The 891096-nt window shown below is 66.8% G+C and carries 872 protein-coding genes, 6 tRNA genes, 1 other RNA gene, 7 pseudogenes and 1 riboswitch (2 of these 887 running past the window's edge); of the genes and pseudogenes, 443 read left to right on the top strand and 443 right to left on the bottom strand.

All coding sequences use genetic code 11. From position 1 onward, the window contains the following. The 5 genes from otsA to E5P2_RS04880 form a co-directional block, all read right to left on the bottom strand. Positions 1-528, bottom strand: partial view of an alpha,alpha-trehalose-phosphate synthase (UDP-forming) gene (gene otsA, locus E5P2_RS04860; RefSeq protein WP_162566026.1) — the start only. The gene continues 858 nt to the left of window position 1, outside the view; the window shows 528 of its 1386 coding nt (coding positions 1-528); its start codon is at positions 526-528; its stop codon lies off the left edge, out of view. A gap of 13 nt (positions 529-541) precedes the next feature. Then, positions 542-1297: a trehalose-phosphatase gene (otsB, locus tag E5P2_RS04865; protein ID WP_162566027.1), complete on the bottom strand. Its 756-nt coding sequence runs from the start codon at positions 1295-1297 to the stop codon at positions 542-544. A 154-nt stretch (positions 1298-1451) separates the two neighbouring features. After that, entirely contained in the window at positions 1452-2723 is a 1272-nt protein-coding gene (locus E5P2_RS04870) for a multifunctional CCA addition/repair protein (protein WP_162566028.1), read from the bottom strand. A 29-nt stretch (positions 2724-2752) separates the two neighbouring features. Further along, positions 2753-3436, bottom strand: coding sequence for a glutathione S-transferase family protein (locus tag E5P2_RS04875; protein WP_162566029.1), 684 nt, complete (start codon positions 3434-3436; stop codon positions 2753-2755). A gap of 108 nt (positions 3437-3544) precedes the next feature. Beyond that, positions 3545-5566, bottom strand: coding sequence for a lytic transglycosylase domain-containing protein (locus tag E5P2_RS04880; protein ID WP_162566030.1), 2022 nt, complete (start codon positions 5564-5566; stop codon positions 3545-3547). Between the two features lie 9 nt (positions 5567-5575). Here E5P2_RS04880 and E5P2_RS04885 point away from each other — a divergent pair, with 9 nt between their 5' ends. Further along, a complete protein-coding gene (locus tag E5P2_RS04885; protein ID WP_162566031.1) occupies positions 5576-6193 on the top strand; it encodes a 5-formyltetrahydrofolate cyclo-ligase in 618 nt (205 codons plus the stop codon). Positions 6194-6202: 9 nt separating this feature from the next. Here the strand turns inward: E5P2_RS04885 and E5P2_RS04890 are convergent, their stop codons facing one another. Further along, positions 6203-7186 carry a LysR substrate-binding domain-containing protein gene (locus tag E5P2_RS04890; RefSeq protein WP_162566032.1) on the bottom strand — a complete coding sequence of 328 codons (984 nt, stop codon included), beginning with the start codon at positions 7184-7186 and terminating at the stop codon, positions 6203-6205. 148 nt (positions 7187-7334) lie between these two features. Between E5P2_RS04890 and E5P2_RS04895 the strand changes: the two genes are divergently transcribed. Continuing rightward, on the top strand, positions 7335-7661 hold the full coding sequence (locus tag E5P2_RS04895; protein ID WP_162566033.1) for a DUF2917 domain-containing protein: 327 nt from the start codon (positions 7335-7337) through the stop codon (positions 7659-7661). Positions 7662-7676: 15 nt separating this feature from the next. Here the strand turns inward: E5P2_RS04895 and E5P2_RS04900 are convergent, their stop codons facing one another. After that, complete coding sequence (locus E5P2_RS04900) at positions 7677-8075, bottom strand: BLUF domain-containing protein (protein WP_162566034.1); 399 nt, start codon at positions 8073-8075, stop codon at positions 7677-7679. 88 nt (positions 8076-8163) lie between these two features. On the opposite strand from E5P2_RS04900, the gene E5P2_RS04905 reads away from it, so the two are divergent. Both E5P2_RS04905 and E5P2_RS04910 read left to right on the top strand, forming a co-directional pair. Then, positions 8164-8934 (top strand): Crp/Fnr family transcriptional regulator, encoded by a 771-nt coding sequence (locus tag E5P2_RS04905; protein WP_162566035.1) that lies wholly within the window; start codon positions 8164-8166, stop codon positions 8932-8934. A gap of 103 nt (positions 8935-9037) precedes the next feature. Then, positions 9038-10360, top strand: a complete 1323-nt coding sequence (locus tag E5P2_RS04910; RefSeq protein ID WP_162566036.1) for a hypothetical protein — start codon at positions 9038-9040, stop codon at positions 10358-10360. Here E5P2_RS04910 and E5P2_RS04915 read toward each other — a convergent pair whose 3' ends face one another. Then, positions 10361-11209: a glycosyltransferase family 2 protein gene (locus tag E5P2_RS04915; RefSeq protein WP_162566037.1), complete on the bottom strand. Its 849-nt coding sequence runs from the start codon at positions 11207-11209 to the stop codon at positions 10361-10363. A gap of 11 nt (positions 11210-11220) precedes the next feature. Then, positions 11221-11700 carry an acyltransferase gene (locus E5P2_RS04920; protein WP_162566038.1) on the bottom strand — a complete coding sequence of 160 codons (480 nt, stop codon included), beginning with the start codon at positions 11698-11700 and terminating at the stop codon, positions 11221-11223. 347 nt (positions 11701-12047) lie between these two features. On the opposite strand from E5P2_RS04920, the gene glmU reads away from it, so the two are divergent. Continuing rightward, on the top strand, positions 12048-13484 hold the full coding sequence (gene glmU, locus E5P2_RS04925) for a bifunctional UDP-N-acetylglucosamine diphosphorylase/glucosamine-1-phosphate N-acetyltransferase GlmU (protein ID WP_162566039.1): 1437 nt from the start codon (positions 12048-12050) through the stop codon (positions 13482-13484). 15 nt (positions 13485-13499) lie between these two features. Here glmU and E5P2_RS04930 read toward each other — a convergent pair whose 3' ends face one another. Next, complete coding sequence (locus E5P2_RS04930) at positions 13500-13979, bottom strand: Lrp/AsnC family transcriptional regulator (RefSeq protein WP_162566040.1); 480 nt, start codon at positions 13977-13979, stop codon at positions 13500-13502. A gap of 136 nt (positions 13980-14115) precedes the next feature. Here E5P2_RS04930 and glmS point away from each other — a divergent pair, with 136 nt between their 5' ends. Both glmS and E5P2_RS04940 read left to right on the top strand, forming a co-directional pair. Further along, the gene (gene glmS / locus E5P2_RS04935; RefSeq protein WP_162566041.1) at positions 14116-15996 is read left to right on the top strand and encodes a glutamine--fructose-6-phosphate transaminase (isomerizing); all 1881 of its coding nucleotides are present in this window, start codon (positions 14116-14118) and stop codon (positions 15994-15996) included. Between the two features lie 4 nt (positions 15997-16000). Beyond that, positions 16001-16273 (top strand): acylphosphatase, encoded by a 273-nt coding sequence (locus tag E5P2_RS04940; protein WP_162566042.1) that lies wholly within the window; start codon positions 16001-16003, stop codon positions 16271-16273. An 80-nt stretch (positions 16274-16353) separates the two neighbouring features. On the opposite strand, the gene E5P2_RS04945 is transcribed toward E5P2_RS04940, so the two are convergent. Beyond that, a complete protein-coding gene (locus tag E5P2_RS04945; protein ID WP_162566043.1) occupies positions 16354-16602 on the bottom strand; it encodes a hypothetical protein in 249 nt (82 codons plus the stop codon). A 258-nt stretch (positions 16603-16860) separates the two neighbouring features. Between E5P2_RS04945 and E5P2_RS04950 the strand changes: the two genes are divergently transcribed. Beyond that, positions 16861-17229, top strand: a complete 369-nt coding sequence (locus E5P2_RS04950; RefSeq protein WP_162566044.1) for a putative quinol monooxygenase — start codon at positions 16861-16863, stop codon at positions 17227-17229. Positions 17230-17242: 13 nt separating this feature from the next. Here E5P2_RS04950 and E5P2_RS04955 read toward each other — a convergent pair whose 3' ends face one another. From E5P2_RS04955 to E5P2_RS04985, 7 genes are all read right to left on the bottom strand, one after another. Continuing rightward, positions 17243-17731, bottom strand: coding sequence for a hypothetical protein (locus E5P2_RS04955; protein ID WP_162566045.1), 489 nt, complete (start codon positions 17729-17731; stop codon positions 17243-17245). 43 nt (positions 17732-17774) lie between these two features. Continuing rightward, positions 17775-18155: a DUF3597 domain-containing protein gene (locus tag E5P2_RS04960; protein WP_162566046.1), complete on the bottom strand. Its 381-nt coding sequence runs from the start codon at positions 18153-18155 to the stop codon at positions 17775-17777. Continuing rightward, a complete protein-coding gene (locus tag E5P2_RS04965; RefSeq protein WP_162566047.1) occupies positions 18152-18991 on the bottom strand; it encodes a DUF1266 domain-containing protein in 840 nt (279 codons plus the stop codon). Before E5P2_RS04965 ends, E5P2_RS04960 begins: the two co-directional genes overlap by 4 nt. 163 nt (positions 18992-19154) lie before the next feature. Beyond that, positions 19155-19466, bottom strand: a complete 312-nt coding sequence (locus E5P2_RS04970; protein WP_162566048.1) for an antibiotic biosynthesis monooxygenase family protein — start codon at positions 19464-19466, stop codon at positions 19155-19157. Then, entirely contained in the window at positions 19460-21040 is a 1581-nt protein-coding gene (locus E5P2_RS04975; protein WP_162566049.1) for an AMP-binding protein, read from the bottom strand. Before E5P2_RS04975 ends, E5P2_RS04970 begins: the two co-directional genes overlap by 7 nt. Further along, positions 21037-22245, bottom strand: a complete 1209-nt coding sequence (locus tag E5P2_RS04980) for a thiolase family protein (protein ID WP_162566050.1) — start codon at positions 22243-22245, stop codon at positions 21037-21039. The genes E5P2_RS04975 and E5P2_RS04980 overlap by 4 nt, the downstream gene beginning before the upstream one ends. Beyond that, positions 22242-23396 (bottom strand): ABC transporter substrate-binding protein, encoded by a 1155-nt coding sequence (locus E5P2_RS04985; protein WP_232080580.1) that lies wholly within the window; start codon positions 23394-23396, stop codon positions 22242-22244. The genes E5P2_RS04980 and E5P2_RS04985 overlap by 4 nt, the downstream gene beginning before the upstream one ends. 130 nt (positions 23397-23526) lie before the next feature. Here E5P2_RS04985 and E5P2_RS04990 point away from each other — a divergent pair, with 130 nt between their 5' ends. The 11 genes from E5P2_RS04990 to E5P2_RS05040 all read left to right on the top strand — a co-directional run bounded on the left by E5P2_RS04990 (position 23527) and on the right by E5P2_RS05040 (position 35590). Then, positions 23527-24504: a LysR substrate-binding domain-containing protein gene (locus tag E5P2_RS04990; protein ID WP_162566052.1), complete on the top strand. Its 978-nt coding sequence runs from the start codon at positions 23527-23529 to the stop codon at positions 24502-24504. A 43-nt stretch (positions 24505-24547) separates the two neighbouring features. Then, a complete protein-coding gene (locus E5P2_RS04995) occupies positions 24548-24871 on the top strand; it encodes a DUF1161 domain-containing protein (protein ID WP_162566053.1) in 324 nt (107 codons plus the stop codon). 270 nt (positions 24872-25141) lie between these two features. Then, positions 25142-26962 carry a serine/threonine protein kinase gene (locus E5P2_RS05000; RefSeq protein WP_162566054.1) on the top strand — a complete coding sequence of 607 codons (1821 nt, stop codon included), beginning with the start codon at positions 25142-25144 and terminating at the stop codon, positions 26960-26962. Then, positions 26959-28197, top strand: a complete 1239-nt coding sequence (locus E5P2_RS05005) for an OmpA family protein (protein WP_232080581.1) — start codon at positions 26959-26961, stop codon at positions 28195-28197. The genes E5P2_RS05000 and E5P2_RS05005 overlap by 4 nt, the downstream gene beginning before the upstream one ends. A 130-nt stretch (positions 28198-28327) precedes the next feature. Further along, positions 28328-29356, top strand: coding sequence for an amino acid ABC transporter substrate-binding protein (locus E5P2_RS05010; protein WP_162566056.1), 1029 nt, complete (start codon positions 28328-28330; stop codon positions 29354-29356). Positions 29357-29404: 48 nt separating this feature from the next. Continuing rightward, positions 29405-30577, top strand: coding sequence for an ABC transporter permease subunit (locus E5P2_RS05015; protein ID WP_162566057.1), 1173 nt, complete (start codon positions 29405-29407; stop codon positions 30575-30577). A 1-nt stretch (position 30578) separates the two neighbouring features. Then, a complete protein-coding gene (locus E5P2_RS05020; RefSeq protein WP_162566058.1) occupies positions 30579-31676 on the top strand; it encodes an amino acid ABC transporter permease in 1098 nt (365 codons plus the stop codon). A 16-nt stretch (positions 31677-31692) separates the two neighbouring features. Continuing rightward, positions 31693-32469 carry an amino acid ABC transporter ATP-binding protein gene (locus E5P2_RS05025; RefSeq protein WP_162566059.1) on the top strand — a complete coding sequence of 259 codons (777 nt, stop codon included), beginning with the start codon at positions 31693-31695 and terminating at the stop codon, positions 32467-32469. Positions 32470-32521: 52 nt separating this feature from the next. After that, on the top strand, positions 32522-33502 hold the full coding sequence (locus E5P2_RS05030) for an amidohydrolase family protein (RefSeq protein WP_162566060.1): 981 nt from the start codon (positions 32522-32524) through the stop codon (positions 33500-33502). A gap of 29 nt (positions 33503-33531) precedes the next feature. Continuing rightward, positions 33532-34488, top strand: coding sequence for a Bug family tripartite tricarboxylate transporter substrate binding protein (locus E5P2_RS05035; protein ID WP_232080582.1), 957 nt, complete (start codon positions 33532-33534; stop codon positions 34486-34488). Continuing rightward, on the top strand, positions 34481-35590 hold the full coding sequence (locus E5P2_RS05040; RefSeq protein WP_162566062.1) for an NAD/NADP octopine/nopaline dehydrogenase family protein: 1110 nt from the start codon (positions 34481-34483) through the stop codon (positions 35588-35590). The genes E5P2_RS05035 and E5P2_RS05040 overlap by 8 nt, the downstream gene beginning before the upstream one ends. A 1-nt stretch (position 35591) precedes the next feature. Here the strand turns inward: E5P2_RS05040 and E5P2_RS37640 are convergent, their stop codons facing one another. The 5 genes from E5P2_RS37640 to E5P2_RS05060 all read right to left on the bottom strand — a co-directional run bounded on the left by E5P2_RS37640 (position 35592) and on the right by E5P2_RS05060 (position 39476). Beyond that, complete coding sequence (locus tag E5P2_RS37640; RefSeq protein ID WP_162566063.1) at positions 35592-36176, bottom strand: peroxidase-related enzyme; 585 nt, start codon at positions 36174-36176, stop codon at positions 35592-35594. Further along, positions 36173-36700 carry a CMD domain-containing protein gene (locus E5P2_RS37645; protein WP_162566064.1) on the bottom strand — a complete coding sequence of 176 codons (528 nt, stop codon included), beginning with the start codon at positions 36698-36700 and terminating at the stop codon, positions 36173-36175. Before E5P2_RS37645 ends, E5P2_RS37640 begins: the two co-directional genes overlap by 4 nt. After that, positions 36697-38202, bottom strand: coding sequence for a flavin-containing monooxygenase (locus E5P2_RS05050; protein WP_162566065.1), 1506 nt, complete (start codon positions 38200-38202; stop codon positions 36697-36699). The genes E5P2_RS37645 and E5P2_RS05050 overlap by 4 nt, the downstream gene beginning before the upstream one ends. Positions 38203-38321: 119 nt before the next feature. Continuing rightward, complete coding sequence (locus E5P2_RS05055; RefSeq protein ID WP_162566066.1) at positions 38322-38882, bottom strand: acyloxyacyl hydrolase; 561 nt, start codon at positions 38880-38882, stop codon at positions 38322-38324. 9 nt (positions 38883-38891) lie between these two features. Continuing rightward, positions 38892-39476, bottom strand: coding sequence for a BPSL1445 family SYLF domain-containing lipoprotein (locus E5P2_RS05060; RefSeq protein WP_162566067.1), 585 nt, complete (start codon positions 39474-39476; stop codon positions 38892-38894). A gap of 299 nt (positions 39477-39775) precedes the next feature. Here E5P2_RS05060 and E5P2_RS05065 point away from each other — a divergent pair, with 299 nt between their 5' ends. From E5P2_RS05065 to E5P2_RS05080, 4 genes are all read left to right on the top strand, one after another. Continuing rightward, positions 39776-42421, top strand: coding sequence for a diguanylate cyclase domain-containing protein (locus tag E5P2_RS05065; RefSeq protein ID WP_162566068.1), 2646 nt, complete (start codon positions 39776-39778; stop codon positions 42419-42421). Positions 42422-42558: 137 nt separating this feature from the next. Continuing rightward, entirely contained in the window at positions 42559-42867 is a 309-nt protein-coding gene (locus tag E5P2_RS05070; protein WP_162566069.1) for a hypothetical protein, read from the top strand. Next, positions 42839-44587: an IlvD/Edd family dehydratase gene (locus E5P2_RS05075; RefSeq protein ID WP_162566070.1), complete on the top strand. Its 1749-nt coding sequence runs from the start codon at positions 42839-42841 to the stop codon at positions 44585-44587. Before E5P2_RS05070 ends, E5P2_RS05075 begins: the two co-directional genes overlap by 29 nt. Positions 44588-44727: 140 nt before the next feature. Continuing rightward, positions 44728-45129 carry a hypothetical protein gene (locus E5P2_RS05080; RefSeq protein WP_162566071.1) on the top strand — a complete coding sequence of 134 codons (402 nt, stop codon included), beginning with the start codon at positions 44728-44730 and terminating at the stop codon, positions 45127-45129. 57 nt (positions 45130-45186) lie between these two features. Here the strand turns inward: E5P2_RS05080 and E5P2_RS05085 are convergent, their stop codons facing one another. From E5P2_RS05085 to E5P2_RS05095, 3 genes are all read right to left on the bottom strand, one after another. Continuing rightward, on the bottom strand, positions 45187-45567 hold the full coding sequence (locus E5P2_RS05085) for a helicase SNF2 (protein WP_162566072.1): 381 nt from the start codon (positions 45565-45567) through the stop codon (positions 45187-45189). Between the two features lie 290 nt (positions 45568-45857). Beyond that, complete coding sequence (locus tag E5P2_RS05090; RefSeq protein ID WP_162566073.1) at positions 45858-46778, bottom strand: SMP-30/gluconolactonase/LRE family protein; 921 nt, start codon at positions 46776-46778, stop codon at positions 45858-45860. Positions 46779-46835: 57 nt separating this feature from the next. Next, positions 46836-47795, bottom strand: coding sequence for a LysR family transcriptional regulator (locus tag E5P2_RS05095; protein ID WP_162566074.1), 960 nt, complete (start codon positions 47793-47795; stop codon positions 46836-46838). 88 nt (positions 47796-47883) lie between these two features. Here E5P2_RS05095 and E5P2_RS05100 point away from each other — a divergent pair, with 88 nt between their 5' ends. From E5P2_RS05100 to E5P2_RS05145, 10 genes are all read left to right on the top strand, one after another. Further along, entirely contained in the window at positions 47884-49335 is a 1452-nt protein-coding gene (locus E5P2_RS05100; protein ID WP_162566075.1) for an aldehyde dehydrogenase family protein, read from the top strand. A gap of 48 nt (positions 49336-49383) precedes the next feature. After that, the gene (locus E5P2_RS05105) at positions 49384-50349 is read left to right on the top strand and encodes an ABC transporter substrate-binding protein (RefSeq protein ID WP_162566076.1); all 966 of its coding nucleotides are present in this window, start codon (positions 49384-49386) and stop codon (positions 50347-50349) included. 121 nt (positions 50350-50470) lie between these two features. Next, positions 50471-51541 (top strand): multiple monosaccharide ABC transporter substrate-binding protein, encoded by a 1071-nt coding sequence (chvE, locus tag E5P2_RS05110; RefSeq protein ID WP_162566077.1) that lies wholly within the window; start codon positions 50471-50473, stop codon positions 51539-51541. Between the two features lie 32 nt (positions 51542-51573). Continuing rightward, positions 51574-53097: a multiple monosaccharide ABC transporter ATP-binding protein gene (gene mmsA / locus E5P2_RS05115; RefSeq protein WP_162570341.1), complete on the top strand. Its 1524-nt coding sequence runs from the start codon at positions 51574-51576 to the stop codon at positions 53095-53097. After that, complete coding sequence (gene mmsB, locus E5P2_RS05120) at positions 53087-54319, top strand: multiple monosaccharide ABC transporter permease (RefSeq protein ID WP_162566078.1); 1233 nt, start codon at positions 53087-53089, stop codon at positions 54317-54319. The genes mmsA and mmsB overlap by 11 nt, the downstream gene beginning before the upstream one ends. Beyond that, a complete protein-coding gene (locus E5P2_RS05125) occupies positions 54316-55848 on the top strand; it encodes a sugar ABC transporter ATP-binding protein (RefSeq protein WP_162566079.1) in 1533 nt (510 codons plus the stop codon). Before mmsB ends, E5P2_RS05125 begins: the two co-directional genes overlap by 4 nt. After that, entirely contained in the window at positions 55845-56912 is a 1068-nt protein-coding gene (locus E5P2_RS05130; RefSeq protein ID WP_162566080.1) for an ABC transporter permease, read from the top strand. The genes E5P2_RS05125 and E5P2_RS05130 overlap by 4 nt, the downstream gene beginning before the upstream one ends. Then, the gene (gene yjfF, locus E5P2_RS05135) at positions 56909-57940 is read left to right on the top strand and encodes a galactofuranose ABC transporter, permease protein YjfF (protein ID WP_162566081.1); all 1032 of its coding nucleotides are present in this window, start codon (positions 56909-56911) and stop codon (positions 57938-57940) included. The genes E5P2_RS05130 and yjfF overlap by 4 nt, the downstream gene beginning before the upstream one ends. Positions 57941-57979: 39 nt before the next feature. After that, positions 57980-59719, top strand: a complete 1740-nt coding sequence (locus tag E5P2_RS05140; RefSeq protein WP_162566082.1) for an IlvD/Edd family dehydratase — start codon at positions 57980-57982, stop codon at positions 59717-59719. 22 nt (positions 59720-59741) lie between these two features. After that, a complete protein-coding gene (locus E5P2_RS05145; protein WP_162566083.1) occupies positions 59742-60671 on the top strand; it encodes a dihydrodipicolinate synthase family protein in 930 nt (309 codons plus the stop codon). A gap of 13 nt (positions 60672-60684) precedes the next feature. Here E5P2_RS05145 and E5P2_RS05150 read toward each other — a convergent pair whose 3' ends face one another. The 5 genes from E5P2_RS05150 to E5P2_RS05170 form a co-directional block, all read right to left on the bottom strand. Further along, on the bottom strand, positions 60685-62184 hold the full coding sequence (locus E5P2_RS05150; RefSeq protein ID WP_232080583.1) for a CYTH and CHAD domain-containing protein: 1500 nt from the start codon (positions 62182-62184) through the stop codon (positions 60685-60687). A 31-nt stretch (positions 62185-62215) separates the two neighbouring features. After that, positions 62216-62464 (bottom strand): hypothetical protein, encoded by a 249-nt coding sequence (locus E5P2_RS05155; protein WP_162566084.1) that lies wholly within the window; start codon positions 62462-62464, stop codon positions 62216-62218. 107 nt (positions 62465-62571) lie between these two features. Beyond that, on the bottom strand, positions 62572-63081 hold the full coding sequence (locus E5P2_RS05160; protein WP_162566085.1) for a hypothetical protein: 510 nt from the start codon (positions 63079-63081) through the stop codon (positions 62572-62574). A gap of 219 nt (positions 63082-63300) precedes the next feature. After that, complete coding sequence (gene cphA / locus E5P2_RS05165) at positions 63301-65868, bottom strand: cyanophycin synthetase (protein WP_162566086.1); 2568 nt, start codon at positions 65866-65868, stop codon at positions 63301-63303. Between the two features lie 29 nt (positions 65869-65897). After that, complete coding sequence (locus tag E5P2_RS05170) at positions 65898-68138, bottom strand: cyanophycin synthetase (RefSeq protein WP_232080584.1); 2241 nt, start codon at positions 68136-68138, stop codon at positions 65898-65900. A gap of 127 nt (positions 68139-68265) precedes the next feature. Here E5P2_RS05170 and E5P2_RS05175 point away from each other — a divergent pair, with 127 nt between their 5' ends. From E5P2_RS05175 to queC, 3 genes are all read left to right on the top strand, one after another. Continuing rightward, positions 68266-70545, top strand: coding sequence for a cyanophycin metabolism-associated ABC transporter (locus E5P2_RS05175; RefSeq protein ID WP_162566088.1), 2280 nt, complete (start codon positions 68266-68268; stop codon positions 70543-70545). Beyond that, positions 70542-71006, top strand: coding sequence for a cyanophycin metabolism-associated DUF1854 family protein (locus E5P2_RS05180; RefSeq protein ID WP_162566089.1), 465 nt, complete (start codon positions 70542-70544; stop codon positions 71004-71006). Before E5P2_RS05175 ends, E5P2_RS05180 begins: the two co-directional genes overlap by 4 nt. A gap of 117 nt (positions 71007-71123) precedes the next feature. Next, positions 71124-71825 (top strand): 7-cyano-7-deazaguanine synthase QueC, encoded by a 702-nt coding sequence (gene queC / locus E5P2_RS05185; protein ID WP_162566090.1) that lies wholly within the window; start codon positions 71124-71126, stop codon positions 71823-71825. On the opposite strand, the gene E5P2_RS05190 is transcribed toward queC, so the two are convergent. The 13 genes from E5P2_RS05190 to gspG all read right to left on the bottom strand — a co-directional run bounded on the left by E5P2_RS05190 (position 71804) and on the right by gspG (position 85478). Beyond that, positions 71804-73627: an ABC transporter ATP-binding protein/permease gene (locus E5P2_RS05190; RefSeq protein WP_162566091.1), complete on the bottom strand. Its 1824-nt coding sequence runs from the start codon at positions 73625-73627 to the stop codon at positions 71804-71806. The two genes, queC and E5P2_RS05190, sit on opposite strands and share 22 nt — an antisense overlap. A gap of 123 nt (positions 73628-73750) precedes the next feature. Then, entirely contained in the window at positions 73751-74650 is a 900-nt protein-coding gene (locus tag E5P2_RS05195) for a 5'-nucleotidase (protein WP_162566092.1), read from the bottom strand. Positions 74651-74653: 3 nt separating this feature from the next. Beyond that, positions 74654-75886 (bottom strand): type II secretion system inner membrane protein GspF, encoded by a 1233-nt coding sequence (gspF, locus tag E5P2_RS05200; RefSeq protein WP_162566093.1) that lies wholly within the window; start codon positions 75884-75886, stop codon positions 74654-74656. Positions 75887-76013: 127 nt separating this feature from the next. Beyond that, a complete protein-coding gene (gene gspE, locus E5P2_RS05205; RefSeq protein WP_162566094.1) occupies positions 76014-77432 on the bottom strand; it encodes a type II secretion system ATPase GspE in 1419 nt (472 codons plus the stop codon). Between the two features lie 7 nt (positions 77433-77439). Beyond that, entirely contained in the window at positions 77440-79755 is a 2316-nt protein-coding gene (gene gspD, locus E5P2_RS05210) for a type II secretion system secretin GspD (protein WP_162566095.1), read from the bottom strand. 2 nt (positions 79756-79757) lie between these two features. Further along, positions 79758-80555, bottom strand: a complete 798-nt coding sequence (gene gspN / locus E5P2_RS05215) for a type II secretion system protein N (RefSeq protein ID WP_162566096.1) — start codon at positions 80553-80555, stop codon at positions 79758-79760. A gap of 13 nt (positions 80556-80568) precedes the next feature. Next, a complete protein-coding gene (gene gspM, locus E5P2_RS05220; RefSeq protein WP_162566097.1) occupies positions 80569-81141 on the bottom strand; it encodes a type II secretion system protein GspM in 573 nt (190 codons plus the stop codon). Then, positions 81138-82346 (bottom strand): type II secretion system protein GspL, encoded by a 1209-nt coding sequence (gene gspL / locus E5P2_RS05225; RefSeq protein WP_162566098.1) that lies wholly within the window; start codon positions 82344-82346, stop codon positions 81138-81140. The genes gspM and gspL overlap by 4 nt, the downstream gene beginning before the upstream one ends. A gap of 134 nt (positions 82347-82480) precedes the next feature. Continuing rightward, positions 82481-83545, bottom strand: coding sequence for a type II secretion system minor pseudopilin GspK (gene gspK, locus E5P2_RS05230; protein ID WP_162566099.1), 1065 nt, complete (start codon positions 83543-83545; stop codon positions 82481-82483). After that, a complete protein-coding gene (locus E5P2_RS05235) occupies positions 83542-84189 on the bottom strand; it encodes a PulJ/GspJ family protein (RefSeq protein WP_162566100.1) in 648 nt (215 codons plus the stop codon). Before E5P2_RS05235 ends, gspK begins: the two co-directional genes overlap by 4 nt. Then, positions 84189-84563, bottom strand: coding sequence for a type II secretion system minor pseudopilin GspI (gene gspI / locus E5P2_RS05240; RefSeq protein WP_162566101.1), 375 nt, complete (start codon positions 84561-84563; stop codon positions 84189-84191). The genes E5P2_RS05235 and gspI overlap by 1 nt, the downstream gene beginning before the upstream one ends. After that, positions 84560-85063, bottom strand: coding sequence for a prepilin-type N-terminal cleavage/methylation domain-containing protein (locus E5P2_RS05245; RefSeq protein WP_162566102.1), 504 nt, complete (start codon positions 85061-85063; stop codon positions 84560-84562). The genes gspI and E5P2_RS05245 overlap by 4 nt, the downstream gene beginning before the upstream one ends. Next, the gene (gene gspG, locus E5P2_RS05250) at positions 85038-85478 is read right to left on the bottom strand and encodes a type II secretion system major pseudopilin GspG (protein ID WP_162566103.1); all 441 of its coding nucleotides are present in this window, start codon (positions 85476-85478) and stop codon (positions 85038-85040) included. The genes E5P2_RS05245 and gspG overlap by 26 nt, the downstream gene beginning before the upstream one ends. 64 nt (positions 85479-85542) lie before the next feature. Here gspG and E5P2_RS05255 point away from each other — a divergent pair, with 64 nt between their 5' ends. Then, positions 85543-86040, top strand: a complete 498-nt coding sequence (locus E5P2_RS05255; protein ID WP_162566104.1) for a type II secretion system protein N — start codon at positions 85543-85545, stop codon at positions 86038-86040. 22 nt (positions 86041-86062) lie between these two features. On the opposite strand, the gene ilvA is transcribed toward E5P2_RS05255, so the two are convergent. Further along, positions 86063-87616 carry a threonine ammonia-lyase, biosynthetic gene (ilvA, locus tag E5P2_RS05260; protein WP_162566105.1) on the bottom strand — a complete coding sequence of 518 codons (1554 nt, stop codon included), beginning with the start codon at positions 87614-87616 and terminating at the stop codon, positions 86063-86065. Between the two features lie 249 nt (positions 87617-87865). On the opposite strand from ilvA, the gene E5P2_RS05265 reads away from it, so the two are divergent. Further along, positions 87866-88315, top strand: a complete 450-nt coding sequence (locus E5P2_RS05265; protein WP_162566106.1) for an OsmC family protein — start codon at positions 87866-87868, stop codon at positions 88313-88315. Between the two features lie 18 nt (positions 88316-88333). Here the strand turns inward: E5P2_RS05265 and coq7 are convergent, their stop codons facing one another. Beyond that, positions 88334-88963, bottom strand: coding sequence for a 2-polyprenyl-3-methyl-6-methoxy-1,4-benzoquinone monooxygenase (gene coq7, locus E5P2_RS05270; protein WP_162566107.1), 630 nt, complete (start codon positions 88961-88963; stop codon positions 88334-88336). Positions 88964-89245: 282 nt separating this feature from the next. Here coq7 and E5P2_RS05275 point away from each other — a divergent pair, with 282 nt between their 5' ends. The 7 genes from E5P2_RS05275 (at position 89246) to E5P2_RS05305 (ending at position 97494) form a co-directional block, all read left to right on the top strand. Beyond that, on the top strand, positions 89246-90481 hold the full coding sequence (locus tag E5P2_RS05275; RefSeq protein ID WP_162570343.1) for a porin: 1236 nt from the start codon (positions 89246-89248) through the stop codon (positions 90479-90481). A gap of 189 nt (positions 90482-90670) precedes the next feature. Beyond that, positions 90671-91654 (top strand): ABC transporter permease, encoded by a 984-nt coding sequence (locus E5P2_RS05280; RefSeq protein ID WP_162566108.1) that lies wholly within the window; start codon positions 90671-90673, stop codon positions 91652-91654. A gap of 2 nt (positions 91655-91656) precedes the next feature. Next, the gene (locus tag E5P2_RS05285) at positions 91657-92907 is read left to right on the top strand and encodes a M20 aminoacylase family protein (RefSeq protein ID WP_162566109.1); all 1251 of its coding nucleotides are present in this window, start codon (positions 91657-91659) and stop codon (positions 92905-92907) included. Positions 92908-92937: 30 nt separating this feature from the next. Continuing rightward, positions 92938-94524 carry an ABC transporter substrate-binding protein gene (locus tag E5P2_RS05290; protein WP_174262639.1) on the top strand — a complete coding sequence of 529 codons (1587 nt, stop codon included), beginning with the start codon at positions 92938-92940 and terminating at the stop codon, positions 94522-94524. A 62-nt stretch (positions 94525-94586) separates the two neighbouring features. Further along, a complete protein-coding gene (locus tag E5P2_RS05295; protein WP_162566110.1) occupies positions 94587-95498 on the top strand; it encodes an ABC transporter permease in 912 nt (303 codons plus the stop codon). A 14-nt stretch (positions 95499-95512) separates the two neighbouring features. Continuing rightward, complete coding sequence (locus E5P2_RS05300; RefSeq protein WP_162566111.1) at positions 95513-96505, top strand: ABC transporter ATP-binding protein; 993 nt, start codon at positions 95513-95515, stop codon at positions 96503-96505. After that, a complete protein-coding gene (locus E5P2_RS05305; RefSeq protein WP_162566112.1) occupies positions 96502-97494 on the top strand; it encodes an ABC transporter ATP-binding protein in 993 nt (330 codons plus the stop codon). The genes E5P2_RS05300 and E5P2_RS05305 overlap by 4 nt, the downstream gene beginning before the upstream one ends. A gap of 132 nt (positions 97495-97626) precedes the next feature. Here the strand turns inward: E5P2_RS05305 and zwf are convergent, their stop codons facing one another. Beyond that, positions 97627-99099 carry a glucose-6-phosphate dehydrogenase gene (zwf, locus tag E5P2_RS05310; RefSeq protein ID WP_162566113.1) on the bottom strand — a complete coding sequence of 491 codons (1473 nt, stop codon included), beginning with the start codon at positions 99097-99099 and terminating at the stop codon, positions 97627-97629. 144 nt (positions 99100-99243) lie between these two features. Between zwf and E5P2_RS05315 the strand changes: the two genes are divergently transcribed. Genes E5P2_RS05315 through E5P2_RS05330 form a run of 4 tightly spaced genes read left to right on the top strand, consistent with a single transcriptional unit; the run spans position 99244 to position 104197 of the window. Further along, positions 99244-100254, top strand: coding sequence for an ABC transporter substrate-binding protein (locus E5P2_RS05315; protein ID WP_162566114.1), 1011 nt, complete (start codon positions 99244-99246; stop codon positions 100252-100254). A 1-nt stretch (position 100255) separates the two neighbouring features. Further along, positions 100256-102481, top strand: coding sequence for an ABC transporter permease (locus E5P2_RS05320; RefSeq protein ID WP_162566115.1), 2226 nt, complete (start codon positions 100256-100258; stop codon positions 102479-102481). Positions 102482-102497: 16 nt separating this feature from the next. Then, positions 102498-103568, top strand: coding sequence for an ABC transporter ATP-binding protein (locus E5P2_RS05325; RefSeq protein WP_162566116.1), 1071 nt, complete (start codon positions 102498-102500; stop codon positions 103566-103568). Next, positions 103565-104197: an HAD family hydrolase gene (locus E5P2_RS05330; RefSeq protein WP_162566117.1), complete on the top strand. Its 633-nt coding sequence runs from the start codon at positions 103565-103567 to the stop codon at positions 104195-104197. The genes E5P2_RS05325 and E5P2_RS05330 overlap by 4 nt, the downstream gene beginning before the upstream one ends. Here the strand turns inward: E5P2_RS05330 and E5P2_RS05335 are convergent. Next, complete coding sequence (locus tag E5P2_RS05335) at positions 104173-104844, bottom strand: lipocalin family protein (protein WP_162566118.1); 672 nt, start codon at positions 104842-104844, stop codon at positions 104173-104175. The genes E5P2_RS05330 and E5P2_RS05335 overlap by 25 nt on opposite strands. Positions 104845-104951: 107 nt before the next feature. Here E5P2_RS05335 and tal point away from each other — a divergent pair, with 107 nt between their 5' ends. Both tal and pgi read left to right on the top strand, forming a co-directional pair. After that, positions 104952-105902: a transaldolase gene (tal, locus tag E5P2_RS05340; RefSeq protein WP_162566119.1), complete on the top strand. Its 951-nt coding sequence runs from the start codon at positions 104952-104954 to the stop codon at positions 105900-105902. Beyond that, the gene (gene pgi, locus E5P2_RS05345; RefSeq protein ID WP_162566120.1) at positions 105899-107446 is read left to right on the top strand and encodes a glucose-6-phosphate isomerase; all 1548 of its coding nucleotides are present in this window, start codon (positions 105899-105901) and stop codon (positions 107444-107446) included. The genes tal and pgi overlap by 4 nt, the downstream gene beginning before the upstream one ends. A 57-nt stretch (positions 107447-107503) precedes the next feature. Here pgi and E5P2_RS05350 read toward each other — a convergent pair whose 3' ends face one another. The 6 genes from E5P2_RS05350 to E5P2_RS05375 form a co-directional block, all read right to left on the bottom strand. Beyond that, entirely contained in the window at positions 107504-108880 is a 1377-nt protein-coding gene (locus E5P2_RS05350) for an acetyl-CoA carboxylase biotin carboxylase subunit (RefSeq protein WP_162566121.1), read from the bottom strand. Next, the gene (locus E5P2_RS05355) at positions 108880-110157 is read right to left on the bottom strand and encodes a CaiB/BaiF CoA transferase family protein (protein ID WP_162566122.1); all 1278 of its coding nucleotides are present in this window, start codon (positions 110155-110157) and stop codon (positions 108880-108882) included. Before E5P2_RS05355 ends, E5P2_RS05350 begins: the two co-directional genes overlap by 1 nt. Further along, on the bottom strand, positions 110154-111212 hold the full coding sequence (locus tag E5P2_RS05360; protein WP_162566123.1) for a tripartite tricarboxylate transporter substrate binding protein: 1059 nt from the start codon (positions 111210-111212) through the stop codon (positions 110154-110156). The genes E5P2_RS05355 and E5P2_RS05360 overlap by 4 nt, the downstream gene beginning before the upstream one ends. A 47-nt stretch (positions 111213-111259) precedes the next feature. After that, positions 111260-112828 carry an acyl-CoA carboxylase subunit beta gene (locus E5P2_RS05365; RefSeq protein ID WP_162566124.1) on the bottom strand — a complete coding sequence of 523 codons (1569 nt, stop codon included), beginning with the start codon at positions 112826-112828 and terminating at the stop codon, positions 111260-111262. A 91-nt stretch (positions 112829-112919) separates the two neighbouring features. Continuing rightward, positions 112920-113696 (bottom strand): GntR family transcriptional regulator, encoded by a 777-nt coding sequence (locus E5P2_RS05370; RefSeq protein WP_162566125.1) that lies wholly within the window; start codon positions 113694-113696, stop codon positions 112920-112922. A 28-nt stretch (positions 113697-113724) separates the two neighbouring features. Beyond that, positions 113725-113952: a biotin/lipoyl-binding carrier protein gene (locus E5P2_RS05375; RefSeq protein WP_232080585.1), complete on the bottom strand. Its 228-nt coding sequence runs from the start codon at positions 113950-113952 to the stop codon at positions 113725-113727. Positions 113953-114145: 193 nt separating this feature from the next. On the opposite strand from E5P2_RS05375, the gene E5P2_RS05380 reads away from it, so the two are divergent. Beyond that, entirely contained in the window at positions 114146-114487 is a 342-nt protein-coding gene (locus E5P2_RS05380) for a DUF805 domain-containing protein (RefSeq protein ID WP_162566126.1), read from the top strand. Positions 114488-114517: 30 nt separating this feature from the next. Here the strand turns inward: E5P2_RS05380 and msrA are convergent, their stop codons facing one another. From msrA to E5P2_RS05405, 5 genes and pseudogenes are all read right to left on the bottom strand, one after another. Continuing rightward, the gene (gene msrA, locus E5P2_RS05385) at positions 114518-115270 is read right to left on the bottom strand and encodes a peptide-methionine (S)-S-oxide reductase MsrA (protein WP_443083503.1); all 753 of its coding nucleotides are present in this window, start codon (positions 115268-115270) and stop codon (positions 114518-114520) included. Continuing rightward, positions 115270-116568 (bottom strand): annotated as a pseudogene (locus E5P2_RS05390) (cytochrome c biogenesis protein DipZ); the annotation flags it as partial. The gene msrA and the pseudogene E5P2_RS05390, both read right to left, overlap by 1 nt. A 35-nt stretch (positions 116569-116603) precedes the next feature. Beyond that, complete coding sequence (locus tag E5P2_RS05395) at positions 116604-116861, bottom strand: pentapeptide MXKDX repeat protein (protein WP_162566128.1); 258 nt, start codon at positions 116859-116861, stop codon at positions 116604-116606. Between the two features lie 86 nt (positions 116862-116947). Beyond that, complete coding sequence (locus E5P2_RS05400; RefSeq protein ID WP_162566129.1) at positions 116948-117739, bottom strand: molybdopterin-binding protein; 792 nt, start codon at positions 117737-117739, stop codon at positions 116948-116950. Then, positions 117736-118365 (bottom strand): cytochrome b/b6 domain-containing protein, encoded by a 630-nt coding sequence (locus tag E5P2_RS05405; protein WP_232080586.1) that lies wholly within the window; start codon positions 118363-118365, stop codon positions 117736-117738. Before E5P2_RS05405 ends, E5P2_RS05400 begins: the two co-directional genes overlap by 4 nt. 97 nt (positions 118366-118462) lie before the next feature. Here E5P2_RS05405 and E5P2_RS05410 point away from each other — a divergent pair, with 97 nt between their 5' ends. Both E5P2_RS05410 and E5P2_RS05415 read left to right on the top strand, forming a co-directional pair. Then, entirely contained in the window at positions 118463-119188 is a 726-nt protein-coding gene (locus E5P2_RS05410) for a response regulator transcription factor (RefSeq protein ID WP_162566131.1), read from the top strand. Further along, entirely contained in the window at positions 119185-120651 is a 1467-nt protein-coding gene (locus E5P2_RS05415; RefSeq protein ID WP_162566132.1) for a sensor histidine kinase, read from the top strand. The genes E5P2_RS05410 and E5P2_RS05415 overlap by 4 nt, the downstream gene beginning before the upstream one ends. 165 nt (positions 120652-120816) lie before the next feature. Here E5P2_RS05415 and groL read toward each other — a convergent pair whose 3' ends face one another. After that, positions 120817-122472 carry a chaperonin GroEL gene (groL, locus tag E5P2_RS05420; protein WP_162566133.1) on the bottom strand — a complete coding sequence of 552 codons (1656 nt, stop codon included), beginning with the start codon at positions 122470-122472 and terminating at the stop codon, positions 120817-120819. A 51-nt stretch (positions 122473-122523) separates the two neighbouring features. Next, a complete protein-coding gene (locus E5P2_RS05425) occupies positions 122524-122814 on the bottom strand; it encodes a co-chaperone GroES (protein WP_162566134.1) in 291 nt (96 codons plus the stop codon). Positions 122815-123033: 219 nt separating this feature from the next. On the opposite strand from E5P2_RS05425, the gene E5P2_RS05430 reads away from it, so the two are divergent. Next, positions 123034-123741, top strand: a complete 708-nt coding sequence (locus E5P2_RS05430; protein ID WP_232080587.1) for a FadR/GntR family transcriptional regulator — start codon at positions 123034-123036, stop codon at positions 123739-123741. Beyond that, a complete protein-coding gene (locus tag E5P2_RS05435; protein WP_162566136.1) occupies positions 123738-125027 on the top strand; it encodes a CynX/NimT family MFS transporter in 1290 nt (429 codons plus the stop codon). The genes E5P2_RS05430 and E5P2_RS05435 overlap by 4 nt, the downstream gene beginning before the upstream one ends. An 11-nt stretch (positions 125028-125038) precedes the next feature. Here the strand turns inward: E5P2_RS05435 and E5P2_RS05440 are convergent, their stop codons facing one another. Then, the gene (locus tag E5P2_RS05440) at positions 125039-125776 is read right to left on the bottom strand and encodes a GNAT family N-acetyltransferase (RefSeq protein WP_162566137.1); all 738 of its coding nucleotides are present in this window, start codon (positions 125774-125776) and stop codon (positions 125039-125041) included. Between the two features lie 102 nt (positions 125777-125878). Between E5P2_RS05440 and E5P2_RS05445 the strand changes: the two genes are divergently transcribed. Both E5P2_RS05445 and E5P2_RS05450 read left to right on the top strand, forming a co-directional pair. After that, complete coding sequence (locus tag E5P2_RS05445) at positions 125879-126841, top strand: DUF5996 family protein (protein WP_162566138.1); 963 nt, start codon at positions 125879-125881, stop codon at positions 126839-126841. Next, a complete protein-coding gene (locus tag E5P2_RS05450; protein ID WP_162566139.1) occupies positions 126838-127788 on the top strand; it encodes a Gfo/Idh/MocA family oxidoreductase in 951 nt (316 codons plus the stop codon). The genes E5P2_RS05445 and E5P2_RS05450 overlap by 4 nt, the downstream gene beginning before the upstream one ends. Positions 127789-127801: 13 nt before the next feature. On the opposite strand, the gene E5P2_RS05455 is transcribed toward E5P2_RS05450, so the two are convergent. Genes E5P2_RS05455 through E5P2_RS05470 form a run of 4 tightly spaced genes read right to left on the bottom strand, consistent with a single transcriptional unit; the run spans position 127802 to position 132201 of the window. Continuing rightward, entirely contained in the window at positions 127802-128236 is a 435-nt protein-coding gene (locus E5P2_RS05455; RefSeq protein WP_162566140.1) for a VOC family protein, read from the bottom strand. A 19-nt stretch (positions 128237-128255) separates the two neighbouring features. Continuing rightward, positions 128256-129989, bottom strand: a complete 1734-nt coding sequence (locus E5P2_RS05460) for a phospholipase D family protein (RefSeq protein WP_232080588.1) — start codon at positions 129987-129989, stop codon at positions 128256-128258. After that, positions 129905-131005, bottom strand: coding sequence for a CaiB/BaiF CoA transferase family protein (locus E5P2_RS05465; RefSeq protein WP_162566142.1), 1101 nt, complete (start codon positions 131003-131005; stop codon positions 129905-129907). Before E5P2_RS05465 ends, E5P2_RS05460 begins: the two co-directional genes overlap by 85 nt. Continuing rightward, positions 131002-132201, bottom strand: a complete 1200-nt coding sequence (locus E5P2_RS05470) for an ABC transporter substrate-binding protein (RefSeq protein ID WP_162566143.1) — start codon at positions 132199-132201, stop codon at positions 131002-131004. The genes E5P2_RS05465 and E5P2_RS05470 overlap by 4 nt, the downstream gene beginning before the upstream one ends. Positions 132202-132457: 256 nt before the next feature. On the opposite strand from E5P2_RS05470, the gene E5P2_RS05475 reads away from it, so the two are divergent. From E5P2_RS05475 to E5P2_RS05515, 9 genes are all read left to right on the top strand, one after another. Beyond that, entirely contained in the window at positions 132458-134026 is a 1569-nt protein-coding gene (locus E5P2_RS05475; protein ID WP_162566144.1) for an AMP-binding protein, read from the top strand. Positions 134027-134039: 13 nt separating this feature from the next. Beyond that, on the top strand, positions 134040-134819 hold the full coding sequence (locus tag E5P2_RS05480) for an ABC transporter ATP-binding protein (protein ID WP_162566145.1): 780 nt from the start codon (positions 134040-134042) through the stop codon (positions 134817-134819). Beyond that, on the top strand, positions 134816-135538 hold the full coding sequence (locus E5P2_RS05485; RefSeq protein ID WP_162566146.1) for an ABC transporter ATP-binding protein: 723 nt from the start codon (positions 134816-134818) through the stop codon (positions 135536-135538). Before E5P2_RS05480 ends, E5P2_RS05485 begins: the two co-directional genes overlap by 4 nt. A 41-nt stretch (positions 135539-135579) precedes the next feature. Then, complete coding sequence (locus E5P2_RS05490) at positions 135580-136452, top strand: branched-chain amino acid ABC transporter permease (protein WP_162566147.1); 873 nt, start codon at positions 135580-135582, stop codon at positions 136450-136452. A gap of 2 nt (positions 136453-136454) precedes the next feature. Then, positions 136455-137438, top strand: coding sequence for a branched-chain amino acid ABC transporter permease (locus E5P2_RS05495; protein WP_162566148.1), 984 nt, complete (start codon positions 136455-136457; stop codon positions 137436-137438). A 94-nt stretch (positions 137439-137532) separates the two neighbouring features. Then, positions 137533-138318, top strand: a complete 786-nt coding sequence (locus E5P2_RS05500) for an AraC family transcriptional regulator (protein WP_162566149.1) — start codon at positions 137533-137535, stop codon at positions 138316-138318. Between the two features lie 137 nt (positions 138319-138455). Next, positions 138456-139490, top strand: coding sequence for a glutathione S-transferase N-terminal domain-containing protein (locus E5P2_RS05505; protein WP_162566150.1), 1035 nt, complete (start codon positions 138456-138458; stop codon positions 139488-139490). Next, on the top strand, positions 139487-140218 hold the full coding sequence (locus E5P2_RS05510; protein ID WP_162566151.1) for a glutathione S-transferase N-terminal domain-containing protein: 732 nt from the start codon (positions 139487-139489) through the stop codon (positions 140216-140218). Before E5P2_RS05505 ends, E5P2_RS05510 begins: the two co-directional genes overlap by 4 nt. Next, positions 140215-141633, top strand: coding sequence for a dihydrolipoyl dehydrogenase (locus E5P2_RS05515; RefSeq protein WP_162566152.1), 1419 nt, complete (start codon positions 140215-140217; stop codon positions 141631-141633). Before E5P2_RS05510 ends, E5P2_RS05515 begins: the two co-directional genes overlap by 4 nt. 18 nt (positions 141634-141651) lie before the next feature. On the opposite strand, the gene E5P2_RS05520 is transcribed toward E5P2_RS05515, so the two are convergent. Both E5P2_RS05520 and E5P2_RS05525 read right to left on the bottom strand, forming a co-directional pair. Then, positions 141652-143748 (bottom strand): PQQ-dependent dehydrogenase, methanol/ethanol family, encoded by a 2097-nt coding sequence (locus E5P2_RS05520; RefSeq protein ID WP_197908452.1) that lies wholly within the window; start codon positions 143746-143748, stop codon positions 141652-141654. Positions 143749-143771: 23 nt separating this feature from the next. Next, on the bottom strand, positions 143772-145265 hold the full coding sequence (locus E5P2_RS05525; protein WP_162566153.1) for an aldehyde dehydrogenase family protein: 1494 nt from the start codon (positions 145263-145265) through the stop codon (positions 143772-143774). A 271-nt stretch (positions 145266-145536) separates the two neighbouring features. Here E5P2_RS05525 and E5P2_RS05530 point away from each other — a divergent pair, with 271 nt between their 5' ends. Continuing rightward, positions 145537-147693: a TonB-dependent receptor gene (locus tag E5P2_RS05530; RefSeq protein WP_162566154.1), complete on the top strand. Its 2157-nt coding sequence runs from the start codon at positions 145537-145539 to the stop codon at positions 147691-147693. Further along, positions 147694-148329, top strand: coding sequence for a phosphoribosyltransferase (locus tag E5P2_RS05535; protein ID WP_162566155.1), 636 nt, complete (start codon positions 147694-147696; stop codon positions 148327-148329). It abuts the gene before it with no gap. On the opposite strand, the gene metK is transcribed toward E5P2_RS05535, so the two are convergent. Continuing rightward, the gene (gene metK, locus E5P2_RS05540; RefSeq protein ID WP_162566156.1) at positions 148330-149511 is read right to left on the bottom strand and encodes a methionine adenosyltransferase; all 1182 of its coding nucleotides are present in this window, start codon (positions 149509-149511) and stop codon (positions 148330-148332) included. It lies immediately after the preceding gene. Positions 149512-149696: 185 nt separating this feature from the next. Between metK and E5P2_RS05545 the strand changes: the two genes are divergently transcribed. After that, positions 149697-150575, top strand: coding sequence for a lysophospholipid acyltransferase family protein (locus E5P2_RS05545; RefSeq protein ID WP_162566157.1), 879 nt, complete (start codon positions 149697-149699; stop codon positions 150573-150575). Next, positions 150572-151456 carry a lysophospholipid acyltransferase family protein gene (locus E5P2_RS05550; protein ID WP_162566158.1) on the top strand — a complete coding sequence of 295 codons (885 nt, stop codon included), beginning with the start codon at positions 150572-150574 and terminating at the stop codon, positions 151454-151456. The genes E5P2_RS05545 and E5P2_RS05550 overlap by 4 nt, the downstream gene beginning before the upstream one ends. Here E5P2_RS05550 and E5P2_RS05555 read toward each other — a convergent pair. Beyond that, positions 151450-152364: an alpha/beta fold hydrolase gene (locus E5P2_RS05555; RefSeq protein ID WP_162566159.1), complete on the bottom strand. Its 915-nt coding sequence runs from the start codon at positions 152362-152364 to the stop codon at positions 151450-151452. The two genes, E5P2_RS05550 and E5P2_RS05555, sit on opposite strands and share 7 nt — an antisense overlap. Next, a complete protein-coding gene (gene yihA, locus E5P2_RS05560) occupies positions 152361-153074 on the bottom strand; it encodes a ribosome biogenesis GTP-binding protein YihA/YsxC (protein ID WP_162566160.1) in 714 nt (237 codons plus the stop codon). The genes E5P2_RS05555 and yihA overlap by 4 nt, the downstream gene beginning before the upstream one ends. A 70-nt stretch (positions 153075-153144) precedes the next feature. Here yihA and E5P2_RS05565 point away from each other — a divergent pair, with 70 nt between their 5' ends. The 5 genes from E5P2_RS05565 (at position 153145) to E5P2_RS05585 (ending at position 159146) form a co-directional block, all read left to right on the top strand. Further along, a complete protein-coding gene (locus E5P2_RS05565; RefSeq protein WP_162566161.1) occupies positions 153145-153798 on the top strand; it encodes a c-type cytochrome in 654 nt (217 codons plus the stop codon). 109 nt (positions 153799-153907) lie between these two features. Then, on the top strand, positions 153908-156043 hold the full coding sequence (locus E5P2_RS05570; protein ID WP_162566162.1) for a cytochrome c biogenesis protein ResB: 2136 nt from the start codon (positions 153908-153910) through the stop codon (positions 156041-156043). Beyond that, positions 156040-157356 (top strand): c-type cytochrome biogenesis protein CcsB, encoded by a 1317-nt coding sequence (ccsB, locus tag E5P2_RS05575; protein ID WP_162566163.1) that lies wholly within the window; start codon positions 156040-156042, stop codon positions 157354-157356. The genes E5P2_RS05570 and ccsB overlap by 4 nt, the downstream gene beginning before the upstream one ends. Before the next feature lie 133 nt (positions 157357-157489). Continuing rightward, positions 157490-158488, top strand: coding sequence for a protein-methionine-sulfoxide reductase catalytic subunit MsrP (msrP, locus tag E5P2_RS05580; RefSeq protein ID WP_162566164.1), 999 nt, complete (start codon positions 157490-157492; stop codon positions 158486-158488). A 7-nt stretch (positions 158489-158495) separates the two neighbouring features. Then, the gene (locus E5P2_RS05585; protein ID WP_162566165.1) at positions 158496-159146 is read left to right on the top strand and encodes a sulfite oxidase heme-binding subunit YedZ; all 651 of its coding nucleotides are present in this window, start codon (positions 158496-158498) and stop codon (positions 159144-159146) included. 15 nt (positions 159147-159161) lie between these two features. On the opposite strand, the gene lysA is transcribed toward E5P2_RS05585, so the two are convergent. After that, a complete protein-coding gene (lysA, locus tag E5P2_RS05590; RefSeq protein ID WP_162566166.1) occupies positions 159162-160439 on the bottom strand; it encodes a diaminopimelate decarboxylase in 1278 nt (425 codons plus the stop codon). Further along, complete coding sequence (lptM, locus tag E5P2_RS05595) at positions 160436-160654, bottom strand: LPS translocon maturation chaperone LptM (protein ID WP_443083504.1); 219 nt, start codon at positions 160652-160654, stop codon at positions 160436-160438. The genes lysA and lptM overlap by 4 nt, the downstream gene beginning before the upstream one ends. Positions 160655-160708: 54 nt before the next feature. Here lptM and cyaY point away from each other — a divergent pair, with 54 nt between their 5' ends. Continuing rightward, positions 160709-161041, top strand: a complete 333-nt coding sequence (gene cyaY / locus E5P2_RS05600; RefSeq protein WP_162566168.1) for an iron donor protein CyaY — start codon at positions 160709-160711, stop codon at positions 161039-161041. Here the strand turns inward: cyaY and E5P2_RS05605 are convergent. Continuing rightward, positions 161038-163443: a penicillin-binding protein 1A gene (locus tag E5P2_RS05605; protein ID WP_162566169.1), complete on the bottom strand. Its 2406-nt coding sequence runs from the start codon at positions 163441-163443 to the stop codon at positions 161038-161040. The genes cyaY and E5P2_RS05605 overlap by 4 nt on opposite strands. A gap of 240 nt (positions 163444-163683) precedes the next feature. Between E5P2_RS05605 and E5P2_RS05610 the strand changes: the two genes are divergently transcribed. The 31 genes from E5P2_RS05610 (at position 163684) to hisA (ending at position 194397) form a co-directional block, all read left to right on the top strand. Then, positions 163684-164763: a pilus assembly protein PilM gene (locus E5P2_RS05610; protein WP_162570348.1), complete on the top strand. Its 1080-nt coding sequence runs from the start codon at positions 163684-163686 to the stop codon at positions 164761-164763. Continuing rightward, on the top strand, positions 164760-165377 hold the full coding sequence (locus tag E5P2_RS05615) for a PilN domain-containing protein (RefSeq protein WP_162570349.1): 618 nt from the start codon (positions 164760-164762) through the stop codon (positions 165375-165377). Before E5P2_RS05610 ends, E5P2_RS05615 begins: the two co-directional genes overlap by 4 nt. A gap of 9 nt (positions 165378-165386) precedes the next feature. Then, positions 165387-166058 (top strand): type 4a pilus biogenesis protein PilO, encoded by a 672-nt coding sequence (locus E5P2_RS05620; RefSeq protein WP_162570350.1) that lies wholly within the window; start codon positions 165387-165389, stop codon positions 166056-166058. Further along, positions 166055-166594, top strand: a complete 540-nt coding sequence (locus E5P2_RS05625; protein ID WP_162566170.1) for a pilus assembly protein PilP — start codon at positions 166055-166057, stop codon at positions 166592-166594. The genes E5P2_RS05620 and E5P2_RS05625 overlap by 4 nt, the downstream gene beginning before the upstream one ends. Then, the gene (gene pilQ / locus E5P2_RS05630) at positions 166591-168732 is read left to right on the top strand and encodes a type IV pilus secretin family protein (protein WP_162566171.1); all 2142 of its coding nucleotides are present in this window, start codon (positions 166591-166593) and stop codon (positions 168730-168732) included. Before E5P2_RS05625 ends, pilQ begins: the two co-directional genes overlap by 4 nt. Before the next feature lie 19 nt (positions 168733-168751). Then, positions 168752-169303, top strand: a complete 552-nt coding sequence (locus E5P2_RS05635; RefSeq protein ID WP_162566172.1) for a shikimate kinase — start codon at positions 168752-168754, stop codon at positions 169301-169303. 35 nt (positions 169304-169338) lie between these two features. After that, positions 169339-170439, top strand: a complete 1101-nt coding sequence (gene aroB, locus E5P2_RS05640; protein ID WP_162566173.1) for a 3-dehydroquinate synthase — start codon at positions 169339-169341, stop codon at positions 170437-170439. A gap of 58 nt (positions 170440-170497) precedes the next feature. After that, positions 170498-171628, top strand: coding sequence for a deoxyguanosinetriphosphate triphosphohydrolase (locus E5P2_RS05645; RefSeq protein WP_162566174.1), 1131 nt, complete (start codon positions 170498-170500; stop codon positions 171626-171628). Continuing rightward, positions 171625-172884, top strand: coding sequence for an MFS transporter (locus E5P2_RS05650; RefSeq protein ID WP_162566175.1), 1260 nt, complete (start codon positions 171625-171627; stop codon positions 172882-172884). The genes E5P2_RS05645 and E5P2_RS05650 overlap by 4 nt, the downstream gene beginning before the upstream one ends. Further along, positions 172881-173453 (top strand): DUF1415 domain-containing protein, encoded by a 573-nt coding sequence (locus E5P2_RS05655; protein ID WP_162566176.1) that lies wholly within the window; start codon positions 172881-172883, stop codon positions 173451-173453. Before E5P2_RS05650 ends, E5P2_RS05655 begins: the two co-directional genes overlap by 4 nt. Continuing rightward, entirely contained in the window at positions 173450-174310 is an 861-nt protein-coding gene (locus E5P2_RS05660; RefSeq protein WP_162566177.1) for a class I SAM-dependent methyltransferase, read from the top strand. Before E5P2_RS05655 ends, E5P2_RS05660 begins: the two co-directional genes overlap by 4 nt. Before the next feature lie 22 nt (positions 174311-174332). Next, positions 174333-175034, top strand: a complete 702-nt coding sequence (locus E5P2_RS05665) for a transposase (protein ID WP_162566178.1) — start codon at positions 174333-174335, stop codon at positions 175032-175034. Between the two features lie 174 nt (positions 175035-175208). Continuing rightward, positions 175209-179948 carry a glutamate synthase-related protein gene (locus E5P2_RS05670; RefSeq protein ID WP_162566179.1) on the top strand — a complete coding sequence of 1580 codons (4740 nt, stop codon included), beginning with the start codon at positions 175209-175211 and terminating at the stop codon, positions 179946-179948. Positions 179949-179980: 32 nt separating this feature from the next. Then, complete coding sequence (locus E5P2_RS05675; protein ID WP_162566180.1) at positions 179981-181459, top strand: glutamate synthase subunit beta; 1479 nt, start codon at positions 179981-179983, stop codon at positions 181457-181459. Between the two features lie 149 nt (positions 181460-181608). After that, positions 181609-182430, top strand: a complete 822-nt coding sequence (locus E5P2_RS05680; RefSeq protein WP_162566181.1) for an ABC transporter ATP-binding protein — start codon at positions 181609-181611, stop codon at positions 182428-182430. Between the two features lie 73 nt (positions 182431-182503). Next, entirely contained in the window at positions 182504-183286 is a 783-nt protein-coding gene (gene mlaE, locus E5P2_RS05685; RefSeq protein ID WP_162566182.1) for a lipid asymmetry maintenance ABC transporter permease subunit MlaE, read from the top strand. A 26-nt stretch (positions 183287-183312) separates the two neighbouring features. Continuing rightward, positions 183313-183804 (top strand): outer membrane lipid asymmetry maintenance protein MlaD, encoded by a 492-nt coding sequence (mlaD, locus tag E5P2_RS05690; protein WP_162566183.1) that lies wholly within the window; start codon positions 183313-183315, stop codon positions 183802-183804. Further along, a complete protein-coding gene (locus E5P2_RS05695) occupies positions 183801-184553 on the top strand; it encodes an MlaA family lipoprotein (protein ID WP_162566184.1) in 753 nt (250 codons plus the stop codon). The genes mlaD and E5P2_RS05695 overlap by 4 nt, the downstream gene beginning before the upstream one ends. Positions 184554-184667: 114 nt before the next feature. Next, positions 184668-185321 carry an MlaC/ttg2D family ABC transporter substrate-binding protein gene (locus tag E5P2_RS05700; RefSeq protein ID WP_162566185.1) on the top strand — a complete coding sequence of 218 codons (654 nt, stop codon included), beginning with the start codon at positions 184668-184670 and terminating at the stop codon, positions 185319-185321. Positions 185322-185332: 11 nt separating this feature from the next. Beyond that, positions 185333-185605: an STAS domain-containing protein gene (locus E5P2_RS05705; protein WP_162566186.1), complete on the top strand. Its 273-nt coding sequence runs from the start codon at positions 185333-185335 to the stop codon at positions 185603-185605. A 35-nt stretch (positions 185606-185640) separates the two neighbouring features. Then, positions 185641-186588: an ABC transporter ATP-binding protein gene (locus E5P2_RS05710; protein ID WP_162566187.1), complete on the top strand. Its 948-nt coding sequence runs from the start codon at positions 185641-185643 to the stop codon at positions 186586-186588. Beyond that, entirely contained in the window at positions 186588-187352 is a 765-nt protein-coding gene (locus E5P2_RS05715) for an ABC transporter permease (RefSeq protein ID WP_162570351.1), read from the top strand. Before E5P2_RS05710 ends, E5P2_RS05715 begins: the two co-directional genes overlap by 1 nt. A gap of 4 nt (positions 187353-187356) precedes the next feature. Continuing rightward, positions 187357-187599: a BolA family protein gene (locus E5P2_RS05720; protein ID WP_162566188.1), complete on the top strand. Its 243-nt coding sequence runs from the start codon at positions 187357-187359 to the stop codon at positions 187597-187599. A 19-nt stretch (positions 187600-187618) separates the two neighbouring features. Next, a complete protein-coding gene (gene murA / locus E5P2_RS05725) occupies positions 187619-188905 on the top strand; it encodes a UDP-N-acetylglucosamine 1-carboxyvinyltransferase (protein WP_162566189.1) in 1287 nt (428 codons plus the stop codon). Continuing rightward, positions 188902-189534 (top strand): ATP phosphoribosyltransferase, encoded by a 633-nt coding sequence (gene hisG / locus E5P2_RS05730; protein ID WP_162566190.1) that lies wholly within the window; start codon positions 188902-188904, stop codon positions 189532-189534. Before murA ends, hisG begins: the two co-directional genes overlap by 4 nt. 19 nt (positions 189535-189553) lie before the next feature. Beyond that, entirely contained in the window at positions 189554-190864 is a 1311-nt protein-coding gene (hisD, locus tag E5P2_RS05735) for a histidinol dehydrogenase (RefSeq protein WP_162566191.1), read from the top strand. A 14-nt stretch (positions 190865-190878) separates the two neighbouring features. Further along, positions 190879-191256, top strand: coding sequence for a hypothetical protein (locus E5P2_RS05740; protein ID WP_162566192.1), 378 nt, complete (start codon positions 190879-190881; stop codon positions 191254-191256). A gap of 2 nt (positions 191257-191258) precedes the next feature. Next, a complete protein-coding gene (gene hisC / locus E5P2_RS05745; protein WP_162566193.1) occupies positions 191259-192353 on the top strand; it encodes a histidinol-phosphate transaminase in 1095 nt (364 codons plus the stop codon). Next, entirely contained in the window at positions 192350-192979 is a 630-nt protein-coding gene (gene hisB / locus E5P2_RS05750; protein WP_162566194.1) for an imidazoleglycerol-phosphate dehydratase HisB, read from the top strand. The genes hisC and hisB overlap by 4 nt, the downstream gene beginning before the upstream one ends. Next, positions 192976-193629 carry an imidazole glycerol phosphate synthase subunit HisH gene (gene hisH / locus E5P2_RS05755; protein WP_162570352.1) on the top strand — a complete coding sequence of 218 codons (654 nt, stop codon included), beginning with the start codon at positions 192976-192978 and terminating at the stop codon, positions 193627-193629. The genes hisB and hisH overlap by 4 nt, the downstream gene beginning before the upstream one ends. Before the next feature lie 24 nt (positions 193630-193653). After that, a complete protein-coding gene (hisA, locus tag E5P2_RS05760) occupies positions 193654-194397 on the top strand; it encodes a 1-(5-phosphoribosyl)-5-[(5-phosphoribosylamino)methylideneamino]imidazole-4-carboxamide isomerase (protein ID WP_162566195.1) in 744 nt (247 codons plus the stop codon). Positions 194398-194521: 124 nt separating this feature from the next. On the opposite strand, the gene E5P2_RS05765 is transcribed toward hisA, so the two are convergent. Then, positions 194522-195469 carry an amino acid ABC transporter substrate-binding protein gene (locus E5P2_RS05765; RefSeq protein WP_162566196.1) on the bottom strand — a complete coding sequence of 316 codons (948 nt, stop codon included), beginning with the start codon at positions 195467-195469 and terminating at the stop codon, positions 194522-194524. A gap of 1 nt (position 195470) precedes the next feature. Further along, on the bottom strand, positions 195471-196778 hold the full coding sequence (locus E5P2_RS05770) for a dicarboxylate/amino acid:cation symporter (RefSeq protein WP_162566197.1): 1308 nt from the start codon (positions 196776-196778) through the stop codon (positions 195471-195473). A gap of 180 nt (positions 196779-196958) precedes the next feature. Here E5P2_RS05770 and E5P2_RS05775 point away from each other — a divergent pair, with 180 nt between their 5' ends. From E5P2_RS05775 to tatC, 9 genes are all read left to right on the top strand, one after another. Then, positions 196959-197810: a D-hexose-6-phosphate mutarotase gene (locus tag E5P2_RS05775; protein ID WP_162566198.1), complete on the top strand. Its 852-nt coding sequence runs from the start codon at positions 196959-196961 to the stop codon at positions 197808-197810. A gap of 23 nt (positions 197811-197833) precedes the next feature. Next, positions 197834-198634, top strand: coding sequence for an imidazole glycerol phosphate synthase subunit HisF (gene hisF, locus E5P2_RS05780; protein WP_162566199.1), 801 nt, complete (start codon positions 197834-197836; stop codon positions 198632-198634). 41 nt (positions 198635-198675) lie between these two features. After that, positions 198676-199077, top strand: coding sequence for a phosphoribosyl-AMP cyclohydrolase (hisI, locus tag E5P2_RS05785; protein WP_162566200.1), 402 nt, complete (start codon positions 198676-198678; stop codon positions 199075-199077). Beyond that, a complete protein-coding gene (locus tag E5P2_RS05790) occupies positions 199074-199463 on the top strand; it encodes a phosphoribosyl-ATP diphosphatase (RefSeq protein WP_162566201.1) in 390 nt (129 codons plus the stop codon). The genes hisI and E5P2_RS05790 overlap by 4 nt, the downstream gene beginning before the upstream one ends. Positions 199464-199472: 9 nt before the next feature. Then, on the top strand, positions 199473-199850 hold the full coding sequence (locus E5P2_RS05795) for a DUF4870 family protein (RefSeq protein WP_162566202.1): 378 nt from the start codon (positions 199473-199475) through the stop codon (positions 199848-199850). Next, the gene (locus E5P2_RS05800; protein WP_162566203.1) at positions 199851-200210 is read left to right on the top strand and encodes a histidine triad nucleotide-binding protein; all 360 of its coding nucleotides are present in this window, start codon (positions 199851-199853) and stop codon (positions 200208-200210) included. A 66-nt stretch (positions 200211-200276) separates the two neighbouring features. After that, positions 200277-200513, top strand: a complete 237-nt coding sequence (tatA, locus tag E5P2_RS05805; protein ID WP_162566204.1) for a Sec-independent protein translocase subunit TatA — start codon at positions 200277-200279, stop codon at positions 200511-200513. Between the two features lie 13 nt (positions 200514-200526). After that, positions 200527-200985 carry a Sec-independent protein translocase protein TatB gene (gene tatB, locus E5P2_RS05810; protein ID WP_162566205.1) on the top strand — a complete coding sequence of 153 codons (459 nt, stop codon included), beginning with the start codon at positions 200527-200529 and terminating at the stop codon, positions 200983-200985. Between the two features lie 60 nt (positions 200986-201045). Further along, entirely contained in the window at positions 201046-201849 is an 804-nt protein-coding gene (gene tatC, locus E5P2_RS05815) for a twin-arginine translocase subunit TatC (RefSeq protein ID WP_162566206.1), read from the top strand. Positions 201850-201874: 25 nt separating this feature from the next. Here tatC and E5P2_RS05820 read toward each other — a convergent pair whose 3' ends face one another. Then, on the bottom strand, positions 201875-203050 hold the full coding sequence (locus E5P2_RS05820) for a trypsin-like peptidase domain-containing protein (RefSeq protein ID WP_162566207.1): 1176 nt from the start codon (positions 203048-203050) through the stop codon (positions 201875-201877). A 63-nt stretch (positions 203051-203113) separates the two neighbouring features. Between E5P2_RS05820 and E5P2_RS05825 the strand changes: the two genes are divergently transcribed. Both E5P2_RS05825 and pdxA read left to right on the top strand, forming a co-directional pair. Then, the gene (locus E5P2_RS05825; protein WP_162566208.1) at positions 203114-203887 is read left to right on the top strand and encodes a Nif3-like dinuclear metal center hexameric protein; all 774 of its coding nucleotides are present in this window, start codon (positions 203114-203116) and stop codon (positions 203885-203887) included. After that, positions 203884-204942, top strand: a complete 1059-nt coding sequence (gene pdxA, locus E5P2_RS05830) for a 4-hydroxythreonine-4-phosphate dehydrogenase PdxA (protein WP_162566209.1) — start codon at positions 203884-203886, stop codon at positions 204940-204942. Before E5P2_RS05825 ends, pdxA begins: the two co-directional genes overlap by 4 nt. Before the next feature lie 12 nt (positions 204943-204954). Here pdxA and mscL read toward each other — a convergent pair whose 3' ends face one another. Beyond that, positions 204955-205383, bottom strand: coding sequence for a large conductance mechanosensitive channel protein MscL (gene mscL / locus E5P2_RS05835; protein WP_162566210.1), 429 nt, complete (start codon positions 205381-205383; stop codon positions 204955-204957). Between the two features lie 188 nt (positions 205384-205571). On the opposite strand from mscL, the gene petA reads away from it, so the two are divergent. From petA to E5P2_RS05865, 6 genes are all read left to right on the top strand, one after another. Beyond that, positions 205572-206186 (top strand): ubiquinol-cytochrome c reductase iron-sulfur subunit, encoded by a 615-nt coding sequence (gene petA, locus E5P2_RS05840; RefSeq protein ID WP_162566211.1) that lies wholly within the window; start codon positions 205572-205574, stop codon positions 206184-206186. A gap of 11 nt (positions 206187-206197) precedes the next feature. Continuing rightward, a complete protein-coding gene (locus E5P2_RS05845; protein WP_162566212.1) occupies positions 206198-207634 on the top strand; it encodes a cytochrome b in 1437 nt (478 codons plus the stop codon). Between the two features lie 15 nt (positions 207635-207649). Continuing rightward, a complete protein-coding gene (locus tag E5P2_RS05850) occupies positions 207650-208405 on the top strand; it encodes a cytochrome c1 (protein WP_080696304.1) in 756 nt (251 codons plus the stop codon). Positions 208406-208500: 95 nt separating this feature from the next. Further along, complete coding sequence (locus E5P2_RS05855; RefSeq protein ID WP_162566213.1) at positions 208501-209112, top strand: glutathione S-transferase N-terminal domain-containing protein; 612 nt, start codon at positions 208501-208503, stop codon at positions 209110-209112. Positions 209113-209257: 145 nt separating this feature from the next. Further along, complete coding sequence (locus tag E5P2_RS05860) at positions 209258-209845, top strand: ClpXP protease specificity-enhancing factor (protein WP_036088429.1); 588 nt, start codon at positions 209258-209260, stop codon at positions 209843-209845. A 52-nt stretch (positions 209846-209897) separates the two neighbouring features. Next, positions 209898-209973 (top strand) — tRNA-Thr (locus E5P2_RS05865). Between the two features lie 42 nt (positions 209974-210015). On the opposite strand, the gene E5P2_RS05870 is transcribed toward E5P2_RS05865, so the two are convergent. Both E5P2_RS05870 and E5P2_RS05875 read right to left on the bottom strand, forming a co-directional pair. After that, the gene (locus E5P2_RS05870; protein WP_162566214.1) at positions 210016-210987 is read right to left on the bottom strand and encodes a Bug family tripartite tricarboxylate transporter substrate binding protein; all 972 of its coding nucleotides are present in this window, start codon (positions 210985-210987) and stop codon (positions 210016-210018) included. After that, on the bottom strand, positions 210987-211982 hold the full coding sequence (locus tag E5P2_RS05875; RefSeq protein ID WP_162566215.1) for an isopenicillin N synthase family dioxygenase: 996 nt from the start codon (positions 211980-211982) through the stop codon (positions 210987-210989). Before E5P2_RS05875 ends, E5P2_RS05870 begins: the two co-directional genes overlap by 1 nt. A gap of 83 nt (positions 211983-212065) precedes the next feature. On the opposite strand from E5P2_RS05875, the gene E5P2_RS05880 reads away from it, so the two are divergent. Continuing rightward, entirely contained in the window at positions 212066-212908 is an 843-nt protein-coding gene (locus E5P2_RS05880; RefSeq protein ID WP_232080590.1) for a TetR/AcrR family transcriptional regulator, read from the top strand. Positions 212909-212932: 24 nt separating this feature from the next. On the opposite strand, the gene E5P2_RS05885 is transcribed toward E5P2_RS05880, so the two are convergent. Together E5P2_RS05885 and E5P2_RS38340 are read right to left on the bottom strand one after the other, a co-directional pair. After that, on the bottom strand, positions 212933-213250 hold the full coding sequence (locus E5P2_RS05885; RefSeq protein ID WP_162566216.1) for a high-potential iron-sulfur protein: 318 nt from the start codon (positions 213248-213250) through the stop codon (positions 212933-212935). A gap of 49 nt (positions 213251-213299) precedes the next feature. Beyond that, complete coding sequence (locus E5P2_RS38340) at positions 213300-213782, bottom strand: hypothetical protein (RefSeq protein WP_443083505.1); 483 nt, start codon at positions 213780-213782, stop codon at positions 213300-213302. Positions 213783-213784: 2 nt separating this feature from the next. Between E5P2_RS38340 and secA the strand changes: the two genes are divergently transcribed. The 4 genes and pseudogenes from secA (at position 213785) to E5P2_RS38130 (ending at position 219227) form a co-directional block, all read left to right on the top strand. Then, positions 213785-216574: a preprotein translocase subunit SecA gene (gene secA, locus E5P2_RS05895; RefSeq protein WP_162566218.1), complete on the top strand. Its 2790-nt coding sequence runs from the start codon at positions 213785-213787 to the stop codon at positions 216572-216574. Between the two features lie 117 nt (positions 216575-216691). Beyond that, the gene (argJ, locus tag E5P2_RS05900) at positions 216692-217921 is read left to right on the top strand and encodes a bifunctional glutamate N-acetyltransferase/amino-acid acetyltransferase ArgJ (RefSeq protein ID WP_162566219.1); all 1230 of its coding nucleotides are present in this window, start codon (positions 216692-216694) and stop codon (positions 217919-217921) included. After that, positions 217918-218787, top strand: a complete 870-nt coding sequence (locus E5P2_RS05905) for an ATP-binding protein (RefSeq protein WP_162566220.1) — start codon at positions 217918-217920, stop codon at positions 218785-218787. Before argJ ends, E5P2_RS05905 begins: the two co-directional genes overlap by 4 nt. A gap of 8 nt (positions 218788-218795) precedes the next feature. After that, positions 218796-219227: pseudogene (locus tag E5P2_RS38130) on the top strand (NUDIX domain-containing protein). On the opposite strand, the gene E5P2_RS05915 reads toward E5P2_RS38130, so the two are convergent. The 10 genes from E5P2_RS05915 to E5P2_RS05960 form a co-directional block, all read right to left on the bottom strand. Further along, positions 219221-219430, bottom strand: a complete 210-nt coding sequence (locus E5P2_RS05915; protein WP_162566221.1) for a DNA gyrase inhibitor YacG — start codon at positions 219428-219430, stop codon at positions 219221-219223. The pseudogene E5P2_RS38130 and the gene E5P2_RS05915 sit on opposite strands and share 7 nt — an antisense overlap. 73 nt (positions 219431-219503) lie before the next feature. Next, positions 219504-220259 carry a cell division protein ZapD gene (gene zapD / locus E5P2_RS05920; RefSeq protein WP_162566222.1) on the bottom strand — a complete coding sequence of 252 codons (756 nt, stop codon included), beginning with the start codon at positions 220257-220259 and terminating at the stop codon, positions 219504-219506. Between the two features lie 36 nt (positions 220260-220295). Continuing rightward, positions 220296-221312 (bottom strand): hypothetical protein, encoded by a 1017-nt coding sequence (locus E5P2_RS05925; protein ID WP_162566223.1) that lies wholly within the window; start codon positions 221310-221312, stop codon positions 220296-220298. An 8-nt stretch (positions 221313-221320) separates the two neighbouring features. Next, positions 221321-222817, bottom strand: a complete 1497-nt coding sequence (locus E5P2_RS05930) for an MBOAT family O-acyltransferase (protein ID WP_162566224.1) — start codon at positions 222815-222817, stop codon at positions 221321-221323. Between the two features lie 81 nt (positions 222818-222898). Then, entirely contained in the window at positions 222899-223498 is a 600-nt protein-coding gene (gene coaE, locus E5P2_RS05935; protein ID WP_162566225.1) for a dephospho-CoA kinase, read from the bottom strand. Between the two features lie 13 nt (positions 223499-223511). Further along, positions 223512-224366 (bottom strand): prepilin peptidase, encoded by an 855-nt coding sequence (locus E5P2_RS05940; RefSeq protein WP_162566226.1) that lies wholly within the window; start codon positions 224364-224366, stop codon positions 223512-223514. Beyond that, entirely contained in the window at positions 224366-225589 is a 1224-nt protein-coding gene (locus E5P2_RS05945) for a type II secretion system F family protein (protein WP_162566227.1), read from the bottom strand. The genes E5P2_RS05940 and E5P2_RS05945 overlap by 1 nt, the downstream gene beginning before the upstream one ends. Positions 225590-225609: 20 nt before the next feature. Then, complete coding sequence (gene pilB, locus E5P2_RS05950; protein ID WP_162566228.1) at positions 225610-227343, bottom strand: type IV-A pilus assembly ATPase PilB; 1734 nt, start codon at positions 227341-227343, stop codon at positions 225610-225612. 116 nt (positions 227344-227459) lie between these two features. Next, positions 227460-227536: transfer RNA gene (locus tag E5P2_RS05955), tRNA-Pro, on the bottom strand. Between the two features lie 40 nt (positions 227537-227576). Next, positions 227577-228569 (bottom strand): polyprenyl synthetase family protein, encoded by a 993-nt coding sequence (locus E5P2_RS05960; RefSeq protein ID WP_162566229.1) that lies wholly within the window; start codon positions 228567-228569, stop codon positions 227577-227579. 186 nt (positions 228570-228755) lie between these two features. On the opposite strand from E5P2_RS05960, the gene rplU reads away from it, so the two are divergent. The 4 genes from rplU to proB all read left to right on the top strand — a co-directional run bounded on the left by rplU (position 228756) and on the right by proB (position 231614). Further along, positions 228756-229067: a 50S ribosomal protein L21 gene (rplU, locus tag E5P2_RS05965; protein WP_162566230.1), complete on the top strand. Its 312-nt coding sequence runs from the start codon at positions 228756-228758 to the stop codon at positions 229065-229067. A gap of 12 nt (positions 229068-229079) precedes the next feature. After that, positions 229080-229337 (top strand): 50S ribosomal protein L27, encoded by a 258-nt coding sequence (gene rpmA / locus E5P2_RS05970; protein WP_162566231.1) that lies wholly within the window; start codon positions 229080-229082, stop codon positions 229335-229337. A 68-nt stretch (positions 229338-229405) separates the two neighbouring features. Next, positions 229406-230461 carry an Obg family GTPase CgtA gene (cgtA, locus tag E5P2_RS05975; protein ID WP_162566232.1) on the top strand — a complete coding sequence of 352 codons (1056 nt, stop codon included), beginning with the start codon at positions 229406-229408 and terminating at the stop codon, positions 230459-230461. Between the two features lies 1 nt (position 230462). Next, on the top strand, positions 230463-231614 hold the full coding sequence (gene proB / locus E5P2_RS05980) for a glutamate 5-kinase (RefSeq protein ID WP_162566233.1): 1152 nt from the start codon (positions 230463-230465) through the stop codon (positions 231612-231614). Between the two features lie 4 nt (positions 231615-231618). On the opposite strand, the gene E5P2_RS05985 is transcribed toward proB, so the two are convergent. Both E5P2_RS05985 and E5P2_RS05990 read right to left on the bottom strand, forming a co-directional pair. After that, complete coding sequence (locus E5P2_RS05985) at positions 231619-232200, bottom strand: CNP1-like family protein (RefSeq protein WP_162566234.1); 582 nt, start codon at positions 232198-232200, stop codon at positions 231619-231621. After that, complete coding sequence (locus E5P2_RS05990; protein ID WP_162570354.1) at positions 232157-232813, bottom strand: RNA pyrophosphohydrolase; 657 nt, start codon at positions 232811-232813, stop codon at positions 232157-232159. The genes E5P2_RS05985 and E5P2_RS05990 overlap by 44 nt, the downstream gene beginning before the upstream one ends. Before the next feature lie 124 nt (positions 232814-232937). Here E5P2_RS05990 and E5P2_RS05995 point away from each other — a divergent pair, with 124 nt between their 5' ends. Together E5P2_RS05995 and E5P2_RS06000 are read left to right on the top strand one after the other, a co-directional pair. Continuing rightward, the gene (locus tag E5P2_RS05995; RefSeq protein WP_162566235.1) at positions 232938-234683 is read left to right on the top strand and encodes a proline--tRNA ligase; all 1746 of its coding nucleotides are present in this window, start codon (positions 232938-232940) and stop codon (positions 234681-234683) included. Further along, positions 234680-235339 (top strand): lytic transglycosylase domain-containing protein, encoded by a 660-nt coding sequence (locus tag E5P2_RS06000; RefSeq protein WP_162566236.1) that lies wholly within the window; start codon positions 234680-234682, stop codon positions 235337-235339. The genes E5P2_RS05995 and E5P2_RS06000 overlap by 4 nt, the downstream gene beginning before the upstream one ends. A gap of 14 nt (positions 235340-235353) precedes the next feature. Here E5P2_RS06000 and E5P2_RS06005 read toward each other — a convergent pair whose 3' ends face one another. The 6 genes from E5P2_RS06005 to hemA all read right to left on the bottom strand — a co-directional run bounded on the left by E5P2_RS06005 (position 235354) and on the right by hemA (position 240624). After that, the gene (locus E5P2_RS06005) at positions 235354-236349 is read right to left on the bottom strand and encodes an AAA family ATPase (protein ID WP_162566237.1); all 996 of its coding nucleotides are present in this window, start codon (positions 236347-236349) and stop codon (positions 235354-235356) included. 99 nt (positions 236350-236448) lie between these two features. Continuing rightward, positions 236449-236955 carry a cupin domain-containing protein gene (locus tag E5P2_RS06010; protein WP_162566238.1) on the bottom strand — a complete coding sequence of 169 codons (507 nt, stop codon included), beginning with the start codon at positions 236953-236955 and terminating at the stop codon, positions 236449-236451. An 11-nt stretch (positions 236956-236966) separates the two neighbouring features. After that, positions 236967-237293, bottom strand: a complete 327-nt coding sequence (gene grxD / locus E5P2_RS06015) for a Grx4 family monothiol glutaredoxin (protein WP_162566239.1) — start codon at positions 237291-237293, stop codon at positions 236967-236969. A gap of 30 nt (positions 237294-237323) precedes the next feature. Beyond that, entirely contained in the window at positions 237324-238175 is an 852-nt protein-coding gene (prmC, locus tag E5P2_RS06020; RefSeq protein ID WP_162566240.1) for a peptide chain release factor N(5)-glutamine methyltransferase, read from the bottom strand. Then, positions 238175-239263, bottom strand: coding sequence for a peptide chain release factor 1 (gene prfA, locus E5P2_RS06025; RefSeq protein WP_162566241.1), 1089 nt, complete (start codon positions 239261-239263; stop codon positions 238175-238177). The genes prmC and prfA overlap by 1 nt, the downstream gene beginning before the upstream one ends. Positions 239264-239352: 89 nt before the next feature. Further along, positions 239353-240624 (bottom strand): glutamyl-tRNA reductase, encoded by a 1272-nt coding sequence (gene hemA, locus E5P2_RS06030; RefSeq protein WP_162566242.1) that lies wholly within the window; start codon positions 240622-240624, stop codon positions 239353-239355. Between the two features lie 104 nt (positions 240625-240728). Between hemA and E5P2_RS06035 the strand changes: the two genes are divergently transcribed. Next, positions 240729-241007 carry a hypothetical protein gene (locus tag E5P2_RS06035; RefSeq protein WP_162566243.1) on the top strand — a complete coding sequence of 93 codons (279 nt, stop codon included), beginning with the start codon at positions 240729-240731 and terminating at the stop codon, positions 241005-241007. Here E5P2_RS06035 and E5P2_RS06040 read toward each other — a convergent pair. The 6 genes from E5P2_RS06040 to ugpB form a co-directional block, all read right to left on the bottom strand. Further along, on the bottom strand, positions 241004-243445 hold the full coding sequence (locus E5P2_RS06040; RefSeq protein ID WP_162566244.1) for a DUF3772 domain-containing protein: 2442 nt from the start codon (positions 243443-243445) through the stop codon (positions 241004-241006). The genes E5P2_RS06035 and E5P2_RS06040 overlap by 4 nt on opposite strands. 65 nt (positions 243446-243510) lie before the next feature. Then, on the bottom strand, positions 243511-244251 hold the full coding sequence (gene ugpQ / locus E5P2_RS06045; RefSeq protein WP_162566245.1) for a glycerophosphodiester phosphodiesterase: 741 nt from the start codon (positions 244249-244251) through the stop codon (positions 243511-243513). Continuing rightward, entirely contained in the window at positions 244248-245255 is a 1008-nt protein-coding gene (ugpC, locus tag E5P2_RS06050) for a sn-glycerol-3-phosphate ABC transporter ATP-binding protein UgpC (protein ID WP_162566246.1), read from the bottom strand. The genes ugpQ and ugpC overlap by 4 nt, the downstream gene beginning before the upstream one ends. A gap of 9 nt (positions 245256-245264) precedes the next feature. Further along, entirely contained in the window at positions 245265-246113 is an 849-nt protein-coding gene (gene ugpE / locus E5P2_RS06055; protein ID WP_162566247.1) for a sn-glycerol-3-phosphate ABC transporter permease UgpE, read from the bottom strand. Between the two features lie 33 nt (positions 246114-246146). Then, complete coding sequence (gene ugpA, locus E5P2_RS06060) at positions 246147-247028, bottom strand: sn-glycerol-3-phosphate ABC transporter permease UgpA (protein ID WP_162566248.1); 882 nt, start codon at positions 247026-247028, stop codon at positions 246147-246149. Between the two features lie 100 nt (positions 247029-247128). Further along, a complete protein-coding gene (gene ugpB / locus E5P2_RS06065; protein WP_162566249.1) occupies positions 247129-248442 on the bottom strand; it encodes a sn-glycerol-3-phosphate ABC transporter substrate-binding protein UgpB in 1314 nt (437 codons plus the stop codon). A 224-nt stretch (positions 248443-248666) separates the two neighbouring features. Here ugpB and serA point away from each other — a divergent pair, with 224 nt between their 5' ends. The 15 genes from serA to aspS all read left to right on the top strand — a co-directional run bounded on the left by serA (position 248667) and on the right by aspS (position 265905). Further along, the gene (gene serA, locus E5P2_RS06070; RefSeq protein ID WP_162566250.1) at positions 248667-249896 is read left to right on the top strand and encodes a phosphoglycerate dehydrogenase; all 1230 of its coding nucleotides are present in this window, start codon (positions 248667-248669) and stop codon (positions 249894-249896) included. An 84-nt stretch (positions 249897-249980) separates the two neighbouring features. Next, positions 249981-253868: a DUF3683 domain-containing protein gene (locus E5P2_RS06075; protein WP_162566251.1), complete on the top strand. Its 3888-nt coding sequence runs from the start codon at positions 249981-249983 to the stop codon at positions 253866-253868. A 2-nt stretch (positions 253869-253870) separates the two neighbouring features. Beyond that, on the top strand, positions 253871-254311 hold the full coding sequence (locus tag E5P2_RS06080) for an HIT family protein (RefSeq protein WP_443083546.1): 441 nt from the start codon (positions 253871-253873) through the stop codon (positions 254309-254311). Further along, complete coding sequence (locus E5P2_RS06085; protein WP_162566253.1) at positions 254311-254724, top strand: gamma-butyrobetaine hydroxylase-like domain-containing protein; 414 nt, start codon at positions 254311-254313, stop codon at positions 254722-254724. Before E5P2_RS06080 ends, E5P2_RS06085 begins: the two co-directional genes overlap by 1 nt. A 79-nt stretch (positions 254725-254803) precedes the next feature. Next, complete coding sequence (ubiE, locus tag E5P2_RS06090) at positions 254804-255535, top strand: bifunctional demethylmenaquinone methyltransferase/2-methoxy-6-polyprenyl-1,4-benzoquinol methylase UbiE (protein ID WP_162566254.1); 732 nt, start codon at positions 254804-254806, stop codon at positions 255533-255535. Between the two features lie 34 nt (positions 255536-255569). After that, positions 255570-256622 carry a Tim44 domain-containing protein gene (locus E5P2_RS06095; RefSeq protein WP_162566255.1) on the top strand — a complete coding sequence of 351 codons (1053 nt, stop codon included), beginning with the start codon at positions 255570-255572 and terminating at the stop codon, positions 256620-256622. 157 nt (positions 256623-256779) lie between these two features. Further along, the gene (locus E5P2_RS06100; RefSeq protein WP_162566256.1) at positions 256780-257334 is read left to right on the top strand and encodes a ubiquinone biosynthesis accessory factor UbiJ; all 555 of its coding nucleotides are present in this window, start codon (positions 256780-256782) and stop codon (positions 257332-257334) included. Continuing rightward, positions 257331-258896 (top strand): ubiquinone biosynthesis regulatory protein kinase UbiB, encoded by a 1566-nt coding sequence (gene ubiB / locus E5P2_RS06105; protein WP_162566257.1) that lies wholly within the window; start codon positions 257331-257333, stop codon positions 258894-258896. The genes E5P2_RS06100 and ubiB overlap by 4 nt, the downstream gene beginning before the upstream one ends. Before the next feature lie 74 nt (positions 258897-258970). Beyond that, positions 258971-260095 carry a polyamine ABC transporter substrate-binding protein gene (locus E5P2_RS06110; protein WP_162566258.1) on the top strand — a complete coding sequence of 375 codons (1125 nt, stop codon included), beginning with the start codon at positions 258971-258973 and terminating at the stop codon, positions 260093-260095. A gap of 10 nt (positions 260096-260105) precedes the next feature. Then, positions 260106-261206, top strand: a complete 1101-nt coding sequence (locus E5P2_RS06115) for an ABC transporter ATP-binding protein (RefSeq protein WP_162566259.1) — start codon at positions 260106-260108, stop codon at positions 261204-261206. Beyond that, complete coding sequence (locus E5P2_RS06120; RefSeq protein ID WP_443083506.1) at positions 261106-262170, top strand: ABC transporter permease; 1065 nt, start codon at positions 261106-261108, stop codon at positions 262168-262170. The genes E5P2_RS06115 and E5P2_RS06120 overlap by 101 nt, the downstream gene beginning before the upstream one ends. Further along, on the top strand, positions 262167-263018 hold the full coding sequence (locus tag E5P2_RS06125; RefSeq protein WP_162566261.1) for an ABC transporter permease subunit: 852 nt from the start codon (positions 262167-262169) through the stop codon (positions 263016-263018). Before E5P2_RS06120 ends, E5P2_RS06125 begins: the two co-directional genes overlap by 4 nt. 52 nt (positions 263019-263070) lie before the next feature. After that, positions 263071-263439 (top strand): FmdB family zinc ribbon protein, encoded by a 369-nt coding sequence (locus tag E5P2_RS06130; protein WP_162566262.1) that lies wholly within the window; start codon positions 263071-263073, stop codon positions 263437-263439. Positions 263440-263448: 9 nt separating this feature from the next. After that, the gene (locus E5P2_RS06135; RefSeq protein WP_162566263.1) at positions 263449-264069 is read left to right on the top strand and encodes a DUF502 domain-containing protein; all 621 of its coding nucleotides are present in this window, start codon (positions 263449-263451) and stop codon (positions 264067-264069) included. 33 nt (positions 264070-264102) lie between these two features. Beyond that, positions 264103-265905, top strand: coding sequence for an aspartate--tRNA ligase (gene aspS / locus E5P2_RS06140; RefSeq protein WP_162566264.1), 1803 nt, complete (start codon positions 264103-264105; stop codon positions 265903-265905). A gap of 37 nt (positions 265906-265942) precedes the next feature. Here the strand turns inward: aspS and E5P2_RS06145 are convergent, their stop codons facing one another. Then, the gene (locus E5P2_RS06145; RefSeq protein ID WP_232080592.1) at positions 265943-266677 is read right to left on the bottom strand and encodes an IclR family transcriptional regulator; all 735 of its coding nucleotides are present in this window, start codon (positions 266675-266677) and stop codon (positions 265943-265945) included. Between the two features lie 140 nt (positions 266678-266817). Between E5P2_RS06145 and E5P2_RS06150 the strand changes: the two genes are divergently transcribed. The 9 genes and pseudogenes from E5P2_RS06150 (at position 266818) to E5P2_RS06190 (ending at position 273214) form a co-directional block, all read left to right on the top strand. Further along, complete coding sequence (locus E5P2_RS06150) at positions 266818-267807, top strand: Bug family tripartite tricarboxylate transporter substrate binding protein (protein ID WP_162566266.1); 990 nt, start codon at positions 266818-266820, stop codon at positions 267805-267807. Between the two features lie 13 nt (positions 267808-267820). Beyond that, on the top strand, positions 267821-268657 hold the full coding sequence (locus E5P2_RS06155) for a DUF1295 domain-containing protein (RefSeq protein WP_162566267.1): 837 nt from the start codon (positions 267821-267823) through the stop codon (positions 268655-268657). A 20-nt stretch (positions 268658-268677) separates the two neighbouring features. Next, positions 268678-269145, top strand: a complete 468-nt coding sequence (gene nudB / locus E5P2_RS06160; RefSeq protein ID WP_162566268.1) for a dihydroneopterin triphosphate diphosphatase — start codon at positions 268678-268680, stop codon at positions 269143-269145. A 14-nt stretch (positions 269146-269159) separates the two neighbouring features. Further along, positions 269160-269906: an endonuclease/exonuclease/phosphatase family protein gene (locus E5P2_RS06165; protein ID WP_232080593.1), complete on the top strand. Its 747-nt coding sequence runs from the start codon at positions 269160-269162 to the stop codon at positions 269904-269906. 70 nt (positions 269907-269976) lie between these two features. Next, positions 269977-270708, top strand: a complete 732-nt coding sequence (gene folE / locus E5P2_RS06170) for a GTP cyclohydrolase I (protein ID WP_162566270.1) — start codon at positions 269977-269979, stop codon at positions 270706-270708. Positions 270709-270713: 5 nt separating this feature from the next. Then, positions 270714-271136 carry a BLUF domain-containing protein gene (locus E5P2_RS06175; protein ID WP_162566271.1) on the top strand — a complete coding sequence of 141 codons (423 nt, stop codon included), beginning with the start codon at positions 270714-270716 and terminating at the stop codon, positions 271134-271136. Positions 271137-271169: 33 nt separating this feature from the next. Continuing rightward, complete coding sequence (locus E5P2_RS06180) at positions 271170-272051, top strand: DMT family transporter (RefSeq protein ID WP_162566272.1); 882 nt, start codon at positions 271170-271172, stop codon at positions 272049-272051. Positions 272052-272065: 14 nt separating this feature from the next. Beyond that, positions 272066-272897, top strand: a pseudogene (locus E5P2_RS06185) (DUF429 domain-containing protein). 119 nt (positions 272898-273016) lie between these two features. Further along, positions 273017-273214: a CsbD family protein gene (locus E5P2_RS06190; RefSeq protein ID WP_162566273.1), complete on the top strand. Its 198-nt coding sequence runs from the start codon at positions 273017-273019 to the stop codon at positions 273212-273214. 46 nt (positions 273215-273260) lie between these two features. On the opposite strand, the gene E5P2_RS06195 is transcribed toward E5P2_RS06190, so the two are convergent. From E5P2_RS06195 to E5P2_RS06220, 6 genes are all read right to left on the bottom strand, one after another. Then, positions 273261-273809: a ferritin-like domain-containing protein gene (locus E5P2_RS06195; RefSeq protein ID WP_162566274.1), complete on the bottom strand. Its 549-nt coding sequence runs from the start codon at positions 273807-273809 to the stop codon at positions 273261-273263. Next, complete coding sequence (locus tag E5P2_RS06200; RefSeq protein ID WP_162566275.1) at positions 273806-274252, bottom strand: hypothetical protein; 447 nt, start codon at positions 274250-274252, stop codon at positions 273806-273808. The genes E5P2_RS06195 and E5P2_RS06200 overlap by 4 nt, the downstream gene beginning before the upstream one ends. Further along, the gene (locus E5P2_RS06205) at positions 274239-274619 is read right to left on the bottom strand and encodes a hypothetical protein (RefSeq protein ID WP_162566276.1); all 381 of its coding nucleotides are present in this window, start codon (positions 274617-274619) and stop codon (positions 274239-274241) included. The genes E5P2_RS06200 and E5P2_RS06205 overlap by 14 nt, the downstream gene beginning before the upstream one ends. Before the next feature lie 54 nt (positions 274620-274673). Next, entirely contained in the window at positions 274674-275048 is a 375-nt protein-coding gene (locus E5P2_RS06210; protein WP_162566277.1) for a hypothetical protein, read from the bottom strand. Between the two features lie 51 nt (positions 275049-275099). After that, positions 275100-275264 (bottom strand): DUF1328 domain-containing protein, encoded by a 165-nt coding sequence (locus tag E5P2_RS06215; RefSeq protein ID WP_162566278.1) that lies wholly within the window; start codon positions 275262-275264, stop codon positions 275100-275102. Positions 275265-275433: 169 nt separating this feature from the next. Next, positions 275434-276774, bottom strand: coding sequence for a CHASE3 domain-containing protein (locus E5P2_RS06220; RefSeq protein WP_232080594.1), 1341 nt, complete (start codon positions 276772-276774; stop codon positions 275434-275436). A 108-nt stretch (positions 276775-276882) separates the two neighbouring features. On the opposite strand from E5P2_RS06220, the gene E5P2_RS06225 reads away from it, so the two are divergent. Further along, entirely contained in the window at positions 276883-277515 is a 633-nt protein-coding gene (locus E5P2_RS06225) for a response regulator (RefSeq protein WP_007837167.1), read from the top strand. Between the two features lie 41 nt (positions 277516-277556). Here E5P2_RS06225 and E5P2_RS06230 read toward each other — a convergent pair whose 3' ends face one another. The 4 genes from E5P2_RS06230 to gpmA all read right to left on the bottom strand — a co-directional run bounded on the left by E5P2_RS06230 (position 277557) and on the right by gpmA (position 281289). Next, positions 277557-277961: a response regulator gene (locus tag E5P2_RS06230; RefSeq protein WP_162566279.1), complete on the bottom strand. Its 405-nt coding sequence runs from the start codon at positions 277959-277961 to the stop codon at positions 277557-277559. A gap of 239 nt (positions 277962-278200) precedes the next feature. Next, positions 278201-278959: a HesA/MoeB/ThiF family protein gene (locus E5P2_RS06235; RefSeq protein WP_162570356.1), complete on the bottom strand. Its 759-nt coding sequence runs from the start codon at positions 278957-278959 to the stop codon at positions 278201-278203. A gap of 43 nt (positions 278960-279002) precedes the next feature. After that, on the bottom strand, positions 279003-280445 hold the full coding sequence (locus tag E5P2_RS06240; protein ID WP_162566280.1) for a S41 family peptidase: 1443 nt from the start codon (positions 280443-280445) through the stop codon (positions 279003-279005). A 100-nt stretch (positions 280446-280545) separates the two neighbouring features. Further along, positions 280546-281289, bottom strand: a complete 744-nt coding sequence (gene gpmA, locus E5P2_RS06245; RefSeq protein ID WP_162566281.1) for a 2,3-diphosphoglycerate-dependent phosphoglycerate mutase — start codon at positions 281287-281289, stop codon at positions 280546-280548. 72 nt (positions 281290-281361) lie between these two features. On the opposite strand from gpmA, the gene E5P2_RS06250 reads away from it, so the two are divergent. The 7 genes from E5P2_RS06250 (at position 281362) to pabB (ending at position 287437) form a co-directional block, all read left to right on the top strand. Further along, the gene (locus E5P2_RS06250) at positions 281362-281769 is read left to right on the top strand and encodes a rhodanese-like domain-containing protein (protein WP_162566282.1); all 408 of its coding nucleotides are present in this window, start codon (positions 281362-281364) and stop codon (positions 281767-281769) included. A gap of 20 nt (positions 281770-281789) precedes the next feature. After that, entirely contained in the window at positions 281790-282050 is a 261-nt protein-coding gene (grxC, locus tag E5P2_RS06255) for a glutaredoxin 3 (RefSeq protein WP_162570357.1), read from the top strand. A 93-nt stretch (positions 282051-282143) separates the two neighbouring features. Then, positions 282144-282608, top strand: a complete 465-nt coding sequence (secB, locus tag E5P2_RS06260; RefSeq protein WP_162566283.1) for a protein-export chaperone SecB — start codon at positions 282144-282146, stop codon at positions 282606-282608. Positions 282609-282632: 24 nt separating this feature from the next. Next, positions 282633-283634, top strand: a complete 1002-nt coding sequence (locus tag E5P2_RS06265; RefSeq protein ID WP_162566284.1) for an NAD(P)H-dependent glycerol-3-phosphate dehydrogenase — start codon at positions 282633-282635, stop codon at positions 283632-283634. 20 nt (positions 283635-283654) lie between these two features. After that, positions 283655-284530, top strand: coding sequence for a carboxylating nicotinate-nucleotide diphosphorylase (gene nadC / locus E5P2_RS06270; protein ID WP_162566285.1), 876 nt, complete (start codon positions 283655-283657; stop codon positions 284528-284530). Positions 284531-284534: 4 nt separating this feature from the next. Continuing rightward, complete coding sequence (nadA, locus tag E5P2_RS06275; RefSeq protein WP_162566286.1) at positions 284535-285653, top strand: quinolinate synthase NadA; 1119 nt, start codon at positions 284535-284537, stop codon at positions 285651-285653. Then, positions 285653-287437: an aminodeoxychorismate synthase component I gene (pabB, locus tag E5P2_RS06280; protein WP_162566287.1), complete on the top strand. Its 1785-nt coding sequence runs from the start codon at positions 285653-285655 to the stop codon at positions 287435-287437. Before nadA ends, pabB begins: the two co-directional genes overlap by 1 nt. Before the next feature lie 24 nt (positions 287438-287461). On the opposite strand, the gene panC is transcribed toward pabB, so the two are convergent. From panC to E5P2_RS06310, 6 genes are all read right to left on the bottom strand, one after another. Next, complete coding sequence (gene panC / locus E5P2_RS06285) at positions 287462-288292, bottom strand: pantoate--beta-alanine ligase (protein ID WP_162566288.1); 831 nt, start codon at positions 288290-288292, stop codon at positions 287462-287464. Between the two features lie 38 nt (positions 288293-288330). After that, on the bottom strand, positions 288331-289215 hold the full coding sequence (panB, locus tag E5P2_RS06290; RefSeq protein WP_162566289.1) for a 3-methyl-2-oxobutanoate hydroxymethyltransferase: 885 nt from the start codon (positions 289213-289215) through the stop codon (positions 288331-288333). A gap of 69 nt (positions 289216-289284) precedes the next feature. Then, on the bottom strand, positions 289285-289686 hold the full coding sequence (gene panD, locus E5P2_RS06295) for an aspartate 1-decarboxylase (protein WP_162566290.1): 402 nt from the start codon (positions 289684-289686) through the stop codon (positions 289285-289287). A 48-nt stretch (positions 289687-289734) separates the two neighbouring features. After that, positions 289735-291312 carry an L-aspartate oxidase gene (gene nadB, locus E5P2_RS06300; protein WP_162566291.1) on the bottom strand — a complete coding sequence of 526 codons (1578 nt, stop codon included), beginning with the start codon at positions 291310-291312 and terminating at the stop codon, positions 289735-289737. A gap of 37 nt (positions 291313-291349) precedes the next feature. Continuing rightward, positions 291350-292147, bottom strand: coding sequence for a segregation and condensation protein A (locus tag E5P2_RS06305; protein WP_162594974.1), 798 nt, complete (start codon positions 292145-292147; stop codon positions 291350-291352). A 126-nt stretch (positions 292148-292273) separates the two neighbouring features. Next, complete coding sequence (locus E5P2_RS06310) at positions 292274-292480, bottom strand: DUF3460 family protein (RefSeq protein WP_162566292.1); 207 nt, start codon at positions 292478-292480, stop codon at positions 292274-292276. A 134-nt stretch (positions 292481-292614) separates the two neighbouring features. Here E5P2_RS06310 and E5P2_RS06315 point away from each other — a divergent pair, with 134 nt between their 5' ends. Beyond that, positions 292615-292779 carry a hypothetical protein gene (locus tag E5P2_RS06315; protein WP_162566293.1) on the top strand — a complete coding sequence of 55 codons (165 nt, stop codon included), beginning with the start codon at positions 292615-292617 and terminating at the stop codon, positions 292777-292779. Positions 292780-292927: 148 nt separating this feature from the next. Continuing rightward, complete coding sequence (locus E5P2_RS06320; RefSeq protein ID WP_162566294.1) at positions 292928-293395, top strand: outer membrane protein assembly factor BamE; 468 nt, start codon at positions 292928-292930, stop codon at positions 293393-293395. A 3-nt stretch (positions 293396-293398) separates the two neighbouring features. Here the strand turns inward: E5P2_RS06320 and E5P2_RS06325 are convergent, their stop codons facing one another. Continuing rightward, positions 293399-293611 (bottom strand): hypothetical protein, encoded by a 213-nt coding sequence (locus E5P2_RS06325; RefSeq protein ID WP_162566295.1) that lies wholly within the window; start codon positions 293609-293611, stop codon positions 293399-293401. Between the two features lie 20 nt (positions 293612-293631). Further along, positions 293632-295710 (bottom strand): methionine--tRNA ligase, encoded by a 2079-nt coding sequence (gene metG / locus E5P2_RS06330; protein WP_162566296.1) that lies wholly within the window; start codon positions 295708-295710, stop codon positions 293632-293634. Positions 295711-295838: 128 nt separating this feature from the next. Here metG and E5P2_RS06335 point away from each other — a divergent pair, with 128 nt between their 5' ends. Beyond that, positions 295839-296507 carry a YceH family protein gene (locus E5P2_RS06335; protein ID WP_162566297.1) on the top strand — a complete coding sequence of 223 codons (669 nt, stop codon included), beginning with the start codon at positions 295839-295841 and terminating at the stop codon, positions 296505-296507. A gap of 19 nt (positions 296508-296526) precedes the next feature. After that, positions 296527-296985 (top strand): GNAT family N-acetyltransferase, encoded by a 459-nt coding sequence (locus E5P2_RS06340; RefSeq protein ID WP_162566298.1) that lies wholly within the window; start codon positions 296527-296529, stop codon positions 296983-296985. Here E5P2_RS06340 and E5P2_RS06345 read toward each other — a convergent pair. Beyond that, the gene (locus tag E5P2_RS06345; protein ID WP_174262641.1) at positions 296969-298201 is read right to left on the bottom strand and encodes a patatin-like phospholipase family protein; all 1233 of its coding nucleotides are present in this window, start codon (positions 298199-298201) and stop codon (positions 296969-296971) included. The two genes, E5P2_RS06340 and E5P2_RS06345, sit on opposite strands and share 17 nt — an antisense overlap. A gap of 42 nt (positions 298202-298243) precedes the next feature. On the opposite strand from E5P2_RS06345, the gene apbC reads away from it, so the two are divergent. From apbC to E5P2_RS06370, 5 genes and pseudogenes are all read left to right on the top strand, one after another. Then, positions 298244-299335 (top strand): iron-sulfur cluster carrier protein ApbC, encoded by a 1092-nt coding sequence (gene apbC, locus E5P2_RS06350; protein ID WP_162566300.1) that lies wholly within the window; start codon positions 298244-298246, stop codon positions 299333-299335. A gap of 107 nt (positions 299336-299442) precedes the next feature. Further along, positions 299443-301137, top strand: coding sequence for an OFA family MFS transporter (locus E5P2_RS06355; RefSeq protein WP_162566301.1), 1695 nt, complete (start codon positions 299443-299445; stop codon positions 301135-301137). 124 nt (positions 301138-301261) lie between these two features. Further along, on the top strand, positions 301262-303028 hold the full coding sequence (locus E5P2_RS06360; protein ID WP_162570359.1) for an NADH-ubiquinone oxidoreductase-F iron-sulfur binding region domain-containing protein: 1767 nt from the start codon (positions 301262-301264) through the stop codon (positions 303026-303028). Continuing rightward, positions 303025-305913: a formate dehydrogenase subunit alpha gene (gene fdhF, locus E5P2_RS06365; protein ID WP_162566302.1), complete on the top strand. Its 2889-nt coding sequence runs from the start codon at positions 303025-303027 to the stop codon at positions 305911-305913. Before E5P2_RS06360 ends, fdhF begins: the two co-directional genes overlap by 4 nt. Positions 305914-306127: 214 nt before the next feature. Then, positions 306128-306644: pseudogene (locus E5P2_RS06370) on the top strand (AraC family transcriptional regulator); the annotation flags it as partial. On the opposite strand, the gene E5P2_RS06375 reads toward E5P2_RS06370, so the two are convergent. Next, positions 306598-307524 (bottom strand): alpha/beta fold hydrolase, encoded by a 927-nt coding sequence (locus tag E5P2_RS06375; RefSeq protein WP_162566303.1) that lies wholly within the window; start codon positions 307522-307524, stop codon positions 306598-306600. The pseudogene E5P2_RS06370 and the gene E5P2_RS06375 overlap by 47 nt on opposite strands. Before the next feature lie 163 nt (positions 307525-307687). After that, positions 307688-308179 carry a hypothetical protein gene (locus tag E5P2_RS06380; protein WP_162566304.1) on the bottom strand — a complete coding sequence of 164 codons (492 nt, stop codon included), beginning with the start codon at positions 308177-308179 and terminating at the stop codon, positions 307688-307690. A 183-nt stretch (positions 308180-308362) separates the two neighbouring features. Here E5P2_RS06380 and E5P2_RS06385 point away from each other — a divergent pair, with 183 nt between their 5' ends. From E5P2_RS06385 to E5P2_RS06400, 4 genes are all read left to right on the top strand, one after another. Next, on the top strand, positions 308363-309259 hold the full coding sequence (locus E5P2_RS06385) for a formate dehydrogenase accessory sulfurtransferase FdhD (protein WP_174262642.1): 897 nt from the start codon (positions 308363-308365) through the stop codon (positions 309257-309259). A 45-nt stretch (positions 309260-309304) separates the two neighbouring features. Beyond that, entirely contained in the window at positions 309305-311821 is a 2517-nt protein-coding gene (locus E5P2_RS06390; protein ID WP_162566305.1) for an ABC transporter permease, read from the top strand. Between the two features lie 31 nt (positions 311822-311852). After that, a complete protein-coding gene (locus tag E5P2_RS06395; protein WP_162566306.1) occupies positions 311853-313424 on the top strand; it encodes a phospholipase D-like domain-containing protein in 1572 nt (523 codons plus the stop codon). Positions 313425-313486: 62 nt separating this feature from the next. After that, positions 313487-313906 carry a group II truncated hemoglobin gene (locus E5P2_RS06400; protein ID WP_162566307.1) on the top strand — a complete coding sequence of 140 codons (420 nt, stop codon included), beginning with the start codon at positions 313487-313489 and terminating at the stop codon, positions 313904-313906. A 6-nt stretch (positions 313907-313912) separates the two neighbouring features. Here E5P2_RS06400 and E5P2_RS06405 read toward each other — a convergent pair whose 3' ends face one another. Together E5P2_RS06405 and radC are read right to left on the bottom strand one after the other, a co-directional pair. After that, positions 313913-314569, bottom strand: coding sequence for a Smr/MutS family protein (locus tag E5P2_RS06405; RefSeq protein WP_162566308.1), 657 nt, complete (start codon positions 314567-314569; stop codon positions 313913-313915). 66 nt (positions 314570-314635) lie between these two features. After that, positions 314636-315313, bottom strand: a complete 678-nt coding sequence (gene radC / locus E5P2_RS06410; protein ID WP_162566309.1) for a RadC family protein — start codon at positions 315311-315313, stop codon at positions 314636-314638. Positions 315314-315378: 65 nt separating this feature from the next. On the opposite strand from radC, the gene E5P2_RS06415 reads away from it, so the two are divergent. The 3 genes from E5P2_RS06415 to E5P2_RS06425 all read left to right on the top strand — a co-directional run bounded on the left by E5P2_RS06415 (position 315379) and on the right by E5P2_RS06425 (position 317853). After that, the gene (locus E5P2_RS06415) at positions 315379-315837 is read left to right on the top strand and encodes an FKBP-type peptidyl-prolyl cis-trans isomerase (RefSeq protein ID WP_443083507.1); all 459 of its coding nucleotides are present in this window, start codon (positions 315379-315381) and stop codon (positions 315835-315837) included. An 82-nt stretch (positions 315838-315919) separates the two neighbouring features. Continuing rightward, positions 315920-316885: a 4-hydroxy-3-methylbut-2-enyl diphosphate reductase gene (ispH, locus tag E5P2_RS06420; RefSeq protein ID WP_162566310.1), complete on the top strand. Its 966-nt coding sequence runs from the start codon at positions 315920-315922 to the stop codon at positions 316883-316885. Beyond that, positions 316882-317853, top strand: coding sequence for a threonine/serine dehydratase (locus tag E5P2_RS06425; protein WP_443083508.1), 972 nt, complete (start codon positions 316882-316884; stop codon positions 317851-317853). Before ispH ends, E5P2_RS06425 begins: the two co-directional genes overlap by 4 nt. 4 nt (positions 317854-317857) lie before the next feature. On the opposite strand, the gene E5P2_RS06430 is transcribed toward E5P2_RS06425, so the two are convergent. Further along, positions 317858-318274 carry a VOC family protein gene (locus E5P2_RS06430; RefSeq protein WP_162566311.1) on the bottom strand — a complete coding sequence of 139 codons (417 nt, stop codon included), beginning with the start codon at positions 318272-318274 and terminating at the stop codon, positions 317858-317860. Positions 318275-318338: 64 nt separating this feature from the next. Here E5P2_RS06430 and serS point away from each other — a divergent pair, with 64 nt between their 5' ends. The 3 genes from serS to E5P2_RS06445 all read left to right on the top strand — a co-directional run bounded on the left by serS (position 318339) and on the right by E5P2_RS06445 (position 320506). Next, positions 318339-319670 carry a serine--tRNA ligase gene (gene serS / locus E5P2_RS06435; RefSeq protein ID WP_162566312.1) on the top strand — a complete coding sequence of 444 codons (1332 nt, stop codon included), beginning with the start codon at positions 318339-318341 and terminating at the stop codon, positions 319668-319670. Between the two features lie 51 nt (positions 319671-319721). Then, positions 319722-319811 (top strand) — tRNA-Ser (locus E5P2_RS06440). Between the two features lie 167 nt (positions 319812-319978). Beyond that, positions 319979-320506: a cupin domain-containing protein gene (locus E5P2_RS06445; protein WP_162566313.1), complete on the top strand. Its 528-nt coding sequence runs from the start codon at positions 319979-319981 to the stop codon at positions 320504-320506. Positions 320507-320610: 104 nt separating this feature from the next. Here E5P2_RS06445 and E5P2_RS06450 read toward each other — a convergent pair whose 3' ends face one another. The 5 genes from E5P2_RS06450 to E5P2_RS06470 all read right to left on the bottom strand — a co-directional run bounded on the left by E5P2_RS06450 (position 320611) and on the right by E5P2_RS06470 (position 325485). Beyond that, positions 320611-321546, bottom strand: a complete 936-nt coding sequence (locus E5P2_RS06450) for a 2-hydroxyacid dehydrogenase (RefSeq protein WP_162566314.1) — start codon at positions 321544-321546, stop codon at positions 320611-320613. An 84-nt stretch (positions 321547-321630) separates the two neighbouring features. Then, positions 321631-322209 carry a peptide deformylase gene (locus tag E5P2_RS06455; RefSeq protein WP_162566315.1) on the bottom strand — a complete coding sequence of 193 codons (579 nt, stop codon included), beginning with the start codon at positions 322207-322209 and terminating at the stop codon, positions 321631-321633. A gap of 37 nt (positions 322210-322246) precedes the next feature. Next, entirely contained in the window at positions 322247-323284 is a 1038-nt protein-coding gene (locus tag E5P2_RS06460) for a hypothetical protein (protein WP_162566316.1), read from the bottom strand. Between the two features lie 38 nt (positions 323285-323322). Next, on the bottom strand, positions 323323-324318 hold the full coding sequence (locus tag E5P2_RS06465) for a PDR/VanB family oxidoreductase (RefSeq protein WP_162566317.1): 996 nt from the start codon (positions 324316-324318) through the stop codon (positions 323323-323325). 12 nt (positions 324319-324330) lie between these two features. Then, the gene (locus tag E5P2_RS06470; protein ID WP_162566318.1) at positions 324331-325485 is read right to left on the bottom strand and encodes an aromatic ring-hydroxylating oxygenase subunit alpha; all 1155 of its coding nucleotides are present in this window, start codon (positions 325483-325485) and stop codon (positions 324331-324333) included. Positions 325486-325678: 193 nt separating this feature from the next. On the opposite strand from E5P2_RS06470, the gene E5P2_RS06475 reads away from it, so the two are divergent. Then, complete coding sequence (locus E5P2_RS06475) at positions 325679-326440, top strand: TetR/AcrR family transcriptional regulator (protein ID WP_162566319.1); 762 nt, start codon at positions 325679-325681, stop codon at positions 326438-326440. 5 nt (positions 326441-326445) lie between these two features. Here E5P2_RS06475 and E5P2_RS06480 read toward each other — a convergent pair whose 3' ends face one another. The 7 genes from E5P2_RS06480 to gabT form a co-directional block, all read right to left on the bottom strand. Continuing rightward, the gene (locus E5P2_RS06480; RefSeq protein WP_162566320.1) at positions 326446-327168 is read right to left on the bottom strand and encodes a class II aldolase/adducin family protein; all 723 of its coding nucleotides are present in this window, start codon (positions 327166-327168) and stop codon (positions 326446-326448) included. Further along, positions 327165-328826 (bottom strand): dipeptide ABC transporter ATP-binding protein, encoded by a 1662-nt coding sequence (locus E5P2_RS06485; protein ID WP_162566321.1) that lies wholly within the window; start codon positions 328824-328826, stop codon positions 327165-327167. The genes E5P2_RS06480 and E5P2_RS06485 overlap by 4 nt, the downstream gene beginning before the upstream one ends. Continuing rightward, entirely contained in the window at positions 328823-329653 is an 831-nt protein-coding gene (locus tag E5P2_RS06490; RefSeq protein WP_162566322.1) for an ABC transporter permease, read from the bottom strand. The genes E5P2_RS06485 and E5P2_RS06490 overlap by 4 nt, the downstream gene beginning before the upstream one ends. A 5-nt stretch (positions 329654-329658) precedes the next feature. Then, positions 329659-330648, bottom strand: coding sequence for an ABC transporter permease (locus tag E5P2_RS06495; RefSeq protein ID WP_162566323.1), 990 nt, complete (start codon positions 330646-330648; stop codon positions 329659-329661). A 42-nt stretch (positions 330649-330690) separates the two neighbouring features. Continuing rightward, positions 330691-332280, bottom strand: a complete 1590-nt coding sequence (locus tag E5P2_RS06500; protein WP_162566324.1) for an ABC transporter substrate-binding protein — start codon at positions 332278-332280, stop codon at positions 330691-330693. Positions 332281-332332: 52 nt separating this feature from the next. After that, the gene (locus E5P2_RS06505) at positions 332333-333511 is read right to left on the bottom strand and encodes an alpha/beta hydrolase family protein (RefSeq protein ID WP_162566325.1); all 1179 of its coding nucleotides are present in this window, start codon (positions 333509-333511) and stop codon (positions 332333-332335) included. Positions 333512-333703: 192 nt separating this feature from the next. Continuing rightward, on the bottom strand, positions 333704-334999 hold the full coding sequence (gabT, locus tag E5P2_RS06510; protein WP_162566326.1) for a 4-aminobutyrate--2-oxoglutarate transaminase: 1296 nt from the start codon (positions 334997-334999) through the stop codon (positions 333704-333706). Between the two features lie 91 nt (positions 335000-335090). Here gabT and pdxR point away from each other — a divergent pair, with 91 nt between their 5' ends. The 7 genes from pdxR to E5P2_RS06550 all read left to right on the top strand — a co-directional run bounded on the left by pdxR (position 335091) and on the right by E5P2_RS06550 (position 342484). Next, entirely contained in the window at positions 335091-336581 is a 1491-nt protein-coding gene (gene pdxR / locus E5P2_RS06515) for a MocR-like pyridoxine biosynthesis transcription factor PdxR (protein WP_162566327.1), read from the top strand. Between the two features lie 546 nt (positions 336582-337127). Then, the gene (locus E5P2_RS06520; RefSeq protein ID WP_162566328.1) at positions 337128-337814 is read left to right on the top strand and encodes a response regulator; all 687 of its coding nucleotides are present in this window, start codon (positions 337128-337130) and stop codon (positions 337812-337814) included. 300 nt (positions 337815-338114) lie between these two features. Continuing rightward, a complete protein-coding gene (locus E5P2_RS06525) occupies positions 338115-338543 on the top strand; it encodes a tripartite tricarboxylate transporter TctB family protein (RefSeq protein WP_332107537.1) in 429 nt (142 codons plus the stop codon). Then, positions 338543-340084: a tripartite tricarboxylate transporter permease gene (locus tag E5P2_RS06530; protein ID WP_162566330.1), complete on the top strand. Its 1542-nt coding sequence runs from the start codon at positions 338543-338545 to the stop codon at positions 340082-340084. The genes E5P2_RS06525 and E5P2_RS06530 overlap by 1 nt, the downstream gene beginning before the upstream one ends. Before the next feature lie 639 nt (positions 340085-340723). Beyond that, positions 340724-341011 carry a hypothetical protein gene (locus E5P2_RS37660; RefSeq protein WP_232080595.1) on the top strand — a complete coding sequence of 96 codons (288 nt, stop codon included), beginning with the start codon at positions 340724-340726 and terminating at the stop codon, positions 341009-341011. A 60-nt stretch (positions 341012-341071) separates the two neighbouring features. After that, on the top strand, positions 341072-341791 hold the full coding sequence (locus E5P2_RS06545; protein ID WP_162566333.1) for a sugar transferase: 720 nt from the start codon (positions 341072-341074) through the stop codon (positions 341789-341791). A gap of 81 nt (positions 341792-341872) precedes the next feature. Further along, on the top strand, positions 341873-342484 hold the full coding sequence (locus E5P2_RS06550) for an SOS response-associated peptidase family protein (protein ID WP_232080596.1): 612 nt from the start codon (positions 341873-341875) through the stop codon (positions 342482-342484). A gap of 164 nt (positions 342485-342648) precedes the next feature. Here the strand turns inward: E5P2_RS06550 and E5P2_RS06555 are convergent, their stop codons facing one another. From E5P2_RS06555 to E5P2_RS06565, 3 genes are all read right to left on the bottom strand, one after another. Continuing rightward, complete coding sequence (locus tag E5P2_RS06555; RefSeq protein ID WP_162566335.1) at positions 342649-349167, bottom strand: non-ribosomal peptide synthetase; 6519 nt, start codon at positions 349165-349167, stop codon at positions 342649-342651. Between the two features lie 66 nt (positions 349168-349233). After that, entirely contained in the window at positions 349234-351084 is a 1851-nt protein-coding gene (locus E5P2_RS06560) for a non-ribosomal peptide synthetase (protein ID WP_162566336.1), read from the bottom strand. 310 nt (positions 351085-351394) lie between these two features. Further along, positions 351395-351664 carry a hypothetical protein gene (locus tag E5P2_RS06565; RefSeq protein ID WP_162566337.1) on the bottom strand — a complete coding sequence of 90 codons (270 nt, stop codon included), beginning with the start codon at positions 351662-351664 and terminating at the stop codon, positions 351395-351397. A 791-nt stretch (positions 351665-352455) separates the two neighbouring features. Here E5P2_RS06565 and E5P2_RS06570 point away from each other — a divergent pair. The 13 genes from E5P2_RS06570 (at position 352456) to E5P2_RS06625 (ending at position 366635) form a co-directional block, all read left to right on the top strand. Then, on the top strand, positions 352456-353256 hold the full coding sequence (locus E5P2_RS06570; protein WP_162566338.1) for a hypothetical protein: 801 nt from the start codon (positions 352456-352458) through the stop codon (positions 353254-353256). A gap of 95 nt (positions 353257-353351) precedes the next feature. Next, on the top strand, positions 353352-353741 hold the full coding sequence (locus tag E5P2_RS06575; protein WP_162566339.1) for a hypothetical protein: 390 nt from the start codon (positions 353352-353354) through the stop codon (positions 353739-353741). Positions 353742-353797: 56 nt separating this feature from the next. Next, positions 353798-355834, top strand: coding sequence for an acyltransferase family protein (locus tag E5P2_RS06580; RefSeq protein WP_162566340.1), 2037 nt, complete (start codon positions 353798-353800; stop codon positions 355832-355834). Between the two features lie 10 nt (positions 355835-355844). Beyond that, positions 355845-356231 (top strand): response regulator, encoded by a 387-nt coding sequence (locus E5P2_RS06585; protein WP_162566341.1) that lies wholly within the window; start codon positions 355845-355847, stop codon positions 356229-356231. A gap of 25 nt (positions 356232-356256) precedes the next feature. Then, entirely contained in the window at positions 356257-356604 is a 348-nt protein-coding gene (locus E5P2_RS06590; RefSeq protein WP_162566342.1) for a hypothetical protein, read from the top strand. A gap of 561 nt (positions 356605-357165) precedes the next feature. Then, on the top strand, positions 357166-357417 hold the full coding sequence (locus E5P2_RS37665; RefSeq protein ID WP_232080597.1) for a hypothetical protein: 252 nt from the start codon (positions 357166-357168) through the stop codon (positions 357415-357417). A gap of 822 nt (positions 357418-358239) precedes the next feature. Then, positions 358240-358734: a hypothetical protein gene (locus tag E5P2_RS06595; protein WP_162566343.1), complete on the top strand. Its 495-nt coding sequence runs from the start codon at positions 358240-358242 to the stop codon at positions 358732-358734. 7 nt (positions 358735-358741) lie between these two features. After that, positions 358742-359848: a glycosyltransferase gene (locus tag E5P2_RS06600; protein WP_162566344.1), complete on the top strand. Its 1107-nt coding sequence runs from the start codon at positions 358742-358744 to the stop codon at positions 359846-359848. 656 nt (positions 359849-360504) lie between these two features. Next, positions 360505-361704 carry an IS256 family transposase gene (locus E5P2_RS06605; RefSeq protein WP_162566345.1) on the top strand — a complete coding sequence of 400 codons (1200 nt, stop codon included), beginning with the start codon at positions 360505-360507 and terminating at the stop codon, positions 361702-361704. 315 nt (positions 361705-362019) lie between these two features. Continuing rightward, entirely contained in the window at positions 362020-363489 is a 1470-nt protein-coding gene (locus E5P2_RS06610) for a S53 family peptidase (RefSeq protein WP_162566346.1), read from the top strand. Continuing rightward, positions 363401-365083 carry a S10 family peptidase gene (locus E5P2_RS06615; protein ID WP_232080598.1) on the top strand — a complete coding sequence of 561 codons (1683 nt, stop codon included), beginning with the start codon at positions 363401-363403 and terminating at the stop codon, positions 365081-365083. The genes E5P2_RS06610 and E5P2_RS06615 overlap by 89 nt, the downstream gene beginning before the upstream one ends. Before the next feature lie 77 nt (positions 365084-365160). Next, a complete protein-coding gene (locus tag E5P2_RS06620) occupies positions 365161-365475 on the top strand; it encodes an oxidoreductase C-terminal domain-containing protein (protein ID WP_162566348.1) in 315 nt (104 codons plus the stop codon). Beyond that, positions 365475-366635, top strand: a complete 1161-nt coding sequence (locus E5P2_RS06625) for an acyl-CoA dehydrogenase family protein (RefSeq protein ID WP_162566349.1) — start codon at positions 365475-365477, stop codon at positions 366633-366635. Before E5P2_RS06620 ends, E5P2_RS06625 begins: the two co-directional genes overlap by 1 nt. A gap of 185 nt (positions 366636-366820) precedes the next feature. On the opposite strand, the gene E5P2_RS06630 is transcribed toward E5P2_RS06625, so the two are convergent. Both E5P2_RS06630 and E5P2_RS06635 read right to left on the bottom strand, forming a co-directional pair. Beyond that, positions 366821-367870: an ABC transporter substrate-binding protein gene (locus tag E5P2_RS06630; RefSeq protein WP_162566350.1), complete on the bottom strand. Its 1050-nt coding sequence runs from the start codon at positions 367868-367870 to the stop codon at positions 366821-366823. A 29-nt stretch (positions 367871-367899) separates the two neighbouring features. Next, positions 367900-368289, bottom strand: a complete 390-nt coding sequence (locus E5P2_RS06635) for a RidA family protein (protein WP_162566351.1) — start codon at positions 368287-368289, stop codon at positions 367900-367902. A 207-nt stretch (positions 368290-368496) separates the two neighbouring features. Here E5P2_RS06635 and E5P2_RS06640 point away from each other — a divergent pair, with 207 nt between their 5' ends. From E5P2_RS06640 to E5P2_RS06705, 14 genes are all read left to right on the top strand, one after another. Then, positions 368497-369558: an ABC transporter substrate-binding protein gene (locus E5P2_RS06640; protein ID WP_162566352.1), complete on the top strand. Its 1062-nt coding sequence runs from the start codon at positions 368497-368499 to the stop codon at positions 369556-369558. A gap of 18 nt (positions 369559-369576) precedes the next feature. After that, on the top strand, positions 369577-370446 hold the full coding sequence (locus E5P2_RS06645) for an FAD binding domain-containing protein (protein WP_162566353.1): 870 nt from the start codon (positions 369577-369579) through the stop codon (positions 370444-370446). Positions 370447-370450: 4 nt separating this feature from the next. Beyond that, positions 370451-370936 (top strand): (2Fe-2S)-binding protein, encoded by a 486-nt coding sequence (locus E5P2_RS06650; protein ID WP_162566354.1) that lies wholly within the window; start codon positions 370451-370453, stop codon positions 370934-370936. Positions 370937-370984: 48 nt separating this feature from the next. After that, entirely contained in the window at positions 370985-373333 is a 2349-nt protein-coding gene (locus E5P2_RS06655; protein WP_162566355.1) for a xanthine dehydrogenase family protein molybdopterin-binding subunit, read from the top strand. A 19-nt stretch (positions 373334-373352) separates the two neighbouring features. Continuing rightward, positions 373353-374306 (top strand): PDR/VanB family oxidoreductase, encoded by a 954-nt coding sequence (locus E5P2_RS06660; RefSeq protein WP_162566356.1) that lies wholly within the window; start codon positions 373353-373355, stop codon positions 374304-374306. Positions 374307-374309: 3 nt separating this feature from the next. Then, positions 374310-375038: a GntR family transcriptional regulator gene (locus E5P2_RS06665; protein ID WP_162566357.1), complete on the top strand. Its 729-nt coding sequence runs from the start codon at positions 374310-374312 to the stop codon at positions 375036-375038. A 22-nt stretch (positions 375039-375060) separates the two neighbouring features. After that, a complete protein-coding gene (locus E5P2_RS06670; RefSeq protein ID WP_162566358.1) occupies positions 375061-376068 on the top strand; it encodes a Rieske 2Fe-2S domain-containing protein in 1008 nt (335 codons plus the stop codon). A 59-nt stretch (positions 376069-376127) separates the two neighbouring features. Continuing rightward, entirely contained in the window at positions 376128-376487 is a 360-nt protein-coding gene (locus E5P2_RS06675) for a RidA family protein (protein ID WP_162566359.1), read from the top strand. A gap of 5 nt (positions 376488-376492) precedes the next feature. Beyond that, a complete protein-coding gene (locus E5P2_RS06680; protein ID WP_232080600.1) occupies positions 376493-377278 on the top strand; it encodes an SDR family oxidoreductase in 786 nt (261 codons plus the stop codon). Beyond that, positions 377275-378207, top strand: a complete 933-nt coding sequence (locus E5P2_RS06685; RefSeq protein ID WP_162566361.1) for a 3-keto-5-aminohexanoate cleavage protein — start codon at positions 377275-377277, stop codon at positions 378205-378207. The genes E5P2_RS06680 and E5P2_RS06685 overlap by 4 nt, the downstream gene beginning before the upstream one ends. Before the next feature lie 89 nt (positions 378208-378296). Next, complete coding sequence (locus tag E5P2_RS06690; RefSeq protein WP_162570363.1) at positions 378297-379397, top strand: ABC transporter ATP-binding protein; 1101 nt, start codon at positions 378297-378299, stop codon at positions 379395-379397. A 59-nt stretch (positions 379398-379456) separates the two neighbouring features. Next, positions 379457-380308, top strand: a complete 852-nt coding sequence (locus E5P2_RS06695) for an ABC transporter permease (protein WP_232080602.1) — start codon at positions 379457-379459, stop codon at positions 380306-380308. Position 380309: 1 nt separating this feature from the next. Beyond that, a complete protein-coding gene (locus E5P2_RS06700; protein ID WP_162566363.1) occupies positions 380310-381131 on the top strand; it encodes an ABC transporter permease in 822 nt (273 codons plus the stop codon). Positions 381132-381153: 22 nt separating this feature from the next. Continuing rightward, positions 381154-381747, top strand: coding sequence for a CoxG family protein (locus E5P2_RS06705; protein WP_162566364.1), 594 nt, complete (start codon positions 381154-381156; stop codon positions 381745-381747). A 90-nt stretch (positions 381748-381837) separates the two neighbouring features. Here E5P2_RS06705 and E5P2_RS06710 read toward each other — a convergent pair whose 3' ends face one another. Continuing rightward, on the bottom strand, positions 381838-382404 hold the full coding sequence (locus E5P2_RS06710; protein ID WP_162566365.1) for a hypothetical protein: 567 nt from the start codon (positions 382402-382404) through the stop codon (positions 381838-381840). A 212-nt stretch (positions 382405-382616) separates the two neighbouring features. On the opposite strand from E5P2_RS06710, the gene E5P2_RS06715 reads away from it, so the two are divergent. Then, positions 382617-383183 (top strand): TetR/AcrR family transcriptional regulator, encoded by a 567-nt coding sequence (locus E5P2_RS06715; RefSeq protein ID WP_162566366.1) that lies wholly within the window; start codon positions 382617-382619, stop codon positions 383181-383183. A 264-nt stretch (positions 383184-383447) separates the two neighbouring features. On the opposite strand, the gene E5P2_RS06720 is transcribed toward E5P2_RS06715, so the two are convergent. The 14 genes from E5P2_RS06720 to E5P2_RS06785 form a co-directional block, all read right to left on the bottom strand. After that, positions 383448-384371: an SMP-30/gluconolactonase/LRE family protein gene (locus E5P2_RS06720; RefSeq protein ID WP_162566367.1), complete on the bottom strand. Its 924-nt coding sequence runs from the start codon at positions 384369-384371 to the stop codon at positions 383448-383450. Between the two features lie 21 nt (positions 384372-384392). Beyond that, the gene (locus E5P2_RS06725; protein WP_232080603.1) at positions 384393-385694 is read right to left on the bottom strand and encodes a TRAP transporter large permease; all 1302 of its coding nucleotides are present in this window, start codon (positions 385692-385694) and stop codon (positions 384393-384395) included. Further along, a complete protein-coding gene (locus tag E5P2_RS06730) occupies positions 385691-386245 on the bottom strand; it encodes a TRAP transporter small permease (RefSeq protein ID WP_162566368.1) in 555 nt (184 codons plus the stop codon). The genes E5P2_RS06725 and E5P2_RS06730 overlap by 4 nt, the downstream gene beginning before the upstream one ends. 2 nt (positions 386246-386247) lie before the next feature. Further along, a complete protein-coding gene (dctP, locus tag E5P2_RS06735; RefSeq protein ID WP_197908457.1) occupies positions 386248-387252 on the bottom strand; it encodes a TRAP transporter substrate-binding protein DctP in 1005 nt (334 codons plus the stop codon). Positions 387253-387319: 67 nt separating this feature from the next. Beyond that, positions 387320-388027 (bottom strand): 4-carboxy-4-hydroxy-2-oxoadipate aldolase/oxaloacetate decarboxylase, encoded by a 708-nt coding sequence (locus E5P2_RS06740; protein ID WP_162566369.1) that lies wholly within the window; start codon positions 388025-388027, stop codon positions 387320-387322. Positions 388028-388040: 13 nt separating this feature from the next. Further along, a complete protein-coding gene (locus E5P2_RS06745; RefSeq protein ID WP_162566370.1) occupies positions 388041-388934 on the bottom strand; it encodes a TauD/TfdA dioxygenase family protein in 894 nt (297 codons plus the stop codon). 59 nt (positions 388935-388993) lie between these two features. Further along, positions 388994-389968: a Bug family tripartite tricarboxylate transporter substrate binding protein gene (locus tag E5P2_RS06750; RefSeq protein ID WP_162566371.1), complete on the bottom strand. Its 975-nt coding sequence runs from the start codon at positions 389966-389968 to the stop codon at positions 388994-388996. Further along, a complete protein-coding gene (locus E5P2_RS06755) occupies positions 389965-391158 on the bottom strand; it encodes an alpha-hydroxy acid oxidase (RefSeq protein WP_162566372.1) in 1194 nt (397 codons plus the stop codon). The genes E5P2_RS06750 and E5P2_RS06755 overlap by 4 nt, the downstream gene beginning before the upstream one ends. A 111-nt stretch (positions 391159-391269) precedes the next feature. Further along, positions 391270-392100, bottom strand: coding sequence for an IclR family transcriptional regulator (locus E5P2_RS06760; protein WP_232080604.1), 831 nt, complete (start codon positions 392098-392100; stop codon positions 391270-391272). Between the two features lie 103 nt (positions 392101-392203). Continuing rightward, on the bottom strand, positions 392204-393115 hold the full coding sequence (locus E5P2_RS06765) for an ArgK/MeaB family GTPase (RefSeq protein ID WP_162566373.1): 912 nt from the start codon (positions 393113-393115) through the stop codon (positions 392204-392206). After that, a complete protein-coding gene (locus tag E5P2_RS06770) occupies positions 393112-394239 on the bottom strand; it encodes a CaiB/BaiF CoA transferase family protein (protein ID WP_162566374.1) in 1128 nt (375 codons plus the stop codon). Before E5P2_RS06770 ends, E5P2_RS06765 begins: the two co-directional genes overlap by 4 nt. Beyond that, positions 394236-394655, bottom strand: coding sequence for a cobalamin B12-binding domain-containing protein (locus E5P2_RS06775; protein WP_162566375.1), 420 nt, complete (start codon positions 394653-394655; stop codon positions 394236-394238). Before E5P2_RS06775 ends, E5P2_RS06770 begins: the two co-directional genes overlap by 4 nt. Continuing rightward, positions 394652-396259: an acyl-CoA mutase large subunit family protein gene (locus E5P2_RS06780; protein WP_162566376.1), complete on the bottom strand. Its 1608-nt coding sequence runs from the start codon at positions 396257-396259 to the stop codon at positions 394652-394654. Before E5P2_RS06780 ends, E5P2_RS06775 begins: the two co-directional genes overlap by 4 nt. Beyond that, positions 396256-397035: an enoyl-CoA hydratase/isomerase family protein gene (locus E5P2_RS06785; RefSeq protein ID WP_174262643.1), complete on the bottom strand. Its 780-nt coding sequence runs from the start codon at positions 397033-397035 to the stop codon at positions 396256-396258. The genes E5P2_RS06780 and E5P2_RS06785 overlap by 4 nt, the downstream gene beginning before the upstream one ends. Before the next feature lie 176 nt (positions 397036-397211). Between E5P2_RS06785 and E5P2_RS06790 the strand changes: the two genes are divergently transcribed. From E5P2_RS06790 to E5P2_RS06805, 4 genes are all read left to right on the top strand, one after another. Next, positions 397212-397964, top strand: a complete 753-nt coding sequence (locus E5P2_RS06790) for an IclR family transcriptional regulator (protein WP_162566378.1) — start codon at positions 397212-397214, stop codon at positions 397962-397964. Positions 397965-398083: 119 nt separating this feature from the next. Continuing rightward, entirely contained in the window at positions 398084-398965 is an 882-nt protein-coding gene (locus tag E5P2_RS06795) for an amidohydrolase family protein (protein ID WP_162566379.1), read from the top strand. Further along, positions 398949-399827, top strand: coding sequence for an IclR family transcriptional regulator (locus tag E5P2_RS06800; protein WP_232080605.1), 879 nt, complete (start codon positions 398949-398951; stop codon positions 399825-399827). The genes E5P2_RS06795 and E5P2_RS06800 overlap by 17 nt, the downstream gene beginning before the upstream one ends. A gap of 11 nt (positions 399828-399838) precedes the next feature. After that, the gene (locus E5P2_RS06805) at positions 399839-400891 is read left to right on the top strand and encodes a ketopantoate reductase family protein (protein WP_162566380.1); all 1053 of its coding nucleotides are present in this window, start codon (positions 399839-399841) and stop codon (positions 400889-400891) included. A gap of 51 nt (positions 400892-400942) precedes the next feature. Here the strand turns inward: E5P2_RS06805 and E5P2_RS06810 are convergent, their stop codons facing one another. Next, positions 400943-401929 (bottom strand): Bug family tripartite tricarboxylate transporter substrate binding protein, encoded by a 987-nt coding sequence (locus tag E5P2_RS06810; RefSeq protein ID WP_162566381.1) that lies wholly within the window; start codon positions 401927-401929, stop codon positions 400943-400945. 241 nt (positions 401930-402170) lie between these two features. Here E5P2_RS06810 and E5P2_RS06815 point away from each other — a divergent pair, with 241 nt between their 5' ends. After that, positions 402171-403034, top strand: a complete 864-nt coding sequence (locus tag E5P2_RS06815; RefSeq protein WP_162566382.1) for a zinc ribbon domain-containing protein — start codon at positions 402171-402173, stop codon at positions 403032-403034. Positions 403035-403119: 85 nt separating this feature from the next. Here the strand turns inward: E5P2_RS06815 and E5P2_RS06820 are convergent, their stop codons facing one another. From E5P2_RS06820 to E5P2_RS06845, 6 genes are all read right to left on the bottom strand, one after another. Next, positions 403120-403938: a ferritin-like domain-containing protein gene (locus E5P2_RS06820; RefSeq protein WP_162566383.1), complete on the bottom strand. Its 819-nt coding sequence runs from the start codon at positions 403936-403938 to the stop codon at positions 403120-403122. 87 nt (positions 403939-404025) lie between these two features. Further along, a complete protein-coding gene (locus E5P2_RS06825) occupies positions 404026-404466 on the bottom strand; it encodes a hypothetical protein (protein WP_162566384.1) in 441 nt (146 codons plus the stop codon). A gap of 205 nt (positions 404467-404671) precedes the next feature. Next, a complete protein-coding gene (locus E5P2_RS06830; protein ID WP_232080606.1) occupies positions 404672-404923 on the bottom strand; it encodes a hypothetical protein in 252 nt (83 codons plus the stop codon). 104 nt (positions 404924-405027) lie between these two features. Next, entirely contained in the window at positions 405028-405774 is a 747-nt protein-coding gene (locus E5P2_RS06835) for a PepSY-associated TM helix domain-containing protein (RefSeq protein ID WP_162566386.1), read from the bottom strand. Between the two features lie 11 nt (positions 405775-405785). Beyond that, entirely contained in the window at positions 405786-406472 is a 687-nt protein-coding gene (locus E5P2_RS06840) for a Fe2+-dependent dioxygenase (RefSeq protein WP_162566387.1), read from the bottom strand. 22 nt (positions 406473-406494) lie between these two features. Further along, the gene (locus E5P2_RS06845) at positions 406495-408804 is read right to left on the bottom strand and encodes a TonB-dependent receptor (RefSeq protein WP_174262644.1); all 2310 of its coding nucleotides are present in this window, start codon (positions 408802-408804) and stop codon (positions 406495-406497) included. 404 nt (positions 408805-409208) lie between these two features. On the opposite strand from E5P2_RS06845, the gene shkS reads away from it, so the two are divergent. Next, positions 409209-410645 carry a surface-behavior sensor histidine kinase ShkS gene (gene shkS, locus E5P2_RS06850; RefSeq protein WP_232080607.1) on the top strand — a complete coding sequence of 479 codons (1437 nt, stop codon included), beginning with the start codon at positions 409209-409211 and terminating at the stop codon, positions 410643-410645. A 135-nt stretch (positions 410646-410780) separates the two neighbouring features. Here shkS and E5P2_RS06855 read toward each other — a convergent pair whose 3' ends face one another. The 8 genes from E5P2_RS06855 to E5P2_RS06890 form a co-directional block, all read right to left on the bottom strand. After that, positions 410781-411383: a response regulator transcription factor gene (locus tag E5P2_RS06855; protein WP_162566388.1), complete on the bottom strand. Its 603-nt coding sequence runs from the start codon at positions 411381-411383 to the stop codon at positions 410781-410783. Positions 411384-411446: 63 nt separating this feature from the next. Next, on the bottom strand, positions 411447-412769 hold the full coding sequence (locus tag E5P2_RS06860; RefSeq protein ID WP_162566389.1) for a tryptophan--tRNA ligase: 1323 nt from the start codon (positions 412767-412769) through the stop codon (positions 411447-411449). A 9-nt stretch (positions 412770-412778) separates the two neighbouring features. Next, entirely contained in the window at positions 412779-413450 is a 672-nt protein-coding gene (locus E5P2_RS06865) for a site-2 protease family protein (protein ID WP_162566390.1), read from the bottom strand. A gap of 45 nt (positions 413451-413495) precedes the next feature. Continuing rightward, positions 413496-414131, bottom strand: a complete 636-nt coding sequence (locus E5P2_RS06870) for an L-threonylcarbamoyladenylate synthase (RefSeq protein WP_162566391.1) — start codon at positions 414129-414131, stop codon at positions 413496-413498. Between the two features lie 55 nt (positions 414132-414186). Beyond that, entirely contained in the window at positions 414187-415128 is a 942-nt protein-coding gene (locus E5P2_RS06875; protein ID WP_232080608.1) for a DMT family transporter, read from the bottom strand. Continuing rightward, positions 415125-415979 carry a 3',5'-nucleoside bisphosphate phosphatase gene (locus E5P2_RS06880; protein ID WP_162566393.1) on the bottom strand — a complete coding sequence of 285 codons (855 nt, stop codon included), beginning with the start codon at positions 415977-415979 and terminating at the stop codon, positions 415125-415127. Before E5P2_RS06880 ends, E5P2_RS06875 begins: the two co-directional genes overlap by 4 nt. 26 nt (positions 415980-416005) lie before the next feature. Beyond that, complete coding sequence (locus E5P2_RS06885) at positions 416006-417034, bottom strand: transporter (RefSeq protein WP_174262645.1); 1029 nt, start codon at positions 417032-417034, stop codon at positions 416006-416008. Positions 417035-417062: 28 nt separating this feature from the next. Beyond that, positions 417063-418691, bottom strand: a complete 1629-nt coding sequence (locus tag E5P2_RS06890) for an inorganic phosphate transporter (protein WP_162566394.1) — start codon at positions 418689-418691, stop codon at positions 417063-417065. Positions 418692-418843: 152 nt separating this feature from the next. Here E5P2_RS06890 and ppk2 point away from each other — a divergent pair, with 152 nt between their 5' ends. From ppk2 to E5P2_RS06940, 10 genes are all read left to right on the top strand, one after another. Continuing rightward, positions 418844-419761: a polyphosphate kinase 2 gene (gene ppk2 / locus E5P2_RS06895; protein ID WP_162566395.1), complete on the top strand. Its 918-nt coding sequence runs from the start codon at positions 418844-418846 to the stop codon at positions 419759-419761. A 75-nt stretch (positions 419762-419836) separates the two neighbouring features. Then, the gene (locus tag E5P2_RS06900; RefSeq protein WP_162566396.1) at positions 419837-420880 is read left to right on the top strand and encodes an extracellular catalytic domain type 1 short-chain-length polyhydroxyalkanoate depolymerase; all 1044 of its coding nucleotides are present in this window, start codon (positions 419837-419839) and stop codon (positions 420878-420880) included. Positions 420881-420904: 24 nt separating this feature from the next. Further along, on the top strand, positions 420905-421756 hold the full coding sequence (locus E5P2_RS06905; RefSeq protein ID WP_162566397.1) for a lipase family protein: 852 nt from the start codon (positions 420905-420907) through the stop codon (positions 421754-421756). 87 nt (positions 421757-421843) lie between these two features. Further along, on the top strand, positions 421844-423112 hold the full coding sequence (gene urtA / locus E5P2_RS06910; RefSeq protein WP_162566398.1) for an urea ABC transporter substrate-binding protein: 1269 nt from the start codon (positions 421844-421846) through the stop codon (positions 423110-423112). A 125-nt stretch (positions 423113-423237) separates the two neighbouring features. Next, positions 423238-424818 (top strand): urea ABC transporter permease subunit UrtB, encoded by a 1581-nt coding sequence (urtB, locus tag E5P2_RS06915; RefSeq protein ID WP_174262712.1) that lies wholly within the window; start codon positions 423238-423240, stop codon positions 424816-424818. Next, a complete protein-coding gene (gene urtC / locus E5P2_RS06920; RefSeq protein ID WP_162566399.1) occupies positions 424815-426029 on the top strand; it encodes an urea ABC transporter permease subunit UrtC in 1215 nt (404 codons plus the stop codon). Before urtB ends, urtC begins: the two co-directional genes overlap by 4 nt. Continuing rightward, positions 426026-426901: an urea ABC transporter ATP-binding protein UrtD gene (urtD, locus tag E5P2_RS06925; protein ID WP_162566400.1), complete on the top strand. Its 876-nt coding sequence runs from the start codon at positions 426026-426028 to the stop codon at positions 426899-426901. Before urtC ends, urtD begins: the two co-directional genes overlap by 4 nt. Before the next feature lie 2 nt (positions 426902-426903). Then, on the top strand, positions 426904-427596 hold the full coding sequence (gene urtE / locus E5P2_RS06930) for an urea ABC transporter ATP-binding subunit UrtE (RefSeq protein ID WP_162566401.1): 693 nt from the start codon (positions 426904-426906) through the stop codon (positions 427594-427596). A 90-nt stretch (positions 427597-427686) separates the two neighbouring features. Beyond that, complete coding sequence (locus tag E5P2_RS06935) at positions 427687-429228, top strand: alkaline phosphatase D family protein (protein WP_162566402.1); 1542 nt, start codon at positions 427687-427689, stop codon at positions 429226-429228. 260 nt (positions 429229-429488) lie between these two features. After that, positions 429489-429980, top strand: a complete 492-nt coding sequence (locus E5P2_RS06940) for a hemerythrin domain-containing protein (RefSeq protein WP_162566403.1) — start codon at positions 429489-429491, stop codon at positions 429978-429980. A 6-nt stretch (positions 429981-429986) separates the two neighbouring features. Here the strand turns inward: E5P2_RS06940 and E5P2_RS06945 are convergent, their stop codons facing one another. Both E5P2_RS06945 and E5P2_RS06950 read right to left on the bottom strand, forming a co-directional pair. Beyond that, complete coding sequence (locus E5P2_RS06945; protein WP_162570372.1) at positions 429987-430664, bottom strand: anti-sigma factor family protein; 678 nt, start codon at positions 430662-430664, stop codon at positions 429987-429989. After that, complete coding sequence (locus tag E5P2_RS06950) at positions 430657-431232, bottom strand: sigma-70 family RNA polymerase sigma factor (RefSeq protein ID WP_162566404.1); 576 nt, start codon at positions 431230-431232, stop codon at positions 430657-430659. The genes E5P2_RS06945 and E5P2_RS06950 overlap by 8 nt, the downstream gene beginning before the upstream one ends. Positions 431233-431433: 201 nt before the next feature. Here E5P2_RS06950 and E5P2_RS38135 point away from each other — a divergent pair, with 201 nt between their 5' ends. Further along, entirely contained in the window at positions 431434-431559 is a 126-nt protein-coding gene (locus tag E5P2_RS38135; protein ID WP_269475666.1) for a hypothetical protein, read from the top strand. A 9-nt stretch (positions 431560-431568) separates the two neighbouring features. Here E5P2_RS38135 and E5P2_RS06955 read toward each other — a convergent pair whose 3' ends face one another. The 3 genes from E5P2_RS06955 to E5P2_RS06965 form a co-directional block, all read right to left on the bottom strand. Beyond that, positions 431569-432993: an MFS transporter gene (locus E5P2_RS06955; protein ID WP_162566405.1), complete on the bottom strand. Its 1425-nt coding sequence runs from the start codon at positions 432991-432993 to the stop codon at positions 431569-431571. A gap of 89 nt (positions 432994-433082) precedes the next feature. Then, positions 433083-433913: an urease accessory protein UreD gene (locus E5P2_RS06960; protein ID WP_162566406.1), complete on the bottom strand. Its 831-nt coding sequence runs from the start codon at positions 433911-433913 to the stop codon at positions 433083-433085. Positions 433914-433983: 70 nt separating this feature from the next. Then, on the bottom strand, positions 433984-434361 hold the full coding sequence (locus E5P2_RS06965; protein WP_162566407.1) for a hypothetical protein: 378 nt from the start codon (positions 434359-434361) through the stop codon (positions 433984-433986). A gap of 179 nt (positions 434362-434540) precedes the next feature. Between E5P2_RS06965 and E5P2_RS06970 the strand changes: the two genes are divergently transcribed. Continuing rightward, positions 434541-434996 carry an ester cyclase gene (locus E5P2_RS06970; RefSeq protein ID WP_162566408.1) on the top strand — a complete coding sequence of 152 codons (456 nt, stop codon included), beginning with the start codon at positions 434541-434543 and terminating at the stop codon, positions 434994-434996. Between the two features lie 15 nt (positions 434997-435011). Here the strand turns inward: E5P2_RS06970 and E5P2_RS06975 are convergent, their stop codons facing one another. Next, positions 435012-436202 carry a pyridoxal-phosphate-dependent aminotransferase family protein gene (locus E5P2_RS06975; RefSeq protein ID WP_162566409.1) on the bottom strand — a complete coding sequence of 397 codons (1191 nt, stop codon included), beginning with the start codon at positions 436200-436202 and terminating at the stop codon, positions 435012-435014. Positions 436203-436260: 58 nt separating this feature from the next. Further along, entirely contained in the window at positions 436261-436773 is a 513-nt protein-coding gene (locus E5P2_RS06980; protein ID WP_162566410.1) for a nucleoside deaminase, read from the bottom strand. 135 nt (positions 436774-436908) lie between these two features. Here E5P2_RS06980 and E5P2_RS06985 point away from each other — a divergent pair, with 135 nt between their 5' ends. The 4 genes from E5P2_RS06985 (at position 436909) to E5P2_RS07000 (ending at position 440676) form a co-directional block, all read left to right on the top strand. Next, positions 436909-437307 carry an OsmC family protein gene (locus tag E5P2_RS06985; protein WP_162566411.1) on the top strand — a complete coding sequence of 133 codons (399 nt, stop codon included), beginning with the start codon at positions 436909-436911 and terminating at the stop codon, positions 437305-437307. A gap of 120 nt (positions 437308-437427) precedes the next feature. Then, positions 437428-438360 carry an amidohydrolase family protein gene (locus E5P2_RS06990; RefSeq protein ID WP_162566412.1) on the top strand — a complete coding sequence of 311 codons (933 nt, stop codon included), beginning with the start codon at positions 437428-437430 and terminating at the stop codon, positions 438358-438360. Between the two features lie 15 nt (positions 438361-438375). Next, complete coding sequence (locus tag E5P2_RS06995) at positions 438376-439290, top strand: amidohydrolase family protein (protein ID WP_162566413.1); 915 nt, start codon at positions 438376-438378, stop codon at positions 439288-439290. A gap of 9 nt (positions 439291-439299) precedes the next feature. Further along, positions 439300-440676, top strand: a complete 1377-nt coding sequence (locus tag E5P2_RS07000) for a UbiD family decarboxylase (protein WP_162566414.1) — start codon at positions 439300-439302, stop codon at positions 440674-440676. A gap of 9 nt (positions 440677-440685) precedes the next feature. Here the strand turns inward: E5P2_RS07000 and E5P2_RS07005 are convergent, their stop codons facing one another. Beyond that, a complete protein-coding gene (locus E5P2_RS07005) occupies positions 440686-441000 on the bottom strand; it encodes an EthD family reductase (protein ID WP_162566415.1) in 315 nt (104 codons plus the stop codon). Positions 441001-441092: 92 nt separating this feature from the next. On the opposite strand from E5P2_RS07005, the gene E5P2_RS07010 reads away from it, so the two are divergent. Then, positions 441093-441557, top strand: coding sequence for an EVE domain-containing protein (locus tag E5P2_RS07010; RefSeq protein ID WP_162566416.1), 465 nt, complete (start codon positions 441093-441095; stop codon positions 441555-441557). A 17-nt stretch (positions 441558-441574) separates the two neighbouring features. Here E5P2_RS07010 and E5P2_RS07015 read toward each other — a convergent pair whose 3' ends face one another. The 3 genes from E5P2_RS07015 to E5P2_RS07025 are packed head-to-tail and all read right to left on the bottom strand — an operon-like array spanning position 441575 to position 443625. After that, on the bottom strand, positions 441575-441961 hold the full coding sequence (locus E5P2_RS07015) for a DUF4166 domain-containing protein (RefSeq protein ID WP_232080609.1): 387 nt from the start codon (positions 441959-441961) through the stop codon (positions 441575-441577). Position 441962: 1 nt separating this feature from the next. Next, positions 441963-443177, bottom strand: coding sequence for an FAD-dependent oxidoreductase (locus tag E5P2_RS07020; protein ID WP_162566417.1), 1215 nt, complete (start codon positions 443175-443177; stop codon positions 441963-441965). Positions 443178-443202: 25 nt separating this feature from the next. Continuing rightward, positions 443203-443625, bottom strand: a complete 423-nt coding sequence (locus tag E5P2_RS07025; RefSeq protein WP_162566418.1) for a PaaI family thioesterase — start codon at positions 443623-443625, stop codon at positions 443203-443205. A gap of 150 nt (positions 443626-443775) precedes the next feature. Here E5P2_RS07025 and E5P2_RS07030 point away from each other — a divergent pair, with 150 nt between their 5' ends. The 8 genes from E5P2_RS07030 (at position 443776) to E5P2_RS07065 (ending at position 452100) form a co-directional block, all read left to right on the top strand. Next, positions 443776-444453, top strand: a complete 678-nt coding sequence (locus E5P2_RS07030) for a Vgb family protein (RefSeq protein WP_162566419.1) — start codon at positions 443776-443778, stop codon at positions 444451-444453. A 53-nt stretch (positions 444454-444506) separates the two neighbouring features. Beyond that, positions 444507-445073: a hypothetical protein gene (locus tag E5P2_RS07035; RefSeq protein WP_162566420.1), complete on the top strand. Its 567-nt coding sequence runs from the start codon at positions 444507-444509 to the stop codon at positions 445071-445073. Positions 445074-445295: 222 nt separating this feature from the next. Further along, positions 445296-445919, top strand: coding sequence for a GspH/FimT family pseudopilin (locus tag E5P2_RS07040; protein ID WP_197908459.1), 624 nt, complete (start codon positions 445296-445298; stop codon positions 445917-445919). 16 nt (positions 445920-445935) lie between these two features. Further along, positions 445936-446469: a type IV pilus modification protein PilV gene (gene pilV, locus E5P2_RS07045; protein WP_162566421.1), complete on the top strand. Its 534-nt coding sequence runs from the start codon at positions 445936-445938 to the stop codon at positions 446467-446469. Next, positions 446466-447554: a PilW family protein gene (locus tag E5P2_RS07050; RefSeq protein WP_162566422.1), complete on the top strand. Its 1089-nt coding sequence runs from the start codon at positions 446466-446468 to the stop codon at positions 447552-447554. The genes pilV and E5P2_RS07050 overlap by 4 nt, the downstream gene beginning before the upstream one ends. Continuing rightward, a complete protein-coding gene (locus E5P2_RS07055; protein ID WP_162566423.1) occupies positions 447551-448054 on the top strand; it encodes a pilus assembly PilX family protein in 504 nt (167 codons plus the stop codon). The genes E5P2_RS07050 and E5P2_RS07055 overlap by 4 nt, the downstream gene beginning before the upstream one ends. 13 nt (positions 448055-448067) lie before the next feature. Beyond that, a complete protein-coding gene (locus tag E5P2_RS07060; protein ID WP_232080610.1) occupies positions 448068-451643 on the top strand; it encodes a pilus assembly protein in 3576 nt (1191 codons plus the stop codon). A 7-nt stretch (positions 451644-451650) separates the two neighbouring features. Continuing rightward, positions 451651-452100, top strand: a complete 450-nt coding sequence (locus E5P2_RS07065) for a type IV pilin protein (protein ID WP_162566424.1) — start codon at positions 451651-451653, stop codon at positions 452098-452100. A 10-nt stretch (positions 452101-452110) separates the two neighbouring features. On the opposite strand, the gene E5P2_RS07070 is transcribed toward E5P2_RS07065, so the two are convergent. Genes E5P2_RS07070 through E5P2_RS07090 form a run of 5 tightly spaced genes read right to left on the bottom strand, consistent with a single transcriptional unit; the run spans position 452111 to position 457458 of the window. Continuing rightward, positions 452111-452731 carry a UbiX family flavin prenyltransferase gene (locus tag E5P2_RS07070; RefSeq protein WP_162566425.1) on the bottom strand — a complete coding sequence of 207 codons (621 nt, stop codon included), beginning with the start codon at positions 452729-452731 and terminating at the stop codon, positions 452111-452113. Positions 452732-452748: 17 nt separating this feature from the next. Next, positions 452749-453810 carry a CobW family GTP-binding protein gene (locus tag E5P2_RS07075; RefSeq protein WP_162566426.1) on the bottom strand — a complete coding sequence of 354 codons (1062 nt, stop codon included), beginning with the start codon at positions 453808-453810 and terminating at the stop codon, positions 452749-452751. A 14-nt stretch (positions 453811-453824) separates the two neighbouring features. Then, the gene (locus tag E5P2_RS07080; protein WP_162566427.1) at positions 453825-456119 is read right to left on the bottom strand and encodes a xanthine dehydrogenase family protein molybdopterin-binding subunit; all 2295 of its coding nucleotides are present in this window, start codon (positions 456117-456119) and stop codon (positions 453825-453827) included. Then, positions 456116-456598: a (2Fe-2S)-binding protein gene (locus E5P2_RS07085; RefSeq protein ID WP_162566428.1), complete on the bottom strand. Its 483-nt coding sequence runs from the start codon at positions 456596-456598 to the stop codon at positions 456116-456118. Before E5P2_RS07085 ends, E5P2_RS07080 begins: the two co-directional genes overlap by 4 nt. Then, the gene (locus E5P2_RS07090; RefSeq protein ID WP_162566429.1) at positions 456595-457458 is read right to left on the bottom strand and encodes an FAD binding domain-containing protein; all 864 of its coding nucleotides are present in this window, start codon (positions 457456-457458) and stop codon (positions 456595-456597) included. The genes E5P2_RS07085 and E5P2_RS07090 overlap by 4 nt, the downstream gene beginning before the upstream one ends. A gap of 210 nt (positions 457459-457668) precedes the next feature. Between E5P2_RS07090 and E5P2_RS07095 the strand changes: the two genes are divergently transcribed. Further along, entirely contained in the window at positions 457669-458571 is a 903-nt protein-coding gene (locus E5P2_RS07095) for a LysR family transcriptional regulator (protein ID WP_162566430.1), read from the top strand. Here E5P2_RS07095 and E5P2_RS07100 read toward each other — a convergent pair. The 5 genes from E5P2_RS07100 to gcl form a co-directional block, all read right to left on the bottom strand. Then, positions 458540-459910, bottom strand: a complete 1371-nt coding sequence (locus tag E5P2_RS07100; RefSeq protein WP_162566431.1) for a nucleobase:cation symporter-2 family protein — start codon at positions 459908-459910, stop codon at positions 458540-458542. The two genes, E5P2_RS07095 and E5P2_RS07100, sit on opposite strands and share 32 nt — an antisense overlap. 187 nt (positions 459911-460097) lie before the next feature. Beyond that, positions 460098-462398, bottom strand: coding sequence for an NADP-dependent malic enzyme (locus E5P2_RS07105; RefSeq protein WP_162566432.1), 2301 nt, complete (start codon positions 462396-462398; stop codon positions 460098-460100). 88 nt (positions 462399-462486) lie between these two features. After that, positions 462487-463425: a 2-hydroxy-3-oxopropionate reductase gene (locus tag E5P2_RS07110; RefSeq protein ID WP_332107565.1), complete on the bottom strand. Its 939-nt coding sequence runs from the start codon at positions 463423-463425 to the stop codon at positions 462487-462489. Continuing rightward, on the bottom strand, positions 463422-464201 hold the full coding sequence (hyi, locus tag E5P2_RS07115) for a hydroxypyruvate isomerase (protein WP_162566434.1): 780 nt from the start codon (positions 464199-464201) through the stop codon (positions 463422-463424). Before hyi ends, E5P2_RS07110 begins: the two co-directional genes overlap by 4 nt. Positions 464202-464217: 16 nt before the next feature. Next, complete coding sequence (gcl, locus tag E5P2_RS07120) at positions 464218-466011, bottom strand: glyoxylate carboligase (RefSeq protein ID WP_162566435.1); 1794 nt, start codon at positions 466009-466011, stop codon at positions 464218-464220. A gap of 110 nt (positions 466012-466121) precedes the next feature. Here gcl and E5P2_RS07125 point away from each other — a divergent pair, with 110 nt between their 5' ends. Further along, positions 466122-467051: a LysR family transcriptional regulator gene (locus E5P2_RS07125; protein ID WP_162566436.1), complete on the top strand. Its 930-nt coding sequence runs from the start codon at positions 466122-466124 to the stop codon at positions 467049-467051. Between the two features lie 57 nt (positions 467052-467108). Then, the gene (msrB, locus tag E5P2_RS07130) at positions 467109-467609 is read left to right on the top strand and encodes a peptide-methionine (R)-S-oxide reductase MsrB (RefSeq protein WP_162566437.1); all 501 of its coding nucleotides are present in this window, start codon (positions 467109-467111) and stop codon (positions 467607-467609) included. Between the two features lie 94 nt (positions 467610-467703). On the opposite strand, the gene E5P2_RS07135 is transcribed toward msrB, so the two are convergent. Continuing rightward, the gene (locus E5P2_RS07135) at positions 467704-468567 is read right to left on the bottom strand and encodes an IclR family transcriptional regulator (protein WP_162566438.1); all 864 of its coding nucleotides are present in this window, start codon (positions 468565-468567) and stop codon (positions 467704-467706) included. Further along, positions 468564-469193, bottom strand: coding sequence for a flavin reductase family protein (locus E5P2_RS07140; RefSeq protein ID WP_162566439.1), 630 nt, complete (start codon positions 469191-469193; stop codon positions 468564-468566). The genes E5P2_RS07135 and E5P2_RS07140 overlap by 4 nt, the downstream gene beginning before the upstream one ends. Before the next feature lie 196 nt (positions 469194-469389). Between E5P2_RS07140 and E5P2_RS07145 the strand changes: the two genes are divergently transcribed. The 6 genes from E5P2_RS07145 to E5P2_RS07170 are packed head-to-tail and all read left to right on the top strand — an operon-like array spanning position 469390 to position 474000. Further along, positions 469390-470361, top strand: coding sequence for a Bug family tripartite tricarboxylate transporter substrate binding protein (locus E5P2_RS07145; protein WP_162566440.1), 972 nt, complete (start codon positions 469390-469392; stop codon positions 470359-470361). Further along, the gene (locus E5P2_RS07150; RefSeq protein WP_232080611.1) at positions 470358-470765 is read left to right on the top strand and encodes a RidA family protein; all 408 of its coding nucleotides are present in this window, start codon (positions 470358-470360) and stop codon (positions 470763-470765) included. Before E5P2_RS07145 ends, E5P2_RS07150 begins: the two co-directional genes overlap by 4 nt. Beyond that, on the top strand, positions 470765-471652 hold the full coding sequence (locus tag E5P2_RS07155; protein ID WP_162566442.1) for an amidohydrolase family protein: 888 nt from the start codon (positions 470765-470767) through the stop codon (positions 471650-471652). The genes E5P2_RS07150 and E5P2_RS07155 overlap by 1 nt, the downstream gene beginning before the upstream one ends. Beyond that, positions 471649-472524 (top strand): fumarylacetoacetate hydrolase family protein, encoded by an 876-nt coding sequence (locus E5P2_RS07160; protein ID WP_162566443.1) that lies wholly within the window; start codon positions 471649-471651, stop codon positions 472522-472524. The genes E5P2_RS07155 and E5P2_RS07160 overlap by 4 nt, the downstream gene beginning before the upstream one ends. Continuing rightward, a complete protein-coding gene (hpaH, locus tag E5P2_RS07165; protein WP_162566444.1) occupies positions 472521-473333 on the top strand; it encodes a 2-oxo-hept-4-ene-1,7-dioate hydratase in 813 nt (270 codons plus the stop codon). Before E5P2_RS07160 ends, hpaH begins: the two co-directional genes overlap by 4 nt. Before the next feature lie 25 nt (positions 473334-473358). Further along, positions 473359-474000: an ABC transporter ATP-binding protein gene (locus tag E5P2_RS07170; protein ID WP_162566445.1), complete on the top strand. Its 642-nt coding sequence runs from the start codon at positions 473359-473361 to the stop codon at positions 473998-474000. A 21-nt stretch (positions 474001-474021) separates the two neighbouring features. Here the strand turns inward: E5P2_RS07170 and E5P2_RS07175 are convergent, their stop codons facing one another. Continuing rightward, positions 474022-474612, bottom strand: coding sequence for a TMEM175 family protein (locus E5P2_RS07175; protein ID WP_162566446.1), 591 nt, complete (start codon positions 474610-474612; stop codon positions 474022-474024). 185 nt (positions 474613-474797) lie between these two features. Here E5P2_RS07175 and E5P2_RS07180 point away from each other — a divergent pair, with 185 nt between their 5' ends. The 13 genes from E5P2_RS07180 to E5P2_RS07240 all read left to right on the top strand — a co-directional run bounded on the left by E5P2_RS07180 (position 474798) and on the right by E5P2_RS07240 (position 489057). Continuing rightward, complete coding sequence (locus tag E5P2_RS07180; protein WP_162566447.1) at positions 474798-475151, top strand: hypothetical protein; 354 nt, start codon at positions 474798-474800, stop codon at positions 475149-475151. Between the two features lie 254 nt (positions 475152-475405). Then, on the top strand, positions 475406-476230 hold the full coding sequence (locus E5P2_RS07185) for a TIGR03084 family metal-binding protein (protein WP_162566448.1): 825 nt from the start codon (positions 475406-475408) through the stop codon (positions 476228-476230). Beyond that, positions 476202-477089 (top strand): phosphatidylglycerol lysyltransferase domain-containing protein, encoded by an 888-nt coding sequence (locus tag E5P2_RS07190; RefSeq protein ID WP_162566449.1) that lies wholly within the window; start codon positions 476202-476204, stop codon positions 477087-477089. Before E5P2_RS07185 ends, E5P2_RS07190 begins: the two co-directional genes overlap by 29 nt. An 81-nt stretch (positions 477090-477170) precedes the next feature. Next, positions 477171-478790, top strand: coding sequence for an acyl-CoA carboxylase subunit beta (locus E5P2_RS07195; protein WP_162566450.1), 1620 nt, complete (start codon positions 477171-477173; stop codon positions 478788-478790). Between the two features lie 15 nt (positions 478791-478805). Continuing rightward, positions 478806-480806, top strand: a complete 2001-nt coding sequence (locus tag E5P2_RS07200; RefSeq protein WP_162566451.1) for an acetyl/propionyl/methylcrotonyl-CoA carboxylase subunit alpha — start codon at positions 478806-478808, stop codon at positions 480804-480806. Next, a complete protein-coding gene (locus E5P2_RS07205; protein WP_162566452.1) occupies positions 480803-482128 on the top strand; it encodes an ABC transporter substrate-binding protein in 1326 nt (441 codons plus the stop codon). The genes E5P2_RS07200 and E5P2_RS07205 overlap by 4 nt, the downstream gene beginning before the upstream one ends. A 36-nt stretch (positions 482129-482164) precedes the next feature. Further along, on the top strand, positions 482165-483688 hold the full coding sequence (locus E5P2_RS07210) for an acyl-CoA carboxylase subunit beta (protein ID WP_162566453.1): 1524 nt from the start codon (positions 482165-482167) through the stop codon (positions 483686-483688). Continuing rightward, positions 483682-484548 carry a branched-chain amino acid ABC transporter permease gene (locus E5P2_RS07215; protein WP_162566454.1) on the top strand — a complete coding sequence of 289 codons (867 nt, stop codon included), beginning with the start codon at positions 483682-483684 and terminating at the stop codon, positions 484546-484548. Before E5P2_RS07210 ends, E5P2_RS07215 begins: the two co-directional genes overlap by 7 nt. Beyond that, positions 484545-485597: a branched-chain amino acid ABC transporter permease gene (locus tag E5P2_RS07220; RefSeq protein WP_162566455.1), complete on the top strand. Its 1053-nt coding sequence runs from the start codon at positions 484545-484547 to the stop codon at positions 485595-485597. Before E5P2_RS07215 ends, E5P2_RS07220 begins: the two co-directional genes overlap by 4 nt. Then, positions 485597-486316 carry an ABC transporter ATP-binding protein gene (locus E5P2_RS07225; RefSeq protein ID WP_162570376.1) on the top strand — a complete coding sequence of 240 codons (720 nt, stop codon included), beginning with the start codon at positions 485597-485599 and terminating at the stop codon, positions 486314-486316. Before E5P2_RS07220 ends, E5P2_RS07225 begins: the two co-directional genes overlap by 1 nt. Then, complete coding sequence (locus E5P2_RS07230) at positions 486303-487037, top strand: ABC transporter ATP-binding protein (protein WP_162566456.1); 735 nt, start codon at positions 486303-486305, stop codon at positions 487035-487037. Before E5P2_RS07225 ends, E5P2_RS07230 begins: the two co-directional genes overlap by 14 nt. Next, positions 487034-488560, top strand: coding sequence for an AMP-binding protein (locus tag E5P2_RS07235; protein ID WP_162566457.1), 1527 nt, complete (start codon positions 487034-487036; stop codon positions 488558-488560). Before E5P2_RS07230 ends, E5P2_RS07235 begins: the two co-directional genes overlap by 4 nt. Beyond that, on the top strand, positions 488557-489057 hold the full coding sequence (locus tag E5P2_RS07240; RefSeq protein ID WP_162566458.1) for a flavin reductase family protein: 501 nt from the start codon (positions 488557-488559) through the stop codon (positions 489055-489057). Before E5P2_RS07235 ends, E5P2_RS07240 begins: the two co-directional genes overlap by 4 nt. A gap of 13 nt (positions 489058-489070) precedes the next feature. Here E5P2_RS07240 and E5P2_RS07245 read toward each other — a convergent pair whose 3' ends face one another. Genes E5P2_RS07245 through E5P2_RS07265 form a run of 5 tightly spaced genes read right to left on the bottom strand, consistent with a single transcriptional unit; the run spans position 489071 to position 494143 of the window. Next, a complete protein-coding gene (locus tag E5P2_RS07245) occupies positions 489071-490651 on the bottom strand; it encodes a phenylacetate--CoA ligase family protein (protein WP_162566459.1) in 1581 nt (526 codons plus the stop codon). A gap of 23 nt (positions 490652-490674) precedes the next feature. Next, positions 490675-491520, bottom strand: a complete 846-nt coding sequence (locus E5P2_RS07250; RefSeq protein ID WP_162566460.1) for a hypothetical protein — start codon at positions 491518-491520, stop codon at positions 490675-490677. Next, positions 491495-492691, bottom strand: a complete 1197-nt coding sequence (locus E5P2_RS07255; protein ID WP_162566461.1) for an acyl-CoA dehydrogenase family protein — start codon at positions 492689-492691, stop codon at positions 491495-491497. The genes E5P2_RS07250 and E5P2_RS07255 overlap by 26 nt, the downstream gene beginning before the upstream one ends. A gap of 2 nt (positions 492692-492693) precedes the next feature. Further along, the gene (locus E5P2_RS07260; protein ID WP_162566462.1) at positions 492694-493923 is read right to left on the bottom strand and encodes an acyl-CoA dehydrogenase family protein; all 1230 of its coding nucleotides are present in this window, start codon (positions 493921-493923) and stop codon (positions 492694-492696) included. A gap of 13 nt (positions 493924-493936) precedes the next feature. Then, on the bottom strand, positions 493937-494143 hold the full coding sequence (locus tag E5P2_RS07265; protein ID WP_162566463.1) for a hypothetical protein: 207 nt from the start codon (positions 494141-494143) through the stop codon (positions 493937-493939). On the opposite strand from E5P2_RS07265, the gene E5P2_RS07270 reads away from it, so the two are divergent. After that, positions 494142-495962 carry an acyclic terpene utilization AtuA family protein gene (locus E5P2_RS07270; protein WP_162566464.1) on the top strand — a complete coding sequence of 607 codons (1821 nt, stop codon included), beginning with the start codon at positions 494142-494144 and terminating at the stop codon, positions 495960-495962. The genes E5P2_RS07265 and E5P2_RS07270 overlap by 2 nt on opposite strands. Here the strand turns inward: E5P2_RS07270 and E5P2_RS07275 are convergent. Beyond that, entirely contained in the window at positions 495944-496765 is an 822-nt protein-coding gene (locus E5P2_RS07275; protein ID WP_162566465.1) for an SDR family oxidoreductase, read from the bottom strand. The two genes, E5P2_RS07270 and E5P2_RS07275, sit on opposite strands and share 19 nt — an antisense overlap. A 239-nt stretch (positions 496766-497004) precedes the next feature. On the opposite strand from E5P2_RS07275, the gene E5P2_RS07280 reads away from it, so the two are divergent. After that, positions 497005-497829, top strand: coding sequence for a helix-turn-helix transcriptional regulator (locus E5P2_RS07280; protein WP_232080612.1), 825 nt, complete (start codon positions 497005-497007; stop codon positions 497827-497829). Between the two features lie 43 nt (positions 497830-497872). Then, a pseudogene (locus E5P2_RS07285) lies at positions 497873-498061 on the top strand (IS6 family transposase); the annotation flags it as partial. On the opposite strand, the gene E5P2_RS07290 reads toward E5P2_RS07285, so the two are convergent. Further along, on the bottom strand, positions 498042-498599 hold the full coding sequence (locus E5P2_RS07290; protein ID WP_162565132.1) for a hypothetical protein: 558 nt from the start codon (positions 498597-498599) through the stop codon (positions 498042-498044). The pseudogene E5P2_RS07285 and the gene E5P2_RS07290 overlap by 20 nt on opposite strands. On the opposite strand from E5P2_RS07290, the gene E5P2_RS07295 reads away from it, so the two are divergent. After that, positions 498600-499403 carry a LysR substrate-binding domain-containing protein gene (locus E5P2_RS07295; protein ID WP_232080613.1) on the top strand — a complete coding sequence of 268 codons (804 nt, stop codon included), beginning with the start codon at positions 498600-498602 and terminating at the stop codon, positions 499401-499403. A 384-nt stretch (positions 499404-499787) separates the two neighbouring features. Here E5P2_RS07295 and E5P2_RS07300 read toward each other — a convergent pair whose 3' ends face one another. From E5P2_RS07300 to E5P2_RS07315, 4 genes are read right to left on the bottom strand one after another with little or no spacing between them, the layout of a single operon-like run. After that, positions 499788-500429 carry an N-acetyltransferase gene (locus E5P2_RS07300; protein WP_162570379.1) on the bottom strand — a complete coding sequence of 214 codons (642 nt, stop codon included), beginning with the start codon at positions 500427-500429 and terminating at the stop codon, positions 499788-499790. A 36-nt stretch (positions 500430-500465) separates the two neighbouring features. Beyond that, positions 500466-501044: a hypothetical protein gene (locus E5P2_RS07305; protein WP_162566466.1), complete on the bottom strand. Its 579-nt coding sequence runs from the start codon at positions 501042-501044 to the stop codon at positions 500466-500468. After that, the gene (locus E5P2_RS07310) at positions 501045-501470 is read right to left on the bottom strand and encodes a GreA/GreB family elongation factor (RefSeq protein WP_162566467.1); all 426 of its coding nucleotides are present in this window, start codon (positions 501468-501470) and stop codon (positions 501045-501047) included. Next, positions 501467-502393, bottom strand: a complete 927-nt coding sequence (locus tag E5P2_RS07315; protein WP_232080614.1) for a universal stress protein — start codon at positions 502391-502393, stop codon at positions 501467-501469. The genes E5P2_RS07310 and E5P2_RS07315 overlap by 4 nt, the downstream gene beginning before the upstream one ends. A 983-nt stretch (positions 502394-503376) precedes the next feature. Between E5P2_RS07315 and E5P2_RS07320 the strand changes: the two genes are divergently transcribed. After that, a complete protein-coding gene (locus E5P2_RS07320) occupies positions 503377-503778 on the top strand; it encodes a GreA/GreB family elongation factor (protein ID WP_162566469.1) in 402 nt (133 codons plus the stop codon). Positions 503779-503920: 142 nt separating this feature from the next. Here the strand turns inward: E5P2_RS07320 and E5P2_RS07325 are convergent. The 5 genes and pseudogenes from E5P2_RS07325 to E5P2_RS07345 form a co-directional block, all read right to left on the bottom strand. Beyond that, positions 503921-504172 (bottom strand): annotated as a pseudogene (locus E5P2_RS07325) (integrase core domain-containing protein); the annotation flags it as partial. After that, positions 504173-505936 (bottom strand): chloride channel protein, encoded by a 1764-nt coding sequence (locus E5P2_RS07330; protein ID WP_162566471.1) that lies wholly within the window; start codon positions 505934-505936, stop codon positions 504173-504175. Next, entirely contained in the window at positions 505933-506403 is a 471-nt protein-coding gene (locus E5P2_RS07335) for a MarR family winged helix-turn-helix transcriptional regulator (RefSeq protein ID WP_443083446.1), read from the bottom strand. Before E5P2_RS07335 ends, E5P2_RS07330 begins: the two co-directional genes overlap by 4 nt. Before the next feature lie 100 nt (positions 506404-506503). Then, positions 506504-507055: a hemerythrin domain-containing protein gene (locus tag E5P2_RS07340; protein ID WP_162566472.1), complete on the bottom strand. Its 552-nt coding sequence runs from the start codon at positions 507053-507055 to the stop codon at positions 506504-506506. A 17-nt stretch (positions 507056-507072) separates the two neighbouring features. Beyond that, the gene (locus tag E5P2_RS07345) at positions 507073-507765 is read right to left on the bottom strand and encodes a CBS domain-containing protein (protein ID WP_162566473.1); all 693 of its coding nucleotides are present in this window, start codon (positions 507763-507765) and stop codon (positions 507073-507075) included. A 145-nt stretch (positions 507766-507910) separates the two neighbouring features. On the opposite strand from E5P2_RS07345, the gene E5P2_RS07350 reads away from it, so the two are divergent. Further along, entirely contained in the window at positions 507911-508816 is a 906-nt protein-coding gene (locus E5P2_RS07350) for a LysR family transcriptional regulator (RefSeq protein WP_162566474.1), read from the top strand. Here the strand turns inward: E5P2_RS07350 and E5P2_RS07355 are convergent. From E5P2_RS07355 to E5P2_RS07370, 4 genes are all read right to left on the bottom strand, one after another. Next, a complete protein-coding gene (locus E5P2_RS07355; RefSeq protein WP_162566475.1) occupies positions 508770-510500 on the bottom strand; it encodes a peptidoglycan D,D-transpeptidase FtsI family protein in 1731 nt (576 codons plus the stop codon). The genes E5P2_RS07350 and E5P2_RS07355 overlap by 47 nt on opposite strands. A 112-nt stretch (positions 510501-510612) precedes the next feature. Further along, positions 510613-511686 carry an AI-2E family transporter gene (locus E5P2_RS07360; protein WP_162566476.1) on the bottom strand — a complete coding sequence of 358 codons (1074 nt, stop codon included), beginning with the start codon at positions 511684-511686 and terminating at the stop codon, positions 510613-510615. A 49-nt stretch (positions 511687-511735) separates the two neighbouring features. Next, positions 511736-512431 (bottom strand): GntR family transcriptional regulator, encoded by a 696-nt coding sequence (locus tag E5P2_RS07365; RefSeq protein WP_162566477.1) that lies wholly within the window; start codon positions 512429-512431, stop codon positions 511736-511738. Positions 512432-512437: 6 nt separating this feature from the next. Next, positions 512438-513772, bottom strand: a complete 1335-nt coding sequence (locus E5P2_RS07370) for a C4-dicarboxylate transporter DctA (RefSeq protein ID WP_162566478.1) — start codon at positions 513770-513772, stop codon at positions 512438-512440. A 154-nt stretch (positions 513773-513926) separates the two neighbouring features. Here E5P2_RS07370 and E5P2_RS07375 point away from each other — a divergent pair, with 154 nt between their 5' ends. Next, positions 513927-514655, top strand: coding sequence for an SIR2 family NAD-dependent protein deacylase (locus tag E5P2_RS07375; protein WP_162566479.1), 729 nt, complete (start codon positions 513927-513929; stop codon positions 514653-514655). A gap of 27 nt (positions 514656-514682) precedes the next feature. Here the strand turns inward: E5P2_RS07375 and E5P2_RS07380 are convergent, their stop codons facing one another. The 4 genes from E5P2_RS07380 to E5P2_RS07395 form a co-directional block, all read right to left on the bottom strand. Then, positions 514683-517472, bottom strand: a complete 2790-nt coding sequence (locus E5P2_RS07380; protein WP_162566480.1) for a hypothetical protein — start codon at positions 517470-517472, stop codon at positions 514683-514685. 25 nt (positions 517473-517497) lie between these two features. After that, on the bottom strand, positions 517498-518046 hold the full coding sequence (locus tag E5P2_RS07385) for a CesT family type III secretion system chaperone (RefSeq protein WP_162566481.1): 549 nt from the start codon (positions 518044-518046) through the stop codon (positions 517498-517500). 143 nt (positions 518047-518189) lie between these two features. Further along, entirely contained in the window at positions 518190-520925 is a 2736-nt protein-coding gene (locus E5P2_RS07390; RefSeq protein ID WP_162566482.1) for a hypothetical protein, read from the bottom strand. A 431-nt stretch (positions 520926-521356) separates the two neighbouring features. Continuing rightward, positions 521357-521614, bottom strand: a complete 258-nt coding sequence (locus E5P2_RS07395) for a hypothetical protein (RefSeq protein WP_162566483.1) — start codon at positions 521612-521614, stop codon at positions 521357-521359. A gap of 116 nt (positions 521615-521730) precedes the next feature. On the opposite strand from E5P2_RS07395, the gene E5P2_RS07400 reads away from it, so the two are divergent. Beyond that, the gene (locus tag E5P2_RS07400) at positions 521731-522588 is read left to right on the top strand and encodes an aldo/keto reductase (protein ID WP_162566484.1); all 858 of its coding nucleotides are present in this window, start codon (positions 521731-521733) and stop codon (positions 522586-522588) included. Positions 522589-522600: 12 nt separating this feature from the next. Here E5P2_RS07400 and E5P2_RS07405 read toward each other — a convergent pair whose 3' ends face one another. The 12 genes from E5P2_RS07405 to E5P2_RS07460 all read right to left on the bottom strand — a co-directional run bounded on the left by E5P2_RS07405 (position 522601) and on the right by E5P2_RS07460 (position 536818). After that, the gene (locus tag E5P2_RS07405) at positions 522601-524043 is read right to left on the bottom strand and encodes an NCS1 family nucleobase:cation symporter-1 (protein ID WP_162566485.1); all 1443 of its coding nucleotides are present in this window, start codon (positions 524041-524043) and stop codon (positions 522601-522603) included. A 35-nt stretch (positions 524044-524078) separates the two neighbouring features. Beyond that, complete coding sequence (locus tag E5P2_RS07410) at positions 524079-525575, bottom strand: nucleobase:cation symporter-2 family protein (RefSeq protein WP_162566486.1); 1497 nt, start codon at positions 525573-525575, stop codon at positions 524079-524081. A 133-nt stretch (positions 525576-525708) separates the two neighbouring features. Then, positions 525709-526395, bottom strand: a complete 687-nt coding sequence (locus E5P2_RS07415; RefSeq protein ID WP_162566487.1) for a GntR family transcriptional regulator — start codon at positions 526393-526395, stop codon at positions 525709-525711. 103 nt (positions 526396-526498) lie between these two features. Continuing rightward, positions 526499-527263 carry an aspartate/glutamate racemase family protein gene (locus E5P2_RS07420; RefSeq protein WP_162566488.1) on the bottom strand — a complete coding sequence of 255 codons (765 nt, stop codon included), beginning with the start codon at positions 527261-527263 and terminating at the stop codon, positions 526499-526501. A 13-nt stretch (positions 527264-527276) separates the two neighbouring features. Next, complete coding sequence (locus tag E5P2_RS07425; RefSeq protein WP_162566489.1) at positions 527277-528767, bottom strand: NCS1 family nucleobase:cation symporter-1; 1491 nt, start codon at positions 528765-528767, stop codon at positions 527277-527279. Between the two features lie 203 nt (positions 528768-528970). Beyond that, the gene (locus E5P2_RS07430; RefSeq protein ID WP_162566490.1) at positions 528971-530170 is read right to left on the bottom strand and encodes a DUF2252 domain-containing protein; all 1200 of its coding nucleotides are present in this window, start codon (positions 530168-530170) and stop codon (positions 528971-528973) included. Continuing rightward, complete coding sequence (locus E5P2_RS07435; protein ID WP_162566491.1) at positions 530167-531870, bottom strand: SulP family inorganic anion transporter; 1704 nt, start codon at positions 531868-531870, stop codon at positions 530167-530169. Before E5P2_RS07435 ends, E5P2_RS07430 begins: the two co-directional genes overlap by 4 nt. Further along, entirely contained in the window at positions 531828-532049 is a 222-nt protein-coding gene (locus tag E5P2_RS07440; RefSeq protein WP_162566492.1) for a hypothetical protein, read from the bottom strand. Before E5P2_RS07440 ends, E5P2_RS07435 begins: the two co-directional genes overlap by 43 nt. Positions 532050-532178: 129 nt before the next feature. Further along, positions 532179-533402 (bottom strand): M20 family metallopeptidase, encoded by a 1224-nt coding sequence (locus tag E5P2_RS07445; RefSeq protein ID WP_162566493.1) that lies wholly within the window; start codon positions 533400-533402, stop codon positions 532179-532181. A 4-nt stretch (positions 533403-533406) separates the two neighbouring features. After that, entirely contained in the window at positions 533407-535185 is a 1779-nt protein-coding gene (gene uraD, locus E5P2_RS07450; protein ID WP_162566494.1) for a 2-oxo-4-hydroxy-4-carboxy-5-ureidoimidazoline decarboxylase, read from the bottom strand. Between the two features lies 1 nt (position 535186). Beyond that, positions 535187-536137 carry an allantoinase PuuE gene (gene puuE, locus E5P2_RS07455; protein WP_162566495.1) on the bottom strand — a complete coding sequence of 317 codons (951 nt, stop codon included), beginning with the start codon at positions 536135-536137 and terminating at the stop codon, positions 535187-535189. A 6-nt stretch (positions 536138-536143) separates the two neighbouring features. Further along, entirely contained in the window at positions 536144-536818 is a 675-nt protein-coding gene (locus tag E5P2_RS07460) for a GntR family transcriptional regulator (RefSeq protein WP_162566496.1), read from the bottom strand. 73 nt (positions 536819-536891) lie between these two features. Between E5P2_RS07460 and uraH the strand changes: the two genes are divergently transcribed. Further along, positions 536892-537254 carry a hydroxyisourate hydrolase gene (uraH, locus tag E5P2_RS07465; protein WP_162566497.1) on the top strand — a complete coding sequence of 121 codons (363 nt, stop codon included), beginning with the start codon at positions 536892-536894 and terminating at the stop codon, positions 537252-537254. Here the strand turns inward: uraH and E5P2_RS07470 are convergent. Next, entirely contained in the window at positions 537249-537770 is a 522-nt protein-coding gene (locus E5P2_RS07470) for a hypothetical protein (RefSeq protein ID WP_162566498.1), read from the bottom strand. The two genes, uraH and E5P2_RS07470, sit on opposite strands and share 6 nt — an antisense overlap. A gap of 53 nt (positions 537771-537823) precedes the next feature. On the opposite strand from E5P2_RS07470, the gene xdhC reads away from it, so the two are divergent. From xdhC to E5P2_RS07485, 3 genes are all read left to right on the top strand, one after another. Continuing rightward, entirely contained in the window at positions 537824-538624 is an 801-nt protein-coding gene (gene xdhC, locus E5P2_RS07475) for a xanthine dehydrogenase accessory protein XdhC (RefSeq protein ID WP_162566499.1), read from the top strand. 322 nt (positions 538625-538946) lie between these two features. Then, positions 538947-540152, top strand: a complete 1206-nt coding sequence (locus tag E5P2_RS07480; protein ID WP_162566500.1) for a urate hydroxylase PuuD — start codon at positions 538947-538949, stop codon at positions 540150-540152. A gap of 64 nt (positions 540153-540216) precedes the next feature. Then, positions 540217-541545, top strand: a complete 1329-nt coding sequence (locus tag E5P2_RS07485; protein WP_162566501.1) for a glycerate kinase type-2 family protein — start codon at positions 540217-540219, stop codon at positions 541543-541545. 16 nt (positions 541546-541561) lie between these two features. Here E5P2_RS07485 and E5P2_RS07490 read toward each other — a convergent pair whose 3' ends face one another. The 6 genes from E5P2_RS07490 to E5P2_RS07515 all read right to left on the bottom strand — a co-directional run bounded on the left by E5P2_RS07490 (position 541562) and on the right by E5P2_RS07515 (position 548828). Further along, a complete protein-coding gene (locus tag E5P2_RS07490) occupies positions 541562-541978 on the bottom strand; it encodes an acyl-CoA thioesterase (RefSeq protein ID WP_162566502.1) in 417 nt (138 codons plus the stop codon). Beyond that, positions 541978-543279 carry a TRAP transporter large permease gene (locus E5P2_RS07495; protein ID WP_162566503.1) on the bottom strand — a complete coding sequence of 434 codons (1302 nt, stop codon included), beginning with the start codon at positions 543277-543279 and terminating at the stop codon, positions 541978-541980. The genes E5P2_RS07490 and E5P2_RS07495 overlap by 1 nt, the downstream gene beginning before the upstream one ends. Continuing rightward, positions 543276-543776 (bottom strand): TRAP transporter small permease, encoded by a 501-nt coding sequence (locus tag E5P2_RS07500; RefSeq protein ID WP_162566504.1) that lies wholly within the window; start codon positions 543774-543776, stop codon positions 543276-543278. The genes E5P2_RS07495 and E5P2_RS07500 overlap by 4 nt, the downstream gene beginning before the upstream one ends. A 135-nt stretch (positions 543777-543911) precedes the next feature. Beyond that, positions 543912-544958, bottom strand: a complete 1047-nt coding sequence (locus E5P2_RS07505) for a TRAP transporter substrate-binding protein (RefSeq protein WP_197908463.1) — start codon at positions 544956-544958, stop codon at positions 543912-543914. 94 nt (positions 544959-545052) lie between these two features. Further along, the gene (locus tag E5P2_RS07510; RefSeq protein ID WP_162566505.1) at positions 545053-546669 is read right to left on the bottom strand and encodes an indolepyruvate oxidoreductase subunit beta family protein; all 1617 of its coding nucleotides are present in this window, start codon (positions 546667-546669) and stop codon (positions 545053-545055) included. 5 nt (positions 546670-546674) lie between these two features. After that, entirely contained in the window at positions 546675-548828 is a 2154-nt protein-coding gene (locus E5P2_RS07515; protein WP_162566506.1) for a thiamine pyrophosphate-dependent enzyme, read from the bottom strand. A gap of 113 nt (positions 548829-548941) precedes the next feature. Here E5P2_RS07515 and E5P2_RS07520 point away from each other — a divergent pair, with 113 nt between their 5' ends. Next, on the top strand, positions 548942-549844 hold the full coding sequence (locus E5P2_RS07520) for a LysR family transcriptional regulator (RefSeq protein WP_443083448.1): 903 nt from the start codon (positions 548942-548944) through the stop codon (positions 549842-549844). 382 nt (positions 549845-550226) lie between these two features. Here the strand turns inward: E5P2_RS07520 and E5P2_RS07525 are convergent, their stop codons facing one another. Then, complete coding sequence (locus E5P2_RS07525) at positions 550227-551168, bottom strand: class I SAM-dependent methyltransferase (RefSeq protein WP_162566508.1); 942 nt, start codon at positions 551166-551168, stop codon at positions 550227-550229. 176 nt (positions 551169-551344) lie between these two features. Between E5P2_RS07525 and E5P2_RS07530 the strand changes: the two genes are divergently transcribed. Together E5P2_RS07530 and E5P2_RS07535 are read left to right on the top strand one after the other, a co-directional pair. Continuing rightward, positions 551345-551854 carry a DUF2867 domain-containing protein gene (locus tag E5P2_RS07530; RefSeq protein WP_162570382.1) on the top strand — a complete coding sequence of 170 codons (510 nt, stop codon included), beginning with the start codon at positions 551345-551347 and terminating at the stop codon, positions 551852-551854. Positions 551855-552011: 157 nt separating this feature from the next. Then, complete coding sequence (locus E5P2_RS07535; RefSeq protein WP_232080615.1) at positions 552012-552632, top strand: YdeI/OmpD-associated family protein; 621 nt, start codon at positions 552012-552014, stop codon at positions 552630-552632. A gap of 156 nt (positions 552633-552788) precedes the next feature. On the opposite strand, the gene E5P2_RS07540 is transcribed toward E5P2_RS07535, so the two are convergent. From E5P2_RS07540 to E5P2_RS07560, 5 genes are read right to left on the bottom strand one after another with little or no spacing between them, the layout of a single operon-like run. Further along, a complete protein-coding gene (locus E5P2_RS07540; protein WP_162566509.1) occupies positions 552789-554015 on the bottom strand; it encodes a PQQ-dependent sugar dehydrogenase in 1227 nt (408 codons plus the stop codon). Between the two features lie 51 nt (positions 554016-554066). After that, positions 554067-554939 carry a RibD family protein gene (locus E5P2_RS07545; RefSeq protein WP_162566510.1) on the bottom strand — a complete coding sequence of 291 codons (873 nt, stop codon included), beginning with the start codon at positions 554937-554939 and terminating at the stop codon, positions 554067-554069. Beyond that, on the bottom strand, positions 554936-556909 hold the full coding sequence (locus E5P2_RS07550; protein WP_162566511.1) for an aconitase family protein: 1974 nt from the start codon (positions 556907-556909) through the stop codon (positions 554936-554938). The genes E5P2_RS07545 and E5P2_RS07550 overlap by 4 nt, the downstream gene beginning before the upstream one ends. Then, positions 556906-558561 (bottom strand): (2,3-dihydroxybenzoyl)adenylate synthase, encoded by a 1656-nt coding sequence (locus tag E5P2_RS07555; protein ID WP_197908465.1) that lies wholly within the window; start codon positions 558559-558561, stop codon positions 556906-556908. Before E5P2_RS07555 ends, E5P2_RS07550 begins: the two co-directional genes overlap by 4 nt. A 2-nt stretch (positions 558562-558563) precedes the next feature. Beyond that, a complete protein-coding gene (locus E5P2_RS07560; RefSeq protein WP_162566512.1) occupies positions 558564-559703 on the bottom strand; it encodes an FAD-dependent monooxygenase in 1140 nt (379 codons plus the stop codon). 129 nt (positions 559704-559832) lie between these two features. Here E5P2_RS07560 and E5P2_RS07565 point away from each other — a divergent pair, with 129 nt between their 5' ends. Next, on the top strand, positions 559833-561059 hold the full coding sequence (locus E5P2_RS07565) for an NAD(P)/FAD-dependent oxidoreductase (RefSeq protein ID WP_162566513.1): 1227 nt from the start codon (positions 559833-559835) through the stop codon (positions 561057-561059). 6 nt (positions 561060-561065) lie between these two features. On the opposite strand, the gene E5P2_RS07570 is transcribed toward E5P2_RS07565, so the two are convergent. The 3 genes from E5P2_RS07570 to E5P2_RS07580 form a co-directional block, all read right to left on the bottom strand. Further along, a complete protein-coding gene (locus tag E5P2_RS07570) occupies positions 561066-561284 on the bottom strand; it encodes a hypothetical protein (protein ID WP_162566514.1) in 219 nt (72 codons plus the stop codon). 57 nt (positions 561285-561341) lie between these two features. Next, positions 561342-562802, bottom strand: coding sequence for a DHA2 family efflux MFS transporter permease subunit (locus tag E5P2_RS07575; protein WP_162566515.1), 1461 nt, complete (start codon positions 562800-562802; stop codon positions 561342-561344). Positions 562803-562936: 134 nt separating this feature from the next. Further along, complete coding sequence (locus tag E5P2_RS07580; protein WP_162566516.1) at positions 562937-563245, bottom strand: thrombospondin type 3 repeat-containing protein; 309 nt, start codon at positions 563243-563245, stop codon at positions 562937-562939. A gap of 131 nt (positions 563246-563376) precedes the next feature. Between E5P2_RS07580 and E5P2_RS07585 the strand changes: the two genes are divergently transcribed. Further along, positions 563377-563574, top strand: coding sequence for a hypothetical protein (locus E5P2_RS07585; RefSeq protein ID WP_232080616.1), 198 nt, complete (start codon positions 563377-563379; stop codon positions 563572-563574). A gap of 33 nt (positions 563575-563607) precedes the next feature. Here the strand turns inward: E5P2_RS07585 and mnhG are convergent, their stop codons facing one another. From mnhG to gyrA, 18 genes are all read right to left on the bottom strand, one after another. Further along, the gene (mnhG, locus tag E5P2_RS07590; RefSeq protein ID WP_162566518.1) at positions 563608-563952 is read right to left on the bottom strand and encodes a monovalent cation/H(+) antiporter subunit G; all 345 of its coding nucleotides are present in this window, start codon (positions 563950-563952) and stop codon (positions 563608-563610) included. A gap of 16 nt (positions 563953-563968) precedes the next feature. Continuing rightward, on the bottom strand, positions 563969-564247 hold the full coding sequence (locus E5P2_RS07595) for a K+/H+ antiporter subunit F (protein ID WP_162566519.1): 279 nt from the start codon (positions 564245-564247) through the stop codon (positions 563969-563971). Then, complete coding sequence (locus E5P2_RS07600; protein WP_162566520.1) at positions 564244-564735, bottom strand: Na+/H+ antiporter subunit E; 492 nt, start codon at positions 564733-564735, stop codon at positions 564244-564246. The genes E5P2_RS07595 and E5P2_RS07600 overlap by 4 nt, the downstream gene beginning before the upstream one ends. After that, the gene (locus tag E5P2_RS07605; protein WP_174262647.1) at positions 564735-566435 is read right to left on the bottom strand and encodes a monovalent cation/H+ antiporter subunit D; all 1701 of its coding nucleotides are present in this window, start codon (positions 566433-566435) and stop codon (positions 564735-564737) included. Before E5P2_RS07605 ends, E5P2_RS07600 begins: the two co-directional genes overlap by 1 nt. Further along, entirely contained in the window at positions 566435-566788 is a 354-nt protein-coding gene (locus E5P2_RS07610; RefSeq protein ID WP_162566522.1) for a Na+/H+ antiporter subunit C, read from the bottom strand. Before E5P2_RS07610 ends, E5P2_RS07605 begins: the two co-directional genes overlap by 1 nt. 1 nt (position 566789) lies before the next feature. After that, positions 566790-569687 (bottom strand): monovalent cation/H+ antiporter subunit A, encoded by a 2898-nt coding sequence (locus E5P2_RS07615; RefSeq protein WP_162566523.1) that lies wholly within the window; start codon positions 569685-569687, stop codon positions 566790-566792. Positions 569688-569729: 42 nt separating this feature from the next. Further along, positions 569730-570107: a fluoride efflux transporter CrcB gene (gene crcB / locus E5P2_RS07620; protein WP_162566524.1), complete on the bottom strand. Its 378-nt coding sequence runs from the start codon at positions 570105-570107 to the stop codon at positions 569730-569732. A gap of 125 nt (positions 570108-570232) precedes the next feature. Next, positions 570233-570559, bottom strand: a complete 327-nt coding sequence (locus E5P2_RS07625; RefSeq protein ID WP_162566525.1) for a ComEA family DNA-binding protein — start codon at positions 570557-570559, stop codon at positions 570233-570235. Between the two features lie 114 nt (positions 570560-570673). Then, on the bottom strand, positions 570674-571849 hold the full coding sequence (lapB, locus tag E5P2_RS07630) for a lipopolysaccharide assembly protein LapB (RefSeq protein WP_162566526.1): 1176 nt from the start codon (positions 571847-571849) through the stop codon (positions 570674-570676). Beyond that, positions 571839-572147: a LapA family protein gene (locus E5P2_RS07635; protein WP_162566527.1), complete on the bottom strand. Its 309-nt coding sequence runs from the start codon at positions 572145-572147 to the stop codon at positions 571839-571841. Before E5P2_RS07635 ends, lapB begins: the two co-directional genes overlap by 11 nt. A gap of 74 nt (positions 572148-572221) precedes the next feature. After that, on the bottom strand, positions 572222-572539 hold the full coding sequence (locus tag E5P2_RS07640; RefSeq protein ID WP_162566528.1) for an integration host factor subunit beta: 318 nt from the start codon (positions 572537-572539) through the stop codon (positions 572222-572224). A 48-nt stretch (positions 572540-572587) separates the two neighbouring features. Beyond that, entirely contained in the window at positions 572588-574273 is a 1686-nt protein-coding gene (gene rpsA, locus E5P2_RS07645) for a 30S ribosomal protein S1 (RefSeq protein ID WP_162566529.1), read from the bottom strand. 169 nt (positions 574274-574442) lie between these two features. Then, the gene (locus E5P2_RS07650) at positions 574443-576455 is read right to left on the bottom strand and encodes a bifunctional 3-phosphoshikimate 1-carboxyvinyltransferase/cytidylate kinase (RefSeq protein WP_162566530.1); all 2013 of its coding nucleotides are present in this window, start codon (positions 576453-576455) and stop codon (positions 574443-574445) included. Position 576456: 1 nt separating this feature from the next. Further along, on the bottom strand, positions 576457-577317 hold the full coding sequence (locus E5P2_RS07655; protein ID WP_162566531.1) for a prephenate dehydrogenase: 861 nt from the start codon (positions 577315-577317) through the stop codon (positions 576457-576459). 7 nt (positions 577318-577324) lie between these two features. Then, the gene (pheA, locus tag E5P2_RS07660) at positions 577325-578443 is read right to left on the bottom strand and encodes a prephenate dehydratase (protein WP_162566532.1); all 1119 of its coding nucleotides are present in this window, start codon (positions 578441-578443) and stop codon (positions 577325-577327) included. Positions 578444-578461: 18 nt separating this feature from the next. Beyond that, positions 578462-579580 (bottom strand): 3-phosphoserine/phosphohydroxythreonine transaminase, encoded by a 1119-nt coding sequence (gene serC, locus E5P2_RS07665; RefSeq protein WP_162566533.1) that lies wholly within the window; start codon positions 579578-579580, stop codon positions 578462-578464. Beyond that, entirely contained in the window at positions 579580-580182 is a 603-nt protein-coding gene (locus E5P2_RS07670) for a DUF2059 domain-containing protein (RefSeq protein WP_162566534.1), read from the bottom strand. The genes serC and E5P2_RS07670 overlap by 1 nt, the downstream gene beginning before the upstream one ends. Beyond that, positions 580179-582827: a DNA gyrase subunit A gene (gene gyrA / locus E5P2_RS07675; protein ID WP_162566535.1), complete on the bottom strand. Its 2649-nt coding sequence runs from the start codon at positions 582825-582827 to the stop codon at positions 580179-580181. The genes E5P2_RS07670 and gyrA overlap by 4 nt, the downstream gene beginning before the upstream one ends. Before the next feature lie 224 nt (positions 582828-583051). Between gyrA and ompA the strand changes: the two genes are divergently transcribed. The 4 genes from ompA to ssrA all read left to right on the top strand — a co-directional run bounded on the left by ompA (position 583052) and on the right by ssrA (position 585613). Further along, positions 583052-583699 (top strand): outer membrane protein OmpA, encoded by a 648-nt coding sequence (gene ompA, locus E5P2_RS07680; RefSeq protein ID WP_162566536.1) that lies wholly within the window; start codon positions 583052-583054, stop codon positions 583697-583699. A 126-nt stretch (positions 583700-583825) separates the two neighbouring features. Next, positions 583826-584545 carry a bifunctional 2-polyprenyl-6-hydroxyphenol methylase/3-demethylubiquinol 3-O-methyltransferase UbiG gene (ubiG, locus tag E5P2_RS07685; RefSeq protein ID WP_162566537.1) on the top strand — a complete coding sequence of 240 codons (720 nt, stop codon included), beginning with the start codon at positions 583826-583828 and terminating at the stop codon, positions 584543-584545. After that, entirely contained in the window at positions 584545-585213 is a 669-nt protein-coding gene (gph, locus tag E5P2_RS07690) for a phosphoglycolate phosphatase (RefSeq protein WP_162570385.1), read from the top strand. Before ubiG ends, gph begins: the two co-directional genes overlap by 1 nt. 12 nt (positions 585214-585225) lie before the next feature. Beyond that, positions 585226-585613: a transfer-messenger RNA gene (gene ssrA, locus E5P2_RS07695) on the top strand. Positions 585614-585687: 74 nt separating this feature from the next. Here ssrA and E5P2_RS07700 read toward each other — a convergent pair. Both E5P2_RS07700 and E5P2_RS07705 read right to left on the bottom strand, forming a co-directional pair. After that, on the bottom strand, positions 585688-586776 hold the full coding sequence (locus E5P2_RS07700) for an aldose epimerase family protein (protein ID WP_232080617.1): 1089 nt from the start codon (positions 586774-586776) through the stop codon (positions 585688-585690). Continuing rightward, entirely contained in the window at positions 586773-587534 is a 762-nt protein-coding gene (locus E5P2_RS07705; RefSeq protein ID WP_162566539.1) for an SDR family NAD(P)-dependent oxidoreductase, read from the bottom strand. The genes E5P2_RS07700 and E5P2_RS07705 overlap by 4 nt, the downstream gene beginning before the upstream one ends. A gap of 136 nt (positions 587535-587670) precedes the next feature. Here E5P2_RS07705 and E5P2_RS07710 point away from each other — a divergent pair, with 136 nt between their 5' ends. The 13 genes from E5P2_RS07710 (at position 587671) to ntrC (ending at position 602076) form a co-directional block, all read left to right on the top strand. Beyond that, the gene (locus E5P2_RS07710) at positions 587671-588396 is read left to right on the top strand and encodes a FadR/GntR family transcriptional regulator (RefSeq protein ID WP_162570386.1); all 726 of its coding nucleotides are present in this window, start codon (positions 587671-587673) and stop codon (positions 588394-588396) included. A 139-nt stretch (positions 588397-588535) separates the two neighbouring features. Then, positions 588536-590128: a methyltransferase regulatory domain-containing protein gene (locus E5P2_RS07715; RefSeq protein ID WP_232080618.1), complete on the top strand. Its 1593-nt coding sequence runs from the start codon at positions 588536-588538 to the stop codon at positions 590126-590128. Positions 590129-590271: 143 nt separating this feature from the next. Then, entirely contained in the window at positions 590272-591891 is a 1620-nt protein-coding gene (ggt, locus tag E5P2_RS07720; RefSeq protein WP_162570387.1) for a gamma-glutamyltransferase, read from the top strand. Then, on the top strand, positions 591891-592649 hold the full coding sequence (locus E5P2_RS07725) for a 16S rRNA pseudouridine(516) synthase (protein ID WP_162566541.1): 759 nt from the start codon (positions 591891-591893) through the stop codon (positions 592647-592649). Before ggt ends, E5P2_RS07725 begins: the two co-directional genes overlap by 1 nt. Before the next feature lie 29 nt (positions 592650-592678). Continuing rightward, positions 592679-593665, top strand: a complete 987-nt coding sequence (locus E5P2_RS07730) for a YVTN family beta-propeller repeat protein (RefSeq protein ID WP_162566542.1) — start codon at positions 592679-592681, stop codon at positions 593663-593665. Further along, on the top strand, positions 593652-594449 hold the full coding sequence (locus tag E5P2_RS07735) for a polysaccharide deacetylase family protein (protein WP_162566543.1): 798 nt from the start codon (positions 593652-593654) through the stop codon (positions 594447-594449). The genes E5P2_RS07730 and E5P2_RS07735 overlap by 14 nt, the downstream gene beginning before the upstream one ends. Positions 594450-594479: 30 nt before the next feature. Beyond that, complete coding sequence (locus E5P2_RS07740) at positions 594480-595451, top strand: sterol desaturase family protein (RefSeq protein ID WP_162566544.1); 972 nt, start codon at positions 594480-594482, stop codon at positions 595449-595451. Positions 595452-595507: 56 nt separating this feature from the next. Further along, on the top strand, positions 595508-596380 hold the full coding sequence (locus E5P2_RS07745) for an EI24 domain-containing protein (protein ID WP_162566545.1): 873 nt from the start codon (positions 595508-595510) through the stop codon (positions 596378-596380). Continuing rightward, positions 596377-597177 carry a competence/damage-inducible protein A gene (locus tag E5P2_RS07750; protein ID WP_162566546.1) on the top strand — a complete coding sequence of 267 codons (801 nt, stop codon included), beginning with the start codon at positions 596377-596379 and terminating at the stop codon, positions 597175-597177. Before E5P2_RS07745 ends, E5P2_RS07750 begins: the two co-directional genes overlap by 4 nt. Positions 597178-597324: 147 nt before the next feature. Further along, a complete protein-coding gene (glnA, locus tag E5P2_RS07755; protein ID WP_162566547.1) occupies positions 597325-598740 on the top strand; it encodes a type I glutamate--ammonia ligase in 1416 nt (471 codons plus the stop codon). Between the two features lie 145 nt (positions 598741-598885). After that, entirely contained in the window at positions 598886-599395 is a 510-nt protein-coding gene (locus E5P2_RS07760) for a hypothetical protein (RefSeq protein WP_232080619.1), read from the top strand. A 61-nt stretch (positions 599396-599456) separates the two neighbouring features. Next, positions 599457-600533 carry a nitrogen regulation protein NR(II) gene (glnL, locus tag E5P2_RS07765; protein WP_162566548.1) on the top strand — a complete coding sequence of 359 codons (1077 nt, stop codon included), beginning with the start codon at positions 599457-599459 and terminating at the stop codon, positions 600531-600533. A gap of 22 nt (positions 600534-600555) precedes the next feature. Beyond that, positions 600556-602076, top strand: coding sequence for a nitrogen regulation protein NR(I) (ntrC, locus tag E5P2_RS07770; RefSeq protein WP_162566549.1), 1521 nt, complete (start codon positions 600556-600558; stop codon positions 602074-602076). A gap of 18 nt (positions 602077-602094) precedes the next feature. Here ntrC and E5P2_RS07775 read toward each other — a convergent pair whose 3' ends face one another. The 5 genes and pseudogenes from E5P2_RS07775 to E5P2_RS07795 form a co-directional block, all read right to left on the bottom strand. Next, positions 602095-602604, bottom strand: coding sequence for a hypothetical protein (locus E5P2_RS07775; protein ID WP_162566550.1), 510 nt, complete (start codon positions 602602-602604; stop codon positions 602095-602097). Continuing rightward, positions 602601-603380 (bottom strand): exodeoxyribonuclease III, encoded by a 780-nt coding sequence (gene xth / locus E5P2_RS07780; protein WP_162566551.1) that lies wholly within the window; start codon positions 603378-603380, stop codon positions 602601-602603. The genes E5P2_RS07775 and xth overlap by 4 nt, the downstream gene beginning before the upstream one ends. Positions 603381-603523: 143 nt before the next feature. Then, positions 603524-603973, bottom strand: coding sequence for a GAF domain-containing protein (locus E5P2_RS07785; protein ID WP_162566552.1), 450 nt, complete (start codon positions 603971-603973; stop codon positions 603524-603526). Further along, a pseudogene (locus E5P2_RS38345) lies at positions 603970-604233 on the bottom strand (hypothetical protein); the annotation flags it as partial. The gene E5P2_RS07785 and the pseudogene E5P2_RS38345, both read right to left, overlap by 4 nt. 443 nt (positions 604234-604676) lie before the next feature. Further along, on the bottom strand, positions 604677-605585 hold the full coding sequence (locus tag E5P2_RS07795; RefSeq protein ID WP_162566553.1) for a LysR family transcriptional regulator: 909 nt from the start codon (positions 605583-605585) through the stop codon (positions 604677-604679). 112 nt (positions 605586-605697) lie between these two features. Between E5P2_RS07795 and E5P2_RS07800 the strand changes: the two genes are divergently transcribed. Next, the gene (locus E5P2_RS07800) at positions 605698-605973 is read left to right on the top strand and encodes a hypothetical protein (RefSeq protein ID WP_162566554.1); all 276 of its coding nucleotides are present in this window, start codon (positions 605698-605700) and stop codon (positions 605971-605973) included. 6 nt (positions 605974-605979) lie between these two features. On the opposite strand, the gene E5P2_RS07805 is transcribed toward E5P2_RS07800, so the two are convergent. Genes E5P2_RS07805 through E5P2_RS07830 form a run of 6 tightly spaced genes read right to left on the bottom strand, consistent with a single transcriptional unit; the run spans position 605980 to position 612447 of the window. Continuing rightward, positions 605980-606999, bottom strand: a complete 1020-nt coding sequence (locus E5P2_RS07805) for a TauD/TfdA family dioxygenase (RefSeq protein ID WP_232080620.1) — start codon at positions 606997-606999, stop codon at positions 605980-605982. 11 nt (positions 607000-607010) lie between these two features. Then, a complete protein-coding gene (locus tag E5P2_RS07810) occupies positions 607011-607976 on the bottom strand; it encodes a Bug family tripartite tricarboxylate transporter substrate binding protein (RefSeq protein WP_162566556.1) in 966 nt (321 codons plus the stop codon). Positions 607977-607985: 9 nt separating this feature from the next. Then, on the bottom strand, positions 607986-609944 hold the full coding sequence (locus tag E5P2_RS07815; protein ID WP_162566557.1) for an acetoacetate--CoA ligase: 1959 nt from the start codon (positions 609942-609944) through the stop codon (positions 607986-607988). Between the two features lie 3 nt (positions 609945-609947). Next, positions 609948-610700 carry a CoA-transferase gene (locus E5P2_RS07820; protein ID WP_162566558.1) on the bottom strand — a complete coding sequence of 251 codons (753 nt, stop codon included), beginning with the start codon at positions 610698-610700 and terminating at the stop codon, positions 609948-609950. Next, positions 610697-611530 (bottom strand): CoA transferase subunit A, encoded by an 834-nt coding sequence (locus E5P2_RS07825; protein WP_197908469.1) that lies wholly within the window; start codon positions 611528-611530, stop codon positions 610697-610699. Before E5P2_RS07825 ends, E5P2_RS07820 begins: the two co-directional genes overlap by 4 nt. Positions 611531-611541: 11 nt before the next feature. Continuing rightward, positions 611542-612447, bottom strand: a complete 906-nt coding sequence (locus E5P2_RS07830) for an ABC transporter substrate-binding protein (RefSeq protein WP_162566559.1) — start codon at positions 612445-612447, stop codon at positions 611542-611544. Between the two features lie 183 nt (positions 612448-612630). On the opposite strand from E5P2_RS07830, the gene E5P2_RS07835 reads away from it, so the two are divergent. Beyond that, positions 612631-613401 carry an IclR family transcriptional regulator gene (locus E5P2_RS07835; RefSeq protein ID WP_162566560.1) on the top strand — a complete coding sequence of 257 codons (771 nt, stop codon included), beginning with the start codon at positions 612631-612633 and terminating at the stop codon, positions 613399-613401. Positions 613402-613407: 6 nt separating this feature from the next. On the opposite strand, the gene E5P2_RS07840 is transcribed toward E5P2_RS07835, so the two are convergent. The 5 genes from E5P2_RS07840 to E5P2_RS07860 are packed head-to-tail and all read right to left on the bottom strand — an operon-like array spanning position 613408 to position 616918. Continuing rightward, a complete protein-coding gene (locus E5P2_RS07840) occupies positions 613408-613902 on the bottom strand; it encodes a dihydrofolate reductase (protein WP_162570390.1) in 495 nt (164 codons plus the stop codon). A gap of 5 nt (positions 613903-613907) precedes the next feature. Next, positions 613908-614741 (bottom strand): thymidylate synthase, encoded by an 834-nt coding sequence (locus tag E5P2_RS07845; protein ID WP_162566561.1) that lies wholly within the window; start codon positions 614739-614741, stop codon positions 613908-613910. A 3-nt stretch (positions 614742-614744) separates the two neighbouring features. After that, entirely contained in the window at positions 614745-615044 is a 300-nt protein-coding gene (locus tag E5P2_RS07850; protein WP_162566562.1) for a type II toxin-antitoxin system CcdA family antitoxin, read from the bottom strand. Between the two features lie 54 nt (positions 615045-615098). Next, positions 615099-616517, bottom strand: a complete 1419-nt coding sequence (locus E5P2_RS07855) for an FAD-binding oxidoreductase (protein ID WP_162566563.1) — start codon at positions 616515-616517, stop codon at positions 615099-615101. Next, positions 616514-616918, bottom strand: coding sequence for a DUF2069 domain-containing protein (locus tag E5P2_RS07860; RefSeq protein WP_162566564.1), 405 nt, complete (start codon positions 616916-616918; stop codon positions 616514-616516). Before E5P2_RS07860 ends, E5P2_RS07855 begins: the two co-directional genes overlap by 4 nt. A 97-nt stretch (positions 616919-617015) precedes the next feature. Between E5P2_RS07860 and E5P2_RS07865 the strand changes: the two genes are divergently transcribed. The 3 genes from E5P2_RS07865 to E5P2_RS07875 are packed head-to-tail and all read left to right on the top strand — an operon-like array spanning position 617016 to position 619395. After that, positions 617016-618254 carry a YihY family inner membrane protein gene (locus tag E5P2_RS07865; RefSeq protein ID WP_162566565.1) on the top strand — a complete coding sequence of 413 codons (1239 nt, stop codon included), beginning with the start codon at positions 617016-617018 and terminating at the stop codon, positions 618252-618254. Between the two features lie 47 nt (positions 618255-618301). Next, complete coding sequence (locus tag E5P2_RS07870) at positions 618302-618685, top strand: thioredoxin family protein (protein ID WP_162566566.1); 384 nt, start codon at positions 618302-618304, stop codon at positions 618683-618685. Positions 618686-618708: 23 nt separating this feature from the next. Next, positions 618709-619395, top strand: coding sequence for an NAD(P)H-binding protein (locus E5P2_RS07875; protein WP_162566567.1), 687 nt, complete (start codon positions 618709-618711; stop codon positions 619393-619395). On the opposite strand, the gene E5P2_RS07880 is transcribed toward E5P2_RS07875, so the two are convergent. Then, the gene (locus tag E5P2_RS07880) at positions 619373-620179 is read right to left on the bottom strand and encodes an alpha/beta fold hydrolase (protein ID WP_162566568.1); all 807 of its coding nucleotides are present in this window, start codon (positions 620177-620179) and stop codon (positions 619373-619375) included. The genes E5P2_RS07875 and E5P2_RS07880 overlap by 23 nt on opposite strands. Continuing rightward, positions 620179-621489: an O-acetylhomoserine aminocarboxypropyltransferase gene (locus E5P2_RS07885; RefSeq protein WP_162566569.1), complete on the bottom strand. Its 1311-nt coding sequence runs from the start codon at positions 621487-621489 to the stop codon at positions 620179-620181. Before E5P2_RS07885 ends, E5P2_RS07880 begins: the two co-directional genes overlap by 1 nt. 151 nt (positions 621490-621640) lie before the next feature. On the opposite strand from E5P2_RS07885, the gene E5P2_RS07890 reads away from it, so the two are divergent. Next, entirely contained in the window at positions 621641-622081 is a 441-nt protein-coding gene (locus tag E5P2_RS07890) for a CBS domain-containing protein (RefSeq protein WP_162566570.1), read from the top strand. A gap of 199 nt (positions 622082-622280) precedes the next feature. On the opposite strand, the gene E5P2_RS07895 is transcribed toward E5P2_RS07890, so the two are convergent. Continuing rightward, positions 622281-623507 (bottom strand): polyhydroxyalkanoate depolymerase, encoded by a 1227-nt coding sequence (locus E5P2_RS07895; protein WP_162566571.1) that lies wholly within the window; start codon positions 623505-623507, stop codon positions 622281-622283. A 117-nt stretch (positions 623508-623624) separates the two neighbouring features. Between E5P2_RS07895 and E5P2_RS07900 the strand changes: the two genes are divergently transcribed. Then, positions 623625-624281 (top strand): glutathione S-transferase family protein, encoded by a 657-nt coding sequence (locus E5P2_RS07900; RefSeq protein WP_162566572.1) that lies wholly within the window; start codon positions 623625-623627, stop codon positions 624279-624281. Positions 624282-624291: 10 nt separating this feature from the next. Here the strand turns inward: E5P2_RS07900 and E5P2_RS07905 are convergent, their stop codons facing one another. Next, the gene (locus E5P2_RS07905) at positions 624292-624645 is read right to left on the bottom strand and encodes a DOPA 4,5-dioxygenase family protein (protein WP_162566573.1); all 354 of its coding nucleotides are present in this window, start codon (positions 624643-624645) and stop codon (positions 624292-624294) included. Positions 624646-624743: 98 nt separating this feature from the next. Here E5P2_RS07905 and E5P2_RS07910 point away from each other — a divergent pair, with 98 nt between their 5' ends. Further along, on the top strand, positions 624744-625832 hold the full coding sequence (locus tag E5P2_RS07910; RefSeq protein ID WP_162566574.1) for a PA0069 family radical SAM protein: 1089 nt from the start codon (positions 624744-624746) through the stop codon (positions 625830-625832). On the opposite strand, the gene E5P2_RS07915 is transcribed toward E5P2_RS07910, so the two are convergent. The 4 genes from E5P2_RS07915 to E5P2_RS07930 form a co-directional block, all read right to left on the bottom strand. Next, positions 625783-627264: an efflux transporter outer membrane subunit gene (locus tag E5P2_RS07915; RefSeq protein WP_443083547.1), complete on the bottom strand. Its 1482-nt coding sequence runs from the start codon at positions 627262-627264 to the stop codon at positions 625783-625785. The genes E5P2_RS07910 and E5P2_RS07915 overlap by 50 nt on opposite strands. Before the next feature lie 74 nt (positions 627265-627338). After that, positions 627339-628556 (bottom strand): efflux RND transporter periplasmic adaptor subunit, encoded by a 1218-nt coding sequence (locus E5P2_RS07920; protein WP_162566575.1) that lies wholly within the window; start codon positions 628554-628556, stop codon positions 627339-627341. A 4-nt stretch (positions 628557-628560) separates the two neighbouring features. Next, positions 628561-631782 (bottom strand): efflux RND transporter permease subunit, encoded by a 3222-nt coding sequence (locus E5P2_RS07925; protein ID WP_162566576.1) that lies wholly within the window; start codon positions 631780-631782, stop codon positions 628561-628563. 85 nt (positions 631783-631867) lie between these two features. Then, complete coding sequence (locus tag E5P2_RS07930) at positions 631868-632485, bottom strand: 3'-5' exonuclease (RefSeq protein WP_162566577.1); 618 nt, start codon at positions 632483-632485, stop codon at positions 631868-631870. A gap of 78 nt (positions 632486-632563) precedes the next feature. Here E5P2_RS07930 and E5P2_RS07935 point away from each other — a divergent pair, with 78 nt between their 5' ends. Both E5P2_RS07935 and E5P2_RS07940 read left to right on the top strand, forming a co-directional pair. Continuing rightward, positions 632564-633562, top strand: a complete 999-nt coding sequence (locus E5P2_RS07935) for a Bug family tripartite tricarboxylate transporter substrate binding protein (RefSeq protein WP_162566578.1) — start codon at positions 632564-632566, stop codon at positions 633560-633562. A 22-nt stretch (positions 633563-633584) separates the two neighbouring features. Further along, positions 633585-634802 carry a Rieske 2Fe-2S domain-containing protein gene (locus E5P2_RS07940; protein ID WP_162566579.1) on the top strand — a complete coding sequence of 406 codons (1218 nt, stop codon included), beginning with the start codon at positions 633585-633587 and terminating at the stop codon, positions 634800-634802. Positions 634803-634812: 10 nt separating this feature from the next. Here E5P2_RS07940 and E5P2_RS07945 read toward each other — a convergent pair whose 3' ends face one another. From E5P2_RS07945 to E5P2_RS07960, 4 genes are read right to left on the bottom strand one after another with little or no spacing between them, the layout of a single operon-like run. Continuing rightward, positions 634813-635292: a MarR family winged helix-turn-helix transcriptional regulator gene (locus E5P2_RS07945; RefSeq protein WP_162566580.1), complete on the bottom strand. Its 480-nt coding sequence runs from the start codon at positions 635290-635292 to the stop codon at positions 634813-634815. 7 nt (positions 635293-635299) lie between these two features. Beyond that, entirely contained in the window at positions 635300-636169 is an 870-nt protein-coding gene (gene fghA, locus E5P2_RS07950) for an S-formylglutathione hydrolase (protein ID WP_162566581.1), read from the bottom strand. Continuing rightward, a complete protein-coding gene (locus tag E5P2_RS07955) occupies positions 636166-637071 on the bottom strand; it encodes an alpha/beta fold hydrolase (RefSeq protein WP_162566582.1) in 906 nt (301 codons plus the stop codon). The genes fghA and E5P2_RS07955 overlap by 4 nt, the downstream gene beginning before the upstream one ends. A 26-nt stretch (positions 637072-637097) precedes the next feature. After that, positions 637098-638204, bottom strand: coding sequence for an S-(hydroxymethyl)glutathione dehydrogenase/class III alcohol dehydrogenase (locus E5P2_RS07960; protein ID WP_162566583.1), 1107 nt, complete (start codon positions 638202-638204; stop codon positions 637098-637100). A 63-nt stretch (positions 638205-638267) separates the two neighbouring features. On the opposite strand from E5P2_RS07960, the gene aroQ reads away from it, so the two are divergent. Together aroQ and E5P2_RS07970 are read left to right on the top strand one after the other, a co-directional pair. Then, complete coding sequence (gene aroQ, locus E5P2_RS07965; RefSeq protein ID WP_162566584.1) at positions 638268-638723, top strand: type II 3-dehydroquinate dehydratase; 456 nt, start codon at positions 638268-638270, stop codon at positions 638721-638723. Continuing rightward, positions 638720-639394 (top strand): DNA-3-methyladenine glycosylase I, encoded by a 675-nt coding sequence (locus E5P2_RS07970; RefSeq protein ID WP_162566585.1) that lies wholly within the window; start codon positions 638720-638722, stop codon positions 639392-639394. The genes aroQ and E5P2_RS07970 overlap by 4 nt, the downstream gene beginning before the upstream one ends. Here E5P2_RS07970 and E5P2_RS07975 read toward each other — a convergent pair. From E5P2_RS07975 to E5P2_RS07995, 5 genes are all read right to left on the bottom strand, one after another. Continuing rightward, a complete protein-coding gene (locus E5P2_RS07975; RefSeq protein ID WP_162566586.1) occupies positions 639387-640904 on the bottom strand; it encodes a SpoVR family protein in 1518 nt (505 codons plus the stop codon). The two genes, E5P2_RS07970 and E5P2_RS07975, sit on opposite strands and share 8 nt — an antisense overlap. Beyond that, positions 640901-642187 (bottom strand): YeaH/YhbH family protein, encoded by a 1287-nt coding sequence (locus E5P2_RS07980; protein WP_174262714.1) that lies wholly within the window; start codon positions 642185-642187, stop codon positions 640901-640903. Before E5P2_RS07980 ends, E5P2_RS07975 begins: the two co-directional genes overlap by 4 nt. Positions 642188-642216: 29 nt before the next feature. Then, on the bottom strand, positions 642217-644139 hold the full coding sequence (locus tag E5P2_RS07985) for a PrkA family serine protein kinase (protein WP_162566588.1): 1923 nt from the start codon (positions 644137-644139) through the stop codon (positions 642217-642219). Between the two features lie 168 nt (positions 644140-644307). Beyond that, positions 644308-644487 (bottom strand): hypothetical protein, encoded by a 180-nt coding sequence (locus tag E5P2_RS07990; RefSeq protein WP_162566589.1) that lies wholly within the window; start codon positions 644485-644487, stop codon positions 644308-644310. A 198-nt stretch (positions 644488-644685) separates the two neighbouring features. After that, positions 644686-645555, bottom strand: a complete 870-nt coding sequence (locus E5P2_RS07995; protein WP_162566590.1) for a fumarylacetoacetate hydrolase family protein — start codon at positions 645553-645555, stop codon at positions 644686-644688. Between the two features lie 93 nt (positions 645556-645648). Here E5P2_RS07995 and E5P2_RS08000 point away from each other — a divergent pair, with 93 nt between their 5' ends. The 12 genes from E5P2_RS08000 (at position 645649) to E5P2_RS08055 (ending at position 657841) form a co-directional block, all read left to right on the top strand. Further along, complete coding sequence (locus E5P2_RS08000) at positions 645649-646353, top strand: FadR/GntR family transcriptional regulator (RefSeq protein WP_232080621.1); 705 nt, start codon at positions 645649-645651, stop codon at positions 646351-646353. Positions 646354-646537: 184 nt separating this feature from the next. Beyond that, positions 646538-647479, top strand: coding sequence for a tripartite tricarboxylate transporter substrate binding protein (locus E5P2_RS08005; protein ID WP_162570392.1), 942 nt, complete (start codon positions 646538-646540; stop codon positions 647477-647479). Further along, positions 647476-648171: a molybdate ABC transporter substrate-binding protein gene (locus E5P2_RS08010; RefSeq protein WP_162566592.1), complete on the top strand. Its 696-nt coding sequence runs from the start codon at positions 647476-647478 to the stop codon at positions 648169-648171. The genes E5P2_RS08005 and E5P2_RS08010 overlap by 4 nt, the downstream gene beginning before the upstream one ends. 171 nt (positions 648172-648342) lie before the next feature. Continuing rightward, a complete protein-coding gene (locus tag E5P2_RS08015; RefSeq protein WP_162566593.1) occupies positions 648343-649467 on the top strand; it encodes an amidohydrolase family protein in 1125 nt (374 codons plus the stop codon). 11 nt (positions 649468-649478) lie between these two features. Next, a complete protein-coding gene (locus tag E5P2_RS08020; RefSeq protein ID WP_162566594.1) occupies positions 649479-650456 on the top strand; it encodes a tripartite tricarboxylate transporter substrate binding protein in 978 nt (325 codons plus the stop codon). A 3-nt stretch (positions 650457-650459) separates the two neighbouring features. Further along, positions 650460-651497 (top strand): Gfo/Idh/MocA family protein, encoded by a 1038-nt coding sequence (locus tag E5P2_RS08025; protein ID WP_162566595.1) that lies wholly within the window; start codon positions 650460-650462, stop codon positions 651495-651497. Next, positions 651494-652279 carry an HpcH/HpaI aldolase family protein gene (locus E5P2_RS08030; RefSeq protein ID WP_162566596.1) on the top strand — a complete coding sequence of 262 codons (786 nt, stop codon included), beginning with the start codon at positions 651494-651496 and terminating at the stop codon, positions 652277-652279. The genes E5P2_RS08025 and E5P2_RS08030 overlap by 4 nt, the downstream gene beginning before the upstream one ends. 46 nt (positions 652280-652325) lie before the next feature. After that, entirely contained in the window at positions 652326-653300 is a 975-nt protein-coding gene (locus E5P2_RS08035) for a Bug family tripartite tricarboxylate transporter substrate binding protein (protein ID WP_162566597.1), read from the top strand. Positions 653301-653316: 16 nt separating this feature from the next. Then, positions 653317-654249: a 2-hydroxyacid dehydrogenase gene (locus tag E5P2_RS08040; RefSeq protein ID WP_162566598.1), complete on the top strand. Its 933-nt coding sequence runs from the start codon at positions 653317-653319 to the stop codon at positions 654247-654249. 21 nt (positions 654250-654270) lie between these two features. Continuing rightward, entirely contained in the window at positions 654271-654921 is a 651-nt protein-coding gene (locus tag E5P2_RS08045) for a gluconate 2-dehydrogenase subunit 3 family protein (RefSeq protein WP_162566599.1), read from the top strand. After that, positions 654918-656681 (top strand): GMC family oxidoreductase, encoded by a 1764-nt coding sequence (locus E5P2_RS08050; protein WP_162566600.1) that lies wholly within the window; start codon positions 654918-654920, stop codon positions 656679-656681. Before E5P2_RS08045 ends, E5P2_RS08050 begins: the two co-directional genes overlap by 4 nt. After that, a complete protein-coding gene (locus tag E5P2_RS08055) occupies positions 656681-657841 on the top strand; it encodes an alpha-hydroxy acid oxidase (RefSeq protein ID WP_162566601.1) in 1161 nt (386 codons plus the stop codon). The genes E5P2_RS08050 and E5P2_RS08055 overlap by 1 nt, the downstream gene beginning before the upstream one ends. Positions 657842-657851: 10 nt before the next feature. Here E5P2_RS08055 and E5P2_RS08060 read toward each other — a convergent pair whose 3' ends face one another. The 4 genes from E5P2_RS08060 to E5P2_RS08075 are packed head-to-tail and all read right to left on the bottom strand — an operon-like array spanning position 657852 to position 660249. Next, entirely contained in the window at positions 657852-658268 is a 417-nt protein-coding gene (locus E5P2_RS08060; RefSeq protein ID WP_162566602.1) for a cupin domain-containing protein, read from the bottom strand. 11 nt (positions 658269-658279) lie between these two features. Then, positions 658280-658582 carry a DUF1330 domain-containing protein gene (locus tag E5P2_RS08065; protein ID WP_162566603.1) on the bottom strand — a complete coding sequence of 101 codons (303 nt, stop codon included), beginning with the start codon at positions 658580-658582 and terminating at the stop codon, positions 658280-658282. Between the two features lie 36 nt (positions 658583-658618). Further along, positions 658619-659128 carry a VOC family protein gene (locus tag E5P2_RS08070; RefSeq protein WP_162566604.1) on the bottom strand — a complete coding sequence of 170 codons (510 nt, stop codon included), beginning with the start codon at positions 659126-659128 and terminating at the stop codon, positions 658619-658621. Between the two features lie 14 nt (positions 659129-659142). Continuing rightward, entirely contained in the window at positions 659143-660249 is a 1107-nt protein-coding gene (locus E5P2_RS08075) for an Ldh family oxidoreductase (RefSeq protein ID WP_162566605.1), read from the bottom strand. Between the two features lie 185 nt (positions 660250-660434). On the opposite strand from E5P2_RS08075, the gene E5P2_RS08080 reads away from it, so the two are divergent. Then, positions 660435-661376, top strand: a complete 942-nt coding sequence (locus E5P2_RS08080) for a LysR family transcriptional regulator (RefSeq protein WP_162566606.1) — start codon at positions 660435-660437, stop codon at positions 661374-661376. Between the two features lie 22 nt (positions 661377-661398). Here the strand turns inward: E5P2_RS08080 and dnaJ are convergent, their stop codons facing one another. From dnaJ to E5P2_RS08105, 5 genes are all read right to left on the bottom strand, one after another. After that, a complete protein-coding gene (gene dnaJ / locus E5P2_RS08085; RefSeq protein ID WP_162566607.1) occupies positions 661399-662538 on the bottom strand; it encodes a molecular chaperone DnaJ in 1140 nt (379 codons plus the stop codon). Between the two features lie 90 nt (positions 662539-662628). Next, a complete protein-coding gene (dnaK, locus tag E5P2_RS08090) occupies positions 662629-664566 on the bottom strand; it encodes a molecular chaperone DnaK (protein WP_162566608.1) in 1938 nt (645 codons plus the stop codon). A gap of 104 nt (positions 664567-664670) precedes the next feature. Continuing rightward, entirely contained in the window at positions 664671-665240 is a 570-nt protein-coding gene (grpE, locus tag E5P2_RS08095; RefSeq protein WP_162566609.1) for a nucleotide exchange factor GrpE, read from the bottom strand. 260 nt (positions 665241-665500) lie between these two features. Then, positions 665501-665851, bottom strand: a complete 351-nt coding sequence (locus tag E5P2_RS08100) for an FKBP-type peptidyl-prolyl cis-trans isomerase (RefSeq protein WP_162566610.1) — start codon at positions 665849-665851, stop codon at positions 665501-665503. A 49-nt stretch (positions 665852-665900) separates the two neighbouring features. After that, a complete protein-coding gene (locus E5P2_RS08105; protein WP_162566611.1) occupies positions 665901-666236 on the bottom strand; it encodes a winged helix-turn-helix transcriptional regulator in 336 nt (111 codons plus the stop codon). Here E5P2_RS08105 and E5P2_RS08110 point away from each other — a divergent pair. Continuing rightward, the gene (locus E5P2_RS08110; protein WP_162566612.1) at positions 666226-666366 is read left to right on the top strand and encodes a hypothetical protein; all 141 of its coding nucleotides are present in this window, start codon (positions 666226-666228) and stop codon (positions 666364-666366) included. The two genes, E5P2_RS08105 and E5P2_RS08110, sit on opposite strands and share 11 nt — an antisense overlap. Before the next feature lie 40 nt (positions 666367-666406). Here E5P2_RS08110 and asd read toward each other — a convergent pair whose 3' ends face one another. The 8 genes from asd to E5P2_RS08150 all read right to left on the bottom strand — a co-directional run bounded on the left by asd (position 666407) and on the right by E5P2_RS08150 (position 674758). Continuing rightward, positions 666407-667258 carry an archaetidylserine decarboxylase gene (gene asd, locus E5P2_RS08115; RefSeq protein WP_162566613.1) on the bottom strand — a complete coding sequence of 284 codons (852 nt, stop codon included), beginning with the start codon at positions 667256-667258 and terminating at the stop codon, positions 666407-666409. Between the two features lie 109 nt (positions 667259-667367). Then, complete coding sequence (locus tag E5P2_RS08120) at positions 667368-668360, bottom strand: Bug family tripartite tricarboxylate transporter substrate binding protein (RefSeq protein ID WP_162566614.1); 993 nt, start codon at positions 668358-668360, stop codon at positions 667368-667370. 48 nt (positions 668361-668408) lie between these two features. Continuing rightward, the gene (gene garD / locus E5P2_RS08125; protein WP_162566615.1) at positions 668409-670001 is read right to left on the bottom strand and encodes a galactarate dehydratase; all 1593 of its coding nucleotides are present in this window, start codon (positions 669999-670001) and stop codon (positions 668409-668411) included. A 12-nt stretch (positions 670002-670013) separates the two neighbouring features. After that, the gene (locus tag E5P2_RS08130; RefSeq protein ID WP_162566616.1) at positions 670014-671024 is read right to left on the bottom strand and encodes a lactonase family protein; all 1011 of its coding nucleotides are present in this window, start codon (positions 671022-671024) and stop codon (positions 670014-670016) included. Positions 671025-671027: 3 nt separating this feature from the next. Next, a complete protein-coding gene (locus E5P2_RS08135; RefSeq protein WP_162566617.1) occupies positions 671028-672380 on the bottom strand; it encodes a TRAP transporter large permease in 1353 nt (450 codons plus the stop codon). Beyond that, a complete protein-coding gene (locus tag E5P2_RS08140; RefSeq protein ID WP_162566618.1) occupies positions 672371-672865 on the bottom strand; it encodes a TRAP transporter small permease in 495 nt (164 codons plus the stop codon). Before E5P2_RS08140 ends, E5P2_RS08135 begins: the two co-directional genes overlap by 10 nt. 10 nt (positions 672866-672875) lie before the next feature. Beyond that, positions 672876-673862: a TRAP transporter substrate-binding protein gene (locus tag E5P2_RS08145; protein WP_162566619.1), complete on the bottom strand. Its 987-nt coding sequence runs from the start codon at positions 673860-673862 to the stop codon at positions 672876-672878. A 59-nt stretch (positions 673863-673921) separates the two neighbouring features. Continuing rightward, positions 673922-674758 (bottom strand): NAD-dependent epimerase/dehydratase family protein, encoded by an 837-nt coding sequence (locus E5P2_RS08150; protein WP_162566620.1) that lies wholly within the window; start codon positions 674756-674758, stop codon positions 673922-673924. A gap of 59 nt (positions 674759-674817) precedes the next feature. Here E5P2_RS08150 and E5P2_RS08155 point away from each other — a divergent pair, with 59 nt between their 5' ends. From E5P2_RS08155 to E5P2_RS08170, 4 genes are all read left to right on the top strand, one after another. Continuing rightward, complete coding sequence (locus E5P2_RS08155) at positions 674818-675663, top strand: FadR/GntR family transcriptional regulator (RefSeq protein ID WP_162566621.1); 846 nt, start codon at positions 674818-674820, stop codon at positions 675661-675663. 104 nt (positions 675664-675767) lie between these two features. Next, a complete protein-coding gene (locus E5P2_RS08160) occupies positions 675768-676742 on the top strand; it encodes a Bug family tripartite tricarboxylate transporter substrate binding protein (RefSeq protein ID WP_162566622.1) in 975 nt (324 codons plus the stop codon). A 122-nt stretch (positions 676743-676864) separates the two neighbouring features. Beyond that, entirely contained in the window at positions 676865-677776 is a 912-nt protein-coding gene (kdgD, locus tag E5P2_RS08165; RefSeq protein WP_162566623.1) for a 5-dehydro-4-deoxyglucarate dehydratase, read from the top strand. A gap of 70 nt (positions 677777-677846) precedes the next feature. Continuing rightward, positions 677847-679283 carry an aldehyde dehydrogenase family protein gene (locus E5P2_RS08170; RefSeq protein ID WP_162566624.1) on the top strand — a complete coding sequence of 479 codons (1437 nt, stop codon included), beginning with the start codon at positions 677847-677849 and terminating at the stop codon, positions 679281-679283. Here E5P2_RS08170 and E5P2_RS08175 read toward each other — a convergent pair. After that, positions 679280-680812 carry an ABC transporter permease/substrate-binding protein gene (locus E5P2_RS08175; RefSeq protein ID WP_162566625.1) on the bottom strand — a complete coding sequence of 511 codons (1533 nt, stop codon included), beginning with the start codon at positions 680810-680812 and terminating at the stop codon, positions 679280-679282. The two genes, E5P2_RS08170 and E5P2_RS08175, sit on opposite strands and share 4 nt — an antisense overlap. A 108-nt stretch (positions 680813-680920) precedes the next feature. Here E5P2_RS08175 and E5P2_RS08180 point away from each other — a divergent pair, with 108 nt between their 5' ends. Beyond that, the gene (locus tag E5P2_RS08180) at positions 680921-681730 is read left to right on the top strand and encodes an alpha/beta fold hydrolase (RefSeq protein WP_162566626.1); all 810 of its coding nucleotides are present in this window, start codon (positions 680921-680923) and stop codon (positions 681728-681730) included. 8 nt (positions 681731-681738) lie between these two features. Next, complete coding sequence (locus E5P2_RS08185; protein ID WP_162566627.1) at positions 681739-682797, top strand: ROK family protein; 1059 nt, start codon at positions 681739-681741, stop codon at positions 682795-682797. A gap of 1 nt (position 682798) precedes the next feature. On the opposite strand, the gene E5P2_RS08190 is transcribed toward E5P2_RS08185, so the two are convergent. Beyond that, the gene (locus tag E5P2_RS08190) at positions 682799-684046 is read right to left on the bottom strand and encodes a hypothetical protein (protein ID WP_162566628.1); all 1248 of its coding nucleotides are present in this window, start codon (positions 684044-684046) and stop codon (positions 682799-682801) included. A gap of 88 nt (positions 684047-684134) precedes the next feature. On the opposite strand from E5P2_RS08190, the gene E5P2_RS08195 reads away from it, so the two are divergent. From E5P2_RS08195 to E5P2_RS08245, 11 genes are read left to right on the top strand one after another with little or no spacing between them, the layout of a single operon-like run. Then, a complete protein-coding gene (locus E5P2_RS08195; RefSeq protein WP_162566629.1) occupies positions 684135-684971 on the top strand; it encodes a GntR family transcriptional regulator in 837 nt (278 codons plus the stop codon). A 57-nt stretch (positions 684972-685028) separates the two neighbouring features. After that, entirely contained in the window at positions 685029-686195 is a 1167-nt protein-coding gene (locus E5P2_RS08200) for an ABC transporter substrate-binding protein (RefSeq protein WP_162566630.1), read from the top strand. Positions 686196-686203: 8 nt separating this feature from the next. Continuing rightward, positions 686204-687142 (top strand): ferritin-like domain-containing protein, encoded by a 939-nt coding sequence (locus tag E5P2_RS08205; RefSeq protein ID WP_162566631.1) that lies wholly within the window; start codon positions 686204-686206, stop codon positions 687140-687142. Positions 687143-687144: 2 nt separating this feature from the next. Next, entirely contained in the window at positions 687145-688062 is a 918-nt protein-coding gene (locus E5P2_RS08210) for a hypothetical protein (protein ID WP_162566632.1), read from the top strand. Positions 688063-688068: 6 nt separating this feature from the next. After that, positions 688069-688941, top strand: a complete 873-nt coding sequence (locus E5P2_RS08215; protein WP_162566633.1) for a branched-chain amino acid ABC transporter permease — start codon at positions 688069-688071, stop codon at positions 688939-688941. Continuing rightward, the gene (locus E5P2_RS08220) at positions 688938-689990 is read left to right on the top strand and encodes a branched-chain amino acid ABC transporter permease (RefSeq protein ID WP_232080622.1); all 1053 of its coding nucleotides are present in this window, start codon (positions 688938-688940) and stop codon (positions 689988-689990) included. Before E5P2_RS08215 ends, E5P2_RS08220 begins: the two co-directional genes overlap by 4 nt. Next, entirely contained in the window at positions 689971-690741 is a 771-nt protein-coding gene (locus E5P2_RS08225) for an ABC transporter ATP-binding protein (RefSeq protein ID WP_162566635.1), read from the top strand. The genes E5P2_RS08220 and E5P2_RS08225 overlap by 20 nt, the downstream gene beginning before the upstream one ends. Then, the gene (locus E5P2_RS08230) at positions 690734-691447 is read left to right on the top strand and encodes an ABC transporter ATP-binding protein (RefSeq protein ID WP_162566636.1); all 714 of its coding nucleotides are present in this window, start codon (positions 690734-690736) and stop codon (positions 691445-691447) included. The genes E5P2_RS08225 and E5P2_RS08230 overlap by 8 nt, the downstream gene beginning before the upstream one ends. Next, a complete protein-coding gene (locus tag E5P2_RS08235) occupies positions 691437-692345 on the top strand; it encodes an alpha/beta hydrolase (protein ID WP_162566637.1) in 909 nt (302 codons plus the stop codon). Before E5P2_RS08230 ends, E5P2_RS08235 begins: the two co-directional genes overlap by 11 nt. A gap of 11 nt (positions 692346-692356) precedes the next feature. Then, a complete protein-coding gene (locus E5P2_RS08240) occupies positions 692357-692746 on the top strand; it encodes a RidA family protein (protein WP_162566638.1) in 390 nt (129 codons plus the stop codon). Between the two features lie 9 nt (positions 692747-692755). Beyond that, a complete protein-coding gene (locus tag E5P2_RS08245) occupies positions 692756-693781 on the top strand; it encodes an alpha/beta hydrolase fold domain-containing protein (protein ID WP_162566639.1) in 1026 nt (341 codons plus the stop codon). Here the strand turns inward: E5P2_RS08245 and E5P2_RS08250 are convergent. The 3 genes from E5P2_RS08250 to E5P2_RS08260 form a co-directional block, all read right to left on the bottom strand. Beyond that, positions 693772-695151, bottom strand: a complete 1380-nt coding sequence (locus tag E5P2_RS08250; RefSeq protein ID WP_232077001.1) for a phospholipase D-like domain-containing protein — start codon at positions 695149-695151, stop codon at positions 693772-693774. The genes E5P2_RS08245 and E5P2_RS08250 overlap by 10 nt on opposite strands. Next, on the bottom strand, positions 695148-695816 hold the full coding sequence (locus E5P2_RS08255) for a glutathione S-transferase family protein (protein ID WP_162566640.1): 669 nt from the start codon (positions 695814-695816) through the stop codon (positions 695148-695150). The genes E5P2_RS08250 and E5P2_RS08255 overlap by 4 nt, the downstream gene beginning before the upstream one ends. A gap of 127 nt (positions 695817-695943) precedes the next feature. Further along, positions 695944-697062, bottom strand: a complete 1119-nt coding sequence (locus tag E5P2_RS08260; RefSeq protein ID WP_162566641.1) for a 5-methyltetrahydropteroyltriglutamate--homocysteine S-methyltransferase — start codon at positions 697060-697062, stop codon at positions 695944-695946. A 146-nt stretch (positions 697063-697208) separates the two neighbouring features. Between E5P2_RS08260 and E5P2_RS08265 the strand changes: the two genes are divergently transcribed. The 7 genes from E5P2_RS08265 (at position 697209) to E5P2_RS08295 (ending at position 703175) form a co-directional block, all read left to right on the top strand. Further along, entirely contained in the window at positions 697209-697982 is a 774-nt protein-coding gene (locus E5P2_RS08265; protein ID WP_162566642.1) for a GntR family transcriptional regulator, read from the top strand. A 181-nt stretch (positions 697983-698163) separates the two neighbouring features. Beyond that, positions 698164-699336, top strand: a complete 1173-nt coding sequence (locus E5P2_RS08270) for an ABC transporter substrate-binding protein (RefSeq protein ID WP_162566643.1) — start codon at positions 698164-698166, stop codon at positions 699334-699336. A gap of 113 nt (positions 699337-699449) precedes the next feature. Beyond that, positions 699450-700322, top strand: a complete 873-nt coding sequence (locus E5P2_RS08275; RefSeq protein ID WP_162566644.1) for a branched-chain amino acid ABC transporter permease — start codon at positions 699450-699452, stop codon at positions 700320-700322. Then, positions 700322-701296 carry a branched-chain amino acid ABC transporter permease gene (locus E5P2_RS08280; protein WP_162566645.1) on the top strand — a complete coding sequence of 325 codons (975 nt, stop codon included), beginning with the start codon at positions 700322-700324 and terminating at the stop codon, positions 701294-701296. The genes E5P2_RS08275 and E5P2_RS08280 overlap by 1 nt, the downstream gene beginning before the upstream one ends. Next, positions 701293-702054, top strand: coding sequence for an ABC transporter ATP-binding protein (locus tag E5P2_RS08285; protein WP_162566646.1), 762 nt, complete (start codon positions 701293-701295; stop codon positions 702052-702054). Before E5P2_RS08280 ends, E5P2_RS08285 begins: the two co-directional genes overlap by 4 nt. Continuing rightward, positions 702047-702751: an ABC transporter ATP-binding protein gene (locus tag E5P2_RS08290; RefSeq protein ID WP_162566647.1), complete on the top strand. Its 705-nt coding sequence runs from the start codon at positions 702047-702049 to the stop codon at positions 702749-702751. Before E5P2_RS08285 ends, E5P2_RS08290 begins: the two co-directional genes overlap by 8 nt. 31 nt (positions 702752-702782) lie before the next feature. After that, positions 702783-703175 (top strand): SRPBCC family protein, encoded by a 393-nt coding sequence (locus tag E5P2_RS08295; RefSeq protein ID WP_162566648.1) that lies wholly within the window; start codon positions 702783-702785, stop codon positions 703173-703175. A 44-nt stretch (positions 703176-703219) separates the two neighbouring features. Here the strand turns inward: E5P2_RS08295 and E5P2_RS08300 are convergent, their stop codons facing one another. The 5 genes from E5P2_RS08300 to E5P2_RS08320 all read right to left on the bottom strand — a co-directional run bounded on the left by E5P2_RS08300 (position 703220) and on the right by E5P2_RS08320 (position 707056). Beyond that, positions 703220-703948: a maleate cis-trans isomerase family protein gene (locus E5P2_RS08300; protein ID WP_162566649.1), complete on the bottom strand. Its 729-nt coding sequence runs from the start codon at positions 703946-703948 to the stop codon at positions 703220-703222. A gap of 30 nt (positions 703949-703978) precedes the next feature. After that, positions 703979-704161 carry a hypothetical protein gene (locus tag E5P2_RS08305; protein ID WP_162566650.1) on the bottom strand — a complete coding sequence of 61 codons (183 nt, stop codon included), beginning with the start codon at positions 704159-704161 and terminating at the stop codon, positions 703979-703981. 50 nt (positions 704162-704211) lie between these two features. Further along, positions 704212-704556, bottom strand: a complete 345-nt coding sequence (locus tag E5P2_RS08310; protein WP_162566651.1) for a hypothetical protein — start codon at positions 704554-704556, stop codon at positions 704212-704214. 201 nt (positions 704557-704757) lie between these two features. Beyond that, entirely contained in the window at positions 704758-706386 is a 1629-nt protein-coding gene (locus tag E5P2_RS08315) for an ArnT family glycosyltransferase (RefSeq protein WP_232080623.1), read from the bottom strand. 181 nt (positions 706387-706567) lie between these two features. Then, positions 706568-707056: a GAF domain-containing protein gene (locus E5P2_RS08320; RefSeq protein WP_162566653.1), complete on the bottom strand. Its 489-nt coding sequence runs from the start codon at positions 707054-707056 to the stop codon at positions 706568-706570. Between the two features lie 164 nt (positions 707057-707220). Here E5P2_RS08320 and E5P2_RS08325 point away from each other — a divergent pair, with 164 nt between their 5' ends. Next, entirely contained in the window at positions 707221-708162 is a 942-nt protein-coding gene (locus tag E5P2_RS08325; RefSeq protein WP_162566654.1) for a hypothetical protein, read from the top strand. A 34-nt stretch (positions 708163-708196) separates the two neighbouring features. Here the strand turns inward: E5P2_RS08325 and E5P2_RS08330 are convergent, their stop codons facing one another. The 5 genes from E5P2_RS08330 to dnaG all read right to left on the bottom strand — a co-directional run bounded on the left by E5P2_RS08330 (position 708197) and on the right by dnaG (position 715917). Continuing rightward, the gene (locus E5P2_RS08330) at positions 708197-708814 is read right to left on the bottom strand and encodes an NAD(P)-dependent oxidoreductase (protein ID WP_162566655.1); all 618 of its coding nucleotides are present in this window, start codon (positions 708812-708814) and stop codon (positions 708197-708199) included. Between the two features lie 114 nt (positions 708815-708928). Beyond that, positions 708929-710062 carry an HPP family protein gene (locus E5P2_RS08335; protein WP_162566656.1) on the bottom strand — a complete coding sequence of 378 codons (1134 nt, stop codon included), beginning with the start codon at positions 710060-710062 and terminating at the stop codon, positions 708929-708931. 4 nt (positions 710063-710066) lie between these two features. Then, positions 710067-711305, bottom strand: a complete 1239-nt coding sequence (locus E5P2_RS08340) for a multidrug effflux MFS transporter (protein ID WP_162566657.1) — start codon at positions 711303-711305, stop codon at positions 710067-710069. A 120-nt stretch (positions 711306-711425) separates the two neighbouring features. After that, on the bottom strand, positions 711426-713738 hold the full coding sequence (gene rpoD, locus E5P2_RS08345; RefSeq protein ID WP_162566658.1) for an RNA polymerase sigma factor RpoD: 2313 nt from the start codon (positions 713736-713738) through the stop codon (positions 711426-711428). Positions 713739-714015: 277 nt separating this feature from the next. Beyond that, positions 714016-715917: a DNA primase gene (dnaG, locus tag E5P2_RS08350; protein ID WP_162566659.1), complete on the bottom strand. Its 1902-nt coding sequence runs from the start codon at positions 715915-715917 to the stop codon at positions 714016-714018. A gap of 82 nt (positions 715918-715999) precedes the next feature. On the opposite strand from dnaG, the gene E5P2_RS08355 reads away from it, so the two are divergent. Then, a complete protein-coding gene (locus tag E5P2_RS08355; protein ID WP_162566660.1) occupies positions 716000-716881 on the top strand; it encodes a YihY/virulence factor BrkB family protein in 882 nt (293 codons plus the stop codon). Here E5P2_RS08355 and E5P2_RS08360 read toward each other — a convergent pair. Beyond that, the gene (locus tag E5P2_RS08360; protein ID WP_162570394.1) at positions 716878-717636 is read right to left on the bottom strand and encodes a 3-hydroxyacyl-CoA dehydrogenase; all 759 of its coding nucleotides are present in this window, start codon (positions 717634-717636) and stop codon (positions 716878-716880) included. The genes E5P2_RS08355 and E5P2_RS08360 overlap by 4 nt on opposite strands. A gap of 253 nt (positions 717637-717889) precedes the next feature. Next, on the bottom strand, positions 717890-718447 hold the full coding sequence (locus E5P2_RS08365) for a phasin family protein (protein ID WP_162570395.1): 558 nt from the start codon (positions 718445-718447) through the stop codon (positions 717890-717892). A gap of 209 nt (positions 718448-718656) precedes the next feature. On the opposite strand from E5P2_RS08365, the gene E5P2_RS08370 reads away from it, so the two are divergent. Continuing rightward, the gene (locus tag E5P2_RS08370) at positions 718657-719100 is read left to right on the top strand and encodes an acyl-CoA thioesterase (RefSeq protein ID WP_162566661.1); all 444 of its coding nucleotides are present in this window, start codon (positions 718657-718659) and stop codon (positions 719098-719100) included. A gap of 50 nt (positions 719101-719150) precedes the next feature. On the opposite strand, the gene E5P2_RS08375 is transcribed toward E5P2_RS08370, so the two are convergent. Continuing rightward, entirely contained in the window at positions 719151-719555 is a 405-nt protein-coding gene (locus tag E5P2_RS08375) for a hypothetical protein (protein ID WP_162566662.1), read from the bottom strand. A 56-nt stretch (positions 719556-719611) separates the two neighbouring features. After that, complete coding sequence (locus E5P2_RS08380) at positions 719612-719845, bottom strand: CsbD family protein (RefSeq protein WP_162566663.1); 234 nt, start codon at positions 719843-719845, stop codon at positions 719612-719614. Between the two features lie 184 nt (positions 719846-720029). Here E5P2_RS08380 and pncB point away from each other — a divergent pair, with 184 nt between their 5' ends. The 5 genes from pncB (at position 720030) to E5P2_RS08405 (ending at position 726247) form a co-directional block, all read left to right on the top strand. Next, positions 720030-721241, top strand: coding sequence for a nicotinate phosphoribosyltransferase (pncB, locus tag E5P2_RS08385; RefSeq protein ID WP_162566664.1), 1212 nt, complete (start codon positions 720030-720032; stop codon positions 721239-721241). 71 nt (positions 721242-721312) lie between these two features. Further along, a complete protein-coding gene (locus E5P2_RS08390; RefSeq protein ID WP_162570396.1) occupies positions 721313-722671 on the top strand; it encodes a sodium:proton antiporter in 1359 nt (452 codons plus the stop codon). Further along, complete coding sequence (locus tag E5P2_RS08395; RefSeq protein ID WP_162566665.1) at positions 722668-723654, top strand: 2-hydroxyacid dehydrogenase; 987 nt, start codon at positions 722668-722670, stop codon at positions 723652-723654. Before E5P2_RS08390 ends, E5P2_RS08395 begins: the two co-directional genes overlap by 4 nt. A 15-nt stretch (positions 723655-723669) precedes the next feature. Next, on the top strand, positions 723670-725013 hold the full coding sequence (locus E5P2_RS08400) for a DNA recombination protein RmuC (RefSeq protein WP_162566666.1): 1344 nt from the start codon (positions 723670-723672) through the stop codon (positions 725011-725013). Positions 725014-725062: 49 nt separating this feature from the next. Next, on the top strand, positions 725063-726247 hold the full coding sequence (locus tag E5P2_RS08405) for an MFS transporter (RefSeq protein ID WP_162566667.1): 1185 nt from the start codon (positions 725063-725065) through the stop codon (positions 726245-726247). Here the strand turns inward: E5P2_RS08405 and E5P2_RS08410 are convergent. The 3 genes from E5P2_RS08410 to earP all read right to left on the bottom strand — a co-directional run bounded on the left by E5P2_RS08410 (position 726235) and on the right by earP (position 728968). After that, the gene (locus E5P2_RS08410) at positions 726235-727101 is read right to left on the bottom strand and encodes a TIGR00730 family Rossman fold protein (protein WP_162566668.1); all 867 of its coding nucleotides are present in this window, start codon (positions 727099-727101) and stop codon (positions 726235-726237) included. The genes E5P2_RS08405 and E5P2_RS08410 overlap by 13 nt on opposite strands. A gap of 92 nt (positions 727102-727193) precedes the next feature. After that, entirely contained in the window at positions 727194-727748 is a 555-nt protein-coding gene (gene efp, locus E5P2_RS08415) for an elongation factor P (RefSeq protein ID WP_162566669.1), read from the bottom strand. Positions 727749-727897: 149 nt separating this feature from the next. Beyond that, positions 727898-728968, bottom strand: a complete 1071-nt coding sequence (gene earP / locus E5P2_RS08420) for an elongation factor P maturation arginine rhamnosyltransferase EarP (RefSeq protein WP_162566670.1) — start codon at positions 728966-728968, stop codon at positions 727898-727900. Positions 728969-729008: 40 nt separating this feature from the next. Between earP and uvrC the strand changes: the two genes are divergently transcribed. The 9 genes from uvrC (at position 729009) to E5P2_RS08465 (ending at position 736890) form a co-directional block, all read left to right on the top strand. Next, complete coding sequence (gene uvrC / locus E5P2_RS08425; protein WP_162566671.1) at positions 729009-730964, top strand: excinuclease ABC subunit UvrC; 1956 nt, start codon at positions 729009-729011, stop codon at positions 730962-730964. 135 nt (positions 730965-731099) lie between these two features. Then, the gene (pgsA, locus tag E5P2_RS08430) at positions 731100-731666 is read left to right on the top strand and encodes a CDP-diacylglycerol--glycerol-3-phosphate 3-phosphatidyltransferase (protein ID WP_162566672.1); all 567 of its coding nucleotides are present in this window, start codon (positions 731100-731102) and stop codon (positions 731664-731666) included. 35 nt (positions 731667-731701) lie between these two features. Continuing rightward, positions 731702-732544 (top strand): DMT family transporter, encoded by an 843-nt coding sequence (locus E5P2_RS08435; protein ID WP_443083509.1) that lies wholly within the window; start codon positions 731702-731704, stop codon positions 732542-732544. A 120-nt stretch (positions 732545-732664) separates the two neighbouring features. Beyond that, positions 732665-733750, top strand: coding sequence for a tartrate dehydrogenase (locus tag E5P2_RS08440; protein WP_162566674.1), 1086 nt, complete (start codon positions 732665-732667; stop codon positions 733748-733750). 223 nt (positions 733751-733973) lie between these two features. Then, positions 733974-734246, top strand: coding sequence for an HU family DNA-binding protein (locus E5P2_RS08445; protein ID WP_007830705.1), 273 nt, complete (start codon positions 733974-733976; stop codon positions 734244-734246). 18 nt (positions 734247-734264) lie between these two features. Then, positions 734265-734340: transfer RNA gene (locus tag E5P2_RS08450), tRNA-Val, on the top strand. Between the two features lie 74 nt (positions 734341-734414). Further along, entirely contained in the window at positions 734415-736331 is a 1917-nt protein-coding gene (locus E5P2_RS08455; protein WP_162566675.1) for a SurA N-terminal domain-containing protein, read from the top strand. 30 nt (positions 736332-736361) lie between these two features. After that, a tRNA-His gene (locus E5P2_RS08460) sits at positions 736362-736437 on the top strand. A 114-nt stretch (positions 736438-736551) separates the two neighbouring features. Next, the gene (locus E5P2_RS08465; RefSeq protein WP_162566676.1) at positions 736552-736890 is read left to right on the top strand and encodes an H-NS histone family protein; all 339 of its coding nucleotides are present in this window, start codon (positions 736552-736554) and stop codon (positions 736888-736890) included. Between the two features lie 68 nt (positions 736891-736958). Here E5P2_RS08465 and E5P2_RS08470 read toward each other — a convergent pair whose 3' ends face one another. Beyond that, a complete protein-coding gene (locus tag E5P2_RS08470) occupies positions 736959-737945 on the bottom strand; it encodes an NADPH:quinone oxidoreductase family protein (protein WP_162566677.1) in 987 nt (328 codons plus the stop codon). 129 nt (positions 737946-738074) lie between these two features. On the opposite strand from E5P2_RS08470, the gene surE reads away from it, so the two are divergent. The 5 genes from surE to rlmD are packed head-to-tail and all read left to right on the top strand — an operon-like array spanning position 738075 to position 743041. After that, entirely contained in the window at positions 738075-738839 is a 765-nt protein-coding gene (surE, locus tag E5P2_RS08475) for a 5'/3'-nucleotidase SurE (protein ID WP_162566678.1), read from the top strand. Position 738840: 1 nt separating this feature from the next. After that, positions 738841-739614, top strand: a complete 774-nt coding sequence (locus E5P2_RS08480) for a protein-L-isoaspartate(D-aspartate) O-methyltransferase (RefSeq protein WP_162566679.1) — start codon at positions 738841-738843, stop codon at positions 739612-739614. Positions 739615-739625: 11 nt separating this feature from the next. Then, on the top strand, positions 739626-740528 hold the full coding sequence (locus E5P2_RS08485) for a peptidoglycan DD-metalloendopeptidase family protein (RefSeq protein WP_162566680.1): 903 nt from the start codon (positions 739626-739628) through the stop codon (positions 740526-740528). 4 nt (positions 740529-740532) lie between these two features. Next, positions 740533-741564, top strand: coding sequence for a sigma-70 family RNA polymerase sigma factor (locus tag E5P2_RS08490; protein WP_162566681.1), 1032 nt, complete (start codon positions 740533-740535; stop codon positions 741562-741564). Between the two features lie 43 nt (positions 741565-741607). After that, on the top strand, positions 741608-743041 hold the full coding sequence (gene rlmD, locus E5P2_RS08495; RefSeq protein WP_162566682.1) for a 23S rRNA (uracil(1939)-C(5))-methyltransferase RlmD: 1434 nt from the start codon (positions 741608-741610) through the stop codon (positions 743039-743041). Between the two features lie 42 nt (positions 743042-743083). On the opposite strand, the gene E5P2_RS08500 is transcribed toward rlmD, so the two are convergent. After that, positions 743084-743785 (bottom strand): Bax inhibitor-1/YccA family protein, encoded by a 702-nt coding sequence (locus E5P2_RS08500; protein WP_162566683.1) that lies wholly within the window; start codon positions 743783-743785, stop codon positions 743084-743086. 169 nt (positions 743786-743954) lie between these two features. Here E5P2_RS08500 and E5P2_RS08505 point away from each other — a divergent pair, with 169 nt between their 5' ends. Next, positions 743955-744362, top strand: coding sequence for a GlcG/HbpS family heme-binding protein (locus E5P2_RS08505; protein WP_162570397.1), 408 nt, complete (start codon positions 743955-743957; stop codon positions 744360-744362). Positions 744363-744540: 178 nt separating this feature from the next. On the opposite strand, the gene hemP is transcribed toward E5P2_RS08505, so the two are convergent. From hemP to bfr, 13 genes are all read right to left on the bottom strand, one after another. Then, the gene (gene hemP / locus E5P2_RS08510; RefSeq protein WP_162566684.1) at positions 744541-744753 is read right to left on the bottom strand and encodes a hemin uptake protein HemP; all 213 of its coding nucleotides are present in this window, start codon (positions 744751-744753) and stop codon (positions 744541-744543) included. A gap of 88 nt (positions 744754-744841) precedes the next feature. Further along, a complete protein-coding gene (locus tag E5P2_RS08515) occupies positions 744842-745255 on the bottom strand; it encodes an ExbD/TolR family protein (RefSeq protein ID WP_162566685.1) in 414 nt (137 codons plus the stop codon). Between the two features lie 5 nt (positions 745256-745260). After that, positions 745261-745977, bottom strand: coding sequence for a MotA/TolQ/ExbB proton channel family protein (locus E5P2_RS08520; protein ID WP_162566686.1), 717 nt, complete (start codon positions 745975-745977; stop codon positions 745261-745263). Between the two features lie 14 nt (positions 745978-745991). Then, complete coding sequence (locus tag E5P2_RS08525; RefSeq protein WP_174262648.1) at positions 745992-746702, bottom strand: energy transducer TonB; 711 nt, start codon at positions 746700-746702, stop codon at positions 745992-745994. Positions 746703-746808: 106 nt separating this feature from the next. Next, positions 746809-747081 (bottom strand): (2Fe-2S)-binding protein, encoded by a 273-nt coding sequence (locus E5P2_RS08530; protein WP_162566687.1) that lies wholly within the window; start codon positions 747079-747081, stop codon positions 746809-746811. A 111-nt stretch (positions 747082-747192) separates the two neighbouring features. Then, positions 747193-747873 carry a Fe2+-dependent dioxygenase gene (locus E5P2_RS08535; protein WP_162566688.1) on the bottom strand — a complete coding sequence of 227 codons (681 nt, stop codon included), beginning with the start codon at positions 747871-747873 and terminating at the stop codon, positions 747193-747195. 93 nt (positions 747874-747966) lie between these two features. Continuing rightward, positions 747967-750288, bottom strand: a complete 2322-nt coding sequence (locus E5P2_RS08540) for a catecholate siderophore receptor Fiu (protein ID WP_162566689.1) — start codon at positions 750286-750288, stop codon at positions 747967-747969. Positions 750289-750560: 272 nt separating this feature from the next. Continuing rightward, the gene (locus E5P2_RS08545; RefSeq protein ID WP_162566690.1) at positions 750561-751925 is read right to left on the bottom strand and encodes a sulfite reductase subunit alpha; all 1365 of its coding nucleotides are present in this window, start codon (positions 751923-751925) and stop codon (positions 750561-750563) included. Continuing rightward, the gene (locus E5P2_RS08550; protein WP_174262649.1) at positions 751922-752935 is read right to left on the bottom strand and encodes an FAD:protein FMN transferase; all 1014 of its coding nucleotides are present in this window, start codon (positions 752933-752935) and stop codon (positions 751922-751924) included. The genes E5P2_RS08545 and E5P2_RS08550 overlap by 4 nt, the downstream gene beginning before the upstream one ends. 16 nt (positions 752936-752951) lie before the next feature. Further along, positions 752952-753761, bottom strand: a complete 810-nt coding sequence (locus tag E5P2_RS08555; protein WP_162566691.1) for a DUF4198 domain-containing protein — start codon at positions 753759-753761, stop codon at positions 752952-752954. A 37-nt stretch (positions 753762-753798) separates the two neighbouring features. Continuing rightward, positions 753799-754299, bottom strand: a complete 501-nt coding sequence (locus E5P2_RS08560; protein ID WP_174262715.1) for a DUF2271 domain-containing protein — start codon at positions 754297-754299, stop codon at positions 753799-753801. Between the two features lie 58 nt (positions 754300-754357). After that, positions 754358-755005, bottom strand: a complete 648-nt coding sequence (locus E5P2_RS08565; protein WP_162566693.1) for a PepSY-associated TM helix domain-containing protein — start codon at positions 755003-755005, stop codon at positions 754358-754360. A gap of 134 nt (positions 755006-755139) precedes the next feature. Continuing rightward, the gene (gene bfr, locus E5P2_RS08570) at positions 755140-755616 is read right to left on the bottom strand and encodes a bacterioferritin (RefSeq protein ID WP_162566694.1); all 477 of its coding nucleotides are present in this window, start codon (positions 755614-755616) and stop codon (positions 755140-755142) included. Positions 755617-755860: 244 nt separating this feature from the next. Between bfr and ahpC the strand changes: the two genes are divergently transcribed. Beyond that, entirely contained in the window at positions 755861-756433 is a 573-nt protein-coding gene (gene ahpC / locus E5P2_RS08575; protein WP_162566695.1) for an alkyl hydroperoxide reductase subunit C, read from the top strand. An 82-nt stretch (positions 756434-756515) separates the two neighbouring features. Then, on the top strand, positions 756516-758105 hold the full coding sequence (gene ahpF, locus E5P2_RS08580; RefSeq protein WP_162566696.1) for an alkyl hydroperoxide reductase subunit F: 1590 nt from the start codon (positions 756516-756518) through the stop codon (positions 758103-758105). Between the two features lie 10 nt (positions 758106-758115). Here ahpF and E5P2_RS08585 read toward each other — a convergent pair whose 3' ends face one another. The 3 genes from E5P2_RS08585 to ppsR form a co-directional block, all read right to left on the bottom strand. Further along, on the bottom strand, positions 758116-759105 hold the full coding sequence (locus E5P2_RS08585) for an FUSC family protein (protein WP_232080625.1): 990 nt from the start codon (positions 759103-759105) through the stop codon (positions 758116-758118). Positions 759106-759173: 68 nt separating this feature from the next. Beyond that, positions 759174-759692 carry a MarR family winged helix-turn-helix transcriptional regulator gene (locus E5P2_RS08590; RefSeq protein ID WP_162566698.1) on the bottom strand — a complete coding sequence of 173 codons (519 nt, stop codon included), beginning with the start codon at positions 759690-759692 and terminating at the stop codon, positions 759174-759176. 68 nt (positions 759693-759760) lie between these two features. After that, positions 759761-760582, bottom strand: coding sequence for a posphoenolpyruvate synthetase regulatory kinase/phosphorylase PpsR (ppsR, locus tag E5P2_RS08595; RefSeq protein ID WP_162566699.1), 822 nt, complete (start codon positions 760580-760582; stop codon positions 759761-759763). Positions 760583-760770: 188 nt separating this feature from the next. Here ppsR and ppsA point away from each other — a divergent pair, with 188 nt between their 5' ends. The 7 genes from ppsA to dnaB all read left to right on the top strand — a co-directional run bounded on the left by ppsA (position 760771) and on the right by dnaB (position 767003). Next, positions 760771-763164, top strand: a complete 2394-nt coding sequence (gene ppsA / locus E5P2_RS08600; protein WP_162566700.1) for a phosphoenolpyruvate synthase — start codon at positions 760771-760773, stop codon at positions 763162-763164. A gap of 200 nt (positions 763165-763364) precedes the next feature. Continuing rightward, positions 763365-763859 carry a hypothetical protein gene (locus tag E5P2_RS08605; protein WP_162566701.1) on the top strand — a complete coding sequence of 165 codons (495 nt, stop codon included), beginning with the start codon at positions 763365-763367 and terminating at the stop codon, positions 763857-763859. Positions 763860-763979: 120 nt separating this feature from the next. After that, the gene (gene rpsF, locus E5P2_RS08610) at positions 763980-764354 is read left to right on the top strand and encodes a 30S ribosomal protein S6 (RefSeq protein ID WP_028253450.1); all 375 of its coding nucleotides are present in this window, start codon (positions 763980-763982) and stop codon (positions 764352-764354) included. A 4-nt stretch (positions 764355-764358) separates the two neighbouring features. Continuing rightward, positions 764359-764661: a primosomal replication protein N gene (gene priB, locus E5P2_RS08615; protein WP_232077002.1), complete on the top strand. Its 303-nt coding sequence runs from the start codon at positions 764359-764361 to the stop codon at positions 764659-764661. A gap of 21 nt (positions 764662-764682) precedes the next feature. Beyond that, positions 764683-764964, top strand: coding sequence for a 30S ribosomal protein S18 (rpsR, locus tag E5P2_RS08620; protein WP_007830781.1), 282 nt, complete (start codon positions 764683-764685; stop codon positions 764962-764964). Positions 764965-764977: 13 nt separating this feature from the next. Then, on the top strand, positions 764978-765430 hold the full coding sequence (gene rplI, locus E5P2_RS08625; protein WP_162566702.1) for a 50S ribosomal protein L9: 453 nt from the start codon (positions 764978-764980) through the stop codon (positions 765428-765430). Positions 765431-765599: 169 nt separating this feature from the next. Then, on the top strand, positions 765600-767003 hold the full coding sequence (gene dnaB, locus E5P2_RS08630) for a replicative DNA helicase (RefSeq protein ID WP_162566703.1): 1404 nt from the start codon (positions 765600-765602) through the stop codon (positions 767001-767003). 25 nt (positions 767004-767028) lie between these two features. On the opposite strand, the gene E5P2_RS08635 is transcribed toward dnaB, so the two are convergent. From E5P2_RS08635 to E5P2_RS08660, 6 genes are all read right to left on the bottom strand, one after another. Further along, positions 767029-767736 (bottom strand): helix-turn-helix transcriptional regulator, encoded by a 708-nt coding sequence (locus E5P2_RS08635; RefSeq protein WP_162566704.1) that lies wholly within the window; start codon positions 767734-767736, stop codon positions 767029-767031. A gap of 55 nt (positions 767737-767791) precedes the next feature. Then, entirely contained in the window at positions 767792-768247 is a 456-nt protein-coding gene (locus tag E5P2_RS08640; RefSeq protein ID WP_162566705.1) for a GyrI-like domain-containing protein, read from the bottom strand. Between the two features lie 36 nt (positions 768248-768283). Further along, the gene (locus tag E5P2_RS08645; RefSeq protein WP_162566706.1) at positions 768284-768655 is read right to left on the bottom strand and encodes a VOC family protein; all 372 of its coding nucleotides are present in this window, start codon (positions 768653-768655) and stop codon (positions 768284-768286) included. Positions 768656-768880: 225 nt separating this feature from the next. Continuing rightward, entirely contained in the window at positions 768881-770629 is a 1749-nt protein-coding gene (locus E5P2_RS08650) for a PhoH family protein (RefSeq protein ID WP_162566707.1), read from the bottom strand. A 190-nt stretch (positions 770630-770819) separates the two neighbouring features. Next, a complete protein-coding gene (locus E5P2_RS08655; RefSeq protein ID WP_028253457.1) occupies positions 770820-771296 on the bottom strand; it encodes a peroxiredoxin in 477 nt (158 codons plus the stop codon). 122 nt (positions 771297-771418) lie between these two features. Continuing rightward, positions 771419-771814 carry an Mth938-like domain-containing protein gene (locus E5P2_RS08660; protein ID WP_162566708.1) on the bottom strand — a complete coding sequence of 132 codons (396 nt, stop codon included), beginning with the start codon at positions 771812-771814 and terminating at the stop codon, positions 771419-771421. 66 nt (positions 771815-771880) lie between these two features. On the opposite strand from E5P2_RS08660, the gene E5P2_RS08665 reads away from it, so the two are divergent. The 6 genes from E5P2_RS08665 to E5P2_RS08690 are packed head-to-tail and all read left to right on the top strand — an operon-like array spanning position 771881 to position 777956. Then, positions 771881-773104 carry a pyridoxal phosphate-dependent aminotransferase gene (locus E5P2_RS08665; RefSeq protein WP_162566709.1) on the top strand — a complete coding sequence of 408 codons (1224 nt, stop codon included), beginning with the start codon at positions 771881-771883 and terminating at the stop codon, positions 773102-773104. A gap of 50 nt (positions 773105-773154) precedes the next feature. Next, positions 773155-774477 (top strand): homoserine dehydrogenase, encoded by a 1323-nt coding sequence (locus E5P2_RS08670; RefSeq protein ID WP_162566710.1) that lies wholly within the window; start codon positions 773155-773157, stop codon positions 774475-774477. Then, complete coding sequence (gene thrC, locus E5P2_RS08675) at positions 774477-775895, top strand: threonine synthase (protein WP_162566711.1); 1419 nt, start codon at positions 774477-774479, stop codon at positions 775893-775895. The genes E5P2_RS08670 and thrC overlap by 1 nt, the downstream gene beginning before the upstream one ends. 15 nt (positions 775896-775910) lie before the next feature. Continuing rightward, positions 775911-776456 (top strand): molybdopterin-guanine dinucleotide biosynthesis protein B, encoded by a 546-nt coding sequence (gene mobB, locus E5P2_RS08680; RefSeq protein WP_162566712.1) that lies wholly within the window; start codon positions 775911-775913, stop codon positions 776454-776456. After that, the gene (locus tag E5P2_RS08685) at positions 776449-777702 is read left to right on the top strand and encodes a molybdopterin molybdotransferase MoeA (RefSeq protein ID WP_162566713.1); all 1254 of its coding nucleotides are present in this window, start codon (positions 776449-776451) and stop codon (positions 777700-777702) included. Before mobB ends, E5P2_RS08685 begins: the two co-directional genes overlap by 8 nt. Positions 777703-777704: 2 nt before the next feature. Further along, complete coding sequence (locus E5P2_RS08690; RefSeq protein ID WP_162566714.1) at positions 777705-777956, top strand: MoaD/ThiS family protein; 252 nt, start codon at positions 777705-777707, stop codon at positions 777954-777956. Here E5P2_RS08690 and dapA read toward each other — a convergent pair. Further along, positions 777943-778833, bottom strand: a complete 891-nt coding sequence (dapA, locus tag E5P2_RS08695; protein ID WP_162566715.1) for a 4-hydroxy-tetrahydrodipicolinate synthase — start codon at positions 778831-778833, stop codon at positions 777943-777945. The two genes, E5P2_RS08690 and dapA, sit on opposite strands and share 14 nt — an antisense overlap. Positions 778834-779079: 246 nt before the next feature. Between dapA and E5P2_RS08700 the strand changes: the two genes are divergently transcribed. Then, positions 779080-779556 carry a molybdenum cofactor biosynthesis protein MoaE gene (locus E5P2_RS08700; RefSeq protein ID WP_162566716.1) on the top strand — a complete coding sequence of 159 codons (477 nt, stop codon included), beginning with the start codon at positions 779080-779082 and terminating at the stop codon, positions 779554-779556. 22 nt (positions 779557-779578) lie between these two features. Here the strand turns inward: E5P2_RS08700 and E5P2_RS08705 are convergent, their stop codons facing one another. Continuing rightward, complete coding sequence (locus E5P2_RS08705) at positions 779579-780472, bottom strand: LysR family transcriptional regulator (RefSeq protein ID WP_162566717.1); 894 nt, start codon at positions 780470-780472, stop codon at positions 779579-779581. Positions 780473-780601: 129 nt separating this feature from the next. On the opposite strand from E5P2_RS08705, the gene E5P2_RS08710 reads away from it, so the two are divergent. The 6 genes from E5P2_RS08710 (at position 780602) to arfB (ending at position 786882) form a co-directional block, all read left to right on the top strand. After that, positions 780602-781516: a diiron oxygenase gene (locus tag E5P2_RS08710; RefSeq protein ID WP_162566718.1), complete on the top strand. Its 915-nt coding sequence runs from the start codon at positions 780602-780604 to the stop codon at positions 781514-781516. Between the two features lie 11 nt (positions 781517-781527). Next, positions 781528-782511, top strand: coding sequence for a tripartite tricarboxylate transporter substrate binding protein (locus E5P2_RS08715; protein ID WP_232080626.1), 984 nt, complete (start codon positions 781528-781530; stop codon positions 782509-782511). After that, positions 782498-783430 carry an alpha/beta hydrolase gene (locus E5P2_RS08720; protein WP_232080627.1) on the top strand — a complete coding sequence of 311 codons (933 nt, stop codon included), beginning with the start codon at positions 782498-782500 and terminating at the stop codon, positions 783428-783430. The genes E5P2_RS08715 and E5P2_RS08720 overlap by 14 nt, the downstream gene beginning before the upstream one ends. A 71-nt stretch (positions 783431-783501) precedes the next feature. After that, on the top strand, positions 783502-786123 hold the full coding sequence (gene clpB, locus E5P2_RS08725; protein WP_162566719.1) for an ATP-dependent chaperone ClpB: 2622 nt from the start codon (positions 783502-783504) through the stop codon (positions 786121-786123). 12 nt (positions 786124-786135) lie between these two features. Further along, entirely contained in the window at positions 786136-786462 is a 327-nt protein-coding gene (locus tag E5P2_RS08730) for a hypothetical protein (protein ID WP_443083510.1), read from the top strand. Positions 786463-786474: 12 nt separating this feature from the next. Beyond that, the gene (gene arfB, locus E5P2_RS08735) at positions 786475-786882 is read left to right on the top strand and encodes an alternative ribosome rescue aminoacyl-tRNA hydrolase ArfB (RefSeq protein ID WP_162566721.1); all 408 of its coding nucleotides are present in this window, start codon (positions 786475-786477) and stop codon (positions 786880-786882) included. On the opposite strand, the gene E5P2_RS08740 is transcribed toward arfB, so the two are convergent. Together E5P2_RS08740 and E5P2_RS08745 are read right to left on the bottom strand one after the other, a co-directional pair. Next, entirely contained in the window at positions 786872-787657 is a 786-nt protein-coding gene (locus E5P2_RS08740; protein WP_162566722.1) for a metallophosphoesterase, read from the bottom strand. The genes arfB and E5P2_RS08740 overlap by 11 nt on opposite strands. Beyond that, positions 787654-789330 carry a SulP family inorganic anion transporter gene (locus tag E5P2_RS08745; RefSeq protein ID WP_162566723.1) on the bottom strand — a complete coding sequence of 559 codons (1677 nt, stop codon included), beginning with the start codon at positions 789328-789330 and terminating at the stop codon, positions 787654-787656. Before E5P2_RS08745 ends, E5P2_RS08740 begins: the two co-directional genes overlap by 4 nt. A 90-nt stretch (positions 789331-789420) precedes the next feature. On the opposite strand from E5P2_RS08745, the gene E5P2_RS08750 reads away from it, so the two are divergent. After that, positions 789421-790815, top strand: a complete 1395-nt coding sequence (locus E5P2_RS08750; protein ID WP_162566724.1) for an aldehyde dehydrogenase family protein — start codon at positions 789421-789423, stop codon at positions 790813-790815. 13 nt (positions 790816-790828) lie between these two features. Here the strand turns inward: E5P2_RS08750 and E5P2_RS08755 are convergent, their stop codons facing one another. Continuing rightward, positions 790829-791707 (bottom strand): AraC family transcriptional regulator, encoded by an 879-nt coding sequence (locus E5P2_RS08755; RefSeq protein ID WP_232080628.1) that lies wholly within the window; start codon positions 791705-791707, stop codon positions 790829-790831. 89 nt (positions 791708-791796) lie between these two features. Here E5P2_RS08755 and E5P2_RS08760 point away from each other — a divergent pair, with 89 nt between their 5' ends. Beyond that, positions 791797-793038 carry an MFS transporter gene (locus E5P2_RS08760; RefSeq protein WP_162566725.1) on the top strand — a complete coding sequence of 414 codons (1242 nt, stop codon included), beginning with the start codon at positions 791797-791799 and terminating at the stop codon, positions 793036-793038. A gap of 23 nt (positions 793039-793061) precedes the next feature. Here the strand turns inward: E5P2_RS08760 and arsH are convergent, their stop codons facing one another. Genes arsH through E5P2_RS08780 form a run of 4 tightly spaced genes read right to left on the bottom strand, consistent with a single transcriptional unit; the run spans position 793062 to position 795204 of the window. Further along, a complete protein-coding gene (arsH, locus tag E5P2_RS08765) occupies positions 793062-793784 on the bottom strand; it encodes an arsenical resistance protein ArsH (RefSeq protein ID WP_232080629.1) in 723 nt (240 codons plus the stop codon). Next, the gene (gene arsC, locus E5P2_RS08770; protein WP_162566726.1) at positions 793774-794199 is read right to left on the bottom strand and encodes an arsenate reductase (glutaredoxin); all 426 of its coding nucleotides are present in this window, start codon (positions 794197-794199) and stop codon (positions 793774-793776) included. Before arsC ends, arsH begins: the two co-directional genes overlap by 11 nt. Next, positions 794192-794878 carry an aquaporin gene (locus E5P2_RS08775; protein ID WP_162570405.1) on the bottom strand — a complete coding sequence of 229 codons (687 nt, stop codon included), beginning with the start codon at positions 794876-794878 and terminating at the stop codon, positions 794192-794194. Before E5P2_RS08775 ends, arsC begins: the two co-directional genes overlap by 8 nt. Next, on the bottom strand, positions 794875-795204 hold the full coding sequence (locus E5P2_RS08780) for an ArsR/SmtB family transcription factor (RefSeq protein ID WP_162566727.1): 330 nt from the start codon (positions 795202-795204) through the stop codon (positions 794875-794877). The genes E5P2_RS08775 and E5P2_RS08780 overlap by 4 nt, the downstream gene beginning before the upstream one ends. A gap of 132 nt (positions 795205-795336) precedes the next feature. Here E5P2_RS08780 and E5P2_RS08785 point away from each other — a divergent pair, with 132 nt between their 5' ends. The 3 genes from E5P2_RS08785 to E5P2_RS08795 all read left to right on the top strand — a co-directional run bounded on the left by E5P2_RS08785 (position 795337) and on the right by E5P2_RS08795 (position 797838). After that, positions 795337-795651, top strand: coding sequence for a PadR family transcriptional regulator (locus E5P2_RS08785; RefSeq protein ID WP_332107566.1), 315 nt, complete (start codon positions 795337-795339; stop codon positions 795649-795651). Further along, a complete protein-coding gene (locus E5P2_RS08790) occupies positions 795648-796976 on the top strand; it encodes a GIN domain-containing protein (protein WP_197908471.1) in 1329 nt (442 codons plus the stop codon). Before E5P2_RS08785 ends, E5P2_RS08790 begins: the two co-directional genes overlap by 4 nt. 127 nt (positions 796977-797103) lie before the next feature. Further along, positions 797104-797838: an alpha/beta hydrolase family protein gene (locus E5P2_RS08795; protein WP_162566729.1), complete on the top strand. Its 735-nt coding sequence runs from the start codon at positions 797104-797106 to the stop codon at positions 797836-797838. On the opposite strand, the gene E5P2_RS08800 is transcribed toward E5P2_RS08795, so the two are convergent. The 14 genes from E5P2_RS08800 to E5P2_RS08865 form a co-directional block, all read right to left on the bottom strand. After that, positions 797756-798271 (bottom strand): 6,7-dimethyl-8-ribityllumazine synthase, encoded by a 516-nt coding sequence (locus E5P2_RS08800; protein ID WP_162566730.1) that lies wholly within the window; start codon positions 798269-798271, stop codon positions 797756-797758. The two genes, E5P2_RS08795 and E5P2_RS08800, sit on opposite strands and share 83 nt — an antisense overlap. 85 nt (positions 798272-798356) lie before the next feature. Then, positions 798357-798513, bottom strand: a riboswitch (FMN riboswitch). A gap of 98 nt (positions 798514-798611) precedes the next feature. Further along, positions 798612-799703, bottom strand: coding sequence for a DNA glycosylase AlkZ-like family protein (locus tag E5P2_RS08805; RefSeq protein ID WP_162566731.1), 1092 nt, complete (start codon positions 799701-799703; stop codon positions 798612-798614). Positions 799704-799749: 46 nt separating this feature from the next. Then, positions 799750-800628, bottom strand: a complete 879-nt coding sequence (locus tag E5P2_RS08810) for a sugar phosphate isomerase/epimerase family protein (RefSeq protein ID WP_162566732.1) — start codon at positions 800626-800628, stop codon at positions 799750-799752. Between the two features lie 4 nt (positions 800629-800632). After that, entirely contained in the window at positions 800633-801550 is a 918-nt protein-coding gene (locus tag E5P2_RS08815) for an NAD(P)-dependent oxidoreductase (RefSeq protein WP_162566733.1), read from the bottom strand. Positions 801551-801555: 5 nt separating this feature from the next. Further along, positions 801556-802263, bottom strand: coding sequence for an SDR family NAD(P)-dependent oxidoreductase (locus E5P2_RS08820; RefSeq protein ID WP_162566734.1), 708 nt, complete (start codon positions 802261-802263; stop codon positions 801556-801558). Continuing rightward, positions 802241-803173 (bottom strand): Bug family tripartite tricarboxylate transporter substrate binding protein, encoded by a 933-nt coding sequence (locus E5P2_RS08825; protein ID WP_443083548.1) that lies wholly within the window; start codon positions 803171-803173, stop codon positions 802241-802243. Before E5P2_RS08825 ends, E5P2_RS08820 begins: the two co-directional genes overlap by 23 nt. A 73-nt stretch (positions 803174-803246) precedes the next feature. Continuing rightward, positions 803247-804431, bottom strand: coding sequence for a dihydrodipicolinate synthase family protein (locus E5P2_RS08830; RefSeq protein WP_162566736.1), 1185 nt, complete (start codon positions 804429-804431; stop codon positions 803247-803249). A gap of 10 nt (positions 804432-804441) precedes the next feature. Then, on the bottom strand, positions 804442-805605 hold the full coding sequence (locus E5P2_RS08835) for a Gfo/Idh/MocA family protein (protein WP_162566737.1): 1164 nt from the start codon (positions 805603-805605) through the stop codon (positions 804442-804444). Between the two features lie 35 nt (positions 805606-805640). After that, positions 805641-807071 (bottom strand): enolase C-terminal domain-like protein, encoded by a 1431-nt coding sequence (locus E5P2_RS08840; RefSeq protein WP_162566738.1) that lies wholly within the window; start codon positions 807069-807071, stop codon positions 805641-805643. 35 nt (positions 807072-807106) lie between these two features. Then, positions 807107-807937: a sugar phosphate isomerase/epimerase family protein gene (locus tag E5P2_RS08845; RefSeq protein WP_162566739.1), complete on the bottom strand. Its 831-nt coding sequence runs from the start codon at positions 807935-807937 to the stop codon at positions 807107-807109. After that, entirely contained in the window at positions 807934-809484 is a 1551-nt protein-coding gene (locus E5P2_RS08850) for a tripartite tricarboxylate transporter permease (RefSeq protein ID WP_162566740.1), read from the bottom strand. Before E5P2_RS08850 ends, E5P2_RS08845 begins: the two co-directional genes overlap by 4 nt. Positions 809485-809500: 16 nt before the next feature. Then, a complete protein-coding gene (locus tag E5P2_RS08855; RefSeq protein ID WP_162566741.1) occupies positions 809501-810058 on the bottom strand; it encodes a tripartite tricarboxylate transporter TctB family protein in 558 nt (185 codons plus the stop codon). Positions 810059-810160: 102 nt separating this feature from the next. After that, the gene (locus tag E5P2_RS08860; RefSeq protein WP_232077006.1) at positions 810161-811180 is read right to left on the bottom strand and encodes a Bug family tripartite tricarboxylate transporter substrate binding protein; all 1020 of its coding nucleotides are present in this window, start codon (positions 811178-811180) and stop codon (positions 810161-810163) included. 77 nt (positions 811181-811257) lie between these two features. Further along, on the bottom strand, positions 811258-811899 hold the full coding sequence (locus E5P2_RS08865; RefSeq protein WP_162566742.1) for a TetR/AcrR family transcriptional regulator: 642 nt from the start codon (positions 811897-811899) through the stop codon (positions 811258-811260). Positions 811900-811989: 90 nt separating this feature from the next. Between E5P2_RS08865 and E5P2_RS08870 the strand changes: the two genes are divergently transcribed. Beyond that, complete coding sequence (locus E5P2_RS08870) at positions 811990-813711, top strand: thiamine pyrophosphate-binding protein (protein ID WP_162566743.1); 1722 nt, start codon at positions 811990-811992, stop codon at positions 813709-813711. Positions 813712-813774: 63 nt separating this feature from the next. Here E5P2_RS08870 and E5P2_RS08875 read toward each other — a convergent pair whose 3' ends face one another. Then, complete coding sequence (locus E5P2_RS08875; protein WP_088957604.1) at positions 813775-814194, bottom strand: SWIB/MDM2 domain-containing protein; 420 nt, start codon at positions 814192-814194, stop codon at positions 813775-813777. Positions 814195-814376: 182 nt separating this feature from the next. Beyond that, the gene (locus tag E5P2_RS08880; protein WP_162570408.1) at positions 814377-815243 is read right to left on the bottom strand and encodes a DMT family transporter; all 867 of its coding nucleotides are present in this window, start codon (positions 815241-815243) and stop codon (positions 814377-814379) included. A gap of 447 nt (positions 815244-815690) precedes the next feature. On the opposite strand from E5P2_RS08880, the gene aceA reads away from it, so the two are divergent. From aceA to E5P2_RS08950, 14 genes are all read left to right on the top strand, one after another. Further along, positions 815691-817010 carry an isocitrate lyase gene (aceA, locus tag E5P2_RS08885; RefSeq protein ID WP_162566744.1) on the top strand — a complete coding sequence of 440 codons (1320 nt, stop codon included), beginning with the start codon at positions 815691-815693 and terminating at the stop codon, positions 817008-817010. Positions 817011-817139: 129 nt separating this feature from the next. After that, complete coding sequence (locus E5P2_RS08890) at positions 817140-817532, top strand: GtrA family protein (protein WP_162566745.1); 393 nt, start codon at positions 817140-817142, stop codon at positions 817530-817532. An 85-nt stretch (positions 817533-817617) separates the two neighbouring features. After that, complete coding sequence (locus tag E5P2_RS08895) at positions 817618-819063, top strand: UbiA family prenyltransferase (RefSeq protein WP_232080630.1); 1446 nt, start codon at positions 817618-817620, stop codon at positions 819061-819063. 50 nt (positions 819064-819113) lie between these two features. After that, positions 819114-820931, top strand: a complete 1818-nt coding sequence (locus E5P2_RS08900) for a hypothetical protein (RefSeq protein ID WP_162566746.1) — start codon at positions 819114-819116, stop codon at positions 820929-820931. Positions 820932-821168: 237 nt separating this feature from the next. Further along, positions 821169-823076 carry a threonine--tRNA ligase gene (gene thrS / locus E5P2_RS08905; RefSeq protein WP_162566747.1) on the top strand — a complete coding sequence of 636 codons (1908 nt, stop codon included), beginning with the start codon at positions 821169-821171 and terminating at the stop codon, positions 823074-823076. 105 nt (positions 823077-823181) lie between these two features. Further along, the gene (gene infC, locus E5P2_RS08910) at positions 823182-823790 is read left to right on the top strand and encodes a translation initiation factor IF-3 (RefSeq protein WP_162570410.1); all 609 of its coding nucleotides are present in this window, start codon (positions 823182-823184) and stop codon (positions 823788-823790) included. Positions 823791-823939: 149 nt separating this feature from the next. Beyond that, positions 823940-824143 carry a 50S ribosomal protein L35 gene (gene rpmI, locus E5P2_RS08915; protein WP_028253491.1) on the top strand — a complete coding sequence of 68 codons (204 nt, stop codon included), beginning with the start codon at positions 823940-823942 and terminating at the stop codon, positions 824141-824143. Between the two features lie 23 nt (positions 824144-824166). Beyond that, positions 824167-824526 (top strand): 50S ribosomal protein L20, encoded by a 360-nt coding sequence (gene rplT, locus E5P2_RS08920; RefSeq protein ID WP_028253492.1) that lies wholly within the window; start codon positions 824167-824169, stop codon positions 824524-824526. 132 nt (positions 824527-824658) lie between these two features. Continuing rightward, positions 824659-825735 (top strand): phenylalanine--tRNA ligase subunit alpha, encoded by a 1077-nt coding sequence (gene pheS, locus E5P2_RS08925; protein ID WP_162566748.1) that lies wholly within the window; start codon positions 824659-824661, stop codon positions 825733-825735. Between the two features lie 21 nt (positions 825736-825756). Further along, positions 825757-828195: a phenylalanine--tRNA ligase subunit beta gene (pheT, locus tag E5P2_RS08930; RefSeq protein ID WP_162566749.1), complete on the top strand. Its 2439-nt coding sequence runs from the start codon at positions 825757-825759 to the stop codon at positions 828193-828195. Continuing rightward, positions 828192-828563 carry an integration host factor subunit alpha gene (locus tag E5P2_RS08935; protein WP_162566750.1) on the top strand — a complete coding sequence of 124 codons (372 nt, stop codon included), beginning with the start codon at positions 828192-828194 and terminating at the stop codon, positions 828561-828563. Before pheT ends, E5P2_RS08935 begins: the two co-directional genes overlap by 4 nt. Before the next feature lie 64 nt (positions 828564-828627). Beyond that, on the top strand, positions 828628-829080 hold the full coding sequence (locus E5P2_RS08940; RefSeq protein WP_162566751.1) for a MerR family transcriptional regulator: 453 nt from the start codon (positions 828628-828630) through the stop codon (positions 829078-829080). 26 nt (positions 829081-829106) lie between these two features. Further along, positions 829107-829183, top strand: a tRNA-Pro gene (locus tag E5P2_RS08945). 95 nt (positions 829184-829278) lie between these two features. Then, positions 829279-830352, top strand: coding sequence for a hypothetical protein (locus tag E5P2_RS08950; protein WP_197908473.1), 1074 nt, complete (start codon positions 829279-829281; stop codon positions 830350-830352). A 28-nt stretch (positions 830353-830380) separates the two neighbouring features. Here the strand turns inward: E5P2_RS08950 and E5P2_RS08955 are convergent, their stop codons facing one another. Both E5P2_RS08955 and E5P2_RS08960 read right to left on the bottom strand, forming a co-directional pair. Then, the gene (locus tag E5P2_RS08955; RefSeq protein ID WP_162566752.1) at positions 830381-830854 is read right to left on the bottom strand and encodes a hypothetical protein; all 474 of its coding nucleotides are present in this window, start codon (positions 830852-830854) and stop codon (positions 830381-830383) included. A gap of 81 nt (positions 830855-830935) precedes the next feature. Next, positions 830936-831319, bottom strand: coding sequence for a hypothetical protein (locus E5P2_RS08960; RefSeq protein ID WP_162566753.1), 384 nt, complete (start codon positions 831317-831319; stop codon positions 830936-830938). Between the two features lie 162 nt (positions 831320-831481). On the opposite strand from E5P2_RS08960, the gene E5P2_RS08965 reads away from it, so the two are divergent. Then, the gene (locus E5P2_RS08965; RefSeq protein ID WP_162566754.1) at positions 831482-831652 is read left to right on the top strand and encodes a hypothetical protein; all 171 of its coding nucleotides are present in this window, start codon (positions 831482-831484) and stop codon (positions 831650-831652) included. A gap of 9 nt (positions 831653-831661) precedes the next feature. Here the strand turns inward: E5P2_RS08965 and E5P2_RS08970 are convergent, their stop codons facing one another. The 17 genes from E5P2_RS08970 to E5P2_RS09050 all read right to left on the bottom strand — a co-directional run bounded on the left by E5P2_RS08970 (position 831662) and on the right by E5P2_RS09050 (position 847522). After that, positions 831662-831946: a hypothetical protein gene (locus E5P2_RS08970; RefSeq protein WP_162566755.1), complete on the bottom strand. Its 285-nt coding sequence runs from the start codon at positions 831944-831946 to the stop codon at positions 831662-831664. After that, positions 831943-834855, bottom strand: a complete 2913-nt coding sequence (locus E5P2_RS08975) for a tape measure protein (protein ID WP_162566756.1) — start codon at positions 834853-834855, stop codon at positions 831943-831945. The genes E5P2_RS08970 and E5P2_RS08975 overlap by 4 nt, the downstream gene beginning before the upstream one ends. A gap of 110 nt (positions 834856-834965) precedes the next feature. Then, complete coding sequence (locus tag E5P2_RS08980; protein WP_162566757.1) at positions 834966-835181, bottom strand: hypothetical protein; 216 nt, start codon at positions 835179-835181, stop codon at positions 834966-834968. Next, the gene (locus E5P2_RS08985; protein ID WP_162566758.1) at positions 835178-835501 is read right to left on the bottom strand and encodes a hypothetical protein; all 324 of its coding nucleotides are present in this window, start codon (positions 835499-835501) and stop codon (positions 835178-835180) included. The genes E5P2_RS08980 and E5P2_RS08985 overlap by 4 nt, the downstream gene beginning before the upstream one ends. After that, complete coding sequence (locus E5P2_RS08990) at positions 835498-836091, bottom strand: hypothetical protein (RefSeq protein ID WP_162566759.1); 594 nt, start codon at positions 836089-836091, stop codon at positions 835498-835500. The genes E5P2_RS08985 and E5P2_RS08990 overlap by 4 nt, the downstream gene beginning before the upstream one ends. Beyond that, entirely contained in the window at positions 836088-836300 is a 213-nt protein-coding gene (locus E5P2_RS08995; RefSeq protein WP_162566760.1) for a hypothetical protein, read from the bottom strand. The genes E5P2_RS08990 and E5P2_RS08995 overlap by 4 nt, the downstream gene beginning before the upstream one ends. Then, positions 836297-836851 carry a hypothetical protein gene (locus E5P2_RS09000; RefSeq protein ID WP_162566761.1) on the bottom strand — a complete coding sequence of 185 codons (555 nt, stop codon included), beginning with the start codon at positions 836849-836851 and terminating at the stop codon, positions 836297-836299. The genes E5P2_RS08995 and E5P2_RS09000 overlap by 4 nt, the downstream gene beginning before the upstream one ends. Beyond that, a complete protein-coding gene (locus E5P2_RS09005; protein WP_162566762.1) occupies positions 836848-837249 on the bottom strand; it encodes a hypothetical protein in 402 nt (133 codons plus the stop codon). Before E5P2_RS09005 ends, E5P2_RS09000 begins: the two co-directional genes overlap by 4 nt. Beyond that, positions 837246-838073 (bottom strand): head maturation protease, ClpP-related, encoded by an 828-nt coding sequence (locus E5P2_RS09010; RefSeq protein ID WP_162566763.1) that lies wholly within the window; start codon positions 838071-838073, stop codon positions 837246-837248. Before E5P2_RS09010 ends, E5P2_RS09005 begins: the two co-directional genes overlap by 4 nt. Before the next feature lie 3 nt (positions 838074-838076). Next, positions 838077-838445 (bottom strand): hypothetical protein, encoded by a 369-nt coding sequence (locus E5P2_RS09015; protein WP_162566764.1) that lies wholly within the window; start codon positions 838443-838445, stop codon positions 838077-838079. A gap of 27 nt (positions 838446-838472) precedes the next feature. Continuing rightward, positions 838473-838733, bottom strand: a complete 261-nt coding sequence (locus tag E5P2_RS09020) for a hypothetical protein (RefSeq protein ID WP_162566765.1) — start codon at positions 838731-838733, stop codon at positions 838473-838475. A gap of 352 nt (positions 838734-839085) precedes the next feature. Then, entirely contained in the window at positions 839086-842058 is a 2973-nt protein-coding gene (locus E5P2_RS09025; RefSeq protein ID WP_162566766.1) for a hypothetical protein, read from the bottom strand. Between the two features lie 8 nt (positions 842059-842066). After that, entirely contained in the window at positions 842067-842309 is a 243-nt protein-coding gene (locus tag E5P2_RS09030; protein WP_162566767.1) for a helix-turn-helix transcriptional regulator, read from the bottom strand. Between the two features lie 303 nt (positions 842310-842612). Further along, positions 842613-844052 (bottom strand): tyrosine-type recombinase/integrase, encoded by a 1440-nt coding sequence (locus E5P2_RS09035; RefSeq protein ID WP_162566768.1) that lies wholly within the window; start codon positions 844050-844052, stop codon positions 842613-842615. Positions 844053-844321: 269 nt separating this feature from the next. Next, positions 844322-845890 (bottom strand): Na+/H+ antiporter, encoded by a 1569-nt coding sequence (locus E5P2_RS09040; RefSeq protein ID WP_162566769.1) that lies wholly within the window; start codon positions 845888-845890, stop codon positions 844322-844324. A 125-nt stretch (positions 845891-846015) separates the two neighbouring features. Next, positions 846016-846999 (bottom strand): aldo/keto reductase, encoded by a 984-nt coding sequence (locus E5P2_RS09045; RefSeq protein WP_162566770.1) that lies wholly within the window; start codon positions 846997-846999, stop codon positions 846016-846018. 34 nt (positions 847000-847033) lie between these two features. Further along, a complete protein-coding gene (locus tag E5P2_RS09050) occupies positions 847034-847522 on the bottom strand; it encodes a (R)-mandelonitrile lyase (protein WP_162566771.1) in 489 nt (162 codons plus the stop codon). Positions 847523-847620: 98 nt separating this feature from the next. Here E5P2_RS09050 and E5P2_RS09055 point away from each other — a divergent pair, with 98 nt between their 5' ends. Beyond that, positions 847621-848628 carry a LysR family transcriptional regulator gene (locus tag E5P2_RS09055; protein ID WP_162566772.1) on the top strand — a complete coding sequence of 336 codons (1008 nt, stop codon included), beginning with the start codon at positions 847621-847623 and terminating at the stop codon, positions 848626-848628. Here the strand turns inward: E5P2_RS09055 and E5P2_RS09060 are convergent. The 8 genes from E5P2_RS09060 to E5P2_RS09095 form a co-directional block, all read right to left on the bottom strand. Next, positions 848577-849161 (bottom strand): DUF2889 domain-containing protein, encoded by a 585-nt coding sequence (locus E5P2_RS09060; RefSeq protein WP_162566773.1) that lies wholly within the window; start codon positions 849159-849161, stop codon positions 848577-848579. The two genes, E5P2_RS09055 and E5P2_RS09060, sit on opposite strands and share 52 nt — an antisense overlap. Positions 849162-849174: 13 nt before the next feature. Continuing rightward, on the bottom strand, positions 849175-850434 hold the full coding sequence (locus tag E5P2_RS09065; RefSeq protein WP_162566774.1) for a CaiB/BaiF CoA transferase family protein: 1260 nt from the start codon (positions 850432-850434) through the stop codon (positions 849175-849177). 84 nt (positions 850435-850518) lie between these two features. After that, positions 850519-851394: an HpcH/HpaI aldolase/citrate lyase family protein gene (locus tag E5P2_RS09070; RefSeq protein WP_162566775.1), complete on the bottom strand. Its 876-nt coding sequence runs from the start codon at positions 851392-851394 to the stop codon at positions 850519-850521. Between the two features lie 2 nt (positions 851395-851396). Next, positions 851397-852575, bottom strand: coding sequence for an acyl-CoA dehydrogenase family protein (locus tag E5P2_RS09075; protein WP_162566776.1), 1179 nt, complete (start codon positions 852573-852575; stop codon positions 851397-851399). A 58-nt stretch (positions 852576-852633) separates the two neighbouring features. Next, positions 852634-853416 carry an enoyl-CoA hydratase/isomerase family protein gene (locus E5P2_RS09080; protein ID WP_162566777.1) on the bottom strand — a complete coding sequence of 261 codons (783 nt, stop codon included), beginning with the start codon at positions 853414-853416 and terminating at the stop codon, positions 852634-852636. After that, a complete protein-coding gene (locus tag E5P2_RS09085) occupies positions 853413-854672 on the bottom strand; it encodes an acetyl-CoA hydrolase/transferase family protein (protein ID WP_162566778.1) in 1260 nt (419 codons plus the stop codon). Before E5P2_RS09085 ends, E5P2_RS09080 begins: the two co-directional genes overlap by 4 nt. An 8-nt stretch (positions 854673-854680) precedes the next feature. Beyond that, positions 854681-855661: a tripartite tricarboxylate transporter substrate binding protein gene (locus E5P2_RS09090; protein ID WP_162566779.1), complete on the bottom strand. Its 981-nt coding sequence runs from the start codon at positions 855659-855661 to the stop codon at positions 854681-854683. Positions 855662-855678: 17 nt separating this feature from the next. Then, positions 855679-857157 carry an MmgE/PrpD family protein gene (locus E5P2_RS09095; RefSeq protein ID WP_162566780.1) on the bottom strand — a complete coding sequence of 493 codons (1479 nt, stop codon included), beginning with the start codon at positions 857155-857157 and terminating at the stop codon, positions 855679-855681. 180 nt (positions 857158-857337) lie between these two features. On the opposite strand from E5P2_RS09095, the gene E5P2_RS09100 reads away from it, so the two are divergent. The 3 genes from E5P2_RS09100 (at position 857338) to E5P2_RS09110 (ending at position 859522) form a co-directional block, all read left to right on the top strand. Then, positions 857338-858255, top strand: a complete 918-nt coding sequence (locus E5P2_RS09100; protein ID WP_162566781.1) for a LysR family transcriptional regulator — start codon at positions 857338-857340, stop codon at positions 858253-858255. A 118-nt stretch (positions 858256-858373) separates the two neighbouring features. Next, positions 858374-859228: an undecaprenyl-diphosphate phosphatase gene (locus E5P2_RS09105; RefSeq protein WP_162566782.1), complete on the top strand. Its 855-nt coding sequence runs from the start codon at positions 858374-858376 to the stop codon at positions 859226-859228. A 75-nt stretch (positions 859229-859303) separates the two neighbouring features. Beyond that, entirely contained in the window at positions 859304-859522 is a 219-nt protein-coding gene (locus E5P2_RS09110) for a hypothetical protein (protein ID WP_232080631.1), read from the top strand. Positions 859523-859574: 52 nt separating this feature from the next. On the opposite strand, the gene E5P2_RS09115 is transcribed toward E5P2_RS09110, so the two are convergent. Further along, positions 859575-859868: a hypothetical protein gene (locus E5P2_RS09115; RefSeq protein WP_162566784.1), complete on the bottom strand. Its 294-nt coding sequence runs from the start codon at positions 859866-859868 to the stop codon at positions 859575-859577. Between the two features lie 110 nt (positions 859869-859978). Here E5P2_RS09115 and E5P2_RS09120 point away from each other — a divergent pair, with 110 nt between their 5' ends. Beyond that, positions 859979-860416, top strand: a complete 438-nt coding sequence (locus tag E5P2_RS09120; protein WP_162566785.1) for a DUF1810 domain-containing protein — start codon at positions 859979-859981, stop codon at positions 860414-860416. Here E5P2_RS09120 and E5P2_RS09125 read toward each other — a convergent pair. The 5 genes from E5P2_RS09125 to E5P2_RS09145 all read right to left on the bottom strand — a co-directional run bounded on the left by E5P2_RS09125 (position 860413) and on the right by E5P2_RS09145 (position 864609). After that, positions 860413-860955 (bottom strand): murein hydrolase activator EnvC family protein, encoded by a 543-nt coding sequence (locus E5P2_RS09125; RefSeq protein ID WP_162566786.1) that lies wholly within the window; start codon positions 860953-860955, stop codon positions 860413-860415. The genes E5P2_RS09120 and E5P2_RS09125 overlap by 4 nt on opposite strands. A gap of 62 nt (positions 860956-861017) precedes the next feature. Continuing rightward, on the bottom strand, positions 861018-862802 hold the full coding sequence (locus E5P2_RS09130) for an ABC transporter ATP-binding protein (RefSeq protein ID WP_162566787.1): 1785 nt from the start codon (positions 862800-862802) through the stop codon (positions 861018-861020). 15 nt (positions 862803-862817) lie between these two features. After that, entirely contained in the window at positions 862818-863354 is a 537-nt protein-coding gene (locus tag E5P2_RS09135) for a CreA family protein (RefSeq protein ID WP_443083511.1), read from the bottom strand. Continuing rightward, positions 863351-863902 (bottom strand): NUDIX hydrolase, encoded by a 552-nt coding sequence (locus tag E5P2_RS09140; RefSeq protein ID WP_162566788.1) that lies wholly within the window; start codon positions 863900-863902, stop codon positions 863351-863353. The genes E5P2_RS09135 and E5P2_RS09140 overlap by 4 nt, the downstream gene beginning before the upstream one ends. A gap of 5 nt (positions 863903-863907) precedes the next feature. Further along, a complete protein-coding gene (locus E5P2_RS09145) occupies positions 863908-864609 on the bottom strand; it encodes a fumarylacetoacetate hydrolase family protein (RefSeq protein WP_162566789.1) in 702 nt (233 codons plus the stop codon). A 102-nt stretch (positions 864610-864711) separates the two neighbouring features. Here E5P2_RS09145 and maiA point away from each other — a divergent pair, with 102 nt between their 5' ends. Beyond that, positions 864712-865350 (top strand): maleylacetoacetate isomerase, encoded by a 639-nt coding sequence (gene maiA, locus E5P2_RS09150; RefSeq protein WP_162570412.1) that lies wholly within the window; start codon positions 864712-864714, stop codon positions 865348-865350. A 2-nt stretch (positions 865351-865352) separates the two neighbouring features. Continuing rightward, complete coding sequence (gene pgeF / locus E5P2_RS09155; RefSeq protein ID WP_162566790.1) at positions 865353-866108, top strand: peptidoglycan editing factor PgeF; 756 nt, start codon at positions 865353-865355, stop codon at positions 866106-866108. Here pgeF and E5P2_RS09160 read toward each other — a convergent pair. After that, positions 866040-866339 (bottom strand): hypothetical protein, encoded by a 300-nt coding sequence (locus E5P2_RS09160; protein WP_162566791.1) that lies wholly within the window; start codon positions 866337-866339, stop codon positions 866040-866042. The two genes, pgeF and E5P2_RS09160, sit on opposite strands and share 69 nt — an antisense overlap. 103 nt (positions 866340-866442) lie before the next feature. Between E5P2_RS09160 and phaC the strand changes: the two genes are divergently transcribed. The 7 genes from phaC (at position 866443) to ybaL (ending at position 875707) form a co-directional block, all read left to right on the top strand. Then, a complete protein-coding gene (gene phaC / locus E5P2_RS09165; RefSeq protein ID WP_162566792.1) occupies positions 866443-868167 on the top strand; it encodes a class I poly(R)-hydroxyalkanoic acid synthase in 1725 nt (574 codons plus the stop codon). A 37-nt stretch (positions 868168-868204) separates the two neighbouring features. Continuing rightward, positions 868205-869383, top strand: a complete 1179-nt coding sequence (locus E5P2_RS09170) for an acetyl-CoA C-acetyltransferase (protein WP_162566793.1) — start codon at positions 868205-868207, stop codon at positions 869381-869383. 6 nt (positions 869384-869389) lie between these two features. Next, positions 869390-870073, top strand: coding sequence for an RraA family protein (locus E5P2_RS09175; RefSeq protein WP_162566794.1), 684 nt, complete (start codon positions 869390-869392; stop codon positions 870071-870073). Positions 870074-870119: 46 nt separating this feature from the next. Beyond that, a complete protein-coding gene (locus tag E5P2_RS09180) occupies positions 870120-871595 on the top strand; it encodes an MFS transporter (RefSeq protein ID WP_232080632.1) in 1476 nt (491 codons plus the stop codon). Between the two features lie 177 nt (positions 871596-871772). Beyond that, positions 871773-872510, top strand: a complete 738-nt coding sequence (gene phbB, locus E5P2_RS09185) for an acetoacetyl-CoA reductase (protein ID WP_162566795.1) — start codon at positions 871773-871775, stop codon at positions 872508-872510. Positions 872511-872629: 119 nt separating this feature from the next. Further along, the gene (locus tag E5P2_RS09190) at positions 872630-873973 is read left to right on the top strand and encodes a dicarboxylate/amino acid:cation symporter (protein WP_174262650.1); all 1344 of its coding nucleotides are present in this window, start codon (positions 872630-872632) and stop codon (positions 873971-873973) included. Between the two features lie 39 nt (positions 873974-874012). Continuing rightward, positions 874013-875707: a YbaL family putative K(+) efflux transporter gene (gene ybaL, locus E5P2_RS09195; protein WP_162566796.1), complete on the top strand. Its 1695-nt coding sequence runs from the start codon at positions 874013-874015 to the stop codon at positions 875705-875707. A 5-nt stretch (positions 875708-875712) separates the two neighbouring features. Here the strand turns inward: ybaL and E5P2_RS09200 are convergent, their stop codons facing one another. Continuing rightward, the gene (locus E5P2_RS09200) at positions 875713-876120 is read right to left on the bottom strand and encodes a hypothetical protein (RefSeq protein WP_162566797.1); all 408 of its coding nucleotides are present in this window, start codon (positions 876118-876120) and stop codon (positions 875713-875715) included. 239 nt (positions 876121-876359) lie between these two features. On the opposite strand from E5P2_RS09200, the gene E5P2_RS09205 reads away from it, so the two are divergent. Continuing rightward, positions 876360-876578 carry a hypothetical protein gene (locus tag E5P2_RS09205; RefSeq protein ID WP_162566798.1) on the top strand — a complete coding sequence of 73 codons (219 nt, stop codon included), beginning with the start codon at positions 876360-876362 and terminating at the stop codon, positions 876576-876578. A gap of 17 nt (positions 876579-876595) precedes the next feature. Here E5P2_RS09205 and xylB read toward each other — a convergent pair whose 3' ends face one another. From xylB to E5P2_RS09265, 12 genes are all read right to left on the bottom strand, one after another. After that, positions 876596-878062 (bottom strand): xylulokinase, encoded by a 1467-nt coding sequence (xylB, locus tag E5P2_RS09210; protein WP_162566799.1) that lies wholly within the window; start codon positions 878060-878062, stop codon positions 876596-876598. 141 nt (positions 878063-878203) lie between these two features. Further along, complete coding sequence (locus E5P2_RS09215) at positions 878204-879142, bottom strand: AraC family transcriptional regulator (RefSeq protein ID WP_162566800.1); 939 nt, start codon at positions 879140-879142, stop codon at positions 878204-878206. A gap of 20 nt (positions 879143-879162) precedes the next feature. Then, positions 879163-879951, bottom strand: coding sequence for an L-iditol 2-dehydrogenase (locus E5P2_RS09220; protein WP_162566801.1), 789 nt, complete (start codon positions 879949-879951; stop codon positions 879163-879165). Beyond that, positions 879948-881369: a D-arabinitol 4-dehydrogenase gene (dalD, locus tag E5P2_RS09225; RefSeq protein WP_174262651.1), complete on the bottom strand. Its 1422-nt coding sequence runs from the start codon at positions 881367-881369 to the stop codon at positions 879948-879950. Before dalD ends, E5P2_RS09220 begins: the two co-directional genes overlap by 4 nt. 12 nt (positions 881370-881381) lie before the next feature. Further along, entirely contained in the window at positions 881382-882413 is a 1032-nt protein-coding gene (locus tag E5P2_RS09230) for an ABC transporter ATP-binding protein (protein WP_162566802.1), read from the bottom strand. Positions 882414-882430: 17 nt separating this feature from the next. After that, positions 882431-883252: a carbohydrate ABC transporter permease gene (locus E5P2_RS09235; RefSeq protein WP_162566803.1), complete on the bottom strand. Its 822-nt coding sequence runs from the start codon at positions 883250-883252 to the stop codon at positions 882431-882433. Positions 883253-883261: 9 nt separating this feature from the next. Continuing rightward, positions 883262-884119 (bottom strand): carbohydrate ABC transporter permease, encoded by an 858-nt coding sequence (locus E5P2_RS09240; RefSeq protein WP_162566804.1) that lies wholly within the window; start codon positions 884117-884119, stop codon positions 883262-883264. 123 nt (positions 884120-884242) lie between these two features. Next, positions 884243-885553, bottom strand: a complete 1311-nt coding sequence (locus tag E5P2_RS09245) for an ABC transporter substrate-binding protein (RefSeq protein WP_162566805.1) — start codon at positions 885551-885553, stop codon at positions 884243-884245. Positions 885554-885721: 168 nt separating this feature from the next. Next, complete coding sequence (locus E5P2_RS09250; protein ID WP_162566806.1) at positions 885722-886540, bottom strand: alpha/beta hydrolase; 819 nt, start codon at positions 886538-886540, stop codon at positions 885722-885724. A 4-nt stretch (positions 886541-886544) separates the two neighbouring features. Continuing rightward, positions 886545-887516: a tripartite tricarboxylate transporter substrate binding protein gene (locus tag E5P2_RS09255; RefSeq protein WP_162566807.1), complete on the bottom strand. Its 972-nt coding sequence runs from the start codon at positions 887514-887516 to the stop codon at positions 886545-886547. Next, positions 887516-887977, bottom strand: a complete 462-nt coding sequence (locus E5P2_RS09260; protein ID WP_162566808.1) for a cupin domain-containing protein — start codon at positions 887975-887977, stop codon at positions 887516-887518. Before E5P2_RS09260 ends, E5P2_RS09255 begins: the two co-directional genes overlap by 1 nt. Continuing rightward, on the bottom strand, positions 887974-889671 hold the full coding sequence (locus E5P2_RS09265) for an alkaline phosphatase family protein (protein ID WP_162566809.1): 1698 nt from the start codon (positions 889669-889671) through the stop codon (positions 887974-887976). Before E5P2_RS09265 ends, E5P2_RS09260 begins: the two co-directional genes overlap by 4 nt. Positions 889672-889788: 117 nt before the next feature. Between E5P2_RS09265 and E5P2_RS09270 the strand changes: the two genes are divergently transcribed. After that, positions 889789-890691 (top strand): LysR family transcriptional regulator, encoded by a 903-nt coding sequence (locus E5P2_RS09270; RefSeq protein WP_162566810.1) that lies wholly within the window; start codon positions 889789-889791, stop codon positions 890689-890691. Positions 890692-890731: 40 nt separating this feature from the next. Here E5P2_RS09270 and E5P2_RS09275 read toward each other — a convergent pair whose 3' ends face one another. Then, a protein-coding gene (locus E5P2_RS09275) for a DUF1398 domain-containing protein (protein WP_162566811.1) crosses the window boundary here: on the bottom strand, positions 890732-891096 show its 3' portion. 40 nt of this gene lie beyond the right edge of the window; only the last 365 of its 405 coding nucleotides appear in the window; its start codon lies off the right edge, out of view; it ends in the stop codon at positions 890732-890734.

Genomic DNA, 891096 nt, shown 5'->3' on the forward strand with positions numbered 1-891096 from the left:
CATCAGCCACTCGTGCTGCGGAATGGCGGCCATGATGATGTGCGGCGGCAGCGGAATGTGCAGGAAGAAGCCGATGCGCTGCCGGCAGCCCATCGCGCGCAGCTCGGCCGCGAGCGGGATCAGGTGGTAGTCGTGCACCCAGATGATGTCGTCGGGCTTGAGCAGCGGCAACAGCTTGCGCGCGAACAGCTGGTTCACGCGGCGGTAGCCGCCGATGAAGCCGGCATCGAAGTTCGCGAGGTCGAGCCGGTCGTGGAACACCGGCCACAGCACGTCGTTGCTGTAGCCGAGGTAGTAGCTGTCGTGGTCCTCGCGGCACAGGTCCAGGGTCGCGAGCGCGACCTTGCCGGCCTGCTGCACGTGCAGTTCGCCTTCGCCGGTCGGCCCACCCTCGATGACGGCGCCGCTCCAGCCGAACCACAGGCCGCCGGTCTGCTGCAGGCTCTCGCCGAGCGCGACGGCCAGGCCGCCGGCCGCGGGCTTGCGCGGATCGGCGATGCGATTGGAGATGACGACCAGACGGCTCATGGTGTTGTGGTTCCTAGGTCGCCGAGTCCCGCGGCGCCGGTGCGGCGAACAGATCCCGCGCGGCGACCAGCCATTCGAACACTTCGCGCGGCGAGTCGAGGCGGTGCAGCGCCTGGCTGGGGCCGGGGCCGACCTTGATCGCCACGCCGCCGCGCGGCTGCACGATCGCAAAGCCGTGCTCGTCGGTGGTGTCGTCGCCGGCGAAGACCGGCACCCGGCCGGCGAAGGGCGCCTCGTGCATGAAGGCATCGATCGCGATGCCCTTGTTGATGCCCGCGGGCTTGACCTCGAAGACGAACTTGCCGTGCATCAGCTCCAGCTGCGGCTGGCCGTCGATCACGCGCAGCATGGCGTCGCGGCACACGGCTTCGAGCTGCGGCGCGAGCCGGTAGTGCAGCGCGATCGCCGCGTGCTTGCGTTCGACCAGCAGGCCTTCGTAGACGCGGGCGAGCTCGTTGGCCGCGTCGAGCACCCGCACGAGATCGGGCGCGCGCTGTTCCTGCATATGGCCCTGGGCATCGCGGCGCTGCACGCCGTGCTCGCCGGCCGCCGGCAGCCGCAAGGGCGCGAGAAAACGGTCGATCGCGTCGATCTGGCGGCCCGAGACGACCGCGAGCGCGCCGCCCAGCAGGTCGCGCAGATCGCCGAGCAGCGGCACCATCGCGGCGGGCACCTCGATCGCCTCGGGCGTCTCGGCGATCGCGACCAGCGTGCCGTCGAAGTCGAGGAAGAGCGCGGTGTCGCGCGTCAGGCGAGGGGGCTTTTGCATGAAGAGGAAACCATAGCAGAGCTGCACGGTACGGCACGTCGGCCAAAACCGCGAGTCGTGGCTCGCCCCCAGGCTGCGCGCACTGCGTGTCGCTTCGCCAACCCCCTCCCGGGGGGCAACACCGGCGGCCCGGCTGAGCCGGTTCCGCGGTGTTTCACGAAGGGGCGGCCCCGAGGGCCGCCGCGATGGCAGCCACGCGGGCGTGCGCTATCGCCTCGCCGATCTTCGGACCGATCTGGCCCGCCTGCAGCGCTGCGCGGGCGATGGGTTCGGTCTCGACCGACTGTGCGGCGCGGAGGGCGGCTATCAGTCGTTCGCGCTGCGGGTAGGCGCTGTCCTCGAAGCCCAGGCGCCCGCGCGCGTCGCATTCGCAGGCCAGCAGTGCCTGGCCGAAGCGCTCGGGCTTGCGGATCGCGTCGCAGCGTTCGAGCAGCCGCAGCAAGGCCGCGGCCTTGAGCTCGCCGCTGCGATGGATATTGCCGTGCTCGCGGGCCACCACGTCTGCCAACTCGCGCACCTCGACCGGCACGCGCCAGCGATCGCAGACCACGCGCAGCAGCCTGGCGCTGCGCTGCTCGTGGCCGATGTGGCGCGGCAGCACCTCGGCTGGCGTCGTGCCCTTGCCGAGGTCGTGCACCAGGCAGGCGAAGCGCACGGGCATCGGCGCCTCGAGCCTCGCGGCCATGTCGAGCACCATCATCAGATGCACGCCGGTGTCGACCTCGGGGTGGTACTCCGCGCGTTGCGGCACGCCCCACAGGCGGTCGACCTCGGGCAGCAGCACCGCGAGCGCACCGCATTCGCGCAGCAACTCGAACATGCGCGACGGCTTGGCTTCCATCAGGCCGCGCGCCAGCTCCTGCCACACGCGTTCGGGCACCAGCGCATCGGCTTCGCCGGCGTCGACCATCTCGCGCATCAGCGCCATCGTCTCCGGCGCGACGCTGAAGTCGTCGAAGCGGGCCGCGAATCGTGCGACGCGCAGGATGCGCACCGGGTCTTCGCGGAAGGCATCGGTCACGTGGCGCAACTGCCTGTGCTTCAGGTCGCGCTGGCCGTGGAAAGGATCGATCAGGTCGTCGTGCTGCGGCGCCAGGCCTTCGCCATCGCGGACCTTCTCCGCGGGCAGCGCGATCGCGTTGATCGTGAGGTCGCGCCGCGCGAGGTCCTCCTCGAGCGTGACGTCCGGCGCAGCGTGGATGACGAAGCCGCGGTAGCCCGGCGCGCTCTTGCGTTCGGTGCGCGCGAGCGCGTATTCCTCGCGCGTTTCGGGATGCAGGAACACCGGGAAATCACGTCCCACCGGCAGGAAGCCGCGCGCAGCCATCTGCTCGGGCGTGGCGCCGACCACGACCCAGTCGCGGTCGCTGCCGGGCTGGCCGAGCAGCGCATCGCGGATCGCGCCGCCGACGAGGTAGGTTTGCATGGGGCGGGAGTCTAGCCCCGCGCGGCGCCTCAGCGTCCGAGCCGGTACGGCTCCTCGAAGATGAGGAAGTCCTTCTCGGCGAGTGCGTCGTCGATCCATGCCTTGACGCCGGGCAGCGCCTGCACGCGGTCGATGTAGGCGGAGATCGCGGCCGGCACCGGCAGGCCGTACGTCTTGATGCGGGCGCCGATCGGTGCGTAGTAGGCGTCCGCGATGCCGAACTCGCCGAACAGCATCGGTCCGCCGTGTGCCGCGAGCAGGCCGCTCCACATCTGCACGATGCGGTCGAGGTCGGCGCGCACGCCGGGCTGGTCGCGCAGGATCAGCCGGCCCTGCGCCGAAAGATCGGCTTCGATGTTCATGCCGCAATGGGTACGCATCTCGACGAAGCCGGCATGCATCTCGGCACAGATGCTGCGCGCGTGGGCGCGCTGCGCCTTGTCGTCGGGCCAGAGCTTCTTGCCGGGATGCGTTTCGGCCAGGTACTCGCAGATCGCGAGAGTGTCGTACACGACGATGTCGCCGTCCTTGAGCACCGGTACGCGCCCGGCCGGATTGATCGGCAGGACGGCCCGTTTGAACTGCGAGTCGTCATCGAAGGAGTCGAAGCGCACCATCACCTCCTCGAAGTCGATGCCGGCCTGCTTCATGAGCACCCAGGGTCGCATGGACCAGGACGAGTAGTTCTTGTTGCCGATATAGAGCTGGGTCATCGTTGTCCTCCTGAGTGTTCAAAGGGCTTCGATGCTACCGATGCGGCGCAGCGCGATTGATGCGCAAATGCCGGGTCATTGATGCCCGGCGACGCGCCGGTACCGGAATCAGGGCAGATCCTTGACCGGATCGACCGCGGCTGCGTCGCGCGGCCCGACGACGCCGAGCCGATCCTTGAGCGACTGCGGCCTGCCGCTGATCAGCGCGGCATAGTTGGTGGTGTTGGCAAGCACCTTCTTGACGTAGTCGCGGGTTTCGCTGAAGGGGATGTTCTCGGCCCAGATCGCCGCGTCGAGCACCGGCCCGTTGCGCCAGGCGCGCGGCCGGCCGGGGCCGGCGTTGTAGGCCGCGGCGGCCAGCGCCATCGAGCCGTCGAAATCATCGAGCGCGAGCTTGAGGTAGTTGGTGCCGATCGTGATGTTGGTCTCGCGGTCGTTGAGCTGGCCGGGCGTGAAGTCGGGCAGGCCGATCTTGCGCGCGGTCCAGCGCGCGGTGGCGGGCATCACCTGCATCAGCCCGGAGGCGCCGACACCGGAGCGGGCGTCCATGATGAAGCGGCTTTCCTGGCGGATCAGGCCGTACACGTAGGCCGGATCGAGGCCGATCTCCTGGCTCTTGCGCAGCACCGTGTCGTGGAAGGGCATGGGATAGCGCTGGTCGACGTCGATCACGCCCTTGGTGCGCTCGCTGGTGTTGATGCAGCGGTCCCAGACCTCGCGCTGGCAGGCGAGGTCGGCCGCGGCGAGCAGCTCGCGGTCGCCCATGCCGCCCTTGTCGTGCAGGTTGGTCGTGTAGTTCCATTCGCGCGTGCCTTCGGGACGCAGGCCGATCGAGATCGCATAGAGCGCGCGGTTCAGCGCCGGGTTGTTGCGCGCTGCATCCTTTTCTTCGGCCGTGAGCGGGGCGGGGCGGGTCGGCACAGCGGCACGCTGGCCCAGTTCCTCGAGCGCGAGCAGCTCATAGAACCCGCGCGTGCCGGCGATGCGTTCGTACAGGGCGCGGGCCTGGGCGCGGCGCTCGTCGCCGCCTTGCACGCCGAGGGCGCGCGCCTTCCAGTAGACCCAGGTCGGGTCCTGCTGCGTGGTCTCGCTCATGGCCGTGATGGCGGTGTTCACGTCCTTCCAGTTGCCGCTGCGCAGCGCGGCGCGCGCCTTCCAGCCCAGCATGTCGTCGGAAAGCTCGGTGTTCTTCGTGACGTTCGCGAAGTAGCTGCCGGCCAGCGGCGAGAGCTTGACGGCCGCCTGCCGGCCGATCGCGCCCCAGAGCCAGTTGCGCTCCTCGGGGGCCAGCATCGGGCCCCACTTGCTGTCGAGCTGCGAGGCTGCCATGTCCGGATCGGTGACCGCCATCTTGATGAGCGCGAGCACCACCAGCTCCTTGCGCGACTTGGCGGCGACGAAGGCACGGCCGAGCAGGAACTTGGCGAGGCTGGCGTTCATTTCGTCGAACAGCGGGATGGCATCGGGCGCGACGAGCAGCACCGCGGCGCGCGCGGCCTGCGGACGGTTGGCCTCGATGGCCAGGCGCGCCTTCTTCCAGGCGTCGGTGGGCGACATCAGGCGCGCGCCGATCATGCGGTCGGCCGCGGTGAGGCAGCCATCGTCGAGATCGCGCTGGCCGAACCAGTCGCGCCGCACTTCGTCGGCCTGGGCTTGCGATGCGGTGCCGGTGCGCAGCGAGTCGACCAGGATCGCGTAGCAGCGCACCTGCGGGTCGTCGTTCATGCGAAAGCCGGCATGGAAGGTGGCGAAGGCGTCCCAGTCGCGGCGCTGGCCGACGAGCAGCAGCCAGTCGTTGCGCAGGCGGTCCTCCTGGTAGGTGCCGGCGTAGCGCGTGAGGAAGTCCTGCACCTCCTGCGCACTCGCATCCTGCAGGCGCGCCTTGAGCTCCCAGTAGGCGGCCCAGGGCTCGAGCACGCTGCCGCGCGTGAGCGGCAGCAGGGCGGCGAGGCGCGCCTTGTCGCCGCGCTGGAAGGCCTGCTTCATCTGCAGCAGCGCGTCGTCGTCGGGGTTCTGCGCGCAGGCCGGCTGTAGCAGCGTTGCGGTCGTCAGGACCAATGAAAGGAACAGGGTGGAAAAGGAAGCGCGCGGGCGATTGCGTGCGAGTGCCAAAATGCTTGCGAACTGCATCGGGGGATTATGGACAAGTCAAAGGGTGCCGACACCTCGGCAACTGCCAACTTTCTCAAGGGTCAACTGCGTGCGGCACTGATTGAACAGCGTCTTTCCATGCCCGACCGCCTCGCGCGCGCCGATCTGCTGCAGCGCGTGATGCGCATCTGGCTGGTCGGGCGCCCGGACACCGTGATCGGCGCCTACTGGCCAATCAAGGGTGAGTTCGATCCGCTGCCGGCATTGCATCGCTGGAAGGAAGACGGCGAACTGCTCGACGAGCCGCATCGGCGGCGCATCGGTTTGCCGGTCGTCGACCGGCTGCACAAGACGCTGACCTTCCATTCCTGGTATCCGGGCTGCCCGATGGAGAACGATGCCTACGACATCCCGAAGCCCAAGGACACCGAGCTGATCGTGCCGACGCTGCTGTTCGTGCCCTGTCTGGGCTATAGCGCGGGCGGATACCGGCTCGGCTACGGGGGGGGCTTCTACGATCGAACACTGGCGGCGATGGAGCCACGGCCGTTCACGGTGGGCCTTGGCTTCACGAACGGATTCCTCGACGAATTCGAACCGGAAGCGCACGACATGCCATTGGACGCGATCCTCAACGACAACGGGGTCGTCTGGCCAATCACTTGACTCGCGCAGTCAGTCCAACTGGTCGATGGTGTCGGGGTCGGGAATTTCGCCGATGGTTTCGCGAGTTGTGGCGGCCTGCGCCTGCAGCCATTCGCAGAAGGCCTGGATCTCGGGGCGGGGCGCGCTGCGCGGGCCGACGATGAGCCAGTAGGCCATGGGCGAGTCCATGCGGTGGTGCGGCAGGACTTCGATCAGGTCGCCGTTGGCCAGGCTCTCGGCGATCAGGGAGCTGCGTGCCAGCACCACGCCCTGGCCGGTGAGTGCAGCCTGGACCATCTGGTAGGCGTAGTTGAAATAGAGCCAGCGCCGCGGCTGCGCGCGCTGCAGCTCGTTGACCTCGAACCAGCGGCGCCAGGTGAGCCATTCGAGATGGCTTCGATGGGCATCGCCGGCCTCGATCAGCGTGAAGCGCGCAATGTCCTGCGGCGCCTTGATGGCCGGGTTGCTCTTGATGAGCCAGGGGCTCGCCACCGGCGTGATGGTTTCGCCGAAGAGGCGCAGCGAGCCGGCCGGCATGTTTTCGCGCGGGCCGTAGCGCAGCGCGAGGTCGACGTCGGCCATGCCCATGTCGAGCGCCACGTCGCTGGCATCGATGCGGATATCGATCTCGGGGTTGTCGCGCTGGAAGGCCTCGAGCCGCGGGATCAGCCACATGGATGCGAACGAGGCGAAGGTGGTGAGCGACACGCTCTTGCGTCCCGCGTTCTGTCGGATCTGGCGCACCGCGCCATCGATGCGCGGCAGCGACTGCTGGACGGCAAGCAGCAGCTGTGCGCCAGCGCCCGTGAGTTCGACCGCACGGGTGTGGCGCAGGAACAGGCCGACCCCGACCTCTTCCTCGAGCGCCTGGATCTGCCGGCTGACGGCGGACTGGGTCAGCGCCATCTCTTCCGATGCGGCGCGGAAGTTCAGGTGCCGGGCGACCGCTTCGAAGGCGCGCAGGTGGCCGGCCGAGATCGGCCGGGAGCGCAGATGGGTCTGGGAATGCTGCATGGGCGGTGACTTTCGGATCGGGTGATTGATGCGAAACCGGAATCAGTAGGCTACCGCGTTTTCATTGGACCGCCAACGGCGGAAGGCCGATCATTCATTCCCGAAGCGCGCTATTGCGCTTCGGAGAAACCGCCTCAGGAGTTTGATCATGTCCGCTGCTTACGCCCCCTCTTCGCTTCAGTCCCTGGCTGCCCGCCCCGCGGCCGTGCCACCGGCCGTGCGTCGCGGCGCATGGCAGTTGGCCGCAGGCCATGCCATGAGTCTGAAGGCCTCCAGCGCGAGCATCTTGCGCATTCGCCAGGGCCGGGTCTGGGTCACCCGCGACGCCACCGCGAACTACGGCAGCGAGGACATCGTGCTCGCACCCGGCGAGTCGCTGGCGATTGCGGCCGGTGAACGCATCGTGATGGAGCCATGGGATGGCTACGGCGCGACCTACAGCTGGGATGAGGCATCGGCCGCGGAAGCGGCCTGAGCTGGCGCCCGTCTTTCAGCTGGAGATGTCGAGACCCGAGCGCAGGGCGAGAAAGCGTTCGAGAGCCTCGACACCTTCGAGTTCGTGGATACCGCCCATGTCGTCGCCAATCGTCTCGACTTCCGCGAGGCCCATTTCGAAGCGCTCGTAGCGGCGCTTCGTCAGGGAGCCCTCGTACACCACGCGCAATTGCGTGTGCCGGGGGTCGGCTTGGAGCCGCTCCATCAACAACAGCACCTCCCCGCACGGGCCCTCGAAGTGCTGACAGAAGCGCTGGCCGTCGAACACCAGCAGGCCGGTGATCTGGTCTTGCAGGTTGCGGGCGCGCGCCGCGGTCACGATTTGGCCAACGACGGTGACGGACTGATCGGGCGCAAGCATGCTGCAGTAGAGGATTTCGTGGAGTTCGGCCATAGGTGATGGGTAGGGCGTGCGGAGTGTAGGGGCCCGAAATCCGCCGTGAAATGTGAAAAGACACAGGGCGCGGCCCTATAGTGCTGGCGTGAAGTTCGAGGACTACCCGGCCCCTGTCTCGCCGCCGCGCTGTGCGCATCCGTGCGGCCAGTGCGGACTGCGCCGCAACCCCGCTTTCATTCCCGTCTCCGACGAAGAACTGCGCGTCATCGAGTCGTTTCGCGGCGGCACGCGCGCCGTCGATGCCGGTGGCTCCGTCATCGAAGAGCATCGGCCCTGTCCGATGCTCTTCACGCTGTATTCGGGCTGGGCGTTTCGCTACAAGACGCTGAGCGATGGGCGCCGGCAGATCCTCAGCTTTCTGCTGCCGGGCGATTTCATCGGGTTGCAGGACGAATTCGCCGACGGCCAGACGCATGGCGTCGAAGCGGTGACGGGCGTGACGCTCTGTGCCTTTCCGCGCGAGAAACTCTGGAACCTGTTCCACGCGCAGCCCAAGCTGAGCTACGACATCACCTGGCTCGCAGCGCGCGAGGAAAAGATGGTGGACGACAACCTCGTGACGGCCGGCCGGCGCAACGCCGGCGAGCGTGTCGCGATGCTGTTGATGCATCTGTACCGCCGCGCGGAACGTGTCGGCATGGTGCGCGACGGCTGGGCCGAGTTTCCCATCAACCAGCAGCACATCGCCGATGCGCTGGGCTTGTCGCTGGTGCACACCAACAAGACCCTGCGGCACTTGCAGCGCCTGGGCCTCTACAAGATCGACAGCGGCTGGCTGCGTATCCTCGAGCCGCGCGCGCTCGAGACGCTCGGCGACTATTTCGAGCGGCCAATGCGGCCCGCGCCGCTGCTCTGAGCGCGGGCACCGGTCCATCGCGTATCGTAGAGGCTGTGCCCGGACGTCCTGGCCGCAGCCTCGTCCGGCAGCCGCCGGCCATTCTCATGACCGCCGCCCATCCGTGAATATCCTGTCCCGCCTGCGCCAGATCGCCATCGTCGGCAGTGTCGAATCCCTGGGTGTGGTGCTCGGAGGCATCGCCGGGCTGCTCATCGTCAACGTGCTGCCGAAGGACCAGTACGCGGCCTACACCTTCCTCCTCGCCTGCATGACGCTGGTGCTGGGCGTGACCGATCTGGGCCTCTCCCATTGCTGCCTGCCGGTCGTCGGCCAGCGAAGCCGCGAGGTGCCCTGGGTCGTCGGCGCCTGCCATCAGGTGTTCCGCAAGCGCTGGCTGCTGCTGGGGCTCGGCCTCATGATCGTGGGGCCGTACTGGTTCTACACCTCCAGGGAGCACGGGTGGTTCGGCGGCGGCTATTTCCTGGGCTCGGTGCTGATGCTGTTCGTGGTGCTGCTGGCGCTCAGAGAGCATTACGGCAACACGGTGCTGGTCATCCTTGGCCACATCTCGACGCTGAACCGCATCGGCTTCACGACGAACATCGTGCGGATCTCCTTCGTCGCGGTCGTGCTTCTGCTGCCGATCACGTCGTGGTCGATGGCCGGGATCGTGGCCGCCACCGCGGCGGCGAGCTTTGTCGCCGTGACGCTCTATCGCAGGGCATTCAGGTCACACGAGATCGCCGATTTCAGGCTCGATGCTGCCGATGTGAAGCGCGTGGACGCCCAGGTGATCCAGATCGCGAAGCCGCTGGTGCTGCCCGCCATTTTCTTCCAGGTCCAGGGCGTCATTACGGTGTTCCTGGTGTCATTGCTCGGCACCTCCAACATGCTTGCGGAAGTGGGCGCCTTCGGTCGCCTGGCCATGGTATTGCTGGTGGTGGACCGCATCACCGGCACCTTGCTGTTCCCGGTGCTGGCCCGCTCGCCCGAGGGGCCGGCCCTGGCGTCCACGGTGGTGCGCGTGCACGGCCTGTACCTGCTGGCCATGGCGCTGATGGAGCTCTCGGCAATCATGCTGCCGCAGTACTGGATCATTCTGCTCGGGCGGCAGTACCAGTCCATGGCGCCGTACGTGTGGATCGTGTTTCTGGCCGCCATGCTCAACAATGCCTCGAACCTCGCCTTCAGGACGCTGACGGTGCGTGGGGCCACCTCCAAGCAGGGCTATGGCGTCGGCTTCATCCTTGCCGTGCAGGTGCTGTATCTATGGGTCTTCGGCGTCGCCGACCTGCGCGCCGCACTCGGCTTCAACCTCGCCACCGCGATGGCCCACGCCAGCTACCAGTACCTGTTGCTCACGCTGCGGCTGCCGGAGTGGCGTCGGCAGGTGCCGGCAGACGGGTCCACGGGCCAGGTGAGCGGAGCAGACGGCGACAGGTAGTCAGCCGCGCGATGACTTCGGGGGGCGGCGTAGCAAGAACCTGAGCGATTGGCTGAAAAGCCACGCATCGTGCTCGATTGCGTTTCTCAATCCGCGGCATCGGTATTTGAGCGCCCCCGGAATGGTTATCTTGACCAGCGAACGCAAGCCCAGGTAAGCGTAATACCTTGGAAGCGATGCGGGTGCCAGGTTCTTGTGCTTTTCCCAGAAATAAAATTCGCTCTTTTGCTGCTTGCCCCAGAACGCCATGCCACGTGATCTTCTCCAGGGGTGCGTCACCACCGCATTCGGCACGAAAATTATCTTCGCTCCCTCATCGTCTATCCGTTTCTTCAAATCCATGTCTTCCATGGCTGCAAAAGGAAAATTCTCATCGAAACCGTGCAACGAATCGAAGAGGGATTTTTTTATTGCGAAATTGCATGACCAGAGGTAGCCACCAAAATTGATGGGAGACTCTTCGTCGAGGCGCTCTCTGGGGCGTTCGGCAATTGTTTTTCCCTCCAGCACCGTCGCCTGGTTTGCCATGTCGTGAAGCGAGTGCAGCCATCCCCTGCCTGGCAGGCAATCGTCGTCCGTGAATACCAGCCATTCTCCCTTTGCCTGTGCTGCGCCGTTATTGCGATTCGCAGCCGGGCCTCGACTGGGTCCCTCGAAGTACCGGACCCAGGGAAAATTCGCCGACAGGTATTCCTTCAGCTCATTCTGTTTGGCGTCGTCGGAGACGATCACTTCAACGGTAAAGGGTTGCTCTCCCGATTCCGGGACGGTGAAATATTCCGAGAAGCAACTCAGACATTTGTACAGATCGGAGTGGCGGTTGTAAGTGGGAATGATCACGGAGTACATGTGTCACCTGCTCAATGAGACGAATCGAGATAGCGCATGATTTTGGCCGGGACGCCGGCGCAAATGCAGTTGTCGGGAACATCCTTGGTCACCACGCTGCCGGCCGCGATGATTGAATTCTTTCCGATGGTGACACCCGGCATGACCATGGTGCCGGCGCCCAGCCAACAGTTGCTCTGCAGCTCGACGGGAGAAAAAACAAGCTGATGTCGCTCGGTCGGATCGACCGGATGCGTCACGCTGGTGATGACGCAATTTGCGCCGATCAAGGCGTTGTCATGGATGCGAACGCCACCGGCGGCATAGATGACGGTGTATCCATTGATATCCACGTTGCTCCCAACGTCCATCCGATCCGTTCCCCAGATGAAAACACGGCGATCAATTCGTACCGAGGAGCCGCACGAGCGCAATGTCGACAGGGTCCAGGCACTTTCGGCCTCCTGGATCAATGACCCGAGCTTGAATAATATGCGCTGAATGATGTTCATTTTTCTATCGAATTCCGCCATGGCAGCCAAGTGGCGGCCCCGTGAAATTCATCGTCGCGTATGCGTGTCCTGACCTTGTTGCATTCTCGGGTGGGCTGGTGGGGCGGCGGCTCGGTCCAGGGAAAAGCGTTGCGAACCGGACGCCTCGGTCGATGCCCTCTGTGTAATACATTATGTTGGAAATTGGCAGGTTCCAGATTCGGCCGGCATGGATTTGAACGAGCGGACCGCGAAATTTGAACGGTCTTCGAGGCCGTCCCGAGCATGGTCGGCCAGCCTGAAGCCCTCCGGAGAAGCCGGACACGCCGTCCGCGATAATCCAGCCCCCAACCGAACCGCCGCCGCACATGTCCGATCCGCTTGCCCTGAACGATAGCAACACACCCGCGCTCGATGTGGTGATCTTGGCGGCCGGCAAGGGCACGCGAATGAAAAGCAGCCTGCCCAAGGTACTGCATCGCCTGGCCGGACGCGCGCTGCTGGCGCACGTGCTGGAAACCGCGGCGCGCCTCGGTGCGCGCCATGTGGTGGTGGTGACGGGCCATGGCGCGAACGACGTCGAAACGGCGATCGGCGAGGGCCACGGGCCGGTGTTCGTGCGCCAGGTTCCGCAGCTCGGCACCGGCCATGCCGTGCAGCAGGCAGCGCCGCTGTTGCCGGACGACGGCACGGTGGTGGTTCTCTCGGGCGACGTGCCGCTGATCTCCGAGGCGACCTTGCGCGCGCTGGTCGCGGAAAGCGCGGGTCGGCGGCTCGCGCTGCTCACGATCCAGGTCGACGACCCGACCGGCTATGGCCGCATCGTGCGTGCCGAGGGCGCACAGGGCCTGGACGGCGAAGTGCTGGCCATCGTCGAGGAAAAGGACGCGAGCGAGACCCAGCGCGCGATCCGCGAGATCTATACCGGCGTGATGGCGGTCCCGGCCGTGCTGCTGAAGACCTGGCTCGCGCGCCTGGACAACAAGAACGCGCAGGGCGAGTACTACCTGACCGACGTGGTGAGCTTCGCCACCGTCGATGGCGTGCCGGTGGTCTCGCACCGCACCGAGGACGCGCTGCAGGTGGCCGGCGTCAACAGTCCCGCGCAGCTCGCGGCGCTCGAGCGCGCCTATCAGCTGCGCCAGGCCGACGCGCTGATGGCGCAAGGCATCCGGCTGGCCGATCCGGCGCGCTTCGACCTGCGCGGCACGCTGGCCTGCGAGGCCGATGTCGAGATCGATGTCAACTGCGTGTTCGAAGGCGCCGTGTCGCTGGGTGCAGGCACGCGCGTCGGCGCCAATTGCGTGATCGCGAACGCGCGCATCGAGGCCGGCACGGTGATCCATCCGTTCACGCACATCGACGGCGAGAAGGCCGGCGTGACCGTCGGTGCGGGCTCGCGGATCGGACCCTTCGCCCGCCTGCGCCCGGGCGCCCGGCTGGGCCCCGAGGTGCACATCGGCAACTTCGTCGAAGTCAAGAACTCGACGCTGGGCGCGGGTGCCAAGGCCAACCATCTCGCCTACCTGGGCGATGCGACGGTCGGACAGCGCGTCAACTACGGGGCCGGCGCCATCACCGCCAATTACGACGGCGCCAACAAGCACCGCACAGTGATCGGGGACGACGTGCACGTGGGCAGCAACTGCGTGCTGGTCGCGCCGGTCACCATCGGCGCGGGCGGCACGGTGGGCGGCGGCTCGACGGTCACCAAGAGCACGGAGCCAGGCGCATTGACGATCTCGCGCGCCCGGCAAGCGAGCTTCCCGAACTGGGAGCGCCCGCGCAAGGGGCCGAAGGACTAGAGCCGTATCGCCGATTCAGTTCGCGCCGGGCAGCGGGACACGCGGTTCGAACTTGGCGCGCTTGACGCTGAAGAAGGCCTTCACGTTGCGCACATTGGCATCGCTGGTGAAGAGGCGTTGCGCCAGCGCCTGGTATCCGGCCATGTCGCGCATCGCGACGATCAGCACGAAGTCCGGCCCCGGCGAGACGCGATAGCACTGCTGCACGGCATCTTCCTGCACCACCCGCTGCTCGAAGGCGTCCAGCGAAGCGGCATCCTGCCGATCCAGCGACAGCTCGACCACGGCCGTGAGCAGCGCGCCGACGCGGTCATGACGCAGGATCGCGACCTCCCGTTCGATCCAGCCCGCCTCGCGCAGGCGCCTGATGCGGCGAAGGCAGGTCGGTGCAGAAATGCCGATGCGTTCCGCGAGCGATTGGTTGCTCTCGGAGGCGTCGTGCTGGAGGGCGTCGAGCAGACGGCGGTCGATTTCGTCTGTGGATTCAGATTTCATGAATACGATGATAATGAAATAAATATTGATATCTAGGAAAGCAAGAAATCAAGAATCAGAAATAGAGAGAAATCGTAATTCGATTTCATATTGTTGACCCTACCATCGCTGCCGATCTCATCCAACAGGAGCAGCCATGTGTGGCATCGTCGGCGCCGTTTCCGGTCGCAACATCGTTCCCATCCTCGTGCAGGGGCTTCAGCGCCTCGAATACCGCGGCTACGACTCCTGTGGCGTGGCGATTCATTCGGGTGGCATCCAGCGGGCCCGAACCACCTCCCGCGTCGCCGATCTGCTCGCCCAGGTGCGCAACGACCGCATCGAAGGCGGCACCGGCATCGCCCACACGCGCTGGGCCACGCATGGCGCGCCGGCAGTGCACAACGCCCATCCCCACTTCAGCCACGGCCCCGGCGCGGACGCCGAGTCGGCAAGACCGGGCCGCGTGGCGCTGGTCCACAACGGCATCATCGAGAACCATGAGCCGCTGCGCGCTGCATTGCAGGCCAAGGGCTACGTGTTCGCAAGCCAGACCGACACCGAAGTCATCGCGCACCTGATCGACAGCCACTACGACGGCGACCTGTTCGAGGCCGTCAAGGTGAGCGTGAAGCAATTGCAGGGCGCCTACGCCATCGCCGCGATCTGCCGCGACGAGCCGCACCGTGTGGTCGGCGCGCGCGCGGGCTCGCCCTTGATTCTGGGCGTGGGTCAGGAGGCCGGCGAGAACTTCCTCGCCAGCGACGCGATGGCGCTGGCCGGCGTGACCGACCAGATCGTGTACCTCGAGGAAGGCGACGTGGCCGACATCCAGCCGGGCAAGTACTGGATCGTCGATCGCGACCACAGGCCGGTCACGCGAGCCGTGCGCACCGTCGTCGCGCACAGCGGCGCTGCGGAACTCGGCCCCTACCGGCACTACATGCAGAAGGAAATCTTCGAGCAGCCGAGGGCGATCGCCGACACGCTCGAAGGCATCGAGGGCGTCGTTCCCGAACTGTTCGACGGCGTCGCCGGCGATGGCACGCCGGGCGCGGCCGCATGGCGCGTCTTCAAGGACATCGACAAGGTGCTGATCCTTGCCTGCGGCACCAGCTACTACAGCGGTTGCACCGCCAAGTACTGGCTGGAGGGCATTGCGAAGATCCCGACGCAGGTCGAGATCGCCAGCGAATACCGCTACCGCGACTCCGTGCCCGATCCGAAGACCCTGGTCGTGACCATCAGCCAGTCGGGCGAGACGGCCGATACGCTCGCCGCGCTCAAGCACGCGAGGTCGCTCGGCATGGAACAGACGCTCACCATCTGCAACGTCGCGACCAGCGCGATGGTGCGCGAATGCAAGCTCGCCTACATCACGCGTGCCGGCGTGGAGATCGGCGTTGCGTCCACCAAGGCCTTCACCACCCAGCTGGCGGGACTCTTCCTGCTCACGCTGGCGCTCGCGCAGGCCAAGCATCGCCTGAACGAAGACGACGAAGCGCGCTATCTCAGGGAGATGCGCCACCTGCCGGTCGCGCTGCAGTCGGTGCTCGCGCTGGAGCCGCAGATCATCAGCTGGGCCGAGGACTTTGCGCGCAAGGAACATGCGCTGTTCCTCGGCCGCGGGCTGCACTATCCGATCGCGCTCGAAGGCGCGCTCAAGCTCAAGGAAGTGACCTACATCCACGCCGAGGCCTACGCGGCCGGCGAGCTCAAGCATGGTCCGCTCGCGCTGGTCACCAGCGAGATGCCGGTGGTCACCGTGGCGCCCAACGACGCGCTGCTCGAGAAGCTCAAGAGCAACCTGCAGGAAGTGCGCGCGCGCGGCGGCGTGCTCTATGTGCTGGCCGACAGCGATACCCACATCGAAAACAGCGAAGGCCTTCACGTGATCCGCATGCCCGAGCACTACGGCGCGCTGTCGCCGCTGCTGCACGTGGTGCCGCTGCAGCTGCTGGCCTATCACACGGCCTGTGCGCGCGGCACGGACGTCGACAAGCCGCGCAATCTGGCGAAGAGCGTGACGGTGGAGTAGGGCGGTGGCATCGGCACATCTCATCATCCACGGGCATGTCCAGGGGGTGGGCTTCCGCTGGTCCATGGTCCAGGCCGCCAACCGGCTGGGTGTCAACGGCTGGGTGCGCAATCGCGTGGATGGCAGCGTGGAGGCGCTTGCCTGGGGCGATGCCTCTGCCGTGGATGCGCTGACCGACTGGGCGCGCCGCGGTCCGGCGGGAGCGCGCGTCGATCGAGTGGAAGTGGCGCAAGTGCTCGAACCCGCCGACATGGTGAAAGGATTTGCAGTCCGCTAGCGGCGGTCGAGATCGATCTGATCGCTGCCATCGCATAGAGCGCACAAGGAAACGGCAGAGGGCGCGCTCGTTCGACAGCCTCATGCCCGGGCGCGTTGCGCGCGCTCGACGATATCCGCACCCAGCACCTTCACGTACGCGGCATAGCGCAACCCTGCTTCGTGATGAGCTTCTCGCAATTTTTGCAGTGCATCGACGTGCGCACGATGCGGCGCTGAACCGCCCCCGCACAGATGATCGCCAAGCGCTTCGATCAGATCGGCGCGCGCCTCGACGAGTGCATCCCGGCTTCGCTTCACCATGTCATGCAGCGCGATCAGCCTGTCCATGCACCGAATGTAGAGACGGGGTCGCCTGGCCGCCATCGAATTGACACTTCCTGAGAGTCCAGGCAGATCGTCGGAACTTTCGCACGAGTTGATCGGCGAAACTGTGCGCAGTCCACGGCCGGCGCGGCAAGCGCGACTTCCTTCCTGTCAGGAACAAGTCAACCCGACGCATCATGAGCAAGACGGGCCGGCCAATGGCTCACGGAAGTTGTCCCACCTCGAGCGCTGACGCTCATCCCATCAATCGCAACACTTTCAATGAGCTCAATCCTCCGCGCGTGGACATTCTGGATACTGACGCCACTGCGCGAGGAATGCCGTGAATACCTGGAGCGCACCAAGCTCACCGAATACCGGGCTGTCCCGGGTTGTCAGCGTGCCGCTGCGTTGTTCCGCGACCTCGGTGACGGAAGCACGGAGGTGTCGGTGGTCTCGGTCTGGCATTCGATGGCGCACATCCGCGCGCACGTGGGCGACGATGTCCTGAAGTCCACCATCGATCCGGCAGACCGCGGCAAGCTTCTGGACCGCGAGCCGACCGTGCGCCATTACGACGCAACGGATCGGAGCACCATCGGCTTGATGCCTTCCGAGTGGCGTGTGCTCATTCGACCATCGGCCGAATAGAGATCGCCTCGGTTCAACCCTGGGTCGCGTGCTCTTTCATCTTCGCGAGCGTCACGGCGAGCGCGGCGCCGCCGAGCACCTTGATGAGCCCCGCGTGCTGTGCATAGAACTGGCTCACCTGATCGACCACGCCGGGATGGGCCTGCTCGGCGTGCGCCGCGATCTCGGTGACCTGTGCCGGCGACAGCTGGCTGGCCTGGTCCGGCGTCAGCTGCGTCTGGCCGGGCGGCAGGACGCGCCCCAGCGCACCGCCGGCCGCCGCCGACAGCGCGGCCGGGCCGAGCGTGGCGAGGATCTGGTTCAGCACGCCCGCCTGCTGAGAGGCGGACGACTGGCCGAAGAGATGCCCCACCATCTGGCTGAAGGGCGGCGTCTGGTCGGAACGCATCGCGGCGGCGAGTCCCGCGCCGAGCTGATCGGGCGACGCGTTCTGCGCGACCTCGTCGAAGTGTTTTTCGGCATTGCCGCCGACCACCTGTTGCAGTACATCGAGCAGTCCCATGGTGTTTCTCCTGAATGGAATCGAGTTGAAAGGGTGCCGATGCTCAGTTGCGCAATTCGCTCGGCACCTTGCCGCCATTGGCCGCGAGCCTGGTCATGACCTGGCGGTGCAGCCAGATGTTCATCTTCGCGGTGTCGCTGGTGTCCTCACCATAGCTCAGTTCGGCGGCAAGTTGACGACGCACCTCGAGGCCGCTGTCCAGGCCCAGCAATTTCATGAGGTCGACGATCGACGTGCGCCAGTTCAATGCCTGTGCGCCCGGCATGCCGTCGAGCAATGCCTCCACATCGACCAGCGTGATGGCCGGCGGCGGCGCTGCGACCGTGCTGCCGGCGGCCGGAGCGGGCGCGGTGGGCGTGGCAGGCACTTGCGCCGCGGATGCGGACGGCAGGATCCTGGAAAGAATGCTGGCGAGAATGCTCATGGCTTGCTCCTGATCGGTGAAGAAGGGTTCGGACGGGGCTCATGCTGTTGCGCGCGCTGCGCCCTTGCCGGCCGCGGCGACGCATGCACGAGACGCAGCGAATGGACGGACCTCGGGTCCGCCTGGGAATTCGGCGGTCCCCAAGGGGCCGCGTGCGAGATCGGCGTATGCCGATCCTCGAGCAGCATCTTGTGGCTGCGCGCGATACGCCACCACGTCTCGCTGTCGTACGCGTCGACCTCCCGGCGCAAGCCCATGCCGATGAGGGTCGACAGCGAATAGTCCCGCCACGAGGAATAGTGCATCCGCGCTTCCCTTTGCAGTCCGGCCAGGGTGTTCTCCGCGCGTCCGCGCGACACGAACCCCGCGGCAACGCCGAGCCGCACCAGGTACGCGACCTGCTGAATGTCCCAGGCCATCGCGCAGAGGTGCTGCTCGGAGATTTCCTGCATGCCGACGACGCGGGCGCGCAGCGACAGAAAGATGCAAGTGTCGTGCAGCGCGCCGTAGCACTCCGAATCGACGATCCTTCCGCTGCGCCAGGCCGACAGCGCCTCGTCTTCCGCGGGCGTGGTCAAACCCAGCCATTTGCGTCGCTGCTCGATGACACGCACGCACGCGTGGGACGAACTCACGCGCCAGCGCGTCGCGAGAACATGGCGGATGCGCGCTTGCGAAAGCCCACTCGGCAATTGATTGAAGTTGTCGCGCGCCAGCAGCGCCAGGTTGGCGCTCAGCAGATAGCCGAACAGCTCGTGCGGTGAGACATCCTCGATCGACCTAAAGCGCATGGCGCGCGCCCATCGTGTCGCGACGATCGTTGTCCAGAACCCCATGCTTGGCCTTTCCTTTGCATCGATCTCCAGCGATCGATCCGAGGAGCCGAGCCCTGCGTCCGCCCTGGAGTCTTTGACATGGATGCCGACTCTAGTGTTGCGAACCTCGTGCCGCAATCCAATTGACATTGCTTGAGGATTGCCAGGCGCCATCGGCCAGGGCCTATGCCGGCCGCGTCCACGACTTGTCGTTCACCACCTCTGCAATCTGGATCACGTAGTGCGTGAAGAGTTCTTTCCTGCCGAGCGGGATCGCCTTGCGATGCTCGGCGTTGTGCATCCAGGCGCGCAGCGCCTCGGCGTCGCGCCAATAGGAGAGCGTGACGACCTTGCCCGGGTTGTCGCGGCTCGTGAAGCTTTCCTTCGAGATGAAGCCGTCCAGCTTGCCGGCTTCGACCAGCAGCTCGGTCACGAGATCGCGGTTGCGCTGCTCCATGCCGGGCATGGTTGCGAATTCGATGACGCAGATCAGCACGGGGAATCTCCTGTTGTGGCGGTTTCGGCGGTCGCATCGTTGATCGGTGCGACTTGCAATGCCTTCTTGTCGATCTTGTTGACCGAGGTCTTGGGCAGCCGGTCGACGACGCTGATCTTCGCCGGCAGCTTGTATTTCGCGAGGTTGCGTGCGCAGTGCGCGTCGAGCTCGAACCGGCTCGCCGTCATGCCTTCGCGCAGGGCGATGAAGGCGTGCAGCGTCTCGCCGCGGTAGCCGTCGGCCTCGCCGATCACGGCCGCTTCCAGCACCGCGGGATGCTCGAGCAGCACGTCCTCGATCTCGCGCGGATAGACGTTGTAGCCGCCGACGATGATCAGGTCTTTCTTGCGTCCGCGGATGAAGAGATAGCCGTCGTCGTCGAGCTCGCCGAGGTCGCCGGTGTAGAGCCAGCCGTCGCGCAGGGCCTGCGCCGTTTCGAGCGGCAGGTTGCGATAGCCTTGCATGAGCTGCGGCCCGCGCGCCCGGATCTCTCCGCAGGCGTTGCGGCCCAGGGGCACCCGGCCGGTCTCGATGTCGACGATCTCGATCGAGGTCTGCGGCACAGGCTTGCCGACGGAGCCCGCCTTCACCGGCGCCGACGGCCCGTTGAAGCTGAGCACGGGCCCCGCTTCGGTCTGGCCGTAGCCCTCGAAGATCGGCACCTTGACCGTCTCTTCCCATTGCCGCAGCACCGCGGCCGGCAGCGCCGAGGCGCCCGAGTAGCAGACCTTCACGCTCGACCAGTCGGTGGCGGCGAAGCGCGGATGGGCCATGAGCCCGACGAAGATCGCGGGGCTGCCGGGAAAGACGGTGATGCGCTCGCGCTCCACGGTGGCCAGAAGATCTTCGCGCCGGTAGGCGGACAGGATGACGAGCGCACCGCGGCAACGTGCCGCGAGGTACAGCCCCATCGCCATGCCGTACGAATGGAAGAGCGGCATCGCGCACAGGATGCGTTCGGTGTCGGGCCTTGTCGGCAGCATCGCTTCGCGCTGCTCGACGTTGGCGCGCAGCGCCGCGTGGGTCAGCTCGACGCCTTTGGGGCGCCCCGAGGTGCCCCCGGTGTATTGCAGCAGTGCGAGCTGGCCGGGCTCGAGCGGCGCGAGCGTGCGGCCCGCGGCGTCCGCATCGTGCCCGCTCGTGGCCGCGAACCCGTCGTCGGACCAGACGATCCGCATCGTCGAATCGTGCAGCAAGGCTTCTTCCAGCATCGGGCGCAGCGCGGCATCGGCGATCAGCGCATCGCACTGCGCGTCGTCCAGCTGGAGCTTGAGTTCCCGCGGCGTGTAGGTCGGGTTCAGCGGCAGCAGCTGGGCGCCGCTGGCGAGCACCGCGAAGTGCGCGACGCAGGCATCGATGCCGCTGGGCAGCAGCACCGCGATGCGGGCGCCGCGCGAGCCCGGCACCGCGAGCCTGCGCGCCAGTGCGAGCACGGCATCGGCATACTCGGCATGGCTCAGCACCTTGCCATCGCAGACCAGCGCCTGGCGCGCGGGCGTGTGCGTGGCGGCTTCGAACAGCATCTCGACCACCGTGCCGCGGAACAGCGCGGCGAACGAAGCGTAGTCGCTCATGCGCGGGTGTCCGTGACCTCGACCACCACCGCCATCGCGCTGTCGCCTGCCGCGCAGCCGGTGAACAGGCCGTGCCCGCCGCCGCGCATTTCAAGGGTCTCGATCAGCTCGATGATCGCCCGCAATCCGGTCGGTGCCTGCGGATGGCCCCAGACCAGCGAGCAGCCGAAGCGGTTCATCTCCATCGCGTCGAGGCCGGTCTCGCGGGCCAGCACGATGTCGTTGACGATGAAGGGGTTGTGCGTGGTGACCGCATGCAGTTCGTCGAAGCGCAGCCCGGCGCGCGCCATCGCTTCGCGGGCTGCCGGCACCGGCGCATACGGCATCGCCGCGATGTCGGTGCGCGCCTGGCCCGTCGCGACGATCCGGATCTCGATCTCGGGCCGCCGCGTGAGCTGCCGCGCGCGTTCGCGCGATGCGACCAGCATGCCGGCGCTGCCGTCCGCGGGATGCGTCTGCGCGCCATGGGTGACCGTCCCGCCTTCGATCACGGGCCGCAGGCGCGCGAGGCCTTCGCGTGTGGTGGCATGGATGCCTTCGTCGCCCTGCAGCGTGGCGACGGTCTTGCGGAATGCCACATCGGGCACCGCGAAGGGCAGGCGCATGAAGCGCGCATGGAAGGCGCTGTCGTCCTTCAGCGCCTCACCGTATTGCGCATAGCGTTGCAGCACGAGTTCGTGTTGCGCCTCGGTGCCGATGCCGAAGCGGGCCGCGACGTTCTCCGCGGTCCGAACCATCGGAACGCCGGCCCAGGGGTCGCGCTCGAAATTCGCCATCACCCAGCTTTCGTTCTCGCCCGCCCCACCGGGGCCGCGCGGATCGGGGTAGTAGATCTGCGGCCCGTTCGACACCCGGTCGGCCGTGATGACGAGCGTGCATTGCGAGGCGCCGAATGCGACCTCCTGCGAGGCCAGCGACACGCAGCGCGCCGAGGTCGCACAGGCCTGCGCGATCGTCGGCCCGGCCAGATGCGGCATCCCGGCCAGTGCCGCGACCCAGGGCAGCCCGTAGAAGGCGCCGCGCTGCGGAATCGTCGTGCCCAGCACGCCGCTGTCGATCAGCGCGGCGTCGATGTCGCGTTCCGCGAGGGACTCGCGCGCGAGCCAGGCGCCGAACTCCAGCGCATGAAGATGCGACAGGCCGCCCTGCCAGCGCGCGAAGGGCGAACACCAGTAGCCGCCGTAGGGGACATGAGCCTCGGTCATTCCGCAAGCCGCCAGTCGGCGTGGGATACGCGCACCATCACGCGCGCGCGCTTGTCCAGGCCGTTGTGGTCGGTGGGCGTGATGTTGTAGATGCCGTTGGTGCCCACGAGTCCGGCCGTGTTGTTCTCGAGCGCATCGCGCAGCGCGGCGCGGAACTCGGCCGTGCCCGGCTTCGCCTTCTTCAACGCCACGGCGGAGGCCTTGTCGAGCAGCAGGTAGCTGTCGTAGGCCCAGGTCGCGAAGGCGTTGACCGGCCCCGCGCCGTAGGCCTTGGTGTAGAGCGCGGAGAAGTCCTTCGATACCTTCTTCACCGGGTCGCTGTCGGGCAGATCCTTGAACACCACCACCGGCCCGATCGGCGCCAGCGCGCCTTCGACCCGTGCGCCGCCGACGCGCAGGAAGTCGTCGTTGACCACGCCGTGCGTGTGGTAGATCGGTCCCTTGTAGCCGCGCTCGACCAGCGTCAGGTGCGGCAGCGCTGCCGGCGTGCCGGTGGCGCCGATCAGGATCGCATCGGGCTTGAGCGCCATGGTCTTGACCACCTGCGCCACCACCGAGCTGTCGGTGCGCTCGAAGCGCTCGTCGTTGAGCGGCTGGATGCCGTACTTGCCGCTCAGGGTCGCGAGGCTGTGCTGCACCTGGTCGCCCCAGGGCTGCGAGTAGCCGATGTAGCCGACCGTCTTGATGCCCTTCTTCTTCATGTTCTCGAGCACCGCATCGATCATCAGGTCGGCCGACTGCGGCACCACGAAGACCCACGGATGCTGGTTCGCGGGCACGTCCATCGGTGCCGGCGACACCTGCGGCGTCCTGCTCTCCAGCGCGACCGACGCGAGGGCCAGCGCATTGGGCGTGTTGGAGGAGCCGATCAGCACGTCGACCTGGTCCGAGCTCACGAGCTTGCGCGCGTCCTTGAGTGCCAGGGTCGGGTCGGTGGCATCGTCCAGCACGATGTACTTCACGGGCTCGCCGCCCAGCTTGTCGGGCAGGAGCGCGATCATGTTCTTCTCGGGAATGCCCTGCGAGGACGCGGCGCCGGTCATGCTGAGCACCACGCCCACGGTGATCTCCGCATGGGCCCACGGCGCCAGGAGCAGCAGCGCGCAGGCGGCGCTGCACGTGAAGGGAAGGGGCAGGCGAAGACGTTTCAAGCGGAACCTCGAAGGATGGATGGATCGCCCCAGCATAGGAGCCGCGGCCGCCGCCATCGACGGGCATGTTCAAAATGAATACGCATATAACCCCCGGGAAGGCGCAGGGAGCGTGCTGCAGAATGCGGCGATGACCCGCGAGACGAACGCCGACGCTCTCGACGCCCACGGCCCCTTGCCTTCGCTCGGCCATGTGCGCGCGCGGCTGCGCGTGCGCCACCTGGTGGTGATCGAGGCGCTGGCCCGGCGCAAGAACATCCGCCAGGCTGCCAGCGACCTGTTCGTGACCCAGCCCGCGGCCAGCAAGCTGCTGCAGGAGATCGAGTCCATCTTCGAGGCGCGGCTGTTCGAGCGCACCGCGCACGGCATCGAGATCACGCCCTACGGCGAGGTGCTGCTGCACTGGGCGCGCAAGGGCCTCGCCGACATGGACGCGGCGCATGCCGAGATCGCGGCCCTTCGCAACGGCTGGGAAGGGCGGGTGCGGGTCGGCGTCTTTCCGGTCGCCGGCACGGTGCTGGTGCCCGACGCCGCGACGCTGCTGCGCAAGCTGCGCCCGGGCATTCAGCTGAGCCTGCAGGAAGGGCTGGAAACCAGCCTGCTGCCCTTGCTGGATCAGGGGCAGCTCGATTGCGTGATCGGCCGCGCGACCTCGTCGCCCGGCTCGCGGCCCTTCACCTGCGAAATGCTATTCGAGGAGCCGACGGTGATCGTCTGCGCCATCGGCCATCCGCTGCTGCAGGACACCGACTGGACGCCGGCCCAGCTCGACCGCTTCGACTGGATCCTGCCGGCGCGCACCGGCCAGCTCTACACGCTGGTCGCCAGCGGCCTCGCGGCGCTGAAGGCCGCGGCGCCGCGGGTCGCGGTCGAGACATCGTCGATCCTCACGCTGGTGGAAATCGTGCGGCAGACGCAGATGCTGTCCGCGATTCCGAGCGGCGTGGCGCGGCGCTTCGTGGACATCGGCCAGTTGCAGATCCTGCCGCTGACCCTGTCGGCGACGCTGCATCCGGTGTCCATCATGACCAGCCAGGGATCGCCCCTCCATCCGGCCACGGCGGCGTTCCTGAGCGCCGTGAGGACGGTCGCCGCGACGCGCGGGTGAGGCCGGGCTTGTGCGAAGGCGGGGCAGCGATAGACTGTTCGCCATGAAGACGCCTGTCCGGACGATCGTGATGGTGGCGCTGCTCCTCGCCGGCGCCGCCAGCAGGGCCAGTACCTGCGAGGACATCAGCGCGCAGATCGACGCCAAGATCAAGGCCTCCGGCGTGGTCGGCTACACGCTCGCCACGGTCGACGCGGGCGCGCAGGTCGCAGGCAAGGTCGTCGGTTCGTGCGATCTCGGCACCAGGAAGATCGTGTATGCGCGCAGCGATTCCGCCGCCACGGCGCCGGCGCGCTCGCGCGACGAACCCATGCTGACCGAGTGCAAGGACGGCTCCGTCTCGATGGGCGGCAACTGCAGGAAGTGATCGCGTAGCTTGCGCCTGCGCGGCCTGCGCGGCCTGCGCGATGCAAGCTCTCACTTATTCCAGCGTACAGCCTATGGCCTGCCCTGGCCTTGCCGGCGCCGCGCCGTCTCCGTTCGGCTAGTGCTTCCGGTGAATGTTTTCGCCGGCGCAGCGCCGTAGAGTCAAGGCTCGGACTGGGGGTCTGACCTGATGATCGCAATGTGGGTTCTTGTCGTGGGATGGATGACCTGGCGCAGAGGTGGGCAGCCGGTCCGGTGAGCCCTTGATTCGATGAACCCCGCCTTCGCGCTCGACATACCCACCGTGCCCGGTCCGGCGGCGCAGGTCGACGACTACCTGTCGCTGGCGCTGGATTGGGCCGACAGCGTGCGGGACACCGCGCACACCCTGCCCGAGGGCATGCGGCTGCTCGACTACGAGATCATCGGACCGGTCGGCGAGGGCGGCTTCGGCATCGTCTACCTGGCCTGGGACCATGCGCTCCAGCAGCACGTGGCGATCAAGGAATACCTGCCGGCGGTGCTCGCCTCGCGTGCCAGCGTCTCGTCGGCGGTGGTGGTCAAGTCGCAGCGCCACATGGACAACTTCCGCATCGGCCTGCGCAGCTTCGTCAACGAGGCACGCATCCTGGCGCGCTTCGATCATCCGTCGCTGGTGCGGGTGCTGCACTTCTGGGAAGGCAACGGCACGGCCTACATGGCGATGCCGTATTACGAGGGCCCGACGCTCGCACGCGCGCTGGCCGAACTCGGCCGGCCGCCCGAGGAAGCCGAACTGCTCGAATGGCTGCGCCCGTTGCTGGATGCGCTCGGCGCCATGCATGCGCAGAGTTGTTTTCACCGCGACATCGCGCCCGACAACATCCTGCTCACGGACCATGGTCCGGTGCTGCTGGACTTCGGCGCAGCGCGTCGCGTGATCGACGGCCTGGGAAACTCGCCGACGGTGGTGTTCAAGCCCGGCTTCGCGCCGATCGAGCAGTACGGCGAAGTCGCTTCGATGACGCAGGGCGCATGGACCGACGTGTACGCGCTGGCCGGCGTGGTGTACGCGGCGATCACCGGGCAGCCGCCGACACCGTCGATCGAACGCCTGATGGACGACCGGCTGCAGCCGCTGTCCGAACTCGCGCGCGGCCGCTACAGCGACCATTTTCTGGCGGCTGTCGATGCCGCGCTCTCGCTGCATCCGCGCAACCGGCCTCAAAGCGCGGCCGAGTTCCTGGCGCGGCTGAGCTGTGCGCAGCGGCTCGAGGACCTGGACCTCGTGCGCGCGCTGCGTGGACTCGATGCGCAGGAGCGCGCAGCGCCGCCGGCCGCGACGAACAGCGCGACCATCGAGGCGGCCCAACCCACCGAGACCTGCGAACCTGAGCTGCCTCAGTGTCAGGTCGAGGTGGCCGATGGCCCGATGCCGCAGACCGAGCCGCCGGCGCCGCGTGTCGAGCCCTGGGTGTTCGCCGCCATGACGCGCCGCACGGTGCCGCGCGTGGCGCGGCGGCGCTTCGGCGGCCCGACCAAACTCGCTGTGCTCGCCGTAGCGGCCGTGATGCTGGTGGGTGTTTTCGTCGTCTGGCATCAACGTGCCGGCGCCCCGGTGCTCGCGGCGCCTGCGACGACATCGCTCGCGTCCGTGCCGGTGCCCGCGGCGGCCGTGCCCGTGCCGGAACCGACGCCGCAGCCGGTCGAAGCTGCGCCGGCGCCCGAGACCGCAAGGCTCGAGCCCACCACGCCGCCAGTGCCCGAGCGCCACGAAGCACCGCGACGCCCGATCCTTGAACAGCCATCCCTGCGCTTCGACACACCGGATGCCAGACCGGCCGCCGAGCCCTCGCCCGCGCAGGCCGCCGCGCCAGCAGCCGTCGAGCCGCTTCGAAAGGCCATGCCGCGTGCGCCCGTCGGCGCCGCGCGCGCGACCCGGCGCGAAGTGCGCGCCCCGGCGAGCGAAGCCATCGCGCCGCCGGCCACGGTCCCCGCGGCAGTGCCCGACATCGCGCAGGCCCGCGCCCGCTGTACCGAGATGCTTCAACGCGCTTCGCTCGAAGCCCTGGCGCCCGGCGAAGCCGCTTTCCTGAGAAAGGAGTGCGAATGATGACCACCGCCTTCGCTCGCGGGCTGCATGCCCTGTCCTTGTCCGGCGCCGTGCTGCTCGCGCTCGGTCTGGCCGGCTGCGCCACGCCGCCGGCACCGTCCTCCACGGCCGCGCTGCCCTTCGAGCAGGCCGTCGCGCAGGCCACCGACGAGCTCCTGATGCAGACGCAGAAAGGGCCGGCCCTGCTCGCCAGGCTCGGCGCCCGGCGCGGCGTGGTGCTCGATCCGATGATCGATGCCGACGGCGCGCAGCAGACCGTGGCGACACAACGGCTGCAGGACCAGGTCGGCGAGCGCATCCAGGCAAGGCACGATGCCTTCGAGATGCTGCCGTTCCAGAGCGCGAACCTGGGCAAGGCCCGCTACCTGCTCACCGGCACGATGAAGCGCCTTTCGACCGACGAGCCGCACAGCCCGTTGAAGATCGAGCTGGCACTGACCGAACTGGGCAGCGGCATCGTGGCCGCGCATGCCGCTGCCGTGGCGCGCGACGAGGGACTCGACGCCACGCCGCTGCGCTACGACCAGGACACGCCGGTGCCCAACAGGGATCCGGTGATCGAGAGCTACATACGCACCACCGCCACGCCGACCGGCCAGCACGCCGATCCGTACTACCTGGCCCACATCGCGGCGGCACCCGCGATCCAGGAGGCCACCACGCTCTACAACGCCGGCCGCTACGAGGACGCGCTGGCGCAGTACAGCGGCGCGGGCGAAACGCCGGCCGGCGAACAGCAGCTGCGCGTGCTCAACGGCATCTATCTGAGCTCGACGAAGCTGGGCCGCACGTCCGACGCCGAGCAGGCCTTCGGCAGGATCGTCGCCTACGGCATCGCCAATCAGCAGCTCAAGGTCAAGTTCCTGTTCCGTCCGGGCAGCACCGAGTTCTGGCCCGAGCCGAAGATCAGCGGCCCCTACGCCATGTGGCTGCGCGAGATCGCGAGAAGCAGCACCGAGGCCAGGGTCTGCATGGATGTCGTCGGCCACACCAGCCACACCGGCTCGGTCGCGTACAACGATTCGCTCTCGCTGCAGCGCGCGCGCTACATCCGCCAGCGGCTGGTCGGCGAATCCACCGCGCTGAACGCGCGCATCACGTCGAGCGGCAAGGGCTTCCGCGAGAACATCATCGGCAGCGGCACGGACGATGCCGTCGACGCACTCGATCGCCGCGTCGAGTTCAGGATCGTGGACTGCGCCGAGCGCCCCGGCCGCGTCGCGAACGCCGGGTAAGACCCGGCGCATCGCATGGGAGGACACTGATACACTGCCGCCGCCGAGCGAGCGACGGTAGCCTACTCTCCGAGTTGCGTCAGGGGCGCTTGCAAGCGGTCCCACCACAACGACAAGCCGGAGACAAGCCATGAGCATCCCATCGGTCCTTTCGACACGCAACACCGTCCTCGCACTGGCGGCCTTCACGGCGCTGGCCGGCGCGGCCCGGGCCGACGTGCTCGACGACGTCAAGGCGCACGGCGTCGTCAAGTGCGGCGTGACGCAGGCCGCACCCGGCTTCTCGGCCGAGGACAACACCGGCACCCGCAAGGGCTTCGACATCGACCTGTGCAAGGCCATCGCCGCCTCCACGCTGGGCGACGAGACCAAGATCCAGCTGGTCCCGATGGACCTGAAGACCGCGTTCGCGGGCCTGCCCACCGGTGCGGTCGATGTGCTCACCCACCGCTTCACCTGGACCCAGAGCCGCGACGTCAGCGGCCTGAAGTTCCCGAAGGTGATGTTCTTCGACGGCCAGGGCTTCGCCGTGACCACCAAGTCGAAGGCCAACAAGGTGGCCGACCTCAACAACGCCACCATCTGCACCGCGCAGGGCAGCACGTCGGAACTCATCGTGGCCGACTACTTCCGCGCCCACAAGCTCAAGTACAAGATCGTCACCTTCGCCTCGCAGGAGCAGGCCTGGGATGCGTTCGTGAGCAAGCGCTGCGACGCCGCCATCAACGACCGCTCGGGCCTCGCTGCGCGCCTGGCCGCGCTGCCCAACCGCGACGAGTTCAAGGTGCTGACCGAGACCGTGTCCAACGAACCCATCGGCCCGATCGTGGCCCAGGGCCAGCCGCGCTGGGAAGCCGTGGTGCGCTTCACGCTGAATGCGCTGGTGGCGGCGGAGGAGCTGGGCGTGACGCAGGCCAACGTCGACGAGCAGCGCAGCTCGCCGAGCCCCGACGTGCAGCGCCTGCTCGGCGTCACGGGCGACTTCGGCACCAAGCTCGGCCTCGGCAATGACTGGGCCTACAAGGCGATCAAGGCGGTGGGCAACTACGGCGACGTCTGGGACCGCAACGTCGGCCCCAAGACGCCGCTGCGGCTGGAGCGCGGACGCAATGCGCTGATCGCCCATGGCGGCCTCATGATGTCGATTCCGGTCCGCTGATCGTCCGGGGCCGGCCGCTGCCGCGGTGGCCGCGCCCCTGCTTCCCGCATGACGGCACATCCCCGCCCCAGGCTCTCGCGCGCCGTTCTGCTGGAACGGCTGCCGGGCTATGTCGGGCAGCTCGTGCTGCTCGGGGCCGTGGCCTGGCTGCTGTGGCGCGGCTTCTCCAACTTCCTCGTCAACGCGCACGCGCACGGCGTGTCGATGGGCTATGGCTTCCTGCGCGGCGAGGCGGGCTTCGAGATCGCGCAGGCGATGGTCCCTTTCGGGCCGGCATCGAGCTACTGGGACGCGATCGTCGTCGCCACGCTCAACACGCTGCTGGTGGTCGCGCTCGCCGGCGTGCTCGGCACCCTGATCGCGCTGCTCGTCGCCTTCGGCCGGCTGAGCGCGCATCCGCTGATCCGCGGCGCATCGACGGCCTATGTCGAACTCTTTCGCAACATCCCGCTCTTGCTGCAGATCTTCTTCTGGTACTTCTCCGCCATCGCACTGCTGCCGGGCGTGGGCGACAGCTTCGAGCTCGGCGCCGTGCTGCTGAACAACCGCGGCCTCTTCCTGCCGCGCTTGCTGATGACCGGCACCGCGGTCTGGAGCGTCGTGGCGGCGGTCGTGGTTTTCGCCGTGCTGTTCATTGCGCTGCGGCGCGTGCGCAGGGCGCGCGGGGCGGCCGGTACTGGCACGCTCGCGTTGAGCGCCGTGCTGCTGCTCGCGCTGTGCCTTGCGCCGCTGGCGCTGATGCATGCGCAGTTCGCCCTCGACCGACCGAGCGCCGAAGGCTTCAACGTCAGCGGCGGCTTCGCGCTGCTGCCCGAGCTGATCGCGCTGACGCTCGGCCTGTCGATCTACAACAGCACCTTCCTGGCCGAGATCTTTCGCGCCGGCATCCTGTCGGTGCCGCGCGGCCAGACCGAGGCCGCGGCCACCGTCGGACTGACCGGCGTGCGCGCGGCCGTGCTGGTCGTGCTGCCGCAGGCCCTGCGGCTGGCGCTGCCGCCGGCGGCGGGGCAGTACCAGACGCTGGCCAAGGCGTCCTCGCTGGCGGCCGCCATCGGCTATCCGGACATCATGCAGATCGTCGGCGGCACGGTGCTGAGCCAGACCGGCCAGGCGCTGGAGGCGATGGCACTGGTCGTGCTGCTGTACGCGGCGATCAACCTGGTCATCGCGCTGGTGGTGAACCTGGCGAATCGGCGCCTGCTCCGGTCGCAAGGGCGTTGAGATGACTTCCTTCGTCCGCACCACGCTGATCGATCCCCGGCCCGCGCCCGTCGCCGTGGTGCCCGCGCTCACGCGCTGGCGCCGGACCTGGTTCCCGAGCGCCACGATGGGCCTCCTGTCCTTGCTGCTGCTGGCGCTGCTCGTCGTCGCCGGCTGGCGCTTCTTCGGCTGGGCGCTGGTGCGCGCGCACTGGCTCGGCGTGTCGAGCAGCGCCTGCCCGGGCGACGACGGCGCCTGCTGGGCCTTCATCATCGCGCGCTGGAAGCCCTGGCTGGTCGGCGACTATCCGTCGGACCAGCTGTGGCGCGCGTGGACCTGCTTCGCGGTGTTCGCGCTGTTCTGGGGCTGGGCGGTGCGGCGCGCGCACGGCGCCAGCCAGCAACGCGTGCTGCTGGGCTTCGTGCTGCTGCCGGTGTTCTTCTTCCTGCTGCTGCTCGGCAGCGGCGTGCTGCCCTTCGTGCCGCCGACGCGCTGGGGCGGGCTGCTGCTGACGCTGGTCGCCACGCTCGCTACCTTCGCCACCGCCCTGCCGCTGGGTCTGCTGCTCGCGCTCGGGCGCCGCTCGCGGCTACCGATCGTGCGCTGGCTGTGCACCGCCTTCGTCGAGGGCATGCGCGCGGTGCCGCTCCTGGTCGTGCTCTTCATCGCCGCCACGCTGCTGCCGATGTTCCTGCCGGCCGGCCTGAACGTCGACCTGTTCACGCGCGCGGTCGTGGCCTTCGCGCTCTTCAATGCGGCGATGGCGGCCGAGGTCTTCCGCGGCGGGCTGCAGACCATCGGCCGCGGCCAGCGCGAGGCCGCGACCACCGTCGGCCTGAGCGAACTCGCCGCGCTGGCCCTGGTCGTGCTGCCGCAGGCCGTGACCGCGGTGGTGCCGGCGCTGGTGAACATCATGATCTCGGTGGTCAAGGAGACGACGCTGCTCTCGGTGATCGGCGTCAACGACCTGCTGGGCGCGGTGGAAAGCGGCGCCAAGTCACCGGAGTGGAACGGCGAATCCAATATCCTGACATCCGGCCATGTCTTCCTCGCGCTGGCCTACTTCATCATCTGCTGGGGGCTGTCGCGCTATAGCCGCCGGCTCGAAGCCCGGCGTTGACCCACCTGAATCCCCGATGACAAACCAGATCGCTGCGTCTGCCGATGCCGCCGCCGTGGTGCGGATGAACGGCATCAACAAGTGGTACGACGCCTACCACGCGCTGCGCGACATCGAGCTCGTGGTGGCGCCGGGCGAGCGCATCGTGATCTGCGGCCCCTCGGGCTCGGGCAAGTCGACGCTGGTGCGCACCGTCAATCTGCTGGAGCCTTTCCAGCAGGGGCATCTGCAGGTCTGCGGCGTGGAGGTCGGTGCCGACGCGATCACGCGCGCGGCCCGGCTGGCGGTGAACCGGCGCGTCGGCATGGTGTTCCAGCAGTTCAACCTGTTCCCCCACATGACCGCGCTGCAGAACCTCACGGTCGGGCCGGTGTGGGGCAATGGCGTGAGCCGGCCCGAAGCGCACGAGCGCGCCATGCATTACCTCGAGCGCGTCGGCCTGCTGGCGCATGCGCACAAGCATCCGGCACAGCTCTCGGGCGGCCAGCAGCAGCGCGTGGCGATCGCGCGCACGCTGTGCACGCGGCCGCAGGTGGTGCTGTTCGACGAGCCCACCGCATCGCTCGATCCGGAGATGGTCAACGAGGTGCTCCAGACCATGGAAAGCCTGGCCGGCGAGGGCATGACCATGCTGATCGTCACGCACGAGATGGGCTTCGCGCGCCGCGTCGCCGACCGCGTGATCTTCATGGACCAGGGCCAGATCATCGAGACCGCACCACCTGACGATTTCTTCGAGCGGCCGCAAAGCGCGCGCCTGCGATCCTTCCTCGGCCAGCTGCTGCCGCACTGACCCGCCTCTTTCCCACGGCGAAAGAAACGCCACACCCCAGGAGACCTGATTCATGACCGTGATCGACGTCCACACCCACATGTTCACCACCAAATGGCTCGAACTGCTCAAGGCCGAGGGCGGCATGTACAACATCAAGACGCGCCCCGACGGCCAGCGCGAGATCTTCCGCGGCGACACGCCGGTGGTGCTGCCGCAGGCCGGCCACTTCGACTACGACCTGCGCATCAAGCACATGGACGCGGCCGGCATCGACATCTCGATCGTCTCGCTCACCTGTCCCAACGTGTACTGGGGCGGCGAGGAGGTCAGCTGCCGCGCCGCGCGCGAGTCGAACGACAACATGGCCGAGGCGCAGCGCACGTATCCCGACCGCATCCGCTGGTTCACCTCGCTGCCGTGGGAATACCCGCAGCGCGCGGTCGAGGAACTGGAGCGCACCTGTGCCAACGGCGCGTCCGGCGTCATGGTGCTGGCCAACGTGTCGGGGCGCAGCCTCACCGATCCGTTCTTCGCGCCGATCTGGGCCGAGATCGACAAGCGCAAGCTGCCGGTGCTCGTGCACCCGACCGACCCGCCCGGCGTCGACATGATGGACATGACCAAGTTCGACCTCAGCTGGTCGGTCGGCTTCATGTTCGACACCACGCTGGCCTTCACGCGCATGATCTTCGAGGGCTTCTTCGACAAGTACCCGAACCTGAAGATGATCGCCTCGCACGGCGGCGGCACGCTGCCCTACCTGGTCGGCCGCTTCGAGAAGGGCGACGAGGTGGAACTCGCCGAGCGGCGCCAGATGAAGCGCAAGCCGACCGACTACCTGCGCCACATCTACTTCGACAGCATCACCTACAACCTCGGCGCGCTGCAGTACCTGATCTCGGTGGTGGGCGCCGAGCACGTGATGCTTGGCACCGACTGGCCGCACTGGGTGCACGACACCAAGGGCGCCTTCGCCAACACCGCGCGGCTGCCGCAGGACCAGACCGATGCGGTCCGCTTCGCCAACGCGCGGCGCGTCTTCAATCTCTGAGCCGGCGAGCGAACATGAAACTGCATCTGATGAAAAACATCGCACTGGGCCTCGCGGCCTGCCTCGTCATGGCGCCGCTGTGGGCGCAGACCGACAACAAGCCCCTGCACCTCGTCGTGCCCTTCGCGGCCGGCGGCGCGCAGGACGTGATCGGGCGCTACCTCGGTGCCAAGCTCGGCGAGAAACTCGGCACGACGGTGGTCATCGACAACAAGGCGGGTGCCGGCGGCATCGTCGCAGCGGAGTTCGTGGCCAAGGCGAGCGACGGCGCGACCTTGTTCCTGGCGACCGGCGGCGCCATCACCATCGCACCGCACCTGCAGCCCAAGCTGCCCTACGATCCGGCGCACGACTTCGCGCCGGTGGCGCTGATCGCCGACACGCCGATGACGCTCTCGGTGCGCACCGAGAGCCCGTACAAGTCGGTCGCCGACGTGCTCGCCGACGCGAAGAAGCGGCCGGGCCAGGTGAGCTACGCCTCGACCGGCAACGGCACCGTGTCGCATCTCACCGGCGCGCTGCTCGCGCAGAGCGCCGGCGTGCAGCTGCTGCATGTGCCCTACCGCGGTGCGTCGCCGGCGCTGACCGACCTGGTCGGCGGGCAGGTCTCGATGATCGTCACCAGCTCGGCGTCCATCGATCCGATGGTGGAGAGCGGCAAGGCGCGCGTGCTGGCGACCTTCTCGCGCGCGTCGCTGTCCAACCTTCGCAACGTGCCGACGGTCAGCGACGCGATCGGCGTGCCCGGCATGGAGGTGCCGGTGTGGGTCGGCGTGATGGCGCCGGTGCACATGCCGCAGGAGCGCATCAAGGCGCTCGGCGCGGCACTGGTCGACATCTGCAAGCTGCCGGAAACGCAGCAGTACTTTGCGCGGCTCGGTGCGGTGAACACCTGCGGCGACGGTGCGGCGCTGGGCAAGGTGGTCGCCGAGGACAGCCAGCGCTGGGCCCGGGTCATCAAGGCCGGCGGGATCAAGATTGACTGAGGCGGCCGCGGATTCGTCGTTCGGCGATGCGGCGGCGGCGCGGTATCGGGTCGGCATCGCGGGCGCCGGCGCGATCGCGCTGGCCAGCGCGGCCTGGCTCAGCCGGGCCGGCCACGGCGTGATGCTGTGGTCGCCCGGTGGCGCCGGCGCCGAGGCGCTGCGCACGCGCGCACTGACGGTCGAAGGCCTGCAGCCCTGCGCGGTCGCGGTGGAGGTGGCCGACGACGCGGCCCAGCTGTGCCGCGCATCGGACGTGCTGCTGATCGCGCTGCCGCTCAACGGCCACCGGCGCGTGATGGATGCGTTGCTGCCGTGGCTGCGCGACGGGCAGGTGGTGATCGTGAGCGCGATGGGATCGCTGTCGTCCCTCTATCTGCACGAGCGCGCGCGGCGCGCGGGCAAGGCGCTGACCGTGGCCAGCTTCGGCACCACGGTGCTGACTGCGCGCCGGGAGTCGGATGCGCAGGTCCGGATCATGACGCGGCGCAAGGCCATCGGCGTGTCGGCGCTGCCGAGTGCGCAGACCGCGGCCTGCGTGGCGCTGTGCAGCGCGCTGTTCGGCGGCGGCTTCTTCGCGCAGGCCAATGCGCTGGTCAGTGCGCTCGCGAACGTCAATGCGGAGTCCCATGGCCCGCTCGCGATCTACAACTGGACGCGCATCGAGCGGGCCGAGCACTGGCCGCAGTACCACTGCATGACGCCCGCCGTGGCGCGGGTGATCGAGACGCTGGACGCCGAACGGCGCGCGCTCGCGAGCGCCTTCGGCATCGAGGTCGGCACCATCGAGGACCATTTCGCGAAGTCCTTCGGCACCGCATCGGCGCGCCTGGCGGACATCGCGGCCGAGCTGCATGCGAAGCGCGGCGGGCCGCCGGGGCCGACGCGCACGGACACGCGCTACGTGACGGAGGACATGCCCTTCGGCCTCGCGTTCGTGGAAGCGCTGGGCCGCATCGCCGCCGTGCCGACGCCGGCCACGCGCACCATCGTCGATGCCGCCTCGCTGATCGGCGGCGTCGACTACCGGCTGCAGAACGATCTGCTGGAACCGCTGGGGCTGGCCGGCGAAACGGTCGCCGGCCTGCGCGCGCGGCTGGACTGACTCATGCCGGAAAGACCGGCTCTCCGAGGTTGAGCATCAGCCGGTTGGCCCAGGCGAAGAGCGCCACCGAATGGATCAGGTCGAGGATCTCCAGCTCGGCCAGGCCGGCTTGCCGCAGCGCGCGGATGTCCTCGGCCGCGATCTCGTCGGGCGCCGATCCGAGCCGCACCGAGAAGGCGACGATGGCCTTCTCGCGCGCCGTGGTGCCGGCCGACGAGGGCTCGGTGAACACCTGCTCGATCACATCGCTGCGCTTGGCGAGCTGTTCGAAGCGTTGCGCGTGAACCGAGGCGCAGTAGACGCAGCCGTTGACGCGCGACTCGACGGTGGCGCCGAGTTCGCGCTCGGCGCGCGGCATGCCGCCGGGCGCGAACATGATCGCGTTGAAGGCGATCGACCGCTGCATCAGGATCTCGGGCTGATGGGCCAGCAGCAGGAAGTAGGGCGAGCTTCGGGCCTGCGCGCTCATCTCGTCCATCGCGGCCAGTTGCGCCGGCGTGGCGGTGTCGAGGTTCACCACGTCCAGCCAGGGCTTCCATGCGAGCACCTCGGTGGTGAAGCCGTGGCGGCGGATCGGCTCGCTCATGGCGCCACCTCCGCGGCGGCCATCGCCTGGAGGCCCGCCGCGAGGCGGACCTGATAGGACAGGAAGGCGGTCAACTGACCCAGCGCGACGATGGCCGGCGTCGTGAGGCCGCATGCGGCGAGCGACTGCAATGCGGCGCGATCGCCTTCGATGGGCCGCTGCATGAGCCGGCCCGCGAAGCCCAGCATCGTGCCGAGGCGCGGGTCGGCCAGCGACGACAGCGCGCCGCGCTCGACGGCATCGAGCACCTGCGGCTCGGCGCCTTCGGCCACGAGCCGCTCGCGGTAGTGGCCGGCCAGGCTGTCGGCCTTCGCCACGCGGCAGGCATGCCATGCGACCAGCAGACGTTCGATCACCGAGAGACCTTCGACCGTCGGCGAGAACATCGCCTCCAGGCTGCCCTGCGTGGCGGCGATGACCTTGGGCCGTTGCTGCCGCACGTCCCAGGTGGGCTGGCCCGCGGCGAGCGGCACGATGGCGTCGATCAGGTCGACGGCCGGCGAGGAGGAAGCTGCGGATGTCATGGCGTGTTGTAGCGGGTGCTTTCGGTTCGGGGATCGCGTGCCGGCCCGGGCGGTGCGGCGGGCACCCACTCGTCGCCGAACAGTTCCGGTTCGTCGTAGGCCTCGAGGCGCGCGAAGTGGTGCTCGAAGTCCTCGCGATAGAACAGGCTGGCCATGCCGCCGGCCAGGCGCCGCGCGCCTTCGCTGATCGCGGGGATGTCGCCCGACACCGTGCCGTGCGAGAGCGCGGCCGGATAGCAGAAGCAATGGATGCGGTCGAGCCCGGGGCATGTGCCCGCGCTCTTTTCCTGGAACTCGAAGACCGGTCCCAGGTCGGGCGAGTCGGACAGTTCCTGGTCGTCGTCGCCGGGCGCGGGCGCGAAGCGATCGCCCCATGCGCGCACGTGCGGTGCGATGGCGGAGAGCTCGGGGCGGTTCTGCCAATCGACCTTGAAGCCGGTGGAGACGATCAGGAAGTCGAAGATGAATTCGCCCTTCGGCGTCGATGCGCGCAGCACTTTGCCGTCCCACGCGATCCGCTGGATCGGGCAGCTCATGTTGAAGCGCGCGTTGGGATGGCGCGAGACGCGCAGCGTGCTGCCGTGCGGCGGCGGCGTGTTCGACACGTTGATGTAGTGGCGCACGCGCCATTTGAGTTCGTCGGGCAGGTCGTAGTGTCCCTGCGTCAGCCCCGGCACGCCGGCGCCCTTGCCCTTGTTCACGCGCGGCAGGTCGTCGCGGCGGATCAGCAGGTCGACGCTCTGCGCACCGGCCTCCAGCGCAGTGGCCGCGCTGTCCATCGCCGACGAGCCGGCGCCGACCACGCCCACGCGCAGGCCGGTCAGCTGCGCATAGTCCATCTCGTCGGAAGAATGCGCCCATTTCGCGCGCGGCAGCGCGCCGGTGAAGGCCGGGATCGCGGGGCCGCCAAGACCATCGCGGCCGGTGGCCAGCACGACGCGGCGCGCCAGCACGTGCTCGTTGCCCGCCGGCGTGCGCAGGTCGAGGCGCACCATCGCGTCGGCGCGCGGATGCACGCCGGTGATGGCGATGTCGTTGCGCACGTCGACCGACATCACGCGCCGGTACCAGCGCAGGTAGTCCATCCATTGAAGGCGCGGGATCTTGTCGAGCGCGGCCCAGGCCTCGGCGCCGTATTGCGCTTCGAACCACGCGCGGAAGGTGAGCGCGGGCAGGCCCAGCGCGGGGCCGGTGAGTTCCTTGGGCGATCGCAGCGTCTCCATGCGGGCCGTGGTCGCCCAGGGGCCTTCGCAACCCGCGCTCGAGCGATCGAACACCGCCGCCTGGATGCCCTGCTGCGAAAGAGCCGCCGCCGCGGCCAGGCCGGCCTGCCCGCCGCCGACGATGGCCACGTCCAGCACGCGCTCGCCGTCGTGCCGGCACGCCGGCATCCAGGAACGCGCGGGCCAGCCCAGGCACTCGAGGTCCTTGGCGAGCCGTTGTTCGAGCGCGGCAAGGCCGCCGGGCCGGGGCGGTAGGGCGAAAGCAGGGTCTGTGGTCATCTTGCAAGGGCTTGGGTTCGACCGAGGCGCAGGGCGGCCGCTTTCGCGGCCCGTGCTCGTGGGGTCGATTGTCGCGGATGGAGTTTTCCGGGCCTGCGTCCGCGGCGCAGCGAACGAGTTCAGAAGCGGTACAGGTAGCGCACCCGCAGAAAATTCTCTCCCGGGTTGGGTCGCTTGATGTCCGCGTTCGAGAAATGCTGCAGCCGCAGCGACAGCTCGTGCTGGCCGCGCGCGCCGAAGTTGCGGCCGATGCCGATCTGTTCGGTGAACTGGAAGGCCGTGCTGAACTGACGATGGGGCGTGCGGTAGATGCCGTCGAGCACCGTCGCGCCGATGCCGGCCTCCGCGAACCACGGCGATGCGCCGTCGTCGAGGCGCCAGCGCCAGTTGGCGATGGCGCCGATCTGCGTGTAGCCGTGATGGCCCGGGCCGCTGGCTTGCGGCGCGCGCCATTGGCTCAGGAAGAAGTCCCCGTAGAACGACAGCGGGCCGCCGAGGACCGACGGCCCATAGGCCCACGGCGTCACGAGACCCACTTCCATCGCGTTGGTGCCCGTGTCGCCGTGCGGTGCGCGGCCTGCCTCGACGTAGATGCCGTTGGATTGATCGTCAAACGCTGCAGCGCAGGCGGACAGCGACAGCAGTCCGGTGAACACCAGGGCCCTGGCGCATGTCGACATCGTCCGTGCTCAAGGCTGGACCTCGGTGATCTTGGCGCCTTGCACCGAGACGCCGGCTTCCAGGCCCACGTTGGTCAGCACGAAGCCGACGACGGGCTGCCGGATCGTGTTGGTGTCGATGCTGCCGTTGGCGCCGATGGTCGCGGCGGCCACGGTGGCATCCGCGCCGGCCGTCCAGCCCTTGCTGTTGCGGAACTTGTTCAGCGCCTCCTCGGAATTGAACAGATAGATCACCGCCTTCGATTGCGCACCGGCCTGGAAGCCGATCGAGCCCGCGGTCGTGCTGTAGTAGGCCTGCGTGCGGCCGTTCACGCGCAACGCGCCGCGGCCGTACTCGGCGCCGACGCCCAGGCTGGCACCCACCACCGACGGGAACACCAGCACGCCTCTGGCTCGGGCCACCATGTCGCGCGAGCCCGCCACCGAGTCGTACAGCTTGGACAGCGAGGCATCGACCTGGGCATCGATGGATGTGCGCGAGGAGGTGCTGCTCGCATGGTCGGCCGGGCGCGTGGTGGTGCAACCGACGAAGGCGATGCTGCAGGCGGCCAGTGCGGTGGCGCTAAAGAAAGTTCGGAGACTCGAGGGTTTCATGATGTCCTTCCTTTGACAAAGCAGATGGGAACGGTGAGCCTGGCTGCCGACGAGGCAGCGCGATCAAATGCTAGATCGCTGCGCACGCGGTCGAAGCGACAAGGGAAGACGGCCTACGCAAGCTTGCGGCGCCATGGAAGGCGTCGATGCCTGTCTTCTGCGACGCTGTGCTGACGGCCGATGTCGGCCGCCGCAGAGCGTACATTCGGCTTGCGGGCGCGCCCATGCCCCGCATGGCCGGCTTCGGTGTGTTCGCGCCGGGATGAGGATCGTCGAATGGAAAAACTGGACAAGGGCCGATGCGGTTGACTCTGAGAACCAAGACGGCCTTGCTCACGACCTTCGTCGTTCTCCTGCTGGTTGGCGCAACCGGTGTCTGGCAGTACCGGCGTTTGTCGGACGAGTATGTTGCGCTCATGCGCGCGCAGCAGGACGCATTGACACGGATTGCGGCCGCCGACCTCGACTACAAGCTGAGCATGCACCTGAGCGTGCTCGGCCGCGCGGCCCGGCAGCTCGACGCGCGGAGCTTTGCCGACAGTTCGGCGCAGCAGCGCTTTTTCGCAGGCAGCGGATTGCGTCCGATGTTCGACAGCGCGGCGCTGGTCGCCACGGACGGCGAGGTCGTGGTCAACGATCCGCCCATCGACCGGCCGCTCAACCTCGCGGACCGCGACTATTTCCGTCGGGCGCGGGACACCGCCACTCCGACCATCTCCGCGCCGCTGCTGTCGCGCATCACGCGGCAGCCGGTGATCCTGATGACCGTTCCGGTCAAGGACGACGACGGACGCGTCGCCGGTTTTCTCAGCGCCGCTCTGAGCCTGGATCGCGCCAACGTGCTCGGCGAACTGGCGCACGCCAGCGTCGGCCAGGGCGGCTACTACGCGATCGTGACGCGCGGCGCGAACCCGGTGTTCGTCATGCATCCCGATCCGCGGATGCTGCTGCAGCCTGTTGCGTTGCCGTCGACGCATCTCGGCGACGATGCCTCGCGCGACCTCACGACCAGCGCGCCGATCGACAGCACCGATTGGGAGCTGCGCGTGGTGGTGCCCGCGAAGACGGCCTATGCGCCGCTGCGGGAGGCGCGCCGGGCGCTCGAATTGCAGATGCTCTGGCTCGGCGTGGGCTGCGGCGTGCTGGTGTGGATTGGCACCGCCTGGCTGATGCGCCCGCTGGCGATCCTGTATGCCGCCATCCGCGAGCTGCGGCGGTCTCCCGACAGCGCGGTGAAGCTCGATGTCCGCGCCAACGACGAACGCGGAGACCTCGCGCGGGAGTTCGATGCGCTGATGTCGGAGCTCAGGGACAAGCGAACCGAGATCGCGGCCGTCACCGACGCCTCGCCGCTCGGGCTGTTTCGCAGCGATACCGAGGGACGCATGGTCTACGTCAACGATGCCTACCTGGACATCCAGGGCCTGGTGCGCTCGGAGATGGCCGAAGGATGGTTGAAGCTCGTGCCCGACGCGATCCGCGCCACCGTCCGGGAAGACTGGATGCGCATCGTGCGCAAAGCGCAGCCCTTCCAGACGACGCGCTGGCTTCGGCGCCGCGATGGCACCGAGGTCCTGGTGTCGCTCAGCATGCGCCCGATCATGACGCCCGCAGGCGTCGCCGGCCATGTCGGCACGCTGTCGGACATCACCGAACGCACGCGCGCCGACCAGGCGCTGCGAACCTTGACCGCGATCTTCGAGGCCACCACGGACTACGTGGTGCAGCTCGATGCCAAGGGCCGCCTCACCTACATGAACCCCGCGGCCCGGCGCCGCACCGGCATTGCGCCCGACACGCCCATCGAACACCTGGTGATGGAAGATTTCACGCCGCCCGAATCGCTGGTGCGGATGCACGACGAGATCGTGCCGGCCGCCAGGGCGCATGGCGTCTGGGTCGGCGAGTCGCTCACCTGGGATGCCGAACACAGGCTCTTTCCGGTGAGCCACATGGTGATCGCGCACCGGGACCGGCACGGCAAGGTGGAGCGCTTCTCGGCCATCATGCGCGACATCTCGGCCGCCAAGGAAACCGAGCGCGAGCTGTTGCAAAGCGAAGCCAGGCTCCGCACGGTGGCGGATGCGCTGCCCATGCGGGTCGCCTACATCGACGAGGACCAGCGCTATCGCTTCGTCAACCTCGCGTACGAGGCCGGGTTCGGCCTGCCGCGCGACGCGATACAGGGGCGCAGCGTGCGGGAACTGCTCGGCGACGCGGCCTATCGCACCGTCGAGCCGCACATCCGCGCGGTGCTGTCGGGGCAGCGCGTGACTTTTCAGAGCGAGAGCGCCCAGGCCGACAACGACCTGTGCTTCGAAGCGAACTACATTCCGCAGCTGGCGGCCGGCGGCGATGCCGTCGACGGCTTTCATGCGGTGATCATCGACATCACCGAGCGCAAGCGCGAGGAACGCCGGCTGGTCCGGCTGGCACGCATCGATCCCCTGACCGGCCTGGGCAATCGCGCGGCGTTCGAGGAGCGCCTGGTCGAGGCCATGGACCACAGCCGTCTCGACGGCGCGCTGCTGGCGCTCATGTACCTCGACATCGACCACTTCAAGCGGATCAACGACAGCTGGGGGCATCCCGTCGGCGATGCCTTGCTCAGGGCATTCGCCACGCGCCTGGTCCAGGCCGTTCGCTCGGGCGATTTCGTGGCGCGCCTGGGTGGCGACGAGTTCGTGGTGCTGATGGAGGCATTGCCGCGGCTCGAAGCCGCCGCCCTGGTAGCCGAGCAGATCCTGCAGGCGATGCGCAGCCTGTTCATGTTCGGCGACCGTGCGCTGCAGGTCAGCGCCAGCATCGGTGTCGCCTTTCACCGCGGCGAAGTCACGACGGCCGACGCGCTGGTCCGCCGCGCGGACGAAATGCTCTATCGGGCGAAGGGCGCCGGTCGCGACAACTGCCAGCTGGCAGAGGTTCCCGGCAGTCCGGACATCTGAGGCCGGACCCCTGCGGGCATCGGCCACCTGAGGCAATGCATGGCCTCGGGCAGGGCATTTCTCCTACAGATCGTTGCGCGTGCGGCGTTGATCTTGTTTGACCCAAAAAAAATACTCATTGTTCAAACGAAGACATCATGAGCCGATTTGAGAAACATGCGGAACTGGAAAGACTTCGCAGGATGCTCCACAGCGCGGAGGCGGCCGTGGCCGACTGGCGCGAACGGCTCATCGAATCGCTGGGTGACCGGATGTGCGGCAGCGGGCAGGGACCGGCGCCCGAGGACCTCGCAACCCTTGCAGCGCTGCAGGCCGAGGAACAGCGCGCCAGGGACGTCCATGCGCTGTGCCTGATCTGGGCCGCGGCGCCGTCCGATGTACGCTCGGCGGTCGAACCGACTCCTTCAGGCACGCTCCATGGCCACATCCGCTTTCGAATCCGATGACGATGCCGACGCCTCGGGCATGCGCCGCGGCCTGACCAGCTACGGCGACGCCGGCTTCTCGCTGTTCCTGCGCAAGGCCTTCATCAAGGGCGCGGGCTACACCGACGCCGCGCTCGACCGTCCGGTGGTCGGCATCGCCAGCACCGGCAGCGCGTACAACCCGTGCCACGGCAACGTGCCGCAGCTGATGGAGGCCCTCCGGCGCGGCGTGATGCTGGCCGGCGGCCTGCCGATGGACTTCCCGACCATCTCCGTCCACGAGAGCTTCTCGGCGCCGACCAGCATGTACCTGCGCAACCTCATGTCGATGGACACCGAGGAGATGGTGCGCGCGCAACCGATGGATGCCGTCGTGCTGATCGGCGGCTGCGACAAGACGGTGCCGGCGCAGCTCATGGGCGCGGCCTCCGCGGGCATTCCTTCGATCCAGCTGATCACCGGCTCGATGCTGACCGGCAGCCACCGCGGCGAGCGCGTCGGCGCCTGCACCGATTGCCGGCGCTACTGGGCGAAGTACCGCGCGGGCGACATCGACGCCGATGAAATCGCCGACGTGAACGACCAGCTGGTGGCCAGCGTCGGCACCTGCTCGGTGATGGGCACGGCCAGCACCATGGCCTGCATCGCCGAGGCGCTCGGCATGACGATGCCCGGCGGTGCGTCGCCGCCGGCCGTCACCGCGGACCGCATCCGCATTGCGGAGCAGACAGGTGCGCAGGCGGTGCAGATGGCGCGCGACGGCCTGACCATCGACAAGGTGCTCACGCCCGCCGCGTTCGAGAACGCGATGCGGGTGCTGCTCGCGATCGGCGGCTCGACCAACGGCATCGTGCACCTGACGGCGATCGCGGGCCGCATGGGCCTGGACATCGACCTCGATGCGCTGGACCGCATGGGGCGCGAGACGCCCGTGCTGCTCGATCTCAAGCCCTCGGGCCAGCACTACATGGAGGACTTCCACAAGGCCGGCGGCATGGCGACGCTGCTGCGGGAGCTCAAGCCGCTGCTGAAGCTCGACGCCATGACCGTGACCGGCCGCACGCTGGGCGAAGAGATCGACCGCGCAGGGCCGGGCTTCGCGCAGGACGTGGTGCGACCGATCGCCGATCCGATCTATCCGCAGGGCGGCATCGCCGTGCTGCGCGGCAACCTGGCGCCCGGCGGCGCGATCATCAAGCAGTCCGCGGCGGACGCCGGCCTGATGGAGCACGAGGGCCGCGCCGTGGTCTTCGAGAACGTCGAGGACCTGGCCCTGCGCATCGACCGCGACGATCTGGACGTCACGCGCGACGACATCCTGGTGCTCAAGAACATCGGCCCCAAGGGCGCGCCGGGCATGCCCGAGGCGGGCTACATCCCGATCCCGCGCAAGCTCGCGCGCGCGGGCGTGAAGGACATCGTCCGCATCTCCGACGGCCGCATGAGCGGCACGGCCTTCGGCACCATCGTGCTGCACGTGACGCCCGAATCCGCCATCGGCGGACCGCTCGCCCACGTGCGCAACGGCGACCGCATCCGCTTGAGCGTGGCGAAGCGCGAGATCACGCTGCGCGTGCCCGATGGCGAGCTGGCGCGCCGTGCCGCCGAATCGCCAGTGGCCGAGCCGACGGCCGAACGCGGCTATCGCAAGCTCTTTCTGCAGAGCGTGACGCAGGCCGATCGGGGCGTCGATTTCGATTTCCTGCGTGCGCCGAAGACGCTCGGCAAGGTGCCGCGATAGACAAGGCGCGGCGCTTCTCGCGCAGGCGAAAGACTTGCCTGCAAATCGATGAAAAGCGCACGCCGCGCGGCTGCCGAAAACGCGCCGCAGGCGTACGATGGCACAAGCCGAACACACCATGTTCGATCCGGGCAAAGCTCATGAAGACGCGTTTGGTACTGGGTGCGCATGCAGCGGCAGCCATGATCCTGACCTGCATTCCTGCGAGCGGCCAGAGCATGCAACAGGCCGATTCGCCGATCGCCAGCGAGCAGCTGGAAAGCGACTACCGCGTGATCGCCGCGCGCTGCGGGACACCGGCCTTCGAGAAAGCCTTCACCCGGCGTTCGAAGGCCGCCGTCGCCGCCGGCCTGGTCGTGAAGGGCCGGGATCCCGTCGCCGTCGAGAAGAACATCACCGCCCTGCGGCGCAACCCGATCGTGCTGGTGTCGGCGTCGGCCGATTGCCCCGCCCGCCTGGCCCAGCTGAACGAACTCCTGAAGAGCCGCAACGGCCTGATCAAGGCCGCGCATGGACGAGGTGCCGATCGGGCGTCCCGCTGAAACAAAAAAAACGGGCCATGCTCGGCGCATGGCCCGGTCCTTCGGGTGCCCGGCTGTTTACAGCGAGGCTTGGTTGAAGCCGCGCGCAGCGGCACGGGCCTCGGCGCGAACCGCGGCGCGGTCGATGTTGCTCGCCAGGATCGGCGCCACGCCTGCCGATGCGCCGTCCGCATACGGGTCGGCGCTGTGCGCGGCGGCCACGGCTTGCGAGCGGATCGTTGCGCGGTCGACGTTGCTGGCCAGAACCGGCGCCACGCCAGCCGATGCGCCTTCCGCATACGGGTCGGCGCTGTGCGCCGCGATCACGGCTTGCGAACTCACTTCGGCACGGCTGTTGGCCGAGACGAGGGGATGCACGCCCTCATAGGTTTCGGCTTGCGCGCCGGCCACGGCGAGAAGCGAAAGGGCTGCGGCGGCGATGATCTTCGAGGTCTTCATTTTCAATGTCCTTCAAATGCTTTTGGATGATTCGAACCGGTCTTGGGTGGGTCACCGTCCCTTCGGGGGCGGCCACCTCGCTCGGTGCCCTGTTCACCCAGATCCGCCGTGTGGCGGGTCTGTGGATGAATTGTGCGCCGAGAACTAGGGGAAAACCCTAGGTAAATCGAATCGCGGTGTTCATACGCGGGAAACAATCGACCGAGGGCAAACCCTAGTCTGGGGGTCGATTCTTTGGTGGGAATGAGGAGGCGTGTCGGACAAGGCCGCGTCTTGGCGCGCCTTCGTCCTCAGCCGCCGAAGCGCGGCGCGGGCAAGCCCGTGGCGTCGGTGCGAACGGCGAACAGGCCGCCGGCTTCCGGCTCGGCCTCGCGTTGCGCGGGCGTGAGATCGCTGGTCGCGCTGGTGATGAACAGCGTGCGCAGGTCCGGGCCGCCGAAGGCGCAATTGGTGATGTGGCGGGTGGGCAGCTTCACGCGGCACAGCTCGGCCGCGCTCACCGGGTCGTGGCAGCTCACGCAGGCGCCGCCCCAGTGCGCGATCCAGAGCCGGCCGGCGGCATCGGTGGTCATGCCGTCGGGCAGGCCGTCGCCGCGCGCGAAGCGCAGCCATTCGCGCTTGCCGCTCGGCGTGCCGGTCGCCATGTCGAAGTCGTAGGCGAAGACGCGGCCTCTCACCGTGTCGTTGAAGTACATCGTGCGGCCGTCGGCCGACCAGGTCGGGCCGTTGGTGACGGCGAAGCCGTCGTCGTGCCGGCTGCAGCGGCCGTCCGGATCGAAGCGATAGAGCGCACCGGTCGGCGCCGTGCAGGCGAAGTCCATCGTGCCGCCCCAGAAGCGGCCCTTCGCATCGCACTTGCCGTCGTTGAAGCGGTTGGCTGTGCGCTCCGGTTCAGGCTCGAGCAGATACCGGGGCGGGACCTCGGCCGCGGCAGGATCGAACAGCGCGAAGCCGCGGCGCAGCGTGACGATCAGGCCCGGGCCACCGGCGCGCTCGGCAACCGCCGAGATCTCCTCGTCGAAGTTCCAGCTGGTGCGCATGTCGCTCGCCGGATCGATGCGATGCAGCCGCCGCTCGAGGATGTCGACCCAGTACAGCGCCTGCTCGCGCTGCGACCACAGCGTGCCCTCGCCGAGCGTGGCTGCGGCGGGCCAGATGCAGCGGGGCGCTTCGAGAATCGACGGTGCGGACGACGATGGCGTGGTGTTCATGCGTGTCTCCTGCGGGCGTTCGGCGCTGCGGGTCTTCGGGCGGCGGATCGTATCAGCTCAGTCTGGATCCAAGCGACGCCCATAGGCCTTGAAGCTCTCGGCCTTCAGCGCCTTCATCATCACTTTCGCGGCGGGCGACAGCAGCCGGTCGGTGCGCGTGATGATGCCGAACGCATCCATGTGGCAAGGCATCTCGAGCGGCAGCACGGCGACGATGCCGTGCGACGCGTAGTAGTGGGCCACGTCGGCGGCCAGCACCGCGATCATGTCGCTCTGCTGCAGCATGCGCGTGATGAACAGCAGCGCAGCCGTCTCGATCACGTTGATCGGCGGCTGCACGCCTTCTTCCTGGAACATCAGTTCGAAGCGGTGGCGCAGCACGCTGCCGGCCGGCGGCACGATCCAGCCGGCCGACACCACGTCGCGCAGGCCGAGCCCGCTCGTGCCGAGCAGCGGATGCCCGGGGCGCACCAGCGCGCAGACCGGCTCCTCGGTCAGCGCCTCGTAGCGCAGCTGCGACTTGTCGTGCTCGGCGAAGAGGCGTGCCACCAGGATGTCGAGCTTGCCTTGCTCGAGCCGTTCGAGCAGCACCGGGCTGGTCTCGATCTCGAGCGCGATGCGCAGCGTGGGCTGCTCGCGCTTGACCGCCGCCACCGCCGGCGGCAGCAGCGTGAGTCCGGGCGCGGTGATCGCCCCGACGTTGACCTGGCCGAAGCGCCCGGCCTTGAGCGCCGCGACCTCGTCATGCGCCTGGTTCAGGCTGGCGAGCGCGCCGCGCGCGTGGCGGATCATCGCCTCGCCATACCAGGTCGGCCGCATGCCGCGCGGATGGCGCTCGAACAGCGAGACCTCCAGCACATCCTCCAGGTCTTTGAGCAGTTTCGAGGCCGCCGGCTGCGTCATGTTCAGCACCTGGGCCGCGCGGTGGATGTTGCCTTCCTCGGCCAGCGCCACGAGCAGCAGCAACTGCCGGGTCTTCAGACGCGCACGGATGAACCAGTGCGTGTAGTTGGTCATGGGGTTTTCCTGAATGCGATTTTCGATATCGATTCGATCCAAAGAATGATTGGAAAGATATAGGTGCGATTCCTACACTCGCCGCACCTTGAAGCGCAGTGACCTCCAGCAGAACGCCCGGCAGTACATCAACGGCCGCTGGGAGACCGGCGTGACCACCGGCGTCAGCGAGAACCCCTCCGACACGCGCGAGGTGGTGGCCGAGTACGCACGTGCCGACCGCAGCCAGACCGAGCTTGCGATCCGCGCGGCCGTCGACGCCTTCGCGCACTGGAGCCAGAGCACGCCGCAGCGGCGTGCCGACGTGCTCGATCGCATCGGCAGCGAGATCCTCGCGCGTTGCGACGCGCTGGGCGCACTGCTGGCCCGCGAGGAGGGCAAGACGCTGGCCGAAGCCATCGGCGAAGCCACCCGCGCAGGACAGATCTTCAAGTTCTTCGCCGGCGAGGCCCTGCGCGGCGGCGGCGAAATCCTGGCCTCGGTGCGGCCCGGCGTGCAGGTCGACGTCACGCGCGAACCGGTCGGCGTGGTCGGCCTCATCACGCCCTGGAACTTCCCGCTCGCCATCCCGGCCTGGAAGATCGCGCCGGCCCTCGCGCACGGCAACAGCGTGGTGTTCAAGCCGGCCGAACTGGTCCCGGCTTGCGGCTGGGCGCTGGCCGAGATCATCAGCCGCGCCGGCTTGCCGGCCGGCACCTTCAACCTCGTGATGGGCAGCGGCCGCGAGGTCGGACAGACGATCGCCGACAGCCCGCTGGTCGATGCCATCAGCTTCACCGGCTCGGTCGCCACCGGCGAGCGCATCCTGCAGGCCGCGGCGGCACGGCGCGCCAAGGTGCAGCTCGAGATGGGCGGCAAGAACCCGCTGGTGGTGCTGGCCGATGCCGACCTCGACCGCGCGGTCGATTGCGCGCTGCAGGGCGCGTACTTCTCGACCGGCCAGCGCTGCACCGCATCGAGCCGGCTGATCGTCGAGGCGCCGGTGCACGATGCCTTCGTCGTCCGCCTGCGCCATCGGCTCGCCGCGCTCAAGGTCGGCCATGCGCTGGAGCGCGGCATCGACATCGGCCCGGTGGTCGACCGCCGGCAGCTCGAACAGAACCAGGCCTGGCTCGCGATCGCGAACGACGAAGGCGCCGAGCACGTCCATGGCGGCGAGTTGCTCGAGCGGCCGACGCCCGGCCACTACATGAATCCTGCGCTGTTCCTCGCGCGGCCGGAGCACCGCGTGGCGCGCGAAGAGATCTTCGGCCCGATCGCCTGCGTGCTGCGCGCCGACGACTATGCGCATGCGCTGGCGCTCGCCAACGACACGCCCTTCGGCCTCTGCGCCGGCATCTGCACCAGCTCGCTGGCGCAGGCCACCCACTTCAAGCGCCATGCCCGGGTCGGCATGACGATGGTCAACCTGCCCACCGCCGGCGTCGACTACCACGTGCCCTTCGGCGGGCGCCGCGCATCGAGCTACGGACCGCGCGAGCAGGGCCGCCACGCGGCGGAGTTCTACACCACCGTCAAGACCGGCTACGTGCTGGCCTGAGCGCAGGTGCTGCACCGGAGTTTTTCACCACGCCAACCAGGAGACACCATGAAACTGAACCGTCGCACCCTCACCGTGGCGCTCGCGAGCGCCTCGCTGTCCTCGCTGCTGCCGGCCACGGCCTTCGCGCAGAAGAAGCTGGTCCTGGGTTTTGCCCAGGTCGGCGCCGAAAGCGAATGGCGCACCGCCAACACCGAGTCGATCAAGTCCTCGGCCCAGGACGCGGGCATCGAGCTCAAGTTCTCCGATGCGCAGCAGAAGCAGGAGAACCAGATCAAGGCGATCCGCTCGTACATCGCGCAGAAGGTCGACGTGATCGCGTTCTCGCCGGTGGTCGAATCGGGCTGGGAACCGGTGCTGCGCGAAGCCAAGGCCGCGAAGATTCCCGTGGTGCTGACCGACCGCTCGGTGGACACCAAGGACGACTCGCTCTACGTCACCTTCATGGGCTCCGACTTCATCGAGGAAGGGCGCAAGGCCGGCCGCTGGCTGGTCGAGAAGATGAAGGACCAGAAGGGCGACGTCAACATCGTCGAGCTGCAGGGCACGGTGGGCTCGGCGCCGGCGATCGACCGCAAGAAGGGCTTCGAGGAAATCATCAAGTCCGATCCGAAGTTCAAGATCATCCGCTCGCAGACCGGCGACTTCACGCGCGCCAAGGGCAAGGAGGTGATGGAAGCTTTCTTGAAAGCCGACGGCAAGAAGATCAACGTGCTCTTCGCGCACAACGACGACATGGCGATCGGCGCCATCCAGGCCATCGAGGAAGCGGGCCTGAAGCCGGCCAAGGACATCGTGATCATCTCGATCGACGGCGTGAAGGGCGCGTTCGAGGCCATGATGGCCGGCAAGCTCAATGTCTCGGTCGAATGCAGCCCGCTGCTGGGCCCGCAGCTGATGAGCGCCGTGAAGGACATCAAGGCCGGCAAGACCTTGCCCAAGCGCATCGTGACGGTGGAGAGCATCTTCCCGATGGAAGTCGCCGCGGCGGAATTCCCGAAGCGCAAATATTGAGCACACCCCCAGGCTTGCCCACTTCGTGTGGCCGCCAACCCCCTTGCAGGGGGCAACACCAGCGGACCGGCAAAGCCGGATCCGCGGTGTTCCTGGAACTGAATACAACGGAGACTCTTCAATGAAACGCAACTTCCTCAAGACCCTGCTCGCTGGCGCCGCGTTCGCGCTGATCGGCCTCGCGCCGCCGGCCCAGGCCCAGGACAAGGGTCTCATCGCCATCTCGATGCCGACCAAGTCGTCGGCGCGCTGGATCGCCGACGGCGCCAACATGGTCAAGGACTTCCAGGCCAAGGGCTACAAAACCGACCTGCAGTACGCCGACGACGACATCCCCAACCAACTGGCCCAGATCGAGAACATGGTGACCAAGGGCTCGAAGGTGCTGGTGATCGCCGCCATCGACGGCACCACCCTGTCGGACGTGCTGCAGAAGGCGGCCGACAAGGGCGTCAAGGTGATCGCCTACGACCGGCTGATCAGGGGCTCGAAGAACGTCGACTACTACGCCACCTTCGACAACTTCCAGGTCGGCGTGCTGCAGGCCGGCTACATCGAGAACGCGCTCAAGCTCAAGGAAGGCAAGGGCCCGTTCAACATCGAGCTGTTCGGCGGATCGCCGGACGACAACAACGCCTTCTTCTTCTACAACGGCGCGATGTCGGTGTTGAAGCCCTATCTCGACAGCGGCAAGCTGGTGGTGCGCAGCAAGCAGATGGGCATGGACAAGGTCTCGACCCTGCGCTGGGACGGCGCGGTGGCGCAGGCGCGCATGGACAACCTGCTGTCGGCCTACTACACCAAGGACCACGTCGATGCCGTGCTGTCGCCCTATGACGGGCTGTCGATCGGCATCATCTCGTCGTTGAAAGGCGTAGGCTACGGCTCGCCGCAGCAGCCGATGCCGGTGGTGACCGGGCAGGATGCCGAAGTGCCGTCGATCAAGTCGATCCTGAAGAAGGAGCAGACTTCGACCGTGTTCAAGGACACGCGCGAACTCGCCAAGGTCACGGTGAACATGGTGGACGCGATGCTGGCCGGCAAGCAGCCCGAGGTGAACGACACCAAGACCTACAACAACGGCGTCAAGATCGTGCCCTCGTACCTGCTCAAGCCGGTGAGCGTCGATGCCTCGAACTGGAAGCAGGTGCTGGTCGACAGCGGCTACTACAAGGACAGCCAGTTCAAATAGAAGGAGACAGGGTGCAGGACGTCATTCTGGAGATGCGCGGCATCACCAAGACCTTCCCCGGCGTGAACGCGCTGGACAACGTCAACCTCGCGGTGCGCGCCGGCGAGATCCACGCGGTGGTCGGCGAGAACGGCGCCGGCAAGTCCACGCTGATGAAGGTGCTGAGCGGCGTCTACCCCTGCGACTCCTATGCGGGCGAGATCCATTTCGAGGGCGAGCTGCGCCGCTTCAAGGGCATCGCCGACAGCGAGAAGATCGGCATCATCATCATCCACCAGGAGCTGGCGCTGGTGCCGCTGCTCTCGATCGCCGAGAACATCTTCCTCGGCAACGAGACGGCCAAGGGCGGCGTGATCGACTGGTTCGCCGCCTATGCGAAGACGCGCGCGCTGCTGGCCAAGGTCGGGCTGCGCGAGCCGCCGACGGCGCTGGTCACGCACCTGGGTGTCGGCAAGCAGCAGCTGGTCGAGATCGCGAAAGCACTGTCGAAGGAGGTCAAGCTCCTGATTCTCGACGAGCCGACCGCGAGCCTCAACGAGAGCGACAGCGACGCGCTGCTGGCGCTCTTGCTCGAACTCAAGGCGCAGGGCATCGCCTCGATCCTGATCTCGCACAAGCTCAACGAGATCGCCAAGGTGGCCGACTCGATCACCGTGCTGCGCGACGGCGCGACGGTGGAGACCATGGACTGCCGCGGCGAAGGCGTCAGCGAGGACCGCATCATCCGCGGCATGGTGGGCCGCGACATGGCGCACCGCTATCCGCAGCGCACGCCGAAGATCGGCGAGACCGTGTTCGAGGTGCGCGACTGGCGCGTGCACCATGCGCAGCACGCCGATCGCGAGACGATCAAGGGCGTGAATCTGCATGTGCGGCGCGGCGAGATCGTCGGCATCGCCGGCCTGATGGGCGCCGGCCGCACCGAGTTCGCGATGAGCGTGTTCGGCCGCGCCTGGGGCCAGTGCATCAGCGGCTCGGTGTGGATGCACGGCAAGGAGGTCGACGTCTCGACCATCCGCCGCGCCATCGACCACGGCATCGCCTACGTCACCGAGGACCGCAAGAGCCTGGGCCTGCTGCTGGACGAGGACATCCGCAAGAACGTGACATTGGCCAACCTCGCCGCGGTGTCCGACGGCGGCGTGATCGACGAGGGCCGCGAGTTCAAGGTCGCCCAGGACTACCGGCGCATGCTCAACATCCGTTCCGCCGGCGTGCAGCAGCAGGTGGTCAATCTGTCGGGCGGCAATCAGCAGAAGGTGGTGCTGGGCAAGTGGCTGTTCGCGCGGCCCGAACTGCTCATGCTCGACGAGCCGACGCGCGGCATCGATGTCGGCGCCAAGTACGAGATCTACACGCTCATCGACCAGCTCGCGAGCGAAGGCAAGGGAATTCTCATGATCTCTTCCGAACTGCCCGAACTGCTCGGGATGTGCGACCGCATCTACGTGATGAACGAAGGGCGCTTCGTGGCCGAGTTTCCGGCGGCACAAGCATCGCAGGAAAAGATCATGCGCGTCATCGTCGCCTCGGGGAGTTCTGTCCATGCAGCGTGAACCCGAAGCCGCCGTGAAGCCGGCCCCACCGATCGCAACGCCTGCTGCCGCCGCCGCGGCCGCTGCCGAGCACGCGGGCTTCCTCAAGAACAACCTGCGCGAATACGGCATGCTGATCTCGCTGGTCGCGATCATGGTGCTGTTCCAGGTGCTGACCGACGGCACGCTGATGCGGCCGCTCAATCTCACCAACCTGCTGCTGCAGAACAGCTACATCGTGATCATGGCGCTCGGCATGCTGCTGGTGATCGTGGCCGGCCACATCGACCTGTCGGTGGGCTCGGTGGCCGGGTTCATCGGCGCGCTGGCCGCGGTGCTGATGGTGGAGTACGACTGGAATTTCGTGCCGGCCTGCATCGTCTGCCTGATCGCGGGCGGGCTGGTCGGCGCGGCGCAGGGCTGGTTCGTGGCGTTCTTTCGCATCCCGTCCTTCATCGTCACGCTGGCCGGCATGCTGGTGTTCAAGGGGCTCACGCTGGCCTTGCTGGCAGGGCAGTCGGTCGGGCCGTTCCCCGAGGTGTTCCAGAAGCTGAGTTCGGGCTTCGTGCCCGACGTGCTGGGCGGCGAAAGCCTGCGCACCACCTCGCTGTTGCTGGGCGTGGCGGCCGCCGCAGCGCTGGTCTTCTTCAAGCTGCGCGGCCGCGCCAAGCTCGCGCAGTACGGCATGGCGCAGGAGCCCTATGCCTTCTTCCTCGGCAAGAACCTGTTCTTCGCCGCGATCATCGTGCTGCTCTGCTACCTGCTCGCGACCTACAAGGGCCTGCCCAATGTGCTGATCGTGATGGCGGTGCTGATCGTCGCCTACGACTTCGTCACCAACCGCACCACGGTCGGCCGGCGCATCTACGCGCTCGGCGGCAACGAGAAGGCGGCGCGGCTGTCGGGCATCAAGACGCAGCGGCTGGCCTTCCTTACTTTCGTCAACATGGGCGTGCTGGCCGCGCTGGCGGGCCTGGTGTTCGCGGCGCGGCTCAACACCGCGACACCCAAGGCGGGCCTGGGCTTCGAGCTCGACGTGATCGCGGCCTGCTTCATCGGCGGCGCCTCGGCCTCGGGGGGTGTCGGCAAGGTGATGGGCGCGGTGATCGGCGCCTTCGTGATGGGCGTGATGAACAACGGCATGTCGATCCTCGGCATCGGCATCGACTACCAGCAGGTTATCAAGGGGCTGGTGCTGCTGGCCGCGGTCTTCATCGACGTCTACAACAAAAATAAAACATGACCGAAGCACCCGCTTTTTCGCAGGCGCCGGTGCTGTCGCTGACCGGCATCCACAAGCAGTTCAACGGCGTGCCTGCGCTGCGCGACGTGGCGCTCGCGCTGCGGCCGGGCGAGATCCATGCGCTGATGGGGCAGAACGGCGCGGGCAAGTCGACTTTGATCAAGGTGCTCACCGGCGTCTACACCGCCGACAGCGGCGAGATGCGGCTGGCGGGCCGCGCGATCCGGCCGGCCTCGCCGCTGGAGGCGCAGCGCCTGGGCATCAGCACGGTCTATCAGGAAGTCAACCTGTGCCCGAACCTGTCAGTGGCCGAGAACATCTTCTCGGGCCGCTATCCGCGCTGCGGCCCGGCGCAGGGCTTTCGCATCGACTGGGCGAAGGCGCGCCGCGATGCGCGCGCGCTGCTGGCGCGGCTGGAGGTCGATATCGACGTCACGCAGCTGCTGTCGAGCTATTCGGTGGCAGTGCAGCAGATGGTCGCGATCGCGCGCGCGCTCGGCTTGTCGTCGACGGTGCTGATCCTCGACGAGCCGACCTCGAGCCTGGACGACGACGAGGTCAAGAGTCTGTTCGCCGTGCTGCGCCGGCTGCGCGGCGAAGGCCTCGCGATCCTGTTCGTCACGCATTTCCTGAACCAGGTCTATGCGGTGTCGGACCGCATCACGGTGCTGCGCAATGGCGGCTGGGTCGGCGAATGGGCCGCGGCCGATCTGCCGCCGCAGGCGCTGATCTCGGCCATGGTCGGTCGCGAACTCGCGGCACAGGCCACTGGCCATGCGCAATTGCCCGTCATCGACGAAGCCGCGCGGCCGGTGCTCGAGGCCCAGGCGATCGGGCAGGCCGGCCAGCTGCAGCCGGTCGACCTGCGCGTGCGCCCGGGTGAGGTGGTGGGCCTCGCGGGCCTGCTGGGTTCGGGCCGTACCGAACTCGCGCGCCTGCTGTTCGGCCTGGCCGCGCCCGATTGCGGCAGCCTCAGCGTGGACGGCGTCGCGGTCACGTTCGCGAACCCGGCCGATGCGGTGCGACACGGCTTGGCGCTGTGCCCCGAGGAGCGCAAGACCGACGGCATCGTGGCCGAGCTGTCGCTGCGCGAGAACATCGCGCTGGCGCTGCAGGCGCGGCGCGGCGTGCGCAACACGCTGTCACGCGCCGAGCAGACCGCACTGGCCGAGCGCTTCGTCAAGGCGCTGGGCATCAAGACGGCCAGCGTCGACACGCCCATCGGCCTGCTCTCGGGCGGCAACCAGCAGAAGGCGCTGCTCGCGCGCTGGCTGGCGACCGAGCCGCGCCTGCTGATCCTCGACGAGCCGACGCGCGGCATCGACGTCGCGGCCAAGCAGGAAATCATGGACGAGATCCTGCGCCTGGCGCGCGGCGGCATGGCGGTGCTTTTCATCTCGTCGGAGATGAACGAGGTGGTACGGATCTCGCACCGCATCGCGGTGCTGCGCGAACGGCGCAAGGTGGGCGAGCTGCCGGCGGGTAGCGATGAAGATGCCGTCTACGAACTGATCGCGGCGGAATCATGAACGCATCGCTCATCGAGACCATCGCGCGAATGTTCCGCCACCGGCTTGCATGGCCGATCGTCACGCTGCTTGTGCTGCTGGCGGTCAACGCCGCCTTCAACACGAACTTCCTGCACCTGGAATGGCGCGGCGGCCATCTGTATGGCAGCCTGATCGACATCCTCAACCGCGCGGCGCCGCTGGTGCTGGTGTCGCTCGGCATGACGCTGGTGATCGCGACACGCGGCATCGACATCTCGGTCGGCGCGGTGGTCGCGATCGCGGCGGCGCTCGCGGCCTGGATGATCGGCGGGTCGCTGGTCGTGAGCAACGGCGCCGCGGCCGAGGTCAGCCGCTTCCCGATGTGGATGGCAATCGTCGCGGCGCTCGGAGCGGCCCTGGTCTGCGGCCTGTGGAACGGCCTCCTGGTGGCGCGCGTCGGCATGCAGCCGATCATCGCGACGCTGATCCTGATGGTGGCGGGGCGCGGCATTGCGCAGCTGATCACGGGCGGGCAGATCATCACCATCTACTACAAGCCCTTCTTCTTCATCGGCAGCGGCTATCTGTTCGGGCTGCCGTTCTCGGTCTATGTCGCGGCGCTGGTGTTCGTGCTGCTCTATCTCGCGATCACGCGCAGCGCGCTTGGCCTCTTCATCCAGGCCGTGGGCATCAACCCGAGTGCGGCACACGTGGCCGGCGTGCGGGCGCGCCGCATCATCCTCAGTGCCTACATGTTCTGCGGCTTCTGCGCCGGCGTGGCAGGTCTCCTGATCAGCTCCAACGTCAAGAGCGCCGACGGCAACAACGCGGGGCAGCTGCTGGAACTGGATGCGATCCTCGCGGTCACGCTCGGCGGCACGCTGCTCACGGGCGGGCGCTTCAGCCTGGTCGGCAGCGTGATCGGCGCCCTGATCATCCAGACGCTGACCTACGCGATCTACTCGCTGGGCGTGCCGCCCGAGATCAACCTGGTGGTGAAGGCCGTCGTGGTGTTCGCGGTCATGCTGGTGCAGTCGGCCGAGTTCCGCGCCAGCCTGCGCGTGCTGGTGCAGCGGCCGGTGCGCGGGGCTTTGAAGCCATGAGTGCACTGATCTCGCGTCCCACAGCAACCGCCGCGCCTGCGAGGGCGCCCCGGCCTGCACGCGTGCGCCTCAATCCCAGGCACCTGCCGCTGGCCGCCACCATCTCGCTGTTCGTGCTGATGGGCACGCTGGGCTCGGTGCGCTACGACGGCTTCTTCTCGCTGCAGGTCTTCCTGAACCTGCTGATCGACAACGCCTTTCTGTGCATCGTCGCGGTCGGCATGACCTTCGTGATCCTGTCGGGCGGCATCGATCTGTCGGTGGGTTCGGTGATCGCGCTGACCACGATGGTCTCGGCCGCATTGGTCGAGAAGCAGGGTTGGAGTCCGGCGATCGTGATCCCGCTGGTGCTGGCGATGGGCACGCTGTTCGGCGCCTTCATGGGCGTGCTGATCGAGCGCTTCCGGCTGCAGCCCTTCATCGTGACGCTGGCCGGCATGTTCCTCGCGCGCGGCCTGTGCTATCTGATCAGCATCGATTCGATCAGCATCACCGACGAGACCTACTCGGCGCTCTCGCAGTGGCGGCTGCCGGTGTGGGGCGATGCGTCCATCTCGCTGTCTGCGCTGATCGCACTGGTCGTGGTTGCGCTCGGTGTGTTCATTGCGCATTGCACACCCTTCGGCCGCACCGTCTATGCGATCGGCGGCAGCGAGCAGTCGGCGCTGCTGATGGGACTGCCGGTGCGCAGCACCGTCGTCGGCGTCTACACGCTCTCGGGCTTCTGCTCGGCGCTGGGCGGCGTGGTGTTTACCTTCTACATGCTGTCGGGCTACGGCCTGCACGCGGTCGGCCTCGAGCTCGATGCGATCGCGGCCGTGGTGATCGGCGGCACGCTGCTCAGCGGCGGCGTCGGCTACGTGATCGGCACGCTGTTCGGCGTGCTGATGCTGGGCATCATCCAGACGCTCATCTCTTTCGACGGCACGCTGAGTTCGTGGTGGACGCGCATCGTGGTCGGTGCCTTGCTCTTCGTCTTCTGCCTCTTGCAACGGCTGTTCACCGCGCGCAGCGCGCGGCGCGGCTGAGGTCGGCCGCTCCTCTTCCTTTCACAGAAAAGTCCACGCATGCCCGATACCGCGAAGAAGAAGCTGCGCTCCACCGAATGGTTCGGTGCGGCCGACAAGAACGGCTTCATGTACCGCAGCTGGATGAAGAACCAGGGCGTGCCCGATCACGAGTTCGACGGTCGGCCGATCATCGGCATCTGTAACACCTGGTCGGAGCTCACGCCCTGCAACGCGCACTTTCGCAAGATCGCCGAGCACGTCAAGCGCGGCGTCTCCGAGGCCGGCGGCTTCCCGGTCGAGTTCCCGGTCTTCTCCAACGGCGAATCGAACCTGCGGCCGACCGCGATGCTCACGCGCAACCTCGCGAGCATGGATGTCGAGGAGGCGATCCGCGGCAATCCGATCGACGCCGTGGTGCTGCTCACCGGCTGCGACAAGACCACGCCGGCACTGCTGATGGGCGCCGCGAGCTGCGACGTGCCGACCATCGTCGTCACCGGCGGGCCGATGCTCAACGGCAAGCTCGAAGGCCGCGACATCGGCTCGGGCACGGCCGTGTGGCAGCTGCACGAAGCGATGAAGGCGGGCGAAATCGACGTCCACCAGTTCCTCTCGGCGGAGGCGGGCATGTCGCGTTCGGCGGGCACCTGCAACACCATGGGCACCGCGTCCACCATGGCCTGCATGGCCGAGGCGCTGGGCGCCTCGCTGCCGCACAACGCAGCCATTCCGGCGGTCGATGCGCGGCGCTACGTGCTGGCGCAGATGTCGGGCATGCGCATCGTCGAGATGGCGCGCGAAGGGCTGGTGCTGTCGAAGATCCTCACGCGCGCGGCCTTCGAGAACGCGATCCGAACCAACGCCGCGATCGGCGGCTCGACCAATGCGGTGATCCATCTGAAGGCGATCGCGGGCCGCATCGGCGTGCCGCTCGAACTCGAGGACTGGACCCGCATCGGCCGCGGCACGCCGACGCTGGTCGACCTGATGCCCTCGGGCCGTTTCCTGATGGAGGAGTTCTATTACGCGGGCGGCCTGCCTGCCGTGCTGCGCCGCCTCGGCGAGCATGGCCTGCTGCCGCATCCCGATGCGCTCACGGTCAACGGGCAGTCGCTGTGGGACAACGTGCGCAACGCGCCCAGCCACAACGACGAGGTGATCCGCCAGCTCGACAATCCGCTCATCGAGGACGGCGGCATCTGCATCCTGCGCGGCAATCTCGCGCCGCGCGGCGCGGTGCTCAAGCCCTCGGCCGCGTCGCCCGAATTGCTGCGGCACCGCGGCCGCGCGGTGGTGTTCGAGAACTTCGAGCATTACAAGGAACGCATCGTCGACGAAGCGCTCGAGGTCGACGCCGGCTCCGTGCTGGTGATGAAGAACTGCGGTCCCAAGGGCTATCCCGGCATGGCCGAGGTCGGCAACATGGGCCTGCCGCCGAAGCTGCTGCGCCAGGGCATCAAGGACATGGTGCGCATCTCGGATGCGCGCATGAGCGGCACCGCCTACGGCACGGTGGTGCTGCACGTGGCGCCCGAGGCGGCCGACGGCGGTCCGCTGGCCGCGGTGCGCGACGGCGACTGGATCGAGCTCGATTGCGAGCAGGGCCGCCTGCACCTGGACATCGGCGACGACGAACTGAGGGCGCGGCTGGCTGCGTTGCAGGCCGACATGGCGCCGCTCGGTGGCGGCGGCTATCGGCGCTTGTATGTCGAGCATGTGCTGCAGGCTGACGAAGGCTGCGACTTCGACTTCCTGGTCGGCTGCCGCGGTGCGGCCGTGCCACGCCATTCGCATTGATCCATCGACCCGGACTTTCACGATGACCTCTTCGACCCTGCCCCGCTACCGCGGCATTTTTCCGGTCGCGCCGACCCCCTTCACCGAGCGCGGTGAACTCGACCTCGCCAGCCAGAGGCGCTGCATCGATTTCATGATCGACGCGGGCTCGGACGGCATCTGCATCCTCGCCAACTTCTCCGAGCAGTTCGTGCTGTCGGACGACGAACGCGAGCTGCTGACCCGCACCGTGCTCGAACACGTCGCCGGCCGCGTGCCGGTGATCGTCACCACCACCCACTTCGCAACCCGTGTCTGCATCGAGCGCAGCCTGCGCGCGCAGGCGATGGGCGCGGCCATGCTGATGGTGATGCCGCCCTACCATGGCGCCACCTTCCGCGTGCCCGAGCCGCAGATCTTCGACTTCTATGCACAGCTGTCCGATGCGGTCGACATACCGATCATGGTGCAGGACGCGCCGGCCAGCGGCACCGTGCTGTCGGCGCCCTTCCTCGCGCGGATGGCGCGGGAGATCGAGCACCTGGCGTACTTCAAGATCGAGACTGCCGGCGCGGCCGCGAAGATCCGCGAGCTGATCCGCCTGGGCGGCGACGCGATCGAAGGTCCGTGGGACGGCGAGGAAGCCATCACGCTGATGCCCGACCTCGATGCCGGCGCCACCGGCTCGATGACCGGGGGTGCCTATGCCGATGGCCTCCGGCCGATCCTCATGGACCATCTCGCAGGCCGGCGCGAAGAGGCTTTCGCGCGCTACCAGCAATGGCTGCCGCTGATCAACTACGAGAACCGCCAAGCCGGGCTGCTGGCCTGCAAGGCCTTGATGAAGGAGGGCGGAGTGATCGATTGCGAAGCGCCGCGCCATCCGCTGCCGGCGCTGCATCCGGACACGCGCGCGGGACTGATCGAGACCGCGCGCCGGCTCGATCCGCTGGTGCTGCGCTGGGGCCGCTGAAGGCTTCGCCCGCTCAGTCCTTGCCGGTCCAGAAGCGGTGCGCCTGCGCGATCTTGGCCAGTGCCTCGCCGCAGGCCTGTGCGCTCGCGGGCTGGCGCGCGGCCAGCCAGCCGGCGGCGAACCATGCGCGGCCGTCCTGCGCGGCCGCGTCGCGGTAGGCGGCGATGGCCACGGCGTTGTCGTTGTGATTGCCCAATGCGTCCTGGGCCGGGTGCAGATCCTCGAGGTAGCGCCGTGCCTTGCGCTGTCCGAACAGCGGCGCGACGAACTCACCCAGGTAGCGCAGGCGCTTGAGCCGCTTGCGCACGCGGTGCTGTTCGAGCGCCGAGAGCGCCTCGAAGCGCCGGCCATCGCGCACCACCTGCCGGTGCAGCTTCGAGAGGCGTTCGCGCAGCAGCTTGCGCACCGGACTGCCGTGCTGCGCCGACGGCGCGGCGGGCGGCAAGGCGGCTTCGATCAGGCCCATCAGCGCATTCTGGAAGGGCGCAGCGCGCACCACCTCGCGCGCCTCGAGGGCCATGCCATCGGGTAGCTCGGGCCACGTGATCGAGGGGCCGCCCGCCGCCTCGACCAGCGGTTGCACGATCTGCAGCAGGCGTTCGCGGTCACGCTGCCGGCCGAGCGCACGGAAGGTGTCCGCCAGCACCGGTTCGCACGACGGATCGAGGCCGGGTGCGAACGCGGCCATCTCGCGCAGCGCGGTGCGCAGGCGCCGGATGCCGATGCGCAGTTGGTGCACATGCTCGGCGTCCGGGCTGCCCGCTGCGACCTCGCTGGCGTTGGGAAGAATCTGTGTCAGGCAGCTGTTCAGCACGGCGCGGAACAGTTCCTCGCCACCGGGTTCGCCATCGAATTGCGGTGCGGCGGCGTGAACCGGTTCGCCGTGCGCGGCGCCGCGCGACAGCTGCTGCGCACGCTGCGACTTGGACACCGTGTCGAGCCAGAGCCCGTAGCGGTTGCGCCAGCGCCGCGCGAGTTCGAGCAGCGCCTGCGGACTGCCGCGCTTGAGTTCGATCTCGAGTTCGCGCACCGGATGCGAGCGCTCGCCGGCCTGCACCTCGCCGCGGTCGAAGGCGAGTTCGAGCAGCGCGTCGCCGGTGCGCATCTCGCGCGTGGTACGCCAGACGTCGGTGCCGTAGAGCGGGACCAGTTCGGCATGGGCTGCATCGTGGCCCGCCTTGCGCAAGGCGCGGTCAATGCGGTCGCCGACCGGCGTGCCGGCATGCCGCAGCGCCGACGGCACGGGCTGGTCGCTGGCGCGCTCGGTCGGGATCTCGACGTTGTGCTCGTGGCGCTGCAGCGGGCCGTCCAATGGCGCCTTGGCGGTCTGAACCCAGGTATTGCCTTCGCGCCGCAGCCGCAGGACCACATGCGCGGCCGCCAGCGCGCCGTCCGCCGTGTCGAAATAATGGGCGCGCAGCCGCGTGCGCTGCGAGCGTCCGCGGGCAACCGCCGCTTCGAGCGGCTTGCGGTACCGCGGATCGACCTGGAACTTGAGTTCGAATTCGATCACGGTGCCGTGCGCGCACGTCGCTGCGCGTTCCTCAATCGAGTTCGCTGACCTGCATCGACAGATCGAACAGCTTGGACTTGCTCGCGTAGTAGCGGTCGAGGCGCCACTCCCGCAGGATGTCCATGGCGAGCTGGAAGCTCTTGTAGTCGAGCGTGTACAGCGTGACCAGTTCGAAGCTGCGCTCGGATTCGAGGGCGAGCACGAGCCGGGCGAGAACCTGGGCCGACTCGTTGGTCGGGTCCGTTTCAATGAATCGGCGCGCGACCTTGATGGCATTCATGGGAGCTTTTCCTCGGTTCAGACAGGCCCATGACTATAGCCAGCGCCGCGCCACGCTTTATGACAGGCGCGTGACAAAGTAGGGCATAGGTTTGCCCTGCCGGACACTCACTGCATGGGGCGCATGGGCTGCATGGGCTGCATGGGCTGCGTCGGTTGCATCGGTTGCATCGGTTGCGCCTGCATCGGCATCGGCTGCTGCATCGGTCGTGCCTGCTGCATCGGTGCGGAGATCGGTGTGACGGTCTCGCGGATCAGGCCGCCGCCCATCACGCTGCCTTCGATTTCCGTCCTTCCGGTGCCGCGCACGCGGGCTTCGCAGGCGGCGCGGTCGTCGGCCGTCTGCTGCAGGGTGCATCGCGCCAGGGCGTTCTGTTCGTAGGTCTGCGGCGACGCACTGACGAGCCCGCCGCGCCGTGCGGCCTCGCGAGCCGCGCCGGCTTCGCGCAGGCAGGCGGCGCGGTCCTGCTGGATGCCGTCGCAGACGGCGCGCTCGCGCTGCATGCGGGCGTCGGAACCCGGTCCGCGCAATGGCTCGGCCGCGAAGCCGGGCGCGGCACTGGCGAGGCCGGCCGCGGCGAACAGGACAGCCAGGCTCGAACGAAGGGTTGCTTTCATGGGATCACTCCTTGATGTGCGGCGCCACGCGCCAGGGATGCCGCAGTGTGGCGGCGGCCCGGCCACCCGGGTTGTGGGACATCAGGGGCGCTTGGCTTGGCGTGGAGACGGAGATTCGTGTGGGACATGTCCGTCAGGCTGACAGGAGCTCATCGGGCGCCGGACTGTCGCGCGCGGCATGCCGGCCTTGCCGGACAAGGCCGCGCGCTGCGCAGCAGTTCAGCCCGCGGCGATGCGGCGGGCGAGGTGCGCGAGCGCTTCCTCGACCTGGTCGACCAGGATCAGCGACAGGTCACCCGGCCGCAGCCGGTCGAGCGCGGTGTCGATGGCGATGAACTCGCCGCGGATCTCGTCGATGGCGCGCGTGCGCTGCGCGCCTTCGAGACCTTGCCGAAGCAGCGCCATGACTTCGCCGTCGGCACGGCCGCGCTGCGCCGCGTCCTGGTAGAGGATCACGTCGTCGAAGGCCTGGCCGAGGATGGCGGTCTGGTCGCGGATGTCGCAGTCGCGCCGGTCGCCGGCGCCGCTGATCACCACCGAGCGCTTCTTCGCCGGCATGGTGTCGACCGCGGCCACCAGCGCGCGCATCGCGTCGGTGTTGTGGCCGTAGTCGGCGATCACGGTGGCGCCGCGGTAGTCCATCACGTTGAAGCGGCCGGGCACGCCGGCGGCGTCGTTCATGAAGCTCGCCAGGCCGCTGCGGATGGTGTCCCAGTCGAGGCCCACGGCCCAGGCGGCAGCCACCGAGGCCATCACGTTGTCGACCTGGAAGCCGATGGTGCCGTTGCGCGTGATCTGCGCGTCGCGCAGCGGAATGCGCTCGCGCCACGAGCCTTCGGCCGCGACCAGCGTGTCCTGGTCGACGTACACGGTGCGCTTGCCCTGCGCGCGGTGCGTGGCCATCACCGGATGCTGGCGGTCGGCCGCGAAGAAGATGACGTTGCCGGGACAGCTGACCGCCATCGCGGCCACGTTCGGGTCGGCGGCGTTGAGCACCGCATAGCCGCCGGGCGCCACGTTGCGCACCACCACGCGCTTGAGCACCGCGAGGTCCTCGACGGTGGTGATGTAGTTCAGGCCGAGATGGTCGCCGCTGCCGATGTTGGTCACCACCGCCACCTGGCAGCGGTCGAAGCCGAGGCCCTCGCGCAGCACGCCGCCGCGCGCGACCTCGAACACCGCGGCATCGACGTCCGGATGCAGCAGCACGTTGCGCGCGCTCTTCGGGCCGCTGCAGTCGCCGCTGTCGGTCTGCCGGCCATCGACCCAGACGCCGTCGGTGTTGGTCATGCCGGTGCGCAGGCCGCTGGAGGCGAGCAGGTGGTTGATCAGCCGCGCGGTGGTGGTCTTGCCGTTGGTGCCGGTGACCGCGACCGTCGGGATGCGGCCGTCGTCGCCGTGCGCGAAGAGCGTGTCCATCACCGCTTCGCCGACCGCGCGGCCGCGGCCGAAGGAGGGCGAGATGTGCATGCGCAGCCCGGGCGCGGCGTTGACCTCGACCACGCCGCCGTGCTGCTCTTCGAGCGGGCGCAGCACGTTCTCGCAGACCATGTCGACGCCGCAGATGTGCAGCCCGACCATCTGCGCCGCATCGACCGCGCGCGCCGCGACCTCGGGATGGACCGTGTCGGTCACGTCGGTCGCGGTGCCGCCGGTCGAGAGGTTGGCGTTGTTGCGCAGCACCACGCGCTGGCCGCGCGCAGGCACGCTGTCGGGCGCGAGGCCTTGCGATTCGAGGCGGCCGATCGCGATGTCGTCGAGCCGGATCTTGGTCAGCGAGGTCGCATGGCCTTCGCCGCGCCGCGGGTCCTGGTTGACCGCATCCACCAGTTGGCGCACGCTGTTGCGGCCGTCGCCGATCACCTGCGGCGGGTCGCGGCGCGCGGCGGCGACCAGCCGGTCGCCCACCACCAGCAGGCGGAAGTCGAAGCCGGGCAGGAAGCGCTCGACCATCACCTCGCCATACGCCGCGGCCGAATCGTGGGCCGCGAAGAGCTGTTCGCGCGTCGTGATGTTGACGGTGACGCCCTTGCCCTGGTTGCCGTCCTGCGGCTTCACGACCACCGGCAGGCCGATCTCGAGCGCCGCGGCCCAGCCGTCCTGCGCATCCTTGACCGGACGCCCCAGCGGCACCGGCACGCCGGCCGCGTTGAGCAACTGCTTGGTGAGTTCCTTGTCCTGCGCGATCGCCTCGGCCACGCCGCTGGTGCTGTCGACCTCGGCGGCCTGGATGCGGCGCTGCTTGGAGCCCCAGCCGAACTGCACCAGGCTGCCGCGCGTGAGGCGCCGGTAGGGAATGCCGCGCGCGACGGCGGCGTCGACGATCGAGCCGGTGCTCGGGCCGAGGCGCTCGGACTCGTCGAGTTCGCGCAGTTCGGTGATGGCCGCGGCCGCATCGAAGTCGGTGCCGGCCAGCGCGGCATCGATCAGTTGCTTGCCCAGCTCGACCGCACGCCGGCCGACGGCTTCCTCGCAGTACTGCATCGTGACCTGGTAGACGCCTTCCTCGACCGTGCGCGAGGTATGGCCGAAGCTCGCGGCGCATCCGGCCTGCGACTGCAGCGCGACGACCGCGTTCTCGAGCACGTGCGCGAGCGCGAGCGGCTGGCCCAGCACGATCGGATGCAGCTCGCCGATGGTCGGGAACAGCGCGCGCAGCCGGGCCTCGAAACCGGGCAGCCGCTCGATCGCGTTCTCGTCGCCATGGCAGGCCACGACGGCCTCGATGCAGGTGTGGCGGCTCCAGAGATTGGGGCCGCGCAAGGCGCGAATGCGGGTGACTTCCATGGCGTGGGTGCCGGCGAGCGCTGCGCCGGTCAGTTGAGTTGTTGTTCGGGCGCGAGCAGGGTCTGCGACAGCTGCAGCGAGGCGAGTGCCGCATGCAGGTCGGCTTCGAAGGCTTCGACGCCGGCGCCGATCAGGTTCAGCGGGATGCCGAGTGCCCAGCCTGCCGCGACGGCGGCAAGAAGGCTTTCGAGGCTGACACCGGCGTGCGTCGCGCGCCAGATCGTCAGGCGGCCGAGGCCGGGCAGGAAGGATTCGCTGCTGCCGTTGGCGAGCACCACGCGGTCCTGCCGCACCAGCACGGCCTTGCCGCCCGCGCTTTGATGCTTGCCCACGGCTTCGGCCTGCGGGTCGACGGCATAGAGGATCACGTCGCCATCGCACAGCGGCGCGAGCCCGGCCACGCGCGGGTCGGCGGCGTTGAGCACCGCGGTGCCGTCGGGCAGCACCACGTCGACCTGGGTGCGCAGCACCTTCACCAGCTGGTCGCTTTCGGCGATGTCGAATTCGGCCAGCGCCTCGGCGCCTTCCAGGTCGGTCACGATGCCGACCGCGCAGCGGTCGTAGGCCAGGCCGTCGCGCAGGATGGTTTCGGCGCCGTTCTCGATCACCACCGCCTGCACCGCACGGTTCACCAGCAGGCGATGGCCGGCTTCCCAGCTGGCGCTGTCGCGCGCATCGACGCGGCGGCGTTCGAGGAACAGGCCGTCGCGGCAGGCCAGGCCGGTGTGGCGGCCGCCGAGGCCGATCAGCCATGCGACCAGGCGCGCGAGCACGGCGGTATCGCGCGAGCCGGCCACGCCGACGACCGGAATGCGCCCGGGCGCATCGTCCGGAAAGAGGTGGTCGCAGATCGCGCGGCCCACCGGGCGCGGCGAACCGACGGCCGGCTTCAGGTGCATCAGCAAGCCGGGACCGGCGTTGACTTCGACGATCGCGCCGCCCTGCGGCGCCAGCGGCCGGCCGATGTCCTGCGCCACCAGATCGACGCCCGCGATGTCGAGCCCGACCACGCGCGCCGCCAGCACGGCCGCATGCGCGACCTCGGGGTGGACCTGGTCGGTGCAGTCGATCGCCATGTTGCCGTTGCGCTGGATCGTGACCACGCGGCCGGTGGCAGGCACCGCGGCGGCATCGAGATCCTGTCGCTTGAGTTCGAGCTGCAGCTTGGCGTCGGTCGCGACGTCGATGAAGTCGAGCGGGAATTCCTCTTCGACGCCGCGGCGCGGATCGCTGTTGAGCTGGCTGTCGATCAGCTGCGCCACGGTCGCGCTGCCGTCGCCGGTCACGGTGATGATCTCGCCGCGCGCGGCGGCGACCACCTGGCCGCCGACCACCAGCAGGCGGTGCTCGTGGCCGCGGATGAAGCGCTCGACCATCACGTCGCTGCCTTCGGGTTCGGCGACCGCGAAGGCGGCCAGCACTTCGTCGCGCGTGTGCAGTTCGAGCGAGACGCCGCGGCCGTGGTTGGCGTCCGAGGGCTTGACGGCCACCGGCAGGCCGATGTCCTCGGCGGCGCCCCAGGCTTCCTCGGCGCTGGCCACCACCTGGCCTTCGGGCACCGGCACGCCGCAGCTGGCCAGCAGCGACTTGGTGAGCTCCTTGTCGCTGGCGATCGATTCGCCGATCGCGCTGGTGTAGTCGGTTTCGGCGGTCCAGATGCGTTGCTGGTTGGCGCCGTAGCCGAGCTGGACCAGGTTGCCGCTGTTGAGCCGCATGTGCGGAATGCCGCGGTCGGTGGCCGCGCTCACGATGCAGGCGGTGCTCGGGCCGAGGTAGCAGTCCTCGACCTTGCGCTTGACGGCATCGACGGCGCGCTGGACATCGGTGGCGTCGAAGGGATCGTTGTTGATCGCTGCCATCAAGAGGCGATGGCCCTCGGTGAGCGCGACGCGGGCCACCTGCTCGTCGCGCGCGCGGAACACCATGCGGTAGACGCCCTGCTGGGAGGTACTGCGCGTCTGGCCGAAGCCGGTGGGCATGCCGGCGAGGTTGAGCAGCTCGATCACGACGTGCTCCAGCACGTGGCCCGACCAGGTGCCCTCGGTCAGGCGCTGGATGAAGCCGCCGCGCTCGCCGACGCCGCAGTGGTGCTCGATCAGCGCCGGCAGCAGCGTGGTCAGGCGGTCGGTGAAGCCGTCGATCTTGTTGGAGGGATGGTCTTCGAGCGCGCCCAGATCGAGCCAGACTTCCAGCACGGGGCGGTAGGTCCAGAGATTGGGGCCGCGCAAATAGTTGACGCGCAGGAGTCGGATGTCGTCGAAACGGGACATGGAAACGTTCGATGTGCTTTGGCCGAGCACGGTGTCGCCTTCAAGCGCGCCCATGGTCATCGGTCAGAATCGGCGCCCGAGGAGCGCCATGAAGAGCCCATCGACGGCCCTGAAGTACAGAAACACAATGCAACATCACGATCCAGTCGGCACCCCGGAGGGCGAAGGAGGAGGGGCTTCAGACGCTCTGAAAAGCCGGCTCGTAGCCGCGGAAAACGTTTTGGCGAGCCTGCCGGTTGACCTCGATGGGGAACTTCGGTTTGCATCCGGTCAGTTGGCGTTGACCGATCGTCGCCTGCTGGCGCGCGACGCCGACGGCGCCTGGCGCGAGTGGCCCCTGGGAGATCCGGGCGGGCTGGCGCTGCAGTTCGCCGATCACGCGGGCGTCGGCACGCTCGACTTGGTAGATACCCGCGGTCGGCTGGCCCGCTGGCGCTACACGCTGGCCCATCAGGCCGCCGCACTGCGATTGCAGAAGCTGTTCGACCAGCGCGCGGCCGGCGTCGCCCAGGCGACAGCCGCAGCGGCCGAAGTCGACGACGGCCTGCCGCCCGAACCCGAGATGCAGGCTCCGCCCTCGACCTGGGTGCTGCTGCGCCTGGCGCGCTTCGCCAAGCCCTATCGCAAGCAGTTGATCGCAGGCTTCCTGCTCACGCTGGCCTCCACCGCCGCCACCCTGGTGCCGCCCTATCTCACGATTCCGCTGATGGACGACATCCTGATCCCGTTCCAGAACGGGCAGAAGATCGCGGTCGCCAAGGTGGTGATGTTCCTCGGCGCGCTGCTGGCCGCGGCGCTCACGGGCTGGGCGCTGGGCTGGGCGCGAACCTACCTGCTGGCGCTGGTCTCCGAGCGCATCGGCGCCGACCTGCGCACCACCACTTACGAACACCTGCTCACCTTGCCGCTCGACTACTTCGGTGGCAAGCGCACCGGCGACCTGATGTCGCGCATCGGATCGGAGACGGATCGCATCAACGTTTTCCTTTCGTTGCACGCGCTCGACTTCCTCACCGACGTGCTGATGATCGCGATGACGGCGGTGATCCTGTTCTCGATCAATCCGCTCCTGGCCGTCGTGACGCTGGTGCCGCTGCCCTTCATCGCCTGGATGATCCACGTGGTGCGCGACCGGCTGCGCACCGGCTTCGAGAAGATCGATCGCGTGTGGAGCGAGGTGACCAACGTGCTGGCCGACACCATCCCCGGCATCCGCGTGGTCAAGGCCTTCGCCCAGGAGCAGCGCGAGGCGCGCCGCTTCCATGCCGCCAACGCCTACAACCTGCAGGTCAACGACAAGCTCAACAAGACCTGGTCGCTGTTCACGCCCAGCGTGTCGCTCCTGACCGAGATCGGCCTCCTGGTGGTCTGGGGCTTCGGCATCTGGCAGGTGGCGCGCGGGCGCATCACGGTCGGTGTGCTGACGGCCTTCATCGCCTACATCGGCCGCTTCTACACGCGGCTCGATTCGATGAGCCGCATCGTCTCGGTCACGCAGAAGGCCGCGGCCGGCGCCAAGCGCATCTTCGACATCCTCGACCATGTGAGCAACGTGCCCGAGCCCGCCAACCCGGTGAAGGTCGAGCGCGTGCAGGGCCGCATCGAGATGAGCGATGTGGGCTTTCGCTACGGCAGCCGCGCGGTGATCCGCGACCTCGACCTCGTGATCGAGCCGGGCGAGATGATCGGGCTGGTCGGCCACAGCGGCTCGGGCAAGAGCACGCTGGTCAACCTGATCTGCCGCTTCTACGACGTGACCGACGGTGCCATCAAGGTCGACGGCACCGACATCCGCCGCTTTGCCGTCGCCGACTACCGGCGCCATGTCGGCCTGGTGCTGCAGGAGCCTTTTCTCTTCTTCGGCACCATTGCGCAGAACATCGCCTATGGCAAGCCCGAGGCCACGCGCGAGGAAGTCGTGGCCGCGGCGCGCGCCGCGCATGCGCACGACTTCATCCTGCGTCTCGCGCACGGCTACGACTCGCTGGTCGGCGAGCGCGGCCAGGGCCTGTCGGGCGGCGAGCGGCAGCGCATCAGCATCGCGCGCGCGCTCCTGATCGATCCGCGCATCCTGATCCTCGACGAAGCCACCTCGGCAGTCGACACGGAGACCGAGAAGGAAATCCAGAAGGCGCTCGACAACCTGGTGCAGGGCCGCACCACGATCGCGATCGCGCACCGCCTGTCGACCCTGCGCAAGGCCGACCGGCTGGTGGTGATGGACCGCGGCGAGATCGTCGAGGTCGGGCCGCACGATGCGTTGATGGAAAGGCAGGGCGCCTACTGGCGGCTCTACCAGGCGCAGCTCAGGCAGAACGACGACGAAAGCCCGGGCGCCGCCGACGAGCGTGCTTCCGTGGCGATGGCGCTCGGCGGCCATGCGGCCCATCCGGCGGGGAACGCATGAACGATTTCAACCTGGAGCGCGATGCCTTCGGCCGGCTGGTGCTGATCGATGCCGAGGGCCTGCGCCACGAAGGCGTGGTGCCGGTGCGCGCCTTTCCGCTCACCGCGCCGGCCGACGGCATTTCGCTGGTCGGCGGCGACGGCCGTGAATTGGTATGGATCGACCGCCTCGATGCGTTGCCCGAAACCGCGCGCACGCTGATCGACGAGGACCTCGCCGCACGCGACTTCGCGCCGACGCTGCTGAAGCTGCACAAGGTGTCGAGCTTCGGCGTGCCCAGCACCTGGCACGTGAACACCGACCGCGGCGAGACCCGCTTCGTGCTCAAGGCCGAGGAAGACATCCGGCGGCTGGACGACGGCGCGCTGCTGATCGCGAGCGCAAGTGGCGTGCAGTTCCGCATCCCCGATGCGAAGGCGCTGGACCGCGGGTCGCGCAAGCTGCTGGAGCGCTTCCTCTGATCACGACAAGCGTGGCAGTCCAGGCAACGAGGTGTCTGGTCATCATGCGGCGCATCGTATCGGCGGTTGCGGCAAGCAGTGCCAAACTCGCGTCCTTGTCCGACACGCGTCCGCATCATGCACACCACCGCACTCGTCCTGTTCTCCGGCGGCCAGGATTCCGCCACCTGCCTGGCTGATGCGCTCGAGAAATACGAGCGCGTGGAAACCATCGGCTTCGACTACGGGCAGCGCCATCGCATCGAGCTCGACGTTCGCGCCACGGTGCTTGCCCATCTGCGCGAGCGTTTCCCACGCTGGGCGCCGCGGCTCGGCGATGACCATCTGCTGTCGGTCGACGTGCTGGGCCAGATCAGCGCCTCGTCGCTGACGCAGGACATCGCGTTCGAGATCCAGGCCGACGGCCTGCCCAACACCTTCGTGCCGGGCCGCAACCTGCTGTTTCTCACGCTGGCCGCCGCGCTGGCCTACCGGCGTGGCCTGCAGGTGATCGTCACCGGCGTCTGCGAGACCGATTTCTCGGGCTATCCCGACTGCCGCGACGACACGATGAAGGCGATGCAACTCGCGCTCTCGCTCGGCATGGAACGCCGCTTCCTCATCGAGACCCCGCTGATGTGGATCGACAAGGCTGCGACCTGGGCCATGGCGCATCGATTGGGTGGCGATGCGCTGGTCGAGCTGATCGTCGAGGACACGCACACCTGCTACCTGGGCGACCGCACGCACCGCCACGCCTGGGGCCATGGCTGCGGCACCTGCCCCGCGTGCGAGCTGCGCGCGCGGGGCTGGGAGCGTTACGTCGCGGTGAGCCGGTAGCGTCCCTGCGCGTCCGGCGCATCGGTGCCGCTCGCCTCGATGCGGTAGGCGGCCGTTGCGCCCTCGGCGTTGGGCCGCAGATCCCAGCGGCGCTGGTGGTGCGCGCCGAGCGTCGAGCGATGGGCGATCGAGATGATCGCGCCCTTCGCCTTCGTGACCTGTGCGACCAGGCGCGCATAGAGCGTCGCCTCGGCATCCTCGTCGAGCGCGCTGGTGGCTTCGTCGGCCAGCACCCACGCCGGCTTCTTGAGCAGCACCCGCGCGATCGCCAGCCGCTGCTGCTCGCCGCCGGAGAGCTTCTGGCTCCATGCGTCCTGGCGGTCGAGTTGGTCGGCGAGCTGCGGCAGCAGTGCGTCGCGCAAGGCCTGTCGCAGGGCGTCGTCGCCGTAGCTGTCGGCCGGCTGCGGATAGGCCAGTGCGTCGCGCAGGCGGCCGTCGGGGAAGTAGGGCCGCTGCGGAATGAACATGGTGTCGGCCGGGATCGCCACCTGTCCGCGCGCATGCGGCCAGATGCCTGCGAGGCTGCGGAACAGGCTCGACTTGCCGCTGCCCGAAGGCCCGTGGACCAGCACCGAGTCGCCGGCCGCGACATGCAGGTCGGTACCGGCCAGCAGCATGCGGCCGCCCGGCAATGCAACATCGAGGCCGCGGGCGTCGAGGGTGTCCGGGCTGGCCGACGTGACCAGCTGCGTGTTGTCGGTCGACTGCTGCGTCAGACTCTCCTCGAAGCCGGCCAGCCGGTCCGTCGTGGCCTTCCAGACCGCGATCGACATGTAGTTGTCGACCAGCCAGCTGAGCGAATCCTGCACGCGGCCGAAGGCTGAATTGATCTGCATCAGCTGGCCCAATTGAATGGCGCCGCTGAAGTAGCGCGGCGATGCCACGATCATCGGAAAGATGACCGCGGCCTGGCCGAAGAAACTGCTGAACCAGGTGAGGTTCTTCTGGCTCTTGATCAGCGTGAAGTAGTTGCGCATCACGGCCGCGAAGCCGAGGTCCAGCTGGCGCCGCTCGACCGTCTCGCCGCCGTCGAGCGCGATCGCCTCGCTGTATTCGCGCACGCGCACCATGTGGTGCCGGAAGTTCGCTTCCAGCAATTGCTGCTGGAAGTTGAGCCGGACCTGGGGCCGGCCGATGTAGTGGGTGATCACGCTGCCCACTGCGCAATACAGCACCGCGGCCCAGACCATGTAGCCGCCGATGTGCCATTGGCCGCCGCCCAGGAAGGCCGGCACGCCGAAGTCGAGCGAGCCGCTCAGGGTCCAGAGAATGCCGACGAAGCTCACCAGCGTCACCAGCGCGTTGAACATGCCCATGCTCAGTGTCACCGTGTAGTTGGTGAAGAGGTTCAGGTCTTCCTGGATCCGCTGGTCGGGGTTGTCCGGCGCACCTTCGGCGCCCGGCGTGAAGCGCGACAGCTCGAGCCGGTAGAAGGCCTTGTGCGCGAGCCAGCGCGCGAGGTAGTGGTCGGTCAGCCACACGCGCCAGCGCAGCTGAATGATCTGCGTCACGTAGAACTTGTAGACCGAGATGATGATGAAGATCAGTGCCAGCCAGCTGAACTTGAAGATCTGCTGCCAGAAGACCGTGAGGTTGCGGTTTTGCAGCGCGTCGTAGAACACGCGATACCACTCGTTGAGCTGGACCAGCATGAAGACCGAGCCCAGGTTGAGCAGGATGACCCCGGCCAGCATGGCCCGGGCCTTCCACTTCTGGTCGGAGCGGAAATACGGCAGCGTGAGCGCGGTGACGCGGCGCACCGTCTGGAGGAAGGTCGTCTTGCGTTCGGAGGAGGTGGGCATGAAGAAGCCTTGCGCGGTCGGTGCGCCGTGGGATGGTCGTGATGACGCCATCGTAGCGGGCCCTTTCTTAGACGGGGCTGAAGCGCCTCGCCGAGGGCCGATCGCGACGGGCCGCGAAAAGACTTAGCGTGGATTGCTGATGCCGCTCGACACGTGCCCGGAAGGCACGTGGCGCGCGGCCGCGTCGACATGGCCGGTCTGGTCGTCGAAGAAGAAGTCGGGCTCGAACTCGCGCAGGAACTCGCCCTTGGGCAGGCCGCCGAGGAACATCGCCTCGTCGACCTTGATGTTCCAGTTCATCAGCGTGCGGATCGCGCGCTCGTGCGCCGGTGCGCTGCGCGCGGTAACCAGCGCGGTGCGGATGCGCATCGCCGGGTTGCTGGCCTGCTGCAGCCGGTGCAGCGCCGCCAGCAGCGGCTTGAAGGGGCCTTCGGGCAGGGGCAGCAGCGCCTTGCTGGATTCGTGCTGCTGGAACGCGTCAAGGCCCTCGGCCTGGAACACGCGTTCGGCCTCGTCGCTGAACAGCACGGCATCGCCGTCGAAGGCGATGCGCACTTCGTTCGGATAGGCGTCGCTGGCCTGCACCGATTCGACCAGCACGCGCGCGGCCGGGAAGCCGGCGACGAGCGCTTCGCGCACATCCTCGGCATTGACTGAAAGAAACAGGTGCGCACGCAAGGGCCGCAGATAGCCGAAGGGCGGCCGGCCCTGCGTGAACACGCCCCGTTGCAGCGAGATGCCGTTGGCCACGCCCGAGCGGAACACCCGCATGCCCGAGACCGGATCGTTGCGCGACAGGATCACGACCTCGACGCGCTGATGACCGTCGTCATTGAAGCGCATGAGCTTGCGCACCAGCGAATAGGCGATGCCCGGTTGCGCGGGCACGTCGAGCCGTTCGAGCTGCAGCTTCATGTAGCCCGCGTCGTCGCCCGATTCGAAGATGCGGTTCTCTTCCTCGAGGTTGAACAGCGCTCTCGAAGAGATCGCCACCACCAGCTTGTCATCAAGAGAGACCGCCATGCGCTACTTCACGAACTGGTTCAATTGAATGATCGGCATCAGCACCGCGAGCACGATCAGCATCACGACGCCGCCCATCGCGACGATCAGCAAGGGCTCGAGGATGGTGGCCAGATGCATCGCGCGCCGCTGCACTTCGGCGCCCAGCTGGTTGGCGACGCGTTGCAGCATCAGCGGCAGCGTGCCGGTCTGCTCGCCGAGGCGCGCGAACATCGAGACGATGCCGGGAAAGCGCTTCTTCTGCGCCAGCGCGGAGGCCAGCGGCGCGCCTTCGCGCACCAGCACCAGCGCGTCGAGCGCGTCGGCGCGCATGGCGCGATTGCCCAGGGTTTCGGACGCCGCCTGCAAGGCCCGCAGGATGGGCACGCCGGCGGTCGCCAGCATCGCGAGCGTGCTGGCGAAGCGCGCGGCGTTGTAGCCGCGCGAGAGTTTGCCGACCAGCGGCAGCTGCAGCCAGGCGGCGTCGAATTTCTCGCGGAACGCGGCGCGTGCCAAGGCCATCCGGGCGACGAGGGCCGCGACGATCACGCCGATCAGCATCAGCCATCCGTAGTTGCGCACGAAGGCGCTGAGCGACAGCATCGCCACCGTGAGGAAGGGCAGCGCGCGCTTGGTGCCGGCGAACACGTTGGCCACCTGCGGCACCACGTAGCTGACCAGGAAGATCACGATCACGATGGCGACCAGCGTCACGATGGCGGGATAGAGCGCGGCGCCGACCAGCTTCTGCTGCAGCGCCTGCCGCTGCTCGAGGTCGTCGGCCAGGCGTTCGAGCACCATGCCGAGGTTGCCGGTCTGCTCGCCGGCGCCGATGACGGCGGTGTAGATGGGCGAGAACTCGCGCGGATGCTGTGCCAGCGCGCGGCCGAACTGAGAGCCGGCATTGACCTCGGCGCGCAGCGAGGCGACGAGGTTGCGTTGGGCTTCGCTCTCGGCTTCCTCGGTCAGCGCGGTGAGCGCGCGTTCGAGCGGCAGGCCGGAGGACACCAGGCCGGCGATCTGCCGCGTCCAGACCGCGAGTGTGGTGGCATTGAAGACCCGTCCGCCGCCGAGCACGCGCTGCCAGCCGCGCGGCGCGGGCACGCCGCTTTCGACGCTGCCCACCGCCGTCACCGACAGCGGGATCAGCGCCTGCGCGCGCAGCATGCCGCGGGCATTGCGTGCGGTGTCGGCCTCGAGCACGCCCTTGCGGGGCTGACCCTGCTGGTCGATGGCTTCAAACGAATAAGCGGGCATCAGGCATTCTCCCCCAGGCTTGCTCGCTTCGCGTAGCCGCCAACCCCCTTCCGGGGGCGTTGCCTGCGGGCCGGCTGAGCCGGATCCGCGGCAACCCTGGCGAAGAGCGCTCGCGAGGGGCTTCGCGCTAGTCTCGGGTGACCCTCAGGAGTTCGGCGCGGGAGGTGACACCGGCCTTGACGAGGCGTTCGCCGTCCTCGCGCATCGAGCGCAGGCCGCCGCGTTCGGCGGCGACGAAGATCTGGCTTTCGGGCGCGCGGTTGTGGATCAGCGACTGCACGGCATCGTCGGCCACCAGCAGTTCGAAGATGCCGGTGCGGCCCTGGTAGCCGGTTTGCCCACAGGCCTCGCAGCCCGCCGGCTGCGCCTCGCCGTCGGCCGAATGCACGGCGCAGACGGGGCAGAGCTTTCGCACCAGCCGCTGCGCCAGCACGCCGAGCAGCGAAGAACTCAGCAGGAAGGGCTCGACGCCCATGTCGGTGAGCCGCGTCACCGCGCTCACGGAATCGTTGGTATGCAGCGTGGCCAGCACGAGGTGGCCGGTGAGCGAGGCCTGGATCGCGATCTGCGCGGTCTCGAAGTCGCGGATCTCGCCGATCATGATCACGTCCGGGTCCTGGCGCAGGATCGCGCGCAGCGCCTTGGCGAAGGTGAGCTCGATCTTGGCATTGACCTGGGTCTGGCCGACGCCGGGCAGCTCGTACTCGATCGGGTCCTCGACCGTCATGATGTTGCTGCGGCCGGCGTCGAGCCGGCCGAGCGCGGCGTAGAGGGTGGTGGTCTTGCCCGAGCCGGTCGGCCCGGTCACCAGGATGATGCCGTGCGGCTGTCCGATCAGGTGTTCGAAGCGCGCCAGCGTGTCGCCCTGCATGCCGACGGCTTCGAGCGTGAGCTTGCTTTCGGTCTTGTCGAGCAGGCGCAGCACGGCGCGCTCGCCGTGGGCCGAGGGCAGGGTCGAGACCCGCACGTCGACCGCGCGCGTGCCGATGCGCAGGCTGATGCGGCCGTCCTGCGGCAGCCGCTTCTCGGCGATGTCGAGGTCGGCCATGATCTTCAGGCGCGAGATCAGCGCCGCGTGCAGCGCGCGATGGGGCTGCACCACTTCGCGCAGCGTGCCGTCGATGCGAAAGCGCACCGACGAGGTCCGCTCGTAGGGTTCGATGTGGATGTCGCTGGCGCCGTCGCGCGCGGCCTGCGTGAGCAGTGCGTTGAGCATGCGGATGATCGGCGCGTCGCCGGCCGACTCGAGCAGGTCTTCGACCGCCGGCAGCTCCTGCATCATGCGCGAGAGGTCGGCGTCGCCCTGCACCTCGCTCACGATCGCCGCGGCGTTCGATTCGCCTTGCGCATAGGCGGCGCTGATGCGCTGTGCCAACTGCTCGGGCGCCAGCGTCTCGAAGGTCTTGACCGGGTACTTGCGCACCACTTCGCCGAGCGCGCTGCGCGGCGCGGTCCCGGGCATCCAGAGGGTGAAGGTGCCGTCGTCCGCTTCTTCCAGCAGCAGTTGCTGGCCGCGTGCGAAGGCGTAGGGCAGGGGGTAGCGCATCGTCGGGTCAGGGCAGTTCCTGCCGGGTCGACGGATCCGCGGTCGGCGGCAGCGCGCCCTTGAGCGGCGTGCTGCCCAGCGGTGGCTGCGGCGGCGCGGGCGGCGGGATCAGCCGCGTGCCCTCGATGCGGCGGCTCGAGTCGCCGCTCGGTGCTGGCGCCGGCGCCGGCGGCGCGAAGGGGAACGGCGGCAGCACGGCTGCCGCGTTCACGCCGTTCAACATCGGGTTGTCGGTCCTGGGTTGCAGGTCCTTCTGCATGGCGCGGATCGAGTCGTAGCGTTCGTTGGCCAGCGCCTCGCCCGATGCGTTGTCGCGGATCACGACGGGCCGCAGGAACACCATCAGGTTGGACTTGGTGCGGCTGCGCGTTTCGCTCTTGAAGAGGTTGCCCAGGATCGGCACGTCGCCCAGGCCCGGCACCTTTTCGTCGCTGCGCGAATACTCGTCCTGCAGCAGGCCGCCGAGCACGATGATGCTGCCATCGTCGACGATCACGTTCGATTCGATCGAGCGCTTGCTGGTGGTGGGGCCGTTGGGGTTGTTCGCGGTGGAGGCCACCACGCTCGACACCTCCTGGAAGATCGTCATCTTCACGCTGCCGTCCTCGCTGATCTGCGGGCGCACGCGCAGGGTCAGGCCGACGTCCTTGCGCTCGATGGTCTGGAAGGGATTGACGGTGTTGGTGGTGCTGCCGGTGTTGGTGTACTGGCCGGTCACGAAGGGCACGTTCTGGCCGACCACGATCTTGGCTTCCTCGTTGTCGAGCGTCAGCAGGTTGGGCGTCGACAGGACGTTGCCCTCGTTGTTGCTTTGCAGGAAGCGCGCCAGGAAGCCGAGCACGTACTGCCCGTTGACCTTGTGGCCGATGCCGAAATTGAAGCCGGTCGAGGGGCGCGTGGTCGGGTCGCCGGTTGCGAGGCCGACCGCGAGGTCGACGATGTTGGCGCCGGCCAGGCTCGAATTGGTGCCGATCACGCCGACGTTCCGGTTGCCGGCGCCGCCCAGGGCGCTCTGCCACTGGATGCCGAAGTCGGCCGCCTTGTCGGCATTGACCTCGACGATCAGGCTTTCGATCATCACCTGCGCGCGGCGGCCGTCGAGCTTGTCGATCACGGCCCGAAGCTGCCGGTACTGCGGCTCGGCGGCGGTGATGATCAGCGAGTTGGTCTGCGGGTCGGCCTGGATCTGGCCGCCGGTCGATGGCGGTGCGACGCCGTTGATCGGCGTGCTGGCCGCCGTGCTGGTGCCCTGCGAAGAGCTGCCCATTGCACTATTGGCCTGCGCGGCGGACTGGGTGCCGAGGCCGCTTTGCGGGGTGGCCGCGCCGCCGGCGCTGCTCGCAGCGCTGCTGCCGCCGCGCGCGTCGCTCGCCATCGCGGCGCGCAGCGTGGTGGCCAGGCGCACGGCGTCGGCGTTCTTGAGGTAGACGACGTAGATGTTGCCGGCTGCGCCGTTGCCGTTCTCGATCGGGGGGCGGTCGAGCTTGTCGATCAGCGTGCGCACGAGTTGGACGCGTGCCGGATTGGCCGCGCGCACGATGATCGCGTTGCTGCGCGGCTCGGCCAGCAGCGTGGTGCGGAACGAGGCGTCGGCGTTGCCCGGCGCTGCGACGGCCGGGCCCGTGCCGCTGCCGCCTTCGATCAGCCGCGTGACCAGCGGAACCAGGTCGGTGGCCACCGAGTACTTGAGCGGGATCACCTCGAGATCGGACGCGTTCGGCACGTCGAGCGCGGCGACGATGCGTCCGATGCGGCGCATGTTCTCGGCATAGTCGGTGATCACCAGCGAATTGTTGCCGGGGTTGACGTTGATCGTGTTGTTGGGTGGGATCAGCGGGCGCAGCACCGGCAGCAGGTTGTTGGCCGATTCGTAGTTGAGCTTGAAGACCTGCGTGACGATCTGGCTGCCGCTCACGCTCGCGGTGGCCGGCGTCGAGGTGGTCACCGCGCTGCTCTGCAGCTTGGCGTCGGCTTCCGGCACGATCTTGTAGAGGCCTTCGGACTGCACGATCGCGAAGCCCTGCAGCCGCAGCACGGAGGCGAACTGGTCGAAGGCCGCGGTGGGGGAGATCGGGCGGTCCGTCTGCAAGGTGATGGTGCCCTTCACGCGCGGATCGACCACCACGTCGCGGCCGGTCACCACCGCCATGGTCCGGGCGACGGATTCGATCTCGGCATTGGTGAAGTTCAGCGTGATCGGCTCGCCGCGGCGCGGCGCGGTGGCTTCCTGCGCGAAGGCGGCCGGGATGCAGGCGGTGACCAGCATCTGGGCCGCGAGTGCGACCGTGCCGATGCGTTTCGCGAACGAGGATAGTGGCTTCATGGTCAACCCAGTGTGATGAGCGAGCGTGCGCCTTCGCGCCGCCCGATGATGTTGAGCAGGTTCGACAGCGCATCTTCGCGGCCCGACGCGGCGCTGGCCTCGCCGTCGAAATGCAAGGCGGTGCCGTTCCAGCGGCCGCTGCCGTTGAGCTGCAGGCTGCCTTCGCGGGTGGTGAGGAGCAGCGTCGGCGAGGGGCCGCCTTCGAGCGCGAGGTGGTAGCTGCCCATCGGCCTCAAGGTCGAGAGGCTGGAGGAGATGTCGATCGCGTCCAGCGTGGCGCGGCCCGCGAGCGCCAGCTGCGGGCCGTTCCAGCGCATGACGAAGGCCTGCATCGCGATGTTCAGGACGCCCTCGGGCTTGAGCGTGTTCCATGGCGCGCCGAACCCGCTGAGCATCGCGGCCGGCCAGCGCGACTGGCCGTCCCGCCAGTCGAGTTCGAATCCCTTCGGCCGCGGCAATGCCTTGAACTGCAGCGGCTGCGCCGCGCAGCAGGGAAGGTCGAGCGCGACGGCCATGCCGCCCCAGCGCGGGCGCAGCGTCCAGCCGAGCATCCCGGGCAGCGAGATCGATTCGGCGCCGCCGGCGCCGCTGGAAAACACGACGCCGGCGGTGCCGTTCCAGATCGTGCCGCGGGCGTTGACCAGCTGCAGATGGCCGTTGCTCCATTGCGCGAGCGCGGCCGCGAGCCAGCGCGCCGGCGCGAAGAGCGAGAGGGCTGCCGCGGCGCCGATCAGGATGCCGAGCACCGCCCAGCGCCAGCCGGCGGCAGGCGGGGAGGAGAGGGCGGCCCGGGTCACCATGGAGGTTGGTCGCTCAGCGCGCCGGCAGGCTCATGACCATCGTCCCGTCCCAGCGCACGTGGGAGGTGTCGGCGGCGTTCTGCGCGGGTGCCGGGCGGCCGGGTGGAGAGGACGACGGCGTGTTGCTGCCCTGGGCGGCGCGCGTCAGGTGCGCCTCGCGCGGCACGGCGCGCGCATTGCTGCGGGCCTGCGCAAGCCATTGCGCGAGCGCTTCGGCCGGCGCGCCCCTCATGGCGATCGTCACGCCTTCGCCGGCGTTCGCGGATTGCAGTTGTGCGTTGGGTCCGAAGTTGTCGCGCACCGAGGTCTCGAGCGCACGCAGCGCGTCGCCGCGGTTCGCGCGCGGCTGCGCCTGGAGTGTCTTGGCCTGCATCTGCAGGCTGGTCATCTGCTGCAGCTGTGCATCGAGCCGTGCATGTTCGGCGGCGGCCGACGACAGCGTGCCCAGCGCCGGCGCCAGCGCGAGCCACCAGATCAGCGCCAGCGCGACCAGCGCCGCCGCGATCGCGATCAGCCGCTGCTCGCGCGGCTCGAGCTCGGGCCACCAGGCCTGCCAGCGCGCCTCGAGGGCATCGATCCATGTCATCGCGCGGCCTCCGCCTGGACGAGCAGAAGATCGCCTTCGCTGCGCGCGCCGTAGCCGCGCGAGGACAGCGCGGTCGCAAGGCTGTTCACGTCGCTTTCCTGCAGCCCCAGGCCGCGCAGCCGCAACTGCCCGGCGCTGAAGTCGATGGCGCTCGGGATGCGGCCCTGCGGCAGGCTCGCGGCCAGCGCGGCGAGCATGGGTTCGAGATCCGCCGACGCGACGCCGCCGGTGGCCTGCTGCAGCGCCGCGACCTCGTGCGCCATCTGCACCGGTGCATCGACCACCAGCTTCACCGAAGGGAAGGTCTGGGTCAGGATGCTGCGCACCGCGTTGCGCTTGGCATCGAGGGCATGGCGCTCCTTCCACGCCCAGGCGTTGAGGCCGACGAACTGCGCGAGCACCAGCACCAGCGCGCCCCAGCGCGCGGCACGCCAGCGCGGCGCCAGCCACAGCGCGCGCCAGGTCGCCATCAGCTTCTTGCTGGCGCGGGCGCGGCCGGTGGATGCCAGGTCGAACTGCGCGAGATCCCAGGGCGAGCGGCTGGCCTGCAGCCATCGGGTCGCCGGCTTGACGATCGGGACGGAGCGCCCCAGCAGGCTTTCGGCGGACTCGGCCACTGCGGGTTCGGCCAGCATCGTGGTGTCTTCGGGCAGCGCGCCGGCCAGCGCGATGCCGGCGCTTTCGAGCGGCAGCACCGCGACGCCCTCGCGATCGCAGACCACGAACTGCGCTGCGCCGGGTTCGCCGATCGCGAAAACCATGGCCGGCGAGCCGGCCGGCTGCGGCGCGAATTCGGGGACGATGCGCGTGACACGGCGGCCGGCCCCCTCGAGGGCCTGCACGGCACTGCGCAGCCAGATGCGGTTGCAGGCCGCCACCCACACGGGCGTGCCAGCGCGTGCGCCGGGCTCCAGCGCGAAATGAAGCAGTTCGGGCTCGTCGAGCAGACGATCCTCGAGCAGGCCGTTGAGGACCGAGCGCACGCGCACGGCGCCGCTCATGCTGCCTTGGGGCAGCGTGACCTGATGCCACGACAGCGCGGCCGCCGGCACGCCGAGGATCACCTCTTCGCTGCTCGGCAGCAGCGCCGGCGGTGCACTGCCTTGGGCGCGTAGCTTGCGGCCATCGGTGGACCACAGCGCCCAGCTGTACTCGCCGCCGGCTGGTGCGGGCGCGAGAGGAAGGGTGACGAACAGCAAGGCCATGCGGATGAGGTCGAAAGGGTCGCTATTGTAGGAGCGGGGTGACATGCGACGCTACAGATTTGATAGCGTCTACCATAGATCCTGCGGGCGTTGTACTGATTTTCTATCCGAGTCGTGTGAAGAAGCCCGCAGCTTCAGGGTGTGGGCACGGCGGCCGTGGCGCCGGCACCACGTTCGCGCCACACGATGCGCACGTTGATGCCGTCGCGCTGCAACAACGAGCGCTCTTCGACCCAGGTGCGATCGATGCGCAATCGTCCGTAGACCTCGAAGTAACTGGTCGACACGCTGTAGGACCCGCCGGTCAGCTGGATCGAAGTCCCGGCGAGCAGCGCGGATGCGTCGTCGACGGTGCGAAAGTAACTGTGCGTACGCTGCGCGACGAGCCGCTTGGCGCCGGCCAGGTCGAGTGTCGGGACGCTGGCGAACAGCGCCTCCGCGCTGGCGGTGTTGATGTTGAGCGGCGTGCGCGCCGGCAGGATGGTGACGTAGGGGTCCAGCGCGGCCACCGTGGAGGGTGACAGGCCGAGCCAGACGAGCTGATAGACGTGCTGCGGAAGGAGCGGCCCGGCGGCCGAGCTGTCACCTGTGCTCGTGACGGTGGTGGGCGCCGGGGCAGCGCCGATGACACCCGGCGCTGCCGCCGCGGCTGGCGTGCTCGCATTGCTCGCCGGCAGCGCGCGCTGCAGGTTCGTGGTCAGGATCCCGACCTCCTGCACCGGCAGGTCCAGCAGTTCGAACAACTTGGTGAATGCGGCAACGGCCGTCGCGACCGGTTTTCCGCCATCCACCAGGTTCAGCACATTGAGCTTGGACTGGGCATCGACGATACGGCCAGAAAGAAAGGCCTCGGGCAGGCCCTCGACGGCGTCGCTCGCGACGTTCTTGTCGGCGGACAGGAAGCTCGACAGCTTGGCTTCGGCGAGCGGGACCGCCCACGGCTCGGCCAGATGATCCGCGCCATTGCCGCCGCCCGCGCGCGCGTCCTCGCGCAGGATGAGTCGCGACCAGTCGAGCGCACCGACGAGTACCCAGGCCGATTGCATCCGTGCGCGCTCGGCCGCCTCGACCTCGACCGCGCGCCACTGCTGCCACAGCGCCGCCGCGGCGAAGGTCGCGACCAGCGTCACGGTCAGCATGGCGGTCAGCAGGGCGGCGCCGAGCTGGCGGCCACGGTGGGGGTGGGCGCGGCGCTTCATGACTTGGGCGCCGTCGCGGACGGTCGGACCCAGTCCTTCGTGAGCATGCCGGCGAGCGCGGGGCCGGGCGGCAGACTCAGGACCAGGCGAATGCCGTCGGGCTCTGGCGTGGCCGCCCCGAGTTCGTCGGCACCGACCGCGGGACTCCAGCTGCCGTTGCGGAAGTAATAGAGCTGCCAGGCAGCGACCGGCATCAGGCTCACATCGGCGCCCTGCGCCTGGGCGTTGCCGTCCTGGCCCCACGCGGCGGCCTGGTCCCAGGCCTGCTGCCAATCGGGCCGGCTCGTGATGCCGGGCGACTGCCATCGATGCCAGCGCGCGCCCACCGCGGCGTCGGCGCGCAGGGTCCAGGCGACGACGTAGACCATGGGGGTGGTGTTGTCGGTGCTGCGTCGCGTGAGCCGCAGAACCCGGCCGTCCCAATCGATCGCGCGGACCTGTGCCAGGGCCACCGTGGCGTCGAGGTCGGTGTTCCATTGCGTCAGCGTGGTCTGCAGCGTCAGCACCGCGTCGCCGCGCTCCCGGTTCTGCGCCTGCGCGCGGGCCATTCCGTCGAGGCCGCGCCAGCTCATCAATGCGAGCAGCGCCATGATCGCGATGGCGACCATGAGCTCGATCAGCGTGAAGCCGCGGGACGGACGCATCAGTAGCGCGCCACGACGGTGGACAGCTGCAGGAGCGGCGCGTCGGCGGCATCCCGCACCTGGACGTCGACGCGCCGGAAGTTCGGGTTCAGGGTCGGCGAGGTCGATACCGTCACGCCGAAATCGACGTTGGCCTGGGTGCAGACCGAACCCGCATCGCCGATCGCCGGCATCTGCTGGGCGAGGCGGGCCTTGACGAGCTCGTTCTCGGCGCAGAGCTGGGCCAGCAACATGTCCGACTGGCGCTGCGCGTTGCGCGTGAGCGCCATCGTGGCCTGCGTGCCGGCCATCAGCGCGATGGCGACGATGCCCAGCGCGACCAGAACCTCGATCAAGGTGAAGCCGCGCAGGGCGGACCGGCGCTGCCGCTTCATGGAGAAATCACCGCGAAAGGGCGCAAGCCGTCGGTCCCGATGCGCAGGCTGTGAGGCGGCGTGCCTTCGGCGGTCAGCACCACTTGCTGTGCAGGGATGATCGGATCCGGGCCCAGTTGCAATGCCGCGATGGCCGAACCGTCGGCGGCCAGGGGCTGCGCGCTGATGCCTTCGGCAAGCCACGAGCTGGGCAGCGCACCGGCGGGCAAGCCATCGAAGCTGAAATCGGCGGGTCCTTGCGGCGTGAGGCGCCAGCGAACCACGACGCCGCTGGCGCGCGATTGTGCGCGCGCGGATTCAAGCAACGCGGCGAGCCGCTCGGCTTCGCGGTCGATCCCGGCGCTGCCCGAATCGCGCAATGCGAGCCCGACGCCGGCCGTTGCGAGCGCGATGATGGCGACGACCACCAGCAGTTCGAGCAGCGTGAAGCCGCCGATCCGGCGGCGGATGCGACCGAGCCGACCCCAGCGCCGGCTATTGCCAGCTGCCGATGTCGGCATTCTTGCCTTCGCCGCCGGGCTCCCCGTCGGCGCCGAGCGAAAACACGTCGACCTCGCCCTTGACGCCCGGATTCAGGTACTGATAGGGCCGGCCCCAGGGATCGTTGGGCAGCTTTTCGACGTAGGGCTTCCAGTTGGGCGCAGCGGGCCCGCTGGTGGGACGGGTGAGCAGGGCCTGGAGACCCTGTTCGGTCGTCGGATAGCGCTGGTTGTCGAGCCGGTAGAGCTTGAGCGCCTGCATCAGGTTGTTGACGTCGGTCCTGGCGGCGGTGACGCGGGCATCGTCGGCGCGCTCGATGACGTTCGGCACGATCAGCGCTGCGAGCACGCCGATGATGACGAGCACGACCATGAGTTCGATCAGGGTGAAACCGCGCTGGAGTGCACGTGCGGGAAGGCGATGGGAGAGGGTCATGAAGATGGGGCGAAACGTCGAGGCGGCGGTCGCGCCGCGGTTGGCTGAATGATAATCCGGCCCCATGTCCGTTCCCTATGCACCCGCCCGCTGGCCCGCAGCCACTGCGACGGCCGTCCTGTGGGCCCTGGCGGCCGCGAGCTGCGTGTTCTGGGGATTGCGGTTGACGGCGCCGTCCGATGCGATCGCACCGCCCGCCGTGGTCACGGCGCCGGCCACCGTGGACACGGCGGCGGTCGCGCACCTGCTGGGCGCTACCCCCTCGCAGGTCGTCGCGCCGACTGCGCCCGATGCAGCGAGCCGCTTCGTCCTGCTCGGCGTGGTGGCCGACACCGATCGTCAAGGTGCGGCCCTGATCGCGGTCGACGGCAAGCCGGCACGGCCCTTTCGGGTCGGCGCCAGGATCGGCGAGAGCTACGTGTTGCAGTCGGTGAGCGCGCGCGCCGCGACATTGGGCACAGGACCCGACTCGGCGCCGGCGTTCACCTTGCAGTTGCCGGTTCAGCCGCTCGCGGTGATGACGCCGCCGGCCGCGCCAGTCGTGCCGGCCGCGCAACGCTGACGGCGCCGGTCGCGCCGCGAACTCAGGCCTGCAGAAAGAGCCGATACACCGGATTGCCGGTTTCTTCCACGAACGGATAGTCGAGCGTCCGGAGGAACTCGTCGAAGGCGGCGTGGTCGGCCGACGGTACCTGGAGTCCCACCAGGATGCGTCCGTAGTCGGCGCCCTGGTTGCGATAGTGAAACAGGCTGATGTTCCAGTTCGGCCGCATCAGGTTCAGGAATTTCAACAACGCGCCGGGCCGCTCGGGGAACACGAAGCGCAGGAGCCGTTCGTCCTGCGCCAGGCCGGTTCGCCCGCCGACCATGTGCCGGATGTGTTCCTTGGCGAGTTCGTCATGCGTGAGGTCGATGGCGCCGAAGCCGTGGGCGACGAAGGTCTCGGCGATCGTCCTGGATTCGCCACGCGTCGTCGTGGTCAGGCCGACGAACACGTGCGCTTCCTTGGTATCGCTGATCCGATAGTTGAACTCGGTCACGTTGCGCGACACACCCGGCAACTCGCCCACCAGTTCGCAGAAGCGGCGAAAGCTGCCGCGCTCCTCGGGAATGGTTACCGCGAACAGCGCCTCGCGCTCTTCGCCCACCTCGGCGCGCTCGGCCACGAAGCGAAGCCGATCGAAATTCATGTTGGCGCCGCAGAGGATCGCCGCGTAGGTCTCGCCCCGCGTGCCGTGTGCCTCGACATACTGCTTGATGGCGGCCACGGCGAGTGCGCCCGCAGGTTCGACGATGCTGCGGGTGTCGATGAACACGTCCTTGATGCCGGCGCACACGGCATCGGTGTCGACCGTGACGAACTCGTCCACCAGCTCGCGCGCGATCCGAAAGGTTTCCTCGCCGACGAGCTTGACGGCAGTGCCGTCGGAAAACAGCCCGACATCGCTCAGCGTCACCCGCTCGCGCGCCGAGACGGATTGCAGCATCGCATCCGAATCGTTCATCTGGACGCCGATCACCTTGATCTCCGGCCGCACGGCCTTGATGTAGTTGGCCACGCCCGAGATCAGGCCGCCGCCGCCGATGGCGACGAATACCGCGTCGAGCCGACCCTGGTGCTGGCGGAGAATCTCCATCGCGATGGTGCCCTGACCGGCGATCACGTCGGGGTCGTCGAAGGGATGCACGAAGGTCAGGCCGTGCAGCTTTTGCTGCTCGAGCGCATGTACGTAGGCATCCGAGTAGCTGTCGCCGTGCAATTGCACCTCGCCGCCCAGTGCCCGCACGGCGTCGATCTTGAGCTGAGGCGTGGTCACCGGCATGACCACCACAGCGCGCGTGCCAAGTTTGCGGGCGCCTAGTGCCACGCCCTGGGCGTGATTGCCGGCGGAAGCGCAGATGACGCCGTTGGCGAGTTGTTCGGCGCTCAGATGTGCCATCTTGTTATAGGCGCCACGCAGCTTGAAGCTGAAGACGGGCTGCTGATCCTCGCGCTTGAGAAGCACCGTGTTGCCGAGTCTGGCGCTCAGTGCATGCGCCGGCTCGAGAGCGGATTCCACCGCGACGTCGTACACACGGGCCGTCAGGATCTTCTTCAGGTAGTCGGCAGGGGAGAGCGGCGGGTTCGGCTTGGACATGGAGCAGCGATCATAGGTCCGTCGTCGTGGCGCCCGGCGCGGCAAGAAAAAAGCCCCGGGCCTTGCGGCCCGGGGCTAAATCCACCAATTGGGAGGGTGGAGGAGACAACCGGTGCACACATCGGTGTGCGATGAAATAAAGTATATCGGTTGTTTGTTGCGTTGCAACAAGCATGTGGCGCTTTTCGAACAAAAATTCACGGCAGCGAACTTTTGCTGCCTGTATGCAACCTCCTGGAGTCCGCATCAATGGAATGCACAGTCAGTTGGACCGGCAACACCGGCACGCGATCCGCCATGGGCTTCGTCGCGGAGACCGGAAGCGGCCATGTCATGGTGATGGATGGCGCCCCGGACGCCGCGAAGCCCGAAAACGGCGGGCAGAATCTTGCGCCTCGGCCCATGGAGACCGTTCTGGCCGGTACGGGTGGCTGCACCGCTTACGATGTGGTCATGATCCTGAAGCGTGGCCGGCACCAGGTCGAGCGCTGCAGCGTCAAGCTGACCAGCGAACGTGCCGAGAAAGACCCGAAGGTCTTCACCAAGATCCATATGCACTTCACCGTTGCCGGCAGGCGGATTCCTGCGGCCGCCGTGGAACGGGCCATCGCCCTGAGTCACGAGACTTATTGTTCGGCCAGCATCATGTTGGCCAAGACAGCTGAAATCACGACCAGCTTCGATCTGATCGAAGCCTGAGCGCAGGGCTGCGCCGGTTCAGATGCGGTGCGCGACCGTCGTCATGACGCGCGATGCCCAACGCATCAGCCCTTTCACGGGTGCGGGCAGTTCCGTCGCGCCCGCACTCCATGCCTGCGCTGCGTGGCGTGCCTCGTCCAACTTCATCTGGGTGATCACGGCTCTCGAGGCGGTGTCGCCCGCGGGCAGGCGGCCAAGATGGCCATCCAGATGTGCTTCCACCTGCCGCTCGGTCTCGGCCACGAAACCCAGGCTCAGCGGATCGCCGAGGCGGCCGGCGATCATGCCAAGTCCCAGTGCGCCGGCATACCAGAGCGGATTCAGCAAGGAAGGCCGGGCGCCCAGTTCGTCGAGCCTTTGCTGTGTCCAGGCGAGGTGGTCGGTTTCTTCGCGCGCGGCTGCCGTGAAGTGACTGCGCAGGACCGGGTCCCTGGTGACCGCCGCTTGCCCCGTATACAAGGCTTGTGCGCACACCTCGCCCACATGATTGACGCGCATCAAGGCGCCGGCCTCACGCCGTTCCGCGTCGGTCAACTCGCCAGCTGGAACGGGTGGCAAGGGGGCCGCTCGGGTGGCGTGCGGTTTTGCGAGCAGGGTGCGCAGCGCGGCATCCGTCAGCTCCAGGATGGAATCTAGAGATCGGTTCATGGGCCGATTGGAACCCACGCGGAATGAGGATCCGACGCGGCGGTCTTTTTCACATCGTGGTGCGGCGAAGGCCGTCAAAAATCTGTTGCACCACTGCAACGAAACATTGCGCCCTTCGGAGATTTCGGCGGAATTGCTTTGCCCTGAAGAAGCGCCTCTGGTGCAATAGCGACAACTTCCCAAAAGGAGGTTGGCCCGGGGTCCGGTGGGAGCACAAAGTGCCAGTCACGGTGAGCCCTTCGCGCCGGAGCCCTATGTTTAACCTTGGAGAAACTTGCAATGATGAAAAAATCTCTAGTTGCCTTGGCTGCACTGGCTGTTGTCGGTGTGGCCTCGGCTCAGTCGTCCGTGACGCTGTTCGGCATCGTGGACGCCTCGATCAGCGGCTACACGAACAAGTCGGAAGATCGGAACTTCGCGACCCTTCTGAACCCGTTCTATGTGAACCAAGGTAGCGTGAAGACGAGTCAGACCGTGTTGGCCAATTCGGGCTACAACTCCAGCCGTTTGGGCTTCCGTGGTACGGAAGACCTCGGTGGTGGCCTGGCAGCCAGCTTCTGGCTCGAAGCCCCGATCAGCAACGATGACGGCCAAACCGGCGTCAGCACCTTCGCGCGTCGTTCGACGGTCAGCCTGTCGGGTGGTTTCGGTGAAATCCGCCTGGGTCGTGACTACACCGCGACGTTCTGGAACGACACCGTGTTCGATCCGTTCGGCACCAACGGCGTCGGCACCAGCCTGGTGTTCCGGGCGAACGCTGGCTCCAATGCCTTCCCTGGCTTCGTGAATTCGAACACTGGTGGTGTGACCAACGTGGGCGGTAGCAACTATGTTCGCGCAAGCAACATGATCGGCTACTTCCTGCCGCCGAACCTGGGTGGTTTCTACGGTCAAGTTCAGTACGCCTTCAACGAGAAGACGCACTTTGACTCTGGCATCCCAGCGATCGCCAACACGAACCAAGACACGCGCACGGGCCGTTACGTGGGTGGCCGTTTCGGCTACGCCAACGGTCCTCTGGACGTCGCGGCTTCCTACGGCGAAAGCACGATCGCCAGCGCTTTCGGTCCGGGCACCACCACCAACCTGGACTCGTTCAACCTGGGCGCTTCGTATGACTTCGGTCCTGCCAAGCTGTTCGGCGAATACTCGCGGACGAAGAACAAGGTTGACTACGCGATCGCTCCGCTGGTTCGCGCCAACGACATCAAGGTCGACGGCTACCTGCTCGGCGTGACGGTGCCGGTCGGTCCAGGCTTGATCCGCGCTTCGTACGGTCATGTCAAGTACGACTACAACCTGCCGTTCTCGACGGTGGGTGATCCGAAGGCTGACCAACTGGCTCTTGGCTATGTGCACAACCTGTCGAAGCGCACTGCGCTGTACGCCACGGTTGCCTACATCAAGAACAAGAACGGTGCGAACCTGACCACCGGCGGCCCCGCTTTCTACACCGCTGGCGTCTTCACCCCGAAGAGCTCGATCGGCTACGACTTCGGTATCCGTCACGCTTTCTGATTTGACGCTGGCGTCAGCCAGCTTCGAATGAAAAGCTCAAAAGCCGCCCGACGCGAGTCGGGCGGCTTTTTTTTGCCCGCGTCAATTTGCCCAGGACAAAGAAGCGCTCCGATCTGGTGCGACCCCCGGGGAACCCCCGCATGGGCACGCACATTGCTCTGCTAGCATCGTTGCACACACCCTCTGCTGATGATTGCTTTCGTATTGCGCCGTTTGATTCAGGCCGTGATCGTGATGGTCGCGGTTGCCTTCATCGCCTTCTTGCTGTTTCAGTATGTCGGTGATCCCATCGTGTTCCTGCTGGGCCAGGATGCGTCTCCCGAGCAAATTCGCACATTGCGCGCCGACCTGGGGCTCGATCAGTCCTTCGTCGTGCAGTTCTGGCATTTTCTTGTCCATGCGGCGCAGGGGGAGTTCGGTCTGAGCCTGCGGCAAGGCGCCAAGGTGTCGCGCCTCATCGGAGAGCGCTTTCCGGCCACCCTGGAACTGTCCTTGGTCGCCGCCCTGCTGGCTCTCCTGATCGGCATGCCGATGGGTGTCTACACGGCATTGCGGCGTGGAACGTTCATGAGCCAAGTGTTCATGACCATTTCCCTGCTGGGTGTCTCGCTGCCGACTTTCCTGATCGGCATTCTGTTGATCCTGGTCTTTGCCGTGATGCTGAGTTGGTTTCCCAGTTTCGGACGTGGCGCCACGGTGCAGCTCGGCTGGTGGAGCACTGGCCTGCTCAAGGCTGACGGCTGGTACCACATCGTGCTGCCGGCAGTGACGCTGGCCATCTTCCAACTCACGTTGATCATGCGGCTCGTACGCGCCGAGATGCTCGAGGTATTGCGCACCGATTACATCAAGTTCGCCCGTGCCCGAGGCCTGTCGGATCGCGCCATCCATTTCGGCCATGCGCTCAAGAACACCTTGGTGCCGGTGATCACCATCACCGGCCTTCAGCTGGGAGGGCTCATCGCGTTCGCGATCATCACCGAGTCCGTCTTCCAGTGGCCCGGCATGGGCCTGTTGTTCATTCAGGCAGTGACCTTTGCGGACATTCCGGTCATGGCAGCCTATCTTTGCCTGATCGCCCTGATCTTCGTCGTCATCAACCTGGTGGTCGATCTGCTCTACTTCGCGGTCGATCCTCGGCTTCGCGTCGGCAATGCCGCGGGAGGCCATTGACGATGTCGCAGCCGCGCATTCAGGCCTCGGGACGGGCGTTCTCCCACATCGCGCGCTTCTATCCCGAGATCACCGCTTTCCGCCGAGATCTCCATGCGCATCCCGAACTCGGTTTCGAGGAGGTCTACACGGCCGCACGCGTCCAGGAAGCGCTGAAGGCATGCGGCGTGGACGAGATCCACACCGGCATCGGCAAGACGGGCGTGGTCGGCGTGATCCACGGCCGCGGTACAGCCAGCGGCCGCATGATCGGCCTGCGCGCGGACATGGATGCCTTGCCGATGTGCGAGGACAACGAATTCTCCTGGCGCTCCGCCAAGACCGGATTGATGCACGGCTGCGGCCACGACGGCCATACGGCGATGCTGGTCGGGGCCGCCCGCTACCTTGCCGAGACACGCGACTTCGACGGCACGGCCGTGCTCATTTTTCAACCCGGAGAAGAGGGCTTCGCAGGCGCCCGCGTGATGATCGAAGACGGCCTGTTCGACCGCTTCCCCGTTGAATCCGTCTACGCCATGCACAACTGGCCGGGCCTGCCGGCCGGCACGGTCGGCATCAATCGCGGCGCGATGATGGCCGCGGCCGACCGCATCACGATCGACGTCACCGGCAAGGGCGGTCACGGCGCGCACGCCTATCTGACCGTTGATCCGGTCCTTGTGTCCGCACACATCATCACCGCGGTTCAAAGCATCGTGTCGCGCAACGTGCGCCCCATCGACGCGGCCGTGGTCAGCATCTGCGCCGTCCAGACCGGCGACCTGGGCGCCATGAGCGTGGTGCCGGGGAAGGCCACGTTGGTGGGAACCGTGAGGACCTTCAGCGCCCGCGTGCAGACGCTCGTCGAGCAGCGTCTGGTCGAGTTGTGCAGCGCGGTGGCCGCGGCTTTCGGCGCGACGGCCCAGGTGAAGTTCGAGCACATCTACCCCGCCACCATCAACACCGCGCCCGAGGCTGTGTTTGCCGGCGACGTGGCCCAGTCGCTGGTCGGTGCACACAACGTCGAGCGCAACATGGAGCCGAGCATGGGCGCCGAGGACTTCTCGTTCATGCTGCAGAAGAAGGCAGGCGCCTATCTGCGCATCGGCCAGGACGCCAAGGGCGGCGCCTTCCTGCACAACAGCCGGTACGACTTCAACGATGAAATCCTGCCGCTCGGCGCCGCGCTGCACGCGGGGCTCGTCGAGCAGGGCATGCCGCTGGCCGAGGCCGGCAAATCCAAGAGCAAGCTCGCATCCGCGGCGTCTTGACTCCATCTTCAACCCCGAGGAGTGCTTCCCATGAATCTGAAGAAAAAGAACCTGATCGCCACAACCGCAGGGATGGTGCTGGCTGGCGCGAGCCTGGTGGCGAGCGCGCAGACCATCCGGATCGCGAATCAGGGGGATGCACTCTCGCTCGACCCGCACTCGCTCAACGAGTCGCTGCAATTGAGCGTGGACGCCAACGTCTATGAAACGCTGGTGGGTCGAAACAAGGATCTGAGCCTGGCGCCGCTGCTGGCCACGAGCTGGAAGCAGACCTCGCCGAACGTGTGGCGCTTCGAACTGCGCAAGGGCGTTCAATTTCAGGACGGCACGCCGTTCACCGCCGACGACGTGGTGTTCAGCTTCGCGCGCGCGAAGGGTGACGGCTCGGACATGAAGGCCACGCTGAACGAGGTCAAGGAAGTGCGCAAGGTCAACGACTACGCCGTCGAAATCGAAACCGCGGGGCCGTTCCCGATTCTTCCCGACGTGATCTCGCTGACGATGATCATGAGCAAGAAATGGTGCGAGGCCAATCAGGCCGTCAAGCCCGTCGACAAGCGCAAGGGCATCGAGAACACCGCGTCGTTCAAGGCCAATGGCACAGGGCCTTTCAAGGTGCGCGAACGCCAGCCCGACGTGCGGACGGTCTTCGTTCGCAACCCGAACTACTGGGGAAAGATCGAAGGCAACGCCCAGGAGATCATCTTCACGCCGATCGCCAACCCGGCCACGCGCGTCGCCGCTCTGGTGTCGGGCGAGGTCGACGTGATGGAGCCGGTGCCGGTGCAGGACATCGCCCGCGTCAATGCCAGTCCCAACGCGCGCGTCATCTCGGGCCCGGAATTGCGCACCATCTTCCTGGGCATGGACCAGAAGCGCGACGAGCTGCTGTACTCGAGCGTCAAGGGCAAGAACCCCTTCAAGGACAAGCGCGTGCGTCAGGCCTTCTACCAGGCGATCGACATCGTCGGCATCCAGCGCACCGTGATGCGCGGCGCCTCGCGTCCCACCGCCTTGCTCGTCGGCCCCGGCATCAACGGCTGGACCGCCGAACAGGACAAGCGTCTTCCCTACGACGTCGATGCGGCGAAGAAGCTGCTGACCGAGGCCGGCTATCCGAACGGCTTCGAGGTCACGCTGAACTGCCCCAACGACCGCTACGTCAACGACGGCCAGATCTGCCAGAGCGTGGCGGCCAACCTCGCGAAGATCGGCGTCAAGATCAACCTCGCCGCCGAGACCAAGGGCACCTACTTCCCCAAGGTGCTGCGGCGCGACACCAGCTTCTACATGCTCGGCTGGACGCCCACGACCTACGATGCGCACAACGCGCTCAGTTCGCTGACGCAATGCCCAGACGACAAGGGCGCCGGCCAGTTCAACCTGGGCGCCTATTGCAATCCGAAGCTCGACGAGATCACCAAGAAGATCCAGTCCGAGACCGACAAGACCAAGCGCAACGAGCTGATCAAGGAAGCCTTCAAGATCCATGCGGACGACGTCGGCCATCTGCCGCTGCACCAGCAGTCGCTGGCCTGGGGCGTGAGCAAGAAGGTCGAGCTGACCCAGCTGGCCGACAACTTCATGTACTTCAAGTGGATGAGCATCAAGCCTTGAGCGCTCGATGAAATGACCATCGCGGGGCCCGCGTCTGCGGGCCCCGTTCTGTCTGCCCCACGATGAAAAAAACCCTAGCGCGCTGGCTCGACAGCGACGTCGGCTACAGCTTCCGCAGCTCGCCGGTGGCGATGTCCGCGGCCGTGATCGCCTTCATCTGCATCTTCTGCGCAGTGTTCGCGGGCTGGGTGTCGCCCTACAACCCGTTCGATCTCGCGTCGCTCCAACTGGGCGACGCGCGGCTGCCGCCGGCCTGGAGCGCCGAAGGTTCGGCCAAGTACCTGCTCGGCACCGACGACCAGGGCCGCGACATCCTGTCGGCGGTGATCTACGGCGCGCGCATCTCGCTCGTGGTCGGGTTGGTGTCGGTCGCGCTGTCGGTGCTGGTCGGCGTGCTGTTCGGCCTCTTGGCCGGCTTCTGGGGCGGCTGGCTCGATGCCTTCCTGATGCGCGTGTGCGACGTCATGCTGTCATTCCCGGCCATCCTCGTGGCGCTGCTGATCTCCGGCGTCGGCCGCGCGCTGTTCCCGAATGCGCCGACCTCGGTGGCGTTCGGCGTGCTGATCATTTCCATCACGCTGGGCGGCTGGGTGCAGTACGCCCGCACCGTGCGCGGATCCACTTTGGTCGAGCGCAACAAGGAATACGTGCAGGCCGCGCGCGTGACCGGCGTATCGCCCTGGCGCATCATGGTGCGGCATGTGCTGCCGAATGTGATGGGGCCCGTGCTGGTGCTGGCCACCATCCAGGTCGCGACCGCGATCATCACCGAGGCGACGCTGTCCTTTCTCGGCGTCGGCGTCCCGCCGACCTCGCCTTCGCTGGGTACGCTCATCCGCGTCGGCAACGATTACCTGTTCTCGGGCGAGTGGTGGATCACGGTGTTCCCGGGCGCGATGCTGGTGCTGATCTCGTTGAGCGTGAACCTGCTCGGCGACTGGCTGCGCGATGCCCTCAATCCGCGCTTGCGCTGAAGGCCCGGCACCCCATGAGCCTCCTGCAAGTCAGCAACCTGGTCGTCGAGTTCCCGCATCGGCGCGGCACGCTGCGCGCCATCGACGACATCTCGTTCGAGATCGAGCCCGGCGAGATCCTCGGCGTGGTCGGCGAGTCCGGCGCCGGCAAGTCGCTCACCGGTGCGGCGATCATCGGCCTGCTCGAACCGCCGGGCTGCATCGCGGGCGGTGAGATCCGGCTCGAAGGCCAGCGCATCGACAACCTCGGGCACGAGGCCATGCGCCACATCCGCGGCCGCCGCATCGGTGCGATCTTCCAGGATCCGCTGACCTCGCTCAACCCGCTCTACACCGTCGGCCGGCAGTTGATCGAAACCATCCGCACGCACCTTCCGGTGAGCGAGAGCGAGGCACGGCAACGCGCCATCGGCCTCCTCACGGACACCGGCATTTCGGCCGCCGAGCAGCGCCTCGACCACTTCCCCCACCAGTTCTCCGGCGGCATGCGCCAGCGCGTCGTGATCGCGCTCGCGTTGGCGGCCGAGCCGAAGCTGATCGTGGCCGACGAGCCGACCACCGCGCTCGACGTGTCGATCCAGGCGCAGATCATCGAGCTGCTCAAGTCCATCTGCAAGGAGCGTGGCGCGGCCGTGATGCTGATCACCCACGACATGGGCGTGATCGCCGAAACCTGCGACCGCGTGGCGGTGATGTATGCCGGTCGCGTGGCCGAGATCGGACCCGTGCACGAGGTGATCCATCAGCCTGCGCATCCCTACACCGCCGGGCTGATGGCCTCCATTCCCGACATGGAGGTGGACCGCGACCGCCTCAACCAGATCGACGGCGCGATGCCGCGCCTGAATGCCATTCCGCGCGGCTGCGCCTACAACCCACGCTGCCCGCGCAGCTTCGACCGCTGCATGGTCGAGCGCCCGGACCTCATGAACGCGGGCGCCACCCACGCCGCCTGCTGGCTGCAGGCCACGCCCGGCGCGTCGGCGGCACACGGAGCTGCAGCATGAACGCGCTCGTGCAGGCCCATGACCTGGCCAAGAGCTTCGACGTCTCGCCGCCCTGGCTCAACCGTGTGCTCGAACGCAAGCCGCGCGTGCTGCTGCAGGCGGTCGACGGCGTCAGCTTCTCGATCGAGCGCGGCAAGACGCTCGCGCTCGTGGGTGAATCCGGCTGCGGCAAGAGCACCGTGGCGCGCCTCCTGGTCGGCCTGTACGAGCCCAGCCGCGGCGGCATGCAGTTCGACGGCCAGGATGCCCATGCGGCCTTCAAGACGCCCGAGGGCCGCAAGCTGCGCCGGCGCATCCAGATGATCTTCCAGGATCCGTATGCGAGCCTCAATCCGCGCTGGATCGTCGAGGACATCATCGGCGAGCCCTTGCGCGAGCACGGCATCCTGAAGGAAGGGCCTGCCCTCAAGGCACGCGTCGGCGAGCTGCTGCAATCGGTGGGGCTGAGTCCGCTGGACATGGTGAAGTACCCGCACCAGTTCTCCGGCGGCCAGCGCCAGCGCATCTCGATCGCGCGTGCGCTGGCGACCCAGCCCGAGTTCCTGGTGTGCGACGAACCGACCTCGGCGCTGGACGTGAGCGTGCAGGCGCAGGTGCTCAACATCATGAAGGACCTGCAGCGCGCGCAGGGCCTGACCTACCTCTTCATCTCGCACAACCTGGCCGTGGTGCGCCACGTGGCCGATCAGGTCGGCGTGATGTACCTGGGCCGGCTGGTCGAAGTGGCCGACAAGCACAAGCTCTTCGCGACGCCGCAGCATCCCTACACGCGCATGCTGCTCGATGCGATCCCGAAGATGAAGCACACGGGAGAAAAGCGCACGCCGGTGCAGGGCGAGGTGCCGAATCCGCTGAACCCGCCGACGGGCTGCACCTTCCATCCGCGCTGCCCGCATGCCAACGCGCGCTGCAAGGCCGAGCGGCCTTCGCTTCAGATGCTGCGCGGCGTGCAGGTGGCATGCCACGCAGTGCAAGAAGAACGGATCTAGGCCCGAGTACCCCCGATCGCGGCGCACTCGGTTCGGGAGCCGCCGCGGAACCGGCTTCGCCGGGCCGCAGACGGCGCCCCCTCGAAGGGGGGAGGCGGCTACGCGAAGCGAGCAAGCCTGGGGGTGGGCCTATTACTGTTCTTCTCCCCACGCGAAGCCGTCGCGGGCGATCATCGCGCTCGATGCACTCGGACCCCAGGTGCCCGCCGCGTAAGGACGCGGCACGCCGTCCGAGGCCCAGCTGTCGATCAGCGGCTCGACCCAGCGCCATGCCTCTTCCTGCTCGTCGCTGCGAACGAACAGGTTCAGCCGGCCGTCGATGACATCGAGCAGCAGCCGCTCGTAGGCGCCCACGCGCTCGGCGCCGAAGCGCTTGTCGAAGTCGAGGTCGAGCTGCACCGGCGCCAGCTGCGCCCCCGCGTGCCGGTTGCCGTTGCGCTGCCGGTTGTCCTGCGCCTGCGCGAGCATGTGCAGTTCGAGCCCGTCCTTGGGCTGCAGGTTGATCACCAGCTTGTTGACCGCCCCGCCCGCCGGTGCGCGGTAGATCGGATGCGGCGTCGGCCGGAAGTTGACCTCGATGCGCGCATCGCGCGAGCCCAGGCGCTTGCCGGTGCGGATGTAGAGCGGCACGCCGGCCCAGCGCCAGTTGGCGATCTCGGTGCGCAGCGCAACGAAGGTCTCGGTGCGGCTTTCGGGGTCGACGCCCGGCTCGTCGCGATAGCCCTGCACGCGCTCGCCGTAGGCCGTGCCCGCCGCGTACTGGCCGCGGATCGCATGCAGGCCGATGGCTTCGGGGGTCCACGGCGCGAGGCAGCGCAGCACCTTGAGCTTCTCGTCGCGGATCGCATCGGCATGCGCGTTGATCGGCGGCTCCATGCCGATCGCGCAGACCAGCTGCAGCGCATGGTTCTGCACCATGTCGCGCAGTGCACCGGTCTGGTCGTAGAAGGCGCCGCGCTTTTCCACGCCGAGGTCTTCCGCAATGGTGATCTGGATGTTGGCGATGTACTCGCGGCGCCACATCGGCTCGAACAGCGCATTGCCGAAGCGCATCGCGAACAGGTTCTGCACCGAGGGCTTGCCGAGGTAGTGGTCGATGCGGAACACCTGCTGCTCCGAGAGCACCTTGCGCACCGCTTCGTTGATCGCGCGGTTCGACGCGAGGTCGTGGCCGAGCGGCTTTTCGAGCACGATGCGCGTGTGCGCGCCATTGAGGCCGGCCGCGGCGATCTGCTCGACCACCTGGGTGAAGAGGGCGGGCGCGGTGGCCACGTACATCACCACCGTATCGGCATTGCGCGTCTTCAGCGACTCGGCGAGCCGCGCGTAGTCGGCGGGCTTGGACAAGTCCAGGCGCAGGAAGTACAGCATCGCCGCGAACTTCTTGAACTCCTCGGGCGTCGGCCGCTTGGCGCCTTCGACCGCTTCGAAGCGCGATTGGATCAGCTCGCGGTAGGCATCGTCGGACAGATCGTCGCGCGCCACGCCGATGATGCGGCCGTTGTCCGGCAGGCTGCCATGGCGGAAGGCCTGGAACAGCGCCGGCATCAGCTTGCGCCACGCCAGATCGCCGGTACCGCCGAAAAGGACGAGATCGAAACTCATGGATACATCCGTGTTGTTGAGAGAGATCGCGAAGCAGGATGCTTGCCACCGAATGGTACTTGTACCGATCCCGCGCCGGGCTCGTCGCGCTAAGCTGCATGCTGGCCCGCGGGGCCTTTTTTGTTTCAGGAGCGAGGTCACAACATGAAGAAGCTGTTCGTCCTGGCGGCCCTGGCCGGCCTCTCGGCCGCCGCATCGGCGCAGACCGTCAACGTCATCTGCTCGGTGCAGGCCGACTGGTGCAACATGATCGCCACCGTCTACGCGAAGACCACCGGCGTCAAGCTCAACATCGCGCTGAAGGGTTCGGGCGAGGCGCTCGCGCAGTTGATCGCCGAGAAGGACAACCCCAAGACCGACGTCTGGTTCGGCGGCACCGGCGATCCGCATCTGCAGGCCGCCGAGCTCGGCCTCACGATCGAATACAAGTCGCCCACGCTGACGCAGCTGTACCCGTGGGCGCAGCAGCAGGCGCAGCAGTCGGGCTACAGGACCGTCGGCATCTACTCCGGTCCGCTGGGCTTCGGCTACAACACCGAGTTGATCAAGAAAAAGAAGATGGACATCCCGCGCAGCTGGGCCGACCTGCTCAAGCCCGAATACAAGGGCGACATCCAGGTTGCCAACCCGGCCTCGAGCGGCACGGCCTACACCATGATCGCGACACTGGTGCAGCTGATGGGCGAGGACAAGGCCTTCGACTACCTCAAGGGACTGCACAAGAACGTCAGCCAGTACACGCGCTCGGGCACCGGCCCGATCAAGGCGGTGGCACGCGGTGAGACGGCGGTGTCGATCAGCTTCATCCACGATGCGCCGCAGGAAAAGATGCAGGGCTTTCCGGTCGAGACCACTACTCCCTCCGAGGGCACCGGCGCCGAGATCGGCTCCATGAGCATCGTCAAGGGCGCACGCAATCTCGAGCAGGCCAAGAAGTTCTACGAATGGGCGCTCACGCCGCAGGCCCAGACCTTCGGCGCCGCGTCCAAGCAATACCAGCTGCCGTCGAACAAGGCCACGCCGGTGGACCCGAACGTGCCGGACTTCAAGAAGATCAAGATGATCAACTACGACTACAAGAAGTACGGCGAGAGCAACGAGCGCCGGCGCCTGATCGCGCGCTGGGAGAAGGAAGTCAACTCGCTGCCGCACTAGCGTGCCGATCGCTTCGGGAGGACAACGGCGGCCCAACGCGTCCATCTGGGCGTGCATCGCGGCCGGGCTCGTCGGCTACGTCGCGCTGCCCTGGTATGCGATCCAGGACACCGCCTGGTACGAAGCCCTGCCGCAGGTCTTCGGCCAGGCCGAGGGTGCCGACGGCGTCATGCAGGCGTTGCAGCAGGGGCGCAGCTGGCTCTTCGTCGGCCTGTTCGGCCTCGCGCTGTGCGTGCTCGGCGGCTTGCTGCGCCCGGGACGCGCGCAGGGCCGGTGGCTGTTGGCCGGCGGCGCGATCGGCGCCATCGGCCTCGCGCTCAGCGGCTTCACGATCGGTGCGCGCGGCTGGAGCTTCGCATGGCTCAACAGCGCTTTCGGCGAGCTCGCGGGCAACCAGTTCGGCATCGGCGCGGGCGGCTTCGTCGCGCTCGCGGCGCTGATCCTGCTCGCGGCCTTCGGGCTCGCGCGGCTCGGCTTCTTCAAGGGCGATCTGTTCGTCTCGGCCGCGGTGATCGGCTGCGGCGTACTGATGGCGCTCTTCATCGCCTATCCCGTGAGCAAGGCGCTCGCGGGTGCCTTTCTCAATGAGGACGGGCACGCGTCGCTGAATGCCCTCTGGGCTCGCATCGGCACCGACCGCGTCTGGGGCCTCGAGTGCCTGGCCGGCGGGGTGCGCTGCGGCGTCGCCTGGAACACGCTGGCGCTGGCCCTGATCACGGCCACCGGCACCACCTTCCTCGGCACGCTGATGGCACTGATGGCCGAGCGCGGCGGCAAGCGCTGGCAAGGGCCTCTCAAGGTGCTCGCGCTGCTGCCGATCATCACGCCGCCCTTCGTCGTCGGGCTGGGCCTGATCCTGCTGTTCGGGCGTGCGGGCGTCGTCAACCAGCTGCTCGAAAGCAGCTTCGGCATCGAGCCCACGCGCTGGTTCTACGGCATGCCGGGCATCCTCGTCGCGCAGTTGTTCGCATTCACGCCGATCGCGTTCATGATCATGCGCGGCGTGGTGCAGGGCGTGGCGCCGAGCCTCGAAGAGGCCGCGCAGATGCTGCGTGCCAGCCGCTGGCGCACCTTCGTCACCATCACGCTGCCGCTGCTCAAGCCGGGCCTGGCCAATGCCTTCCTGGTCGGCTTCATCGAAAGCATCGCGGACTTCGGCAATCCCGTGGTGGTGGGCGGCCAGTTCAATGTGCTGTCGACCGACATCTTCTTCGCGATCGTCGGTGCGCAGTACGACCAGGGCCGCGCCGCATCGCTGGCCTGGGTGCTCACGATCTTCGCGCTCGGCGTGTTCGCGCTGCAGCGCTGGGTGCTGGGCAAGCAGAACTACACCACGGTAAGCGGCAAGGGCGATGCCGGCATCGCGATGCCGCTGCCGAACGGCGTGCGCCGCACCATCTACTGCATCGCGCTGCCGTGGGTCGCATTCACGGTGGTGGTGTACCTGTTCGCGTTCGCGGGCGGCTTCGTGCGCACCTGGGGCCGCGACTACACCTTCACGCTCGACCATTTCCACAACGCCTTCGCGCTCGAATGGGGCAAGTTCGGCCTGGTGTGGGCCGGCACGGCATGGAACTCGCTGATCACCACGGTCAAGCTCGCCGCCATCTCGGCGCCGATCACCGCCGGCTTCGGCCTGCTGATCGCGTGGCTGCTGGCGCGCAATGAATTCAAGGGGCAGGGCGCCTTCGAGTTCGCGGCGCTGCTGGCCTTCGCGATTCCGGGCACGGTGCTCGGCGTGAGCTACATCCTGGCCTTCAACGTGCCGCCGCTGGAGCTGACGGGCACCGGCCTGATCATCGTGCTGTGCTTCATGTTCCGCAATCTGCCGGTCGGCGTGCGCGCTGGCACCGCGGCCTTCAAGCAGCTCGACCGCTCGCTCGACGAGGCCTCGCTGATGCTGCGCGCCTCGACCTCGCAGACCTTGTTCAAGGTGGTGCTGCCGCTGCTGAAGCCGGCGCTGGTCGCCGCGCTGATCTACAGCTTCGTGCGCGCGATGACGACCGTCAGCGCCGTGATCTTCCTGGTCACGGCCGAGAACGAACTCGCGACCACCTACATCATCGGCCGCGTCGGCAACGGCGACTACGGCCTGGCGCTGGCCTACTGCACGGTGCTGATGATCCTGATGTCGCTCGCAATCGCGGGGGTGCAATTCGTGGTCGGCGAGCGCAAGCTCGGACGCCGCAAGGCCGCCGGTCCGGCCCTCGTGGTGCCGGCCCACTGAACACAGGGAAGAAACAATGAGCAACGGCATCGAGTTCCGCAACGTCACCAAGCGCTACGGCAGCGACCCGAGCGCACCGCTGGCGGTCAAGGGCATCAGCTTCGAGGTGCCGGCCGGCACGCTGACCACCATCCTCGGCCCCTCGGGCTGCGGCAAGACGACCACGCTGCGCATGATCGCCGGCCTCGAGTCGCCGACATCGGGCTCGATCCTCATGGGCGGGCGCGACGTCACCACGCTGGGCCCGGCCGAGCGCAACGTGAGCATGATGTTCCAGAGCTACGCGCTGTTCCCGCACATGAACGTGATCGAGAACGTGAGCTACGGCCTGCGCATGAGCGGCGAGCGCAAGGACGCGGCCGCGGCGCGGGCGCGCGATGCGCTCAGGGGCGTCGGACTGGTCGGCTTCGACGAGCGCTTGCCGAGCGAGCTCTCCGGCGGCCAGCAGCAGCGCGTGGCCCTGGCGCGCGCACTGGTGCTGGAGCCGGCCGTGCTGCTGTTCGACGAGCCCCTGTCGAACCTCGATGCCCGGCTGCGGCGCGAGATGCGCGAGGAGATCCGCGCGCTGCAGCAGCGCCTGCAGCTCACGGTCGCCTACGTCACGCACGACCAGAGCGAGGCGCTGGCCGTCAGCGACCAGATCATCGTGATGGACCACGGCGTGATCGCGCAGCGCGGCACGCCCGAACAGCTCTACGGCCATCCCGAGAGCGAGTTCGTCGCCGGCTTCATGGGCGAGGCGATGGTGTTCCCCGCGGTGGCGCAGCCCGAGGGCCGCGTCGAGCTCGGCCCGCTCACGCTGCCTGCGCGCTACGACATCGCGCCGGGGCTGGTCAAGGTCGCGGTGCGGCCCGAGGCCTGGCAGATCGGTGCCGCCATCGGCCTGCCGGCCACCTTGCGCAAGGCGGCCTACCTGGGCAGTTTCTACGAGTACGTGTTCGACACGGCACTGGGCGCCGTGTTCGTGGTCTCGGCCGACCTGTCGAGGCCGCTCGCGGCCGGCGCGCAGACGACCCTGTCGCTCGCCAACCATGGCGTGTCGGTGGTGCCGGTCGCGGCGGACGTGCCTGCGGTATCCGGCGCATGAACATCGTCTTCGACCTGGGTGCCGTGCTCCTGACCTGGGAGCCGGTGCCGCTGGTGCAGACGCAGTTCGCGCACCTCGCGCCGACGGCGGAAGCCGCGCACGCGCTGGCACGGCAGATGTTCCACCACGAGGACTGGCTGGGCTTCGACCGCGGCACGCACAGCCTGGACGATGCGATCGGCCGCATGGCGCTGCGCCTTTCGCTGCCGGTCGATCGGCTCGAAGCGGCGCTCGCGCCGATGGGCGAGCGGCTGGAGCCGATCGCCCCCACGCTCGAGTTGCTGGACCAGCTGCGCGCGCGCCGCGACGCGGGCGAGGACCTGCGGCTGTACTACCTGTCGAACATGCCCTCGCCCTACGCGCGCGTGCTCGAAGTGCGCCATGCCTTCTTTCGCTGGTTCGACGGCGGGATCTTCTCGGGCGACGTGAAGATGATCAAGCCGCAGCCCGAGATCTACACGCTGCTGGCCACGCGCTACCGGCTGGCCGCCGGGCAGACCGTCTTCATCGACGACTCGCTGCCCAACGTCATCGCCGCCCGCGAGATGGGATGGCACGCCATCCATTGCGAGACGCCGAGCGCCGTGCCGGCGCAGCTCGCGGCCTACCTGCCGGTGCGCTCGACCTGATCGACGTCGAAACCGAGCGTGCGCGCATAGTCGAGTTCGGCTTCGAGCGCCGCATCGTCGAGGCGCGGCGCGCGCGACAGCACCCACAGGTACCTGCGATTCGGCGTGCCCACCAGCGCCACCTGGTACGCGCGATCGAGCTTCAGAATCCAGTAGTCGCCCCACACCGCCGGCAGCCAGCCCAGCCATTCGGGCGCGAAGCGCACTTCGAGCCGCCCCGCGCCGGGCTGGCCCGCGACCGGCACCACGCGCGCCGAACCGATCGATTCATCGAAGCTGCCGTCCGGCAGGATGCAGCGGTTGCGCACCTCGACCGTGCCGTCCGGCATCGGCGTGTACTCGGCGCTGACCGGACCGGCGCATTGCTTCTGGAAACGGTTCGGCAAGCGTGCCTGTTCATGCCACAGGCCCGCGTAGCGATGGAGGTCGACCGGCGCCACCACCTGCAGCGGCGCGCGCATCAGCGGCGCGCCGTCGGGTGGGCCGCCGATCCGGTCGGCGCGTGCCGTCCGGGCCGTGTGGAGTGCCAGCAGCGTCAACGCGCCGCCGACGCAGAAGGCCGTCGCCAGCGTACCGATCGACGCGCTGTAGGCGCGGTCGTCGAAGGCGTCCGGCGAGGGTGGCGTCCGGTGTTTGCGCAGGGGCATGGGGTTCTCCGAGGGACTGTCAAAGGGCCAACATAGGGCCGCCTCGCCGCGCATTTCGTCAGCCACGGACGACACGCCCTGTAGTGTTGCGGCGGGATAATGGCCGCATGAACCAACTCGACGCCCTCCGCCAATGGACCACCGTGGTGGCCGACACCGGTGATTTCCGCCAGCTCGCCCAGTTCAAGCCGCGAGACGCGACCACCAACCCTTCGCTCATCCTGAAGGCGGTGCAGAAAGCCGACTACCGGCCCCTGCTCGATGACGCCGTCAGGAAATACGAGGGATTGCCCGTCGACGAGCTGATCGACCGGCTGCTGGTGCGCTTCGGCACCGAGATCCTGTCCATCATCCCGGGGCGCGTCTCGACCGAGGTCGATGCGCGGCTGAGCTTCGACACGGCGGCGACGATCCGGCGCGCCGACCGCATCGTGGCGCTGTACCGCGCCGAAGGCATCGACGTCGGCGAGCGCGTGCTGATCAAGGTGGCCTCCACCTGGGAAGGCATCGAGGCCGCGCGCCAGCTCGAACAGAAAGGCATCCACACCAATCTCACGCTGCTGTTCTCGTTCGCGCAGGCGGTGGCTTGCGGTGCCGCGAAGGTGCGGCTGATCTCGCCTTTCGTCGGCCGCATCTACGACTGGTACAAGAAGTCCGCCGGCAGCCAGTGGGACGAGGCCGCCAACGCGGGCGCCAGCGACCCCGGCGTGAAATCGGTGCGCGAGATCTTCGGCTACTACAAGCAGCATGGCATCGCGACCGAGGTCATGGGCGCGAGCTTTCGCAACGTGGGCCAGATCGCGGCCCTGGCCGGTTGCGACCTGCTGACCATCAGCCCCGAATTGCTGGCGCAGCTGGCCGGCAGCGAGGCGCCGCTCGCCCATGCGCTCGATGCCGGCGCCGCGGGCGGGCGCGACATGCCGCTGCAGACGCTCGACGAGGCGGCGTTCCGCTTCGCCCTCAACGAGGATGCGATGGCCACCGAGAAGCTCGCCGAAGGCATTCGCGCCTTCGCGGCCGATGCGGTGAAGCTCGAGAAGCTGATGGAGGCGTCATGACCCGACCCCGCTGCGACCGCACCGCCGCCTGGAAGAAGCTGCAGGCGCACTACGACGCCCAGGGCCGCAGCTTCGATCTGCGGCAGGCCTTCGCGGCGGATGCAAAGCGCTGCGAAACCCTGAGCCAGTCCGCGCCGCACCTCTTTGCCGATCTGTCCAAGAACCTGCTCGATGCGCAGACCGAAGCGCTGCTCTTCGCGCTCGCGCGCGAAACCGAACTCGAGGCGCATCGCGCCGCCATGTTCGCCGGCCGGCACATCAACACCACCGAAGACCGGGCCGTGCTCCACACGCTGCTGCGCTGCCCGGCTTCGGCGCCGGTGCCCGCCGAGCTGGCCGGTGCGCTGCGCGACGTGCACACCACCCTCGATGCGATGCTGGCGTATGCCGAGACGGTGCGCTCCGACCACACGATCACCGACGTGGTCAACATCGGCATCGGCGGCTCCGACCTCGGGCCGCAGATGGCCGTGCTGGCGCTCGATGCGCATGTCGCGCCGGGCAAGCGCTTCCACTTCGTCTCGAATGTCGATGGGCATGAGCTGGCCGGCGTGCTGCGCGGCCTGGCGCCGGAACACACGCTGTTCCTGATCGCCTCGAAGACCTTCACCACCGCCGAAACCATGACCAATGCGCAGTCGGCCAGGCGCTGGTTCGAGCAGTCCGGCGGCGTCGACATCGCGCGCCACTTCGCCGCGCTCACCACCAACGTCGAGGCCGCGCGCGCCTTCGGCATCGAGACCACCTTCGGCTTCTGGGACTGGGTCGGCGGCCGCTATTCGCTGTGGTCGGCGATCGGGCTGCCGATCGCGCTGGCGATCGGCGCCGAAGGCTTTCGCAGCCTGCTCGCCGGCGCGCATGCGATGGACGAGCACTTCCGCACCGCGCCGCTGGAACAGAACCTGCCGGTGCGCCTGGGCCTGCTGGATGTCTGGTATCGCAACTTCCATCGCTTCACGAGCCGCAGCATCGCGCCGTACCACAGCGCGCTCAAGCGGCTTCCGGCCTATCTGCAGCAGCTCGAGATGGAAAGCAACGGCAAGCAGGTCGATGCCGGCGGCGAGCCGCTGTCCTTCGGCACTTCGCCCGTGCTGTGGGGCGAGCCCGGGACCAACGGCCAGCATGCGTATTTCCAGATGCTGCACCAGGGCACGGACGTGGTGCCGCTGGAGTTCATGGCGGTGCGCGATGCGGCGCACGAGCTCGAAGGCCATCATCCCAAGCTGCTGGCCAATGCGATCGCGCAGGCCCAGGCGCTGATGGTGGGCAAGCACGACGACAAGGGCGCGCGGAATTTCCCGGGCAACCGGCCGAGCACTTTCTTCGTGCTCGAGAAACTCACGCCCGAGACGCTGGGCGCCTTCATCGCGCTCTACGAGCACCGCGTGTTCACGAGCGGCGCAGTCTGGGGCATCAACAGCTTCGACCAGTGGGGCGTGGAACTCGGCAAGGTGCTGGCCAAGGACATCGAGCCGCGTCTTGCCTCCGGCGACGTGCAGGGGCTGGACGCATCGACGGCGGGCCTGCTCCGGCGACTGAGCTAGCTGGATCGCGCGGCGTCCTGTTCCGCGATGCGCCGAGGACGCGCGGTGCCCGCGGCGCTACGAAGCCACCGCGGCCGTACGATTTGCCGCCTCGCGAAGAACGTCCGCGGCGATGTCCGTGTGGACCGCGCCCGACCTGAATTGCTCGCTCGCGAGCACTTGGCGAATGAATGGAATGTTCGTCTTGACGCCACGAATCCGACTGCCTTCCAGCGCCGCGTCGAGCCGGGCGATGGCTTCATCCCGATTCCGGCCGCGCGCGATGATCTTCGCGATCATGGGGTCGTAGTGGGGCGTGACGCGGCATCCGGTGGCATAGCCCGTCTCCAGCCGCACACCTTCGGCGCTCGGAAACTCCAGCAGTTCGAGCAGCCCCGGAGAAGGGTAGAAGCGCACGGGATCCTCGGCATAGATGCGCGCCTGCACGGCATGCCCCTGGATCTCCAGGGTGTCGGGCAGGACTTCGCTCAAACGCTCGCCGGCCGCGAGTCGAATCTGCGAGGTCACCAGATCGATGCCCGTGACCTCCTCGGTCACGGCATGCTCCACCTGCAGGCGCGTGTTGACCTCCAGAAAATTGAACTCGCCAGTCTGGGTGTCGTAGAGCGTTTCCACCGTGCCGATCACGTCATAGCGCAGCGACCCCAGCACGGCCGCAATGCGCTCCGCGGCAGCGTCGAGCATGGCGCGCGGGATGTTCGGGGCACAGGCCTCTTCCACGACTTTCTGGTGGCGCCGCTGCACGGAACAGTCACGCTCGAAGAGATGACGCACATGGCCATACCGATCGGCCAGGATCTGGAACTCGATGTGCCGTGGTCGCTGCACCAGCCGCTCCAGGTAGATGTCGACGCTGCCGAAGCTGCGGCTCGACAGGGAGCGTGCACCTTCCAGCGCCTTGGGCAGGTCGGCGGGGCTGTGCGCGGCGATCATGCCAATGCCGCCGCCTCCGCCCGCCGGCTTGATGAGGACCGGGTAGCCCACGCGCTCGGCTTCCTTCAAATTGGCCGCCATGTCCGCGCCAAGGAGCCTCGAGCTGGCGCCCATGGGCAAGCCGTGGCTCGCCATCAATTCGCGGGCGCGGGTCTTGTGGCCCATCGCGGCGAGCCACTTCGGGCTGGGGCCGATGAAGGTGGCACCGGCGGCCTCCACCTTTTCGGCGAAGGCCGCGTTCTCCGAAAGGAAGCCGTATCCCGGGTGCAGGGCATCGGCGCCGGAACGCCGCAGTACGTCGAGCAGACGATCCTGATGGAGATAGCTTTCCGCCGCCGGCGCCGGACCGATCTCATGGCGCTCGTCGGCCGCCGCCAGATAGGGAAGATCACGATCGGCTTCGGAGTAGACCACTGCCGTGCGAATGCCGAGTTTCCGGCACGCGCGCAGCACCCGTGCCGCCACGGCGCCTCGATTGGCCACGAGGATCTTGTTGAACATCAGTCGGTCTCCAGCTTGCTCGCATGGGGCTCATGGCCGGCCGGGTCGCTGGACGCTGCCATGCCGTAGACGATCTTCTGATCGAGCAGGTCGTCGATCTCGCTCTCGCTGAATCCCAATTCGTCGGCCAGGATCGAACGGGTGTCCTGCCCCAGGTCAGGACCGCTCTTCACGATGCGTCCCGGCGTATCCGAAAGGCGCGGCACGATTCCCGGATGCACCAGCTCGCCGAGTTGAGGATGCGGGACGCGCGTCAGCATGCCGCGTGCGGCGAAGTGCGGATCGGCAAAGATATCGGGCATCGTGTAGACACGCGACACGGGCACCTCCGCCGCCAGGAGCATTTTTTCGATATCGGGTCCGTCGTGCTGTCGTGTCCAGGCGGACACGACCTCGTTGCAATACGGAATGTTGTTGCCGCGCGCACGGATGGAGCACAACAGGGGATCGTCCTTGAGCTCGGGCTGTCCCATCGTGAGAATCAGGCGCTCGAAGGTGGCGTCGCTGTTGGCGGCGATGAGCACATAGCCGCCGTCCCGCGTCGGGTAGAGGCTGTTGGGCGCCATGTTCGGCAGATTGGGTCCCACGCGCTGAGGGACGTAGCCGGTCGTCTCGAATGCCGGGACGTAGGCCTCCATCTGCGTGAATGCGGCTTCGTAGAGGGCTGCATCGACGACCTGCCCGCGGCCGGTCTTCTTGCGCGCCAGCAGCGCCGTGACGGCACCGAATGCAGCGAACACCGCCGTGAGGTAGTCGGTGGCGGCCACCGCCACGCGCGCGGGCGGCCGGTCCGGATCGCCGATGAGGTTGCGAACGCCGGCCATGGCCTCGCAGATGGCGCCGTAACCGGGCCGCTGGCTGTACGGTCCGGATTGGCCATATCCGGAGATGCGCACCATCACGAGTCCGGGGTTTTCCTTCGAGAGCTCTTCGTAGCCCAGGCCCAGCCGTTCCATCACGCCGGGCCGGTAGCTGTCGACCAGCAGGTCGCATTTCAATGCAAGCTCGCGAACGAGTTGCCGGCCTTTGGGATGTTTCAGGTCGACGGAGATCGAACGCTTGTTGCGCAGGATCGTTGCGGCGTACAACGATATGTCGCCGGCATGCTTGCCCATGCTGCGCAGCGGATCGCCGCCAGGGGGTTCGACCTTGATCACGTCGGCACCGAAATCCCCCAGCAGCCTGGCGCAGGCGGGGCCGGAGACGGTGGAGCAGAGCTCGAGGACGCGATAGCCCGACAACGGGCCGCTCTTGTCGGGCGGTGCTTGGGTCGTCATGAGATTCCTTTCGCCAGCAGGCCGATCTCGCGCACGGTCGAGAGCATCGATTGGTATTCCTTCTCGTAGTACTCGGTCGCCTGGGCATGTGGAATGAACAGCGACTTGCTCTGATTGAGTTCGACGAGTCGCTTCCACGCGGTGGTCGCCACCATCTGGCGACAGACGTTTTCCCAGAAGGCGATCTGTTCCGGGGCAAGACCCTTGGGGCCGACAATTCCCAGCGCCGAATGGAAGCTCGTATCGACGCCGCTTTCGCGCCAGGTCGGGACGCCTGCGAAGGCGCCGCCCAGGCGAGTGTCCGAACTGACGGCGAGCAATCGGATCCTTCCTGCCTGCATCATGGCCAGCGCGTTGGGTGTCGTTGCGGCCACCATTTCAAGCTGTCCGCCCACGAGGGCCACGATCGAGTCCATCGACGACCTGAAGGGCGCGACGACCAGTTTGGACACATCGACGCCGCCTGCTTTCAGGGCCTTGGCGGTTCCGATGTGGATGTGATTGCCGATGCTGGTGGCCACCGCCAGGCGTTGGCTGGCGGGATCGGCGCGCAGTGCAGCCAGGAGCGCCTGCAGATCCTTGAACGGTGAGTCGGCACGCACCGCGAGGATCAGGAATTCTTCCTGCAGCACCGCGATGGTCTGCAGGTCGCGGTGGGGGAGGATGTCCAGGTTCCCCGTGAGATAGCTGGCGATGTATCCGTGCGTGTTGATCGAAAGATAGTGCGGGTCTCTGGGATGCTGCATCAGCACATCGAAAGCGATCTTGCCGTTGGCGCCCGGCTTGTTGGACACCAGGAAGGGCTTGCCGGGCGCTGCGCCGCTTTGGTCGTAGTACTGCTTCATCGCGCGGCCGACCTGGTCCAGAGCGCCACCGGGGCCCGCAGGCACAACGAACTCCACGCCCGCATCGGGCTTCCAGGGCGCTGCCGCGTGGGCCGGCCATTGCAGGGCGCCCAATGCTGCGACTCCCCATCCACCCAGCGCGCCACAAACGCGCCGGCGGCGCGGGTCGATCGGTGTCGCGGATCCTGCCTTGGCTTCTGAATATTTCATGTCTCGCTCCACAGTGAATAAGTTTGAACAATGCGCCGAGGCTGGCATCAAGGACTGACGCCAGCCCGCAATTTCGGTCCGAGCTGGGTGCGCAGCCGGCTTTGCGCCGCGTCGATGAATTGACACAGGTACGGACGCGTTTCCCGCGGGTCGATCAAGTCCTCCACCGCGAATGCCTCGGCCGTGCGGAAAGGAGAAGACAAGGCGCGCAATTCGGCCTCGATCTCGGCCTCGCGCGCTGCGGGATCGGGTGCGGCCTCGATCTCGCGCCGGTAGGCCGCCTTCACGCCACCTTCGATGGGCAATGAGCCCCAGCTTGCCGAAGGCCATGCGATCTTGAAGTTGAGTCCGGCGCGATCGAACACGCTGCCGCCCGCGACCCCGAAGCACTTGCGCACCAGCACGGTGTAGATGGGAACCGTGGCCTTCGCCAGTGCATAGCGCTGCTGAATGCCGAAACGCATGATGGCTTCGGACTCGGAGTCGACGCCGATGAGCAGGCCAGGCACGTCGACGAAGAAGATCAGCGGAATGTTGAAGGAATCGCAGAGGCTGATGAAATGCGTCTGCTTGCGCGCCGTCTTGACATCCACGATGCCGCCCACCATCGGGTTGTTGGCAACGACGCCGACGACATGGCCATTCATGCGAGCGAGCGAGGTGATGACCGCGCGGCCGAATGTGGGCTGGATCTCGAACGCCGAGTCCTTGTCCACCACCATGCCGACCAGCTTGCGCATGTTGTAGGCCTGCCGCTCGGACCGCGGCACGATGCTCAGCAGCGCTTCTTCGCATCGATCGGGCCGGTCCGTGGGCGCGATCGATGGTGGCAGCTCCCACACGTTCTGCGGCATGTAGGAGAGGAAGGTCCTGATCTGGCGCAGGCAGTCGTCCTCGTTGGCGGCCGCATTGTCGATGGTGCCGGCCGTGTCCACGGCGACCTTCGCGCCGCCCAGGTCGTTCTTGTGCAGCTTGACGCCGAATGCGCGCTCCACCACCGGCGGCCCTGCGGCGAAGATCTGGCTGGTGTCCCGCACCATGATCGACCAGTGGGCCATCAATGCGCGTCCTCCCGGACCCCCGGCCACCGATCCCATGATCGCGCTCACCACGGGAACCTCGCCGAGCAGCGAGGCGGAGCGCTCGAAGCCGTCCATGCCGTAGCCCGGCCATACCGAGTAGCCTTTTCGCTTGACGGTGTTCACGGTACCTCCCGTGCCGTCGACCAGGTTGACCAGCGGGATACGGTACTCGTGCGCCAGGTCTTCGACAAAGCCGCCTTGACCTCCTTTGCGGCGGTCGCTGCCGAAGCCGGTTCCCGCGCGGATGGTGTAGTCCTCGCCGCCGACCGCCACCGGGCGGCCATCGATGGCGCCAAGGCCCATGACATAGGGAGCCGGCTCGAAACTGGCGAGCGTTCCGTCCGCCGCATAGCTTGCTTTCCCGGCCAGCTTGCCCACTTCGCGGAACGACCTCTTGTCGAGCAGACGTTCGATGCGTTCGCGAACCGTCAGCTTTCCGGCGGCGTGGTGCTTTTCCACTGCAGCGGTACCGCCGCAGTCCTCGGCCATTCGGCGACGGCGGTGGATTTCCTCGACTTCAGGTCTCCAGGTCATTTCTTGATCCTTCCATATCCGACAAAAACGAAACGAGCCGGTCCCTGCCGCAACAGGCGTGCTGCGGCAGCCGACAGGGTTCCGGCTGAATTCAGGCCACCGGTGCTGGCGATGCGGCGCGGCGACCGGCCGTCGGGCGGGTGCTCAGAATGCTCACCGCTTCGGCGCCCGACTCTTCGACGCGTTGTCGCTGCAATCGCACGAACTTTTCTGTATCGCCCCTGGCCAGGGCGTTGACGGCGCGCCGCCAGATGGCGGCCGATTGGAGGCGGCGTTCGCGGCTGGCCAGGCCCAGCTTGGAATAGCGAAGGGTTTGCAGACTCAATCCCGCCAGCATCCGGGCCAGACGCTGGTTGCCGCACGAACGCACGCTGAAGATCGTGAGCCTGTAGCCGGTCTCGGCATACTCGCCGCGGTCATCCGGCTTGTTGGCCAGGTATTCGAGTCGGCCGACACCGACCTTGAGCATTTCGAGCAGTCCGGGATCGCGGCGCTCCGCGACCTTGCGCGCCACGATCTCGAGCAGGCCTGCCCGGATCTCGAAGATTTCCCGGATCTCGTCCGCTGTCAGTTCGGTGACGATCGCACCGCGGCGCGCCAGAACGGTCACCAGCCCCTCTCGCTCCAGGACGCGAATGGCATCGCGCACGGGGCCGCGACTCACCTGGAACTTGGCAGACAGCTCGGCCTCGATGATGCGAGAGCCCGGCGGAAGGTCCCCGGAAATGATCTGGTCGCCGACGGCCAGCGCGATTTGTTCGGGCACGGTCAGCGTGAGTTGCTCCGAGTCCGCGAAGAGACGGAATGCCACCGCGCTCTCCCATGTCTTGAAGAATTCTTCCGACTTGTCGATGGCTTCGGGCGTCATGGTCGATCCAGTCTGATGGATGTGCTCATCAGTCGCGTTCGATGACGGCGAGCACGGCGCCTTCGGCAACGGCCTGTCCTTCGGATACCAGCAGCTTCCGAATGGTGCCGGCGAACGGGCATTCGACAGGGATTTCCATCTTCATCGATTCGAGTACGGCGATCGTGTCGCCCTCGGCAAGTCGTTGGCCCTGGGTCGCCAGGACTTTCCATACGGTCCCCGTGACCTCGCTCTGGACTTCGATTTCTTGAGTCAATGATGGCTCCTTTGAGATAGCCATCATTGTGATTGTTAACAATCTGCGTGTCAATTGATCTTGCGAAGGCCGAGGACGAGTCGCACTGGTTTTCCGAGCAACCCCGTCGGGGGCCGCAAGGTCATACAAATCGACACACCTCCCGATATGATGCCCCGGGGTTTTCCCGTGGGACTATCGAGAGGAGTTGTTCATGAACTTTCAACAGGCCGTCCAGACCTGCTTCAGCAAGTACGTCGACTTTTCAGGCCGTGCGTCGAGGTCCGAATATTGGTGGTTCGTGCTGGCCTACGTGGTGCTCGCCATCGTGTCCGGCTTCATTCATCACATCGTCTATGCGCTGGTGATCCTGGCCTTCCTGCTGCCGATGCTGGCGGCCGGCGCGCGCCGGCTGCACGACATCGGCAAGAGCGGGTGGTGGTTGCTGCTGGGACTGATCCCGCTCGTCGGCCTGGTGCTGCTCTACTTCATGGTGCAGCCGAGCCAGCCCGAACCGAACGCCTACGGCGCGCCGCCGGTGCCGACGCCGGTCTGACGGCCGCGCGGCGCAGACCGCGACGGTTGCTCAGGCGCCTGTGCCCACCAGCACCGGCGTGGCGCGATAGCGGTCCGGGAACACGCGCTTCAGGTTGTCGATCTTCGGCAGATCGTTGATCGCGATGTAAGGCTGGTCGGGGTTGTGCGCCAGGTAATCCTGGTGGTAGCCCTCGGCCGGATAGAAGCCCTTGAGCGTTTCGACCGTGGTCGCGATCGGCTGGCCGAAGACTCGGGCCTTGTCGAGTTGCGCGATGTAGCTCCTGGCGATGCGCGCCTGATCGGCGTCGGCCGCGAAGATCGTCGAGCGGTATTGCGTGCCGCTGTCCGGACCCTGCCGGTTGAGTTCGGTCGGGTTGTGGGCGACCGAGAAATAGATCTGCAGCAGTCGGCCGTAGCTGACCTGCGTCGGGTCGTAGGTGATGCGCACGGACTCGGCATGGCCGGTGCGGCCCGAGCCCACCATCTCGTATTTCGCCGTGCCGGCCTCGCCGCCGGCGTAGCCCGACACAGCGCTGCTCACGCCCTTGACGTGCTGGAACACGCCCTGCACGCCCCAGAAGCAGCCGCCCGCGATCACGGCGGTCTGCGACTTCGCGCCGGGCGCTGCCGCCAGGTCTTCGACAGGCGCGGGAATGACCACCGCCGGTTCTGCGGCGAAGGAAGGGATGGCATGCCAGATCGCCGCCGCGCCGAGCAGCGCGAGCGTGGCCAGCATCGGCCGCCGCGCCAGGGTGGCCAGCTGGCCGACGCGTTGCATGGTGGAGTGTTGCGGGGTGTTCATACGGGTTTTGCGTCCTTGTGTGCTTCTTCGAGGAGTTGCTGGATGACTTGCTCCGACTTCTGGTACTCGCCTTCGCCGAAGTGATGAAAACGGATCCGGCCCTTGGCGTCGATGAAATAGTGTGCCGGCCAGTAGTTGTTGTTGAAGGCGCGCCAGATGGTGAAGTTGTTGTCGATCGCCACCGGGAACTGCACGTCGAGATCGCTGACCGCGCGCTTCACATTGTTGATGTTTTTCTCGTACGCGAACTCCGGCGCATGCACGCTGACCACGACGAGCCCCTGGTCTTTGTATTTGCGATTCCATTCGCGAACATGCGGCAATGCGTTCAGGCAGTTGATGCACGAGAAGGTCCAGAAGTCGACCAGCACCACCTTGCCACGCAGCGCCTCGGCGCTGAGCGGCGGCGAGTTGAGCCACTCGATGGCGCCCTCGAGCGGCGGCATCGTTCCTTCCACCGGAAGCGGCGCGAGCGCTGTGTTGAACCGGCTCGCCTGCACCTTCATGAAACCGCCAGGTGCCGGCGATTCCCGGAACGCTGCGGCCGACGCGCGCTCGGCTGGCTGCGGGCGCAGGCGCTCGAACAGGCGCTTTTCGAGCGACGTTCCGCCGCCATCGGCCGAAAGCCGTGCGAGTGCGCCGGTGTCGAGGCCGAGTGCGACGGCCGCCACACCTGCCAGCACGGCGACGCCCAGACCCCGGCGAAGCCATTCGCCGATGCCCAGCGAGCGCTTCATCGCGGCGAAGACGCGCCCGCCGAGCAGCAGCGCGAGGGCCAGCGAAGTGACGGCGCCGGCCGCATAGGTCAGCAGCAGCAGCGAGGTCCGCACGCCGGGGCCTTCCAGTGCGGCGCCGGTCAGGATCAGTCCCAGCACCGGTCCGGCGCAGGGCGCCCACAGAAGACCGGTCGCAACGCCGAGCAAAAGAGAGGGGAGGACCGTATGCCCGGTCGATGCCGAGCGTCGGCTGGCCGTGTTGGAAAGCCGCGCACCAAGACTCACCAGCGGCGCCGTCAGGCGCTGCGCCAGGCGAGGCGCGATCAGCGCGACGCCCATGGCCGCCAGCAGTGCGATCGCCGCCATGCGGCCGTACCCGTTGGCCTCGACGGCCCAGTTCCCGGCGACGGCGGCGAGCGTGCCGACGCCCGCGAAGCTGAGTGCCATGCCCGCCAGCAGCGGCAGCCCGCTGCGGACGAAGGGTTCGCCGACGCGCGCGAACACGAAAGGAAGGACGGGCAGGATGCAGGGCGCAACGATCGTCAGCGCTCCGGCCAGATACGACAGGATGAAATAGATCATGAGAGTCCTCCGACGGAGCCTGTCGTCGACGACGGCTACTTCTTCATCTCGTCCTTGCCCATCGAGTCCTTCGACATGCTGTCTTTCGACATCGAGTCCTTGGCCATCGAGTCTTTCTTCATCATGCTGTTCTTGGACATCGAGTCCTTCGCCATGGAATCCTTCTTCATGCCGTCCTTGCTCATGGAATCCTTGGCCATGCCGTCGTCCTTCTTCATTTCGTCCGCGGCGAAGGCCGAGACGGAGCCGATGGCCATGCAGGTGGCCAGCAGGGTTGCGGTGAGCTTGTTCATTTCAGTGTCCTCAAAGAGTCTTGATTTCAAATGGCCCGTTCGGGAGAACACGGCCGCGAGCGTCAACAGCGCCGAGTCGAATCGACTCAACTGCCGCCGAACCAGTTGTAGCCCTGGTCTTCCCAATAGCCGCCAGGGTAGGTGTTGGTGACGAAGATCGCCTTGATGTGCTTCGGGTTCTTGTAGCCCAGCTTGGTCGGCATGCGCAGCTTCATCGGAAAGCCGTACTTCGGCGGCAGCGGCTGGCTGTCATAGGTCAGCGTGAGCAGCGTCTGCGGGTGCAGCGCCGTGGGCATGTCGATGCTGGTGTAGTAGTCGTCCGCGCACTTGAAGCCGACGTACTTCGCGCTCGTGTCGGCGCCGATGCGGCGCAGGAAATCGGCGAAGCGCACGCCGCCCCATTTGCCGATCGCGCTCCAGCCTTCGACGCAGATATGCCGCGTGACCTGGTCTTCCTGCGGCATCGCGCGCAATTCGGCCAGGGTCCAGCTGCGCTTGTCGGCGACCATGCCCGTGACTTCGAGCTTGTAGCCTGCTTCCTCGATCACGCGGACCTCGTCCTCGCCGTAGTAGGCATTGAACGGAAAGGGGCGCGTGATCATCGAGTCGGGGTAGGTCGGTGCCAGCCGGTTCGGATCGAAGATCCAGCCCTGCACCGTGTCGTTGAGGCGCGAGATGCGCGTGAGCGCCGCGTCGACTGTCTCGTTGTCGGTGATGCTGCAGCCGCTCAGCAACGACAGGCCGCCCATCGTCAGCGAGCGTTGCAGGAAGGCGCGGCGGGCCGGCTGGTCGACGCGGCGCGCGATCAGCTTGCGCGCTTCGGCCAGTGCGGCCTCGCTGTCCACGCCGGTGAGCGCGGGACGCTTGAAGAGCTTCATGCGGTGGTCCTCCCGGCGCGGCCGCTCAGCATCGCGAGCAGGGTGCGCGGCACCAGCGCCACCATGACGAGGTGCACGGCCACGAAGCCGACCAGCGCCGCCATCGCCACGAAGTGGATGCGGCGCGCGAAGTCGTAGCCGCCCAGCAGTTCGCGCAAGAGCGGAAACTGCACCGACTTCCACAGCACCAGGCCCGAAAGCACCAGCAGCGTGATGTCCAGCATCACGAACAGGTAGGCGACACGCTGGACGCTGTTGTAGCGGCGCGGGTCGGCATGCGAGAGCTGGCCCTTCAACGCCGCCATCGCGTCGTGCCAGATGCCGGCGATCGACAGTGGAAAGAACTTGCGCCAGAGTCGCCCGCTCACGATGTTCAGAACCAGGTAGACAACGCCGTTCGCAACCAGCAGCCACATCGCCGCGAAATGCCATTGCAGGGCCCCCCCGAGCCAGCCGCCGAGCGTGATCGAGGCCGGGATCTCGAACGGAAAGAAAGGCGAGGCGTCGTAGATGCGCCAGCCGCTGGTGACCAGCACCAGCACCGCCAGGGCGTTGAGCCAATGGGCGATTCGCATCCAGGCCGGATGGATCGGCGTGAGGTCAGATGGGGTGTCGCTGCGTGTCATGGGGCGCATTGTTGGGCGCATCCGGTGGCCGTTTCATCACGAAGAGTTCAATTAATCGTGATAACTGCGCCGGCGATATCGCGGGACAATCCGTGCCATGGATCCCGTCAAACGCGTTCTGATCGTCGAGGACGATGCCCACATCGCGGAGCTGCTGCGCATGCACCTGCGCGACGAGGGCTACGCCGTCGAGCATGCGGCCGACGGGCATGCGGGCCTGCGCGAACTCGAGCGCGGCAACTGGGATGCGCTGATCCTCGACCTGATGCTGCCCGGCATCGACGGCCTCGAGATCTGCCGCCGCGCGCGCGCAATGACGCGCTACACGCCGATCATCATCACCAGTGCGCGCTCCAGCGAAGTGCACCGCATCCTGGGCCTGGAACTGGGCGCCGACGACTACCTGGCCAAGCCCTTCTCGGTGCTGGAGTTGGTGGCGCGCGTGCGGGCCTTGCTGCGCCGCACCGAGGCGATGGCGCGCAACGCGCGCATGGAGTCGGGCCGGCTCGACCTCGACGCGCTCTGCATCGACCCGGTCGCGCGGGAGGTGCAGGTCGAGGGCAAGCCCGTCGAGCTCACGCCGCGCGAATTCGACCTGCTCTACTTCTTCGCGCGCCATCCCGGCAAGGTGTTCTCGCGGCTCGATCTGCTCAACCAGGTCTGGGGCTACCAGCATGACGGCTACGAGCACACGGTGAACACGCACATCAACCGGCTGCGGCTCAAGGTCGAGACCGATCCGGCCGAGCCGCGCCGCATCCTCACGGTGTGGGGACGCGGCTACAAGCTGGCCGCGCCGGCGGGCAGCGAGGCGAGCCCATGAAGCTGCGCCCGGCTTCGTTGTCGCAACGCCTGTCCGTGGTGTTCGCGGTGCTGTTGCTGGCTTGCTGCGGCGCATCGGCCTGGCTGCAGATGGCGGCCAGCGGCCGGCACGAACAGGAGGTGACGCAGCGCCTGTCCAGCGGCCTCGCGGCCCATATCGCCGGCAATTCGGAGCTCATGCAGCGCGGCGGGCTCAACGAGGCCGCGGTGCGCGACCTGTTCGACAAGCTGATGGCGGTGAACCCCAGCGTCGAGGTGTACCTGCTGGCGCCCGATGGCCGCATCGTGGCGCAGGCCGCGCCGCCCGGCCATCTCAAGCGCGAGCGCGTCGACGTGGCGCCGATACGGCGCCTGCTGGAAGGCGCGCCGCTGCCGATCGTGGGCGACGATCCGCGCGGAGACGGCGTGCGCAAGGTCTTCAGCGCGGCGCCGCTCCAGGTCGACGGGCACGATGCGGGCTATGTGTACGTGGTGCTGTCCGGCGAGGACCGCGACGCCGTGGTCGCGAACGTCGCGGCCGGCAGCGTGCTGCGCGCCACGCTCTGGTCGATCGCGCTGGTCGCGCTGCTGGGCTTGCTGGCGGGGTTGGCGGCCTTCCATCTGATCACGCGGCCCTTGCGTGCGCTGACCGCCGTGGTGCAGCGCTTCGAGAGCGAAGGCGTGGCCGCGCTCGAAGGCGCCGAGCCGGTGCTCGCGCAGGCGAGCCGCGGCGGCGACGAGATCGCCACGCTGGGCCAGGCCTTCGCGCAGATGACGCGGCGCATCGCCGAGCAATGGCGCGAGCTCCGCACGCAGGACCAGCAGCGCAGGGAACTGTTCGCCAACATCTCGCACGACCTGCGCACGCCGCTCACTTCGCTGCACGGCTATCTCGAGACCTTGCTGCTCAAGGCCGATTCGCTCGCCCCCGACGAGCGGCGCCGCTATCTCGAAATCGCGCTGGGCCAGAGCCGCAAGGTCGGGCGGCTCGCGCAGGAGCTGTTCGAACTCGCGCGCCTCGAGTACGGCGTGGTCAAGCCCGAGAAGGAAAGCTTCGCGCTGGCCGATCTCGTGCAGGACGTGTTCCAGAAATTCGAACTGGCGGCCGAAGCCAGGCAGCAGCGGCTGGTCGCCGACATCCCTTCGGGCCTGCCCGTCGTCACTGCCGACCTCGGCATGATCGAGCGCGTGCTGACCAATCTGCTCGACAACGCGATCCGCCACACGCCCGCGGGCGGTGAGATCGTGGTCGCGCTGCGCCAGGACAAGGGCGGCGTCGGCGTCGAGATCAGCGACACCGGCCCCGGCATTCCCGGCGAACTGCGCACCGGCCTTTTCACGCGGCCGGTCTTTTCATCGACCGCCGAGCGCAGCGGCGGTCTCGGCCTCGTCATCGTGCAGAAGATCCTGCAACTCCACGGCAGCCACATCCACCTGCTGCAACGCGCCGACAAAGGCGCCGTCTTCTCCTTCGAGCTGCAATAAAAAAGCCGCCGAAGCGACCCGATCTCCAAAAAGAAAAAGGCCGCCAAGGCGACCTTTTCTGTTCGTGAGGTGCCGCCGATCCGGCTAAGCCGGTCGGCAGGCACCGCCCCCGGTAGGGGGAAGGCGTAGGCGACACGAAGTGCGCCGCAGCCTGGGGGCGAGCAATTACATGCCCATCCCGCCCATGCCACCCATGCCGCCCATGTCGGGCATGCCGCCGCCACCGGCACCGGCTTCGTCCTTCGGCGCATCGGCGACCATGGCTTCGGTCGTCAGCAGCAGCGACGAGACCGAGGCAGCGTTCTGCAGCGCGGTGCGGGTCACCTTGGTCGGGTCCAGGATGCCGAGCTCGAGCATGTCGCCGTAGGTGTCGTTCTGGGCATTGAAGCCGTAGTTGCCCTTGCCGGCGTAGACGGCATTGACCACCACGCTGGCTTCGCCGCCGGCGTTGTTGACGATCTCGCGCAGCGGCGCTTCGATGGCCTTGAGCACCAGCTTGATGCCGGCGTCCTGGTCAGCGTTGTCGCCCTTGAGCTTGTCGCCCACGGCTTGCTTGGCACGCAGCAGCGCCACGCCGCCGCCGGCGACCACGCCTTCTTCCACTGCAGCGCGGGTGGCGTGCAGGGCGTCTTCGACGCGGGCCTTCTTTTCCTTCATTTCGACTTCGGTGGCAGCGCCGACCTTGATCACGGCCACACCGCCGGCCAGCTTGGCCACGCGCTCTTGCAGCTTTTCGCGGTCGTAGTCGCTGGTGGCTTCCTCGATCTGCACGCGCACTTGCTTGACGCGGGCTTCGATGTCGCCAGCGGCGCCGGCGCCGTCGATGATGATGGTGTTTTCCTTGCCCACTTCGATGCGCTTGGCCTGGCCCAGATCGGCCAGCGTCACCTTCTCGAGCGTCAGGCCCACTTCTTCAGCGATGACCTTGCCGCCCGTCAGGATGGCGATGTCTTCCAGCATGGCCTTGCGACGGTCGCCGAAGCCCGGTGCCTTGACGGCCACGACCTTCAGGATGCCGCGGATCGTGTTCACGACCAAAGTAGCAAGGGCTTCGCCTTCGACTTCTTCGGCAACGATCAGCAGCGGACGGCCGGCCTTGGCGACTTGTTCCAGCGTCGGCAGCAGGTCGCGGATGTTGCTGATCTTCTTGTCGAACAGCAGCACGAACGGGTTCTCGAGCAGCGCCGATTGCTTCTCGGGGTTGTTGATGAAGTAGGGCGACAGGTAGCCGCGGTCGAACTGCATGCCTTCGACGACGTCGAGTTCGCTCTCGAGCGACTTGCCGTCTTCGACGGTGATCACGCCTTCCTTGCCGACCTTGTCCATCGCGTCGGCGATGAGCTTGCCGATGGTTTCGTCGCTGTTGGCCGAGATCGAGCCGACTTGCGCGATTTCCTTCGAGGTCGTGGTGGCCTTGGATGCCTTCTTGAGCTGCTCGACCAGGGCGGTGACCGCCTTGTCGATGCCGCGCTTCAGGTCCATCGGGTTCATGCCGGCGGCGACCAGCTTGAAGCCTTCGCGAACGATGGCCTGGGCCAGCACGGTCGCGGTGGTGGTGCCGTCACCGGCGTTGTCCGAAGTCTTGGAAGCCACTTCCTTCACGAGCTGGGCGCCCATGTTCTGCAGCTTGTCCTTGAGTTCGATTTCCTTGGCCACGGACACGCCGTCCTTGGTCACGGTCGGGGCACCGAACGAACGTTCGAGCACCACGTTGCGGCCCTTGGGGCCCAGGGTCACTTTGACTGCGTTGGCGAGGATGTTGACACCCTCGACCATGCGCGCGCGGGCTTCACCGCCGAAGACTACGTCTTTTGCTGCCATGAGATTTCTCCGAAGAATTCAGTTGAGATTGAGTGAGCGGGTGGAAGCGAGTTACTTCTCGACGACCGCGAAGAGGTCTTCTTCCTTCATGACCAGCAGTTCGTCGCCGTCGACCTTGACGGTCTGGCCGCTGTACTTGCCGAACAGGACACGGTCGCCGACCTTGACGCTCATCGCGCCGAGTTCGCCCTTGTCGTTCTTCTTGCCGGGACCGACGGCCAGCACCTCGCCCTGATCGGGCTTCTCGGCGGCGGCGTCGGGGATCACGATGCCCGAGGCGGTCTTGGTTTCACTGTCAACACGCTTGACGATCACGCGATCGGCCAAAGGACGAAGTTTCATTGCATCTCCTGGATAAGAAACTGGTTGGGTTTGGGTGCTGGCGTCACCGCCGGCTTCCGTCGACTGGGCGAAGGTGCTTGTTAGCACTCTGCTTCAGCGAGTGCTAATCATAAGGGTGTTTTGGCGCTTTTCAAGCTCGGCGGAATGCGCGCGATGCGGGCGATGAGACCCTGCGGACCGTCCGGCATTGGATGGGTTCTAAAATCATCCAATGATTCGATGATTGAATCGGGCCGCTCCACATCCATGCTCCAGCACGCTCCCCGCGCTTCGCTTTCCAACGCCGCCGCCGACGGCATTCGCGCCGAGATCGCCAACGGGCGCTGGGCCGTCGGCACCCGCATTCCCATCGAACCCCATCTCGCGCAGATGCTGGGCGTGAGCCGCGGCACGGTGCGCGAAGCGGTCAAGACGCTGGTGTCGGGCGGGCTGCTCGAAGTGCGCCAGGGATCGGGCACCTATGTGCGCTCGGATGTGGACGCGTCGACCAGCCTGCAGAAGCTGCGCCGCGCCAGCCTGCGCGACCAGTTCGAGCTGCGTTGTGCGCTCGAGGCCGAAGCGGCGCGTCTCGCGGCGCTGCGCCATACCGCCGGCGACCTGCAGCAGCTTCGAACCCTGCTCGAGCGGCGCGGCCGGGCCGAGGATGCCGGCGGCGCGGCCGGCTTCGTCGATCGCGATCTGGCTTTTCACCTCGCCATCGTCGACATGTCCGGCAATCTGGCCCTGGTGGAGACCTGCCGCTTCGTCACGGGCTACATCCGCGAAACCATCGCCGCCACCGCGGCCATCGAACTGCCCGAACCCGACGAGGCTGCGCACCAGGCCATCGTCGAAGCCATTGCCAGCCGCGACCCGGAACGGGCTGCCGCCACGGTCCGCGATTTCATGGCGCACATCTCCAAGGCGTTCGCGTCTGCCACCCCATGAACCCCACCCCATTCGCCACGCTCCCTGCCGCCGACCTGCTGATCGACGTCGAAGCCGACAACCTTCCGCCGCCCCGCCCGACGCCCGCCGAGAGCCGAAGCCGCCAGTTGCTGCTGGGCCTGAGCGTCGTGCTGATCGCGTTCAACCTGCGGCCGGTGTTTTCCAGCCTGTCGGTCATGCTGCCCGAGATCATGGCGGCGACCGGGCTGTCGCCGACGGCGGCCAGTTTTCTCACGACGCTGCCGGTGATCTGCCTGGGCCTGTTCGCGCCGCTCGCGCCCTGGCTCGGACGCCGTGTCGGGACGGAGCGCACGCTGCTGGGCTGCATGGTGCTGATCCTGGTCGGCACGCTGCTGCGCGGCGCCGGCAGCATCCCGCTGCTGTTCCTCGCATCGGCGATCGCGGGCACGGGCATTGCGGTCAGCAACGTGCTGCTCTCGGGCCTGGTCAAGCGCGACTTCGCGCGCCACGAAGCGCTCATGATGGGCCTGTACACGATGGCGGTGTGCGGCGGTGCCGCCAGCGCCGCCGGCCTCACGGTGCCGCTGTCGCACGCGCTGGGCGGCGGCTGGACGCATGCGCTGGCGTTGTGGGCGGTGCCGGCGGCGGTCATCACGCTGCTGTGGGCGCCGCAGGCGCTGCCGCTGCGCCCGATGGCCAGCGAATCGGGCTATGCGGTGCGCGGGCTGTGGCGCGATCGGCTGGCCTGGCAGGTGACCTTGTTCATGGGGTTGCAGTCCTCGCTCGCCTATATCGTCATGGGTTGGCTCGCGCCGATCCTGCGCGAACGCGGACTGGCCGGCGACGCGGCCGGCTACGTGGTGTCGCTCTCGGTCATCGTCCAGGTGGTCACCTGCCTCGTGGCGCCGTCGATCGCGGTCCGGTGCCGCAACCAGTCCGGCATGGCGGCCGCCGTCGCCGTGTTCACGGTCGCGGCGATGCTGGGCTGCCTCTTCGCGCCGTTGTCCGGCGTCTGGGGCTGGGCGGTGCTGCTCGGTATCGCCCAGGGCGCTTCGTTCGCGCTGGCGCTCACGCTGATCGTGCTGCGCTCGCCCGATCCGCATGTCGCCGCGCAGCTCTCCGGCATGGCGCAGGGCGTGGGCTATCTGATCGCCGCCTGCGGACCGATGCTGGTGGGCCTCTTGCGCGGCTGGACCGGCAGCTTCGATGCGTCGGGCTTCCTGTTCGTGGGGGTCGGCGCGGCGATGTTGATCAGTGGGCTGGGGGCCGGTCGAGCGCTGCATGTGCGCACGGTCACGGTCGCGAAGAGAGCGGGCGCCCGGTAGGCGCCGCGGAATCACCCGGCGGCGGGTTGGTGGCGCAGCACGGTCAGCCGCAGGGTCGCTCGCAGATCGAAGCCCAGGCTGGCATAGAGCGCGATCGCCGAGTCGTTGTCTTCGAAGGCATGCAGGAAGGGGATCTCGCCGCGCGCAGCGATGCGCGCGGACACGGCCCTCACCAGCGAGCGCGCCAGGCCCCGTCCGCGAACATCCGGATGCGTGCATACCGCGCTGACTTCCGCGTACCCGTCGAGATGCATGCGCTCGCCCGCCATGGCGACAAGGCGGCCGTTCTCTCGCACGCCGAGAAACGCGCCGAGTTCCTGCGTGCGGCTGCTGAACGGGCCCGGCTTCGTCAGCTCGGCCAGCGCTCGCATGTCCGTCGCATCGTCCGGCCCGAGCGGCGCCATCCGAGGGTCTGCGGCCTGATCGCCGGAAGGCTTCGACTGCACCATCTGCACGATGGGTTTCTGCAGGAGGATTTCGAATTCGGCCGTGGGCGTCACGTCGCCGGCAGTGACCAGCGCCACCTGCTCGCCCGGCGTCAGCAGCCCGGCCAACGCATGGAAACCGGCGGCCGATGCATCGGCCATCGCGCCGAAGGGTGCGAACTCCGCCGGATAGCGCCGTGCCGCGCCGTCGCCGAGCGCGAGCGCGGCCTGATGGCGGTGCGTGAGCGCGCTCCAGATGACGTTGTCCAGCGGGTGTGCGGCGGACGTGGGGATGGATGAATCGGAGGATGGTGCGGTCGGCATGAGGCAGTTTAGTGTGGCGCTTTTCCGGATGCGTCCGATGAGATCGGACAATGGCGCCCGGCGGGCTACGTCCACGCCCCTGACTGCATGGAGAATGCCGCGATGCAAAGCACCCACGACAACGCCGCCCGCTGGCCGATGCTGGACTACGCGGCATGGCGCGACACCGCGCTCACCTTCCAGCTCTGGACGCAGATCGTCGGCAAGGTGCGCCTCGCGCTCACGCCCTGGCTCAACCACGGCTGGCATGTGCCGCTGTACGTCAATGCGCACGGCTTCGGCACCTCGCCGATCCATACGGGCGCGGGCCTGATCGAGATCGACTTCGACCTGCTCGCGCAGCGGCTGGTCGTGCGCAGCTCCGAGGGGCCGGACCGCGGCTTTGCGCTCGAACCGATGTCGGTCGCCGCCTTCCATCGCCGCGTCATGGCCGAGCTCGATGCGGTCGGCGTTCGCGTCGCGATCGATGGCCTGCCCAACGAAGTGCCAGCGCCCATCCGTTTCACCGACGACGAGGTGCATGCCGCCTACGACGCCCAGGCGGTGCAGGCGTTCTGGCGTGCGCTCGTGCAGGTGGACCGCGTCTTTCGCCTGTTCCGCACCGCCTTCCTCGGCAAGTCGAGCCCGGTGCATCTGTTCTGGGGCAGCTTCGACCTGGCCGTCACGCGCTTTTCCGGCCGCGCCGCGCCGCTGCATCCGGGCGGCATCGCGGGCCTGCCGGATGCCGTCACCCGTGAAGCCTATTCGCACGAAGTGAGCAGCGCGGGCTTCTGGCCCGGCAACGATGCGTCCCCCAGCGCGGCCTTCTATTCGTATGCGTATCCGACGCCGGAGGGCTTCGATCGCGCGGTGGTCGAGCCGGCCGGTGCGGTCTGGGCGCCGGCGATGGGCGAGTGGCTGCTGCCGTACGACGTGGTTCGCAGCGCGGCCGATCCCGATGCCGCCTTGCTGCGCTTTCTCGAAACGACCTACCGCGCGGCGGCAAGCCTTGCGCAATGGGACCGCGACCTCGAGTGCGGCCTCGGCGTTCCGCGCCGTCCCCGTCCCGTGCGCCAGGGCCCATGAAAACGCTGAGGGTGACGCTGGCCGGCGCGGGCGCCTTCGGCCTCAAGCACCTCGATGCGATCCGCGTGATCGACGGCGTCGAGGTGGTGTCGCTGGTCGGCCGCGAGCTCGGGAAGACGCGCGAAGTCGCACAACGCCACGGCATCGCACATGCAACCACCGAGCTGGCCGACAGCCTCGCGCTGAAGGAGATCGATGCCGTGATCCTCTGCACGCCGACACCGATGCATGCGGCCCAGGCGCAGGCCTGCCTTGCGGCCGGCAAGCATGTGCAGGTCGAAATTCCGCTGGCCGACAGCCTGGCCGATGCCGAGGCGGTCGCGGCCCTTCAGCGGCGCACCGGCCTGGTGGCGATGTGCGGCCACACGCGCCGCTTCAACCCCAGCCACCAGTGGGTGCACCGGCGGATCGCGGCGGGCGAGTTCGCGCTGCAGCAGATGGACGTGCAGACCTACTTCTTTCGCCGCAGCAACATCAATGCGCTGGGCCAGCCGCGCAGCTGGACCGACCACCTGCTGTGGCACCACGCGGCCCACACGGTGGACCTGTTCGCGTGGCAGGCCGGCGGCGAGATCGTCGCGGCCCATGCGCTGCAGGGGCCGGTGCATCCGGTGCTGGGCATCGCGATGGACATGTCGATCCAGCTCAAGAGCAGCAGCGGCGCGCTGTGCACGCTCAGCCTCTCCTTCAACAACGACGGCCCGCTGGGCAGCTTCTTCCGCTACATCGGCGACAGCGGAACTTACCTCGCGCGCTACGACGACCTGTTCGACGGCAAGGAGACGCCGATCGACGTCTCGCGCGTCGACGTGTCGATGAACGGCATCGAATTGCAGGACCGCGAGTTCTTCGCCGCCATTCGGGAAGGCCGCGAACCGAACGCCGGCGTCGCCAGTGTTCTGCCCTGCTACCGTGTGCTCGCCGCGCTGCAGGCGCAGCTGGGTTGACGAAGCCCGCGGCCTATTTCGCGAACAGCGACGCCATGTCGGCGAAGGCCTTGAACTCGAGCGCGTTGCCTGAAGGATCGAGGAAGAACATCGTGGCCTGTTCGCCCACTTCGCCCTGGAACCGGACGTAGGGCTCGATGACGAACTGCGTGCCTGCGGCGCGCAGCTTGTCGGCCATCTCGTGCCATTGCGCGAGCGACAGGATGGCGCCGAAGTGCCGCACCGGCACCTGATGGTCGTCGACCGCGCTGGTGGCCTTGTGGCCGCATTCGCCGGGCGCCAGGTGCGCGACGATCTGGTGGCCGTAGAAATTGAAGTCGACCCACTCGGGGGCGCTGCGGCCTTCCGGACAGCCCAGCAGTTCGCCATAGAAGCGTCGTGCCTCGGCGATGTCGCGGACCGGGAAGGCGAGGTGAAAGGGCGGAAGCGCTGGGGCAGGCGTGGTCATGCGAAGGTGTGGAGTGAAATCAGAGCAGGTCGGTCGGCACGAACCACGAGAACATCAGCAGCTTGAGCCGCACGAACAGGTTGGCGTCGGGTTCGTCGTCGAGGACCGCATTGTCGCCGTCCGTGCTGACCCACTGGACCTGGTCGGTGCCGGGCTTCAATTGGACCTTGTAGACGCTGTCGACGTTGTCGATCTGCATGGCGTCGATGACCTGGTGCGCCACCTCGAAGCTCTGGATGCGCACGCCGACCTCGGTGTTGATGTAGGCCGAGCGCGGGTCGAAGTTGAGCGAGCCGACCAGGATCCATTCGCGGTCGATCATCGCCAGCTTGGCATGCAGGCGGCCGCGCGATTGGCCGAACACCCGGCGCAGGCTCCGGCTGCGACGGATCTGCGTGGAACTGACCTCGTACAGCGTGACGCCCTCCTTGAGCATCGCGACGCGGTAGTTGTTGTAGTTGATGTTGACCAGCGGCTCGTCGGTATCGGCCAGCGAATTGGTGCCGACCGAGATCTGCACGCCACGCGCGCGCAGGCGCCGGATGTGCTCCATGCCGGCGTCGCCCGGAATGAAGTAGGGCGAGACGATCGTGATGTCGGACTTGGCGAGGTCGAACAGGCCGAGCATGCGTTCGGCCAGCGTGGGCGGACGCTGCCGGCCGCCGGCCTCCTGCGCGTCGAGCCCGAGTGCCTTGGTCGGTGCATCGGCCACCGCGTCGGCGCGGGCACGGATCAGCGTCAGCTTGCCGCTCGCGAGCACGGCGCTGAGCGGCGGCTCGCCGAAGACATCCGTTTCCGGCGTCGGATCGGGCGGCGGCGCCACCGCGGGAGACGTCAGCGCATCGAAGCGGGTGCGCAGGGCTTCGGGCGATTCGGTCGGCTGCACGACGGCGTGCAGCGGATAGACCACTTCGCTGTTCCAGTAGGTGTCGAAGATGCCTTCGAGCTCGTTCACCACCGGGCCGGCCAGCAGCATGTCCAGGTCGATGAAATTCGCGTCGCGGCTGCGCAGGAAATACTCGTCGGCGAGGTTGCGCCCGCCCGCGATGGCCAGCGCGCCGTCGACCACGAACAGCTTGTTGTGCATCCGGTGGTTGAGCCGGTGGAAGTCGGCGAAGAAGCCCATCCAGCGCGTGGCCGCGTGATCGCGCCCGGACACGAAGGGATTGAACAGGCGCACCTCCACGTTCGGATAGGCGCTCAGGCCCAGCAGCATCGGGTCGAGCTTGACGGTGTAGAAGTCGTCGAGCAGCAGCCGCACGCGCACGCCGCGCTGGGCCGCATCGCGCAGTTCGCGCAGGATCAGCTTGCCGGTCTTGTCATTGCCCAGCAGGTAGTACTGCAGATCGAGCGAGGTCTGGGCATGGCGGATCAGCGCGAGGCGTGCGTCCAGCGCGAAGGCGGCCTGCGGCATCACGCGCGCGGCGGAGCGGCCGTCGGGCGGGTTCGCATAGGGCACGGTGAGCCGTCCCAGCTCGGTCGCGGGCGATGCAGGGATGGCGGTGACGGCCGGCGCGCTCGCGTGCGGCGGCAGGCCGGCGCAGGCCGACAGCAGGCAGGCCAGAACGATGCCCAGGCAGCGCAGCAAGGCATGGAAGGCTCGGGGATGGAGGGGCATGGATCGTCCGCGCCGGGAAAGTGCGGCGCGAGGCGCATCGTAGCGGCGATTCACGCCGTTGAGGATATCGGCGGTGCCGGTGTCCTCGGGCGGCCCGGTGTGCGCGAGAAGCGCGGCGCCGGTGCCGGCTGGCATTGCCCGTTCACGTCGACGTGGCTGCCGCGTGCGCGCAGCGCCGGCAGCCGTGCCGCTTCATCGCCACGCCAGACCGGCGTGATGCACAGGTCGGTGTCGGCCAGGCGCGTGACCCACGCCTGCCATGGCTGCGCCCGGATCCGCTCGGCGATCGCACGCCGCATCGACGGCCATGCCTGGCGGTCGAACTGCCGGCGTGCGTAGACCGGATCGAGTTCCAGCAGCGCGGTCATCCCCTGGAAGAACTGCGGCTCGACGCAGCCGAGCGCGATGTAGCGTCCGTCCGAGGTCTCGTAGCAGTCGTACCAGGGCGCGCCGCCATCGAGCGCATTGGCGCCGCGATCGTTCGACCACATGCCCGCCGTCCTCAGGCTCTGCACGGTCGACATGAGACAGCCCACGCCGTCCACCATGGCGGCATCGACGACCTGTCCCTGGCCGGAGTGGCGCGCCTCGTACAGCGCCGCCACGATGCCGAGCGCGCCGAACATGCCGCCGCCGCCGAAATCGGCCACGAGGTTCAAGGGCGGCGCAGGCGGCGTGCCCGGGCGCCCGAGTGCCGCCAGTGCGCCCGTCGCGGCGAGAAAGTTGATGTCGTGTCCCGCGAGCCGCGCATTCGGTCCCGTCTGGCCCCAGCCGGTCAGCCGTGCGTAGACCAGCGAAGGGCGCGAGGCCAGCAGGACGTCCGGACCCAGGCCGAGGCGTTCCGCGACGCCGGGACGAAAGCCCTCGATCAGCACGTCCGCATTGGCGGTCAACTGCCGCACGAGCGCAATGCCGTCGGGATCCTTGAGGTCCACGGCCAGGTGCTCGCGGTGGCGCAGCAGGATGTCGTCACGCGGCGCCAGGCCGATCGCCGAGGGCGTGCCGGCGTCCTCGCCGGGGCGCCCGATCCGCAGCACCCGGGCGCCCATGTCGGCCAGCATCATGGCGCAGAAGGGGACCGGCCCCTGGGCTGCGAGTTCGATCACCCGCACCCCGGTCAATGGCCCGGCTTGCTGCGCCTCGCCGTTCACGCGGCGCCGCCCTTGGCGTCGCCGAAGGCCTGCCACGAAGCGCCATCGAAGCGGATCAGGTAGAGCTGGCGGATCGGCACGTGGCGGGTCGGGCTCGTGCTGAGCGTGATGCCCGGCATCAGCATCGGAAGTTCGACGCGCTGCAGCGACTCGGCCGCATGGCGCACGTTCTCGCGGCTGAAATCCTTGCCGCACAGCTTGAGCACCTCGACCAGGGTCTGGGCCGAGAGGTAGCCGTAGACGTTGAAGATGTCGGTCTTGTCGCCCTGCGGGTAGTACTTGTCCATCCAGGCCAGCCATTCGAGGTAGCCCGCATCCTTGCGCCAGCGCGGATCGTTCGGGTCCTTCTGGAACTGTGTCGAGACGATGCCCTTCGATTTGTCGAGCCCGGCCGGCGCCAGCACCGCGGCCACCGAGCTCGAATAGTTGCTCACGATCTGCAGCGGCTTCCAGCCGAGATCGGACGCCCTGCGGATGGCCTGCGCGGCGAACTTGCCGGCCGCGGCATTGAAGAACACATCCGCGCCGGATTCGCGCAGGCTGATCACCTGCGAATCCACCGTGGCGTCGGTGCTCTCGTAGCTCACTTGCTTGACGATCATCCGGTCCGCCGCCGCGCCCAGGCCCTGGCGCAGACCGCGCAGGTTGTCGCGGCCGACGTCGTCGTTCTGGTAGAGGATGCCGATCTTTCCCTGCGGCCGTTCCGCGAGCACGAACTCCGCATAGATGCGCATCTCGGTGTTGTAGTTCGGCTGCCAGCCGAAGGTCCATGGCGCGCCCTTGGGATCGTCCCACTGGTCGGCGCCGCCGGTGGGAAACAGGTGCGGCACCTTCGCGGCGTTGAGGTACTTGCGGATCACCGCATTGGTCGGCGTGCCGAAGGTGCCGAAGATCATCGCCACCTTCTCCTGCTCCACCAGCCGGCGTGTCTGCTCGACCGTCTTCGGCGGGCTGTAGCCGTCGTCCTGCGACAGGAATCGCAGCTTGTGCCCGGCGATGCCGCCCTCGGTATTCACCTTCTCGAAGTAGGCCGCCTCGGCTCGGCCGATGACGCCGTACGACGAGGCGGGACCGCTGTACGGCATGGTCTGGCCGATCAGGATCTCCGAGCTGGCCTGCGCGCGCGCGGGCAGGGCGACGGAAGCGGCCGCCAGCGTGAGCAGCTTGCGGCGCGAGAGGGGAAGAGGCGTGTCCATGGTCCTTGTGTCTCCGGAAGTTTTTTCGACGCTGTCGCAATCCAGTCTAGGCAAGGGGTGCGGCGCGCACTGCGGCGTCTGCGCCGATTCATATCGGGAAATGGCCAGTTCGCCGGTCCGCGGGAGAGGCTGTCCGTTTCGCGGCATTGAACGGCCCGACTTCGACACCGGCCGCGGCGCGGATCCGTATCGTGCGGGACATCAGGACGACCGGCGCGGCACGCCGGCGCGCCGCCCCAGATCCCGAAGGAGACCCATGATCGACCGCCACCTCCACGACAGCGCCACCTACTCGGACCTCGTCGAGCTCGCGCTGCAGCAGAACCCCGACGCGCCCGCGCTGGTCCAGGACGGACGCAGCCTCAGCTACGCGGCGCTGCGCACCGCCGTGCACCAGATGCAGGACCGCCTGCTGAGCGCCGGGCTCGCGCGCACCGATGGCATCGCCCAGCTGTCGAGCAACCGGATCGACGCCGTCATCGTCCAGCTGGCCTCGTTCGCGCTCGGCCTGCGCTACACGCCGCTGCATCCGATGGGCTCGGTCGACGACCATGCCTACATCCTCGAGGACGCGGAAGTGTCGGCGCTGGTGGTCGAGCCGGCGCAGTTCGGAGAGCACGCCCGGCAGTTGCTGTCCCGCGCGACCTCGCTGCGGCATGTGTTCTCGCATGGCGCCTCGGACTTTGCCACCGACATCTTCTCGCTGCCGATGACCGGGGCGCCGGCGAAGTCGAAGGCCAAGTCGCATCCGGAGGATGTGGTGGCGCTGCTCTACACCGGCGGCACCAGCGGACGCTCGAAGGGCGTGACGCTCACCAACCGCTCGATGGTCATGAACGTGCTGCTGACGCTGTCGGGCTGGGAATGGCCCGCGGACATCCGCTTCCTGTGCAGCACGCCGATCACCCACGCGACCGGCTGCATGCTGGTGCCGATCCTGAGCCGCGGCGGCACCATCCATCTGCATGCGGGCTTCGATGCGCGCAAGTTCCTCGCCACGGTGGCGCGCGACCGCATCAACAGCACCTTCCTCGTGCCGACCATGATCTACCTGCTGATCGAGGCGCAGCGCACGGCGCCGGTCGACACCTCCGCGCTCGAGACGGTCATCTACGGCGGCTCGCCGATCTCGCCCGCACGGCTGGCGGAAGCGATCGCGCTGTTCGGGCCGGTGTTCATGCAGATCTACTCGCAGTCCGAGGCGCCCAACTGCGCGACCGTGCTGCGCAAGAAGGAGCACCAGGGCGGCGTGGCCGGACGCCATGCCTCGTGCGGCCGGCCGCTTCCCGGCATCACGGTGGCGCTGCTCGACGACGACCACCATCCGGTCAAGCGCGGTGACATCGGCGAGATCTGCTTTCGCGGTCCGTCGATCATGCAGGGCTACTGGAACAAGCCGGAAGAGACGGCCGAGACGCTGCGCGGCGGCTGGCTGCACACCGGCGACCTCGCGTTCGAGGATGGCGAAGGCTTCCTGCACATCGTCGATCGGCGCAAGGAGATGATCGTCTCGGGCGGCTTCAACGTCTATCCGCGCGAGATCGAGGATGTGATCACCGCGCACCCGGCCATCAGCTCGGCCGCCGTCATCGGCGTGCCCGACGGCAAGTGGGGCGAGGCGGTCAAGGCCATGATCGTGCTGCGCGAGGGCGCGACGGTCACGGCCGGCGAGATCATGCACTGGGTGCGCGAGAAGAAGGGCGCGGTGGCCACGCCCAAGTCGGTCGACTTCCTCGATGCGCTGCCGCTCACCGCGCTCGGCAAGCCGGACAAGAAGACCCTGCGCGCCAGGTACTGGGCCGGCCAGCAGCGCCAGGTCAGCTGAACGGATGCAGGCCATGAACGACGGACGGAACCTGCTGGAAGTGCGCGAGCTCAGCCTGCGCTTCGGCGGCGTGCTGGCGCTGGACGCGGTGTCCTTCGGCGTGCGCGAGAAGCAGATCTGCGGCCTGATCGGACCCAACGGCGCCGGCAAGAGCTCGCTCTTCAATTGCATCAGCCGCCTCTATGCGCCCTCGGCCGGCGAGATCTACTGGCGCAGCCAGCCGCTGTCGCGCCTGCCGCGCCATCGCATCGCCGGGCTGGGCATCGGCCGCACCTTCCAGAACCTCGCGCTGTTCCGTGCCATGTCGGTCATGGACAACGTGCGCGTCGGTACGCACTGCCGCACACGCGCCGGCGTGCTGGCCAGCGTTTTCCGCAGCCGCGCGATGCGGCGCGAGGAAGCGTTCAGCGCGCACAGGGCCGACGAGCTGCTGCGCCTCGTCGGCCTCGAGCGCTGGGCCGACCAGCGCGCCGATGCCTTGCCCTTCGGCCTGCAAAAGCGCATCGAACTGGCACGCGCCCTGGCCAGCGCACCGACCCTGCTGCTGCTGGACGAACCCGCGGCAGGCCTCAACGCCGGCGAACTCGATGCGCTGGCCGAGCTGGTGCGCGACATCCGCCGCCGCCTCGACATCACGGTGCTGGTGGTCGAGCATCACATGCGTTTCCTGATGGGCATCTCGGACCAGGTCGTCGCACTCAACTTCGGCCGCAAGATCGCGCAGGGCAGCCCGGTCCAGGTGCAGAACGATCCCGCGGTGATCGAAGCCTATCTCGGCGCCGCCACGCCATGACGCCCGCCGAACCCATCGTCGCCGTGCAGGGCCTGGCCGCGTACTACGGCCGCACGCAGGTGCTGTTCGACGTCGGCTTCGAGGTCCGCAGCGGCGGCGTGACGGCGCTGCTGGGCGCCAACGGCGCCGGCAAGACGACCACGCTCATGGCGCTGAGCGGCCTGGTGCAGCGCGAGGGCGACATCCGCCTGTGCGGCGTGCAGGGCCGGCGCCTCGCGGCCGAATCGGTCGCGCGGCTCGGCGTGGCCCACGTGCCGGCCGACCGCGGCACCTTCATGCCGCTGAGCGCCGAGGAGAATCTGCTGCTCGGCGCCTACCTGCACCGCAACCGGCAGGAAGTCGCGCGCGACCTCGAGCGCATGTATGCCTACTTCCCGCGGCTCAGGCAGCGCCGCCATCAGCAGGCCGGCACGCTGTCGGGCGGCGAGCAGCAGATGCTGGCGATCGCGCGCGCGCTCATGCTGCGGCCGACGCTGCTGATGCTCGACGAGCCCTCGTTCGGATTGGCCCCGCTGGTGGTGCAGGAGGTCTACCAGATCCTGCACACCATTCGCGAGCAGGAAGGCCTGAGCCTGCTGCTGGTCGAGCAGAACGCGAACCTGGCTTTCGGCATCGCGACACAGGTCTACCTGCTGGAGACCGGGCGCGTCGTCGCGCACGGCACGCCGGACCAGATGCGCTGCAACGACGCCGTCAGGCAGGCCTACCTCGGCCACTGATACGCCTGCGGCATCTCACCACTCACTACCAGGAGCACCGCATGGAAGGCTTGCTGCACCAGATCATTTCGGGCATCGCGATGGGCGGCGTCTACGGCGCGCTCGGGCTGGCGGCGGTCATCGTCTACCAGTCGACCCATCACCTCAACTTCGCGCAGGGCGAGATGGCCATGTTCTCGACCTACATCGCCTGGATGCTGATGCAGGCAGGGCTGCCCGCCTGGGCCGCGCTGGGCCTCACGCTGGTCGCCGCCTTCGCGACTGGCATGCTGATCCAGCGCTTCGTCATCCATCGCGCGCGCTTCGCGCCCGCGCTCACCACCGTGCTGCTCTTCATCGCGCTGCTGGTGATCTTCAACAGCCTCGCCGGCTGGCTCTTCGGCTACAGCGCGCGGATCTTCCCGAGCCCCTTCGGCAGCGGCCGGGCGTTCGACAGCGCGCTCATCTCCGTGCACGAACTGGGATCGATCGCCGTGACGCTGGTGTTGGTGGCGGCGCTCTATCTCTTCTTCAATTTCACGAAGCTTGGCCTCGCGATGCAGGCGACCGCGCACAACCCGATGTCGGCGCGGCTGGTGGGCATCCGCGTCGGCTGGATGCTCGCCTTCGGCTGGGGGCTCGCGGCCGCGATCGGCGCCGTCGCCGGCGTGCTGGTCGCGCCGGTGGTCTACCTCGACCCGAGCATGATGTCCGGCGTGCTGATCTACGGCTTCGCCGCCGCGCTGCTGGGCGGCCTCGACAGCCCCTGGGGCGCGATCGCGGGCGGCGTGATCGTCGGCGTGCTCGAGAACGTGCTCGGCGCTTATGTCATCGGCACGGAGCTCAAGCTGTCCGTGGCGCTGATGCTCATCATCGGCGTGCTGTTGTTCAGGCCCTCCGGCCTGTTCGGCACGCCCGTGGTCACGAGGGTCTGAGCATGACGGACATCACCGTGTCTTCCCCGCTCGTCGCGCGCAAGCCCGGCGCCGCCGCATGGCTGCTGCCGTGCGCGATCGCCGCCGCGGCGCTGGTCCTGCCGCTGGTCGCGCCCGGCTTCTACCTGTTCCAGGCCACGCTGGCGATGATCTATGCGATCGCGCTGCTCGGCCTGAACATGCTGGTCGGCTACTCGGGCCAGATCTCGCTCGGGCACGGCGCCTTTTTCGCCGTCGGCGCGTACACCACCGCGATCCTGGTCGATCACTTCGCGGCGCCCGGCTGGGCCGCGATACCGATGGCCGCGGTGCTGTGCTTCGTCGTCGGCTTCGCCTTCGGCCTGCCCGCGCTGCGGCTCGAAGGCCACTACCTCGCGCTGGCGACCTTCGCGCTGGCGGTGGCGGTGCCGCAGTTGCTCAAGTGGAAGGCGCTCGAAGACTGGACCGGCGGCGTGCAGGGCATCCTGCTGGCCAAGCCCGAAGTGCCCGCGGGCCTGCCGCTGTCGCCGGACCAATGGCTCTACCTGTGCGTGCTGGCGATCACGCTGCTGGCCTTCGTGGCGGCGCGCAACCTGCTGGGCGGGCGCCTCGGCCGCGCGCTGGTCGCGATCCGCGAGCAGCCGATCGCGGCGGCGGCGATGGGCGTGGACGTGTCCGGCATCAAGACGCTGACCTTCGGCATCAGCGCGCTCTACACCGGCGTCGCCGGCGCGCTGAGCGCGATGGTCGTGCAGTTCGTGTCGCCGGACAGCTTCAACTTCTTCTTGTCGATCACGCTCGTCATCGGCGTCGTCATCGGCGGGCTGGGCACGGTGCGGGGCGCGCTCTACGGCGCCGTGTTCATCCAGTTCGTGCCGAACCTGGTGGACCAGGTCTCGAAGTCCGCGACCTGGGCGATCTACGGCGTGCTGCTGATCGTCGTGGTGTTCCTCATGCCCTCGGGCATCGAAGGCGCGGTGCGCCGGCTCGTGCGCGGCCGGCGCTGAACAGGGCCGCGCGCCGCACGGCCGGCTCGCGTGACTCGCGTTTTCCCGCTCGCTGGCTATCATGCGCCGGTGCGCAACTGACGGAGACTCTGCGATGGACCAGTTCGAATTGTCGGCCCACCATATCAGCGAACTCGAGCACGACATGGGCGCCGCGCCGATGGTCGGCCTGTCCATGGAGATACCGGCGGGCACCACGGTCGAGCCGCACGAGCACGGCCGCGGCCAGCTGATGTTCTCGAGCTCGGGCGTGATGGTCATCGAGGGCATGGGCGGTTCGTGGGTGGTGCCGCCGCAGCGCGCGGTCTGGGTGCCGCACCACGTGCGCCACACCTTCCATCCGGCCACCAATCTGAGCCTGCGCAACCTGCTGATCCGCTCCGACGTGGATGTGCCGCTGCCCACCGCCTGCACCTTCGTTCGCGTCACGCCGCTGCTGCGCGAACTGATCCTGCGCGTGGTCGAAGATCCGTCCACCTTCCGTTCGACCGCGCATCACGAGCGCGCGATCGGCCTGCTGTTCGACGAGATCGACGTGTGCCAGGTGGCGCCGCTGCTGCTGCCGCTGCCGCAGGATCCGCGCATCCGCCGCATCTGCATCGCGCTGCGCGAGAACCCGGCCGATCCGCGCACCCTCGAAGATTGGGCGGACATCGCCTGCGCCAGCGGCCGCACGCTGACGCGGCTGTTCCTCAAGGAGACCGGCGTGTCCTTCGCGCATTGGCGGCGGCAGGCGCGGCTGATGGCGGCGATGGTGCGGCTCGGCATGGGCGATTCGGTCACCAGCACCGCGCTGGATGTCGGCTACGAAAGCGCGAGCGCCTTCATCGAGATGTTCCGCCGCACCGTCGGCCAGACGCCGGGCCAGTACTTCAACTGACGGCCCGGGGCGCCGCCGGCGAGCAGCGAAACGTCCGCTGCGCGACACGCGATGGCGCGCAATCATGACAGCGCAGCGGGCTTCGTTCCTAGCATCGAAGCTTCATTCAACGAACCGTTGCCCTGCTGGAGACCGTCATGTCAGATCGCTACCGCCTTTACGGCGTCCTCGCCTCGCCGTACGCGGCCAAGCTGCGCGCCGTGCTGCGCTATCGCCACATCCCCTTCGACTGGATGCCGGCCAGTTTCGACTGGGCGCCCGACTTCCAGCTCGTGCGCCCCGAGCTGGCCGAAGTGAAGCCGCGCATCGTGCCGATCCTCTGGTATCCGCACGACCGTTCCTTCCACACCGACTCGACCTTCATCGCGCTCGATCTGGAGCAGTTGCATCCGGGCCATCGCTCGGTGGTGCCGGCCGATCCGGGGCTGGCGTTCCTGTCGAACCTGATCGACGACTTCGGCGACGAGTGGGGCGTGAAGATCGCGTTCCAGTACCGCTGGGGCAACGAGAGCGACCGCAACGCGACCAACCGGCTCGTGATGGGCGAGCTGCTCGGCGGCGGCGTGGCGCAGGCGACGATCGCGCATGCAGCCGACCAGTTCCGCGACCGCCAGGTGTCGCGCATGCCGCTGGTCGGTGCCACGCCGCAGAACGCGCCGGTCATCGAGGCCACCTATGCGCGCGTGCTCGATGCGATGAGCCGGCTGCGCGAGACGCAGAGCTATCTCTTCGGCTCGCGCCCGTCGCTGGGCGACTTCGGTCTGTTCGGCGCGCTCTTCACCTGCCGCAACGATCCGACGCCGGCCGAGATCATGCGGCGCAGTTCGCCCGGCACGCTGGACTGGATCTACGCGCTCGACGAAGCCTCGGGCGTGCAGGGCGAATGGCTGTCCGATGCCACGGCGCTGCCGGCGGGCGTGATCGATCTGCTGCGCGTCATCGGCGATGCCTACCTGCCGTTCCTGGTCGCCAATGCAGCGGCGGTCGAACGCGGCGAGCCGACGGTGCGCGTCGAGCTGCTCGGACGCAGCTACAGCCAGGGCGCGTTCCGCTACCAGGCCAAGTGCCTGCGCTGGCTGCGCGACGAGTGGCGCGGCCTCGACGGCGCCGCGCGCGAACGCATCGAACCCGTGCTGCGCGCCACCGGCTGCCTCGCCGCGCTGCAGCCATGACGCTCGCGACCGATGCAGAGGCCGCGGCGCCGGACGCCGCGCTCGACCTGCACTACTGGCCCACGCCCAACGGCTGGAAGATCTCGATCCTGCTGGAGGAACTGGGCGTGCCCTACCGGCTCGTCAAGGTCGACATCCGCCGTGGCGATCAGTTCGAGCCGGCCTACCTGCGCATCAATCCCAACAACCGCATCCCCGCGCTGGTCGACCATGCACCGGCCGATGGCGGGCCGCCGCTGGCGCTCTTCGAGTCGGGCGCGATCATGATGTACCTCGCCGACAAGCACGGCCGCTTCTGGTCCACCGAACTGCGTCGGCGGCACGAGACGAGCCAGTGGCTGATGTGGCAGATGTCGGGCCTCGGGCCGACCGCGGGACAGGTGCATCACTTCAACGAGTACGCGGCCGAGCCGGTGCCCTACGCGATCGATCGCTTCAACAACGAGATCCACCGGCTGTACGGCGTGCTGGAGCGCCGGCTGGCCGATCGGCCTTACCTGGCCGGCGACTATTCGATCGCCGACATCGCATGCTGGGTCTGGGTGCGGCTGTGGCGCCATCACCACCTGGACATCGAGAGCTTTCCGGCGCTGGCGCAATGGCTGGCCACGATCGCGGCGCGGCCCGCGGTCAACCGCGGCTTCCGCACGGCCAACGAATGGCGCGAAGGCCGCTCCACCATGACGCCGGAGGCGCGCGCCGTGCTGCTCGGGCAGCGCGCCCGATGACCGCGCCGCCGACCCTGGAGGTCGACGTTGCCGTCGTCGGCGGCGGCTCGGCGGGCATGGCCGCCTACCGCGCGGCCGTCGCGGCGGGTGCGCGCACGGTGCTGATCGAAGGCGGCGACTTCGGCACCACCTGCGCCCGCGTGGGCTGCATGCCGAGCAAGCTGCTGATCGCGGCGGCCGATGCGGCGCATGCGGGCGACACGGCCTCGGACTTCGGCCTGCCGGCGCCCGCGGCACGCGCCGGCGATGCGCTCGCGGGCGTGATGGACCGCGTGCGGCGCGAGCGCGACCGCTTCGTCGGCTTCGTGCTGCGTGAGGTCGATGCCTATCCGGCCACCGACAAGCTCGCCGGTGTCGCGCGCTTCGTCGGCGGCCATGTGCTCGTGGTCACGCACGCGAACGGCGATGCGACGCGCGTGCACGCGGGCCGCATCGTGCTCGCCACCGGCTCCGTGCCGGTCGTGCCGCGCGAACTCGATGCGGTGCGTGCGCTGTGCCTCACCACCGACAGCCTGTTCGAGCTGCCCCATCTGCCGGCCAGCGCGGCCATCGTCGGTACCGGCGTCGTTGCGCTGGAGCTGGGACAGGCCCTGCACCGGCTGGGCGTGCGCGTGCGGCTGTTCGGCCGCGGCGGGCGGCTGGGCGTGCTCACCGACCCCGAAGTGCATCGCCAGGCCTGCGCGGTCTGGGCCGATGCGCTGCCGCTCGACTGCGATGCGCGTGCGGTCTTCCACGCCGATGGCGGCGAGGTGCGGGTCGACTACGTGACGCAGGACGGCAGCCGGGCGAGCGAGCGCTTCGCCTGCGTCATCGCGGCCGCCGGCCGCGCGCCCAGGCTGCCGGCCGGCCTCGAGACCACCTCGTGGGGCGCCGCCGTCGCGGCGGGCGGCTGGCGCTTCGACCGCACCACGATGCAGGTCGGTGCCAGCCCGGTCTTCGTTGCCGGCGATGCGAGCGGCGAGGACAACCTGCTGCACGAAGCGGTCGACGAGGGACGCATCGCCGGCCGCAACGCCGCGAGCTTTCCGCGCGTGCGCGGTGGCGAGCGGCGCGCGCGCCTGTCGATCGCATTCACCGATCCGCAGATGGCGATCGTCGGCGGCGGTTGGGCGCTGGCGCAACGCGCAGGCGATGTCGTCGTCGGCCAGGCCTCCTTCGCCAATCAGGGGCGCAGCCGCGTGATGCTGCGCAACCGCGGGCTGCTGCGCGTCTATGCCGATCGCGCGGGGTTCTTTCTGGGTGCGGAGATGTTCGGCCCGGATGCCGAGCACCTCGGTCATCTGATGGCGTGGGCGCTGCAGGCGCGCATGCGCATCGACCAGATGCTGTCCATGCCCTTCTACCATCCGGTGGTCGAAGAGGGCCTGCGCACCGCGCTGCGCGATGCGCGGCGAAGCGCGCGGACCGAAGCCTGACCGGCCCGCGCGCGGCGCTCACTTGCCGGCGGTCGGCTTGCCGAAGTCCTTCATCTCCTTGTCGAGCAGGTAGGCCCGGATCTCTTCGATCTCCCGCGGCTTCAGGTCGGTGGAAAACGAAGGCATGCCGCGCGGCTCCCGGCCGTCCGTGACGGTGACCCGGAAAGCCTCGGCGCTGAGGATCATCGGCGAACGCCGCAGATCGGGAACGAGCCCGCCGCTTTCGCCGCCCACGCCGTGGCACTTGGCGCAGTAGATGCCGAAGTCCTTGTTGCCGTTCGCGATGACGGCGGCGCTGGCATCGGTACCGGTCGGTACGCGGTGGCTCACCACCTGCGGCGCGAGGGGCGGCAGCTTGTCGCTGCCGCCGAGCTTGAAGACCAGCAAGCGGCTGACGTTGCGCACGCCCGTGAAGTTGTCGGCCTCGCCGCCCACCATCGGCGCGCCGCCTCCCCAGCCGGCGAGCAGGGCCACGTACTGATCGCCATCGATCATGTAGGTGGATGCGCTGGCGATGATGCCGGTCTGCGCATCGAAGTCCCAGAGCGTCTTGCCGGTGTCGGCCGCGTAGGCGACGAACTTGCCGAAGGCATTGCCCTGGAACACGAGGTTGCCATCGGTGACCAGCGCGCCGCCGTTCCAGACCGACTCGTGCGGCACCTTCCACACCACCTTGCGCTGGACCGGATCCCACGCGATCAGCGCGCCGCTGGCGAAACTCTTCGGGAAGGACGTGCCTTCGTAGAAGGCGCTGCCCGTGTTGAAGTTGCTGGGTCGATGGACGAAGTCCGCCCCTTCGTTCCGGTACGCGCCCGCCATCTCCTGGTAAGGGATGTAGACCAGGCCGGTCTTGCGGCTCAGCGCCATCGGCTGCCAGCTGTGCGCGCCATAGGGGCCGGGCCACATGACGATCGGCTTTTTCTCATAGCGCACGCCCGGCTCTTCCACCGGGCGGCCCGTCTTCATGTCGACCTTGCTGGCCCACGTCACCTTGCCGACCTTGTCGGCGGACAGCAGCTCGCCGGTCGCGCGGTCGAGCACGTAGTAGAAGCCGTTCTTCGGCAGCTGCATCAATACCTTGCGCTGCCTGCCCTTGATCTTCAGGTCGGCCAGAACCATGTTCGCGGTGGCCGTGTAGTCCCAGCTTTCGCCGGGCGTCGTCTGGTAGTACCAGACCAGCTTGCCGGTGGCCGGCCGGATGGCGAGGATCGACGACAGGAACAGGTTGTCGCCGCCGCCGGGACTGCGGATCTCGCGATTCCACGGCGAGCCGTTGCCGGTGCCGACATAGAGCAGGTCGAGCTCGGGGTCGTAGTTCATGTTGCCCCACGCGTTGCCGCCGCCGCCGCCGTTCTTCCAGTAGCTGTCGCCCTTCCAGGTCTTGGCGGCCATCGCGAGTTCTTCGTGCTCGTACGGCTTGGACGGATCGCCGGGCACGATGAAGAAGCGCCACAGCTGCTTGCCGCTGTTCACGTCGTAGGCCGTGATGTAGCCACGCGCGCCGAAGTCGGCGCCGCTGTTGCCGATCACCACGATGTTCTTCATGACCAGCGGCTGGCCGGTGATCGTGTAGGGCTTGGTCCGGTCGACGGTCTGCACCTCCCATGCGACCTTGCCGGTGGCGCGGTCGAGCGCGACGAGCCGCCCGTCGATGACGCCCACGAACACCTTGTCGCCCCACAGCGCGACGCCCCGGTTGACCGCATCGCAGCAGATGTCCTTCGACACCTGCTTGACCGCACCGGGGTCGTAGTGCCAGATCTCCTTGCCGGTGCGCGCATCCACGGCCATGACGTGGCCCCAGGGCAGCGAGAAGTACATGACGCCGTCCGCCACCAGCGGCGTGGCCTCGAGGCCCCGATCGGTCGGCAGATCGAGATGCCATGCCAGGCCGAGCTTCGCGACGTTCTTCGCGTTGATCGTCGCGAGCGGGCTCGAGAAGGTGCCGGTGTAGGTGCGCCCGGCAGCGAGCCACTCGTCGCCGCCTTGCTTGGGCCGGGCAAGATCTTCGCCGCCGATCGGTGTGAAGCCGGGCGCGGCCATCGCGTGCTGCGGCGCCGCGGCACCCAAGGCCAGCACGGCGGCCAGTACGAATCCGGGTCTGAATGAAGTCACGTTGAATCTCCTTTTTTGATGAACTAGTAGGCAAGGCACACGGACTTGATGCGCGTGAAGGCTTCCACGCCGGCGCGTCCCATTTCCACGCCCATGCCGGACTGCTTGTCGCCGCCGAAGCTGAAGTTCGGATCGATCACCCCGTGCGTGTTGACGTACACCAGGCCGGCGCGAATCCTCGGAATCAATCGCATCACTTCGCCGACGTCGCGCGACCAGATGCTCGAGGCGAGGCCGTAGCTCGTGCCGTTCGCCTTGGCCACGAGGTCATCGAGGTCGTCGAAAGGCGTGGCCACCAGCACGGGCCCGAAGATCTCCTCCTGCACGACGCGCATGCCGTGCGCTGCGTCCACCAGGATGGTCGGCGGATAGAAGAAGCCGCGCGCGTCGCCGCCGATCCTGCCCGCATAGGCGATGCGCGCACCTTCGGCCACGCCGCCGTCCACGTACTGCGTGACGCGGTCAAGTTGTTTGCGCGAAACCAGCGGCGTCATGCCCGAATCGGGATTCATGCCGGGACCGCACTGCATGGCGCGGGCGTGCTGCGCGACGCCGTCGAGCACCTCGTCGAAGATCGAGCGGTGCACGTACAGCCTGGAGCCGGCCGCACAGACCTGGCCGGCATTGAAGAAGATCGCGCCGGCCGCGCCCGCTGCGGCGAGTGACACGTCCGCATCCTTCAACACCATGAACGGCGACTTGCCGCCCATCTCGAGCGTGAAGCGCGTGACGTTCTCCAGTGCCGAGCGGCCGACGAGCTTGCCGACTTCCGTGGAGCCGGTGAAGGAGATCTTGTCGATGCCTGGATGCATCGCCAGCGCCGCGCCCGCGGTGTGCCCCAGACCCGTGACGACATTGAGGACGCCCGGCGGCAAGCCGGCTTCCGCGCAGAGCTCGGCGAAGCGAAGTGCCGTGAGCGGCGTTTCCTCGGCCGGCTTCAGCACCACCGTGCAGCCGGCCGCGAGGGCCGGTGCGATCTTCATCACGGCCAGCAGCAGCGGGAAGTTCCAGGGCACGATCGCGCCCACCACGCCGAGTGCCTCGCGCACGGTGAAGGCGCGATAGGCCGTGCCCTGCGGAAAGGGGATCGACACGTCCACCGTCTGGCCTTCGAGCTTGGTGGCCCAGCCCGCCATGTAGCGCATGCATTCGGCCGTGTAGGCGATGTCGAGCGCGCGCGCGTAGGTGATGGACTTTCCCTGGTTCAGTGTTTCGATCTGCGCCAGCTCCTCGGCGTTGTCCTCGATCAGCTGCGCGAGCCTGAGCAGCACGCGCTCGCGGTCGGCGGGCCGCATGGCGCGCCACGGACCCTCGAAGGCCCGGCGCGCTGCGGCGACCGCGGCATCGATGTCGGCGGCGCCTCCGGCCGGGACTCGGCACAGGACGTCCCCGGTCGCGGGATCGAACACCGGGAACGATGCGCCTTCCCGGCTGTCGACGCCGATGCCGTCGATGTGGAGTTGGTGGGTCCGGGCGAGAAAGGAGCGGACCGATTCGAGCGTCTCGACTTGTGCCATGTGTTGTCTCTTGAGTTGCGAAAGCGAAGGGTTGGCCGAAGCCAAGCGGACTCTAGATTCCGCCGCGTCGACGGCCGTACAGGGAGCGGGCCAACCGATCCAGAGATCGTGACAATCGACGCCCCGAAGCTTCGACCTCGCTTCGACTTCTGCCTGCGAGGCGCTGCTGTCGTGCCGAGCCATCCGGTGCTGGCAAGTTTTCGATATGGATCGGCGCGAATGCGCCAGCCCGCGCCCGGCTCCATGTCTAGACTGCGGAGCCCACGCCGACATGAACGACACCCACCACTTCCTCCAACGCGCCGTTTGCGTGCTGCTCGTGCTTGCACTGCATCCCCTGGCCGCTGTCGCGCAGGCGCCGCCATCCAGCCAGGACGAGGCGCGCCCGGACACCTTGCCCGCCGTCACCGTCTCGACGCCGCGCGGCGCGGCGCCGCCTTTCGACGTGCCGGGCTCGGTCGACCGCGTGGAGGGCGAGGACATGCGCGACAGCCGGCTGCAGGTGAACCTCTCCGAAAGCCTCGGGGCCGTGCCCGGCCTGTTGATCCAGAACCGGCAGAACTACGCGCAGGACCTGCAGCTGTCGGTGCGCGGCTTCGGCGCCCGCTCGACCTTCGGCGTGCGCGGTGTGCGGCTCTATGTCGACGGCATTCCGGCCACGCTGCCCGACGGCCAGGGGCAGACCTCCAACATCGACATCGGCTCGATCGACCATGTGGAGGTCCTGCGCGGCCCGTTCTCCGCGCTCTACGGCAATTCGTCGGGCGGCGTGCTGCAGGTGTTCACCGAGGACGGCGAGGGCGCGCCGAGGCTGGGCTTTTCGCTGGCCGCCGGCAGCTACGGCACCACGCGGGCCGCGACGCAGCTCGGCGGTTCGTCAGGCGCGATCGATTACCTGCTCAGCGGCAGTCACTTCGAAATCGACGGTGCACGCGAGCACAGCGCCGCGCGGCGCGACATCGCCAACGGCAAGCTCGGCATCCGGCTGGACGACGGCAGCCAGCTCACGCTGATCCTGAACAGCGTGCACCTGCAGGCGCAGGACCCGTTGGGACTGGCGGCCACGGACTATGCACTGAACCCGCATGCGGCCCCGCTCGCGACGCAGTACGACGCGCGCAAGAGCGTGGACCAGACGCAGCTCGGCCTGCTGTACGAACGCCGCATCGATGCCGACAACGCGCTGCGCCTGATGGTCTATGGCGGCGAGCGAAAGACCACGCAGTTCCAGGCGATCCCGCCTTCGGCGCAGCTGAATCCGCTCAGCGCGGGCGCGGTGATCGGCCTCGATCGCGACTACGCCGGCATCGACCTGCGCTGGAGCAGCCACCTGCAGCTGGCCGGCCGGCCTTTCGATCTCGTGGCCGGCCTTGCCTACGACGACCTGCGCGAGCATCGCACCGGCTTCGAGAACTTCATCGGCCCGGCCGCGTCGCCGCTGCTGCTGGGCGTGCAGGGCCGGCTGCGCCGCGACGAGCGCAACGAAGCGAGCAACCTCGATCCCTATGTGCAGGGCACCTGGCAGTTCGCCGATCGCTGGACACTCGAGGCGGGCGTGCGCCGCAGCAGCGTGCGCTTCGACTCGCAGGACCACTACATCGTCGGTGCCAATGGCGATGACAGCGGCCGCGCGCGCTACGGGCAGGCGCTGCCGGTGGCTTCGCTGCGCTATCAGCCGACGCGCGATCTCGCGCTCTACGTGTCGGCGGGCCGCGGCTTCGAGACGCCGACGCTGAACGAGCTTTCCTACCGGCCCGATGGCCTCGGCGGACTCAACTTCGCGCTGCAGCCCGCGGTCAGCGAGAGCGTCGAAGCCGGCGCCAAGGCGCGCCTCGCGGGCGGCCTTCTGACGGCCGCGGTGTTCCAGACACGCACCCGCAACGAGATCGTGACCGACACCAACGTCGGCGGCCGCGCCACCTACCAGAATGCCGGCCGCACGCGACGCGATGGCTTCGAGCTCGCATGGCAGCACGAGACCGCGAAGCACTGGCGCACGCAACTGGCCTACACCTGGCTCGATGCGCGCTACCGCGACGCCTTCTGTTCGCCGTCGCCTTGCGTTGCCGGCAACACGGTGGTCGCCGGGAGCCTCATGCCCGGGATCGCGCGCAATGCGCTGTTCGCTTCTTTCGGCTGGGCGCCGCCCGAGGGTTGGCGCGCCGGCGCCGAGTTGCGCGCGCTCGGCCGCATCCAGGCCAACGACCGCAACACCGCTGCCGCGCCGGGCTATGCGGTGGTGGCTTTGTCGGCCGGCTACGTCCGGCACTGGCAGCATTGGGAGTTCAACGCCTTCGCGCGCGTCGACAACCTCTTCGATCGGCGCTATGCCGGTTCGGTGATCGTCAACGAAGGCAACGCGCGCTACTTCGAGCCCGCACCGGGACGGAACTGGACGATCGGCATGGGTGGGGCGTATCGTTTCTGAATGAGCTTCAAGGATCGACGCGATGCGGGCCGCGCGCTGGCGCAGGCGCTTGTCGCGTGGCGCGGGCAATCCGGTCTGCTGGTGCTCGCGCTGCCGCGCGGCGGCGTGCCGGTGGCCTGGGAGGTGGCGCGCTTCCTGCGCGCGCCGCTCGATGTGCTGGTCGTGCGCAAGCTCGGCTATCCGGGGCAGGAGGAATATGCGATGGGCGCGATCGCCGGCGGTGGCGTGCGCGTGATGGCCGATCCATCCGGTGGCTGGCCCGTTTCGCGCGACGCGCTGGAGGCCGTGGTCGCACGCGAGGAGGCCGAGCTGTCACGGCGCGAGCAGCACTACCGCGGCGATCGCCCCGCGCCCGTGCTGGCCGGCCGCGTGCTGCTGCTGGTCGATGATGGGCTGGCCACTGGCGCCACGATGCGTGCGGCTGTCGCGGTAGCCCGCGCGGGCGGGCCGCAGCGCATCGTGGTGGCGGTGCCGGTGGCTTCGCGCGATGCGGTCCGCAACCTGCAGGCCGTGGCCGACGAGGTCGTGTGCGTCCTCACGCCCGAGGACTTCCACGCGGTCGGCCTCTGGTATGCGGATTTCACGCAGACCAGCGACGAGGAAGTCCGCCGCCTGCTGCGAGACGGCAGCGGCTGATCAGAGCCCGGCGGCCGCGCGCAGCTTGGCCGCGTTGGCCGTGCTTTCCCAGGTGAACTCGGGCTCCTCGCGGCCGAAGTGGCCGTAGGCTGCGGTCTTGCCGTAGATCGGGCGCAGCAGGTCGAGCATCTGGACGATGCCCTTCGGGCGCAGGTCGAAGTGTTCCTGGATCAGCGCGGCGATCTTGTCGTCGGAGATCACGCCCGTGCCTTCGGTGTAGACCGTGACGTTCATCGGCCGCGCCACGCCGATCGCATAGGCGACCTGGATCTGGCACTGGCGCGCAAGGCCGGCGGCGACGATGTTCTTGGCCACGTAGCGCGCGGCATAGGCGGCCGAGCGGTCGACCTTGCTCGGATCCTTGCCAGAGAACGCGCCGCCGCCGTGCGGGCAGGCGCCGCCGTAGGTGTCGACGATGATCTTGCGGCCGGTGAGGCCGCAGTCGCCCTGCGGGCCGCCGGTGACGAAACGGCCGGTCGGGTTGATCAGGTACTTGGTTTCCTTGAGCCACTCCTTGGGCAGCACCGGCTTGATGATCTCCTCGATGATGGCCTCGGTGAACGAGGCCTTCATCCTGGTCGGCGTCTCGCTCTGGTCGGGATGGTGCTGGGTGGAGAGCACGACGGTGTCGATGCTGTGCGGCTTGCCGTCGACGTAGCGCATCGTGACCTGGCTCTTGGCATCGGGGCGCAGGAAGGGCAGCCGGCCGTCCTTGCGCAGCTGGGCCTGGCGTTCGACCAGGCGATGCGCGTAGTAGATCGGCGCGGGCATCAGCTCGGGCGTTTCGTCGCAGGCGTAGCCGAACATCAGGCCCTGGTCACCGGCGCCGGTGTTCAGGTGATCGTCGCTCGCATGATCGACGCCCTGCGCGATGTCGTTGGACTGCTTGTCGTAGCAGACCATGACGGCGCAGCCCTTGTAGTCGATGCCGTAGTCGGTGTTGTCGTAGCCGATGCGCTTGATGGTGTCGCGCGCGACCTGGATGTAGTCGACGTGGGCGTTGGTGGTGATCTCGCCGGCCAGCACCACGAGGCCGGTGTTGGTCAGCGTCTCGGCGGCGACGCGCGAGCGCGGGTCCTGGGCAAAGATCGCATCGAGAATCGCGTCCGAGATCTGGTCGGCGACCTTGTCGGGGTGGCCTTCGGAAACGGATTCGGAAGTGAAGAGAAAGTCGTTCGCCATGTCGATGAAACTCCAAACAGTTGAATTGGCGCGTTGCCAACCCGTCGGGAGCCTTGGCGAACGCTTTAGCAGTGATGTTTAACGTCGCCCTGCAAGTAGTTCCAATAACTCAGCGACAATTTGCATTCTATTCGAGCCGCGCTGTACCCTGCGCGCGCGTCATGGTTTTCACCCCCTCGTTGTCGATGACATCTCTGTTCCGATTGCTCGCCCGTGTGCCGCTGCCCTGGATGCATGCGGTGGGCGGATGGCTGGGATGGCTGGTCTGGTGGACGGCGCCGGACTACCGGCGCCGTTTCCGGGAGAACGCCGAACGCGCCGGCTTCGCGCCCGCGCAGTACCGCCCGGCCATCGCGGCGGCCGGCGCGATGGTGGCCGAACTGCCCTGGCTGTGGATGCGGCCGCAGGGCGAAAGCCTGCTGCCGCACATCGTGCGCTGGGACGGCATCGAGGCCTTCGAGGCGGCGCTGGCCGCGCGCAAGGGCGTGATCCTGGTCTCGCCGCACATCGGCAGCTGGGAGACTTTCGGCCAGGCGGTGGGCGAGCGCTTCTTCGAGGCCTACGGCCCGATCACCGCGCTGTTCCGCCCGGCCCGCAAGAAGTGGATGGCCGAGCTCATGGCCGGTTCGCGCGACCGCCGCGGCCTGCAGACGCTGCCGACCAGCGTGGCCGGGGTTCGCGGGCTGATCCGCACGCTGCGGGCCGGCGGCTACACGGGCATCCTGCCGGACCAGGTGCCGCCGCTCGGACAGGGCGTCTGGGCGCCGTTCCTGGGGCGGCCGGCCTACACCATGACCCTGTTGCTGCGCCTGGCCCGCCAGACCGGCGCGCGCGTGTTCCTCGGTGTGTGCGAGCGCCTGCCGCGCGGTGCGGGCTACGTCATCCGCTTCGAGCCTTTCGACGGCACGGCGCTGAGCGATCCCAAGGCGACGCCCGAGGCTGGCGCGGCCGCGATGAATGAGGGCATCGCTGCGCTCATCCGCCGCCTGCCGGGCCAGTACGTCTGGGACTACGCGCGCTTCAAGGCGCCGCGTGGCGACATCGCTGAGAGGGCCGAGGCATGAGCTTTTCGTCGCGCCTGGGGGTCGGCTTCATGCGCACGCTGGCCCACGTGCCGCTGCCGCTGGTGCGCGGTTTCGGCGCCGTGCTCGGGCGCGTGCTGCACGGCGTCGCGGTGTCGCGCAGGCGCGTGGTCGACACCAATCTGGCCCTGTGCTTTCCGGACAAGTCCGCGCAGGAGCGCCGCCGCATCGCGCGCGAGACCTTCGTCTACGTAGCGCAGTCCTGGCTCGATCGAAGCTGGCTCTGGCATGCGCCGCCGGCGCTGGTGGCGAAGCGGCTCAAGGTGCACGGCGCGGCCGTGGAAATCGACGAGATCGCCAACGGTGACGAGCCGATGATCCTGTTCGCGCCGCATTTCTACGGCCTCGATGCCGCGGCCACGGCGCTGACGATGCACACGGCACGGCCGTCGACCACCATCTACACGACGCAGCGCGACCCGACGGTGGACGAGTGGATCCGCGAGGGCCGCAAGCGCTTCGGCAACGTGATCACCCTGAACCGCGTCGACGGCATCAAGCCGATCGTCGCGGGGCTGCGCAAGGGCGGCCTGCTGTACCTGCTGCCCGACATGGATTTCGGCCGCGACCAGACCGTGTTCGTGCCATTCTTCGGCGTGCTGGCGGCGACGGTGCCGTCGCTCTCGCGCTTTGCGCGGCTGGGCCGCGCGAAGGTCGTGCCGGTGGTGTCGAAACTCACGAAGCAGGGCTACGAGATCGAAGTGCTGCCGGCCTGGCAGAACTTCCCCACCGACGATGCAGTGGCCGACACCGCCCTGATGAACGAGCGGCTGGCCGGCTACATCGACGCGATGCCCTCGCAGTACTACTGGGTGCACCGGCGCTTCAAGACGCGCCCGGAAGGCGAGGCGACGGTTTATTGAGCGCGTTGCAGGAAGGCCTCGATCTCCGCGGCAACGAACTGCGGTTGCTCGTGCACCAGCCAGTGCGTGGCGCCCGGCACCTTGCGGAGCTCGAGCTTCGGCACATAGTCCTCCAGCCCTTCGAGCAATCCGGGCAGGAGGGCCGCATCGTCGAGCGCCCACAGCACGAAGGTCGGTGCGGCGACGGTCAGGCGCTCGCGCGGCAGCGTCGGAATCTCAGGTGCAGGGCCGCCCGGCATCGCCGGCTTCATCGGCGTGACGCGGTAGAGATTGCACGCCCCGGTCAAGCCCGCGTTCCAGACTTCGCGGTACTGGTTCTTGACCGCTTCGGTCAGCCAGCCGAAGCCGTCCGGTCCTGCCTTCATCAGCGTGAAGAAGGGCCACATGCGCTTGAAGTCGTCGGCCGCCAGCAGCGCTTCCGCGCCGGGCTTGGCGAGGAAGTTCATGTAGGCACTGGCGGCCTGCTGTGCCGGGTTGTTCAGCAACTCGCGCGTGAAGATGCCGGGATGCGGCGAGTTGATGATGACCAGCTTGCCGAGCCTGTCGCCATGCTGGTTGGCATAGCCCCAGCCGAAGGCGCCGCCCCAGTCGTGGGCGACCAGCGCCTCGATGCGGCCGTTGGCGCTCTCGCTCTCGGCGAGCTGAGCGATGTCCTGCACCATCAGGTGCGGCCGGTAGGCCGACACCTCGGCGGGCGCGCTCGATTTCTCGAAGCCGCGCAGGTTCGGCGCGATGCAGCGATAGCCGCCATGTGCGGCCTCGGCAAAGTGCTCGAGCAATTCGTCCCAGATGAACGCGGCCTCGGGAAAGCCGTGCAGGAACACCATCAGCGGCCGGCCCGGCGCGCCGGTGGCGCGGCAACTGAGGGTGGTGCCGTTCGGCAGCGTGCGGGCAAAGGTCTCGATCATGGTTCGGTCTCCTCGTCGTGCGGATGCGCCCAGTGCCACAGCAGCTCGGCGGCTTCGTCGACGCCTTGCAGCTTCAATGCGGAGAACAGTCTGACCTCGCCGCCGCCGGCCTGCAGTCGCGCAATCGACAGCGCCTTCGCGCCGTCGGAGCGCGTGAGCTTGTCGGCCTTGGTCAGCAGCACGAGGAACTTGAGCCCTTGTTCGACGCGTGGCCGGATGACGTCGAGCAGGATGTCGTCGAGCTCGGTAAGGCCGTGCCGCGGGTCGCACATCAGGACCACGCCGCGCAGGTTCTCGCGCGTCATCAGGTAGTTGCCCATCACGCGCTGCCAGCGCAGCTTGGCTTCCTTCGGCACGGCCGCATAGCCGTAGCCCGGCAGGTCGGCGAGTACCGCGTCGTCGAGCTTCTGCTTGCCGACGCCGAAGAGATTGATGTGCTGTGTGCGGCCGGGCGTCTTGGACGCGAAGGCCAGACGGGTCTGCTGCGTGAGCGTGTTGATGGCCGTCGATTTGCCGGCGTTGGAGCGGCCGACGAAGGCGATCTCGGGCAGCGTGAAGGGTGGCAGATGCTCGAGCTGCGGCGCGCTCGTGAGGAAGTGCGCGGTGTGCAGCCAGCCGCGCGCGATGCGCACGCGTTCGGCCGTTGCGGCGTCCGTCGCAGGCGCGCTGCGACGGGCATAGGAGGCCGGCTTGCGCGGCGGGGTTGTCATCGATGGGCTTTCGGAGCGGGGCGCCATTGTAGAATCGCGGGGTTTTGCGCCATAAATCCGAGCCCCCGATATGAAGTTGTTTGCCCATTTTCTGCTTGCAGCCCTCGTGGGCGTCGCCGCCAACGCCAGCTTCGCGGCCGACGAGCACCCCGCCGCCCCGGCTGCAGCGGCTGCCAAGCCCAAGCCCGATCTGGCCAAGGGCGAGGCGGCATTCACCGCCAAGGCCTGTGCCTCGTGCCACAACGCCGACGGCAATTCGGCGATCGCCGCCAACCCCAAGCTCGCCGAGCAGCATCCCGAGTACATCCTCAAGCAGTTGGAGGAATTCAAGTCGGGCAAACGCAAGAACGCCGTCATGAGCGGCATGGCGGCCACGCTGACCGACGACGAGATGCGCGACATCGCCTGGTTCGTCGCCTCCAAGAAGGAGAAGCTGGGCTTCGCGAAGGAAAAGGACCTGGTCGCGCTGGGCGAGAAGATCTACCGCGGCGGCATTGCCGACCGTCAGGTCCCGGCCTGTGCCGGCTGCCACAGCCCCAACGGTGCGGGCATTCCGGCGCAGTACCCCCGGCTGGCCGGCCAGCATGCCGAGTACGTCGCCTCGGAGCTCACGCAATTCCGCGACGGCGTGCGCCTGAACAGCATCCAGATGACCGGCGTCGCGGCCAAGCTCAACGACCGCGAGATCAAGGCAGTGGCGGACTACATCGCCGGCTTGCGTTGATTCACGGCCTTTCTGCGTGAACTAACCGCCGATAACAACCCCAAACAAGGCGGGCCGATCCTAACGAGGATGGCCCGCCTTTTCTCTTTCCCAGGCTTCTTTCTTCCCCATGTCAGTTTCCACCCACGGCCTTCGAGTCCGCAGCGGCCCCCCGGTGGCCCGCGCGGCGGTGGAGCTGTTCTCGTCGATGCGCTTCGCAATCGCGCTGCTCACGATCATCTGCATCGCATCGATCATCGGCACCGTGCTCAAGCAGCAGGAACCGATCAACAACTACATCAACCAGTTCGGGCCGTTCTGGGCCGAGTTCTTCCGCGTGGCGCGGCTTGACACGGTCTACAGCGCCTGGTGGTTCCTGATGATCCTGGCGTTCCTCGTGATCAGCACCTCGCTGTGCATCGCGCGCAATACGCCACGCATCTTTGCCGATCTGAAGACCTTCAAGGAAGGCATCCGCGTACAAAGCCTGAAGGCCTTCGGCCAGCGTGCCGAGGCCGTGCTCGGCGAGATACCGGATGCAGCCGCCAACCGCATCGGCCAGCTGCTGACGAGCGGCGGCTGGAAGGTCAAGCTGCAGCATCGTGACGGCGACGGCTGGATGGTGGCCGCGCGCACGGGCGGCGCGCACAAGCTCGGCTACATCGCGGCCCACAGCGCGATCGTGCTGGTGTGCCTGGGCGGCCTGCTCGACGGCGACCTGGTGGTGCGCGCGCAGACCTGGCTCAACGGCAAGAGCGTGTACAGCGGCGGCGGCATGATCGCCGACGTCGCGCCGGAACACCGCCTGTCGCCGAGCAACCCGACCTTCCGCGGCAACATCCTGGTGCCCGAAGGCGGCCAGTCGAGCGTCGCGATCCTCAATCAGTCCGACGGCGTGCTGCTGCAGGAGCTGCCGTTCTCGATCGAGCTCAAGAAATTCATCGTCGACTACTACTCGACCGGCATGCCCAAGCTGTTCGCGAGCGATGTGGTGCTGCACGATCGCGCGACCGGCGAAGCCAAGCCGGTGCGCATCGAGGTCAACCATCCGGCCAGCTACAAGGGTGTCGAGATCTACCAGTCGAGCTTCGACGACGGCGGTTCTCACGTCAAGCTCAAGGCGGTGCCGATGGCGGCTGCGGCCAAGCCCTTCGAGATCGAGGGCACCATCGGCAGCAGTTCTGAAATCACCAACGGCACCGACCGGCTCACGCTCGAGTACACGGCGCTGCGCGTGATCAACGTCGAGAACTTCGGCGAAGGCGACAACGGCCCGATGACCAGCGGCGCCGACGTGCGCAAGGTCGATCTGCGCCACGAGCTCGAAGACCGTCTGGGCGCCGCCAACAAGACCAACAAGCCGAAGACGCTGCGCAACATCGGGCCGAGCATCGGCTACAAGCTGCGCGATGCGTCGGGCCAGGCACGCGAGTTCCAGAACTACATGGTCCCGGTCGACACCGGCGACGGCCAGCCGGTGTTCCTGCTCGGCGTGCGCGACCGTCCCGAGGATGCGTTCCGCTATCTGCGCGTGCCGGCCGACGACCAGGGCTCGATGGACGGCTTCGTGCGCATGCGTGCCGCGCTGGCCGATCCCGACTTGCGTGCGCGTGCGGTTGATCGCTACGTGGTGCGCGTGACCGATCCGAAGCGCAAGGAGCTGGTCGACCAGCTGCGCAGCTCGGCCGCGCGTGCGCTCGCGCTGTTCGCGGGCGCCGAGCGCGCCAAGCCCGACGCCGCGACCACCGGCGGCTGGCAGGCGATCGCCGAATTCATGGAAGCCAACGTGCCGCAGGTCGAGCGCGAGCGCGCCGGTACCGTGCTGGTGCGCATCCTCAACGACGTGCTCTTCGAGGTGCTCAACCTGAGCCGCGAGAAGGCGGGTCTGGCCGATCTGCCGGCCGACGAGAAGTCGCAGGCCTTCCTCACGCAGGCGGTGCTCGCCATCAGCGATGCGCACCTCTACCCGGCACCGGTGGCGATGATGATGACCGACTTCAAGCAGGTACAGGCCAGCGTGTTCCAGGTGGCCCGAGCCCCTGGGAAGAAAGTTGTCTATCTGGGCTGCCTGTTGCTGATCACCGGTATTTTTGCGATGCTGTTCGTGCGTGAACGCAGGCTCTGGGTCTGGCTGGCGAAGGATGGTGCCGGCGGCACGGCGGCCACCATGGCCTTCTCGGTCAATCGCAAGACCATCGACAGCGATCGCGAATTCGAGCATCTCAAGCACAGGCTGCTCGCCATCAGGAAAGACACAGCGTCATGACGACCACCACACTCACACTCAACGACAGCTGGCTCTCGCGCCGCAACACCTTCGATTGGGTGTTCGCTGCGCTGGTGGTGGCCGGCGGCTTCTTCGCCTTCTCGCGTCATGCCGTGACGATGGACTACTACGAGAAGCTCATCCTGGTGGCCGCATTGGTCGCCATGGTCTGTCTGGGCTGGTTCTGGCGGCCGCTGCGGGTGCTGGCGATCGTGGTCGCCTGCGCGGCTCTGCTGGCGATCAGCTCGTACCAGGGCGATCTGGCGCGCGCGGACACGGTGTTCTGGCTCAAGTACTTCCTGTCGAGCCAGTCGGCCATCCTCTGGATGAGCGTGCTCTTCTTCATGAGCACGCTGTTCTACTGGATCGGCTTCTTCGGCGGCAAGCAAGGCGATGCGATGGACCTCATCGGCTCGCGACTCGCCTGGGCGGGCGTGACGATGGCGCTGATCGGCTCGATGGTGCGCTGGTACGAAAGCCACCTGCTCGGCCCCGACATCGGCCATATCCCGGTCAGCAACCTCTACGAGGTGTTCGTTCTCTTCTCCTGGCTGACGGCGGCGTTCTATCTGTACTTCGAATGGCGCTATCGCACGCGCGCGCTCGGCGCCTTCGTGATGCTGGTGGTCAGTGCCGCGGTCGGTTTCCTGCTCTGGTACACGCTGGTGCGCGACGCGCACGAGATCCAGCCGCTGGTGCCGGCGCTCCAGAGCTGGTGGATGAAGCTGCACGTGCCCGCCAACTTCATCGGCTACGGCACCTTCTCGCTGGCGGCGATGGTCGCGTTCGCCTACCTCATCAAGGAGCAGGCGCTGGAGACGCGCTGGTACAAGCTCACGCCGATCTGGCTGCTGGGCGTGGCGATGTGCTTCGTGCCGGTCGCATTCCGCCAGCGTGCGCAGGAGGCGGGCGGCAGCTACTGGGTCGGCTATGCAGCGATTGCGGCGTTGATCGCCGCCGGCATCCTGCTGGGCCGCAAGCGCATCGCGGCGCGGCTGCCAGCCAGCGAGGTGCTCGACGACGTGATGTACAAATCCATCACGGTGGGCTTCGCATTCTTCACCATCGCCACGGTGCTGGGCGCGCTGTGGGCGGCCGACGCGTGGGGCGGCTACTGGAGCTGGGACCCGAAGGAAACCTGGGCGCTGATCGTCTGGCTCAACTATGCGGCATGGCTGCACATGCGGCTGGTCAAGGGGCTGCGAGGCACGGTGGCGGCGTGGTGGGCGCTCGGCGGGCTGGCGGTGACCACCTTCGCCTTCCTCGGCGTCAACATGTTCCTGAGCGGGCTGCACAGCTACGGCACGCTCTAGGGCGGTGCGCGGGCGGCCCGTGGGCTCGGTTCTTCGCGAAGCGTTTGAAACCACCGGAACATCCGCCGCGTAAACGAATCGACATGGCAATGAACTCCTTCGAGTCCACGGCCATCGAGGTGAAAGGCAATTCATGTTGATTCGGTCCCGTGACAACGGCTTCATCCATCCCCGTTCGAGCGACATCACGCCGCGCAGCATCTACGAGGGGCGCCGCGACATGCTGAAGCTGCTGGCCACCGGCGCGGCAGGGGCCGCTATGGCGTCCTGGGCTGCGCGCGACGCCGGCGCGCAGACCCCGGTGCCCGGCAAGCTGGTGCCGCTGCCCGGCGCGAAGTCCGCCGTGGCAGGCGCGCAGACCACGGAAAAGCTGACCGAGTACAAGGACGCGACCAGCTACAACAACTACTACGAGTTCGGCACCGACAAGACCGATCCGGCCAAGAACGCCGGCACGCTGAAGACGCGGCCGTGGACCGTCGAGGTCGAAGGCCTGGTCAAGAAGCCGGGCAAGTACGGCATCGACGACCTGATCAAGCTCAGCGCGCAGGAAGAGCGCATCTATCGCCTGCGCTGCGTGGAAGGCTGGTCGATGGTCATTCCCTGGGTCGGCTACTCGCTGGCCGAGCTCATCAAGAAGGTCGAGCCTCAGCCCGGCGCGAAGTACATCGAGTTCGTCACGCTGGCCGATCCCAAGACCATGCCTTTCGTCGGTTCGCGCGTGCTCGACTGGCCCTACACCGAAGGGCTGCGCATGGACGAGGCGATGCACCCGCTCACCCTGCTGGCCTTCGGCATGTACGGCGAGGTGCTGCCCAACCAGAACGGCGCGCCGGTGCGCGTCGTGGTGCCCTGGAAGTACGGCTTCAAGAGCGGCAAGTCGATCGTCAAGATCCGTTTCGTCGAGAAGGAGCCCGGCACCGCATGGAACAAGGCGGCGGCGAACGAATACGGCTTCTATTCGAACGTGAACCCCAACGTCGACCATCCGCGCTGGAGCCAGGCGACCGAGCGCCGCATCGGCGATGGCGGTGGCCTGTTCGCCAAGCGCAGGAAGACCGAGATGTTCAACGGCTACGAGGCACAGGTGGGCCAGCTCTATGCCGGCATGGACCTGAAGAAGTTCTACTGAGCCGCGCGTGAACAAGCTTCTGATGCATCCGGCCGCGAAGCCGCTGGTCTTCGTGCTGTGCCTGCTGCCTTTCGCGTGGCTGGTCTACGGCGCCTTCACCGATGGCCTGGGTGCCAATCCGGCGGAACACCTGATCCGCTCGAACGGCGACTGGACGCTGCGCTTCATCTGCATCGTGCTCGCCATCACGCCGCTGCGGGTGATCACCCGCTTGAACGCGCTGGCGCGGTTTCGTCGCATGCTGGGCCTGTTCGCGTACTTCTATGTCGTGGTCCATCTGCTGAGCTATAGCTGGTTCGACATGGACCTCGTCGTGGCGGACATTGCCAAGGACATCGGCAAGCGGCCGTTCATCCTGGTGGGCTTCAGCGCCTTCGTGCTGCTCACGCCGCTCGCGGCGACCTCGTTCAACCGCGCGATCAGGGCGATGGGCGTGAAGCGCTGGCAGGCCCTGCACAAGCTGATCTACGTGATTGCCGGGCTGGGCCTGCTGCACTTCTTCTGGATGCGCGCAGGCAAGCACAACTTTGCGGAGGTGTTCGTCTATGTCGCGATCATCGCGGTGCTGCTGGGCTGGCGCGTCTGGTACTTCGCGAGCAAGAGGAGGGCGCTGCCGCCGCAGCGCCCGCTCGCTGCGCGGGCACGAGTGACCGAATAGCGGCTTTGCCGTCGTTCAGTCGCCGAATCGCTCGCTGCGCAGCTGGTCCTCGATGCTTTCGCGACGGCGGATCACGGTGGCACGCTCGCCGCTCACCAGTACTTCGGCCGCGCGTCCGCGGGTGTTGTAGTTGCTGGCCATCGCCATGCAGTAGGCGCCTGCGGAGAGCACGGCCAGCAGGTCGCCGGCCTGCACGTCGAGCGCGCGGTCGCGGCCCAGCCAGTCGCCGCTTTCGCAGATCGGTCCGACGACGTCGTAGGTGATGGTGCGGCCTGGGCCTGCAGTCAGCGGCACGATCTGCTGGAAGGCCTGGTACATCGCCGGCCGCGGAAGATCGTTCATCGCCGCATCGACGATGCAGAAGTTCTTCTCTTCGCCGGGCTTGGTGTAGAGCACCTCGGTGACGCAGACGCCGGCGTTGCCGACCAGCGAGCGGCCGGGCTCGACGATGAGCCGCCGGCGGCCGAAACCCCGCGCATCGAGCCGCTGCAGCAATTGCCGCCAGAGCGCATCGGCCGCGGGCGGCGTGTCGCCGTTGTAGTCGATGCCCAGTCCGCCGCCGAAGTCGAGGTGATGCAGCGCGACGCCTGTTTTCTCGATGGCCTCGACGAGGTCGAGCACGCGTTCCAGCGCCTCCAGGTAAGGCGAGGCTTCGGTGATCTGCGAGCCGATGTGGCAGTCGATGCCGACCACTTGCAGGCCTTTCAGCGACGCGGCATGCTGGTAGATCGCCACGGCGCGGTCGTGCGCCACGCCGAACTTGTTGCCCTTGAGGCCGGTCGAGATGTACGGATGCGTCTTCGGGTCGACGTTGGGGTTGATGCGCACGCTGATCGCGGCGCGGCGGCCTTCTTCGAGCGCCACCGCATTGAGCACGTCGATCTCGGCCTCGCTCTCGACGTTGAAGCATCCGATGCCGGCCGCGAGCGCCTGGCGCATTTCGCTGCGCGTCTTGCCGACACCGGAGAAGATCACTTTGGCGGGGTCCGCGCCGGCCGCGAGCACGCGCGCCAGTTCGCCGCCGGAGACGATGTCGAAGCCGCAGCCGGCCTCGGCGAACACGCGCAGTACGCCCAGCGAGGAGTTCGCCTTGATGGCGTAGCAGACCAGTGCATCGCGGCCTTCGAATCCGCGCTGGTAGGCGGCGAGCGCGTCCAGCATCCATTGCTTCGAATAAACGAAGAGCGGCGTGCCGTGCTCGCGCGCCAGTGTTGTCAACGAAAGTCCTTCGACATGGAGTGCGCCGTCCTTGCGCGCGATATGGGGATGGCCGGGCAGCCGTTCTGCGTTCACTTCGTGCCCTCGCTCGTGACGGGAGCGCTGGCGGCGCCGGCCGGGGCCTTCACGGGCGCGGGCGTATCGGCCGACTCCGGCTTCGTCTCGCCGGCATCGCCGGATCCGGGCTTCAACAGCTCGGGCAGGGTGGCGCGGTTCTTGGCCGCAGGCGTGGTGGGCAGATAGAGCGGGCCTCTCTGGCCGCAAGCGGTCAAAGCGACCCCTGTGAGCACGAGGGCTGCCGCGCTCACTAGAATTTGACGAACATTCAACATGGCGAAATTGTAATGACCGACCCCGAGTACATGGATCGCGCGGAAGCGGCACTGGCCGCCATCGAGCGCGGGTGCGATCGCATCAACGATGCGACCGACGCCGATATCGACAATCAGCGCGTGGGCGGCATGATCACGATCACCTTTCCCAACCGCAGCCAGTTGATCGTCAATCTGCAGAAGCCGCTGCAGGAGATCTGGCTGGCCGCGCGTTCCGGCGGCTATCACTATCGGCACGACGGCCGTGTGTGGGTGGACACCAAGACCGGCGAAGAGCTGTTCGGCAACCTGTCGCGCGAAGCGACTGCGCAGGCCGGGCAGCCGCTCGCGTTCAGGGCTGACTAATTGCGGAACAGGTCGAGGATCTTGCTGCGCTCTTCGGGCGCGGGCGCCGGGCTGATCGGCACGCCGGTGATCGATTCGACCGGCGGTGTCGCCGTCGTGTCGACGCCGAGCGTCGCCACGCCGCGGCCCGGTGCGTAGTCGTCGTAGTACCACTCGCCGCCGACGTTGACGACGCCGGCGGGCACCGGTATCTCGGCCACCGGAACGCCCTTGATCGCGGTCTCCATGTAGGTGATCCAGATTGGCAGGCTCAGGCCGCCGCCGGTCTCGCGGTCACCCAGCTTGCGCGGCGTGTCGTAGCCCATCCATGCGACGGCAGCCATCGTCGGCTGGAAGCCTGCGAACCACGCGTCGAGGGAATCGTTGGTGGTGCCCGTCTTGCCGTAGAGGTCGGTCCGCTTCAGCGTGGCTTGCGCCTTGGCCGCGGTGCCGCCGCTCGCCACCGATTGCAGCAGGCTGTCCATGATGTAGGCGTTGCGCTGCGGGATCACGCGCAGGGCGTCGTTGAGCAGCGGGGGTTGCGGCTCGACCAGGACCTTGTCCTTGTGGTCGGTGATGCGTGTCACGAGATAGGGATTGACGCGGTAGCCGCCGTTGGCGAACACCGAATAGGCCGTCGCCATCTGCATCGGCGTGACGGAGCCGGCGCCCAGCGCCATCGGCAGGTAGGCCGGGTGCTTGTCACGGTCGAAGCCGAAGTTGGTGATCCAGTCCTGCGCGTAGTGCGTTCCGATCGATTGCAGGATGCGGATCGACACCATGTTCTTGGACTTCATCAGCGCGCGGCGCATCGACATCGGCCCGTCGAAGCCGCCGTCGTAGTTCTTCGGCTCCCAGGGCTGGCCGCCGGTCGTGCCTGCATCGAAGAACAGCGGCGCATCGTTGATGACCGTGCTGGGCGTGAAGCCCTTCTCGAGCGCGGCCGAGTAGATGAAGGGCTTGAAGCTCGACCCGGGCTGGCGCCAGGCCTGCGTGACGTGGTTGAACTTGTTCTTGCCGAAATCGAAGCCACCCACCATGGCCTTGACGGCGCCGTCGCGTGGATCGACGGCCACGAATGCGCCTTCGACCTCGGGCAACTGGGTGATCTCCCACGTGTTCTTGGGCGTTTTCGCCACGCGGATCACCGCGCCGCGACGGATCTTGATGTTGGGCGGTGCCTTGTCCGACAGCCCCGACTGCGCCGGGCGGAGACCCTCGCCGACGATCTGCAGCGTGTCGCCGTTGCTGCGAATGGCGGTGATTTCCTTGGCGTTGGCTTTGAGCACCACGGCCGACATCACGTCGCCGTTGTCCGGATGTTCGGCCAGGGCGTCGTCGACCGCTTCGTCGAGCTCCTTCGGATCATTGGGCAGGTCGACGAATTTCTCGGGGCCGCGATAGATCTGGCGCCGCTCGAAATCCATGATGCCCTTGCGCAAGGCGTTGTAAGCCGCCGCCTGATCCGTTGCCACGAGCGTGGTGTAGACCTTGAGGCCGCGCGTGTAGGTGCTGTCGCCGTACTGGGCGTACATCAGCTGGCGAACGGTCTCGGCGACGTACTCGGCGTGCAGGCGCGTCGGGTCCGCTGCGTCGCGAAGGTGGAGTTCTTCCTTCTTGGCTTCGGCTGCCTGCTCGGCGGTGATGAAGCCGGCTTCCTGCATCCGGTCGATCACGTAGAGCTGTCGTCCTCTCGCACGCGTCGGGTTGTTGACGGGATTGTTGGCACCGGGCGCCTTCGGCAGGCCCGCGAGCATCGCTGCCTGCGCGATCGTGATGTCCTGCAGCGGCTTGCCGAAATACGCTTCGGAGGCTGCTGCGAAACCGTAAGCCCGGTTGCCGAGATAGATCTGGTTCAGGTAGATCTCGAAGATCTGGTCCTTGGTGAGCAGATGCTCGAGCTTGAAGGTCAGCAGGACTTCGTAGATCTTGCGCGTCAGTGTCTTCTCGGAACTCAGGTACACGTTGCGCGCGACCTGCATCGTGATGGTCGAGGCCCCCTGGCTCTTCACGCGGTTCAGGTTGGCGAGCCCGGCGCGCAGCATCCCCTTGTAGTCGACGCCGCCGTGGTCGTAGAAGCGCGCGTCCTCGGCTGCCAGCACCGCATCCTTCATGACCTTCGGGATGGTCGCGATCGGCGTGAGGTTGCGTCGCTCCTCGCCGAATTCGCCGATCAGGATGCCTTCGGACGAGAAGACGCGCAGTGGCAGCTTGGGACGGTAGTCGGCGAGTTCGGAGATGTCCGGCAGATTGGGGTAGGCGACCGCCAGTGCGACGGCGATGACGCAGACCAGCGCTACCACGCCGGCCGCGGCGAGCCCCAGTCCCCACAATATGATGCGCAGCAACCATGTCAGCCAGGCGGCGCGCTTTGGAGGGGGAGGTGTCTTGGCTGGCCTGTTGGGGCGAGGGGTTTCTGGCATTGAGGCCCTGAGAGTCAGCGGACATTATAAAAACCCCGCCCCCTTCGCGGCCCGCTCGTAGCATCTAGGCCCCAAGTACGCCAATTTGTGACCTAAGTTGCAGATCGCTACCGTCGCGTCGACTTTTGACAACGAATGCACATCCCAGGAGGTTTCACCGCTTGGTCGGCTCGATACCTTACTGATAGCATGCAACCACACGCAAATTTTTCCAATCGTTACAAACGGACGGGATCGAACTTGGCTGCATTGGGATCGTTGTTTCGCCGGCAGCCCGCGCCATTGCTCGGGCTGGATGTCAGCTCATCCAGCGTCAAGCTGGTCGAGTTGGGCCGCGACGCGAGCGGCAAGCTGGTACTCGAACGCTGCGCGATCGAGCCCCTGGAACGGGGATGGATCACCGACGGCAATGTGGAAAAGTTCGATGAGGTCGCCGAGGCGGTCCGGCGCGTGGTTCGCAAGAGCGGCACGCGCACCAAGAATGCGGCGCTGGCCCTTCCGCCTTCGGCTGTCATCACCAAGAAGATCGTTCTTCCCGGCGGCATGAGCGAGCAGGAACTCGAGATCCAGGTCGAGTCCGAAGCCAATCAATACATCCCCTTCTCGCTCGACGAAGTCAGTCTCGATTTCTGTGTCATCGGACAAAGCGCCAATTCGACTGGCGATGTCGAGGTGCTGATCGCCGCGTCGCGCAAGGAGAAGGTCCAGGATCGCCAGGGGCTGGCCGAGGCCGCGGGTCTGAAGGCGATGATTCTCGATGTCGAGTCCTATGCATCGCGTCTTGCGACGGCGCGGCTCATCGAGCAACTCCCAGGGCAGGGCCGCGATGCGGTGGTCGCGCTGTTCGAGGTGGGTGCGTTCACGACGAGCATGCAGGTCCTGCGCAATCAGGAAGTGCTCTATGACCGTGACCAAGCCTTCGGAGGTGCTCAGCTGACGCAACTGATCGTGCGTCAGTACGGCTTCTCGGCGGAAGAGGCAGAGACCAAGAAGCGCAGCGGTGATCTGCCCGACGACTACGGCTCGGGTGTCCTGAAGCCCTTCGTTGCGAGCATTGCGCAGGAAATCGCAAGGGCCTTGCAATTCTTCTTCACCAGCACGCCGCACAACCGCGTCGACTACGTGTTGCTGGCGGGCGGATCGGCGGCGCTGCCCGGCCTGACGAGCGCTGTCACGCGCCAGACCTCCTTCGCATGCTCGCTCGTGAATCCGTTCGACGGGATGGAAATCGGCAGCGGGATCCGGGAGAAGAAGGTTCGACGAGAGGCCCCGTCCTATCTGACATCGTGCGGTCTGGCGATGCGGAGGTTTCTGCAGTGATTCTGATCAATCTGCTCCCGCATCGGGAGGCCGCGCGCAAACGTCGGCGCGAGACCTTCTATGCCATGCTGGGGATGTCCGCGCTATTGGGTGTCCTGATCGCGGGCGGGACGTATCTCTGGTTCCAGGCGCAGATTTCCAGTCAGCAGGCGAAGAACAGCTTTCTCCAATCCTCGATCACCAAACTCGAGGGCGAGATCAAGGAGATCTCGACGCTGCAGTCCGAAATCGCGGCATTGCGTGCGCGCCAGCAGGCCGTCGAAGACCTGCAGGGCGATCGCAACATGCCCGTGCATCTGCTCAACGAACTCGTTCGCCAGTTGCCCGACGGCGTCTATCTGACCACCATGAAGCAGGACAACCAGACTGTCACGCTCCAGGGCATGGCGCAGTCGAACGAGCGCGTGTCCGAACTGCTGCGGAATCTGGGGAACAACAGCCCATGGCTCGTCAAGCCGGAATTGGTCGAGATCACCTCCGGGACGGTCACCCTGAGCCCGCGTGATCAGCGGCGGGTCGCGAACTTCACGATGCGCATCGGGCTCAAGCGGCCCACGGATGTTCAGAAGGCAGCCGGCCCGGCGGGCGCTGCATCCAGTGCCGTCAAAGGGTAAGTGCTCATCATGGCGACAAGACGCTCTTCCCAAATCGATCTCGCTGCGGCCGTGCGGCGCTTCGGCGATCAGTTCCGCGGCCTGAATCCGAATGACCCGTCCGTATGGCCGCCTGTGCCTCGCTACGCGCTGTGCATCGCCGTCGCCGTGCTGGTGCTGGCGGGACTGTGGTTCATCTGGCTCACCAACTCGAACGACGAACTCGACGCCGCGCGGGCCAAGGAAGTCACATTGCGGGCGGACTATCAGAAGAAGGTGGCGCAGGCCGCCAATCTCGACCTGCTGAAGAAGCAGCGCGAGCAGGTGCAGCAGTACGTGACGCTGCTCGAGAAGCAGTTGCCCAGCAAGGCAGAAATGGATGCGCTGCTCTCGGACATCAATCAAGCGGGGCTCGGGCGCAGCCTGCAATTCGAGTTGTTCCGTCCCGGGCAGATTTCTGTCAAGGACTACTACGCCGAGTTGCCGATCGCCGTGCGGGTGACCGGGCGCTATCACGACATGGGCGCTTTTGCCGCGGACGTCGCCAATCTTTCCCGCATCGTGACGCTGAACAATCTGGCCATCACGCCCCAGAAGGACGGCGCCTTGACCATGGATGCCACCGCGCGGACCTACCGGTATCTGGATGCCGAAGAGCAGGCCATGCAAAAGCGCGCGACAGCCGGAGCGAAGAAGAAATGAGAGCGCTCCAATTCCTGTGCGTCGCTGTCGCCGTGGTCGGCCTGAGCGGCTGTGGCGGATCCGAGCAGGAGGACCTTCAACGCTGGATGGCGGATCAGAGGGCGCAGGTGCGTCCGACGGTGCCGCCGATCACCGAGCCGAAGAAGTTCACGCCTCAGGCCTATACGGAAGCCGGTTCGATCGATCCCTTCAACATGCAGAAGCTCACACAGGCGTTGCGGCGCGACTCGAGCCAGCCGAGCACCTCGGGCCTCATCGCCCCCGAACTGTCACGTCGCAAGGAGGCATTGGAAGCCTTCCCGCTGGACTCGATGGCCATGGTCGGCAGCATGAATCGCAACGGCCAGCCTGTTGCCCTGGTCAGCGTCGACAAGCTGCTGTATCAAGTGCGGGTCGGCAACTACCTGGGACTCAACTACGGGCGCATCACCCGTATCAGCGAAACCGAACTCGCCTTGCGTGAAATCGTGCAGGACGCCGCCGGTGAATGGATCGAACGCGTGGCGACGCTGCAGTTGCAAGAGAGGTCGAAATGAATCAACAAAAATCAAAATTCGCACAGGCATTGCGTGCGCTCGGGATGGCGGCGTTCGCACTCACTACGGCTGCCATCGTGCATGCGCAGAATGCCATCGAATCCGTCACGAGCTCCATGCAGTCCGGCTCGGAAGTCGTCCGGATCGACCTGACGCAACCGCTCGCCGCCGTACCGAACGGCTTTGCCATTCAAACACCGGCCCGCATCGCGCTCGATTTTCCGGGGGTGACCAATGCCATCGGCCGCTCGGCGATCGACATCAACCAGGGCAATCTGCGATCCGTCAATGTCGTGCAGGCCGGTGAGCGCACCCGTCTGGTGTTGAATCTGAAGCAGGCCACCGCCTACAAGACGGAAATCCAAGGCAAGTCGCTCCTGGTGTCGCTGGAGCCCGTGGCCGGCACTGCGCTGGCCAGTTCCACGCCGGCCGCATTTGCCGAGAACCGCAACCGGGATACCCTGCCGCTGCGCGATGTCGACTTCCGACTCGGCTCGGAGAACACGGGGCGGGTGATCGTCGATCTGGCCAACAACCAGGTCGGTGTCGATGTCCGTCAGCAAGGCAAGAGCCTGATCGTGGAGTTCACGAAGTCGACCTTGCCCGAGGGCCTGCGCCGTCGCCTCGACGTCTCGGATTTCGGCACGCCCGTCCAATTGGTGACGACGCAGCAGGCCGGCGATCGCGTCCGGATGACGATCGATGCCAAGGGCGATTGGGAACACAGCGCCTATCAGAGCGAAAACCAGTTCGTGGTCGAAGTCCGCCCGCGCAAGGTCGATCCGACCAAGCTCACGCAGGGTGTCGGCTACACGGGCGAGAAGCTGTCGCTCAACTTCCAGAACATCGAGATCCGGTCGCTGCTCCAGGTGATCGCGGACTTCACGAACTTCAATATCGTGACCTCGGATTCGGTGACCGGCTCGCTCACGTTGCGCCTCAAGGACGTGCCTTGGGACCAGGCGCTCGACATCATCATGCAGGCCAAGAACCTCGGCATGCGCAAGAACGGCAGCGTCCTGTGGATCGCGCCGAAGGACGAGATCAACGCCAAGGAAAAGCTCGAGTTCGAGGCGCAGGCCGCCATCGCCAATCTGGAGCCGCTGCGGACCCAGTCGTTCCAGCTCAACTACACCAAGGCCGTCACGATTGCCCAGGGTCTGACCGGATCGGGGACATCCAGCGGCGGTTCGGGTTCGACGACGCGCATCCTGAGCCCCCGCGGCAGCGTGATCGCCGAGGCGCGTACCAATCAGATCTTCGTTTCGGACATTCCCGCACGTCTGGCCGATGTCGCCGAGCTGATCCGCAAGCTCGACATTCCCGTGCGCCAGGTGCTGATCGAAGCGCGCATCGTCGAGGCATCCGACACCTTCGGCAAATCGCTTGGCGTCAGGCTGGGTGGTGGGATCTCGGGCGGCAGCGTGGGCTCGACCAACGGCCATCAGGTGTTCGGCAACCTCGGCGTGATGCCGACCGTCACGGCGGGAACCGCGACCACGGCGTCGAGCGCGGTCACGAACTTCACCAACTCCAACTTCGTGAACCTGCCCTCCGCGGGCGTGTCGGGGAACGGCAATGCGCCGGGCACCTTCGCGATTTCGCTGTTCAACTCCAGCTTCTCGCGCATGCTGAACCTCGAAATCTCGGCGTTGGAAGCCGATGGCAAGGGCAAGGTGGTTTCAAGTCCGCGCGTGGTGACGGCGGACCAGACCAAGGCGTTGATCGAGCAGGGCACCGAATTGCCTTACCAAGTCGCCACCTCGAGCGGCGCGACCTCGATCGCCTTCCGCAAGGCCAACCTGAAGCTCGAAGTCACGCCGCAGATCACGCCCGAGGGCAACATCATCCTGACGCTCGACGTCAACAAGGACACGGTGGGCCAGGCCACGACGGCAGGCTTTGCGATCGATACCAAGCATGTGCAGACCGAGGTGCTGGTCGAGAACGGCGGCACGGTGGTCATCGGTGGTATCTTCGAACTTACCGAAACCAACAACGAATCGCGGATACCGGTACTCGGCGAAGTGCCCTACCTTGGCGCACTGTTCCGTACCCGTGATCGCTCTCTCAACAAGACAGAAATGCTCGTCTTTATCACCCCGAAGATGATTACCGATCGCAACGCCGCGCACTGACGCGCGGTGTCGTAGCTGTGTGGCTGTAGCACTCGTCGGCTTGCCCGGCGCCGGCAAATCCGCGGTAGGCCGCCGTCTCGGGCAGCGTTTGCGGCTTCCATTTGTCGACAGCGATCACCTGATCGAGGACCGGATCGGCTGCTCGATCCGGGATTACTTCGAGCGTGAGGGCGAAGCGAGCTTCCGTGAGCTCGAAGCATCGGTGATCGCGGACCTGGCCGCCAACGCCGCTTCGCAAGGCGTCGTCGCGACCGGTGGCGGCGCCGTGTTGCGGGAGTCCAACCGCACGCTGCTGCGCCGGCATTTCCACGTGGTCTATTTGCGATCCTCGCCCGAAGACCTGTTTCGGCGCCTGCGCCACGACGTCAAGCGGCCGCTGCTCCAGGTCGCCGACCCGCTGGGTCGCCTGCGGGATCTCTACAGCGCGCGTGATCCGCTGTACCGCGAAACGGCCCATGAGATCGTCGAGACCGGGCGTCCCTCGGTGGCTATGCTGGTGAACATCATCGTGATGCAGCTCGAGCTGGCGGGCATCGCTTCGCCCGAGTCCGACGTCGACCCACCACTCTGAGAGAGAGATGGCGGCATGCGCCTAAACTCGGGGCCATGCGACTGTCCGTCCCTCCTGAAAGCGTCGAGATCCTGCTCGGCGAGCGCAGCTACCCGATCCTGATCGGCAGCGATCTGTTGAGCGAGCCCCGCCATCTGGCGGCCGTGCCGACGGGCAGCGCGGCCTTGATCGTGACCAACACCACGGTCGAGCCGTTGTATGCGGCAACCTTGCGCGAGGCCCTGGCGGCCCGATTTCGCGCTGTCCATGTGCTGAGCCTGCCGGATGGCGAAGCGTACAAGGATTGGCGCACGCTGAACCTGATCTTCGACGCGTTGCTGGGCCATGGCTGCGACCGCAAGACCGTGCTTTTCGCGCTGGGCGGCGGTGTGGTCGGCGACATGACCGGCTTTGCCGCTGCGAGTTACATGCGCGGCGTGCCTTTCGTGCAGGTGCCGACCACCTTGCTCGCCCAGGTCGACTCGTCGGTGGGTGGCAAGACCGCGATCAATCATCCGCTCGGCAAGAACATGATCGGCGCGTTCTATCAGCCGAGGCTCGTTCTCTGCGACCTGTCGACGCTGTCGACCCTGCCGGCGCGCGAACTCAGCGCGGGACTGGCCGAGGTCATCAAGTACGGACCCATCCACGACCTGGACTTCCTCGACTGGATCGAGGCGAACATCGATGCGCTGGTGGCGCGGGACCCGGCCGCGCTGGCGCATGCCGTGCGGCGCAGCTGCGAGATCAAGGCCTTGGTCGTGGGCCAGGACGAACGGGAGACCGGGCTGCGCGCGATCCTCAACTTCGGCCACACCTTCGGCCACGCCATCGAATCGGGCCTCGGCTATGGCAAGTGGCTGCATGGCGAGGCCGTGGGCTGCGGCATGGTGATGGGCGCGCATCTGTCTCGGCGTCTCGGCGGGATCGACGATGCCTTCGTTCGGCGTCTCACCGCATTGATCGAACGCGCGGGGCTGCCCGTGGTCGGGCCTGCGCTGGGTGCGGACCGCTATCTCGAACTCATGCGCGTCGACAAGAAGTCGGAAGCCGGCGAGATCCGTTTCGTCGTGATCGACAAGCCGGGGTCGGCCACCGTGCGCAGCGCACCCGATGCCATGGTGCGCGAGGTGCTGGCGCAATGCTGCGCGGCCTGAATCGAGCGCCGATCGCTGCTTCGATGCCGACGGCAGGAACCGCGGGCCAGACCGCATCATGAGCCTCGCGCGCCATGCCAGCGACCCGGGCTTCTCGCGTGGACGGCGCCACTTCGAAGCACCGGCGCCCACGCGGGATGCGTTCCAGCGCGATCGCGATCGCATCGTGCACTCCACCGCGTTCCGGCGCCTGGTCTACAAGACCCAGGTGTTCCTGAATCACGAAGGGGATCTTTTCCGTACCCGTCTCACCCATTCGCTCGAGGTGGCGCAGCTCGGCCGCTCGATCGCCCGTGCCCTGCAGCTGAACGAGGACCTGGTCGAGGCCATCGCGCTGGCGCATGATCTCGGGCACACGCCTTTCGGCCATGCAGGCCAGGATGCGCTCGATGGCTGCATGCGGGATCACGGCGGCTTCGAGCACAACCTGCAGAGCCTGCGCGTGGTGGATGAACTCGAGCACCGCTATCCGCAATACGACGGCCTCAACCTGAGCTTCGAGACCCGCGAAGGGATTCTCAAGCATTGTTCACGCGCCAACGCGGAACGCATCGAGGCGGTCGAGCCGGGCGGGGTGGCGCGGCGTTTTTGCGATCGCACCCAGCCCAGCCTCGAAGCGCAGCTGTGCAATCTCGCGGACGAGATCGCCTACAACGCGCACGATATCGACGATGGTGTTCGATCAGGCCTGATCGGCATCGAGAGCCTGGGCGAGGTCGGCCTGTTCGATCGCCATCGCCGCGAAGCGCTGGCCGATCATCCGCAGCTCCAGGGGCGGCGCGTTCTCTACGAGACGATTCGGCGGATGCTGAGCGCGCAGGTCTATGACGTGATCGATGCGACGCGTGCGGCGCTCGAGCAGGCCGCCCCCGTGGACGCCGATGCGGTGCGCCGCGCGCCGCCGCTGGTGCTGTTCGGCGAGACGATGCGCGCGCAATCCACCGAACTCAAGCGCTTTCTTTTCGACAATCTGTACCGCCATGCCCGCGTGATGCAGACCGCCGATCAGGCCCAGCGCGTCGTGCGCGGGTTGTTCGCGGCCTATCTCGACGACGCGGCCGAAATGCCGGGCGCCTATGTGCAGCGGACCGATCGGCACCGGGCGGTCGCCGACTACATCGCCGGCATGACCGATCGCTTCGCGATCCGTGAATACGAGCGCCTGACAGGGCAGCGGTGGATCGAATGAGCAGCGCGCCGCGTCCTGGCAGGGCCGGTGTTCCCGCCGCGGCGTTCGCCGTCGTCATGGCTGGCGTCGCGGCCGCCTTGCACCTGGGCAAGTTGCCGCCTGCGGTGCCTGCGCTGCGGGCGACGCTGGGCATCGGGCTGGTGGAGGCGGGCTTCCTGCTTTCGCTGGTGCAGTTGGCGGGCATGACCCTCGGCCTGCTGGTCGGACTCACCGCCGACACGATCGGACTGCGCCGCAGCATGTTGACCGGTTTGACGGTGCTCACGGTCGCCAGCGTGCTCGGCGGTGCCGTCGGGGTTGCGGACCCCGGGGCGCACACGGTCTCTGAGCTGCTTGCCTTGCGCGCGCTCGAAGGCGTCGGCTTTCTCCTGACCGTCATGCCGGGACCCGGCCTGATCCGCGCGCAGTCGGTGCCGCACACGGAAAAGGCGGCGCTGGGTCTCTGGGCTGCCTACATGCCGCTCGGCGTGGCGCTGGCACTGTTGTGCGGGCCTGCGCTGATCGCCTGGCTGGGCTGGCCCGGCTGGTGGTGGGTGCTGTCGGCGGTGTCGGCTGCCGCCGCTGCCTGGGTGGCACTGGCGGTGCCGGCCGACGGCCGCCGTGTGCGGGTTGCCGCCGTATCCCGGGAAGATGGGGTTGCGCGTTTGCGCGCCACGCTCGGCGCGCGTGGGCCGCGCACGCTGGCTCTCGCGTTCGCCGTCTATTCCTCGCAATGGATCGCGGTGATCGGTTTCCTGCCCGCGATCTATGCGGACGCCGACGTCCCGGCCGGCTGGAGCGCGGCGCTGACAGCGCTCGCGGCGGCCCTGAACATCGTCGGCAATGTGACCGGCGGCCGACTTCTGCAGCGAGGCGTGGCGCCCGAGCGCCTGCTTCGATGGGGCTTCGCCATGATGGCGCTCGGCGGCGTCGCCGCCTTCGCCCAGATCGGCCAGAACGCAACGGCGAGCCTTCCACCGGTGTTGCGCTACCTCGCGGTCTGCATGTTCTCGCTCGGCGGCGGCGTCGTTCCCGCCACCTTGTTCATGCTGTCGGTCCGGATCGCGCCAGGGCCTTCGACCGTCTCCGCAACGGTCGGGATGATGCAGCAGGCTTCATCGCTGGGCCAGTTCATCGCGCCGCCGGTCGTTGCCTGGATCGCACATCGCGTAGGCGGCTGGGAGTGGACCTGGATCGTGACGCTGGCCTGTTCGCTCGCAGGTATCGCGCTGGCGACCCGTTTGTCTCCCGCAAGTCCCCACGCCGGCACTGCATGAGCACCGGTGCCACAATTTCAGCGATGCAGGCCAGTGCCGACACGCGGCGCTGGCTCGAAGTGGCGGTGATCGGGCTCAATCTCTGCCCCTTCGCGAAAGCGGTCCACGTCAGGCAGCAGATTCACTACGACGTGTACCTGGCGAGCGATGCAGAGGGGCTGCTCGACGCCTTGCTCGATGCAGCGCAAGAACTTGCGGCCTGCGAGCCGTCCGAACGGGATACCACTCTGTTGATTGCACCGAACACCCTGGCCGATTTTCTGGACTTCAACGACTTCGTCGTCCGCGCCGAACGCGGGCTTGCGCGCGCGGGCTTCGAGGGCCAGCTGCAGCTCGCGAACTTTCATCCGCGCTATCAATTTGCCGGTACTGACATCGATGACGTCACGAACGCGACCAATCGTTCACCGTATCCCACGCTGCACCTGTTGCGCGAGGACAGCGTGAGCCGTGCGGTCGACGCCTTTCCCGATGCCGAAGCGATCTTCGGCCACAACATCCAGACGCTCGAGGCGCTGGGTGCCGCCGGCTGGGAGGCATTGAACGTCGGCCCGGGCAGCGCGCGATGAACAAGACGTCGAAGGCGGCGAAGGCCGAAGCCGAGGTGTCCGATGCCGTGCGGCCGGGCCAGTCGCTCGAACTGCTCAAGGAACTGCACATCCTGACCCGTGAAGGCCGCCTCAACCAGGATTCACGCCGCAAACTCAAGCAGGTCTATCACCTGTTCCAGTTCATCGAGAAGCTGCTGGGTGAATTGCCGGCCGATGGCGCGCAGGCCACGCTCGCGGACCATGGCGCAGGCAAGTCCTACCTCGGCTTCATCATCTACGACCTCTTTTTTCGAGGACGGGCCGATGGCCATGTCTATGGCATCGAGACGCGCGCGGACCTGGTTGAAAAGTCGCGGGCGCTGGCATCGCGGCTGGGATTCGAGCGCATGTCGTTTCTCAATCTCACGGTGGCCGAGTCGGCCGTTGCGGCCGAGTTGCCGGCGCGCATCGACGTGGTGACCGCGCTGCATGCCTGCGACACCGCCACCGACGACGCGATCGCGTTCGGCCTGCACAAGCAGGCGCGCTTCATGGTGCTGGTGCCCTGCTGTCAGGCCGAGATTGCGGCCTGTCTGCGCGAGAGCAAGGCCTTGCAGCTGTCGCGCACGCCATTGGCAGAGCTCTGGCGCCACCCGCTGCACACGCGCGAGATCGGCAGTCAGCTCACCAACGTGCTGCGCTGCCTCTACCTGGAAGCGAACGGCTACCAGGTGACCGTGACGGAACTGGTCGGCTGGGAGCACAGCATGAAGAACGAACTCATCATCGCGCGCCATACCGGTCAGCGCAAAGCCGACGCGGCCGAGCGGCTGCTTGAATTGCTGGCCCAGTTCGGGCTCGAATCCCTGTCGGCGACGCGCTTTCGCCTGCCCTGAGCAGGAGCGCCGGACTTGCGCCATGGCACGCCTGCCTCGCCTGACCCTCGCCGACCAGCCGCACCACGTGATCCAGCGCGGGAACAACCGGCAGGCGATCTTCGTGGACAACGCCGACAGGGAGATGCTGCTCGGCTTGCTGGGCGAGAACGCCCAGCGCCTGGGGATCGCGCTGCACGCGTACGTGTTGATGGACAACCACTTTCATCTGCTCGCCACGCCGTCGACTGCCCACGCATTGCCGCAGTGGATGCAGGCGATCGGCCGTCGCTACGTCCGCTACTTCAACCAGCGCCACGGGCGCACCGGCACGCTCTGGGAAGGGCGCTACCGATCGACGCTGATCCAGGCCGATCGCTATCTGCTCAATTGCATGGCCTACATGGACCAGAACCCGGTGCGCGCCGGCATCGCCGCCGAAGCGGGCGACTATCCATGGTCGAGCCATGCCCACTACGCCGGGCAGCGTCACGACAAACTGCTGACGCCCCATTCGCTCTATTGGACCCTCGGCAATACCCCGTTCGCGCGCGAGGCCGCGTATGCCGAGTTGGTGCGCGCGGGCGTCCCGGCTGCCGAACAAGCCGCGCTGACCGAAGCCACCCTGCATGGTTGGGCCGCGGGCGACCCCGAATTTCTGAACTCGCTGCAGAAGGCGACAGAGCGGCGAGTGCTCAAGGCGCGACCCGGTCGACCCTCCGCGGCCCGCAAATCTTTGCCCTGAAACGCGCCAGCCCGCATCGGGCCTGGCCATTGCGCTATCAATATGATGTGTCCCCTAATTAATTCCGACAAATCCATTCGGTAATTAATAGGAATCTGACCCTTATTAAAAGATTTGGCATTGTTTGTGCAATGCAATATGCTCCCTTTCCCACGAAACTGAAGGAGGGCGCCCATGACGACGGCTGCCGAGATCGAGTATCTCCAACAACACGGTCTGTACTCCGGTGCCGACGAACATGACGCCTGCGGCGTCGGCTTCGTCGCCCACATCAAGGGCGAGAAAAGCCACGCCATCGTTCTCCAGGGCCTGAAGATTCTCGAGAATCTGGACCATCGCGGCGCAGTGGGCGCTGACAAGCTCATGGGCGACGGCGCCGGCATCCTGATCCAGCTGCCCGACCTGCTGTACCGCGAGGAAATGGCCAAGCAGGGCGTGACGCTGCCGCCGCCCGGCGAATACGGTGTCGGCATGATCTTCCTGCCCAAGGAGCACGCGTCCCGCGAGGCCTGCGAGCAGGAAATGGAGCGCGCCATCAAGGCCGAAGGCCAGGTGCTGCTGGGCTGGCGCGACGTCCCGGTCAACCGCGAGATGCCGATGTCGCCGAACGTGCGTGCCAAGGAGCCTCTCCTGCGCCAGGTCTTCATCGGCCGCGGCAACGACGTGATCGTCCAGGACGCACTGGAGCGCAAGCTCTACGTGATCCGCAAGACCGCCAGCGCCAGCATCCAGCGCCTGAAGCTCAAGCACAGCAAGGAATACTATGTTCCGAGCATGTCGAGCCGCACGGTGGTCTACAAGGGGCTGCTGCTGGCCGACCAGGTCGGCACCTACTACCTCGATCTGCAGGACAAGCGCTGCGTCTCGGCGCTGGGCCTGGTGCATCAGCGCTTTTCCACCAACACCTTCCCGGAATGGCCGCTGGCCCATCCCTACCGTTATGTCGCGCACAACGGCGAGATCAACACGGTCAAGGGCAACTACAACTGGATGAAGGCGCGCGAAGGCGTGATGTCGTCGCCGGTGCTCGGCACCGATCTCCAGAAGCTCTATCCGATCAGCTTCCCGGGCCAATCCGACACCGCCACCTTCGACAACTGCCTCGAATTGCTCACCATGGCCGGCTACCCGATCAGCCAGGCGGTGATGATGATGATCCCCGAGCCCTGGGAACAGCACGCGACGATGGACCCGCGCCGCCGTGCCTTCTACGAATACCACGCCGCCATGCTGGAACCGTGGGACGGCCCGGCCTCGATCGTCTTCACCGACGGCCGCCAGATCGGTGCCACGCTCGACCGCAACGGCCTGCGGCCTTCGCGCTACTGCGTGACCGACGATGACCTCGTCATCATGGCTTCGGAATCCGGCGTGCTGCCGGTGCCCGAGCAGAAGATCGTCCGCAAGTGGCGCCTGCAGCCGGGCAGGATGTTCCTGATCGACCTCGAGCAGGGCCGCATGATCGACGATGAGGAGGTCAAGGCCACCCTCGCCAACAGCAAGCCCTACAAGCAGTGGATCGAGAACCTGCGCATCAAGCTCGACAGCGTCGAGGCCGAGGCGATCCAGGCGCCGCTGAGCCAGGTCAGCCTGCTCGATCGCCAGCAGGCCTTCGGCTACACGCAGGAAGACATCAAATTCCTCATGAGCCCGATGGCGCAGGCCGGCGAGGAAGGCATCGGCTCGATGGGCAACGACAGTCCGCTGGCCGTGCTGTCCAACAAGAACAAGCCGCTCTACAACTACTTCAAGCAGCTGTTCGCCCAGGTCACGAACCCGCCGATCGATCCGATCCGCGAGGCGATCGTGATGTCGCTGGTGTCCTTCATCGGCCCGAAGCCGAACCTGCTCGACATCAACCAGGTCAACCCGCCGATGCGGCTCGAAGTGAGCCAGCCGATCCTCGACTTCGCCGACATGGCGAAGCTGCGCGACATCGGCAAGTACACGCAAGGCAAGTTCAAGAGCTATGTGCTCGACATCACTTATCCGCTCGCCTGGGGCGAAGAGGGTGTCGAGGCCAAGCTGGCGTCGCTGTGCGCCGAGGCGGTCGATGCGATCAAGGGCGGTCACAACATCCTGATCGTGAGCGATCGCGCCGTCAGCCCGACGCAGATCGCGATCCCCGCGGCGCTCGCGCTCTCGGCCATCCACCAGTACCTGGTGCGCGAAGGCCTGCGGACCACGGCCGGCCTCGTGGTCGAGACCGGCTCGGCACGCGAGGTGCATCACTTCGGCGTGCTGGCAGGCTACGGCGCGGAAGCCGTGCACCCCTACCTCGCGATGGAAACGCTGGCCGCGATGCACGAGGACCTGCCCGGCGACCTGAGCGCGGACAAGGCGATCTACAACTACGTCAAGGCGGTCGGCAAGGGTCTGTCCAAGATCATGTCGAAGATGGGCGTCAGCACCTACATGAGCTACTGCGGCGCGCAGCTGTTCGAGGCCATCGGCCTCAACAGCGACACGGTCGCCAAGTACTTCACCGGCACCGCGAGCCGGGTCGAGGGCATCGGCGTGTTCGAGATCGCGCAGGAAGCGATCCGCATGCACAAGGCCGCGTTCGGCGACGATCCGGTGCTCGCCCGCATGCTCGATGCCGGCGGCGAATACGCTTGGCGCACGCGCGGTGAAGAGCACATGTGGACGCCCGACGCGATCGCCAAGCTGCAGCACAGCACGCGCGCCAACAACTTCAACACCTACAAGGAATATGCGCAGCTCATCAACGACCAGAACCGCCGCCACCTGACGCTGCGCGGCCTGTTCGAGTTCCGGATCGATCCGGCCAAGGCGATTCCGGTCGACGAGGTCGAACCCGCGGCCGAGATCGTCAAGCGCTTCGCGACCGGTGCGATGTCGCTCGGTTCGATCAGCACCGAGGCGCATTCGACGCTCGCCGTCGCGATGAACCGCATCGGCGGCAAGAGCAACACCGGCGAAGGCGGCGAGGATCCGAACCGCTATCGCAACGAGCTCAAAGGCATCCCGATCAAGGTCGGCGACACGCTCAAGAGCGTGATCGGCGAGGCCAATGTCGAGGTCGACCTGCCGCTCGAGGCCGGTGACTCGCTGCGCTCGCGCATCAAGCAGGTGGCATCGGGGCGCTTCGGCGTCACCGCCGAATACCTGGTGTCGGCCGACCAGCTGCAGATCAAGATGGCGCAGGGCGCCAAGCCCGGCGAAGGCGGCCAGCTGCCGGGCGGCAAGGTGTCCAACTACATCGGCCAGCTGCGTTATTCGGTGCCGGGCGTCGGCCTCATCTCGCCGCCGCCGCACCACGACATCTATTCGATCGAGGATCTGGCGCAACTGATCCATGACCTGAAGAACGTCGCACCGCACGCGAGCGTGAGCGTCAAGCTAGTGAGTGAGGTCGGTGTCGGCACCATCGCGGCCGGCGTGGCCAAGTGCAAGAGCGACCACGTCGTGATCGCGGGCCATGACGGCGGTACGGGCGCATCGCCCTGGTCGTCGATCAAGCATGCCGGCAGCCCCTGGGAAATCGGCCTGGCCGAAACCCAGCAGACGCTGGTGCTCAACCGCCTGCGCGGCCGCATCCGCGTGCAGGCCGACGGCCAGATGAAGACCGGCCGCGACGTCGCGATCGGCGCTCTGCTCGGTGCCGACGAGTTCGGCTTCGCGACCGCGCCGCTGGTGGTCGAGGGCTGCATCATGATGCGCAAGTGCCATCTCAACACCTGCCCGGTCGGCGTCGCCACGCAGGACCCGGTGCTGCGCAAGAAGTTCTCGGGCAAGCCCGAGCACGTGGTGAACTTCTTCTTCTTCGTCGCCGAGGAAGTGCGCCAGATCATGGCGCAACTGGGCGTGCGCAAGTTCGACGACCTGATCGGCCGCGCCGACCTGCTCGACACGCGCCAGGGCATCGAGCACTGGAAGGCGCGCGGCCTCAACTTCAGCCGCCTGTTCGCTCAGCCGAACGTGCCCGCCGACGTGCCGCGCCATCACGTCGAGAACCAGGACCATGGCCTCGAGAAGAGCCTCGACAACAAGCTCATCGAGCGGTCGCGGCCGGCGATCGAGAAGGGCGAGAAGGTCCAGTTCATCGAAGTGGCGCGCAACGTCAACCGCTCGGTGGGGGCCATGCTCTCGGGTGCGCTGACCAAGGTCCATCCGCAGGGCCTGCCGGACGACAGCATCCGCATCCAGCTCGAAGGCACGGGTGGCCAGTCCTTCGGCGCCTTCCTGGCGCGCGGCATCACGCTCTACCTGATCGGCGATGCCAACGACTACACCGGCAAGGGCCTCTCGGGTGGTCGCGTGGTGGTGCGCCCCAGTCTCGACTTCCGCGGCGAGGCGGTGCGCAACACCATCGTCGGCAACACCGCGCTCTATGGTGCGACCACGGGCGAGGCCTACCTCTGCGGCGTGGCGGGCGAGCGCTTCGCGGTGCGCCTGTCGGGCGCCACCGCGGTGGTCGAAGGCACCGGCGACCATGGCTGCGAATACATGACCGGCGGCACGGTCGCCGTGCTCGGCAAGACCGGGCGCAACTTCGCCGCCGGCATGAGCGGCGGTCTTGCTTTCGTCTACGACGAGGACGGCCAGTTCGCGTCGCGCTGCAACCTGGCGATGGTGTCGCTCGACAAGGTGCTGACCTCGGCCGAACAGATCGCGAGCATGCATCGCAAGATCTGGCACGACGGCGAGACCGACGAAGCGCAGCTCAGGAAGCTGCTCGAGGATCATCACCGCTGGACCGGCAGCAAGCGTGCGCGCGAACTGCTCGACAACTGGGCCGTCTCGCGCACGAGGTTCGTGAAGGTCTTCCCCAACGAATACAAGCGGGCGCTGGCCGAGATCCACGATCGCAAGGTCGAACTCACGAGCAGCGGCAACAACGCCCATGTGGGCCTCGAGCCGCACGCAATGGCCAAGCCCGTGGCTGCCTGAAGGCGGCGAGCACACAAGAACAGGACAGCACGATGGGAAAGATCACTGGCTTCATGGAGCACGAGCGTGTCGAAGAGGGCTACAAGCCCGTCGCCGAGCGCGTCAAGCACTACAAGGAATTCGTTGTCGGCCTCGACCCCGCACAGGCCCAGGTGCAGGGCGCACGCTGCATGGATTGCGGCACGCCGTTCTGCAACAGCGGCTGCCCGGTCAACAACATCATTCCGGACTTCAACGACCTCGTCTATCGCGACGACTGGCAGAGCGCCTTCACCGTGCTCGATTCGACCAACAACTTCCCGGAGTTCACCGGCCGCATCTGTCCCGCACCCTGCGAGGCGGCCTGCGTGCTCAACGTGAACGACGACCCCGTCGGCATCAAGTCGATCGAGCACGCGATCATCGACCGCGCCTGGGACGAAGGCTGGGTCGCGGCCCGCCCGCCCAAGCACAAGACCGGCAAGAAGGTCGCCGTGGTCGGTTCCGGGCCGGCCGGCATGGCGGCCGCGCAGCAGCTCGCGCGCGTCGGCCACGATGTCACCCTGTTCGAGAAGAACGATCGCATCGGCGGCCTGCTGCGCTACGGCATTCCCGACTTCAAGATGGAGAAGTCGCACATCGATCGCCGCGTCGAGCAGATGAAGGCCGAAGGCGTGAGCTTTCGCACCGGCGTGATGGTCGGCGCCGCCAAGGATCCGCTGGGCAAGGGCTCCAAGGTCACCAACTGGGCCAAGGAAATCGTCACGCCCGAGCAGCTCGAGCGCGAGTTCGATGCGGTGTTGCTCACCGGCGGTGCCGAGCAATCGCGCGATCTGCCCGTGCCCGGCCGCGACCTCGACGGCATTCACTTCGCGATGGAATTCCTGCCGCAGCAGAACAAGGTCAATGCCGGCGACAAGGTCAAGGGTCAGCTGCGTGCCGACGGCAAGCATGTGATCGTGATCGGCGGCGGCGATACCGGCTCCGACTGCGTGGGCACCAGCAACCGCCACGGTGCGGCGAGCGTGACCCAGTTCGAGCTGATGCCGCAGCCGCCGGAAGAAGAGAACCGTCCGCTGACCTGGCCCTACTGGCCCTACAAGTTGCGCACCAGTTCCAGCCACGAGGAAGGATGCGAGCGCGAGTTCGCGATCTCGACCAAGGAATTCGTCGGCGAGAAGGGCAAGCTGACCGGCCTCAAGACGGTCCGGGTCGAGTGGAAGGACGGCAAGATGGTCGAGGTCGCGGGCAGCGAGCAACTGCTCAAGGCCGATCTCGTTCTGCTGGCGATGGGCTTCGTGAGCCCGGTCGGCAACGTGCTGGATGCCTTCGGTGTCGCGAAGGACGCGCGCGGCAATGCGAAGGCCAGTGTCGACTTCATCGGCGGTTACGCGACCAACGTGCCGAAGGTCTTCGCCGCGGGCGATATTCGTCGCGGCCAGTCGCTGGTGGTCTGGGCGATTCGCGAAGGGCGGCAAGCGGCTCGTTCGGTCGACGAGTTCTTGATGGGTTTTAGCGATTTGCCTCGGTAGACCCCCGGCCCGGCGCAGCCGGTTCCGTGGTGTTTCGGGAACGGTAGCTGACATGGGTGGTCAGGGTCGGGTGAGGGCCCGCGCTTCATTTATCATGGCTGGTCACCGCGAGCCGGGATGCCTGAGGGCGCCCCGGCTTTTCTGTTGCTATGGACCCTTCTGCCACTTCCCTTGTTGAATTTCGCGACGTCGCCTTCGGCTACGGCGCGCGAGCGATCCTCGATGGTGTTTCGTTCGCCGTGCCGCGCGGCAAGGTGACGGCGCTGATGGGCGCATCGGGTGGCGGCAAGACCACGGTGCTGCGGCTGATCGGCGGGCAGCTGCGCGCGCAGCGCGGCGAGGTGCTGATGGATGGGCAGGATGTGGGCAAGCTCGGCAACGACGCGCTCTATGCCGCGCGCCGTCGCATGGGCATGCTGTTTCAGTTCGGCGCGCTCTTCACCGACATGAGCGTGTTCGACAACGTCGCGTTTCCGCTGCGCGAGCACACCCGCCTGCCCGAAGCGCTGATCCGCGACATCGTGCTCATGAAGCTCGATGCGGTCGGATTGCGCGGTGCGCGGCAGTTGATGCCGAGCGAGGTGTCCGGCGGCATGGCACGGCGCGTGGCGCTGGCGCGCGCGATCGCACTCGACCCCGATCTCGTGATGTACGACGAACCCTTCGCCGGGCTCGACCCGATCTCGCTCGGCACCGCAGCGCGCCTGATCCGGCAACTCAACGACGCGCTCGGTCTGACCAGCATCGTGGTGTCGCACGACCTCGAAGAGACTTTCCGCATCGCCGACCACGTGATCATCCTGGCCAACGGCCGCATCGCCGCAGAGGGCAAGCCGGATGAGGTGCGCCGCAGCACCGATGCGCTGGTGCATCAGTTCGTCAATGCGCTGCCGGACGGGCCGGTGCATTTCCACTATCCCGGCGTCAGCGTCGAGGACGATTTCGGGAACGCGCAGGGAGGCCGGACATGAGCGCCGCGCCGGACCGCTCCAAGCAAGCTCGCTCCCGCCCGGCGGGAAGGCGCGAAGCGCCAAGGGTGCACCCATGAGCTGGTACCGGCCTTCGGACGTGGGCTTCGCGGTGCGCAGCAAGCTCGCCGATCTGGGCCTGGGCGCGCGGCTGTTCCTGCGGCTCCTGGTGCAGGGCGCGCGCAGCCTGCGCCGCTTCGGCCTGGTGCGCGACCAGATCCATTTCCTCGGCAACTACTCGCTCGCGATCATCGCCGTCTCGGGCCTGTTCGTCGGCTTCGTGCTCGGGCTGCAGGGCTACTACACGCTGCAGCGCTATGGCTCGTCGGAGGCGCTCGGCCTGCTGGTGGCGTTGAGCCTGGTGCGCGAACTGGGCCCGGTCGTCGCCGCGCTGCTCTTCGCCGGCCGCGCGGGCACCTCGCTGACCGCGGAGATCGGTCTCATGAAAGCCGGCGAGCAATTGAGCGCGATGGAAATGATGGCGGTCGATCCGGTGCAGCGAATCCTCGCGCCGCGCTTCTGGGCCGGCGTGATCACCATGCCGCTCCTGGCCGCCGTGTTCAGCGCGGTCGGGGTGTTCGGCGGCTACGTCGTGGGCGTGCTGATGCTGGGCGTGGACCCGGGTGCGTTCTGGGGCCAGATGCAGGGCGGCGTCGACGTCTGGCGCGATGTGGGCAACGGCGTGGTCAAGAGCATCGTGTTCGGCCTGACCGTGACCTTCGTCGCGCTGCTCGAAGGCTACGACGCGCAGCCCACGCCCGAAGGCGTGTCGCGCGCGACCACGCGGACCGTGGTGGTCGCGTCGCTGGCAGTGCTGGGCCTCGACTTCCTGCTGACGGCCATGATGTTCAGCATCTAGTAAAACTGATCAAAAGAGCGCAACACATGCAACGTTCCAACAAAGACATCTGGGTCGGCCTGTTCGTGCTGATCGGCGCGGCGGCGCTGCTGTTCCTGGCGCTCCAGTCGGCCAATCTGCTGAGCCTCAATTTCCAGAAGACCTACACCGTGACGGCGCGCTTCGACAACATCGGCGGCCTGAAGCCGCAGACGGCCGTGAAGAGCGCCGGCGTGGTGGTGGGACGTGTCGATTCGATCACGTTCGACGACAAGAACTTTCAGGCCAGCGTGACGCTGGCGCTGCAAAGCCGGTACAGTTTTCCGAAGGACAGTTCGCTCAAGATCCTGACCAGCGGCTTGCTCGGCGAGCAGTACATCGGGATCGAGGCGGGTGCCGACGCAAAAAATCTTCAGCCGGGCGATACCATCACCGCCACCCAGTCAGCTGTGGTCCTGGAAAATCTGATCAGCCAGTTCCTCTACAGCAAGGCCGCCGAAGGCAGCAGTCCGCCGCCCGGCAATAGCAACAAGAAATGACAACACGACCTCTTCCGGCCTTGTGGGCCGCCATCCGCGAGGCAGCGCCCCGCTTCCGGCAGACCGGCGCCGCCGCCGTGCTGATCCTGGTGACCGGCTGCGCGACCGGGCCCAACGCCAATCCGCGCGATCCGTTCGAGCCTTTCAATCGCGGTGTCTGGCGCTTCAACGACACGGTCGACAACGCCGTCGTGCGTCCGGTCGCGGTGGCCTACCGCGACGTGCTGCCCTCGCCGGTGCGCACCGGCGTCAACAATTTCTTCGGCAACCTGAGCGACGTGTGGAGTTTCGCCAACAGCGTGCTGCAACTCAAGCTGGAAAGCAGCGCGCAGAACTTCATGCGCGTGAACGTCAACACCTTCTTCGGCCTGGGCGGCCTGCTCGACGTTGCCTCCGAAGCCGGCATCGATCGCCACAACGAGGATTTCGGCCAGACGCTGGGACGCTGGGGCGTGCCGAGCGGCCCCTACCTGGTGCTGCCGGTGCTGGGTCCGTCGACCGTGCGCGACACCGCGGCCTTGCCTGTCGACTGGAAGGGCGATCTTCTGACGCAGATCGACAATGTTCCGGTGCGCAATTCGCTGTATGTGCTGCGCGGCGTCGACATTCGCTCGAACCTGCTGCGTGCCGGCCAGCTGCTGGACGACGCGGCGCTCGACAAGTATTCGTTCACGCGCGATGCGTTCCTGCAGCGCCGCCGCAACGATGTCTATGACGGCAATCCACCGGACGATGACAACGGCAAGTAAGTCGATTGCATCCGGTTGCAGGCCTTCGCGCCCGCTCTGGAACCCTGCCGTCGCGCCGTGTCTCCAACCCGCGACGGCCCTTCGGACCGACATTTGAAACAAGGGATTTATTCGATGAATCAGATTCTCCAACGCCGTTCGCTCGGACGCTTTGCGCTCGCCAGCCTGCTGCTGCTGGGTGCGGCCGTCTTTTTCGTGCAGCCGGCCCGTGCCGCCGACGAAGCCCCCGACGCACTCGTGAAGCGTCTTTCCTCCGACGTGCTCGAAACCATCAAGGCCGACAAGTCGATCAAGGCCGGCGACGTCAACAAGATCATGGCGCTGGTCGACAGCAAGATCATGCCGAACGTGGACTTCCAGCGCATGACCGCATCGGCGGTCGGCCCCGCCTGGCGGCAGGCCACGCCCGAGCAGCAGCAGCAGCTGGAGCAGGAATTCAAGACCCTGCTGGTGCGCACGTATGCCGGTGCGCTCGACCAGGTCAGCGACCAGACGGTGACCGTGCGTCCGTTCCGCGGCTCGACCGACGACAAGGAAGTGCTCGTGCGCACCGAGGTCCGGGGCAGCGGCGATCCCGTGCAGCTGGACTACCGGCTCGAGAAGACGCCGGGCGAAGCCGGCGGCTGGAAGATCTTCAACCTCAACGTGCTCGGCGTCTGGCTGGTCGATACCTACCGCACGCAGTTCTCGCAGCAGATCAACAGCAAGGGCATCGACGGTCTGATCGCTGCACTGGCCGCGCGCAACAAGAGCAACAGCAAGAGCTGAGCGAGAACCCGATGCTGGTCCTGCCACCGAAGCTGACACACGACGAAGCGCCTGCCTGCGTGCACATGCTCCAGCAGGGGCTCGCCGGGCAGGCCGAGACGTCCACGGTGGTGGACGCGAGTGCCTTGACGCAGTTCGATTCGTCGGCGCTTGCCGTGCTGCTCGAATGCCGCCGCGATGCGCGCGCCCGCGACCGCGGTTTCTCGGTCAAGGGCCTGCCTCCGCGCCTGCGCGAGTTGGCCGCGTTGTATGGCGTCGCGGGCCTTTTGCCGGCCGCGCCCTAGAGAACGGCGTCGGCCCCTAAAATGGCGGGTTGCCTATGCCCGCGATCTCTTTCCAATCGGTCTCCAAGACCTACCCCGCCTCGCGACAGCAGCGTGCCCAGGGACACCCTGGGCTTCGAGCCGTCGACAACGTCACGTTCCAGATCGAGGAGGGCGAGTTCTTCGGCCTGCTGGGGCCCAACGGCGCGGGCAAGACGACGCTGATCAGCATGCTGGCGGGCCTGTCGCGCCCGAGTTCGGGGTCCATCCAGGTTCATGGCTTCGACGTGCAGCGCGATTACGCCGAAGCACGCCGGCAGCTCGGCGTGGTGCCGCAGGAACTCGTCTTCGATCCTTTCTTCAACGTCCGCGAGGCGCTGCGCATCCAGTCGGGCTACTTCGGCATCAGGAACAACGACGCCTGGATCGACGAATTGCTGCACAGCCTCGGCCTGGCCGACAAGGCCACGGCCAACATGCGCCAGCTCTCCGGTGGCATGAAGCGCCGTGTGCTGGTCGCGCAGGCGCTGGTGCACAAGCCGCCGGTGATCGTGCTGGACGAACCCACCGCCGGCGTCGATGTCGAACTGCGGCAGACCCTGTGGCAGTTCATCGCCAAGCTCAACAAAGAGGGCAGCACCGTGCTGCTGACCACCCATTACCTCGAAGAGGCCGAGGCGCTGTGCCATCGCATCGCGATGCTCAAGCAGGGCCGCGTGATCGCGCTGGACCGCACCAGCGAGCTGCTGCGCTCGGCCGCCAGCAACGTGCTGCGCTTCAAGACCGACGGCATGCTGCCCTGGGCGATCGCGCAGCACGCGCGCATCACCGGCCGCATCGTGCAACTGCCGGCCCAGAATGCGCTCGAAGTCGAGCAATTGCTGGCCGCCATCCGCGAAGCCGGCCTGGCCGTCGAGGATGTCGAGATGCGCAAGGCCGATCTCGAGGATGTGTTCATCGACCTGATGGCGGGTGAGCAGACGCCGCTGGAGGTAGCGCGATGATGATCAGCGCACTGGGCTGGCGGGCGTTGCTCTACAAGGAGACGCTGCGCTTCTGGAAGGTCGGCTTCCAGACCGTCGGCGCTCCGGTGCTGACCGCCGTGCTCTACCTGCTGGTCTTCGGCCATGCGCTCGAAGACCACGTCAAGGTCTACGGCACGGTGCGCTACACGGCCTTCCTCGTGCCCGGGCTCGTGATGATGAGCGTGCTGCAGAACGCGTTCGCCAACAGCTCCTCGTCGATCATCCAGAGCAAGATCATGGGCAGCCTGGTGTTCGTGCTGCTGACGCCGCTGTCGCACTGGGGCATGTTCCTCGCCTACGTCGGCTCGTCGCTCGTGCGCGGGCTGGCGGTCGGCGTGGGCGTCTTCGTCGTGACGGCTTTCTTCGCGGTGCCCAGCTTCGTTGCGCCGGTGTGGATCCTGGTGTTCGCATTCCTGGGCGCGGCCATGCTGGGCACGCTGGGGCTGATCGCCGGCCTGTGGGCCGAGAAGTTCGATCAGATGGCGATGTTCCAGAATTTCCTGATCATGCCGATGACCTTCCTGTCGGGCGTGTTCTATTCGATCGGTTCGCTGCCGCCCTTCTGGCAGACGGTGAGCCACCTGAATCCGTTCTTCTACATGATCGACGGCTTCCGCTACGGCTTCTTCGGCGTCAGCGACGCCTCGCCGTGGTTGAGCCTCGCCATCGTCGGCGTCGCCTGGCTGGTTGTCAGCGCGATCGCCGTCCATCTTCTGCGCATCGGGTACAAAATCCGGGGCTGAACCCATGACCGCCGAAGAACTTCAATCCATCATCCAGTCCGGCCTGCGCTGCGAGCACATAGCGCTCGAGGGCGACGGCCGCCACTGGTACGCCACCATCGTCTCGCCCGAATTCGAAGGCCAGCGCGCCATCCAGCGACACCAGCGCGTCTACGCGACCCTCGGTGCCAAAATGCACACCGACGAGGTGCATGCGCTGTCGATGAAGACCTACACACCGGCCGAATGGGCCAATCAACCCTCCTAGTTTTCTCGCTGGATCGTTCATGGACAAACTTCTGATTCGCGGCGGGCGCACGCTCCGCGGCGAGGTGCTCATTTCGGGCGCCAAGAATGCCGCGCTGCCCGAACTCTGCGCCGCCCTGCTGACCGACCGGCCCGTCACGCTGCACAACGTGCCGCGGTTGCAGGACGTCGCGACCATGCTCAAGCTGATCCGCAACATGGGTGTGATCGCCGAGCGTGACGACAACGGCACCGTGCGCATCGACGCCGGCCCGCTGCACGCGCCCGAGGCACCCTATGAGCTCGTGAAGACCATGCGCGCCTCCGTGCTCGCGCTCGGGCCGCTGCTGGCGCGCTTCGGCAAGGCCAAGGTGTCGCTGCCGGGCGGCTGCGCCATCGGCTCGCGGCCGGTCGATCAGCACATCAAGGGTCTGCAGGCGATGGGTGCCGACATCGTGGTCGAGCACGGCTACATGGTGGCGAGCCTCGCCGGCGGCCGCAGGCGGCTGCACGGCGCGCGCATCACGACCGACATGGTGACGGTCACCGGCACCGAGAACTTCCTCATGGCCGCCGCGCTGGCCGAAGGCGAGACCCTGCTCGAGAATGCCGCGCAGGAGCCCGAGATCTCCGACCTGGCCGAGATGCTGATCGCGATGGGCGCGCAGATCGAAGGCCACGGCACCAGCCGCATCCGCATCCAGGGTGTGGACCGGCTGCGCAGCTGCACGCACCAGGTGGTGGCCGACCGCATCGAAGCCGGCACCTTCCTCTGCGCCGTGGCCGCGACGGGCGGCGATGCGATCCTGAAACATGGCCGCGCCGACCACCTCGACGCGGTGATCGAAAAACTGCGCGAAGCGGGCGTGCGCGTCACCGCGACGGACGGCGGCATCCACGTGCAGAGCGACGGCCGCCTGCGCGCGCAGAGCTTCCGCACCACCGAGTACCCCGGATTTCCGACCGATATGCAGGCGCAGTTCATGGCGCTCAACGTGATCGCCGAGGGCACCTCGACCGTGACCGAGACGATCTTCGAGAACCGCTTCATGCACGTGGACGAGATGCTGCGCCTGGGCGCCCGCATCCAGACCGACGGCAAGGTCGCCGTGATCGAGGGCGTGCCGCAACTCTCGGGCGCAACCGTGATGGCGACCGACCTGCGCGCCTCGGCCAGCCTCGTCATCGCCGGCCTGGTGGCCGAAGGCGAGACGCTGGTGGACCGCATCTATCACCTCGACCGCGGCTACGACCGCATGGAAAGCAAGCTGCGCGGCCTGGGCGCGGACATCGAGCGCGTGGCCGGGCCGGCGGAGTTCCAGCCATGATCACCCTCGCGCTGTCCAAGGGCCGGATCTTCGAGGAGACGATGCCGCTGCTGGCCGCGGCCGGCATCGAGGTCAGCGAGGATCCCGAGAAATCGCGCAAGCTGATCCTCGGCACCACGCGGCCCGACGTGCGCGTGGTGCTGGTGCGCGCCTCGGACGTGCCGACCTACGTGCAGTACGGCGGCGCCGACCTCGGCGTGGCCGGCCTGGACGTGCTGCTCGAACACGGCAACCAGGGCCTCTACCAGCCGCTCGACCTGCGCATCGCGGCCTGCCGCCTCAGCGTGGCGGTGCGTGCCGACTATGACTACGCCTCGGCCGTCCGGCAGGGCTCGCGCCTCAAAGTCGCGACCAAGTACGTCGGTCTGGCGCGCGAGTTCTTTGCCGGCAAGGGCGTGCACGTCGACCTGATCAAGCTCTACGGCAGCATGGAACTCGCGCCGCTGACCGGGCTGGCCGATGCCATCGTCGACCTGGTGTCCACCGGCAACACGCTCAAGGCGAATCACCTGGTCGAGGTCGAGCGCATCATGGACATCAGCGCGCGGCTGGTGGTCAATCAGGCCGCGCTCAAGCTCAAGCAGGCGCCAATTCGCCACATCATCGACGCCTTCGCGTCGGTTGTATGAAGCTCTCCCCGAGGCTCCCATGAAGGCCACTCCCGCCCGTCTGTCGACCGCTTCGGCCGACTTCGAAACCGAGTTCAAGGCCCGGCTGCACTGGTCCGCCGAAGCGGATGCCGCCATCGAACAGGTGGTGGCGGACATCCTGTCCGACGTCCGGCAGCGCGGCGACGCGGCGGTGCTCGACTACACCCGGCGCTTCGACCGGCTCGACGCCGCCGGCATGGACGCGCTCGAACTGCGCGCCGGCGAACTGCGCGCGGCCTTCGAGGCGTTGCCCACCGTGCAGCGCCAGGCGCTCGAAGCCGCCGCGCAGCGTGTGCGCAGTTACCACGAGGCGCAGAAGAAGGCGAGCGGCGAAAGCTGGAGCTACCGCGATGCCGACGGCACGCTGCTCGGCCAGAAGGTCACGCCGCTCGACCGCGTCGGCATCTACGTGCCGGGCGGCAAGGCGGCCTATCCGTCGAGCGTGCTCATGAACGCGATTCCGGCGCACGTGGCCGGCGTCGGCGAGATCATCATGGTGGTGCCCACGCCCGGCGGGGAGAAGAACCCGCTGGTGCTGGCCGCGGCGCACGTGGCCGGCGTGACGCGCGCCTTCACGATCGGCGGCGCGCAGGCGGTGGCCGCGCTGGCCTACGGCACCGCGACCCTTCCCGCCGTCGACAAGATCACCGGTCCCGGCAATGCCTACGTGGCCGCTGCCAAGCGCCGCGTCTTCGGCACCGTTGGCATCGACATGATCGCCGGCCCGAGCGAGATCCTGGTACTGGCCGACGGCAGCACGCCGGCTGACTGGGTCGCGATGGACCTCTTCAGCCAGGCCGAGCACGACGAACTCGCGCAGAGCATCCTGCTGTGCCCCGACGCCGGCTACATCGATCGCGTGCAGCAGGCGATCGACCGGCTGCTGCCGTCGATGCCGCGCGCCGGCATCATCGCGGCCTCGCTCAACGGCCGCGGCGCGCTGATCCACACGCGCAGCATGGAAGAGGCCTGCGAGATCAGCAACCGCATCGCGCCGGAGCATCTCGAAGTCAGCAGCCGCGATCCGCATCGATGGGAGCCGCTGCTCAAGCATGCCGGCGCGATCTTCCTCGGCGCCTACACCAGCGAGAGCCTGGGCGACTACTGCGCCGGCCCCAACCACGTGCTGCCGACCAGCGGCACGGCGCGCTTCAGCTCGCCGCTGGGCGTCTACGATTTCCAGAAGCGCTCCAGCCTGATCGAAGTGAGCGAAGAGGGCGCCCAGGCGCTGGGGCGCATTGCCGTCACGCTGGCCGAGGGCGAGGGCCTGCAGGCGCATGCCGAGGCGGCGCGCCTGCGCCTGCGTTGAGGGAGCGGACGGCGATGATCTCCTGCGCGAGGATCCCGGCCAGATACTTTCTGCGCTGCCTGGGCATCGTGCTGCTGGCAGGGGCCGCCACGTCCCAGGCGATGACCATCCGCGAGATGCGAACGCTCGAAGCCAAGGAAAAGGACGGCAAGACCTACGCCACCTACTACCTCGTCGGCGTGGTCGAGGGCCTGCGCGAAGCCAGCGACGCCGCGCAGCGCGCCGGCCAGAAGCCGCTGTTCTGCGTCGACGGCCGCCGGCTCGAACCCTCGATGGCGCGCTCCCTCTACCAGACCGAACTGACCCGCAACGCCGACGACTACGAGGCCGACATGCCGGTGCAGCTCGTGGTGTCGGCCGCGCTGCGCAACAGCTATCGTTGCGCCCAATGACCATGACGACTTCCTCCGACACCACCGCCCGCGCCCTCGAGCGTTTCCGCAGCGACGTGAAATCGATGCACGCCTATGCGGTGCAGGACGCGCGCGGCCTGCTCAAGCTCGACGCGATGGAAAACCCCTTCCGCCTGCCGCCCGCCTTGCAGGCGGCGCTGGGCCAGCGGCTCGGCGCGCTGGCGCTCAATCGCTATCCGGGCGAGCGCGGCGCCGACCTTCAGCGTGCGCTGGCCGCGCATGCCGCCATGCCCGAGGGTTTCGCGCTGATGCTCGGCAACGGTTCGGACGAACTGATCTCGCTGCTCGCGCTGGCCTGCGACCTGCCGGGTGCCGCCATCCTCGCGCCCGTGCCCGGCTTCGTGATGTACGCGATGAGCGCGCAGTTGCAGGGCCTGCGCTTCGTCGGCGTGCCGCTGACCGCCGACTTCGAGCTCGACGAGGCCGCCATGCTGGAGGCGATCGCGCGCGAGAAGCCCGCCATCGTCTACCTGGCCTACCCGAACAACCCGACCGCCAACCTGTGGAACGACGCCACGATCGAGAAGATCGTCGAGGCCCAGGGCGCGCAGGGCGGACTGGTCGTCATCGACGAGGCGTACCAGCCCTTCGCCGGCAAGAGCTACATCGACCGCGTCGCGCACCACGGCCACGTGCTGCTGATGCGCACGCTCAGCAAGTTCGGCCTCGCGGGCGTCCGCCTGGGCTACCTGATGGGGCCGGCCGCGCTGGTCGCCGAGGTCGACAAGGTGCGACCGCCCTACAACATCAGCGTGCTCAACTGCGAATGCGCGCTGTTCGCGCTGGAGCACGCCGAGGTGTTTGCCGAGCAGGCGGCGCAGATCCGGGCCGGCCGGGCGCTGATCGCCCGGGCACTGGACCGCCTGCCAGGCGTGAAGCACTGGCCGAGCGACGCCAACATGGTGCTGGTCCGTGTCCCCGATGCCACAAAAACCTTCGAGGGCATGAAGGCGCGTGGGGTGCTGGTCAAGAACGTTTCTAAAATGCATTCCCTGCTCGCGAATTGCCTGCGGCTGACCGTCGGATGCGCCGACGAGAATGCGCAGATGCTCGCAGCGCTCGAAGCATCCCTATGAACACCCCTACGGCACCCGAAGCAGTCGTCGCGACCGGCGCGCGCACGGCCGCCGTCACGCGCAACACCGCCGAGACGAAGATCACCGTCCACGTCGACCTCGACGGCACCGGCCGCTCGAAGCTGTCGACGGGCATCGGCTTCTTCGACCACATGCTCGACCAGATCGCCCGCCACGGCCTGATCGACCTCGACATCGACTGCCAGGGCGACCTGCACATCGACGGCCACCACACGGTGGAAGATGTCGGTATCACGCTGGGCCAGGCGGTCGCGAAGGCGGTCGGCGACAAGAAGGGCATCCGCCGCTACGGCCATGCCTACGTGCCGCTCGACGAGGCGCTGAGCCGCGTCGTGATCGACTTCTCCGGCCGTCCCGGACTGGTGATGGACGTGCCGTTCACCAGCGGCATGATCGGCAGCTTCGACACCCAGCTCACCTACGAATTCTTCCAGGGCTTCGCCAACCACGCCTTCGTCACGCTGCACATCGACAACCTCAAGGGCGTCAATGCGCACCACCAGTGCGAAACCGTGTTCAAGGCCTTCGCGCGCGCCCTGCGTGCCGCGCTCGAACTCGACCCGCGCTCGGCGGGCGTCATTCCTTCGACCAAGGGTTCGCTCTGAGCAAAAGCAACACAGTCGCTGTCGTCGACTACGGGATGGGCAACCTGCGTTCGGTGTCGCAGGCGGTCCGGCACGCGGCCGACCAGGTCGGGGTGGAGGTGTTCGTCACTTCCGATCCGGCGGTGGTGCGGCGCGCCTCGCGCGTCGTGCTGCCGGGCCAGGGCGCGATGCCCGACTGCATGCGCGAGCTGCGCGATTCCGGCTTGCAGGAATCGGTGCTCGAGGCGGCCGCCGGCAAGCCGCTCTTCGGCGTTTGCGTCGGCATGCAGATGCTGCTCACGCACAGCGACGAGGGGCCGACCGATGGCCTCGGCCTGATCCCCGGCGAGGTGCGCAAGTTCGAACTGGCCGGACGCCTGCAGCCCGACGGCAGCCGCTACAAGGTGCCGCAGATGGGCTGGAACCAGGTCCGCCAGGCGCAGCCGCATCCGGTCTGGGCCGGCGTGCCCGACCTGGCGTATTTCTATTTCGTTCACAGCTTCTATGCGAAGCCGGCCGACGCCCGCCATAGCGTGGGCGAAGCCGATTACGGTGCGCCGTTCACAGCCGCCATCGCACGCGATAATATTTTCGCGACCCAGTTCCACCCCGAGAAGAGCGCGGACCATGGGTTGCAGCTTTATCGAAACTTCCTCCACTGGAATCCCTAGACCACCCCTTCGGGTCGCCTTGCCATGCTGTTGATTCCCGCCATCGATCTCAAAGACGGCCATTGCGTTCGCCTGAAACAGGGCGACATGGACCAGTCCACCACCTTCAGCGAAGACCCGGCCGCCATGGCGCGCCGCTGGCTCGAGGCCGGCGCCCGGCGCCTGCATCTGGTCGACTTGAACGGTGCCTTCGCCGGCAAGCCGCAGAACCATGCGGCGATCAAGGCGATCCTGCGCGAAGTCGGCGACGACATCCCGGTGCAACTGGGCGGCGGCATCCGCGACCTGGACACCATCGAGCGCTACATCGACGACGGCCTGCGCTACGTCATCATCGGCACTGCCGCGGTCAAGAATCCCGGCTTCCTGAAGGACGCCTGCAGCGCCTTCGGCGGCCACATCATCGTCGGCCTCGACGCCAAGGACGGCAAGGTCGCCACCGACGGCTGGAGCAAGCTGACCGGGCACGAAGTGGCCGACCTCGGCAAGAAATTCGAGGACTATGGCGTCGAGTCGATCATCTACACCGACATCGGCCGCGACGGCATGCTCTCTGGCATCAACATCGAGGCCACCGTGCGGCTGGCCCAGGCGCTCACGATTCCTGTGATCGCGTCGGGCGGCCTCTCGAACATGGCCGACATCGACAAGCTCTGCGCGGTCGAGTCGGACGGCATCGAGGGCGTGATCTGCGGGCGTGCGATCTATTCGGGCGATCTCGATTTCGCGGCCGCCCAGGCCCGCGCCGACGAACTCGCCGAGCAATAGGCTCGCCCCCAGGCTGCGCGCACTTCGTGTCGCTTCGCCAACCCCCTGCCGGGGGCAACACCGGCGGCCCGGCGAAGCCCGCTCCGCGGTGTTCCTGGCTTGGGCGCCTTGCGCCGCGGCCGTGCTACTCCGCCTTTACGGCCATCGTCTGGATGATGGTTTCTAGCTGCGGGCTCATCGGCAAATCCAGGCTCGTGCCCGAAGGCAGCTTGCGCAGGAACCAGCGCTTGTATTGGCGCTCGATCTCACCCTGCTCGGCGAGGTCATGGAAGGTGTCGTTCACCACCTTGGCCAGCTGCGGATCGTCCTTGCGGTACATCACGCCGTAGGGGTCGTACGAGAGGAAATCTCCGACCACCTGGTAGTCGGAGTTGCCTTGCGCCGTGCTCTTGTCCTGCGCGATGAAGCCGTACAGCAGCACGTCGTCGGTCGCGAAGGCATCGGCCTTGCCGGCCTTCACCAGCGCGAACGAATCGGCATGATCGCGCGACACCACGATGTTCAGGCCCAGCTTGAAGCGCGCCGACAGATCGCGCATCGTCTTCTCGTTGGTGGTGCCGCTGGTCACGGCCACCGTCTTGCCGGCGAGGTCGGTGTACGAGCGCACCGGCGAGCCCTTGCGCACCAGCAGCTTGGTGCCCGAGATGAACATCGTCGGCGAGAAGCTCACCCGCTTCTGCCGCTCGAGGTTGCTGGTGGTCGAGCCGCACTCCAGATCGACCTGCCCCTTGACGACGGCGTCGATGCGCGACTCGGAGGTCACCGGCACCCACTGGATGGCGAGCGTCTTGTGCACCGCATCGCCCATCGCCTCGACCAGCGCCTTGCACAGCTCGATCGAATAGCCGATGGGCTCGTTGCGTGCGGACAGGTAGGAAAAGGGAATCGACGATTCGCGGTAGCCGATGGCGACCGCGCCGGCTTCGCGCACCTTGGCCAGCGTGCCGGTCAGTGCGGCCGGCGCCGCCGGCGTGGCGTCGGTCTGGGCCAGCGCAGACTGCGGCAGGCCGAGCAGCCCCGTCAGCAGCACGGTTGCCATCGACAGCTTGCGGATCAGCCTCATGGCGCGCATCTCAAGCATGTACAGGGTGGGCCAGCGTGGCGGAACTTTCGGCGTCCAGCGTGCGCGCGTTCGCATCGGCATCGCTCTCCGACATCAGCTCGCCCTCCCACTTGGCCACCACCGCCGCGGCGATGGAATTGCCCACCGCGTTGGTCGCCGAGCGGCCCATGTCGAGGAAGGTGTCGACGCCAAGGATCAGCAACAGACCGGCTTCGGGGATGTTGAACTGGTTCAGCGTCGCGGCGATCACCACCAGCGAGGCGCGCGGCACGCCGGCCATGCCCTTGGAGGTGAGCATCAGGATCAGCAGCATCGTGATCTGGGTGCCGATCGGCAGATGGATGTCGTAGGCCTGGGCAATGAAGAGCACCGCGAAGGTGCAGTACATCATCGAGCCGTCCAGGTTGAAGGAATAGCCCATCGGCATCACGAAGCTGGAGATCTTGCGCTTGACGCCGAAGCGGTCGAGCGCGTCGAGGATCTTGGGATAGGCCGCCTCCGAACTCGCGGTCGCGAAGGACAGCAGGAAAGCCTCCTTGATGAGCACCAGCAGCTTGAGCACGCGCGGGCCGAGGAACACGAAGCCCGCGAAGGTCAGAACGCCCCACAGCAGGAACAGGCCGATGTAGAAATCGCCCATGAAGACCGCGAACTTGAGCAGGATGCCCAGGCCGTTCACGGCCACGGTGGCGGCCATCGCGGCCATCACGGCCAGCGGCGCCAGCTTCATGACGTAGCCGGTGATCTTGAGCATCGCGTGCGAGAGTTCATCGATCGCGTTGATCAGCGTGCGGGCCTTTTCCCCGAGCGCGGCCAGCGCGACGCCGAAGAACATCGAGAACACGACGATCTGCAGGATCTCGTTGTTGGCCATGGCCTCGGCGAAGGATTTCGGCACCATGTGGGCGACGAAGTCCTTGAGCGTGAACTTCGAGGTCGCGAGGTTGGCGGAAGCGCCGATGTCCGGCAGCGGCAGGCCCAGGTTGTGGCCTGGCTGCAGCAGGTTGGCCATGATCAGGCCCAGGATCAGCGAGATCAGCGAGGCCGTGACGAACCAGCCGAGCGACTTGCCGAACACCCGGCCGACGGAAGCGGCATCGCCCATGTGCGCGATGCCGACCACCAGCGTCGAGAACACCAGCGGGCCGATCAGCATCTTGATGAGCCGCAGGAAGACGTCCGACATGATCGAGATGTAGCCCGCGATCTCGGTCGCCGTCTTCTTGTCCGGGAAGTTGAGGAAAACCATGTAGCCGAGCACGATGCCGATCACCATCGCGATCAGGATCCATGCCGCTGGCGGCAGTTTCTTTGTCATGAGAGCCCCTTTGTCGAATGAGTTCTGGAGATGTCGTTCCCTCGCCGCCGGCCCGTGCGCGCCGCGGATCCCTGCTGGGGAGTGATTTCATGCCAAATCCGTGCCTGCCGCAATGGCGATCCGGGCTGCGGCCATGCCATGTCGGCCTGGGACCATGCGGCTGAAACCTAGAATCGGGTCATGTCCGTCCAAGCTCTTGTCTTTCGTGGTCAGCCTGCGCTGCAAGTCACCCTGCCTGCGGGCGACAGCTGCACGGTGGCCCTGCATGGCGCCCATGTGCTGTCGTGGGTCACGGCCGATGGCGTCGAGCGCATCTACCTGAGCCCCGAAGCGCTGTTCGATGGCCAGAGCGCGATCCGCGGCGGCGTGCCGGTCTGCTGGCCGCAGTTCAACCAGCGCGGCCCCCTGCCCAAGCACGGCTTCGCGCGCAATGTCGCATGGCAGGCCCATACCCCCGAAGGGCCCGAAGGCGAGGGCGGCGCTGGCACGCTGGCGCTCTCGCTGCACGACAGCGACGCGACGCGCGCCCTTTGGCCGCATGCCTTCCATCTCCGCCTTTCCGTGACCCTGGCGCCGCGCGCGCTGCGCATCGCGCTGGCGGTCGAGAATCCCGGCCCGCTGCCCTGGTCGTTCGCGGCCGCGCTGCACAGCTACCTGCGCGTGGACGATGCGACGGCTGTGCGGCTCGAAGGCCTGCAGGGCGCCAGGCGCTGGGATTCGGTGCGCGACGTGCGGCAGGTCGAGACGACACCGGCGCTGCATTTCGGCGCCGAGTTCGACAGCGTCTATGCGGCGCCCGCCGGGCCGCTGCGGCTGGTGCAGGCGTCCGGCACGCTCGCCATCGCGCACAGCGCGAGCTGCACCGAAACGGTGGTGTGGAATCCCGGCCCCGAACTCAGCGCCAAGCTCGCCGACATGCCCGACGACGGCTGGCGCCACATGCTCTGCGTCGAGGCCGCGCGCGTCGACGAACCCGTGCTGCTCGCGCCGGGCGCTGCCTGGCAGGGCTGGCAACAGCTCACCGTGACCTGACTTTTCGGACCGAAGCCACCATCATGCTTGCCAAACGCATCATCCCCTGCCTCGACGTCACCGGCGGCCGCGTCGTCAAGGGCGTCAATTTCGTCGAGCTGCGCGACGCCGGCGACCCGGTCGAGATCGCGGCGCGCTACAACGCGCAGGGCGCCGACGAGCTCACCTTCCTCGACATCACCGCGACCAGCGACGGACGCGACCTGATCCTGCCGATCATCGAGGCGGTGGCCTCGCAGGTCTTCATTCCGCTGACCGTCGGCGGCGGCGTGCGCACGGTGGAGGACGTGCGCCGGCTGCTCAATGCCGGCGCCGACAAGACCAGCTTCAACTCGGCTGCCATCGCCAATCCTCAGGTGATCGAGGACGCGTCGCGCAAGTACGGCGCGCAATGCATCGTGGTGGCGATCGATGCGAAGCGGCGCAGCACCGAAGAGGCCGAGCGCCTGACACCGGAGGGCGTGCGCGCCGGGCCCGGCTGGGATGTCTACAGCCACGGCGGCCGCAAGAACACCGGCCTCGATGCCGTGCAATGGGCCGTCGAGATGGCACGCCGCGGTGCCGGCGAGATCCTGCTGACCAGCATGGACCGCGACGGCACCAAGAGCGGCTTCGACCTCGCGCTGACGCGTGCGGTGAGCGACGCGGTCGGCGTGCCGGTGATCGCCTCCGGCGGCGTCGGCAACCTCGATCACCTGGCCGACGGCATCCAGACCGGCGGCGCCGATGCGGTGCTGGCGGCGAGCATCTTTCACTACGGCGAATACACGGTGGGCCAGGCCAAGGCCTGCATGGCCGCCCGCGGCATTCCGGTTCGCAGCTGACCCCCGGGTCCTGTCCCGAGCGAATCGCCGACAATGCCCGAATGAACTGGTTGGACGAAGTGAAATGGGACGCGAACGGCCTGGTGCCGGTGATCGCGCAGGAGCAGGGCAGCAACGACGTGCTGATGTTCGCCTGGATGAACCGCGAAGCGCTCGCCAAGACCGCGGAGCTCGGCCGCGCCGTGTACTTCAGCCGTTCGCGCGGCAAGCTCTGGTTCAAGGGCGAGGAGTCCGGCCATGTGCAGACGGTGCACGAGATCCGCATGGACTGCGACAACGACGTGGTGCTGCTCAAGGTCACCCAGCTCGGCCACGAGCCCGGCATCGCCTGCCACACAGGCCGCCACAGCTGCTTCTTCAGCAAGTACGAGAACGGCCAATGGACGGCGGTCGAGCCGGTCTTGAAAGATCCCGCATCGATCTACACCTCGTCACCACGATGAAATCCGACGCCCCCCCACGAAACGCCGAGGACGCGCTGGCGCGCCTGGCCGCCGTCATCGAAAGCCGCCTGCCGGCGCGCGGCGGCGATCCCGAGAAGAGCTACGTCGCCCGGCTGCTGCACAAGGGCCCCGACGCCTTCCTCAAGAAGATCGGCGAAGAGGCCACGGAAGTGGTGATGGCGGCCAAGGATGCGGACCACGGCGGCGAGCGCGCCAAGATCGTCAACGAGGTGGCCGACCTGTGGTTCCACAGCATGATCGCGCTCGCCCATTACGGCCTCGCGCCGCGCGACGTGGTCGCCGAGCTGGAGCGCCGCGAAGGCACCAGCGGCATCGAGGAAAAGGCCCTGCGCAAGGCGCAGGATCGCGAAGCTTCCAACGACTGAGAGGACGCCATGGCCCAGGACATCGTGACCGTCGAACCCAAGGACTCGCTCAAGACCTGGGGCTGGATCAGCTACGTGATGCATCTGGTGGTGGCGGTGGGCGCCGTGCTGCCGGGCGCGCAGGCCTCGATTGCGCTGCTCTTGATCGCGCTGGTGGTCGATCTGGTCAAGCGCGACGACGCGGCCGGCACCTGGCAGGCCTCGCACTTCAGCTGGCGCATCCGCTCGGTGCTGTGGGCCGGCCTGCTGTACCTGCTGACCTCGTGGCTGTGGCTGCTGCTCTTTGTCCCCGGCTGGATTGCCTGGGCCTTGATTTCCCTCTGGTTCCTCTATCGCATCGTCAAGGGGATGGTGCGCATGAATGCGGGCCGACCCATGGAGTCCTGAATGTCGTTTGACCCGAACTGCGTCTTCTGCAAGATCATCGAAGGCAAGATCCCGTCGCGCAAGGTCTACGAGGACGAAGAACTTTTCGTCTTCCACGACATCGCACCGTGGGCGCCGGTGCATTTCATGATCGTGCCGAAGCGGCACATTCCGTCGATGGCGCAGGTCACGGCCGACGATGCGGGCCTGCTGGGACGGATCATGACGCTGGCGCCCAAGTTGGCCGTCGAGCAGGGTTGCCGCCCGTATCCGGAAGGCGGCTTCCGGATCGTCGTCAACACCGGTGCCGAGGGCGGGCAGGAGGTCCACCATCTCCACGTCCACGTCATGGGCGGGCCAAGGCCCTGGCTCAAGGGGTGATATTCGAGCCTGGTGGTCGCGCTTCGGGCGCCGACTAAAATCGCAGACATTCTTCAGGAGTAATCCATGGGTTCACTTTCCATCTGGCACTGGTTGATCGTGCTGCTCGTCGTCGTGATGATCTTCGGCACCAAGAAGCTGCGCAACATGGGGTCCGATCTCGGCGGCGCCGTCAAGGGCTTCAAGGACGGCATGCGCGAAGGCTCGTCCTCCGACGAACCCGGCGCGCCGCCCGCGCAGGTGACGGCCAACCCGGCCGCCGACAAGTCGACGATCGACGTCGAAGCGCGTCAGAAGTCCTGATCGCCGCGCACCCGTGATCGATCTCGGCATCTCGAAACTTGCGCTGATCGGCGCGGTCGCGCTGATCGTCATCGGGCCCGAGAAGCTGCCGCGCGTGGCGCGCACCGTCGGCACGCTGCTCGGCAAGGCGCAGCGCTACGTGAACGACGTGAAGGCCGAGGTCAACCGCTCGATGGACCTCGACGAGCTGCGCAAGATGAAGGACACGGTGCAGGAAGCGGCGCGCGACGTCGAGCACAGCATCCAGTCCGGCGCGAGCGACTTCGAGAAGCAGTTCTCCGAGAGCGGCCAGACCCTGTCGGCCCTGTCCGAGCCGACGCCCTCCTTTCCCGAGTACAAGCACCCCCGCAAGAACTGGCGCCTGAAGCAGGGCGCCACCCCGCAGTGGTACAAGGCGCGCAACGGCGTGCGCACCAAGGCGCTCTCGGGCGCGGCGCGCGTGGCACGCTTTCGCCCTCACAAAATCAACTAGCCGCAACGTCGATCCGGCCGCGCGCAGCGCACCCCGAGATCCCGCCCGCAGCGTCCCCCCATGGCCGAATCCACCGACAAGAACAAAGACAAAGAAGACGAGCTGGCCGGCACCGAGCAGCCCTTCGTCCAGCACCTGATGGAGCTGCGCGATCGGCTGATCTACTGCATCTATGGCCTCGTGGTCGCCGGCATCCTGCTTTCGATCTGGCCCGGTCCGAGCGGGCTGATCGACCTGATCGCGATCCCGATCCGCGCCCACATGCCGCACGACGCGAAGCTGATCGCCATTGGCGTGTTCTCGCCCTTCTTCGTGCCGCTCAAGGTGCTGGCCATGACCTCGGTGCTGCTGGCGCTGCCCTGGCTCATGTACCAGTGCTGGGCCTTCGTGGCGCCCGGGCTCTACAGCCATGAAAAGAAGTTCGCGCTGCCGCTGATCTTCTTCGGCAGCTTCCTGGCTTACTGCGGCATCGCCTTCGTGCAGTTCTTCGTGCTGGACAAGATGTTCAGCTTCATCCAGCGCTTCACGCCGCCGTCGGTGGCGGCCACGCCCGACATCTCGTCCTACGTGGAGGCGATCCTGTCGCTCTACATCGCGTTCGGCGTTGCCTTCCAGGTGCCGATCGTGGTCATGCTGGCGGTGCGCTTCGAGTTGATCACCGTCGAGAAGCTGCGCTCCTACCGCGGCTATTTCGTCGTCGTCGCCTTCGTCGTGGCGGCGGTGCTGACGCCGCCGGACGTGGTGTCGCAGCTCGCGCTGGCGATTCCGATGTGCCTGCTCTATGAGATCGGCATCATCGGTGCGCGCTACTTCTCGAGGTACACCAAGGCGCCCGAAGAGAGCGCCGATTCGGCGCAATCCTGACTGAGCCTCTTTCGGCGCGCGCGGCCTATTCGGTGTCGTTCTGGTTCGGATCCGGCGTGCGCTTGGGGCTGATCCGGGGCCGCAGGCCCGCGGTGACGTCGAGTTCCATCTTGTCTGCGCCGCGCTGCAGCGCAAAGCGCGCCGCGTTGCCGGGCTTGAGTCCTGCCACTGCGGTCAGCAGTTCCTGCACGTTGCCGATCTTCTTGTCGCCCACGCCGGTGATCACGTCGCCCGGTCGGACGCCGGCCTTGGCGGCCGGCCCGTTCTGCAGCACGCCGGTGATGATCACGCCGGCATTGGCCTTGATGCCGAAGGTCTCGGCCAGTTCGGGTGTGAGGTCGTTCGGCTCGACGCCGATCCAGCCGCGGCTGACCTTGCCGTCCTTCACGATGTCCTCGAGGATCTGCTTGGCGGTCGAGACCGGGATCGCGAAGCCGATGCCCATGCTGCCGCCCGAGCGCGAGTAGATCGCGGTGTTGATGCCCTCGAGGTTGCCGTTGATGTCGATCAGCGCACCGCCCGAATTGCCGGGGTTGATGGCCGCATCGGTCTGGATGAAATTCTCGAAGGTGTTGATGCCGAGCTGGTTGCGCCCGAGCGCCGAGACGATGCCGCTGGTCACGGTCTGGCCGACGCCGAAGGGGTTGCCGATGGCGAGCACCTGGTCGCCCACCTGCAGCGCATCGGAGTTGCCCAGCACGATGACGGGCAGCTTGTCGAGCTCGACCTTCAGCACCGCCAGGTCGGTGTCGGGGTCGGTGCCGATCACCTTGCCGCGCGCGTGGCGGCTGTCGTTGAGGGTGACGTCGATCTCGTCGGCGCCTTCCACCACGTGGTTGTTGGTGAGGATGTAACCATCCGTACTCACGATGACGCCGCTGCCGAGGCCGATCTGGGGCTGGTCTGCGCCCTGGTCGCCGAAGAAGAACTTGAACCACGGATCGTCGCTGCGCGGGTTGCGTTGCGCCATCTTGCTGGTGTTGATGCTGACCACTGCGGGCGATGCCTTCTTCGCGGCCGCGCTCAGGCTGCCCGGCGCGGGGATGGCCGGATTCGCGGCCGGCGCCTCGATCACCGACACCACGCCGCCGAGTGAGGTGCTGCGGCGGTTGAGCCACTCGGGCTTGAGGGTGGCGACGACGAAATAAGCCGCCAGCAGGACGGTGACGGCTTGGGCAAACAGCAGCCAGGTGCGTTTCATGAAAGGCCGGGGTGAAGCTAAAACAGCGATTGTCGCGCAGCGCCAGACTGAGACAATCGCCGCATGAGCACGACACGCCACGAACTCCTGCACGCGTTCGATCTCCTGCTCGCGCCCGCGCGCTTCAAGGACTACGGGCCCAACGGCCTGCAGGTCGAGGGCCGCACCACGGTGCGCAAGATCGTCTCGGGCGTGACCGCCAGCCGCGCGCTGATCGAGGCCGCCATCCGCGCCGAGGCCGATGCGATCTTCGTCCACCACGGCCTGTTCTGGCGCGGCCAGGACGGGCGCGTGACCGGCTGGATGAAGCAGCGGCTCGGCCTGCTGCTCGGCGACGACGTCAATCTGTTCGCCTACCATCTGCCGCTCGATGCGCATCCCGAGCTCGGCAACAACGCGCAGCTCGGCCTGAAACTCGGACTGGTCGCGCACGCAGGCGCGGCCGGCCGCTTCGGCGACCAGGAGATCGGCTTCCTGGGCGCGCGCGACAACGGCGAGGACTTCAAGAGCGCGAAGGCGCTGGCCAGCCACGTGGAAAAGGCGCTGGGCAAGCCGGTCACGCTGCTGGACACGGCCCATCGCGCGATCCGCAACATCGCCTGGTGCACGGGCGGCGCGCAAGGCTATTTCGAAGCGGCCATCGCCGCGGGCGCCGACGCCTTTCTCACCGGCGAGATCTCGGAGCCGCAGGCCCACTACGCGCGCGAGATGGGCGTCGCGTTCATCGCCTGCGGGCACCACGCGAGCGAGCGCTACGGCGCGCCGGCCGTGGCGGGCCATGTCGCCGCGCAGCTCGGCCTCGCGCACGAATTCATCGACATCGACAACCCCGCGTGAACAAGGACAAGGCTGGCGCGATCGCGCTCACGCTCGGCGATCCCGCAGGCATCGGGCCCGAGATCATCGTCAAGGCGTTTCGCGACGCGGCCGTCGACATGCGCGACTGCTTCGTGGCCGGCGACGTGAGCATCGTGCGCCGCGCTTCACGGGCGCTCGCTGCCTCCGGCCAGCCGGCGCTGGCCGTCGCGCTGATCGACACGCCCGCCGATGCACACGATGTACCGCCTCGCTGCGTGCCCGTGCTGCAGGTCGTCGCCGCGACCGGGCACGTGATCGCGCAGGGCGAGATCAGCGCCGCTGCGGGCCGCATCGCCGGCGAGTGCGTGGTGTGGGCCGCGCGCGCGGCATTGCGCTCGGAGATCGCGGCGATCGTCACCGCGCCGCTGCACAAGGAGGCGCTCGCCGCCGCGGGATACCCGTTCCCCGGCCACACCGAGCTGCTGCAGGCCGAAGCCGCGGCGCATCAGGGCCGGTCGATCGCCGAGCTGCCGGTGCGCATGATGCTGGCCAACGACGAGCTGCGCACCGTCCTCGTGAGCATCCACATGTCGCTGCGCGATGCGATCGAGGCCGTGAGCTTCGACGGCGTGCTGCAGACGCTGCGCATCGCGCATCGCGCGCTCGGCGCGGTGCTGGGACGGCCGCCGAAGATCGGCGTCGCGGGACTCAATCCGCATGCGGGGGAGGGCGGCCTGTTCGGTTCGGAGGAGCGCGACATCATCGCGCCCGCGATCGCGAGCGCACGCGCCGAAGGCATCGATGCCGACGGGCCGCATGCGCCCGACACGGTCTTCATGCGCGCGCGTGCCAAGGCGCAGGGGCCGGGCGAGTTCGACGTGGTGGTCGCGATGTACCACGACCAGGGCCTGATCCCGGTCAAGTATCTCGGCGTCGACAAGGGCGTCAACGTGACGCTCGGGCTGCCGCTGGTGCGTACCAGCCCCGATCACGGCACTGCCTTCGACATCGCTGGAAAGGGCGTTGCCGACCCCTCGAGCCTGATCGAGGCCGTGCGCATGGCCCGCTCGCTGGTTCGCGGCGCGGGCCCCTGACGGGCTGGTGCCTCAGGCGCGCTTGAGGCTGTCGCGGATCTCGCGCAGCAGCACGACGTCTTCAGGCGGCGCGGCCGGCGCGGGCGCCTCTTCGTTCTTCTTGCGCAGCTTGTTGATCTGCTTGACCATGATGAAGATGATGAAGGCCAGGATCACGAAGTTGACCGCGACCGTGATGAAGTTGCCGTAGGCCAGCACGCCCACGCCGGCCTTCTTGAGATCGGCCAGCGTGTTGGGAACGCCGGCCGGGATCGTCCCCAGCACGATGTACAGGCTGGAGAAGTCGAGCTTGCCGAAGACCAGACCGACGATCGGCATGATGATGTCGGTGACCAGCGAGTCGACGATCTTGCCGAACGCCGCACCGATGATCACGCCGACCGCGAGGTCGACCACATTGCCTTTGACGGCAAATTCACGGAACTCTTTCATGAAGCTCATGCCGGCCACCTCGTTCTTGGTTGTGTTGACGGCGGCCAGTATAGGGGCGGGATCCGCACAACGGTGACATCTGCGCGCGGCGTCTCGCGCGGCCCGTGCGCGCCTGCGTGCCGCGTTGAATTCACTGCTTACGCTCCGCTACAATCGCCGGTTGACCCAAGCCCCTAGCGAGAAGATTGAGGACCCCCATGAGTGACAGCACTGCCGGCCGCCCCCGGATCGACACCAGCAAGCGGACATGGTTGATCGCATCGGGATGTGCAGGCGTAGTGGGTGGCGTGGCCACCGCCGTTCCGTTCGTGAGCAGCTTCGAACCCTCCGAGAAAGCCAAGGCAGCCGGTGCGCCGGTCGAGGCCGACATCAGCGGCCTGCAGGTCGGCCAGAAGATGACGGTCGAATGGCGTGGCAAGCCGGTCTGGATCCTCAAGCGATCGGCAGAGCAGATCGCCGAGCTGCCCAAGCTCGATCCGCAACTCGCCGACCCGGAGTCCAAGCGCCATCCGGACGAATTCACACCCAAGTACGCGCAGAACGAAACCCGCTCGATCAAGCCCGAAGTGCTGGTCGTGGTCGGCATCTGCACCCACCTCGGCTGCTCGCCGGGTGACCGCTTCCAGCCCGGCCCGCAGCCTTCGCTGCCCGATGACTGGGAAGGCGGCTTCCTGTGCCCGTGCCACGGCTCGACCTTCGATCTGGCGGGCCGCGTGTTCAAGAACAAGCCCGCACCCGACAACCTGCCCGTGCCGCCGCACATGTATCTCTCCGATACGCGCCTGCTCATCGGCGAAGACAAGAAGGCCTGAGAGCGACGACCATGGCTGAATTCCACGAAATCTCCCCCAACGCGCCGGCCGGCGAGAAGCTGCTGAACTGGGTCGACAACCGTTTCCCGCTCTCCAAGCTCTGGAACGACCAGTGGGGCAAGTACTACGCGCCCAAGAACTTCAACTTCTGGTACATCTTCGGCTCGCTCGCGATGCTGGTCCTTGTGATCCAGATCGTGACCGGCATCTTCCTCGTGATGCACTACAAGCCCGATGCGACGCAAGCCTTCGCCTCGGTCGAGTACATCATGCGCGATGTGCCCTGGGGCTGGCTGATCCGCTACATCCACTCGACGGGTGCCTCGGCATTCTTCATCGTGGTGTACCTGCACATGTTCCGTGGCCTGATGTACGGCAGCTATCGCAAGCCGCGCGAGCTGATCTGGGTCTTTGGTTGCGCGATCTTCCTGTGCCTCATGGCCGAAGCCTTCATGGGTTATCTGCTGCCCTGGGGCCAGATGAGCTACTGGGGTGCGCAGGTGATCGTGAACCTGTTCTCCGCGATCCCCTTCGTCGGTCCGGACCTCTCGCTGTTGATCCGCGGCGACTACGTGGTGAGCGACGCCACGCTCAACCGCTTCTTCAGTTTCCACGTGATCGCAGTGCCGCTGGTGTTGCTGGGCCTGGTGGTCGCCCACCTGATCGCGCTGCACGAAGTGGGTTCCAACAACCCCGACGGCATCGAGATCAAGGCCAAGCGCGGCGCCGACGGCCATCCGCTCGACGGCATCCCCTCGCATCCCTACTACACGGTGCACGACATCTTCGGCGTGGTGGTGTTCCTCACCATCTTCTCGGCGGTGATCTTCTTCGCGCCCGAGGCTGGCGGCTACTTCCTCGAGTACAACAACTTCATCCCGGCCGATTCGCTCAAGACGCCTCAGCACATCGCACCGGTCTGGTACTTCACGCCGTTCTACTCGATGCTGCGCGCGACCACCGACGACATGGTCAACGTGTTCTCGCTGATCGTCGCGCTCGGTGCCATCGGCGCCTTCATCAAGGGCAAGTTCGGCATGGTGACCAAGGTCGCGATCGTGGTCGTCGCGGTCATCGTGATCTATCTGCTCAAGTCGCTGGATGCCAAGTTCTGGGGCGTGCTGGTGATGGGCGGCTCGGTGATCATCCTGTTCTTCCTGCCCTGGCTCGACCACAGCCCGGTCAAGTCGATCCGCTTCCGTCCGGGCTGGCACAAGACGGTGTACGGCGCCTTCGTCTTCTTCTTCCTGATCCTCGGCTACCTCGGCATCCAGCCGCCCGGCGTCTGGGGCAGCATGGTGATCGGCTCGTTCTCGCTTGATCTCGCGCAGACCGTCTCGCAGATCGGAACGCTGGTCTATTTCGGCTTCTTCCTGCTCATGCCATGGTGGAGCCAGCTTGGTGAATTCAAACCCGTGCCCGATCGCGTGCGTTTCGCAGCGCACTGACGGGAGAGTCTAAGAATGAAGAAACTGATCCTCACGTTGATCGCGGCGCTCGGCCTCCTGGTCGGCGCCCATGCCGAAGAGACGGGCATTCCCTGGGACAAGGCACCGAACAAGACGAACGACCTCGCGGCGCTGCAGAACGGCGCCAAGCTCTTCGTCAACTACTGCCTCAACTGCCACTCGGCGGCGTTCATGCGCTACAACCGGCTGCAGGACATCGGCATCTCGGAGCAGCAGATCAAGGACAACCTTCTGTTCACGACCGACAAGGTCGGCGAAACCATGAAGGCCAATATCGATGCGCGCCAGGCCAAGGAGTGGTTCGGCACTGTTCCGCCCGACCTCACGCTGGTCGCACGCTCGCGTGCCGGTCATGGCGGCACCGGTGCCGATTACCTCTACACGTACCTGCGCACCTTCTACCGCGACGACACCAAGGCCACCGGCTGGAACAACCTCGCGTTCCCGAATGTCGCGATGCCCAACGTGCTCTGGGAACTGCAGGGCGATCGCCGCCCGGTCTACGACAAGGTCGAGGCGCATGGCCACGAGGTCGAGGCCTTCAAGGGCTGGGAGCAGGTCAGGCCCGGCACGATGACCACGCTGCAGTACGACGAAGCCGTGGGCGACCTCGTGAGCTACCTGCAATGGATGGCCGAGCCGGCGCAGAACACCCGTGTGCGCGTGGGTGTCTGGGTGCTGCTGTTCCTCGTCATGGCCGTGGTCTTCACATGGCGATTGAATGCGTCGTACTGGAAAGACGTCAAGTAGTTCGAGTGCCGCCGATCGGGCGCCTCGTGCGCCGGATCCCGCAGAGTGGGTTGCCAACGCGACCCACTCTTTTTGATTTTTAGGAGCCTTTCGCCATGATGGTCTTGTACTCAGGAACGACCTGCCCTTTTTCCCATCGTTGCCGTTTCGTGCTGTTCGAGAAAGGCATGGACTTCGAGATCCGCGATGTCGATCTCTACAACAAGCCCGAAGACATCAGCGTGATGAACCCGTACGGCCAGGTTCCGATCCTGGTCGAGCGCGACCTCATCCTGTACGAGTCGAACATCATCAACGAGTACATCGACGAGCGCTTCCCGCATCCGCAGCTGATGCCCGGCGATCCGGTCGATCGTGCACGCGTGCGGCTGTTCCTGCTCAACTTCGAGAAGGAACTCTTCGTGCATGTGTCCACGCTCGAGAACCGCAGCTCCAAGGGCAACGAGAAGGCGATCGAGAAGGCGCGCTCGCACATCCGTGACCGCCTCACCCAACTCGCCCCGGTGTTCCTCAAGAACAAGTACATGCTGGGCGACAACTTCTCGATGCTCGACGTTGCGATCGCGCCGCTGCTGTGGCGCCTCGACTACTACGGCATCGATCTCAGCAAGAATGCGGCGCCGCTGCTGAAGTACGCAGAGCGCATCTTCTCGCGCCCGGCGTATATCGAAGCGCTGACGCCATCCGAAAAGGTGATGCGGAAATAATGCTCGCCCCCAGGCTTCACGCACTTCGTGTCGTTTCGCCAACCCCCTGCCGGGGGCAACACCAGCGGCCCGGCAGAGCCGGTTCCGCGGTGTTTCGCGCGAAGGCCGCTGCGGTGGCATCTCGGCGGCCTGGTGGAGAACTTTCATGATCAACGCGCTCGAATCGTCTTCGACACGTCCGTACCTGATCCGGGCGCTGTACGAGTGGTGCACCGACAACGGCTTCACGCCCTATGTCGCGGTGCAGGTCGACGATACCGTGCAGGTGCCGCGCGAGTATGTGAAGAACGGCGAGATCGTGTTGAACATCAGCTTCGACGCGACCAGTTCGCTCAAGCTCGGCAACGACTTCATCGAGTTCAAGGCGCGCTTCGCCGGCACGGCGCGCGAGATCAGCGTGCCCGTCGGGCGCGTGCTGGCGATCTATGCGCGGGAGAACGGACAGGGCATGGCCTTTCCGGCGCCTGTGCCGGCCGCCGAAGGCGGCGCCGCCGCGCCCACGACGCCGACGGCAACACTCACGCCATCCGCTGCCTTGCGCCTGCCGTTGCGAGACGCATCGCGCGGCACCGAGGGCGATGCCGGCAAGGTGGTCCATCTGGTCAGCGGCGCAGGTGCCGACGAAGCCGGTGCGATCGGCGAGACGAGCGCGAGCCCGCCCGAGGATCCGAGCGATCCGCCGCGTCCGCCCGCAAGCGGTGGTGCGCGGCCCTCGCTCAAGCGCATCAAGTGAGGCGTGCTTCGCTCGCGCGTGCGACGCACCGCCGTCTAAAATCCAAAGCCCCGCCGCTTTAGCTCAGTTGGTAGAGCACCCGCCTTGTAAGCGGAAGGTCGTCCGTTCGATTCGGACAAGCGGCACCAGGTCTTGATTCGGCAATGTCGTCGGGATGCGATGCCCGCCGGCTATTCGGCCTTCAGGTCGGAAGCCTGGAAGGCCTTCTTCCACGACGCGGCGTCCTGCTCGATCAGCGTGCCGAATTCCTGCGGACTGAGCTTCGTCGGCACGGCGCCGTCGCGCGCCAGCGTCGCGTTGATCGAAGGATCGGAGATCGCGGCATTCACGACGGCGTTGAGCCTGGCGACCACGTCGCGCGGCGTTCCCGCAGGGGCCACGAGTCCGTACCAGATGCTGAGTCCCAGATCCGGCAAGCCCTCTTCGTACACCGTCGGCACGTTGGGCGCTACGGCGGCGCGCTCACGGCTGGTCACCGCCAACCCGCGGAAATCGCCGGACGCGTTCCTGGCGACCGAGGTCGGTATGCCATCGAAATACACCTGGATCTCTCCGCGCATCAATGCCAGCAGCGCTGGCCCGGCACCGTTGTAGGGAACGGCCACCAGCGCGCCATCCGCATGCCTGGACAGCAGTGCGCCCAGCAAATGGTTGGAGCTGCCATTGCCCAGGGTTCCGTAGTTCATGCTGCCCGGGTGCTGGCGTGCATAGCCGACCAGCTCGGCAAGCGATTTGACCGGAAGGCTCTTGTTGACGTCGAGCATGAACGGCAGCGTCAGGATGCTGGCGACCGGAACGAACTGCCTGTTCGTGTAGCCGAGCTGCTTTTGAACCAGCGGCTGGATGCTCAGGGTGGTCGATGTCGCGAGCAGCAGGGTGTAGCCGTCCGCCGGCGCCTTCGCGACCGCGATGGCGCCGATCGCGGTGCCCGCGCCGGGGCGGTTGTCGACGATCACCGGTTGCTGGAGCGCCTCGCGCATCTTCTCGGCGATCAGCCGCACCGCGACGTCCGCGGAGCCGCCCGGCGGATAGGGAACGACGATGCGAACCGGATGCTCGGCCTTCCACTCCGCGGCGCCTGCCTGGGGCAAGGCGAGGCAGCAGCCCCATCCGATGGCGATGATGGCAGCGATTTTCTTCATCACAGCACCTTGCCCGTTTCGAGCGAGAAGGTGACCGTGTACCGCTGCGAAAGAAGCTGGCCGGACTGCATCGGCGGGTATTTGGCGCCGTTGCCGACACAGCTTGGAATGCATTCGATCATCGCGTCGTAGTTCGGTATGCAGAAGTACGGGATCGAGATGCGCGCGGCCCTGGATGCGAGCGCCGGCGGCGGGTTGATCACGCGATGCATCGTCGAGATGAATCTGTCGTTGGTCCAACGCATCAGGATGTCGCCGATGTTGACGATGAAGGCGTTCGGCACCCGGGGAACGCCGACCCAGTTGCCGTTGGGCAGTTGAACCTCCAGGCCGCCTGGCGCGTCGTCGACCTTCAGGATGGTGATGGCCGTGATGTCGGTGTGGGCGCCGGCACGCTCTTCGCCGTCTGTCGGCGCCGTCTTGAGGGCAGGGTAGTGATTGGCGCGAAGGATGCTCGCGTGCCGGTTGACGCGCTCGCGGAAATAGGCGGGCGGAACGTCCAGCGCCAAGGAGAAGATATCGAGGATGTCGTTGGACAGGCGCTCCATCTCCCGGTAGTAGTCGCTGAACGCCGGCTTGAGTTCAGCAGGCCGCTCCGGCCACAGGTTGGGGCCGAAATTCGAGCAGGGATCGCCGGTCACGTCCAGCGGGCCGATCGCAAAGCTCTCGAGCAGCGAGGGCTTGAGCTGGGGATCCCGGTCCTTGCCGACCGTCTTGGCGCCTTGCGGGGTGAATCCCTTCGGATTGGTTCCCGCGGGTTTCTTGACGCGGAGTTTTTCCGCCTCGTCGAGCGCGAAAAACGACTGCGAAGCGCGGTAGAGGCGATCGACGACGCCGTCGCTCACGCCGTGCCCCGTGATGACGAGAAAGCCCACTTGCTCGCACGCCGCGCACACCTGGTCCGCGACCTCGCGCCGATGCGACGGCGAGTCGGAGGCGAAGGGAGAAATGTCGATCACCGGGACGTGATCCAGTACGGTCTGGAGAGCGGTCATGGGCTGTGCGTCGAATTAATGTAGGGGTTGCTACAATAATTAATTGTGACGACGAGCGCAAGCCCGGGCAAGCCGTTTTTTTTTTGGCGGCGAGCGCCGCGGACACTGTGGTGGATAGGATCTGCGACGCGTCTTCGGTAGAGTCGGACGCCCTTCGCTTCAGACCCGGCGGCGCGGGCCCCGCACGCCTGCTTCGCGCCGTTCCAGACCTTTCAATGCCCAAACCGACTGCCAAGACAAGCCCTGTCGTCCTCGAGCCAAAGCGGGGCCGTGGCCGGCCCAAGCTTCCCTCGGATGCTTCCGAGACGCGCGACGCGATTCTCGACGCCGCCCTGCGCGTGTTTTCCCGCGATGGCTATGACGGTGGAAGCGTGGGCAAGATTTCCAAGGCGGCGAAATCCGTCGACCGGATGATCTACTACTACTTCGGCAGCAAGGAGGGGCTCTACAACGCGGTGCTGCAGGAGATGTACCGAAGAATGGGTGCGGCGGAAGAGGCGCTCGACATCGATCTTTCCGATCCCGTATCGGCGATGCGAGCCATCATCGCCTTCGTCTACGCGTACTACCGGGCGAACCCGGACTTCATCGTTCTCCTCAATACGGAGAACATGCACAAGGGCCGCCACCTGACGCAGGCGCTCGGCGAATCGGCGGCGGCCAAGGTGCCCGCCTCGCCGACCATGAAAAGGATCCGCGCGATCCTGCTCGCCGGCCAGCGCATCGGCTGCTTCCGCAAGGACATCAGGCCGCGACAGGTCTACCTGATGATCCTCGCGACGGGCTACTTCTACGTCTCCAACCGCTTCACGCTCTCGCGCTTCCTCGGTGAGGCGCTCGACGACGAGGCGTCACACGCCGACTGGCAGGCATTCATGACCGATGCCGTGCTGCGAACGATCGGTCATGCGCCGCCGCCCGCATGATGGCGGCGCGCCCGATCCTGCGCCTCAAGCCTTCTTGACCCAGGCGCTGCACCATCCCTTGCCCGCGACCAGCTTGCCGCCGAACAGCGTGCATGGCCCGCTCGCGTCGGCGGGCTTGCCCTGGAACAGCTGGCAGCCGCTGCACATCTGGCTGGCCTCGTGCTTCGGAAATTTCGCCTTGTCCACCTTGGTGGTGTCGGCCTTGTAGCCCAGCGCCACCGCCTGCGGGTCGCTTTCGGCCACCGGGACAGCTGCCTGGGCCGCGACTTGCGTGGCGGCCGTGAGGGCCGCGCCGCCCGTCACCACCGACATCACGAAAGCACGTCGACTTGGGTTGCTCATGACTGAATCCTTCGCGGTTCACCATGAGCCGCCTGGCGAGTTTGGCACTTCAGCGCCGCGACTGCACCTTGATGCGGATCGTCTCCACGTCCCAGCCCCGGGCTTTCAGGCGCGACTGCAGCGACGGCGCGAGTTGACGCAGCTTCGCTGCCGCCGCACTGCCGGTGACCAGCACGCACCAGACGTTCCCTTCAGCCGGGCCGGCCTTCAGCGCGGACCGCATCTCGGGCGGGATGAGGTCTTCCACCGCGCGCAGCCGTTCGCTCGCATCGCGCGCCCGGGCGGCCAGGCTCGCCAGCGTGGGCGAGCCCTCGGTGGCCTCGAGCAAAGTGACGGGATGGAAGCGGCGGTTCATGGGTGGCAGGTCGGGCGGTCCGGCAGGCCGGGCAAGGTGGCTAAAATCAACGGTTTGCCGGCATTGCTGCAGGCGGGTCCGCTTGCTTTCATGCAAAGCGCGCCCAAGTTCATTCCTGTCTATCTTAGGGATTTCGATCGATGCGCCCGCGTGCAGCGAGTGTGCGTCGATCTCCACTCATGGCCACCAACTTCCTGACCCAAATTTTCGGCAGTCGCAACGACCGGCTCCTGAAGCAGTATCGCAAGACGGTCGAGCGCATCAACGCGCTGGAGCCCTCTTTCGAGAAGCTCGACGATGCGGCCCTGCGCGCGAAGACCCAGGAGTTCAAGGACCGCGTCGCCAAGGGCGAGTCGCTCGACGACCTGCTGCCCGAGGCCTTCGCGACGGTGCGCGAAGGGTCCAAGCGCGTCATGAAGATGCGCCATTTCGACGTTCAGCTGCTGGGCGGCATGGCGCTGCACAACGGCAAGATCTCCGAGATGCGCACGGGCGAAGGCAAGACGCTGACGGCCACGCTGCCGGTGTACCTGAACGCGCTCACCGGCAAGGGCGTGCATGTGGTCACGGTGAACGACTACCTCGCGAGCCGCGATGCGCAGTGGATGGGGCGCCTCTACAACTTCCTCGGGCTCACGGTCGGCATCAACCTGCCGCAGATGCCGCGCGAGGAAAAGCAGGAGGCCTACGGCAGCGACATCACCTACGGCACCAACAACGAGTACGGCTTCGACTACCTGCGCGACAACATGGTCTACGAGACGCGCGACCGCGTCCAGCGCGGACTGAACTATGCGATCGTCGACGAGGTGGATTCGATCCTGATCGACGAGGCCCGCACGCCGCTGATCATCAGCGGCCAGGCCGAGGACCATACCGAGCTCTATCTCGCGATCAACAAGGTCGTTCCGCTCCTGGTCAAGCAGGAGGGCGAGGCCGACATCCGCACCGGCGAGGGCGTGACCAAGCCGGGCGACTTCACGGTCGACGAGAAGACGCACCAGGTGTTCATGACCGAGGACGGCCACGAGAAGGCCGAGCAGATCCTCGCCGAATTCAAGCTGCTGCCCGAGGGCGCGTCGCTCTACGACCCGGCCAACATCACGCTGATGCACCACCTGAATGCCGCGCTGCGCGCGCGGCACCTGTACCACCGCGACCAGCACTACGTGGTGCAGCAGGGCGAGGTGGTGATCGTCGACGAATTCACCGGTCGCCTGATGACGGGCCGGCGCTGGAGCGACGGCCTGCACCAGGCCGTGGAGGCCAAGGAAGGCGTCGAGATCCAGGCCGAGAACCAGACGCTGGCTTCGATCACCTTCCAGAACTACTTCCGTCTCTACGCCAAGCTCGCCGGCATGACCGGCACGGCCGACACCGAGGCCTATGAGTTCCAGGAGATCTATGGTCTCGAGACCATGATCATCCCGCCCAACCGGAACAGCCGGCGCGAGGACCAGCTCGACCGCGTCTACAAGACCACGCGCGAGAAGTACGACGCAGCCATCGAGGACATCCGCGAATGCTACGAGCGCGGCCAGCCGGTGCTGGTGGGCACCTCGTCGATCGAGAACTCCGAGATCATCGACGGGCTGCTGGTCAAGGCCGGCCTGCCGCACCAGGTGCTCAACGCCAAGCAGCACGCGCGCGAGGCCGACATCGTGGCCCAGGCCGGCCGCACGAAGATGATCACGATCGCCACCAACATGGCCGGCCGCGGCACCGATATCGTGCTCGGCGGCAACGTCGAGAAGGCGATCGAGGCGGTCGAGGCCGACGAGACGCTCGATGACGCCGCCAAGGCGGCCGAGGTCGCGCGACTGCGCACCGAGTGGAACAAGGACCACGAGCTGGTGAAGTCGCTCGGCGGCCTGCGCATCATCGCCACCGAGCGCCACGAGTCGCGCCGCATCGACAACCAGCTGCGCGGGCGCTCCGGCCGTCAGGGCGACCCTGGCTCCTCGCGCTTCTACCTGAGCCTGGACGATCCGCTGATGCGCATCTTTGCGGGCGATCGCGTCAAGGCGATCATGGACCGCCTGAAGATGCCCGACGGCGAGGCCATCGAGGCCGGGATCGTCACGCGCAGCATCGAGAGCGCGCAGCGCAAGGTCGAGGCGCGCAACTTCGACATCCGCAAGCAATTGCTCGAGTACGACGACGTCTCGAACGACCAGCGCAAGGTGATCTACCAGCAGCGCAACGACATCCTTGATGCCGGCGAGCTGACCGCGCAGATCGGTGCGCTGCGCGAGGGCTGCTTCACCGATCTGGTGCGCCAATATGTGCCGCCCGAATCGGTCGAGGAGCAATGGGATCTGGCCACGCTCGAGAAGCTCCTGGCCGACGAATGGGGCATCGACATTCCGTTGCAGAAGGATGTGGAGGCCGCGAGCGCGATGTCCGACGAGGACGTCGTCGAGAAGGTGGTCGCTGCGGCCAACGCGGCCTTCGATGCCAAGGTCGCCTTGATCGGGCAGGAGAATTTCACCCAGTTCGAGCGCATGGTGCTGCTGCAGAGCATCGACACGCACTGGCGCGAACATCTGGCTTCACTCGACTACCTGCGCCAGGGCATCCACCTGCGCGGCTATGCGCAGAAGCAACCCAAGCAGGAATACAAGCGCGAGGCCTTCGAGCTCTTCGGCCAGTTGCTCGACTCCGTCAAGAACGAAGTCACGCGCCAGCTCATGACGGTGCGCGTGCAATCGAGCGAGCAGCTCGAGGAAGCCGCCGAAGCGATGGAGAACCGCGGCGAGAACTTGGCCAACATCACCTATTCGGCGCCCACCGAAACGGGCGAGGTCGAGGTGCGGGTCGACGAAGAGAGCCAGCGCCGGCTGGCCGCCGCGGGCCTGGGCTCGGGTCTGAGCGCCGGCGCCGCGGCCTTCGCGCGCGTCGGACGCAACGACCCGTGCCCCTGCGGCAGCGGCAAGAAGTTCAAGCACTGTCACGGCAAGCTGACGTGAACCCCCAGTCTTCGCGCACTTCGTGTCGCTTCGCCAACCCCCTTGCAGGGGGCAACACCTGCGGCCCGGCGAAGCCGGTTCCGCGGTATTCCTGAAACTCGCATCGAGACATCGCCCATGCCAGTGAACCTTTCCGCTCCCGATCCTGCCGCGCTGCATGCGGTGCCCGGTGTTCGCATCGGCGTGGCCGAAGCGGGCGTGCGCAAGGCCGGTCGCAAGGACCTGACGGTGGTGCTGATCGACGAAGGCGCAGCCGTCGGTGGCGTGTTCACGCAGAACCGCTTCTGCGCCGCGCCGGTTCAGTTGTGCCGCGACCATCTGGCGCGCGGCTTCGGCATCCGCGCCATGCTCATCAATACCGGCAACGCGAATGCCGGAACCGGCGAGGACGGCCTGGCGCGCACGCGCGCGACCTGCATCGCGCTGGCCCGCCACCTGGATCTCGCGCCCGAGCAGATCCTGCCCTTCTCCACCGGCGTGATCATGGAGCCGCTGCCGATCGACCGGATCGAGGCCGGGCTGCCCGCCGCACTGGCCGACGCCGCACCCGATCATTGGGCGCGCGCTGCCGAGGGCATCATGACCACCGACACCGTGCCCAAGGCCTTCAGCCGGCAGGTGCAGATCAGCGGCGCGACCGTCACGATCACCGGCATCAGCAAGGGCGCCGGCATGATCCGGCCGAACATGGCGACCATGCTCGGCTTCATGGCGACCGACGCGAAGATCGATGCTTCGCTGATCCATCCGCTGGCCAAGGCGCTGGCCGACGCCTCGTTCAACCGCGTGACGATCGATGGCGACACCTCGACCAACGATTCCTTCGTGGTCATCGCCACGCAGAAGGCGCAGCACGGCGTGATCACCTCGCTCGATTCGACGGACGGGCGCGCGTTGGTCGAAGCGATGCAGAACGTCGCGCGGCAGCTGGCCCAGGCCATCGTGCGCGATGGCGAGGGCGCGACCAAGTTCATCACGGTTCGCGTCGAAGGCGGACGCGATGCAGCCGAGTGCCGGCAAGTGGCCTATGCGGTGGCGCATTCGCCGCTGGTCAAGACCGCCTTCTATGCGAGCGACCCGAACCTGGGGCGGATCCTGGCGGCGGTCGGCTACGCGGGCATCGCCGATCTCGATCAGACGGGCATCGACCTGCACCTCGACGACGTGCATGTGGCCGTCCAGGGAGGGCGCAATCCCTCCTACCGGGAAGAAGACGGCCAGCGCGTGATGAAGCAGAGCGAAATCACGGTGCGCATCGGCCTCGGCCGCGGCGAGGCCAGCGACACGGTCTGGACCTGCGACCTGAGCCACGACTACGTCTCCATCAATGCCGATTACAGATCGTGAACGAGAAGTTTGAACACCTGCTCGAGCGCGCCGAACAGCTCATCACCCGGATCGAGTCGATCCTGCCTCAACCGCTGTCGTCGCCCGCCGACTGGAATGCCTCGATCGCCTGGCGCTACCGCCGGCGCAGTTCGGGCCATGGCACGCTGGAGCCGGTGCGCCACGTGGCCGCGATGTCGCTCGATGCGCTGAAGGAAATCGATCTGCAGAAGGAAAAGATCGAGCGCAACACGCGGCAGTTCGTCGAAGGCAAGCCGGCCAACAACGTGCTGCTGACCGGCGCCCGCGGCACCGGCAAGTCGTCGTTGATTCGCGCCTGCCTGCACGCCTATGCGGCGCAGGGGCTGCGCCTGATCGAGGTCGACAAGGCCGAACTGACCGACCTGCCGGACATCGTCGAGGTGGTGTCGCAGCGGCCCGAGAAATTCATCGTGTTCAGCGACGACCTGAGCTTCGATGAGGGCGAGCCGGGTTACAAGGCGCTCAAGTCGATTCTCGACGGCTCGATCGCGGCGGCGACGCCCAACGTGCTGATCTATGCGACCAGCAACCGGCGCCACCTGCTGCCCGAGTACATGAAGGACAACCTGAGCTACACCCACACCGAGGACGGCGAGGTCCATCCGGGCGAGGTGATCGAGGAGAAGATCTCGCTGTCGGAGCGCTTCGGCCTCTGGGTCAGCTTCTATCCCTTCAGCCAGAACGAGTACCTTGCGATCGTCGCGCAATGGTTGTCGTCCTTCGGCGCCGATGCCGCGGCGATCGAGGCCGCTCGCCCCGAAGCGCTGGTGTGGGCGCTCGAGCGCGGCTCGCGCAGCGGCCGCGTCGCGTACCAGTTTGCGCGCGACTATGCGGGTCGAGTCTGAGCACCACCATGACGACATCATCGCGCAAACATACGGAGGTCGCGGTCGGCATCCTGATCCGCAGTGACGACGACGCGCTGCTGCTGTCGACGCGGCCGGAGGGCAAGCCCTACGCCGGCTATTGGGAATTTCCGGGCGGCAAGCTCGAGGCTGGCGAGACGGTCGAGCAGGCGCTGCGGCGCGAACTGCACGAGGAACTCGGCATCACCATCGCCGGCGCCTAGGTCTGGAAGATCACCGAGCACGACTATCCCCACGCGCTGGTGCGGCTGCACTGGTGCAAGATCAGGGCATGGGCCGGCGCGTTCGAGATGCGCGAAGGCCAGTCGATGCGCTGGCAGCAGCTGCCGCTCGAGGTGACGCCGGTGCTGCCCGGCGCGCTGCCGGTCCTGGGCTGGCTCGCCGAAGAGCGCGGGCTGGCCGCCACGAAGGACTATTGACGCTTGGGGTCGCCGAAGGGATCGTCGTCGGGCGGTGCGTCCGCGGGCATCCTGAAGTCTTCGCTGGCCCAAGCGCCGAGGTCGATGCCCTTGCAGCGGGCGCTGCAGAAGGGCCGGTACGGGTTGCTGGCCGCATAGACGCTGTCTCCACCGCACGCAGGACAGCGAACGATGCGCTCGCCGATCGAATTCGTGGCGCTCATCGGTGCACCCTTGGTGCTTCGCGCCGTCCCGCCAAGCGGGAGCGAGCTTGCTTGGAGCGGTCCGGCGCGGCGCTCATGCGCAGAGGGTCAGTTCGAACGGCGCCGCATCGGTGCTTTGGTGCAGGCGGTCGTCGGCTTCGTGCCGCATCAGCCGGACCGACACCATGAGCCGGTTGCCGCTGATCTCCGGAATGAGGCCGAGCAGGGGATCGATGCGAAGGCGAAGCAGCTGGAAACTGCGCCCTTGCGGAAGGGTCTGCTGGAACTGGCCGTTGGCTGCGATGACCTTGTACGGCACGTCGGCGTCGCGCAGGAGCTTGAGCAGCAGGTAGATTGACTCGGCCAGGGGCGCGAGCGTCGACGACCAGCGTTCCAGGTCGGCGCGGCGCTCGGTGGCGCGGCGGTTCTGCCACGCGTAGTAGGCCGGCAGGTCGAATTCGCAGGTACCGCCGGGAATGCCCGCGCGGCTGCGGATGCTCATCAGCCACTCGTTCTCGGTCAGCGACTGCCCCGCCTTGCCGGGCACGGTGTTGAGCGTCGCGAAGTTGCGTTCGAGCTGGCCGACGACCTGGTCGAGCACCGACTCGGAAATCGCCGGGTTGCCGCGGTAGCTGTTGAAGACGTTCTTGTGCTTGTCCAGGTCTCGCAGCACATCGGCCTTGAGGTCTGCGCGCGCCGCGACATCCATGATCTCGAAGATGGTGACGAGCGCGTAGTGATGCGAGAGGGCCGAGTCGGCCGGCACCAATTCACCGAGGCGGCGAAACAGATGTTCCAGCCGCAGGTACGTTCGTATGCGCTCGTTGAAGGGGTACTCGTAGAGGATCACGCGGGGGCGGCATTTAGTCCGTGATGAATGATAGCTTCAAGAAGCCTTGCCTGGCGGTGCCGGGAGGATTTTGCGAACGGCCTCGAGCATGCGTGCCCCGAGCACGAGCTGGCCCTGCATGGAGATGTGCGTGTCATTGGGGAGGAAGAAGTCGCGGATTTTTCTTTTCTCGTCCAAGGCAAAGCTGAAGAGGTCGGGGCCGAGCCCGTCCTTCAGCAGCGCTGTCACAAAGTCTTTCGAACGATCCGGGGCGACATAGACCGTCGTCTTGTTGGGGATCACCATCCACATGATCGAGCGGCTCCGATGCGCCTGCGTGATGGAGCGCATCTGCTCGGCGTTCTTCGGGGTGAGTTCGCCGTTGTCGTCGTCCTCGCCGAAGAACAGTGCCTTGTTGCAGAGCCGGTTGCTGAACATCGTGCAGCCATCGGGCACCGAGCGGGCCTTGGTCCAATAGCCCGAGATCGCGTTGTCGTCGTCGGTTGTCTCCGCGCGCCGCGTGTTCCAGAAGGTGTGCCAACCTGAGCTCAGCTTGGCGTTCCAGTTGAGCGCGAAACCCGGCACCTCGGCCGGCGGCTCGATGAAGGGCTTGGTCTTGGCGTCGAAGGGCACTCTCATGTGCGCGCACGTCTGCGTGTTGTCGAGCCGCCCCGCCAACAGCCGCTCGACGCTTTCGAGGATCACCAGCTTGCCGCGAAAGCCTGCGAGGTCGAGCCAGCCGTCGAGGTCGTCGCAGATCCGCTCGTCGAGCTGGCCCCAGAAGATCGTCGTGACGCGATAGCCTTCCTTGGTCAGCACCGACTGCCACCGGTTGGTCATCGAGAAGCTGTCGCCGATCACCAGGATGTCCGCCTGGGTCACCGGCACGGCGCGCAGGTATTCGGGATCGACGTGGGGCGGCGTGGTCTTCCAGCCGAAATCGCGGTCCGACATCAGGCCGATCCGGCTGAGGTCGCCATAGGGCACGGGGGTGGTCAGCGTCACGGCCAGCAGGGCGACGATGACGGCGAAGCCTGCCAGGAAGATCTGCAGCCAGAGTTTTGCGGGCGTCATGTCGGGACTCAGAACTGGAAGTAGAGGAACGGGCTGTACGAGCCCAGCTTCGACACGCAGACGCCGAGCAGGTAGACCGTGCCGAACGCCATGAGCGCGGTGAAGATCCAGGCCAGGCGCGGTCGTCCGGCGAGGGCCTGGGCTTGCGGCACCCAGCGTTCCAGTGAGATGGTGGGCGGCAATGCGAGGCAGATGAAGAGCGCGACCAGGGTCGTCTGGAAGAACTCCGGCTTGCGGTAGGGGATCGCGGTGAATTCGCGGAAGGCACCCAGCGAAGGGCCGCCGTGCATGCCGAGCATGCCCTTGTAGATGTCCATCGCCGCATGCATGCTCTCGGCGCGGAAGACGACCCAGGCGATCATCACGCACAGGAAGGTCACCAGCCAGCCGATCACGCGCGCCAGCCGGCCCGGCGTGGCATTGCGCCGCACCTTGGCATTCCACAGGTGATTGATGGTCAGGAAGGCGCCGTGCAGCGCGCCCCACAGCACGAAGGTCCAGGCGGCGCCGTGCCACAGGCCGCCGAGCAACATCGTGATGAAGAGATTCATGTAGCGGCGCCCCGGCCCCTTGCGATTGCCTCCCAGCGGCACGTAGAGGTAGTCGCGCAGGAAGGTCGACAGCGAGATGTGCCAGCGGCGCCAGAACTCGATGATGTTGGTCGACTTGTAGGGCGAATTGAAGTTGAGCGGCAAGCGCACGCCCAGGCACAGCGACAGGCCGATCGCCATGTCCGAGTAGCCTGAGAAGTCGAAATAGATCTGCAGCGTGTAGGCCAGGACACCGAACCACGAGGTGTAGACCGTCGGCATCACGCCGTTGTGCACGCCGGTGAACATCAGGTCCGCGTACTGGCCCAGGGGATCTGCGATCAGCAGCTTCTTGGCCAGGCCGAAGGTGAAGATGGCGATGCCCAGGGCGACCTTGTTGGCGTCCAGCCGGTAGGTCGAATCGTCCGCGAACTGCGGCATCATCTGCGCGTGATGCAGCACCGGTCCGGCGATCAGATGCGGGAAATAGGTGACGAAGAGCAGGTAGTGCACGAAGCTGCGCTCGTGCACCTTGCCCTGCCAGCAGTCGACCAGGAAGGCGATCTGGGTGAAGGTGTAGAAGGAGATGCCGATCGGCAGCGCGATGTGGAGCAAGGGCAACTGCGCGATGCCGGCGGCGGCCAGTCCGTCGTTGACATTGCCGACGAAGAAGTTCGCATACTTGAAGACGGCCAGCACGCCCAGATTGACCACCAGCGCCAGCACCAGCAGGCGCTTGCGGGTGGCGTCGGTGTGGCCGTGGCCGGGTGTTAGGCGCAGGCCGATCCAGTAGTTGAAGCAGATCGAGACCACGAGCAGCGGTACCGCCTTGATGCTCCACCAGCCGTAGAAGAACAGCGATGCCAGGGCGAGGAAGCCGGCCGCCGCGCGCGCATTCTGTTTTCCGATCAGGAAGAACCCGATGAAGACGATCGGGAAGAAAAAGAAGATGAACGCGTAGGAATTGAAAAGCATCTTGAAGAGGGCAGTGTCGCGAAGCCCATCCGCGCGCCGCCTTGTTGTTATTTCACGGGGACAGCGACGGCAGGTAGGCGATTATCGCGTGCCCTTGCCGGCCCACTGTTTCCACAGAGTCCGGACTTCGGTGGCGAGTTCCGCCAGTGAAATGTTTTCGTTGAAGATCAGGGCATCGGCGGCTGCCCGGCGCAAGGCGCGACGAGCCTGCTGGGCGATCACTGAGCGCACGGCGTCGGGGGTCCAGCCCGAGCGTGCGAGGACGCGCTGCACCTGGGTTTCCTCGGTCGCATCGATCACCAGCACGCGGTCCACGAGGCCGCGCCATCGATTCGATTCGATCAGCAAGGGCACATCGAAAACGATCGGGTGATCCCCGGCCGCCGCAGCCTGGCGATCGCACTCCGCGCCGATCAGGGGATGGAGGATGGCTTCGAGCCGTTTCCTGGCGCTGCTGTCGGCGAACACCAGTTCGCGCATGCGAGCCCTGTCCAGGCCGCCATCCTCGGCCAGGACCGATCGGCCGAATGCGGCCTCGATCGCAGGCATGGCCGCACCTTGCGGCTGCGCCAGCGAGCGCGCGATCGCATCGGTGTCGACCAGTGCCGCGCCGTGCGACGCCAGCATCGACGCGACGGTGCTCTTGCCGCTGCCGATGCCGCCCGTGAGACCGATGCGCATGGCGCGCCGGCCTTCAGAGACCTGCCACGCGAAGGATCGCGTCCGGACCGAAGATCATGGCCGTGAAGCCCGCGCCCGCCAGGAATGGACCGAAGGGCACGTAGCCGCCCTCGCGCAAGCCCTTGCCGAGTTTGAGCGCGATGCCGACGATCACGCCGATCACCGAGGCCATGAGGATGATCGGCACCAGGGCCTGCCATCCGAACCATACGCCGAAGGCGGCAAACAGCTTGAAGTCGCCATAGCCCATGCCTTCCTTGCCGGTGGTCAGCTTGAACAGCCAGTAGATGGCCCACAGCGACCCATAGCCCGCCACTGCACCCCAGACGGCATTGACGAGCGTCACGCCCGTGAAGCCGGCGATGGCGGCCAGCAGGCCGGCCCACAGCAGCGGCAGCGTGATGTCGTCCGGCAGCAGCGTCGTGTCCCAGTCGATCAGCGCCAGCGCAAGAAGCGCCGCAGCGAATCCGCACCAGGCCAGACTGCCGAACTGGCCGGGCATGCGCCACACACACCATGCGAAGAGCGCACCGGTCACCAGTTCGACCACCGGATAGCGCAGGCTGATGGGGGTCTTGCACGCGGAGCATCGGCCGCGCAGGAACAGGTAGCTCAGGACGGGGACGTTCTCGTACCAGCGGATGACATGGCCGCACTGTGGGCAGCGCGAGTGCGGAACCATCAGGTTGAAAGCTTCGGCGTCCTTCGCCGCGGCCCCGGCGTCCGCGCCGTCGGCGCTCGCGCATTCGGCGGCCCATTGCCGCTCCAGCATCTTCGGCAGGCGATGGATCACGACGTTGAGGAAACTGCCGATCAACAACCCGAACACGCCGGCCAGTGCGGCGTCGACCCCCTGCGAAACCAGCATCAGACGACCTGGCCGAGCTTGAAGATGGGCAGGTACATCGAGACCACGATGCCACCGATGATGACCCCGAGGAAAACGATGATGATGGGCTCCATCAGGCTCGAGAGGCCGGCGACCATGTCGTCGACTTCCGCCTCGTAGAAGTCGGCGGCCTTTCCGAGCATGTGGTCGATCGAGCCGGACTCCTCGCCGATCGCGGTCATCTGCAGGACCATCGACGGAAAGAGGTTGGCATTGGTCATGGCCGCCGTGAGGCTGGTGCCGGTGGAGACTTCCTGCTGGATCTTGGTCGTGGCGTCCGCGTACACCGAATTGCCCGATGCACCGCCGACGGAGTCCAGCGCTTCGACCAGCGGGACGCCTGCGGCGAACATCGTGGCCAGCGTGCGGGTCCAGCGCGCGACGCAGGACTTGTCGATCAGCGTGCCGAAGATCGGCACGCGCAGCAACAGACGGTCCATGAACTTCTGCACGCGCTCGTTGCGCTTCCAGGCCTGGAGAAAGAAGTAGATGCCGCCGCCGATCACGCCGAAGATCAGCCACCAGTAGGTGACGAAGTATTCGCTGATCGCCATGACGATCAGCGTCGGCGCGGGCAGGTCGGCGCCGAAGGAGGTGAACACCTGCTTGAAGGCCGGAATCACGAAGATCATGATGACCGCCACCACCACGAAGGCGACCACGATGACCGAGGTCGGATACATCAGCGCCGACTTGATCTTCGACTTGATCGCCTCGGTCTTTTCCATGTAGGTTGCCAGGCGATCGAGCAACTCTTCCAGGATACCTGCGGCTTCGCCGGCCTCGACCAGGTTGCAGTAGAGGTTGTCGAAGTACCTCGGGAACTTGCGGAACGCGGCGGAGAGCGAGGTGCCGGTCTCGACATCGCTGCGGACGTCGTTGAGCAGCTTGGCGACACTCGGGTTGGCATTGCCGCGGCCGACGATGTCGAATGCCTGCAGCAATGGCACGCCGGCTTTCATCATGGTCGCCAGCTGGCGCGTGAAGATGGCGATGTCCTTCGGCTTGATGGACTTGCCGGAGCGCATGCGCCGCTTCTTGATCTTCGTCGTCAGCACGCCCTGGCGCCGCAACGACGCCTGCACCTGGTTCTCGCCCGCTGCCCGCACTTCGCCGCGCACGGCCTTGCCGTTGCGGTCCTTGCCCTCCCACTCGAAGACATACTCCTTGAGCGTTCGGGACGATGCTGCTGCCGTGGCCATGGAATCTCCGCTTCTCCGTGCTACTCGTTGGTGACTGCCAGCACTTCTTCAAGTGAAGTCAGTCCTTGCATGACCTTCTTCAGTCCAGATTGCCGCAGCGAGCGAACGCCCTCGGCCTCGGCCTGCTTGGCGATGTCGAGGGCGCTGCCGTCGCGCAGGATGATCTTCTGGATTTCTTCCGTGATCGGCATCACCTGGTAGATGCCGACACGCCCCTTGTAGCCGCTGTTGCAGGCCGAGCAGCCGACGGGGCGGTAGGGCTTCCAGGAGTTGTCCAGGTCCTGCGTCTTGAAGCCGGCATCGAGCAAGGCCTGCGCGGGCACGTCTGCCGGCACGCGGCAGACCGTGCACAGACGGCGTGCGAGCCGCTGCGCGGTGATCAGGATCACGCTCGACGCGATGTTGAAGGGCGCGATACCCATGTTGCGCATCCGCGTCAGCGTCGTCGGAGCGTCGTTGGTGTGCAGCGTGGAGAGAACCAGGTGGCCCGTCTGCGCGGCTTTGATCGAGATGTCGGCCGTTTCGAGGTCGCGGATTTCGCCGACCATGATGATGTCGGGATCCTGCCGCAGGAACGCGCGCAGCGCGGTGGCGAAGGTCAGTCCCGCCTTTTCGTTGACGTTGACCTGGTTCACGCCGGGAAGGTTGATTTCGGACGGGTCTTCGGCCGTGGCGATGTTGACGCCGGGCTTGTTGAGCAGGTTCAGGCAGGTGTAGAGCGACACCGTCTTGCCGGAACCCGTGGGCCCGGTGACCAGCACCATGCCGTAAGGACGGCCGATCGCGGTGAGCAGGCGCTCCTTTTCGTCCGCGTCGTAGCCCAGCGCATCAATGCCCAGGCGTGCGCTGCTCGGGTCGAGGATACGGATGACGATCTTTTCGCCGAACAGCGTGGGCAGCGTGCTCACGCGAAAATCGATCACACGCTCCGGACCGATCTTGAGCTTCATCCGGCCGTCCTGCGGAATCCGCTTCTCGGAAATATCCAGGCGCGAAATCACCTTGATGCGGGAGGCCAGCTTGTCCTTGATGACCGTGGGCGGGCTTGCGATCTCGCGCAATTCGCCATCGACGCGAAAGCGCACGCGGTATTGATGTTCGTAGGGCTCGAAGTGGATGTCCGACGCGCGCATGCTGAAGGCGTCGAGCAGCATCTTGTGCAGGAAGCGCACGACCGGCGCATCTTCGACTTCGGCCGCCGCGGAATCGTTGGCCTCGCTCGAAGTGTCCGAGGACACCTCGTCGAACTCGAACTCGGCGCCGATGATGTTGTCGATGGTTTCGGCCGCGCTCACGGCGGCCGCTTCGATCATGCGCGAGAGCTTGTCGTACTCGGCAATGACCCAGTCCACGCCCATCTGCGACGCAAACTTGATCTTTTCGGCGGCCTGCTGATCGGACGGGTCAGCTGTTGCGACAATGAGACGGTTGTTGCGCTTGCTGAGGACGACCACCCGGTAGGCCGTGCACAGCTTGGGGTCGAGAAGGTCCTTCGGCAGCCGCTGCGGGTCGATGGCGTCCAGGTCCAGCAAGGGGGCGCCGAAGGCGCTGGACAGCGTGTGAGCCAGGTCGGCGGCCGACACGGCGCCGGTGCCTGTGAGCTCAGCAATGAAGCTGCTGCGGCCGCTGAGCGACTTCTGATAGATGTCCTCGGCGACCTTGGCCGGCAGCTTTCCGGCCGAGATCAACGCACGCGCGAGCCCTGGAAGGGCGATCGGCGAGCTTTCTTTGACAAGGGGTTCGGCAGCGGCCATTCAACAGGTAAGAAACGTGAGGATTTGCTTCACGATCATCGTTGATCACCAACGGGCTGTAAACCGCTGCGCGGGCAGCAGATCGCCAAGCAGTTGGCATTACAGCCCGAAAAGGCTGGTCGGGGTGAGAGGATTCGAACCTCCGGCCTCTACGTCCCGAACGTAGCGCTCTACCAGGCTAAGCTACACCCCGATGGTTGCAATGAAAAGAGAGAACTGTCCTTCGTGGTGACTTAGGCACGTCGCTCGAGCAACTGAGCCGCCAATTGTAGCAAACCGGCCGAGTGCGAATTCGCCGGAAAGTCGCGAAGAGCGTCCATCGCCCGCTGCGCTTCGGCTGCAGCCGCGGCGCGCGTCGCTTCCAGGGCGCCGGTTTCCCGCACGATGGCGACGATCTGCGGAAGTTGCGCCGTGTCACCGGCTTCGATGGCTGCGCGGATCAGATTGCGCGCTTCGGGTTTGCCGCGTTGCATGGCCAGGATCAGGGGCAGGGTGGTCTTGCCTTCGCGCAGGTCGTCCCCGACGTTCTTGCCGGTTTCACTCGCGTCGCCTGCATAGTCGAGCACGTCGTCGATGACCTGGAATGCCGTGCCCAGCGCCTGCCCGTAGGCGGCGCTCGCGGCTTCCACCTCCGGCGGCGTGCCGGCCAGTACGGCGGCGAGTCGCGTGCTGGCCTCGAAGAGCTTGGCGGTTTTCGAGCGGATGACGCGCAGGTAGGCCTCTTCGTCGAGCGAGGCGTCGTGCATGTTCATGAGCTGAAGGACCTCGCCCTCGGCGATCACGTTGGTCGCTTCGGCGAGGATCTGCATGACTCGCACATCGTCGGCGTCCAGCATCATCTGGAAAGCGCGGGAGTACAGGAAGTCGCCGACCAGCACGCTGGCGGGGTTGCCGAAGGCCGCATTGGCGGTCGGACGCCCGCGCCGCAGCGTGGATTCGTCGACCACGTCGTCGTGCAGCAACGTCGCGGTATGAATGAACTCCACCACGGCAGCCAGATTGAAACGCTGGTCGCCCTTGTAGCCCAGTGCGCCTGCCATGAGCAGCAGCAACGCGGGGCGCAGCCGCTTGCCGCCGGCCGAGATGATGTACTTGGAGACTTGGCGCACCAGCGGGACGCCGGTATCCAGGCGGCGGGCGATCACGAGATCGACCTCGGCCATGTCGCCGGCGATCAGGCCGAGAACGGCGGCTGCAGGTGAGGTGTCGGCGACTGGAACTGACAAGGCTGGGGCGCTGGCGCGCTGCGTGATGATGCGACGGCGGCGCAAGGCCGGACGGCGCAGATTATAGAGAGCCGCAGGCAGGGCTCCGGGCCTCGCGCCATGTCGGGCGGCAGCGAATCCAAGCCATGTTAGAATCGAGGGCTCTGCGGAATTCGCCGCGGAGCCATCTTATTCCAAGAGGTCAACATGTACGCGGTCATAAAAACCGGGGGCAAGCAGTATCGCGTTGCTTCCGGCGAGAAAATTAAAGTAGAACAGATTGCTGCGGACGTAGGCCAGGAAATCGTGATCGATCAAGTGCTCGCAGTCGGCGACGGCAGCGAAATCAAGGTCGGCACGCCCCTGGTGTCCGGCGCCTCCGTGACGGCTACCGTGCTGTCGCATGGCAAGCACGATAAGGTTCGCATCTTCAAGATGCGCCGTCGCAAGCACTATCAGAAACGTCAAGGCCATCGCCAGCAGTTCACCGAACTGCAAATCGGTGCGATCGCCGGCTAAGGAGCGAACACCATGGCACAGAAAAAAGGCGGCGGCTCGACGCGAAACGGGCGCGATTCCAAGCCCAAGATGCTCGGCGTGAAGGCATTCGGCGGCGAACTGATCAGCGCCGGCTCCATCATCGTGCGGCAGCGCGGCACCCAGTTCCACCCTGGCGTCAATGTCGGCGTGGGCAAGGATCACACCTTGTTCGCCCTGGTCGAGGGCCATGTGTCCTTCGGCACCAAGGGCGCGCTCAACAAGCATACGGTCAACGTGACCCCGGCGTAAGCCAGTCACTTCGATCCGCTCGAAGCCCCGCTTTGCCGGGGCTTTTTCATTTGTAAACTGGACATCTCATGAAGTTCGTCGACGAAGCTTTCATCGACGTCGCCGCCGGCGATGGCGGAAACGGCTGCGTGTCGTTCCGGCATGAGAAGTACAAGGAATTCGGCGGCCCGAACGGTGGCGACGGCGGCCGCGGAGGCCATGTGTTCGCCGTGGCCGACCCGAATCTCAACACCCTGGTCGATTTCCGCTTTTCGCGCCGCCACGACGCCAAGCGGGGACAGCACGGCATGGGCTCGGACATGTTCGGCGCGGCCGGGGATGACGTCACGCTCAAGATGCCGGTGGGCACCATCATTTCTGATGCCGAAACCGGCGAGGTGCTGTACGAGCTCCTGACGCCCGGCGAGGTCATCACCATTGCCAAGGGCGGAGACGGCGGCTTCGGCAACATGCGCTTCAAGAGCGCCATCAACCGCGCGCCGCGCCAGAAAACCCCCGGCTGGCCCGGCGAGAAGAAGAACCTCAAGCTCGAGCTGAAGGTGCTGGCCGACGTGGGATTGCTGGGCATGCCCAATGCCGGCAAGTCCACCCTCATCAGCGCGATCTCCAACGCGCGCCCGCGCATTGCCGACTATCCCTTCACCACGCTGCATCCCAACCTCGGCGTCGTTCGCGTCGGGCCGGAGCAGAGCTTCGTCGTCGCGGATCTTCCGGGCCTGATCGAGGGTGCCTCCGAAGGTGCCGGACTCGGCCACCTGTTCCTGCGCCATCTTCAACGCACCCGACTGCTGCTGCACGTGATCGATCTTGCGCCCTTCGACGAGGGTGTCGATCCGGTCGTTCAGGCCAGGGCGATCGTCGGCGAGCTGAAGAAGTACGACAAGGCCTTGTACGAAAAGCCGCGTTGGCTGGTGTTGAACAAGCTCGACATGGTGCCCGTCGACGAGCGCGCCGCGCGCGTGAAGGATTTCGTCAGGCGGCTGCGCTTCAAGGGGCCGGTGTTCGAGATCTCCGCGCTCACGCGCGAGGGCTGCGAGCCCCTGGTGCAGGCGATCTACCAGCACGTCAAGGCACAGCAGGTGGCCGAACAGCCACCTACCGACATCGATCCCCGCTTCGGCTGAAATGACCTCCAGCTCCATCTCGGGTTCCGTCGTACTCCGCGATGCGCGCCGCATCGTGGTCAAGGTCGGCTCCAGCCTCGTCACGAACGAAGGCCGAGGCCTGGACGAGATCGCCATCGGCGAATGGTGCCGCCAGCTCGCCACGCTGGTGCGCGACGGCCGAGAGGTGGTGATGGTGTCCAGCGGCGCCATCGCCGAAGGCATGAAGCGGCTCGGCTGGCGCGCGCGTCCGCGCGAGATCAACGAGCTGCAGGCCGCTGCCGCCGTGGGACAGATGGGCCTGGCGCAGATCTACGAGAGCAAATTGCGCGAGAACGGCATGGGCAGCGCGCAGGTGCTGCTGACGCATGCCGACCTGGCCGATCGGGAGCGCTACCTGAATGCGCGCTCGACCCTCGTGACCTTGCTCGCGCTCGGCGTGGTGCCCGTCATCAACGAGAACGACACGGTGGTCAACGACGAGATCAAGTTCGGCGACAACGACACGCTCGGCGCGCTGGTGGCCAACCTGGTGGAAGCCGATGCGCTGGTGATCCTCACCGACCAGAAGGGCCTCTTCACGGCCGACCCGCGCAAGGATCCGGATGCCCGCTTCGTGCATGAGGCCGCCGCAGGCGACCCCGCGCTCGAGGCCATGGCGGGCGGCGCGGGCAGCAGCATCGGCCGCGGCGGCATGATCACCAAGATCCTGGCGGCCAAGCGCGCCGCCGGCTCGGGCGCTTCCACGGTCATCGCCTGGGGCCGCGAACCGGATGCGTTGCTGCGCCTGACGCGCGGCGAACCGATCGGAACGCTGCTGCTGGCGCAGACCGCCAAGCACCAGGCCCGCAAGCGCTGGATGGCCGATCACCTGCAGCTGCGCGGTGCGGTGATGGTCGATCCCGGCGCTGCGGCCAAGGTGCGCGGCGAGGGCAAGAGCCTGCTGCCGATCGGCATGACGAGCGTCGAGGGCGAGTTCTCGCGCGGCGACGTGATCGCCGTGCGCGACGAACACGGCATCGAGCTTGCGCGCGGGCTGGCCAACTACTCGAGCGCCGAAGCGCGGATGTTGTGCCGCAAGCCCTCAGCCGAGTTCGAGCGCCTTCTGGGCTATGCGGCCGAGCCGGAGATGGTGCACCGCGACAACATGGTGTTGATGCCAGGAACCCGCTGACCGCTCACTGCACCTCGCGGATCGGGTTCTTCATCTGGTTGACCATCTCGCTCACCGAGGCGCGTGGCGCGTGGTCACGGCAAACACCCTGCGCGGCGAGCGCCTGGGTGTAGCGCGAGTTCTGGTCGCTGAAGCGCTTCCAGTCGGGATCGGGCACTTCCTCCCATTTGCCGTTGTTGTAGCGCGCGTAGGTTTTCTTTTCATCGGTCGCGCAGCGCACCCCTTCGTAGAACGCATTGAGCGCGTCGCCGCTGCGGTTGCTGGCGACCACCACGTAGCGCACGACGCCATCGCCGGTGATCACGATCGTCGCCGGATCGACGCCGAATTTCAGGCTCATGTAGGGCGGCATCTCGATCGGGATCAACCGCTCCGGCTTGAAGGCGGGCGGCGGGGGAACGTCGGTTTCCTTCCAGTCCCTGTCCGAGGAGGTGATCGTGGGCGGCGGAGGCGATCCGGCCTGCGCCCAATCGGGATTGGAGGTATCCCGCGGGCCTGATGCGCAAGCGGCGAGGAAGAGGCAGGCCGCGACCGGCGCCGTGCTAGCGATGCGGCGGAAAAGAGACGTCTGCGGCAGGAAGGTCATTCGACGCTTTGGCATTGGGATTGGGATCGAAGCTGGCGCCGGGCGGCAGCTCGAAGTGTGGCTCATGGCCTGGGCCGGGCGGATGGCGCTCGAATTCACGGGCGCGCACGTTGCTGCGCAGGAAACGGTTGCGGAAGTCCTGCCGGGGCAGGTAGCGGGCGAGTTCGGTCAGCGCCATTTCATAGACGCCGCGCTTGAACTCGACCACCACGTCCAGCGGGACCCAGTAATCATGCCAGCGCCAGGCGTCGAACTCGGGATGGTCGGTGGCACGCAGGTTGAGATCCCAGTCGTGCCCTGTCAGTTGGAGCAAATACCAGATCTGCTTCTGGCCTTTGTAGTGGCCCCGTGCGTCACGGCGGATGAACCGATCCGGCACCTCGTAGCGCAACCAGTCACGGGTACGGGCCACGATCCGCACATGCTCCGGCTGGAGACCCACTTCCTCGTGCAGTTCCCGGAACATGGCCTGCTCGGGACTCTCGCCGCGATCGATGCCGCCTTGCGGGAACTGCCAGGAGTGGGTGCGGATGCGTTTGCCCCAGAAAACCTGGTTTCTCTGGTTGAGCAAGATGATGCCGACGTTGGGCCTGAAGCCGTCCCGGTCGAGCATAATCAAACCCCAATTTTTTGAACTGAGTCGATTATGCATGCCGGGTTGCACTCGGCAAGCGACCAGTTGCCGGCCGCCTCGCGGCCTGCCTCTTTCTCCAACGACGAACTTCTCTGCGCGACCGATGAAAGCTTCCCGATTCTTTATCTCCACCCTCAAGGAAGCGCCGGCCGATGCCGAGATCGCGAGCCACCGGCTCATGATGCGCGCCGGCATGATCAAGAAGCTCGGCACGGGCATCTACACCTACATGCCGATGGGGCTGCGGGTGATCCGCAAGGTCGAGGCGATCGTGCGCGAGGAAATGGACCGCGCCGGCGCGGTCGAGCTCGCGATGCCGGTGGTTCAACCGGCCGAGTTCTGGCAGGAGAGCGGCCGCTTCCAGAACTTCGGGCCCGAGCTCTTGCGCATCAAGGACCGCCACGAGCGCGACTTCATCGTGCAGCCGACCAGCGAAGAGGTGGTGACCGACATCGCGCGCCAGGACATCCGCAGCTACAAGCAGCTGCCGAAGAATTTCTATCAGATCCAGACCAAGTTCAGGGACGAGCGCCGGCCGCGCTTCGGCCTGATGCGCGGGCGCGAATTCATCATGAAGGACGCCTACAGCTTCGATCGCGACCTCGATGGCGCGAAAGCCAGCTACCAGGTGATGGCGGATGCCTACCGCAAGATCTTCGACCGCTTCGGCTTGCGCTACCGCGCCGTGGCGGCCGACAGCGGTGCGATCGGCGGTGACACGAGCCAGGAGTTTCAGGTCATCGCGGCGACCGGCGAGGATGCGATCGTCTACTGCCCCGACAGCGACTACGCGGCCAACATGGAAAAGGCCGAAGCGCTCGCGCCAGCCGGTCCGCGCGGCCCGGCGACCCGGGCGCTGACCAAGACGCCGACACCGGGCAAGAGCACCTGCGAAGACGTCGCGGCCCTGTTGGGCGTGCCGCTCTCGACCACCGTGAAGTCGCTCGTCCTCGCCACCGAGCTCATCGACGAAGCCGGTGCGGTCAAGGGCTCGCAGGTCTGGCTGCTGCTGGTGCGCGGCGACCATGACATGAACGAGATCAAGGTGAGCAAGGTGCCGGGCCTCGATCAGGGCTTCCGCTTCGCGACCGCCGCCGAGATCGAGGACCACTTCGGCTGCAAGCCCGGCTACCTCGGCCCGTTGAAGCTCAGGCGTCCGCTGAAGATCGTCGCCGACCGCGAGGTGGCGGTGATGGCCGACTGGATCTGCGGCGCCAACGAAGTCGACTTCCACATGACGGGTGTCAACTGGGGCCGCGACCTGCCCGAGCCCGATGCGGTGGCCGACCTGCGCAACGTGGTCGCGGGCGATGCCTCGCCCGACGGCAAGGGCCTCCTCGCGATCGAGCGTGGCATCGAGGTCGGGCACGTGTTCGTGCTCGGCACCAAGTACAGCAAGCCCATGAACGCGACCTTCCTCGACGAGGCCGGCAAGCCGCAGTTCCTCGAGATGGGCTGCTACGGCATCGGCATCACACGGCTGCCGGCGGCGGCGATCGAACAGAACCACGATGAGCGCGGCATCATCTGGCCCGATGCGATCGCGCCTTTCACCGTCGTCGTCTGTCCCATCGGCATGGACCGCAGCTCCGACGTCAAGACCGCTGCCGAGGCGTTGTACGAACAGCTGCTGGCCGCCGGCGTCGACGTGCTGCTCGACGATCGCGGCGAGCGTCCCGGCGCCATGTTCGCCGACTGGGAACTGATCGGCGTCCCGCACCGCGTGGTGATTTCCGACCGCGGCCTGAAGGAAGGCCAGCTCGAATACCAGCATCGGCGCGACGTGGCGGCGACCAAGGTGCCCGCGGGCGGCATCGCGGATTTCATCAGGGGCAGACTGTCCGCATGACCGCTGCGGCGCCGGACGGTGCGCGCCGCCTCTCACGGCGCTGGTGCCTTGGTGGCGTTGCCGCCGCCGCGCTCGGTGCCGCACTGCCGCGGCAGGCCCGCGCCGGCGCGCAGATCGAGGAGCCGCTGATCGATTCGGTGCGCTCCGCGCTCAGTTCGGCGATCCAGAACGGCGCGCCGCCGGTCCCCGAGTTCGGCAGCACCGAGGCGCGTCTCACCTACCTGCGCTGGCTGGGCGAGATGAGCGAACGGCTCAAGAAGAAACTGCCCGACTGGCCCACGCGCAAGGAATTCCTCCAGACCGTCTGGTACGAAAGCAAGCGCTCGGGCCTCGAGATCAGCCTGGTGCTCGGCCTGATCCAGGTCGAGAGCAACTTCCGCAAGTTCGCTGTGTCCAGTGCCGGCGCCCGCGGCTACATGCAGGTGATGCCTTTCTGGACACGCGTGATCGGCGACGGCGATCCGTCCAAGCTGTTCCACATGCAGACCAACCTGCGCTTCGGTTGTGTCATCCTGCGCCACTACCTCAACCAGGAGCAGGGCGACCTGTTCATGACGCTCGGTCGCTACAACGGCAGCCGCGGCAGGGCGCCTTACCCGGATGCGGTTTTCGCGAACCAGCGGCTCTGGGTCTTCAAGGATCGCCGGCCGGACTGACGGCCGGTCTTCGTCTATTGCATGAAGCCGATGCGGCTGCGCGCAGCGCCGGCCCGCGGCAGATCCTCCACCCGCACCTCGTCGCGGCCGGCCAGCCGCGCATTGCCGAAGCCGGTCATCAAGGCGCGGCGCATCTCGCGCGGCGCCAGCGTGGCCAGGTGGTCGAGCACGTCGGCCGAGGGCTCCTGCGCCAGCAGCCGGCCCCAATCGTGCTCGCCGCGGATCGATGCATAGAGCTGGCGCGCGATCTGCCGCGCGGCCTCGGGCGAGGGCGCATCGACCTCGAACACGTTCATGCGGTTCAGGATCGGCTCGGGGATGCCGCGTGCATCGTTCGCGGTCGTGATCCAGATCACCTGGCTGGCATCGATCGGCACTTCGGCGAACTCGTCGATGAAGGCATGCGCCGTGTCGTGCTCGAGCAGGTTGTAGAGCGCGCCGAGTGGGTCGTATTGCGCATCGGCGCCGGCCTTGTCGATCTCATCGATCACCATCACCGGGTTCGCGTACTGCCCGTCGACCAGCGCCTCGAACACCTTGCCCGGCTTGGCGCCCTTCCATTGCGACGACGCACCGGAAAGCAGCCAGCCGGCCGTCATCGAGCTCATCGGCACCAGCGACATGCCGGTGCCCAGCAGTTCGGCCAGCTTCTTCGCGAAGTGCGTCTTGCCGATGCCCGGCGGCCCGAGCAGCAGCATCGGCGTCACTTCGAGCCCGTCGCGACTGTCCTGTGCCAGCGCGACGTGGCGGCGCACGTCGTCCAGCACCTCGGTGAAGTTGGGCAGTTGCGCATAGAGCGCGGCCATTTCGGGCACGCCGCTCGGCTTGACCTGGAAGCGGTCGGGGCCGCGTTCGAGCATGCGCTCGTAAGTGGTGCGCAGGTGCTCGTGATCGCGCTCGGGCAGATGGGCAAGTTTGCGTTCGACGTCGTGGGTGCGGAACACGCTGCGCAGCTGGGCCACCGGCAGCTGGAACGACGAGGATGCGGGAACGAGACTGCGGGAATCCATGGACACCTCCGGCTTCGATCACTGGAACACAGCATAAGCCGTGCCTCGTGTCGGACGGTGTCTATGTTTTCTCGGTTTCGGCGTTTTGTCGCCGCCGGCTTACACGCCGCCGTGCGGATGTGTGGGGTCGACCCACAGCACCGACTCGGGCTTCTCGACCGGCTCGATGTCGAGATTGACCGCCACCGCCTCGCCATCGCTGCGGCACAGCACGCATTCGAGCGCCTCGGTCGCGCTGGCGTTGATCTCCTGGTGCGGCACATAGGGCGGCACGTAGATGAAATCGCCGGGCCCGGCCTCCGCGGTGAACTCCAGGTTGTCGCCCCAGCGCATGCGGGCGCGTCCGCGCACGACGTAGATCACCGATTCGAGCGGCCCATGGTGATGGGCGCCGGTCTTCGCATTGGCATGGATCGTCACCGTCCCGGCCCAGAGCTTCTGCGCGCCGACGCGCGCGAAGTTGATCGCCGCGGCGCGGTTCATGCCCGGCGTCTGGGCCGTGTTGGCGTCGAGCTGGCTGGCGGGAATCACGCGCACGCCATCGTGCTTCCACGCGGCGTCACCGTGGTCGTGCGCGTGGCCGTCATCGGCGTGGTCGTGGCTCATGAGCCCAACGATCAGGCCGGGCTGCCGTTCAGCATTTGTTGCAACTCGCCTGATTCGTACATTTCCATCAGGATGTCCGAGCCGCCGACGAACTCGCCCTTGACGTAGAGCTGCGGGATGGTCGGCCAGTTGCTGTATTCCTTGATGCCCTGGCGGATGCCGTCGTCCTCCAGCACATTGACGGTCTTGAGCGAGCGCGTATCGACGCCGACGGCCTTGAGGATCTGGATCGCGCGGCCCGAGAAACCGCACATCGGGAAGCTGGCGTTGCCCTTCATGAAGAGCACGAGGTCATTGGTTTTGACGAGGTCGTCGATGCGTTGCTGGGCGTCGGGCATGGGGACTCCTTGGAAATGGGCTTCGCGGCATTATTTCACCGAGCGCCGGATTCCGCCGGAACAGCGCGCGATGCCTGCCAGGTCGTTGCGGCTTTGGACTTTGGCGAAACCGTGCAGCGCGAGCAGGTTCCGCACGGCAGCGGCCTGGTCATGGCCGTGTTCGAGCAACAGCCAGCCGCCGTCCTTCAAATGACCGGGCGCCGCCTGCACGATGCGCCGGATGTCGTCCAGCCCGTCGATGCCCGACACCAGGGCCTGTGAGGGTTCGTGCATCAGGGCTGGCAGATGCGCATCTCCCGCCGCGATGTACGGCGGGTTCGAGACGATCAGGTCATACCCGGCATCGGCACCGGCCAGCCAGTTGCCTTCGATGAAGTGAACCGACAGACCGAGCCGCAGCGCATTGGCCCGCGCGACGGCCAGCGCGCCGGCGCTGGCATCGACGGCGCCGATCCGCGCATCGGCGCGCGCCGCGCCGATGGCCAGCGCGACCGCGCCGCTGCCCGTGCCCAGATCGAGCACCGAGGGCGCGGTCAGTCCGTCCAGGCACTGCAGCGCCCAGTCGACCAGCGTCTCGGTGTCGGGTCGGGGCACCAGCACGCGCGCATCGACCTGCAGCCGCAGTCCGTGAAACTCCTTTTCGCCGACCAGGTAGGCCACCGGCTCGCCGGCTGTGCGCCGGGCGCACAGCCGCGAAAAGGCGGGCCACACGGCATCGGACAGCGGATCGGTGTCATGCGCGATCAGCCATGCGCGCTCGTCTGCCGACCGGCCAAGCGCATGCAGCAGCAGCAGCTGGGCATCGAGCCGATCGAGGCCGAGAACGGCGGCCGCCGCCAGCATCTCGGCCGGCGTCGCCGGCGCAGGCGTGCCGGGCGTCATCACGCAGGCAGGCTGGCTTCCAGCTCGGCCAGCTGCTCGGCCTCGCGCGCGGACTGCAGCGCAGCCACCACGTCGCCGAGGTCGCCTTCCATGATCGCCAGCAGCTTGTAGAGCGTGAGGTTGATCCGGTGGTCCGTGAGCCGCCCCTGCGGGAAGTTGTAGGTGCGGATGCGGTCCGAGCGGTCACCGGTGCCGACCAGCCCCTTGCGCGTCGCCGCGTCCTTCGCGGCGCGCTCGCTGCGTTCCTTCTCCTGGATGCGCGCCGTCAGCACCTGCAGCGCCTTGGCCTTGTTGCGGTGCTGGCTGCGGTCGTCCTGGCATTCGGCGACGATGCCGGTCGGGATGTGCGTGATGCGCACCGCCGAATCGGTCTTGTTGATGTGCTGGCCGCCGGCGCCGCTGGCGCGGTAGGTGTCGATGCGCAGGTCGGCCGGATTGATCTGCACCGCCTGCGTTTCGTCGGGCTCGGCCAGCACGGCGACGGTGCAGGCGCTGGTGTGGATACGGCCCTGCGTCTCGGTGGCCGGCACGCGCTGGACCCGGTGGCCGCCCGATTCGAAGCGCAGCTTGCCGAACACCTCGTCGCCGACGATGCGCAGCACCACCTCCTTGTAGCCGCCGAGCTCGCTCGCACTCTCGCTCACGATCTCGCAGCGCCAGCCCGTGCGCTCGGCGTAGCGCGTGTACATGCGCAGCAGGTCGCCGGCGAACAGCGCCGACTCGTCGCCGCCGGTGCCGGCGCGGATCTCGAGGAAGGCATTGCGCGCATTGTCCGGGTCCTTCGGCAGCAGCAGGCGCTGGAGCTCATCCTCGAGCTGCAGCAGCTCGGCCTCGGCGCTCGCGATTTCCTCCTGCGCCATCTCGGCCATCTCGGGCTCGCCGAGCATCTCGCGCGCGCCTGCGAGGTCGCCCTCGCGCTGCACATAACGCGCGTAGCGGCCCGCGATCTGCGTCACCTCCGCATGCTCGCGCGAGATGGTCCGGTACTGCGCCATGTCGGACATGATGTCCTCGCGCGAGAGCAGGAAGTCGAGTTCGCCGAGGCGTTGCGCGTAGCGTTCGAGTTGATGACGAAGAAAAGGCTTCACGTGAAGAGGTGTTCGAGACTGAGACCGGACGCAGAAGCTGCGTCCACCGCATCCGGCAGCGCCGGGCGCCGGATTCGAGGCGAGCGTCGCTAACGCTCTTTGCGCAGGAAGAGGCGTGCGAGCGTCTCGGCCGTCTGCTTGCGCGCATCGGCGTCGCCCGCGTGCAGCTCGGCCATCGCGCCGTGCAGGATCTTCTGCGTCAGCCCGCGCGACAGCGCTTCGAGCACGGTGTCGATCGGCTCGCCCTTGGCAAGCAGCTTGCGCGCACGGGCCATTTCGGCGGCGCGCCATTCGTCGGTCTGGGCGTTGAGCTGCTGGATCAGCGGCACGGCGACGCGCTGGTCGAGCCAGTGCATGAAGCTCTGGACGCCGGCATCGATGATGACCTCGGCCTCGGCCACCGCCGCCTGGCGGCTCGCATGGCCCTGCTGCACGACCTGTGCGAGGTCGTCGACGGTGTAGAGGTAGATGTCCTCCAGCGCCTTCACCTCGGGCTCGATGTCGCGCGGCACCGCGAGGTCGACCATGAACATCGGGCGGTGCTTGCGCAGCTTCAGCGCGCGCTCGACCGCGCCGAGTCCGATCAGCGGCAGCGTGCTCGCCGTGCAGCTGACGACGATGTCGAACTCGGCCAGCCGTGCCGGCAGGTCGGCCAGCCGCATGGCTTCGCCGCCGAAGCGCGAGGCGAGCTTTTCGCCGCGCTCCAGCGTACGGTTGGCGATGACGATGGAGCGCGGCTGACGGGCCGCGAAATGGGTCGCCGCGAGGTCGATCATCTCGCCGGCGCCGATGAACAGCACGCGTGTCTCGCGCAGATCCTCGAACAGCTGGGCCGCGAGCCGCACGGCCGCGGCGGCCATGCTGATGGAATGGGCGCCGATCTCGGTGGCGGTGCGCACTTCCTTGGCGACGGCGAAGGAGCGCTGAAACAGCTGGTTCAGCGTGCTGCCCAGCGCGCCCGCGGTTTCGGCGGCGCGCACGGCATCCTTCATCTGGCCGAGGATCTGCGCTTCGCCCAGCACCATCGAATCGAGACCGCTGGCGACACGGAAGGCATGGCGCGCGGCCTGGTCGTCGTGCAGTGCGTAGGCATGCGAGCGCAGCAGCGCCGGCGTGACGCCGCCGCTCTGGGCCAGCCAGTCCACGGTGTGGTCGAGCGCGAGATGATCGGCGGCGCAGTAGATCTCGGTCCGGTTGCAGGTCGAGATGATCGCGGCCTCCACGGCCGGATGCCGATGGGCGCCGAAGGAATGGCGCAGGCTCTGCAGCGTCGGGGCGATCTGGTCGATGGCGAACGCGAAACGACCGCGCAGATCGAGCGGCGCGGTCGTGTGGTTCAAGCCGAGAGCCCAGACTGACATAACGCGTGATTATAAAATCAGCAGACGCATCCAGTCTTTCCGCGGCCGAATGGCCGTGGCCATGGCGGCGATAACCCTTGGTTGCCCTTTGGGCGACGCGCTCCATGGCCCTCCTGGACCTCATCGATCACCTGCTCAATTTCATCGCCCCGGCCTTCGCGGTCGGCTTCCTGTGCGCGCTGCTCGGCCGGCTCGCGATGCGCAAGGCGGCCGGCACGCCCGCGTGGTGGACGCAGGGCGCCATCAACTTCATCGTCGGGATCGTGGTGCTGGCGGCCGGGCTGATCGTCTTCGGCCATGACGGCAGGATGCTCACTTACGGCGCACTCGTCGCGGCCTGCGGCACCAGCCAGTGGCTCGTGGCCGGCGGCTGGCGGCGCTAGGGGGCGGGGCCCGGCATCACGGGATCGGCGGGCGGCGGCGCAGGCGGTGCGGGCGCCGGGGCCGCGGCATAAGCCGCCAGCGGCAGGTCGGCCGCATGCAGGCCGTCGATCATCGCGAAGAACAGGTCGCTGCGGATGCCCCCGGCGGCGCGCGGGCTCTGCACATAGGCGATCGCCTGGAAGATCAGGAAGCCGCCCTCGATGCCCTCGAGCGTGACCGAGGGCGCGGGCGTGGCCAGCACGCCGTCGTGCCCGGTGCAGGCCGCGAGCATCACCTCGCGCGTGCGGCCGGCGTCGGTGGTCAGCGGCATCGGCAGGCGGATCAGCACCCGGCCCTCGGCATTCGAGAGCGTCATGTTGCGCACGGTCTTGGTGATGAACTCCGAGTTGGGCACGATCAGCGTCGATCGGTCGCCCAGCTGGATTTCCGTGGCGCGTACGTTGATGCGCCGCACGTCGCCCTCGGCATTGCCCAGCACCACCCAGTCGCCGACCTTGACCGGCCGCTCCGCCAGCAGGATCAGCCCGGAGATGAAGTTCTGCACGATCGCCTGCAGGCCGAAGCCGATGCCGACCGAGAGCGCGCTCGCCACCCAGGCGATGCGCTCGATGCCGATGCCCAGCGCCGACAGCGAGACGGCGACCACCAGCACGCCGCCCGCGTAGCCGAGCAGCGTGGTGATCGAGTTGCGCATGCCCGGTTCGAGCGTGGTCTGCGGCAGGTAGCGCGTGTCCAGCCATCTCTTGAAGATCCGCAGCGCCAGCAGGCCGGCCACCAGTACCGCCATCGCGCTGAAGATCGCGCCGGGCACCAGCTCGAATTCGCCCACCTTCACACCCGCGCCGAACTTGCCGCTGCGCTGGAACACCTCGCCCGGGCTGGTGCCCAGCGGCGTCGCCAGCGCGATCACCATGTAGAAGAACAGCGCGAGCCGCGCCACGCCCGACAGCAGCACGGCGGCCTGGTCCAGCGTCTGCGGCGCCAGGCCGAAGCTCTTCTGAAGCCGCTGGCCGAAGCTGCTGCGCGACGAGACGACCGCCATGAACACGTCGTCGGCGAACTTGAACAGCAGGTAGAAGGCCGCGACGACGATGCCGGTCCATGTGAGCTGGCTGGCCAGGAAGCTCGCCAGCGCGACATAGCCGGTGCCCACCAGCACCCAGATCGCGACCAGCATCGCCGCCACAGCGCCCAGCAGCAGGCTCACCCACGTCGGGCGCTCCGGCGGCGGCTGGGCCGCGCCACCGGACGGTGCGGGCGTCGGTGCCGTTTCCGCCGTGGTCGCAGCCGCAGCGGCCCCGCGCGGCGCCCGCAGGCGCAGCAGCATCGCGCCGATCAGCGCGGTCAGCCCGAGCGCCGTGGCCACGTGCGTCGCAACGACGGCCGCGAAGCTGGCTTCGACCACTGCATTGACCTGCGCGGGGGCCCAGACCAGCGCCGCGATCAGCGCCGTCAGCCATGGAAAGGGCGCGAGTCGGGCCGCCATCGCATCGGCGATCGGCGGCAGCCGCCATGAGGGCCGCTGGTTGGACAGCAGCGCGCGGCCGAGGCCGACCACGAAGGCGATGAAGATGCTGGACTGCACCACGGCCTGCGCGAGCTTGCGCGTCTGCGGGCCCCAGACGCCATGCGCATCGAGCACCGCGTGGACGCCCTGCGCCGAGAGCCCGACCAGCACCACGTTGGTGATGACGATCGCGATCACCAGCAGCGAGCGGCGCAGCCGGCCGCCCGGCAGCAGCCGCGCGGCCAGCCCAACCAGCGCGCGTTCGGCCGCCCAGTTGCCGAAGAACGCAATCAGCAGCGCCACCCCGATGCTGGTCACCACGGCCACGCGGTGTGCGGGCTGGCTGGCGATGGCGATGCTCTTCTTCACTTCGGCATCGAGCGCCCGCAGGCGCGTCACGTCGCCGGCCCAGGCGTCGCCGATATCGCTCCAGAATTCCCGCCCCAGCGGCGACGGCGAGCGTTCGGTGAGCCTTGCCTCGAACAGCGCGCGGCGCTGGTCCAGCAGGTCGGCGCTGCGCTGCTGGACATCGACCGTGACCAGGCGTGCCAGCCGGATGTCGGCATCCAGCCCGTTGCGCTCCTTGGTCAGCGCGGCGCGCTGCCGCGTGATGTCCGGGTCTTCGGCCGTCGCGCCGCCGGCCGGCGCATTGCCCAACTCGCCGAGGCGCGCGTTGAGGTCGTTGAGTTCGACCGTGTGCGCGGCGACGAACTTGTCGGCCTGCCCGCCAATGGCCGTGAGTTGGGCGACCAGCGCGCGCACGTCGTCGTCGTTGTCGACGGCCTTCGGGATCTGGTCGAGCTGCGTGCGCAGATCGGCGACCGTCGGCTCGGGTGCGGTCGGGGAATCGGAGGCGCTGTCCTGGGCGAAGGCGGCGCTGCAAAGCACCGCGGCCAGCAGAAGGGCCACGAGACGGGGGAGCCAGCTCATGACTTCATCATAGAAGGCATGGGTGTTACACCATGCAAAGGCTCCTGGGGTGGGCCCGTGACGGCTCAGCCGGCCGGACTGAAGCGGTCGATCCGGTCGGTGATGAGGCCGTCGGTGCCGAGCGCGATCAGCCGCTGCGCGGCCCATTCGTCGTTGACGGTGTAGCTCAGGGTTCGCATGCCGGCCGCATGGACTTGCGCCACGTTGGAGGCATCCCAGAGCGCGTGATTGCAGACGATCGCCACGCAGCCGAGCGCCGCCGCGCTCTCGAGCCAGCCGGGCGTGAGCGTGTCCAGCAGCAGGCCGCGCGGCAGCTCGGGCCGGGCCTCCATCGCGCCGCGCAGCGACTCCGGCTGAAAGGAAGTCAACAGGGGCGGTGGCACTTTTGTCCCCGACCAGAGCCGTGCGCTGAGCTGTGCGACCGCCTCGCCGGTCTGCCGCTCGACGCTGGGCGTGGGCTTGATCTCGATGTTGAGCGCATGGGCGTTGGCCAGGCAGAAGCGGATCAGGCTTTCGAGGCTGGGAAGCCCCTCACCGGCAAAACGCCGCGAATGCCATGCGCCGGCGTCGAGCTGCGCCAGCTCGCCCCAGGAAAGATCGCCTGCCGTGCCGCGGCCATTGCTGGTGCGCTCCAGCGTGCTGTCGTGCAGAAGAAAAGGGATGCCGTCGGCGCTGAGCTTGGCATCGCATTCGAACATGCGATAGCCGTACTCGGCGCCGAGGCGGAAGGCCGCCAGCGTGTTCTCGGGCGCCAGCTTGCCGGCGCCGCGGTGCGCGATCCAGCGCGGATAGGGCCAGGGCGTCACGGATTTCGCTTGCCCGAGCCGGCGTCGAACCAGTGCAGCTTGTCCTGGCGCGCCGCGATCCGGATCGTGTCGCCGGCAGCCGGCGAGGCCTGGCTCTCGTCGGTGCGCATGATCAATTGCTCCTCGCCGATGCGGCCGTAGATCAGGCGCTCCGCGCCCAGCAGTTCGACGTACTCGACCTGCACCGACCAGCCATCGGCATCCAGCACCAGATGCTCGGGCCGGATGCCGAGGATGGCGCCGGGCCGCACGCCGGGCGCATTCCTGAGCAGGTTCATCGGCGGCGAGCCGATGAAGCTCGCGACGAAGGTGGTGGCCGGGCGCGAGTACACCTCCTCGGGCCTGCCGAACTGGTCCATCACGCCGGCGTTCATCACGATGATGCGCTGCGCCAGCGTCATCGCCTCGACCTGGTCGTGCGTGACGAAGAGCGAGGTGATGCCGAGCTCGCGGTGCAGCTTCTGGATCTCCAGGCGCGTCTGCGCGCGCAGCTTGGCGTCGAGGTTGGACAGCGGCTCGTCGAACAGGAACACCTGCGGCTGGCGCACGATCGCGCGGCCCATCGCCACGCGCTGGCGCTGGCCGCCGGAGAGCTCGCGCGGCTTGCGCTCGAGCAGGTGGCCGAGCTCGAGGATCTTGGCCGCCTTGTCGACGCGCGTCTTGATCTCGGGCACCGGCACCTTGGCGATCTTCAGGCCGTAGGCCATGTTGGCGAACACGGTCATGTGCGGATAGAGCGCGTAGTTCTGGAACACCATCGCGATGTCGCGCTCGGCCGGCTCGAGGTTGTTGACCAGCCGGTCCCTGATGTAGATCTCGCCGGCGCTGATTTCCTCCAGGCCGGCCACCATGCGCAGCAGCGTCGACTTGCCGCAGCCCGAGGGCCCGACGATCACGACGAACTCGCCGGTGTTGACCTCGGCGCTGACGCCGTGGATGACCTGGTTCGCCTTCGGCCCCTGGCCGTAGCGCTTGATGACGTTGCGTAGTGAGAGGGCTGCCATAGTCTTCGATTATTTCTCTGTGTCCACGAGGCCCTTGACGAACCACTTCTGCATCAACACGACGACGATCGCGGGCGGCAGCATCGCCATGATCGCCGTCGCCATCACCACGTTCCAGTCGACCGCCGCCTCGCCGTTGCCGATCATCGACTTGATGCCGACCACGATCGGGTACATGTCCTCGCTGGTGGCGGCGATCAGCGGCCACAGGTACTGGTTCCAGCCGTAGATGAACTGGATCACGAACAGCGCCGCGATGCTGGTGATCGACAGCGGCAGCAGGATGTTGAAGAAGAAGCGCATCGGCCCCGCACCATCCACCCGCGCGGCCTCGACCAGCTCGTCGGGCACGGTCAGGAAGAACTGGCGGAACAGAAAGGTGGCCGTGGCAGATGCGATCAGCGGGACCGAGAGGCCGGCGTAGGTGTTGATCATCTTCAGGTCGGCGACCACCTGGTAGGTCGGGCCGATGCGCACTTCCACCGGCAGCATCAGCGTGATGAAGATCAGCCAGAAGCACAGGTTGCGGAACGGAAAGCGGAAATACACGATCGCGAAGGCCGACAGCAGCGAGATGAAGATCTTGCCGAAGGTGATGATGAAGGTGATGACGAAGCTGACCCAGATCATCCGCGCCACCGAGCCGCCGCCGCTGGTGCGGCCGCCGCCGGTCAGCGCTGCGTGGTAGCTGCCCCAGAAGTTGCCGCCTGGCCGCAGCGGCATCGGCACCTGGATGATCTCCTGCGCCGTGTGGGTGGACGCGATGAAGGCGAGGTAGATCGGAAAGGCGATCAGCAGCACGCCGACGATCATCACCGCATGCGCCAGGATGCTGAGGGCGGGGCGGCGCTCAACCATGCAGGCGCTCCGGCACGGGAATGGAAGAAGACATCAGTAGTGGACTTTCTTCTCGACGTAGCGGAACTGGATGACGGTCAGGCCGATGACGATGGCCATCAGCACCACGGACTGCGCGGCGGCGCTGCCGAAATCCATGCCCCGGAAACCGTCGAAATACACGCGGTAGACCAGGATGGCGGTTTCCTTGCCGGGGCCGCCCTGCGTCACGGCGTCGATGATCGCGAAGGTGTCGAAGAAGGCGTACACCATGTTGATCACGAACAGGAAGAAGGTGGTCGGCGACAGGAGCGGCAGCTGGATGCTCCAGAAGCGGCGCAGCGGGCGGGCGCCGTCGATGGCCGCGGCCTCGATCAGCGACTTGGGTATCGACTGCAGTCCCGCGAGGAAGAACAGGAAGTTGTAGGAGATCTGCTTCCAGATCGCGGCCATCACCACCAGTGCCATCGCATCGTTGGCATTCAGCAGATGGTTCCAGCTGATGCCCATCTGGTGCAGCCAGTACGCGACCACGCCCAGCGAGGACGAGAACATGAAGGTGAACAGCACGCCCGTGACCACCGGCGCCACGGCGTACGGCAGGATCAGGATGGTCTTGTAGAAGGTCGCGCCGCGCACGATGCGGTCGGCGAAGATGGCCAGCAGCAGCGCGATGGCCAGCCCGAGCACCGCCACCAGCACCGAGAAGATCAGCGTGGTCTTGAACGAGGCCACGTAGGTCTCGTCGGCGAACAGCGCCTTGAAGTTGTCCAGCCCGACCCAGGTGATCGACGAGCCGAACGCGTCCTGCTGCTGGACCGACTGGATCAACGCCTGCACCGCGGGCCAGAAGAAGAACACGCCGACGACGATCAACTGCGGTGCGATCAGCACCCAGGGCAGCCAGGAGGAGCGGAAGAGAACGCGTTTTTCCATGGGGGAACCGTTTCGGGCGGATATCGGGCTGCCGTGCGTCCGGCCCACCGGCACCGCACCCCGTGCGCGGGATGCGCGCCGGGTGCAAGGTGCCGTCCGATTATTTGTTCGCTGCCTGGAACTTGGCCAGCAGTTCGTTGCCGCGCTTCACGCCGCTGTCCAGCGCTTCCTTGGGCGTCTTCTTGCCGGACCAGATCTGTTCCGTTTCCTCGTCCAGGATGGCGCGGATCTGCGGGAAGTTGCCGAGGCGCACGCCGCGCGACTTGGCCGTGGTCTTGCGGATCATCTGGTTCACGGCGACGTCGGTGCCGGGGTTCTGCTTGTAGAAGCCCGACTTCTCCGTCAGCTCGAAGGCCGCGGTCGTGATCGGCAGGTAGCCGGTGCGCATGTGGCTGTCGGATTGCACTTTCGGATCCGACAGGTACTGGAAGAACTTCGCGACGCCCTTGTAGTGGTCGGCGTTCTTGCCGGTCATGACCCAGAGGCTGGCGCCGCCGACGATGGTGTTCTGCGGGGCACCCTTCACATCAGGGTAGTAGGGCAGGGCGGACTCGGCGAACTGGAACTTGGCGTCCTTCTTGATCGCGGCGTAGCTGCCCGACGAGCCGATGAACATCGCGCATTCACCCGAAGTGAAGGACGAGGTCGGCTTGCTGGCACGGCCTTGATAGACGAAGGTGCCTTCCTTGGACATCTTCGCCAGGTTCTCGAAATGGCGCACGTGCAGCGGCGAGTTGAATTCGAGCCGCGCATCCAGGCCGTCGAAGCCGTTGTTCTTGGTGGCATAGGACACGTTGTGCCAGGTCGAGAAGCTTTCGAGCTGCGCCCAGGTCATCCATGAAGTCGTGAACGGGCACTTGTTGCCCGCGGCCTTGAGCTTGGTCGCATCGGCGAAGACGTCCGGCCAGGTCACGGGCGCCTTCTCGGGATCGAGGCCGGCGGCCTTGAACGCATCCTTGTTGTAGTAGAAGACGGTGGTCGAGCTGTTGAACGGGAACGACATCATCTGGCCGTTCGGTGCCGTGTAGTAGCCGGCCACGGCGGGAATGTAGCTTTTGGGATCGAAGGGAACGCCGGCCTCCTTCATGAGCTCGGCGACGGGCTTGACCACGCCCTTGGAGTACATCATCGTGGCCGTGCCGACCTCGTAGACCTGCAGGATGTCCGGCGCGTTGCCGGCGCGGAAGGCGGCGATGCCGGCGGCCAGCGACTGGTCGTACTCGCCCTTGTACGTGGGAACGACCTTGTATTCCTTCTGGCTCTCGTTGAACCCTTTGGCCAGATCGTTGACCCAGTCGTTGAGCCCGCCGTCCATCGAATGCCACCACTGGATCTCGGTCTGGGCCTGGGCCGGAATGGCCAGCGTGCCGAACAGGGCCACGGCCGAGGCCAGGGCGAGCGTTTTGAATCGCATGAAGACTCCTCAGGGGAAAAGAAAGCGTGAATGCTAGGTCGCACGTATGACACGGCGGCGTCACATTTGTGCATTCTTGGCTTCGGTCGAAGAAGGCTCCAACGGGGGAAACCCTTTTTGTGGGCATCGCCCCACGACCTGCTTGCTGCGTTGCACCATGCTAGCATCGCGCTCCTTTTTTCGGCCTCTGCTCCATGCGTCCGGGCGGGGCTTGCAGGACGCGTATGAGCAAGACTTCTCTCGACAAAAGCAAGATCAGGTTCCTTCTGCTCGAAGGCATTCATCCCTCGGCGGTCGAGGTGCTGAAGGACGCGGGCTACACCCACGTCGAGACCGTGTCGGGCGCGTTGCCCGATGCCGAGCTCAAGGCGCGCATCGCCGACGTGCACTTCATCGGCATCCGCTCGCGCACGCAATTGACCGCCGAGGTGTTCGCCGCCGCGCACAAGCTGGTGGCGGTGGGGTGCTTCTGCATCGGCACCAACCAGGTCGATCTCGATGCGGCGCGCGAGCACGGCGTGGCCGTCTTCAACGCACCCTATTCGAATACGCGGTCCGTGGCCGAGCTGGTGCTGGCCGAGGCGATCCTGCTCCTGCGCGGCGTGCCCGAGAAGAGTGCCGTCGCGCACCGCGGCGGCTGGCTCAAGTCGGCCGACAACGCCTTTGAGATCCGCGGCAAGACGCTCGGCATCGTCGGCTACGGCTCCATCGGCGCGCAGCTGTCGGTGCTGGCCGAGGCGCTCGGCATGCACGTCGCCTTCTTCGACGTCGTGGCCAAGCTGCCGCTGGGCAATGCGCGCCAGGTGCGCCTGCTGCCCGACCTGCTCGCGCAGAGCGACATCGTGAGCCTGCACGTGCCCGAGACCCAGGCCACGCAGTGGATGATCGGCGCGCCCGAGATCGCGGCGATGAAGCCCGGCGCCATCCTGATCAACGCATCGCGCGGCACCGTGGTCGAGATCGAGCCGCTGGCCGAGGCGCTGAAGCAGAAGAAGCTGCTGGGCGCCGCGATCGACGTCTTCCCGACCGAGCCGCGCAGCAACAAGGACGAGTTCCAGTCGCCGCTGCGCGGACTCGACAACGTGATCCTCACGCCGCACATCGGCGGCTCGACCATGGAGGCGCAGGCCAACATCGGGCTCGAGGTAGCCGAGAAGCTGGTGAAGTACAGCGACAACGGCACCTCGACCTCGTCGGTGAATTTCCCCGAGGTCGCATTGCCCTCCCATCCGGGCAAGCACCGCATCCTGCACGTTCATCGCAACGTGCCGGGCGTGCTGTCGGAGATCAACCGGATCTTCTCGGACAACCACATCAACATCGCCTCGCAGTTCCTGCAGACCAACGAGAAGGTGGGCTATGTGGTGACGGACATCGATGCGGCGTCGTCCGACATCGCGCTCGAAAAGCTGGCCCAGGTTCCAGGGACCATCCGCAGTCGGGTCTTGTTCTAGGCAGCGTCGCCATCAGGCAGTGGTGACTTAAAATCCCATCCCCTGGTTCATGGGCGCGCAGCGCCCGACCGAGGCCACTCCCCGATGAATGCACCGACCGCGTTGACGGCGTTGTTGTCGCAGGCCGCAGAGCCCGCGCGATTGCGTGAGATCCCCTACAACTACACCAGCTTCTCCGATCGCGAGATCGTGATCCGCCTGCTCGGCGAACGCGGCTGGGAACTGCTGCAGACCTTGCGCGCGGAGCGCCGCACCGGCCGCTCGGCGCGCATGCTCTACGAGGTGCTGGGCGACATCTGGGTGGTGCAGCGCAATCCCTACCTGGTCGACGACCTGCTCGACAACCCGCGCCGCCGCGGCCAGCTGGTCGATGCGCTCAACCACCGGCTGGGCGAGGTGCAGAAGCGCCGCACGCCCGACAGCGACGCGCAGCGCGACCTGCTGGTCGGCGAGCTGACCACGCGGGTGTCGCAGGCCGTGCTGGCCTTCGACACCATGTTCCGCGACGTCGCAGCGCTGCGGCGCAAGACCACGCGCCAGCTGCGCCGCGTCACGGCCAAGGACAACATCAAGTTCGACGGCCTGTCGCGCGTCTCGCACGTGACGGATGCGACCGACTGGCGCGTCGAATACCCCTTCGTCGTGCTCACGCCCGACACCGAGGCCGAGATGGCCGGGCTGGTCAAGGGCTGCATCGAGCTCGGCCTGACCATCATTCCGCGCGGCGGCGGCACCGGCTACACCGGCGGCGCGATCCCGCTGACCTGGAACAGCGCGGTCATCAACACCGAGAAGCTCGAGGCGATGACCGAGGTCGAGACGATGTCGCTGCCCGGTCTGGATGCGCCGGTGCCCACGATCTGGACGGAAGCCGGCGTGGTCACCCAGCGCGTGGCCGACGCGGCCGAGCGCGCGGGCTTCGTGTTCGCGGTCGACCCGACCTCGGCCGAAGCCTCGTGTGTCGGCGGCAACGTCGCGATGAACGCCGGCGGCAAGAAGGCCGTGCTGTGGGGCACGGCGCTCGACAACCTGGCCTCGTGGCGCATGGTCACGCCGCAGGCCGAATGGCTCGAAGTCACGCGCATCGGCCACAACCTCGGCAAGATCCACGATGCCGAAAGCGCGGTCTTCGAGCTGCAGTATTTCGCCGCCGACGGCCGCACGCGGCTGCGCAGCGAACGCCTCGAGATCCCGGGGCGTACCTTTCGCAAGGAGGGCCTCGGCAAGGACGTCACCGACAAGTTCCTCTCCGGCCTGCCCGGCATCCAGAAGGAAGGCTGCGACGGCCTGATCACCAGCGCGCGCTGGGTGGTGCACCGCATGCCGGCGCACACGCGCACGGTCTGCCTCGAGTTCTTCGGCAATGCGAAGGATGCGGTGCCAAGCATCGTCGAGATCAAGGACTTCATGTTCGCCGAACAGAAACGTTCGGGCGTGTTGCTTGCGGGCCTCGAACATCTCGATGACCGCTATCTGAAAGCCGTCGGCTACGCGACCAAGTCGAAGAAGCACGGCGGCCTGCCGAAGATGGTGCTGTTCGGCGACATCGCGGGCGACGATGCCGACGCGGTGGCGCGCGTGACCTCGGAGGTCGTGCGCATCGCCAACTCGCGCAGCGGCGAAGGCTTCATCGCGATCAGCGCCGACGCGCGCAAGAAGTTCTGGCTCGACCGCAAGCGAACGGCCGCGATCAGCAAGCACACCAACGCCTTCAAGATCAACGAGGACGTGGTGATCCCACTGCCGCGCATGGCCGAATATTCCGACGGCATCGAGCGCATCAACATCGAGCTCTCGCTGGCCAACAAGCTCGCGCTCGCCGACGCGCTCGAAGCCTTCTTCGCGCGCGGCAACCTGCCGCTGGGCAAGAGCGACGATGCGCACGACATTCCCTCGGCCGAGCTGCTGGAGGACCGCGTCGCGCAGGCGATCGCGCTGGTGCGCGAAATGCGCACGCTCTGGGGCGGCTGGCTCGACCAGGTCGAGCCGCTGTTTGCGCAGCTGCAGGACCATTCGCTGCGCGCGAGCTGGAAGACGCAGATCCGCGCGCCGCTTTCGGCCATCTTCAGCGGTGCCGAGTTCGCGCCGATCCTGGCCGAGTGCAATGCGATCCACCAGCGCGTGCTCAAGGGCCGCGTCTGGATCGCGCTGCACATGCACGCAGGCGACGGCAACGTGCACACCAACATCCCGGTCAACAGCGACAACTACGAGATGCTGCAGACCGCGCACGCGGCGGTCGCGCGCATCATGGTGCTGGCGCGCAGCCTCGACGGCGTGATCTCGGGCGAGCACGGCATCGGCATCACCAAGCTCGAATTCCTGAGCGACGAGGAACTGCAGCCCTTCACCGACTACAAGCAGCGCGTCGATCCCGAAGGCCGCTTCAACAAGGGCAAGCTGCTGCGCGGCTCGGAACATGCTTCGCGGGACGGGCGCTCGCTGCACGCCGATCTCACCAACGCCTACACGCCGAGCTTCGGGCTGATGGGCCACGAGTCGATCATCATGCAGCAGAGCGACATCGGCGCCATCGCCGACAGCGTCAAGGACTGCCTGCGCTGCGGCAAGTGCAAGCCGGTGTGCGCGACGCATGTGCCGCGCGCCAACCTGCTCTATTCGCCGCGCAACAAGATCCTCGCGACCTCGCTGCTGGTGGAGGCTTTTCTGTACGAAGAGCAGACCCGGCGCGGCATCAGCATCCGGCACTGGGAGGAGTTCGAGGACGTGGCCGACCACTGCACCGTGTGCCACAAGTGCCTGTCGCCTTGCCCGGTCGACATCGACTTCGGCGACGTCTCGATGAACATGCGCAACCTGCTGCGCAAGATGGGTCAGAAGTCCTTCCGGCCCGGCAATGCGGCAGCGATGTTCTTCCTGAACGCGACCCACCCGCAGACCATCAAGGCCATGCGCGTCGGCATGGTCGGCATCGGCTTCAAGGCGCAGCGCCTGGCCAACGACCTGCTGCGCGGCCTTGCGAAGAAGCAGACCGCGGCGCCGCCGGCCACGCTCGGGCCGGCGCCGGTCAAGGAACAGGTGATTCACTTCATCAACAAGAAGATGCCCGGCGGATTGCCCAAGCAGACGGCGCGCGCGCTGCTCGACATCGAGGATGCCGACTACGTGCCGATCATCCGCAACCCGCGGGCGACCACGCCCGAGACCGAGGCGGTGTTCTACTTTCCCGGCTGCGGATCGGAGCGGCTCTTCTCGCAGGTCGGGCTGGCGACGCAGGCGATGCTCTGGCATGCCGGCGTGCAGACGGTGCTGCCGCCGGGTTATCTGTGCTGCGGCTACCCGCAGCGCGGCAGCGGCCAGTTCGACAAGGCCGAGAAGATGATCACCGACAACCGGGTGCTCTTCCACCGCGTCGCCAACACGCTCAACTACCTGGACATCAAGACCGTCGTGGTGAGCTGCGGCACCTGCTACGACCAACTGCAGGGTTACCAGTTCGACAAGATCTTCCCGGGCTGCCGGATCATCGACATCCACGAGTATTTGCTCGAGAAGGGCATCACGCTCGGCGACATGGGCGGCGGTGGCTATCTCTATCACGATCCCTGCCACACGCCGATGAAGCTGCAGGACCCGATGAAGACCGTCAAGGCGCTGGTCGGCGACAACGTGCTGAAGAACGACCGCTGCTGCGGCGAATCGGGCACGCTCGGCGTGACGCGTCCCGACATCTCGACGCAGATCCGCTTCCGCAAGGAGGAGGAACTGCGCAAGGGCGAAGCCGCCTTGCGCGACGGCGGCCAGCTCGCGCCGACGGACAACGTCAAGATCCTCACCAGCTGCCCGAGCTGCCTGCAGGGCCTGAGCCGCTACGGCAACGACCTGAGCAACGGCCTGCTCGAAGCCGACTACATCGTGGTCGAGATGGCGCGCAAGATCCTCGGCGAGGACTGGATGCCCGAGTACGTCGCTGCGGCCAACCAGGGCGGGATCGAAAGGGTGCTGGTATGAGCATGGTGCGCGTGATCGGCTGTCCGCTGTGCGACGGGACCGGTGGCCGGCTGATCTTCGATGCGCCGAAGTTCCGTGTGATCCACGTGGTCGAGGACGGCTTTCCGGCCTTCTACCGCGTGGTATGGAAGGCCCATGTGGCCGAGTGGTCCGCCCTGGACGCAGAGGACCGCGCGCTGTGCATGGAGGCGGTGGCGATCGTCGAGCAAAGCCAGCGCGATGCGCTCGCGCCGACCAAGATGAACCTCGCCGCGCTCGGCAACATGACACCGCATCTGCATTGGCACGTGATCGCGCGCTTCGATTGGGATCCGCGCTTCCCGGGCTCGGTCTGGGCCGAAGTGCAGCGCGAACGCGACCCCGTGCGCGAAGCGGCCGTCGAGGCCCGGCTGCCGGCCCTGGAAAGCGAGATGGTCCGCCGCCTGGCGGCAAGGAGTTTCTGATGGCAGGTTTGCAAGCGGGCGCACCGACGCCCCAATCGATCACCGTGCACAACAAGTCGCGCGTGCTGGAAGTCGGCTTTTCCGACGGCGCGAGCTTTCGCATCCCCTTCGAGCTGATGCGCATCTATTCGCCCTCGGCCGAAGTCCAGGGCCACGGCCCGGGCCAGGAAGTGCTGCAGACCGGCAAGCGCAACGTCGGCCTGCTGGCGCTGGAGCCGGTCGGCAACTACGCCGTGCAGCCGAGCTTCAGCGACGGCCACGACACCGGCATCTTCTCGTGGGATCTGCTGTACGAACTCGGCGCGAAGCAGGACGAGCTGTGGGCCGCCTACGAGCGCCGGCTCGCGGCCGCCGGCGTCGACCGCGATGCGCCGATGCCCGACAAGGGCGGCCACGCCTGCGGCAGCCACTGAGCGCCGAACGCAAGGAATGACCGGTGTCCCCGCGGGGTCGTCGGTCGAATATGAACGCTTCCGGCCTAACATCGGAAGCATGAGTTCCACCCATTTCGGTTTCGAGTCGGTCGAAGAGAGCGACAAGGCGCGGCGCGTTCGCGGTGTTTTCGATTCGGTCGCGACGCGCTACGACCTCATGAACGACCTGATGTCGATGGGGCTGCACCGCGCCTGGAAGGCCTACACGGTCATGGTCGCCAACGTGGGCGAGGGCTCGAAGGTGCTCGACATCGCGGGCGGCACCGGCGATCTGGCGCTTGCCTTCGCGAAGAAGGTCGGCGCCAGCGGCGAGGTGGTCCACACCGACATCAACGAGGCCATGCTGCGCACCGGCCGCGACCGGCTGCTCGACGCCGGCGTGTCCCTGCCCACGCTGGTGTGCGATGCCGAGAAGCTGCCCTTCGCGAACGAGCGCTTCGATGTCGTGACGGTCGCCTTCGGTCTGCGCAACATGACCCACAAGGACATGGCGCTCAAGGAAATGAACCGCGTGCTCAAGCCGCGCGGCAAGCTGCTGGTGCTCGAATTCTCGAAGGTCGCCAAGCCGCTGCAGAAGGTCTACGACTGGTATTCGTTCAACGTGCTGCCGCGCCTGGGCAAGGCGGTCGCGGGCGACGATGCCAGCTACCGCTACCTGGCCGAATCGATCCGCATGCATCCTGCACAGGAGGAGCTCAAGACCCTCATGAAGGAGGGCGGTTTCGGCCATGTGGACTATCACAACATGACCGGCGGCGTCGTCGCCCTGCATGTTGGAATCAAGTGTTGATATGGAAGTCGCTGGTCATACAAGAGGAGACGTCATGAAGAATCTCGGTTCCGTGTTGCTGGTGTGCGCATTGGCTGTCGTGAGCATCGATGCCGATGCGGCCCGCATGGGCGGAGGCCGATCCTTCGGCAGGCAGTCCGGCAACGTGACGCAGCGCCAGGCGACGCCGCCCGCGCCGGCCGTGGCGCCCGGCGCGCCCGCCCAGAACGCGACGAACAACGCTGCGGCCGCGAAGCCCGCGCCTGCTGCACCCGCACCCGCCGCGGCGCCCAAGCGCCCCTGGGCCGGCATCCTCGGTGGCGTCGCCGCGGGGCTCGGCCTCGCGTGGCTCGCGCATTCGCTCGGACTCGGTGCCGGCTTCGGCAACATCCTGCTGATCGCCTTGCTCGCGCTGGTGGCCATGGCGCTCTGGCGCATGTTCGCCGCGCGCTCGCGACCGAACGGCGCGGCCGGCAACACGCCCTTCGCCTTCCAGGGCGCCGGCAATCCGGCCAACGCGACCGCGCCTGCGCAGTACAGCCCCCACAACGTGGGCAACGATGCGTCGGCCCGGCCCTGGGAGCGCAACACCGCGGTCTTCGACAACAGCCCGGGGCTGCTGACCGACACCAGCGATCGCAGCGGTTCGTCGATGGCCGGTGCTGCCGCGGCGGGCGGCAGCCTGATCGGCTCCGCGCTCGCGGGATCGCAATCGTGGGGCATCCCCGCGGGCTTCGATGCCGACGGCTTCCTCGCCGCCGCCAAGCGCAACTTCGTGACGCTGCAGGACGCCTGGGACCGCGCCGACATCGACATGCTGCGCTCGATGATGACGGACGGCATGGTCGGCGAGATCCGCCAGCAGCTGGCCGAACGCGAGACCCACACCGGCGGCCAGCCGAACAAGACCGAGGTCGTCATGCTCGACGCCCAGCTGCTCGGCATCGAGGAGCTGCCCGACGCCTACATGGCGAGCGTCGAGTTCTCCGGCATGATCCGCGAGGATCTGTCCTCCGGTCCGAGCCCGTTCCGCGAGGTCTGGAACATGACCAAGCCGACGAGTGGCGGCAGCGGCTGGCTGGTCGCGGGCGTTCAGGCATTGCAGTAGGACCACCCCCCAGGCTTGCCCACTTCGCGTGGCCGCCCACCCTCTTGCAGGGGGCGCAGCCGGCGGACCGGCGAAGTCGGATCCACGGCAGCCCACGACGGGGCGCGCTGCGCGCTGCCGGCTGCAAGGGGCCGGAGGCGCGCGTGATAATCGGGCCATGGCCACTCCATCGTCTCCCTTCGCCTTCATCGACGATCTCTTCAACCGCGTCGGCAGCCGCCTGCAGCCACCAGCCTGGGCGGTCCATGAGATCCAGCATCGCGCGGTGCTGTTCCTCAATCACGTGCTGCAGCAGGAGCCCGAAGCCCAGCAGCGACTCACGCGGCAGCAAGGCCGTGTGGTGAAGTTCGAATGGCGTTTCGTGACGATGCAGCTCGTGGCCACGCCGGCCGGGCTGCTCGACCTGGCGCCCGAGGGCGCCGTTTCCGAACTCACGCTGACCGTGACCGAGGAGTCCCCTTTCGGCCTGGCACGCGCCGCATTCCGCGGCGAGAAGCCGGCGGTGCGCATCGAGGGCGATGTGCAGCTCGCGGCCGAAGTCAACTGGCTGGTCGACCACGTGCGCTGGGATGTCGAGGACGATCTCGCGCGCGCCATCGGCGACGTGCCGGCACACACGCTGGCCACCGGCGCGCGACGCGTGGCGGGCGCGCTGCGGCAGTTCGTCGGCGAGCGCAGCGGACGGGCCGGCGGCACCGCAGGCGCCGAATGAGGCGCGTCTTCCGCGGCGCCGTCATCGTCTGGGTCGCGCTGCGCTACGGCCTCGACGAACTGGTCCTCACGAGCTTCCAGAAGCCGTGGCTGCGCGTGGTGGCGCGGATCGTTTCGGTCGGCCGCAACCTCGACGCGCCGCGCGGCCAGCGCCTGCGCGAGGCGCTGGAGCGGCTGGGGCCGATCTTCGTCAAGTTCGGCCAGGTGCTGTCGACCCGGCGCGATCTGCTGCCGCCCGACATCGCCGACGAACTGGCCTGGCTGCAGGACCGGGTGCCGCCCTTCGACTCGAAGATCGCGATCGCGACCATCGAGCGCGCCTTCCGCCGGCCGGTCGGCGACATCTTCGTGCAGTTCGACGAGACGCCCGTGGCCAGTGCGTCGATCGCCCAGGTGCACTTCGCGACCGTGCGAACGAGCGATGGCACGGTGCGCGAAGCGGCCGTGAAGGTGCTGCGGCCGGGCATGCGCGAGGTGATCGAGAAGGACCTCGAGCTGATGGCCATGATGGCCGGCTGGGTCGAAGGCCTCTCGGCCGACGGCAAGCGGCTGAAGCCGCGCGAAGTGGTGGCCGAGTTCGACAAGTACCTGCACGACGAGCTCGATCTCGTGCGCGAGGCCGCCAATGCCGCGCAGCTGCGCCGCAACATGACCCAGCTCGAGCTGGTGCTTATCCCGGAGATGTTCTGGGATTTCTGCCATCCGGAAGTGATCGTGATGGAGCGCATGAAGGGCGTGCCGATCGCGCAGCTCGACCGCCTGCGCGCGGCCGGCGTCGACATCCCGAAGCTGGCGCGCGACGGCGTCACGATCTTCTTCACGCAGGTGTTCCGCGACGGCTTCTTCCATGCCGACATGCATCCCGGCAACATCCAGGTGAGCCTGGATCCGCAGACCTTCGGGCGCTACATCTCGCTCGACTTCGGGATCATCGGCACGCTGACCGAGTCGGACAAGGAGTACCTGGCGCAGAACTTCGTGGCCTTCTTCCGGCGCGACTACAAGCGCGTCGCCGAGCTGCATCTCGAGAGCGGCTGGGTGCCAGAGGGCACGCGCATCGACGAGCTCGAGGGGGCGATCCGAACGGTGTGCGAGCCTTACTTCGACCGCCCGCTCAAGGAGATCTCGCTCGGCATGGTGCTGATGCGGCTGTTCCAGACCTCGCGCCGCTTCCACGTCGAGATCCAGCCGCAGCTGGTGCTGCTGCAGAAGACGCTGCTCAACATCGAAGGGCTCGGGCGCCAGATCGATCCCGAGCTCGACCTCTGGCACACGGCCAAGCCTTTCCTCGAGAAGTGGATGACCGACCAGATCGGCCCGCACAAGCTGTTCGAGCAACTGCGCGCCGAGGCGCCGCGCTACGCGAAGCTGCTGCCGCAGCTGCCGCGCCTCCTGCACGATTTCCTGGAAAATCGCCCCGCCGACCACCGCCGGGAGCTGCTGGAGCTGCTGGCTGCGCAGAAGCGGACCAACCGCCTGCTGCAGACCATCATCTACTGCGGCGTCGGCTTCGTCCTGGGGTTGTTGGCGATGCAATTGCTGGTGCGCGTGCGCTTGTTCTAGAAGGCCTGAACTTTGCGTGCGCGGCCGTGTCTGTCGCTCGCTTCGTTGCTCAATTCTTTCCGGAGGTTCGTTCCATGAAATCGATGTCGCTGCGCCCCGCGCGGATCCTGTGGGCTCTGGCCATGGGCGCTGCCGTGCTGGGCGCTCCCGTCCATGCGGAAGAGGAGAAGGTCCTCAACATCTACAACTGGGGCGACTACATCGCCGACGACACGGTCGCGAACTTCGAGAAGGAAACCGGCATCAAGGTCCGCTACGACCTGTTCGACAGCAACGAGGCGCTGCATGCCAAGCTGGTGGCCGGCATGAGCGGCTACGACATCGTCGTGCCGGGCTCCCACTTCGCCAAGATGCAGATCCAGGCCGGCCTGCTGCAGAAGCTGGACAAGTCGAAGATCCCGAATCTCGCCAATCTCGACCCCGCGATCCAGGCCCAGTTGGCCAAGATGGATCCCGGCAACGACTACATCGTCGACTGGCTCTGGGGCTACACGACGGTGGGCATCAACGCCGACAAGGTGAAGAAGGCGCTGGGCGGCATGCCGATGCCGGACAACGCCTGGGACCTGGTGTTCAAGCCCGAGTACGCATCGAAGCTCAAGGGCTGCGGCGTGTCCTTCCTCGACACCGCGTCGGAGATCTTGCCGATCGCGCTCAAGTACATCGGCAAGGATCCGCGCAGCAAGGACCCGGCCGACTACAAGGCCGCGGGCGACATGCTGAAGGCCGTGCGGCCCGACGTGACGCGCTTCTCCGGCTCCGGCTCCGACTACATCGACCAGATGGCCAAGGGCCAGCTGTGCGCGGTGATCGGCTGGTCGGGCGACATCATGATCGCCAAGGACAAGTCGACCAAGGCGAAGAATCCGCAGAACCTCGAGGTGCTGCTGCCCAAGATGGGCGGCCTGCTGTTCTTCGACACGATGGCGATCCCCAAGGACGCCAAGCATCCGGAGAACGCGTACAAGTGGATCAACTACATCCTGCGCCCGGAGGTGCATGCATCGCTCACCAACAAGGTGTTCTACGCCAACCCCAACAAGGCGGCGATGAAGTTCGTCAACCCGGTGCTGGCCAAGGACAAGGCCGTGTTCCCCGACGCGGCCGCGCTCGCGACGATGATCCCGCCCGACACGCCGGACCAGGCCACGCTGCGGCTGGTGACGCGCACCTTCACCAACTTCAAGGCCAATCGCTGACAGGGTGCGTATGAATGCTTCCGGGGCGCCAGGCGCCTTCCTGCGCATCGAGGCCGTCACCAAGGACTTCGGCGATTTCCGCGCGGTGGACCAGGTCAGCCTGGACGTCGCGCGCGGCGAGATCTTCGCGCTGCTCGGCTCCTCGGGCTGCGGCAAGAGCACGCTGCTGCGGATCCTCGCCGGCTTCGAGGCGCCGTCGTCGGGACGGGTGGTGCTCGACGGCGTCGATCTCGCGGGCCGGCCGCCCTACGAGCGGCCGGTCAACATGATGTTCCAGTCGTACGCGCTGTTTCCGCACCTGACGGTCCGGGACAACATCGCCTTCGGCCTGCGTCGCGACAAGCTGCCGAAGGCCGAGATCGCGGCCCGCGTCGACGAGATGCTGCGCCTGGTGCAGCTCACGGCGCTGGCCGGGCGCAAGCCGCATCAGCTCTCGGGCGGCCAGCAGCAGCGCGTGGCGCTGGCGCGCAGCCTGGCCAAGCGGCCGCAATTGCTGCTGCTCGACGAGCCGCTCGGCGCGCTCGACAAGAAGCTGCGCGAGGCGACGCAGATCGAACTGGTCAACATCATCCGGCAGGTCGGCGTGACCTGCGTGCTGGTGACCCACGACCAGGAGGAGGCCATGACCATGGCCTCGCGCATGGCGGTGATGAGCGAAGGCCGCTTCCTGCAGGTCGGCAGTCCGGCCGACGTCTACGAGACGCCTGCGACGCGCTTCGTCGCCGACTTCATCGGCAACGTCAACCTGATGGATGGCGTGATCGAGACCGACGAGGCCGATCACGTCGACATCCGCTGCGCCGACGTGCTGCACCGCGTCGGCCACGGGATCACCGGCTACCAGGGGCAGACCGTCACCGTCGCGGTGCGGCCCGAGAAGATCCACCTTTGCGCAAGCGAGCCCGAGGACGATCACAACAAGGCCCGCGGCGTGGTCCGGGCCTCGTCGTATTTCGGGGTCTACACGGTCTACCACCTCGAACTGGCCAGCGGTGCCGCGCTCAAGGTCAATGTCGAGAACGAAACCCGGCACCGCGAGGGCGTCCCCGTCGAAGGCGACGCCGTCTGGGCCCATTGGCTGCCGACCTCGCAGGTCGTGCTCACGCAGTAGGACGGGCGGCATGGACAGGTCCGATGCCCTCGGGCGTTCCGCGCAGGCTGACGGCAAGCCCGCCTTCGTGCGGGGCCGCAGCCTCGTGATCGGTGCGCCCATGTTGTGGCTGCTGGTTTTTTTCCTGCTGCCCTTCCTGATCGTGCTGCGCATCAGCTTCGCGGAAATGGACGGCGCCCGGGTGAGCGACCTGCTCAGCTTCGCGAACCAGCAGTTCTCGCTGACGCTGAAGCTGCAGAATTACGCGACGCTGCTGCAGGACGACCTCTACGTGGCGACCTACGGGCATTCGCTGCTCTACGCGGGTGTCACGACGGTGATCTGCCTGCTGATCGGCTACCCCTTCGCCTACTTCATGGCGCGTGCTTCGGCGGCCCTGCAGCCGCTGCTGCTGATGGGCGTGATGCTGCCCTTCTGGACCAGCTTCCTGCTGCGCGTCTACGCGTGGAAAGGCTTGCTGGACGCCGACACCGGCTGGGTCGGCCGTTTCCTTGCGCACATCCATGCCGACAGCCTGCTGCTGCCGCTGGGCCTGATCTCCTCGCCTGGCCAGTTCATGTACAGCCCCTTCTCGCTCGTGCTGGGCATGGTCTACACCTACCTGCCCTTCATGGTGCTGCCGCTCTACGGCACCCTGTCCAAGATGGACCTGCAATTGCTGGAGGCCGCGCAGGACCTGGGCGCGACGGCCTGGCAGGCCTTCTGGCGCGTGACCGTGCCGCTGTCGCGCAGCGGGATCGTTGCCGGCGCGATGCTGGTCTTCATTCCCTGCGTCGGCGAGTACGTCATTCCCGAATTGCTGGGCGGCCCCGAGACGCTGATGATCGGCCGCGTGCTGTGGGACGAGTTCTTCTCCAACAACGACTGGCCGATGGCGTCCAGCGTGGCAGTGGTCATGGTGCTGCTGATCATCGTGCCGCTGGCGCTCTTCAACAACGCCCAGGCCAGGGCGGCGCGCGGATGATCGCGACACCCGCCGCGCGCTGGACCGGCCGCATCTGGCTGCTGCTGGGCTTCGCGTTCCTCTACCTGCCGATCGTCGCGCTGATCGTCTTCAGCTTCACCGATTCGCCGGTGCCCAACGTGTGGGCGGGCTTCAGCCTGCGCTGGTACCACAAGCTGGCCGGCGACGAGGAGATTCGCGACGGCCTGTTCCTCTCGCTGCGCATCGCCGCCGCCACCGCGACCGGCGCCATCGTGCTGGGCACGCTGGCAGCCTTCACGCTGGAGCGCTTTCCGCGCTTCCGGGGCCGCACCATGTTCTCGGGCATGGTCAGTGCGCCGCTCGTGATGCCCGAGGTCATCGTCGGCCTGTCGTTGCTGCTGATGCTGGTCTCGGTCCAGCGCACCTTCGGCTTTCCCGAGCGCGGCCTGGTCACGATCTGGTTCGGCCACCTGCTGGTGGGCATGGCCTATGCCACGGTGGTGATCAGTGCCCGGCTGCGCGACCTCAATCCGCAGTTCGAGGAGGCGGCCCAGGATCTGGGCGCGCGCCCGCTGCAGGTGTTCTGGCTCGTGACCCTGCCGATGATCGCCGAGTCGCTGATGGCGGCCTGGCTCCTGACCTTCACGCTGTCGCTCGACGACGTGGTGATGTCCGCCTTCCTCTCGGGGCCGGGCTCGACGACGCTGCCGCTGGTGATCTTCTCGCGCGCCCGCCTGGGGCTGGACCCGACGGTCAATGCGCTGGCCACCGTCGTGATCGCGCTGGTGGCGGTGTTCGTCGTCGTGTCGAGCTACCTGCTCGCCGCCCGGGAGCGCCGCCGTTACAAGGAAGGGCGGGCCGCGGTCCGGGGGGCTGCGCGCTTATAATCGAGGGCTTTGCGAGCGGCCGCCGGCTGCTCCATACCCACCCCCCGAATCCATGCCCATTTACGCCTACAAGTGCGGCGCCTGCGGCTTTGCCAAGGACGCGCTGCAGAAATTGTCCGACGCGCCGCTCACGGAATGCCCGTCTTGCGGCGCGAGCGCGTTCAGCAAACAGCTCACGGCCGCCGGCTTCCAGCTCAAGGGCTCCGGCTGGTACGTGACCGACTTTCGCGACGGCGGCGGGAAGAAGGGCGGCGAGAAGAACGGCGGCGAGAAGAACGGCGACAAGGGCGCCGAACCCGCAGCCGCACCGGCTGCACCGGCCGACGGCACCGCTGCCAAGCCCGCGGAAACCGCGGCGAAGTCACCTGCACCGGCCCCCGCGCCTGCGCCTGCCGCCGCGCCCGCGGCCAAGAGCGACTGAGTCTGCGCCATGCTCGCCCTGCGCAAATGGCTGCTTTCCGGCTTGCTGGTCATCGTGCCGCTGGTCATCACGCTGGGCGTGCTGAACTGGATCATCGGCACGCTCGACCAGACGCTGTGGCTGCTGCCCGAGGCGTGGCAGCAGTGGCTCAACGACCACAGGGTGCGCGGCCTCGGTGTGCTGCTCACGCTGGCGATCCTGCTGGCGGTCGGCGCGATCGCCAGCAATTTCGTCGGCAAGCGGCTGCTCGGCTGGGGTGATGCGGTGGTGCGGCGCATTCCCGTCGTGCGCTCGATCTATTCCAGCGTCAAACAGGTGTCGGACACGCTGTTCTCCGAGAACGGCAATGCCTTCCGCACCGCCGTGCTGATCCAGTGGCCGCGCGAGAGCGTGTGGACCATCGCCTTCGTGACCGGCACCCCCGGCAGGGACGTGGTCGATCACCTGGGCGGCGGCGACTATCTCGGCGTCTACGTGCCGACCACGCCCAATCCCACGGGCGGCTACTTCGTGATGCTCAAGCGCAGCGACTGCATCGAACTCAAGATGAGCGTGGATGAAGCGCTCAAGTACATCGTCTCGATGGGGGTGGTCGTTCCCGGCGGCCCCGCCACCATCGCACTCAAGTAAAGCAACGCGCCGCTCCGGCGCCGGAATCCAGCTATGGCCATGCGTTCTCACTATTGCGGTCTCGTGACCGAAGCCCTGATGGGCGAAACCGTCACCCTGTGCGGCTGGGTCAATCGCCGGCGCGACCACGGCGGCGTGATCTTCATCGACCTGCGCGACCGCGAAGGCTACGTGCAGGTGGTGTGCGATCCCGACCGCGCCGCGACCTTCGCGACCGCGGAAGGCCTGCGCAACGAGTTCTGCGTGCAGGTCGTCGGCCTGGTGCGCGCGCGTCCCGAGGGCACGGTCAACGAGAACCTGAAGAGCGGCAAGATCGAAGTGCTGTGCCAGGAGATGAAGGTGCTCAACCCGTCGGTCACGCCGCCGTTCCTGCTGGACGACGACAACCTGTCGGAAACCACCCGCCTCACGCACCGCGTGCTGGACCTGCGCCGCCCGGTGATGCAGCGCAACATGATGCTGCGCTACAAGGTCACGATGGAGGTGCGCAAGTTCCTCGATGCCAACGGCTTCATCGACATCGAGACGCCGATGCTCGGCAAGTCCACGCCCGAAGGCGCGCGCGACTACCTGGTGCCCAGCCGCGTGCACGACGGCAGCTTCTTCGCGCTGCCGCAGTCGCCGCAGCTCTTCAAGCAGCTCTTGATGGTGGCCGGCTACGACCGCTACTACCAGATCGTCAAGTGCTTCCGCGACGAAGACCTGCGCGCCGACCGCCAGCCCGAATTCACGCAGATCGACATCGAGACCTCGTTCCTCGCCGAAGAGGAAATCCGCGAGATGTTCGAGGGCATGATCCGCAACGTGTTCCGCAACGCCGCGGGCATCGACCTGCCGATGTTCCCGACCATGAGCTACGGCGACGCGATGTTCAAGTACGGCTCGGACAAGCCCGACCTGCGCGTGAAGCTCGAATTCACCGAACTCACCGAGCTCATGAAGCGCGTGGAGTTCAAGGTGTTCTCGGGCGCCGCCAACATGGTCGGCGGCCGCGTGGTGGCGCTGCGCGTGCCCGGCGGCGGTGCAGAAGGCGGGCTGTCGCGCGGCGAGATCGACGCCTATCAGGAGTTCGTGAAGATCTACGGCGCCAAGGGGCTGGCCTACATCAAGGTCAACGACGTCCAGGCCGGCCGCGAAGGCCTGCAGAGCCCGATCGTCAAGAACCTCGACGACAACGCGCTGGCCGAGATCCTCGCCCGCACCGGCGCGCGCAACGGCGACATCCTGTTCTTCGGTGCCGACAAGGAAAAGGTCGTCAACGATGCGATCGGTGCGCTGCGCGTCAAGATCGGCCACAGCGCCTTCGGCCGCAAGACCGGCCTGTTCGACGACCGCTGGGCGCCGCTCTGGGTGGTCGATTTCCCGATGTTCGAATTCGACGAGGAAGGCCAGCGCTGGTCGGCCGTGCACCATCCGTTCACCGCGCCCAAGGACGGGCACGAGGACCTCATGGACACTGCGCCCGAGAAGTGCATCGCCAAGGCCTACGACATGGTGCTCAACGGCATCGAGATGGGCGGCGGGTCGGTGCGTATCCATCGCGAGGAAGTGCAGAGCAAGGTGTTCCGCGCGCTCAAGATCAGTGCCGAGGATGCGCAGAACAAGTTCGGCTTCCTGCTCGATGCGCTGCAATACGGCGCACCGCCGCACGGCGGCATCGCGATCGGCCTGGACCGTCTCGTCATGCTGATGACCGGTGCCGAGTCGATCCGCGACGTGATCGCCTTCCCCAAGACCCAGCGCGCGCAGGATCTGCTGACGCAGGCGCCGAGCCCGGTCGACGAGAAGCAACTGCGCGAGCTGCACATCAAGTTGCGCAACGTCCAGGCCGTCTGAGGCCGGGCAACACCACGGGCCTGCGGGACGGCCGCGCTCAGTGCGCAGCGTCGTCCGTCTCCATCCATTCGAAAGGCTGCACCTCCGTGCGCAGTTGCGTCCCGAGTTCGGCGCGGCGCCGCGCCGGCATGCGGGCATTGATCGCGGCGATGCTGATGCCCGCGTAGCTGTGGGCCGACAGCTGGAACGCGCAGCCGACGCCCGAGGTCTGCTCGGTGCGCGCATCCACCATTTCGGCATGGCCTGACCGGCGCGCTGCGCGGATCAGGGACATGAGCCTGGCGAGGCTCATGTGGGCGCGTGCATAGTCGGCAGGGTGCCGCGCATGCATGGCGGCGACGTCGGCATCTTCCATGCGGGCCATCCGGTCGACACCCACCGCGCTCAGGCCCAGCAGGCGGCGGCTCCCGGGCTCGACGACGAAGGCCTTGATCGGATAGGAGCCTTCCTCGCGGTGCAGGCAAAGCGCATGGTCGCCGCTCTGCACGATCAGGAACACGGTGTCGCCGGTAAGCCGCGCGATCTTCTGCATCGCCGGGCGAAGCCGCTCGATCACGGGTGCCATGCCGGCCGACACCAGCCCCAGTTGCATGGCTTCCATGCCCAGCCGGTAGTGCTGCGATCCGGGCGGGCGCTCGACGAATTCCTGCTTCACCAGGCAGGCCAGCAGCCGATGCGCCGTCGAGCGGTCGATACCGCTCAATGTGATCAGGTCCTTCAGCCGGATGCCGGTCGCGTGATGGGCACCCACGTGCCTGAGCAAGGTCAGCACGCGGACTGCACTTTGAACGCCACCGGTGGCGCGAGGAGTTCCCATGATGCGAGAGAAAGTTGAAAAAGAGTTTGTACTGCGGGAATCTCTCTTTTCCAATGAATCCCGTCAAGCGCACCGCGCCGATGAAGGAGACACCGATGACACCGCATCCACGCCGAATCTTTCTGACCCAGCTGATGGCGTCCGGCGCCTCGCTCGCAGCCTCGCCCGGCTTCGCGCAGACGCCCGACTACCCGAGCCGGCCCTTGCGCATCGTCGTGCCCTTTGCACCCGGCGGTGGGGGCGACGTGCTCGGCCGGCTGTTCGCCCAGAAGTTTTCCGAATCGATGAAGCAGCCGGTGATCGTGGAGAACAAGCCGGGTGCGAGTTCGGTGATCGCTTCGGATTTCGTCGCCAAGTCGGCACCGGACGGCTACACCCTGCTGCTCAACGTGCCGCTGCTGGTGCAGACGATGAGCCTCTACAGCAAGCTGCCCTATGACGCGCTGGCGGACCTGACGCCGGTGACCGATCTCGCGATTTCGCCGCAGTGGCTGGCGGTGAGCACGGCCAAGGTGAAGGCCACGACCTTCAAGGCCTATGTCGAGGAAGCCCGGCGCAACCCGCAGGACTACAACTACGCCTCGATCGGGCCGGGCTCTTCCGGCCATCTGCTGGGCTACGCGCTCAACGAGGCGAATGGCCTCGGCATGACCCACGTGCCGTACAAGGGCAGCGCGCCGGCCATGATGGCGCTGATGAGCGGCGAGATCGCGGCCGTCTTCCTCGACTTCGTGACGCTCAAGCCGCAGCTCGCGGTCGGCAAGGTACGGCTGCTCGCCGTCACCGGCAGCCAGCGCTCGCCACTGACGCCCGATGTGCCCACGCTCGCCGAGTTGGGCTATCCGGGCTTCGAGGCAGCCGCCTGGGCCGCGCTGTTCGTGCCCGCCAGGACGCCGCCCGAGGTGATGGCGCGGCTCGAAAGCGAGATACGCAAGGTGCTGGCGCAACCCGATGTGCAGGCGCGCGTGCGCGAACTCGGCTACGAGCCGGGCGGCATGCCGCACGCGCAGTTCGTGGCGCAGGTCCGCACGGACGCGGCGCGCTGGGGCGCGCTGATCAAGAAGGCCGGCGTCAAGCTCGACTGAAGGAAAACCATCCATGTGCGCAGATCTCGCTCCCGGGTTGCTGGTCAACCTCCTCATGACTGCCGTGCTGTCCCTCGGCGTGCAGTTCCTGCTCTGGCGCATCAGCGTCAAGACCGGCGACGCCACGCTCGCGGACTGGTGGTGGGGGCTGGGCTACGGCACGATCGCGCTGGTGACCTATGCCCATACGGCGGGCGTCGGCGTGGAGTCGCGCAAGCTGCTGATCACGGCCTGCGCGCTGATCTGGGGCGTGCGCCTGTCAGCCCATCTCGTCATGCGCAGCCGCGCCGACGGTTGGCGCGAGCTCGACCGCTACGAGAACTACCGCAAGCAGGCGGCCGCAGCCGGCATCGACGCCGACTGGTACATCTACCGCAAGGTGTTCGGGATCCAGGGCATCATGATGTGGATCACCTCGCTGCCGCTGCAGGTGGCGCAGTTCTACCTGCAGCCGACCGAGCTCGGCCCGGTCGCGATGATCGGTCTGGCGGTCTGGGCCATCGGCTTCTTCATGGAAGCGCTGTGCGACTGGCAGCTCGGCCGCTTCAAGGCCGATCCGTCGAACAAGGGCAGGGTGCTCGACACGGGCTTCTGGCGCTACACGCGCCACCCCAACTATTTCGGCGAGGCGCTGGTCTGGTGGGGCATCTTCCTGATCGCATGCGACCACTGGGTCGGGCTCTTCACGATCGTCTCGCCCCTGCGCATGCATCACCGCATGGCCTATCGGCAGGGCATCGGTTGGCTCGAAGCCAAGATGAGCAACCTGCGGCCCGAATATGCCGACTACATCCGGCGCACCAATCGTTTCTATCCCTGGTTCCCCAAGCGGCGCGGCACTGCGCGATAGGCGAAAATCGGCGGCATCCGATGTCGCCGAAGCCCTTCAAGATCCCCGAGTCCGTGCTGGTCGTGATCCACACGCCGGCACTCGATGTGCTGCTGATCCGCCGTGCCGATGCCGACGGGTTCTGGCAATCCGTCACCGGCAGCAAGGATCGCGAGGACGAGCCGCTGGCGCTCACAGCCGCACGCGAGGTCGCCGAAGAAACCGGCATCGATTGCGGCGAAGCCAGCGCGCTCGCTCCACAACTGGTGGACTGGCAGCTCGAGAACGTCTACGAGATCTATCCGCGCTGGCGCTCGCGCTACGCAGAGGGCGTCACGCACAACACCGAGCACCTGTTCGGCCTGTGTGTGCCCGAGCGTCTGACGCCACGGCTCGACCCGCGCGAACACACGGCCTGGCGATGGCTGCCCTGGCGCGAAGCCGCCGACGCCTGTTTTTCCCCTTCGAATGCGGAAGCCGTCCTGCTGCTGCCACAATTTGTGCGATGAATCCGCCAGCGAGCATGAATGGTTTCCGGGTGGCCACCTACAACATCCACAAGGGTGTGCAGGGCATCGGGCCGGCGCGGCGGCTCGAGATCCACAACCTCGGCCATGCGATCGAGCAGCTCGACGCTGACATCGTGTGTCTGCAGGAAGTGCGCAAGATGAACCGCCAGGCCGCTGCGCGCTTCAGCCGCTGGCCCGAGCTGCCGCAAGCCGATTTCCTTGCGCCCGAGGGCTATACGGCGGTCTACGAGACCAACGCCATCACCCGCCACGGCGAGCACGGCAACGCGCTGCTGACCCGCTGGCCGGTGCTGCGCAAGACGCACCAGGACATCTCGGACCACCGCTTCGAGCAGCGCGGGCTGCTGCACGTGGCGATCGACGTCGATGGCCTGCTGGTGCATGCGATCGTGGTGCATCTCGGTCTCATCCGGGGCAGCCGCGTGCGGCAGGTTGCGCTGCTGCGCGATTTCATCGAGCGCGAGATCCCGGCCGGCGAGCCGTTGATCGTGGCCGGCGACTTCAACGACTGGGGTGCGCGCATGCGCTACGCGATGAACGCGATGGGCCTGCGCGACGCGAGCGATCTGCGCGGACCGCGCACGCTGACCTATCCCTCGCGCCTGCCCGTTGCGCAGCTCGACTTCATCTACGGCCGGCAGATCGAGGCGGTGGCGAGTTCGGTGCCGCGCGGTCCCATCTGGGCCCGCATGTCCGATCACCTGCCGCTGGTCACGGATTTTCTGCTATCAAAACAGTAGCTTCGCGCCGAGGCGGGTCGCGCCCTGCAGCGGTGGCCGTCCGAAATACATTCGCTGTTAGGATGCACCCATGCTAAGGACCACCGACGCCGCACTGCGCCCCGAGGACGGGGCAGGAGACGAGGGCACGCCCGTGTCCGTGAAGATACGCGAACGCCTGCTCGCCGCGCGCCGGCGCTTCAATGCCAACGACAACATCGCCGAGTTCATCGAGCCCGGCGAACTCGAGCATCTGCTCGACGAGGTCGAGGTCAAGATGAAGGGCGTGCTGCAGAGCCTCGTGATCGATACCGACAACGATCACAACACCGGCAACACCGCGCGGCGCGTCGCCAAGATGTACCTGAACGAGGTGTTCAAGGGCCGCTACGTGGCGCCGCCGCCGCTGACCGAATTCCCGAACGCCGAGCATCTCAACGAGCTCATGATCGTCGGGCCGATCACGGTGCGCAGCGCCTGCTCTCACCATTTCTGCCCGATCATCGGCAAGCTCTGGATCGGCGTCATGCCGAACGAGAAGACCAACGTGATCGGCCTGTCCAAGTACGCGCGCCTGGCCGAGTGGGTCATGGGCCGGCCGCAGATCCAGGAAGAAGCCGTGGTGCAGCTGGCCGACCTGATCCAGGAGAAGACGCAGCCGGACGGCCTCGCGCTGGTGGTCGAGGCCGAGCACTTCTGCATGCAATGGCGCGGCGTCAAGGAAATGGACAGCAAGATGATCAATTCGGTGATGCGCGGCGTGTTCCTGAAGGACCCCAACCTTCGCCGCGAATTCCTTTCCCTGTTGCCGCGCAAGGGCTGAACCTCATGCTCGTACGACTTCTCTACGCCAGCCGCGCCGTCGACAACAGCCCGGCCGCCATCGAGGCGATCCTCGCGCAATCGCGCTCGCACAACACGGCCTGCGGCATCACGGGCATCCTCTGCTACGGCGCCGGCGTCTTCCTGCAAGCCATCGAAGGCGGCCGGATGGCGATCAGCGAGCTGTACGGCCATATCCAGAAAGACCCGCGCCACAAGGACGTCGTACTGCTGCACTACGAAGAGATCTCCGAGCGCCGCTTCGGTGGCTGGACCATGGGGCAGGTCAATCTCTCCCGCCTCAACGCATCGACGCTGCTGAAGTATTCCGAGCGGCCCGAGCTGGATCCGTACTCGGTGTCGGGCAAAGTGTCGCTCGCGCTGCTCGAGGAACTGATGGCCACTGCCGCCATCGTCGGGCGGCACTGAAGCCGACGGATCCGGCATCCGACTGATCCGGGAGTGCCCCTTTCCGCGTTCGCACTGATCCTGCTTGCCGGGGTCATCCACGCCAGCTGGAACATTGCCGCCAAGAAGGCGAACGGCGACGCGCGCTTCGCGTTCCAGACCGGCGTGTTCATGATGGTCGTGTGGGCCCCGCTCGGCATCGCGCTGGGCTGGAACGTGGTGCCGCACTGGGGCGCTGGGCAGTGGAGCCTGGTCGTGGCGAGCGGCGTGCTGCACGTGTTCTATTACGTGATCCTGCTGCGCGGCTATCGCAAGGCCGACCTCACGGTGGTCTATCCGCTGGCGCGCGGCTCCGGCCCGTTGCTGTCGTCGCTGGTGGCGCTTGTCTTTCTCGGCGAACACATCAGCGTGACCGGGGTCGCGGGCATCGCCGGCGTGGTGCTGGGCGTGTTCCTGATCGCGGGCGGACCGCGGCTGTGGCGCGGCACGCACGATGCAGCCCGGCGCCAGCGCGTGCACAAGGGCATCCGCTACGGCGTGGCAACCGGCGCCTTCATCGCGGCCTACACCGTGACCGACAGCTACGCCGTCAAGTTCCTCGCCATGTCGCCGATCCTGGTCGACTACTTCGGCAACATCGTGCGCGTCGTCCTGCTCGCACCCGCGGCACTGCGCGACCGGCCGGCCACGCTGCGGCTCTGGCGCGAGCAATGGAAGTACGCGTTGATCGTCGCGGTGATCAGTCCGGTCTCGTATGTGCTGGTGCTCTATGCGGTGCAGCAGGCACCGATCTCGCACGTGGCGCCCGCACGCGAGGTGTCGATGCTGTTCGCGGCATTGATCGGCGGCCACCTGTTGCGCGAGGGCGATCGCGTGCTGCGGCTGGTCGGCGCACTCTTCATCGCCGCCGGCGTCGTCGCGCTCGCGCTGGGCTGAGCGCGGCGTCGGCGATGCTGCTTTTCGGCTGCGACTTCTCGAGCGCGCCGACCGCGCGCAAGCCGATCGTGATCGCGCTCGGCACCGTGCAGGCGGGCTGCGTCACGCTGACCGGCCTTGAACACTTCGCGTCGCTCGATGCGTGGGGCCAGTGGCTGCACAGCGCGCCGGAATGGATCGGCGCTTTCGATTTTCCGTTCGGGCTGCCGCGTGAACTGGTCGAGCACCTGGGCTGGCCGCTGCAATGGCAGGCGTTGATCGCGCACTACGCGGGCCTTTCGCGCGCCGAGATCCGGGAGCGCTTCGTGGCGTTCTGTGCCGCGCGTCCCGTCGGAGGCAAGTTCGCCCATCGCGCGACGGACGGTCCTGCAGGATCGAGTCCGTCGATGAAGTGGGTGAATCCGCCGGTCGCGTTCATGCTGCATGCCGGCGTCCCGCGGTTGCTGGAGGCAGGCGCTTCGCTGCCGGGCCTGCACATGCCCGTGGAGTGCGGCGCACGCATCGCATTGGAGGCCTATCCGGGCCTGCCTGCGCGCGAGCTGATCGGGCGTCGCAGCTACAAGAGCGACGATGCCGCTTCGCAGACGCCCGCGCGCCGCGCGGCGCGCGGCGCGCGAAGACCTTCTGGCGGCGCTCGAGAAAGGTGCTTCGCGCCTCGGCCTTCGACTGGCGCTCGATGACGCGGCGCGCGCTCATCTGCTGGACGATGCGAAAGGCGACCGCATCGATGCCGTGCTGTGCCTCGTGCAGGCGGCCTGGGGTGCGGCGCGCCGCACGAGCGCCGGGCCGGGCTATGGGCTGCCCGAGGGCATCGATCCGCTCGAGGGATGGATCATCACGGCCTGATATCACCGCGTCCTACACGAGGTCGGGCCAGCGCCGTCGATCGCCGGCTGCAGCCCGTGGCTAGATTGAAATCAGTGGTTCAACCGAATCACGCACATCAACTTGCAAAGGACATCGGTATGAACAAGGATCAAGTGGCAGGACGCGTCGAGGAAGCCAAGGGCAAGATCAAGGAAGCGGCCGGCAAGGTGACGGGCAGCGAGAAGCTCAAGGAGCAAGGCGCTGCGGACCAGGCCAGCGGCAAGGTGCAAGCCACCTACGGCGACACCAAGGAAAAGGTCAAGGACGCCATCAAGAGCGGCGCCGACAAGCTCTGACGAAAAGGCCCGGTCACCCGGGCTTTTTCACGTCTGTGCGGCGGCCTTACTTCGTCAACCAGTCCTTCAGCTCGTCGGCATGTTCTTCCTCGTCGGTGAGGATTTCTTCGAGCATGCGCCGGGTGGTGGGATCCTTGTCGCCGACCAGCATGATCATCTGGCGGTACGACTCGACCGCGATGCGTTCGGCCACGAGATTGGCGCGGACCATGGCTTGCAGGTCCTTGGACTCGTCGTAATCCGCATGGCTGCGCTCGCGCAGTGAATCGGGGTTGAAATCCGGATCGCCGCCCAGTTGGACGATGCGCTCGGCGATCTTGTCCGCATGTGCCGTCTCTTCGTTGGCATGCACGAGGAACTCGTCGGCAATCGCGGGGGAAGAGACGCCGGAGGCGGTGAAATAGTGGCGCTTGTAGCGAAGAATGCAAACCAGTTCGGTGGCGAGCGCATCGTTGAGCAGCTTGACGATGTCGTCGCGCCACGGGCCGGAGCTGGGTGTGACGGCGCCATCGTCGATGCTCTTGGCGGCGGCATCGATGGCCTTCTGGTCCAGCGTCAGGTGCTGGTGTGGGGTTGCGCTGGAGGGCTTGTTCATGGGGGATCCTTTCGTGGGCGTGTGTTTTTCTGCATCAGCGTGGTGACCAGGTCGGCCACGTCCGAGGTTTTCAATACCGCAGCGAGCACCGCCGTGATCGACAGCAACCGCCAGGGCTTGATCAGCACGACCAGGGCGCCGGCGGCCGCGGCGGCCGCGATGAGCTTGGCCGGTTCGTCGCGCGCATAGCGATCGAGAAGAGGGCGCGCCAACTGGCCGACCGCGTTCGCGGGATGCCGGCGCCACCAGCGCTGCGTCACGCCGCGCACCAGCGATGCCCATGCAAACCGGTCTGCGTTCCGTTCGTGCCGCGGTGCGGAGCTTGCATCGTCCGATGCGCGCGCTTGCCGCGGCTCGTCGCCATGCAATTGCGCGACCAGCGCGCGGCGCGACAGCGCGAGGCGCTGCTGAGGGCTCAGTGTCCGGAGCTCAGGCGCCATCATGGTCGCCCGCGAGGTGGAGTGCCCGTACGTCGGCATCGAGCTGCGCACGAAGGTCGGAGAAGCCGTGGAATTCGGTCGGCCGCGCCGCCACGAAGGTTGCGATCAGCGCGATGAGGATGGCGACGCCGGGGACGACCACCAGCACCCAGTGAAAGCGCCCATCGAGCACGCCGAGCATCACGGCAACGCCGATCAGGCCGAGCGCCAGCATGGCGCTGACCGCGGCCAGCATGCCGGCAACGAGCCGCGCGACCAGTACGCGACTCGCCTCGGCGGCTTCTTCCCGGACGAGTGCGCCGTAGTTGGCAACGTGTGTGGCGATCAGCTCCGGATGCCCGAGCACCGTGGAAAAAATGGGATGAAGCATGGGTGCAGTCGAGCGAGAGCGATCGCAGGCGCGCCGATCGATACGGGCGCTGGATCAGTAGTCGTCCCGGCGGCGGCTTGCGAGCACGATCAGCGCGGTGATGGCGGCGCCCGCAGCCGCGGCGATGAGCACCGAACGCACGGGTTGGTCAGAGATGTACTTGCCCGTCACGTCGGCCGCCAGCTCGAGCCGGCGCTGCGCCCGGGCGCTGGTCGTCGATGCGGCATCGAGCCCGCGCTGAACGGCCTGCTGAACACGCGCTGCCAGTTGCTCCACCGCGGGCTCGGCGTCGCGGCGCAGGTCGCGTACCTTCTCGCCGGCCGCGTTCACCGCGTTCTGCGCGTAGGCTCGCGTCGTATCGATCGCGTCGTTGGCAGTCTGGCGAGCGTCGTCGGCCAGTTGCGATGGCGTCTTGGTGGTCGTGTTCATGTGAGAAATCCTTCAGGGAAATGGGTTGCGGGCGTGCTCATCGTAACGACGCTATCTGCGTCGCATCAAGCCCGCGATGAAGCTGGCGAGCGCGAGGACGATGAAGACCAGGAAAATGATCTTCGCGATGCCGACCGCGCCGGCTGCGATGCCGCCGAAGCCGAGCAGTGCGGCAATCAGGGCGATGACCAGAAACACGACTGCGTAATACAACATGCTGAACTCCTTTTCGAGGGCGGTCTCGTCGTTGTGGATGGCGCCTCGTCCGGTACTGGATGGCGTGGGATCCACGTTAAGTGGCGCACCTCGAACACCCTGTCAGCAGCAGGGGTCTGGAGGCGTAGGAGAGGGCCGAATGAGGCTCGACCCCCTGGGAGTCGGCGATTCAGGCGGCCTTGGCAGGCATCACCGCGCTCAGCTTCGTGCCCCGGCCGGGCGTCGACGAGACCGTCAACTTGCCCTTGGCCGTTTCCACGCGGTGCCGCATGCCCGCCAGCCCGTGCGATGAGGGGCGGCTGCGTTGCGTGTCGAAGCCCTCGCCGTTGTCGGTTACTTCCACGACGACGTGGTTGCTGTAGTTCTTCATCACGATGCTGACCTCGCTCGCCTGCGCGTACTTGCCGATGTTGGTCAGGCCTTCCTGCACCATCCGGTAGACCGTGAGCTGGTTCGATTCGTCGAGCGACACCGGTTCCAGCACCATCTCCACTTCCATGCCCGAACGCTCGGCGAATTCCCGTCCCAGGATCTCGAGCGAGGCGATGAGTCCCAGGTTGGACAGCGAGGACGGCCGCAGGTCTTCGATGATGCGCCGCTTCAGCGCGATGCCGCTGTTGAGGAGGTCGTTCAGATGCTGCAGCCGCTGGATGGCGTCCGGTGCCTCCACCAGCCTCGATTTGAGGCGCGCCACGTCGAGCTTGGCCGCGGTCAGCAGCGAGCCGAGTTCGTCGTGCAATTCGCGCGCCAGATAGCCGCGCTCGGTCTCGCGCACTTCCTGCAGGTGGGTGGCGAGTTCGGCCAGCGTTGCGGTGCGTTCGCGCACCTCGTCCTCGAGCGCATTGCGCTCGCGCTGCAAGGCCAGCTGCTGGCGTTCGCCGGCTAGGCGCAAGGCATGGGTCTGCCGCAGGTACAGGAAGAAGGCGAAAAGCCCGGCCAGGGCCACGAGGGCGATGCCGACGCGCGCGAAGCGCAGCGACTTCGCGATCTGCCGCTGCCCCTGCAGCAGGGCCTCGTTGCTGTTGAGGATCAATCCGCTGGCGATGGTCCGGATGGCGTCCATCTCTTCGCGGCCGACATCGGTCGTGATGACGAATTTCCATGCATCGTCGTTGCCTTCACTGCGCAATCGGACGCTCATGTCCATTTCCGCGAGCTTGCGTGCGACATGTCCGGAAAGCTGGGCCAGACGCTCGGTCTCGTTCGGCCTGCCGGCATAGAGCAGGCGCAGCGCGGCCAGGTTGCCCTCCAGCTCTCGGGCCGCGACGTCGTACGGTTCGCGGTAGCGCTTCTCGCCGGTCAGCAGGTAGCCGCGCTGGCCCGTCTCGGCGTCGACCACGTTCTGCATCAGCAGATTGAGCACCAGGCGCACGCGCTGCGCCTCGCTCACCTCGGCGAGTGCCCGGTGGGATTGACGGTAGCCGGCTTCGTTGATGCCCACGAGCGCAAGCGCCGCGAGCGCCGCGAGCGTCAGGCCAAGGGCCATCTTCGGGAAGGCTAACCAGCGCATGAAATCTCCGGTGGATACCCGCCGCTCAAATTCGGGAATAATCAAAGCCGTTCAGGGACCCGGCATGTTGCGACGCGTAAGGTCGCCATGCAACGACGAAGGTAACAGATGATCAAGATCGGAATTGTGGACGACCATGCCATCGTGCGCTCCGGGTTGCGCCAGTTTTTCTCCGAGCATGTGGATCTGCGGGTGGCGGGAGAGGCTGCCAGCGGACGCGAGGCGATCGAACTCGTGCGCACCACAGAACTCGACGTGCTCGTGATGGACCTTTCGATGCCTGGGCAAAGCGGCATCGATGCCCTGGCGATGATCCGCGCCAAGGCGCCCGACGTCGGCATCCTGATCCTCAGCGGCTATCCCGAGGAACACTATGCGATGAACCTGATCCGGCAGGGTGCCAGCGGCTACCTCAACAAGGAATGCGATCCGATCGAGATCGTGAACGCGATCCGCACCATCTCGCTGGGCCGCCGCTACATCACGCCCGCCGTGGCGGAACTGCTCGCACGCCAGCTCGACCGCAAGGACGACGCGGCGCCGCACGAGCAACTGTCGGAACGCGAATTCCAGGTGTTCCTCAAGCTGGCCAAGGGCGAGACGGCGGGCGACATCGCCAAGACGCTCTCGCTGTCCGTCAAGACCGTCAGCACCTACCGCACGCGGCTGATGGAGAAGATGAACCTCTCGTCCAACAGCGACCTCACGTACTACGCGCTGAAGAACAAGCTGATCGATTGATTCGAAGGCTGCCCCGTGCACTGGCGGCACGGGCCGCAGTGTCACTCGCGGCTGGCGGCTTGCTGGAGTTCGGTCGTTTGCCGGATGCAGAAGTCGATCAGCCCATCGATCTCGTTCGACTTGTCGAACACGGCATCGACCCCGAATTGCGCGCACCGCTTGCGGATGTCGGTCGTCGCGTAGTTGCTCAGCACCACCACCTTCTGGTCCGGCCGCCGCGACATGCACGCCTGCAGCACGCCGAGGCCGCTGCCCTGCTTCAGAAACAGATCGACGATCGCCAACTGCCAGCTGTCGCTGTTCTCGGCCAGCCATGCGGTGGCATCGGCCTCGGTCTCGGCGAAGCCGATCGCCGAAATGCAGGTGAGCTCCTCGAGGGTGCCGATCAGATTCTCTCTGATGGTGACGTTGTCTTCGACGATGTAGGTTTTCAATCTTGCGTCCATGGCGAACCTCGCCCTCTGGGATCGAGCTTCGCCGGCTTGCCCGTTGCCAGGAAAAGGACCGTCGAGATGCTTGAAGCGATAGGCATGCATCATGCAGGGTTCGCGTCGCGCCGGCTGTAGGCGTGATCTTACGGAGGCCATGCAGTTCCGGTCTCCGGAGGACGCGGCGGCGGCCGGTGCCGCCAAGGCGAAGAAGCAATAGTCGGCTGGCCGCGCGAGGCGCCCGAGGGGCGGGCGCCTCAGCCGTGCGCGCGGTGCCCGCACACGCTGCAGGCGGGATCGCGCGCGACGCGCAGCGTGTCGAACGTCGTCCGGCGGCCATCGAACATCAGCAGGCTGCCGGCCAGCGAAGGACCGATGCCGGCGAGTAGCTTCAAGGCCTCGCTGGCCTGCAGGGTGCCGATGGTGCCGACCACGGGCGCGAAGACGCCGAGCACTGCGCAGCGCGTTTCCTCGAAAGCGGCGTCGGGCGGAAAGATGCAGGCATAGCAAGGCGACGCCGCGTCGCGCGTGTCGTACACGCTCAGCTGCCCGTCGAAGCGGATGGCCGCGCCGGCCACCAGGGGCCTGGCGTGCGCGACGCAGGCCTGGTTCACCGCGTGGCGTGTGCCGAAGTTGTCGCTGCAATCGATCACCACGTCGGCCGTCGCGACGAGCTGCGCGAGCAGCGCCGTGTCGGCACGCAAGCGGTGGGTGTCGACCACGACCTGCGGATTGATGGCGTGCATCGCCTCGGCCGCGGAATCGACCTTCGCCATGCCGATGCGCGCGCTCGTGTGGGCGATCTGGCGCTGGAGGTTGGTCAGGTCGACCTCGTCGTCGTCGACCAGCGTGACCCGGCCGACGCCGGCTGCAGCCAGGTAGAGCGCCACTGGCGAACCGAGTCCGCCGGCGCCGATCACGAGCGCATGGCCTGCGCTCACCCGCGCCTGGCCGTCGATGCCGAACTCTTCCAGCAGGATATGGCGCGAGTAGCGCAGGAGCTCGGAGTCGTCCATGCGCACCGTGATCGCCGGGGCTTGCGAACAAGCCACGCGGGGATCAGTTGTCCTTCTTCTCTTCCTTGTTGTCGACGATCACCTGCGTCTTGCTGACCAGCACCGGCTGGCCGCGGAGGCGATTCAGGGCCTGCATCAGCGGGAAGTCCTTGTCGGAGCCGAACTCGGGCACCTTGCGGTCCTGCGGCGGCTTCAGGGCTTCTTCCTCGAGGCGCTTGCGGGCATCGTCGCGCGCCTTCTCGCGCTCGGGGTCCTTCGTCTCGGGGCCCTGGCCGCTGGCCAGATGCTTCTCGAGATCGGCCTCGCGCATGCGCAGCGCCGCAAAGGGACTGCCCTCGGCGCTTTCGTCGACCAGCACGTTCGGCACGATGCCCTTGGCCTGGATCGAGGTGCCGCTCGGCGTGTAGTAGCGCGCCGTCGTGATCTTGAGGCCGGTGTCGGGTCCGAGCGGGCGCACGGTCTGCACCGAGCCCTTGCCGAAGGTCTGGCTGCCCATGATGACGCCGCGCTTGTGATCCTGCAGGGCGCCGGCGACGATCTCGCTGGCCGAGGCCGAGCCCTCGTTGACCAGCACCACCAGCGGCACCGTCTTGAGCGCCGCGGGCAGGCTGCGCAACGGGTCGCTGCCGGCACGCCGCTGGTAGAACTCCGGCGCCGCCTTGTAGACCGCCTTGCTTTCGGCGAGCTGGCCGTCGGTCGTGACGACGGTCACGTTCTCGGGCAGGAACGCGCTGGAAATCGCCACCGCGGCGTCCAGCAGGCCGCCCGGATCGTTGCGCAGGTCGAGCACGATGCCCTTGAGGTTCGGATCCTGCTTGTAGAGCTCGTCGACCTTCTTGACGAAGTCGTCGACGGTGCGCTCCTGGAACTGCGACACGCGGATCCAGCCGTAGCCCGGTTCCATGATCTTGCCGCGGACCGATTGTGTGCGGATTTCCTCGCGCGTGATGGTCACGGGGAAGGTGCGGCTCTCGTCCTTGCGGAAGATCGTGAGCGAGACCTTGGTGTTGGCCTCGCCACGCATGCGCTTGACCGCATCGTTGAGCGACAGCCCGCGCACGGCGGTGTCGTCGATCTTGGTGATCAGGTCGTTGGGCTTCAGGCCGGCGCGGAAGGCGGGGGAGCCCTCGATCGGCGACACCACCTTGATCAGCCCGTCTTCCTGCGAGATCTCGATCCCGACCCCGACGAAACGCCCGGTGGTGCCTTCGCGGAATTCCTTGAACGACTTCTTGTCGAAATACTGCGAATGCGGATCGAGCCCCGCGACCATGCCGGCGATCGCATCGGAGATGAGCTTCTTGTCATCGACCGGCTCCACGTAGTCGGTCTTCACCATCCCGAACACGGCGGCGAGCTGCTGCAACTCTTCCAGCGGCAGCGGCGCCAGCGAGCCGCGTGCCATGGTTTGCAGCGAGACGGTGGTCAGCACGCCCGCCATGGCGCCGGCTGCAACCCAGCCGGTGATCTTCAGTTTCTGGCCCATGTGTGAATATTCCTTGTCGCCTGTCAAACCAATATACACAGCTTGGAAGCAAGTTGCCTGCCGGGGTTCCTTGAACCCGTTGCCAGATGTTTGGTTTTCATCAAGTCCTGCCCTGCGCCGCGATGGCGGCGACCGCCTTTTCGGCCGCGGCGGCATCGCCGAGGTAGTAGTGCCGCAAGGGCTTGAGTTCGTCGTCCAGTTCGTAGACGAGCGGAATTCCGTTGGGGATGTTGAGGCCCACGATGTCGTCGTCCGAGATGCCGTCGAGGTATTTCACCAGGGCGCGGATCGAATTGCCATGGGCTGACACCACCAGCCGGCGACCGGTGCGGACCGCCGGGGCCATCGATTCGTTCCAGAACGGCAGCACGCGTGCCACCGTGTCCTTCAGGCACTCGGTCAACGGCACCTGCTCGGGCGGCAGCTTGGCGTAGCGCAGGTCGCTGCGTTCGCTGCGCGGATCGCCGGGCTCGAGGGGCGGCGGCGGCGTGTTGTAACTGCGCCGCCACACCAGCACCTGTTCGTTACCGTACTTCTTGGCCGTCTCGGCCTTGTTCAGGCCCTGCAGGCCGCCGTAGTGGCGCTCGTTGAGGCGCCACGAATGCACCACCGGCAGCCAGGTGCGATCGAGCTCGTCGAGCGTGTGCCAGAGCGTGCGGGTGGCGCGCTTGAGCACGCTGGTGTAGGCCACATCGAAGTCGTAACCCTCGGCCTTGAGCAGCCGGCCGGCCTGCTTGGCCTGCTCGATGCCGGTGTCGGTCAGGTCGACATCGGTCCAGCCGGTGAAGCGGTTTTCGAGATTCCAGGTCGATTCGCCGTGGCGGATCAGTACCAGTTTGTGCATGGAGGAGGCCTTTGGGAATGCTTGCCGAAACCCGACATTCTAAAATCCCGGGTTTGCCACAGAAGGAACACCGTGAAATTCATCGTCGACAACTGGCTGCTGATCGTGATTGCGCTCAGCTCGGGCGGCATGCTCGCATGGCCGATGGTGCGCGGCGCGAATGCCGGATCGCTGTCGGCGCAGGGCGCGGTGCACCTCATCAACCGCGAGCGCGCGGTGGTGGTCGATGTGCGCGAGCCCGACGAATTTGCGGCAGGCCACGTGACCGGCGCCAAGAACGTGCCGCTCGAACAGCTCGAAGCCCGGCTGCCCGCCGCCGTGAAGAACAAGTCGGTTCCGTTGCTTCTCGTGTGTGCCACGGGTGCGCGCGCGCAGCGCGCGGTGGCCACGGCCCGGAAACTCGGCTACGAGCAGGCCCAAGCGGTGGCCGGCGGGCTCAAATCGTGGAAAGCGGCTAATCTGCCGGTTGAAAAGGCCTGAACTTCCACAAGATGAGCACGATGCAAGCCGTCAAGATGTACACCACCGCCGTTTGCCCCTACTGCATTCGCGCCAAGCAGATCCTCAAGTCCAAGGGCGTCGATCGGATCGAGGAGATCCGCATCGACAGCGACCCCCAGGCGCGCGCCACCATGATGGACCTCACGCAGCGGCGCACGGTGCCGCAGATCTTCATCGGCGACATCCACGTCGGCGGCTGCGATGACCTGATCGCGCTCGACGGCCGCGGCGGCCTCGTGCCGCTGCTGCAGGGCGCCTGATCCCCCGGGCGATAATCCCCTTCGCGTCCTCTCTCCGGCCCGCCGCGCACGTCTCGTCGCTGCGGGCGTCGTTTTGACTCTCGAAAGTTCAGCATGGCCGACCAGCAAGCCCAAGATCCCGTGTTCCAGATCCAGCGCGTCTACCTGAAAGACCTGTCGCTCGAACAGCCCAATTCGCCCGCCATCCTGCTGGAGCAGGAACAGCCCACCGTCGACATCCAGCTCGGCGTCGATGCGCAACCGGTGTCCGACGGCATTTTCGAGATCACCGTCTCGGCCACCGTGCAGACCAAGATCCAAGACAAGACCGTGTTTCTGGTCGAGGCCAAGCAGGCCGGCATCTTCGAGATCCGCAACCTGCCGGAGGACCAGATGGGTCCGATCCTCGGCATCGCCTGCCCGCAGATCGTCTACCCCTACCTGCGCGGCAACGTCGCCGACGTGATCCAGCGCGGCGGCTTCCCGCCGGTGCATCTGGCCGAAATCAACTTCCAGGCGATGTTCGAACAGCAGCAGGCCCAGGCGGCGGGGCAACCCTCGCCCATCGTCACGCAGTAAGTCTCGCAACCTGCGTCGACGCCGATGAAGATCTGCGTTCTGGGTGCCGGTGCCTGGGGCACGGCACTGGCGGTGAGCGCGGCCTCGCGCCACGCGGTCACGCTGTGGGCGCGCGATGCAGCCCAGCATGCGGCCATGTCGGCGGCGCGGCAGAACGCGCGCTATCTGGCCGGCGTTTCCCTTCCTCCCTCGCTGCGCCTTGCCACCGGCGAGGCGCTCGCGGCCGTGCGGGGTTCCGAGCTCGTGATCGTGGCGACACCCATGGCCGCGCTGCGCGAGCAGCTCGCGCTGCTGCACGATGCGGCGTGTCCGGTGGCCTGGCTCTGCAAGGGCGTCGAGCCGGCGCGCGCGGGATCGGGCGCCTTCGGCCTTCTCGCCAACGAAATCCAGGCCGGCGTGGCGCCGCGGCTGATGGCCGGTGTGCTCAGCGGTCCCAGCTTTGCGCAGGAGGTGGCGCAGGGACGGCCCACGGCGCTCGTCGCGGCCAGCCGCCATGCGCCGTTGCGCGACGCGCTGGTCGAGGCCTTTCACGGTCCGACGCTGCGCGTCTACGCCAATGACGACATCGTGGGCGTCGAGGTCGGCGGCGCCGTCAAGAATGTGCTGGCCATCGCGACCGGCCTGGCCGATGGGCTCGCCCTCGGCCTCAATGCGCGCGCCGCGCTGATCACGCGCGGCCTGGTCGAAATGACACGCTTCGGCGTCGCCCTGGGCGCGCGGCCGGACACCTTCATGGGCCTGTCCGGGCTCGGCGACCTCGTCCTCACCGCCACCGGCGATCTGTCGCGCAATCGCCAGGTCGGCCTGCTGCTCGCGCAGGGCCGCACGCTGGCACAGGCCGTCGATTCTCTCGGCCACGTGGCCGAAGGCGTCTATTGCGCGCGCACGGTGGTGCAGCGCGCGCGGCATCTGGGCGTCGAGATGCCGATCGCCGAGGGCGTGGTGGCGCTGCTCGACGGCCGCATGCAGCCCGCCGAGGCCGTGGCCGAACTGATGCGCCGCGAGCCCGGCACCGAATCCTCCTGATCGATCCGTTCAACGAACCCATGACAAGCTTCTTCGACTTTTCCGAGGCCAGCGTGCGCGAACTCGCGCTGGACGATGCACGGCGTGCGCTGCGCGAGGATGCCGGCGACGGCGACCTCACTGCCGGATTGGTGACCGCTGGTTCCCGTGCCACGGCGCGCGTGCGGCTGCGCGAAGCGGCGGTGCTGTGCGGCGCGCCCTGGGTAGAGGCGGTCGTGCGGCAGCTCGATCCGCAAGCCCGCGTGACATGGCACTGCAAGGAAGGCGCGCACGGCGCGGCCGACCAGACCGTGCTCGAGCTCTCGGGCGATGCGCGGGCCTTGCTCACGGCCGAGCGCACGGCGCTCAATTTCCTGCAACTGCTCAGCGCCGTGGCGACGCGCACCGCGGCCTATGTCGCGGCGGTGGAAGGCACGCGCGCGCGCATCGTCGACACCCGCAAGACGCTGCCGGGCCTGCGTCTGGCCCAGAAGTACGCCGTGCGCACGGGCGGCGGCACGAACCATCGCATCGGGCTGTACGACGCCGTCCTGATCAAGGAAAACCACATCGCGGCGGCCGGTGGCGTGGGCGCTGCGCTGCGCGCTGCCGCGCGCGTCGCGGCCGAAGCGAAGTTCATCGAGATCGAGGTCGAAACCCTGACCCAGCTCGACGAGGCGCTGGCCCACGGCGCGCGCATGGTGCTGCTGGACAACATGGACCTGGCGACCCTGCACGAAGCCGTGCGGCGCAACGAGTCGGCCGGCGCGGCGCGGGCGGTGCTCGAGATCTCCGGCGGCGTCACGCTCGACAGCATCCGCGCGCTGGCGGAGACGGGCGTCGATCGCATCTCGGTCGGTGCGCTCACGAAAGACATCAAGGCGATAGACTTTTCGATGCGCTTTCAGGAGGCCTGACATCATGTCTTCCGCCCTCATCGACGTCGACTACGAACAGCCCGCCCCGCAGGCCGGCGCCGTCTGCGACACGCGCCGCGCCTGGGCGCGCGTGCCGGTCGAGCCGACGCCCGCCGAGCGCGCCGCCCTGAAGGACCGCATCCGCCGCCTGCTGCGCGAGCGTGACGCGGTGATGGTGTCGCACTACTACGTCCATCCCGACCTGCAGGACCTGGCCGAGGAGACCGGCGGCCTGGTCAGCGATTCGCTCGAGATGGCACGCTTCGGCCGCGACCACGCGGCGCGCACGCTGGTGGTGTCCGGCGTGCGCTTCATGGGCGAGACGGCGAAGATCCTGTCGCCCGGGAAACGCGTGCTGATGCCCGATCTCGATGCCACCTGCTCGCTCGATCTCGGATGCCCCGCCGACGCCTTCAGCGCCTTCTGCGACCAACACCCGGACCGCACCGTGGTCGTCTACGCCAACACCAGCGCCGCGGTCAAGGCGCGCGCCGACTGGCTGGTGACCTCGAGCTGCGCACTCGACGTGGTGCGCGCGCTGGCGGCGCAGGGCCGCAAGATCCTGTGGGCGCCCGACCGCCATCTGGGCGACTACATCCGGCGCGAGACCGGCGCCGACATGGTGAGCTGGGAAGGCGCCTGCATCGTCCACGACGAGTTCAAGGCGCTCGAACTCGAACTCTTGAAGCGCGACCATCCCGGCGCCAAGGTGCTGGTGCATCCCGAGGCGCCGGCCGACGTGATCGCGCTGGCCGATGCGGTGGGATCGACCTCGGGCATCCTGAACGCGGCGCAGCGCATGGACGCCGCCGAGTTCATCGTCGCGACCGACAGCGGCATGCTGCACAAGCTGCGCACGCTGAATCCGGGCAAAACCTTCATCGAGGCGCCCACGGCCGGCAACAGCGCCACCTGCAAGAGCTGTGCGCACTGTCCCTGGATGGCGATGAACGGCCTCGCGGACCTGGCCCGCGTGCTGGAAACCGGTGCCGGCGAAATCCATGTCGACCCGGCGCTGGGCCTGCGCGCGCGCGTGCCGATCGACCGCATGCTGGCCTTCACGGCCGCGCTCAAGAACGGCCTGCCGGCCGGAGGCCTGGTCGCGGGCATCGGCGCGGCCTGATGCGTGCCGTCTCGGCGCTGATCGATTTTTCTTCTCCCGCCGAACCCGAAGCACCGCGGCTGCGATGCGCCTTCGGCGAGCCGCGCGAGATCCTGGTGGCGCGCACGCCGGCCGAGGTGCGGCCGCTGCTCGACAGCGTGCATGCGCAGGCCTTGCAAGGGCGCTGGTGCGTGGGCTATCTGCGCTACGAAGCGGCGCCGGCCTTCGATGCCGCATTGGCGGTGCACGGCGCGGACGGGCCGCTCGCCTGGTTCGGCATTCACGACAGCGCGCAGCCATGGCCTGAAGCCTGCGACAGCGAGGCGCAGACGGGCGCAGTGCAGCTGACGTGGAAGGAGGCGCTGCCGTGGTCCGCCTTCGACCGTGCGGTGGCCCGGATCCAGCGCGCCATCGCGGCCGGCGCGCTCTACCAGGTCAACCACACGGCGCTGCTGCAGGGCATGCTCTCGGGCGCGCCCGATGCCGCGCCGCGCGCCCGGGCGAGGGCCTTGTTCGATGCCCTGCAGCGCGCCCAGCCGGGCGGCTATGCGGCGTTCATCGACAGCGGCGACGAACAGCTGCTGTCGGTCTCACCGGAGCTTTTCTTCGACTGGCGCGAGCGCCGGCTGCTGGCGCGCCCGATGAAAGGCACGGCGGCGCGCGGCGCCACAGCCGAGGCCGATGCAGCGGCGGCCGCCGGGCTGCGCGCGTCGGCCAAGGAGCGGGCCGAGAACGTGATGATCGTCGACCTGCTGCGCAACGACATGTCACGCATCGCCGAGCCCTTCTCGGTGTGCGTGCCGCGCCTGTTCCACACCGAGGCGCTGCCGAGCGTGTGGCAGATGACCTCCGACGTCGAGGCGCGCACCCGGGCGGGCTGCACGCTCGCCGACGTGTTCGCGGCGCTGTTCCCCTGCGGCTCGGTGACCGGCGCACCCAAGGTCGCCGCCATGCGCATGATCCGTGACCTGGAGCCCGGGCCTCGGGGCATCTATTGCGGCGCCGTGGGCCTGGTGCAGCCGGGCGGCGCGGCCACCTTCAATGTGCCGATCCGCACCGTGACGCTGAGCGCAGGCACCGCGCGTTGCGGCGTCGGCAGTGGCATCACGGCGGATGCGCGGGCCGAAAGCGAATGGCAGGAGTGGCGTCACAAGCGCGCCTTCCTCGACCGCGCGAGCCTGCCTTTCGAACTGCTCGAAACCCTGGCACTGGAAGACGGCCGTCTGCGCGACGCGCCGGCGCATCTGGCGCGCATGGCCGAAGCCGCCGCGCATTTCGGCTACCCATGGGATCCCGACGCGGTGATGCGCCAACTCGAGCGTCTTTCGCAAGCGCATCCCCGAGACCGCTGGCGCGTGCGCCTGCTGCTCGACCGGCGGGGCCGCACGCAGGCGCAGGCCCATGCGCAGGAAGCCGCACCGGCGCAGGTGCGGCTGCAACTCGCGGACCGGCGCTTCGACGCGGCCGACAGCGAATTCGTGCGCTTCAAGACCACCCGCCGCGCGCACTACGACGCCTTCGCGCCGACGCGCGCGGGCATCTTCGACACCTTGCTGTGGAACCGCCGCGGCGAGATCACCGAATGCACGCGCGGCAACGTGGCCTTGCGGCTCGATGGCCGCTGGGTGACGCCGCCGCTCGCATGCGGCCTGTTGGGCGGCATCGCGCGCGCCCGCCATCTGCGCGAAGGCCGACTGGCCGAGGCCGTGGTGCGCATGCAGGATCTGCCGCGCGTGCAGGCGCTGGCGTTCGTCAACAGCCTGCGCGGCTGGATCGATGCCGTGCTCGACGACGCAGCGGCCTGAATCGGGCGCGCGCCCTCGGGTTGTTCAGCGATCGATTTCCAGGTTGTCGATCAGGCGCGTGGTGCCCAGCCGGGCCGCGCCGAGCGCGACCAGCGGCTCGGTCCCCTCGGGCGCCTGCAGATCGGTGCGGCGGCGCAGCACCAGGTAGTCGGGCTGCCAGCCGCGCTGTGTGAGCATCTGCATGGCGCGTGCCTCGATCGCTGCCAGGTCGCGATCGCCTTCCCGGATCGCGTCGGCCATCGATTGCAGCGCCTTCGACAGCTGCACCGCCTCGGCGCGTTCGGCCTCGCTCAGGTAGCCGTTGCGGGAGGACAGGGCCAGCCCGTCCTCGGCGCGCTGCGTCTCGCCGCCCACGACGTCGATCGGCAGCGCGAACTGCCGCACCATGTGACGGATCGTCATGAGCTGCTGGTAGTCCTTCTTGCCGAATACCGCCGTGCGCGGCTGCACGCAGGTGAACAGCTTCATCACCACGGTGCACACGCCGATGAAGAAGCCGGGCCGGAAGTGGCCTTCGAGGATGTCGGTCAGCGCGCTGTCCGGATGCACCTTGCAGGTCTGCGGCTCGGGGTACAGGGTTTTCTCATCGGGCGCGAACAGCACGTCGCAGCCCGCGGCTTCGAGCTTCTCGCAGTCGCTGGCCCAGGTGCGCGGGTAGGTGTCGAAATCCTCGTGCGGCAGGAACTGCAGCCGGTTGACGAAGATGCTCGCGACCGTCACGTCGCCCAGCGGGCGGGCCTGCTGCACCAGGCTCAGATGGCCGTCGTGCAGATTGCCCATGGTGGGAACGAAGGCCGGGCGGTGGAAGCGGCCCAGGTGCTCGCGCAGTTCGGGCAGGGTGCGGAAGATGTGCATGGTCGTGTCGTGTCCGGATGGAAGGAAGGGGCGCAGGCCTACCAGGCATGCCGTTCGTCGTCGGGAAAGCTGCCGTCCTTGACGGCGCGCACATAGGCTTCGAGCGCCTGCGCGATGCCGGGCGCATCGGCCATGAAGTTGCGGACGAACTTCGGCATCCGGCCGAGGTTGATGCCCAGCATGTCGTGCAGCACCAGCACCTGGCCCGCCGTGCCGCGGCCGGCACCGATGCCGATGGTGGCGCAGCGCGGCAGTTCGCGCGTGAGTTCGGCGGCCAGCGTCGCGGGCACCATCTCCAGCACCAGCATCGCCGCGCCCGCGTCCTGCAGCGCGTGGGCCTGCTGCCTGAGCAGGGCCGCGGCCTCGCTGCCCTTGCCCTGCACGCGGTAGCCGCCCAGCGCATGCACGGTCTGCGGCGTCAGGCCGAGGTGCGCGCACACCGGGATGCCGCGCTCGACCAGGAAGCGCACGGTCTCGGCCGTCCAGCCGCCGCCTTCGAGCTTGACCATGTGCGCGCCCGCCTGCATCAGCAGCGCCGCGCTGCGCAGGGCCTGCTCGCGCGATTCCTGGTAGCTGCCGAAGGGCAGGTCGGCGATCAGCCACGCGGTGCCCTGTGCGCGATGCAGTCCGCGCGCCACGCTTTCGGTGTGGTAGCGCATGGTGTCGAGCGACACGCCCACGGTGCTGTGCAGACCCTGGCAGACCATGCCCAGCGAGTCGCCCACCAAGAGGCATTCGACCCCGGCCGCATCGACCATGGCGGCGAAGGTGGCGTCGTAGGCGGTCAGCATGGCGATCTTCTCGCCGCGTGCATGCATGTCCGCCAGTCGCGGCAGACTCAGCGGCTTGCGCAAGGCAGGCGGCGAGGCGGGTGGCAGCGTGCCGTAAGGGGTGGCCATGTCGGTACCGGGAACAGATGGCATGGTCGAGCTTTCTCCATGAAGCGGCCGCAGCCGTCGAGAAGGGGAAAAGAGGCGCGATGGCGCCCGGCGTCAGGCCGCGACGGCTTCGCCCGAGGCCGCCTGCACCGGGATGTGGGCGCGTTCTTCCTTGATGCGGTTGGCGCCGTCGACGAACACCAGCTTCGGCCGGTGGCCAGCTACCTGGTCCTCGGGCACCAGTCCGAAGGCGGCGATGATGACCAGATCGCCGACCGAGGCCCTGCGCGCGGCCGAGCCGTTGAGCGAGATGATGCCGCTGCCGCGCTGGCCGCGGATCGCGTAGGTCACGAAGCGCTCGCCGTTGTTGATGTTCCAGATGTGGACCTGCTCGTTCTCGGCCAGGTTGGCGGCATCCAGCAGGTCTTCGTCGATGGCGCAGGAGCCCTCGTAGTGAAGTTCGCAATCGGTGACGGCGGCGCGATGGATCTTGGACTTGAGCAGGGTACGGAACATGGCCAGGGACTCTCTCTGCAAAAAGGTGGATGGACGGGATGCCGGGCGTCAGGCCGCGGGCGGCACCAGGACGGTCGGCACGGCGGGCTCGGCGAGCGAAGGATAGTCGCGGCTGAAATGCAGGCCGCGGCTCTCGTGCCGCGCCTGGGCCGAACGCACTATCAGCCCGGCGACCTGCACCAGGTTGCGCAGTTCGAGCAGGTCGCGCGTGACGTGGAAGTTGGCATAGAACTCTTCGATCTCCGCGCTCAGCAGCGCGATGCGATGGGACGCGCGCGTCAGCCGCTTGTTGGTGCGCACGATGCCGACGTAGTCCCACATGAAGCGGCGCAGCTCGTCCCAGTTGTGCGAGATCACGACGGCCTCGTCGGCATCGGTGACGCGGCTGTCGTCCCAGGGCGGCAGTGAGGCGCCGATGCGCCCCGGCGCGTCGGCGATCGCGCGGGCGGCGGCGCGCGCGAACACCATGCACTCGACCAGCGAATTGCTGGCCAGGCGGTTGGCGCCATGCAGGCCGGTGCATGCGGTCTCGCCGATCGCGTAGAGGCCCGGCACGTCGGTGCGGCCGTCGAGGTCGCAGAGCACGCCGCCGCAGGTGTAGTGCGCGGCGGGCACCACCGGGATGGGTTCGCGCGTGATGTCGATGCCGAGCTCGGCGCAGCGCGCCAGGATGTTGGGGAAGTGCGCCTGCAGGAAAGCCGGGCTCTGGTGCGAGATGTCCAGGTGCACGCAGTCCAGGCCGTGCTTCTTCATCTCGAAGTCGATCGCACGCGCCACCACGTCGCGCGGCGCGAGCTCGGCGCGCGCATCATGCTCGGGCATGAAGCGGGTGCCGTCGGGCAGCAGCAGCCGCCCGCCTTCGCCACGCACCGCTTCCGAGATCAGGAAGGACTTGGCATGCGGGTGGTACAGGCAGGTCGGATGGAACTGGATGAACTCCATGTTCGACACGCGGCAACCCGCGCGCCAGGCCGCGGCGATGCCGTCGCCGGTCGCGGTGTCGGGATTGGTGGTGTAGAGGTAGACCTTGCCGGCGCCGCCCGTGGCCAGGATGGTGTGGGGGGCGCGGAAGGTGAGTACTTCGCCGGTCGTCGCGTCGAGCGCATACAGGCCCCGGCAGGCGGCGTCGGCCAGCCCGAGCCGGCGGCCGGTGATCAGGTCGACCAGCGTGTGCTCTTCGAACAGGCGGATGTTGGGCGTGCGGCGCACGGCGTCGATCAGCGTGTGCTGCACGGCAGCGCCGGTGGCATCGGTCACGTGCGCGATGCGGCGCTGGCTGTGGCCGCCTTCGCGCGTCAGGTGCAGTTCACCGTTCTCGAGCGAGAAAGCGACGCCGAGCGCGCGCAGCCAGCCAATCGCTTCGGGCGCGTGCTCGACCACGAAACGGGTGGCGGCCAGATCGCACAGGCCGGCGCCCGCGATCAGCGTGTCGTCGACATGGGATGCGAGGCTGTCGCCTTCGGCCAGCACGGCCGCGATGCCGCCTTGCGCCCATTGGCTGGCGCCGTCCTGCAGCGCGCGTTTGGTGAGCACCGCCACGCGGTGCGTCGGCGCCAGGTGCAGCGCGGCGCTCAGGCCGGCCAGACCGCTGCCGACGATGAGAACGTCGAAATCGTGCGAAGCCATTGAAGGTGAAGGGGAATCGAAGTCCGGTTGGACGGGTTCAGGCCGGCGAGTAGGCCAGGCGCACGTAGATCGGCGCGAAGGCCTCGGCCTGTGTGATGTCGATCAGCGTCTCCTTCGCGAGCTCGAGCATCGCGATGAAGGTGACGATCAGCACCGGCGTGCCGCGCGTGACGTCGAACAGCTTTTCGAACTCGACGAACTGCCGCCCCTGCAGGTGGCGCAGCACGATGCTCATGTGCTCGCGCACGCTGAGTTCCTCGCGCGAGATCTTGTGGTGCTGCACGAGCTTGGCGCGCTTGAGGATGTCGGCCCAGGCCTCGCGCAGGTCGACCACGTTGACGTCCGGAAAGCGCGGCTTGAGCGACTGCTCGATGTAGACCTGCGCCTTCCAGAAATCGCGGCCAGCCTGCGGCGTGGCGCCGATCGAGGCCGCCTGCAGCTTGGTCTGCTCGTATTCGAGCAGGCGACGGACCAGCTCCGCGCGCGGATCCTCGGCCTCCTCGCCGTCGGCCGTCTTCTTGGGCGGCAGCAGCATGCGCGACTTGATCTCGATCAGCATCGCGGCCATCAGCAGGTATTCCGCGGCCAGTTCGAGGTTGGTCTGGCGGACCTGGTCGACATAGGTCAGGTACTGGCGCGTCAGCCCCGCCATCGGGATGTCGAGGATGTTGAAGTTCTGCTTCCTGATCAGGTAAAGCAGCAGGTCCAGCGGCCCTTCGAAGGCCTCGAGGAACACCTGCAGCGCCTCGGGCGGGATATAGAGGTCGTTGGGCAGCGCGAACAGGGGCTCGCCGTAGAGCCGCGCGAGCGCAACCTGATCGATCACCTCGGGCATCGCGCCGATGAAGGTCGCGCGATCGTCCTCGGCAAGGACGTCGCTCGCCGATCGCTCGTCGGCGCGTGCCGCGGCGGCGTCGCCCTTGCGGCGGCCGCTGGCGTTCGGGACGGCCCGGATGGCCACTTATTTCACGCGCGTCTGGTAGACGTAGGGCTGCTGCGGCACCTTGGCTTCGCTGTATTCGCCGAGCAGGCTGCGGTCGAGGTTCTTGTCCCACAGCAACGCGCGGCCGGCGCGCTGTTCGGCCTCCAGCGTCGGCTTCTTTTCCTTCATCTCCTCGATGAAGTTCGTGATCTCGGACGTGTAGTGGGGGCGGGCGAAGATGGACATGACGTGGAACCTTTGGCGCGGATTTTACCGGCGCCGGCGACTGCTCCCGGCAATGCAGGTGGATTCCGCCTTGAATGCGGTGTCCGCATCGGTTAGCGTGGCGCGTCCTCATCCAACCCGTTCAGGAGCTGACCATGACGCGCCGAACCACGCTGCATCTCGTTTCGCCCGCCGCTGCCGGGGCTGCCGCGCTCACCGCCTGGGCCGGCGGCCCCAGGGCGTCGCAGAACAAGACCAGCTTCTTCCTGACCAGCGTGAATCCCGCCAGCGGCGTTGGCTTGCTCACAGATCGGCGCTGAGGTGCTGCCCAGTTCCTTATCGACGCTCAAAGGCGGGGGTGGGGGCGATCTACGCCAGTCGGTCAAACCCGATGGCCGGAATTCAGGCCCTCCACCCCAATACCCTCACCGTACAAGCCGGGTCCGTGGTATTTCTGGAAAGGCGCTGATGGGATTGCTGGCGATGATATTGGGGCTGACGGCGTGCGATCCGCAGCGCATCAGCGAACTCGAGGAAGGTGTGTCGACCGAGGCCGATGTGCGGGCGCGCTTCGGCGAGCCGGAGAACATCTGGGATGGGCCGGTCGGGCGGGTCTTCGAATACAACCGCCAGCCGCAGGGGCAGAAGAACTACATGATCACCATCGGGCCCGACGGCAAGATGGCGGCGTTGCGCCAGGTGCTCACGCCCGAGAATTTCGCGCGCGTGCAGCCGGGCATGGCGGCCGAATCGCTGCGCCGGCTGCTGGGCAAGCCGGCGCGGCGCACGCCCTATCCGCTGAAGAACGAAACGGAATGGGAGTGGCGCTGGATGCAGCCGCCGAATTCGCCGATGGTGTTCACGGCCGTGCTGAATGCGGATCAGCGCGTCGAGCGATCCGGCTCGTCGCCCGACCGCGGCACGGAGGCGAATTAGCCTTCAGTGGTCGCTGTCGCCGGGCAACACCGCATCGGCCGTCGCGCCGACGGCCTTGCCCGCAATGCGCGCCGTGCCGATCGCCGCATCGGCCGCGAGGCCGACCGCGCCGGCGCCCACGCTCACCGCCGTGCTGGCGACGCTGACCACCGCACAGCCGCCGAGAGGCAGGCCGAGGGCCAGCATCAGGGTCGCGGACAAGAAAAAGCGATGCATGCGTGAAACTCCTGTTCGTGTCAGCGCACGCGCATGCCCGGTGCGGCACCAGGCCAGGGTTCGAGCACGTGGATGCCCGGCTGCGCCTTCTCGTCCGCATGGCTGGCGGCGAGCACCATGCCTTCGGAAAGGCCGAACTTCATCTTGCGCGGCGCGAGGTTGGCGACCAGCACCGTGAGCTTGCCGACCAACTGCTCGGGCTGGTAGGCCGAGGCGATGCCGGAGAACACATTGCGGGTCCTGGCTTCGCCGGCATCGAGCGTGAGGCGCAGCAGCTTGGTCGACCCTTCGACCTTCTCGCAGGCCACGATCTTGGCGATGCGCAGGTCGATCTTCGCGAAGTCGTCGATGGTGATGGTGGGCGCGATCGCCTCGCCGCCGGGCAGTGCGGCTTCGGAGGCAGCTTCGGCGGCCGGCTCGGGCGCCTCGAACAGCGCATCGAGCTGCTTGGCATCGACGCGCTGCATCAGATGCGTGTAGTCGTTGATCGCATGGCCGGCGCCGAGCAGCATGCCGGCATCGGCGAACACCAGCGGCGCGCTGCCGAGAAAGGCCTCGACCTCGGCCGCCAGCGCCGGCAGCACCGGCTTGAGGTAGATCGTGAGCAGGCGGAAGGCCTCGATGCAGGTCGTGCACACATCGTGCAGGCGCGCTTCGCTGCCTTCCTTCTTGGCCAGTTCCCAGGGCTTGTTCTGGTCGACGTATTCGTTGACCTTGTCGGCCAGCAGCATGATCTCGCGCAGCGTGCGCGCGAAGTCGCGGCCGTCGTAGAGCGCCTGCAGATGTGCCGACGCGGCCTGCAGCGCGGCCAGCAGCTGCGATCCGTCGGCCGTCACGGTGCCCAGCTTGCCGCCGAAGCGCTTGGCGACGAAGCCGGCCGCGCGGCTGGCGATGTTGATGTACTTGCCGATCAGGTCGGCATTGACGCGTGCCATGAAGTCGTCGGGATTGAAGTCGACGTCCTCCACCTTGGCATTGAGCTTGGCCGCGATGTAGTAGCGCAGCCATTCGGGGTTCATGCCGATCGACAGGTACTTGAGCGGGTCGATGCCGGTGCCGCGGCTCTTGCTCATCTTCTCGCCCGACACCGTGATGAAGCCGTGCACGTTGACCTGGCTCGGCGTCTTGCGGCCGCTGAACTGCAGCATCGCCGGCCAGAACAGCGTGTGGAAGTAGACGATGTCCTTGCCGATGAAATGCACCTGCTCGACCGCGGGATCGGCGACGAACTCGTCGAAGCTCTGCGTGGTGCGCGATGGCGCATGCCAGTGCTGCGCGGCCTGGCCTTTGTCGAAATGGTTCTTCAGGCTCGCGAGGTAGCCCACCGGCGCGTCCAGCCATACATAGAAGTACTTGCCCGGCGCATCGGGAATCTCGATGCCGAAGTAGGGCGCCTCGCGCGAGATGTCCCAGTCGGCCATGCCGGCCTCGAACCATTCGCTGGCCTTCTTCGCCATTTCCGGCTGCAGCTTGCCGTCCTGCGTCCAGGCCTTGAGGAAGTCGACCACCTTGGGGTCGGAGAGCTTGAAGAAGAAGTGTTCCGAGCTGCGCAGCTCGGGCGTCGCGCCGGTGAGCGTCGAGTAGGGATTGATCAGCTCGGTCGGTGTGTAGACGCTGCTGCACACCTCGCAGGCATCGCCGTACTGGTCCTTCGAATGGCACACCGGACACTCGCCCTTGATGTAGCGGTCGGGCAGGAACATGCCCTTCACGGGATCGTAGAACTGCTCGATGGTGCGCGTGGCGATCATGCCGCCCTGCTTGAGCTTGCGGTAGATGCCTTGCGCGAGCTCGGTGTTCTCGGCGCTGTCGGTCGAGTGCCAGTTGTCGAAGCGGATGTGGAAGCCGTCGAGGTACTGCTTGCGGCCGGCGGCGATCTCGCCGACGAAGGCCTGCGGCGTCTTGCCGGCCTTCTCGGCCGCGATCATGATCGGCGCGCCGTGCGCATCGTCGGCGCCCACGAAGTGCACCATGTGGCCCTGCATGCGCTGGTATCGCACCCAGATGTCGGCCTGGATGTATTCCATGATGTGGCCGACGTGGAACTTGCCATTGGCATACGGCAGGGCGGTGGTGACGAAGAGCTTGCGCTGGGACATCGAGAGGGGCGCTTTCTGGGGATGGACGGACCGGCAGGACCCCCACAGGCCGCCGCGGTCGCGGGACAGACATTTTAGGTGGCAGTGGCGCGAGCGTCCTTACACTGCGACGACAACCTCCTGCTGCCATGACCTCGACCCTGCTCGCCCTGTCTCTGATCGAAACCCGTGTGCTCGGCGTGCTGGCCGAAAAGCAGCGCACCGTGCCCGACAGCTATCCGCTGAGCCTGAACGCGCTGGTCGCCGGCTGCAACCAGAAGACCAGCCGCAATCCGCTGATGGAAGCCTCCGACGCCGATGTGCAGGCCGCGCTCGACAGCCTCAAGGGCTACAGCCTGGTCATGGAAGGCGGCGGCGGGCGCGTCTCGCGCTACGAGCACAACCTCGAGCGTCTGCTGCGCGTGCCCTCGCAATCCGCGATCCTGCTGACCGTGCTGATGCTGCGCGGGCCGCAGACCGCCGGCGAACTGCGGATCGCCTGCGAGCGCATGCACAACTTCGCCGACATTTCCGCGGTCGAAGGCTTTCTCGACGAGTTGGCCGCGCGGCCGGCCGGTGCGCTGGTGCGCAAGCTGTCGCGCCTGCCGGGTGCGCGCGAGAGCCGCTGGGCCCATCTGCTGAGCGGCGAACCACCCGAGGACGCGCCCGGCCTGCGCGCCGCGGGCCAGTCGGAGGTGTCGCTCGGCGAGGTGGCCGCGCTGAAGCTCAACGTCGCGCGGCTCGAGACCGAGGTCGCGGCGCTGCGGGCGCTGACCACGCGGATCTGCTCCGAACTCGGCATTGCCGCCGAGCCCTGAAGCCCTCTCGAGGCGCCGCGTGATCACCGCGTACGACATCACCCTCGCCCGGCCGGCGCACGCGCTGGAGATCGCGCAGTTGTCCCGCGACGCCATCGAGTACGGCCTGCCCTGGCGCTGGACGCAGGGCCGCGTGATGAAGTCGATCCGGGACGCGGCGACCAACGTCGTGGTCGCGCGCCGCGATGGCGAACTGCTCGGCTTCGCCATCATGAAATACGGCGAGGACGAGGCGCATGTCCTGCTGTTCGCAGTGCGCGCCACGCAGCGCCGCGGCGGCCTGGGTTCGGCCTTGCTGGCCTGGCTCGAAGCGACGGCCGGGATCGCGGGCATCCGAACGATCAGGCTCGAGGCGAGGGCGGGGAACGCGGGTGCGCGAGCCTTCTACCTTCGCCACGGCTTCGTCGAATCCGGGCTCAGTCCGGGCTACTACGAGGGCTCGGAGGATGGTGTGCGCATGGTCAAGCATCTGGGCTGACATCCCCCCATCCGAAGAACCGGCGCACCTCGTCCCGCTGCCGCAGTGTATCGGCGCGGCCCAACGCCATCAGTTCCTGCGTGAAGCTCGATTCGAACAGCAGGTAGCTCGCGAAGGCGGCGCCCTTCACGTTGGCCGCGCCGTTGCCGCCCAGGCCGCCGAACAGGCGCCGCACGGCGCCAGGCAGGGCGTCGACGTGGCGGGCCGCGATCACGTCGATGCGTTCCGAGGGCGAGATCACCAGCAGCTCCAGCGGACGCAGCCCGCTCTCCAGCAAGGCTTCGGGCGGAATCAGGGCCAGCGTATGGTTGACGCGCCGCAGGCGTTCGACGTCGACCGCGAGCGAATCGAGAAAGATGCTCGACAACGCATGACCCGCGATCTGCGCGATCGAGGGGTAGCCGGTCAGCGCATTCGGGGCCAGCGTCGCGGTCGGCTCGTTCATGCGGCCGGCACCGACCGCGAGGATGCGATCGGCGCCCAGGTGGATGGCGGCGGCGATCGGTGCCGACTGCCGCATCGAGCCGTCGCCGAAGTATTCGGTGTGTCCCTGCATCGGCAGCGCCGTCGCCTGGAACACGAAAGGAATCGCGGAGGAGGCCAGCAGATGGTCCTGCGTGATGCGGTCGTTCACCGCCAGCCGCTGCGAGCGCACCCAGGGCTTCATCGGCACCGCGGACTCGAAGAACGTGACGTGCTCGCCCGAGCTGTAGCTCGACGCGGTCACCGCCAGCGCCTGCAGGTGGCCGGCGCGCATCAGGGCCGGCAGCCGTTCGAGCGGCACCATGCGCGCGAGCAGCTCGGCCAGCGGCGCGTTGTCGAGCAGCGAGCGCGGATGGATGCGCAGCCACTTGGCGATCAGCTGGCCGACGCCGAGCACCAGTCGCCAGCGCGCGGCGGCGTCGAGCATGGCGAGAGAATCCGCGCGGTAGACCTGTTCGGCGTGGAAGCCGTGCCAGACCTCGGCGATGCGCTGTACCGCGCCGTCGAAGTCGTCCGCGCCGCAGGCCAGCGCGGCCGCATTGATCGCGCCGGCCGAGGTGCCGGTGATGATGGGAAAGGGCGGCGGGCCGGCGCTCGCACCGGCCTCGCGGCGCAGGGCGGCAATGGCTTCGAGCACGCCGACCTGGTAGGCGGCGCGGGCACCGCCGCCGGTCAGCAGCAGGCCGGTGGTGGGCGGGGAAGAAGGCAATGGGGCAGTCGCGAGGGAGGACATGAAGGGCACACTAGACTACTCGCCATTCAGGAGTTTCATCAAATGGCAGCTACACAAGCTGAGCTCACGGACGCCCTCAAGACCGTGCTCGACCCCAACACCGGCAAGGATTTCATCAGCACACGGGCGCTGAAGAACCTGCAGATCCACGAAGGCGAGGTCTCGTTCGATGTCGAACTGGGCTATCCCGCCCAGAGCCAGATACCGGCCTTGCGCCGGGCCCTGGTCGCCGCCGCGAAGACGGTGCCGGGCGTCGAGAACGTCTCGGCCAACATCGCGACCAAGGTGCTGAGCCATGCGGTGCAGCGCGGCGTGCAGCTGATGCCCAACGTCAAGAACATCATCGCCGTCGCCTCCGGCAAGGGCGGCGTGGGCAAGAGCACCACCGCGGCCAACCTGGCGCTGGCGCTCGCGGCCGAGGGCGCCAGCGTCGGCCTGCTCGACGCGGACATCTATGGCCCGAGCCAGCCCATGATGCTGGGCATCCACCGCCGCCCCGAGAGCGGTGACGGCAAGACCATGGAGCCGCTGGAGAATCATGGCGTGCAGGTGATGTCGATCGGCTTCCTGGTCGATCCCGACGAGGCCATGATCTGGCGCGGCCCGATGGCCACCCAGGCGCTGGAGCAGCTGCTGCGCCAGACCAACTGGAAGGAACTCGACTACCTGATCGTCGACATGCCGCCGGGCACCGGCGACATCCAGCTCACGCTCTCGCAGCGCGTGCCGATGACGGGCGCGGTGATCGTCACCACGCCGCAGGACATCGCACTGCTCGACGCCCGCAAGGGCATCAAGATGTTCGAGAAGGTCGGCGTGCCGATCCTCGGCATCGTCGAGAACATGGCTGTGCACGTGTGCTCGAACTGCGGCCATGTCGAGCACATCTTCGGCGCCGACGGCGGCAAGAAGATGGCGGCGCAATACAACGTCGACTACCTCGGCGCGCTGCCGCTCGACATCCAGATCCGCCTGCAGGCCGACAGCGGCACGCCGACCGTGGCGGCCGACCCCGACGGCGAGGTGGCCGGCATCTACAAGGCCGTCGCGCGGCGCGTGGCGGTCGGCATCGCGGAGAAGGCCAAGGACTTCTCGGCCAAGTTCCCGACCATCACGGTCAGCAAGAACACCTGAGGCGGAACCGCTCGATCCACGCCCGGATCGAACTTGACGGGGTCCGAACCGGCCACCACACTGCGCGGGCTTCGACTGACAAACCCATCACGACAAGGAGAAGACAGATGGCAAGTTCGACCGCTGGCGTCCTCGACGGGGACCGCGACACCGATGGCGAGGGGAGGCAGCCCGGATTCCTCGACAAGGAACGCATCATCGCCGGCCCCGGCTTCAGCCGCTGGCTGGTGCCGCCCGCCGCGCTGGCGATTCATCTGTGCATCGGCATGGCATACGGCTTCTCGGTCTTCTGGCTGCCGCTCTCCAAGGCGTTGTCGGTGGCCGGTACCGGCGCGCATGCCTGCGGCAAGGACGTGAGCTTCATCGCCGAACTGTTCGCCACGGGCTGCGACTGGCGCATCGCGACGCTGGGCTGGATGTACACGCTGTTCTTCGTCTTCCTCGGCTGTTCCGCCGCGCTGTGGGGCGGCTGGCTCGAACGCGCCGGCCCGCGCAAGGCCGGCGTGGTGTCGGCCGTGTGCTGGTGCGGCGGCATGCTGATCTCGGCGCTGGGCATCCATCTGCACCAGTTCTGGCTGATGATCCTCGGCTCGGGCGTGATCGGCGGCGTCGGCCTCGGCCTCGGCTACATCTCGCCGGTGAGCACGCTGATCAAATGGTTTCCCGACCGCCGCGGCATGGCGACCGGCATGGCCATCATGGGCTTCGGCGGCGGCGCGATGATCGGCTCGCCGCTGGCGGTCGAACTGATGAAGCGCTTCGCCGGGCCCGCCGACGTCGGCGTGATGGGCACCTTCGTGGTGATGGCGCTGATCTATTTCGTCTTCATGATGGGCGGTGCGCTGGGCTACCGCGTGCCGCCGACCGGCTGGAAGCCGGCAGGCTGGACGCCGCCGGTGGCCCGTGCCGCCAACGCGATGATCACGCAGCGCCACGTGCATGTGAACAAGGTCTGGGGCATTCCGCAGTTCTGGCTGGTCTGGCTGGTGCTGACCATGAACGTGAGCGCGGCGATCGGCGTGATCGGCATGGCCTCGCCGATGCTGCAGGAAGTCTTCGGCGGCGCGCTGATCGATGTGCCGAAGAAGTTCGGCGAACTCGACAAGACGCAGCTGGCGGCCATCGCCGGCGTGGCCGGGGGGTTTGCCGCGCTGCTCTCGCTGTTCAACATCGGCGGCCGCTTCTTCTGGGCCAGCCTGTCGGACAAGCTGGGCCGCAAGCTGACCTACACGGTGTTCTTCATCCTCGGCGGCCTGCTGTATTTCAGCATCCCGTCCTCGGCCGCCGCGGGCAGCAAGCTGCTCTTCGTGGGCGCGTTCTGCATCATCCTGTCGATGTACGGCGGCGGCTTCTCGACCGTGCCGGCCTATCTGGCCGACCTGTTCGGCACGCAGTTCGTCGGTGCGATCCACGGCCGCCTGCTCACGGCCTGGGCCACGGCCGGCATCCTCGGCCCGGTGATCGTCAACTACATGCGCGAGTACCAGCTGGGACTCGGCATTCCGCGCGAACAGGTCTACAACCAGACCATGTACATCCTGGTCGGCATGCTGGTGATCGGCCTCATCGCCAACCTGATGGTGAGGCCGGTCGCGAACAAGTACTTCATGACGCCCGAGGAACTCGCGATCGAGCAGAAGCTCGCCCATGAGAAGGCCGTCGCCGCCGAAGTCGGCGCGGGCTCGGGCCGCCCGGAGACGACCAGCCCGGCGATGGTCTGGCTGGCCTGGGCCGCGGTCGGCATTCCGCTTGCGTGGGGCGTCTACGAGACGCTGGTGAGCGCGGCGAAGTTCTTCAACTGATCAACCGGAGACGGGCGCTGCGGCCCCAGCGGCGCCTCATTCGGAAAGCAAGGCCAAGGCAGTGAACAGCGACCCAGGCATTCTCGACAAGGACCGTTCGATCCCGCTCGCGACCGCGGACGAAATGCGCGATCGGATTCGTCGCAAGAGCAAGCTCAAAGGGCGCCAGCCGGAGGAAAGCGCGCTCGCCGACGTGCAGGCGCTCATCGGGCCGCGGCCCGCGGACGGGCATCCGCGCGACCTGCTCATCGAGCACCTGCACCGCATCAACGACGCGCACGGCTGCCTGCACGACCGCCATCTGGTCGCGCTGGCGCGCGAGATGAACATCCCGATGGCGGAGGTCTACGAGGTCGCGACCTTCTATCACCACTTCGAGGTGGTGCGCGGCGACACGCAGGCACCGGGGCTCACCGTGCGCGTGTGCGACAGCCTGGCCTGCGAACTCGCGGGCGCGGCGGACCTGATGGCGCGGCTGCCCGCGCTGCTGGGCGCGGCGGGCCGCGACGATGTGCGCGTGATTGCCGCGCCCTGCATCGGCCGCTGCGAGCAGGCGCCGGCCGTGGCCGTGCATCAGCGCGCCGTGCCGCTGGCGACGGCGGACAAGGTCTTGCAGATGCTCGATGCGTCGACGGCGCCGGATCCGGTCGACGCGGACCGCGCGAAGGCCTGCTTCGCGCCGGCGGACCTGGCCGGGAAAAGCATCTCGCCCTTGCCCGATGCGATCGAGGCGCGGCCCGCCTTCACCGGCTACGCGAGCTATCGCGCGAACGGCGGCTACGCGCTCGCGGCCACGCTGGCCGGCGGCGGGAAGGACGCCGAAGCCGTGATCAAGGCGATGGAGGATTCGGGCCTGCGCGGACTGGGCGGCGCGGGCTTTCCGGCCGGACGCAAGTGGCGCATCGTGCGCGACCAGCCGGCGCCGAAACTGATGGCGGTCAACATCGACGAGGGCGAACCCGGCACCTTCAAGGACCGCACCTACCTCGAACGCGATCCGCACCGTTTTCTCGAAGGGCTGATCGTGGCCGCGCAGGTGGTCGGCATCGAGCGCTGCTACATCTACCTGCGCGACGAATACCACGACTGCCGCGCGCTGCTGCAGGCCGAGATCGCGAAGCTTCAGGCCGATCCTCCCTGCGCGCTGCCGACGATCGTGCTGCGTCGCGGTGCCGGCGCCTACATCTGCGGCGAAGAGTCCGCGATGATCGAAAGCATCGAGGGCAAGCGCGGCGAACCGCGCATGCGGCCGCCCTACATCGCGCAGGTCGGACTGTTCGGCCGGCCGACGCTGGAGCACAACTTCGAAACGCTCTACTGGGTGCGCGACATCGTCGAAAGAGGCCCGCAATGGTTCAGCGGCTTCGGCCGCCACGGGCGCCGTGGCCTGCGCAGCTTCAGCGTGAGCGGCCGCGTGCGGCATCCCGGCGTCAAGCTTGCGCCGGCGGGCATCACCGTGCAGGAACTCATCGACGAATACTGCGGCGGCATGCTGGAGGGCCACACGCTGCACGCCTACCTGCCGGGCGGCGCGTCGGGCGGCATCCTGCCGGCGCGCATGAACGACATCCCGCTCGATTTCGACACGCTGCAGCCGCACGGCTGCTTCATCGGCTCGGCGGCCGTGATGGTGCTCAGCCAGCACGATCGCGCGCGCGATGCGGCGCTCAATGTGATGCGCTTCTTCGAACATGAAAGCTGCGGCCAGTGCACACCCTGCCGGGTCGGCACCGCCAAGGCCGCGGCGCTGATGCAGGCGGCGGTGTGGGACAACGAAACGCTCGAAGACCTGGCGCAGGTCATGGCCGATGCGTCGATCTGCGGCCTCGGCCAGGCGGCGCCGAATCCGATCCGCAGCATCCGTACCTATTTTCCGCAGGAGATCGCATGAACGCGCCGGCCATGCTCGCCGAACTGCTGCCGCAGACGGTCGACTTCGTGCTCGATGGCCGCGCGGTGCAGGCCTTCGAAGGCGAGACGATCCTGAAGGCGGCGCAACGCCACGGCGTCGACATTCCGCACCTGTGCCACAAGGACGGCCTGCGGCCCGACGGCAATTGCCGCGCCTGCGTGGTCGAGCTGAAGGGCGAGCGCACGCTGGCGCCGAGTTGCTGCCGCAGCGTGACGGCGGGCATGGAGGTGCAGGTCGCGAGCGAGCGTGCGCGCAAGAGCCAGCAGATGGTGGTGGAGATGCTGCTGTCGGACATGCCGGAGGCGGGCTACAAGTGGAACGACCAGGACGGGCATGGAGGCGCGCCCGTCGGCCAGCACGGCGAGCTCAGTCAATGGGCCGAACGCCTCGGGATCCAGGTGCGCCCGCAACTCAAGGCCCTGCGCCGCGAGCAGCCGGCCCCCGACCTTTCCCACCCCGCGATGGCCGTCAACCTCGACGCCTGCATCCAGTGCAACCGCTGCGTGCGCGCCTGCCGCGAGGAGCAGGTCAACGACGTCATCGGCTATGCGATGCGCGGCGAGCATTCGAAGATCGTGTTCGACCTCGACGATCCGATGGGCGACAGCAGCTGCGTGGCCTGCGGCGAATGCGTGCAGGCCTGCCCGACCGGCGCGCTGATGCCCAAGAGCCATATCGGTTCGCAGCAGGTGGATCGCAAGGTCGATTCGGTCTGTCCCTTCTGCGGCGTGGGCTGCCTGATCACCTACAACGTCAAGGACGAGAAGATCGTCAGCGTCGACGGCCGCGACGGCCCGGCGAATCACAGCCGGCTCTGCGTCAAGGGCCGCTTCGGCTTCGACTATGCGCACCATGCGCAGCGCCTGACGCAGCCGCTGATCCGCAGGCCCGGCATGCCGAAGGACATCGGCGATGCGCCGCGGCCCGGCGATTGGCGCAGCACCTTCCGCGAAGCCAGCTGGGAAGAGGCCCTGGCCTTCACGTCGGGCACGTTGAAGGGCCTGCGCGACACGCACGGCCCCAAGACGCTGGCCGGCTTCGGCTCGGCCAAGGGCAGCAACGAAGAGGCCTACCTGTTCCAGAAGCTCGTGCGCACCGGCTTCGGCAGCAACAACGTCGACCATTGCACGCGCCTGTGCCATGCCTCCAGCGTCGCGGCGCTGCTCGAGGGCGTGGGCTCCGGCGCGGTGAGCAACCAGGTCAACGATGTCGAGCATGCCGAGCTGATCCTCATCATCGGCTCCAACCCCACCGCCAACCATCCGGTGGCCGCGACCTGGATGAAGAACGCGGCGCAGCGCGGCGCGAAGATCGTGCTCGCCGATCCGCGCATCACCGACATCGGCCGCCATGCGTGGCGCACGCTGCAGTTCAAGGCCGACACCGACGTTGCGATGCTCAATGCGCTGATCCATGCGGTGATCGACGAAGGCCTGGTCGACGAGGAGTTCGTGCGCAAGCGGGCCAGCAACTACGAAGCGCTGTGCGAGAACGTGAAGGGCTACAGCCCCGAAGCGATGGCGCCCATCTGCGGCGTGCCGGCCGCCACGCTGCGCGAGGTGGCGCGTGCCTTCGCCACCGCCAAGGGCGCGATGGTGCTGTGGGGCATGGGCATCAGCCAGCACGTGCACGGCACCGACAACGCGCGCTGCCTGATCGCGCTGGCCACCGTCACCGGCCAGATCGGCAAGCCCGGCTCGGGGCTGCATCCGCTGCGCGGCCAGAACAACGTGCAGGGCGCCAGCGATGCGGGCCTGATCCCGATGATGTTCCCCAACTACCAGCGCGTCGACGACGCCGGCGCGCATGCGTGGTTCGAGAACTTCTGGGGCATGCCGCTCGACGCGGCGCCCGGCTACACGGTGGTGGAGATCATGCACAAGGCGCTCGCGCCCGACGACGATCCGCACAAGATCCGCGGCATGTACATCATGGGCGAGAACCCGGCCATGAGCGACCCCGACCTCAACCACGCGCGCCACGCGCTGGCGAGCCTGGAGCATCTGGTCGTGCAGGACATCTTCATGACCGAGACCGCGTGGTTGGCCGACGTGGTGCTGCCGGCCAGCGCCTGGCCCGAGAAGACCGGCACGGTGAGCAACACCGACCGCATGGTGCAGCTGGGCAAGCGGGCGCTCGATCCGCCGGGCGATGCCAGGCCCGATCTCTGGATCATCCGGCAGATCGCGCAGCGCATGGGCCTGGCCTGGGACTACCCCGGCGAAGAGGAAGGCGTGGCCGCGGTCTACGAGGAAATGCGCCAGGCGATGCACACCGCCATCGGCGGCATCACCTGGGAGCGGCTGCAGCGCGAATCGAGCGTGACCTATCCCTGCCTGAGCGCTGACGACCCTGGCCAGCCCACCGTGTTCATCGACGATTTCCCGACGCCGGACGGCCGCGTGACACTGGTGCCTGCGGACATCATCCCGGCCGACGAGCGGCCCGATGCCGACTACCCGTTCGTGCTGATCACCGGCCGCCAGCTCGAGCACTGGCACACCGGCAGCATGACGCGCCGCGCCACGGTGCTCGATGCGCTGGAGCCGATGGCCACCGCATCGATGAACCAGCGCGACCTGGAGGCGCTCGGCCTGCAGGCGGGGGAGGTCGTCACGATCCGCTCGCGCCGCGGCGAGGTGGCGATCCATGTGCGCCGCGACGACGGCACGCCGGACGGCGCGGTGTTCGTGCCCTTCGCCTACTACGAGGCGGCGGCCAACCTGATGACCAATGCGGCGCTCGATCCGTTCGGCAAGATTCCGGAGTTCAAGTATTGCGCCGTGCGCGTGCTGCGCGGCGGTACGCCGATGGCGATGGCCGGGTATGGCACGGGCGCGACAGGACATGCCGCCGCCATGTGAACCAACCGTGCTGCCTGCACGTCCAAGCGCTTCCCGCAAGCAGGTCCGGAGCATCCTCATGAGAAGTTTCAAGAGACAGGCGTTTGTGTTGGTGGCCGTCGCTGCGTGCGGTTCGGGCAGCGCGATGGCGCAGCAGGCCGGCGACTGGTAGGTCGGCGCCGGCTGGTTCCATCTCTCGCCGCAGGATTCGAGCAAGCCGCTGACGCTGACCTCGATCTCGGTCGGCACCGAGTTCGGGCAATGGGTGGTGCCTGCGGTCCACGCGGTCTGGATTCCGCCGCACCATGTCCATTCGCTGCGATCGCACGGTTCATTCGCGGGCTGGAGCGTGTACGTCCGCGAAGCGGGCTGCACGGCACTGCCTCGGCGGCCTTTCGCGCTCAAGGTCGCCGGCTTCATGCACGAGATCGTCGAACGCGCGATGGGCTGGCAAGGCGGCCCGCTGGACACGGCGCAGGCCCGCATCGCGACCGTGCTGCTCGACGAGATATCGGCGGCGCCGCTTCACGGCCGAGACCGGCTTCAGCTTCACCGAATGGCGCCAGCGCGCGCGGCTGATGCGGGCGCTCGAACAATTGGCCGCGGGCGAGCCCGTGACGCGCATCGCGCTCGACCTCGGTCACGAGAACGTCAGCGCCTTCATCGCGATGTTCCGCCGCACCTTCGGCGTCACGCCGGCGCGCATCAGTTGCGTGACAGCCCTGGCGCCCTTCGAGCGAGAAAGGGAGTGACCTTCGCGAGCAGCGCGTCGGGCGCTTCCTCGGCGATGTAGTGGCCGCAGGGCAGGGCCTCGCCTTCGACGTCGCGCGCCACGCGGCGCCATTCGTCCAGCGGTTGGAAGCAGCGATGGACCACGCCTTCGCGCCCCCACAGCACCAGCAGCGGTGGCTGCAGCTGGCGGCCGGCGTCGCGGTCGGCGCGGTCATGTTCGAGGTCGACGCCTGCCGCGGCGCGATAGTCCTCGCACAGGCCGTGCGCGGCGCCCGGCAGCGCGATGCAGCGCTGGTACTCGGCCAGGGCGCGCGGATCGAAGGGTGCGAGGCCGGCGCTGCGCCGGCCCATCACGTCGCGGATGTAGGCCGCAGGATCGGCTGCGATCAGCCGTTCGGGCAGCGGCGCGGGCTGGATCAGGAAGAACCAGTGCCAGTAGGCACGCGCGAACGCCTCGGTCGTCTGCTCGTACATCGCGAGCGTCGGCGCGATGTCGAGCAGCACCAGGCGCGCGACGGCGTCGGGATGGTCCATGGCCAGGCGATGCGCCACGCGCGCGCCGCGGTCGTGCGCCAGCAGGTCGAAGCGGTCGAAGCCGAGACGCTGCATCAACGTCACCTGGTCCTGCGCCATCACGCGCTTGGCGTAGTTGCCGTGGTCGGGTGCACCGGCCGGCTTGGACGAATCGCCATAGCCGCGCAGATCGGCGGCCACCACCGTGTGATGCAGCGCGAGCACCGGTGCGACGCGGTGCCAGATCGCGCGTGTCTGCGGATGACCGTGCAGCAACAGCAAGGGCGGCCCCGAGCCGCCGACCACTGCGGCAATGCGGATGCCATCGCCGACCTCGACGCTTCGATGCTCGAAGCCGGGGTACAGCGCAAGGGTCGATGTCGTCATGCTCGAAGTCTCCTCGCCCGCACGTCCGCAGCGTGCCGGTCCAGGAATGTCAGGCGTGGTTCGAGGCGCGGCGAGAGGCCGGAACGGGCCTCTCGCGATGGTAAGCGGGGCAGCGCAGTCGCGCTGCCGTCAGGGCCGATCGCCTGCGTGGTGCGGCGGCGCGTCAGGCCGGCTGGGCCTGCGACGCGGCAGCACGCTGCGTGCGGCGTTCGCCGATCATGCGGGCTGCCAGCTGGGCCGCCATTTCGAGCTTCTTCAGGTCGCGCAGTTCGAGCGCGGCGTCGGGATTGAAGCTGAAGGAGTAGAGCGTTCCGTACAACAGGCCGTCGCTCAGCACCACCGGCGCGCTGACATAGCAGCCGGACGGAACCTTGGCCCGCAGGACCTGCTTGCAGAAGGCCAGTTCGAGGGGTTCGGCCTGCTCGTCGATGAACTGGGCGCGTTCGCTCGGCTCGAGGCGGCGCGAGACGCGCTTGCCGTCGATGACTTCGGCCGCGAAGCCGGCTTCCATCCCGTGCTGCTCGCGCAAGAGCCTGAGAACCTGGTGGACGGCCTGATCGACCGCCGGGTCGCTCGCGTCGGCCGTGGCAATGAGGAGCTCGGACACCCTGACTTCGAGGTCGGCGGCACAGTAGTCGGGTTCGAAAAAGCTCATTGTGGACTCCGGTTGCGATGTATGTATTGGAAAGTATTACAGGCTACTTTTTTCAAAATGAGAACTATGGTTTTCTAAGTCTTGAGATATATGTCACAAAAGTACTACATGAGTACCTATGGGTTACATGATTTCTGCAGCCTCCCGGCTGGCTGCCCTGGCGCCATCGGCTATCGTCCCCCCATGGCCTCGCCCGACATCGCACCCGCAGGCGGCCGCGCGAGCGACCGGATGGCGCTGCCGCGCCTCACGCAGGCGAAGGCGGCGCTCACGCAAGAGGTCGAGGTCGTCGACGAGCATGGGGAGCGCGGCCGGATCTCGATCCCGGCCGAACGTGACCTGACGATCTATGTCGACCGTCGCGAACTGGTCACGCTGATGACGCTCGGCGCCCGGCCCGAACTGCTAGTGCTGGGCTACCTGCTGAACCAGCGGCTGATCGAATCGGCCGCCGACGTCGAGTCGGTCACTGTCGACTGGGAGGTCGGCGCCGCGGCGGTGAAGACTCACGCCGGCATCGACCGCATCGAGGAGCGCACTGCGAAGAAGGTGGTCACCACCGGTTGCGGCCAGGGCAGCGTGTTCGGTGCGCTGATGGGCGGCATCGACCGTCTTCATCTGCCCGGCACGCGCATGACCCAGGCGCAGCTCTACGCACTGGTCAACGCCATCCGCATTCAGGAGAGCACCTACAAGTCGGCCGGTTCGGTGCACGGCTGCGCGCTGTTCACGCTCGGCGGGGGCGATGACGACGTGAGCCTGCTGACCTTCGTCGAGGACGTGGGCCGTCACAACGCGATCGACACCATCGCGGGCTGGATCGCGATGCAGCCCGCGCAACTGCTGACCGGCGGGCGCGTGTTCTACACCACCGGCCGGCTGACCAGCGAGATGGTGATCAAGTCGGCCCAGATGGGCGTGGCCATCGTGGTGTCGCGCAGCGGCATCACGCAGATGGGCCACGAGATCGCCCAGCGGGTCGGCCTGTGCGCGATCGGACGCGCGACGAACCGCCACTTCGTCTGCTACGCAGGCGTCGACCGGCTGGTGCTGCAGCCCGAACTCGCCGGGACCCGGTAAATCCTTCGGCTTGGCTGGCGGTGGCCGCTCGGCTATCGTCGGACCATGAACGCTTCCCTACGCCTTGGTTGGCGCACGCTGTGGCGTGACCTGCGCGCCGGCGAGTTGCGCCTGCTGATCGTGGCCGTGCTGCTCGCGGTGGCGGCGCTCACGGCGGTCGGCTTCTTTGCCGATCGGCTCAAGGGCGGCCTGCAGCGCGACGCACGCCAGCTGCTGGGCGGCGACGCGGTGCTCGCGACCGACAACCCGACGCCGGCCGAGTTCGTGGCGCGCGCCAGGTCGCTCGGCCTGGACAGCGCGAGCACCTACGGCTTTCCGACCATGGCCCGTGCCAGCGACGCGCAGGGCGGCGCCAGCAAGCTGGTCGCCCTCAAGGCCGTGGCGCCGGGCTATCCGTTGCGCGGCAGCCTGCAGGTGGCCGACGGACCCGACGCGCCGGGACAGACCACGCGCGACGTGCCGGCGCCGGGCCAAGCCTGGGTCGACGCGTCGCTGCTCGAGTCGCTCGGCCTGAAGATGGGCGACACGCTGCTGCTGGGCGATGCCGCCCTGCGCATCGCGCGCGTGATCGTGCTCGAGTCCGATCGCGGCGCCGGCTTCATGAGCTTTGCACCGCGCGTGATGCTCAACCAGGCCGATGTGCCGCGCACGGGGCTGGTTCAACCGGCCAGCCGCGTGAGCTACCGTTTTGCGGTCGCGGGCGCGCCGGATGCGGTACAGCGCTTCAACGCCTTCGCCGACGCGACGATCAAGAAGGGCGAAGTGCGCGGCGCACGGCTCGAGTCCTTCGAGAGCGGTCGGCCCGAAATGCGCCAGACGATGGACCGTGCGGAGAAATTCCTCAACCTGGTCGCACTGCTGGCCGCGCTGCTGTCGGCGGTGGCGGTCGCGCTGGCCGCGCGCGGCTTCGCGGCCGGCCATCTGGACGACTGCGCCATGCTGCGCGTGCTGGGCCAGAGCCAGCGCACCATTGCGGGCGCTTATGCCTTTGAGTTCGCGCTGGTCGGGCTTATTGCGAGCGCGCTCGGCGTCGCCATCGGCTTCGGCGTGCACTATGCGTTCGTGCTGCTGCTGGCGGGCCTGGTCGAAAGCGCGCTGCCCGCGCCGACCTTCTGGCCCGTGGCCTTCGGCATGGGCATGGGGTTCACGCTGCTGTTCGCGTTCGGGCTGCCGCCGGTGCTGCAGCTGGCGCAGGTGCCGCCGCTGCGCGTGATCCGCCGCGACGTCGGCAACCTGAAGCCGGCATCGATCGCGGTGCTGGCGCTCGGCATCGCTGGCTTCGCGGCCTTGCTGGTCGCGGCCAGCAGCGACCTCAAGCTGGGGCTGATCGCGGTCGGCGGCTTCGCGGCGGCCGTCGCCGTGTTCGCGCTGCTGAGCTGGCTCGCGGTGCTGCTGCTGCGGCGCAGCGTCAACGAATCGACCGCGCCGCGCTGGCTGGTGCTGGCCACGCGGCAGATCTCGGCACGGCCGGCCTACGCGGTGGTGCAAGTCAGCGCGCTGGCCGTGGGCCTGCTGGCGCTGATCCTGCTGGTGCTGCTGCGCACCGACCTGGTCTCGAGCTGGCGCCAGGCCACGCCACCCGACGCGCCGAACCGCTTCGTGATCAACGTGATGCCCGACCAGAGCGAGGCCTTCCAGAAGACGCTGCGTGATGGCGGCGTGCGCCAGTTCGACTGGTACCCGATGATCCGCGGCCGCCTGGTCGCCATCAACGACAAGCCGGTCACGCCCGACGACTATGCGGACGACCGCGCCAAGCGGCTGGTCGACCGCGAGTTCAATCTCAGCAACAGCGTCGAGGCGCCACCGCACAACATCGTCACCGCGGGCGCATGGACGCCGGGCGCGCCGGGCGAGCTCAGCGTCGAGGAAGGACTGGCCGACACGCTCGGCCTCAAGCTCGGCGACCAGCTGCGCTTCGACATCGGCGGCATCCAGAGCGACGCACGCATCACCTCGCTGCGCAAGGTCGACTGGGGCTCGCTGCATGCCAACTTCTTCGTGATGTACACCGTCGCCGCGTTGGCGGACGTGCCGGTCACCTACATGGGCGCATTCCGTGCGCCCGAGGTCAAGGGCTTCGACAACGCGCTGGTGCGCGCCTTCCCGAACGTGACCAATGTCGATATGAGCGCCACCATCGGCCAGATCCAGCGGGTGCTCGACCAGGTGATCCGCGCCGTCGAGTTCCTGTTCGGCTTCACGCTCGCGGCCGGGCTGGTGGTGTTGTTCGCCGCCGTCACGGCCACGCGCGAGGAGCGGGCGCGCGAGTTCGCGATCATGCGTGCGGTCGGCGCGCGAGCGAGCCTGCTGCGCCAGGTGCAGCGCGCCGAGCTCGCCGGCGTCGGGCTGCTGGCGGGCTTTCTCGCGAGCCTCGTCGCTTCGGTGATCGGCTGGGCGCTGGCGCACTATGTGTTCGACTTCACCTGGACCGCATCGCCGCTGGTGCCGGTGGGCGGCGCGCTGGCCGGCGCGGTGCTGGCGCTGGCCGCCGGCTGGTGGGGCTTGCGCGACGTGCTGCGGCGGCCGGTGGTCGATACGCTGCGCCGTGCGGCCGAATAGGGGTGTTGCCGAAGTGAGCGAATGGCTGTCGATGAAGCTCGGATCGGCGTGGATCCGCCTGTGCGTCTTCGCTGTCGCCGTCGCGCTGGCCGGCTGCGCCAGCCTGCCGCCGCCCGTGGCGCAGACGCCGACGCATGCGCCGACGGATGTCGCGAACACCCGCCTCGCTCGCGTGGCCCGTGCCGGTGCGCCGGCCACCTCGCCTGCATTGTCGGGTTTTCGTCTGCTGCCTGAAGGGGCGACCGCCTTCGATGCCCGCCTTGCCCTGGTGCGCAACGCCGAGCGCTCGATCGACGCGCAGTACTACATCCTGTCGAACGACTCGACCGGACTTCTGTTCCTGCGCGAGCTGAACGATGCTGCGCATCGCGGCGTGCGCGTGCGACTGCTGGTCGACGATCTCTACACGTCAGGCAAGGACGAACTTCTCGCGCTCCTGGCTGCGCAGCCCAACTTCGAGGTGCGGGTCTTCAATCCGCTGCCCGTGCACTTCGGGCCGCTGGCGCTTCGCATCGCACTGTCGCTGCACGACCTGCGGCGCATCGACCGCCGCATGCACAACAAGCTCCTCGTGGCCGACAACAGCCTGGCCATGACGGGCGGGCGCAACATCGCCGACGAATACTTCATGCACAGCGACACCGCCAACTTCATCGACATGGACGTGCTGGCCAGCGGGCCGGTGGTGCGCGAGCTGTCCGATTCCTTCGACGACTACTGGAACAGCCCGCAGGTCTGGCCCATCGGCAGCCTGGTCCCGCGGCCTGTCGGCGATGCCGCGCAAAGGGCAGAGCGCCTGGCCATGCTGCTGCACGGCGCGCTCTCCTCGCTTGCCGAGCCGTCCGTCGACGTGCTGGGCAACACGCCGGTCGGGCAGCAGATCGCCGCCGGCCGGCTCGCGCAGACCTGGGCCGACGCGCGCGTACTGGCGGACATTCCGGAGAAGATCACCTACGACAACCCGGAGGCGCGCTTCGAGGACAGCGTCACGCAGCGCACCGTCGCCATCATGCTCGGGGCGCAGTCGGAGGTGACGATGATCTCGCCGTATTTCATTCCCGGCGACAACGGCATGAAGGTGCTCGAGGACAGCGTGAGACGCGGCGTGCGTGTCGACGTGCTGACCAACGCGCTCGACGCTACCGACGAGTCGCTGGTCTATGCCGGCTATGCACGCTACCGGCTCGCCATGCTCAAGGCGGGCATACACATCTACGAGCTGGGCGGCACGCTGGCGCGGCGCGACCGGCAGCTCGGCGACTTCCGCAGCTCGAGCGGCCGGCTGCATGCCAAGATCGCCGTGGTCGACCATCGCCGGCTGTTCGTCGGCTCGATGAACCTCGATGGGCGCTCGGCCCGCCTCAACACCGAGATCGGCCTCGTGATCGACAGCCCCGACCTCACCGCCCAGTTCTACACGTTGATGCCCGCTCGCGAGCTCGGCGCCTACGAGCTGCGGCTCGACGCGGCGGGCGCGCTCGAATGGGTGGAGCACGACGTGGACGGCAGCGACAAGGTGATTCGCGACGAGCCCGGCGCGAGCCTGTTCCAGCGCGTCACGGACTGGCTGCTGCTGAAGGTGGTTCCCGAGGGCGCGCTGTAGCCGCGCGGCCGAATGGGCCGCGGCGCGCCGGGTGCATTCGCATGTGGCGACAATGGCGCCCGATGCAGATACAAGACAAGGCCCCCTTCGACACGCCCTACGAATGGATCGGCGGCGAAGCCCGCGTCCATGCGCTGGTCGAGCGCTTCTACGACCTCATGGACCTCGAGCCAGGCTACGCGCAATTGCGCGCGGTGCACGGGACGACCCTCGACAACGCGCGCCAGCGCCTGTTCTGGTTCCTGTGCGGCTGGCTCGGCGGCCCGCAGCACTACACCGATCGCTTCGGCCATCCGATGCTGCGCGCCCGGCACATGCCGCAGAGCATCGGCGGCCACACCATCGGCATCAGGGAACGCGATCAGTGGCTGGCCTGCATGGACCAGGCGATGGGGGAGACCGGCGTGCCCGAGGAATTGCGCGAGCGCCTGCGCGGTTCGTTCTTTCAGACCGCCGACTGGATGCGGAACAGAGGCGAGTAGCGAAGCTCAGCGTCGCGTGGGCGCCAGCAACACCACCAACGCACCTGCACCGCCTTCCGACGGCTTGGCCTGCACGAAGGCCAGCGTCTCGGTTTTCTGGATCAGCCAGCGCTGCACCTTGGCCTTGAGCACCGGTTGCCGGCCGGGCGAGCCGATGCCCTTGCCGTGCACCACGCGCACGCAGCGCAGGCCCTGCTTGTGGGCCGTGCGCACGAAGGCGCCGAGCGCCTCGCGCGCTTCGTCACTGCGCATGCCGTGCAGGTCGATCTCGCGCTGGATCGACCATTCGCCGGCGCGCAGCTTGCGCGTCACGTCGGTATGGATGCCGGTGCGGCGAAAGCTCATCGCATCGTCGGCATCGAGCAGCGTGGTGACATCGAACTCGTCGGACAGCGACTCGTGCAGCACGCGCTGCTCGTCGAGCTGATGCTGCACCGGGATCGGCGCCGGCGGTTCGGGCGCGAGCGGCACCGCCGCCTTGCGCCGCAGCGGCTGCGTGGCGCCGATCGCGCGCGTGAACAGGTCCTGCTCGGCCGCGCGCTTCTTCTCGGCCGCTGCGTGCGCCGCGGCCTCGGCCGCTTCGCGCTCGCGCCGTTCGGCGAGCGAGCGCTGCACCTGCTTGAGGTCGGCGAGGCTGCGGAGATGATTCGGCTTGACGGGCATGGGCGTGACAGGCGTTCGCCGCCTTGCCCCCATTGTGCGGGATTGCAGACGCGGGTTGCCGCGGCTTCAGAGCAGCCCGTGCTCGGCCATCGACAGCGTCTCGCCCGGCGTCACGATCATGTGGTCGAGCACGCGCACGTCGACCAGCGCGAGCGCGGCCTTGAGCGTGCGCGTGAGGGATTCGTCGGCGCGCGAGGGCTCCGTGCATCCGCTCGGATGGTTGTGCGCCAGCACCAGGGCCGAGGCCTGGTGATGCAGCGCACGCGTGACCACCTCCCGCGGATACACGCTGGTGTGCGTGAGCGTGCCGCGGAACAGTTCCTCGAGCGCGATCAGCTTGTGCTGCGCGTCGAGGAAGAGCACGGCGAACACCTCGTGCGCCTTGGCGGCGAGATGGAGCTGCAGGTAGTGCTTGACCGCATCCGGCGAGTCGAACACCGTGCGCTGCTTCAGGCGCTCGCCCAGCACGCGGCGCGCCAGCTCGAGCACGGCCGTCAGCTCGGCCCGCTTGGCAGTGCCGCCCAAGCCCTTGATGCGCCGCAGCGCAGGAAGGTCGGCATGCAGCAGGCCGGCGAGGCCGCCGAAGCCGTCGAGCAGCTCCTGTGCGAGCTGCAGCACGTTCTTGCCGGCGACGCCGGTGCGCAACAGCAGCGCCAGCAGTTCGGCATCGCCGAGCGCGCCGGCGCCGCGTGCGATGAGTTTTTCGCGCGGCCGGGCTTCGGCAGGCAAATCCTTGAAAGACATGCTTTGATGAGGGCTCTGGCCCCACTCCCTAAAATACAAGGCCCAGTGTATAGGGACCGCCCATCTTGTCTTTGCCCACATCCGCCGCCGCCGTCACGCCCGGTTCCTTCCTCACGCTGCATTACCGGCTGGCCGGACCTGCGGGCGACATCATCAACACCTTCAACGACAAGCCGGCCACGCTGTCGCTCGGCACGGGCGAGCTTTCGCCCGCGGTCGAGCAGCGGCTGCTCGGGCTGGAAGAGGGGACGCACGCCACTTTCGAGCTGCCGCCCGGCGAGGCCTTCGGCGAGCGCAATCCCGAGATGCAGCAATGGGTGGCACGCACCCTGCTCGCGAAGATGGGCGATCCCGACGAGCACTATGCCGTCGGCGACGTGGTGCAGTTCCCCACGCCCGACGGCACGGGCAGCTACGCCGGCGCGGTGATCGAGTCGAACGAGACCGCCGTGCGCTTCGACTTCAACCATCCGCTCGCAGGCCAGCCGGTGACCTTCGAGCTGCGACTGATCGGCATCCTGTGAGCGCCGCGCCGGGCCGTCCCAAGCAAGCTCGCGCCCCCTCGGGGGGCAGCGAGGACACGAAGTGCCGAGCGTGGGGGCACCCATGAACAGCGTGAAGGAGGTCCTTCTGGCCGAGCCACGCGGCTTCTGCGCTGGCGTCGACCGCGCGATCGAGATCGTCGAGCGCGCGCTGGCGAAGTTCGGCGCGCCGATCTACGTGCGGCACGAGATCGTGCACAACACCTATGTGGTGAACGAGCTCAAGGCCAAGGGCGCGATCTTCATCGAAGATCTGGCCGAAGTGCCGCCCGGTGCGACGCTGGTGTTCAGCGCCCATGGCGTGAGCAAGGCCGTGCAGGCCGAGGCGCGCGCGCGCGGCTTCGAGGTCTTCGACGCCACCTGCCCGCTGGTGACCAAGGTGCACGTCGAGGTCGCCAAGCTCGCGAAGGAGGGCTACGAGTTCATCATGATCGGCCACAAGGGGCATCCCGAGGTCGAGGGCACGATGGGCCAGCTTTCCAGCGGCATCCACCTGGTCGAGGACGTGGCCGACGTGGCCCATGTGTCGCCCGCTCAGACCGCCAGGCTCGCCGTCGTGACGCAGACCACGCTGTCGGTCGACGATGCGGCCGAGATCTCGGCCGCGGTGCGCGCGCGCTTTCCGAGCGTGCGCGAGCCCAAGCAGCAGGACATCTGCTATGCCACGCAGAACCGACAGGATGCGGTGAAGCTGCTGAGCCCGCAGGTCGAGCTGGTGATCGTGGTCGGCAGCCCGACCAGTTCCAACAGCAACCGCCTGCGCGAACTCGCGCAGCGCCTGGGCACCGAGAGCTACATGGTCGACTCCGCCGCCGAGCTGCGGCCCGAATGGTTCGAGGGCAAGCACAGCGTCGGCCTCACGGCCGGTGCGTCCGCACCCGAGGTGCTGGTGCGCGAGGTGATCGATCGCATCAAGGCGCTGGGCGCGGTGTCGGTGCGCAAGATGCAGGGCATCGAGGAGACGCTCAAGTTCCCATTGCCCAAGGGCCTCAAGCTGGACGACATCCCCGCGCCGGGGCACATCTCGTGAGCGCCGCGACGATCGCGACGATCGACTGGCGCCACGACATCGAGGCCGCAGCGCAACGTCTGCACGCGCGAGTGCCGGGCTTTCTGCGCGAGACCCCGCTGTGGAAGCTGAGGGGCGAAGCGCTCGGCCTGAAAGCGCGCGGTGCCGAGGTCTGGCTGAAGCTCGAACATCTGCAGATCAGCGGCAGCTTCAAGGCTCGCGGCATGATGAACCGGCTGCTGGCCAACGACATTCCTGCCAGCGGCGCGATCGTGGCCTCCGGCGGCAACGCGGGCATCGCGACGGCCGCGGCGGCGCAGGCGCTCGGCGTGCCATGCGAGGTGTTCCTGCCGGTCGTGTCGTCCGAGGCCAAGCGCGCCCGGCTGCGCGCGCTCGGCGCACAAGTGGTCGTTGGCGGCGAGGTCTATGGCGATGCGCTCTCGGCCTGCCTCGAGCGGCAGCGCGAGACCGGTGCATTGCTCACCCATGCCTACGATCAGCCCGAAGTGGTGGCCGGCGCAGGCACGCTCGGCCGCGAGATCGAGCAGCAGGGCGGCATGCCGGATGCCGTGCTCGTCAGCGTGGGCGGCGGCGGTCTGATCGCTGGACTCGCCGGCTGGTTCGAAGCGCGCAGCCGCGTGGTGGCGCTGGAGCCTGAGCGCGCACCGACGCTGTTCAACGCGCGCGCGGCGGGCGAGCCGATCGATGTCGACGTCGGCGGCGTCGCGGCCGATTCGCTCGGCGCGCGGCGCATCGGCGCGATCTCGTGGGAGATCACGCAGCGTCACGTGCGTGATGCGCTGCTGCTGTCCGACGAGGCGATCCGTTCGGCGCAGCTGTGGCTGTGGCGCGAACTGAAGCTGGCCGTCGAACCGGCCGCGGCGCTGCCGCTGGCCGCGCTGCAAAGCGGCGCCTATGTGCCGCGCGAGGGCGAGAAGATCTGCCTCATCGTCTGCGGCGCGAACGTCGATCCCGCCACGCTGGCCTGAACGTTCAGCTCTTGGCGGGCATTTCTTCGGTGTTGATCATCCACGGCACGCCGAACTTGTCTTCGAGCACGCCGAAGCCCGTCGACCAGAACTGAGGCCCGAAGGGCATCGTGACCTTGCCGCCTGCGCCGAGCGCCTTGAACAGCGCTTCGCCTTCCTGCACGTTCTTGGCCTGGACCGAGAGCGAGAAACCCTTGTAGCCTTCGAAGGGATATTCGGGCGGCGCATCGGACGCCATGATCTGGTGGCCGCGCGCTTCGAGCGTGGCGTGCATGATCTTGTCCTTGAGCGCGGCGGGCGTGTCCTTGCCCATCGGACTCTCGCCGAAAGTCATGCTGAAGAGGATTTTGCCGTCCAGGCATTTCGCATAGAAGGCGAGTGCTTCGGCCGCATTGCCGTTGAAGGTCAGATAGGCTTGCATGTTGTTTCCCTGGGTTGAACATCAGGCGCACGGGGCACGGAGTCGTGCCCTCTAAAATCACCTGATGCTTGATATTACGTCGCTCCGCAAGGATCTTCCGTCGGTGGTCGCCCGGCTCGAAACGCGCAAGAAGAACCAGACTTTTCTCGACGTCGCCGCGTTCACCGCGCTCGAGGCCGAGCGCAAGACCCTGCAGACCCGCACCGAGGAATTGCAGGCGCGCCGCAACACCCTCAACAAGCAGATCGGGCCGCTGAAGGCCAGGGGCGAATCGGTCGATGCGCTGATGGCCGAGGTCAACGCGCTCAAGGCCGAACAGGAATCCTCGGCCGTCCGGCTCGACGAGATCCAGCCCGAACTGCACGCGCTGCTGATGGCGGTGCCGAACCTGCCGCACGAGAGCGTGCCCGTCGGCGAGGACGAGCAGGCGAACGTCGAGGTCCGCCGTTGGAGCCCGCAGGGCGGCGACGGCGCGGCGGCCCCGGAACTCGGCTTCGCGGCCAAGGACCACGTCGACCTCGGCGCACCGCTGGGCCTCGATTTCGAGATGGGCACCAAGCTCTCGGGCTCGCGCTTCACGGTGATGAAGGGGCCGATCGCTCGCCTGCACCGTGCGCTGTCGCAGTTCATGCTCGACGTGCAGACGCAGCAGCATGGCTATACCGAGTGCTACGTGCCCTATGTCGTCAACGCGGAGACGCTGCGCGGCACCGGCCAGTTGCCCAAGTTCGAGGGCGATCTGTTCGCCGCGAAGAAAGGCGGCCAGGAAGGCGAGCCCGCGCCCGACCACGCGGCGCTCTATCTGATTCCCACCAGCGAGGTGCCGCTCACCAACTTCATGCGCGACGAGATCGTGGCGGAGTCGCAATTGCCGATCAGGCTCACTGCCCACACGCCCTGCTTTCGTTCGGAAGCGGGCAGCGCCGGGCGCGACACGCGCGGCATGATCCGGCAGCATCAGTTCGACAAGGTCGAGATGGTCCAGATCACGCATCCCGACCACAGCTACGAAGCCCTCGAAGCCATGACGAAGCATGCCGAGGCGGTGTTGCAGGCGCTGGCACTGCCGTACCGCGTGGTGCTGCTGTGCACCGGCGACATCGGCTTCGGCGCGGCCAAGACCTACGACCTCGAGGTCTGGCTGCCGGCGCAGAACACCTACCGCGAGATCAGCTCGGTCTCGAACTGCGAGGCCTTCCAGGCGCGCCGCCTGCAGGCCCGCTTCAAGAATGCGAAGGGCAAGAACGAGCTGGTGCACACCCTCAACGGCTCGGGCCTGGCGGTGGGCCGCACGTTGGTCGCGGTGCTCGAGAACCATCAGAACGAGGACGGTTCGATCACCGTGCCGGCGGCGCTGCGGCCGTACCTCGGCGGCATCGAGGTGCTGCGCGCCTGAGAGGGAAATCGCGGCACGGGCTCTGCTAGAATTCCGGGCTCGACAGACACCGGAGAGGTGGCAGAGTGGTCGAATGTACCTGACTCGAAATCAGGCGTCCGTGCGAACGGACCGAGGGTTCGAATCCCTCCCTCTCCTCCAGTGACATTTTTTCAGGCTGTCTCAGGCAGCCTCAAGAAACCCCGAAAACCTGCGTCCAGCATAGGTTTCGGGGTTTTTCTTGTCCAGGCGGTCTCGTCTGTCCTCTTCGCGTCTCGGATTTCTGTCTGTGTGGCGTGTTGATATCAGCGGGTTTTCATTCAGGTGAATTGGCAGAGCAAATCCTGCCGGCGGCCACGCTCTCGCGCATCGAGAACAACAAGATGTCGCCGACCTTCGGGGTGCTGGCACGCGTGATGGTGGGCCTGGGCACCGACTGGGCCGGCCTGCCGGGCGCGCAGCCGCTGCCGTCCGGCGAACGCCTCCTGAGCTTCGCCGATCCGGGCGAAGGCCAGTCCACCGAGATCCGGCAATCCAGCGCGCGGATCCTCCACGCCAGCGACGCGGCGCGCCAACTGCCGCTCCTGGTGGAGGTGCACACGGGCGATCTCGACGAGGTCGGCGGGCTCGCGGCGCATCCCGGCGAGGAGTTCTGCTATGTGCTGTCGGGCACGCTGCTGCTGCACATGCAGGGTCATGCGCCGCGCGTCATGAAGGCGGGCGCGAGCGCACTGTTCGACAGTTCGGTGCCCCATGCCGATGTGGCTGGCGCCAGCGGCAGCGCCAAGGTCCTGATCGTCTCGCAGCGGCCGCCAGGCTACAGCCCGGAGATGGCCGCAGGTACGCCCAGCACTTGAAGAAAGGCCCCTGGGATGTCCGCCGGCTCGCGCGCTTCGTGCTCCGCGCGCGAGGAAAGAGAGCGCCGAACGGGAAGTTCGATGGCCGAAGCGCTACGCTGGCCTCAATAGCCGAGTTCGAGATCGACTCTGCGCACGAGGGCTTCGCCGCGCCGCAATCGGGCGGCGTTCTCCACGACCTGCGCGACCACCGTCTCGGGCCGAGCCATGGTCGCCATGTGCGGCGTGATCAGCACGCCGGGCGTCGACCAGAGCGGGCTGTCCGTGTGCAAAGGTTCCTGTTCGAACACGTCGATCACCGCGCCGCGCAATGGCCCCCGCGCGATCGCTTCGATGAGGTCGCGCTCCACGAGATGTTCGCCGCGGCCGCAATGCACCAGCGCCGCGCCTCGAGGCAGCGCATCCAGGGTCGTGTGCGAGAGGATGCCGCGCGTGGCCTCGGTGAGCGGCAGCAGGCAAACGAGCACGTCCGTGGCCCTGAGGAATGGCAGAAGCCCGGCTTCCCCGCTGAACACATTCACTCCCTGGAATTCGCGCGGCGTGCGCACCCAGCCGTTCACCGTGTAGCCGAGCGACGGCAGGATCGTCGCGACGCGGCTCGCCATTTCGCCCAGCCCCATCAGGCCGACGCGGCACCGGGCCGCCGGCGTCTGCACTGGCCGAGTCCAGGCGTGGCGCGCCCCGCTTCGGAGTGCCTCGTCGAAGCGGCGATGAAAATAAAGCACGGCCCAGAGTACGTACTGCAGCATGCCTTCGGCGAGCAGCGGATCGACGACGCGGCACACCGGGATTGCGTGCAGCGCCTGGCCCGCAATGACGTTGTCCACACCCGCCGCGATGCTGTGCACGAGCCGCAGGCGAGGCATCCTGGCGTAGAGCCCTGGCGGGACTTCCCATCCCGCAATGATCTCGGCGTCGTGGCAGCGCGGATCGGGCCAGACCACGACGTCGAGCCCGGGATCGGCATCTTCGATCATGGGCTTGAAAGCCGAAAGATCGTGGCGCTGGCTGACGAGCGCGAGCACGGTGCGGCAGTTCATCGCATCGGTCGCCTTGCGAGCCCGGCGCTCAGGCGATACCCCTTGCGCTTCGGGTTCGCGCAGCCGCGCCTCGCAGAGCCGCGCTCACGACGCGTCGTCGTCGCCGCCGTCGAATTCGGCGGCCGAGTAGGTGTAGACGCCCCGCGGCCCGCACACCTCGGAGGCGAATGCGAGCGCGCTCGCATCGGGCATCCGCGCGGGATAGAGAACGCCGTCGAGGTGGTCGCACTCGTGCTCCAGCAGCGTTGCGTGGTAGCCGCGACACTCGCGCTCGTTCCATTGGCCGTCGAGCGACTGCCAGCGGATCATGATGTGCGGATGGCGCGGCACCCGGGCGTAGAGTCCCGGCAGCGAGAGGCAGCGCTCCCAGAGATTCACGGTCCTGTCGGTGAGCGGCGTGATCACCGGGTTGATCAGCGGCGTCCACGGCACCGGCTGCGTGCGCGCATGCTCGGGGATGCGCGAGGCCGGCAGGGCGTAGAGCACCACGCGCAGCGGCGTGCCGATCTGCGGCGCGGCAAGGCCGATGCCGGCGACCGAATCGAGCGTCTCGCGCATGTCGTCGATCAACGCGCGGATCCCGGGTGACGAAGGGTCGGCCACCGGCTCGGAGACGACGGTCAGCGCCGGGTTGCCCATCTTGAGAATGCTTCGGACAGCCATGGATCAGGGCTCCTTTCTGAGCAGATGAGTCGGTTCTTCAATCGAGGCGGCGCAGCATCGCGTCGTGCAGCGCGCGCAGCGGCGCGGGTCCGACGAAGCGGCCCTGGTCCACGATCTGCAGGTCGCCGATCCACAGCGACTGGTCGAGCACGATGCCGTCCGGATGGTTCTCGCCGCCGCCGGATTCCCACCACGGCAGGCCCATGCCGATGGCATTGCTGCCCGGAAGGCGGATGTCCTCGACGAACTGGTCTCCGGTGAGCCGCGCGGCCGGATGGAAGCCGTAGGTGAAATGAACGAAGGTGCCGAGCGTGTTCTCGCCGCTCGCGCGGCGCAGCGCGCGTTCGAAGCTCGCCGCGTCCTCGGGTGCCTCGCCGTGGACACGGGTGATGTGGCCGTCGGCCTCGATGACGATGGGCTTGCGCAGGCGCCGGTAGGTCTCGTCGAACAGGGCCTGGATGACGATGCGGCCGCGCACCGAATCCTTCGTCGGGTACAGGCTCTGTGCGCCCGGCACCGTGTCCATGCCCGGCGCGCGCATGCTGCGCGGCCGCTTGAGCTTGACCTTGTCGAGCACGAAGCTCACGTCGGTGCCCGCCGCGCAGGTGAAGCGCGCAGTCTCGCCCGCATGCTCGGAGACGAACTCCATGAAGCCGATGTTGAAGTCGAGCAAGGTGCTGAACTCGACGCCGCCATAGAGCCGCGCGAGGCTGTCCGCGCGCGAGATCGCGATGAGTCCGTAGCGGCAGCGCCGGGCTTCCATCGCCGCGTTGTGGATGCGCGAACCGGCGTGGTAGGGAAAGCAGAAGTCGAGCCAGACATCGGAAGCCACCACCGCGGCCGCGAGCGAATCGCCCACATAGGGATCGGAGAGCCCGCCCTGGAACGGCAGCGAAGGCGCCAGCGCGACCAGCGGCTTGCCCCCTTGCCGCAGCACGGCCTGCACGACCGCGTCGACGAGTTCGCGCTCGACGCTCGAGTCGGCCGTGAGCAGCACGCTTTCGCCTGGAGAGACGCAGAACTGCTCGCGCACGAGGTTGTCGGCGGCACGCACCAGACGGGGATGTGAAAACATGGAGTTCCTTGAAATGATCGAGCGGGGCGATGCGCCGCCTAGAGGTCGACGACGATGCGAGGGCTGCGCGCTCGCGAAACGCACAGCGCCATGCAGCCGTTCTTCGCGCGCACGGCGTCGCTCAGGAAGCGGTCGCGGTGGTCGGGGATGCCCTCGATCACGTCGACGACGCACATCCCGCACTCGCCTTCGCGGCAGGAAAAGGGCGCATCGACGCCGGCCGCCAGGAGCACCGAGAGCGCGCTCTGGCCCGGCGGCACGACGAAGGGGCCTTCACCGCTGGCGATCGCGATCTCGAACGGCGCGTCGCCCTCGGCTGTGGCGGCACTGTCATCGCCGCCGAAGCTTTCCCAGTGGATGCGTTGCACAGGCAGGCGCGCCGCGGCCTGCGTGCGCACCAGCTCGATCAGCGGCGCCGGGCCGCAGACGTAGATGCCTTCGTTGTCGCCGGCCTCGGCCACGATGTCGGCCGTTCGGGCGCGCACGGCGTCGGCATCGAGGCCCGCATGCAAGCGAAGATGCCCTGCGAAGGGCGCCGTGTTCAGTTCGGCCAGGAAGGCCGCATGCCCGGTGTCGCGCACGAAGTAGTGCAGCACGAAGTCATGCCCGCGATGCAGCGCCGCCTGCGCCATGGCATAGAGGGGCGTGATGCCGATGCCGCCTGCGATCAGCAGGTGGCGCGATTCGCGCCAATCGGGCTCGAACCGGTTGATCGGCGCCGACACCCTCACGCGCGCGCCCACCGCGAGCGCGTGTGCGGCCGCGGAGCCGCCGCGCGAACCGGGCTCACGCTTGACCGCGATCACATAGCGCTCTGCGCGCTCGCCGGCATTGCACAGTGAATAGCAGCGCACGAGGCCCGCGCCGAAATCGACGCGCACATGGGCGCCGGCCTCGATGGGCGCCGCTTGCGGGTCGGCTGCGGCCAGCGTGAGTTCGGCCGTGTCTTCGGTGAGGCGGCGGATGCGCTCGACCACCGCCGTGCGCAGACGGTCCTGCGCGGCCGGTGGCGAATCCTGCAGTGCGAAAGCCATCGTGTTCTTCGATCAGGCCTCGGCAGGCCCGAAGATGCGATCGACATAGCTGCCGAGGAAATGATGGATCGGCTTCTCCATCACCGAGAGGCGGCCCGGCTCGTAGTTGGGCAGCGCCATCGCACGCTGCATCGATTCGATCATCGAGCGGTCTTCGTCGTAGATCGCATTCTGGTATTGGCGATACACGTCGATCTTCTGCTGCAGGTTCTCGTGCGCGAAGAACTCGGCGGGGAACATCATGTAGATCGCCACCTCGCAGCTGTCCGGTCCGGTGGGCCAGGCCGTGATGATCTTGACCATGTCGATGCGGCCGAAGAGCGTCATGTTGGGCGGGTAGAACGCCGTGCAGGCGAAGGAGTTCTCCTCGTGCGCCAGCCAGGGCGCCTTGCCGAACAGGCTCACGCCATCCGGTGTGGAAGGCGATGAGAGGTAGCGCATCGTGAGGCCGCCGCCGGGCTTGAGGACGAGGTTCTCGGGCGTCCACGAAAAGCGCTGCCCGAAGGTCTTCGCATGCAGCACGCCGACGTGGTAGTAGTCCATGAGGTTCTCATGGAAGAACTTCCAGTTGCACTTCAGCGTCATGCGCGCGATGTCGGCGAGCCGCACGTTCTCGGTGTGCAGCATCGCGAAGTCGCGCTCGAGGTCGGCCGTGGCTTCGGCGAAAGGCTTGGGCTGCTCGGCGAAATTGATGAAGATGTTGCCGCGCCACACATCGAGGTGGATGCCCGGCAGCCGGCATGTGCCGGGATCGAAGCCCTCGGTGTCCTTCATGTAGGCAGCGCCAACGAGCTGGCCGTCGAGGTCGTAGGTCCAGCCGTGGTAGGGGCACTTGAACGAGCGCGCATTGCCCTCGCCATCGGCCACTTCCACACCGCGGTGGCGGCACATGTTGTGGAAGGCGTGCAGGTCGCCGGCCTTGTTCCGCGCGATCAGCACCGGGCGGCCGAGGATGCGGCGGGCCTGGAAATCCCCGGGCTTGCCGAACTGCTCGACGCGGCCCATGAAGAGCCATTCCTTGAAGAAGTATTCCTCCATTTCGCGTGCGTAGATTTCGGGCGAGGTGTAGATGTCGCCCGACAGATGTCGCGACCGGGGAAGCTCGGTCTTGTTGATGGAGATGTCGCCGCGGGGAACGTAGCGCAGGGGCTGGGAGGGGATGGTCATCGGTGGGCTCCGGATCGTGGGGAGGACATGCGGGCGGCGCAACGCTCGCACGCAGGCAATCGATTCCGGGTTATTCTATACACTCGTATTATAAAAAGCCAGTGCCGATCGCGATGCGGTCGCACGCATGAAGACGCATCTCCGGATCCGATGGATTTCGGGTATCGTCCCTCGACACCCAGGCCTGAAAAGAATGAGCGACGTTGTCTCCGTCCCCGACCGAAAAAGCTTCTCGAAGAAGGCCCCCGATGTGCGGCGGCAGGAGCTCATCGATGCGACCTTCCGATGCCTGTGCGATCGCGGCGTTTTCGAAACTAGCGTGCGCACCATCGCGAGCGAGGCGGGGCTCTCGCTCGGCATGGTGCGGCATCACTTCAACAGCAAGGACGAGTTGCTCGCCGCCACCTATCGCAACATGTCCGAGCGCCTCAAGGAGCAGACCCAGGAATTGCTGGCGCGCACGCCGCCCGATTCCATGAGCCAGCTCGTGGCCTTCATCAACGCGGGCCTGCAACCGCCGCTGCTCGATCGCAACTATGTGCGCATCCGCTTTCTCTTCTTCGAACTCACGCACACCAACAAGGTGGTCAAGCGCGTGCATGAAGAGATCTATGCGCGCTTCGAGCAGCAACTGCTCGCGCTGGTGACGGCGGTCGCGCGCGACCACGGCAGCAAGGCCGATTGCCGCATGGTCACGCGCACCATCACCACTTACCTCAAGGGCATCTGGGCCGAGTGGACGCTCTCGAGCGACGACTTCGAGCCGCGCGAACTGCTCGCGCAGATGATGTCGTTCTGGCTCGGCATGCTCGCGCCCGATGTGGTGCCGGCGCAGATGCCGATCGACCGGCCGGCCGGCGTCGACAAGCGCGTGACGGCCGGGTCGAAGCGCAAGCCGGCCGCGAAGAAAGCCGCCGCGCCGAGCCGCCGCACGCGCACCGCCAGTCCGGCCTGACACCTTCAGACGACGAGCCGGCGCGCCGACGCCCAGAAGAGCTGGCTGTGCCAGTCGCTCTGGTCGGGGTCGAACTGGGCGGCCGTGCGCGCCATCACCTCGGCCGAAGGCATGCGCAGCGGCCCGGTGCCGGCCTGTGCCTTGGTCTGCACCTGGCAGGCGCGTTCGAGAAAATAAATGTTGGCGAAGGCCGCGGCCACCGATCGCCCGATGGCGAGCAAACCGTGGTTGCGCAGGATCATCGCCTCGTTGCGGCCGAGGTCGCGGATCAGGCGTTCCCGCTCGTCGAGGTCGACCGCGATACCTTCGTAGTCGTGGTAGCTCAGCCGACCATGGAACCTGAGCGCATGCTGCGAGATCGGCAGCAGCCCGGCCTCCTGGCACGCCACCGCGATGCCGTCCGCCGTGTGCGTGTGCGCCACGCAGGCCACGTCCTCGCGCGCCATGTGCACAGCCGAGTGGATGACGAAGCCCGCGCGGTTGACGCGCTTGCGGCCCTCGCGCTCGCGGTCGACGATGTCGCCGTTGCGGTCGATCTTCACGAGCTGGTCGGGCCTGATCTCGTGAAAGAGGCAGCCGTATTCGTTGATGAGGAAATGCTCGGTGTGCGGCACGCGCGCGCTGATGTGCGTGTCGATCAGGTCGGTCATGCGGAAATGCGCGATCAGGCGGTAGAGCGTGGCGAGCTCCTCGCGCATCTCGTCCTCGGTATCGATCGGGAGGGTCATGCGCGGGCTCTCAGCGGCGATGCGTCGTCGCCGAGCGTGCCGAGAAAATCCGCACCCGCCACGGCCGCCACGAGCTGGCGCGTGTAGTCGTGCCGGGGCGTGCCCAGCACCTCGTCGGGCGTGCCGACCTCGACCACCTCGCCGCGGCGCATCACCACCACGCGGTCGGCGATCTCGCCCGCGACGCGCAGGTCGTGCGTGATGAACAGCAGCGTCAGATGGAATTCGCGCCGGAGTTCGGCCAGCAGCTGCAGGATCTGCGACTGGATCGACATGTCGAGCGCCGACACCGCCTCGTCGGCAATCAGGAGGCGCGGCTCGAGTGCGATCGCACGCGCGATCGAGATGCGCTGGCGCTGGCCGCCGGAGAACTCGTGCGGAAAGCGATCGGCCGCGCTGGCGCCGAGGCCCACGCGTTCGAGCAGTGCGCGCGCCCGTGCGCGCGCCGCAGCGGGCGCCTCGCCGTGCCGGATCGGACCGCGCGCGATCGCCTCGCCCGCGCGCATGCGCGGATTGAGGGAGGCGAATGGATCCTGGAAGATCATCTGGACATGGCGCCGGAATGACGTGAGCTCGCGGCCGGCCAGGCGCAGGATGTCGCGCCCTTCGAACTCGATCTGCCCGCTGTCGGGCTCGATGAGCCGCATGACCATGCGGCCCAGCGTGGACTTGCCTGAACCCGACTCGCCGACGATCGCCACTGTTTCGCCGGCGAAGATATCGAGGTCGATCGCGCGCGCGGCCGTCACCTCGCGCGCCGGCGCGAAAAGGCCGCCGCCGCTCGCGAAGCGCTTCGACAGCTGCCGGATGCGCAACAGCGTGTCCGTGCGCGTGCCGGCATCGCTGCGCGCGGCAGGCCGGCGGCCCGGCAGCGCATCGATCAGCGCGCGCGTGTAGGCATGCCGGGGCCGCAGCAGCACCTCGTCGCGCGTGCCCGCCTCCACGGCGCAGCCATGGCGCATCACGATCACCCGGTCGGCGATGTCGGCAACCACGCCGATGTCGTGCGTGATGAAGAGCACGCCCATGTGGCGTTCGGCCTGCAGCTGGCGGATCAGGTCGAGGATCTGCTTTTGCGTGGTGACGTCGAGCGCCGTCGTCGGCTCGTCGGCGAGCAGCACGCGCGGCTCGTTGATGAGTGCCATCGCGATCATGACGCGCTGGCGCTGTCCGCCCGAGAGTTCGAAAGGGTAGGCGCGGTAGGTGCGCCCGGGGTCGGGTAGCCCGACGGCGGCGAGCATCGTGATCACGCGCTGGCGCAGCGCGGCCTCGTCGTGCGCCTGGCCATGCAGCACCAGCGCTTCCCGCACCTGAGCGCCGACGCGCTGCAGCGGGTTGAGCGCGCTCATCGGCTCCTGGAACACCATGCCGATGCGGCTGCCGCGAAACGGGCGCATTTCGGCCTCGGACAGGTGCGCGAGATTCGTGCCGTCGCAAACGATCTCGCTCGCCGGGTCGATGCTCACGCGCGGCGGCAGCAGGCCCAGGATGGCATGCGCCGTCATCGACTTGCCGGAGCCCGATTCACCGACGAGGCAGACGATCTCGTTGTCGCGCAGCTCGAAGTCGAGGCCGTCGACGGCCAGCGCGCGGTCGCCGGAACGGGGCAGCGCGATGCGCAGCTTGCGCACCTGCAAAAGGGGGGCGGCAGTGCTCATTGGCGGCTCACGCGGGGATTGAGGACATCATTGAGGGCTTCGCCGACCAGATTGATCGCCAGCACGGTCAGCAGGATGGCCATGCCGGGGAAGAAGCTCATCCACCAGGCCTGCCGGATCATGGTGCGCGCCGTACCCACCATGTAGCCCCAGCTGATCAGGTTGGGGTCGCCCAGGCCCATGAAGCTCAGCGCGCTCTCGATCAGGATCGCGGTTGCGATGGAGAGGGAGCCGGTGACGATGATGGGCGACAGCGCATTGGGCAGGATATGGCGCCAGACGATCGAGACCGGCCCCTCGCCCGCGCAGCGGGCGGCCTGCACGTACTCGCGCTCCTTGATCGAGAGGAACTCCCCGCGCGTGAGCCGCGCCACCTGCGGCCAGCTCACGATCGCGATCGCGACGGTGATGGTCGTGACCGAAGGCGTGAGGATGGCGACGAAGAGGATCGCGAGCACGAAGGCCGGCACTGCCTGGAAGAGTTCCGTGAAGCCCATGAGCGCGCTGGAGACGCGGCCGCCGGCGTAGCCCGCGATCGCACCCACCAGGACGCCGATGACGAGCGCCACGAAGGTCGAGGCGACACCGATCATCAGCGACACCTTCGCGCCGTGCACGATGCCCGCGGCCACGTCGCGACCGAGGCTGTCGCTGCCCATGAGCATGCCTTCGGCGCCCGGCGGCGAGAAGGGCGTGGCCACCGTGTCCCACGGACTGCCCGGATAGAGCCAGGGCGCGAGCAGCGCGGCGCCGAGCACCGTGACCAGGATCACGAGCCCGATGACGCCGGAGGGCCGGCGGATGAATGCGGAAAGGAGGCGCTTCATGGTCCCTAGACGCTGCGGATGCGGGGATCGACCACGCGGTAGAGAAGGTCCGTCACGAGATTGAAGACGGAAACGACGATCGACATCACGAGGAAGATGCCCAGCAGCAGCTGGTAGTCGCGCTGCAGCACCGCCTCGTAGGTGAGGCGGCCCAGGCCCGGCCAGGCGAACACGGTTTCGATCACCACCGAGCCGCCGATCAGCGTGCCGGCCTGCACCCCCGCCATCGTGAGGACGGGCAGCATCGCGTTGCGCAGCATGTGCCGCCAGAGCACGCGATGCCGGCTCGCGCCCTTCGCGCGCGCGGTCTTCACGAAGTCCTGGTGGCTCACCTCGATGATCGAGGCGCGCATGAGCCGCGCGTAGATGGCGAGGTAGAGCAGGCCGAGCGTCGTCGCCGGCATCACGAGGTACTTCGCTCGATCGAGCCAGAGCGCCATGCCATGCAGGCTCGCGCCCACGGTCTGGTAGCCGAAGGCGGGCAGCCACTCGAGGCGTACCGAGAACAGCAGCACGAGGATGATCCCGAGCCAGAACACCGGTGTGGCATAGACCACCAGCGAGACGATGGTGATCAGCGTGTCGGAGAGCTTTCCGGCGCGCACGCCGGCCAGGCTGCCGAGCGCGATGCCGCCGATCAGCGAAAGGAGAAAGGCCGTGCCGGTCAACAGCAGCGTCGGCCCGAGGCGCTCCCCGATCACTTCGGTGACCGGACGCTGCTGGCGGTACGAATAGCCGAGATCGAGCGTGGCCACCTTGCCGAGGTAGCTCGCCAGCTGGGCCGCGATCGGCTTGTCCAGGCCGTACTCCGCGCGGATGCGCGCCATGTAGGCCTCGTCGGTCGAGCCCGACTGACCGGCGATCACCAGCGCGGGATCACCGGGCGCCGCATGCACGAGAAAGAAATTGAAGATGGCCACCGTGACGATGACGGCCGCCATCTTCGCGAAGCGGGCCAGAACCGGGCCCAGGATCGCTGCGGGAGATTGATTCATATCGTTCGAAGCGGATGCGGCACTGGCGCCGCACCCTGGCGATCATCCCTGGAAGTAGACGCCGTCGAAGCTGTCGTGGATGCCGATGCCCGTGGTGACGAGGTCCTGCAATCGCTTGTCGTAGATGGTGGGGAATTCCATTTCGACCAGCCACGCGATCGGCGAATCCTCCACCAGGATCTTCTGCATGCGGCTGTAGAGCGCCTGCCGCTTGCCCTCGTCGATCTCGGCGGCGGCCTGGTCTGCGAGCTTGTCGACCTCGGGGTTGGAGTAGCCGATGGTGTTCGAGAACAGCACCTTGCGGATGTTCGAGCTCACATAGTTGCGCGTGACACCGATCGCCGGGTCGCCGTACTGGAAGGGCCAGGTGAGATTGAGGTCGTAGTCCCAGTTCGCGATCTTCTGAGCCCAGCCCGCGGCGTCCGAGGTTTCCAGCGTCACGGCGATGCCCAGCTTGGAGAGCGCCTGGCGGATGTATTCGCAGGCGCGCGCGGGCATCTCGCCGTAGGGCGCGACCGGCAGCCGAAGGCGCGCGCGCACGCCCTTGTCGTCCGGCTTGAGGCCCATCTCGTCGAGCAGCTTGGTGGCCTTGGCGATCGAGAAATCGAAGCTCGGCACATTGCCGTCGTAGAAGCGCGTCTTGGAGCTGATCGGCCCCGTGGCCACCTTGCCGAAGCCGTAGAGGATCTTGTCGCGCACGAACTCGCGGTCGATCGCGTGCGAGATGGCGTGGCGAAAGCGCTTGTCGTTGAGCGGCGCGCCGCGCACGTTCATCTCGAGGTACATGATGGGCGCGAAGTATTCGTAGCCCTTGGTCGTCATCGTGAACTTGGGGTTCTTCGCGAGGCGCTGCGCATCGAAGAGTTCGAGGTCGGTCCATTGCGTGAGCTGCACCTGGCCTTCCTCGAGCGCCACCGCGCGCGAGGCGCCGTCGGGAATGATGCGGTAGATCACCGCATCGAGGTAAGGCTTGCCGGGCTTGAAGTACTCGTCGTTGCGAACCAGATGGATGTGCGAGCCGCGCACCCACTCCTTGAACTTGTAGGGGCCGCTGCCGATGGGCTTGAGATTGGCAGGATTCTTCTGCACGTCGGTGCCTGCGTAGATGTGCTTGGGCATCACCGGCAGGTTGGAGATGTCGAACGCGCCGATGAAGGCACCGAACGGTTCCTTGAGCTTGAAGACCACGGTGTAGGGATCCGGCGCTGTCACGGATTCGCAGCGCGCGAAGATGGCCTTGGCGCGCGGATGCGTCACGGGCAGGAATTCGGTCACGGTGTAGACCACGTCCTCGGCCGTGAGCGGCTTGCCGTCGTGCCACTTCACGTTGCGTTCGAGCGCGAAGGTGTAGGTCTTGCCGTCGGGCGATATGGTCCAGGCCTTGGCGAGGCTGGGCAGGGGCTTCAGCTTGAAGTCGTAAGTGAGCAGGCTCAGGAAAATCTTGCCCGCGACGGTCTGCGTGGGCGTCTGCTGGTTCACGCCGATGTTGAGCGTGGGAGGCTCGGGCTGCAGCACGGCGTTGAGCGTGCCGCCGCGCGTGGCCCCGTAGGCCCGCGTCAGTCCGAGCGGGATGTCGGCAAGGCCGAGCGCTCCGGCCGTCAGCAGAAGCTTGTTGAACTGTCTCTTTTTCATGGGGGGCACTCCGGAAGATGGGCGGATGGAAAGGGACGGGCGACGCCTGCGATCACGAGAGCAGGCCGCGTTCGGCGAGCCAGCGGCGCGTGAGCATCGCGGCCTCGAGCATCAGTTCGGGCTGGCCCGCGTAGTAGTGCGTGGCGCCGCGGATCACCTGAAACTGCTTGTCCCGGCTGCCGGCCGCGTCGAACAGCATGCGCGCGTGGGGCTGAGGCACGCAGTCGTCGGCTTCGTTCTCGATCACGAGCAGCGGCGCCGAGATCCGGGCGGCACAGGCGAGGCCGTCGACGCGGCTGTCGTCGATCGACCATTGCGAGAGCCACGAGCGCAGCGTGGAGAAGCGGGCCAGTCCCACGGGTCCCGAGTTAACAGTCTCGGGGTTGCCGAGATAGCACCAGCCCGGCCGCCTCGCATTGGGTTCGAGCGCGGCATCGAGGTAGCGCGGATCGGCCAGCGTGCGATGCGTGGTGAAGCCGCGTTCGAGTTCGCCCGAGCCGCGCCGGCGAAGCATGTCGAGCGTTTGCTTCACCTGCGCGGTGATGCGGCGCATGCGCGCGAGCTGGCGCCGGCGGTATTCGGCGACATAGTCCGGTGCGTAGGGCGGCTTGCTCGGGTTGGCCGGGTGGTAGAGGTCGAATTCGATGTCGCGGTCGTCGGGGTCGTTCTCGTTGCGCACGGACGGGTCGATCATGTCGCGCAGCATCACGGCGCGCGACAGGTGTGCTGCCTGGCAGACCACCGCATCGGCGGCAATCAGACCCGCGCCGACGAGGTCCACCGGATCACCGGCCGGCGTGTGCGTGATGTCGGGCCGCTCGGCCTGCGATTGATAGAACAGCGAGAGCGAGCCGCCGCCGCTCCAGCCCGCCAGCACGATCTTCTGGTAACCCAGCACCTCGCGCGCATGGCGGATGTGCGCGCCGAGGTCGATCGCGACTTTCTCCATGATGAGGGCGCTGTCGTTGCGCGGATAGCGGCTCGCGGCGCACAGGACATGCATGCCGAGCGCCGCGAGCTCGCGCGGCACGGGCAGGAGCTGCAAGGTCGAGGCAGGGTGCATGAAGACGATCAGCGTCTTCGAGGCCACGCCTTGTGGGCGCAGAAGAACGCCTTCCAGGTTGACCGCCCCCTGATTGCCCGCAAATCCATAGGTTTCGGCGAAAGCGACGGGCTCCTTGAAGTGGACATGAAGCCACTGGGTGGAGACCTCGAAGCGAGGCTCGGGCATTTTCTTCTCCTGGGGCGAGCGGGGCGGAAGGGGCGAGTGCGAGTAAACTCTATACACTCGTATAATCGAATGATGTCAGAAGGCCAACACCTTGGCAAGGACTTTTGCGGCACGCCAAAAAAGGCGGAGGCCGCCACCTTTCCTGTGGTGCGATGCACCGCCAGCGCCCATGTCTCGGGCGCTGGCGCGCGTTCACGCGGCCTGCATGGGGGCCTGCGCCGCTTGCGCGAGTGCGGCGTCAAGATGGCCGAGCGCTTCCTCGAATTGGGCGTCGTCGATCGTGAGCGGATACAGAAAGCGGATCACGTTGCCGTCCGTGCCGCAGGTCAGCAGCAGCAGACCGCGCGCGAGCGCGGCTTGCTGCACGCGCGCGGCCAACGCGGCCGAAGGCTGGCCCGTTGCGGGATCGGCAAACTCGGCGGCGATCATCGAGCCCAATCCCCGCACGTCCGTCAGCGCCGGGCATTGCGCGCGGCGCGATTCGAGGAATGCCGTCAGCCGCGCGCCCAGCACGTTCGATCGTTCGAGAAGATGCTCCTCGGCGATGATGTCGAGTACCGCGTGCGATGCCGCCACGGCCAGCGGATTGGCCGCGTAGGTGCCGCCGAGGCCGCCGGGCGCCGGTGCATCCATGATCGCGGCCTTGCCGGCCACCGCCGACAGCGGCATGCCGCCGGCAAGGCTCTTGGCCATGGCGATGAGGTCGGGCTGCACGGGGTAGTGCTCCATCGCGAACATCCGGCCTGTGCGGCCGAAGCCGGTCTGCACTTCGTCGGCGATCAGCAGGATCCCGTGGCGATCGCAGCATTCGCGCAGGCCGCTCAGCAACGCCGCGGGGGCGACGTTGAAGCCGCCTTCGCCCTGCACGGGCTCGATCACGATCGCGGCCACGCGCGCAGGGTCGACATCCGACTTGAACAACTGCTCGAGCGCCGCGAGGCTCGCTGCCACCGAAGGGCCCTGCGGACCGGCCGGGAACGGCACGTGATACACCTCGGCCGGAAACGGACCGAAGCCGCTCTTGTATGGAACGACCTTGCCGGTCAGCGCGAGACCCATCAGCGTGCGGCCGTGAAAGCCCGCGCTGAATGCGATCACGGCCGAGCGGCCGGTGTGGGCACGCGCGATCTTCACGGCGTTCTCCACCGCTTCGGCACCCGTGGTGAAGAGCGCCGACTTGACCAGGCCGTCGATCGGCACGAGGGCGTTGAGTCTTTCCATGAGCGACACCGCACTCTCGTAGGGCACGATCTGGTAGGCCGTGTGCGTGAAGCGGTGCAGCTGTCGCTCGATCGCGGCGATCACCTTCGGATGCCGGTGGCCGGTGTTGAGCACGGCGATGCCGCCGGCGAAGTCGATGAAGCGGCGGCCCTCGACATCCCACAGCGTGGCGTTCTCGGCACGCTCGGCAAAGAAATCGCACATCACGCCGACGCCGCGCGAGGCCGCTGCGAGGCGGCGTTGATGAATCTGCTGATTGCTGGACATGGGGAAGGGCTCCGGGGTGTTCGATGGCGACGATTGGACGTGCGATCGACGCATGGGGCCAGCGCCAATCACGTTCGATGGACGGTGCCAATTGCGATCGCTCGTCGGTGATCTCCTGCTGGCGCGGCTTGCGCAGTCGAGCACGGCCCCGGCGCGTGGCGCGCTCAACCGGCGCCTGTGCGAATGCATTCGCGGCGCCATCCACGATGGCAGTCTCGAAGCCGGGTCACGACTGCCGGCCTCCCGCGAACTCGCGCGTGAACTCGGCTTCTCGCGCAATACGGCCACCTTCGTCTACGAGCAGCTGGTTGCCGAGGGCTATCTGCGCGCCGTCGTGGGCAGCGGCACCTACGTGCGGGAACGCATGCCCGATGCGGCGCCGCTCGCGCCCGCGCCCCGGGTCTCCGGCGTGCCGCCGCGACGCTCTGCGCTCTCGCAGCGCGGGTTCGCCGCCATCGATCAGGCCCAGGCGTCGACAAGGCAGTGGGGCGCGTTCATGCCGGGCCTGCCGGACGTCACACGCTTTCCACAGCGCCAGTTCGCGGGCATTGCCTCGCGGTTGGCGAGGACGATGTCGCCGTCGCTCATGACCTATTCCACGGGAGGCGGCCATGCCGCGCTGCGCGAGAGCATCGCGCAGTACCTGCGGCAGGCGCGCTCGGTGGTGTGCGAGCCGCAGCAGATCATCGTGACGGAAGGGGTTCAGCAGGCGCTCGATCTCGTCGTGCGCCTGCTCGGCGATGCGGGCGACGCGGCCTGGGTCGAGGAGCCGGGATACTGGGGAATCCGCAGCGTGCTGGCGATCAACGGCATCCACATGCTGCCAGTGCGGGTCGATGTCGAGGGAATGCAATTGCCGCGTGCGGAAGGCCGCGAGAATGCGCGCTTCGCGTTCGTCACGCCGTCGCATCAATACCCGCTCGGGCCGATCATGAGTATGGCGCGGCGCTTTGATCTGATCGATCACGCCATGCGTCAGGGCATGTGGATCGTCGAGGACGACTACGACAGCGAGTTCCGTTTTACCGGCCGACCCGTGCCGTCGCTTCAGGGACTCGCGCCCGACGGGCCGGTGATCTACGTGGGCACGTTCAGCAAGACACTCTATCCGGGCCTGCGCATCGCCTATGCGGTGGTTCCGTCCGATCTCGGTGAGCGCTTTCACGTGGCGCATTCGGAGTTCTATCGTGGCGGCCACCTGCTCACGCAGGCCGCGCTCGCCGAATTCATGTCGCAGGGCGCTTACGCCGCCCATATTCGCCGCATGCGGCAGATCTATGCTGGGCGGCGTTCGATGCTAGTGAGCCTGGTCGAGCGCTGGCTCGGCCGCGAATGGATCCATCCGCTCGACACCGAGGCGGGGCTGCACGTGGTGCTCACGCTGCCCGACGCGGTGGACGATCTCGCGATCGAGCGTGAGTTGCTCGCAGGCGGCGTGATCGCACGTGCTCTTTCGCGCTACTTCGTGCAAGCGCCGCGCGAGCGCGGCCTGGTGCTCGGCTTCGCGAGCGTGCCGGAAGGCGAGATGCTGCAGCCGTTCGAGCGGCTCGTGCGGGTGCTGCGCGCAAGAATGAGAAAGTAACTTGTCCGCCGGCACTGCGCGACCCGCTTTCGCGGAGTTCGTGCGGTACCCGCGGGCGCTTTGCATTCACCTCATCGATCATTTGACAGGCGCACGGTTCACTCAGTCGAGAGCCGCTCAACTCCAGTTGAGAAACGACCGGATATGGGGGAGACATCACTGGCTTCCTGCCAAATCGACGCCGACGGAGTCCTGGCACCCAACAGTCCATCCGCCATCCGCGAGACAGTTGTAGATCGGTGCGCACTCGGGACTCCAGCTAGCGATCTAAGCGCTCGGCTACATTCATCGATCTTCCCGTATGAAATCGAGAAGACCGTATGGCGTCAATCGTCGGCGAAGTCAGACGAGAACTGGATTCATCGCCAACATTGAACATCGGTCATGACGCAGAAGAATCGCTCCTGCGCTCAAGATAAGTTATCGCGGCGAAATTGGCATGCCTTGATATTGAGATGACGTGATCTTCTCGGGCTGAACCACCTGCGCAGGGAACGAGCAGCTTGTGCAATCGCCCGGACCGGCAATGAATAGAAGGAGTCTTGAATGCGTCTATTGCTTGTGGAAGACGAGGCCGAGATGGCCTTGTGGCTGGTGCGCGCCTTCAAGCAACGCGGCTTCGTGCCCGATCACGCGCCGGATGCAAGAACTGCCGAATCATTGCTGGCCAGCAACGACTATGACGTCGTCGTTCTCGATCTTCAACTGCCCGACAAACACGGTTTGACGTTGCTGGCGGACGTTCGAAAGGCAGGCAATCGGACACCCGTTCTCGTGCTGACGGCACACGGCTCGGTCAAGGATCGGGTGAAAGGCCTGAACGCAGGAGCCGACGACTTCCTGGCCAAACCCTTCGCGGTCGAAGAACTCGAAGCTCGCCTCGCCGCACTGGTCCGGCGCAGCCGGGGGAGGTGGAACGCGGCGCTGCAGTGCGGCTCGTTGTCATGTGCCCCCGACAGCCGAGCCTTCACGCTGGCCGGTCAATTGCTTCAGCTGACGCGCCGCGAAAGCGCGGCACTCTCCGTCCTGCTGGTACGCAGCAATTCGCCCGTCGAGAAATCGCATCTCTCGGGGAAAGTCTTCCCGGTCTCTAGCAATGTCGGCCCCGATGCCATTGAGCAGGTCGTGCACCGACTGCGCCACAAGTTGGCCGGCGGCGACGTTCGCATTGCCACTGTGCGCGGACTCGGCTACATGCTGGAAAGCTTCACGTATCCGCGTTCCGAAGACTGATCGCCGTCGACCCGGACTTCGCGTCCGCGTACGCATTTGCTGTTAGTAAAAACACGTATCCGGTTGTTGGTGATAACGCGTATTTGACTGTTAGTGATAACACGTATTTGGAAGACAGTCGAAAAAATGGCAGGTTTTTGGAAGCATTGATCCTTACCATCCCGTCGAATCCGAACGCCTGAATCACTGCATCGATGCGTGAATCGAAGGTGCGGAAAACAACAAGATGGAGACACGGATGAACCCTGGCCAACCCACAACATGTACAGCCTTCCGGCGGAACTGCGGAGTCGTTGTCGCATGAAGCTCAGCAATCGCAATTTCGTCAGAGGCTTGTTCCTCATGGCGATCGCACTCCTGTTCGGCCTGATTGCAAGGACTTACTCGATCGGCGATTTGAGTCGGTCCGGCCCCGGTCTGTTTCCATTGATGGTGAGCTCATTCCTGTTCGTGATCGGGCTGCTCCAGGTGATCCGCTCGCACTTCGTCGAACCCGTGCCGCTCGACTACAACGTCAAGAACATCGTTCTCATCCTGCTGAGTCTTGTCGGATTCGCGGTCATTTCCGAGCACCTCAACATGATTCTCGGAATCATCTTCCTCGTGTTCTGCTCGACTGTCGCCGGTACTTCGTATTCGGTGGTGCGCAACATCAAGACCTCGTTGGGGCTGATTGCAGTCGCCTTTGCGTTCAAGAACCTCCTCGGCCTCAACTTGCCCCTCTACTGATGGACATCCTGCATAACCTTGCGTTCGGTTTCGAGCACGCACTGACGCTTCAGAATCTTCTGTATTGCGCCCTCGGGTGCACGGTGGGCACGCTCGTCGGACTGCTGCCGGGCCTGGGACCCCTGTCGACCATCAGCCTGTTGCTTCCGCTGACCTATTCGATTCCCACGGGCGGCGCGCTCATCATGCTCGCCGGCATCTACTACGGTGCGCAATACGGGGACAGCGTGAGCGCCATCACGATGAAGATCCCGCATGCGAGCAGCATCGTGGCCTGCATCGACGGCTACCAGATGACGCTCAAGGGCAAGACGGGGTTGGCCTTGTTCACCGCGGGCATCTCCAGCTTCATCGGCGGCACGGTCGCGATCGTCGTGCTGTCGACGATGGCGCCGGCGCTCGGCGAAGTCGGCTTTCTGTTCGGACCGGCCGACTACTGTTCGCTGATGCTGCTCGGGTTCTTCTGCGTCAGCTTCGTGAGCAGTGGCAGCCTGCTGAACGGCCTGGCGATGGCAATGGTGGGTGTTCTTCTGGGCATGGTCGGCACCGACGTCAACAGCGGCGTCGCGCGCTACACCATGAACCTGCCTTTCCTGACGGACGGCATCGGCCTGATCAGCATTGCGCTGGGTTGCTTCGGTATTGCAGAGGTCGTGAAGAACCTCGACATGAAGAACGTGCTGACGCCCTTCAACGGGAAGATCAAGCTCATGCCGACATGGCCCGAGTTCAAGCGCATCATTCCGAGCGCCCTGCGCGGCAGCGTGATCGGCTCGATCCTCGGCATCCTGCCCGGCGGCGGCCCCACGATCGCGCAGTTCGCGGCCTATGCAGCCGACAAGCGCTTCAGCAAGCACAAGCACGAGATCGGCAGCGGCGCGATCGAAGGCGTGGCCGGTCAGGCGGCAGCCGACGAGGCCGCGGCACGCACCAGTTTCATCCCGCTCATGGCCATCGGCATTCCGGAGAACGCCGTCATGGCGCTGATGATGGCGGCCTTCATCGTCAAGGGCATCCAGCCCGGCCCGAACATGATCGCCACCCACCCCGATCTGTTCTGGGGTCTGGTGGCCAGCATGTGGGTCGGCAACTGTTTTCTCGTGCTGCTCAACGTGCCCCTGGTGCGCTACTGGCTGTCGGTGTTCAAGATCCCGTATGTCGTTCTGTTCCCGGCGATCATGTTCTTCTGCTGCATTGGTACCTTCAGCATCAACAACAGCCTGGATGACATCTACACCACGGCCGTCTTCGGCCTGATCGGCTACTTGTTCCTGAGGCTCGACATGGAAGCGGCACCGCTCATGCTGGGCTTCATTCTCGGGCCCATGCTGGAAGAGAACTTTCGCCGTGCCATGCTCCTGAGCCGCGGCAGTTTCAGCGCCTTCGTCAACCGGCCGATCAGCGCGACCCTGCTTTCCGTCATCGGTGCGGTGATCGTGTGGCAAGTCGTGGCGTTTGCGCGGGCCATGCGGAAGAAGAAGGGCGGTCCGGTTCCCACGTTGGCCGAAGGCATGTCGGCAACCTTGCCCGGCACGCTTTGACCTGTTCAGGACGGAGTTGATCGCCATTGCGATCGCACTGGGGTCCGGACCTGATCAGATGATGGCATCGCGCGGCTGATCAATCCCGGCGCGAGTGTGCTCGAGGGGGATGTGATCGTCTTGCCGAGACGACGCATCTCATCGACGTATCACACGCCAGATCGCGGCAACAGGGCCAATCCCAGATGCACTGCGCCTCACGGCATCTGCTTTGTGAAGTTGGTTGCCAAACGTGACGGTCGTAGCTGCCGGTGCCAATCGCCGGCGCCGGCAAGCAAGTCGCAGGCCGTCGACGCCAAGAGGTAGGACACCGCCTTCTCTTTGTTCCCAGTCAGCCGGCTGTAATTGTTCCATTCACAGACTTGTCTTCCGAACATTCAAGGGAAGAATCATGGCTGCGGGCCCGAAGTGCGACGCCGGTTCCGACTCCCGGGTAGATGGCAGCCAGCGTCTGTGCGCCGACGGATTTGGTAACGCACATCGACTGCCAGTTGATGATGATCCGGGCAAGACGCTGGAGGACAAGCAAGCTCTTCAGGTCGAAAGAAGACCAGGAAAGAGCCCGACGGCCTACAAGCCCGCGGCGCATACGGGTCCAACTTGCTTTCTCCGTATTCAATGCATCCAAAGGAAACGACGATGAAAAAGCTATTGATTGTTCTTGCGACTTGCGCCATTTCTTCCGTTGCGACAAGTCAGCCCGTCGATTCGCAGCGAGAAGACCGCGACATGGAGCACCGAGCCTTGGTGCAGCGTGCGCTGGATCAACGCGACAGGGGGCAACGCGAGATGGATCGCCATGAAATGGAGCGTGGCCAAAGAGATCGGAATGGGATGGAAGAGCATTCCCGCAGGCACAAGGTCTGGGTACCCGCCCATCGCGAAGACGATGGCCGCCGTGTGCGCGGCCACTATGACTGGCGCTGAAACCAGTGCATCGGTACGCGCATTCCAATGCGAAGCGCTCATTGTCCATTGGAGCGTTCGATGTTCAGACCCGAATCAGATACCGCCGATGATCCGCAGCGACGGTCGCTCTGGCAGGCCTCGGATGGCAGCACCGCACCGGAAGCTCTCGCGCGATCTCTCACGCGCTCGCAGAAACGCCTCAAGCGCTGCGTCGACATCGTCGGGGCGGCTGCGCTCCTGATCGTGCTCAGTCCGGTGTACCTTGCCTTGTGCGTGGCGGTGCAGGCGAGCATGGGCCGCCCCGTGCATTTCTGGCACAACCGGGTCGGCGAGGGCGGCAAGCGCTTCCGGTTCTACAAGTTCAGGTCGATGTTGCGCAACTCTGAAGGGGTGCTCGAGGAATACCTGAGCCGCAACGACATGGCCCGCACGCAGTGGGACACTTTCCAGAAGCTGGAAGCGGACCCCCGCATCACGTTCCTGGGGCGGCTCATCCGCAAGTCGAGTCTCGACGAACTGCCCCAGCTCTGGAACGTGCTGAAAGGTGACATGAGCCTGGTCGGTCCCCGGCCTTGCATGGAGCGCCAGCGAAGCCTGTACGGGCAGCACTGGGGCCACTACTGTTCGGTCAAACCGGGCATCACCGGTCTGTGGCAGGTGAGCGGGCGCAATCGGCTCTCGTACGCACAACGCGTCGCACTGGACGTCGAATACGTTCGTCGCTGGTCGCTCTGGCTCGACATCAGGATTCTTTTGAGGACGGTCAGAGCCGTGGCCTTCGGCGAGGGGTCGGGTTGACCTTGAACGACGGCCCCATCGCGCTCATCGCTCATGTGTGACAGCTACCACCTGCTGAATCATTGGCGCCACGATGCCGGGATGCGTCGCCTCGGGGTGCCGCAGTCGCCGCCGCCCGAGGGCCCTGCTGCGCGCCTCGACTGCGCGCGCAGCACCTGGGCGTCGATCGTGCGAAACGCCCCTCTCCATGCACTGCAGATCGAAAACAGGCGATGGGGCTTCCATCGCCACTACCCCGGCCGGGACGACCGGGCACAGCCCTTCAAGCGCGAACTGTTCATCGCCGACGCGACGCAAGTCACCCAGCTGCCGAGCTTCAGGGCCGGATTCGCCTGGCGGCGCTGCCTGATTCCGATGTCTTCGTGGAGCGAGCGACAGGATACCGACGGCAAGAAAGCGCTCGTCGAGGTCTCACTGCCCGAGCGGCCCGTGTTCGCGGTCGCCGGGTTGTACGAGACCTCGCAGGACATCCGCACCGGCATGTCCGTCGACACCTTTGTCGTTCTGACGGTGACGCCCGAGTCGTTCCTGCGCGGCGCCAGGCACGCAATGCCGCTGGCGCTCGAAGAGGAAGACTACCTGCCGTGGCTCGATGACCTCGAAGCTGCGCGCCATCTGGTGCGAAGCAAGACCAAGGATGGCGTGGGCCGCACACAGGCCATCAAGTCCCGGAGGGCCCAGCTGTTCGGTTAGCACGTTCGCTCAGCAAGCGTCGTCGATGCTGAAAGAGGCGCGCGGCCTCGAGAGAGGCTGGTGCCCGTTCGCCGCGCTTCCTGCTCAGAGCCAAGGCGTGCCGGCTCGCCCATCGCGATCACCGCCAGCGCTTCGGGGCGCCGCAGGATTCTGCAAGCCCTTCGCTAGGACTTGAACAGGCGCTTGAACCACCCGGGAGTCTCTGGCGCCTGAACCGGTTTTCGCTCGGGCAGCTCGATGTCATGGGCGAGCTGGGCCAGGGATTCAAAGACCATCCGTCGGGCTGCCAGCCGAACGCCGCTGGTCCGCTGAAAGGCGACGACGATCTGGCCGACCTGCAGGGAGTCGCCGCCGAGGTCGAAGAAGTTGTCGAGGCGAGAGATCTCGGCGCTGTCCACCTTCAGCAGCTCGCTCCAGATCCTGGCCAGCGCCATCTCCGCCGGCGTGGCAGGGGCGTGGCCCGCAACCGCATCCGTCCGCTGTTCGATTCTGGGCGCGGGCAACGCATGCCGGTTGATCTTCCCGTTGGGCAGGAGGGGCAGGGCCTCGAGCGCGACGAAGTATTGGGGCAGCATGTAGTCGGGCAAGCTCAGCCTCAGGTGATCCCTGAGGGCCGGCGTGTCGAGCGCGCCGCCGCGCGCCACGACATAGGCCACCAGCCTGGCGTCCCCGGGGCGGTCTTCGCGCGCGATGACCAGGCACTGCAAGATGGTCGGGTGCAATTGCAGGCGCGCTTCGATCTCGCCGAGCTCGATGCGATGACCGCGCACCTTCACCTGGAAGTCGAGTCGCCCCTGGTGCTCGAGCAGGCCGTCGTGGCGCCAGCGCCCGCGGTCGCCGGTTCGGTACAGCCGCGCCTGCGGGTGCGGGCTGAACGGGTCGGGGATGAAGCGCTCGGCGGTCAATTCGGGTTGGCGCAGATAGCCCGACGTGACACCGTCGCCACCGATGAAGATCTCCCCGGACACGCCAGCCGGGCATCGATGGCCCTGCGCATCTAGCACGTGGATGCTGGTGTTGGCGATCGGGCGGCCGATTGAAATGGTCTGCGGCTGCGACGGCACCTTCCAGCAGGTGGACCACACCGTGGTTTCGGTCGGGCCGTACAGGTTCCAGAGTTCGCCGGTTCGCTCCGAGAGCTGCTCGGCCAGGTGAGGGCTGAGGCTCTCGCCACCGACCAGCGCCTTGAACGACGGCGAGCCGGTCCAGCCGGCATCGATCAACATGCGCCAGGTCGCCGGCGTCGCCTGCATCACGGTGGCGTGGGCCTGATCGATCAGGGTCCGGAGCGCGTCGCCGTCGACAGCCTGCTCCCGGGTAGCGAGCACGACGGTGGCGCCGAGAAGCAGCGGCAGCAGCAGTTCCAGCACCGCAATGTCGAAGCTCAGCGTGGTCACGGCCACCAGCACGTCATGCGCCTCGAGCCCGGGCTCGTTTCGCATCGACAGCAGGAAGTTCACCACCGCGCGGTGCGGCACTGCGACGCCCTTGGGTTTGCCGGTGGAGCCGGAGGTGTAGATGACGTACGCGGGATCCTCCGGCCGCGCGTCGAGGCCGCCGTCGGGCGGCAGCGGCGTTTCGGGATGGGCCATCAGCTCGGGCTGCGCCTGGTCCAGCAGCAGCATCGGCAACTCGATCTCCCGCCACAGGCCTGCGAGATCCTGTTCGGTCAGCAGCAGCGCCAGCGCTGCATCCTGGGCCATGTCGTGCAGCCGCTGCAGCGGGTAAGCCGGGTCCAGCGGCACATAGGCGCCTCCCGCGCTCAGGACCGCGAGCTGCGCGACCACCATCGCCGGCGACCGCTCGATGCACAGACCCACCAGGGCGCCTCGTTGCACGCCGCGGGCGCGCAGCGCGTGGGCGAGGCGATGCACGCGCGGCCAGAGCTCGGCATGGCTCAGCGCGGCGCCGGGCATCTGCATGATGGCGATGCCGGCCGATTCGTGCCGTACGCCGAGAAGCTCGTGAACCGTCAGGTGGTGCGGGTATGCGGCGTCGGTCTGGTTCCAGCTCGCCAGCCTTGCCAGTTCCAGGGGGCTGGCCGCCGAATGGTCGTGCAGCGGCCGCTCCGGCTGCTGAATGAACAAGTCCAGCAGATGCATGTAGTTGTCCAGCATCGCCTGCGCGGTCGCGGGCGCGAAGAGCTCGGTCGAGTAGCTCAATGACAACGAGTGCTCGCACTCGGTGTCGATCGTCAGTGCCAGGTCGAACTGCGCCGCGCGCAGGTTCAAGGGCAGGAAGCTGGTGTCGAGGCCTTCGAGCTGCGGCGTCTTGCGGGGCGTGTTCAGTACGTTGAACATCACGCGAACTTCCGGGGCCCTGGCGCCGGGCGCCTGCTTGTGCAGCTGGTCCATCAGGTAGTCGAAGGGAATGTCCTGGTGGGTGAATGCCGACAGGCAGGTTTCCCGGACCTGCTGCGCCAGGTCCATGAAGCTTTGCGCCGGCCGGACGTGGGCGCGCAGCGCCAGCGTGTTCACCAGCGAGCCCACGAGCCGCTCGGACTCGACCCGGGTACGTCCTGCAATGGGAGTCCCCACCACGACGTCTTCCTGCCCGCAATAGCGCGACAGCAAGGCCTGGAACGCGGCCAGCAGGGTCATGAACGGCGTCAGCCCGAGTCCGCTGCCGAAGCGCTTGACGCCGGCGAGCCAGCCTTGCGGAAAGTCCCGTCGAACGCGGTCGCCCTGGCTGGTGAGGCGCTGAGCCGCCGCCGTATCGGAGCTCAGGTTCAAGGGGCTCATGTCGGCGAGTTGCCGCAGCCAGTAGCGCGTCTGGCCGGCGAGCAGGTCGTCGTTGATGTGTCCCCGCTGCCAGCTTGCGTAGTCGATGAAATCGATCGCCCGGGGTTTCGGGGGCGTCGCCAGGCCCCGCAATTCGGCCGCATACAGGTCCTGAAGCTCGCGCAGCAGGATGCCCCACGACCAGTCGTCGCCGATGATGTGGTGCATCACCAGCACGAGGACGTGGTCGTTCTCATCACGCTCGATCAGGACGAATCGATGAAGGGGCGTCGACGCCAGGTCGAAGGGCTCCGAGGCGATGCGTGCAGCCTGTTGTTCGAGCTCGACGTCCCGCTCGGCCTCGGGAACGGCCGACAGCGAGAGGTGGATCAGGTTGGCCGGCTGCGCCGCGCCGACGAAGGCCATCGGTTCGGTGTCGCCGAAGCCGTAGGTCGTGCGAAACGACTCGTGGCGCGCGACCAGTTGATCGAGCGCCCGTTGCAGCGCGACTTTGCCCAGCGGCCCGCGCAGGCGCAGCGAATCGCGCATGTTGTAGGCCGCGCCCTGCGGGTCCATCTGGTTCAGCACCCACATGCGCCGCTGAGAAAACGACACCGGCAACGGCCCGGTCCGCGGCAACGCCACGATGGGCGCCAGCGGCGTGGCGCGGGCGGCACCAGGGTCCGAGGCCAGGCTGCCGATGGTCCGGGCCATCTCCTCGATCGTCGGCTGCTCGAAGATCCCGCGCAGTGGCAGCTCGATCCGAAGCGTCGCACGGACCCGGGACACGATCTGCATGGCGAGCAGCGAATGGCCGCCGAGGTCGAAGAAGTTGTCGCGCACGCCGAAGCCGGATTTGTCCAGCACACCGGTCCAGATGTCGAGCAGCGCGGATTCGATCGGCGATCGCGGCGCGACCAGATCGGCAACCGATGGAGCGGTATCGGGATCGGGAAGCCGGTTGCGGTCGAGCTTGCCGCTGGTCAGGCGCGGCAGCTCGGACAAGAACATGAACACGCTCGGAATCATGTAGTCGGGCAGCCGCGATTTCAGCGCCGAGCGCAGGGAGCCTGCATCGGCCGACCCCGTCCGGACCACGTAGGCGACAAGCTCCTGGCGGCCGGGGGTGGTCTCGCGCAGGAGCACCGCGCTCATCCGCACGCTGTCGCAGGCGGCGAGTGCGGACTCGATCTCGCCGAGTTCGATGCGCAAGCCGCGCAGCTTGACCTGATGGTCGTTGCGCCCGATGAACTCCACCACGCCGTCGTGCAGCCAGCGCGCCAGGTCGCCGGTACGGTACATGGTCTCGCCGGGACGGAACGGATTGGGCACGAAGCGCTCGGCCGTGAGGTCCGGGCGATTGCGGTAGCCGCGTCCCACGCCATGGCCGCCGATGTACAGCTCGCCCGCCACATTGACGGGCTGGGGCTGCTGCTGTGCATCGAGGATGTAGAGCTGCCCGTTGGCAATGGGACGGCCGATTGGCACGAAGAGGCGGTCCGGCGGCTGCTCGCCGACTTCATACCAGGCGCTGTCCACGGTCGCTTCGCTGGGCCCGTAGAAGTTGCCGAGCCTGACGCTCGGCAGGATTCGCCGGAATGACAGCGCGAGCGCGCGATCCATGGCTTCGCCGCCGCTCAGCACATAGCGAAGACTCGGGCACTCCATCCCTTCGAGTTCATTCAGCATCACACGCAACTCGGACGGCACGAACTGGACCACGCTGATGTCGCTCTCACGGATCGCTTCGGCCAGCAAGCGCATGTCCTGATGCACATCGGGCTGCGCGATCACGAGCGTCGCGCCAGAGGAAAGGGTCGAAAAGAATTCCCAGGCCGATGCGTCGAAGCTGACCGCAGTTTTCTGCAGCACGCGATCGCCTGGCGTCAGCCCGAGTGCATCGTTCATCCACTGCACGTGGTTGCTCAAGCCGCGATGCATCAATTGCGCGGCCTTGGGCTTGCCCGTGGAGCCGGAGGTGTAGATCAGGTAGGCCAGGTGGTCCGGTTGCGTGAGATCGGTCAGCGCCGGCAAGGGATCGGGCACCCTCTCTCCGCCGTGGTCCGGCACTTCGATGATCTTCGACGCCTGGGCCGGGTCGAGTTGTCGCAACCGGTCGGCAAGGTGCGACTGTGTGAGCACGAAAGCGGGCGCCGCATCGGCCAGCATGCCTTGCAGCCGCTCGGGCGGATGGTCGGGATCGAGCGGCAGGAAGGCGGCGCCCGACTTGCAGATGGCGAGCAGGCCGACGACCAACCCGAAGCAGCGCTGCATGCAAAGTCCAACGACAACTTCCGGGCCGGCTCCCAGGGTGCGCAGCGCATGCGCGAGCTGCTCCGACAGCGCATCGAGTTCGCGATAGGTCATCCGCATCTGGCCGAAGCGCAACGCGATGGCATCGGGCGTCCGCATCGCCTGGGCGCGAAACAGCGCGTGCACGGGTTGGTCGTGCGGATGGGTGCGCGACTGCGCGTTCCAGTCGACCAGCAGCAGCTGCCGCTCGGCAGCATCCATCAGCGGCAGACGGTCCACCGCGCAGTCCGGATCGGCCACGATGGCCGCCAGGAGATGGCGCAAGTGGGCTGCCATGCGAGCGATGGCCTGTGCCTCGAACAGGTCGGTGCGGTACTCGATCGCGGCGTCGAGATGGTCGCCGGACTCCGTGACGGTCAGCGAGAGGTCGAACTTGGAGGTTTCCGAGCGCACGTCCAGCCGTTCGCTTCGCAGTCCATCGAGATGGAGTGCGCGATCCGCGAAATTCTCCAGTGCGAACGAAACCTGGTACAGCGGGTTTCGGCTGGCGTCGCGTTCCGGATTGAGTTCGACCACCAGGCGATCAAAGGGCATGTCCTGGTGGGTCAGCGCCTCGAGCGTGCTTTGCCTGACCCGCTGCAGCAGCTCGGTGAATCCGGGCCGGCCCTGGAGATCGCCGCGAATGACCACGGTATTGACAAAGTAGCCGACCAGGTCGCGCACTGCCGCATCATCACGGCCCGCCAGCGGGACGCCCACCGCGATATCGGTCTGGCCGCTGTAGCGCGCCAGCAGCACATGGAAGGCTGCCAGCAGGGTCATGAACAGCGTCGATCCCTGCTGCCTTGCGAGCGCCCGCAATGCCGTGGAGAGTTCGGAGTCGATGCCGAAGGGCAGCGTCCGCCCCGCGAAGCCGGCTTGCGAGGGGCGGGCCTTGTCGGTGGGCAGTTCCAGGGTGTGCAGATCGCGCAGCTTCGTACGCCAGTAGTCCAGCTGGGCTTGAATGCCGCCGCGTTCGTAGCGCTGGCGTTGCCGCAGGGCATGGTCGGGAAACTGCAGCGACAGAGCCGGAAGGACGCAAGCATCGCCGCGCAAGGCGTAGAGCTGCGCGAGTTCGCGGTGGATCACGCTCATCGACCAGCCGTCCGCCACGATGTGATGCACCACCAGCACGAGCAGGTGATGATCGGGCGCGATCCGCAGCAGCTCGGCGCGCAGCAGGGGCGCGCGGGACAGATCGAAGGGCTGGGCGATGCAGGCAGCGACATGCTGCGCGAGCACCGCATCCGTGCCGTCGTTGGGCGCCGGCTCCGAGCGGGCAAGGTGGAACCGCTCCTGCGCCTGCGATGCCGGCACGACTTGCTGTACCGGTCCTCGCTCCGTCGCGAGAAAGGCTGTGCGCAGGCTGGCGTGGCGCGCGACGAGCGCTTGCAGGCTGCGTTCCAGGCGCTCGGCATCCAGCGGGCCCTGCAGACGGGTGACCGAATGGATGTTGTAGGCGGCGCCGCCGGTGGCCAACTGATCGAGAAACCATAAGCCTTCCTGCGCGAAAGAAAGGGGCGCGTCGTCGCTCGGCGGGTTCGCCTTGGACATAGATGGATGGGCGCGCTGCTGCTGCAGTTTGCGTGCAAGCAGGCGCCGCCGCGCATCGGGCGTGTCTGTGTCGAGCTGGTCTGAAATGTCGTGATTCGGGATTGGCGAGGTGTTCATGGGAGATCGGTTTCACTGGCTCGGAAAATCGGACACGGTTGTGCTTGCGGCACGAATTCCTGCGCCTCAGGGCCTTTGCAGCAAGCGGGCCACTTCTTCGTCGCTCAGCGCGTCGACCTCGGCTTGCAGGGCATCGCTCAGCGCGTCGGCTTCGTCGATGGCGGCCTGCACGACCGCGGCAAAGCCGCCAACCGTTGGCGCGGCCAGCAGGGCCGATGCAGACGAGTCCACTCCCCAAGCCTGCTGGACCGCTTGCGCCACCCGCACCGCCGACAACGAGTCGCCGCCCAGGGCGAGGAAATTCGCGTCGCACGTGGTCACCGGCCGATTCAGGATGCGGGCAAAGAGCGCGGCGATGCGCGCTTGCAGCGGTGTAAACAGCATGGCCGTGAGAGGTGACACGACGAATTCTTGGATCTGCTCGTGCAAGCAGCGGCGACGCACCTTGCCATTCACCTCGGTGGGAATTTTCTCGAGCACGTGGATGCACGCGGGAATCTTGAAGTCGGCGATGGCCCCGAACAGCGAGGCCCGCAAGGCCTGCGGATCGGCCGCCGTGCCGCCGGCCAGCACCACCGCGGCATGCACGTCCTCGCCCAAGGTCGGGTGCGGCGCGGGATAGGCCACGGCCTCGGCGACATCGGGCAACCGCAACAGGGCGCGCTCGACTTCCAGCGGCGCGATCTTTTCCCCGCCGCGATTGATCAACTCCTTGCTGCGCCCGGTGAGAAACAGGTAGCCGTCCTCGTCGAACCAGCCCAGGTCGCCGGTGAGAAACCAGCCATCGAGGAAGGCCTCGACGTTGGTGTCGGGCGCGTCTTCGTAGCCGGCGAACACGGCGGGTCCGTGCGCGATCACCGCACCGGCCTGCCCCGCCGGGAGTGCATGGCCTTCGTCATCGATCACGCGCAGTGCGGCTCCGACGGGGCGGCCGACGGAGTCGGCCTTTCGCACACCCGGCGGCAACGGATTGCTTGCCAGTTGGGTGGCTGTTTCGGTCATGCCATAGGACTGGATGACGGGCACGCCCCACGCATCCTCCATGCGGCTCAGCAGTTCCGCGGGCAGCGTCGACGAGGCCGAGCGAATCAGCCGCAAGCTGTGTGCCGGCATCGCTGCGCGGTCGCGGGTCAGTTGCTCGACAGCGGCATGGTGGACGGTGGGAGAAGCGGTGTACCAGGTGGGGCGAAATTCGCGGACCCAGCGCAGGAATTCCGAAGCGTCGAAAACCGGCGCGCACACCACGGACGAGCCGGCGGCGAGGGGAGTCAGCAGCCCGCCGACCAGACCATGGCTGTGATAGGCAGGCATCACGCACAAGGCACGATCTTCCGGACGCAGGTCAAGGTGTTGCGCGATGTGGTGCGCGGAACGCACGAGCTGCTGTTGGCTGAGTGGAACGCGCTTGGGCTTTCCGGTCGTGCCCGATGTGAACAGGACGAAAGCCGTATCGCCGGGTTCGGGCCAGGGTGCATCGACATCGGGTAAATCTTTGGAAGGGCCTTCGAGCAACTGTTGTGCGTTGAAAGCCAGAGTGGCCAGTCCAAGCTTCTGGGCGAGCCGCACGGGAAGGGGGTCATCCGGCAGCCCCACGACGGCATCGGCGTTGGCGTCGCCGAGCAGGGCCAGCAGTTCAGGCTCGGTCAGCCCGATGTGCAGCGGAATGCAGACGGCGCCGCAAGCGATGGCCAAGCAGCAGAGGGCCAGCTCCATCCCGGCCGGCATGAGCACGGCGATGCGGGCGGCGGGCGCGATGCTGCGGGACGCCAGCCATGGCCGCGCGCCCTGGACGGTGGCGAGCAATTGCGCGTAGCTGATGGTCTGGAATCCAGGCGCCAGCAGAGCGATCGCCGAAGGCCTCAGGCGAGCATGGAGCGCGAGTTGTTGAGAGAGTGTGGAGACTTCGAGGCCAGGCAATACATTCTCCATCGACCAGAAGTCGATGCCATCAGTGGACTTGTGGATGACCTTATTCGATGCGGTGCATGGCGGGCGCAACTTTCATCGATTGGTATTTGACTTTCGCGCAGGGGCGTGCAGCGCCGGGTCTTCGGGACGGGATCGACTGCGTAGAGAACGGCACCGAGACGTTTTCTCGATGAGGTCAAATACCGATACCTGCGCAACTGGCTGATCAGAAAACGATTCCTCAAGCGTGCCTCCTGACATGTACAAAAAACCTCGTGACACCTGCCAAAGGCCCGATCCTGCCCCTTCATTGCAGCTCTCAAAGAATCTGAAAGCCACTGTCCCCTGTGTGCGGTCTAGATTCATAGTCCCGAAGCCAAGCGCGGAGGCGCTCTGGAACGGCTGAATGGGCCGCGGCGCGAGATCCGAATTGACCGGCCAAGGCAATTCGGCACATCAACTCACCGTCCTTACGAATATCGGCGTGATAGCTGCGCATCTCGCCTGTGCCCGCGATATCTAAGAGTTCAACATCCCAGCCCGGCGTCCAGAAAAGCCGGCTCGCGCCATCGTGCTCGATGGATTCCATGATGAGTGCCCTTGGTTTGCCAAATCGATGCTGCTATGTGCAGCGTGCCGGGGATTGATATCAATTTTCCCGGCCTACGGTGTAGTCCAACCGCGCGTGGCACATGCGAAATTTGCGCACTTGGCGCTACTGCTTGCACGTGGATGCATCGGCTGACGCCTGCTTACGTCTGCAAGGAGCCGAGATGATTCGGACGTTCGCTCTACGCTGACAAACTAAACGAGCGCAGGCGCAGGCGCAGGCGCAGGCGCAGGCGCAGGCGCTGAGAAATGTACTGCTGGCGCGGCGAGTCCTGCGCAGCAGCATGGCACGGCCGAGTCGGCCGGCCCCGCGGTCAGACAGTTTGAGCTTTCGATGCGCGTTGGCCGTTCGGTCGCGATCGCACAGGGGACCGGTGGCGTCGACGTCGCCGTTGCACGGCCGGTACGCCAGCGGCGAGCCTGCCGGTGATCTCGGCGCGGAACTCGGGATTCACCCCGACGGTTCCTTTGATGCATTGGAGGCGCGACAGGAAGCCGAGATCTCGCTTCGCGCAGGCCACCCCAATCACGTCGCTGGCAGTGCTTCCTCACGGCTTCCGATTTGTCCGCTCGGCATCTCAGAGGCTCGGTGGAGGCGCACTGGAGTTCATGACGAATCGCCCATGCACGAAGTCGAGTTGTTGTCTTACAAGCGCCCATCGCGCCATGTACGAAAACAGCATTACATGGGAGTTTGTCACATGCATCGCTCCCATAGATATATCACGGTATTTTTGTTAGAAGGCATCTGGTCGAATTCTTGGGATCAATTTGACAAAATTGGAGATTATTTTGCCCGCCATTTCGATTTCATTTCCATTCTTTGTCGAAAAGCAGATGCCGGCGTACATTCAAATTGGTGATTTGCTGCGGATGCTTTTGTCTGGTCGACCAGAATTGACGACTTGCAATTTCTGTCAAACGGTGAACGATGGAAGCGAAAAATCCTGCGCAGGTTGCGGATGGAAATTGCAAAAATCCTTTGAAAATTCAAGCGCAATCAGTTCATTTTCATCTGGATTTTTAAAAGAAGCAAATCTCTCTGCATTGGCTTCGAATGCGCTCCGAGTCGTACTTGTGCCGCTTCTGATATTTGCGGGATTTGGTTTTTGGTTCTTGTTTCATTCGACTGCGCGCTGGGCGCCTGATCCGTTGATGGTTCCGTCAATGGTACTTCCGAGAGAAATAACGCCAAGTACTGCGCATGAGATCGAGAAGGAAAGCGTTATTGAGTCAGCTGCTTCAAAATATGCAATTCTAGGCGACCGCTCGGACGCAAGGAAAGAGGAGGAAGCAGTAGGTTTGACGGAGGCCAAAGCTGGAATCATAAAAAAATCGATCTCGCATCCGGCCTACAAGTCAAGGCCCGGAAAGCTCACATCCTCTCGCGGTATGTCGCCAGCATATCAAGGCTTTCGAAAGCCATCCCCGGGATGCGGCAGCCTCAATTTCCTTGCGCGTGCGATCTGCATCAATAACCGATGCGCTGAGCCTCACCCTGCTCAGCAGTTGCAATGCCGTGACGCCGTTCGACAGCGTCGGATTGATGAGGCGCGCCGAAATTCACTTTAATAGAGAAATGCCGGGCTTGTCGATGGACCGATCTCGCCATGTTTTTCGAAGCATATCGATTCAGTCATCAAAATTAAGATACGAAAATCAGGAACATGAAAATGAAATCGTCAGCTGAAAAATTTCCTGGATATCGGCGATTTTTCGCCTGGGCATTCATTCTCTCCACGATGTTCCTTATCGGCTTGCTGGGCGCCGAGTTCGCGCTTCTCCCATCATCCTCGCTCGGGCTGGAGATGTCAGTGCCGGTGGTAGCGGAGGACAATATCCTACGGAATGTTCAGCTTTTGAGCACAATCGCCGCATTGGTGATGGCGCTCGTTTCATTTCCCGGTCTGATAGTGTCCGCGGTACTGGTTTGGCTCGCCGAACGGCGTTCCCGCAAGGAGATGGGCTTGGAAAATGCGCTCCGCCATCGCCAGCGTTTCGATCCTCTGCGTGCGCTTCGGAATCACGAGAAACTTGAGAGCAGGGCTTCGCATTAGCACGACGATTTAGGCTTTATTCGTACGGCGCTTAATTCAATTTCTGGAACTGCGCTTTGACTGCGAGTTCTTCAATCCGTTCTGGAAAAGAAGGGCCATTTCGTTTTCGTGGTGACATCAACGGGCTGCGTGCCTGGGCTGTTATTGCGGTAATGCTCTATCACTTCGGCGTTCCGAGAGTCACGGGAGGGTATATCGGCGTCGACGTATTTTTTGTGATCTCGGGTTTCCTGATGACGGGGATCGTGGTCAGAGGTCTCGAAGGTACGGCGGCTGGTGGGTTTTCGCTTTGGCAGTTCTACCTCGCCAGGGCGAACCGCATCCTTCCTGCTTTGATTGCCTTGTGTGTTGTGCTGCTGGCCTCGGGATGGGCGCTGATGACCCCCATCGATTACCGGATGCTGGCGAAGCATGCGGCGTTCTCCATTTCCTTTCTGTCCAACTTCCAGTTTTGGCGAGAAGCCGGCTACTTCGACTCTGCATCGAACGAGAAGTGGTTGCTTCATACCTGGTCTCTCTCGGTCGAGTGGCAGTTCTATTTGATCTTTCCGGTTGTGCTACTTCTGGCATGGAGGATACGACCCAGCCGCAGGTTCCTGGCGGTAGTCCTCTGCGCTCTTTCGTTGGCGTCTCTCTTCGTGGCTTTCAGGCTGGCAGCGCGCGATCCCATCGCAGCGTTTTATTTGCTTCCTGCCCGGGCCTGGGAGCTGTTGGCTGGCGGTCTGGCGTTTCTCGTCGGTCTTGGTTCTCAGTCCAAAGGTCGCAAGGTATTGATGGAGCGCACGGGCCTTGGGTTGATCCTGGCGACTGCCATCTTTTTCTCACCCGAAGCCGCTTCCACTTGGGGGCTTTTGGTTCCTGCTATGGGCGCGGTGCTCGTGCTTCTGGCAGCACGCACCCAGTCCGCTTGGACATGCAACCCTATTGCGCAATGGTTAGGAGCCCGGTCCTATTCGCTTTATTTGTGGCATTGGCCGGTGGTGGTGGGGCTGCTTTATCTGGACTCGCAGCACAGCCCATTGGCGATCGCCGCCGGAATGGCGCTGACACTGGTGCTGGGCGACCTGTCGTACCGCCTGGTCGAGGCGAGAGCTCAGCGGCAACTCAAGAACTTGCCTCGCCGCACGCATGTGGCAGTACTGGCGAGCCTGGCGATCGTGGTCTTGGTCAGTAGCCGGGTCGTTTGGACGAGGGACGGCATGCCGGGGCGGCTCGCTGCCCCGATCGAGGCCGTGGCTGCCGAATCGCGCGACAAGAACCCTCGGCAGTACGAATGTCTGTCGAAGTATGGCGAGGAGCCTGCATCGTGCATCTATGGGGGGTCTCGCGTGCGGGCCATCATCCTCGGCGACAGCCACGCGGATGCGCTGGCCACGGGGCTGGCCGCTGCATTGCCCAGTGCCGCCGAGGGCATCGTGGATTGGAGCTACTCGGGCTGTGCGACCTTGTCTGGCGTCCTTGAGTTGCCGGGCAGCTTTCCGCCTGAAAGCAACTGCGACGGTTTCCTGAGGTGGACTCTCCGGCAACTCGCGCATGTACCGAAGGATGTGCCGCTCGTCTTGGTGAGCCGCACGAGCATCTATGCGATCGGTCGCAATCAGGCCGGAAGGAAAGACACGAACACACCGATGGTCTACTTCACCCACCCCCATCTCCACGCAGATCCTACTTTCCTGCTCGAATTCGGCAAACGCCTGACCGACACAGCCTGCCAGTTGGCCAAGGAGCGTCGCGTGTTTCTGGTTCGTCCGATTCCGGAGATGGGCATCGACGTGCCCAAGTCGATGTCCAGGGCGATGGCGCTCGGGAAAGCCAAGGATATTTTCGTCACCGTCGACGACTATCGCGCTCGCCATGCCGTCGTCTGGGCCGCCCAGGATGCGGCGCGCGAGCATTGTGGCGTCAAGATCCTCGACCCTTTGCCTTATCTGTGTCGGGACGGGCGCTGCGCGGGTGCGCTGCGCGGTCGACCGATCTATTCCGACGACAACCACCTGAACGAGTTCGGCAACAAGCTGCTCGTGCCGATGTTTGCCGATGTCTTCGCCGCGCATTCGAACAATGTCGCGCGAACCTCTCGACCGACACCATGATGCTATTCCAATGCCGCTGATTACCTTTGTTGCCGAAGACAGCGAGATCGTTCTCGACGCGTTGATCCAGGCGCTCGAGCGCCTGGTGCAGGCGCGGGTGATCGGCACTGCCACTACTGCGGCCGATTCGATTGCCTGGCTTGTCGCAAATGCCGAGGAGTGGGATCTCGCCGTCATTGATCTCTATCTCAACCAGGGGACAGGTCTCGAAATACTGACAGCGGTGGCGGAGCGCCTTCCGTGGCAGCGCGTTGCGATCCTGGCAATCGACCCTGCGGATCCGGTGCGTGAGACATGTTTGTCATTGGGTGCGAACGCAGTGTTCGACAAGTCGACTCAACTGGAGTCGTTCATTGAGTTTTGCGGCAGGGCAGGGAAGTCGGCGAGCACGCTGTAGAAAGAACCATCATGGATTTCAAAAAGTGAACGGCTCGGGTGTCACCGTCCAGTACCGGGTCGATCCGCTGCCGCAGGCGGGCCAGGCGAACTCGATCGTGCTGAGCTTCGACGGCATCACCGATCCCGCAGGCGCGACGGTCCAGTTGTACAGCGACGCCGGGCTCAAGCTCGGCACCGCCGCGACAACGCACACGCTGCCGGCCGCGAAGTCTCGAATTGGACCGTCGAGGGCGTGCCTGCGGCCCAGGGCATCGGCTATCTCCATGGTTCACGACACAGAACGGCACGACCAGTTCGATCTCGATTCCCGTGCAGGTGGGCAGGGTGACCCCAACGGCCATGCTTCAACCGACGACAAGCGGCATTGCTAGGCAGGCTCACTCAATGGGTTGCGCCTTGAATTGCCTTTAACTATGGATACTTGGCAACCCAACTTGAGTTGGATCACTGAGCAACTCGCCGTAGGCGGCAGCTTCCCGTTCGAGCGAGCAGGTCACCTTGTGTGCAAACTTCGCATCGAAGCAGTCATCGATCTGCGACCAAAGTTCTGTTCTCGCACGAAGGAATGCAAGTGGAAGCGCGAGATAGTCCACACTGAATTGTTGAAGTTGAATGCATTGACGCAAGCACGCGATGAGAGGCCGCCGGTATCGTTTTCGCGATGAAGGTATCTGCGGCCATTCGCTAGTGAATCATCAATGCCGCCGGGCTGTCTCAGATCGACATCACGGGACAAGGCATGAATGGATGCGCTGCGGCAACGCCAAACCGTCCGGGGCGAGATGCTCGCGCCGCACCCGGATTTGGCTCTGTCGCCGATTTCAAGATGTCACGCCAGACGCTGTGCCAAGGCGTACCCCTTCTGCTGCATCAGGCAGCATATGGTGTTTTCGCCTACGCAAACTACCGCAGGCAAGGCGTAGGTTGGTGGAATGGCAAACACAACATTCGACACACCATACGCCGACCCAAAGGTCCTTGCCGACGCTGAACTGTTGGCCTGGACGAAATACTGGCGCAATCGGCTGGTCGCCGACTCCCTGCACGCTGGCGCAAGGTCGCAAATCGCGGAAGTCGTGATCAAATTCGAGCGTGAACTCAGCGCGAGGTTTGGCGGCACGACTACCATCGCGTCACACCTCGAACCTCCGCCTGTTTCAAAGTCATGGTGGAACCGCCGTTGACAGCCCGTCGCCCATCCGAGCGAAGGCCGTGCCCACCGAGTCGTCGTCGTGCGCCGTCAATACGCGACCAATCGAGAAAATCCGCTCACGAGATCGTTTAAGGCTCGATCAAGCGAGCCGCGAGTCCGAGGGCGAGCCCGCGCGTCGCGGAATAGCCCCAGTTCATCCGAAGTGGCGAGGGCCGGCGCGGCGCGATGCTGTGCCTCGAAGCTGCGCATGTCGCGAGCGAGATCCATCATCCTTTGAGAAGCCCCGGCTTCGCCACGCCGTAAAGATTCCATGCCCCGCCTGTAGGCTTCGGTTAGATCGGCCCACTCGGAAAGCGCGGCCGCCAAGCTCTCGGATCCAGATCGCATCTCGCGGTTCACAGGCTGCTCCATTCCATTGATTTATGAAAATGTATGGGAATTTGTCACACTTTGCAACAGGATCCAACGTCGTCGCCGATTTCGCAGCAACTGCGAGCGTGCCGAGCCAAGTGCGTCACCTGGTGGACCGTGCTATCTCGCATGCCTTGGTGCGGCGCATGGTGTTCGCAACCCTCATCCGGCGTCGCAGCGCGAGTTCCGGGTCGATGCCCGAGGAGGCGCCGGTCACGACCGCGAGAGGACCGGACAAGTCTGTGGGATGCATGACGCGATTCACCCCCCGCGGCCCAAGGCGCTTCTTGATGCGGGGGGCCTTCCAACACGTCGCGTCGTTTCGTCCCTCTTCAGGACATCATGAAAGCACTCACCTACCGCTCGTCGCAAGACGCCCGCGTCGAGCTACCGCGGCAAGATCCCGGACATGAAGAAGGGCGAGACCCTCGGCCCCGAATTCATGGACGCGGGCCTCGGCATCACGCTGTTCAGGAAGGGCGGTCGCGTGGCCGTGCCCGTCACCATCTGCTGCGGCCAGTGCTACTTCTGCGGCAAGTCGATGTTCGCCGCCTGCGAGACCACCGATCCTGAACGCGGCGCCATCCTCGACAAGAAGAACGTGTGCGCCGGCGCCGGCTTGTTCGGCTGCTCGCATCGGTACGGCGGATATGCGGAAGGCCGAGCCGAATTCTTGCGCGTCCCGCAGGCCGACATCGGGCCGACGGTCATCCCCGTGCGGCTTGCCGACGAACAGGTGCGCTTCCTCTCCCGCACCCTGCCCACCGGCTACCAGGACGAGGTCAATGCCGAGATCGGCGCGAGGTCGACCGTCGCGATTCTCGGCGCTGGACAGGTCGGTTTGATGACCGCTTCATGCCGGTTGCTGGGCGCTGAGCGGATCTCGACGATGCGCAGTTCGCCGCAGACATCGCTCGAGATGCGAGTACGCTGGTAACGGCCACGTGGAAATCCTGCTCATCGCTGGCACCCTCTCCGGCCTCGGCGGCATCGAGACCTGTATTCGCGCGCTGGCCCAGGAGGCCGAGGACCGCGGCGATCACGTCCGGATCCTGGCGCTTTGCGCCAGCACGCACGACCCGACCTGGCAGCAAGGCCTGGACTATGCCGAGGTGGCCCATGGATCCACCTCGTTGCGCAAACAACTCTTGCGGGGCCTGCCGGCCATGGTCAAAGCGTGCCGCTCGCGACCAGCCGATGCCGTCATCGCCATCTACAGCTCGACCATCCCCGGCATCCGCCTGGCGTTGTGGCTGGCCGGCAGGCGACGGCCGGTCGTGTCGTGGCTGCACTTCTCGACCGTGCATCGCCAGCGCACGGGCCTGCTTCGCTATGCCGATGCGCACCTGTGCATCAGCAGCGAGATCGCGAGCGAATTGATAACCAACCCAAGGATCGCTGCCAGGGACGTGCATCTGGTATTCAACGGGACGCGTTTCGATGGCGCGCCTCTCATTCCACGCTCGAACGGCGCGCCTGTGCGTTTTCTGCATGTCGGCCGCCTGATGATGGGGCGGCAGAAGAGGTCCGACGACCTTCTGCGCGCACTCGCGCAGGTCGAAGGAGAGTGGCGCCTCGACCTCGTCGGCGCAGGTGATCGCGTGGAGGATCTCCCTGCGTTGAAGGCGCTGGCGGCAGAGCTTGGAATCGAACACAGGCTCACCTGGCACGGACGGCAGCGCGACCCCTGGACTGCGGCAGTAACGGCCGACTTGCTGGTGCTGACCTCCGCCTTCGAGGGATTTCCGATGGTGTTGATCGAAGCAATGGTCCGGGGCGTGCCATGTCTCAGCACCGATTGCTCCTCCGGCCCCGCGGACGTCATCAAGGACGGGCTGAACGGTTGGCTCTTTGCCGTTGGCGACTGCTCGGCCTTGGCCGAGCGGCTTCAAGGCATCGTCCACAACCCCTCGCTGCTACCGCCTGCCAGCGGTGTACGCGCGTCAGCTGAATCTTTTAGCAGCAGGAAGGTCTATCAGCGCATCCGTGCAGCGATGCAACAGGCGATCGCAAAGGTCCGGGGCGCCTCGTTCGCCAGCCCGTGGGAATGAACACGAGTCCAATCTCACAAACGGGCTGCCAGCCGACTTTCCGACTGCGTTCCTGGGGATGCCGATGACATCGCGGCCGTCCAGGGGGAGCGCCTACGCCGAGTTCGTGTGCGAGGGCGAGCGCGCATGGCTTTCCGCGCCCATCCGCGCAGCGGCTTCGGCGCTGCGAGACGACGCATCGTCAAGCCGCGCGCATGCGCCTCGTAGAAGACGGTCCGGCCCCAGGGAACGCGCACCCTGCGGGTCTGCTCCGCTCGAACGAAGAGAAGAGCGCAGTTTGAAGACGCCCTATTGTTTCCAGGGAACGAACACTGCTGTTCCCTTTGTCCTTTCTCAGCCCGGGTAATTTGCCTCAAACTGGCTCTATGCAGAGGCCGCTATGAACACGACATGGAATTTCATCTTGGCCGTCGCGGTGACGCTTGGGTCCGCGGCGGGAATCGTCAGCGGTGAGGCCGCTCAGGGCGAGTTGCGCCTCGCCGGTGATGTCCCAGGAAGTGGTGTAAGTCTTCTTTCACTCGTTGCACGGCAAGGCGCGTAGGGCGTAGCCCGAAGCGGCTTGCCGTGCAACGGCCGCTCTCTTCGGGGGTGGTCATCGTGAAGTCCGGATAAGTTTGAGGTGCGACCCACCAAACCTGTCCACAAAGGAAATCACAATGACCACCGCCACTATGGCATTGGCCGAGCTCGCCGAAAAGGGAGCCGACGTCGACGTCCTGCGCCAGATGGTGCAGTTCATGGCCCAGCGCCTCATGGAGCTCGATGTCGAGGGCCGCTGCGGCGCCGCCTACGACGAGAAGAATCCCGCCGAACGTCTCAACAGCCGCAACGGCTACCGCGAACGGACCTGGGACACTCGTGCCGGCAGCGTCGAGCTGAAGATCCCCAAGCTGCGCCAGGGCAGCTACTTCCCCGAGTTCCTGGAGCCCCGGCGCACCGCCGAGAAGGCGCTCACCGCCGTCATCCAGGAAGCCTACGTGCAAGGCATCTCCACCCGCTCGGTGGACGACCTGGTCAAGTCGCTGGGCATGAGCGGCGTCTCCAAGAGCCAGGTCAGCCGCCTGTGCGGCGAGCTCGACGAGCGCGTCAACGCGTTCCTGGGCCGCCAGATCGAGGGCGACTGGCCCTACCTGTGGATCGACGCCACCTACGTGAAGACCCGCGAGGCTGGGCGCATCGTGAGCGTGGCGGTCATAGTGGCCGTGGGGGTGAACACCGACGGCCAGCGCGAGGTGCTGGGCCTGAAGGTCGGAGCCTCCGAGGCCGAGCCCTTCTGGACCGACTTCCTGCGCAGCCTGAACCGCCGGGGTTTGCGCGGCGTGAAGCTCGTGATCAGCGACAGCCACGAGGGCATCAAGGCGGCGGCTGCGAAGGTGCTGAAGGCCACCTGGCAGCGTTGCCGGGTCCACTTCATGCGCAACGCCCTGGCGCACGCCGGCAAGACGCAACGGCGCATGGTCTCGGCCGCCATCGGCACGGTGTTCGTGCAGGACTCGGCCGATGCAGCGCGAGCGCAATGGCGCTCGGTCGCCGATCAGCTCAGAGACAAGTTCCCCAAGCTTGGCGCCCTGATGGACGACGCGGAGAACGACGTGCTGGCCTTCATGACATTCCCACGAGCGCATTGGACGCAGATCTACAGCACGAACCCTCTGGAGCGCCTGAACGCCGAGATCAAGCGACGCACGAACGTGGTGGGCATCTTCCCCAACGACGCCTCGATCACGCGGCTCGTCGGCGCGATGATGCTCGAGCAGAACGACGAGTGGTCGCTCAATCGGCGCTACATGCAGTTGGAGGGCTTGCAGACCCTGAGCGATACTGCGCCCACTCGGCTGTCCGCAGTGGCTCGCTGAGTACCGTGTATCTCAGCCTTCTCCGGGCTGTGAACCTACACCACGGAATGGGACGCGACCGCCTCGCCGAGGCGGCCACGTCCTTCAGTGGTGATTCCGATGCGTTCGCTTGGGTGACGGGTGGCCCGGCGGCAGTTGCCTCCGCTCGATAAGGGCCGCCATTCGCGACCCGAGCCGTTGCCGGAGCTTGGCTTCCGTTGCTTCGAGCCACCCCATCGCTGACGCCCGCCACATCGGATGGATGACATGGGGCAACTTGCGGCTTCCGCTGACGCGCGGCGGTCGCGGAAAGGGGCGCAAGCAGGAGGCTGTCTCATGCGCAACGCATCCAAGCGAAACGTCGTCGTGGGAAGCGAACGCGAGCCTGTGCCGGGCGCAAAGCCGATGGCCGCCATCCGGGCGGACGAGCGCTTCGAAGTGACTGTGCAAGTCCGGCCGAAGGCACCGCCGGATGTATCGAAGGCCGACGGGTGCCTCGGTGACCTGGCGCCCGCGCGTCGCAAATACCTGAGCCGCGACGAACTTGCCGCCGACCATGGCGCCGACGCGCAGGATCTTTCCAAGGTGGCCGCCTTCGCCAAGGCGCATGGCCTGTCGGTGGTCGAGTCGAGCGTTGCACGCCGCAGCGTCGTCTTGTCCGGGGATGCCAAGTCGATGTGCGCAGCCTTTGGCGTCGCGCTGCATCAATTCGCGCACGGCGGTGGAACCTACCGCGGCCGCACCGGCCCGATCAGCGTGCCGGCAGGCCTGACCCCGATCGTGGAGGGCGTGTTCGGCTTGGACAACCGTCCACAGGCCGAGCCTCACTTCCTGCGCCACGAGCCCCTGCGAGGCATGAGCGCAAAGGCTGCATCCCTGGATGCCTATTTCGGCGGCCTGGGAATCGCCGCACCCACGGTCAAGGCGGTGTCGGTCGACCATGCGCCCAATCACCCCACCAACGCCAACAGCGCCGACGGCGAGGTCATGCTCGACATCGAAGTGGCAGCCGCCATCGCGCCCAAGGCAGTGATTGCCGTCTACTTCGCGCCCAACACCAGCCGTGGCTTCCTGGACGCGCTCACGACCGCCGTCCATGACGACGTCAACAAGCCATCGGTGATCTCGATCAGCTGGGGCTCGGCCGAGCCGAACTGGACGGCCCAGGCGATGACGCAGTTCGATCAGGTCCTTCAGGCTGCCGCCTCGATGGGGGTCACGGTCTGCGTCGCCGCCGGTGACAGCGGCTCCGCGGACGGCGTCCCGGATGGAAAGCCGCATGTCGACTTTCCCGCTTCCAGTCCCCATGCGCTCGCTTGCGGGGGAACGAAGCTGGTGGCCTCCGGCCACACCATCCGTTCCGAGGTGGTCTGGAACGAGGGCGCAGGTGGCGCAACGGGCGGTGGCGTCAGCGGGTTCTTCGCGCTACCCGGCTACCAGAGCGGCGCGCACATCCCGGCGATTGCGGGCACCCGGAAGACAGGGCGGGGCCTGCCAGATGTGGCGGGCGATGCCGATCCTGCAACCGGCTACGAGGTGGCGGTGGACGGCCAGGTCCTGGTGATCGGCGGCACCAGCGCGGTGGCGCCGCTATGGGCCGGCCTGATCGCGTTGATGAACCAGCAGTTGCCGCAACCCGTCGGATTCCTCAACCCGCTCTTGTACGGCTCGCTCGCCGGCAAGAGCCTGTTGCGCGACATCACCTCGGGCAGCAACGGTGCGTACGCCGCGGGTCCGGGCTGGGACGCGTGCTCCGGCTGGGGCTCGGTCAAAGGTTCCGCGCTGCTGGCCGCCTTGGCTGCATGACACAGGAGGCTTCATGACCCAAGACCAGGCTCTCTTCGATCCCGTGGCCTACGGCAACGGGCCCGACGATTCGGTGACCGACACGACCGAAGCCGCTGCAATCACGCACCATTCGGCCGTGATCGATGGTCGCAAGATTGCCTACAGCGCGGCGGTGGGTCATCTGGTGATCGTCGATCCGAGCAGTTCGCAGCCGACGGCGCGGCTGTTCTACGTCGCCTTCACCGAGGACCGCCAGAAGGAGGCGTCGCGCCCGGTCACGTTCTTCTACAACGGCGGGCCGGGTTCTTCATCGGTCTTCGTGCTGCTCGGCTCGTTCGCACCGCGCCGCATCAAGACGTCGATGCCCGGCTTCACGCCGCCGGCGCCCTATGCGATGGAAGACAACCCTGACAGTCTGCTCGACAAGAGTGATCTGGTGTTCATCAACCCGGTTGGCACCGGCTATTCGGCGGCGATCACGCCCAAGACCAACCGGGCCTTCTGGGGCGTCGACGAGGACGCGGATTCGCTCGCGCAGTTCATCAAGCGCTTCCTGACCAAGAACAATCGCTGGAACTCGCCGAAGTTCCTCTATGGCGAATCTTACGGAACGGCGCGCAGCTGCGTGCTCGCTTATCGCCTGCATGAGGACGGCGTGGATCTCAACGGCATCACGCTGCAATCGTCGATTCTCGACTACACGCAGGCCGGCAACCCGGTCGGCGTCCTGCCGACGGCAGCCGCGGATGCGTGGTATCACAAGAAGCTTCGCGTCGTACCGGTGCCGGCCGAACTCGAAGCGTTCGCCGACGAGGTTGCCGCCTTCTCGCGCACGGACTATCTCGCAGCGCTGCGCAAATTGCCCGCGGTGGACCCGGTTGCGCTCGACAAGCTGGCCCGCTACACCGGCATCGAGAAGACGACACTGCAGGCCTGGAACCTCGACATCGCCGCCTACGACAGCCGTGGGAACTCGCTGTTCCTCACGACGCTGATGAAATCCGAGGGACTCGCCCTGGGTGAATACGATGGCCGGGTGACTGGGATCGAGACCGGCATCGCAGGCCGCATCGATCCGAACTCCGGCGGCAACGACCCGACCATGACTGCGGTGAGCGGCGTCTATACGACGATGTGGAACGTGTACCTGAACGAGCAGTTGAAATACACGTCCGCCTCATCCTTCACTGACCTGAACGATCAGGCATTCAAGTACTGGAATTTCAGCCACATCGATCCGACGGGCGCACAAAAGGGCGTCGATGCGAAAGGCAACGTGGTGCTCTACGCGGCCGGCGACCTCGCGGCCGTCATGGCACTCAACGTGGACTTGAAAGTGCTGTCGGTCAATGGCTTCTTCGATTTCGTCACGCCCTTCTATCAGACTGTGCTCGACCTGCAGCAGATGCCGTTGATCAGCCAACAGGTTCGCCAGAATCTTGCAGCGAAGTTCTATCCTTCGGGACATATGGTGTATCTCGATGGCGGTTCGCGCACACGGCTGAAGGCCGATCTGGCGCTGATGTACGCGTCGGCCATGGCAGACTCGACGGCCCTGGGGCGCGTGCGCGCGCTGCAGGTGGCGACGAAGCGGCGCACGTTGTCTGCGTGAGCAAGCGCGGTCGCCGAATGACGCCTGCCTGATGAGGGGCAGTCGTATAGGAATTGCCTGATGAGTCCACTCGGAGCATGGCAGGCTTTGCCACGGTGCACGCCGAAGTGCCTTGGTTCTGGACCGATCAGTACGATTGCAACCTGCAGTTCGCGGGCGCGCCGACGTCCTGGAGCGACTGTGTCATGCGGGGTGACCCCGCTTCCGGGCGTTTTGCGCTCGTGGCCATCGAGGCCGATCGCGTGACGGGCGCCATCACCGTCAACTCCGGGCGGGATATGCGTTTTCTACGCCAGTTCATTGCGCTCGGACTGCCGCCTTCACGCGACAGGCTTGCCGATCCCGCTTGTCGACTGGACACGCTCATTCAGCAATCAAAGGAGATCGCCTGATGGCTGTCGATGCGGATTCTTTTGCCCAAATCCTCGATGCCGTGCGGCGCTTCGTCCTGGATCGTCTGGTGCCAGCCGAGAACGACGTTGAATTCAATGACGACGTGCCTGCAGCCATCGTCGCCGACATGCGCAACCTGGGACTGTTCGGCCTCTCGATTCCAGAGAGCTACGGCGGCATCGGACTGTCCATGGCGCAGGAATGTGAGGTGGCGTTCGAACTCGGCCATACGGCGCTGGCATTCCGTTCGGTGATTGGCACCAACGTGGGCATCGGGTCGCAAGGCATTCTGATGCACGGTACGTCGGAGCAGAAATCGTCGTACCTGCCCCGCATTGCCAGTGGCGAACTCATTATTTCATTTGCGTTGACCGAACCCGATGCAGGATCGGACGTCGGATCGCTCAAGACACGCGGCGAGCGTGATGGAGACGACTACGTGTTGAACGGCACCAAGCGTTTCATTACCAATGCCCCCCGAGCGGGTGCGTTCACCTTGCTCGCCCGCACGGACGGCCCTGGTTCTGGGGGACTCACGGCATTCATCGTGCCGGGCGGCCTGCCAGGCCTGTCGCTGGGGGAGCTCGACCGCAAGATGGGCCAGCGGGGAACAAAAACCTGCGACGTGATTCTGGAGAACGTGCGCGTGCCTGCGGCCAGCATCATTGGGGGTGTGCCCGGCAAAGGGTTTCGCACGGCGATGTCGGTACTGGACCGTGGACGCTTGCACATCTCCGCCCTTGCGTGCGGAATGGCCGAGCGCATCCTGCAGGAAAGCGTTGCTTACGCGCGCGACCGCCACCAATTCGGTCAAGCCATCGGCAATTTCCAGCTGGTTCAAGCCATGCTCGCCGACAGCCGTGCCGAACTCGCCGCCGCGTGGGCGCTCACGCGAGACACGGCTCAGCGATTTGATGCCCATCCCGCTGGCGTGGCCAACTCGGAGCTGACCATGCATGTGTCGTGCACCAAGATGTTTGCGACCGAAATGGTGGGGCGCGTGGCCGACAGGGGTGTGCAAATCCACGGTGGCTCGGGCTACATCAGCGAGTACAAGGTGGAGCGGTTTTATCGCGATGTCCGGCTGTTGCGCTTGTACGAAGGCACAACGCAGATTCAGCAACTCATCATTGGCAAGCACTTGATGGCCGATGCATGAAGCGCTGTCGCCTCCTCAATCCCAGCCTCGATTGCGCGCCGTGGATCGGCGGGTACGAAGCTAGGCGCCATCCCGATTGCTCATGCCTTTGAGTTGTGACTTGCCCCCAGACGAGGACTGCGCGATTGCACACTCTTTGCATTTGACGCAGGCCCATCGGTACGACCCGCAGCCCGCATGCTCTCTCATCTCTGCAGGAATCGCGCAAACCGCTCCATGGCCGCGATGCCCTGCGCCGACGCATACCACTCGGGCGAGGTGAGCAACTGCTTGGACAGGTGCTGGGGCGCGGTCGGGAGCTTCGCCATGCGGGCAGGCGTGATCGCGCCGGTATCGAACGCTTTCAGGTTCGTCGGTCCGTACTCGACGATCATCGCGGCCCGGGCCTGGGCTTGCGGATCGAGCGCCGCGTTGATCAACTGCATCGCCGATGCCGCGTTCGGCGCGCCCTTGGGCACCATGAGGCACTCGATCTCCAGCAGTGCCTGATCGAAGCTGAATCCGACCTTGGCACCATCATCCATGAGTGCGCCCGCGCGGCCGTTGGCCAGCATGATCATGTCGACCTCGCCATCGCGGATCAGCTGCATCGCCTGGCCCGATGAATTCCACCAGACCGCGACATCCGGCTTGATCTCCTCGAGCTTTTTGAACGCGCGGTCCACGCCGGCGGGCGTCGACAGGATGCGATAGACATCGGCGGGCGCCACGCCATCTGCCATGAGCGCAGCCTCGAGCACATAGGGGCCCTGATTGAACAGCGCTCGCTTGCCAGGGAAGCGCTTGACATCCCAGAAGTCCTTCCAGCCGGTGGGCGGCTGGGCGTACTTGCGCGTGTTGTACGCAATGCCATAGCTGAAGCTGAAGACGCCCACGTAGTCCGGCCGCACGTAGTCCGGATTGAGGCCGCCGGCATGGATGACCTTGTAGTCGAGTTTCTCGAGCAGACCGCCGGCGGCGGCTTGCTCGCAGCGCGAGAAACCCATGTCCACGAGATCCCAGGTGGTACGCCCCGAACTGACGTTGGCCTTGAGTCCGGCCAGACCGCCATGACGATCCTGCCGGACCTCGATGTCCATGGCCCGGGAAGCACCAAGGAGTCCCTTGACGACCGCCTCCTGGCTTTCACCACCCCAGCCTGCCACGGTGACCGTCTTCTGCGCATGTGCGGGGAAGACGAAAAGGGCACCCAGCAGGGCTGCGGTCGTACCGATATTCTTCAACGTGATGCGCATGTCGAACTCCTTTGTGAGGGGATCCGTCCTCAGGCCTTTGCCGCGATGACTTCGACTTCCAGCAGGAAGTCGGGCGAGACCAGTGCCGGCACATAGATCATGGTCGACGCCGGCTTGTGGTCGCCCAGATAGCGCTTGCGGATCGCGCCGTAGGCGCGCGCGTCTTGCCCCTGCACGACGAACGCATTCATCTTCACGATATCGGTGACGGACATGCCCGCGCTCTCGAGGATCGCGATCAGGCCTTCCCAGATGAGCTCCGCCTGGCGCTCCAGGCCGGCAACCGGCTTGCCTTCCATGTCGACGCCCACGAGGCCCGCCGTGTGCAGCCATCGGGCGTTGGGGGGCACCTCGATGCCGTTGGAATAGGTCGGAAGCAGTGGGGGGGCGATCGATGTCGGGTTGTGGATCTTCAGCATGTCGGGCTCCTGAGTTGAATGTGGCTGATGGCACGACCTCCACGCACTGACGACGTTTCAGCCGCTGGGGTCGTGGGATGATGTTATATCAAATTTACTTTTTTCTTGGTATTTTTTGGATTTTGTTATATCGTTCATTGCGATGTCGCCGACCGAGTCTCCCCGCTGCGACCCGTTGCATGCACAGCAAACCATGAAAGGAACGAAGTGAACCGCACCCTCTTGCCGCGCTTCTGCGCCATGACCGTCGCCGTCCTTGGGTCGTTGTATTCGGTTGCGTCCGCCGCGCAAGACACCGTGACATTCGCGGGCTGGGGCGGCGTGACGAGCGAAGCCACGCTCAAGGGTCTCTTCTCACCGGCGAAGAACCTGAATCTCAACGTTCGCAGCGAATTGCATGGCGGACTGCCGGGGCTGAATGCGCAAGTCAAGGGTGGCCGAGTCGCCTGGGACGTCGTTCAGTACGGATTCGTGGATTGCGAGCGCGCTGCGCGCGACGGCCTGCTGGAGCCTCTCGACTACGGCAGTGTGGATGTGTCCCAGATCGACAAGCAGAGGTACGCGAAGCCGGACTACGTCGGCGTGTTCGCCTTCAGCTACGGCATTGCGTACAACGCGAAGAAGTTCGGGTCTTCGCCGCCTGCGACCTGGAAGGACTTCTGGGACGTCAAGAAGTACCCCGGCCGACGCGCCCTGTTCAACGCGGGCACCTATGTCCTCGAAGCGGCCTTGCTTGCCGATGGCGTGCAGGACCGCGACGTCTACCCGATGCTGAAGACGCAGGCGGGCGTCGACCGCGCGTTCAAGAAGCTCGAGGAGATCAAGCCCTCCATCGCGGTCTGGTGGAATTCATCGGGTCAGGCGATGCAACTGATCCGCGACGGCGAGGTCGACATGATCATGCTGGCCAATGGCCGCGCCCGGGCGCTCATGCAGGACGGCGCCAACGTCGGATTCGTCTGGAACCAGGCGATGATCGAAGACGAATGCCTCGCGGTGCCCAAAGGTGCCAAGAACAAGGCGGCGGCGATGAAGCTGATCAGCGCTTCGCTGCAAGCGGAACCCCAGGCCCGGTTCGGCGCGCTCATCGACTACGGGCCCGTCAACCAGGCGGCCTATTCGCTGGGCATCATGACGGCGGACCAGGTGAAGCAGATGCCGACCGCGCCGGCCAACCTGTCGAAGCAATTCGTCGTTTCACCGGAGTTCTACTCGTCTCCGGAGGGACGCCAGGCCGTCGAGCGCTTCACCCGATTCATCCAGCGCTGAAGCAGGGAAGCCACGTCAGTGAAACCCCCGGTCTTCAAGTACCACCGGCCCGAGTCGGTCCAGGAGATCCTTGCGCTCATGGCCGAGCATGGCAGCGACGCCCGGCCGCTGGCTGGAGGCCAGAGCCTGGTGCCGCTGCTGAACATGCGGATGATGCAGCCCGCCGTGATCGTCGACATGAACAGGTGCGAGGCGCTCCAGTACATCCGCGAGGAAGCTGACCACCTGCGGATCGGAGCGATGGCGCGCCAGGCGAGAGTCCAGGAATCCCCGGTGGTGCGGGCCGGCTATCCCCTGGTGTCGCTGGCACTCGCCCACATCGGGGGCCTGGCGAACCGCAATCGGGGCACGGTGTGCGGGAGCCTTGCGCACGCGGATCCACTGGCCGAACTGCCTTGCGTTGCAGTTGCGCTCGACGCCAAATTCTCAGTCAACGGTCCCGAGGGCATGCGCCTCGTGGAAGCGGAAGACTTCTTCATTTCCGACCTCACGACTTGCATGGCGCCGACCGAATTGCTCGAGGCGGTGCTCTTTCCGCGGCACGCTCGAACGGTGCGGGCGGGATTCGCTGAAGTGGGCAACCGCCGTCACGGCTTCGCCGTCGCAGGTGTCGCCGCCCAACTGCAGATCGACGAAAGCGGCCGGTGCGTGAGCGCCCGGTTGGCGGCCATGGGCGTGGGGTCGGTTCCGATCCGTCTGTCCGTGGTGGAGAAGGCCCTCACCAGCCAGAAGCTGTCGGAGAGTTTGCTGGTGGCCGCGTCCGCGGCTGCATCGGAGCAATCGGGCATCGAGTCCCGCGCAGACATTCATGCCAGCGCCGACTACCGCCGAAGCGTCCTGCCGGTGCTGGCGCAGCGGGCGCTGCTGCAAGCCATGCAGGGAAAGTGAAAACATGCCACATGACCTGATCCAGGTTCGTCTCCGCGTCAATGGCGAGTGGGTCGAGCGCAGCGTCGAACCCCGTCTCCTGCTCGCGGATTTCCTGCGCCATGAACTCGGCCTGACCGGCACGCACATCGGCTGCGAGCACGGCGTCTGCGGCGCCTGCACCGTGCAGATCGACGGTGAAGCCGCCAGGAGTTGCCTGCACTTCGTCGCGACCGTCGACGGCGCGGCCGTGACGACCGTCGAAGGGCTCGCCGGCGAAAGCCTGCATCCTCTGCAGGCCGCATTCCACAAGCACAACGGCCTTCAGTGCGGCTATTGCACGCCCGGCTTCCTCATGACGGCCGAAGACTATCTGCGCCGCAATCCGCATCCGACCGAGGAGGAGGCCAGGAATGCGATGGCCAACAACCTCTGCCGCTGCACCGGCTACGAAGGCATCGTGAAGGCGGTGCTCGAGGCGTCCATCGACATCTCGCGGTTGAAGGGCTGAGACGTGAACCCTGGAGAAACGACGACTGCGCGCAAAGCCGACGGCCACGTGGGCGAATCGTTGCCGCGCCGCGAGGACGCGTGGCTGCTGCGCGGCGCGGGCCGGTTCGTGGACGACGTCGAGGTACCTCGCAACACGATCCACTTGACCTTCGTGCTGAGCCCGGAGCCGCATGCACGTGTGAAGGCGGTGGATGTCACGGCGGCACGCGCATTGGCAGGCGTCATCGACGTGCTGCCCGGCAGCGAAGTCGCCAAGCTCCTGCAGCCGCTCGAGACGCGGATCGAAGCCGAGGGCTACCGAAGCACCGCCAGGGACGCGGTGGCGGTGGACAGGGTCCGGTTCGTGGGTGAATCGGTGGCCGTCGTCCTCGCGGAAACGCCCTACATTGCCCAGGATGCGGCCGACCTCGTCCTTGTCGACTACGAGGAGCTCCCGAAGGTCTGCACCGCCGAAGAGGCGACCATGGACAACGCGCCGCTCGTCCACGCGTCCACGCCCGACAACGTCCTCTTCGAGGCCCGCTTCGAGACGCCGGACTTTCCGAGCCATGCAGGCGCCGACGACGAACACCTCGAAGAAACCTTCCGCGCCGGCCGGGTGACTGCGGTCTCCATCGAGCCGCGTGGATGCCTGGCCATCCCGGAACGCGGCGACGGTTCCCTGACCTTCTACACGTCCACCCAGGTTCCGCATATCGTCCGGACTGCGATCGCGGAATCGACCGGCCTGTCCGAATCGAAGATCCGCGTCATCACGCCGGATGTCGGTGGCGGCTTCGGGATGAAGGCACATGTCTACCCGGAAGAACATGTGGCCGCGGCGCTCGCATTGAAGTACCGGCGAGCCGTCAAATGGATCCAGGACCGGCGCGAAGATCTGCTCACGAGTGCGCATGCGCGCGACGCGGTGTTCACGCTCAAGGCCGTATTCCGGCGCGACGGGACCATCGTCGCGCTGGAGGTGGATTGCCTGAGCAATGCAGGTGCGTACTCGTCGTATCCGTATGGCTGCCAGCTGGAGCCGCTCGGCAGCGTTCGCATGATGCTGGGGCCCTACGCCATCCCCAACTACAAGTACCGGATCCGCGCGGTGGCGACGAACACCTGTCCGACGGGCGCCTATCGAGGGACGGGGCAGCCGAACGCCTTCTTCGCCATCGAGGGCATGATGGATCGGATCGCCCGAAAGCTCGGCCTCGATCCCGCGGCGGTTCGGCGGTGCAACATGATCCGTGAAGACCAGTTGCCTTTTGAAAATGCCATCGGCATCCGATTCGACGCCGCGAGTTTCACGCGGTCCTTCGATCTCGCGCTCCAGGTTGCCCGCTACGCGGAGTACCGTGCCGCGCAGACGCGCCTGCGTCTCGAGGACGGCAAATACCGCGGCATCGGGATCGCGAACTTCACCGAGGTCTCGGGCATCGGAAGTCGCGGATGGCGGATCCGCGGCGTGAGCCGCGTGCCGGGCTTCGACGCTGCGACCCTCCGGATGGAACCTTCCGGTTCGATCACGGCCTGCATCAGCCAGGCCGCCGCGGGACAAGGCCACCTCACGACCTTCGCCCAGCTGGTGGCCGACTGCACGGGCGCGAGGATCGAAGACATCGCGATCGTCGAAGGCGACACCGGGCTCACGCCCTATGGCAGCGGCGCGATCGCCAGCAGAAGCGCCGTGGCCAGCGGCAGCGCCGTCATCTTGGCAGCCGGCGAACTGACGGCGAAATTGAAGCGGATCGCGGGGGTGATGCTGGAGGTGTCGCCAGACGACATCGTGCTGAAGAACGGCGCTGCCGAAGTGATGGGCGTGCCTGGGCATCGCGTGCCTTTCCGTCGGCTTGCCGAGACGGCCTATTCCATGAATTCGACAGCGTTGCCCGCCGGGACGGACTTCGGCCTGACGGCGACCTCGATCTACGATCCGCCGGCGGCCATGGCCAACGCGGTGCATATCGCATTCGTCTCTGTCGACGCACAGGATGGCTGTGTCGAGATAGAGCGCTATGTCGTCGTCCACGACTGCGGCCGGATCATCAATCCCGCCATCGTGAACGGGCAGATCCGCGGCGGGGTCGCACAGGGTCTCGGACAGGTCCTCATGGAGGGACTGGTTTACGACGGCAATGGACAGCTGTTGAACGCCAACCTGCTGGACTACCTCCTGCCGACCGCGATGGACGTCCCCAACATCGATATCCATCACATCGAGACCCCTGGCCTGGACAGTCCGGGCGGGTTCAAGGGCGTCGGCGAAGGCGGGGTGATCGGCGCGGTGCCGGCCATCGCCAATGCCGTCGCCGATGCACTGGCCGGGGTCGGCGTGAACATCAATGCCTTGCCCCTGCGCCCCTCCCTCGTGCTGGGCCGCTTGCAGTCAGCATCGCAGCCGCGAAGCTGAACCTGTGGAGCTGATTCACATGATCCCGGAAACCCTCCAGGTCCAGGTTCGACGCATCGAATGGAAGTGCGACGGCGTGCTGGAGTTCGTCCTTGTCGATGGCGAAGGCGCGGCGCTGCCTTCGTTCAGCGCAGGCGCACACATCGATGTCCAGGTGCCCGGCATCGGGCTGCGCCAATACTCATTGGTGAACGAAGACACCGAGCGGGGGAAGTACGTGATCGCCGTCAGGTGCGAACAGAAAGGTCGGGGCGGTTCGCGCGCCATGCACGAGCGCGTGCGCGCCGGCGACACGCTCACGATCTCCGCGCCGCGAAACATGTTCGCGCTCGATCCCGGCACCGATCGCTATTGGCTGGTCGCCGGAGGCATCGGCATCACGCCGCTGGTCTCGATGGCAAGGACGCTGTATCGCCAGCGCAAGCCTTTCCGGCTGTTCTACTGCACCCGCAGCGCGAGCGTCACGCCGTACTGCGAGGAGATCCGCGAGTCGCCCTGGCGCGAGAGCGTCACGTTCATCCATGACGATGGTGATCCTCGCGCGGGCCTGGACGTGCGAAGTCTGCTGAGTGACTGGACGCCCGGGACCCAGCTCTACTGTTGCGGGCCTGCGCCGCTCCTCGACGCGGTCCTGACCCACGGCGCCCGCCTTCCGCAGGGCGCGGTCCGCTATGAAAGGTTCAGCGCCGCCGCGGCAGCCGGTCCCGAGTTCACGGTGAGGCTGCGCAGCTCCGGACGCGTGATCGTCGTTCCGCCTGCGAAGTCGATCCTCGAGTGCCTCCGCGGGGCTGGCGTGGACATCGAGAGCTCATGCGAGCAGGGCATCTGCGGGACGTGCCGCGTCGGAGTCATTTCGGGTGTTCCGGAACACCATTGCCACCTGCTCAGCCCGCAGGAACGGGACGCGAACGACCAGATGCTGGTCTGCGTGTCGCGCGCCTGTGCAGGCGAAGAACTCGTATTGGATCTGTGAGCCATGATGAAAACCAATTCCAAGCTCAAATTGCGAGCAGCCAACGGCGACGAGGTTGCCGGGGGTCCCGAGGAAAAGACCCAGCCACCGGGAAACCTGCAGGAGCGGGTCTATCAGCAGATGCGCAGCGCCCTGATCGCCGGGCACTACGTTCCGGGACAATCGTTCACGATACGTTCGCTGGCTGCGCAATTCGACACGAGCGTGATCCCGGTACGCGACGCGCTCAATCGATTGGTCGCCGAGCGAGCGCTCGAGCAGGCTGCATCGAGCCGTTCCATCAGCGTTCCCCGGATGTCGAGGGCCAAGTTCCAGGAAATCCTGAAGATCCGGATTGCCCTCGAGCCGATGATCACGGTCATCGCGGTGCCCCACGTCACCGAGGAGGACATCGATGCGATGAACGCGGCGACCCAGGACATGAGCAGGGAGTTCAAGGCGGCCCAGACGCGCCGCTTCCTTGCGGCGAACCAGGCGTTCCACTTCCGCCTGTACAGGGCTGCCGGGACCACCGTCCTGATGCCGATCATCGAAAGCCTGTGGGTGCAGGCCGGCCCCTACATTCACCAGGTGACCTACTCGGCGCAAGGCGGGGAAGCCGCCGAGTCCCACCACCTCGAAATCCTTCGCTCCCTTCGGCGCGGGGATGCGATCGGCGCTGCCGAAGCCGTCCGGAAGGATCTGGCCGATGCCGCCGACACGATTCTCAAGAACGGCGAATTCGTCGAATAGGACTTGTTTTCAGGAGAACACCATGGACACCACGACTGCAGCGCGACCCATCAATGTCACCCGGAAGAGGGACGTCATTCCCCCGCAGGGCGCGGGCGGCTACGACCTCTGCTGGTACCCCATTGCGCTTTCGACCGAGGTCGAACGCGGACAGGTCATCGGCCGGTCCTTCCTGAGCGGCAAGGTCGTGGTGTTTCGTGGCGAGAACGGCATCGCCAGCGTCCTGAGCGCGTATTGCAGCCACTTCGGTGCCGATCTCTCGGCAGGATGCGTCGAGGGCAACAGCCTGCGCTGCGCCTTCCACCGCTGGCACTACGGCCAGGACGGGAAGTGCAACTTCATTCCTACCGGAGACAGGATCCCTCCGTCTGCCGCGCAGTACGCATTTCCGACCGTCGAACTTGCGGGGATCATCTGGGCATTCAACGGCGAGCAGCCCTTGTACGAGCACCCGCTTCAACACATCTCGGAAGAGACGCATGTCATTCGCGCCGTGAAGATCCGTGACTTCCCGATCGATCCGGCACTCTTCATGTGCAACACCTTCGACTTCCAGCACTTCCGGGTCGTGCACGGACTGCTTCCGGAAGGCGACATGGATCCGGTGCCGGTCATCGAGAGCCATCGCGTGGCGTATCGCATCAACATGACGCCGCCGGAGGGCTACAACCTCGAGTACGAACTGGCGGTGGTCGGGACGAACAAGTTCGTCATCAAGGGCGAGATCGACGGTCGGCAAGTGGCCGGCATCTACGCGGGTTGTCCCACGCCGGGCAACTGCTCGATGAACTTCATGGTGAGCGCGACGCCGAAGGCGTCCTCGGCCGCCGAGGCTGCGCAGGTGGAGGCCTTCCTCGACAAGGTCACGGCATTGCGCGACAAGATCGTCTCCGAGGACTGGCCGATCCTGAGCACCATGCGGCAGCCCCGCTACGGCCTGCTCACGAAGTCGGACACCGCACTCGCGAAATTCATCGGCTATCTCCGAACCTACCCGCGCGCGCATCCCTCGGCGGCATTCATCGAATAGATCGAATTGGAGACACTGACATGAAAGTCGAAAGACAAAATCTGTCCTTCCAATCCCCCATGCACAGCAATTGGGGCGGCAGCCGTGCCGTCAAGGTCGGGGCGACGATCCACGTGGCGGGTCTGATGGGCGTCAAGGACGACGGCACGCTGGTCAGCGACGTCAACCTGGCGAGGCAAGTCGACGCGGTGTACGCGAACCTGAAAGCGGCGCTGGCCGAGTTCGGCGCGTCCCTCTCGAACGTCGTCTCGGAAACGGTCTTTGTCACGGACATCGAGCAGCCGTATGTCATGGAATTGGTCGGGCGCGCCTATGCGCAACAGCCATCCGCACCCGCACGCACCATCTGCCAGGTCGACAAGCTGCTGCTGCCGAACGCGATGATCGCGGTGTCGTGTATCGCGACCCTCGAAGCATGAGCACCATGCCGTCATCGAAGATCGTCGTCGTGACCGGTGCGGCACGCGGCATCGGCGCCGCGGCCGCGCTCGAACTGGCGCGCGCAGGCATCACGCCCGTGTTGTTCGTCCGCTCGCCGGAGGCCGCCCGTCCCGTGCTGGATTCCATCGACCAGCTCGGCGCCAACGCGTCCGTCTGCCAATGCGATGTCTCCAGCCCGACCGAGGTCGAAGCCGCGATGGCGCAGACGCTGGAAAGGCATGGGCGCATCGACGGCATCGTCAACAACGCCGGCCAGATCGATCCCATCGGCCGGCTGGCAGAGACCGATCCCGTGGTGTGGCGCAAGGCATTGGAGGTGAACCTCCTGGGCGCGTATCACGTCGCACGTGCGGCGATCCCTGCGATGGTCGCTGCGAAGCGGGGCCTGGTCCTCAACATCTCGAGCGGGGCGGCTCATCAAGCCCGTCTCGGGTGGAGTGCCTACTGCAGCGCGAAGGCCGGGCTCTTCATGCTGACGCGCGCCATCGCGACCGAATACGCCGAGGAAGGCATCGTGGCCATCGGCTTCCAGCCCGGTGTCGTCGATACGGAGATGCAAAGCCGCATCCGCAGCTCCGGAATCAACGAGATCAGCCGACTCAGGCGCGATGAACTGGCGCCGGCAGACCGGGCGGGCCGCGCGATCGCCTGGCTCTGCAAGGAAGTCCCCAGGCAGTTCAACGGCACGGACACCGTCCTGAAGGATCTGCTGGCCATCGCAGGCGCTTCCGAGTTCATCATGCGGCCGATGCCACTGGAGACGCCATGACGTCAACCCGGAAGGTGATCATCACGTGCGCAGTCACCGGCTCGATTCACACGCCGTCCATGTCGCCGTACATTCCGGTGACACCCGAGGAGATTGCGTCCGCCTCGATCGCCGCGGCGCAGGCGGGCGCCTCGATCATCCACTTGCACGCACGCGACCCGCGCGACGGCAGGCCGACACAGGATCCGCGGGTCTTCAAGGAATTCCTCGCGCATGTCCGCGACAACATCGATGCGGTGTTGAACCTCACGACCGGCGGTGCGCCCTCCATGGATCTGGAGGAGCGGCTCCAGCCTGCGCTGCAATTGAAGCCGGAGATCGCATCGCTGAACATGGGCTCGATGAACTTCGGCCTGTACGAGATGCTCGGCCGCTACAAGGAGTGGCGCTACGACTGGGAGAAGCCCTACCTGGCGGGCAGCGAAGACCGCGTGTTCCGCAACACCTTCAAGGACATCGCCTACATCCTCGAGTCGTGCGCCGGCAACGGCACCCGCTTCGAGCAGGAGTGCTACGACATCGGGCATCTCTACACGGCGGCCCATTTTCTCGATCGCAAGCTGGTCGAGCCGCCCTTGTTCATTCAATCGGTCTTCGGGATTCGCGGCGGGATCGGCTCCCATCCGGAAGATGTGCTGCACATGCGGCGAACGGCAGATCGGCTGTTCGGCGACAGCTACGTGTGGTCGGTCCTGGGCGCGGGCAGCGCGCAGATGAAGGTCGCCTCGCAGTCCGTGGTGATGGGCGGACATGCCCGCGTCGGCCTGGAGGACAGCCTCTGGATCGGCAAGGGCGTCCTGGCCCGGTCCAACATGGAGCAGGTGCAAAAGGTTCGCCGGCTCATCGAAGAAGTCGGCTTCGATATCGCGAGTCCGGCGCAAGCCCGCGCTATGCTGAACCTCAAGGGGCGCGACAAGGTCGCGTTCTGAAAAACGCCCGCCACTGCATCCCCAAGTCCATTTGAGAGAGCACGATGACGCCCGAACTCCTCGCCATGCCTGGCATCACTTCCGCGCAGATGCCGCGGCAATCCTCGACGGCAGTCCCCCACACTGCATCCGTCGGCATCTCGATCGCCAACGTCAGCAAGCGCTATGGTTCCTTCAATGCGCTGGACGACGTTTCGCTGAACGTGGCCTCGGGTGAATTCCTGACGCTTCTCGGGCCGTCGGGATCCGGCAAGACGACCTTGCTGAACATCCTCGCCGGATTCGCCACGCTCGACTCGGGCAGTGTCCGGTTCGGGGATGTCGACGTGTCGACACTGCCGCCGCACAAGCGCGGCATCGGGGTGGTCTTCCAGCACTACGCCCTGTTCCCCCACATGAATGTCCACGACAACGTGGCCTTTCCGCTCGGCATCCGCAATGTGCCGGAAAGGGAGCGCAACGATCGCGTGAGGTGGGCACTGAGCCTCGTTCAGCTGGAAGGTCTCGGCAGCCGCAGGATCAGCGAACTCTCCGGCGGGCAGAAGCAACGCGTGGCCCTCGCGCGCGCGATCGTCTTCGAGCCGAGCATCGTCCTGATGGACGAGCCGCTCTCCGCACTGGACAAGCAATTGCGCGAACGAATGCAGCTCGAGCTGCGCAAGCTGCATGAGAAGCTCCGCTCCACGACCGTGTACGTCACGCACGACCAGCGGGAAGCGCTCACCATGAGCGATCGAATCGCGGTCATGAACAAGGGCCGGATCGTGCAATTGGACGCGCCGCCGACCATCTACGACCATCCCGTCAATTCCTTCGTTGCCGATTTCATCGGCGAATCGACGCTGATGGACGTCGAAAGGATCCATGAAGGCTGTGTCCGCCTGGCCAACATCGATCTCAAACCGGCCCGCCCGGTCCCCGACGCCCGGCGGCATTTCCTTGCACTGCGCTCCGAGAAGCTTGTCTTCGACGATGAGGTCGACGGCGACGTGAACATCCTTCCGGGCACTTTCGAAGACGCCGTGTTCCAGGGAGAAAGCATGCTGTGGATCGTGCGCCTGCCCAATGGGCAACGCATGTCGATGCGCCGGCTGGCGAATTCGAACGGCCATCGCGTGCTTCCCGAGGTCGGCGCGACCGTGCGCCTCGCCATCAAAGTCGGCAACACGGTTGTCGTGCAAGACGAATAGAGAGGCCAAAGGTGACTCACTCCAGAGACATGGCTATCCACGGTGAGCCCGGCGCAGGTTTGTCCTCACGCCGTGGCCGACGCGAGGAGGCGTGGCAATGGGCCATCTCCGCGCCCGCCATCCTCTTCATCGTGTTCCTGCTCGTCCTGCCCCTGATCTGGCTGCTCTGGCTGTCGTTTCGACAGGGCGATGATTTCACCTTGGCGCACTATGCGCGAATCGCGTTCGACCCCGCCTACGCAGAGAGCATGTGGCTGACCCTGAGGCTCGCGCTGGCCGTGACCTTCCTGTGCGTGATCGTCGGCTACCCGCTCTGCTACATGCTGGCGAACACCAAGCCATGGATCTCGAATCTCTGCCTGATCCTGGTGATCGTCCCCTTCTGGACCAGCCTGCTGGTGCGCACCTACGCATGGCTCGTTCTTCTTCAGCGAAGCGGGATCGTCAACAACCTCCTGCTGAAAGCAGAGCTGGTCGAACAGCCCCTGTACCTGATGCACAACGCGACCGGCACGCTGATCGGCATGTTCCACATCATGCTGCCCTTTTTCGTGCTGCCGCTCTATGCATCGCTCAAGCGGATCGACGCTGACCTGCTGAAGGCCGCGGCCAGCGTCGGCGCCTCGCCATGGACGAGTTTCTGGCGCGTGTACTTTCCGCTTTCTTCCTCCGGCCTGGTGGCGGGTGCATTGCTCGTCTTCGTCGTGAGCCTGGGCTTCTACATCACCCCGGCACTGCTCGGCGGGGGGAAGACGATCACCATCTCGATCCTGCTGGAAAGAAATGTGAACCTGTTCATGGAGTGGGGTTCGGCGAGTTCGGTCGCCACGGTGTTCCTGTTGATCATGGGCTTGCTCTTCTGGGTCGCGAATCGCTTCGTTTCCCTGGAGCGGATGTTCGAGGGCGGTTGACATGAGCAACGCATCCCGTCCGGGTCCTTGGAAGATCACCCACCGCGTCTGGCTCTATCTCGCTGCGGCTGTCGCGCTCGTGTTCCTGATTGCGCCGATCTTCATCGTGATACCGATGTCCTTCTCGGCATCGAGATACCTCGACTTTCCGCCGCAGGCCTGGTCCCTGCGCTGGTACGCGGCCTATTTCTCTTCCCTCGAATGGACAGAGGCGACCAAGGTGAGCCTGCAGGTCGCGGTCCTCACGTGCCTGTTGGCGACACCGATCGGGGTGGCCGCCGCCTACGCGATCCACATGAGCGAATCGCCCGCCATCAAGCGGCTGCACTCGGTCCTGCTTCTTCCCTTGATGGTGCCCAACATCATCGTCGCGATCGGCATCTACTTCGTCTACGCACGGCTGAGCCTGGTGGGCACGATCACGGGGCTCGTGCTGGCGCACGTCATGCTCGCGATCCCCTTCGTCGTCATCACGGCGCTCGCCGGACTGCGCCAGTCCGACATGTCGCTCGAGCGCGCCGCTCGCAGCCTGGGATGCAACAGGTTTCAGGCCTTCATGAAGGCCACCCTTCCCAATATCAAGCCCAGTGTGATCTCGGGTGCGCTCTTCGCCTTCATCACGTCGCTGGACGAAGTGCTGATCGCGATCTTCGTCTCGTCCGGCGACAACACGACGCTGACCAAGATCATGTTCACCACGTTGAGAGACGAGATCGATCCGCGCATCGCGGCAGTGAGCACGCTCCTGATCGTCGCGAGTCTTGCGATCGCGCTGACGGCCACGCTCGTGCAGTCGCGCAAGAACACGCGTCCCCAAGTTTGACATCTGAAACCCGGAGGAAGAATTGGAAATCACTGGCGAATACCGTATCGGGGCAGCTCGTGCCCGCGTCTGGGCGGCACTGAACGATCCCGAGATCCTCAGGCAATGCATTCCGGGTTGCAGGTCGCTCGAACAGGAATCTCCCGAATCGCTCCGCGCGACGGTCCAGGCCCAGTTGGGGCCGATCAAGGCGAACCTGCAGGGAACCGTCTTGATGTCGGACCTCGATCCGCCGGCAGGCTACAAGCTGTCGTGGCAAGGGAGCGGAGGCGCGGCCGGATTCGCAAGAGGAAGTGCGGAAGTCTTCCTGAGTGACGCCGGCCATGAAACCATCCTGCGGTACAAGGCGCTTTGCACGGTCGGGGGAAAGCTCGCCCAGATCGGTTCGCGGCTGATCGACACCACGGCGAAGAAGCTGTCCGACGAGTTCTTCGGCCAGTTCGCGAGCTTGCTGGAGGGCGATGCGGGCGCCGGAGAGCCGACGCCGGCCATCGCTGTCGTGGCGGCCGGGCAGGAGACCCTGAACCCTTACTGGGTCACACTCGCGGCAATCGGAGCAGGTGCAGCGGCGGTGGCCTATGCGGGCTACCGTTTCCTGACACCCCTGATCCACTGAAGCATTGAAATCGGCTGTGGATGCTCCATCCAGAGACTTGCCGAAGCGACAAGTCGTCCGGATGGAACCCAAGCGGCGCTGCATCCGTTCCTACTTGCGCGCCAGCGGAATCTGCAGATTGGTAGGACGGTTCTGCTCGCTGTCGAAACCGCGACCGTCCACGTTGCGGGCGCCCCAGAACAGCAGGCCGTGCGACACGTACACCAGGTCGTACTCCATGAAGTTCTTGCCCGCCGCGAGGCCGAAGGGTGCGAAGCTCTTGCCGAAGACGCTCTGCGTCTGGCCGACTTCCCACTTGGCGTAGCCCTGGGCGGCGATCTGGTTGAGCACGTCGGCAAAGCCCTGCAGCAACGGCGTGACCTCGTAGGCCTCGTCGGCCACGAAGTCCACCTTCTGCGCGCCCGCAGCGATGGGGTGCTCGCCTTGCCAGTGCATGTGGCCCTTGATCAGGATCTTCGCCAGCGGTACCTTGCCGTAGGGGTCGGCCGAGTTGGCGATGACCAGCTCGAAGCGATCGTCCGGCAGCGCCTTGAACTCGCGCTTCAGGTAGAAGGGCTTGAGCGCGCCTTCGGGGGTCTTCTGGGCGCTGGGGCGGATTTCCGGGGCGATGCTGATCCAGTCGCCGGCGATGGCCTGCCTGCTTTGCTCAACGGTCATGGGTGAAGCTCCTTGGGTGGATGAAGGTGAAGCGGAAGGCATGACGCCGCAGCCGGCCAGGGCCAGTGGCAGCATCATGGACAGAAGGGCGTGGCGGCGCAATGGCATGGCGATGCTCCTCGGGAGCGTGACTATGATGATTGGCATAGTAGCAGCAACTATGATGATTGTCATAGTTTTTTGAAATCGATTCGAGCAAAGGAGAAGTGGGCATGGCGGGTGAGGTTCGTGATCGCATGGTCGAGGGGGCGATGGCGCTGCTGGCGCAGCGCGGGTTGCAGGCGACGTCGTTTTCCGAGGTGCTGTCGGCCACGGGAGCGCCGCGCGGATCGCTGTATCACCACTTTCCGGGCGGCAAGGACCAGCTCGTGGCCGCCGCCGTCGACGGCGCGGGCGCCGTGTTGATCGACGCGATGGAGCCGGTGGCCGGCGCACCGGCCGAGGCGGTGGTCGAGCGCTTTCTCGCGATCTGGCGTACCGTGCTCACGCGCTCGCAGTGCGGGGCGGGATGTGCCGTGCTGGCCGTGACGGTGGCCACCGACTCGGCCGAACTGCTTTCACACGCCACCGCGGTGTTTCGCGCCTGGCGCGAGCGGCTGAGCGACCTGCTCTGCCAGGGGGGTCTGCCGGCCGCGCAGGCGCGGCGCTTCGCGACCGTGCTGATCGCCTCGGTCGAAGGGGCGGTGGTGCTCAGTCGGGCCGACCAGAGCCTGGAGGCCTTCGAGGCCGTAGCGCAGCAACTGATGGCCCAGGTGCGTCGACCACCCGGCGCCAGCTGAGGCGCCGTCCGAGCAGAGGCCGGCCTGCGGCTGCTGGAATGATCGGGGTCGCCAGGGTAGGGTGCCGGCGGATGTTCCGCGCGGCCGATTGCGCCGTCGGCCTACGGCATCGGCCCCCCTGCTGCGGGTGCATGATGGTGGAGGCCTTTTATGTCCAAGGAGCTTCCATATCCCGCCTTTGCCTGCCCTTGGCCGCTGGCCGCACGGCGTTGCCCACGCCCTTCGCCGACGCGCCGGGTGTCGGAGCCGATGACGTGCGTGCGTCTATGAAGCGCTGCGATGCGAATACATCGGCTGGCCCGCCTCGGGCAGCGTGGCCGTCAGGATCGTGCCGGAGCGCGACTCCACGATATGCAGGCGTTTGCGGTCGGGTCCGCCATAGGCGCAGTTGGTCGTGTAGAGGCCTTCGGGCGAGTCGATCCTGTAGAGCGGCTCACCCCTCGGGCTGAAGATCCAGGTCGCGCCGAAGCCGACGTGGCACACCGCCAACCCGCCCGTGCGGTCCAGTGCAATGCCGTCGGGGCCGCCGCCGCCCGACATCTGGATGTAGACGCCCACCTTGGTGGCCGTGCCGTCGCTCATCATCGGCACGCGCCAGATCGCGTTGTCGCGCGTCACCGCGAGCAGGACCGCGGTCTCGTCCAGGTTGAGCACCAATCCGTTCGGGCTGGGGATGCCGGTCAGCACGCAATCGAGCTGGCCCGAGGTGCGCAGCCTGAACAGCCGGCCGCTGGGATCCTGCAAACCCGTCTGCCCCTGGTCCGTGAAGTACAGGTCGCCGTTCGATGCGAAGAACAGGTCGTTGCAGCCCTTGAAGCATTCCAGCCGCGCCCGCTCCAGGTAGGGCTCGACCTTGCCGCTCACGGGGTCCATCACCATGATGCCGCGCCGGTAGTCCGCGATGAAGGCGCGTCCGTCCGGATGGAACTTGAGGCCGTTCGGTTCGCCGTCGTATTGCGCGACGAGCGTGAAGCTGCCCTGGGGATCGATCCTGAAGATCCGGCCCCAGGGGATGTCGACCACCCACAGATTGCCGTCGCGGTCGAACGACGGTCCCTCCAGGAACACCGGCGCCGGTGCGCCATGCAGCTGCGCATGGGCCCACGCGGACTGGCGGTCGCGGACCATGAATTCCTCCGGCATGCGGGCGAAGACCTCGGCCTGGATTCGAACGGGCGGTGCAAACATCGTGGAGACCTTTGGAGACGATCAGCGGGAAATGCTGCCGGGCAGCCAGAGCGCGATCTCCGGCCAGACGACGAGCATCGCCAGCAGCACGAACATGAGCAGGTGGAACGGCACCGTGCCGAGCACCACGTCGGTCAGGCTGCCGCGCGAGATGCTCTGGATGACGAAGAGGTTGATGCCGATCGGCGGCGTGATCTGGCCCATCTCGATGAACACCACGACGACGATGCCGAACCAGATCGGATCGATGCCGTAGCTGGCGAGCAGCGGATAGAGCAGCGGCACCGTGATGACGATCATCCCGAGGCTCTCGACGAACGCGCCGAGCGCGGTGAAGAGTGCGAGCAGCGCAAGGAAGAACTCGAGCTTGTTGAGATGCAGGCCGACGATGAACCCGGTGATCTGCTCGCCCACGCCGGCAAAGCTCATGGCATAGGAGAACACGAAGGCGGCGTAGGTGATGAACAGGATGTTCGCGACGACCAGCGACGATCGCTTCAGGCAATCGACGAACTCCTGCCACGACAGATGGCCCCAGATGCGCGAGATCACGAGGCTGAAGAGACAGCCGGCGCCCGCTGCTTCCGTCGGCGTGCCGATGCCGCTGTAGATCGTTCCCATGATGGCGGCGATGAGAACGACGAAGGGCACGACGTCGACCAATGCCCTCAGGATCACGCCCGCCGGCAGGGTGCCGGTTTCGCGCGGCGCGATCCCGGGCCGTGCGAGTGCGGCGAACGCGATGTAGACCATGAACAGCAGCGTCAGGATGATGCCCGGCACGACGCCGGCCATGAACAGCTTCGCGACCGAGGTCTCGGTGAAGGTGCCGTAGACGATCATCGCGATGCTCGGCGGCACGAGGATGCCGAGCGTCCCGCCGGCCGCGAGGCTGCCGGTCGCGAAGCGCCGGTCGTAGTTGCGCGCATCGAGCTGCGGCAGCGCGACCTTGCCGATCGCCGCGGCGGTCGCGATGCTCGATCCGCTGACCGCGGCGAACATCGCGCAGCCCACGATGTTGGTCTGCAGCAGCCCGCCCGGGACCTTGCGCACCAGCTTCGACAGTCCGCCGTAGACGCGCAGGCCGATGCCGCTGCCCTGCAGGAACTCGGCCATCAGCACGAACAGCGGGATGGCCGTCAGCGTGTAGCTGTCCATGCTGCCCCAGCTCACCAGGCCGAGTCCGTGCAGCGCGCCGGTGCCGCCCTGCACGTAGAGATAGGCGATGCCGGGCAGCAGGATCGCGAACGGCACGGTCATGCCCGCCGCGAGCAGTCCCAGGAACAGCATGAAGATCAGGACGATCTGGTAGTCCGGGTTCACGCGCCGTCTCCACGCAGGATGGCGCGCAGCCGCCGCCAGTCGCCGACCAGGGTCCGCAGCAGCGTGATCGTCAGGGCCAGCATGCCGATCGGCATTGCCAGGCGCGGAATCCACAGCGGCGTCATCAGGGTGGTCGCGGCCACGTCCCCCGAGGCCCACGTGATCCAGACGAAGCGCACGAACTCGACGAACAGCACGGCCGCGACGATGAGCGTCGCGACATCGAAGACCAGCCGCAGGCCCGCGCGACCGGCGGGCGACAGGCGCGTGTCGAGCAGGTGCACGCGATGGAAGGCGTGGTCGACCTGGCCCGACGCGAGCCCGAGGAAGGTGATGGCCAGCAGCGCGTAGCCGCCGAGCTCGTTGGTGACCTGCAGCGACCAGCCGAAGGCGGAGCGCGCGATCATCTCGATCCCCATCATCACGACCAGGATGACCACGGCCACCTGGGTGGCCCAGCGCGTCACGCGCTCCAGCAGACTTTCGGCGGGGCTGAACGCGTCGGCGTCGATCGGGGCGATGGCGGCGAGGTCTGCTGCAACGGGCTCCATCTTCAGCGCCCGATCACGGGAAGGATCTTCTGCATGGCTTCCTGCGCATTGGCGGGGCGGCTGCCGGCCCAGCTCTTCCAGTACGGCGCCATCTTGGCTTCGGCGGTCGCGATGTCCGCCTTGCTCGGCTCGGTGACGACCATGCCCTCGCTGGCCAGCTTGCGGGTCATCTCGTCTTCCTCGGCGGCCATGGCGTTCGTCATGCGGCGGGTGTGGTCATCGACGATGGCCTGCACCGTCTTGCGGGTGTCCGGTGGCAGCTTGTCCCAGACGCCCTTGTTGACCAGGATCAGCGAATCGATGAAGCTGATGTTGAGGCGATAGCTGTACTTGAGCAGGTCGCGCCACACATAGCCGTAGCCGGAGCTGGCGGTGATGGCGCCGTCGATCACGCCACGATCGAGCGCCGCCGCCACTTCCGCCGTGCCGAGCGTGACGGGAATGCCGCCGAGCATCTTGATGAAGTCCGCCTGTTCCGGCGCGATCACGCGGATCTTCTGGCCGCTGATGTCCGCGAGCGAGGTCAGCTTCTTGCGCGACCAGAGCACGTTGTACGGGAAGATGTAGCGCCCCAGGATCACCACGTCCTTCTTCGCGTAGTCGTCGCGCAGGTAGGGCGCCTCGATGTCCCAGGCTTTCTCGAATTCGCTCATCGAGCGGATCAGGAGCGGCAGGCGGACCACGGCACCGACCGGTGCGCTGCCGACGAAGAAGGCATCGTCGCCCAGCTGCACCACGTTGTCCGCCACGGCCTGCGTGATGTTGGTCGCGGTGATGGGCAGCGTGCCGCCGAGGTTCAGCCGGACCGACAGCTGGCCGCCGGTCTGCTTCTTGATGTCCTCGAACATCGCGTTCAGACCCTTCACGGCGGTGACGGTCGCGACCGCGTTGTAGGTGTAGGCGCGCCAGAAGTCGGCTGCCTGCGCCATGCCGAAGGCCGTGCATCCCAGGATCGCCGCGGTCAGCAGTGCGGCCAGCTTCATGGGGGCTCTGATCGGAAGTCTCATTCTTTTGTCTCCTGCGCTTGTGGACGGAATCGACGGCACGGAAGGTTCGGCGTGCCGCCCGGGGCATTCAACGGTCGTCGAAGGCCGCGTCGATTTCTTCGACCTTCATCGCGGCATAGCTCGCGGCCGCGCCGCTGAGATCCCAGACGGCTTCGCCGCGCTCGACGGCCTTGGCCAGCGCGTCTTCCTTGCGCATGCGTGCGAGGGCCGCCTGCACGGTGGCGGCGGCCTCCTGCTTCGGCACGCAGATCACGCCATCGCCGTCGGCCACGATCAGGTCGCCCGGGTTCACGAGCACGCCGTCGCAGACGACGGGCGTGTTGACGAAGCCGTGGCCGCTCTTGTCGGGATGGATCGAATGGATGTGGGTGGCCCAGACCGCGCAGCCGAGCGACTCCACCGTGTCGGTGTCGCGCACGCAGCCCTGCACGACCACGCCGGCGAGCCCTTTTCGCATCGCGTAGCGCGCCGCCATGTCGCCCCATTGCGCACCCGAAGTCTCGGCATCGCAGACCACCACGAGCACGTCGCCGGGCTGCGCGAGGTAGAGCGCGCGATGCATCATGAGGTTGTCGCCCGGCGCGCAGAAGGCCGTGACCGCGGGGCCGGCGATCTTCGCGCCTTTCTGGATCGGCCGCATGCGGCTGGACATCAGCCCGCCGCGGCCGTGGGACGCCGCGGCCTCGTGGAGATCCGATACCGTGGCCTCGCGCGCCTCGGCGCACAGGGCCGCGTCGACGCGGTTGACGCGCAGGAATACCTTGGAACTGTTCATGATCCGTCCGCCTTCAATGCGGCACGCAGTGCGCGTCCGCCGACAGCCGGAAGGTGGTGCGCTTCATCAGGCGCGGCTGGTCGAGCTGCATCTCGTCGCGGCGGTGCATCGTGCAGCCGTTGTCCCACATCATCAGGTCGCCGTTGTGCACCTTGTGTCGATAGACCAGCTCCGGGCTGCCGCCCGCCTCGAACAGGATCGGCAGCACGCGCGCGTTGTCCGCTTCGCTCAGGCCCTCGATCGCGACCAGCGTGGTCGGGTCGGCGTAGAGCGCCTTCCTGCCGGTGACCGGGTGGGTCAGCACGACCGGGTGGAAGGCATCGGGCAGCTTGGCCATTTCCCTGGCCTGCGGGCTGTCCTTGTCCTTGAGTTCGAGCGTGTTCATGATGGCCATGCGCTTTGCATAGCGGTAGGTGCCGGTGCGTCCGTCCACCAGCTTCTTCACGTCGGCCGGCAGGCGGTCCCAGGCGCCGTACTGGTTGGCCCAGTAGATGTCGCCGCCGCCCTTGGGCACTTCGACGCCGTACAGCATCGCGCCCGTGGCCGGCCGCACCTTGAAGGTCTGGTCGGAGTGCCAGTCCACGTCGTCGCCGCCGGCGAAGCCGCCGACGAAGCGGCCGTCCGCGTAGCGCAGGGTGCTGAAGTAGATGATCTCGTCGCGGTACGGCGACTGGATGTCCTTGCGGTTCGCGCTCTCGCAGCGGCCGAACATCTCCGTGAAGCGCACCTGCTCTTCCTCCTCGAGCGACTGGCGCCGGAAGATGATGAGGGGCGAGGTCTGCCAGAGTTGCCGGATCTGCTCGATCGCCTCGGGATCGGCCAGCAGTTCGTCGATGCGGTCCTCGATCTCGATGGCGAAATCGGAATGCAGCTGGCGGTATTTCAATGAGTGGGCAATGGCGGACATGGAAGAGCTCCTGGATGCTGGATGGGTGGCGGATTTCGGATGGGGCAGGCAGGGCCGTGTCAATCGGCCTTCATGTGGGCGCTGCGGATGATGTCCGCGTCGGTGCGGCGTTCGGAGCGCAGCCATGCCACCAGCTGTTCGTGGTCCATGGCGGGCGCAGGCTCGAAGCCGAGGTCGTGCAGTGCCTTGGTCGTTTCGGGCAGCGCGAGGATCTTGCGCATCTCGGCGGCGAGCCGATCGCGGATCTCGACCGGCGTGCCGCGCGGCGCCATCAGTGCATTCCAGGCGACGACATTGAAGCCATCGAGTCCCTGCTCGGCCACGGACTTGATCTCGGGCAGTGCGGTCATCGGCTTGGCCGAGGTCACGGCGAGCGGCTTGATCTTGCCGAACTGGGACTGCGAAGCGGCCACGGTGTCGATCAGCACCGGCACCTGGTTGCCCAGCAGCGCGGTCATCGCCTCGCCCGAGCCCTTGTACTTGATGGCGAAGAGCGGCACGTTCTGCCGCTTGATCATCTCCAGCACGAGTTGCGCGGTGACGCTGGGCAGCGCGACGTCGATCTTGTCGGGCCGGCTCCTGGCCAGCTGGATCAACTCGGGCAGGGATTTGATGTTCAGCGACGGATTCACCGAGATGACCATCGGAATGAAAGCCGTCGCGATGATCGGCTCGAAGTCCTTCTCCGCATCGAAGCCGGTGTTGTCGTACAGCGCGGGGTTCAGGGCGTGCGTGCCCGAGGCGCCCATAATCAGCGTGTAGCCGTCGGGCGTGGCGCGTGCGGCGTAGGCCGTTCCCATGTTGCCGAAGGCGCCGGGCCGGTTCTCGACCACCACACCCTCGTTCAGCGCGGCAGACAGCTTGGAGGCGAAGTAGCGCGTGGCGATGTCGGTGCTCTGCCCGGGCGGATAGGCAACCACGATCCTGATCGGGTGATTGGGATAGCCCTGTGCGAAGGCACTGCCCGCGATCGCGATCGCGAGCGCCATCGGCACGGCCGCGATCCGGCGGACGAATCTGGCAAGAGAAATCATGTTTGTCTCCTTGGTGTTGGAATGAGCGGCTCCGTGTCGGCCGCCGTGCGCAGGTAGCGTTCGTCCAGCGCGTCGAAAGCGCTGCATCCGATCTGCGCCATGACCACGTCGATCTCGTGGCGCACGATCTGCAGCGCGCGTGCGATGCCGCGCGCGCCGCCGGCCGCGGCGCCGAACAAGGTGGGCCGCCCGAAGAACGCGAATCGCGCACCCAGGCAGCGCGCGATGACGATGTCGGAACCACGCCGCACGCCGCTGTCCACCATCAGCACCACCCGGTCGCCGACGGCCGCGCGGATCGCGGGCAGCATCTCGATGGGCGTGGGCGCGGTATCGAGCTGGCGGCCCCCATGGTTGGAGACCATGAGCGCATCGACGCCGATGGCCGCGGCCTCGCGCGCATCGTCGGGATGCAGCAGTCCCTTGACCACGAGCGGTCCGCTCCAGGCCGCGCGGATGCGTTCCAGCGTCTGCCACTTGATCATCGGGGCCGGCGTGAGCGTGCCGTAGAGATCGGCCACCTCGGCCGCCGAAGCGCCCGCGCGGCCGTACGGCGCCCAGTTGCTCATCATGGGAATGCCGCCCGTGCGCAGGTAGCGCAGCACCCAGGCCGGATGGCCGAGCGCCTCGAGCACCACGGAAGGCGTCATGCGGAACGGACGCGAGAAGCCGTTGCGGCGATTGCGCTCCCGGTTCGAGTTGACCGGGACATCGACCGAGACCACCAGCGTGCGCACGCCGGCATCGCGTGCGCGCTTCACCAGGTCGGTGTTGATGTGTTCTTCGCGCGTGCCGTAGATCTGGAACCAGACGTGTTCGGGCGCGAGCTTCGCGACCTTCTCGAGCGCCGCGTTGCTCGCGCTCGACAGCAGGAAGGGGATGTCGGCGGCCTTGGCCGCCTCGGCAAGAAGCTCATCCGCGCCGGGGTGGAAGAGCCCGGCCAGGCCGGTGGGCGAGATGCCGAACGGGCTGGCATAGCGGCGGCCCAGGAGTTCGGTCGACTGGTCGCGTCGGGACACGTCGACCAGGTAGCGCGGGACCAGCTGAAAGCGCCGGAACGCCGCGCGGTTGCGCCGCATGCAGTCCTCGTCGTCCACGCCGCCGTCGATGAAGTCGAAGGCGATCCGGGGCAGCTTGCGCCGTGCCATCAGGCGCAGGTCCTCGAGGTTGATCGCTGTGTTCACGTTCATCGTTTCTCGTTCCGGAGTTGTCTCTCCATTCGAGAATATCGACCCCTCTTTTCGCTGCCCATAGGGCCCGGAAGCGGAGTTTCACAATTTGAACTTCCAGGCGAATGCGCACTAAGGGAATACGGCCGGGGCCGCCGGCATCATCGAGCCGAGGAACTGGTGCGCATCGCTCTGCACCGCGGCCGCGACTTCGGACAGCGCCTGCCTGATCTCCGGCAGGCGCGCTTCGCCGAACTGTTCCGGCAGCCCGGTCAGGACGACGGCGGCGATGGCGCGTCCATCGCCGCCGCACACCGGAACGGCGAACGCATGAACCCCGGGCACGACGTCGCCGAGATTGACGCCGAAGCCATGGCGCTGCGAACGCTCGCGCATCTTCCGGAGTGCGACAAGGCGGCCGTCGCCGCGCTTGGCGATTTCCTGCTGCGTGTTGTCCGCGAGGATGTTCTCGGCTTCGAGCATGGGCAGCGTCTGCAGGATCGCCACGCCGCCGACCGAGGTGAAGAGCGGCCGCCGGGTGCCGACGTGCACCATCAGGCCGCGCAGCTCGAGGGTGCCCTTGCGCACTGCGCACACGTACTCGTTGCCGCTGCGAAGGATCAGCCAGGCAATGGCCTCGGTCTGGACGGCGTACTTCGCCAGGCGGCGTTCGCAGGCCTGGCGGAAGGTGGCATAGCCGGGAAGCGACAGGCCGAGCTCATAGAGCATCGGCCCGGGAAAGTAGTGCTTGTCTGCGGAACGCTGCTGCACGAAGCGTTCGCGCACGAGGCACGAAAGGATGCGATGAACCGTTCCCTTGTCCACTTCGCAGCGGGTTGCGAGGTCCGACAGCCGCCAGCCGAATTCGCCGCGCGCGGCCAGCTCGCGCAGGATGCGCAGTGCGCGCTCGATGCTCTGCGTTCCGTTGTGTTCGGGGGCTGGTGCGTTGTGCGAGGTTTGCACGTGAACGAGTTCCTTCAGGGACGCTCGGTCATCTCCTGCACGAGCGTGGGTGGCAACGGGTGGATCCTGCGCAGTATCGCGAAGGATCCGCGCCGATCATGCTTCATGGCGATGCGCATGCGCGGGTCCCGCCCGCCAGTTCGAGTGCGCGCCTGAACTGCTGTTCCAGCGGGGCGGCGAAGAAGGCGGCGTCCTGTTCGGCGACGACTTCCGCGGCACGGATCTCCAGCAGGCGCCGCAGCCGGTAGCGTGCGCGCTGATCCTTCAGGCTTTGCCGGAGGTCGCCGGCTGCCAGCCACGACTGGTGGCGATCGATGGCCTGCGAGAGCGCGTCGACGGATGCGGGCTGCGACGCCGATGCGAGCAGCACGGGCGGAACCCAGGCGCCCTGTGCGTGGCGCGTGATCGCCGCGATGCGCTGGATGTCGGTCGCCATCTTCCGTGCGCCCGGAAGATCGGCCTTGTTGACCACGAAGATGTCCGCCATCTCCATGATCCCGGCCTTCATGGCCTGCACCGTGTCGCCGCTTTCCGGCAGCAGCACCAGCACGAGCGTGTCCACCTGCACGCGGGCCGCGTAGTCGGTCTGGCCCACACCCACCGTTTCGAGCATGACTTCGGCGAAGCCGAAGTCGTCCATCGCGTCGAGCATCTCGGGCAGGTTGTCTGCGAGCCCGTCCGAGGTCTTGCGCGAGCCCAGCGAGCGGATATAGAGCTCGGCCGCGCCGGCGAGTTCGTCCATGCGCACCCGGTCGCCCAGGATGGCGCCGCCGGTCTTCGGGCTGCTCGGATCGACGGCCAGCACGCCGAGGCGGCCGCGGGCGGCGCGCGCGAGCGCCAGGTGGCCCAGCAGCGTGCTCTTGCCGGCGCCGGGCGCACCGGTGATGCCGATCCGCCGGGCGCTGCATGCAGCCGCTTCGCGCAGCGGCCGCCTTGCGAGTTCGAGGGCGCTGGCATTCGTCAGCTGCGTGAGCGTGCGGCCGAGCGCCCGGCGATCGAGCGGCTTCGAAGTCACGTCGAGGCCCAGCCCAGCACTTCGCCGCGGTGCTCGTCCAAGAGCGGCGGCAATCCGTACGACGGTGTGAAGCCATCGAAGCGGATCGGGCTCGCGATGGCCCGCAACGGCAGATCGCCGTTGCCGAGCGGCACCACGAGCGACCGGTCCGCGGCGATCTCGCTTCGCAGCGCATCGCTCAGTGTTCCCACTTCCGCCACCACGAGCCCGAGCGGTGCCAGGCGGCTCACCCATTCGCCGGCGCGCGCGCCGGCGAGCACGGCCGCGATCGCCGCGACGACCTCGGCGCGATGCGTGCGCCGGGCCGGCATGGTGGCGAACTTCGGATCGACGGTCCAGTGCGGCCGGCCGATCTCCTCGCAGAACTTCTTCCAGAACTTGTCGTGCGTGATGAAGAGCGTGAGCCATCCCTGCGCCGTCGGAAAGATCTGCGCAGGCACGAGGTACGGATGCGACGAACAGGGCATCCGTTCGATCGTCTCGCCGGCATTGAGATCCGCGCCCGCGAGGTAGTTGAGCTGCGACAGCATCACGTCGTACATCGACACATCGACTTGCCCGCCGCGTCCCTGCACGATCTTGGCGAGCAGGCCGAGCGCGGCCACCAGGCCGGCGGAGTTGTCGACCGCCGAATAGCCGGCCTTCGTCGGCGGCGAAGCGGGGTCGCCGGTCAGCGCCATCACGCCCGTCATCGCCTGGATGACGTAGTCGTAGGCCGGGTTTTCCGAGTACGGCCCTTCGAGGCCATAGCCGGTGAGGGCGACGCAGATCAGGCGCTCGTTCCATGGGCGCAGCGCATCGTAGGTGAGGCCGAGCTTGCGGATGGCCGAGGGGCGCAGGTTGGTCACGAGCGCGTGCGATCGCGCCACGATGCGGCCGAGCGCTTCGCGCCCTCCGTCGTCCGCAAGGTCGAGCACCACGCTTTTCTTGTTGCGGTTCAGGCTCGCGAAATAGGCGTTGTGCGGTCCGATGAAGTGGGGGCTGACGGTGCGGCCGATGTCGCCTTCGCGTGCCTCGATCTTGATGACCTCGGCGCCCATGTCGGCGAGCATCAGTCCGCAATAGGGGCCGGCCAGCATGTGGCCGACCTCCACCACGCGGATCCCTTCGAGCGGTGCGTTCATGCCAGGCGCTCGGCGAGGATGCGCACCACGTCGTCCAGCGGCATGTCGGCCGTGAAGATGGCGGCCGCGCCCAGCTGTCGCAGGTGCGGCTGGTCTTCCGCCGGAATGGTTCCGCCGACGAAGACCTTGACGTCGCCTGCGCCGAGCTCGCGCAGTTGCGCCATCACGTCCCCGACCAGCTCCTTGTGGCTGCCCGACAGGATGCTCAGGCCCACTGCATCGACGCCTTCGTCGACGGCCACCTGCGCGATCTGCTGCGGGCTGCGGCGAAGCCCCGTGTAGATCACCTCGGCGCCCGCGTTGCGCAGCGTCAGCGCGACGATCTTCGCGCCGATGTCGTGGCCGTCGAGGCCGGGCTTGCCGATGAGGATGCGCTTGCCGGCCAGCGCGGGACGGGTCTGGAGGGGCGTGTTCATAGATTCACCGGTTCCTTGAATTCGCCCCATTCCTTCTTGAGGCAAGCGACCATCTCGCCGACCGTGGCGTAGGCATGGCAGCAGTCCACGAGAAAGGGCATCACGTTCTCGCGGTCCCTGGCAGCGGCCGTGGCGAGCCTGGCCAGCGATGCATCGACCGCCGTCTGGCTGCGCGTGTCGAGGACGCGCTGGAATTTCTCGAGCGCGCGCTGCGCCACCGTCGGGTCGAGCGTGAAGACCTCGCCGACCTTGATCTCCTCGTCCGCCTTCCTGAAATGGTTCTGGCCGACGATGACCTGGTGGCCGGCGTCGATGTCGAGCTTGCGTTCGAGCCCGCGCTCGGCCAGGCGCAGCTGGATCCAGCCTTCCTCGATCGCGCGGGTCACGCCGCCGTAAGCCTCGATCTCGTCCATGACCTGCACGATCTTTTCTTCCATGCGGTCGGTGTGTTGCTCCATGAAGTAGCTGCCGCCGAGGGGATCGACGGTGCGGGCGATGCCGCTCTCGTAGGCGATGATCTGCTGCGTGCGGACCGCGAGCTCGGCGGAGAACTCGGTCGGTATCTGGAAGGCTTCGTCGAATGCGCAGGTGAAGATCGATTGCGCACCACCGAGCACCGCAGCCATGGTTTCCACGGCCACGCGCGCGATGTTGTTGTAGGGCTGCGGCGCGACCAGCGAAGACCCGCCGCAGACCACGCCGAAGCGAAAGTGCTGCGCCTTCGGATCCTGCACGCCGTAGCGTTCCTTCATCAGCCGCGCCCAGAGGCGGCGCCCGGCGCGGAACTTCGCGATCTCCTCGAAGAAGTCCATGTGGACGTAGAAGAAGAACGACAGCCGCTTGGCGAATTTCTCCACGTCGCCGCCGCGTTCGCGCAGCTCGTCGACATAGGCCAGTCCGTTCGCCAGCGTGTAGGCCATTTCCTCGGCGGCCGTCGCGCCCGCGTCGCGGACGTGCGCGCCGGCGATGCTGATCGGGTTGAAGCGCGGCGAGACTTCGTTCGAGTACAGGATCGAGTCGGCGATCAGCCGCATCGAGGGCCGCACCGGAAAGATCCAGGTGCCGCGGGCGACGTATTCCTTGAGGATGTCGTTCTGGATCGTGCCCGTGAGTTTGCTGCGCGGCACGTTCTGCTTGTCGGCGACGGCCAGGTACATCGCGTAGACGATGGCCGCGGTTCCGTTGATCGTGAACGAGGTCGAGATCTTCGACAGGTCCAGCCCGTCGAACAGGATCTCGGCCTCGCTCAGGTTGGACAGCGACACGCCGACCTTGCCGATCTCGGGACGGGCCATCGGGTGCGTGGGGTCCAGGCCGCATTGCGTGGGCAGGTCGAGCGCCACCGAGAGACCGGTCTGCCCCTTGGCCAGCAGGAACTTGTAGCGCGCGTTGGATTCCTCCGCGGTTCCGAAGCCCGAGTATTGGCGGATGGTCCAGAGGCGGCCCTGGTAGCCGTCGGGAAAGATGCCGCGCGTGAACGGGTACTCGCCCGGCGCGCCGATCTGCGCCGGGTCGATGGCCGCGGCCGCGATGCGTGCCGGCACTTCGACGCCGCTGCGGTTGACGGGACGAATCTCGGGGTGGACGCTGGGTGTGCCGCTCATTTCTTGGCCTTGGACAACAGTTTTTCGGAGGCGCTCCAGTGGTCGTCGTGGAGCCATGTGTCGAGCAGTTGCCGCTGCTCGACGGCGCGGCAGTCCTCGAACGACGCGCCGCGCCGCCACGCCAGCGTCTGCGCCTTGATGCCGCGCAGCACTTGCGGCGCGCAGGCCAGCATGGGTTCGAGGAAGGCCTGCACGTCGCTGCCCGCGGGGCCGTCGCCGATGACGGCATCGGCCAGTCCCCAGGCCAGTGCCTGCTGCGCATCCACGAGCTCGCAGCGGCTCATCATCCGCATCGCCCGGGCGCCGCCGACGAGCCGGCAAAGGTCCGGCCCGCCACCCCAGGCGGAGGTGATCGCGAGTCGGGCCTGGATGAAGCCGATGCGCGCGTGCGACGACTGCAGGCGCATGTCGCAGGCGAGCGCCAGTTCCGCGCCGCCGCCGATCGCGTCGCCGTTGAGCAGGGCGATGACGGGCACGGGACAGCCGCGGATGACGTCCAGCGCACCGCGCGCCTGGTCCGTCATGGCGCGGGTCGCGGGCTCGTCGCGAACGTCGGCCAGGTCCACCAGGTCGCCGCCGGCTGCGAAGAAGCGCTCGCCGGCGCCGGTCAGGACGATGAGCCGGATCCCGTTCTGCGCACCGGCCTCGCGCACCGCGGCCGAAAGCGCTTCGAGCACCGGACGCGAGAGGGCGTTGTGCTTGTGCGCGCGATCGATCGTGATCCAGCACGCGCCGGATGCGCGCTGGTCGACCGTGATGTCTTGGCTGTTGGGCACTGGCATGTCTCCGGAGGTTTTTTCGAAGCGCGATGCTATAGTTGATTTATTCTGAGACGAGAAACAGTGTTCGATATTTCGAACAAACTGGCACTGATCCCGACACTTGGGACGCGGGGCCTGCGTTTGTTCAGCCCGCAGAATTTCTTGCTTGCCCAGGCCGTGAAGGGAATCGCATGTCAGCAGCCAGCGTCACCGCCGTCGACCGCGTCATCGACATCTTCGAAGCCTTCCAGACGAGCCAGCGGCCGCTGTCCCTCACCGACCTGGCCGAGGCCGTGGACATCCCGAAGAGCACCTGCCATGCGATCGTCGCCACGCTGACCGCGCGCGGCTACCTGTATTCGCTGACCCGGCCGCGCTCGCTGTATCCGACCAAGCGCATGCACGATGTGGCGCGCGACATCCTGGACAAGGATCCGTTCGTCGAGCGGATGACGCCGATGCTCGAACGTCTTCGCGACACTTCGCGCGAGACCATCATCCTGGGCAAGCGGCAGGGCGATTCGGTGGTGTATCTGCAGGTCTCGGAGAGCGAGCACTCGATCCGCTATTCCGCCAAGCCGGGCGACATCAAGCCGATGCATTCGAGCTCGATCGGGAAGGCCCTGCTGGGCTCGATGAAGGAGCCGGACCTGCGCGCGTGGTTCGAACACCGGGCATTGCCCTCCATCACCGCCGCGACGATCACGGATCCGGATGCGCTGATCGCCGACATCCTGCAGAGCCGGCGCGCCGGCTATTTCCAGACGCGCGGCGAGAACGTGAGCGATGTGTGGGCGGTTGCCGCCTTCTTCGCGGTTCACAACGAGACGCTGGCCGTGGCAGTGGCGGGGCCGAGGCACCGCATGGAGACCAGCCTCGCGGAGTGCGCGCAGTTGCTGGTGGCGACCTGCAGCTTCATTTCCCGCCAGTTCTCGGCCAGATGAGGGGCGCCGAAAGTTCAACCCGTGAAATTGCGATGCGGCCCGGGCGTTTCGTTGCGTGACCCAGCGGCTATCGTGGCTGCGACCTGGCCCGATCCACACCGAGGTGATCCGCGTACCGCATGACTGGCTCGACGACGAACCCAACGCTGCCCCCTGGCGCATGTGATTGCCACACGCACGTGTTCCTGGACGAGCACGAATTCCCGCTGTCGCCTTCGCGCCGCTACACGCCGCCGCCCGCATCGATCGATGCGCTGTCGCGGCTGCACGCCGGTCTGGGCATCGAACGCGTCGTCATCGTGCAGCCCAGCGTCTACGGGCTCGACAACGCGGCCACCCTGCATGCGCTGCGGGTGCTCGGCAAGGGCCGCGCAAGGGGCGTCGCCGTCATCGACGCCGAGGTGCCGGAGGCGACGCTCGACGAGATGACGGCGGCCGGCGTTCGCGGCGTTCGCGTCAATCTCGAGATCGATCGCGAAAGCGACTCGGCCAGGTCGGCCGAGCAGATGCGGCGCATCGCCGCACGCGTGGCGCCGAGGGGATGGCACGTGCAGATCTATGCGAGCATGCCCCTGATCGCCGCTTGCAGTGCCGTCATCCGGGAACTGCCGGTGCCGGTGGTGCTGGATCACTACGCCGGCGCGCATGCGAGCCGAGGCATGGATCAGGAAGGCATTGGGGCCGTGCTGGACCTCGTGGCGGCCGGCAAGGCCTACGTCAAGCTCTCCGCGCCCTATCGCTGTTCCGCCAGGGCCGACCACGCAGACCTCGAGTCGCTCGCAAGGCGTTTCATCCAGGCCCATCCGGATCGCATGCTGTGGGGCAGTGACTGGCCGCATCCGCAGCCAGGTGCGAAGCCGCTCGCCACGGATGTCTGCCCACCGTTTGTCGTGGACACCGGCCATGCGCTGCGCCAGTTGCGCCGATGGTCGCCGGATGAGACAACGCTGCACAGGATCCTCGTCGACAACCCGGAGCGCCTCTATGGCTTCGGCGCATGAACTGAACCGGCTGCAGGAGATGCTCACCATGGACATGACTTTTCTCGCGCAATGGGCCCCTGCGGCGACAGCGACAGCGACAGCGACCGGGCCCGAGCGCCCCGGCACGCGCAGCCTTGCGCGCGGCATCAAGCTCCTGCGCGCGATCGCCTCGCGTCCGCAGTTCGGCTGGCGGCTGTCCGACCTGGCCGCCGCGTGCGAGCTGGACCGGGCCACCGTGCATCGCATGCTGGCCTGCCTGATCGAGGAGCGCCTGGTGGCGCAGTGCGCGAGCGATCGCCACTACCTGCCCGGGCCGTTGATGTACGAACTCGGCCTCGCGCTGCCCGATCGTGTCCAGTTCCAGCGCCACGCAGAGGCGGACTTGCAAGCCTTCGCGCGCCGCATGGGTGGCGTCGCGGTGCTGCTGTTGCGCAGCGGCAATGAATACGTCTGCAGCGTGCGCGCCGGGACGCTGCCTGTCACGGGGTCGGTGCTCTATCCGGGCTCGCGCCGGCCCCTGTTCACCTCGGCCGGCGGCGTGGCGATCCTGCAGACCCTGCCTGCAGGCGAGGCGCGTGCAGTCCTGCTCGACAACGTGGCGCAGGAGGTCGCGCGTTGCGGCACCGGCCGGCTGGCAGCGTTGCAGAAGATGCGCGAACGCTCCGATCGCCATGGCTTCGGCGTGAACCTGGGCGATGTCGTGCCGGGCGTGCATGCGTTCGGCATGCCCGTGCGCGGATCCGGCGATGCCGTGTTCGGCTCGCTGTGTCTGCTGGGCACGCCCGAGCGCCATGGCGAAGCGAGGCTCGACATCCTGCGCGACGAACTGGGCACCGCGGCGGCAGCGCTGGGCGAGGCCGCACGCCAATTCAATCTGTGAAAGGACAGGCCATGACGCGGGTATGCATCGTCGGGGCAGGCGCCGTGGGCGGCTACGTGGGGGCGCACATGACCCGGGCCGGGGTCGACACGATCCTGGTGGACGCCTGGCCGGAGCACGTCGAGGCCATGCGCGCGAAGGGCCTCAGCGTCGCCGGCATGAACGGCGCCGGCGCGGTGGACACGCCGGTCAGGGCGCTCCACATCGGCGACGTTCCGCAGCTGTTGCGCGAGGTGCCCATCGATGTCGCCTTCATCGCAGTGAAAGCCTACGACACCGAGTGGGCCACGCAGTTGATCCTGCCGTACCTTGCGCCCACGGCCTGCGTCGTCTCGCTGCAGAACGGCATCAATGAAGAGACCATCGCCGCGATCGCCGGCTGGGGGCGCACGCTGGGCTGTTCCGTGAGTGCGCTGGCGGCCGAACTGGTGGCACCCGGCCGGATCGTTCGCAACTCGCCGCTCGGCGACGAGAAGAAAGCCGGCATGCGCATCGGCGAATTGCACGGACAAGTCACCCCGCGCGCGCAGATGCTCGCCGCGCTGCTGGCGCACGGCGACAGCTGCAAGGTGACGCCGAACCTGTGGGGCGAGCGCTGGTCCAAGCTCACGATCAATGCGATGCGCAACGGCGTCTGCGCCCTGACCGGCCTCACGGGCAAGCAGCGCGACACGAATGACGTGGCGCGCGATCTGACGATCCGGCTCGGCAGCTCGAGCATCCGGGTCGGCCGGGCGCTGGGCCTGGCGCTGGAGCCTGTCGGCGGACTGGACCTCGACCTGCTGGCGCGTGCTGAAAGCGACACTCGCGCTCGCGAGGCGATCACGACGATGATCATGGAAGTGGCCAACTCGCGCAGCGATGGCCAGCGGCCGTCGATGGGTCAGGACATCCGCAAGGGCCGCCGCACCGAAACGGAGTACATCAACGGACTCGTCGCGCGTCGCGGCGAGGAAGTCGGCATCGATGTCACCTGCCACCGGCGCGTCAACGAGATCATCAAGCGCATCGAGAAGGGGGAGTTGATGCCGAGCCCCGACCTGCTGCAAGCCATCGTGGCGTGAAGGCTTTGGGCGAAGGCGCCGCCGGTTTGCCGGCGGCTTCGCATCGCCGCCTTATTCGAGCTGGATCTCGGCTTTCTTGACCACCGCATCCCAGCGGGCTTCATCCTCGGCGATGCGCGCGCCGACCTGGGCCGGCGTGGCAGGGTGCGACATCTCCACGCCGCCCACCGATTTCACGCGCGTGTAGAAGGCCTCGCTCGCGATCACCTTGTTGGCGGCCGTATTCAGCTTGCCGACGACGTCGGGCGGCGTCTGCCTGGGCGCGACCAGGACGAAGCGCACCGTGGCTCTGAAGTTGCGCAGCCCCGCCTCGTCCATGGTGGGAAGTTCCGGATAGGCCGGGTCGCGCTTTGCCGAGGCGAGGCCCAGGCCCTTGAGCTTGCCGGCGCGCACGTAGTCCATCGAACCCGTGGGCAGGAAGGCGTAGGTCACGCGGTCGCTGATCAGGTCCATCTGCACCTGGTTGCCGCCCTTGTAGGGCACGTGCAGGGTCTTGACGCCGATCTCCTTGTTGAACATTTCCGCCATCAGGTGGATGGGCGTCGAGATGCCCGACGAGCCGTAGGAATACTTCGCCGGGTCCGCCTTCAGCAGCGCGACGAATTCCTGGAGGGTGGTGGCCGGCACGCCGGGCGCGGTCACCAGGACGAATCCGATGGTCATGATGTCGGAAACCGGCGCGAAGTCGCGAATGCCCTTGTAGGGCAGGTTGGCCAGGATCGACGGCGGCACGACCGCCGGCAGGTTGGCGAAGAACAGCGTGTAGCCGTCGGGCGCGGCACGCGCCACGTAGGCGCCTGCAATGGTCTGGTTGGCACCGGGCTTGTTGTCGACGATCACCGGCGAGTTCAGTGTCTGGGAGAACTCGGCGGCAAACGCCCGCGCGGCCACGTCGGTCGGGCTGCCGGCGACGAACGGGACCACGATCGTGATGGGCCGGGCAGGGAAGCCCTGCGCCAGCGCGCCGCTGGACCACGCCAGGGATGCGAGCGCGCCGCCGAGGAGGAAGCGCCGCCTGATGTTCAAGGTGAAATCCATGTCGTCTCCAGATGTGCTTTGCATCTCGTGGGTTTTGGGGGGGTCGCCTTTTGAGAATATCGGCCGCCCTGTCCCCTGCACATGGGCCACGAGTTTCGAGTTCCACTCCTTGAACTTTTCGTCCGAGGTCGTCAGTGTCCAGCGAACGACCTCGGTGACAAGTCGAAACGCAAAGTGGGCAACCGCCGACAGCGCGGACGCGCGCTTTGGGGCACAGTGAAGACCTTGTGCGAAGGAGTCGATGTTCATGACGACCGCTTGCGGTGTTTGCGGAGCGTCCAATCGGGAAAATGCGAAGTTTTGCGTGAACTGTGCGGCGCGGCTTGGCGTGGAGCCGATGGGCCAATCCATTTTCGGGACCGATGCGAAAGCCCCGCGTACGCAGCGCGACTCGGGTTTCGACGCGCCGCGTACGGCCTATTCGCATCCGATGAGCCTGCGCGCTGCGTTGATGTCGCGCGAGCCGGCGATCTTCTGGGTCCGCGCGGGGATGACCGGCCTCGTGCTGCTGATCGGATTCATCGGCTGGTGCCTGTACGTCCTGACCGCGAACAAGGTGCCGCCGCAGTCGTCGGTGAGTGAGCGCACGGTGCTTGCAGCGCCGCAGCCACCTGCCGAGCCCAAGCCGGCAACCGCGGAGGCTGATGCGCCAAAGCTGGCGTCGACGCCAGCGGTCCCCGCCACGACGAGCGAGGCGCGGGTGGCCCCCGCATCGGTGCCGGGCACGCAGGCGGCAAGTGCCGAGTCTCGATCCAGGACCGTGGCGGCCACCCCCCCGCGAAACACCGAGACGCGGCGCGCTCGCCCTGCCGCTGCGCCGCGCGTTCGAGCGCCGACGCCATCGGATGAAGACGATGTGTCGCCGAAGTTCACCTGGGTCGAGCCTTCGCGCCCGAACGCGCGCACGTCGATGCCGGATTACCAAGATCCGGGACCGCCGATCGTGCAAGGGCCGGGGCCACGTTACGCCGGATCACCGCCTTCGCCCGTGGTGTCGCCACGCGAATTCGCGGGCCCTGCGCAAGGAGCCGATCTCGGTCCGCCGATCGCTCCCGGGCCGGGGCCGCGCTACGACTTCTCGTCGCCGGGCGCCACGCCGAGATAGGGCGCGGCAACGACGCGTCGATCGACACCTGCCGAGGCGTTGCGCCTGTAGCGCTTTGGAGCGATCGAATCTGCTTCGAGCCCTGCTAGCGCAAGAAGACGTGCTGCATGAACTGCCGGATCGGGTACTGGACCACGGCCTGCATCGTCGCCGGAAGCTCCAGCGGGCGCATCAGCATCTTGAGCGTGGCGCCCGGCTTCAGGTTGCGCCGCACGGTGCCGCTCATGCGCGCGCTCAATTCCCGGACATAGCTCGCATCCGTGGCGCGCTCCGGGGATCGCGCCTTCACCAGATGGCGGATCGCGCAATCGGCGTCTTCGCTCTTCAATTCCAGCGTGCGCTTGCTGATCGTCGCCAGCACACGGGCCCGTCCCACGCCTTCCTGTTCGCGGTAGCGGCGGAAGAAGCCGTAGAAGTGCTTGTAGTGATTGACTTCATCGGTGGCGATGCGGTTGCTCAGATCGCGCAGCACGGGCTCGGTGGTGGCGCGCGCCAGCGCGCGATAGTAGGTGGCGGTGCCGGTTTCGACCACGCAGCGTGCTGCCATCTCGAGGGCGCGCGTCGGGGCCAGGAGCTCGACCTTGCAATAGGTCGCGTATTCCGCGAGGAAGTCCTGGTAGGCCGTGTTCCAATCGAACTCAGGCCATGCGTGATGCACGTACGCACGCAGTGTCCGCCCATGCTGAAGCTCTTCGGGCTCCCACTGATTGCGCAGCCAGGAGACGACTTCGGCGTCGCCGCGAAAGAAGTCGACGAGGTTCTGCGTGTAGAGGTCCGATCCGCTTTCGACGAACGATGCGGAACTTGCCATGTAAAAAAGATTCTCGTCTGCGCGCACCCGATCGAGCGCCATGCGCGAGAAGTCCAGATCCTCGATTGTCCAGCGCGCTTCATAAGCTGCCATGCATGATCCTCAAGCCGAAGCTCATCCGGGATTCTTGAGCGGTCACCGCATCGGCCGTGTAGGTGCGCAACGCATTTTCGAGTGACTTCAGGTTCCGCGTGCGTCGAGCCATTCCTGCACGCATGCCTCGAACAGGGGGATGTTCTCTTCGACTTCGTCATGCAGGAATCGACGCGCGCCGGCCTGGGCCCGCAGGTCGGCCGCGAACCATCTTTCCCTGGCCGCGCCGGCCGCGGGCGGCGGAGAGGCACCCCATACCAGCGCAAAGATCGAAAGGGATTCGTCCGCCGGCAGATCGGCCCAGATCATTCCGATGCGGGACAGAATGCCCCGGCACTCGTTCAACTCGATGCCGGTTCGCACGTGGCCGTCCTCTTCGAGGATCACCGCACTCAGGCCGCCGGCCATCATCACACGCAGCAAGGCATCGGGCTCGGCGCGGCGGATCCATTCGTCCGCGCGTCGAACCAGCTGTGCCGCAATATTGACCTTGTCGAAGCGCATGCGTTTCAGCGCATCGTCGCTCATCGAGTTTCAGGACGATCGATGGCGTGCCAGCAGGTTCGGGTGGGACGTGCTTGCATGATGCGCTTGATGGGGCCGCTTACACGGTGGGAGCGCTGCATTTTGCACGCGGGCAGTCGTTTCGTGCAGTGGTCGAGATGCCGCCGGCATTTGCGAATCCCTCGGCGACGCGCGCTTTGCCTTGGGGGTCAGAAGACCGGCGAGGAAGCTATTCCTTGGGACGCCAAGCGCTGAGAAATTCGGACGTCGGGTCCGGCGCACGCGGTGCCGCTGGCGCATAAGTCACTGTCGTCGATGTCGCGGTCGGCGTGCCGGCACTGCGCACAGGTGCCGTTGCAGCGCCATCTTCGCAGCCAGCCAGGCACATCAGCAGGATCACGCTTGCCAACAAACGCCAGGATTTCTTCACGGCCTTGCCTTGGTTGTTCCATCGGCGCAGCCCCAATGGCTGCGCTATCATGGCCCAATCGTAGCCGAAATTAAATCTAAAGTTCTACTTTTATTTGAAGGCTTGTCAAACCTTTCTTGTGGCCCGTGAAGTGTGCCAGGGGTAGCGCGTCGTGCTCAGAGCCGGCTCAATATCAACCCCAGCGTGAGTGCCGCCGAGGTGCCGAAGATGACCAGGCCGACGACCCGGCGCCGGTGGGTCAGCATCCACAACGCCACACCGGACACCGATAGGAAGATCAGGCTCCCGGCCAGCGTATCGACCAACAGAATCCACGCGACGGGCATGCCGACGCCCTTGTGCAGGTTGGCCAGGGTGGCGACGAAGCCGTTGCTCGTGGTCGTGACGCCGACGGACCGGTTGCCGCGCCAGTAGTCGGCCTGCACGATCGCATCCGGACCACCGAAATTGAAGATCCAGCGTTCGGGCTGCATCAGCGGCTTGGGCGCTGCGGCGTCCGCCGATTCAGACGCGCCGGCATGCCGGCCTTTTTCGGTCCAGGCCACAGGTCGAGAGGGCTCGGTGCGTATCGAGTTGGGTGGCGCATCCATGCCGAGAGCGGTTTGCAGCCAGGCCGCCATTTCCTGTGCGCTGGCTGGTGCGGGATCCGGCAGTGCAAGCTGTGCATTGGCGCGTTGCTGCGACATCGGCAGTTTCAGCACGGCACGGTGGTTCAGCCAGATGCCGGCCGTACCGAAGATCAGTCCCAGGATCGCACCCCAGAGGCCGATCCAGCCGTGTGTCTTGCGGATCCAGCGCACGAGCATCGCGCGGCGATGATGCGGGTGCGGGCGTTCGGCGGCCAGGCCTTGCGTCGGATCGGCGATGGCGGGGCCGATGGCAGTTGTTGAAAGGCTCGTCATGCGGGCGTGACTCAGGTGTCGCTCCATTTGCGAAGAAGGTTGTGGTAGGTGCCGATCAGCGTGCGGCGCGCCGTTTCGTCGGCCCCGCTCTGGTTCAGACGCTGGATGGCGTTGTCCAGGTCGAACAGCAACGCGCGGTCGGCGGCATCGCGCACGAGGCTTTGCACCCAGAAGAAGCATCCCACGCGGGTGCCGCGCGTGATCGGGGTGACCCGGTGCACGCTGCTCGCCGGGTAGATCACCAGGTCGCCGGCCGGCAGCTTGACGCTCTGCATGCCGTGGGTGTCTTCCATCTGCAATTCGCCGCCGTCGTAGCTGTCGGGGTCCGACAGGAACAGCGTGGCCGACAGATCGGTGCGCACCTTGCGGCCGATGTGCGGATGGATGCGGACGCCACCGTCGACATGCAGACCGAAGGTCATGCCTTCGCTGTAGCGGTTGAACATCGGCGGATAGAGGATGTTCGGCAACGCTGCGCTGATGAAGGTCGGATGCCGCTCCAGCGCGCTCGCGATGATGTCCTGGCACTCGCGGGCCACCTGCGAGCGCTCGTCGATCTGCTGGTTGAACTTCACCGCTGCGCCCTGATGGCCGGCCGTCACGCGGCCGTCGACCCAGGCGTCGCCGGCCGCGTCGAGCCGCGCGCGCACCGCGGCCAGCGCCGCGGCGTCGAGAAGCTGGGGAATGCAGACAAGCATGTTCTGGCAGGAAACGGCGGGATCAGAACCGGTAGTTCAGCGTCACCATCGCCGAGCGGCCTGAGCCGGGCACTGCACGGCCGCCGTCGGACGGGATCAGCGCGTCGTAATAGTAGCGATTGAAGAGATTGAACAGGTTCAGGCGGATGTCGTATTTGGGTTGGTGGTACGCGAGCGTGGCGTCGAAGCGCGTGTAGCTGTCGACGCGAACCAGGTCGGTATTGTTCGCGAAACGGCTCCCGCTGTAAGTGACGCCGCCGCCGATTTCCCATTCCGGTGTGATGGCATAGACCGCCCAGATGCTGGCGGCGTCCTTGGGCGTGTTGGCCGGCGTCTTGCCCATCGTGCCGGGCGCGATGCCGTCGACGATCGTCGCATCCAGGTGCGTGTAGGCGCCGAACAGTTGCAGCTGGTCGGTGACGCGGCCGGCCACGCCGGCGCGCGCGCCGTTCACGCGCACTGTGCCGGTCGCAACGTAGGTGCCGTCGGAGTTCTGCGAGCGCGCATTGGTTTGCGTGATCTGGAACGCGGCGGCAGTGAGCGACAGGTCGCCGTTGTGCAGATCCCACTTGCCGCCGAGTTCGTAGGCCTTGTTCTTTTGCGGCGGCAGCGGCTGCGTCGCGCCCGTCGTGGAGGTCAGCTGTTCCAGCGACGGATTGAAGGACGTGCTGTACGACACGTAGTACGACTGCTCGGGCGTTGGCTGCCAGATGCCGCCGCCGCGCACGCTGGTGAAGTTGACCGTCTGATTCATGAACGCCAATGCATTGGCGCTCGTGACCGTGTTGTTGATGCTGGCGCGGTAGTTGTCCTGGCGGACGCCCGCGACGAGCTTGAACTGCGGGCTGAGTTCGATCGTGTCGTTGACGTAGCCGGCGACCGTGGTCGCATTGGCCGTCGCGAGATTGCCCTGCAGGCTGGGCGCCGAGGCGGGCGAGGCGATCTCGATCGGATTGAGCAAGGGCGTGCACGACGCATAGCCGCTGGTGCCGCCGACCGGATTCAGCGCCACGCCGCCGCAGTTTCCGTTGCGGTAGTAGGCTTGGTTGCTGTACGTGTCTCGCCCTAACTCGAAGCCGGCCAGGAAGGTGTGCTTGATGCTGCCGGTGTCGAACTTCGCGTTGTATTCGGTCAGGTTGAAAAACGACTTGTCGTGGATCACGCGGTCATGGCTTTGCTGCCGCACCCAGAGCTGGTCGAGCGGCAGGGCACTGAAGGCAGGCGCCGGTGCCGCCGTGGTCCCGGTGGTGAACGCGGTGAAGCCCTTCGCGCTCAGCGTGCCAAGGGCCTGGGGCGCGGTTTCGCGCGCGTCGGTGGTGACCTCATTGAACTGCGTCTGATTGCGGATCGAGCTGGTCGGCGTGAGCTTGTGCAGGACCGTCGCGCCGAAAGCGCCGATGTCCGAAATGGTCCGGTCATCGCTGAAGCCGTAGGCATTGTTGCGGTCGACCGCGACCGGCTTGCCGTTGAGTGCCTGCACGCCGTAGTCGGCCATGTCGCGGTTGTGCTGCACGAGGGCGGTGAGGGTCACCTGTGTCGGCGTGCCGATGCCGAATTTCAGCGACGGCGCGATGCCGTAGTCCTGCAGCTTGGTCTGATCGCGGGTGGTGACATCGCCGTCCTGGCCCATCGCCGAGATGCGGAAGGCCGAGGTGTCCGACAACGGCTGATTGACGTCGATCGTCGTGCGCGCCAGCCCGGTCGTGCTGGCCGATACCGACACTTCGCCGGCCGGCGTCAGCGAGGGCTTCTTGGTCACCTGGTTGATCACGCCGCCGGTCGAGCCGCGGCCGAACAGCATGGACGATGGGCCCATCAGGACCTCGACCGAATCCAGGGCGAAGGTGTCGCGGAAGTACTGGGCGCGATCGCGTGCGCCATCGAGATACATATCGGTCCGCGCGGAGAATCCATTCAGGTTGATGTTGGTGCCGATCGTGCCGCCCTCGGCCGCGCCGATGGTCAGGCCCGGCACGTTGCGCAATGCGCTCGCAAGCGAGGTCGCGCCTTGCGACTGCATCAGCGCCTGGTTGATGACTGTCACCGATTGAGGAATGTCTTTCAGATCGGCGGGCAGGCGACTGATCGACGAGCCGTTGGCGCCGAAGTTGTTCCTGTCCGCGGTATCCCGAACCTGCACCTCACGCAGGGTGGGCGGCACCGAGGTCCCTGGTGCGGCCGAAGTCGCCGGCGTTGACGCTGATGAATCTGCCTGTCCGGAGGCCGCGGCCGGCGCGGCCTGCTGGGCGAATGCGCCGGGCAGGGAGAACAGACTGAGCAGGGCCAGGGCGACGGGCGTGTGATGGCGCACCGCGGGACGAACGCGTTTCATGAAATCCTCGGTAATGAATGACAGGCAGCGGCGCATACAAGCCATGCCGCCTGGACGCGAGATTTTGACTGCGAATCGTTCTTATTGTTGTTCTTGCAGGGAAAATGTCAGATCTGCGATACAAGTGCAGAAAATTTTGACTTGTTCAGCTTCTGTACAGGTTGATTAAAATCCAAACAGAGACGATGCGAGGCTGCTATCGCGTTGTTGCGGCGCGACGCATCCTTCAGCGATTCCAGGGGACCCGGTCGCGCGCAATTAAGATCGAACGACTCCGCCCGGCCACGCACGGGTGGACGAGAGCGGCACGGAGCCGTCAAATTTTTTGCGCGCCGCAGCGCCGCATCCAGGGGCCCCTCGTGAGGGGCCTTTTTTGTGGCCCGGCTGACAGAGGGCAGTGAGCCATGATGGGTAATTCGTCGTTCGCAGGGCTGGGCAACTCGTCCTTTGCAAGTCTCACGCCGGCGCCCGCGTCGGCGGACGAGGCCGAGCCATGGGTGCGCGGCGAGCTGATCCGCAGCCTGATGCGGGCAGCCCGCGGTTCCTATCTCCTGGCAGCCGCCCTGATGCCGGCCATGGTGGGGTTGAGCTGGGGTCACGTGCCCGTGTGGCAGCTGATGGCCTGGCTGGTCATCGGCATCGTGGCGACCGGGTTCCGCATCTGGGGCGAGCAGCTCTACGCCCGGCACTATGCCGACCGGGACTCGGCCGCCCAGCAACATTTCGTCGAACACTATCGCTATCTCTGGAGCACCAGCGCGTTCGCGTGGGGCCTGTCGATCCTGATATTTTTCGAGCGCACGCCGCTCGTGAACCAGTTCATGAGCTGGCTGATCGTCGCCGGCGTGGCGACCTTCCCGTTGAACGGACTCGCGCTGCATCCGCCGCTGCTCAAGCGCTACGTCAACACGCTGTTCTTCACCATGCTGGCGGCGATCATCGTGCGCATGATCGAGCTCAAGTTCGAGCGCCCGCATTTTCACTACGGCTTTCTCCTGCTTCCCGGTCTTCACTGGTGGCTGCTGCTGCGCGCCGGTCGCCGCATCCACGAGACCGCCCGCAACAGCTTCGAGCTGCTGTTCCACAACCACATCCTGATCAATTCGCTCACGCAGCAACGGCAGGCGGCGGTCTCGGCGGTGGCGATGAAGAATCGCTTCCTCGCCAGCGCCGCGCACGACATGCGCCAGCCGGTGCTGGCGCTCTCGCTCTATGCCGACTGGCTGCGCAACGAGCCGGAACTGGTGGCGGAGATCGCGCCCAAGATCGTGCGCGCCACGCATGCCGTCAACGCGCTGTTCGATTCGCTGTTCGATCTGGCGCGCATCGATTCGGGCCAGGTGAGGCTGCACATCGAGCGGGTCGATGTGGCCCAGCTGCTGCACGATCTCGAACTGCAATACCGGCCGGTCGCCGAGGCCAAGGGATTGACCTTTCGCATGCACGTGGCGTCGGGCACGGTGCTGACCGATCCGATCCGCGTGCGTCGCATGATCGGCAACCTGCTGGCCAATGCGATCAAGTACACCGTCGAGGGAGGCATCCTGCTCGCGTCACGGCAGTCGAGGGACGGCCTTCGCGTGGAGGTCTGGGATACCGGCATCGGCATCGCGCGCGAGCACCTGCGCGACGTGTTCCTCGAGTTCTACAAGGTGGCCGACCATGCCGGCACATCGGACGGATTCGGGCTGGGCCTTGCGATCGTCGCGCGCCTGTCGCATGCGCTCGGCCATCCGGTCAGTGTGCGCTCCCGGCTCGGGCGAGGCAGCGTGTTCCGCGTCGCGCTGCACGATGCCGACGAATCGCAAGCCCAAACCCGCATCTCCGGCGCCGTGGGCTGATCAAGAAAAAAGGGTCCGGCCGAAGGCCAGGACCCTGTTCGTGAGCTGCCGCGGATCCGGCCCCGCCGGGGGCCGCAGGCAGCGCCCCCTGAAAGGGGGTAGGCGAAGCGACACGAAGTGCGCGCAGCCTGGGGGTCAGCTGTTATTCGAAAGCAGCCCGTTGGTCCGGGCGTGGTGGAGCGCCTGGGTCCGGCTCTTGACGCCGAGGCGCCGGAACAGGCGCCAGAGGTGCACCTTCACCGTGTGCTCGCTGATGTCGAGTTCGGTGGCGATGTCGCGGTTGCTCATGCCCTGGTCGAGCATGGCGATCAGCTGGGTCTGGCGCTTGGACAGCTTGCTGCTGGCCGCGGCCACCGGTTCCTCGGCATCGGCGTCGGCCATCAGCAGGCCGCGCAGCACGGCGGTCAGCTCCGCGGAACTGGACGACTTCTCGATGTAGGTGTCGGCGCCGGCCTCGATGCAGGCCTCTTCCATGTCGGCCGCGGGCGAGGCCGAGTAGACCGCGATCGGAACGTCCGGATAGTCCTTCTTCACCTCGACCACGCCCGAGACGCCGTTGGTGTCGGGCAGCTTGAGATCCAGGCAGAACAGATCGGGCGCGCCGTGCTGCTTCACGGCGGAGGGCAGCTTGTCGAGCCGCTCGAGTTCGACGATGGTCTCGGCTGGCCGCAGGCGACGCAGCACCATCACGATCGCGTCACGCATCAGGGGATGGTCGTCGATGACATAAATACTCATGGCTTCTCTCTCATTTTGTGCGCCTGGCCGGCAGCGCCGGCCATTGCTGCGCGAAATCGTTGCTCAGCTGCCGCCGGCCGCTTCAGCAGCCAGCGCCTCGAGTGCGGCCGTGGCCGCGCGAACTCCCTCATTGTCGATCGGTTCCAGCTGCGCGGCGAGCAGACTCAATGCCGACCCGCCTTGCTGCCGAAGTGTGCCGATCATGCGGCCGGCTTCCTGGGGCGATGCGAAACCTACGCTTTGTAACAGCTGTACGCCGTTCGCGTCGAGCAGCTTGAAATAAAAAAGTCCGTCCTTGTCGCGGTATTGCTTGAAACTGGGCCGCACGGTCTTGCCGGCCTTGCGTGCAGCGGCCTTGTCCTGCGCCGCCAGATTGCGCAGGCCGACGGCCTGGCGCAACTCGGCCATGAAGGGGCGCGAGAGCGCGCGGGCCTTGTCGGCGCCGGTGCGAAGGATCTGCTCGATCTGCGCCGGATCGTTCAACAGCGCGTCGTAGTGCTCGCGCATCGGCGCGACCTCGCGGTCGATGCGCTCGAAGAGGATCTGCTTGGCGTCGCCCCAGGCGATGCCGTCGGCGAAGGCCCCGCGCAGCGCCGTCGTCTCGTTGCCGTCCGCGAAGGCCTGGTAGATCTGGAACAGCGCCGAGCCCTCGGTGTCCTTCGGCTCGCCGGGCGCGCGCGAATCCGTCACGATGCCAGCGATCAGCTTCTGCAGCTGCGCACGCGGTGCGAAGAGCGGGATCGTGTTGTCGTAGCTCTTGCTCATCTTGCGGCCATCGAGGCCGGGCAGCGTCGCCACCGCATCGTCGATCTCGGCCTCCGGCAGCGTGAAGTGTTCGCCGTAGAGATGGTTGAAACGCTGCGCCATGTCGCGCGCCATCTCGATGTGCTGCACCTGGTCGCGGCCGACCGGCACCTTGTGCGCATTGAACATCAGGATGTCCGCGCCCATCAGCACCGGGTACATGAACAGGCCGGCGTTCACGTCGGCGTCGGGGTCGTCGCCGCGGGCGATGTTCTTGTCCATCGACGCCTTGTAGGCGTGGGCACGATTGAGCACGCCCTTGGCCGTCACGCAGGTCAGGAACCAGGTCAGCTCGGGAATCTCGGCGATGTCGGATTGCCGGTAGAAGGTGACGCGCTCGGGGTCCAGTCCGCAGGCCAGCCAGGTGGCGGCGATCTCGAGCGTCGAGCGCTGGATGCGCGCGGGCTCGTCGACCTTGATCAGTGCGTGATAGTCCGCGAGGAAATAGAAGCTCTGGACATGCTTCTCGCGGCTGAACCGCACGGAGTGCCGCACCGAGCCGACATAGTTGCCGAGGTGCGGCGTGCCGCTGGTGGTGATGCCGGTCAGGAAGCGGACGGGAGCGGGAGAGGACGAAGCCATGGGAGAGATTCAGTGCAGCAAGGCCAGGATGGGTGTGAGCAGGAGGTTGATCGCCTCGTAGCCCAGGCTCATCAGCGGCCGCAGCCAGTAGTTGCTGACGATGCCGGCGATCACCAGGCCCATCACGATGAAGAAGCCGTACGGCTCGATGCGCGACAGAAAGATCTGGGCACGCCCGTGCGGCAGCAGGCCGGCCAGCACCCGGCCGCCATCGAGCGGCGGCAGCGGGAACAGGTTGAAGGCCCACATCACGAGATTGACCAGCACGCCGCCCTGCGCCATCTTGATGAAGAAGGGCTCGTTGATGCCCCCGGCCGCCAGGCCGACGAAGAACAGCGCCCAGATGATCGCCTGGATGAAATTCGACGCCGGACCGGCGAGCGCGACCCAGACCATGTCGCGCTTCGGATTGCGCAGACGGTTGAAGTTGACCGGCACCGGCTTCGCGTAGCCGAACAGGAAGGCGCCCGAGGTCGCGAAGTAAAGCAGCAGCGGCATCAGAATGGTGCCGACCGGGTCGATATGCTTGAAGGGATTGAGCGTCACGCGGCCGAGCACGTACGCCGTGTTGTCGCCCAGGTACCGCGCCACATAGCCGTGCGCCGCCTCGTGCACCGTGATCGCGAAGACCACGGGCAGGGCGTAGATGAGCACGGTTTGAATCAGGTTTGAAATGTCCACAACCCATTGTCTCAGGAGTCGAGCTCGACCCCCGATGGCCTGGGGCTACAAGCCCAGAACTGCCAGTGCGCCACGTCCCTGCCGCACCAGGATCGGCTCGCCGCCTGTGCCCATCGGTGTGAGGTCGACCACCGTGGTCGGCTCCGACGGACAGGCGCCGGCGTCGATGACGGCGCCGATCTGCTTTTCGAAGCGCTCGCGGATCTGCGCCGCGTCGTTGAGCGCCTGGGTCTCGCCCGGCGGAATCAGCGTCGTGGCCAGCAGCGGCTCGCCATGCAGCATCAGCAGCTCGCACAGCACCTTGTGATCGGGCACGCGCAGGCCGATGGTCTTGCGTTGCGGATGGCTCACCCGTCTGGGCACTTCCTTGGTGGCTTCGAGCAGGAAGGTGTAGGGGCCGGGCGTGGCCGCCTTGAGCAGGCGGTACTGCTTGTTGTCCACCCGCGCATAGTTGGCGAGCTCGCTCAAGTCGCGGCAGATCAGCGTCAGGTGATGCTTCTCGTCGACCTGGCGGATGCGCCGCAGCTGGTCGACCGCGTCCTTGTCGTCGAGATGGCAGGCGAGCGCGTAGCTCGAATCGGTCGGTACGGCGACGATCTCGCCGCGCGCGAGCAGCGCGGCAGCCTGCTTGAGCAGGCGCTGCTGCGGGTTGTCGGGATGAACTTCGAAGAACTGGGCCATGGCGAGCGAGAGGATGCGAAAGCGAAGCGGGACATTCTGCCGCGAGAACGGCGCTTCAGGATTCGGCCGGCTCGATCGGCACGCGCCGCTCGCGCACGGTGAGCCAGGCGCCGGCCGCGCCGCAGATCGCGATCAGCCCCATGCCAATCAGCGACACCCGGTCCGGCATCTGGGCGAACAGCAGCCAGCCGCCCAGCATGGCGAAGCCGATCTGGGCGTAGAGGTAGGGCGTCAGCGTGGAGGCGGGCGCCCGTTGGTACGCCAGGATGAGAAGAAAGTGGCCGATCGTCCCCATGAATCCCATCAGGCACAGCAGCGCCCACCAATGCCACGACGGCAGCGCCGTCCAGGCGAGGGGTACCAGGACCGATGCGACCAGCGTGCCGACCCAGCCGGTGTAGAAATGGATCGTGAGCGGATCTTCGGTCTGCGCCAGCTTGCTGGTCAGTACCTGGAACCACGCGTTGGTGATCACCAGGCCGATCGGCAACAGCACCGCCCAGCCGAAGGCGTCGCCGCCCGGCCGCAGGATCACCAGCGTGCCGACGAAGCCGCCCGCCACCAGCGCCCAGCGCAGCGGCGACACGGACTCCTTGAGCGTGGTGGCCGCCAACAGCGTGATCACCAGCGGCGCGATCAGCACCACCGAGGTGAACTCGGCCACCGGCATGTAGCGCAGGCTGAAGAAGGCCAGCGTGCTCGAAGCCAGCAGCAGGACGCCGCGCAGCAACTGGTACTTGGGATGCCGCGTCCGGAACAGCGCGGCGCCCCGCGTCGGCACCAGCACCGCCGTCGTCGCGATCGCCTGGAACGCATAGCGCACCCAGATGCCCATCAGGATCGGCACGCCGGTGGTCGACAGCTTGGTGGCGCTGTCGAGCGTCGCGAAACAGGCGACGGCGAGCACGACCAAGCCGATGCCCGCGAGGATGCGTTCCGATTCGATGTCGCGCGTGTTCTTCCTTGCGGGAGCGTCCGCGCTGGCCGCCGCCGTCACTGGATGCGGTGCTCCAGCAGTTCCCACACCGGCGTGAGCTTGCCGGGCAGCAAGGGGAGCTTGCCGAGGTCGCAATGGCTTTCGTCGGGGCTGTGGAAGTCGCTGCCGCGCGAGGCGGCAAAGCCGAACTCCAGCGCCTTGTCGGCGTACTCGACGAACTCGGCCGTGGTGTGGCTGCCGGTCACGACCTCGATCGCACGGCCGCCATGGGCCTGGAACTCGACGAACAGCGCGTATTCCTCGTTGGCCGTGAACTTGTAGCGGCCCGGATGCGCGATCACGGCCAGGCCGTGAGCGGCGGTGATCCAACGCACCGCGTCCTTCAGCGCGGCCCAGCGATGCGGCACGTAGCCGGGCTTGCCCTCGGTGAGGAACTTGCGAAACACCTCGGGCGTGTCCCGGCAGTGGCCCTGCTCGACCAGGAAGCGCGCGAAGTGCGTGCGCGAGATCAGTTCGGGATTGCCGACGAACTTGAGCGCGCCTTCATAGGCGCCGTGGATGCCGACCTTGGCGAGCCCCTCGGACATCTCCATCGCGCGCTTGCCGCGGCCGCCGCGCGTGTCGTAGAGGCCTTCGCTCATGGCGGCGTCGTCCGGATCGAAGCCGAGGCCGACGATATGCACCGTCTCGCCGGCGAAAGTCACCGAGATCTCGGTGCCCGTGAGGTACTTCATGCCGTGCGCGCGGGCCGCGGCCGCGGCCCGCTGCTGGCCGCCGATCTCGTCGTGGTCGGTCAGCGCCCAGAGCTCGACGCCGTTGGCCGCAGCGCGCGCCGCCAGCGCTTCGGGCGTCAGCGTGCCGTCCGAGACCACGGAGTGGCAATGCAGGTCGGCGTTGAGGATCGAGGGCACGCCATGAGTTTATTCTTTTCGCTTTTTCAGCGTTTCTTGCGCAACGCGATCCACGCCGCCGCCGCGGTGAAAGTCACGATGATCGACAGCACGACCCAGAAGCCGTGCTTGTGGTCGGCCAGCGGAATGCCGCCCACGTTCATGCCGAACAGGCCGGCGACGATGTTGATCGGGAGCGCCAGCACCGTCACCACCGTCAGCACGAACAGGCTGCGGTTGTTGTCCTCGTTGACGTTGGCCGCGATCTCTTCCTGCAGCAGCTTGATGCGCTCCTGCAGCGCGCCCATGTCGCGCAGCACCACCGAGAATTCCTCGGTCGAGCCGCTCAGCGCCTGTGCATCCGGCTCGGCCATCCAGGCGGGCGGGTTCTGCAGCAGCCGAAACAACGCCGCCGGCTCCGGTGCCAGCAGGCGCTGCAGCCGCACCAGCACCCGGCGCAGCACGCCCAGCCGCGCGCGCTTGTGGTCGAGCCGGCCGGCGAGTTGGTCGTCCTCGATCACGTCGATGCGCGTCGTCACGCCGCGCACGATGTTCACCAGCACGTCGGCCTGCGCGCGCAGCAAATGCTCGAGCAGCTCGGTGCTGGAACGCGGCGCGTCGCCGGCCTTCACCGCCGTGCGCAGCGCGTCGACCGAGCGCAGCGGCTGCGAGCGCGCCGTCACCACCAGCCGCGGCCCGACGCTGATCCACAGCGTCGAGATGTCCGACGGTTCGAAGCTGAACTCGAAGTGGACGTCGTTGATGACCGCGATCAGCGAATCGTCCGCGCGCTCGATGCGGGTCGAATGCAGGCCCTCGTGCAGAGTCTCGAAGAAGACATCGGACAGCCCGGCATGGCGCAGCAACCAGCGCTCCGCCTGCGCGTGACTCAGGTTGAAGTGCAGCCACATGTAGGCGCCGCCCGGCGCTGCATCGGGCGCCGCGGCCAGCCATTCGGCCGCGTAGGCCGAGTCGACGGCGCAGGCCGGCTGCGGCGCGGCCGCATCGAAGAGGTAGCCGCAGATCAGCCCGGCCTCGTCGCTGCCGTAGGCGTTGCCGGCCCGTTCCTGCAGCACTGGCGAAGTCGCGGCGGTCAGGGCGCGCTCAGAAGAGGTGGCTGAACAGCCAGTACAACGAGCCCGACAGCAGGATCGCAGCCGGCATCGTCAGCACCCAGGCCAGCGCGAGGTTGCGCAGCGTCGACATCTGCAGGCCCGAGCGGCTGGCCGCCATCGTGCCTGCCACGCCCGAGGACAGCACGTGGGTGGTCGACACCGGCAGTCCGTACATGTCGGCCGCACCGATGGTCAGCATTGCCACCACCTCGGCGGAGGCGCCCTGGGCGTAGGTCAGATGGGTCTTGCCGATCTTCTCTCCCACCGTGACGACGATGCGCTTCCAGCCGATCATGGTGCCCAGGCCCAGCGCGATCGCGACCACCACCTTGACCCACAGCGGGATGAACTTGGTCGCATCGTCGATCTCGTGACGGAAGGCGCCGACCTTGCCCTTGGTGTCGGCATCCAGCTTCACGGCGCCGCTCTTGTCGAGTACGCGGATCGCTTCGGAAGCCAGGTACATGTCGTTGCGCACGTTGGCCACCGCGTCGGCCGGCACGCCGGCGAGCGAACCATGGTCCTTGACCTGGGTACCGATGCTGCCGGCGAGGGCCGCGATCGCCGGTACCACCGTCGGATTGAATTCCTTCGTCCGCACATAGGTCGCGATCGTCTCGCGCGCCTGCGCCGGCTGCGGGGCGGGCAGGGCAGCAGGGGCGCTGCGCACCAGCGCGTTCTGTGCCACCTCGGCCACGGCGACGAAGCGGATGGTCTCCTCGGCGGGCATGGCGCGGTTCAGCGCATAGGCCAGCGGCACGGTGCCGACCAGGATCAGCATGATCAGGCCCATGCCCTTCTGGCCGTCGTTCGAGCCGTGCGCGAAGGACACGCCGGTGCAGGTCAGCACCAGCAGGCCGCGGATCCACCACGGCGGCGGGGCGTTGGTCTTCGGCTCGTCGTAGAGCTCGCGGTTTTTCACGAGCAGGCGCAGCACCATCAGCACCAGCGCGGAAAACACGAAGCCGACGATCGGCGACAGCAGCAGCGAATAGGCGACATTGAGCGCCTGGCCCCAGTCGACGCCGCTGGTGCCGTCGCGCCCGTGCATCAGTGCATTGGCGACGCCGACGCCGATGATCGAGCCGATCAGCGTGTGCGACGACGAGGCCGGCAGCCCGAGCCACCAGGTGCCCAGGTTCCAGACGATGGCCGCAATCAGCAGCGCGAACACCATCGCGAAGCCGGCGCTCGACCCCACTTGCAGGATCAGTTCGACCGGCAGCAGCGAGATGATGCCGAAGGCCACGGCGCCGCTGGATGCCAGCACGCCCAGGAAGTTGAAGAAGCCGGACCAGATGACCGCGAAGCTCGGAGGCAGCGAGTGTGTGTAGATCACGGTCGCGACCGCGTTCGCGGTGTCGTGGAAACCGTTGACGAATTCGAAGCCCAGGGCAATCAGCAGCGCCACGCCCAGCAGGATGAAGGGCACATAGGTCGTGACCGGCGTGCCGGCGGCGCTCACGTCCTGAACCAGGCTCCAGGCGGTGTACAGAAGGCCGCTCGCCAGCAGGCCGACGAACACGATCAGCGTGACCGGCCCCGGCTTGGCATCCAGCGAGGGGCGCCCCGAAGACGGGGCCTGGGTCGAAAGCGAAGGCGCGGTGATCGAGCTCATGGCAAGGGGCGGGTTGTGGTGCGGCGCCTGATCGTGGGCGCGCCATGTGACAGCCTCGTGACGGCGCCTGGCCCGTGCCGGGCCTCCTTTGTCACGGAACGGTCATGCCGCAGCGGCAGCATCCGGCCTTCCCTCCGCCTTCCGGATCGACCATGACGCTGCGCAGCACTTTCACCGACCACGACGACCTGATGCAGCGCATCGCGCGCGATCTGGTCGACAGCTACGACGAGGAGATCGAACTCGAGCTCGAGGACCGCAATCTCGACGAACTCGAATCGGGCCGGGTGACCGACAAGGCGGGGCGCCAGGCCTATTTCAAGGAACTCTTTCGCCTGCAGGCCGAGCTGGTCAAGCTGCAGGACTGGGTGCAGCACAGCAAGCAGAAGGTCGTCATCCTCTTCGAAGGCCGCGACGCGGCGGGCAAGGGCGGCGTGATCAAGCGCATCACGCAGCGCCTCAACCCGCGCGTGGCCCGCGTGGCTGCGCTGCCGGCGCCCAACGACCGCGAACGCACGCAGTGGTATTTCCAGCGCTATGTGGCGCACCTGCCGGCCGCGGGTGAGATCGTGCTGTTCGACCGCAGCTGGTACAACCGCGCCGGCGTCGAGCGCGTGATGGGCTTTTGCTCCGACGAGGAATACGAAGAGTTCTTCCGCACCGTGCCCGACTTCGAGCGCATGCTCGCGCGCTCGGGCATCAAGCTCATCAAGTACTGGTTCTCGATCACCGACGAAGAGCAGCACATGCGCTTCCTCGGCCGCATCCACGATCCCCTCAAGCAGTGGAAGCTGAGCCCGATGGACCTCGAAAGCCGCCGCCGCTGGGAGGAATACACCAAGGCCAAGGAAACGATGCTGGAACGCACCCACATCCCCGAGGCGCCCTGGTGGGTGGTGCAGGCGGTCGACAAGAAGAAGGCGCGCCTGAACTGCATCAGCCACCTGCTGGGCCAGTTTCCGTACCACGAGGTCGAGCATGCCCCGGTGACCTTGCCCGCGCGCGTGCGCAATGCCGACTACCTGCGCCATCCGGTGCCGGCCAGCATGATCGTGCCCGAACTGTATTGAGATGCGGCCGGCCGGCCGATGGATGCGAGCAGGCGAAGCTGCTACCGTGTGCGGAACACGCTTTCGCGCACACCGATGTCCCGCCGCTCCACCTCTGCGCTCACTCGCGCCTACCAGCGCAACCTGAAGGCGCTCACCCAGGCCACGCTGAAGAGCGGCAAGCGCATCGCGAGCCAGGTGCAGCGCGCGACCGCCAAACAGCTCGAGCCGCCGCCGGGCCGTGGCGACTGGATCGGCGGCATGGCGCTCGGCGCCGGCGGCGCCCGGCGCTATCACCTGTACCGTCCGCCCGACCTGCAGTTGCAGCCGGGCGAAAAGCTGCCGCTCATGGTCATGCTGCACGGCTGCGGCCAGACCGGCCGCGACTTCGCGGCCAGCACGCGCATGAACCGCGTGGCCGCGCGCGAACGCTTCCTCGTGCTCTATCCGGAGCAGGACCGCCTGGCCAACGCGCAGGGTTGCTGGAACTGGTACGAACGCCGCTCGGGCAAGGCGGATGCCGAGGCCGCGACGCTGATGGCGGCGATCGACCAGGTGATCCTGCTCTATCCCGCCGACCGCGAGCGCGTCGCGCTGGCCGGCCTCTCGGCCGGCGCCAGCATGGCGGCCCTGATGGCCACGCGCTATCCCGGGCGCTTCAAGGCGGTGGCGATGCATTCCGGCGTCGCGCCCGGCGCCGCGAAGTCGCCGGCCACCGCGCTCGGCGCCATGCGCGGCCGCCATGTGCCGCCGATGCCCGCCACCGCCGTCGGCAAGGCGATGGGCGCGGCGGCGGCGTTCAGCTCGCTGCCACCGCTGCTGGTGCTGCATGGCGATGCCGATGCCGTGGTGTCGGCCAGCAATGCGGTCAGCAGTGCGGCGGTCTGGGCCATGGCCACCGGCGCACGGCCCGGCAGCCCGCGCACGCTGCAGCGCGGCAAGCGTCATCCGATGCGCGTCACCGACTACACCCGCGGCAACAGAACGCTGGTCACGCTGTGCGAGATCGCCGGCCTCGGCCATGCATGGAGCGGCGGCGCCCCCAGCATGCCGTTCAGCGATGCCGCGGGCCCGGACGCGACCAAACTGGTCTGGGCCTTCGCCGCGCGCCAGTTCAGGTCGGGCGCCGTGCAGCCGTAGTCGGTATCGCCGAGGGACGACCCGATGGCCACCATTCCCTACGACGCGAGCCGTGCAGCGCTCTACGCACCCGAGCATCGCGACACGCTGTTCGCGGCCGGCGAGCGTTACACGCCCACCCAGCGGGCAGTCGAAGCCGCGCGTCTGGCCTACTACCGCGCGGAAACATCCACGACCGAGCATGCGCGCCTGATCGATGCGCTGGCCCGCGCCGGCTTCGATGCGCCGACGCTGTTCGTCGAAGGCGCCACCTTCGCGTTCGGCGCGCTGCATGCGCACGACGGCGGCGCGCTGGTCGCCTTTCGCGGCACGCAGCCCGACGAGATCCGCCATCTCGCGACCAACCTGCAGGCGCAGCAGACCGCATGGGCGCCGACCGGCGGCCGCGTGCACGCGGGCTTCGCGCATGCGGCCCGCGCGGTGCTGCCGCGGATCCAGGACTGGCTCGCGGGCGCGGCCAGCCGGCGCAGCAGCCTCGTGCTGGCCGGCCACAGCCTCGGCGCGGCGCTCGCCACGCTTGCCGCCACGGTGACGCCGCCCACCTTGCTCGTCACGCTCGGCTCGCCGCGCGTGGGCGACGCGGACTTCGTCGCGGTGCTGGCTGGCGCCGAGATCGTGCGCCTCGTCGATGGCTGCGACGTCGTGACCCAGGTACCGCCGGCGCTCTCGTTCTATGCACATGCCGGCGCGCCGACCTACATCACCTGCGACCAGGCCATCTGCGTCATCGACCCGACGCCATCCTTCATCGAGACCGATCGCGCGCAGGGCCGCGCGCGCTACGCGACGGAGCATGCGTGGAAGCCGGGCGCCGTGCTGCTGCGCGACTTGGCGGACCATGCGCCGGTCAATTACGCCAGGGCGTATTTCGGCTGAGCCGCCGTACGCCACCGGGCGTATTTCCGTTGCGCGCCCTCCTGCGCAGACTTCCCTCCATCGTTCAAACCACCGGAGAAGGAAGCCATGCAACGTCGTTTCACCCTCAAGGCGCTCACCGCCGCCGTGGCTCTCGCGAGCCTTTCCGCCGTGCCGGCGTTCGCCCAGGACACCATCAAGGTCGGCATCCTGCATTCGCTGTCGGGCACGATGGCGATCTCCGAGACGGCGCTCAAGGACATGGCGCTGATGACCATCGAGGAGATCAACGCCCACGGCGGCGTGATGGGCAAGAAGCTCGAACCCGTGATCGTCGACCCGGCCTCCAACTGGCCGCTGTTCGCCGAGAAGACCAAGCAGCTGCTCGGCCAGGACAAGGTCGCCGTGATCTTCGGCTGCTGGACCTCGGTGTCGCGCAAGTCGGTGTTGCCGGTGGTCGAGGAAATGAACGGCCTGCTGTTCTATCCGGTGCAGTACGAGGGCGAGGAGCTGTCCAAGAACGTGTTCTACACCGGCGCCGCGCCCAACCAGCAAGCCATTCCCGCGGTCGAGTACCTGATGAGCAAGGAAGGCGGCGGCGCCAAGCGCTTCGTGCTGCTGGGCACCGACTACGTCTACCCGCGCACCACCAACAAGATCCTGCGCGCCTTCCTGCACAGCAAGGGCGTGAAGGATGCCGACATCGACGAGAAGTACACGCCCTTCGGCCACAGCGACTACCAGACCATCGTCGCCGACATCAAGAAGTTCTCGCAGGGCGGCAAGACGGCGGTGATCTCCACCATCAACGGCGATTCCAACGTGCCCTTCTACAAGGAACTCGGCAACGCCGGCCTCAAGGCCAAGGACGTGCCGGTGGTGGCCTTCTCGGTCGGCGAGGAAGAGCTGCGCGGCGTCGACACCAAGCCGCTGGTCGGCCACCTCGCGGCATGGAACTACTTCATGTCGATCAAGAACCCGAGCAATGCGGCCTGGATCAAGGAATGGAGCGACTACGCCAAGGCCAAGAAGCTGCCGGGGCAGGCCGACAAGCCGCTGACCAACGACCCGATGGAAGCCACCTACATCGGCATGCACATGTGGAAGCAGGCCGTCGAGAAGGCCAAGAGCACCGACACCGACAAGGTCATCGCCGCGATGGCGGGCCAGACCTTCAAGGCGCCGGACGGCTTCACCGTCGAGATGGATCCGAAGAACCACCACCTGCACAAGCCGGTGTTCATCGGCGAGATCAAGGCCGATGGCCAGTTCGGTGTGGTGTGGAAGACGCCGGCACCCGTCAAGGCACAGCCGTGGAGCCCGTTCATCGAAGGCAACGACAAAAAGCCCGATTTTCCTGCCGGAAAGTCGATGTAGCTGGCTCGCCCCCAGTCTTCGCGCACTTCGTGTCGCTTCGCCAACCCCCTACCGGGGGCAACACCTGCGGCCCGGCTAAGCCGGTTCCGCGGTGTTTCTGGAATTGAGATCGCGTGCAACTATCTATGCGCTTCATCAACTTCTGCGTGACGGCATTCGTGCTGTTGACGACTCTCTCGGCCCACGCACTGACCGTCGACGAAGCACGGGCCATTGCGATCGGCGACAGCGAAGACCGTATCGCCGCGCTGAACAAGGCAGTGATCGATGCCGACGACAAGACCGCCGCCTTCATCCAGGCCTTGAGTGACGACACCGTCAAGGTGAGCGCCGACAAGGTCTTCGTCATCAGGGACGACAAGGCCTTCGATCCGGTGAGCGGCATCGAGCTCAAGCTGCCCGACGACGCCGACGACGTGGTCAACAACAACCTGATGCGCGGCGCGCTCGATGCCGCGCAGTCCGCGCTCAAGCTCACGAGCAAGGACGATGCGGTGCGCGCCGAAGCCGCGGCCGCGCTGTTCAAGGAACCCGACGAATCGCGCTTGCCGCTGGTCGAGAAGGCGCTGGCGGCCGAGACGAACACCGGCATCAAGGCGAAGCTCGAACTCGTGCGGGATGCCTCGATGCTCACCAGCGCCGACAAGACGCGCCGCCTCGCCGCGGCCAAGGCGCTGGGGCAGAACAAGAACCCCGACACCAAGCTGCTGCTCAACCAGCGCCTGGCCGACGAGACCGAGGCGGATGTCAAGGCCGCGATCCAGGCCTCGATCGCGAGCATCGACGGCGCGCTGGTCTGGGGCGATCGCATCAACGCGATCTTCAGCGGCATCAGCCTCGGCTCGGTGTTGCTGCTGGCCGCGCTGGGCCTCGCGATCACCTATGGCCTGATGGGCGTGATCAACATGGCGCACGGCGAGCTGATGATGATCGGCGCCTATGCGACCTACGTGATGCAGGGCCTGTTCCAGCGCTACCTGCCGGAGTCGGCATTCGGCCTCTATCTCGTGGCGGCGATTCCCGTGTCCTTCCTCGCCTCGGCGCTGGTCGGCGCGGTGCTCGAACGCGGCGTGATCCGCTTCCTCTACGGCCGGCCGCTCGAGACGCTGCTGGCCACCTGGGGCATCAGCCTGATGCTGCAGCAATTGGTGCGTTCCTTCTTCGGCGCGCAGAACGTCGGCGTCGAGAACCCGAACTGGATGAGCGGCGGCTTCGCCATGCTGAGCAACGTGACGCTGCCGTGGAACCGCATCTGCATCATCGTCTTCGCCGGTCTCGTGCTGCTCGCGATGGGCTGGCTCATCGCCCGCACGCGCCTGGGCCTGTTCGTGCGCGGCGTCACGCAGAACCGGCCGATCGCCTCCTGCATGGGCGTGAACACCGCGCGCATCGACACCTACGCCTTCGCGCTCGGCTCCGGCATCGCGGGCCTCGCGGGCTGCGCGCTGTCGCAGATCGGCAATGTCGGCCCGGACCTCGGCCAGAACTACATCGTCGATTCGTTCATGGTGGTCGTGATGGGTGGCGTCGGCCAGCTCGCGGGCACCGTGTACGCGGCGATGGGGCTGGGCATTCTCAACAAGTTCATCGAAGGCTGGGCCGGCGCGGTGCTGGCCAAGATCGCCGTGCTGGTCTTCATCATCATCTTCATCCAGAAGCGCCCCCAAGGCATCTTCGCCGTCAAGGGCCGGAGCGCCGAGGCATGAGCGACGTCAAGCTTCCTTCCAGGGGCCCGCTGCTCAGCGGCAAGGGCTGGACCGGCTTCTTCGTCGCGCTGATCGTCGTCTGCGCGCTGGCGCCGGTGCTCAACATGGTGGTGTCGCCTGACAGCGCCTTCCACATGAGCGACTACGCCGTGGCCCTGGTCGGCAAGATCATGTGCTACGCGATCTGCGCACTGGCCATGGACCTGATCTGGGGCTACACCGGCATCCTTTCGCTGGGTCACGGCGTGTTCTTCGCGCTCGGCGGCTACATGATGGGCATGTATCTCATGCGCCAGATCGGGCGCGACGGCAACTACAAGAGCGACCTGCCGGACTTCATGGTGTTCCTCGACTGGAAGACGCTGCCCTGGCACTGGACTTTCAGCGGCAGCTTCGTCGCCACGCTGATCCTGATCGTCGCCGTACCGGCCGCGGTGGCCTTCGTGTTCGGCTTCTTCGCGTTCCGCTCGCGCATCAAGGGCGTGTACTTCTCGATCATCACGCAGGCCATGACCTTCGCGGCCATGCTGCTGTTCTTCCGCAACGAGACCGGCTTCGGCGGCAACAACGGCTTCACCGACTTCAAGCGCATTCTGGGCATTCCGATCGCGACCCGGGAGATGCGCATGACGCTGTTCGTGCTCACCGGCCTCACGCTGCTCGGCTTCTTCCTGTTCGCCAAATGGCTGATCGGCAGCAAGTTCGGCCGCGTGCTGCAGGCGATTCGCGACGCCGAGTCGCGCGTGATGTTCTCGGGCTACAACCCGCTCGGCTACAAGCTCAGCATCTGGGTCATCTCGGCCGTGATGTGCGGCGTGGCCGGTGCGCTCTATGTGCCGCAGGTGGGCATCATCAACCCCGGCGAGATGAGCGCGGCCAACTCGATCGAGATCGCGATCTGGGCCGCGGTCGGCGGCCGCGCGACGCTGATCGGGCCGATCCTCGGGGCCTTCATCGTCAATGGCGCCAAGAGCTGGCTCACCGTCGCGTATCCGGAATACTGGCTCTACTTCCTGGGGGCCCTGTTCATTGCTGTCACGCTGTTCCTGCCGAACGGCATCGTGGGGCTGGTGAAGAAATGGGCCTCGCGCGAGAGGACGGCGCCGAGCGAGGGCCGGCGCGAAGCGCAGCGCGCGGTGGCGGCGGAGCAGGGCGCCGAACCCGCCGCGCTGACACCGCTCGCGGCCGAACCGAAGGGAGCCCGCGCATGACACCCGACCTGATGGATGCCGGCGCCGAGCGCATCGCGCGCCACGCACACAGCGACTTCGCCAGCCTCACCGAATCGGGCGGCCGCGAGGCGGGCTATGGCCGGCACACGACGGTCGGCGAGGTCGACACCACGCACGGCCGCATCCTCTACCTCGAAGACGTGAGCGTGAGCTTCGACGGCTTCAAGGCGATCAACAAGCTCTCGCTCGACATCGCGCCCGGCGAGCTGCGCTGCATCATCGGCCCCAACGGCGCCGGCAAGACGACGATGATGGACATCATCACCGGCAAGACGCGGCCCGACGCAGGCACCGTGTTCTTCGGCAGCACCATCGACCTGCTGCGCCACAAGGAGGCCGAGATCGCGCAGCTCGGCATCGGCCGCAAGTTCCAGAAGCCGACGGTGTTCGAGCAGCTCACCGTGTTCGAGAACCTCGAGCTCGCGCTCAAGACCAACAAGGGCGTGAAGTCGTCGATGCTGTTCAGGCTCGACTCGGCGCAATGCGACCGGCTCGCGGAAGTGCTGCACACCATTCACCTCGAAGGCAGCGTGCTGCGCCTGGCGGGCAACCTGAGCCATGGCCAGAAGCAGTGGCTGGAGATCGGCATGCTGCTGATGCAGGATCCCAAGCTGCTGCTGCTCGACGAGCCGGTGGCCGGGATGACCGACGAGGAAACCGCGCGCACCGCGGAGCTGTTCCTGTCGCTCAAGGGCAAGCATTCGCTGATGGTGGTCGAGCACGACATGAGCTTCATCCGCGCGATCTCCGAGATCGTGACGGTGCTGTGCGATGGCTCGGTGCTGGCGCAGGGCACGCTCGACGAGGTGCAGGCCGACGAGCGCGTGATCGAGGTGTACCTGGGACGATAGCCATGCTCGAAGTCAAGAACATCCACCAGTACTACGGCGGCTCGCACATCCTGCGCGACGTGAGCTTCACGGCCATGCCGGGCAAGGTCACGGTCCTGCTCGGCCGCAATGGCGTTGGCAAGACGACGCTGCTCAAGTCGCTCATGGGCCTGGTGCCGATCAAGAGCGGCAGCATCGAGTTCGATGGCGCGCCGATCCAGCGGCAGACGCCCTACGAGCGCGCGCGCTCCGGCATGGGTTTCGTGCCGCAGGGCCGCGAGATCTTCGCCCGGCTCACGGTCGAGGAGAACCTGCGCATGGGCCTGGCCTACAAGCCCGGCAGCACGCCGATTCCGCCCGAGCTCTACGAGTTGTTCCCGGTGCTCAGGCAGATGCTGAACCGGCGCGGCGGCGATCTCTCGGGCGGCCAGCAGCAGCAGCTCGCCATCGCGCGCGCGCTGGCGCCGAAACCCAAGCTGCTGATCCTCGACGAGCCGACCGAGGGCATCCAGCCGAGCATCATCAAGGACATCGGCCGCGTGATCCGCATGCTGGCCGACCGCGGCGACATGGCGATCGTGCTGTGCGAGCAGTACTACGATTTCGCGCAGGAACTGGCCGATGACTACCTCGTGATGGAGCGCGGCGAGGTGATCGCGCGCGGGCTCGGCAAGGACATGGAGGCGCAGGGGGTGCGGCAGCTGGTGGCGATCTGACCGAGCCTCGCCGGGATCGTGGCGAGTCACGGTGGAATGCCGGGACAGTCGCGAATTGGGCGATGATGGCATCCACTGCGCGAGGCCATCTTGAACCGATACTTTCTCTCCCGTCGCCGCCTGGTCGGCGGCGCGCTGGCCGCCGCGTCGCTGGGCCATCCCTTCCTGCGCCTGCACGCGCAGCGCTGGCGCGATCGCGATCCGTTCACGCTCGGCGTCGCATCGGGCAGCCCGACGCCCGACGGCGTGGTGCTGTGGACGCGGCTCGCGCCCGATCCGCTGCAGGGCGGCGGCATGGGCAAGGCGCTCGTCGAGGTGGGCTGGGAAGTCGCCGAGGACGAGCGCTTTGCGCGCATCGCCGCGCGCGGCACCGCACGGGCCGTCGCTGCCGAGGCGCACTCGGTGCATGTCGAACTGCACGGCCTCGCGCCGGGCCGGCCTTACTGGTATCGCTTCAGGGCGGGCGATGCGCGCAGCCCCGTCGGCCGCACGCGCACCGCGCCCGCCGACGGCGACACGGCCACGCCCGCGCGGCTGGCCTTCGGCTCGTGCCAGCAGTACGAGCAGGGCTACTACGCGGCCTACCGCGACATGGCGACGCAGCCGATCGACTGCATGATCCATCTCGGCGACTACATCTACGAGACCTCCTGGGGCTCGCGCCACGTGCGGCATCACCAGACCGGCATCCCGACGCAACTGCCCGAGTTCCGCGACCGCTACGCGCTCTACAAGACCGATCCCGATCTGCAGGCCGCGCATGCCGCCTTCCCGTGGCTGGTGATCTGGGACGACCACGAGGTCGCCAACGACTACACCGACGATGTCTCGCCCCACACGGCCGATCCCGCGCAATTCCTCGCCATCCGCGCGGCCGCCTACCAGGCCTGGTACGAGCACATGCCGGTGCCCGCGAGCGCGCGGCCCAGCGGCGCCTCGGCGACCATCTACGGCCGCTATCGCTTCGGCCAGATGCTCGATGTGCTGCTGCTCGACGGCCGGCAGTACCGTTCGCACCACGCCTGCCTGCCGGGCCGCAGCGCCACGCCGCTGGTCGATTGCCCAGAGCGCAGCGCGCCCGCGCGCAGCTTTCTCGGCACCGCGCAGGAGGCATGGTTCGCGCGCGAACTGGTGCGGCCGCCCACGCAGTGGACCGTGATCGCGCAGACCACGCTGATGGCCGAGGCCGATCGCAAGGGGCCACCCGCGCACGGCTACTGGATGGATGGCTGGGACGGCTACGCGGCGGCGCGCACGCGGCTGCTCGATGCGGTGGCGGCGCTCAGGCCGCGCAACCCGCTCGTGATCAGCGGCGACGTGCATGCGTTCTGGGCGGCCGACCTGCGGCGCGAGCCTGGTGCGCCGATCGTGGCGACCGAATTCGTCGGCGGCGCGATCACTTCCGAAGGCCCGAGCGCGGCGGGCGTGGCCAACCTCCTGGCGAAGAATCCGCACCTGCGCTTCGGCCGCGGCGACAAGCGCGGCTACGCGCTGATGTCGCTCGATGCGCGCGGCTGCGCGGTCGAGTACCGTGCCGTGGACGACGAGAAGGTCGCCGGCTCCGCTGTCCGCCGGCTCGCGCGCTTCGCGGTGGAAGACGGCGCACCGGGCGTGCACATCGAATCCGCCTGAGCGGTCGGCGCACAGCGCGCGCATTCGACATCCTCAGGGTTTCCGCGGCCATCGTGACGGATTGCGCAGCGGCGCGCGTCGCCGAGGCCAAGCCCGGAACCGCCGCATGGCCCCGGCCACTCAACGAGGCAATCCTGCATGGCCACCGTGGGAGCCGGACGATCATGTTCACGCATTTCTTCACCTTCTGGCGAAAGCCGCGTCCCGTTCCTCCACCGGCGCCACGCAGCCCGGCCCCCTTGCCCGATGCAGTGGCCCGCATGCCAGCCGTCGCCCGGCTCTCCCGGCCGTCCGCCCGGGGCGACGGGCTTCGGGTCGAATACCACGCGGGACTGGTCGACGAACTGCGCGCGGAGCACGAAGGCCTGCTGGTGCTCTACGACGCGATCGGCCGTGCGATGGGGCAGAACCGGTGGCCCGAGGTCTCGGCGCAGCTGCGCAAGCTGCGCGGCATGCTGACCAGCCACCTGCTGAAGGAGCGCGTCAGCCTCTACTGCTACCTGCAGCGCGTGATCCCGGAGGACGACGACATGCATGCGCTTTTTCTCGGCTTCAAGATCGAGATGGGGGCCATCGGCAAGATCGCCTTCAACTTCGTCGATCGTCATGCCGCGTCCGAGGTGTTCGACGACCCGGCCAGACAGGCGGCCTTCCGTGAGCAGTACGCCTCCATCGGCCAGGTGCTGACCGACCGCATCGTGCGCGAGGAGGCGCAGCTCTATCCGATGTACCAGGCCAGATCGTCCGCCTGAGCGGACTCAGGGGCTGGGATCGGCCGTGGCGAGGCGTTCGCGCAGGCGCTGCGCGAAGGCCGCCAGTTCCTTGGCGTTCAGGTCCGACGCGGCCCAGAACTGCATGCCGGCCTCGGTCCAGTGCACGAGGTTGTAGCCGCGCCGCGCGGCGGACACGGGCACCGTGGGCGTGCCGTCCGGCGCCGGCCAGACGAACAGGTTGACGATGTGCGAGCCCGCGCGGTAGACCAGCGCGGCGACCGGCCGGCCGTCGAGGTAGTCGAGCCGGCCGCCCGTCAGCGGCAGGCCCTCGTCGGCGAGGTCCACCACCGGCGGCGAGAAGTCGAGCTTGCCCGCGAACCAGGGCTTGACGGTGTGGCGGTCCGACGAGGCGACGTCGGCCAGGTGCGAGCCCATGAGCGAGCGCACGTGGCTGTCGGTGACGGCATCGCTCAGCACGTCCTGCGCGGGCAGCACGAGCAGGCTCAGGGCCAGGCCCCAGGCGGTCGCGGCGCCGGCGCCGAACAGCGCGAGGCCGCGCAGCCAGGGCCATGCCGTTTGCCGGCTGCTGCGTCCCGGTGCGGAACGCTGCGCGTCGGCCATCCGCAGCGCGCCCTGGATGCGCCCGGCCAGCGCGGCCGGCGGTGCATGCCGCAGGCCCTCCTGGCGGATCAGCGCGTCGAGCGGGTCGTCTTCTTCAGGCATTGGCATCCCGTTCCCTTTCCTGTTTCGCCGCGGGAGCTTCCTCGCGCAATGCATCGCGCAGCAGGGCGCGGGCGCGCGACAGGCGCGACATCACCGTCCCGGCCGGGATGCCGGCGACGCGCGCGATGTCTTCATACGGCATTCCCTCCAGCTCGCGCAGCACGATCACTTCGCGAAAGGCCGGCGCCAGCGCCTCGATCGCCGCGTTGACGCGCCGGCCGCGGCTGCGCTGCTCCCAAAGCGCGGCAGGATCGCCGCCGTCCTGGGGCAGGGCGCTGATGCCGGCCGTATCGACCTGGCTGTCGCGCAACTCGTCGAACTCGACCTGGTCCGCCAGATGGCGATGCTGCCGCATGCAGTCGTAGCAGGCATTGCGCACGATGCCGAGCAGCCAGGGCCGCACGCTCTCGCCGCGCAGCGCGTCGTAGAAGCGGAAGGCGCGCAGGTACGCCTCCTGCACCGCGTCCTCGGCCTCGCGGTCGTCGCGCAGCAGCCAGCGCGCCAGGTTGTAGGCGGCGGGCAGGTGCGGCAGGGCCGCGGTCTCGAATCGAAGGGTGCGATCGGTCAACGGAGTCCTTCACTGCATGACGCGGCAGGGCGCGGATTTATTCCATGCCTTGCGCCCGCCTTCGATTCTCGTCAACCCGGTGCACCGATGGGTGACACATTCCACACATTGCGCAACGGAAATCGCCGGCGTTGCGGTTTAGCGCCGTGCTTCGTGCCATGCGAGATCTAGCATCACACTGCCATTCGAGAGGAGTTCGTCATGGAAACATCTCACGCAAAGCTGCAACCCCAGGACCCGTTCGCCGCCAAGCTGGGCCTCTACATGTTCTTCACGGGCGTGGTCGCCGCCGCGATCATGGCGGCCGCTTCGATGTTCTGTCCCTGATCCATTCGTTCAGCCGGCGTCCGCACCGAGCGGCGGCGCGATGTCTTCCAGCGCGCGCCGCTCGGCATCGACGCCCCAGCGCAGCGCGATCAGCCCCGCGACGATGACCAGCGCCGCGCCGATCGCATAGCCGACAGCGACCGCGCCGCGGCTGCCGGTTTCGATCAGCGCGCCGAACAGCACCGGCGCGACGAAGCCGCCGGCACCGGTGCCCACCGCGTAGAAGATCGAGATCGCGATCGCGCGCATCTCCAGCGGGAACACCTCGCTCACCGTGAGGTAGGCCGAACTGGCCGCCGCCGAGGCCAGAAAGAACACCGCCGACCAGCACAGCGCCTGGCTGCGCGCATCGAGCCAGCCTTGCATGAAGGCCCAGCCGGTCAGCGCCAGCCCGACGCCCGACAGCACATAGGTCAGCGCGATCATGCGCCGCCGGCCCACGCGGTCGAACAGCGGGCCCAGCACCAGCGGCCCCAGCACGTTGCCGAGCGCAAATGGAAAGATATAGAGCGCAACCCGGCCCTCGGGCACGCCGTGGAAGCGCGTCAACACCAGCGCGTAGGTGAAGAAGATCGCGTTGTAGAAGAAGGCCTGCGAGATCATCAGCGCGAGCGCGACGATGCTGCGCTGCGGATAGCGCTTGAACAGCACGTGCGCCACCTCGCGCCATGCCGGACTCGCGCGGGTGCCGAAGGCTGCGCCGCCGGCGGCGGGCGCGAGCGGCCCGTGCCGCGTGGCGACTTCGGCCTCGATGCCGGCGACGATGCGCTGCGCTTCGTCGGCGCGGCCGTGCGACATCAGCCAGCGCGGGCTCTCGGGCACGTCGCGCCGCACCAGCAGGATCGCCACCGCGAGGAACGCACCGAGGCCGAAGCCCGCACGCCAGCCCCACACCGGGCCGAGCACGCGCGGATCGAGCAGCCACAGGCTCATGCCGGCGCCGAGCGCCGCGCCGATCCAGAAGCTGCCGTTGATGGCCAGGTTCACCCGGCCGCGCACGCGCGCCGGGATCAGCTCGTCGATGGCCGAGTTGATGGCCGCGTATTCGCCGCCGATGCCCAGGCCGGTCATGAAGCGGCACAGCGCGAAGAAGGCGAAGTCCGGCGAGAAGGCGGTGGCCAGCGTCGCCGCGGTGTAGACCGCCAGCGTGACGAGGAACAGTTTCTTGCGCCCCAGCCGATCGGCCAGCCGGCCGAAGACCAGCGCGCCGACCACCGCGCCGCCGATGTAGAGCGAGCCGCTCCAGCCGACCTGTGCGGCGTTCAGCGCCAGCGTGTCGGCGCGCTCGAGCACGCTGCCGATCGAGCCGACCAGCGTGACCTCCAGCCCGTCGAGGACCCAGGCCACGCCCAGCGCGATCACCACCCGCCAGTGCCAGCGCGACCATGGCAGGCGGTCGAGGCGCGCGGGGATGTCGCTGTGCGCGGCCGTCATACGAAGCTCGGGGGTTGCATGGCGCCCCAGTCTAGGCAGTCGCGCGGCGCGCTTTCGTCGGACGAGGGCCTGTTCGCCGCTGGCCGCGCCTAGGTCGCCCAGATCCGCGGCGAGGGTCCGCGCAGGTTCCACAGCTCGGCGCGCCAGGCCTGCCAGATCGTGCGCAGCAGCTGCATCGCAGGCTCCACCAGCGGCGCCAGCACGCGCAGCACGATGACCTCTTCGTGCGGACTGGTCGTGCCGGCGCTCGCGCACAGCACGTGGTCTTCGATGAGCGCCCTTGCGACATCGAGCGCCGCGCCGCGCCGCGCACGCGCGATCGGCGTGCCGGCGACGAAGAACATCGAGGCGAGGCAGCGATGGCCGGCCAGGCCGATCGGGCTTTGCAGCAGGCGCCGGTCAGCGGCGTCGATGCGTCCGCGTTCCAGCCACACGCCCGGTACTTCGACGTGCTGTTGCAGGCGGCCGTGTTCGAAGGGCTTGCCGGCGCCCGGCAGGCCGAGCGCGCTCAGGTCCCAGCCGATCAGCTCGGCGCCGGGCTCGGCCCTGAGCGTGAGCCGGTTCTCCGCGCGGCAGCCGCTGTAGCAGATCGCTTCGAGCGGCAGCCATTCGAGGCGCGCGCCGGCCTCGGCGACCAGCGCGGTGCGTTGCAATGCGAGCTCGCCTTCGGAGCGGTAGAAGCGCGTCGCGCCCGGCGTGGTGATGAGCCCGTGGCTGCCCGCCGCGGCGCACACGCGCAAGTCGAGCGTGTCGCCGCCGACCAGGCCGCCCGGCGGATGCACCAGCACGTTGTGGCAGATCGCGTCGCCCTCGGGATAAAGGCTTTGCAGGATGCGCAGTGGGCCTTCGTGGCGAAAGCGCGCGACGCTGCGCGCGTCTTCAAGCCGATAGTCGAGGTCGAGTTGCGCGTGCCAGGGCATGGGTCGAGTGTAGGGACTCCGCGGGCCGGCTTGCGCGGCGCCCTTGCGTCTCGTCCCGGTCCGCTCGCGATCAGGCCATCGGGAACGGAATGCCCACGATCGTCTTGACGGTGAGCAGGAACACCGGGTCTTCCAGCGGCCGCTGCTTCGGCAACGCGAAGCCGACCTCGAAGTACGGGCTCGTGCCGCACAGGGTGGTGTTCGCGGCCACGAACGCAAAGCACATCAGGAACTCGCTCGCGTGGCGAAGTGCTTCGACGCCGAAGTCGATCGTCAGCAGACGCCAGCTGCCCCGGCCCTTCAGGAACGGTGCGATCAACTGGATCGCCCGCGGCTCCAGGTAGAACCGGCTTTGCACGATCGCGATGGCCTTGTCGATGCCGAGCGGGCTGGGCCCGTTTCCATCGGCTGCCACGACGATCTCCGTGTCGTCGGCGAGTCTCGTCATCCATTGCTCGTGCGGCATCGACGCCGAGAGTCTGCGGATTCGAACGAATTCACCGAGCTTCGTCACGAGGTTTCGAAGCAAGAAACGGAGTGCCATTGTCGGCGTGCGTGCCTAAGGTTCGGGCAAGGAGACGCGATCCTGCTTCTCTTTCAACCCCATCCATTGAAGGAAATATCACCATGTCCAAAGAAGACGACAACAAGGCCGTCGTCGGCCGCTGGTTCACCGATTTCTGGGGCAAGACCTGCAATCTCGACATCGTCGATCAGCTTGCTGCGCCCGATATGCTGCTGCACTACTCGCTGCATGAGCCGCGTCGTGGCCGCGAAGACATCAAGGCCTTCATGACCGATTTTCGCGAGGCGTTTCCCGACCTTCACTTCTGGGGCGCTGCCGACCTCATCGCCGAGGGCGACCACGTGGTGGGCCGCTGGGAAGGCGGCGGTACGCACACCGGGCCGGCCTTCAGCGACTTTCTCATCGGATCGCTGCCGGCCGCGACGGGCAGGAAGATGCACTTCACCGGCACGACCGTGCTGCGGCTCCAGGACGGCAGGATCGTCGAGGAGATCGGCCTGGACGACGGCGTCAAGGCGCTGCAGCAACTCGGACTCCTCCACGCGGAAGCCCGCTGAAAGAGACCCGTTTCCTCAACCCGAAGCCAGCCGCGCGACCGCGCGCTCCAGTCCGCCGCGGCCGTACGGAATGCGCTGCACCGTCATCGCTGCTTCCACGCCGGCCAGGCAGCCGAGGATCATCGCCGCGTTCATGTCGCCCAGATGGCCGATGCGAAAGGCCCGGCCGGCGAGCGGCCCGAGGCCGCCCGCGATCGCGACCTGGAAGCGCTCGCGTGCAACGTTGCGGATCGCTTCGGGATCGATGCCGGGTCCGACCGCGATGGTCGTCACCGACACCGAGCGCGAGGCCGGCACTTGCGCGAAGAAGCGCAGCGCGCCGGCCTCGCTCCAGCATTCGATCGCGGCATGCACCGCGTCGGCAATGAGCCGATGGCGGGCGATCACCTCGGCCACGCCTTCGCGGAAGATCAGCGCGAGCGCCGCTTCCATGCCGGCGAGCAGGCTCTGCGGCGGCGTGCCGCAGAACTTGCGGTACGCGTGCGGGCTCTGTCGCAGCGGCCAGTCCCAGTAGTAGCGCGGCGCGCGGTTGCGGCGCGAGACCTCCATCGCCGCCTCGTTGACCGCGACGAACGCGAGCCCGGGCGGCACCATCAAGCCCTTCTGGCTGGCGCCGAGCGCGACATCGACGCGCAGCGCATCCATCGCGAACGGCGCGGCCGCCAGCGATGCCACGACATCGACCACGAACAGCGCCGGGTGCCCGCTGCGATCGATCGCGGCGCGCAGCGCGGCCAGGTCGTTGGTGACGCCGCTGGCGGTGTCGGTGTGGACGATGAAGACGGCGACGATCTCGTGCGCCGCGTCGGCGCGAAGCACGGCTTCGACGTCGGCCGGATCGACCGGCAGTCCTTCGGTCCATGGCGTGCGGATCACGCGGCCGCCCATCGCCTCGGTCTGCACCGCCCACGATTCCGAGAAGTGGCCGGTGCTGGCCACCAGCACGGCCTGGCCGGGCGCGACCAGGTTCGCGATCACCGCTTCCCAGGCGCCGTGACCATTCGCGGCGTAGAGATAGATGTCGGAGCGCTCGGTCTCGAGCAGACGCTTCAACCCCGTCTCGCAGGCGGCGATGCACAGATTCAGGCGCGGATCGGCCAGGTCCATCGGCTGGCGGCTCATGGCATGCACGACTTCGTCGGGCACGCGGCTCGGCCCCGGGGAATGGAGAAAGCGGTAACCGGGCAGGCGAGGGGCGTCGTTCATGCGGAGGGCTCGTTCGATGCGGTGATCCGTCGATGCTAGCCGGCTTGCAGGAGGCGGCTCAGCCTTCCCAGGCACCCACATGCGCGGCGCTCGCCTCGTCGAGCAGCGCCGGCCCGATGCATTCGACCGCATGCGGCGAGGACTGGAGGATGTCGCGGCACGACAGCACGCCATCGCGCGCGTCGCCGCGAAACGCGCGCAGCCGTGCGCCATCGATGCCGAACACCACGCGGCCGATGTCGGACCAGAAGATCGCGCCCGCGCACATCACGCAGGGTTCGCCGGACGCGTACAGCGTGGCGGCGGCCAGTTCCTCGCTCGGCAGCTTGCGCTCGCTCAGCATGCGAACGACGTTGAGTTCGGCGTGGCCGGTGAGGTCGCCGGTCTCGGCCGTGTTGCAGTAGGCCTCGGCCAGCACCTCGCCGGTGGCCGACACCACCAGCGCGCCGAAGGGTCGGTTGCCGCGCCGCCGTGCCGCATGCGACCAGACGATGGCCTTGCGCAGGTAGCGGCCGTCGCGTTCGTCGAGCTGGACTTCGGCGGGAAAGGTGGGTGGAGGAGGTGAACTCATGCTTTCATGCTACGTGGGCCGCGCGCCGGGGGCGCCGCAGGGTCGAAATGACCGGATCAGGCACTTTGACTTTAGCGCACCGCGCGGATGCGGGCGCGGCTACCATCCGGCCCACTTTCCAACCAGGAGAATTCCATGAGCATCACGATCCGGCGCGACGGCATCCATGGCACGCAGCACACCCTGCGCATTCGCGGCCATCGGATCACGGTCGATGTCGACGACGCGGCGGGCGGGCACGATGCCGGGCCGACGCCGCACGATCTCTACGACGCGTCGCTCGCTGCCTGCAAGGCGCTGACGGTGCTGGTCTATGCCAGGCGCAAGAACATTCCGGTCGAGGACATCGAGGTCGTGGCGGACCGCGATGCCAGCGAGGAGCGCAAGGGCGTCTACCGGCTCAACACCACGCTGCACGTCACCGGCGCGCTCAGCGAGGAGCAGCGGCAGGAGCTGCTGCGCGTGGCGGGCAAGTGCCCGGTGCATCGGCTGATGACCGAGGTCAGGACGGAGATCGAGACGCGCCTGGTCTGAGCCCGCAGCGCTGCAGCCCATTGCAGTCATTGAAAGAGCCGATGAATATATAAAGATTCACCCGTTTACCGATCAAAGGTCCGCTGCGAGCATTCGTTCATCGAACCCGCAGAGGACACCATGATCATCGATACCAGCTGCTATCCCACCAACCTCGTCGACCTTGCGTGGCGCCATGACGGCGAGCCCTTCACCGGCGAGCGCCTGATCCGCATGCTGGACGGGCCCTACACCATCAACGGCAAGCCGCGGCGCATCGACCGCGCCTTCATCCAGCCGCCGCAGGGCAACACCATCTACACCTGGACCGATGGCGAGCAGACCGGCCGCGAGGCGATCGACGCCTACATGGCCTACACGCTCGAGATGGTGCAGAAGTACCCGGAGCGCTTCATCGGCTGCTTCGTCTACAACCCGCGCTGCGGCGTGCAGAACGGCGTCGAGGCGATCGAGCGTTATGCCACCGAGCATGGCTTCAAGATGGTCCAGCTGCAGGCCAACATGCATGCCTACCGGCCCGACCGCGCGCTCGACTGGGTGCGGCCCGCGCTGCAGAAATGCGCCGAGCTCGGCCTGCTGGTCAAGCTGCACATCGGCGACGGGCCCTACAGCATCCCGACCGAATGGGTGCCGATGATCAAGGAGTTCCCGAGCGTCAACTTCATCATGGCGCACTTCGGCGTGCAGACCGGCGGCGTGTACTGCTTCGAGCCTTTCCAGTGGGCGCAGGAACTGCCCAACGTGTATTGCGAATCGGGCTGGTGCCTGCAGTCGCGCATCGTCGAGTTCGCCAAGGTGCTGCCCAAGCACAAGATCCTCTACGGCTCGGACACGCCGCCCAACGAACCCGGCATGTGGCTGCGTCTCTTGGAAGTGCTTTGCCACGAGCCGCCGCAGGGCCTGAACCTCGACGAGGACTCGCTCGAGGACTACCTCGGCAACAACCTGGCGCGAATGATCGGCATCGAACCGAGCCCGCCGCCGCGCAGCTTCGAAGAAGCCCGCGACCGCCTGGCCGATGCGGCCGAGAAGGCCCCCGTCACCACGCGCTGAACCCGGAGACCCGCAATGATCATCGACACCCACCTGCATCCCACCAACCTGGTCGACGAGGCCTGGCGCCACACCGGCACGCCCTTCAACGGCGAGCGCATGCTCAAGCTGATGGATGGCCCCTACATGATCAACGGCAAGCCGCGCCGCATCGACATGGGCTTCATCCAGCCGCCGCCCGGCAACACCGGCTACCGCGACGGAAACCGGCGCGGGCGCGAAGGCATCCGCGACTACATGGCCTACATCGCCGAGCTGACGCAGAAGTACCCGGACCGCTTCATCGGCAACTTCACCTTCAACCCGCGCTGGGGTCCGGAGAACGGCGCCGAGGAACTGGAGTTCCACATCAAGGAGTACGGCTTCAAGATGCTGAAGCTGCACGCCAACATGCACGGCTATCGGCCCGATCGCGCGCTCGACTGGCTGCGCCCCGCGATGAAGGTCTGCGCCAAGTACAACATCGTGGTGCTGATCCATACCGGCGACGGGCCGTACACGATCCCGACCATGTTCTATCCGATCATCCGCGAGTTCCCGATGGTGAATTTCATCATCGGCCACTTCGGCATCCAGACCGGCGGCAACTATTCCTTCGAGGCCTTCTGGATGGCGATGGACACGCCCAACGTGGTGTGCGAGTCGGGCTGGTGCTTCCAGTCGCGCATCGTCGAGTTCGCGAAACAGCTGCCGCGCCACAAGATCGTGTTCGGCACCGACTCGCCGCCCAACGAGCCCGGCATGTGGCTGCGCGAACTCGAGGTGCTGTGCTCGCCCGCGCCGCAGGGCATGGACCTCGACGAGGACGGTCTCGAGGACTACATGGGCAACAACATCGCGCGCCTGTGCGGCATCAAGACCACGCCGCCGCCGAAGGACCTCGACGACGCCAAGCGGCGCCTGACCGACACATACGCCGGTGTGAAGTAGGCCTCTGCCATGACCGCGACGACACCGGCGTCCGCGCAGGACTTCCAGAGCTGGCTGGCGGGCTATCGCGCGGCGCATGCCGACGATGTGCTGGTGATCGATCAGGCCGTGAGCGCCGACCAGGAGGTCACGGCTGTCGTTCAGGCGTTCGCGCGCGAAGGCCTGCATCCGCTGGTGCTGTTCGAGCAGGTCGAGGGGCTGTCGGTGCCGGTAGCGACCAATGTGTTCGCCTCGCGCGAGCGCGTCGCGCGGCTCTTCGGCGTCGAGCCTGTGCAATTGCACCAGGCTTATCAGGCGCGAACGCGCAAGCTGCTGGCGTCGCGCGTGCTCGCCTCGGGCCCGGTGTGCGACGAGGTGAGCGAAGGCGACATCGATCTGCGCACGCTGCCCCTGCTCAAACACTTCGAGACCGACCGCGCGCCCTACATCACCAACGCGGTCCTGATTTCGGAGCATCCCGACACCGGCTGCGGCAACATGAGCTACCACCGCTCGATGCTGCATTCGCCGACCGAGATTGCGACCAGCCTGCATTCGCGCGGCGACCTGTGGCGCCTGTTGCAGATCGCGATCGAGCGCGGCCGTCCGATGCCGGTGGCGATGGTGATCGGTGCCCATCCGCTCTTCATGCTGGCCGCGTCAGCGCGCGTGCCCTTCGACGTCGACGAGCGCGAGGTCGCCGGCGGCCTGCTCGGCGCGCCGCTGGACGTGGTGCGCACGCCGCGTCACGGCATCGCGGTGCCGGCCTCGGCCGAGTTCGTGCTCGAAGGCGTGATCGATCCGACGGCCAAGGTCGACGAAGGTCCGTTCGGCGAATTCACCGGCTACTCGTCGGACCGCTCGACCAACAACCTCTTGCGCGTCGAGACGATCATGCGCCGGCGTGCGCCAATGCTGGTCGACGTGGTCGGCGGCAACTCGGCCGAACACCTGAACCTCGCGCGCATCCCGCGCGAGTCGGAGATGGTCGAGAAGCTGATGCAGCGCTTTCCGAGCGTCACGGCCTTGCACTACCCGAACTCGGGCACCCACTTCCATGCCTACGTGGCGCTGAAGCAGATGCGCGCCGGCGAGGCGCGCCAGGTGATGCTGGGGCTGCTCGGCTGGGACCCGTACCTCAAGACCGTGATTGCGGTCGACCCCGATGTCGACGTGACGCGTGACGAGGAGGTGCTGTGGGCACTGGCCACGCACTTCCAGCCGCACCGCGACCTGGTCGTGATCGATGGCTTGCCGGGCAGCGCGCTCGACCCGTCGGCCTCGGGTGTCGGCACCACCTCGCGCATGGGGCTCGATGCGACGCGCGGCCCGGACTTCCACGGCGTGCGCGCGCAGCTGTCGCCGCAGGCGCTGGAGCGCGCAGCGCAGATCCTGGCGGGCCGGTAGGCGAGGGCCTCAGCCCACCACCACTTCGCTGATCTGCATCACCGGCTTCAGGTCGGTGTAGTTCGCGATGTCGCCCATGATCTCCTTCATGTGCGGGCCGAAGGCGGCCTGAAAGGCCTCGACCGAATCGCAGAAGATGTGGCACATGCCGACATAGACCGGCGGCGAGCCCGGCGCGCCGCCGGCCAGGCCGCGGTCGATCGTGTAGGACTTGCAGGCCTCGCCCATGCGGCTCTTGAGCAGGGGCATGTGCTTGTCGCGGTAGTAGGCGTGGTCGAAACGCGCGCCGTCGGTGTGGGGGTACATCACGCTGACTTTGATCATGACGGGTTCTCGTAGTGACAGGTCTGCGAGCATAGGGGCGCGCACGGCGGGAAACAAGCCGGCTATATTGGCGAAAAACCCGCGAACCTGCCATGACCCAGTACTGGTTGATGAAATCCGAGCCCGACGAATGCTCGATCGACGACGCGCTGGCCGCGCCCCGCGCCACCGTGCCGTGGACCGGCGTGCGCAGCTACCAGGCGCGCAACTTCATGCGCGATGCGATGAAGGTCGGCGACGGCGTGCTGTTCTATCACTCGAGCTGCCCCGAGCCCGGCATCGTCGGCATCGCACGCGTGGCCTCGGGCACGCGGCCCGATCCGACGCAATTCGATCCGAAGTCGCCTTACCACGATGCGGCCTCCAAAGTCGAAGACCCGCGCTGGCTGCTGCTGGACGTGCAGGCGCTGCGCAAGACCCGCCTCTTGGGCCTGCCCGAGCTGCGCGCGACGCCCGCGCTGGCCGACATGCTGGTGCTGCGCAGGGGCAACCGGCTGTCGATCACGCCGGTCGATGCGGCGCACTGGACGTTGATCGTCGGGAAGATGCTGGCCTGAAGCAGCGAAAGCGGCCGTCAGGCCGGTTCCGATTCGGCGACGGTCAGGTGGCCGTGGTAGCTCGTGACGGTGCCGATGAGCGGCAGCGATGCCCGAACCCGGAAGTGCAGCCGGTCGCCGTCGCCCGACTCCTCGGCGATGAGCCGCGGCAGCAGCCAGCGCGGACAAGGCACGCCCAGAAAACGCAAGCCGCTCAGATGCATCTCGAGCTTGCCGCCGGCTTCGCGCAGATCGAAGCACAGGCGTGCTGCGAGCAGGCTTGCCGCGACGGACGACGGTGCCTCGATGTCGACCCAGCCGTGAAGCTCCTGCGAGCCGGCCAGTTGGTGGAAGCGCCGGACCGCGAGCGGCAGGCGATCGAAACTTGCACCCATCGCGCGCTGGTACATGGACGCCGTGCGCATGTCAGCCGAGGCCTGCGGGCCTGCTGGGTTCGGAGGCCTGCGACGCAGTCGCACGCTCGGCCGGAGGCGCGGCCAGGCTGCGCTTCATCAGCCACGGCACGCCCGGCATGCGAAGCCCCATGGCAAAGACGGCGTCGCGCCAGAGGCCGCCGCCGCGGGCCTGGAAACATGGCGTCAATACCCTGCTGAGCGTCTGGACCACCTGCGAGCGTCGCAACCGCTGATCGGAATAGGCCTGCGCTGCTGCTGCCGCCGCTGCACCATGGCGTTCCACGGCCTCGGCCAGTGCGAGCGCGTCCTGCATCGCGAGCGTGGTCCCCAGGCCGAGTTGCGGGCTCATCGCGTGAGCGGCATCGCCCACCACGCAGAGAGGCCCTCGCCCCATCGTGCGTGGCCACGAATGGCGATAGACCGCAAACGACAGATCGTCATGGCGTCGGATCTGCGCGACCACGGGCTCCGCTTCCGGCCACAGCGACAGCAGATGCGAGCGCCATGCGTCGAGATCGCTCGCCTGCCAGTCCGGATGGCGGTCGCGTCGCAGGCTCCAGAAGAAAGAAAGGCGAACCGAGCGGCCCGAGATCTCGGTCGGCAGCAGCCCCATCATTTCCGACGTGCCCCGCAGGCGCTGGCGCAGCACGGCCGGCTCGTCCCACGCAGGAACCCAGAACTGGCCCCACAGTGCACCCCACGGGTAGGCCCTCGCTGCGCCCGCAAGGCCGACGCTTTCCCGCAGGCGCGAAGCGGCGCCGTCGGCAATGGCGAAGAGGTCGAATTCCGCGGTGCCTCGATGCGTGAGCGCGCGCGCGCGGCCATCAACGGCGGTCAGGGATTCGACCTCGCATCCCAGCGAAAAACGCACGCCCGCTGCCCGCGCTTCCTGGTGAAGAACTCGCGACAGCGCTGCGCGGCTGACCGCGCGCGCCGGCGCGTCGCGGTAGTCGATGTCGACCACGCGCCAGCCGCGGTGGCTGGTACCGAGGAGCCGCTCGATGGGAACGCTGACGTGGTCGAACGCGCGCCGCACGCCCAGCGCATCGAGCGCGTGCAGGCCCTGCGGCTGGATGAGGAGCCCGGCGCCGAGTGGCTCGAGCGTGGGATGCTTTTCGAACACCTCGATCCGATGACCGAGGCGGCTCAACGCGATGGCGGTAGCCAGACCGGCCGGCCCAGCGCCGGCAATGCCGATGTTCAGGGTCGTGGGTGGCTGTTGCATGCGGCGATGAATCCGGCCAGCCGCATCACCGCCGGACATTGACGATGGTGGCCTGCATGAGGGCCACCACCTTGTGGGCATCTCCGGCTCCAGAGAAGGCTCGGACTTCGCCCACGCAGACCGTGAGGAGCTTGCCGGAATTCTGCACCCGCCCGATGGCCAGGAAGCGCTCCCCGAGGGCCGGCCGCAGGAAGTTGATCTTGAACTCCGCGGTGACAACCTCGAATTCGGATGGCGCCTTCGTCAACGCGGCATAGCCGCATGCGCTGTCGACGATGCTGGTGATCGCGCCCGCATGCACATAGCCGAGTTGCTGTGAAAGCCCGGCGGCGAACGGCATCTCGATGTGGACCTCGCCATCCGCGACCCGTGCGAGCCTTGCACCAAGGGTCGTCATCAGCCCTTGTGCATCGAAGCTGTCGGTGATTTTTCTCTGTATTTCGTTCATCGGGGTATGGAGTGCATCGGGCTGGATGGTGTTTCGTCGAAGGCCGGCCGTGGACCGGATTCACGACGACATTGTTACTCCCCGCGGCGCTGCCACCTGGTTAGAGTGACTGGACGGCGCCGATCCCTGGTGTGCCGCAAGGAGCCAGCGATGACAGGCAAGACGAGCAGGAACAGACCCCAGCCACCGGTGCATGCGGCCGAGATCGTGCGCGAATACGGCCCCTTCGCCGGCGCCGCCCAGGTCCACGGCGTCAGCCACGACGGCTTCAACGTGTGGGCCGCGACCGGCGCCCAACTGGTCGCCTTCGATCCCGCGAGTGGCGAGCCCACGCGCACGCTGGCCCATGCCGGAGATGCCGGCACCGCCTTCGACGGCACCTACCTCTATCAGATCGCCGAGGCGCGCATCGACAAGATCGATCCGGCCACCGGCGAGGTGTTGGCGTCGATCCCGGCGCCCGGCCACGGCTACGACTCGGGGCTCGCATGGGCCGAGGGCAGCCTGTGGGTGGGCCAGTACCGCGATCGCAAGATCCACCAGATCGATCCGGCGACCGGTGCCGTCGTGCGCACCATCGAGTCCAACCGCTTCGTCACCGGCGTGACCTGGGTCGACGGCGAGCTGTGGCACGGCACATGGGAAGGCGACGAGAGCGAGATCCGCCGCATCGATCCGCAGAGCGGCGCCGTGCTCGATCGGCTGGAGATGCCGCGCGGCACTGGCGTCAGCGGCCTCGAGTCCGATGGGGCGGAGCTCTTCTATTGCGGCGGCGGCGCGAGCGGCAAGGTTCGCGCCGTGCGGCGTCCGAAGCGAGTCGCCTCGTGAGCGCCTGCCACGCGGATGCCCGGCGCCGGGCAGCCTGACATCGGACGCGCATCATGGCAAGCCTCTGGCCCTGGCTCGCGGTCGCAGGGGTCGGCGCTCTGCACGGGCTGAATCCCGCCACCGGCTGGATGGCCGCCGCGGCCTGGGGCGTGCGTTCGCGCGATCGGATGCAGGCGCTGCGGGCGCTGATGCCGATCGCGGCCGGGCATGCCGTCTCGGTCGCGCTGGTGGCCGGTGCGGTGGCGCTCGGCTTGTCGATGGACCGTGTCGTGATGCAGGCGGTGGCGGGCGGGCTGCTGGTCGTCGTGGTGGCGCTTCATCTGTCGGGCCGCAGGGTCCGGCTGCCGGGGGCGCCGGCAGGGCGTGCGGGGCTGGCGCTCTGGTCCTTCATGATGTCCACCGCGCACGGTGCCGGTCTGATGCTGGTGCCGGCGCTGATCCCGCTGTGCATGAGCGGGACGCCGGCCCGCGAGATCACCGCATCGGGCTCGCTGCTGCTGGCGCTCGCGGCGGTCGGTCTTCACACGGCGGCGATGCTCGCCGTCACCGGCGTGATGGCTGCCGCGGCCTGCCGCGGCTTTGACGCGGGCGCTCGCCTGCTTCGACGCCACCGGCGATAGCCGCCAGGCTTTCTCATCCTTGCTGGCGTGGCGCTCCGCCATGGAGCGATTCAGGAAATCGCCCCATTTCCGCCAATTTGTTCCACCACTTTCTCGCCAATTGTCGCGCGCGTCAGGTGCTCGATCCGGGCGATGCCTAAGCTCGCGTCGCCTCATCCAATGAGGCATGAGGTCCGCCCGCACAGAACGAACGACGAACGCTGACTGATCCTTCAATTGCCGATGCCAATGCAGATGTATTCGCTCCATTGCCACACTGCCTGCGCTTCTCGCGCCTTCGGCATCCGTGGGCCGAAGGTCAAGGCCGCGTCGAAAGCCGCGCTCGCGGGCTTCACGTTGATCGAATTGCTGATCACGACCACCATCGTGGTCATTCTTCTGTCTCTCGCGGCACCGGCATTTCAAGTCATGGTGATGAACAATCGTCTCACCGGACTGGCCGACAGTCTCGTCAACGCACTCAACTACGCACGCGGCTCGGCGCTGAAGGCGACCGTTCCGGCGCGCGTCTGCCCTGTCGGAGCACCCGGGTCCACCGCTTGCGGAACCGATTGGAGCGCAGGCTGGATGCTGGTCAGCGATCCGGATGGTTCGCCCTCGCTGCTCCAGCGATCGAGTGCGCCCGTGGCCGGCCCCGCGCTGTCCGCCACGGATGTCAACGGTCATTCGCTGGCCAGCGTGAGCTTCGACTCGCACGGACTGGCCAGCACGGCCGCGCATTTCAAGATCTGCGACGCCCGCGGCGCTGCCTATGCGCGATCGGTGCAGACAGTTGCCACCGGCTTCGTGCAGGTGGGCTCGACACCCGGCCAGGCGGCCTGGGGCGGCGCATTGACCTGCCCTTGAATGAACGGAGATCGCCATGGTTTCCCACCCGCATCAAAAAGGCTTTGCGCTGCTCGAAGTGCTCATCGCACTTCTGGTGTTGTCGTTCGGACTGCTGGGCGTTGCGGGCCTGCTGCTCGTGACGATGAAAGCCAACACGTCGAGCATCATGAAGCAGCAGGCAGTGCAACTGGCCTATGACGCCGTCGACCGTGCCCGTGCAAATCGGCAAGCGGCCCTGACCGGAAACTACGATGTCAACAACCTCGTCACGAGCGGAACGCCGACCTATCCGTCCGCGCCCGCGACGGACTGCGGCAGCGTCAGTTGCACGCCGGAGCAACTGGCGGCGTACGACACGTGGTACTGGCTGAGCAAGGACATCAAGGACATCGCCCGACTGCCCATGGGCAGCGGCTCCATCGTGACCCAGGCCTCGGGAAGCGACACGCTGGTGACGGTCACCGTGCAGTGGGACGACTCGCCGGCCTACCGGAAGCTCGACGCTGCGTCGCCGAACGCGGCGGGGCATCCGAGCATCGCGAACTTCGTGGTCACGACCTTGCTATGAAGAGCGCCTCGCATTCACAAAAGGGTCTCTCGCTCATCGAGCTGATGATCGCCATCAGCCTCGGCATCCTGCTCGTCGGCGTCGTGGTCAGCGCCTACGTCGCGCAGTCGCAGGTCTACAAGGCTTCACAGGGACAAGCCGCCATTCAGGATGCAGACAACGCGATTGCCGGCCTCGTGGGTCCGACCGTGCGCGCGGCAGGATTCGTCGGATGCTCGTCGATCAGCGGCGCAGCCTCCAACCTGGTGCCCGGTGGGTCGCCGCCCTTGGGCAATCTGGCCAACGTATCCACGGGCGTGATGGGCTACGACGCCTCGAACACGGCGGGCGATGGCAGCACCCTGAGCATCGCGACGGACAACGCCAACAACGATGCCGACCCGTCCCACTGGTCGCCCTCGCTGGACGTGCAATTGGCAGGCCATGTGCTGCCGGGCAGCGACGTGCTGGTCGTTCTGGGCGCGGTCGCCGGCAGTGCCCCGACCGCGCTCACCAGCGGCGCCGGAGTTGCCGCAGGTCCGCTGCAGGTCAAGGATGCCAGCGCCATGGCGCCCGGCCAGTTCGCCGCGATATCCGACTGCGGCAAATCGACGATCTTTCTGAACACCGGCGCCACCATCTCCCAGACCACCATCGCGCGCGACGCGGGTGCGGCCGCGTTGACCAACGCGGCTGCGACTTTCCCCGTGAACTATGGAGTGGGGGCACAAGTGATCCCCCTGAGTCAGACCGCCTTCTTCGTTTCGCACACCGACGCGGACCAAAGCGCGTTGATGCGCGCAACGCTCACCACCACCGGCTGGAATATCGAGCAATTGGTACCCGGCGTCGAGAGCATGCAGGTGCTCTACGGAAGCAATGCGAACTTCGTGATTGCGCAATACGTGCCAGCCGGCGCCGTGACCGATTGGACGGCGGTGTCCAGCGTGCGCTTGTCTTTCCTGATCGAAGGAAGGGCCGGCTCGGGGACAGGCGCCGCCGCGTCGCCCTTCATGCTGCTGGGCACTGCCGTCACGCCGCCCGCCGACACGCGGCTTCGCCACGTGTACGAGATGACGATCAATCTGCGCAACGCCACATCATGATGAACGCCACGACGTCATCTTCACAGCGCGGTGCGGTGCTGCTGAGCACCGTGATGTTGCTCGTCATGCTCACCATTCTCGCTCTTGCAGCGTTTTCGCTGAACACGACGCAAACGCGTGTCGCCACGAATTCCGCGGACAGCATGGTGGCATTCCAGACGGCCGAGGGCACGCTCGCCCAGGTCGAGAACGCGTTGATCGGCGGAACCTATTCCGACAGCAGTTTTGCGGCAAACCAGAACGGGCTCTACATCCTCGACCCCACAGCCGATCCGGTTTGGAAGAACCCGGCCATCTGGACATCGACGAGCGCGGTGCTGCAAGGCTTTCAAGGTGGCTCGAATGCACCGTCAGCCTATGTGATCGAGAAGCTGCCGCCCGTGCCCAAGCCGGGCATCAGCACGAAGACAGCGATACGGGTGTACCGCATCACCGTGCGGGCGACCGGCAAGAGCGGAGGGTCTCCCGTGATGCTTCAAAGCACGGTGTCGCTTCAATAGGTGGACCAAGACCATGAAAACAATGCGCCGCGTTCGCTCGTGGGTACCCGGAATCCGCTGGTGGGGCATTCCCCTGGCGGTGCTGCTGTCGATGGGAGGAGGCCTGTTGGAGGCCATGGCTTCCAATCCGACATTGCTCATTTCGCAAGTGCCTCTCGCATTGACGACGCCTGGGCGTCCGCAGGTCGTCTTCGCCCTCGCCAATTCATCGTCGATGGACGGTACCCTGAGCGGCGCGATCATGACCGGATCGGGCATGCGAAGCATCCCGATCTATGCCGACTACGGTCTGGTATTCCCGATCGATGAGCTGGGCAGTTCGAGTTCGCCGGTGAACTATGCGGTACCCGCCGGCTTCACACCACCGCGGCAGCCTGCCGATTCCACCGGCATGGCGCCTTACACGGCCGTCGATGCCCAGGGTTGGCCAGTAGACAACGGGCCGAGCCGGTTGAACGTCGCCAAGGCCGGCATCATGGCGACCTTGCAGAGCTACTTGCAAAACACCGATTTCGGGTTGATGGACTACCAATCCGAGGCCGATGGGGTGTACCTGACATATGCCTACTACATGTCGCCGGACACCGGAGGCTTCGTCTACACCAACACCCAGGAACCAGGGAAGCGATACATCACCAACCCGTGCGCCAACTACAAGAGCAGCGCGACGACGCTGGTCGGCACCACTTGCGATTCCATCGCCAACAGCGGACTGGTGGACTCGGCGACGCTGTCAGGCAGCGCGTACGCGCAAATCGGGGCGTCGAGCGACGACCCGAATATCAACGATGTGTATTACCTGGGAACAGGGCTTGCGCCGGTCTTCTACAAATACGGAGAGCCGACGCCCAAGTCACCCTATCCGCCCTACTTCAAGCTGTCTGATTTCAACGCACGCCGAACCCTGATCAGCTATCCCAACACTGCGCCCGCTGGACAGCCCAATACATCGGTGCCTTCCAACGCAGGCTACGCCGCATACTCGTCGCAAATCCTGTATGCCCAGCGTGGCTTCGGGTTCAGTAAATATGCCTCTCCCGGAGATGGCCACGTCGTCGTTGACATGACCAAGCTCGGCGCCAATCCGGCAGCGACCGACGTCACGGCTGCACTCAACACCTTCTTGCCTTCTCTTCAGTCCGAATCCATGGACATCGACGCTCCGGATATCAAATCGGTAGCCAGCCAGTCCCCGATCGCGGGCCTGCTGACCGGCGTCAAATCGTATTTTGGCCGCGTGGCCCCGAACAGCGTCGGAGGATGTGCGCCTCAGCAATATGTGGTCCTGCTCTCGGACGGTCTTCCGACCATGGATCTGAGCGGTGGTGCATGGCCGCCATTGGGCAGTGCCGCGGCCGCTGGCTTCGGCATCACGGCCAACTTCAATGACGACGGTTCCCTGGCATCCACCAACAATCAGGCGGTGCACGACGCCATTGAAAGCACCAAGGCGCTTCGCAGCGTGGGCATCAAGACCTATGTCGTGGGTCTGGGAGCCGGTGTCGACCCGACGCTCAATCCACAAGCGGCCGCGACGCTGAAGGCGATCGCCGTCGCAGGTGGAACCGCCAACTACTATCCCGCGACCAGCCCTGCTGCTCTTGTCGACGACCTGAACGGCATTCTCGTCGCGGTGCAGAACGCAGCAGCGAGCTTGACCGCCTCTTCCGTGAACTCCAGCCATCTGCAAAGCGGCAGCGTCGAATACCAGGCGAATCTCGTTTCCAGCGATACACCCTACCAGGATTGGACCGGCGATCTGTTCGCCAAGGCATTGGATCCGGCGACCGGCGCGCCGACCGGCGGACCGATCTGGTCGGCCCGGACCTTGCTCGATGCCCAGGCCGCAGGCACCGGCTGGTCTTCATCACGCATGATCGCGACCTGGAACCCGGTGCTCAATGCCGGGGTGCCGTTCGAATGGCCGGGTAGCGCGGCCTCTTCGGGGATCAGTCCGGCCCAGCAGTCGCTGCTGCAGCCTTCCGACACTGCGGGCCAAGGTCGACTGGCCTATCTGCGCGGCGATACCTCCGGCGAAGCTCGCAATGGTGGAACATTCCGCAATCGATCCCACTTGCTGGGCGACATCGTCGACAGCCAGGCCGCGTATGTGGGTGCGCCGAACGGAACCTATTTCTCGACCAGTTATTTCACCTTCCAATCCAGGCATGCCAACCGAGCCCCCATGCTCTATGTCGGCGCCAACGACGGCATGCTGCATGGGATCAATGCGAGCAACGGCAGCGAGCAGTTCGCGTTCGTTCCCAATGGCGTGTTCTCCAATCTCTACCAACTCAGCGCGCCGTTCTACAACCAGAGTCATCTGTTCTTCGTGGACGGGTCGCCGCAATCCGGCGACGTTCAATTCTCCGACGGCAGTTGGCACACGATGCTCGTCGGTGGCGAGAATGGCGGGGGACGCACGGTCTACGCGCTGGATGTGACCGACCCGTCGACGCTGACCAGCGAGACGGCTGTGGCAAACGCCGTGAAGTGGGAATTCAGCGACAGCGACATGGGGCTTTCCTACAGCCAGCCGACCATCGCAGCGATTGCGGCATCGCCCAACTATGCGGTCTTCTTCGGCAATGGCTACAACAGCCCGTCCAATCACGCGATTCTCTTTGCGGTGAATCCGCAGACGGGCGAGACCATCGCCAAGATCGATCTGTGTTCCGCGTCAGGCGTCCCGTCGAATGCGTGCTTGGCGACCGCGCCCGAAGGGCTTTCCACGGTGAGTGTGGCCAACTCGGACGGGCTTCAGTCCGCGGCCATCACGAAGGTCTACGCGGGCGACCTGCAGGGCAATCTGTGGGCCATCGACGTGAGCAGTGCCACGCCCAGCGCATGGTCGGTCAAGCTGCTGTTCCAGGCGCGGGATGCAGCCGGAGCCGCGCAACCTATCACCACCGCGCCTGTCGTCACCTTGAATCCCCAGTATCCACACATCGCCGGGCTTTTCGTGATGTTCGGTACCGGGCAGTTTCTGACGGCCAGCGACCTCTCGGGTACGCAGGTCCAATCCGTCTACGGGATATTGGACAGCCCGACCGGAAGCGGCTACCCCTACCAACGCAGCAATCTTCAATCGCAGACGCTGACCCTGGTCACGGCCGCGCAGTCCGGGCTGCCGCAGGACATTCTCACCGCTACGAATTCGAGAGTGGATTTCAGCAGCAAGGTGGGCTGGTATGACGATCTTCCCACTGCCGGACAGCGAGTCATGACGGACCCGCAATTGCTCAACGGTGCCTTCATCACCACCCTCAATACACCGCCTTCGACCAGTTGCGGAATTCAGGCGGCACCGGTGCTGCTGGAACTCAATTACGCCACTGGCGGCGCGTTCTCGCAGCCGCAGCTGGATGTCAACGGGAATCTCGTCATCGATCTGAACGACGCCTACAACGGTAGCAATCCCGTGGGCGTGGGCTTGGGCACTGCGGGATATGGCAGTTCACCGACGATTCTCGGGCCGAACAAGTCGAATCAGATGGTCAAGAACATCACGCTGTCGAATGGAACGCAGCCATCGATCCTCAACCCGAACAACAACACGCATTCCATCGCGTGGTGGCAGATCCAGTGACGATGCCATGAACGATTCATTTGCTTTCTCGAACACGTGCAAACGCCGAACGGCCATCTCCGGCTTCACGTTGCTGGAACTGATGATCACGCTCGCCATCGTGGCGCTGCTGACCGTCATCGCAATGCCTTCCTATCGCAGCTATGTATTGCGATCGCACCGCTCCGATGCCTACGCGGCCCTGACGCAGGATCAGGCGATTCTCGAACGTTGCTATGCGCAGAACTATTCGTACAGCCAGACATGCGCCGCTTTGCCGGTCTTTCCGCAGACATCAGCGCAGAACTTCTACACCGTGGTGCTGACGCAAAGCGCGACCTCATACCTGCTTACCGCGACCCCGTCGGGATCTCAACTGGCCGATACCGCGTGCGCATCCCTCTCCATCGACCAGACGAACAGCAAGACGGCGCTCGACAGTCAAGGCGTGGCCAGCGCTTCGTGCTGGGGACAATGAAACCCCCGACTCAGGCGTCGCCGTCTTCATTGGCCGGCGGCAACTGCGCATGCCGGCTGCTGCCCGACCAGCGCTTGACGCCCCCGGTGTCGATGTCGAACAGGTCGAGCACGCGGCCGAGCGTGTGGTCGATCATCTGTTCGAGATTCGCCGGGCGCGCATAGAAGGCCGGCACCGGCGGCGCAACGATCGCGCCCATCTCGGTGACGGCCAGCATGTTGCGGATGTGGGCCAGGTTGAGCGGTGTCTCGCGCGCCAGCAGCACCAGGCGCTTGCGCTCCTTCAGCACCACGTCGGCCGCACGCGTGAGCAGCGAGGATGAATTCGCACTCGCGATCTCGGCCAGCGTCCGCATCGAGCAGGGCGCGATCACCATGCCGAGCGTGCGGTACGAGCCGCTGGAAATGCAGGCCGCCATGTCGTCGCTGCGATAGCAGTGGTCGGCGAGATCCGTCACGTCCTTGAGCTTCAGGTCGGTCTCGTAGGCCAGCGTGACCTGCGCCGACTTGCTGACGATCAGGTGGCTTTCGACATCGAGTTCTCGCAGCAGTTCGAGCAGCCGCACGCCGAGGATCGCGCCCGAGGCACCGCTGATGCCGACGATGATCCGACGCGGTGCCGCTTCATGCATGGCGAGTTCGTCGTGCCTCAGGCGGCAACGCTCATGGCATCGGTCTGCAGGCAGGCCTGCAGCACGAGGCGCAGCCGAAGCGGATCGAGCGCGCGTCCGATGAAGACGAACTTGCTCTCGGGCGCGGCCTCGCCCCAGCTCGCGGCCGGCCGCAGGTCGAGCACGCGGTGCACGCCCTGCAGCACATGGCGGCGCGGATGGCCGGCGATGGCGACGATGCCCTTCAGGCGGAAGATGTTCTCGCCATCGGCGTCGAGCAACTCGCGCAGCGCCTCTTCGAGCGCTTCGCGGCGGAAGGGCGCGTCGAACACCAGCGACACCGAGGCCACCGACGGATCGTGTCGATGCCCGCCGAGATCGAGGAAGTCGGCCTCGGTGACCAGCTGCGAAGCCGAGTCGAAACCGCTGATGCCGAGGATCTGCGTCAGGTCGACCTGCGCATGGTTGGAGCGCATCACCTGGCCGCCTTCGTTGAGCGTGCAGAGGCGCCGCTCGACGCGCTGCAGCGTCGCCTCGTCCACCAGGTCGGTCTTGTTGACGATGATGCGGTCGGCCGAGACGATCTGGTCGATCGCCTGGTTGTCGTGGTCGCGCAATTGCGGATCGTCGAGATGGCTCTCGATGTGCAGCGCGTCGACCAGCGTCACGATGCCGTCGAGCCGCACGCGGCGCGCGACCTCGTTGTCCATGAAGAAGGTCGCGGCCACCGGCGTCGGATCGGCCAGGCCGCTGGTCTCGACCAGGATGTGATCGAAGGGCTCGGGCCGTGCGAGCAGCGTCTGCAGGATGCGCACGAGGTCGGTGCGCACATCGACCACGCAGCAGATGCAGCCGTTGGTCATCTGGAAGATCTCTTCCTCCGAGGTCATCACCAGATCGGAATCGACATCGACCTCGCCGAACTCGTTCTCGATCACGGCGATGCGCAGGCCGTGCTTCTCGGTCAGGATGTGGTTGAGCAGCGTGGTCTTGCCGGCGCCGAGGAAGCCGGTGAGGATGGTCACCGGGACGGGTTGCGCGATGTCGACGGGCGGCGTATCGGTCGGCGCGTCGGCGCGTTGGGCATTGGGGAATCGCATGATGGTTTGCTCCTTCACTGCTGGGCCGCGAGGGCCTGCAGCACTTTCTCTGGCGTGATCGGGTAGCAGCGGAAGCGCACGCCGATGGCGTCGTAGATCGCGCTCGCGATCGCCGGGCCGATGGCCACGATCGGATCCTCGCCGACGCCCTTGGCGCCGAAGGGACCACCGGGGTCGGGCGCGGTCTCCAGCATGATGGTGCGGATCGGCGGCATGTCCATCGACAGCGGCATCTTGTAGTCGACCAGGCTCGCGTTCAGCGAACGGCCGGTCGTCGTGTCGACCAGGTAGTCCTCGGTCAGCGTGTGGCCGATGCCCTGCTGGATGCCGCCCTCGATCTGTCCCGATGCAGCGACCGGATGGATCACCTTGCCGAACTCGTGCACCGGCACGACCTGCAGCACGTGCACCTGGCCGGTCTCGATGTCGACCGCGACCTCGACGAAGTGCGCTGCGAAGGAATAGGACTTGGTCGGCATGTAGCTGCCGTGGCCGATGATGTGGGCCGACGGAATGCCGCGCGTCGGCGACACCGCTTCGCGCACCGTCAGGCCGCGCAGCGGATCCTCGCGCAGCACGATGCGGCCGTCGAGCCAGGTCAGCGCATTGGGTTCGGCTTCGAGCCGGATGGCCGCTTGTTGCATCACCTGCTGCCGCACTTCGGCGGCCGCCATCTGCGCGGCCCGGCCCACGAGGTAGGTGGTGTGGCTGGCGAAGGCGCCGATGTCCCAGGGCACGACGTCAGTGTCGCCATGCACCACGCTGACGTCCTCGAAGGGCAGGTGCAATTCCTCGGCGACGATCTGCGCCAGCGCGGTGTGCGCGCCGGTGCCGAGGCCGGCGGCGCCGGTGAGCAGGGCGGCGGTGCCGTCCTCGTTCATCTTGACGATCGCGTTGCCCTGTTCCTTGATGCCGGGGTAGGCGCTGGAGCCGTGCATCTCGCAGCCGATGCCCCAGCCGCGGCGCAGCGGGCCGCTGGTGTCGCGCGGGCGGCGGCGCTGCGCTTCCCAGTCCACCTCGGCCATGCCGCGCACGACGCAGTCGGGCAGGCCGTGGCCGACGACCGGATGGCCCGAGGGCGCGATGTCGCCTTCGCGCACCACGTTCTGCAGCTTGAGTTGGGCCGGGTCCATGCCCAGGCGCGCGGCCGCCTCGTCCATCTGGATGTCGAGCGCGTAGTAGGTCTGCACCACGCCGTAGCCGCGGAAGGCGCCGGCAATCGGGTTGTTGGTGTAGACGCACAGGCCTTCGAGCTCGACGTTGTCGCAGCGGTAGAGCGAGCTCAGCGCGTTGGTGCCGACGGTGGTGACGCCCGGGCCGTGCGAACCGTAGGCGCCCGAGTTGTAGATCACGCGCGCCTTCCGCGCGGTGATGGTGCCGTCGTTCCTGAACCCCTGCTTGAGCCAGATGCTGGCCGGGTGCCGCGAGCGGCCGCCGAGGAAGGTCTCCTTGCGCGTGAATTCCATGCGCACCGGTCGCCGCGTCTCGCGCGCCAGCAGCGCACAGAGGAACTCGTGCTGGAAAAGATCCTGCTTGGCGCCGAAGCCGCCGCCCATGTGATCGACCAGCACGCGCACCCGGTGCAGCGGCACGCCGAGCACCTCGGCCAGCGCGCCGCGCACCATGAAGGCGGTCTGCGTCGACACCCAGCAAGTGAGCTTGTCGTTGCTGTCCCACTGGCAGACGCAGATGTTGGGTTCCATGTACGACGCGGTCGGGCGGCCGAGCTCGAACTCGCCCTCGATCACGAAGTCGGCCTCGGCGAAGCCGCGCTCGATATCGCCGCGCTTGACGATCACCGGCGGCAGTACCAGGTTGCCGCCCGGGCCGACGTCGTGCAGCAGCGGCGCGCCGGGCTGCATCGCGTCCTGCACGGTGAAGACGGCGGGCAGCGGCTCGTACTCGACCTCGATCAGGTCCAGCGCCTCTTCGGCGATCTCTTCGGTGATGGCCGCGACCACCGCGACGCCTTCGCCCCAGTAGCGCACCTTGGTGTCGAAGATGTATTGGTCCTTGGTGCACGAGGCCGAGCGCGGATGCGGCGAGCCATAGTGCAGCACGCGTGGCACGTTCTCGTGCGTCAGCACCGCCTTCACGCCGGGCAGCGCCAGCGCCTTGCTCGCATCGATGCGCACGACGCGTGCATGCGCGATCTTGCTGCGCAGCATCTTGCCGTGCAACATGCCCGGCAGCGTGAGGTCGCCCGCGTACACGGCCTGGCCGGTGACCTTGTCGAGCAGGTCGCGCCGCTTGACGCTGTGGCCGATGACCTTGTGCGCCGGCTCGGCGAGATCGATGTCGCGCTTCATTGCACTTCCTCCTTGTGCGCGCACGCGGTCTGCGAGATCGCCTCGATGATCTTGGTGTAGCCGGTACAGCGGCAGATGTTGCCGGCGAGCGCGAAGCGGATCTCGTCGGTGCTCGGGTTCGGGTTGTGGTCGAGCAGCGACTTGCCCATCATCAGGATGCCGGGCGTGCAGAAGCCGCACTGCGCCGCGCCGCAGCGCATGAAGTTGTCCTGCAGCGCATGCACCTGGTCCGGCGCATGCTGCAGGCCCTCGATGGTCTCGACGCTGCGGCCCGCGACTTCGACGGCCAGCACCAGGCAGGCGTTGACCGGGTTGCCGTCGAGGATCACGGTGCAGGCACCGCAGTCGCCGACGTCGCAGCCTTTCTTGGTGCCGGTCAGCGCGGCCTCGTTGCGCAGCGTGTCGAGCAGGCTGCGGTAGGGCTCGACCACCAGCTCGCGCTCCTCGCCGTTGATGCGGACTTGAATCACTCGCTTCATTGCACGGCCTCCAGGGCCTGTGTCAGGGCCCGATGTGTGAGCACGCCGACCATGCGGCGCCGATAGTCGGCGCTGGCGCGCACGTCGGTGATGGGGCGCGATTCCTCGAGCGCCGCCTGCGCCGCCGCGGCGAACACGGCGTCGTTCGGCTTCTCGCCCATCAGCAATGCTTCGGCGCGCAGTGCGCGCAGCGGTGTCGGCGCGACGGCGCCGAGCACGATGCGCGCATGGCTCACGCGGCCCTCGTGCAGGCTCAGCGTCACGGCCACGCCCACGGTCGCCAGCTCCATCGCCTTGCGCCGGCCGTGCTTCAGGTAGGCCTTGCCGGTGTGCGGCGGCGGCGCGGGGATCTGGAACTCGACCAGGATCTCGTCGCTCTGCAGCAGCGTGCGTCCCGGGCCGGTGAAGAAATCCTCCAGCGCCACGTTGCGCCGGCCCCCGGCGCCTTCGAGCGTGGCGCGCGCGCCGTCGGCCACCAGCGGCGGCAGCGTGTCGGCCGAGGGCGACGCGCGGCAGACATTGCCGCCGAGCGTCGCGCGGTTGCGCACCTGGACCGAGCCGAGCTCGCGCGCCGCGCTCATCAGGCTGCGGTAGTGCTGGCGCACGATGGGCGAGGTTTCGATCCGGCGCACCGTCACCAGCGCGCCGCAGCGCAGGCCGTGTTGCGGATCGAAGGTCAGCCCGTCGAGGCCGGCGATCTTCTTCAGGTCGATCAGATGGGCCGGCCGGCGGATGTGCTCGCGGATCTCGACCAGCAGGTCGGTGCCGCCGGCGAACAGGCTCTTGGCGCCTTCGAGCCGGGCCATCAGCGCGATCGCTTCGGGGATCGTCTGCGGGTCGTTGTATTCGAATCGTCTCATCGTCTTTTGCCCCTGCGTACGTGGGTCGGTGATGACAATGGTGGCGATTGACGGTTCATCGGTAAATATGCTTAAACGGATAAATTCATCGGCATTCACGATGAGCCACTCCGGACTTTCCCGAGTCGATCATTTCGAGGTCGCGTGCGGCCGCAGCTGTGACTACCATCGGCTCAGCCATTCAAACCGGGGCATTGATCGATGAACAAGATGAACGTGACCCTGCGTCAACTGCGCGCCTTCGTCGAGGTCGCGGAAGCCAAGCATTTCACGCGCGCGGCCGACAAGCTGGAGCTGTCGCAGTCCACGGTCAGCTCGCTGGTGCGCGAGCTCGAGGCCAACCTCGACCTGCGGCTGTTCGACCGCCACACGCGCATGCTCAGCCTCACGCAGGCCGGCGCCGAGATCCTGCCGCTGGCGCGCAAGGCGCTGGCCGACCTCGACAGCGTGCTCGGCAGTTCGAGCGACCTGAAGACGCTGGGGCGCGGGCGCGTGTCGATCGCCGCGTCCTCGCTGCAGGCCGCGCTGATGCTGCCGCGCATGATCCGCGAGTTCGGCGTGGTGCATCCGGGCGTCACCGTGGACCTGCACGACGTGGCGCAGCCCGACGTGCCGGAGATGGTGCGCTCGGGCGCGGTGGACTTCGGCATCGGCACCGAGTCCGGCCTGCGCCAGGACGTGGCGTCGCGCCTGCTGACCACCGACACCTACGCGGTGATGATGCCGGCGGGCCATGCGCTGTCGCGCAAGAAGGAGCTCACCTGGCGCGACCTGGAAGGCTATCCGCTGATCGGATCGCCGGCCGGCAATCCGCTGCGCGAGCAGATCGACATGACGCTCGCGCGCCACGGCATCACGCTGACGCGCTCCTACGAGGTGGCGCTGCCGCTCACGATCATCGGCATGGTCGAGGGCGGCCTGGGCATCGCGGTGCTGACGACCACCGCGACGCGGCTCGCGCTGGCGCTGGGGTTGGTCGTCAAGCCGGTGGTGAATCCGGTCATCACGCGCAAGATCGCGCTGCTGTTCCACGCCGACCGCTCGCTCTCGCCGGCGGCGCAGAATTTCAGCGATCTGCTCTTCAAGCGTCGAGCGCAGCTACTGACGGTGTGAGCACCGGCCGGCGGACGTTGAACAGCAGGTTCAGCAAGACCGCGGTGAGCGTGCCGATCAGGATGCCATTCTGGAAGAAGCGCACCGCGAGGTCCGGCAGCTGGGCGAAGAAGCGGTCGGCCACCACCGGGATCAGACCGACACCGACGCCCAGCGCGACGATGTAGAGATTGCGCCGGTCGCCGGTGAAGTCGACCTTGGCCAGGATCTTCACCCCGGTGGCCGCGACCATGCCGAACATCACCAGCGCCGCGCCGCCGAGCACCGCATTCGGGATCGCGGCCACCAGCACCGACAGTTTCGGCAGGCAGCTGAGCACGATCAGGATCACGCTGGCCGCGGCCACCACCCAGCGGCTGCGCACGCCGGTGACCTGCACCAGGCCGACGTTCTGCGCATAGGAGGTGTAAGTGAAGGTGCCGAAGATCCCGCCGATGATGTTGCCGATGCCGTCGGCGCGAAGACCGCGCGCCAGGTCGTTCTGCGTCAGCGGGCGCTCGTTGATTTCCGCGATCGCGAGAAAGAGGCCGGTGGACTCGATCATCATCACGATCATCACCAGGCACAGCGTGATGATCGACAGCGCGTCGAAGGTCGGGAAGCCGAAGTGGAAGGGCAGCACGACGCGCAGCCAGCCGGCCTCCGCGATGCCGCCGAAGTGCACCTGGCCCATCGCGGCCGCGACGACGAATCCGAGCGTCATGCCCAGCAGAACCGCGATGTTCGCCATGAAGCCCTTCAGGAAGGCGGTCAGCAGCAGGATCGTCACCAGCACGAAGGCGGCCAGGCCCAGATTGACGGGCGCGCCGTACTGCGGGTTCGGCACCATGCCGCTCGGCCCATGGATCATCGGCACGCCGCCGGCCGCCCAGTTGATGCCGATCTTCATCAGCGAAACGCCGATCAGCAGCACCACGGTGCCGGTCACCACCGGCGGAAAGAAGCGCACCATGCGGCTCATGTACGGCGCAGCTAAGTAGGTGAAGACGCCCGAGGCGATGACAGCGCCGAAGATCGCCGGCACGCCCAGCCGCGGATCGGAGCCGGTCGCGATGATCGGTGCGACCGCGGTGAAGGCCACACCCATCATGATGGGCAGACGCACGCCCACGTTCCAGAGGCCGACGCACTGGATCAGGCTGACCAGGCCGCAGCACAGCAGGTCGGCGCTGATCAGGAACGCGATCTCCTCGCGCGACATCTTCAGCGCGCCGCCGATGATCAGCGGCACAGCGACCGCGCCTGCGTACATCACCAGCACGTGCTGCAGACCGAGCGTGGCCAGCTTCGGCAGGGGCAGCATTTCGTTGACCGGATCGCTCACTGCATTCGTCGTCATGGATGTCTCCTACGTGGATGTCTTGCGCACGGCGGCTTCTTCGAGCCCTGGCGCATGTTTGCATCGCGGATCCGATCGGTAAATGACGCAGTTGCTATAAATTCATCGGGAACGGTGATGAAAGACCGCCAACAAAAACGCCCCGACGCGGGCATCGCGGCGGGGCGTCATTCAAGGGCTCGAACGCTTACTTCGACGAGGTCGCGTTGGCGACGGCGAGCGCGGTCATGTTGACCACGCGGCGCACGGTCGACGAAGTGGTGAGGATGTGGGCCGAGCCCGCCGCACCCATCAGGATCGGCCCGACCGTCACGCCGTTGCCGCCGGTCATCTTGAGCACGTTGAACAGGATGTTCGCTGCATCGAGGTTGGGGCAGATCAAGAGGTTGGCCTCGCCCCTGAGCGTGGTCTCGGGCATCGCGTTCAGGCGCACCGTCTCCGACAGCGCCGCGTCGCCGTGCATCTCGCCGTCGCACTCGATGTCGGGCGCCATGCGCGCGAACAGGTCGCGCGCCAGCCGCATCTTGCGGGCCGAGCCGCGCTCGGACGAGCCGAAGTTGGAGTGCGACAGGAACGCCACCTTGGGCGGCAGCCCGAAGCGGCGCACTTCCTCGGCCGCCATCAGCGCGATGTTGGCCAGCGTCTCGGCGCTCGGGTCCTCGTGCACGTTGGTGTCCGCGATGAACATCGTGTACTTCTCGAGCGTGAGCGCATTGAGCGTCGCGAAGCCCGGCGCGCCGCGCTTCAGGCCCAGCACGTTGTCCAGGATCTTCAAGTGGCTGTCGAAGCGCCCGACCAGGCCGCACAGCATCGCATCGGCATCGCCCAGGTGCACCATCAGCGCCGCGATGGTGGTGTTGGAGCGCCGCACCATCGCCTTGGAGGCCTCGGGCGAGATGCCGCGGCGGCCCATGAGCTTGTGGTAGGTCTCCCAGTAGGTGCGAAAACGCGGATCGTCCTCGGGGTTGACGCAGTCGACGTCGGTGCCCAGGCGGATGTGCAGTCCGGCCTTCTTGATGCGCGTCTCGATCACCGCGGGACGCCCGATCAGGATCGGCTTGGCCAGGCCTTCGTCGACCGCCAGCTGCGCGGCGCGCAGCACGCGGTCGTCCTCGCCCTCGGCATAGGCCACGCGCTTGGTGGTCGCGAGCTTGGCGGCGCTGAACACCGGCCGCATGAACATGCCGGTCTGGTAGACGAAGCGCGTGAGGTGCTGGCGGTAGGCTTCGAGATCCTCGATCGGCCGCAGCGCCACGCCCGAGGCGGCGGCGGCCTTGGCCACGGCCGGCGCGATGCGCAGGATCAGGCGCGAATCGAAGGGCTTGGGAATGAGGTAGTCGGGGCCGAAGGCGAGCTCCTGGCCCGCGTAGGCGGTGGCGACTTCCTCGCTGATGTCGGCCTTGGTGAGCTCGGCGATCTCGCGCACGCAGGCGAGCTTCATTTCTTCCGTGATCTTGCTGGCGCCGCAGTCGAGCGCGCCGCGGAAGATGTAGGGGAAGCACAGCACGTTGTTGACCTGGTTCGGATAGTCCGAACGGCCGGTGGCGATGATGCAGTCGGGGCGCACTTCCTTGGCCAGCTCGGGCCGGATCTCGGGCTCGGGGTTGGCCAGGGCCAGGATGATGGGCTGGCGGGCCATGCTCTTGACCATGTCCTGCGTGACCACGCCGGGTGCCGAGCAGCCGAGGAAGACGTCGGCGTCTTTCATGACGTCGGCCAGGGTGCGCGCGCCGGTGTCGCGCTGGGCATAGCGCGTCTTCGAATCGTCGAAGCCGCCGGCGCGTCCGATGTAGATCAGGCCCTTGGAGTCGACCGCGAAGATGTTGGCGGGCTTGGCGCCGAGGCCGACCATGACATCGAGACAGGCGATGGCGGCGGCGCCCGCGCCCGAGACGGCGATCTTCACGTCCTCGATCTTCTTGCCGACCAGTTCGAGGCCATTGATGAGCGCGGCCGCGGAGATGATGGCGGTGCCGTGCTGGTCGTCGTGGAAGACCGGGATGTTCATGCGCTCGCGCAGCTTCTTCTCGATGTAGAAGCACTCGGGGGCCTTGATGTCCTCGAGGTTGATGCCGCCGAGCGTGGGCTCGAGCGCGGCGATGATGTCCACCAGCTTGTCGGGGTCGTTCTCGGCCAGTTCGATGTCGAACACGTCGATGCCGGCGAACTTCTTGAACAGGCAGCCCTTGCCTTCCATCACGGGCTTGCTGGCCAGCGGGCCGATGTTGCCCAGGCCGAGCACGGCGGTGCCGTTGGTGACGACGCCCACGAGGTTGCCGCGCGAGGTGTATTCGGCGGCCAGCGAGGGGTCGGCCTGGATGTCCAGGCAGGGGTAGGCGACGCCGGGCGAGTAGGCCAGCGACAGGTCGCGCTGGTTCAGCAGCGGCTTGGTGGGCGAGATCGAGATCTTGCCCTTGACGGGCGAGCGGTGGTATTCGCGCGCTGCGTCGCGCAGGGCTTCTTCGGCGGGGGAAAGCTTGTGTGCCATCGGGTCTCCTTGCTTCTTGGCTCAGGAGAGAGGCTACCCCAAACTGATGTCCGCGGTGGTCGGTGAAAGCACTTGGCGCTGGTTTGTTCTAGACCGCGTCCGGCGCCACCGGATGCTGCGCCAGCGCTTCGAGCGCGCGCACCAGCGCCGAGTGATCGTCCTGCCCATGGCCCAGGGCCGCGCAGGCGTTCATCAGTTGCGCCGCGCCGGCGGTCTGCGGCAACGCGACGCCGATCGAACGCGCGCTCTGCATCGCGAGGTTGAGGTCCTTCTGATGCAGCGCGATGCGAAAGCCCGGCGCGAAAGTGCGCTTGATCATGCGCTCGCCATGCACCTCCAGGATGCGCGATGATGCGAAGCCGCCCATCAAGGCCTGCCGCACCTTGGCCGGATCGGCGCCGGCCTTCGAGGCGAACACCAGCGCCTCGCCCACGGCCGCGATGTTGAGCGCCACGATGATCTGGTTCGCCACCTTGCACACCTGGCCGTCGCCCACGCCGCCGACCAGCGTCACGTTCTTGCCCATCTTCTCGAGCAGCGGCCGCACGCGGCCGAAAGTGCCTTCGTCGCCGCCGCACATGATCGTGAGGCTCGCGGCCTTGGCGCCCACTTCGCCGCCCGAGACCGGCGCGTCGACATAGCCGCAGCCCAGCCCGGCGATCCGCTTGGCGAAGTCCTTGGTCGCGATCGGATCGATGGAGCTGCAGTCCACCACCGTCTTGCCCTTGGCGAGGCCCGCGGCGACACCGCCTTCGCCGAACAGCACCTTCTCCACGTCCGGCGTGTCGGGCACCATGATGAAGACGATGTCGGCCTGTTGTGCGACCTCGGTGCCGGACGCGCACACGTTGGCGCGCGAGGCGAAAGGCTCGGGCGTCTTGCCGCGCGTGTGGACGAAGAGCGTGTGGCCGGCGTCGAGCAGATGCGCCGCCATCGGCGCGCCCATGATGCCGAGGCCGATGAAGCCGATCTTTTGTGCGTTGCTGGACATGAATTCGTTTCCTTGGTCGTCGTGTTCTGTGTTTATTGCGCGAGTGCAGTGCGCCAGCCGAGGCCTTCGACGGTGGTCGCACGCGGCTTGTATTCGCAGCCGATCCAGCCCGCATAGCCGATCGAATCGATGTGCCTGAACAGCCACGGGTAGTTGATCTCGCCCGTGCCGGGCTCGCCGCGGCCGGGGTTGTCGGCCAGCTGGATGTGGCCGATGCGCGCGATGTTCTTCGAGAGCGTGGCGCCGAGTTCACCTTCCATGCGCTGCGCGTGGTAGATGTCGTACTGCAGCAGCAGGTTGGTCGAGCCGACCTCGTCGATCAGCGACAGTGCCTGATCGGTGCGCGTCAGGTAGAAGCCGGGGATGTCGAAGCTGTTGACCGGCTCGATCAGGAGGCGGATGCCCGCAGCCTGCAGTTCCTTCGCGGCGAAGCGCAGGTTGTCGACCACCACCTTGCGGGCGTCGGCCGCGGTCACGCCCTGCGGCAGCCTGCCGAGCAGGCAGTTGAGCTGCGGGCAGCCGAGCGCGCTCGCATAGTCGATCGCGCGGGCCACGCCCTCGCGGAATTCCCCCGTGCGGTCCGGATGGCAGCCGATGCCGCGCTCGCCGGCATCCCAGTCGCCCGCGGGCAGGTTGTGCAGCACCTGCGCCAGGCCGTTGTCGCGCAGCGCGGCGGCCAGCTCCTTCTTGTCGAAGGCATAGGGGAACAGGTATTCCACCGCCTTGAAGTCGGCCTTGGCGGCCGCCTCGAAGCGCTGCATGAAGGGCAGCTCGGTGAAGAGCATCGTGAGGTTGGCTGCGAACTTGGGCATATCTTGTCTCCTCGGATCAATCCAGCATTGCGACGGCGATGGAGGTTGGGGCGTCCTCGACGCTCTCCGCGAGCGGCTCGAATTCGTTGATGGCATCGATCTCGGTGCCCATCGCGATGTTGGTCACGCGCTCGAGCATCACCTCGATCACCACCGGCACGCCGAACTCGGCCATCAGCGCTTCGGCGCGCTGGATCGCCGGCGTCATCTCTTCCTGCTTGCGCACGCGGATCGCCTTGCAGCCCAGGCCTTCGACCACCTTCAGGTGATCGACGCCGTAGCTGCGCTCGACGCCTGCATCCTCGGCCGCATTGATGTTGTCGAAGCCGAGCTGCACGCAGTAGTCCATCTCGAAGCCGCGCTGCGCCTGGCGGATCAGCCCGAGGTAGGAGTTGTTGACCACGATGTGGATGTAGGGCAGCTTGAACTGCGCGCCCACGGCCAGCTCTTCGATCATGAACTGGAAGTCGTAGTCGCCCGAGAGCGCGACGATCTTGCGCGACGGGTCGGCCGCCCGCACGCCGAGCGCGGCGGAAATGGTCCAGCCCAGCGGGCCGGCCTGGCCGCAGTTGATCCAGTGGCGCGGGTTGTAGACGTGCAGGAACTGCGCGGCCGCGATCTGCGACAGGCCGATGGTGCTCACGTAGCAGGTGTCGTGGCTGAAGTTGTTGTTCATGCACTGGTAGACACGCTGCGGCTTCATCGGCACGTCGGCGAAGTTGGTCTTGCGCAGCAGGGTCTTCTTGCGCTCGCGGCACTGGCCGACCCATTCGCCGCGATCGGGCAGCTGGCCCTTGGCCTTCATTTCCTCGGCGACCTGCACGAAGAGTTCGAGCGCCGCCTTGGCATCGGACACGATGCCGAAGTCGGGCGTGAAGACGCGGCCGATCTGCGTCGGCTCGATGTCGACGTGCACGAAGGTTCGGCCCTTGGTGTAGACCTCGACCGAGCCGGTGTGGCGGTTGGCCCAGCGGTTGCCGATGCCGAGCACGAAGTCGGAGGCGAGCATCGTCGCGTTGCCATAGCGGTGGCTGGTCTGCAGGCCGCACATGCCGGCCATCAGCGGATGGTCGTCGGGGATCGCGCCCCAGGCCATCAGCGTCGGGATCACCGGCACGCCGGTGGCTTCGGCGAAGCGCACCAGCAGGTCGGCGGCATCGGCATTGATGATGCCGCCGCCGGCCACGATCAGCGGGCGCTCGGCCGCGTTGAGCATCGCGATCGCCTTCTCGATCTGGGCCCGCGTGGCGGCCGGCTTGTAGGGCGTGAGCGGCTGGTAGGTGTCGATGTCGAACTCGATCTGCGCCATCTGAACGTCGAAGGGCAGGTCGATCAGCACCGGGCCCGGACGGCCCGAACGCATCAGGTGGAAGGCCTGCTGGAACACCTGCGGCACCTGGCCGGGTTCTCGCACCGTGACCGACCACTTGGTGACCGGCTTGGAGATCGACTCGATGTCGACCGCCTGGAAGTCTTCCTTGTACAGGCGCGCACGCGGCGCCTGGCCGGTGATGCAGAGGATCGGGATCGAATCGGCCGAGGCCGAGTACAGGCCGGTGATCATGTCGGTGCCGGCCGGGCCCGAGGTACCGATGCACACGCCGATGTTGCCGGCGACGGCGCGCGTGTAGCCCTCGGCCATGTGCGACGCGCCCTCGACGTGGCGCGCCAGGATGTGGGCGATGCTGCCGTGCTTGCGCAGGGCCGAGTAAAGGGGATTGATGGCGGCACCGGGCACGCCGAAGGCCTGCGTCACGCCTTCCTTTTCCATCACCAGCACAGCGGCCTGGGCCGCGGTCATCTTTGCCATGTCGAGTCTCCTTGGGTTGGCTCGACTGTAGGAATTCCGCGCCTTCGGCAGAAGGTGGCGCAGGACCATAAAGCCTATTCCGTGGCGGAATAACTGGCTACGATCCGGGGATGGACCGATTGCTCGCGATGGAGATGTTCGTTCGCGTGGTGGAGACCGGCAGCTTCTCCAAGGCCGCGCGCGAATTCAACACCACCCAGCCCACCGTGACCAAGCAGGTCGCGGCCACCGAGGCGCGGCTGAAGGCGCGCCTGCTCAACCGCAACACGCGCGGCGTGAGCCTGACCGAATCGGGCGCGCTCTACTACGAGAAATGCAAGGCCATCGTGCGCGATGCCGAGGAGGCCGAGAGCATGGTCAAGCTGCGGCAATCGCAGGCGCAGGGCTTGCTGCGCATCGGCACCTCGACCGCCTTCGGCCGTCGCGTGGTGGTGCCGCTGGCGCTCGAGTTCATGGGGCGGCACCCGCAGGTGCAGGTCGACCTCAGCTTCGAGGACCGCTACGTCGACCTGGTGGCGCAGGGCGTCGACGTCGCGATCCGCATGGGCAAGCTGGCCGATTCGTCGCTCGGCGCGCGCTTCCTCGGCATGAACCCGTGGGTGATGGTGGCTGCGCCGGCCTATCTCAGGAAGCATGGCACGCCGAAGAAGGCGCAGGACCTGAGCGCGCACGTGGCGCTGATCTACAGCAGCGTGGTGGGCGACGACGTCTGGCAGCTGCAGACGCCGAAGGGCGATCCGGTCACGGTACCGGTGTCGGGTCGGCTGCGCTCGAACAACGTGTCGGCGGTGCTGGCCGCTGCGCGCGCCGGGCTCGGCATCGCGCTGATGCCGCGCTACGTGGCCAGCGATTCGCTCGCCACCGGCCACGTGGTGGAAGTGCTGGCCGACCACGCGCTGGCGGCGCAGGAAATCCATGCGGTGTTCCCTTCGCCCAAGCTGGTGCCGGGCAAGGTGTCGAGCTTCATCGCCTTCCTGCAGGGGCGCTTCGGGGAGCGGTGGTGGGCCTCGACAGGCCCGGAAGTTGTCACGAAATCTTGAATCCTGTGGAGGCCCGGCCTGCGTACCATGAAGACGGTATCGAAAGGAGATTCCCGCATGCACCCGCGCAGACGATTCCTCAACACCCTTGCAGCCACCGGGCTCGGCACGCTGTCCGGCCTGCTGCTGAGTCCCGTGGCCCGCGCCGCGAAGGCCTACGAGTTCACGCTGTCCGACGACGAATGGAAGAAGCGCCTGACGCCCGATCAGTACGCCGTGCTGCGGCACGCCGGGACGGAGCGGCCGTTCTCCAGCCCGCTCGACCATGAGAAGCGCGCCGGCGTGTTCGCCTGTGCCGGTTGCCAGCTGCCGCTGTTCACCTCGGCCACCAAGTTCGACAGCGGCACGGGCTGGCCCAGCTTCTGGAAGCCGATGGCCAATGCGGTCGAGAAGGCCTCCGACAAGAGCTTCGGCATGACGCGCGACGAAGTGCTGTGCCGGCGCTGCGGCGGCCATCTGGGCCATGTGTTCGACGACGGGCCGCCGCCGACCGGACTGCGCTACTGCATGAACGGGCTGGCATTGACCTTCACGCCCGGCGCTGCGCCGGCGGCCTGAAGGGAGCATGCAGGTCGGTTCGTCGGCCGAGGCCGGAACCTGTTTTGTCGCCGGGTTGCCGAGAGCTTGAGCGGGCTTGCCGCGCGGCGCGGCTTCAGCTGCGTGAACTCTTGCGCCGCGCGAGTTCCGCGGCCTGCGTGCCGATCAGCGCCGCGCGTTCCTGCATGGTTGCGACGACCGCGGCGACGCGGGCATCGGGCAGCCGTTCCGTGATGGTGGCGATCGCGAGGCCGGCGACGGTGCGGCCGTCGGTGAGCCGCACCGGCACTGCCACTGCACGCGAACCCTGGACCACGCCGACCGGTGCATAGGCATAGCCCCGGGCGCGCGTGAGGCCGGCCTGCGCGATCAAGGTGCCGGGATCGATGTGCAGCGCCTTCAGCCGGGGCCTGTTGCGCCGCACGATGTCGGCCATTTCGTCCACCGGCAGCGAGGCCAGCAGGACCAGGCCGCTCACGCCCACGCCCAGCGGCCGGCGCGCACCGACTTCGATGGACAGCACCTTGACCGGAAAGCTGCCCGGGCGGCGATCGATGCACACCGAGTCGGCGCCGTTGCGGATGGTGAGGAACGCGGTGTCGCCCAGCACCTCGCTGAGGTGGCGCAGGTGCGGCTCGGCGATGGCACGCAGCGGGAAGCGCGAGGAGCGCGCCAGGCCCAGCAGCGACACCTCGCCGCCGATCAGGTAGCGGCGCGTGGCCGGGTCCTGCTCCACCGCGCCTTCCTCGACCAGCACGCGCAGGATGCGGTGCGCGGTCGGCCGGCTCAGGTCCGAATGGCTGGCGACATCGGTCAGGCGCACGCCGCGTTCCTGGCCGGTCGCGACGATGCGCAGCACCGCGAGCGCGCGACGGACGCTTTGCGCGCCGACGGTCTGGCTCGCGTCGCGCTCGGTCACTGGAGTGCCTTCGCGCAGCAGCGCTCCGGTATTCGCCTTCGGAGCGGTCGAGCGGCTCATGGCGGCGAGTCCAGCACCGATTTCGGCGTCTGCTGCATGCCGCGCAGCGTCACGATCCGGCCCAGCGTCGCGTAGTTCGGGCCGCCGATGCGGCAGACCGGGTCGAGCGCGCGGGTGTCGATCTTGCCGTCGCGCATCAGCCCGTCGCGCACGTGGAAGACGATCACCTCGCCGACCACGAATTCGGCACCGGTCTCGCCGAAGGGAATCACGCGTTCCAGCCGGCATTCCATGCTCACCGGCACATCGGCCAGGCGCGGCACGCGCACCATGGTCGAGGGCAGGGTGGCCAGGCCCAGCAGCTCGGCCTCGCTGACCTCCGGCGCATGCTCGGCGCTGCTCTCGTGGATCGCGCTCATCTGCGACGCGCTGCCGATGTTGACGACGAACTCGCCCAGCGCATGGATGTGCGCGCCCGTGTCCTTGCGCCGGCCGGCCTTGCGGCCGATGTTGATGCCGAGCAGCGGCGGCTTGTTCGAGACGAAGGTGAAGCACGAGAAGGGCGCGAGGTTCACCACGCCGGTGTCCGACAGCGTGGTGATCCATGCGATGGGACGGGGCACCACGATGCCGCTCATCAGGCGGTAGGTGGCTTCGGGGCTGAGGGTGCTGGCGATCAGGGACATGGCGGCGTGGAGGAGCTGCGAGGGATGCCGCCATTGTGGACAGCGGCGTGATCCGGACACGGCCAGCATCTCATAAAAGTCCACATGCTGGAACAAATGGGGCTTATTGCTTTGCAGCATTCCGGCCTGTCTCCTTAGAGTGGGCGGATGCGGTCAGGGTGCGTCTTGCGCGCGCTTCCGCTCACCCAGGAGACCTATGTTGAAAGCATTCCGTGTTGCCTGCGCCGTCGTTGCGGTGGCGCTTCCCGTTCTGGCCTGCGCACAGCCGGCATGGCCCACCAAGCCGGTGCGGCTGGTTCTTCCGTACCCGCCCGGCGGCAACGTCGACGGCGCCGCGCGCATCATCAGCGAACGCCTGCAGGCCGAGCTCGGCCAGCCCTTCCTGGTCGACAACCGGCCCGGCGCGGGTGGCCTGATCGCAGGCGAGTTCGTCGCCAGGTCGGCGCCCGACGGCTACACCTTCTTCATGGGGGCCAACGGTCCGATCCTGTTCTCGCCGGTGATCTTCAAGCGCAATGTCTACAACTGGAAGAAGGACTTCACGCCCATCGGCTCGGTCTCGTTCACGCCGCTGGTGCTGCAGGTGCATCCGTCGACGCCCTACAAGACGATCGGCGAGCTGATGGCGGCCGCCAAGAAGCCCGACAACCACCTGACCATGGCGTCCCCCGGCGCCGGCACCACCAACCATCTGGTGAGCGAGTACCTGCAGCGCGAAAGCGGCGGCCACTGGGTCACCGTGCACTACAAGGGCAACGCGCCGGCCACCACCGACCTGCTGGGCGGGCAGGTGCAGTTCAACTTCGATCAGCTGTCGGTGTCGCAGCCCTTCATCCAGCAGGGCAAGACGCGCGCGCTGGCGGTGACCTCCGCCAGGCGCGTGCCGCAGCTGCCGGACGTGCCGACGCTGCAGGAGGCCGGCTTCAAGGGCTTCGAGGCGGAGACCTTCACCGGCATCCTGGCGCCCGTCGGCACGCCCGCGGACATCGTGGCGCGCTTCTCGACCGCGCTGCGAAAGATCCTGGCCGAGAAGACGGTGCAGGACCGGTTCCAGGGCCTGGGCGCCGAAGCACGCGGCATGACGCCCGAGCAGTTCACCCAATACCTCACCAAGGAAGACGCGCGATGGATACCGATCATCAAGCAGGCCAACATCACGGCGGAATGAAGCTCGACCGCAGCGCACCCGCGGCGCGCACCAGCGTGTACGTCGAGGGTTTCAGCCACAAGAACCCGATTCCCGCCGCATGCCGCGTCGGCCCGCTGGTGGAAAGCGGCAGCATCCAGGGCAACGACCCCGCGACCGGCAAGCCGGCCGAGTCGATCGAGGCCCAGTGCCGCCACATGCTGGACAACGTGCGCCGCATCGTCGAGGCGGCCGGCGGCCGGACCACCGACATCGTGAAGCTCACGGTCTGGATGAAGGACCGCACGCAGCGGCCCGCCCTCAACGCGCCGTGGCTCGAGATGTTCCCCGACCCCGCATCGCGCCCGGCCCGCCATTCGATGACGGCGCCCGAGCTCGACATGGGCAAGCTCATCGAATGCAGTTTCACCGCCTGGATCGCCTGATGCCCGACTACCTTCCTTTCGATCCGCGGCCGCGCGCACCCGTGCCGCTGCCGCCGCCGCTGTCCTGCGACAGCCAGTTCCATGTGTTCGGTCCGCGCGAGGTCTACCCGGTGCGGCCCGACGCCGCCTACGAGATGCCGGGCGCCACCTGGCAGGTCGCGCAGAAGCTGCATGCGACGCTCGGCATCCAGCGCGGCGTGATCGTGCAGGCGACCACGTACGGCGCCGACCACACGGTGGTGCTCGATGCGCTCGCGGGCCTGAACGCCGATGGCCCGCGGCGCTACCTCGCCTGTGCCAACGCGGCCGTGCTGACCGAGCGCGACGATGCCTACCTGCACAAGCTGCACGACGCCGGCGTGCGCGGCGCGCGCTTCACGCGCGGCGGCCTGGGCATCAGCTTCTCGCCGGCCGAGCAGGCGCGTGCCTTCGCCCGCGCAAAGGAGCTGGGCTGGTACGTCAAGGTGCAGCCGGAGCCGGGCGGCATGGCCGCGCAGCTCGACACCTTCGAGGCGCTCGACGTGCCGGTGCTGCTCGACCACATGGGCCGCGCCGACCCTGCGCGGGGTGCGGCCGACCCGAGCCTGGTCCGCATCCTCGAGCTGTTCCAGCGCGGCAACTTCTGGGTGATGCTGTCGCTGTCCGAGAAGATCTCGAAGACCGGCGCGCCCTGGAACGACGTCGTGCCGCTCGCACAGCGGCTGATCGAGGCGGCGCCCGAGCGCTGCGTGTGGGGCAGCGACTGGCCGCATCCCGTCTCGGTCAAGCAGCCGCCCAACGAAGGCGAACTGCTCGAACTGCTGTACCGCTTCGCGCCCGACGCCGGCACGCGCCGCAAGATCCTGGTCGACAACCCCGCCCGCTTTTTTGGATTCGAGTCCGCATGAAACTTCTCAGCTATCGCCATGGAGGCACGGTCCATTGGGGTGCGGCCAAAGGCGAGGACGTGGTCGACCTGGGCCGGCGCCTGCCGGACATCGCCTCTGTCCTCGCGCTGCTCGAGGGCGGCGAGCCGGCATTGCAACGCGCCCGCGCCGCGCTCGCCGACGCCGCGCCCGACCATGCGCTCGCCGACGTGCGCCTCGAACTGCCGGTGCCCCAGCCGCGCAAGATCTTCTGCATCGGCGTCAACTACGCGCACCGCAATGCCGAGTACAAGGACGGCAGCGACCTGCCCAAGTACCCGAGCATCTTCATGCGCGTGCCGGACTCCTTCGTCGGCCACGGCGGCGCGCTGCTGCAGCCGCCGGAATCGCAGCAGCTCGACTACGAAGGCGAGATCGGCATCGTGATCGGCCGCGGCGGGCGGCGCATCGCGCGGGAGAAGGCCAGCGCGCACATCGCCGGACTGACCTGCATCAATGAGGGCACGATTCGCGACTGGGTGCATCACGCCAAGTTCAACGTCACGCAGGGCAAGAACTTCCACGCGTCGGGCGCCATCGGCCCGTGGATCGCGACGGCCGACGAGTTTCCCGGCGGCTATGCCGACCTGCGCGTGCGCACGCGCGTCAACGGCGAGCCCCGGCAGGACGACACCACGGCGCACCTGATGTTCGACTTCGCGTATTTGATCTCGTACCTGTCGACCTTCACGACGCTGGAGCCCGGCGACGTGATCGCGACCGGTACGCCGATCGGCGCGGGCATCCGCTTCGACCCGCCGAAGTACCTGCAGCCGGGCGACGTGGTCGAAGTCGAGGTGACGGGCGTCGGCGTGCTGCGCAACGTCGTCGAAGCCGAAGGGCGGCCCGCATGAGCCTTGACATCGCGACCTTGCAGCGCGCGGCCGAGCGTCTCGAAGAAGCCGCGCGCACGCGCACGCCGTGCCGGCAGTTCTCGCTCGACTACCCCGACATGACGATCGAGGATGCGTATGCGATCCAGCATGCGTGGATGCAGCACAAGCAAGCCCAGGGCCGAACCGTCAAGGGCCACAAGATCGGGCTCACGTCCAAGGCCATGCAGCGCGCGGTCCAGATCGCCGAGCCGGATTTCGGCGTGCTGCTCGACGACATGTTCCATCGTGACGGCGCGGTGATTCCCGCCGATCGCTTCCTGCAGCTGAAGATCGAGGCCGAGCTGGCCTTCGTGCTGGCCCGGCCCCTGTCCGGCCCCGACTGCACGCTGTTCGACGTCCTGGACGCGACGGCCTACGTCACGCCCGCGCTGGAGATCCTGGACGCGCGCATCCAGCGCGTGGACCCGGAGACGAAGCGCACGCGGACCGTGCTGGACACCATCGCCGACAACGCCGCGAACGCGGCGCTGGTGCTGGGCGGGCGCCCGTTCCGGCCCGCCACGAGCGATGCCGACATGCGCCGCATCGGCGCCATCGTCAGCCGCAACGGCGAGGTCGAGGAGACCGGGTTGGCCGCGGGCGTGCTCAATCATCCGGGCTATGGCGTGGCCTGGCTGGCCAACCGGCTGCATCGGCATGGCGTCGTGCTGCAGGCCGGCGAGGTCGTGCTGGCGGGCTCCTTCATCCGGCCCATCGATGTCACGAAGGGCGATACCGTGGTGGCGGACTACGGCGAGTTCGGAACTGTCTCGTGCCACTTCGGCTGAGTTGCACTGCGGTAGGCTTGCGCGCATGGACAACAGCCCGCACCGCCCCCGCATCCTGCACATCGAGAACCTGCGCTTTGCGCATCCGGATCAGCCGGCGCTGGCGTCCGGCTGGACCGGATCCATCGAGGCCGGCGTGACCCTTCTGTACGGCGACACCGGCAGCGGGAAGTCGACGCTGCTGCGTGTGATGGCCGGCCTGTTGCCCGGCGGCGGCCGGCTGACGCTGGGCGGCGTTCATCTCGACGAGGACCCCGAGGCCTATCGGCGGGATCTGTTCTTCTGCGACCCGACCGCCGATCAATTCGACCGGATGACGGCACGCGAATGCACGGCATCGCTGCGCGCGGACGACCCTCGTTTCGACGCGGCCGGCTGGCAGGCACTGGTCGACGGCTTCGCGCTGACACCACATCTCGACAAGCAGATGTTCATGCTGTCGACCGGCTCGAAACGCAAGGTCGGGTTGGCTGCGGCATTGGCATCGGGACGCGCGCTGACCTTGCTCGACGAACCGGCGGCGGCCCTCGATGGTGCATCGATCCGGTGTCTGCGCAATGCGCTGGCCGATGCGGCGCGGCGGTCCGAACGGGCGATCGTCGTCGCCAGCTCGGAGCGGCTCGACGGACTGGCGCTCGCCGCGTCGATCGACGTGCCGATGTGTTGACGCAAAGGCCGCCGACTGCGTTCAGCCGCGCGTTTCAAGGCGGCGATACCAGCGCGCCGCCGTGCCCGCGCCGAGATTGAGCGCCAGCGCCCACAACGCCTGCGCAGGAATCAGGAAGCTCAGCGCAATCGTCAGCAGGCACGAGACCAGCAGCACCACGAGCGACACCCGGCGATCCAGCCAGTGCTCGTCCTTCACGGGCGCGGGCAGCAGCGACATCAGCCTGTAGCCGACGCCCGCGCTGAGGCCGATGTTGGCGGCGTAGATCGCGGTCGCCGCCGCGTAGGCGGTGAAGCGTCCCATCACCAGGGTCGAGAACGGCAGCAGGGTCACGAGCAGCAGGTAGAGAAGGCACCACTTCGCATAGGCGGAGCCCACCATCTCGCTGCGCGACTTGACCTTGATCAGCGACAGCCAGCTGATACCGAGCACGTAGAAGGTCAGCAGGTACGGAAGGAATTTCGGCGCCAGCGCGAGCAGGGCCCGGACCAGCGAGGCCTCGTCCGTGGGCCGGCCCGCGTCGTCGGGGATGCGCAGATCCAGAACCAGCAGCGTCATGGCGACGGCGAAGATGCCATCGGTCAGCGCTTCGAGACGGTTCCTGGGATACATCGATGTCCTCCGTTGGGGCGTGCCGGCGGGTTGCGCCCGGATTGTCGATCGCAAGGCCGTGCTGCCAGTGCGCCAATTCCTGCGCGCCGCGACGCTGAAATTCTGTTCAATTGTCGCAATCCTGCCTGATAGGGCGCGCCGCTGGCCATCATTTCGTATTGCTTTTCCGGTGGAGCACGAGCGTCATGAATACCTTCAGGTCAGCATTCAAAACCGTGCCCGTCTGCGGCGCCTCGATGATGATGCTGGCGTGCCTCGTGATGGTCGGCTGTCAGTCCCAGCGTCCGAGGCCGATGTCTCCGAATCTTCCACCGCCGCCGGAATTCGTCGCTGCGCCGGGGGTGTGTATGTCGTCGCGCATCCACTTCGCGCTGAGGCAACGCATCAGCCTGCCGCTCCTGGAGGAAATGCGCATGCGAGCCGGCGCTTACATGGCCCGCGCGGTTCTGCCGGACGATCCGCCGCTGCCTTTCAGGGCCGACCGCCTGCTCGTCGACGTCGAGCCGAACGGGCGGGTGGTGGCCGCGCGCTGCGGATAAGTCCGCTGGACATGGCGGTCGCCTTGCCCGTCATGTCCAGCTTGCTTTGCGCTGCATCTCCGCCATGGTTTTCGGCCGCGACCTGCATGGGTTCGCGGCCCTCGGGTTTTCCTCCGTCGCCTCTCTTCTTGACGCTCCCCTTCAACCCGTCGGGCCGACATAGCCAACGGCCGCAGCAAGTTCGCGCAAGAACAACGGCATGCAAGGCCCTAGCATGGCAGACGATCGAAACACCGGACTCCTCTTCTCTTCACATGAACGACCTCTGCGATGATCTGGCCGCTGAATATGGCGAACTCGCGGAGCGCTGCCACGCACTCGGCGTCAACGACTGGACCCGCGTCACCCCCTTCTACTGCTGGACGCCCAGGGACGAGATCGCGCATCTCCGCTACTTTGAGCAGTGCGCTGCGCAGGCGCTGGCCGATCCGCCAGCCTTCCGCATTGACGAATCTGCGTTGAAGAAGCGCTTGAGCACGGGCGAGGAGATCAGCGCCATCGCACGTGCGCAATACGCCCATCTGGACGATTCGAGCTTGCTGTCTCTCTGGCAACGCCGCTGCGAATCCGTGATTGCGTTGCTCCGGCAAAGGAATTCCAAGGACCGGATTCCCTGGTTCGGACCCGACATGAGCGCGCGCTCCTTCGCGACCGCGCGCCTGATGGAGACTTGGGCGCATGGCCAGGACATCTGGGATGCCCTGTCGGAGCAGCGGCCCGCGTCCGATCGCATTCGCCATATCGCACACCTCGGCGTGACGACGCTGGCCTGGAGTTTCAGCAATCGAGGCATGAAGCCTCCGGCCGAGACGCCGTTTGTGCGACTCGACGCGCCGAGCGGCGCGATCTGGACCTGGGGCGACCCGGCGACGGGCTCGTGGGTGCGCGGGCCCGCCGAAGATTTTTGTCTGGTCGTGACCCAGCGTCGTCACGCCGCAGACACGGCGCTCGAGATCCATGGAGAGCCCGCGACGACTTGGCTCGCGATCGCCCAGTGCTTCGCGGGGCCACCGGCACAGGGCCCGGAGCCAGGTCGCCGCAATGTGAACCATGTGTCCCGCTCCCATCTCGAGCGGTGAGCCCCTCGGACTGCGGCATCAGGCCCGTCTCGACGCGCTGCTGCGGGAGCGTTTCGCAGATAGGGGGGGCTTCTGCCTGTCGGCCCCCTGGTTCGCCAACCTGTACCTATTTCGCGAGGCTCACGCCTACCGATTCGTCGATGGCGCACTGCCCTATGTCAGCGGTCTGACCTACGACGGAGTACAGCATATTCTTCCGCTCTTCGAGCCGGCGACCGCATCGTCCGACGAGCTCGACGCGCTGTTCCACAGCGCGGACTGTCTCTTTCCCTTGAGCCAATCGCAGGTCGACCGGTTGGATCCTCAGCGCTTCGATTGGGCTTCGTCACGAGCGGACGAGGACTATCTCTATCTCGCGCAGGACATTCGCGACTATGGTGGCCGGCTGCGAGCCAAGAAACTCAACCTGGTGCGGCAGCTTCTGGCGGCCCACGAAGTTCAATGCCGGACCTATGGCATCGACGATCTCGGCACGTGTATGTTCATCGTGCAGGAGTGGATGGCTGCCAAGGGCAAGCGCCAAGGCGAAGCGGACGAGCGGGCCTGTCTGGAGGCGCTTGCAATGGCTCCTCAACTGGGGCTGACGGGGTTCGTGTATTTCGTCGGGCATCGACCGGCGGGCTTCGTTCTCCTGCAACTGCTGCGCGACGACTACGCAGTGGTGCGATTCGCCAAGGGCTCGGAAGTCTTCAAGGGAATCTACCAGTACATGTTTCGGCACGCAGCCACTGCATTTCGCTCGGTCAATTGGCTCAACTTCGAGCAGGACATGGGTCTTCCGAATTTCAGGCAGACCAAGATGTCCTATGGGCCGGCAGCCTTGGTTCCGAAGTTCAGGGTGCGCGTGCGTTCGCGCTGACGAGTTGCCGAGGTACAGCCAATTGGCACAAGACCCGCGTGCATGACATCCCTACGCTTCGTCTCATAGCTTCACACTGGCATGGCATCTATCCAAACCACCCTCTCTGCTTCGTCCGAACGCTTCGTGGCAAACCGGGCAGGGATGCTGACGCTTCTGGAACAGGTGCGCGAACACCAGGCCCGCACCGTGCGCAAGTCGGCCGCCGCGAAGGCGCGCTTCGAGGCGCGCGGGCAACTCATGCCGCGCGAACGCCTGTCCCTGCTGCTGGACCCGCAGACTCCCTTTGTCGAGCTCTCCACACTCGCAGGTCTGGGCATGGACAAGCCGGATCTCACCCAAAGCGTGTCGGGCGGCGGCGTGATTGCAGGCATCGGGTTCGTCTCGGGTATCCGCTGCATGGTGAGTGCGTCCGACTCCGGCATCGACGCTGGTGCGCTGCAGCCGATGGGCCTGGACAAGCAGTTGCGCATGCAGGAAATCGCGCTGGAGAACCGCCTGCCCTACGTGCAGCTCGTCGAGAGCGCCGGAGCCAATCTGATGAGCTACCGGGTGGAGGAGTTCGTTCGCGGCGGCCACCTGTTTCGCAACTTGGCGCGCATGTCCGCCGCCGGGCTGCCGGTGCTGACCGTGACGCACGGATCGTCCACCGCCGGCGGCGCCTATCAAACCGGACTCTCGGACTATGTCGTCATGGTCCGGGGAAGATCGCGCGCCTTCCTCGCGGGGCCGCCGCTCCTGATGGCTGCCACCGGCGAGGTGGCGAGCGAGGAAGAACTCGGCGGCGCCGAGATGCATACGACGGTGTCGGGCCTGGGCGACTACCTGGCTGAAGACGACCGCGATGCGATCCGCATCGCGCGCGAGATCCTCGCCCAGATCGACTGGCGCCAGGAGCCCGCCGAGACGCGGCGCGACTTCAGGCCACCGCGCTGCGACCGCGAGGAACTGCTGGGCATCATGCCCATGGACCACAGGCAGCCCGTGGACATGCGGGAGGTCATCGCACGCATTGCCGACGACTCGGACTTTCTCGAGTTCAGCGCCGGCTATGGCAGCGAGACCGTCTGCGGGCACTTCAAGATCGAAGGCTGGCCCATCGGCGTGATCACCAACAACGGGCCGATCGACCCCGCCGGCGCCGCCAAGGCCACGCATTTCATCCAGGCCTGCTGCCAGGCCCGGACACCGCTTCTCTACCTCAACAACACGACCGGATTCATCGTCGGGCGCCGCTACGAAGAGGCCGGCATCATCAAGAGCGGATCCCAGATGATCCAGGCGGTCACCAACGCCACGGTGCCGCAGATCACGCTGTACTGCGGTGCTTCCTTCGGGGCCGGCAACTACGGCATGTGCGGCCGCGGCTTCCATCCGCGTTTCTGCTTTTCATGGCCGAATGCCAAGACCGCCGTCATGGGCGCGGAGCAGGCCGCTCGCACGATGGCGATCGTCACCGAGGGCGCCATGAGACGCAAGACCGGCAATGTGGACCACGCGGCCCTCGACGCGCAGCAGCGGCGGATCGTCGAACTCTTCGAGTCGCAGACGAGCGTATTCACGACCAGCGCCCTCATGCTGGACGACGGGGTCATTGATCCTCGCGATACGCGAGAGCTTCTCGCCATGGTCATGGCGGTGTGCCGCGAGGCCGACGCGAGGACCCCGCGCCCGATGCAGTTCTCGGTGGCCCGGCCCTGACAAGGATTGAATTCGATGAGTTCGCCAACCCCCTTCAGCAAGATCCTGATCGCCAACCGCGGAGAGATCGCCTTGCGCATCATGCGGACCGCGCGGCAGCTCGGCTATCGCTGCGTCGCGGTGTATTCGCATGCCGACGCGGATGCACGCCATGTGCGCGAGGCAGACCAGGCGGTGTGCGTGGGCGATTCGCTGCCCGCTCAGTCCTATCTGAACATCCCCGCCCTGATCGACGCGGCCCGCCTGACCGGCGCGGACGCGGTGCATCCCGGCTACGGCTTCCTGGCCGAGAACGAGGCGTTCGCGCAGGCCTGCGTCGATGCCGGGCTGGTCTTCATCGGCCCGTCTGCCGAGGCGATCCGCGCGATGGGCAGCAAGGCCCGCGCCAAATTGCTGATGGAGCAGGCGGGCGTGCCTTGCATTCCGGGCTACCAGGGAGAGGATCAGAGCGAACGGCAATTGATGGCCGAAGCGCAACGCGTCGGCTTCCCCGTCATGATCAAGGCCAGTGCGGGCGGTGGCGGACGAGGCATGCGGCTGGTGCAGACGCCTGGCGATTTCCCCGAGTTGCTGCGAAGCGCGCAGTCCGAAGCGAAGAATGCCTTCGGCGATGCCCAGGTCATTCTCGAGCGCGCCATCGTGCAGCCGCGCCACATCGAGATTCAGATCCTCGCCGACCGTTTCGGCCACGCCATTCATCTGGGCGAACGCGACTGTTCGGTGCAGCGCCGTCACCAGAAGCTCATCGAGGAAGCGCCTTCGCCCGCGGTCGATGCCGAACTGCGCCAGCACATGGGGGAGGTGGCGGTCAAGGCAGTGCAGGCGATCCGTTACGAAGGCGCGGGCACGCTCGAGTTCCTGCTCGACCCGTCGGGCGCGTTCTACTTCATGGAGATGAACACGCGGCTTCAGGTGGAGCATCCGGTGACCGAGGCCATCACCGGTCTGGACCTGGTCGAACTGCAGCTTCGTATTGCCGCCGGCGAAGCGCTGCCGCTTTCGCAGGCGCAGGTGCAGTTCAAAGGTCACGCGATGGAGGTGCGGATCTGCACCGAGGATCCGTCCCGCGCCTTCATGCCGCAGAGCGGAACGATGTCGCTCTGGGAGCCCACACGGCGTTTGCGCGTCGATCACGCGCTGGCATCCGGATGTGCCGTACCGCCTTTCTACGATTCGATGATCGCCAAGGTGGTCAGCCATGGCATCGACCGCGACGAGGCGCGCCGCAAGCTCGCCACCGGCCTGGAAGATTGCGTCGCACTGGGCGTGCAGACCAACAAGGCTTTTCTCGGCCGCTGTCTGACCCATCCGGTATTCGCGGCCGGGAGGGCGAGCACGGCCTTCATTGCCGAGCATCTGGATGCGCTGCTCGTGTCGACGGACGACGAACTGGCACGGGCGCAGGCGGTGGGTGCACTGCTGATGCTGGAGACCAGCGCCGGCGCCTCGCGACGCGCCGGAACGCGCCAGCTCGGAAGTTCGCTTCCCATCGAGCTCCGCCTGGATTTCGGCGGCCGCGCGGCCGGCGCGCTTTTCCATGCGACAGGCGAGCACGCGTACGAGCTGCAGATCGATGGGCGCTCGCACAAGATGTCGGTCAACGAAATCGAAGAGCATTCGCTGCAGGTGCTCTGCGACGGCATCCTCGAGCGTGTCTTCTTTCATCGCGATGGCGCAAGGCTGCTGTTCGAGTATCGCGGCCAGGCGCACGAAGTGTTGGACGCCACGCGTGCCGCCACGATTCGCAAGGAAGATGAAGCGGGGACCGACGGTGGCTTGCGCGCCTCGATGAACGGGCGCGTGATCGCCGTGCTGGCCCGGGTGGGAGACAAGGTCCGGGCCGGCCAGCCGATCATCACCCTGGAGGCGATGAAGATGGAACACGCGCATGGCGCCCCTGTCGCCGGAACCGTCACGGCAGTGCACGCAGCCGTGGGGGATCATGTCCCGGCCCGGCGGATGCTGGCGGAAATCACCGCCGATGCGCCCGTCGTCTCGGCGAATGGCAGCCCGTGAATGCCTCGCCGCCCGAGTGCTTGCGCCATTCACGGCGCGGCGAAGCCAAGAAGAATAAGCAAGTGCCGAACGCGTCGTTGGTGAATGGTGTGGACTCGCCTACGCTTGTCCGTTTGGCTGGATGCAATGATTCAACACAGAAGGAGACGATGGTGAAGATACTTTCATGGCTCAGGCTTGTCGCGGTGTCCTGTCTCGCGCTCATCTTGGGGGGAGCGGGATTCGCCGCATTCGCTGCGGACGGTGTCATCAAGGTCGGCGGCCTGTTCGGCACCACGGGACCGCAGGCCAATTTCGGTGTTCCCTACAGCGAAGGGCTCAAGCTTGCCGCCAGCGAGATCAATGCCAAGGGCGGCGTGAAGGTGGGCGACAGGACCTACACCATCAGTGTCGTGCTGGCGGACACCAAGTCGGATCCCGCGCAGGCGATCGCAGAGGCGCAGCGCATGGCCGCCGATGGCGTGCGCATCTTCTTCTGCTGCAATCTCAGCGCCGAAGCCGTGCCCGTATTGAATGCCGCGCTGCCCCAGGGGGCCATCATGGTCAGTCCGAACGCGGCCGTCACCAAGCTCCTGGGAACGCCGGGAAAAGATCTGCTTTTCAAGGCCGGCAATATCGAGGTGGGAGATGACGGCTCGACAGCCATGTGGGTGCCCTTCGTCCTGGAGAAGGCCAAGCCGAAGACGGCCGCCATCATGGTGCCGAGCGACGAGGCCGGGCAGATCTATGCCGACGCCTATCGGCAGACACTGGAAGCCAAGGGTGTGAAGGTCGTCGCCGTCGAGCGCTATGACCACGGGGCCACCGATTTCTCGCCCCAGCTGACCAAGATCCGCGAGCGCAAGCCGGACGTGCTCTTCGCCGGCTATTCGGACGAAGTCCGGGGCATCTTCCGCCAGGCCGGCGAACTGGGCGTCGACGCGATGTACGCCGGCACGGTCGGCGTGTCCGGTGCGGCCGGCGAGGGCCTGCCGGCTTTCGCCTATCCGGCATGGACGCGCTTTCTGGACAAGGGTCAATCGGATCGCAGAGTCCTGGCGTACATGGCCGCCTTGGAAAAGTCGGCGGGCAAACTGACGCCGAACAGCTTCTGGTCCATCACGCAGTACGACTGGCTCAACATGATCATCAGCGGCATGCAAAAGGCGGGCACGACCACCGATCTCGGCGCCGTCGCGAAGGTCCTCAAGGGGCAGCGGTACGCAGGCCTGGTGGATTGGAGCGTCGACGACAAGGGACTCGGTCGTCAGAGCATGGAAGGCGTGTATCTCGCTGGTGGCCAGGTCAAGGAAGTCCGTTCCATCAAGCTGCCCGGCCACTGAAACGATCGACGGCCAGCGTACCAACGGGGGAAATTCTTGAGAACCTGGGACGAGCATCTCGAGCGCCTGCGTGCTGCGCGCAGCGAGGCGAGCGCGACGACACCGGCGCAGATGCAGCGCGCGCAGGCGCGCGGCAGGATGCTCTGCCGGCAGCGCATCGGCTGTCTGCTGGATCCGGGTTCCTTCGATGAAGCCGGGCTGCTGACGAACAGCGTTCTTCCCGAGGTGGCCGCGCCCGCCGACGGGCTGGTCTGCGGTGTGGGCACGATCGATGGCCGCATCGTCTGCGTCGCTGCGGACGACGGCAGCGTGTTCGGCGGCGCACGGGGCATGGCGGCGGAGCGCAAGCTCAGGCAGCTGCGCTTGCGGGCGGCGCGCGACGGCCATCCGTTCATCTGGCTGCAGGAGGGCTCGGGCGCGCGCATCCAGGAACAGATGGGCGCGACCTTCGCCGGCGCCTTCGCGGATCCCTTCATCGATCAGGTGCAGAAGATGTCGGGCCGGGTGCCCACGATCGCTGCGCTTCTGGGCAATTGCTTCGGACAGCCCGCCTTCGTGGCCGCGCTCGCCGACTTCGTGGTGATGACGCCGACGGCCTTCGCCGGTGTCTCGGGTCCGCCGATCGTCGCTGCGGCGACCGGCGAGAACGTGTCGCCCGAGGAACTCGGCGGCCATCGCATGCATGCCGAGCAGACCGGGCTGGTGCATCACGTCGCCGCCGATGAACTCGCTGCGCTGGCCGCGATCCGCATCTACCTGTCCTACTTTCCCGATCACTGCCATCAACGTCCGCCGGCGCGCAATGCCGCCGCCGCTGGCGGTGATCAGCGGGACCTGCTGCAGATCGTTCCGAGTGACCTGAAGGCCGCTTACGACATGAGGCAGGTGATCCGAGTCCTGGTCGACCAGGACTCGGTCTTCGAGATCAAGCCCGCCTTCGGGCCTGCCGTGATCACCGCGTACGCGCGCATCGACGGGCTGCCCGTCGGACTGATCGCAAGCCAGCCGCTGCACGCGGGCGGCGCGCTCGATCCGGCGTCCTCGGACAAGATGGCCAGCTTCATCGCCGTGGCCGAATCCTTTCAGATGCCGCTGGTCTTCCTGCAGGACGTGCCGGGATTTCTGGTCGGCTCGGAGGTGGAGCGCCAGGGTCAGGTGGTGCGCGCGACCCACGTGCTTGCGGCGCTGGCGCGCAGCACAACGCCCAAGTTCACGGTGATTCTTCGCAAGGCCTATGGCCTGGCCTACATGGTCATGTGCGGCTATCCAGTCCATCCCCGATCGATCGTCGCATGGCCCACGGCCTCGATCAGCCAGATGGGTCCGGGCCCCGGCGTGAACGTGATCTTCCATCGGCAGATCGCCGCAGCGCAGGATCCGGACGCGACCCGGGCGCAGCTCGGCGAGGAATTCGAGAAATTGCTCGACCCCTATATTGCGGCGCGCCACGGCTACCTGGACGACATCATCGATCCGCGGGAAACCCGGACGCATCTGTCGAACGAGCTGGCGCGTGCCTACAGCGCATGGCGTCCGCGCCCCGGGAGCCGGCCATGCTGATCACGCTGTTCCAGCAACTCGTCAACGGCCTCATGAGCGGCACCCTTTACGCGCTGATGGCCGTCGGCCTGACGATGACCTTCGGCATCATGAACATCACGAACTTCGCCCACGGCGAGTTCCTCATGATCGGCGCATTCGCGACCTTCGCACTGGTCCAGGCCGGGATGCCCTTTGTTCCGGCTGTGCTCGTTGGTGCGCTGGCGGCCGGATTGCTGGGCGTCATCGTCGAGCGGCTGACCTTTCGCTACACGCTCGACGAGCCCATCAACGGCCTGGTGGTCTCGCTCGGCCTGATCGCGATTCTCCAGAACGGCATGGCAAGGGTCGTCGGTACCGAGTCCTACAATCTGGCGCCGCCCTTTGCGGGGACGGTCCAGATCGCCGGTGTCGTGCTGGCCGTCCAGCGCGTATGGACGATCGGCCTGGGCGCCCTGGTCATCTTCGCCGTCTGGCTGCTGCTGAAGAAGTCGAGCCTCGGCCGTTCGTTGCGAGCGCTGGCCGTCGATCGCACGGCGGCATCGCTGATGGGCGTGCGGACCGAGCGGATGTATTCGATCGCCTTCGGCCTGGGGTGTGGACTCGCCGGTGCGGCCGGCGGACTTCTGGCCGCGCTGTTTCCCGTCTCTCCGTTCATGGGCGCGGCACCGGTGGCCAAGGGATTCATCGTCATCGTCCTCGGCGGACTGGGCAGCGTGCCCGGCGCGATTGCCGGCGGGCTGCTGCTCGGCGTCGTCGAAGCCTTGGGCGCGGGCTATATCTCTTCGGCATTCCGCGACGGCTTCGGGTTCGTGATACTGATCCTGGTGCTTCTCATCAGACCCAAGGGGCTCTTCGGCGTGCTGGAGCGGCGCGCATGAGGACACACTTGGCGCAGGGACTGCGATGGGCCCCCTGGCTGCTGCTCGGCGCGCTCGGCGTGTATCTGCTTGTGCAGGGCTCCGACTTCATCCTGCACCTGGGCATCGTCACGGCCATCTATGCAGTGCTCGCGATGTCGTTGAATCTCGCGTTCGGCTATACAGGCCTGTTCTCCATCGCCCATGCGTCGCTCTTCGGCATCGGCGCTTACGGCGCCGGGCTGGCCATGTCGCAGGCAGGCGTTCCTCTGGCCCCGGCGATCCTCTGCGGGGGGCTGGCCGCGGCCATGGTGGGCGCGGCGGTATCTGCCATCTTCTCTCGCCTGGAGGGACCGTATTTCGCGATCGGGACTTTCGCGTTGGGCGAACTCGTGAGGATCGTGCTCAACGAGTGGCGCGGGTTGACCGGCGGTCCGGCGGGATTGATGGTGCCGCGCCCGACCGGCGCGCAGTGGATGACCTTCGGCCTGGACCTGGCGAATCGCCGCAGCTTCTTTGCGTTGGCGCTGCTGCTGATGGGCCTGACGGCGGCAGCGCTCGCATTGCTGCTGCGGTCGCGCCTGGGCGCAAGAATGATGCATGTGCGCGACGATCCCTATCTGGCGGCATCGCTCGGCGTCGGCGTCCTGCGGACCAAGATCGTGGCGTTCTTCATCAGCGGGCTGATCGCGGGTCTGGCGGGTGCCGTCTTCGGCGTCTACCTGCAGTTCATCGCGCCGTCTTCCTTCTCCGGGATGGAATCCGTCCGACTCGTGATGATGCTGGTCATCGGCGGCGCGGGAACCCTGTTCGGCCCGGTCGTTGGCGCTGCCATCATCGTCTTGCTGCCGCAAGCGCTGCGGATCAATCCGACGGACAGCCTGATTCTCACCGGCGTGATCCTCGTTGTCGTCGTCCTGTTCCTGCCCAAGGGCATCGTCGGCGCGCTGTCTCAGCGCGCCGATGCGGGGAGTGCGCGCCGGCGCGCCGAACGGTCGGCGCCGTGCGAACGAGCCACCGGTCCTTCGCCGATCGCGCCATCGAGTGCGAAGAGAGTGGGAGCCGACTGATGGCGGTGCTGCTGGCCATTCGCGCGTTGTCGCAGAGCTTCGGCGGTGTACGGGCGCTCGACGACGTGACGTGGAACATCGAGCAGGGCTCGATCTCCGCGCTGATCGGTCCGAACGGCGCGGGCAAGACGACGCTCTTCAACTGCATCACCGGCTTCCTGAAGCCCTTAGCGGGTTCAGCCGTGCAATACGGCGACGAAGACGTGACGGGTTGGGCGACGCATCGTCTCGCTCGCGCCGGCCTGGTGCGGACCTTCCAACACCCCAAGAGCTTTCTGGGCATGACGGTGCGCGAGAACGTGTTTGCTGCCGCGCGCGTGGCCGGGCGTCCCGATGAAACGGAGCCGGTGCTGGAGGCGGCCGGGCTGCTCGAGTTCGCCGATCGGCGAGCTTCCGAATGTCCTTATGGCGTGATTCGACGGCTCAACCTCGCCATGGCGATGGCGACCGACCCGAAGCTGATCATGCTCGACGAACCGGCTGCCGGCCTCAACGACACCGAGCGGCGCGTGCTGGCGCGCAACATCGCGGCACTGCGGCAGCGGGGGTGCACGGTGGTTCTGGTGGAACACGATATGAACTTCGTCATGTCACTGGCCGACACCGTCACCGTGCTGGACGCGGGCCGCGTGCTGATGCACGGATCGCCGGCCGAAGTGACGGCGAATGAAGACGTGATCCGGATCTATCTGGGGCAGTTCGCCGATGCTGAGCACTGAACGTCTGACCGTCGCCTTCAGCGGCGCCACGGTTCTCGCTTCGCTGAACCTGCACGTGCAGGCGGGCGAGGTCGTCGCCATCATCGGCTCGAACGGTGCCGGCAAGACAACCACGCTGAATGCCATCTCGCGCATCGTGCCGGCCAGTGGCGACATCCTCTTTGGCGGCCGTTCCATCCTCGGGAGCACACCGCGCCAGGTCGTGGAAGCCGGCATCGTGCACGTGCCCGAAGGGCGGCGGATCTTCCCGAACCTGACGGTCCGGGAGAACCTGCTGATGGGCGCCATCACTCGGCCGCGGACGGAGCATGCCGTGTCCATCGCGCGCATGGAGGAATTGTTCCCGGTGCTGGCCAAGTACGCGGATCGGATGGCCGGCGGCCTGTCGGGCGGCGAGCAGCAGATGCTCGCGCTGGGCCGCGCGCTGATGGCCAAGCCGCGCCTGCTCATGCTCGATGAACCCTCGCTCGGTCTGTCGCCCGTCATGGTGCAGCGTGTCGCCGGGCTCATCCAGCGTTTGCGCGGCTCCGAGATGTCGATCCTGCTCGTCGAACAGAACGCGAGCCTCGCGCTCGCGCTGTCGGATCGGGCCTATGTGCTGGAGCGCGGGCGTATCGTGATGAACGGACCTTCGAAAAGCCTGTTGCAGGACGACGCCGTGCGCAAGGTCTATCTCGGCCTGGGGGAGGCGAGCGAGCTGGCCGCCTCGACAGTCCCATGAATCTCTGGCAGGCCCTGGAAGCGAACGCGGAAGGTGCGGACAGGCGCGTCTTCCTCGCGGGGTCGCTGGGCGGCGGCGCGACGCGCGCCGAGCTGCTCGCGATGGCGCGCAGGCTGATCGCGGCCTTTCGCCACTGGGGCGTGACAGCGGGGGATCGCGTGGCGGTCCTGGCCTCCGCTTCGAAGGAGCTGGTGGCCTGCCAATGGGCATTGGCCGGGCTGGGCGCGATCCAGGTGCCCATCAATACCTCGTGGCGAGGGCTCTTGTTGGCCGATCTGCTGCGCGACACCGAGCCGCGGCTGATCGTGGCCAGCGTGGATCAAGCCGAGAAACTCGATGATCCGCACGTTCATGCCGGATGGCGCGCGCCCTTGCTGATGATCGGCGAGGCGGTCGCCGCACCGACGGCGGCACGGTATGCGTGGCAGGAGGCGTTGTCCTTCGCGCCGCAGGAGGCGGCTCCGGTGGCTTCGCATGCGCCCCTGGTCATCCTTTTCACGTCGGGCACCACGGGCCGCTCCAAGGGCGTGGTGCTCAGCCATCGCTGGGGTATCGACTATTCGCTGCGCGCAAACGCGGCGCTGGGGATCGAGCCGGGCGATCGTCATTACGGATTTCTGCCGCTGTTCCACATCGCCGGGCAGTATGCGCACGTGGTGGGCGCAGCGCTGGCCGGCGCTTCGGTGGCGTTGTGCGAACCCTTCCGTGCCAGCAGCTTCTGGCAGGAGGTCGAGACGCATGGCTGCACCGCCGCGGTCCTGATGTCGTCGATGGTCGCTGCCGTACGCGCCTCCTATCCGGCCACAGGGAGCCCGCTGCGCAAGCTGCACCTGATTCCGCTGCCACCGGATTTCGTCGCGCTGGGGAAGAAGTTCGCCTGCCACATTTCCACCAACTACGGGTCCACCGAGGCCAGCATTCCGCTCATGAACCGATCGCCAACAGATGCTCGATCCTGCGGGACGCTGTGCGAGGGCTACGAGGCGCGCATCGTGGACGAATGGGACCAGGCATTGCCCGACGGCACGGCCGGCGAACTGGTCCTGCGGCCCGCGCAGCCCTGGACCGTGATGTCCGAATACTGGGGCCGGCCGGAGGCGACCAGCGCGGCATGGCGCAACGGCTGGTTGCACACCGGCGACATCTTCGTCAGGCGCGCCGATCAGCATTTCGAATTCGTGGACCGTGCCAAGGATGCGATTCGACGCAAGGGAGAGAACATCTCGACCTTCGAACTCGAAATGCTCGCATGCCTCCATCCCGAGGTGGAAGAAGCCGCGGCCGTCGGGATCGACACGGACGCGCAAGACCAGGAGGTCGCACTCTTCTATGTGAGCAAGTCGCCTTCGCCGCTGGCGCCCTCCCGGCTCGTCGAACACCTCGAGGCGGTGGCGCCGCGCTTCATGGTGCCTCGCTATCTCTGTGCGATGGCGTCGCTGCCGAGAACAGACACGGGCAAGGTGCAGAAGGCCCAACTCAGAGGCGTCGGGCCGGCGTCGCTCTGGGATCGGAGAGAGCAATGACCGAATCCACCACATCCATCAGCGCGAAGCTCAAGAACGCCGCCGCCCGATTCGCTTCCGGCGTGACCGTGGTGCTGTCGGGGCGTACCGGCTGCGTGCACGGCGTGACCGTGAGCGCATTCAACTGCGTGTCGCTGGATCCGCCGCTGGTGCTGGTCTGCGTGAACGAGCACAGCAAGATTGCCCGACTGATCGAAGAGACCCGAGCGTTCACTGTCAACGTTCTTTCCGAGGAACAGATCGACTTGAGCCATGGCTTCGCCAAGGCCGGCCGCGAACCGGTGCACGCGTTGGCCGAGCCGCATCAGTTCGGAAGCACCGGGGTGCCGATCCTGGCCGGCGCGGTATCGCATTTCGAATGCGAGGTCAGCTCCTGCCAGCGTGCAGGTGACCATGCGATCTTCCTGGGCCGCGTCGTGGATGCCGGCGCCAGCGATCTGCGGCCGCTGGTGTATTTCAACCGGAGCTACGCGGGACTGGTGCATCCGGCGGCATGAGCCGCGCGCAGGTTCAGGGCTCGCGCCGCCGCTGGTCGACCAGCCACGAGAATTTCAAGCCGCGCCCGAGCAAGTCGTCGAGCGTGACGAGCTCGACGAGCGGCGTCAGTTCGCTGACACGCTTGGTCAATCGGGCGATGCGCCGCAACATCTCTTCGGATCGGACATCGGCATCGGCCGGCGCGCAGCGCACCACCAGTTCATCGGGCGATGCGCTGTCCGACGGATCGCGATGGCGGATCAGCAATTGGACCTCGGCCACGCCCGCATCGCGCAGCAACTGTTCCCGCAGGTCCTCCAGATTCACGGTCGCGCCCCGGATCTTGAATTCCACCGTACCCATGATCGCGCGCTGCGCGGCCAGGTCCGCGACCCGGCCGACGCGCAGCAGCCGCGGGCCTTGTACGCCGCAATGTGGGCAACGCTCGTGCGTCATGACCGCCGAGTCGCCAAGAAGAAAGCCGGCCAGCACGGTACCCGCGCCGTCGAGGGGAAACTGCACGAGCAGGCCTTCCTCGCCATCCGGAAGAAAAGTCCAGTGGCCGTCCTCCTCGACCCGCACGATGCGGCATGCCACCAGATCCGGCGCCGCGGAGTGGTAGCCGCTGCCCTCGACGCACTCGTACCAGAGATGGAAGCGCGATTCGGATGCGCCATAGCCGCCGGTGATCCGCACGTCCTGGGCGCCTGCGTTCAGCAGCAGCGTGCGGATTTCGGTGCGGCAGGCCGGTGTCACCGGCTCGCCACCCAGGGTGATGGCGATTCTGCGCGGCATCGGAAAACGCCCTGCCTGCGCCTGTTCCACCAGCGCGGGCACGAAGCGATTGCGGAAATAGCTCGGGATCCCGGCATAGACATTGACGCCGTATTGCAGCGCGAGCTCCGCCATCCGTTCGGTCGGCAGGATGCCGGCGCCGCTGAGGCCGATGTGCGTGTGGGCAATGGCCTCGAAACCCCAGGTCGTCATCCAGAAGCCCATGTGAGGCGCCTGGGGGTAGAGCGTCGCGGACACCACCGTTTCCTCGCGTGCATGCAGATGGTCCACCATCGCAGCATGCAGGCGCCGGGTGGCGATCTCGAAGAGCTGCCGATCGAGGCGCGTGTGTTTCACGGCGACTGGCACGCCGCTGCTGCCCCCGGACAGGAACACGCCGCTGATGCCGAACACGGCCTGAAAGATTTGCGCGGCCGTCTCCGCCGGCTTGTCGCGGAACACTGCCGGCACGCCTTGTTCGACATGAAGGCGCTGCCATGACCGGATCGGTACGACGGCTGGCAAGGCCCCGATCTGCTCGATGAACTGCCGATAGCTCGCGACCGCGGCGTCAGGTTCTCCGGCCGCCGTACCGAGTTCGAACGCATCGCCATCATCGCGAAAGGCATCCTTGCGAACCAGCGGCAGGCCCAGGCGTTGCCAGCAATCGATGCCCTCGATATCCTCTGCGCGCACGCCATGGCGCTCGAACAGCGCCAGGTAGTAGCGGCTGCGGCGCAGCATCGAACCCGCATACGCACGGAACTTGCGGTCTTGAAAATCATGCAGCGCTTCGCGCGTGCCGTCGCGCAGCTGTTGCGGTGTCAGCAGACGCGGCATGTCGATCGGGCCCGATGCCGCGGCTAGGCGGTCAGCAGTGCCAGCACCGCCGGCTTGCCGCCGATCCGCCCGGACCAGCGCCGGTATTTCTGAAGCCGGGCGCCCAGCACCGAGAGATCCAGCTCGGACGCCAGCGGAAGGTCCGGCGCTGTCGGCGCGTCCAGCCCGAGCGGTGTCAGGTCCGCGCCCAGCTGCGCCCGCACCTGCGCCGGCGTCATGACCCGCACGCCATGGCTTCCGATGTGAATGGCCGCCGTGACCGCCGGGTCGCGCCGCCACCGGGTCGTGGAAGCCACCACCCGTTCGCCGGGCGCCAGGTCGATGGTGGACCACTTCCACCAGTCCAGCTCGGCGGCCACGTCGATGGTGCCGAAATTGGCATCGACATAGACATCGCCCGCCAGCGCAATGCGCGTGGCGCCGGCCTGGAACGCGCCTTGGGCGCTCCCGTGCGGACAAAGAATGACCCAATCGAAGCTCGCGGACCCACTCTCGTAGCGAAGCGGAAAGGGCAGCGTCGGCGGCCGCCATAGAGGCAAGTGCTGATCGATCGAGAGCGTCAGTTCGAACTGGGGCGACTTGACTTCGAGTTGCCAGCCGTTCGGCGTTCGATCGAACACCGCGACGTCGTTGCGAATGCCGTCGAACATCGACCGCTCGGGCAACTGGGCCGCGCCGCCGGAGCTGACCCACATCTGCGGCTTGGCGCCATCCCGATAGTGCCAGACGACCACCGATGCACGACGGGGCAGGGCGAAGCCGTTCGCGCCGTGGATCGCCACGGTGAAGCGCGATCCGTCGTGGACGAGAAGGTCCAGGAAGTACCAGCCGAAGGCCAGCGGGTCAACGATGGGACGGGCTGTGCTCATGCTTTGAAAGACCTTTCAGAATCGGGTTGTCGCCACTGAAGTTGGTGTCCACGCGCAGATCGAGTTGGGCCGCGCCGATGGTGCGCAGGATGCGATCGCGGCTCTCGTGGCGGATGTAGAGATGGATGTCTCGTGCCAGCTTCGGCATGCCGGACGCGGCACTGCCGGCAAAAGTGCCGATGTTATCGAGCGCATTCTCGAGACCGACGCGGACGGCCTGCTCGGCAAAGTAGCGCGCCATGTTGGCGCGCACGGGCGCATCGGGCTCGCCGCGCTGGTATGCCTGCGCGGCGCGCTCGACCAGGCCCCAGGCCGCGTCGAGGTGAAGACGCGAATTGCCGATGCGCGCGATCGCCGACGCGTCATCGGTCAACTTCCTGAAGGCGACCGACGTGCAAGACTCGTGCAGAAGACGGTCGGCGATGCCGACGAAGCTCGCTGCGAACTGGCAGTATGCGCGCGCCTGCAGACCCAGACGCAGATAGTCGCCCGGCTTGCCGAGCGCCGCCGATTCGTCGAGTTCGAGCCGGTCCAGTTGCACCACGTGGCTGCCGGTCGAACGCATGCCCTGGAACTGCTCCCACCAGCCGCGCTGGATGCGCAAGCCCGGGTTGTCGTGCGAGACGCAGAAGACCTGGATCCGATCGGAAGGATCCTCGTCGCCTTCGACCAGGGCCCACACCAGCGCCGCGCCGGCGGCCTCGCAGTTGGTGCAAAAGAATTTCTTGCCATCCAGCACCCAGCCGCCGTCGCGGCGCCGGGCGATGGTGGGCGTGCTGTCCGCCAGCTGCGAGCCGTAGCCGCCGAAGATCACGCCGCGGTCGACCACCGGCTTGAGGAACATCGCGTGCTGCTGCGGTGTGCCCAGGCCGAGGATGATGTCGATCTCGTTGGCATGGACGTGGAAGGACTGGGCGGTGGCGGGGTCGCCGAAGGCAATGGCGCGCGTGACCTTCCAGAGTTCCAGCGGCTTGCCGGCTTCCGGCCCCAGCCCTGCGCCGCCCCATTGGGACGGAACATTCAAACTGAGCAGCCCGGCGGTGCGGAGATCGTCGAAGTTCTGCGTCGGAAAGCTGCCGGCCGCGTCGTGATCGGCGGCACGGCGCCAGAAGTCTTCGGCCAGCGCGCGGGCCAGGATTTCGGGGGCGGGGGTCGTAGATTCGGCGCTCATGGTCATGCGGCGTTGGTGCGTTGCGCATCGGATGCGAGGACATGGCCCATGTCGCCTTCGAGCCCGAGAAGGTCGCGGCCCACCGCCGCCCGCTGCTTGTCGACGACATCGTGCAGCGAGAGAGTGCGGGCGTTGCGCCAGAAGCGGTCGGCGCCGGCACGGCGCGTGGTGGCACGCGCGCCGCAGATCTGGAACAGCCGCGTGCCGACTTCGATCGCGGCGTCGGAGGCCTGGATCTTCGCCTGGAGCACGCGGCGGTGCGCGATGGCGGCAAGCGTCGGATCGCGGTCCGCGTCCGCTACGGCTTGCACCGCGCGCTCGACGATGGCCCGGGTCGCCTCGACCAGAACAGCCATCTCGCCGAGCCTGCCCTGGACATGGGGATCGTGGCCGAGCGTAGGCAGGCCTGCCGGCGCCTTGGTGTGGTTCTTGAGGTAATCGATGGTGAAGTCGAGCCCGCCGCGCGCGATGCCGGTGAGTTCCAGCGCGAAGGTGAGCTGGAAGCTCGAGAGCAGCACAGGGCTGACCTGCGAGAAGGCGCCGGGACGTCCCAGCATGAATTCGTCCGCGACGAAGACTTCCTTCACGTCGACCGCGCCGCTCGAGGTCGCGCGCTGGCCGATGTTGTCCCAGGTGTCGTGCACCTTCACGCCAGGCGCGTCGACGGCGATGATCGGCACGGCCAGGCCTTGCTCACCGTCGGCCTGGGACATGGCGAAAAAAAGGAAGCGCTTCGCGCCCATCGAATTGGTCGAGAAGAATTTCTGGCCGTTGGCGATCCAGCCGCCAGGCGCGCGCCGGACTTCGGCGTCGTAGCCGGGGCGGCCGCCGTCCTTGGTGAAGCGTTGCGTCGGCTCGCTTCCGAAGAAGCCGTAGACCGCGCCTTCCGACACCACCTCTTCGCTCAGTCTGCGGATCTGATCCCGGCTGCCCAGCAGGTTGATGGCGGCGCAGGCGGTGCCATGGACCGCGAGCGCCTGCCCGGTCGAACTGCAGGCCGCCGAGACGTCCTCGATGATGCGCCCGTAGAGGCCGACGTCGCCGCCCGGACCGGCGCCCAGGCCTCCGAACTCCTTGCGCACGCAATAGGCCAGCAGTCCGTTGCGATGAAGAAGCTGCATGTTCTCCGTCGGGAAACGCCCCTCGAGATCGTAGAACTGCGCACGCTTCGCGATCTCGGCAAGCGTCGCCTCGTAGGATTCACCCAGCTCGTTGCGCAGGTCACTCTTCATTCGAAATTGCACCTCAGGGTTGTCGCCGCCGCGCGGCATCGTGGACGATGGCCGGCAGCCAGCGTGTTCGAAGGATGATCGAAAGCGATGCGGGTCGTCTTGCGGCAATTGGCTGTAACCGGCGAGTGCCCCGCGCGTCCTCGACCTCGACCAGTTCGCGCAAGCAATCGGCGGCCGGCCGGCTATCGTGCGAAATCGTTGAAAAGGAATTGCGCGGCATGCAGTCATCGTCCAAGGTCATCCGCATCGGATGCGCGTCCGGCTTCTGGGGCGACAGCGCCGTCGGTGCGCCGCAGCTCGTCCAATCGGGGCAGATCGACTACCTCGTGTTCGACTACCTGGCCGAGACGACGATGGCCATTCTGGCTGCGGCGCGGCTGAAGAAGCCCGACATGGGCTATGCAACCGACTTCGTCGAAATCACGATGCGCTCGGTCATCGCGCAAGTGCTGGAGCGCGGCATCAAGGTCGTCTCGAACGCCGGCGGAATCCATCCGGCAGCTTGCGCGCACGCGCTCGGCAGGATGGCGCAGAGCCTCGGCCTTGCGCCGCGCATCGCGGTGGTCGAAGGCGACGATGTCTCTGGCCAGCTGGCGCAACTCGAAGACATGCGCGACATGTTCTCCGGAGAGCCCGTTCCCGCCTCGATCTTGAGCGCGAATGCCTATCTCGGCGCGTTCCCGATCGCACGCGCATTGGCGGCCGGCGCGGACATCGTGATCACCGGCCGCATCGTCGACAGCGCCGCGACGCTGGGGCCGTTGATCCACGAATTCGGTTGGCAAGAAGACGACTTCGATCGCCTGGCTGCGGGCAGTCTGGCGGGCCACCTCATCGAATGCGGTTGCCAGGCGACCGGCGGCCTTCACACCGACTGGCGCGAGATTCCCGACTGGGCCCACATCGGCTATCCGATCGTCGAATGCGAGGCCGACGGCAGCTTCCGCGTGACCAAGCCCAAGGGCACGGGCGGCCGGATCCTGCGCGCCTGCGTGGCCGAACAGCTGCTTTACGAGATCGGCGATCCGGCCTCCTATCTGCTGCCCGACGTGACCTGCGACTTCAGGGAGGTGCGACTGGTGCAGATCGACGACGACCACGTGGGCATCACCGGTGCCCGCGGTCGCGCGCCGGGGCCCAGCTACAAGGTGTCGGCAACCCGACGCGACGGCTGGCGCTGCACGGGAAGCATGGTCATCGTCGGCCGCGAAGCAGAGGCCAAGGCGCGACGCACGGGCGAAGCCATCATCGAGCGCACGCGTGCCATGTTCCGGGCGGCCGGCCTCGAGGACTACTCGGCAACGCGAATCGACCTCTTCGGTACCGAGTCCCTGTATGGCGCGGCGGCCCGCGGCCAGGATGCGCGTGAGATCATGCTGCGGGTCATCTCGGACCATCCCCAAAGCAAGGCGCTCGAACTGTTCGCGCGCGAGATCGCCGCCAGCGCAACCTCGTGGTCACCGGGCACCACGAGCCCGGGCGGCGGTCGCCCGTCGCCTTCGCCGCTGGTCAAGCCCTTTGCATTCCTGCTCGACAAGCAGCGGGTCCCCGTACGCGTGGTGTTGCCGGACGGCACGTCAGCGCTCATGACGTCGCCTGCGCCCGAATCCATCGCCCCGCCAGCCGTGTCGGGCGTGCAGATGGAGCCGACTGATGCGTGGCCGGGGCACGCGCAGGGACCGCAGATCCTGGTTCCCCTGATACGGCTCGCGTGGGCCCGCAGCGGCGACAAGGGCGACCTCAGCAACATCGGCCTGATTGCCCGAAAGCCCGAGTGGGCCGGTCTTCTCTGGCGGCTGGTCACGCCGGAACGCGTGAAGCAGCATTTCGCCCACCTCGCGAAGGGGGCCGTCGAGCGCTTCTATCTTCCGGGCGTGCAGGCGATCAACTTCGTGCTTCACGAAGCGCTGGACGGCGGTGGTCCTGCGTCGACGCGCATCGATCCGCTGGGCAAGGGCATGGGCCAGATCCTGCTGGACCTGGAGATCGAGGTGCCCGCGGGACTTCTGGATGAGCGCTCTCAGGGATCGATGAAGTAGTCCAGGTGCGGCTCCGCACCCGGCGTGACCGCGTAGCACTCGAATGACGTCACGCCGCTTCGCCGAAGCACGTCCTCATCGACGAAGAAGCACCCGGTGGCGGTCCGGCTCGGCTGGGTCAGGATCCAGTGGGCCGCGTCCGCCATGATCTCCGGGCGGCGGGCCGAGGCGGCCTGGCCCGGCGCTGCCAGATCCAGGGCAGCCGTCGCGATCAGCGTGCGCGGCCACAGCGTATTCGAAGCCAGACCTTGCGCGCTGAACTCCTCGGCCAGTCCGAGCGCGATCATGCTCATGCCGAACTTCGACGTTGTGTAGGCGAGGTGAGGCCTGAACCATTTGGGCTGCAGGTCCAGTGGCGGCGAGAGACTGAGAATGTGCGGATTGGCCGCCTTCAGCAAATGCGGCATGCACGCCTGCGCGCAAACGAAGCTGCCGCGCACGTTGACGTCCATCATCAGGTCATAGCGCTTGATCGGTGTGTCCTGGAGTGGATGCGGATGCACGGCACTGGCGTTGTTCACCAGGATGTCGATGCCGCCGAAGCGTTCGACCGCGCGCGCCACCGCATCCAGCACCTGGCTTTCGTCCCGCACGTCGACGACCACCGCCAGGGCTCGTCCGCCGCGGGCCACGACCTCGGCGGCCGTGTCGTGGATGGTGCCGGCGAGCCGGGGATGCGCCTCGGATGTCTTGGCGGCGATCACGACGTTGGCGCCGTCGGCGGCTGCCCGCAGTGCCAGGGCACGGCCGATTCCGCGGCTGGCGCCTGTGATGAGGAGGGTCTTGTCCTTGAGTGTTTGCATCGGGCAGGGCTGGGTGTGTGCCGACGAGTCTGACCCGAAATCAACGCGCGGTCTTGCGCGGACTCGCTGCGCCGCGAGGTCCGCGGAAAAGGGGTGTCGAATTCGGCGCGTCAAGCGGCGAATAGCCAGCTGACACAAGACCGGCGCCGCCCGAGCGGCTAGGCTGCTGCAAACTACCGCCCGAACGGTCCTGTAATATCCCTTGGGCGCCCGACCGGTCTGGCGGCCGGAGACTCGCCATGCAAGTTGCCAGTAACACTGCCGCTGATCGATTGAAGACCGCGGGTCCCTCGGCCCGGTTGATGTGGATCACGCCCGACCGAATCTTCTACGCCGGCCTGCTCGGCGCGCCGGGTGTGCGGACCATGGGTTCCCTGATGATCTACGTCGCGACCGAGGGGTCGATCCGCATCGCGGTCGGCGGCGGCGAATGGGAAACCGGCGAGATGGCGATCGTTCATCCCTACCAGCCGCATCAATTGCTCTCCGAGGCCATGATGATCAATCTCATCAAGATCGAGGCCGAGACGATGGAGATTCCCAGTCTGCCGCCGCTGCTCGCCCGGTCGGGCATCGTCGATGCGCCGCAGTTCGTCGAGCGCGTGCGCCGCCGGCAACGCGAACTCTGCGAGCTGGGAAGCCTCGACGATCTGAACTCGCTGGATTTCGATCGGTTCTTTTTTGACAGGCCATTGGTGCCGAAGGTCCTCGATCGACGGATTCAGGAGATCGTTGAGATGATCAAGCGGCATCCGTCCGCGCCGTCGAGCGCCGAGGAGTGCGCAGAAGCCGCGCACCTTTCGTTTTCTCGCTTTCTTCATCTGTTCAAGCAGGAGGTCGGTGTGTCATTCCGGACATTCCGCAAATGGAAGCGCGCGCGCAGCGTGCTGCGGCACGTCAACGAAAAGGCCAACCTGGCCCACGTGGCCCTGGACAACGGATACCCCGACTCCACCCATTTCAGCCATTGCATCAAGCAGGTCTATGGGCTGAGGCCGAAGGAGATCTTTGCAGGTTCGCGTCGCCTGGTTGTCTACGCGACAAGCGGCAGCGCGAGGGGCTAGCAAGGCCACCCACGCGGCCTTGGAGGTGCGCCCCGATGGCATGACCAGTGAGCGGGAGCGACGCATGCGAGGATTTCGCCGGCCTGAGCGCACGCCGTCTTTTCTCTCGAGCTTCGGCTCCATCCGCCAGCACTTCGCCATCAAGCGCCATCTGCTGCGCGCATCGCTCTACCGCAAGCAGTTGGCTGTGCGCTTTGATGCATGGCGCCTTTTCACAGGTAGCGCCCGATGACCAGCCCGCCTGGATCAACGCTTTGCTCCAGGCAATTGACGTAGCGGCCGGCGGCGAAGAAGCTTCGCATCCTTTCGTAGGTTTCACGGGCCCAGGCGACACATGCGCCGGTGTCCACTGGCTGCGTCCATTGAGCGAGCACGAAGAAGTTGTAGCCTTCGCGTCGATGCGGGAAGGCCGTGTCGCCCACCTCGATCCGGGCGACCGCGCCATGGAAATGTTCGAGCAGCAACTGGCCCATGGGCGTCGGGCAGCGCGCGAAGCAATCGATCATGGTGTCGATCGCGGCGTCGCTCAGTTCGGTGAGGAAATGGCAAGTGACCAGGGCGGCCACCGGTGTCCCGGAGTCGTCGGGTGCATGCGTCAGCGTGGCGAACAGCGTGTGCTCATCCGGCAGCGAGTGCGTGCTGTCGCGGAAGACATCGAGCAGGGCGCGGGCGCGCTCGATCGAATGAACGATCGGGCCGCCCGTGATGGTGGGCCCGACCGGGTGCAACGCGTACTCGAGCTGCGTGCCTTCGACGCCGCCGCCCGCCACATGAGCTTCAAGAAGGCCGCGCTGGAGCTGTGCGTGTCCCCCACCGCGATCAGTCACCAGATCCGATTGCTGGAGCGGTACTGCGGCTGCGCCCTGTTCCGCCGCAGGCCGCGACCCCTTGCGCTGACCGATGCCGGCGCGCGACTGTTCCCGGCTGTTCGTGGCGGGCTGGAAGCCTTTGCCGCTGCCATCGCGGCCGTCAAACGAGATGGCGAGCAGCAGCCCCTTCGTGTGACGGCCACGAACGCTTTCGCCAGCCGCTGGCGGGTGCCCCGCCTGCCGGCATGGCGGAAATTGCATCCGCACGTGCCGCTGGAGGTGATCGGCACTGACACCGTGCTCGATCTGCAGGCCGGGGATGGCGACGTCGCCATTCGCTATGCGACCCGCCGGGAAATGCCGACGGACGGAATCGTCGATGCACTCGTGAGCGACACCTTTTGGCCCATCTGCAGTCCGCGCCTGCTGCCAGCGGGAGCGCTCAAGCGGCCCGCCGACCTCGCCAGGCATGTCCTGGTCCATGCCTATTGGGGGCCGGCCGACCGCGAGCTGCCCACATGGCAGCGATGGCTGGCCGCGGCTGCGCGCAGGTGGCGCGACGTGCCCGAGTTCAAGGACATGCAGCACCTGACAACTGAGCCTGGCCGGCTATGGCTTCCACGTGATCCGCAGGCCAAGTCACCCGCGCGAGCGCACCATCCGGGCCTTCTCGGAGTGGCTACGCTCGGTGGCTCGAACGTGCTTGCGATCTCCGGGTTGGGGCGACATCGGGCGATCGAGGGGTCCCGTTGCCCACGCGTCTGAGCAGCCGCATCGACGAACTGCTTTCCCACAACTGGGACCCCGCCCGCTGAGCGACTCGGCGCGACCTCGGCGATCCGCGTTTGCCGGTCAAGGGTGGAACGGACAAGAGGCTCCTGCGACGCCAAGGCAAGATCACGATGACTTTGCCAGACACATACGATGGGCCGCCCGTCTCGTGAGCTGACCAATAGCTTCGGCCGCGGCTTCGGTGTCGACAACCTGGAGCTCATGCGGCGCTTCTTCCTGGCGTCTCCACGGTCCGCGATTTCCGAGACAGCGTCTCGGAAATCCGGCGCCGAAGGAACTGGCGACGAATCCGAGGCAGTGTTTCGGAACTTCGCCTCGCGGAGCTGGCGCAGGCGTTCACGCTGCGCCGGTCCGCCCTCAGCCTGAAGCGCGGGCATCCTGCATTTCGGCAGCTTCGCAGAAGCGTTCCAGTGACCACTCTCGTCCGAGCAAGAACATCCGGGTCTGCAGCCGATCGAGCGCCTGAGCAGGAACGGCACGCCCCAGGTAAGTGAGCTTCTTGTTGCGAAGATCGGCGAATCCCGATTCGTACCGCCGCGCCAGGCTGAGCCAGAGGGCGTGTGCGCCTGGCGACTGACGCGCGCCCGTCATCAGACAGATCCCGGTGGCGAGCGCCCAGTCATAGACGGCCGTCGCGATGCCGCGTCGTTGGTATTGCGCCCGGTAGCGCGAGTGGGGAGAGCGCAGATGCCGGTCTGCGCGACGGCCCACCTCGACCAGTCTATTGAAGACGGTACAGCCCGCAAGACATCCGCGACGCACGTCTTCGACATACGCGTAGAACTCGCCGTCGGCCTCTCTGATGCGAATCTTCAGGTCGGGATCGTGAAGATCGAAAGCCGGCAGGCCGTGCAGCCGGTCACCCGGCGAATGGATGCGCTCGTAAGTCGTGGCGAGCGACTCGTCGAATTCCGGGGATAGCGAGCCGACATCGACCCGAAGTTCTGCCGGCCGATGAAACGGAATTCGGAAATGAGGGAAAGGCAATGCAATATTCATGGCGGCCAATGACATCGGTGGAGGAGGGGGCTCGATTCAAGGCGAGCCGTTCGTGCAGGAGGTCGGATCCCAGGTTTCGACGCCCGGCGATGACGCAGCCATCGCTCGCTCGTAGCGGTGCAGCCATATCCAGATCGCGGCAGAGCCGCAGGCAAGCGAACCGATCTTGCGCGTCAGGCCCATAAGATTCGCCAGTCGCCCTTCGGCCCGAACAATCAACTCATACCGTTGCATGTCCTTCTCGAGGATTCGTGCCTCACGACCGCTGAGTTCCGCCAGGATATCTTTCGCATAAGCATGCGGGCTCTTGATGCGCAGGAACATCACGGGCTCGACCAATGCGTCCAGGTCAAGGTCTACATAGGTGTGGATCTCGGGCTTGCGCATGACGACCTTGGCGCCATGCGCGTCCCGTACCATCTGCTGGGCTTCCTCCAGAGCGCATTCATCCGCGGCGTAAATCCGCCCACCCCGGCCTTCGCAGAGGACCAGGTACCGGTCGGGGCGTGACATCCAGTCCACCACGCCACGGTTCGCGAAGATTTGAAGTCCTTTCGCGCCGGCCAGCAGCGATTGCCGAAGCGGATAGCCGGCGAGCCTGTCTTCACTGAACATTCACGTCTCCTTGTCGGCAGAAATAGGTGTGAGTTCCGGGCATGGTCTGAGCGCCACCAATCGTGCGTCGACTGCTTGGCCACCACGAAGGGGCAACCGGACCACCGCGCCGATCGCGTGGCCGATCAGCGCCAAGCCGATGAAGCTGAGCAGAGATACCCGGCCTTGCGTGATGTCGGCAGCTGCGGGAGACACCAGCGTGAACGCAACAGGCGCACTTGCCCCGGGAAATTGCGCGTCGATGGTCCAGTTCAGGCTGGCGATGTCCCGTCGTCGGCAGGCAGCCGGGCGCAGCGTCGCAGCGCGGAGCACCTTCAGAGCCAACTCGCCGAGATTGATCTCCACGTCGCGCAGCCGCAGCCATCGCTCGGCCGCGTCGCTCAAAAGGGTCGCTTCCCCTGTCGTCAAAAAGCGCAGGGTGTTCATGCGGCCCTCCTGCGCTGCCCGACAGCCACTTGTTCGCGTCGAATCGGACGCGCGGACGATGCGGCGACCTCGGTCTTCGGGTCGATCCGGAGATCGTGCGGCACCAGCAGGACGTCACGGCTCGACCACCACAGCACGCGTTGCGCGATGCTTCCGAAAAGGAAGTCCGTGAAAGCCGAACTCCGACGCTTGCCGACGACGAGAAGGTCGGCGTTCGCGTGCTGTTGCTGAACGACCGCCTGGCGCGCCGCATCGCCCTTGCCGATGGCGGCGACGACCCTGTTGCGACGCGCATTCGACGAGTCGCTCAAGGAGAAAATGCGCTCGTGCGCATCGCGCATGCTTTCATGTCGATAGGCCCTGATCGCCTGCTCGGACACATCCGCATAGCGCAGCTTGCCCTCATGCATCGTATTCAATGCATGAAACAGTTCGACCTGGGCGTCGCTGTCGAGTGACCAGGCCAACTTCACCAGCTTCCTGGACTCTGGCGTGAAGTCGACTGCCACCAGGATGCGGCGGTAGCGATGGAATACCTCCAGTCGCGCGAGCAGGATCGGACAAGGAACGACGCGCAGAAGACGCTCGATGGGTTGCCCGCAGAAAAAGGCCCTGGCGGATTTTTCTCGATGCTCGCCGATCACCAGCATGTCGACCCATTGGGCCTCTTCGGCAATCGCCTCCAAACGGCCGCTCGTATCGGATACGTTCTTCACAAGAATGCCGAAGCGCGTGTGGACCTCGGCGGCGAGTCGCCTCACGCCTTCGCCTGCATCGGCGTTCTCGCAAGCAATGAAGTCCTTGGGCGCATAGATGATCTTGAGCAACGCGCGATGCTGCGCCGCGAGCACGGCCGCGCGAAAGACGGTGCGGTTGCCCTGCCCCGAAAGGTCGGTGACGGCGAGAATGGATTGGATGTTCATGGTTGCTCTCCTGAAGACATGGGACTGCGTCGTCATGTCGATGCGCGCCAGGTTGGCACGAAGTTGGGCAGGTCGCAGCGCGGCCGAGGTCCAGTCGGCCCTGCTGAGTCGTGGCTGTCCCGCGCAGTTCTGAAAGCCGAACCGCGTTCTGATGAATGCGGGCTCGACGGACCGCCAGACAGGCTCTAGCGTCGGTGAAAGCGCGAGATGCGGCCGAGGCAGAAGAGGCGAAACACCAAAGGGGAACGTGCGACGTCGTCCGTCAGCAGCGAAGCTCTAGAAGCTTGGGTTGGTGCATGGCTATTCCAGGAACCCGGCTTGCATTTGCAAGTGAGATCGCGACCGCGCGGGACTGGTGCCCGACGGTCAAAGAATTGCGCTAGAAGAGGAGAGGCTGACCGCCGGGCTCAGGAAAGTGCGAGCGTCTGCTGCGACCTTGCCATGGGTCGAGCGAACTCCAAGGCACACGACGTGTGAGTCGCCAACATCGCAAAGCCGACCTGGCCTTGAACTGTGTTGAAAGTATGCGCCTTGATTTGCATGCGCCGAGTCTATGAGACCTTGGCGAAAGCGACAACAGTACCCCCACACCTCCTGCCAGATTGAGGCGACTCAGTCTTGGATCGCAACCCGTGAGTCTTCCAATGTCAGTCCGTGCGAAGGGCACTGAGCCGAGTCATTCTGGCAAGGAAGGTGGGGGCATCGCTTGGCCGCTGCAGCATCACCGCATAGACTCGTGACATGCGATTCCCGCGTTTCCACCGTTGCTGCAGCGCTTCCACGATGCCCTTTGCATTCTTGGCAAGCGTCGGGGCGTTCGCATGGCGCGAAGTTGTCACACTGGGATTGCGACAGCCGGCCGCACATCCCTGAGCCCGGCGATCCACTCCACCTTCAGCGCAACCATTGATCGCCGGGCGCCAGCCCAGCGCGACTGCGGGCCGCCGCTCTTGCGGCGCCTGCGAACTCGAATGGAGTGCGTCATGCATGCAACGATTCACGGCGAGCGCACGCTCACCGACCGGGATTTCTCACGCCTCGCCAAGTTGTTCGGCGGCCAGCTTCCGCCCGATCTGGCGGATCTGCTGTCGGCCACCGAAGTTGTAGCCTCGCGGGACGTCCCGCCGAAGGTCATCACCATGTATTCGCAGGTCGAGTTGGTCGACCCGCACACGCTGCGCCGCCAGAAGCTGACGATCTGCTTTCCGGGCGATGCCAAGCCCGCCGCGGGCTTCATTTCCATCCTTTCCCCGGTGGGGCTGAGTCTGTTGGGGTTGAAGGAAGGCGCCGTCGCCCGATGGCTCATGCCCAGCGGCGAAGAGTGTTCGGCAGAAGTGGCCTCGGTCCTCTTCCAGCCCGAGGCAAGCGGCGACTACACGATGTAGCGCGCTCGAGCGTCGCGGCGCTCGACCTATCTCTTCAACACGCCCGTCCAGACCAGGGAGGGGCGCGTTCATCTCTCGTGCGGGCGATCGCCCGAGGGGGATATCCGTGGAGTGACCCTGCCTCGTTGCCACGTATATCAAGTTATGCAGCCAGGAGGCCGCGCTCTCTTGTGACCGGGGCGAGGTATCCGTTTGCCGAGTGAATGCGCACCCGGTGATAGAAGCCCTCGATCCAGTCCAGGATGTCCAAGCGTGCCTGAGCGCGAGTGTCGTAGCGTACCTGGTAGATGCGCTCGACCTTCAAGGTCTTGAAGAAGCTTTCCATCGCCGCGTTGTCCCCGCAATTGGCCTTCCTGCTCATCGACATCGTGATTCGTATTTCTGCGACAGCACGCTAGGGCTGCTCCGACTGCGACTGCCAGGGCATGCCCCGCATGCGCTCGCGCTTTTCTTCATCGTCGAAGTGCACCAGCGAAGGCTTGATCAGGTCGCTGCGCGCGACGATACCCACCAGCGTCAGCGACTCCGTGTCCTTCACGACCGGCAGCCGCTCCAGCCGATGGCGCGCCAGCCGCGTCGCCACGGTGCGGCAGCTTTCGGCGGCCAGCGCCACCAGCGGCTCGGCGTCGCCGCACGCGTCACCCACCGTCGCGGCCGGCACCCGGGCGCTGTGGGACGCGAGCGCGGTGCGGTCGACCATGCCGATCAGCGCACCGTCGCGCAGCACCGGGAAGGCGCGGTGCAGCTGGCCCGATCCGAAGTAGGTGGCGATCGCCTCGTCCACCGGCATGCCGGCGTCGAGGGTCCGGACCTCGCGCGTCATCACTTCCTCGACGAAGTGGCGCTCCAATGGATCGATGCCGTACTCGCGGTAGATGTGATAGCCGCGGCGCGCGATCTTCTCGGTCAGGATCGAGCGGCGCATGGTCAGCACGGTGAAGCCATAGGCCACGGCCGAGGTGGCGATCAGGGGCAGCAGCGCATTGCTGTCGTTGGTGAGCCCGAAGGCGAAGATGGTCGCCGTCAGCGGCGCACGCATGACGCCGGCCAGGGTGGCGGCCATGCACACCATGGGCCACAGCATCGGATCGTTGCCGGGCAGCACCCGGCTCAGTGCCACGCCGACGCCGGCGCCCATCATCAAGAGCGGCGCCAGCACGCCGCCCGAGGTGCCGGAGCCCAGCGCGATGACCCAGATCACCGCCTTCACCGCCAGCAGCGCCAGCACCACGCCGATGGCCAGGTGGTTGTGCAGCAGGTCGCCGATCACGTCATAGCCGACGCCGAGCGCGCGCGGCTCCAGGTAGCCACCGATGCCCACCGCCACGCCGCCGATGGCCGGCCACCACATCCAGTGCAGCGGCAGCTTGCCGAACAGGTCCTCGACCTTGTAGAGCGAAGCCGACAGCGCCGCCGCCAGCGCGCCGCACAGCAGCCCGGCGATCACGCACGACATCATCGCGAGCGGGCCGGGCACCGCGGTCTGCAGCGGGAACAGCGGCCCCGGCGCCATGAGCAGCGGCCGGCAGAAGCCCGCGACCGCGCAGGCCACGGCAACCGGCAGCAGGCTGCGCGGACGCAGCTCGAAAAGCAGCAGTTCGACCGCCAGCAGCACCGCCGCGACCGGCGTGCCGAAGACCGCCGTCATCCCGGCCGTCGCGCCGGCCACCAGCAGCGCCTTGCGTTCGGCCGAGGTGAGGTGGAAGTACTGCGCGATCAGCGAGCCGATGGCGCCGCCGGTCATGATGATCGGCCCTTCGGCGCCGAACGGGCCGCCGCTGCCGATCACGATGCCCGAGGAGATCGGCTTGAGCAGCGCGACCTTCGGCGACATCTTGCTCTTGCCGAAGAGGATGGCTTCGATCGCCTCGGGAATGCCGTGCCCGCGGATCTTGTCCGAGCCGTAGCGCGCCATCACGCCGACGATCAGGCCGCCGATGACCGGGACCACGATGACCCAGGCGCCGAGCGTGTTGTCGGCCGGCGAGCGGTCGGCGATCGAGAAGGTCTGGAAGAAGAACAGGTTGTTGAAGAAGCGGATGAGGTCCAGCAGCACGTAGGCTGCCGCGGTGCTGAGCGCACCGATCACGGCGGCCATGGCCGTGATGCGCAGCAGGCGTGCATTGAGGGCGAAGTCGCCGCGATGGAGATGCGTCATGGTGATGGGGGATAGTCGATCTGGGGAATCTGGAACACGCCTTTCAGCGATTTGAGTTCGGCGCGGTGCAGGTCGGCCAGCCGGTGCAGCACCTGCTCGCCCTGGTCGAGGAGGTGCACCTCGACCTGCCGGCGATCGATCTCGCTGGGCCGGCGTTCGACGAGGTTCAGCGTCTCGCAGCGCGTGACCAGCGCCACCGCGCCATGCGCCTGCATCTGCAGGCGGTCGGCGAGCTCGCCGACGGTCGCCCACTTGCGGCCGGGAAATCCCTTGATGTGGAGCAGCAGCAGGTATTGCTGCGGCGTGATGCCTTCGCCCTGTGCCGCCCGCTCGGAGAAGCGCTCGAAGCGGCGCATCTGGTAGCGGAATTCGGACAGCGATTCGAAGTCTTTCTTGGCAAGCGTTCGCGCATTCACAGGCAGGCAGGCACAGCAACAGGGGGTTCCGTTTATATCACGACGTGACATAAAAGAAACCCTGGCCGCCTTTCGATGCCGGCACCGAGGCGCGTTGCGCAAGAAGAAGATCCCGAAGCGGGGCGCCCGTGCGGGCGCTGGACTGTGGCGGCTACGGCTCCTCGCGGCGTTCGGCCATCGCGTGCGCGAGGCGCGCCAGTTCAGGATCGCTCAGCAGGCGCTCGGCCATCGGCAGCAGCTCGGCATCCTCGAACGCGGTGTGGCGCTCGCACAGCGATGCCAGCGCGTCGACCTCCGCCGACGGCATCCCGGCATTCCCGCCCTGGGCGACGGCGTCGAGCGCCGCGCGCACCCGATGCCACCGTGCTTCGAGCGCGCGGTGCTCCGCCGTCAGATCGGCCGCCATCTGCCGGATGCAGACCGCGTCCGAGCCGGCCATCGATTCGAGCAGCGCGGGAAAGAGATCGACTTCCTGATCCGAGCGATGCCATTCGAGCGTGGCCTGGAAAGCCTGGCTCAGTGCGTTCAGCGCGGTGCGGATGCTCTCGCGCTCTTGCGCTGCACCGGGTTCGTCCAGACGGTGCGCCAGGCTTCTCAGCGACGCGCACTGCTGCCGGAGCCGGTCCTGGCCAGCGAGGTGCAGCGCCAGCGGCGGTGCCGAGGCGGCGCTCGACCGTGTCGCGCAGGGCGTCCTGGCGTTCATCTGTCCGCGTTCCTGGCTCAGGCCATGGCCTGCCAGTCGGCTGCACGGATGCGGTCGTCCACCACGCCGCGCACGCCGGGCGTGTTCTCGGCGGCCACGCGCGCCGCGTCCCGCTGCGCCTCGTGCTCGATCATGCCGTGGAAGCTCACGATCCCGTCGATGACCGACAGGTGCGACCAATGCGGATTCCACCACTCCTGCTGGTCGAGTTCCGCCGTCAGGCGGGCCTGGATCTCTTCGTCGCAATGCGGGCAGTCCGGCTGCTTCTCGCTGTGAGCGAGCAATGCCGCGACAAGGTCGGCGCTGGTCACGATCCCGACCAGCCGCTTGCCGCGCAGCACCGGCACGCGGCGCAGCTGGCGCGTGGTCAGCAGCAGGGCGATCTGCGCCAGCGGCGTGTCCTCGGTCACCGACACCGTGCCGCAGGTCATGATGTCCGCTGCCCGCGTCCCGTGCGATCGCACATAGCGCAGCGGCGGCGCGCTGCGCTGGATCAGCCGGCTCCACCAAGGCCGGGGCGCGCAGCGATCGGCTTCGGCCTCGTAGCGATGCAGCAGGTCGGATTCGCTCACGATGCCGACCAGCTGGTCCGCATCCAGCACGGGCACGCCGCTGATATGGCGCTCGCGCATCAAGGCCGTGATGTCGTTCACCGGTGTGAGGGGCGAGACGGTGATCACCGGCGATGTCATGATTTCTCTTGCAAACATGGTGCACTCCTTTGTCTTGAGTCCGGTCCATCCGCCAACAGGCGTGGATACATCTTCGAACTTTGGGGTCGGCAAGTAAAACGAATTCAAATGCCATTGAGTGCAATAAGATTGCATTGAAGACCAGAATGCAGCAGAACAACCCATGGACATCAACCTCGCGAAGACCTTTCTGGAGATCGTGTCGAGCGGCTCCTTCCTGCGCGCGGCCGAGCGTCTTCATCTGACGCAGACGGCCATCAGCGCGCGCGTGCGTTCGCTCGAGGAACTGCTGGGCCGCACGCTGTTCGTGCGCAACCGCGCGGGCGCCACGCTGACGCCGGCCGGCGAGCGCTTCCGGCGCTATGCCTTGATCCTGGTGCAGGCCTGGCAACAGGCCCAGCACCAGATGCAGGTGCCGCCCGGCCGGCAGGCCGTGCTCACGGTGGGTTGCGAAGTGAGCCTCTGGGAGCCCTTGCTGCTCAACTGGCTGCTGTGGATGCGCCGCGCCGCGCCGCAACTGGCGCTGCGCACCGAAGTCGGCCTGTCGGAGCAATTGCTGAGCCGGGTCTCGGAAGGCACGCTCGACATCGCCGTGATGTATGCGCCGCACCAGCGGCCCGGCCTGCGGATCGAACTGCTGATCGAGGAGAAGCTCGTGATGGTGACGACCTCTCCCGGCGGCCACGCGCCCAAGGCCGACGACTACGTGTATGTGGACTGGGGCCAGGAATTCGCCGTGCAGCACGACCTGGCCTTTCCCGATCTGTCGGGTGCCGGCGTGTCGGCGAGCCTGGGCCCGCTGGGCCGCGAATACCTGCTGGCGGCCGGCGGCTCGGGCTACTTCCGGCTGGACGTCGTGCGCGGCCACCTCGCATCGGGCCGCCTGCACCGCGTGCCGGGCGCACCCGAGTTCCTGTACCCCGCCTACGCCGTCTATTCGGAGAGCGCCGAGGCCGAGAGCGTCGGCCCCGGGCTGGACGGGCTGCGGCAGGTCGTCAAGCCGCGGCCGGCCGGGCGCCGGCTCAGTGCACCTGCTGCGCGACGGCCAGGTCGGGCAGCACGTCCATGATGCGCAGCGTCTCCTGCACCACCTGGCTGAACACCGGCGCCGCCACCAGGCCGCCGAAGTACTTGCCGGCGCTCGGCTCGTCGATCATCACCGCGACGATGATGCGCGGCTTGTCGATCGGCGACATGCCCGTGTACCAGGCGCGGTACTTGTTGCCGGCGTAGCCCTTGCCTTCCTGCTTGTGCGCGGTGCCGGTCTTGCCGCCGACCGAATAGCCCTCGGTCTGCGCCAGTGGCGCGGTGCCGCCGGGCGACGCCGCCATGTGCATCATCTTGCGGACCTCGCTGGCGACCTCCGGCGAGAAGACCCTCACGCCGATCGGCGGCACGCTAGCCTTCACCAGCGTCACCGGAATGATCTTGCCGTTGTTCGCGAAGGCCGTGTAGGCATGTGCGATCTGGAACAGCGAGGCCGACAGCCCGTAGCCGTAGGACATGGTGGCCTGCTCGATCGGCCGCCACGACTTCCACGGCCGCAGCCGCCCGGTGACCGCGCCGGGGAACACCGTCTGCGGCTTCTGGCCGAAACCCATCGCGGTGAACGAATCCCACATCTCGTGGGCCGTCATGCGCTGCGAGATCTTGGTCGCGCCGACGTTGCTGGACTTCTGGATCACGCCTTCGACCGTCAGCACGCCGAAGTTCTCGTCGTCGTGGATGGTCGCCCCGGACACGGTGATGCGGCCCGGGTTGGTGTCGATGATCGTGGTCGGCTTGACGCGGCCCAGCTCGAGCGCGGTCGCGACCGTGACCGGCTTCATCGTCGAGCCCGGCTCGAACACGTCGGTCATCGCGCGGTTGCGCAGCTGTTCGCCGGTGAGGTTGTGGCGGTCGTTGGGGTCGAAGCTCGGGTAGTTCGCCATCGCCAGCAGTTCGCCGCTGACCGCATCGACCACCACCACGCTGCCGGCCCGGGCCTTGTTGGCGATCACCGCATCGCGCAGCTTCTCGTAGGCCACCGACTGGATCCGATCGTCCAGGCTGAGCTGGATGTCCTTGCCTTCGATCGGCGGCACCTGCTCGCCCGTGTCCTCGACGACGGCGCCGAGCCGGTCCTTGATGACGCGGCGCGAACCGGCCTTGCCGGCGAGTTCCTTGTCGAAGGCGAGTTCGATTCCTTCCTGGCCGGTGTTCTCGACGTTGGTGAAGCCGGCCACGTGCGCCGCGGCTTCGCCCATCGGATAGCGGCGCTTGTATTCCTTGCGCAAGTGGATGCCCTTGATGTCGAGCTCGGCGATCTGCCGCGCCACCGGATCGTCGACCTGCCGCTTGAGCCAGACGAAAGACTTGTCGTCGTCGTCGAGCTTCTGGTCGAGGTCCTTCTGCGGCATGCCCAGCAGCTTGGCGACCTGCCTGAGCTTGGCCTTGACGGCGGGGTCGTCGCGCTCGACGTTCTCGGGTACGGCCCAGATGCTCGGCGACGGGATGTCGGACGCCAGGATCAGGCCATTGCGGTCGAGGATGCGGCCTCGGTCCGCCGGCAGCTCGAGCGTGCGCACGAAGCGCACCTCGCCCTGGTGCTGGAAGAAACTGTTGTCGATCACCTGCACGAAGACCGCGCGGGCCGCCAGCATCAGGAAACCGAACGCGATGCCGGCGACGATCAGCTTGCTGCGCCAGACCGGGGTCTTGCTGGCAAGCAGGGGACTTCTTGCGTACTGGACGCTCTGGCCGCGCTGACTCATTGACTTGTCATTCCCACGTCTCCTGTCGGTGTGGGATGTAGAGGGGAGGAGGCCGGTGAAGTTCCGGGCCGTTCGATCGTGCCTGTGCCAGTCGATGCATGGGCGTCGACGTTCACGGCGAGGGCGGCGCGTTGCCGTCTTCCTCGTTGGAGGAAGCGAACAGGTCCCAGACCGCCATGAACAGTGCCGCGATCACCGGCCCGATCACGAAGCCGTTGATGCCGAAGAGCGCGATGCCGCCGATGGTCGACATCAGCACGACGTAGTCGGGCATCTGGGTGTCCTTGCCGACGAGGAGCGGCCGCAGGATGTTGTCCACCAGGCCGACCACGAAGACGCCAATGAAGATCAGCGTCAACCCTTGCCAGATCGCGCCGGTGGCGAGGAAGTAGATGGCCACCGGCAGCCAGATCAGCGCCGCGCCCACGGCCGGCAGCAGCGAGAGAAAAGCCATCAGCACGCCCCAGAGCAGCGCCCCCTGCACGCCCAGGAACCAGAAGCTCAGCCCGCCGATGATGCCCTGCGCCGCGGCGACCGCGACGTTGCCCTTGATGGTGGCGCGGATGACGGTGGTGAACTTGTTCAGCAGGTAGTGCGTGTGCGGCTTGGCGAGCGGCAGCGAATTGCGGATCGTCTTCGACAGATCGCCGCCGTCGCGCAAGAGGAAGAACAGCAGGTACAGCATGATCGCGAAGCTCACCAGGAAGTCGAAGGTGTTCTGGCCGATGCTGAGCGCGTGCGCGGCAATGGCCTGGCTGCCTTGCGCGGCGCCGGCGGAGATGCGGCTGATGAGGCCTTCGACGTTGCCCAGCCCGAAGCGGTCCAGCAGGTTGAGCGCCCAGTGCGGAATGGCATTGACCACCTGCTGGAAGTAGTTGGCGAAGTTGATGTCGCCCGAGCGGATCTTCTGCGATACCAGCGACACCTCGTCGACCAGCGAGACGGTGATCACGCTCAGCGGGATGACCACCACCACCAGCGCCAGCGACAGCGTGGCGATGGCCGCCAGGTTGCGCCGGTTGCCCATCTTCCTGGCCAGCCGCTTGTAGGCCGGTGTGAACAGGATCGCCAGCGCCATGCCCCACATCACCGCGCCGAAGAAGGGAAACAGGATCCAGCCGAAGGCGATCGTGACCGCGAACAGCAGGAACAGGAAGACGCCGCGTTGAAGCTGGGGGGAATTCATAGGCAGATCGACTGTAGCCGACCTTGGCCCTGCCGCACCCGCGGCGCAGTCAGCGCGCGCGCGGCAGCGCCACCGGCGCCAGCGTCGCGCGCAGGCGCTCGTCGGCGCCGGGGCCGGCCGTGGCCTCGACCTCCAGCGCTTCCTCGACGTTGCCGATGTGGTCGAGCATCAACTGCCGCGCGCGCGCCGTGTCGCCGGCCTCGAGCGCAGCGACGATGGCCGCGTGCTCGGCGCACGATTGCGCCGCCTCGTGCGTCGACTGGAACAGCGTGGCCGCCAGCGTGGTGCGCGCCGTGAGGTCGCGCAGCACGTCGCACAGCAGCCGGTGGCCCATCTGGTCGGCCAGGCAGACATGGAAATCGGCCAGGAGGAAGGCGCGCGTGGCGGCATCGGCGCCGGCGATTGCGCGCTTCTCGTCGGCGATGTGTTCGCGCAGCTTGCGGATCACCTTCGCGAGCGGCCGCCCGGCTTCGGCCAGGATGCCGGCCTCGACGATGCGGCGCGCCGCGAAGGCATCGCGCGCCTCCTCGGCCGAAGGTTCGACCACGTACCAGCCGCGGCGCGACTGCACCTCGACGAAGCCGCGCGCCTGCAGCTGCATCAGCGCCTCGCGCACCATCGTGCGGCTCACACCGAAGTTTTCCGCCAGCGCCTGCTCGCCCAGCCGTTCGCCGGGCGCGAGCTTCTGCGCCAGGATGGCCTCGACGACGCGCTCGGCGATGGTGGTCGGTGTGATGTCGGTCATGGGGCGTCAGTGTGCCAGCGGGATCGCGCCGGGCAGGACGGCCGGCGAACCGGCTTCGGCCAGCGGCTCGTCCTCGGGCGAATGGGTGCCATTGAGCACTGCGTGCGCGCGCTCGCGGTCGATGTCGCCTTCCCAGGCCGCGATCGCGACCGTGGCGACGCAGTTGCCGACCAGGTTGCCCAGGGCGCGCGCGATGCCCATGAACCAGTCGACCGACAGCACCAGCACCAGGCCGATGGCGGGGATCGCCGGGATCGCATGCAGCGTCGCGGCCAGCACCACGATCGCCGAGCCCGGCACGCCGTGCGCACCCTTGGAAGTGACCAGCGCGATCGCCAGGATGGTCAGCAGGTCGGTCATCGAGACCGGCGTGTTGGTGGCCTGGGCGATGAACACCGCGGCCAGCGTGATGTAGATCGAGAAGGCGTCGAGGTTGAATGAATAGCCCGTCGGGATCACCAGGCCCACGGTCGAATCGCGGATGCCCATGTAGCGCAGCTTGGCCATGATCTGCGGCAGCACCGCATCGGAGGAGGTGGTCGCGAAGACGATCGCGAGCTCCTCGCGCAGGTAGCGCAGCAGCTTCATGAGGCTGAAGCCCGACAGGCGCATCACCAGCCCCAGCACCACGAACACGAAGATCAGCACCGAGACGAAATAGAGCGCGACCAGCATGCCGAGTTGCTTCAGCGACCCGATGCCGTACTGGCCCACCGTGAAGGCGATCGCGCCCAGCACGCCCAGCGGTGCCAGCTTGATGATGATGCCCATGATCTTGAACAGCACCAGCGAGAGCGCGTCGACCACCACGGCGACCGGCTTGCCGCGCTCGCCCAGGAGCGTCAGCGCGCAGCCGAACAGTACCGCGAACAGCAGCACCTGCAGCACGTCGCCGGTCGCGAAGGCGTTGACCACGGAGGTCGGGATCAGCTTCATCAGGAAGTCGACCGTGCCGCCGTGGGTGAGCTTGTCGGCGTTCGATGCGTAGCTTGCCATCGCGCTGGGATCGAGCTTGCCCGGGTCGACGTTCATGCCGACGCCGGGCTTGAAGACGAAGGCCAGCACCAGCCCGAGCCCCAGCGCGATGGTGGTCAGCACCTCGAAGTAGACCAGCGCCTTGACGCCGACGCGCCCGACGCGCTTCAGGTCGCCCGCGCCGGCGATGCCGTGCACCACCACGCAGAATACCAGCACCGGAATGATCATCTTGATCAGCTTGATGAAGCCGTCGCCGAGCGGCTGCAGCTTGGCGGCGAAGGCCGGAAAGAACAGGCCCACCGCCACGCCGAGCACCAGCGCGATGACCACCTGACCGAAGAGAGACTTGGCGAAACGGGGCATGGGAGATCTCCGTGATGTTTGCATGCAAGAAGTTATTTATCTTGCATACAAGCAATGTAGGCAAGATTTGGGATTTTGCTGTGCGGGTATTCCCGAGTCGAAAGCCGCCCCGCATGCGAGCGCGGGCGTCGATGCAGAATTCAGGCCAACGCCGATGACCGAGAACCCTGGCCCCCTCGACACCGCCATCGCGCTGCTGCGCTCGGCGCGGCGCATCGCCGTGCTCTCTGGCGCGGGGCTGTCGAAGGCCTCGGGCATTCCGACCTACCGCGAGGCCGACGGCTTGTGGATGCAGCAGGGCGCGCTGAAGTTCTCGCATGCCGACGACCTGCAGCGGGACCCGGCCGGCTTCACCCGCTTCTGGGCCGAGCGCCTCGCGGCGGTGGAGGCGGCCGAGCCCAATCCGGGCCACCTGGCATTGGCGGAGTTGCAGCGCTTGCGTCCGGCGACGCGGCTCATCACGCAGAACGTCGACGGCCTCCTGACCCGCGCCGGCGGCCTGGACGTGCTGGAACTGCACGGTTCGCTGCGCCGCTGGCGCTGCGATCATTGCGGCAACCGGCACGGACCGTGGCCGCTGCACCGATGCCTGCGCTGCGGCTCGCATGCGCGCCCGGATGTCGTGATGTTCGGCGAGATGCTGAACCCCGGCGTGCTGCTCGACGCCCAGATGGCGGCAGAGGAGGCCGACGTTTTCCTGCTGGTCGGCAGCACGGCGATCGTCTACCCCGCGGCCGACCTGCCGCTGGCGTCGCTCGCCAAGGGCGGCCGGCTCATCACGCTCGACGTCGCGCCCCTGCACCTCGACGCTTCGGCGGCCGTGGTACTGCGCGGCGCGGCGGAGCTTCTGCTGCCGCGCTTGCTGGTCGGAATCCGCGACTGAGCGGCGCCGCGGCCGGTCCGACGCGGGTCAATCATCGAAGCGTCGCTTGGTTTTCGGAGTCCTGGGCGTCTTCAGCAACGCTTGCTTCTCTCCTTCCGACTCTCCGGACACGTCGCTCCATGAATTGATGCGTCGATCGATCTTCGGCATTTTCGCCGGGGCCCGGTTGCTCGCCGGGAGGCTCTTTGCGAGGGTGGGGTGCTTTTCGATCTTCTTCATTTCCCTGGCAATGACCGCTGCCCTCGATGATGCCTCCATCTGCGCCTTCGCCTCCGACTCTTTCTTCGACTGCGCCAACTTCCGTCCGGCTTGCTGGATCTCGGGCGCTTTCGCAACGTCGTCCGCGCGGCTCGCTTTTTTGCGCTTGATATCGCCTTCCAGCAGGTCTTGTTCGACGCTTTGCTGATAGTCGCAGAAGCGCTGCAATTCGTTCCAGAGGTTCAAGTCACGGGCGGGGTGCGACATCCCCCAGGTCTTGTGCAGGAATTCGCGTGACCTCTGCATGAAGGCTGCCAACCCCTCTTTCGGGTTGACGTATCGGGCAACCAGTTTCGAGCGTACTGCGGCCAGGAATCTGTCGGAGTGAACAAGCTCCTTGAGCGCCTCGGACTCCAAACCCTCGGCCATCTGGGACGCCGACAGAAGCTTGCTGTCTTCGACGGTCTCCATCCAGGCGGAACCGTAATGTCGAAGAAACACGGACACATGGGGAAGCGCCTGCATCGGGCCTGCCATGCGGAAAGTCATGCCCAGGCAGGTGCGCGCCAGATGGTTCTGGATGAAGTCGCGTTGCGCGATCGAAGGCTCGCCGGATGCCGCCTTGCAAACGGCAAGCCGCATGACCGAATGCATGCCGAGGGCTTCCAGCAGGTCGAGGAACGGAGACGCGTCACCGCGGTCCTCGCCCGTGACGAGGTCGTGAATCTGCAGCACCAGCGCGTGAAGGCCCACGTATTCATTCTCGAGAACGTCGAGTTCGATCAGGCGGACTCCGGCGAAGGTCTGGAATTCCGCGAGATAGTCGCCTTCCCGGATTTCCAGCCGAAACGTCGATCCTCCCGGATGGATGCCGGCCAGCATTTGTTCCAGCACATCACGCGGTGTGTCCAGCGCAATCACCTGGGCTGCGCGCTGGCGCCATTTGGCCTTGTGCTCGACCCGCGCGATGCGGTGGACCTCGTTCGTCAGCACGCCGAGCAGGACCAGGATGGGCACGGTGGCCACCGCCCCCGCGATGCCCCCTGTCAACGCGGTGGCGACGCCGCCGAGCACCAGTCCGGTCGCGACGGTGGCGCCGGTCGTCAGGGGGATGCTGACGGCACCCCTGATCTCGCGGAACTTGCCGAAGGCCTTGCCGGCGCTGGCGTCGCGAAGCAGCCGATCCTGTCCTGCGCTGAGACTGGCGACGATGCCCGCCAGCAGTGCGTGCTTGGGATGTCCGGCATGAGCCGCTACCACGGCGCTCATCGCGGCCTTGCGCAGTTTCGCCAGCCGTATCTGTTCGCGCCGATACTTCTGTTCCTGCTTGCCCTGGTGAATGTCGATGGCGCTGCTCGCAATGCCCAGCGGTGACAGCGCCGCGCCGGCGGCGGCGGTTGCACCGGTGGTCACCGCCATGCCGGCGATCTGCACGCCGGTCGAGGCGAGCGTCATCGGCGGCAACACGACGGCCCTGTTGAGAATGTCGTCCTTCAGGGCAGCCCTGGCTGCGCGCTCTTCCTTGGTCGGTTCGAGCAGTTGTCGGGCCGCCTGGTCGAATTGCAGGTAGTGCTTCGCCTCCTTCGGCGTTGCGGCCCACAGAAAGCGAAGGAATCGCTCGGCATCGTTGAGATGCCGCAGTTGCGCCTCGATGCGGGTGTCGCTGCTGTGCAATTGCACGGCAGCGCGGGCGGCTTGCACGGCGTCGACGCCGCCCGCCACGACGCCCACGAGGGGCAGGGCGTTGGCCGCACCCGGGACGGCGGCGCTCGCGGCGCCGGCGATACCGAAGTCCAATCTCGTTGCGGTCTGCGTGGTCAAGGTACCCAGGACTCCCTGCATCTTCTTGAGGCTCAGCAGCTCGTCCATGGGCTTGTCGCTTGCATAGTTGTTGCCGGTCCTGCGCGGGCTGTGGGTCAGGCTGCGTGCGACGCGCTTCATGCGATTGAAGCCTGTCTGGATCTTCTTCTCCGTCTCGGCATTGTGCTCGAGGAAGCGCTCCGCATAGGTCTTTCCGGACCTGACCCATTGCGTCTCCCTTTGAAGCTGGCCTTCTTCCGAAGGCACCAGCTCCTGTACTTCCACGTAGTTCTTGCGCCCGATCCTGTCGGTCTGATGCTTTCTCGCAAAGTCGTATTTGCGGTCGAAGTCGGATTGCAAGAGGGCGCGTTGCTGCTGAAGCTTTTCGGGATCGAGACCGAAGAGAGGATCCGGCTCGTCGGTCGCACGGCGCGGCGAAACGATGGGCGTGTCGCTCTCGCTGCTCGAGGAAATGCGCGTCATGCCGTCCCCGGATTCATGAAGTCGGTGCGCCATGTCGAGCCTGGGTACGAAGGCCGGACGGCGCGTGCGTCGCGAATCGGAGAGGCTGAGCCGATTCCCGGTCGTGTCAGGCCCCCAGGGCCGCAGCGCTTCGCCAGCCTGTGAGAAAAAGCTGCCGCTCTCGGCGACCTTGATGCGCATGACAGAGCGGCCGCCTTCGCTGCCTGGCGCCGGCGCATTCGGGTCGGGCTTGCGCAAGGTCTTGCGCAGCCGCCTGACATCCCTCACCGTCTCCACCGTCGCATCGCCCGTCGTCCGGGTCCGCTGGATCTTGTTGCGCCTGCCGATGTTGTCCATGAATGACTCCCTTTCATTGATTCGTTCAGACCCGTGCGCCCGCAAGCGGCGCGAGTTCCGCACCTTTCCGTTCTGCGTCGAGCGCTTCATCCACCGCGCTCCTCCATTCGGCGAGCATCGGAACCATGTGTTCCTGAAGCACGAGCGCGAGGTCGAGCTCTTCATCGAGCAATGCCTGCAGCGGCACGTGGTACGCGACGATCGGATGCCGTGTCTCGGGATGCATGCTGAAGGTCGGCAGGCAAAGGCTGGTATTGCCGAGATTGGCCTCCAGCAAGAGCGCGAGCAGCTCGCTTCTTGTGTCGACTTCTGTTTCTCCGAGGTCCATGAGAATGCGGACCTCTTCTCGCGCGTCGAGATATTCGATGCCGATCAGCGTGTCGTCCACCTGCAGAAGGCCGCGATGCAATACCTCGTCGGACTGCTCGATGCCGAGGTCATCGCAAAAGTCTTCCACGAATCGAGCGTAGTCTTCTCTGCTCATGCGTGCTCCTTGAAGCGTGGTGATGAATGAATTCCTCACTCTTCGTAACGCGGTCCCTGCCGCCGTTCCAGTCATGCGCGATTTGCGCAAGTCTTTTCATGCAGACCGAGAAGAGGCCCCATCGAGGGGCGAATGAGTCGCCATCTTGAGGCGTCTTTCATCGACGTTGCCCCATCGAAGGGCGGGTCTGCGTCGATCGACCCTTCGCGCGAATGCCGCGCTCAGGGGTTCGCCTATTCATCGGGGTTTCGGTTCGTCTTCGGCGCTTCGCGCGCCGGCACGATGGGCGTCGGCATCACCTCCGAGTGCGGCGTCGGCGTCCTTGGCGTGCGCGGGCTCCCTGGCGTTCTCAGCGTTCTCGAGGGTGTCTGCGTCCTCGGGCTGCTGCGCGTCCGCAAGGTCCTCGGTGTCCTCGGGGTCGTGGGCGTCCTCGGGCTCGTCGGCGGCGTCTCGTCCTGCCGCGCAGCATCGGATCGTCCGCTCGATGAATCGAGGCTTCGATGAATCGCCGGTATCAGCGGCTTCCTTTCCGTCCCCTTCTTTTCCTTCTCCTCTTGTTTGTGACTGATCAAGGGGCCGTGGCTCCGACTCAGCGTCGGCTCCAATGCGGCAATCGGCGGACCGGCCTTGGCGTTCGCCGACCGCACCGCGCGGGCTGCCAGGTCGTTCCCCGAGACTCGCCATTCGGCCGGGCCGGTCCTCGCGGCGTTCTTGCGTCCGTCTTTCTGCCTCGACTTCATCTCCTCGGTCTTCGTTGGCGCCGCTTGCGCACGCATTTCCTGCACCTGGAGGCAATAGGCGCGAAAGCGCTGCAACTCGTTGTAGAGGTTCAGGTCGTAGGAGGGATGCGGTCCGTCCCGGGTCTTGCTCAGGAACTCGCCCGTTGTCTTGATGAAGGCCGCCATGCCCTCCTTCGGATCGGCATATCGGGCCATCAATTTCCATCGGACTCGGTCGTAGAAATCATCGGTGCCCACGGTCTTGGGCATCTTGTCGTGGACCTTCATCCACGCGAGCCTGAAGGCGTCGAGAAAGACCGACACGTGGGGGAGCGCCTGCGTTGCGCCCTCCATCCGGAACTTCATTCCCAGCAGGGGCGCAAGGTAGTTCTGGATGTAGTCCGCCCGCAATTCTGATGGCTTGGCCGCGGCGGACTTGCACAGGGCCAGCAGATCGACTTCGTTGACGTCGAGCGCATTCAGCAGCGCGGTGAAGGGCGCCGCGGCATCGGCATCGCGGGCCAGGATGAAGTCCTGAACTTGCAGTGCCAGCCCTCGAAGCGCGGCGTACTCGTTGTCGCGAACGTTGAAGTCGATCGGGCGGATGCCGGCAAAGGTCTGGAACTGGGCCAGGTATTCGCCTTCTCCGATATTCACCTGGAAGTTCGAGCCGTCGGGATGCGTGCCGGCCAGCTTTTGCTCCAGCACCTTGCGCGGCATATGGAAGGCCAGGGCGCAAACGCCGCGCTGGCGCCATTTCGACGTGTGCTCGGCCCTGGCCCGGCGACGGGCTCGCACCGTGAGCAAAGCCGCCATGACCAGGGCCGGCACGGCCACCACCGCCGCCACGGCGCCCCCCGTTGCGGCAGTGGCCACGCCGCCGGCGACCAGGGCGGTTGTCACGGCGCCAGCCACACTCAAGGGCATGCTCGTGGCGGATTTGATTTCCCGGGCCTTGGCAAATACGTATTCGACCTTGGCCTGGCGAATCAATCGATCCTGCTGCGCGTTCAGCCCGGCAACGATGCCCGCCAGAAGTGCGTATCGAGGATGCCCGGCACAAGACCTCAGCACCTCGGCCATTGCCTCCTTGCGCTCGATCGCCGACTCGCGCTGTGCCTGTCTGCGCGCCTGCTCCTGCTTGCTCAAATGAATATCGAGGCCTGCGCTGGCTATGGTCAATGGCGCCAACGCCGCACTCGCATAGCCGACGGCGGGAGAGCCGACCACGAGGTTGGCGATCTGGACGGAGGTCGACGCCGCGGTGGACACCGGCTGCACGACCCCACCCTTGGCGGCGTCCGTCTTGACCGCGGCGTGGGTCGCTCGCACTTCCCTGGTTCGACCGAGCAGCTTCTGGGCTGCCTGGCAGAACACCAGATAGTTCTGCGCCTCCTCCGGCGTCGCGTTCTCCAGGTAGAGCATGAATCGACGCGCGTCTTCGCAGTGACGCAGATCCGCCTTGGCCTGGGCCTTGCTGCTGAGCAATCCGGTATAGGTGTCCAGGACGTCCAGGGTGTCGGCGATCGAAGCCGGCACGCTGGCAAAGCCCAGCGCCCCGCCGATCGCCGAGGTATGGACGCCGGCGGCGCCGACAATGGAGGCATCGATCTTTCCCTCGGTGAGCATGCCAGAGGCGAACACGACCGGCTCCAGCTTCCTGTTGTTCAGCAGCCCCTCCGTGCCCTTGTCGCTCGCATAGTTGCTGCCGTACCGGCGGTGGGTACCGGTCAGGTTGCGCATCAAGGCCTTCGCACGGTTCGTGCCCGCCGCTGCTTGTTTTCCCGCCTTGCTGTTGCTTGCCTGGAGGCGCTCGGCCCGGGTCGGTTCGATTCTGAGCAACTGCGTCTCCGTTCCGGTTTCGCCATCCGTCTTCGTGTAGGGCCTTTGCTTCGCCTCGTAGTTCTTGCTGTCGGCCTTCGCGTGCTGCCGGCGCCTGGCATGCTGGTACCAGATCGTGAAGGTGTTCTTCATCGCCGCTCTGGCTTCGGCCAGCTTTTCCGGATCTATCCCGAAGGCGTCCGCCGACGCGTCGTCCGTGAACATCGGGCGCGGAGAAATCGTCCGCTCGTAGTCGCCGTGCGAGGGGTGCAATGGCTCCTCGTCATCGAACTCATCCTGCGACGATGTGCTCCACGCTTCTTCTTCCGAGGACTCGCTTCGCAGCACGAAACTCCCCGGCTCTTCGTCCAGCCAGGCCGGCATCGTTTCCGATGCGCTGTCCAGGGAGACCGAAGAGAGGTTCGACATGTTGTCGTTGATTGCAGAGAAGGCCGAACGCGAGCGCGGCGGCGACAGCGCACCGGGTTCTCCTGCGGCCGCTTCGGAACGTGGGGGCCGCGAAGACCGTGGGGTATGGGCAAAGGAAGCGCCACCTGGAGCGACGCGGAGCTTCAACGGCGCCGGCTTGTTCGTGGTGTCGGGTTCGACAGGGCGTATGGCGCCAGGCGAGTCCCCCGGAACCTTGACAGTGATATGTCTCATGAAAGATCCAGGCTGCGATGCAGCACCTCGTTGAAGAAGAGTGGTGATGAATGAATTCCTCGCTTTTCGTAACGCCGGCTCGAGACGCTGTTCCATAAAAAAACTGAATATGCTTACTCGCCAATGCGGGGCGACGTCGGGTGGATGCGCAGCCGAAGTCGCCGCGGTGCGCGCCGCGATCGAGATGGTGCAGCCGCTCAGAGCACAGGCGTCGCGGGCGCAGCGCTGGCGGGCAGCTGGACGATGCGCCCGTCCCGCTCGGTGAAGCGGCCGCTGATGTACATGGTGAGGTCGTCGCCGGCGGCAGGGAAGGTCAGGGCTTCATCGATCATCTCGGTGACTTCCTGCGGTGCAGGTTCGCGCTCGTACGCGCGTTCGCCGCCGTGGTGCCCGGCGAGATTCAACGCGGCGAACAGCATGAGCGAAGCCACTAGGATGTTGTCGTTGGCGGACATGGCTGCGGGATCCGGTTCTCTCGGGTGCTGTCCATGGTCGGCGATGTACCCGGCCGGCGCCAGTTCCCGGACGGCCTATGAACGAAGGCCTAGCCTCACGCACACAAGGAGCTGCGATGCGATCTCTCGAACTGTCCACGGGCGGCACGATGCCAGTGCTCGGCCTCGGCACCTGGCGGATGGGCGAAACGCCGGGCCGGCGCGCGGCCGAAGTGGCCGCGGTGCGCGCCGCGATCGCGATGGGTTATCGCCTCATCGACACCGCCGAGATGTACGGCGAGGGCGGTGCCGAGAAGGTGGTCGGCCAGGCGGTGGCCGAGGCCTTGCGCGCCGGCGACGTGAAGCGCGAGGAGCTCTTCATCGTCAGCAAGGTCTATCCGCACAACGCCAGCCGCAAGGGCACGCCCGCGGCCTGTGCGCGCAGCCTGGCGCGGCTGGGGCTGGACCGCATCGATCTCTATCTGCTGCACTGGCGCGGCGAGCATCCGCTGGCGCACACCTGCGAAGCGATGCGCGCGCTGGTGGCCGCGGGGCGCATCGGGCACTGGGGCGTCAGCAACTTCGACACCGACGACATGGAAGAACTGGCGGCCGTGTGCGGCGCGACGCCGGATTGCGCCGTGAACCAGGTCTACTACTCGGTGGCCGAACGCGGGCCCGAATTCAGCCTGTTGCCCTGGCAGCGTGCGCGAAGGATGCCGCTGATGGCCTACAGCCCGATCGACCAGGGCGCATTGGCCACCGACAAGGGCATGGCGGCGATGGCCGAAGGATTCGGCGTCACCGCCGCGCAGCTCGCGCTCGCCTGGGCCGTGGCGCAGCCGGGTGTCGTCGCGATTCCGAAGGCGGCGCACGAAGCCCATTTGCGCGAGAACCTCGCCGCGGCCGAACTGACGCTCGGCTCCGAGGCGCTCGCGGCCATCGACCGCCTGCATCCACCGCCGCGCGGCAAGAGGCCGCTGGCGATGATCTGAGTCCGCGCCGCCTCAGGTGCGCTTGGCGCCGCGCATCATCAGCATGTAGATCAGCGCACCGGCCACGGCGCCGATGACCCAGCCGAAGTTGTTCTCGGGCAGTACCTTGAAGAGCTGCGTGGAGAACTCCCAGCCGACCGAGATCACACCGGCCAGGCCGAGCGCGACCAGGCCGACCTTGTTCCAGCCGCCGTCATAGTGGTAGCGGCCGCCGGGCGCCATCGTGTAGAGCTGCTGCACGTCGACCACCTGCTTCTTGAGCAGATAGAAGTCGGCCACCATGACGCCGAACATCGGTGCCAGCACGGCGCCGAAGATGCTCACGAACACGGTGATCGCCTTCGGGCTGTCGACGAAGATCCACGGGCACACGATCACCGCGAGGATGGAGGCGATGAGTCCGCCCTTCTTGAAGTCCACATGGCGCGGGAACAGGTTGGCGATGTCGTAGGCCGGCGAGACGAAGTTGGCCACGATGTTGATGCCCATGGTCGCGATCACGAAGGTCACGCTGCCCAGCACCACGGCCAGCTTGTTGTCGATCTTGCCGACGATCTCGACCGGGTCCATGATCATGTGGCCGAACACCTTGGCGCTGCCGGCGGTGACGACCACCACGATGATCGCGAACAGGATGAAGTTGAGCGGCAGACCCAGGAAGTTGCCGACCTTCATGTCGCGCTCGGTCTTCGCGAAGCGGGAGAAGTCGCCGAAGTTCAGCAACAGCGCCGCGAAGTAGGCCACCACCAGCAGGATCGCGCTGCCCATCGCGATGAAGGATTCCGAGCCCGTCAGCACCTTGTCGCCGAGCGTGAGGTCGAGCGCGTCCCAGCCCGCCTTCCAGAGGATCCAGCCCATCAGAAGGAACATCACCACATAGACCGCCGGGCCGCAGAAGTCGATGAACTTGCGGATCGCTTCCATGCCGCGCTGGAAGATCAGGAGCTGGAAGATCCACATGAACAGGAAGCAGCCCCAGCCCAGCAGGTCCAGCCGCAGGATGCTGGTGGCCTGCAGCGAGGCCGCCGCCGGAAAGAACACCAGCACCAGCGTGGCCACCGCCTTCGATGCGAAGTAGGTCTGCACGCCATACCAGACGATGCCGACCACGCCGCGGATCGTGGCCGCGAAGTTGGCGCCCATCACGCCCAGGCTCACGCGCGCCATCACCGGGAACGGGATCCCGTGCTGCTGGCTCGGCCGGCCGATCCAGTTCATCAGCACGTTCACGATGCCGATGCCGATCACCAGCGCCGCGAACACCTGCCAGCCCGACAGTCCGAGCAGGAACAGGCTGGCCGCGAAGGTGTAGCCGCCGACGCTGTGCACGTCGGACATCCACATGGCGAACACGCTGTACGAAGTCCAGGTTTTCTTTGCACCGGTGACGGGCGCCAGATCCTCGTTGATGAGGCGTGGATCGGCGCCTGGAATGCCGTGGACACTGGCTTGCATGATGATCTCCGGTGGATTCGGGAAAGGGGAAGGACTCAGTGAGCCTCGGCCTGCTTGGCGGCCGTGATGATGGCGGCCTCGTCGTGCTTCGCGCCGTTCAGGAACAGATTGAGCGCCACCGCGGCGACGGACGCAAGCAGGATTCCGGACTCCACCAGCGAGTGGATCGCGTGCGGCATCCATTGCTTGAAGTTGGGCGCGATCAGCGGAATCATGCCGATGCCGATCGACACCGCGACGATCATCGCGTTGTGGCGGTTGGTCCTGAAGTCCACGCCGGCGAGGATGCGGATGCCGGTGGCCGCGACCATGCCGAACATCACCAGCCCGGCGCCGCCCAGCACCACGGTGGGCAGCGACTCGACCAGCGCCGCCATCTTGGGCAGCAGGCCGAGCACGATCAGGATCGCGCCGCCGGCCACGCAGACGTAGCGGCTCTTGATGCCGGTCACCGCCACCAGCCCGACGTTCTGCGAGAAGCTGGTGTAGGGGAAGGTGTTGAAGATGCCGCCGATCAGCGTGCCCAGGCCGTCGGTGCGCAGGCCGCGCGCGAGGTCCTTCTGGTCGATTCGGCGGTCGGTCATCTCGCCGAGCGCGAGGAACATCCCGGTCGATTCGATCATCACCACGATCATGATCAGCGTCATGGTCAGGATCAGGACCGGATCGAACTGCGGCATGCCGAAATGGAAGGGCAGCACGATGTCGATCCAGTCCGCGCGGGCCACCTTCTCGAAGGTCATGAAGCCGAAGGCCGAGGCGACGACGGCGCCGATCACGATGCCGAGCAGCACCGAGATGTTGGCGACGAAGCCCTTGGCGTACTTGACGATGAGCAGGATCGACACCAGCACCAGCGCTGCGATGCCGAGGCCGCCCATGTCGGCGTACTTGGGGTTGGGCACCGAAGGCACGATCGACAGGCCCTTGGGGATCGGCGGCACCGCGGAGCCGGGCGAGGTGACGTCGGCCAGCCACTTGGCATAAACCGGGTCCACCAGCGCCGGCGCGGTCGGGCCCACCGGATTGCCGAAGATCCAGTTGATGCCCACGCGCATCAGGCTGATGCCGATGACCGCGATGATGGTGCCGGTCACCACCGGTGGAAAGAAGCGCAGCATGCGCGAGACCAGCGGCGCGATCAGGATCGACACCACGCCGGCGCCGATGATCGCGCCGAACAGCAGCTGCGCGCCGGCCTGGCCCGGATTGGCGTTGGCGATCGCGACCATCGGCGCGACCGAGGCGAAGGTCACGCCCATCATCACCGGCAGCCGGATGCCGAACCACTGCGTGGCGCCGAGCGCCTGGATCAGCGTCGCGATGCCGCAGCAGAACAGGTCGGCCGAGATCAGCAGCGCGACCTCGTGCGGGCTGAGGTTGAGCGCACGGCCGACGATCAGCGGCACGGCCACGGCGCCGGCGTACATCACGAGCACGTGCTGCAGACCGAGTGCGGCGAGCTTGCCGGCCGGCAGTCGCTGGTCGACCGGATGAACGGACGAAGAGACGGTCACGGAAGAAGCGGTCATTGAGGATCTCCAGGTGCCGTGGCGAACGGCGTTATTTTGTACGCCAAACTGTATACACTTCAGTTCGCAAGCCGTATGGCGGAAAACCCGCACTTCCGGCCCGCGTGACGGACACGCGGAACCCCTGCACGTTTCAGGCCAGCAGCGCCTTGACGAGGTCGAGCTGGCGGTCCGGTGCGCCGGTCTCGAGCTGCAGGTTGGCCTCGATGCGCAGCAGGTGGCCGGTCATGTTGGCGACGGCCGCATCGGCATTGCCGCTGCGGCATACGCGCAGGAATTCCGCGTGCTCGTCCGACGAGCAATGCGGGTCGTTGGAGGAGTGGTAGAGCATCGCGATCAGCGAGCTGCGCGCGACCAGCTCGCGGATCAGCTCGGCCAGCGTGTGGTTGCCGGTGGCCTCGGCCAGCGCGACGTGGAAATCGCCCAGCAGTTTCTCGCGCACCGTGCCGGTGGTCGTGGTGGCGCGCAGCGCGGTGCGCTCGAACTGGATGTGCTGCTCCAGCGCCTTGTAGTCGGCGGGCCGGGCCCGCGCGACGAACAGCCGCACCACCTCGCTCTCGAGCAGCCGCCGCACGCCGAACACCTCGCGCGCCTCCTGCACGCTGGGCTTGCTGACGAAGGCGCCCTTGTCGGGAATCATCTCGATCAGCTTCTCCTTGGACAGCGTCAGCAGGGCCGCGCGTATTTTGGTGCGGCTGACCGCATAGACGCGGCCCAGCGCCTCTTCGCGCAGCCAGGTGCCGGGCGGCAGGCGCTTTTCGACGATGGCCGTGGCGATGTCCTGCGCGATGCCTTCGATGGTGGCGCTCTTGTCGGGCACGGCGGGGCTGGCGCTGCTCGGGGGGTCGGGGGCGTAGGTGCTTTGGCGACGCGTGGCATGGGGCGATTGTGGACGACCGACGGCGTGGGCCGCACGCCCGGCTTCAGGCTGCGCGCTTCAGGGGCGGCGTCCTGGCCGGCACTGTGAAGCCTTCGAGCAGTCCGGTCACCGGCTTGGGCAGCGGATGCGCCAGCTCGCCGCGCTTGCTGGTGCGAAGTCGCAGGCTGACCAGCGATTCGATCAGCTGCGTGCCCGCCGCCACACCGTCGACCACCGGCACCCCGAGCACCTGTCCGATGTGCTCGCAGAGGTCGGCCATGCCGGCGCAGCCGAGCACGATGGTGTCGGAGCCGTCCTCGTCCAGTGCGCGTCGGCATTCGTCGATGATGCGTTCGCGTGCTTTCGAGCCCGGCGCTTCCAGTTCGAGCACCGCGATCTCGCAGGCCCGCACGTTGGCGCACAAGCGCTTCATGCCGTAGGCCTCGGCCAGGTGCCAGGCCTGTCCGACGGTGCGGCCGAGCGTGGTCACCACGCTGAAGCGGCTGCCGATCAGGCTGGCCAGATGCATGGCCGCCTCGGCGATGCCGACCACCGGTCCGCGCGCCAGTTCGCGCGCTGCCTTCAGGCCCGGGTCGCCGAAGCAGGCGATCACGTAGCCGTCGATGCCCTCGCGCTCGCCGGCGGCGATCTCGTGCAGCAGGCCGGGCACGGCGAGCGCCTCGTCGTAGTGGCTCTCGATCGAGGCCGGCCCCATCGAAGGGCTGACCGCCACGATCTCGGTGCCGGGCCGGGCGACGGACCGCGCGCAGGCACCGATCTTCTCGGTCATGCTCCAGGTGGTGTTGGGATTGATGATCTTGATGCGCATGAAGAGTCCTCGCTCAGCGCTTGCGGGCGCTGAGCAGCAGATAGGCCACGAAGCCGAGGCCGGTGCCGATGAACCAGGCGTAGTTGGCCGCGCCGCGCAGGGTGGGCACCATCACGCACAGGATCGGCACCAGCGCCGCCGGGATCAGCGCCCAGATGGCGCGCGGGTTGTAGCCGTTGCGATACCAGTATTCGCCGGCCGGGTTGAGGGTGTAGAGCGCGTCGACGTTCACGCGCTGCCTGCGCACCACGTAGAAGTCGGCGATCAGGATGCCGAACAGCGGGCCGATGAAGGAGCCCAGGATGTCCAGCGTGTAGTGGATCACCTCGGGGTTGTTGTACAGGTTCCAGGGCGTGATGAAGACCGAGCCGACGGCGGCGATCATGCCGCCCGTGCGCCAGCTGATCTTCTGCGGATTGACGTTGGAGAAGTCGAAGGCCGGCGACACGAAGTTGGCCACGATGTTGATGCCGACCGTCGCGATCATGAAGGTCAGCGCGCCGATCACCACGGCCATGGTGCTGTCGATCCGGGCGACGGTGTGCACCGGGTCGGTGATGAGTTCGCCGAACACGGGCAGCGTGGCCGCGGTGGTGATCACCGACAGCAGCGAGAAGAACAGGAAGTTGACCGGCAGGCCCCAGAAGTTGCCTTTCTTCACCGCGTCGAAGCTCTTGGCGTAGCGCGAGAAGTCGCCGAAGTTGAGCATCGGGCCGCTGAAGTAGCTGACCACCAGCGCGATCGCGCTCAGCATCACCGGCAGCGCGTCCCAGCCTTCGAACTTGACGCCGCCCAGGCGCATGTCGATGTGGCTCCAGCCGGCCTTCCAGACCAGCCAGGCGCACAGCATCGCCATCACGACGTACACGGCAGGGCCGGCCCAGTCGATGAAGCGGCGGATGGCTTCCATGCCGTGCCAGAAGACGAAGGCCTGCAGCACCCACATCACCATGAACGAGACCCAGCCCAGCGTCGACAGACCGACGAAGCCGTGCTGGGCAACGTTCGCATACGCACTCAGGCTCGGATAGAAATGCAGCGCCAGCAGCATGAAGGCGCCCGACGCCAGATAGGTCTGGATGCCGTACCACGCCACCGCGATCAGCCCGCGGATCACGGCCGGGATGTTGGCGCCCAGCACGCCGAAGGGCGCGCGGCAGACCACGGGGTAGGGCGTGCCCGTCAGCTGGCTGGGCTTGGCCACGAGGTTGCAGAAGAACTGCACGATGCAGATGCCCACCAGCAGCGACACCAGCACCTGCCAGCTCGACAGGCCGAGCGCGAACAGGCTGCCGGCCGTGATGTAGCCGCCGACACTGTGCACGTCGGACATCCAGAAGGCAAAGATGTTGTATTGGCCCCAGGTCTGTTTCCTGAGCGGCGCAAGATCCTCGTTGGTCAGGCGCGGGTCGTAGCCCGGCTTGATCAGCGCATTCGATTCCGCGGGCGATGCATGGCTGGGAAGGGGCAGCTCGATGGTTCCTTGACTGACGGCTGTGTTCACGGATGGACTCCTCGTCGGTGGGGCGGTTGAAGAGACGTCCGGACCGGATGCCCGGCGTCTCAGATTGCACCCGTTATTTGTATACAAAAAATGAGTGCAATCAAGGGCTGACTGAGATTGAAAATTCAGTGTTTTCCCTTGCTGCGAGGCCCTAGCAACGGACGTGCCACAGACTGGCGGCCGCTCTTTGGGGCGGTGGGCTGTCAGCCCTTGAAAACGCGATCGTCGAAAGCGCTGCTGTAGGTCGCCCAGTCCTTGCGCACTTGTTCGGCGCAGTCCTGCGACAGCGCGAGCAACTCGGCCTGCCATTTCCTGCGCTGCGCGAAGGCGATCAGTTCATCGGCCGTGGCCGAGCCATCGCGGCCGGCGCTGCGCAGCTGGCCCCATGCGACCACGCGGCCCATCACCTGCAGCGCCTGCGCCAGTTCGGTCATCGAGCGCTGCGAGCGGTCCAGCGTCATGCGGTCCTCGGACGGCTGCAGGGCGCGCAGCACGCAGGAACCCCCGCCGAAGAGCACGGGCTGCAGGAAGGCCATCGAGACGGCCTGGACGCGCCGCTGCAATGCGACCACGCGGTGCGCCTCCGATTCCCACGCCGGCTGCGGCACCTTCAGGTACGGCGCCAGCGAGGAAGGCAGCGCCTGCTTGAGGTCGAGCAGGTAGTGGCCGTCCGGCGATCCCTTGCCCTGGACCAGGATCGCGAAGCGGTCCACGCCGAGGCTGCCGGTGCCCGCGATGCGGCGCGCGATGTCGATCACTTCGTAGAAGGCAGGGTCGGACTGCCTGGCGGCGAACGCGGCCATGAATTCGCCGATCGCCGCGCGCTGCGCCGCCGTCGCGGGAAGCGCCTTCTTGCCGTCGACGCGCAGCACGCGCCGGCCGCGCTGGACCGTGGTGCGCGCAGCGAGAAGCCGGGCGCGCGGCCGATGGCGCAGGCCGTCGAGCAGTTCCCGGACCAGGCCATGCGCCGTGTCGCGTTCGACCCAGTACGCCTTTCCCTCGGCCAGGGAAGAGACATAGGCCTGCAGGAAATCCTTGCACAGCGCGCTCGCTTCGCGCGGGCTGATCGACAGGCTGTCGGCGCCGACGCGCAGGCTGGCCAGCAGGCGCACGAGGTCCCAGCTGGCCGGCGCCAGCATCGCTTCGTCGAAGTCGTTGATGTCGAAATAGACGAGGCGGTTGTCGCCCTTGTAGCTGCCGAAGTTCTCCAGGTGCAGATCGCCGCAGGCCCAGACCCGCGGCGCCGTCCTGAACAGGCCGCCGCGCGGCAGGCGCTCGTAGAACAGATGGTCGGTCCCGCGCAGGAACGCGAACGCGCTGGCGCGCATCAGCCGGTACTTGATCTGCAGGCGCTCGGGATCCCGGCCGGCGTTGAAGGCCTGCAGGCGGCGCACGACGTTCATGCCTGTCCTTTCGGTTGCTGCGCGGCGCGCGCGGCCTGCACGGCATCGTCGACGCTCCAGAACATGCCATCCGTGCGGCCGAGGCCGTCGGGGTCCAGGAAATGCAGCAGATCGCGCACCGGCTCCTTGACGCGGGCCAGCACGAGCGAGCGTCCGCTTCCGCGCAGATGCTGGTTCAGTTCGAGCAGGCACTCGGCGGCCGTGCTGTCGAGGTCCGAACTCTCCTCGAGGCTGAGGACCACGACACGCAGATCGTCGCGGCCTTCGAGCTTGTGGAGGATGGTCGAGACGACGCGCTCGGCACAGGCGAAGAACAGGGGCTCCTCCGGCCGCAGGACCAGCAGCCCCGGCACCGCGGCCGCGCCCGAATGGCCATCGAGCGCGACGAAATTGCGCGTCGCGCCGAGCTCGCCGAGCTCGTGTACCACCGGCTGGCTGAAGCGCCGCAGCGCGGCCAGCAGCGACAGCGCGATCGCGATCAACATGCCGTACAGCACGCCGAAGAAGAGCACGGCCGCCACCGCGCCGACGATCAACAGGCGGTCGCGATTCATGCGCCAGGTCGTCAACAGCGGCCGCGCCGACAGCGCATGCCACAGCGCGCTGATCACCGCGACCGCCAGCACCGGGCGCGGCAGCAGATGCACCGCCGGCAGCGCGAAGGCCACCGCCAGGCCGACCGCGACCAGCGCCGCCACGCCAGCCCATCGGCTGCTCGCACCCGCGGCCGCATTGGCCGAGGTCGCCGAGAAGCCGGCGCCCACCGGCATGCCCTGGAACAAGGCGGCGCCGATGTTGCATGCGCCCAGCACCATCAGCTCACGGTTGGCATCCAGCGTGTCGCCGTGGGCCAGTGCCATCGTCCGCATGCTGCCCCACGACTCGGCGAAGATCAGCACGACCAGGCCGACGGCGAGCTCGCCGGCCGTCACCCACTCGGCCCACGGCAGCCGCGGCACGTCGAAATGGAAAGCCGGCGCTTCGATCACGCCGACTTCCGCCACGCCGAGCGCCTTCAGGTCGAGCCCGTACGCGGCCGCGATCGCCAGCGCGATCACCAGCATCGATGCCGGCACCCGGGGCCATCGTTTCAGGCCCGCGATCAGGGCACCCGCGAGCAGCGCGACCGCGACCGTGGGCACATGCCATTCGCGCACGTGGGTGACGGCGAACAGCAGTGCATGGAAGGGGTCTGCGCCGGCCTTCTGCGGCAATTCGAAGCCGAAGGCATCGGGCAGCTGCTTGATCACGATGGTGATCGCGAGTGCGAAGGCGAAGCCGCGCAGCACCGGCCGCGACACGAAGGCGGAGAGCTGCCCCTGTCGCGCCCAGGCCAGCAACACCAGCACCACGCCGGCCATCAGCACCAGGGCCGTGAAGGCGCCGGCATACGCAGCCGGATCCGCCGACGCGCCCGGCGCGGCGATCGACATCGCCGCCGCGGCCGACAGCACCGCCGTCGACGAGGTCGGCGCCACGATGGCGAAGCGGCTGCGCCCGAGCGCGGCGTACAGCGCGAGACCGATCATCGCCGCGGTCAGCGCGTGGACGGCCGGAAGATGGGCGAGGCCTGCGTACGCGACGGCCTCGGGGATCAGCAAGCCCGCGACGCACAGGCCGGCGGCGAGGTCCTGCCAGCGCGATGCGCCGGGCGGGTTCAGCGCCAGCCTCGGTGCCAGCCCTGTTGGGGGTGATGCCATCCCCAACCATAACGCGGGTGATAGGCCCACACGAAACCCGGCCCCGGAATTGCGTAGGTGGGTGCGACATAGGCCACACCCGGCGGCGCTTCATAGCCGGCGTAGGGCACCGCGGGTTGCACCACGCAGCCGGCCAGAAGCGCGGCTGCCAGCGCTGAACTCAGAACGATGAGCCTCATGACGAGATTCTCCCGATGGACGACATGGCATCTCCAACGCCGCATGCGAACGGCCTGTTGACCCTTCGCATGCATCCATCTGTAAAGGCGCGGCAAAAGGGGCGGCGGCCGATGCCGCGCGCCCGTCCGTCAGCCGAGCAGGTCGCCGAGCGTGCGCGCGATCACCTTGGTGGCGCGCCGCAGGTCTTCCAGCAGCACGCGCTCGTCGTTGCGCTTGGCATGCGACTCCAGCACCGTGCGCGGCCCGGCGCCGTAGATCACGCCCGGGATGCCGGCCTCGCCGTACAGCCGCACGTCGGTGTAGAGCGGCGTGCCCATCGCCTTGATCGGCTCGCCGAAGATCTCCTGGCCGTGCTTCTGGATCGCATCGACCAGCGGCTTGTTGCCGGGCAGCGGCTTCATCGAATTGGCGAGCAGCATGCGCCGGATCTCGACCGTGATGCCGCTGCGCTCGGCCGCCGCGTCGGCGATGACCTTGCGGATCGTGGCCTCGACCTGCGCCGGGTTCTCCTCGGGGATCATGCGGCGGTCGAGCTTGAACACGACCTTGCCGGGGATCACGTTGGTGTTGGTGCCGCCGTCGATGCGGCCGACGTTGAGGTACGGGTGCGTGATGCCCTCGACCTTCGACGTCACCTGCCGGTAGAGCACGTTCTGCGCATAGAGCGCGTTGAGGATGTGCACCGCGCCCTGCAGCGCGTCGACCCCGGTGCTCGGAACGGCCGCATGCGCCATCTTGCCGTGCACCGTCACTTCCATCTGCAGGCAGCCGTTGTGGGCCGTGACGACCTCGTAGCTGAAGCCGGCCGCGATCATCAGGTCGGGCTTGGTGAGGCCCTTCTTCAGCAGCCAGCCCGGCCCGAGGATGCCGCCGAATTCCTCGTCGTAGGTGAAGTGCAGTTCGATGCTGCCCTTGGCGGGCCGTGCGACCGCTTCGAGCGCGCGCAGCGCGAAGGTGAAGCTCGCGAAATCGCTCTTGCTGACCGCTGCGGCGCGGCCGTAGAGGCTGCCGCCATCGATCTCGCCCCCATAGGGATCGTGTGCCCAGCCTTCGCCGGGCGGCACCACGTCGCCGTGCGCATTGAGTGCAATGGTGAGGCCTTCGCCGTACTTGCGGCGCACGATCAGGTTGGTGATCGATTCGAGCCCGTAGTCCTTCACTTCCTGCTCGGGCACGGCGTGCTTCTCGGCCTCGAAGCCGAAGTCCTTCAGCAGCTCGGCCGTCCGCTCGGCATGCGGTGCGTTGTTGCCGGGCGGTGTGTCGGTCGGCACGCGCACCAGTTGCTGGAGGAACTGCACTTCCTCGTCGAAGTGGGCATCGATCCAGGCGTCGAGTTTTTGGTAGTCGGTCATGGTGTCAGTGGGCCTGTTCGGAGGCCAGGTTGTCGAGCAGCAGCTGGAACGCTTGCACCCCCAGCTGGATGTCGTCGTTGGTGCTCGATTCGAGCGGGTTGTGGCTGATGCCCGAATTGATGCCGCGCACGAACAGCATGGCCTGCGGCATCACTTCGTGCAGCTTCATCGCATCGTGGCCGGCGCCGCTGGGCATGCGAAAGAGCGGCACGCCGAGCGCATCGACCGCCTTCTCCCAGCGCTGCTGCCATTCGGGCGCGCTCGGCGCGGCGGCGGCACGCATCGATTCCTCGAGCACGTAACGCACGCCGCGGCGATCGCAGATTTCCTTCAGCGCCGCCAGCACGTCGGCCACCATCGCGTCGCGCTGCGGATCGTTCGGCGCACGCAGGTCGAGGCTGAACTTGCAGCGCCCGGGCACCACATTGATCGAGCCGCTCGGCACCTCGAGCATGCCGACGGTGGCGACCGAGTCGCCGTCCTTCGCGGCGCGCTGTTCGGCGAACAGGATCAGCTCGGCCACCGCGGCCGCGGCGTCGTTGCGGCGGCCCATCGGCGTGGTGCCGGCGTGGCTGGCCATGCCGATCACTTCGCCGACGTAGCGCAGGCCGCCGTTGATCGAGGTGACGATGCCCAGCGGCAGATCGAGCTCGGTGAGCACCGGCCCCTGCTCGATGTGCACCTCGACGAAACCGAGGTAGCGCGACGGATCGCGCTCGAGGCCGGCGATCTCCTCGTCCTTCAATCCGGCATGGGCGCGCGCCTCGCGCATCGTGATGCCGTCGGCGTCCTTCTGGTCGAGCCAGGCCGGGTTGAAATGGCCGGTCAGCGCGCCGGAGCCGAGGAAGGTGGCCTTGTAGCGCTGGCCTTCTTCTTCCGCGAAACCCACCACCTCGAAGGCGAAGGGCAGGCGGCGCTTCTGCCGCTGGAGTTCGCGCACGCAGGCCATCGGCGTGAAGATGCCGAGCCGGCCGTCGTACTTGCCGCCGTTGCGCACGGTGTCGTAGTGCGAGCCGGTCAGCAGCGTCTTCGCATCCGGCGTGGCGGCTTCGTAGCGGCCGACCACGTTGCCCACGGCGTCGATCTGCACGCTGTCGAAGCCGGCCTCGCGCATGCCCTCGGCGATCTGCTGCGCGCAGGCGCGGTGCGCGTCGGTCAGGTAGGTCACGGTGAGCTGGCCCTTCTCGGCATAGCCCGGATCGGTGTGCTTCGCGAGCGCTTCGTGCCAGTCCCAGACCTCGTTGCCGAGCACCGGCTCGGCATCGAACTTGTCGTCGAGCCGGATCTCCGCGATGCGGTGGATGTTGCGCAGCGCCTCGCCGAGCTCGAAGGCCGGATGGTGGTGCAGCCGGCGTTCGAAGGTCTCGATGATCTCGCGCTTGGCCGAGCCGGTGCCGCGCGGCCCGCGCACCGCGAGGATGAAGGGAAAGCCGAACTTCGCGTTGTAGTCGGCATTGAGCTGCTGGATCTTTGCGAACTCCTCGGGCGTGCAATCGGTGAGGCCCGCCTTGCTCTGTTCGTTCGTCGATTCGGCCGTGAGGCTCTTGCTCACCATGGCCTTGCCCGCGAGTTCGGGGTGGGCGCGGATCAGGCCGAGTTTGTCAGCTTGCGATGCCGCGGTCACGGCCTGCGCCAGCGCGTACTTGAGGTGCGCGAGCGAACGGAAGGGCCGCGCCGCAAGCGCCTTGGCGGCGATCCACGGCGAATGCTCGTAGACGCCGTCGAGCAGCGCGGCGGCCTGGTCGGGCGAGGCTGCATTCAATTGGTCGAGGGTGAGGGCCATGTCAGTCTCCGTGGGTCGCGACGTAGGGATGCTGTGTCTTCCAGTGCCGCGCGATGTCGAGCCGGCGGCAGACCCAGACGCGGTCGTGCGCGGCGATGTGGTCCAGGAAGCGCTGCAGCGCCGTGATGCGCCCCGGCCGTCCGAGCAGGCGGCAATGCATGCCGATGCTCATCATCTTGGGCGCCTCGTCGCCTTCGGCATAGAGCGCGTCGAAGCTGTCCTTCATGTACTGGAAGAACGGGTCGGCGTGCGAATAGCCCTGCGGCAGCGCGAAGCGCATGTCGTTGCAATCGAGCGTGTAGGGAACGATCAGCTGCGGCACGACCTCGCCATCGGTCTTGCGCACCTTCATCCAGAAGGGCAGGTCGTCGCCGTAGTAGTCGCTGTCGTATTCGAAGCCGCCGTAGTCGGCCACCAGGCGGCGCGTGCGCGGGCTGTCGCGGCCGGTGTACCAGCCGAGGGCGCGTTCGCCGGTGGCGCGTTCGATGGCTTCCATGCCCAGGCGCATGTGCTCGCGTTCGGTGGCCTCGTCGAGGTTCTGGTAGTGGATCCAGCGCCAGCCGTGGCAGGCGATCTCGTGGCCGAGTTCCTTGAAGGCGACCGCGATCTCGGGATAGCGCTCCAGCGCCATGCCGACGCCGAACACCGTCAGCGGCAGGCCGCGCTTCTCGAACTCGCGCAGGATGCGCCAGACGCCCGCGCGCGAGCCGTATTCGTAGATCCCTTCCATGCTGATGTGGCGGTCCGGGAAGCTCGCGGGATTGAACATCTCGGAGAGGAACTGCTCGGAGCCCGCGTCGCCGTGCAGCACGCAGTTCTCGCTGCCTTCCTCGTAGTTGAGAACGAACTGCACCGCGATGCGCGCCCGGCCGGGCCATTGCGCATGCGGCGGGTTGCGGCCGTAGCCGACCAGGTCGCGCGGATAGGACAGGGTGGTGTCGTAGCTGCTCATGGGTATTCAGGCCAGTGCAAGGGAGATGTCGTGGGTCGGGACTTTGCGGTCGAAGGTGAGGTTGGCCTCGACGTTCATCAGGTGATCGGTCATGAGCTTGACGGCGCGCTCCTCGTCGCGGGCGGCGAGCGCCTTCACGATGTCGGCATGCTCGTCGTTCGAATGCTCGGCCGCCGTCGCGCTCTGGTACATCAGGGTGATGAGCGCGCAGCGCGAGATCAGCTCGCCGAGGATCTGGGCCAGCACGGTGTTGCCCATCAGCTCGGCCATGCGCACGTGGAAGTCGCCGAGCAGCTCGGTGCGGCCCGAGATGTCCTCGCCGGACACGGCGGCTTTCTCGAGCGCCACGTGTTCCTTCAGCGCCTTGATCTTGGCCGGCGTCACGCTGCGCACGAAGGCGCGCGTCATCTCGGCCTCCAGCATGCGGCGCACCGCGAACACCTGCCGGGCCTCGTCGACCGCGGGCGCCGCGACGAAGGCGCCGCGCGCGGGTTCGAGCCGGATCAGCTTGTTCTGCGACAGCTGGAAAAGGGCCTGCCGCACCAGGGTGCGGGAGACGCCGAAGTGGTCGGCCAGCTTCTGCTCGGCCAGCTTGCTGCCGGGTTGCAGGCGGTGCTCCACAATGGCTTTGGTCAGCGCGTCGACGATCGCGCGGGTGGTGGTCGAGTCCATGTTTTTCATGATAGACCCAAAGCCTATAACTGTATACACTTTTGTCGACCGTAATTTCCCGAATGCACCGAAGGAGCACTCCATGGGCCTGAGCACCCACGTACTGGACACCATGCACGGCGGCCCGGCCGCTGGCATGGAGGTCGCGCTGTTCACCACCGACGGCACGGATGAAAACGCGCGCGCGACCCTGGTGCGCCGCTTCACGCTGAACGCGGACGGCCGCAGCGACGGGCCGCTCTACGACAACAGCACGCTGAAGGCCGGCACCTACCGGCTGGTGTTCGATGTCGCGGGTTATTTCAAGGCGCGCGGCGTGAAGCTGCCCGAGCCGAACTTCCTCAACCGCGTGGCGCTCGACTTCGGCGTTGCGCACACCGACGAGCACTACCACGTGCCGTTGCTGGTGAGCCCATGGAGCTATTCGACTTACAGGGGCTCATAAGCCCGTTTGCTGGCCTTCGCTGAGCGTATCGAGTTGGAAATGGCCCTCGTCATCCCACAGCCAGGTATCGGTCCACGTGACCTTGCCCAACTGCGTCGCGGCGGGGAAGGGCGAGGCCTGCAGCACCATGCGTTCGGTCTCGGCGATCGCATCGGGCGCATGCGTGGGCGCGCGCAGCCAGTGCATCGAGAGCACCTTGCCGCCGGCATCGAGGTTGACCTGCAGCGTGCCGACCGCATAGAGCAGGGGGGGCAGCTTGCCGGCGTAGATGCGGCTTTTGTTGGCGGCATAGATGTGGCGCGCCGCGTCGCGCCGGTAGTCGCGCGCGGTGGCTGCGCGCGAGGGCGATGGCCGCGGGCCGGACGCTTCGGCGGGATTGGCCGTGGCCTTCGAGAGCTGTCCCGGCACGGTGCCGGCGATCGGTGCGGTGGGATTGCTGCCGCAGGCGGAGAGCCAGAGCGCGGAGAGCAGGGCGCCGGCCCGGGCGAGGCGGCGCGTCATGGGCTTGGAATTCATCGGCGCGGTTATACCGTGCCCGCATCCGGGCCCCGCAACCGGAGGTATCGGCAATGAGCGGCGCGGTCGACGAACTGCTCGCGCGCCTGAAGCGCGAGAGCGGCGTGCTGGTGCGCGTCGAGTCGACCCAGGGCTCCGCGCCGCGTGAGGCCGGCACCTGGATGGCGGTGTGGGCCGACGGGCTCACGGCCACCATCGGTGGCGGCCAGCTCGAATTCCAGGCCACGGATGAAGCGCGCGCCTGGCTCGCCGGTGGGCCGCCCATCGAGGGCGTGCAGCGCTATCCGCTCGGCCCGAGCCTGGGCCAGTGCTGCGGCGGTGTCGTGTTCCTCTCGTTCCGCCGCATCTCGGCCGCGGACGCGAAGGCGCTGCAGACCGAATTGCTGGCGCACCTCGAACCGGTCGCGTTGTTCGGCGGCGGCCACGTGGGCGCGGCGCTCGCGCGGTTGCTGTCGACGCTGCCCTTCTCGGTACGCTGGATCGACAGCCGCGACGGCGTGTTTCCCGACGACCTGCCGGCACAGATCGAGACCGAGCATTCCGATCCCGTGCAGGACGCGGTCGCGCAGCTCGCGACGGGCTCGCGCGTGCTGATCATGAGCTTCAGCCATGCGGAGGATCTCGACATCGTGATCGCCTGCCTGAAGCGCCTGCGCGCCCGCGGCGACCTGCCTTACGTGGGCCTGATCGGCAGCAAGACCAAGTGGGCGACCTTCCGCCATCGGCTGGAGGCACGCGGCTTCACGGCCGAGGAAATGGCCCGCATCACCTGCCCGATCGGCGTGCCGGGCATCACGGGCAAGGAGCCGGAAGTGATCGCCGTCGCCGTGGCGGCACAGCTGTTGCAGCAATGAGCACCCCCCCAGGCTTGCCCACTACGTGTGGCCGCCCACCCCCTTGCAGGGGGCAATACCTGCGACCCCGGCGAAGCCGGTTCCGCGGCATTCCTGGAATGGGGCTTGCATGGATGCAGGGTTTTCCTGCACATCGCATGAAGATAATTCCCTCAATCTTCTGGAAAAAGTGTATACACTTCAGTCCACAACAAGCCGCAGCGGAGCGAGGTCCCCAGCAGGGTCTGCGTTCGCGGCACTTTCTCTGCTTACAGCGCCCGCAGTGGTGAGCAGGCCGGAACCACACCACGGCGCCCTCACGCGCCGACAAGGTTGAGAGCACATGGAAAGCTACTACCTCGACTGGGCCAATCTGCTGCTGCGCTGGGTCCACGTCATCACCGCCGTCGCCTGGATCGGCGCCTCCTTCTACTTCGTGATGCTGGACAACAGCCTGGAGAAGCCCGAGGACCAGGAGTCGCTGGACAAGGGCGTGGGCGGCGAGCAATGGGCCGTGCACGGCGGCGGCTTCTACAACCTGCAGAAGTACGCGCTGTCGCCCAAGAAGCTGCCCGAGCACCTGCACTGGTCGTACTGGGAAAGCTATTCGACCTGGCTCACCGGGTTCGGGCTCTTCACCATGTCGTACCTGTGGAACGCCAGCACCTACCTGATCGACAAGTCGAAGATGGACTGGCAGCCCGGCGCCGCGATCGGCGTGGCGCTCGCCTTCTTCGTCGTGTTCTGGATCGTCTACGACGGCATCTGCCAGATCTTCGGCCAGCGCAAGAACGGCGACACCATCGTCGGCGTGCTGGTCGCCGTCTTCATCGCTTTCGCGGCCTGGCTGGCCTGCCACTGGTTCGCGGGCCGCGCGGCCTTCCTGCTGGTGGGCGCGATGATGGCCACGACCATGAGCGGCAACGTGTTCTTCTGGATCATTCCCGGCCAGCGCAAGAACGTGGCCGCGCTGCGCGAGGGCCTGCCGGTGGATCCGATCCACGGCCAGCGCGGCAAACAGCGCAGCGTGCACAACACCTACTTCACGCTGCCCGTGGTGTTCGCGATGCTGAGCAACCACTACAGCTTCACCTACACCAACCAGTACAACTGGATCGTGCTGCTGCTGATCATGCTCGGCGGCGCGGCCATCCGGCAGTTCTTCGTGGTGCGGCACCGCTTCAAGCTCGGCAATGCGCGCAACCCGATTCCCTATGCGCTGTTCGGCATCGCCGTGCTCGGGCTCACCATCGTCTGGATGAAGCCCGAACCCGCCGCCGAGCCGGCGCCGGGCGCGGCGGCGCAGAAGGTGTCCTATGGCGACGTGCAGAAGATCTTCGAGGCACGCTGCTACATGTGCCACGGCGCGCAGGTGCAGATGAAGAACGTGCGCCTCGATTCGCCCGATCAGGTCGCCGCGCATGCGCAGGCCGTGTACCAGCAGGCGGTCGTCACCAAGATCATGCCGATGAACAATGCGACCGGCATCACCGATGCGGAGCGCGCGATGATCGGCAAATGGTTCGAGGCGGGAGCGCCCACCAAGTAATCGAAGCCCGCTCCCGCATGACTTCTGGGAGAGGGAGCGAAGACAATCGGCAGTGGAGAAGTCAATGAACGCATCACGCACCGCACCCAACCCCCGCACCGCCCCGCGCGAATTTCTCGAACACCTCTACCGCGTCGCCGTCGAGCGCGCGCTGCCTCTGGCCAGCATGGGCCCGCACCTGCCCAAGCCGCCCAAGGGCCGTACGCTGGTGCTCGGCGCCGGCAAGGCCGGCGGCTCGATGGCGCAGGCGCTGGAAGCGCTGTGGCCCGCCGATGCGCCGCTGTCGGGCCTGGTGGTCACGCGCTACGGCCACATCCCGCCGCGGCCCGAAGGCCTGGCGCAGCGCATCGAACTCGTCGAGGCCGCGCATCCGGTGCCCGACGCAGCCGGCGAGAAGGCCGCCGCGCGCATCCTCGCACTGACCGAAGGCCTCACGGCCGACGACCTCGTGCTGTGCCTGATCTCGGGCGGCGGCTCGTCGGTGCTCACGCTGCCGGCCGAGGGCCTGACGCTGGAGGACAAGCAGCGCGTCAACCAGCAACTGCTCGAATCGGGCGCCGGCATCGGCGAGATGAACTGCGTGCGCAAGCACTTGTCGCGCATCAAGGGCGGCCGTCTCGCCGCCGCCTGCGCGCCGGCGCAGGTGGTCACGCTCACCATCAGCGACGTGCCGGGCGACGACCCGGCCATCATCGCGAGCGGCCCCACCGTGCCCGATGCCAGCACCTGTGCCGACGCGCTGGCCATCCTGGGCCGCTACCGCATCGAGGTGCCGGCGGGCGTGCGCGCGCAACTCGAAAGCGGCGCGCTCGAAACGCCGAAGCCGGCCGACGTGGTGTTCAAGGGCCATGCCACGCACCTGATCGCGACGCCGCAGCAATCGCTCGAAGCCGCTGCCGCGGCTGCGCGCGCGGCCGGCCTCGAGGCGCACATCCTGAGCGACGAGATGGAAGGCGAGTCGCGCGAGGTCGGCAAGGTGCATGCCGCGCTCGCGCGTGCCGTGGCGCTGCGCGGCGAGCCTTTCGCGAAGCCCTGCGTGATCCTTTCGGGCGGCGAGACCACGGTCACGATCCGTCCGCGCCAGCCGGGCCAGCCCAAGGGCCGCGGCGGCCGGGCCGGCGAGTTCTGCATGGGCCTGGCGGGCGCGCTGATGGGTCAGCCCGGCGTCTGGGCGTTGGCCGCCGACACCGACGGCATCGACGGCGTCGAGGACAACGCCGGCGCCTTCGTCACGCCCGACACGCTCGCGCGCGCCGAAGCCGCGGGCTGCAAGCTGGCCGCGCACCTCGACCGCAACGATGCCTACGGTTACTTCGATGCGATCGGCGACCTGCTGGTCACCGGGCCGACGCATACCAACGTGAACGACTTCCGGGCGCTGCTGGTTCTTTGAAACGCGCGCGCGGCGCTTATTCGCAAAGCCGCCGGATCTCCTCCGGAATCGCCACCGCCCGGATGCCGCCGCCCTCGCGCTTCGCCGAGAAGATGCGCACCTCCTCGCATTCGAGGATCAGGTCCTCGCCGCGCGTCACGCGGTAGCTTTGCACGAAGCTCTTGCCGCGCCACTCCTTCACGCTCACCGCGAAGTGCAGCGTATCGCCGTAGCTCGCGCTGTTGACGAAGCGGCTGTGCGTGTCGACCAGCGGCGTGCCGTTGACGCCGAGCGTCTGCGCCGTCTCTTCCCAGCGCGGCACGCCGTTCTCCGAGAAGAAATGGCGCGACGCGGCATCGATCCAGCGGAAGAAGTTCGGAAACCAGACGATGCCCGCAGGATCGCAGTCGCCGAACTCGACGCGGACCGTGTAGATGACTTGCTTGCTGCTCATCAGCCCATTTTCGTCGGGAGCCACAGGGCGATGATCGGGAACGCGATCAGGATCACCAGGCGCAGGATGTCCGTGAGGATGAAGGGCAGCACGCCCTTGAAGATGGTGGTGAAGCTCACGTCCTTCACCACGCTCTTGATCACGAACACGTTCATGCCCACCGGTGGATGGATCAGCCCGAGCTCCACCGTCATCACGATGATGACGCCGAACCAGATCGGGTCGAAGCCGAGGTGGACGATCACCGGGTAGATGATCGGCACCGTCAGGATGATCATCGCCATTGCGTCCATCAGGCAGCCGAGCACGAGGTACATCAGCATGATCAGCGCCAGCACGCCGTAGCGGCCGATGCCCAGGCCGGTGAGGAATTCGGTGAGCCGCTGCGGGCTCTGCGTGATGGTCAGGAAATAGCCGAACAGCAGCGCGCCGATCAGCACCGTGAACACCGCCGCCGCCGTGCGCGTGGCCGACAGCAGCGCCTCGCGGATCGTCGGGCCGTCGAGCTTGCGCCGCAGCACGCCGAGGATGAAGGCGCCGCTCGCGCCCACGCCGCCGGCTTCGGTCGGCGTGAAGAAGCCGCCGTAGAGGCCGCCGATCACGAACACGAACAGCACCAGCGGTGCCCATACGTTCTTCAGGTCGGCGAGGCGTTCGCGCCACGGCTTGAGCTCGCCGCGCGGCAGCCACGCGGGCCGCAGGCGCACGATCAGCGCGATGGTCATCACGTACATCGCCATCGCCAGAATGCCGGGCACGATGCCGGCCATGAAGAGCTTGCCGATGTCCTGCTGCGTGAGGATCGCGTAGACCGCGAGCACGGTCGACGGCGGCAGGATCGCGCCCAGCGTGCCGCCCGCGGCGATCACGCCGGTCGAGAACGACTGCGGGTAATTGAAGCGCCGCATCTCCGGATAGGCGACCGCCGAGAAGGTCGCGGCCGTCGCGACCGACGAGCCGCAGATCGCCGCGAAGCCGCCGCAGGCCAGCACGGTCGCGACGCCGAGCCCGCCGCGCAGATGGCCGATCATCGAGTTGGCGGCCTTGAACAGCTCGCGGCTCACGCCCGACACCGACACCAGCGAGCCCATCAGCATGAACATCGGGATCACGCCGAAGGTGTAGTCGGTCACCGTGCGCATCGAGGTCTGGCCGACCAGCTTGAGCGCCGGGCCGGGGCCGACGATCCAGGCATAGCCGGTGACGCCCACCAGGCCCATCGCCATGCCGACCGGCACGCGCAGCAGCATCAATGCGAACAGGACCACGAAGCCGAGGACGGCGATGGCGTCGGTGCTCATTCATCCGCTTTCTGTTCGGGCTTTTCGTCGTGCAGCAATTCGGGGTGAAAGATCAGGCGGTATGTCCTGATCGCGATCAGCACCACGGCCGACACGTCACCGGCCCAGGCCACGGCATAGAAGGGCCAGGTCGGGATGTTCATGTCGTAGGTCAGCACGTGGTCGACGTAGGTGCCGCGCACCTTGTCGAACAGCGTGGCGGTCTGCACCGCGACCACGAACAGCAGCACCAGCGTCGCGAAGACGTCGATCCAGCGCTTCATGCGCGGGCTGGCCGCCGTCCACACGAGATCGACCGTGATGTGCCCGCCGCGGTAGCTGGTGGCCGCGATGCCCCAGAAGATCAGGATGCCCAGCAGCATGCGGCCGAAGTCGTAGGAATCGGGGATCGAGGTGTTGAAGAACTTGCGCAGGACCACCGCGATGAAGATGTTCAACGCGACGATCCCCACGAACATGGCTGCGAGCCATTCGATCGTGTTGATCATCTTGTCCATGACCCCGCGCTTCATTGCTCGCCCCCAGGCTGCGCGCACTTCGTGTCGCTTCGCCAACCCCCTGCCGGGGGCGGGCCGGCCGCTTCGGGCGGCCGTGCGCGGCGGCCCTCTGGCGAAAGCCTCATGCGCGTTGGCTCACAGTGCAGCTTTGTACTTGGCCAGACTGGCCTTCAGGCCATCCATCACGGCCTTCGGATCCTGCCCGACCTTCTTCACGCTGTCGGCCCATTGCGCCTCGACCGGCGCCGTGGCCTTGCGCCAGGCATCGAGCTGTTCGGGCGTGAGCTTGTAGATTTCGTGGCCCGCCTCGGCGCCGATCTTGGCGCGGCCGGCGAATTCGAAGTCGGCCCACGGCGAGGCGACGCGCTCAGCCCATTCGCTGGTGCAGTGGTCGTCGATGACCTTTTTCTGCGCGGCCGACATGCTGTCGTACTTGCTCTGGTTCATCGCCCACACGAAGGGCGTGACGTAGAGCGGCACGTCCATGTGGTACTTGACCACCTTGTCGATGCCGAACAGGCCGATCGAGCCCCACGGGAAGGTGATCGCATCGGCCACGCCGCGCTCCAGCATGTCGCGCGATTCGGGCGCCGAGGCCTGCACGTTGGTGCCGCCGAGCGAGGTGACCATCTGGCCGATGGTGCTGGTGGCGGGGCGGATCTTCATGCCCTGGATGTCGGTGGGCAGCAGGATCTTCTTGCGCGCATGGAAGGTGCCGGGGTCGTGCACGAAGGCGAAGCAGTACTTCACGTCCTTCATTTCCTTGGCCGCGTACTTGCGATACCAGTCGTCGATGGCGGCCGAGCCGCCCTTGCCGTTGGCGAACAGGAAGGGCAGCGAGGCGCCGGCCATGATCGGGAAGCGGCCCGGCTGGTAGCCCGGGTTGATGTAGGCGAAGTCGGCGATGCCGTCGCGCGCCATGTCGTAGTGGTCGAAGGCCTTGCCCAGTTGCTCGGACGGGAACAGCGTGGCCGTGATGGTGCCGTTCGACGCCTTCTTGATGTCATCGGCCCAGGCCTGCAGCGACGGATTGAGCGGATGCTGCGCCGGCACCCAGCTCGACATCTTGAGGTTGACCGGCTTGTCCTGCGCCAGCGCGGGCACCGCGGCCAGCGCGAGCGTGGCCGACAGTGCGAGCACGGCGCGAGCGGTGGCCGAGGTCATGAAGCGGGGGATGGGCATGGAGGTCTCCTTCGGTGTTGTACGGGCAGGGGCGACGCGCGATTCGGTTATTTTTTATAAGAATCGGCCAGAGCGAATCGGCGTTTACCTTGAGTCAGCGCGTCGGCGTCGCGGCGCCGGGCGGACGCTTCATCCAGCGGATCGGCTGCACCGGCACCGGACGCGCCGGCGCGCCATGGCGCAGCAGTGCGGCGTCGAGCGCGGTGCCGGCATCGTCGGCCAGTGCGGCCTCGCGCGCGGCGGCGATCGCGTTCGCACGCGCGGCCGGCGAACCATCGGGCAGCGGGGCGGTCGCCAGATGGTCGATCACGTGCAGCAGGTTGCGCTTGCCGCGTTCGTTGGTGCTGCCATAGCCTTTGATGAGGCGGCCGCACAGCGCGATCTCGTGGCCCAGGCACCAATCGCTGCGCGTGCCCTTGACCACTGCATCGAGCCAGCGGCCGATCAGCGCCTGCTCCTCGGCGAAGCGGCTGCCGCGCTGGCGCAGCCAGCGCAGCGAGGCCAGCACGCGCAGCGAGACCATGCCGAACACCGAGTGGCTGCCGACCTTGAGCGGCAATGCCCATGGGGTCTTGCGCCGGCGGTCCCATGCCGTCACGCGCTGCGCGAGCGAAGCCGGCAGCAGCGCCGCGAACTCGGGCGCGCCGGGCTTGAAGTGGTCGTAGACCTTGACGATGTCGTCATCGCCCGCCTTGACCTCGTCGCGCACGCGCCGCGCGCGGCTCGCGCGGCTCTTGAGCTCGGCCACGCGCACGATGTCGTCGAAGGCCATCCACAGCGCGAGCCAGCGCGCCATCTCGCGCGTGACTGCGAAGCCGTTGGCGCCCGCGGGGTCGGCCGTGCGCTCGGCGTCGAGCACCTGCCTGAGGCGGTCCACGTAGAGCGCGGCGTAGTTGGCGTCCTGGTAGTCGAGGACGCGCGCATGGCCCAGCGTCAGCAGGTCGTGCACGGGCGGCGGAAAGATCCGTGCGACGTCCGCAGGCAATGCACGAGAGACCGGTGCATCGCTCGCCGTAGTCGCCAGCAGGCTCGTCACCATCGCGGCCTGCGCGCGCGGCATGGCCACGGTGTCGAAAGCCTTGGCGAAGCCGCGCAGGCTGGCCGCGGCCATCTTGTCGAGCTTCTCGGGTGCGCGGGTGTCGCCGCCGCGCACCACGCGCTCGTAGGCATCGCGCGGAAACGGAAAGAGGCCGCTGCCCGCGATCGCGCCCAGCATCACGGCGCTCACGATGGTGCCGGCCTCGCGCGCCGCGGCGCCCATGTCGAACACGTGGTGCTCGCGGCTGAAGGCCTTGACCACGTCGAGCAGGCGCTCGGCATCGGCGCGGCCGTCGCCGGGCTGCATGCGCTCGGCCGTGGTGAGCGTGCGGCTCGACGAGCTGATGACCAGCGTGCGCGCTGCAGTGCTCATGCCGTTGCCGATCTGCCGCGCGGTCTCGAGCAGCTCGGACGAGATCAATGCATCCAGCGCGCCCGGCACCGGGCTCAGGCTGAACACCGGCCGTCGCCCCTGGAGTTCCGCGAGCGGCACCGGGAAGACCTCGACGTAGTAAGTGGTGGCGCCGGTGCGCTGCGCCACGCCGGGGATCGAGGTGCTCTGCGCTGCGTAGCCCGCTCGGCGCGCCGTATCGACCAGCCACTCGGTCAGCACGCCGCCGCCTTCGCCGCCGAGCGCGCAGATGAGCAGGGTGATGGGTCGGGTGCGGTTCATCGTCGTCACGCCGGTTGCATCGCACGAACCACTGCCGTTCGCAGGCCGTGCAGCAGCCGTTCGTGCCACCTCGGGTTCTGCACCACCTCGGCACGGTAGAAGCTCGGGCACAGCGTGGCCGCATGCGCGTTCTCGCCGCACAGGCCGCAGCCGACACAGCCGTCGATCACCACCGCGACCGGGTCGACCTTGAGCGGATCGGGGTTGTCCTTGATCGTCAACGTCGGGCAGCCCGAGAGGCGAATGCAGGCATGGTCGCCGTTGCACACGTCCTCATCGACGCCGTACCTCACGCGCACCACGCGCTGGCCTTTCCTGAGCAGGCCGGCGATCCAGGGCTTGATGCGGCGCTGGCGCTCGAGCTGGCACTCGCCCTCGGCAATGATCACCTTGAGGCCGTTGAAGTCGCTCGTGAAGGCGTCGTTGAGCGTCGCGCGCATCTTCTCGACGTGGTAGGTGTGCACGGTGCGCAGCCACTTCACGCCGAGGCCCTTCAGCGTCGCCTCGATGGTCTGGTTCTTGTCGACCAGGCTCTGCTGCTTGTCGACCGCATGCGCCTTGGTGTCTTCGTCGGGCGTCGAGATGATGTCCTGCGTGCCGGTCGCCGAGGTGTAGCCGTTCTTGAAGATCAGCAGCACCGCGTCGTCGCCGTTGAAGAGCGCGCTCTGCACGCCGGTCAGCAGGCCGTTGTGCCAGAAGCCGCCGTCGCCCATGATCGCGAGCGCCCGGCGCTGCATCATCGGCGAGACGCCCGCGCGGCTCGCGAGGCCCATGCCGTAGCCGAGGATCGAATGGCCCATCGAGAAAGGCTCGAAGGTGCCGAAGGCATGGCAGCCGATGTCGGCCGCGATGTGCACCGGCCCGCTGTCCAGCTGCGCGAGCTTGAGCGCGGAGAACACCGGGCGTTCGGGGCAGCCGATGCAGAAGCTCGGCGGCCGGTTGGGCAGCGGTGCATCGAGCTTCGCCGCCACCGCGGCGCGGCGTTCGCGGTTGCCCGTGAGCCAGCCCTGGGCCGAGTCCTGCGCATGCTGCGGCAGGTAGCGCTCGGCAAAGCGGCCGAGGCCGGTGGCCAGCACCTCGACGCCGTATTCGCCCGCGGCCGGCAGCAGGTCGCAACCGTGCAGCGGCGTCTGGATGTCGCGGCGGCGCAGCAGCGTGGCGATCTCCTGCTCGATGTACTCGGGCTGGCCTTCTTCCACCACCAGCACCGCGCGCTTGCCGGCGCAGAAGTCCGCGACTTCTTCCGGCACCAGCGGGTAGGCAACGTTGAGCACCAAGAGCGGAATCTCCGTCGCGCCGAACGCATCGGCCAGGCCCAGCTGCTGCAGGCTGCGGATCAGCGCGTTGTAGAGCCCGCCCTGGACCACGATGCCGAGGTCGGCATGCGTGCCCGGGATCAGCTCGTTGAGTTGGTGTTCGGCGATGTAGCGGCGCGCCGCGGGCAAACGCTCCTCGCCTTTGAGCTTCTCGTGGCGGAAGGTCACGGGCGGATGCGCGAGCCGCATGTAGTCGAAGCCGGCCGGCTCTGCCATCAGCGCGCGGGTCGATATCGCCGGCGGCAGGTTGTTCCTGCATTCGAAGCTGCCGCGCACGTGGCAGGTGCGGATGCGCAGCTCCATCATGCAGGGCATGTTGGAGGCTTCGGAGAGGCGAAAGCCGTGCTCGACCATGTTCACCATCACGCCCAGGTCGGGCCGAGGATCGAGCAGGCACATGCTGGACTTGAGCGCATAGGCATGCGTGCGCTCCTGGATCACCGAGGCGCCTTCGCCGTAGTCCTCGCCGACCACGATCAGCACGCCGCCCCGGACGCCGGGCGACGAGAGGTTGGACAGCGCATCGGCCGCGACGTTGGTGCCGACGATCGACTTCCACGTCACCGCACCGCGCAGCGGATAGTGGATCGAGGCGCCGAGCATCGCGGCAGCCGAGGCCTCGTTGGAACAGGCCTCGACATGCACGCCGAGCTCGTCCATGTAGGGCTTGGCCTGCACCATCACGTCGAGCAGGTGCGACACCGGCGCGCCCTGGTAGCCGCCGACATAGGCGACGCCCGACTGCAGCAGCCCCTTGGTGATGGCCAGGATGCCTTCGCCGTGGAAGGTGTCGCCGGCGCCCAGGCGCAGGGCTTCGATCTCCTTGCTGAATGAGACTTCCAAGGTCTTGGCTCCGTTCTTGTCGTGGTCGCAGGCGCATGGCGCTCCGAAAGGCGAGTGTGCAGGCGCGAGGCCTGCGCTTCAATAGAATCATCGAGCTAAGCAATATGAAGCGCATGCATGTCAACACCATCGACCTGAACCTGCTGCGCCTGTTCGATGCGGTCTACCGGGCGCGCAGCGTGAGCCGTGCGGCGGAGTCGCTGGGGCTCACGCAGCCCGCGGCCAGCCATGGCCTCGGCCGCCTGCGCCTGCTGCTGGAGGACGCGCTCTTCACGCGCGCACCGGGCGGCGTTGCGCCCACGCCGCGTGCCGAGCGGCTGGCCGTCGCGGTGCAGTCGGCGCTCGGCACGCTGGAGGAGGCGCTCAACGAGCCGGACCGCTTCGAGCCTTCGGCCTCGCGCAAGGTCTTTCGCATCCACATGAGCGACATCGGCGAAGGCCGCTTCCTGCCGGCGCTGATGGCGCGCCTGGGCGAGCTGGCGCCGGCCGTGCGCGTCGAGACGCTGCCGCTCCTGCCCGCGGACATCGCGCCCGCGCTCGACAGCGGCCGCATCGATTTCGCCTTCGGCTTCCTGCCGAAGGTGCGCGACACGCAGCGCGCGCACCTGTTGAGCGACCGCTACATCGTGCTGCTGCGCGAAGGCCATCCCTTCGCCCGCGTGCGGCGCAGCGGCCAGGCGATGCTGGCGGCGCTGCAGAAGCTCCAGTACGTCGCGGTGCGCACGCATGCCGAGACGCTGCGCATCCTGCAACTGCTCAACCTCGAGGACCGCGTGCGCCTGACGACCGAGCACTTCATGGTGCTGCCGGCGATCGTGCGCGCCACCGATCTGGCCGTGGTGATGCCGCGCAACATCGCGCGCGGCTTTGCCGAGGAGGGCGGCTACGCGATCGTGGAGCCGCCCTTTCCGCTGCGCGACTTCACCGTGTCGCTGCACTGGAGCAAGCGCTTCGAGGCGGATCCCGCGAACCGCTGGCTGCGGCAGGTGATCCGCGCGCTGTTCGCCGAGGACTGAGCCGATCGCTCAACCTGCCGCGCCGCGCCGGCAAATGTGAGCACAGGCCTTTCGCCGACTGTGCTGCCGGCTAATCTTCATAGCGATCCAGTACCGTGAGCACCGGTTCTGCCATCCACACGTGCTCGGCTTGCGGCTTGCGGCTTGCGGCTTACGCGAAACTCATGAAGGCAACTACAAAAACGGGCCGAGAGGGTGTAGGAAGTGCGGCGCCTTGTTAAACGAAAATAAGACGCGGCAGCGGAAGGAAGTCTGTCGGACGCTTGGGATGAGGCAGCAACGCTTCGCATGCTTGCAGTGTCGACGGGCGTGGTCGGCATCGGCACCGCCCGCAACACGGATGTGCCGGTGACCCTCGAGTTTCTTGAGTCCGAGCCGCGCGCTATCGCCCGCTCCATGCAAGCTGACCAGTGCCGGTCCGCCGCACATGGGCGATATGCGCAGCTGAAGAGGTCCAAAAGGCGTTGAGGCCCGAAGCGTCGTAGCGAGCAGCGGCTTGGTTTCCATCCAGATCCTCGAGCAGTAGCAGCCCGGTCTCGAGCAGCAGATCGTTCATGGTTCGCGGGTCGAACCCAGATAGAAACGCTTCTCCGGCAGCAGCGACGTTGCTCTTGAGTCTGCGAAACTCGTCATCGACTGCATGGTCCGGGTCAAGAATAGCCTCGTCAACATACGTGAAGACCATTTCGCTTCCCGCAGGCGCGCATGTGGCGATTGATCGAAGGGCTCCAAGGTTTGCCTCCCGGGTGAGGTAAGTCGTGACGCCCAACCAGGAAAAAAAGGTGAGACGGTCACCCTGAAACGAAGATCTCGTCAGAGCCGCTCCCAATGCCTCCATCGACAGGTCGGCTTCGACGAATTCGACGGAACTGGAAACGGGAACGCCACAGGCAGCCAAGCGTTCTCGCTTCAGCCGCTGCGTCGCCGGATGATCCACCTCTATGATGGTCACGCCCTCTGCCCAAACAGGGCGCCGGCAGATGAAGCTGTCGAACCCGGCGCCGATGATGACGTATTGAACGATGCCGTTCGCTACGGCCTGCTTGAGCGCGTCTTCCGTGTACCGGGACCGGAGGATCACGCCCGCGTAGGCGGGATTGGATCGAAGAGCGAGGTCGAGACCTTGAACGCCATCCAGTTTCAAACCCGGCTTGGTGGCCCCTACGCGTCCCATCGCACTCTGACGCAAAGCGGCCTGCGCCGATTCCGGGACAAGGCGATCTCCCCACGTATCGCTCAGAAGTGGCATGGGGTCATTGCGCGAATGAACTGCTCGCATGAGCGAGGTTGCAAGCGCGGTGCGGCTGGGTGTCGATGGGTTCAACAGATTCTCCAAGGTTGCTGACTCGACGAGCGAACGGCAGCTTACAACCGAACCGTGAGGCTGAAACGGGCCGATGCTGCGGTCCGCGACAGGCTACAGTCGGCCAGAACCGATCACTCAGCCATCCCCGCCAATTCACAACAAGAGCGAAAGTGGTCTTCCTCGCAAACACTACCTTGACCAAAGCGCGCGCCGTGCCCATGCCTGGCAACAGCGTGCTTGCGCCGCTTTACGCGGGCGCAGACCTTTTGGACGCCTTTGCCATTCGACTGCCGGCGGAGGCCAGCAATGATATAGAGGTGCTGGCACGCGCCGCGTTCGAGCGACAGGCGTGGTGGATTCGTGCGCTCACGTGTGTACGTGACGTGGTGATGGTGACAGTCGGCGTCAGATCGTCGCGCGCCGTCGGTCTTGCAGCAGCGGCGCGGGGGCCGGTCATCGGCTACTTGCCGGTGCTGTCAAAGAGCGCGACAGAGTTGGTGGTGGGCGCGGATGACCGGCACCTCGACTTCCGCGCCACCATCCAACTTCGCGCCGATGCGGAAAATGAGCGCGAACTGGTCACGGGCACGGTGGTGCATTGCCATAACCGACTGGGGCGTGTCTATCTTGCGACGATTGCCCCGTTTCATCGTGTGATTGTGCGGGCGAATTTGGAACGGGCAGTCAGAGCAATGAAGATTTAAGCATGCCGTGGTGGTCGCGATTGGCCGTCGCGACTGTAGCCGCAGGATGAGTCGTCACGATGGACCCATCCGGTTGCTGGTCTTGGGCCCATTCCAACGGCCTTGCCGCCACCCTACGACAAGCGAGTGCTGACAATACGCGGGATAGACTGAACCCATGCTCTTCGCGACGGTCAATGAAATGAGGGATGGCCTGCCGGTTATCGCGTTCGCATCCGCTGAGGATTGGGGAACGTGGCTGACCCATGCCGGAGCTACTTCAAAGGGCCTCTGGCTCAAGCTGGCCAAGAAGAATGCCGAGGCGCGTAGCGTGTCCCGCCACGAAGCCATTGAAGTCGCTCTTTGTCATGGCTGGATTGATGGGCAGTTGGACAAGTACGACGACCAATGGTGGCTGGTTCGATTCACGCCACGCTCGCCGAAAAGCAAATGGTCGCAAACCAATCGCACGACAGCGCTCAAACTCATCGAGGAGGGCCGAATGCTGGGGCCCGGGCTGGAACAAGTACGGGCAGCCCAGGCGGACGGCCGCTGGGAAGCCGCCTATGCATCCCAGGCATCTGCGACCGTCCCCGCAGATTTGCAGGCTGCGCTGGAAGCCGCCCCGGCCGCCAAGCGCCTGTTCGCGGAGTTGAATCGCGCCAATCGCTTTGCAATCCTCTACAGGGTGCACGATGCAAAGACACAGAAGACGCGACTCCAACGCATCCAGAAGTTTGTCGCCATGCTTGAGCGAGGCGAGATGATTCATCCAGCCACGAAGACCATCAAAAAGTAGGTAGAGGGCTACGTCCGGTCGTGGCCGACTGCCGGCGGCTGCAACTGCCGCGGAGACGACCAAGCCGTACCGATCTCGATCACGGCCGCGATGTCAACGCCAGTCCCGGCCCGCAGGCGATGTTCCACGCGTCGAGAGATTACCTCGTCGACCTGATTACTTCGGCGTAAGCCGATACAAGCCGCCCTCGTGCTCGTCCTCGATCAACCACAGCGCGCCATCCGGCGCCTGCGCGACGTCGCGGACGCGAAAGCCGACCGTCCAGTGCTCGGCCGGCGTCGCGGTCGCGCCGTGCACCTCGATCCGGTGCAGGGCGCGGCTGACGAGGCCGGTCGCGAACGCCGAGCCCTTCCACTGCGGAAACATCGCGCCGCTGTAGAACATCAGGCTGCCGGGCGCGAGCACAGGCGTCCAGTAGATCACGGGCTTGGCGAGGTCGGGTCGCGTGTCGGGGCTTGCAATGGGCACGCCGTCGTAATTCACCGCATAGGACACGAGCGGCCAACCGTAGTTCTTGCCCGGCTCGATCAGGTTGAGTTCGTCGCCGCCGCGCGGCCCATGCTCGAGCTCCCACAGGCGGCCATCCGGCGCGAAGGCGAGGCCGTAGGGCGTGCGATGCCCCGAGGTCCATGTCTCGGACGGCGTCAGATTGGGGCCGTCGAACACATAGGTGCCCACGACCGGCGCGGTCTTGGCGGCTTCCGTGTCTCTGGGCGGATCGATCACCGGGACCGAGCGTGCGCCGGTCTTGCCCTCCATCGGGTTGCCGGGCGCGGGCTTGCCGTCCAGGGTCAGTCGCAGGATCTTGCCGGCCGGCTGGTTCGGGTCTTGGGCGGGGGTGAAGCGCTGCCGATCGCCGGCCGTGAGGAAGAGAAATTTCTGGTCCGGCGAAAAGGCCACGGCAGCGCCGACCTGGCCGCCCTTGCCCTTGATCGGGTCGTGCCAGACGACCTTCAGGTCCTCCAGCGAGGCGGTGCCGGCGCCGATCCTGAGCGTCGCGCGGGCGAGCGCCAGGCTCGAGGTGCTCGGGTCCTGTCCGGGCTCCGAATAGGTCAGGTAGATCGCCCCATCGCTCGGATAGGACGGGGCCAGGTAGACGCCGAGCAGGCCGTTCTGATCTTGGTACTGCACCGGCGGCACGCCGGTGACTTCGAGCTTCTGCCCGGACGGGGTGGCGAGGAAGAGCTTGCCGATCTTCTCGGTGATCAGCATGCGTCCGTCCGGCAGGAAGGCGATGCGCCATGGCAGATCGAACTGCGCGACCTTCGTGAGCTTGAACGGAGGCGATGGGGTGGGGGGCAGCGTTCCGGCGTTGATCTGCGCAAGCACGGGCGCTGCACCGAGGAGCAACCAGGGGATGAGTCCGAACTTCGGGAATGGCATGCTTGGCTCGTCAGTGGGGAGTCCGAAGAGTATCGCCCGCAGCGCAAGAACTCACGCGCGCAGGTCCAGATCCCACAGCACATCCCCGCCCATGCGGAACGCGCGGTTCGAGGGCCGCATGCATTCGCGCATCGCATTGCTGCGCGGCAGCTGGAGGCCGGGCCGGCCGCCGCCGATGATCACCGGCGCGACGCTGAGGTGCAGCCGGTCGAGGCAGCCCTGCGCGATGAAGTGCGAGACCGTGATGCCGCCGCCCTCGACGAACAGCACCGCGAGGCCGCGGCGCGCCAACGCGGCCAGCAGGGCGTGCAGATCGATGAGGCCGTCCGCGCCGACCAGCGCCGGCACGCCGAGCACCTGCGCCGCGCCGACGCGCTCGGCCGCCTGCGCGGCGCGCGACGCATCGCAGGCCAGCAGCGTCGGCGCCTGATGGTCCGAGAAGACGCGCAGGCCCGGCGGCAGGCGCAAGGCCGGGTCGAGCACCACGCGCACCGGATGCCGGCCCGCCACGCGGCGCGTGGTGAGCTGCGGGTTGTCGATGGCTGCGGTGCCGGCGCCCACGATGACCGCATCGCACAGCGCGCGCAGCCGGTGCAGATGCAGCAGCACCTCGGGACCGTTGACGAAGTTCGAATCGCCGCCGTGCGTGGCCACGCAGCCGTCGAGGCTCTGGCCCAGCTGGCCGATCGCCCAGGGCTCGGCGCCGGGCGGCCGGTCGAGCAGCGGCTTCAGCAGATCGAAGAGCTCGACGGCGGCCTCGTCCCAGACGCCGCGCAGGCTGAAGCCCTGCGACGCGTCCCAGCCGACGCAGGCCTGCGCGTCCCAGGCCTGCGTCACGGGCTGGCCGCGGCGGCGCGCGGCGATGTCCAGGCACCAGGGCCAGAGCGCATCGATGCCGGGAAGGCGGGAAGGAAGCGCTTTCATGGCAGGGACGACGCATGCCGGCGGCGCAGTTCGTCGAAGGACATCAGCTCGCCCGCGATGGCGCTCGCGGCCACCGTCGGCGGGCTCGCGAGCCAGACCTGTCCCGGGCCGCCGCGCCCGGGGAAGTTGCGGTTGATGGCGCTGACGGTGACCTGCTTCTCGTCGATGGAGCTGCCAGGTCCGCAGTTGCCGCAGGCACCGCACGAGGGTTGCAGCAGGCGCGCACCGACCTTCTCGAAGGCGTCGAGATAACCGCGCTGCGCGCAGTGGTCGCGCACGGCGGTGGTGCCGAACTGCAGGTACAGCGACACGTGCGGCGCGACGCGCAGGCCGTGGTCCGCCGCCCAGCGCAGCACCGCGTGGTAGTGATCGAAGTCCTCGCGCTTGCCGGCGGTGCACGAGCCGCCGTAGGCGATGTCGATGCGCACCGGCTCGCCGATGTCCGCGAGCGGCAGGCCGTTGCCCGGGTCGCCGGGCCGGGCCACCATCGGCGGCACGCGCGCGCAGTCGACGTGGATCGTCTCGGCATAGACGGCGTCTGCGTCGCTGCGCATCCAGGGCTGCAGCACGAAGTCGATGCCGCGCCGCTCGCGCAGGAAGCGCACCGTCTCTTCGTCGGGCGCGACGATGCCGGTGAAGCCGCCGAGCTCGGCCGTCATGTTGGTGAGCGTGGCGCGCTCGTCGGTCGCGAGCTGCGCGATCGCGTCCCCGGTGAACTCGAACACGCGCCCCACGCCACCGCCGGCGCGGATGCGCGGCAGGGCCAGCAGATGCAGCACGATGTCCTTGGCGGTGACGCCCGCGGGCACGCGGCCGTCGAGCACGATCCGCAGCGACTGCGGCACGGTCAGCCGCACCGCGCCGGTCATGAAGGCGTTGGCCATGTCGGTGGTGCCGACGCCGAAGGCCACGCAGCCCAGCGCGCCGCTGTGCGGCGTGTGCGAATCGGTGCCGACCACCACCTGGCCGGGCAGCGCGTAGTGCTCGGCCATCATCGCGTGCGAGATGCCGGCGACGTTGCGGCCGTCGTCGGCGCGCGCCTCGTCTTCGGTCAGCGTGCGATGTGAGCGCAGGCCGTAGTCGGCGGCGAAGCGGCGCTGCGCCTCGCACATCGCGAGCACGTTGGGCACCAGGCCGGCGCGCACATGGGTCGGGCTTTCACTGACGTAGGAGGTGTGGTCCTCGAACACCACGATCGACTGCGGATCGTGCAGCGCGAGGGGCCGGCCGAAGGTCGAGTGCAGCATGTGCGCGGCCATGCCGGTGTAGTACTCGTGGATGAAGCGCCAGTCGGCGCGCACGAAGGCGCCGTCGCCGGGCGCCGGATGCGCTTCGGTCAACTCGGTTGCGAGCGCATGGCGCGCGACGATCTTCTCGAACAGCGTGCGCGGTCGGTCGGGGCCGGTGCCTTCGGCCTCGCGCACCTCGCGCATGAACTGTTGGCCGAAGCGCAGCAGGCCGCCCGCCTTCAGGATCGCCGCGGCCAGCGCATCGCGGCCGGCCACCAGCTCGTCGACGGCGATGGCCTCGCCGGCGCGGATGCGATCGACAAGGCCGAAGTCGGTGGAGGTGAAGAGGCCGATGTTGTCCGCGTTCTGGCGGTAGATGCGCTCGAAGCTTTCGGCGATGACGAGCCGCACGCCCGCGAACTTCTCGGCCGCGGGGCTGTGCTCGCGCGACGAGCCCTTGCCGTAGCGCTTGCCGGCGATCACCACCTCGATGCCGTTCGCGCGGACCGCGTCGATGCCGATCGGCGTGCGGCCGCCGGCCGCGAAGCCGGTGTAGGGATGACGGCCGAGCTGGTCGTCCCAGTGGGTGAGGATCGGCAGCGGCGTGATCTCGTCGGTCGAGACGTCGTCGCGCAGCGGCGCGGCGTCGGCGAGCGTCAGCGCCTCGCCGCACAGGCTGCGCTCGACGATCTCCGGCGTGCTGCAGAGCCAGAGTATCTTCGGCGCGAAGCGAAGCATCATGGCGTGGCCTGCGCGCTCAGCCGGTCGCGCAGCTCGCGCTTGAGGATCTTGCCCACCGGGCTCACCGGAAAGGCGTCCATGATCGCGAGCCGCTCGGGCAGCTTGAAGGACGCGATCTTCTGCGCGCGCAGATACGCGATGAGTTCTTCGAAGCCGAGCGTGGTGCCCGGCTGCAGGATCACGCAGGCGCAGGCCTTCTCGCCGAAGACCGGATCGGGCAGGCCGACCAGCGCCACGACCTTGACCTGGGGCAGGCCGAAGATCAGGTTCTCGATCTCGTCGCAACTGATCTTCTCGCCGCCGCGGTTGATCAGGTCCTTGCGCCGCCCTTCGGTGAACACGTGGCGGCCGCGCTTGCGCACGATGTCGCCCATGCGGTAGAAGCCGTCGGGCGTGAAGGCCTCGGCATTCTTCTCCGGTGCGTTGTAGTAGCCGCGGATGGTGTAGGGGCCGCGCGTCACCAGCTCGCCGGGCTCGCCGTCGGGCACTTCGCGATCGTCGTCGTCCAGCACCTTGATCTCGTCGAACTCGCTCACGGGTGCGCCGGAGCTTTCGAGCAGCAGTTCGTCCGCGTCGTCGAGCCGCGTCATGTTGATCAGGCCCTCGGCGGTGCCGTAGATCTCCTGCGGCGTGCAGCCGAATTGCTCGCGCAGGCGAATGCGCAGCTCGGGTGCGAGCCGGGCGCCGCCGTTCTGCACCACCTTCAATGACGACAGGTCGAAGCGCCGCGGCACCCCGCTGTGGAGCCAGTTGGAAATCAGCGGCACGACCGATGCGATGGCCGTGACGCGTTCGCGCTCGACGGCGGCGAAGACGGCCTCGGTGTCGGTGCCGGTCGCGATCACCACGCTGCCGCCGGCATAGAAGGTGCCGAGCAAACCGGGCGAGGCGAGGTTGTAGTTGTGGCCCAGCGGCAGGATGGCCATGAAGACGGTGCCGCGGTCGAAGCCAGCGGCCTGCGCGCACAGGCGTGCGTTGAGCACGTAGTCGTTGTGCGTGCGCGGAATCAGCTTGGACATCGAGGTGGTGCCGCCGGACAGCAGCATGGTCGATACCTCGTCGGGCGAAGGTCGAACAGCGCGCAGGCGGGCGGCCGAAGCATCGTCCTCGGGTGCGCCGCCGTCGATCAGCGGCTGCAGCGCGCGCTGGCCGGGCGCCGGCTCGCCGGCGACGATCACGTGCCGCAGGAACGGAAATTCGCCCGCCATCTCGGCCGCCATCGGCCGGTAGTCGAAGCTGCCGATCACATCGGGAATGAGATAGGCCGCGGCGCCCGAGGCGCGGATGAAGTGGTGCACCTCGGCATGCCGGTGCGCACGCAGCGCCGTCACCGGGATCGCGCCGATCCAGTTGAGCGCGAGGTAGGCGATCACGAACTCGGGCACGTTCGGCAGCTGCATCACGACGCGCTCGCGCGGCTTCAGGCCGAGCTCGAGCAGCGCGAGCGCGAGGCGCCTGGAACTGCGCACGAGTTCGGCGTAGCTGATGTGCCGGTCACCGAAGACCAGGGCGTCCTTGTCCGGCGCGGCGCGCATCGTGCGCTCGACCATCTCGGCCACGGTGAGGTCTTCCCACAGGCCAAGCGCTCGGTACTTGTGCGCGGCCTCGGCGGGCCAGGGAACGCAGCCTTCGAGCATGTCGGATTCCTCCATCGTCAGAACACGCGTTCGGGATGCAGCTGCTCGTAGGCGTGTGCCAGTTCGGGGTCGCGCTTCTGCACATCGGCATGGTCCACGCGGCCGCTGCGCGTGACGTAGTCGTAGGCGAATGAGATGGGGTCGAGCTGCATCTTGGGGCCGAGGTTCTCGTACCACTCGGTGCTCTTGATGGCGGCCTTCTGCAGCGCGTCGGAGCCGGGCTGGCGGATGCGAACGAACTCTTCCAGCATCGCCGGTACGTCGTTGCCGCATGTCTTGAAGGCATCGAAGAGCGCGATCGAATCCTGCATCGCGAGCCGCGTGCCGGAGCCGACCGAAGGATGGCCGGTGCGCAGCGCATCGCCGATGAGCACGATGTTGCGCCAGTGCCAATGGCGGTTCTTGACGATCGTGTAGCGGAACCAGTTCGACTTGTTGGACAGCAGCCTGTGGCCCTGCAGGTCGTCGGCGAACACCTGCTCGCACCAGGTCAGGCTCTGCGCTTCGCTCATGCGGTCGAGGCCGGCGCGGCGGAAGGTGTCGGGGTCGACCTCGACCAGGAAGGTGCTGTGCGTGCGGCTGTAGCGGTAGGTGTGGGCGATCGCGAGGCCGTCCGCGTTCTGGCGGAAGATCAGCGACAGCGGATCGAAGAGCCGCGTCGTGCCGTACCACGCGAGCAGGTTGGGCCGCTCGTCGAGCGTGGGCTGGAAGTGCTCGGCGTAGCGGGTGCGGATGGCGCTGTGGGCGCCGTCGGCGGCGACGATCAGGTCGGCGTCGGCGAAGGCCGCGACATCGTTCAGGCGGTGCTCGAACTCGATCGGCACGCCGACCTGCCGGCAATGGGCATGCAGCGCCTTGAGCAGGTCGATGCGCGCCATGCGGTGGAAGGTGTTGTGCGCGAGTGTGACCTGCCGGCCCTGGTGCACGACCGCCATCTCGTCGAACACTTCCTGCTCGCGCGTCATCGATTGGTACAGCTCGGGCGCGAGGTCGCGCACGAAGGCGAGGGCCACGTCGGAGAACACCACGCCCCAGCCATAGGTGGCGCTTTCGGGATCGCGCTCGTAGACGCGCACGTCGTGCGCGGGGTCGTCGCGCTTCATCAGGTAGGCGTAGAACAGGCCTGCGGGACCGCCGCCAATGATGCGTATCTTCATCTGGATGTCTCCGTCCTTGCACGACCGCTGCCGTGCGCAACGTACATCCTAAGGGCACACGGACGGGCCTGTGCCGCCGTCTGCACGACAATCTCCCGCGTCAGCAGAAAGCACCAGAGCAAAGGCATCATGAGCAACTCGAACATCGTCATCATCGGCGGCGGCCACGCGGCGGCGCAGCTGTGCGCCGGCCTCGTGGGCGCAGGACAGGGCGCGCGCGTGCACCTGGTCTGCGAGGAAAGCCACCTCCCCTACCATCGGCCGCCGCTTTCCAAGACCTTCCTGAAGATGCCCGACGAGGCGCTGCAGCCGCATCGTGCCGAGGCGTGGTACGGCGAATCCGGCATCACGATGCACCAGGGCGATCCGGCGGTGGCTATCGATCGCGAGGCGCGCACGGTCACGCTGCGTTCCGGTGCGGTGATCGGATGGGAGCGGCTGGTGCTGGCGACCGGCACCCGGGCACGCCGGCTGTCGGCGTTGGCAGGACTGGACAACGTGGCGCTGCTGCGCGCCGCCGATGAGGCCGCTCAATTGCGAACGATGCTTGCTGCGGCGCAGCAGGTCACGGTGCTCGGCGGCGGCTTCATCGGGCTCGAGGTGGCGGCCACGGCGCTCGGTCTCGGCAAGGTGGTGACCGTGCTGGAAAGCGCGCCCCGATTGCTGAGCCGGGCCGTGTCGCCGACTTTGTCGGAACATGTGCTGGCGACGCATCGCGCGGCCGGCATGGATGTCCGGATCGGCGTGCAGACGGGAGCGCTGCAGTGCGAGGGCACGCGGCTCGTCACCATCGAGGTGGACGGCCAGCCGCAGCCGGTCGACCTGCTGCTGCTCGGCATCGGCGCGGTGCCCGAGACGACGCTGGCCCAGGCCGCCGGGCTCGAATGCGCCGACGGCATCGTGGTCGATGCCTACATGCAGACCAGCGACGAGGCGGTGCTGGCCATCGGCGATTGCACGCGCTTCCCCGATCGGCGCGCCGGCGCGGCGCTGCGGCTGGAGTCGGTGCAGAACGCCAACGATCAGGCGCGCACGGCGGTCGCGACGCTCACCGGCGCCCCACGGCCGCACGATGCGGTGCCGTGGTTCTGGTCCGACCAAGGCAGCCTGCGCCTGCAGATGGCGGGACTGGTGCCTGCGCCGGGCACGCCGGGCGCGATCATGGTGCGCCGGCCCGGTGCCAGTGCGGCATCGTTCTCGCTGCTGCACTACGTCGAGGGCCAGCTGCACTGCGTCGAATCGGTCAATGCGCCCGTCGATCACATGATGAGCCGCAAGCTGCTCGACGCGGGGCGCAGTCCCGACCCGGCGGTCGCGGCCGATCCGGCCGTGCCGCTGAAGACGCACCTCGCGTAGCGACGGCTAACCGGTGACGCCGTCGTGATGCGGCGCGAGGCTCCTGCGGATCTCGGCGTCCATCACCCGCGTGCCCGCGGCGAGCGCGGCCTCGTAGGTGTCGGAGCCGTACTCCGCGGTCTTCAGCACCTTGCGCGGCGTGCCGCTGGTGTCGGTTTCGAGCAGCGTCCAGACAAAGGAGCCGGGCACCTGTTCGTCGATGGTGAGCTTGATCGGATTTTTCATGGTTCCATGGTGAACGCCGACGCGGCGATTTTCTGTAGGCCGATGCCGACGTGAAGGTCAGCCGCTTCGCGCGGCCCCGGCCTCGCGGCCGGCCTCTTCCGATTCGCCCGCGTACGCACCGGCACGCAGCAGCGCCGCGCCCAGCAGCGCCGCGGCTGCTGCGAAGAGCGCGCCGACGATGAAGGCCAGCTGGTAGCCGCCGACGAGCGCCGCCGGCACGCTCGCGCCCGCAGCGCGCAGCGCCTCGGTGCGGGCCTCCGCCAGGCTCGCGAGCACCGCCAGGCCGAGCGCGCCGCCCATCATGAAGGCAGTGTTGACCACACCCGATGCCAGGCCCGATTCGCTCGGCGCGACATCGCTCATCGCCACCAGCAGCAAGGGATTGAGCGCGATGCCGGCACCGAGCCCGAGCAGCAGCATGCCGGGCAGCACGTGGCGCGCGAAGCTGCCGTCGACCGGCGCGCCGGCGAACAGTGCGAGGCCCGCCGCGGCCAGCAGCAAGCCGACCGACAGGGGCCGCCGATGGCCGAAGCGCATCACCAGCTTCGCCGACCCGCCGAGCGAGAAGGCCGCCATGATGAGGTTGGCCGGCAGGAAGGCCAGCCCGACCTGCAACGGGCTGTAGCCCAGCACCACTTGCAGGTAGAGCGCGGAGATGAAGAACCACGCGAACATCGCCGCCGACCACAGCACGCCGATTGCATTGGCCGTCGTGAGATTGCGCAAGCGGAACAGGCCGAGCGGCATCAGCGGATGGCGCACGCGCGCCTCGATAAAAAGAAAGAGCATGAAGAGCAGCGCCGCGGCGCCGAGCATGGCCAGTGTCTCGACCGAGGTCCAGCCGACCTGGTTGCCGTTGACGATCGCGTAGACCGCCAGCATCAGCGCGGCCGTCACGGTGAGGGCACCGCCGACGTCGAGGCGCTCGCTGGAGGCCTGGCCGCGCGCCGCCGGCAGCAGCGCCAGGCAGAGCGCGTAGACCGCGATGCCGATCGGCAGGTTGACCAGGAAGATCCAGTGCCAGCTGAGCGCATGGGTGAGCAGGCCGCCGAGCAGCACGCCCACGCTGCCGCCGCCGGCGCACACGAAACCGTAGACGCCCATCGCCTTGGCGCGTTCGCCCGGCTCGGTGAAGAGATTCATGATCAGCGAGAGCGCGACGGCCGAGACCACCGCGCCGCCGAGTCCTTGGATGGCCCGCGCGGTCACCAGCCAGCCTTGCGAATTCGACAGGCCGCAGCCCAGCGAAGCCACCGTGAAGAGCGTGATGCCGAGCAGGAACAGCCGGCGGTGGCCATACAGATCGCCGAGCCGGCCGCCCAGCAGCAGGAAGCCGCCGAAGGTCAGCATGTAGGCGTTCACCACCCAGACCAGCGAGCTTTCGGAGAAGCCGAGGTCTTGCCGGATCGAGGGCAGAGCGACGTTCACGATCGTGGTGTCGAGCACGATCATCAGCACGCCGAGGCAAAGAACGAGAAGTGCCAGCCAGCGCCGCCGGCTGTCCATGGAATGGGTCATCGCGAATTCGGTTCCCGGTTTGTGTACACCATCCACAAACCATAGCAGAGGCAATGGACGGCGTCCACATCTGCGTCTTCGAGAACCCGCGCGCCGCCGCACGTCGGTGATGTGCGGCGGCGCGGCGGAGACGATCAGTAACGGTAGGGGTTGTCCGGGCGGCGATCGAAGCGGTTGGGCACGCCGTCGCCGTCGCGGTCCCGGTCGTAGCGATTGGGCACGCCGTCGCCATCGCGGTCCCAGCGGCCGCGCCGTTCATCCCAGCGTCGCTCATGGTGGCCGCGCCATTGCACGGGCGGCGCAACGTAGGCCGGCGCCACGATGTAGCCGCGCTGCGGCGGTGGCGGCGGATAGAAAGCGCCGGGGTGTGCCTGGGCCGGCACGGTGAATGCGGCCAATGACAGCAGGGCTGCTGCGCCGGCGGCAAAACCAAGTTTTCTCATGGCGACTCCTTGGGAGTGGAAGGAGCCTTGATGCTGCGCGCGGCGTGTCAAGCTGACGTAAGGCTGACGCGAAGTCTTGTAGTCATTTGTTTGTGCCAGTCGCTGGCGCAAAGTTATCTTGAGTAGTTAAAATGTATTACATGAATACGGATCGCGACAATTTCCAAGACTGGGCTCGAGACAAACCGGACACCTCGTTCGCGGCACTCCACCGGGCCGATGGGGTCGACGCGCAAAAGGCGCCCGTCGTCAAATGGGGGCGGCTCGCCATTTTCGCCGTCCTCGGCGTGGCGCTTGTCCTTGCCTTCAAGCTGCTGGCCGGCCTGTGAAGACCCGCTGAAATCGACCCCTTCCGCATCGGCTCAGGCCGGCGGAACATCGCCACCCTTCTGCCGCTCGCGAAAGAGCGCCGCGCGCATCAGGAAGATGGTGGTGACAGGTGCCGTGAGCGCGATGAAGAGCGCGATGAGTGCCGCATGCAGGAACAGGCTGAGGCCCTGCACCGAAAAATAGACGATGGTGGCCAGCGTCATGCACCACACGCCGAGCGTGGCACCGAGCGTCGGTGCGTGGATGCGACGGAAGAAGGTGGGCAGCCGCACCAGGCCGAAGGAACCGATGGCTGCGAATGCAGCGCCGAGCACGGCGAACACCGCCGTCAGGATCTCGGCCCACAGCGGCAGCGGGCCGCCGATGAAGTCGCTCATGGCAGCGCCTCCGTCGTCATTCGATCACCTCGCCACGCAGCAGAAACTTCGCCAGCGCGGTCGAGCCCACGAAGCCGAACAGCGCGATCAGCATCGCCGCCTCGAAGTACACGTTGCTCGCGTAGACGATGCCGAGCACCAGCATCATCAGCATGCCGTTGACGTAGAGGCAGTCGAGTGCCATCACGCGGTCCTGCGCGGTCGGGCCGACGAGCAGGCGCGCGAGCGCGCACAGCATCGCCACGGCGAGCAGCAGCAGCGCGAGCTTGAGGGCCCAGAACAGAATCGGCGTCATGATTCGAAGATCTCCATCAGCGGCCCTTCGTAGCGTTCCTTGACCATGTCGATGAAGGCCTGCACATCGTCCAGATCGAAGACATGGATCAGCAGCATCGAGCGGTCGAAGGCGATCTCGGCCCATGCGGTGCCGGGTGTGAGGCACAGAATCATTGCGAGCACCGCCAACCCGTTGGGATCGCGCAGCACCAGCGGCACCCGGACGAAACGAGGCGCCATGTCGGCGCTGCGCCGAGTGAGCAGCAGGCGCGCAACCGTCAGCGCCGAGCGCACCAGATCGATCGCGATCACGCCGGCGAGCCGCAGCGCGACGCCGGGCCGGCGCATCCGCACGGTGGCTGGCCGCAGGCCTTGCGTCAGCACAGGGACCACGAGCGCAAGAATGGCGGCGAGCAGCAGCGTGGCCGGATGCAGCGACTGGTTCAGCAAAACCCACACGACGAAGAGCGCCAGCGAAAGTGGCGGCGACGGAAGCCAGCGCTTCATCACCGGGTAGCTCCGGGATGGGTCGCCCGGCTCGGCACCTGCCGGGCGCCGAACACGGCCTGGCGATAGGCGTCCGGCGAGTACAGGCTCTCGGCCGTCGCCGCGGTGTGCTGCATCACGGGGCCGGCTGCCAGCGTCAATGCGAGGCAGGTCGCCAGCAAGGCGGCCACCGGCAGCACCTCGAGCGCGCGCAGCGCAGGAATCGTCGCATGCGCCTGGGTCCAGAAATGACGGATGCCGGTGCGGCTCAGCGCGATCAGCGAGAAAAATCCCGACACGATCAGAAGCGCCATGAAGGTCCAGCCGGCCGGCGAGACGCGGCCGGCATCGAGCAGTCCCGAGAGCATCGCGAACTTGCCGATGAAGCCCGACAGCGGCGGCAACCCCGTCAGCAGCAGCGTGCAGCCGACGAAGCTGAGGCCGAGGAAGGCCACGCCCGCCGGAATCGCGCGGCCGTAGAGCGCCTGGGCATCGTCGTCGAGGTTCACGTCGGTCATCGACTGCAGGTCCTCGGCGAGGAAGGGTGCTCGGCCCGCCGCCTCGTGCGGCGCAATGCTCACGCCGGCATTGCGCCAGCGCTCGATCATGTCGATCAGCAGGAAGAAGGCGCTCACCGCGAGTGTCGATGTCAGCAGGTAATAGAGCGCTCCCGCCCAGACCGCCGGCTGGCCGAGTCCGATCGCCGCCAGCAGCGTGCCGGCCGACACCAGCACGCTGTAGCCCGCGAGATTCGACAGCCGCTGCGTGCCGACGATGCCGAGCGCGCCAACGAACAGGGTGGCCAGTCCGATCGCGATCAGGACGTCTTGTCCGAACTGGGCCGAGACGCCCGTGTCGGGCGCGAACAGCAGCGTCCACAGCCGCAGCACGGTGTAGACGCCGAGCTTGGTCAGCAGCGCGAACACCGCCCCCACCGGCGACACGGCGGCGCTGTAGGCCGGCACGAGCCAGAAGTTGAGCGGCCACGCGCCGGCCTTGGCGAAGAAGGCCGTCGCGAGGATGGCAGCGGCCGCGTGCACCAGGCCGCGGTCGGCCGGTCCGAGTTGCGCGATGCGCAGGCCCAGATCGGCCATGTTCAGCGTGCCGGTCACGCCATAGAGCAGCGCCGCGCCGACCAGGAAGAGCGAAGAGGCGGCCAGATTGATCGCCACGTAGTGCAGACCGGCCTGCACGCGCAGCCGTCCCGAGCCGTGCAGCAGCAATCCGTACGAGGCGGCCAGCATCACCTCGAAGAAGACGAAGAGGTTGAACAGATCGCCCGTCAGGAACGCACCGTTGAGCCCCATGAGCTGCAACTGCAGCAGCGGATGGAAATGCACGCCCGCGCGGTCCCAGCGCGAGGTGGAGTAGATCGAGGCGGCGAAGGCGACGACGCCGGTCAGCGCGACCATCATCGTCGACAGCGGGTCGGCCACCAGCACGATGCCGAAGGGCGCGCGCCAGTTGCCCGGCAGGTAGACGCCGATCGAGCCCGGGCCGCCGCCGGTCTCCGGCGCATTGACCCAGCGCAGCAGCGCGAGCGCGGCCAGCAGCCCGATCAGGCCCGAGATCACGCTCAGCGCCGATTTGATGCGGCGGCGTTCTTCGCCCAGCAGCAGCATCAGCGCCGCCGTCAGCATCGGCACCAGGATCGGCACGGCGACCAGGTGCGGCATGCTGAATTCGAGCAGCCGGTCGAGCCAGGCGGACGGCGTGATCATCATCCGCGGCGCTCCGAACGTTCCTCGCCATCGACATGGTCGGTGCCGGTCAGGCCGCGCGAGGCCAGCAGCACGACGAGGAACAGCGCCGTCATCGCGAAGCCGATCACGATCGCGGTGAGCACCAGCGCCTGCGGCATCGGATCGGCCGTGTTGGCGAGCGTCGCGGCGAAGCCCGGCAGCAGCACCGGCTCGCTGTCGACCTTGAGCCGGCCCATGCTGAAGATGAAGAGATTGACCGCGTAAGAGATCAGCGTGAGACCCATGATCACCTGGAAGGTGCGCGGGCGCAGCAGCAGGTAGACGCCCGAGCCGGTGACGACGCCGATGGCGATGGCGAGCACGATTTCCATCTCAGTCGTGCTTCTCTTCTGCCCATCGATGGCTGCGCACGGATTGATGCGCCAGCGCAGTGAGGATCAGCATGGTTGCGCCGAGCACCAGCGCGAACACACCCATGTCGAAGAACAGCGCGCTGGGCACATGGATCTCGCCGAGCAGCGGCAGATGCAGGTGCGCGGTGTGCGTCGTGAGGAACGGAAAGCCCCATGCCACCGCGCCCGAGCCGGTGGCCAGCGCGAGCAGCAGGCCGATCGCGATCCAGCGCCGCGGGTAGATGCGCAGATGCTCTTCCACCCACTCGGTGCCAGAGACGATGAACTGCAGCACCAGCGCGACCGACATCACGAGCCCGGCGACGAAGCCGCCGCCCGGCTGGTTGTGGCCGCGCATGAAGAAATAGACCGAGACCAGCACCGACAGCGGCAGCAGCAGTCGCACCAGCACGGCGGGCACCATCAGGTAGCCGACCGCGGTGTCCTTGGCGCGGCGCGGGTTCAGCAGATCGCTGCTGCCGTTGTCCGCCTGTGCCCGCTGCTGCGCCGGCAGCGCCATCGATTCGATCGCTGGACGAAAGCGCCGCAGCAGCGCATAGACGGTCAGCGCGACCACGCCCAGCACCGTGATCTCGCCGAAAGTGTCGAAGCCCCGGAAGTCGACCAGCATCACGTTGACCACGTTGGTGCCGCCGCCCTCGGACAGCGCGCGTTCGAGGAAGAAGGGCGAGATGCTTTGCGGGAACGGTCTCGTCATCACGGTCCATGCGAGCGCCGCCATGCCGCAGCCGGCGGCGATGGCGATCGCGAGATCGCGCGTGCGGCGTCCCCAGAGCCGCCATCGTGTCTGCGCAGGCTGTGTCGTGGCGGTGCGCATCGGCAGCCAGCGCAGGCCGAGCAGGATCAGCACCGTGGTCACCGTCTCCACCACCAGTTGGGTGAGCGCAAGGTCGGGTGCCGAGAACCAGATGTAGGTGATGCAGCACACCAGGCCCGCGCCCGAGGCCAGCATCAGCGAGGCCAGCCGGTGAAACTTGGCCTGCCAGGCCGCGGCGAGCGCACATGTCGCGCCGAGGAGCCATGTCATCGCGAACATCGGCGAGAAGGGCAGCAGCTCGCGCGTGCCGCGTTCGGCGGGCGCGAGCCAGAGCGACGCTGCCGCGCCGCCCACCGCGACGATCACCAGCAGGAGCAATTGCGCCTGCAGCCGCCGCGTGCCGAACAGGCGCCGGCTGCGACGGCCGGCTTCGCCGAGGCGGGCGAGCAGGTTCTCGAACACCCGCTGGCCGTCGAAACCGTGCAGCAGCGGCGTGTACTCGAGCGCACCGCGCGTGCGGCCGCGCCGCTGCAGCAGGTAGAGTGCCGCACCGCCGGCCAGCGCGATGAAGCTCATCAGGAGCGGCAGGTTGAAACCATGCCACACCGCAAGGCTGTATTCGGGCAGCACGCCGCCGACCACCGGCGTGGCGGCCGTCGCGAGAAAGGCGCCCACCGACCAGGCGGGCGCCACGCCGACCACCAGGCAGGCCAGCACCAGCAGTTCGACCGGCACGCGCATCCAGTGCGGCGGCTCGTGCGGCTGCCTCGGCACGGCGGGTCCGCAGGGCGGGCCGAAGAAGACATCGAACACGAAGCGCGCCGAATAGGCAACGCTGAAGATGCCGCCGAGCGTCGCGACGATGGGCAAGGTCCAGTCGACCCACGGCGTCGCCTGGATGAAGACCGTTTCGGCGAAGAACATTTCCTTCGACAGAAAGCCGTTGAGCAGCGGCACGCCCGCCATCGAGGCACTCGCGATGATCGCGAGCGTGCCGGTGATCGGCATCAGCTTGAGCAGCCCGCTCAGCTTGCGGATATCGCGCGTGCCGCTCTCATGGTCGATGATGCCGGCCGCCATGAACAGCGAAGCCTTGAAGGTCGCGTGGTTCATGATGTGGAACACGGCCGCGACTGCGGCGAGCGGACTGTTGAGGCCGAGCAGCAGTGTCGTGAGACCGAGGTGCGAGATCGTCGAATAAGCCAGCAGCGCCTTGAGGTCGCGCTGGAACATGGCGACATAGCCACCGAGCAGCAGCGTGGCAGCGCCGGCGCTGCTCACCAGCCAGAACCATTCGTCGGTGCCGGAGAGCACTGGCCACAGCCGCGCCATCAGGAACACGCCGAGCTTCACCATCGTGGCCGAATGCAGGTACGCGGACACCGGCGTGGGCGCCGCCATCGCGCGCGGCAGCCAGAAGTGGAACGGGAACTGCGCACTCTTGGTGAAGGCCGCCAGCAGCACCAGCACCAGCGCCACCGGATAGAGCGGATGCGCACGGATCGCGTCGCCCGAGGCCAGCACCACGTCGAGGTCGTAGCTGCCGACGATGCGGCCCAGCACCAGCACGCCGGCCAGCAGGCACAGGCCGCCCGCGCCGGTGACGGTGAGCGCCATGCTGGCGCCGCGCCGCGCATCGCGCCGGTGATGCCAGTAGCCGATCAGGAGGAAGGAGAACAGGCTGGTGAGTTCCCAGAACAGCACCATCTGCACCGTGTTGCCCGAGAGCACCACGCCCATCATCGCGCCCATGAACGCAAGGAAGAAGGAGAAGAAGCGCGGCACCGGATCGGACGCCGACATGTAGTAGCGCGCATAGAGCACCACCAGCGCGCCGATGCCCAGCACCAGCATGCAGAACAGCCATGCGAAGCCGTCCATGCGGAACACCAGATCGAGACCGAGCGCGGGCAGCCACTCGATCTCCTGCCGGATCACGTTGCCGTTGGCGAGATGGGGAAAGAGGAACGCGGTCTGGATCGCGCAGCCCAGCGCCACCATGCCTGCCAGTGTCGACTCCCGATTGCGGGCGTTCGACGGCAGCAGGGCCGCGAGCACGCTGGCAATGAAGGGAAGTGCGACAAGGAAGGCAAGGGGCATTGCGATCGATTCTATCGAGCGCCCCTCGGAGAATTCTCGACTTCAGGCCATGAAGTGCTGCACCGTGCGGAAGCCCAGCCAGGTCAGGCACAGCGAGCCGCCGAGGTGCACGGCGATGGTGCCCAGTGCGAGTCCGGGTCGGCCACCGAGCAGCATGCCGACCACTTCGGCGGAGAAACTGGAGAAGGTGGTGAGTGCGCCCAGGAACCCGGTGATCACCATGAGCCGCCAGGCCGGATCGATGTCCGGCATGCCGTCGAACACCCCGATGGCCGCGCCGATCAGGTAGCCGCCGATCAGGTTCACGGCCAGCGTGCCCCATGGGATCAGACCGCCGGGATTGAGCCACAGGGCAAAGCCCCATCGTAGAAGTGCGCCGGTGCAGGCAGCCGCGCAGATGACGAGGACATTCAACAGCATGCGGCGATTATCCGGGGCCGCCGGGTGGCGCCATGCGCCCTCGGCGTCGAAAAGGACGGGCCATGAAAAAGCCGCCCGAAGGCGGCTTGTCTTTCATCGCCGCCGCCATGCGGCGACGGCACCGTTCAAGGTTTCGCGACGGCCTTCTTCGATTCGGTCTTCGCGACCTTGGCGGGCGCAGCGGCGCCGTTGAAACTCTCGCCGTTGACGGTGAGGCCCTCGGATGACAGCTTGGCGGCCTTCTTTTCCTTCACGCCCTTGACGCGCGTCATGAGGTCGGGCCAGTCCTTGAAGGCTCCTTGCTTGCGTGCCTCGACGATGCGCTTGGTGAGCGAGGGGCCGACGCCCTTGAGTCCGTCCAGTTCCGCGTCGCTGGCCTTGTTGGCATCGACCGCTGCCCACGAGGCGACAGCAAACAACATGGCCGCGATGGCCACGATTTTCTTCAGCATAAAAACTCCCTGCATTGTTGTTTGAGAGACGTTGGAAGGCGTCCCGCCTGACACCGGACGCGCCAGGCGTCAGTTCAACGTCAGCGCGCGCGAAGCGGTTGACGCCGCCGAGACTCAGAGTTCTTCGACGCGCCGCGGCGGGTAGCTGTCCCAGGCCTGGCAACCCGGGCAATGCCAGAAGTACTGATGGGCTTCGAAGCCGCAAGCCGCGCACCGATAGCGCATCAGCGGCCGCGTGGCCTGATCGAGTGCGCGCTGCACCTGCGGATGAAACTGCTCGTGATGAAAGCGTTCACCGGCCAGCCAGCGCGATGCCGCCACGAGGGAAGGCTGCAGCGTCAGGTGGGCGATGTAGCCGTCGCGCGCTTCTCTGGGTTCGGTCTGTTCCTCGTCGGGCAATGCCGGCGCGCCGCCCAGTGCGATGATCGCCTCGAGCACATCGATCGATGGCGACTCGACGTAGCGGCGCTGAAGCAGGACCAACGCCTCGCCGGCGCGCTGCGCAGCGACGGCCGCCTGCTGCAGCATCGCGGCATAGAGGGGCAGTGCGAGGGGCGCGCTTTCGCTGAGCGAAGCGAGCGTCTGGAAAGCCTCGGCGGATTCGCCGTTGCGCAGTTGCAGTGCCGCGGTGTCGATGGCCGGCCGCGGTGCCTGCGGTGCCAGCGCGACAGCCTGTTGCAACAGCTGCGCCGCGCCATCGAGCTCGCCGGCGGCCACCTGTTCGGCCGCCTGCTCGCACAGATGGTGCGCGCGGCGCGTGCTGTAGCTGGCCTGCTCGGATTCGTCGAGCTTCTGCGCCACCGCTGCGGCCTGCGCCCATTCGCGCGACCGCTCGTAGATGGCGAGCAGAGAAAGGCGCGCCTCGTTCTCGTAGCGCGTGCCTTCGAGCTTCTGCAGCGCGGCTTCGGCGCGATCGAGCAGGCCTGCGCGCAGGAAATCCTGTGCGAGCGCATGCTGTGCACGGTCGCGATCGGCACGGGAGAGATCGCCGCGGCCCAACAGGTGTTCGTGCACGCGCACGGCACGCTGGTATTCGCCGCGACGGCGGAACAGGTTGCCGAGCGCGAAGTGCAGTTCCTGAGTGTCGGGATCGTTCTGCACGGCCTCGATGAACGCATCGATCGCCTGGTCCTGCTGCTCGTTCAGAAGAAAGTTGAGACCGCGAAAGTAGGCCTTGGGCGCCTGGCGGTTCTCGATCCGCAACTGCCGCAGGTCGAAGCGGGAAGCAACCCAGCCGAGGATGAACGCGATGGGGAGCCCGAGCAGCAACCAGCTGAGATCAAAGTCCATGTTGGCGCACGGCGGGCAGGTCGGTCGTGGGCGTCGCGGACATCGGCACGGCGGCGGGCGGCATCGGCGCGGGAGGCAGTTGCGCCGCCGCGCTACGGTGCTTCCACCAGCCCGGCAGCATGCCGAGCGCGCCGACCACGAGGCCGCCCGCAAAGGCCGCGAGCACCACCAGCACCAGCGGCGCCCGCCACGAAGTTCCGAAGAAGAAGTACACCGTCGCGTCGTGCTGGTTGTTCAGCGCGAAGGCGAAGAGGGTAAAAAAAATGGCTGCCTTCAGCAGCCACAGGAGGTATTTCATGCACGTCCCCGTTGGCGGGGGAATTCTATGCCGGCCTATCGCGGCATCGGCATCGGGCAAAGGTCGGGGCTGTCTCAACCGTGCTTGCGCTGCTCGGCGTCGAGCTCCGCGGTGCGCGCGTCGACCGCTTCTCGCAGCGCCTTGCCCGGCTTGAAATGCGGAACGCGCTTCTCGGGAATCTGCACGCTCTCGCCCGAACGCGGGTTGCGGCCGATGCGAGGCGGGCGACGATTGACCGTGAAGCTGCCGAAGCCGCGAATCTCGATGCGGTGCCCGCGCACCAGTGCATCGCTCATCGCATCAAGAATGGTCTTGACGGCGTATTCGGCATCGCGGTGCGTCAGTTGCGCGAAGCGCGCCGCCAACTCTTCAACAAGGTCTGAACGAGTCATAAACCACAGAAGGACACGGAGAGCGAAGCCCTCCGTGCTGTCGTCTGCTTATTTCTCGCTGTTGTCCAGCTTGGCGCGGAGCAGGGCGCCCAGGCTCGTCGTGCCTGCGTTTTCGCGGGCCGACTGCTGGCTCAGGCTGGCCATGGCGCCCTGTTCGTCGACCATGTCCTTCTGCTTGATCGACAACTGGATGTTGCGGGTCTTGCGATCCACGTTGACCACCACGGCCGTGACCTCGTCGCCCTCCTTGAGCACGTTGCGTGCATCTTCCACGCGGTCGCGGGAGATTTCGCTGGCGCGCAGGTAGCCGATGATGTCTTCGCCGAGGTCGATCTCGGCGCCGCGCGCGTCGACGGTCTTGACCTTGCCGGTGACGATCTGGCCCTTGTCATTGACGGTGGTGAAGGTCGTGAACGGGTCGCTGTCGAGCTGCTTGATGCCCAGGCTGATGCGTTCGCGGTCGACGTCCACCGCCAGCACGATCGCTTCGACTTCCTGGCCCTTCTTGTAGTTGCGCACGGCGGTTTCGCCGGGTTCGTTCCAGGAGAGGTCGGACAGGTGGACCAGGCCGTCGATGCCGGCAGCCAGACCCACGAACACGCCGAAGTCGGTGATCGACTTGATCGGGCCCTTGACGCGGTCGCCGCGCTTGGTGTTCTGCGCGAACTCCTGCCACGGGTTGGCCTTGCACTGCTTCATGCCGAGGCTGATGCGGCGCTTGTCTTCGTCGATTTCCAGCACCATGACTTCGACTTCGTCGCCGAGCGAGACGATCTTGTTCGGCGCGATGTTCTTGTTGGTCCAGTCCATCTCGGACACGTGCACCAGGCCTTCGATGCCGGGTTCGAGTTCGACGAACGCGCCGTAGTCGGCGATGTTCGTGACCTTGCCGAACAGGCGCGTGCTCTGCGGGTAGCGGCGCGAAACGCCCATCCACGGATCGTCGCCCATTTGCTTCAGACCCAGCGAGACACGGTTCTTCTCGGTGTCGAACTTGAGGATCTTGGCGGTGATTTCCTGGCCGGCCTGCACCACTTCGCTCGGGTGGCGCACGCGGCGCCATGCCATGTCGGTGATGTGCAGCAGACCGTCGATGCCGCCGAGGTCGACGAACGCACCGTATTCGGTGATGTTCTTGACGACGCCGCGCACGACTGCGCCTTCCTTCAGGGTTTCCATCAGCTTGGCGCGTTCCTCGCCCATGCTGGCCTCGACCACGGCGCGGCGCGAGAGCACCACGTTGTTGCGCTTGCGGTCGAGCTTGATGACCTTGAATTCGAGGGTCTTGTTCTCGTAGGGGGTCAGATCCTTGATCGGACGCGTGTCGATCAGCGAACCCGGCAGGAAGGCGCGGATGCCGTTGACCAGGACCGTGAGGCCACCCTTGACCTTGCCGCTGGTGGTGCCGGTGACGAAATCGCCCGATTCGAGCGCCTTCTCGAGCGCGAGCCACGAAGCCAGACGCTTGGCGGTGTCGCGCGAGAGGATGGTGTCGCCGTAGCCGTTCTCGACGCTGCCGATGGCAACGGAAACGAAATCGCCGGCCTGGACTTCGAGTTCACCCTTGTCGTTCTTGAACTCCTCGATCGGCACGTAGGCTTCGGACTTGAGGCCTGCGTTGACCACGACGTGGTTGTGTTCGACACGCACGACTTCGGCGGTGATGACCTCGCCAGTGCGCATCTCGGAACGCTTCAGGGATTCTTCGAAAAGGTCGGCAAAAGATTCAGACATTGTCAGTGTTCCTTCCGTCACGCAGGGTTGGCAGTCGCAATTGCAAGATCGCGGCGACTGGCTGGGGTCTGGAGACGGCGGTTGTGGGCTTGCGGCCCGGTTGAGAGTTGAACAACCAGCACGCCAGTGCGCTGTCGCGCGATGGGGGCCTGCTGGACCGAAACACCCTTCAAGAAGACTCGAAGGGCTGTACTTCCTGCCACCAGTTCAGCACCTGCTCGACCGATTGCTCGATCGAAAGCAGGGAGTTGTCCAGGAGGCGGGCATCAGGCGCCGGCTTCAGCGGCGCGACGCTGCGGGACGAATCCCGCAAGTCACGCGCTTCCAAGTCGGCACGAAGACTGTCAATTGTAGTCGAAATACCCTTTGAAATCAATTGCTTATGGCGCCGTTCGGCACGCCGCGCGGCGCTCGCGGTGAGGTAGACCTTGAGCGGCGCATCGGGAAAGATCACGGTGCCCATGTCGCGGCCATCGGCGACCAGGCCCGGCAATTGCCGGAAGTTCTTCTGCAGCATGAGCAGCGCGTTGCGCACGGCCGGCAACACCGAGACACGGGAGGCGTCCATGCCGGCGGCTTCGGTGCGGATGGCGTCGCTCACGTCTTCGCCGGCCAGGAGAACCTTGCCCTCGGCGAAACTGAGCGGGAGGCTCCCCGCCAGTTCGGCGATGAGGCTTTCCTGCCCGGGCTCGGGTGCCAGACCCTGGCGGCGCATGGCCAGGCCCGTCACACGGTAGAGCGAACCCGAGTCGAGATAGTGGTAGCCGAGCCGTCGCGCCACCTCGACCGCGAGCGTTCCCTTGCCGGACGCAGTCGGTCCGTCGATGCAGATCACGGGCACGCCGACAGGCTCGGTCACCGTGAACAGCGCTTCGAAATAATCCGGAAAGGTCTTGGCGACGCAGTGAGGTTCGAGAATGCGCACCGGCAAGCCGGCCGGATTGAAGGCGGCCAGTGCGAAGCACATCGCCACGCGGTGATCGTCATAGGTGCGGATGCTCGCCGCCTGCCAATCCGATGCCGCCAACGGATGCACGCGGATGAAGTCCGGGCCGTCCTCGACGGTGGCACCCAGCTTGCGCAACTCGTTGGCCATGGCGTCGATGCGGTCGGTTTCCTTCACGCGCCAGCTGGCGATGTTGCGCAGGGTGCTGGGGCCATCGGCATGAAGCGCCATGATCGCGAGCGTCATGGCCGCGTCGGGAATGTGATTCGCGTCCAGATCGATGGCCTTCAGCGGCCAGGCGCTGCGCGAAGCTTCGAGCCAGTTCGGCCCGCTGTCGATGCGCGCACCCATCTGTCGCGCCGCTTCGACGAAGCGGATGTCGCCCTGGATCGAGTCGGCGCCGACCCCTTCGATCCGGACCGGCGCGCCGCCCGGCCGGCCCGCGGCCATGGCGCCGAGCGCGATGAAATAGCTGGCCGAGGAAGCATCGGCCTCGACATGGATTTCGCCGGGCGAGCGGTATCGGCTGCCGGCCGGAATCGTGAAGCGCTGCCAGCCGTCGCGCTGCACGGCGATGCCGAAGCGTGCCAGCAGATTGAGCGTGATCTCGACGTAGGGCTTGGAAATCAGCTCGCCGACCACTTCGATCACGATGTCCTGCCGGGCTGCCGCCAGCGGAAGCGCCAGCAGCAGCGCCGTGAGGAACTGACTCGAGACATCGCCGCGAACGCGGATCGGCGCATCGAGCTGCAGCGAATCGGGCGCGACGGGATGGATGCAGAGCGGCGGAAAGCCCGGATTGCCGAGGTAATCGATGCGGCAGCCGAGCTGGGTCAGCGCATCGACCAGGTCGCCGATCGGCCGCTCGTGCATGCGCGGAACGCCGCGCAGTTCGAATTCGCCGCCGAGCAAGGCGAGTGCCGCGGTCAGCGGCCGCATGGCGGTGCCGGCATTGCCGAGGAAGAGCGAGGCGCGCGGCGTGCGCAACCGGCAGCCCAGCCCTTCGACGCGAACCGTGGTGCCCATGCTTCGCTCGATGCCGCAGCCCAGCGCCGCGAGCGCATCCAGCATCACGCGCGTGTCGTCGGAATCGAGCAGGTCGCGCACGGAGGTCGTGCCGTCCGCCAGCGCCGCCAGCAGAAGCACGCGATTGGAAATGCTCTTGGAACCTGGCAACCGGACGGTGCCGGCCGCCCCGGCGAGCGGGGGAATGTCGAGAAAGGGCGTGGAGAACATGTCAGCCGTTGCGCCATTGGGCGCGTGTGCGGCTCGCCGCAGCGATCGAATTCTCGAGTGCCTGCGCATCGCTCGCAGCGATCAGGGCTTCGAACTGCATCAGACTCTGGCGGAAGGCCTTCGACTGCAACAGCACCTGCTCGCGATTGGCCAGCAGGATGTCGCGCCAGACGGCCGGATCGCTGGCGGCGATGCGTGAAAAATCGCGGAAACCGGACCCGGCCAGCTCCAGGAAGCGCTCGCCCTCAGGGTGGGCGGCAATGGCATTGGTGAAGGCGAAGGCCAGCAGATGAGGCAGATGGCTGACGGCGGCGAGCGCGCTGTCGTGGGCTTCGTGCGTCATCGTCAGCACCTTGCCGCCGACAGCCGACCAGGCCTGCGTGGCACGCTGCACGTTCGAACGCAGCGTCGCCTTGATCGGCGTGAGGACGACATGCCGGCCGACGAACAGATCGGCATCGGCGTGCTCGACGCCTGAAACCTCCTTGCCTGCGATCGGATGCGCCGGGACGAAGTTGCCGAGCTGGTCCTGCAGGCCGCGGCGCGCGGCCTCGATCACATCGCCCTTGGTCGACCCTACGTCCATGATGAGCATCTGTTCCGTGATGCCGTGGCGGATCGCCTTGAAGGTCAGCTCGGAGGCACCCACCGGGACCGCGATCAGCACGATGTCGGCGCCCGAGATGGCGAGCAGCGCGGAAGGAGCTGCTACGTCGATCACGCCGAGCTGCCGGGCGCGTTCGGTGGTCGAAGGGGATTTGCTGTAGCCGACCACGCGCTTGACCAGCCGCGCGCGCTTGAGCGCCAGTGCAAAGGAGCCGCCCATCAGGCCGCAGCCGATCAGACCCAGCTGTTCGAACATGCGCGCCTCAGGCCGTGACGGGGTAGGCGCCGATGACTTTGTAGAACGCACAGAGTTTGCGCAATTCGGCGAGCGCGGCGGCGACGTTGGGCTGCGACGGGTGGCCGTCGAGGTCGATGTAGAAGTAGTACTCCCACTGCCCGGTGCGCGCCGGCCGCGACTCGAAGCGCGTCATGGAGACATTGTTGACCTTGAGCGGGACCAGCAGGTCGTGCACCGCTCCGGGACGATTCGGCACCGAGACGATCAGGCTGGTGCAGTCCTTGCCGGAAGCCGGCGGCATCGCCAGCGTTTGCGGCAGGCAGATGATCGCGAAGCGCGTGCGGTTGTACGAGTCGTCCTGGATGGCGTGCGCGACGATGTGCAGCCCGAAGCGCGTCGCGGCGCGCTCGCTCGCGAGAGCCGCCCATGCCGGATTGGCGGCTGCCAGCCGTGCGCCTTCGGCATTGCTGGACACCGCGCGGCGCTCGGCCCGGGGAAGGTGCTTGGAAAGCCAGGTCTGGCATTGCGCGAGCGCCTGCGGGTGCGCGAGCACGGCCTCGATGTCTTCGAGGCTGTTGCTGGTGCGCAGCAGGTGATGACGCACCAGCAGGCTGACTTCGCCGACCACGTGGGTCGGTGAGTGCAGCAGCAGATCCAGCGATCGCGTGACGACGCCCTCGGTCGAATTCTCGATGCCGACGACGCCGTACTGCGCGCTTCCGGCGGCCGTGGCGTGGAAGACTTCGTCGAAACTGGCGCAATGGATCAGGTCGGCCGCACCGCCGAAGTACTCGATGGCCGCCTGCTCGCAGAAGGTGCCTTCGGGGCCCAGCACGGCGACCCGTTGCGGCGACTCAAGCGCCAGGCAGGCCGACATGATCTCGCGCCAGATGGCAGCCACGTGCAACGCCTTCAGCGGGCCGGCATTGCTCTGCTGCATCTTCTCGATCACCTGTGCCACGCGGTCGGGGCGGAAGTAGGGCGTGCCCTCGCGCTTCTTGATCTCGCCGACCTGTTCGGCGACGTGCGCGCGCCGGTTCAGGAGATCGAGCAGTTGCTGGTCGAGCGAGTCGATCTGCACGCGCAGATCGCCAAGGCTGGAGGAGGTGTCGGGAACAGGGGGCTGTGGGGCGGGTGCGGTCATCGGTCGGGTGCGCACGCTCTATGCATGCGACCGTTCGAATTCTCGCATGTAGTGCACGAGCGCTTGCACGCCGGTCATCGGCATCGCGTTGTAAATGCTGGCGCGCATGCCGCCGACGGACTTGTGCCCCTTCAATTGAAGCAGACCCGCATCGCGGGCGCCGGCCAGAAATGCCTCGTTGCGGCGCTCGTCCCGCAGAAAGAAGGGGACGTTCATGCGCGAGCGGCAATCGACGGCCACCCTGTTCTCGTAGAAATTCGAAGCGTCGATGAAGTCGTACAAAAGCCGCGCCTTGGCGATGTTGCGCTTTTCCATCGCTTCGATGCCCTGGCGTCCGTCTTCGGTCTGCTGCAGCAGCCACTGGAAGGTCAGGCCGGCGACATAGATGCCCCAGGTCGGCGGCGTGTTGAACATCGACTGGTTGTCGGCGACGGTCTTGTAGTTGAAGGCGCTGGGACAGATCTCGAGCGCGCGGCCGAGCAGATCGTCGCGCACGACCACGATCGTGAGGCCTGCCGGGCCCAGGTTCTTCTGCGCGCCACCGAAGGCAAGGCCGACGCGGCGCCAGTCGACGGGCCGGGACGCGACGTGCGAGGAAAAGTCGATGGCGAGCGGCGCATCGCTGCCGAGGGCCGCGAGATCAGGCAGTTCCTGGAACTCGACGCCATGGATCGTCTCGTTGCTGCACAGGTGCACGTACGAGGCGCCCTGCGTGAGCTGCCAGGTTGCCGGATCGGGTAGCCGCGTGTGCTGCGCTTCGGCATTCGTTGCCGCCACGTTCGCTTTGCAGTAGCGCTGCGCCTCCTTCTGCGATTTGGCGCTCCAGCTGCCCGTGATCACGAAGTCGGCGGTGGCGCCGCGCGACAGGTTCATCGGCACGATCGCATTCTCTGCGAGCCCGCCGCCCTGCATGAAGAGGATGTGGAAGTGTTCCGGTACCGACAGGAGCGTTCGGAACGCGGCCTCGGCCGCCGTGCAGATCGCGCCGAACTCCTTGCCGCGGTGGCTCATCTCCATGACGCTCATGCCGCTGCCGTGCCAGTCCAGCATTTCGGAGGCGGCGATTTGCAGCACCGCCTCCGGCATCGCGGCGGGGCCCGCGGAGAAGTTGTAAGGGCGTGCCGCCGCGGGCTGCATCACTTCTTGGCAGGCGCTTTGGGCGCTGCTTTCGCCGGTGCCTGTCCGCCCGAGGAGGATGCTGCCCCGCCGCCATTGGTGGGGGCGCCCAGCGCCCTGGCAACGTTGGCGTCGAGCGTCGTCATCTTGGGCTCGATGCTCGCGCGTGTCTCGGCCACCAGCTTTTCGGTGAGCGCGGTCTGCATCTTCGGGTTGAGCTCCTGGTACTTCTTGGCCAGCGGCGAGCTGATCCACGCCACCAGCTGGCGCAACTCGTCTTCGGTGAAGCCCTGTTCCAGGATCGGGCCGATGGTGGTGGGCGCGAGTTGCACGGCCTTGTCACGCACGATCGGGAAGGATTCGTCGAAGTACTTCTTGAGTTCCGCGTCGGCCGCCTTGGCCGCGGCTTCGCGCTTGTCGGCCGGCACCTGCGTTTGCAGATACTGCGACCCTGCCTGCGCGATCGGCGCACTGGACTGTTCGACCAGTCCGCGCGCAAGCGATTCGATGCCCGGGCGTTGCAGGTCGAGGAACTGCTTGATCAGCGCAGCCTTGTCCTGTGCCATGGCCATCGAGCTGCTGGCGAGCGCAACCGTCAGAAGCGCGAGTTTGATTTTGTTCACTGAGGATTCTCCGTTGAAGATGATGGGGAAGTGTCGTCGGCACCGGGCTCGATCTCGACATTGGCGTCGTTCTCGACGATGCGCTGCAGTCCGCTGAGCTTGGCGCCTTCGTCGAGTCCGATGAGCGTGACACCCTGCGTCGCACGCCCCAGTTCGCGAATTTCGGAGACACGGGTGCGTACGAGCACGCCCTTGTCGGTGATGAGCATGATTTCGTCGTCGGCATGCACGAGAGTTGCCGCCACGACTTTGCCGTTGCGCTCACTTTGTTGAATCGCAATCATGCCTTTGGTTCCGCGTCCATGACGCGTGTACTCGGTAATGCTTGTACGTTTTCCGTAACCATTTTCTGTGGCGGTCAGAACGCTCTGGGCCTCGTCTTCCGCCACCAGCATCGCGATCACGCCCTGGCCGTCCTCGAGTGTCATGCCGCGCACGCCGCGCGCGTTGCGCCCCATCGGCCTCACGTCGTTCTCGTCGAAACGCACGGCCTTGCCGCCGTCGGAGAACAGCATGACATCGTGCGCGCCGTCGGTCAGCGCGGCGCCGATGAGATAGTCGCCGGGGTCGAGGTCCACCGCGATGATGCCGGCCTTGCGCGGATTGCTGAATTCGTCGAGCGTCGTCTTCTTGACGGTGCCCATCGAGGTCGCCATGAAAACGTATTGGTTGGCCGGAAAGGTGCGCTTCTCGCCAGTCAGCGCGAGGACGACGTTGATCTTCTCGCCTTCCTGCAGCGGGAACATGTTGACGATGGGACGCCCGCGGGAGCCGCGCGAACCGGCAGGCACCTCCCACACCTTGAGCCAATAGAGCCGGCCGCGGTTGGAGAAGCACAGGATGTAGTCGTGCGTGTTCGCGATGAAGAGCTGATCGATCCAGTCGTCTTCCTTGGTCGCGGTGGCCTGCTTGCCGCGTCCGCCGCGCTTCTGGGCCCGGTATTCGCCCAGCGGCTGGCTCTTGATATAGCCGCTGTGGGAGAGCGTGACGACCATGTCGGTGGGCGTGATCAGGTCTTCCGTCGAGAGATCGAAGGCACTGTGCTCGACCTGGCTGCGGCGCGCACCGAGCTTGCTTTGCCCGAACTCCTGCTTGATCGTGGTGAGCTCGTCGCCAATGATCACGGATACGCGCTCGGGCTTGGCGAGGATGTCCAGCAGATCGTCGATCTCCGCCATCACTTCCTTGTATTCGGCGACGATCTTGTCCTGCTCGAGGCCGGTCAGGCGCTGCAGGCGCATCTGCAGGATTTCCTGGGCCTGCGTGTCCGACAGGCGGTAGAGCCCGTCCGAACCCATGCCGTAGCCGATCTCGAGGCCATCCGGACGGTAGTCGTCGGCATTGATCACGCCGCCGTCGGCGCGGGTGCGCGTCAGCATCTCTCGCACGAGCTTGCTGTCCCATGCGCGGGTCATCAACTCGGCCTTGGCGACCGGTGGCGTGGGCGCATTGCGGATGATCGCGATGAATTCGTCGATGTTGGCGAGCGCGACGGCAAGGCCCTCGAGGACATGGCCGCGCTCGCGCGCCTTGCGTAGCGTGTAGACCGTGCGCCGCGTGACGACTTCGCGGCGATGCTGCAGGAAGACCTCGATCAGGTCCTTGAGGTTGCACAGCTTCGGCTGGCCGTCGACCAGCGCCACCATGTTGATGCCGAAGGTGTCCTGCAGCTGCGTCTGCTTGTAGAGGTTGTTGAGCACCACTTCGGGCACTTCGCCGCGTTTGAGCTCGATGACCAGCCGCATGCCCGATTTGTCGGACTCGTCCTGGATATGGCTGATGCCCTCGATTTTCTTCTCGTGCACCAGCTCCGCCATGCGCTCCTGCAGCGTCTTCTTATTGACCTGGTAGGGCAGCTCGTCGACGATGATCGCCTGCCGTTGTCCACGATCGATGTCCTCGAAGTGGCACTTGGCGCGCATCACGACCTTGCCGCGGCCGGTGCGATAGCCGTCCTTGATGCCGTTGATGCCATAGATGATGCCGGCCGTGGGGAAGTCGGGGGCCGGCACGATCTCCATCAGGTCGTCGATCCCTGCGTCGGGATGGCGCAACAGATGCAGGCAGGCGTCGACCACCTCATTCAGGTTGTGCGGTGGAATATTGGTCGCCATGCCGACCGCGATACCGCCGGCGCCATTGACCAGCAGATTCGGTAGCTTGCTGGGTAATACCAAAGGCTCTTTTTCGGAGCCGTCGTAATTCGGTCCGAAATCGACGGTTTCCTTGTCGATATCGGCCAGCATTTCGTGCGCGATTTTTGCCAGCCGGATCTCGGTATAGCGCATGGCCGCCGCCAAATCCCCGTCCACCGAGCCGAAATTGCCCTGGCCATCAACCAGCATGTGGCGCATCGAGAAGTTCTGCGCCATCCGCACGATGGTGTCGTACACCGATTGGTCGCCGTGCGGGTGGTACTTGCCGATCACGTCGCCCACGATGCGCGCGGATTTCTTGTACGGCCGGTTCCAGTCGTTGTTCAGCTCGTGCATGGCGAACAACACCCGCCGGTGCACTGGCTTGAGGCCGTCACGTGCGTCAGGAAGCGCCCGCCCGACGATCACGCTCATCGCGTAATCGAGATAGCTGCGGCGCATTTCCTCTTCGAGACTGATGGGTAGTGTTTCTTTGGCGAACGAGGTCATGAGCGGCGGGCGGACAGCAAGGAGCCGAAATTTTACGCTCCGGAGGGTGTCGCACCGCCGCAACACAAGGCCGGTATTCCGCCTCCGTCCTACGTTTCGGGAGCGCCTCGCGGGCTGTTTGCCAAAGACCCTATGGCACAATCGCCTCAACGTTTTGGGTGGTGGTCACTTAAAGCGTCCTTGATTCGCAGCGCGGCTGCGGCTTTTTCCCCAAGAGGAGAACCATGAAGAAACTGAATAAAGTGGCGATGATGTTTGCAGTCGCTGCGCTCGCCACAGCCGCCGGCGCGCAGACCCGTGTCACCGCCGCGAACGGTGGCCCCGTGATTGACAACTGGCAAAACGGCACCGGTGAACTGGTCTGGAAAAACGGCACCAACGAACTCTGCTGGCGTGACGCCAATTGGACGCCGGCAACGGCTGCCGCAGGTTGCGACGGTGCGCTGGTTCCGGCGGCTCCCGCTGCTGCTGCGCCTGCTGCTGCTCCCGCTGCGCCGCAGCCGCCCGCCGTCGCTGCCTCGAAGGTGACCTTCGCTGCCGATGCATTCTTCGATTTCGACAAGTCGGTGCTCAAGCCCGAAGGTCGTGCGAAGCTGGATGACCTCGTGCAGAAGATCAAGCCGATCAACCTCGAAGTGATCATTGCCGTCGGCCATACCGACTCGATCGGTACCGTGGCTTACAACCAGCGCCTGTCGGTTCGCCGCGCTGAAGCCGTCAAGGCCTATCTGGTCTCGAAGGGCATCGAGCGCAACCGTGTCTACACCGAAGGCAAGGGCAAGTCGCAACCGGTGGCTGACAACCGCACCAAGGAAGGTCGCGCCAAGAACCGCCGCGTTGAAATCGAAGTGGTCGGTACCCGCGCTCAGTGATTCGCAAGAATCCTCGATGAAAAGCCCCGCCTCGGCGGGGTTTTTTTATGCCTTTTCCGATTGCAAGGCGTGTCGCGGGCGTTCGCTTGGCGACGTTGGCAATTGGCGGCGTTTCATAATCAGGGCATGACAGATACCGTGAATGCCGATCCGGCCGAACTCGCCAAATTTTCCGAACTTGCGCATCGTTGGTGGGATCAGGAAAGCGAATTCCGCCCGTTGCACGAAATTAATCCGCTGCGCCTCGAATGGATCGACGGCATAGCGCCTATCGCCGGATCCCGGGTGCTGGATGTCGGTTGCGGCGGAGGAATTCTGGCCGACGCGATGGCGCGCAAGGGCAGCGACGTTCTCGGCATCGATCTGGCCGACAAGGCACTGAAGGTCGCGCAGCTGCACGCACTGGAAGCTGCGACCCGCGGTGTGAAATACCGCGAGGTCAGCGTCGAGGCGCTCGCCATGGAACAGTCGGAAAGCTTCGACATCGTGACCTGCATGGAAATGCTGGAGCATGTGCCGGAGCCTGCTTCGGTCGTAAATGCTTGCGCTCAACTTGTCAAGCCCGGCGGCTGGGTGTTCTTTTCGACGATTCATCGGAACCTGAAGTCATTCCTGTTCGCCATCGTCGGCGCCGAATACGTCCTCGGCATGTTGCCGCGCGGAACGCACGAATACCGCAAGCTCATTCGCCCGAGTGAACTCGCGGCCTATTGCCGTACGGCTGCCCTCGACCTGCGCCACACGCGCGGGATGGAATACAACCCGATGACCCGCCGCTACCGCCTGAGCGAAGATACGAGCGTCAACTACATGTTTGCGACTCGCAAGCCGGTGGTGCTTCGATGATGGCGCGGGACGAAACGACGGCCGTCTTGTTCGACCTCGATGGCACGCTGATCGACAGCGCCCCCGATCTCGGAGCTGCGGCCGACCAGATGCGCACGGATCGGGGCATGCCTTCGCTTCCGTTGGATCGCTATCGGCCGATGGCGGGCTCCGGCGCGCGCGGCATGTTGGGCGTGGCGTTCGGCATCGCCCCCGACGCCTCCGAGTTCGAGCGCTTGCGCGAGGAGTTCTTTCGCAACTACGAGGCCCGGATGCTGCGGAATACGCGGGTCTTCGATGGCATATCGGAACTGGTCGATGCGCTGCGCGCACGTGGGCTGCAGTGGGGTGTGGTCACGAACAAGTCCGTTCGATTCACGGGCCCGCTGACGCGTGCTCTGCCGTTGTTCGAAACGGCACGTGCCATCGTCAGCGGCGACACCACCCCCTATGCCAAACCGCATCCCGAACCCTTGTTCGAGGCCGCGCGCCGGCTCGGCGTGTCGCCAGCCTGTTGTATCTACGTGGGCGATGACGAGCGGGACATGATCGCGGGCCGCGCCGCAGGCATGCGGACGGTGGCGGCTGCGTATGGCTACATGGGCGCGGATGCGGACGTCACGCGGTGGGAGGCCGATGCCGCCATCGCTTCGCCTCTGGAACTCTTGCAACTGCTCAAACAGGCCTAAAATAACTCACTTGGGGCTGCACTGGTTTCGACGCGGGTTCGGAATCGCAGCGGGGCATGTCGAGCTGAATGCGCTCGTAAAACAGATTCAAACAAACTAACTGCAAACGACGAACGTTTCGCACTCGCCGCTTAATTGCCGGTGAGCTTTGCAACAGCAGGCCGATGGGCTGGGCAAGGGGGCGCTGGAGCAATCCGACGCCTCCCGGCTGCAAAGATAATCTACATGGGCTGGTCCTGATCCGGGTACCTTGGGTCGGGACGAGAAAATAGGGTGCTGGCGGCCGGTGTAGCGTGCGACTGCGCGACACCGGTGGCGAGACCTAAATCAGATCGCTAAACATGTAGATCTGCGCGACGAAGGCTTGCGGACGGGGGTTCAAATCCCCCCAGCTCCACCATACAACGACATCCGGACCGAGGCCCTCGTGAGCAAGGCCTGCGCGAGGGATCGTACGTCCCCCTGGGACCAGCATCAGTCTCGGATGCCGAACTGGTACAGGGTCGTACTAGAGAAGACTTCGCCCGGCCGCAGTACCGTCGACGGGAAGTCCGGGCGATTCGGCGAGTCCGGATAGTGCTGCGTCTCCAGGCAGAGCCCGTCGCCTTGCCTGTACGCGTTGCCGGCTGCGCCCACCAGACGGCCGTCCAGGAAATTGCCCGAATAGAACTGCAGGCCCGGCTCGGTGGTCTCGACTTCCAGCATGCGGCCGGAACTCGGATCCGTGAGGCGCGCGGCCAGGTGCGGCGCCGCCGTTTCGCCCGCATCCAGCAACCAGTTGTGGTCATAGCCGTGCGCCCTGACCAACTGGACATGCCCGGATCGAATGCGCTCGTCGATCGCTCGATCGTCGCGAAAGTCGAAAGGCGTTCCCGCCACGTCCGCCGTGCCTTCGGGAATCAGGCCCTCGTCGACCGGGCAATAGCGGCTGGCCGGAATGGCAAGGCGGTGATTCAGCGCGCTGCCCGAACCCGCGAGATTGAAATAGCTGTGCTGGGTGAGATTGACGACTGTCGTGCGATCGCAGGTGGCGCGGTAGCCGATGCGCCACTCGTTCGCGGGCGTGACCACGTAATGCACCTCGACCTGCATCCGGCCCGGAAAGCCCTGTTCGCCGTCCTCGCTGAGATAGTCGAGCTTGAGCCCGACGCTGCCGTCGGTGGCGGGCGCGATGGGCACGATGTTCCACCACCGTTTGCCGAAGCCGGCCGATCCACCATGCAAGGTGTGGGTGCCGTCGTTCACGTCCAGCTGAACATGCGCGCCGTCCAGCGAAAAGCGGCCCTCGGCGATCCGGTTGGCGTAGCGTCCGACGATCGTGCCGAAGTGCGGATGGGGTGCTTCGTAATCTGCAAGCGATGCAAAGCCGAGCACGACGTTGTCGATCCGGCCCTCGCGGTCCGGAACCCGGATCGCGGTGACGATGCCACCGAGGTTGATGGCACAGAGCGAAAGTCCCTGGCCATTGTCCAGCGTGTATTCATGCACCGTCCGGCCGTCGGCGAGGCGGCCGAACTCCCGGCGCGCGACGCTGGCGCGGTGCGCATCCGGCGGCCGGCTCACACCCATCCTCCATCCACCACGAAGTCCTGCGCCGTGCACATCGCGCTGTCGTCGGAGGCGAGAAAAAGCGCCATGCGCGCAATGTGCTCCGCCATCAAGGGCCGATTGATGCACTGTCCCCGCGCGATGTCGGCGCGCGCTGCGTCGTCCACCCACAGGCGCACCTGCTTCTCGGTCATGACCCAGCCCGGCACCAGCGTGTTGACGCGGATGTTGAACGCCCCGAGATCGCGTGCAAGGCTGCGCGTCAGACCTTGCACGGCGGCCTTGGCAGTGGTGTAGACCGGCATGCCCCCTTGCTTGAGCATCCAGCTGATGGAGCCGAAATTCACGATCGAGCCGCTGCCGGCCTGGCGCATGTCCGCGGCCACGTTGCGGGCCGCGAAGAATTGATGCTTCAGATTCACCGCGATGCCGGCATCCCAGGCTTGTGCGGTGGTCTCGTCGATGCTGTGGCGGCGATCGTTGGCCGCATTGTTCAGCAGGACGAGAAGCGGGCCGAAGCGCTTGCGCACGGTATCGATGGCGCCTTCCAGCGCGGGGATGTCCGTCAGGTTCGTCTCGACGAAGAGCGGTGCATGGCGTGATCCTGCCAGCGCGTCGGCGAGCGCAGCACCGGCTCGCGCATCGATGTCGATGAAGCCGACCTTTGCGCCCTGGTCCGCGAAATGCTCGACCAGACTGGCGCCGATGCCGGTGGCACCGCCGGTGATGAGCACGGTCCGGTCGGTCAGGCTGGGGTATCGGGCATGGGTCATGGCGGCGTCTCCGGGAGGTCGGTGTTTTAATTAGTCTGACTATATCGTGCCGCATCGACATCCGGCCACCACCCCTTGAGTCCATCGGAGGATCCAGCCCGTGCCCATCGACGAGACGAACGCCCCGCATCGCGATCTGGGCTACCGCGAACCGCCGGACCGCAAGAGCATGCATTCGCAGATCGTGCGCGACGTAGGCATCCGGATCGTCGCCGGCAGCTACAAGCCGGGCGACCTGCTTCCGCCGGAGCCGTCCCTCTGCGCCGCCTATGAAGTGAGCCGCTCGGTCTTGCGAGAAGCGACGCGTGTGCTCGTCGCCAAGGGGCTCGTGATCTCCCGGCAGCGCACGGGCGTCATCGTGCGGCCACGAAGCGACTGGCACCTGCTGGACCCTGACGTGCTGTATTGGTTGATCCAGACGCGGCCGCCGGCGGAGTTCGTCGAGACCCTGCTGACCGTGCGCCGCATCTTCGAGCCGGCCGCAGCGGCGCTGGCCGCCGAGGTCGCCAGCGCACAAGGCGTACAGGCCATCGTCGAAGCCTATGCAGGCATGGAAGCCGCGCAAACACCCGAAGAACTGCTGGAGCCCGATCTCGCGTTCCATCGGCGCATCGCGCAGGCAACCGGCAACGATCTGCTGGCCTACATCGGCAACATGCTCTCGCTGGCACTGCGCGAGTCCATCAAGCTCAGCAGTCGGCATCCCGACACGCATGCCTTGTCGCTGCCGCGTCACAAGGCCATCCTGAAGGCCATCTCGAATCGGAATCCGCGCGCTGCGCGTCGCGCCGCGCTGGTGCAGCTCGAGGCGACGCGCAAGGATCTTTCCGAGATCCTCGATCGCGATGTCGATCCGGCCTAGAAACGGGAATCTCGTTCTTTGGTTCTTGCGCTTTCATTCGCCGGCATGCGAGCTATAGTCGGCGTCGCTGCCGAGCGCAGCTTGCATCTTCATAAAAGAATCGGCGTCCATGCCAGCCGCGTGCAGAGAGAGGACACCCATGGATTCAGTGACCACCGCGCTCACGAGCTACTACGACACCGTGCCGTACGACTCGCACCCATTTCCGCAGGCCAGCGTGGAACATCTGGAGGCGCTCGCCTTTCTCTTCGGCCTGCGCTCGCCGCCGCCCGAGAAAGCCCGGGTGCTCGAGCTCGGCTGTGCCGCCGGCGGCAATCTGATTCCGTTGGCCGCCCGGCATCCGGACCTGCGTGCCACGGGCGTGGACCTGTCGCAAGTCCAGGTCCGGCAGGGGGCGACGGCCATCGCGCAGGCGCGCCTGATGAACATCGAACTGCGCGCCTTCAACATCGCGGACATCGACGCCTCCTTCGGCGAGTTCGACTACATCATCTGCCATGGCGTCTACAGCTGGGTGCCGCAACCGGTGCAGGACGCGATCCTGCGCGTGTGCGCCCAGAATCTCGCGCCCGATGGCGTGGCCTATGTCAGCTACAACGTCTATCCCGGCTGGAAGGCCCGCGAGATCGTGCGCGACGCGATGATCCTGCGCGGGGCGCCGCGCGACGAGCCGGACGAAAAGCTGTCATATGCGCGCGGCATGCTCGAATTCCTCGAGCAGTCGGCGCGGCCCGACAGCGTGCTCAAGAAGACTCTCGAGGAAAACATGCCGCTGGTGCGGTCCGCGAACAAGTCCTATCTGCTGCATGAGTTCCTCGAGCCCTGCAACGCACCCTGTTATTTCAAGGAGTTCGTTGCGCGCGCCGGTGCCCACGGCCTGAGCTATCTGGCCGATGCCGAGCCATCGTCGATGTTCGTCCAGAACTACGGCGACAAGGTGCGCGAACCCCTGTTGCGCGAGTGCGGCGGCAGCCAGATCATGATGGAGCAGTACCTGGACTTCCTGGTCAATCGGACCTTCCGCCAGACGCTGCTCGTCAAGCAGGACCGCGCCACCGACATCCGATATCGGCTCGATCCGGAGCGCATCCGCGCATTGGAATTCGCGGGCACGTTCGCCGCAGTGGATGGCCGGGCGCTGACCCTCGATGCGGTCGAACAGCCCTGCCATGCGATACGCAAGCTCAATGTCACGCTGCGTCTGCCGGTTCACAAGGCCGTGGCGCAGGTACTCGACGAGCGCTACCCGGCGACAGTCTCGATCGATGCGCTGGTCGCCAGCGGCTCGGCCCGCACCGGCGAACCCCGTGCGGCGGTGGAGCCGGTCGTGATGGCCATGCTCGAGCAGCTTCTGATCCTCGGCGCCGTACGCATCCGACGCTCTGCGCCGCAGGTTGCTTCCTATGTGTCGGAGTTCCCGCGTGCGCTCGAGGCCGTGCGCGGCGCGCGCGGCCTCGCGCTGAGCACGGGACCTTCGTCCGAAGTCTGCAACCAGTGGCACGAGCCGGTCGGCTTGTCGATGCTCGAGCGCTGCGTGTTGCCATTGCTCGACGGCAAGCATTCGCATGACGACCTGGCGCAACACCTGGCGGCCGAGGCGCGCGCGGAACGCTTGCGCTTCATCAAGGACGACAAGCCCGTCACCGACGACGAGACGCTGCGCGCATTCACGCAAGAGCAGGTGGCTCTTGCACTCCGGGACCTGCGGCGCAAGGGGCTGCTCGTATCCTGATTCGTCGTTTGAAAAAGGAAAGTGCTCTGAGACACGCTGAATGGATCCCGGGATGGCGCACAGTCATTGCCGCCGCGTTCGTGCTGGTGAGCGCGGCGCAGGTTCAAGCCGCCTCGCGAGCGCCGGTCGCGGCCGAGAACGGCATGGTCGTCACTGCACAGCATCTGGCGACGCAGGCCGGTGTCGATGTGCTCCAGCGTGGAGGCAATGCGATCGATGCCGCGGTCGCGGTCGGCTATACGCTGGCCGTGGTCTATCCCGCGGCCGGAAACCTGGGCGGTGGCGGCTTCATGACGATCCAACTCGCGGATGGCCGCAAGACCTTCCTGGACTTCCGCGAAAAAGCCCCGCTCGCTGCCACCGCCAACATGTACCTCGACAAGGACGGCAACGTCATCAGCGGCCTGAGCACCAAGGGGCATCTGGCGGTCGGCGTGCCGGGCAGCGTTTCCGGCATGGAGTACGCACGCGAGAAGTACGGCACGATGAAACGCAGCGCATTGCTGGCACCCGCCATCCGGTTGGCCGAGCGCGGCTTCACCCTCGATCAAGGCGACGTCGAGATGTTCTCCAGGGCCACGGCCGACCTCAGCGAAGATCCTGCATCGGCCGCCATTTTTCTCGACAAGGGTGAAGCCTTCGTCGCCGGCCAGAGGCTGGTGCAGAAGGACCTGGCGAAGACGCTGCGCAGCATCAGCGCGAAAGGAACGGACGGCTTCTACAAAGGCTCGGTGGGCGCGGCCATCGTCGCATCCAGCCGCGCCGGCAAGGGCCTCATCACGCAGGCCGACCTCGACCAGTACACAACGCGCGAACTGCCGCCGATCGAATGCGATTACCGTGGCTACCACGTCGTCTCGGCACCGCCGCCGAGCTCGGGCGGCGTGATCATCTGCGAGATGCTCAATATCCTCGAAGGCTATCCGCTCAGGGACCTGGGCTTTCATTCGGCGCAGGCCGTGCACTACGAGATCGAAGCGATGCGGCACGCCTACGTGGACCGCAACAGCTATCTGGGTGACCCCGACTTCGTGAGGAACCCGCTGGACCGCCTGCTCGACAAGGGCTACGCAGAGAAGATCCGCGGCGTGATCGATCCCGGGAAGGCCGGCGTCTCGAAAGACATCATGCCCGGCGTTGCGCCGCACGAGGGCACGAACACCACACACTATTCGATCGCCGACCGATGGGGCAATGCCGTGTCCGTGACCTACACGCTCAACGACTGGTTCGGCGCCAGAGTCACGGCCGCCAGGACCGGCGTGCTGTTGAACGACGAGATGGACGACTTCACCTCGAAGATCGGTGTGCCCAATCTCTATGGCCTGGTGCAGGGTGAGGCCAATGCCATCGCACCGGGCAAACGCCCGCTGAGTTCGATGAGTCCGACCATCGTCAGCAGGGACGGCAAGCCGGTGCTCGTCGTCGGCACGCCCGGGGGCAGCCGGATCATCACCACCGTGCTTCAAACCATCCTCAATGTGATCGACCACGACATGGACCTCCAGGAGGCCGTGGATGCGCCGCGCTTTCACCAGCAATGGCAGCCTGACGTGACCGAGTTCGAGCCCTTCGCGCTGTCTGCCGACACGCGAAAGATCCTGCTCGGCATGGGCCACAAGCTTGGCACGGAACAGCCGGCCAATCACGTGGCAGCCATCCTCATTGGAGCGCCATCGTTGAAGGGCGAGCCGGTGGCCGGCGCCCGCTTCTTCGGGGCGAACGATCCGCGCTACAAGACAGGTCTGGCGCTGGGATACTGATGCGTATCGAAGAAATTCTCTACACCCAGGGCTTTGGCACGCGCAGGGTCTGCGCCGGGCTGGTTCAGCAAGGCCTCGTGCGCGTGGCAGGCAAGGTCATGGCGGACGCCAGCGACGATGTCCCGGTCGATGGCTTGCGCTTCACGGTGCAGGGCACCGAGTGGGCGTACCACGAGAAAGCCTACCTGATGCTGCACAAGCCGGCCGGCACCGAGTGCTCGCAGAAGCCGTCGACCTATCCCAGCATCTACACTTTGCTGCCGTCGCCATTGCGCCTGCGGCCGAACAAGGGCGCGGTACAAGGCGTCCAGGCGATCGGCCGGCTCGACCAGGACACCACGGGACTGCTTCTGCTGACGGACGACGGCCAGTTCATCCACCGAATGGGTTCGCCGAAGCACCATGTGCCGAAGGTCTACGAGGTGAGTGCCAAGCATCCGCTCGACGATGCACAAGTGGCGAAGCTGCTGGCCGGCGTCGTGCTCGACGACGACCCGAAGCCGGTGCGCGCGGCGGCATGCGAGATCGTCGGGCCGCTGCATCTGAGGCTCACCCTCACCGAAGGCAAATACCACCAGGTCAAGCGCATGCTGGCGGCCGTCGGCAACCGGGTCGAGGCGCTGCACCGCTCGCGCATCGGCGCGCTCGCACTGCCCGCGGATCTGGTGCCGGGCCAATGGCGCTGGCTCGACGCCCAGCAGGTCGAGGCCCTGCGAAACGCGCGTCCAGGTCAGCCAGCCGAGGGCTTGGATCGTTAAACTCGGAAGCCTTCTTCCGGAACCCTCCCTTGCGCTTCATTTCTTCCCTCACAGGCCGCCTTGCGGCCTTTTTGTTTGTTTGCGCCGCGCTGCCGTCGCATGCCGCCGAGCCACCCCCTATCTTCGTGCTCAATTCGCTCGATGCGAGCGTGAGCGTGATCGACCGGGCCACCTGGACCGAGAGGCTGCGCATCCCGACGGGCAAGGAGCCGCACCATCTCTATCTGACCCCCGACGAGCACTCTCTGATCGTCGCGAACTCGGCCGGCGATTCCCTGACTTTCCTGGATCCCCGCACCGCACAAGTCCAGCGTGTGGTCTACGGCATCATCGATCCGTACCAGCTGCGCTTCTCGCCCGACATGAAATGGTTCGTCACGGCCGGCAACCGGCTGAACCATGTCGACATCTACAGCTGGGACGGCAAGGAGCCCAAGCTCGTCAAGCGCATTCCCTCGGGCAAGACGCCCAGCCACATCTGGATCGACGGCAAGAGCACCACCGCCTACGTCACGATGCAGGACAGCGACGAACTGATCGCGGTCGACCTCGCCACGCAGACCATCCGCTGGCGCGTGGCCACCGGCCCGATGCCGGCGGACATCTTCGGCATCCATGACGGCAAGACGCTGCTGGTCGGCCTGACGGGCGGCGACGGCGTGCAGATCTTCGACGTCGCGGGCGCCGAGCCCAAGCTGGTCGGCAAGCTGTTCACCGGCAAGGGGGCGCATGCCTTCCGCTCGGCCGGCGACGGGCGCAGCGTCTTCATCAGCAACCGCGTGGCCGACACCATCAGCCGCATCGATCTGCAAACGCTTCAGGTGACCGACACCTATCCCGTGCCCGGCGGCCCCGATTGCATGGATGTCTCGGCCGACGGCAAGACACTCTACGTGACCTCGCGCTGGGCCAGGAAGCTCAGCGTCGTCGATCTCGTTGGCCACAAGGTGGCGCAGCAGGTCAAGGTGGGGCGCTCGCCCCATGGTGTCTGGACATTGGATCATGCCAAGTCGTAAGTACGCCGCGGTCGCGCTTCTGGCGACGGCCTGTGTCGCGTCTACGGTGGCCGCCGCCCAGGGCAGTTGTACGAAACCGGTGTACCTGACCTTCGACACCGGCCACATGGCCATCGCGCCCCTCGTGGCCGAGGTGCTCAAGCGGCAGGACGTGCGCGTTACCTTCTTCGCGGCCGCGGAACCGACCAAGAGCGGTGGCGACAGCCTGGACGACCATTGGGCGCCCTGGTGGAAGGCGAGGGCTGCCGAAGGCAACGAGCTCGCGTCCCATACCTACGACCACGCCTACTGGCGCGGCGACGTGCCGGGCGCCGACGTGCGCTTTCGCATCAAGCCATCGGCCGGGCCGGATGCAGGCCATGAGTTCACCTGGGACGCGAAGCAGTATTGCGCCAACATTGCCAAGGCTTCCGAGCGCTTGCAGGCCATCACCGGCAAGAAGCCGCTGCCGCTGTTCCGGGCGCCGGGCGGCAAGACCTCGCCCAAGCTGCTGGCGGCCGCGAAAGCCTGCGGATACGCGTACGTGGGCTGGGCGCCGGCCGGCTTTCTCGGCGACGAATTGCCGAGCGAGAAGTTCAGCAACGAGAAGCTGCTGAAACAGGCGCTGGACACCATCCGGCCAGGGGACATCCTCCTGGCGCATCTGGGCATCTGGTCGCGCAAGGATCCCTGGGCGCCGGCCGATCTCGAGCCGCTCATTGTCGGGCTGAAAGCCAAGGGCTTCTGCTTCGAGACGCTGCGCCAGCACCCGGCGTACCGGGCCTGGATCGCCGCGCATCCCTGAACCTTTTTCGCTGAGCAGGATCGCTCGTTCATGGACTGGTTCACCGATCAATTCGCGTTCATGCAGCAGTGGCTCTTCGAGTCTGCCGTGCAGCCGCTGGTCTATGCCGTCGGCCTCGGCGGCTGGGTCGAGGATGCGTTCGATGCCACCGGCTGGGTGCTCGTCGGCCTGATCCAGATCGCGGTGCTGATCGCCGTGATCGGACCCTTGCAGCGCTGGCGCCCGGCGGAGCCGGTGGTCGACCGCCGCGCGATCCGCACCGACATCCTGTACACGCTGATCCATCGGCTCGGGCTGTTCCGCCTGGCGATGTTCTTTGCGCTGGTGCCGCTGTTCGACCATCTGCTGGGCATCGTGCGCACCGCGGGCTGGGGCAGTCTTCATCTGGACGAACTCTGGCCGGGCGTCACCGACGTGCCCTGGATCGCCTTCGCGATCTACCTGGTGGTCCTCGACCTCGTCGAATACCTGATCCATCGCGGGCAGCACGGCTTTCGATGGTGGTGGGCGCTGCATTCGCTGCATCACTCGCAGCGCCAGATGACCATGTGGAGCGACAATCGCAACCACCTGCTAGACGACGTGATCCACGACACGATCATCGTCGTCGTCGCGCAGCTGATCGGCGTCGCACCGGGGCAGTTCATCGCGATCGTGGCCTTCATGCAGCTTAGCGAGAGCCTGCAGCATGCCAACCTGCGCCTGGGCTTCGGCGCCATCGGCGAAAGGCTCTGGGTCAGTCCGCGTTTTCACCGGCTTCATCACAGCATCGGGATCGGGCACGAATCGCACGGCCCGCGCACGCTGGGCGGCCACAACTTCGGCGTGCTGCTGCCCTGGTGGGACATCCTGTTTCGCACCGGGAATTTCGAGGATCGCTACGAGGCGACCGGCATTCGCGACCAGATCGAACCCGATGCACAGGGCCGCGTGCGCGACTACGGGCGCGGCTTCTGGGCGCAGCAGTGGCTGGGGCTGCGGCGGCTGGTCAATCGGGGCTGAACGGCGCCATCACGCCGACCACTCTGCTTCACACGCAGGCGTTATCCTCGGCGTCGATGCGTCTCCTCCTCGATTCTTTCTGGCGTTCGGTGGCCTACTGCATGCACCCGCGGGTGGTCGTGCTCTCGCTGCTGCCGCTGGCGATCATGGCGATCCTGACGGCGATCTTCGGCTATTTCTATTGGGATGCGGCGGTGAGCTGGACGCGCGGCGCGCTGGATGCGTGGCCCCTGCTGTCGAGCTTCTGGGGCTGGATGGGACGCCTGTTCTCGGGCAACGTGACGGCCGCACTCGCCCCATTGGTGGTGGTGGTCGCGGCCACGCCGGTGCTGGTGGTGGTGGCACTGCTGGTGGTCGCCGGGTTCATGGCGCCGGCCTTGACGCGCCTGGTGGCCGAACGGCGCTTCCCGACCCTGGAACAGAAGCGGGGCGCGTCCTTCATCGGCGCCGTCGCCCGATCGCTCGGCCTCACGGTGCTGGCGCTGCTCGCCCTGGTCGTGTCGATGCCGCTCTGGCTCATCCCGCCGCTGGTGCTGGTCCTTCCGCCACTGATCTGGGGTTGGCTGACCTACCGCGTGATGAGCTTCGATGCGCTGTCCGGCCACGCGAGCCCGGAGGAGCGCGACGTGCTCCTGCGGGTGCATCGGCTGCCGCTGCTGGGCATCGGCGTGCTGTGCGGCTATCTGGGCGCGGCGCCCAGCATCGTCTGGGCGTCGGGGCTGCTGTTCGCCGCGGCTTTCTTCGTCCTCGTGCCGCTCGCGATCTGGATCTACACGCTCGTGTTCGCATTCTCGGCGCTCTGGTTCGGGCACTATTGCCTCGACGCGCTGGCGCAACTGCGGGCGCAGCGCGCGGCCGCAGCCGTTTCAACTTCTGCGGTCGAGCTGGCGGATGCCCGCGCGACCGCCACTCAATGGGGCGCGCCATGACCCGTGCATTCGGTCTGATCGTCGTCGGCGACGAAATCCTCTCCGGCAAGCGTGCCGACAAGCACATGCCCAAGGTGATCGAACTGCTCGCCGCGCGCGGCCTCGAGCTGGCCTGGGCCGAATACGTCGGCGACGTGCCCACACGCATCACGGCCGCGCTGGAGCGGGCCTTCGCGTCGGGCGACATCGTGTTTTCCACCGGTGGCATCGGCGCCACCCCGGACGACCACACCCGCCAGTGCGCCGCCAAGGCGCTGCGGGTTCCGCTGGCCCTGCATCCCGAAGCCGAGCTGCTGATTCGCGAGCGCATGCAGGACACGGCACGCGAGCAAGGCACCGCCTACGAGGCGAACCGTCCGGACAACATCCATCGCCTCAACATGGGCGTGTTTCCGCAGGGCGCGACGATCATCCGCAACCCCTACAACAAGATTCCGGGCTTCAGCGTCGGGCATGTGCATTTCGTGCCGGGCTTTCCGGTCATGGCCTGGCCGATGATCGAATCGGTGCTCGACACGCAGTACACCGAGCTCTTCGCGCGCGGCCTGGCGGTCGAAAAATCCGTGATCGTCTATGGCGCCATGGAGGCGGCGCTGACGCCGCTCATGGAAGCCGTCGAGCATGCGCATCCGGGCATCAAGGTGTTCAGCCTGCCGAGCGTGGACCATGCCGTGCACGGCCGCCACATCGAGCTCGGCGTCAAGGGCCCGGCCGATCGCATCGAGTCCGCCTATGCGGCGCTGATCGAGGGACTGCACGGCTTTAAGGCAAAGCTTGGCCCCGAATTGGTGCGCTAACTTGGTGCGCACCATTTTGGCTGCAAAATGCCGACTGACGGCCGCCCCGGGGGTGCCCAGCGCGTGTTCCGCGCGCGCCCGCAATGGCATAGAAACTGCATTCCCGATTCCGTACTTCCAACCACTATCCAAACCAGGAGAAACCTGATGGCAAAGACCGTCGCCGATGTACTCAAACTCGTGAAGGAAAACGAGGTCAAGTTCGTCGACTTCCGATTCACCGACACCCGCGGCAAGGAGCAGCACGTGACCGTGCCGGTCTCGGCGTTCGACGAAGGCAAGTTCACCGACGGCCATGCCTTCGACGGCTCGTCGATCGCCGGATGGAAGGGCATCGAAGCCTCGGACATGCAGCTCATGCCCGACCCCAACACGGCCAACATCGATCCCTTCTTCGAAGAGACCACGCTGATCCTGACCTGCGACGTGGTCGATCCGTCGGACGGCAAGCCCTACGAGCGCGACCCGCGTTCCCTGGCCAAGCGCGCCGAGGCGTACATGAAGGCATCCGGCCTGGGCGACACCGCGTTCTTCGGTCCGGAGCCCGAATTCTTCGTGTTCGACGGCGTGCGCTGGCAGAACGACATGTCCGGCTGCTTCGTCAAGATCGAATCCGAGGAAGCCTCGTGGAACACCGGCAAGGAGTTCGAGCACGGCAACACCGGTCACCGTCCCGCCACCAAGGGCGGCTACTTCCCGGTGCCGCCGGTCGACAGCTTCCAGGACATGCGCTCCGAGATGTGCCTGGTGCTCGAATCGCTGGGCATCCCGGTCGAAGTGCACCACCACGAAGTGGCCAACGCGGGCCAGATGGAACTCGGCACCAAGTTCAGCACGCTGATCCAGCGCGCCGACTGGATCCAGCTGCAGAAGTACGTGATCCACAACGTGGCCCACGCCTACGGCAAGACTGCGACCTTCATGCCCAAGCCGATCGTCGGCGACAACGGCTCCGGCATGCACGTGCACCAGTCGGTCTGGAAGGACGGCAAGAACCTGTTCGCCGGCGACGGCTACGCGGGCCTGAGCGATTTCGCGCTGCACTACATCGGCGGCATCATCAAGCATGCCCGTGCGCTGAACGCCATCACGAACCCCGGCACCAACAGCTACAAGCGCCTGGTGCCCGGCTTCGAGGCGCCGGTGAAGCTGGCCTACTCGGCCAAGAACCGTTCCGCGTCGATCCGCATTCCGTTCGTCGCGAACCCGAAGGGCCGTCGCGTCGAAGCGCGCTTCCCCGATCCGCTGATGAACCCGTACCTGGGCTTCGCGGCCCTGTTGATGGCCGGTCTCGACGGCGTCGAGAACAAGATCCATCCGGGCGAAGCGGCCAGCAAGGACCTCTACCACCTGCCGCCGGAAGAAGACGCGCTGATCCCGACCGTGTGCCACAGCCTCGACCAGGCGCTGGAGTATCTCGACAAGGACCGTGCCTTCCTGACCAAGGGCGGCGTGTTCACCGATGCTTACATCGATGCCTACATCGATCTCAAGATGCAGGAAGTCACCCGCTTCCGGATGGCGACGCACCCGGTCGAGTTCGACATGTACTACTCCTTGTAACGTTGCTCGCCCCCGGGCTTCGCGCGCGATTGCGTTAAAAAGGACGGCACTGCCGTCCTTTTTCTTTGGTCGGGAACCTCGGCGTGCTTGCTGCTTCGAATTGCAACGAGAATGCCGATTTGCCGTGCTACCCAGATCCATGACCATGAAGACACTTCCCGCTTTCCTGCTGGCCGCCTTCGCGGCAGCCGGCGTGCACGTTCAGGCCCAGGCACAGGAGCGTGTCTGGCGCTGCGGCAACGAATACACCAACAACGCGACCGTCGCCCAGCAGCGCGGCTGCAAGGTGATGGAAGGCGGCAACGTCACCGTGGTGCAGGGCACCCGTCCCGCGGCCGCTGCGGCGTCCGGGGGTGGTACGGTTCGGGCGCCGGCCGGCAGTCCCCGGGTCGACAGCGCCGACCAGCGTGCGCGCGACGGCGAGGCCCGTTCGGTGCTGCAGTCCGAACTCAAGAAGGCGGAAGACCGCCAGGCTCAGCTTCAGAAAGACTACAACAATGGCGAGCCCGAAAAGCAGGGCAGCGAGAGCAAGAACTACCAGAAGTATCTCGACCGCGTGGCCGACATGAAGGCCGAGATCGCGCGCAACGAGAGCGACATCGCGGGCATCCGCCGCGAGCTCGGTCGCCTGCCGCCGCAGCCGTCCAGTCCCTGAATGGCACTGTCTTCTTCGGCATTGCACTTGCCGGCCATTCGCCCGACGGCGGCCTGAGCGCATGGCCTTCGGCAAGCCCGCGGGCGCCGGCAAGCGCTTCCAGTCCTTCGATCTGCTGTCCACGCTGATTGCGGTGGTCCGCATGGACGGCTCCGTGCTGTTCGCCAACTCGGGCCTCGAGGATGCGCTCGGCACCTCCCGCCGAACGCTCGAGGGCTCGCAGTTCGGCGCCTGCTTCCACGAGCCGCACGTGCTGCGCACCGCCATCGAGGGTGCGCGCAGCAACGACTTCGCGACGCTGCGCTACGAAGCGCTGCTGCGCCGCGTCAACCATGACCTGATGCCGGTGCTGGTGACACTCGCGCAGAGCGACCGGCCCGGCGAGCTGATCATCGAGATGTCGGCGCTCGAGCAGCAGGCGCGGCAGGACCGCGAGGAGCGGCTGCTCGATCAGGCGCAAGCCAACAAGGAGCTGATCCGCAACCTCGCGCACGAGATCAAGAATCCGCTCGGCGGCATCCGCGGCGCGGCGCAGCTGCTGCAGATGGAAGTCGAGTCGCGCGACCTCATCGAATACACGCAGGTCATCATCCATGAAGCCGATCGGCTGCAGACTTTGGTCGATCGCCTGCTGGCGCCGCACCGCCGGCCGCATGTCGTCGGTGACGTCAACATCCACGAGGTGTGCGAACGGGTGCGTTCCGTGATCCTCGCGGAGTTTCCGCGCGACCTGCACATCGAGCGCGATTTCGACGTGTCGATTCCCGAGTTTCGCGGCGATCGCGAGCAGCTCATCCAGGCCACGCTCAACATCGTCCACAACGCGGCGCAGGCGCTCGCCGAGCGCCGCGCGGCCGGCGATGCGCAGATCACGTTCAAGACCCGCATCGCGCGCCAGGTGATCTTCAACAAGCAGTGGTATCGACTGGCACTGGAATTGCATGTCATCGACAATGGACCGGGTGTGCCGGACGCGATCAAGGACCGTATCTTCTATCCGCTCGTTTCGGGCAGGGAAGGCGGGACCGGGCTGGGATTGACGCTCGCGCAAACTTTTGTGCAACAGCATCATGGCGTGATCGAGTGCGACAGCGTCCCGGGCCGAACCGATTTCAAGATATTGATACCGCTGCCCTAGCAGCCAGGCAACAAGGAGCTGCATGAAGCCGATCTGGATAGTGGATGACGACCAATCGATCCGCTTCGTGTTGGAAAAGGCGCTGCTGCGCGAAGACATGCCGACCCGCAGCTTCACCAACACCCGGGAGGTGCTTGCCGCCCTCGAGGCCGCGACGGATGACGAGATGCAGGGCCCGCAAGTCCTGGTGAGCGACATCCGCATGCCAGGCGGCTCCGGGCTCGAGCTGCTCGACAAGATCAAGGCCAGGCATCCGGGCCTGCCGGTCATCATCATGACGGCGTTCTCCGACCTCGACAGCGCCGTGTCGGCGTTTCAGGGCGGTGCCTTCGAATACCTTCCCAAGCCCTTCGACCTGCCGCGCGCCGTCGAGCTGATCCGTCGCGCAGTCGACGAGAGTCAACGCGAGGAAGTGGCCGAGGAGCGCATGGCCGAAGCGCCCGAGATGCTGGGCCAGGCGCCCGCGATGCAGGACGTGTTCCGCGCGATCGGCCGGCTTTCGCAAAGCAACGTCACGGTGCTGATCACCGGCGAGTCGGGCTCCGGCAAGGAACTGGTGGCGCGCGCGCTGCACAAGCATTCGTCGCGCGCCAGCGGCCCTTTCGTCGCCATCAACACCGCTGCCATTCCCAAGGACCTGCTCGAAAGCGAGCTCTTCGGCCACGAGCGCGGCGCTTTCACCGGCGCGCAGACGATGCGGCGCGGCCGCTTCGAGCAGGCCGAAGGCGGCACCCTGTTTCTCGACGAGATCGGCGACATGCCCTTCGACCTGCAGACGCGGCTGCTGCGCGTGCTGAGCGACGGGCATTTCTATCGCGTGGGCGGACACAACTCGGTCAAGGCCAACGTGCGCGTGATCGCCGCCACGCACCAGGATCTCGAACAGCGCGTGAAGCTCGGCGGCTTTCGCGAAGACCTGTTCCATCGGCTCAACGTGATCCGGCTGCGGCTGCCGGCGCTGCGCGAGCGCGGCGAGGACATCCCCGCGCTCACGCGCCATTTCCTTCAGCAAAGCGCCAAGCAGCTCGGCGTGGAACCCAAGCGCATCTCGGACGCGGCGCTCGTGCAGCTCGCGACCTTCGGTTTTCCCGGCAATGTGCGGCAGCTCGAGAACATCTGCCACTGGCTGACCGTGATGGCGCCGGCGCAACTGATCGAAGCCAAGGATCTGCCGCCCGAGGTGATGGCGCTGGCGGCCGTCGAGGCGCCCGCGGCCGACGCGTCCGCGGTGCAGGCGGCCGCCATCGAGCGCGAGGCGCCGAGCGCTGCGCAGCAGCACGCTGGCGCGACATCTTCCACGCCGGCCGCGCATGCCGAAACGGCGCAGATCGCCGGATGGGAAAGCGGCCTGGAGCGGGAGGCGCAATCCCTCCTGGCCGCCGGTCGCAACGATGTGTGGGACGCGCTGTCGCGCCGCTTCGAGTCGCGATTGATCCTCACGGCACTGGCCAGCACCCGAGGTCGCCGCATCGAGGCTGCACAACGGCTGGGTATCGGCCGCAACACCATCACGCGCAAGATCCAGGAACTCGGCCTGGAATAGATTCACCGTCGGCGGCGATCAGCGGCTGCGCTGCCCTTCGGTGATCGAGTCGAGCTGGAACTGGCCGCTCTTGTCCCACAACCAGGTATCGACATAGGTGTGCGCGCCGAGCTTGCCAGGGTTCGGTAGCGGCGAGGCCTCGCGAATGAGTTCGGCGATCTTTCCGCTCACCTCCGGCGCATGGCTCGGCGTGCGGCTGAAGTGCACGCCGGTCACGCGGCCCGTGCTGTCGATGTCGGTTTCCGTGACCACCACGGCGTAGACCAGCGGCGGAATGCGGCCCTTGTAGATGCGCTTCGGATAGGTCTTGTAGATGTGCCTGGCGCCGATCTTCCGATAGGCGCGCACGGCTGGCGTTTGCGCCGTGATCAGCCGCACGGTCGGCACTTCGTTTGAAGGCCCTGCGGCTTCGTTCCCGGCCTGCGGCGTGGCGGCGGGCGCGCCTTCGTTCGTGCCCTGTTTGAACAGGCCGCAACCGGAGAGACCGATCGTGACGGCCAGCACCGACAGGACGAGAGAGATTTTCATGCGTCGATCTCGATGGTCACGGGCGCGTGGTCGCTCGGCTTTTCCCATTTGCGCGGTACCCGGTCGATCATGCACGACTTCACCCGCGGCACGAGCGGCGCGCTCACGAGCACGTGGTCGATGCGCAGGCCGCGGTTCTTCTGATAGCCCAGCATGCGGTAGTCCCACCACGAGTAGCTTTTCTCGGGCTGATCGAACAGCCGGAAGCCGTCGGTCAGACCGAGCTGGAGCAGCCCCTTGAAATGGTCGCGCTCCTCGGTCGTGTGGTGGATGGTTTCCGCCAGGCCCACGGGGTCGAAGCTGTCGCGGTCCTCGGGTGCGATGTTGAAGTCGCCGAGCAGCACGAGCTGCGGATGCGCGGCAAGCTCACCCTGCAGCCAGTCGTGCAGCGCACGCAGCCAGTTCATCTTGTAGGCGAACTTGTCGCTGCCCGGTGCCTGGCCGTTGACGAAGTAGCCGTTGACGATACGCAGCGGGCCCGCGGGCGTGTCGAGCGTCGCGCTGATCACGCGCGAATGCTCGTCGGTGAAGCCGCCGATGTTCTTCACCACGTCGCGCACCGGCGTGCGACTCAGGATCGCGACGCCGTTGTAGGTTTTCTGACCGAACACGGCGGCCTCGTAGCCGGCCGACTTCAGCACGTCGAGCGGGAACTTGTCGTCGCTCATCTTGAGTTCCTGCAGGCACAGGACATCGACCGGGTTGGCGATCAGCCAGTCGAGCACGTGCTGCAGGCGGGCGGTGAGGGAGTTGACGTTCCAGGTGGAGATTTTCATGGGTCTTGCAAGCTCTCGATGGATCCCGCCGGCGCAGCCGACTTCCGCGGCGCCACGCAGAGCCCGGAGGTTAACAACAAATAAAGGCGCAGGACGTAGGCTTCGAGCGCATCCGGCACCACGACGCGAGGCGCTTCAAGACGCTAGAAAAGCGGCGCGAGCCGCTCTGCAACCCGCGCCAGGAACGCTTCGTCATCGGCGCCGAACGCGGCCCTGTCGTCCGAGTCGACGTCGATCTGGGCGAGATAGGCGTCGCCGCGAAGAATGGGAAAGACGATCTCGGACTGCGTCTCGAGATTGCAGGCCAGATAGCGCGGATCGCTTCCCACGTCCGTCACGACGACCGGCGCCCGGGTCTGGACGCTGGCGCCGCAGATGCCCTTGCCGGAGGGAATGCGGGTGTGTTCCGTGACGCGCCCATGGAAGGCCTTGAGCACCAGCGTGTCTTCTTCCAGCGCATAGAGATAGACACCGGTGTAGCCGGGCAGCTGCTGCAGGATCCGGCAGGCAGCCGTGAGCTTCTGTGCCGGCGCATCGACGGTCTGCAGCGCGGCTTCCACCGCCTGCAATGCGCGTTCATGATCGGATTTCATCGGCCGAGATTAGCACTCCGACCGCGCACGTGGCCGCCCTGCTTGAGGTAGACCTCGTCCATCGGCGACAGCGGTCCCCAGATCGAGTTGGACACGTTGCCGACGTTCTTTGCGGTCGCCGTGTAGTAGGGCACCTGGTTGATGATGTGGAGCGGCAATTCGTCGGTCACGATCTTCTGGAAGGCCGCGTAGTAGGCCTTGCGCTGCGTCGGGTCGAGGCTGGCGCCGGCCGCGTTGAGCAGCTCGTCGACCTTCGGGTTGAGAGAGCCGCTGTGTGCTTCTCGAAGGCGGTAAAGCTGTTCGCCGACAGCGCGATGTTCTCGCAACTGATGCAGATGAATCCGCCCGGCTGCATCGACGGCCACCATGGCGAATGGCTGATGAGCCCCGCGGTGCTCGCCGAAGGCGTGCGCGTGCACGTGCACGTGAATGGCGACGGCGGCATGGACGCCGTGCTCGCGGCGCAGATCGTGCGGGCCGGCTCGATGGTGCGCCACGCACGGGCTGCGCGTGTCCTTCCATTCCGATTTCATGATGGCGCCGATGGAGCCGCCGCGGCTTACATGGTGCGCCGCGTGGGCGTTATCGCAAACCGGCCTCTGCCGTGTGCTGCGGGCCGGATGGCGACCCCTGCGTGTTCCTGCGCCAGCTCGCGAGTGCCCGTGTGGCAGAAAGGCCGCGCGCCGCCTGAGGCGCAGACCCGTCAGGCATCGGCAAAGTGCTCGAACAGCAGATCCCGCAGCCATCGGTTGCCTGGATCGCGGTGGTAGCGCGTGTGCCAGAACATGTTGATCGCGATCTGCGGCAGGTCGGCCGGATGCGGCCGACAGACCAGGTCGAAAGGTTCGGCGATGCGAAGGGCGAGGCGTTCGGGCACGGTGGCGATCAGCGGCGTGGCGCTGAGGATATGTCCCAGGGCCGTGTAGTGCGGCACGGTGAGCCGGATGCGCCTCGCGATGCTGCGCGCTGCCATCAGCTCGTCGACATGGCCATGGCCGGTCCCGGCGGCATGGACCCGCAGATGCTCCGCGGCGCAGAAGTCGCTCAGGCTCAGCGTCGGCTTGGCGGCCACCGGCAGCTTCGCGCTGAAGACGCAGACATAGCGCTCCTTGAGCAGCAGGCGCTGGAAGATGCCTGCCTTGAGCTGCGGCAGCAGGCCGACTGCGAGGTCGACTTCGCCGGCTTCCATGGACTCGCGCAGCCGGTTGGTGGTGTTGCGCACCGTGCTGATCGACACGCCCGGGGCCGTCTCCAGCAAGGCCTCCATCAGGATCGGCACGAAGGAGATCTCGCCGACGTCGGTGGTTGCCAGCGTGAAGCTGCGCCTGCTGGTGGCCGGGTCGAAGGTCGTGTGCCGGTTCAGCGCGCCGTGCAGCGTGCCCATCGCGAGCGCCACCGGTTCGGCCAGCTGCAACGCGAAAGGCGTCGGCGCCATGCCGTGCGCGGTGCGCAGGAACAGGTCGTCGCCGAGCAGCTTGCGCAAGCGCGCCAGTGCATTGCTGATGGCCGGCTGTGACAGGCCAAGGCCTTCGGCCACCGCCGATACGCGCTTCTCGGTCAGCATGCGGTCGAAGACCAGCAACAAGTTGAGATCGATGTCTCGAAGCTCCATGGGCCCTCCCTTTATTCACCCACGTGATCCGGTGAATTCACGGGATTCTATTGGCCATCGGCACCACGAGGCACATCATCCGGGCACGCCAATCAGCCAAGGGGAGCTCTTCATGAATCACGTGCTCGAACAGGTTCGTCGACTGCAGCCGGCATCGCGCCGCTCGCACTGGCGGCAACACGCGCTGTCCAAGCCGCGGCGGCTTCGCGCCGTTGCGGCAGCGCCGGCGACGCCGGTCGATCCGATGGCCATGCTGGAAAGCGCCGTGCAGGCGCTCTGGCGCGAGGCCGAACACGCGGGGCGCGCGGGGCTCGGCATCGAGGTCTGCGCCGATGCCGGGCAGATGGTCATCAACGTGGATTACACGGAGCCGGACGCGGCCCGCTGAGGCGTCTCAGGCCGCCTTGGGCAGTCCGCCGCCGAAGCGGTCGCACTCGTCGAAGAAGCGCTGGTCCCGGTGCAGCGCCGGCCAATCGGGCGCCATCAGCCACAGGCGCAGCATGTGACGCCGGCGCTCGATCTCGGGGAAGTCGACGTAGTCCGTGCGCGAGTGCAGGACCGTCCGGTTGCTGAGGAATTGTGCGTCGCCGGGCAGCAGGTTCATGTCGCTGAAGACGCCCGGGCGCTTGCTGACCTCGGTGAAGAATTCGAAGGCTTCCATGCCGGTGCCGTCGATCGGCGCCTGCGGTGTCGCGCCGCGTCGGATCGGTCCCGGAATGAAGAAGCAGCCGACGGAACCATCGGCCGCTGGCGCGAACACCGGAACGCGCTGCGCGGTGAGTGCCGGCGTGTCGCCGCGGTCCTCTTCCAGTCGATGGTAGACGTAGCCCTGGTAGAGCCGCTCGAGCAGGTCCGGGCGTTCCGACAGGATGATGTTGTGCAGTTGCCGCGCGCTCGCGATCCGGCTCAGGCCACCCGACGCCGCATGGCGGATGCAGAGCAAGCCGACGATGTCCACGGGATCACGGTGCATGATGAGCTCGCCGCCGTTCTGGAACGGACGACCGCTCGTCTGCTGGTCGGACAGGTCGATGACGTCGCCGAGGTAGTCGCCGCGCCGGTTCTGCGACACGCCGACGCCGAAGCAGGTGCCCAGCGCCCAGAAGAGCGCATCCAGCACCGGGCGCTCCACGCCGACCGGCACCTTGCGCACCAGCACCACGCCGCGGCCGGTGCGCAGCTCCGTGGCGAACTGGCGCAGGTCCTCGCCCAGCGCACCGAGCCCGGCCTCGGCGCTGCCGATCGAACGCAGCGGAAGCGCCATGCGCACCAGCCGACGGCCGATGGCGACGAGCTCGCTGGCCGCCCCCGGCGAGAGGGAGAACACCCAGCGCTCATCCTCGGCCAGCGCCTCGCCGTCCCACACCGAGCGTCCCGTGCAGCCGATGAGTTTCGTGAGTCGATCCTGTTGCACCTGCGCGCCCTTCATTCGATCTTGGTCCCGCTTTCCTGGATCACGCGGCCCCATATCCTCTGGTCGTTCTTCATGGCCGCGGTGACCGCCTCGGGCGAGGAATAGTTGGTCTGCACGCCGAAGCCATTCAGCTTCTTCTTCACCGCCGGATCCGCGAGGATCTTCTTCATCTCCGCGTTGATGCGCCGGACGATGGGCTCGGGCGTCCCCTTGGGTGCGACCATCGCGAGCCAGGACCATGACTCGACGCCGTCGATGCCGAGCTCCTTCAATGTCGGCACCTCGGGCAACAGCTCGAAGCGCTTGTCGGCCGTGACCGCGAGCACGCGCACCTTGTCCGATCCCATGTGCGGCACGATCGAACTGGCGATGATCGCCATCATGCTGATGCGCCCGGCCATCACGTCGACCATGGCCGGCCCGGCGCCCTTGTACGGCACGTGGACCAGGTCGGTGCCGGTCGCCATCTTGAACATTTCCATCGTCAGCTGCGACGCGCTGCCCTGGCCCACCGACGCGAAGGTCAGCTTGCCCGGCTCGGCCTTGGCCAGTGCGATGAGCTCCGCCACCGACTTGGCCGGCACCGTCGAGTTGATGAACAGGACCTGCGGCGAGGTCACGAAGCCCGAGATCGGCTCGAAATCCTTCAGCGGATCGAAGTGCATGTTCGGATAGAGGAGCGAGTTGATCGCCAGCGCGCCGTTGGTGCCGATCATCAGGGTGTAGCCGTCGGGGGCCGCGCGCGCGACCGATTCGGCGCCGATGTTGCCGCCCGCCCCGCCGCGGTTGTCGACCACCACCGGCTGCCCGAGCGCCGCGCCGAGCCGCTCGGCGAAGACGCGCACCGCCGCGTCGCTGCCGCCCGGCGGGAATGGATAGACCAGCGTGATGGGCCGGCTGGGCCAGGTGTCTGCTGCGGCCCAGCCCGGCAGCGAGACGATGAGCGCGGCGAAAGCGGCCAACAGGATGCGTCGCATGAATACCCCCTATGCACAAAGAACCGGGAGATCGCGGAAATGAGCCAGCGACTCGGGATTCGCGATCGCGGCCACGTTCCTGGGAACGCGTCCATGGATCGCATCGCGAATCGCCAGCTCCATGACTTTGCCGACGCCGTTCCTCGGCAGGTCCGGAACGGGAACGATGTGGGCCGGCAGATGGTGCGGCGAGGCCTTGTCGCGCAGGGTCGTGCGAATGGTCTCGCCCAGTTCGCTGCTGTAGCTGCTGCCCGCGCGCAGCTTGACGAACAGGACGATGCGGGAATCGCCGTTCCAGTCCTGCGTCACCGCCGCGCATTCGTCCAGCTCGGGCAAGGCTTCGAGCGGCCGGTAGATCTCGGCCGTTCCGATGCGGATGCCGCGGGCCTTCAGCGTGGCGTCCGACCGGCCATGGATGACATAGCCGCCACGCGGCGTGCGCTCGACCCAGTCGCCGTGGAACCATTTGCCGGGGTAGCGCGTGAAATAGGTATCGAGCAGGCGCTGGCGATCCGCGTCGCCCCAGAAGCCGAGCGGCATCGAGGGAAAGGAAGAGGCGCAGGCCAGCTCGCCGGCGCCGCAGACGACGGGGTGGCCGTCGTCGTCGAGCACCTCGACCGCCATGCCCAGCGTCGCCACGGTGGCTTCGCCGGCGACGACGGCGCCGCCGGGGTCGTTGTTCACGAACGAGGCCAGCAGGTCGGTGCCGCCCGAAGGCGAGGCGAAGTAGAGCTCGGACTTGATGTGGCGGTAGACGTACTCGTAGTTGGCGGCCGACACGCGGGTGCCTCCCGCGAACATCGTGCGCAGCGAACTCAGGTCATGCGTATGCATCGGGCTCAGGCCGGCCTTGGCGTAGATGTCGAGCACCGCCGCGGACGGGCCGAAGAAGGTGACGCGTTCGCGCTCGACCAGGTCGAACAGGCGATCGATGCGGGGCCATGTCGCCGAGCCCTCGTAGAGGATCACGGTGGCACCGATGGCCAGCGCCGCGGTCGACCAGTTCCAGATCATCCAGCCGGTCGCCGACAGCCGCAGCAGGCGGTCGCCGGCGCGCAGGTCGCCGTGCAGCCGCAGTTCCTTGGCGAACTGGATCAACGGGCCACCGACGCCGTGCGTGAGGCACTTGGGCTTGCCGGTCGTGCCGGAGGTGAAGAGGATGAAGCCCGGCGCATGGAAGGCCACGCGCACGAAGCTCGGTTCCGTCTCGCTGCGCGCGGCCAGGGCCGCGGCCCAATCGGTGGCGCCGGCCCACAGCGGCGGCGTTGCCGAGAGATTGCCGACGACGAAAGCAGCGCGCAGCGATGGCAGCGCTCTCGCCACTTCGGCTGCCTTGGCCGAGAGTTCGTGCACGCGGCCTGCGTGGCGTGTGCCATCGGCGGTCACGAAGATCGTCGGCTCCAGCTGCCCCAGCCGATCGAGCACGGCACCGGCCGAGAGTTCGGCGGACACCGTGGCCCAGATGGCGCCGAGCGAGGTCGTCGCGAGCATCGCGACCACGGCCTCCGGCACGTTCGGCAGATAGCCCACGACGCGGTCGCCCGCCACGACGCCCAGGTCGCGGAACACGGCCTGCGCCTGCGCCACCTGGACCGCGAGTTCGCGAAAGCTCAGCGCGCGCCGGGCGCCGTCCTCGGCGCAGAAGACCAGCGCATCGGCATCGTCGCGGCGCCACAGCATGTTCTCGGCGTAGTTGAGGCGTGCGCCCGGAAACCAGCGGTCATCGGCCTTGCATTCGGCACGGTCGAGCACACGATCCTCGTCCCAGTCCCCGAGGATGCGCGCGTGGTGCCACAGCGAGCGCCAGAAGGCGTCGAGGTGGTCGATGGAAAAGGCATGCAGCGCCGCGTAGTCGGGGAGGGCGACCTTCCATTCATGCTCCAGCCTTTCGGCGAAGCGGCGGATGTGGGTCCGTGCGGCGCGCTCGGGCGATGCGCGCCAGACGATGGGATCGGTCGCGGTGTTCATGGCTCAGGCCACTGCGGCGGTCTTGCGCGCGTCCCAGCCGAGGACCTCGCGCGCGAACTGCGGATAGGTGCCCGCCAGCAAGGGCGCGACCTCGTTGCGCAACAGGAAAAGAATCTCGCCGCCGGGGGCCGCGGTGGTGGGCACCTCGCCCGCGGGCAGGTCATAGTCGAAGCCGGTCGCGCGGCGGATGTCGTCGGCCGTCTGGCCCGGATGAACGCTCTCCAGCGTGAAGCGCTTGCGCTCCGGCGCGAAGCTGAACACGCAGCGGCTGGTGACCAGCACCTTGGGGCCACCGGGCCGATAGACATTGGCCTCGTTCGTCCCGGCGGCCGTCACGAAATCCACCTTGCGCGTCAGCACGCGCGGCGTGTGCTCGTCCCTGAACAGGACGACCCGCTTGGCCAGCGCGTACAGATAGGGCGCGCCGTAGGTGCCGCCCCAGCGCACCTTCAGATCCGGATAGTCGCCGGTGCCCATCAGGTTGATGTTGGCCTCGCCGTCGATCTGTCCGCCGCTCAGAAAGAAGGCATCGATGCGTCCGCTCGCCGCGCAGTCGAAGAGCTCCTTGCCGCCGTCGGTGATGAAGACGCTGCGGCCGCCGAGCATCGACACGCGCATGCGGCCGCCCGAGGCCAGATGGGCCAGCCATGCCGCCGCCGCCGGATAGGGACTCGCCGAACCGACGGCGACGTGGCGCGAATCGCCCAGGCCGCGTGCCAGGGCGGCGACGTAGAGTTCCTGCGGGGTGCAGTTCACGACAGCGCCTCCGTGGTCGCGAAGACATGCGCGTCGAGGTACGCGCGCAGGCCTTCCTCGGTCTTTGCGCTTTCCATGTAGTGCCACATCGCCTGTTCGTCCTCGGCGTAGAAATCGCCGAAGCCGTAGGGCGCCGCGCCGTGGGGCACGACGCTCACGGCATCGACGTAGAGGCTCGGCAGCGTCGCGCAGGCCAGTGCGGGGTCTTCCATCAGGTCGCCGTCGTAGAGCTTTTCCACCGTGGCGAGCGTGCCGGTGGACGCATGGGCCATTACCGCGAGTTCGCGCCGCCGGCCGTAGTAGACGTTGCCGTGCCGGTCGGCCATCGGCGCGTGGAACAGCGCCCAGTCCGGGTTGATCGCCGGCAGCAGCAGGATCGGATCGTCGGCGGCGAAGGGGTTGTCGATGACCTTCCAGTCGGTACGCAGTCGGACCACGTCGGAGCCGAGGATGCCGCGCAGCGGGATGAAGGGAATGCGTTTCTCGCCGGCCTGGAAGGCTGCGTGGATCGCCGGACAGGTGGCCTCGATCATGCGAAACGATTGCGCCTTGAAGGCACGCTGGAAGCACGGCGGCACGCCGTATTCGCCCATGAACACCGAACTCGCTTCGAGCGTCGCCACGCAGCCCGCACCGAGCAGCAGGTCGGCCTGCAACCCGGTCGTCGGCAGGCCGACCACGTGAAGGTCGCGCACGCCCCGGCGGATCAGCTCGCGGGTGGCTTCCATCGCGATGCCGGAATAGAAGCCGCTGAAGTCGCTCGGCACGGCGAGCTTCTGGCCATCACGTACATGGGCCGCGAGTTCGCGCAGGCTGACGATGATCGACACGGTGCGGCTCCTTATTGCACCGGGGAGGTGGGATCGGGCGCGAAGCGCAGGTCGCAGATGCCTTCGGCCGTGATGGCGCCCGTGACCGCGCCCAGGCTGCGCTGCAGCTTGATCATCTCGTCCAGGCCCTGCATGTCGACCTGGCCGTCCAGGTGCATGCGCGGCAATTCACGTTCCACCGCGCGGCGCATCACGTCCGGCTTGATCTTGAAGTGATGGGACGCGAGGTCGACCCATTCGTCCACGTGCGCGGCCCCGTAGTGGGCGGAACGCCGCGCCGCGCGCAGGGCCGCCTGAATCAGCGTCGGTTCCTTGTCGATCATCGACGGCTTCGCGACGTGGACGATCCACTGGTATTGCGGCAACGCCGGCTCGTCGTAGACCGCGCCCCATACATCGACCAGTCCGGCAGCTTCGGCCACCGAGGGCGCCGGCTCGACCGCCAGGAAGGCATCGATGCGGCCGCTGCGGAACACGTCGACCACCTTGGCGTATTCCTCCTGCAGTCCCACGTATTCGAAATGGTGGTCGGGGTCCAGGCCGCGCTCGACCAGCATGCCGCGCAGGAACCATTCGGGGCAGCTGCCGCGCGACAGCAGGCCGACGCGCTTGCCCTTCAACTGGTCCCAGTCCTTGATCTTCTTGTCGACGCACAAGTACATGTTGGCTCTGCGTCGCACGGCACCGCCGACGATCTTGAAGTCGTAGCCCTGGTCGATGAACATCACGCCCGGTGGCGAGCCGATCTCGCCGAACTTGAGTTCGCCCGAGTCGTACGCGGCGGCCAGCGGCGGGCCGCCATAGACCGTCTTGACCGACAGGTCGATGCCCTCGTCGCGGAAGAAGCCCTTCTCGATCCCGAGGCGGACGGTGAAGGCGCATTTGTCGGTCGGGGTGCCGTAGTCGAGCTGGTACATGATGTCCTTTTGAATTGTCCGCTGCACGGACAGAGAATGAGGGTGGCCTGGAATCCGGTGGACTCGATGCTATTCATTACTCTGAAGGTGAAATAGAGAGGCTGCCGGCGGCGTCATCCATATTTACCCGAATCATGTCCGTGGAATGGACAAGGCAAACCGGGTCGCGGCGACAATGCGGCCATGAGCCGAACGCAAGCCGCCCCGCAGGACGGTCCTTCCGATTCCGTGCGTTCCGTCGAAAGAGCGATCGACATCCTGTTCGCCTGTGTCGACGGTGGGCGCAGCCTCGATGTCCCCGAGCTTCAGCGGGCCACGCAGTTGCCGCGGCCGACGCTTTACCGGCTGCTCAATGCCCTCGAGGCCAAGGGCATGATCTATTCGTTCGGCGAGCCGAAGCGCTTCCAGCTCGGGCACCGCGTCGGCCTGCTGGCCCAGGCGTGGAAGAACAGCCCGGCCATCCTGGAGCTCTCGCGCGAAGCGCTTGGCGAGCTATGGCGGACCGTGCAGGAAACGGTGTCGTTGATGGTTCCGGTCTCGGCCACGCACCGCATGTGCGTGGCCGAATTGAAGAGCCCGCATGCGCTGTCGTTCAGCCGCGGCACCGGCTACCTGGAGCCGCTTCATCGCGGCGCGAGCGGCAAGGCGCTGCTGGCCTTCATGCAGCGCTATGGACTGCCGCGCAACCTGGCTGAGATCGCCGGCGCGGACCAGGTCGAATCGTTGTCGCGCAGCTTGCTCGAGGTCAAGCGCCGCGGGCATTCCGTCACCTACAGCGAAATCAGTCTGGGCACGGTGGCGGTCGCAGCGCCGGTGCTGGGCCCGGACGGCGTCGCCGTCGCATCGGTGTGCACCTTCGCGCCAGAACTGCACATGAGTGGCGCCTCGCTCGAGCGCTGCATCGAGGCGGTCACGGTCGCCGCCCGATCGATCTCGCTGAAGCTTGCGTCCTGAGGACGGTCAGCGCCGTTCGAGCGTGACGAAGCTGAAAGGCAGGCCGTTGGAGGAGACGTGCGACTCGCGCGCGGTTTCGTGCCATGCCGTGCTGTCGAGCTGCGGTGCGCGAGCGTCGCCGTCGATCTCGCGCGCGATCTCGGTCACCAGCGCGCGCTGCGCGAGGGGCTCGGCCTCGGCATAGATCTGCGCGCCGCCGATCACCCAGGCCTCGGGCACGCGCGCGGCTTCGCACAGCGACAAGGCTTCGCGCAGGCTGGCGGCGCGCTCGGCGCCCTCCGCTTGCCAGCCGGACTGGCGCGTGACCACGATGTTGCGGCGCCCCGGCAAGGGCCTGAAGCGTGGCGCGAGCGAGTCCCAGGTCTTGCGGCCCATGATCACCGGTGCGCCCGCGGTCTGCCGCTTGAAATGCGCCATGTCCTCGGGCAGGTGCCAGGGGATGGTGCCGTCGCGGCCGATCACGCCGTTGGCGGCGCGCGCCAAGATCAGGTTGACGCGCATCGTGCTCACACGGCCACCGGTGCCTTGATGGCCGGATGCGGGTCGTAGCCTTCGAATGCGAAGTCTTCGTACCGGTAGTCGAAGATCGACGCCGGCTTGCGCTGGATGACCAGCGTCGGATAGGGCCGCGGCGTGCGGCTCAACTGCAGCGCCACCTGCTCGGCGTGGTTGCTGTAGATGTGGCAGTCGCCGCCGGTCCAGACGAAGTCGCCGACGTCCAGCTCGCACTGTTGCGCGACCATGTGCGTGAGCAGCGCGTAGCTCGCGATGTTGAAGGGCACGCCGAGGAAGATGTCGGCGCTGCGCTGGTAGAGCTGGCAGCTGAGCCTGCCCCGTTCGCCCGCGGCCTGCGGCGGCGCCACGTAGAACTGGAAGAAGGCATGGCAGGGCATCAGTGCCATCTTCGACAGGTCCGCCACGTTCCATGCGCTCACGATGATGCGGCGCGAATCGGGGTTGGTCCTGAGCGTGTCGATCACCTGCTGGATCTGGTCGATGTGGCCGCCGTCCGGCGTCGGCCAGCTGCGCCACTGCACGCCGTAGACCGGGCCGAGGTTGCCGTCCTCGCGCGCCCATTCGTCCCAGATGGTGACGCCGCGCTCCCTCAGCCAGTTGTTGTCGCTGGAGCCGGTGAGGAACCACAGCAGTTCCTGGATGATGGATTTCAGGTGCACCTTCTTGGTCGTGACCAGCGGAAAGCCCTCGTTCAGATCGAAGCGCATCTGGTAGCCGAACACGCTCTTGGTGCCGGTGCCGGTGCGGTCGCTCTTGTGCACGCCCGTGGTGTCGACGTGGCGCATGAAGTCTTCGTATTGGGAGCGAGTGGGGTGGGTGGTCATGATTCAGTCGCTTTTCTTCTTGTCGTTGCCCTCTTCCGTCACGTGCCCGTCTCCGAGGCTGCGCGCAAAGCTGCAGTATCTGGCCAACGGGAGGCCTTCCTTGGCAATGCGTTCGTTGTAGGCCTTCATGGCCGCCCTGTTTTCCTCGGCCCACTTCTCCCAATAGCGGTGCTTCACCTCTTCGGCAAGCAGGCCGTCCACGGTCTGCGACACGTTCATGCCGAGTTCACGCGCCATTTCCAGCACCTTGCTGTTGAGCGTCAGATGAGTGGCCTTCTTGGGGGCGTCGGCGATGCGGGGCACGAGAAAACTCCGGTCTTGAATGCGCAAATTTTTCACGCGCATGAAATCATGCCATCAGACGCGAATCACCCGTCCCGGATTCAGGATGTTCTGCGGATCCAGCCCGCGCTTGATGGCGCGCATCATGCCCAGCGCGACGGGCGACTTGTGCTTCTCGAGCGTATCGACCTTGAGCGAGCCGACGCCATGCTCGGCCGAGAAGGAGCCGCCGAATTTCGCGACCGCGTCGTAGACCAGGGTGTTGATGCGCTCTTCCTGGTCGCGCAGGAAGGCTTTCATGTCGCCACCCTCGGGCGCCTGCACGTTGTAGTGCAGGTTGCCGTCGCCCAGGTGGCCGAAGTTCACGAGCCGCACGCCGGCGATCTCGCGCGCCAGCAATGCATCGGTCTCGGCCACGAAGGCCGGGATGCGCGACACCGGGATCGAGATGTCGTGCTTGATGTTGAGGCCTTCCTCGGCCTGCGCCAGCGGAATGCTTTCGCGGATGTGCCAGAGCTGACGCGCCTGCGCGATGTTCTCGGCCACCACCGCGTCGCTCACGCAGCCGGCTTCGAACGCGGTTTCCAGCAGCGCCTCGAAGCGCGCGCGGGCATGGTCCTCGGATTCGCTGTCGGAGTTCTCGAGCAGCACGCCGTACGGCGTCGCCTCGTCGTCGATGAAGGGCACGCGCATCGCGGGAAAGTGCTTGGCTACCAGGCCGAGCGCGAAGCGGCCCATGACCTCGAAGCCCGTGAGCCCCGCGCCCAGGTGCTTGTGCGCGAGGCCCAGCAATGTCACCGCATGATCGAGCGAGGGCACTGCGGCCCATGCGGTCAGCTGCGCGGCCGGCAGCGGATAGAGCTTGATCGTCGCCGCCGTGATGATGCCGAGCGTGCCTTCGCTGCCGATCATCAGGTCGCGCAGGTCGTAGCCGGTGTTGTCCTTGCGCAGCCCGCTGGTGCCTTCCCACACCTCGCCGTGCGGCGTGACGACCTCCAGGCCCAGGCACAGCTCGCGCGTGTTGCCGTAGCGCACGACCTGCGTGCCGCCGGCGTTGGTCGCGAGGTTGCCGCCGATCGTGCAACTGCCCTCGGCCGCGAGGCTGAGCGGGAACAGGAAGCCGGCCTTCTCGGCGGCCTCCTGCAGCGACTGCAGCACGCAGCCGGCCTCGACCGTCATCGTGAGGTTCGCGGCATCGGTCGCGCGGATCGCGTTGAGCCGCTGCAGGCTCAGCAGCACCTGCGTGCCGCTCTCGTCCGGGATCGATCCCACCGACAGCCCGGTGTTGCCGCCCTGCGGAACGATCGCCGTGCCGGCGGCCGCGCAGGCCTTGACCACGTCGGCCACCTGCTGCGTGCTGGCCGGGCGGACCACGGCCAGCGCCTTGCCGCGCGCGCGTTTGCGCCAGTCCTGCTCCCAGGCGGTCAGATCGCCCTCGGTCAGCACGTGCGAGACGCCGACGATGGTGCGCAGCCGGTCGACCAGTGCATTCATGGAGCCACTCCTTCCAGGTTCCGGGCCTCGGCCGCGTGGCGCAGGCGAAGCCGCACATGACAGGCGCAGGCGGCGAAGAGCGCGAGGCAGAGCACCACCTCGATCAGCGCGAGCACCTGCCCGACGCGGTTGATATCGCTCCAGGCGCGCACCACGCCCTCGATGAAGTAGAGCCAGACCATCAGGCTGACCCAGCGGTAGGTGTACATGCGGTTCTTGAGCAGTCCCGCGAGCGGCACCACCAGCGGCAGCACCTTGAGCGCCAGCCACGAGCCGCCCGGACGCAGCGGCGCGAGCCACATCTCCCAGGCCAGGCCGAGCACGATCAGCCCGACCAGGCTGCCCACGGCCACCCACTGCGTGGCAGCAACAGAAGAAGAGCGAGGCAAGGTTGTTTTCATTCGAGAGGTACCGCGGAACCGGCTCCGCCGGGCCGCCGGTGCCGTCCCCGGCAGGGGGAGGCGCAGCGACACGAAGTGCGCGACGCCTGGGGGTGAGATGATACCGATCATGAATCGCCAGCAACTCTGGAGGGATCTTTCGCGCTTTCCGTGGGGCAACACCGCCGTGGTGCTCGGCGAGCGCTTTCGCGAGGATCGCCTGGGCCTGACGGCCAGCAGCCTGACCTTCACCACCACCATCGCGATGGTGCCCTTCTTCACCGTGGCGCTGGCGCTGTTCACGGTGTTCCCGATGTTCTCCAAGATGCAGGGCCGGGTGCAGCGCTGGCTGATCGAGAGCCTGATCCCGGACAACATCGCGCGCCAGGTGGTCGGCTATCTCAACCAGTTCGCGAGCAAGGCGAGCGGCCTGGGCGTGGCCGGCCTCGCGGTGCTGCTGGTGACCGCGATCGCGCTGATCCTCACCATGGACAAGACGCTCAACAACATCTGGCGCGTGCGCACGCCGCGGCCCTTCGCGCAGCGGGTGCTGATCTACTGGGCCGCGATCACGCTCGGTCCGCTGGTGCTGGCGGTCAGCCTGAGCACCACCGCCTATGTGTTCTCGGTCTCGCGCGACGTGGTCGGCGGCGCCATCGTGAAGCTGCTGTTCGATACCTTCGAATTCTTCCTGCTCGCGGGCGGCATGGCGTCGCTCTACCACTACGTGCCCAACACGCACGTGAAGTGGGCCCATGCATGGGCCGGCGGCCTGTTCGTCGCCGCCGCGATCGAGATCGCCAAGCGCGGGCTGGCCTACTACCTCAGCCTGGTGCCGACCTATTCCATGGTCTACGGCACCTTCGCGACGGTGCCGATCCTGCTCGTATGGATCTACGTCGCCTGGGTCATCGTGCTGCTGGGTGCGGTGATCGCGGCCTATCTGCCCAGCCTGCTGAGCGGCGTCGAACGCGCCGGCGGCATGGCCGGCTGGCCGCTGCAGTTGGCCATCGAGGCGCTGCAGCATCTGGCGCGCGCCGGTGCCACGCCCGCGCGCGGGCTCGGCGCGGCCGAGCTGGTGGCCCGGATGAGGGTCGATGCGCTGCAGCTCGCGCCGGTGCTCGAGACGCTGGTCGCGCTCGACTGGATCGCGCCGATCGCCGAGGAGCCGGACGACGAGGATCCACGCTTCGTCCTGCTGGCCCGGCCCGACGACACGCTGCTCGAACCGCTGCTGGTCCAACTGCTCATGCCGAGGACGCCGCCGCTCGGCAGCCTCTGGGACAAGGGCCCGTTGCGCACGCTGCGGCTCGGCGACGTGCTCCATGCCCCTCGCGCTGAAGCCAGAGCGGCTTGATTCGATAATGGCGCGGACTCCCGATCCACTCACCTGACTGACTGGCCTTGACCGACTTCTCCACCCAGACGAATCCCGCCGCGCCCGACGACCGCAGCTGGGTCGTCTGCCTGTGCGCCGAATGGTGCGGCGCCTGCCGCGAATACCGGCCGCTGTTCGAGCAGGTGGCGCGCGCGCATGCGCAGTTCCGCTTTGCGTGGGTCGACATCGAGGACCATGCCGAGCTGGCGGACGAATTCGATGTCGAGACCTTTCCGACGCTGTTGATCGCCGGCACCGATGGCACGCGCTTTCTGGGGCCCCTGTTGCCGCACGCCGAAACGCTGGCGCGCCTGCTGGGTGCGCTGCAGCCGGCGCAGCCGTCGGCGCCGGAAGTGGCGACACTGCTCGACGCGCTCGGGCGCGAGCCCGCGGGCTTCTCGGTCGCCTAGCGCGTCACCGTCACGGTCCCACCATGAACATCCTGCTCTTCGGCGCTACCGGCATGGTCGGGCAGGGCGTGCTGCGCGAATGTCTGCTCGACGCCGGCGTGACGCGGGTGCTCGCCGTCGGGCGCAGCCCGACCGGCCAGACCCATCCGAAGCTGCGTGACCTGGTGCTTGCCGATCTGGGTGATTGCAGCAGCGTCGAGGCCGACCTGTCGGGCTTCGACGCCTGCTTCTTCTGCCTCGGCGTTTCCTCCGTCGGCATGAAGGAAGAGGCCTATCGGCGCATCACCTACGATCTCACGCTGACGATCGCGCAGGCGCTGGTGCGGCTCAACTCGCAGATGACCTTCGTCTATGTGTCGGGCGCCGGCACCGACAGCACGGAGCGCGGCCCGCGCATGTGGGCGCGCGTGAAGGGCGCGACCGAGAACGCGCTGATGCGGCTGCCCTTCAAGGCCGTCTACATGTTCCGCCCCGGCTTCATCCAGCCGATGCACCGCGTGCGGTCCAAGACGGCGCTCTACCAGGCGATCTACGTGCTGGCCACGCCGATCTTCGCCCTGCTGAGCCGGCGGATGCCGGACCGCATCACGACCAGCGAGCGCATGGGCCAGGCAATGGTCGCCGTCGCCCGGCACGGCGCCGTGAGGCCGCTGCTCGAGGTCGCGGACATCAACGCGCTGGCGGCCATCAGCCGGCCAGAAAATCCCTGAGCGCGAACAGCACCGCATCGGGCGCCTCGCTCATCAGCGCGTGGCCTGCGTTCACGGTCACCGTTGCGGCATTGCGTGCCTTGGCGGCCAGGGTGCGGGTCGCGCACGGCGGCGTCATCTGGTCGGTGGCGCCGAGCAGGAACAGCGTCGGGCATTGCACCGCGGCCATGGCCTCTTCGCCGTTCGCATAGTCGTTGCAGGCCGTGAAGCCGATGTGGAACACGTTGGCTTCGCGGTTGCTTGCGAGCACGCGGCGCATGAGCGCGCGCGAGCTGCCATGCAGCCAGGTGCCCGGGCCGAGCGAGGAGGGCGGCGGCGCGAGCATCGAATGCGAAAAGGTGTTGACCATCGCGATCGCGCGCTGCGGGTCGTTCAACGCGCCTTCCAGCAGCGCGGGCGACACCGTCATCGGATAGGCCGTGCCGACCATCGCCAGGTGCGTGACGCGCTGCGGCGCCTGCGCCGCGGCCTCGAGCGCGATCAGCGAACCGAAGCTGTGGCCGACCAGCGCCGCCTTCGGCGCGCCGGCCGCGTCGAGCAGCGCGACGACGAAGCGGGCCGCGTCCTCGACGCGCGCGGGCGGCGGGCCTTCGCTGCGGCAATGGCCCGGCAGGTCGATCGCCAGCACGTTCCAGCCGTGGTTGGCGAACCAGCGGCTCTGCAGGATCCACACGCTGTGGTCGTTGAGCACGCCGTGGATGAACACCACCGTCGGCTTCGCGGCATCGAAGGGCTTGCCGCCGGTGTAGGCGTAGGTGCGCTGGCCGTTGACGACGAGCTCCATCACGCACCCGCCTTTTCCGCGGCTTTCAGCGCGCGCTTCAGGTCGTCGATCAGGTCGGCCGGATCCTCCAGGCCGATCGACAGCCGGATCGTGCCCTGCGAGATGCCGGCTTGCGCCAGCGCCTCGTCCGTCATGCGGAAGTGCGTCGTGCTCGCGGGATGGATCACCAGGCTGCGGCAATCGCCGACGTTCGCCAGGTGGCTGAAGAGCTTGAGCGCGTCGATGAACTTCTTGCCCTGCTCGCGGTTGCCCTGGAGGTCGAAGCTGAAGACCGCGCCCGCGCCCTTCGCGCCGTGACGCAGCAGCTTGCCTGCCAGCGCGTGGCTCGGATGCGATTCGAGCAGCGGATGCCCGACGCGCGCGACGAAGGGATGCGCGGCCAGGAACTCGACCACTTTCTGCGTGTTGTCGATGTGGCGCTCCATGCGCAGCGGCAGCGTCTCGATGCCCTGCAGGATCAGCCATGCGGTGTGCGGGCTCATCGAGGCGCCGAAGTCGCGCAGTCCCTCGCGCCGCGCGCGCAAGAGGAAGGCACCGACGGTGCTCTCTTCGCTGAAGACCATGTTGTGGAAGCCGTCGTAGGCTTCGGTGAGCTCGGCGAATTTGCCCGAGCGTTCCCAGTCGAAACTGCCACTGTCGACCACCACGCCGCCAATCACCGTGCCGTGGCCCGACAGGAACTTGGTGGCCGAGTGGTAGACCAGGTCGGCGCCCCAGTCGAAAGGCTTGATCAGATAGGGCGAGGTGAGCGTGGAGTCGACCAGCAGCGGCACGCCGGCCGCGTGCGCGATGTCGGCGACGGCCGGGATGTCGAGTACGTCCAGTCCCGGATTGCCCACGGTCTCGCCGAACAGCAGCTTCGTCTCCGGCCGGATCGCCGCGCGCCAGCCATCCAGGTCGCCGGGCCTCACGAAGGTGGTCGAGATGCCGAAGCGGCGCATCGTGTAGTGCAGCAGGTTCTGCGAGCCGCCGTAGAGCGCGGTGCTGGCGACGATGTGGGAACCTGCGCTCATCAAGGTCGCGATGCACAGATGCAGCGCGGCCTGGCCGCTCGCAGTCGTGATGGCGCCGATGCCGCCTTCGAGTGCGGCCACACGCTGTTCGAGCACCGCGTTGGTCGGATTGCTCAGGCGCGAATACACATGCCCCGCTCGCTCGAGATTGAAGAGCGCCGCCGCATGGTCGCTCGACTCGAAGACGAAGGAGGTGCTCAGGTGGATCGGCACCGCGCGCGCGCCGGTCGCGGGGTCGGGCGCGGCGCCGGCATGCAGTGCCAGCGTGTCGAAGCCGGGGTCGGAATAGCCGGGCATGGAGGTCTTTCGGTTTCGTGTCGGGTGTTTGCAATGCCCGGTTACGCGTGCAATGCCTGCAACGCGCGCGGGGGCCTGTGGATGCGCGGCCATTGTGGGCTATATTCAAATCGGCACGCCGCCGAGCAAGCAGCAAGTGAGGAGCACCACGATGAAAGTCAGCGACATCCTGCGCGTCAAGGGCAACACGCTTTATACGACCGCGCCCGACGAACCACTGGCGGACGCGGTCACCACCATGGCCGACAAGGACATCGGCTCGCTGGTCGTCATGGAGCATGGCGACCTGGTCGGCATGCTGACTTTCCGCGAGGTGATCGTGGCCATCGTCGCCAACGGCGGCCAGGTCGGCGGCACGCTGGTGCGCAAGGCGATGGACGACCATCCCGTCACCTGCACGCTGGAGACCGACCTCGACGAGATCCGCCGCATCATGCTGGAGCGCCATGCGCGCTACATGCCGGTGATGGACAAGCGCATGCTGATGGGCGTGATCAGCTTCTACGACGTCGCCAAGGCCGTGGTCGACAGCCAGAACTTCGAGAACAAGATGCTCAAGGCCTACATTCGGGACTGGCCGACGGAGGAATAGCTCGCCCGGCAGTGGGCTCACCCCCAGGCTGCGCGCACTTCGTGTCGCTTCGCCAACCCCCTGCCGGGGGCAACACTGGCGGACCGGCGAAGCCGGATCCGCGGTGTTTCACGAAAGGGCTTGGCTGTGCCGGCCTCGCTGCGTGGCCCTTGCAGGCTCTGGATTCGACAGCTGTTGCCGCCTGGAGCGGCTTTCTCTCTCAGTACAGCTCGTGGGCGGTATGGATGACTTCGCGCACGCGCGGGTAGATCTGTGTGTTCCACTTGCTGCCGCTGAAGACGCCGTAGTGGCCGACGCCGGCCTGCAGGTGGTGCGTCTTGAGGTAAGGCCGGATGCTCATGCACAGGTCCTGGGCTGCCACGGTCTGGCCCACGGCACAGATGTCGTCGCGTTCGCCTTCGACCGTCAACAGCGCGGTGCGGCGAATCGATGAAGGATCGACCTTGCGGTCGCCGACCGTGAGCGCGCCGCGCGGCAGGTCGTAGGTCTGGAACACACGCTCCACCGTCTGCAGATAGAACTCTGCCGGCAAGTCGTTGACGGCGAGGTACTCGTCGTAGAAATGGCGGATGGTGTCGGCCTGGTCGGTCTCGCCGTCGACCAGGTGTTCGTAGAGCTTGATGAACTGCTGCTTGTGGCGCTCCGGATTCATGCTCATGAAGGCGGCGAGCTGCAGGAAGCCCGGGTACACGCGCCGCATCACGCCGACATGCGGCCACGGCACGCGGCTGATCAGGTTGCGTTCGAACCAGTCGATGGGACGCTCGTTCGCGAGCTTGTTGACCAGGGTCGGGTTGACGCGGCAGTCGACCGGCCCGGCCATCAGCGTGAGGCTGCTCGGTGCAGCCGGATTGTCGTCCTCGGCCATCAGCGCGGTGGCCGCCAGCGCGGCCACGCACGGCTGGCAGACCGCGACCATGTGGGCGCCCGGCCCGATGGTCTCGAGGAACCGGATGAGTTGCCGCGTGTAGTCGTCGAGCCCGAAGCCGCCATGCCACAGCGGCACGTCGCGCGCGTTGTGCCAGTCGGTTACGTAGACGTCATGGTCGTGCAGCAAGGTGCGCACGGTTTCGCGCAGCAGGGTCGCGAAATGGCCCGACAGTGGTGCGGCCAGCAGCACCGGCGGCTGCACTGCCCTGGTGTCCTTGCGAAAGTGCAGCAAGGTGCCGAAGGGCGAGACCAGCGCGGCTTCTTCCGTCACCGCAACCGCTTCGCCGTCGACCTCCACGCGCTCGATGCCGTAGGCGGGGCGGCTGTGCGTGAGGCGCATCCGGGAGTACACCTCCATCGCCGCCGCGAAACTTCGGGCGATGCTGCGTTCGGTGCTCGCCGGCCAGAGCGCGTTGGCCACGTTGCCGAGATGCTGGGCTGCGAGGCGCGACGGCGAGAGCAGGTCGGCGTTGTTTTGGTAGGCCCGGTACAGCATGCGTCTGCCGCAGGCAAGTTATGGGCCAAGGACGCCCGAGTCGCCGTGCAGGCGCACTGTTCTGGCACAGGCCTTGCACGGTTGCCGATGCCGATCCGGCAGCCGAGGAGCACCAGCATGGCCAAACCTGTTCTCACCATCAGCAGCAAGAACTACGGTGCGTGGTCGCTGCGCGGCTGGCTGATGTGTCGCCTGGCAGGCCTGGACTTCAGTGAGAAGGTGATTCCCCCCGACGACCCCGCGATGAAGGCCGAGATGCTGCTGCTTTCGGCCTCGATGCTGGTGCCGTCGCTGCTGCACGGCGGCATCAAGGTGTGGGACACCCTGGCCATCGGCGAATACCTGAACGAGATCAAGCCCAAGGCAGGACTGCTGCCGGCCGATGCCAAGGCCCGCGCCCACTGCCGCGCCATCTGCGGCGAGATGCATTCGGGCTTCAGCGCAATGCGCGGTTCGCTGCCGATGAACGTCAGGGCGAAGTTTCCGAGCTTCAAGATCTGGTCGCGTGCGCAGACCGACATCGACCGCGTGCTCGCTATCTGGCGGGAGTGCCTGAAGGACTACGGCGGCCCCTTTCTCTTCGGCAAGCAGCCGTGCATGGCGGATGCGATGTATGCGCCCGTGGTCACGCGCTTCATGACATACGACGTTGCTCTCGATGGCGCCTGCGCCGCCTACTGCAAGCACGTCATGGCCCTGCCCGCCATGCAGGAATGGATCCACGCCGCGAAGCAGGAACCCGAGGAGATCGACGAGCTCGACGCCGAGTTCTGAGCCGCCGGGCTCAGGTCCGCGGCCGGAACATCCGCAGATCCAGCGTCGATTCGTTGCCCAGCCACATGGCGTGGGCGGTGTGGTCGGCGTAGTCGTCGCCGGTCACGCCGTGCACGAACACGTCGAGGCCGTTGTGGTGGGCGTCGAGCCAGGCAATGACTTCATCGAACTCGGCGGCGTCGAAGGCGATCTGGCAGCTCCAGTGCGGATGCGGCCCCACCAGCCGCTCATGCACGCGGCCGACCACGACCAGCAGGCTGCGTCCGGCTTCTTCGGCCATCGCGCGCGCCTGGGCCACGGTGTCGGGGCCGAAGTAGAGGTGCGCGTGGTATTGCGGATAGAGGTTTTCGGGACGGCGTGGCATGGCGATCTCGCTGGAGGGTGGGGCCGACTCTAACGCGATGTGCACGCGCGGCGAAATGATGGAATACTGGATGTTTATCCAGTATTGAAGGGCGCCTCATGGCCGACGCTTTCATCCCGGTGACCGCGCTCAAGGGCCGCGGCGCAGCCACCCGCATCCCTCACCGTTTCGAGCGCGACGCGCGCGACGCCTTCGACGACGGCTGGGGCACGCTCGAGGAGGGCGCCGCCGATCCGCTGCCGCCGCTCGCGACCGAGGTGCGCTTCGAGGACGTGAAGTCGGTGCTGAGCGAGAACGACTCGCCCGACGTCCCCTTCGACCGCTCGCTCAATCCCTACCGCGGCTGCGAGCACGGCTGCATCTACTGCTTCGCCCGCCCGACGCACAGCTACCTCAACCTGTCGCCGGGGCTCGACTTCGAGACCAAGCTGATCGCCAAGCGCAACATCGCCGAAGTGCTGCGCGCCGAACTCGGCCGGCGCAATTACCGGCCGAGCCATCTCGCGGTCGGCACCGCGACCGATTGCTACCAGCCGATCGAGCGCGAGCTGCGCCTCACGCGCTCGGTGATCGAAGTGCTGAAGGAAACGCGCCATCCCTTCGGCCTCGTCACCAAATCGAGCGCGGTCGAGCACGACCTCGATCTGATCGCGCCGATGGCGGCCGATCACCTGGCCGCGGTCTACGTCACCATCACCACGCTCGACGGCGAGCTCGCCCGCAAGCTGGAGCCGCGCGCCGCCGCGCCGCACCGTCGGCTGCGCACCGTGCGCACGCTGGCCGAGGCCGGCGTTCCCGTCGGTGTCAGCGTCGGGCCGCAGATCCCTTTCGTCACCGAGGACATGGAACAGGTGCTCGAAGCCGCATGGGAGGCCGGCGCGCGCTGCGCGTTCTACACGGTGATCCGCCTGCCCTGGGAAGTCGCGCCGTTGTTCAAGCAATGGCTCGAACTGCACTACCCGCAGCGCGCGGGCCGGATCATGGCGCGCATCCGCGAGATGCGCGGCGGCAAGGACTACGACGCCGACTTCGCGACGCGCATGAAAGGCAGCGGCCTGTGGGCCGAGCTGATCCGCCAGCGCTTCGAGAAAGCGACGCAGCGCATTGGCTTCAATCGCGAGCGCATCGCGCTCGACCTCAGCGCGTTCCGGCCACCTGGCGCAGCGGGGCAGGGCAGCCTGTTCTAGGATCGGCCACGGCACCGGTGCCGCACCAGTCGCCGCCGAGCGCCTTCACCAGGAACACCGCGGTCAGCATGCGCTGGCCGAGCAGTTGCGCGGCCTGGCGCTCCGCGGTCAGCAGGGATTGCTGGGCGGTGATCACGTCGAGGTAGGTCGATGCACCGCCTTCGTAGCGGCTGGTCGCCATGTCGAGCACGCGGCGCGCGGCGCCGACGGCCGTCAAGGCCTGTGACGATGCACGGTCGAGTGCGGCGAGGCCGGTGATGCCGTCCTCGGCCTCCTGCATCGCGTTCAGCACGACGCGACGGTAGCTGGCCACGCTGGCGTCGTAGCCGGCACGCGCGAAGTCGACGTTGGAGCGGATCCGGCCGCCGTCGAACAAGGGCGCCGTGGCCGAGATGCCGAGCGACCACAGCAGACTGGGCGCGTTGAACAGCGCCGACAGCTTGTTGCTGTCCACGCCCGCCACCGGCGCCAGCATGACGCTGGGATAGAAGGCCGCGGTGGCGACGCCGATCTGCGCGTTGGCGGCGGCCATCGCGCGCTCCGCCGAGGCGACATCGGGCCGTCGCTCCAGCGCTTCGGAGGGCACGCCGAGGGGAATGGGCGGCGGCGTGATGGGCCGCAGGTCGGGCGCCAGCGTGAACGAAGGCGCCGGCGTGCCGATCAGCGTCGCGATCGCGTGTTCGTACTGCGAGCGCTGCTTGTTCAACACGTCGACCTGTGTCAGCGTGGCGTCGAGCAATGCCTGCTGCTGCGCCACGTCGAGGCCCGACACCGCGCCGAGTTCGTGCCGCGAATCGATGAGGTCGAGCGCATGGCGCTGCAGTGCGATCGAGCGCGTGACCACATCGAGCTCGATGTCGGTCGAACGCAGGTTGAAATAGGCCGAGGCCAGGTCGGTGGTCAGCAGGAGCCGCGTGTTCTCGAGATCCGCTGCGGACTGCGCGACGGAGGCCGTCGCGCCTTCGACCGAACGCTGCACCCGGCCCGCGAGATCGAGCTCGTAGCTGGCCGTGAGCGACAAGGCGAAGTCGTTCTGCACGGTCTCGGCGTTGGGCGTCGAATAGTTGGTGAGCGGCCGGTTCGCCGAGATCCTCAGCCGCTGCGCCCGCGTGCCGATGCCGAGTTGCGGATAGCGTGCGGCCTGGCTGCCGGACAGCGTGGCGCGCGCCTGCGCGAGGCGTGCGCCGGCCAGGTCCAGCGTGGGGCTGTTGGCCAGCGCCTGCCGTTCCAGCGTGTCGAGCGCCGCGTCGCCGAAGCGCTGCCACCACGGACCCTTGTCGGCCATGTCGCTGGGCGCGCCCTGCTGCCACGGCGCTTCAAGCTTCCAGCTGACGGGAATGTCGACCGCCGGCGCCTTGTAGTCCGGCCCGACGGCGCAGCCGGCGAGCAGCGCCGCGAGCGCCACGGCCGTCGATGCGCGCCGCAGGCTCACGGTGTGCACCCTTGGCGCTTCGCGCCTTCCCGCCAGGCGGGAGCGAGCTTGCCTGGAGCGGTCCGGCGCAGCGCTCACGCGGGCTCCTTGGCGATCGTGACCACGTCGCCCTCGGCCAGCGAGTCGGAGGGGTTCAGCACCATCCGGTCCTTGGCGTCGAGGCCGTCGAGCACCTCCACGGTCTCGCCGTAGTTGCGCCCGAGGCTGACCGCGCGCAGATGGACGTGGCCCGCCGCGTCCACCACAGCGACGCGCGTGCCTTCGGCCCGGAACAGCAGCGCATTGGCCGGAATGGTGAGCGTGCGGCTGGCCGCCAGCGGCAGCGACACCTGGACGTAGGCGCCCGGCAGCAGCGTGCCGTCGCGGTTCGGCAGCGAGACCTCGACCTGCATCATGCGCGTGCTCGCGTCGATGGCACCGGAGGTGCGCGCCACCTCGCCGCGGAAGCTCTGGCCGCGCAGCTCGGCCTGCGTCACCACCACCGGCTGGCCGGCCTTGACGAGTTGCGCATAGGCCTGCGGCACGTTGACGTACACGCGCAGCGGATCGGTCTGCGCGAGCAGGAACAGCGCACGGCCGCCGCCACCGCCGCCGCCATCGATCAGGTCGCCGACATCGACGTTGCGTCGGGTGATCACGCCCGCGAACGGCGCCAGCACGCGCTTGAAGCCCTCGGTCTGCTGCAGCCGCTGCACGTTCGCATCGGCGGCGGCGACGTTGGCCGTGGCCTGCGCCACCGCGCTGCGCCGCTCGTCGAGGTCCTGCTGCGAAACCACGTCCTTCTTGCGCAGGGCCTCCCAGCGCGCGACCGTGCTCCTGGCCAGCTCCAGGCTGGACGCCGCCTGCTGCCGCGCGGCGATGGCCTGCGAGAGCTGCTGGTCGATCTCGGGCGTCTCGATCTCGGCCAGCAGTTCGCCCTTCTGCACGCGGCTGCCGATGTCCTTGGTCCAGCGCTTGAGGTAGCCGCTCGCGCGCGCCGAGATCGGCGATTGCACGAAGCCCTGCAGCGTGCCCGGCAAGGCCAGTGTCTGGCCCTCGCCCGCGGTCTGCGGCCGGGCGGTCTTGACGTACTGCGCGGCGCGCTCGGTGGTGCCGGCTTCGAGTGCGCGCGCGTTGGCGATCCGCACGAAGATCGTGCGCGCGGCGCCGATGGCCAGCAGCACGACCACGATCAGCACCGCGATGCGCGTGCGGCGCACGATCTGCCGGCGCTTCAGCAGCGCGTGGTGCTCGCCATCCTCGTCGAGCTCGATGGGGTGGATGGCCAGGCCCGCGTGGCGTTGCTCGGACATGGTGTCAGGTCTCCTGGGGCGTGGCCCCGAGCGAAGGTGGCGTGGGGGGAGCGGCGCCTTCGGCTTCGCGTGCTGCCTTGCGGTGGGCGCGGCGGTTGTGGATGCCGGCATAGACGGCCGGCACGAAGAACAGCGTCGATACGGTGGCGAAGATCAGGCCGCCGATGACCGCGCGCCCGAGCGGCGCGTTCTGCTCGGCGCCTTCGCCGAGGCCGAGCGCCATCGGGATCATGCCGATGATCATCGCCAGCGCCGTCATCAGCACCGGCCGGATGCGCGTGGCGCCGGCCTCGAGCGCGGCCGACAGCGGCGGCACGCCGGCCGCCAGGCGCTCGCGCGCGAAGGACACCAGCAGGATGCTGTTGGCCGTTGCCACGCCCATCGTCATGATGGCGCCCGTGAGTGCCGGCACGCTCAGCGTGGTGCCGGTGATGAACAGCATCCATGCGATGCCGGCCAGCGCCGCCGGCAATGCGGTGATGATGATGGCGGCATCGATCCACGACTGGAAGGTGACGACGATCAGCAGGTACACCAGCACGATCGCCATCGCCAGCCCGACGCCCAGGCCGATGAAGGACGACTGCATCGTCTGCACCTGTCCGCGCAGCGTCACCTGGCTGCCGCGCGCGAGCTTGGGCCGCACCTCGTCGACCAGCGCGCCGACCTTGGCGGCCACGCTGGCCAGGTCGGTGCCCTGCACGCTCACGTAGACGTCGACCACCGGGATGATGTTGTAGTGCGAGACCACCTGCGGCTGGCGGCTGGGCAGTGCTTCCACCAGATTGCCGAGCAGCTGCTGCGGCGCGCCGGCCGCGGCCGCCGCCGAGCCCGAGGCGCCGACGGGAATGTTGAGCAGCGAGTCGAGCGAATCCACCGTGTACTGCGGCGACTGCACCGCGATGCTGTAGACCACGCCGTTCTGCGGGTTGAGCCAGAAAGCCGGCGCCGTCTGCGAGCTGCCCGACAGCGCGATCAGCACGTTCTGCCCGACGTTGGCCGCCGTCAGGCCGTACTGCTGCAGCCGCGTGCGGTCCATCTGCAGGTTCTGCGCCGGGCCGTCGAGCCGCTGGTGGATATGGGCATCGACCGCGCCCGGGATCTTGCGGATGGCCTTGACCAGCTCGGCCGCATGGGCGGCATTGCCGGCCATGTCGTTGCCGCTGAACTGCACGTCGATCGCCGCCGGCAGGCCGAAGTTCAGGATCTGCGTGACGATGTCCGCCGGCTGGAAGAAGAACTCGATGCCCGGAAAGCGCTTGGGCAGCTCGGCCCGCAGCAGGCTGACGAATTCGTCCGTCGGTCGGTGCCCCTCGCGCAGCGACATCAGGATCTCGCCGTCCAGCGTGCTGATCGTGCCCGCGTTGCTGTACGAGAGGTTGATGCCGCTGTTGGGCACGCCGAGGTTGTCCAGGATGGTCTCGAGCTGGTCCTTGGGCACCAGCTCGCGGATCGCCACTTCCACCTGGTCGGCCAGCCGCGCGGTCTCCTCGATGCGCGTGCCGGTGGGCGCGCGCATGTGCAAGCGGATCTGGCCCGCATCCACGCTCGGGAAGAAGTCGCGTCCCAGCACCGGGTACAACAGGCAGGACAGGAGGCAGAAGCCGAGGAACACTGCGATGAAGCGCCCGCGTCGGGATAGCAGCGCCGACAGCACCAGCGTGTAGGCGCGGCGCACGCGCTCGAACTGGCGGTCGAAGCTGCGGTAGAGCCGCTGCAGCAGGCTCGGCTTGCCCTTTGCCGCGCTGGCGTGCACGCCGCCCATCAGCAGCATCACCAGCGTCGGCACCAGCGTGCGCGACAGCAGGTAGGACGCGATCATGGCGAACACGACCGCCTCGGCCAGCGGCACGAACAGGAAGCGCGCCACGCCCGAAAGAAAGAACATCGGCACGAACACGATGCAGATGCACAGCGTCGAGACGAAGGCCGCGGCGCCGATCTCGCCGGCGCCGACCTCGATGGCCTCGTTCAGCGCGGTGCCCATGTGCAGGTGGCGCTCGATGTTCTCGATCGTCACGATCGCCTGGTCCACCAGGATGCCGACCGAGAGCGCGAGCCCGCCCAGCGTCATGAGATTGAGCGTCTGCCCGAGCGCGAACAGGACCAGGATGGAAGCCAGGATCGACAGCGGGATGGTCAGCCCGATGATCAGCGTGCTGCGCCAGTTGCCGAGGAAGAGCAGCACCATGGCGGCGGTCAGCGCGGCCGCGATGACGGCCTCGGCCACCACGCCCTTGACGGCGGCCTTGACGAACAGCGACTGGTCGAACAGCGGCGTGACCTTGATGTCGGCCGGCATGCCCTGCGCCGCCACCGGCAGCAGCGCCCGCAGGTTGGAGACGATGTCCAGCGTCGAGGCGCCGCCGTTCTTCAGCACCGACAGCAGCACGCCGCGCACGCCGTCCTGGCGCACCACGTTGGTCTGCGGCGAGAAGCCGTCGCGCACGTAGGCGACGTCGCGCAGGTAGGTGGTCGCGCCGTCGACGGTGCGCACCGGCAGGTCGTTGAGCCCGGCGATCTCGTCGGGCGAGCCGTTCATGCGCACCGTGTACTCGGTGGCGCCGAACTTGGCCGTGCCGGAGGGCAGGATCAGGTTCTGCGCGTTGACGGCATTGACCACGTCCGCCGGCGACAGGCCGCGCGCCTGCATCGCCCGGGTGTCGAGGTCGACCGAGATCAGCCGGTTCTTGCCGCCGTAGGGAAAGGGAATCGCCACCCCCGGCACCGTGATGAGCTGCGGGCGCAACTGGTTGATGGCGGCATCGAACAGCGAGTTCTCCGGCCGTGCGTTGCTCGACAGCGCCAGCTGGATGACCGGGATGCTGGAGGCCGAATACTTGATCACCAGCGGCGGCGTGATGCCCGGCGGCAGCTGGCGCACCTGCGTCTGCATCGACGCCACCACCTGGGCAATGGCGGTCTCGATGTTCGCGGTCGGCTGGAAGAAGATCTTGATCACGGCCACGCCCGAGAGCGACTGCGACTCGATGTGCTCGATGTCGCTGACGGTCGTGGTCAGGCTGCGCTCGGTCTGGCCGGTGATGCGCTGGCCCATCTCCAGCGCCGGCAAGCCGTTGTAGTTCCAGATCACGCTGACCACCGGAATGTTGATTTCCGGGAAGATGTCCGTCGCCATGCGCAGCAGGACGAGCGGTGTCGCCAGCACGATCAGCATCGCCATCACGATGAAGGTGTAGGGACGACGCAGTGCAAGCTGGACCATGGACGCTGCTGGGGGTATCGGCGATGCGGAGGAACCGCATCATAAGGAAATGGAATTACATCCCGCGCCGTGGCGCAGGAAGCCCTCAAAAGGCGTTCGGAACCGTCAATTCCAGCGCATCGAAGACGCGCATTGCGGCGTAGGCATCGTTGGCGGCATAGCGGATCTGCGCATCCGTCAGTTGCCGGTTGGCCCAGTTCGAGGTGGTCGCCTTGCGCGACTTGACGAAACGGCGGTTGAACACCAGCGCCACCGCCGTCTTCACGCCGACCGACTTGCGGTAGCCGCGGCGGCGGAACTCGGTGTCGATGTCGAACACGGCGCGCGGGTCAACGCCCAAGCGCTGGCGGATCAGGCTCAGGTCGGTTGACAGGCCGAAGCCGACCTTGGCCAGCGCGGTGGAGGCGAGCAGCGCGGCCAGTGTCTCGCGGCACTCGGTATGGTGCAGCTGGAAGATCCAGGCTTCGCGCAGCGTCGCGAATTGCACCACGTGCGGACCGCCGGACACCTCGTTCTTCGCGAAGGTCGGCTTCGACTCGGTGTCGAAGCCGACCACGCCCGCGGCCAGCAGCGCCGTGGCGGCGGCCTGCGCCTGCTGCAGCGTGGCGACGACGCGGATGTCCCGCAGCCCGAGGCCCTCGAAGGGTTCGAGCAGGGCGATCTGCTCGCGTTCGGGCAGCGGGGGAGGGGCGGCGGGAGTCATGGTCGAAGCCGATTGTCGCTCGTTGACGCTCGCGGATATGGTTGATAGTATCAACAATATAAACCCACGGAGACGGATGTGAAGCAATCGATGTTCTCGGGCGGCCGCAGGGATGCGCTGCGCTTTCTTTCGGCGGCGGCCGCCGCCGGCGCCTGGCCCGCCGCGTGGGGCCAGGAGACCTTCCCGGCCAAGCCGATCCGCGTGATCGTGCCCTTTGCACCCGGCGGCGCGATCGACGTGGCCGTGCGCGCGATGACCGAGAAGGTGTCCCTCGAGATCGGCCAGCCCGTGGTGGTGGATGCCAAGCCCGGCGCAGGCACCATCGTCGGCGCCGATGCCGCGGCCAAGGCGGCGCCCGACGGCTACACCGTGCTCGTGACGACCAGCAGCACCACCATCAACAATGCCGGCGCCTACAAGAAGCTGCCCTACGACCCGGCCACGAGTTTCGCGCCGGTCACGATGGTGTCGCTCGGCAGCGTGATGTTTGCCGGGCCCGCGACAGCGCCCTACGGCAACCTCAAGGAGTTCGCAGCGTGGGCCAAGGCGCAGAACCGCCCGATCACTTTCGGCAGCTGGGGCAAGGGCTCGTCGGGTCATCTGTTCGGCGAGCTGCTGCGCACGCGCTACGGCCTGAACATGCAGCACGTGCCCTACAAGGGCGACGTGCAGGCGCTCACCGACGTGCGCGGCGGCGTGCTCGACACCACCTTCTCGAGCCCGGTCAGCGCGCGCCCGCTGGTGCGCGCCAACTACATCAAGGGCCTGGGCATGACCGGGCCGCGGCGCTCCGGCGGCATGCCCGAGTTGCAGACCTTCGGCGAACAGGGCTTCGCCGGCTTCGAGCTCGCGGGCTATGTCGCCGTCTATGTGCCGGCCGGAACGCCCAAGCCCGTGATCGAACGCCTCAACAAGGCCTTCGTCGCCGCGATCCGCATGCCGGAGGTGTCGCAGCGGCTGGTCGACCAGGGGCAGGACCCGATCGCCAGCACGCCCGAGGAACTGGCCGAGGTCTACAAGCGCGACGCGCCGCAATGGCTGGCGCTGATGAAGGCCGCCGGCGTCGAGCCGGAATAGACACCCGCACAGGACGCATTCCATGAACGCACCGCAAGACCACCGCCACGTCATCCCGATCCGCAGCGCCTACGAGCTGCCCGAACCGATCGTGCGCGACGAGCTCGTGCGCACCGGCCGCGGCACTGCGATGGGCGAGCTGCTGCGCCGCTACTGGCATCCGGTCGGCCTGTCGAGCGACGCCGGCGACACGCCGCGCCAGATCCGCGTGCTCGGCGAGGACCTGATCCTGTTTCGCGCCGGCAACGGCGAGCCCGGCCTGCTGCATCCGCGCTGCGCGCACCGCGGCGCCTCGCTGCTCTACGGCAAGGTCGAGGACGACGGCATCCGCTGCTGCTACCACGGCTGGAAGTTCGACCCGCGCGGCCAGTGCCTGGAGCAGCCCTGCGAGCCCGATGGCGGCACCCGCGTCGGCCGCATGCTGCAACCCGGCTATCCCGTGGCGGAACGCTATGGCATGGTCTGGGCCTACATGGGCCCGCCCGCGAAGCAGCCGGTGCTGCCGCGCTTCGAGCCTTTCGAGCAGCTCGAGGAGGGCGAGTTCATCGAGGCCGACGACCAGAGCATCGGCGGCGGCGGTCCGGTGATCGTCGACTGCAACTGGTTCCAGCATTACGAGAACGTGGTCGACCCGTGGCACGTGATGGTGTTGCACGGCAGCTTCTCGGGCACCCAGTTCACCGATGCGATGCTGCGCGCACCGACGATCCGCTTCGACACCACGCCGATCGGCGTGAAGGTGACTTCGCTGCGCACGCTGGACGACGGCTCCATCTTCCGCCGCGTGACCGAGGCCTGCGTGCCGACCTGGCGCGTGGTGCCGAATCCGCGTGTCGGCCAGTACGCGCGGGTCGAGTCGATCGGCTTCATCCTGCCGATCGACGACACGCACTTTCGCATCTACACCGTGGCGCGCGTGCGCGCGGCAGGCGAGCTCACGGGCTTTCGTTCGCGCCAGGGCGGCAAGCTCTGGCGCGAGCTCACGCCCGAGGAGCATCGCCGCTTCCCCGGCGACTACGAGGCGCAGACCAGCCAGGGCGAGATCACCTGGCATTCGCACGAGAACCTCGCGACCAGCGACCGCGGCATCGCGCTCCTGCGCCGGCTGGTGCAGCAGCAGGTCAAGACGGTGGCCGAGGGCGGCGACCCGGCCGGCGTGCGTTTCGATGCGAAGGACGAGCTGGTGCGCTTCGAGGCCGGCAACTTCCACGATCCGAAGCCTGCGCAGGCCGGCGCCTGAGCGGCCGCTGTCAGGGCTGTTTCTTTTCCTCTTCGGCGACCATTGCCAGCGCCTTGATCTTGAGCTTGGCGAGGATCGTGACCAACTGCGCCGCCTCGTCCTCGCTCAGCACGCTGCGAAAGGCCCGGTCGCGTGCCTGCGCGCTGCGCGACAGGCCCTTGAGGGTCGTGCTGCCGAGGGCCGTGAGTTCGAGCTGCGCCGAGCGCGCATCGGTGCTGTGCGCGTTGCGCGCCACCATGCGGCGCTCGACCAGCGCGCTCACGATGCGGCTGATCTGCGCCTTGTCGGTGCTCGAGTAGTCGGTGAGCACGCGCAGCGTCACCGGCTGCAGGTAGTCGATCAGCGCCAGCGTGCGCCATTCCATCAGGCTGGTGTCGTGCTCGCGCCGAAAGCGCAGCGCGGCACTGCGGCGCAGTGCGTCCGAGGTGCTGTTGACCTCGTAGCTCAACAGCCGGCGAAAGACGGGGGCGGGCGCGCGGTTGGCAGGCATGGCGCGCTCAGCTCCGCAGCAGCCTGCCGTGGTGCGACAGGTGATCGGCGATGAAGCTCTGGATGAAGTAGTAGCCGTGGTCGTAGCCTTCGTGCCGGCGCAGCGCGAGCGGCTGGCCGGCCGCGCGGCAGGCGGCCTCGAAGCGCTGCGGATGCAATTGCTCGGCGAGGAATTTGTCGGCCAGGCCCTGGTCGATCAGGATGCCGGCCGGGTAGGGCGCGGCGGTCTGCGATTGCATCAGCGCGCTGGCATCGTGCGCGAGCCAGGCGCCGCGGTCGGTGCCGAGGTAGCCGCCGAAGGCCTTCTCGCCCCACGGGCATTGCGTCGGCGCGCAGATCGGCGCCAGTGCCGAGAGCGATTGGAAGCGCCCCGGATGCCGCAGCGCCAGCGTGAGCGCGCCGTGGCCGCCCATCGAATGGCCGAAGAGACCGATGCGCCCGGCATCGATGGCAAAGGCCTGCGCGACGAGCGGCAGCAGCTCATGCATGAGCCAGCTTTCCATGCGCCAGTGGCTGCGCCACGGCGCCTCGGTCGCGTCCAGGTAGAAGCCGGCGCCGATGCCGAAGTCCCAGCTCGCCGTCGCGCCCTCGATGCCTTCGGCCTGCGCGCCGCGCGGACTGGTGTCGGGCGCGATGAGCGCCAGGCCGAGTTCGGCAGCCAGGCGCTGGGCGCCGGCCTTGACCATGAAGGTTTCCTCGTTGCAGGTCAGGCCCGCGAGGTACATCAGCGCGGGCACCGGGCCCACTTGCGCTTGCGGCGGCAGGAACACCGAGAAGCGCATCGGCAGACCGATCTCGCGCGAGGCATGTTCATGGAAGCTCTGCACGCCGCCGTAGCAGCGGTGTTCGGACGTCGTCTTCAGGGTGTTGTCGGTCATGGACGTGGAATGAGTTCGAGCACCGCATCGGCGAAGACGCGCGGCGCTTCCTGCGGCATGTTGTGGCCGACGCCGGGCACGATGCGGTGCGAGCGCGGGCCGCTGAAGCGGTGCGCCTGGGCCGATGCGTCGGCGGGCGGGCGCACGCCGTCGTCGGTGCCGTCGAAGGTGATGGTCGGCACGGCGATCGCGGGTTGCGATGTCAGCCTGGCCTCGATGCCGGCATAGGCGGGATCGCCCGGCACCAGGCCGAAGCGGTGGCGGTACGAGTGGATCACCACCTCGACGAAGTCCGGGTGGTCGAAGGCTGCGGCGCTGCGTTCGAAGCTCGCATCGTCGAAGTGCCAGGTCGGCGACCAGAGTTTCCACAGCAGCCGCGCGATGCCGCGCCGATCGGCTTCGAGCCCGGCGCGCCCGCGCTCGCCATGGAAGTAGTACTGGTACCAGAGCCGGTATTCCTTGTCCGCCGACTCGGGCGTCATGGCCCGCGCGATGTCCTGGATGTTGTAGCTGTTGTACGAGACCAGCCCCGCGCAGCGCTCGGGCCAGAGCGCCGCGACCACGCAGGCGGCCCGGCCGCCCCAGTCGTAGCCGGCCAGCACCGCGCGCGGGATGGCGAGCGCATCCAGCAGCGCGAGCAGGTCTGCGCCCAGCGCGGCCTGCTCGCCCGAACGCGGCGTCGCCGCATCGAGGAAGCGGGTGGCGCCGTATCCGCGCAGGTACGGCACGATCACGCGGCATCCCGCCGCGGCCAGCAAGGGCGCGACCTCGGCGTAGGCATGGATGTCGTAGGGGAAACCGTGCATCAGCAGCACGGGCGGCCCGTTCGCCGGGCCTTCTTCGGCATAGGTGATCTCAAGCACGCCGGCCTTGATCGTGCGCAACGCTTGCATGGTCTTCATCGAGACGCCTTCGGGCCGGCCCGGGATCAGTACAGAACCACGCCGCGAATGGATTCACCCCGCTTCATGAGGTCGAAGCCCTTGTTGATGTCTTCCAGCGGCATGGTGTGCGTGATCAGGTCGTCGATGTTGATCTTGCCCTCCATGTACCAGTCCACGATCCTGGGCACATCCGTGCGCCCGCGCGCCCCGCCGAAGGCCGAGCCCTCCCACTTGCGCCCCGTCACCAGCTGGAACGGCCGCGTGCTGATCTCCGCGCCCGCCTCCGCCACCCCGATGATGATGCTGCGCCCCCAGCCCTTGTGCGTGCACTCCAGCGCCTGGCGCATCACCTTCGTGTTGCCGATGCACTCGAAGCTGTAGTCGGCGCCGCCATCGGTCAACTGCACGATCGCGTCCACCACGTTCTCCGTGTCCTTCGGGTTGATGAAGTGCGTCATGCCGAACTTGCGCGCCATCGCCTCGCGTTCGGGGTTCAGGTCCACGCCGATGATCTTGTCCGCGCCCACCATCTTCGCGCCCTGGATCACGTTCAGGCCGATCCCGCCCAGGCCGAAGACGACCACGTTGGCGCCGGCCTCCACCTTGGCCGTGAAGATCACCGCGCCGATGCCGGTGGTGACGCCGCAGCCGATGTAGCAGACCTTGTCGAAAGGCGCGTCCTCGCGGATCTTGGCCAGCGAGATCTCGGGAGCGACCGTGAAGTTGCTGAAAGTCGAGGTGCCCATGTAGTGAAAGAGCGGCTTGCCGTCCAGGCTGAAGCGGCTGGTGCCGTCGGGCATCAGGCCCTTGCCCTGGGTGCTGCGGATGGACTGGCACAGGTTGGTCTTGCGCGACAGGCAGAACTTGCACTGGCGGCATTCGGGCGTGTACAGGGGGATGACGTGGTCGCCCTTCTTCAGGGTGGTGACGCCCGGGCCGACGTCGACGACGATGCCCGCGCCCTCGTGGCCGAGGATGGCGGGGAAGATGCCTTCGGGGTCGGCGCCCGAGAGGGTGTAGTAGTCGGTGTGACAGATGCCCGTGGCCTTGATCTCGACGAGCACTTCGCCGAACCTGGGGCCGGCGAGGTCGACGGTTTCGATGCTCAGGGGCTGGCCGGATTGCCAGGCGATGGCGGCTTTGGTTTTCATGGGTCTTCAGCTTCGATTCGAGGAGCGGGCACTATAAGATGCCCGGCACTGGAGCGTCACGTCATGAAGAAAATCTTTGTCCTCAACGGCCCCAACCTCAACCTGCTCGGCACGCGCGAGCCCGCGCAGTACGGCCACGAAACGCTGGCCGACGTCGAGCGCATGTGTCAGGAGGCGGGCGCGAAGCTCGGCGTCGAGATCGAGTGCCGGCAGTCCAACCACGAGGGCCAGCTGATCGACTGGATCCATGAAGCCGGCCGCGAGGTCGCCGCCGGCCGGATGTTCGGCGTGGTGATGAATCCCGGCGCCTACACGCACACGTCCATCGCGCTGCACGACGCGATCAAGGGCGCCAGCGTGCCGCTGGTCGAGTTGCACATCTCCAACGTGCATGCACGCGAGGAGTTTCGCCATCACTCCTTCATCTCGCCCGCGGCGCGCGGCATCATCGTCGGCTTCGGCGTCAAGGGTTATGCGCTCGCCATCGAGGCGCTGGTGCGCGTGAGCGAGGCGGCTTGAGCACCGCGCCGCGCCCCCCGAAAGAGCGGCCCGGCCTGTTCGCCGCCGAAGACGGCACGCTGCGCTGCCGGTGGTGCGAATCCACCTCGGCCTACCAGCGCTACCACGACCACGAGTGGGGCTTTCCGGTCACGGATGATCGGCGCCTGTTCGAGAAGCTGTGCCTCGAAGGCTTTCAGGCTGGCTTGAGCTGGCTCACCATCCTCAACAAGCGCGAGGCCTTCCGCAACGGCTTTGCGCAGTTCGATGCGGAGCAGGTGGCGCGCTTCGGCCCGAAGGAGGTGGAACGGCTGCTCGGCGATGCGGGCATCGTGCGGCATCGCGGCAAGATCGAGTCGACGATCAACAACGCGCAACGCGTGCTCGAACTGCGGGCGGAGTTCGGTTCGCTGGCGGCCTATGCCTGGGGCTTCGAGCCGCATCCGGCTTCGCGTCCCCAGCGGGTCACGCATGCGGCGCTGCAGACCATGGTCACTTCGCCCGAGTCGATCGCCATGTCCAAGGATCTGAAGAAACGCGGCTGGAGCTTCGTCGGCCCGACGACGGTCTACGCCTTCATGCAGGCCATGGGCCTGGTCAATGACCACGTCGAAGGCTGCCATGCGCGCGAGCTGGCGCTGGAAGCCCGCGCCAAACTCAAGCCGCCGCGCCGGCCCGCTGCCGTTAAGTGATCTGAGGCCGCGCCGACTTGCGCTGGCTCACTCGGCCCTGGGTGTCGACGCTTTCGAGGTGCACCTCGAAGCCCCACAGCCGCGCGACATGCTTCAACACTTCTTGCGCGTCGTCGTGCAGCGGGCGGTTGTTGTGCTGGGTGTGGCGCAGCGTGAGCGAGCGGTCGCCGCGCACGTTGACGCTCCAGACCTGGATGTTGGGCTCGCGGTGGTTGAGGTCGTACTGGCGTGACAGCGATTCGCGCAACTCGCGGTAGCCGCTGTCGTCATGGATCGCGGCCACTTCGAGTTCCGATTCGCTTTCCTGGTCGCGGATGGCGAAGAAGCGGAAGTCGCGCATCAGCTTCGGCGAGAGGAACTGGCCGATGAAGCTCTCGTCCTTGAAATTGCGCATGGCGTTGTGCAGCGAGTCGACCCAGTTGGTGTCCGCCAGTTCGGGGAACCAGCGCCGGTCTTCCTCGGTCGGCTTCTCGCAGATGCGCCGCAAATCGCTGTACATCGCGAAGCCCAGCGCATACGGGTTGATGCCGCTGTAAGCGCGGTGGCCGATCGGCGGCTGGAAGACGACGTTGGTATGCGACTGCAGCCACTCCATCATGAAGCCGTCGGCCAGCAGGCCTTCGTCATAGAGGGTGTTGAGCAGCGTGTAGTGCCAGAAGGTGGCCCAGCCCTCGTTCATCACCTGCGTCTGGCGCTGCGGATAGAAGTACTGCGCCACCTTGCGCACGATGCGCACCACTTCGCGTTGCCAGGGTTCCAGCAAGGGTGCGTTCTTCTCGATGAAGTAGAGCAGGTTTTCCTGCGGCTCGGCGGGAAAGCGCTTGGAGGCGGCCTCCTCCTCGGTGCTGCGGCCGGCGCGGCGGGGCAGCGTGCGCCACAGGTCGTTGACCTGCTGCTGGAGGTGGTGCTCGCGCTCCTCGCGGCGCGCCTGCTCCTGGCTGAGCGAGAGCTTCTGCGGGCGGCGGTAGCGGTCGACGCCGTGGTTCATCAGCGCGTGGCAGGAGTCGAGCAGGTCCTCGACCGCCGACACGCCATGACGCTCCTCGCATTCCGCGATGTAGGTGCGCGCATAGACGAGGTAATCGATGATGGACGAGGCATCCGTCCACATCTTGAACAGGTAGTTGCCCTTGAAGAAGCTGTTGTGACCGTAGGCCGCATGGGCGATCACCAGGGCCTGCATCGCCATGGTGTTCTCTTCCATGAGGTAGGCGATGCACGGATCGGAATTGATCACGATCTCGTAGGCCAGGCCCATGTGGCCACGGCGGTAGTTCTTCTCGGTGGCGATGAACTGCTTGCCGTAAGACCAGTGGCGGTAGATCACCGGCATGCCGACGGAGGCATAGGCATCCATCATCTGCTCGGAGGTGATGATCTCGAGCTGGTTGGCGTAGGTGTCCAGCCCGTAGCCCTTGGCCACGCGGGCGATCTCGGTGTGGTAGCGCTCGATCAGGTCGAATGTCCAGTCCGAGGGGCTGGGCAGCGGCTCCCTCGCTTTCTCGTTCATGCCGATGACCTCTCTTTCTTGAACAGGTCGCGGAACACCGGGTAGATGTCCTGGGCATCGGCGACCTTGCGCATGGCGAAGTTCTTGTGGGATTCGACCAGCTGGCTGTATTCCTCCCACATGTTCTGCTCGGCCTCGGCGACCTGCACGTAGGCGTAGTAGCGCACCAGCGGCAGCAGCTGGTCGCGCAGCAGCTCGCGGCAGCGGCCGCTGTCCTGGTGCCAGTTGTCGCCGTCGCTGGCCTGCGCGCCGTAGATGTTCCATTCGCCGCTCGGGAAGCGCGCGCGGATGATGTCGTTCATCAGCGTGAGCGCGCTGGAGACCACGGTGCCGCCGGTTTCGGTGGCGTGGAAGAACTCTTCCTCGGTCACCTCGGAGGCCTGCGTATGGTGGCGGATGAAGACCAGCTCGATCTTCTCGTAGTGCCGCGTGAGGAACATGTAGAGCAGCATGAAGAAGCGCTTGGACATGTCCTTGCGCGCCTCGTCCATCGAGCCCGACACGTCCATCAGGCAGAACATCACCGCCTTGGCCGACGGCACGGGCACCTTGACCCGGTTGCGGTAGCGCAGGTCGATCGGGTCGAGGTAGGGGATGTGCTTGGCCTTGGCGCGAAGCTCCTCGATCCTGGCTTCGGTGTCGCGGATCTCGCGCTGGACCAGCGCGTCAGCCAGGCGCGGGCTGCGCTTGAGGTGCAGCAGATGGGCCTCGAGCTCGCGCAGTTCGCGCCGCGTATCGCCGCCGAGCGCGATGCGACGCGCCAGTGCGCCGCGCATCGAGCGCACCACATGCAGGTTGGTGGGCATGCCGTCGCTGGTGAAGCCGGCGCGGTGGCTCTTCCATTCGGGCACTTCGGCCAGCTGGGTGCGGATCAGGTGGGGCAGGGCGAGGTCCTCGAAGAAGACCCGCATGAACTCTTCCTTGGTGAGGCGGAAGACGAAATCGTCCTCGCCGCCTTCGCCGTCGCCGGCCTGCGAACCGCTCCCCGCGCCGCCGCCGCCGCCCTGCGGGCGCTCGATGCGGTCGCCCTTGACGTATTCGCGGTTGCCGGGATGCACGTATTCGCGATCACCGCCCTGGCCGTGGCCGAAGACCGGCTCGGAGACGTCGCGCTTGGGCAAGGTGATGTCCTCGCCCTGCTCGAGGTCGCGGATGCTGCGGCCGCTGACGGCGCGCCGCACGGCTTCGCCGATCTGCTCGCGATAACGCCGCAGGAAACGCTCGCGGTTGCCGATGGATTTGTTCTTCCCCGACAACCGGCGGTCGATGATCTGCTGCAGCATCGCCACGGCGATCTCCTTTCCTCAGTCCATCATGAACTCTTGCGCACGCGCAGGTACCACTCGCACAGCAGGCGCACCTGCTTGGCGGTGTAGCCCTTCTGCACCATGCGGTTGACGAAGTCCTCGTGCTTCTTCAGCTCGTCGGCGCTGCTCTTGGCGTTGAAGCTGATGACCGGCAGCAGCTCCTCGGTGTTGGAGAACATCTTCTTCTCGATCACCGTGCGCAGCTTCTCGTAGCTGGTCCACAGCGGGTTCTTGCCGGCATTGCCGGCCCGCGCGCGCAGCACGAAGTTGACGATCTCGTTTCGGAAGTCCTTGGGGTTGCTGATGCCCGCGGGCTTCTCGATCTTCTCGAGCTCGGCGTTCAACGAGCCGCGGTCGAACACCTCGCCGGTGTCCTGGTCGCGGTATTCCTGGTCCTGGATCCAGTAGTCGGCGTAGGTCACGTAGCGGTCGAAGATGTTCTGGCCGTACTCGGAATAGCTCTCGAGGTAGGCGGTCTGGATCTCCTTGCCGATGAACTCCGCGTAGCGCGGCGCCATCAGTTCCTTGATGTAGGACAGGTACTTCTGCTCGGTCTCTGGCGCGAACTGCTCGCGCTCGATCTGCTGCTCCAGCACATACATCAGGTGCACCGGGTTGGCCGCGACCTCCGAGCTGTCGAAGTTGAAGACCTTGGAGATGATCTTGAAGGCGAAGCGCGTCGACACGCCGCTCATGCCCTCGTCGACGCCGGCGTAGTCGCGGTATTCCTGGATCGACTTGGCCTTGGGGTCGGTGTCCTTGAGGTTGTCGCCGTCGTAGACCTGCATCTTGCTGAAGACGCTGGAGTTCTCGGGCTCCTTGAGCCGCGTCAGCACCGAGAACTGCGCCATCATGCGCAGCGTGCCCGGCGCGCAGGGCGCGGCCGACAGCGAGGAGTTGCGCACCAGCTTCTCGTAGATCTTGATCTCTTCGGACACCCGCAGGCAGTAGGGCACCTTGACGATGTAGATGCGGTCGAGGAAGGCCTCGTTGTTCTTGTTGTTGCGGAAGGCCTTCCATTCGCTTTCGTTGCTGTGCGCGAGCACGATGCCGTCGAAGGGGATGGCGCCGAAGCCCTCGGTACCCTTGAAGTTGCCTTCCTGCGTGGCCGTCAGCAGCGGATGCAGCACCTTGATCGGCGCCTTGAACATCTCGACGAATTCGAGCAGGCCCTGGTTGGCCAGGCACAGGCCGCCGGAGTAGGCGTAGGCGTCGGGATCGTCCTGCGCGAAGGTCTCGAGCTTGCGGATGTCGATCTTGCCGACCAGCGAGGAAATGTCCTGGTTGTTCTCGTCGCCCGGCTCGGTCTTGGCCACCGCGATCTGCCGCAGCACCGAGGGATAGCGCTTGACGATCTGGAACTTGCGGATGTCGCCGCCGTACTCCTCGAGCCGCTTCACGGCCCAGGGCGAGAGGATGCGCTGCAGGTAGCGGCGCGGGACGCCGTACTCTTTCTCGAGGATGTCGCCGTCTTCGTCCGCGTTGAAGAGGCCGAGCGGCGATTCGTTCACCGGCGAGCCCTTGATCGCATAGAAGGGCACCTGCTCCATGAGCTGCTTCAGGCGCTCGGCGATCGAGCTCTTGCCGCCGCCGACCGGGCCGAGCAGATAGAGGATCTGCTTGCGCTCCTCCAGCCCCTGCGCGGCATGCCGGAAGTACGACACCACCTGTTCGATGGCGTCCTCCATGCCGTAGAACTCGCGGAACGCCGGATAGATCTTGATGACCTTGTTGGCGAAGATGCGCGACAGGCGCGGGTCGTTGCGCGTGTCCACCAGCTCCGGCTCGCCGATGGCCTGCAGCATGCGCTCGGAGGCCGTGGCGTAGGCCGTGGGCTCACGCTTGCAGATATCGAGGTACTCCTGCAGCGACAGGACCTCCTCGCGTGTGCGCTCGTAGCGAGCTGCGAAGTTGCTGATGACATCCATAGACACCTCCATCGAGTCAGCGGGGCGCTACCCGGAGTTTTCCGTGTTGCCCACGTCGCATCGCTCGCAGAAAGGTGCCGTGTGATGTGGTGAGCACGTTGGGAGAAAACTCCTGAGCAGGTACTGGCTCAAAGCATAAAACAAAGACGCCGTTCGACCTATTTCTTTTCAATTCAGAATCCACACTTTCGTTGAAAGTTCCGACGCAAAAGCGGCAGCACTTCGCAAAAGCGGCGACAGGATTTTCCCAGCGGCACCGCGCGCTATTTGCCGATCATGTCCTACGCGTTCGCCAGCCGGATCGCCCACCGGGATGGTGTTGCCGATCAGCGCATTGATCCTCGTCATTTGTCGCATCCACATCGCTTCAAAGAATATTCCGGCAAAAACGCACACTCCGCATCCGCATCGACCCAATAGCCCCAGTCGCCGATGCCTTTCACGACAACTGTCGCGGGCCCGGTTGCGTTGACCGATCGCGGTTTACCCGCACCCGAATCTGGTACGAACGCACAAGCAAATTGGATGCCGCGATGCGGCGTGCGCTCAGATGAAGCGGTTGCTCAGCTGGCCCAGGCCATCGATCTCGATGCGGACCACGTCGCCGGTCTTCAGGTACTGCGGCGGCACCAGGCCCATGCCGACGCCCGCCGGCGTGCCGGTCGCGATCACGTCGCCAGGGTAGAGCGTGATGCCGCGCGAGCAGGTCTCGATCAGCGTCGGGATGTCGAAGATGAGATCGCTGGTCTGCCCGTCCTGGCGCAGCTCGCCGTTGACCCAGCAACGCACCCGCGTGCGCGCGCCGTCGAGCGCATCGGCGGTGACGATCCACGGGCCCATCGGGCAGAAGGTGTCGAAGGACTTGCCGAGATCCCATTGCTGGTGGCGCATCTGCACGTCGCGCGCCGTGACATCGTTCACGATGATGTAGCCGAACACGTGCGAGAGCGCGTCGGCGCGCGCGATGTTGCGCCCGCCCTTGCCGATCACCATGGCCAGCTCGGCCTCGTAGTCGATCTGCGACGAGACCTCGCCGGGCAGGCGCACCTCGTCCTGCGGGCCCACCACGCACTCGGGAAGCTTGGTGAAGACGATGGGCCAGCCCTCGGGATCGGCGGCATTGTTCTTGAAGACCGAGGCCGACAGTTCCTTCGCATGCGCGCGGTAGTTGCGTCCGACGCAGAAGATGCTGCGCCGCGGCAGCGGCAGCGGGGCTTCCAGCCGCACCTCGGCGAGCGCGATCCGCTCGCCTGCTGGCGGCATGGCCTCCGTGCCGCTGGCCTGGCGCTCGATCAGCGCCAGCGCGCCGCGGCGCGCCTCGGCCTCGTCGAGCGGCAGCAGCGCGATCGAGGCCGCGTCTTCCGACACCAGGCCGACATGGCGTCGGCCTTGGTACTGACAGGTGGCGATTCGCAAGATGATTCCTTCGGATGGTGTTCGAATCAAATGGTACCAATGCGATACCAAGTGCACAATGCCAGGCAGCGCGCCGCCGTTGATACGATCGGCGTGCACCCTCCCAACCATCCGGACTTCGCGATCGTGCACAGCGCCCTGACTCTGCGGGAATCCATCCTCGAGAAACTGACATCGCGCGCCTGGCGGGCGGGACACCGCCTGCCGACGGAGCGCCAGCTGAGCGTCGAATTCGGTCTCGGCCGATCGACGGTGCGCCGCGTGCTGGCGGAGCTCAAGGACAAGGGCTTCATCATCCAGACGGTGGGCAGCGGCACCTATGTCGCCGACGGGGTCGGTCGGGCCCTGTCCGAGATCGCCGCGGCCGCGGCGCCGATGGCGACCAGCCCGGCCGAGCTGATGGGCGCGCGCCTGGTGCTGGAGCCGGCGATCATCGCGCTGGTGATCGGCAACGCGACCGCCGCGGATTTCTCCCGCATGGAGGAGTGCTGCGACAAGGGCGAGTCGGCCTCGACCATCGAGGACTTCGAGGTCTGGGACGGCAGGCTGCACGAGGCGATTGCTGCTGCGGCGCACAACAGCTTCATCGCCGCCGTGTTCCAGCGCATGAACGAAGTGCGCGCGCAGAGCGAATGGGGCATGCTCAAGCGCCGCAGCGCGACGCCCGAGCGCCGCCTCGACTACCAGCGCGAGCATCGCGAACTGGTCGCCGCGCTGCGGGACCGCGACGGCATTCGCGCGACGCAGCTCTGCATCGATCACCTGACGCGCGTGCGGCGCAACATGCTGGGCTATTGAGCGGCATGGCGTGCGGCTCAGGGCAAACCCGGCTGCACATTGACCGGCGCGGCGGCGATCGCTATATTGGTTCGCTGCTGATGGCAAATAAGACCAATAAGGCCCAATTCTGCATTGGAGTCGAACCGTGAATGCTCGATGGATCCGAGGCCGCGGCCTCAAGACCGCACTGCCGCGGCTCGCGATGGCGCTGATCGCCGGCTTCTGTCTTGGCGCCGCCGCCCAGGACTATCCCTCGCATCCCGTGCGCATCGTGGTGCCGTTCGCGGCGGGTGGCCCGGCCGATGTCTATGCACGCTTCATCGCGACCCGGCTGGGCGAAGCCCTGGGCCAGGCCTTCGTGGTCGACGACCGGCCCGGCGCCGGATCGGTGATCGGCACCGACGTGGTGGCCAAGAGCGCACCCGACGGCTACACGCTGCTGCTGATGTCGAACGCGCACACGGTGAACGAGTCGCTCATTCCGAACAAGCCCTTCCAGCTGATGCGCGACTTCGTGCCCATCGCGCCCATCAACGAGTCCGACCTGGTGCTGGTGACGCGCGGTGACCTGCCGGTCGACAACCTGGCCCAGCTCATCGCGCTCGCGAAATCGAAGCCCGGCGCGCTGACCTACGCATCCTCCGGGCCGGGCACGCCGTACCACATGGCCGGCGAGCTCTTCAAGGCGATGGCCGGCGTGTCGATCCTGCACATTCCCTACCGCGGCAGCGCGGGCGCGCGCACCGACGTGCTCGGCGGCCAGGTCGACATGATGTTCGATGCGGTGCCGACCATGGTGGAACACGTGCGCGGCGGGAAGGTGAAGGCGATGGCCACCACCGGCCTCGCACGTTCGCCCGTGATGCCCGACGTGCCCACGGTCGCCGAAGCCGGCGTGCCCAAGTACGAGGCGACGATCTGGCTCGGCCTGATGGCGCCGAAGGGCACACCGCCCGCCGTCGTCGAGCGCCTGAATGCGGAGGTGGCGAAGATCGTCTCGAATCCCGACACCGCGAAAGCCTGGAAGACGCAAGGCGCCACGCCCATGACGATGAGCGTGCCGGCGTTCACGCGCTACATGAACGAGGACATCGCGAAATGGGCGCGCATCGTGAAGATCTCCGGCGCCAGGGCCGACCGATGAAGCTGCTCTGTGCCGGCGCTGCGCAGGGCCTGGTCAAGGCCTTGCAGGATGACTTCCTGGCATCGACCGTCGCGCGCATCGACGCGCGCTTCGGCGCCGTCGGTGCCATGAAGGAAGCGCTGCTGGCGGGCGAGCCCTGCGACGTGATGGTCGTCACCGCGTCCATGATCGCGGCGCTGCAGTCCGAGGGCCGCCTGTTGGCCGGCACCGAGGCCGCGCTCGGGCGCGTGCGCACCGGCGTCGCGGTGCGCGAGGGCGAGCCCCTGCCCGACATCGGGTCGCCCGAAGCCTTGAAGGCGAGCCTGCTCGCAGCATCCGCGATCTACCTTCCCGACACCGAGCGCTCGACGGCCGGCATTCATCTGGCGTCGGTGCTGGCGCGGCTCGGCATCGCGGCATCGGTGGCGCCGCGGCTGCGCACCTACCCGAACGGCGCCACGGCGATGCGCGCGCTGGCGTCCGACGCCGAGGCGGGTGCGATCGGCTGTACCCAGATCACCGAGATCAGGTACACACCCGGCATCGTGCTGGTCGGTGCCTTGCCTGCCGCGTTCGAACTCGCGACGGTCTATGCAGCCGCGGTGAGCGCGACGGCTGCCGAGCCCGAACTCGCACGGCGCTTCGTCGACCTGATCACGGGACCGCAGACACACGCCCTGCGCGCGCAGGGCGGCTTCGAATTCCCGGTCTAGCTTCGACGTGCCCGGCCCGTGCCGGCGCCATGGGCGCAGGGCGCGGCCGCATATCAACATGCTATGGCCGCTGCCGAATTCAGCATTAGACATCGCTGTAACGATTTCCTAAGCTCGATCTCCGAGCCGTGGCACCGCCATGGACCTCGACAGATAAGAACAGGAGACACCGTGACGCGCAGCAGCATCCGCAGAGCTTCCGCAGAGACATTGATTCCCGATCGCCGCCGTTTCCTGCGGGCCGGCGGCGCACTGATGGCCAGCGGGGTCATCGCCCAGCTCGCCGCCTGTGCGCACACGCCCGGCACGCCGGCCGCATCGGCTGCGCCGGCCGCACGCAGGGGCGCGATCGACATGCACGCGCACTGGACACCCGAGCCCTACGCCAAGGCCATGGCCGAGCTCGGCCGCCCGACCTTCGCGAATGGCTCGGCGCTCAACCCGCTCATGTACGACCTGCCCAAGCGCCTCGAGTGGATGGACCAGCGCAACATCCAGACGCACGTGCTGACCTTGTCGGGCAACATGCCCTGGTGGTGGGCGAGCGATGCCGACGCCATGCGGCTCGCGCAGCTCGTCAATGATTCCGCGCTGACTGCGCATGCGACGTACCCGGAGCGCTTCTACATCGGCCTGGCCGTGCCGATCAAGCAACCCGACGCCGCGCTCAGGGAACTGAACCGCATGGCCGGCAAGCCCGGCGTGCATGCGGTCGGCCTGCCGAATTCGATGAACGGGCAGGACTACCTGTTCACCCCGGAGTACCTGCCCTTCCTCGCGCGCTGCGAGGAGCTCAACCTTCCGCTGCTGTTTCATCCGCTGGACTTCCCGCCCAACTACTACGGCGGACCGCAGCGCCTCGCCGGTCCGAGCTTTCTGTACAACACGCTGGGCTTCACCTTCGAGCATGCCAACACGGCGGAGAAGTTCATCTCCTCCGGGTACCTCGACCGCTTTCCCAGGCTGCAGATCCTGCTCGCTCATGCAGGCGGCGCGTTTCCGTTCATTGCCCAGCGGCTGGCCCATGCCGTCGAGAAAGGCGCGTCGAACGTGAAGCTGCAGCATTCGTACCAGGAGTACGTGCGGCGCTTCTACTACGACACGCTGACCTATTCGAAGGGCGGGCTGCGCTACCTGATCGACACCGTCGGCATCGACCGCGTGGTGATCGGCACCGACGTGTTCGCGGCCATGGACGTGCGCGAACCGATGTACCTGGTGGACCAGCTCGACCTGCCGGCGGCCAGCCGCGAGATGATCCTGCGCAGCAACGCGCTGCAGCTGATGCACATGTGAACGGAGCCGCCATGCCTCTGCGCTTGTTCCAACTCCTGTCGGCGTTCTGCATCGCAGCGGCGATGGCTGCCTTGCCTGCACGGGCGGACACCTACCCGTCGCGCGCGGTGCGGGTGATCAGTCCCTTCGCGCCGGGCGGCGGCCTCGACGTCGTGCTGCGGCCCCTGCTGCAGAAGATGGGCGAGAGCATGGGCCAGAGCTTCTTCCTCGACAACCGCTCCGGCGCGAACGGCATGATCGGCATCGAGGCCGGCGTGCGTTCGCCGGCCGATGGCTACACGCTGATCGGCGTCACCTCGGGCGCGGTGACCATCAATCCCAACGTCTACCAGAAGATGTCCTATGACACGGCACGCGACCTGGTGCCGGTGGTCAACGTCGGCAGTGCGCCGTTCGTGATGGTGATCCATCCCTCGCTGCCGGTGCACAACGTCAAGGAATTCATCGCGCTGGCCAAGGCCGACAAGGGCACGCTGCCCTATGGCTCGCCGGGCGTCGGCGGCACCAACCACCTGGGTGCGGAGTATTTCCTGCAGCTGACCGGCACGCAGATGGTCCACGTGCCCTACCGCGGCAGCCAGCCGCTGATGACCGACCTGGTCGGCGGGCAGGTCAAGATGGCCTTCGACTCGGTGATGGCGACGGTGCCCTTCGTTCGCAGCGGCAGGCTGCGCGCGCTCGGCATCGCCTCGGCGAAGCGCTCGCCGGTCGCGCCGGAGATCCCGACGCTGGCCGAGGAGGGCGGCCCGCAGTTCGAGCTCAGCTCCTGGTACGGCATCATGGCGCCGGCCGGCACGCCGCCCGAGATCATCGCCAAACTCAATGCCGAGGCGGTCAAGGCGCTGGCCGATCCGCAGCTGCGCAAGCTCTATGCGGGCCTCGGCATCGAGGTCGTCGGCAACACGCCGGCGCAGTTCGCGCAGCAGATCAAGGAGGACACCGCGCACTGGGGCCAGGTGGCGAAGACGGCTCATGTGCAAGCGGATTGATTCATGAGTCAGAAATGGGGAATCCTCGGCGCCGGCGACATCGCGCAGCGCAACATCGTGCCGGCGCTCGCGCAGGTCGAAGGCGCTGAACTCGTCGCGGTGATGAACCGGCGCCTGGCCAACGCGCAGGCCTTCGCGGAGCGCAACAAGATTGCCGGTGCCTACGATTCGCTGGACGCGTTCCTTGCCCATCCGCAACTCGATGCGGTCTACGTCGCCTCGCCCAACGGTCTGCATGCCGAGCACACGATCGCCGCCGCGCGCGCGGGCAAGCACGTGCTGTGCGACAAGCCGATGGCGCTCACCGAGGCCGAGTGCGAACGCATGATCGAGGCCTGCGAGCGCCACGGCGTGAAGCTCGGCGTGGTGTTCCAGAACCGCTATCACCCCGCGCACATCCAGGCGCGGCGTCAGATCGAGGCCGGCGTGCTCGGCGAGATCCAGTACGCCTCGGCGCAGCTGTGCGTCGGGCGCGCGCGCGGCCACTGGAAGGGCTGGCGGCTCGACCCCTCCGTCGCGGGCTCGGGCGCCATCGTCGGCCAGGCGGTGCATCCGATCGACATCCTGCGTTTCCTGATGGACAGCGAGGTGGTGGAAGTGCAGGCCATGACCGATCAGCAACTGCCCGACCGGCCCGTGGACGACATGGCCTATGCGCTGCTGCGCTTCGCCAATGGCGCCCATGCCACGGTGGTGGCGGGCACCGTGGTGCCGCGCTCCGCCAACGACGTCGTGCTGTACGGCAGCGGCGCGCGGATCGTCTGCACCAGCACGCTCGGAACGCCGCCCGCCGGCGCGCGCCAGAAGCTCAGCGTCGAAGGCGAGGGCTCCGGCCTGAACCTGGACTTCTCCAGCAGCACCTCGCCCCAGCGCTTCGCCGCGATGCTCGACGACTTCGGCCGCTGCATCCGCGAAAAGCGCGAGCCGGCCCTCTCCGGGCGCAACGGCCTGCAGATGGTGAAGATCGCCAACGCGGTGCTCGAATCCAGCCGGCACGGCAAGGCCGTGCGGCTCTCCCCGACGGATCAAGGAACCCGATGACCATTTATCCGAACCACACCAAGCGCCAGCTCGCCGAAGGCAAGATCGCGATCGGCATGGGCCTGCACCAGTCGCGCCTGGTCGACATCGCCGCGATCGGCAAGACCTGCGGCTTCGACTGGCTCTTCATCGACATGGAACACAGCGGGCTCGACCTCGGCGTCGCCACGCAGATCGCCTCGGCGGCGCTGCCGGTGGCCATCACGCCCATCGTGCGGGTGCCGGGCAAGGAGCATCACCACGCTTCGCGCATGCTCGACGGCGGCGCGCAGGGCGTGGTGGTGCCGCACGTCGACACGATCGAGGAAGCCCGGCGCGTGGTCTCGTATTGCAAGTACCCGCCGCTCGGGCATCGCTCGCTGTATGGCCAGCAGCCGCAGTTCGGTTTCCGGAACGTGCCGATCGCCGATGCGATGCAGATGGCGAACGACGAGACCCTGGTGGTCATCATGCTCGAATCGCCCGAGGCGGTCGCGCAGGCCGACGAGATGGCCGCCGTGCCCGGCGTCGACGTGCTGCTGATCGGCACCAACGACTTCTGCGCCGAGTCCGGCATCCCGGGCCAGTACGGCCATGCGAAGGTCGAGGATGCCTACGCCCGCGTCATCGCGGCCTGCCGCAAGCATGGCAAGACGCCCGGCATGGGCGGGGTGGTGGACCACGTGCTGCTCGAGAAATACATCGGCCTGGGCATGCGCTTCATCCTCAGCGGCAACGACATCGGCTTCCTGATGGCGGGCGCGCGGCAGCGCGCGGACTACCTGCACGGCCTGTCGTACTGATGGCATCGGAATGCCCGCCCATCGCGCGCGGGACGAGGACACGATCATGAACAAGCGCATTGTGTGGAGCGCGGCCCTCGGCCTCGCGCTCACGGCCCTGTCGGCAGGGGGGCCGGCGCGTGCCGACGAATTCCCGTCGCATCCCATCCGCGTCATCGTGCCGTATGCGCCGGGCGGCGGCAGCGACATCAGCACGCGGGTGGTGCAGAACCGCGTGACCGAACTGCTGAAGGAATCGCTCGTCGTCGACAACCGCGCCGGCGGCGGCACGCTGATCGGCACGCGCATCGTGGGGGCCGCGCCGCCCGATGGCTACACCGTGGGCGTGATGGACCCGGCCTTCCTCATCACGCCCTCGCTCTTCGCCGAGGCCCACTACGACCCGTTGAAGGATTTCGTGCCGATCTGCCTGATCAGCGTGACGCCGATGATCCTGGCGGTGCCGAGCGCGTTCCCGGTGAAGAACTTCAAGGAGTTCCTCGACTACGCGAAGAAGAATCCCGGCAAGCTGAACTACGGCTCGCCGGGTGCCGGCAGTGCGGGTCATCTCGCGATCGAGCAGGTCCGCAATGCCTTCTCGCTCAAGATGACCCACATCCCTTACAAGGGCTCCGGCCCGGCGATGACGGCCGTGGTGGCGGGCGAGGTCAATGCCTTGATGTCGGGCTCGGCGCTGGTGCCGATGGTGCAGAACGGACAGCTGCGCGGCCTCGCGATCACCGGCGGCCAGCGCCTCGCCGGGCTGCCCGACGTGCCGACCTTCGCCGAGCTCGGTTATCCGCAGATCAACGTGCAGACTTTCGCGGCCGTGGTCGCGCCGGCCGGCACGCCCGCCGCTGCGGTGCATCAACTGCAATCGGCATTTGCCGGCGCGCTCCAGGTGCCCGAGGTGCGGCGCATGCTCGAGGACCGCGGGCAGTTGCCGGTCGGCGGCAGCTCGGAAGACCTCGGCACCTTCTTCAAGGAGAACCTGGCCAATCTGGTCAAGGTCGTGCATGACTCCCACATCAAGATCGACTGAGGCCAGGCCGGCCGTGATGGCCATGCTGCCGCTGTACGCGCCGCTCATGGCGGCGCTCGAAGAAAGCTACGAACTGCTCAAGCCCTGGGAGGCGCGCGACCCGGCCGCCTTCCTGCGCGCGCACGCCGCCCGCGTGCGCGCGGTCGTCACCACCACGAGCCGCGGCTTCGCAGCGCCGGAGTTCGATGCCTTTCCCGCGCTCGAAGCGCTGGCCTGCTACGGTCCCTACGTCACGCTGCTCGATCTGCGGCGCGCCGGCCAGCGCGGCGTGTCGGTGAGCTGCACGCCCGACTCGACCGCCGAGTCCGTTGCCGATCTCGCGATGGGCATGGTCGTCGGCATCATGCGCCGGCTCAGCGAGGCCGATCGCTTCGTGCGTTCCGGGCAGTGGCCGACCCAGGCCTTCGCGTCCGGCCGCGAGGTCCACGGCAAGCGCTGCGGCATCGTCGGCTTCGGCCGCATCGGCCAGGAACTGGCGCGCCGCGCCGCGGCCTTCGACATGCAGGTGAGCTACCACGGCCCGCGCGCCAAGGCCGGCGTGGCGCACCGCTACGTCGACGATCTGCAGGCGCTGGCGCGCGAGTCCGATTGCCTGGTGATCGCCTGTGCGCTCACGCCCGAGACCCGCGGCATGGTGAACGCCGCCGTGCTCGATGCGCTGGGGCCGGACGGCTTCCTGGTCAACGTGGCGCGCGGAGCCATCGTCGATGAGGCGGCCTTGATCGATGCGCTCGCCCAACGGCGCATCGCCGGCGCGGCGCTGGACGTGTTCGCCGACGAACCGCAGGTGCCCGCCGCGCTGCGCGCGATGGAGCAGGTGCTGCTCGCGCCGCACATCGGCACTTCGACGCGCGAGAACCGCGACGAGCGCATGCGCAAGCTGCTGGCCAATCTGCGCGCCCATTTCGCCGGCGAGCGCGCGCCGCATCCCGTGCCGACCGACGCCTGAACGCCGCGCGCCCGACCGACCATGCACCCTCACGCCTACCTGTTCCTGACGCAGCCCGAAGTGCGTTTTCTCGAGGCCGCGGCGGAACGGCTGATCCCCGCCGACGAACTCGGCCCCGGCGCGTGCGATGCGGGCGTGGCCTCTTTCATCGACGGGCAGCTCGCGAGTCCATGGGGCATGCACGGCCGGCAATACCGCACGGGTCCGTGGCACGAGGGCACGCCGCAGCAGGGCTTCCAGTCGCGCCTCGTGCCGCAGGAGATCTACCGGCTCGGCATCCGCGAGATCGACCAGCACTGCGTCGCGGCGCACGGCAAGCGCTTCGATCTGCTGCCCGTGGCCGTGCAGGACGAGTTGCTGCGGGCGATGGAGCGCGATGCCTTGCCGCTCCCGTCCTTGTCCTCGGGACTCTTCTTCACCTTGCTTTTCAGGAACACCATGGAAGGCTTCTTCGCCGATCCGATGTACGGCGGCAATCGCGACAAGGTGGGCTGGCGGCTGATCGGCTTTCCCGGCGTGGCCGCTTCCAACTACGTCGAGCATCTGGCGCAGCACAACGTTCGCTACGAGGTCGAACCGGTCAGCATCCTGGACATCGAAGCGCAGCGCGCGAAGGTCGACAGCCAGGGCTATGCGCGCCATGTGCTGCGGCGCGTGGATCCGGCGCAATGAGCGCGGTCAAGCTTGCCCCGGTCGACGTGGTGGTGGTCGGCGTCGGCGTCGCCGGCTCGATCCTCTGCAAGGAAATGGCCTCGACCGGCCTCAAGGTGGTCGGACTCGAACGCGGCCGCATGATCGATCCGCAGCACGACTTCGCCATGCCCTATGCGCACGACGAACTCAAGTACGACCGCCACAGCGACATCCTGCAGAACCTGTCGCGCGAGACCGTGACCTTCCGCAACACGGTGGCGCAGCGCGCGCTGCCGATGCGCGAGATGGGCTCCTTCAAGCCCGGCGAATGCGTGGGCGGCGCGGGCATGCACTGGGGCGCGCACGCGCGGCGCTTCCTGCCGTGGGATTTCGAGATGCACAGCCGCACCGTCGAACGCTACGGTCATGCCGCTCTGCCGACCGATTGGACCGGACAGGACTGGGGCATCGCCTACGACGAGCTCGAGCCCTACTACGACCAGTTCGAACATCTCTACGGCGTCGGCGGCAAGGCCGGCAACCTCGAAGGCGAGCTGCAGCCCGGCGGCAATCCCTTCGAGGGTGCGCGCTCGCGCGAATTTCCCAACCCGCCGAGCGAGCGCACCCATGCCGGCAGCCTGTTCGCCGAGGCTGCGCAGGGCCTGGGCCTCGCGCCGTTCCAGAACCCGACGGCGGCGATGACCAGCCCCTACACCAATCCCTATCGGTTGATGCTGGGCCAGTGCGTGCGCGGCGGCTTCTGCAACAGCCACGGCTGCGCGATGGGCGCCAAGGCCAGCCCGCTGACGACCGTGATCCCGGCGCTCGCCAGGCACGCCAACTTCGAATTGCGCGCGCATGCCAACGTCACGCGCATCGAGCTCGACTCGGAGCGCAAGCGCGCGGTCGGTGTCCACTACGTCGATGCGAATGGGCGCGAGATATTCCAGCCGGCCGATCTCGTGATCCTGGCTTCCTACACCTTCAACAACACGCGGCTGCTGCTGCTCTCGGGCATCGGCCGGCCCTACGATCCGGCGACGGGCGAGGGCGTGGTGGGCCGCAACTACGCCTACCAGACCGGCAGCAAGGTCGCGCTCTTCTTCGACGACAAGGTCTTCAATCCCTTCATGGGCGGCGGCGCGCTGAGCACTTCGGTCGACGATTTCAACGGCGACAACTTCGACCATGCGGGCCTCGACTTCATCGGCGGCGCCTACCTCGCCGCGCAGAGCAACGGCGCGACGCCGATTCGCTCCATCACGGTGCCGCCCGGCACGCCGCGCTGGGGCGGCGAGTGGAAGCGCGCTGCGGCACGCTACTACAACAGCACTTTCTCGATCCACGCGCATGGCGGCTGCCAGAGCTACCGCACCAACTACCTGGATCTCGATCCCACCTACCGCGATGCACTCGGGCAGCCGTTGCTGCGCATGACCTTCGACTGGCACGACAACGAGCGCCGACTGTCGGCCCATGCCGTCGAGCGCGCGGTGGAGATCGCGCGCGCGATCGGGCCTGCGCGCCACGGCGTGCATGGGCTGTCCGACATCTACAGCATCGTGCCCTACCAGAGCACGCACAACGTCGGCGGCGCGGTGATGGGCGCCGACCCGGCGACGAGCGTGGTCAACAAGTACCTGCAGTCGTGGGACGTGCCCAACGTCTTCGTGGTCGGCGCGAGCGCCTTTCCGCAGAACAGCGCCAACCCGCCGACGCTGACCGTCGGCGCACTGGCCTGCTGGACCGCCGACGCCATCAAGGACGAATACCTGCGCAAGCCCGGCGCGCTGATCTGATGCACTACCGCCATACCTACAACATCGAGGACCTGCATCGCGCCGCGCGGCAGCGCCTGCCGAGGATGTGCTTCGACTGGCTCGAGGGCGGCGCCGAGGACCACGTGACCTGGCTGCGCAACCGCGAGATCTTCGAGCAATACCGCTTCCGGCCGCACGTGATGGTGGATGTCGGCGGCCGTTCGCAGCAGGTCGGGCTCTTCGGCAAGACCTTCGAGGCGCCATTCGGACTCGCGCCGGTCGGCGCGGCCGGGCTTTACAGCCATCGCGCCGATGTCGCGCTCGCGCGCGCGGCACGCGACGCCGGCATTCCGTTCGTTCTCAGCACCGCATCCTTCGATCCGCTGGAAGAAGTCGCGAAGGCGGCCGAGGGCGGCACGCTGTGGTTTCAGCTCTACATGTCGAAGAACCGCGAGACCGCGGGCAAGCTGGTACGGCGCGCCTTCGACGCCGGCTTCGAGGCGCTCGTCGTCACCGGCGACGTGGCCGTGATCGGCAACCGCGAATACAACAAGCACAACCGCTTCAGCGTGCCCTTCAGGATGAACATGCCGACCGTCGTCGACGGCCTGCTGCATCCGCGCTGGCTGTTCGGCGTGTTCCTGAAGACGCTGATGCACTCGGGCGTGCCGCGCTATCACAACGACGAGAGCCCGCCCGGCAGCCAGGCCGTGACCAAGGAGTCGGTGGCCTCGTTCCAGGCGCGGCGCGACGAGATCGACTGGGCCGATGTGCAATGGCTGCGCGATCGCTGGCCGCGCAAGCTCTTCGTCAAGGGCGTGCTGCGCGCCGACGATGCGCTGGCCGCGCAGCGGCACGGGGCCGACGGCGTGTTCGTGTCGAACCACGGCGGCCGCGCGCTCGATGGCGCGGTGTCTTCGCTGGAAGTGCTGGCCGAAATCCGCGCTGCGGTCGGGCCTGCGATGAAGGTGATGATCGACAGCGGGTTCCGTCGCGGCACCGACGTGGTGAAGGCGTTGGCGCTCGGCGCCGACATGGTGTTCGTCGGCCGCGCGACGCTCTATGGCCTCGCGGCCGGCGGCGAGCCCGGCGTGCGCCATGCGATCGCGCTGTTGCGAAGCGAGATCGATCGCACGCTGGCACAGCTGGGCTGTCGCTCGATCGCCGACATCGCGCCTGATATGTTGCGCGGCGCCTGAGTACGGGTGCTCAGCCGCTGTGTTCGGCGGTGACGCGTCGCGTCTCGCCGGTCTCGGTCAGCGTGCGCGTGGCGTGGAGCGAGGCATAGATCCAGAGGATCTTCATCGGCCTGTCGTCGTTGAGGTTGCGAAAGCGATGCGGCAGCCCGGGCGGGATCCAGGTCGTGTCGAGCGGATGCAGGCGATGTTCGCGGCCATCGATGTCGAGCATGGCATCGCCTTCGAGCAGCATCACGCTCTCTTCGCAGTTGTGGCTGTGGAACGCGATCTTCGCGCCCGGCCCGAACTCGGTGATGCCGTTGATGAAGCCGCGCGCGCCGATGCCGGCCGTCACCAGCGGCGTGGTGCTGGCGCCGCCGCCGCGGTCGTAGGATTTCAGCTGGCCGGGACGCAGCACGGCGGGGGAGGGTGTGGTCGCGGCGTTCATCGATGATTCCTTCAGATGCCGGGCATCGCTTCGACGATCACCAGCTCCACTTCACCGGCGCCTTCTTCCTGCCGATGCCGGGATGCCGCCTGGTAGGCGGGCGATTCGTAGCAGGCGCGGGCATGTGCCAGCGAGGGGAATTGGATGACCACGAAGCGCTCGAATTTCTTCGGCCCTTCCAGCACGGCGAACTCGCCGCCGCGCGCGAGGATGCGGCCCTGGTGCGCAGCGATGATGTCGGGCACGAGGTCGGTGTAGCGCTTGTAGCGCACAGGGTCGTTGATCTTCGAGCGGGCGAGCCAGTAGGCACTCATGGAAGTCCTTTCGAGCGCGGCGCGACGCCGCGCAGGTCATCGGGTTTCGGTCGTCGCGGCGCTGTTGTCGCCGGTCGAAGTCCAGCTCGCGACGCGGCCGGCGCGCACGGCCTCCTCGGCGCTGAAGTTGAGCTCGACCTTGATGCCGTTGATCGGCTCGCGCATGAAGAGCTGGTAGAGGTCGGAGTTGTGCGCCTTGCGTTCGTTGAAGACCACGCCGTTGCGCGTCAGGCGCTCGACGAACTCGTCGATGCCCTCGCAGTTGAAGCACACATGGTCGATGCGGCCCGAGCCGGGCGCGCCGGCGGCCGAGTAGTCCTCGCCTTCCTTGTCGGAGGGCGTGCGCAGGTAGGTGTCCTGGTGCGCCGAGTGCCGTGCCTTGCCGATGTGCACCACGTCCTGCTCGCCGATGTAGAGCCAGTGCACCGGGAAGCCGAACTCCGGGTGGTAGCCGCTGCGAAAGCCGAGGTTGGTGCAGAACCAGTCGCGCGTGGCGTCGGGGTCGTGCGTGAGGATGAGGATGTGCTCCATGAACTTCAGTCCCATGGCGTGCTCCGTGTTCAGGGGTTGGGCGCGAGGATCGTACGCGTGTCGGGCTCGGCGCGCATCGTGGCCAGGCGCTCGGCGCCGACGCGGGTCGCCAGCGCGTCCAGGTCGGCCATCAGGCTGGGCGCGATCGGAATGCCATCGCGGGCATAGTCCTGCCGCCGCAGCTGGCTCTGCTCGCCCGGCAGCCAGATGCGCTCGACGCCCGGCAGCCGCTCGCCGTCGCGGATGTCGCGCACCAGCGCATCGATCGCACCGCGGAACACCTGCGTGTCGGCAAAGGCCGCGATGTCGATGACCAGGATCGCCTGGCCGGTGTTGGTGCGGGTGACGTGGTCCTGGTTGAAGTCGACCACCGCCTTGCCCATTGCGGCACCGTTCAGCGTGCCGGCGAGCAGGCCGATGACCAGCGCCAGGCCATAGCCCTTGTGGCCGCCGATGGGCAGCAGAAAGCCTTCGTGGGCGCGCGCGGGATCGCGCAGCGGCCGGCCTGCGCGGTCGATCATCCAGCCCTCGGGCATCATCTCGCCGCGCGCCGCCTTGGCCTTGACCTTGCCGTAGGCCGTGACGGTGGTCGCCATGTCGAGGACCACCGGCGCCTCGTCGCCGGCCGGGATCGCGACGGCGATCGGGTTGGTCGACAGCAGCATCTCCATGCCGCCCCAGGGCGGCAGGTGGTTGGCGTTGCCGACCGCGAAGTAGAGGCCGATCATGCCGTGCGCCACCGGCATGCGCGCGTAGAGCGATGCCGGCCCGGCATGGTTGCTGGCGCGCGAGCCGACCCAGGCGATGCCGGTCTCGCGCGCCTTCGCGATCGCCAGCTCGGCTGCGAAGGACATCACGAGATGGCCCATGCCGTTGTCGCCATCCACCAGGGCGGTGCCTGGCCGTTCCGTCACCACGCGGATGTCGGGCTGCACGTTGATGCCGCCGGCGAGGATTCGTTTGACGTACTGCGGCAGGCGGATCACGCCGTGGCCGTCGGAGCCCTGCAGGTCGGCCTGCGCCATCAGGGCGGCGACCCTGGCCGCATCGGGCGCGGGCAGGCCTGCGCGCTGCAGCACCGTGTCGATGAAACGGTCCAGCGTTTCGAGGTCCACATGTATCGAGTCGTTGGCCATGGGTTGTTTGTCTCGCACGTGCGCACGGGTCTTTGATGGGCCGGAGTCTAGGAGCGGGATGCCGGCAGCGTCCAATACCGAATTTCCTGCTGCCCATATCAGTTCGCTATGCGAGTGGCATCCGTCGCGCGCGATCCGGCCTATCATCCGCAGCGCCGGTGACAGCCGGCGATCCGGGTCTTCTCATGAACCTCCGAACACTGAAGTACTTCGTCGCGATCGTCGATGCCGGCAGCCTGACGGCGGCGGCCGAGGCCATCTCCATCGCGCAGCCGGCATTGAGCCGCCAGATGCACGACCTCGAGCGCGACCTTGGTGCGCAGCTGCTGCTTCGCACGCCGCGCGGCGTGCGCATGACGAAGGCCGGCGCCGCGCTCTACGAATCGGCGCAGCGCATGCTGGCCGAGGCGCAGAAAGTGAGAAAGCACCTGGAAGGACCGCAGCCGGCGGTCGAGAGCAGCGTCGTGCTCGGCGCCTCGCCGACCTTGTCGCGCGTGCTGGTGCCGGGGGTGTTCGAACGCTGCCAGCGTTCGCTGGCCGGCGTGAAGCTCACGGTGCGTGAGGCCTTCACGCCGATGCTGCTCGAATGGCTCGAGAAGGGGTTGATCGACATGGCCATCATCACCAGCAGCGGCATCGGCTCGGGCCGCGGCATCGCGACGCAGCCCCTGCTGGGCGAGCCCTTCGTGCTGGTCACGCAGAAGTCCAGGCAGATGAGCGCGATCGTTCCGGTGACGCGGCTGCCGCGCATTCCGCTTCTGATGACGACCCTGCACCGCAGCATCATCGAGCACGACCTGATGCCGCTGGGCATCCACCTGAACGTGCACTCCGAGATCGACTCGGTGGACACGATCCGCGAACTGGTGATGCAGGGCCACTGGTCGACGCTGATGCCGGTGTCGGTGTTCAAGCCGGCCGATCCACAGGGCCGCATCGTGCTGTCGGAGGTTTCCGGCGTGCAGCTGAACCGGCAGCTGATGATGGCCACGCGCATCGAGCGCAACGAGACTGCAGCGATCTCCGTGCTCAAGGATCTGGTGCAGGCCGAACTCGTGCGGCTGACGCGGCGCGGGATGTTCAGCCTGGGGAACTTCGCGGGCGCCGAGCCTGCGCCGTCACGCTAGCCGGCGCGACGCGGCCGCCGCCTCAGCTGAAGAATTCCTTCGCCTTGTCGAACCACCCCTTGTCGGTCGGGCTGTGCTTGTCGCCGCCCTTCTTGAGCGACTCGTCGAGTTCCTTCAGCAGCTTGCGCTGGTGCTCGGTGAGCTTGACCGGCGTCTCCACGCGCACGTGGCAGTACAGGTCCCCGGGGTAGCTCGATCGCACGCCCTTGATGCCCTTGCCGCGCAGGCGGAACTGCTTGCCGCTTTGCGTGCCGTCGGGGATGTCGATCGCCGCCGCGCCCTTGAGCGTCGGCACGCTGATCTCGCCGCCGAGCGCGGCCGTGCTGATGCTGACCGGCACCACGCAGTGAAGATCGTCGCCGTCGCGCTCGAACAATTCGTGCTTCTTGAGCCGGATCTCGATGTAGAGGTCGCCGGGCGGCCCGCCGTTGGTGCCGGGTTCGCCGTTGCCGGTGCTGCGGATGCGCATGCCGTCGTCGATGCCGGCGGGGATCTTCACTTCCAGCGTCTTGTTGTTCTTGATCTTGCCCTGGCCGTGGCAGGTGGTGCAGGGCTCCGGAATGATCTTGCCGGTGCCGTGGCAGGTCGGGCAGGTCTGCTGCACGCTGAAGAAGCCCTGGCGCATCTGCACCGCGCCCTGGCCGTGGCAGGTGGTGCAGGTGATCGGCTTGGTGCCCGGCTTGGCGCCGCTGCCCTTGCAGGTGCCGCACTCGTCCCAGCTCGGGATGCGGATCTGCGCTTCCTTGCCATCGGCGGCTTCCTCGAGCGTGACTTCCATCGCGTAGCTCAGGTCGCTGCCGCGAAAGACCTGGCGCCCGCCGCCCTGGCGGCCGCCGCGCGCACCGCCGAACACGTCGCCGAAGATGTCGCCGAACGCCTCGGCAAAGCCGCCGAAGCCTTCCGCGCCCGGACCGCCGCGCATGTTGGGGTCGACGCCCGCATGGCCGTACTGGTCGTAGGCGGCCCGCTTCTGCGGGTCCGACAGCATCTCGTACGCCTCCTTGCACTCCTTGAACTTGGCTTCGGCGTCCTTGCCGGTGTCCCCGTGGTTGCGGTCGGGGTGGTGCTTCATCGCGAGCTTGCGATAAGCCTTCTTGATCTCGTCCTCGTTCGCATTCTTGGGGACGCCGAGGGTTTCGTAGTAGTCGCGTTTGGTGGCCATGGTCAGGGGTCGGTGGCAGGGTCGTCAGAAAACGGAAAAAGGCCGGACCACCTTGCCAAGGGGGTCCAGCCTCGTGTCAGGGTCGAGCGATCAACCCTTCTTGACTTCCTTCACTTCAGCGTCGACCACGTTGTCGTCCGCCGGAGCGCTTGCAGCTTCCGGGCCTGCGGCGCCTGCCGCACCACCCGCCGCGCCGGCCGCGGCCTGCGCGTCCGCATACATCTTCTCGCCCAGCTTCTGGCTCGCGCTCATCAGCGTGTTGGTCTTTTCCTCGATCGCTGCCTTGTCCTCGCCCTTCAGCGCTTCCTCGACATCCTTGATGGCAGCTTCGATCTTTTCCTTCTCGCCGGCATCCAGGCTCGCGCCGTGTTCGCCCAGCGACTTCCTGACGCTGTGGACCATCGCCTCGCCCTGGTTGCGGGCCTGGACGAGCTCGACCTTCTTCTTGTCCTCGGCCGCGTTGAGCTCGGCGTCCTTCACCATCTTCTGGATCTCGTCCTCCGACAGGCCCGAGTTCGCCTTGATGGTGATCTTGTTTTCCTTGCCGGTGCCCTTGTCCTTGGCGCCGACGTGCAGGATGCCGTTGGCGTCGATGTCGAAGCTGACCTCGATCTGCGGCGTGCCGCGCGCCGAAGGCGGAATGCCTTCGAGGTTGAACTCGCCCAGCAGCTTGTTGCCCGAGGCGATCTCGCGCTCGCCCTGGAACACCTTGATGGTCACGGCCGGCTGGTTGTCCTCGGCGGTCGAGAAGGTCTGCGCGAACTTGGTCGGGATGGTCGTGTTCTTGGTGATCATCTTCGTCATCACGCCGCCCATCGTCTCGATGCCGAGCGACAGCGGCGTCACGTCGAGCAGCAGCACGTCCTTGCGGTCGCCCGAGAGCACCTGACCCTGGATGGCGGCGCCGACGGCCACGGCCTCGTCGGGGTTCACGTCCTTGCGCGGTTCCTTGCCGAAGAATTCCTTGACCTTGTCCTGCACCTTGGGCATGCGCGTCATGCCGCCGACCAGGATCACGTCGCTGATGTCGTTGACGCTGACGCCCGCATCCTTGATGGCGGTGCGGCAGGGCGCGATGGTGCGCTCGATGAGTTCATCGACCAGCGACTCGAGCTTGGCGCGCGTGAGCTTGATGTTCAGGTGCTTCGGACCCGAGGCATCGGCCGTCACGTAGGGCAGGTTGATGTCGGTCTGGGCGCTGTTGGAGAGCTCGATCTTGGCTTTCTCGGCGGCTTCCTTCAGGCGCTGCAGCGCGAGCACGTCCTTGCCGAGGTCGACGCCTTGCTCTTTCTTGAACTCGGAAATGATGTAGTCGATGATGCGCTGGTCGAAGTCCTCGCCGCCCAGGAAGGTGTCGCCGTTGGTCGACAGCACTTCGAACTGCTTCTCGCCGTCGACGTCCGCGATCTCGATGATCGAGATGTCGAAGGTGCCGCCGCCGAGGTCATAGACGGCGATCTTGCGGTCGCGCTTGTCCTGCTTGTCGAGGCCGAAGGCCAGCGCCGCTGCGGTCGGTTCGTTGATGATGCGCTTGACGTCCAGGCCCGCGATGCGGCCGGCGTCCTTGGTGGCCTGGCGCTGGCTGTCGTTGAAGTAGGCGGGCACGGTGATCACCGCTTCGGTGACCGGCTCGCCGAGATAGTCCTCGGCGGTCTTCTTCATCTTGCGCAGGATCTCGGCGCTGATCTGCTGCGGCGCGAGCTTCTTGCCGCGCACCTCGACCCAGGCATCGCCGTTGTCGGCCTTGGTGATGGTGTAGGGCATCAGGTCGATGTCCTTTTGCACTTCCTTTTCCTCGAACTTGCGGCCGATCAGGCGCTTGACCGCGTAGATCGTGTTCTTGGGGTTCGTGACCGCCTGGCGCTTGGCCGAGGCACCGACCAGCACTTCGCCGTCTTCCTGGTAGGCGACGATCGAGGGCGTGGTGCGCGCGCCTTCCGAGTTCTCGATCACGCGGGTGGTGTTGCCTTCCATGATCGACACGCACGAGTTGGTGGTGCCGAGGTCGATGCCGATGATTTTGGCCATGATGTTGTTGCTCCTGAACGCGAAAAATAGGTTGTTGTGAACTTGTGGATAACCGGGCTCGATTCAAGGGATGGAGCGGGGATTTCCTGTGGGTTGCTTGTGATTCAGTTCGGCGCGCTGACGGTCACGAGCGCGGGGCGCAGCACGCGCTCGGCGATGGTGTAGCCCTTCTGCAGCACGTTGGCGACGGTGTTGGGTTCCTGGCCCGGCGCGGGCACCACCGAGATCGCCTGGTGCTGGTGCGGATCGAACTTGCTGCCGGCGGCCGGCGCGATCTCGATCACCTTGTTGCGTTCCAGCGCGCTCTTGAGCTGGCGCAGGGTCGCTTCGGCGCCCTCGCGGATCTGCTCGGGCGTGGCGTCGGTGACGGCCAGGCCGGCCTCCAGGCTGTCCAGCACCGGCAGCAGGCCTTCGGCGAAGGATTCGATCGCGAACTTGCGGCCCTTGGTCACTTCCTCGTCGGCGCGCCGGCGGGCGTTCTGCACATCGGCCTGCGCGCGCAGGTACTGGTCCGCCAGCTCGGCATTCTTCGCCTTCAGCTCCGCCAGCTCGGCGGTCGCCACTGCCAGCGCGTCGGCCTCGTTGGCGGCCTGCGCGGCCTCCAGCTCTTCGGGGCTCGGTTCGCCCTGCAGGAAGGATTCGGGATTCTGATGTGGGTTTTGCGGGTCAGACATGCTTCAAAAGCCGGCGGCCACGCCGGAAAACAATGAAAAACGAAGGATGCGTGCCACGTGGGGCCGCCCCCGCGCTTTTCAAGACAAAAAAATGCGGCCTTTTCGACCGCAGCGCCGCATGATTCCCCCTTCGCGGGCACCGCCGCCGTGGCAGTGTCTCCCTTCGGGAAACACCGCGGAACCGGCTCAGCCGGGCCGCCGGTGTTGCCCCCGGCAGGGGGTTGGCGGCCACACGAAGTGGGCAAGCCTGGGGGCGAGCGTCAGTGACTATCGAGGAGTTCTACGTCGAACTTGAGGGTCGCGTTCGGCGGGATGACGCCGCCCGCGCCGCGCGCGCCATAGCCCAGCTCTGCCGGAATGATCAGCGTGCGCTTGCCGCCGATCTTCATGCCGGCCACGCCCTCGTCCCAGCCCTTGATGACCTGGCCGGCGCCGAGCGAGAAGGCGAAGGGGTCGTTGCGGTCGCGGCTCGAATCGAACTTGGCGCCCTGCACGCCGTCGTTGTAGAGCCAGCCGGTGTAGTGCACGTGCACGTGGTGGCCGGCCTTGGCCTCGGCGCCGTCGCCGACGGTCGTGTCTTCGTATTGCAGGCCGGAGGGAGTGGTGGGCATGGAGCGCTCCTTGTGTCGGAATGGGAGAAGAAAGAGCCGGGCAGTTTAACTAACGGCCCGGGCCGACCACCGGCGGCGCGGTCTTCTTGATCTGGCTCAGCTGCCACTTGCCGGCGAAGGCCTGCAGGTCGGACAGGCGCTTGAGCAGGTCCTGCCCGCTCGGCGTCAGGCAGTAGCCGTCGCTGGCATGGCTCACCAGCCCGGCCTCGCGCAGTTCCTTGATGCGGGTGTTGAGCGTGTTGGGCGTGATGCCGCCGACGCTGTCCTGCAGCAGGCGGAAGGTTTGCGCATGGCCATCGCGCAGCGCCCAGAGCACACGCAATGCGTAGCGGGCTTCCAGCAACGCGAGCAACTGGCTGACGGCTGCGGTTTCCTTGCTGCTCATCGACATCGTCTCCTCGGCTGGCGGCGCGGTGCCGCTGTCGTGGCCGCGCATTTCTTTTGTGAAAGGTGACGGACCGTTCGGACCGGCCGGCGACTATAGCGCAGAAGCTGGTGTGCTACAAGTTTTATAGCTATGGACGCAGGCCGGCTGCGGCCCGTGGCATCAAGGCCTCAAGCGATCGGGTAGCTGGCCATCGGCTCGCCGAGCCGCACCGGACGTGCCGGCGACCAGTCCGGATCGAAGCACAGGGGCGGCGCGGGAAACAGCATCACCACCGTCGAGCCGAGCAGGAAGCGGCCCATCTCCTCGCCCTGGCGCAGCACGATCTGCTGACCGTCATAGCGCCATTCGCGCACCTCGCCGCCGCGCGGCGGATTCACCACGCCGTGCCACACCGTCGCCATGCTGCCGACGATGGTCGCGCCCACCAGCACCAGCACGAAAGGCCCGCGTGCCGTCTCGAACACGCAGACCACGCGCTCGTTGCGCGCGAACAGGCCGGGCACGCCGCGCGCGGTGATCGGGTTGACCGAGAACAGCTCGCCCGGCACGTAGACCATGCGCACCAGCCGCCCATCGCAAGGCATGTGGATGCGGTGGTAGTCCCTGGGGCTGAGATAGAGCGTGGCGAAGCTGCCGTGCGCGAACTGCGCGGCCAGCGCCGCATCGCCGCCGACCAGGGCGGTCGTGGTGTAGCGGTGGCCCTTGGCCTGGAAGATCTGGTCGCCCTCGATCGGCCCGAACTGGCTGATCGCGCCGTCGACCGGCGACACGAAGTCGGCCTGCGCAATCGGCCGGGCGCCGGGCTTGAGGGCGCGGGTGAAGAATTCGTTGAAGGTCTGGTAGCTGGCGACGTCGCTGGCCAGCGCCTCGCCCATGTCGACGCCGTACTTGGCGACGAAGCGGCGGATGATCCAGGTCGTGACCGCGCCGCGCTCCTTGCCCGCGACCCAGCCGGCGAAGGTGGTCAGCGCCTGCTTGGGGAACAGGTACTGGGGCAGGACGGGGAGGCGGTCGGACAAGGAGGCTTCTCAAAAATGGAAGGCGATTCTATCGAGGCCACGTCCAGGCCGGCGCCGGGCCGCCCCAAGACGGCCTGCGGCCCCCTCGGGGGGCAGCGAGTACACCACATCATTCAGGCTTGATGTTCGCGGCCTTGATCACCTGCGCCCACTTCTCGACCTCGGCCTTCTGGAAGGCCGAGATCTGCGCCGTCGTCATGTCGGCCGGCTCCATGCCGAAGCCCTTGAGCTTTTCCTGCACCTCGGGCTGCGCGAGGATCTTGCGGATCTCGGCGTGCAGCCGGTCCACGATCGGCGCCGGCGTGCCGGCCGGCACGAAGATCGCCTGCCACGAGACGACCTCGAAATCGGCCAGCCCGGGCACGCCCGATTCGGCGATCGTCGGCACGTCGGGCATCGAGGCCAGCCGCTTGGCCGAGGTGACGGCGATCGCGCGCAGCTTGCCGCTCTGGATGTGCGGCCCGGCGACCACCGTGGTGTCGAACATCATGTCGACCTGGCCGCCGATCGCGTCCTGGATCGCCGGGCCGCTGCCCTTGTAGGGAATGTGCGTGAACTTCACGCCCGACTTGTAGGCCATCAGCTCCAGCGCCAGGTGCTGCGAAGTGCCGGTGCCCGCCGACGCCGACGAGAGCCCGCCCGGCTTGGCCTTGCTGGCCGCGAGCACGTCCTTCAGTGTCTTGTAGGGGCTGTCCTTGCTCACCACCAGCACGACCGGGTTGGTGCCGATCAGCGTCACCGGCGCGAAGGACTTGATCGGGTCGTAGCCGATGCGCGGATAGAGGCTCACGTTGATCGCGTGCGAGCTGATGGTGCCGCCCAGCAGCAGGTAGCCGTCGGGCGCGGCGCGCGACGCGACCTCGGAGCCGACGCTGCCGCCGGCGCCGCCCTTGTTGTCCACGATCACGTTGGTGCCCAGCACCGGGCCGAGCTTCTGCGCGATCAGGCGGCCGAGCACGTCGGTCGTGCCGCCGGCGGGGAAGGGCACGAGGTAGGTGATCGTCTTGCCGGTCGGCCAGCCCGAATCCGCGCGTGCGGGCAGCGTGATGAAAGTGCCGGCCAGTGTGGCGGCGGCGGTGGAGAGCAGGGTGCGGCGTTGCATGGGTTGTTGTCTCTTTCTCGGAAATTCGATGAATGTGCGGATGGTGTTTCAGGTCACCGGTGCGGGGTTGAAGAGCACGAGTGCGTTGTGCAGTTTCCAGTGTTCGGCCCAGGTTTTCCTGCGGCCGCTGGCGACGTCGAGCATCAGGCGGAACAGCTCCCAGCCCACGTCCTCGATGGTGGCTTCGCCGTCGGCGATGCGGCCCGCGTTGACGTCCATCAGGTCGTGCCAGCGGCGTGCGAGATCGCTGCGCGTCGCGACCTTGATCACCGGCACCTCGGCCAGGCCGTAGGGCGTGCCGCGGCCGGTGGTGAAGACGTGCAGGTTGATGCCGGCGGCCAGCTGCAGCGTGCCGCAGATGAAATCGCTGGCGGGCGTGGCTGCGTAGATCAGGCCCTTCTGCCGCACCTTCTCGCCGGGCGAGAGAACGCCGGAGATCGGTGCGCTGCCCGACTTGACGATCGATCCCATCGCCTTCTCGACGATGTTCGAAAGCCCGCCCTTCTTGTTGCCCGGCGTGGTGTTGGCGCTGCGGTCGACGCGGCCCTTGTCGAGGTAGGCGTCGTACCAGGCCATCTCGCGGATCATTGCCTCGGCCACCTCGGGCGTGGTCGCGCGCGAGGTCAGCTGATCGATCCCGTCGCGCACCTCGGTCACTTCCGAGAACATCACGGTCGCGCCGGCGCGCACCAGCAGGTCGGTGCAGAACCCGACGGCCGGATTGGCCGTGACGCCCGAGAACGCGTCGCTGCCGCCGCATTGCACGCCGACCACCAGCTCGCTGGCCGGCACGGTTTCGCGGCGGCGCGCGTTCAGGCGTTCCAGGTGCTCTTCAGCCTGCCGCATGATCGAATCGACCATCGACATGAAGCCCACGTGCGCATCGTCCTGCAGACAGACCACGTCGAGCTTCGCGTCCGCGCTGTCGCCGACGTCGGCCACGTTGCGCTCGTCGACCAGCGGGATGGTGCCGGGCGGCATCAGGCGCTCGGGCTGCAGCTTCTCGCAACCCAGGCTGACCAGCATCACTTCGCCGCCGAAGTTCGGGTTGAGGCTGATGTTGCGCAGCGTGCGGATCGGGATGATCGCGTCGGGCGCATCGATGGCCACGCCGCAGCCATAGCTGTGTTCGAGCGCGACCACGTCGTCGACGTTGGGAAACTTCGGCAGCAGCTCGGCCTTGATGCGTTGCACCGCGAATTCGGTCACCCCGGCCACGCACTGCACGGTCTGGGTGATGGCGAGGATGTTGCGCGTGCCGACCGAGCCGTCAGCATTGCGGTAGCCCTCGAAGCCGTAGCCCTCGAGCGGCGGCAGCGCCGGCGGCTGGACGGTCGCGATCGGGAGCCCTTCGAGCGAACGCGCGGCGGGCATTTCCAGCAGGCGCTCGTGCACCCAGCTGCCGGCGGGAACGTCGCGCGTCGTGCGGCCGATCACCACGTTGTAGCGCAGCACCGGCGTGCCGGCCGGCAGGTCGACCAGCGCGACCTTGTGGCCTTGCGGCACCTTGTCGATCAGCGTGAGGCCGGATGGGAACACGGTGCCTGCGGTCAGGCCGCCGTCGTTGGCAACGATCGCGACGTTGTCGCGCTCGTGCATCGTGATGTAGAGCGGTGCGCGGCTCTGGATGGCAGTGGGCATGGCGGATCGTCCTCAGCTGTCGAGCATGATGCTCTCGATCCAGTTCGGTCCGTGGCCTGCCGCGCAATCACCGAGTTGATTCAGCGAACCCGTATCGGCGTCGATCGCGTACAGGCGCACGCGGTGCGAGCGCTGGCCGGCAGCGACCAGGAAGCGGCCATCCGGCGTCACGTTGAAGCCGCGCGGCTGTGCCTCGGTCGGCACATGGCCGATCAGCGCAAGCGTGCCGTCGGCGGCATCGACACGAAATGCCGCGAGCGTGCCGGAGCGCCGCTCGCTGCTGTAGAGAAAACGCCCGTCGGGCGTGAGATGAAGGTCGGCCGCCCACGGTTCGCCCTTGAATCCGGGCGGCAATGAATCGAGCGTCTGCACCGTGCGCAGCGCGCCGCTTCGAGGATCGAGCGCCAGCACGTCGATTGCCGCATCGAGTTCGTTCAGCAGATAGACGAAGCGCGCATCGCGGCTGAAGACGAAGTGCCGAGGACTCGCCTTGGCATGCGGCTGCATCGTGGGCGGCGTGTTCGGCGCCAACTGCCCGGTCGCCGCATCGAAGCGGAATTGCGTCATCACGCCGCCGCCCAGGCTGGTGGCGAAGACGAAGCGGTTCGACGGATCGGCGTGGATCGCGTGCGCGTTCGGCCCGGTCGACAGCACCTGCTGCGCGGCCTGCACGACGCCATCGGCATCGATCGGGCTGACGGCGACCAGGTTGCCGCCATAGGACGCGCTGAAGAGGAAGCGGCCGCTGCGGTCGGTCGCGATCGAGGCCATGCTGTGCGGCAGCGCCGCAGCGCCGAGGACATCGAGCTCGCCGCTCTTCGGATCGATCTCGAAGCTCAGCACTTCGCGCGGCTCGGAACGGCGCACCGCATACAGGCGCCGGTGGTCGGGACTGAGCGCGAGCGGCATCGCTTCGCCGCCGACCTCGACGCGCTGCACCGCCGTCAGCGCGCCGCGCCGCGGGTCCAGATGGAGTACCGAGATGTCGCCGCTCTCGGCGTTGGAAACGTAGACCGCGATCATGGGTCAGAACACCGGATGGCCGGTGATGATGGACGGCAGCCAGGTCGAGAACGAGGGCACGTAGGTCACCAGCGTGATGGCGATGAAGATCGCCAGGTAGTAGGGCCACGCGGTCTTGGTCGCCTCGCCGATCGAGATCTTGCCGATCGCGCAGCCGATGAACTGCACCGTGCCCACCGGCGGATGCACCAGGCCCAGCGCGCAGTTCAAGAGCAGCATCATCCCGAACTGCACCGGACCGACGCCCATCTGGATCGCGAGCGGCAGGAACAGCGGCGTGGTGATCAGGATGTGCGCCGCCATGTCCAGGAAGATGCCCAGGAAGATCTGGATGATGTTGATGTACAGCAGCATCAGCCATGGCGTCGTGGTCGCGGCCAGCAGCGCGGCCTCGATGGTGTCCGGGATCTCGAGGTACGCCATCTGGTAGCGCAGCATGTTGGACACGCCGATCAGCAGCAGGATCACGCCGGTCGTCTTCGAGGCCTTGGCCAGTGACTTCAGCAGGTTCTTGCGCGTCATCGTGCGGTAGGCGACGGTGGTCAGGAGCAGCGAGTAGGTGACCGCGATCGCCGCGGCCTCGGTCGCGGTCGCGATGCCCTTCATCACGCTCACCAGGATGATCACGATCACCATCAGCCCGGGGATTGCCGCGATGAAGGTGCGCAGCACCGTGGGCCATCCCGGAAAGCGTTCGAGCATCGTGCTGCCGTCGGCGCGCTTCGGATAGCCGTACTTCGCGGCCTGCCAGTAGGCCGCGACCAGCATGCAGACCATGATCCAGAACACCGGGATCAACCCCGCGAACATCAGGTCGCCGATCGACACGCCCTTGATCACGTGGCCTGCGATCTCGCCGACCGCCGCCTGCGCCGCGAAGGCGTAGATGATCATGTTGTGCGAGGTCGGCATCAGCGCGCCCGACAGCGAGGCATGCGTCGTCACGTTGACCGCATAGGCCGCGCTGTAGCCCTCGCGCTTCATGATCGGGATCATCACGCCGCCCATGGCCGAGGTGTCGGCCACCGGCGAGCCCGAGACGCCGCCGAACAGCGTCGACGCCATCACGTTCGCCAGGCCCAGGCCGCCCCTCCAATGGCCGACCAGGCTGCGCGCGAACACGACGATCTTGTCGGCAATGCCGCCGTGCAGCATCAGCTCGCCCGAGAAGATGAAGAAGGGGATGGCGAGGAACGAGAACACGTTCATGCCCGACACCATCATCTGGATCGCCGTCTCGAAGGGCAGGCCCTCGGCCGCGAAGGTCAGCAGACAGCTCAGCCCGATCGCGAACGCGACGGGCATCCCGAGCAGGAGGAAGACCAGGAAGCTGACCGACAGCAGTGTCAATGCCATGATGGGACGACCTCATGGCCGGTGAATTGCGCCACCATGTGCTCGAGCGAGAACAGGGTGATGAGTACGCCGGCGATCAGCACCGGCACGTAGCGGACCGCTTCGGAAATGCCGAGCGTGGGGATCGTGTCGCTGCGCGTCGACGTCGCCATCTCCGCGCCGCCGGCGAAGAGGGCGACCGCGAACGCGATGCTCAGCGCGTAGACGATGAACTTGCACCAGAACTGCACCTTCGCCGGCAGCACCTTGACCAGCGAATCCAGGCCGATGTGCCCGGCGTCGCGCACGCCGGCGGAAGCGCCGAACATGGCGACCGAGATCACCAGCAGCAGGGCCACCTGCTCGACGTAGGGCGGCGCGTCGTTGAAGACGTAGCGCAGCACCACGCCGTAAACGACGACCCCGAGCAGGCCGGCCAGGCACACGCAGGCCAGGTACATCGTCCAGCGCGAGAGAAGCGCGTTCAGTCGGGAAAACAAGCTCATCGCGAAGCCGTCACTTGGTGTTGACGATGTCCTGCACCAGCGCCTTCAGTTCGGGCGTGGTGGCGAACTTGTCCCACACCGGCTTCTCGACCTCGACAAAGCCCTTGCGGTCGATGTCGGCGGCGGCGACGATCTTCGCGCCGCCCTTGACGACGGCCGCCTTGGCGTCGGTCTCGCGCTGCTCCCACAGCTTCACGTAGTAGGGCACCGATTCCTTGGCGGCCTTGCGGATCGCGGCCTGTTCTTCCTTCGGCAGCGTGTCCCAGATCTTCTTCGAGAAGACCAGCACCTCGGGCGTCATCACGTGCATCGTCTCGGAGTACACCGGCGCTGCCTCGTAGTGCTTGGTCTCTTCATAGGAGGGATAGTTGTTCTCGGCGGCGTCCAGCAAGCCAGTCTTCAGGCCGGTGTAAACCTCGGCGAATGGCATGGGCGCCGGCGACGCGCCCATTGCGCTCACCAGGCTCACCATCAGGTCGGAGGGCTGCACGCGCAGCTTCAGGCCCTTCATGTCGGCCACCGTCTTGATCGGCTTCCTGGCGTACACCGAGCGCGCGCCGCTTTCGTACATGCACAGGCCGATGAAGCCGGCCTTCTCGAACGAGGCCAGGATCTTGTCGCCGATCGGGCCGTACATGGTCTTGCGGAAATGGTCGATGTCGCGGAACAGGAAGGGCAGCGACGGGATCACCGAGTCGGGCACGATGCCGTGGAAGGATGCGGAGCTCACACGCACCATGTCGAGCGCGCCGATCTTGACCTGCTCGACCGTGTCCTTCTCGGAGCCCAGCGAGCTGTCGGCGAAGATCTTGATCTTGTCCTTGCCGCCGGTCGCGGCCGACAGCTGATCGCTCATGTACTTGACCGCCATGTTGGTCGGGAAGTCCTTGGCGTGGACTTCCGCGGAACGGAAGTCGCGCGCCTGCGCATGCACGGCGGCAAGCGACAGGACGGCGGTGGCGATCAGGCTGAGCAGGTTTTGGTTGGATGTCTTCATGTCTCTTCCTCTGTTTGAATCGATGGTCTGGAAAAAAGCGGGATGACGGGAACTGGGACTTACTCGAACGGGCCTTGCGCGGTGAAGGCGCCGCCCTGGTAGATGGCGTTGGGATCGCTGGTCGCGACCGGCGGCTGCGCCTCGACCTTGGCGCGGAACGGCTCCGAACTGTCCTGGGCGACGAAGCCCAGATGCGTGGCGGCACTGTTGTCCCACCACACATCGCGGTTGGCCGACATGCCGTAGACCACCGTGTGCTTCACGCCGGGCGTGAAGAGCGACTTCTCGATCAGCGTCGTGAGGTCGCGAAAGCTGAGCCAGGTGCTCATCATCCGGCGGTTGAGCGGCTCGGGGAAGGACGAGCCGATGCGGATGCTCACCGTCTCGATGCCCCAGCGATCGAAGTAGAACTGCGCCACGTCCTCGCCGAAGGACTTCGACAGGCCGTAGTAGCCGTCGGGGCGTTTCTGCGCGTGCGCGTCGATGTGCTCGTCCTGCCTGTAGAAGCCGATCACGTGGTTCGAGCTCGCGAAGATCACGCGCTTGATGCCGTGCCGGCGCGCGGCTTCATAGATGTGGAACACGCCCTTGATGTTGGCCTCGAGCACTTCCTCGAACGGCCGCTCGACCGAGACGCCGCCGAGGTGCACGATCGCATCGCAGCCCGCGACCAGCGCATCGACGGCGACCTTGTCGGCCAGGTCGCAGGTCACCACTTCCTCGTGCGCGCCTTGCGCGGGCGCGAGCGCCGCGAGGTCGGACAGCCGCAGCACGTGCGCAAAGGGGCGCAGGCTGTCGCGCAGCACCTTGCCCAGGCCGCCGGCCGCGCCGGTCAGCAAGAGACGCGGGAATCTGCGGTCGCCGGAAGACTTCGAGGGATCGACGGAGGTCGGCATGGTGGGAAAGAGGTTAGTTATATGTTGTCGTACAACGGGTTGCGAATTATGATCGGGGCATGGCGCTGACGGCTGCGGGTAATCCCCAGGTTCAAGAGCCGCCGGCGACAGCTGCCGGCGAGGCCGGCGCAGCCGTGCCCGGGTCCGCCTTCGTCGGGCGGCCGCGCCAGCGGGCGCGCGGGCTGGCGCATGGGCTGGTCGAGGATCTGAGCGTCAAGATCCGCGATGGCGCGCTGCGTGCCGGCGACAAGCTGCCGACCGAGTCCGAGATCATGCGGGCCTTCGGTGTCAGCCGCACCGTGGTGCGCGAGGCGCTGTCCAAGCTGCAGGCTTCGGGGCTGGTCGAGACCCATCATGGCGTCGGCACCTTCGTGCTCCAGCCGCGCGCGGGCGGTGTGTTCCGGCTCGATCCGGGCGACATCGCCACCTCGGTCGACGTGCTCGCGGTGCTCGAGCTGCGCATCAGCCTCGAGACCGAATCCGCCGGCCTGGCCGCGACACGGCGCACCGAAGAGCAATTGCTGGCGATGCGCGAGGCGCTCGACGATTTCGAGCGCAACGTGGCGGTGGCGGGCAACACCGTGGCGCCCGATTTCCGCTTTCATCTGCAGATCGCGCAGGCCACGGGCAATCCGTATTTCGCGGACATCATGAGCCACCTGGGCACGACGATCATCCCGCGCACGCGCATCAACGCGATCCGCAACCACGACCGGCGCGGCGAATACCTGAGCCGCGTGAACCGCGAGCACGAGGAGATCTACGCGGCCATCGCGCGTGGCGATGCCGAGTCGGCGCGCGCGGCGATGCGCATCCATCTCACCAACAGCCGCGAGCGTTTGCGGATCGCGCAGGAGGCCGCAAAGAGCGTGGCCGGGGCTGCGCCTGGCTCGCCATCGACCTGAAAAACGTGTCATTCATTGGACAAAACGCAAACTCAGTTGTACGATGACTGATGACATGACGCCGCAGCGTTCATTCATTTCACACGCATCAGGAGACACAAGACATGCCCTTGAATCGACGTGAGCTCGTGCTCGGCGCCGTGGGCGGCAGCCTGCTGGCCGCCGGCGTGGCACGGGCGGCCGATGCCTGGCCTTCGAAGCCGATCCGCATCGTCGTGCCGTACCCGCCCGGTGGTTCGTCCGACATCATCGCGCGCTCGGTCAGTCAGCCGCTGGCAGAGGCGCTCAGGCAGAACGTGATCGTCGAGAACCGCGCCGGCGCCAACGGCAATCTCGGCGCCGATCTGGTGGCCAAGGCGCCGGGCGACGGCTACACCCTGCTGCTGTGCGACGTGGGCGCGCTCGCGATCAGTCCCTCGGTCTACACCAGGCTGTCCTTCGACCCGTCCAAGGATCTGCGCGGCGTGACCATGCTGGCCTATTCGCCGCACCTGCTGGTGGTGCATCCGTCGGTGCCGGCCAGCAACCTCAGGGAACTGGTCGCACTGTCGAAGAAGTCGGACCTGAACTTCGCCGTCACCGCCACCGGCAGCGCGCCCCACCTCGCGGGCGTCGCACTCGAACGCGCGAGCGGCGCGCACTGGCAGTACGTGCCCTACAAGGGCGGCATCCAGGCGGTGCAGGACACCGTCGGCGGCCAGACCCAGATCCTCATGAACGGCATGCTGGCCACGTTGCCGATGGTGCAGAGCGGCAAGCTCAAGGTGCTCGGCGTGTCCAAGGCGACGCGCATGCCGCTGATCGGTAATGTGCCGACCATCGCCGAACAGGGCGTGCCCGGCTTCGAGTCGGGCACCTGGCAAGGCGTGCTGGTTCCGCGCGGCACGCCCGACGCGGTGGTGCAGCGGCTCAGCAAGGAGCTGGTCACGATCATCCGCTCGGCCGACATTCGCTCGCGCCTGGCCGGGCAGGGCGCCGAAGTGGTGACCATGGCGCCGGCCGAGCAGGAGCAGTTCTTCGAGAAGGAACGCGCGCGCTGGGCCAAGGTCGTCGCGGCCGCGCAGATCAAGCTCGATTAGATGTCGGCCCCCGGCTTGCCACGTCGTGTGCTTCGCCATCCCCCGAGGGGGAGGCGCGGCCCGCGTTGGGGCGGCCCGGCGGCGGCTGCCGTTGACCTTTTTTCAACTGGACGTTTTTTCGCATGAACCCCCAAGAACTCAAATCCATCATGGGCTCCGGCCTGCTGTCCTTTCCGCTCACCGACTTCGATGCGGACGGCAACTTCCACAAGAAGGGCTACATCGAACGCCTCGAATGGCTGGCGCCGTACGGTGCCAGCGCGCTGTTCGCGGCGGGCGGCACGGGCGAGTTCTTCTCGCTGACCGGCGACGAGTACCCCGAGATCATCCAGACGGCCGTCGACACCTGCCGCGGCAAGGTGCCGATCATTGCCGGCGCGGGTGGGCCGACGCGCTTTGCGATCCAGTGCGCGCAGGCCGCGGAGAAGGCGGGCGCGCATGGCGTCCTGTTGTTGCCGCACTATCTGACCGAGGCGGGGCAGGAAGGCCTGGCCGCGCACGTGGAAGCGGTGTGCAAGAGCGTGAAGTTCGGCGTCATCGTCTACAACCGCGGCCAGAGCCGGCTCTATCCGGACGCGCTCGAGAAGCTGGCTGCGCGCTGTCCGAACCTCGTGGGCTTCAAGGACGGCATCGGCGACATCGAGCTCATGAGCGCCATCCACCTGCGCATGGGCGACCGCTTCGCCTATCTGGGCGGGCTGCCGACGGCCGAGGTCTATGCCGCGGCCTACAAGGCGCTCGGCACGCCGGTGTATTCGTCGGCCGTGTTCAACTTCATTCCGAAGACCGCGATGGACTTCTACAAGGCCGTGGCAACGGACGACATCGCGACGCAGCATCGGCTGCTCAAGGACTTCTTCATGCCCTACCTCGAGATCCGCAACCAGGGGCAAGGCTATGCGGTGAGCATCGTCAAGGCCGGCGCGAAGATCGTGGGGCACGACGCGGGCCCGGTGCGCACGCCGCTGACCGATCTCAAGCGCAGCGAGTACGACGCACTGGCCGCCCTGATCGGCAAGCTCGGTCCGCAGTAGGGGCGGCCACACGAGGCGGACAATCGACGCCTCGCCCACGCTTTTTCAGACCGACTTCAAGGACCTTGTCATGCAGAACTTCGACAACCTCATCAACGGCGAATGGCACGCCGGCGCCAGCTACAGCGCCAACACCAACCCGAGCAACCTGGGCGACGTGCTGGGCCACTACACGCAGGGCGACGCCACGCACGTCGAAGCCGCCGTGGCGGCTGCGACGGCCGCCTTCCCCGCCTGGTCCACCGGCGGCATCCAGGCCCGCTCGGACGCCCTGGACAAGATCGGCAACGAAATCCTCGCCCGCCGCGAAGAACTCGGCACCCTGCTCGCGCGCGAAGAAGGCAAGACCCGCGCCGAAGGCATCGGCGAAGCCGCCCGCGCCGGCCAGATCTTCAAGTTCTTCGCCGGCGAATGCCTGCGCCTGTCCGGTGAAGTCATCCCCTCCGTGCGCCCCGGCATCGGCATCGAGATCACCCGCGAGCCCCTCGGCGTCGTCGGCCTCATCACCCCGTGGAACTTCCCCATCGCCATCCCCGCCTGGAAGATCGCCCCGGCCCTGGCCTTCGGCAACTGCATCGTCATGAAGCCCGCCGACCTCGTGCCCGGCTGCGCCTGGGCGCTGGCCGAGATCATCAGCCGCTCGGGCATCGCCCCCGGCGTCTTCAACCTCGTCATGGGCCGCGGCAGCCTCATCGGCGATGCGCTGGTCAACCACCCCGGCATCCACGCCATCAGCTTCACCGGCTCCGTGGGCGTCGGCCGCCACATCGCCATCCAGTGCGCCACGAAGCACAAGAAAGTCCAGCTGGAGATGGGCGGCAAGAACCCGCAGGTCGTGCTCGACGACGCCGACCTGAACCAGGCCGTCGAGCTCAGCGTGCAGAGCGCCTTCTACTCCACCGGCCAGCGCTGCACCGCAGCCAGCCGGCTGATCGTGACCGAAGGCATCTACCCGAAGTTCATCGACGCCATGAAGGCCCGCATGGCGAAGATCCAGGTCGGCGATGCCTTGGCACAGGGCACCGACATCGGCCCGGTCTCCAGCGGCAGCCAGCTGCAGCAGGATCTTGAATACATCGAGATCGGCAGAAAGGAAGGCGCCACGCTGGCCGCGGGCGGCGAGCGCCTGAAGCTCGACACCGAGGGCTTCTACATGTCGCCCGCGCTCTTCAGCGAATCGGTGGCCGGCATGCGCATCAACAAGGAGGAGATCTTCGGTCCGGTGGCCAGCGTGATCCGGGTGAAGAACTACGAGGAGGCGCTGGCGACGGCGAACGACACCGAGTTCGGCCTCTCGGCGGGCATCGCGACGACGAGCCTGAAGTACGCGACGCACTTCAAGCGCCACAGCCAGGCGGGGATGGTGATGGTGAACCTGCCCACGGCAGGGGTGGACTACCACGTGCCCTTCGGCGGGCGCAAGGGCTCGAGCTACGGGCCGCGCGAGCAGGGGCGCTATGCGCAGGAGTTCTTCACGGTGGTCAAGACGGCCTACACGCTGGCCTAGCTTCCGGCCTGACGGCGGCTGCGCCGCAGCGCGTAGTCGATCAACTCGAACACCGCCTCGCTCAGCAGCGCCAGCACCGCGGCCGGCACGGCACCTGCCATCAGCAGTTGCCGATCATTGAGCGCGAGGCCGGTCACGATCCGCTCGCCGAAGCCGCCGGCGCCGATGAAGGCTGCGATGGTCGCGGTGCCGATGGCGATCGTGGTCGCAGTCCTCACGCCGGCCAGCAGCGTGGGCAGGGCCAGCGGCAGCATCACCGTGCGCAGGCTCTGCGCGCCCGTCATGCCCAGCGCGGTGCCGGCCTGGCGCAGGCCGCCCGGCACTTCGGCCAGCCCGGTCACGGTGTTGCGCATGATCGGCAGCAGCGAATAGAGCGTCAGCGCGATGAGCGCAGGCAGTGTCCCGATCGCACCCAGCAGCGAGATCAGCACTGCGAGCAGGGCCAGCGAGGGAATGGTCTGCAAGAGCCCGGTCAGCCCGAGCACCACCGCACGCAGGCGCAGGTTCGGGAACACGAGAATCCCGAGCGGCACCGCGATCAGGATCGCCAGCCCCACCGAGACGGCGACCAGCAGCAGATGCTCGCGCGCCAGCCGGCCGAGGTCCGGCCCGAACAGCTTGGCGACGAAGCCTCGCTCTGCGCTGGCTGCCGGCGCGGCGCCGCCCTTGGCCTGGACGAGGAAGTCGCGCGCGATCACGTCGAAGGCCGCGCCCTGCAATTCGGCGCGCGCGTTCATCGCGATCATCGCGCGCTCGTCGATGCGGCCTTCGAGCTTCGTCAGCGCGGCCCAGGCTTGCGGAAAGCGCTTCGGCACGTCGAGGCGGTACAGCACGACCGCGTCGTAGCGCGGAAAGTAGTGGCGGTCGTCCTCGAGCACGCGCAGGCCGAGATGGTCGATCTTCGCGTCGGTGGTGTAGATGTCGATCACGTCGATCTGCTTGGCAGCGATCGCGTCGTAGGCGAGGCCGTGGTCCAGGCCGGTGGGCGTCTGCTTGAAGCCGTAGCGGCTCGCGAGTCCCTGCCAGCCGTCGGCGCGGCCGATGAATTCGTTCGACAGGCCGAGCTTGAGTTCGGGATGGGCGGCCAGGTCGCTCAGCGTCTTCACGCCGAGACGGTCCGCATCGGCCGCGCGCATGGCGAGCGCATAGCCGTCGTTGAAGCCGAGCGGAATCGCGACGCCCAGTCCGAGCGGCGCCAGTGCCGCGTTCATGGCCTCGCGCGTCATCGACTGCGGGCCCTTCAGGATCTCCTGCGCGATGGTGCCGGTGTACTCGGCGTAGAGGTCGATGCCGCCGGAGCGCAGGGCCTCGTAGACGATGGCCGTGTTGCCCAGCCCCTGCTTCACCACGGGCGGGGAGGGCAGCTGCGGCGCCGCCGTCTGTGCCAGCACTTCGGCGAGGATGTACGACTCGGTGAAGCGCTTGGACCCGATGCGCAGGCTCTCGCCTTGCGCGAGCGCGGGCGCCGCCGCGCAGAGCAGACCCAGGCAGAAAGCGGCGCGGAGCCACGCGCGGTACAAGGAAGGCATCGCGGCAGTGTATCGGCGCCGCGGTTCGCGGCGAATACGCCGGTCTCCTACAGCCGATCGTGCGCACAGCCGATGCGGCTGCGGGCCGGCTGAACTCAAAGTGAACGCGTGCTGATCAACTATGTCCGCCGCGGAGAAGGTAAGACCTTGCTGCTGATCCACGGATTGGGCAGCAGCTGGCGTTCGTGGCAGACGATCATGGCGCCGCTGGCGGCCGAGCGCAGCGTGGTGGCGATCGACCTGCCGGGCTTCGGCAAGAGCCCGCCGCTCGAAGGCGAGGTGTCGATCCGCGCACTCGCCGATGCGGTCACCCGCTTCCTGCACGAACACGAATTGCTCGGCACCGACGTCGTCGGCAGTTCGATGGGCGCGCGCCTGGTGCTCGAGCTCGCGCGCCGCGGCAACGTGGTCGGCGCGGTGGTGTCGCTCGATCCCGGCGGCTTCTGGGCCGGCTGGGAGCGCCATGCCTTTCACGCCTCGATCTGGCTGTCGGTGCGCCTGGCGCGCAGGCTGCAGTTCGCGATGCCGGCGATCACGCAAAGTCCTCGCTGGCGCGCGCTGCTGCTCACGCAACTCTCGGCGCAGGCGGCGGCGCTGGCGCCTTCGCTGGTGCTGGAGGAGATGCGCAGCTATGCAACGGCGCCGTCCTTCGACCGGATGCTGCGGGATCTGGTTCGCGGTGCGGCGCAGGAAGGTGCGGCCAGCGGGAGCCTGGGCAAGCCGCTGGTGATCGGCTGGGGCCGTCTCGATCGGGTCTGTCCGGTGCGGCAGGCGGCGCGTGCCCGGCTGCTGTTCCCCGATGCGCGCCTGCACTGGTTCGAACGCAGCGGGCACTTCCCGCACTGGGATGCGCCGGAGGAGACGGCGCGCCTGATCCTCGAGACGACGGCCGATGGATCGACATCCATCTCCTCATGAAAGACGTCATGTCAACCGACACGCCCGCGCATCCGCTTCCCGACGTCCACGGTGCGAGGGAGCTGCCTTCGGTGGTGGTCGAGGGCTACAGCCTTCAGTTGCGCGACAAGGATGGCTTCGTCGGCGACCAGGCCAGCCAGACCGCGTTCAGGCAGTTGCTGGAACGCTGGCGGCAACGGCGCCGCAGAAAGGGCGAGGATCCGCTGGGCGGCAAGCATTCGAGAGAGCTGACCAAGAAAGTGCTGGACCAGGCGGTGGCCAGCAGGATGGCTTCCGAGGCGGCCGACCTGGTGCACGGCGCGATCGAGGAATTCGCCGAGGAACTGGCCTGGGTGATCGACCGCTTCCTGCGCCAGCCGTCGTGGAAGGGTGTCGAGCGGATCGTGATCGGCGGCGGCTTTCCGGGCAGCGATGTCGGCGAACGGGTGATCCTGCAGGCGGCGGCCGTGCTCGAGGAGATGAACGTGCATGTTCAGCTCGGGCGCATCGGCCACGAGACCGACGATGGCGGCCTGATCGGCTGGGTGCATCTCACGCCCCCGCCGATGCTCCGGCACCACGATGCCATCCTCGCGCTCGACATCGGCGGCACCAACGTGCGTTGCGGCATCGTCAAGACGCGCATCCGGCGGGCGCCGGACCTGTCGAAGGCCAAGGTGGTGCGGCGCGAGAAGTGGCGCCATGCGGACGAGCGCCCGAGCCGCAAGGTGCTGGTCGAGCGGCTGGCCGAGATGCTCGAGGACAAGATCCGCTACAGCCGGAAGAAGCGCCTGGGGCTCGCGCCCTTCATCGGCATCGCCTGCCCGGGACTGATCCGCAAGGACGGCTCGATCGCGCGCGGCGCGCAGAACCTGCCGGGCGACTGGGAGAGCGACAACTTCCACCTGCCGACCGAGCTGTGCAAGCGGCTGCCCTCGATCGGCGGCGAGGCGACCGTGGCGCTGATGCACAACGACGCCGTCGTGCAAGGCCTCAGCGAGCTGCCCTTCATGCAGGACGTGAAGCGCTGGGCCGTGCTGACCATCGGCACCGGACTCGGCAACGCGAGCTATACCAATCGGCGGTGATTCAGTCGCGCGCCGCGCCGCCCGCATGGGCCGCTTCCGCGGCATCCAGCCATCGGCCGACGAAGCCGGCATCGCGTGCGTCGTAGGCCTGTTGCAGGTCGCTGCCGGCAATGAAGGTCAGCGACGGATGCGCGAGGCGCAAGCGCTCGATCTCCTCGCCCGTTTGCGCGATGCCGCGGCGGTTGCCCGCGACGTACAGGGCGATCGGAACGACCGCCACCTTGAGTTCGCGCGACCACGCCTGCGCGCGGCGTCGAACATGGGCTGCGAGGCCTTCGCCGAGTGCGCGCAGCGCATCGTCGACCGCCACCAGCACGCCCGTTCTTCCATCGAGTTCGAACAGGACCGTGTCCGTCCCCGCGCCGCCCTTCTGCGCATAGGCGCCCAGCGCGTGCAGCACCAGGGCCGCGGCATCGAGCGCGCCGACGGCATCGCCATCATGCAATTGCCGCAGGAAGGCCATGTCCGAAAGCTGCCGCGCCAGCTTGTCATGTTCGGCGTCGAGTGCCCGCCGTTGTGCGGCAAGCTCTGCCAGGCGCCGGCGCAACGCCGACTCGCCGGGCATGTCGAACGAGGTCTTCCACGCAGGCGATGACGACGGCGCCGAGCCTTCGAAACGAAGGCGCAAGGCCATGTCGGCGATCGCGCGCACGATGCCGTCGACGGCGCTGGCCGGCACGGACGGCGCGAGTGCGGGAAGGACGATGACGCGGCCAGGGTGGCGGTACTGGTACAGCGCGCAGACGCGCTCGGTTCCCGCGACGGTTGCGATGGGCTGCGCATTCGCGGCGTCGAACTCGGCGGTGGCCGCGAAGCGCTCGCCGACGGCATCGAAGAAGCTGCGAAAGGGCTCGCCGACCGTGCATGCGACGGCGGCCGGCGCGCGTTCGGTTCGGCGCAGGCCGGCATGGTCCGGCAGCGCCTCGATGAAGTCGTAGCCCACCACGTCCTGCACCGTGTGGATACCCAGCGTGCCAGGACCGGGCGCCAGCATCACGAGCGTGCCGCCGCGGCCGATGAAGGCCCGAAACTCGTCGCGCCAGAAACGCGAATCCTTGACGAGCCGCTGCGAGTCGGCGACGCCCAGCACGGGACGCCCCAGGTGCGTGCCCTCCACCCCATACACGCCGGCGATCGCGGCCGGCTGCCACACCAGCACGTCGACCGAATCCAGCGGACCCGGCTGCGGGAAGCTCAAGTGGAGGGCGTGGTCCAGCGAGGCCGGGAGGTCGAGAAGTGCGAGCTGCATGCGGCTTCAAAACGTCGTTGACAGTCAGTATAGCCCTTCATATCATCATGTCCGTACTTGCTGACAACACGAAGCAAAGAACGGATCCATGCCCGAACTCTCCCCGACGGCCCGCGGCGATCGCAACGAAGGCAGTGCCCTGGCGCTGGACCTCGATCGCGCGTCGCCGCTGCCGCTGTATGCGCAGGTCAAGCGCCGCTTGCAGGCCATCATCCGCAGCGGCGTGCTGGGCGATGGCCGCTTCTATTCCGATCAGGAGGTCTGCGCCATGTTCGGCGTCAGCCGCTTCACGGTGCGCCAGGCAATCCAGGAACTGGTGGCGCAGGGCCTGCTGCGGCGGGTGCAGGGGCACGGTACCTTCGTCAACACCGAAAAGTTCGACGAGATCTTCGGTCCCCAGATGGACTTCAAGGACCAGTGGGAGCGCATCGGCCGGCCGTTGACCTTCAGGCTCCACAGGTTCGCCGCGCTGCCCTGTCCCGAAGACATGGCCTTCCACCTGGGCGTGGGCATCGAGCAGACGGTGCTGCACATCGAGCGCGTGCGCCAGAGCGGCGACACGATCGCTTCCTACGATTTCCGCTACATCCATCCCGACTTCGCCGCCTCCATCACGCAGGCGGATGCGCTGCAGCACTCGCTGCTCGATCTGCTGTCGCGCTGCGTGAGCCTGTCCCATGCGCAGAACCGCATGGAGGCCTCGCTGGCGGACGCCGAGGTCGCGCAGCTGCTCGACGTGGCGCCCGATTCGCCGGTGATGGTTCGCGAGCTCGTCTACTTCGGCAAGGATGGCCTGCCGGTGATGGCGGGGCGCTCCTATTCGCCCGGAAGCCTCGTTCGGCACACCTTCACGGTGGCCCTGTCCTCGCCCGAGTCGGCGGCAGGCGCCACCGGTGACACGATGGCCTTCGAGGTCAACGACTGAGCGCTGCGCGCACGCGAATCCTGGTCCCTGTTCATCAACCCTTCCCATCCTATCGCCATGATCCACTCGCTTCTTCGCCATTCGCTCAAGCTGGTTCTCGCATGCGCCGTCGCCGGACCGCTGGTCCCCGCGATGGCACAGGACACCTACAAGATCGGCTCCGTGCTTTCCATGACCGGGCCCGCGGCCTTCCTCGGCGAGGACATGAAGGCCGGCATGGAACTGGCGCTGGACGAGATCAACGCCAAGGGCGGCGTCAACGGCAAGAAGCTCGAATGGTTCTTCTACGACGCCGAGAGCCAGACCCAGAAAGGCCTGACCGCGACGCGGCGCCTGCTCACGCAGGACAAGGTCGAGATGATCGTCGGCGGCGGCAACATGAGCGGCATGGCGATCGCGATGCTGCAGCAGACCGAGAAAGCGGCCGTGCCCTTCATCTCGACCGAAGGCAGCATGCAGATCGTCACGCCCGTGGCGGAGCGCGCATGGACCTTCAAGTCCACGGTCGACGACGATCAGGTGATGGAGCGGCTGGCCGACTACTTCAACAAGAAGTCGATCAAGAAGATCGGCATGCTGGCGGACTCGTCGGGCTTCGGCCAGAGCGCGGTCGAGCAGCTCAAGAAGACCGCCGCGGCGCGCGGGCTCGATGTCGCCTATGAATCCTTCAACCCGACCGACACCGACATGACGCCGCAACTGAGCGCGCTCAAGGCGGCCGGCGTGCAGGCGATCCTGTGCTGGACCGTCACGCCCGCCGGCGTCGTCGCCATGAAGCAGGCCAAGACGCTCGGCCTCGGCGACATTCCCTTCGTTCACAGCTACGGCTTCGTCGACAAGCGCTACATGGACCTGGCCGGCGACGCGGCCAAGGGCGTGCTGCTGGTGAGCGTGAAGTTCCCGGTCGGCGAGGACCTGCCCGACAGCGATCCGGCCAAGCCGCGCATCCTGGCGCTCAACAAGAATTTCGAGGCGCGCTTCAAGCGCCGGCCCAACCAGTTCGCGGCACAGACCTACGACGCCATCTACCTGGCGAAGATGGCGCTCGAAAAGGGCGGCACCGACAAGGAGAAGGTGCGCGATGCGCTGGGCGCCATCCGCAACTACAACGGCGTCGGCGGCACCTTCAACTTTTCGCCCACGCAGCACTCGGGCCTGTCGAAGGCCGACCTCGTGCTGCTGAAGTACGAAGGCGGACGCTTCCGCCTGGCCGATTACCAGTAGGAGATGCCATGGCACCCGCTGCAACGATGACGTCGCGCACGATCCTGGATGCGCCCGAGAACCGCTTCCCGCTGAACCTCGACATCGAGATTCCGCGCATCCGCAATCTCTTCCATGCGGCCACCAGCAACCAGTGGAATCCGAGCCTGGACATCGACTGGCCCGCGCTGGACATCAGCCCCTACAGCGAGAAGCAGCTCTATGCCGCGCGCATGTACTGGAGCCGCCGTGCCTGGGGCGAGTACGGCGCGATCTCCGAATCGCCCGCGCTCCAGATCCGTTTCTGCAAGGAGAACTGCGCGCCCGACATGCGCCTGTTCTTCGCCATCCGCACGCAGGAAGAGTCGCGCCATGCCGAGGTGTGCTTTCGCATGGCCGAGCTGCTGGGCGGCTACATCGAGCAGCCCGATCTCTCCGAGTTCCAGGGCGCGGTCGCCACGCACGGCGTGCGCAAGATGGCGCTCGATCCGGACGTGCCGCTCGAAGGCGTGATCGCGGCGCTGGTCTGCGCGGCCGAAGAGATCGCCTTCGACGTGTTCCGCCACCTGATCGACATCACACCCAACCCGGTCGCCGCGCAGGTCTTGAAAAGCATCATGCGCGACGAGGTCCGGCATTGCGCCTTCGGCTGGGCCTTCATGAACAGCCGCATTCCCCATCTGTCGAAGACGCAGCTCGGCGCGGTGGAAGATGCCGTCATCACCATGATCGAGAAGGTGGAGCTCAACGGTTATCACAGCGCCTGGCTGTCGCCGGAAGGGCCAGCGGCCCGGGCCGAAATCGAAGTCGACCGGCTGACCTGGGAAGCCGGACTGGGCGCCACGGTGGAGGAGTTGGAGAAGCCTGTCTTCATCGCCTCCGTGCAGCGCGTTCGCCGGCAGATGCAGGAGTCCTGGGGCATCAGCCTGCCGATGTTCCGCCACCACAAGATCGACGGCGAGTTCTGACGATGACACTCACTTCTTCTTCGACTGCCTTGCTGGTGGAGCGGCGGTTCCCGCTCGCACTCAAGCGTTCGATCGGCTCGATCCGCGAGCTCTACGAGACCAGCAAGCAAAGCCGCTGGGTGCCTGCCAAGGACATCGCGTGGGAGCGCTTCGACGCCGCCACGTCGTCTGCGGCTGCGCTCGAGGCCGCACGCACGGTCTGGAGCCGGCGCGCCTGGGTCGAATACACCGGCCTCGCCGAGACGCCAGCGCTGCTGATCCGCTTCTGCCTGGAGCTCGACCGCGAGTCGGATCCGAAGTATTTCCTCACGGTACGCAACACCGACGAGGCCTGGCACGTCGAGAGCTTCCATCGCTATGCCCAACTCCTGGGCGGCTACCTTGCGCGACCACGCGACGCGCGTTGGGAGTCCGTGCTGAATCGGACGCTCTACCGCGACGCGCTGGACGCCACGCAATCGCTCGATGCCTATGTCGCCGTGCATTGCGCGGTCGAGGACGGCCTCGAACTCGCGCTGTACCGCCTCTATGCGGCCAATGCCCGCGAACCCGTGGCGGCACAGCTGCTGGAAAAGGTCGTCGCCGCCAAGGAACGCCATGCGTCCTTCGGCTGGCTGTATCTCGGGGAGCGCGCGGCGCAGCTGGATGCGGCCGCGAAGCAGGGCATCGCCGCGCAGATCGAGGCCTGGCTGCGCCACGTCGCCTTCGCGGGCTATCACATCCCGAGCCTGGCGACCGAGATCGATTCGGGCCCCGATGCCGCGGCCGCCACGCTGGCCGCCGAGGCCGGCCTGGGCGCGGCCACGCCGCAGCAGGAAGAGCAGGCCTTCAAGGCCTACCTCGGCGATGCGCGCGGGCGCCTCGCAGCGCTCGGCTTCGCATTGCCGGCGCTGCGGCATCCGCGGCTCGGCGAGGTCTGAGCGTTCATGAATGAGTCAGTGCAACTGCTGTTCGCGGGCCTGAGCACCGGGAGCATCTACGCGCTGGTCGCGCTCGGCTTCAACATCATCTTCAAGAGCACCGGCGCGCTCAACTTCGCGCAGGGCGAATGGGTCATGCTGGGCGGCATGGTGGCCGCGACGCTGTATGCGGCCAAGGTGCCGCTGCTGCTGTCGCTGGTGGCCGCGGTGCTGGTCGCGATGGCCTTCGGCGCGCTGTCCGAGCGCCTCGTGGTGCGGCGCCTGAAGCGGCCGTCGGCGATGTCGATCACCATCGTCACCATCGCGCTGGCGATCTGCACCAAGAGCCTGGTCATGCTGGTGCTCGGCAAGAATCCGGCGGGGCTGCCCTCGTTCTCGGGCAGCGAGGCGGTGCATCTGGCCGGCGCAGTGTTCGAATCGCAGACGCTCTGGATCGTCGGCATCGCCGCCGTCGTGATGGGCGGCGCCGGCTACTTCTTCAACCGCACGCTGCTCGGCAAGGCGATGCGCGCGGCGGCGGCGCAGCCCGAAGCCGCGGCGCTGGTCGGCATCAGCCCGCGCATGACGATGGCGCTGTCCTTCACGCTGGCCGCGGGCATCGGCGCATTGGCGGGCGTGATCGTCACGCCGCTGACGCTGACTTCCTTCGACCACGGCACGATCCTCGGCTTCAAGGCCTTCTGCGCGGCGATGCTGGGCGGCCTCGGCAGCCTGCCGGGTGCGGTGGTCGGCGGCCTCGCGCTCGGGCTGGCCGAGAGCTTCGCGGGCGGGATGCTGTCGTCGCATTTCAAGGACGCCGTGTCCTTCATCGTGCTGCTGCTGGTGCTGGTGCGATGGCCCAACGGCCTGCTCGGCCAGGGCCAGATCGAGAAGGTATGACGGTGGCATCCAGCGACAGCGTGCTCGCCCGCAAGCTGGCGAGAAGCCGGCGCGGCCTGATGGTGATCTGGGCGATCGCGATCGTCTGGCCCTTCGTCGCACCCAACGACTACATGCTGAGCCTGGGCATCTATTTCTTCATCAACCTGATCCTGATCGCGAGCCTCAATCTCATCATGGGATGGACCGGCCAGGTCTCGCTCGCGCACGCGGCCTTCTACGGGCTGGGCGCGTATGCGAGTGGGGTGCTCAATACCAAATACGGCATCTCGCCATGGCTCGGGACGGCCGCGGCCATCGTCATCGTGGGCTGCGTCGCGGCGCTGATCGGGCTGGCCACGCTGCGGCTGCGCGGTCCCTATCTCTCGATGGGCACGCTGGGTTTCAGCGGCATCCTCTCGGTGCTGTTCGTCGAGCTGGTCTCGCTGACCGGCGGGCCGAACGGCCTCGCGGGGATCTCGCCCTACGCGCTGTTCGGCTTCGAGCTGGACAGCCCGATGCGCTTCTACTGGCTCGTGTGGGCGGTCGCCGCGGTGGTGATGTGGATGCTGCTCAATCTCTTCGGCAGCGTGCCGGGCCGCGCCTTGCGCGCGATCGCCGGCAGCGAGATCGGTGCCAACACGCTCGGCGTCGACACCTTCCTCTACAAGGTCATTGCCTTCAGCCTGTCGGCGGGTCTGGCCGGACTGGCCGGTGCGATGTATGCCCACTTCAACCTGTTCGCGTCGCCGGAGACCTTCGGCTTCTTCGCCTCGGTGCTGCTGGTCGTGATGGTCGCACTGGGCGGCACCGGCTTGTACTGGGGGCCGTTCTACGGCGCCGCGATCTTCACCGTGGTGCCCGAACTGCTGAGGCAGTTCCAGGATGTCGAGTTGCTCGTGTTCGGCATCTGCATGGTGGTCGTGCTGCTCTATTTCCCGAGCGGGCTTGCGGGCCTGGCAGGGAGCCTCAAGCGCAAGCCGAAAGCGCCCGCGAGCGTGGCGAGGCCGCCCGAGCAGAGCCTGCGCCCTTCATCCGTGGAGGCCGCCGATGGCTCTGCTGGAAGTTAGGGATCTGCGCGTCACCTTCGGCGGCCTGCATGCCGTCGATGGATTGAGCACGTCGGTGCGCGAAGGACAGATCAAGGGGATCATCGGGCCGAACGGCGCGGGCAAGACGACCTTGTTCAATGCCATCGCCGGCATCCAGAAGCTGAGCGCGGGTGCCATCGAACTGGAGGGCGTGCGCATCGAATCGCTGCGGCCGTTCCAGCGCGCGCGGCTCGGCCTGGCGCGCACCTTCCAGAACCTGCAGATCTTTCCCGAGCTGAGCCTGGTCGAGAACGTGATGATCGGCTGCCACCCCGGCGCGCGCACCGGCTTCTGGACCGCGATGCTGGGCACGGCCGGCGCGCGCCGCGAGGAGCGCCGCATCGAGGCCACGGCCTGCGACAAGCTCGCGATGCTCGGCATGGCCGATCGCGCGATGCTGCCGGCCGGCAACCTGAGCTTCGGCGAATCGAAGCTGCTCGAGATCGCGCGCGCGCTGGCGGCCGAGCCGAAGATCCTCATGCTCGACGAGCCGATCGCCGGCGTTCCCGCGTCCGAGCAGGCGCCGATCGCGAAGATGATCCGCCAGGTCAATGCGCAAGGCGTGACCGTGATCCTGGTCGAGCACAACATGCGCATGGTGATGGGCCTGTGCGACGAGATCCTGGTGCTGCAGAGCGGCCGCTTCCTGGCGGAAGGCACGCCGGCCGAGATTGCGAGCCATCGTGAGGTGATCGGCGCCTACCTCGGCGAGGAGACGGCCGATGCTTGAGCTCGACGAACTGCATGTGTCGTACGGGCAGGGCGATGTGCTGCATGGCGTGTCGCTCGATATCGCGCAGGGCGGATTCACCGCGCTGATCGGCGCCAACGGTGCCGGCAAGTCGACGCTGATGCGAACCGTCAGCGGCCTCATGAAGCCGGTGCGCGGCGCGGTGCGCTTCGAGGGCAAGGACATCGCCGGGCTCGGCGCCGAACGCATCGTGCGCCTGGGCATCTCGCTGGTGCCCGAAGGGCGCAAGGTGTTCGCGCCGCTGTCGGTGGCCGAGAACCTCGAGATGGGCGCCTTCCATTTTCTCGTGCGCGGCGACGCGAGCAGGTACCGCCGCCGGCTCGACTTCGTGCTCGCGCTTTTTCCGAAGCTGGGCGAGCGGCTGGCGCAGGCCGCGGGCACGCTGTCGGGCGGTGAGCAGCAGATGGTCGCGATCGGGCGCGCACTGATGTCCGAGCCGCGGCTGCTCTTGCTCGACGAACCGTCGATGGGGCTCGCGCCGCTGGTGGTCAAGCAGATCTTCCAGGCCCTGTCCGAACTCTGCCGCCAGGGCCTGACGATCTTCGTCTGCGAGCAGAACAGCGAGGTGACCTTGCGCCATGCCGGCAACGGGCACGTGCTGGAAAGCGGGCGCATCGTTCTCTCCGGCCCGTCGTCGTCGCTCTTGACCGACGCGCGCGTGAAGGAAGCCTATCTTGGAGTTTGATACCCCGCGCATCATGGAACTGCTCGAGCGCATGGAGCAGAACTACAGCCTGCGCCCCCGGCATCCCGAGAGGGAAGGCATCTATGCGGACTACCGTGCGCGCAGCGAGCGCCTGCGCGCCTCGATGCCCGATCGCAAGGTGTACGCCTATGCCACGCCGGCGCGCTGCGCCATCGACTGGTTTCCGGCGAGCGCGGCGCATGCGGCGCCCGCGGAGGGCGTGCCGCTGTTCGTCTTCATCCACGGCGGCTTCTGGCGCGCGCTGGACCGCGAGATCTTCAGCTTCATGGCCGAGCACTACGTGAAGGCCGGCGTCGCGGTGGCGATGATCGGCTACGAACTCGCGCCCGCAGTGCGCCTCGGGCGCATCGTCGAGCAGGTGGCCGATGCCTTCGTCTGGCTGAACCGCCGTGCGGGCGAACTCGGCTTCGATCCGCGACGGGTCAGCGTCTCGGGCCACTCCGCCGGCGGGCATCTGGCCGCGATGATCAGCGCGACGCCGCCGACCAGCCTCGAAGGCCATCCGCTGGTCGCGACGATTCCGGTCAGCGGCTTGTTCTCGCTGGCGCCGCTGCTGCTCACCAGCATCAACCACGACGTGCGGATGACACCGCACGAAGCCATGCGCCTGAGCCCGAGCGAGATGCAGCGCTTCTACACCGGCGAGTTCATCGTCGCGGTGGGCGAGGCCGAGACCGAGGGCTTCATCGGCCAGAGCCGCGACTTCGCCGCGGCGGCGAAGGCCGCGGGATCGCGCGCGACGCTGGAGATCGTTCCCCGGCGCACGCACTTCGATGTGCTCGAGGATCTTGCCAGCCCCGAACTCGCCCTGTTCCAGCGCGTGCTCGGCGCGGTGAAGGGCGTGCCGCAGCTTTCCGATTCCCACAGCATTCGATGATGAAAGAACCCATGTCCGAATCCCTGAATCCTTCCACCGTGCCTGCGCCTGCCGGCCCCTATTCGCAGGCGATCGTCGTGACCGGCCCCGGCAAGTGGCTGCACGTGTCGGGCCAGATCGGCGTCGGTGCCGACGGAGCGACGGCCGAAGGCATCGCGCAGCAGACCACGCTGGCCTGGCAGAACCTCGTCGCGGTGCTGGCGGCGGCCGGCATGACGGTCGACCATCTGGTGAAGGTCACCACCTTTCTGGTCGATGCGTCGCATCTCTCCGCCGTCGGCCCGGTTCGCACGCGCTTTCTCGGCAGCGCGCGTCCGGCTTCCACGCTGGTCATCGTCAACGAGCTGGCAAAGAAGGAATGGCTGGTCGAGGTCGAGGCAGTGGCTTTCAGCGCGAGCTGAGTGCGCGGCGTGCCGGACTCCATCTCGGTCGACAGCCCGCCCGGCTTCGCGCCGGAAGCATTCGAGCGCTATGCGTATCCGCGCACGCTCGATCCGCGCATGGTCGAGATCCTCGCGCAACAGCGCGCAGCCGCGGCACCGGTCGATCGCTACGCTTTGCCTTTCGATCAAGCGCGCGCGCTGCTGCTGCAGGAGCGGCGCAAAAGCCAGACCGGCGTGCCGCGCATGCTCGCGATCGAGGATGCCGAACTGCAGGTCAATGGTCGCCGCGTCGGCCTGCGCTGGTATCGCCCGCAGGCATCGCGTGACGCAGTACCCATCGTGTACCTGCACGGCGGCGGCTGGTGCGTCGGCTCGAACGAGACGCACGACACCGTGCTGCGGCACCTCGCCGCGGGCTCGGGCCTGCCGGTGTGCGGTGTCGACTATTCGCTCGCGCCCGAGCATCCTTTCCCGGCGGCGCTGGCCGATGTGGCCGGCGCGGTGGATGCCGTGCTGGCGCAGCATGGGCGCGTCGTGCTCGCGGGCGATTCGGCCGGTGCCAACCTGGCGCTTGTCGAAGCCATGCGCCGCCGCGACGCGCGGCCGGCGGCGGGCGATGCAGATGCGGATGGCATCGCGGGATTGATCCTGTTCTACGGTGTGTTCGGGCCGATGCGCAGCGGCGGCTCCTTCGGCGCCTATGGAAGCGGCGAGTTCGGCCTCAGCTGCGCGGCACAGCAGCGCTACCTCGATGCCTATCTGTCGGGCGCATCGAACACCGACGATCCGCGCGCATTTCCCTTGCTCGGTGAACTCGGCGGTCTGTCGCCCGCGCTGATCCTCGCGGCGGGGCTGGACCTGCTGCTCGACGATTCGGTCCGGATGCACCATGCCATCGTCGCGGCCGGCGGCCGTTCGACGCTCAGCGTCGCGCACGGCGTGCCGCACGGCTTCCTCAATCATGCGAATGCGCTGCCGCGCGCGGCACAGGCCTTGGCAGAGGCGGCTTCGTTCGCGCGCTCGCTGATCGAGCGCCGGCCGGCTCAGAGCTGAAAGGCGATCGTCAGCAGCAACCCTTCGGCCACGTCGCGCAGCAGCCCGGGCCGACGTGCACGGTAGGCCTCGCCGGCCGAAGCCGTGGTCTCGATCCATTGTGCGAACCAGTCGATCTCGCCGCGGTCGTAGAACACCACCGCGGCCTCGTGATTGAGCAGCAGGCTGCGCAGATCGAGGTTGATCGAGCCGCACAGCGCGAGCTCTTCGTCCACCACCACGGCCTTGGCATGCGCCATGAACGGCAGCATGCGGAAGATGACGCCCGCGCGTGCCAGGTCGCGCATCGCTCGCGCCCGCACGAAATCGGCCAGCCGGTGGTTCGACTGCGCCGGGATCGCGATCGTGACCTGCACCCCGCGCCGCGCCGCCAGCCGCAGCGCGTCGCGCAGGCCGTCGCCGGGCACGAAGTAGGGCGTGATCGCGAGCACGCGATGCTCTGCGCGAAAGCAGGCGTCGATCAGCAGCGCGTGCGCCGTGTCTTCCGTCTGGTCGGGGCCGCTCGGCAGGAACTGCGCCAGGCTGCCGCTCGAAGGCTCTTCGTCGGTCCCGATGGCGCGCGGCTTGCGCCCGCGCACCGAGGCCCAGTCGTGATCGAACTGCCGCGCCGCCGCGGCGGCCACGCTGCCGTGGAGATCGAAGGACAGGTCGCGCCACGGCGTGGGGTGCTCGTCGTTGCCCAGAAAATATTCGCCGGCCAGGTTGCGGCCGCCGGACCACAGCCAGCCGTCATCGGCGATCGTGAGCTTGCGGTGGTTGCGCAGGTTGCGCGGGCCCAGTCGGCGCAGGCTGAAGAAGGGCCGGAACACCGCGACCTCGACGCCGGCATCGCGCAGCGTGTCGACATGGTGGCGCGGCAGCGAGAGCGCGCCGAAGCCATCGAGCAGCACCCGCACCTTGATGCCTTCGCGCGCGCGCCGCGACAGGCGCGCGATCACCTCGTGGCCGAGCGCGTCGTCGCCGATGATGAAGGTGCAGACGTCGATGCGCACCTGTGCGCCTTCGATCACCTCCCAAAGCGCATCGCGCGCGGCGGCGCCATCCGAATGCAGGCGCACCGCGCAGTGTCCGGGCGGCGCCAGCCCGAAGCTTTCGATCAGGTCGGCGGCCCAGTGCACCATCGGCAGCGAGCGCGGAGGCCGCGGCGAGCCGGCCGGCCGCAGCTTGCGCTGGCCGAACAGCAGATACATGGGCAGGATCAGGTAAGGCACCAGCACCAGGCCCATCACCCACGCGATCGCGGTGGTCGGCGCGCGCTGCTCGCGCCGGGCGCGCGTGGTCAGCACGTAGACCAGCAGCGCGAAGGTGACAACCAGCAGATGCTGCGACGGCGAAGGCAGCCAGTCGAGCTGTTTGTCGATGTGGTTCACGCGCCAAGCAAGGACTGGAGGTACACGGGCACCGGACGGTTCTGCGATGCCAGGAAGGCCATCATCCGCCCGACCACCTCGCGCACCGGCGGCCGCGCGCCGATGCGCTCGCGCCAGGCCAGCAGGCGTGGCGTGGCAGCGGTCATGCCGGCGCCCTTGCGGTCGGCGAACACGTGCGCCATGTAGAAGGCGATGTCGGCGAAGGAGTAGGCGCCGGCGAGGTAGTCGCCGTGCGCGAGCCGCTCTTCCATTCGTTCGTAAAAACGCGCGCAGCCCGCGCAGGCGGCGATCGCGGCCTCGCTCTGCATGTCGTGCTGCAGGCCCATGAGGCGGATCACGTGCGGGAAGAACACCTCGTCCGACAGGTGCTCCAACTGCCGCGCCAGCGCGCGCTGCGCGGCATTGCCGGGCCAGAGCGGCGGCTCGGGGGCGATGTCTTCCAGGTACTCGAAGATTTGCGTCGAATCGAACAGCTCGACATCGCCGTCGATCAGCACCGGCACCTGGCGCTTCGGATTGATGCGCAGCACCTCGGGATGCTTGGGCTCGTAGCGGTCGTCGCGGTCGAAAGGCACCATCTCGTAGTCGAAGGCGAGGCCCTTTTCGAGTGCTGCGATCTGCACCTTGGCGCCGAACATGCTGAGGGGAGCGGTGTAGAGCTTCATAAGCCCGGAGCCTACTTCACCCGCCCGATTCGGGAAACACCGCGGAACCCGCTTCGCCGGGCCGCCGGTGTTGCCGTCTGCAAAGGGGCCGGGCGCAGCGAGCCGAAGTGCGCGAAAGCTGGGATGCCTAGTCCTTCCAGACTTCCTGGGCGGTCTCGATCACCAGCCGCAGCTTGGCCCGCTGCGCCTCGACCGCGATGTTGTTGCCATGCACCGTGCTCGAGAAGCCGCACTGCGGCGACAGCGCGAGCTGTTCCAGCGGCGCGTACTTGGCGGCGGCCTCGATGCGGCTCTTGAGTTCGTCCTTGTCCTCCATCTCGCCGAACTTGGTGGTCACCAGGCCCAGCACCACGGTCTTGCCCTTGGGCAGGAAGCGCAGCGGACGGAAGTCGCCCGAGCGCGCATCGTCGTACTCGAGGAAATAGGCATCGAGGTCCATCTCCTTCAGCAGCGCCTCGGCCACCGGCTCGTAGTTGCCGGCCGCCGCGTGCGTGCTCTTGAAGTTGCCGCGGCACAGGTGCATCGCGAGCGTCATGCCGGCGGGCTTCTGCGCCACCACCTTGTTGATGAAGGCGGCATAGCGATGCGGCAATTCGTTGGGGTCGTCGCCGCGCTGGCGCGCGGCTTCGCGCATCTTCTCGTCGCACAGGTAGGCGAGATTGGTGTCGTCCATCTGCACGTAGGTAGCGCCCGCGGCGGCCAGCGAGCGCAGTTCGTCACCGTAGGCCTTGGCCACGTCGTCGTAGAACACCGGATCGAGTTCGGGGTATGCCTCCTTGCTGATGCCGGCGCGCCCGCCCCGGAAGTGCAGCATGGTGGGCGAGGGGATCGTGACCTTCGGCGTGCAGCCGGCCGAGACCTGGCTCTTGAGGTACTCGAAGTCGGCCAGCTGGATGTTCTTCGCATGGCGCACCTTGTCGATCACGCGCATCACCGGCGGCGCGAGCTCCTCGGTGCCGTCGGGCCGGCGGATGGTGACGGGAATGTCGGTCTTCACGCCGCCGAGCTGTTCGAGGAAGTCGATGTGGAAATAGGTGCGGCGGAACTCGCCGTCGGTGATGCTCTTGAGCCCGACGTCTTCCTGGAACTTGACGATCTCGGTGATGGCCTTGTCTTCGACCTTGCGAAGCTGCTCGGGCGTGATCTCGCCCTTGGCTTTCTGCTCGCGCGCTTCGAGCAAATACCTGGGGCGCAGGAAGCTGCCGACGTGGTCGTAGCGGGCAGGCAGAGAGGCGTGCTGGGACATGGGTGCTCCGTCAGATGCTGAAATAGAACGGTCGATCGTAAACGCACCGCAAGGGCCTTGGTTGCATACAGGGGGTTGAGTGTTTACCCGAGGTTTTGCGCTGATTTCTTGGATCTGCGCGATTCTTTGTATACATTTCGTATCCCGTGACAGCGCCAAACTCTCCCGTCCTGACTCCCAGCGAGCCGATCGAAGCCAGCAGCTCGCAGGCCGTCAAAGCCCAATTGCGGCTGCGCGAGATGGTGCTCGCGGGCGAACTGGCCGGCGGCGCGCGCATCGCCGAGGTGGCGGTCTCGGAATTGCTCGGCGTCTCGCGCACGCCGGTGCGCAGCGCGCTCATGCGGCTCGAACAGGAGGGCCTGCTCGAGGCCCTTCCCAATGGCGGCTATGCGGTGCGGACCTTTTCCGAGCGCGATGTGTCCGATGCGATCGAACTGCGCGGCACGCTCGAAGGCCTGTCGGCGCGGCTCGCGGCCGAGCGCGGCGCACCGCCGGTGGTGATACGCGAAGCGCGTGCCTGCCTCAGGCGCATCGACGAACTGCTGCGCCAGCCCGCGCTCGACGATGCAGCGTTTTCGCAATACGTCGCCTTCAATGCGCAGTTCCATCGCCTGTTGTCGGAGCTCTCGGGTAGCCCGCTGATCACCCAGCAGCTGGAGCGCGTCGTCAACCTGCCTTTCGCATCGCCCTCCGGCTTCGTCGTGATGCAGGCCAACTCGGCCGCGGCGCGCGACATGCTGCTGATCGCGCAGGACCAGCACGGCCAGGTGCTGGAGGCGATCGAGAACCGCGAGGGCTCGCGCGCCGAGGCGCTGATGCGCGAGCACAGCCGCATCGCGCAGCGCAATCTTCGCGAAGCGCTGCACGGCGCGCAGAGCCATCCGTTGCCGGGCGTGCAACTGATCCGCCGCCGACACTGAGAACCAGACTTCCGAATGACTGTCCTGCCCCGTCCGCGCTCGCGCGATGATCGCGCAATCGATCGACTCATCGCGCAGAAGTTCGAGCGCGGCCCGGCCCGCTAGGTGTTTGCCGCGAAGGCGGCACGCTTTCATTTGTTCACAATATCGCCTGTTTCGGCACTCACCCCAAGGAGACTTCATGCAACGTCGCCACCTCGTCCAGGCCGCGAGCCTGACCGCCCTCGCGCTGGCCTTGCCGCTGGCCAACGCCCAGAGCAACACCTTCAAGATCGGCCTGATCCTGCCGATGACCGGGCAGCAGGCCTCCACCGGCCGCCAGGTCGAGGCCGGGGTGCGGCTCTACATGGCGCAGAACGGCGACACGGTCGCGGGCAAGAAGATCGAGGTCATCGTCAAGGACGACACCGCCACGCCCGACGTCACCAAGCGCCTCGCGCAGGAACTCGTGGTCAACGACAAGGTGAACGTACTGGCCGGCTTCGGCGTCACGCCCGCGGCGCTGGCGGCCGCGCCGATCGCCACGCAATCGAAGACGCCCGAGCTCGTGATGGCCGCGGCCACCTCCAGCATCACCGAGGCTTCGCCCTACATCGTGCGCTCGAGCTTCACGCTGCCGCAGGTCTCGGTGGCGATGGGCGACTGGGCGCCGAAGAACGGCATCAAGACGGTCGTCACGCTGGTCAGCGACTACGGCCCGGGCAACGATGCCGAGAAGTTCTTCAAGGAACGCTTCCAGCTCAATGGCGGCAAGGTGCTCGACTCGCTGCGCGTGCCGCTGCGCAACCCCGACTTCGCGCCCTTCCTGCAGAAGGTGCGCGATGCCAAGCCCGATGCGCTGTTCGTCTTCGTGCCCTCGGGCGCGGGCGCTGCGGTGATGAAGCAGTTCCTGGAGCGCGGCATGGACAAGGCCGGCATCCGGCTGATCGCCACCGGCGACGTGACGGACGACGACCAGCTCAATGACATGGGCGACGGCGCGCTCGGCGTGGTCACCTCGCACCACTACTCGGCCGCGCATCCGTCGGTGATGAACAAGAAATTCGTCGAAGCCTTCGAGAAGGCCAACAAGAACATGCGGCCGAACTTCATGGCGGTCGGCGGCTACGACGGCATGCACATCATCTATGACGCGCTGCGCAAGACCAAGGGGCAGGGCGGCGGCGATGCGCTGCTGGCCGCGATGAAAGGCCAGATCTTCGAAAGCCCGCGCGGCCAGATCCTGATCGACGCACAGACGCGCGACATCGTGCAGGACGTGTACCTGCGCAAGGTCGAGAAGAAGGACGGGCAGCTCTACAACGTCGAGTTCGACGTCATCAAGAGCGTCAAGGATCCCGGAAAAGCTAAATGACCCCCAGGCTTGCCCACTTCGTGTGGCCGCCCACCCCCTTTTCAGGGGGCAACACCTGCGGCCCGGCGGAGCCGGTTTCGCGGTGTTTCTGATCTGAGGCTGCGGATCGACGTATGTTGACGATTCTCTTTGACGGCATCGCCTACGGCATGCTGCTGTTCGTTCTCGCGGTCGGCCTGGCCGTGACGCTGGGGCTGATGAACTTCATCAATCTCGCGCACGGTGCCTTTGCCATGGCAGGCGGCTACCTCACCGTGTTCGCGATGCAGAAGCTGGGCGTGCCTTTTCTCGTCTGCCTGCCGCTCGCGTTCATCGCGGTGGGCGCGCTCGGCGCGCTGCTCGAACGCACGCTTTACCGCCCGATGTACGGCAAGTCGCACCTGGACCAGGTGCTGTTCTCGATCGGGCTCGCCTTCATGGCGGTCGCCGCGGTGGACTATTTCGTCGGCTCCTCGCAGCAGAACATCCAACTGCCCGAATGGCTGCGCGGCCGCACCGAGATCGGCGACGGCGCGCTGCTGCTGGGCATGGGCCATTACCGGCTCTTCATCATCGCGCTGTGCGCGGTGCTGACCGTAGTGCTGCAACTGATCCTCTCGAAGACGCGCTTCGGCAGCCGCTTGCGCGCGGCGGTCGACGATCCGCGCGTGGCGGCCGGGCTGGGCATCAACGTCAACGTGGTGTTCCTGCTGACCTTCGCGGTCGGCTCCGGCCTGGCGGGGCTGGGCGGTGCGCTGGGCGCGGAGATTCTCGGGCTCGATCCGACCTTCCCGCTCAAGTACATGATCTATTTCCTGATCGTGGTCTCGGTCGGCGGCACCTCGTCGATCACCGGGCCGCTGCTGGCCGCGCTGCTGCTCGGCATCGCCGACGTGGGCGGCAAGTATTTCATTCCCAAGATGGGTGCCTTCACCGTCTACCTGCTGATGATCCTGATCCTGATGTGGCGCCCGCAAGGCCTGTTTGCCCGCAAGGGGGGCAAGTGATGCAGGATTTCCAGGCGGCGCTGTTGCGCCGGGCACGCTGGCGGCCGTGGGAGTTCGCGATCTGGATCGTGGCCTTCGCGCTGCCGGCCATCGTGCCCGCGCATGCGCTGATGGTCAACGAGATCGCGATCGTCGCGCTGTTCGCAATGTCGCTCGACCTGATCCTCGGCTACACCGGCATCGTCTCGCTCGGGCACGCGGCCTTCTTCGGCTTTGGCGCGTACACGGCAGCGCTGTTCGCCAAACTGGTGATGCCCGATCCGACCGTCGGCCTGGTGGTCGCGATCGTGCTGTGCGCCGCGCTCGGCGCGGTGGCGAGCATCACCATCCTGCGCGGCACCGATCTCACGCGGCTGATGGTCACGCTGGGCACGGCGCTGCTCCTGCTCGAACTCGCGAACAAGCTCGATTGGCTGACCGGCGGCGCCGACGGCCTGCAGGGCGTGGTGATGGGGCCGGTGCTCGGCCTGTTCGATTTCGATCTCTATGGCCGCACGGCCGCGTGGTATTCGCTTGCCGTGATGCTGCTGCTGTTCCTGCTGATGCGGCGTCTGGTGCATTCGCCCTTCGGCGCCACGCTCAAGGCAGTGCGCGACAACCGGCTGCGCGCGATGGCGATCGGCATCCCGGTCGTCTCGCGGCTGGCGGTGATCTACACCGTGGCCGCCGCGATCGCGGGCGCGGCCGGTGCGCTGCTGGCGCAGACCACCGGCTTCGCCTCGCTCGACGTGCTGGCCTTCGACCGCTCGGCCGACGTGCTGCTGATGCTGGTCATCGGCGGCGTCGGCTGGCTCTACGGCGGCATCACGGGCGCGATCGTCTTCAAGCTGCTGCAGGACACGCTGTCATCCGTCACGCCGCAGTACTGGATGTTCTGGATCGGCCTGATCCTGGTGCTGCTGGTGCTGGTCGGGCGCGACCGGCTGTTCAAGCCCTGGACCTGGTTCGGCGCGCGCAGGAGCGCGAAGTCGTGAACAACGACATCGTCCTCGCGGCCACCGGCCTGGTGAAGCGCTTCGGCGGCATCACGGCCACCCACAACGTCACGCTGAACCTGAAGCGCGGCGCGCGTCACGCACTGATCGGCCCCAACGGCGCCGGCAAGACCACGCTGATCAACCTGCTGACCGGCGTGCTCGCGCCGAACGAGGGCCGCATCGTGCTCGAAGGCGAGGACATCACGCACCTCGCGCCGCACCGCCGCGTGGCGCGCGGCATGGTGCGCACCTTCCAGATCAACCAGCTCTTCGACTCGATGACGCCGCTGGAGACGCTGGCGCTGGTCGTCTCGCAGCACATCGGCCTCGGCGCCAAGTGGTGGAAGCCGCTGGGTTCGTCGAGCGAGGTCGCCGGGCGCGCGGGGCGGCTGCTCGAGCAATTCAGGCTCGGCGATGTCGCGCAGCAGCAGACCCGGCATCTGGCCTATGGCAAGCGGCGCCTGCTCGAGATCGCGATCGCGCTGGCCTGCGAGCCACGCGTGCTGCTGCTCGACGAGCCGGTGGCGGGCGTGCCGGCCGGCGAGCGCGAGGAACTGCTGGAGACGGTGGCCGCATTGCCGGCCGATGTGTCGGTGCTGCTGATCGAGCACGACATGGACCTGGTCTTCAGCTTCGCCGACCGCATGACGGTGCTGGTCAACGGCACGCTGCTGACCGAAGGCGACCCCGACACGATCGCCAACGACCCGAAGGTGAAAGAGGTCTACCTCGGCCAGGGAGCGGTGCATGGCTGAACTGCTGCGCATCGAGAACCTGAGCGCGGGCTACGGCGAGGCCGTGGTGCTGCACGGCATCGGCCTCGCACTCGGCGAAGGCCGCACGCTGGCGCTGCTGGGACGCAACGGCACCGGCAAGACCACGCTCATCAACACGCTCGCCGGCGCGACGCGCCAGCATGGCGGCAGCATCACGCTCGGCGGCGCGGCGCTGCACAAGCTGTCGCCGCACCAGCGCGCGGCCGCCGGCATCGGCTGGGTGCCGCAGGAGCGCAACATCTTCAAGTCGCTCACGGTGGACGAGAACCTCAGCGCGGTGGAGCGGCCGGGCCAGTGGAATCCGCAGCGCGTCTACGAGATGTTCCCGCGCCTGGCCGAACGCAAGCGCAACCTCGGCACGCAGCTGTCGGGCGGCGAGCAGCAGATGCTGGCCGTCGGCCGCGCGCTGGTCGTCAATCCCACGCTGCTGCTGCTCGACGAGCCGCTCGAAGGTCTGGCACCGATCATCGTGGAAGAGCTGCTGCGCGCCATCCGTCGCATCACGCAGGAAGAAGGCCTGGCGGCGATCATCGTCGAACAGCATCCGCAGGCGATCCTCGCGATCTCCGACGAGGCGGTGGTGCTCGATCACGGCACCATCGTGCATGCGGACCGCGCGGCGACGCTGCGCACCCAGCCCGAAGTGCTGGAAAGATTGCTTGGCGTCGCGCGCTGAGCGCAGGTCATCCATTCCGGAGGGTTCGTTCATGGCATCCATCCACCGCGAAATGCAAGTCGCAGCGAGCGCAGAGAAGATCTGGGACGCGGTGCGCGACGTCGGCGAGATCCACAGGCGCCTCGTGCCCGGCTTCGTGACCGACTGCAGGCTCGAAGGCAATGCGAGGACCGTCACCTTCGGCAACGGCATCGTCGCGCGCGAAGTGATCATCGATCTCGACGATGCCGTGCGCCGGCTGGTGTGGTCGGCAAGCGGTGGGCGCTTGTCGCATCACAACGCATCGCTGCAGGTGTTCGCGGAAGATGCCACGCACAGCCGCATCGTCTGGATCGCCGATCTGCTGCCCGACGAGATGGCCGGGCCGATCGGCACCATGATCGACGAGGGCATGAAGGCGATGAAGAGAGCGCTGGAGAGCTAGGGGCATCCCGGGGACGACCGGGTCCGGACCGGTCGAGGATGGTTTCAGGCCTTCGGCCCGAACAGACTGCCCCAGCCCTTGACGCTGCGCATGTCGACGCCGATCACCTTCAGAGCTTTCCACACCACGGTGGCCACCGAGTCGTAGATCGGAATGCCGAGCTCGCGTTCCATCTCCTCGACCAACTGCGCGCCGTGCAGGTTGGTGCACATCACAGTCATCGCGTCCGGCTGCTGCCGCGCCACCTCGCGCAGCATGCGGCGCAGTGTGTCGGGCGCGACCTCGCTGAACGAGAAATTCACCGTCAGATCGAGGTGCCGTTCAGCCACGCAGTCGATGCCGATGCGCGCGTAGTTGGCAATGATGCGTCGTTGCACGTCCTCGACATACGGCGAGATCAGGCCCATGGTGCGAGCGCCTTGCGCGGCCAGCAATTCGTTGAGCGCCAGGACCGAGGTCGTGGCCGGAATGCCGGTCGCCTCGGTGATGCGTGCGCACAGGATCTCGTCCTTCTCGAAACCGAGCCAGCTCGCCGAGGTGCCGCTCCAGCAGATCACGTCCACGCATGCATCGGCCAACAGCCGCGCAGCTTCGAGGATCTTGCTGTCGTCGAACTGATTCATCGAGGCATCGCGCATCGAGATCTCGGTGACGGTGAAGCGCGAGAAGTGCGCGGAAACGCCGGGCACCGCACTGACCATCGCGCTGGTCAGCGGCTCGAGCGCGGTGTTGGAAGACGGCGTCAGCACGCCGATGAGTTTTCGTTGCGTCACGGTGCTCGGAACAGGTTTTTCATGGGCGCATCAACTCTTCAGCCTCCAGAGTGTCGCTCCGATGCGCAGCAGAACCTCATAGTCCGCCTGACCGAGCGTAGGCCGCAAACTCTCCAGCATCTCGGCCAGCGCGGAGATCGCTTCGCCCGTCGTGAGCGAGCAGCCGTCACTCGCCAATCGAGCCATCAGAACGACGAGATCGGCGTCGGCCATATTGCCTGCATATGCCAGGGGACGGGCGCTGAGCGGCTGATGAGTCGAATTCAGTCCCGATCTCCTCGATCGTCGTCATCACGGCGGTGGTGGCGGTGCTCACGCCAACGGTCGCCCCGTTCGTAGTAGGCCGGCGGCGGCCCATAGTATGCAGGTGCCGGACGGTAGTACACCGGCGGCGGCTGGTAGTAAACCGGCGGTGCCGGCCGGTAGTAGACAGGCGGCGGGTCGTAGTACGCAGGGCCAGGTTCGGCAACGCCGATCGCGATACCCGGCACGTCGATGCCCACGGACCAGCTCGGGCCGGCGTCGGCAGACACAGCGGCGAAAAGTGCGCCGACTGCGATGGCGCCAGCGCCAGCCAATTTGAAGAGTGCAGAGCGCTTGAGATTCATGGTCATAGTCCTTCTAAGAGCAAAGGCGAAATCCGCCCCATGAGTCGACAACGCGCGCCCCCTGGGGCGGGTCGACGTCCATTCTGTGAAGATGGTTCCCAAACGTGACGGCCGCAGCGCGCCCCTGTCTCCAGACTGGGGATGACCCATTTGAAGCGCCGTAGGACATGCGTTCCCTTCGCGACGATGGATGGCCAAGGATCACTGCTTGACCACGACCAGACGCCTCGCGTCCTCGAACACGATGCGCATCGGCAGCTCGCGCTGGCGAAGCGCCGCCCACGTCGTCCGGTTCATGTAGGCCGCGGCCTGGGGAAGCGAGCGCCAGCGCTGGGCGAATGCATCCAGGGTCGGGATCGATTTCCAGGGTTCCAGGCGCTGACCCAGGGCGAACTCGTCGGCATAGTCCACCAGCACCACGTCGCGCCGAAGATAGAAGGGCAGTGTCTGGTCGTAGCTGCGGACGGCAAACACGGGCGTGTCCGGTTGCAGGAGCGGGAGCAGCACCGTCGACAAAGCCGCGGAACTCTTGAGCTGTCCGAAGCGGTCGTGGCCTTGCAGCACAAGGGTCGTCGCAACGAAGTGACCCAGCGCCATGCACAGCACGGCCGCGGTCGTCTGCCGGCGCCCGAGGTGCCACCAGGCAGCAGCGGCACCGAGCAGGAACACGACGCACGCGAGTCGCACGGCCATCGCGATGGCCGACAGCGCCTCCGGCGGTGCGCTCGGCGAGACCAGCCGGCCGTACTGCGTCGAGGCGATCAGCGCCGCGAGCCACACCAGGGTCGGCACCCCCAGGTGCCAGCGCAATGTCGACGGGCGTGCATCGCGGATCCGCAGCGCCACCAGCATGGCGAGCGCGGGGAACATCGGGAGAATGTAGGAGGGCAGCTTGGAGCCGGAAGCGCTGAAGAACAGCAGGATGAACAGCGACCAGACGATCAGCACATCGCGCGAATCGATCGGGGGCCCATCGGTTTCGCCATGGCGGCGGTCCGGCTTGAGCGACCACGCCAGACCACCGGTCCATGGCAGCGCGCCGGCGAGCAGGATCGGAAGGTAGTACCACCACGCTCCCTCGCGGCGATGCTCGGTCGTCAGGTAGCGCGTGAAGTGCTCATGGATGAAGAAGAAGTTCGCGAACTCGGGATGCCGCAACGACATCAGGACGAACCACGGCGCCGCGAGCGCCAGGAAGATCACCGCGCCTGAGCCCCAGCGCATGCCACGCAGCAGCGCCATGTCTCGCCGCCACAGGCTGACGGTCAGCAGCACGCCGCCTGGAATCGCAATGCCGATCAATCCCTTGCTCAGCACGGCGCCGGCCATCGCGGCCCAGGCGATCCAGATCCAGCGGCGGCGCGCATCGTGTGCCACGCGCCCCGGGCTCGCGTCGTGCCGCATCGCCAGCAGCACGCTGCAAAGCGTCAGCGTGAGGAACAGTGTCAGGCCCGCATCGAGCGTGAGGAAATGGCTGTTGCCGACGATCCAGGTGGTCGATGCCGCGATCGCCAGCGCCTGCAGACCCACTTCGCGCCCCCACAGGCGCCATGATGTCCATCCGACGATGACCACCGTCAGGAAGCCCGCCAGGCCCGGCCCCAGGCGCGCAGCGAACTCGGTGATCCCCAGACACTTGAAGCTCAGCGCGCCGATCCAGTATTGCAGCGCAGGCTTCTCGAAGTAGAGCAGGCCGTTCAGCCGCGGCGTGATCCAGTCGCCGCTGCGTGCCATCTCGAGCGCCAGGGTGGCGTAGCGGCCTTCATCGGGACTGATGAGCGACCGCGTCCCCAGGCTCGCGAACCAGAGCAAGGTGGCGAGGCCTGCCATCCACGCGAGCCAGCGCAGGGACGGCGTGTCGCGGTGCGAGGTCGGCGCCGGGGCTGTTGTGCTCTCCGGCGGTGCGGCTCCATGCATTTCAGCATGGTCGCAAGCCCTTCCTTACCGCCGACTTATCTGCGTGCGATCCGGTCCGGCGGCAATATTCAGACTGATCGGTAGCGCCAGGTCGCTACGCACTGTCCCGCTTGGGGTACGGCGGCAGATGGCCGCCAAGTGTCAGATAGCTCGCGACGTTGAGCATCAGCTCGATGTCGATCTGCTGGGGATCGCGCGGCACCAGGTCATAGTGGCACAGCGTGCCGAGGATCGTCCCGGCACTGTCCATGAGTGGCACCCCGCAATAGGTCAGGACCTGCGCCCTGGCGGGATGCTGCGCGAGGCGCTCGTCCACCAGCGCGTTCGGGGTCATGAACGGCGCATGGCTGTCTCGCACGAAGCAGCAATAGGTGGCCGTGTCGGGGACCTCCTGCGCCGTGAGGACGTCCGGATTCTCGCGGTCGTAGTGGACGACGGCGTTGGCCTGGCCGTCTTCGAAACGCCAGATGCCGATGAAACGATAGTCCGTCTGCTGCAGCAAAGACGCGAGCGCTTCTCGAAGTCCTTCGGAGCGCATCGTGACTGCGAAACGCGCGAAGACTTCTTTGGCTTGAGTATCCATGGTTCACCGAGGAGGAAAAATGAGATTGTGCCCGCGAGTGCAGACAGCAAAAGACATGGGTGGCACCTGGTGATCCATCGTTGTGCGACCGGCCTGGGTCTCGTCGCATCGGCGCGTGGCTTAAGTCGCTCGTAAGCAGGGATCGCCGAGGATTGGGCCTCGACATGGTCCTCAGCAACACCCGCCTGTTCGAACTCCTCAGCGCTGCGATGCCTGTGAGAGCGCTGCGCTCCATTTCCTGCGTCATGGCCAAGGGCCTCGATCAGCGCGGCGCTGCCGTCGCCGCGCTTGCCGTCGTCATGGCATTGACCGCATCTGCCGCACAGGCGTCGAGCGCTGACGAACTGAGCGGCAAGCTGACCTTGCTGCGGGGCCCATTGGACAGGTCGGCTTTCAACCGCCCCCTGATGCTGAATGCGAGCGACACGGCGAACGGACTCCAGGGCGATGTGTACGCCATCGTCGATCATCCCCTTGCAGCGCTCAGCTCGACGCTGAGCACACCTGATGCATGGTGCCAAGCCATGCTGCTGCATGTCAGCAATCGCCGCTGCACGGTGTCGACGGAAGCCGCAGGCTCGACGCTCGCGTTGAGCGTGGTGCGCAAGTACGACCAGCCTGTCGACAGCGCCTTTCGCCTCGTCTTCGACTTTCGCCTGATCGATGCAACACCGCAGCACCTGCAGGTGCAACTTGGCGCGTCAGCCGGTCCTCTGGGCACCAGCAACTACCGGATCGCGTTCGAGGCCATTCCTGCCGATGCGGCGCACAGCTTCCTGCACTTTTCGTATTCCTACGACGAGAACGCCCTGACCAGTGTCGCCATGCAGGCCTACCTGGCCACCTTCGGCCGTTCCAAGGTCGGCTTTAGCGTGCTTGGGCGAACGGCCGATGGGCAACCCGAGTACATCAGAGGCATGCACGGGCTGGTCGAGCGCAACGCCATGCGCTACTTCCTGGCGGTGGATGCCTACCTCGGCGCCCCCAGGGACGCCAATTCCCGACGGAATGCCTGGTACGCCGCCACAGAACAATATCCGCGGCAGCTGCATGAAATCGACCGCCAGACCTATCTTGAATTGAAGGCTGCCGATGACCACCGCTGAGCGCGCATGCTCAGTTGAAAGCGGCATTCACGCGCTAGTACCCGACCGTGAAGCGCTGGTGCGAATGCGCCGGCTTTTCGAACTCGTCGGCCAGCGCGATCGCGTAGTCCTCCATCGAGATCCAGCTCTTGCCATCGGCGGCGGTCAGCAGGCGATCGCCACCGAGGCGGAACTTGCCGGTGCGCTCGCCCGGCGCGAACAGCGCCGAGGGCGACAGAAAGGTCCAGTCCAGGTCTTGCTCGGCCCGCAGGGCCTCGAGGAACACGCGGCCCGCCAGTGCTTCGGGCTTGTAGGCCTCGGGAAATTGGGGTGTGTCGACCAGCGCCTGGCCCGGTGCGACTTCGAGGCTGCCGGCGCCGCCGACCACCAGCAGGCGCGGCACGCCGGCCTGCCTGGCCGCGGCGATGACCGTCGCGGCATCGCTGCCACCTGCGAAGCGGGTGGCGCTGATCACCGCGTCATGGCCACGCAGCGCCGGCGCCAGCGAATCGACCTGCGTCGCATCGGCCTGCTTGAATGCGAGGCCGGGCCGGGCTTCGGCCTGCGCGATGTTGCGCGCGATGCCGGTGACCGTGTGGCCGCGGCGCAGCAGTTCGGTGGCAATGCGGGAGCCGGCACGGCCGGTGGCTCCGAGGATGGCAACGTGGCTCATGGCCGGACTCCTGTTTTCCTGAAGTCGCTATCGTAGGTTGCACCACTCGAACGACAAAGGGCCAACGGCGAAACTGTGTGTTGCCCGGCAGGCCGTCGCTGCGACAGGGTCAGGTCAGCCCTGTGGGCCGACGACACGGTAGAGGGCGCGCACGAAATCCGATTCGGTGACCATGCCGCGCAGCCGTCGCGCCTCGTCGATGATGGGAATGTGGTGATGGCCGCTCTCGGAGAAGATCGGCACCAGCTCGGCCATCGGCCGGTCTTCGCTGGCCACGCGCACCTGCCGGGTCATGATCTCGCCGACCACCTGGGGCTTGTTCGACAGCGCGCTGCGGGTCGCGCGGATGAAGTCGCGCAGCCGTCCGCCGAATCCTTCGTGGTGGGTCAGGTCGATCTGGCGGAAGAAGTCGGCCTGCGTGACGATGCCGACGACCTGACGCGAGCGGTCGATCACGGGCAGCGCCTTGATGTGCCGCGCGTGCATCAGGGCCCATGCTTCCTGGAGCGGCGTGGCAATGGCCACGGAGACCGGGTCGTGCGACATGATGTCGGCACACCGCACCGTGCCGAGCCGGCGCCGCCAGGCCTCGAGTTCGGTCTCGCGGATCAGCAGTTCGAGGTCGTCGCGGCTGATGTCGAGCACCTGGTTGTAGCGCGCCAGCACGGCGTCGATGTCGGCCGAACTGAAGGGCGCATTGCCGGCTGCCGGGCGCGGCGAGAGCTGCACGTGCGGATAGCGCCGACCCGTCAGGCTGTTGTAGACGACGCCGACCAGCACCAGCAGCAGCGAGTTGGCCAGCACCGGAAACAGCGCAAAGCGGAACTGTGTCGCATGCGCGAGCACCGCGAGCAAGGCCACGGCGCCGCCCGGCGGATGCAGGCAGCGCAAGGCCAGCATGGCTGCGATGGCGAGTGCCGTCGCGAGCGCACCGGCCCAGGCCGGATCCGGAATCCATCGGACGCAGGCAATGCCGATCAAGGCCGCGACCGCGTTGCCGCCGATCACCGACCAGGGCTGCGCGAGTGGGCTGGCCGGCAGTGCGAACACCAGCACGGCGCTGGCGCCCAGCGGTGCAATCAGCCAGGCACTGTCGATCGAAGGCTGCGCCAGCGCGCGGCAGACCAGCGCGGTGAGCAGAAGCCCCAACCCCGCGCCGGCGATGGCACGCAGGCGCTCGCGCGTGTTGATCGCCGTTCGGCCCGGCAGCCAGGCGCGCGCTGCCGCGGGCAGTCTCTCGAGCCGCATGCGCTCAGGTCGCCTCGCCAGCCACGCGCCGGCCGATCTCGGGCCAGCGCCCGTGAAGCCAGACCCACGCGACCAGACCCACGCCCATCATCCCGATCGAGGTCAGGGCCATCGCCAATGTGGAGTGCATGACCAGCGGCGCGACCACGCCCGCCACGATGCCGTTGGCGGTGGAGCCGATCACCGCCTGCAGCGACGAGGCCATGCCGCGGCGCGCGGGATGCAAGTCGAGCACCAGCAGCGTGATCACCGGCACCATCAGCGCCCAGCCGAATGCGAACACGGCCAGCGGGAACAGCGCCCAGGCGGCGTTCGCGGTGAAGAGGGCATTGGCCGCGACGTTGACGACCGAGGTCGCAAGCATGATCACGAAGCCGTGGCGGATCTGCCGCTTGGGCGCGACCTTGCCGGCCATGCGGCCGCTGGCCCAGGCGCCGGCCATGATGCCGCCGATGGTGAGCAGGAAGAACCAGAAGAACTGGGTCGGCGCGAGCGCGAGATGGTCACCCAGGAACGCGGGCGCGGCCAGCACGTAGAGGAACATGCCGTTGAACGGCACTCCGCTGGCGAGCGCCAGCAGCAGGAAGCGTGGGTCCGAGCACAGGTCCCAGTAGCCGCGCATCAGGTGCCGGACCTCGAAAGGCTGGCGGTGGCTTCTGTGCAGCGTCTCGGGCAGCAGCTTGTAGTTGGCGCCGAACAGCACCACGCCGACCGCAACCAGGAACCAGAAGACGCTGTGCCAGCCGAGGTGCACGAACAGGAAGCCGCCCACGATCGGCGCGATCGCGGGTGCGACACCGAAATAGATGGTGATCTGGCTCATCACCTTCTGCGCATCGGCCGGTGCGAACATGTCGCGCACCACCGCGCGCGACACCACGATGCCTGCACCGGTCGACAGGCCTTGCAGCGCACGGAAGAACACCAACTGCCCGATGTTCTGCGACAGCGCACAGCCCAGCGAAGCCGCGGTGAACACCGCCAGGCCCCACAACACGACCGGCCGGCGCCCGAAGCTGTCCGACAGCGCGCCGTGGAACAGGTTCATGAACGCGAAGCCGAACAGATAGGCCGAGAGCGTCTGCTGCATCTCGACCGGCGTGGCGCCGATCGACTGCGCGATGCCCGAGAAGGCCGGGATGTAAGTGTCGATCGAGAACGGGCCGAGCATGCCCAGCACGGCAAGTAAAACAGCCAGCGCCCAGCGCGGCGCCTGCCAGATCTTGTGAGCGTCGGGATTCATGGGGAGGTGGCGATGCCTTGTTCGTGAAATACCGCGGATCCGGCTCGGCCGGTCCGCTGGTATTGCCCCTGGCAGGGGGTGGCGTAGCGACACGAAGTGCGCGCAGGCTGGGGGCGAGCTCTACAACGTATCGATGAAGCTGCGCAGCTTGTCCGATCGCGACGGATGCTTGAGCTTGCGCAGCGCCTTGGCTTCGATCTGGCGGATGCGTTCGCGCGTGACGTCGAACTGCTTGCCGACTTCCTCGAGCGTGTGGTCGGTCGACATCTCGATGCCGAAGCGCATGCGCAGCACCTTGGCCTCGCGCGGCGTCAGGCTGTCGAGGATGTCCTTGACCACGTCGCGCAGGCCGGCCTGCATCGCGGCCTCGATCGGCGCCGTGTTGCTGCTGTCCTCGATGAAATCGCCCAGGTGCGAATCGTCGTCGTCGCCGATGGGGGTTTCCATCGAGATCGGCTCTTTCGCAATCTTCATGATCTTGCGGATCTTGTCTTCCGGGATCTCCATCGTCGCGGCCAGGATGCCGGCATCGGGCTCGAAGCCGAACTCCTGCAGATGCTGCCGGCTGATGCGGTTCATCTTGTTGATGGTCTCGATCATGTGCACCGGGATGCGGATGGTGCGCGCCTGGTCGGCGATCGAGCGGGTGATCGCCTGGCGGATCCACCACGTCGCATAGGTCGAGAACTTGTAGCCGCGGCGGTATTCGAACTTGTCGACCGCCTTCATCAGGCCGATGTTGCCTTCCTGGATCAGGTCGAGGAACTGCAGACCGCGGTTGGTGTACTTCTTGGCGATGGAGATCACGAGGCGCAGGTTGGCCTCGATCATTTCCTTCTTGGCATCGCGCGAAGACGATTCGCCTTCGTTCATGCGCTTGTTGATGTCCTTGAGCTGCGTGAGCGGCACCACCACACGCGACTGGATATCGGCGAGCTTCTGCTGGAGTTCCTGCACCGGCGGGATGTTGCGTGCGAGCACCGTGGACCAGGGCTTGCCCGAAGCGGCCTGCTTCTCGACCCACTTGAGGTTGAGCAGGTTGGACGACACGCGGTTGCCGTTCTTGTCGTAGCCGCTGAAGTCGCGGATGAACTCGTCCTGCGGGAAGCCGCACTTGTCCACGATGATGCGGCGCAGCTCGCGCTCTTTCTTGCGCACGTCGTCGACCTGCGTGCGCACGAGGTCGCACAGCTTCTCGATCGTGCGCGCGGTGAAGCGGATGGTCATCAGCTCTTCGGACAGCGAGTGCTGTGCTTTCTGATAGGCCGGCGTGCCATAGCCTTCCTTGTCGTAGATCTTGTGGACCTTCTCGAACAGCAGCGCGATGCGGTCGAAGCGCTCGAGCGCCTCGCGCTTGAGTTCCTCGAGCTTCTTGGTCAGCGCCTTCGAGCCGCCTTTGCCGTCGTCGTCGTCTTCCTCGTCGAATTCGTCGAAGTCTTCCTCGGCCACGTAGTCGTCGGCCTCGTTCGGGTTCGAGAAGCCGTCGACGATGGTCGAGATGACGACCTTGCCTTCACGGATGTCGTTGCCCAGGCGCAGGATTTCCGCGATGGTCGCGGGCGAAGCCGAGATGGCTTCCATCATCGCCATCAGGCCGCCTTCGATGCGCTTGGCGATCTCGATTTCGCCTTCGCGCGTGAGCAGTTCGACCGTGCCCATCTCGCGCATGTACATGCGCACGGGGTCGGTGGTGCGGCCGAATTCGCTGTCGACGGTCGAGAGGGCAGCCTCGGCTTCTTCCTCGGCTTCCTCGACGGTGGTGGCGGTAGGTGCCGTGTTGTTGAGCAGCAGGGTTTCCGCATCGGGCGTCTGCTCGTACACGGCGACGCCCATGTCGTTGAGCATCGTGACCACGACTTCCATGGTCTCGGCGTCGACCAGCTTGTCGGGCAGGTGATCGGAGATTTCGCCGTGCGTGAGGTAGCCGCGCGTCTTGCCGAGCGTGATCAGCGTCTTGAGGCGCGAACGGCGCTTGGCCAGGTCTTCCTCGGAGAGCACGGTCTCGTCGAGGCCGAATTCCTTCATCAAGGCGCGTTCCTTCGCCTTGCTGATCTTCATGCGCAGCGGCTTGACCTTTTCTTCGGTCGCCGTCGCGACCTCTTCGCCGACCAGTTCGTCTTCGATGTCCGACAGGTCGACATCGCTGGTCGGCGCCTCGTTGCCGGCCTTGGGCTTGCGGCCGCGCTTGGCACCGCCGGCGGCAGCAGGCGCGCCGGCCGCCTTGGGCGGACGGCCGACCTTCTTGGCGAGGGTTTTGACGGTTTCGGCGGCAGTAGGAGTCGATTTCGTAGGCACGGTTTTCACTTTCGTTGCGGCTGTCGCCTTGGAGGCAGCGGCGCCTGTTTTAGTTGCCGGCAAAGCGGCAGCTTTCAACGGCTTTTCTGCAACGGCTTTCTTGGCGGCGGATACGGCAGGCTTCTTTGAACTGGGCATACGACCTCGTACAACAGGATGGACCAAGCGGAATCACAGGCGCCAAGAACCCGACGCAGGCAGGAACACGGACAAGGGAGCGAAGAGGAAGCGAATCCTCAGGCACTCTTCAAAAGACAAGATGTCGGGCGAACATTTGGTGTGCAGTCCTTGCGGTGTATTGACCCGTTTCCCGTTGGGAAGTGCATTGCGCATGGGGCCGGCCCGGAGGTGCTGCTGTCGCTCTTGTCTATTTCGCGAGTAGCGAAGCCTTACATTATAGCGCGTCGCGCGCTTTTCAAGTGCTGTCGGGATTGTCCGGCTTGAGGCGGCGGCGCAATTCCAGACGGCGCGCCTCCAGGGCCTTGTAGCGTTCCAGCGCGCGCGGGTCGCTGCCGACCGCTGCGATCGCCTCGCTTTGCTGGGCCTTGAGCCGGTCGTCCAGCATGTAGTCGAGGACGTTGCGCAGCTCCCTGACGGCATCGGCCGCCTGTTCGCCCTCGAGGTCGGGCACGGGGCCGCCGTCCGGGCCGGTCATGACGCGTTCGGCCAGGGCTTCGAATTCCATGCCGCGCAGGCCCTCGCGCAATGCCGCCCAGGGTTGCATGCCGTGTTCGTGCAACTGGCTGTCGAGCCAGGCGAACAGCCGGCCGTGTTCCCCGGGCAGGTCGCACAACATCGCATGCAGCTCGTGGGAGAGCGCCTCCCATTGCGCCATGTTCGACAGCAGGAGCCGCGCTGCGACATCGGGCCGGCCGGGCGGCAGCACGCGGCCGGCGGCGAGGCGCCGGGGTGTCGGAGCGCCGCCGTGGCGCCGCTCGAATGATCGTGTGTCCCCCATCCGGCGGTCGTCCCCTTGCTGACGGAACGAGGGCGCAGGCCGGGCAGCCGGGGTCGGCGCCCACAGTTCGCCGAGCTCCTGGGGACTGAGCTGCACCAGCTCGGCGAATTCGCCCAGCAGCTGGCGCTTGAGGGCGCCATCAGGCAGTGCGCTCCAGAGCGGTCGTGCGTTGCTGGCCAAGTGGGCCCGGCCCTCGGCGCTGCCGAGATCGCAGCCTTCGCGCGCGGCTTCGATCATGAAGCGGCTGAGCGGGGTCGCTTCGTTGACGAAGCGCGCGAAGGCATCGGCCCCGAATTCGCGGATGAAGCTGTCGGGATCGTGTTCGGCCGGCAGGAACAGGAACTTGATGCTGCGCACGTCGCTCGCGTAGGGCAGTGCGCCATCGAGCGCCTTGCGCGCGGCGCGGCGGCCGGCTGCGTCGCCGTCGAAGCTGAACACCACCGACTCCGTGAAGCGGAACAGTTTCTGCACGTGCTCGGGCGTGCAGGCCGTGCCCAGCGTCGCGACGGCGTTCGGGAATCCGAGCTGCGCGAGCGCCACCACATCCATGTAGCCCTCGGTCACGAGGGCATAGCCGTGCTCCCGAAATGCGGCGCGCGCTTCATAGAGGCCATAGAGCTCGCGGCCCTTGCTGAACACGGGGGTTTCGGGCGAGTTGAGGTACTTGGGTTTCTCGTCGCCCATCACGCGGCCGCCGAAACCGATGCATTCGCCCTTGACGTTGCGGATCGGGAACATGACCCGGTCGCGAAAGCGGTCGTAGCGCTTGCCTTCCCCGTTGTCGGTCTCTTCGCCGACGATCACCAGGCCGCTTTCGGCGAGCAGCGGATCGTCGTATTCGGGAAAGACGCTCGCCAGCGTGCGCCATCCGGCGGGCGCATAGCCGATGCCGAATTGCCGTGCGACTTCTCCCGAGACGCCGCGTCCCTTGAGGTAGTCGATCGCCGAGGGCGATTGCCGCAGGTGCTTTCGGTAGGCGTCGCCGGCCTTCTCGAGCACCTCGGTCAGCGTGGCCTGCTTCTGCCGCTGGCCGGCGGCGCGGGCGCGCTCCTCGGGCGAGGCATCGTCTTCCGGCACTTGCAGGCCGTACTGGCCGGCGAGATCGTGCACGGCCTCCACGAAGCCCATGCCGGCGTGCTCCATCAGGAAGCCGATCGCATTCCCGTGCACGCCGCAGCCGAAGCAGTGATAGAACTGCTTGGTCGGGCTGACCGAGAACGAGGGCGATTTTTCGCCGTGGAACGGGCACAGGCCCATGAAGTTGGCGCCGGCCTTCTTCAGCTGAACGTAACGCCCGACGATTTCCACCACGTCGGCACGTGCGATCAGTTCCTGGATGAATGAGGCGGGGATGGTCATGTAGGCGGAGAGCGGCAAATCATACGCAAGCCCTCGTCTGGCTGCCTGCCGGCTGCATACTGGCTGCTCCGAAATCCGACGCATGATTCGCAGCACCTTCACCCACGCAGCGCCGCTGCTGCGCCATCCGCTGAGGTTCGTCTGGGAGGCGCTGAAGGCCTTCAAGGGCAACCAGGGCCTGTTGCTCGCGGGGGCCGTCGCCTACTACGCGCTGTTGTCCATCGTGCCGCTGCTGATCGTGAGCGTGATCGCGCTGTCGCATTTCATCGAGCAGGCGGAACTGCTCAGCACGGTCGGGCGCTATCTGGAGTGGCTGTTGCCGGGACAGTCGCGTGCGATCGTCGCGGAACTGTCGAACTTCCTGGCGCACAGCGACGTGCTGGGGCCGGTGCTGCTGGTCACGATGATCTTCTTCAGCTCGCTCGCCTTCACGGTGCTCGAGAGCGCGATGGCGGTGATCTTTCATCATCGCAAGGCAGAGCGGTCCCGTCATTTCATGGTGTCGGCCGTCATGCCCTACATCTACATTCTGTGTCTGTGCGTCGGGTTACTGCTGGTCACGCTCGTCTCGGGCGCGTTGCAGCTCATCGGCAAGGAGAGCGTGGATCTCTTCGGTTACAGCTGGTCCTTGTCGGGCGTGTCGGGCCTGCTGCTCTATCTGGTCGGCCTCGGCGGCGAGATCTTCATGCTGACCTCGCTCTATCTCGTGATGCCGGTCGGACGTCTTTCGCTGCGCCATGCGCTGCTCGGCGGCGCGACGGCCGCCTTGCTGTGGGAGGTCACGCGCCGGGTGCTGGTCTGGTATTTCTCGACGCTGTCCCAGGTGAATGTCGTCTATGGCTCGTTGACGACGGCGATCGTCGTGCTGCTCAGCCTCGAGATCGCCGCCACCCTCGTGCTTTTCGGTGCGCAGGTGATCGCCCAGTTCGAGCGCCTGGAACGTGACGCCGGAACCCAGGCTTAGCGAGGCGCGAGGCGGATCGCGCCGTCCAGCCGGATCACCTCGCCGTTGAGCATGTCGTTTTCAATGATGTGCCTGGCGAGCTTCGCATAGTCCTCCGGCGTGCCAAGGCGCGAAGGGAAGGGCACGCTCGCGGCCAGCGCGTCCTGCACTTCCTTGGGCATTCCGAAAAGCATCGGCGTGCCGAAGATGCCGGGGGCGATTGTCATGTTGCGGATGCCGCTGCGCGCCAGGTCGCGTGCGATCGGCAGCGTCATTCCCACCACGCCGCCTTTCGAGGCGCTGTAGGCGGCCTGGCCGATCTGGCCGTCGTAGGCGGCGACCGAAGCGGTCGAGATCAGGACGCCGCGCTCGCCGGTGCTTTCGGGTTCGTTCTTGCTCATGGCATCGGCAGCCAGGCGGATCATGTTGAAAGTGCCGATCAGGTTGACGGTGACGGTCTTGCTGAACACGGCGAGCGCGTGCGGCCCGGTCTTGCCGACGGTCTTCTCGGCCGGCGCGATGCCGGCGCAGTTGACCAGACCCATCAGCTTGCCGAGCTTCTGCGCTGCGGCCACGGCAACCTGGCCGTCGGCCTCCTGGCTGACATCGCACTTGACGAAAACGCCGCCGATTTCCTTGGCGACTGCCTCGCCCTTTTCCACCTGCATGTCGGCAATGACGACCTTGCCGCCATTTGCCGACAGCATCCGCGCCGTGCCCTCGCCCAAACCGGAAGCGCCGCCCGTCACGATAAAAACCTTGCCGTCAATTTGCATCTCGATCTCCAAATGATGTGCCGCCATTATCAAAGACCCGGCACCCGCCCCCGCAAAGGGGCATTCGAGAAACACCGCGGAACCGGCTTTGCCGGGCCGCTGGTGTTGCCCCCGGCAGGGGGAAGGAGAAGCGACACGAAGTGCGCGCAGCCTGGGGGCGAGCAAAAAAAAGCCCCGTCCGAGGACGGGGCTGAATTGGATCCCGAAGGACCCAAGGAGACAATCGGCGCCCGCTTCGAGCGGGCTTGGAAAATCAGCGCTTGCGGGCTGCGGTTTGAGCGGTGCTCTTGGCCGCGTTCACAGCGGTGGTCGACACGGCCTGGAAGTTGGCTTCGGCAACGTCGGACGCTTGCTTGACAGCCTTTTGCACGGATTCGAACGCGTTGTTGGCGGCAGCCACTGCGCTCTTCATCACGGCCACGGCCGTTTCCGAACCGGCGGGAGCATTCTTGGCAGCGCTGTCGACCAGGCCGACGAAGGCTTGCTGGGCTTCGGCCGCCTTGACTTCGAAAGCCTTGGTGAATTCGGCACCGGTGCCTTGGGCGATGTCATACAGATGACGGCTGTAGGCGGCGGTCTTTTCGGCCAGGGGCTGGAACAGGCTGGCTTGCAGTGCGAGCAGTTCTTGCGCGTCCTTGACGCTCAGCAGGGCCTGGGCGGTGCCGGCGGCTTCCGTCAGTGCGGCCTTCGAGGCCGTCACGTTCAGCTCGACGAGCTTTTCGACGCCTTCGAAAGCCTTGGTCGTGAGACCGAAGAGGGTTTCGAGGCTGGCTTTTTGGGAGGCGATGATTTGGTCGGCGGTGAGTGCCATGAGGGAGCTCCAGTTGATTGAAAAAAGTGGATTCACGTCGCTGCTCCTCTTGTTTATGTTGCGGTGCAGCATGGCCTCGAGTATAGATAGCCGCGTGCAACGATCAAGCGTTTTCTGCTGCTTTGCAGCAATTTAGAACAGGCTTTCTAAAACGCCGGTCATGAGGTTGCGCGCTCGATGGCTGGAAGGCGCTGGCAGAATCCCCGGCCATGAGCGACAGACCCACGCCCGATTCCCGCAGCAGCTATCGCGTCTTCCGCAGCATCCAGACGCGCTGGGCCGACAACGACATCTACGGGCACGTCAACAACGTCGTTTACTACGGTTGGTTCGACACGGCGGTCAATGCGCTCCTGATCGAGCGCGGTGCGCTCGACATCCACCTTGGAAAGACTGTCGGCTTCGTGGTCGAGACCCGTTGCAACTACTTTGCCCCGCTTGCGTTTCCGCAGACTGTCGAGGCCGGCATCCGGGTCGCGCAGGCCGGCAGTTCCAGCGTGCGCTACGAGATCGCACTCTTCGCCGAGGGCATCGAGACGGCTGCAGCCCAGGGGCATTTCGTCCATGTCTATGTCGATCGGGTGACGCAGCGGCCGGTCGAGCTACCGCCTGCCTTGAGAGCCGTCGTCGACGAGTTGCGCGCGGCGCCATGAAAAAATGGCGCCCGAAGGCGCCATCCATGGTGTGAGACGGCGTTGGCCGGTCACATCTTCTTCATGGCCTTGATGTCGGCCTTGCCCTTGGCCTGGTCGGCCTTGGCCTGTTTTTCGCACGCGCTCTTCTCGGCGCCCTTCTGGTCGTCGCACTTTTCCTTGGCGACGTCATAGGCAGCATCTACCTTCTCTTCCTCGACCTTGCGGGCGTGGCTGTCGCTGGGCTGGTATTGCTGTTCGAGTTCGGCCTTGGCGACGTTCTCCTTGCCCTTGGCTTCCTTCTGGCAGACATCCTTGGCGTTGTCCTTCATCGTGTCGCACTGGGCCTTGGCCGACTTGTAGTCGGCCTCGATCTTGTCCTTGGCCATCTTGTATTCGTCCTTCGTCATCGCGCTGGCGTGCATGGAGACGAAGCAGGTCGACGCGATGGCGAGCATGAGCAGGTGCTTTTTCATGGGATGTTCCCTCGTGGAGTTGGTAAATCGGTGTGTGAGTGGGGCCGGAGTGCAGGTCAATACTTTTCCATCCAGAGCGCCGACGGCGTGCGGCCGTCGCGGGATTCCCAGTCACTGACCTGCTTTTCGGCTTCGTCCCTGCTGATGCCGTGCCGCTCCTGAATGCGGCCCAGCAGCTGGTCCCGCTTGCCGGCGATGACATCGAAATCGTCGTCGGTGAGCTTGCCCCACTGTTCCTTGATCTTGCCCTTGAGCTGCTTCCAGTTGCCCTCGACGGTGTCTTTGTTCATCACGTATCTCCTTCAGATGGGTTGCTTCGCCGGCCTCGAAAGCTCCGGTGGCCGGCGTGAACACACTGTCGCGTCGGCATTTCGATCGACTGGTAGGACGCTCCGCGAAGGGGCCGTAGGCACATGCCGACGCGGCCCGTGATAATCGACCTGCACGACACACCCGGGATCCGCGCGCCGCATCATGATCATTCAAAGCCTGCTCGACACCGATCTCTACAAGTTCACGATGATGCAAGTGGTGCTTCACCACTTTCCGGGCGCGCGCGTCGAGTACCGTTTCAAGTGCCGCAACCCGGGCGTCGATCTGGCGCAGTTCGCGGGCCAGATCCGGGAGGAAGTCCGGCACCTGTGCTCGCTCGGGTTCAAGGATGCCGAACTCGCGTACCTTCGATCGATGCGCTTCATCAAGAGCGACTTCGTCGATTTTCTCGGCCTGTTCCGGCTCAACGAGAAGTACATCAACATCATCCCTCAGGCCTCGGGTGAACTCGAGATCCGCATCGAGGGGCCGTGGCTCTACACCATCCTGTTCGAAATCCCGGTGCTTGCCATCGTCAACGAGGTCTACTTCCGCAACATGCACAAGCAGCCCGACTACGCGGAAGGCCGGCGCCGGCTCGATGCGAAGCTCGCCCAACTGCACGATGCAGGCCTGTCGGATCTGAAGATCGCCGACTACGGCACGCGCCGCCGCTTCTCCAAGGAATGGCACGAAGAGGTGCTGCGCACGTCGGCCGCGAAGCTCGGCGCAGTGAGCGCCGCGCCGCACGTCGGGGAGCGCCTGCCGCAACTGGCCGGAACCAGCAACGTGCTCTATGCGATGAAGCTTGGCCTGATTCCCCTGGGCACCATGGCGCACGAGTACCTGCAGGCCTGCCAGGCGCTCGGTCCGCGGCTGCGCGACAGCCAGATCTACGGCTTCGAGATGTGGGGCCGCGAATACCGCGGCGATCTCGGCATCGCGTTGTCCGACGTGTACGGGATGACCGCTTTCCTGCGCGACTTCGACCTGTTCTTCTGCAAGCTGTTCGACGGCGCGCGCCACGACAGCGGCGATCCCTTCCACTGGGGCGAGCGCATGCTGGCGCACTACACGGCGAACCGGGTCGACCCGCGCACCAAGACGCTGATCTTCAGCGACGGCCTCACGGTGACACGGATCATCGAGCTCTATCAGCAGTTTCGCGGCCGCTGCCAGCTGGCCTTCGGCATCGGCACCAACCTGACGAACGACCTGGGCTACGAGCCGCTGCAGATCGTGATCAAGATGATCCGCTGCAACGACCAGCCCGTGGCCAAGCTGTCCGACACGCCCTCCAAGAACATGTGCGAAGACGAAAGGTACCTGGCCTATCTGCGGCAGGTTTTCGAGATCGCCCAGCCGGCGGGCTGAGGCGCTTCGACTTGGCCCCGAAGCCCCTGCGCCTTTTCGCGCTCGCCGTGGTGGCGACGACGGTCCCCGCGATGGCGATGGCCGCCGATGTCGACGGCAGCAAGCTGTCGCCGCTGTGGGGCGTGCCGTTCGCCGGCATCCTGCTGTCGATCGCGTTGCTGCCGCTTCTCGCGCCGTCGTTCTGGCACCGCCACTACGGCAAGGTGTCGGCCGGCTGGGCACTGGCCTTCCTGCTTCCGTTCGCGGCCGCGTACGGTGCGTCGAGCGCGGGTGCGCAGCTGCTCCATGCACTGCTCGCCGAATACCTGCCGTTCGTCATCCTGCTGGCTGCGCTTTTCACGGTCGCCGGCGGCATTCATGTCCGCGGCAACCTGCACGGCGCGCCAGGGCTCAACACAGCCATCCTCGCGGCGGGCGCAGTGCTGGCAAGCTGGATGGGCACGACCGGCGCTTCGATGCTGCTGATCCGGCCACTGATCCGCGCCAACGACAACCGTGTGCACAAGGTGCACGTGATCGTGTTCTTCATCTTCATCGTGTCGAACGTGGGCGGTGCGCTCACGCCGCTGGGTGATCCGCCGCTGTTCCTCGGCTTCCTGAAAGGCGTCGACTTCTTCTGGACCGCGAAGCACATCCTTGCCGAGACGCTGTTCCTGCTCGGCCTGCTGCTGGCCGTGTTCTGGGTGATCGACAGGCACTACTACCGCAAGGAGGGCGTCCTCCCCATCGATCCGACGCCCGACACGCAGGCGCTCGGCTTCGACGGCGCCGCCAACTTCGTGTTGCTGGCGGCCATCGTCGGGCTCGTGCTGCTGAGCGGCTTGTGGAAGTCGCCCATCGTGTTCGACGTGCATGGCACGCCGCTCGGCCTGCCCGGCATCGTGCGCGATGTCGGCCTGATCACGATCGCGTTGATCTCGCTGAAGATCACCGCGCCCAGCGTTCATGCCGACAACCAGTTCGACTGGGAGCCGATGCGCGAGGTGGCCAAGCTCTTCGCCGGCATCTTCCTGACCATCATTCCAGTGATCGCGATGCTCAAGGCGGGTATCGACGGACCCTTCGGCGCGGTCGTCTCCGCCGTCACCCGCGCCGACGGACAGCCGGAGCCCGCGATGTATTTCTGGGCCACCGGGCTTCTGAGCTCGTTCCTGGACAACGCGCCGACCTATCTCGTCTTCTTCAACACCGCCGGCGGCGTCCCGCAGACGTTGATGACCACGCATGCCGCCACGCTGGCAGCCATCTCGGCGGGCGCGGTGTTCATGGGTGCCAACACCTACATCGGCAACGCGCCCAACCTGATGGTCAAGGCCATCGCTCAAAGCCGCGGCGTGCGCATGCCGAGCTTCTTCGGCTTCATGATGTGGTCCGGTGCCATCCTGATGCCGCTGTTCATCCTCTCCACCTTCCTCTTTTTCCGACCATGAGCAAACCCAAGATCCTCGTTGCCCGCTCCGTGTTTCCCGAAACGATTGCCCGCCTCGAAAAACACTTCGAGGTCGAGACCAATCCCGGCGACAACAGCTGGACCAAGGCGCAGTTGATCGAAAAACTCAAGGACAAGCAGGGTGCCTTCACCGCCGGCAGCGAGCGCATCGATGCCGAGGTGCTCGATGCCTGCCCGGGTCTGAAGATCTGCGCCAACATGGCGGTCGGCTACAACAACTTCGATGTCGATGCCATGACCGCCCGCGGCGTGCTCGCCACCAACGCACCGGACGTCCTCACCGAGACCACCGCCGACTTCGGCTTCGCGTTGCTGATGGCCACTGCGCGGCGCATCGCCGAGAGCGAGCATTTCCTGCGCGCGGGCAAATGGACCCAGTGGTCTTACGACATGTTCGCCGGCTCCGACATCCATGGCGCCACGCTCGGCATCATCGGCATGGGGCGCATCGGCCAGGGCATCGCGAAACGCGGCGCGCACGGTTTCGGCATGAAGGTCATCTATCACAACCGCTCGCGGCTCGACGCGGCGCTGGAAGCCGACTGCAAGGCCCGCTACGTGAGCAAGGAAGAACTGCTGAAGACCGCCGACCATGTCGTGCTCGTCGTGCCTTACTCGCCGGCGTCGCACCACACCATCGGCGCCGCCGAACTCGCGCTGATGAAGCCGAGCGCCACGCTCGTGAACATCGCGCGCGGCGGCATCGTCGACGATGCGGCGCTGGCCGCAGCGTTGCGCGACAAGCGCATCGCCGCCGCCGGGCTCGACGTGTTCGAGGGCGAACCGAAGGTGCATCCCGACCTGCTCACGGTGCCCAACGTCGTGCTCACGCCGCACATCGCCAGCGCCACGGTGCCGACGCGGCGCGCCATGGCCGATCTGGCTGCCGACAACTTGATCGGCTTCCTCGTGAACGGCAAGCCTGTCACGCCCCTCAATCCCGCGGTTCTCGCGGCCAAGTAGACAGCGAAGCACGTGTTGGAACTCTGGATCCTGCTGGCCCTCGCGGCCCTGAATTTCATCCTCGTGGTCTGGCTGCTGCTGCGCAAGTCGCCGCCGCCCGATCATGCCGCGCTGATCGCCACGCTGGGCGCGGCCAACGAGCGCATCGAGCGCGAACTGCGCCACGAGATCAGCGAATCCTCGCGCGGCGCGCGGCAGGAGACGGCACAGGCCTTCTCGACCTTCCAGCAGGCGCTGGTGCAGCAGGGTGCCGAATCCACGCGCACGCAGAACGCGCAGATCGATGCCTTCGCGCAGCAGCTCACGTTGTTGCAGAAGACGCTCGCGGACACGCTCAGCACGCAGCTCCAGAGCCTGAGCGAATCCAATGCGCGCCGGCTCGCCGAGGTGCGCGCGACGATGGAGACCCAACTCGCGCAGCTCCAGCAGAGCAACACCGCGAAGCTCGACGAGATGCGCAAGACGGTCGACGAGAAGCTCCAGAGCACGCTCGAGGCACGGCTGGGCGAGAGCTTCAAGCAGGTGGCCGACCGGCTCGAGCAGGTGCACAAGGGCCTGGGCGAAATGCAGACGCTGGCCGTCGGCGTCGGCAGCCTGCAGCGCGTGCTGACCAACGTCAAGACGCGCGGCGTGTTCGGCGAAGTGCAGTTGGAGGCCTTGCTCGAACAGGTGCTGACCATCGACCAGTACGCGCAGCAGGTCGAGACCAAGCCGCGCAGCGGCCAGCGCGTCGACTTCGCGATCCGCTTTCCCGGGCGCGGCGGCGATGGGGCACCCGTCTGGCTGCCGATCGATGCCAAGTTTCCGCGCGACGACTACGAGCGCCTGCTCGATGCGCACGAGCGGGCCGATGCGCCGGCTGCCGAGCTCGCGGCCAAGGCACTCGAGGCGCGCATCCGCAGCGAGGCCAGGTCCATCGCCGAGAACTACCTCGCCGCGCCGCACACCACCGATTTCGCGATCCTGTTCCTGCCGGTCGAAAGCCTCTATGCCGAAGTGCTGCGCCGTCCCGGCCTGATGGATGCGATCCAGCGCCAGCACCGCGTGACGCTCGCGGGGCCGACCACGCTGCTCGCCATGCTCAACAGCCTGCACATGGGCTTTCGAACGCTGGCGCTCGAACAGCAGGCCTCCGAGGTGTGGAAGGTGCTCGGCGCGGTCAAGACCGAATTCGAGCGCTATGGCGAATGGGTGGCGCGGATCAAGGAGCAGGTGGCCAAGGCCTCCGACACGCTCGACAAGGCCGATACGCGCGCCAAGCAGATGCGCCTTGCCTTGCGCAAGGTCGAGGCATTGCCCGAAGCGCAGACGCAAGCCCTGCTGCCGCCCGCCGACAGCGAGGACGACAGCACGCCGTGACCGATTCCTGCGCCGGCGATGAGACGATCCGAGCGGAGCACGCGCTTCGATGAATGCAGGCCTGCTTCGATTGATCGCTGCGCAGATCTGTCTGCATGCGGCGATGACGGGGACACGGCTGGCCGCGCCGCTGCTGGCGCTGCGCGACGGCCATAGCGCTGCCGCGGTCGGCGTGCTGCTCTCGCTGTTCGCATTGACGCAGGTGTTCCTGGCCCTGCCGGCCGGCCGCTACACCGACCGGCACGGGCTGCGGCGGCCTTTGCTGATCGCCGTCGTCGCGGCCACGACCGGCGCAGCGATGGCGGCCTTGCTGCCGGTCTTCATCGTGCTCTGCGTGGCGGCGCTGCTGACGGGCGGTGCCACGGGTATCGCCGTGATCGCGCTGCAACGCCACGTCGGCCGCGCGGCGACCGATCCGACCCAGCTCAAGCAGGTGTTCAGCTGGCTGGCGATCGCGCCGGCCGCGGCCAATTTCGTCGGGCCGTTCGCCACCGGCCTCTTGATCGATCATGCGGGACGCAGCGAGGGCGACCTGATGGGCTATCGCGTCGCCTTCGGGATGTGCGCGCTGTTGCCGCTCGCGTGCTGGTGGCTCGCGCGCGGCACGTCGGAGCTGCCGCCGGTGCCGTCAACGGCCAGTGCCGCGCGGCCCCGCGCCTGGGACCTGCTGGCGCAACCGATGTTCAGGCGCCTGCTGTTCGTGAACTGGCTGCAGTCGGCGTCATGGGACGTGCATACCTTCGTGCTGCCGCTCCTCGGGCACGAGCGCGGATTGAGCGCCTCGATGATCGGCGGCATCCTCGGTGCATTCGCGGCGGCCGCTGCGGCGATCCGTGTCGTGTTGCCGGTGGTGGCTTCACGCTTCAGCGAACGCGCCGTGATCACCGCGTCGAACGTCATCACGGCGCTGGTGTTCGCTGCCTATCCGCTGATGACTTCGGCGCTCGGGATGGGCGTCTGCTCGGTGATGCTGGGCGTGGCGCTCGGTGCCGTGCAGCCGATGGTGATGAGCATGCTGCATCAGATCACGCCGCACGCGCGGCACGGCGAGGCGCTGGGCCTGCGCCTGATGACGCTCAATGCCTCCAGCGTCGCGACGCCGATGCTGTTCGGCGCGGGGGGCGCATTGATCGGCGTGGCCGGCATGTTCTGGATCGTCAGCGGCGTGGTGGCGCTCGGCACGCGCTCGGTGTGGGGTCTCCAGGTCCCTGCCGCAGGGCATCAAAGCTTGTAGAAGCGCCTGATCGCGTCCCAGGCGTCCTGCGGCGCGTCCACGTACTCGATCAGCTTCACGTCGCCGGGCGAGATCACGCCTTCCTCCGCCAGGAACTCGAAATTGATCGACTGCTTCCAGTAGTCCGAGCCGAAGAGCACGATCGGCACCGGCTTGGCCTTGCGGGTCTGAACCAGGGTGATCACCTCGAACAGCTCGTCGAGCGTTCCGAAGCCGCCCGGAAACGCGACCAGCGCCTTCGCCCGCATCATGAAGTGCATCTTGCGGATCGCGAAGTAGTGGAACTTGAAGCTGAGCGCCGGCGTGACGTACGGGTTGGCTTCTTCTTCCATCGGCAGCGCGATCGCGAGGCCGACCGACAGGCCGCCGCCTTCATAGGCACCGCGGTTGGCGGCCTGCATGATGCCGGGGCCGCCGCCGGTGCAGACGAAGAGCTTGTCCTGCGGCTCCTTGTCGTTGCTGTATTGCGCAACCATCCGGCCGAAGGCGCGCGCTTTCTCGTAGTAGTGAGAGTTGCGCGCCAGCTTGCGCCAGCGCTCCGCCGCGACGGTGTCGCCGGCCGCTTCGGCCTGGGCGATCAGCGCGCCGGATTCCTCCTCGCTGCGAAAGCGCGCGCTGCCGAACACCACCACCGTGTTCTCGATGCCGTGCTCGCGCATCTCGATGTCCGGCTTCATCAGCTCGAGCTGCATGCGCAGCCCGCGCGTTTCGCGGCGCAGCAGGAACTCGGGATCGGCAAAGGCCAGACGCGAGGGATCCGGGTCGAGCGGCAGCCCCTTTTCGGAATGGGCCCGGAGCGTGGCCCAGGCGTCGGCAAGGCGCTTGTCGTGGAGATCGTGTGAGTTGTTGGGCATGGTGAGGCGATGAACGGTGCTGGATTGTGCGCGCCGCAGCGTGCGCAAAAAAGGCTCCCGCAGGAGCCTCGTGGATCCGCCGGCGACGACGTTCAGACGCGCTTGCGGTACTCGCCGGTGCGGGTGTCGATCTCGATGCGGTCGCCCTGTGCCACGAAGAGCGGCACACCGACCTCGAAGCCGGTCGAGATCTTGGCCGGCTTCATGACCTTGCCCGAGGTGTCGCCCTTGACGGCCGGCTCGGTCCAGGTGATTTCGCGCTCGACGCTGGTCGGCAGCTCGACCGAAATGGCCTTGCCGTCGTAGAACACCACTTCGACCGGCATGCCGTCGTCGAGGTAGTTGAGCGCGTCGCCCATGTTCTCGGCCTCGACCTCGTACTGGTTGTATTCCGAGTCCATGCAGACGTACATCGGGTCGGCGAAGTAGGAATAGGTGCATTCCTTCTTCTCGAGCACGATCTGGTCGATCTTGTCGTCGGCCTTGAAGACCACTTCGGTGTTGAAGTTGGCGATCAGGCTCTTGAGCTTCATGCGCACGGTGGCGGAATTGCGGCCGCCGCGGCTGTATTCGGTCTTGAGGACGACCATCGGGTCCTTGCCGTGCATGATGACGTTGCCGGCGCGGATTTCTTGAGCGATTTTCATGATCAGGGTCTCTGGATGTTGGCCGCTCGGTGCGTCTTCGGGCCTGTTGGAGTTCAGGGCCCTTCGGCGCATTCACCGCGGCGGGTTCAGCGGAAGGTGCGGCCGGAGTCGACACTGACCACCGCCGGAAATCCGCAAAGCCTGCAATTTTAGCTTTTTTGGGCGACGAAGCGCCGCAACCGGGTCAAGAGATCGTCCTGGGCAAGCAGCCGCGCACGCGCTGCGAGGGCCGCGGCGCGCCACGAAGCCAGGGTTGCATCGTCGAGAAAGGGGAGGGTGCCCGCGCCCATGCCGTTCCAGAGATGGTGGAAATCATGCAGCGAGCGGGGTGCCTGCGCCCAGGCCAGAAAGGCGTCGAGCTTCATGTGATGGGCGTCGTCGTCCTGGGGATAGATCTGCCAGACGAAGGGTGCGCCGGCCCAGAGCGCACGGACCAGCGAGTCTTCTCCGCGCACGAAATTCAGGTCGCAGGCCCAGAGCAGGCGGTCGTAATCCGTCTGCGGCAGATGAGGCAGCCATGAGATCGACAGCGCGCCGCGCCGCGCCGGCCCCGGCGGCAAGGCCGCGGCGGCACGTCCCGCGGTCACCAGCAGGCGCGTCGGCGACGCCGATTGCTCGAGTTGGGCGATCAGGTCCGACAGCGCGGCCGGTTCGTAACAGAACAGGGAGGCCAGGCGCTCGCCTTGCCATGCAATGCCTTGCTGTGCGAGCCACGCACCGCGGTCGAAGCGCTCGCGGCATGCGAGCAGGTCGGGTTCGCGCAGCACGCCGCCCGTCGCGGCCGTGAAGCCCGGATAGAAGAAGTGCTTGGTCAGGCCGTCGCCCGGCCCCCGGAAGACCGGCGAAGGCAGGCCGTGAAGTCGTTCCACATAGGGCTCGGCCGACAGGTACTCCAGATTGATCCATCCGCGCTTCGTTGCGCCCCGGCGCGCGCCGGCGGCGTAGCGGGCAATGACCGATGGGGCCGGCTCGCAGCCGAAGGCCTCGATCAGCACATCCGGCGCCGGCTGCGTGTCGGCATGCCGGTCGGCAGCTTCTTGCGTCCATGCGATCACGGTGACGCCTTCGAAACCCCGGGGCGCCATCCATGCCAGTGCCGAAGGATCGTCGATCCACAGCCTGACCGTCTCCCCCTGGGTTGCCAGCCCGCAGGCCAGCCGCCAGCAGACGCCTACATCGCCATGGTTGTCGATCACCTTGCAGAAAATGTCCCAGCGCATCGCGGGATACTCTACAGCCCCCATGGCCACAGACAGGACGATGTCCGAAACGCATTCCGATCAACTGCTCAGCGAAGTCGCGGCACTGCCGCAATTGCCCGGCGTCTACCGCTATTTCGATGCGGCCGGCGCGGTGCTCTACGTGGGCAAGGCGCGCAACCTGCGAAAGCGCGTCGCGAACTATTTCCAGAAGAGCCATGCCGGCACGCGCATCGGCCACATGATCTCGAAGATCGCCCGCATGGAAACCACGGTGGTGCGCTCCGAAGCCGAGGCGCTGCTGCTCGAGAACAACCTGATCAAGTCGCTCAAGCCGCGCTACAACATCCTGTTTCGCGACGACAAGAGCTATCCGTATCTGAAGATCGCCTCGCACACGTTTCCGCGGCTCGCCTACTATCGCGGCGCGGTCGACCGCAAACACCGCTACTTCGGTCCTTACCCGAGCGCCTGGGCGGTGAAGGAATCGATCCAGCTGCTGCAGAAGGTCTTCAAGCTGCGCACGTGCGAGGACACGGTGTACAGCAACCGCACGCGGCCCTGCCTGCTCTACCAGATCAAGCGCTGCACTGCGCCCTGCGTGGACTACATCACGCGCGAGGCCTATGCGCAGGACGTAGCCAACGCGGAGGCCTTCCTGATGGGCGACACGCAGGCCGTGCTGACCCAGCTCGAGGCGCGCATGACAGCCCATGCAGAAAAGCTGGAGTTCGAGCAGGCGGCCGAGCTGCGCAACCAGATGTCGGCGCTGTCGCGCGTGCTCCATCAGCAGTCGATCGAGATCGCATCGGACAAGGACGTCGACATCCTCGCGGTCAAGGTGCAGGGCGGCAAGGCCTGTGTCAACCTGGCGATGGTCCGCGGCGGGCGGCACCTGGGCGACCGCGCCTACTTCCCGGTGCATGTCGAGGACGCCACGCAGATCCAGCAGGGCGAGCACGAGTCGGAGGGCGACGATCCGCTGCCGCTTTCCGATGCGGTCGAGGTGCAGGTGCTCGAGGCTTTCATCGCGCAGCACTACATCGACGTGCCCGTTCCCGCCACGCTGGTGCTGAGCGAGCTGGTGAGCCGCGACCTGATCGCGGCCGTATCGCAGCAGTCCGGTACGCGCATCACGGCCGTGTTCCAGCCGCACGAGCAGCGCCGGCACTGGCTCGAGATGGCGCTCACGAACGCCGGCCTGCAGCTCGCGCGCCTGCTCGCCGAGGAGGGCTCGCAGCAGGCACGCACACGGGCGCTGGTCGATGCGCTCGAACTCGCGCCGGACGACCTGGACAATTTCCGCGTCGAATGCTTCGACATCTCGCACACCGCGGGCGAGGCGACGCAGGCCTCGTGCGTGGTGTTCGAACACCATGCCATGCAGAACCGCGAATACCGACGCTACAACATCGACGGCATCACGCCGGGCGACGACTACGCCGCGATGCGGCAGGTGCTGCATCGCCGCTACGGCAAGCTGGCCGAAGCGATGGCAGCGGAGAGCGACGCCCCGACGGCAGGCGATGGCGGCGGTGCCGACGCGCGCCCGGGCACGCGGGCGGCGCAGATGCCCGACCTGGTGCTGGTCGATGGCGGCAAGGGACAGGTGTCGATGGCGCGCGAGGTGTTCAGCGAGCTGGGCCTGCCGCTGTCGCTGATCGTCGGCGTGGAAAAGGGCGAGGGGCGCAAGGTCGGCCTGGAAGAACTCGTGTTCGCCGATGGCCGCGAAAAAGTCTATCTGGGCCGCGACTCGGCCGCGCTGATGCTGGTCGCCCAGATCCGCGACGAGGCGCATCGCTTCGCGATCACCGGCATGCGCGCGAAACGGGCGAAGGTGCGGGTGGGCGGCAGCCAGCTCGAAGACATCCCGGGCATCGGCCCCAAGCGTCGGGCTCGTTTGCTGCAGCGCTTCGGCGGCATTCGCGGCGTCGCGGCCGCCAGCGTGGAAGACATCGCATCGGTCGAAGGCATCGCCGCAGACCTCGCCGAAGAAATCTACAAGGCCTTGCACTGAAGCGGCCGGCGAAGCCAGGCCCCTTCGTGAAACACCGCGGAACCGGCTCCGCCGGTCTGCCGGTGTTGCCCCCGGTAGGGGGAAGGCGGCTACGCGAAGCGAGCAAGCCTGGGGGCGAGCCATATACTCTTCTGAATGTTCTGGACTCTGCCGACGATCATGACCTGGACGCGCATCGTCGCGATTCCGCTGATCGTGGGCGTTTTCTACCTGCCGCTGTCCGAGCCGACGCGCAACCTCATCGCGACGGTGATGTTCATCGTGTTCGCGATGACCGATTGGCTCGACGGCTTTCTCGCGCGCAAGCTCAACCAGACCTCGGCCTTCGGTGCCTTTCTGGACCCCGTCGCCGACAAGTTCCTGGTGTGCGCGTCGCTGCTGGTTCTGGTGCACCTGAACCGCGCCGACGTGTTCGTGGCGTTGATCATCATCGGCCGCGAGATCGCGATCTCGGCGCTGCGCGAATGGATGGCCCAGATCGGCGCCGGCAAGAGCGTGGCGGTGCACATGCTCGGCAAGGTCAAGACGGTGGTGCAGATGGTCGCGATCCCGTTCCTGCTCTTCAACGGCTTGCTGTTCGGCGTGATCGACACCGGCGCCTGGGGGCGGTGGCTGATCTGGATCTCCGCCGTGCTCACGGTCTGGTCGATGGTCTATTACCTGCAAAAGGCCATCCCCGAAATCCGGGCCCGCGCGAAATGAGGGGAGCGGCCGGCCGGTCGGGCTGGTTGCGTGCGATGCCGGCGGTGTTCGTGTTCATCTGGAGCACGGGCTTCGTGGTGGCGCGTTTCGGCATGCCCTATGCGCCGCCGCTCAAGTTCCTGGCGGTGCGCTACGCGCTGTCGGTGATCTGCTTCCTCGTCTGGGTGCGCGCTGCGCGTGTCGCATGGCCGATCCGGCGCGCGCAGTGGGCGCATCTGGCGGTCACTGGCGTCCTGATGCAGGCGGGTTATCTCGGGGGTGTCTGGGCGGCCGTGCGGGCAGGCATGGGCTCGGGCCTCACGGCGCTGCTGGTCGGAATCCAGCCGGTGCTCACGGCCATCTGGTTGTCGATGCGCGGCGGCTCGATCACGCGCCGGCAGTGGGCCGGCCTGATACTCGGCTTCGCCGGCCTGGTGCTGGTGGTCTTTCGCAAGCTGGGCCAGGGCACGGAGGTCAGCGCGCTGACCATGGGGCTTGCGCTGATGGCCCTTTTCTCCATCACGATCGGCACGCTGTACCAGAAGCGCTTCGTCGCGCCTTGCGATGTTCGCAGCGCCAGCGCGGTTCAGCTCAGCGCGGCGCTGCTCGTCACGCTGCCCTTCGCCGCGCTCGAAACCGACGCCATTCAATGGAACCTGTCCTCAGGCGGCGCGATGGCGTGGTCGGTGCTGGGGTTGTCGCTGGGCGGCAGCTCGCTGCTCTACATCCTCATCCAGCGCGGGACCGCTACCGCGGTCACGAGCCTGCTCTACCTGGTGCCGCCGTGCACCGCGGTCATGGCCTGGGTGCTGTTCGGGGAGCCGATCACCGCCATGACGGTGGCCGGCATCGCGACGACGGCTGTCGGCGTGAGCCTGGTGGTGCGCGGCGAGCGCTGAGGCCGGCGAGCCGTCATCGGTGCACGGGTCACAAGCCGCCGCTATATTCGAGTGAAAGGCGCAGCGCGGGACTTCGGCGCACGCGCCCCTTTCTTCCATGAGACACCAAAGGATCGAGCCATGAGCACCCAGCGCATCGCAGTCATCGCCGGCGACGGCATCGGCAAGGAAACCATGCCCGAAGGCCTGCGGGTCCTCGATGCCGCGGCCCGCAAATTCGGCATCGACCTGAAGTTCGACCACTTCGGTTTTTCGAGCTGGGACTACTGCGAGAAGCACGGCAAGATGCTGCCCGACGACTGGAAAGACCAGATCGGCGGCCACGACGCCATCTACTTCGGCGCCGTCGGCTGGCCCGAGAAGATCGCGGACCACGTGTCGCTCTGGGGCTCGCTGCTGCTGTTTCGCCGCGAGTTCGACCAGTACATCAACCTGCGGCCCGCGCGCCTGATGCCCGGCATCGTGGCGCCGGTAGTGCGGCGCGACGGCACGCCGCGGCAGCCCGGCGAGATCGACATGTACATCGTGCGCGAGAACACCGAGGGCGAATATTCGAGCATCGGCGGGCGCATGTACGAAGGCACCGCGCGCGAGATCGTGGTGCAGGAAACCGTGATGTCCCGCGTGGGCGTCGATCGGGTGCTCAAGTTCGCCTTCGAGCTCGCCCAATCGCGGCCCAAGAAGCATCTGACCAGCGCGACCAAGTCCAACGGCATCTCGATCACCATGCCGTACTGGGACGAGCGCGTGGTGGAAATGGCCAAGCGCTATGCGGGCGTCAGGCTCGACAAGTTCCACATCGACATCCTGACCGCGCACTTCGTGCAGCGGCCCGACTTCTTCGATGTGGTGGTGGCGAGCAACCTGTTCGGCGACATCCTGTCCGATCTGGGGCCCGCCTGCACCGGTACCATCGGCATCGCACCGAGCGCGAATCTCAATCCCGAGCGCACGACGCCTTCGCTGTTCGAGCCGGTGCACGGGTCGGCGCCGGACATCGCGGGCAAGGGCATCGCCAATCCGATCGGCCAGATCTGGTGCGGCGCGATGATGCTGGAGTTCCTCGGCCACAAGGCTGCGCACGATGCAATCCTGGCGGCGATCGAGAAGGTCCTGGCGCCGGGAAGCGGCGCGCCGCGCACGCCGGACATCGGTGGAAGCGCAAGCACGGCCGATCTGGGCCAGGCCATCGCACAGGCGCTCTGAAACACCTGCTGAAAATCGCCCTTAAAATCGCGGTCCCCGCTGCGTCGCGCGCTGAGTGTCGTATTGACACCCCGTAGGCCAGTGGTTGTAATCCTTGTCGGCAGTGCGCTGCCGGCGCGTCAGAACTGCCACCCTTTCTTCCTTCATCACGCCCGTGGCGTCGTCATGGGCTGGCATTGCTTCTGACGAAACCGATCAACAATTTTTCCTGCAAGGGGTCCTTGTGAACAAAACCGAACTGATTGAGCACATCGCAAAAAACGCCGACATCTCCAAAGCCGCTGCCACGCGCGCACTCGAATCGACCATCGGCGCCATTCGTACCACGCTCAAAAAGGGCGGCTCCGTGTCGCTCGTCGGCTTCGGCACTTTCGCAGTGGGCAAACGGGCCGCTCGCACGGGGCGCAATCCGCGCACCGGCGACGCGATTAAAATCAAGGCAGCCAAGATTCCCAAGTTCCGTCCCGGCAAGGCGTTGAAAGACGCGTTGAACTGAGACATCGTTTTCCCGGTGGGGTGCTTAGCTCAGCTGGTAGAGCGGCGCCCTTACAAGGCGTAGGTCGGGGGTTCGAACCCCTCAGCACCCACCATCCGATGCAAAGGCGAACGAAGTGTTCGCCTTTTTTGTTGCTGTCCAGGCATCCGTCACAGAGAGTGTTCAAGCATGTTTGATTCCTTCCGCAAGTACAACAAGATCGTCATGGTGTTCTTGTTCTTGCTGATCATTCCGTCGTTCGTGCTGTTCGGCGTCGATCGGTATCAACAGGGTGGCGGCAGCGGCGAGAAGGTCGCCCGCGTGGCTGGCGACGACATCACGCGGCCGGAATGGGACGCGCAGCACCGCAACGAGGTGGACCGGATTCGGCAGCAGGCACCCAATGTCGACCCGGCCCTGCTCGATTCGGATGCGGCGCGCTACGCGACGCTGGAGCGCATGGTGCGCGACCGCGTTCTCTCGGCCGCGGCCTCGAAATCGAACATGACCGTCTCCGAGGAGCGGCTCTCGCGCTTGTTCGCCGAAGACGCGGGGCTGGCCTCCTTCCGCACGCCCGACGGCAAGTTCGATCGCGAACGCTTCATGCAGGTTACCGGCCGCACGCCCGAGCAGTACGAAGCGTCCGTGCGCGCCGAACTGGCCACGCAGCAGGTGCTGCTCGGCATCTCCGGCACCGCCTTTGCCACGTCCGCGCAGGCGGCCGCCGCACTGAACGCGTTCTACGACCGGCGCGAGGTGCAGGTGGCGCGTTTCAATCCGGCCGACTTCACGGCCAAGGTCAGCGTCAGCGACGCCGACCTCGAGAGCTACTACAAGGCCCACGCCGCGCAGTTCCAGGTGCCCGAGCAAGCCAACATCGAGTACCTGCTGCTGGACCTCGATGCAGCCAAGAAGAACATCGCCGTCAACGAGGCCGATCTCAAGACCTACTACGACCAGAATATGGCCCGCTTCGGCACCAAGGAGGAACGGCGCGCCAGCCACATCCTCATCAGCGCACCCGCCGGGGCGCCGGCCGCCGAGCGCGAGAAGGCGCGCGCGAAGGCGCAACAACTGCTGGCCGAAGTTCGCAAGGCGCCCGATACTTTCGCCGAGGTCGCACGCAAGAACTCGCAGGATCCCGGGTCGGCGGAGAAGGGCGGCGATCTCGATTTCGTGACGCGCGGCGCCATGGTCAAGCCGTTCGAGGACGTCCTGTTCGCGCTCAAGAAGGGCGAGATCAGCGATGTCGTCGAGACCGAGTTCGGCTATCACATCATCCAGCTCAACGACATCAAGCCGGCCGTGGTTCCGCCGTTCGACAAGGTGCGCGCCACCATCGAGAACGAGCTGCGCAGTCAGCAGGCAACACAGGAATTCGCCAAGGCAGCCGAGAGCTTCACCGACATCGTCTATCAGCAGCCCGACAGCCTGAAGCCGGCGGCGGACAAGCTCAAGCTGACCATCCAGACCGCGAGCCAGGTCGGACGTACACCGGCGCCTGGCGCGACGGGCGTGCTGGGGAGCCGCAACTTCCTGAGCGCGCTCTATGCTGCCGATTCGCTCGAACGCAAGCACAACACCGAAGCCATCGAAATCGGGCCGAACCAGCTCGTCTCGGGACGTATCACGAAATACGCGCCCGCGCGCTCGTTGCCGTTCGACGAGGTCAAGGACAAGGTCCGGACCCTGGTGGTCGCTGAACGTGCCGCGGCGCTTGCCAGGACCGAAGGCGAGGCCAGGCTTGCAGCCTGGCGTTCCGATGCCGCCGGCGCCACCTTCGCGGCGCCGATCACCGTGTCGCGTCTGGAGACGCAATCCCAGCCCGCGCCCGTGATCGAAGCCGCCTTGCGTGCCGACATCGCCAAGCTGCCTGCCTTCATCGGCGTCGATCTGGGCGCTCAGGGATATGCTGTCGTGCGCGTCAACAAGTCCGTGCCCCGCACGCCGCCCGCGCCCGAGGAAGCGCACCACGAGAACGAGCAGTTTGCGCAGGCTGTGGCCTCGGCAGAGAACGCGGCCTACTACGACGTGTTGAAGGACAGGTTCAAGGCTCAGATCTTGGTGCCGAGGCCCGCGGATACACCTGCCACTGCGGAACGCTAGTTTTTTGACGCTACAATTGCAAACTCTGCGGTGGCTGTAGCTCAGCTGGTAGAGTCCCAGATTGTGATTCTGGTCGTCGTGGGTTCGAGTCCCATCAGCCACCCCAAATCTTCTTGATAAAAGCGCCGACCGTCTGGTCGGCGCTTTTTTGTTTGCGGCGCTTGCGGCAATTGGGATTTGAATTAGAATTTTGACTTTTCAATTCGGAGGATTTGCATCGATGGCCTCGACCCTTGCAGATATCAATTCCCAGATCAAGAAGCACGACGAGCAGATTGCGCAATTGCGCAAGCAAGCCGAAGAACTGCGCAACCAAGAACGCGCGGGCATCATCGAGGAGCTGCGCAAAAAAGTTGCCGAATACGGATTGACCGCCGCCGATCTGAAGCTCACCCCGCGTGCAGGCAAACGCGGTTCAGGCGCTGCGGCCCCCAAGTCCGCCGCAAAATACCGCTCGCCCAATGGCGAAACCTGGTCGGGCGGGCGTGGGCGCAAACCGCGCTGGATCACCGAGGCACTCGCCGCTGGAAAATCGCTGGCGGACTTCGAGATCAAGTAGTTCCCGCACCGCCGCAATGAAAAAGCCCGCGCGAGCGGGCTTTTTCATTGCGGCTGCTCGCAGGGTCTTCAGTTCACCATGACCAGCTTGCCCTTGACGCCGCGCGAGCCGAGGCGCTCGTAGGCGGCCTTCAGGTCTGCCATGGGCATCGTCAGGTCGATCACGGGCTTGATCTTTCCCTGGCCGTACCATCTTGCCAATTCGGCCATCATCTGCGCATTGGCTTTGGGCTCGCGCTTGGCGAAATCACCCCAGAACACGCCCACCACCGATGCGCCTTTGAGCAGCATCAAATTCAATGGCAGCGATGGAATCGGGCCGGCAGCGAAGCCGACGACGAGATAGCGGCCCCGCCAGCCGATCGAGCGGAACGCGGGCTCGGCGAATTCGCCGCCCACCGGATCGTAGATGACGTCGGGGCCTTTGCCGTTCGTTGCCGACTTGATGGCTTCGCGAAATCCGTTGGGCAACGCGTTCGTGGTGTAGTTGATGGCGAGGTCGGCGCCAATGGATTTGCAGAGCTCGCATTTCTCATCGGTCGACGCTGCGGCAATGACTTTGGCGCCTGCGGCCTTTGCGATCTGAATTGCCGCGGTGCCGACGCCACCTGCCGCGCCGAGTATCAAGACGGTTTCGCCAGACTTGAGTTGCGCCCTGTCCATCAATGCATGCCACGAGGTCCCGTAAATCATGATGAACGCCGCCGCGTCGACATACCCGAAGCCCTCGGGCAGCGGCATGCACAGCGCAGCAGGCGCCAGCGTGTGGGTGGCGAAGCCTCCGGTGCCCGAGAGACAGGCGATGTTCTGTCCGAGGTGCAGGTGGGTGACCCCTTCGCCGACGGCAGCGACCACGCCCGCGTATTCCGATCCGGGCACGAAGGGCAGCGGCGGCTTGATCTGGTATTTGTTCTGGACGATCAGCAGGTCAGGAAAATTCAGGCTCGCAGCCTTGATGTCGATCAACACCTGGCCGGGGCCGGGCACCGGGGTCGGCAGTTCTTTCCAGGTCAGCGCTTCGACGCCGGTCGGGTTCTCGCAGAGCCATGCGTGCATGCTCGTCTCTCCTTTTGAGGTGGGTCTTGAGGACAATAAACAAGGGTCATGATAGGCGGCGGCCCAAGGTGGCTGTTGTCCCTGTCGTGACGCACCCGGCGCCTACAATCGCGCGCACTCAAAGACGACATGAAGATACTTATTTCGAATGACGATGGTTTCCAGGCTCCAGGCATCGTCGCGCTGCACGATGCATTGAAGGAGATCGCGGAAGTCGAGGTGGTCGCTCCCGAGCACAACAACAGCGCGAAGTCGAACGCGCTCACCTTGTCCGCGCCGCTCTATGTCCATACCGCGCACAACGGGTTCCGCTATGTGACCGGCACGCCGGCCGATTGCGTTCACATCGCGCTCAAGGGCCTGCTCGACTACAGGCCCGACCTCGTGGTCTCGGGCATCAACAACGGCGCGAACATGGGCGACGACACGATCTACTCGGGCACCGTTGGCGCCGCCATGGAGGCTTATCTCTTCGGCGTTCCGGCCATCGCTTTCTCGCAGATCGAGAAAGGTTGGGCGCACGTCGATGCGGCAGCGCAGGTCGCGCGCAGGCTGGTCGAGCGCATCGAACGCGAACGCATGCTCGAAGGCTCGCCGTTCCTGCTCAACGTCAACGTGCCGAACCGGCCGTTCGACGAACTCAAGCCCGTCAAGGTCTGCAGACTCGGGCGCCGTCATGCGGCCGAGAAGGTCATCACGCAGGACAGCCCGCGCGGCGAGACGATGTACTGGATCGCTGGCGCGGGTGGCGCAAAGGACAGCGGCGAGGGCACGGATTTCCATGCCACCGCGGCAGGCCATGTCGCGTTGACGCCCTTGCAGATCGACCTGACCGACCATGCGAACCTCGGACAATGGCGCGAGACGATCGCACGTTTTTCCGAGCCGTCCTGACATGGCAAGTCAGCGCCCTGGATTCCCCGTCCGACTGACGCCGACCGCGGCTGCGGCAACGCAGGGTCGCAGACCTGCGGCGCCTGCCAAGCCGATGGTCCACGATGCGCCTTCGATGGCCTCGAACGCCGTGCGCGCTCGGATGGTTCAGCGACTCGCGGCGCAAGGGATCACCGATGGGCGCGTGCTGCGCGCGATGGGCACGGTCGAACGCCACCGTTTCGTCGACAGCGCGCTCGTGAACCAGGCCTATGAAGACACCAGCCTGCCGATCGGACTGGGCCAGACCATTTCCAAGCCGAACGTGGTGGCGCGCATGATCGAGCTGCTGCTCGGAGCGCCGGCGTTGGCGAACAAGCCTGGCGATCGCCTGGGCCGGGTGCTCGAGATCGGCACCGGTTGCGGTTATCAGGCGGCGGTACTGAGCCATGTGGCGACCGAGGTCTACAGCATCGAGCGGCTGCGCGGACTGCACGAAAAGGCGCGGGCCAATCTTCGTGCGTTCCGGCTGGCGACCGTTCACTTGCTGCTGGGCGATGGCATGGTGGGCTATCCGAAGGGCGCGCCCTATGCGGCAATCATCGCCGCGGCAGGCGGCGAGTCCGTGCCGGAAGCGTGGATCGCACAGCTGGCGGTAGGGGGCCGGATCGTGGCGCCGACGCAATCGGCGACGGGTGGACAGGCCTTGGTCGTGATAGACAAAACCGTACGCGGACTGGAGCGCCGCATTCTTGAGGCGGTTCACTTTGTCCCCCTAAAATCGGGAATTGCTTGAAGGACGAACACATGCAGGGTATTGGCAATCGGAGCTGGCTTGCCGGCGTCACGCTGGTTATTTCGCTCGTGATTGCGGGGTGCGCCGCGGACCGCGGCCCCGCACCGGTCGAAGACCGCGGGACCATGACACGCGCACCCGCTGTCAACCTCGGTGCCAATGGGCCGGGCGTTCCGCCCATCACCACGGACGCATCCGGCAAGCCGCTTCCGGGCATCGAGAACTACGGCAAGCCGGGCTACTACGCCGTGCGTCCGGGCGACACCATTCGCCGCATCGGCACGGAAACCAATCAGAACTGGCGCGACATCGCCAAGTGGAACAATCTCGACAACCCCGACCTGATCGAAGTCGGCCAAGTTCTGCGCGTGATTCCGCCGGTCGGCGCCGCCGAAGCAGCCGCCGTCGCAACCCGGCCCGGTACGCCGGCCAGCGCCGCGCCCATCGCAAGTGCGGCTTCTGCGCCGGCAGTGGCCTCGGCCCCTGCAGTGAAGCCGGCCACGCCGCCCGTCAGCACTGCGCCGCCTGCGGCTGCTTCTGGCGACGAGGACGTGGGTTGGATCTGGCCTGCACAAGGCGCGCTGATCGCCGGCTTCGATGAAGCGAAGAACAAGGGCCTGGACATCGGCGGCAAGGCCGGCGACCCCGTACTTGCCGCAGCCGACGGACGGGTCGTCTATGCGGGCGCCGGCCTGCGCGGCTATGGCAACCTGATCATCCTCAAGCACAACAACACCTACCTCACGGCCTATGCGCACAACCGCACGCTGCTGGTGAAGGAAGACCAGTCGGTGCAAAAGGGCCAGAAGATCGCAGAGATGGGCAGCAGCGACGCCGACCGCGTGAAGCTGCATTTCGAGATACGCCGTCAGGGCAAGCCGGTCGATCCGGCGCGCTACCTGCCCGCGCGTTAGCGCCATGACCAACGCTCGCCCTCATCGCACCCCGGTCGTGCGGCGAAAGGCGGGCAACGGCAGCGTGGCGGGCTTCGGGCCTGCCGCTTCGGCCTTTCCTTCCGACCACGTTGCAGATCGGCCGGACGACGAGGTCGCTCGCGAAGATCCTCGCGACGCTGCACTGCAGGACCTGGGCAGCGAGGGCGGCGATTCGTTGACGGTCTATCTGCGCGAGATCCGGCGCACGCAGCTGTTCACGCCCGACCAGGAATATCAAACCGCCTGTGCGGCGCGCAACGGCGATTTCGCAGCGCGTCAATCGATGATCGAGCACAACCTGCGGCTCGTCGTCAACATCGCGAAGGCATATCTTGGCCGGGGCGTACCGCTGCAGGATCTGATCGAGGAAGGCAATCTGGGCCTGATGCATGCGATCAACAAGTTCGAGCCCGAGCGCGGATTCCGCTTCTCGACCTACGCGACGTGGTGGATTCGGCAGTCGATCGAGCGTGCCGCGATGATGCAGGCGCGGGCGATCCGTTTGCCCGTTCACGTGGTGCGCGAACTGCAGCAGGTGATACGGGCGCGTCGATCGCTCGAGGGGGATGCGGAATTCATCGCCCGACGGCCTGACGGCGTGAGGGTCGAGGACGTTGCGGCGCTGTTGGGTCGCGAGGTGCGGGAGGTCGCCGAGCTCATGGCGCTCGCAGAGGCTCCGCGCTCGCTCGACACGGCCAGCGAGCGAGGCGACGACAGCTTCACGCTCGCCGACACCGTGGCCTCGGAGGACGAGGCGGGCGACCCGACCGGTGTGACCCAGACGCACGAAGTCGAAAAACTTCTGAACCAATGGATCCATGCCTTGACCGAGCGTGAGCGCGAAGTGCTCGAAGGCCGCTATGGCTTGCACGATCGCGATCCGGAGACGCTCGAGGTCTTGAGCACACGTCTCGGCCTCACGCGGGAGCGCGTGCGGCAGATCCAGAACGAAGCGCTTGCCAAGATGCGGCGCCAACTCGTGCGCGCGGGCGTACGGCGCGACGCACTCCTTTAGCGCTGGGGTCGGTCAGGGCTTGCCGCCCTGAGACAATCCGTGCATGACGGATTCGACTGAGAAGAAGGAAGCGCAGAGCCTGCGCAATGAATGGCTGCACGTCGAGTCGCTCGATCTCGACGCGCAGGGCGTGGCGCACAAGGCCGACGGCATGGTCGTCTTCATCGAGGGCGCTCTGCCGTTCGAGGACGTGCAGTTCAACGTGCATCGCAAGAAGAACAATTGGGAGCAGGGGACGGTAACTGCGATTGCTCGCGAGTCGTCACAGCGCGTGCGGCCGGGTTGTCCGCATTTCGGCTTGCACACCGGCGCCTGCGGCGGTTGCAAGATGCAGCATCTCGATCCGGCAGCGCAAGTCGCGGTGAAGCAGCGCGCGCTGGAGGACAACCTGTGGCACCTCGGCAAGGTGCGGCCGGAGAACATGATGCGGCCTCTCGAGGGGCCGACCTGGCATTATCGCTATCGCGCGCGCCTGTCGGTGCGCCACGTGGTGAAGAAAGGCACGGTGCTGATCGGGTTTCACGAGAGGAAGAGCCGCTATCTTGCAGACATGAAGGTGTGTCCGGTCTTGCCGGCGCAGGTCAGCGACATGCTCATGCCGCTGCGCGAGCTCATCGGATCGATGGACGCGCGCGATACCTGCCCGCAGATTGAGCTGGCCTGCGGCGATGCGCCGGGCGGCGCGGCGCTCGGGGTGATCGCGTTGGTGTTGCGGCATCTGGCGCCGCTGTCAGTCGCGGACGTGGATCGGCTCAAGGCCTTCGCGGTGCAGCACGTGGGAGTCCAGTGGTGGCTGCAGGCAAAGGGGCCCCAGACGGTCAAGCTGCTCGAACACGGCAAGCCGACGCTTTCCTACGAACTGCCGGAGTTCGGCATCACGATGCCGTTCAAGCCGACCGATTTCACGCAGGTCAATCCGCACATCAATCGTGCGCTGGTGAGCCGTGCGTTGCGCCTGCTCGATGTGCAACCCGACGAGCGGGTCATCGACTGGTTCTGCGGTCTCGGCAATTTCACGCTGCCGCTCGCGAGCCGCGCGCGCGAAGTGCTGGGCATCGAAGGCAGCGACACGCTGGTGACGCGGGCAGCGGACAACTTCGAGCGCAATCGCGCCGCCGCAGCAGGTCGACCTGCGCTGGCTGCGACGAGCTTCGTCGCGCGCAATCTGTTCGAGATGACGCCCGCGATGCTGGTGGCCGATCGGTCAGCCGACAAGTGGCTGGTCGATCCGCCGCGTGAAGGCGCGTTTGCCTTGGCCAAGGCACTCGCCGATTTGCACCAACAGACCGAAGCTCATCCGGGCAATTGGGTGCCACCGAAGCGGATCGTCTATGTGAGCTGCAACCCCTCGACGCTGGCACGCGATGCCGGGCTGCTGGTGCACCAGGCCGGCTATCGATGTACCTTTGCAGGGGTGGTCAACATGTTCCCGCACACGGCGCACGTGGAATCGATCGCGGTATTCGAGCGCGCATGAAAAAGGGCCCGAAGGCCCTTTCCCATCGACGCGCAAAAGCGCTCAGTCCCGTTCGCCGCCAAAGATGCCGAGCAATGCCAGAAGACTCTGGAACACATTGAAGAGGTCCAGATACAAAGCCAGTGTGGCGCTGATGTAGTTGGTCTCGCCGCCGTCCATGATCTGCTTCAGGTCGTAGAGCATGAACGCGGAGAAGATGCCGATCGCCGCGACCGAGATGGCCAGCATGCCTGCGCTCGAGCCGACGAAGATGTTGATGATCGCGCCGAACATCAACACCATTGCGCCGACGAAGAGCCACTTGCCCATGCCGGACAGATCACGCTTGATCACGGTTGCGACGGAGGCCATCACGAAGAACACCCCCGCGGTGCCGCCGAATGCGGTCATGATCAACTCGGGGCCGTTCTTGAAGCCGAGCACCATCGCGATCAGGCGCGACAGCATGACGCCCATGAAGAAGGTGAAGGCAAGCAGGATCGGTACGCCGGCGGCCGAATTCTTCGTCTTCTCGATCGCGAACATGAAACCGAAGGCGCCAACCATGAACACCATGAGCCCGAGTCCCCCGCTCAGCGAGCGAGTGACGCCGGTGGCCACGCCGAACCAGGCGCCCAGCACGGTGGGCAGCAGGCTCAGCGCCAGCAGCCAATAGGTATTGCGCAGAACGCGCTGGCGCTCTGCCTGCGGCAGCGTCTGGCCATAGCCGACGGAGGTGTCGAGGGTGTTGACGCGGTCGTTCATTGCCGAAACTCCTGGTGGTTGCTGCAATGCTGCAGTTGCGGGCATTCTAGGATGCTGCAAGGGCTTGCCGCGACGAAAGACCCGCATTCGCATGTTCCTAAAGACCGTAGGGCTTCATGCGAGACGTGGGCGCTATGCTTGCAGGTTGCGCAACTTTCTGACCAAGACCATGAAGACCAAATCATTCCTCGAACTCGCTGATGTCAAGACGATCGCCGCAGCGGCGGAGGCCGAAGCCCAGAAGAACAATTGGGCAGTGACGATCGCGATCGCCGACGACGCGGGCAACCTGCTGTGGTTGCAGCGGCTGGACGGGGCCGCGGCGCTTTCGTCTCATATCGCCCCTGCCAAGGCCCATACCGCGGCGATGGGTCGGCGTGACAGCAAGGGCTATGAAGACATCATCAACGGCGGCCGCACGGCATTCCTGACGGTGCCCGGCATCGAGGGGCTGCTGGAAGGCGGCGTGCCGATCGTCAAGGACGGCCATGTGATCGGCGCTGTCGGCGTCAGCGGCGTCAAGTCGAACGAAGACGCGCAGATCGCCAAGGCAGGGATCGCCGCGCTCGGTCTCTGATCGCGCGACGTTTCCAACGCAAACGCCGACCCGAGGGTCGGCGTTTTGCTTGACGGGGTTCAAGGTGGAAAAAAAGCTTGGCTAGTCGGCGAACCGTTGGCTAGCAAAAAACGACCCTTTGGAGATGAATCTCCTCGAGTCGCCCCACGATGAAACTTGCGCGGAAGGCGGCTGATGGCTATTTGGTCAGGATCAGCTTGCCGAGTTTGGTGGCCTGAAGACGATAGAGCGAGCCGTTGTGCATGATCCCGACGGTCTTGCTGCCCTTGAGGAGTTCGGCGCTTTCGAGTAGCGGGGCAGGGCGCGCCGCTTCGTTCGCAGCGCGACCGCCAGACGATGCGCCCGGGGCGGGATGGCTCAGAACGGAGAAGGCATTGGGCGTGGCTTGCATCGGAAGGCCTTTTCAAAACAATCATTGAATGATAATTGTTCTCAATAAAAAGTCAATCGTCCGAGCCGATCATTCGCGTTGCGTGCAGCTACTTCGGATCGGGTTCCGTGATGAAGCCGATCTTGCGCAGGCCCGCTTCGCGCGCTGCCGACATGGCTTGCGCGACGCGCTCGTAGCGCACTGCCTTGTCGCCGCGAATATGCAGTTCGGGTTGCGGATCCTTGGCGGCTTCCGTGGCCAATCGCGGCTCCAGGTCGGCATCCGCGATCTTCTGGTCGTTCCAGTAGTAGCTGCCGTCTGCGGTCACCGAGAACAGGATGTTCTGCGGCTTCGCCTGCTCGGGCTCGCTCGTGGCGCGAGGCAGATCGATGTTGACCGCGTGCTTCATGACCGGCACGGTGATGATGAAGATGATCAGGAGAACGAGCATGACGTCCACCAGCGGCGTCATGTTGATCTCGTTCATCACCTCATCGGGTTCGTCCTGGGTTCCGAAGGCCATGGTGTTCAGACTTTCTTGAGCGGCACGACCGTCGCTTCGACGCTGCCGCTCTGCACGCGTGCGCCGGTCACGAAGTAGGCGTGCAGATCATGGGCGAAGCTGTTGAGCTTGGTCAGCACGAATTTGTTGCCGCGCACCAGCGCGTTGTAGCCGAGCACCGCGGGGATCGCGACCGCAAGACCCATTGCCGTCATGATCAGGGCCTCGCCGATGGGGCCGGCCACCTTGTCGATCGTTGCCTGGCCCGCCGTGCTGATGCTCATCAGCGCGTGATAGATGCCCCACACCGTGCCGAAGAGGCCGATGAAGGGCGCGGTCGAACCGACGGAGGCGAGGACGGCGAGGCCCGTTTGCAGACGCGCCGTGAATTCGTCAATGCCATTGCGCAGCGCGCGCGTGATCCAGTCGCTTACGTCGAGCGCGTCGTGTAGATGCGCTTTGGTGTTGCGATGGTGCGCGGCTGCTTCGCGGCCTTCGAGCGCGAGCGCGCGAAAGGGGTTGCTGTCGTCCTTGCCCAGCTTGTTCAGCGCAGTCGCGAAGTCTTCGCTGTGCCAGAAGTCGGCGGAATGCTTGGCGAGTCGCTTGTATTTGATGACATCGAGCGCCTTGATCATGATCACGATCCACGACGCAAGCGACATGCCGACCAGCAGCACGGCGACCGCCTTGGTGACAAGGTCGCCCTGATGCCACAGGTTCATCAGGCCAAATTGGGAATCCATAAATGCTCCAAAAACTACTGGGTGAGTGTGAAATTGAAAGGCGCCTTCAGCAGGTAGACGGTCGCCTCGTTGGCGCCAGGCTGCCTGAAAGGCGTCACCTGATAGGTGAGTGCTGCTTCTCGAGCGGCCTGATCCAGTCGGTCGTAGCCACTGGACTTGAGGATTTCCGCGCGCTTGGGAATGCCTCCGCTGTTGAAGTAGATGCCGACGATCACGACGCCTGCTTCGCCCAGCCGTTTGCTCATCGCGGGGTAGACGACGTGCGGTTCGCGGATGACCTGCGTCTGGCCTTGAGTCACTTCGACTAGCTTGGGCGCAGGCGGAGCCGGTGGTGGCGCTGGCGGTGCGGGAGGTTCCGGAGGGGCGGGAGGTGCGATCAGTGCTGGCGGCGGTGGCTCGATCATGCCTGTGGGTGCATCGGGCGCCGGCGTCGGCTTGGGCTCTCGTATGGCCTGGGGCCGCGGCGGTGGCGGCGTCCTTACGATCTCCCGCTTGGGCGGAGGCGGGGGCGGAGGAGGCGGCGGTTCCGCGGGCTTGGGCGGCTCGATCAACTGGCTCAGGATTTCGACGGGGACGATCACTTCCGCAGCGCGGCGAATCAATCCGGTCTGGAGCGCCCAGAGTGCAGCAATATGGAACAACACCACGCTGCCCGCGATGACGGCATTGCGCGAAAGGCCGAAGGCCGAGGTGGAAGGCGAGAAAAAGCGGTCAGACACGATCAACCATTCGAGTGCGAGCCCTCGGAAAAGGTGCCCGGATGCAGCAGAACCGCGAATTACTGATGGGGCTACTTATGAAAGATCCACCAGGCCGAGCCGGCGACGAAGATCAGGCTACCGCCGAGTGCCGAGAAGAATTCCATGCCTTGCCTTCCGTGATGGAGCTGGCAAGCTGGATCGACCTCGGGGCCTCTTCACGGCTGAGCGCGGCGACTGGGTGTGAAGCGCTGCATTGCGCGACGACATCGCGCGCGCAGCCCTCGCATTGGCCGCATTGGGTTCCCACGCCGAGTTCGAACTGCACTTCGTCGAATGTCATGCCCGCTCGCACGTGACGTGCGATCTCACGGTCTGATACTCGGCGACATACGCAGACGATCATGGTGCGCGACTGGCTGGCTGGTTGATGAAAGAGCTTCGATTATAAATACGAATTCTTCGCATTTGCAATAACTACCATTGCGCCAAGGTCATGCCCCGCGTCGGGTTCTGGCTAGACCTCGGACCACATCCGCAGCAGGTTGTGATAGTGCCCTGTCAGCGCAACCGTTTCGTCGCGCTCGCCGATCGAAGCGCGCAGTTTCAGAATGGTCTGATCCAGCTCGAAGAGCATTCCTCGCCGGCTGTCGTCCCTGACCATGCTCTGCACCCAGAAAAAGGAGCAGATGCGAACGCCGCGGGTCACGGGGCGGACGCGATGGAGGCTGCTGGACGGATAGACGATCAGATCGCCCGCGGGAAGTTTGACTTCATGGGCGCCATAGGTATCGACGACCTCGAGTTCTCCGCCCTCGTAGCTCTCGGGATCGCATAGGAACAGCGTGCACGACAGATCGGTGCGAAGCTGTTGACCGGTGCCGGGCACGGTGCGCACCGAGCCGTCGACATGCAGCCCGTAGTGTTCGCCGCCTTCGTAGCGGTTGAATAGCGGCGGGACGAAGCGCGAGGGAAGCGCAGCCGAGAAAAACAAGGCGTTGCGTGCCAGCGCGCCCAACACAGCCTTGCCGAGCTCGCGCCCGACTGGTGAATGCTCGGGCAACTGGCGGTTGCGCTTGACCTGGGCACCTTGGTCGCCCACGGTTTCGCGGCCGTCGATCCACAGGGTGGCGTCGAGCGTCGCGCGGATCTCGCGCACCTGCTCTGGTGTCAGCACGTCGGGTACATGCAGCATCATTTTTCAGCAACTCCAAAAGGAAAAACCCCGGCGTGGTACCAGGGTTCGAGTGTCGCACCGGTGCCTGCGACGGCAGCGGCGCACGCAAGCGCATCAGAACGCGAAGTTCGCAGTGATCTTGTAGGAACGCGGAATGCCCGGCGTGTAGCGATAGCCGCTCTTGTTGATCGCCGCCACGTAGTCCTTGTCGAAGATGTTGTAGACATTGAATTGGATGTCCACATTCTTGCTGATGCGATAAGACGCCATGGCGTCGAAGACCCAGTACGCATCCACATACGCCGGCGTGCCCACGGCGCCGTCGCTGCCGCGCAGGAGCTTGCCGTTGTAGCGTGCGCCGCCGCCCAGGGTCAGGCCGAACGGCAACTGGTAGGTGGTCCAGAGCGTGAAGGCCTTCTTCGGGGTGTAGGCCAGCGCGGTCGAGCCGTCGGCCAGCACCGAGGGGCCACTCAGAACGCTGGTGTTCATGGTGGTGAAGCCCGAGGTGATGCCCCAGTTTTCGGTCAGCGCGCCGGAGACGCCGAGTTCGATGCCCTGGACGCGCTTCTTGCCGGTTTGGTAGTACAGCTGCGAGACGTTGTCCTGCACGACTTCGTTGCTCACGTCGGTGCGGTACAGGGCCGCGGTCAGCGCCACGCGCTTGTTCAGCACGTCCCATTTGGTGCCTACCTCATAGGTCTTGGCTTTCTGCGGCAGGAAGTCGGTCCGCGCGGCGCTGTTGCCGGTGCCGCCCGCTGCCAGCGCGAAGTTCGAGCCACCCGGAGGTTGCGCAGCGGTGCCGTAGGCCGCGTAGACGCTGCTGTTCTCGGTCGGCTTGTAGACGAGGCCGAGCTTGCCCGATATCAAGTTGTCCGACAGGCTCAGAGTGCTCGGCGTCAGTGCGCCGGTGGTTGCGTTCAGGGTCGACGCGTAGTAGTCGGTCGCGTAGTGATCGAAGCGCAAGCCGCCGGTCAGCTGCCATTTTTCGTTGAACTTGACCGTATCGAAGACGTACGCGCCCACGGTGGTGGTCTTGCCATCGGTGGTGGTGCCGTTCGGAATGCGGTTGTAGCCGTACACGTAGGGATTCGGCGAATAGACGCTGGCCGCAGGGAAGGCGCCGCTGTTTCGAATGCCCGGCACGCCGAAGACGGTGGCATTCTGGGCGTAGTAGCCCAGCGTTTCCTGCTCTTCACGGATGATTTCCAGGCCTGCATTCAGCGAGTGGCCCACGCTGCCGGTGTCGAACTTGGCACTGAGGTTCGTCTGGTTCGTGAAGATCGTGTTGGTCTGGTTCTTGTTGGTCGGCAGGCTGCGCGCCACGGTCCAGCTCGACGGCAGTGCCGCATTCGGCGTCAACAGATTGGCCGTGCTGCTCATGAATGAGTTCAGCATGTAGTCTTCCTTGGTCTTGCCGTAGCGCGTCGTGTTGCGGATCGTGATGCCGGGCGTAAGGTCATGCTCGACCCGCGCGGTGAACATGTCGGCCGTCACGTTGTCGAAATCAGAACTGGTGCCGTAGAAGTTGCGCGAGTCGACGGGCGAGGCGTAGGTGAGGAAGTTGCGTCGGCCGACAAGTGTGGCGGCGTCGGGCGTGGAATAGCCGGGCAGGCCGATCGTGGGCACGCCGCCATCGGGCACGTTGTCCTGCTTGACGTGGAGGTAGTCCAGGAAGATGCGCGTGGGGCTGTTCAGGCCCAGCGCGAGCGACGGTGCGATCGCCGTGCGCTTGTTCTTCACGAGGTCTCGGCCGGGCACGCCGGCATCTTCGTCCACCGCGTTCAGCCGGAAGGCCGCGCCGGTACCGTTTTCGCCGCCGAGCGACTTGTTCCAGTCGATGCTGCCACGCTTGAAGTCGGCACTGCCGAAGCCCAGTGAGCCCGAGAAACTGTCCTCGAGCTTCGGCTTCTTGGTCACGAGGTTGATGTAGCCGGTGGGCGAAGTGCGACCTACGTCGGTGCCCGAGGGGCCTTTCACGATCTCGACCTGATCGATGTTGAAGATGTCGCGCGAGACCGAACCCAGGTCACGGATGCCGTCGACGAAGATGGAGCTCGAGCTGTCGAAGCCGCGCATGTAGACCGAGTCGCCGGTGCTGGTACTGCCGTTCTCACCCAGGAAGAAGGTGCCTACGCCGGGCGTGTTGTGCAGCGCTTCGGTCAGCGTCGTCGCGCCCTGGTCTCGAATGATGTGTTCCTTGATGACCTGGATGGTTTGCGGCGTGTTCAGCAACGGTGCGGTGAACTTCGGATTGGCCGAAGTGTCGGCCTTGTAATCGGCCGCTGCGGCCGAGTCCTGGACGCGGACTTCGGGCAGGGCGGCCGACGACTGTGCGAATGCGGCGGGCGCGGCGATGGCGAGCAGTGTGGCGGCGGCTGCGGCGGAAAACTGAGGAACGCTGTGCGCGGCATGTTTGCGGCTCTTGATGTAGGCCATGAGTGTTCTCCGAAAAGCGGGAAGAAACCGGGAGACCCGGGAGGGACATCAACTCGGCTGGCGATGTCCATGCGGGCTCGCGTTCTCGCTCGGAGAAGCAATCGGGACTGGCTGGTGAGTCGTTTACAAGATCTTTGTAAAGCGTAGTGAATGATAATTGTTCTCAACAACGAAAGCACGATGCACGGAAGCAGAACGCCTGTTTTGTTGTCGATCTACGACAACAAAATTACTGAGCATGAACTGACCGATATGCCGATTGCCGGTAACGTTCAGTAAATATCGCGTCTGTATCTGCCCGAAGCCGTGATGTCATGCCACAGCGCCTCCCCGGCAATCTCGCGCAGGGCGGCATCGACGCCCGTCGCCATGCCTTGCAGGCTGCCGCAGACGTAGACGGCAGCACCGTTCGCGAGCCATGCACGCAGTGATACCGCCGCTTGCAGCAGCCGGTGTTGAACGTAACGGCGCTCGGTTTGGTCGCGCGAGAAAACCATGTCGAGCCGCTGCAGCACCCCCGTGCCGAGCCAGTCTTCGAGTTCTTCGCGATAGAGGAAGTCGAATGCGGCTTGGCGTTCGCCGAACACCAGCCAGTTGTCGTGGCGCCCGACGGCCGCGCGCTGGTGCAGATGAGCGCGCAATCCGGCAAGGCCCGTGCCGTTGCCGATCAGGATCAGCGGCCTTTCTTCATTGCCGTCGAGGCGGAACGCACGGTGCGGCCGCAGCCGCAGGGCGATGCTGTCGCCAATCGACAGCGTCGAGGTGAGGAGGCCCGAGGCAGCGCCGAGCGTGCCGTCGGGATGGCGTTCCTGGCGGACCAACAGTTGCAGCTCGCCATCGCCATGGATCGACGAAATCGAATAATCGCGCGCGCGCCGCGGATCGCTCGCGACGGCGATCTGGACCAGATCGCCCGACTGCCACTCGGGCAGCGCGCCGGTTTCGGGGTGCAGCGCCAGATGGAACACCGGGCCACCGACGCTGCCGGGGTTCAGACGCTCGCGCGTGACCAGGCGCCAGGGCGCAAAGCCATCGTCGGTTTCCGCAATGGCGCCACCGAGGCTGCCCCATTGCGCGTGCCAGGTGGCGAGCGCTGCCGGGTCGCTGTTGTCGACATCGATGCGGTTGGCGTCTCGCTGTGCGCCCGTGGCAAACAGCCACTCGTCGAGCGCACGGCCGAAGGCGCAGAAGTTGGTGTATTGGCGATCGCCAAGCGCCAGCACGGCATAGCGCAGTAACGAAAGATCCGGCGATGCGTTCATCACGTGTTCGACGAACACGCTGGCGCCGTCGGCAGCGTCACCTTCGCCATAGGTGCTGGCCACGAAAAGAGCGCGCCGCGCCGCCGCCAGCGTGACAAAGTCCAGTGCATTGAGCTCGAGCACGCGCACCGGTGTGCCCGAAGCGTGCAGTTGGCGCGCGGTCTGCCGGGCGATCATTTCGGCCTGGCCGGTCTGACTTGCGAACAGGACGAGCGTGACGGGTGCAGAGGCATCGGGGCTGCCTGACAGCGCTGCGGCATCGCGCTCTGCCGTCAGCCGCAAGCGACGATGGCGTGCGTAGGTCGCAACGCACAGCGCCGCGTACGCCGCCACGGTGACGACTGCGCCGAACGCGCGCAACCCGGCTTCGTTCATGCACGAGTCGTGAGCATTTGCCAGGCGTGCGTCGCGCGTGCGCGTGACGCATCGATTGCCGCGCCGTCGCGACTGACGAACAGCGCGGCCAGATCGTGCTGCACGGCAAACGCCAGCCCTTCATCGGGACCGAGCACCGTCAACACCGTGGCCAGCGCATCGGCCTGCATGCACTGCGCATGCAGCACCGTGACGCTGGCCAATGCATGCGCCACCGGCTCGCCGGTGCGTGGGTCGATGGTGTGCGACCAGTGCCGCCCCGCGTGCCCGCGGCGGTGCCAGCGGTCGCCTGACGTGGCGATGGCCATGTCGGCTAGCGGCACGCGCTGCGCAGCATCGGCCTCGATCTGCAACTGCCACGGTGCGCCGCCGGGCCGACGGCCCATGCCGCGCAATTCGCCGCCGATCTCGAAAAGCAGATCGGTCAGCCCGAGCGCGCGCAGCGCATCGACGCCGTGATCGACCGCGAAGCCCTTGGCGATGCCCGAGAGGTCGAGCGTCATGCCGCCGGGCTGCCGAAGCGAGCCATCGTGCGCGTCGAAGCCGAGACGGCGCCAGCCCGTTCGTGCGCGCGCCCGGGCGAGTTCTTCAGACGAAGGCGGCTGCGCGTGCGCGTCGGGCCCGAAGCCCCAGCAGGCGACGAGAGGGCCGACGGTCGGATCGATCGCGTCGCCGCTGGCCTCGGCCCATCGAATGGCACACGCCAGGACCGACGCGAATTCGGCCCGCAGCAGGTGCCGCGATCCGGTCGGCGCGCGGTTGAAGCGAACGATGTCGGAGTCGTGCTCCCAGTGGCTCATCTGCGCGATGACACGCGCCAGCGCGCCTTCGACCGCCGCACGCACATCGACCAGCGGCAGCATGCACGGGTTGATGAAGCGCAGCGACCAGGTCGTGCCCATGGTCTGCCCGTGCAGCTCTTGCAGGCTGGCGGGATCGGCGCGGCGCGGCACGGCCGTGGCCGCGTTGGCGTATCCACCCGCGCGCCAGGTGCTGAACGAAAGACCCAAGGACGTCAGTGAAAAATCAGGGCATTACTTCCAGCGTGGCCGCGTAGCTCACACGGCGCTCCTTGGCTTTCGGCACCGTGGTCTTGCTGTCCCTGGTGCTGGCGTCGAGCCAGTACATGCCGGCGGCCGGCCAGGTCACGCTGAACTGCCCCTTGTCGTCGGTCTTGAGCTTGATCTCTCCAAGCTTGTCGCGGTATTGCGTGTTGCCGGCGGTCACGGTCACGTCGAGGCCCCGAGCGGGCTGGCCATCGAGGTTCAATGTGAAGGTGGTTTTCTCGCCCTTGACCAGGTCGGTCGGGCTGCCAGTGCTGATCAACTCCATCCCCTGGCCGATCGGCTTGAGCGGCGAGGGCTTGCCTACTGTCACGAAGGTCTCGACGCGGCCCATCATCTGCGACACGGCCACTTCCAACGCGTCGGCCGGGATTTCCTTGGCGATGGTCTCGGCCGAGCCGCGCGCGCGCTGGGTCTGGCCGGTGGCCTTGTCCTTCCAGCTCGCGAACGCGCCGGTGTTGACCACGGCGATGCGGTAGGTGCCGGGCTGCGTCATGTTCACGTCGAATACCGTGCGCTGCTTGAGCCCGGCTTCGTTGTCGGCCTTCAGGGCGCTGCCGTCGGGCGCGGTGATCTGCAGGCCGTCGAGGCGCATCGGGGCGTGGTTGGCGACGAACAGGTCGTTCGACACGGCGGCGTCCACGCTGACCGTGTCGGCCTTCGAGAACACGGTGGACGAGGGCAGCAACCAGAGGTTGTGGGCCTGGGCAGCGCCAGCAAGAGCGGCCAGTGCAAAGGCGAAGCCGGCGGCGCGACGGATGGTGCGGGTCATGACAGTTCCTTGAAGAATGGAGGGGCAGTGGCTCGAATCAGGGTTTGAGTTCGAGCTTGATTTCGCCGAGCTCTTCCTTTCCGCTCGCACTGGACTGCGATGCCGTGGTGGGCGGCCACTGGAAGGGGATGCTGACGACTTCACGGCCACCGACTTCGCGCGCAGCCTCGACCACGAATTTGTAGGCGCCAGGCGCCAGCTGCGGCATCGCACCCATGCCTTCGGTGAAGTTCAACTGCTGCTTGCCGGCCGGTTTGGTCGCACCCGTCACACCGTCGACCGGCATCGACAGTTCGCGACCGCCGCGACGCCACCATTGACGCAGGTCCTTGAGCCACTTGGCGCCTTCGCCTTCGGGGTTGTTCGTCCGGGTGCGCACGTCGTACCAGACGGCGAGCGTACCGGCCATGGAGTTGTCGGCGCGCTCGATCCACGCGGCCACGTAGGAGCGGTGGTATTCGGCAACGTTGAGGCGGGGGATCTCGATGCTGGCGCCGAGGCCGGCCGCGAAGGCGGGCGAGGCGAACAGGGCCGACATGGCGATCGGTGCGAGCGGGTAGCGAAGGTGCACAGGGGTCCTCTTGACTTCTCTTGAGCTAATGGATGAACAGCAATGCGAGCAGCACCGGCACGGCCAGGCCCATGCCCACCATCGGCCATGTGAAAGGGCGGTTGCCCGCATGCATCTTCAGAATGAACAGGCCGGTGATCGAAAAGACGAGCGCGGCGCCCGCGAAGAGGTCGATGAACCAGCTCCAAGCGCCGCCGGTGTTGCGCCCCTTATGCAGGTCGTTGAGGTAGGCGAGCCAGCCGCGGTCGGTGCGCTCGTACTCCACCTCGCCGTCGCTCAGGCTCAGGCGCAGCCAGGCGTCGCCGCCGGGACGCGGCAGCGACAGATAGATTTCGTCGTCGGCCCACTCGGCGGTGTGCCCGGTGGTGGAGATGGCCCAGGTCTTTTCCAGCCAGGCTCTGAGTTCGGCGGGCAGCGGCGCCTTCCCCTTTTGCGCCTTGACGGCGGGAAAGTCCTTTTCGAGGCTGGCCCGCAAAGCTTCGTCGACCGTGCCGACGAGATGCGTGACCACCGGCCTGGCCTCGATCAGGCCTGCGTGGTTCAGTGTGAAGCCCGTGACGCTGAACAGGATCATGCCGATCAGGCAGACCGCCGAACTGACCCAGTGCCATTCGTGCAAGGTCTTGAGCCAGTAGGCACGGCGGCGGTGATCGGGGCGGGCGGCGGCAGTCATTGAAGGCGCGGATTGTAGCCTTTGAATGAGAATGAATGCTATTTACAAGTTGTCAAGCTGAGCAAGACAGCCTTGTCCGCCATGAAAAACGGGACCGAAGTCCCGTCCATGTTCCAGTGCCCGAAGGGCCGGATCTATTCGGCCTCGCCCATCTGCGATTGCAGGTAGTTCTGGATGCCGACCTTGTCGACCAGGTCGATCTGGGTTTCGAGAAAATCGATGTGCTCCTCGGTGTCGTCGAGGATCTCCTGAAGCAGATCGCGCGACACATAGTCGCGCACCGTTTCGCAGTGGGCGATGCCGTCCTTGATGGTCGCTTGTGCGCCGGTTTCCGCCTTGAGGTCGCATTGCAGGATTTCCGGCACGTCCTCGCCGACGTTGAGCTTGGCCAGGTCCTGCAGATTCGGCAGGCCGTCCAGCATGAAGATGCGGTCCATCAATTTGTCGGCGTGCTTCATTTCGCCGATCGATTCCTCGTATTCCTTCTTGGCCAGCTTGTCCAAGCCCCAGTGCTTGAGCATGCGGTAGTGCAGGAAGTATTGGTTGATCGCCGTCAGTTCATTCTTGAGTTGCGCCTGGAGGTGGCCGATGACTTGGGGGTCGCCCTTCATGATTGCTTCTTCCTTGTTCTTCAAAGTACCGATTGTGGAAGTGCCTGGCCGCTGTGCGCAAGCAAACCCACGCTTTGCCGGTCTGCATGAGTTTGAGGTTGATAGCGTTTCGTATTGGGCAGGCGAGGTTTTGGCTAGTTCATAGGGGTGCCTGATGCTGATAATAGTTCACAACTATCGAAAATAGAAGATTATTAGTTATAATGAACACTCGTTTTATAGCAGCTACCAAGGAAATCGAAGCATGTCTCTGATCAACACCGAAATCGTCCCCTTCAAGGCCACCGCCTACCAAAACGGCAAGTTCGTGCCTGTAAGCAACGAGAACTTCAAGGGCAAGTGGTCCGTCGTCGTGTTCTATCCGGCCGATTTCACCTTCGTGTGCCCGACCGAGCTTGGCGATCTCGCGGACCATTACGCCGAATTCCAGAAGCTCGGCGTGGAGGTGTATGGCGTGTCGACCGACACCCACTTCACGCACAAGGCCTGGCATGACACGTCCGACACCATTGCCAAGGTGAAGTACCCGCTGATCGGCGACCCTAGCCAGCAGCTCGCACGTGCGTTCCAGGTTCTGATCGAAGACGGCGAAGACGCTGGCCTGGCCTACCGTGGCACTTTCGTGATCGATCCCGAAGGCAAGATCAAGACCATCGAAGTGCACGACAACGGCATCGGTCGCGATGCAGCCGAGCTGCTGCGACGCGTGAAGGCGGCCCAGTATGTGGCGGCGCACCCGGGCGAAGTCTGCCCGGCCAAGTGGACCGAAGGCGCCGAAACGCTCAAGCCTTCGCTCGACCTCGTCGGCAAGATCTAAGCCGACCTTTCGCGCCAGGGCCCGGGGCGCATTCGCTCCCGGGCCTTTTTCATTTCTTCAGCATTCGCAAAGTGAGTTCACCATGCTCGACGCCGGAACCCAATCCCAACTGAAAAGCTACCTTGATCGCATCACGCAGCCGATCGATATCGTTGCGTCGCTCGACGATGGAAAGGCATCGGGCGAATTGCAGTCCTTGCTGAAGGATGTTGCCGATTCGTCCGCGCTGGTGAAGGTCATCGAAAGCCGTGACGACAGTCACCGCAAGCCTTCGTTCTCGATCAATCGTCCCGGCGAAAACCATGGGCCGCGCTTCGCGGGTCTGCCGATGGGTCACGAATTCACCTCTCTCGTGCTGGCGTTGTTGCAGGTCGGTGGCTATCCGCCGAAGGTCGACGATGCCGTGCTACAGCAGATCCGTGCACTCGACGGTGATTTCCAGTTCGAAATCTACATCTCGCTCACCTGCCACAACTGCCCCGATGTCGTTCAGGCGCTCAATCTGATGGCGGTACAGAACCCGCGCATCAAGACCACGATGATCGACGGTGCGCTGTTCCAGGACGAAGTGAAGGAGCGCCGGATCATGGCTGTGCCGACGGTGTTCCTGAACGGCAGCGAGTTCGGCCAGGGCCGCATGAGCCTGGAGGAAATCCTCGCCAAGATCGACACCAGCGGGGTCGAACGCGAAGCGAAGAAGATCGCCGCCAAGGATCCGTTCGACGTGCTCATCGTCGGCGGTGGTCCCGCCGGTGCGGCGGCGGCCGTGTACGCGGCGCGCAAGGGCATCCGCACGGGCGTGGCGTCCGAGCGCTTCGGCGGGCAGGTACTCGACACCATGGGCATCGAGAACTTCATCTCGATCAAGGAAACCGAGGGGCCCCGATTCGCGCTCGCGCTCGAAGAGCACGTGCGCAACTACGAGGTCGACATCATGAATCTGCAGCGCGCTGCCGCGCTGGTCCCGGGCAAGGAATTCATCGAGGTCCAGCTCGAAAGCGGTGCCTCGCTCAAGAGTCGCTCGGTCGTGATCTCGACGGGCGCGCGCTGGCGCAACATCAACGTGCCGGGCGAGCACGAATACAAGAACAAGGGCGTGGCCTACTGTCCGCACTGCGATGGCCCGTTATTCAAGGGCAAGCGCGTCGCCGTGATCGGCGGCGGCAACTCGGGCGTCGAGGCGGCGATCGATCTTGCGGGCCTTGTCGCCCACGTCACGCTCATCGAGTACGACACCCAGTTGCGCGCCGATGCGGTGCTGCAGCGCAAGCTGCAGAGCCTGGCCAATGTCGAGGTCATCGTCAATGCACGGACGACGGAAATCACCGGCGACGGCCAGAAGGTCGATGGTCTGGTCTACAAGGATCGTGCGACCGACGCAAATCGAAAGGTCGCACTCGAGGGCGTGTTCGTGCAGATCGGCCTCGTTCCCAACACGGACTGGCTCAAGGGCACGGTCGAGCTTTCCAGGCATGGCGAGATCGTGGTCGACGCACGGGGCCAGACCTCGGTGCCTGGCGTGTTCGCGGCCGGCGATGCAACGACGGTGCCGTTCAAGCAGATCATCATCGCGGCCGGAGATGGCGCGAAAGCGGCGCTGAGCGCTTTCGATCATTTGATTCGCACCTCGGCGCCGGCGGAAGAAGCTGCGCTCGCGGCGGCAGCCGCCTGACCGGATGCGGCTAAGCCGTTGCGTTGGCTGCGGCGCGCAGGCGCGCAAGACCTGCGAGATCCTCCATCAGCAGGCGTGCGGCGGGTGCTACCCACGGGATCGGCGAACGGGCTGCGGCCGATTGCGCGGTGTCGCCAGGGGCACCTTGCGCACAGAAACGGCGCAGCGCGTTCAGATCGGGCGAGACCTCGGACTCCATGCTGTCCGCGGTAGTTTCCAATGCCCGGCCCGCGGCCAAGGCGAGGGCGCGCCATGCCGCGTCATCACGCGCCAATGGCGCGCTATCGACCAGCCGTGTGAACAGGGCCGCGTCCTGTGCGATGCGGGCTATCAACCGCGCGGTGCGCGCGCATTCGCCGTCGTTGCTGCGCGAGCTGCCTGGGCGCCGTAGCAGCCGTGCTTCGCGATCGGCGCTCACGGCCAGCAGGGCGAGTTCGCGCAATGCAAGCCGCAAGGCCGCCGCCGCGGCTTCTTTCTGCTGCGGCGCCGGAAGTTCGGTTCCGAGGTCGCGCTGCATCTCGCCCGCAATGTGCCGCAGCATCGCCGCACAGGCCGTGTCGAAGCGCGCGCGCGCATGCGAAGCCAGCCCGATCAGCGAGATGGCAAGGCCTGTCGCAACACCGATCGCGATTTCCATCACGCGAAGCAAGGCCACCCGCAGCGCTGGCTGGCCCGCCATGCCTCCGCTCGACAACACGATCAATGCCGTGATCGGCGCGCTGCGCATCGCAGGAAACCGGGCGCTCGAAAGCGCGAGCAGGGCCACGATGCCGAGTGTCGCGAGCGGCGTGGCCACGCCGATATGGTGCAACCAGACGCCGCCCAGTCCGAACAGGGTGCCTGCCAGGGTTCCGCGCATGCGCTCCCAGCCGGCGCCGAGCGTGGACCCGGCGGTCGGGCGCATCACGATCAGTGCGCTCATGACGGCCCACAGGCTTTCGGGCAGGCCGAGCGCGGCGGACGCGAGGTAGGAAACGAGCACCGCAATCGCGAGTTGCACACCATGGCGCCAGTTCGTGGGCCGCGCGTCCGTTTGCACGCGGGGAGAGCCCGCCGTAGCGGTTGCCGTCATTGCCGATCGCCCTTTGTCGAGGCCGCCGCGCTGCGCCCCGAGGGCGACGGCGACTCAGATGGTTGCCGATACGTACCCAGGCCGTCGGCGACGCGATCGATCAGATCGCAGGCAGCCAGCAACTGCGCGCGCTCCGCGCTGCTCAGGCGGACATCGAGAGCGGATGCGAGGGATGCCTCCCGGCGATGCACTTCCGCAGTGAGCAGCCGGGCGCCGGCGGCAGTGAGAGAAAGCACGGTCTGCCGCGCATCGCTGTCATGCCGTCGCCGTGCCACGCTGCCTTCGGCTTCCAGCTCTGCCAGCAATCTCGTCAGGGTCTGCAATTTGACGCGCTCATGCAAGGCGAGCTGCGTAGGCGTCAGCGGACCTCGGCGATAGAGCTGGCCCAGCACGCTGAGCTTGGCCGAGCCCGGAAGATCGCCGGTCGCCTGCACGCGCAGGTGGCGCGTCAGGTCCGAGACGGCCGCGCGAAGCCGGATGGCGACGTGCAGGGTATCGGCGGGCGTCTTTGGCATCGGCAGATCATAAGATTAATCTTAGCAAATGCCACGGCGCGGACATGCAGGCCGAATCGTTTCGCTCGTCAGTAAGTCAGGCGTTCCGGCCGCAGTTCCTGCAGGATCGTGGTGGCGATTTCCTCGATCGACTTGGTCGTCGTCGAGAGCCAGCGGATGCCCGCGCGCCGCATCATGGCTTCGGCCTCGCTGACTTCGTGGCGGCAGTTCGCCAGGCTCGCGTAGCGCGAGTTCGGGCGTCGTTCGTTGCGGATCTCGCTCAGGCGCTCGGGCTGGATCGTGAGCCCGAAGATCTTCTTTCGGTGCGGCAGCAGGGCAGGCGGCAACTGCCGGCGATCGAAGTCCTCGGGGATCAGCGGATAGTTCGCCGCCTTCAGGCCATGCTGCATGGCCAGATACAGCGAGGTGGGCGTCTTGCCGCTGCGGCTGACGCCGACCAGGATCACATCGGCGCTCTCCAGGTCGCGGTTGCTCTGGCCGTCGTCGTGCGCCAGGCTGAAATCGATGGCCTGGATGCGCGCGTTGTACTCCTTGCTCTTGCTCACGTCGCTGAAGCGTCCGATGCGGTGGTTCGACTTCATCGCCAGCTCGATCTCGAGCGGCCGTACGAAGGTGCCGAACATGTCGAGCAGCATGCCCTTGCAGCCGGTCTCGATCACCTCGAGCACGTCCATGTTGGCCAGCGTGGTGAACACGATGGGGCGCAGGCCTTCGAGTTCGCCCGTGTGGTTGATCTGCCGCACCGCCTGGTGCGCCTTGTCGACCGTGTCGGTGAACGGCAGCCGCACGTGGCGCGGCTTCATCTCGAACTGGGCCAGGACGGCATTGCCGAAGGTTTCGGCGGTGATACCGGTTCCGTCGGAAACGAAGAATACGGTGCGGGTGTGCATGGTTTGACGGCCTTGTCCTGCGGCGCACCGAACCGGCTCGCGCCTACAATTCGCCCCATTATCGGGAATGCGATCCGCCATTCCCTCCGAAATCCTTCCATGCATTCCTCGCCTGCGTCCAGAGCAAGAAGAACGATCGCGTCGGGCCGACTGCATGTTGCCTCGGTTTTAACTTCTGGAGCTTTCCCATGTCTGCACTCTTCGAAGCGACCGCCCTGGTCGTTGCGTTTGAAAACCTGAGGATGACCGACGTCGAGTCGGTCGGCGGCAAGAACGCCAGCCTCGGCGAGATGATTTCCCAACTGCCGCAGGGTGTGCGGGTCCCCACCGGGTTCGCGACCACCGCTCACGCGTTCCGCCAGTTCCTCGCGCACGACGGCCTGGCCGACAAGATCAGCGCGAAGCTGGCCAAGCTCGATACGGAAGATGTGCGGGCGTTGGCCGTGGCCGGCGCGGAAATCCGCGCCATGGTCGAAGCGCAGCCGTTCCCGGCCGACCTGAAAAAAGCCATCGAGGACGCCTTCGCCAAGCTGTCGGCCGGCAATCCGGAAGCCAGCTTCGCCGTTCGTTCCTCCGCCACCGCGGAGGATCTGCCGGATGCATCTTTCGCCGGCCAGCAGGAGACCTTCCTGAACGTGGTCGGCATCGACGACGTGCTTCACAAGATGAAGGAGGTCTTCGCTTCCCTCTACAACGACCGAGCGATCAGCTACCGGGTTCACAAGGGCTTCGCCCACGATGTCGTGGCGCTTTCCGCCGGCGTGCAGCGCATGGTGCGCAGCGACCTGGGGGCGGCGGGCGTGATGTTCACGATCGACACCGAATCCGGCTTCCAGGACGTCGTCTTCATCACCTCGAGCTACGGCCTCGGCGAGACCGTGGTACAGGGCGCCGTGAACCCCGACGAGTTCTACGTGCACAAGCCGACGCTCAGGGCCGGCAAGCGCGCGGTCATCCGCCGCAACCTGGGCTCCAAGCTGATCCAGATGGAGTTCGCGAGCGCCGCGGAGAAGGCCGCGAGCGGCAAGCTGGTGAAGACGACCGATGTGCCGACCGAGCAGCGCAACCGCTATTCGCTGACCGATGCCGATGTCGAGCAGCTCGCCAAATACGCGCTGGTGATCGAAGAACACTACGGCCGCCCGATGGACATCGAATGGGGCAAGGACGGCACCGATGGCCAGCTCTACATCCTGCAGGCGCGGCCTGAAACGGTGAAGAGCCAGCAGCAGGGCAAGGCCGAACAGCGCTACAAGCTGCTCGGAAAAGGCGCCGTGCTGGCCGAAGGCCGCGCGATCGGCCAGAAGATCGGCACCGGTCCCGTGCGTCTGGTCCACAACATCAGCGAGATGGACAAGGTGCAGGCTGGCGACGTGCTCGTGACCGACATGACCGACCCGAACTGGGAACCGGTGATGAAACGCGCCGCGGCCATCGTCACCAACCGGGGCGGCCGCACCTGCCATGCCGCGATCATCGCGCGCGAACTCGGCATCCCGGCGGTGGTCGGATGCGGCGACGCGACCGACCTGTTGAAGGAAGGCACGCTGGTCACGGTGAGCTGCGCGGAAGGCGATACCGGCTTCATCTACGACGGCCTGCTCGAGACCGAAGTGACCGAGGTCCGGCGCGGCGAGATGCCCGAGATCGATCTCAAGATCATGATGAACGTCGGCAATCCGCAGCTCGCCTTCGACTTCGCCCAGTTGCCGAACCACGGCGTCGGTCTGGCACGGCTCGAGTTCATCATCAACAACAACATCGGCGTGCACCCCAAGGCAATCCTCGACTATCCGAATGTCGATGCCGACCTCAAAAAGGCCGTCGAATCGGTGGCCCGCGGCCATGCCTCGCCGCGCGCTTTCTATGTCGACAAGGTGGCCGAAGGCATCGCGACCATCGGCGCGGCCTTCTGGCCCAAGCCGGTGATCGTGCGCCTGTCGGACTTCAAGTCCAATGAGTACCGCAAGTTGATCGGCGGCAGCCGCTACGAGCCCGAAGAAGAAAACCCGATGCTCGGCTTCCGCGGTGCCGCGCGCTACCTGAGCGAAGACTTTCGCGAAGCCTTCGAAATGGAGTGCGAGGCGCTCAAGCGCGTGCGCAACGACATGGGGCTCGTCAACGTGCAGATCATGGTGCCCTTCGTTCGCACGCTCGGCCAGGCCGAGCGCGTGACCGGCCTGCTTGGCGACCACGGCCTCAAACGGGGCGAGAACGAACTCAAGCTGATCATGATGTGCGAGGTGCCGAGCAACGCCATCCTGCCCGAGGAGTTCCTGCAGTATTTCGACGGCTTTTCGATCGGCTCGAACGACCTGACGCAGCTCACGCTCGGCCTCGATCGCGATTCGGGCCTGGAACTGCTGGCGGCGGATTTCGACGAGCGCGATCCGGCGGTCAAAGCCCTGCTCAGCCGGGTCATCAAGGCCTGCAAGGCGCAAGGCAAGTACGTCGGCATCTGCGGGCAAGGCCCGAGCGACCACCCCGATTTCGCGTTATGGCTGGCCGAGCAGGGCATCGAGTCGATCTCGCTGAATCCCGACAGCGTGATCGATACCTGGCAGCAGCTCGCACAGCGCTGAGGACCCGGAGCGGCGAGCGCGCCATGCGCTCACCGCCACTTTCATCACGCCTTCGGCTGTAATTTTGATGTCAGCCGCGCGTTGTTGAAACAGAGTGCTTCTTTGGTGTCAGACTGGCATTCGCAGGGCGGAACCTCGGAGCATTTTTCAAGCAGGTCACACAGAAACCTCGCGCCTCCGGTTCTTCGCGTGAGGAAAGCATGATTCTCGTCAAGACCCCGGTCGGACAGCAGGCGTTCAAGGAGCGCTCCGTACGGCTCACGCCGCGCCAGCGTTCTGCATTCATCCTCTTCGACGGCTATCGATCGGTGAACGAAGTGCTCGATGCCGGCGTCGGGGTCGCGCGCGAAGACATCGACCAGCTGATCGAACTCGGACTGCTGGGGCAGGTGGGCAGCTCGGCCGATGCCGCGAACGCCGGTCAGCTGTCCAAGCCGAGTGCCGTGGCAGCAGCGCCGGCGGTGGTTCCTTCTTCATCCGATCCCGTCCCCGCGCGCTCGAACCAGCAGCGTTACAAGGACGCCTATCCGATTGCCACCCGGCTGACCGGGAGCCTCGGCTTGCGCGGATTCCGGCTCAACCTGTCGGTCGAAGGCACCTCGAGCTACGAGGAATTGCTGGCGCTCATGCCCAAGATCCGCGCCGCCATCGGCCCGGAGAAAGCGGCGCCGCTCGAGCACGCGCTGGGCGACTGACGGCCTCCCGGTACTGCCGTCGCGGGCGTTGCCTGCTATAATTTACGGCTTTGCCTTGCCACACCGCGACCGACGCTGCGGGTGGCTTATCCCTTCCACGGAAGATCCATAAGGAGTGCCATGCGTCACTATGAAATCATTTTGCTGATCCATCCGGATCAAAGCGAGCAGGTTCCGGCCATGCTGGAGCGCTACAAGGGCCTGATCACGGCCGGCGGCGGCAAGGTCCACCGCGTCGAAGACTGGGGTCGCCGTCAACTGGCCTACCAGATCAACAAGCTCAACAAGGCGCACTACCTGTGCGTGAACATCGAGGCCGAGCAGGCCGTGATGGCCGAACTCGAGCATGCCTTCAAGTTCAACGACGCCGTTCTGCGCCACCTCACCGTGGTCAAGAAAAAGGCCGACACGGGTCCGTCCTCGATGATGAAGACCGTCGAGCGCGAAGAAGCCCGCAAGGCCCAGCAGGCCGAGTACGCCGCCAACAACAACTGAACATGTGAGCACTGCCGCGGTCAATCAGCTGGTGCTGACTGCCTGCGTCGTCGAACTCGGCTCCTTGCGTTTCACGCCGGCCGGCCTTCCCGCCATCGACCTGCGACTCGAACACGAGTCGACAGTGATCGAAGCGGCGCAGGCCAGGCAGGTCAAGACGGCCCTCAAGGCCGTTGCGTTCGGCGCAGTCGCCGAGCGGCTCGCAAGGCAGGCGCTGGGAAGTCTCTGGTGTTTTCAGGGCTTTCTCGCGACACCGGGTACGGCCAAGCATCCAGTGCTGCATATCCAGGATTTTCAGCAAGATTAATTTTCGACAAGAGGTCCCACCATGGCCACGTTCAAGAAATTCAACAAAGACAAGCGCCCGAAGCGCAACACCCAGTCGCTGCTGTTCAAGCGCAAGCGCTTCTGCCGCTTCACCGTCGCTGGCGTCGAAGAGATCGACTACAAGGACATCGACACGTTGCGCGACTTCATCAGCGAAAACGGCAAGATCATTCCCGCACGCCTGACGGGCACGCGCGCGATCTACCAGCGTCAGCTCAACACCGCGATCAAGCGCGCACGCTTCCTCGCGATGGTGCCGTACAGCGACCAACACCGCGTCTAAGGAGCCCGACACCATGCAAGTCATTCTTCTGGAAAAGGTCGTCAACCTCGGCGTGCTCGGCGAGATTGTCAAGGTCAAGGACGGCTACGCCCGCAATTTCCTGATTCCGTTCGGACGCGCCCGCCGCGCCACAGCGGCCAACAAGGCCGAATTCGAAGCCAAGCGCGTCGAGCTCGAAAAGGCAGCCGCTGCCAAGCTGGCCGAATCGCAAGCCCAGGGCGAAAAGCTCGGCGGCACCGTCGTCAAGCTCACGCAGAAGGCTGGCGTCGACGGCCGCCTGTTCGGCTCGGTCACCAACCACGACATCGCCGAAGAGCTCGGCAAGCAAGGCTACAAGGTCGCGAAGTCGCAGGTGCGCATGCCCAACGGTCCGATCAAGATCGTCGGCGACAGCACTGTCACCGTGGCGCTGCACACGGACGTGCTGGTCGAGATCACTGTCACGGTCTACGGCGAAAGCACCTGATCGTCCGAAGCGCATTGCGCTCACGCCAAGAGCCGCCCGCGGGCGGCTTTTGTTTTTGGCGGCCAGGGTTGTCCCCTGCGCTGCACCGAAAAATCACCGTTTATCCACAGCGTTATCAAGGTGACGCGGCCCGCCCAGCGCCTTAGCATGTGCGGTTGCAAGGAAGTTCATGTCTGCTGTCTTTTCCTATGCCGACAACGACCCGTCGGCCGATCGCCAGATCGCCCAACTGCGCATCCCGCCGCATTCGATCGAGGCCGAGTCGAGCGTGCTCGGCGGCCTCTTGCTCGACAACGGCGCCTGGGACCGCATGGGCGACGTGGTGGTGGACAGCGATTTCTACCGCCATGAACACAAGCTGATCTACGCGGCGATCGGAACGCTGATCAACGCCAGCAAGCCCGCCGACGTCATCACGGTCTACGAGCAACTGCAGAACCTGGGCAAGGCCGAGGAGATCGGCGGCCTGGTCTACCTGAACTCGCTCGCGCAGTACGTGCCGAGCGCGAGCAACATCCGCCGCTATGCCGAGATCGTGCGCGAGCGCTCCATCCTGCGCAAGCTGGTGAGCGCGAGCGACGAGATCGCGACCAATGCCTTCAACACGCAGGGCAAGGCGGTCGACAAGATCCTGGACGAGGCCGAGCAGAAGATCTTCAACATCGGCGAGGAAGGCTCGCGCATGAAGCAGGGCTTCCAGGGCATGGATTCCCTGGTGGTCGAGCTGCTGGACCGCGTGACCGAGATGGCCGACAACCCGAACGACATCACGGGTGTGCCGACCGGCTTCATCGATCTCGATCGCATGACCTCGGGTTTCCAGGCCGGCGACATGATCGTGCTGGCCGCGCGGCCGTCGATGGGCAAGACGGCGCTGGCGATCAACATCGCCGAGCACGTGGCGCTCAACGAAGGCCTGCCGGTGGCGGTGTTCTCGATGGAAATGGGCGCCTCGCAGCTGGCGGTGCGCATCGTCGGTTCGATCGGCCGCATCGATCAGACCCACCTGCGCACCGGCAAGCTGACCGACGAGGAATGGCCGCGCCTCACGGAGGCGATCGAGAAGCTGCGCAACATCTCGCTGCACATCGACGAGACACCGGGCCTGACCACCAGCGAGCTGCGCGCCAATGCACGCCGGCTCGCACGGCAGTGCGGACAGCTCGGCCTGATCGTGGTCGACTACCTGCAGCTCATGAGCGTGTCGACCAGCATGAACGACGAGAACCGCGCAACCGCCGTCGGCGAGATCTCGCGCGGCCTCAAGATGCTGGCCAAGGAACTGAAGTGCCCGGTGATCGCGCTGTCCCAGCTCAGCCGCGGCGTGGAGTCGCGCACCGACAAGCGTCCGATGATGAGCGATTTGCGCGAATCGGGCGCCATCGAACAGGACGCGGACGTGATCATGTTCATCTACCGCGACGACTACTACAACAAGGACAGCAAGGAGCCCGGCGTCGCCGAAGTGATCATCAGCAAGCAGCGCAACGGGCCGACCGGTACCGTCAAGCTGGCCTTCCTGAAGCCGATCACCAAGTTCGAGAGCCTGGCGGGCGGCGGCGCCGATTACTGAGCAAAGGCCCGGGGCGCCAATGGCGCTATGGCTGCAGCGGTACGGGTTTCAGCGGGGTGGCCTGCATGCGCCGGAGCATCTCGGCCAGCGTCTTGCCGGGCTCGTCGCGAAAGCGCTCGGGCAGCACCTCGATGGCGTCGATGCGGTCGAGCCTGAAGTCGCGAAAATCGCTTCGCAGCTCGCACCAGGCCGAAAAGGTCCAGACCTTGCCCCAGTAGAAGCAGCCGAGCGGCCGAACGATGCGCTGGCTCGGGGCGCCGGCCACGTCGCGGTAGTCCATCGACAACTTGTGGTGCGACTGCACGGCTTCGCGCAAGGTCTGCAGCCGCGTGCGCGTGCGTTCGTCGAGCACGAGCGCGGGCGCATACAGCGCGATGCTCTCGGCGGATGCACGCGCCGCCAGCGGCAGCACCGACAGGATCTTGCCGAGCGCAGTTTCCATGTCGCGCGCCATTGCCGAGTCGACCCAGCTCTGCGCGAGCCGTGCCGCCGCCACCAGCGCCGAAGCCTCATCCTGCGTGAACATCAGCGGCGGCAAGTCGAAGCCTGCGCCCAGCCTGTAGCCCACACCGGCCTCGCCTTCGACCGGCACGCCCTGGCGCTGCAGGTCGGCGACGTCGCGATAGACCGTGCGCTCCGAGACTTCGAGACGCTGCGCCAGGAACGCCGCTGTCGTGAGCCGGCGCCCGCGAATGAGCTGGACGATCTGGAACAGGCGGTCGGCGCGGCGCATGCGGTCGAATCATCAGGGCCGCACGAAGTGGGCAAGGCTGGGGGTGGGCTTCATCTCAATTCAGGATCACGCCAATGTAGATCGCAACTTGCTCGGGTCCGCTGTAGGCCTCGAAGTCGCTGCGGTAGCGGCGCCTGACTTCGGGGTGCGCGTCGAAATACTGCCAGATTGCCTCCCAGACCGCGAGCGCCATCTGGGGCATCTGCCCTTCGCCCGTGAAGACGAGGTAGTCCCCGCCATCGATTTGCACGGCCGACGGGCCGCCCGAGACGGCGACACCGGTGGTGACGGCGAAGGCGCCGTGCGCTTCGGATTCGTAGTCCGAATAGACGCCATAGAGCCGCATGTCGTAGGTCCGGTTCGGCACCTTCTGGTAGACGCGTTCGTCGAAGAAGCGGTCCCAGAGCATGCCGATCCGTGCGACCGGAAGATTGCCTTCCGTGCGGTTGTCGGTGCGTGCCGTCAGGCCGGCGACGCGAAAGGGCTCGAGACGTTGGATCTGGGGTTGCATTTCTTTCTCTCTTTCTTCGTCGTCATGGTTGCGACCTCAAGCCAGGGCGTGCAGGCCGACTTCGTTGCCTTCAGTGTCGCGCAGGTGGGCGATGAAACCCATCTCCGCCGGCAGTGCGGATTTCGGCGCGACGATCTGCCCACCCGCTGCGACGACGCGCGACAGCACGGCGTCGATGCTCGGCATGCAGTCCAGATAGATGCGGATGCCGCTGCCCGACTCGGCGGCGCGGTGGCCGCCAGCCATCAGGCAGCCGCCGATGGCTGGCTCGTCGTGCGGAAACACGGCCAGTGCTTCGCCGCCGAAGTCCTCGCGCTTGAGCTTCCGTCCAAGGACCTTTTCATAAAAGGCCTGAGCCCGATCCATATCGGCGACCGGGATTTCGAACCAGTTGATGGCGCTAGTCATGAGGCTTCTCCTTCGGTGAGTGAAGCCCTCATGCTGCGCGACGACTACTGACAACGTGGTGTCAGCAGCCTTCAGCAGGACAAGAACAATGGCCGCGCGCCGCGCCGGCCCCTGCGTGAAACACCAGGGAACCGGCTTCGCCGGTCCCTCGGTGTTGCCCCCGGCAGGGGGTGCAGAGCCACACGAAGTGGGCGAGGCTGGGGGCGAGCGAAAGACCGGGGTGAGCTAAAGCACTTCGCTCGCGAAGTCCGCCAGCCGCGACCGTTCGCCGCGTGCCAGCGTGATGTGCCCGCCATGCGGCCAGCCCTTGAACTTGTCGACCGCGAAGGTGAGCCCCGACGAGCCTTCGGTGAGGTAAGGCGTGTCGATCTGCGCCAGGTTGCCCATGCAGATGATCTTGGTGCCCGGGCCGGCGCGCGTGATCAGCGTCTTCATCTGCTTGGGCGTCAGGTTCTGTGCCTCGTCGATGATCACGTACTTGTTGAGGAAGGTGCGCCCGCGCATGAAGTTCATGCTCTTGATCTTGATGCGGCTGCGGATCAGCTCGTTGGTCGCGGCGCGGCCCCATTCGCCCGCACCACCGCTGTCGCCCTTGGCCAGGAACTCGAGGTTGTCGTCGAGCGCACCCATCCACGGGCCCATCTTTTCTTCCTCGGTGCCCGGCAGGAAGCCGATGTCCTCGCCCACGCTCACGGTGGCGCGCGTCATGATGATCTCGGTGTAGCGCCTGTCGTCGAGCACCTGGGTCAGGCCCGACGCCAGTGCCATCAGCGTCTTGCCGGTGCCGGCGGTGCCGGTCAGCGTGACGAAGTCGACCTCGGGATCCATCAGCAGGTTCATCGCGAAGTTCTGCTCGCGGTTGCGCGTGTTGACGCCCCAGACGGCGTTCTTGGCCGAACCGTAGTCCTTGAGCGTCTTGAGCACCGCGGTCTTGTCGCGGATCTCGGTCACGCGCGCGTACATGCTGGGTTCGCCGGCCGCCTCGAAGTAGACGAACTGGTTGATGTAGAGATTCGGCACGATCGGGCCGCTGATCCGGTAGAAGGTGTTGCTGCCGCTCTGCCAGCTCTCGATCGTCTTGCTCTGGCGCGTCCAGAAATCAGCCGGCAGCGGGAGCGAGCCCGCGTAGAGCAGATCGCCATCCTCGAGGGTCTTGTCGTTCTGGTAATCGTCGGCAGCCAGGCCGAGTGCGCGCGCCTTCACGCGCATGTTGATGTCCTTCGACACCAGCACCACCTCCTGCTTCGGACGGCCGGGTGCGTCCTGCGCGTAGAGGTCGCGCAGCGCCTGGACCACGCCCAGGATCTGGTTGTCGGCCTTGCCCTGCGGCAGGCTGGTCGGCAGCGAATAGTCGAGCGGCGAGGTCTGGAAGAACAGCTTGCCGCCGGCCTCGCGATGGCCGGTCGTGTCGAGCTTGAGCCCCTTGGCGATGTCGGCACCCTGCGCGCCCGCGAGCGCGTCGAGCGTGCGGCTGGTCTGGCGGCCGTTGCGCGCGACTTCGGTCGTCCCCTTCTTGTGGCCGTCGAGTTCTTCCAGCACGATCATCGGCAGGAAGATGTCGTGCTCCTCGAAGCGGAACAGGCACATCGGGTCGTGCAACAGCACGTTGGTGTCGAGCACGAACAATTTGGCCGGGCCGACCTGCTTCGCGCGTTTGGGACGCGGCTGCCCCTGAGGCGCCGCAGCAGGGACCGGGGTGCTGAGGCGGACTTCGGCCCGGTTGTTCTGCGGTGCAGGCTGCGGCGCGGCCGGCGCCTTCAACTGCGCGGGAGGCGGCGCCTCGACGATCCCGCCACCTTCCGTGGCGTGGCGATCGAAGAGCTCGAGCGGCTGCGGTCCGTTCGATCCCGACTCGTCATGTCGTCGATCGGACGAGCGCCGGCCGCTCCTGCCGTGCGAGGAACGGGCGGGCGCGTCGTGCGCGTCCGGCGAAAGCAGTGCGGCGCGCTTCGTGGGTGCGGGAGGCAAGGGCATGGGTAGGTTCGCTCGCAGAAAAGAAGAAGCCAGAAAGCGAAAAAGCCGCCTGAAGACCAGGGCGGCTTTGTTCGGTGGATGCGGTCGCGGAGCTCAACGGCATGAAGCCATTATGCACATCGCGTGTGACACATCGCAGCAGTGTTGCAGATCGCCGACGCGAGCGCGCGAAAGCTCACGAAGGTGGGGATCAGGCCGCTTTCTTGAGCGCCTTCACGGCCTTGAGCACGTCGTCCACGTGACCGGGCACCTTGAGCCCGCGCCATTCGGCCTTGAGCACGCCGTCGGGGCCGATCAGGAAGGTGCTGCGCTCGATGCCCTTGACCTTTTTGCCGTACATGATCTTGTTCTTGACCACGCCGAACATGTGACACATCTTTTCTTCGGTGTCGGCGATCAGTTCGAAGGGAAGCTCGAGCTTGGCCTTGAATTCGTCGTGCGACTTCATGTTGTCGCGCGAAACGCCGAACACGGTGGCGCCAGCCTTCACGAAGTCCTTGTAACGGTCACGGAATTGCATCGCTTCGGTCGTGCAGCCGGGTGTATTGTCCTTGGGGTAGAAGTACATCACCAGCACGTGACCGAGGTGCGAGGTGTTCGAGACCTTGAGGCCGCCGGTGGCGTTGGCGTCGAATTCGGGAATGGGTTTGTTGACAACGATCGCCATGAAACTTGTTTTCTCCGTTTGAGTCCATGCCCGAGCCGTCTCGAAAACATGGAGGATTGGTCGTTGCTAACTGAGGGCGGGCCGCCGGTTTGCAACCCGCGATTTTACCCCGAAAAAGCCAACTACTCCCCCGATTGCCCACTCGGCGGGCTCTCGACCAGCAGGGCGGCGACCACATGCCGGCCTTCGCCCGCGAGGATGTTGTAGGTGCGGCAGGCCGCGGGCGTGTCCATCGTCTCGACGCCCGTACGCTGCGCCATGAGTGGCTGAAGCCACGCCGCCTGGGGAAAGCGGATGCGCGCGCCGCTGCCGAAGATGATCAGTTCGGCGCCCATGGACGCGAGGCGTTCGAAGTGCTCGGGCCCGAGTTCGTCGAAGCTGTTGCAGTCCCAGGCGAAGCGTTCGCCGCGCGAACCGACCACGACGCTGGCCTCGACCCGTTCGTTGTTGATGGCCACCCAGCCGGGGCCATGTGCTGTGAGGGTCTGAACGTCGGATTTGTCGGGCTGAAGCTTCATCGGGAGACCGGGGGAACTGTGGTCAAATTATAGGTTTTCCCCTGCGCAGACCCCCTTGGAGGGACTTTGAAACCGCTCAAGAAATCGGCCAAGCTGGCCAACGTGCTCTACGACATCCGCGGCCCGATCATGGACGCCGCCAAGCAGATGGAGGAAGAGGGCCAGAAGATCATCAAGCTCAACATCGGCAACCTCGCCGTGTTCGGCTTCGATGCGCCGGAAGAGGTCCAGCAGGACATGATCCGCAACCTGCCGGGCTCGGCCGGCTATTCGGACAGCAAGGGCATCTTCGCGGCGCGCAAGGCCGTGATGCACGAAACGCAGAAGCAGGGCATCGCGGGCGTGACGCTCGACGACATCTACCTCGGCAACGGCGCCAGCGAACTCATCGCGATGGCCACCAACGCGCTGCTCAACGACGGCGACGAACTGCTGCTGCCGGCGCCCGACTACCCGCTGTGGACCGCGGTGACCAGCCTGTCGGGCGGCAAGCCCGTGCATTACCTCTGCGACGAGGACGACGGCTGGATGCCGAGCCTCGACGACATCCGCGCCAAGATCACGCCGCGCACCAAGGGCATCGTGGTCATCAACCCTAACAATCCCACGGGGGCGCTGTACTCCGACGACCTGCTCAAGGGCATCGTTTCGATCGCGCGCGAGCACGGGCTGGTGATCCTCGCCGACGAGGTCTACGACAAAGTGCTCTACGACGGCGTCCGGCACACCGCCATCGGCAGCCTGTCCAAGGACGTGCTCACGCTCACCTTCAACTCGCTGTCCAAGAGCTACCGCTCCTGCGGCTACCGCGCCGGCTGGCTCGTGGTGTCGGGCGACAAGAAGGTCGCGCAGGACTACATCGAGGGGCTCAACATGCTCTCGAACATGCGCCTGTGCCCCAACGTGCCGGGCCAGTGGGCGATCCAGACCGCGCTCGGCGGCTACCAGAGCATCAACGACCTGGTGGGCCCGGGCGGGCGCCTGCGCCACCAGCGCGACCTGGCCTACGAGCTGATCACCGCGATCCCCGGCGTGAGCTGCGTCAAGCCCAGTGCCGCGCTCTACATGTTCCCGAAGCTCGATCCGAAGATCTACCCGATCGAGGACGACCGGCAGTTCTTCCTCGACGTGTTGAAGGAGACCAAGGTCATGCTGGTCCAGGGCACCGGCTTCAACTGGGCGACGCCGGATCATTTCCGCATCGTGTTCCTGCCGCATGAGGAAGACCTGCGCGAAGCGGTCGGCCGCATCGCCGGCTTCCTCGAACGCTACCGCACCCGCATGGCCTGACGCCGGCCTGCCACGACTTTCCTGCTCCCCCTGCTCCAGAGACGAATCGAATGAAACCCATCCAAGTTGGCCTGCTCGGCATCGGCACGGTCGGAAGCGGCACCTTCAAGGTGCTCCAGCGCAATCAGGAAGAAATCAAGCGCCGCGCGGGCCGCGGCATCGAGATCACCATGGTCGCCGACCTCGACGAAGCGCGCGCCCGGGCCGTGGTCGGCGAGGGCGTGCAGGTGGTCGGCGATGCGCGCGCCGTGATCGCCGATCCCGACATCGACATCGTGGTCGAGCTGATCGGCGGCTACGGCATCGCCAAGCAACTGGTGCTCGAGGCCATCGCGGCCGGCAAGCACGTGGTCACCGCCAACAAGGCGCTGCTCGCGGTGCACGGCACCGAGATCTTCGCGGCCGCGCATGCCAAGGGCGTGATGGTGGCCTTCGAAGCCGCCGTGGCCGGCGGCATTCCGATCATCAAGGCGCTGCGCGAAGGGCTCACGGCCAACAGCATCCAGTGGATCGCCGGGATCATCAACGGCACCACCAACTTCATCCTGTCCGAGATGCGCGACAAGGGCCTGGACTTCGGCACCGTGCTGAAGGAGGCGCAGCGCCTGGGCTATGCCGAAGCCGACCCGACCTTCGACATCGAAGGCGTCGACGCCGCGCACAAGGTCACGCTGATGAGCGCGATCGCGTTCGGCATCCCGGTGCAGTTCGACAAGGCGCACGTCGAAGGCATCACCAAGCTCGCCGCGCAGGACATCAAGTACGCCGAGCAGCTGGGCTACCGCATCAAGCTGCTCGGCATCACCAAGCGCACGGCGCAGGGCATCGAGTTGCGCGTGCATCCCTCGCTGGTGCCGGCCAAGCGGCTGCTCGCGAATGTCGAGGGTGCGATGAACGCGGTCGTGGTCAACGGCGATGCCGTCGGCACCACGCTCTACTACGGCAAGGGCGCGGGCAGCGAGCCCACCGCCAGCGCAGTGATCGCCGACCTGGTCGACATCACCCGCCTGCACACGGCCGATGCCGCGCACCGCGTGCCGCACCTGGCCTTCCATCCCGACGCGATGAGCGACCTGCAGGTGTTGCCGATGGCCGAGGTCGTCACCAGCTACTACCTGCGCCTGCGCGTGGCCGACCAGGCCGGCGTGCTGGCCAAGGTGACCGGCCTGCTGGCCACGGCGGGCATCAGCATCGACGCCGTGCTGCAGCGCGAAGCCGACGAAGTCGGCGGCGAAGGCTCGACGCAGACCGACCTCATTATCCTCACGCACGACACGCGCGAGGGCACGCTCGACGACGTGCTCGCCGAACTGCAGGCGCTGCCCTCCGTGCTGGCGCCGATCGTGCGGATCCGCAAGGAAGAGCTGTCCTGATGCGCTACCTGTCCACGCGCGGCCATCCCGATCGCCGGCATTTCTGCGAGATCCTGCTGGAAGGGCTCGCACCCGACGGCGGCCTCTACCTGCCCGAGCGCTACCCGGCGGTCGATGCCGCCATGCTGGCCAAGTGGCGCGGCCTGCCTTACGCCGAACTGGCCTTCGAGATCCTCTCGCTCTACATCGACGACATTCCCGCGGCCGACCTCAAGGCGCTGTGCGCGAAGACCTACACCGCCGAGGTGTTCGGTTCGGCCGAGATCGTGCCGCTGCGCGAGCTGGAAGACGGCGTCTACCTCGAAGCCCTGTCCAACGGCCCGACGCTCGCCTTCAAGGACATGGCGATGCAGCTGCTGGGCAACTTGTTCGAGTACGAACTCGCGCGCCGCGGCGAGGCGCTCAACATCCTCGGCGCGACCAGCGGCGACACCGGCAGCGCGGCCGAGTACGCGATGCGCGGCAAGAAGGGCGTGCGCGTCTTCATGACCTCGCCCGACGGCCGCATGAGCCCGTTCCAGCAGGCCCAGATGTTCAGCCTGCAGGACGCGAACATCCACAACCTCGCGATCGCCGGCGTGTTCGACGACTGCCAGGACATCGTCAAGGCGGTGTCGAACGATCTCGGCTTCAAGCGCAAGTACCGCATCGGCACCGTCAATTCGATCAACTGGGCGCGGCTGCTGGCGCAGGTCGTCTACTACTTCGCGGGCTATTTCCAGGCCACGAGCGGCAACGATGCCAAGGCCAGCTTCGCCGTGCCTTCGGGCAACTTCGGCAACGTCTGTGCCGGCCATGTCGCGCGCATGATGGGCCTGCCGATCCACACGCTGGTGGTGGCGACCAACGAGAACGACGTGCTCGACGAGTTCTTCCGCACCGGCGTCTACCGTGTGCGCGCGGCCGCCGACACGCACGAGACCTCCAGCCCGTCGATGGACATCTCCAAGGCCAGCAACTTCGAGCGCTTCGTGTTCGATCTGCTGGGCCGCGACGCCGCGAAGACGCGCGCGCTGTTCGAGGGCGAACTCGGCCGCAGCGCGCGCTTCGATCTCGGCGCCGATCCGCTCTTTGCGCAGGCCGCGACGCGCTTCGGCTTTCGCAGCGGCCGCAGCACGCATGCCGACCGCCTGGCGACGATCCGCGACACCGACCGGCGCTTCGCGACGCTGATCGACACCCACACCGCCGATGGCCTCAAGGCCGCACGCGAGCACCTGACGCCGGGCGTGCCGATGGTCGTGCTCGAGACCGCGCTGCCGATCAAGTTCGCGGCGACCATCGTCGAGGCCCTCGGGCGCGAACCCGAGCGCCCGGCGCGTTTCGAAGGCATCGAAGCGCTGCCCAAGCGCGTCGTCAAGCTGCCGCCGGACGCCGAGGCAGTCAAGGCCTACATCGCACAGCACTGCGACGACTGATCCGGCAGGCCAGGCATGAACGTCATCGGCTTTGCCGGCTTCTCGGGCGCAGGCAAGACGACGCTGGTCGAGCGCCTGATCCCCGTGCTCAGGCGGCACGGCCAGCGCGTCTCGGTGGTCAAGCACGCGCACCACAACTTCGACATCGACCATCCGGGCAAGGACACCTACCGCCATCGCGAGGCCGGCGCCTTCGAGGTGGTCGTCGCCTCGGACCGCCGCCTCGCGCTGATGCGCGAGTTCGAGCAGCCGGCGCAACTCGGCGTGCGCGAGCTCATCGCCGAACTCGACCCTGGCGTCGACTGGGTGCTGGTCGAAGGCTTCAAGCACGCCGACCTGTTCAAGATCGAGGTCTGGCGTCTGCCCGCGGAAGGCGAGGCGCCGCGGCCCGCGCGCTATGGCGAGGATCCGTTCATCGCCGGCATCGCCACCGACACGCCGCAGCATCTGCCCACGCCGACCGCCTTGCCCGTGTTTGACCTCGACGACATCGATGGCATCGCGGCCTGGCTGCTGCTGAACGCCCCGCGTTTCGACTACAAGGTGAAGTCCCATGGCTGACAAGTCTTCTTCTCCCCGTCCTCCCCTGATGCCGCTGGACGAAGCGCTCGCGCGGCTGCTCGCCTTCGCCACGCCGCGCGTCGGCAGCGAGGGCGTCTCCACCTTCGAGGCCGACGGCCGCGTGCTGGCGCAGGACGTGGTATCCGCGCTCACGGTGCCGCCGCGCGACAACAGCGCGATGGATGGCTACGCCGTGCGCACCGCCGATTGCGCCGCGGCCGGCGCGGTGCTGCGCGTGGCGCAGCGCATCCCGGCCGGCAGCGTGGGCACGGTGCTCGCGGCCGGCACGGCGGCGCGCATCTTCACCGGCGCGCCGGTCCCCGAGGGCGCCGATGCGGTCGTGATGCAGGAGGAAACGGCCGCACTGTCCGAGGACGGCAGCCTGGGCCGCGTGCGCATCGAGATCGCGCCGGCGCCCGGCCAATGGATCCGCCGCGCCGGCGAGGACGTGGCAGCAGGCGATGTCGTGCTGTCGCGCGGCGAGCGTCTCACACCGGCCGGACTCGGCCTCGCCGCGAGCGTCGGGCTCGACCGGCTGCAGGTCGCCAAGCGGCCGCGCGTCGCGCTGCTGTCGACCGGCGACGAACTCGTGATGCCCGGCGAGGTGGCGCCCGAGGCGATGAAGCCGGGCTCGATCTACAACTCCAACCGCTTCTTCATGCGGGCGCTGCTCCGGCGCCTGGGCTGCGAGGTCAACGATCTCGGCATCGTGCCGGACCGGCGCGAGGCGACCATCGAGGCGCTGCGCGACGCAGCGCTCGGCAGCGACCTCATCATCACCACGGGTGGCGTCTCGGTCGGCGAGGAAGACCACATCAAGGCCGCCGTCCAGCACCTGGGCCAGCTCGATCTCTGGTCGCTTTCGATGAAGCCGGGCAAGCCCTTCGCGTACGGCCGCATCGGCGATACGCACCTCACGGGGCTGCCGGGCAATCCGGTGTCGAGCTTCCTCACCTTCCTGCTGCTCGTGCGGCCCTTTCTGCTGACGCTGCAAGGCGCCAGCCGCGTGGCGCCGCAGGCGGTCGCGATGCGCGCCGATTTCGACTGGCCGCGCGCCGACCGCCGGCGCGAGTTCCTGCGTGCGCGCCGCAATGCCGCCGGCGGGCTCGAGTTGTTCTCGAACCAGAGCTCCGGCGTGCTGACCTCGATGGTCTGGGGCGACGGCCTGATCGACACGCCGGCGGGCCAGCCCTTCAAGGCGGGCGACATGGTGCAGTTCATCCCGCTCGCTGCGCTGCTCTCGTAGCCATGAAGCTCACCGTGCGCTACTTCGCCTCGGTGCGCGAGGCCCTGGGCACCGGCAGCGAGACGCTGGACACCGCAGCGCCCGACCTGGGCGCGCTGCGCGACGAACTGATTGCGCGCGGCGAGCCGCATGCCAGCGCGCTGGCCCGCGGCCGTGCCGTGCGCATGGCGCTCGACCAGGTGATGAGCAACGAAGCCGCCGCGCTGCGCGAAGGCAGCGAAGTCGCCTTCTTCCCGCCCGTCACCGGCGGCTGAGCGCGGCCTGCATTGGCACAAGCCGCTCGCGCAGCGCGGCCGATGCGCGTGTCATCGGCGCGCGCAGTTCGTCGTGCAGCAGGCCTTCGGCCGCGAGCGCTGCCTTCAACGGCCCGGGGTTCGCTTCGGCGAACAGCGCCTCGATCAGCGGCAGCAACGGCTGCCATTGCGCACGCGCCTCGGCCAGCCGTCCTTCGCGCAGCAGCCGCAGCACCTCGACGAAGCGCGCGGTGTGCAAATGCGCGCTGGCCGCGATGGCGCCGGCACCGCCTTCGGCCACCGTGCCGAACAGCTGGGCATCCTCGCCGGCCAGCACCTGGAGGCGGCCATCGGCAATCAGCGCGCGCGTCTTGGCCGCGTCGCCGCCGCAGTCCTTGATCGCGCGGATGCGCGGATGCGCCGCGAGCGCGCGCAGCGTCTCGCATGCGATCGGGATGCCGGTGCGGTAGGGAATGTCGTAGACCACGATCGGCACCGTGCTGGCTTCGGCGATGGCGTTGAACCAGTCGACCAGTCCTTGCTGCGAAGGCCGGATGTAGTGCGGCGCCGGCACCAGCAGGCCGGCCAGCGGGTATTCGCTCAGCCGCCGGACCCACGCCAGCATCTTGCCGAGGTGGTAGCCCGACATGCCCATGATGCGCGGCAGCGCGGGCGCTGCCTCGGCGACGGTCGCCAGCACCGCGAGCTGCTCGTCGTCGTCGAGCGCGGCCGCTTCGCCGGTCGAGCCGCAGACCACGAAGCCGGCGATGCCCGTCGGGGCGAGCCGCTCGACCAGGCGCGCAAGCGCGGCGTGGTCGACGGCGCCGTCACGGGTGAACGGCGTGACGAGCGGAATCCAGAGGCCAGAGAAATCGATGGAGGATGAAGAGGCAGACACGCAGCTTTCCTTTCAGGAATCGACCGATGGAAGAACCACCGTCGCATGCGCGCGCGCCACTCGCTTCGGCCAGAGCCTTGCAGTTCCGTCGCTCATCCGACGACGGAACCGAAGCTCCGGTCAGACGAGCTCGGGTTTTTTGGCTTTGCCTTCCACGCGCACGCGGCTCGTTCCTTCGGCAGGAGCGAGGAGGAGCGTGGCGCTGCGAGGCATCGGTGAAGTCTAGCGCAGTGCCACAATCCGCGGATGGCTGCCGCCCGCGTTTCGATCCAGACCGAAGACTTCGATCTCCAGCAGGAGATCGCCGCCTTGCGCGCCCAGGACGCGCGCGTCGGCGCGGTCTGCAGTTTCATCGGCACGGTGCGCGACCGCAACGACGGCGCCGCGGTGGCCTCGATGGAACTCGAGCACTACCCCGGCATGACGGAGAAGGCGATCGAGGCCATGATCGACGAGGCCCATCGCCGCTTCCACATCCTCGGCGCGCGCGTGGTCCACCGCGTGGGCCTGCTGCAGCCGCTGGACCAGATCATGATGGTGGCGGTGGTCGCGGCGCACCGCGGCGAAAGCTTCCAGGCCTGCGAGTTCCTGATGGACTACCTCAAGACGCAGGCGCCGTTCTGGAAGAAGGAAGAGACGCCCGAGGGTGCGCGCTGGGTCGATGCGCGCGTGGCCGACGATGCCGCGCTCGCGCGCTGGGGCATCGCGGCCGGCAACGCCTGAGGGCGTCCGCCGGCGCTGCCGTTCACGGCCGGCTCAGCCGGTGCGCCATCGCCACGAAGGCGCCCAGTGCCGGGTTGGCATTCGACGGGCGAAAGGCCAGCCCGAGTGCATAGCGGACCGGCGCATTGCGCCTGCGGACCTGCAGATAGGCCACGTGCTCGGTCTGCACCGCCTGCATGGCCTGCGGCACCAGCGCGATGCCCAGGCCGCTGCCCACCAGCGCCAGGATGGTCTGCATCTGGGCCGCCGCCTGGACGAAGTTCGGTATGAAGCCGCAGTCCTGGCAGGCCGCCATCACCACGCTCTCGAAGCCCGGTCCTTCCTTGAACGGAAAGCCGACGAAGGACTCCGCGGCCAGGTCGCGCAGCTGCACGCGCTGCTGGCCGGCGAGCGGGTGCGATTGCGGCACGGCCAGCATCAGTTCCTGCTCGCAGAAGGGCTCGACCCGGAAGTCCCGCGCATCGTGCAGCGGCGGCACCACGATGCCGACGTCGGTCGCGCCGCTGAGCAGCGCCGCCATCTGCTGCGAGGTGGTGTCGCCGGTCAGCACCAGCTTGACGTCGGGATGGTCCTCGCGAAAGGCGCGCAGCAGCCGCGGCACCACGCCCAGCGCGGCGCTGGGGACGAAGGACAGCCGCAGCGTGCCGAGCTTGCCCGCCGCGGCGCGTTGGGCGATCTCGATCGACAGTTGCGCGTGCGCCAGCGTGCGCCGGGCTTCGTGCAGGAAGGCCTCGCCGGCCACGGTCAGCCGCACATGGTGGCGGGTGCGGTCCAGCAGCGAGACGCCGACATCGGCTTCGAGCCGCTGCACCGCCACGCTCAGCGGCGGTTGCGAGACATGCAGGCGCTCGGCCGCGCGGCGAAAGCTGCGCTCTTCCGCGACCGCGACGAACTGCCGGAGCTGACGAAGGTCCATCGGCGGATTCTAGGGATGGTGATTCGTGCCGACGATCACCAGCCCCTGAAAACGGTATTGGACGCGAAGCGGGCGCTGTCACAGGATGTGACCGAAACGCGCAACCCCTTCCTTTCGAAAGCCCCATCGATGCAGCCATCCCTCCTCGAGGAACTGACCCCCGTTCCCAACCCGTATCCCATCAAGTCCGAGCTCGAATACCCCGACGTCTGGCGCCTGTGCGAGCAGGCGCGCGAGCTGGCGTGGAATCCGGCCACGATCGATTTCTCCGACCTTCGCGAGGCCGATCTGCCCACCGCCGTGCGCGAGGCCGGCGCCGAATGGTGGAGCCTGCGCGCCTGGATGGAGCACGGCGCGATCCCCTATGGTGCGGAGCGGCTGCGCGAGGCGATCTTTGCGCACCAGCCCTTCGAGATCAAGCAGCACATCGTCAATTTCATCGCCGAGGAACTGCGCCATCACGAGGCCTCGTTCCTGGTCGCGCGCGGCCTCGCGGGCTACCAGGACGAGCCGCGCGCCGACTACTTCAAGGCGGTCATCCCGCGCTTCCACGACGAGCGCGACGAGAAGGCGATGTCCTTCTTCGCCGGGCTCGCGGTCAACACGCTGTTCGAACAGCTCTCGGGCGAGCTGCTGCAGGCGCGCTACGAAAACGCGCGCTTCAAGTCGATCCGCACCGCGTGCCAGCTGGTGCTGCGCGACGAGGCGCGGCACATCCAGTTCGGCCGCATCATCATGCGCAGGTTCTTTTCCGAGCTGTCCGCGGACGATCGCCGGCTGATCGGCGAGAAGGTAGCCAAGAAGTTGCGCGGCAGCCTGCTCAATGGCGTCTATGCCGTGGTCAACCTGCCCGACGAGGAACGCGAACGCGCCGGCCGCAACCGGGCGCTGGCGGCCGAACACGGGCTCGGCGCGACCCATCCCGACGAGGAGATCGCGATCATCCGGCGCGGGCTGGAGCAGATCCGTGCCGACGTCGCGCCCTACGGCGTCGAGATCCCGGAAGTGCCCGAGGTCGACCGCGCGCCGGCCGCGGTGCATTGAGGAGCGCCGCGATGAATTCATGGACGATGCGATTCGGCCGCTGGCTTCTGGCCGCAGCCGGCACGGCCGGGCTCGCGCTGGCAGCGCATGCGCAGGGCGCGTATCCGAACCATCCGGTGGTGATGGTGGTGCCCTATCCGGCGGGCGGCTCTGCGGACATCCTCGCGCGCACCGTCGGGCAGAAGCTCGGCGAGCGGCTGGGCCAGCCGGTGGTCATCGAGAACCGCGGCGGCGCCGGCACCGCCATCGGCGCCCGCTATGCGGCGGGCGCGGCGCCCGACGGCTACACGCTGCTGATGGGCACGGTCAGTTCGCAGGCCATCAACCCGGCGATGAACAAGGTCGGCTACGACCCGATCAAGGACTTCACCGCGGTGGCGCCGGTGGCCTCCATTCCCTTCGTGCTGGTGGCGAATCCCTCGCTGGCCGCGAACAGCATCGCCGACGTGATCGCGATGGCCAAAGCCAAGCCCGGTGAACTCAGCTATGCCTCCGCCGGGCCCGGTACGTCGAACCATCTGGCCGGCGAGCTGCTGGCCTCCGCTGCGCAGATCCAGCTGCTTCATGTGCCGTACAAGGGCAGCGCACCCGCGCTCAACGACGTGCTCGCGGGGCAGGTGCCGCTGATGTTCGATCTGCAGGCGACGGCGGCCCCTTTCGTTCGTGCCGGCAAGCTCAAGGCACTGGCCGTGACCGGCAAGACACGCAGCTCGGCCATGCCGAACGTGCCGACCGCGATCGAGAGCGGCTTGCCCGGCTACGAGGTCACGGCCTGGTTCGGCGTGTTCGCGCCGGCCGGCCTGCCGACCGCGATCCGCGACCGGCTCAACGCCGACATCACCGCCGTCATCAAGACGCCCGACATGCAAAAGCGTCTGCACGACCTCGGTGCCGAACCCGACTACGGCAGCGCCGAGGCCTTTGCCGACTTTGGCCGCAGCGAGGTCGTCAAATGGGCGGGCGTCATCAAGAAGGCCGGGCTTGCGCAGCCCTGAGCGCGTGTCGTCCCCGCCCATGGTCGAAGGCCCGCAGGCGCTGCGTGCGCTGATGGCCGAGATCGGCCCGCGCTGGGCGCTCGACCTGCGCGGCAACAGCCAGCGTGTGAAGGACGCCTATGCGCCGCTGCTCGCCAGCGCGCCGAAGGCGGGCATCGCGGTCGCGCGCGATCTGGCCTACGGCACGCATGCGCGGCAGGTGATGGACATCTTCACGCCGCCCGATGCGGCGCGGGCGCCGGTGGTGGTGTTCGTCCATGGCGGTGCCTTCGTGCGAGGCGACAAGCGCGCGAGCGACGAGATCTACGACAACGTCCTCTACTGGTTCGCACGCCAGGGCTGCGTCGGCGTCAACCTCGAATACCGGCTCGCGCCGGAGGCGGCGTACCCCGACGGCACGCGCGACGTGGCGCAGGCGATGGCCTGGCTGAAGATGCATGTGGCGCAGCACGGCGGCGATCCGGCGCGCATGCTGCTGGTGGGCCATTCGGCCGGCGGCACGCATGTGGCGAGCTACGCCTTCGCGCCGATGTGGGCGGAGGGCTGCCATGCGCAGGCGGTCGTACTGGTGTCGGCGCGCCTGCGGGCCGACCAGTTGCCCGGGAACCCCAATGCGGCCGGTGTCAAAGCCTACTTCGGCGACGACGCGTCGCTCTACGAGCAGCGCTCGCCGGTGAACTTCGCAGCCCACGGCACGCTGCCGGCCCTGATCGTGACGGCGGAGTTCGAGAATCCGCTGCTCGACGTCTACGGGCTCGAATTCGCGCACCGGATGGCGGCGGCGCGCGGGCACGCGCCGCGCTACCTGCAGATGAAGGGCCATAACCACATGTCGATCGTGGCCCATTTCAATGGCGGCGAAGAGACGCTGGGCCGGGAAATCATGGACTTCTTTTCGGCGCTTGCGCCAGCCGGCTGAGGAGGATACTTGCGGCACATTGCTTGAATTCCCCGCGGCCAGCCCGACATGCCGGGGTATCGGAGTCATTCATGCGTCAAGACAAACTCACCACCAAATTCCAGGAAGCCCTCGGCGACGCGCAGTCGCTCGCCCTCGGCAACGACAACGCCTACATCGAACCCGTCCATCTGCTGGTCGCCATGCTGCGCCAGAACGAAGGCCCCCGCGCCCTGCTCGAACGCGCCGGTGCCAACGTGCCCGGCCTGCTGCAGGCGGCCGAGGCGGCGATCAAGAAACTGCCGCAGGTGCAGGGCCATGACCAGGTCCAGGTCGGCCCCGAACTCGGCAAACTGCTGCAGGCGACCGAGAAGGAAGCCATCAAGCGCAACGACCAGTTCATCGCCGGCGAGCTGTTCCTGCTCGCCGTGGCCGACAGCAAGGTCGACATCGGCAACCTCGCGCGCAGCCACGGCGTCACGCGCAAATCGGTTGAAGCCGCCATCGAGGCGGTGCGCGGCGGCCAGGGCGTGAACAGCGCCGATGCCGAAGGCCAGCGCGAGTCGCTGAAGAAATACACCATGGACCTGACCGAGCGCGCGCGCCTCGGCAAGCTCGATCCCGTGATCGGCCGCGACGAGGAAATCCGCCGCGCGATCCAGGTGCTGCAGCGCCGCACCAAGAACAACCCGGTGCTGATCGGCGAGCCGGGCGTCGGCAAGACGGCCATCGTCGAAGGCCTGGCGCAGCGCATCGTGGCCGGCGAAGTGCCCGATTCGCTCAAGGGCAAGCGCGTGCTGTCGCTCGACATGGCCGCGCTGCTGGCGGGCGCCAAGTTCCGCGGCGAGTTCGAGGAACGCCTGAAGAGCGTGCTCAACGAACTCGCCAAGGACGAGGGCCAGACCATCGTCTTCATCGACGAGCTGCACACCATGGTCGGCGCCGGCAAGGCCGAGGGCGCGATGGACGCGGGCAACATGCTCAAGCCCGCACTCGCGCGCGGCGAGCTGCATTGCGTCGGCGCGACCACGCTCGACGAATACCGCAAGTACGTCGAGAAGGACGCCGCGCTCGAACGCCGCTTCCAGAAGATCATCGTCGGCGAGCCGAGCGTGGAGGCGACCATCGCGATCCTGCGCGGCTTGCAGGAAAAGTACGAGGTCCACCACGGCGTCGACATCACCGACCCGGCGATCGTCGCCGCGGCCGAGCTGGCCGACCGCTACATCACCGACCGCTTCCTGCCCGACAAGGCGATCGACCTGATCGACGAGGCCGCAGCCCGCATCAAGATCGAAATGGACTCCAAGCCCGAGGTCATGGACCGGCTCGACCGGCGCCTGATCCAGCTGCAGATCGAACGCGAGGCCGTGCGCCGCGAAAAGGACGAAGCCTCGCAGAAGCGCTTCGGCCTGATCGAGGAAGAAATCGCCCGGCTGCAGAAGGAGATCGCCGACTACGACGAGATCTGGCAGGCCGAGAAGGCGCAGGCGCAGGGCAGCGCGCAGATCCGTGAAGAGATCGACAAGATCAAGTTCCAGATCTCCGAATTCACCGCCAAGGGCGACTTCAACAAGGTGGCCGAGCTGCAGTACGGCAAGCTGCCCGGGCTCGAGAAGCGCCTGAAGGAAGCGCAGGACACCGAGTCCAGCAAGGGCAAGTCCAGCGCGCCGACGCTGCTGCGCACCCAGGTCGGCGCCGAGGAGATCGCCGAAGTGGTGGCACGCGCCACCGGCATCCCGGTCGCCAAGCTGATGCAGGGCGAGCGCGACAAGCTCCTGATGATGGAAGACAAGCTGCACGAGCGCGTGGTCGGGCAGGACGAGGCCATCGGCGCGGTCGCCAATGCGATCCGCCGCTCGCGCTCGGGCCTGGCCGACCCGAACCGGCCCACCGGCTCCTTCCTGTTCCTCGGCCCCACGGGCGTCGGCAAGACCGAGCTGTGCAAGGCGCTCGCGGGCTTCCTGTTCGACAGCGAGGACCACCTGATCCGCGTCGACATGAGCGAGTTCATGGAGAAGCATTCGGTCGCGCGCCTGATCGGCGCGCCGCCAGGCTACGTGGGCTACGAGGAGGGCGGCTACCTCACCGAGGCCGTGCGCCGCAAGCCTTACAGCGTGCTCCTGCTCGACGAGGTCGAGAAGGCGCATCCGGACGTCTTCAACGTGCTGCTGCAGGTGCTCGACGATGGCCGCCTGACCGATGGCCAGGGCCGCACCGTGAACTTCAAGAACACGGTGATCGTGATGACCAGCAACATCGGCTCGCCGATCATCCAGTCGATGGTCGGCCGGCCGAACGAGGAGATCAAGGACGCGGTCTGGGACGAGCTCAAGAACTACTTCCGTCCCGAGTTCCTCAACCGCATCGACGAGACCGTGGTGTTCCATGCGCTCGACGCGAAGAACATCGAGGCGATCGCCGCGATCCAGCTCAAGGTGCTGCAGGAGCGGCTCGCGAAGATGGACCTCACGCTCGACGTGTCGCCGCCGGCGCTGGCCGAGATCGCCAAGGTCGGCTTCGACCCGGTGTTCGGTGCCCGGCCGCTGAAGCGCGCGATCCAGCAGCGCATCGAGAATCCGCTATCGAAGCTGCTGCTGGACGGCAGCTTCGGGCCGAAGGACACGATCGAGGTCAGCACCGATCCGATCCGGGCGCCGGGCGAATTCCGCTTTCGCAAGGCGGGGGAACATTCGGCCGCCGCGGTGGCCTAAGGTCGGATGATGATGAACTTTCTTTTTCGCCTGGTTCTCTTCGTCGCCGGCCTGCTGTTCGCGGCCAGCCTCGCCGTCGCGGTGCTGCTGCTGGCGGCGGTCTGGGGCTTGCGCTACGGCTGGGCGCGCCTCACGGGGCAGCCCGTCAGGCCCTGGGTGATGCGCTTCAATCCGCGCGGCGGTTTCGACCGCTTTCGCGCGGCCGGCCGCCCGGCCGAGCCCACGGCCGCCGATGTCGCGAGCGCGCGCGCGCGCGGGCAGGCCACGCGCAGTCCGGTGAGCCTGGGCGATCCGGGCCGCGTGACCGACGTGCAGCCCAAGCCGGCGCGCGGCGAATAGCGCGCCGCGTTCATGCTGCGGCCGCCCGTCGTCGTCGAGCCTTCGGAGATCGAGTTCAGCGCGATCCGCGCGCAGGGCGCGGGCGGACAGAACGTCAACAAGGTTTCGAGCGCGGTGCACCTGCGCTACGACATCCCGGCCAGCTCGCTGCCCGACGATGTCAAGGAGCGTCTGCTTGCACTGCGCGACAGCCGTATCACGCAGGAGGGCGTGCTGGTGCTGAAGGCGCAAAGCCATCGCAGCCAGGACATGAATCGTGCCGATGCGCTGGCGCGTTTGCAGGCGCTGGTCGACAGCGTTGCGACCCCGCCGCGCGTGCGCCGCGCGACGCGTCCGACCTATGGCGCCAAACTGCGCCGCCTCGAAGGTAAGAGCCAGCGCGCGGAGATCAAGAACCTGCGCGGGCCGGTCAAGGACTGAGGCCCGATGCGGCGCCGACCTCGACCGTCAGCAGCGGATCGAACAGCGGGTTCTCGTTGACCTCGTCGCGCAGGTAGCCGCGCGGATTGCACAGCACGCGCGTGCCGTCCACGCGGTAGTCGAAGCTGTCGTGCGTGTGGCCGTGGATCCAGAGATCGACGCGATCGCGACCCATCGAGGCCCTCAGGTCCGACACGAAGGAGGCATTGATGGGCGAACCCTCGAAACGCGGATGGATGCTGCCCGGGGCCGGCGCGTGATGGGTGATGACGACGGTCGGTCCGGCGTGCGGCTCGGCCAGACGTGCATTCAACCAGGCGGCATGGCGTGCGAAGAGGGCTGCTGAATCCGCGGGCGTGAACAGCGCCGGCGACGCATCGTGCAGGCGGATGCGGCTGAAGTCGTACGTCAACTGCGCCGCCTGTTCCATCGCCGCCACGCGCTCGCTGCCGGTGCCGAGCAGGTTGAAGTCGGTCCACAGCGTCGTGCCCAGGAAGCGCACGCCGTCGATCACGATCGCCTCGTCGTCCAGCACCTGGATGCCCGTGCCGGCGCTCAGCGCCTTGAGCTCGCGCAGGGTGCCGTCCACGCTGCCGCCGTAGAACTCGTGGTTGCCGGCGACGTAGAGCACCGGCCGGTCGAAGCCGCGCGCCCAGGCCATCGCTTGCGCCGGGCGCGCGATATCGCCGGCGAGGATCACGAGATCCGCATCGGTCTTCGGATGCGGCAGGCCGCCGCGGCTCAGGTGCAGGTCGGACAGGATGTTGAGTTTCATGCTGCGTCGAAGCCTCCGGTCAGCGCCGCCAGCGCATCGCTGTCGGTGCGGTAGATGAACAGCATCGGCCCGGCTGTCAGCAGGCCGGCGCGTTCCAGCACCTGCTGCGCCGGCAGCTTGAGGCCGCTCAGGTGCAGCCGCACGCCACGCGATTCGATCAGCCGCCGGATCGAGCCGAACACCTCGGCGCCGGTCACGTCGATGCGGTTGATCGGCTGCGCGAACAGGCAGAGGTCGGTGAGATCGGGCCGCTCGGCGAGCACCACCGTGATTGCGCGCTCCAGCGTGCTCGCGGTCGCGAAGTCGAGCTCGGCATCCATCCGCAGCGCATGCAGCCGCGGCGCCAGCGGCGGCAGTTGCCAGACCTGGCGGTCGCGCAGGCTGCCGTCCGGGTGCAGGCCGACTTCGATGATGCGCGGATGCAGGTGCCGGTACATGTAGTGCGCGAGGCTCATCAGGAGACCGGCGAGCACGCCCCAGTAGATCGAGGGCGAGGTCGCGATGGTGAGAACGAAGGTCACGAACGCGACCGCCGCCTCCACGCGCGAGATGCGCCAGAGCGAGACGAACTGACCCGGCCGCACCAGGCCCAGCATCGCGATCACCACGATCGCGGCCAGCACCGCCTGCGGCACGTGGTAGAGCAGCGGCATCGCCCACAGCAGCGCCGCGCCGATCAGCAGCACGCAGCCCACGGTGGCCCAGCCGGTCTGCGCGCCCGCATAGAGGTTGATGGCCGAGCGCGAGAACGACGAGCTGGTGGGGAAGGCACCCGAGAGGCCGGATGCAATCTTCGACAGTCCCTGGCCGATCAGGTCCTGGTTCTCGTTCCATAGCTTGCCGGCGCGCGCGTTGTCGACCTTGGCGCTCGATGCGGTCTCGAGAAAGCTCACCAGCGTCACCATCAGAGCCGGCAGCATCAGCGCGCCGAAGGTATCGATCGGCAGCAGGCCGGGCCAGTAGAACGAAGGCAATCCCGAAGGCAGCGTGCCGACCACGGCGCCGCCGTTCAACGCGTAGTCGATGGCGGCGCTGATGGCCGCGCACGCGCCCACCACCACCATGGCCGCCGGAAAGCGCGACCAGTGCCGCTTGGCGATCCAGAGCGCGGCCAGGCTGCCGAGGCCGAAGGCGATCGCAAGGAAGTCCGGCGCTGCGCCATGCAGCAGCTGACCGAACGAGCGCCCGGTGAAGCCGAACAGCGCCGGCAGCTGCGACAGCACGATCAGCACCGAGGCTGCCTGCGTGAAGCCCATCAGCACCGGCGAGTTGACCAGCCGCAGCACCCAGCCGAAACCGCCGAGGCCGAGCACCAGCTGAATGGCGCCCGCCATCAGCGCCAGCCATACTGCCAGCATCACCCATTCGGCGCTGCCCGGAATGGCCAGGGGGCCGAGCGAAGCCGAGACCAGCAGGCTCGACAGTGCGGTCGGGCCGACCGACAGCCGCGTCGAGGCGCTGAACAGCGCACCGATCAGCGCCGGCAGCAGCGAGGCATAGATGCCGGTGACCAACGGCATGCCGGCCAGCGCCGCATAGGCCACGCCTTGCGGAATGACCATCAGCGCCACGGTGATGCCGGCCATCGCCTCGCCGGCGAGCAGCGCACGGTCGGGACGGGGCCAGCCGAGGAAGGGAAGCCAGCGCACGAGCTGGTCGCGATTCAGGGCCATGCCTGCCGCGCGCGGAATGATTCGGAATGCACCCGCCGATCATACGAAAGCGCTGGGCCCGCCCGTGCGCGTTAGACGTTAGATTGCGCCATGGCCGATCTGCAATCCCTTTTCGATGTCCAGCACCGCGCGAGCCGCGATGCCGAGACGCCGGTCGCGTTGCGCCGCGACCGCGTGCTGCGCGTGCAGCGCCTGCTCGAAGCGCACGGCGCGGCGCTGGCCGCGGCGGTGCAGGCCGATTTCGGCGTGCGCTCCGCCGCGCTGACCGAGGTCGCCGACCTGTTCGTGCTGCGCAATCTGCTGCGTCATCAGCTGCGCCATCTCGCGCGCTGGAGCCGGCCGGTGCAGGTGCGCACGCCGATCTACCTGCGGCCGGCGCGCGGATGGGTGCAGCGCCAGCCGCTCGGCGTGGTCGGCGTCATCTCGCCCTGGAACTATCCGCTGCAGCTGTCGCTGGGCCCCGCGGCCACCGCACTGGCGGCCGGCAACCGCGTGATGCTCAAGCCGAGCGAACTCACGCCGCGCACCTCGGCGCTGCTCGCCGAGCTGATCGCCCAAGTCTTCGCCATCGACGAGTTCACGGTGGTGCTGGGCGATGCGGACGTGGCTGCGCGGTTCTCGGCCTTGCCCTTCGACCATCTGTTCTTCACCGGCTCGACGGCCGTCGGGCGCAAGGTCGCGCAGGCGGCCGCGGCCCGGCTCACGCCGACCACGCTGGAACTCGGCGGCAAGTCGCCGTGCATCGTCGATGCCTCGGCCGATCTCGACGAGGCCGTGCTGCGCATCGCGCACGGCAAGCTGCTCAACGCCGGGCAGACCTGCATCGCGCCCGACTACGTGCTGTTGCCGCGCGGCCGCGAGGACGACTTCGCCGCGGCCTGGCGGCGTGCGGTGGCGCGACTGTTCCCGCGCATCGAGGGCAATCCGGACTACGCGTCCATCCTCGGCGCGCAACACCTGGCGCGCCTGCATGCGCTGCTGCGCGAAGCGCGCGAGCAGGGCGCGCGCATCGAGCAGATCGAAGGCGACGCAGCGATGGCGTCGAGCCAGATGGCGCCCGCACTCGTGTTCGGCGCACAGGCCGGTCTGCGCCTGCTGGACGAGGAAATCTTCGGCCCGATCCTCCCCGTGCTGCCCTGCGACGACAGCGACGAGGCGATCCGCCACATCAACGCGAGGCCGCGCCCGCTTGCGCTCTACTGGTTCGGCCGCGACACCGCCGCGCGCGACCGCGTGCTCGCGCGCACGGTGAGCGGCGCCGTCACGGTCAACGACACGCTGATGCACATCGCGCACGACGGCCTGCCCTTCGGCGGCGTGGGCGAGAGCGGCTGGGGTGCGTACCACGGCGAGACCGGCTTCCTGCGCTTCACGCATCAGAAGGCCGTGCTGGCGCAGCGGCGCTGGGCCACCGGCTCGCTGTTCTATCCGCCCTATGGCGCGAAACTGCAGCGCGTGCTCGGGCTGCTGCGCCGTTTTGGTTGAGCAGGCAGGCGCGCTATGCGCGCTTCTTGTGCTGGAACGCGGTCGGCGATTGCCCGGTCGCCGCCTTGAACATCGCGCAGAAGGCGCTGTCCGTCGCATAGCCGCTGGCGGCGGCCACGCGGCTCACCGCCATGCCGCGCGCGAGCAGCGGCAGCGCATGCGCCATCACGGCCTGCTGGCGCCACTGCTGCCAGCTCATGCCGAGCTGGTCGCGGAACAGGCGCGCCACGGTGCGCTCGCTGGCGCCGATGGTTCTGGCGCGCTCGGCCAGCGTCGCGCGGTCGGCCGGATTGCGCAGCAGCGCCTCGCACAGCTGGCGCAGCCGCTTGTCGGCCGGCAGCGGCACGTCGATGCGGATCTGCGTCGCGCGCTCGAGCTCGTCGATCAGGAGCGGCGCGATCCAGCGCTCGCGCTGCGCCGCATGCGGATCGGCCGGCGGCAGGCCGTCCGGCGTGGTGTCGAGCGCGAGCATCAGCGCACGCAGCAGCGGGCTGATCTCGAGCACCTCGCACTTCTCCCACGCCGGGCCAAGCCAGCTGTGCAGGTACACGGTGCGCAGCTCGGCGTCCTCGATCAGCGAGATGCTGTGCGGCACGTCCGCCGGCACCCAGAGTGCGCGCGAGGGCGGCACGATGTAGCTGCCGTCGCGCGTGCTCAGGCGGATCACGCCGCGCGTCGAGAAGGTCAGCTGCGGCCAGGGATGCGTGTGCAGCTCGACCAGCGTGTCGGCCTGGAGCAGATGCTCCTTGGCGCGCAGCGGGCGCATCGCATCGGGTGCGTAGAGGTGCGGCGTGAGCGGCCCGACGCTTTGCGTGGGCGCGGCCGGTGCGCGTGCGTTGCGCCGGGCAGGCTGATCGACGGGCGCCGACGGTGTCAGGACGGTGGGCGGCATGATTGCGACAAATGTTGTCTCTCTATCGCCATTCTGCCGCGTCGTGCTGGCCTAGCATCGGGGCTCGCCCTTCTTTCTTGTAGCAATTCATGTCTTCTTCCAACGCGGCCGCGGCCGTCCCCACCTTGCGCGCCGACGTCAAGCTGATCGGCCTCGTCGGTCTGGCGCATGCCATCAGCCATTTCAGCCAGTTGATCCTGCCGCCGCTCTTCCCATGGCTGAAGAACGCCTTCGACGTGAGCTACACCGAGCTCGGCGCGGTGCTCACCGTGTTCTTCGTCGTCTCGTGCATGGTGCAGGCGGCCTCGGGCTTCATCGTCGACAAGCTGGGACCGCGGCCGGTGCTGTTCGTGGGGCTGGGCCTGCTCGGCGTGGCGGCCTTCGGCTATGCGATGGCGCAGAGTTACTGGATGCTGCTCGCGTGCGCGGTGATCGCGGGCGTGGGCAACGGGGTCTTCCATCCGGTCGACTACACGCTGTTCAACCGCAAGGTGGCGCCGACGCGGCTGGGGCATGCCTACAGCGTGCACGGCATCACCGGCAGCCTCGGCTGGGCGCTGGCGCCGGCCTTCGTGGTGCCGCTGGCGATGGCCTTCTCGTGGCGCGTGGCGCTGGCCTCGGCGGGTGCGCTCGCGGTGACCGTGCTGCTCGTGCTGTGGTTCAACCGCGGTGCGTTGTCGCTCGACGTCAAGACGGTGCACAAGGCGACCGGATCGGACATGGCCGCCGGCGGCGAATTCGCCTTCCTGAAGATTCCCGCGGTCTGGATGTGCTTCGGCTTTTTCTTCTTCTATGCGATGGCGCTGAGCGTGGTGCAGACCTTCGCGCCGACCGCGGCCGGCCATCTGCATGCGGTGCCGCTGACGCTGGTCGCTGTGTGCCTCACCATCTACATGGTGGCGAGCGCGGCGGGCATGGTGGTGGGCGGTTTTCTGGCGGCCGATTCCTCGCATTGCGAACGCATCGTGGGCGCTGGCTTCGGCCTGGCGGCGATCGTGGCCCTGGTGCTTGCGATGGGCGATTTCGCGCCCGTGCTGGTGCCGGTGATGTTCGGTGCGATGGGCTTCGCCACCGGCATCGCGGGACCGTCGCGCGATCTGCTGGTCAAGCGCTCGACGCCGGCCAACGCGACCGGCCGGGTCTACGGCGTGGTCTATGCCGGGCTGGACATCGGTCAGGCCTTCGCGCCGCTGGTCTTCGGCCGCCTGATGGACCATGGCCAGGACATGGGCGTGATCATCGGCCTGGCCGTGGTGCAGGGCGTGCTGATCGTCAGCGCATTCAATGTGCGGCGGGCGCGGCGCGAGGCGCTGCTGCCTGCCTCGGCCTGAGGTTCGCGCCGGCGCGTCGTTGATCAGATCCGCGGCTGGCTCACGCGTTTCGCCAGCGCCTCGGCGCTTTCCTTGCGTTCGCTGTAGCGATCGACCAGGTAGGGCGCCGCATCGCGCGTGAGCAGCGTGAACTTGATCAGCTCCTCCATCACGTCGACCACGCGGTCGTAGTAGGCCGAGGGTCGCATGCGGCCTGCCTCGTCGAACTCGAGGAAGGCCTTGGCCACGGAGGATTGATTCGGGATCGTGAGCATGCGCATCCAGCGGCCCAGCACGCGCATCTGGTTCACCGCGTTGAAGGACTGCGAGCCGCCGCTGACCTGCATCACCGCCAGTGTCTTGCCCTGCGTGGGCCGCACGGCGCCCAGCGAGAGAGGGATCCAGTCGATCTGGGCCTTGAGGATGCCGGTCATGGCGCCGTGCCGCTCGGGCGACGTCCACACCATGCCTTCGGCCCAGGCCGCGAGTTCGCGCAAGGCCCGTACCTTGGGATGGGTGTCGGGCGCATCGTCGGGCAGAGGCAGGCCGTGCGGATCGAAGATGCGGACCTCGGCGCCCATCGTGCGCAGGAGGCGGCCGGCCTCGAAGCTGAGCAGGCGGCTGAACGAACGCTCACGCAGCGAGCCATAGAGCATCAGGATGCGCGGCGCATGCGAAGCGCGCGCCGCGGGCCACAGCCGCCCGGCGTCGGGTGCGTTGAACGCTGCCGCGTCGAGCGCAGGCAGCGTCGCCGGTTCATCCCACACGGCGGCCGTGCTCGTCGATCACGCGTTCGCCGTCTTCCTTCGTGAAGCTGCCTTGCTGCGGGGACGGCAGGATATCGAGCACCTGTTCCGACGGCCGGCACAGACGCGTGCCGAGCGGCGTGACGACGATGGGCCGGTTCATCAGGATCGGATGCGCGACCATGAAGTCGAGCAGTTGCTCGTCGCTCCACTTCGGATCGCCCAGGCCGAGTTCCTCGTAGGGCGTTCCCTTCTGCCGCAGCAGGTCGCGCACCGTGATGCCCATCGCGGCGACGAGCGCGCGCAGCCGGTCTTTGCCGGGCGGCGTCTTCAGGTACTCGACGATCTCGGGCTCGGCGCCGCTGTTGCGAATCAGGGCCAGCGTGTTGCGCGAGGTGCCGCAGGCCGGGTTGTGGAAGATCGTGATGTCAGTCATGGGACGAAGCGTTCGTTGGACAAGGAGGTGCCCGCTCCATCCAGGTGAAGAGGGCGAAGGCCAGCGCCGCACCGGCCAGCTGGCTCAGGATGAAGCCCGGCGCATCGGTCGGCCGGATGCCGGCGAAGGTGTTGGTGAGCGAACGCGCCAGCGTGACGGCCGGGTTGGCGAACGAGGTGGATGCGGTGAACCAGTAGGCCCCCGCGATATAGCTGCCGACCGCCGCCGGTACGGCCTCGGGCCGATGCTTCGCCACGTTGAGGATCACGGTCAACAGACCGAAGGATGCGACGACCTCGCTCCACCACTGGTGCGGCCCGCTTCGCACATGTGCGGAGGCTGCGAGCCAGGGCAGGTCGAACATGGCATGGGCCACCAGCACGCCGGCCACGGCGCCCGCGAGCTGCGCCAGCAGGTAGAGCATGGCCTTGCGACCGGTGCAGCGGCGCAGCGCCACCTCCGCGAGCGTGACCAGCGGATTGAAGTGCGCGCCCGACACCGCCATGAAACTCGCGATCAGCGCCACCAGCACCGCGCCGGTCGCGATCGCATTGGCCAGCAGCGCGATCGCCACGTTGCCGCCCGAGAGGCGCTCGCCCATGATGCCGGAGCCCACCACGGCGGCAAGCAGCAGCGCCGTGCCGATGAACTCGGCCGCGACGGCGCGCTGCAGCGTCATGCGGTCTTGCTGCATGACATGCCGGTGCCGACGCCACAGTCCTGGCCCTGGCAGCAGTTCTCCGTCAGGTAGGCCAGCAACGCGTTCATGGTCGAGAAGCTGGCCGAATAGATGATGCGGCGGCCGTCGGGACGCTGCACCAGCAAGCCGGAATGGGTCAGGTCCTTGAGATGGAACGAGAGCGCGGACGGCGCGATGTCCAGCATCTCGGCCAGCGTGCCGGCGGGCAAGCCGTCGGGCCCGATCGATACCAGCAGCCGGAACACGGCAAGGCGGGATTCGTTGGCGATCGCGCCCAGGGCGCGGACGGCTTGTGCTGCTTCCATCAATTCATTATTTCATGAAATGATGAAATGTCGATCAAGCATCGTGAAGGGCATCAAACGACATGTACCTTGCATAAACAGGTAGTGTGCTATATGCTCTAGCTGCCATCCCACCCGACCATGACCGAATCGATCCAGGTTCAACTGAAAAAGGGCGCACTCGATCTGTGTGTGCTGGCCCTGTTGGCGCGCGGGGAGAGCTATGGCTACGAGATCGCCAGCACGCTTGCCGGCGCGGTGGGCATGGGCGAGGGAACGATCTACCCGCTGATGCGACGCATGCAGAACGACGGGCTGGTCGCAACCCGTCTGGTCGAGTCGAGCAGCGGGCCTTCGCGCAAATATTTCCGGCTCACGCCAGCGGGCCGTACTGCGCTCGCGGCCCATCGGCGTGACTGGCAAGCCTTCGTGAAAGCGGTCGATCAACTCCTCGGAGATCAGGCATGAACAGCGAAACATTCTTGCGTACCTTGCGAGCTGGTCTCGCGGGCCTGTCGAAGCAGGAGGTCGAGGAGATCGTTGCCGACTACGAGGCTCATTTCGCCGAGGCGCGCGCGTCGGGGCGCAGCGAATCGGAGGTCGCCGACGCGTTGGGCGATCCGGCGCGGCTCGCCCGGGAACTGCGTGCCGAGACTGGCCTGCGACGCTTCGAGGCCCATCGCAGCCTTGCCAATCTGGGCGCCGCCATGCTGGCGCTCGCAGGCCTTGCGGCGGTCGACATCTTCTTTCTGCTGCCGCTGCTGCTCGTCGTGGTCTGCATTGCCGTCGGCCTCGGCATCGGCCTGCTGGCGCTCGGCGTGGCCGGCGTGCACGTGATTTTCAACGCGGTGTTCGCTGCGCATGGCGCTTCGATTCCGGGTGTGCTGGTTCGCATGCTGGTTGGCTTCGGGTTGATCGCCTGCCTTGCCTTCGGCGGCTCGATGCTGTGGCTCGGTCTGGGCACGTGCATGCGGCTGCTCGGGCGCTACGTCCGCTTGCACTACCGCTTGCTGGAGCCGGATCGGGACAAGGTTCGAGACCCAGGCAACGATGTCGTGGCGCAGGCATGGAGCCCGTCCGGAAAGCTCGCCGTCGCTTCGGCCGTCGCATTGATCGTTGCGCTCGTCCTTCTTGGGCTTGGCAGTTCGCTCGGTGGATTGCATCGGATCGGGGGCGCTGCCTCGTTGCGGAACCTGGGGTGGCGTTGTGGGCCCTCGACCCCGGTCAATGCCTCGCCGACCTCGGTGACATTTCCATTCGAGTCGGGCGACCGTCTCGACATCGATCTTCCCGCTTCGGTCAGCTATCAGCCCGGGCCGAAGGCCGAGGCGACCGTGCGCGGCGATTCGTCTGTGATCGGGCATGTGCATATCGTGAATGGCAGGCTGGGTCTCGATGGCGATATCGACTGCGCGCCTGCGACGCAGCTCACGGTTGAACTGACCGGTCCGTCGATCACCCGATGGGGCGCCAACGGCAGCAGCGACCTCGCGCTGTCAGGCATCGATCAGCAGACGCTCGAGCTTCGCATCCGGGGAAGCGGCCATGTCGTTGCGAATGGCTCGGTGCAGCGGCTCGTGCTCAACGTCGCAGGTTCGGGTGCGGCACAGCTGCAAGGCCTTTCGGCGCGCGCTGCGGAGATCGTCGTGCATGGCAGCGGAGAGGTGCAGGTCGCGGCACAGGACAGCGCCGATATCGCCATCGCCGGAAGCGGTCGGGTGAGGCTGCACGGCCATCCGGCCACCTTGCACTCGAAGGTCTCGGGCAGCGGGCGCATCGAGAGCGTGCTGTAGCGAAATCCTGCTCGTCGTCAAAGTGAAAGGAGATACGAATGGCCACCATCACCTTCGTCCGCTTTCTCTCGCGCGCCGCCCTCTGCCTTTGCGCCGGATCTCGCACGGCAGGGGCGGCTCGTCCCTCGTGCACCACGACACCGCGGCTGCGCTGGCCGACGCGGGCTTCGTCGTTGCGGCTATCAGCCATCCGCGCGACAACTTTCAGGACAAGAGCGGCCAGGGCCATCTGTCGATCTATGCGACGCGTCCGGCGGACATCAAGCGACTGGTCGACTACATGCTCGGCACGTGGGTTGGAAAAGCCGCACCGGATCCGAGCAGGGTCGGCCTCTTCGGCTTTTCGATGGGTGGGTACACCGGACTCGTCTCGGTGGGAGCAGTGCCGGACTTCCATTTGATCGATGGCTTGTGCGCACCCGCGGTCGTCGTCGATCCTTTGAGCATTGTCTTCGATGCGGATCATCTGAAGACCATGACGCTCCCCATCCAACTTTGGGCCTCGGCCTTTGGCGGCGACGGCATCGTTGCGCGCGACGTGGAAGCGCTTCACCACGCCTTGCCCGTCGAACCGGAATGGCATCTGGTGCAGAACGCCACGCACTTCGCATTCGTGGCACCCTGCACGCTGCCGATGGCCAATGCGCTACCCGAGATCTGCAACGATCGTCCAGGCTTCGACCGTGTCGCCTTTCATGGCGATTTCAACGCGCAGGTGGTGGCTTTCTTCGGCCAGCATCTAGGGTCGCCCGAGAAGCACCTCTGGGCGCTTCATGGGCTCAGGCTGCAGCAAGCAACGCGTCGACGCGGCGCAGCCCTTCGATGGTCTTCATGCAGGCCTCGGCCGCCTCGACGCCCTTGACGGCGAAGTGGCGGTGGAAGTACTTGCGATGCTCGACATGCTCGTGGAAATGGTGCGGCGTCAGCACGGCCGAGAGGATCGGCACGTTGGTCTCGAGCTGCACCGCCATCAGCGAATTCACCACCGTGCTGGCGACGAATTCGTGGCGGTAGATGCCGCCGTCGACCACCAGCGCGCAGCCGACGATGGCGGCATAGCGGCCCGAGGTGGCGAGGCGCTTGGCATGCAGCGGGATCTCGAAGGCGCCGGGCACGTCGAACACGTCGATGGTGTCGAGAGGCACGCCCTGGCGCTTCATTTCGGCGAGGAAGGCATCACGCGCCTGGTGCACGATGTCCGCATGCCATTGGGCCTGGACGAAGGCGATGCGATGGCCGCGCGGCGCGTCGGACGCGTTGACGGCGGAGAGGGGAAGGTCGTTGATCTGACTCATGGATGGCCTTTGCAGAGGTTGCCTGAATCAGGGCGCACGAACCCCGCACCGGCCACGCGCGCGAACGCGCCTGCCGGCAACGGGGCCGCGCTCTCTTTCATCCGGACTGTGACCGTCGGCCCCGGGATCTCACCAGGTCTGCTGACCCTGCGGCCCATGACGGGCCGCAGGCGCTCGCGGGCTCGTGCGAACGTGTCGCCATCACCGCCGGTGGGGAATTTCGCCCCGCCCTGAGAACGCTTGCTCCGGCCGAAGCCGGAACGCTGCGATTCTAGACAGGGCTGCGCGTGCCCGCTGTCACGCAGGAGCGAAAACCCTGGGGCGCGCCGGGGTGACCTGTTCAGCGGCCGGCGAGGAAGTGCGTCATGCGCTGCAGCTCGTCGTCGAGCGCCGCGCGAAATGCGGCGCCGGCCGGCTTTCGCGCGGCATAGCCGAAGTCGGCCTGCAAGGATCCCTCGCGCACCGAGAGGTTGCCCCAGCCGATCACGCGGTCGTGCTGCAGCAGGGGCAGGGCGTAGTAGCCGAACTGCCGTTTCGGCGCCGGCGTGTAGGCCTCGAACTTGTAGGTCCAGCCCCAGAGCAGCGCGAAGCGGCGCCGGTCCCACACCACGGGATCGAAGGGCGCGAGCAGGCGCACCGCGTCGTCGGATACATGGCGCCGCGAAGCCGGGTTCTCGTCGGCGGGCCAGTACCAGAGGGTGCCGTCGATGCGGCAACTGGCGAGCTGGTCGCGCGCGAGCCGCAGCGCCGCCTGCGTCTGCGCCGACAGATGCGGTGCGCCGTAGCCCAGCAGGCGCACGAGATAGGTCAGGCTCGCGGCCGGCAGCGGCGCGTACTTGCGCACCACCAGGTCGATCAGCGCGGCGGCGCGTTGTGCGCGTGCGGCGGGGCTGTCGTCGGCGGGCCGATGCGTCACCGCTTCATAGATGCGCGTGCCGCCGTCGCGCCGCTTCACGCGCAGCAGGCCGCGGTAGTGCATGTCGTCGAGCAGGCGCGTGGTCGCGTTGCTCGAACCGCCCCAGGCGTTCGCCACGCGCCCGTGGGCGAAATGCTGCTCGACCTCGCGCGGATGCACCGGCCCTCGGGCGCGAACGAAGTCGAGCAGCTCGGCAGCGCGGCGCCGCGTCTGCGCGTCCCACGCGCGCGCGGCCTCGCGCGGATGCATCAGGGCCAGGTGTTCACGCGGCAGGAAGCCGTAGTTGACGAGGCAGTCTTCCTCGACCGCGAGCCGGGTGTAGCGGCTTTCGAGATCGCCGGCACGGTAGTCCTCGACGCGGTGGCGCAGTGTCAGGTCCTGCGCACGCGCCGGTGCGCGGATCGGGTCGGCCTGCACGAAGCCCAGGCGCTGGATGGCGCGGCCCAGCGTGGTCGGCTTGAAGAGCGTGCGCGCCACCGCGTAGCGGCGCAGGTCGTCGAGGGTCGGTTCAGCCATGCGTGAATTGCAGCACAGCCGGCCGCGATGCGCTGGCGCGGCGCGTTCAGACCGCGCTGGAATGGCGCTCGATGCAGGTGTCTAGAACTTCTTCGCCCGAGCGCTGCCACCAGTCCAGCGTCGAGAAGATCTCGACCTCGCTGAAGCCTGCGAAACCCGCGGCTTCGACCCAGCCGCGGATCTTCTTCAGCTCGACCACGCCATCGCCCATCATCCCGCGGTCGGACAGCAGGTCGCGCGTGGGCGTGAGCCAGTCGCAGACGTGGTAGGCCAAGAGGCGCTCTTTGCCGGCGCGTGCAATCTGCTGCTGCAGCTTCGGATCCCACCACACGTGGTAGATATCGACAGCGACGCCCAGCATGCCACTGCGCGATGCATCGAGCTCATCGCAGAGATCGAGCGCATGTTCGAGCGTGTTGACGCAGGCGCGGTCGGCCGCCTGCATCGGATGCAGCGGCTCGATCGCGAGCGGCATGCCGACCTCGCGCGCGTAGGCGAGCGAAGCCGCGATGCCATCGCGCACCTCGCCGCGTGCGCGGGCGAGGTCCTTGTAGAGCGCCTTGCCGTCGAGCGCGCCGGGCAGTGCGCCGACCACCAGCACCACGCACGGCGCACCAAGCGTCTTCGCCTCGTCGATGGCGCGGCGGTTGTCGTCGAGCGCGGCCTTCAGGCCCGCGGCATCGGGCGCCGGATAGAAACCACCGCGGCAGTAGCCGGACAGGCCGATGCCATGGGCGCGCAATTGCTTCGCGATGCGATCCAGGCCGACCGCGGCGACCTGGTCGCGCCACGGGCTGACGGCGCGGATGCCACGCGCGGCGCACTGGTCGATGATGCGGTCGAGCGGCACTTCGGCGCCGCGCTGCTTGCGCACCGTGGCGGTGTTGATCGAAAGCCAGTCGTGGTCGGCGGAGAAGTCGCGCATGTCTTCAGTCTTCGTTCGGTGGGGACGGGGAGGGCGGCAGGGTTTCGCGCCGCAGCTGCCGCAGGATGGCCGCGTTGTCGAGATCGCCGTCGCCTGCCGCGATCGCGGCGCGCATCAGCGCGGCATGGGTTTCGGACAGCGGCAGCCGCTGGCCGGCGCCGCGTGCGCCGTCGAGCATCAGGTCGACATCCTTCAGGTGCTGGCGGATGCGCGACTGCGGCGCGAAGTCGCCCTCGACCATCATGCGGCCCTTGGTCTCGGCGGCCACCGAATGTGCGGGTGTGGCCAGCACCAGCGACAGGAAAGTCGCCGGCGCGATGCCCAGCGTCTCGGCGAAGACCATGCCTTCGGCCAGCGCGGCACGGTTGAGCCCGAGCACGAGGTTGGTGGCGAGCTTGGCCCTGGCGCCCATGCCCGGGCCGCCGACATGGATGCGGCGGCGCGACAGCGCATCGAGCAGCGGCGTGCAGCGCGCGATCGCATCGTCCGCGCCGCCGAGCAGCACGGTCGCCTCGCCGGCCGCGATCTGCTGGCTCGAACCGGACAACGGCGCCTCGATGAAGACCACGCCACGCGCCGCCAGCCGTGCGGCCAGTGCTTCGAGCAGCGACGGCGCGCCGGTCGAGCAGTCGACGAGCGTGCGCACATCGCCGCGCGACAGAAGGCCGTCCGGCCCTTCGACCACTTCGATCACATCGCGTGTTTCGAACACGGCCAGGATGACCGTGCCGGCCGCCGCACCGACTTCGGCGATCGACGCGGCGACGCCGCCGCCGGCGTCGGCGAAAGATGCGCGCGCTTCCTCGCGCACATCGAAGCCCAGGGTGCGGAACCCGGCCGCTTCGAGCCGGCGCGCAATGGCGTTGCCGACCAGGCCGAGACCAACGATGCCGATGGGTGTGCCGTGTGCGTCGCGTGCCATGGCCGTCAGCGCGGCAGCGAGGCGCCGCCGCAGATCCGGATGTCCTGTCCGGTGATCGCGGCCGCCGCCGGCGACAGCAGGTAGCCGACCAGCGATGCCACTTCGCGCGGCTCGATCAGGCGGCCGATCGGCGGCAGCACCGGCGAGGCGGCTGCGCGCGAAGGGTCGCCGAGCATCGGCGTCGCGGTGGCCGCGGGCGAGACCACGTTGACCGTGACGCCCGACGCGACCACCTCCGCAGCCCAGCTGCGCGCGAAGGCGATCAGCGCGGCCTTGCTGGCCGCGTACTGGCTGCGCCCGGGCGAGCCGACGGCGACGCGGCTGCCCAGCAGCACGACGCGCCCGTGGCCGGCCGCGACCATTGCCGGCACCACGCGGTTCGCGAGCCGCGATGCGGCGTCGACGTGCAATTGCCACATGCGCTGGCCGTCCTCGGCGCGCAATGCGCCGAGCGGTGCGACGCGCAGCACGCCCGCCGCATGCACCAGTGCCTGCACCGGGCCGAGCGCCGAGGTCGCCGCATCGATCGCCGCGCCGTCGCTCAGGTCGACCTGCACCGGACTGAAAGACGGGTGGTCGAGCGTCGCCGTGGCGATGTCGAAGCCCGTGACTTCCCAGCCGTCGTCGAGCAGCTGCAGCGCGATGGCCAGGCCGATGCCGGAGCTGGTGCCCGTCACCAGTGCGCGGCGCTTATTCGAGGCGGATGTGGCCATCGGTGACGATCTTCTGCGAGCGGGCCATGTCCTCGCGCTGGAACTTCGCGAAGTCCTCGGCGCTGCCCGGCGTCAGCAGCAGGCCTTGCTGCGCGAGCTTGTCCTTCATGTCGGTCGCGAGCGCCTTGTTGACCTCGGCATTGAGCGACGTCGTCACCGCGGCCGTCAGCTTGGCCGGACCCCAGAGCCCGTACCAGCTGTAGAACTCGTAGCCGGGCACGGTCTCGGCCACCGTCGGCACGTCGGGCAGGTTCGGCGCGCGCGTCTTCGAGGTCACGGCGATCACGCGCAGCAGGCCGCTCTTGTGATATTCCAGCGAGCCGAGGATCGGATCGATGAAGCCGTCGATCTGGCCGCCGATCAGGTCCTGGAACGCGGGCGCCGTGCCCTTGTAGGGAACGATCAGGTAGTCGAGTCCGCCGGCTCGCTTGAGCAGCTCGGTCGACAGGTGGCCGGCCGAGCCGATCGACCCGACCGCGAAGGTCATCTTGCCGGGGTGCGCCTTGGCATAGCCCATCATCGACTTGACGTCGGTGATCGGCAGGTTCTTGTTGATCGCCACCGCGAGCGGCGCCTTGGCCACCAGCGCGATCGGCTCGAAGTTCTTCACCACGTCGTAGGGCACGGACTTCATCGTCATCGGCGCCGAGGTGAAGGTCGATGCATTGAACAGCAGCGTGTAGCCGTCGGGTGCGGCACGTGCCACCAGTTCGGCGCCGATGGTGCCGTTGCCGCCCGGCCGGTTCTCGACGATGAAGGTCTGGCCCATCTGCTCGCCGAGCTTCTGCGCCAGCATGCGCCCGACCGTGTCGAGCGTGCCACCGGGAGGGAAGGGAATGATGACCCGCACCGTGTGCGTCGGATAGCTCTGCGCGCCGGCCGCGAAGGCAATCATCCCCAGGCTTGTCATCAGCAGTCGTCTGAAAAGGCGCTTCATCGTCGGTATCCTCGAAGGGGTGGTGGGGCGAATGGATGTCAGGCGCTCATTCGACGCCGTGCAATGCCAGCAGCGTCTTCATGCGGCGCACGGCGAGCTCGGGCTGCTCCAGCAGATTGGCCGCATCGGCCAGCCGGAACAGCTCGGCGAAGTGCGGCAGCGAGCGCGTGCTCTGCTGGCCGCCGACCATCGTGAAGTGCTTCTGGTGGCCGTTGAGCCAGGCCATGAAGACGACGCCGGTCTTGTAGAAGCGTGTCGGCGCCGCGAAGATGTGGCGCGACAGCGGCACCGTCGGCCCGAGGATCGCGTGGAACTTCTCGACATGGCCCTGCGCGAGTTCGCCGAGGGCCGCGCTCGCGGCCGGCGCGATGGCGTCGAAGATGCCGAGCAGCGCATCGCTCTGGCCGTGCATGGGCTCGCTGCCGTGGCCGTCGCCCGCGATCAGCTCGGCATAGTTGAAGTCGTCGCCGGTGTACATGCGAACGCCCCGGGGCAGGCGGCGGCGCATCGCGATCTCCTTGTCCTTGTCCAGCAGCGAGATCTTGATGCCATCGACCTTGTCCGGATGCGCGGCGATGATGCCGAGCGCGGTGTCCATCGCTCGGTCGATATCGGCCGTGCCCCAGTAGCCGGCGAGCGCCGGATCGAACATGTCGCCCAGCCAGTGCAGCACCACCGGCTGCCTGGCCTGGCGCAGGATGCGGTCGTACACGCGCTCGTAGTCGGCCGGGCTCTTCGCGACGCGGGCCAGCGCGCGGCTCGCCATCACGATCAGCGTGCCGCCGAGCGATTCGATCGCGGCCATCTGCTCCTCGTAGCCGCGGATCACGTCGTCGACGTTCCTGACCGCATCGATGTCGAGGTGGTCGGTGCCGCAGCCGGAGGCGACGCGCGCGCCGGGCACGTCCTTCGCGGCGTCGAGCGAGCGGCGGATCAGTTCGAGCGAGGTCGGCCAGTCGAGGCCCATGCCGCGCTGCGCGGTGTCCATTGCCTCGGCGACGCCGAGACCGAGCGACCACAGGCGGCGGCGGTAGGCGATGGTGGCGTCCCAGTCGACCGCGCATTGCAGCCACGGATCGATGGCCGCCAGCGGATCGGCCACGACGTGCGCGGCCGAGTAGGCGATGCGGTTGAAGGCGACGCCCGCGGCGGGCTTGACCGGCGCCGTGCCGCGCAGCGTGTACGGGGCGAGCGCGCCGCCCGCGGTCGGGAGCGTGAGTGCGATGGCCATCGGCAGGTCCTCAGATCTTCAGCGCCGGCACGTCGACCCAGCGGCGGTCCTTCCAGCTTTCCAGCGCGGCCTCGACCAGCTGCACGCCCTTGGCGCCTTCGGGCAGCGTCCACCGGTAGGGCGCGTTCTCGACCACGTGGCGGATGAAGGCTTCCCACTGGATCTTGAAGCCGTTGTCGTAGACCTGCGAATCCGGAATCTCCTGCCACTGGTCGAAGAAGTTCATGGTCTGCTTCTCGTCCGGGTTCCACACCGGGCGCGGCGTCGCCACGCGCGACTGGGCGCGGCAGGACGACAGGCCGGCGACGGCGGAGCCATCGGTACCGTCCACATGGAAGGTCACGAGGTCGTCGCGGCGCACGCGCGTGACCCAGCTCATGTTGACCTGCGCGACCACCGGCTCGCCGTTGTGGCCCTTGAGCTGACAGGTGGCGTAGGCGGCGTCGTCGGCGGTGGCTTCGTAGGGCTTGCCGTCCTCGTCCCAGCGCTTCGGAATGTGCGTGGTGCCGAGGCACGAGACCGATTGCACTTCGCCGAACAGGTTGTCGAGCACGTAGCGCCAGTGGCACATCATGTCGAGGATCATGCCGCCGCCGTCTTCCTTGCGGTAGTTCCACGAGGGGCGCTGGATCGGCTGCAGGTCGCCTTCGAAGACCCAGTAGCCGAACTCGATGCGCACCGACAGCATGCGGCCGAAGAAGCCGGCGCGGCGCAGCATGTCGAGCTTGCGCAGGCCGGGCAGGAAGAGCTTGTCCTGCACCGCGCCGTGCTTGAGGCCGGAGCCTTCGGCCAGGCGCGCGATCTCGACGGCTTCGTTGAGGTTGGTCGCGATCGGCTTCTCGCAGTAGACGTGCTTGCCGGCGCGGATCGCCTTGGCCAGCAGGGTCGGGCGCATCTGCGTGGTGCCGGCGTCGAAGAAGATCGTGTCGTCCTTGTTGGCGAGCGCGCGGTCGACATCGGTGCCCCAGCGCTGGATGCCGTGGGCCTTGGCCAGCGCCTCGATCTTGTCGGCGTTGCGGCCGATCAGGATCGGGTCGGGCATGACCTTGTCGCCGTTCGAAAGGGTGACGCCGCCCTGCGCGCGGATCGCGACGATGGAGCGGATCAGATGCTGGTTCATGCCCATGCGTCCGGTGACGCCGTGCATGATGATCCCGAGTCGTTGGGTGGCCATGGTGTTTCTCTTTCGTGAGGGTGGGGCGCGCGCGATCAGGCGCTGCGCAGGGGTTGAAGGGTGGTCCAGTCGGGATGGGCGCGGGCAGCGAAGCCGGGCGCGTCGAGCGAGGAGAGGTCGATGCGCCCGCGGTCGACGCGCAGCCGCACGTTGTCGCCCGCGGCTTCGTAGAGGCCCGGCTGGGCCTGCAGGAAAGCTTGGCGTTCGGCCGCGCCCGCACCCTGGCCGGCGAAGCCGTCGACGTAGTGATGGCCGTTGCGCTCGACATGGCCGAGGCCGATCAGGTTGACCAGCGCGAGGTCCTGCTGCACCGCCAGGCCGGCTTGCGTGGTCAGGTCCTCGGCCGACATGAAGTAGGGCGCACCCCGGCCTTCGGCCTCGGCACGCAGGTTGAGCTGACGGCAGCGCGCGGCATTGAGCAGCGAGCGATAGATGCCCTTGCAGTCCTTGCTCGAGACGCCGGTGTAGCCGCAGGCGATGGCCTGCGTGAAGGCGTCGAGCGTGCTGTCGGATTCGTCGATCAGCACCGGCCGCATCGCGGCCAGCGCGCGCACGTCGCTCCGCAGCGCGGTCGCGCGCGGCAGCGGCTGTTCGATGTAGAGCGTGGCGGCGGCCAGGCGCTGCAGCGCTGGCGTGGCCTGCACGCGGTTCCAGAATTGCGCGGCGCTCTCGGCGTCCTTGAACTGCTCGTTGCCGTCCAGCGTGACCACGCAGTCGGGCACGCGCGCGAGCACGCCGGCGATGCGCGTGAGGCGCTCGATGTCCGGCTCGGCGTCGCCGCAGACCTTGAGCTTGAAATGGCGGCAGCCGGTGGCGACGACGACTTCTTCCAGCGTCTCGGGCAGGCCGTCGGCCACGTGCGCCTTGAGGTCGGCGGCCGTGATCGCATCGACCAGGCCGACCGTGTGGCGCAGCGCGATGTCGCGCGAGGGCCTGAGCGTGCCGAGGAAGGCATCGAGGTCGAAGCCGGCCAGGTCGGGCGCGAGGCGCGCATCGATGCCGGGCAGGTTGGCCTGGACGGCCGCGTAGAAGGATTGTCCGAGCGCGCGGCACAGTGCGTCGAGCAGCGCGCGGTCGATCAGCGCCGGGCCGAAGCAGGCGACGAGCGGGTTGAGCTGCCGCGCGGCGCCGGCTTCGATCTGGGATTGGTAGTGCGCCGCGAAATGGCCGAACGCGCTGTGCGCCTCGGACTCGGCGAGATAGGCATCGCGTGCCAGCGCGAGCGAATCGCGCAGCTGGTCGAAGTTGTCCTCGTTGCTGAGTGCGAGGTTCTTGTCGAACCATTTCGGCGCCAGCAACTCGGCCGCGGCGCCCTCGGCTTCGCGGCCGTCCTCGGTGCGGATGCGCACACGAACGAAGGCCTGCGGGCAAGCGGTCAGCGTGACCACGCCGAAGCGGAAGGGCAGGCGCAGCACCACGCCGCGCTCGCAGAGCTGGATGTCGAGGATGCGGAACGGCACGGACATGGAATCGGTCTCGGAGAAAGAGAAAGGCGAAGGACTCAGGCGAGCGCTTCGCGCAGGCCCCGCAGGTAGCCGGCCGCGAAGGCCGCCGCGCCCGGGCCGTCGGGCACGTAGTCGAAGGGCTCGACGGCGATCGTGCCGGCATAGCCGTTGCGCTTCAACGCGGCGAGGATCGGCGCGAAGGCCATCTCGCCCTGGCCGGGTCCGCGCCGGTTCGGGTCGTTGACCTGCACGTGGCCGATCAAGCCGGTCGGCAACCAGCGGTCGATCAGCGCCGGCATCGGCTCGCTTTCACCGAAGCCCGCGGCGCTGCAATCGATCATCGTGCGCAGGTGCGGGTTGTCGATGGCGCGCACGACTTCGGCCGCCTCGGCGACGGTGTTGAGGATCTGCGTCTCGCGCGAGGAGAGCGGCTCGATGCAATAGACCACGCCATGCGACGCGGCCGTCTTCGCGACATGGGCCAGCGCGTCCTGCAGGCGCGCCAGCGCGACGGCATGCGTCTCGCCGTCGGCGATCCGGCGCTGCCCGGGCGAGCCGTGCACGAGCACCGCGCCGCCGAGTTCGGCGCACAGGGCGGTCAGGCGGTCCATCACCTGCAAGGTGCGCGCGCGCAGCGCGGCATCGGGATCGGTGAGCGACAGGCCGGCAGGCTTCACGAGCAGCCAGTGCAGCCCGGTCACGACCAGGCCGAAGGACTCGACCACGCCGCGGATGCGCGCCGCCTCGGTGGCGGAGACCGCGTCGGGCGTGTCGCCGAGCGTGAAGGGCGCGATCTCCAAACCGTCGTAGCCGAGCCCGGCCGCGTACTCGCACTGCTTCTCCAGCGGCATGCCGGCCAGCACTTCGTTGCACAGGCTGATCTTCATGGCGCGATGTCCCGGCTGCGCGAAGGCAGCAGCGACTTGATGCCGCGGCCGACGGCCCCGGTGATGCCTTGCACCAGCGCCTTGAACGGCGGGATGTACAGCAGGATGGTGAAGATGGTGACGGTGGCGAAGCCGATGCAGATCGGCCGCGTGAAGAAGGGCGCCAGGCTGCCGTCGGACAGCACGAGGCCGCGGCGCAGGCTCTTGTCGAGCAGCGGACCCAGCACCAGCCCCAGCACGAAGGGCGCCATCTGGTAGCCACGGCGGCGCAGGAAGAAGGCGCCGATGCCGATCGCGATCATGCAGTAGATGTCGAACAGGCGCGAGGCGCTGGCGAAGGCGCCGACGGTGCACAGCAGGAAGATGATCGGCATCAGCACGGTGCGCTTGATGCGCAGCACCAGCAGCAGCGGCTTCACGAGGAACAGGCCGAAAATCAGGATGCTGATCGACGCCAGCGAGGTCATGGCGACCACGTCGTAGACGAACTGCGGATGCGAGATCATCATCATCGGCCCGGGCTGCACGCCGTGGATGATCATCGCAGCCATCAGCACGGCCGATGGTGCCGAACCCGGAATGCCGAGCGCGAGGCACGGGATGATGTGGCCGGGGATGGAGGACATGTCGCCGGTCTCGGCCGCCATCAGGCCGTCGATCGAGCCCTTGCCGAACAACTCCTTCTCGCGCGTGGTCGCCTTGGCGGCGGCATACGACATCCACGCGCCCGCGTCCTCGCCGACGCCCGGCATCAGGCCGGTGAGCACGCCGATCACGCCCGAGCGCAGCACCGTGCGCCAGTACTGCGCCACCTCGCGAAAGCGTGGCAGCACCGAGTCGCGCAACTCGACCAGCTTCTTTTCCGCGGGATCGGCGAGCGTGGTCAGCACCTCGGCGAAACCGAAGGCACCGACCAGTGCGGGGATCAGCGAGATGCCGCCCGAGAGCTCGCCCCAGCCGAAGGTGAAGCGGTCGTAGGCGTAGAGGCCTTCCTGCCCGATCTGCGCCACGAACAGCCCGAGCGCGCCCATCAGCCAGCCCTTGAGCGGATCGTCGCCGACGATGCTGCCCGACATCGCGACGCCGAAGAGCGCGAGCCAGAAGAATTCGAAGGCGCCGAAGGACAGCGCCACCTCGGCCAGCATCGGTGTGAACGCGGCCAGGCACAGCACGCCGAACAGCGTGCCCATGAAGGCGCCCGAGGTCGCGATGCCGATCGCGCGCCCGGCCTCGCCGCGCTGCGCCAGCGCATAGCCGTCCGCGCACGAGGCCGCGTTGGCGGCGGTGCCCGGGATGTTCAGCAGGATCGCGGTGCGCGAGCCGCCGTACAGCGTGCCGACGTAGGAGCAGATCAGGATCAGGATCGCGTCGTTGGTCGGCAGCTTGATGGTGAGCGTGGTCAGCAGCGCGATGCACAGCGTGGCCGAGAGGCCGGGCATGCAGCCGACCATGATCCCGATCAGCGCGCCGCCGAGGCCGTACGTGATCGAGGTGATATTGAGAAAGCCCAGGTAGGCTTGGCCGAAGAGCTCGAGGCCTTGGAACATGGCAGTCTCCGCGCGCTCAGGGCAGGTGGACCAGGAACAGCTCCTGGAACACCAGCGTGATCATGAGGCCGGCACCCAGGCCGATCGCCAGGGCCTTCGCCACGGTGCGCAGCGTCAGCCCCTGGCCGGCGGCCTTGCGCTGCGAATGCTGCAGGCTGAGGATCGCGACCGTGACGAAGATCCAGGCCGCGGCCCAGAACGGCAGCCCGTGGCCGACCAGCCCGATGCCGAAGACCAGGCACAGCGCGAGCACCAGCAGCACGCGCTTCTTCTCGGCGGCACTGGCCCGCACCATCACCTGCTCGGGGTGCGCCACGCGACGGCGCCAGCTGCGCAGCGCCAGCAGGAAGCCCAGCAGGATCGTCACGATGCCGAGCAGGCCGGGCAGCAGGCCGGGGATGGTGTACGGATTGATGTCCTGCTTTTCCAACCGGTCCATGCGCAACGATGCGATCAGCACGGCGATGCCGAACACCATCCACGCGAAGGCGGCGATCAGGTCCGAGCCCGGACTGACGTGGCTTTCGCCGTGCGCGGGTGCGGGGGTTTCGGGTGGGGCGGCGGGAGGTGTCATGGATGCAGGCGGAAGGCGAATCGATCGAGGCGGGGACGAACGCCAATGCTGCCGATGGACAGGCGCATGTCCGTCGGCAGCCATCGGCGATGCAGGGGCCGGTCAGGGCTTGGGGATACCCACCGTATCGGGCGACACCTTGGCCTTGCCGGCATCGAACAGCATCCAGGCATTGGCCTGGACCGCGGGCATCACCGCCTTCTGTGCGGCATCACCGGAGAGCGGCAGGAACAGGGCGCCGCGGCTGCTGGCGTACTTCTTCAGCGCTTCGCTCTTGGGGATGTTCTCGTCCCAGATCTTCTGCACGGTCTTCACGACCTCGTCGGGCACGCCCTTCGGAATGAAGATGCCGAAATAGTTGGCCGGCGCAGTGAAGCCCGGCAGGCTTTGCGAGAGCGGCGGAATCACGCCATAGCCCTCGAGATCGAGCGGCTTGTCGCTGACGGTGGCCAGGGGGCGCAGCCGCTTGCCGCGGATCATGTCGGCCTGCTCGACGGCCAGCTGCGTCGTGACTTCGGCCTCGCCGGAGACCGTGGCGACCACGGCCGGATTGCCGCCGTCGTACGGGATCTCGCGGTACTTGACGCCGGTGGCCTTCGAGATCAGGTCCATCGCGTTGTGGCCGGCCGAGGTCACGCCAGCGGTCGCGACGGGGATCTTGCCGGGTTGCGCCTTCATGGCGTCGATCAGGTCCTTGGCCGTCTTGTACGGCGTCGACGGGTTGACGCCGATCACCTGGATGTTGGCGACCGTGAGGAAGAGGTTCCAGTCGCTCATGCGGGTCTTGAGCGAGCCGAGCGTTTCGTACGCACCGAGATCCTGTGCCGCGCCGGCGGTCCAGGTGTAGCCGTCCTTGGCCGCATCGAGCGCGCTCTTGGTGCCGATGGCGCCCGAAGCACCGGGCTGATTGATGATGACGACGGTCTGGCCGAGCGCCTTCTCGATTTCCGCGGCCGTGACGCGCGTCACCTGGTCGGTCGATCCGCCCGCGGCCCACGGCACGATCAGGTTGATCGGCCGCGTTGGCTTCCATTGCGCCATGGCGCCGGTCGCGGCGGCGGAAAGCAGGGCCACGACGAAGGCGCGGCGAGCCAGTCTTTGAACGGGATGCAGATGCGTCACGGGATCTCCAGTTGTTTTAATTCACCAGCGAGTGAATTCTAGAAATCGTGTCGGGGAGCGTCAACGCGCGCCGGACATCAGTCCCTCAGGACATACCCTAGGATCACATCGCACATGTGCGAGAGGCGTTCGCTGTGCGCCTTGCGTGTCATCAGGTCGCGCCCGAAGATCGCCGACAGCGTGTGGTTGTTGGAGAGGTAGAAGTAGGCGAGTCCGGCGATCGAGATGTAGAGCTGGACCGGGTCGATGCCGCCGCGGATGACGCCCTGCTTGCGCCCGCGTTCGAGGATGTCGCCGAGCGTCTGGATCAGCGGCGAGTTCATCTCGCGCACTCGCTTCGATTTGGAAAGATGGCGCGCCTGGTGCAGGTTGGCGCTGTTGAGCAGGGTGATGAACTCGGGGTGCTCGAGGTAGTAGTTCCAGGTGAACTCGGTCAGCCGGCGCAGGGCTTCGGCGGGCGGCAGGTCGAGCAGGTGCAAGGCCTGCTCGGCATCGCGGATGTCGGCATAGACGCTCTCGAGCACGGCGAGGAAGAGGTCGTCCTTGCTGCCGAAGTAATAGTAGATCAGGCGCTTGTTGAGCCCCGCGCGCTCGGCGATGCGGTCGACGCGCGCGCCTGCGAGGCCGTGCTGCGCAAACTCGTCGCGGGCGGCGATCAGGATGCCGAGCTGCGAGCGATCAGCGTCCCGCTGGCGCGGTTCGAGGGTCGTGGGCTTCATGCCGCAGTTTTAACTGATTGGTGAATTGATGGCATGCGATCTTTCCCTGAGATACCCGGGGCGGCCGGCGCGGTGCGGATAATCGGGCGCATGGAATATCCAACAGCAGGACACCTGATTGTCCGTTGCCTCATCGAGCAGGGTGTCGAGACCGTGTTCGGCGTGCCCGGCGAAAGCTATCTGGCGGTGCTCGACGGCTTTCACGCGTACCGCGACCGCATCCGCTTCGTCGTCAACCGGCAGGAGGGCGGCGCCGCCTTCATGGCCGAGGCGCACGGCAAGCTCACCGGCCGGCCCGGCGTCTGCTTCGTGACGCGCGGGCCCGGGGCCACCAATGCGTCGATCGGCGTGCACAACGCGTTCCAGGATTCGACGCCGATGGTGCTGTTCGTGGGCGACGTCGGCAGCGACTTCCGCGATCGCGAAGCCTTTCAGGAGGTCGACTACGGCAGCTTCTTCGGTCCGAGCACCAAGGGCTTCGCCAAGCGTGTCGAACGCATCGATGATGCCGACCGCATTCCCGAGTACATCGCACGCGCCTTTGCGACGGCAATGAACGGACGGCCCGGTCCCGTCGTGCTGGTGTTGCCGGAAGACATGCTGCGCACGACCACCGCAGCGCAGCCGCTCGGCCGCGTGGAGGCGGTCGAACCATGGAGCGATCCGGGTGCCCTGCGCAGCCTGCGCGAGCTGTTGTTGAAATCGCAGCGGCCGCTGGTGATCGCCGGTGGCGGCGGCTGGACGCCGCAGGCGGCGCAGGCCTTGCAGCGCTTCGCGGAGAACTGGAAATTGCCGGTGGCGAATGCATTCCGCTTCCAGGACACCTTCGACAACCACCATCCGCTCTATGCCGGCGATGTCGGCATCGCGATCAATCCGAAGCTCGCGGAGCGCGTGAGGCAGAGCGACCTGATCCTTGCCATCGGCCCGCGCCTCGGCGAGATGACCACCGGCGGCTACACCCTGCTCGAAGCGCCCAAGGCGAAGCAGACGCTGGTGCACATCCATGCGAGTGCCGAGGAACTCAACCGTGTCTACCAGGCCGATCTCGCGATCAATGCCGGCATGAGCGCGGCGGCGCGCAGCCTCGAGGTGCTGAGCGCGCCGACGGAGCTGCCCTGGGAGGCGTGGACCGTCGCGGCGAACGCGGACTACCTCGCCAACCTCGAGCCCCAGGCGCTCGCGGGGCTGCCCGCCGAATCGCCGCGCGGCGCGGTCGACATGGTGGCGGTGGTCGCGCTGCTTCAGAAGCACCTGCCGGCGGATGCGGCCATCACCAACGGCGCAGGCAACTTCGCGAGCTGGGTGCACCGGTACTTCCGCTACCACGGCCTCGCGAAGGGTCACAAGACGCAACTCGCGCCGACCAGCGGTGCGATGGGCTACGGCGTGCCTGCGGGCATCGCAGCCAGCCTCACGACGGGACGCATCGCCTTCACCATCGCCGGCGATGGCGATTTCCTGATGAACGGGCAGGAACTCGCCACCGCGTCGCAGCATGGCGGCAAAAGCATCATCGTGCTGCTCAACAACGGCATGTTCGGCACGATCCGCATGCACCAGGAGCGCGAGTACCCGACGAACGTGAGCGGCACGGCGCTGCGCAATCCGGACTTCTGCCTGCTGGCCCGCGCCTACGGCTATGCGGCGGAGCGCGTGACCGAGACCTCGCAGTTCGAGGCTGCGCTGCTGCGCGCGCTGGCGGCCGATACGGGCACGCTGATCGAGATTCCGCTGGACCCCGAGGTGATCAGCACGCGCGGCACGCTGACGTCGATCACGAAGGCTGCTCAGGTGCGTTCGGCGGATTGAGGGCAAAAAAAAGCCGGCGGGGTGCCGGCTTTTCGAGTCGAGCGCGCGGGGCGCTCGAAGGGCTTACTTGACGTGCTTGCCGATCAGCGAGGCCAGTTCGAACATCGACACTTGCGGCTTGCCGAAGATTTCCTTCAGCTTGGCATCGGCGTTGATGTTGCGCTTGTTGGCCTTGTCCTGAAGATTGTTCTTCTTGATGTAGTCCCACAGTTTGCTCACGACGGCGGTGCGCGGCAAAGGGGTCGAACCGACCACGGCAGCCAGTGCGGGGCTGGGGGTCAGCGCTTTCATGAACGCAGCGTTGGGCGTGCGCTTCTTGGCGGGAGCCTTCTTTGCAGCAGCCTTCTTGGCCGGCGCAGCCTTCTTGGCGGGAGCCGCCTTTTTTGCAGGAGCCGCCTTCTTTGCCGGTGCCGCAGCCTTCTTGGCCGGAGCGGCCTTCTTTGCGGGAGCTTTCTTGGCCGGAGCCTTCTTTGCAGTTGCCATGGTTGATTTCCTTTTTTGGTTGGACACTTCACCAATGAAAAGCGGTGTCTCCACTGGCATTGCGGATGCTAAAGGAGAAAAAACGCGTTTCCAAGGGAAAAAGAGATTTTTTCATTGGGAGCTGTTGTTTTTTCAGAGGGGAGAAAGCGCCGATTTCCCTCGAAGCGATGAGCCTCGGTGCTTCAGCGGCGGCGCGCGGGCCAGGTCGCGAGCACCACACCGAGCAGTGCGAACGCAAAAGCGAGCAGCTGTGGCGTGGACAGGCGCTCGCCGAGAACGAGCACGCCGACGAGCGCAGCGCTGACCGGCAGCATCACGGTGAACACGCCCGCCTGCGATGCGGGCACGCCTTTCAGGCCCGTCATCCAGAGCCATACGGTCCAGATGCTGGCCGCCAGCGCATAGGCGACCAGCAGGCCCCACATGCCGAAGGACACGGCGCCAAAATCGAAGTGCAGTGCGAACCAGACGCCCAGCGGCGTCGAGAGCACGAAGCCCCACAGGTTGATCAGCGAGGAGATCCGCTTGGGCCCGAGCCGGCCGGTGAGCGACTTGCCGATCACCGCGTAGGCCGCCTCGCACAGCACGGCGAAGAAGACGAGCAGATCGCCCAGCCATGGCATCGATGCGGAAGCCGCAGCCTGCGGGTTCGCCGACGCGTGCGCGGGTGCGAGCGCAAGCAGGCCGATCCCGAACGCGGCGCATGCGATCGCGAGGCCGATGCGCAGCGTGATGCGCTCGCGCAGGAAGACCCAGCTGCCGAGCGCGACGACTGCCGGGATCGACGCCATGATCACGCCGGCGGACACGGCACTGGTCATGCTCACGCCGAACAGCATGCAGATCGAGAACAGGAAGTTGCCGAGAAACGATTCGAGAAACACCAGGCCGCGTGTGCGCGCCGTCATCGGCGCTTCGTCCGCGGGGCGCCGCAGCCAGTGCGGCATGGCCGCGGCCGCGATGCCGAAGCGCAGCCAGGCGAGCAGCAGCACCGGAAACGCCACGACGAGCGGCTTGGACAGCGCGACATAGCTGCCGACCAGCGACATGCTCAGCGCAAGGCAACCGTATGCGGCGAGTCGGCGCGGTGGGGGGAGGGCGGGGTTCAACAGACTGCGGCGTTGCGAAGATTATTCATTCGATGATGCCCCATCCCGCCGGGCGGATCCGACGCGTGGGCTGCCAGGCATCTTGCGCGGAAGTGACTGCAACGACATCCCACGCTACTGGCCCGCGCCGCTCAACGCGGAGTGATCGCCATCCAGTTTCATGACCGAAGAATTGATTTCGCATCGCGGCATGGGGTCGTGCTGCGTTGCAATATTTTTTCTCAATATAAGAAAATTTATTTCACATGGAGGGAAATTGATCGCAAGTCTATGATTTATATATCAAAAAAATATGTCTTCTATAAGACATAAGAGTCGACGACTCCGCTTAGAGTTAGGCCCATGGACGCAGCCGCGCCCGCCTCTCAATCAACCCTTGGAGTGACCATGCCTCAAACCATCACAGAACAACTGAGCCGCGAACAGCAGATCGCAGCCCTCGAGAAGGAATGGGCGACCAACCCCCGCTGGAAGGGCATCAAGCGTGGCTACAGCGCCGCCGATGTGGTGCGTTTGCGCGGCTCGTTTCCGATCGAGCACACGCTGGCGCGCCGCGGTGCCGAGAAGCTCTGGGACCTCGTGAACACCGAGCCGTACGTCAACTGTCTGGGTGCGCTCACCGGTGGGCAGGCGATGCAGCAGGTGAAGGCCGGTGTGAAGGCGATCTACCTGTCGGGCTGGCAGGTGGCCGCCGACAACAACAGCTATGCCGCGATGTACCCCGACCAATCGCTCTATCCGGTGGACTCCGTGCCGACCGTGGTCGAACGCATCAACAACACCTTCCGCCGCGCCGACGAAATCCAGTGGTCCAAGGGAACGAACCCGGGCGACAAGGGCTATGTCGACTACTTCGCGCCCATCGTGGCCGATGCCGAAGCCGGCTTCGGCGGCGTGCTGAACGGTTTCGAGCTGATGAAGGCGATGATCAAGGCGGGCGCCGGCGGCGTCCATTTCGAAGATCAACTCGCATCGGTCAAGAAGTGCGGCCACATGGGTGGCAAGGTGCTGGTCCCGACGACAGAAGCCGTGCAGAAGCTGATCGCGGCGCGCATGGCCGCCGACGTCTGCGGTACGCCGACGCTCGTCATCGCGCGCACGGATGCCGAAGCCGCTGACCTGCTGACCAGCGACTACGACGCCAACGACAAGCCCTTCCTGACCGGCGAGCGCACGGCCGAAGGCTTCTACAAGACGAAGAAGGGCATTGACCAGGCCATCAGCCGCGCGATCGCCTATGCGCACTATGCCGATCTCGTGTGGTGCGAAACGGGTACGCCCGACCTGGAATTCGCGCGCAAGTTCGCCGAGGCCGTGCACAAGGTGCATCCCGGCAAGATGCTGGCATACAACTGCTCGCCTTCGTTCAACTGGAAGAAGAACCTCGATGACGCGACCATCGCCAAGTTCCAGAAGGAACTCGGCGCGATGGGCTACAAGTACCAGTTCATCACGCTGGCCGGCATCCATTCGATGTGGTTCAACATGTTCGATCTGGCGCAGGACTATGTGAAGCGCGGCATGTCGGCGTATGTCGAGAAGGTGCAGGAGCCCGAGTTCGCGGCGCGGGATCGCGGCTACACCTTCGTGTCGCACCAGCAGGAAGTGGGCACCGGGTACTTCGATGAGGTCACCACCGTGATCCAGGGCGGCAAGTCGAGTGTGACCGCGCTGACGGGCTCGACCGAAGAAGAGCAGTTCCACTGATTCCTGCCAACCGATGAGTCGATCCCCGCGTGAGCGATCCGCGGGGATTTTTCACGATCGGACCCGGGGCTTCGAGTCAATGGCCGGTAACTGAAGGATGCGCGCGTCAACGCTGCGACACTCCCCGCAGTGAACGCGCGCCATTCATTCATCAAATTTCTGATCGTCGGAAGTCTCGCGACCGCGATCCACTATTCCGTCTTCTACGGTCTCTACCGGATCGCAGGCCTGCCGGCCGTGCCGTCGACCTCGGCCGGTTTCGCGGCCAGCGCCGTCTTCAACTTCGCGGCGAACTACCGCTTTACCTTTCGCAGTCGCGCGCGATGGGACATGGCGGCTCTGCGCTACGTGCTGATCGCAGGAATCGGCCTCCTGATCAACGCACTGATTTTTTCAGCTCTGCACGAATGGGCCGGCCTGGGCTCCTCGTATTCGCAGCTTTTGGCGACCGGAGTCGTTCTGGTCTGGAACTACCTGGGCGGCAAACACTTCATCTTCAGGTACAAGGAATTGAAGGCTTAACCATTAATTTGTTACAGTTGGTTTCAGTCCGCCTTGACTTCTCGCCAAACTGGTGGAATGTCTCCATGCGATTGGAATTGAATCCATGGACCTCTCCTGCATTCCCCCGATGGTGACTGCGCCGCCGCTCTATGTCGACCTCGACGGAACGCTCATCGCCAGCGATCTGTTGATCGAGTCGGCGCTGGTTCTGGTGAAGCAGCGTCCGCTCGCTATCTTCGATCTGCTGGGCTGGATCCTGCAGGGCAAAGCGACCTTGAAGACCCGGATCGCGCAGGAGGTCGAACTCGATGTCGCGCACCTTCCCTACGATCACGAGGTCCTGGCATTGATTGCCAGGGCCCGATCCGAAGGGCGAAAGGTGGTCCTGGCCACGGCCAGTCACCGGAAGTACGCCGACGCGGTGGCAGCGCACCTTCGCGTTTTCGACGCGGTGCTGGCGACCGATTCCCAGAAGAATCGCTCTGGGCTCGCCAAACTGGAAGCGATCCAGGCTGACGCAGACGGACCGTTCTGCTACGCCGGAAATTCTGCCGCCGACCTCCCGATCTGGCAGGCGGCGGAAAGTGCGATCGTTGTGACGGCGAGCCCCGCGCTCGTGCGTCGAGCCGCAGCGCGCGCCAGGGTCGACGCGGTGGTTCGCCCGGCGGGTATGGGCATCGCTGCCGTGCTGCGCGCGATGCGGCTTCATCAGTGGGTCAAGAATCTTCTGGTGTTCATGCCGGCGGTGCCTTTGGCCGCGCAGCTGGGATGGCCGGCTGTCTGGACGTTGTTGCTGGCCTTCTTCTGCTTCGGCCTCTGCGCTTCCAGCGTGTACCTCCTGAACGACCTGCTGGACATCGACGCGGACCGACAACATCCAACCAAGTCACGCAGGCCGATTCCTTCCGGCGCCATGCCGCTCGCATGGGCCGTGATGTTGACCCCCATCCTGCTGCTCGCGGCCTTCGGTCTCGCCGCGTGGCGCCTGCCGTGGCTCTTTGCGGTCGTGTTGGTTTTCTACTGGGCGCTCACCATGGCCTATTCGGTGCGCCTCAAACGGATCACCGTGGTGGACGTGTTGCTGCTGGCGGGCCTCTACACCATGCGCATTCTTGCGGGTGCTGCGGTGATCGGGGTCATCCCGTCGTTCTGGATTCTGGCGTTCTCGATGTTCCTGTTCTTCAGCCTCGCCTCGGCCAAGCGCTACATCGAGTTGGCGGACGCCCAGCGACGCCAGAAGATGTCGATGGCAGGGCGGGGCTACAACGTCGCCGATATCCCTGTCGTGTTGACACAGGGGATCGCCGCGGGGCAGATTGCCGTCATGGTGTTCGCCCTCTACATTCAGGATCCCGTGGCGACGCAGCACTTTCGCATGCCTTACTTCCTTTGGGGCGTGGCGCCTCTGCTGCTCTACTGGATCTCGCGCCTCTGGATGAAGGCACTGCGGGCGAAGGTGCATGACGATCCCCTGGTCTTCGCCGTCAAGGATCGCCAGAGCCAGGTCATCGGAACCGTGTGCGCGGGACTGATCTGGGGGGCTTTGTGAGTGCGTCTCGCGATGCCGCCGAGATGGCGGGCCCTGTCGCAGGATCGACGATGAATGCGCGCTGGAAAGCTTTCCTGCCACTGCTCGCATGTCTGCCGCTCGCCTTGATCTCGATGAGCGTCACCGGATTCCAGTTCGGGGTCAACAACAACATCTTTCATATCCCCTACGTCCTCGATCTCGCCAGTTCTCCGGAATTTGCGGGCGATGCCTTTTCGCAGTCACTCGGCAAGTTCACTTCTGCGCTCTGGCCATTGGTGCGCCTGATTGCGAACGAATCGAACGTTCGCGATGTGTTCCTCGTGCTGGCGTCGATCAGCAGGCTCCTGGCGCTGGTTGCGGTCCTGTATCTGGTCAGGCTCAACGGCGTCAAGTCGATCGGTGCCCAGATCGCGTGCCTGAGCGTGGTCGCGGTGACCCCGCTGATGACAGGCTATTCGCCCATCGGATCGGACGGCCTGTTCCTGCCGTACTTCACTCACAGCGAGGTGACGTGGCCTGCGGTTTTCATGTCGCTCGCCCTGATGCAGCGGAGTCGGATCGTTGCGGCGGCGAGTTTCACCGGCATTGCCTTTGCGCTCAACGCATTCGTCGGTATATGGATGGTGTTCGTGAACATCGCGTCCCGGATCTTCGATACCCGCCGCTTGCCGCGCGCCGGCGAGATCCTGAAATACGGCGCGGTGGTCGGGTTGATCGCGTTGCCCATCCTCGTCTGGATTTCATTTGCCGTGCTGGGGGCGAAGCCGGGCGCGCCTTTCAGCTACATCGAGTACGTTCGAGAGTTCTATCCCAACCACTTTCTGATCGAGGCGGCAAGCAAGGATCGCTCGGCCGCGTTGATGGTGATGTTCGTGTGCGGGCTGATCGGCGCGCTCCATACGGCCAATCCGCGGTATTGGGTGGGCGTGCAGTTGTCGGTTCTGGCGCTGCTGGTCGTCGGGTCCTTCTTGCCCTACCTGATCAACAGGCGCTTCATCTTCAACCTTCATCTCTTGCGAGCGGACGGTCTGGAGCAGGCGGTGAGCATCCTCCTCTGCGCGATGGCCGCCGTCAAACTCTGGGTCGGCGGCACATCGGCGCGCCAACGCTGGATGGGCGTCATCGTGCTGGTGGGCCTGCTGAGCTGGCCCAAATCGCTTGCCGGCTTGATGTTGCCAGTGACCGCTTTGGCATTGCTGGCCGGCTTGTCTGATCAGGCGGATGCCATACCCGTCCGTGCCGCAGGCCAGTGGATCCGGCGTCATGAAACGGCGCTGGCGTGGCTGGCGACTGCGGGGTTCGGAGGCCTGTTTCTGTTCGAAGCCGTCAAGCTCGGCGCCGGAGCAGGCCTTGCGGCGCGGCTTGCTTTCGTCGCCGTGGCGCTTTATCTGATTTGGCGACCGAGGTTCGTCGCTTCCTGGACGCCTGTGAAAGCGACGACGACCTGCACCTTGGCGGCACTCCTGGTTTCGGGTTTGGCGATTCAGCAGCGCATGACCAACGACCCGGGTCCGTCGGCATCGTCACAGGATTGGGACGACCTGGTTGCGTGGGTACGCGCCAGCGATATTCACGGTGTCTTTCTCGTGCCGCTGGACGGGTCCGACAATTTTCAGCTGCGGGCGCGCCGTCCCGTGTGGGTTGGCGCGGTGCAAGGTGCCGCCGTGATGTGGGAGCCTTCGTTCTACGCGCAATGGTCGCCGCGTTTCAATGACCTGCTTCCGTTGAAGACCGCGCGCGAGTTCATCGCCTATGCGAGCGCGCACCAGATCCGCCATGTGGTGATCGATACCCAGACCGGCGACTGTGCGGCGCCGGCCGAACTCGTCAAGCGAACCGGGCGCTATGCACTGTGCCGTGTCGGCAACGCGGCTGGAGCGATGTGAAAGAGGGTCGCCTCCACACGCCGAAATCCGCCGCGGATAGAATGACGGACTTCGTCCGAACAAGAGCGAGAAAGGCATCTTGGTTATGACACCGCGAACTACGCCGCAAGCATTCAGCGGTCTTTTCCCTGAAGGAAAAGGCCGGTAGGCCGCGCATCCTGGAAGCATCCAGCACCTGAACCATAGCCAAGCGCGGTCGCAGACCGCGCTTTTTTGTTTTCTCGCCGAGGTTTTTTCATGATCCAGATCACGCTCCCCGACAACTCGCGACGCGAGTTTCCCGGCCCGGTTTCGGTGGCCGACGTTGCCAAGGCCATCGGCCCCGGCCTTGCAAAGATGACCGTTGCCGGCAAGGTCGACGGCCGACTGGTCGATGCGAGCGACCTGATCGATCACGACGCGAAGCTGCAGATCATCACGCCGAAGGACGAGGAAGGCCTGGAGATCATTCGCCACTCGACGGCGCATCTGGTCGGGCATGCGGTGAAGCAGCTCTATCCGACGGCCAAGATGGTCATCGGCCCGGTGATCGACGAAGGCTTCTACTACGACATCTCGTACGAGCGCCCCTTCACGCCCGAGGACATGGCGGCGATCGAGGCGCGCATGCGCGAGCTGATCGCGCAGGACTATGACGTGGTCAAGAAGGTGACGCCGCGCGACGAAGTCATCAGCGTGTTCAAGTCGCGCGGCGAAGACTACAAGCTGCGGCTCGTGGAGGACATGCCCGACGAGAAGGCCATGGGCTTGTACTATCACCAGGAATACGTCGACATGTGCCGCGGCCCCCACGTGCCGAACACGCGTTTTCTCAAGGTGTTCAAGCTCACGAAGCTCGCAGGCGCCTATTGGCGCGGCGATGCCAAGAACGAGCAACTGCAGCGCGTCTACGGGACGGCCTGGGCAGACAAGAAACAGCTCGACGACTACATCCGTCGCATCGAGGAAGCCGAGAAGCGCGACCATCGCCGGCTCGGCAAGGAACTCGACCTGTTCCACATCGACGAGGCTGCACCCGGCGTGGTGTTCTGGCATCCGAAAGGCTGGGCGATGTGGCAGCAGGTCGAGCAGCACATGCGCAAGGTCTATCGCGACACGGGCTACGACGAAGTCAAGGGTCCGCAGATTCTCGACAAGAGCCTCTGGGAAAAGACGGGCCACTGGCAGAACTACCGTGAGAACATGTTCGTCACCGAATCGGAGAAGCGCGAATATGCGCTGAAGCCGATGAACTGCCCTGGGCACGTGCTGATCTTCAAGTCGGACCTGCGCAGCTACCGCGATCTGCCCATCCGATACGGCGAGTTCGGTCAGTGCCATCGCAACGAACCGAGCGGCGCGCTGCACGGCATCATGCGCGTGCGCGGATTCACGCAGGATGACGGGCACATCTTCTGCACCGAAGACCACATCCTCGAGGAGTGCGTCGCCTACACGGCGCAACTGCAGAAGGTCTATGCCGATTTCGGCTTCACGGACATCCTGTACAAGGTCGCGACGCGGCCGGACAACCGCGTCGGCTCGGACGCGCTCTGGGACAAGGCCGAATACGCCGTGATGGAGGCCTTGCGCCGCTCCGGCGTCGACTTCGTGGTCTCGCCGGGCGAAGGCGCCTTCTACGGGCCGAAGATCGAATACACGCTCAAGGACGCGATCGGCCGCCAGTGGCAGTGCGGCACGATGCAGGTCGACTTCAACACGGCCGAGCGCCTGGGAGGCGAGTACGTCACCGAGACGAGCGGCCGCGCGTATCCGGTCATGCTCCATCGCGCGATCGTCGGCAGCCTCGAGCGCTTCATCGGGATGCTGATCGAACATCACGCGGGCGCGATGCCCGCCTGGCTCGCGCCGGTGCATGTCGCGGTGCTCAATATCAGCGAAGGCCAGGCCGACTACGCCAGGCAAGTTGCGAAAACGCTGCAAAATCAAGGGCTTAGGGTTCAGGTCGACCTGCACAACGAAAAGATTACGTATAAAATACGGAAGCATTCGTTGCAGAAGCTTCCGTACATCCTCGTCGTGGGCGACAAGGAGAAGGAAGCAGGTGCCGTCGCAGTGCGCGCCCGGGGTAACCAAGACCTCGGTGCAATGTCCCTTGAGTCGTTCACGCAGCGCCTCGTCCAGGATATTGCCGAGAAGCGTTGATTTGTCCTTGAAACAGCCTTATGTGTTTCCTTGCCAAACATGCCGCTTGCCCGCGAGGACTGCCCGGTGTTCGCTACAGTTTTTGTAGCAATTTGTTGAAGGACCCTGACCATCGCTACTGCATTTCGCGACCGCCGCCACCGCGAGGAACGCCAACACCGCCTGAACCGGGAAATCATGGCCCCGGAAGTCCGCCTGATCGGGCCCGAAAACGAGCCGTTGGGTGTCGTGAGTCTTGCGGAGGCATTGCGCCTCGCCGGTGAGCAAGACGTGGATCTGGTGGAAGTTGTCGCGGCGGCCAATCCGCCCGTCTGCCGCCTGATCGAATACGGCAAGTTCAAGTACCACGAGCAGAAGAAGGCGGCCGAGGCGAAGTCCAAGCAGAAGGTCATCGAAGTCAAGGAAATCAAGTTCCGCCCCGGCACCGACGATGGTGACTACAACATCAAGATGCGCAATATCCGGCGTTTTCTTGAAGAGGGCGACAAATGCAAGATCACGCTGCGCTTTCGCGGTCGCGAGATCACGCACCAGGAACTCGGTCTGGCGCTGTTGCAGCGCATTCGCGACGAGCTCGGCGACCTGATCGTGGTCGAGCAGTTCCCGAAGCTGGAAGGTCGGCAGATGATCATGATGATCGCGCCGGGTCGCAAGAAGACAGGCGCGGCTGCGAAGCCGGCGACGGAGCAGACGCCCGCACCTGCTGCGGCGTAAGAGGTGAGTGAGAAGAAGTATTTGAAGGGATTTCGCTCCTGCCCGCATCTTCGGATGCAGGCAGGAGCGGGATGAAGAAGTGTCTCGGGGCCAACAAGCCCGCGGATCATCCGCGGCGCCTCACGAGCACAAATTAAAGGAGCATTCACATGCCCAAAATGAAGACCAAGAGCAGCGCGAAAAAGCGTTTCCGCGTTCGTCCAGGTGGCACCGTCAAGCGCGGTCAAGCCTTCAAGCGTCACATCCTGACCAAGAAGACCACCAAGAACAAGCGTCACCTGCGTGGTGCAACGGCCGTGCATGAAACCAACATGGTTTCGATGGCCGCCATGTTGCCCGGCAGCGGCATCTAACCCGACGAACAAGGAGTACACACATGCCTCGCGTCAAACGTGGTGTAACGGCTCGCGCCCGCCACAAGAAGGTTCTCGCACTCGCCAAGGGTTTCCGCGGCCGCCGCGGCAATGTCTTCCGCATCGCCAAGCAGGCGGTGATGAAGGCCGGTCAATATGCTTACCGTGACCGCCGCACCAAGAAGCGCGTGTTCCGCCAGCTGTGGATCGCGCGTATCAATGCCGCCTCCCGTGAACTGGGCCTGACCTACAGCCAGTTCGCCAACGGCATCCGCAAGGCCGGTATCGAGATCGACCGCAAGGTTCTCGCCGATATCGCGGTGCACGACAAGGCCGCTTTTGCCGGCATCGTGGAGCAGGTCAAGGCCAAGCTGGCTGCTTGATTCCGCACAGCAGGTCGTCGTCCTCGCGGATCGCGGCCTGCGCCCACGGCACAAGGGCTGGCGCTTGAAAGAGCTCCAGCCCTTTTTCATCGCGGCATCGGCCCGTTTTCTTTCACCTCGAAGATTTTTTCCATGAACGAGCTGGACTCCCTGGTCGACACCGCACGTGCCGCTTTCGCCGCGGCGCCGGCGCCGGCCGAACTCGAAAATGCCAAGGCGCAGTTTCTCGGCAAGGCCGGTCGCATCACCGAGTTGATGAAAGGCATGGCCGCGCTGAGCGTCGACGAGAAGAAGTCGCGCGGTGCCGCGATCAACGTGGCCAAGCAAGCCATCGAGGCCGCGCTCGCCGAGCGCCGCCAGCAGCTCGCCGACGAGGAACTCGCCGCGCAGCTGCGCGCCGAAGCGCTCGACGTCACATTGCCCGGCCGCCAGCGTGCTCATGGCGGATTGCATCCAGTGAGTCGCACGATGGAGCGCATCGAAGCGATCTTCTCGAGCATGGGCTTCGACGTCGCCGACGGCCCCGAGATCGAAAGCGACTGGCACAGCTTCACCTCGCTCAACAACCCGCCGAACCATCCTGCGCGATCGATGCAGGACACCTTCTACGTCGACATCAGCGGCGAGGACGGCGTGCCGTACAACCTGCGCCCGCACACCAGCCCGATGCAGGTGCGCTACGCCCACCAGCACATCAAGAAATACGCGGTGCAGTTCGAAGCTGCGGCCGCCGACACGACCGGCACGGTCAAGGCGCCTGAAATCCGCGTGATCGCGCCGGGCCGCACCTACCGGGTCGACAGCGACGCCACCCATTCGCCGATGTTCCACCAGTGCGAAGGCCTGTGGCTCGGCGAGAACGTGAGCTTCAAGGACCTCAAGGTCGTCTTCACGGATTTCTGCCGCACCTTCTTCGAGAGCGACGACTTGGTGCTGCGCTTCCGCCCGAGCTTCTTCCCCTTCACCGAGCCGAGCGCGGAGATCGACATCCAGTTCCAGAGCGGGCCGCTGGCCCATCGCTGGCTCGAAGTCGCGGGTTCGGGGCAGGTGCACCCGAACGTGGTGCGCAACATGGGCCTGGATCCCGAGCGCTACATCGGCTTCGCCTTCGGCATGGGCCCCGACCGCCTCACGATGCTGCGTTACGGCGTGAACGACCTGCGCCTCTTCTTCGATGGCGACCTGCGCTTCCTGAGCCAGTTCCAGTAAACAGAGAGCGAGAACGACGAGATGCAATTCCCCGAGTCCTGGTTGCGCGAGTTCTGCAACCCGCCGCTCAGCAGCGCCGAACTGGCCGAGACGCTCACCATGGGCGGCCTCGAGGTCGAGGAGCGCCGGCCGGCGGCGCCGCCTTTCACGCAGGTCGTGGTCGGCGAGATCAAGGAAGCCGTCCAGCATCCCAACGCCGACCGGCTGCGTGTGTGCCAGGTCGATGCAGGGCAGGGTGCCCTGCTGAACATCGTGTGCGGTGCGCCCAACGCGCGCGTCGGCATCAAGGTGCCGGTGGCGCTCGTCGGCGCCGAGCTGCCGCCGGGCGACGACGGCAAGCCTTTCGTGATCCGGCTCGGCAAGCTTCGCGGCGTCGAAAGCCAGGGCATGTTGTGCTCGGCGCGCGAACTCAAGCTCAGCGACGACCACGGCGGCCTGCTCGAGATGTCGGCCGATGCGCCCATCGGCGCCAGCGTGCGCGAGGTGCTGAAGCTCGACGACGCCTTGCTCACGCTCAAGCTCACGCCCAATCTCGCGCATGGCCTGAGCGTCTACGGCATCGCACGCGAGCTCGCCGCATTGACGGGCGCGCCGCTCCGGACGCCAGCCATTGCGCCGGTCGCGCCCACGCTGGACGGCCGCTTGCCGGTCAAGGTCGATGCGCCCGAGCTGTGCGGCCGCTTTTCCGGACGCATCGTCCGCGACGTCGACACCCAGGCCGCCACGCCGGCCTGGATGGTCGAGCGCCTCGCGCGCTGCGGCCAGCGCAGCGTCACGGCGCTGGTCGACATCTCGAACTACGTGATGTTCGAGTACGGCCAGCCGACGCACATCTTCGACCTCGACAAGATCCACGGCGGCCTCACGGTGCGCTGGGGCAAGGCCGGCGAGCAGCTCAAGCTGCTCAATGGCAACACCGTCACGGTCGACCCCCAGGTCGGCGTGATTGCCGACGAGCGCGAAGTCGAATCGCTGGCCGGCATCATGGGCGGCGACGCCACGGCGGTGTCCGACGACACCCGCAACATCTACGTCGAAGCAGCGTTCTGGTGGCCCGAGGCCATCCAGGGACGCTCGCGCCGTTTCAATTTCTCGACCGATGCGGGACACCGCTTCGAGCGCGGCGTCGATCCGAGCCGCACCGTGGCGATCATCGAGCGCATCACGCAGCTGATCGGCGAGATCTGCGGCGGCAAGTCGGGTCCGGTCGACGACCAGATCCTGCGCTTGCCCGAATCGAAGCCCGTCACGCTGCGCGTCGCGCGCGCCGCGCGCGTGATCGGCATGCCGCTCGACCAGGCCCGGTGCAGCGCCGCGCTGCGCCGTCTCGGCCTGCCCGTCGAAGAGGGCGATGGCACGCTGATCGTGACGCCGGCGCCCCATCGCTTCGACCTGCGGATCGAAGAAGACCTGATCGAAGAGGTGGCCCGCCTCATCGGCTACAACAATCTGCCGACCACGCCGCCGCTGGCACCCATCACCGCGCGCGTGCGCCCGGAGGCCGAGCGCAGCCGCTTCGCCGTGAGCCGCCGCGTCGCCGCACTCGGCTATCAGGAGACGATCAACTTCAGCTTCGTCGAAGCGCACTGGGAGCATGATCTCGCCGGCAATGCCGATCCGATCAAGTTGCTGAACCCGATCGCCAGCCAGATGAGCGTGATGCGCTCGTCGCTGATCGGCTCGCTGCTGCAGGTGCTCAAGTTCAACCTGGACCGCAAGGCGCCGCGCGTGCGCGTGTTCGAGGTGGGCCGCGTGTTCCTGCGCGACGATGCGGTCGCCACGACCGACAGCACCGTCAAGGGCATCCATCAGCCAATGCGCATCGCCGGGTTGGCCTGGGGCGGTGCCGAAGACGTGCGCTGGGAGGGCAAGGCGCGGCGCGCCGACTTCTTCGACGTCAAGGGCGATGTCGAGGCGCTGCTCGCGCCGCTCGTTGCGCGCTTCGAGCCGACCGAACATCCTGCGCTGCATCCGGGCCGCGCGGCGCGCGTGCTGCTCGGGGGCCGTGCGATCGGCGTGGTGGGCGAGCTCCATCCGCGCTGGCGCCAGAAATGGGATCTTGCGCAAGCGCCCATCCTGTTCGAGCTCGAACTCGATGCCGTGATGGCCCGGCCGGTGCCGACGGCGCAGCCGGTGCCCAAGCACCAGGCCGTCGACCGCGACATCGCCGTCGTCGTCGCGGAGGCGATCACGCACGACACGCTCCTCGGCGCCATTCGCGCCGCGTCGGATGCCAGCCTGTTGCGCGAGGTCGCATTGTTCGACATCTATCGACCGTCAGCAGGACGCGACGGCACTGTCACCGGCCCGGGCCACCTGGCGCAGGGCGAAAAGAGCATGGCCGTGCGCCTCAGTTTCAACAGCGACACCGCAACGCTCACCGACGAACAGGTCGAGGCGGCCGTGCGCACGATCGTCGATCAACTCGCTGCCCGGCTCGGTGCGCGACTGAGGGTATGAACGCCATGGAATTCACGCTCGAAGTCCTCGAAACACCGGCGCTCACCAAGGCGCATCTCGCCGATCTGCTGTTCGAGCAGATCGGGCTGAACAAGCGCGAGTCCAAGGACATGGTCGAGGCCTTTTTCGACCTGGTCGCCAACAGCCTGATCGAAGGCACCGACGTCAAGATCTCGGGCTTCGGCAATTTCCAGATCCGCGTGAAGGCGCCGCGCCCCGGCCGCAACCCGCGCACGGGCGAGGCGATTCCGATCGGCGAGCGCCGCGTCGCGACCTTTCATGCCAGTGCCAAATTGAAGGAGCAGATTCACGGCAGCATCGGCGATGAAGCACCCCGAGAGGTCGAATGGAGCCTTGGCGCCGAATAAGTGCTTGGTGCTGCGCGCGGACGTGGGGTAACCTCGAAGATTCGCTCGCACTGCCCTGATTTCAATGGAGAAAACGCTCCCGCCCATTCCCGTCAAACGCTACTTCACGATCGGTGAAGTGGGCGAGTTGTGCGGGGTCAAGCCGCACGTGCTGCGCTACTGGGAACAAGAGTTCACGCAGCTGCGACCCATGAAGCGGCGCGGCAACCGTCGCTACTACCAGCACCACGAGGTGCTCATGATCCGGCGCATCCGCGATCTGCTCTACGACCAGGGCTTCACCATCAGCGGCGCACGCAACAAGCTGCAGGAACTGGTGCAGGCCGAACGCGACCGGCGCAAGGCCGGCGAGGTGCCGCTCGAAGGCATGGAAGCGGTCGAGATCGACCGGGAAGAATTCGATGCCGCGGTCCAGGACGCTTCCCAGGCGGAAAGCCGCACGGTCGATCTTTCTCAACTGCTCTATCTCCGGCGCGAGCTCAAGGAAATTCGGGCGCTGCTCACCGCGGGGCACTGAAAGCACGCGGCTATAATCGAACGCTTCGGTGTGTGGCGCAGCCTGGTAGCGCACTTGCATGGGGTGCAAGGGGTCGAAGGTTCGAATCCTTTCACACCGACCAGTATTGACAGGGGTTAGCGGCGTAGCAGCTGCTAACCCCTTTGTCATTCAAGAGGCGCCGTGCCCTAGCGGTGCCCTAAAAGAAAGCCAAGCATCATGGTTCAAACAGTGTCGATGGTTCGAGTGATGATCGCATCGCCCGGGGATGTTCCGCAGGAGCGGCATCTTGTTCGATCCGTCATCGACGAGTGGAACGCCGTCCACGCGCTAGACCGTGGCGTAATCCTTCACCCTGTCGGATGGGACACACATGCGTCGCCGGCCATGGGCGAGCGCGCGCAAGCCATCATCACAAAGCAGATATTGCGGGACTGCGATCTCCTAGTTGCGATCTTCTGGACAAGATTGGGGAGCCCCACCGGCGTTGCTGCAAGCGGGACCGTCGAAGAGATTGAAGAGCACCTTGGCGCCGGCCGCCCGGCGATGCTGTACTTCTCATCGGCGCCGGCGCATCCGGATAGTATCGATCCGGTGAACTACGCGGCGTTGAAGGCGTTCAAAGCCCAATGTCGCGATCGAGGGTTGATTCACGAGTACGACGATCTCGCCAAATTCAAGGCCGACTTCGGTCGGCATCTAGCGCAGACCATCATCCGCAATTTCCCGGCTCGGACAGCCGTAGCGCCCGACTCTGAGGACGAGCCACAGTGGCCGGCTGTGGCGACGTTGTCGGTAGACGCCCACATGCTGCTTGATACCGCGGTACGTGAAGACGGCAGCGTGATGAAAATTTCAACGCTAGGGGGCACGCATGTGCAGGCGGGCCGCACAACACTTACCCGTGAAGGCGGCGGCGCACGGGACGAGGCGCGATGGATCGCTGCCGTTACGGAGCTAATCGACAACGATCTGGTCGAGGATCGGGCGGGGAAGGGCGAGGTCTTTTTTGTCACGCATCACGGGTATCGAATTGCCGACGCGCTCGGTTCGAGTGATCCCAAGCGCCCCAACGAGGAGGTTTCACCGAAATTCTTGGCGACACGCTACGCGCCTGGCGATTGCGCTTGGGTGAACAAATTCGACATATTCGAACGCCAAGACGAAGGTTGGACCCACTACCCCGGCCCCCGCACTGGTGGCAATGCATACCGAGAGACGCCCAACGGAGGTCAAACGCTGACCGAATATTTGATGGTCAGGCCAGACGCACGACCGGTGCCGATGAACTGACCAAGTACGGTCAACAATGCGCCTCGGACTAGAGCGGCGCCTTGCACCCCATGCCGTCGCACTTACGTTGTAGCGCGTCGACCTGTGACTGCAGCGCCTGGACCTGCGTGTTGCAACTCGTGGCTCGAGCGGTTGCGGCGCTGGCCTCGGCCTGTGCGCGGAACGAGTTGACCTCGTTGCGCCCCTCAGCGATCGCATCGACCTCTTGCGCGCACCGCCGTTGGAAGTTGGTCAGTGCGGCCTGCTTGTCGCGCAGCGCGTACTCGGCCTCGTGGCGCATGCGCTCCTTCTCGAGGGCGGCGACGTTGTCCTGCACCCGCGGTGCGTCCGGTGCGCTGCCGAGCTTCGGCGCTTCGTACTGGACGTGGACATCCTTCTGAGTGCGCGCATCGGCGCAGGGCTGTTCTTGGAACGACGTGTGCCCCTCGACCGTGCACTTGTAGATGGCCCACGCGGGGGACGACGCGACGACGAGCACGATCGCTAGATATTTGACCTTCACTTCGCATCCTTCTTGGTTGTTGTCGGAAAAGCATATCGCAGGGGCACGAGCGGCCCCGCGCAGGAATGCACAGAACGGCCGTCAGTGCGCCGTCACGGCACCCCGCACCATCGCCTCAGTGACCGGCATCAGGTCGCAGTCCCGCAGTACCCATCGCTCCAGGTTGACCGCGCGGACGCCCGGCGCGCTGTAGAGAGTCCGGCTCGAATTCTTGAAGTGCCATCCCCAGTCGCCGACGCGCTCGGTGACCTCGACGCTGGCGGTGCGGTTCGCGTCCAGGTCGCCGACGATCAGACACGTGTCGCCCGGCTTGCAGCGCATCGCAGGCCGCGGGGCTTCGTCGAACAGGGCTTTGACCGCCCGGCGCTGCGGGAGCGGGAGCGCCAACATGGCGGGGCCTTGTTCGGCGGATGGCATCGACGCGATGGAAAGGAAGGCGATGGCTTGGCTGTCGGTGAAGGTCATTTGTTGGTCCGGTTGTTGAAGCCCCGACTCTAGCGGCAAGCCACGCCTAAGCGAATACGTTTGGAGAATCGCATGCCGTTCTGTGACTTAATGCCGTCTCTTTTTTGCACTTGCGTCTTGACGCAACGTTGCGTCGTAACGTATGCGCATACAGTAGCGGGCATGAAGAAGCGGGGAAAAACACCAGGGTCAGGTCGCAAGGCGTTGGACGAGAGCGGGACCGTCGTCACCACGGTACGCCTGACGGGTGAGCAGCGCGCGACGTTCCAACTGCTCGGCGGGGTCGCATGGCTGCGCGACTATCTGCAGCAGATCATCGAGGGCAAGCGCTGAGTTCTCGAATTAATTTCCGAATTTCCCCGGATATTCGGAAACGAGCGACAGCAGGTCCAGACCCCGTTGGCGCGCCACGGCCAGCGATGCCCATCCGCCAGCGCGGGCCGCCTGCTCGGTCAGCGACTCGTCCAGCAGCAGGCGGGCCACGGCGACGACGACTCGCGGCGCGAGATCCGGCGCCAGATCCAGCATGTGCCGGACCTCGCCGTCCGATGCGAACGCCACGGCCGCGCCGTCGATGTCAGTCACCGTGCGCCGGCGGTCGGGAAATTGGTAAATGCGCGCGGTCACTGGGCTGTTCCTCGTGCGTTCGCCAAGGTCTTGAGCATGCCAACCAACGTCTCGCTGTCCTGCGCGCTTGCCGTGCGAATCGTCTTCGCGCCTGACCCCAGGTCGATCGCCACGGTGTGGTGCGTGCTCTGCGCTGGCGCCGGCGCCGGTGCAGGCGCTGCCGGCGCATCCGCTGCGGCCTTGCGCCGCTCGGCGAGAGACGCGTCTCCCTCTGCCTTCTTCAGCGCGTTCGCGGTGGCCGCCTGCAGCCCTTTGATCGAACTGAAGGCTTCCGGACCGATCGATCCTGCGCCGCCGGACTTGACCATGTTGTCGAGCCATGCCTTGCCTGCGTCGGCCTGTGCCTTCGCGGCCTTCAGGTCGTCGATGCTCATGCCCTTGCCGCCGGTGCGCATCGCCGCGAACGCTTTGTCGAGCGGCGTGAGGTTCGTTTGCCCGAGTTGTCGGCCGGTCTCGGGGTCGACCGGGTTGCCGTTCTTGTCGACCGTGAACCCGTCGCCCGACTTGCTGAAGCCATTCCCGCCGCCGTTGCTGTCGGCGCGTCGCTTTTCAGCGGCTGCCAGGCCGTCGATCTTGTTCGCCAGGATCTCGGCCTTCTGCGCCTCCTGATCCTTCGCGGCTGCTGCTGCTCGAGTCGCGTCGATCTCGGCCTGCTTCGCCGGGGTCAGGCTACCGGTTGCCTTCAGTTCGGTCTCTTGCGCATCAGCGACCGCACGCATGGCCGCTGCCTCACTACTGGCGCCATCCGCTGCAACGCGAGCAGAACGGGCCTGCAGCATGTTCGCTTGCTCATGTGCACGAGCAGCACCAGCTGCGTCGTTGTTGGCCTTCGCGACTTCCCCCATGGCTTGCGCGCGTTCCAGGTCGACGCCGATAGCACCCTGTGCCAGGGTCGCGTTGCGCTGCTCGGCCTGCACCTTGCGCTCGGCCGCAGCGGACGCGTCGCGCAGTGCGTCGCGGTACAGCAGGGTCGCTGCTGCTGCCTTCGCCTCGGCGTCCGCAACTTGGTCCGCGCTGGCCTTGCCGTGCTTCTGCGCGTCGACCAGGCGCTCGACCTCAGCCGCCGCTGCCTGCGCCGCGCCGCGCAGTTCGTAGACGCGGTTGGCGTTGTCCTTATAGGCTTCGGCGTTGGCCTTCGTCGCCTCGGCCTCGATGTTCTTCGAGCGAGCGACGGCCGTTGCCTGATCGGCTTCGGCGCGCTTCACGTCGGCCGCCTGTTGCGCCGCCTTGATCTCTTGCTTCGTCGCCTCGGTCGTGTCGTGCCGGGCTGCAGCTTCTTCCTGCAACTTGAGCAGGTGGGACTTCGCGATGATCGCCTCGTCTTCACGAGCACGCGCGAGACTGCGCAGCGATTGCGCCTGCGTGCCTGCAGCTTGCGCCACAGCTTGCCGCCGCTCGATCTCGCTACCGTACACGTTGACCAGTTGCACGAGCGCGGTGCTCTCGGTCTGTCGCGCTTTGGCGGACGCTTCCAGGACCGTGGTGTACGCGGTGGCCTCGGTGGCGAGCTTGCTGTATCGCGCCTGCACGGCGAGCATGGACTCGGCGTGATGCTCCGTGCTCATGGTCGCGTTGTCGACGGCGCGAACCTGCGCCTGCGTGGCAGCAGCGGCGCCGGTCACTGCCGTGTCGATCAGGCCGGCGGCTTCGGCCGCCTTGCGCAGTTCGGCGTCGTACCTCGCGTTCATCTCGGCGGCGGTGCCGAGTTCGTGGTTTCCGGTCACCAGCTTCGCAATGAATTCGCCCGCAGCGGTGCCGGCGACATCGAACGCGTCGGACGTTCCGCGGACGCCGAGCGTCAACCAGGCCAGCCCCTTCGCGATGCCCTTCGATGCGCCGCCTTCACCGATGGCCACCTCCGTGTCGACGATCGTGTTGTGCAGCCGTGCCCACTCGTTGATGATGCCCTCCGGCGGCTTGGCCCGGCCGTACATGTCGGTCAGGCCCTTGGCGAGCGCCGGCAACACGTCCTGCGCGAGCAGTTCGCCGCTCTCGGACATCGCGGTCAATTGCTGGACCGTGATGCCGGCGCCATTGGCAAGGGCCTGCATGGCACCAGGTAGGTCGGTAGCCAACTCGCGTCGCAACTCGGTCATGTTGACCTTGCCCGTGCTCGCCATCTGCGCAACGGCCTTGAGCGCGCGCTCCGTGTCGAAACTGCTCCGACCAAGCGAGCCCATCGCCTGCGTCACAGCGGTGAACACGTCGCGGGTAGCCTGACCCTCCAGGACGGTGCCACGCGTCGCTGCGGACAGGGCCAGCATCTGATGCTGTAGATCCTGCGCACCGAGGCCAAGCCGGTTCGCCGTGTCGTGCACGAACTTCATCTCTTCGGCCGCACGCTCCGCGCTGCCGTAGACGGCCGTGAAGCCCTTGAGCAGTGACTGTTGCGCCGTGATGGCCTCGATGAACTGGTGGGCACCGAACGCGGCCGCGATGAGCGGGCCGAGATGGGACATCACGCCGGCCGCTTCACCGCCTGCAGCAGACAGGGCCGACACGCTCTCGACGGAGCGCTCGGCCGCTGCGACCTGTTCGGCGCTGGCCTTGGTCGCTGCCGCTGCTGCTGCCTTGTATGTGGCCGCGAGCTTGGCTTCTTCGGCTGCTGCGATGCGTGCGGACGTAGCGGCTTTTTCTTGCGCGGCGGACTGCTCGCGTAGTGCGGGCCGGCTGTCGAGCAGCGCAAGCTGTGCCGCTTTGATGCTGGCCTTATACCCGTCGGTAGAGCGGGTTGCATCATCGGTGCTCAGCCGCAGGCGCGCCAGGGCGTCACGTTGTTCGGCGATGCTGGTCTTTGTGGCCGTGGCCTGCGCGGTGGCAGCGGCTTCTGCGGCGCGCAGTGCCTTCGTCTTGGTGCTGGCCGCATCGAGTTCGGCGCTGAGGCCGGCGAGTTCGGCCTCGCTCAGCATGCCGGCCGCGCCGACATTGCGCAGGTCTTCGGACAGGCCCGGTAGCTGGCTGGCGTCGACGTTGGCCTTGAGATTTAGCGATACGTCGTTTGCGTTCTTTGCCATGGTTTCTAGCTTTCTTGGCGCACATAGCGCAGTCGGTCGTCTTTGAGAGGCTGGACCCGCAGGTCGCGGAAGTCGAGGGTGAACAGGCTGGCCGCCAGGACGTCGATGTCAGCGCCGCGGATGCGCACTGCGCCGGCGCTGCCGACTGGCGTGATTTGCAGGCCGCGCGAGGTGATCGCGTCGACGATCTGCTGTTCGGTGAAAGGGCGTAGGCGGCTCATCTGATGGCCTCGAAACGGCAATTCGGCCCGGCGCCGTTGCGCACTGGCGCGATGCCTTCCAGCGCGGCACCAGCGACCAGGGCGCCGACGCTGACGTAGGTGTGTGCGTGCCGCTCGGCCCTGTGCTTCAAGTGATAGGCGCCACGGCCCGTGATCGTCACGCGTGGGTCCGGTGCAGACCGAATGAACGACCGTGCGGCGTCGACTTGGGCGAGAAAATCGGAGTCGGTGGGCAACGGGAGTTCGAGGCCGAAGCCAAAGCGGCCGAGCGTGGGCAACGCAGCGGCGACCACGGCGATGTCGTCGACGGTCGTGGTCATTCGCTGTCCCCCCGGTAACGTCCGTCGGCGTCGCCAAGCTGAAATGGATCGAGTATTGGCGCCGGCGCGCTGACTACCGTCGACAAGGGATTGTCTTCGCCAAACAACCCCCGTCGCTCGGCCGCTCGGATGAGCGCGTTCGCACCTTTGTCGACAGCGGCGCGGCTGCCGCGCAGGATGCGGTAACAGCGGGTCAGGTGCGCGACAGTCAGCGTACCGTTGCGCTCCGCGGACGCCCGCGCGTCCACGGATTCGCGCCATGAATCACTGGCCATCAGTCGCGCGTGCAACGATGCGGGGTCGACGCCGTGCAGCAGTGCCTCGGCGACGATGCCGCCGAGTGGCACCGTGCAAGCAAGCCGAGTGCGCGGGTGGTGCTTGCCTTGATAGTGACATCGGCCGGCCCATCCAATGCCGTTGTGCCAAATGCTCACGCGGCTTGACACCCCAAAGTGCAGCGCCACGTGCGCATGGCCCATCTCGTGAACGGCGGTATTCCGCAGGGTCCATTGACCGGGCAGATACTCGTGCACTTGCCCCTCCGCGCGTAGACCGATGCCACGGCCTTCGCCGTGAACTTCAGCGGTCATGGCGCTGCAATCCCGCGACCAATGGCCGCAACGACCCTCTGCACGAGGTGGGCCGGCACGCCCGAGCGCTCGGCGATCTCGGCAACGGTCGGGCGTTCGATAAGCACCCCGGAGGCCAAGATGTCCCGCATCTCTTCGAGGACTTTTTCAAATCCGGTCGCCGACTTGCCGCTGGTGATGGCCGCGTGATGTTGTTCTGCGGTCATCATTTGCCCCATCCGACCAGGATGGCCGCCTCGGGCCGCTGGCCTGCACGCGGCACCCACTCGATGCCTTGGTCTTCGAGTTCCAGGATCGCGGCTTCTTCTGCTGCCTCGGCCTGCTGCAGTCGCCGCTTGATGTCGACCAGGCGCTCCGCGCGCGTCTCGGCGTCCGCGCCCGTGGCCATGCCGTCAACCAACAATTGGAGCTTCTGCAGGACGGCGTCCTTACCGAGCAGAAACACCAGCGTGCCCCTTGCGTCGACAGCGTTCTGGTCCGCGATGGTCGATAGCGTCATGCCAGCGTGTTCGGCGTCGAATGAGTAGTTCTGCGCCTCCGGCTGGAGCAAGTCGGTGACGTGCTGGCCCTCTGCCATCGACTGCAGGCTGGCCGACACCAGGCCGACGCCGTGGTCGTGCCACTCATCGACCTGCGCGACCAGAGCGGCGTGCAGTTCAGAAGGCGACTTGCGGGTGTGCTCCGGCGAGGCGAGTTCGGCCTCCAGCGCGCGGATCAACGTGACGGCGGTCTCGCGTTTCTTGAAATGGACTTTGCTCATGATTGGATTCCGTGTTTTTTGGACAAGGTGCGCAGCGATTCGAGATAGGGTTTCCAGAAGCCGGCCTTCCGTGCCAGGGCAGCGCTGCTTTCGCGAAGCCGCTGCACGCGCGCCAGGGCACTGCGGAACGAAGCGATCTGCGTTCGCTTCGCGCCGAGCTTCTCGAGCGTGCCGTCGTCTGCGCTCGCCATGTAGTCGTGCAGTTCGCGCTGTGTCGGCGAGTGCTTCAACACGCCGCTGACGGTCTGCGACACCAGGACGGCGATCGGGCGGCCGATCTGCACCAGATCGCCTTCTTTTTCGGCCAGGTCGTTCCGTGCCGCGGTGGCGCTGCGGAGGACGCTCTCGCCTCGGTCGACCAGGGTGCCAAGACGTTCGGTGTTGATGGTGGTGCTCATTTCTTTCCTCGGTGGCTGTTGCGGGTGCGGTACACGTCCGCGGTGGTGGGACCTGAGACGGTTGAGGTGCTGGCGGTCGCGTTCACGAGCGCCAGCAGCTTGGCGCGTACATCAGCCATCGGCGTTTTGTTGGCGATGAAACCGGCAGCCAGTTGGGGGTGCTTCGCGTACCCGCATAAGGTGGTGACGGTCTGCGCGTTCCACGCCTCGGGTCGAGCCGGCTCCGGCGAGCGTGCGGGTGTTGGAGTGGGGGCCTTGGCCTTGACGCCGGGCGCCTTGGTAGCAAACCCCTTGGCGAGCGCCTCGTCGGGGTCGAGCCATGTCTCGTCGGTCATCATCTTCTCGATGACGGCTTTGGACTGGCAGGTGCGCCGCGCGTAAATGTCGGCGAGGGAACTATTGAACTGTTCCAACTCGTCTGCGGCCTGTCGCAGATCATCCGAATTGCCCGACGAGTTCGTCGACGCGCGATGGACCATCTGGTAGGTGGCGTCCAACATCTCGATCGAGTCGCCAGCCATGGCGATGATCGAAGCGGCCGATGCCGCGACGCCCATCACCTTGACGTTGATCGTCTTGCCAGAGCCGCGCAGCATGTTGAAGATCGCCACGCCGGCGAACAGGTCACCGCCGTAGGAGTTGATCTCGATGTTGAGCACCGGCCCGTCGACTTTGGCGAGTTCGGCTTTGAAGTTGGATGACTCCGTCTCTCCCTCGCCGATCGGACCGAAGACTTCGAGCGTGGGCGCGGCTGTGCCGTTCCGGAATCGCAGCGCCGGCTGAGATGGCGGACGCTCGCGGAAGTTGTAGGGCTTCTTCGCCATGGCTCAGAACGTGCGGACGATCAAGCCGAGCGCTGCCAGGGCGGTTTCGGCCGCGGTGTCCAGGCCGATCAGCTTCGAGTGCACGAGTTCGGCGTCGCGGACGTAGGCGTGCACGGCGATGCTGCCACCGGGTGCGGCGGGCATTGCGCCCGGCCAGTTGCTGGCCCACTGGCCGATCGCTTCGCTGGCGACGCCTGCAGCGGCATGCGTGCCGTCGTACGCGGACCAGGCCCCGGCGTTGTTCATCAGGACGGTACCGGGGAGGATGGTGCTGGCGTTGCCGACGACGTTGATCCGGTCCAGCGAACGCCAGCCTGCGGCCTCGCTGAATGCGATGGCGCCGACGATGGGGAAGTGATTGAAGTGGCTCATTGATTTATTTAAAGTTGCGAGGGTTTTTCAAGTGAACAGGTCGGCACGGTTCGGCACGCTGTGCCCGGCTGCACGTGCGGCGGCGCGCTGCGCGAAGAAGTCGGCGACCGCCGCGAAGGAAACGTACTTTTGAGGTGGGTCGCCGAAGGTGAAAATGTCGACCGCGCCCAGTTGCCCACGCTCTACAGCGCTGCAGAAAAGCTTGGTACTGACGCCGAGAGCTTTGGCGGATTCGGCGACGGGGCAGAGGCGCGGCAATCGCTCGGCTTTAGGGTGTGTATCGGTCATGGGGCCTTCATCTGTCTGTGATGAGGCATGGTCGCTGTGACCGACTGAAAAGGCGCTGCGGCCCAATTTACAGTCTGCTGAAAAACGCGAAATTAGTTATAAAACATAACTTGTTTATTTTTCAAAGTTTGAGATTCCCAGGACTTGCGTTGTGGGCGCCTCTCTGTCCCCGTGGGGGTCAAAAATCGCCACAGGGTCCCCGGCGTTGTTTCCAGGCAACAGGTCGCGACAGCCCCCCTGAATGCCGCGTGCGGCGTGCGCACGGCCCCGTGGTGACGATGGTGACGTTGGTGACCTATATCCCGCCGCCAGGGCCAAACTGTCACGGCGCTGCGGCGTGTTGACGCTTCATCTAGATATCTGACAGTTTTGGCTTAGTAACTAGAAATGGGTCACCATCGTCACCATGGTCACCAGGCGTCGCGCCGCTGCCAGATCGAACGATCTCCCATCGAGAGCCGCCGCCATGTCCTGTGCCGCAGTTGAGCAGGCAGAACGACTCGCCGTCGATGCCGATGGTCACGTTTTTGTTCATGCGCAACCATGACGGCATGCCATCTACACCGCGGCTGACGCCGGCTGCTATCGCATCGCACAGATCGCGCGCCGCGCCTTGCGGATCGTTGTACAGCGCACGTAGGTCGCGCAAGGTCCAACTGCTGCGTGCCATGCAGCGCTCGCGCAACTGCTGCCAGTCGTGCAACGCGCTGAAGACGCCTGTTCGGCCTTGGATTTCGGGATCGTCATCACGCAGCCGATCCTGCGAGCGCACCGGGTTCACAAGGCGAAGCCAAACCAAACAATGCGCAACGCGTCGACTCCACGCTTCGAAACTGCCAAGGGTCTTTTCGCCCATCGACGGATAGCCCGCCATGGCGTGCGCGCGCAGCATCGTGAACACCGCCGAGAGGATGCGCATCCGGTTCTCGGTCGCCCACCCGATGAGATTCGGGATAGCGAAACCGCTGCGCGTCTCTGGCCGCTCCATGCCTGCATCGATGTAGCCGACAACGGTGCGACGGTGCATGTCGCGCTTCGCTGCAAAGTTCTGACCCGTGGCCATCCAGAATGCCGCGGTCGGCGTGGTGATCTGCACGCTTGTGCCGAGTGGCCGAATCGTTGCGATAGGGCTGGTCAGCGCCATGCACAGGTTGTCGCCACCGAGCGGACGAGACAGGTTGTCGATCATCACCACGGGGTCACCAGCGATGATGGTCGCGTCGACGCGTTTCTCGAATTCTTCTTGGCTGTGTCCAGGCGCAACGGTGGTCGGCTTCGTGCCGGTAGCGACCACGGCTGCCAGGGTGGCCTGCAAGCTCTTGCCAGCACCGTACTGCGGTGCGCTGAATGCGTGGAGCGGGGCGCAGTCGAGCGCGGGTCGAATGACGGCCGTCAGCAGCGCACTGAGGGCAACCGACTTCGACTCGGCGTCGGCGTAGGGAAAATCTCTGTATGCCGTATCGAGCAGCCAGGCCAGCGCGCGCAGCGCATCTTCCTGTGTGGGTGTTGCAGGGATGTCGAGCAGCGACCAGTCATCATCTCCGGCAAGGATCAGTTTGGTGCTGGGGTCGTATCCGGCTGCTGCACGCAACGAACCATCTTCGCTCATGACGGGGCAGCGCGTAACGCCGATCACCGGTCGGAATGCGCGTTGCTCTACACCCAGTGCACAAAGCGACAGGGCGACGGCGTCCGGAAGGTCGGCAGGGACCATCTTCTTCGCGCGGGCGTCGAATTTTTCCACCCGAGCGACGCGCGATACGTCGGCCACAATTGCGTGCGATTTTGCTTCGCGCAATACAACGCTGCCGCCCGACCGACGGATGCCCGCGCTGTCTTCGTCGGCGGGCAGCGAGTTTGCTCTTACGAGCATTTCGCCGCGCCGGTAGTAGGGCGCGCGACGGCCAAGGGCTTCAGCAACTTCGGCAACGATGCGCGCCCGCTCGCCGTTGCGGATTGTGATTGTGTGCGACTCGGTCACCGGATGGTCGTCGAATTCGACAGCGTCATCAAACCCGGCGCTCGACACCAGGTCGAACATCCGGCCGCCGTGCATGTGCGAGTGGAGCGCTACGCCGCCGCTGCCGTTGGTCCGCTTGCCGAGGATGACGCCTATGCGCTTGTCGCCCTCGTCGTCGAGCGGATCGTGGCAACGCCTGTCGTGGTACTTCAGCGGGTCCGCGCAGACCTCGTCGACAGTGACACGCGTTCCGTCGCTCAGCGTGATGACGAAGCCGCCGAAAAGTTGGTTGGACGCTGCTCTGTTGGCGATCTCGGCCGACGCTGCTGCAACATCTTCGTCCGTCGCCATCGGCATCGCCTCGCGCGCCTTCTCTGTCGCCCACAAGTGCTTCAGCCGGGCCGACTCCGCGACCACGGCCGGCGCTGCGACCAGGACTTGCTTGATCTGCTCGACGCTGGCCTTCTCGGCATCGGTGAGTGGTGGGATGTCTGCCAGGGAAAGCAGCCGATCGCCCGACACCCGGCTTTCGTGGTCAGTGGCTTCGAACACCTGCCCGGGCGGGATCTCCTGCTCGAGCCCGGCGCCGAGATCCGCGCTGTGGAAGTCGAGGCGCTCCGGCTGCCATACCTTGGAGTCGACCAGTGTGCGGACCAACGGTGTGCCGCTGCGCGCGTGCCGCACGCACCCCTCGCCGGCCAGTATGAGCCGGTCGAAGATGCGCTGTCCGATCTCCGGGATGTCGGCGGCGCGGTCGACGCCCACGTAGCCGTGCAGGCCAGCTACGCCGCGAAGCGGCAAACCGAGTTCGGCGTCGATGACGTGCGATGAACCACTCGATCGGTAGAGGCGGGTGACATTGGCCCATGCAGGCACCGCAAGGCAGATGCGACGATCGATGTCTTCTGCGACTGGATCCGGGTCGGTCGGCGCGAAGTCGGAGTCAGCGAGCAGGAACGCAGGACCGTCAGGCCACGCGAAATGTGCGCCGTCGCGTGCGATGGTGCCCGGCGCGGCGCTGGTGAGCTTCTCCTGCGTGGTGATCGTGCAGACATCGGCGGGGGGCACGCCATGCGTGATCGCCGTCGTGGGCGGGAGGCCTTGGAGCAATGCGTCGAATTCGCGCAGGGAGCCCACGGTATGGCGACGCGCTGTGCTCTCGATGGGCATGCGCAACGGGCCTTTGGCAAGCTTGCCGTCTGACCCGATGGTGATCCGCTTGCCGATGTTGGACCGGCTGCTCAGGACTGTCAGCGAAAACTGTTGCGCAATCGCGATATTTGTGGCACGATCCGGTCCGTGGTTGCTTTCGACGGTGACCTGATTTCCCGGAACGCCGGCCCCTGCCAGGGTCGGCGTTTTCATTTTTGGCTTCAAGCTGCGACCCCTTCCAGATGCCGGCGCAATTCACCGACGTTCCATGCGGTGAGTTGCGCCCCGAGCTTCCGCGGTCGCGGGAACGCAGGGTCAAGGCGCGCACGGCGCCAGATCGTGGCGATGCTCTGCGCGTAGAGGCCGCACAGCACGTCGACGCGCACGTGGGCGGCGTTCGGAAGGTTGTCGAAGTTCTGGAGTGCGGCAGGGATAGCCGGCTTAGCTTTCGCGGGACGGGACATTGAGGTAATTCCAGGCACGGTTTTCCAATCGACCAACCTGCCCGATTGATCGCCGTGCCGGATTTACGACTCCGACCGATTTGCACCTTGCGGTGCGCTCCATCTCGACCTGCTTGCGTGTCAGGCTTACCCTAGCATCGGCTTCATGGGCTACGCCCAGCCACCTCGATATCCCTAGTTAGGGGCCCGCGAGACTGCGGATTCACACACGCCGGTAGCGGGCAGGGCGTGCGATTAGTTGCGCCGAGTATATCCTAAAAACTTCAATTTAATCAACAACTTAGCTGTTGCGTCAATCCTCAGCTATTGCGCAGTTTTGGCGTCACTCAGGATGGCCTCGATCTCCCGGCCCAACACCTCCCACGCGGCGCGCTTTTCGGGTGCGTAGTCATGCTGGAGATAGGAGGGCCGGGCCTTGCTACCGCCCGGTAGGACGTGATTCAGGCAGCGGTCGACGACATCGGGGTTCACGCCGGCCTTCTGCATCATCGTGGCGCCGGTGCGGCGCAGGTCGTGCGGCGTCCATTCGCCGGTGGTGCCCTTGGACAGCACGAGCGTGTCGTCGTTGGTCCGGTTTTTCAGCGGCTTGCTGCGTTCCTTGAACATGGTCTGCCGATCGCCGACCTGCTTCGAGACGCTTTTCACGTCGACGTGCGCGCCTTCGCGGTCCTCGTCGTTCACTGGCCGATTGCGCGACGGGAAGCACCAAGGGCTGTCACTTGTGATCCTGCGCAGTGATTCGAATTGACGCAACGCGAACGGGCTCAGGAAGACGATGTGATCGTCCTGCGCGGCGTTGGTTTGCTTCGTGTTCGCCTCGGGGATGCGCCACACGCCGGTCGCTAGGTCGACATGCTCCCATCGGGCCTGCAGTAGTTCGCCGATCCTGCACATCGTGGACAGGCAGAGCCACAGCGCGGCCTGGCTCATCGGCTGCAGGCCGCGGGCGCCCTGGCGCTTGCGCTTGTTCTCGGCGCCGCCGAAGGCGATCGCCATGGCGCGGAGGATGCCGTCCAGTTCGCGAAGCTCCGCAGGCGAGAGCCGGCGCTTGCGGGTGTCGTCTAGGTTGTAGTCCTTGGAGACGATCGTCTCGATGTTCAGCAGGGCGGCCGGGTTCTGTTCGATCAGCAGCGCGCGCCACGGTTGCCGTTTCTCGGCCCATCCGAACAGCTGCACCAGATCGCGATAGACGCGCACGGCCATACGGTTGCGCTTGCGGTCGACGATTGCCGCCAGCGCGCCGCGCAGGTCCGCATCTGTGATGTGCTTCACCGGCTTGCCGCCGATGGCCGGCAGCACGTCCTTGCCGAACGCGCGGCGGATCTCGTCGTTGCCGTCCTTGCGCTTCACGCCAGCGTCGAGCCACTCGTTGAACATGGCCGTGAAGGGGAGCAGGGCTGCGCGCTCCTTCTCCGCAGCGAGGCGCCTCTGCTCGGCCTCTGCACGGGCCTGCGCTAGGGCTTCGGTGGCCTGCTCTTGGAAGTCGATGCCGGCGCGCGCCAGCGACTGGACGCGCTGGTTCTCGGTCACGGCGTCGGCCAGCGACATCACGCCCGCGCCGTTGGCCCCGTAGGGCTTCGGCAGCCGCGCCTCGCGCTGCTTGCCGTCGAGCACGTACTTGACGACCCACCGCTTCTCGCCGCTGGTCGACACGCGGATGTACAGGCCAGTGTCGACGGTGAGCTTGTACGGCGCAGCCTTCGGCCGCGCGCTCTCGATCGCCTTGACAGTGAGTTTTGCCATGTCGTGCCCTAACTTGCCCTAAAAATCGGGAGCTTAGATTGTAGGGTGTTGACGCGACTTGATACAAAGAAATCCGAATAAGCCGTTGTAAATCAATGAGTTAGGCTTCAATTCTCTGTGTCACTCCGGATCATTTCGGATCATCCGAAATCACTTTTTAAGTGCATGGGGTGCAAGGGGTCGAAGGTTCGAATCCTTTCACACCGACCAATGAAATCAAGGGCTAGCAGCGCAGTCGCTGCTAGCCCTTTCGTGTTTCTTGGGCCTTCCTAGTCGTTCGCCCTGCCGCCACCAGCGCTCAGTTCCGCCCAATCGAGTTCCTGCACCAGCACCCGGTAGGCATCGTCGCCGATCACATCGTCGCGCCGAAGCTCGAACGCACGCTGCCGCGCGACGGCGATCGCGCGCCGCCTGAGCGGTCCGCCCGGCACTTCATCGACCGGCGCGTCCTGCGTCTGGCTGGTGTTCAGTTCGACCACCGCGCCGTATTCCTTGCGCAGCAATTTCGCGGACAGCGTGTCGTCGTCCTTGATCGCCTCCAGCAGCGCGTTGTAGGCGTGCGTGCGGCCGAGCCGGATCTCGCGGCCGACCGGATCGTCGTCGGTCAGGCCCATGGCCCTGATCAGCGGCGCCATCGTGAGGCCCTGCAGCACGAGCGTGCCGAGCACCACCGCGAATGCGCACAGCAGGATCAGGTCGCGATACGGAAACGGTGTGCCGTCGGGCAATGTCTCGGGGATGGCAAAGGCCGCGGCCAGCGTGACGATGCCGCGCATGCCCGCCCACGAGAGCACGATGCCGCCGCCGACCGTCGGCCGCGGGCGCGCTGCATCGCCCGATGCGAGCGTCCGCCGGCGCTTCATGGCCTGGTACGTCATCACCCACGCGAAGCGGGCCAGGATCGTCACGCCCAGCACCACCGTGGCCGTGACGAGCGCATCGGCCTGCGCGCCGCTGGCCGCGAGCCGTGTCCAGATCGGCCGCAGCTGCATGCCGATCAGCACGAAGGCGAACGCATTCAGCACGAAGACCACCGCCTCCCACACCGCGAAGACCGGCACCCGCATGCGCGCGGGCATCCGCGGTCCGATGCCGCGCGCCACCGTCATCGCGTAGGCGACCAGGGTCAGGATGCCGGACAGCCCGATGGCCTCCGCCGCGATCCAGACGCCGAAGGTCAGCGCGAACTGCACGATCAGCGCGATCGGCACGTCGCGCAGCCCGGCCGTCAACGGCCGCAGCACGTAGGCACCGCCCACACCGGCCGCGAGGCTGCCGAAGACGGTCAGCAGGAACACCGGCGCGAAGCTGCCGAAGCCCAGATGCCCGCCCATCATCGCCATGATCGCGAGGCGATAGACGAGCAAGGCGCTGGCGTCGTTCAACAGGCTTTCGCCCTCGAGGATCTTCAGCAGCTTGTGCGGCAGCTTCACCTGGCGCATCACCGCCGTGGCGGCGGCCGCATCGGGCGGCGCGACGATGGCGCCGAGCGCGATCGCGACCGGCCAGGGCATCCCGGGCACGAGCCAGCGTGCCGTGAAGGCGACCGCCAGCACCGTCGTGCCGACCGCTGCGATGACGAGCCCGGCCACCGGCCGCCAGTTCGCGCGCAGGTCGCGCAGCGAGGTGTCGTAGGCGGCATCGAGCAGCACCGGCGCGACGAAGAGCGTCAGCGCGAGCTGCGGGTCGAGTGTCCAGTTGGGGCTTGCGGGCACGAACGCGAGCAGCATGCCGCCCAGCGCAAGGAAGGTCGGGTAGGGCGCGCCGACCCTGCGCGCGAGCGCGGCAAGCAGCGCTGCGCCGAGCAGCAGCGCGATGATCCATTCGAAAGTGGCCATGGTCGGGTTGTCATTCTCGGGCCTCCCGGGCACGAGTCATCTTTTCCGATTGCATCGCCACCGCAGCTCGTGGATGCGGTGGCGTGCCAATCAGCGAGCGCGGCCGACTTCCCGCGCCGGCCTGCTCATCGGCCAACGAGCTTCTGTCGATCCGCCGAGTAGCGCGCACCCTGGACCGGGACGCTCGAGACGGCCGCCTCGATCTCCTCCAGATCTTCCGCAGACAACACGACGGACGCAGCACCGGTGTTCTCTTCGAGACGGTGCAGCCGGGTCGTGCCCGGGATCGGCACGATCCAAGGCTTCCGGGCGAGCAACCACGCAAGCGCAAGCTGGGCCGGGGTGACTTGCTTGCGCGCAGCGATCCCGGCCAGCACGTCGACCAGGGCACGATTCGCGCGGCGTGCCTCCGGCGCGAAGCGCGGCACCGTGTTGCGAAAGTCCGTGGCGCCGAAAGAGGTCTGCGCGTCGATCGCGCCCGTCAGGAAGCCCTTGCCGAGCGGGCTGAATGGCACGAAGCCGATGCCGAGTTCTTCCAGCAGCGGAAGGATCTCTTTCTCCGGTTCGCGCCACCACAAGGAATACTCGCTTTGCAAGGCGGCCACGGGCTGAACGGCGTGCGCGCGGCGGATGCTGTCGACGCCAGCCTCGGAGAGACCGAAGTGCTTCACCTTGCCCTCACGGATCAAGTCCTTCACCGTGCCGGCGACCTCCTCGATGGGCACCTGCGGATCGACGCGATGCTGATAGAACAGGTCGATGCGGTCCGTGCGCAGGCGTTCGAGCGCCTCGTCGGCCACCTGCCGGATGCGTTCCGGTCTGCTGTCGAGCCCCTTGCCGGTCTCGCCATCGCGAAAGCCGAACTTGGTGGCGATCACCACGTGGTCGCGCATCGGCTGCAACGCTTCTCCGACCACGCGTTCGTTGATGAAGGGCCCGTAGGCCTCTGCGGTGTCGAAGAAGGTCACGCCGCGTTCGTAGGCGGCGCGGATGAGCGCGACGGCGTCAGCGGTACCGGTCGCAGGCCCATAGCCGTAGCTCAGGCCCATGCAGCCGAGCCCGAGGGCAGAGACCTCCAAACCACTTTGACCGAGTTGTCGATGTTGCATGTCTTGCTTTCTTTCTTGAAGTGGGTGACGCCGTTCAGCGCTGTTGCATGTATTGGGTGTCGGAGACCTTCTCGAGCCAATCGACCGCCTTGCCGTCCGGCTGCTCGGTGATGGCGATGTGCGTCATCGCGGTGGTCGGCGATGCGCCGTGCCAGTGCTTCTGGCCGGCCGGAATCCAGACCACATCGCCGGGCCGGATCTCCTGCATCGGATCACCCCAGCGCTGCACATGGCCAGCACCTGCCGTGACGATCAGCGTCTGCCCGATCGGGTGCGTGTGCCAGGCCGTGCGCGCGCCCGGCTCGAAGGTCACATAGGCGCCCGTCGCGCGTGCGGCACCTTGCGGCTGGAGGAACAGCGGGTCGACCCGCACTGTCCCGGTGAAGTGGTCGGCCGGCCCTCTGGCGGACGGCTGGGAGCCGTTGCGCGCGATCTGCAAGCCGGCGTCCGCCTGCATGGATGCTGAAGCGGGCAGGGGAGATGGCGCGGAGTGGGCGGCCTCGCCGCGGGTATTGATATCCATGACCGCAACTGTAGGCCTGCGACTCTCATTCGAATAGCGAGCAAAGCCTTGAAGGACTGGCAAGTTGCTGTTGATAATCGAATGACAAGGAGTCCGTCATGCCGATCAACGAATTGCGCTCCATCGAGACCTTCGCGAAGGCCGCCGAGCTCGGCAGCCTGCGCCAGGCCGCCGCCGCTCAGGGCATGACGCCGCAGGCCGCGAGCCAGGCCCTGGCGCAGCTGGAGCAGCACCTGGGCGTGCGCCTGTTTCACCGCACGACGCGCAGCCTGTCGCTCACCGACGAGGGGCGGCAGTTTCTCGAGGCCGCGCAGCCGGCGCTGTTCGGATTGCAGCGCGCCCTTCACATGGCGCGACAGGCCAAGGACGAGATTGCCGGGCCGCTGCGCATCGTCGGTCCGCGCTCGACCTTCGCACCCGTGCTGTGGCCCGTGCTCGACGAGTTCTGCCGCCTCTACCCGGAAGTGCAACCCGACGTGCAGTTGGACGATCGCATCGGCAACTGGGTGGAAGACCGCGTCGACGTGGGCTTTCGCGTCGGGCCTTCGCCGGCGGCAGGCGTCATCGCACGCAAGCTGTTTCCGCTTCAACTCATCATCTGTGCAGCGCCGGCGTACCTGGCCCGCCACGGTGCACCGGACAAGCTCGACGCACTCGCCGCGCACCGCTGCAGCGCCTTTCGCCATCCGGGCACCGGCCGGGTTCTGCCCTGGTACGTCAAGGTCGAAGACAGCATGGTCGAGCATCCCGTGGTTCCCGCGCTGTGCGTCAACGATGAAGCGCTGGAGACCGAAGCCGTGCTGGCCGGGCATGTGCTCGGCCTTCTGACCGGCGTCACCGCCGCGCCGCACATTCGCGCGCGACGCCTGGTGCCGCTGCTGACCCGGCACGTGGCCGACCACTCCAGCACCTTCGTCTATTACGGAAGCCGCACCGCCCAGCCCCGGCGCGTCAGGGCCTTCATCGACCTCGCGGTCAAGCGCCTGGTCGACAACCCGGCCTGCGTGTTGACGGCGAAAGAGCTGCAGGCGGCCGAGGCGAAGGGGCGCAAGGCCTACCCGCGCCAGTCGTCGCGCGCGGCATCGACAGCCTCGTCTCCGTCGTAGTACTGCGGCCATCGCCGGCGCACCACGTCGCGGTGGCTTGCATAGGCATGGCAGCTGTCGATCTTGCGCGGTTTCCCGCTCGCGTCGACCGGTGTCGGCAGGGACTCCCGCACCTGCCACAAGGTCTGGAAGGCGACCGTCGCGAGCGGACCGAGCAGCTCCGCGAGATGCGTGCATCCTTGGCGGCCGCCGAGCCGCTCGCGAACCGCGCCCGACCAGCCGGGGCCGATGCGCAAGCCTCTCAGGGACTGCAGAACGCGGGTCGCTTCGCCGCAGATCGCGAAGGGCGAAGCATCGATGCAGGCCTCGACCTCGATCAGGTCGAGCCGGTCGTTGACCACGAGCCGGATCGACATGTCGTGGATCGGCTCGCCCGGCGCCACGTGGCGCAGGTCCCCGAGGGTCATCGCGCAGGACTTGGTGTCGACCATGCGGGCTTCGATGTCGTAGAGCCCGTCCAGCCGCGCGTAGCCCTGCAACTCGACGCGGCGCTGGTGCAATGCGTGGCGCGGTTCGGCCGCTGGCAAGGGCATGGCGGATGCGCTCTCAGGCGCGGCTTGTCGTCTCTGGCCGGACCGGGCCGATCGCGCCCGCTGCCTCGTACGCGGCCAGCTCCTCCTGCGAATGGCCGAGCCAGGTGCCGAAGACCGCGCCGTTGCACGCGCCCAGCGGCAGGCTCGGCTCGATCGGGCGGCGCACGGTGCCTTCGAAGACGAGGGGCGAGTGCGGCAGCACCACGCTGCCGAGTTCGGGGTGGTCGATCCATTGCAGGCTGCCGCGCGCATGCATGTTCTCGTCGTGCATCACTTCGGCGAGTTGACGCACCGGCGCGCACGGGACTTTCGCGGCCAGCATGCGCTGGGCGACCTCGTTCCTGGCCAGCGAGCGGGTCCAATCCCCGATCAGCGCATCGACCTCGGCGAAGTGCTCGACGCGCGAGGTGCGGGTCAGGAAGCGCGGATCGTCCTTGAGGTCGCCCCGGCCCATGACCTCGAGGATCGCGCGGAAGTGATGATCGCCCGGCGCATTGAGCACCACATAGCCGTCGGTCGTCTCGTAGACGTTGTAGGGCGAGATGCCGAGCCCGCCATGCCGGTTGCCCGTGCGTGCCGGCGCCGCGTCGCCGCGCGCGTGCAGCATGCCCAGGTTGGACGCGAGGGATGCATAGGTCGCGTCCTGCATCGACACTTCGACCACGCGGCCTCGGCCCGTGCGCTCGCGCTCGTAGAGCGCCGTCATGATCGCGCCGTACAGATGGATGCCGGCCATGAAGTCGCAGATGGCCGCGCCGGACTTGACGGGCGGCTGGTCCGCAAAGCCGGTCGAATCGATGACGCCGCACATCGCCTGCATCACGAGGTCCATGGCCGGGTAGTCGCGGTAAGGGCCGGACTTGCCGTAGCCCGAGCTCGAGCCGTAGACCAGCCGCGGGTTGATCTCGTGCAGTTGCGCGGCACCGACGCCCAGGCGGTCCATCACGCCGGGCGCGAAGTTCTCCACCAGCACGTCGGCCTTGGCGACCATCTCGCGCAGCAGTGCGCGGCCCTGCTCCGTCTTCAGGTTGAGCGTGACGGGCTGCTTGTTCGAGTTCAGCATCGCGAAGGGGAGGGCCGCGCCGCCCATATCGCCGCGGCTGCGCAGGTGCTCGCCCTGGAAGGGTTCGACCTTGATGACCTCGGCCCCCGCCATCGCCATCAGGAAGGTGGCGTACGGCCCGTTGTAGACGTGCGAGAGGTCGATGACGGTGAGGCCGGCGAGCGGGTAGTCGGTGCGGGCGTCGTTCGACGTGGATTCAGGTGAGGGCATGGAGCCTCCGCGATTCGCCAGGGCTGGCAATGAATGAAGGATGGATGGATCGAATGAAGGATGGACGGATGGCTTCTCGCGACGTCATCCGCGCTGCGCCGACGCCCCGCGCGCCAGCACCCGCTGCGCCGCGCGATAGTGCGGACGATCGAGCATCCTTCCCTCGACCGCGATCGCGCCGGCTGCGGGCGACGCGTCGAAGGCGGCGACCACGCGCTGCGCCCAGTGCACATCGGCACTCGACGGCGTGAACGCTTCGTGAATGGGGCCGATCTGGTCCGGATGGATTGCCACCTTGGCCGAGAAACCATCGCGCGCCGCCTCGGCCGCTTCGGCCTTCAGGCCCTCGGGATCACGGAAGTTCGTGTAGACGGCATCGATGGCCGGCACCTGCGCGGCCGTGGCGCCGAGCAAGGTCAGCGCGCGTGCGAGCTGATAGGGCGCGGTGTAGCGCCCATCGGGCCCGCGGTTCGCCAGGGCGCCGATGTCGCTCGCCAGATCCTCGCCGCCCCAGAACATTCCGCTGAGCCTGGCGCCGGCCTCGCGTGCGTAGCTCTCCATGCCGAAAAGGCTGGCAGCGGTCTCGGTGACGATGGGCAGGAGGCGCAACGAGCCCGCGGCCACGTCGTACTGGGCTTCGAGTGCCGAGACCTGGGCGTCGAGCAGCGCGACGTCGCGGCCGCCCGTGCATTTGGGCAGCATGAGCCCGTAGGGACGCGCACGCACCACGGCCGCCAGATCGTCCGCGGTGAGGCCGGTCGTCAGTGCGTTGACGCGCACGAACAGAGGCAGGCGCTCGCGATGCGCGCTGACGAACTCGGCGCACATCGCGCGCGCCCGCGGCTTCTCGGCCTCGGGCACCGCGTCCTCCAGGTCGATGATCAGCGCATCCGCGCCGGATTCGAGCCCCCTGGACAGCTTGCGCGCGTCATGCGCCGGCACGAAGAGCAGCGAGCGCATGATCAGAACGTGCCCATCGAGAGGAAGCCGTCCACGGGATCGAAGTCGGCCACCAGCTTCTTGCCGACCAGGTCCTTGAGCGCTTCGGTGGCGCCGCCGCCCAGCGTCCCGTAGCGCACGCCGCGGTAGATGCGCGAGATCGGATAGTCGTCGCAGAAGCCGTAGCCGCCGTGCACCTGCAGCGCCTCGGTCGCGACCCGGATCGCCATCTCGTTGACGAAGATCTTGGCGATCGCGGCGTCGTGCGGATCGGGAAAGGGATTGGCCGTGAGGCAGGCGCGGTACAGCAGGCTGCGGCCGGCCTCGATGTCGCGGTACATCTCGGCGAGCTTCCACTGGATGCCCTGGAACTCGGCCACGGCGTGGCCGCGGATCGTGCGTTCGCGCACGTAGCCGATGGCTTCCTCGAAGGCCGCCTCGGCCAGGCCCAGCGAAACGCTCGGGTTCAGGCAGCGCTGCGTGTTGAAGGCCGACAGCAGCTTCTTGAATCCGCCTTCGCGCAGGACCACGTTCTCGACCGGCACCTCGCAGTTGTTGAACTGGATCTCCGCGAGGTACTCGCCGCCCATGGTGTGGTAGCGCGCCGTGACCTCGAAGCCGGGCGTGTTGCGGTTCACGAGCACGCAGCCGATGCCCTCGCGGCCGGGCGTGCCGTTGATGCGGGTGAAGACGACGAACCATTGCGCCTCGTTGGCGCGGCTGATCAGTGTCTTGACGCCGTTGACCACGGCGCGATCGCCCTTGATCACGGTGTTGGTCTTGTAGTTGGGCACGTCGGTGCCGGCATGCGGCTCCGTCATGCAGACCGCCAGGTGCGCCTCGCCCGAGCAGACCTTGGGCAGGATGTCGCGCTTCATGCTCTCCGGCGCGTAGGTGCTGATGACGCGGACCTGCACGCCGACCATGCCCATGAGTGCCATGGCCGTGCAGTAGCAGTGCTTGGCGACTTCCTCCATGATCAGCGCGGTGTCGAACACCGGCAGGTTCGAGCCGCCGTACTCCTCGGGGATCGACATGCCCAGCACGCCGATCTTCGCCAACGCGTTCAGGTTGTCCCAGGGATAGGTGCCGTCCAGGTATTTGATCGAGTTGCCGCGGAAGTCCATGTCCTTGGCGAGGCTGCGGACGGTGCCCACCAACGAACGTTGCTCTTCGGTGAGTAGAAGTCTCTGGTTGCTCATGATGTGATTCCTTGTCGGGTCGGTGGATTGCAGGGTTCGGTGAAAGGCGCGCTGTAACTCATGCCACGACGCCCGTGAAGCGCGGAGGCCGGCGCTCGGCGAAGGCGGCGAGGCCTTCGGCGTAGTCGGCCGACCCGAGGATGTCCGGCAGCGCCGCGCGCTCGAGCCGAAGCCCGTCGGCGAGCGGCAGCTCGATGCCCTGGTAGACGAGCCGCTTGAGTGCAGCGAGCGCGGGCGCCGAGCGGCCGGCCAGCAGATTCGCGAAGGCCAGCGCGCGCGCGTCGAGGGCGTCGGGCGCGGCGAGCTCGTTGACGAGGCCGATGCCCAGGGCGTATTCACTGGTCACCGGATCGCCGCTGAGCATCAGCTGCAGCGCGCGGCTCACGCCGATCAGGCGCGGCAGCCGTTGCGTGCCGCCTGCGCCGGGGAAGGCGCCGACGCGGCTTTCGGTCAGGCCCAGCGTGATGCCGGCGGCCGCGATGCGCAGGTCGCAGGCGAGCGCCAGTTCGAGTCCGCCGCCGAGCGCCAGGCCGTTCAGGACGGCGATGGTCACGCAGCGCGATGCGGCGAGCGCATGGACGGCCGCGTTGATGCCGGCGTTGTGCGCCATCCGTGCCGCGAGGTCCATGCTCTTGCGTTCCTTGAGGTCGGCACCCGCGCAGAACGCACGGCCGCTGCCGCGGATCAGGAGCACGCGGGCCTGCCTCGCGGCGGCATCCGATATCGCCTGCGACAACGCAGCCACGGTCGCCACCCCGAGCGCATTCATGCGCTCCGGCCGCTCGAGCCGGATCTGGAAGACACCGTTGCCCAGCTCGTCGAGGAACAGATCTTGATTCATGCGTGCTCCTTGCACAGTCCATGCAACAGCGCGTCGCGATGGTCGGGATGTGAAATGGCCGCAAGCCGCCGCGCGCGCTCGCGCAGCGGACAACCCCGCAGATGCGCCGCGCCGTACTCGGTCACGATCACATCGACGTCGCTGCGCGCGGTGGTGACCGGACGGCCTTCGAGCGAGGCGACGATGCGCGAGTGCTTGCCGTCGGGCGTGGTCGAAGGAAAGGCGATGATCGATCGCCCGCCGGGCGAAGCGATGCCGGCGCGCACGAAGTCGACCTGGCCGCCCACCGCGCCGAGATAGCGGCCACCCGCGATCTCGGCATTGGCCTGGCCCGACAGGTCGATCTCGATCACCGAATTGATGGTGTGGAAGCACGAGAGCGAGGACGTGACCGCGAGGTGGTGCGTGTACTCGACGCTGCGCAGATCGACGCTGCCCGAGCGCTCCGCGAAGTCGCGCAGGCGTTGCGTGCCGAAGAGCCCGCCGGTGACGGTGCGGCCCGCATCGCGCCCCTTGTGGGCATTGGTCACCACGCCTTGCTCGATCAGGTCCACCAGCACGTCCGAGACGACGCCGCTGTGCACGCCCAGCTCGCGGTGGCCGGCGAGTGCGTGCGCGACCGCGGCCGGCAGCGTGCCGACGCCGAGCTGGATCGTTGCGCGGTCGGGGATCAGCGCCGCCACCTGCTGTGCCACCAGGGCTTCGACGGAAGAAGGCGCGGGGTCCGGCATGTCGATGAGGCGTTCATCGCTCTCGACGAGCAGGTCGATGTCCGCCGCATCCACCACGGCGTCGCCGGCCAGCAGCGGCAATGCGGGATTGACCAGCGCCACCACCAGCCTCGCTTGCCGGATCAGGGCTTGCGTGAAATCGGCAATGACGCCGAGCGTGAAGCCGCCGGCGGGCAGCGCGCGGACCTGGATCAGCACCACGTCCACGCGCAGGATGCCGCTGCGCAGCAGGGAAGGAATCGAACCGACGTGGCACGGATAGATGTCCGCCATCGCGGTGACGCGCCGGCTGCCGCCCGCACCATTGAGGGCACGGAAGGCGAAGTGATCGGCCAGCTCGGGACGCAGCGTGTCCGACGCCGACAAGCCGAAGAACAATTCGGCCGATGTCAGGCTGGCGCGCTGCGCGACGAGCGCTTCGGTCAGCGCGAGCGGCTCGCCGGGGCCTTGCGGCCAGCCGATGACATCGCGCGGGCGCAGGCAGTCCGCGAAGCGGAGCTGATCGATGGGCAGAGTCTGGGGCATGGCGCGCATCACTCCGCCTGGATGTGGGCGTCCTTGATGAGCTGGCCCCAGCGCGCGTAGTCGTCGGCGATCGTCTTGCCGAACTGCTCGGGCGATCCGGGCTGCGGCGTGGCGGCTTCACGCGCCAGCAACTCGGCGACATCGGGCGCGGCCAGCACCGCGTTGAGCTCATCGTTGAGCCGCTTCACGACCGGCGCCGGCATGTGCGCCGGCCCCGTCAGGCCCCACCACACCGTGAGCTGGAAGCCCGGCACGCCGGCCTCGGCCACCGTCGGCAGCTGCGGCGCCAGCGGCGAGCGCTGCGCGCTCGTCACTGCCAGGCCGCGCATCTGGCCCGCGTTGATGTAGGGCACCGCCGAAGCGAGGCTCGGCAGGAGCATCTGGAGGGTGCCGCCCATGAGGTCGGTGAAGGCCGGACCGATGCCCTTGTATGGGACGTGGACGAGCTCGATCTTGGCCGCGGATGCCAACAGTTCGGTCCCGAGGTGGTTGATGCCGCCGATGCCCGCCGAGCCGTAGCTGATGCTCTTCGGCTTGGCGTGCGCCAGGTCGATGAATTCCTGCAGCGTGCTCGCCTTGACCTTGTTCCCCACCACGACCACGAAGGCGCCCGCACCGATCTCGCCGATCGGCGTCAGGTCCTTGATCGGGTCGTAGCTCAGTTTCTTGATGGCGGGGTTGGTCGTGATGGAACTCGAGACGAACAGCAGCGTGTTGCCGTCGGCCGGTGACTTCACGACGTAGTCGGTGCCGATGGTTCCGCCCGCGCCGCCGCGGTTGTCGACGATGACGCTCTGGCCGAGCCGGGCGCCCAGCTTGGCTGCGATCACGCGCGCGATGTTGTCGTTGCTGCCGCCCGGCGCAAAGGGCACGATCAGCTTGATGGGCCGGTCGGGCCACGCGGCCTGCGCCGTGGCGCAGGCGAAGAGCAAGGCGGCTGCGCAGGCGGCGAACGAGGTCCGCCGCGTGAGTGAGTTCTTGAGGGTCATGGTGTTGTCTCCGGGGTTCACGATTCGGGTTGAAGTGCGCGGGCGAGTGCGCTCACGTCCGCGCAGGTCTCGAGGCTTTCGACGAGCCGGCGAAGGCGTGCTGCGGCGTCGGCATGCAGCGGTCGCGCCGCGGCGCGGAAGCAGTCGATGGCCTTCGCGTCCATCGCCGCGGCCGTCATGGGGCGCTCGGGATGGCCGAGCGGTTGATCCACGCGCAGGCTGTGCGTCGTGCCGTCGTTCATCTCGACGTGCATCAGCGCGGGGGTCACATTGCGTCCCCATTCGCGCTCGATGTCCTCGTCGACATACGGATCGATCCGCTGCGCCAGGGCCAGGAGGTCTTCCCGGCCCAGCGAGGCCTGCTCGAAATGACCCAGCCGCACACCGCCGTCGACGATCGCCGCGGCCACCGTGTACGGAAGGCTGAACTGCGCATGGACCACGGAGCGCGGGGTCTTGCGGACCTCGATCGGCGTGCACACGGCCTCGTGCGCCTGGCGGTTGATGCCGACGCGAATGCGCCGCACCTGTCCGGCGCGAATCGCATGCGCCTCGCGCAGCGCGAGCGCGGCATCGATCGCGCTGTGATTGAGGCGGCAGCAGGGATAGGGCTTGTAGCTCAGCTGCGTGAATTCATAGCGCCCGCCCAGCCCTTCGCGCAAGGCATCGCGATCGCAGCGGTCATGCAGGTAGACGCGCAGGAATCCGTCCTCGCCTTCGAAGGTGGCCTGGGCACCGCGCACCTTGCGCTGCGCGAGCTGGACCGACATCAGCGCGGACTTCGCGGCGAAGCCCGGCTGCATGCGCTTGGTGAGGGCACCGTCGCGCGTGACCTGGTGGTTGCCGGCCACCTGCGAATAGGCGATGCCGAGCGCGTTCACCATCTGCGCCTGATCGAGCCCGAGCACGCGCCCGGCGGCCACGGTCGCCGCGAAATGGCCGAACAGCGAGGTGTACATGTACCCGCTCTCGACGATGCCGATGCGGGTCGCCACGCCCAGGCGGCAGATCGTCTCGAGGCCGGCGGCGACGGCAGCGAGGAAGTCCGCGCCGCCGACCCCGCCGCGCAGTTCGGCCGCAGCCAGCGCGGCCGGCACCACCGAAACGCCCGCATGAAGAACCGCGGCGTCGTGCGTGTCGTCGTAGTCGCGCGCATGCGCCATCGTGCCGTTGACCCAGGCGGCATGGTGCGCCGGCACCTTGTCGCCGAAGATCAGGAGGGAGGCTTGCGCCGCGCCGCCCCATTCGACGGCGAGCTCGCGCGTCTCGGCCACGGCCGCGGCGCTCGAGCCCGCGGCCGCGCAGGCCAGCGTGTCGAGCACGTTCATCCGGGCCGCGGCAATGGCCGGCGCGGGCAGCTTGTCCAGCGAGAGATGGCAGGCGAAGCGGGCCAGGACGACCGCAAAGTCTTCGCCGGCCGTCGCCGCGCTTCGACCGCCGTCAGCGGAATGCGCGGGGTGCATGCCCGCGTCGAGCGGGTCATGAAAAGCTGCCATGGGGGTCTCCGGTATTCGAACCAGCCGAGCGCTGGATGTCTGGGTGCGCAGGCAGTTTAGGAAGCGGCACCCCCCCGGGTCCATGGCTTTTTTCGGGACTCCGCGTGCTCGATTCGCGAACGATTCGTCGCGGGGTAGCATTGGCGCCCCGGAGACAACCGTGGCCCGACTGGAGGCAAGATGCTGATTGATCTGGTGCAGCTGCGCACCTTCGTTGCTGTGGCCGAGGAGCAGCACCTCACGCGCGCGGCCGAGCGATTGCACGTCAGCCAGTCGGCCGCCAGTGCCCACGTGCGAGCGGTCGAGGAAAGCCTGGACACGCAACTGTTCATCCGCACCAATCGAAGCCTGGAACTCACGCGCGCCGGGCAACTCCTGCTGATCAAGGCGAAGGCATTGCTCAACGAGGCGACGCTGTTCACGTCCTTCGCACGCGAGATCCACGGCAAGCTCGAAGGCCATCTGGTTCTCGGATCGACCAGCGATCCGACCTCGAGCCGGATCGGGGACGTGATCGCCGCGTTGCGCGTTGCACATCCGCTCATCACCGTGGATCTGCGCGCGCGGCCGTCGACCGGCGCGCAAGAGGGGCTGAAGACCGGCGAACTCGACATGATCCTGCTGCTGGGCCGGGCCACCAACGCCGCGTTCACGTACTACCGGCTCACGACCATCCCCTTCCGGGTCGCCGGCCCTGCGGCGTGGAAGGAGAAGATCGAAGGCGCGAGCTGGGCCGAGCTGGCAGCCCTTCCGTGGATCTGTCCCACCGACAGCAGCGTGGCCTATTCGACAATGCTGAAGCAGCTCTTCGAGGAGCGCGGCCTCGAACTCAACACCGTCGCGCGCTTCGACAACGCAGCGCTCGGCCGCGCCATGCTGGAGGCCGGTGTGGGCCTGATGCTGATGCGCGAGGAGCATGTCCAGCACGGGCTCGCGCAGGGCGTTCTTGCCACTTCGCCCATTGCTCGCGCTGAATTTCCTCTGTTCGTCGCCCATGTGAGCAGCCGTCTGAATGACCCGCTGGTCCGCGCCTTTCTTTCGGCCGTGATGCAGGTCTGGCCCGGGATGGCGCTCACGCCCTCGCAGGGGTCGTCCTGAAGTCAGGCTCTGCTGGCTTTCGCTGCTATCGTCCCCGCTCCCATCACACGCGCAGCCCGGGTCCGATCTTGCGGACCTCATGCCAACCCACGGCCGGCGAAATGGCCGGCCGCATTCCATGACCCTTCTTCAAATCACCGTTCTCGCCCTCGTCCAGGGCATTGCCGAGCTGCTGCCGGTCTCGAGCTCGGCCCACGTCATCCTGGCCGAGAAGCTGATGCACCTGGACCCGACGGCGCCGGACATGACCTTGCTGCTGGTGATGCTCCACACGGGAACGATGTTCGCGGTCATCGTCTACTTCTGGACCGAATGGAAGGCGACGTACTTCTCATCGGGCCAGGCGTTCCGGCGCAATGCGGGGCTCATCGTCATCGCGACCGCGGCCACCGGGCTGGTCGGACTCGTCCTGCTCAAGCTCATTCCGTACGCGCTGGGCGCCAACCGCGACACCTTCGAGATCGAGCACCTGTTCGGCAACGTGTACGTGATCGCCGGCGGCCTGGCGGCGGCGGGCGTGCTGATTCTTGTCTCCGGCCTGCGGATGCGCACCCATGCGGCGTCGGAGAAGCTCAAGCCTGCGTCCGCGCTGTCGATCGGCGTGGTGCAGGGACTGTGCCTGCCGTTTCGCGGCTTCTCCCGCTCGGGCGCCACCATCTCGACCGGATTGCTGACCGGCGTGTCCCGGCTGCGCGCGGAAGAGTTCAGCTTCGCGCTGGCGGTCGTGCTCACGCCCGCCGTCATCGCGCGCGAGGCCTATCGCCTGTTCAAGTCCTCGGGCGGCCTGGGCGCCGGTCAGTGGCTTCACCTGGCCCTGCCGAGCCTGCTGGGCATGGCGATCAGCTTCGTGGCGGGCATGATCGCGCTGCGCTGGCTGTCACGCTGGCTGGAGAACGGGCGCTGGCACTACTTCGGCATCTACTGCCTGGCGATGTCCGCCGTGGTGCTTTCTGCGCAGGGGCGTGTGCTCTAGAACGCGGGCCTCGAAAGGCGTCGGGAACCACGCCGGCGGATTGCCAGTCCCACCAAGGCAAAGGACTCGATGGACATGCAACACGCGCGCTGGAAACTGCCCGTGCCGGGCTTGGTGCTGTTTGCCGCCGTGATGGTGGCGGCGATCTTCGCTGCCGCCATTGGATTGAACGTCGCGTTCGAGCGCTCCCTGCGCGGGGATGCGCGAGCGCCAGGCGTCGCCAAGTCGGCCGTCCCGGCCTCGGCGGCCTTGGGCGTCAGCGCTGCCAGCGCCCAGCCAGCGACGCCTCGCTGAGCGGCCGGCACTGCGTCTTCCAGGTTCTCCGCCGATCAGCCTGATCCGGTGGTCATGCGCAGAGCGCTTCCACCGCCTGCACGCTCGGCATGCCGAAGTCCGTGATGGCCAGCACGACGGGCCGCGAGGGCGCGCTGCGGTAGCGTTCCACCGCGCGCGCCTCGATCAGGCTGAAATGCAGCTTGCAGGCATCGACCAGGCTGTTGCCGCCGCCGCGCGCGCCGAACAGGTCGCGCAGCGCGTCCTCGCTGATCTCGGCAATGATTCGCGGGCCGTCGAAACCGTCCGGATAGATGGCGAACCGGACCGTCGCGGTGTCGAAGCAGTGAATCGCTTCGCATGTCATGGAGGTCTCCTTTTTTGTGCGCGAGAATTTCACACCCATGCTGCTCCTGCCCGGCGCAGCATGGCGCGCAAGACAATGACAGACATCGCCTACAGGAGGGTTACTCGCGCATGGACGGTCCGTTCGATCTGCAGCGCTTTGTCGATGCACAGCACGCCGTGATCGAGCGCGCCCTCGACGAATTGCGGGCCGGCCGCAAGCGCAGCCACTGGATGTGGTTCGTGTTCCCGCAGATCGCGGGCCTGGGCCGAAGCGAGACCGCGCAGCACTACGCCATCGTGTCGCTGGCCGAGGCGCGCGCCTACCTGGCGCATCCGCTGCTCGGCCCGCGGCTGCACGCGTGCAGCGCAAGCGTGCTGGCGGTGCAGGGGCGTAGCGCCAGCGAGATCTTCGGCGTGCCCGACGATCTGAAGTTCCGTTCGTCGATGACCCTGTTCGCCGAGGCCGATCCCGCGGCGCAGGTCTTTCGCGCCTGCCTCGAAGAATATTTCGGCGGCCAGCCCGATGCCGCTACCCTGTCCCGGCTCGGGAGCGGCCCCGCCAGCTAGCGCAGTTGTCCTGTCAGGTAGGGCTCCGGGTCCACCGCCACGCCTTGCTTGCGGATCTCGAAATGCAGCTTCACGCGGTCGGCGTCGCTGTTGCCCATCTCGGCGATGACCTGGCCCTGGCGCACCACGTCCTTCTCCTTCACCAGGATGCGCTGCGCATGCGCGTAGGCGGAGAGGAAGGTCTCGTTGTGCTTGACGATCACCATGTTGCCGTAGCCGCGCAGCTCGCCGCCGACGTAGACCACGCGGCCGTCGGCCGCCGCGACCACCGGATCGCCCATGTTGCCGGCGATGTCGATGCCCTTGTTGCGCTCGGCGTCGAAACCCGCGATCGTGCGGCCGCTTGCCGGGCGGATGAAGATGGCCTGCGGCTTCGGCGCCGGTGCGCTGGGTGCAGACTGGGAGATCGGCGGCAGGGGTGCGAAGCCGCCGTTGGCGGGTGGCAGAGGCAGACGCGATGGCGGCGTCGTGCAGGCCATCAACGCAGCGGCGGCGACGGCAGCGACGCCGATGCGGAGGAGGTGGGTCTGAACATGCATGGGATTGATTGAACCGAATCGGTGCAAAGGGTTCCGTCGCCATCGCGACCTTGGTGCGCTTTTTAACATGGCGCGGTCGCCATGGCGGGCGCCGCCAGCTTCTGCAGCAGCGGCTGGCGCGCCATCACCTCATCGCGCGGGCCGGCATCCACGATCTTGCCCGCCTCCATCAGCACCACGGTATCGAAACGTTCGAGCAGGCTCAGGCGGTGGATCGACGCGATCACGCAGGCCTCGGGGAAGGCCGCCGCGATGCGCGCCAGCACGCGCCCCTCGGTGGCGGCATCGAGCGCGCTGGTGGGCTCGTCGAGCAGCAGCAGCGAACTGCCTTGCGCGGCCAGCACGCCGCGCGCCAGGCACAGGCGCTGCCGCTGACCGCCCGACAGGTTGAAGCCGCGTTCGGACAGCATCGTGTCGAGATCGCCGTGCGTCGCCTTCAGCACCTCGTCGAAGGTGCTGACGTGCAGCGCCGCACGCAGGGCATCGTCGTCGCAGGGTTGGCCGAAGCCCAGGTTCTCGCGCACGCTGGCTTCGAACACTTCGGTCTCCTGCGGGATCAGCGTCGCGATCGTGCGCAGGCGCGGCCACGCATCGGCTTGCCCGTCGAGCGACAGCGATCCGTCCTGCGGCGCGTAGAGCCCGGCCAGCACGCGCAGCAGCGTGCTCTTGCCGCCGCCGCTCGGCCCGACCAGCGCGATGCGGTCGCCGCGCCGCAGCGCCAGCGACACCGCATGCAGGCCGCTGCGCATTGTCTCGGCGGCAGCCGGCGTGCCGCGCGGCGCGTAGTTCCAGACCAGCCCGTGGACATCGATCGTGTGCCAGCGCGCGTCGCGGTCGATGCGCTCCTGCGTCAGATCGCCCGCGCGCGACGGCGCCTGCCAGATCGGCTCGGCGCTGCTGTAGTCGGTATGCATGCGCGCGAAGAACTGGAAGTTGGCTGCCATCGAGGTCACCACGCTCGCGGCCTGCTGCGCGTACTGGTAGATCATGAACACCGCGCCCAGCATCACCGCCTGGCCCGGCGTGCGCTCCTGCCACACATAGACCACGACCAAGCCCCAGGTCAGCGCCAGCCCCATCAGGTCGACCGCGAACCACTTGCCTTCGTTCAGCACCACGGTGCGCTTGAGCGGCGCCGAGATCGCCTGCATGCGACGGTGCAGCAGGCCGCGCGACGCGGCCGAAAGCCGCAGGCCGATCACCGTCGACGCGTTGCCCAGAAAGTCGAGCAGCGCCGCGACGTAGCGCCGGTCGGCATCGTTCTCGGTGCGTGCCAGGCGCATCAGCGCGCGGTCGAAGCGCACGATGATGACCGCGATCACCACGTAGCCACCGATCGCCATCGCGCCGCTCGCGTGCGAGAGCAGCGTCAGCGCGACCAGCGGCCCGATGAAGTTGACGATGTTGGTGAGGTAGATGAACTGGTTCTGCGCGAAGTCCGACAGCGCGCGGCTCGCCTGGTGCACGCGGTGCTGCAGCTCGCCCGAATGGTGGCCGTCGTGCCACACCAGCGGCGCCGCGGCGATGCGCGCGTACAGCGTGTCGGCCAGCGCCTCGCGCACGCGCAGTCCGACATTGCGCTCGAGGATGCGCCCCGGCCCGTGGATGACCCACGAGACGAGGTAGATGCCCGCCAGCGCCGCGATCCACCGGCCCGAGCGCGCGATGTCGCCGGTCTGCAGCGCATTGATGGCCTGCGCTGCCAGCCAGGGCATCGTGAGACGCAGCAATTGCGAGGCCGTGAGCAGGACCGTCGCGCCGACCAGCTGCGGCCGCGCGCCGCGCGCGTAATGCCAGAGCGCGGCAAAGAGCTCGCGCATCGCATTGCCGGGAGCGACCGCGCGCATCGTGGGCGGACTCCGCTATTTCTGCGGGATCGGCGTCGCGCGATCGATCGGCACCGCGGTGATGCTGTTCTTCGGCGAGCCATCGATCAGCAGGTCGGAATAGGTGAGGTAGACCAGCGTGTTGCGCTTTGCATCGACCATGCGCACCACGCGCAGCCGCTTGAAGAGCACCGACAGCCGCTCGCTGTAGACCTCTTCGCGCCGGGGCAGCGGCTGCGTCACGCTGACCGGGCCGACCTGGCGGCAGGCGATGGAGGCCTCGGCCTTGTCCTCGGCCAGACCGAGCGCGCCGGAGACGCCGCCGGTCTTGGCGCGCGAGACGTAGCAGGTCACGCCCTGCACCTTGGGATCGTCGTAGGCCTCGACCACGATCTTGTGGTCGGGGCCGATCAGCTTGAATGCGGTGTCGACGTCGCCGATGGTCTCGGCCTGCGCGCAGGCGGCCAGGCCGGCCAGCGTCGCGCCGCAGATCGCCGCGTGCAGGCGTCTCGCTGGGGTACCTTTGCGCAACAGCGCTTCGGTATTCGCCTTCGGAGCGGCCGGGCGTCTCATACGATGTCCACCGTGTGAACGCGGTCGAAGCTGCCGCGGCGGCGGTCCTCGAAGTAGCGCTCGAGTGCCGTGCGGACGGTGCGAAAGGCGATTTCTTCCCAGGGGATTTCTTCCTCGGTGAAGAGCCGGGCTTCGATCGTCTCGTGGCCCGGATCGAACTTGTCGCTCAAGAGCTTGGCGCGGTAGAACAGGTGCACCTGGCCCACGCGCACCACGCTCATCACGGCGAACAGGCCTTCCATCTCGTACTCGGCGCCGGCCTCCTCGTCGGTCTCGCGCGCGGCGCCCTCGGCCGTGCTCTCGTTGAGCTCCATGAAGCCGGCCGGCAGCGTCCACTTGCCCCAGCGCGGCTCGATGTTGCGCTTGCACAGCAGCACGCGCTCGCCCAGCACGGGGATGGTGCCCACCACGTTCAGCGGGTTCTCGTAGTGGATGGTGCCGCAGGCCGGGCAGACCGCACGCTCCTTGGTGTCGCCGTCGTCAGGGACGCGGTAGGCCACCGCGGTGCCGCAGTTCTTGCAGTGTTTGATGGGGACGCGCAGGAGCATGTAGATCAGGCGACCTTGACGGTCAGCGTGGGCAGGCCGGTGATTTCGCCCACCATCGTATCGCCCGACACCACGGCCGCCACGCCTTCGGGCGTGCCGGTGAAGATCAGGTCGCCGGGCTGCAATTCCCACGCGGCCGACAGGTGCTCGATGGTTTCGCCGATGCTCCAGATCAGCTTGCTCACGTTGCTGCGCTGGCGGTCGGCGCCGCCGACCTGCACCGAGATTTCCGCCTTCTCGATATCGCCCGCCTTCGCGGCCGGCACGATCGGGCCGATGGGTGCGCTCTGCTCGAAGCTCTTGCCGATGTCCCACGGGCGGCCCTGCTTCTTCATGTCGTTCTGCAGGTCGCGGCGCGTCATGTCGAGGCCGACCGCGTAGCCGAAGATGTGCTTGTGCGCATCGGCCGCCAAGATGTTCTTGCCGCCGGTGCCGATCGCAGCCACGAGTTCGATTTCGTGGTGCAGGTTCTTGGTCAGCGTCGGATAGGCCATGGTGCCGGTGGCGCCGGCATCGACCACCACCACCGCATCGGCCGGCTTCATGAAGAAGAAGGGCGGCTCGCGGCCGGTGAAGCCCATTTCCTTCGCGTGTTCCTCGTAATTGCGGCCCACGCAGTAGATGCGGTGCACGGGAAAACGGGCGGCCTGGCCGACCACGGGGATCGAGACGACGGGAGGCGCAGTGAAGACATGCTCGGTAGCCATGGGGAAACGTCCTTTTCAGCGAAAACGGCAGTGTGCCAGAGGGCCCGGACCGTTGCCCGGGGATTGGCTTCCCACGGGCCCGGCGGCTATGCTTGGCGAATGATGAAGCTCCACAACTACTTCCGGTCCTCGGCCTCGTTCCGCGTGCGCATCGCGCTCAATCTGAAGGGCCTCGACTACGACTACATTCCGGTCCACATCGCGCGCGGCGACCACAAGACGGGTCCGTTTTCCGCGGTCTCGCCGGACCGGCTGGTGCCCCTGCTCGAAGACGACGGCGAGCGGCTGACGCAGTCGATGGCGATCATCGAATACCTCGACGAAACGCACCCCGAGCCGGCGCTGATGCCGCGCGACCCGCTGGGCCGGGCGCGCGTGCGGGCCCTGTCCGAGTCGATTGCCTGCGAGATCCATCCGCTGAACAACCTGCGCGTGCTCAAGTACCTGGTGCGCGAGCTCAAGCTCGACGACGAGGCCAAGAACGCCTGGTACCGCCACTGGGTGCGCGAGGGCATGCTGGCCTTCGAGCGCCAGCTGGCGCTCCTGCCGGACGGCGTCTACTGCTACGGCAACACGCCCACCATGGCCGATTGCTGCCTGGTGCCGCAGATCTTCAACGGCCAGCGCTTCGATTGCGACTTCAGCGGGCTGCCGCGCACCATGGCCGTGTTCGATGCCTGCATGCAGCTCGACGCCTTCCAGCGCGCGCAGCCCTCGCGCTGTCCCGACGCCGAAGCATGACGATGACGCCCGCAGGCTGGCTGCGGCCCGACTGGCCGGCGCCACCGGGCGTGCATGCGCTGTGCACCACGCGACAAGGCGGCGTGTCGGGCGGTCCCTATGAGAGCCTCAACCTCGGCGACCACGTCGGCGACGTGCCAGCCGATGTGGCCGCCAATCGCGCCCGCCTGCGCGAGGCGATCGGTGCGCAGCCGGTCTTTCTCGAGCAGGTGCACGGCACGCAGGTGCTGGTGCTCGATGCGGCCACGCCCAGCGGCAGCCGCGCCGATGCCTGCACCACCGCCGAAGGCCGCGTCGCCTGCACCATCATGGTGGCCGATTGCCTGCCGGTGCTGTTCACCGACGCGTCGGGCCGGCGCGTTGCGGCGGCACATGCCGGCTGGCGCGGGTTGGCGGCCGGCGTGCTGGAGCGCAGCGTCGATGTCTTTCGATCGGCGGGCGAGGCGCAGGGCCTCATGGCGTGGCTCGGCCCGTGCATCGGCCCCGATGCCTTCGAGGTCGGTGCCGAGGTCAAGGCCGCATTCGAGGCCGTCATGCCCGATGCGGCGCCTTGCTTCGCACCCGCGGGCGCGACCGGCAAATGGATGGCCGACCTCGCCGGCCTCGCGCGCCGCCGTCTGCGCCATGCCGGCGTCATGCAGATCCACGGCAACGACAGCAGCGAAGCCTGGTGTACTTCGCACAATCCGTTACTTTTCTTCTCGCACCGGCGCGACCGCGTCAGCGGCCGGCTCGCCGCCTGCATCTGGCGCGATTGACGGGGTGTCCTCGGCGGCACGGATCGCGGCCTCGCGCTCGGCCGCTTCGCGTGCCCTTTGCGCTTTGCGGCGCGCCGGCGTCGCCATCAGGTAAACCACCAGTGCCACCGGCGCCAGTCCGTAAAGTAGAAAGGTGAAGATGGCCCCGAGCACGGTGCCGTTGGTGTTGGTGGCTTCGGCGACGGCCATCATCAGCGCCACATAAAGCCAACCGATGACGACGAGGTGCATGGACGATGATTTCAGGAAGGTATGGGGGGCCGCGCTGGTTTCGCCCTGGTGAATGCAGCATACTCAAATCCCGTCCGTACTCGGTGAGCAAGCAGGAGACTCCATGAAACAACAACCAGCCACGGCGGCAGACAGCTTCGCGCCTTTCCAGCAGGCGCTGGCCCAGGGATGGGGCAAGGCGCTCGAGTCCTTCCAGTCGCTGGGCACGGGCGCCGGTGCGGGCGCCGCGGCGTGGGACGTTCCGCGCTTCTCCATGGGCAGCGAGAAGCTGCAGGCGCTTCAGCAGCAGTATGTCGACGAGGCCACGCAGCTCTGGCAGCAAGGCTTCGCCGCCAAGGCCGGCGCCGACAAGCGGTTCGCGGGCGAGGCCTGGCGCAGCAATCCGGTGTCGGCCTTCTCGGCCGCGATCTACCTGCTCAATGCGCGCACGCTGATGGGCATGGCCGATGCCGTCGAGACCGACGAGAAGACGCGCTCGCGCCTGCGCTTCGCGGTCGAGCAGTGGATGGCGGCCTCGGCGCCGAGCAACTACCTCGCCTTCAACGCCGAGGCGCAGAAGAAGGCGCTCGACACGCAGGGCGAGAGCATCGCCCGCGGCATCCAGAATCTGCTGCACGACGTGAAGCAGGGCCACGTGAGCATGACTGACGAGAGTGCCTTCGAAGTGGGCCGCAACGTCGGCACCACCGAAGGCGCGGTGGTGTTCGAGAACGATCTGTTCCAGCTGCTCGAATACAAGCCCCTCACCGCCAAGGTCCATGAGCGGCCGCTGCTGCTGGTGCCGCCTTGCATCAACAAGTTCTACATCCTCGACCTGCAGCCCGAGAACTCGCTGATCCGCTATGCGGTGGAGCAAGGCCATCGCACCTTCGTCGTGAGCTGGCGCAACCCCGATGCGTCGATGGCCCAGTACACCTGGGACCAATACATCGAGGATGCCGCGATCCGGGCCATCCACGTCGTGCAGGAGATCAGCGGCCAGGACAAGAAGGGCGGCAAGATCGACACGCTCGGCTTCTGCGTCGGCGGCACCATCCTCTCCACCGCGCTGGCCGTGCTGGCGGCGCGCGGCGAGCAGCCGGCCGCTTCGGTGACGCTGCTGACGACCCTGCTCGATTTCACCGACACCGGCGTGCTGGACATCTTCATCGACGAGAGCTTCGTGCAGTTGCGCGAGATGCAGATGGCCAAGGGCGGGATGCTGCAGGGCAACGAGCTCGCATCGACCTTCAGCTTCCTCCGACCCAACGACCTGGTGTGGAACTACGTGGTCGGCAACTACCTGAAGGGCGAGTCGCCGCCACCCTTCGACCTGCTCTACTGGAACAGCGACGCCACCAACCTGCCGGGCCCGATGTACTGCTGGTACCTGCGCAACACCTACCACGAGAACAAGCTCGCCGAGCCCGGCGCGCTGACCGTGGCCGGCGAGAAGGTCGACCTGCGCAGCATCGACGCGCCGGTCTACATCTACGGTTCGCGCGAGGACCACATCGTGCCCATCGGCGGCGCCTACGCCTCGACGCAACTGCTCGCGGGCAAGAAGCGCTTCGTGATGGGCGCCTCGGGCCACATCGCCGGCGTGATCAATCCGCCGGCCAAGAAAAAGCGCAGCCACTGGATCCGCGAGGACGGCAAGCTGCCGAAGACGCAGGCCGAATGGCTGGCCGGCGCGACCGAGCATCCCGGCAGCTGGTGGACCGACTGGTCGAACTGGCTCAAGACCCATGCGGGCAAGCAGATCCCTGCCCCGAAGGCCTACGGCAAAGGCAGCGCCTACAAGGCGACCGAGCCCGCGCCAGGCCGCTACGTCAAGGCAAAAGCCTGACCCTCACCCCATCCCAACGCAAGCATCGGAGCACACCATGGAAGACATCGTCATCGTTTCGGCCCTACGCACCGGCGTGGGCAAGTTCGGCGGATCGCTGGCCAACATCCCGGCCACCGAACTCGGCGCCATCGTGATCAAGGAAGTGCTGGCGCGCGCCAAGGTCGGCAATGACCAGATCGGCGAAGTGATCATGGGCCAGGTGCTGACCGCGGGCAGCGGCCAGAACCCGGCGCGGCAGGCGCTGCTCAAGAGCGGCATTGCCAAGGAAACGCCGGCGCTCACCATCAACGCCGTCTGCGGCTCCGGCCTGAAGGCGGTCATGCTGGCCGCGCAGGCGGTGGCCACCGGCGACAGCGAGATCGTCATCGCCGGCGGACAGGAAAGCATGAGCATGGCGCCGCACGCGCTGCCCAACTCGCGCAACGGCCAGCGCATGGGCGACTGGAAGCTGATCGACACCATGATCGTCGACGGCCTGTGGGACGTCTACAACCAGTACCACATGGGCATCACGGCCGAGAACGTGGCCAAGAAGTACGACATCAGCCGCGCCGCGCAGGACGAACTCGCGCTCGGCAGCCAGACCAAGGCCGCGGCCGCGCAGGACGCCGGCAAGTTCAAGGACGAGATCGTCGCCGTCCACATCCCGCAGAAGAAGGGCGACCCGGTCGTCTTCGACAAGGACGAGTTCATCAACCGCAAGACCAGCGCCGAAGGCCTGGCCGGCCTGCGCCCCGCTTTCGACAAGGCCGGCGGCGTGACCGCGGGCAATGCCTCGGGCCTGAACGACGGCGCCGCGGCGGTGATGGTGATGACGGCCAAGAAGGCCGCGGCGCTGGGCCTCAAGCCGCTCGGCCGCATCGCCAGCTATGCGAGCACCGGGCTCGATCCGGCCTTCATGGGCATGGGGCCGGTGCCGGCCTCGCAGAAGGCGCTGCAGCGTGCCGGCTGGAAGCCGCAGGATCTGGACGTGCTCGAGATCAACGAGGCCTTCGCGGCCCAGGCCTGTGCCGTGCACAAGGAGATGGGTTGGGACGTGAACAAGGTCAACGTGAACGGCGGCGCCATCGCCATCGGCCATCCGATCGGCGCGTCCGGCTGCCGCATCCTGGTGACGCTGCTGCACGAGATGCAGCGCCAGAATGCCAAGAAGGGCATTGCGTCCTTGTGCATCGGTGGCGGCATGGGCGTGGCCCTCACCATCGAACGCTAAGTCCGCATGAGCGGCAACGACGCAGCGCTCTTTCGGCAGATCTCTGACGAGCTGTTCGTCGCCGCGTTGGGCGACGTGCTCGACACGATGGGCCACCAGCATCAGTTCCTGCCGGCGGGCATTGCGCCGCTCGAGAAATCGATGCGCATCGTCGGCCGCGCGATGCCGGTGCTGGAGGCCGACGTGGTCAACGACGGCGCGCGCTCGGCCGGGCCGCTGTCGGGCAAGCCCTTCGGGCTGATGCTGGAGGCGCTCGACGACCTGAAGGAGGGCGAGATCTATATCGCCACCGGCGCCTCGCTGCGCTATGCGCTGTGGGGTGGGCTGATGTCGACGCGCGCTCAACACCTGAAGGCGGCGGGCGCGATCCTCGACGGCTATGTGCGCGATGCGAACGAGATCGAGCGGCTCGGCTTCACCGTGTTCTGCCGCGGCACCTACGCGCAGGACCAGGGTGTGCGCGGGCAGGTGATCGACTACCGCTGCACCATCGAGATCGAGGGCGTGCGCGTCGCGCCCGGCGACCTGCTGATCGGCGACCGCGAGGGCGTGCTGGTCGTGCCGCGCGCGGCCGAAGCCGAAGCAGTGGCCAAAGCGCTGGACAAGGTGCGCACCGAGAACAAGGTGGCCGATGCGATCCGCGGCGGCATGAGCGCCTGCGAGGCGCTGGCGACCTTCGGCGTGATGTAGCACGCCGTGCCGCCGGCCGGGCCGGCGGTGCGTTCCGCGCCCGCCCATGACCTCGCAGGTCATTGCCGGTGTCCACTCGCGCGCCGACATTGGCGGCATGACGTCCGACGCCGCGCTTGCCCATCCTGTCGATGCCCACGATGCCGGCTGGCCGACGCTGATCCTCGTGCTCAGCGGCACCTTCATGGTGGTGCTGGACTTCTTCATCGTGAACGTCGCGCTGCCCTCGATCCAGCGCGAGCTGCATGCCAGTGACAGCGCGCTGCAGCTGGTCGTCGCGGGCTATGGTCTTGCCAACGCGGCCGGCCTGATCACCGGCGGGCGCCTCGGCGATCTGTTCGGACGCCGGCGCATGTTCATGACCGGGCTGCTGCTGTTCACGCTGGCGTCGGCGGCCTGTGGGCTGGCACCGGGTGCGGGGGTGCTGGTGGCCGCGCGCGTGGTCCAGGGCCTGGCCGGTGCGCTGCTGCAGCCGCAGGTGCTGGCGATGCTCGGCCTGGTGTTCACCGGCCCGGCGCGTGCGCGCGCCTTCGGCGCCTATGGCCTCACGCTCGGGCTCGGCGCGGTGCTGGGGCAGCTGATCGGCGGCGTGCTGATCCATGCCGATCTGGCGCAGATGGGCTGGCGCAGCTGCTTCCTCATCAATGTGCCGATCGGGCTGGCGGGGCTCGCGCTCGGCATGCGCTGGATTCCGGCACTGAAGAGCGAAGGGCACAGCCGTCTCGACATGCCTGGCGCGGTGATCGTGGCCGTGCTGCTGTCGGCGGTGCTGTGGCCGCTGGTCGAGGGGCGGCAGGAAGGGTGGCCGCTGTGGAGCGCGGCGAGCCTGCTGGCCGCCATTCCGCTGGCTGCCGGGCTGGCCCTGCATCAGCGGCGGCGCGAGGCGCATGGTGCGCAGCCGCTGATCGCGCCCAGCCTGCTGCGGCTGCCGGGCTATGCGCAGGGCCTGCTCGTGACGCTGGTGTTCTATGCTGGCAATGCCTCGTTCTACTTCGTGCTCGCGATCTATCTGCAGCAAGTGATGGGCCTGTCGGCGCTGGCCTCGGGTGCGGTGTTCACGGCGCTGGCGCTCGGTTTCTTCGCGACCTCGATGGCCAGCGCGCGACTGGATCGCTGGCTCGGCCGGCGTGCGATCACCTGCGGCGCGGTGGTGCTGGCAGCCGGCCATGCGGCACTGATCGGGCTGGTCCTGCGGCACGGGGGCGAGGGCATCGTGCCCTGGATGCTGCCCATCCTGTGGGTCGAGGGCGCGGGCATCGGGATGATCATGGCACCGCTGGTGTCGGCCGTGTTGGCAGCCGTGCCGGCGGCGCATGCTGGCGTGGCAGCCGGCATGCTCGCGACCGTGCAGCAGGTCGGCAACTCGCTCGGCGTCGCGTTGATCGGCATCGTCTTCTATGCCGACCGGCAGCGGCCGCAGGCGGCGTTCGTCGCCGCGATCGGCTATCTGCTGCTGTCGGCGCTCGGCGTCGCCATGCTGTTCGCGCGCCGACGGCCACGCGCGGCAGCTGCGTCAAGGTAGATAGCGACCGCCGCGGCCGACGGTGCGAAATGACACATCGATGCAGTACCGTGTCGATGTGTGGACAGCTTGTGACACACCGTTGCAACCCCGGCTCAGTGTTTTCCTCAGCCGGGGTTGGTGAGAAACTTCGCTACAGTGAAACTGCCTGTCCAGGCGCACATACAAGGAACACTCATGAGCAAGAAAGTTGCATACGTCACCGGGGGCATGGGGGGCATCGGAACGGCCATCTGCCAGCGCCTTCACAAGGACGGTTTCACCGTCATCGCCGGCTGCGGCCCCACGCGCGACCATGCCAAATGGCTCGGCGAGCAGAAGGCCGAGGGCTATGAGTTCCACGCGTCGGTCGGCAATGTCGGCGACTGGCAATCGACCGTCGATGCCTTCAGCAAGGCCAAGGCGGAGCACGGCAGCATCGACGTGCTGGTCAACAACGCGGGCATCACGCGCGACCGCATGTTTCTCAAGATGACGCCCGAGGACTGGAGCGCGGTGATCGAGACCAACCTCAACAGCATGTTCAACGTCACCAAGCAGGTGGTGGGCGACATGGTCGAGAAGGGCTGGGGCCGGATCATCAACATCAGCTCGGTCAACGGCGCCAAGGGCCAGGCGGGCCAGACCAACTACTCGGCCGCCAAGGCCGGCATGCATGGCTTCACGATGGCGCTGGCGCAGGAACTGGCCGCCAAGGGCGTGACGGTCAACACCGTGAGCCCGGGCTACATCGGCACCGACATGGTGAAGGCGATCCGCCAGGAAGTGCTCGACAAGATCGTCGGCACCATCCCCGTCAAGCGCCTGGGCGAGCCGAGCGAGATCGCCTCGATCATCGCCTGGCTGGCGACCGACGAAGGCGGCTATTCCACCGGGGCCGACTTCTCGGTCAATGGCGGCCTGCACATGCATTGAGGTGCGCACGCGCAGCCCCTTCCACGAAAACCCGCCTCGGCGGGTTTTTTCGTATTTCGACGTTGCATAGGCGTTTCGATCCGCGTCCCTGATTCCTCTACAACATCCAGGAGACTTTCATGACCCCGAGCCCGACCCTGGCAGCGAAGAAGCCGCCCCTCTACCGCTCCCTCTACGCCCAGGTGATCACCGCGGTGATCATCGGGGTGCTGCTGGGCCACTTCTACCCCTCGGTGGGCGAATCCATGAAGCCCCTGGGCGACGCCTTCATCAAGCTCATCAAGATGATGATCGCCCCCATCATCTTCTGCACCGTCGTGGTCGGCATCGCCGGCATGGAGGACATGAAGAAAGTCGGCAAGACCGGCGGCCTGGCCCTGCTGTACTTCGAGGTCATGAGCACCATCGCCCTGATCGTGGGCCTGCTGCTGGTCAACCTTCTGAAGCCCGGCGCCGGCATGAACGTCGACCCCGCCAGCATCGACACCAAGTCCATCGCCGCCTACACCGGCCCGGGCAAGATGCAGGGCACCGTCGACTTCCTCCTCAACATCATCCCCAACACCCTGGTGGACGCCTTCGCCAAGGGCGAGATCCTGCAGGTGCTCCTGATCGCCATCCTGTTCGGCTTCGCGCTGCACCGCTTCGGCGGGCGCGGCACGCTGGTCTTCGACGTCATCGAGAAGGGCTCGCACGTGCTTTTCACCATCGTCAACTACATCATGAAGCTGGCCCCCTTCGGTGCCTTCGGCGCCATGGCCTTCACCATCGGCAAGTACGGCATCGGCTCGCTGTTCTCGCTGGGCAAGCTGATGGGCACCTTCTACCTGACGTGCCTGTTGTTCATCTTCCTGATTCTGGGGCTGGTGGCGCGCTTGCATGGCTTTGGCATCTGGAAGTTCATCAAGTACATCAAGGAGGAGCTCTTGATCGTGCTGGGCACCTCGTCCTCCGAATCCGTGCTGCCGCGCATGATGGAGAAGATGGAGAACCTGGGGGCGAGGAAGACCTGCGTGGGGCTGGTGATCCCGACGGGGTATTCGTTCAACCTGGACGGCACGTCGATCTACCTGACGATGGCGGCGGTGTTCATCGCGCAGGCGACCAACACGCAGATGACGCTGGTGCAGGAGATCACGCTGCTGGCGGTGCTGGTGCTGACGTCCAAGGGCGCGGCGGGTGTGACGGGCAGCGGCTTCATCGTGCTGGCGGCGACGCTGTCGGCGGTGGGGCACGTGCCGGTGGCGGGGCTGGCGCTGATCCTGGGGATCGACCGGTTCATGTCGGAGGCGCGCGCGCTGACGAACCTGATCGGCAACGGGGTGGCCACGATCGTGGTGGCCAAGTGGACGAACGAGCTGGACGAGGCGCGGCTGCAGGCGGGGCTCAACAACGAGAGCTGGATCGAGGCGCAGGAGCCCGAGGAACTGATCAACGCCCGTGACGGGAAGATGGCTACCTGAATCGGGTGCGGGGCGCCGCTCTTGCAGAATGCAAGGGCCATGCCCCACAGCGTCTCACTGATCAACACCGTCGCGGCCGGTCTCGGCTTGGCGCTGGTGCTCGGTTTCCTGGCCGCGCGGCTTCGGCTGCCGGCGCTGGTCGGCTACCTGCTCGCGGGCGTGATCATCGGTCCGTTCACGCCCGGCTTCGTGGCGGACGCGAGCATCGCCGCCCAGCTGGCCGAGATCGGCGTGATGCTGCTGATGTTCGGCGTCGGCCTGCACTTTTCCCTCGACGATCTGCTGGCGGTGCGCAAGATCGCATTGCCGGGCGCCATCGTGCAGATGGCCGTGGCCACGCTGCTCGGCGGCGGGCTGGCCGCGTGGTGGGGCTGGAGTCCCGGCGGCGCGCTGGTGTTCGGGCTGGCCCTGTCGGTGGCCAGCACCGTGGTGCTGCTGAGGGCGCTCGAAAGCCTGGGCCTCCTGGATTCGTTCACCGGCCGCATCGCCGTCGGCTGGCTGGTGGTGGAAGACCTCGCGATGGTGCTGGTCCTGGTGTTGCTGCCGCCGCTGGCGGGCGTGCTCGGAGGGCAGGGCGCAGCAGCCGGCGCGGCGCCCGTCTGGCAGACGCTCGGCCTCACGCTGCTGCAGGTCGGAGGCTTCGTGACGCTGATGCTGGTGGTCGGCCGGCGTGTGTTCCCATGGATCCTGTGGCAGGTCACGCGCACCGGTTCGCGCGAGCTGTTCACGCTGTGCGTGGTGGCGGCGGCGGTGAGCATCGCGTTCGCGTCGGCCGCGCTGTTCGGCGTGTCTTTCGCGCTCGGCGCCTTCTTCGCCGGCATGGTGATGCGCGAGTCGGAGTTCAGCCATCGGGCCGCGCAGGAATCGCTGCCGCTGCGCGATGCCTTCGCCGTGCTGTTCTTCGTTTCCGTCGGCATGCTGTTCGATCCCCGGGTGCTGATCGAGCGCCCGCTGCAGGTGCTGGCGGTCGTGGGGGTGATCGTGGCGGGCAAGTCGGTCGCGGCCTGCGCGCTGGTGCTGCTGTTTCGCTATCCGCTCGGAACGGCACTGACGGTGAGCGCGAGCCTGGCGCAGATCGGCGAGTTCTCGTTCATCCTGGCCGGCCTGGGCGCGGCGCTGGGCCTGTTGCCCGCCGAAGGCCAGAGCCTGCTGCTGGCCGGTGCGTTGATTTCCATCGCGATCAATCCGCTGTTGTTCACCCTGATCGGACCGCTGCAGAAGCGGCTGTCCGTCCGCTCGTCGTTTGCGCGCGGCCTGGCCTCGCGCGACGACCCGCTGGCCGAATTGCCGGTGAGCACCGAGGCTCGCTATCTGTCGCGGCAGGTCGTGCTGGTCGGCTATGGCCGTGTCGGGCGGCGCATTGCCGCGGCCCTGGCGGCGCACGACATTCCCTTCGTCGTGGCCGAGCAGAACCGGGAACTGGTGGAGAAGCTGCGCGCCGAGGGCATGGCGGCCGTATGGGGCGATGCGGCCGAGGCCGCCGTGCTGATCCAGGCGCACATCGCGCGCGCCCGCGTGCTGGTGGTCGCCACGGCCGATGCGATCAACGTGCGGCAGATGATCCGCACCGCGCACACGCTCAATCCGTCGATCGAGACCGTGATCCGGAGTCACAACGAGGACGAGGCGCGCCTGCTCACGCAGGAGACGTCGGCCACTGTCTTCCTCGGCGAGCAGGAACTCGCGCAGGCGATGGCGCAGGCCGCGGTGCACCGCGCCGCGCCGGCTGCCTGAGCGGCTCAGAGGTCTTCGATCACCAGGGTCCGATAGCGCTGCGCGATCGAGTAGGGCGCCTTGCGCACCGCCTCCATCAGCCGAGCGGCCGCGGCCGCGTCCTTGGTCTTGACGAGCAGGGCCGTATGGCCTTCCCGCGCGAGCTTGGTGTAGGCACGGACCGTGGCGCCATCGGTGCCGGCCGAGGGCAGGAGCGCATCCGCATCCTTGACCGTCGGTGCGATCTCCGCGAGCACGGTCGCGGGCGGAATCAGGTAGACCTCATCGCCGGCGAAGCCGCAGCTGTCGATCAGTGCATGGCCCACGCGATTCGCATCCTCCGCATTCGGAAACATGACCAGCGAATGGCCGGTGGGATAGAAGGCGCCACCGATGGCGGCCGTCATATGGGCATCGAGCGTGAAGTGCTTCATGGCTCCTCCTGGGTGGGTGAGTTGGAAGGATGACTTCAGCTTAGGCGCTGCTTCTTTGACTTCATGTAGGAAAAGCTTGGAAGCTGCGAATTGCGCAGAATTCGACAATTGATCACATACAAGCGCCGCCTGCTCGAATTCCCCGGCCGCATTCGAGCGAACTGTGAAATTGTGCTTAGGAGTTGTCGATGGGGTTGAATAGGATCGTATTACCCAATCGATGAAGCCCTCCTAAACTCATGTCGCAATTGCGAAATATCGCGCTCACTGTCCACGAACTCGAAGAAGGCGAGTTCTATTGGGTATTGCTGGAAGCGACCGACTACGCCATGGAGGAAGCGCTTCCCTATTTGCCGCTGGACTCCGCGAGCGATCCGCAGGCGACCTATGCCAATGCCTTGGTGGCGGGCCTGGCCGCGATTCGAAGGATGTACGGCAAGGACGGGCCGCGCGACTGACGCGCCGCGGCCCTCGCTCAGGATCCGTCGGCCGCGAAAGCGCCGCGCAGGGCGCCGTACAAGGCCTTGAAGCGCGCATGCCGCGCCGCATGGATGGCCGCCTGCGTGCGCTCCGGCACGAAGCGCTGGCGAACCGCCGGCCGCCGGCAGACCTCGGCTTCGGTGCCGCCGTCCGCCAGCCATGCGAGACGTGCGGCGCCCAACGCGCCACCGGCCTCCGCGCCTTCGCAACGGGTCAACGGCACGTCGAGGATGTCGGCAAGAAGCTGTGACCACCATGCGCTGCGCGCGCCGCCGCCGACGAGGATCAGATCGCCCGTTGGCCGCGCCAGCGTGTCGAGCCCGTCGCGCAGGCCGAAGCTCACGCCCTCGGCCACCGCGTAGGCGATCTCGGCCGGACCGTGCGCATGCGTGAGACCGAACAGCACGCCCTCGGCATCCGCATCGTTGTGCGGCGACCGTTCGCCGGACAGATAGGGCAGGAACAGCGGCGCGCGGCGGCGCGCCTCGGCGTCGAGCGTGGCGGCCGCTGCGAGCAGCGCGGGCTCGTTGCCGAGGCCGAAGCTGCGCGCCGCCCAGCTCACGGCGCTCGAGGCCGACAGCATCACGGACATCTGATGCCAGCGCCCGGGCAGCGCATGGCAGAAGGCATGCACCGCGCGCGCCGGGTCGGGCGCGAAGTGCTCGCCACAAACGAAGATCACGCCCGAGGTGCCGAGCGACACGAAGCCTTCGCCCGCAGCCACGAGCCCCATGCCGACCGCGCTCGCGGCGTTGTCGCCGCCGCCGCCCGCGATCGGGATGCCGGCCGCGAGGCCCCAGCGCTGCGCCAGATCGGGCTTCAGCCGGCCGGCGACCGCGCTGCCCTCGACCAGGCGCGGCATGTGGCTGCGATCGAGCCCGCAGGCCGCGAGCAGCTCGTCGGACCAGTCGCGCGCCGCGACATCCAGCCACAGCGTGCCCGAGGCGTCCGACATGTCGCTGGCGCGCTCGCCGCTCAGCATGAAGCGCAGCCAGTCCTTGGGCAGCAGCACGCAGGCTGTGCGCGCGAACAGGGCGGGCTCGTGCTCGCGCATCCAGAGCAGCTTGGGTGCGGTGAAGCCGGGCATCGCGAGATTGCCGGCGATGGCGGTGAGCGCCGGTACGCGCGCCATCAGCGCGTCGCACTGCGCCGCGCTGCGGCCATCGTTCCAGAGGACGGCGGGGCGCAGCACCCGGCCCGCCGCATCGAGCGCGACGGCGCCATGCATCTGCCCGGAGAGGCCGATCGCGCGCACCCGCGCGAGCTCGGCGGCATGCGTGCTGCGCAGCGCCGCCATCACCGTTTCGAGCGCGTCCCACCAGTGCGAAGGCGCCTGCTCGGACCAGAGCGGCGCGGGCCGATCGACCGTCAGCGCCGCCCGCGCCAGCGCGACGATGCGATGGTCATCGCCCAGCAGCAGCGCCTTCAGCTCCGAGGTGCCGAGATCGAGTCCGAGGTACAAGGGGGACTTCCTTTCACGTGACGTGGTTCCCTGTCGCATTCGCCAGGAACACCGCGGAACCGGCTTTGCCGGGCCGCTGGTGTTGCCCCCGGCGAGGGGGGTGGCGAAGCGACACGAAGTGCGCGCAGCCTGGGGGTGTGCTCATACTCCGCCGCCAAAGCGGCTGTCGCTTTGCCTGCGGAATTCCGTCGGCGTCATGCCCTTGATCTCGAGGAAGCGGCGATTGAAATTGGCGACGTTGTTGAAGCCGACCTGATAGCAGATGTCGGTCACGTAGTGGTCGGTCTGCATCAGCAGATGGCAAGCGCTGTTGATGCGCACGCGGTTCACGAAGTCGGTGAAGCTGTTGCCGGTGGAACGCTTGAAGAAGCGGCTGAAGCGGCTTTCGCTCATGCCGAGTTCGAGCGCGATGTCGGCCATGGCGATGGGCTCGGCCAGGTTGGCGGTGATGCGGTTGACGATGGCGTTGATCTGCTCGACCTCGACGTCGCCTTCGACGCCCTGCATCTGCACGTTGGACAGCAGCCGGTAGTCGGTGCATTGCGCGAGGTCGGCCAGGTACTCGCAGAACAGCGCGAGGCGGCGCAGTCCGCGCGCGGCCTTCACCGCATGCCAGTGCGCCAGCGCGCGCTCGGCGAGGCCGAAGAACTCGATGCCGTGGCGCGCGCGTTCGAGCAGCTGCAGCGCCTCGCGCAGCTCGGGGATCTCGGCGGCGGCGCGCTCGATCGGCTCGTGCCGGAACTGGATCACCCGGTCGCGGCCGGCCACGCCGCTGGCGGGCGCGTCGAGCGAGATCCAGTTGTGAGGCAGGCGCGGCCCGCACAGCACCAGATGGCCGGGCTGGAAGGGCCCGATCCAGTCGCCGACGAAGGCCTTGCCGGAGGTCTCGGTGATCAGGTGCAGCTCGTACTCCTCGTGGAAGTGCCAGCGCACCAGCGGGCTCGGGAAGCCGTGCGCCAGGCAGCGCACCAGCCCGGTTTCCTCGGGCGCCTCGTAGCCGAGCGAGGGCGAGCGCGTGATGTCGCGCTCGAGCTCGGGCTCCCGGTGGCGGGGCAGGTGTCGTTGACGCGCCGATGTCATGGAACGATCTCTCGCAAGCTTCAGCTCATGACGTTACCACCGTCGACATTCAGCGTTTGCGCGGTGATGTAGCAGGCCTCGTCGCTGGCCAGGAAAACGGCGGCGCCGGCGATGTCGGCCGGCGCGCCCATGCGGCCCAGCGGCACCGCGAGCCCGACCTGGCGCTTCTTCTCGCCGGCCTGCAGCCCTTCGTACTTCGCGAACAGCGCATCGACGTGGCCCCACATCGGCGTGTCGACCACGCCGGGCGAGATGGCGTTGACGCGGATGCCATGCGGCGCCATGGCGAGCGCCGCACTCTGCGTGTAGCTGATCACGGCCGCCTTGGTGGCGCAATAGTGCGACACCAGCGCCTCGCCGCGCCGGCCTGCCTGCGAGGCCATGTTGATCACCGAGGCGCCAGCGGTGCCAGCATCGACCATGTGCTGCAGCACGCGCTGCATGACGAAGAACAGGCCCTTCACGTTGACCGCGAACAGCAGGTCGAAGGAGGCCTCGTCGCTTTCCAGAAGCGGCGCCATGTCGAACACGGCGGCGTTGTTGACCAGCGTGTGGATCGGCCCGTGCACCGCCTGCGCGGCATCGAGCATGCGCGCGACCGAGGGCGTGTCGGTGACATCGACGGGCAGGTACGCCAGCCGGTTCGGATGCATTTGCTGAAGCAGGGCCACGCCGTCGGAAGGCGTCGCCGCACGGTCGACCAGCGTGCAGCGCGCACCCTCGGCGACGCAGGCCTCGGCGATCGCCAGGCCGATGCCGCCGCCCGCGCCCGTCACCAGCACGTGGCGTTGCGGCAAGCGGTTCGTCATGTCCGTGCTCCTTCGTCGATGAATTGCTGCACACGCATGCCGGCGCGGCGCACGGCATCGACCAGCCGCGCATCGCCGGCCACCTCGCCCCACAGCCCAGCGTCCGCGCACAGCGCCGCGACCGGATCGGCGGCGCCGCAGATCGCGTGCGCCACGTTCTCGTCCATGCCCTGGTCCTGGTAGACGTAGGGCAGGGTGCCGTGATGCCAGCGCTGCAGGAAGGCGAGGAACAGCGCCGGCAGCAGCGCCACGCTGTCGATGCCCTCGCCGCGCGCGAGGCGCTCGCGCACCGTCGGCGCGATGAAGCCGGGGATCTTGGAGAAGCCATCCATCGCCACGCGCTGGTTGGTGTCGCGGATGGCGGGATTGCCGAAGCGTTCGAGCACGACGTCGCGGTACGAGGGCAGATCGACCGGGCTCGGGTCGCCGGGCATGTTCAGGCAGGGGATGACATCGTCGGTCACGTAGTCGTAGGCCATGCGCCGGATCGGCGCGCGCTGCGTGCCTTCGTGGATGTACGCCAGCCCGATCAGCGTGCCGGCCCAGGCGATGCAGCTGTGGCTGGCATTGAGGATGCGGATCTTGGCTTCCTCGTAGGGCGAGACCGACTCGACCAGCTGCACGCCGACGCGTCCCCAGTCGGGCCGGCCATTGGCGAAGTCGTCCTCGATCACCCACTGGATGAAGCTCTCGCTGGTGACCGGCACGGCATCGTCCCAGCCGGTGGCATCGCGCACGCGCTGGCGCAGTTCGGGCGGCGGCCGCGGCGTGATGCGGTCGACCATCGCGTTCGGGCTGGTGGTCTGCGCGCGCACCCAGTCGGCCAGCGCGGTCTCGCCGGCATGGGCGATGAATTCGAGCAGGCCTTTGCGGAAGCGATCGCCGTTGTGGCGCAGGTTGTCGCAGTTGAGCAGCGTCACCGGCTGCGCATGGGCCGCGCGCCGCGCGCGCAGGATCGCGCAGACCGCGCCGTAGATCGTGCTGCCCGCCTCGCCGCGGCGGGCGCGCGCGATGTCGGCGGCCAGTTCGGCGGACGACAGGTCGAGGTCATCCTTCGGATCGAGGTAGTAGCCGGCCTCGGTCGCGGTGAACGAGATCACGCGCGTGCGCGGATCGGCCCCGTGCGCGATCACCACGGCCAGTGCCGGATCGAAGGGCAGCACCTCGCGGATCGCATCGATGCGCTGGTAGCGGTATTCGCCCGCGGGCGAGACGGTCTCCAGGGTGTAGCGTCCGCCCTGCGCGCGCAGTGCCGTCTCGACCTCGGACATGTCGGGCCGCAGGTTGGCGCCCACCAGTGACCAGCGCGTGTCGCCGGCGTCGATCAGCTGCTGGAGGTACACCGCCTGGTGCGCGCGATGGAAGGAGCCGAGTCCGAGGTGCAGCACCACGAACTCGGAAGGGATGGGATGGGCCATGGAACGAAAGCCTCAGGCAGCGACCGCGCGGCCCTCGCGGTTGAAGAAGTGGAGGACAGAAGGATCGAGCACCACGTTCACCGCATCGCCGGCCTGCAGCGCGGTGCGGTCGTTCTGGCGCGCGATCAGCGGCACGCCGCCGACATCGACGTGGATCAGCGTGTCGGCGCCCAGCGCCTCGATCAGCTCCACGCGTGCCGGCGCGCCGCCGCCTGCGCCCGGGTTCACGCGCAGGCCTTCGGGCCGCACGCCGAGAAAGCCGTCGCCCGGCAGCCGGCCGCCGGTCTGCGCCGAGAAGCTGGGGATCGCGCGCGCGTCCACCATGTTCATCGACGGCATGCCGATGAACTGGGCGACGAACTGGTTGGCCGGCCGGTCGTAGAGGTCCATCGGCGTGCCGACCTGCTCGATCAGGCCGTCGCGCAGCACCACCACGCGGTCGGCCAGCGTCATGGCCTCGACCTGGTCGTGCGTCACGTAGATGCTGGTCGCGCCGAGCGCGCGGTGCAGCTTGTGGATCTCGACGCGCGTGTTGCCGCGCAGCGCCGCATCGAGGTTGGACAGCGGCTCGTCGAACAGGAACACCTTGGGCGCGCGCACGATGGCGCGGCCGATCGCGACGCGCTGCCGCTGGCCGCCCGACAGCTCCTTGGGCGTGCGGTCCAGGTACTGCGTCAGGTTGAGCGTCCTGGCGGCATGGTCGACCTTGGTCTTGATCTCGTCCTTCGACACTTTCGCCAGCTTGAGCGCGAAGGACATGTTGTCGTACACGCTCATGTGCGGATAGAGCGCGTAGCTCTGGAACACCATCGCCAGGCCGCGCTTGCCCGACGGCATGTTCGTGATGTCCTTGCCGTCGAGCGAGAGCTTGCCGCTGGTGATCGGCTCGAGCCCGGCGATCAGCCGCAGCAGGGTCGATTTGCCGCAGCCGGAAGGACCGACGAAGACGATGAACTCGCCCTTGTCGATCTGGAGATCCACGCCCTTGATGACGTGCGTGTCGCCGAAGCTTTTCTTGATGTTGTCGAGCTGGAGGTAGGCCATGGGATGTCTCCTGTTCGTTATTTGACGGCGCCGAAGGTCAAGCCCTGAACGAGCTGCTTCTGGCTGAACCAGCCGAACACCACGATCGGCGCGATGGCCATCAGCGATGCGGCCGAGAGCTTGGCCCAGAACAGGCCTTCGGGGCTCGAGTACGAGGCGATCAGCGCGGCCAGCGTGCCGGCCTTGGCGGAAGTGAGGTTGAGCGCCCAGAAGGCTTCGTTCCAGCTCAGCACCAGGCACAGCAGACCCGTCGATGCGAGGCCGCCGATCGACAGCGGCAGCACCACGTTCCTGAACTCGGTCCACAGGTTGGCACCGTCCATGCGCGCGGCCTCGAGAATCTCGGGCGGTATGTCCTTGTAGCTCGTGTAGAGCATCCACACCATGATCGGCAGGTTGGACAGCGTGAAGACCACCACCAGCGCAGTGCGCGTGTCGAGCAGGCCGGCGGTCTGCGCGAGCACGTAGATCGGCACCAGCGCGCCGACGGCCGGCATCATCTTGGTCGACAGCATCCACATCAGGATGTCGCGCGTGCGCCGGGTGCGGAAGAAGGCCATCGAGTACGCGGCTGGCGCTGCGATGAGCAGGCCGAGGATGGTCGAGCCCACGCTGGTGATCAGCGAGTTCTTCGCATAGAGCAGGTAGTCGCTGCGCCGCTGCACTTCGGTGAAGTTCTCCAGCGTCGGCTCGAAGAAGAACAGCGGCGGCACGTGGATCGCCTGCAGCTCGGTCTTGAACGAGGTCAGCACCAGCCAGCCGAGCGGAAAGAACAGCAGCAGCGTGACGGCCCAGGCGCCGACGGCGCGCAGCGTGGTGAGGAACATATTGGGTTGCATGGCGCTTCCTCAGTCCAGGTTCTTGCCGATGATTCGGATGAGAAATGCGGCCACGATGTTGGCCAGGATCACCGCGAACAGCGCGCCCGCCGAAGCCACGCCCACATCGAAATTCATCAGCGACTGCTTGAAGATCATGTAGGTGAGGTTGGTGCTCTCGTTGCCCGGACCGCCGTTGGTGGAGACGGCGATCTCGGCGAACACCGAGAGCAGGAAGATCATCTCGATCATGATCACCACCGCCATCGGCCGGCCCAGGTGCGGCAGCGTGAGGTAGACGAAGCGCTGCGGCGCCGTGGCGCCGTCCATGCGCGCGGCCTCCATCTGCTCGCGGTCCAGCGACTGCAGCGAAGTGATGAAGATCAGGCAGGCGAAGGGCAGCCATTGCCACGCCACCATGATGATCACCGACAGCAGCGGGAACTCGGTCAGCCAGTCGACCGGCTGTGCGCCGAAGCTGCGCCAGAGATCCGCCAGCACGCCGTAGATCGGGTTCATCATCATGTGCTTCCACAGCAGCGCATTCACCGTGGGCATGACGAAGAAGGGCGAGATCAGCAGCACCCGCACGATGCCGCGGCCCGGGAAGGGTTCGTTCACCAAGAGCGCCAGCAGCACGCCGAGCACCACGGTGATGACGATCACGCTGCCGATCAAGAGCAGCGTGTTCCACACTGCCGGCCAGAAATCCGGATCGGTGATGAAGTAGCTGAAGTTCTCCAGCCGCGAGAAGGTGTGCTCGCCCGGCTGCATCAGGTTGTAGTTGACGAACGAGAAGTAGATCGTCATCAGCAGCGGCACGATCATCCAGAGGAAGAGCGTGACCACGGCTGGCGCCATGAGGGCGCGGGGCAGTAGACGGTTCATTCGTAGCTCCCAGGGCGCTGAACAGAATCCAGGACTGCCGCGGATCCGGCTACGCCGGTCCGTTGGCAGTGCCCCCTGCAAAGGGGGAGGCGAAGCGACACGAAGTGCGCGCAGCCTGGGGGTTTACTTGTAATACCCGCCTTTCTTCATTTCACGCTCCGCAGCCGTCTGCGAAGTCTTCAGGGCCTGGTCGACCGTGACCTTGCCCGACAGCGCCGCGCTCATCTGCTGGCCGACAGCCACGCCGATGGCCTGGAACTCGGGAATGGCCGCGTACTGCACACCGACATACGGCGACTTGGGCAGCGTGCTGTCGTTCGCGTTGGCGGTGTCGATCGCCTTCTTTTCCGCAGTGGCGAAGCGTGCGGCCTTCAGGAAGTCGGGGTTGTCATAGGTCGACTTGCGCGTGCCGGTCGGCACCGAGCCCCAGCCTTCTTCCTTGGCCACCAGCTTGATGTAGTCCTTGGAGGTCGCCCACTTGATGAAGGTCTGCGCCGCGTCGACCTTCTGCGAGCCGGCCGGGATGGCCAGCGCCCAGGCCCACAGCCAGTTCGCGCCCTTGGGCGTGACGGCGGTCGGCGCCTGCGCGAAGGCGACCTTGTCGGCCACCTTCGACTGCTTCGGATCGCTCACGGAGGAAGCCGCGATGGTCGCGTCGACCCACATGCCGCACTTGCCTTCGTTGAACAGCGCGAGGTTCTCGTTGAAGCTGTTGGCCGAGGCGCCGGGCGGGCCGTCTTTCTTCATCAGGTCGACGTAGAAGCTGATCGCGTCATGCCAGGGCTTGGTGTCGATCTGCGGCTTCCAGCTCATGTCGAACCACTGGCCGCCATAGGTGTTGACCATGGTCGTGAGCAGCGCCATGTTGTCGCCCCAGCCCGGCTTGCCGCGCAGGCACATGCCGTAGACGCCGCCCTTGGGATCGTTGACCTTGTCGGCCAGTTCCTTCACCTGTGCCCAGGTCGGCTGGTCGGGCATCTTGAAGCCGACCTTGTCGGCCAGGTCCTTGCGGTATAGCAGCATCGAGCTTTCGCCATAGAAGGGCGAGGCGTAGAGCTTGCCGTCGGCCGACAGGCCGTTGCGCATCGCGGGCAGCAGGTCGTCGATGTCGTAGGCGGCGTCGGTGGCGATCGGGATGATCCAGCTCTTCTTGGCCCAGATCGGCGTCTCGTACATGCCGATGGTCATGACGTCGAACTGACCGCCCTTGGTCGCGATGTCGGTGGTCACGCGCTGGCGCAGCGTGCCTTCATCGAGCGTGACCCACTTGATCTTGATGTCGGGATGGGCCTCTTCGAAGAACTTGGTGAGTTTCTGCATCTCGATCATGTGGGGGTTGTTCACCGTGGCCACCACGAGTTCGGTGGTGGCAGCGTGGGCGAGGCCCGTTCCCGCGATCGCGAGCACCAGGCCCGCCTTCAGAAAACGCTTCATGGATGTCTCCTAGTGTTCGACGACGAGGCGGTCGCCGTGGCCGGATTCTGGAGACTCTGGCTTGCAGAATTGGTACGCGAATCGTCGACTTCGATACTTGCTTGCACCAGCGGATCAGTACCTTCCCTGATTTTGGAAACCAGGGATGGGCCACGGCGGGCGCAAGACTCAGTCGAACAGGCCCAGGACGCTCGCGAATAGCGCGCTGCCGGGCGACGCGAACTGCCGCAGCAGGCTGAAATGATCAGCCTCTGCCTCGACGCGGAGGGCGCTGCGGTTGCCGGCCTCCGTCCAGGTCTCGTGCAAGCGCTGGCTTTGCCGAAGGAAGGCCGGCGTCTCTGCGCCGCCGACCGCGATCAACGCGGGCACCATGCCGCCGCGCACCCGATGCAGCGGCGAGCAGGCCATGGCGCCGGCCTCGTCGAGCCGCAGCCTGTCGTTGAGCGTGGTTGCCACCAGCGGCACGAGGTCGAGGATGCCGCTCAGCGCAGCGATGCCCGCGATCGCGTCGGGTGCCGATGGCCAGCGCGACAGCGCCAGTTCGACCGCGATGTGGCCGCCCGCGGAATGCCCCGCCACCACCAGCGGCGGCGACGCGCCGCCGGGCGCGGCCGCATGCGCGCGTATCGCCGGCACCGAAGCGCGCGTGGCGTCCACGAGTTCGGCCAGCGACACGTCGGGGCACAACGGATAGTTGACCAGCGCCACGTTGAGTCCGGCCGCGATGAAGGCCGGCGCGATGAAGCGGAAGGTCGACTTGTCGCGCGACTGCCAGTAACCGGCATGGAAGTAGGCCAGCGTTCCGCGCGGCCTTCCGCGCGCGGCGAAGAAGTCGAAGGTCTGACGTTCCAGCGGTCCGTAGCGCACATCCAGCACGCAGGATTCGGCGGCCACCGCAGCCCGGCTCTCGGCCTCGTAGGCCGCGAGCAGCGCCGGGAAGGTTTCGCGCGCCTGTCCCTGCACATACTGGAACTGCGGATCGTTCATGTCCTCAGTCGGCCTTGAGGCCGGAGGACTTCACGAACCGGGTCCAGCGCTGCAGCTCGCTGCGCACCAGCGTGGCGAACTGGTCGGGCGAGTTGGCGGGCGCCGCCTCCATGCCGTACTCCGACAGCTTTTCGCGAAGCTCGGGCAGGGCCATGATGCGTGCGAGTTCCTGGTTCCATTGCAGGATGATGTCACGCGGCGTGCCGGCCGGCGCGACGAGGCCTTCCCATTCGCGCAGGTCGAAGCCCGCGACGCCGCTCTCGGCCATGGTCGGCACCGAGGGCAGCGCGGCCAGCCGGTTCGGGCTGGTCACGGCCAGCGCGTGCAGCTTGCCCGTGCGCACCATCGGCACCGCCGCCGAGGTGGTGGCGAACATGGTCGTGACATAGCCGCCGAGCAGGGCCTGCACCGCTTCGGCCGGCCCCTTGAACGGCACGTGCAGCATGTCGACCCGGGTCAGCTGGCGGAAGGATTCGCCCAACAGGTGGGCCGGCGAACCGTTGCCGCCCGATGCGTAGGTGAGCTTGCCCGGCTCGGCGCGCGCCAGCTCGACCAGTTCCTTCGCGCTGCGCGCGGGCACCGTGGGCGGCACCACCAGCGCGTTGTAGAGCCAGACCAGATTGGCGATCGGTGCGAAGTCCGCCGCGGTGTCGTAGGGCACCTTGCCGAACAGCGCGGGCAGCACCGCGTGGGTGAGGAACATCACGCCGACGGTGTAGCCGTCGGGCGCGGCCTTGGCGACGACATCCATGCCGATCATGCCGGTCGCGCCCGGCCGGTTGTCGACGATCACCGGCTGTTTCCAGGCCTGCTGCAGGCGTTCCGCGACGAGGCGCGCGAGCACATCGGGCGGGCTGCCCGGCGGCAGCGGCACCACGATCCGGATCGGTCTTGCGGGATAGCCCTGCGCCCATGCGGGCACGGCGGCCGCGAGCGGCGCCGCACCGAGCGCGCCGAGGAGTTGCCTGCGCTTCATCATGATGCCTGCGCCGCCGACGACACGGGCGGCAGGAAGATGACGTCGTAGTCGCGCGCCGCCGCCACCACCTCGGCGGGGCTCGCCATGTTGTGGATGCGCCGGTAGAGATCCAGCAGCTTGCCTGCCGGCGCGGCCCAGAACAGGGCCGTCACCGGCTCACCGTAGTTGTTGAAGAAGGCATGCGGAATGCCGCGCGGCATGCGCACCAGGTCGCCGGCGCCGGCGGAGGTCTTCTTGCCGGCCAGCAGCAGGTCGATGCGGCCGTCGAGCACGAAGATGTACTCGTCCTGGTGCGGGTGCACGTGCGGCGGCACGAAGGTCTCGACCGGGAAGGTCGCGTGCCACGAGAAGCTGTCGTCGCTGACCTGCTTGGGCACATAGATCTGGCCGAGGATGTTCCACGAGACGCCGTCGATGCCGGTCTGCGCGCGCGTGATGTCGGGGATTTCGCTGGTCACTGGGAGACTCCTTCCAGGCGGGTAAGCCGGTCGAGGGTGGGATGGACGAGAGGATTGGTGGAGGCGAAGCGCGGCTTGAAGCGCTGGCGCGCCTCGGCCAGGTCTTCTTCGTCCCAGTAGCCGATGAGGATGCCGCCCTCGGAGATGCGCGGCTGGATCTCGATCGACTCGATGGTGCCGTCGGCGATGGTCACGCGCTGGCGCGGCTGGCGCGCCCAGCGGAACAGGGCTTCATGCAGGCGCCGCCGCACGTCCTCGTGTTCCGGTGCCGCGCCCAGATCGATGAACTCGTGCGGATCCGAGGCGAGGTCGAACAGCATCGGCCGGTAGCCTTCGGCCAGCACGTATTTCCAGCGGCCGTCGGAGATCATCCGCAGCCAGGCGTCGCGCGACGGCGTGCCGAGTTCGATGCGCGAATCCTGGAACGCGTAGTCGTACTCGCAGACCACGTGCTCGCGCCAGTCACGCGGCCGCTCGCCGAACAGCAGCGGGCGCAGCGAACGGCCGTCCATGACATGCGGCACCGCCACGCCGCCGCAGGCGTCGAGGAAAGTCGGCGCCAGGTCCACCGCCTCGACCAGTGCGTCGCAGCGCGTGCCGCGCGTGGTGTCGGCGCGCGGATCGGGGTCGTAGACGATCAGCGGCGCGCGGATGATCGGCTCGTGGAAGAGATCCTTCTCGCCCATCCAGTGATCGCCCAGGTAGTCGCCGTGGTCGGAGGTGAAGACGATCATCGTGTTCTCCATCAGGCCGCGCGCCTCCATGAAGCGGAACAGCTCGCCGAGCTGGTCGTCGATCTGCTTGATCAGGCCCATGTAGCCCGGCATCACGGCATCGCGCACGCCTTCGCGCGAGAAGGTGCGCGACACGCGGTGGTTCATCATCGCGCCGTAGACCGGGTGCGGATCGTGGCGCTCGGCCTCGCTGCGCACCACCGGCAACGCGTCCTCGGGCTTGTACATGCTCGCGTAGGGCTCCGGCACGATGTAGGGCCAGTGCGGCTTGATGTAGGACAGGTGCAGGCACCAGGGCTGCTCGCCGGACTCGGCGATGAAGTCCATCGCGCGGCGCGTGATGTAGGGCGTCTCCGAATGCTCGTCGGGCACACGGGCTGCGCGGTTCGAATATTTCAGGAACCAGCCCGAGCGAATGCGGCCTTGGTCGTCGACCGTCGAGTTGGCCCAGCTTTCCCAGGGGTTGTCGCCGCCGAACCCCTGTGCGCGCAGGTAGTCGTTGTAGCTCGGATCGGGATCGTGGCCGGAATAGGGATGAATGCCGTCGTCGCGCTCGTAGGGATCGAAGCCGCATTCGGCGATGCGAACGCCGATGGTGGATGCCGGATCGATGCCCAGCCGCGACATGCCTGCCAGGTCGGCGCGCATGTGCGTCTTGCCGACCAGTACCGAGCGCACGCCCAGCGGACGAAGGTGGTCGCCGATCGTCATCTCGCCGGCCTTGAGCGGCACGAAGTTCCAGCTCGCGCCATGCGAGTGAACGTAACGGCCGGTGTAGTAGCTCATGCGCGACGGTCCGCACACCGGCGACTGCACATAGGCGCGGTCGAAGATCACGCCGCGCGCCGCCAGCGCATCGAGGTTCGGCGTCTTCAGCGTCGGGTGGCCGAAGCACGAGAGATGGTCGTAGCGCAGCTGGTCGCACATCACGAAGAGGATGTTCTTCACGCGTCGTTTCATCCGGGTCTCCTGGGGGCGGAAGTGGTCATGCGGTCGGATGCTAGTGGCCGCATCGGCCGGTGTCGCGTCACATGTTTTGATGTCGATTACCATGGGTTATCGCTCCCCGGAGTCCTCGTGCGACTGCAACACTTCCATCTGCTGCTGACCCTTGCCAGGACCGGCAGCCTGCGCGCCTCCGCGCAGATCCTCAGCGTCTCGCAGCCGGCGCTGACCAAGGCGCTGCGCCAGCTCGAGGAAGAGTTCGGCACCGCACTGGTGGTGCGCACCCCCAAGGGTGTGCGGCTGGCGCCGGCCGGCGAGCTGCTCGCCGCGCGGGCCGCGACGGTGGTGCGCGAGATCGAGCGCGCGCGTGAAGAAGTGGCGTGGCACCTGCGGCATGCGGAAGCGCAGGTGACGATCGGCGTCTCGCCGGTGGCGGCGATCCTGCTGGCGCCCGGCGCAGTGGCGCGCTTCGGCAAGCGCTGGCCGCAGGTACGGCTGCGGATGCGCGACACGCTGTACCCGCGCGCGCTGGAACAACTGCGCACCGGCGAGTTGGATCTGGCGCTCGGCCCCTTGCCCGGCGAGGGCGCCGGGCGCGACCTGCTGGTGCAGCCGCTCTTCGAGAGCCAGGCCCTGCTTGCGGCGCGCCGCGGTCATCCTCTTGCGCGCGCGAAGAAACTGGCGCAGCTGGTCGACGCGGGTTGGGTGCTCACCGGTCCGGCGGGCGGGCCGGGCGATCCGCGCAACCTGTCCTTCGATGCGACGGGCGAGCGCACGCCGCAGGTCCGGCTCGAGTGCGAATCCTTCGCCACCCTGCTGGCCCTGATGCCCAGCCTGGACGTCATCGGGATCATGCCCAGGGGCTTCTTCGATCGCTACGGGCCCGCCATGGATCTGGTCGAGTTGCCAATCACCGATGTGTTGCCCAACACCACGATCCACGCGGTGTATCGCGCCGATGCGCCGCTGACGCTGCCGGCGCAGCGGCTGCTGGACGCGTTCATCGCGGAGGCCCGGGCGCAACGCAAGGGCTGATGCGCCGCGGCGCGAACCGGGCTCGCGTTGCCGTCGACGCTCAATCCATCGCGTCAGGAAATCGTTCGATGTGGCCTTGTCCGCGGTGCGAGAAATACTCGACGTGGTGCCCGGCAATCCAGACGAAGTACCCGACGCAGCCGGCCGCCATCGCCAGCTGCATGAATTCCGGATAGCGCAGCTCGTCGCGCTGCGCGCCGCGGATGGCGGCCTGCAAGGCGGCCGCATCGAAGGCTTGCGGAACCGCGATCTCGGGTGCCGGCAGCGGCACCGCATGCCACTCGCCGGAAGGCAGGTAGTAGGTGGCCTCGCGGCGGCGGAAATCGGCGTGGTAGGCCTCCACGCCCGCGGCCTTCAGCAGGGCCACGCCCTCGCCGAAGGTGCTGCGTCCGGCATGCGTATCGG

The sequence above is a fragment of the Variovorax sp. SRS16 genome (assembly GCF_901827165.1).
In the GTDB taxonomy this organism is placed as follows: Bacteria; Pseudomonadota; Gammaproteobacteria; order Burkholderiales; family Burkholderiaceae_C; genus Variovorax.

What these genes read in the sequence shown, in the direction of transcription:
- E5P2_RS05525 (WP_162566153.1), bottom strand. Translation starts at nt 145,265, where the DNA reads ATGGCACAAGTCGAGACGCTCGAATCGGTCCGCTCCTTTCTCGCCCGG.
- E5P2_RS06040 (WP_162566244.1), bottom strand. Translation starts at nt 243,445, where the DNA reads ATGAGCTGGCTCCCCCGTCTCGTGGCCCTTCTGCTGGCCGCGGTGCTT.
- E5P2_RS06130 (WP_162566262.1), top strand. Translation starts at nt 263,071, where the DNA reads ATGCCCATTTACGCCTACAAGTGCGGCGCCTGCGGCTTTGCCAAGGAC.
- E5P2_RS06620 (WP_162566348.1), top strand. Translation starts at nt 365,161, where the DNA reads ATGGCAGGCTTTGCCACGGTGCACGCCGAAGTGCCTTGGTTCTGGACC.
- hisC (WP_162566193.1), top strand. Translation starts at nt 191,259, where the DNA reads ATGACGACTTCCTCCGACACCACCGCCCGCGCCCTCGAGCGTTTCCGC.
- E5P2_RS06080 (WP_443083546.1), top strand. Translation starts at nt 253,871, where the DNA reads ATGGTGCGCGTGATCGGCTGTCCGCTGTGCGACGGGACCGGTGGCCGG.
- E5P2_RS07365 (WP_162566477.1), bottom strand. Translation starts at nt 512,431, where the DNA reads ATGACCGACATCACACCGACCACCATCGCCGAGCGCGTCGTCGAGGCC.
- E5P2_RS07490 (WP_162566502.1), bottom strand. Translation starts at nt 541,978, where the DNA reads ATGAGCAGCAAGCAAGTCATCTACACGGTCCGCGTCGAGTTCGGCGAC.
- E5P2_RS06520 (WP_162566328.1), top strand. Translation starts at nt 337,128, where the DNA reads ATGCGTCTATTGCTTGTGGAAGACGAGGCCGAGATGGCCTTGTGGCTG.
- E5P2_RS05860 (WP_036088429.1), top strand. Translation starts at nt 209,258, where the DNA reads ATGATCAACGCGCTCGAATCGTCTTCGACACGTCCGTACCTGATCCGG.
- E5P2_RS05180 (WP_162566089.1), top strand. Translation starts at nt 70,542, where the DNA reads ATGAACGATTTCAACCTGGAGCGCGATGCCTTCGGCCGGCTGGTGCTG.
- E5P2_RS09020 (WP_162566765.1), bottom strand. Translation starts at nt 838,733, where the DNA reads ATGACCGATACACACCCTAAAGCCGAGCGATTGCCGCGCCTCTGCCCC.
- E5P2_RS07215 (WP_162566454.1), top strand. Translation starts at nt 483,682, where the DNA reads ATGCTGATCACGCTGTTCCAGCAACTCGTCAACGGCCTCATGAGCGGC.
- efp (WP_162566669.1), bottom strand. Translation starts at nt 727,748, where the DNA reads ATGAAAATCGCTCAAGAAATCCGCGCCGGCAACGTCATCATGCACGGC.
- E5P2_RS06455 (WP_162566315.1), bottom strand. Translation starts at nt 322,209, where the DNA reads ATGGCTGTCCGAAGCATTCTCAAGATGGGCAACCCGGCGCTGACCGTC.
- E5P2_RS05675 (WP_162566180.1), top strand. Translation starts at nt 179,981, where the DNA reads ATGGGAAAGATCACTGGCTTCATGGAGCACGAGCGTGTCGAAGAGGGC.
- E5P2_RS04920 (WP_162566038.1), bottom strand. Translation starts at nt 11,700, where the DNA reads ATGAACATCATTCAGCGCATATTATTCAAGCTCGGGTCATTGATCCAG.
- E5P2_RS08145 (WP_162566619.1), bottom strand. Translation starts at nt 673,862, where the DNA reads ATGAAGACATCCAACCAAAACCTGCTCAGCCTGATCGCCACCGCCGTC.
- E5P2_RS05845 (WP_162566212.1), top strand. Translation starts at nt 206,198, where the DNA reads ATGGCTGAATTCCACGAAATCTCCCCCAACGCGCCGGCCGGCGAGAAG.
- xth (WP_162566551.1), bottom strand. Translation starts at nt 603,380, where the DNA reads ATGAAAATCTCCACCTGGAACGTCAACTCCCTCACCGCCCGCCTGCAG.
- E5P2_RS05650 (WP_162566175.1), top strand. Translation starts at nt 171,625, where the DNA reads ATGAGCAGCGCGCCGCGTCCTGGCAGGGCCGGTGTTCCCGCCGCGGCG.
- E5P2_RS07760 (WP_232080619.1), top strand. Translation starts at nt 598,886, where the DNA reads ATGAAGACACTTCCCGCTTTCCTGCTGGCCGCCTTCGCGGCAGCCGGC.
- E5P2_RS07650 (WP_162566530.1), bottom strand. Translation starts at nt 576,455, where the DNA reads ATGTTCTCCACGCCCTTTCTCGACATTCCCCCGCTCGCCGGGGCGGCC.
- E5P2_RS06870 (WP_162566391.1), bottom strand. Translation starts at nt 414,131, where the DNA reads ATGGCCCAGTTCTTCGAAGTTCATCCCGACAACCCGCAGCAGCGCCTG.
- E5P2_RS05985 (WP_162566234.1), bottom strand. Translation starts at nt 232,200, where the DNA reads ATGACCTTCCTGCCGCAGACGTCTCTTTTCCGCCGCATCGCTAGCACG.
- E5P2_RS06450 (WP_162566314.1), bottom strand. Translation starts at nt 321,546, where the DNA reads ATGAACTGCCGCACCGTGCTCGCGCTCGTCAGCCAGCGCCACGATCTT.
- fdhF (WP_162566302.1), top strand. Translation starts at nt 303,025, where the DNA reads ATGAACGCGCCGGCCATGCTCGCCGAACTGCTGCCGCAGACGGTCGAC.
- otsB (WP_162566027.1), bottom strand. Translation starts at nt 1,297, where the DNA reads ATGCAAAAGCCCCCTCGCCTGACGCGCGACACCGCGCTCTTCCTCGAC.
- E5P2_RS05405 (WP_232080586.1), bottom strand. Translation starts at nt 118,365, where the DNA reads ATGACACGCAGCGACACCCCATCTGACCTCACGCCGATCCATCCGGCC.
- E5P2_RS04930 (WP_162566040.1), bottom strand. Translation starts at nt 13,979, where the DNA reads ATGAAATCTGAATCCACAGACGAAATCGACCGCCGTCTGCTCGACGCC.
- E5P2_RS07070 (WP_162566425.1), bottom strand. Translation starts at nt 452,731, where the DNA reads ATGCATGAAGCGGCACCGCGTCGGATCATCGTCGGCATCAGCGGTGCC.
- surE (WP_162566678.1), top strand. Translation starts at nt 738,075, where the DNA reads ATGAAGATACTTATTTCGAATGACGATGGTTTCCAGGCTCCAGGCATC.
- E5P2_RS09040 (WP_162566769.1), bottom strand. Translation starts at nt 845,890, where the DNA reads ATGGCCACTTTCGAATGGATCATCGCGCTGCTGCTCGGCGCAGCGCTG.
- E5P2_RS07860 (WP_162566564.1), bottom strand. Translation starts at nt 616,918, where the DNA reads ATGAAAACAACCTTGCCTCGCTCTTCTTCTGTTGCTGCCACGCAGTGG.
- E5P2_RS08230 (WP_162566636.1), top strand. Translation starts at nt 690,734, where the DNA reads ATGCTTGAGCTCGACGAACTGCATGTGTCGTACGGGCAGGGCGATGTG.
- E5P2_RS06325 (WP_162566295.1), bottom strand. Translation starts at nt 293,611, where the DNA reads ATGCATCGCTTTTTCTTGTCCGCGACCCTGATGCTGGCCCTCGGCCTG.
- E5P2_RS09095 (WP_162566780.1), bottom strand. Translation starts at nt 857,157, where the DNA reads ATGGCAGCTTTTCATGACCCGCTCGACGCGGGCATGCACCCCGCGCAT.
- E5P2_RS08760 (WP_162566725.1), top strand. Translation starts at nt 791,797, where the DNA reads ATGTCTTCTTCCAACGCGGCCGCGGCCGTCCCCACCTTGCGCGCCGAC.
- E5P2_RS09125 (WP_162566786.1), bottom strand. Translation starts at nt 860,955, where the DNA reads ATGCATGTTCAGACCCACCTCCTCCGCATCGGCGTCGCTGCCGTCGCC.
- E5P2_RS06715 (WP_162566366.1), top strand. Translation starts at nt 382,617, where the DNA reads ATGGCGGGTGAGGTTCGTGATCGCATGGTCGAGGGGGCGATGGCGCTG.
- E5P2_RS08830 (WP_162566736.1), bottom strand. Translation starts at nt 804,431, where the DNA reads ATGGCCATCGCACTCACGCTCCCGACCGCGGGCGGCGCGCTCGCCCCG.
- grxD (WP_162566239.1), bottom strand. Translation starts at nt 237,293, where the DNA reads ATGCCCGACGCCCAGCAACGCATCGACGACCTCGTCAAAACCAATGAC.
- E5P2_RS09130 (WP_162566787.1), bottom strand. Translation starts at nt 862,802, where the DNA reads ATGCGCGCGGTCGCTCCCGGCAATGCGATGCGCGAGCTCTTTGCCGCG.
- E5P2_RS06110 (WP_162566258.1), top strand. Translation starts at nt 258,971, where the DNA reads ATGAAATCGATGTCGCTGCGCCCCGCGCGGATCCTGTGGGCTCTGGCC.
- E5P2_RS08825 (WP_443083548.1), bottom strand. Translation starts at nt 803,173, where the DNA reads ATGACAAGCCTGGGGATGATTGCCTTCGCGGCCGGCGCGCAGAGCTAT.
- E5P2_RS05500 (WP_162566149.1), top strand. Translation starts at nt 137,533, where the DNA reads ATGGACCAGTTCGAATTGTCGGCCCACCATATCAGCGAACTCGAGCAC.
- E5P2_RS07430 (WP_162566490.1), bottom strand. Translation starts at nt 530,170, where the DNA reads ATGAACGTCGTGCGCCGCCTGCAGGCCTTCAACGCCGGCCGGGATCCC.
- dnaB (WP_162566703.1), top strand. Translation starts at nt 765,600, where the DNA reads ATGTCTGCTGTCTTTTCCTATGCCGACAACGACCCGTCGGCCGATCGC.
- E5P2_RS07480 (WP_162566500.1), top strand. Translation starts at nt 538,947, where the DNA reads ATGGAAAGCTACTACCTCGACTGGGCCAATCTGCTGCTGCGCTGGGTC.
- phaC (WP_162566792.1), top strand. Translation starts at nt 866,443, where the DNA reads ATGAAACAACAACCAGCCACGGCGGCAGACAGCTTCGCGCCTTTCCAG.
- ubiB (WP_162566257.1), top strand. Translation starts at nt 257,331, where the DNA reads ATGAGGCGCGTCTTCCGCGGCGCCGTCATCGTCTGGGTCGCGCTGCGC.
- E5P2_RS07880 (WP_162566568.1), bottom strand. Translation starts at nt 620,179, where the DNA reads ATGGAGCTCGTCGTCAACGGCCAGCGCACCTACGCCTACACCGGCGGC.
- E5P2_RS08030 (WP_162566596.1), top strand. Translation starts at nt 651,494, where the DNA reads ATGACCATTTATCCGAACCACACCAAGCGCCAGCTCGCCGAAGGCAAG.
- E5P2_RS06075 (WP_162566251.1), top strand. Translation starts at nt 249,981, where the DNA reads ATGAATGCACCGACCGCGTTGACGGCGTTGTTGTCGCAGGCCGCAGAG.
- E5P2_RS07220 (WP_162566455.1), top strand. Translation starts at nt 484,545, where the DNA reads ATGAGGACACACTTGGCGCAGGGACTGCGATGGGCCCCCTGGCTGCTG.
- rpsF (WP_028253450.1), top strand. Translation starts at nt 763,980, where the DNA reads ATGCGTCACTATGAAATCATTTTGCTGATCCATCCGGATCAAAGCGAG.
- rpmI (WP_028253491.1), top strand. Translation starts at nt 823,940, where the DNA reads ATGCCCAAAATGAAGACCAAGAGCAGCGCGAAAAAGCGTTTCCGCGTT.
- E5P2_RS08640 (WP_162566705.1), bottom strand. Translation starts at nt 768,247, where the DNA reads ATGCAACCCCAGATCCAACGTCTCGAGCCCTTTCGCGTCGCCGGCCTG.
- E5P2_RS08985 (WP_162566758.1), bottom strand. Translation starts at nt 835,501, where the DNA reads ATGACCACGACCGTCGACGACATCGCCGTGGTCGCCGCTGCGTTGCCC.
- E5P2_RS05130 (WP_162566080.1), top strand. Translation starts at nt 55,845, where the DNA reads ATGAACGCATCGCTCATCGAGACCATCGCGCGAATGTTCCGCCACCGG.
- E5P2_RS07240 (WP_162566458.1), top strand. Translation starts at nt 488,557, where the DNA reads ATGACCGAATCCACCACATCCATCAGCGCGAAGCTCAAGAACGCCGCC.
- E5P2_RS06475 (WP_162566319.1), top strand. Translation starts at nt 325,679, where the DNA reads ATGAGCGACGTTGTCTCCGTCCCCGACCGAAAAAGCTTCTCGAAGAAG.
- E5P2_RS07960 (WP_162566583.1), bottom strand. Translation starts at nt 638,204, where the DNA reads ATGAAAACCAAAGCCGCCATCGCCTGGCAATCCGGCCAGCCCCTGAGC.
- petA (WP_162566211.1), top strand. Translation starts at nt 205,572, where the DNA reads ATGAGTGACAGCACTGCCGGCCGCCCCCGGATCGACACCAGCAAGCGG.
- E5P2_RS07135 (WP_162566438.1), bottom strand. Translation starts at nt 468,567, where the DNA reads ATGAGCCGCTCGACCGCTCCGAAGGCGAATACCGGAGCGCTGCTGCGC.
- E5P2_RS08105 (WP_162566611.1), bottom strand. Translation starts at nt 666,236, where the DNA reads ATGAGCAGCAAGGAAACCGCAGCCGTCAGCCAGTTGCTCGCGTTGCTG.
- E5P2_RS07355 (WP_162566475.1), bottom strand. Translation starts at nt 510,500, where the DNA reads ATGAGTCAGCGCGGCCAGAGCGTCCAGTACGCAAGAAGTCCCCTGCTT.
- E5P2_RS08225 (WP_162566635.1), top strand. Translation starts at nt 689,971, where the DNA reads ATGGCTCTGCTGGAAGTTAGGGATCTGCGCGTCACCTTCGGCGGCCTG.
- E5P2_RS08975 (WP_162566756.1), bottom strand. Translation starts at nt 834,855, where the DNA reads ATGCTGAGCGAGGCCGAACTCGCCGGCCTCAGCGCCGAACTCGATGCG.
- E5P2_RS08520 (WP_162566686.1), bottom strand. Translation starts at nt 745,977, where the DNA reads ATGGATTCCCAATTTGGCCTGATGAACCTGTGGCATCAGGGCGACCTT.
- E5P2_RS07520 (WP_443083448.1), top strand. Translation starts at nt 548,942, where the DNA reads ATGCATGTCAACACCATCGACCTGAACCTGCTGCGCCTGTTCGATGCG.
- E5P2_RS08670 (WP_162566710.1), top strand. Translation starts at nt 773,155, where the DNA reads ATGAAACCCATCCAAGTTGGCCTGCTCGGCATCGGCACGGTCGGAAGC.
- E5P2_RS06980 (WP_162566410.1), bottom strand. Translation starts at nt 436,773, where the DNA reads ATGAGTTCACCTCCTCCACCCACCTTTCCCGCCGAAGTCCAGCTCGAC.
- E5P2_RS06905 (WP_162566397.1), top strand. Translation starts at nt 420,905, where the DNA reads ATGGCCACCATTCCCTACGACGCGAGCCGTGCAGCGCTCTACGCACCC.
- E5P2_RS05915 (WP_162566221.1), bottom strand. Translation starts at nt 219,430, where the DNA reads ATGAGCGCCACGAATTCGATCGGCGAGCGCATCGTTCGCTGTCCTGCG.
- pgi (WP_162566120.1), top strand. Translation starts at nt 105,899, where the DNA reads ATGACCCGACCCCGCTGCGACCGCACCGCCGCCTGGAAGAAGCTGCAG.
- E5P2_RS06385 (WP_174262642.1), top strand. Translation starts at nt 308,363, where the DNA reads ATGGCCTCGCCCGACATCGCACCCGCAGGCGGCCGCGCGAGCGACCGG.
- E5P2_RS05715 (WP_162570351.1), top strand. Translation starts at nt 186,588, where the DNA reads ATGATCAGCGCACTGGGCTGGCGGGCGTTGCTCTACAAGGAGACGCTG.
- E5P2_RS06585 (WP_162566341.1), top strand. Translation starts at nt 355,845, where the DNA reads ATGCCGCTGATTACCTTTGTTGCCGAAGACAGCGAGATCGTTCTCGAC.
- ahpC (WP_162566695.1), top strand. Translation starts at nt 755,861, where the DNA reads ATGTCTCTGATCAACACCGAAATCGTCCCCTTCAAGGCCACCGCCTAC.
- pilB (WP_162566228.1), bottom strand. Translation starts at nt 227,343, where the DNA reads ATGGCCGCTGCCGAACCCCTTGTCAAAGAAAGCTCGCCGATCGCCCTT.
- groL (WP_162566133.1), bottom strand. Translation starts at nt 122,472, where the DNA reads ATGGCAGCAAAAGACGTAGTCTTCGGCGGTGAAGCCCGCGCGCGCATG.
- E5P2_RS06835 (WP_162566386.1), bottom strand. Translation starts at nt 405,774, where the DNA reads ATGACGAGCCTTTCAACAACTGCCATCGGCCCCGCCATCGCCGATCCG.
- E5P2_RS05365 (WP_162566124.1), bottom strand. Translation starts at nt 112,828, where the DNA reads ATGACCTGGAGACCTGAAGTCGAGGAAATCCACCGCCGTCGCCGAATG.
- E5P2_RS05280 (WP_162566108.1), top strand. Translation starts at nt 90,671, where the DNA reads ATGATTGCTTTCGTATTGCGCCGTTTGATTCAGGCCGTGATCGTGATG.
- E5P2_RS06380 (WP_162566304.1), bottom strand. Translation starts at nt 308,179, where the DNA reads ATGAGCTTTTTCGAACCCGACTACTGTGCCGCCGACCTCGAAGTCAGG.
- E5P2_RS07170 (WP_162566445.1), top strand. Translation starts at nt 473,359, where the DNA reads ATGGACAACAGCCCGCACCGCCCCCGCATCCTGCACATCGAGAACCTG.
- E5P2_RS07095 (WP_162566430.1), top strand. Translation starts at nt 457,669, where the DNA reads ATGAACGTGACCCTGCGTCAACTGCGCGCCTTCGTCGAGGTCGCGGAA.
- E5P2_RS04990 (WP_162566052.1), top strand. Translation starts at nt 23,527, where the DNA reads ATGACCCGCGAGACGAACGCCGACGCTCTCGACGCCCACGGCCCCTTG.
- E5P2_RS05790 (WP_162566201.1), top strand. Translation starts at nt 199,074, where the DNA reads ATGAAATCCGACGCCCCCCCACGAAACGCCGAGGACGCGCTGGCGCGC.
- pilV (WP_162566421.1), top strand. Translation starts at nt 445,936, where the DNA reads ATGGTTTCCCACCCGCATCAAAAAGGCTTTGCGCTGCTCGAAGTGCTC.
- pgeF (WP_162566790.1), top strand. Translation starts at nt 865,353, where the DNA reads ATGACGCCCGCAGGCTGGCTGCGGCCCGACTGGCCGGCGCCACCGGGC.
- E5P2_RS05925 (WP_162566223.1), bottom strand. Translation starts at nt 221,312, where the DNA reads ATGACGCCCGCAAAACTCTGGCTGCAGATCTTCCTGGCAGGCTTCGCC.
- E5P2_RS05235 (WP_162566100.1), bottom strand. Translation starts at nt 84,189, where the DNA reads ATGCGTCCGTCCCGCGGCTTCACGCTGATCGAGCTCATGGTCGCCATC.
- E5P2_RS08340 (WP_162566657.1), bottom strand. Translation starts at nt 711,305, where the DNA reads ATGAATCCCGACGCTCACAAGATCTGGCAGGCGCCGCGCTGGGCGCTG.
- ubiE (WP_162566254.1), top strand. Translation starts at nt 254,804, where the DNA reads ATGAGTTCCACCCATTTCGGTTTCGAGTCGGTCGAAGAGAGCGACAAG.
- E5P2_RS09060 (WP_162566773.1), bottom strand. Translation starts at nt 849,161, where the DNA reads ATGCCCTTGCCAGCGGCCGAACCGCGCCACGCATTGCACCAGCGCCGC.
- E5P2_RS09105 (WP_162566782.1), top strand. Translation starts at nt 858,374, where the DNA reads ATGACCCTTCTTCAAATCACCGTTCTCGCCCTCGTCCAGGGCATTGCC.
- E5P2_RS06650 (WP_162566354.1), top strand. Translation starts at nt 370,451, where the DNA reads ATGCCACATGACCTGATCCAGGTTCGTCTCCGCGTCAATGGCGAGTGG.
- E5P2_RS06945 (WP_162570372.1), bottom strand. Translation starts at nt 430,664, where the DNA reads ATGCCTGAAGAAGACGACCCGCTCGACGCGCTGATCCGCCAGGAGGGC.
- nadA (WP_162566286.1), top strand. Translation starts at nt 284,535, where the DNA reads ATGTCTTCCGCCCTCATCGACGTCGACTACGAACAGCCCGCCCCGCAG.
- E5P2_RS07275 (WP_162566465.1), bottom strand. Translation starts at nt 496,765, where the DNA reads ATGCAAACACTCAAGGACAAGACCCTCCTCATCACAGGCGCCAGCCGC.
- E5P2_RS07640 (WP_162566528.1), bottom strand. Translation starts at nt 572,539, where the DNA reads ATGACTCGTTCAGACCTTGTTGAAGAGTTGGCGGCGCGCTTCGCGCAA.
- queC (WP_162566090.1), top strand. Translation starts at nt 71,124, where the DNA reads ATGCACACCACCGCACTCGTCCTGTTCTCCGGCGGCCAGGATTCCGCC.
- E5P2_RS09180 (WP_232080632.1), top strand. Translation starts at nt 870,120, where the DNA reads ATGACCTCGCAGGTCATTGCCGGTGTCCACTCGCGCGCCGACATTGGC.
- E5P2_RS05990 (WP_162570354.1), bottom strand. Translation starts at nt 232,813, where the DNA reads ATGCTCGACCGGGACGGCTTCAGGCCCAACGTCGGCATCATCTTGCTC.
- E5P2_RS07875 (WP_162566567.1), top strand. Translation starts at nt 618,709, where the DNA reads ATGAACATCCTGCTCTTCGGCGCTACCGGCATGGTCGGGCAGGGCGTG.
- E5P2_RS05315 (WP_162566114.1), top strand. Translation starts at nt 99,244, where the DNA reads ATGAAGAAGCTGTTCGTCCTGGCGGCCCTGGCCGGCCTCTCGGCCGCC.
- E5P2_RS06240 (WP_162566280.1), bottom strand. Translation starts at nt 280,445, where the DNA reads ATGGGCCAGAAACTGAAGATCACCGGCTGGGTTGCAGCCGGCGCCATG.
- E5P2_RS05105 (WP_162566076.1), top strand. Translation starts at nt 49,384, where the DNA reads ATGAAACTGAACCGTCGCACCCTCACCGTGGCGCTCGCGAGCGCCTCG.
- E5P2_RS06430 (WP_162566311.1), bottom strand. Translation starts at nt 318,274, where the DNA reads ATGCAAGCCTATCTGACCTTCAACGGCAATGCGGCCGAAGCACTCGCC.
- E5P2_RS07750 (WP_162566546.1), top strand. Translation starts at nt 596,377, where the DNA reads ATGACCCGTGCATTCGGTCTGATCGTCGTCGGCGACGAAATCCTCTCC.
- E5P2_RS09230 (WP_162566802.1), bottom strand. Translation starts at nt 882,413, where the DNA reads ATGGCCTACCTCCAGCTCGACAACATCAAGAAAAGCTTCGGCGACACG.
- phbB (WP_162566795.1), top strand. Translation starts at nt 871,773, where the DNA reads ATGAGCAAGAAAGTTGCATACGTCACCGGGGGCATGGGGGGCATCGGA.
- E5P2_RS05080 (WP_162566071.1), top strand. Translation starts at nt 44,728, where the DNA reads ATGAAGACGCGTTTGGTACTGGGTGCGCATGCAGCGGCAGCCATGATC.
- E5P2_RS06605 (WP_162566345.1), top strand. Translation starts at nt 360,505, where the DNA reads ATGACCACCGCCACTATGGCATTGGCCGAGCTCGCCGAAAAGGGAGCC.
- E5P2_RS07235 (WP_162566457.1), top strand. Translation starts at nt 487,034, where the DNA reads ATGAATCTCTGGCAGGCCCTGGAAGCGAACGCGGAAGGTGCGGACAGG.
- E5P2_RS09190 (WP_174262650.1), top strand. Translation starts at nt 872,630, where the DNA reads ATGACCCCGAGCCCGACCCTGGCAGCGAAGAAGCCGCCCCTCTACCGC.
- E5P2_RS06525 (WP_332107537.1), top strand. Translation starts at nt 338,115, where the DNA reads ATGAAGCTCAGCAATCGCAATTTCGTCAGAGGCTTGTTCCTCATGGCG.
- E5P2_RS04960 (WP_162566046.1), bottom strand. Translation starts at nt 18,155, where the DNA reads ATGAGCATTCTCGCCAGCATTCTTTCCAGGATCCTGCCGTCCGCATCC.
- E5P2_RS08940 (WP_162566751.1), top strand. Translation starts at nt 828,628, where the DNA reads ATGGAGAAAACGCTCCCGCCCATTCCCGTCAAACGCTACTTCACGATC.
- ubiG (WP_162566537.1), top strand. Translation starts at nt 583,826, where the DNA reads ATGACAGATACCGTGAATGCCGATCCGGCCGAACTCGCCAAATTTTCC.
- gabT (WP_162566326.1), bottom strand. Translation starts at nt 334,999, where the DNA reads ATGTCCAGCAATCAGCAGATTCATCAACGCCGCCTCGCAGCGGCCTCG.
- E5P2_RS07295 (WP_232080613.1), top strand. Translation starts at nt 498,600, where the DNA reads ATGAGCTTCAAGAAGGCCGCGCTGGAGCTGTGCGTGTCCCCCACCGCG.
- E5P2_RS05170 (WP_232080584.1), bottom strand. Translation starts at nt 68,138, where the DNA reads ATGTCCCGTTTCGACGACATCCGACTCCTGCGCGTCAACTATTTGCGC.
- E5P2_RS07890 (WP_162566570.1), top strand. Translation starts at nt 621,641, where the DNA reads ATGAAAGTCAGCGACATCCTGCGCGTCAAGGGCAACACGCTTTATACG.
- E5P2_RS08805 (WP_162566731.1), bottom strand. Translation starts at nt 799,703, where the DNA reads ATGGCTGAACCGACCCTCGACGACCTGCGCCGCTACGCGGTGGCGCGC.
- E5P2_RS07705 (WP_162566539.1), bottom strand. Translation starts at nt 587,534, where the DNA reads ATGACCCATGCCCGATACCCCAGCCTGACCGACCGGACCGTGCTCATC.
- E5P2_RS04965 (WP_162566047.1), bottom strand. Translation starts at nt 18,991, where the DNA reads ATGGGGTTCTGGACAACGATCGTCGCGACACGATGGGCGCGCGCCATG.
- pabB (WP_162566287.1), top strand. Translation starts at nt 285,653, where the DNA reads ATGCGTGCCGTCTCGGCGCTGATCGATTTTTCTTCTCCCGCCGAACCC.
- E5P2_RS06990 (WP_162566412.1), top strand. Translation starts at nt 437,428, where the DNA reads ATGATCATCGATACCAGCTGCTATCCCACCAACCTCGTCGACCTTGCG.
- earP (WP_162566670.1), bottom strand. Translation starts at nt 728,968, where the DNA reads ATGCGCTGGGACATTTTCTGCAAGGTGATCGACAACCATGGCGATGTA.
- E5P2_RS06740 (WP_162566369.1), bottom strand. Translation starts at nt 388,027, where the DNA reads ATGAACAGTTCCAAGGTATTCCTGCGCGTCAACCGCGTCGACGCGGCC.
- E5P2_RS09090 (WP_162566779.1), bottom strand. Translation starts at nt 855,661, where the DNA reads ATGACCCTCAAGAACTCACTCACGCGGCGGACCTCGTTCGCCGCCTGC.
- E5P2_RS08840 (WP_162566738.1), bottom strand. Translation starts at nt 807,071, where the DNA reads ATGTCCGTGCCGTTCCGCATCCTCGACATCCAGCTCTGCGAGCGCGGC.
- E5P2_RS05065 (WP_162566068.1), top strand. Translation starts at nt 39,776, where the DNA reads ATGCGGTTGACTCTGAGAACCAAGACGGCCTTGCTCACGACCTTCGTC.
- panC (WP_162566288.1), bottom strand. Translation starts at nt 288,292, where the DNA reads ATGCACATCTTCCGCACCCTGCCCGAACTGCGCGAGCACCTGGGCCGC.
- garD (WP_162566615.1), bottom strand. Translation starts at nt 670,001, where the DNA reads ATGCCCACTGCCATCCAGAGCCGCGCACCGCTCTACATCACGATGCAC.
- rpsA (WP_162566529.1), bottom strand. Translation starts at nt 574,273, where the DNA reads ATGTCTGAATCTTTTGCCGACCTTTTCGAAGAATCCCTGAAGCGTTCC.
- E5P2_RS05370 (WP_162566125.1), bottom strand. Translation starts at nt 113,696, where the DNA reads ATGACGCCCGAAGCCATCGACAAGTCGGAAGAATTCTTCAAGACATGG.
- E5P2_RS05025 (WP_162566059.1), top strand. Translation starts at nt 31,693, where the DNA reads ATGACAAACCAGATCGCTGCGTCTGCCGATGCCGCCGCCGTGGTGCGG.
- E5P2_RS04975 (WP_162566049.1), bottom strand. Translation starts at nt 21,040, where the DNA reads ATGAGCGACTACGCTTCGTTCGCCGCGCTGTTCCGCGGCACGGTGGTC.
- E5P2_RS04915 (WP_162566037.1), bottom strand. Translation starts at nt 11,209, where the DNA reads ATGTACTCCGTGATCATTCCCACTTACAACCGCCACTCCGATCTGTAC.
- yjfF (WP_162566081.1), top strand. Translation starts at nt 56,909, where the DNA reads ATGAGTGCACTGATCTCGCGTCCCACAGCAACCGCCGCGCCTGCGAGG.
- gspI (WP_162566101.1), bottom strand. Translation starts at nt 84,563, where the DNA reads ATGAAGCGGCAGCGCCGGTCCGCCCTGCGCGGCTTCACCTTGATCGAG.
- E5P2_RS06625 (WP_162566349.1), top strand. Translation starts at nt 365,475, where the DNA reads ATGGCTGTCGATGCGGATTCTTTTGCCCAAATCCTCGATGCCGTGCGG.
- E5P2_RS08880 (WP_162570408.1), bottom strand. Translation starts at nt 815,243, where the DNA reads ATGTCGCTGGTCGGCAGCTATGTCGCGCTGTCCAAGCCGCTCGTCGTG.
- E5P2_RS06745 (WP_162566370.1), bottom strand. Translation starts at nt 388,934, where the DNA reads ATGTCCGCCATTGCCCACTCATTGAAATACCGCCAGCTGCATTCCGAT.
- E5P2_RS06810 (WP_162566381.1), bottom strand. Translation starts at nt 401,929, where the DNA reads ATGGATTTCACCTTGAACATCAGGCGGCGCTTCCTCCTCGGCGGCGCG.
- E5P2_RS07900 (WP_162566572.1), top strand. Translation starts at nt 623,625, where the DNA reads ATGGCCAAACCTGTTCTCACCATCAGCAGCAAGAACTACGGTGCGTGG.
- E5P2_RS06845 (WP_174262644.1), bottom strand. Translation starts at nt 408,804, where the DNA reads ATGAAACGCGTTCGTCCCGCGGTGCGCCATCACACGCCCGTCGCCCTG.
- E5P2_RS07255 (WP_162566461.1), bottom strand. Translation starts at nt 492,691, where the DNA reads ATGAGCGCCGAATCTACGACCCCCGCCCCCGAAATCCTGGCCCGCGCG.
- gspE (WP_162566094.1), bottom strand. Translation starts at nt 77,432, where the DNA reads ATGCGCTACCCCCTGCCCTACGCCTTCGCACGCGGCCAGCAACTGCTG.
- E5P2_RS07390 (WP_162566482.1), bottom strand. Translation starts at nt 520,925, where the DNA reads ATGTCGAACCTCTCTTCGGTCTCCCTGGACAGCGCATCGGAAACGATG.
- cphA (WP_162566086.1), bottom strand. Translation starts at nt 65,868, where the DNA reads ATGGAAGTCACCCGCATTCGCGCCTTGCGCGGCCCCAATCTCTGGAGC.
- E5P2_RS05820 (WP_162566207.1), bottom strand. Translation starts at nt 203,050, where the DNA reads ATGAAACGCACCTGGCTGCTGTTTGCCCAAGCCGTCACCGTCCTGCTG.
- E5P2_RS08170 (WP_162566624.1), top strand. Translation starts at nt 677,847, where the DNA reads ATGCAGAACTTCGACAACCTCATCAACGGCGAATGGCACGCCGGCGCC.
- E5P2_RS08050 (WP_162566600.1), top strand. Translation starts at nt 654,918, where the DNA reads ATGAGCGCGGTCAAGCTTGCCCCGGTCGACGTGGTGGTGGTCGGCGTC.
- E5P2_RS06035 (WP_162566243.1), top strand. Translation starts at nt 240,729, where the DNA reads ATGGCCCTCCTGGACCTCATCGATCACCTGCTCAATTTCATCGCCCCG.
- msrB (WP_162566437.1), top strand. Translation starts at nt 467,109, where the DNA reads ATGCACCCGCGCAGACGATTCCTCAACACCCTTGCAGCCACCGGGCTC.
- E5P2_RS06310 (WP_162566292.1), bottom strand. Translation starts at nt 292,480, where the DNA reads ATGTCCATCTTCGCCCGCCCCCACTACACGTCCGAGATCACGAACTTC.
- E5P2_RS07540 (WP_162566509.1), bottom strand. Translation starts at nt 554,015, where the DNA reads ATGCCATTCCCGAAGTTCGGACTCATCCCCTGGTTGCTCCTCGGTGCA.
- E5P2_RS08605 (WP_162566701.1), top strand. Translation starts at nt 763,365, where the DNA reads ATGATTCTCGTCAAGACCCCGGTCGGACAGCAGGCGTTCAAGGAGCGC.
- E5P2_RS06750 (WP_162566371.1), bottom strand. Translation starts at nt 389,968, where the DNA reads ATGATTTCTCTTGCCAGATTCGTCCGCCGGATCGCGGCCGTGCCGATG.
- rplU (WP_162566230.1), top strand. Translation starts at nt 228,756, where the DNA reads ATGTACGCGGTCATAAAAACCGGGGGCAAGCAGTATCGCGTTGCTTCC.
- E5P2_RS08330 (WP_162566655.1), bottom strand. Translation starts at nt 708,814, where the DNA reads ATGAGCCACGTTGCCATCCTCGGAGCCACCGGCCGTGCCGGCTCCCGC.
- E5P2_RS05255 (WP_162566104.1), top strand. Translation starts at nt 85,543, where the DNA reads ATGTCCGTTCCCTATGCACCCGCCCGCTGGCCCGCAGCCACTGCGACG.
- metG (WP_162566296.1), bottom strand. Translation starts at nt 295,710, where the DNA reads ATGTCCCAGCGCAAGCTCTTCGTCACCACCGCCCTGCCGTATGCCAAT.
- E5P2_RS04955 (WP_162566045.1), bottom strand. Translation starts at nt 17,731, where the DNA reads ATGGGACTGCTCGATGTACTGCAACAGGTGGTCGGCGGCAATGCCGAA.
- E5P2_RS06000 (WP_162566236.1), top strand. Translation starts at nt 234,680, where the DNA reads ATGACCGCTGCGGCGCCGGACGGTGCGCGCCGCCTCTCACGGCGCTGG.
- E5P2_RS05710 (WP_162566187.1), top strand. Translation starts at nt 185,641, where the DNA reads ATGCCCGCGATCTCTTTCCAATCGGTCTCCAAGACCTACCCCGCCTCG.
- kdgD (WP_162566623.1), top strand. Translation starts at nt 676,865, where the DNA reads ATGAACCCCCAAGAACTCAAATCCATCATGGGCTCCGGCCTGCTGTCC.
- E5P2_RS07175 (WP_162566446.1), bottom strand. Translation starts at nt 474,612, where the DNA reads ATGTATCCCAGGAACCGTCTCGAAGCGCTGACCGATGGCATCTTCGCC.
- E5P2_RS08490 (WP_162566681.1), top strand. Translation starts at nt 740,533, where the DNA reads ATGACCAACGCTCGCCCTCATCGCACCCCGGTCGTGCGGCGAAAGGCG.
- E5P2_RS09110 (WP_232080631.1), top strand. Translation starts at nt 859,304, where the DNA reads ATGCAACACGCGCGCTGGAAACTGCCCGTGCCGGGCTTGGTGCTGTTT.
- E5P2_RS05720 (WP_162566188.1), top strand. Translation starts at nt 187,357, where the DNA reads ATGACCGCCGAAGAACTTCAATCCATCATCCAGTCCGGCCTGCGCTGC.
- E5P2_RS04880 (WP_162566030.1), bottom strand. Translation starts at nt 5,566, where the DNA reads ATGCAGTTCGCAAGCATTTTGGCACTCGCACGCAATCGCCCGCGCGCT.
- E5P2_RS05155 (WP_162566084.1), bottom strand. Translation starts at nt 62,464, where the DNA reads ATGAATGCCATCAAGGTCGCGCGCCGATTCATTGAAACGGACCCGACC.
- E5P2_RS08875 (WP_088957604.1), bottom strand. Translation starts at nt 814,194, where the DNA reads ATGGCAACTGCAAAGAAGGCTCCGGCCAAGAAAGCTCCCGCAAAGAAG.
- E5P2_RS09025 (WP_162566766.1), bottom strand. Translation starts at nt 842,058, where the DNA reads ATGAAAACGCCGACCCTGGCAGGGGCCGGCGTTCCGGGAAATCAGGTC.
- E5P2_RS06790 (WP_162566378.1), top strand. Translation starts at nt 397,212, where the DNA reads ATGTCAGCAGCCAGCGTCACCGCCGTCGACCGCGTCATCGACATCTTC.
- E5P2_RS09015 (WP_162566764.1), bottom strand. Translation starts at nt 838,445, where the DNA reads ATGAGCCACTTCAATCACTTCCCCATCGTCGGCGCCATCGCATTCAGC.
- E5P2_RS08055 (WP_162566601.1), top strand. Translation starts at nt 656,681, where the DNA reads ATGCACTACCGCCATACCTACAACATCGAGGACCTGCATCGCGCCGCG.
- E5P2_RS08960 (WP_162566753.1), bottom strand. Translation starts at nt 831,319, where the DNA reads ATGACCTTCACCGACAGCCAAGCCATCGCCTTCCTTTCCATCGCGTCG.
- E5P2_RS08980 (WP_162566757.1), bottom strand. Translation starts at nt 835,181, where the DNA reads ATGAGCCGCCTACGCCCTTTCACCGAACAGCAGATCGTCGACGCGATC.
- E5P2_RS07955 (WP_162566582.1), bottom strand. Translation starts at nt 637,071, where the DNA reads ATGAAGACCATGCAAGCGTTGCGCACGATCAAGGCCGGCGTGCTTGAG.
- dnaG (WP_162566659.1), bottom strand. Translation starts at nt 715,917, where the DNA reads ATGACCATCCCCGCCTCATTCATCCAGGAACTGATCGCACGTGCCGAC.
- E5P2_RS06220 (WP_232080594.1), bottom strand. Translation starts at nt 276,774, where the DNA reads ATGCGCTGGTTAGCCTTCCCGAAGATGGCCCTTGGCCTGACGCTCGCG.
- E5P2_RS07310 (WP_162566467.1), bottom strand. Translation starts at nt 501,470, where the DNA reads ATGAACACCCTGCGCTTTTTGACGACAGGGGAAGCGACCCTTTTGAGC.
- E5P2_RS05090 (WP_162566073.1), bottom strand. Translation starts at nt 46,778, where the DNA reads ATGAACACCACGCCATCGTCGTCCGCACCGTCGATTCTCGAAGCGCCC.
- nadC (WP_162566285.1), top strand. Translation starts at nt 283,655, where the DNA reads ATGACAAGCTTCTTCGACTTTTCCGAGGCCAGCGTGCGCGAACTCGCG.
- E5P2_RS07320 (WP_162566469.1), top strand. Translation starts at nt 503,377, where the DNA reads ATGCATGCAACGATTCACGGCGAGCGCACGCTCACCGACCGGGATTTC.
- aroQ (WP_162566584.1), top strand. Translation starts at nt 638,268, where the DNA reads ATGAAGAAAATCTTTGTCCTCAACGGCCCCAACCTCAACCTGCTCGGC.
- E5P2_RS08935 (WP_162566750.1), top strand. Translation starts at nt 828,192, where the DNA reads ATGAACGCCATGGAATTCACGCTCGAAGTCCTCGAAACACCGGCGCTC.
- E5P2_RS05740 (WP_162566192.1), top strand. Translation starts at nt 190,879, where the DNA reads ATGATCTCCTGCGCGAGGATCCCGGCCAGATACTTTCTGCGCTGCCTG.
- E5P2_RS06230 (WP_162566279.1), bottom strand. Translation starts at nt 277,961, where the DNA reads ATGGACGCAAGATTGAAAACCTACATCGTCGAAGACAACGTCACCATC.
- E5P2_RS08390 (WP_162570396.1), top strand. Translation starts at nt 721,313, where the DNA reads ATGGCGATGGCCGCCGATGTCGACGGCAGCAAGCTGTCGCCGCTGTGG.
- E5P2_RS06010 (WP_162566238.1), bottom strand. Translation starts at nt 236,955, where the DNA reads ATGAGCCACGACCACGCCGATGACGGCCACGCGCACGACCACGGTGAC.
- E5P2_RS07610 (WP_162566522.1), bottom strand. Translation starts at nt 566,788, where the DNA reads ATGGAAATCGTGCTCGCCATCGCCATCGGCGTCGTCACCGGCTCGGGC.
- E5P2_RS04900 (WP_162566034.1), bottom strand. Translation starts at nt 8,075, where the DNA reads ATGGCCGAACTCCACGAAATCCTCTACTGCAGCATGCTTGCGCCCGAT.
- E5P2_RS07350 (WP_162566474.1), top strand. Translation starts at nt 507,911, where the DNA reads ATGGACATCAACCTCGCGAAGACCTTTCTGGAGATCGTGTCGAGCGGC.
- E5P2_RS09080 (WP_162566777.1), bottom strand. Translation starts at nt 853,416, where the DNA reads ATGAATCAAGATCTGTTCCTCGACGAGCTGGGCAACGGTGTCTTCCAG.
- E5P2_RS09030 (WP_162566767.1), bottom strand. Translation starts at nt 842,309, where the DNA reads ATGTCCCGTCCCGCGAAAGCTAAGCCGGCTATCCCTGCCGCACTCCAG.
- E5P2_RS05850 (WP_080696304.1), top strand. Translation starts at nt 207,650, where the DNA reads ATGAAGAAACTGATCCTCACGTTGATCGCGGCGCTCGGCCTCCTGGTC.
- ugpB (WP_162566249.1), bottom strand. Translation starts at nt 248,442, where the DNA reads ATGCGATTCAAAACGCTCGCCCTGGCCTCGGCCGTGGCCCTGTTCGGC.
- mobB (WP_162566712.1), top strand. Translation starts at nt 775,911, where the DNA reads ATGAACGTCATCGGCTTTGCCGGCTTCTCGGGCGCAGGCAAGACGACG.
- E5P2_RS04895 (WP_162566033.1), top strand. Translation starts at nt 7,335, where the DNA reads ATGTCCGCTGCTTACGCCCCCTCTTCGCTTCAGTCCCTGGCTGCCCGC.
- E5P2_RS09120 (WP_162566785.1), top strand. Translation starts at nt 859,979, where the DNA reads ATGGACGGTCCGTTCGATCTGCAGCGCTTTGTCGATGCACAGCACGCC.
- ppsA (WP_162566700.1), top strand. Translation starts at nt 760,771, where the DNA reads ATGTCTGCACTCTTCGAAGCGACCGCCCTGGTCGTTGCGTTTGAAAAC.
- E5P2_RS08215 (WP_162566633.1), top strand. Translation starts at nt 688,069, where the DNA reads ATGAATGAGTCAGTGCAACTGCTGTTCGCGGGCCTGAGCACCGGGAGC.
- gyrA (WP_162566535.1), bottom strand. Translation starts at nt 582,827, where the DNA reads ATGACCTCGTTCGCCAAAGAAACACTACCCATCAGTCTCGAAGAGGAA.
- aspS (WP_162566264.1), top strand. Translation starts at nt 264,103, where the DNA reads ATGGCCATGCGTTCTCACTATTGCGGTCTCGTGACCGAAGCCCTGATG.
- E5P2_RS08270 (WP_162566643.1), top strand. Translation starts at nt 698,164, where the DNA reads ATGCAACGTCGCCACCTCGTCCAGGCCGCGAGCCTGACCGCCCTCGCG.
- E5P2_RS06215 (WP_162566278.1), bottom strand. Translation starts at nt 275,264, where the DNA reads ATGTTGTATTACGCAGTCGTGTTTCTGGTCATCGCCCTGATTGCCGCA.
- E5P2_RS05665 (WP_162566178.1), top strand. Translation starts at nt 174,333, where the DNA reads ATGGCACGCCTGCCTCGCCTGACCCTCGCCGACCAGCCGCACCACGTG.
- E5P2_RS07565 (WP_162566513.1), top strand. Translation starts at nt 559,833, where the DNA reads ATGAGCAACTCGAACATCGTCATCATCGGCGGCGGCCACGCGGCGGCG.
- E5P2_RS07500 (WP_162566504.1), bottom strand. Translation starts at nt 543,776, where the DNA reads ATGGACAAGATGATCAACACGATCGAATGGCTCGCAGCCATGTTCGTG.
- E5P2_RS08375 (WP_162566662.1), bottom strand. Translation starts at nt 719,555, where the DNA reads ATGAAAAAGCACCTGCTCATGCTCGCCATCGCGTCGACCTGCTTCGTC.
- E5P2_RS06675 (WP_162566359.1), top strand. Translation starts at nt 376,128, where the DNA reads ATGCACAGCAATTGGGGCGGCAGCCGTGCCGTCAAGGTCGGGGCGACG.
- rplT (WP_028253492.1), top strand. Translation starts at nt 824,167, where the DNA reads ATGCCTCGCGTCAAACGTGGTGTAACGGCTCGCGCCCGCCACAAGAAG.
- E5P2_RS07195 (WP_162566450.1), top strand. Translation starts at nt 477,171, where the DNA reads ATGGCATCTATCCAAACCACCCTCTCTGCTTCGTCCGAACGCTTCGTG.
- E5P2_RS08965 (WP_162566754.1), top strand. Translation starts at nt 831,482, where the DNA reads ATGAAGAAGCGGGGAAAAACACCAGGGTCAGGTCGCAAGGCGTTGGAC.
- gpmA (WP_162566281.1), bottom strand. Translation starts at nt 281,289, where the DNA reads ATGCACAAACTGGTACTGATCCGCCACGGCGAATCGACCTGGAATCTC.
- E5P2_RS08730 (WP_443083510.1), top strand. Translation starts at nt 786,136, where the DNA reads ATGAACTTTCTTTTTCGCCTGGTTCTCTTCGTCGCCGGCCTGCTGTTC.
- gspD (WP_162566095.1), bottom strand. Translation starts at nt 79,755, where the DNA reads ATGAAGCCACTATCCTCGTTCGCGAAACGCATCGGCACGGTCGCACTC.
- E5P2_RS07125 (WP_162566436.1), top strand. Translation starts at nt 466,122, where the DNA reads ATGGACCGATTGCTCGCGATGGAGATGTTCGTTCGCGTGGTGGAGACC.
- E5P2_RS37665 (WP_232080597.1), top strand. Translation starts at nt 357,166, where the DNA reads ATGGCAAACACAACATTCGACACACCATACGCCGACCCAAAGGTCCTT.
- E5P2_RS06665 (WP_162566357.1), top strand. Translation starts at nt 374,310, where the DNA reads ATGATGAAAACCAATTCCAAGCTCAAATTGCGAGCAGCCAACGGCGAC.
- E5P2_RS07655 (WP_162566531.1), bottom strand. Translation starts at nt 577,317, where the DNA reads ATGTTCGAACAGCTGGGTCTGATCGGCTGCGGCCTGATGGGCGGCTCC.
- E5P2_RS07280 (WP_232080612.1), top strand. Translation starts at nt 497,005, where the DNA reads ATGCAAGTTGCCAGTAACACTGCCGCTGATCGATTGAAGACCGCGGGT.
- E5P2_RS06940 (WP_162566403.1), top strand. Translation starts at nt 429,489, where the DNA reads ATGCCAGCCGTCGCCCGGCTCTCCCGGCCGTCCGCCCGGGGCGACGGG.
- E5P2_RS05550 (WP_162566158.1), top strand. Translation starts at nt 150,572, where the DNA reads ATGAGCTTTTCGTCGCGCCTGGGGGTCGGCTTCATGCGCACGCTGGCC.
- E5P2_RS08380 (WP_162566663.1), bottom strand. Translation starts at nt 719,845, where the DNA reads ATGAACAAAGACACCGTCGAGGGCAACTGGAAGCAGCTCAAGGGCAAG.
- E5P2_RS08290 (WP_162566647.1), top strand. Translation starts at nt 702,047, where the DNA reads ATGGCTGAACTGCTGCGCATCGAGAACCTGAGCGCGGGCTACGGCGAG.
- E5P2_RS05765 (WP_162566196.1), bottom strand. Translation starts at nt 195,469, where the DNA reads ATGCGCGCCATGAGGCTGATCCGCAAGCTGTCGATGGCAACCGTGCTG.
- E5P2_RS07585 (WP_232080616.1), top strand. Translation starts at nt 563,377, where the DNA reads ATGTATTACATGAATACGGATCGCGACAATTTCCAAGACTGGGCTCGA.
- E5P2_RS08320 (WP_162566653.1), bottom strand. Translation starts at nt 707,056, where the DNA reads ATGGATACTCAAGCCAAAGAAGTCTTCGCGCGTTTCGCAGTCACGATG.
- E5P2_RS06800 (WP_232080605.1), top strand. Translation starts at nt 398,949, where the DNA reads ATGGCTTCGGCGCATGAACTGAACCGGCTGCAGGAGATGCTCACCATG.
- arfB (WP_162566721.1), top strand. Translation starts at nt 786,475, where the DNA reads ATGCTGCGGCCGCCCGTCGTCGTCGAGCCTTCGGAGATCGAGTTCAGC.
- ompA (WP_162566536.1), top strand. Translation starts at nt 583,052, where the DNA reads ATGAAGAAACTGAATAAAGTGGCGATGATGTTTGCAGTCGCTGCGCTC.
- E5P2_RS05010 (WP_162566056.1), top strand. Translation starts at nt 28,328, where the DNA reads ATGAGCATCCCATCGGTCCTTTCGACACGCAACACCGTCCTCGCACTG.
- E5P2_RS07080 (WP_162566427.1), bottom strand. Translation starts at nt 456,119, where the DNA reads ATGAAGCGCGACATCGATCTCGCCGAGCCGGCGCACAAGGTCATCGGC.
- E5P2_RS06815 (WP_162566382.1), top strand. Translation starts at nt 402,171, where the DNA reads ATGTTCATGACGACCGCTTGCGGTGTTTGCGGAGCGTCCAATCGGGAA.
- E5P2_RS06530 (WP_162566330.1), top strand. Translation starts at nt 338,543, where the DNA reads ATGGACATCCTGCATAACCTTGCGTTCGGTTTCGAGCACGCACTGACG.
- E5P2_RS08745 (WP_162566723.1), bottom strand. Translation starts at nt 789,330, where the DNA reads ATGGCCCTGAATCGCGACCAGCTCGTGCGCTGGCTTCCCTTCCTCGGC.
- E5P2_RS06975 (WP_162566409.1), bottom strand. Translation starts at nt 436,202, where the DNA reads ATGAACGACGCCCCTCGCCTGCCCGGTTACCGCTTTCTCCATTCCCCG.
- E5P2_RS38135 (WP_269475666.1), top strand. Translation starts at nt 431,434, where the DNA reads ATGGAAACATCTCACGCAAAGCTGCAACCCCAGGACCCGTTCGCCGCC.
- E5P2_RS08205 (WP_162566631.1), top strand. Translation starts at nt 686,204, where the DNA reads ATGGCACCCGCTGCAACGATGACGTCGCGCACGATCCTGGATGCGCCC.
- E5P2_RS09255 (WP_162566807.1), bottom strand. Translation starts at nt 887,516, where the DNA reads ATGAAGCGCAGGCAACTCCTCGGCGCGCTCGGTGCGGCGCCGCTCGCG.
- proB (WP_162566233.1), top strand. Translation starts at nt 230,463, where the DNA reads ATGACCTCCAGCTCCATCTCGGGTTCCGTCGTACTCCGCGATGCGCGC.
- glmU (WP_162566039.1), top strand. Translation starts at nt 12,048, where the DNA reads ATGTCCGATCCGCTTGCCCTGAACGATAGCAACACACCCGCGCTCGAT.
- E5P2_RS05775 (WP_162566198.1), top strand. Translation starts at nt 196,959, where the DNA reads ATGTCCGTCCAAGCTCTTGTCTTTCGTGGTCAGCCTGCGCTGCAAGTC.
- E5P2_RS09135 (WP_443083511.1), bottom strand. Translation starts at nt 863,354, where the DNA reads ATGAGACGCCCGGCCGCTCCGAAGGCGAATACCGAAGCGCTGTTGCGC.
- E5P2_RS06860 (WP_162566389.1), bottom strand. Translation starts at nt 412,769, where the DNA reads ATGGCTTCGTCCTCTCCCGCTCCCGTCCGCTTCCTGACCGGCATCACC.
- grxC (WP_162570357.1), top strand. Translation starts at nt 281,790, where the DNA reads ATGCAAGCCGTCAAGATGTACACCACCGCCGTTTGCCCCTACTGCATT.
- E5P2_RS07405 (WP_162566485.1), bottom strand. Translation starts at nt 524,043, where the DNA reads ATGCAAGCCAGTGTCCACGGCATTCCAGGCGCCGATCCACGCCTCATC.
- E5P2_RS06235 (WP_162570356.1), bottom strand. Translation starts at nt 278,959, where the DNA reads ATGGACGACTCCGAGCTCCTGCGCTACTCGCGCCATATCCTGCTGGAA.
- E5P2_RS06630 (WP_162566350.1), bottom strand. Translation starts at nt 367,870, where the DNA reads ATGCGCATCACGTTGAAGAATATCGGTACGACCGCAGCCCTGCTGGGT.
- E5P2_RS04950 (WP_162566044.1), top strand. Translation starts at nt 16,861, where the DNA reads ATGAGCTCAATCCTCCGCGCGTGGACATTCTGGATACTGACGCCACTG.
- E5P2_RS05545 (WP_162566157.1), top strand. Translation starts at nt 149,697, where the DNA reads ATGACATCTCTGTTCCGATTGCTCGCCCGTGTGCCGCTGCCCTGGATG.
- E5P2_RS08815 (WP_162566733.1), bottom strand. Translation starts at nt 801,550, where the DNA reads ATGGCACGCGACGCACACGGCACACCCATCGGCATCGTTGGTCTCGGC.
- E5P2_RS09200 (WP_162566797.1), bottom strand. Translation starts at nt 876,120, where the DNA reads ATGAAGCACTTCACGCTCGATGCCCATATGACGGCCGCCATCGGTGGC.
- E5P2_RS05645 (WP_162566174.1), top strand. Translation starts at nt 170,498, where the DNA reads ATGAGCCTCGCGCGCCATGCCAGCGACCCGGGCTTCTCGCGTGGACGG.
- E5P2_RS09055 (WP_162566772.1), top strand. Translation starts at nt 847,621, where the DNA reads ATGCCGATCAACGAATTGCGCTCCATCGAGACCTTCGCGAAGGCCGCC.
- ggt (WP_162570387.1), top strand. Translation starts at nt 590,272, where the DNA reads ATGGTCGTCACTGCACAGCATCTGGCGACGCAGGCCGGTGTCGATGTG.
- rlmD (WP_162566682.1), top strand. Translation starts at nt 741,608, where the DNA reads ATGACGGATTCGACTGAGAAGAAGGAAGCGCAGAGCCTGCGCAATGAA.
- E5P2_RS05625 (WP_162566170.1), top strand. Translation starts at nt 166,055, where the DNA reads ATGAGAGCGCTCCAATTCCTGTGCGTCGCTGTCGCCGTGGTCGGCCTG.
- E5P2_RS04980 (WP_162566050.1), bottom strand. Translation starts at nt 22,245, where the DNA reads ATGACCGAGGCTCATGTCCCCTACGGCGGCTACTGGTGTTCGCCCTTC.
- E5P2_RS06770 (WP_162566374.1), bottom strand. Translation starts at nt 394,239, where the DNA reads ATGAACGCACCGCTCGAAGGGATCCGCGTGGTGGAGGTCGGCCACATG.
- E5P2_RS07075 (WP_162566426.1), bottom strand. Translation starts at nt 453,810, where the DNA reads ATGCGATTCCCCAATGCCCAACGCGCCGACGCGCCGACCGATACGCCG.
- E5P2_RS08070 (WP_162566604.1), bottom strand. Translation starts at nt 659,128, where the DNA reads ATGGGACTGAAGTTCATGGAGCACATCCTCATCCTCACGCACGACCCC.
- E5P2_RS05290 (WP_174262639.1), top strand. Translation starts at nt 92,938, where the DNA reads ATGAATCTGAAGAAAAAGAACCTGATCGCCACAACCGCAGGGATGGTG.
- E5P2_RS07090 (WP_162566429.1), bottom strand. Translation starts at nt 457,458, where the DNA reads ATGAGACGATTCGAATACAACGACCCGCAGACGATCCCCGAAGCGATC.
- E5P2_RS07815 (WP_162566557.1), bottom strand. Translation starts at nt 609,944, where the DNA reads ATGAACACCGCGACCGATCCCATCGTCTGGCGCGCATCGCCCGAGCGC.
- E5P2_RS08455 (WP_162566675.1), top strand. Translation starts at nt 734,415, where the DNA reads ATGTTTGATTCCTTCCGCAAGTACAACAAGATCGTCATGGTGTTCTTG.
- E5P2_RS07245 (WP_162566459.1), bottom strand. Translation starts at nt 490,651, where the DNA reads ATGCCGCGTCTGCTGACACCGCAACAGCTGCGCGACGGCACGCGCGAA.
- msrP (WP_162566164.1), top strand. Translation starts at nt 157,490, where the DNA reads ATGTTGATTCGGTCCCGTGACAACGGCTTCATCCATCCCCGTTCGAGC.
- E5P2_RS07100 (WP_162566431.1), bottom strand. Translation starts at nt 459,910, where the DNA reads ATGACGACGAATGCAGTGAGCGATCCGGTCAACGAAATGCTGCCCCTG.
- fghA (WP_162566581.1), bottom strand. Translation starts at nt 636,169, where the DNA reads ATGACCGACAACACCCTGAAGACGACGTCCGAACACCGCTGCTACGGC.
- zwf (WP_162566113.1), bottom strand. Translation starts at nt 99,099, where the DNA reads ATGAGTTTCGATCTCGTCCTTTTCGGCGGTACCGGCGATCTGGCGTGG.
- E5P2_RS06335 (WP_162566297.1), top strand. Translation starts at nt 295,839, where the DNA reads ATGACCTCGACCCTGCTCGCCCTGTCTCTGATCGAAACCCGTGTGCTC.
- serC (WP_162566533.1), bottom strand. Translation starts at nt 579,580, where the DNA reads ATGCAGCCCGCGGCGGCACGCCCTTACAACTTCTCCGCGGGCCCCGCC.
- rpoD (WP_162566658.1), bottom strand. Translation starts at nt 713,738, where the DNA reads ATGCCCAGTTCAAAGAAGCCTGCCGTATCCGCCGCCAAGAAAGCCGTT.
- E5P2_RS07740 (WP_162566544.1), top strand. Translation starts at nt 594,480, where the DNA reads ATGGACTGGTTCACCGATCAATTCGCGTTCATGCAGCAGTGGCTCTTC.
- E5P2_RS05060 (WP_162566067.1), bottom strand. Translation starts at nt 39,476, where the DNA reads ATGAAACCCTCGAGTCTCCGAACTTTCTTTAGCGCCACCGCACTGGCC.
- pheS (WP_162566748.1), top strand. Translation starts at nt 824,659, where the DNA reads ATGAACGAGCTGGACTCCCTGGTCGACACCGCACGTGCCGCTTTCGCC.
- E5P2_RS05085 (WP_162566072.1), bottom strand. Translation starts at nt 45,567, where the DNA reads ATGAAGACCTCGAAGATCATCGCCGCCGCAGCCCTTTCGCTTCTCGCC.
- E5P2_RS08160 (WP_162566622.1), top strand. Translation starts at nt 675,768, where the DNA reads ATGCCCTTGAATCGACGTGAGCTCGTGCTCGGCGCCGTGGGCGGCAGC.
- E5P2_RS06545 (WP_162566333.1), top strand. Translation starts at nt 341,072, where the DNA reads ATGTTCAGACCCGAATCAGATACCGCCGATGATCCGCAGCGACGGTCG.
- E5P2_RS05455 (WP_162566140.1), bottom strand. Translation starts at nt 128,236, where the DNA reads ATGACCACGCCTGCCCCAGCGCTTCCGCCCTTTCACCTCGCCTTCCCG.
- E5P2_RS08750 (WP_162566724.1), top strand. Translation starts at nt 789,421, where the DNA reads ATGGCCGATCTGCAATCCCTTTTCGATGTCCAGCACCGCGCGAGCCGC.
- hyi (WP_162566434.1), bottom strand. Translation starts at nt 464,201, where the DNA reads ATGCCCAAGTTCGCAGCCAACCTCACGATGCTCTTCACCGAGCTGCCC.
- E5P2_RS05870 (WP_162566214.1), bottom strand. Translation starts at nt 210,987, where the DNA reads ATGAAGAAAATCGCTGCCATCATCGCCATCGGATGGGGCTGCTGCCTC.
- E5P2_RS05440 (WP_162566137.1), bottom strand. Translation starts at nt 125,776, where the DNA reads ATGCCGACCGCACCATCCTCCGATTCATCCATCCCCACGTCCGCCGCA.
- E5P2_RS09065 (WP_162566774.1), bottom strand. Translation starts at nt 850,434, where the DNA reads ATGCCCTCACCTGAATCCACGTCGAACGACGCCCGCACCGACTACCCG.
- E5P2_RS07925 (WP_162566576.1), bottom strand. Translation starts at nt 631,782, where the DNA reads ATGGTCCAGCTTGCACTGCGTCGTCCCTACACCTTCATCGTGATGGCG.
- uvrC (WP_162566671.1), top strand. Translation starts at nt 729,009, where the DNA reads ATGTCCGAAACGCATTCCGATCAACTGCTCAGCGAAGTCGCGGCACTG.
- mlaD (WP_162566183.1), top strand. Translation starts at nt 183,313, where the DNA reads ATGCAACGTTCCAACAAAGACATCTGGGTCGGCCTGTTCGTGCTGATC.
- maiA (WP_162570412.1), top strand. Translation starts at nt 864,712, where the DNA reads ATGAAGCTCCACAACTACTTCCGGTCCTCGGCCTCGTTCCGCGTGCGC.
- rpsR (WP_007830781.1), top strand. Translation starts at nt 764,683, where the DNA reads ATGGCCACGTTCAAGAAATTCAACAAAGACAAGCGCCCGAAGCGCAAC.
- E5P2_RS05670 (WP_162566179.1), top strand. Translation starts at nt 175,209, where the DNA reads ATGACGACGGCTGCCGAGATCGAGTATCTCCAACAACACGGTCTGTAC.
- E5P2_RS08355 (WP_162566660.1), top strand. Translation starts at nt 716,000, where the DNA reads ATGATTCGCAGCACCTTCACCCACGCAGCGCCGCTGCTGCGCCATCCG.
- E5P2_RS07930 (WP_162566577.1), bottom strand. Translation starts at nt 632,485, where the DNA reads ATGACTCCCGCCGCCCCTCCCCCGCTGCCCGAACGCGAGCAGATCGCC.
- E5P2_RS05020 (WP_162566058.1), top strand. Translation starts at nt 30,579, where the DNA reads ATGACTTCCTTCGTCCGCACCACGCTGATCGATCCCCGGCCCGCGCCC.
- E5P2_RS06595 (WP_162566343.1), top strand. Translation starts at nt 358,240, where the DNA reads ATGGACGCGGGCCTCGGCATCACGCTGTTCAGGAAGGGCGGTCGCGTG.
- aceA (WP_162566744.1), top strand. Translation starts at nt 815,691, where the DNA reads ATGCCTCAAACCATCACAGAACAACTGAGCCGCGAACAGCAGATCGCA.
- E5P2_RS06680 (WP_232080600.1), top strand. Translation starts at nt 376,493, where the DNA reads ATGCCGTCATCGAAGATCGTCGTCGTGACCGGTGCGGCACGCGGCATC.
- E5P2_RS08060 (WP_162566602.1), bottom strand. Translation starts at nt 658,268, where the DNA reads ATGAACGCCGCGACCACACCCTCCCCCGCCGTGCTGCGTCCCGGCCAG.
- E5P2_RS06315 (WP_162566293.1), top strand. Translation starts at nt 292,615, where the DNA reads ATGACGCGCCGAACCACGCTGCATCTCGTTTCGCCCGCCGCTGCCGGG.
- apbC (WP_162566300.1), top strand. Translation starts at nt 298,244, where the DNA reads ATGGCAGCTACACAAGCTGAGCTCACGGACGCCCTCAAGACCGTGCTC.
- E5P2_RS06320 (WP_162566294.1), top strand. Translation starts at nt 292,928, where the DNA reads ATGGGATTGCTGGCGATGATATTGGGGCTGACGGCGTGCGATCCGCAG.
- E5P2_RS06155 (WP_162566267.1), top strand. Translation starts at nt 267,821, where the DNA reads ATGTGCGCAGATCTCGCTCCCGGGTTGCTGGTCAACCTCCTCATGACT.
- E5P2_RS06825 (WP_162566384.1), bottom strand. Translation starts at nt 404,466, where the DNA reads ATGAGCGACGATGCGCTGAAACGCATGCGCTTCGACAAGGTCAATATT.
- E5P2_RS05195 (WP_162566092.1), bottom strand. Translation starts at nt 74,650, where the DNA reads ATGGCGGTCTCTCTTGATGACAAGCTGGTGGTGGCGATCTCTTCGAGA.
- E5P2_RS08590 (WP_162566698.1), bottom strand. Translation starts at nt 759,692, where the DNA reads ATGCCAAAGACGCCCGCCGATACCCTGCACGTCGCCATCCGGCTTCGC.
- E5P2_RS07985 (WP_162566588.1), bottom strand. Translation starts at nt 644,139, where the DNA reads ATGGATGTCATCAGCAACTTCGCAGCTCGCTACGAGCGCACACGCGAG.
- gspL (WP_162566098.1), bottom strand. Translation starts at nt 82,346, where the DNA reads ATGGCCTTGCTGTTCGTCACCCTTCCTCTCGCGCCCGCACCAGCCGGC.
- E5P2_RS06565 (WP_162566337.1), bottom strand. Translation starts at nt 351,664, where the DNA reads ATGGAATCCATCGAGCACGATGGCGCGAGCCGGCTTTTCTGGACGCCG.
- E5P2_RS05460 (WP_232080588.1), bottom strand. Translation starts at nt 129,989, where the DNA reads ATGCCAGCCGGCACCGGCGCCGCGCTTCTCGCGCACACCGGGCCGCCC.
- E5P2_RS06120 (WP_443083506.1), top strand. Translation starts at nt 261,106, where the DNA reads ATGTCGAGAACGAAACCCGGCACCGCGAGGGCGTCCCCGTCGAAGGCG.
- E5P2_RS07345 (WP_162566473.1), bottom strand. Translation starts at nt 507,765, where the DNA reads ATGTTTGCAAGAGAAATCATGACATCGCCGGTGATCACCGTCTCGCCC.
- E5P2_RS05655 (WP_162566176.1), top strand. Translation starts at nt 172,881, where the DNA reads ATGAGCACCGGTGCCACAATTTCAGCGATGCAGGCCAGTGCCGACACG.
- E5P2_RS08120 (WP_162566614.1), bottom strand. Translation starts at nt 668,360, where the DNA reads ATGCAACGCCGCACCCTGCTCTCCACCGCCGCCGCCACACTGGCCGGC.
- mmsB (WP_162566078.1), top strand. Translation starts at nt 53,087, where the DNA reads ATGCAGCGTGAACCCGAAGCCGCCGTGAAGCCGGCCCCACCGATCGCA.
- E5P2_RS07065 (WP_162566424.1), top strand. Translation starts at nt 451,651, where the DNA reads ATGAACGATTCATTTGCTTTCTCGAACACGTGCAAACGCCGAACGGCC.
- E5P2_RS08710 (WP_162566718.1), top strand. Translation starts at nt 780,602, where the DNA reads ATGCAGCCATCCCTCCTCGAGGAACTGACCCCCGTTCCCAACCCGTAT.
- E5P2_RS07050 (WP_162566422.1), top strand. Translation starts at nt 446,466, where the DNA reads ATGAAGAGCGCCTCGCATTCACAAAAGGGTCTCTCGCTCATCGAGCTG.
- ybaL (WP_162566796.1), top strand. Translation starts at nt 874,013, where the DNA reads ATGCCCCACAGCGTCTCACTGATCAACACCGTCGCGGCCGGTCTCGGC.
- E5P2_RS09035 (WP_162566768.1), bottom strand. Translation starts at nt 844,052, where the DNA reads ATGGCAAAACTCACTGTCAAGGCGATCGAGAGCGCGCGGCCGAAGGCT.
- E5P2_RS05800 (WP_162566203.1), top strand. Translation starts at nt 199,851, where the DNA reads ATGTCGTTTGACCCGAACTGCGTCTTCTGCAAGATCATCGAAGGCAAG.
- E5P2_RS06390 (WP_162566305.1), top strand. Translation starts at nt 309,305, where the DNA reads ATGAACGCTTCCCTACGCCTTGGTTGGCGCACGCTGTGGCGTGACCTG.
- secA (WP_162566218.1), top strand. Translation starts at nt 213,785, where the DNA reads ATGGCCACCAACTTCCTGACCCAAATTTTCGGCAGTCGCAACGACCGG.
- E5P2_RS06305 (WP_162594974.1), bottom strand. Translation starts at nt 292,147, where the DNA reads ATGCCCGAGGTGATCGATCAGGTTGCGCTCGCGCGGCTCTACGGCGAG.
- gspK (WP_162566099.1), bottom strand. Translation starts at nt 83,545, where the DNA reads ATGAAGCGCCGCGCCCACCCCCACCGTGGCCGCCAGCTCGGCGCCGCC.
- E5P2_RS07615 (WP_162566523.1), bottom strand. Translation starts at nt 569,687, where the DNA reads ATGCCCCTTGCCTTCCTTGTCGCACTTCCCTTCATTGCCAGCGTGCTC.
- E5P2_RS07155 (WP_162566442.1), top strand. Translation starts at nt 470,765, where the DNA reads ATGCCCGACTACCTTCCTTTCGATCCGCGGCCGCGCGCACCCGTGCCG.
- E5P2_RS07380 (WP_162566480.1), bottom strand. Translation starts at nt 517,472, where the DNA reads ATGGACAACATCGGCAGGCGCAACAAGATCCAGCGGACCCGGACGACG.
- glnL (WP_162566548.1), top strand. Translation starts at nt 599,457, where the DNA reads ATGGCCTTCGGCAAGCCCGCGGGCGCCGGCAAGCGCTTCCAGTCCTTC.
- E5P2_RS05555 (WP_162566159.1), bottom strand. Translation starts at nt 152,364, where the DNA reads ATGATCGAGACCTTTGCCCGCACGCTGCCGAACGGCACCACCCTCAGT.
- E5P2_RS05680 (WP_162566181.1), top strand. Translation starts at nt 181,609, where the DNA reads ATGGACCCTTCTGCCACTTCCCTTGTTGAATTTCGCGACGTCGCCTTC.
- E5P2_RS08360 (WP_162570394.1), bottom strand. Translation starts at nt 717,636, where the DNA reads ATGCAAATTGACGGCAAGGTTTTTATCGTGACGGGCGGCGCTTCCGGT.
- E5P2_RS07990 (WP_162566589.1), bottom strand. Translation starts at nt 644,487, where the DNA reads ATGACGAGGATCAATGCGCTGATCGGCAACACCATCCCGGTGGGCGAT.
- E5P2_RS37645 (WP_162566064.1), bottom strand. Translation starts at nt 36,700, where the DNA reads ATGACATCCGCAGCTTCCTCCTCGCCGGCCGTCGACCTGATCGACGCC.
- E5P2_RS08220 (WP_232080622.1), top strand. Translation starts at nt 688,938, where the DNA reads ATGACGGTGGCATCCAGCGACAGCGTGCTCGCCCGCAAGCTGGCGAGA.
- E5P2_RS06890 (WP_162566394.1), bottom strand. Translation starts at nt 418,691, where the DNA reads ATGAGCTCGATCACCGCGCCTTCGCTTTCGACCCAGGCCCCGTCTTCG.
- E5P2_RS09265 (WP_162566809.1), bottom strand. Translation starts at nt 889,671, where the DNA reads ATGAAACGACGCGTGAAGAACATCCTCTTCGTGATGTGCGACCAGCTG.
- E5P2_RS08395 (WP_162566665.1), top strand. Translation starts at nt 722,668, where the DNA reads ATGAGCAAACCCAAGATCCTCGTTGCCCGCTCCGTGTTTCCCGAAACG.
- E5P2_RS05125 (WP_162566079.1), top strand. Translation starts at nt 54,316, where the DNA reads ATGACCGAAGCACCCGCTTTTTCGCAGGCGCCGGTGCTGTCGCTGACC.
- E5P2_RS07400 (WP_162566484.1), top strand. Translation starts at nt 521,731, where the DNA reads ATGCGATCTCTCGAACTGTCCACGGGCGGCACGATGCCAGTGCTCGGC.
- rpmA (WP_162566231.1), top strand. Translation starts at nt 229,080, where the DNA reads ATGGCACAGAAAAAAGGCGGCGGCTCGACGCGAAACGGGCGCGATTCC.
- E5P2_RS08440 (WP_162566674.1), top strand. Translation starts at nt 732,665, where the DNA reads ATGAGCACCCAGCGCATCGCAGTCATCGCCGGCGACGGCATCGGCAAG.
- E5P2_RS06100 (WP_162566256.1), top strand. Translation starts at nt 256,780, where the DNA reads ATGGCCACTCCATCGTCTCCCTTCGCCTTCATCGACGATCTCTTCAAC.
- E5P2_RS05620 (WP_162570350.1), top strand. Translation starts at nt 165,387, where the DNA reads ATGGCGACAAGACGCTCTTCCCAAATCGATCTCGCTGCGGCCGTGCGG.
- hisG (WP_162566190.1), top strand. Translation starts at nt 188,902, where the DNA reads ATGATCACCCTCGCGCTGTCCAAGGGCCGGATCTTCGAGGAGACGATG.
- E5P2_RS07580 (WP_162566516.1), bottom strand. Translation starts at nt 563,245, where the DNA reads ATGAGAAAACTTGGTTTTGCCGCCGGCGCAGCAGCCCTGCTGTCATTG.
- E5P2_RS06780 (WP_162566376.1), bottom strand. Translation starts at nt 396,259, where the DNA reads ATGAGCGGCACACCCAGCGTCCACCCCGAGATTCGTCCCGTCAACCGC.
- E5P2_RS07550 (WP_162566511.1), bottom strand. Translation starts at nt 556,909, where the DNA reads ATGATGCTTCGCTTCGCGCCGAAGATACTCTGGCTCTGCAGCACGCCG.
- E5P2_RS08405 (WP_162566667.1), top strand. Translation starts at nt 725,063, where the DNA reads ATGAATGCAGGCCTGCTTCGATTGATCGCTGCGCAGATCTGTCTGCAT.
- E5P2_RS08480 (WP_162566679.1), top strand. Translation starts at nt 738,841, where the DNA reads ATGGCAAGTCAGCGCCCTGGATTCCCCGTCCGACTGACGCCGACCGCG.
- E5P2_RS09235 (WP_162566803.1), bottom strand. Translation starts at nt 883,252, where the DNA reads ATGCAACCCAATATGTTCCTCACCACGCTGCGCGCCGTCGGCGCCTGG.
- E5P2_RS06610 (WP_162566346.1), top strand. Translation starts at nt 362,020, where the DNA reads ATGCGCAACGCATCCAAGCGAAACGTCGTCGTGGGAAGCGAACGCGAG.
- hemA (WP_162566242.1), bottom strand. Translation starts at nt 240,624, where the DNA reads ATGTCAGTCTGGGCTCTCGGCTTGAACCACACGACCGCGCCGCTCGAT.
- E5P2_RS08155 (WP_162566621.1), top strand. Translation starts at nt 674,818, where the DNA reads ATGGCGCTGACGGCTGCGGGTAATCCCCAGGTTCAAGAGCCGCCGGCG.
- E5P2_RS05930 (WP_162566224.1), bottom strand. Translation starts at nt 222,817, where the DNA reads ATGCTTTTCAATTCCTACGCGTTCATCTTCTTTTTCTTCCCGATCGTC.
- E5P2_RS08005 (WP_162570392.1), top strand. Translation starts at nt 646,538, where the DNA reads ATGGCGCTGATCGCCGGCTTCTGTCTTGGCGCCGCCGCCCAGGACTAT.
- urtE (WP_162566401.1), top strand. Translation starts at nt 426,904, where the DNA reads ATGCTCGAAGTCAAGAACATCCACCAGTACTACGGCGGCTCGCACATC.
- E5P2_RS08065 (WP_162566603.1), bottom strand. Translation starts at nt 658,582, where the DNA reads ATGAGTGCCTACTGGCTCGCCCGCTCGAAGATCAACGACCCTGTGCGC.
- E5P2_RS07375 (WP_162566479.1), top strand. Translation starts at nt 513,927, where the DNA reads ATGACCGAGAACCCTGGCCCCCTCGACACCGCCATCGCGCTGCTGCGC.
- E5P2_RS05490 (WP_162566147.1), top strand. Translation starts at nt 135,580, where the DNA reads ATGGAAGGCTTGCTGCACCAGATCATTTCGGGCATCGCGATGGGCGGC.
- E5P2_RS05995 (WP_162566235.1), top strand. Translation starts at nt 232,938, where the DNA reads ATGAAAGCTTCCCGATTCTTTATCTCCACCCTCAAGGAAGCGCCGGCC.
- E5P2_RS08195 (WP_162566629.1), top strand. Translation starts at nt 684,135, where the DNA reads ATGCCCGAACTCTCCCCGACGGCCCGCGGCGATCGCAACGAAGGCAGT.
- pncB (WP_162566664.1), top strand. Translation starts at nt 720,030, where the DNA reads ATGATCATTCAAAGCCTGCTCGACACCGATCTCTACAAGTTCACGATG.
- arsC (WP_162566726.1), bottom strand. Translation starts at nt 794,199, where the DNA reads ATGACTGACATCACGATCTTCCACAACCCGGCCTGCGGCACCTCGCGC.
- E5P2_RS07160 (WP_162566443.1), top strand. Translation starts at nt 471,649, where the DNA reads ATGAAACTTCTCAGCTATCGCCATGGAGGCACGGTCCATTGGGGTGCG.
- E5P2_RS06085 (WP_162566253.1), top strand. Translation starts at nt 254,311, where the DNA reads ATGGCAGGTTTGCAAGCGGGCGCACCGACGCCCCAATCGATCACCGTG.
- E5P2_RS07305 (WP_162566466.1), bottom strand. Translation starts at nt 501,044, where the DNA reads ATGTTCAGTGAAGACAGGCTCGCCGGCTATCCGCTTCGGCAATCGCTG.
- E5P2_RS07020 (WP_162566417.1), bottom strand. Translation starts at nt 443,177, where the DNA reads ATGCAACAGCCACCCACGACCCTGAACATCGGCATTGCCGGCGCTGGG.
- E5P2_RS09250 (WP_162566806.1), bottom strand. Translation starts at nt 886,540, where the DNA reads ATGAACGATCCGCAGTTCCAGTATGTGCAGGGACAGGCGCGCGAAACC.
- E5P2_RS08870 (WP_162566743.1), top strand. Translation starts at nt 811,990, where the DNA reads ATGGAATATCCAACAGCAGGACACCTGATTGTCCGTTGCCTCATCGAG.
- E5P2_RS08020 (WP_162566594.1), top strand. Translation starts at nt 649,479, where the DNA reads ATGCCTCTGCGCTTGTTCCAACTCCTGTCGGCGTTCTGCATCGCAGCG.
- E5P2_RS07030 (WP_162566419.1), top strand. Translation starts at nt 443,776, where the DNA reads ATGACAGGCAAGACGAGCAGGAACAGACCCCAGCCACCGGTGCATGCG.
- E5P2_RS05475 (WP_162566144.1), top strand. Translation starts at nt 132,458, where the DNA reads ATGATCGACCGCCACCTCCACGACAGCGCCACCTACTCGGACCTCGTC.
- E5P2_RS08100 (WP_162566610.1), bottom strand. Translation starts at nt 665,851, where the DNA reads ATGCCCACCACTCCCTCCGGCCTGCAATACGAAGACACGACCGTCGGC.
- E5P2_RS08900 (WP_162566746.1), top strand. Translation starts at nt 819,114, where the DNA reads ATGAATGCGCGCTGGAAAGCTTTCCTGCCACTGCTCGCATGTCTGCCG.
- pilQ (WP_162566171.1), top strand. Translation starts at nt 166,591, where the DNA reads ATGAATCAACAAAAATCAAAATTCGCACAGGCATTGCGTGCGCTCGGG.
- E5P2_RS09005 (WP_162566762.1), bottom strand. Translation starts at nt 837,249, where the DNA reads ATGAGCACCACCATCAACACCGAACGTCTTGGCACCCTGGTCGACCGA.
- E5P2_RS05470 (WP_162566143.1), bottom strand. Translation starts at nt 132,201, where the DNA reads ATGGACACGCCTCTTCCCCTCTCGCGCCGCAAGCTGCTCACGCTGGCG.
- E5P2_RS08210 (WP_162566632.1), top strand. Translation starts at nt 687,145, where the DNA reads ATGACACTCACTTCTTCTTCGACTGCCTTGCTGGTGGAGCGGCGGTTC.
- E5P2_RS08310 (WP_162566651.1), bottom strand. Translation starts at nt 704,556, where the DNA reads ATGAATCTCAAGCGCTCTGCACTCTTCAAATTGGCTGGCGCTGGCGCC.
- glnA (WP_162566547.1), top strand. Translation starts at nt 597,325, where the DNA reads ATGGCAAAGACCGTCGCCGATGTACTCAAACTCGTGAAGGAAAACGAG.
- E5P2_RS08685 (WP_162566713.1), top strand. Translation starts at nt 776,449, where the DNA reads ATGGCTGACAAGTCTTCTTCTCCCCGTCCTCCCCTGATGCCGCTGGAC.
- E5P2_RS05495 (WP_162566148.1), top strand. Translation starts at nt 136,455, where the DNA reads ATGACGGACATCACCGTGTCTTCCCCGCTCGTCGCGCGCAAGCCCGGC.
- hisB (WP_162566194.1), top strand. Translation starts at nt 192,350, where the DNA reads ATGAACACCCCTACGGCACCCGAAGCAGTCGTCGCGACCGGCGCGCGC.
- E5P2_RS08740 (WP_162566722.1), bottom strand. Translation starts at nt 787,657, where the DNA reads ATGAAACTCAACATCCTGTCCGACCTGCACCTGAGCCGCGGCGGCCTG.
- E5P2_RS09160 (WP_162566791.1), bottom strand. Translation starts at nt 866,339, where the DNA reads ATGCACCTCGTCGTCATCGGTTGGCTTTATGTGGCGCTGATGATGGCC.
- E5P2_RS07940 (WP_162566579.1), top strand. Translation starts at nt 633,585, where the DNA reads ATGAACGCACCGCAAGACCACCGCCACGTCATCCCGATCCGCAGCGCC.
- E5P2_RS07830 (WP_162566559.1), bottom strand. Translation starts at nt 612,447, where the DNA reads ATGTACCAGCTCGACTACGGCACCCCGACCGACAAATGCGCCTTCACC.
- E5P2_RS08045 (WP_162566599.1), top strand. Translation starts at nt 654,271, where the DNA reads ATGCACCCTCACGCCTACCTGTTCCTGACGCAGCCCGAAGTGCGTTTT.
- E5P2_RS07545 (WP_162566510.1), bottom strand. Translation starts at nt 554,939, where the DNA reads ATGAAAGCGCTTCCTTCCCGCCTTCCCGGCATCGATGCGCTCTGGCCC.
- E5P2_RS06495 (WP_162566323.1), bottom strand. Translation starts at nt 330,648, where the DNA reads ATGAATCAATCTCCCGCAGCGATCCTGGGCCCGGTTCTGGCCCGCTTC.
- E5P2_RS07265 (WP_162566463.1), bottom strand. Translation starts at nt 494,143, where the DNA reads ATGCCGCGCAATTCCTTTTCAACGATTTCGCACGATAGCCGGCCGGCC.
- E5P2_RS07535 (WP_232080615.1), top strand. Translation starts at nt 552,012, where the DNA reads ATGCTCTTCGCGACGGTCAATGAAATGAGGGATGGCCTGCCGGTTATC.
- E5P2_RS08040 (WP_162566598.1), top strand. Translation starts at nt 653,317, where the DNA reads ATGGCCATGCTGCCGCTGTACGCGCCGCTCATGGCGGCGCTCGAAGAA.
- gspG (WP_162566103.1), bottom strand. Translation starts at nt 85,478, where the DNA reads ATGACCCTCTCCCATCGCCTTCCCGCACGTGCACTCCAGCGCGGTTTC.
- E5P2_RS08025 (WP_162566595.1), top strand. Translation starts at nt 650,460, where the DNA reads ATGAGTCAGAAATGGGGAATCCTCGGCGCCGGCGACATCGCGCAGCGC.
- serA (WP_162566250.1), top strand. Translation starts at nt 248,667, where the DNA reads ATGAGCAAGACTTCTCTCGACAAAAGCAAGATCAGGTTCCTTCTGCTC.
- E5P2_RS07250 (WP_162566460.1), bottom strand. Translation starts at nt 491,520, where the DNA reads ATGAGCACAGCCCGTCCCATCGTTGACCCGCTGGCCTTCGGCTGGTAC.
- ppsR (WP_162566699.1), bottom strand. Translation starts at nt 760,582, where the DNA reads ATGCACACCCGCACCGTATTCTTCGTTTCCGACGGAACCGGTATCACC.
- gcl (WP_162566435.1), bottom strand. Translation starts at nt 466,011, where the DNA reads ATGGCAAAGATGACCGCGGCCCAGGCCGCTGTGCTGGTGATGGAAAAG.
- E5P2_RS07895 (WP_162566571.1), bottom strand. Translation starts at nt 623,507, where the DNA reads ATGCTGTACCGGGCCTACCAAAACAACGCCGACCTGCTCTCGCCGTCG.
- E5P2_RS07485 (WP_162566501.1), top strand. Translation starts at nt 540,217, where the DNA reads ATGAACGCATCACGCACCGCACCCAACCCCCGCACCGCCCCGCGCGAA.
- E5P2_RS05355 (WP_162566122.1), bottom strand. Translation starts at nt 110,157, where the DNA reads ATGACGACCCAAGCACCGCCCGACAAGAGCGGCCCGTTGTCGGGCTAT.
- E5P2_RS05050 (WP_162566065.1), bottom strand. Translation starts at nt 38,202, where the DNA reads ATGACCACAGACCCTGCTTTCGCCCTACCGCCCCGGCCCGGCGGCCTT.
- E5P2_RS06710 (WP_162566365.1), bottom strand. Translation starts at nt 382,404, where the DNA reads ATGACCGTTGAGCAAAGCAGGCAGGCCATCGCCGGCGACTGGATCAGC.
- E5P2_RS07635 (WP_162566527.1), bottom strand. Translation starts at nt 572,147, where the DNA reads ATGAAATACCTCCTGTGGCTGCTGAAGGCAGCCATTTTTTTTACCCTC.
- chvE (WP_162566077.1), top strand. Translation starts at nt 50,471, where the DNA reads ATGAAACGCAACTTCCTCAAGACCCTGCTCGCTGGCGCCGCGTTCGCG.
- xdhC (WP_162566499.1), top strand. Translation starts at nt 537,824, where the DNA reads ATGAGCGGCGCGGTCGACGAACTGCTCGCGCGCCTGAAGCGCGAGAGC.
- E5P2_RS07745 (WP_162566545.1), top strand. Translation starts at nt 595,508, where the DNA reads ATGCGTCTCCTCCTCGATTCTTTCTGGCGTTCGGTGGCCTACTGCATG.
- hpaH (WP_162566444.1), top strand. Translation starts at nt 472,521, where the DNA reads ATGAGCCTTGACATCGCGACCTTGCAGCGCGCGGCCGAGCGTCTCGAA.
- E5P2_RS07340 (WP_162566472.1), bottom strand. Translation starts at nt 507,055, where the DNA reads ATGAACGCCAGGACGCCCTGCGCGACACGGTCGAGCGCCGCCTCGGCA.
- E5P2_RS08035 (WP_162566597.1), top strand. Translation starts at nt 652,326, where the DNA reads ATGAACAAGCGCATTGTGTGGAGCGCGGCCCTCGGCCTCGCGCTCACG.
- hisD (WP_162566191.1), top strand. Translation starts at nt 189,554, where the DNA reads ATGAAGGCCACTCCCGCCCGTCTGTCGACCGCTTCGGCCGACTTCGAA.
- E5P2_RS05535 (WP_162566155.1), top strand. Translation starts at nt 147,694, where the DNA reads ATGAGCTTCAAGGATCGACGCGATGCGGGCCGCGCGCTGGCGCAGGCG.
- argJ (WP_162566219.1), top strand. Translation starts at nt 216,692, where the DNA reads ATGCCAGTGAACCTTTCCGCTCCCGATCCTGCCGCGCTGCATGCGGTG.
- E5P2_RS05140 (WP_162566082.1), top strand. Translation starts at nt 57,980, where the DNA reads ATGCCCGATACCGCGAAGAAGAAGCTGCGCTCCACCGAATGGTTCGGT.
- E5P2_RS05190 (WP_162566091.1), bottom strand. Translation starts at nt 73,627, where the DNA reads ATGCCCACCTCCTCCGAACGCAAGACGACCTTCCTCCAGACGGTGCGC.
- E5P2_RS07180 (WP_162566447.1), top strand. Translation starts at nt 474,798, where the DNA reads ATGAATACCTTCAGGTCAGCATTCAAAACCGTGCCCGTCTGCGGCGCC.
- E5P2_RS05700 (WP_162566185.1), top strand. Translation starts at nt 184,668, where the DNA reads ATGAATCAGATTCTCCAACGCCGTTCGCTCGGACGCTTTGCGCTCGCC.
- E5P2_RS08185 (WP_162566627.1), top strand. Translation starts at nt 681,739, where the DNA reads ATGTCAACCGACACGCCCGCGCATCCGCTTCCCGACGTCCACGGTGCG.
- E5P2_RS08435 (WP_443083509.1), top strand. Translation starts at nt 731,702, where the DNA reads ATGCCGGCGGTGTTCGTGTTCATCTGGAGCACGGGCTTCGTGGTGGCG.
- E5P2_RS06500 (WP_162566324.1), bottom strand. Translation starts at nt 332,280, where the DNA reads ATGAAAAAGAGACAGTTCAACAAGCTTCTGCTGACGGCCGGAGCGCTC.
- E5P2_RS07000 (WP_162566414.1), top strand. Translation starts at nt 439,300, where the DNA reads ATGACCGCGACGACACCGGCGTCCGCGCAGGACTTCCAGAGCTGGCTG.
- E5P2_RS08690 (WP_162566714.1), top strand. Translation starts at nt 777,705, where the DNA reads ATGAAGCTCACCGTGCGCTACTTCGCCTCGGTGCGCGAGGCCCTGGGC.
- E5P2_RS09175 (WP_162566794.1), top strand. Translation starts at nt 869,390, where the DNA reads ATGAGCGGCAACGACGCAGCGCTCTTTCGGCAGATCTCTGACGAGCTG.
- E5P2_RS06225 (WP_007837167.1), top strand. Translation starts at nt 276,883, where the DNA reads ATGATCAAGATCGGAATTGTGGACGACCATGCCATCGTGCGCTCCGGG.
- E5P2_RS06355 (WP_162566301.1), top strand. Translation starts at nt 299,443, where the DNA reads ATGGCAAGTTCGACCGCTGGCGTCCTCGACGGGGACCGCGACACCGAT.
- E5P2_RS08645 (WP_162566706.1), bottom strand. Translation starts at nt 768,655, where the DNA reads ATGACTAGCGCCATCAACTGGTTCGAAATCCCGGTCGCCGATATGGAT.
- E5P2_RS09050 (WP_162566771.1), bottom strand. Translation starts at nt 847,522, where the DNA reads ATGGATATCAATACCCGCGGCGAGGCCGCCCACTCCGCGCCATCTCCC.
- tatA (WP_162566204.1), top strand. Translation starts at nt 200,277, where the DNA reads ATGGGTTCACTTTCCATCTGGCACTGGTTGATCGTGCTGCTCGTCGTC.
- E5P2_RS09240 (WP_162566804.1), bottom strand. Translation starts at nt 884,119, where the DNA reads ATGAACCGTCTACTGCCCCGCGCCCTCATGGCGCCAGCCGTGGTCACG.
- E5P2_RS06685 (WP_162566361.1), top strand. Translation starts at nt 377,275, where the DNA reads ATGACGTCAACCCGGAAGGTGATCATCACGTGCGCAGTCACCGGCTCG.
- E5P2_RS09220 (WP_162566801.1), bottom strand. Translation starts at nt 879,951, where the DNA reads ATGACGAACCGCTTGCCGCAACGCCACGTGCTGGTGACGGGCGCGGGC.
- E5P2_RS07840 (WP_162570390.1), bottom strand. Translation starts at nt 613,902, where the DNA reads ATGCGCGTCAACCTGATCTTGGCGCGCGCCGCCAACGGCGTGATCGGC.
- cgtA (WP_162566232.1), top strand. Translation starts at nt 229,406, where the DNA reads ATGAAGTTCGTCGACGAAGCTTTCATCGACGTCGCCGCCGGCGATGGC.
- E5P2_RS05350 (WP_162566121.1), bottom strand. Translation starts at nt 108,880, where the DNA reads ATGTTCAACAAGATCCTCGTGGCCAATCGAGGCGCCGTGGCGGCACGG.
- E5P2_RS07595 (WP_162566519.1), bottom strand. Translation starts at nt 564,247, where the DNA reads ATGACGCCGATTCTGTTCTGGGCCCTCAAGCTCGCGCTGCTGCTGCTC.
- E5P2_RS05660 (WP_162566177.1), top strand. Translation starts at nt 173,450, where the DNA reads ATGAACAAGACGTCGAAGGCGGCGAAGGCCGAAGCCGAGGTGTCCGAT.
- E5P2_RS04890 (WP_162566032.1), bottom strand. Translation starts at nt 7,186, where the DNA reads ATGCAGCATTCCCAGACCCATCTGCGCTCCCGGCCGATCTCGGCCGGC.
- E5P2_RS07335 (WP_443083446.1), bottom strand. Translation starts at nt 506,403, where the DNA reads ATGTCACGTCGTGATATAAACGGAACCCCCTGTTGCTGTGCCTGCCTG.
- E5P2_RS08810 (WP_162566732.1), bottom strand. Translation starts at nt 800,628, where the DNA reads ATGCGCGACTTCTCCGCCGACCACGACTGGCTTTCGATCAACACCGCC.
- rplI (WP_162566702.1), top strand. Translation starts at nt 764,978, where the DNA reads ATGCAAGTCATTCTTCTGGAAAAGGTCGTCAACCTCGGCGTGCTCGGC.
- E5P2_RS06480 (WP_162566320.1), bottom strand. Translation starts at nt 327,168, where the DNA reads ATGACCCTCCCGATCGATACCGAGGACGAGATGCGCGAGGAGCTCGCC.
- E5P2_RS05825 (WP_162566208.1), top strand. Translation starts at nt 203,114, where the DNA reads ATGAGCACGACACGCCACGAACTCCTGCACGCGTTCGATCTCCTGCTC.
- E5P2_RS08515 (WP_162566685.1), bottom strand. Translation starts at nt 745,255, where the DNA reads ATGGCCTTCGGAACCCAGGACGAACCCGATGAGGTGATGAACGAGATC.
- ccsB (WP_162566163.1), top strand. Translation starts at nt 156,040, where the DNA reads ATGACGACCACCACACTCACACTCAACGACAGCTGGCTCTCGCGCCGC.
- E5P2_RS07855 (WP_162566563.1), bottom strand. Translation starts at nt 616,517, where the DNA reads ATGAATGCACTGGTCGACCGGCTGCGCACCATCGTCGGCGTCTCGCAC.
- urtA (WP_162566398.1), top strand. Translation starts at nt 421,844, where the DNA reads ATGCAACGTCGTTTCACCCTCAAGGCGCTCACCGCCGCCGTGGCTCTC.
- E5P2_RS08010 (WP_162566592.1), top strand. Translation starts at nt 647,476, where the DNA reads ATGAAGCTGCTCTGTGCCGGCGCTGCGCAGGGCCTGGTCAAGGCCTTG.
- E5P2_RS06165 (WP_232080593.1), top strand. Translation starts at nt 269,160, where the DNA reads ATGAATGGTTTCCGGGTGGCCACCTACAACATCCACAAGGGTGTGCAG.
- E5P2_RS05855 (WP_162566213.1), top strand. Translation starts at nt 208,501, where the DNA reads ATGATGGTCTTGTACTCAGGAACGACCTGCCCTTTTTCCCATCGTTGC.
- E5P2_RS08855 (WP_162566741.1), bottom strand. Translation starts at nt 810,058, where the DNA reads ATGACACCTCCCGCCGCCCCACCCGAAACCCCCGCACCCGCGCACGGC.
- E5P2_RS05265 (WP_162566106.1), top strand. Translation starts at nt 87,866, where the DNA reads ATGGAATGCACAGTCAGTTGGACCGGCAACACCGGCACGCGATCCGCC.
- uraH (WP_162566497.1), top strand. Translation starts at nt 536,892, where the DNA reads ATGGGCCTGAGCACCCACGTACTGGACACCATGCACGGCGGCCCGGCC.
- ugpA (WP_162566248.1), bottom strand. Translation starts at nt 247,028, where the DNA reads ATGGAAAAACGCGTTCTCTTCCGCTCCTCCTGGCTGCCCTGGGTGCTG.
- E5P2_RS06125 (WP_162566261.1), top strand. Translation starts at nt 262,167, where the DNA reads ATGATCGCGACACCCGCCGCGCGCTGGACCGGCCGCATCTGGCTGCTG.
- ispH (WP_162566310.1), top strand. Translation starts at nt 315,920, where the DNA reads ATGAACAGCGTGAAGGAGGTCCTTCTGGCCGAGCCACGCGGCTTCTGC.
- E5P2_RS05430 (WP_232080587.1), top strand. Translation starts at nt 123,034, where the DNA reads ATGATTGAATCGGGCCGCTCCACATCCATGCTCCAGCACGCTCCCCGC.
- E5P2_RS07735 (WP_162566543.1), top strand. Translation starts at nt 593,652, where the DNA reads ATGCCAAGTCGTAAGTACGCCGCGGTCGCGCTTCTGGCGACGGCCTGT.
- uraD (WP_162566494.1), bottom strand. Translation starts at nt 535,185, where the DNA reads ATGGCCCTCACCCTCGACCAATTGAATGCAGCCTCGCCCGACCAGGCC.
- lapB (WP_162566526.1), bottom strand. Translation starts at nt 571,849, where the DNA reads ATGGACTTTGATCTCAGCTGGTTGCTGCTCGGGCTCCCCATCGCGTTC.
- dnaJ (WP_162566607.1), bottom strand. Translation starts at nt 662,538, where the DNA reads ATGGCCACCAAACGCGACTACTACGAAACCCTCGGCGTCCCCAAGAAT.
- E5P2_RS07270 (WP_162566464.1), top strand. Translation starts at nt 494,142, where the DNA reads ATGCAGTCATCGTCCAAGGTCATCCGCATCGGATGCGCGTCCGGCTTC.
- E5P2_RS05035 (WP_232080582.1), top strand. Translation starts at nt 33,532, where the DNA reads ATGAAAAACATCGCACTGGGCCTCGCGGCCTGCCTCGTCATGGCGCCG.
- E5P2_RS06465 (WP_162566317.1), bottom strand. Translation starts at nt 324,318, where the DNA reads ATGGCTTTCGCACTGCAGGATTCGCCACCGGCCGCGCAGGACCGTCTG.
- pheT (WP_162566749.1), top strand. Translation starts at nt 825,757, where the DNA reads ATGCAATTCCCCGAGTCCTGGTTGCGCGAGTTCTGCAACCCGCCGCTC.
- E5P2_RS08775 (WP_162570405.1), bottom strand. Translation starts at nt 794,878, where the DNA reads ATGACGCTGCAGCGCGCCGTCGCGGCCGAGTTCATCGGCACGGCGCTG.
- mnhG (WP_162566518.1), bottom strand. Translation starts at nt 563,952, where the DNA reads ATGAGCGACTTCATCGGCGGCCCGCTGCCGCTGTGGGCCGAGATCCTG.
- ugpC (WP_162566246.1), bottom strand. Translation starts at nt 245,255, where the DNA reads ATGGCAGCCCTCTCACTACGCAACGTCATCAAGCGCTACGGCCAGGGG.
- E5P2_RS07445 (WP_162566493.1), bottom strand. Translation starts at nt 533,402, where the DNA reads ATGACCGACTACCAAAAACTCGACGCCTGGATCGATGCCCACTTCGAC.
- E5P2_RS07555 (WP_197908465.1), bottom strand. Translation starts at nt 558,561, where the DNA reads ATGGAGGAATCCGACATGCTCGAAGGCTGCGTTCCCTGGCCCGCCGAG.
- E5P2_RS05055 (WP_162566066.1), bottom strand. Translation starts at nt 38,882, where the DNA reads ATGTCGACATGCGCCAGGGCCCTGGTGTTCACCGGACTGCTGTCGCTG.
- E5P2_RS07370 (WP_162566478.1), bottom strand. Translation starts at nt 513,772, where the DNA reads ATGCCCCGTTTCGCCAAGTCTCTCTTCGGTCAGGTGGTCATCGCGCTG.
- grpE (WP_162566609.1), bottom strand. Translation starts at nt 665,240, where the DNA reads ATGTCTGACCCGCAAAACCCACATCAGAATCCCGAATCCTTCCTGCAG.
- E5P2_RS06195 (WP_162566274.1), bottom strand. Translation starts at nt 273,809, where the DNA reads ATGAACAAGCCCTCCAGCGCAACCCCACACCAGCACCTGACGCTGGAC.
- E5P2_RS07085 (WP_162566428.1), bottom strand. Translation starts at nt 456,598, where the DNA reads ATGAAGCGAGTGATTCAAGTCCGCATCAACGGCGAGGAGCGCGAGCTG.
- E5P2_RS05435 (WP_162566136.1), top strand. Translation starts at nt 123,738, where the DNA reads ATGAACCCCACCCCATTCGCCACGCTCCCTGCCGCCGACCTGCTGATC.
- E5P2_RS06670 (WP_162566358.1), top strand. Translation starts at nt 375,061, where the DNA reads ATGGACACCACGACTGCAGCGCGACCCATCAATGTCACCCGGAAGAGG.
- E5P2_RS08650 (WP_162566707.1), bottom strand. Translation starts at nt 770,629, where the DNA reads ATGCCCTTGCCTCCCGCACCCACGAAGCGCGCCGCACTGCTTTCGCCG.
- E5P2_RS09010 (WP_162566763.1), bottom strand. Translation starts at nt 838,073, where the DNA reads ATGGCGAAGAAGCCCTACAACTTCCGCGAGCGTCCGCCATCTCAGCCG.
- E5P2_RS06690 (WP_162570363.1), top strand. Translation starts at nt 378,297, where the DNA reads ATGCCGCGGCAATCCTCGACGGCAGTCCCCCACACTGCATCCGTCGGC.
- E5P2_RS08135 (WP_162566617.1), bottom strand. Translation starts at nt 672,380, where the DNA reads ATGGCATTGACACTGCTGTCGGTCAGCTTCCTGGTCTTCCTCCTGCTC.
- E5P2_RS08325 (WP_162566654.1), top strand. Translation starts at nt 707,221, where the DNA reads ATGGTCCTCAGCAACACCCGCCTGTTCGAACTCCTCAGCGCTGCGATG.
- E5P2_RS04945 (WP_162566043.1), bottom strand. Translation starts at nt 16,602, where the DNA reads ATGGACAGGCTGATCGCGCTGCATGACATGGTGAAGCGAAGCCGGGAT.
- E5P2_RS07795 (WP_162566553.1), bottom strand. Translation starts at nt 605,585, where the DNA reads ATGGAGCTTCGAGACATCGATCTCAACTTGTTGCTGGTCTTCGACCGC.
- urtD (WP_162566400.1), top strand. Translation starts at nt 426,026, where the DNA reads ATGACACCCGACCTGATGGATGCCGGCGCCGAGCGCATCGCGCGCCAC.
- pheA (WP_162566532.1), bottom strand. Translation starts at nt 578,443, where the DNA reads ATGACCGCACCCGCCCCACAGCCCCCTGTTCCCGACACCTCCTCCAGC.
- E5P2_RS06660 (WP_162566356.1), top strand. Translation starts at nt 373,353, where the DNA reads ATGATCCCGGAAACCCTCCAGGTCCAGGTTCGACGCATCGAATGGAAG.
- E5P2_RS08535 (WP_162566688.1), bottom strand. Translation starts at nt 747,873, where the DNA reads ATGATGCTGCATGTACCCGACGTGCTGACACCAGAGCAGGTGCGCGAG.
- E5P2_RS06795 (WP_162566379.1), top strand. Translation starts at nt 398,084, where the DNA reads ATGACTGGCTCGACGACGAACCCAACGCTGCCCCCTGGCGCATGTGAT.
- E5P2_RS06150 (WP_162566266.1), top strand. Translation starts at nt 266,818, where the DNA reads ATGACACCGCATCCACGCCGAATCTTTCTGACCCAGCTGATGGCGTCC.
- E5P2_RS07495 (WP_162566503.1), bottom strand. Translation starts at nt 543,279, where the DNA reads ATGAGCACCGACGCCATCGCCGTCCTCGGCTTCGTGGTCCTGTTCGCA.
- E5P2_RS08545 (WP_162566690.1), bottom strand. Translation starts at nt 751,925, where the DNA reads ATGAACGAAGCCGGGTTGCGCGCGTTCGGCGCAGTCGTCACCGTGGCG.
- E5P2_RS08315 (WP_232080623.1), bottom strand. Translation starts at nt 706,386, where the DNA reads ATGGCAGGCCTCGCCACCTTGCTCTGGTTCGCGAGCCTGGGGACGCGG.
- ntrC (WP_162566549.1), top strand. Translation starts at nt 600,556, where the DNA reads ATGAAGCCGATCTGGATAGTGGATGACGACCAATCGATCCGCTTCGTG.
- E5P2_RS08800 (WP_162566730.1), bottom strand. Translation starts at nt 798,271, where the DNA reads ATGAGTCAGATCAACGACCTTCCCCTCTCCGCCGTCAACGCGTCCGAC.
- dalD (WP_174262651.1), bottom strand. Translation starts at nt 881,369, where the DNA reads ATGGCCCATCCCATCCCTTCCGAGTTCGTGGTGCTGCACCTCGGACTC.
- pgsA (WP_162566672.1), top strand. Translation starts at nt 731,100, where the DNA reads ATGTTCTGGACTCTGCCGACGATCATGACCTGGACGCGCATCGTCGCG.
- metK (WP_162566156.1), bottom strand. Translation starts at nt 149,511, where the DNA reads ATGGCGAACGACTTTCTCTTCACTTCCGAATCCGTTTCCGAAGGCCAC.
- E5P2_RS06135 (WP_162566263.1), top strand. Translation starts at nt 263,449, where the DNA reads ATGCTCGCCCTGCGCAAATGGCTGCTTTCCGGCTTGCTGGTCATCGTG.
- E5P2_RS08700 (WP_162566716.1), top strand. Translation starts at nt 779,080, where the DNA reads ATGGCTGCCGCCCGCGTTTCGATCCAGACCGAAGACTTCGATCTCCAG.
- E5P2_RS08140 (WP_162566618.1), bottom strand. Translation starts at nt 672,865, where the DNA reads ATGAGCTTGTTTTCCCGACTGAACGCGCTTCTCTCGCGCTGGACGATG.
- E5P2_RS06755 (WP_162566372.1), bottom strand. Translation starts at nt 391,158, where the DNA reads ATGAACGTGAACACAGCGATCAACCTCGAGGACCTGCGCCTGATGGCA.
- E5P2_RS05285 (WP_162566109.1), top strand. Translation starts at nt 91,657, where the DNA reads ATGTCGCAGCCGCGCATTCAGGCCTCGGGACGGGCGTTCTCCCACATC.
- E5P2_RS08280 (WP_162566645.1), top strand. Translation starts at nt 700,322, where the DNA reads ATGCAGGATTTCCAGGCGGCGCTGTTGCGCCGGGCACGCTGGCGGCCG.
- E5P2_RS07145 (WP_162566440.1), top strand. Translation starts at nt 469,390, where the DNA reads ATGTTGAAAGCATTCCGTGTTGCCTGCGCCGTCGTTGCGGTGGCGCTT.
- E5P2_RS06960 (WP_162566406.1), bottom strand. Translation starts at nt 433,913, where the DNA reads ATGCCCTGGCACGCGCAACTCGACCTCGACTATCGGCTTGAAGACGCG.
- hisI (WP_162566200.1), top strand. Translation starts at nt 198,676, where the DNA reads ATGAACTGGTTGGACGAAGTGAAATGGGACGCGAACGGCCTGGTGCCG.
- E5P2_RS05015 (WP_162566057.1), top strand. Translation starts at nt 29,405, where the DNA reads ATGACGGCACATCCCCGCCCCAGGCTCTCGCGCGCCGTTCTGCTGGAA.
- E5P2_RS07025 (WP_162566418.1), bottom strand. Translation starts at nt 443,625, where the DNA reads ATGAACGAAATACAGAGAAAAATCACCGACAGCTTCGATGCACAAGGG.
- E5P2_RS08565 (WP_162566693.1), bottom strand. Translation starts at nt 755,005, where the DNA reads ATGACTGCCGCCGCCCGCCCCGATCACCGCCGCCGTGCCTACTGGCTC.
- E5P2_RS06805 (WP_162566380.1), top strand. Translation starts at nt 399,839, where the DNA reads ATGACGCGGGTATGCATCGTCGGGGCAGGCGCCGTGGGCGGCTACGTG.
- dnaK (WP_162566608.1), bottom strand. Translation starts at nt 664,566, where the DNA reads ATGGCCAAAATCATCGGCATCGACCTCGGCACCACCAACTCGTGCGTG.
- E5P2_RS06505 (WP_162566325.1), bottom strand. Translation starts at nt 333,511, where the DNA reads ATGCCCGAGCCTCGCTTCGAGGTCTCCACCCAGTGGCTTCATGTCCAC.
- murA (WP_162566189.1), top strand. Translation starts at nt 187,619, where the DNA reads ATGGACAAACTTCTGATTCGCGGCGGGCGCACGCTCCGCGGCGAGGTG.
- E5P2_RS05305 (WP_162566112.1), top strand. Translation starts at nt 96,502, where the DNA reads ATGAACGCGCTCGTGCAGGCCCATGACCTGGCCAAGAGCTTCGACGTC.
- E5P2_RS08995 (WP_162566760.1), bottom strand. Translation starts at nt 836,300, where the DNA reads ATGATGACCGCAGAACAACATCACGCGGCCATCACCAGCGGCAAGTCG.
- E5P2_RS05510 (WP_162566151.1), top strand. Translation starts at nt 139,487, where the DNA reads ATGACGCTCGCGACCGATGCAGAGGCCGCGGCGCCGGACGCCGCGCTC.
- E5P2_RS08820 (WP_162566734.1), bottom strand. Translation starts at nt 802,263, where the DNA reads ATGGCCACATCCGCCTCGAATAAGCGCCGCGCACTGGTGACGGGCACC.
- E5P2_RS09140 (WP_162566788.1), bottom strand. Translation starts at nt 863,902, where the DNA reads ATGCTCCTGCGCGTCCCCATCAAACACTGCAAGAACTGCGGCACCGCG.
- E5P2_RS05505 (WP_162566150.1), top strand. Translation starts at nt 138,456, where the DNA reads ATGTCAGATCGCTACCGCCTTTACGGCGTCCTCGCCTCGCCGTACGCG.
- E5P2_RS06210 (WP_162566277.1), bottom strand. Translation starts at nt 275,048, where the DNA reads ATGAACACGACCACCAAGACGCCATCGCAACTGGCCGACGACGCTCGC.
- E5P2_RS07150 (WP_232080611.1), top strand. Translation starts at nt 470,358, where the DNA reads ATGAAGCTCGACCGCAGCGCACCCGCGGCGCGCACCAGCGTGTACGTC.
- E5P2_RS05300 (WP_162566111.1), top strand. Translation starts at nt 95,513, where the DNA reads ATGAGCCTCCTGCAAGTCAGCAACCTGGTCGTCGAGTTCCCGCATCGG.
- E5P2_RS06460 (WP_162566316.1), bottom strand. Translation starts at nt 323,284, where the DNA reads ATGTTTTCACATCCCCGTCTGGTGCGTGCCGCCGACAACCTCGTGCGC.
- E5P2_RS08715 (WP_232080626.1), top strand. Translation starts at nt 781,528, where the DNA reads ATGAATTCATGGACGATGCGATTCGGCCGCTGGCTTCTGGCCGCAGCC.
- E5P2_RS08370 (WP_162566661.1), top strand. Translation starts at nt 718,657, where the DNA reads ATGAGCGACAGACCCACGCCCGATTCCCGCAGCAGCTATCGCGTCTTC.
- E5P2_RS08500 (WP_162566683.1), bottom strand. Translation starts at nt 743,785, where the DNA reads ATGAACGACCGCGTCAACACCCTCGACACCTCCGTCGGCTATGGCCAG.
- E5P2_RS06965 (WP_162566407.1), bottom strand. Translation starts at nt 434,361, where the DNA reads ATGACGAGACTCGCCGACGACACGGAGATCGTCGTGGCAGCCGATGGA.
- E5P2_RS08075 (WP_162566605.1), bottom strand. Translation starts at nt 660,249, where the DNA reads ATGGCCAACGACTCGATACATGTGGACCTCGAAACGCTGGACCGTTTC.
- E5P2_RS07360 (WP_162566476.1), bottom strand. Translation starts at nt 511,686, where the DNA reads ATGAATTCCCCCCAGCTTCAACGCGGCGTCTTCCTGTTCCTGCTGTTC.
- E5P2_RS07470 (WP_162566498.1), bottom strand. Translation starts at nt 537,770, where the DNA reads ATGAATTCCAAGCCCATGACGCGCCGCCTCGCCCGGGCCGGCGCCCTG.
- E5P2_RS09045 (WP_162566770.1), bottom strand. Translation starts at nt 846,999, where the DNA reads ATGCAACATCGACAACTCGGTCAAAGTGGTTTGGAGGTCTCTGCCCTC.
- E5P2_RS05530 (WP_162566154.1), top strand. Translation starts at nt 145,537, where the DNA reads ATGAACGACACCCACCACTTCCTCCAACGCGCCGTTTGCGTGCTGCTC.
- E5P2_RS07420 (WP_162566488.1), bottom strand. Translation starts at nt 527,263, where the DNA reads ATGCGCATCAAGATCATCAATCCCAACACCACCTGGAGCATGACCGAG.
- E5P2_RS07785 (WP_162566552.1), bottom strand. Translation starts at nt 603,973, where the DNA reads ATGAAATCCGATCATGAACGCGCATTGCAGGCGGTGGAAGCCGCGCTG.
- dctP (WP_197908457.1), bottom strand. Translation starts at nt 387,252, where the DNA reads ATGAGACTTCCGATCAGAGCCCCCATGAAGCTGGCCGCACTGCTGACC.
- E5P2_RS07945 (WP_162566580.1), bottom strand. Translation starts at nt 635,292, where the DNA reads ATGCCTGCCAACCGCGCGCCCGCCCCCGTCTTTCGCCGGCTGTTGAGC.
- E5P2_RS06700 (WP_162566363.1), top strand. Translation starts at nt 380,310, where the DNA reads ATGAGCAACGCATCCCGTCCGGGTCCTTGGAAGATCACCCACCGCGTC.
- E5P2_RS05485 (WP_162566146.1), top strand. Translation starts at nt 134,816, where the DNA reads ATGACGCCCGCCGAACCCATCGTCGCCGTGCAGGGCCTGGCCGCGTAC.
- mscL (WP_162566210.1), bottom strand. Translation starts at nt 205,383, where the DNA reads ATGAGCTTCATGAAAGAGTTCCGTGAATTTGCCGTCAAAGGCAATGTG.
- E5P2_RS08335 (WP_162566656.1), bottom strand. Translation starts at nt 710,062, where the DNA reads ATGCGGCTCGAGAGACTGCCCGCGGCAGCGCGCGCCTGGCTGCCGGGC.
- E5P2_RS08835 (WP_162566737.1), bottom strand. Translation starts at nt 805,605, where the DNA reads ATGGCCACCCAACGACTCGGGATCATCATGCACGGCGTCACCGGACGC.
- E5P2_RS06730 (WP_162566368.1), bottom strand. Translation starts at nt 386,245, where the DNA reads ATGGAGCCCGTTGCAGCAGACCTCGCCGCCATCGCCCCGATCGACGCC.
- gspF (WP_162566093.1), bottom strand. Translation starts at nt 75,886, where the DNA reads ATGCCCGCTTATTCGTTTGAAGCCATCGACCAGCAGGGTCAGCCCCGC.
- E5P2_RS07060 (WP_232080610.1), top strand. Translation starts at nt 448,068, where the DNA reads ATGAAAACAATGCGCCGCGTTCGCTCGTGGGTACCCGGAATCCGCTGG.
- E5P2_RS05325 (WP_162566116.1), top strand. Translation starts at nt 102,498, where the DNA reads ATGAGCAACGGCATCGAGTTCCGCAACGTCACCAAGCGCTACGGCAGC.
- E5P2_RS08470 (WP_162566677.1), bottom strand. Translation starts at nt 737,945, where the DNA reads ATGCACGCATGGCTCTGCGAGAACCCGACCGGCGTCGAAGCGCTGACC.
- yihA (WP_162566160.1), bottom strand. Translation starts at nt 153,074, where the DNA reads ATGACAACCCCGCCGCGCAAGCCGGCCTCCTATGCCCGTCGCAGCGCG.
- E5P2_RS07625 (WP_162566525.1), bottom strand. Translation starts at nt 570,559, where the DNA reads ATGCTGAAGAAAATCGTGGCCATCGCGGCCATGTTGTTTGCTGTCGCC.
- E5P2_RS07560 (WP_162566512.1), bottom strand. Translation starts at nt 559,703, where the DNA reads ATGAAGATACGCATCATTGGCGGCGGTCCCGCAGGCCTGTTCTACGCC.
- thrC (WP_162566711.1), top strand. Translation starts at nt 774,477, where the DNA reads ATGCGCTACCTGTCCACGCGCGGCCATCCCGATCGCCGGCATTTCTGC.
- E5P2_RS07810 (WP_162566556.1), bottom strand. Translation starts at nt 607,976, where the DNA reads ATGCGACGCATCCTGTTGGCCGCTTTCGCCGCGCTCATCGTCTCGCTG.
- E5P2_RS09170 (WP_162566793.1), top strand. Translation starts at nt 868,205, where the DNA reads ATGGAAGACATCGTCATCGTTTCGGCCCTACGCACCGGCGTGGGCAAG.
- E5P2_RS08255 (WP_162566640.1), bottom strand. Translation starts at nt 695,816, where the DNA reads ATGAAGCTCTACACCGCTCCCCTCAGCATGTTCGGCGCCAAGGTGCAG.
- E5P2_RS06345 (WP_174262641.1), bottom strand. Translation starts at nt 298,201, where the DNA reads ATGTCCTCCCTCGCGACTGCCCCATTGCCTTCTTCCCCGCCCACCACC.
- panD (WP_162566290.1), bottom strand. Translation starts at nt 289,686, where the DNA reads ATGTTCCGTACCCTGCTCAAGTCCAAGATCCATCGCGCCGCCGTCACC.
- E5P2_RS07315 (WP_232080614.1), bottom strand. Translation starts at nt 502,393, where the DNA reads ATGAACATCCAATCCATTCTCGCCGTCACCGACCTTTCGGGGCAGGGC.
- msrA (WP_443083503.1), bottom strand. Translation starts at nt 115,270, where the DNA reads ATGAACACCCCGCAACACTCCACCATGCAACGCGTCGGCCAGCTGGCC.
- gspN (WP_162566096.1), bottom strand. Translation starts at nt 80,555, where the DNA reads ATGGTGACCCGGGCCGCCCTCTCCTCCCCGCCTGCCGCCGGCTGGCGC.
- E5P2_RS05480 (WP_162566145.1), top strand. Translation starts at nt 134,040, where the DNA reads ATGAACGACGGACGGAACCTGCTGGAAGTGCGCGAGCTCAGCCTGCGC.
- mlaE (WP_162566182.1), top strand. Translation starts at nt 182,504, where the DNA reads ATGAGCTGGTACCGGCCTTCGGACGTGGGCTTCGCGGTGCGCAGCAAG.
- E5P2_RS08850 (WP_162566740.1), bottom strand. Translation starts at nt 809,484, where the DNA reads ATGTTCCAAGGCCTCGAGCTCTTCGGCCAAGCCTACCTGGGCTTTCTC.
- E5P2_RS07105 (WP_162566432.1), bottom strand. Translation starts at nt 462,398, where the DNA reads ATGGCACACAAGCTTTCCCCCGCCGAAGAAGCCCTGCGCGACGCAGCG.
- E5P2_RS07435 (WP_162566491.1), bottom strand. Translation starts at nt 531,870, where the DNA reads ATGGCATCACCCCCAACAGGGCTGGCACCGAGGCTGGCGCTGAACCCG.
- E5P2_RS06375 (WP_162566303.1), bottom strand. Translation starts at nt 307,524, where the DNA reads ATGACGACATCGACCCTTGCGCTGTACCCCGGCTTCGAGCATCGAAGC.
- bfr (WP_162566694.1), bottom strand. Translation starts at nt 755,616, where the DNA reads ATGAAGGGCGACCCCCAAGTCATCGGCCACCTCCAGGCGCAACTCAAG.
- E5P2_RS05570 (WP_162566162.1), top strand. Translation starts at nt 153,908, where the DNA reads ATGTCAGTTTCCACCCACGGCCTTCGAGTCCGCAGCGGCCCCCCGGTG.
- E5P2_RS08655 (WP_028253457.1), bottom strand. Translation starts at nt 771,296, where the DNA reads ATGGCGATCGTTGTCAACAAACCCATTCCCGAATTCGACGCCAACGCC.
- E5P2_RS05395 (WP_162566128.1), bottom strand. Translation starts at nt 116,861, where the DNA reads ATGAACAAGCTCACCGCAACCCTGCTGGCCACCTGCATGGCCATCGGC.
- E5P2_RS05450 (WP_162566139.1), top strand. Translation starts at nt 126,838, where the DNA reads ATGAAAACGCTGAGGGTGACGCTGGCCGGCGCGGGCGCCTTCGGCCTC.
- E5P2_RS06720 (WP_162566367.1), bottom strand. Translation starts at nt 384,371, where the DNA reads ATGTTTGCACCGCCCGTTCGAATCCAGGCCGAGGTCTTCGCCCGCATG.
- glmS (WP_162566041.1), top strand. Translation starts at nt 14,116, where the DNA reads ATGTGTGGCATCGTCGGCGCCGTTTCCGGTCGCAACATCGTTCCCATC.
- urtC (WP_162566399.1), top strand. Translation starts at nt 424,815, where the DNA reads ATGAGCGACGTCAAGCTTCCTTCCAGGGGCCCGCTGCTCAGCGGCAAG.
- E5P2_RS06360 (WP_162570359.1), top strand. Translation starts at nt 301,262, where the DNA reads ATGCGCGATCGGATTCGTCGCAAGAGCAAGCTCAAAGGGCGCCAGCCG.
- tatC (WP_162566206.1), top strand. Translation starts at nt 201,046, where the DNA reads ATGGCCGAATCCACCGACAAGAACAAAGACAAAGAAGACGAGCTGGCC.
- hisF (WP_162566199.1), top strand. Translation starts at nt 197,834, where the DNA reads ATGCTTGCCAAACGCATCATCCCCTGCCTCGACGTCACCGGCGGCCGC.
- E5P2_RS09145 (WP_162566789.1), bottom strand. Translation starts at nt 864,609, where the DNA reads ATGGCTACCGAGCATGTCTTCACTGCGCCTCCCGTCGTCTCGATCCCC.
- E5P2_RS08130 (WP_162566616.1), bottom strand. Translation starts at nt 671,024, where the DNA reads ATGATCGCGGTCTACGTTTCCAACGCCGAGAGCGGCGACATCTCGGTA.
- E5P2_RS05145 (WP_162566083.1), top strand. Translation starts at nt 59,742, where the DNA reads ATGACCTCTTCGACCCTGCCCCGCTACCGCGGCATTTTTCCGGTCGCG.
- E5P2_RS06395 (WP_162566306.1), top strand. Translation starts at nt 311,853, where the DNA reads ATGAAGCTCGGATCGGCGTGGATCCGCCTGTGCGTCTTCGCTGTCGCC.
- E5P2_RS06995 (WP_162566413.1), top strand. Translation starts at nt 438,376, where the DNA reads ATGATCATCGACACCCACCTGCATCCCACCAACCTGGTCGACGAGGCC.
- E5P2_RS06470 (WP_162566318.1), bottom strand. Translation starts at nt 325,485, where the DNA reads ATGACCATCCCCTCCCAGCCCCTGCGCTACGTTCCCCGCGGCGACATC.
- E5P2_RS05070 (WP_162566069.1), top strand. Translation starts at nt 42,559, where the DNA reads ATGAGCCGATTTGAGAAACATGCGGAACTGGAAAGACTTCGCAGGATG.
- E5P2_RS07800 (WP_162566554.1), top strand. Translation starts at nt 605,698, where the DNA reads ATGAATCACGTGCTCGAACAGGTTCGTCGACTGCAGCCGGCATCGCGC.
- E5P2_RS08275 (WP_162566644.1), top strand. Translation starts at nt 699,450, where the DNA reads ATGTTGACGATTCTCTTTGACGGCATCGCCTACGGCATGCTGCTGTTC.
- E5P2_RS08295 (WP_162566648.1), top strand. Translation starts at nt 702,783, where the DNA reads ATGGCATCCATCCACCGCGAAATGCAAGTCGCAGCGAGCGCAGAGAAG.
- tal (WP_162566119.1), top strand. Translation starts at nt 104,952, where the DNA reads ATGAACCAACTCGACGCCCTCCGCCAATGGACCACCGTGGTGGCCGAC.
- E5P2_RS07575 (WP_162566515.1), bottom strand. Translation starts at nt 562,802, where the DNA reads ATGACCCATTCCATGGACAGCCGGCGGCGCTGGCTGGCACTTCTCGTT.
- ugpE (WP_162566247.1), bottom strand. Translation starts at nt 246,113, where the DNA reads ATGGTTGAGCGCCGCCCCGCCCTCAGCATCCTGGCGCATGCGGTGATG.
- E5P2_RS07190 (WP_162566449.1), top strand. Translation starts at nt 476,202, where the DNA reads ATGTGTCCCGCTCCCATCTCGAGCGGTGAGCCCCTCGGACTGCGGCAT.
- E5P2_RS06575 (WP_162566339.1), top strand. Translation starts at nt 353,352, where the DNA reads ATGAAAATGAAATCGTCAGCTGAAAAATTTCCTGGATATCGGCGATTT.
- coq7 (WP_162566107.1), bottom strand. Translation starts at nt 88,963, where the DNA reads ATGAACCGATCTCTAGATTCCATCCTGGAGCTGACGGATGCCGCGCTG.
- E5P2_RS07395 (WP_162566483.1), bottom strand. Translation starts at nt 521,614, where the DNA reads ATGTCCGCCAACGACAACATCCTAGTGGCTTCGCTCATGCTGTTCGCC.
- puuE (WP_162566495.1), bottom strand. Translation starts at nt 536,137, where the DNA reads ATGAGCAGCTACGACACCACCCTGTCCTATCCGCGCGACCTGGTCGGC.
- E5P2_RS08200 (WP_162566630.1), top strand. Translation starts at nt 685,029, where the DNA reads ATGATCCACTCGCTTCTTCGCCATTCGCTCAAGCTGGTTCTCGCATGC.
- E5P2_RS08990 (WP_162566759.1), bottom strand. Translation starts at nt 836,091, where the DNA reads ATGACCGCTGAAGTTCACGGCGAAGGCCGTGGCATCGGTCTACGCGCG.
- folE (WP_162566270.1), top strand. Translation starts at nt 269,977, where the DNA reads ATGCTAAGGACCACCGACGCCGCACTGCGCCCCGAGGACGGGGCAGGA.
- E5P2_RS07835 (WP_162566560.1), top strand. Translation starts at nt 612,631, where the DNA reads ATGAGCCGAACGCAAGCCGCCCCGCAGGACGGTCCTTCCGATTCCGTG.
- E5P2_RS04870 (WP_162566028.1), bottom strand. Translation starts at nt 2,723, where the DNA reads ATGCAAACCTACCTCGTCGGCGGCGCGATCCGCGATGCGCTGCTCGGC.
- E5P2_RS06900 (WP_162566396.1), top strand. Translation starts at nt 419,837, where the DNA reads ATGTCCCGCCGCTCCACCTCTGCGCTCACTCGCGCCTACCAGCGCAAC.
- E5P2_RS04885 (WP_162566031.1), top strand. Translation starts at nt 5,576, where the DNA reads ATGGACAAGTCAAAGGGTGCCGACACCTCGGCAACTGCCAACTTTCTC.
- ilvA (WP_162566105.1), bottom strand. Translation starts at nt 87,616, where the DNA reads ATGTCCAAGCCGAACCCGCCGCTCTCCCCTGCCGACTACCTGAAGAAG.
- E5P2_RS05945 (WP_162566227.1), bottom strand. Translation starts at nt 225,589, where the DNA reads ATGGCCACGGCAGCAGCATCGTCCCGAACGCTCAAGGAGTATGTCTTC.
- E5P2_RS08150 (WP_162566620.1), bottom strand. Translation starts at nt 674,758, where the DNA reads ATGCCGACCTCCGTCGATCCCTCGAAGTCTTCCGGCGACCGCAGATTC.
- E5P2_RS07715 (WP_232080618.1), top strand. Translation starts at nt 588,536, where the DNA reads ATGGATTCAGTGACCACCGCGCTCACGAGCTACTACGACACCGTGCCG.
- nudB (WP_162566268.1), top strand. Translation starts at nt 268,678, where the DNA reads ATGTCGCCGAAGCCCTTCAAGATCCCCGAGTCCGTGCTGGTCGTGATC.
- E5P2_RS05565 (WP_162566161.1), top strand. Translation starts at nt 153,145, where the DNA reads ATGAAGTTGTTTGCCCATTTTCTGCTTGCAGCCCTCGTGGGCGTCGCC.
- E5P2_RS08540 (WP_162566689.1), bottom strand. Translation starts at nt 750,288, where the DNA reads ATGGCCTACATCAAGAGCCGCAAACATGCCGCGCACAGCGTTCCTCAG.
- E5P2_RS08080 (WP_162566606.1), top strand. Translation starts at nt 660,435, where the DNA reads ATGAACCTCCGAACACTGAAGTACTTCGTCGCGATCGTCGATGCCGGC.
- E5P2_RS05245 (WP_162566102.1), bottom strand. Translation starts at nt 85,063, where the DNA reads ATGCCGACATCGGCAGCTGGCAATAGCCGGCGCTGGGGTCGGCTCGGT.
- E5P2_RS06550 (WP_232080596.1), top strand. Translation starts at nt 341,873, where the DNA reads ATGCGTCGCCTCGGGGTGCCGCAGTCGCCGCCGCCCGAGGGCCCTGCT.
- E5P2_RS08485 (WP_162566680.1), top strand. Translation starts at nt 739,626, where the DNA reads ATGCAGGGTATTGGCAATCGGAGCTGGCTTGCCGGCGTCACGCTGGTT.
- E5P2_RS05425 (WP_162566134.1), bottom strand. Translation starts at nt 122,814, where the DNA reads ATGAAACTTCGTCCTTTGGCCGATCGCGTGATCGTCAAGCGTGTTGAC.
- E5P2_RS05160 (WP_162566085.1), bottom strand. Translation starts at nt 63,081, where the DNA reads ATGAAAGCAACCCTTCGTTCGAGCCTGGCTGTCCTGTTCGCCGCGGCC.
- gspM (WP_162566097.1), bottom strand. Translation starts at nt 81,141, where the DNA reads ATGACATGGATCGATGCCCTCGAGGCGCGCTGGCAGGCCTGGTGGCCC.
- E5P2_RS07920 (WP_162566575.1), bottom strand. Translation starts at nt 628,556, where the DNA reads ATGTCCGAGCAACGCCACGCGGGCCTGGCCATCCACCCCATCGAGCTC.
- E5P2_RS07980 (WP_174262714.1), bottom strand. Translation starts at nt 642,187, where the DNA reads ATGCTGCAGCAGATCATCGACCGCCGGTTGTCGGGGAAGAACAAATCC.
- E5P2_RS08780 (WP_162566727.1), bottom strand. Translation starts at nt 795,204, where the DNA reads ATGGAAGCAGCACAAGCCGTCCGCGCCCTGGGCGCGATCGCCAACGAA.
- coaE (WP_162566225.1), bottom strand. Translation starts at nt 223,498, where the DNA reads ATGCGCATCGGTCTCACGGGCGGCATCGGCAGCGGCAAGAGCACCGTC.
- E5P2_RS08240 (WP_162566638.1), top strand. Translation starts at nt 692,357, where the DNA reads ATGTCCGAATCCCTGAATCCTTCCACCGTGCCTGCGCCTGCCGGCCCC.
- E5P2_RS05885 (WP_162566216.1), bottom strand. Translation starts at nt 213,250, where the DNA reads ATGAGCAACCCAAGTCGACGTGCTTTCGTGATGTCGGTGGTGACGGGC.
- E5P2_RS04875 (WP_162566029.1), bottom strand. Translation starts at nt 3,436, where the DNA reads ATGACCCAGCTCTATATCGGCAACAAGAACTACTCGTCCTGGTCCATG.
- E5P2_RS08260 (WP_162566641.1), bottom strand. Translation starts at nt 697,062, where the DNA reads ATGTCCCAGCACGCCTCTCTGCCTGCCCGCTACGACCACGTCGGCAGC.
- E5P2_RS07015 (WP_232080609.1), bottom strand. Translation starts at nt 441,961, where the DNA reads ATGCGCACGGCGTCCATGTACCAGCGCGCGATGGGTGCAAGTTTCGAT.
- E5P2_RS07440 (WP_162566492.1), bottom strand. Translation starts at nt 532,049, where the DNA reads ATGAGGCTCATCGTTCTGAGTTCAGCGCTGGCAGCCGCGCTTCTGGCC.
- nadB (WP_162566291.1), bottom strand. Translation starts at nt 291,312, where the DNA reads ATGGCTTCGCACGATTTCGACGTTCTCATCGTCGGCAGCGGTCTGGCC.
- E5P2_RS08305 (WP_162566650.1), bottom strand. Translation starts at nt 704,161, where the DNA reads ATGGCCGACGCCGATCTCGTCGTTCTGATGGCTCGATTGGCGAGTGAC.
- E5P2_RS05875 (WP_162566215.1), bottom strand. Translation starts at nt 211,982, where the DNA reads ATGACCGCTCTCCAGACCGTACTGGATCACGTCCCGGTGATCGACATT.
- E5P2_RS07975 (WP_162566586.1), bottom strand. Translation starts at nt 640,904, where the DNA reads ATGAACGAGAAAGCGAGGGAGCCGCTGCCCAGCCCCTCGGACTGGACA.
- E5P2_RS07775 (WP_162566550.1), bottom strand. Translation starts at nt 602,604, where the DNA reads ATGAAAATCTCTCTCGTCCTGTCGGTGCTGGCCGTCACGATCGGTCTC.
- ahpF (WP_162566696.1), top strand. Translation starts at nt 756,516, where the DNA reads ATGCTCGACGCCGGAACCCAATCCCAACTGAAAAGCTACCTTGATCGC.
- E5P2_RS06970 (WP_162566408.1), top strand. Translation starts at nt 434,541, where the DNA reads ATGTCCAAAGAAGACGACAACAAGGCCGTCGTCGGCCGCTGGTTCACC.
- aroB (WP_162566173.1), top strand. Translation starts at nt 169,339, where the DNA reads ATGCGACTGTCCGTCCCTCCTGAAAGCGTCGAGATCCTGCTCGGCGAG.
- ppk2 (WP_162566395.1), top strand. Translation starts at nt 418,844, where the DNA reads ATGACGCTGCGCAGCACTTTCACCGACCACGACGACCTGATGCAGCGC.
- E5P2_RS09100 (WP_162566781.1), top strand. Translation starts at nt 857,338, where the DNA reads ATGCTGATTGATCTGGTGCAGCTGCGCACCTTCGTTGCTGTGGCCGAG.
- E5P2_RS05515 (WP_162566152.1), top strand. Translation starts at nt 140,215, where the DNA reads ATGACCGCGCCGCCGACCCTGGAGGTCGACGTTGCCGTCGTCGGCGGC.
- serS (WP_162566312.1), top strand. Translation starts at nt 318,339, where the DNA reads ATGCTTGATATTACGTCGCTCCGCAAGGATCTTCCGTCGGTGGTCGCC.
- E5P2_RS05770 (WP_162566197.1), bottom strand. Translation starts at nt 196,778, where the DNA reads ATGACAAAGAAACTGCCGCCAGCGGCATGGATCCTGATCGCGATGGTG.
- E5P2_RS07510 (WP_162566505.1), bottom strand. Translation starts at nt 546,669, where the DNA reads ATGAACCGCACCCGACCCATCACCCTGCTCATCTGCGCGCTCGGCGGC.
- E5P2_RS06775 (WP_162566375.1), bottom strand. Translation starts at nt 394,655, where the DNA reads ATGAACACGCCCCTCCAGACCCGTCCCGCGCTGGCCGGCAAGCGCATC.
- E5P2_RS06490 (WP_162566322.1), bottom strand. Translation starts at nt 329,653, where the DNA reads ATGAAGCGCCTCCTTTCCGCATTCATCCGCCGGCCCTCCGGCGTCATC.
- E5P2_RS07570 (WP_162566514.1), bottom strand. Translation starts at nt 561,284, where the DNA reads ATGAAAAATCCGATCAAGCTCACCATCGACGAACAGGTGCCCGGCTCC.
- mmsA (WP_162570341.1), top strand. Translation starts at nt 51,574, where the DNA reads ATGCGCGGCATCACCAAGACCTTCCCCGGCGTGAACGCGCTGGACAAC.
- E5P2_RS08555 (WP_162566691.1), bottom strand. Translation starts at nt 753,761, where the DNA reads ATGACCCGCACCATCCGTCGCGCCGCCGGCTTCGCCTTTGCACTGGCC.
- E5P2_RS09215 (WP_162566800.1), bottom strand. Translation starts at nt 879,142, where the DNA reads ATGACATCGGCGCGTCAACGACACCTGCCCCGCCACCGGGAGCCCGAG.
- E5P2_RS09245 (WP_162566805.1), bottom strand. Translation starts at nt 885,553, where the DNA reads ATGAAGCGTTTTCTGAAGGCGGGCCTGGTGCTCGCGATCGCGGGAACG.
- shkS (WP_232080607.1), top strand. Translation starts at nt 409,209, where the DNA reads ATGATGGGTAATTCGTCGTTCGCAGGGCTGGGCAACTCGTCCTTTGCA.
- E5P2_RS07865 (WP_162566565.1), top strand. Translation starts at nt 617,016, where the DNA reads ATGATACCGATCATGAATCGCCAGCAACTCTGGAGGGATCTTTCGCGC.
- E5P2_RS08530 (WP_162566687.1), bottom strand. Translation starts at nt 747,081, where the DNA reads ATGATCGTCTGCGTATGTCGCCGAGTATCAGACCGTGAGATCGCACGT.
- E5P2_RS08560 (WP_174262715.1), bottom strand. Translation starts at nt 754,299, where the DNA reads ATGTCGGCCCTGTTCGCCTCGCCCGCCTTCGCGGCCGGCCTCGGCGCC.
- E5P2_RS05695 (WP_162566184.1), top strand. Translation starts at nt 183,801, where the DNA reads ATGACAACACGACCTCTTCCGGCCTTGTGGGCCGCCATCCGCGAGGCA.
- E5P2_RS07140 (WP_162566439.1), bottom strand. Translation starts at nt 469,193, where the DNA reads ATGTCCCTGATCGCCAGCACCCTCAGCCCCGAAGCCACCTACCGCCTG.
- E5P2_RS07260 (WP_162566462.1), bottom strand. Translation starts at nt 493,923, where the DNA reads ATGAAGAGTGACCTGCGCAACGAGCTGGGTGAATCCTACGAGGCGACG.
- E5P2_RS05000 (WP_162566054.1), top strand. Translation starts at nt 25,142, where the DNA reads ATGAACCCCGCCTTCGCGCTCGACATACCCACCGTGCCCGGTCCGGCG.
- E5P2_RS05095 (WP_162566074.1), bottom strand. Translation starts at nt 47,795, where the DNA reads ATGACCAACTACACGCACTGGTTCATCCGTGCGCGTCTGAAGACCCGG.
- crcB (WP_162566524.1), bottom strand. Translation starts at nt 570,107, where the DNA reads ATGCTGTTGAATGTCCTCGTCATCTGCGCGGCTGCCTGCACCGGCGCA.
- E5P2_RS06005 (WP_162566237.1), bottom strand. Translation starts at nt 236,349, where the DNA reads ATGGATTCCCGCAGTCTCGTTCCCGCATCCTCGTCGTTCCAGCTGCCG.
- E5P2_RS07330 (WP_162566471.1), bottom strand. Translation starts at nt 505,936, where the DNA reads ATGACGCATCTCCATCGCGGCGACTTCGCCCTCAATGCACGCCTGCTG.
- E5P2_RS05075 (WP_162566070.1), top strand. Translation starts at nt 42,839, where the DNA reads ATGGCCACATCCGCTTTCGAATCCGATGACGATGCCGACGCCTCGGGC.
- secB (WP_162566283.1), top strand. Translation starts at nt 282,144, where the DNA reads ATGGCCGACCAGCAAGCCCAAGATCCCGTGTTCCAGATCCAGCGCGTC.
- E5P2_RS06400 (WP_162566307.1), top strand. Translation starts at nt 313,487, where the DNA reads ATGCAGATACAAGACAAGGCCCCCTTCGACACGCCCTACGAATGGATC.
- E5P2_RS08865 (WP_162566742.1), bottom strand. Translation starts at nt 811,899, where the DNA reads ATGAAGCCCACGACCCTCGAACCGCGCCAGCGGGACGCTGATCGCTCG.
- E5P2_RS07005 (WP_162566415.1), bottom strand. Translation starts at nt 441,000, where the DNA reads ATGATCAAAGTCAGCGTGATGTACCCCCACACCGACGGCGCGCGTTTC.
- panB (WP_162566289.1), bottom strand. Translation starts at nt 289,215, where the DNA reads ATGCCATCTGTTCCCGGTACCGACATGGCCACCCCTTACGGCACGCTG.
- E5P2_RS05005 (WP_232080581.1), top strand. Translation starts at nt 26,959, where the DNA reads ATGATGACCACCGCCTTCGCTCGCGGGCTGCATGCCCTGTCCTTGTCC.
- E5P2_RS05705 (WP_162566186.1), top strand. Translation starts at nt 185,333, where the DNA reads ATGCTGGTCCTGCCACCGAAGCTGACACACGACGAAGCGCCTGCCTGC.
- E5P2_RS08895 (WP_232080630.1), top strand. Translation starts at nt 817,618, where the DNA reads ATGGACCTCTCCTGCATTCCCCCGATGGTGACTGCGCCGCCGCTCTAT.
- E5P2_RS37660 (WP_232080595.1), top strand. Translation starts at nt 340,724, where the DNA reads ATGAAAAAGCTATTGATTGTTCTTGCGACTTGCGCCATTTCTTCCGTT.
- E5P2_RS09115 (WP_162566784.1), bottom strand. Translation starts at nt 859,868, where the DNA reads ATGACATGCGAAGCGATTCACTGCTTCGACACCGCGACGGTCCGGTTC.
- E5P2_RS07605 (WP_174262647.1), bottom strand. Translation starts at nt 566,435, where the DNA reads ATGATCACGCCGTCCGCCTGGCTCGACCGGCTGCTCGAATTCAGCATG.
- E5P2_RS08465 (WP_162566676.1), top strand. Translation starts at nt 736,552, where the DNA reads ATGGCCTCGACCCTTGCAGATATCAATTCCCAGATCAAGAAGCACGAC.
- hemP (WP_162566684.1), bottom strand. Translation starts at nt 744,753, where the DNA reads ATGCAAGCCACGCCCAATGCCTTCTCCGTTCTGAGCCATCCCGCCCCG.
- E5P2_RS09000 (WP_162566761.1), bottom strand. Translation starts at nt 836,851, where the DNA reads ATGAGCAAAGTCCATTTCAAGAAACGCGAGACCGCCGTCACGTTGATC.
- E5P2_RS06190 (WP_162566273.1), top strand. Translation starts at nt 273,017, where the DNA reads ATGAACAAGGATCAAGTGGCAGGACGCGTCGAGGAAGCCAAGGGCAAG.
- E5P2_RS08705 (WP_162566717.1), bottom strand. Translation starts at nt 780,472, where the DNA reads ATGGACCTTCGTCAGCTCCGGCAGTTCGTCGCGGTCGCGGAAGAGCGC.
- E5P2_RS08365 (WP_162570395.1), bottom strand. Translation starts at nt 718,447, where the DNA reads ATGGCACTCACCGCCGACCAAATCATCGCCTCCCAAAAAGCCAGCCTC.
- E5P2_RS09075 (WP_162566776.1), bottom strand. Translation starts at nt 852,575, where the DNA reads ATGAGCAACCAGAGACTTCTACTCACCGAAGAGCAACGTTCGTTGGTG.
- E5P2_RS07200 (WP_162566451.1), top strand. Translation starts at nt 478,806, where the DNA reads ATGAGTTCGCCAACCCCCTTCAGCAAGATCCTGATCGCCAACCGCGGA.
- E5P2_RS07185 (WP_162566448.1), top strand. Translation starts at nt 475,406, where the DNA reads ATGAACGACCTCTGCGATGATCTGGCCGCTGAATATGGCGAACTCGCG.
- E5P2_RS06840 (WP_162566387.1), bottom strand. Translation starts at nt 406,472, where the DNA reads ATGCTTGTCTGCATTCCCCAGCTTCTCGACGCCGCGGCGCTGGCCGCG.
- E5P2_RS06200 (WP_162566275.1), bottom strand. Translation starts at nt 274,252, where the DNA reads ATGATGGCGCCTGAGCTCCGGACACTGAGCCCTCAGCAGCGCCTCGCG.
- gph (WP_162570385.1), top strand. Translation starts at nt 584,545, where the DNA reads ATGGCGCGGGACGAAACGACGGCCGTCTTGTTCGACCTCGATGGCACG.
- E5P2_RS06555 (WP_162566335.1), bottom strand. Translation starts at nt 349,167, where the DNA reads ATGAACACCTCGCCAATCCCGAATCACGACATTTCAGACCAGCTCGAC.
- E5P2_RS08635 (WP_162566704.1), bottom strand. Translation starts at nt 767,736, where the DNA reads ATGCGCCGCGCCGACCGCCTGTTCCAGATCGTCCAGCTCATTCGCGGG.
- E5P2_RS07885 (WP_162566569.1), bottom strand. Translation starts at nt 621,489, where the DNA reads ATGCCCGGCTATTCCGACCCCGGCTTCGACACGCTGGCACTGCATGCC.
- E5P2_RS07225 (WP_162570376.1), top strand. Translation starts at nt 485,597, where the DNA reads ATGGCGGTGCTGCTGGCCATTCGCGCGTTGTCGCAGAGCTTCGGCGGT.
- E5P2_RS07055 (WP_162566423.1), top strand. Translation starts at nt 447,551, where the DNA reads ATGATGAACGCCACGACGTCATCTTCACAGCGCGGTGCGGTGCTGCTG.
- E5P2_RS06485 (WP_162566321.1), bottom strand. Translation starts at nt 328,826, where the DNA reads ATGAGCACTGCCGCCCCCCTTTTGCAGGTGCGCAAGCTGCGCATCGCG.
- E5P2_RS08790 (WP_197908471.1), top strand. Translation starts at nt 795,648, where the DNA reads ATGAACAGCGAAACATTCTTGCGTACCTTGCGAGCTGGTCTCGCGGGC.
- E5P2_RS07845 (WP_162566561.1), bottom strand. Translation starts at nt 614,741, where the DNA reads ATGACCACCCACCCCACTCGCTCCCAATACGAAGACTTCATGCGCCAC.
- E5P2_RS07460 (WP_162566496.1), bottom strand. Translation starts at nt 536,818, where the DNA reads ATGAAAAACATGGACTCGACCACCACCCGCGCGATCGTCGACGCGCTG.
- E5P2_RS05295 (WP_162566110.1), top strand. Translation starts at nt 94,587, where the DNA reads ATGAAAAAAACCCTAGCGCGCTGGCTCGACAGCGACGTCGGCTACAGC.
- E5P2_RS08190 (WP_162566628.1), bottom strand. Translation starts at nt 684,046, where the DNA reads ATGCAGCTCGCACTTCTCGACCTCCCGGCCTCGCTGGACCACGCCCTC.
- E5P2_RS06095 (WP_162566255.1), top strand. Translation starts at nt 255,570, where the DNA reads ATGAAGAATCTCGGTTCCGTGTTGCTGGTGTGCGCATTGGCTGTCGTG.
- E5P2_RS05380 (WP_162566126.1), top strand. Translation starts at nt 114,146, where the DNA reads ATGAACTTTCAACAGGCCGTCCAGACCTGCTTCAGCAAGTACGTCGAC.
- hisA (WP_162566195.1), top strand. Translation starts at nt 193,654, where the DNA reads ATGCTGTTGATTCCCGCCATCGATCTCAAAGACGGCCATTGCGTTCGC.
- E5P2_RS06830 (WP_232080606.1), bottom strand. Translation starts at nt 404,923, where the DNA reads ATGATAGCGCAGCCATTGGGGCTGCGCCGATGGAACAACCAAGGCAAG.
- E5P2_RS05415 (WP_162566132.1), top strand. Translation starts at nt 119,185, where the DNA reads ATGAAGCTGCGCCCGGCTTCGTTGTCGCAACGCCTGTCCGTGGTGTTC.
- E5P2_RS06405 (WP_162566308.1), bottom strand. Translation starts at nt 314,569, where the DNA reads ATGCCCGTCAAGCCGAATCATCTCCGCAGCCTCGCCGACCTCAAGCAG.
- E5P2_RS07505 (WP_197908463.1), bottom strand. Translation starts at nt 544,958, where the DNA reads ATGCCCATCCCCCGCTTCATGACCTCGGCCACCGCTCGCGCCGTGCTC.
- prmC (WP_162566240.1), bottom strand. Translation starts at nt 238,175, where the DNA reads ATGACGCCCGGCACGCCTGCGCCGGCGACGCCGGCCGAGATGCTGGCG.
- E5P2_RS08845 (WP_162566739.1), bottom strand. Translation starts at nt 807,937, where the DNA reads ATGAAGATCAGCCTGTGCAACGAAGTGCTGGCCGGCATGCCGCTGGAG.
- E5P2_RS07040 (WP_197908459.1), top strand. Translation starts at nt 445,296, where the DNA reads ATGCCAATGCAGATGTATTCGCTCCATTGCCACACTGCCTGCGCTTCT.
- E5P2_RS07035 (WP_162566420.1), top strand. Translation starts at nt 444,507, where the DNA reads ATGGCAAGCCTCTGGCCCTGGCTCGCGGTCGCAGGGGTCGGCGCTCTG.
- E5P2_RS06205 (WP_162566276.1), bottom strand. Translation starts at nt 274,619, where the DNA reads ATGCTTCATCCCATTTTTTCCACGGTGCTCGGGCATCCGGAGCTGATC.
- E5P2_RS07905 (WP_162566573.1), bottom strand. Translation starts at nt 624,645, where the DNA reads ATGCCACGCCGTCCCGAAAACCTCTATCCGCAATACCACGCGCACCTC.
- E5P2_RS07010 (WP_162566416.1), top strand. Translation starts at nt 441,093, where the DNA reads ATGACCCAGTACTGGTTGATGAAATCCGAGCCCGACGAATGCTCGATC.
- E5P2_RS08950 (WP_197908473.1), top strand. Translation starts at nt 829,279, where the DNA reads ATGGTTCAAACAGTGTCGATGGTTCGAGTGATGATCGCATCGCCCGGG.
- E5P2_RS05795 (WP_162566202.1), top strand. Translation starts at nt 199,473, where the DNA reads ATGGCCCAGGACATCGTGACCGTCGAACCCAAGGACTCGCTCAAGACC.
- urtB (WP_174262712.1), top strand. Translation starts at nt 423,238, where the DNA reads ATGCGCTTCATCAACTTCTGCGTGACGGCATTCGTGCTGTTGACGACT.
- E5P2_RS07300 (WP_162570379.1), bottom strand. Translation starts at nt 500,429, where the DNA reads ATGAATATTGCATTGCCTTTCCCTCATTTCCGAATTCCGTTTCATCGG.
- E5P2_RS05400 (WP_162566129.1), bottom strand. Translation starts at nt 117,739, where the DNA reads ATGAAGCTCTTCAAGCGTCCCGCGCTCACCGGCGTGGACAGCGAGGCC.
- E5P2_RS07725 (WP_162566541.1), top strand. Translation starts at nt 591,891, where the DNA reads ATGCGTATCGAAGAAATTCTCTACACCCAGGGCTTTGGCACGCGCAGG.
- E5P2_RS05605 (WP_162566169.1), bottom strand. Translation starts at nt 163,443, where the DNA reads ATGCCAGAAACCCCTCGCCCCAACAGGCCAGCCAAGACACCTCCCCCT.
- cyaY (WP_162566168.1), top strand. Translation starts at nt 160,709, where the DNA reads ATGACCGACCCCGAGTACATGGATCGCGCGGAAGCGGCACTGGCCGCC.
- E5P2_RS05410 (WP_162566131.1), top strand. Translation starts at nt 118,463, where the DNA reads ATGGATCCCGTCAAACGCGTTCTGATCGTCGAGGACGATGCCCACATC.
- E5P2_RS08175 (WP_162566625.1), bottom strand. Translation starts at nt 680,812, where the DNA reads ATGCCTTCCTTGTACCGCGCGTGGCTCCGCGCCGCTTTCTGCCTGGGT.
- E5P2_RS06955 (WP_162566405.1), bottom strand. Translation starts at nt 432,993, where the DNA reads ATGACGGCCGCGCACAGCGACATCCCCGCGCGCCTCGACCGCCTGCCA.
- E5P2_RS05335 (WP_162566118.1), bottom strand. Translation starts at nt 104,844, where the DNA reads ATGCCCCTGCGCAAACACCGGACGCCACCCTCGCCGGACGCCTTCGAC.
- E5P2_RS09085 (WP_162566778.1), bottom strand. Translation starts at nt 854,672, where the DNA reads ATGCCCCAGACTCTGCCCATCGATCAGCTCCGCTTCGCGGACTGCCTG.
- E5P2_RS08755 (WP_232080628.1), bottom strand. Translation starts at nt 791,707, where the DNA reads ATGCCGCCCACCGTCCTGACACCGTCGGCGCCCGTCGATCAGCCTGCC.
- E5P2_RS08505 (WP_162570397.1), top strand. Translation starts at nt 743,955, where the DNA reads ATGAAGACCAAATCATTCCTCGAACTCGCTGATGTCAAGACGATCGCC.
- thrS (WP_162566747.1), top strand. Translation starts at nt 821,169, where the DNA reads ATGATCCAGATCACGCTCCCCGACAACTCGCGACGCGAGTTTCCCGGC.
- E5P2_RS05360 (WP_162566123.1), bottom strand. Translation starts at nt 111,212, where the DNA reads ATGAAATATTCAGAAGCCAAGGCAGGATCCGCGACACCGATCGACCCG.
- E5P2_RS06635 (WP_162566351.1), bottom strand. Translation starts at nt 368,289, where the DNA reads ATGCTGAAGATCCACAACCCGACATCGATCGCCCCCCCACTGCTTCCG.
- E5P2_RS06175 (WP_162566271.1), top strand. Translation starts at nt 270,714, where the DNA reads ATGCTCGTACGACTTCTCTACGCCAGCCGCGCCGTCGACAACAGCCCG.
- E5P2_RS09205 (WP_162566798.1), top strand. Translation starts at nt 876,360, where the DNA reads ATGTCGCAATTGCGAAATATCGCGCTCACTGTCCACGAACTCGAAGAA.
- E5P2_RS06855 (WP_162566388.1), bottom strand. Translation starts at nt 411,383, where the DNA reads ATGAGTATTTATGTCATCGACGACCATCCCCTGATGCGTGACGCGATC.
- E5P2_RS05940 (WP_162566226.1), bottom strand. Translation starts at nt 224,366, where the DNA reads ATGCTGGTTTCGCAGGGGGTCGACGCCGCACTGGCCGGCGTGTTCGGG.
- E5P2_RS04995 (WP_162566053.1), top strand. Translation starts at nt 24,548, where the DNA reads ATGAAGACGCCTGTCCGGACGATCGTGATGGTGGCGCTGCTCCTCGCC.
- E5P2_RS07910 (WP_162566574.1), top strand. Translation starts at nt 624,744, where the DNA reads ATGGCCGACGCTTTCATCCCGGTGACCGCGCTCAAGGGCCGCGGCGCA.
- E5P2_RS07410 (WP_162566486.1), bottom strand. Translation starts at nt 525,575, where the DNA reads ATGACCGCTTCTTCCGTGACCGTCTCTTCGTCCGTTCATCCGGTCGAC.
- E5P2_RS08410 (WP_162566668.1), bottom strand. Translation starts at nt 727,101, where the DNA reads ATGCCCAACAACTCACACGATCTCCACGACAAGCGCCTTGCCGACGCC.
- E5P2_RS07600 (WP_162566520.1), bottom strand. Translation starts at nt 564,735, where the DNA reads ATGAAGCGCTGGCTTCCGTCGCCGCCACTTTCGCTGGCGCTCTTCGTC.
- E5P2_RS06985 (WP_162566411.1), top strand. Translation starts at nt 436,909, where the DNA reads ATGAGCATCACGATCCGGCGCGACGGCATCCATGGCACGCAGCACACC.
- E5P2_RS05175 (WP_162566088.1), top strand. Translation starts at nt 68,266, where the DNA reads ATGCAACATCACGATCCAGTCGGCACCCCGGAGGGCGAAGGAGGAGGG.
- E5P2_RS05030 (WP_162566060.1), top strand. Translation starts at nt 32,522, where the DNA reads ATGACCGTGATCGACGTCCACACCCACATGTTCACCACCAAATGGCTC.
- E5P2_RS05275 (WP_162570343.1), top strand. Translation starts at nt 89,246, where the DNA reads ATGAAAAAATCTCTAGTTGCCTTGGCTGCACTGGCTGTTGTCGGTGTG.
- E5P2_RS06115 (WP_162566259.1), top strand. Translation starts at nt 260,106, where the DNA reads ATGAATGCTTCCGGGGCGCCAGGCGCCTTCCTGCGCATCGAGGCCGTC.
- E5P2_RS06820 (WP_162566383.1), bottom strand. Translation starts at nt 403,938, where the DNA reads ATGGCAGCTTATGAAGCGCGCTGGACAATCGAGGATCTGGACTTCTCG.
- E5P2_RS08660 (WP_162566708.1), bottom strand. Translation starts at nt 771,814, where the DNA reads ATGAAGCTTCAGCCCGACAAATCCGACGTTCAGACCCTCACAGCACAT.
- clpB (WP_162566719.1), top strand. Translation starts at nt 783,502, where the DNA reads ATGCGTCAAGACAAACTCACCACCAAATTCCAGGAAGCCCTCGGCGAC.
- E5P2_RS05445 (WP_162566138.1), top strand. Translation starts at nt 125,879, where the DNA reads ATGCAAAGCACCCACGACAACGCCGCCCGCTGGCCGATGCTGGACTAC.
- E5P2_RS07230 (WP_162566456.1), top strand. Translation starts at nt 486,303, where the DNA reads ATGCTGAGCACTGAACGTCTGACCGTCGCCTTCAGCGGCGCCACGGTT.
- E5P2_RS09070 (WP_162566775.1), bottom strand. Translation starts at nt 851,394, where the DNA reads ATGCGCTCGCTGCTCTTCGTGCCGGCGCATGACGCGCGCAAGCTGTCC.
- E5P2_RS05330 (WP_162566117.1), top strand. Translation starts at nt 103,565, where the DNA reads ATGAACATCGTCTTCGACCTGGGTGCCGTGCTCCTGACCTGGGAGCCG.
- E5P2_RS06265 (WP_162566284.1), top strand. Translation starts at nt 282,633, where the DNA reads ATGAAGATCTGCGTTCTGGGTGCCGGTGCCTGGGGCACGGCACTGGCG.
- E5P2_RS37640 (WP_162566063.1), bottom strand. Translation starts at nt 36,176, where the DNA reads ATGAGCGAGCCGATCCGCCGCCACGGCTTCACCACCGAGGTGCTCGCA.
- radC (WP_162566309.1), bottom strand. Translation starts at nt 315,313, where the DNA reads ATGTCTTTCAAGGATTTGCCTGCCGAAGCCCGGCCGCGCGAAAAACTC.